The sequence below is a fragment of the Chitinibacter sp. FCG-7 genome, assembly GCF_040047665.1.
Classification (GTDB): Bacteria; Pseudomonadota; Gammaproteobacteria; order Burkholderiales; family Chitinibacteraceae; genus Chitinibacter; species Chitinibacter mangrovi.
In genome coordinates, this window is the sequence record NZ_CP157355.1 from 57,672 (window position 1) to 980,417 (window position 922,746).

The 922,746-nt window shown below is 53.6% G+C and carries 842 protein-coding genes, 18 tRNA genes, 6 rRNA genes, 1 other RNA gene, 6 pseudogenes, 1 CRISPR repeat array and 4 riboswitches (2 of these 878 running past the window's edge); of the genes and pseudogenes, 358 read left to right on the plus strand and 515 right to left on the minus strand.

Features of this window, described 5'->3' with window-relative positions; genetic code table 11:
* The 7 genes from ABHF33_RS00240 to ABHF33_RS00270 all read right to left on the minus strand — a co-directional run.
* Positions 1-119, minus strand: the start of a protein-coding gene (locus tag ABHF33_RS00240) for a 3',5'-cyclic-nucleotide phosphodiesterase (RefSeq protein WP_348945083.1). 652 nt of this gene lie to the left of the window's left edge; only the first 119 of its 771 coding nucleotides appear in the window; the start codon lies at positions 117-119; its stop codon lies off the left edge, out of view.
* Positions 120-122: 3 nt separating this feature from the next.
* Positions 123-791: an FHA domain-containing protein gene (locus tag ABHF33_RS00245; RefSeq protein WP_348945084.1), complete on the minus strand. Its 669-nt coding sequence runs from the start codon at positions 789-791 to the stop codon at positions 123-125.
* A gap of 112 nt (positions 792-903) precedes the next feature.
* Positions 904-1,740 carry a Stp1/IreP family PP2C-type Ser/Thr phosphatase gene (locus ABHF33_RS00250; RefSeq protein ID WP_348945085.1) on the minus strand — a complete coding sequence of 279 codons (837 nt, stop codon included), beginning with the start codon at positions 1,738-1,740 and terminating at the stop codon, positions 904-906.
* Positions 1,715-4,243, minus strand: a complete 2,529-nt coding sequence (locus tag ABHF33_RS00255) for a CHASE2 domain-containing serine/threonine-protein kinase (protein ID WP_348945086.1) — start codon at positions 4,241-4,243, stop codon at positions 1,715-1,717. Before ABHF33_RS00255 ends, ABHF33_RS00250 begins: the two co-directional genes overlap by 26 nt.
* Before the next feature lie 74 nt (positions 4,244-4,317).
* Complete coding sequence (gene mtgA, locus ABHF33_RS00260) at positions 4,318-5,019, minus strand: monofunctional biosynthetic peptidoglycan transglycosylase (protein WP_432803946.1); 702 nt, start codon at positions 5,017-5,019, stop codon at positions 4,318-4,320.
* A gap of 77 nt (positions 5,020-5,096) precedes the next feature.
* Entirely contained in the window at positions 5,097-5,933 is an 837-nt protein-coding gene (aroE, locus tag ABHF33_RS00265; RefSeq protein WP_348945087.1) for a shikimate dehydrogenase, read from the minus strand.
* Positions 5,934-6,013: 80 nt separating this feature from the next.
* The gene (locus ABHF33_RS00270) at positions 6,014-6,466 is read right to left on the minus strand and encodes a rhodanese-like domain-containing protein (RefSeq protein ID WP_348945088.1); all 453 of its coding nucleotides are present in this window, start codon (positions 6,464-6,466) and stop codon (positions 6,014-6,016) included.
* A gap of 386 nt (positions 6,467-6,852) precedes the next feature.
* Here ABHF33_RS00270 and glnA point away from each other — a divergent pair, with 386 nt between their 5' ends.
* Complete coding sequence (gene glnA / locus ABHF33_RS00275; protein WP_348945089.1) at positions 6,853-8,262, plus strand: type I glutamate--ammonia ligase; 1,410 nt, start codon at positions 6,853-6,855, stop codon at positions 8,260-8,262.
* Between the two features lie 88 nt (positions 8,263-8,350).
* Here glnA and ABHF33_RS00280 read toward each other — a convergent pair whose 3' ends face one another.
* The 5 genes from ABHF33_RS00280 to ABHF33_RS00300 all read right to left on the minus strand — a co-directional run bounded on the left by ABHF33_RS00280 (position 8,351) and on the right by ABHF33_RS00300 (position 13,717).
* Positions 8,351-8,656: a DUF2218 domain-containing protein gene (locus ABHF33_RS00280; protein WP_348945090.1), complete on the minus strand. Its 306-nt coding sequence runs from the start codon at positions 8,654-8,656 to the stop codon at positions 8,351-8,353.
* Between the two features lie 23 nt (positions 8,657-8,679).
* Positions 8,680-9,450 (minus strand): ABC transporter ATP-binding protein, encoded by a 771-nt coding sequence (locus ABHF33_RS00285; RefSeq protein WP_348945091.1) that lies wholly within the window; start codon positions 9,448-9,450, stop codon positions 8,680-8,682.
* Positions 9,451-9,453: 3 nt separating this feature from the next.
* Positions 9,454-10,536 carry a FecCD family ABC transporter permease gene (locus tag ABHF33_RS00290; protein ID WP_348945092.1) on the minus strand — a complete coding sequence of 361 codons (1,083 nt, stop codon included), beginning with the start codon at positions 10,534-10,536 and terminating at the stop codon, positions 9,454-9,456.
* Complete coding sequence (locus ABHF33_RS00295) at positions 10,533-11,654, minus strand: ABC transporter substrate-binding protein (RefSeq protein WP_348945093.1); 1,122 nt, start codon at positions 11,652-11,654, stop codon at positions 10,533-10,535. The genes ABHF33_RS00290 and ABHF33_RS00295 overlap by 4 nt, the downstream gene beginning before the upstream one ends.
* Positions 11,655-11,740: 86 nt before the next feature.
* Positions 11,741-13,717, minus strand: coding sequence for a TonB-dependent receptor domain-containing protein (locus ABHF33_RS00300; RefSeq protein ID WP_348945094.1), 1,977 nt, complete (start codon positions 13,715-13,717; stop codon positions 11,741-11,743).
* Between the two features lie 161 nt (positions 13,718-13,878).
* On the opposite strand from ABHF33_RS00300, the gene ABHF33_RS00305 reads away from it, so the two are divergent.
* The 7 genes from ABHF33_RS00305 (at position 13,879) to ntrC (ending at position 20,937) form a co-directional block, all read left to right on the plus strand.
* Positions 13,879-14,820 (plus strand): helix-turn-helix transcriptional regulator, encoded by a 942-nt coding sequence (locus tag ABHF33_RS00305; protein WP_348945095.1) that lies wholly within the window; start codon positions 13,879-13,881, stop codon positions 14,818-14,820.
* Between the two features lie 203 nt (positions 14,821-15,023).
* Positions 15,024-16,535, plus strand: coding sequence for a GGDEF domain-containing protein (locus ABHF33_RS00310; protein ID WP_348945096.1), 1,512 nt, complete (start codon positions 15,024-15,026; stop codon positions 16,533-16,535).
* 168 nt (positions 16,536-16,703) lie between these two features.
* Complete coding sequence (locus tag ABHF33_RS00315; RefSeq protein ID WP_348945097.1) at positions 16,704-17,324, plus strand: HAD family hydrolase; 621 nt, start codon at positions 16,704-16,706, stop codon at positions 17,322-17,324.
* 25 nt (positions 17,325-17,349) lie between these two features.
* On the plus strand, positions 17,350-17,649 hold the full coding sequence (locus ABHF33_RS00320; RefSeq protein ID WP_348945098.1) for a SelT/SelW/SelH family protein: 300 nt from the start codon (positions 17,350-17,352) through the stop codon (positions 17,647-17,649).
* Between the two features lie 37 nt (positions 17,650-17,686).
* Complete coding sequence (locus ABHF33_RS00325; protein WP_348945099.1) at positions 17,687-18,178, plus strand: DUF4124 domain-containing protein; 492 nt, start codon at positions 17,687-17,689, stop codon at positions 18,176-18,178.
* Positions 18,179-18,475: 297 nt separating this feature from the next.
* Positions 18,476-19,525 (plus strand): nitrogen regulation protein NR(II), encoded by a 1,050-nt coding sequence (gene glnL / locus ABHF33_RS00330; protein ID WP_157314745.1) that lies wholly within the window; start codon positions 18,476-18,478, stop codon positions 19,523-19,525.
* A 17-nt stretch (positions 19,526-19,542) separates the two neighbouring features.
* Positions 19,543-20,937, plus strand: coding sequence for a nitrogen regulation protein NR(I) (gene ntrC / locus ABHF33_RS00335; RefSeq protein ID WP_348945100.1), 1,395 nt, complete (start codon positions 19,543-19,545; stop codon positions 20,935-20,937).
* A 101-nt stretch (positions 20,938-21,038) separates the two neighbouring features.
* On the opposite strand, the gene ABHF33_RS00340 is transcribed toward ntrC, so the two are convergent.
* From ABHF33_RS00340 to ABHF33_RS00355, 4 genes are all read right to left on the minus strand, one after another.
* Complete coding sequence (locus ABHF33_RS00340) at positions 21,039-21,338, minus strand: STAS domain-containing protein (protein ID WP_348945101.1); 300 nt, start codon at positions 21,336-21,338, stop codon at positions 21,039-21,041.
* Between the two features lie 130 nt (positions 21,339-21,468).
* Positions 21,469-22,245, minus strand: a complete 777-nt coding sequence (locus ABHF33_RS00345; protein ID WP_348945102.1) for a ferredoxin--NADP reductase — start codon at positions 22,243-22,245, stop codon at positions 21,469-21,471.
* Between the two features lie 19 nt (positions 22,246-22,264).
* Complete coding sequence (locus ABHF33_RS00350; protein ID WP_348945103.1) at positions 22,265-23,203, minus strand: electron transfer flavoprotein subunit alpha/FixB family protein; 939 nt, start codon at positions 23,201-23,203, stop codon at positions 22,265-22,267.
* A complete protein-coding gene (locus ABHF33_RS00355; protein WP_348945104.1) occupies positions 23,200-23,949 on the minus strand; it encodes an electron transfer flavoprotein subunit beta/FixA family protein in 750 nt (249 codons plus the stop codon). Before ABHF33_RS00355 ends, ABHF33_RS00350 begins: the two co-directional genes overlap by 4 nt.
* Before the next feature lie 153 nt (positions 23,950-24,102).
* Between ABHF33_RS00355 and ABHF33_RS00360 the strand changes: the two genes are divergently transcribed.
* The 3 genes from ABHF33_RS00360 to ABHF33_RS00370 all read left to right on the plus strand — a co-directional run bounded on the left by ABHF33_RS00360 (position 24,103) and on the right by ABHF33_RS00370 (position 27,468).
* The gene (locus tag ABHF33_RS00360; protein WP_348945105.1) at positions 24,103-25,737 is read left to right on the plus strand and encodes an electron transfer flavoprotein-ubiquinone oxidoreductase; all 1,635 of its coding nucleotides are present in this window, start codon (positions 24,103-24,105) and stop codon (positions 25,735-25,737) included.
* Between the two features lie 391 nt (positions 25,738-26,128).
* On the plus strand, positions 26,129-26,359 hold the full coding sequence (locus ABHF33_RS00365; RefSeq protein WP_157314738.1) for a hypothetical protein: 231 nt from the start codon (positions 26,129-26,131) through the stop codon (positions 26,357-26,359).
* 17 nt (positions 26,360-26,376) lie between these two features.
* Positions 26,377-27,468: a DUF3616 domain-containing protein gene (locus ABHF33_RS00370; RefSeq protein WP_348945106.1), complete on the plus strand. Its 1,092-nt coding sequence runs from the start codon at positions 26,377-26,379 to the stop codon at positions 27,466-27,468.
* A gap of 32 nt (positions 27,469-27,500) precedes the next feature.
* Here the strand turns inward: ABHF33_RS00370 and ABHF33_RS00375 are convergent, their stop codons facing one another.
* A complete protein-coding gene (locus ABHF33_RS00375; RefSeq protein WP_348945107.1) occupies positions 27,501-27,734 on the minus strand; it encodes a DUF1289 domain-containing protein in 234 nt (77 codons plus the stop codon).
* 112 nt (positions 27,735-27,846) lie between these two features.
* Between ABHF33_RS00375 and ABHF33_RS00380 the strand changes: the two genes are divergently transcribed.
* Positions 27,847-28,677, plus strand: coding sequence for a UDP-2,3-diacylglucosamine diphosphatase (locus ABHF33_RS00380; protein ID WP_348945108.1), 831 nt, complete (start codon positions 27,847-27,849; stop codon positions 28,675-28,677).
* A complete protein-coding gene (locus ABHF33_RS00385) occupies positions 28,674-29,732 on the plus strand; it encodes a glycosyltransferase family 4 protein (RefSeq protein ID WP_157314734.1) in 1,059 nt (352 codons plus the stop codon). The genes ABHF33_RS00380 and ABHF33_RS00385 overlap by 4 nt, the downstream gene beginning before the upstream one ends.
* Before the next feature lie 107 nt (positions 29,733-29,839).
* Here ABHF33_RS00385 and ABHF33_RS00390 read toward each other — a convergent pair whose 3' ends face one another.
* From ABHF33_RS00390 to metE, 4 genes are all read right to left on the minus strand, one after another.
* The gene (locus ABHF33_RS00390; protein ID WP_348945109.1) at positions 29,840-30,544 is read right to left on the minus strand and encodes a peptidoglycan DD-metalloendopeptidase family protein; all 705 of its coding nucleotides are present in this window, start codon (positions 30,542-30,544) and stop codon (positions 29,840-29,842) included.
* An 8-nt stretch (positions 30,545-30,552) separates the two neighbouring features.
* Positions 30,553-31,104 carry a DUF1415 domain-containing protein gene (locus ABHF33_RS00395; protein ID WP_348945110.1) on the minus strand — a complete coding sequence of 184 codons (552 nt, stop codon included), beginning with the start codon at positions 31,102-31,104 and terminating at the stop codon, positions 30,553-30,555.
* 122 nt (positions 31,105-31,226) lie between these two features.
* The gene (locus ABHF33_RS00400; protein ID WP_348945111.1) at positions 31,227-31,721 is read right to left on the minus strand and encodes a GAF domain-containing protein; all 495 of its coding nucleotides are present in this window, start codon (positions 31,719-31,721) and stop codon (positions 31,227-31,229) included.
* 61 nt (positions 31,722-31,782) lie between these two features.
* The gene (gene metE / locus ABHF33_RS00405) at positions 31,783-34,176 is read right to left on the minus strand and encodes a 5-methyltetrahydropteroyltriglutamate--homocysteine S-methyltransferase (protein ID WP_348945112.1); all 2,394 of its coding nucleotides are present in this window, start codon (positions 34,174-34,176) and stop codon (positions 31,783-31,785) included.
* Positions 34,177-34,288: 112 nt separating this feature from the next.
* Between metE and ABHF33_RS00410 the strand changes: the two genes are divergently transcribed.
* On the plus strand, positions 34,289-35,209 hold the full coding sequence (locus ABHF33_RS00410; protein ID WP_348945113.1) for a LysR family transcriptional regulator: 921 nt from the start codon (positions 34,289-34,291) through the stop codon (positions 35,207-35,209).
* Between the two features lie 30 nt (positions 35,210-35,239).
* On the opposite strand, the gene ABHF33_RS00415 is transcribed toward ABHF33_RS00410, so the two are convergent.
* From ABHF33_RS00415 to ABHF33_RS00435, 5 genes are all read right to left on the minus strand, one after another.
* Positions 35,240-35,713, minus strand: coding sequence for a GNAT family N-acetyltransferase (locus ABHF33_RS00415; RefSeq protein ID WP_348945114.1), 474 nt, complete (start codon positions 35,711-35,713; stop codon positions 35,240-35,242).
* The gene (locus ABHF33_RS00420) at positions 35,710-36,603 is read right to left on the minus strand and encodes a mechanosensitive ion channel family protein (protein WP_348945115.1); all 894 of its coding nucleotides are present in this window, start codon (positions 36,601-36,603) and stop codon (positions 35,710-35,712) included. The genes ABHF33_RS00415 and ABHF33_RS00420 overlap by 4 nt, the downstream gene beginning before the upstream one ends.
* 97 nt (positions 36,604-36,700) lie before the next feature.
* On the minus strand, positions 36,701-36,871 hold the full coding sequence (locus tag ABHF33_RS00425; RefSeq protein WP_157314728.1) for a hypothetical protein: 171 nt from the start codon (positions 36,869-36,871) through the stop codon (positions 36,701-36,703).
* Between the two features lie 30 nt (positions 36,872-36,901).
* Complete coding sequence (locus ABHF33_RS00430) at positions 36,902-37,609, minus strand: DUF502 domain-containing protein (RefSeq protein WP_348945116.1); 708 nt, start codon at positions 37,607-37,609, stop codon at positions 36,902-36,904.
* Between the two features lie 143 nt (positions 37,610-37,752).
* Positions 37,753-38,289 (minus strand): gamma carbonic anhydrase family protein, encoded by a 537-nt coding sequence (locus tag ABHF33_RS00435; RefSeq protein ID WP_432803989.1) that lies wholly within the window; start codon positions 38,287-38,289, stop codon positions 37,753-37,755.
* 81 nt (positions 38,290-38,370) lie between these two features.
* On the opposite strand from ABHF33_RS00435, the gene ABHF33_RS00440 reads away from it, so the two are divergent.
* Together ABHF33_RS00440 and ABHF33_RS00445 are read left to right on the plus strand one after the other, a co-directional pair.
* Positions 38,371-40,428 (plus strand): M3 family metallopeptidase, encoded by a 2,058-nt coding sequence (locus ABHF33_RS00440; RefSeq protein WP_348945118.1) that lies wholly within the window; start codon positions 38,371-38,373, stop codon positions 40,426-40,428.
* Between the two features lie 136 nt (positions 40,429-40,564).
* Positions 40,565-41,113 carry a superoxide dismutase family protein gene (locus tag ABHF33_RS00445; protein ID WP_348945119.1) on the plus strand — a complete coding sequence of 183 codons (549 nt, stop codon included), beginning with the start codon at positions 40,565-40,567 and terminating at the stop codon, positions 41,111-41,113.
* Positions 41,114-41,165: 52 nt separating this feature from the next.
* Here the strand turns inward: ABHF33_RS00445 and ABHF33_RS00450 are convergent, their stop codons facing one another.
* From ABHF33_RS00450 to ABHF33_RS00570, 25 genes are all read right to left on the minus strand, one after another.
* Positions 41,166-41,879, minus strand: coding sequence for an ABC transporter ATP-binding protein (locus ABHF33_RS00450; RefSeq protein WP_348945120.1), 714 nt, complete (start codon positions 41,877-41,879; stop codon positions 41,166-41,168).
* Complete coding sequence (locus tag ABHF33_RS00455) at positions 41,876-42,646, minus strand: ABC transporter ATP-binding protein (RefSeq protein WP_348945121.1); 771 nt, start codon at positions 42,644-42,646, stop codon at positions 41,876-41,878. The genes ABHF33_RS00450 and ABHF33_RS00455 overlap by 4 nt, the downstream gene beginning before the upstream one ends.
* Entirely contained in the window at positions 42,639-43,793 is a 1,155-nt protein-coding gene (locus tag ABHF33_RS00460; RefSeq protein WP_157314722.1) for a branched-chain amino acid ABC transporter permease, read from the minus strand. Before ABHF33_RS00460 ends, ABHF33_RS00455 begins: the two co-directional genes overlap by 8 nt.
* 15 nt (positions 43,794-43,808) lie before the next feature.
* Positions 43,809-44,738, minus strand: coding sequence for a branched-chain amino acid ABC transporter permease (locus ABHF33_RS00465; RefSeq protein ID WP_348945122.1), 930 nt, complete (start codon positions 44,736-44,738; stop codon positions 43,809-43,811).
* A gap of 326 nt (positions 44,739-45,064) precedes the next feature.
* Positions 45,065-46,267, minus strand: a complete 1,203-nt coding sequence (locus ABHF33_RS00470) for an aspartate aminotransferase family protein (RefSeq protein ID WP_348945123.1) — start codon at positions 46,265-46,267, stop codon at positions 45,065-45,067.
* Positions 46,268-46,514: 247 nt separating this feature from the next.
* Positions 46,515-46,895, minus strand: coding sequence for a hypothetical protein (locus ABHF33_RS00475; protein WP_348945124.1), 381 nt, complete (start codon positions 46,893-46,895; stop codon positions 46,515-46,517).
* A 22-nt stretch (positions 46,896-46,917) separates the two neighbouring features.
* Positions 46,918-47,562, minus strand: a complete 645-nt coding sequence (locus ABHF33_RS00480) for a site-2 protease family protein (protein ID WP_348945125.1) — start codon at positions 47,560-47,562, stop codon at positions 46,918-46,920.
* A 93-nt stretch (positions 47,563-47,655) separates the two neighbouring features.
* The gene (locus tag ABHF33_RS00485) at positions 47,656-48,279 is read right to left on the minus strand and encodes an L-threonylcarbamoyladenylate synthase (protein ID WP_348945126.1); all 624 of its coding nucleotides are present in this window, start codon (positions 48,277-48,279) and stop codon (positions 47,656-47,658) included.
* A gap of 19 nt (positions 48,280-48,298) precedes the next feature.
* Positions 48,299-49,162: a 3',5'-nucleoside bisphosphate phosphatase gene (locus tag ABHF33_RS00490; RefSeq protein WP_348945127.1), complete on the minus strand. Its 864-nt coding sequence runs from the start codon at positions 49,160-49,162 to the stop codon at positions 48,299-48,301.
* Positions 49,159-49,455 carry a SemiSWEET transporter gene (locus ABHF33_RS00495; RefSeq protein ID WP_348945128.1) on the minus strand — a complete coding sequence of 99 codons (297 nt, stop codon included), beginning with the start codon at positions 49,453-49,455 and terminating at the stop codon, positions 49,159-49,161. Before ABHF33_RS00495 ends, ABHF33_RS00490 begins: the two co-directional genes overlap by 4 nt.
* Entirely contained in the window at positions 49,452-50,330 is an 879-nt protein-coding gene (gene cysM, locus ABHF33_RS00500) for a cysteine synthase CysM (protein ID WP_348945129.1), read from the minus strand. The genes ABHF33_RS00495 and cysM overlap by 4 nt, the downstream gene beginning before the upstream one ends.
* A gap of 91 nt (positions 50,331-50,421) precedes the next feature.
* Positions 50,422-50,676, minus strand: coding sequence for a hypothetical protein (locus tag ABHF33_RS00505; protein ID WP_348945130.1), 255 nt, complete (start codon positions 50,674-50,676; stop codon positions 50,422-50,424).
* Entirely contained in the window at positions 50,666-51,055 is a 390-nt protein-coding gene (locus tag ABHF33_RS00510; RefSeq protein WP_348945131.1) for a phage holin family protein, read from the minus strand. Before ABHF33_RS00510 ends, ABHF33_RS00505 begins: the two co-directional genes overlap by 11 nt.
* On the minus strand, positions 51,055-51,357 hold the full coding sequence (locus tag ABHF33_RS00515; protein WP_157314711.1) for a DUF883 family protein: 303 nt from the start codon (positions 51,355-51,357) through the stop codon (positions 51,055-51,057). The genes ABHF33_RS00510 and ABHF33_RS00515 overlap by 1 nt, the downstream gene beginning before the upstream one ends.
* 154 nt (positions 51,358-51,511) lie before the next feature.
* Complete coding sequence (locus ABHF33_RS00520; RefSeq protein ID WP_348945132.1) at positions 51,512-52,306, minus strand: hypothetical protein; 795 nt, start codon at positions 52,304-52,306, stop codon at positions 51,512-51,514.
* Positions 52,307-52,509: 203 nt separating this feature from the next.
* On the minus strand, positions 52,510-53,277 hold the full coding sequence (locus tag ABHF33_RS00525; protein WP_348945133.1) for an ABC transporter ATP-binding protein: 768 nt from the start codon (positions 53,275-53,277) through the stop codon (positions 52,510-52,512).
* Positions 53,274-54,284: a FecCD family ABC transporter permease gene (locus ABHF33_RS00530; protein WP_348945134.1), complete on the minus strand. Its 1,011-nt coding sequence runs from the start codon at positions 54,282-54,284 to the stop codon at positions 53,274-53,276. The genes ABHF33_RS00525 and ABHF33_RS00530 overlap by 4 nt, the downstream gene beginning before the upstream one ends.
* A complete protein-coding gene (locus ABHF33_RS00535) occupies positions 54,281-55,153 on the minus strand; it encodes a cobalamin-binding protein (protein ID WP_348945135.1) in 873 nt (290 codons plus the stop codon). The genes ABHF33_RS00530 and ABHF33_RS00535 overlap by 4 nt, the downstream gene beginning before the upstream one ends.
* The gene (locus tag ABHF33_RS00540) at positions 55,150-56,580 is read right to left on the minus strand and encodes a cobyrinate a,c-diamide synthase (RefSeq protein ID WP_348945136.1); all 1,431 of its coding nucleotides are present in this window, start codon (positions 56,578-56,580) and stop codon (positions 55,150-55,152) included. The genes ABHF33_RS00535 and ABHF33_RS00540 overlap by 4 nt, the downstream gene beginning before the upstream one ends.
* Positions 56,581-57,426: an NYN domain-containing protein gene (locus tag ABHF33_RS00545; protein WP_348945137.1), complete on the minus strand. Its 846-nt coding sequence runs from the start codon at positions 57,424-57,426 to the stop codon at positions 56,581-56,583.
* A gap of 353 nt (positions 57,427-57,779) precedes the next feature.
* Positions 57,780-58,382, minus strand: a complete 603-nt coding sequence (gene cobO, locus ABHF33_RS00550) for a cob(I)yrinic acid a,c-diamide adenosyltransferase (protein WP_348945138.1) — start codon at positions 58,380-58,382, stop codon at positions 57,780-57,782.
* The gene (locus ABHF33_RS00555; protein ID WP_348945139.1) at positions 58,379-59,176 is read right to left on the minus strand and encodes an ABC transporter substrate-binding protein; all 798 of its coding nucleotides are present in this window, start codon (positions 59,174-59,176) and stop codon (positions 58,379-58,381) included. The genes cobO and ABHF33_RS00555 overlap by 4 nt, the downstream gene beginning before the upstream one ends.
* 17 nt (positions 59,177-59,193) lie before the next feature.
* The gene (cobD, locus tag ABHF33_RS00560; RefSeq protein ID WP_348945140.1) at positions 59,194-60,213 is read right to left on the minus strand and encodes a threonine-phosphate decarboxylase CobD; all 1,020 of its coding nucleotides are present in this window, start codon (positions 60,211-60,213) and stop codon (positions 59,194-59,196) included.
* 15 nt (positions 60,214-60,228) lie between these two features.
* On the minus strand, positions 60,229-61,236 hold the full coding sequence (gene cbiB / locus ABHF33_RS00565; protein WP_348945141.1) for an adenosylcobinamide-phosphate synthase CbiB: 1,008 nt from the start codon (positions 61,234-61,236) through the stop codon (positions 60,229-60,231).
* A 3-nt stretch (positions 61,237-61,239) separates the two neighbouring features.
* The gene (locus tag ABHF33_RS00570) at positions 61,240-63,069 is read right to left on the minus strand and encodes a TonB-dependent receptor domain-containing protein (protein WP_348945142.1); all 1,830 of its coding nucleotides are present in this window, start codon (positions 63,067-63,069) and stop codon (positions 61,240-61,242) included.
* A 147-nt stretch (positions 63,070-63,216) separates the two neighbouring features.
* Positions 63,217-63,478, minus strand: a riboswitch (cobalamin riboswitch).
* A 175-nt stretch (positions 63,479-63,653) separates the two neighbouring features.
* On the opposite strand from ABHF33_RS00570, the gene ABHF33_RS00575 reads away from it, so the two are divergent.
* The 5 genes from ABHF33_RS00575 to ABHF33_RS00595 all read left to right on the plus strand — a co-directional run bounded on the left by ABHF33_RS00575 (position 63,654) and on the right by ABHF33_RS00595 (position 67,707).
* Positions 63,654-64,238, plus strand: a complete 585-nt coding sequence (locus tag ABHF33_RS00575) for a GbsR/MarR family transcriptional regulator (protein ID WP_157314699.1) — start codon at positions 63,654-63,656, stop codon at positions 64,236-64,238.
* A gap of 2 nt (positions 64,239-64,240) precedes the next feature.
* Positions 64,241-65,572: a cytochrome ubiquinol oxidase subunit I gene (locus ABHF33_RS00580; protein WP_348945143.1), complete on the plus strand. Its 1,332-nt coding sequence runs from the start codon at positions 64,241-64,243 to the stop codon at positions 65,570-65,572.
* Between the two features lie 2 nt (positions 65,573-65,574).
* Positions 65,575-66,600, plus strand: coding sequence for a cytochrome d ubiquinol oxidase subunit II (locus ABHF33_RS00585; RefSeq protein WP_348945144.1), 1,026 nt, complete (start codon positions 65,575-65,577; stop codon positions 66,598-66,600).
* A gap of 162 nt (positions 66,601-66,762) precedes the next feature.
* Positions 66,763-67,245, plus strand: coding sequence for a DUF4231 domain-containing protein (locus ABHF33_RS00590; protein ID WP_348945145.1), 483 nt, complete (start codon positions 66,763-66,765; stop codon positions 67,243-67,245).
* Between the two features lie 6 nt (positions 67,246-67,251).
* Positions 67,252-67,707: a hypothetical protein gene (locus ABHF33_RS00595; RefSeq protein WP_348945146.1), complete on the plus strand. Its 456-nt coding sequence runs from the start codon at positions 67,252-67,254 to the stop codon at positions 67,705-67,707.
* 37 nt (positions 67,708-67,744) lie between these two features.
* Here ABHF33_RS00595 and ABHF33_RS00600 read toward each other — a convergent pair whose 3' ends face one another.
* The 24 genes from ABHF33_RS00600 to ABHF33_RS00715 all read right to left on the minus strand — a co-directional run bounded on the left by ABHF33_RS00600 (position 67,745) and on the right by ABHF33_RS00715 (position 90,177).
* Positions 67,745-68,527: a TrmH family RNA methyltransferase gene (locus tag ABHF33_RS00600; protein ID WP_348945147.1), complete on the minus strand. Its 783-nt coding sequence runs from the start codon at positions 68,525-68,527 to the stop codon at positions 67,745-67,747.
* Positions 68,528-68,640: 113 nt separating this feature from the next.
* A complete protein-coding gene (locus ABHF33_RS00605; protein ID WP_348945148.1) occupies positions 68,641-70,023 on the minus strand; it encodes an HDOD domain-containing protein in 1,383 nt (460 codons plus the stop codon).
* A complete protein-coding gene (locus tag ABHF33_RS00610; RefSeq protein WP_348945149.1) occupies positions 70,011-70,730 on the minus strand; it encodes a class I SAM-dependent methyltransferase in 720 nt (239 codons plus the stop codon). Before ABHF33_RS00610 ends, ABHF33_RS00605 begins: the two co-directional genes overlap by 13 nt.
* Before the next feature lie 27 nt (positions 70,731-70,757).
* Positions 70,758-71,651 carry a flagellar motor protein MotB gene (gene motB / locus ABHF33_RS00615; RefSeq protein ID WP_348945150.1) on the minus strand — a complete coding sequence of 298 codons (894 nt, stop codon included), beginning with the start codon at positions 71,649-71,651 and terminating at the stop codon, positions 70,758-70,760.
* A 37-nt stretch (positions 71,652-71,688) separates the two neighbouring features.
* The gene (gene motA / locus ABHF33_RS00620) at positions 71,689-72,549 is read right to left on the minus strand and encodes a flagellar motor stator protein MotA (RefSeq protein WP_348945151.1); all 861 of its coding nucleotides are present in this window, start codon (positions 72,547-72,549) and stop codon (positions 71,689-71,691) included.
* A gap of 94 nt (positions 72,550-72,643) precedes the next feature.
* Positions 72,644-73,219 (minus strand): ribonuclease HII, encoded by a 576-nt coding sequence (gene rnhB / locus ABHF33_RS00625; RefSeq protein ID WP_348946581.1) that lies wholly within the window; start codon positions 73,217-73,219, stop codon positions 72,644-72,646.
* Positions 73,220-73,221: 2 nt separating this feature from the next.
* Positions 73,222-74,397, minus strand: a complete 1,176-nt coding sequence (gene lpxB / locus ABHF33_RS00630) for a lipid-A-disaccharide synthase (RefSeq protein ID WP_348945152.1) — start codon at positions 74,395-74,397, stop codon at positions 73,222-73,224.
* Between the two features lie 6 nt (positions 74,398-74,403).
* The gene (lpxA, locus tag ABHF33_RS00635) at positions 74,404-75,180 is read right to left on the minus strand and encodes an acyl-ACP--UDP-N-acetylglucosamine O-acyltransferase (protein ID WP_348945153.1); all 777 of its coding nucleotides are present in this window, start codon (positions 75,178-75,180) and stop codon (positions 74,404-74,406) included.
* A 13-nt stretch (positions 75,181-75,193) separates the two neighbouring features.
* Complete coding sequence (gene fabZ / locus ABHF33_RS00640) at positions 75,194-75,610, minus strand: 3-hydroxyacyl-ACP dehydratase FabZ (protein ID WP_348946582.1); 417 nt, start codon at positions 75,608-75,610, stop codon at positions 75,194-75,196.
* A gap of 13 nt (positions 75,611-75,623) precedes the next feature.
* A complete protein-coding gene (gene lpxD / locus ABHF33_RS00645; RefSeq protein ID WP_348945154.1) occupies positions 75,624-76,679 on the minus strand; it encodes a UDP-3-O-(3-hydroxymyristoyl)glucosamine N-acyltransferase in 1,056 nt (351 codons plus the stop codon).
* Positions 76,679-77,170 (minus strand): OmpH family outer membrane protein, encoded by a 492-nt coding sequence (locus ABHF33_RS00650; RefSeq protein WP_348945155.1) that lies wholly within the window; start codon positions 77,168-77,170, stop codon positions 76,679-76,681. The genes lpxD and ABHF33_RS00650 overlap by 1 nt, the downstream gene beginning before the upstream one ends.
* 14 nt (positions 77,171-77,184) lie before the next feature.
* On the minus strand, positions 77,185-79,476 hold the full coding sequence (gene bamA / locus ABHF33_RS00655; protein ID WP_348945156.1) for an outer membrane protein assembly factor BamA: 2,292 nt from the start codon (positions 79,474-79,476) through the stop codon (positions 77,185-77,187).
* 27 nt (positions 79,477-79,503) lie between these two features.
* A complete protein-coding gene (rseP, locus tag ABHF33_RS00660; RefSeq protein WP_348946583.1) occupies positions 79,504-80,826 on the minus strand; it encodes an RIP metalloprotease RseP in 1,323 nt (440 codons plus the stop codon).
* Complete coding sequence (ispC, locus tag ABHF33_RS00665) at positions 80,820-82,040, minus strand: 1-deoxy-D-xylulose-5-phosphate reductoisomerase (protein WP_348945157.1); 1,221 nt, start codon at positions 82,038-82,040, stop codon at positions 80,820-80,822. Before ispC ends, rseP begins: the two co-directional genes overlap by 7 nt.
* A 30-nt stretch (positions 82,041-82,070) precedes the next feature.
* Positions 82,071-82,886, minus strand: coding sequence for a phosphatidate cytidylyltransferase (locus ABHF33_RS00670; protein WP_348945158.1), 816 nt, complete (start codon positions 82,884-82,886; stop codon positions 82,071-82,073).
* Positions 82,880-83,644 (minus strand): isoprenyl transferase, encoded by a 765-nt coding sequence (locus ABHF33_RS00675; protein WP_432803947.1) that lies wholly within the window; start codon positions 83,642-83,644, stop codon positions 82,880-82,882. Before ABHF33_RS00675 ends, ABHF33_RS00670 begins: the two co-directional genes overlap by 7 nt.
* Before the next feature lie 17 nt (positions 83,645-83,661).
* Positions 83,662-84,219 (minus strand): ribosome recycling factor, encoded by a 558-nt coding sequence (frr, locus tag ABHF33_RS00680; RefSeq protein WP_157314681.1) that lies wholly within the window; start codon positions 84,217-84,219, stop codon positions 83,662-83,664.
* 123 nt (positions 84,220-84,342) lie between these two features.
* On the minus strand, positions 84,343-85,062 hold the full coding sequence (pyrH, locus tag ABHF33_RS00685; protein ID WP_157314680.1) for a UMP kinase: 720 nt from the start codon (positions 85,060-85,062) through the stop codon (positions 84,343-84,345).
* A gap of 142 nt (positions 85,063-85,204) precedes the next feature.
* Complete coding sequence (gene tsf / locus ABHF33_RS00690; protein WP_348945159.1) at positions 85,205-86,089, minus strand: translation elongation factor Ts; 885 nt, start codon at positions 86,087-86,089, stop codon at positions 85,205-85,207.
* Between the two features lie 97 nt (positions 86,090-86,186).
* Positions 86,187-86,912: a 30S ribosomal protein S2 gene (rpsB, locus tag ABHF33_RS00695; protein ID WP_157314678.1), complete on the minus strand. Its 726-nt coding sequence runs from the start codon at positions 86,910-86,912 to the stop codon at positions 86,187-86,189.
* A 171-nt stretch (positions 86,913-87,083) separates the two neighbouring features.
* Positions 87,084-87,887, minus strand: coding sequence for a hypothetical protein (locus ABHF33_RS00700; RefSeq protein ID WP_348945160.1), 804 nt, complete (start codon positions 87,885-87,887; stop codon positions 87,084-87,086).
* Positions 87,888-87,905: 18 nt separating this feature from the next.
* Entirely contained in the window at positions 87,906-88,880 is a 975-nt protein-coding gene (locus ABHF33_RS00705; protein WP_348945161.1) for an MlaD family protein, read from the minus strand.
* Between the two features lie 3 nt (positions 88,881-88,883).
* The gene (locus tag ABHF33_RS00710; RefSeq protein ID WP_348945162.1) at positions 88,884-89,462 is read right to left on the minus strand and encodes a hypothetical protein; all 579 of its coding nucleotides are present in this window, start codon (positions 89,460-89,462) and stop codon (positions 88,884-88,886) included.
* Positions 89,463-89,478: 16 nt separating this feature from the next.
* Positions 89,479-90,177, minus strand: a complete 699-nt coding sequence (locus ABHF33_RS00715; protein ID WP_348945163.1) for an ABC transporter permease — start codon at positions 90,175-90,177, stop codon at positions 89,479-89,481.
* Positions 90,178-90,363: 186 nt separating this feature from the next.
* Here ABHF33_RS00715 and trxB point away from each other — a divergent pair, with 186 nt between their 5' ends.
* The gene (gene trxB / locus ABHF33_RS00720; protein WP_432803948.1) at positions 90,364-91,317 is read left to right on the plus strand and encodes a thioredoxin-disulfide reductase; all 954 of its coding nucleotides are present in this window, start codon (positions 90,364-90,366) and stop codon (positions 91,315-91,317) included.
* 414 nt (positions 91,318-91,731) lie between these two features.
* Positions 91,732-91,923 (plus strand): hypothetical protein, encoded by a 192-nt coding sequence (locus tag ABHF33_RS00725; protein WP_157314673.1) that lies wholly within the window; start codon positions 91,732-91,734, stop codon positions 91,921-91,923.
* 436 nt (positions 91,924-92,359) lie between these two features.
* Here ABHF33_RS00725 and ABHF33_RS00730 read toward each other — a convergent pair whose 3' ends face one another.
* The 4 genes from ABHF33_RS00730 to apaG form a co-directional block, all read right to left on the minus strand.
* Complete coding sequence (locus tag ABHF33_RS00730) at positions 92,360-92,968, minus strand: GDSL-type esterase/lipase family protein (protein WP_348945164.1); 609 nt, start codon at positions 92,966-92,968, stop codon at positions 92,360-92,362.
* A gap of 121 nt (positions 92,969-93,089) precedes the next feature.
* A complete protein-coding gene (locus ABHF33_RS00735; RefSeq protein WP_348945165.1) occupies positions 93,090-94,514 on the minus strand; it encodes an L-serine ammonia-lyase in 1,425 nt (474 codons plus the stop codon).
* A gap of 87 nt (positions 94,515-94,601) precedes the next feature.
* Positions 94,602-96,386, minus strand: a complete 1,785-nt coding sequence (locus ABHF33_RS00740) for an ABCB family ABC transporter ATP-binding protein/permease (protein WP_348945166.1) — start codon at positions 96,384-96,386, stop codon at positions 94,602-94,604.
* The gene (gene apaG, locus ABHF33_RS00745; RefSeq protein ID WP_348945167.1) at positions 96,386-96,763 is read right to left on the minus strand and encodes a Co2+/Mg2+ efflux protein ApaG; all 378 of its coding nucleotides are present in this window, start codon (positions 96,761-96,763) and stop codon (positions 96,386-96,388) included. The genes ABHF33_RS00740 and apaG overlap by 1 nt, the downstream gene beginning before the upstream one ends.
* A 207-nt stretch (positions 96,764-96,970) precedes the next feature.
* Here apaG and rpe point away from each other — a divergent pair, with 207 nt between their 5' ends.
* From rpe to ABHF33_RS00760, 3 genes are all read left to right on the plus strand, one after another.
* Positions 96,971-97,648 carry a ribulose-phosphate 3-epimerase gene (gene rpe, locus ABHF33_RS00750; protein WP_348945168.1) on the plus strand — a complete coding sequence of 226 codons (678 nt, stop codon included), beginning with the start codon at positions 96,971-96,973 and terminating at the stop codon, positions 97,646-97,648.
* Between the two features lie 8 nt (positions 97,649-97,656).
* A complete protein-coding gene (gene arsC, locus ABHF33_RS00755) occupies positions 97,657-97,998 on the plus strand; it encodes an arsenate reductase (glutaredoxin) (protein ID WP_348945169.1) in 342 nt (113 codons plus the stop codon).
* Positions 97,999-98,340: 342 nt separating this feature from the next.
* Positions 98,341-99,003, plus strand: coding sequence for a phosphoglycolate phosphatase (locus tag ABHF33_RS00760; protein WP_348945170.1), 663 nt, complete (start codon positions 98,341-98,343; stop codon positions 99,001-99,003).
* On the opposite strand, the gene ABHF33_RS00765 is transcribed toward ABHF33_RS00760, so the two are convergent.
* The 4 genes from ABHF33_RS00765 to recC are packed head-to-tail and all read right to left on the minus strand — an operon-like array spanning position 98,960 to position 109,122.
* Positions 98,960-99,826, minus strand: a complete 867-nt coding sequence (locus ABHF33_RS00765; protein ID WP_348945171.1) for a hypothetical protein — start codon at positions 99,824-99,826, stop codon at positions 98,960-98,962. The genes ABHF33_RS00760 and ABHF33_RS00765 overlap by 44 nt on opposite strands.
* Before the next feature lie 19 nt (positions 99,827-99,845).
* Complete coding sequence (gene recD / locus ABHF33_RS00770) at positions 99,846-101,720, minus strand: exodeoxyribonuclease V subunit alpha (protein ID WP_348945172.1); 1,875 nt, start codon at positions 101,718-101,720, stop codon at positions 99,846-99,848.
* Between the two features lie 14 nt (positions 101,721-101,734).
* Positions 101,735-105,517: an exodeoxyribonuclease V subunit beta gene (gene recB / locus ABHF33_RS00775; RefSeq protein WP_348945174.1), complete on the minus strand. Its 3,783-nt coding sequence runs from the start codon at positions 105,515-105,517 to the stop codon at positions 101,735-101,737.
* Positions 105,514-109,122, minus strand: a complete 3,609-nt coding sequence (gene recC / locus ABHF33_RS00780) for an exodeoxyribonuclease V subunit gamma (protein ID WP_348945175.1) — start codon at positions 109,120-109,122, stop codon at positions 105,514-105,516. Before recC ends, recB begins: the two co-directional genes overlap by 4 nt.
* A 226-nt stretch (positions 109,123-109,348) precedes the next feature.
* Here recC and ABHF33_RS00785 point away from each other — a divergent pair, with 226 nt between their 5' ends.
* Positions 109,349-110,878 carry a polysaccharide lyase gene (locus tag ABHF33_RS00785; protein WP_348945176.1) on the plus strand — a complete coding sequence of 510 codons (1,530 nt, stop codon included), beginning with the start codon at positions 109,349-109,351 and terminating at the stop codon, positions 110,876-110,878.
* A gap of 104 nt (positions 110,879-110,982) precedes the next feature.
* Here the strand turns inward: ABHF33_RS00785 and ABHF33_RS00790 are convergent, their stop codons facing one another.
* Both ABHF33_RS00790 and ABHF33_RS00795 read right to left on the minus strand, forming a co-directional pair.
* Entirely contained in the window at positions 110,983-111,843 is an 861-nt protein-coding gene (locus ABHF33_RS00790; RefSeq protein ID WP_348945177.1) for an AraC family transcriptional regulator, read from the minus strand.
* An 860-nt stretch (positions 111,844-112,703) separates the two neighbouring features.
* Positions 112,704-113,924: an integrase core domain-containing protein gene (locus tag ABHF33_RS00795; protein WP_348945178.1), complete on the minus strand. Its 1,221-nt coding sequence runs from the start codon at positions 113,922-113,924 to the stop codon at positions 112,704-112,706.
* 807 nt (positions 113,925-114,731) lie between these two features.
* Here ABHF33_RS00795 and ABHF33_RS00800 point away from each other — a divergent pair.
* Positions 114,732-115,274: a hypothetical protein gene (locus ABHF33_RS00800; protein ID WP_348945179.1), complete on the plus strand. Its 543-nt coding sequence runs from the start codon at positions 114,732-114,734 to the stop codon at positions 115,272-115,274.
* 193 nt (positions 115,275-115,467) lie between these two features.
* On the opposite strand, the gene uvrC is transcribed toward ABHF33_RS00800, so the two are convergent.
* Positions 115,468-117,375 carry an excinuclease ABC subunit UvrC gene (uvrC, locus tag ABHF33_RS00805; RefSeq protein ID WP_348945180.1) on the minus strand — a complete coding sequence of 636 codons (1,908 nt, stop codon included), beginning with the start codon at positions 117,373-117,375 and terminating at the stop codon, positions 115,468-115,470.
* 387 nt (positions 117,376-117,762) lie between these two features.
* Here uvrC and ABHF33_RS00810 point away from each other — a divergent pair.
* Positions 117,763-118,925, plus strand: a protein-coding gene (locus tag ABHF33_RS00810) for an IS3 family transposase (RefSeq protein ID WP_348945181.1) whose coding sequence is annotated in 2 segments (ribosomal slippage) — positions 117,763-118,027 and positions 118,027-118,925 — 1,164 coding nt in all. Because the reading frame shifts where the segments join, the coding sequence is not laid out codon by codon here.
* A gap of 195 nt (positions 118,926-119,120) precedes the next feature.
* Here ABHF33_RS00810 and ABHF33_RS00815 read toward each other — a convergent pair.
* Entirely contained in the window at positions 119,121-120,029 is a 909-nt protein-coding gene (locus tag ABHF33_RS00815) for a hypothetical protein (protein ID WP_348945182.1), read from the minus strand.
* 309 nt (positions 120,030-120,338) lie between these two features.
* On the opposite strand from ABHF33_RS00815, the gene ABHF33_RS00820 reads away from it, so the two are divergent.
* Positions 120,339-121,694: a sodium-dependent transporter gene (locus ABHF33_RS00820; RefSeq protein ID WP_348945183.1), complete on the plus strand. Its 1,356-nt coding sequence runs from the start codon at positions 120,339-120,341 to the stop codon at positions 121,692-121,694.
* 60 nt (positions 121,695-121,754) lie between these two features.
* Here the strand turns inward: ABHF33_RS00820 and ABHF33_RS00825 are convergent, their stop codons facing one another.
* The 3 genes from ABHF33_RS00825 to ABHF33_RS00835 all read right to left on the minus strand — a co-directional run bounded on the left by ABHF33_RS00825 (position 121,755) and on the right by ABHF33_RS00835 (position 125,452).
* Positions 121,755-123,074 carry a voltage-gated chloride channel family protein gene (locus ABHF33_RS00825; protein ID WP_348945184.1) on the minus strand — a complete coding sequence of 440 codons (1,320 nt, stop codon included), beginning with the start codon at positions 123,072-123,074 and terminating at the stop codon, positions 121,755-121,757.
* Positions 123,075-123,197: 123 nt separating this feature from the next.
* Positions 123,198-123,830 (minus strand): 3'-5' exonuclease, encoded by a 633-nt coding sequence (locus tag ABHF33_RS00830; RefSeq protein WP_348945185.1) that lies wholly within the window; start codon positions 123,828-123,830, stop codon positions 123,198-123,200.
* Positions 123,831-123,964: 134 nt separating this feature from the next.
* A complete protein-coding gene (locus ABHF33_RS00835; protein ID WP_348945186.1) occupies positions 123,965-125,452 on the minus strand; it encodes a carboxypeptidase M32 in 1,488 nt (495 codons plus the stop codon).
* A 297-nt stretch (positions 125,453-125,749) separates the two neighbouring features.
* On the opposite strand from ABHF33_RS00835, the gene ABHF33_RS00840 reads away from it, so the two are divergent.
* From ABHF33_RS00840 to ABHF33_RS00880, 9 genes are all read left to right on the plus strand, one after another.
* Positions 125,750-126,163: a DUF2170 family protein gene (locus ABHF33_RS00840; protein WP_348945187.1), complete on the plus strand. Its 414-nt coding sequence runs from the start codon at positions 125,750-125,752 to the stop codon at positions 126,161-126,163.
* Between the two features lie 15 nt (positions 126,164-126,178).
* Positions 126,179-126,934, plus strand: coding sequence for a PspA/IM30 family protein (locus ABHF33_RS00845; RefSeq protein WP_348945189.1), 756 nt, complete (start codon positions 126,179-126,181; stop codon positions 126,932-126,934).
* On the plus strand, positions 126,931-127,281 hold the full coding sequence (locus ABHF33_RS00850; protein WP_348945190.1) for a hypothetical protein: 351 nt from the start codon (positions 126,931-126,933) through the stop codon (positions 127,279-127,281). The genes ABHF33_RS00845 and ABHF33_RS00850 overlap by 4 nt, the downstream gene beginning before the upstream one ends.
* A gap of 25 nt (positions 127,282-127,306) precedes the next feature.
* Positions 127,307-127,933: a ubiquinone biosynthesis protein gene (locus ABHF33_RS00855; protein WP_348945191.1), complete on the plus strand. Its 627-nt coding sequence runs from the start codon at positions 127,307-127,309 to the stop codon at positions 127,931-127,933.
* Positions 127,934-128,015: 82 nt separating this feature from the next.
* Positions 128,016-130,160 carry a hypothetical protein gene (locus ABHF33_RS00860; RefSeq protein WP_348945192.1) on the plus strand — a complete coding sequence of 715 codons (2,145 nt, stop codon included), beginning with the start codon at positions 128,016-128,018 and terminating at the stop codon, positions 130,158-130,160.
* 437 nt (positions 130,161-130,597) lie between these two features.
* Entirely contained in the window at positions 130,598-131,200 is a 603-nt protein-coding gene (locus ABHF33_RS00865; RefSeq protein WP_348945193.1) for a zf-TFIIB domain-containing protein, read from the plus strand.
* A 62-nt stretch (positions 131,201-131,262) separates the two neighbouring features.
* Complete coding sequence (locus tag ABHF33_RS00870; protein WP_348945194.1) at positions 131,263-136,629, plus strand: DNA repair ATPase; 5,367 nt, start codon at positions 131,263-131,265, stop codon at positions 136,627-136,629.
* A 754-nt stretch (positions 136,630-137,383) separates the two neighbouring features.
* Entirely contained in the window at positions 137,384-138,748 is a 1,365-nt protein-coding gene (locus ABHF33_RS00875; RefSeq protein WP_348945196.1) for an LLM class flavin-dependent oxidoreductase, read from the plus strand.
* A gap of 301 nt (positions 138,749-139,049) precedes the next feature.
* Positions 139,050-139,883, plus strand: coding sequence for an NADPH-dependent oxidoreductase (locus tag ABHF33_RS00880; RefSeq protein ID WP_348945197.1), 834 nt, complete (start codon positions 139,050-139,052; stop codon positions 139,881-139,883).
* Between the two features lie 90 nt (positions 139,884-139,973).
* Here the strand turns inward: ABHF33_RS00880 and ABHF33_RS00885 are convergent, their stop codons facing one another.
* The 7 genes from ABHF33_RS00885 to ABHF33_RS00915 all read right to left on the minus strand — a co-directional run bounded on the left by ABHF33_RS00885 (position 139,974) and on the right by ABHF33_RS00915 (position 146,575).
* Entirely contained in the window at positions 139,974-141,191 is a 1,218-nt protein-coding gene (locus ABHF33_RS00885) for an MFS transporter (RefSeq protein WP_348945198.1), read from the minus strand.
* Positions 141,192-141,268: 77 nt separating this feature from the next.
* Positions 141,269-142,318, minus strand: coding sequence for an NADP(H)-dependent aldo-keto reductase (locus ABHF33_RS00890; protein WP_348945199.1), 1,050 nt, complete (start codon positions 142,316-142,318; stop codon positions 141,269-141,271).
* 37 nt (positions 142,319-142,355) lie between these two features.
* Positions 142,356-143,429 carry a sigma-54 interaction domain-containing protein gene (locus ABHF33_RS00895; protein WP_348945200.1) on the minus strand — a complete coding sequence of 358 codons (1,074 nt, stop codon included), beginning with the start codon at positions 143,427-143,429 and terminating at the stop codon, positions 142,356-142,358.
* Between the two features lie 214 nt (positions 143,430-143,643).
* Complete coding sequence (locus ABHF33_RS00900; protein WP_180307078.1) at positions 143,644-143,859, minus strand: TOBE domain-containing protein; 216 nt, start codon at positions 143,857-143,859, stop codon at positions 143,644-143,646.
* A 109-nt stretch (positions 143,860-143,968) separates the two neighbouring features.
* Complete coding sequence (ssuE, locus tag ABHF33_RS00905; protein ID WP_348945201.1) at positions 143,969-144,565, minus strand: NADPH-dependent FMN reductase; 597 nt, start codon at positions 144,563-144,565, stop codon at positions 143,969-143,971.
* 131 nt (positions 144,566-144,696) lie between these two features.
* Positions 144,697-145,455, minus strand: a complete 759-nt coding sequence (locus tag ABHF33_RS00910) for a sulfite exporter TauE/SafE family protein (protein WP_348945202.1) — start codon at positions 145,453-145,455, stop codon at positions 144,697-144,699.
* A 52-nt stretch (positions 145,456-145,507) separates the two neighbouring features.
* Positions 145,508-146,575 carry an ABC transporter substrate-binding protein gene (locus tag ABHF33_RS00915; RefSeq protein WP_348945203.1) on the minus strand — a complete coding sequence of 356 codons (1,068 nt, stop codon included), beginning with the start codon at positions 146,573-146,575 and terminating at the stop codon, positions 145,508-145,510.
* 322 nt (positions 146,576-146,897) lie between these two features.
* Between ABHF33_RS00915 and ABHF33_RS00920 the strand changes: the two genes are divergently transcribed.
* The 11 genes from ABHF33_RS00920 (at position 146,898) to ABHF33_RS00965 (ending at position 156,729) form a co-directional block, all read left to right on the plus strand.
* Positions 146,898-147,440: a glutathione peroxidase gene (locus ABHF33_RS00920; protein WP_348945204.1), complete on the plus strand. Its 543-nt coding sequence runs from the start codon at positions 146,898-146,900 to the stop codon at positions 147,438-147,440.
* A gap of 300 nt (positions 147,441-147,740) precedes the next feature.
* Positions 147,741-148,664: a sulfurtransferase gene (locus ABHF33_RS00925; protein ID WP_348945205.1), complete on the plus strand. Its 924-nt coding sequence runs from the start codon at positions 147,741-147,743 to the stop codon at positions 148,662-148,664.
* Positions 148,665-148,842: 178 nt separating this feature from the next.
* On the plus strand, positions 148,843-149,946 hold the full coding sequence (locus tag ABHF33_RS00930; RefSeq protein WP_348945206.1) for a YeeE/YedE family protein: 1,104 nt from the start codon (positions 148,843-148,845) through the stop codon (positions 149,944-149,946).
* 151 nt (positions 149,947-150,097) lie between these two features.
* Positions 150,098-151,078, plus strand: a complete 981-nt coding sequence (locus ABHF33_RS00935) for a D-2-hydroxyacid dehydrogenase (protein WP_348945207.1) — start codon at positions 150,098-150,100, stop codon at positions 151,076-151,078.
* A gap of 22 nt (positions 151,079-151,100) precedes the next feature.
* On the plus strand, positions 151,101-151,667 hold the full coding sequence (locus tag ABHF33_RS00940; protein WP_348945208.1) for an NADPH-dependent FMN reductase: 567 nt from the start codon (positions 151,101-151,103) through the stop codon (positions 151,665-151,667).
* Between the two features lie 24 nt (positions 151,668-151,691).
* Positions 151,692-152,477, plus strand: coding sequence for a dienelactone hydrolase family protein (locus ABHF33_RS00945; RefSeq protein WP_348945209.1), 786 nt, complete (start codon positions 151,692-151,694; stop codon positions 152,475-152,477).
* A 161-nt stretch (positions 152,478-152,638) separates the two neighbouring features.
* A complete protein-coding gene (locus ABHF33_RS00950) occupies positions 152,639-153,565 on the plus strand; it encodes a sulfonate ABC transporter substrate-binding protein (protein WP_348945210.1) in 927 nt (308 codons plus the stop codon).
* Between the two features lie 361 nt (positions 153,566-153,926).
* Complete coding sequence (locus ABHF33_RS16890; RefSeq protein WP_432803949.1) at positions 153,927-154,655, plus strand: LLM class flavin-dependent oxidoreductase; 729 nt, start codon at positions 153,927-153,929, stop codon at positions 154,653-154,655.
* Positions 154,543-155,082, plus strand: a complete 540-nt coding sequence (locus ABHF33_RS16895) for an LLM class flavin-dependent oxidoreductase (protein WP_432803969.1) — start codon at positions 154,543-154,545, stop codon at positions 155,080-155,082. Before ABHF33_RS16890 ends, ABHF33_RS16895 begins: the two co-directional genes overlap by 113 nt.
* A complete protein-coding gene (gene ssuC, locus ABHF33_RS00960) occupies positions 155,079-155,915 on the plus strand; it encodes an aliphatic sulfonate ABC transporter permease SsuC (RefSeq protein ID WP_348945211.1) in 837 nt (278 codons plus the stop codon). Before ABHF33_RS16895 ends, ssuC begins: the two co-directional genes overlap by 4 nt.
* On the plus strand, positions 155,875-156,729 hold the full coding sequence (locus ABHF33_RS00965) for an ATP-binding cassette domain-containing protein (RefSeq protein WP_348945212.1): 855 nt from the start codon (positions 155,875-155,877) through the stop codon (positions 156,727-156,729). The genes ssuC and ABHF33_RS00965 overlap by 41 nt, the downstream gene beginning before the upstream one ends.
* 250 nt (positions 156,730-156,979) lie before the next feature.
* On the opposite strand, the gene ABHF33_RS00970 is transcribed toward ABHF33_RS00965, so the two are convergent.
* Positions 156,980-157,234: a hypothetical protein gene (locus ABHF33_RS00970; protein ID WP_348945213.1), complete on the minus strand. Its 255-nt coding sequence runs from the start codon at positions 157,232-157,234 to the stop codon at positions 156,980-156,982.
* A gap of 18 nt (positions 157,235-157,252) precedes the next feature.
* On the opposite strand from ABHF33_RS00970, the gene ABHF33_RS00975 reads away from it, so the two are divergent.
* Positions 157,253-158,863 (plus strand): carbohydrate-binding protein, encoded by a 1,611-nt coding sequence (locus ABHF33_RS00975; RefSeq protein ID WP_348945214.1) that lies wholly within the window; start codon positions 157,253-157,255, stop codon positions 158,861-158,863.
* A 198-nt stretch (positions 158,864-159,061) separates the two neighbouring features.
* On the opposite strand, the gene ABHF33_RS00980 is transcribed toward ABHF33_RS00975, so the two are convergent.
* A complete protein-coding gene (locus tag ABHF33_RS00980) occupies positions 159,062-160,651 on the minus strand; it encodes an FAD-dependent oxidoreductase (RefSeq protein WP_348945215.1) in 1,590 nt (529 codons plus the stop codon).
* Positions 160,652-160,846: 195 nt separating this feature from the next.
* On the opposite strand from ABHF33_RS00980, the gene ABHF33_RS00985 reads away from it, so the two are divergent.
* Positions 160,847-161,026, plus strand: coding sequence for a hypothetical protein (locus tag ABHF33_RS00985; protein ID WP_348945216.1), 180 nt, complete (start codon positions 160,847-160,849; stop codon positions 161,024-161,026).
* Between the two features lie 162 nt (positions 161,027-161,188).
* Positions 161,189-161,881 (plus strand): VC0807 family protein, encoded by a 693-nt coding sequence (locus tag ABHF33_RS00990; protein ID WP_348945217.1) that lies wholly within the window; start codon positions 161,189-161,191, stop codon positions 161,879-161,881.
* Positions 161,882-162,137: 256 nt separating this feature from the next.
* On the opposite strand, the gene ABHF33_RS00995 is transcribed toward ABHF33_RS00990, so the two are convergent.
* The 22 genes from ABHF33_RS00995 to ABHF33_RS01100 form a co-directional block, all read right to left on the minus strand.
* A complete protein-coding gene (locus ABHF33_RS00995) occupies positions 162,138-162,461 on the minus strand; it encodes a hypothetical protein (protein ID WP_348945218.1) in 324 nt (107 codons plus the stop codon).
* Positions 162,462-162,502: 41 nt separating this feature from the next.
* On the minus strand, positions 162,503-163,045 hold the full coding sequence (locus ABHF33_RS01000; protein WP_348945219.1) for an Abi-alpha family protein: 543 nt from the start codon (positions 163,043-163,045) through the stop codon (positions 162,503-162,505).
* Between the two features lie 128 nt (positions 163,046-163,173).
* Positions 163,174-164,376 (minus strand): MalY/PatB family protein, encoded by a 1,203-nt coding sequence (locus ABHF33_RS01005; protein ID WP_348945220.1) that lies wholly within the window; start codon positions 164,374-164,376, stop codon positions 163,174-163,176.
* 106 nt (positions 164,377-164,482) lie between these two features.
* Positions 164,483-165,616 carry a trans-sulfuration enzyme family protein gene (locus ABHF33_RS01010; protein WP_348945221.1) on the minus strand — a complete coding sequence of 378 codons (1,134 nt, stop codon included), beginning with the start codon at positions 165,614-165,616 and terminating at the stop codon, positions 164,483-164,485.
* An 11-nt stretch (positions 165,617-165,627) separates the two neighbouring features.
* On the minus strand, positions 165,628-166,302 hold the full coding sequence (locus tag ABHF33_RS01015) for an amino acid ABC transporter permease (protein WP_348945222.1): 675 nt from the start codon (positions 166,300-166,302) through the stop codon (positions 165,628-165,630).
* The gene (locus tag ABHF33_RS01020) at positions 166,299-166,736 is read right to left on the minus strand and encodes an amino acid ABC transporter permease (RefSeq protein ID WP_348945223.1); all 438 of its coding nucleotides are present in this window, start codon (positions 166,734-166,736) and stop codon (positions 166,299-166,301) included. Before ABHF33_RS01020 ends, ABHF33_RS01015 begins: the two co-directional genes overlap by 4 nt.
* Positions 166,685-167,020, minus strand: a complete 336-nt coding sequence (locus ABHF33_RS01025; RefSeq protein ID WP_348945224.1) for a hypothetical protein — start codon at positions 167,018-167,020, stop codon at positions 166,685-166,687. The genes ABHF33_RS01020 and ABHF33_RS01025 overlap by 52 nt, the downstream gene beginning before the upstream one ends.
* Before the next feature lie 94 nt (positions 167,021-167,114).
* Positions 167,115-167,240: a hypothetical protein gene (locus ABHF33_RS01030; RefSeq protein ID WP_348945225.1), complete on the minus strand. Its 126-nt coding sequence runs from the start codon at positions 167,238-167,240 to the stop codon at positions 167,115-167,117.
* Positions 167,230-167,541, minus strand: a complete 312-nt coding sequence (locus tag ABHF33_RS01035; protein WP_348945226.1) for a transporter substrate-binding domain-containing protein — start codon at positions 167,539-167,541, stop codon at positions 167,230-167,232. Before ABHF33_RS01035 ends, ABHF33_RS01030 begins: the two co-directional genes overlap by 11 nt.
* Positions 167,522-167,821 (minus strand): transporter substrate-binding domain-containing protein, encoded by a 300-nt coding sequence (locus ABHF33_RS01040; protein ID WP_348945227.1) that lies wholly within the window; start codon positions 167,819-167,821, stop codon positions 167,522-167,524. Before ABHF33_RS01040 ends, ABHF33_RS01035 begins: the two co-directional genes overlap by 20 nt.
* Positions 167,822-168,254: 433 nt before the next feature.
* Entirely contained in the window at positions 168,255-168,476 is a 222-nt protein-coding gene (locus tag ABHF33_RS01045; RefSeq protein WP_348945228.1) for a glutathione S-transferase C-terminal domain-containing protein, read from the minus strand.
* Positions 168,430-168,762, minus strand: a complete 333-nt coding sequence (locus ABHF33_RS01050) for a glutathione S-transferase N-terminal domain-containing protein (protein ID WP_348945229.1) — start codon at positions 168,760-168,762, stop codon at positions 168,430-168,432. Before ABHF33_RS01050 ends, ABHF33_RS01045 begins: the two co-directional genes overlap by 47 nt.
* Before the next feature lie 18 nt (positions 168,763-168,780).
* Positions 168,781-168,912 carry a hypothetical protein gene (locus tag ABHF33_RS01055; protein WP_348945230.1) on the minus strand — a complete coding sequence of 44 codons (132 nt, stop codon included), beginning with the start codon at positions 168,910-168,912 and terminating at the stop codon, positions 168,781-168,783.
* 86 nt (positions 168,913-168,998) lie between these two features.
* Positions 168,999-169,163, minus strand: coding sequence for a hypothetical protein (locus ABHF33_RS01060; RefSeq protein WP_348945231.1), 165 nt, complete (start codon positions 169,161-169,163; stop codon positions 168,999-169,001).
* Entirely contained in the window at positions 169,126-169,617 is a 492-nt protein-coding gene (locus tag ABHF33_RS01065) for a class I SAM-dependent methyltransferase (RefSeq protein ID WP_348945232.1), read from the minus strand. Before ABHF33_RS01065 ends, ABHF33_RS01060 begins: the two co-directional genes overlap by 38 nt.
* An 11-nt stretch (positions 169,618-169,628) precedes the next feature.
* Positions 169,629-171,248, minus strand: a complete 1,620-nt coding sequence (locus tag ABHF33_RS01070) for an arylsulfatase (protein ID WP_348945233.1) — start codon at positions 171,246-171,248, stop codon at positions 169,629-169,631.
* 7 nt (positions 171,249-171,255) lie between these two features.
* Complete coding sequence (locus tag ABHF33_RS01075; RefSeq protein WP_348945234.1) at positions 171,256-172,080, minus strand: ABC transporter ATP-binding protein; 825 nt, start codon at positions 172,078-172,080, stop codon at positions 171,256-171,258.
* 63 nt (positions 172,081-172,143) lie between these two features.
* Positions 172,144-172,914: an ABC transporter permease gene (locus ABHF33_RS01080; protein ID WP_348945235.1), complete on the minus strand. Its 771-nt coding sequence runs from the start codon at positions 172,912-172,914 to the stop codon at positions 172,144-172,146.
* 10 nt (positions 172,915-172,924) lie between these two features.
* Positions 172,925-173,767 (minus strand): ABC transporter permease, encoded by an 843-nt coding sequence (locus ABHF33_RS01085; RefSeq protein ID WP_348945236.1) that lies wholly within the window; start codon positions 173,765-173,767, stop codon positions 172,925-172,927.
* Positions 173,764-174,996: an MFS transporter gene (locus ABHF33_RS01090; protein WP_348945237.1), complete on the minus strand. Its 1,233-nt coding sequence runs from the start codon at positions 174,994-174,996 to the stop codon at positions 173,764-173,766. Before ABHF33_RS01090 ends, ABHF33_RS01085 begins: the two co-directional genes overlap by 4 nt.
* Positions 174,996-176,066, minus strand: coding sequence for an ABC transporter substrate-binding protein (locus ABHF33_RS01095; RefSeq protein ID WP_348945238.1), 1,071 nt, complete (start codon positions 176,064-176,066; stop codon positions 174,996-174,998). The genes ABHF33_RS01090 and ABHF33_RS01095 overlap by 1 nt, the downstream gene beginning before the upstream one ends.
* Positions 176,067-176,166: 100 nt before the next feature.
* Entirely contained in the window at positions 176,167-177,573 is a 1,407-nt protein-coding gene (locus tag ABHF33_RS01100; protein WP_348945239.1) for a porin, read from the minus strand.
* 425 nt (positions 177,574-177,998) lie between these two features.
* On the opposite strand from ABHF33_RS01100, the gene ABHF33_RS01105 reads away from it, so the two are divergent.
* The 6 genes and pseudogenes from ABHF33_RS01105 to ABHF33_RS01130 all read left to right on the plus strand — a co-directional run bounded on the left by ABHF33_RS01105 (position 177,999) and on the right by ABHF33_RS01130 (position 184,314).
* Positions 177,999-178,973 (plus strand): TauD/TfdA dioxygenase family protein, encoded by a 975-nt coding sequence (locus tag ABHF33_RS01105; RefSeq protein ID WP_348945240.1) that lies wholly within the window; start codon positions 177,999-178,001, stop codon positions 178,971-178,973.
* 380 nt (positions 178,974-179,353) lie between these two features.
* Positions 179,354-180,710, plus strand: a pseudogene (locus tag ABHF33_RS01110) (LLM class flavin-dependent oxidoreductase).
* Positions 180,707-181,162: an OsmC family protein gene (locus ABHF33_RS01115; protein ID WP_348945241.1), complete on the plus strand. Its 456-nt coding sequence runs from the start codon at positions 180,707-180,709 to the stop codon at positions 181,160-181,162. The pseudogene ABHF33_RS01110 and the gene ABHF33_RS01115 overlap by 4 nt, the downstream one beginning before the upstream one ends.
* Positions 181,163-181,232: 70 nt before the next feature.
* Entirely contained in the window at positions 181,233-183,053 is a 1,821-nt protein-coding gene (locus ABHF33_RS01120; RefSeq protein ID WP_348945242.1) for an ABC transporter ATP-binding protein, read from the plus strand.
* On the plus strand, positions 183,054-183,347 hold the full coding sequence (locus ABHF33_RS01125; protein WP_348945243.1) for a hypothetical protein: 294 nt from the start codon (positions 183,054-183,056) through the stop codon (positions 183,345-183,347). It begins immediately after the preceding gene.
* Between the two features lie 12 nt (positions 183,348-183,359).
* Positions 183,360-184,314, plus strand: a pseudogene (locus tag ABHF33_RS01130) (TauD/TfdA dioxygenase family protein).
* Positions 184,315-184,522: 208 nt separating this feature from the next.
* On the opposite strand, the gene tssH reads toward ABHF33_RS01130, so the two are convergent.
* The gene (gene tssH, locus ABHF33_RS01135; RefSeq protein WP_348945244.1) at positions 184,523-187,225 is read right to left on the minus strand and encodes a type VI secretion system ATPase TssH; all 2,703 of its coding nucleotides are present in this window, start codon (positions 187,223-187,225) and stop codon (positions 184,523-184,525) included.
* 61 nt (positions 187,226-187,286) lie between these two features.
* Here tssH and ABHF33_RS01140 point away from each other — a divergent pair, with 61 nt between their 5' ends.
* A complete protein-coding gene (locus ABHF33_RS01140) occupies positions 187,287-187,922 on the plus strand; it encodes an FHA domain-containing protein (RefSeq protein WP_348945245.1) in 636 nt (211 codons plus the stop codon).
* Positions 187,923-187,944: 22 nt separating this feature from the next.
* Here ABHF33_RS01140 and tssG read toward each other — a convergent pair whose 3' ends face one another.
* The 8 genes from tssG to tssJ are packed head-to-tail and all read right to left on the minus strand — an operon-like array spanning position 187,945 to position 198,926.
* Positions 187,945-188,919: a type VI secretion system baseplate subunit TssG gene (gene tssG / locus ABHF33_RS01145; RefSeq protein ID WP_348945246.1), complete on the minus strand. Its 975-nt coding sequence runs from the start codon at positions 188,917-188,919 to the stop codon at positions 187,945-187,947.
* On the minus strand, positions 188,919-190,787 hold the full coding sequence (gene tssF, locus ABHF33_RS01150) for a type VI secretion system baseplate subunit TssF (RefSeq protein ID WP_348945247.1): 1,869 nt from the start codon (positions 190,785-190,787) through the stop codon (positions 188,919-188,921). The genes tssG and tssF overlap by 1 nt, the downstream gene beginning before the upstream one ends.
* Positions 190,784-191,275 (minus strand): type VI secretion system baseplate subunit TssE, encoded by a 492-nt coding sequence (gene tssE / locus ABHF33_RS01155; protein WP_348945248.1) that lies wholly within the window; start codon positions 191,273-191,275, stop codon positions 190,784-190,786. The genes tssF and tssE overlap by 4 nt, the downstream gene beginning before the upstream one ends.
* A 12-nt stretch (positions 191,276-191,287) precedes the next feature.
* The gene (gene tagF, locus ABHF33_RS01160; protein WP_348945249.1) at positions 191,288-191,965 is read right to left on the minus strand and encodes a type VI secretion system-associated protein TagF; all 678 of its coding nucleotides are present in this window, start codon (positions 191,963-191,965) and stop codon (positions 191,288-191,290) included.
* A gap of 7 nt (positions 191,966-191,972) precedes the next feature.
* Positions 191,973-195,569, minus strand: a complete 3,597-nt coding sequence (tssM, locus tag ABHF33_RS01165; RefSeq protein WP_348945250.1) for a type VI secretion system membrane subunit TssM — start codon at positions 195,567-195,569, stop codon at positions 191,973-191,975.
* 20 nt (positions 195,570-195,589) lie between these two features.
* The gene (gene tssL / locus ABHF33_RS01170; RefSeq protein WP_348945251.1) at positions 195,590-196,846 is read right to left on the minus strand and encodes a type VI secretion system protein TssL, long form; all 1,257 of its coding nucleotides are present in this window, start codon (positions 196,844-196,846) and stop codon (positions 195,590-195,592) included.
* A 40-nt stretch (positions 196,847-196,886) separates the two neighbouring features.
* Positions 196,887-198,212 carry a type VI secretion system baseplate subunit TssK gene (gene tssK / locus ABHF33_RS01175; protein WP_348945252.1) on the minus strand — a complete coding sequence of 442 codons (1,326 nt, stop codon included), beginning with the start codon at positions 198,210-198,212 and terminating at the stop codon, positions 196,887-196,889.
* A 39-nt stretch (positions 198,213-198,251) separates the two neighbouring features.
* Entirely contained in the window at positions 198,252-198,926 is a 675-nt protein-coding gene (gene tssJ, locus ABHF33_RS01180) for a type VI secretion system lipoprotein TssJ (protein ID WP_348945253.1), read from the minus strand.
* A 189-nt stretch (positions 198,927-199,115) separates the two neighbouring features.
* Between tssJ and tssA the strand changes: the two genes are divergently transcribed.
* From tssA to ABHF33_RS01285, 23 genes and pseudogenes are all read left to right on the plus strand, one after another.
* On the plus strand, positions 199,116-200,111 hold the full coding sequence (gene tssA, locus ABHF33_RS01185) for a type VI secretion system protein TssA (RefSeq protein WP_348945254.1): 996 nt from the start codon (positions 199,116-199,118) through the stop codon (positions 200,109-200,111).
* A 27-nt stretch (positions 200,112-200,138) separates the two neighbouring features.
* Positions 200,139-200,657, plus strand: a complete 519-nt coding sequence (gene tssB / locus ABHF33_RS01190; RefSeq protein ID WP_157314520.1) for a type VI secretion system contractile sheath small subunit — start codon at positions 200,139-200,141, stop codon at positions 200,655-200,657.
* 22 nt (positions 200,658-200,679) lie between these two features.
* A complete protein-coding gene (gene tssC / locus ABHF33_RS01195; RefSeq protein WP_348945255.1) occupies positions 200,680-202,188 on the plus strand; it encodes a type VI secretion system contractile sheath large subunit in 1,509 nt (502 codons plus the stop codon).
* A gap of 488 nt (positions 202,189-202,676) precedes the next feature.
* Positions 202,677-203,162, plus strand: a complete 486-nt coding sequence (locus ABHF33_RS01200) for an Hcp family type VI secretion system effector (RefSeq protein ID WP_348945256.1) — start codon at positions 202,677-202,679, stop codon at positions 203,160-203,162.
* A gap of 73 nt (positions 203,163-203,235) precedes the next feature.
* On the plus strand, positions 203,236-203,679 hold the full coding sequence (locus tag ABHF33_RS01205) for a hypothetical protein (RefSeq protein WP_348945257.1): 444 nt from the start codon (positions 203,236-203,238) through the stop codon (positions 203,677-203,679).
* A gap of 273 nt (positions 203,680-203,952) precedes the next feature.
* Positions 203,953-204,753: a type VI secretion system accessory protein TagJ gene (locus ABHF33_RS01210; protein WP_348945258.1), complete on the plus strand. Its 801-nt coding sequence runs from the start codon at positions 203,953-203,955 to the stop codon at positions 204,751-204,753.
* A gap of 29 nt (positions 204,754-204,782) precedes the next feature.
* Positions 204,783-205,490 carry a hypothetical protein gene (locus tag ABHF33_RS01215; RefSeq protein ID WP_348945259.1) on the plus strand — a complete coding sequence of 236 codons (708 nt, stop codon included), beginning with the start codon at positions 204,783-204,785 and terminating at the stop codon, positions 205,488-205,490.
* Positions 205,480-206,004, plus strand: coding sequence for a hypothetical protein (locus ABHF33_RS01220; RefSeq protein WP_348945260.1), 525 nt, complete (start codon positions 205,480-205,482; stop codon positions 206,002-206,004). The genes ABHF33_RS01215 and ABHF33_RS01220 overlap by 11 nt, the downstream gene beginning before the upstream one ends.
* A 2-nt stretch (positions 206,005-206,006) precedes the next feature.
* Entirely contained in the window at positions 206,007-208,157 is a 2,151-nt protein-coding gene (locus ABHF33_RS01225) for a type VI secretion system Vgr family protein (protein ID WP_348945261.1), read from the plus strand.
* Between the two features lie 2 nt (positions 208,158-208,159).
* Positions 208,160-208,774, plus strand: a complete 615-nt coding sequence (locus ABHF33_RS01230; protein WP_348945262.1) for a hypothetical protein — start codon at positions 208,160-208,162, stop codon at positions 208,772-208,774.
* A gap of 9 nt (positions 208,775-208,783) precedes the next feature.
* Positions 208,784-209,946: pseudogene (locus ABHF33_RS01235) on the plus strand (DUF2169 family type VI secretion system accessory protein).
* Positions 209,947-209,948: 2 nt separating this feature from the next.
* A complete protein-coding gene (locus ABHF33_RS01240) occupies positions 209,949-211,052 on the plus strand; it encodes a hypothetical protein (RefSeq protein ID WP_348945263.1) in 1,104 nt (367 codons plus the stop codon).
* 109 nt (positions 211,053-211,161) lie between these two features.
* Positions 211,162-211,344, plus strand: a complete 183-nt coding sequence (locus ABHF33_RS16900) for a PAAR-like domain-containing protein (protein WP_432803970.1) — start codon at positions 211,162-211,164, stop codon at positions 211,342-211,344.
* Positions 211,286-211,465, plus strand: coding sequence for a PAAR-like domain-containing protein (locus tag ABHF33_RS16905; RefSeq protein ID WP_432803950.1), 180 nt, complete (start codon positions 211,286-211,288; stop codon positions 211,463-211,465). Before ABHF33_RS16900 ends, ABHF33_RS16905 begins: the two co-directional genes overlap by 59 nt.
* An 11-nt stretch (positions 211,466-211,476) precedes the next feature.
* Positions 211,477-212,796: a hypothetical protein gene (locus ABHF33_RS01245; protein ID WP_348945264.1), complete on the plus strand. Its 1,320-nt coding sequence runs from the start codon at positions 211,477-211,479 to the stop codon at positions 212,794-212,796.
* 8 nt (positions 212,797-212,804) lie between these two features.
* Entirely contained in the window at positions 212,805-213,836 is a 1,032-nt protein-coding gene (locus ABHF33_RS01250; protein ID WP_348945265.1) for a hypothetical protein, read from the plus strand.
* Between the two features lie 47 nt (positions 213,837-213,883).
* Positions 213,884-215,182, plus strand: a complete 1,299-nt coding sequence (locus ABHF33_RS01255) for a hypothetical protein (protein ID WP_348945266.1) — start codon at positions 213,884-213,886, stop codon at positions 215,180-215,182.
* A gap of 51 nt (positions 215,183-215,233) precedes the next feature.
* Positions 215,234-215,617 (plus strand): hypothetical protein, encoded by a 384-nt coding sequence (locus ABHF33_RS01260; RefSeq protein WP_348945267.1) that lies wholly within the window; start codon positions 215,234-215,236, stop codon positions 215,615-215,617.
* 219 nt (positions 215,618-215,836) lie between these two features.
* The gene (locus ABHF33_RS01265; RefSeq protein ID WP_348945268.1) at positions 215,837-216,760 is read left to right on the plus strand and encodes a hypothetical protein; all 924 of its coding nucleotides are present in this window, start codon (positions 215,837-215,839) and stop codon (positions 216,758-216,760) included.
* 290 nt (positions 216,761-217,050) lie between these two features.
* Positions 217,051-217,493: pseudogene (locus ABHF33_RS01270) on the plus strand (transposase); the annotation flags it as partial.
* Between the two features lie 114 nt (positions 217,494-217,607).
* Positions 217,608-219,146 carry an IS21 family transposase gene (gene istA / locus ABHF33_RS01275; protein WP_348944438.1) on the plus strand — a complete coding sequence of 513 codons (1,539 nt, stop codon included), beginning with the start codon at positions 217,608-217,610 and terminating at the stop codon, positions 219,144-219,146.
* A complete protein-coding gene (istB, locus tag ABHF33_RS01280) occupies positions 219,139-219,939 on the plus strand; it encodes an IS21-like element helper ATPase IstB (protein WP_348944437.1) in 801 nt (266 codons plus the stop codon). Before istA ends, istB begins: the two co-directional genes overlap by 8 nt.
* A gap of 866 nt (positions 219,940-220,805) precedes the next feature.
* A complete protein-coding gene (locus ABHF33_RS01285) occupies positions 220,806-221,060 on the plus strand; it encodes a pyocin activator PrtN family protein (RefSeq protein WP_348945269.1) in 255 nt (84 codons plus the stop codon).
* A gap of 125 nt (positions 221,061-221,185) precedes the next feature.
* Here the strand turns inward: ABHF33_RS01285 and ABHF33_RS01290 are convergent, their stop codons facing one another.
* Together ABHF33_RS01290 and ABHF33_RS01295 are read right to left on the minus strand one after the other, a co-directional pair.
* Positions 221,186-221,725 carry a site-specific integrase gene (locus ABHF33_RS01290; protein ID WP_348945270.1) on the minus strand — a complete coding sequence of 180 codons (540 nt, stop codon included), beginning with the start codon at positions 221,723-221,725 and terminating at the stop codon, positions 221,186-221,188.
* 11 nt (positions 221,726-221,736) lie between these two features.
* Positions 221,737-222,318, minus strand: coding sequence for a hypothetical protein (locus tag ABHF33_RS01295; protein WP_348945271.1), 582 nt, complete (start codon positions 222,316-222,318; stop codon positions 221,737-221,739).
* A 102-nt stretch (positions 222,319-222,420) separates the two neighbouring features.
* On the opposite strand from ABHF33_RS01295, the gene dusA reads away from it, so the two are divergent.
* The 13 genes from dusA (at position 222,421) to ABHF33_RS01360 (ending at position 231,855) form a co-directional block, all read left to right on the plus strand.
* Complete coding sequence (dusA, locus tag ABHF33_RS01300) at positions 222,421-223,479, plus strand: tRNA dihydrouridine(20/20a) synthase DusA (RefSeq protein ID WP_348945272.1); 1,059 nt, start codon at positions 222,421-222,423, stop codon at positions 223,477-223,479.
* 2 nt (positions 223,480-223,481) lie between these two features.
* Positions 223,482-224,129 carry a retropepsin-like aspartic protease family protein gene (locus ABHF33_RS01305; protein WP_348945273.1) on the plus strand — a complete coding sequence of 216 codons (648 nt, stop codon included), beginning with the start codon at positions 223,482-223,484 and terminating at the stop codon, positions 224,127-224,129.
* 52 nt (positions 224,130-224,181) lie between these two features.
* Positions 224,182-224,784 (plus strand): RdgB/HAM1 family non-canonical purine NTP pyrophosphatase, encoded by a 603-nt coding sequence (rdgB, locus tag ABHF33_RS01310; protein ID WP_348945274.1) that lies wholly within the window; start codon positions 224,182-224,184, stop codon positions 224,782-224,784.
* A complete protein-coding gene (locus ABHF33_RS01315; protein WP_348945275.1) occupies positions 224,781-225,002 on the plus strand; it encodes a hypothetical protein in 222 nt (73 codons plus the stop codon). Before rdgB ends, ABHF33_RS01315 begins: the two co-directional genes overlap by 4 nt.
* A 115-nt stretch (positions 225,003-225,117) precedes the next feature.
* Positions 225,118-225,678 (plus strand): hypothetical protein, encoded by a 561-nt coding sequence (locus tag ABHF33_RS01320; RefSeq protein WP_348945276.1) that lies wholly within the window; start codon positions 225,118-225,120, stop codon positions 225,676-225,678.
* A gap of 24 nt (positions 225,679-225,702) precedes the next feature.
* A complete protein-coding gene (hemW, locus tag ABHF33_RS01325; protein ID WP_348945277.1) occupies positions 225,703-226,896 on the plus strand; it encodes a radical SAM family heme chaperone HemW in 1,194 nt (397 codons plus the stop codon).
* Positions 226,897-227,113: 217 nt separating this feature from the next.
* The gene (locus ABHF33_RS01330; RefSeq protein WP_348945278.1) at positions 227,114-227,680 is read left to right on the plus strand and encodes a flavin reductase family protein; all 567 of its coding nucleotides are present in this window, start codon (positions 227,114-227,116) and stop codon (positions 227,678-227,680) included.
* Between the two features lie 3 nt (positions 227,681-227,683).
* Complete coding sequence (locus tag ABHF33_RS01335) at positions 227,684-228,103, plus strand: GNAT family N-acetyltransferase (RefSeq protein WP_348945279.1); 420 nt, start codon at positions 227,684-227,686, stop codon at positions 228,101-228,103.
* A gap of 25 nt (positions 228,104-228,128) precedes the next feature.
* The gene (locus ABHF33_RS01340) at positions 228,129-228,512 is read left to right on the plus strand and encodes a Rid family detoxifying hydrolase (RefSeq protein ID WP_157670634.1); all 384 of its coding nucleotides are present in this window, start codon (positions 228,129-228,131) and stop codon (positions 228,510-228,512) included.
* Between the two features lie 90 nt (positions 228,513-228,602).
* On the plus strand, positions 228,603-229,025 hold the full coding sequence (locus ABHF33_RS01345; RefSeq protein WP_348945280.1) for a CoA-binding protein: 423 nt from the start codon (positions 228,603-228,605) through the stop codon (positions 229,023-229,025).
* A gap of 58 nt (positions 229,026-229,083) precedes the next feature.
* Entirely contained in the window at positions 229,084-229,914 is an 831-nt protein-coding gene (gene dapF, locus ABHF33_RS01350; protein WP_432803951.1) for a diaminopimelate epimerase, read from the plus strand.
* Positions 229,915-229,989: 75 nt separating this feature from the next.
* The gene (locus ABHF33_RS01355) at positions 229,990-230,772 is read left to right on the plus strand and encodes a DUF484 family protein (protein WP_348945281.1); all 783 of its coding nucleotides are present in this window, start codon (positions 229,990-229,992) and stop codon (positions 230,770-230,772) included.
* A gap of 15 nt (positions 230,773-230,787) precedes the next feature.
* Positions 230,788-231,855 (plus strand): tyrosine recombinase XerC, encoded by a 1,068-nt coding sequence (locus tag ABHF33_RS01360; protein WP_348945282.1) that lies wholly within the window; start codon positions 230,788-230,790, stop codon positions 231,853-231,855.
* On the opposite strand, the gene ABHF33_RS01365 is transcribed toward ABHF33_RS01360, so the two are convergent.
* Both ABHF33_RS01365 and ABHF33_RS01370 read right to left on the minus strand, forming a co-directional pair.
* A complete protein-coding gene (locus tag ABHF33_RS01365) occupies positions 231,836-233,398 on the minus strand; it encodes a hypothetical protein (RefSeq protein WP_348945283.1) in 1,563 nt (520 codons plus the stop codon). The two genes, ABHF33_RS01360 and ABHF33_RS01365, sit on opposite strands and share 20 nt — an antisense overlap.
* 6 nt (positions 233,399-233,404) lie before the next feature.
* Positions 233,405-234,772 carry an adenosylmethionine--8-amino-7-oxononanoate transaminase gene (locus tag ABHF33_RS01370; RefSeq protein WP_348945284.1) on the minus strand — a complete coding sequence of 456 codons (1,368 nt, stop codon included), beginning with the start codon at positions 234,770-234,772 and terminating at the stop codon, positions 233,405-233,407.
* Between the two features lie 107 nt (positions 234,773-234,879).
* On the opposite strand from ABHF33_RS01370, the gene ltaE reads away from it, so the two are divergent.
* The 4 genes from ltaE (at position 234,880) to ABHF33_RS01390 (ending at position 238,623) form a co-directional block, all read left to right on the plus strand.
* Positions 234,880-235,911, plus strand: a complete 1,032-nt coding sequence (ltaE, locus tag ABHF33_RS01375; protein WP_348945285.1) for a low-specificity L-threonine aldolase — start codon at positions 234,880-234,882, stop codon at positions 235,909-235,911.
* A gap of 61 nt (positions 235,912-235,972) precedes the next feature.
* Complete coding sequence (locus ABHF33_RS01380) at positions 235,973-236,983, plus strand: methionine ABC transporter ATP-binding protein (protein WP_348945286.1); 1,011 nt, start codon at positions 235,973-235,975, stop codon at positions 236,981-236,983.
* Positions 236,980-237,657: a methionine ABC transporter permease gene (locus ABHF33_RS01385; protein WP_348945287.1), complete on the plus strand. Its 678-nt coding sequence runs from the start codon at positions 236,980-236,982 to the stop codon at positions 237,655-237,657. Before ABHF33_RS01380 ends, ABHF33_RS01385 begins: the two co-directional genes overlap by 4 nt.
* A 183-nt stretch (positions 237,658-237,840) precedes the next feature.
* On the plus strand, positions 237,841-238,623 hold the full coding sequence (locus ABHF33_RS01390; protein WP_348945288.1) for a MetQ/NlpA family ABC transporter substrate-binding protein: 783 nt from the start codon (positions 237,841-237,843) through the stop codon (positions 238,621-238,623).
* Between the two features lie 93 nt (positions 238,624-238,716).
* Here the strand turns inward: ABHF33_RS01390 and ABHF33_RS01395 are convergent, their stop codons facing one another.
* The 9 genes from ABHF33_RS01395 to ABHF33_RS01435 form a co-directional block, all read right to left on the minus strand.
* Positions 238,717-239,574: a hypothetical protein gene (locus ABHF33_RS01395; RefSeq protein WP_348945289.1), complete on the minus strand. Its 858-nt coding sequence runs from the start codon at positions 239,572-239,574 to the stop codon at positions 238,717-238,719.
* Positions 239,575-239,776: 202 nt separating this feature from the next.
* A complete protein-coding gene (locus ABHF33_RS01400; protein WP_348945290.1) occupies positions 239,777-240,205 on the minus strand; it encodes a nuclear transport factor 2 family protein in 429 nt (142 codons plus the stop codon).
* The gene (locus tag ABHF33_RS01405; RefSeq protein WP_348945291.1) at positions 240,202-240,996 is read right to left on the minus strand and encodes an SDR family NAD(P)-dependent oxidoreductase; all 795 of its coding nucleotides are present in this window, start codon (positions 240,994-240,996) and stop codon (positions 240,202-240,204) included. The genes ABHF33_RS01400 and ABHF33_RS01405 overlap by 4 nt, the downstream gene beginning before the upstream one ends.
* A 3-nt stretch (positions 240,997-240,999) precedes the next feature.
* Entirely contained in the window at positions 241,000-241,539 is a 540-nt protein-coding gene (locus ABHF33_RS01410; protein ID WP_348945292.1) for a DUF3833 domain-containing protein, read from the minus strand.
* Positions 241,536-242,852: an MFS transporter gene (locus tag ABHF33_RS01415; protein WP_348945293.1), complete on the minus strand. Its 1,317-nt coding sequence runs from the start codon at positions 242,850-242,852 to the stop codon at positions 241,536-241,538. Before ABHF33_RS01415 ends, ABHF33_RS01410 begins: the two co-directional genes overlap by 4 nt.
* Positions 242,852-243,352 (minus strand): chalcone isomerase family protein, encoded by a 501-nt coding sequence (locus ABHF33_RS01420; RefSeq protein ID WP_348945294.1) that lies wholly within the window; start codon positions 243,350-243,352, stop codon positions 242,852-242,854. The genes ABHF33_RS01415 and ABHF33_RS01420 overlap by 1 nt, the downstream gene beginning before the upstream one ends.
* Positions 243,353-243,398: 46 nt before the next feature.
* Entirely contained in the window at positions 243,399-244,616 is a 1,218-nt protein-coding gene (locus ABHF33_RS01425; RefSeq protein WP_348945295.1) for a cyclopropane-fatty-acyl-phospholipid synthase family protein, read from the minus strand.
* Positions 244,613-245,455 (minus strand): DUF1365 domain-containing protein, encoded by an 843-nt coding sequence (locus ABHF33_RS01430; protein WP_348945296.1) that lies wholly within the window; start codon positions 245,453-245,455, stop codon positions 244,613-244,615. Before ABHF33_RS01430 ends, ABHF33_RS01425 begins: the two co-directional genes overlap by 4 nt.
* Positions 245,452-246,747 carry an NAD(P)/FAD-dependent oxidoreductase gene (locus ABHF33_RS01435; protein WP_348945297.1) on the minus strand — a complete coding sequence of 432 codons (1,296 nt, stop codon included), beginning with the start codon at positions 246,745-246,747 and terminating at the stop codon, positions 245,452-245,454. The genes ABHF33_RS01430 and ABHF33_RS01435 overlap by 4 nt, the downstream gene beginning before the upstream one ends.
* Positions 246,748-246,849: 102 nt before the next feature.
* Here ABHF33_RS01435 and ABHF33_RS01440 point away from each other — a divergent pair, with 102 nt between their 5' ends.
* From ABHF33_RS01440 to ABHF33_RS01470, 7 genes are all read left to right on the plus strand, one after another.
* Entirely contained in the window at positions 246,850-247,470 is a 621-nt protein-coding gene (locus ABHF33_RS01440; RefSeq protein WP_348945298.1) for a TetR/AcrR family transcriptional regulator, read from the plus strand.
* A gap of 116 nt (positions 247,471-247,586) precedes the next feature.
* Positions 247,587-249,431 carry an adenylate/guanylate cyclase domain-containing protein gene (locus tag ABHF33_RS01445; protein WP_348945299.1) on the plus strand — a complete coding sequence of 615 codons (1,845 nt, stop codon included), beginning with the start codon at positions 247,587-247,589 and terminating at the stop codon, positions 249,429-249,431.
* A gap of 33 nt (positions 249,432-249,464) precedes the next feature.
* Complete coding sequence (locus tag ABHF33_RS01450; RefSeq protein WP_348945300.1) at positions 249,465-249,983, plus strand: SH3 domain-containing protein; 519 nt, start codon at positions 249,465-249,467, stop codon at positions 249,981-249,983.
* 2 nt (positions 249,984-249,985) lie between these two features.
* On the plus strand, positions 249,986-250,870 hold the full coding sequence (locus ABHF33_RS01455) for a M48 family metalloprotease (RefSeq protein WP_348945301.1): 885 nt from the start codon (positions 249,986-249,988) through the stop codon (positions 250,868-250,870).
* A gap of 87 nt (positions 250,871-250,957) precedes the next feature.
* Positions 250,958-252,277: a Xaa-Pro aminopeptidase gene (gene pepP / locus ABHF33_RS01460; protein ID WP_348945302.1), complete on the plus strand. Its 1,320-nt coding sequence runs from the start codon at positions 250,958-250,960 to the stop codon at positions 252,275-252,277.
* 114 nt (positions 252,278-252,391) lie between these two features.
* Positions 252,392-253,573, plus strand: a complete 1,182-nt coding sequence (locus ABHF33_RS01465) for an FAD-dependent monooxygenase (protein WP_348945303.1) — start codon at positions 252,392-252,394, stop codon at positions 253,571-253,573.
* 21 nt (positions 253,574-253,594) lie between these two features.
* Positions 253,595-254,485: an AEC family transporter gene (locus ABHF33_RS01470; RefSeq protein WP_348945304.1), complete on the plus strand. Its 891-nt coding sequence runs from the start codon at positions 253,595-253,597 to the stop codon at positions 254,483-254,485.
* 57 nt (positions 254,486-254,542) lie between these two features.
* Here ABHF33_RS01470 and ABHF33_RS01475 read toward each other — a convergent pair whose 3' ends face one another.
* Positions 254,543-257,038, minus strand: coding sequence for a bifunctional diguanylate cyclase/phosphodiesterase (locus ABHF33_RS01475; RefSeq protein ID WP_348945305.1), 2,496 nt, complete (start codon positions 257,036-257,038; stop codon positions 254,543-254,545).
* A 143-nt stretch (positions 257,039-257,181) separates the two neighbouring features.
* Between ABHF33_RS01475 and ABHF33_RS01480 the strand changes: the two genes are divergently transcribed.
* Positions 257,182-259,356 (plus strand): EAL domain-containing response regulator, encoded by a 2,175-nt coding sequence (locus tag ABHF33_RS01480; protein WP_348945306.1) that lies wholly within the window; start codon positions 257,182-257,184, stop codon positions 259,354-259,356.
* Positions 259,357-259,389: 33 nt separating this feature from the next.
* Here the strand turns inward: ABHF33_RS01480 and ABHF33_RS01485 are convergent, their stop codons facing one another.
* Together ABHF33_RS01485 and ABHF33_RS01490 are read right to left on the minus strand one after the other, a co-directional pair.
* The gene (locus ABHF33_RS01485; RefSeq protein ID WP_348945307.1) at positions 259,390-259,860 is read right to left on the minus strand and encodes a copper chaperone PCu(A)C; all 471 of its coding nucleotides are present in this window, start codon (positions 259,858-259,860) and stop codon (positions 259,390-259,392) included.
* Positions 259,861-259,936: 76 nt separating this feature from the next.
* Positions 259,937-261,427 carry an aminoacyl-histidine dipeptidase gene (locus tag ABHF33_RS01490; RefSeq protein WP_348945308.1) on the minus strand — a complete coding sequence of 497 codons (1,491 nt, stop codon included), beginning with the start codon at positions 261,425-261,427 and terminating at the stop codon, positions 259,937-259,939.
* 191 nt (positions 261,428-261,618) lie between these two features.
* On the opposite strand from ABHF33_RS01490, the gene rquA reads away from it, so the two are divergent.
* A complete protein-coding gene (gene rquA / locus ABHF33_RS01495) occupies positions 261,619-262,323 on the plus strand; it encodes a rhodoquinone biosynthesis methyltransferase RquA (protein ID WP_348945309.1) in 705 nt (234 codons plus the stop codon).
* A 268-nt stretch (positions 262,324-262,591) separates the two neighbouring features.
* Here the strand turns inward: rquA and ABHF33_RS01500 are convergent, their stop codons facing one another.
* Positions 262,592-263,911 (minus strand): hemolysin family protein, encoded by a 1,320-nt coding sequence (locus ABHF33_RS01500; RefSeq protein WP_348945310.1) that lies wholly within the window; start codon positions 263,909-263,911, stop codon positions 262,592-262,594.
* Positions 263,912-264,043: 132 nt separating this feature from the next.
* Between ABHF33_RS01500 and ABHF33_RS01505 the strand changes: the two genes are divergently transcribed.
* Positions 264,044-264,862 carry a pseudouridine synthase gene (locus ABHF33_RS01505; protein ID WP_348945311.1) on the plus strand — a complete coding sequence of 273 codons (819 nt, stop codon included), beginning with the start codon at positions 264,044-264,046 and terminating at the stop codon, positions 264,860-264,862.
* A gap of 50 nt (positions 264,863-264,912) precedes the next feature.
* On the opposite strand, the gene ABHF33_RS01510 is transcribed toward ABHF33_RS01505, so the two are convergent.
* From ABHF33_RS01510 to ABHF33_RS01560, 11 genes are all read right to left on the minus strand, one after another.
* The gene (locus ABHF33_RS01510) at positions 264,913-265,287 is read right to left on the minus strand and encodes a DUF2237 family protein (RefSeq protein ID WP_348945312.1); all 375 of its coding nucleotides are present in this window, start codon (positions 265,285-265,287) and stop codon (positions 264,913-264,915) included.
* Positions 265,241-266,083, minus strand: coding sequence for an MBL fold metallo-hydrolase (locus ABHF33_RS01515; protein WP_348945313.1), 843 nt, complete (start codon positions 266,081-266,083; stop codon positions 265,241-265,243). Before ABHF33_RS01515 ends, ABHF33_RS01510 begins: the two co-directional genes overlap by 47 nt.
* Positions 266,080-266,877 carry a TatD family hydrolase gene (locus tag ABHF33_RS01520; RefSeq protein WP_348945314.1) on the minus strand — a complete coding sequence of 266 codons (798 nt, stop codon included), beginning with the start codon at positions 266,875-266,877 and terminating at the stop codon, positions 266,080-266,082. The genes ABHF33_RS01515 and ABHF33_RS01520 overlap by 4 nt, the downstream gene beginning before the upstream one ends.
* 80 nt (positions 266,878-266,957) lie before the next feature.
* Entirely contained in the window at positions 266,958-267,326 is a 369-nt protein-coding gene (locus ABHF33_RS01525; protein WP_157670665.1) for a PilZ domain-containing protein, read from the minus strand.
* Positions 267,327-267,331: 5 nt separating this feature from the next.
* On the minus strand, positions 267,332-268,357 hold the full coding sequence (holB, locus tag ABHF33_RS01530) for a DNA polymerase III subunit delta' (protein WP_348945315.1): 1,026 nt from the start codon (positions 268,355-268,357) through the stop codon (positions 267,332-267,334).
* A complete protein-coding gene (gene tmk / locus ABHF33_RS01535; RefSeq protein WP_348945316.1) occupies positions 268,354-268,989 on the minus strand; it encodes a dTMP kinase in 636 nt (211 codons plus the stop codon). The genes holB and tmk overlap by 4 nt, the downstream gene beginning before the upstream one ends.
* A 205-nt stretch (positions 268,990-269,194) precedes the next feature.
* Positions 269,195-269,308, minus strand: a 5S ribosomal RNA gene (gene rrf, locus ABHF33_RS01540).
* A 160-nt stretch (positions 269,309-269,468) separates the two neighbouring features.
* Positions 269,469-272,355 (minus strand): 23S ribosomal RNA (locus ABHF33_RS01545).
* A gap of 381 nt (positions 272,356-272,736) precedes the next feature.
* Positions 272,737-272,812: transfer RNA gene (locus tag ABHF33_RS01550), tRNA-Ala, on the minus strand.
* A gap of 38 nt (positions 272,813-272,850) precedes the next feature.
* Positions 272,851-272,927: transfer RNA gene (locus tag ABHF33_RS01555), tRNA-Ile, on the minus strand.
* 119 nt (positions 272,928-273,046) lie between these two features.
* A 16S ribosomal RNA gene (locus tag ABHF33_RS01560) occupies positions 273,047-274,580 on the minus strand.
* Together the 16S, 23S and 5S rRNA genes with 2 tRNA genes alongside form the textbook arrangement of a ribosomal RNA operon.
* 425 nt (positions 274,581-275,005) lie before the next feature.
* Between ABHF33_RS01560 and grxC the strand changes: the two genes are divergently transcribed.
* The 4 genes from grxC to ABHF33_RS01580 all read left to right on the plus strand — a co-directional run bounded on the left by grxC (position 275,006) and on the right by ABHF33_RS01580 (position 277,347).
* Positions 275,006-275,272, plus strand: a complete 267-nt coding sequence (grxC, locus tag ABHF33_RS01565; protein ID WP_348945317.1) for a glutaredoxin 3 — start codon at positions 275,006-275,008, stop codon at positions 275,270-275,272.
* Between the two features lie 143 nt (positions 275,273-275,415).
* Positions 275,416-275,904, plus strand: a complete 489-nt coding sequence (gene secB, locus ABHF33_RS01570; RefSeq protein WP_157670616.1) for a protein-export chaperone SecB — start codon at positions 275,416-275,418, stop codon at positions 275,902-275,904.
* Positions 275,885-276,334 carry an SH3 domain-containing protein gene (locus ABHF33_RS01575; RefSeq protein WP_348945318.1) on the plus strand — a complete coding sequence of 150 codons (450 nt, stop codon included), beginning with the start codon at positions 275,885-275,887 and terminating at the stop codon, positions 276,332-276,334. Before secB ends, ABHF33_RS01575 begins: the two co-directional genes overlap by 20 nt.
* Before the next feature lie 20 nt (positions 276,335-276,354).
* A complete protein-coding gene (locus ABHF33_RS01580; RefSeq protein WP_348945319.1) occupies positions 276,355-277,347 on the plus strand; it encodes an NAD(P)H-dependent glycerol-3-phosphate dehydrogenase in 993 nt (330 codons plus the stop codon).
* A 73-nt stretch (positions 277,348-277,420) separates the two neighbouring features.
* Here the strand turns inward: ABHF33_RS01580 and ABHF33_RS01585 are convergent, their stop codons facing one another.
* The 14 genes from ABHF33_RS01585 to pbpC all read right to left on the minus strand — a co-directional run bounded on the left by ABHF33_RS01585 (position 277,421) and on the right by pbpC (position 295,496).
* Positions 277,421-279,601: a primosomal protein N' gene (locus ABHF33_RS01585; protein WP_348945320.1), complete on the minus strand. Its 2,181-nt coding sequence runs from the start codon at positions 279,599-279,601 to the stop codon at positions 277,421-277,423.
* A 392-nt stretch (positions 279,602-279,993) separates the two neighbouring features.
* Entirely contained in the window at positions 279,994-281,061 is a 1,068-nt protein-coding gene (hemE, locus tag ABHF33_RS01590; protein WP_348945321.1) for a uroporphyrinogen decarboxylase, read from the minus strand.
* A gap of 62 nt (positions 281,062-281,123) precedes the next feature.
* The gene (locus ABHF33_RS01595) at positions 281,124-282,842 is read right to left on the minus strand and encodes an ABC transporter ATP-binding protein/permease (RefSeq protein ID WP_348945322.1); all 1,719 of its coding nucleotides are present in this window, start codon (positions 282,840-282,842) and stop codon (positions 281,124-281,126) included.
* A gap of 70 nt (positions 282,843-282,912) precedes the next feature.
* Positions 282,913-283,338: a hypothetical protein gene (locus ABHF33_RS01600; RefSeq protein WP_348945323.1), complete on the minus strand. Its 426-nt coding sequence runs from the start codon at positions 283,336-283,338 to the stop codon at positions 282,913-282,915.
* A gap of 121 nt (positions 283,339-283,459) precedes the next feature.
* Positions 283,460-285,145 (minus strand): glutamine--tRNA ligase/YqeY domain fusion protein, encoded by a 1,686-nt coding sequence (locus ABHF33_RS01605; protein WP_348945324.1) that lies wholly within the window; start codon positions 285,143-285,145, stop codon positions 283,460-283,462.
* Positions 285,146-285,343: 198 nt separating this feature from the next.
* Entirely contained in the window at positions 285,344-286,573 is a 1,230-nt protein-coding gene (locus ABHF33_RS01610; protein ID WP_348945325.1) for a uracil-xanthine permease family protein, read from the minus strand.
* A gap of 8 nt (positions 286,574-286,581) precedes the next feature.
* Entirely contained in the window at positions 286,582-287,214 is a 633-nt protein-coding gene (upp, locus tag ABHF33_RS01615) for a uracil phosphoribosyltransferase (protein ID WP_348945326.1), read from the minus strand.
* A 131-nt stretch (positions 287,215-287,345) separates the two neighbouring features.
* Positions 287,346-287,687, minus strand: a complete 342-nt coding sequence (locus ABHF33_RS01620) for a ribonuclease E inhibitor RraB (RefSeq protein ID WP_348945327.1) — start codon at positions 287,685-287,687, stop codon at positions 287,346-287,348.
* Between the two features lie 37 nt (positions 287,688-287,724).
* Positions 287,725-288,162, minus strand: a complete 438-nt coding sequence (locus ABHF33_RS01625) for a DUF1877 family protein (protein ID WP_348945328.1) — start codon at positions 288,160-288,162, stop codon at positions 287,725-287,727.
* 53 nt (positions 288,163-288,215) lie between these two features.
* A complete protein-coding gene (locus tag ABHF33_RS01630; protein ID WP_348945329.1) occupies positions 288,216-289,352 on the minus strand; it encodes a hypothetical protein in 1,137 nt (378 codons plus the stop codon).
* A 156-nt stretch (positions 289,353-289,508) separates the two neighbouring features.
* Positions 289,509-290,645, minus strand: coding sequence for a hypothetical protein (locus tag ABHF33_RS01635; RefSeq protein WP_348945330.1), 1,137 nt, complete (start codon positions 290,643-290,645; stop codon positions 289,509-289,511).
* A gap of 151 nt (positions 290,646-290,796) precedes the next feature.
* Positions 290,797-291,960: a hypothetical protein gene (locus ABHF33_RS01640; protein ID WP_348945331.1), complete on the minus strand. Its 1,164-nt coding sequence runs from the start codon at positions 291,958-291,960 to the stop codon at positions 290,797-290,799.
* Positions 291,961-292,123: 163 nt separating this feature from the next.
* Positions 292,124-293,281: a hypothetical protein gene (locus tag ABHF33_RS01645; RefSeq protein ID WP_348945332.1), complete on the minus strand. Its 1,158-nt coding sequence runs from the start codon at positions 293,279-293,281 to the stop codon at positions 292,124-292,126.
* Positions 293,282-293,309: 28 nt separating this feature from the next.
* A complete protein-coding gene (gene pbpC / locus ABHF33_RS01650) occupies positions 293,310-295,496 on the minus strand; it encodes a penicillin-binding protein 1C (protein WP_348945333.1) in 2,187 nt (728 codons plus the stop codon).
* Between the two features lie 320 nt (positions 295,497-295,816).
* Here pbpC and ABHF33_RS01655 point away from each other — a divergent pair, with 320 nt between their 5' ends.
* Together ABHF33_RS01655 and ABHF33_RS01660 are read left to right on the plus strand one after the other, a co-directional pair.
* Complete coding sequence (locus tag ABHF33_RS01655; RefSeq protein WP_348945334.1) at positions 295,817-296,422, plus strand: IS110 family transposase; 606 nt, start codon at positions 295,817-295,819, stop codon at positions 296,420-296,422.
* Positions 296,423-296,537: 115 nt separating this feature from the next.
* Positions 296,538-296,801, plus strand: a complete 264-nt coding sequence (locus ABHF33_RS01660) for a transposase (protein WP_348945335.1) — start codon at positions 296,538-296,540, stop codon at positions 296,799-296,801.
* Positions 296,802-296,939: 138 nt separating this feature from the next.
* Here the strand turns inward: ABHF33_RS01660 and ABHF33_RS01665 are convergent, their stop codons facing one another.
* The 5 genes from ABHF33_RS01665 to ABHF33_RS01685 form a co-directional block, all read right to left on the minus strand.
* Entirely contained in the window at positions 296,940-302,636 is a 5,697-nt protein-coding gene (locus ABHF33_RS01665) for an alpha-2-macroglobulin family protein (RefSeq protein WP_348945336.1), read from the minus strand.
* Between the two features lie 167 nt (positions 302,637-302,803).
* Complete coding sequence (locus ABHF33_RS01670) at positions 302,804-303,310, minus strand: phosphatase domain-containing putative toxin (RefSeq protein ID WP_348945337.1); 507 nt, start codon at positions 303,308-303,310, stop codon at positions 302,804-302,806.
* A complete protein-coding gene (locus ABHF33_RS01675; protein WP_348945338.1) occupies positions 303,307-304,608 on the minus strand; it encodes a hypothetical protein in 1,302 nt (433 codons plus the stop codon). The genes ABHF33_RS01670 and ABHF33_RS01675 overlap by 4 nt, the downstream gene beginning before the upstream one ends.
* Entirely contained in the window at positions 304,605-305,666 is a 1,062-nt protein-coding gene (gene arsB / locus ABHF33_RS01680) for an ACR3 family arsenite efflux transporter (protein ID WP_348945339.1), read from the minus strand. Before arsB ends, ABHF33_RS01675 begins: the two co-directional genes overlap by 4 nt.
* Positions 305,666-306,028 (minus strand): ArsR/SmtB family transcription factor, encoded by a 363-nt coding sequence (locus ABHF33_RS01685; RefSeq protein ID WP_348945340.1) that lies wholly within the window; start codon positions 306,026-306,028, stop codon positions 305,666-305,668. Before ABHF33_RS01685 ends, arsB begins: the two co-directional genes overlap by 1 nt.
* 94 nt (positions 306,029-306,122) lie before the next feature.
* Between ABHF33_RS01685 and ABHF33_RS01690 the strand changes: the two genes are divergently transcribed.
* The 6 genes from ABHF33_RS01690 (at position 306,123) to arsJ (ending at position 310,329) form a co-directional block, all read left to right on the plus strand.
* Positions 306,123-306,608, plus strand: a complete 486-nt coding sequence (locus ABHF33_RS01690) for an arsenate reductase ArsC (RefSeq protein WP_348945341.1) — start codon at positions 306,123-306,125, stop codon at positions 306,606-306,608.
* An 11-nt stretch (positions 306,609-306,619) separates the two neighbouring features.
* Complete coding sequence (locus ABHF33_RS01695) at positions 306,620-307,627, plus strand: ArsJ-associated glyceraldehyde-3-phosphate dehydrogenase (RefSeq protein ID WP_348945342.1); 1,008 nt, start codon at positions 306,620-306,622, stop codon at positions 307,625-307,627.
* Positions 307,628-307,705: 78 nt separating this feature from the next.
* Positions 307,706-308,077 carry a hypothetical protein gene (locus tag ABHF33_RS01700; RefSeq protein ID WP_348945343.1) on the plus strand — a complete coding sequence of 124 codons (372 nt, stop codon included), beginning with the start codon at positions 307,706-307,708 and terminating at the stop codon, positions 308,075-308,077.
* A 10-nt stretch (positions 308,078-308,087) separates the two neighbouring features.
* The gene (locus ABHF33_RS01705; RefSeq protein WP_348945344.1) at positions 308,088-308,396 is read left to right on the plus strand and encodes a putative quinol monooxygenase; all 309 of its coding nucleotides are present in this window, start codon (positions 308,088-308,090) and stop codon (positions 308,394-308,396) included.
* A gap of 76 nt (positions 308,397-308,472) precedes the next feature.
* The gene (locus tag ABHF33_RS01710; protein WP_348945345.1) at positions 308,473-308,892 is read left to right on the plus strand and encodes a hypothetical protein; all 420 of its coding nucleotides are present in this window, start codon (positions 308,473-308,475) and stop codon (positions 308,890-308,892) included.
* Between the two features lie 216 nt (positions 308,893-309,108).
* Positions 309,109-310,329 carry an organoarsenical effux MFS transporter ArsJ gene (gene arsJ / locus ABHF33_RS01715; RefSeq protein WP_348945346.1) on the plus strand — a complete coding sequence of 407 codons (1,221 nt, stop codon included), beginning with the start codon at positions 309,109-309,111 and terminating at the stop codon, positions 310,327-310,329.
* 29 nt (positions 310,330-310,358) lie between these two features.
* Here arsJ and astE read toward each other — a convergent pair whose 3' ends face one another.
* From astE to ABHF33_RS01745, 6 genes are all read right to left on the minus strand, one after another.
* On the minus strand, positions 310,359-311,366 hold the full coding sequence (astE, locus tag ABHF33_RS01720) for a succinylglutamate desuccinylase (RefSeq protein WP_348945347.1): 1,008 nt from the start codon (positions 311,364-311,366) through the stop codon (positions 310,359-310,361).
* Positions 311,367-311,508: 142 nt separating this feature from the next.
* Positions 311,509-312,882, minus strand: a complete 1,374-nt coding sequence (gene astB / locus ABHF33_RS01725; RefSeq protein WP_348945348.1) for an N-succinylarginine dihydrolase — start codon at positions 312,880-312,882, stop codon at positions 311,509-311,511.
* On the minus strand, positions 312,882-314,375 hold the full coding sequence (gene astD, locus ABHF33_RS01730) for a succinylglutamate-semialdehyde dehydrogenase (protein ID WP_348945349.1): 1,494 nt from the start codon (positions 314,373-314,375) through the stop codon (positions 312,882-312,884). Before astD ends, astB begins: the two co-directional genes overlap by 1 nt.
* A 3-nt stretch (positions 314,376-314,378) precedes the next feature.
* Positions 314,379-315,401: an arginine N-succinyltransferase gene (astA, locus tag ABHF33_RS01735; RefSeq protein WP_348945350.1), complete on the minus strand. Its 1,023-nt coding sequence runs from the start codon at positions 315,399-315,401 to the stop codon at positions 314,379-314,381.
* 139 nt (positions 315,402-315,540) lie between these two features.
* Complete coding sequence (locus ABHF33_RS01740; RefSeq protein ID WP_348945351.1) at positions 315,541-316,077, minus strand: C40 family peptidase; 537 nt, start codon at positions 316,075-316,077, stop codon at positions 315,541-315,543.
* Entirely contained in the window at positions 316,070-316,957 is an 888-nt protein-coding gene (locus tag ABHF33_RS01745; RefSeq protein WP_348945352.1) for a histone deacetylase family protein, read from the minus strand. The genes ABHF33_RS01740 and ABHF33_RS01745 overlap by 8 nt, the downstream gene beginning before the upstream one ends.
* 221 nt (positions 316,958-317,178) lie before the next feature.
* Here ABHF33_RS01745 and ABHF33_RS01750 point away from each other — a divergent pair, with 221 nt between their 5' ends.
* The 11 genes from ABHF33_RS01750 (at position 317,179) to ABHF33_RS01800 (ending at position 328,205) form a co-directional block, all read left to right on the plus strand.
* On the plus strand, positions 317,179-318,111 hold the full coding sequence (locus tag ABHF33_RS01750) for an AAA family ATPase (RefSeq protein WP_348945353.1): 933 nt from the start codon (positions 317,179-317,181) through the stop codon (positions 318,109-318,111).
* Complete coding sequence (locus ABHF33_RS01755; RefSeq protein WP_348945354.1) at positions 318,112-319,092, plus strand: DUF58 domain-containing protein; 981 nt, start codon at positions 318,112-318,114, stop codon at positions 319,090-319,092.
* Positions 319,089-321,056, plus strand: coding sequence for a transglutaminase TgpA family protein (locus ABHF33_RS01760; RefSeq protein WP_348945355.1), 1,968 nt, complete (start codon positions 319,089-319,091; stop codon positions 321,054-321,056). Before ABHF33_RS01755 ends, ABHF33_RS01760 begins: the two co-directional genes overlap by 4 nt.
* A 268-nt stretch (positions 321,057-321,324) precedes the next feature.
* Entirely contained in the window at positions 321,325-321,594 is a 270-nt protein-coding gene (gene yajC, locus ABHF33_RS01765) for a preprotein translocase subunit YajC (RefSeq protein ID WP_348945356.1), read from the plus strand.
* A 58-nt stretch (positions 321,595-321,652) separates the two neighbouring features.
* Positions 321,653-323,482, plus strand: a complete 1,830-nt coding sequence (gene secD / locus ABHF33_RS01770; RefSeq protein WP_348945357.1) for a protein translocase subunit SecD — start codon at positions 321,653-321,655, stop codon at positions 323,480-323,482.
* Between the two features lie 18 nt (positions 323,483-323,500).
* Positions 323,501-324,436, plus strand: a complete 936-nt coding sequence (secF, locus tag ABHF33_RS01775; RefSeq protein WP_348946587.1) for a protein translocase subunit SecF — start codon at positions 323,501-323,503, stop codon at positions 324,434-324,436.
* Between the two features lie 124 nt (positions 324,437-324,560).
* Positions 324,561-325,199 carry a DedA family protein gene (locus ABHF33_RS01780; protein ID WP_348945358.1) on the plus strand — a complete coding sequence of 213 codons (639 nt, stop codon included), beginning with the start codon at positions 324,561-324,563 and terminating at the stop codon, positions 325,197-325,199.
* Positions 325,196-326,098 carry a malonyl-ACP O-methyltransferase BioC gene (gene bioC, locus ABHF33_RS01785; protein ID WP_348945359.1) on the plus strand — a complete coding sequence of 301 codons (903 nt, stop codon included), beginning with the start codon at positions 325,196-325,198 and terminating at the stop codon, positions 326,096-326,098. The genes ABHF33_RS01780 and bioC overlap by 4 nt, the downstream gene beginning before the upstream one ends.
* Complete coding sequence (gene bioD / locus ABHF33_RS01790; protein WP_348945360.1) at positions 326,098-326,820, plus strand: dethiobiotin synthase; 723 nt, start codon at positions 326,098-326,100, stop codon at positions 326,818-326,820. Before bioC ends, bioD begins: the two co-directional genes overlap by 1 nt.
* A gap of 41 nt (positions 326,821-326,861) precedes the next feature.
* On the plus strand, positions 326,862-327,440 hold the full coding sequence (locus ABHF33_RS01795) for an SCO family protein (protein ID WP_348945361.1): 579 nt from the start codon (positions 326,862-326,864) through the stop codon (positions 327,438-327,440).
* Positions 327,441-327,443: 3 nt separating this feature from the next.
* Entirely contained in the window at positions 327,444-328,205 is a 762-nt protein-coding gene (locus ABHF33_RS01800; protein ID WP_348945362.1) for a flagellar brake protein, read from the plus strand.
* Positions 328,206-328,310: 105 nt separating this feature from the next.
* Here ABHF33_RS01800 and ABHF33_RS01805 read toward each other — a convergent pair whose 3' ends face one another.
* The 24 genes from ABHF33_RS01805 to pseB all read right to left on the minus strand — a co-directional run bounded on the left by ABHF33_RS01805 (position 328,311) and on the right by pseB (position 349,641).
* Entirely contained in the window at positions 328,311-329,474 is a 1,164-nt protein-coding gene (locus tag ABHF33_RS01805) for an MFS transporter (RefSeq protein ID WP_348945363.1), read from the minus strand.
* A complete protein-coding gene (locus ABHF33_RS01810; protein WP_348945364.1) occupies positions 329,471-329,827 on the minus strand; it encodes an EscU/YscU/HrcU family type III secretion system export apparatus switch protein in 357 nt (118 codons plus the stop codon). Before ABHF33_RS01810 ends, ABHF33_RS01805 begins: the two co-directional genes overlap by 4 nt.
* Entirely contained in the window at positions 329,817-331,004 is a 1,188-nt protein-coding gene (locus ABHF33_RS01815) for a flagellar hook-length control protein FliK (RefSeq protein ID WP_348945365.1), read from the minus strand. The genes ABHF33_RS01810 and ABHF33_RS01815 overlap by 11 nt, the downstream gene beginning before the upstream one ends.
* 2 nt (positions 331,005-331,006) lie before the next feature.
* Positions 331,007-331,324, minus strand: coding sequence for a DUF2802 domain-containing protein (locus tag ABHF33_RS01820; RefSeq protein ID WP_348945366.1), 318 nt, complete (start codon positions 331,322-331,324; stop codon positions 331,007-331,009).
* Positions 331,325-331,581: 257 nt separating this feature from the next.
* Entirely contained in the window at positions 331,582-331,854 is a 273-nt protein-coding gene (locus tag ABHF33_RS01825) for a flagellar protein FliT (RefSeq protein ID WP_348945367.1), read from the minus strand.
* Between the two features lie 31 nt (positions 331,855-331,885).
* Positions 331,886-332,344, minus strand: a complete 459-nt coding sequence (gene fliS, locus ABHF33_RS01830) for a flagellar export chaperone FliS (protein WP_348945368.1) — start codon at positions 332,342-332,344, stop codon at positions 331,886-331,888.
* Positions 332,345-334,327, minus strand: a complete 1,983-nt coding sequence (gene fliD / locus ABHF33_RS01835; protein ID WP_348945369.1) for a flagellar filament capping protein FliD — start codon at positions 334,325-334,327, stop codon at positions 332,345-332,347.
* A 115-nt stretch (positions 334,328-334,442) separates the two neighbouring features.
* Positions 334,443-334,826 (minus strand): flagellar protein FlaG, encoded by a 384-nt coding sequence (locus ABHF33_RS01840; protein ID WP_348945370.1) that lies wholly within the window; start codon positions 334,824-334,826, stop codon positions 334,443-334,445.
* A gap of 85 nt (positions 334,827-334,911) precedes the next feature.
* Positions 334,912-336,378 (minus strand): flagellin, encoded by a 1,467-nt coding sequence (locus ABHF33_RS01845; protein ID WP_348945371.1) that lies wholly within the window; start codon positions 336,376-336,378, stop codon positions 334,912-334,914.
* Positions 336,379-336,473: 95 nt separating this feature from the next.
* Complete coding sequence (locus ABHF33_RS01850) at positions 336,474-337,349, minus strand: hypothetical protein (protein ID WP_348945372.1); 876 nt, start codon at positions 337,347-337,349, stop codon at positions 336,474-336,476.
* Positions 337,292-338,395 carry a tetratricopeptide repeat protein gene (locus ABHF33_RS01855; protein WP_348945373.1) on the minus strand — a complete coding sequence of 368 codons (1,104 nt, stop codon included), beginning with the start codon at positions 338,393-338,395 and terminating at the stop codon, positions 337,292-337,294. Before ABHF33_RS01855 ends, ABHF33_RS01850 begins: the two co-directional genes overlap by 58 nt.
* 30 nt (positions 338,396-338,425) lie before the next feature.
* A complete protein-coding gene (pseI, locus tag ABHF33_RS01860; RefSeq protein ID WP_348945374.1) occupies positions 338,426-339,466 on the minus strand; it encodes a pseudaminic acid synthase in 1,041 nt (346 codons plus the stop codon).
* 2 nt (positions 339,467-339,468) lie between these two features.
* Positions 339,469-340,356, minus strand: coding sequence for a class I SAM-dependent methyltransferase (locus tag ABHF33_RS01865; protein WP_348945375.1), 888 nt, complete (start codon positions 340,354-340,356; stop codon positions 339,469-339,471).
* A gap of 13 nt (positions 340,357-340,369) precedes the next feature.
* Positions 340,370-341,665 carry an MBL fold metallo-hydrolase gene (locus ABHF33_RS01870; RefSeq protein ID WP_348945376.1) on the minus strand — a complete coding sequence of 432 codons (1,296 nt, stop codon included), beginning with the start codon at positions 341,663-341,665 and terminating at the stop codon, positions 340,370-340,372.
* 9 nt (positions 341,666-341,674) lie between these two features.
* Entirely contained in the window at positions 341,675-342,277 is a 603-nt protein-coding gene (locus ABHF33_RS01875) for a WbqC family protein (RefSeq protein WP_348945377.1), read from the minus strand.
* Positions 342,240-342,368: a WbqC family protein gene (locus tag ABHF33_RS16910; RefSeq protein WP_432803952.1), complete on the minus strand. Its 129-nt coding sequence runs from the start codon at positions 342,366-342,368 to the stop codon at positions 342,240-342,242. Before ABHF33_RS16910 ends, ABHF33_RS01875 begins: the two co-directional genes overlap by 38 nt.
* Positions 342,365-343,870 carry a UDP-2,4-diacetamido-2,4,6-trideoxy-beta-L-altropyranose hydrolase gene (pseG, locus tag ABHF33_RS01880; RefSeq protein ID WP_348945378.1) on the minus strand — a complete coding sequence of 502 codons (1,506 nt, stop codon included), beginning with the start codon at positions 343,868-343,870 and terminating at the stop codon, positions 342,365-342,367. Before pseG ends, ABHF33_RS16910 begins: the two co-directional genes overlap by 4 nt.
* A 30-nt stretch (positions 343,871-343,900) precedes the next feature.
* Positions 343,901-345,190 carry an aminotransferase class III-fold pyridoxal phosphate-dependent enzyme gene (locus ABHF33_RS01885; RefSeq protein ID WP_348945379.1) on the minus strand — a complete coding sequence of 430 codons (1,290 nt, stop codon included), beginning with the start codon at positions 345,188-345,190 and terminating at the stop codon, positions 343,901-343,903.
* Between the two features lies 1 nt (position 345,191).
* Entirely contained in the window at positions 345,192-345,965 is a 774-nt protein-coding gene (locus tag ABHF33_RS01890; protein ID WP_348945380.1) for a glycosyltransferase family protein, read from the minus strand.
* A gap of 1 nt (position 345,966) precedes the next feature.
* A complete protein-coding gene (locus ABHF33_RS01895; protein ID WP_348945381.1) occupies positions 345,967-346,641 on the minus strand; it encodes a class I SAM-dependent methyltransferase in 675 nt (224 codons plus the stop codon).
* Positions 346,626-347,102 (minus strand): aldo/keto reductase, encoded by a 477-nt coding sequence (locus tag ABHF33_RS01900; RefSeq protein ID WP_348945382.1) that lies wholly within the window; start codon positions 347,100-347,102, stop codon positions 346,626-346,628. The genes ABHF33_RS01895 and ABHF33_RS01900 overlap by 16 nt, the downstream gene beginning before the upstream one ends.
* The gene (locus tag ABHF33_RS01905; RefSeq protein ID WP_348945383.1) at positions 347,002-347,496 is read right to left on the minus strand and encodes an aldo/keto reductase; all 495 of its coding nucleotides are present in this window, start codon (positions 347,494-347,496) and stop codon (positions 347,002-347,004) included. Before ABHF33_RS01905 ends, ABHF33_RS01900 begins: the two co-directional genes overlap by 101 nt.
* Positions 347,493-348,650 (minus strand): UDP-4-amino-4,6-dideoxy-N-acetyl-beta-L-altrosamine transaminase, encoded by a 1,158-nt coding sequence (gene pseC / locus ABHF33_RS01910; RefSeq protein WP_348945384.1) that lies wholly within the window; start codon positions 348,648-348,650, stop codon positions 347,493-347,495. The genes ABHF33_RS01905 and pseC overlap by 4 nt, the downstream gene beginning before the upstream one ends.
* The gene (pseB, locus tag ABHF33_RS01915) at positions 348,643-349,641 is read right to left on the minus strand and encodes a UDP-N-acetylglucosamine 4,6-dehydratase (inverting) (RefSeq protein ID WP_348945385.1); all 999 of its coding nucleotides are present in this window, start codon (positions 349,639-349,641) and stop codon (positions 348,643-348,645) included. The genes pseC and pseB overlap by 8 nt, the downstream gene beginning before the upstream one ends.
* Before the next feature lie 342 nt (positions 349,642-349,983).
* Here pseB and ABHF33_RS01920 point away from each other — a divergent pair, with 342 nt between their 5' ends.
* From ABHF33_RS01920 to ABHF33_RS01945, 6 genes are all read left to right on the plus strand, one after another.
* Positions 349,984-351,432, plus strand: coding sequence for a protein adenylyltransferase SelO (locus tag ABHF33_RS01920; RefSeq protein ID WP_348945386.1), 1,449 nt, complete (start codon positions 349,984-349,986; stop codon positions 351,430-351,432).
* 436 nt (positions 351,433-351,868) lie between these two features.
* Entirely contained in the window at positions 351,869-353,026 is a 1,158-nt protein-coding gene (locus tag ABHF33_RS01925; protein WP_348945387.1) for a DNA cytosine methyltransferase, read from the plus strand.
* Entirely contained in the window at positions 353,023-353,580 is a 558-nt protein-coding gene (locus ABHF33_RS01930; protein ID WP_348945388.1) for a hypothetical protein, read from the plus strand. The genes ABHF33_RS01925 and ABHF33_RS01930 overlap by 4 nt, the downstream gene beginning before the upstream one ends.
* Positions 353,581-354,608: 1,028 nt before the next feature.
* Complete coding sequence (locus ABHF33_RS01935; RefSeq protein ID WP_348945389.1) at positions 354,609-355,520, plus strand: MobA/MobL family protein; 912 nt, start codon at positions 354,609-354,611, stop codon at positions 355,518-355,520.
* Positions 355,517-355,735 carry a hypothetical protein gene (locus tag ABHF33_RS01940; RefSeq protein WP_348945390.1) on the plus strand — a complete coding sequence of 73 codons (219 nt, stop codon included), beginning with the start codon at positions 355,517-355,519 and terminating at the stop codon, positions 355,733-355,735. Before ABHF33_RS01935 ends, ABHF33_RS01940 begins: the two co-directional genes overlap by 4 nt.
* A 354-nt stretch (positions 355,736-356,089) precedes the next feature.
* Positions 356,090-356,638, plus strand: coding sequence for a helix-turn-helix domain-containing protein (locus tag ABHF33_RS01945; RefSeq protein WP_348945391.1), 549 nt, complete (start codon positions 356,090-356,092; stop codon positions 356,636-356,638).
* A 75-nt stretch (positions 356,639-356,713) separates the two neighbouring features.
* On the opposite strand, the gene ABHF33_RS01950 is transcribed toward ABHF33_RS01945, so the two are convergent.
* Positions 356,714-358,156 (minus strand): tyrosine-type recombinase/integrase, encoded by a 1,443-nt coding sequence (locus ABHF33_RS01950; RefSeq protein WP_348945392.1) that lies wholly within the window; start codon positions 358,154-358,156, stop codon positions 356,714-356,716.
* A 215-nt stretch (positions 358,157-358,371) separates the two neighbouring features.
* Between ABHF33_RS01950 and ABHF33_RS01955 the strand changes: the two genes are divergently transcribed.
* A complete protein-coding gene (locus ABHF33_RS01955; protein ID WP_348945393.1) occupies positions 358,372-359,085 on the plus strand; it encodes a protein adenylyltransferase SelO family protein in 714 nt (237 codons plus the stop codon).
* Between the two features lie 511 nt (positions 359,086-359,596).
* On the opposite strand, the gene ABHF33_RS01960 is transcribed toward ABHF33_RS01955, so the two are convergent.
* Positions 359,597-360,637, minus strand: a complete 1,041-nt coding sequence (locus ABHF33_RS01960; RefSeq protein ID WP_348945394.1) for an SUMF1/EgtB/PvdO family nonheme iron enzyme — start codon at positions 360,635-360,637, stop codon at positions 359,597-359,599.
* 229 nt (positions 360,638-360,866) lie between these two features.
* On the opposite strand from ABHF33_RS01960, the gene ABHF33_RS01965 reads away from it, so the two are divergent.
* Positions 360,867-361,754 carry a helix-turn-helix transcriptional regulator gene (locus tag ABHF33_RS01965; RefSeq protein WP_348945395.1) on the plus strand — a complete coding sequence of 296 codons (888 nt, stop codon included), beginning with the start codon at positions 360,867-360,869 and terminating at the stop codon, positions 361,752-361,754.
* 47 nt (positions 361,755-361,801) lie between these two features.
* On the opposite strand, the gene ABHF33_RS01970 is transcribed toward ABHF33_RS01965, so the two are convergent.
* From ABHF33_RS01970 to ABHF33_RS01980, 3 genes are all read right to left on the minus strand, one after another.
* On the minus strand, positions 361,802-362,545 hold the full coding sequence (locus ABHF33_RS01970; RefSeq protein ID WP_348945396.1) for a glycine zipper 2TM domain-containing protein: 744 nt from the start codon (positions 362,543-362,545) through the stop codon (positions 361,802-361,804).
* 269 nt (positions 362,546-362,814) lie between these two features.
* Positions 362,815-363,408: a metal-dependent hydrolase gene (locus ABHF33_RS01975; RefSeq protein WP_157670887.1), complete on the minus strand. Its 594-nt coding sequence runs from the start codon at positions 363,406-363,408 to the stop codon at positions 362,815-362,817.
* Positions 363,409-363,561: 153 nt separating this feature from the next.
* Positions 363,562-364,533: a YcjF family protein gene (locus tag ABHF33_RS01980; protein WP_348945397.1), complete on the minus strand. Its 972-nt coding sequence runs from the start codon at positions 364,531-364,533 to the stop codon at positions 363,562-363,564.
* Between the two features lie 165 nt (positions 364,534-364,698).
* Between ABHF33_RS01980 and ABHF33_RS01985 the strand changes: the two genes are divergently transcribed.
* The gene (locus ABHF33_RS01985) at positions 364,699-365,100 is read left to right on the plus strand and encodes a DUF4259 domain-containing protein (protein WP_348945398.1); all 402 of its coding nucleotides are present in this window, start codon (positions 364,699-364,701) and stop codon (positions 365,098-365,100) included.
* A gap of 71 nt (positions 365,101-365,171) precedes the next feature.
* Here ABHF33_RS01985 and ABHF33_RS01990 read toward each other — a convergent pair whose 3' ends face one another.
* Positions 365,172-367,463, minus strand: a complete 2,292-nt coding sequence (locus ABHF33_RS01990; RefSeq protein ID WP_348945399.1) for a Tex family protein — start codon at positions 367,461-367,463, stop codon at positions 365,172-365,174.
* Between the two features lie 102 nt (positions 367,464-367,565).
* On the opposite strand from ABHF33_RS01990, the gene ABHF33_RS01995 reads away from it, so the two are divergent.
* From ABHF33_RS01995 to ABHF33_RS02010, 4 genes are all read left to right on the plus strand, one after another.
* Positions 367,566-368,336: a ParA family protein gene (locus ABHF33_RS01995; protein ID WP_348945400.1), complete on the plus strand. Its 771-nt coding sequence runs from the start codon at positions 367,566-367,568 to the stop codon at positions 368,334-368,336.
* A gap of 102 nt (positions 368,337-368,438) precedes the next feature.
* The gene (locus ABHF33_RS02000) at positions 368,439-369,656 is read left to right on the plus strand and encodes a hypothetical protein (protein ID WP_348945401.1); all 1,218 of its coding nucleotides are present in this window, start codon (positions 368,439-368,441) and stop codon (positions 369,654-369,656) included.
* Positions 369,657-369,772: 116 nt separating this feature from the next.
* Positions 369,773-370,660 carry a flagellar filament capping protein FliD gene (fliD, locus tag ABHF33_RS02005; protein ID WP_348945402.1) on the plus strand — a complete coding sequence of 296 codons (888 nt, stop codon included), beginning with the start codon at positions 369,773-369,775 and terminating at the stop codon, positions 370,658-370,660.
* Between the two features lie 219 nt (positions 370,661-370,879).
* Positions 370,880-371,203 (plus strand): hypothetical protein, encoded by a 324-nt coding sequence (locus ABHF33_RS02010; protein ID WP_348945403.1) that lies wholly within the window; start codon positions 370,880-370,882, stop codon positions 371,201-371,203.
* Positions 371,204-371,306: 103 nt separating this feature from the next.
* Here the strand turns inward: ABHF33_RS02010 and sucD are convergent, their stop codons facing one another.
* The 12 genes from sucD to ABHF33_RS02070 form a co-directional block, all read right to left on the minus strand.
* Positions 371,307-372,191 carry a succinate--CoA ligase subunit alpha gene (sucD, locus tag ABHF33_RS02015; RefSeq protein ID WP_348945404.1) on the minus strand — a complete coding sequence of 295 codons (885 nt, stop codon included), beginning with the start codon at positions 372,189-372,191 and terminating at the stop codon, positions 371,307-371,309.
* Between the two features lie 147 nt (positions 372,192-372,338).
* Positions 372,339-373,508: an ADP-forming succinate--CoA ligase subunit beta gene (gene sucC / locus ABHF33_RS02020; protein ID WP_179357387.1), complete on the minus strand. Its 1,170-nt coding sequence runs from the start codon at positions 373,506-373,508 to the stop codon at positions 372,339-372,341.
* Positions 373,509-373,716: 208 nt separating this feature from the next.
* Entirely contained in the window at positions 373,717-375,162 is a 1,446-nt protein-coding gene (lpdA, locus tag ABHF33_RS02025; RefSeq protein WP_348945405.1) for a dihydrolipoyl dehydrogenase, read from the minus strand.
* A gap of 81 nt (positions 375,163-375,243) precedes the next feature.
* Entirely contained in the window at positions 375,244-376,428 is a 1,185-nt protein-coding gene (gene odhB, locus ABHF33_RS02030) for a 2-oxoglutarate dehydrogenase complex dihydrolipoyllysine-residue succinyltransferase (protein WP_348945406.1), read from the minus strand.
* A 107-nt stretch (positions 376,429-376,535) separates the two neighbouring features.
* Positions 376,536-379,343 carry a 2-oxoglutarate dehydrogenase E1 component gene (locus tag ABHF33_RS02035; protein ID WP_348945407.1) on the minus strand — a complete coding sequence of 936 codons (2,808 nt, stop codon included), beginning with the start codon at positions 379,341-379,343 and terminating at the stop codon, positions 376,536-376,538.
* Between the two features lie 129 nt (positions 379,344-379,472).
* Complete coding sequence (gltA, locus tag ABHF33_RS02040; protein WP_348945408.1) at positions 379,473-380,759, minus strand: citrate synthase; 1,287 nt, start codon at positions 380,757-380,759, stop codon at positions 379,473-379,475.
* 13 nt (positions 380,760-380,772) lie between these two features.
* Positions 380,773-381,081: a succinate dehydrogenase assembly factor 2 gene (locus tag ABHF33_RS02045; RefSeq protein ID WP_348945409.1), complete on the minus strand. Its 309-nt coding sequence runs from the start codon at positions 381,079-381,081 to the stop codon at positions 380,773-380,775.
* A gap of 70 nt (positions 381,082-381,151) precedes the next feature.
* Positions 381,152-381,865, minus strand: a complete 714-nt coding sequence (locus ABHF33_RS02050; protein ID WP_180307441.1) for a succinate dehydrogenase iron-sulfur subunit — start codon at positions 381,863-381,865, stop codon at positions 381,152-381,154.
* An 11-nt stretch (positions 381,866-381,876) separates the two neighbouring features.
* Positions 381,877-383,655: a succinate dehydrogenase flavoprotein subunit gene (gene sdhA / locus ABHF33_RS02055; protein WP_348945410.1), complete on the minus strand. Its 1,779-nt coding sequence runs from the start codon at positions 383,653-383,655 to the stop codon at positions 381,877-381,879.
* Positions 383,652-384,002: a succinate dehydrogenase, hydrophobic membrane anchor protein gene (gene sdhD, locus ABHF33_RS02060; RefSeq protein ID WP_348945411.1), complete on the minus strand. Its 351-nt coding sequence runs from the start codon at positions 384,000-384,002 to the stop codon at positions 383,652-383,654. Before sdhD ends, sdhA begins: the two co-directional genes overlap by 4 nt.
* Positions 383,996-384,370, minus strand: coding sequence for a succinate dehydrogenase, cytochrome b556 subunit (gene sdhC / locus ABHF33_RS02065; protein ID WP_348945412.1), 375 nt, complete (start codon positions 384,368-384,370; stop codon positions 383,996-383,998). Before sdhC ends, sdhD begins: the two co-directional genes overlap by 7 nt.
* 97 nt (positions 384,371-384,467) lie before the next feature.
* Positions 384,468-385,187: a GntR family transcriptional regulator gene (locus ABHF33_RS02070; protein WP_348945413.1), complete on the minus strand. Its 720-nt coding sequence runs from the start codon at positions 385,185-385,187 to the stop codon at positions 384,468-384,470.
* Between the two features lie 235 nt (positions 385,188-385,422).
* Between ABHF33_RS02070 and ABHF33_RS02075 the strand changes: the two genes are divergently transcribed.
* Complete coding sequence (locus ABHF33_RS02075) at positions 385,423-386,412, plus strand: malate dehydrogenase (protein ID WP_348945414.1); 990 nt, start codon at positions 385,423-385,425, stop codon at positions 386,410-386,412.
* A 191-nt stretch (positions 386,413-386,603) separates the two neighbouring features.
* Here the strand turns inward: ABHF33_RS02075 and ABHF33_RS02080 are convergent, their stop codons facing one another.
* From ABHF33_RS02080 to dnaB, 5 genes are all read right to left on the minus strand, one after another.
* Entirely contained in the window at positions 386,604-387,158 is a 555-nt protein-coding gene (locus ABHF33_RS02080; RefSeq protein WP_157670495.1) for a phasin family protein, read from the minus strand.
* Between the two features lie 108 nt (positions 387,159-387,266).
* Positions 387,267-389,603, minus strand: a complete 2,337-nt coding sequence (locus ABHF33_RS02085) for a protein kinase domain-containing protein (RefSeq protein ID WP_348945415.1) — start codon at positions 389,601-389,603, stop codon at positions 387,267-387,269.
* A 148-nt stretch (positions 389,604-389,751) separates the two neighbouring features.
* Complete coding sequence (locus tag ABHF33_RS02090; RefSeq protein WP_348945416.1) at positions 389,752-392,973, minus strand: DNA translocase FtsK; 3,222 nt, start codon at positions 392,971-392,973, stop codon at positions 389,752-389,754.
* Positions 392,970-393,344 carry a cupin domain-containing protein gene (locus tag ABHF33_RS02095; protein ID WP_348945417.1) on the minus strand — a complete coding sequence of 125 codons (375 nt, stop codon included), beginning with the start codon at positions 393,342-393,344 and terminating at the stop codon, positions 392,970-392,972. The genes ABHF33_RS02090 and ABHF33_RS02095 overlap by 4 nt, the downstream gene beginning before the upstream one ends.
* 117 nt (positions 393,345-393,461) lie before the next feature.
* Positions 393,462-394,877 (minus strand): replicative DNA helicase, encoded by a 1,416-nt coding sequence (gene dnaB / locus ABHF33_RS02100; RefSeq protein ID WP_348946588.1) that lies wholly within the window; start codon positions 394,875-394,877, stop codon positions 393,462-393,464.
* A 157-nt stretch (positions 394,878-395,034) separates the two neighbouring features.
* Between dnaB and ABHF33_RS02105 the strand changes: the two genes are divergently transcribed.
* The 3 genes from ABHF33_RS02105 to ABHF33_RS02115 all read left to right on the plus strand — a co-directional run bounded on the left by ABHF33_RS02105 (position 395,035) and on the right by ABHF33_RS02115 (position 396,734).
* Positions 395,035-395,463, plus strand: coding sequence for a type II toxin-antitoxin system RatA family toxin (locus ABHF33_RS02105; RefSeq protein WP_348946589.1), 429 nt, complete (start codon positions 395,035-395,037; stop codon positions 395,461-395,463).
* A gap of 4 nt (positions 395,464-395,467) precedes the next feature.
* Positions 395,468-395,788, plus strand: coding sequence for an RnfH family protein (locus ABHF33_RS02110; protein ID WP_157670500.1), 321 nt, complete (start codon positions 395,468-395,470; stop codon positions 395,786-395,788).
* A gap of 190 nt (positions 395,789-395,978) precedes the next feature.
* Positions 395,979-396,734, plus strand: a complete 756-nt coding sequence (locus ABHF33_RS02115; protein ID WP_348945418.1) for a Tll0287-like domain-containing protein — start codon at positions 395,979-395,981, stop codon at positions 396,732-396,734.
* Positions 396,735-396,779: 45 nt separating this feature from the next.
* On the opposite strand, the gene ABHF33_RS02120 is transcribed toward ABHF33_RS02115, so the two are convergent.
* The 3 genes from ABHF33_RS02120 to ABHF33_RS02130 form a co-directional block, all read right to left on the minus strand.
* Positions 396,780-397,250: an AtaL-like protein gene (locus ABHF33_RS02120; RefSeq protein ID WP_348945419.1), complete on the minus strand. Its 471-nt coding sequence runs from the start codon at positions 397,248-397,250 to the stop codon at positions 396,780-396,782.
* A 65-nt stretch (positions 397,251-397,315) separates the two neighbouring features.
* On the minus strand, positions 397,316-398,086 hold the full coding sequence (locus tag ABHF33_RS02125) for an HAD-IIA family hydrolase (protein WP_232522604.1): 771 nt from the start codon (positions 398,084-398,086) through the stop codon (positions 397,316-397,318).
* Between the two features lie 83 nt (positions 398,087-398,169).
* Positions 398,170-398,484, minus strand: a complete 315-nt coding sequence (locus tag ABHF33_RS02130) for a nucleotide pyrophosphohydrolase (RefSeq protein WP_348945420.1) — start codon at positions 398,482-398,484, stop codon at positions 398,170-398,172.
* A 65-nt stretch (positions 398,485-398,549) separates the two neighbouring features.
* On the opposite strand from ABHF33_RS02130, the gene ABHF33_RS02135 reads away from it, so the two are divergent.
* Positions 398,550-398,723: a hypothetical protein gene (locus ABHF33_RS02135; protein WP_157670504.1), complete on the plus strand. Its 174-nt coding sequence runs from the start codon at positions 398,550-398,552 to the stop codon at positions 398,721-398,723.
* A complete protein-coding gene (locus ABHF33_RS02140; RefSeq protein WP_348945421.1) occupies positions 398,723-399,298 on the plus strand; it encodes a lysophospholipid acyltransferase family protein in 576 nt (191 codons plus the stop codon). Before ABHF33_RS02135 ends, ABHF33_RS02140 begins: the two co-directional genes overlap by 1 nt.
* A 130-nt stretch (positions 399,299-399,428) precedes the next feature.
* Here ABHF33_RS02140 and ABHF33_RS02145 read toward each other — a convergent pair whose 3' ends face one another.
* A complete protein-coding gene (locus tag ABHF33_RS02145; protein WP_157670506.1) occupies positions 399,429-399,632 on the minus strand; it encodes a cold-shock protein in 204 nt (67 codons plus the stop codon).
* 223 nt (positions 399,633-399,855) lie between these two features.
* Positions 399,856-400,491, minus strand: coding sequence for a YceH family protein (locus tag ABHF33_RS02150; protein ID WP_348945422.1), 636 nt, complete (start codon positions 400,489-400,491; stop codon positions 399,856-399,858).
* Positions 400,492-400,587: 96 nt separating this feature from the next.
* On the opposite strand from ABHF33_RS02150, the gene ABHF33_RS02155 reads away from it, so the two are divergent.
* Positions 400,588-401,076: a DUF3617 domain-containing protein gene (locus tag ABHF33_RS02155; RefSeq protein ID WP_348945423.1), complete on the plus strand. Its 489-nt coding sequence runs from the start codon at positions 400,588-400,590 to the stop codon at positions 401,074-401,076.
* Positions 401,073-402,194: an HD-GYP domain-containing protein gene (locus ABHF33_RS02160; RefSeq protein WP_348945424.1), complete on the plus strand. Its 1,122-nt coding sequence runs from the start codon at positions 401,073-401,075 to the stop codon at positions 402,192-402,194. Before ABHF33_RS02155 ends, ABHF33_RS02160 begins: the two co-directional genes overlap by 4 nt.
* Positions 402,195-402,245: 51 nt before the next feature.
* Here ABHF33_RS02160 and ABHF33_RS02165 read toward each other — a convergent pair whose 3' ends face one another.
* The 4 genes from ABHF33_RS02165 to ABHF33_RS02180 form a co-directional block, all read right to left on the minus strand.
* Positions 402,246-402,989, minus strand: a complete 744-nt coding sequence (locus ABHF33_RS02165) for an RNA pseudouridine synthase (RefSeq protein ID WP_348945425.1) — start codon at positions 402,987-402,989, stop codon at positions 402,246-402,248.
* Positions 402,990-403,037: 48 nt separating this feature from the next.
* Complete coding sequence (arfB, locus tag ABHF33_RS02170) at positions 403,038-403,439, minus strand: alternative ribosome rescue aminoacyl-tRNA hydrolase ArfB (protein ID WP_348945426.1); 402 nt, start codon at positions 403,437-403,439, stop codon at positions 403,038-403,040.
* A gap of 69 nt (positions 403,440-403,508) precedes the next feature.
* Positions 403,509-404,951, minus strand: coding sequence for a pyruvate kinase (pyk, locus tag ABHF33_RS02175; RefSeq protein ID WP_157670512.1), 1,443 nt, complete (start codon positions 404,949-404,951; stop codon positions 403,509-403,511).
* Between the two features lie 445 nt (positions 404,952-405,396).
* On the minus strand, positions 405,397-406,740 hold the full coding sequence (locus ABHF33_RS02180) for a transglycosylase SLT domain-containing protein (RefSeq protein ID WP_348945427.1): 1,344 nt from the start codon (positions 406,738-406,740) through the stop codon (positions 405,397-405,399).
* A 194-nt stretch (positions 406,741-406,934) separates the two neighbouring features.
* On the opposite strand from ABHF33_RS02180, the gene ABHF33_RS02185 reads away from it, so the two are divergent.
* From ABHF33_RS02185 to ABHF33_RS02195, 3 genes are all read left to right on the plus strand, one after another.
* Positions 406,935-408,854 (plus strand): ATP-binding cassette domain-containing protein, encoded by a 1,920-nt coding sequence (locus ABHF33_RS02185; protein WP_348945428.1) that lies wholly within the window; start codon positions 406,935-406,937, stop codon positions 408,852-408,854.
* Between the two features lie 10 nt (positions 408,855-408,864).
* Positions 408,865-411,753 carry a PAS domain S-box protein gene (locus ABHF33_RS02190; protein ID WP_348945429.1) on the plus strand — a complete coding sequence of 963 codons (2,889 nt, stop codon included), beginning with the start codon at positions 408,865-408,867 and terminating at the stop codon, positions 411,751-411,753.
* A gap of 101 nt (positions 411,754-411,854) precedes the next feature.
* Positions 411,855-413,444 carry a peptide chain release factor 3 gene (locus tag ABHF33_RS02195; RefSeq protein WP_348945430.1) on the plus strand — a complete coding sequence of 530 codons (1,590 nt, stop codon included), beginning with the start codon at positions 411,855-411,857 and terminating at the stop codon, positions 413,442-413,444.
* Positions 413,445-413,541: 97 nt separating this feature from the next.
* Here the strand turns inward: ABHF33_RS02195 and ABHF33_RS02200 are convergent, their stop codons facing one another.
* Positions 413,542-414,801, minus strand: a complete 1,260-nt coding sequence (locus ABHF33_RS02200; protein ID WP_348945431.1) for a D-amino acid dehydrogenase — start codon at positions 414,799-414,801, stop codon at positions 413,542-413,544.
* A 229-nt stretch (positions 414,802-415,030) separates the two neighbouring features.
* On the opposite strand from ABHF33_RS02200, the gene ABHF33_RS02205 reads away from it, so the two are divergent.
* From ABHF33_RS02205 to ABHF33_RS02235, 7 genes are all read left to right on the plus strand, one after another.
* Positions 415,031-416,884, plus strand: a complete 1,854-nt coding sequence (locus ABHF33_RS02205) for a sensor histidine kinase (RefSeq protein ID WP_348945432.1) — start codon at positions 415,031-415,033, stop codon at positions 416,882-416,884.
* An 81-nt stretch (positions 416,885-416,965) separates the two neighbouring features.
* Complete coding sequence (recA, locus tag ABHF33_RS02210; RefSeq protein ID WP_157670519.1) at positions 416,966-418,009, plus strand: recombinase RecA; 1,044 nt, start codon at positions 416,966-416,968, stop codon at positions 418,007-418,009.
* 103 nt (positions 418,010-418,112) lie between these two features.
* Positions 418,113-418,607, plus strand: coding sequence for a recombination regulator RecX (gene recX, locus ABHF33_RS02215; protein ID WP_348945433.1), 495 nt, complete (start codon positions 418,113-418,115; stop codon positions 418,605-418,607).
* Positions 418,608-418,861: 254 nt separating this feature from the next.
* Positions 418,862-421,480 (plus strand): alanine--tRNA ligase, encoded by a 2,619-nt coding sequence (gene alaS, locus ABHF33_RS02220; RefSeq protein ID WP_348945434.1) that lies wholly within the window; start codon positions 418,862-418,864, stop codon positions 421,478-421,480.
* Positions 421,481-421,635: 155 nt separating this feature from the next.
* The gene (locus ABHF33_RS02225) at positions 421,636-421,854 is read left to right on the plus strand and encodes a DUF1653 domain-containing protein (protein ID WP_348945435.1); all 219 of its coding nucleotides are present in this window, start codon (positions 421,636-421,638) and stop codon (positions 421,852-421,854) included.
* Between the two features lie 72 nt (positions 421,855-421,926).
* The gene (locus tag ABHF33_RS02230; RefSeq protein WP_348945436.1) at positions 421,927-422,850 is read left to right on the plus strand and encodes a DUF808 domain-containing protein; all 924 of its coding nucleotides are present in this window, start codon (positions 421,927-421,929) and stop codon (positions 422,848-422,850) included.
* A gap of 67 nt (positions 422,851-422,917) precedes the next feature.
* Positions 422,918-423,694: a substrate-binding periplasmic protein gene (locus ABHF33_RS02235; protein WP_348945437.1), complete on the plus strand. Its 777-nt coding sequence runs from the start codon at positions 422,918-422,920 to the stop codon at positions 423,692-423,694.
* A gap of 69 nt (positions 423,695-423,763) precedes the next feature.
* On the opposite strand, the gene ABHF33_RS02240 is transcribed toward ABHF33_RS02235, so the two are convergent.
* From ABHF33_RS02240 to ABHF33_RS02260, 5 genes are all read right to left on the minus strand, one after another.
* Complete coding sequence (locus ABHF33_RS02240; protein ID WP_348945438.1) at positions 423,764-423,976, minus strand: hypothetical protein; 213 nt, start codon at positions 423,974-423,976, stop codon at positions 423,764-423,766.
* Between the two features lie 242 nt (positions 423,977-424,218).
* A complete protein-coding gene (gcvP, locus tag ABHF33_RS02245) occupies positions 424,219-427,089 on the minus strand; it encodes an aminomethyl-transferring glycine dehydrogenase (protein ID WP_348945439.1) in 2,871 nt (956 codons plus the stop codon).
* Positions 427,090-427,338: 249 nt separating this feature from the next.
* Positions 427,339-427,725, minus strand: a complete 387-nt coding sequence (gene gcvH, locus ABHF33_RS02250; RefSeq protein ID WP_432803953.1) for a glycine cleavage system protein GcvH — start codon at positions 427,723-427,725, stop codon at positions 427,339-427,341.
* Between the two features lie 148 nt (positions 427,726-427,873).
* Positions 427,874-428,995, minus strand: a complete 1,122-nt coding sequence (gene gcvT, locus ABHF33_RS02255; RefSeq protein WP_348945440.1) for a glycine cleavage system aminomethyltransferase GcvT — start codon at positions 428,993-428,995, stop codon at positions 427,874-427,876.
* 54 nt (positions 428,996-429,049) lie between these two features.
* Positions 429,050-429,145, minus strand: a riboswitch (glycine riboswitch).
* Positions 429,146-429,157: 12 nt separating this feature from the next.
* Positions 429,158-429,256: riboswitch (glycine riboswitch) on the minus strand.
* A gap of 79 nt (positions 429,257-429,335) precedes the next feature.
* Positions 429,336-429,815, minus strand: coding sequence for a GNAT family N-acetyltransferase (locus tag ABHF33_RS02260; protein WP_348945441.1), 480 nt, complete (start codon positions 429,813-429,815; stop codon positions 429,336-429,338).
* Positions 429,816-429,910: 95 nt separating this feature from the next.
* On the opposite strand from ABHF33_RS02260, the gene ABHF33_RS02265 reads away from it, so the two are divergent.
* Both ABHF33_RS02265 and ABHF33_RS02270 read left to right on the plus strand, forming a co-directional pair.
* Positions 429,911-430,714, plus strand: coding sequence for a hypothetical protein (locus ABHF33_RS02265; RefSeq protein ID WP_348945442.1), 804 nt, complete (start codon positions 429,911-429,913; stop codon positions 430,712-430,714).
* A gap of 299 nt (positions 430,715-431,013) precedes the next feature.
* A complete protein-coding gene (locus tag ABHF33_RS02270; RefSeq protein ID WP_348945443.1) occupies positions 431,014-431,370 on the plus strand; it encodes a hypothetical protein in 357 nt (118 codons plus the stop codon).
* A 317-nt stretch (positions 431,371-431,687) separates the two neighbouring features.
* On the opposite strand, the gene ABHF33_RS02275 is transcribed toward ABHF33_RS02270, so the two are convergent.
* The 5 genes from ABHF33_RS02275 to katG form a co-directional block, all read right to left on the minus strand.
* Positions 431,688-432,962, minus strand: a complete 1,275-nt coding sequence (locus ABHF33_RS02275; RefSeq protein WP_348945444.1) for a DUF445 domain-containing protein — start codon at positions 432,960-432,962, stop codon at positions 431,688-431,690.
* Positions 432,963-433,120: 158 nt separating this feature from the next.
* Entirely contained in the window at positions 433,121-434,515 is a 1,395-nt protein-coding gene (gene dbpA / locus ABHF33_RS02280; protein ID WP_348945445.1) for an ATP-dependent RNA helicase DbpA, read from the minus strand.
* A 206-nt stretch (positions 434,516-434,721) separates the two neighbouring features.
* Positions 434,722-435,048, minus strand: coding sequence for an AzlD domain-containing protein (locus ABHF33_RS02285; RefSeq protein WP_348945446.1), 327 nt, complete (start codon positions 435,046-435,048; stop codon positions 434,722-434,724).
* A 46-nt stretch (positions 435,049-435,094) separates the two neighbouring features.
* Positions 435,095-435,859: an AzlC family ABC transporter permease gene (locus ABHF33_RS02290; RefSeq protein WP_348945447.1), complete on the minus strand. Its 765-nt coding sequence runs from the start codon at positions 435,857-435,859 to the stop codon at positions 435,095-435,097.
* A gap of 144 nt (positions 435,860-436,003) precedes the next feature.
* Entirely contained in the window at positions 436,004-438,211 is a 2,208-nt protein-coding gene (gene katG, locus ABHF33_RS02295) for a catalase/peroxidase HPI (RefSeq protein WP_348945448.1), read from the minus strand.
* Between the two features lie 281 nt (positions 438,212-438,492).
* Here katG and ABHF33_RS02300 point away from each other — a divergent pair, with 281 nt between their 5' ends.
* Complete coding sequence (locus tag ABHF33_RS02300) at positions 438,493-440,775, plus strand: PAS domain S-box protein (protein WP_348945449.1); 2,283 nt, start codon at positions 438,493-438,495, stop codon at positions 440,773-440,775.
* Between the two features lie 16 nt (positions 440,776-440,791).
* On the opposite strand, the gene ABHF33_RS02305 is transcribed toward ABHF33_RS02300, so the two are convergent.
* Positions 440,792-441,685, minus strand: a complete 894-nt coding sequence (locus ABHF33_RS02305) for a LysR family transcriptional regulator (protein WP_348945450.1) — start codon at positions 441,683-441,685, stop codon at positions 440,792-440,794.
* A 157-nt stretch (positions 441,686-441,842) separates the two neighbouring features.
* Here ABHF33_RS02305 and ABHF33_RS02310 point away from each other — a divergent pair, with 157 nt between their 5' ends.
* Both ABHF33_RS02310 and ABHF33_RS02315 read left to right on the plus strand, forming a co-directional pair.
* The gene (locus ABHF33_RS02310; protein WP_348945451.1) at positions 441,843-442,622 is read left to right on the plus strand and encodes a sugar phosphate isomerase/epimerase family protein; all 780 of its coding nucleotides are present in this window, start codon (positions 441,843-441,845) and stop codon (positions 442,620-442,622) included.
* A 10-nt stretch (positions 442,623-442,632) separates the two neighbouring features.
* Positions 442,633-443,244, plus strand: coding sequence for a nitroreductase family protein (locus ABHF33_RS02315; RefSeq protein WP_348945452.1), 612 nt, complete (start codon positions 442,633-442,635; stop codon positions 443,242-443,244).
* A gap of 154 nt (positions 443,245-443,398) precedes the next feature.
* Here ABHF33_RS02315 and ABHF33_RS02320 read toward each other — a convergent pair whose 3' ends face one another.
* Positions 443,399-443,872, minus strand: coding sequence for a hypothetical protein (locus tag ABHF33_RS02320; protein ID WP_348945453.1), 474 nt, complete (start codon positions 443,870-443,872; stop codon positions 443,399-443,401).
* Between the two features lie 102 nt (positions 443,873-443,974).
* Here ABHF33_RS02320 and ABHF33_RS02325 point away from each other — a divergent pair, with 102 nt between their 5' ends.
* Together ABHF33_RS02325 and ABHF33_RS02330 are read left to right on the plus strand one after the other, a co-directional pair.
* Positions 443,975-444,763: a pseudouridine synthase gene (locus ABHF33_RS02325; protein WP_348945454.1), complete on the plus strand. Its 789-nt coding sequence runs from the start codon at positions 443,975-443,977 to the stop codon at positions 444,761-444,763.
* A 173-nt stretch (positions 444,764-444,936) separates the two neighbouring features.
* On the plus strand, positions 444,937-446,049 hold the full coding sequence (locus ABHF33_RS02330) for an AI-2E family transporter (RefSeq protein WP_348945455.1): 1,113 nt from the start codon (positions 444,937-444,939) through the stop codon (positions 446,047-446,049).
* A gap of 58 nt (positions 446,050-446,107) precedes the next feature.
* Here ABHF33_RS02330 and ABHF33_RS02335 read toward each other — a convergent pair whose 3' ends face one another.
* Positions 446,108-447,730: a methyl-accepting chemotaxis protein gene (locus tag ABHF33_RS02335; protein ID WP_348945456.1), complete on the minus strand. Its 1,623-nt coding sequence runs from the start codon at positions 447,728-447,730 to the stop codon at positions 446,108-446,110.
* Positions 447,731-447,798: 68 nt separating this feature from the next.
* A complete protein-coding gene (locus ABHF33_RS02340; protein WP_348945457.1) occupies positions 447,799-448,635 on the minus strand; it encodes a PhzF family phenazine biosynthesis protein in 837 nt (278 codons plus the stop codon).
* Between the two features lie 106 nt (positions 448,636-448,741).
* Between ABHF33_RS02340 and ppc the strand changes: the two genes are divergently transcribed.
* The 7 genes from ppc to ABHF33_RS02375 all read left to right on the plus strand — a co-directional run bounded on the left by ppc (position 448,742) and on the right by ABHF33_RS02375 (position 456,532).
* Positions 448,742-451,498, plus strand: coding sequence for a phosphoenolpyruvate carboxylase (ppc, locus tag ABHF33_RS02345; protein WP_348945458.1), 2,757 nt, complete (start codon positions 448,742-448,744; stop codon positions 451,496-451,498).
* Between the two features lie 59 nt (positions 451,499-451,557).
* Positions 451,558-452,034, plus strand: a complete 477-nt coding sequence (locus ABHF33_RS02350) for a hypothetical protein (protein WP_348945459.1) — start codon at positions 451,558-451,560, stop codon at positions 452,032-452,034.
* Between the two features lie 142 nt (positions 452,035-452,176).
* The gene (gene murB / locus ABHF33_RS02355; protein WP_348945460.1) at positions 452,177-453,196 is read left to right on the plus strand and encodes a UDP-N-acetylmuramate dehydrogenase; all 1,020 of its coding nucleotides are present in this window, start codon (positions 452,177-452,179) and stop codon (positions 453,194-453,196) included.
* 120 nt (positions 453,197-453,316) lie between these two features.
* Positions 453,317-454,129 (plus strand): flagellin, encoded by an 813-nt coding sequence (locus tag ABHF33_RS02360; RefSeq protein WP_348945461.1) that lies wholly within the window; start codon positions 453,317-453,319, stop codon positions 454,127-454,129.
* A gap of 162 nt (positions 454,130-454,291) precedes the next feature.
* Positions 454,292-454,828, plus strand: a complete 537-nt coding sequence (locus tag ABHF33_RS02365; protein ID WP_348945462.1) for a chorismate--pyruvate lyase family protein — start codon at positions 454,292-454,294, stop codon at positions 454,826-454,828.
* Positions 454,825-455,688 (plus strand): 4-hydroxybenzoate octaprenyltransferase, encoded by an 864-nt coding sequence (gene ubiA / locus ABHF33_RS02370; RefSeq protein WP_348945463.1) that lies wholly within the window; start codon positions 454,825-454,827, stop codon positions 455,686-455,688. The genes ABHF33_RS02365 and ubiA overlap by 4 nt, the downstream gene beginning before the upstream one ends.
* 1 nt (position 455,689) lies before the next feature.
* On the plus strand, positions 455,690-456,532 hold the full coding sequence (locus ABHF33_RS02375) for a hypothetical protein (protein WP_348945464.1): 843 nt from the start codon (positions 455,690-455,692) through the stop codon (positions 456,530-456,532).
* A gap of 56 nt (positions 456,533-456,588) precedes the next feature.
* Here the strand turns inward: ABHF33_RS02375 and ABHF33_RS02380 are convergent, their stop codons facing one another.
* From ABHF33_RS02380 to ABHF33_RS02390, 3 genes are all read right to left on the minus strand, one after another.
* Positions 456,589-458,331, minus strand: coding sequence for an ATP-binding SpoIIE family protein phosphatase (locus ABHF33_RS02380; RefSeq protein ID WP_348945465.1), 1,743 nt, complete (start codon positions 458,329-458,331; stop codon positions 456,589-456,591).
* A 12-nt stretch (positions 458,332-458,343) separates the two neighbouring features.
* The gene (locus tag ABHF33_RS02385) at positions 458,344-458,649 is read right to left on the minus strand and encodes an STAS domain-containing protein (RefSeq protein WP_157669997.1); all 306 of its coding nucleotides are present in this window, start codon (positions 458,647-458,649) and stop codon (positions 458,344-458,346) included.
* Between the two features lie 80 nt (positions 458,650-458,729).
* Positions 458,730-459,953 carry a sensor histidine kinase gene (locus tag ABHF33_RS02390; RefSeq protein ID WP_348945466.1) on the minus strand — a complete coding sequence of 408 codons (1,224 nt, stop codon included), beginning with the start codon at positions 459,951-459,953 and terminating at the stop codon, positions 458,730-458,732.
* 165 nt (positions 459,954-460,118) lie between these two features.
* Here ABHF33_RS02390 and ABHF33_RS02395 point away from each other — a divergent pair, with 165 nt between their 5' ends.
* The 7 genes from ABHF33_RS02395 (at position 460,119) to ABHF33_RS02425 (ending at position 466,941) form a co-directional block, all read left to right on the plus strand.
* Positions 460,119-461,081, plus strand: a complete 963-nt coding sequence (locus tag ABHF33_RS02395; RefSeq protein WP_348945467.1) for a chemotaxis protein — start codon at positions 460,119-460,121, stop codon at positions 461,079-461,081.
* 26 nt (positions 461,082-461,107) lie between these two features.
* On the plus strand, positions 461,108-462,049 hold the full coding sequence (locus tag ABHF33_RS02400) for a chemotaxis protein (RefSeq protein ID WP_348945468.1): 942 nt from the start codon (positions 461,108-461,110) through the stop codon (positions 462,047-462,049).
* 60 nt (positions 462,050-462,109) lie between these two features.
* Positions 462,110-462,499 (plus strand): chemotaxis response regulator CheY, encoded by a 390-nt coding sequence (cheY, locus tag ABHF33_RS02405; RefSeq protein ID WP_157669993.1) that lies wholly within the window; start codon positions 462,110-462,112, stop codon positions 462,497-462,499.
* A gap of 49 nt (positions 462,500-462,548) precedes the next feature.
* Positions 462,549-463,313 carry a protein phosphatase CheZ gene (gene cheZ / locus ABHF33_RS02410; protein ID WP_348945469.1) on the plus strand — a complete coding sequence of 255 codons (765 nt, stop codon included), beginning with the start codon at positions 462,549-462,551 and terminating at the stop codon, positions 463,311-463,313.
* Between the two features lie 21 nt (positions 463,314-463,334).
* Positions 463,335-465,251, plus strand: a complete 1,917-nt coding sequence (locus ABHF33_RS02415; RefSeq protein WP_348945470.1) for a chemotaxis protein CheA — start codon at positions 463,335-463,337, stop codon at positions 465,249-465,251.
* A 79-nt stretch (positions 465,252-465,330) separates the two neighbouring features.
* Positions 465,331-466,551 carry an EAL and HDOD domain-containing protein gene (locus ABHF33_RS02420; protein ID WP_348945471.1) on the plus strand — a complete coding sequence of 407 codons (1,221 nt, stop codon included), beginning with the start codon at positions 465,331-465,333 and terminating at the stop codon, positions 466,549-466,551.
* 66 nt (positions 466,552-466,617) lie between these two features.
* Positions 466,618-466,941 carry a hypothetical protein gene (locus ABHF33_RS02425; RefSeq protein ID WP_348945472.1) on the plus strand — a complete coding sequence of 108 codons (324 nt, stop codon included), beginning with the start codon at positions 466,618-466,620 and terminating at the stop codon, positions 466,939-466,941.
* A 28-nt stretch (positions 466,942-466,969) separates the two neighbouring features.
* On the opposite strand, the gene ABHF33_RS02430 is transcribed toward ABHF33_RS02425, so the two are convergent.
* Positions 466,970-467,296 carry a hypothetical protein gene (locus tag ABHF33_RS02430; protein WP_348945473.1) on the minus strand — a complete coding sequence of 109 codons (327 nt, stop codon included), beginning with the start codon at positions 467,294-467,296 and terminating at the stop codon, positions 466,970-466,972.
* Positions 467,297-467,584: 288 nt separating this feature from the next.
* Between ABHF33_RS02430 and ABHF33_RS02435 the strand changes: the two genes are divergently transcribed.
* Together ABHF33_RS02435 and ABHF33_RS02440 are read left to right on the plus strand one after the other, a co-directional pair.
* Complete coding sequence (locus ABHF33_RS02435; RefSeq protein WP_348945474.1) at positions 467,585-469,840, plus strand: DNA internalization-related competence protein ComEC/Rec2; 2,256 nt, start codon at positions 467,585-467,587, stop codon at positions 469,838-469,840.
* 1 nt (position 469,841) lies between these two features.
* Positions 469,842-470,633, plus strand: a complete 792-nt coding sequence (locus tag ABHF33_RS02440) for an MOSC domain-containing protein (RefSeq protein WP_348945475.1) — start codon at positions 469,842-469,844, stop codon at positions 470,631-470,633.
* A 114-nt stretch (positions 470,634-470,747) separates the two neighbouring features.
* On the opposite strand, the gene ABHF33_RS02445 is transcribed toward ABHF33_RS02440, so the two are convergent.
* The 6 genes from ABHF33_RS02445 to ABHF33_RS02470 all read right to left on the minus strand — a co-directional run bounded on the left by ABHF33_RS02445 (position 470,748) and on the right by ABHF33_RS02470 (position 475,884).
* Positions 470,748-471,146 (minus strand): VOC family protein, encoded by a 399-nt coding sequence (locus tag ABHF33_RS02445; protein WP_348945476.1) that lies wholly within the window; start codon positions 471,144-471,146, stop codon positions 470,748-470,750.
* Positions 471,146-471,961 carry a CheR family methyltransferase gene (locus ABHF33_RS02450; RefSeq protein ID WP_348945477.1) on the minus strand — a complete coding sequence of 272 codons (816 nt, stop codon included), beginning with the start codon at positions 471,959-471,961 and terminating at the stop codon, positions 471,146-471,148. The genes ABHF33_RS02445 and ABHF33_RS02450 overlap by 1 nt, the downstream gene beginning before the upstream one ends.
* Positions 471,962-472,012: 51 nt before the next feature.
* Complete coding sequence (gene ubiD / locus ABHF33_RS02455) at positions 472,013-473,536, minus strand: 4-hydroxy-3-polyprenylbenzoate decarboxylase (protein ID WP_348945478.1); 1,524 nt, start codon at positions 473,534-473,536, stop codon at positions 472,013-472,015.
* 70 nt (positions 473,537-473,606) lie between these two features.
* Positions 473,607-474,506 (minus strand): D-hexose-6-phosphate mutarotase, encoded by a 900-nt coding sequence (locus tag ABHF33_RS02460; RefSeq protein ID WP_348945479.1) that lies wholly within the window; start codon positions 474,504-474,506, stop codon positions 473,607-473,609.
* A 203-nt stretch (positions 474,507-474,709) separates the two neighbouring features.
* Positions 474,710-475,546, minus strand: coding sequence for a dienelactone hydrolase family protein (locus ABHF33_RS02465; protein WP_348945480.1), 837 nt, complete (start codon positions 475,544-475,546; stop codon positions 474,710-474,712).
* Entirely contained in the window at positions 475,546-475,884 is a 339-nt protein-coding gene (locus tag ABHF33_RS02470; RefSeq protein WP_348945481.1) for a DUF4870 domain-containing protein, read from the minus strand. Before ABHF33_RS02470 ends, ABHF33_RS02465 begins: the two co-directional genes overlap by 1 nt.
* Positions 475,885-476,088: 204 nt before the next feature.
* Here ABHF33_RS02470 and ABHF33_RS02475 point away from each other — a divergent pair, with 204 nt between their 5' ends.
* Positions 476,089-476,880, plus strand: a complete 792-nt coding sequence (locus ABHF33_RS02475; RefSeq protein ID WP_348945482.1) for an enoyl-CoA hydratase-related protein — start codon at positions 476,089-476,091, stop codon at positions 476,878-476,880.
* A 40-nt stretch (positions 476,881-476,920) separates the two neighbouring features.
* Here the strand turns inward: ABHF33_RS02475 and ABHF33_RS02480 are convergent, their stop codons facing one another.
* The 7 genes from ABHF33_RS02480 to tig form a co-directional block, all read right to left on the minus strand.
* A complete protein-coding gene (locus ABHF33_RS02480; RefSeq protein WP_348945483.1) occupies positions 476,921-478,759 on the minus strand; it encodes a SurA N-terminal domain-containing protein in 1,839 nt (612 codons plus the stop codon).
* A 123-nt stretch (positions 478,760-478,882) separates the two neighbouring features.
* Positions 478,883-478,959 (minus strand) — tRNA-Asp (locus tag ABHF33_RS02485).
* A 49-nt stretch (positions 478,960-479,008) separates the two neighbouring features.
* On the minus strand, positions 479,009-479,281 hold the full coding sequence (locus ABHF33_RS02490) for an HU family DNA-binding protein (RefSeq protein WP_028448819.1): 273 nt from the start codon (positions 479,279-479,281) through the stop codon (positions 479,009-479,011).
* An 84-nt stretch (positions 479,282-479,365) separates the two neighbouring features.
* Positions 479,366-481,780, minus strand: coding sequence for an endopeptidase La (lon, locus tag ABHF33_RS02495; RefSeq protein ID WP_157669977.1), 2,415 nt, complete (start codon positions 481,778-481,780; stop codon positions 479,366-479,368).
* Positions 481,781-481,909: 129 nt separating this feature from the next.
* Positions 481,910-483,181 (minus strand): ATP-dependent Clp protease ATP-binding subunit ClpX, encoded by a 1,272-nt coding sequence (gene clpX / locus ABHF33_RS02500; RefSeq protein ID WP_348945484.1) that lies wholly within the window; start codon positions 483,179-483,181, stop codon positions 481,910-481,912.
* 95 nt (positions 483,182-483,276) lie between these two features.
* Positions 483,277-483,897 (minus strand): ATP-dependent Clp endopeptidase proteolytic subunit ClpP, encoded by a 621-nt coding sequence (gene clpP, locus ABHF33_RS02505; RefSeq protein WP_198314590.1) that lies wholly within the window; start codon positions 483,895-483,897, stop codon positions 483,277-483,279.
* Positions 483,898-483,939: 42 nt separating this feature from the next.
* The gene (gene tig / locus ABHF33_RS02510) at positions 483,940-485,241 is read right to left on the minus strand and encodes a trigger factor (protein ID WP_348945485.1); all 1,302 of its coding nucleotides are present in this window, start codon (positions 485,239-485,241) and stop codon (positions 483,940-483,942) included.
* A 478-nt stretch (positions 485,242-485,719) separates the two neighbouring features.
* Between tig and ABHF33_RS02515 the strand changes: the two genes are divergently transcribed.
* Positions 485,720-486,091: a hypothetical protein gene (locus tag ABHF33_RS02515; RefSeq protein WP_348945486.1), complete on the plus strand. Its 372-nt coding sequence runs from the start codon at positions 485,720-485,722 to the stop codon at positions 486,089-486,091.
* A gap of 194 nt (positions 486,092-486,285) precedes the next feature.
* Here the strand turns inward: ABHF33_RS02515 and ABHF33_RS02520 are convergent.
* Positions 486,286-486,370 (minus strand) — tRNA-Leu (locus tag ABHF33_RS02520).
* Between the two features lie 219 nt (positions 486,371-486,589).
* Here ABHF33_RS02520 and ABHF33_RS02525 point away from each other — a divergent pair.
* Positions 486,590-486,928, plus strand: coding sequence for a P-II family nitrogen regulator (locus ABHF33_RS02525; protein WP_027469387.1), 339 nt, complete (start codon positions 486,590-486,592; stop codon positions 486,926-486,928).
* Positions 486,929-487,021: 93 nt separating this feature from the next.
* Here ABHF33_RS02525 and ABHF33_RS02530 read toward each other — a convergent pair whose 3' ends face one another.
* Positions 487,022-488,044 (minus strand): zinc-binding alcohol dehydrogenase family protein, encoded by a 1,023-nt coding sequence (locus ABHF33_RS02530; protein WP_348945487.1) that lies wholly within the window; start codon positions 488,042-488,044, stop codon positions 487,022-487,024.
* Positions 488,045-488,129: 85 nt separating this feature from the next.
* Positions 488,130-489,221 carry an alkene reductase gene (locus tag ABHF33_RS02535; protein WP_348945488.1) on the minus strand — a complete coding sequence of 364 codons (1,092 nt, stop codon included), beginning with the start codon at positions 489,219-489,221 and terminating at the stop codon, positions 488,130-488,132.
* A 127-nt stretch (positions 489,222-489,348) separates the two neighbouring features.
* Between ABHF33_RS02535 and ABHF33_RS02540 the strand changes: the two genes are divergently transcribed.
* Positions 489,349-490,266, plus strand: a complete 918-nt coding sequence (locus ABHF33_RS02540; protein ID WP_348945489.1) for a LysR family transcriptional regulator — start codon at positions 489,349-489,351, stop codon at positions 490,264-490,266.
* Between the two features lie 177 nt (positions 490,267-490,443).
* Here ABHF33_RS02540 and ABHF33_RS02545 read toward each other — a convergent pair whose 3' ends face one another.
* The 5 genes from ABHF33_RS02545 to ABHF33_RS02565 form a co-directional block, all read right to left on the minus strand.
* A complete protein-coding gene (locus ABHF33_RS02545) occupies positions 490,444-491,913 on the minus strand; it encodes a cobyric acid synthase (protein ID WP_348945490.1) in 1,470 nt (489 codons plus the stop codon).
* A 36-nt stretch (positions 491,914-491,949) separates the two neighbouring features.
* Positions 491,950-492,759: a MerR family transcriptional regulator gene (locus ABHF33_RS02550; protein WP_348945491.1), complete on the minus strand. Its 810-nt coding sequence runs from the start codon at positions 492,757-492,759 to the stop codon at positions 491,950-491,952.
* A 122-nt stretch (positions 492,760-492,881) separates the two neighbouring features.
* Positions 492,882-493,658 (minus strand): pimeloyl-ACP methyl ester esterase BioH, encoded by a 777-nt coding sequence (gene bioH, locus ABHF33_RS02555; RefSeq protein ID WP_348945492.1) that lies wholly within the window; start codon positions 493,656-493,658, stop codon positions 492,882-492,884.
* 194 nt (positions 493,659-493,852) lie between these two features.
* Complete coding sequence (hslO, locus tag ABHF33_RS02560; RefSeq protein ID WP_348945493.1) at positions 493,853-494,731, minus strand: Hsp33 family molecular chaperone HslO; 879 nt, start codon at positions 494,729-494,731, stop codon at positions 493,853-493,855.
* Between the two features lie 70 nt (positions 494,732-494,801).
* Entirely contained in the window at positions 494,802-495,371 is a 570-nt protein-coding gene (locus ABHF33_RS02565; protein WP_348945494.1) for an MFS transporter, read from the minus strand.
* 261 nt (positions 495,372-495,632) lie between these two features.
* Here ABHF33_RS02565 and ABHF33_RS02570 point away from each other — a divergent pair, with 261 nt between their 5' ends.
* From ABHF33_RS02570 to ABHF33_RS02635, 14 genes are all read left to right on the plus strand, one after another.
* Positions 495,633-496,532: a DUF6268 family outer membrane beta-barrel protein gene (locus ABHF33_RS02570; protein WP_348945495.1), complete on the plus strand. Its 900-nt coding sequence runs from the start codon at positions 495,633-495,635 to the stop codon at positions 496,530-496,532.
* Between the two features lie 274 nt (positions 496,533-496,806).
* A complete protein-coding gene (locus ABHF33_RS02575; protein WP_348945496.1) occupies positions 496,807-497,541 on the plus strand; it encodes an ABC transporter ATP-binding protein in 735 nt (244 codons plus the stop codon).
* Positions 497,538-498,962: an ABC transporter permease gene (locus tag ABHF33_RS02580; RefSeq protein ID WP_348945497.1), complete on the plus strand. Its 1,425-nt coding sequence runs from the start codon at positions 497,538-497,540 to the stop codon at positions 498,960-498,962. The genes ABHF33_RS02575 and ABHF33_RS02580 overlap by 4 nt, the downstream gene beginning before the upstream one ends.
* Positions 498,963-499,365: 403 nt before the next feature.
* Entirely contained in the window at positions 499,366-499,560 is a 195-nt protein-coding gene (locus tag ABHF33_RS02585) for a LiaF transmembrane domain-containing protein (protein WP_348945498.1), read from the plus strand.
* Positions 499,557-500,360, plus strand: a complete 804-nt coding sequence (locus ABHF33_RS02590; protein ID WP_348945499.1) for an outer membrane lipoprotein-sorting protein — start codon at positions 499,557-499,559, stop codon at positions 500,358-500,360. The genes ABHF33_RS02585 and ABHF33_RS02590 overlap by 4 nt, the downstream gene beginning before the upstream one ends.
* Entirely contained in the window at positions 500,357-501,697 is a 1,341-nt protein-coding gene (locus ABHF33_RS02595; protein WP_348945500.1) for a hypothetical protein, read from the plus strand. The genes ABHF33_RS02590 and ABHF33_RS02595 overlap by 4 nt, the downstream gene beginning before the upstream one ends.
* Before the next feature lie 9 nt (positions 501,698-501,706).
* Positions 501,707-502,825, plus strand: a complete 1,119-nt coding sequence (locus ABHF33_RS02600) for a sensor histidine kinase (RefSeq protein ID WP_348945501.1) — start codon at positions 501,707-501,709, stop codon at positions 502,823-502,825.
* An 88-nt stretch (positions 502,826-502,913) separates the two neighbouring features.
* Positions 502,914-503,684, plus strand: coding sequence for a LytR/AlgR family response regulator transcription factor (locus ABHF33_RS02605; protein ID WP_348945502.1), 771 nt, complete (start codon positions 502,914-502,916; stop codon positions 503,682-503,684).
* A 397-nt stretch (positions 503,685-504,081) separates the two neighbouring features.
* Complete coding sequence (locus tag ABHF33_RS02610; RefSeq protein WP_348945503.1) at positions 504,082-504,792, plus strand: response regulator transcription factor; 711 nt, start codon at positions 504,082-504,084, stop codon at positions 504,790-504,792.
* Positions 504,789-506,492, plus strand: coding sequence for a FecR domain-containing protein (locus tag ABHF33_RS02615; protein ID WP_348945504.1), 1,704 nt, complete (start codon positions 504,789-504,791; stop codon positions 506,490-506,492). The genes ABHF33_RS02610 and ABHF33_RS02615 overlap by 4 nt, the downstream gene beginning before the upstream one ends.
* Positions 506,493-508,868, plus strand: coding sequence for a CHASE2 domain-containing protein (locus tag ABHF33_RS02620; protein ID WP_348945505.1), 2,376 nt, complete (start codon positions 506,493-506,495; stop codon positions 508,866-508,868).
* Positions 508,869-509,019: 151 nt separating this feature from the next.
* On the plus strand, positions 509,020-510,843 hold the full coding sequence (locus tag ABHF33_RS02625) for a TolC family outer membrane protein (RefSeq protein ID WP_348945506.1): 1,824 nt from the start codon (positions 509,020-509,022) through the stop codon (positions 510,841-510,843).
* A gap of 141 nt (positions 510,844-510,984) precedes the next feature.
* A complete protein-coding gene (locus ABHF33_RS02630; protein ID WP_348945507.1) occupies positions 510,985-511,581 on the plus strand; it encodes a response regulator transcription factor in 597 nt (198 codons plus the stop codon).
* 97 nt (positions 511,582-511,678) lie between these two features.
* Complete coding sequence (locus tag ABHF33_RS02635; RefSeq protein WP_348945508.1) at positions 511,679-512,458, plus strand: GntR family transcriptional regulator; 780 nt, start codon at positions 511,679-511,681, stop codon at positions 512,456-512,458.
* Positions 512,459-512,512: 54 nt separating this feature from the next.
* Here the strand turns inward: ABHF33_RS02635 and ABHF33_RS02640 are convergent, their stop codons facing one another.
* Together ABHF33_RS02640 and orn are read right to left on the minus strand one after the other, a co-directional pair.
* Positions 512,513-513,025: a CinA family protein gene (locus tag ABHF33_RS02640; protein ID WP_348945509.1), complete on the minus strand. Its 513-nt coding sequence runs from the start codon at positions 513,023-513,025 to the stop codon at positions 512,513-512,515.
* Positions 513,026-513,049: 24 nt separating this feature from the next.
* A complete protein-coding gene (gene orn / locus ABHF33_RS02645) occupies positions 513,050-513,646 on the minus strand; it encodes an oligoribonuclease (RefSeq protein WP_348945510.1) in 597 nt (198 codons plus the stop codon).
* Positions 513,647-513,694: 48 nt separating this feature from the next.
* Here orn and ABHF33_RS02650 point away from each other — a divergent pair, with 48 nt between their 5' ends.
* The 3 genes from ABHF33_RS02650 (at position 513,695) to rsgA (ending at position 516,265) form a co-directional block, all read left to right on the plus strand.
* Positions 513,695-514,960, plus strand: a complete 1,266-nt coding sequence (locus tag ABHF33_RS02650) for a M48 family metallopeptidase (protein WP_348945511.1) — start codon at positions 513,695-513,697, stop codon at positions 514,958-514,960.
* A gap of 71 nt (positions 514,961-515,031) precedes the next feature.
* Positions 515,032-515,346 (plus strand): 4a-hydroxytetrahydrobiopterin dehydratase, encoded by a 315-nt coding sequence (locus ABHF33_RS02655; protein WP_348945512.1) that lies wholly within the window; start codon positions 515,032-515,034, stop codon positions 515,344-515,346.
* A gap of 19 nt (positions 515,347-515,365) precedes the next feature.
* Positions 515,366-516,265, plus strand: coding sequence for a ribosome small subunit-dependent GTPase A (gene rsgA / locus ABHF33_RS02660; protein WP_348945513.1), 900 nt, complete (start codon positions 515,366-515,368; stop codon positions 516,263-516,265).
* Between the two features lie 103 nt (positions 516,266-516,368).
* On the opposite strand, the gene ABHF33_RS02665 is transcribed toward rsgA, so the two are convergent.
* Entirely contained in the window at positions 516,369-516,923 is a 555-nt protein-coding gene (locus ABHF33_RS02665; RefSeq protein ID WP_348945514.1) for a DUF2062 domain-containing protein, read from the minus strand.
* A 149-nt stretch (positions 516,924-517,072) separates the two neighbouring features.
* Here ABHF33_RS02665 and ABHF33_RS02670 point away from each other — a divergent pair, with 149 nt between their 5' ends.
* Together ABHF33_RS02670 and ABHF33_RS02675 are read left to right on the plus strand one after the other, a co-directional pair.
* Positions 517,073-519,286 (plus strand): RelA/SpoT family protein, encoded by a 2,214-nt coding sequence (locus tag ABHF33_RS02670; protein WP_348945515.1) that lies wholly within the window; start codon positions 517,073-517,075, stop codon positions 519,284-519,286.
* A gap of 199 nt (positions 519,287-519,485) precedes the next feature.
* Positions 519,486-521,372 carry a methyl-accepting chemotaxis protein gene (locus ABHF33_RS02675; RefSeq protein ID WP_348945516.1) on the plus strand — a complete coding sequence of 629 codons (1,887 nt, stop codon included), beginning with the start codon at positions 519,486-519,488 and terminating at the stop codon, positions 521,370-521,372.
* 102 nt (positions 521,373-521,474) lie between these two features.
* Here the strand turns inward: ABHF33_RS02675 and pyk (ABHF33_RS02680) are convergent, their stop codons facing one another.
* Complete coding sequence (pyk, locus tag ABHF33_RS02680) at positions 521,475-522,914, minus strand: pyruvate kinase (protein ID WP_157313890.1); 1,440 nt, start codon at positions 522,912-522,914, stop codon at positions 521,475-521,477.
* A 267-nt stretch (positions 522,915-523,181) separates the two neighbouring features.
* Here pyk (ABHF33_RS02680) and ABHF33_RS02685 point away from each other — a divergent pair.
* A tRNA-Arg gene (locus ABHF33_RS02685) sits at positions 523,182-523,257 on the plus strand.
* Positions 523,258-523,547: 290 nt separating this feature from the next.
* The gene (locus ABHF33_RS02690; protein ID WP_157313891.1) at positions 523,548-524,750 is read left to right on the plus strand and encodes an ammonium transporter; all 1,203 of its coding nucleotides are present in this window, start codon (positions 523,548-523,550) and stop codon (positions 524,748-524,750) included.
* Positions 524,751-524,823: 73 nt separating this feature from the next.
* Here the strand turns inward: ABHF33_RS02690 and ABHF33_RS02695 are convergent, their stop codons facing one another.
* The 8 genes from ABHF33_RS02695 to ABHF33_RS02730 all read right to left on the minus strand — a co-directional run bounded on the left by ABHF33_RS02695 (position 524,824) and on the right by ABHF33_RS02730 (position 533,149).
* A complete protein-coding gene (locus ABHF33_RS02695) occupies positions 524,824-525,246 on the minus strand; it encodes a hypothetical protein (RefSeq protein WP_348945517.1) in 423 nt (140 codons plus the stop codon).
* A gap of 68 nt (positions 525,247-525,314) precedes the next feature.
* Positions 525,315-528,440 carry an efflux RND transporter permease subunit gene (locus ABHF33_RS02700; RefSeq protein WP_348945518.1) on the minus strand — a complete coding sequence of 1,042 codons (3,126 nt, stop codon included), beginning with the start codon at positions 528,438-528,440 and terminating at the stop codon, positions 525,315-525,317.
* A gap of 72 nt (positions 528,441-528,512) precedes the next feature.
* Positions 528,513-529,616, minus strand: coding sequence for an efflux RND transporter periplasmic adaptor subunit (locus tag ABHF33_RS02705; RefSeq protein ID WP_348945519.1), 1,104 nt, complete (start codon positions 529,614-529,616; stop codon positions 528,513-528,515).
* Positions 529,613-530,143 carry a hypothetical protein gene (locus ABHF33_RS02710; protein ID WP_348945520.1) on the minus strand — a complete coding sequence of 177 codons (531 nt, stop codon included), beginning with the start codon at positions 530,141-530,143 and terminating at the stop codon, positions 529,613-529,615. Before ABHF33_RS02710 ends, ABHF33_RS02705 begins: the two co-directional genes overlap by 4 nt.
* Positions 530,140-531,348, minus strand: a complete 1,209-nt coding sequence (locus ABHF33_RS02715) for a TolC family protein (protein WP_348945521.1) — start codon at positions 531,346-531,348, stop codon at positions 530,140-530,142. Before ABHF33_RS02715 ends, ABHF33_RS02710 begins: the two co-directional genes overlap by 4 nt.
* 235 nt (positions 531,349-531,583) lie before the next feature.
* Positions 531,584-532,009, minus strand: coding sequence for a hypothetical protein (locus tag ABHF33_RS02720; RefSeq protein ID WP_348945522.1), 426 nt, complete (start codon positions 532,007-532,009; stop codon positions 531,584-531,586).
* Between the two features lie 34 nt (positions 532,010-532,043).
* Positions 532,044-532,781, minus strand: a complete 738-nt coding sequence (locus ABHF33_RS02725) for an LrgB family protein (protein WP_348945523.1) — start codon at positions 532,779-532,781, stop codon at positions 532,044-532,046.
* The gene (locus ABHF33_RS02730; RefSeq protein ID WP_348945524.1) at positions 532,778-533,149 is read right to left on the minus strand and encodes a CidA/LrgA family protein; all 372 of its coding nucleotides are present in this window, start codon (positions 533,147-533,149) and stop codon (positions 532,778-532,780) included. Before ABHF33_RS02730 ends, ABHF33_RS02725 begins: the two co-directional genes overlap by 4 nt.
* A gap of 157 nt (positions 533,150-533,306) precedes the next feature.
* Here ABHF33_RS02730 and ABHF33_RS02735 point away from each other — a divergent pair, with 157 nt between their 5' ends.
* Positions 533,307-533,510, plus strand: coding sequence for a hypothetical protein (locus ABHF33_RS02735; RefSeq protein ID WP_348945525.1), 204 nt, complete (start codon positions 533,307-533,309; stop codon positions 533,508-533,510).
* A 63-nt stretch (positions 533,511-533,573) separates the two neighbouring features.
* On the opposite strand, the gene murI is transcribed toward ABHF33_RS02735, so the two are convergent.
* Both murI and ABHF33_RS02745 read right to left on the minus strand, forming a co-directional pair.
* Entirely contained in the window at positions 533,574-534,401 is an 828-nt protein-coding gene (murI, locus tag ABHF33_RS02740; protein WP_348945526.1) for a glutamate racemase, read from the minus strand.
* 110 nt (positions 534,402-534,511) lie between these two features.
* Positions 534,512-536,173 carry a SulP family inorganic anion transporter gene (locus tag ABHF33_RS02745; RefSeq protein WP_348945527.1) on the minus strand — a complete coding sequence of 554 codons (1,662 nt, stop codon included), beginning with the start codon at positions 536,171-536,173 and terminating at the stop codon, positions 534,512-534,514.
* 77 nt (positions 536,174-536,250) lie between these two features.
* Here ABHF33_RS02745 and ABHF33_RS02750 point away from each other — a divergent pair, with 77 nt between their 5' ends.
* The 4 genes from ABHF33_RS02750 (at position 536,251) to ABHF33_RS02765 (ending at position 539,344) form a co-directional block, all read left to right on the plus strand.
* Positions 536,251-537,069 (plus strand): fused MFS/spermidine synthase, encoded by an 819-nt coding sequence (locus tag ABHF33_RS02750; RefSeq protein WP_348945528.1) that lies wholly within the window; start codon positions 536,251-536,253, stop codon positions 537,067-537,069.
* Positions 537,070-537,082: 13 nt separating this feature from the next.
* Positions 537,083-537,874, plus strand: coding sequence for an alpha/beta hydrolase (locus ABHF33_RS02755; RefSeq protein ID WP_348945529.1), 792 nt, complete (start codon positions 537,083-537,085; stop codon positions 537,872-537,874).
* A gap of 470 nt (positions 537,875-538,344) precedes the next feature.
* Positions 538,345-538,788 carry a hypothetical protein gene (locus ABHF33_RS02760; protein WP_348945530.1) on the plus strand — a complete coding sequence of 148 codons (444 nt, stop codon included), beginning with the start codon at positions 538,345-538,347 and terminating at the stop codon, positions 538,786-538,788.
* A 79-nt stretch (positions 538,789-538,867) separates the two neighbouring features.
* Positions 538,868-539,344, plus strand: coding sequence for a WD40/YVTN/BNR-like repeat-containing protein (locus tag ABHF33_RS02765; protein ID WP_348945531.1), 477 nt, complete (start codon positions 538,868-538,870; stop codon positions 539,342-539,344).
* 149 nt (positions 539,345-539,493) lie between these two features.
* Here the strand turns inward: ABHF33_RS02765 and pxpA are convergent, their stop codons facing one another.
* The 3 genes from pxpA to pxpB all read right to left on the minus strand — a co-directional run bounded on the left by pxpA (position 539,494) and on the right by pxpB (position 541,952).
* Complete coding sequence (pxpA, locus tag ABHF33_RS02770) at positions 539,494-540,258, minus strand: 5-oxoprolinase subunit PxpA (RefSeq protein ID WP_348945532.1); 765 nt, start codon at positions 540,256-540,258, stop codon at positions 539,494-539,496.
* A gap of 84 nt (positions 540,259-540,342) precedes the next feature.
* Positions 540,343-541,305: a biotin-dependent carboxyltransferase family protein gene (locus ABHF33_RS02775; RefSeq protein WP_348945533.1), complete on the minus strand. Its 963-nt coding sequence runs from the start codon at positions 541,303-541,305 to the stop codon at positions 540,343-540,345.
* Entirely contained in the window at positions 541,302-541,952 is a 651-nt protein-coding gene (pxpB, locus tag ABHF33_RS02780; protein ID WP_348945534.1) for a 5-oxoprolinase subunit PxpB, read from the minus strand. The genes ABHF33_RS02775 and pxpB overlap by 4 nt, the downstream gene beginning before the upstream one ends.
* Before the next feature lie 90 nt (positions 541,953-542,042).
* Here pxpB and ABHF33_RS02785 point away from each other — a divergent pair, with 90 nt between their 5' ends.
* On the plus strand, positions 542,043-543,323 hold the full coding sequence (locus ABHF33_RS02785) for an HD-GYP domain-containing protein (RefSeq protein WP_348945535.1): 1,281 nt from the start codon (positions 542,043-542,045) through the stop codon (positions 543,321-543,323).
* Between the two features lie 2 nt (positions 543,324-543,325).
* A complete protein-coding gene (locus ABHF33_RS02790) occupies positions 543,326-545,200 on the plus strand; it encodes a PAS domain-containing hybrid sensor histidine kinase/response regulator (protein ID WP_348945536.1) in 1,875 nt (624 codons plus the stop codon).
* A gap of 151 nt (positions 545,201-545,351) precedes the next feature.
* Here the strand turns inward: ABHF33_RS02790 and queG are convergent, their stop codons facing one another.
* Positions 545,352-546,437, minus strand: a complete 1,086-nt coding sequence (gene queG / locus ABHF33_RS02795) for a tRNA epoxyqueuosine(34) reductase QueG (RefSeq protein WP_348945537.1) — start codon at positions 546,435-546,437, stop codon at positions 545,352-545,354.
* 34 nt (positions 546,438-546,471) lie between these two features.
* On the opposite strand from queG, the gene tsaE reads away from it, so the two are divergent.
* The 4 genes from tsaE (at position 546,472) to ABHF33_RS02815 (ending at position 549,962) form a co-directional block, all read left to right on the plus strand.
* Positions 546,472-546,954, plus strand: coding sequence for a tRNA (adenosine(37)-N6)-threonylcarbamoyltransferase complex ATPase subunit type 1 TsaE (tsaE, locus tag ABHF33_RS02800; protein WP_348945538.1), 483 nt, complete (start codon positions 546,472-546,474; stop codon positions 546,952-546,954).
* Positions 546,921-548,312, plus strand: a complete 1,392-nt coding sequence (locus tag ABHF33_RS02805; protein ID WP_348945539.1) for an N-acetylmuramoyl-L-alanine amidase — start codon at positions 546,921-546,923, stop codon at positions 548,310-548,312. The genes tsaE and ABHF33_RS02805 overlap by 34 nt, the downstream gene beginning before the upstream one ends.
* A gap of 244 nt (positions 548,313-548,556) precedes the next feature.
* Complete coding sequence (locus ABHF33_RS02810; RefSeq protein ID WP_348945540.1) at positions 548,557-549,360, plus strand: Cof-type HAD-IIB family hydrolase; 804 nt, start codon at positions 548,557-548,559, stop codon at positions 549,358-549,360.
* A gap of 101 nt (positions 549,361-549,461) precedes the next feature.
* Positions 549,462-549,962, plus strand: a complete 501-nt coding sequence (locus ABHF33_RS02815; RefSeq protein WP_348945541.1) for a glutathione peroxidase — start codon at positions 549,462-549,464, stop codon at positions 549,960-549,962.
* Positions 549,963-550,021: 59 nt separating this feature from the next.
* On the opposite strand, the gene ABHF33_RS02820 is transcribed toward ABHF33_RS02815, so the two are convergent.
* Entirely contained in the window at positions 550,022-550,672 is a 651-nt protein-coding gene (locus tag ABHF33_RS02820; RefSeq protein ID WP_348945542.1) for a carbonic anhydrase, read from the minus strand.
* 213 nt (positions 550,673-550,885) lie between these two features.
* Here ABHF33_RS02820 and ABHF33_RS02825 point away from each other — a divergent pair, with 213 nt between their 5' ends.
* From ABHF33_RS02825 to ABHF33_RS02840, 4 genes are all read left to right on the plus strand, one after another.
* Positions 550,886-551,446, plus strand: coding sequence for a cytochrome b (locus ABHF33_RS02825; RefSeq protein WP_348945543.1), 561 nt, complete (start codon positions 550,886-550,888; stop codon positions 551,444-551,446).
* 25 nt (positions 551,447-551,471) lie between these two features.
* Positions 551,472-552,029: a YceI family protein gene (locus ABHF33_RS02830; protein ID WP_348945544.1), complete on the plus strand. Its 558-nt coding sequence runs from the start codon at positions 551,472-551,474 to the stop codon at positions 552,027-552,029.
* Positions 552,030-552,160: 131 nt separating this feature from the next.
* Positions 552,161-552,724, plus strand: a complete 564-nt coding sequence (locus ABHF33_RS02835; RefSeq protein WP_348945545.1) for a YceI family protein — start codon at positions 552,161-552,163, stop codon at positions 552,722-552,724.
* A 158-nt stretch (positions 552,725-552,882) separates the two neighbouring features.
* Entirely contained in the window at positions 552,883-553,422 is a 540-nt protein-coding gene (locus ABHF33_RS02840; protein WP_348945546.1) for a TIGR00645 family protein, read from the plus strand.
* A gap of 61 nt (positions 553,423-553,483) precedes the next feature.
* On the opposite strand, the gene ABHF33_RS02845 is transcribed toward ABHF33_RS02840, so the two are convergent.
* Entirely contained in the window at positions 553,484-554,407 is a 924-nt protein-coding gene (locus ABHF33_RS02845) for a LysR family transcriptional regulator (RefSeq protein WP_348945547.1), read from the minus strand.
* Between the two features lie 107 nt (positions 554,408-554,514).
* On the opposite strand from ABHF33_RS02845, the gene ABHF33_RS02850 reads away from it, so the two are divergent.
* Positions 554,515-555,213 (plus strand): pirin family protein, encoded by a 699-nt coding sequence (locus ABHF33_RS02850; RefSeq protein ID WP_348945548.1) that lies wholly within the window; start codon positions 554,515-554,517, stop codon positions 555,211-555,213.
* 251 nt (positions 555,214-555,464) lie between these two features.
* Entirely contained in the window at positions 555,465-556,556 is a 1,092-nt protein-coding gene (locus ABHF33_RS02855) for an SGNH/GDSL hydrolase family protein (RefSeq protein WP_348945549.1), read from the plus strand.
* 33 nt (positions 556,557-556,589) lie between these two features.
* On the opposite strand, the gene ABHF33_RS02860 is transcribed toward ABHF33_RS02855, so the two are convergent.
* From ABHF33_RS02860 to ABHF33_RS02905, 10 genes are all read right to left on the minus strand, one after another.
* A complete protein-coding gene (locus tag ABHF33_RS02860; RefSeq protein WP_348945550.1) occupies positions 556,590-557,639 on the minus strand; it encodes an NADP(H)-dependent aldo-keto reductase in 1,050 nt (349 codons plus the stop codon).
* The gene (locus ABHF33_RS02865; RefSeq protein WP_348945551.1) at positions 557,636-558,550 is read right to left on the minus strand and encodes a TraB/GumN family protein; all 915 of its coding nucleotides are present in this window, start codon (positions 558,548-558,550) and stop codon (positions 557,636-557,638) included. Before ABHF33_RS02865 ends, ABHF33_RS02860 begins: the two co-directional genes overlap by 4 nt.
* Positions 558,551-558,672: 122 nt before the next feature.
* On the minus strand, positions 558,673-559,674 hold the full coding sequence (locus tag ABHF33_RS02870; RefSeq protein WP_348945552.1) for a nucleoid-associated protein: 1,002 nt from the start codon (positions 559,672-559,674) through the stop codon (positions 558,673-558,675).
* Positions 559,675-559,900: 226 nt separating this feature from the next.
* Positions 559,901-560,215: a hypothetical protein gene (locus ABHF33_RS02875; RefSeq protein ID WP_348945553.1), complete on the minus strand. Its 315-nt coding sequence runs from the start codon at positions 560,213-560,215 to the stop codon at positions 559,901-559,903.
* A 96-nt stretch (positions 560,216-560,311) separates the two neighbouring features.
* The gene (locus tag ABHF33_RS02880) at positions 560,312-560,797 is read right to left on the minus strand and encodes a hypothetical protein (RefSeq protein WP_348945554.1); all 486 of its coding nucleotides are present in this window, start codon (positions 560,795-560,797) and stop codon (positions 560,312-560,314) included.
* 175 nt (positions 560,798-560,972) lie between these two features.
* Positions 560,973-562,511 (minus strand): HD domain-containing phosphohydrolase, encoded by a 1,539-nt coding sequence (locus tag ABHF33_RS02885; RefSeq protein ID WP_348945555.1) that lies wholly within the window; start codon positions 562,509-562,511, stop codon positions 560,973-560,975.
* Between the two features lie 86 nt (positions 562,512-562,597).
* Positions 562,598-563,041, minus strand: coding sequence for a GNAT family N-acetyltransferase (locus ABHF33_RS02890; protein WP_348945556.1), 444 nt, complete (start codon positions 563,039-563,041; stop codon positions 562,598-562,600).
* A gap of 14 nt (positions 563,042-563,055) precedes the next feature.
* Positions 563,056-564,507, minus strand: a complete 1,452-nt coding sequence (gene tldD, locus ABHF33_RS02895) for a metalloprotease TldD (RefSeq protein WP_348945557.1) — start codon at positions 564,505-564,507, stop codon at positions 563,056-563,058.
* 97 nt (positions 564,508-564,604) lie between these two features.
* Positions 564,605-565,465 (minus strand): carbon-nitrogen hydrolase family protein, encoded by an 861-nt coding sequence (locus ABHF33_RS02900; protein WP_348945558.1) that lies wholly within the window; start codon positions 565,463-565,465, stop codon positions 564,605-564,607.
* A 76-nt stretch (positions 565,466-565,541) separates the two neighbouring features.
* Positions 565,542-569,549 carry a YhdP family protein gene (locus ABHF33_RS02905; protein WP_348945559.1) on the minus strand — a complete coding sequence of 1,336 codons (4,008 nt, stop codon included), beginning with the start codon at positions 569,547-569,549 and terminating at the stop codon, positions 565,542-565,544.
* A 149-nt stretch (positions 569,550-569,698) separates the two neighbouring features.
* On the opposite strand from ABHF33_RS02905, the gene glnE reads away from it, so the two are divergent.
* From glnE to ABHF33_RS02940, 7 genes are all read left to right on the plus strand, one after another.
* Positions 569,699-572,395: a bifunctional [glutamate--ammonia ligase]-adenylyl-L-tyrosine phosphorylase/[glutamate--ammonia-ligase] adenylyltransferase gene (gene glnE / locus ABHF33_RS02910; protein WP_348945560.1), complete on the plus strand. Its 2,697-nt coding sequence runs from the start codon at positions 569,699-569,701 to the stop codon at positions 572,393-572,395.
* A gap of 194 nt (positions 572,396-572,589) precedes the next feature.
* Positions 572,590-576,423, plus strand: a complete 3,834-nt coding sequence (locus tag ABHF33_RS02915; protein WP_348945561.1) for a WGR and DUF4132 domain-containing protein — start codon at positions 572,590-572,592, stop codon at positions 576,421-576,423.
* Between the two features lie 108 nt (positions 576,424-576,531).
* Positions 576,532-580,182 (plus strand): DUF4132 domain-containing protein, encoded by a 3,651-nt coding sequence (locus ABHF33_RS02920; RefSeq protein WP_348945562.1) that lies wholly within the window; start codon positions 576,532-576,534, stop codon positions 580,180-580,182.
* Positions 580,183-580,274: 92 nt separating this feature from the next.
* Positions 580,275-581,366, plus strand: a complete 1,092-nt coding sequence (locus ABHF33_RS02925; protein WP_348945563.1) for an ATP-binding protein — start codon at positions 580,275-580,277, stop codon at positions 581,364-581,366.
* Entirely contained in the window at positions 581,363-583,843 is a 2,481-nt protein-coding gene (locus ABHF33_RS02930) for a DUF5682 family protein (RefSeq protein WP_348945564.1), read from the plus strand. Before ABHF33_RS02925 ends, ABHF33_RS02930 begins: the two co-directional genes overlap by 4 nt.
* Before the next feature lie 24 nt (positions 583,844-583,867).
* Entirely contained in the window at positions 583,868-585,007 is a 1,140-nt protein-coding gene (locus ABHF33_RS02935) for a VWA domain-containing protein (RefSeq protein WP_348945565.1), read from the plus strand.
* Positions 585,004-587,127: an SWIM zinc finger family protein gene (locus tag ABHF33_RS02940; RefSeq protein ID WP_348945566.1), complete on the plus strand. Its 2,124-nt coding sequence runs from the start codon at positions 585,004-585,006 to the stop codon at positions 587,125-587,127. Before ABHF33_RS02935 ends, ABHF33_RS02940 begins: the two co-directional genes overlap by 4 nt.
* 19 nt (positions 587,128-587,146) lie before the next feature.
* Here the strand turns inward: ABHF33_RS02940 and ABHF33_RS02945 are convergent, their stop codons facing one another.
* On the minus strand, positions 587,147-587,749 hold the full coding sequence (locus tag ABHF33_RS02945) for a response regulator transcription factor (RefSeq protein ID WP_348945567.1): 603 nt from the start codon (positions 587,747-587,749) through the stop codon (positions 587,147-587,149).
* Here ABHF33_RS02945 and ABHF33_RS02950 point away from each other — a divergent pair.
* Positions 587,748-589,601, plus strand: coding sequence for a sensor histidine kinase (locus tag ABHF33_RS02950; RefSeq protein ID WP_348945568.1), 1,854 nt, complete (start codon positions 587,748-587,750; stop codon positions 589,599-589,601). The two genes, ABHF33_RS02945 and ABHF33_RS02950, sit on opposite strands and share 2 nt — an antisense overlap.
* Positions 589,602-589,643: 42 nt before the next feature.
* On the opposite strand, the gene ABHF33_RS02955 is transcribed toward ABHF33_RS02950, so the two are convergent.
* Positions 589,644-590,756, minus strand: a complete 1,113-nt coding sequence (locus ABHF33_RS02955; RefSeq protein ID WP_348945569.1) for a hypothetical protein — start codon at positions 590,754-590,756, stop codon at positions 589,644-589,646.
* Between the two features lie 381 nt (positions 590,757-591,137).
* Here ABHF33_RS02955 and ABHF33_RS02960 point away from each other — a divergent pair, with 381 nt between their 5' ends.
* Entirely contained in the window at positions 591,138-591,680 is a 543-nt protein-coding gene (locus ABHF33_RS02960) for a YbhB/YbcL family Raf kinase inhibitor-like protein (protein WP_348945570.1), read from the plus strand.
* Between the two features lie 89 nt (positions 591,681-591,769).
* Positions 591,770-592,570, plus strand: coding sequence for an AraC family transcriptional regulator (locus ABHF33_RS02965; protein ID WP_348945571.1), 801 nt, complete (start codon positions 591,770-591,772; stop codon positions 592,568-592,570).
* A 36-nt stretch (positions 592,571-592,606) separates the two neighbouring features.
* Here the strand turns inward: ABHF33_RS02965 and ABHF33_RS02970 are convergent, their stop codons facing one another.
* The 4 genes from ABHF33_RS02970 to bioF form a co-directional block, all read right to left on the minus strand.
* Positions 592,607-593,185 (minus strand): NAD(P)H-dependent oxidoreductase, encoded by a 579-nt coding sequence (locus tag ABHF33_RS02970; protein WP_348945572.1) that lies wholly within the window; start codon positions 593,183-593,185, stop codon positions 592,607-592,609.
* 152 nt (positions 593,186-593,337) lie between these two features.
* The gene (locus ABHF33_RS02975) at positions 593,338-593,763 is read right to left on the minus strand and encodes a MerR family transcriptional regulator (protein WP_348945573.1); all 426 of its coding nucleotides are present in this window, start codon (positions 593,761-593,763) and stop codon (positions 593,338-593,340) included.
* Between the two features lie 3 nt (positions 593,764-593,766).
* Complete coding sequence (locus tag ABHF33_RS02980) at positions 593,767-594,627, minus strand: Rossmann-like and DUF2520 domain-containing protein (RefSeq protein WP_348945574.1); 861 nt, start codon at positions 594,625-594,627, stop codon at positions 593,767-593,769.
* A complete protein-coding gene (gene bioF, locus ABHF33_RS02985; RefSeq protein ID WP_348945575.1) occupies positions 594,621-595,814 on the minus strand; it encodes an 8-amino-7-oxononanoate synthase in 1,194 nt (397 codons plus the stop codon). The genes ABHF33_RS02980 and bioF overlap by 7 nt, the downstream gene beginning before the upstream one ends.
* A 269-nt stretch (positions 595,815-596,083) precedes the next feature.
* Here bioF and ABHF33_RS02990 point away from each other — a divergent pair, with 269 nt between their 5' ends.
* From ABHF33_RS02990 to ABHF33_RS03000, 3 genes are all read left to right on the plus strand, one after another.
* Positions 596,084-597,373: a nitronate monooxygenase gene (locus ABHF33_RS02990; RefSeq protein ID WP_348945576.1), complete on the plus strand. Its 1,290-nt coding sequence runs from the start codon at positions 596,084-596,086 to the stop codon at positions 597,371-597,373.
* A gap of 116 nt (positions 597,374-597,489) precedes the next feature.
* Positions 597,490-597,876, plus strand: a complete 387-nt coding sequence (locus tag ABHF33_RS02995; RefSeq protein ID WP_348945577.1) for a hypothetical protein — start codon at positions 597,490-597,492, stop codon at positions 597,874-597,876.
* Positions 597,873-598,412, plus strand: a complete 540-nt coding sequence (locus ABHF33_RS03000; protein WP_348945578.1) for a hypothetical protein — start codon at positions 597,873-597,875, stop codon at positions 598,410-598,412. Before ABHF33_RS02995 ends, ABHF33_RS03000 begins: the two co-directional genes overlap by 4 nt.
* Before the next feature lie 36 nt (positions 598,413-598,448).
* On the opposite strand, the gene dapA is transcribed toward ABHF33_RS03000, so the two are convergent.
* Complete coding sequence (gene dapA, locus ABHF33_RS03005) at positions 598,449-599,321, minus strand: 4-hydroxy-tetrahydrodipicolinate synthase (RefSeq protein WP_348945579.1); 873 nt, start codon at positions 599,319-599,321, stop codon at positions 598,449-598,451.
* An 82-nt stretch (positions 599,322-599,403) separates the two neighbouring features.
* A riboswitch (Lysine riboswitch) is annotated at positions 599,404-599,599 on the minus strand.
* A 204-nt stretch (positions 599,600-599,803) separates the two neighbouring features.
* Between dapA and ABHF33_RS03010 the strand changes: the two genes are divergently transcribed.
* A complete protein-coding gene (locus tag ABHF33_RS03010; RefSeq protein ID WP_348945580.1) occupies positions 599,804-600,814 on the plus strand; it encodes a type II secretion system F family protein in 1,011 nt (336 codons plus the stop codon).
* Here ABHF33_RS03010 and ABHF33_RS03015 read toward each other — a convergent pair.
* Positions 600,789-601,253 (minus strand): flagella synthesis protein FlgN, encoded by a 465-nt coding sequence (locus ABHF33_RS03015; RefSeq protein ID WP_348945581.1) that lies wholly within the window; start codon positions 601,251-601,253, stop codon positions 600,789-600,791. The genes ABHF33_RS03010 and ABHF33_RS03015 overlap by 26 nt on opposite strands.
* Complete coding sequence (gene flgM, locus ABHF33_RS03020; RefSeq protein WP_157313952.1) at positions 601,254-601,526, minus strand: flagellar biosynthesis anti-sigma factor FlgM; 273 nt, start codon at positions 601,524-601,526, stop codon at positions 601,254-601,256.
* A gap of 222 nt (positions 601,527-601,748) precedes the next feature.
* On the opposite strand from flgM, the gene fliW reads away from it, so the two are divergent.
* The 9 genes from fliW (at position 601,749) to ABHF33_RS03065 (ending at position 612,974) form a co-directional block, all read left to right on the plus strand.
* Positions 601,749-602,162, plus strand: a complete 414-nt coding sequence (fliW, locus tag ABHF33_RS03025; RefSeq protein ID WP_348945582.1) for a flagellar assembly protein FliW — start codon at positions 601,749-601,751, stop codon at positions 602,160-602,162.
* A 142-nt stretch (positions 602,163-602,304) separates the two neighbouring features.
* Complete coding sequence (locus tag ABHF33_RS03030; RefSeq protein WP_348945583.1) at positions 602,305-603,273, plus strand: acetyl-CoA carboxylase carboxyltransferase subunit alpha; 969 nt, start codon at positions 602,305-602,307, stop codon at positions 603,271-603,273.
* Positions 603,242-604,627 (plus strand): tRNA lysidine(34) synthetase TilS, encoded by a 1,386-nt coding sequence (gene tilS, locus ABHF33_RS03035; RefSeq protein ID WP_348945584.1) that lies wholly within the window; start codon positions 603,242-603,244, stop codon positions 604,625-604,627. Before ABHF33_RS03030 ends, tilS begins: the two co-directional genes overlap by 32 nt.
* Before the next feature lie 56 nt (positions 604,628-604,683).
* On the plus strand, positions 604,684-607,257 hold the full coding sequence (gene mutS / locus ABHF33_RS03040) for a DNA mismatch repair protein MutS (RefSeq protein ID WP_348945585.1): 2,574 nt from the start codon (positions 604,684-604,686) through the stop codon (positions 607,255-607,257).
* A 160-nt stretch (positions 607,258-607,417) separates the two neighbouring features.
* Positions 607,418-607,873: a hypothetical protein gene (locus tag ABHF33_RS03045; RefSeq protein WP_348945586.1), complete on the plus strand. Its 456-nt coding sequence runs from the start codon at positions 607,418-607,420 to the stop codon at positions 607,871-607,873.
* A 230-nt stretch (positions 607,874-608,103) separates the two neighbouring features.
* A complete protein-coding gene (rluB, locus tag ABHF33_RS03050) occupies positions 608,104-609,312 on the plus strand; it encodes a 23S rRNA pseudouridine(2605) synthase RluB (protein ID WP_348945587.1) in 1,209 nt (402 codons plus the stop codon).
* Positions 609,313-609,330: 18 nt separating this feature from the next.
* A complete protein-coding gene (gene greB, locus ABHF33_RS03055) occupies positions 609,331-609,888 on the plus strand; it encodes a transcription elongation factor GreB (RefSeq protein ID WP_348945588.1) in 558 nt (185 codons plus the stop codon).
* A gap of 80 nt (positions 609,889-609,968) precedes the next feature.
* A complete protein-coding gene (locus ABHF33_RS03060; protein WP_348945589.1) occupies positions 609,969-612,071 on the plus strand; it encodes an ATP-binding response regulator in 2,103 nt (700 codons plus the stop codon).
* Positions 612,072-612,152: 81 nt separating this feature from the next.
* Positions 612,153-612,974 carry a thymidylate synthase gene (locus tag ABHF33_RS03065; protein ID WP_348945590.1) on the plus strand — a complete coding sequence of 274 codons (822 nt, stop codon included), beginning with the start codon at positions 612,153-612,155 and terminating at the stop codon, positions 612,972-612,974.
* A gap of 41 nt (positions 612,975-613,015) precedes the next feature.
* Here ABHF33_RS03065 and ABHF33_RS03070 read toward each other — a convergent pair whose 3' ends face one another.
* On the minus strand, positions 613,016-613,369 hold the full coding sequence (locus ABHF33_RS03070) for a 2Fe-2S iron-sulfur cluster-binding protein (RefSeq protein WP_348945591.1): 354 nt from the start codon (positions 613,367-613,369) through the stop codon (positions 613,016-613,018).
* Positions 613,370-613,415: 46 nt separating this feature from the next.
* Here ABHF33_RS03070 and ABHF33_RS03075 point away from each other — a divergent pair, with 46 nt between their 5' ends.
* Positions 613,416-613,763 carry a translation initiation factor Sui1 gene (locus ABHF33_RS03075; protein WP_348945592.1) on the plus strand — a complete coding sequence of 116 codons (348 nt, stop codon included), beginning with the start codon at positions 613,416-613,418 and terminating at the stop codon, positions 613,761-613,763.
* 113 nt (positions 613,764-613,876) lie between these two features.
* Here ABHF33_RS03075 and def (ABHF33_RS03080) read toward each other — a convergent pair whose 3' ends face one another.
* Positions 613,877-614,473 (minus strand): peptide deformylase, encoded by a 597-nt coding sequence (gene def / locus ABHF33_RS03080; protein WP_348945593.1) that lies wholly within the window; start codon positions 614,471-614,473, stop codon positions 613,877-613,879.
* Between the two features lie 125 nt (positions 614,474-614,598).
* Between def (ABHF33_RS03080) and ABHF33_RS03085 the strand changes: the two genes are divergently transcribed.
* Both ABHF33_RS03085 and ABHF33_RS03090 read left to right on the plus strand, forming a co-directional pair.
* Positions 614,599-614,982 (plus strand): hypothetical protein, encoded by a 384-nt coding sequence (locus ABHF33_RS03085; protein WP_348945594.1) that lies wholly within the window; start codon positions 614,599-614,601, stop codon positions 614,980-614,982.
* 186 nt (positions 614,983-615,168) lie between these two features.
* Complete coding sequence (locus ABHF33_RS03090) at positions 615,169-615,393, plus strand: hypothetical protein (RefSeq protein WP_348945595.1); 225 nt, start codon at positions 615,169-615,171, stop codon at positions 615,391-615,393.
* Between the two features lie 37 nt (positions 615,394-615,430).
* Here ABHF33_RS03090 and ABHF33_RS03095 read toward each other — a convergent pair whose 3' ends face one another.
* A complete protein-coding gene (locus ABHF33_RS03095; protein ID WP_348945596.1) occupies positions 615,431-616,342 on the minus strand; it encodes a LysR family transcriptional regulator in 912 nt (303 codons plus the stop codon).
* Between the two features lie 147 nt (positions 616,343-616,489).
* On the opposite strand from ABHF33_RS03095, the gene ABHF33_RS03100 reads away from it, so the two are divergent.
* Positions 616,490-617,644 carry an Acg family FMN-binding oxidoreductase gene (locus ABHF33_RS03100; RefSeq protein WP_348945597.1) on the plus strand — a complete coding sequence of 385 codons (1,155 nt, stop codon included), beginning with the start codon at positions 616,490-616,492 and terminating at the stop codon, positions 617,642-617,644.
* A 344-nt stretch (positions 617,645-617,988) separates the two neighbouring features.
* Here ABHF33_RS03100 and ABHF33_RS03105 read toward each other — a convergent pair.
* Both ABHF33_RS03105 and ABHF33_RS03110 read right to left on the minus strand, forming a co-directional pair.
* Positions 617,989-618,072: transfer RNA gene (locus ABHF33_RS03105), tRNA-Leu, on the minus strand.
* A gap of 117 nt (positions 618,073-618,189) precedes the next feature.
* Positions 618,190-620,871, minus strand: coding sequence for a bifunctional acetate--CoA ligase family protein/GNAT family N-acetyltransferase (locus tag ABHF33_RS03110; RefSeq protein WP_348945598.1), 2,682 nt, complete (start codon positions 620,869-620,871; stop codon positions 618,190-618,192).
* Positions 620,872-621,167: 296 nt separating this feature from the next.
* On the opposite strand from ABHF33_RS03110, the gene ppa reads away from it, so the two are divergent.
* Positions 621,168-621,698, plus strand: coding sequence for an inorganic diphosphatase (ppa, locus tag ABHF33_RS03115; RefSeq protein WP_348945599.1), 531 nt, complete (start codon positions 621,168-621,170; stop codon positions 621,696-621,698).
* 182 nt (positions 621,699-621,880) lie between these two features.
* On the opposite strand, the gene fliJ is transcribed toward ppa, so the two are convergent.
* The 14 genes from fliJ to ABHF33_RS03185 form a co-directional block, all read right to left on the minus strand.
* The gene (gene fliJ, locus ABHF33_RS03120; protein WP_348945600.1) at positions 621,881-622,324 is read right to left on the minus strand and encodes a flagellar export protein FliJ; all 444 of its coding nucleotides are present in this window, start codon (positions 622,322-622,324) and stop codon (positions 621,881-621,883) included.
* Positions 622,325-622,364: 40 nt separating this feature from the next.
* Entirely contained in the window at positions 622,365-623,762 is a 1,398-nt protein-coding gene (gene fliI / locus ABHF33_RS03125) for a flagellar protein export ATPase FliI (RefSeq protein ID WP_348945601.1), read from the minus strand.
* A complete protein-coding gene (locus ABHF33_RS03130) occupies positions 623,746-624,639 on the minus strand; it encodes a FliH/SctL family protein (protein WP_348945602.1) in 894 nt (297 codons plus the stop codon). The genes fliI and ABHF33_RS03130 overlap by 17 nt, the downstream gene beginning before the upstream one ends.
* 9 nt (positions 624,640-624,648) lie before the next feature.
* Entirely contained in the window at positions 624,649-625,656 is a 1,008-nt protein-coding gene (gene fliG / locus ABHF33_RS03135; RefSeq protein WP_198314424.1) for a flagellar motor switch protein FliG, read from the minus strand.
* A gap of 15 nt (positions 625,657-625,671) precedes the next feature.
* Complete coding sequence (fliF, locus tag ABHF33_RS03140) at positions 625,672-627,399, minus strand: flagellar basal-body MS-ring/collar protein FliF (RefSeq protein WP_348945603.1); 1,728 nt, start codon at positions 627,397-627,399, stop codon at positions 625,672-625,674.
* Positions 627,400-627,423: 24 nt separating this feature from the next.
* Entirely contained in the window at positions 627,424-627,747 is a 324-nt protein-coding gene (gene fliE, locus ABHF33_RS03145; protein WP_348945604.1) for a flagellar hook-basal body complex protein FliE, read from the minus strand.
* 73 nt (positions 627,748-627,820) lie between these two features.
* Positions 627,821-629,149 carry a sigma-54-dependent transcriptional regulator gene (locus tag ABHF33_RS03150; RefSeq protein WP_348945605.1) on the minus strand — a complete coding sequence of 443 codons (1,329 nt, stop codon included), beginning with the start codon at positions 629,147-629,149 and terminating at the stop codon, positions 627,821-627,823.
* A 9-nt stretch (positions 629,150-629,158) separates the two neighbouring features.
* Positions 629,159-630,238, minus strand: coding sequence for a protein-glutamate methylesterase/protein-glutamine glutaminase (locus tag ABHF33_RS03155; protein ID WP_348945606.1), 1,080 nt, complete (start codon positions 630,236-630,238; stop codon positions 629,159-629,161).
* A 20-nt stretch (positions 630,239-630,258) separates the two neighbouring features.
* Complete coding sequence (gene cheD / locus ABHF33_RS03160) at positions 630,259-630,870, minus strand: chemoreceptor glutamine deamidase CheD (RefSeq protein WP_348945607.1); 612 nt, start codon at positions 630,868-630,870, stop codon at positions 630,259-630,261.
* On the minus strand, positions 630,867-631,718 hold the full coding sequence (locus ABHF33_RS03165; protein ID WP_348945608.1) for a CheR family methyltransferase: 852 nt from the start codon (positions 631,716-631,718) through the stop codon (positions 630,867-630,869). The genes cheD and ABHF33_RS03165 overlap by 4 nt, the downstream gene beginning before the upstream one ends.
* 111 nt (positions 631,719-631,829) lie before the next feature.
* On the minus strand, positions 631,830-634,589 hold the full coding sequence (locus tag ABHF33_RS03170) for a methyl-accepting chemotaxis protein (RefSeq protein WP_348945609.1): 2,760 nt from the start codon (positions 634,587-634,589) through the stop codon (positions 631,830-631,832).
* 8 nt (positions 634,590-634,597) lie between these two features.
* Positions 634,598-635,074: a chemotaxis protein CheW gene (locus tag ABHF33_RS03175; RefSeq protein ID WP_348945610.1), complete on the minus strand. Its 477-nt coding sequence runs from the start codon at positions 635,072-635,074 to the stop codon at positions 634,598-634,600.
* 8 nt (positions 635,075-635,082) lie between these two features.
* Positions 635,083-637,161 carry a chemotaxis protein CheW gene (locus tag ABHF33_RS03180; protein ID WP_348945611.1) on the minus strand — a complete coding sequence of 693 codons (2,079 nt, stop codon included), beginning with the start codon at positions 637,159-637,161 and terminating at the stop codon, positions 635,083-635,085.
* A gap of 22 nt (positions 637,162-637,183) precedes the next feature.
* A complete protein-coding gene (locus ABHF33_RS03185; protein WP_348945612.1) occupies positions 637,184-637,549 on the minus strand; it encodes a response regulator in 366 nt (121 codons plus the stop codon).
* A gap of 193 nt (positions 637,550-637,742) precedes the next feature.
* Between ABHF33_RS03185 and ABHF33_RS03190 the strand changes: the two genes are divergently transcribed.
* On the plus strand, positions 637,743-638,411 hold the full coding sequence (locus tag ABHF33_RS03190) for a glutathione S-transferase N-terminal domain-containing protein (protein ID WP_348945613.1): 669 nt from the start codon (positions 637,743-637,745) through the stop codon (positions 638,409-638,411).
* Here the strand turns inward: ABHF33_RS03190 and ABHF33_RS03195 are convergent.
* Positions 638,403-638,813: a hypothetical protein gene (locus ABHF33_RS03195; RefSeq protein WP_348945614.1), complete on the minus strand. Its 411-nt coding sequence runs from the start codon at positions 638,811-638,813 to the stop codon at positions 638,403-638,405. The genes ABHF33_RS03190 and ABHF33_RS03195 overlap by 9 nt on opposite strands.
* A 111-nt stretch (positions 638,814-638,924) precedes the next feature.
* Here ABHF33_RS03195 and ABHF33_RS03200 point away from each other — a divergent pair, with 111 nt between their 5' ends.
* Together ABHF33_RS03200 and ABHF33_RS03205 are read left to right on the plus strand one after the other, a co-directional pair.
* On the plus strand, positions 638,925-639,656 hold the full coding sequence (locus ABHF33_RS03200) for a YebC/PmpR family DNA-binding transcriptional regulator (protein WP_348945615.1): 732 nt from the start codon (positions 638,925-638,927) through the stop codon (positions 639,654-639,656).
* 257 nt (positions 639,657-639,913) lie between these two features.
* On the plus strand, positions 639,914-641,026 hold the full coding sequence (locus tag ABHF33_RS03205; RefSeq protein ID WP_348945616.1) for a response regulator: 1,113 nt from the start codon (positions 639,914-639,916) through the stop codon (positions 641,024-641,026).
* Positions 641,027-641,089: 63 nt separating this feature from the next.
* Here ABHF33_RS03205 and ABHF33_RS03210 read toward each other — a convergent pair whose 3' ends face one another.
* From ABHF33_RS03210 to ABHF33_RS03230, 5 genes are all read right to left on the minus strand, one after another.
* Entirely contained in the window at positions 641,090-641,230 is a 141-nt protein-coding gene (locus tag ABHF33_RS03210) for a hypothetical protein (RefSeq protein ID WP_348945617.1), read from the minus strand.
* 109 nt (positions 641,231-641,339) lie between these two features.
* Entirely contained in the window at positions 641,340-641,906 is a 567-nt protein-coding gene (locus ABHF33_RS03215; RefSeq protein WP_157314181.1) for an elongation factor P, read from the minus strand.
* Between the two features lie 70 nt (positions 641,907-641,976).
* A complete protein-coding gene (earP, locus tag ABHF33_RS03220; protein ID WP_348945618.1) occupies positions 641,977-643,122 on the minus strand; it encodes an elongation factor P maturation arginine rhamnosyltransferase EarP in 1,146 nt (381 codons plus the stop codon).
* Positions 643,123-643,304: 182 nt separating this feature from the next.
* The gene (locus tag ABHF33_RS03225) at positions 643,305-644,132 is read right to left on the minus strand and encodes a transglycosylase SLT domain-containing protein (protein ID WP_348945619.1); all 828 of its coding nucleotides are present in this window, start codon (positions 644,130-644,132) and stop codon (positions 643,305-643,307) included.
* Positions 644,133-644,218: 86 nt separating this feature from the next.
* Positions 644,219-645,613, minus strand: coding sequence for a UDP-glucose dehydrogenase family protein (locus ABHF33_RS03230; protein ID WP_348945620.1), 1,395 nt, complete (start codon positions 645,611-645,613; stop codon positions 644,219-644,221).
* A gap of 302 nt (positions 645,614-645,915) precedes the next feature.
* Here ABHF33_RS03230 and ABHF33_RS03235 point away from each other — a divergent pair, with 302 nt between their 5' ends.
* A complete protein-coding gene (locus ABHF33_RS03235) occupies positions 645,916-646,572 on the plus strand; it encodes an OmpA family protein (protein ID WP_348945621.1) in 657 nt (218 codons plus the stop codon).
* 189 nt (positions 646,573-646,761) lie between these two features.
* Positions 646,762-649,344, plus strand: coding sequence for an ATP-dependent chaperone ClpB (clpB, locus tag ABHF33_RS03240; protein ID WP_348945622.1), 2,583 nt, complete (start codon positions 646,762-646,764; stop codon positions 649,342-649,344).
* A 57-nt stretch (positions 649,345-649,401) separates the two neighbouring features.
* On the opposite strand, the gene ABHF33_RS03245 is transcribed toward clpB, so the two are convergent.
* Complete coding sequence (locus ABHF33_RS03245; RefSeq protein WP_348945623.1) at positions 649,402-649,755, minus strand: DUF4124 domain-containing protein; 354 nt, start codon at positions 649,753-649,755, stop codon at positions 649,402-649,404.
* Between the two features lie 241 nt (positions 649,756-649,996).
* On the opposite strand from ABHF33_RS03245, the gene ABHF33_RS03250 reads away from it, so the two are divergent.
* Entirely contained in the window at positions 649,997-651,346 is a 1,350-nt protein-coding gene (locus ABHF33_RS03250) for a leucine-rich repeat-containing protein kinase family protein (RefSeq protein ID WP_348945624.1), read from the plus strand.
* 14 nt (positions 651,347-651,360) lie between these two features.
* Complete coding sequence (locus ABHF33_RS03255; protein WP_348945625.1) at positions 651,361-651,708, plus strand: hypothetical protein; 348 nt, start codon at positions 651,361-651,363, stop codon at positions 651,706-651,708.
* Positions 651,709-651,820: 112 nt separating this feature from the next.
* On the opposite strand, the gene htpG is transcribed toward ABHF33_RS03255, so the two are convergent.
* Positions 651,821-653,722, minus strand: a complete 1,902-nt coding sequence (gene htpG / locus ABHF33_RS03260; protein ID WP_348945626.1) for a molecular chaperone HtpG — start codon at positions 653,720-653,722, stop codon at positions 651,821-651,823.
* Positions 653,723-653,946: 224 nt separating this feature from the next.
* Between htpG and ABHF33_RS03265 the strand changes: the two genes are divergently transcribed.
* Both ABHF33_RS03265 and ABHF33_RS03270 read left to right on the plus strand, forming a co-directional pair.
* Entirely contained in the window at positions 653,947-654,747 is an 801-nt protein-coding gene (locus ABHF33_RS03265; RefSeq protein WP_432803954.1) for a ParA family protein, read from the plus strand.
* A 19-nt stretch (positions 654,748-654,766) separates the two neighbouring features.
* A complete protein-coding gene (locus ABHF33_RS03270; protein WP_348945627.1) occupies positions 654,767-655,669 on the plus strand; it encodes a response regulator in 903 nt (300 codons plus the stop codon).
* Positions 655,670-655,863: 194 nt separating this feature from the next.
* Here ABHF33_RS03270 and thrC read toward each other — a convergent pair whose 3' ends face one another.
* The 3 genes from thrC to ABHF33_RS03285 all read right to left on the minus strand — a co-directional run bounded on the left by thrC (position 655,864) and on the right by ABHF33_RS03285 (position 660,097).
* Positions 655,864-657,297, minus strand: coding sequence for a threonine synthase (thrC, locus tag ABHF33_RS03275; protein WP_348945628.1), 1,434 nt, complete (start codon positions 657,295-657,297; stop codon positions 655,864-655,866).
* Between the two features lie 151 nt (positions 657,298-657,448).
* Positions 657,449-658,753 (minus strand): homoserine dehydrogenase, encoded by a 1,305-nt coding sequence (locus ABHF33_RS03280; protein ID WP_348945629.1) that lies wholly within the window; start codon positions 658,751-658,753, stop codon positions 657,449-657,451.
* Positions 658,754-658,852: 99 nt separating this feature from the next.
* Positions 658,853-660,097, minus strand: coding sequence for a pyridoxal phosphate-dependent aminotransferase (locus tag ABHF33_RS03285; RefSeq protein ID WP_348945630.1), 1,245 nt, complete (start codon positions 660,095-660,097; stop codon positions 658,853-658,855).
* A 248-nt stretch (positions 660,098-660,345) separates the two neighbouring features.
* Here ABHF33_RS03285 and ABHF33_RS03290 point away from each other — a divergent pair, with 248 nt between their 5' ends.
* The 4 genes from ABHF33_RS03290 (at position 660,346) to ABHF33_RS03305 (ending at position 664,057) form a co-directional block, all read left to right on the plus strand.
* Entirely contained in the window at positions 660,346-660,714 is a 369-nt protein-coding gene (locus ABHF33_RS03290; protein ID WP_348945631.1) for an Mth938-like domain-containing protein, read from the plus strand.
* Positions 660,715-660,904: 190 nt separating this feature from the next.
* Positions 660,905-661,918 (plus strand): sensor domain-containing diguanylate cyclase, encoded by a 1,014-nt coding sequence (locus ABHF33_RS03295; protein ID WP_348945632.1) that lies wholly within the window; start codon positions 660,905-660,907, stop codon positions 661,916-661,918.
* Between the two features lie 394 nt (positions 661,919-662,312).
* Positions 662,313-662,753 (plus strand): hypothetical protein, encoded by a 441-nt coding sequence (locus ABHF33_RS03300; protein ID WP_348945633.1) that lies wholly within the window; start codon positions 662,313-662,315, stop codon positions 662,751-662,753.
* On the plus strand, positions 662,753-664,057 hold the full coding sequence (locus tag ABHF33_RS03305; protein WP_348945634.1) for a GGDEF domain-containing protein: 1,305 nt from the start codon (positions 662,753-662,755) through the stop codon (positions 664,055-664,057). Before ABHF33_RS03300 ends, ABHF33_RS03305 begins: the two co-directional genes overlap by 1 nt.
* 92 nt (positions 664,058-664,149) lie before the next feature.
* On the opposite strand, the gene ABHF33_RS03310 is transcribed toward ABHF33_RS03305, so the two are convergent.
* The 5 genes from ABHF33_RS03310 to ABHF33_RS03330 form a co-directional block, all read right to left on the minus strand.
* Positions 664,150-665,985, minus strand: coding sequence for an ABC transporter ATP-binding protein (locus ABHF33_RS03310; protein ID WP_348945635.1), 1,836 nt, complete (start codon positions 665,983-665,985; stop codon positions 664,150-664,152).
* Positions 665,986-666,150: 165 nt separating this feature from the next.
* Positions 666,151-667,569: a C13 family peptidase gene (locus tag ABHF33_RS03315; protein WP_348945636.1), complete on the minus strand. Its 1,419-nt coding sequence runs from the start codon at positions 667,567-667,569 to the stop codon at positions 666,151-666,153.
* Between the two features lie 233 nt (positions 667,570-667,802).
* Positions 667,803-669,863 (minus strand): glycoside hydrolase family 19 protein, encoded by a 2,061-nt coding sequence (locus ABHF33_RS03320; RefSeq protein WP_348945637.1) that lies wholly within the window; start codon positions 669,861-669,863, stop codon positions 667,803-667,805.
* 278 nt (positions 669,864-670,141) lie between these two features.
* Complete coding sequence (locus tag ABHF33_RS03325) at positions 670,142-670,819, minus strand: TIGR01621 family pseudouridine synthase (RefSeq protein ID WP_348945638.1); 678 nt, start codon at positions 670,817-670,819, stop codon at positions 670,142-670,144.
* Complete coding sequence (locus ABHF33_RS03330) at positions 670,819-671,289, minus strand: DMT family transporter (protein ID WP_348945639.1); 471 nt, start codon at positions 671,287-671,289, stop codon at positions 670,819-670,821. The genes ABHF33_RS03325 and ABHF33_RS03330 overlap by 1 nt, the downstream gene beginning before the upstream one ends.
* Before the next feature lie 132 nt (positions 671,290-671,421).
* Here ABHF33_RS03330 and ABHF33_RS03335 point away from each other — a divergent pair, with 132 nt between their 5' ends.
* Positions 671,422-671,745, plus strand: a complete 324-nt coding sequence (locus ABHF33_RS03335) for a rhodanese-like domain-containing protein (protein ID WP_157314005.1) — start codon at positions 671,422-671,424, stop codon at positions 671,743-671,745.
* 97 nt (positions 671,746-671,842) lie between these two features.
* On the plus strand, positions 671,843-672,148 hold the full coding sequence (locus ABHF33_RS03340; RefSeq protein WP_348945640.1) for a hypothetical protein: 306 nt from the start codon (positions 671,843-671,845) through the stop codon (positions 672,146-672,148).
* 139 nt (positions 672,149-672,287) lie between these two features.
* Here ABHF33_RS03340 and ABHF33_RS03345 read toward each other — a convergent pair whose 3' ends face one another.
* Entirely contained in the window at positions 672,288-674,273 is a 1,986-nt protein-coding gene (locus ABHF33_RS03345) for a peptidase U32 family protein (protein ID WP_348945641.1), read from the minus strand.
* An 81-nt stretch (positions 674,274-674,354) separates the two neighbouring features.
* Positions 674,355-675,164: a TatD family hydrolase gene (locus ABHF33_RS03350; RefSeq protein ID WP_348945642.1), complete on the minus strand. Its 810-nt coding sequence runs from the start codon at positions 675,162-675,164 to the stop codon at positions 674,355-674,357.
* A gap of 75 nt (positions 675,165-675,239) precedes the next feature.
* Here ABHF33_RS03350 and ABHF33_RS03355 point away from each other — a divergent pair, with 75 nt between their 5' ends.
* The gene (locus ABHF33_RS03355; RefSeq protein WP_348945643.1) at positions 675,240-676,229 is read left to right on the plus strand and encodes a TerC family protein; all 990 of its coding nucleotides are present in this window, start codon (positions 675,240-675,242) and stop codon (positions 676,227-676,229) included.
* Positions 676,230-676,308: 79 nt separating this feature from the next.
* Here ABHF33_RS03355 and ABHF33_RS03360 read toward each other — a convergent pair whose 3' ends face one another.
* Positions 676,309-678,162: a type IV pilus assembly protein FimV gene (locus ABHF33_RS03360; protein ID WP_348945644.1), complete on the minus strand. Its 1,854-nt coding sequence runs from the start codon at positions 678,160-678,162 to the stop codon at positions 676,309-676,311.
* 105 nt (positions 678,163-678,267) lie between these two features.
* Here ABHF33_RS03360 and ABHF33_RS03365 point away from each other — a divergent pair, with 105 nt between their 5' ends.
* Entirely contained in the window at positions 678,268-678,444 is a 177-nt protein-coding gene (locus tag ABHF33_RS03365; RefSeq protein ID WP_348945645.1) for a hypothetical protein, read from the plus strand.
* Between the two features lie 19 nt (positions 678,445-678,463).
* On the opposite strand, the gene ABHF33_RS03370 is transcribed toward ABHF33_RS03365, so the two are convergent.
* Complete coding sequence (locus ABHF33_RS03370) at positions 678,464-679,513, minus strand: DUF475 domain-containing protein (RefSeq protein WP_348945646.1); 1,050 nt, start codon at positions 679,511-679,513, stop codon at positions 678,464-678,466.
* A 261-nt stretch (positions 679,514-679,774) separates the two neighbouring features.
* Between ABHF33_RS03370 and ABHF33_RS03375 the strand changes: the two genes are divergently transcribed.
* On the plus strand, positions 679,775-680,635 hold the full coding sequence (locus ABHF33_RS03375) for a PIG-L deacetylase family protein (RefSeq protein WP_348945647.1): 861 nt from the start codon (positions 679,775-679,777) through the stop codon (positions 680,633-680,635).
* 185 nt (positions 680,636-680,820) lie between these two features.
* On the opposite strand, the gene ABHF33_RS03380 is transcribed toward ABHF33_RS03375, so the two are convergent.
* The 7 genes from ABHF33_RS03380 to coaD form a co-directional block, all read right to left on the minus strand.
* Entirely contained in the window at positions 680,821-681,720 is a 900-nt protein-coding gene (locus tag ABHF33_RS03380; RefSeq protein WP_348945648.1) for a GGDEF domain-containing protein, read from the minus strand.
* A gap of 84 nt (positions 681,721-681,804) precedes the next feature.
* Complete coding sequence (locus ABHF33_RS03385; protein ID WP_348945649.1) at positions 681,805-683,250, minus strand: exonuclease domain-containing protein; 1,446 nt, start codon at positions 683,248-683,250, stop codon at positions 681,805-681,807.
* 20 nt (positions 683,251-683,270) lie between these two features.
* Complete coding sequence (gene ptuB, locus ABHF33_RS03390) at positions 683,271-683,897, minus strand: retron Ec78 anti-phage system effector HNH endonuclease PtuB (RefSeq protein WP_348945650.1); 627 nt, start codon at positions 683,895-683,897, stop codon at positions 683,271-683,273.
* Positions 683,898-683,902: 5 nt separating this feature from the next.
* A complete protein-coding gene (locus ABHF33_RS03395; protein ID WP_348945651.1) occupies positions 683,903-685,318 on the minus strand; it encodes an AAA family ATPase in 1,416 nt (471 codons plus the stop codon).
* 38 nt (positions 685,319-685,356) lie between these two features.
* Entirely contained in the window at positions 685,357-686,289 is a 933-nt protein-coding gene (locus tag ABHF33_RS03400; protein ID WP_348945652.1) for a class I SAM-dependent methyltransferase, read from the minus strand.
* A gap of 107 nt (positions 686,290-686,396) precedes the next feature.
* Positions 686,397-687,602, minus strand: a complete 1,206-nt coding sequence (gene purT / locus ABHF33_RS03405) for a formate-dependent phosphoribosylglycinamide formyltransferase (RefSeq protein WP_348945653.1) — start codon at positions 687,600-687,602, stop codon at positions 686,397-686,399.
* A 31-nt stretch (positions 687,603-687,633) separates the two neighbouring features.
* The gene (gene coaD, locus ABHF33_RS03410) at positions 687,634-688,134 is read right to left on the minus strand and encodes a pantetheine-phosphate adenylyltransferase (protein ID WP_348946592.1); all 501 of its coding nucleotides are present in this window, start codon (positions 688,132-688,134) and stop codon (positions 687,634-687,636) included.
* Between the two features lie 97 nt (positions 688,135-688,231).
* Between coaD and ABHF33_RS03415 the strand changes: the two genes are divergently transcribed.
* On the plus strand, positions 688,232-689,389 hold the full coding sequence (locus tag ABHF33_RS03415; RefSeq protein ID WP_348945654.1) for an ABC transporter substrate-binding protein: 1,158 nt from the start codon (positions 688,232-688,234) through the stop codon (positions 689,387-689,389).
* A 120-nt stretch (positions 689,390-689,509) separates the two neighbouring features.
* Here the strand turns inward: ABHF33_RS03415 and dnaJ are convergent, their stop codons facing one another.
* The 4 genes from dnaJ to grpE all read right to left on the minus strand — a co-directional run bounded on the left by dnaJ (position 689,510) and on the right by grpE (position 693,681).
* Positions 689,510-690,637 (minus strand): molecular chaperone DnaJ, encoded by a 1,128-nt coding sequence (dnaJ, locus tag ABHF33_RS03420; protein ID WP_157314017.1) that lies wholly within the window; start codon positions 690,635-690,637, stop codon positions 689,510-689,512.
* A 38-nt stretch (positions 690,638-690,675) separates the two neighbouring features.
* Entirely contained in the window at positions 690,676-691,032 is a 357-nt protein-coding gene (locus ABHF33_RS03425; RefSeq protein WP_348945655.1) for a four helix bundle protein, read from the minus strand.
* 24 nt (positions 691,033-691,056) lie between these two features.
* A complete protein-coding gene (gene dnaK, locus ABHF33_RS03430; RefSeq protein ID WP_348945656.1) occupies positions 691,057-692,976 on the minus strand; it encodes a molecular chaperone DnaK in 1,920 nt (639 codons plus the stop codon).
* Positions 692,977-693,135: 159 nt separating this feature from the next.
* A complete protein-coding gene (gene grpE, locus ABHF33_RS03435; protein WP_348945657.1) occupies positions 693,136-693,681 on the minus strand; it encodes a nucleotide exchange factor GrpE in 546 nt (181 codons plus the stop codon).
* A gap of 220 nt (positions 693,682-693,901) precedes the next feature.
* On the opposite strand from grpE, the gene aceA reads away from it, so the two are divergent.
* Both aceA and aceB read left to right on the plus strand, forming a co-directional pair.
* Positions 693,902-695,182 (plus strand): isocitrate lyase, encoded by a 1,281-nt coding sequence (gene aceA, locus ABHF33_RS03440; protein WP_348945658.1) that lies wholly within the window; start codon positions 693,902-693,904, stop codon positions 695,180-695,182.
* A gap of 183 nt (positions 695,183-695,365) precedes the next feature.
* Positions 695,366-696,952: a malate synthase A gene (gene aceB, locus ABHF33_RS03445; protein WP_348945659.1), complete on the plus strand. Its 1,587-nt coding sequence runs from the start codon at positions 695,366-695,368 to the stop codon at positions 696,950-696,952.
* A 111-nt stretch (positions 696,953-697,063) separates the two neighbouring features.
* On the opposite strand, the gene ABHF33_RS03450 is transcribed toward aceB, so the two are convergent.
* Positions 697,064-699,598, minus strand: a complete 2,535-nt coding sequence (locus tag ABHF33_RS03450) for a family 20 glycosylhydrolase (RefSeq protein ID WP_348945660.1) — start codon at positions 699,596-699,598, stop codon at positions 697,064-697,066.
* 221 nt (positions 699,599-699,819) lie between these two features.
* On the opposite strand from ABHF33_RS03450, the gene ABHF33_RS03455 reads away from it, so the two are divergent.
* Complete coding sequence (locus ABHF33_RS03455; protein ID WP_348945661.1) at positions 699,820-700,689, plus strand: AraC family transcriptional regulator; 870 nt, start codon at positions 699,820-699,822, stop codon at positions 700,687-700,689.
* A gap of 235 nt (positions 700,690-700,924) precedes the next feature.
* Complete coding sequence (gene purL, locus ABHF33_RS03460; RefSeq protein WP_348945662.1) at positions 700,925-704,878, plus strand: phosphoribosylformylglycinamidine synthase; 3,954 nt, start codon at positions 700,925-700,927, stop codon at positions 704,876-704,878.
* A gap of 131 nt (positions 704,879-705,009) precedes the next feature.
* Here purL and ABHF33_RS03465 read toward each other — a convergent pair whose 3' ends face one another.
* The gene (locus tag ABHF33_RS03465) at positions 705,010-705,516 is read right to left on the minus strand and encodes a hypothetical protein (protein ID WP_157314025.1); all 507 of its coding nucleotides are present in this window, start codon (positions 705,514-705,516) and stop codon (positions 705,010-705,012) included.
* 181 nt (positions 705,517-705,697) lie between these two features.
* Here ABHF33_RS03465 and ABHF33_RS03470 point away from each other — a divergent pair.
* Positions 705,698-705,782 (plus strand) — tRNA-Leu (locus ABHF33_RS03470).
* Between the two features lie 121 nt (positions 705,783-705,903).
* On the opposite strand, the gene ABHF33_RS03475 is transcribed toward ABHF33_RS03470, so the two are convergent.
* The 14 genes from ABHF33_RS03475 to ABHF33_RS03540 all read right to left on the minus strand — a co-directional run bounded on the left by ABHF33_RS03475 (position 705,904) and on the right by ABHF33_RS03540 (position 726,203).
* On the minus strand, positions 705,904-707,199 hold the full coding sequence (locus ABHF33_RS03475) for a DASH family cryptochrome (protein ID WP_348945663.1): 1,296 nt from the start codon (positions 707,197-707,199) through the stop codon (positions 705,904-705,906).
* Between the two features lie 23 nt (positions 707,200-707,222).
* Positions 707,223-708,212 (minus strand): NAD(P)/FAD-dependent oxidoreductase, encoded by a 990-nt coding sequence (locus ABHF33_RS03480; protein WP_348945664.1) that lies wholly within the window; start codon positions 708,210-708,212, stop codon positions 707,223-707,225.
* A gap of 25 nt (positions 708,213-708,237) precedes the next feature.
* The gene (locus tag ABHF33_RS03485) at positions 708,238-709,773 is read right to left on the minus strand and encodes a cryptochrome/photolyase family protein (protein WP_348945665.1); all 1,536 of its coding nucleotides are present in this window, start codon (positions 709,771-709,773) and stop codon (positions 708,238-708,240) included.
* Positions 709,770-709,913 carry a DUF2256 domain-containing protein gene (locus ABHF33_RS03490; RefSeq protein WP_348945666.1) on the minus strand — a complete coding sequence of 48 codons (144 nt, stop codon included), beginning with the start codon at positions 709,911-709,913 and terminating at the stop codon, positions 709,770-709,772. Before ABHF33_RS03490 ends, ABHF33_RS03485 begins: the two co-directional genes overlap by 4 nt.
* Before the next feature lie 326 nt (positions 709,914-710,239).
* Positions 710,240-715,074: direct repeats of the CRISPR family, unit length 28 nt; unit sequence TTTCTGAGCTGCCTGTACGGCAGTGAAC.
* Between the two features lie 8 nt (positions 715,075-715,082).
* Complete coding sequence (cas6f, locus tag ABHF33_RS03495; protein ID WP_348945667.1) at positions 715,083-715,763, minus strand: type I-F CRISPR-associated endoribonuclease Cas6/Csy4; 681 nt, start codon at positions 715,761-715,763, stop codon at positions 715,083-715,085.
* Between the two features lie 9 nt (positions 715,764-715,772).
* Complete coding sequence (gene csy3, locus ABHF33_RS03500) at positions 715,773-716,786, minus strand: type I-F CRISPR-associated protein Csy3 (RefSeq protein ID WP_348945668.1); 1,014 nt, start codon at positions 716,784-716,786, stop codon at positions 715,773-715,775.
* Positions 716,787-716,889: 103 nt separating this feature from the next.
* Entirely contained in the window at positions 716,890-717,828 is a 939-nt protein-coding gene (gene csy2, locus ABHF33_RS03505) for a type I-F CRISPR-associated protein Csy2 (protein ID WP_348945669.1), read from the minus strand.
* Positions 717,825-719,150 (minus strand): type I-F CRISPR-associated protein Csy1, encoded by a 1,326-nt coding sequence (gene csy1 / locus ABHF33_RS03510; RefSeq protein WP_348945670.1) that lies wholly within the window; start codon positions 719,148-719,150, stop codon positions 717,825-717,827. Before csy1 ends, csy2 begins: the two co-directional genes overlap by 4 nt.
* 269 nt (positions 719,151-719,419) lie before the next feature.
* On the minus strand, positions 719,420-719,629 hold the full coding sequence (locus ABHF33_RS03515) for a hypothetical protein (protein ID WP_348945671.1): 210 nt from the start codon (positions 719,627-719,629) through the stop codon (positions 719,420-719,422).
* Between the two features lie 29 nt (positions 719,630-719,658).
* Positions 719,659-720,609: a hypothetical protein gene (locus ABHF33_RS03520; RefSeq protein WP_348945672.1), complete on the minus strand. Its 951-nt coding sequence runs from the start codon at positions 720,607-720,609 to the stop codon at positions 719,659-719,661.
* Entirely contained in the window at positions 720,572-722,731 is a 2,160-nt protein-coding gene (cas3f, locus tag ABHF33_RS03525; RefSeq protein ID WP_348945673.1) for a type I-F CRISPR-associated helicase Cas3f, read from the minus strand. The genes ABHF33_RS03520 and cas3f overlap by 38 nt, the downstream gene beginning before the upstream one ends.
* Positions 722,728-723,726, minus strand: a complete 999-nt coding sequence (gene cas1f, locus ABHF33_RS03530; protein WP_348945674.1) for a type I-F CRISPR-associated endonuclease Cas1f — start codon at positions 723,724-723,726, stop codon at positions 722,728-722,730. Before cas1f ends, cas3f begins: the two co-directional genes overlap by 4 nt.
* A 254-nt stretch (positions 723,727-723,980) precedes the next feature.
* Positions 723,981-725,759, minus strand: a complete 1,779-nt coding sequence (locus ABHF33_RS03535) for a glycoside hydrolase family 18 protein (protein ID WP_348945675.1) — start codon at positions 725,757-725,759, stop codon at positions 723,981-723,983.
* Positions 725,760-725,876: 117 nt separating this feature from the next.
* On the minus strand, positions 725,877-726,203 hold the full coding sequence (locus ABHF33_RS03540) for a DUF2325 domain-containing protein (protein WP_348945676.1): 327 nt from the start codon (positions 726,201-726,203) through the stop codon (positions 725,877-725,879).
* Between the two features lie 86 nt (positions 726,204-726,289).
* Between ABHF33_RS03540 and ABHF33_RS03545 the strand changes: the two genes are divergently transcribed.
* The 5 genes from ABHF33_RS03545 to ABHF33_RS03565 all read left to right on the plus strand — a co-directional run bounded on the left by ABHF33_RS03545 (position 726,290) and on the right by ABHF33_RS03565 (position 729,765).
* A complete protein-coding gene (locus ABHF33_RS03545) occupies positions 726,290-726,463 on the plus strand; it encodes a hypothetical protein (RefSeq protein ID WP_348945677.1) in 174 nt (57 codons plus the stop codon).
* Between the two features lie 7 nt (positions 726,464-726,470).
* Positions 726,471-727,688 (plus strand): Re/Si-specific NAD(P)(+) transhydrogenase subunit alpha, encoded by a 1,218-nt coding sequence (locus ABHF33_RS03550; RefSeq protein WP_348945678.1) that lies wholly within the window; start codon positions 726,471-726,473, stop codon positions 727,686-727,688.
* Positions 727,676-728,041: a proton-translocating transhydrogenase family protein gene (locus tag ABHF33_RS03555; RefSeq protein ID WP_432803955.1), complete on the plus strand. Its 366-nt coding sequence runs from the start codon at positions 727,676-727,678 to the stop codon at positions 728,039-728,041. The genes ABHF33_RS03550 and ABHF33_RS03555 overlap by 13 nt, the downstream gene beginning before the upstream one ends.
* Positions 728,042-728,043: 2 nt before the next feature.
* Positions 728,044-729,411 carry an NAD(P)(+) transhydrogenase (Re/Si-specific) subunit beta gene (locus ABHF33_RS03560; RefSeq protein WP_348945679.1) on the plus strand — a complete coding sequence of 456 codons (1,368 nt, stop codon included), beginning with the start codon at positions 728,044-728,046 and terminating at the stop codon, positions 729,409-729,411.
* A 159-nt stretch (positions 729,412-729,570) separates the two neighbouring features.
* On the plus strand, positions 729,571-729,765 hold the full coding sequence (locus ABHF33_RS03565) for a Lar family restriction alleviation protein (RefSeq protein WP_348945680.1): 195 nt from the start codon (positions 729,571-729,573) through the stop codon (positions 729,763-729,765).
* 41 nt (positions 729,766-729,806) lie between these two features.
* On the opposite strand, the gene ABHF33_RS03570 is transcribed toward ABHF33_RS03565, so the two are convergent.
* The 5 genes from ABHF33_RS03570 to panB all read right to left on the minus strand — a co-directional run bounded on the left by ABHF33_RS03570 (position 729,807) and on the right by panB (position 733,475).
* Positions 729,807-730,307, minus strand: a complete 501-nt coding sequence (locus ABHF33_RS03570; protein ID WP_348945681.1) for a DUF3592 domain-containing protein — start codon at positions 730,305-730,307, stop codon at positions 729,807-729,809.
* 42 nt (positions 730,308-730,349) lie between these two features.
* A complete protein-coding gene (locus ABHF33_RS03575; protein ID WP_348945682.1) occupies positions 730,350-730,856 on the minus strand; it encodes a DinB family protein in 507 nt (168 codons plus the stop codon).
* 359 nt (positions 730,857-731,215) lie between these two features.
* Positions 731,216-732,055 (minus strand): pantoate--beta-alanine ligase, encoded by an 840-nt coding sequence (panC, locus tag ABHF33_RS03580; protein ID WP_348946594.1) that lies wholly within the window; start codon positions 732,053-732,055, stop codon positions 731,216-731,218.
* A gap of 7 nt (positions 732,056-732,062) precedes the next feature.
* The gene (locus ABHF33_RS03585; protein WP_348945683.1) at positions 732,063-732,680 is read right to left on the minus strand and encodes a transglutaminase-like domain-containing protein; all 618 of its coding nucleotides are present in this window, start codon (positions 732,678-732,680) and stop codon (positions 732,063-732,065) included.
* Positions 732,681-733,475: a 3-methyl-2-oxobutanoate hydroxymethyltransferase gene (panB, locus tag ABHF33_RS03590; protein ID WP_157314037.1), complete on the minus strand. Its 795-nt coding sequence runs from the start codon at positions 733,473-733,475 to the stop codon at positions 732,681-732,683. It lies immediately after the preceding gene.
* Between panB and ABHF33_RS03595 the strand changes: the two genes are divergently transcribed.
* Positions 733,474-733,671, plus strand: a complete 198-nt coding sequence (locus ABHF33_RS03595) for a hypothetical protein (protein WP_348945684.1) — start codon at positions 733,474-733,476, stop codon at positions 733,669-733,671. The genes panB and ABHF33_RS03595 overlap by 2 nt on opposite strands.
* A gap of 120 nt (positions 733,672-733,791) precedes the next feature.
* Here the strand turns inward: ABHF33_RS03595 and folK are convergent, their stop codons facing one another.
* The 3 genes from folK to ABHF33_RS03610 all read right to left on the minus strand — a co-directional run bounded on the left by folK (position 733,792) and on the right by ABHF33_RS03610 (position 736,091).
* Positions 733,792-734,274 (minus strand): 2-amino-4-hydroxy-6-hydroxymethyldihydropteridine diphosphokinase, encoded by a 483-nt coding sequence (folK, locus tag ABHF33_RS03600; protein WP_348945685.1) that lies wholly within the window; start codon positions 734,272-734,274, stop codon positions 733,792-733,794.
* Positions 734,274-735,629 carry a polynucleotide adenylyltransferase PcnB gene (gene pcnB, locus ABHF33_RS03605; RefSeq protein ID WP_348945686.1) on the minus strand — a complete coding sequence of 452 codons (1,356 nt, stop codon included), beginning with the start codon at positions 735,627-735,629 and terminating at the stop codon, positions 734,274-734,276. Before pcnB ends, folK begins: the two co-directional genes overlap by 1 nt.
* Before the next feature lie 132 nt (positions 735,630-735,761).
* Positions 735,762-736,091 (minus strand): ComEA family DNA-binding protein, encoded by a 330-nt coding sequence (locus tag ABHF33_RS03610; RefSeq protein WP_157314041.1) that lies wholly within the window; start codon positions 736,089-736,091, stop codon positions 735,762-735,764.
* A 109-nt stretch (positions 736,092-736,200) separates the two neighbouring features.
* On the opposite strand from ABHF33_RS03610, the gene hpnC reads away from it, so the two are divergent.
* Positions 736,201-737,067, plus strand: coding sequence for a squalene synthase HpnC (gene hpnC / locus ABHF33_RS03615; RefSeq protein WP_348945687.1), 867 nt, complete (start codon positions 736,201-736,203; stop codon positions 737,065-737,067).
* Between the two features lies 1 nt (position 737,068).
* A complete protein-coding gene (locus tag ABHF33_RS03620; protein ID WP_348945688.1) occupies positions 737,069-737,659 on the plus strand; it encodes a thermonuclease family protein in 591 nt (196 codons plus the stop codon).
* Positions 737,660-737,889: 230 nt separating this feature from the next.
* Here ABHF33_RS03620 and ABHF33_RS16915 read toward each other — a convergent pair.
* The 7 genes and pseudogenes from ABHF33_RS16915 to ABHF33_RS03650 form a co-directional block, all read right to left on the minus strand.
* Positions 737,890-738,063: pseudogene (locus ABHF33_RS16915) on the minus strand (IS5/IS1182 family transposase); the annotation flags it as partial.
* 189 nt (positions 738,064-738,252) lie between these two features.
* The gene (locus ABHF33_RS03625; protein WP_348945689.1) at positions 738,253-739,206 is read right to left on the minus strand and encodes a WD40/YVTN/BNR-like repeat-containing protein; all 954 of its coding nucleotides are present in this window, start codon (positions 739,204-739,206) and stop codon (positions 738,253-738,255) included.
* Positions 739,207-739,261: 55 nt separating this feature from the next.
* The gene (locus ABHF33_RS03630) at positions 739,262-739,681 is read right to left on the minus strand and encodes an HNH/endonuclease VII fold toxin-2 domain-containing protein (RefSeq protein ID WP_348945690.1); all 420 of its coding nucleotides are present in this window, start codon (positions 739,679-739,681) and stop codon (positions 739,262-739,264) included.
* A gap of 252 nt (positions 739,682-739,933) precedes the next feature.
* Positions 739,934-740,896 carry a hypothetical protein gene (locus ABHF33_RS03635; protein WP_348945691.1) on the minus strand — a complete coding sequence of 321 codons (963 nt, stop codon included), beginning with the start codon at positions 740,894-740,896 and terminating at the stop codon, positions 739,934-739,936.
* Between the two features lie 304 nt (positions 740,897-741,200).
* The gene (locus tag ABHF33_RS03640) at positions 741,201-742,787 is read right to left on the minus strand and encodes an ABC transporter ATP-binding protein (protein ID WP_348945692.1); all 1,587 of its coding nucleotides are present in this window, start codon (positions 742,785-742,787) and stop codon (positions 741,201-741,203) included.
* Positions 742,784-743,947: a GGDEF domain-containing protein gene (locus tag ABHF33_RS03645; RefSeq protein ID WP_348945693.1), complete on the minus strand. Its 1,164-nt coding sequence runs from the start codon at positions 743,945-743,947 to the stop codon at positions 742,784-742,786. Before ABHF33_RS03645 ends, ABHF33_RS03640 begins: the two co-directional genes overlap by 4 nt.
* Before the next feature lie 126 nt (positions 743,948-744,073).
* Positions 744,074-744,247, minus strand: a complete 174-nt coding sequence (locus ABHF33_RS03650) for a hypothetical protein (protein ID WP_348945694.1) — start codon at positions 744,245-744,247, stop codon at positions 744,074-744,076.
* Here ABHF33_RS03650 and ABHF33_RS03655 point away from each other — a divergent pair.
* On the plus strand, positions 744,246-745,295 hold the full coding sequence (locus tag ABHF33_RS03655; protein WP_348945695.1) for a serine/threonine protein kinase: 1,050 nt from the start codon (positions 744,246-744,248) through the stop codon (positions 745,293-745,295). The genes ABHF33_RS03650 and ABHF33_RS03655 overlap by 2 nt on opposite strands.
* A 313-nt stretch (positions 745,296-745,608) precedes the next feature.
* Here the strand turns inward: ABHF33_RS03655 and ABHF33_RS03660 are convergent.
* Together ABHF33_RS03660 and phnD are read right to left on the minus strand one after the other, a co-directional pair.
* Positions 745,609-745,694: transfer RNA gene (locus ABHF33_RS03660), tRNA-Tyr, on the minus strand.
* Between the two features lie 81 nt (positions 745,695-745,775).
* Positions 745,776-746,753 carry a phosphate/phosphite/phosphonate ABC transporter substrate-binding protein gene (gene phnD / locus ABHF33_RS03665; RefSeq protein ID WP_348945696.1) on the minus strand — a complete coding sequence of 326 codons (978 nt, stop codon included), beginning with the start codon at positions 746,751-746,753 and terminating at the stop codon, positions 745,776-745,778.
* Between the two features lie 86 nt (positions 746,754-746,839).
* Between phnD and ABHF33_RS03670 the strand changes: the two genes are divergently transcribed.
* Positions 746,840-747,028, plus strand: coding sequence for a tautomerase family protein (locus tag ABHF33_RS03670; RefSeq protein ID WP_348945697.1), 189 nt, complete (start codon positions 746,840-746,842; stop codon positions 747,026-747,028).
* 58 nt (positions 747,029-747,086) lie between these two features.
* Here the strand turns inward: ABHF33_RS03670 and ABHF33_RS03675 are convergent, their stop codons facing one another.
* Positions 747,087-748,172 (minus strand): imelysin family protein, encoded by a 1,086-nt coding sequence (locus ABHF33_RS03675; RefSeq protein WP_348945698.1) that lies wholly within the window; start codon positions 748,170-748,172, stop codon positions 747,087-747,089.
* Between the two features lie 191 nt (positions 748,173-748,363).
* Between ABHF33_RS03675 and ABHF33_RS03680 the strand changes: the two genes are divergently transcribed.
* Together ABHF33_RS03680 and ABHF33_RS03685 are read left to right on the plus strand one after the other, a co-directional pair.
* Positions 748,364-748,744: a hypothetical protein gene (locus tag ABHF33_RS03680; RefSeq protein ID WP_348945699.1), complete on the plus strand. Its 381-nt coding sequence runs from the start codon at positions 748,364-748,366 to the stop codon at positions 748,742-748,744.
* A gap of 212 nt (positions 748,745-748,956) precedes the next feature.
* Positions 748,957-750,672 carry a proline--tRNA ligase gene (locus ABHF33_RS03685; protein WP_348945700.1) on the plus strand — a complete coding sequence of 572 codons (1,716 nt, stop codon included), beginning with the start codon at positions 748,957-748,959 and terminating at the stop codon, positions 750,670-750,672.
* Positions 750,673-750,794: 122 nt separating this feature from the next.
* Here the strand turns inward: ABHF33_RS03685 and ABHF33_RS03690 are convergent, their stop codons facing one another.
* The 5 genes from ABHF33_RS03690 to argS form a co-directional block, all read right to left on the minus strand.
* On the minus strand, positions 750,795-751,052 hold the full coding sequence (locus tag ABHF33_RS03690; protein WP_348945701.1) for a TIGR03643 family protein: 258 nt from the start codon (positions 751,050-751,052) through the stop codon (positions 750,795-750,797).
* A gap of 113 nt (positions 751,053-751,165) precedes the next feature.
* Positions 751,166-751,768 (minus strand): NAD-binding protein, encoded by a 603-nt coding sequence (locus ABHF33_RS03695; RefSeq protein WP_348945702.1) that lies wholly within the window; start codon positions 751,766-751,768, stop codon positions 751,166-751,168.
* Positions 751,765-752,877, minus strand: a complete 1,113-nt coding sequence (locus ABHF33_RS03700; RefSeq protein ID WP_348945703.1) for a cation:proton antiporter domain-containing protein — start codon at positions 752,875-752,877, stop codon at positions 751,765-751,767. Before ABHF33_RS03700 ends, ABHF33_RS03695 begins: the two co-directional genes overlap by 4 nt.
* 1,523 nt (positions 752,878-754,400) lie before the next feature.
* A complete protein-coding gene (locus ABHF33_RS03705; protein WP_348945704.1) occupies positions 754,401-754,898 on the minus strand; it encodes a hypothetical protein in 498 nt (165 codons plus the stop codon).
* Positions 754,899-754,962: 64 nt separating this feature from the next.
* Entirely contained in the window at positions 754,963-756,717 is a 1,755-nt protein-coding gene (argS, locus tag ABHF33_RS03710) for an arginine--tRNA ligase (protein WP_348945705.1), read from the minus strand.
* A gap of 244 nt (positions 756,718-756,961) precedes the next feature.
* On the opposite strand from argS, the gene ABHF33_RS03715 reads away from it, so the two are divergent.
* Entirely contained in the window at positions 756,962-758,188 is a 1,227-nt protein-coding gene (locus tag ABHF33_RS03715) for a cation:proton antiporter domain-containing protein (protein WP_348945706.1), read from the plus strand.
* Positions 758,189-758,263: 75 nt separating this feature from the next.
* On the opposite strand, the gene tkt is transcribed toward ABHF33_RS03715, so the two are convergent.
* The 4 genes from tkt to ABHF33_RS03735 form a co-directional block, all read right to left on the minus strand.
* Positions 758,264-760,279, minus strand: a complete 2,016-nt coding sequence (tkt, locus tag ABHF33_RS03720) for a transketolase (protein ID WP_348945707.1) — start codon at positions 760,277-760,279, stop codon at positions 758,264-758,266.
* A 207-nt stretch (positions 760,280-760,486) separates the two neighbouring features.
* Complete coding sequence (locus ABHF33_RS03725; RefSeq protein WP_348945708.1) at positions 760,487-762,232, minus strand: PHA/PHB synthase family protein; 1,746 nt, start codon at positions 762,230-762,232, stop codon at positions 760,487-760,489.
* Between the two features lie 91 nt (positions 762,233-762,323).
* Complete coding sequence (murU, locus tag ABHF33_RS03730) at positions 762,324-763,007, minus strand: N-acetylmuramate alpha-1-phosphate uridylyltransferase MurU (RefSeq protein WP_348945709.1); 684 nt, start codon at positions 763,005-763,007, stop codon at positions 762,324-762,326.
* A gap of 85 nt (positions 763,008-763,092) precedes the next feature.
* Positions 763,093-764,085, minus strand: coding sequence for an aminoglycoside phosphotransferase family protein (locus ABHF33_RS03735; RefSeq protein ID WP_348945710.1), 993 nt, complete (start codon positions 764,083-764,085; stop codon positions 763,093-763,095).
* A 70-nt stretch (positions 764,086-764,155) separates the two neighbouring features.
* Between ABHF33_RS03735 and ABHF33_RS03740 the strand changes: the two genes are divergently transcribed.
* From ABHF33_RS03740 to ABHF33_RS03765, 6 genes are all read left to right on the plus strand, one after another.
* Complete coding sequence (locus ABHF33_RS03740; RefSeq protein WP_348945711.1) at positions 764,156-766,327, plus strand: LPS-assembly protein LptD; 2,172 nt, start codon at positions 764,156-764,158, stop codon at positions 766,325-766,327.
* A gap of 12 nt (positions 766,328-766,339) precedes the next feature.
* Positions 766,340-767,653 (plus strand): peptidylprolyl isomerase, encoded by a 1,314-nt coding sequence (locus ABHF33_RS03745; RefSeq protein WP_348945712.1) that lies wholly within the window; start codon positions 766,340-766,342, stop codon positions 767,651-767,653.
* Complete coding sequence (gene pdxA / locus ABHF33_RS03750) at positions 767,653-768,675, plus strand: 4-hydroxythreonine-4-phosphate dehydrogenase PdxA (RefSeq protein WP_348945713.1); 1,023 nt, start codon at positions 767,653-767,655, stop codon at positions 768,673-768,675. The genes ABHF33_RS03745 and pdxA overlap by 1 nt, the downstream gene beginning before the upstream one ends.
* 78 nt (positions 768,676-768,753) lie before the next feature.
* Positions 768,754-769,542, plus strand: a complete 789-nt coding sequence (gene rsmA, locus ABHF33_RS03755; protein WP_348945714.1) for a 16S rRNA (adenine(1518)-N(6)/adenine(1519)-N(6))-dimethyltransferase RsmA — start codon at positions 768,754-768,756, stop codon at positions 769,540-769,542.
* A gap of 73 nt (positions 769,543-769,615) precedes the next feature.
* Entirely contained in the window at positions 769,616-770,356 is a 741-nt protein-coding gene (locus ABHF33_RS03760; protein ID WP_348946595.1) for an amino acid ABC transporter ATP-binding protein, read from the plus strand.
* A 122-nt stretch (positions 770,357-770,478) separates the two neighbouring features.
* Positions 770,479-771,225 carry a substrate-binding periplasmic protein gene (locus ABHF33_RS03765; protein WP_348945715.1) on the plus strand — a complete coding sequence of 249 codons (747 nt, stop codon included), beginning with the start codon at positions 770,479-770,481 and terminating at the stop codon, positions 771,223-771,225.
* Positions 771,226-771,229: 4 nt separating this feature from the next.
* Here ABHF33_RS03765 and ABHF33_RS03770 read toward each other — a convergent pair whose 3' ends face one another.
* From ABHF33_RS03770 to ABHF33_RS03790, 5 genes are all read right to left on the minus strand, one after another.
* Positions 771,230-773,839 carry a sensor domain-containing phosphodiesterase gene (locus ABHF33_RS03770; protein ID WP_348945716.1) on the minus strand — a complete coding sequence of 870 codons (2,610 nt, stop codon included), beginning with the start codon at positions 773,837-773,839 and terminating at the stop codon, positions 771,230-771,232.
* Between the two features lie 85 nt (positions 773,840-773,924).
* Positions 773,925-776,219 carry a type I DNA topoisomerase gene (topA, locus tag ABHF33_RS03775; protein ID WP_348945717.1) on the minus strand — a complete coding sequence of 765 codons (2,295 nt, stop codon included), beginning with the start codon at positions 776,217-776,219 and terminating at the stop codon, positions 773,925-773,927.
* A gap of 62 nt (positions 776,220-776,281) precedes the next feature.
* Entirely contained in the window at positions 776,282-776,740 is a 459-nt protein-coding gene (locus ABHF33_RS03780) for a DUF494 domain-containing protein (RefSeq protein WP_348945718.1), read from the minus strand.
* A 2-nt stretch (positions 776,741-776,742) separates the two neighbouring features.
* Entirely contained in the window at positions 776,743-777,870 is a 1,128-nt protein-coding gene (dprA, locus tag ABHF33_RS03785) for a DNA-processing protein DprA (protein WP_348945719.1), read from the minus strand.
* A complete protein-coding gene (locus ABHF33_RS03790; protein ID WP_348945720.1) occupies positions 777,871-778,941 on the minus strand; it encodes a LysM peptidoglycan-binding domain-containing protein in 1,071 nt (356 codons plus the stop codon).
* A 162-nt stretch (positions 778,942-779,103) separates the two neighbouring features.
* On the opposite strand from ABHF33_RS03790, the gene def (ABHF33_RS03795) reads away from it, so the two are divergent.
* From def (ABHF33_RS03795) to ABHF33_RS03830, 8 genes are all read left to right on the plus strand, one after another.
* Positions 779,104-779,601 (plus strand): peptide deformylase, encoded by a 498-nt coding sequence (gene def, locus ABHF33_RS03795; protein WP_348945721.1) that lies wholly within the window; start codon positions 779,104-779,106, stop codon positions 779,599-779,601.
* Positions 779,602-779,653: 52 nt separating this feature from the next.
* Positions 779,654-780,580: a methionyl-tRNA formyltransferase gene (gene fmt / locus ABHF33_RS03800; RefSeq protein ID WP_348945722.1), complete on the plus strand. Its 927-nt coding sequence runs from the start codon at positions 779,654-779,656 to the stop codon at positions 780,578-780,580.
* A gap of 81 nt (positions 780,581-780,661) precedes the next feature.
* Complete coding sequence (rsmB, locus tag ABHF33_RS03805; RefSeq protein WP_348945723.1) at positions 780,662-781,948, plus strand: 16S rRNA (cytosine(967)-C(5))-methyltransferase RsmB; 1,287 nt, start codon at positions 780,662-780,664, stop codon at positions 781,946-781,948.
* Positions 781,949-781,958: 10 nt separating this feature from the next.
* Positions 781,959-782,540 (plus strand): DUF4390 domain-containing protein, encoded by a 582-nt coding sequence (locus ABHF33_RS03810; protein ID WP_348945724.1) that lies wholly within the window; start codon positions 781,959-781,961, stop codon positions 782,538-782,540.
* Entirely contained in the window at positions 782,537-784,663 is a 2,127-nt protein-coding gene (locus ABHF33_RS03815; protein ID WP_348945725.1) for a sensor histidine kinase, read from the plus strand. Before ABHF33_RS03810 ends, ABHF33_RS03815 begins: the two co-directional genes overlap by 4 nt.
* Positions 784,656-785,954 (plus strand): sigma-54-dependent transcriptional regulator, encoded by a 1,299-nt coding sequence (locus ABHF33_RS03820; protein WP_348945726.1) that lies wholly within the window; start codon positions 784,656-784,658, stop codon positions 785,952-785,954. Before ABHF33_RS03815 ends, ABHF33_RS03820 begins: the two co-directional genes overlap by 8 nt.
* Before the next feature lie 75 nt (positions 785,955-786,029).
* A complete protein-coding gene (gene trkA, locus ABHF33_RS03825) occupies positions 786,030-787,406 on the plus strand; it encodes a Trk system potassium transporter TrkA (RefSeq protein WP_157314076.1) in 1,377 nt (458 codons plus the stop codon).
* On the plus strand, positions 787,407-788,876 hold the full coding sequence (locus ABHF33_RS03830) for a TrkH family potassium uptake protein (protein ID WP_348945727.1): 1,470 nt from the start codon (positions 787,407-787,409) through the stop codon (positions 788,874-788,876).
* Positions 788,877-788,954: 78 nt separating this feature from the next.
* On the opposite strand, the gene ABHF33_RS03835 is transcribed toward ABHF33_RS03830, so the two are convergent.
* The 3 genes from ABHF33_RS03835 to ABHF33_RS03845 all read right to left on the minus strand — a co-directional run bounded on the left by ABHF33_RS03835 (position 788,955) and on the right by ABHF33_RS03845 (position 790,690).
* Complete coding sequence (locus ABHF33_RS03835; protein ID WP_348945728.1) at positions 788,955-789,437, minus strand: hypothetical protein; 483 nt, start codon at positions 789,435-789,437, stop codon at positions 788,955-788,957.
* A 98-nt stretch (positions 789,438-789,535) separates the two neighbouring features.
* Complete coding sequence (locus ABHF33_RS03840) at positions 789,536-790,483, minus strand: IS5 family transposase (RefSeq protein WP_348945729.1); 948 nt, start codon at positions 790,481-790,483, stop codon at positions 789,536-789,538.
* Positions 790,484-790,492: 9 nt separating this feature from the next.
* Positions 790,493-790,690: a hypothetical protein gene (locus tag ABHF33_RS03845; protein WP_348945730.1), complete on the minus strand. Its 198-nt coding sequence runs from the start codon at positions 790,688-790,690 to the stop codon at positions 790,493-790,495.
* A gap of 106 nt (positions 790,691-790,796) precedes the next feature.
* On the opposite strand from ABHF33_RS03845, the gene ABHF33_RS03850 reads away from it, so the two are divergent.
* Positions 790,797-791,426, plus strand: coding sequence for a LysE family translocator (locus ABHF33_RS03850; RefSeq protein ID WP_348945731.1), 630 nt, complete (start codon positions 790,797-790,799; stop codon positions 791,424-791,426).
* A 139-nt stretch (positions 791,427-791,565) separates the two neighbouring features.
* On the opposite strand, the gene ABHF33_RS03855 is transcribed toward ABHF33_RS03850, so the two are convergent.
* Positions 791,566-792,537: a GGDEF domain-containing protein gene (locus ABHF33_RS03855; RefSeq protein WP_348945732.1), complete on the minus strand. Its 972-nt coding sequence runs from the start codon at positions 792,535-792,537 to the stop codon at positions 791,566-791,568.
* A 150-nt stretch (positions 792,538-792,687) separates the two neighbouring features.
* On the opposite strand from ABHF33_RS03855, the gene mpl reads away from it, so the two are divergent.
* Entirely contained in the window at positions 792,688-794,055 is a 1,368-nt protein-coding gene (gene mpl / locus ABHF33_RS03860) for a UDP-N-acetylmuramate:L-alanyl-gamma-D-glutamyl-meso-diaminopimelate ligase (RefSeq protein WP_348945733.1), read from the plus strand.
* Positions 794,056-794,150: 95 nt separating this feature from the next.
* On the opposite strand, the gene nadA is transcribed toward mpl, so the two are convergent.
* Positions 794,151-795,065: a quinolinate synthase NadA gene (gene nadA / locus ABHF33_RS03865; protein WP_348945734.1), complete on the minus strand. Its 915-nt coding sequence runs from the start codon at positions 795,063-795,065 to the stop codon at positions 794,151-794,153.
* A 237-nt stretch (positions 795,066-795,302) separates the two neighbouring features.
* On the opposite strand from nadA, the gene ABHF33_RS03870 reads away from it, so the two are divergent.
* The 6 genes from ABHF33_RS03870 (at position 795,303) to ABHF33_RS03895 (ending at position 795,970) form a co-directional block, all read left to right on the plus strand.
* Positions 795,303-795,378: transfer RNA gene (locus tag ABHF33_RS03870), tRNA-Gly, on the plus strand.
* A gap of 37 nt (positions 795,379-795,415) precedes the next feature.
* Positions 795,416-795,491, plus strand: a tRNA-Gly gene (locus ABHF33_RS03875).
* Between the two features lie 20 nt (positions 795,492-795,511).
* Positions 795,512-795,587: transfer RNA gene (locus ABHF33_RS03880), tRNA-Gly, on the plus strand.
* Between the two features lie 20 nt (positions 795,588-795,607).
* Positions 795,608-795,683: transfer RNA gene (locus ABHF33_RS03885), tRNA-Gly, on the plus strand.
* 44 nt (positions 795,684-795,727) lie between these two features.
* Positions 795,728-795,801, plus strand: a tRNA-Cys gene (locus tag ABHF33_RS03890).
* Positions 795,802-795,885: 84 nt separating this feature from the next.
* Positions 795,886-795,970 (plus strand) — tRNA-Leu (locus tag ABHF33_RS03895).
* A gap of 215 nt (positions 795,971-796,185) precedes the next feature.
* On the opposite strand, the gene ABHF33_RS03900 is transcribed toward ABHF33_RS03895, so the two are convergent.
* The 10 genes and pseudogenes from ABHF33_RS03900 to ABHF33_RS03945 all read right to left on the minus strand — a co-directional run bounded on the left by ABHF33_RS03900 (position 796,186) and on the right by ABHF33_RS03945 (position 804,753).
* The gene (locus ABHF33_RS03900) at positions 796,186-796,365 is read right to left on the minus strand and encodes a hypothetical protein (RefSeq protein ID WP_348945735.1); all 180 of its coding nucleotides are present in this window, start codon (positions 796,363-796,365) and stop codon (positions 796,186-796,188) included.
* Positions 796,362-796,613, minus strand: coding sequence for a hypothetical protein (locus ABHF33_RS03905; protein ID WP_348945736.1), 252 nt, complete (start codon positions 796,611-796,613; stop codon positions 796,362-796,364). Before ABHF33_RS03905 ends, ABHF33_RS03900 begins: the two co-directional genes overlap by 4 nt.
* A gap of 121 nt (positions 796,614-796,734) precedes the next feature.
* On the minus strand, positions 796,735-797,181 hold the full coding sequence (locus ABHF33_RS03910) for a hypothetical protein (RefSeq protein WP_348945737.1): 447 nt from the start codon (positions 797,179-797,181) through the stop codon (positions 796,735-796,737).
* 398 nt (positions 797,182-797,579) lie between these two features.
* On the minus strand, positions 797,580-797,960 hold the full coding sequence (locus ABHF33_RS03915; RefSeq protein WP_348945738.1) for a hypothetical protein: 381 nt from the start codon (positions 797,958-797,960) through the stop codon (positions 797,580-797,582).
* Positions 797,961-797,962: 2 nt separating this feature from the next.
* Positions 797,963-799,636: a DUF3987 domain-containing protein gene (locus tag ABHF33_RS03920; RefSeq protein WP_348945739.1), complete on the minus strand. Its 1,674-nt coding sequence runs from the start codon at positions 799,634-799,636 to the stop codon at positions 797,963-797,965.
* Entirely contained in the window at positions 799,636-800,769 is a 1,134-nt protein-coding gene (locus ABHF33_RS03925) for a DUF7146 domain-containing protein (RefSeq protein ID WP_348945740.1), read from the minus strand. The genes ABHF33_RS03920 and ABHF33_RS03925 overlap by 1 nt, the downstream gene beginning before the upstream one ends.
* Before the next feature lie 10 nt (positions 800,770-800,779).
* Positions 800,780-800,992, minus strand: coding sequence for a helix-turn-helix transcriptional regulator (locus ABHF33_RS03930; RefSeq protein WP_348945741.1), 213 nt, complete (start codon positions 800,990-800,992; stop codon positions 800,780-800,782).
* Positions 800,993-801,103: 111 nt separating this feature from the next.
* Positions 801,104-801,775 (minus strand): hypothetical protein, encoded by a 672-nt coding sequence (locus ABHF33_RS03935; RefSeq protein WP_348945742.1) that lies wholly within the window; start codon positions 801,773-801,775, stop codon positions 801,104-801,106.
* Positions 801,776-801,854: 79 nt separating this feature from the next.
* On the minus strand, positions 801,855-803,114 hold the full coding sequence (locus tag ABHF33_RS03940; RefSeq protein ID WP_348945743.1) for a tyrosine-type recombinase/integrase: 1,260 nt from the start codon (positions 803,112-803,114) through the stop codon (positions 801,855-801,857).
* A 475-nt stretch (positions 803,115-803,589) separates the two neighbouring features.
* Positions 803,590-804,753: pseudogene (locus ABHF33_RS03945) on the minus strand (IS3 family transposase).
* 95 nt (positions 804,754-804,848) lie between these two features.
* On the opposite strand from ABHF33_RS03945, the gene ABHF33_RS03950 reads away from it, so the two are divergent.
* The 4 genes from ABHF33_RS03950 to ABHF33_RS03965 are packed head-to-tail and all read left to right on the plus strand — an operon-like array spanning position 804,849 to position 805,891.
* The gene (locus ABHF33_RS03950) at positions 804,849-805,067 is read left to right on the plus strand and encodes a helix-turn-helix transcriptional regulator (protein WP_348945744.1); all 219 of its coding nucleotides are present in this window, start codon (positions 804,849-804,851) and stop codon (positions 805,065-805,067) included.
* Entirely contained in the window at positions 805,064-805,372 is a 309-nt protein-coding gene (locus tag ABHF33_RS03955; RefSeq protein ID WP_348945745.1) for a helix-turn-helix domain-containing protein, read from the plus strand. Before ABHF33_RS03950 ends, ABHF33_RS03955 begins: the two co-directional genes overlap by 4 nt.
* Before the next feature lie 2 nt (positions 805,373-805,374).
* Positions 805,375-805,506 (plus strand): hypothetical protein, encoded by a 132-nt coding sequence (locus ABHF33_RS03960; RefSeq protein ID WP_348945746.1) that lies wholly within the window; start codon positions 805,375-805,377, stop codon positions 805,504-805,506.
* Positions 805,463-805,891: a type I restriction enzyme endonuclease domain-containing protein gene (locus tag ABHF33_RS03965; protein WP_348945747.1), complete on the plus strand. Its 429-nt coding sequence runs from the start codon at positions 805,463-805,465 to the stop codon at positions 805,889-805,891. Before ABHF33_RS03960 ends, ABHF33_RS03965 begins: the two co-directional genes overlap by 44 nt.
* Positions 805,892-805,961: 70 nt before the next feature.
* Here the strand turns inward: ABHF33_RS03965 and ABHF33_RS03970 are convergent.
* From ABHF33_RS03970 to tpiA, 27 genes are all read right to left on the minus strand, one after another.
* Positions 805,962-806,038 (minus strand) — tRNA-Pro (locus tag ABHF33_RS03970).
* Between the two features lie 92 nt (positions 806,039-806,130).
* Positions 806,131-806,499 carry a MerR family transcriptional regulator gene (locus ABHF33_RS03975; protein ID WP_348945748.1) on the minus strand — a complete coding sequence of 123 codons (369 nt, stop codon included), beginning with the start codon at positions 806,497-806,499 and terminating at the stop codon, positions 806,131-806,133.
* Positions 806,465-806,782, minus strand: a complete 318-nt coding sequence (locus ABHF33_RS03980; protein ID WP_157314195.1) for an integration host factor subunit alpha — start codon at positions 806,780-806,782, stop codon at positions 806,465-806,467. Before ABHF33_RS03980 ends, ABHF33_RS03975 begins: the two co-directional genes overlap by 35 nt.
* Before the next feature lie 20 nt (positions 806,783-806,802).
* On the minus strand, positions 806,803-809,157 hold the full coding sequence (gene pheT / locus ABHF33_RS03985) for a phenylalanine--tRNA ligase subunit beta (protein ID WP_348945749.1): 2,355 nt from the start codon (positions 809,155-809,157) through the stop codon (positions 806,803-806,805).
* A 15-nt stretch (positions 809,158-809,172) separates the two neighbouring features.
* Entirely contained in the window at positions 809,173-810,168 is a 996-nt protein-coding gene (pheS, locus tag ABHF33_RS03990) for a phenylalanine--tRNA ligase subunit alpha (protein ID WP_348945750.1), read from the minus strand.
* Positions 810,169-810,333: 165 nt separating this feature from the next.
* The gene (rplT, locus tag ABHF33_RS03995; RefSeq protein WP_157314098.1) at positions 810,334-810,693 is read right to left on the minus strand and encodes a 50S ribosomal protein L20; all 360 of its coding nucleotides are present in this window, start codon (positions 810,691-810,693) and stop codon (positions 810,334-810,336) included.
* A 15-nt stretch (positions 810,694-810,708) separates the two neighbouring features.
* Complete coding sequence (rpmI, locus tag ABHF33_RS04000) at positions 810,709-810,906, minus strand: 50S ribosomal protein L35 (protein ID WP_157314099.1); 198 nt, start codon at positions 810,904-810,906, stop codon at positions 810,709-810,711.
* Positions 810,907-811,044: 138 nt separating this feature from the next.
* A complete protein-coding gene (infC, locus tag ABHF33_RS04005) occupies positions 811,045-811,572 on the minus strand; it encodes a translation initiation factor IF-3 (RefSeq protein ID WP_157314100.1) in 528 nt (175 codons plus the stop codon).
* Positions 811,573-811,614: 42 nt separating this feature from the next.
* Positions 811,615-813,519, minus strand: a complete 1,905-nt coding sequence (gene thrS / locus ABHF33_RS04010) for a threonine--tRNA ligase (protein ID WP_348945751.1) — start codon at positions 813,517-813,519, stop codon at positions 811,615-811,617.
* 167 nt (positions 813,520-813,686) lie between these two features.
* Positions 813,687-813,763, minus strand: a tRNA-Val gene (locus ABHF33_RS04015).
* A 77-nt stretch (positions 813,764-813,840) separates the two neighbouring features.
* Positions 813,841-814,140 carry a DUF2818 family protein gene (locus ABHF33_RS04020; RefSeq protein WP_348945752.1) on the minus strand — a complete coding sequence of 100 codons (300 nt, stop codon included), beginning with the start codon at positions 814,138-814,140 and terminating at the stop codon, positions 813,841-813,843.
* Between the two features lie 16 nt (positions 814,141-814,156).
* On the minus strand, positions 814,157-815,617 hold the full coding sequence (gene nuoN / locus ABHF33_RS04025) for an NADH-quinone oxidoreductase subunit NuoN (RefSeq protein WP_157314103.1): 1,461 nt from the start codon (positions 815,615-815,617) through the stop codon (positions 814,157-814,159).
* Between the two features lie 28 nt (positions 815,618-815,645).
* Complete coding sequence (locus ABHF33_RS04030; protein WP_348945753.1) at positions 815,646-817,151, minus strand: NADH-quinone oxidoreductase subunit M; 1,506 nt, start codon at positions 817,149-817,151, stop codon at positions 815,646-815,648.
* 50 nt (positions 817,152-817,201) lie between these two features.
* Entirely contained in the window at positions 817,202-819,241 is a 2,040-nt protein-coding gene (gene nuoL / locus ABHF33_RS04035; protein ID WP_348945754.1) for an NADH-quinone oxidoreductase subunit L, read from the minus strand.
* A gap of 32 nt (positions 819,242-819,273) precedes the next feature.
* Positions 819,274-819,579, minus strand: a complete 306-nt coding sequence (gene nuoK, locus ABHF33_RS04040) for an NADH-quinone oxidoreductase subunit NuoK (protein WP_348945755.1) — start codon at positions 819,577-819,579, stop codon at positions 819,274-819,276.
* Between the two features lie 12 nt (positions 819,580-819,591).
* Complete coding sequence (locus ABHF33_RS04045; RefSeq protein WP_348945756.1) at positions 819,592-820,224, minus strand: NADH-quinone oxidoreductase subunit J; 633 nt, start codon at positions 820,222-820,224, stop codon at positions 819,592-819,594.
* An 18-nt stretch (positions 820,225-820,242) separates the two neighbouring features.
* Complete coding sequence (gene nuoI, locus ABHF33_RS04050) at positions 820,243-820,734, minus strand: NADH-quinone oxidoreductase subunit NuoI (protein ID WP_348945757.1); 492 nt, start codon at positions 820,732-820,734, stop codon at positions 820,243-820,245.
* A gap of 18 nt (positions 820,735-820,752) precedes the next feature.
* The gene (gene nuoH / locus ABHF33_RS04055) at positions 820,753-821,823 is read right to left on the minus strand and encodes an NADH-quinone oxidoreductase subunit NuoH (protein WP_432803971.1); all 1,071 of its coding nucleotides are present in this window, start codon (positions 821,821-821,823) and stop codon (positions 820,753-820,755) included.
* A 7-nt stretch (positions 821,824-821,830) separates the two neighbouring features.
* Entirely contained in the window at positions 821,831-824,140 is a 2,310-nt protein-coding gene (gene nuoG / locus ABHF33_RS04060; protein WP_348945759.1) for an NADH-quinone oxidoreductase subunit NuoG, read from the minus strand.
* A 58-nt stretch (positions 824,141-824,198) separates the two neighbouring features.
* On the minus strand, positions 824,199-825,485 hold the full coding sequence (gene nuoF, locus ABHF33_RS04065) for an NADH-quinone oxidoreductase subunit NuoF (RefSeq protein WP_157314111.1): 1,287 nt from the start codon (positions 825,483-825,485) through the stop codon (positions 824,199-824,201).
* Positions 825,485-825,988 carry an NADH-quinone oxidoreductase subunit NuoE gene (gene nuoE, locus ABHF33_RS04070; RefSeq protein WP_348945760.1) on the minus strand — a complete coding sequence of 168 codons (504 nt, stop codon included), beginning with the start codon at positions 825,986-825,988 and terminating at the stop codon, positions 825,485-825,487. The genes nuoF and nuoE overlap by 1 nt, the downstream gene beginning before the upstream one ends.
* Complete coding sequence (locus tag ABHF33_RS04075; RefSeq protein WP_348945761.1) at positions 825,988-827,244, minus strand: NADH-quinone oxidoreductase subunit D; 1,257 nt, start codon at positions 827,242-827,244, stop codon at positions 825,988-825,990. Before ABHF33_RS04075 ends, nuoE begins: the two co-directional genes overlap by 1 nt.
* Positions 827,234-827,833, minus strand: a complete 600-nt coding sequence (locus ABHF33_RS04080; protein ID WP_348945762.1) for an NADH-quinone oxidoreductase subunit C — start codon at positions 827,831-827,833, stop codon at positions 827,234-827,236. Before ABHF33_RS04080 ends, ABHF33_RS04075 begins: the two co-directional genes overlap by 11 nt.
* A gap of 8 nt (positions 827,834-827,841) precedes the next feature.
* Complete coding sequence (locus ABHF33_RS04085; RefSeq protein WP_157314115.1) at positions 827,842-828,318, minus strand: NuoB/complex I 20 kDa subunit family protein; 477 nt, start codon at positions 828,316-828,318, stop codon at positions 827,842-827,844.
* Positions 828,319-828,323: 5 nt separating this feature from the next.
* Entirely contained in the window at positions 828,324-828,692 is a 369-nt protein-coding gene (locus ABHF33_RS04090; protein ID WP_348945763.1) for an NADH-quinone oxidoreductase subunit A, read from the minus strand.
* A gap of 152 nt (positions 828,693-828,844) precedes the next feature.
* The gene (secG, locus tag ABHF33_RS04095) at positions 828,845-829,174 is read right to left on the minus strand and encodes a preprotein translocase subunit SecG (protein WP_348945764.1); all 330 of its coding nucleotides are present in this window, start codon (positions 829,172-829,174) and stop codon (positions 828,845-828,847) included.
* A gap of 36 nt (positions 829,175-829,210) precedes the next feature.
* Complete coding sequence (tpiA, locus tag ABHF33_RS04100; protein ID WP_348945765.1) at positions 829,211-829,921, minus strand: triose-phosphate isomerase; 711 nt, start codon at positions 829,919-829,921, stop codon at positions 829,211-829,213.
* 178 nt (positions 829,922-830,099) lie between these two features.
* Between tpiA and pstS the strand changes: the two genes are divergently transcribed.
* From pstS to pstB, 4 genes are all read left to right on the plus strand, one after another.
* A complete protein-coding gene (pstS, locus tag ABHF33_RS04105; protein ID WP_348945766.1) occupies positions 830,100-831,140 on the plus strand; it encodes a phosphate ABC transporter substrate-binding protein PstS in 1,041 nt (346 codons plus the stop codon).
* 96 nt (positions 831,141-831,236) lie between these two features.
* Entirely contained in the window at positions 831,237-832,193 is a 957-nt protein-coding gene (gene pstC, locus ABHF33_RS04110; RefSeq protein ID WP_348945767.1) for a phosphate ABC transporter permease subunit PstC, read from the plus strand.
* Between the two features lie 14 nt (positions 832,194-832,207).
* Positions 832,208-833,047, plus strand: a complete 840-nt coding sequence (gene pstA / locus ABHF33_RS04115) for a phosphate ABC transporter permease PstA (RefSeq protein WP_348945768.1) — start codon at positions 832,208-832,210, stop codon at positions 833,045-833,047.
* A 27-nt stretch (positions 833,048-833,074) separates the two neighbouring features.
* Complete coding sequence (pstB, locus tag ABHF33_RS04120) at positions 833,075-833,842, plus strand: phosphate ABC transporter ATP-binding protein PstB (protein ID WP_348945769.1); 768 nt, start codon at positions 833,075-833,077, stop codon at positions 833,840-833,842.
* 113 nt (positions 833,843-833,955) lie between these two features.
* On the opposite strand, the gene fabG is transcribed toward pstB, so the two are convergent.
* Positions 833,956-834,696, minus strand: coding sequence for a 3-oxoacyl-ACP reductase FabG (gene fabG / locus ABHF33_RS04125; protein ID WP_348945770.1), 741 nt, complete (start codon positions 834,694-834,696; stop codon positions 833,956-833,958).
* Positions 834,697-834,865: 169 nt separating this feature from the next.
* Entirely contained in the window at positions 834,866-835,165 is a 300-nt protein-coding gene (locus tag ABHF33_RS04130) for a DUF3579 domain-containing protein (protein ID WP_157314196.1), read from the minus strand.
* 248 nt (positions 835,166-835,413) lie between these two features.
* On the opposite strand from ABHF33_RS04130, the gene argF reads away from it, so the two are divergent.
* The 8 genes from argF (at position 835,414) to ABHF33_RS04170 (ending at position 841,638) form a co-directional block, all read left to right on the plus strand.
* Entirely contained in the window at positions 835,414-836,328 is a 915-nt protein-coding gene (gene argF, locus ABHF33_RS04135) for an ornithine carbamoyltransferase (RefSeq protein ID WP_348945771.1), read from the plus strand.
* Positions 836,329-836,343: 15 nt separating this feature from the next.
* Positions 836,344-836,976, plus strand: coding sequence for a leucine efflux protein LeuE (leuE, locus tag ABHF33_RS04140; RefSeq protein ID WP_348945772.1), 633 nt, complete (start codon positions 836,344-836,346; stop codon positions 836,974-836,976).
* A 51-nt stretch (positions 836,977-837,027) separates the two neighbouring features.
* On the plus strand, positions 837,028-838,248 hold the full coding sequence (locus tag ABHF33_RS04145) for an argininosuccinate synthase (protein WP_348945773.1): 1,221 nt from the start codon (positions 837,028-837,030) through the stop codon (positions 838,246-838,248).
* Positions 838,249-838,327: 79 nt separating this feature from the next.
* Positions 838,328-838,528 carry a DUF2788 domain-containing protein gene (locus tag ABHF33_RS04150; RefSeq protein ID WP_157314197.1) on the plus strand — a complete coding sequence of 67 codons (201 nt, stop codon included), beginning with the start codon at positions 838,328-838,330 and terminating at the stop codon, positions 838,526-838,528.
* 112 nt (positions 838,529-838,640) lie between these two features.
* A complete protein-coding gene (locus ABHF33_RS04155; protein WP_348945774.1) occupies positions 838,641-838,952 on the plus strand; it encodes a pyrimidine/purine nucleoside phosphorylase in 312 nt (103 codons plus the stop codon).
* Positions 838,953-839,035: 83 nt separating this feature from the next.
* Complete coding sequence (locus ABHF33_RS04160) at positions 839,036-839,527, plus strand: YajQ family cyclic di-GMP-binding protein (protein WP_348945775.1); 492 nt, start codon at positions 839,036-839,038, stop codon at positions 839,525-839,527.
* Between the two features lie 61 nt (positions 839,528-839,588).
* On the plus strand, positions 839,589-841,409 hold the full coding sequence (locus tag ABHF33_RS04165) for a sensor domain-containing diguanylate cyclase (RefSeq protein ID WP_348945776.1): 1,821 nt from the start codon (positions 839,589-839,591) through the stop codon (positions 841,407-841,409).
* 73 nt (positions 841,410-841,482) lie between these two features.
* On the plus strand, positions 841,483-841,638 hold the full coding sequence (locus tag ABHF33_RS04170) for a DUF3149 domain-containing protein (RefSeq protein WP_157314130.1): 156 nt from the start codon (positions 841,483-841,485) through the stop codon (positions 841,636-841,638).
* Between the two features lie 30 nt (positions 841,639-841,668).
* Here ABHF33_RS04170 and ABHF33_RS04175 read toward each other — a convergent pair whose 3' ends face one another.
* The 22 genes from ABHF33_RS04175 to ABHF33_RS04280 all read right to left on the minus strand — a co-directional run bounded on the left by ABHF33_RS04175 (position 841,669) and on the right by ABHF33_RS04280 (position 862,859).
* Positions 841,669-843,111: a hypothetical protein gene (locus ABHF33_RS04175; protein ID WP_348945777.1), complete on the minus strand. Its 1,443-nt coding sequence runs from the start codon at positions 843,109-843,111 to the stop codon at positions 841,669-841,671.
* A 274-nt stretch (positions 843,112-843,385) separates the two neighbouring features.
* Entirely contained in the window at positions 843,386-843,595 is a 210-nt protein-coding gene (gene rpmE, locus ABHF33_RS04180) for a 50S ribosomal protein L31 (protein ID WP_157314132.1), read from the minus strand.
* 83 nt (positions 843,596-843,678) lie between these two features.
* Positions 843,679-844,935, minus strand: coding sequence for a transcription termination factor Rho (gene rho / locus ABHF33_RS04185; RefSeq protein WP_157314133.1), 1,257 nt, complete (start codon positions 844,933-844,935; stop codon positions 843,679-843,681).
* A gap of 127 nt (positions 844,936-845,062) precedes the next feature.
* Positions 845,063-845,389 carry a thioredoxin TrxA gene (trxA, locus tag ABHF33_RS04190; protein ID WP_348945778.1) on the minus strand — a complete coding sequence of 109 codons (327 nt, stop codon included), beginning with the start codon at positions 845,387-845,389 and terminating at the stop codon, positions 845,063-845,065.
* Between the two features lie 148 nt (positions 845,390-845,537).
* A complete protein-coding gene (gene radA, locus ABHF33_RS04195) occupies positions 845,538-846,896 on the minus strand; it encodes a DNA repair protein RadA (RefSeq protein ID WP_348945779.1) in 1,359 nt (452 codons plus the stop codon).
* A 61-nt stretch (positions 846,897-846,957) separates the two neighbouring features.
* Positions 846,958-848,316 (minus strand): flagellar hook-associated protein FlgL, encoded by a 1,359-nt coding sequence (flgL, locus tag ABHF33_RS04200; RefSeq protein WP_348945780.1) that lies wholly within the window; start codon positions 848,314-848,316, stop codon positions 846,958-846,960.
* A 26-nt stretch (positions 848,317-848,342) separates the two neighbouring features.
* Positions 848,343-850,526, minus strand: coding sequence for a flagellar hook-associated protein FlgK (gene flgK / locus ABHF33_RS04205; protein WP_348945781.1), 2,184 nt, complete (start codon positions 850,524-850,526; stop codon positions 848,343-848,345).
* A 29-nt stretch (positions 850,527-850,555) separates the two neighbouring features.
* The gene (flgJ, locus tag ABHF33_RS04210) at positions 850,556-851,488 is read right to left on the minus strand and encodes a flagellar assembly peptidoglycan hydrolase FlgJ (RefSeq protein ID WP_348945782.1); all 933 of its coding nucleotides are present in this window, start codon (positions 851,486-851,488) and stop codon (positions 850,556-850,558) included.
* 163 nt (positions 851,489-851,651) lie between these two features.
* The gene (locus ABHF33_RS04215; protein WP_348945783.1) at positions 851,652-852,743 is read right to left on the minus strand and encodes a flagellar basal body P-ring protein FlgI; all 1,092 of its coding nucleotides are present in this window, start codon (positions 852,741-852,743) and stop codon (positions 851,652-851,654) included.
* Between the two features lie 9 nt (positions 852,744-852,752).
* A complete protein-coding gene (locus ABHF33_RS04220) occupies positions 852,753-853,421 on the minus strand; it encodes a flagellar basal body L-ring protein FlgH (protein WP_348945784.1) in 669 nt (222 codons plus the stop codon).
* Positions 853,422-853,471: 50 nt separating this feature from the next.
* The gene (flgG, locus tag ABHF33_RS04225) at positions 853,472-854,257 is read right to left on the minus strand and encodes a flagellar basal-body rod protein FlgG (RefSeq protein ID WP_157314141.1); all 786 of its coding nucleotides are present in this window, start codon (positions 854,255-854,257) and stop codon (positions 853,472-853,474) included.
* A 29-nt stretch (positions 854,258-854,286) separates the two neighbouring features.
* Positions 854,287-855,027: a flagellar basal-body rod protein FlgF gene (flgF, locus tag ABHF33_RS04230; RefSeq protein WP_348945785.1), complete on the minus strand. Its 741-nt coding sequence runs from the start codon at positions 855,025-855,027 to the stop codon at positions 854,287-854,289.
* 33 nt (positions 855,028-855,060) lie between these two features.
* Positions 855,061-856,422 carry a flagellar hook protein FlgE gene (gene flgE / locus ABHF33_RS04235; RefSeq protein ID WP_348945786.1) on the minus strand — a complete coding sequence of 454 codons (1,362 nt, stop codon included), beginning with the start codon at positions 856,420-856,422 and terminating at the stop codon, positions 855,061-855,063.
* A 15-nt stretch (positions 856,423-856,437) separates the two neighbouring features.
* Positions 856,438-857,118, minus strand: a complete 681-nt coding sequence (locus tag ABHF33_RS04240) for a flagellar hook assembly protein FlgD (RefSeq protein WP_348945787.1) — start codon at positions 857,116-857,118, stop codon at positions 856,438-856,440.
* 16 nt (positions 857,119-857,134) lie between these two features.
* Positions 857,135-857,548 carry a flagellar basal body rod protein FlgC gene (gene flgC, locus ABHF33_RS04245; RefSeq protein ID WP_157314145.1) on the minus strand — a complete coding sequence of 138 codons (414 nt, stop codon included), beginning with the start codon at positions 857,546-857,548 and terminating at the stop codon, positions 857,135-857,137.
* A 32-nt stretch (positions 857,549-857,580) separates the two neighbouring features.
* Positions 857,581-857,985, minus strand: coding sequence for a flagellar basal body rod protein FlgB (flgB, locus tag ABHF33_RS04250; RefSeq protein ID WP_348945788.1), 405 nt, complete (start codon positions 857,983-857,985; stop codon positions 857,581-857,583).
* Positions 857,986-858,238: 253 nt separating this feature from the next.
* Complete coding sequence (gene speD / locus ABHF33_RS04255; protein WP_348945789.1) at positions 858,239-858,667, minus strand: adenosylmethionine decarboxylase; 429 nt, start codon at positions 858,665-858,667, stop codon at positions 858,239-858,241.
* 163 nt (positions 858,668-858,830) lie between these two features.
* Complete coding sequence (locus tag ABHF33_RS04260) at positions 858,831-860,306, minus strand: DUF4178 domain-containing protein (RefSeq protein WP_348945790.1); 1,476 nt, start codon at positions 860,304-860,306, stop codon at positions 858,831-858,833.
* Positions 860,306-860,665, minus strand: coding sequence for a DUF6404 family protein (locus ABHF33_RS04265; protein ID WP_348945791.1), 360 nt, complete (start codon positions 860,663-860,665; stop codon positions 860,306-860,308). Before ABHF33_RS04265 ends, ABHF33_RS04260 begins: the two co-directional genes overlap by 1 nt.
* A 2-nt stretch (positions 860,666-860,667) precedes the next feature.
* The gene (locus tag ABHF33_RS04270) at positions 860,668-861,072 is read right to left on the minus strand and encodes a GFA family protein (RefSeq protein ID WP_348945792.1); all 405 of its coding nucleotides are present in this window, start codon (positions 861,070-861,072) and stop codon (positions 860,668-860,670) included.
* Between the two features lie 148 nt (positions 861,073-861,220).
* A complete protein-coding gene (locus tag ABHF33_RS04275) occupies positions 861,221-862,360 on the minus strand; it encodes an SPFH domain-containing protein (RefSeq protein WP_348945793.1) in 1,140 nt (379 codons plus the stop codon).
* 97 nt (positions 862,361-862,457) lie between these two features.
* Entirely contained in the window at positions 862,458-862,859 is a 402-nt protein-coding gene (locus tag ABHF33_RS04280; protein ID WP_348945794.1) for a DUF350 domain-containing protein, read from the minus strand.
* Positions 862,860-862,922: 63 nt separating this feature from the next.
* Here ABHF33_RS04280 and ABHF33_RS04285 point away from each other — a divergent pair, with 63 nt between their 5' ends.
* From ABHF33_RS04285 to ABHF33_RS04300, 4 genes are all read left to right on the plus strand, one after another.
* Positions 862,923-864,434, plus strand: coding sequence for a polyamine aminopropyltransferase (locus ABHF33_RS04285; protein WP_348945795.1), 1,512 nt, complete (start codon positions 862,923-862,925; stop codon positions 864,432-864,434).
* On the plus strand, positions 864,434-866,083 hold the full coding sequence (locus ABHF33_RS04290) for an NAD(P)-binding protein (protein WP_348945796.1): 1,650 nt from the start codon (positions 864,434-864,436) through the stop codon (positions 866,081-866,083). The genes ABHF33_RS04285 and ABHF33_RS04290 overlap by 1 nt, the downstream gene beginning before the upstream one ends.
* 220 nt (positions 866,084-866,303) lie before the next feature.
* Positions 866,304-868,013, plus strand: a complete 1,710-nt coding sequence (locus ABHF33_RS04295; protein WP_348945797.1) for a hypothetical protein — start codon at positions 866,304-866,306, stop codon at positions 868,011-868,013.
* A gap of 99 nt (positions 868,014-868,112) precedes the next feature.
* Positions 868,113-868,967, plus strand: coding sequence for a PhzF family phenazine biosynthesis protein (locus ABHF33_RS04300; RefSeq protein WP_348945798.1), 855 nt, complete (start codon positions 868,113-868,115; stop codon positions 868,965-868,967).
* 70 nt (positions 868,968-869,037) lie between these two features.
* Here the strand turns inward: ABHF33_RS04300 and ABHF33_RS04305 are convergent, their stop codons facing one another.
* The 8 genes from ABHF33_RS04305 to putA all read right to left on the minus strand — a co-directional run bounded on the left by ABHF33_RS04305 (position 869,038) and on the right by putA (position 880,207).
* Positions 869,038-869,955, minus strand: coding sequence for a DMT family transporter (locus ABHF33_RS04305; protein WP_348945799.1), 918 nt, complete (start codon positions 869,953-869,955; stop codon positions 869,038-869,040).
* Positions 869,956-870,076: 121 nt separating this feature from the next.
* A complete protein-coding gene (locus ABHF33_RS04310) occupies positions 870,077-870,793 on the minus strand; it encodes an ABC transporter ATP-binding protein (RefSeq protein WP_348945800.1) in 717 nt (238 codons plus the stop codon).
* Positions 870,793-871,629, minus strand: coding sequence for an ABC transporter ATP-binding protein (locus ABHF33_RS04315; RefSeq protein WP_348945801.1), 837 nt, complete (start codon positions 871,627-871,629; stop codon positions 870,793-870,795). The genes ABHF33_RS04310 and ABHF33_RS04315 overlap by 1 nt, the downstream gene beginning before the upstream one ends.
* On the minus strand, positions 871,626-872,915 hold the full coding sequence (gene livM, locus ABHF33_RS04320; protein WP_348945802.1) for a high-affinity branched-chain amino acid ABC transporter permease LivM: 1,290 nt from the start codon (positions 872,913-872,915) through the stop codon (positions 871,626-871,628). The genes ABHF33_RS04315 and livM overlap by 4 nt, the downstream gene beginning before the upstream one ends.
* A complete protein-coding gene (locus tag ABHF33_RS04325; RefSeq protein ID WP_348945803.1) occupies positions 872,915-873,829 on the minus strand; it encodes an ABC transporter permease subunit in 915 nt (304 codons plus the stop codon). The genes livM and ABHF33_RS04325 overlap by 1 nt, the downstream gene beginning before the upstream one ends.
* Before the next feature lie 197 nt (positions 873,830-874,026).
* Positions 874,027-875,130 carry a branched-chain amino acid ABC transporter substrate-binding protein gene (locus ABHF33_RS04330; RefSeq protein WP_348945804.1) on the minus strand — a complete coding sequence of 368 codons (1,104 nt, stop codon included), beginning with the start codon at positions 875,128-875,130 and terminating at the stop codon, positions 874,027-874,029.
* Between the two features lie 276 nt (positions 875,131-875,406).
* Positions 875,407-876,351, minus strand: a complete 945-nt coding sequence (locus tag ABHF33_RS04335; RefSeq protein ID WP_348945805.1) for a DMT family transporter — start codon at positions 876,349-876,351, stop codon at positions 875,407-875,409.
* Between the two features lie 163 nt (positions 876,352-876,514).
* Positions 876,515-880,207, minus strand: a complete 3,693-nt coding sequence (gene putA / locus ABHF33_RS04340) for a trifunctional transcriptional regulator/proline dehydrogenase/L-glutamate gamma-semialdehyde dehydrogenase (protein ID WP_348945806.1) — start codon at positions 880,205-880,207, stop codon at positions 876,515-876,517.
* A gap of 404 nt (positions 880,208-880,611) precedes the next feature.
* On the opposite strand from putA, the gene ABHF33_RS04345 reads away from it, so the two are divergent.
* On the plus strand, positions 880,612-881,772 hold the full coding sequence (locus tag ABHF33_RS04345; protein WP_348945807.1) for a D-alanyl-D-alanine carboxypeptidase family protein: 1,161 nt from the start codon (positions 880,612-880,614) through the stop codon (positions 881,770-881,772).
* Between the two features lie 78 nt (positions 881,773-881,850).
* Here ABHF33_RS04345 and ABHF33_RS04350 read toward each other — a convergent pair whose 3' ends face one another.
* The 6 genes from ABHF33_RS04350 to ABHF33_RS04375 form a co-directional block, all read right to left on the minus strand.
* On the minus strand, positions 881,851-883,164 hold the full coding sequence (locus ABHF33_RS04350; protein WP_348945808.1) for an erythromycin esterase family protein: 1,314 nt from the start codon (positions 883,162-883,164) through the stop codon (positions 881,851-881,853).
* 219 nt (positions 883,165-883,383) lie between these two features.
* Positions 883,384-883,977: a cold shock and DUF1294 domain-containing protein gene (locus ABHF33_RS04355; RefSeq protein ID WP_348945809.1), complete on the minus strand. Its 594-nt coding sequence runs from the start codon at positions 883,975-883,977 to the stop codon at positions 883,384-883,386.
* 84 nt (positions 883,978-884,061) lie between these two features.
* Positions 884,062-885,348 (minus strand): dihydroorotase, encoded by a 1,287-nt coding sequence (locus tag ABHF33_RS04360; protein ID WP_348945810.1) that lies wholly within the window; start codon positions 885,346-885,348, stop codon positions 884,062-884,064.
* Positions 885,348-886,310 carry an aspartate carbamoyltransferase catalytic subunit gene (locus ABHF33_RS04365; protein WP_348945811.1) on the minus strand — a complete coding sequence of 321 codons (963 nt, stop codon included), beginning with the start codon at positions 886,308-886,310 and terminating at the stop codon, positions 885,348-885,350. Before ABHF33_RS04365 ends, ABHF33_RS04360 begins: the two co-directional genes overlap by 1 nt.
* A gap of 88 nt (positions 886,311-886,398) precedes the next feature.
* Positions 886,399-886,833 carry a Holliday junction resolvase RuvX gene (gene ruvX / locus ABHF33_RS04370; protein ID WP_348945812.1) on the minus strand — a complete coding sequence of 145 codons (435 nt, stop codon included), beginning with the start codon at positions 886,831-886,833 and terminating at the stop codon, positions 886,399-886,401.
* Positions 886,834-886,993: 160 nt separating this feature from the next.
* The gene (locus ABHF33_RS04375) at positions 886,994-887,566 is read right to left on the minus strand and encodes a YqgE/AlgH family protein (protein ID WP_348945813.1); all 573 of its coding nucleotides are present in this window, start codon (positions 887,564-887,566) and stop codon (positions 886,994-886,996) included.
* A gap of 437 nt (positions 887,567-888,003) precedes the next feature.
* Here ABHF33_RS04375 and ABHF33_RS04380 point away from each other — a divergent pair, with 437 nt between their 5' ends.
* Together ABHF33_RS04380 and ABHF33_RS04385 are read left to right on the plus strand one after the other, a co-directional pair.
* Positions 888,004-889,449: a cryptochrome/photolyase family protein gene (locus ABHF33_RS04380; RefSeq protein WP_348945814.1), complete on the plus strand. Its 1,446-nt coding sequence runs from the start codon at positions 888,004-888,006 to the stop codon at positions 889,447-889,449.
* Between the two features lie 97 nt (positions 889,450-889,546).
* The gene (locus ABHF33_RS04385) at positions 889,547-891,295 is read left to right on the plus strand and encodes an isomerizing glutamine--fructose-6-phosphate transaminase (protein WP_348945815.1); all 1,749 of its coding nucleotides are present in this window, start codon (positions 889,547-889,549) and stop codon (positions 891,293-891,295) included.
* A 212-nt stretch (positions 891,296-891,507) separates the two neighbouring features.
* On the opposite strand, the gene rrf (ABHF33_RS04390) is transcribed toward ABHF33_RS04385, so the two are convergent.
* The 5 genes from rrf (ABHF33_RS04390) to ABHF33_RS04410 all read right to left on the minus strand — a co-directional run bounded on the left by rrf (ABHF33_RS04390) (position 891,508) and on the right by ABHF33_RS04410 (position 896,893).
* Positions 891,508-891,621 (minus strand): 5S ribosomal RNA (rrf, locus tag ABHF33_RS04390).
* 160 nt (positions 891,622-891,781) lie between these two features.
* Positions 891,782-894,668, minus strand: a 23S ribosomal RNA gene (locus tag ABHF33_RS04395).
* A 381-nt stretch (positions 894,669-895,049) separates the two neighbouring features.
* A tRNA-Ala gene (locus ABHF33_RS04400) sits at positions 895,050-895,125 on the minus strand.
* Positions 895,126-895,163: 38 nt separating this feature from the next.
* Positions 895,164-895,240 (minus strand) — tRNA-Ile (locus ABHF33_RS04405).
* 119 nt (positions 895,241-895,359) lie between these two features.
* Positions 895,360-896,893 (minus strand): 16S ribosomal RNA (locus tag ABHF33_RS04410).
* A gap of 293 nt (positions 896,894-897,186) precedes the next feature.
* On the opposite strand from ABHF33_RS04410, the gene ABHF33_RS04415 reads away from it, so the two are divergent.
* The 11 genes from ABHF33_RS04415 (at position 897,187) to ABHF33_RS04465 (ending at position 906,288) form a co-directional block, all read left to right on the plus strand.
* Entirely contained in the window at positions 897,187-897,426 is a 240-nt protein-coding gene (locus ABHF33_RS04415) for a hypothetical protein (protein WP_348945816.1), read from the plus strand.
* 51 nt (positions 897,427-897,477) lie between these two features.
* A complete protein-coding gene (gene prmA / locus ABHF33_RS04420) occupies positions 897,478-898,365 on the plus strand; it encodes a 50S ribosomal protein L11 methyltransferase (protein ID WP_348945817.1) in 888 nt (295 codons plus the stop codon).
* A gap of 28 nt (positions 898,366-898,393) precedes the next feature.
* The gene (locus tag ABHF33_RS04425; RefSeq protein WP_348945818.1) at positions 898,394-899,449 is read left to right on the plus strand and encodes a DUF3426 domain-containing protein; all 1,056 of its coding nucleotides are present in this window, start codon (positions 898,394-898,396) and stop codon (positions 899,447-899,449) included.
* A gap of 84 nt (positions 899,450-899,533) precedes the next feature.
* Positions 899,534-900,061, plus strand: coding sequence for a thiol peroxidase (gene tpx / locus ABHF33_RS04430; RefSeq protein WP_157670260.1), 528 nt, complete (start codon positions 899,534-899,536; stop codon positions 900,059-900,061).
* Positions 900,062-900,192: 131 nt separating this feature from the next.
* Positions 900,193-900,693: a thiol peroxidase gene (gene tpx, locus ABHF33_RS04435; RefSeq protein WP_348945819.1), complete on the plus strand. Its 501-nt coding sequence runs from the start codon at positions 900,193-900,195 to the stop codon at positions 900,691-900,693.
* Positions 900,694-900,871: 178 nt separating this feature from the next.
* Entirely contained in the window at positions 900,872-901,660 is a 789-nt protein-coding gene (locus tag ABHF33_RS04440; RefSeq protein WP_348945820.1) for a DUF3025 domain-containing protein, read from the plus strand.
* A gap of 235 nt (positions 901,661-901,895) precedes the next feature.
* Positions 901,896-903,104, plus strand: coding sequence for an STAS domain-containing protein (locus tag ABHF33_RS04445; protein WP_348945821.1), 1,209 nt, complete (start codon positions 901,896-901,898; stop codon positions 903,102-903,104).
* A 68-nt stretch (positions 903,105-903,172) separates the two neighbouring features.
* The gene (hslV, locus tag ABHF33_RS04450; RefSeq protein WP_348945822.1) at positions 903,173-903,748 is read left to right on the plus strand and encodes an ATP-dependent protease subunit HslV; all 576 of its coding nucleotides are present in this window, start codon (positions 903,173-903,175) and stop codon (positions 903,746-903,748) included.
* Between the two features lie 58 nt (positions 903,749-903,806).
* Positions 903,807-904,808: a biotin--[acetyl-CoA-carboxylase] ligase gene (locus ABHF33_RS04455; RefSeq protein WP_348945823.1), complete on the plus strand. Its 1,002-nt coding sequence runs from the start codon at positions 903,807-903,809 to the stop codon at positions 904,806-904,808.
* Positions 904,805-905,545 carry a type III pantothenate kinase gene (locus ABHF33_RS04460; RefSeq protein WP_348945824.1) on the plus strand — a complete coding sequence of 247 codons (741 nt, stop codon included), beginning with the start codon at positions 904,805-904,807 and terminating at the stop codon, positions 905,543-905,545. Before ABHF33_RS04455 ends, ABHF33_RS04460 begins: the two co-directional genes overlap by 4 nt.
* The gene (locus ABHF33_RS04465) at positions 905,542-906,288 is read left to right on the plus strand and encodes an SPOR domain-containing protein (protein WP_348945825.1); all 747 of its coding nucleotides are present in this window, start codon (positions 905,542-905,544) and stop codon (positions 906,286-906,288) included. The genes ABHF33_RS04460 and ABHF33_RS04465 overlap by 4 nt, the downstream gene beginning before the upstream one ends.
* A 79-nt stretch (positions 906,289-906,367) precedes the next feature.
* Here the strand turns inward: ABHF33_RS04465 and ABHF33_RS04470 are convergent, their stop codons facing one another.
* The 4 genes from ABHF33_RS04470 to trmB all read right to left on the minus strand — a co-directional run bounded on the left by ABHF33_RS04470 (position 906,368) and on the right by trmB (position 909,799).
* Complete coding sequence (locus ABHF33_RS04470) at positions 906,368-906,970, minus strand: hypothetical protein (RefSeq protein WP_348945826.1); 603 nt, start codon at positions 906,968-906,970, stop codon at positions 906,368-906,370.
* A complete protein-coding gene (locus ABHF33_RS04475; RefSeq protein WP_348945827.1) occupies positions 906,967-908,253 on the minus strand; it encodes a flagella assembly protein FlgT middle domain-containing protein in 1,287 nt (428 codons plus the stop codon). The genes ABHF33_RS04470 and ABHF33_RS04475 overlap by 4 nt, the downstream gene beginning before the upstream one ends.
* Positions 908,253-908,837 carry an LPP20 family lipoprotein gene (locus ABHF33_RS04480; RefSeq protein WP_348945828.1) on the minus strand — a complete coding sequence of 195 codons (585 nt, stop codon included), beginning with the start codon at positions 908,835-908,837 and terminating at the stop codon, positions 908,253-908,255. The genes ABHF33_RS04475 and ABHF33_RS04480 overlap by 1 nt, the downstream gene beginning before the upstream one ends.
* A 194-nt stretch (positions 908,838-909,031) precedes the next feature.
* Positions 909,032-909,799, minus strand: a complete 768-nt coding sequence (trmB, locus tag ABHF33_RS04485; RefSeq protein WP_348945829.1) for a tRNA (guanosine(46)-N7)-methyltransferase TrmB — start codon at positions 909,797-909,799, stop codon at positions 909,032-909,034.
* A 324-nt stretch (positions 909,800-910,123) separates the two neighbouring features.
* On the opposite strand from trmB, the gene ABHF33_RS04490 reads away from it, so the two are divergent.
* Positions 910,124-910,849: a transporter gene (locus ABHF33_RS04490; protein WP_348945830.1), complete on the plus strand. Its 726-nt coding sequence runs from the start codon at positions 910,124-910,126 to the stop codon at positions 910,847-910,849.
* A 90-nt stretch (positions 910,850-910,939) separates the two neighbouring features.
* Here the strand turns inward: ABHF33_RS04490 and ABHF33_RS04495 are convergent, their stop codons facing one another.
* The 8 genes from ABHF33_RS04495 to ABHF33_RS04530 all read right to left on the minus strand — a co-directional run bounded on the left by ABHF33_RS04495 (position 910,940) and on the right by ABHF33_RS04530 (position 916,882).
* Positions 910,940-911,383 (minus strand): GNAT family N-acetyltransferase, encoded by a 444-nt coding sequence (locus ABHF33_RS04495; protein ID WP_348945831.1) that lies wholly within the window; start codon positions 911,381-911,383, stop codon positions 910,940-910,942.
* Between the two features lie 117 nt (positions 911,384-911,500).
* Positions 911,501-911,953: a GNAT family N-acetyltransferase gene (locus tag ABHF33_RS04500; protein ID WP_348945832.1), complete on the minus strand. Its 453-nt coding sequence runs from the start codon at positions 911,951-911,953 to the stop codon at positions 911,501-911,503.
* Between the two features lie 122 nt (positions 911,954-912,075).
* Positions 912,076-912,864, minus strand: coding sequence for a thiazole synthase (locus ABHF33_RS04505; RefSeq protein ID WP_348945833.1), 789 nt, complete (start codon positions 912,862-912,864; stop codon positions 912,076-912,078).
* A gap of 80 nt (positions 912,865-912,944) precedes the next feature.
* Positions 912,945-913,148 (minus strand): sulfur carrier protein ThiS, encoded by a 204-nt coding sequence (gene thiS, locus ABHF33_RS04510; RefSeq protein ID WP_157670288.1) that lies wholly within the window; start codon positions 913,146-913,148, stop codon positions 912,945-912,947.
* Positions 913,149-913,296: 148 nt separating this feature from the next.
* Positions 913,297-915,489: a RelA/SpoT family protein gene (locus tag ABHF33_RS04515; protein ID WP_432803956.1), complete on the minus strand. Its 2,193-nt coding sequence runs from the start codon at positions 915,487-915,489 to the stop codon at positions 913,297-913,299.
* The gene (gene rpoZ / locus ABHF33_RS04520) at positions 915,489-915,698 is read right to left on the minus strand and encodes a DNA-directed RNA polymerase subunit omega (protein ID WP_348945834.1); all 210 of its coding nucleotides are present in this window, start codon (positions 915,696-915,698) and stop codon (positions 915,489-915,491) included. Before rpoZ ends, ABHF33_RS04515 begins: the two co-directional genes overlap by 1 nt.
* A gap of 88 nt (positions 915,699-915,786) precedes the next feature.
* Positions 915,787-916,401: a guanylate kinase gene (gene gmk, locus ABHF33_RS04525; protein WP_348945835.1), complete on the minus strand. Its 615-nt coding sequence runs from the start codon at positions 916,399-916,401 to the stop codon at positions 915,787-915,789.
* A gap of 121 nt (positions 916,402-916,522) precedes the next feature.
* The gene (locus ABHF33_RS04530; RefSeq protein ID WP_157670294.1) at positions 916,523-916,882 is read right to left on the minus strand and encodes a dihydroneopterin aldolase; all 360 of its coding nucleotides are present in this window, start codon (positions 916,880-916,882) and stop codon (positions 916,523-916,525) included.
* A 97-nt stretch (positions 916,883-916,979) separates the two neighbouring features.
* Between ABHF33_RS04530 and plsY the strand changes: the two genes are divergently transcribed.
* Positions 916,980-917,603 (plus strand): glycerol-3-phosphate 1-O-acyltransferase PlsY, encoded by a 624-nt coding sequence (plsY, locus tag ABHF33_RS04535; RefSeq protein WP_348945836.1) that lies wholly within the window; start codon positions 916,980-916,982, stop codon positions 917,601-917,603.
* A 94-nt stretch (positions 917,604-917,697) separates the two neighbouring features.
* Here plsY and smpB read toward each other — a convergent pair whose 3' ends face one another.
* Positions 917,698-918,156, minus strand: a complete 459-nt coding sequence (gene smpB, locus ABHF33_RS04540) for an SsrA-binding protein SmpB (protein ID WP_157670298.1) — start codon at positions 918,154-918,156, stop codon at positions 917,698-917,700.
* Positions 918,157-918,216: 60 nt separating this feature from the next.
* Here smpB and ABHF33_RS04545 point away from each other — a divergent pair, with 60 nt between their 5' ends.
* The 6 genes from ABHF33_RS04545 to ABHF33_RS04570 all read left to right on the plus strand — a co-directional run bounded on the left by ABHF33_RS04545 (position 918,217) and on the right by ABHF33_RS04570 (position 921,689).
* Positions 918,217-919,206, plus strand: coding sequence for an asparaginase (locus ABHF33_RS04545; RefSeq protein WP_348945837.1), 990 nt, complete (start codon positions 918,217-918,219; stop codon positions 919,204-919,206).
* Between the two features lie 90 nt (positions 919,207-919,296).
* Positions 919,297-919,394: signal recognition particle sRNA small type (gene ffs / locus ABHF33_RS04550), an RNA gene on the plus strand.
* 323 nt (positions 919,395-919,717) lie between these two features.
* On the plus strand, positions 919,718-920,275 hold the full coding sequence (locus tag ABHF33_RS04555; RefSeq protein WP_348945838.1) for a septation protein A: 558 nt from the start codon (positions 919,718-919,720) through the stop codon (positions 920,273-920,275).
* 17 nt (positions 920,276-920,292) lie between these two features.
* Positions 920,293-920,595 carry a YciI family protein gene (locus ABHF33_RS04560; RefSeq protein WP_157670303.1) on the plus strand — a complete coding sequence of 101 codons (303 nt, stop codon included), beginning with the start codon at positions 920,293-920,295 and terminating at the stop codon, positions 920,593-920,595.
* A gap of 9 nt (positions 920,596-920,604) precedes the next feature.
* Positions 920,605-920,871 (plus strand): BolA family protein, encoded by a 267-nt coding sequence (locus tag ABHF33_RS04565; RefSeq protein WP_348945839.1) that lies wholly within the window; start codon positions 920,605-920,607, stop codon positions 920,869-920,871.
* Positions 920,872-920,900: 29 nt separating this feature from the next.
* Positions 920,901-921,689: a peptidylprolyl isomerase gene (locus tag ABHF33_RS04570; RefSeq protein WP_348945840.1), complete on the plus strand. Its 789-nt coding sequence runs from the start codon at positions 920,901-920,903 to the stop codon at positions 921,687-921,689.
* Positions 921,690-921,757: 68 nt separating this feature from the next.
* On the opposite strand, the gene ABHF33_RS04575 is transcribed toward ABHF33_RS04570, so the two are convergent.
* Positions 921,758-922,746, minus strand: the 3' portion of a protein-coding gene (locus tag ABHF33_RS04575) for a diguanylate cyclase domain-containing protein (protein ID WP_348945841.1). Its footprint extends 772 nt past the window's final position; only the last 989 of its 1,761 coding nucleotides appear in the window; its start codon lies off the right edge, out of view; the stop codon is at positions 921,758-921,760.

A 922,746-nucleotide genomic window follows, 5' to 3' on the forward strand; every position in this document is an offset into this window, starting at 1 on the left:
AGATCGCCCACGCCGGTGCCTGCATCGATCAGCACATGCTGATTGAGCAGAAACGCGGTGGTGCGATTGTCGCCACCGATACCACCACTGCAACCGAGAACGCGTAATTGACAGCTCATGGTTTACCTAAAGAAAAATGCCATCCTGATTCCCATCACTTCGATGAGATCTTCTTCAACGAGTAATTGCGGCTTTTCCGAAATTTCGCGTGAATTAACCAAGGGGCGGTGCTCGCCTTCGATATGCGTAATATAGTAATCATTACCGCGTTTGCTCAAAGCCACCACTTGCAATCCTGCCTTGCCCAAAGAAGTGACTTCCTTGCTCAGAACCAGCTCTCGCCCGGCGTTGGCCCCGGTCAGCACCCTGATCACCGCTTGCTGGCCTGCGCGCGCTGGTTCTGGCGCTCTGGCCGGTTTGGCTTTCTGGATCGGTGCAACACCTGCAACTGGCGCTGACATAACCATGGTTTTTTCAAATTCTTCCTGGCGCGCGGCGGCTACCGGATCACGAAAGAAGGCAATTGTGTACTTGCCCAGCAGCAGTTCATCACCACTTTTCAGCGGATGGCGGCTGATTTTTTCGCCATTGAGTACCACACCATTGGTGCTTTGCATGTCTTCGACAAAATAGAGCTGCCCCACCACTTCCACCACGGCATGCAGACCGGAAATAGCCAGATTATCAATCTGGATATCATTATTCGGCCTGCGCCCTATCGTGGTGCGTGGGCGGGTCAGGCGAAACTCCTGAATAATCTGTCCATCCAGACTTAATACCAATTTTGCCATTAGCGACGATTCCATTTCATGCAGTTAGTCACCGGGATCGCTTGAGTATTGATGGCAGCGCTTGCTGGCACTTCATACGCAATCCCGGCGGAATTTGATCCATTCAACCTGGTCAGGCATTTCCACCAAACCAGCCAGTAACCTTGTTCCAGATTTTGCTTTCCACCTGAAAATCGCGAACGATTTTGATCAGGATAACCGAGATATTGTCACGCCCGCCTTCTGCGTTGGCATGCTCGATCAGGACATTACTGGCTTGGGGTAACTGGTCTTTAAAGATGCCGATCAATTGCGCTATTGAGTCGTCTTCGAGCATATCGCTTAAGCCATCAGAGCAAAAGAGATACACATCACCGACTTCAACCTCGTATTCGCGCAACTCGGTTTGCACCACTTCATTCACGCCCACCGCCCGGGTGACCAGATTTTTATACGGGGCGTGCCGTGCCTCTTCCAGACTCAGCAGACCGGCATCGATCTGCTCTTGCAAAAAAGAATGATCCTTGCTCAGCTGCACCAGCTGCTCGTTGCGCCAGCGGTAAGCACGCGAGTCACCCACGTGGGCCAGCGCCAGATGGTTATTATAAAACAGGCCCGCCACCACCGTTGTCCCCATCCCGGCGCACTGGGGATGCTCATGTGCGGTCTGGTAAATCAGGTTGTTGGCTCTGTCTATCGCCAGCAAGAGCATTTCATGCGCAATAGGCAACAAGCTACCAGCGGTCTTGATATGCGGCGGCGTGGCGGAGATTTGCGCGCGCATCAGCTCGGCAATCACTTCAATGGTAATGCCGCTGGCCACTTCGCCCGCGTTATAACCGCCCATGCCATCGGCCAGCACAACCAGCCCTAGGTCGGGGTCAAAGAAAATGGCGTCTTCGTTGTGCTCGCGCACCCTGCCCGTATCGGTGCGACCGGCAATCTCAAGGGCGCTCGACAGATTTCGCATTCGCGGCTCCTTTGATTGCTTCTTCTAGTTTGAGTAATACACTCGCCATATTGGCCCCTGTCTGAAAGCGTGCATCGGCATTTTTTTCCAAGGCTTTCATGATGATTTTAATAACGACCGCCGGGATTTTCGGATTGTAATTGCGCGGATCGGTTGGCGGCTGCTGGGTAATCCGGAACATCAACTCGGCCATCGACTCCCCGACAAACGGCAGATAACCCGTTAGCAGCTGATACAGCATCACGCCCAGTGAAAACAGATCCGAACGTCCGTCGATGTGTTTACCAGCCAGCTGCTCAGGCGACATAAACGACGGTGTGCCCAGCACCATACCGGTTTTGGTTTTGGACGAATCGGTAATGCGAGCAATACCAAAGTCGGTCACCTTGACCGTCCGGGTTTTCCGGTCGTACATCACATTGGCAGGCTTGATGTCGCGATGCACCACGCCAGCCTGATGCGCATAATCAAGCGCTTGCGCGATTTGCCGCACAATGGTGACCGCCTCCAGCAAAGGCAATAAATGGCCTGGCTTGGTATACGGGGTCAGGTCTTCACCGGCCAGAAATTCCATCGCGATATACGCCAGATCATGCTCTTCGCCAGCGTCAAAAATCGTCACGATATTCGGATGATTCAAGCGCCCGGCAGTTTCGGCCTCGCGAAAAAAACGCTCGCGCGCTTCGGCGAGCAAATCGGCTTCAAACTCCAGCGACAAGGCCATGGTTTTGATTGCAACGCTGCGGGAAATTTTGGGGTCTTTCCCCAGATAAACCGTCCCCATCGCGCCCTTGCCCAGCTCTTTTTCCAGCTGGTAGCGCCCCAGCATCGGCTTGACGACATCGCCATCGAGCAAAATCTGTGTTCCGCCTTGTGCGCCCGCGCCCAGAATCACCGTTTCGGACATCTGCCTTGCGGTTTTCATTTTTTCTGCCAGATCACGATACTGCGGATCATGTGCATGCATCAGACGGTAAACCGACTCAGCCTTATTAAACTGGCGTTTGCGCTCAAAATCGAGCGCCAGATTGTACATGACTTCCATCATGCCCTCGTCGAGCGGCACCCGGCGCAGCTTGTCAAACGCCATATCGAGCTGCCCCTGATTTTGCAGCGCCAGACCCAGCATGCGGTTTGATTCGGCCGATTCAGCCGACGACTTTTCCTCGCGCGCTTCGGTGAGCAGAAAATGCTTGGTCGTCAGCGCCAGATGCCCGATCAGCAGCAAGCAGGCCGGTGCCATCATTGGCAGCCAGAGCATGGCCGAATACATCATCAGGTATTGCCCCGCAAGCAAGGCCAGCAAAGCGCCAGCGGTCGATACTGCCCCGGCTTGCGCACGAAGCCGCGGCAATACCATTACCAGATACAAGGCCACCAGCAAGACCAGCGCCACAGAAAACCAGACCGCCCACGCCGGAGTACGATACACCTGCTGTTCAAGCAAGGCCGAAATCGCTTGCGCCGTCATCACCACCGGGCTACTGCTGGCCTCCACTGGCGTGCTCAAGGTGTCACCCAGGCCAGGCGCGGTAACGCCGATCAGTACAATTTTGTCGCGATATTTGCTGGCCGCAATTTTGCCCGCCAGCACGTCGTAAAACGAATCCACCACAAACACTGGCTGGCCCTGCTGATCAGCATAAAAATGTGGGAAGACCTGCGCTTCAGGCGTAGTAGGCCAGCGCAAGGAGCCCAGCTGCAGGCCACGCCCGAAATCGAGCCGGATTTGCCGCTGCGGCACATTCAACGCCTGGGCGCTGGCTTGCGTGAAAAAGCTGGGAAATAGCGCATCGTAATACACCAGCGCCAGCGGCAAGGCGCGCACAACGCCATCGGCATCCTGATCAAACACCAGCGGTGCCACCGCTTTGGCGGCTTCACCGATTTCCGGCACCGGCACCACCGGCATAATCACCGAGCGCGGCTGGCCGCGAGCGGGGTCGCCCTCGGCATCGATTTCCTGGCGCAAAATAAAATCGGGCAGCTCGGCGTCCGGGCTGCCGCTTTGTGCGCCCAGCGAATACAACATCGGCAGCATCACATTGCCTGCCTTGCCAATGCTGGCGGCCAGCTGCTGATCGACATTCAGTTTTTCAATGTTTTGCGCCAGCTCGGCGGGCAACTCGGGAGGGTAATAGTCGGGCTGGGCGGCCACTTTTTCGGCCAGTTGCTGCAGATAATCGAGGCCACGATCACGCTGCGGTTCGGTAAAAAACACTGTGGATAATATTTGCGACGCGCCAGCGGCGTGCAGCTGATCAATCAGTCGGGCATGAATATCGCGCGACCACGGCCAGCGCCCCAGATTATCCAGGCTGGTCTGATCAATACCGATGATGGCAATGCGGGTTGACGGTGCGCGGCTAATCCAGCGCATGCTCTGATCATAGGCCTTGCTTTCCAGATCACGGATCAGCGGCGTGGTTTGCCACAGCAAGGCAAACAGCACGACGACAATCAGCCCCACCGCCCAGTCACTGCGCCAACCTTTCAAAGTCATGCTCATCCTCGTTTTCTCGTGTGGCGTTTGCAGTAGGCCAGTTCCAGCAGGCCAGTCATTGCGGTACGGATCAATTACGGTATATCGGCGTAAGCCATCCGGCGCTGAATGATGGCGCTTTTTCGCAGCAAGCGGCGATCATTGCGGTGCGTATCGTAGTAACGCGGATTGGTCACCATCGCCGCCATTTTGGCCGCTTGCGCGCGGCCAAGCCGCTGGGCGCTGGTTTTATAGTAGTGACGCGCCGCAGCTTCTGCACCAAAAACGCCGTCACCCCATTCGATGACATTTAAGTACACCTCAAAAATCCGGCGCTTATCCCATGCGGTCTCGATCATCACGGTAAGGATCGCCTCTTCCACCTTGCGTAAGGGGTTGCGGCTGCCGGATAGAAACAGATTTTTGGCCAATTGCTGACTGATCGTCGAGCCACCGGCGACAATTCGCCCTTTCTTGATGTTTTTTTCCCACGCCGTTTGCATGCCTTCCCAGTCAAAGCCTTCGTGATCGAGAAATTTGGCGTCTTCAGAGGCGACCAGCGCGCGTTTCAAATTGGGCGAAATTTTGTCGTAATCGACCCACTCGAATTTCAATTGCGCTTCGGGATTGGTCTCTTGCAAACGTTCAAGCTGGACATTCATAAATGCGGTGTCGCTCGGATTAATCCAGCGCCACGCAATAATATGCAGCAACATCCACAGATTCCAGGCCAGAAACAGCGCCAGCAGCAGCAAGACGCCGCGCCCTATCCAGCCAGCCATACTGATATTTTTCATCTTAAACCAACAGGGGTATTACCCCAAAAAGCAATTAATACAAGACCTACAGAGCAATACCCATTGTAGCCATGGAGTTACAGCTGGGTGCGCATCCAGTCCAGCACGGGCGCGACATCAGGGCGCAGGCCAGTCCACACATGAAACGCCTCGGCTGCCTGCCCCACCAGCATGCCCAGACCATCAACGCGCTGCGTCACGCCCGCCTCGCGCACCTGAGCCAGAAACGGCGTTTCATCCTTGCCATACATCATGTCGTAAGCGAGGGCACCCGGCGCAAAGACTGAATCGGCAATCGGCAAGCGCTCGCCGCCAAGACTGGCGGAGGTGGCGTTGATGATCAGATCAAACTGGCCGGAAATCGCGGTGTATTCACAAGCTTGCAAAGGAATCGGCGTATTGCGTTGAAAATGCTCAATCAGATTTTGCGCCTTACTCAAGGTACGGTTCGCCAGCGTCAGACTTGCGGGGGGTTGCGCCAGCAAGGGGAGTATCACGCCACGCGCCGCGCCGCCTGCGCCCAGCAGCAAGATACGCCTACCCCGTATATCGGTATGGCGCAGGACATCGGCCACCAGACCTGCTCCGTCGGTATTGTCACCCAGCCAGCTACCATCGCTTTGCAGTTGCAAGGTATTGACCGCTCCTGCGGCTTGGGCTCGTTCGCTCAAAGTGCTTGCCAGACGAAAAGCTTCTTCTTTAAAAGGCACCGTTACATTCGCGCCACGCCCGCCTGCGGCGGCAAAGTCATTCACACTGACCGCAAAGCCATCCAGCGGCGCGAGCAGTCGCTCGTATGAAAAGCCCTCAACGACAGGATGACCCGCAAACTGCGCTGCAAATGCAGCGTGAATCTGGGGCGATTTGGAATGGGCAATCGGGTTGCCGATCACAACATAAGTTGCTTGGGTCATGGGTTAGATCGCGGCACAAATAAAAAGTGAGGCGTAGTTTACACTGCACGCCTCACGCCTTACACCTTTGCCGTCACAAATTAGCCTTGTTTCCATGGCAAGCCAGCGGCTTGCCAGCCGTTTTTGTGGCCGCGCTGCTCGTTTTCGTCCTTGTCGCCCTCAAAGCCTTCCAGAATATTCATCGCCGCGGCATAGCCATGCTGCGTGGCCAGAATGGCGGCATCGTGCGAGCGCGCACCAGAGCGGCACAAAAACATCACTACCGCTTCCGGGTCGACCTTGGTTTTAAGCTGCGTCAGGAAATTGGGATTACTGGCCATGCCCGGATACGATTTCCACTCAATCAGCTCGGCCTGCGGCACCACGCCCACCCATTGCCATTCCGCATGCGTGCGCACATCAACAATATGCACGGCAGGCAAAGACTGCACTAAAGCCCAGGCCTCGGCGGGCGTAACGGCACCGGCATAGGGCAAACCGGCGCTCTGGGCGCGGGCACGGGCGGTTTGGAGAATTTCATTGGCTTGACTCATACATCACCTTTCTATGGATTGACTCGCAAGCAGGGCTTGATCGGCCTCCATTCTATGGCGCGAGCAGCTGATGCGCCAAGCAATCAACACCACCCTGCAAGGACAAATGTGCCGACAAGGGCTACCAAGAGCACCGTGCAATTAAAATGCACCATAACAGTGCAAAAATCAGCTCAATGCACCACGATTTATCACCAACAAGAAGCATGCGCGAACGCAAATACTTGTGGCACAATAGCTGGTAGCTGTTTTACCGCTTGGCACGGTTTGTGCTTGTAGTAACGCCGTCCAGTGCGCAGCAGCGCACACGCAGCAAAATGACGCGCAACAGCGCACATGCAATATCCCATTTCCTGTTTTCACTTGTCCCAACTAGGAGCGACAACATGGCTGTAGCCGACGTTCTCAAGCTTATTAAAGATAACGACATCCGTTTCGTTGATCTGCGCTTCACCGACACCATCGGTAAAGAGCAACACGTAACTGTTCCTTCACACGTCGTTGATGAAGAATGGTTCGAAACTGGCCACGCATTCGATGGTTCATCGATCGCCGGCTGGAAAGGTATTCAAGCTTCAGACATGTTGCTGATGCCAGATGCATCAACTGCTAAAATCGACCCGTTCTTTGACGAACCAACTGTGTTCATCACTTGTGACGTTCTCGAGCCAGCAACTGGTAAAGGTTACGATCGTGACCCACGCTCTTTGGCTAAACGCGCTGAAGCCTACCTGAAAACTTCAGGCATTGGTGATACTGCATTCTTCGGTCCAGAGCCAGAATTCTTCATTTTCGACAACATCCGTTGGAACACTGACTTGTCAGGTACTTTCGTTAAGATCGGCTCTGACGAAGGCGCTTGGGCTACTGCTGACGAACCAGCAGGCGGCAACCTGGGTCACCGTCCACGCGTTAAAGGCGGCTACTTCCCAGTTCCTCCAGTAGACAGCCACCAAGACATCCGCGCAACGATGGTGATCGTGCTGGAAGAATTGGGCGTGCCAGTTGAAGTATTCCACCATGAAGTAGCGAATGCCGGTCAAAATGAGATCGGTACTAAATTCTCTACTTTGACTCAACGTGCTGACTGGACTCAGATCCTGAAATACGTTGTGCATAACGTGGCTCACCAGTACGGCAAAACTGCAACGTTCATGCCAAAACCAGTCGTTGGCGACAATGGCTCAGGCATGCACGTTCACCAGTCTATCTGGAAAGACGGCAAAAACTTGTTCGCAGGTAACGGCTACGCTGGCCTGTCTGAAACTGCCCTGTTCTACATCGGCGGTATCATCAAGCACGCTAAAGCACTGAACGCGATCACCAACCCAGGTACTAACTCGTACCGTCGTTTGGTTCCTCACTTCGAAGCGCCAGTTAAATTGGCTTACTCTGCGAAGAACCGTTCTGCTTCAATCCGTATTCCTCACGTTTCTAGCGACAAAGGTCGTCGTATCGAAGCGCGTTTCCCAGATCCATTGGCTAACCCATACCTGTGCTTCGCAGCATTGCTGATGGCCGGTTTGGATGGTATCCAGAACAAGATCCATCCAGGCGATCCAGCTGACAAGAACTTGTACGACTTGCCACCAGAAGAAGACAAACTGATCCCTACCGTTTGCGCGTCTCTGGACGAAGCACTGGCAGCACTCGATGCAGACCGCGAGTTCTTGACTCGTGGCGGCGTATTCACTGATGAGTGGATCGATAGCTACATCGAACTGAAAATGAACGACGTAACTCGTTCACGTATGAACGTGCACCCAGTTGAGTTCGATATGTACTATTCTCTGTAATCAACTTCAGCCTGCGCTTGCGCAGGCTGATTGATACACAAAACCCGCATCCAGCCTGGCTGGTGCGGGTTTTTTATTGCTCAGTGTTTCAGTTATTTATGGCCATTGGTGCACCATTCACCACCCGCCATGGCAGTGCGGGGTCGGGGGTACGGGTCATTAGTTGCAGGTGATGCTCAACGACGCTTTTCAGTATTTCCAGTTGCGCCTCCTCCTGCGCACAGAGGCGGAAACACAGCTGGTTTTCGCTGGCGGCCAGCTGCAACTCGCCAAAGTCAAAATAGGCCACGCCATGCTCGGCATCAAAATCGACGCGGATTTTGCGGGCAAAGTGTTTGCACAGCTTAAAGAGGTATTGCTTTGCAAGGCTTGTATCTACTTGGGTTTCAACCATTACCATATCTGGGTATCTCATTATTAAGCCCGAACCAATTGGTCGAGCACGAAAATCGGGCGGCCTTGCGAGCATTGCTCGACCCGGCCACTAATGTCATACACTTGCGCGAGCAAATCCGGCGTCAGCACTGCCAGCGGCGCACCATCGGCGGCGCATTGGCCGTGGTGCAGCACGATGATCCGGTCGCAGCAGCGCAGCGCCAGATTCAGGTCGTGCAGCGCCAGCAGTGCAATACTGTTGCGCTCGCGCACATCGCGGCGGATGGCTTCCACCAGCGCCAGCTGCCAGTGCAGATCGAGCGCGCTATTGGGCTCATCCAGCAGCATGAGCTCGGGCTGGCGAGCCAGCAATTGCGCCAGCGCCACCATCTGCCGCTGCCCGCCTGACAAGGTAGCGAGCGGGCGCATTGCCAGCGTACTGAGCTGCAATTGCGCCAGATAGCTGGCAATCCGCGCTTCAGCCTCGCGCCGGGGCAAACCCAAGGTCAGCAAGCCGCCCAGCAGCAGCTCGTACACCGTGAGTCCAGCTGCCTGCGGCAAGCTCTGTGGCAGCAAGGCGATACGGCGGCAGCGCTCGTCGTGTGATAGCGCGGCTATGGCCTGCCCGTGCAAGCTGATCTGCCCTTGCGCACGCAATAGCCCAGCAATGGCATGAATCAGCGTCGATTTGCCCGCGCCATTAGGGCCGATCAGCGCCGTCACGCTGCCGGGCGCTAAAGGCGCAAGACTCAAGCCGGGAATAACAGGGGTATTACCTCGCAATACCTTGATACTATTGATGTGCAGACTCATACTCTAGGCTCTCCGTTTCAAAATCAGCGCAATCAGCACCGGCACACCCACCAACGCGGTGACAATGCCAATCGGGATCAGCAGCCCCGGCACCAGCGTTTTGCTGGCAATCGACGCTAGCGAGAGCATCAGCGCGCCACATAGCATGCTGGCAGGCAGGAAAAAACGATGTTGCTCGCCCACCAGCAGGCGCGCGATATGTGGGCCAACCAGTCCGACAAAACCAATCGTGCCGACAAAAGCCAGCGCTACCGCGGTGAGCAGGCTCACTTCGATCAGCACCCGCCAGCTAAGCCGCTCCACCTGCACGCCCAGACTGGCGGCGTGCATAGCGCCTCCGCGCAATAAGGTGAGCGCCCAGGCGCGGCGCATCGCCAGCACAAAGCACAGCAGCAGCACTGCCGACACAATCGCCACATGCAGCAAAGTGGCACGCCCCAGATTGCCCATCGACCAGAACACAATCTGCTCCAGCGCATTGGCGTCGGCCAGAAATTGCAGCAGCCAGACCAGCGCCTCCAGCGCAAACAGCAAGGCGATACCAAACAGCACCAGCGTATCGCTGCCGCCGCCGTGGGCGCGGCTCAGCAGCAAAATCAGCCCGGTAGCGGCCAAAGCCAGCGCAAAGGCCCCCAAGGGCAGCAAGATTTCGTGCGGCAATGCAAAGCTCAGGTGATGCTCAAACACAATCACCAGCGAAGCGCCCAAAGTTGCAGCGGCGGCGACGCCCAGCGTAAACGGGCTGGCCAGCGGATTATTCAGCACCGTTTGCAGCTGCGCGCCACCCAGCCCCAGCGCACCGCCGACCACCAGCGCCATTAGCGCGTACGGCAAACGCACGTCAAAAATCACCACGCGCAAGCTATCGTCCATCGACGCCGGATTAAGCACCCCCGCCAGCACGACAGACAATGGAAAACTCGCGCTACCGCTGGCCAGATCGGCGGCCAGACTCAGCACCAGCAGCAAGAGCAAACCCAGCAGGCACAGCACCCGCCAGCGATTTTGCTGGCGGTATTGCCGCGCCAACACGCCCTGCTCTGCATCAACGTGTGCATCCAGCACTGTGGCATGTATCGCACTCATAAGCCTGCCTCAACCCAGAAGGTGCCAGCCAGCGGTACCGGCTGAAAGCGTTGGTAAAACTGCTGCAGGCTGGCTTGCGGGTTTAAATGGGCAAATTGCTGCGGGTACAGCCATTTGGCCATCACCTGCACGGCAATCACATTGGCGGCACTGTAATTAAACTGATGCGACAGCGCGTAGGCGCGGCCACTTTGCACAGCCTTGAGCTGGGCAAACCCCGTGCGGCTCAGGGCGCGCCGCAAGCTGGCCTGCGCAGTAGCGCGATCAATGCCCGCGCCCAGCGCAATGCGCGGACTGCGCGGGTCGCGCGCAGTGTTCGGATTGCCAATGCCGGTGCCGATATACACTTCGGGCTGTTGCTGCAGCAAAAACTCCAGGCTCACCGTGCCATGCGCACCGGGGACGATGGCGTTGGCGATATTGTCGCCGCCCGCCGCGACAACAAAAGTGCCGAGCATGCCGTGCGTCAGCGTTTCGCAGCAGCTATTACCCAGCCCGACGCGGCTTTCCAGAAACACCGTGGTTTTGCGCGGCAGCTTGGTCAGCCCTGCGGTGACCTTGGCCATTTCGCCACGATAAAATGCGAGGTATTGCTCTGCAGCCTTCTGCCTACCTAGCACCTGGCCTAATACCTCGATGCTTTTTTCTGTATTGCGCAGCGGGTCTTTATTAAAATCCACATACACCACCGCAATACCTGCTTTGGACAAACGCTGCATCGTGGCTTGATCGTTCAGATCCGGCCCATGCCCGCCCAGACTGAAAATTGCCAGTTGCGGCTTGAGCGCAATCGCTTCTTCAACGCTAAAGCTCTGGCTACTGCGCCCCAGCCGGGTAATCTGATCCAGATTCGGATAGGCCTTGCGGTATTGCGCATAGCTGCCAGGATCAAGCTGCTCAAAATCACCCAGCATGCCAACCACCCGCTTGGCGGGTAATTCCCGATCCAGAATCGCCAGACTCGACAGCATGCGCCCTTCGCCCAGAATAATCCGCTCGACCTTGGCCGGAATCGGCACCGTGCGCCCCGCCAGATCGACCACCGTGGCGGCCTGCGCAATCGTCGCAGTGAGTAATAGGCTGGCCAATGCCAGCCAGCTTTCTAGTTTTAATTTCATTTTCTTTAGATCCCCAAATAGGTCAATGCCACAAACAGGAAAGCCACCGGCGCACCGGTGGCATTTGCTCAGTTTTAAACCTTCATTTAGAACTGCCAGCTCGCTTCAAGACGTACATCACGCCCCGGCTCGGCGTAGCCCAGCACCTTGCCCTGCCAGCCGTTGTAGGCGTAAGTGGCCTGATCGTAGTAATGCTGATCAAACAGATTTTTTACCGTCAGATTCAGGCGCAATGTGTCCTTGGCCAGCGGTTTCCAGCTAACAAAGACATCGTGCACGCCGTAACCAGCCTTGGTTTGCTCGCGCTGAGCGCCCACCGGCAGGTAAGGCATAGACTCGACGAATCGCCCCAGCCAGCCTAGCTCGACGCGCTGCGCGGGCAGCTGATACGCCACTTTGCTCACCCAGGTACGCCCGGTGCGTGTACCCAAGCCCAGATCGGCGTCGCTGAATTTGCGGCCATCAAGCTCGGGGCGGCTATCGGCCACGCTTAATCCCAGCGTGAGATCGCCCCACTGGTAGCCCGCCGCCAGCTCATAGCCATCAATCGTGGCTTGCCCCAGATTGCCGCGGCAGCCGCCGCGTGCGCTGGCGCAACTAAACGTTGTAATAAAGTTGTCGATCACCTGGCGGTACACATTCCCGCTCACACTCAGGCCACCCTGCCGGTAGGCAAAGCCCAGCTCGGCGTTATCGGCTTCTTCGGCCTTGATATTGGGCAGATTTTTCCACTGCGCAATATCGAGCATAAAGGCCTCCTTCAAACCCACACCACGCAAGGCTTTGGCGTAGCCTGCCCGCAATTGCAGCGCATCGCTCGCCTGCCAGCGCAAGCCTACGCTGGGGCTCAGGCCATCACTGGCAAATTGCTGCAGATGATTGTCGGTGTACTGGTAATCGTCGTAGCGCACGCCACCGGTGAGCGTGAGCGTATTGAAATTGAGCTCACCTTCGACATAGCCACCCCAGACGCGCATGTTTTCGCGTCCGTTTCCAGTCAGGCCATACGGATTGGCGATACGCTGTGCGGCCGATTTTTCCTCGCGCCAGTTCACGCCGTATTTGAGCAGATGCTCGCCCAAGGCTTGCTTGAGCTGCAGATCGGCGCCGGTGGTGGTGAGCGTTTCGCCCCAGTTGCGGCCTTTTTTATTGGTGCGCTCGCTATCGACTTGCGAGCGATACACGGTGGCATTGAGCGCATCAATCCAGCCCAGCTGCTGCGCCTGATAATTGAGCGTGGCGGTATCGCGATCCAGACTTTGCGGGATGGCGTCATTGGGCAGCACCGGATGCGCAAAGCCGACCATATTGGCACGCGCCGTGCGTACACCTTCGTCGCTGCTGCGCTGGAAACTGGCGACCAGACGCTGCTGCTCGCTCAATTGCAGCCCCAGTTTGGCCAGATAATTGGCTTGCTCGGTGGCCGAGTTGGCGACAGTCTGGCCATTGCCAGCCTGATAGTCTTGCGTGCGCATCGTGGTGGCTGCCAAAAGCGCATCGACCTTGCCCACTTTGCCATACACATTGGCGCTACTGCGCCAGCCTTCATTGCTAAACACACTGGCAGTGACGCTGCCGCCCACTTGCTGACCGGGGCGCAGCATATCGAGTGCCGAGACAGTTTCGTAGCGGATGGCGCCACCCAAAGCACCGGGCCCGGCGCTGGCCGAGGCTGTGCCTTTTTCGACTTCAACACGCTTGATCAACTGCGGATCCAGAATCAGTGCAGTCTGGTGGTGATACACCTTGCTATTGATCTGCGCGCCATCAACGCTCAGATTGAGCAAAGATTCTTCCATGCTGCGGATATACATTTTCTGCGCAATCGGATTGCCACCGCCACCGACGCTGATTTCGGCATCAGCCTTAAACACATCGCTCAGATTTTGCGCCTGCTGTTCAATCAGTGCCTGCCGAAGCAGCGTGTCATCTTGCGTCGGCGTGCTGGCACTCACCTCCACCGGAGCCAGCTGGGCTTCATCCTGCGCCCAGCCCGGTGCGGCCAAACCCAGTGCAATGGCCAGAGTCAGCAAATGGCGGGGGAACGGCGGTTTTTGCGGCATATCAAGTCTTCCTAAAAAAACGGGGTATTACGGCTAACCCGACTATCAGTTGAGAATAATTATCAATACAATGGCGTCATTGTCGCAATTCCGAAAACCGCGCGCTTTTGCGAACGACAATTTTTTGTTTGCAAATTGTTTAGATAAAGATCAAGCAGCTCATGGGAAAACGAGAAGACGTATTGGATGCCGCCAATCTGCGCTGGCATCAACAGGAGCACCGCTATTCGGTGTGGCATGAGAAAGAAGCCGTAATGGAAGGCACTATCATTGAGCAGGAATTGCGGCCCGGCTTATGGCTGCACGGCACCGAAGTGGATTTTCATCGCAAAATGAGCGGTGGCGGCCAGATCAACCCGGGCTTGAAGCTGATCATCATGTTGCAAGGCCAGGTCGAGGCGCATTTCGACCGGCGAGCGGTGCAGCTGGGTGGCGCGCAGAGTAATTGCGTTTTGCTCAATACCGGCCACTCAGCCCTACCCTACGAGCGTGTAACAACAAATACCGGACTGCACCGGCAACTGGTGCTCACGTTCAGCCCGCAGTGGCTGGCTCAGTCCGGGCTGGACAATATTGCCGACGCGACTGATTTACAAGCCTGGCCGCACAGCATGCTGGCTAGCCGCAGCACGGCCGCATCTCCGCAAATGCTGGCTTTGGCCGCGCAACTGATCGACTCGGGCGCAGAAAAACAGCCTTTACTGCAACTAGAGCGGGAAAATCAGGCGCTGTCGCTGTTGCTGGCGGTATTGCACAATAATACTGGCGCACAGCGAAAACTGGCGCCGCGCGCCCAGCACAGGATCACCCAGTTGCTGGAGCTGCTGCACGCCGATCTGGCGCAGGAATGGAGTCTGTCGCAGCTGGCGCAAACGCTGGGCAGCAATCCGACCACATTGCAGCAACAGTTTCGTCTGGTCACCGGGCACAGCATTGCCAGCTATATCCGGCGTCAGCGCATGGAGCAAGCCTGCGAGCAGTTGCGCGCTGGGATGTCGGTGACCGATGCGGCGCTGAACGCGGGCTATAATTCACCCGCCAATTTTGCCACTGCGTTCAAGCGCCAGTTTGGCTTTAATCCCAGCCAGATTCGTAAAGGCTGAGTGCCACTCTCCGCCATGTCTTGCCAAATCAGGCTTGCGCTGGGGCAAAAAACCAACAATCGCCACAGCCGCCACAAGACAAAGCGGACTCTCCCTTCTAGTATGACAATGAAGAGCCACCCCAATACCATCCAAACGGGCGCTCCATCTTGCGACAAGCCCGGACCGATAGTGACACCTACCCGGCAAAACACTGGCCAACCATGAACTTCATTCACTCCATTCGCACTGCGCTCATCCTGATGCTGATGTACATCGGCGCAGGCTTGTGGAGCATTCAGCTGGGCAGCCTGAACGGCGGCAATCTGGCCGTGATGTGGCTGGCCTCGGGAATTGGCCTGATTATCATGATACATATGGGGCGTATTGCTCCCTACCTCGTATTTTTATCCAGCTTTGCAGTCAATACCCCATTTTATATTGGCAAGGCCGGATTGGATGCCCACGCGGTATTGCTGATCGGGCTGGCAACGGCGCTGATCGATATGTCGCAATCGCTGATCGCCCGCAACTATTACCAGCAATTTGCCCAGAGTTACCCGCAAGAAAACGCCATCCCGGCCACCGTACTGCCGCGCTACTGGCTGCAGATCAGCCTGATTCCAGCGGCGTTCACTTCGCCGCTGCTGGTGCTACTACAGCATCACACCGGCTTGATGCACCACGCAGGGGTGCTGGAGCTAGGGCAAAGCATGCTCTCGCTAACGCTGAGCGACACAGCGGGCATTCTGCTGCTGGTGCCGGTGTACCAAAGCTGGCTGGCAAAACGCCTCATCAGCACCCTCAAACAGGCCTGGCTACCCCTACTGGGGCTCACCCTGTTTCTGCTGCTGGCCTTGTGGCTGCGCGCTTTAATGATTTTGGTACTACCCATCATGCTGTATATCGCCGTGCGCTATCTGCAAGCGGGCGTAGGTCTGGCGCTATTGCTGATGTCGCAGCTGTGCGTCATTGGCACCGCACAAGGCTACGGGCAGTTTGCGAGCGGCTCTACCAGCTGGGCTTTTTTCAATTTGCAGATTTTCATCTTTGCCACAATGCTGACGCTGCAATACCTGGCCAGCATGCAACTGGAACTCAAGCAGCGCTATCAGGCGCTGGAATATGAAATTGCCCTGCGCACCGAAGCGCTGACCGAAGCGAATGGCCGCCTGCTGGAGCAAGCCACCACCGACGAGCTGACGCAAGTACCCAACCGGCGCGAATGGCAACGGCGCTGCGCGGAAGCGATTGTGCGCAGTCGGCGCTACAAGGACCCGCTCTCGATCATCATGCTCGATATTGATCACTTCAAGCGCATCAACGACGAGCATGGCCATTTGGCCGGCGATCTGCTGCTGAAATGCCTTAGCCAGCGCTGCAGCAAAAATTTGCGGGAAATCGATACCTTCGCCCGCTGGGGCGGTGAAGAATTTGTCATTCTGTTACCGGAAACCGACGAAGCGCACGCGCTGATCGTGGCCGAAAAACTGCGCCATGCCGTCGGCACCGAGCCGATACTGAGCGAGGGGCAAACGCCAATCTCGATTACGATCAGCCTAGGCGTCACCTCGCTGAGCATGATTGATCTGACACTGGACGATCTGCTGCGCCGCGCCGATGAAGCGCTGTATGCGGCCAAATCGGCCGGTCGCAATTGCGCCATCAGCTACGCCCAGCTGCGCACGCATTTTCTGCACGCCGACCCGGACGCAGACCCAAATCCAGAGGCATAAAATCGATAAGAATCGCTTCCGTCGGCAAGCGTTTTAGCAGCACCCAGCCCGCGACGCAAAGCCTCAGGCCACACCCATTACACCAGCGCCGCAAGGCATGAAAACGAAGTGTGAAAACTTTTGCCTTTGCACTTAGAATCGTGGTTTTCATTTGCCTAGGCTCAGAGCATGCAAGCGATTATTGTGTTCGATTTTGGCGGTGTACTGTTTGACTGGAACCCGGATTACCTTTATCAAAGCCTGATACCCGACGAGGCCGAGCGCGCAAGGTTTCTGGAGCATGTGTGCAATCCGGCGTGGAATATCGAGCAGGATAGAGGCCGCCCGATTGCCGAGGCGATTGCGATCAAGGCTACCGAATATCCACACTACGCCGAGCAGATCGCCGCTTTTTACCAGCGCTGGCCCGAAACATTACGCGGCCTGCTGCCCGAGGGCATGGCGCTGTATCAGGCACTTAAACAGGCGGGCTATCCGATTTTCGGCCTGACCAACTGGTCCGATGAAACGTTTCCCTACGCCTGGGAGAATTATCCATTTCTGCATGAGATCACCGACATCGTGGTATCTGGCCGTATCGGTTTAATCAAGCCGGATCCAGCGATATACCACACCATGTATCAACGTATCCTACAGCACTACCCGGAGGCCAAACCCGAGCAGCTGATTTTTATCGACGATGCCGCGCACAATGCGCAAGGCGCACGCAATGTGGGCTGGCAGGCCATTCACCACACCAGCGCAGGCGAAACGGCCGCACGTCTTCGCGAACTGGGTTTGGCGTTTTAATCAACACAGGAGCTGGAGTTTTAGAATGTCGAGCGAACACATCAACAAAGCACGCATCACCATTCACTACTGCACACAGTGCAACTGGATGCTGCGCAGCGCCTGGCTGGCACAGGAACTTTTGCACACCTTTGCCTTCGAAATCGGTGAAGTGGCTCTGCAACCGGGCACTGGCGGCATTTTTGTCATCCATTGCGACGGGCAACTGATCTGGGACAGAAAAATCGACGGTGGCTTTCCCGAGGCCAAGATACTAAAACAACGTGTGCGAGATCACATTGCCCCTGATAAACCATTGGGTCATTCAGACAGTGTGCCGCAGTAATTTCAAACTCCCCTCCAGACTGTGATACCTTACGGGCATGTACGCAAAATCGCTTTTTACCCTGTTGATCGCCTGTGCCAGCCTGCCAAGCTGGGCCGACATATACAAATATGTCGATGAAAACGGCCATGTCACCTTTACCAATACACCGATCAAAGGTGCGGTGCGCATCATGTCCGAGCCCAGCGCACCACGTCGCAGCAGTAGCGAAACCACGGTGCGCTCAAGCCAGCCGCGATCACCGTCGGTGTCAGTGCCCTCACCTGTTAATTTCCCCCGCGTAGACGCGGCCACTCAAAGAAGCCGCGACAGCAACCGCAAACAGATTCTGAACGACGAGCTGGCCAGCGAGCAGGCTTCGCTCAATGCCGCGCGCAAGGCGCTGCAGGAAGCCGATAGCAATCGCAGCGCAGAAGAAAAAAGCAATCCCAAACTCTATCTGGAACGAATTGGCCGCCTGCGCGAAACCATCGTCATGCACGAAAAAAATACCGCAGCCTTGCAGGCAGAGCTATCGCGAATGCGCTAAAGCAACACAAGCCAAAACAAAACGCACCTTTATGGTGCGTTTTTTGTATGCTTAAGTGCTGTCGCCGTGCATTTGAAGCATCAAGTGGTAGCGAATTTTGCACTCAATGCAATTGCAAGCAGCGCCACGCAAAACTGCACAGCACGTTCATACAGAAATTCGCTATCAAAGCAGTAACTTAAGGGCCAATCGCCATAACAAAGCCAAGCCGGCTCATTCGCGTGCAAAATAGTTGGCCTGACTTTTGCTAATAAAAATCAACTGCACACTCACCCCCATTCTGCCGTGGAGCCTCCCATGAGCCACCCTGCTTTTGCCGGCCTGGATTTTATCGATGCTGCCGTGATCGCGATTGATCAGGATTGCCTCGTTTGCTACGCCAATTCAAGCGCGAAAAGCCTGTTCAATCTACGCAGCGTTGAAGGCAATCACCTAGTGCACTATTTTGGCCACGACAGCGCAATCAGCACCGCGGCGCAAGCTGCGCTGCAACAGAATATCTCGATTATCGAGCACGAACTGATCGTCTTTGGTGCCGAGGGTGAAATGTATGTCACGCTCGAGGCCAGCCCGATCGAGTCACCCGCAGCCGCCTTGCTGCTGGAAATCCGCCGCATTGATCAGCAGCGCCGCATTGTGAACGAAGAGCGGCTGCAAGCGCAGCAACAAGCTAACCGCGAGCTGATTCGCAATCTGGCCCATGAAATCAAAAATCCGCTTGGCGGCATACGCGGCGCGGCGCAATTGCTGGCGCACGAGCTGCCTGACCCGCAGCTCAAGGAATACACGCAAGTGATCGTCGATGAAGCCGTGCGCCTGCAAAGCCTGCTTGATCGCCTGCTCACGCCGCATCGCTTGCCGCAGCTTAACCCGCTCAATATTCATGAAGTGCTCGAGCGCGTACGCAGCCTGGTGCTGGCAGAAACACCCAACGGCCTGGCCGTGCGGCGTGATTACGACACCAGCCTGCCCGATCTGATTGCCGATAAAGAGCAGCTGATCCAGTCGGTGCTCAATATCACCCGCAACGCCATTCAGGCCATGAGCGGAATTGGCGAAATCATCCTGCGCACCCGAATTGCCCGGCAGGTGACACTCAATCGCCGTCGCTACCCATTGGCGCTGCGCGTTGAAATTGTCGATAACGGGCCGGGCATTCCCGATCATTTGAAAGAAACGCTGTTTTATCCGCTGGTTTCCGGCCGTCCGGGTGGCACCGGCATCGGGCTACATCTGGCCCACACCTATGTCGCGCAACACCACGGCACGATTGAATTTGACAGCCGAGCCGGCCAGACCACTTTTACGATTATTCTGCCGCTTAACGCCTGGCAAAAACACGATTAAGAACGGAATACACCACCATGAATACAGTCTGGGTTATTGACGACGACCGCTCGATTCGCTGGGTTTTTGAAAAAGCCTTAAGCCGCGAGCAAATTGCGCACGCCACCTTCCCTTCAGCGACCGAAGCGCTAAACCGCCTATCGGTAGAACAACCGCAAGTGATTGTCAGCGATATCCGCATGCCGGGCGAATCCGGCTTGGCCTTGCTGGAGATGGTTAAACGCGACTGGCCACAGATTCCGGTCATTATCATGACTGCGCACTCGGATCTGGATAGCGCCGTATCGGCTTTTCAAGGCGGTGCTTTTGAATACCTGCCCAAGCCTTTTGACGTCGATCAGGCCATTGCACTGATCCGCCGCGCGCTGCAGGAGAGCGAACAGCTGAGCGAGCAGAGCGAACCCACGGCCAATGTGCCTGAGATGCTGGGGCAGGCTCCAGCGATGCAGGAGGTATTTCGCGCCATTGGCCGCCTGAGCCAATCAGCGGCCACGGTGATGATTACTGGCGAATCAGGCAGCGGCAAGGAGCTGGTTGCCCGCGCCCTGCATCGCCATAGCCAGCGCGCCAACAAGCCCTTTGTTGCAATCAATAGCGCGGCCATTCCGAAAGACCTGCTGGAATCCGAGCTCTTTGGTCACGAGCGCGGCGCATTTACCGGCGCCGATGCGCGCCGCGTCGGGCGTTTCGAGCAGGCCGAGGGCGGCACGCTGTTTCTGGATGAAATTGGCGATATGCCGCTTGATCTGCAAACGCGGCTGCTGCGCGTACTGTCCGACGGCTTTTTCTACCGGGTTGGCGGCCACCAACCAATCAAGGCCAATGTGCGCGTCATCGCCGCCACGCACCAGAACCTGGAAGACCGCGTCAAAGCCGGGCAGTTTCGCGAAGACCTATTTCACCGCCTCAATGTCATCCGCCTGCGCCTGCCTGCACTGCGCGAGCGCAGCCAGGACATTCCCTTGCTCGCCAAACATTTTTTGCAAAAATCGGCGCAGGAGCTGGGTGTGGAGAGCAAACGGCTTTCGGATGCTGCGATGGCCTGGCTGGCGAGCTTCCCTTTTCCGGGCAATGTGCGCCAACTGGAAAACGTCTGCCACTGGATTACCGTGATGGCGCCGGGGCAAGTGGTCGAAGCGGCCGATTTGCCACCCGAGCTAATCCAGACCGAAGGACACATTAATCTGCCGCTGGGCGATTGGCGACAAGCACTGAGTCAAGAGCTGACGTTACGCCTTACGCGAGGCGACGCGCGCATTCTGGATGAAATCATGCCTGCTTTTGAACGAACCGTGATCGAAGCAGCCCTGATACATACCGGGGGTAAACGTATAGAGGCCGCAGAGCTATTGGGCTGGGGTCGCAATACCCTTACTCGAAAAATTCAGGAGCTGGGCATGGATGAGGTGTGAGGTGTGAGGTGTGAGGTGTGAGGTGTGAGGTGTGAGGTGTGAGGTGTGAGGTGTGCAGGATTTTACACCTAACGCCTCACCCCTCTCGTCTTACCATTAACTCAGCGAATCTCGAAGATCTTGCCAAAGTTGGCAATATCGAGCACCGATTTCACCGTACCCTTGCAATTGATCAAGGTGACTTTGCGGCCACTGGCGCGCTCGTTCAGCAGCAGCAACATACCCAATGCAGCCGAGTCCATGTATTCAACGGCGTCGAAGTCGAGTTCAACCTCGGCCACACCTTCGTGCTCCAGCACGGTCGTCGTCGCCTGTTTGAATTCGCGATGAGACTCAAAAGTAAAATTACCAATCATCGCAATCCGGCCACGACCCTGGTCAAAACTGATTTCTGTTTGCATTGCTTGCCCCACTGACCCAAATATTCCGCAGAGTGAAAGTCTAGACACGCCCGCTTGCAAGCGCAAACTCTATTGCATTGCGGGCACAAGCGTACAACAGAGCTGCGCTTGAGCGAGCGATCTCTGGGGTCTATTTCTCGACAAAAGCGCGTTCGATCACATAATCACCTGGCTCACCAATCCGTTTGGAGACCTGAAAGCCGCGGGCGTCGAGCATCTTGCACGTGTCTTCCAGCATCGCCGGGCTGCCGCACAGCATGGCGCGGTCGGTTTCCGGGTTCAGCGGCGGCAAGCCGATGTCGTCGGTGAGCTTGCCCGACTCAAACAAATCGGTCAGTCGACCCTGATTGCGAAACGGCTCGCGCGTCACGGTGGGGTAATAAATCAGTTTTTCGCGCACCATATCACCGAAAAACTCATTATTCGGCAATTCGTGCTCGATGTAGTGCGAGTAAGCCAGCTCGCTCACCGTGCGCACGCCGTGCACCAGAATGATCTTGTCAAAACGCTCGTACGCTTCCGGGTCTTTGATCAGGCTCATAAATGGCGCCAAACCGGTACCCGTGCTGAGGTAATACAGATTTTTACCCGGCTTTAAATCCGACAGCACCAACGTGCCGGTAGGCTTGCGGCTCACCAGCAGTTTATCGCCCTCCTGCAAATGCTGCAGGCGAGAGGTTAGCGGGCCATTGGGCACTTTAATACTGAAAAACTCCAGGTTTTCTTCGTAATTGGCGCTGGCAATCGAGTAAGCACGCACCAGCGGCTTGTCGTCAACTTCGAGGCCAATCATGACAAACTGACCATTTTCAAAGCGCAGCGATTCATCGCGCGTAGTGGTGAAGCTAAATAGCGAGTCATTCCAGTGACGCACACTCAGAATGGTTTCATGGGCAAATTTGGACATGGTCTTAACCTTGGGTAATTTATTGTTTTAAGGCGGCACTGAGTTCGGGTACAACGTCAAACAGATCGGCCACCAGACCGTAATCGGCCACTTTGAAAATCGGCGCTTCAGCATCATGATTCACCGCCACAATCACTTTGGCGTCCTTGATCCCGCCAACGTGCTGGGCTGCGCCCGAGACGCCAAAAGCAATATACAAATCAGGCGCAATCACCGTGCCGGTCTGCCCGACTTGCGCGTCATTCGGCGCCATGCCGCTGTCCACGGCCGCGCGCGTTGCGCCGATGGCCGCGCCCAATTGCGCCGCCAGTGGCTCTAAGGTGTCGTGGAATATTTCCTTGCTACCCAGTGAGCGACCACCTGAGATCACCACTTTGGCGCTCGCTAGCTCGGGGCGATCTGAAACGGCCAGTTCACGGGAAATAAATTGCGCTTTACCCGCGTCACCCGTCGCTGCGATCGACTCCACTGCCCCATCACCGCCCGTTTCCGCCACGGCTTCAAATACCGTCTGGCGAATGGTGATCAGCGCCAGCCCGGCGGGCGCGGTCACCGTCGCGTTCAGGTTGCCGGCATAAATCGGGCGGACAAAAGTGCGCTCGCCGATGATTTGGGTGACTTCCGACACCATCGCTGCGTCAAGCAAGGCCGCTGCGCGTGGCAGCAGGTTTTTGCCAAAGCTCGTTGCTGCCGCCAGCACCGTGCTGTAGCCGGGCGCCAGTTTGACCAGCAGCGGGGTGAGATTTTCGGCGATGCCGTTGGCGTACTCGGCCGCATCAGCGACTAGTATCTTGCTCAAGCCCTTGATAGATTTGGCTTGCAGAGCAATACCTTCAAGATCACTTCCTGCCAACAATAAATGTACGTCGCCCCCCAGTTGGCCCGCCGCCGTAATGGCAGAACGCGTTGCGGCCTTGATGCCGTGGCTATCGATTTCAGCAATCACAAGAATACTCATGGCAGCACCTTCTCTGCGCGCAAGGCAGCAACTAATTCAGCAACATTATTCAAAATCCGTCCGGCTTTGCGCGGTGGCGGCTCAGCCACATTCAGCAAGGTCAGACTTGGCGCGGCGGTATCACCCAGCTCGGCCAGGGCGATATTTTCCAGCAGTTTTTTCTTGGCCATCATCAGCGCGGGCAACTTAATAAAGCGTGGCTCGTTTAGACGCAAATCGGCGCTGATCACCGCAGGCAAAGCCAGTTGCAAGGTTTCCTGACCACCGTCGATTTCGCGCACTACTGTCGCTTTGCCATCGCTAATCTGCACGCTCGAAGCAAATGTCGCTTGTGGCCAGGCCAGCAAGGCGGCCAGCATTTGCGCGGTTTCTGCCGCATCATCATCAATCGCCTGTTTGCCAGTCATCACCAGCTGTGGCGCTTCGCGTTCAACCAGTGCGCGGTAGATTTTGGCCGTTTGCAAAGGCTGCACCACAGCATCGGTTTCCACCAGCAGCGCCCGATCTGCGCCCATCGCCAGCGCGTGACGCAGTACATCCTGATTAGCCGCGCTGCCAATGGCCACCGCCAGCACTTCTGTCGCTACGCCAGCTTCTTTCAAACGCACCGCCGCTTCCAACGCATTTTCATCAAAAGGGTTGATACTCATTTTGACGCCTGCAGTTTCAACGCCCTTGCCATCGGCAGCGGGTCTGACCGTGACCTGATAATCCACAACCCGTTTAATACCGACCAATATTTTCATTTTCGCCTCTCAGGCTGTCCTAGGCTGGCTGAATCAAGCAGCCGCAGCAGAACAGTGTGTTTAAACTTTGCAAGGATTCTATATAGGCGTAGAATATCTGTAAATCAGATTAATTAAATTAAATATATCCATTAAATCTATATAGGATCAATCATGAGCAATCGCGATCAAATGCAATACGATGTCGTCATTGTTGGTGCAGGGCCAGCCGGTTTGTCGGCCGCCATCCGGCTCAAGCAGCTCAATAGCGAACTGAGCGTCTGCATTCTGGAAAAAGGCGCGCAAGTTGGCGCGCACATTATGTCGGGCGCGGTGATTGACCCTATTGGTTTAAATCAATTACTCCCCGACTGGCAAAACCGCCAACCGCAACTGGCAACACCCGTGAGCGCTGATGAATTTCTGGTGCTCGACGAAGATGCCAGCTACCGCCTGCCGCATGCCTTACTGCCACCACCACTACGCAATGACGGCTGTTTCATCGTGCGCCTAGGCGAAGTGTGCGCCTTTCTGGCGCAAGAGGCGGAAAAGCTCGGCGTTGAAATCTACCCCGGCTTTGCCGCCAGCGAGGTTTTATACAATGAGCTAGGCGCGGTATGCGGCATAGCCAGCGGCGATATGGGCATTGCCAAGGACGGCAGCTACAAAGCCGACTACACGCGTGGCATTGAAATTCTGGCCAAATACACCCTGATCGGCGAAGGTGCGCGCGGCTCGCTGACCGGCGAGCTGGAAACGCATTTCGGCCTGCGCAGCCAAAGCGATCCGCAACACTACGGGCTGGGCATTAAAGAAGTCTGGCAGATCGCGCCCGAGCAGCACCAGCTGGGCAAAGTGCAGCACGCGCTGGGCTGGCCACTCGATAGCGACGCGCAAGGCGGCGCATTTATCTATCATTTGCCCAATAATCTGGTCGCAGTCGGTTATGTGGTCCACCTCAATTACCGCAACCCAACGCTATCGCCATTTGATGAATTGCAGCGTTTTAAAACTCATCCCAGCATTCGCCCGTTATTCAAAGGCGGCAAACGCATCGCCTATGGCGCACGCGCAATTGCCGAGGGCGGCTGGCAATCACTACCGCAGCTCTCCTTCCCCGGCGGCCTACTGATGGGCTGTGCGGCGGGCCTGCTGAATTTTCCGCGCATCAAGGGCGTGCACAACGCCATGCTATCGGGCATGGCGGCTGCGCAGGCGGTGAACGCAGCAATCAGCGCCGGGCGCGAAAACGACAAACTGGCCGACTACCAGACGCAGCTCGACAGCAGCGGCGTGCTGCCCGAGCTGCACAGCGTGCGCAACATCAAGCCTGCGCTGGCCAAACTGGGCACACTGACTGGCACGATGTACGCTGGTACCGAGCTGTGGCTAGCCCGTTTCGGCGTAAAACTGCCATGGACGCTGCGCAGCAAACTACCCGATCATGCCTATCTCAAAGCGGACTGTACCCCGATCAAATACCCCAAACCGGATGGCATACTGACCTTTGGCAAGCTGGACTCGCTCACCCTCGCAAATGTCTCGCACGAGCACGATCAGCCCGTACATATGCAGCTACGCAACGCAGAGCTAATTACACCGGTGCATTTAAGCCATGAAATCAAGGCCGAATGCCATTATTGCCCGGCAGGCGTGTATGAAATTGTCGAGTTGGCCGGACAGAAAAAATACCAGATCAACGCGCAAAACTGCCTACACTGCAAAACCTGTGACATCAAGGACAGCGCGCAAAATATCCACTGGGTCACCCCCGAAGGCGGTGGCGGCCCCATGTATACAGGCATGTAGTATCTGCTTGTAGACTTTATTAAATATGCCCTACAAGGCTATACTCTATAGCTCGTCATGATTGACGAGCGCAGGCTGCTGACAAAGTGGAAAATCACGATTTTTAAGTCTCGGTAAAACCGAGCCTTAGAAACAAGGCACTGAATCTGCAGCCTTGATGTTTTATTCCCGCCCCTCCCGTCCCCTCATTGAGGGGAGCCTCGCTTCGCGAGTAGGGTTGGTCATCAATCTGAGCTCGTCATGATTGACGAGCTTTTTCTTGCCTCGGAAAAATGCTGTCTGTTTTTGCCACCCCGTCTTGCAAGGTGGCATTGAGGCGCAACTTTTGCTCAGTGACTTGTGTAATTTCAGTCAATAATGGGTTTACAAACCGTCATGCCGGGAACATGCCATGATTAGCGAAAAACAAACGGTGAAAATCCGCCGCGACCGGATGCAAATTTATCCTGCCGCCACTGGCAGGCTACTCGATGGCCGCAAAGGCCGCGTTCTTGAAGTGTATGTGCCGCTGGGTGCCAAAGAAGCCGTGGTAAAAGTGCGCTGGTTTGCCCGTCGCCCCAGCGAAACCGACGTCACCATGGAACACCCGATGAGCGATCTGGAAGTCATCCCCAACCCGTAAACCACACTGAGTCCACCATGAAAACCCAGCTTGAGCCTCACGCAGTACGCCTTGAATTTGATGAAGAATTGCTAGTCCACGCCAATCTGTCCGGCGCGGCCTTTGTCGGGAATGAGCTCTGGGTCGCTGGCGATGAAGCCTGCGGTCTTGATCGCCTGCAAGCACTACCCCAGCTGGGTGCAGAACAATTGCGCTTTGGTCAGGGCATTCACTTTCCGCTGGCTGACTATCTGGATTTACCCGACGCCGCCGACATCGAAGCGGACATTGAAGGGCTGGATTTTCACGGCGGCTATCTGTGGCTGGTTGGCTCGCACGGACTGAAGCGGAAAGCGCCGCGTGCGGGCTATAGCGAGAAGAAAAATCTGGAGCGCTTAGCCACGGTCAGCAGCGACGGCAATCGCTGCCTGCTGGCGCGCATTCCGGTGATTGCAGTGCAAGATGGAAATACCCTCAGCAAGCATACGCCTGAAGGGCTCTCTGCGGCTAGGCTACGCGGCAATACCCTTGAGAATGACTTAAGCAAACTACTAAAAAAAGATCGCCACTACGGCGCTTATCTGGCCATTCCGGGCAAAGACAATGGTTTTGATATTGAAGGGCTGGCGGTGTGCGACGAGCGGATTTTGCTCGGTTTGCGCGGCCCTGTGTTGCGCGGCTGGGCCGGACTGCTGGAAATCCGCAGCAGGGAACAAAAGGGTGAATTACGGCTGGACGACATTGCGCAGTCGGACGAAAAACTGCGCAAGCATTTTCTGAATCTGGCCGGGCTGGGCATCCGCGATTTGCACTGGTCGGGCGATGATTTGATCATTCTGGCTGGCCCAACAATGGCGCTGGACGGAGCGATTCGGGTGTTTCGTTGGCCGGACGCAGCGCAAGCGATGGCCAATGTCGACCCCAGCGCGAGTGAAGTACTCTGGGAGACAGGCCCGATCGAAATGCTGAGCCTGCCTTATGGTGCCGGGCAAGATCGGGCCGAGGCCATCACCGCCCTACCCTCAGGCCAAGAGCAGCAATGGCTGGTGCTGTACGACGCGCCATCAGCACAGCGCAAGCTGAGCGAGCAAACCGTGCTGGGTGATCTGATTACATTCAAACAGGATTGATTAATCAGCCACTCGCCCCCCATTCATTTGCCTTAGCGATCTCGCGCCAGCCACGGTGGTGGCAAGCCCCGGCTGGCCCAGTGCTGCTCCAGCCGCTGCCAGATGATTTCTTTTTGCTCGGCGGGCAAAGCCACCCACATCGCCACTTCCTGCATGCTGCGTCCGCAGCCACGACAAACCTCATCACCCAGCGCCGTTGAGCACACGGCGATGCAGGGTGAATCCGGACGATTACCCGGATTGCTTTGATTACTTGTTATCGCCATTGTTGTTCCGCCAATTAAAAATCAAGGGTTGTCATATTTCATTCATTTTTCAGTCGCACTACTGTCATGTGACAGCGGCAAGATGGTTTTACACCCTCGACGGAGTGCGATTATGGCTAATGAATTACGCTTTCGCAGCATCTGGATTTCCGATGTCCACTTGGGCACTTCGGGCTGCCAGGCCGAGTATTTGCTGGATTTTCTCAAGCACACCGAATGTGATCATCTGTATCTGGTCGGCGACATTATCGACGGCTGGGCTTTAAAAAGAAACTGGTACTGGCACCAGAGCCATAACGATGTGATCCAGAAAGTGTTGCGTAAAGCACGCAAAGGCACCCAGGTTACGTTTATTCCCGGCAACCACGATGAAGCCGCCCGTCAGTTTATTGGCCTGATGTTTGGCGAAATCAAAATCGAAGACGAAGTCATCCACACCACGGCCAATGGCAAGCGCTATCTGGTGCTGCATGGCGATCAATTCGACGCAGTGGTGCAGTGCGCCAAGTGGCTGGCCATTGTCGGTGATCGGGCGTATGGCATCACACTCAAGCTAAATCATTGGTTTAACCGCGCCCGCGCCCGCATGGGGCTGGGCTACTGGTCGCTGTCGCAATACCTGAAACACAAAGTCAAAAAAGCCGTCAATTTTGTCACCGACTTCGAAGAAGCCGTCGCCGCCGAGGCCAAAAACCGCGGGCTTGATGGCGTGATCTGCGGCCATATCCACAAAGCCGAAATGCGCGAAATCAACGGCGTGATGTATTGCAACGACGGCGACTGGGTGGAGAGCCTGACCGCACTGATTGAGCTGCCCAATGGCGAACTCAAAATTATTAACTGGCAAAAGCTTTACGGTGAGCAAGCTGAACAATTAGCAGCTTTATTGCCGAGCCCATCTTTAACTCCTGTCCTTCAATTGAACAAAGGAAATGCGGCATGAAGATTTTGATCGTTACCGACGCTTGGGAACCCCAAGTCAATGGTGTGGTACGCACTCTCAAACAAACGCGCGCCGAACTACAAAAAATGGGCCACACCGTGGACTTGCTCACGCCACTGGAATTCAAGACCGTCCCTTGCCCGACCTACCCTGATATTCGCCTGTCCATTCTGCCGGGCAGCAAGGTCAAGCAGCGCATCAGCGAATTTGCCCCCGATGCAATCCACATCGCCACCGAAGGCCCGCTGGGCTTGGCTGCACGCAAATATTGCCTGAAACACAAACTGCCCTACACCACGGCCTACCACTCGCGCTTCCCGGAGTATGTGCAGCTGCGCTTTGGTATTCCTTTATCGTGGACCTATGCCTGGCTGGCGCGTTTTCACAACTCCGCACAAGCCGTCATGGCGCCGACACGCGTGGTGGTGGAAGACCTGGAAAAACGCGGCATCAAGAATGTTGTACTGTGGTCGCGTGGCGTTGACCTGGAAGTGTTCAAACCCGGACGGCGCGACAAACTGGCCTCGCGCTCACCGATTTTTGTGTATGTCGGCCGCGTGGCGGTGGAAAAAAACGTGCAGGCATTTCTGGAGCTCGATTTGCCCGGCAGCAAATGGATCGTCGGCGATGGCCCGGCCGCAGCGGGGCTCAAAGCACAATACAAGGATATGCCCAATATTCACTGGCTGGGCGTGCTCAATCAAACCGAGCTGGCCGAAGTGTATAGCAGCGCTGATGTGTTTGTTTTCCCGAGCAAGACCGATACTTTTGGCCTGGTATTGCTCGAAGCAATGGCCTGCGGTTGCCCTGTAGCGGCATACCCTGTCACCGGCCCGATTGATGTCATCGGTCAGGATGGTCCGGGCTCGCTCAATGAAGACCTGCGCGAAGCGTGTATTGGTGCGCTGCATATTGATCGCGACGAAGTACGCCGCTTTGCCGAGCGCTACTCATGGGCCGCTGCCAGCCGCCAGTTTGCCTCACACCTGCATCCATTCACCCCGCACGCACAGCAAGAATTGCGTCTGGCCGAGCAAGGTGCGGGCGGCGAATAATCTGGCCCTGTCTTTATCCGGGCCTGTCGCTACCAAGCGCAAGGCCACACCCGCCACGATTTTGTGGCGGCGTGTGGCCTTATTCGATTGTTAGATCAAACGGGCGATCAGCGCTCCGGCAGCTGCGCCAGCGGATTGGTCGGCTGGCCTTTGAAGCGCAATTCAAAATGCAGCTTCACCGCATCAGTACCGCTTTTGCCCATTCTGGCAATCGGCTGCCCTTGGCGCACTTGCGCGCCCTCAGCCACCAGCAGCGCCTGATTATGCGCATACGTTGTCAGATACTCGCCGGCATGGCGCACAATCACCATATTGCCGTAGGCGCGGATGCCATCGCCCGCGTACACCACCTTGCCGTCGGCGGCAGCCAACACCGGGTCGCCCTCTTTACCGGCAATATCAATCCCTTTATTGCGCGGTGGCGCATATTTGCCGACCAGATTGCCTGCGTGCGGCCAGACCAGCGACAAGCTGACCTTGGGTACGGGGGTTGCACTCGCGGCGGGTTTGCTCGCAGGCGACTTGGTGCTTGCTGGGGCTGGCGGCTTGCTTGCGCCATCGGCGCGGACACGCAAAAGCTGACCAACCGCAATATGGTTATCGCTCAACTGATTCCAGCTTTTAATATTGGCAACAGACTGATTGTGGGCCTTGGCAATCCGGTACAGCGTATCACCGGTCTGCACCCGGTAAAAACCCGGCGCAACGCGGGTATTTCCAGCCACCGAGCCAGAATTCGTGCTGCTACAGCCCGACAAGCCGAAACCCAGCAATATCAAGGCCATAAAACAGCTGAGAAGTCGGGCAGACATCAGCACGCTCAAGCCTTGCCTTGCGACAAGCCCAGCGCCAGCCAGCCACTTAGGCCGATTTTTTCCAGTGTGGCGATATTGCGCTCGAAAATGCTTTCCGGATTGGGAAAGGCCGCAACCGCCTTGGCGATACTGTCTTCGCGCAGCAAGTGCAAAATCGGAAACGGTGCCCGATTGGTGTAATTGCCGATGTCACCCGGCTCGGTATCGGCAAACTGAAAATCTGGATGAAAGCTAGCAATTTGCAGTATGCCTTCCAGCTCGTGTTCGGCCACCACTTCGTCGGCAATGGTCAGAAAATCGTTGAAGACGTCAAAGTCAGGAAACAGCGTTGGATGAATCAGCAGCGTGGTATCGACTTCATCAGCGCTAACGCCAGCCAGAAAATCCAGCTCGCGATCCAGATCGTCCAGAAAACCATCCAGATGCCGGGCGTGCGAGACGACAAAACGGATCTGGTTTTTCACATACACCGCTTTGGCAAACGGACACAAATTAAGCCCGATGACTGCCTGCTCCAGCCAGTGCCGCGTTTTTTCGATGACCAGTTCGTCCGACATGCCTTTTACCTTGTTGATATTGCCAATAGCGCGATTTTACCGGGCTTTGGGCGCAAGGCGCAGCGTCAAGACAAGAAATAACGCGCATACCGGGTGGTAAAACTGCCACTGCGACGCAGAAATTAACGTGCGGGCAGTTTTTCCAGCTCAGCCACCACCAGCTTGGCCATGTCTTGCAGCATTTCAACTTCAAATGGCGCAAGGCTTCTGGGCTGACGATCTATCAGGCACAGCGTACCGACGTTGCAGCCATTGGCAGCCTGCAGCGGCGCGCCCGCATAAAAGCGGATTTGCGGCTCACCAGTGACCAGCGGATTGTCGGCAAAGCGACTATCCAGCAAGGCATTTTCAACAATCATGACGTCGTTTTGCAAAATAGCATGCCCGCAAAACGAAATATCGCGCGCGGTCTCGCTGGCATCAAGACCGCAGGCCGATTTAAACCACTGCCGGTTCACGTCCACCAAGCTGATCAGCGCTATCGGCACGCGAAAAAAACTTGCCGCAACGCGGGTTAAATTATCAAAACGCTCCTCGGGTGGCGTATCAAGGATTAAAAAATTGCGCAAGGTGGCAATGCGTAGCGCTTCATCACTGGCGACTGCGGGTGCTTTCATTCTGGGTCAGCCCTCTCTTTGAGTTCTGATTATAGATAGAGATAGCCCCGCAGTGCAGCAACTAGTTGCAGGCGCAGCTGCCAGTGTGCGCTGGAGTGAATACGCGTGTGGCATCAATCACAATGCGCTGCCCCTGGGCAAGTGCCGCGCGTGCTGCATGCGTGGCGGTCAGCATATTGGCCAGCGCCGCTTCGGTTTCCGGCCAACCGCGTGTTTTCAGGCCGCAATCGGGATTGATCCACAGTTGCTCAGCCGGAACGACTTCGAGCGCTTTGGCGATCAGCCGCAACATCTCATTCACCTGCGGCACGCGCGGGCTGTGAATATCGTAAACGCCGGGGCCGATTTCATTTGGATAGCTGAAATGGCCGAAAGCTTCGAGCAATTCCATATCCGAACGGCTGGTTTCAATCGTGATCACATCGGCGTCCATCGCCGCAATCGCGGGCAGAATGTCGTTAAATTCCGAATAGCACATATGCGTGTGAATCTGCGTGTCATTGGCAACGCCCGAGGCCGAAATCCGGAAAGCACGCCCAGCCCAAGCCAGATAGTCTGCCCAATCGGCTTGTTTCAATGGCAAACCTTCGCGGAAAGCTGGTTCGTCAATCTGGATAATGCCGATGCCAGCGGCCTCCAGATCACACACCTCATCACGAATCGCCAGCGCGATCTGATCGCAAGTGGTCGAGCGCGGCTGATCGTCACGTACGAATGACCATTGCAAAATCGTCACCGGCCCGGTCAGCATGCCTTTCATCGGCTTTGTAGTCAGGCTTTGCGCGTAGCTCGACCAAGCCACGGTCATTGGCTTATTTCGTGACACGTCACCGAACAAGATCGGCGGTTTAACGCAGCGACTGCCATAGCTTTGCACCCAGCCAAATTGCGTAAATGCAAAGCCCGCCAGCTGCTCGCCAAAATACTCAACCATATCGTTGCGCTCGGCTTCGCCGTGCACCGGCACATCAATGCCTAATTGGTCCTGCTTTTGCACCACCAGCGCGATCTCGGCCTTCATTGCTGCTTCGTACTGCTCAACCGAAATTTCACCGCGTTTAAATGCCGCCCGCGCAGCGCGAATTTCCTTGGTTTGCGGGAACGAGCCTATCGTCGTCGTTGGCAGCACTGGCAGATTAAAGCGTGCGCGCTGCGCTGCCTGACGCGTCACAAACGGTGCCAGACGCTGATCGATCTGCCCATCCAGATTGGCCAGCCTTACCGCCACCGCCGGATTATGAATCCGCTGGGAGGTGCGACGTGCATGCTGCGCGGCCTGGTTTGTTGCCAGCTCGGCGCTGACATCCTGCCCGTTGAGCGCTTGTTTCAGAATGCTCAATTCAGCCAGTTTTTGCTTGGCAAATGCCAGCCACGATTTCAACTCGCTATCAAGCTGCGCCTCCTTCGTTTCTTGTTCCAGATCAACCGGCGTATGCAGCAATGAGCAGCTAGGCGCAATCCACAGCGCAGCTCCCAGGCTGGCGTGCACAGCTTGCAATTTTCTCAGTGCCTGCCCCAGATCTGCAGCCCAGATATTGCGGCCATCAATGATGCCAACCGACAGTATTTTTGGCGTTTTTTGCGCAGCCCAGACATCGGCAAACGGCGAGAGCTGGTCTGGCGCACGCACTGCATCAATATGCACGCCAGCCAGCGGCAAATCGGCCAGCAATTGAGCGTGCTCGGCAACCGAATCAAAATACGTCGCCAGCAAGATGGGCACGCCCGCACAAGCCAGCGTGCGATAAACTGGCTCAAATGCACTCACCCACTCAGCAGGTAGCGACAAAGCCAGAATCGGCTCGTCAAGCTGCAGATGCGCCACGCCCAGACTCGCCAGCTGACCAACAACACGGGTATAGGCTGCAACAATAGCGGGAATAAGCTCTAGCTTGCTATACCCATCCTGCTTGCATTTGGACAACCACAAGAAAGTCAAAGGCCCCGGCAGCACCACTTTAGCCTGATGGCCTTGCGCCAGCGCGTCTGCTACCTCGTCAAACAACCAGTTCACCCCCCCGTCAAAGCGGGTTTGGCGACTGAGCTCGGGCACCAGATAGTGGTAGTTGGTATCGAAATACTTGGTCATTTCCATCGCAAACTGCTCGGTATTACCGCGAGCGAGTTCGAAATATTGCGGCAGGCTCAGGGCCTGGGCGTCAAAGCCGAAACGCGGTGGAATCGCGCCAAGTAGTGCCGCCGTATTCAGTATCTGGTCGTACCAGGCAAAATCGCCCACGGTGACAAAATCCAGCCCTGCTGCGGCCTGCCAATCCCAGTGACGACGGCGCAGCGTCTGGCCGGTTTGCGCTAACTCGGCCTCACCGATTTCGCCACGCCAGAATTTTTCCAGCGCAAATTTGAGCTCGCGCTGCGCACCGATGCGCGGAAAGCCCAGAATATGCGCCTTCACGCCCAGATCATTCACGCCACTTAATGCATTAATCGTACTCATTACAAAACACCTCATCCATGAAAGTGATTTGCATAGTACGCCGCACAGCGATATGATTACAGCTCATTATTTTTGCAATCAACGTGAAAATAACTAATCAATCGGAATAAGCATGCAATCCCTACTCGAACTTCGCCACCTGAAAACCATTACCGCCATTAGCGAAGCAGGCAGCCTGACGCGCGCCGCAGAACGCCTGCACCTAACGCAATCGGCGCTCTCGCATCAGGTACGCCTACTAGAAGATCACTACGGGCTGCCACTGTTTGCACGCAAATCCAGCCCGCTCAAGCTCACCGCAGCAGGCGAAAAACTCGCGGCACTGGCACAGGAAGTACTGCCCGCGATTGCCGCCACCGAACGCGATATTGCGCGGCTGCGCGAGGGGCAAGCAGGCCAGCTGCGCATTGCGGTGGAATGCCACACCTGTTTTGACTGGCTGATGCCGGCGATGGATCAGTTTCGCCATCACTGGCCGGAAGTGGAGCTGGATATTGTGTCGGGCTTTCACGCCGACCCAGTGCAGCTGCTGTACGAAGATCGCGCCGATATTGCAATTGTGTCCGAAGTCGAGGCACAGCCCGAGCTGACGCATCTGCCACTCTTTAGCTACGATATGGTCGCGCTGCTGGCACTTGACCACACGCTGGCGGCCAAGCCATATCTGGAAGCTGCCGATTTTGCCAGCGACACGCTGATTACCTATCCGGTGCCCGACGAGATGCTTGATCTGCTGCGCAAAGTACTGAAACCCGCTGGCATCAACCCCAAACGCCGCCCCACCGAGCTAACAGTCGCCATGCTGCAACTGGTCGCCAGCCGCCGTGGCATCGCCGCGCTACCGCGCTGGAGTGTGCAATCGTATCTGGATCGCGGCTATGTACTGGCCAAACCGATTACCGCGCAAGGACTGAAAAGCGAGCTGCACGCCGCGCTACACAGCGAACGCAAACAGGCCGCCTATCTGCTGGATTTTGTGGAAACCATGCGCCAGGTCAGCGTACAGAATCTGCCGGATGTGGTGTTGCTATGAGTGATGCGGCAGGTTAGCGATCATGACAGCTCACACAGAATCCGCCATGCATTTTTCCATGAAAACTTCTGCGACGGGATTGTCATTGTATTTGGGAATTTCATAAAAGCCATGCTTCCTAAATATGGCCAATGCAGCCGTTGACTGCTTCATGCTGTCCAGTCTGATCTTTTTGAGGCCGGATAATTTTGCAAAACCAATCGCATGAGCTATCAATGCACCACCAAGCCCTTGGCGCTGGTGCGATGGCAAGACGAAATAGCGTTTTATCTCACCAACACATGCGTTCTGGTCAATAATCCTGACAGCAATACAACCAATGATGGATGCATTTTCCAGTAGCAGCCAGAAATCCCCGCCGTCATGCTGATAGCTTGCCTGAATATGCTTAATATCTGCGGGTAAATTAGCCCGATCAAGCGTGCACCCTCGATGAGCCTGCACAAATTGCAGGAATTCTTCTACCTTATTCTGCAATTCAGGCCGAAATGAGATCAAATTCATCGAGACTCCGAAAGCGGTTCAGGCTGAGTAATTCCAGCCGATTGCGGAGACTGCTGTCGTAAAAACTCGCGCAAGACGGCCTGCTCGACTTTGGCGCGCTGGCCTAGCGGTACTGGCAATTGCAACTGGAAGGCAATCGAGTCGAGCTCTTCCAGATCGATTCTGACGCGGGGCTCAAGCACTAGGGCATTGAGCACCTGCATGTTTTGCTGCTCTTGCGCGTGCAAGGCCAGCTCCTGCTCGTAGCTCACAATGGCCTGCTGGCCAGCTGCAAGCAAAACGGATTCGGCTGCCTGCCAGTCGTCATCGCGGGCAATACGCACATGGACGGTGTGCATCACAAACTGCCCCAACCGCGTTTCATTAAACACCGGATTGGCCAGCAACAGACTATTGGGGATCGTCACCACGCGCCCCACAGTACCCTGCTGGGCGCTGGCATAGCTTGATTCGGCCACCGTAAACGACAGCACATTGGTATCGACCACCTGCCCCTTGAGTTTATTAAACTCGATGCGATCGCCCACGCTAAACGCGTGCGTGCTGGTGCGGTAGATCGAGCCCATCAGACACATAATCATTTCTTTGGTGGCCAGCACCAGCGCGGCGGCAATGGCGACCAGCGACACGGCTAGCGTTTGCAGCTCGCGCCCCCAGATAAACAGCAAACCGGCCAGAAACAGCAGCAGCCACATATTGCGCAAAGTCACCAGCCAGCGGCGTTTAACCTCAACGCTCAGATCGGTACGTCTCAGTACCGAGCGCTTGACCAGGGCTCGCGCAATCACCAGCAAGACCATAAAAATCAGCGTGGCGGCCACATCGTGCTGCGTGGGTTTATCCACCGCCGAGGGCAATAAATCATTCAACCATTGTGGCGGAAAGTACATCGATTTTTCTCCCGAATCAGCTCAGAAAGCAGTCTCGCCGATAAAAAAGCCCTGCAGTGCAGGGCTTGGGCGGGCACCAATCTGGATTGCCGACGGATTATGACTTGATCAGAATCTCGTTGTAACGCACCGACACCGCTTGCTCCAACTGCTCGGCGCTAGGCAGAGATTTATTGGCAATCAGCAGATTTTGCAAGACTTTTTCGGCTTCGCGCAGCAGGTAACGTTTTTGCTGACGTTTGCTCAGGCGTTTGATTTTAGCGTTCATGGTAAACCTCGGTGGACTGTGTAGCTGCGATTATACATTGATCTCTTGTGATTCAGCCTGCTTGTGCTGGGGCACCATCACCGGCTGGCCCTGCGCCATTTTCGCCAGATTCGGCGGTGGCGTAATGCCCATCGAAACATAAATGCTGGTCAGCTTATCGACGCCAATATTGGCCGGGCGTATCCATTCCTTGGGCACATAGAGCAAACCACCGCCAATCGGTACGGGCGCGGTGGGCACCAGTATCACCTGATATTCACGCCCTTCAATATCCACCGGCTCGGGGTTGGGCATCAGCGCCAGCACGGCAATACCGTCGCCACCAAAGACACACCACACCGGGCTCATCGCACCAATATCGGCATCCTGCTTTTGATCGAGCAGGCCGACAAAGCGATCCGCCAGATTATACAAACTGCCAATCACCGGGATGCGGCGCACCGTGCGATCAACCAATCCGGCCAGCGGCTTTTTGAGCCTGGATTGCACCACAATGCCCAGCAGATAAATCGCGCCAATCAGCAGCAAAGTCCCCGCCAGATATTGCAAGACCGGGTTTTTGACAAACGATTGACCAAAAAATGCAAACAAGCGCCCCACCAGACTACTCGGGCCGATATAGCTATTGAGCAGATTCAGCGCCCAGGCCAGTAGCGACACGGTCACCATTAACGGTAACAGCGCCAATAATCCGGCCAGCCAGGTACTCAATACACTTTTCAAACTGCGTTTAACCATACATCCCCTTTATATATATACCACGGTATAGCGCTACAGAGCAGACCAACATTACTCCTGAAAGCAATACCCATTAGGTGAAATTCGCTACGCTCAGTGCACCCTACACAACTTTCAATCGGGCTCCAATTGCGCAGCGCAGATTAAATCGCATCTCGATATTTGCTCATCAGCCGCACATAATGCGCTGCTGAGTAATTAAAGTGTGCGATTTCTTCTGCCGTCAGTGCGCGCACTTCCTTGGCCGGACGCCCCATATACAGATGGCCGGATTTAAGTACTTTACCGGGAGGCACCAGCGATCCGGCACCGATCATCACATGATCTTCAATCACGACACGATCGAGCACAATCGTTCCCATCCCGATCAGGCATTCATTGCCAATCGTACAGCCGTGCAGCATCACGCCATGACCAATCGTGACGCGCTCGCCAATCACCAGCGGCGCACCTAGCGGATCGTCGGCGCGTTTGTGCGTGGTGTGCAGCACGCTGCAATCCTGCACATTCGAATCGGCGCCGATATGGATATGATTCACGTCGCCACGCAGCACCGCACCCGGCCAGATCGACACATTGCTGCCGAGTTTCACTTCGCCAATCACACTCGCCTGTGCGTGCACCCAGGCACCATCGCCGATTTGTGGCGCAATGCCGTCGAATTGTTCAATTGCCATAATCTGTCTCGCTACCTTGAAATTAGTCGCGCAAGCGCCCATTTAAATTGCATCTGATCAATGCGATTCTACCTGAGAGCAACCATGACCACGACCACAGAAAACAATCCGCTGCTCGACTTTTCTACCCTACCCCAGTATGCGGCAGTAAAGCCCGAGCACATTAACCCAGCGCTCGATACCCTACTGGAAAACGCCGCGGCCGCGATTGCAGCGGCCGAGCAGATCAGCGAACCAAGCTGGGATGCGCTTGCCGTACTCGAAGAGCCGCTCGAACATCTGGGCCGCGCCTGGGGCGTGATTGGTCATCTGGAGTCGGTGGTGAATACGCCTGAGTTGCGTGATGCATATAACAGCAACATCCCGCGCATTTCCAACTTCTTTACCGAGCTGGGGCAGAACGAGAAACTGTATGCGCTGTACAAAGCGGTGAAAGAGCGCGAATACGCGCAGCTCAATCCAACGCGCAAAGTGATTATCGACGACGCGATTCGCGGCTTTGTGCTCTCGGGTGCCGAATTACCAGCGGAGCAGAAACAGCGCTTCAAGGAAATTGAAGAAAAATTGTCCGAGTTAACGACGCGGTTCTCACAGAACGTTCTGGATGCCACCGATGATTTCGCGCTGTATGTGAGCGGCGATGAGTTGGCAGGGCTGCCCGACGACAATCTGGCCGCCGCAGCGGCGCAAGCGGCCGCTGATGGTGAAGAAGGCCAATATAAAATCACGCTTAAAATGCCAAGTTATTTGCCGGTGATGCAATACGTACAAAACCGCGCGCTGCGCGAGCAATTGTATAAAGCCTATTCAACGCGAGCGTCCGAGTTTGGCAAAACCGAGTGGGACAACGGCGTGCTGATTCCCGAAATCCTCGCCTTGCGCCAGGAAAGCGCCACGCTGCTTGGCCATGCAAATTTTGGTGAAACGTCATTGATCACCAAAATGGCCGATAGCCCCGAGCAAGTGATCACCTTTCTCAAAGATCTGGCCGAGCGCGCCAAGCCGTTTATGTTGGAAGACCGTGCCGAGCTGGCAAGCTTTGCCAAGGCCGAATTTGGCATTGAAAAGCTTGAAGCGTGGGACGTTGCACTGGTGTCGGAGCGCCTGCGCGAGCAGAAATACTCGTTTAGCGAGCAGGAAGTGAAGCAATATTTCACCGAGCCGACGGTACTCAAAGGCCTGTTCAAGCTGATTTCCGAGCTGTATGGTCTGCAATTTGTCCCTGCGCAAGCGCCAGTCTGGCACGATGATGTGCAATATTTCGAGCTAAAAAATAATGACGGTTCGCTGGTTGGCGGCCTGTATATGGACTTGCACGCGCGCGAAGGCAAGCAAGGCGGTGCATGGATGAACGATGTGCGCGGCCGCAAGCTGCGCGCCGATGGTTCTGTACAAACGCCGGTGGCGCTGATTGTGTGCAACTTCGCCAGCGGCGTCGATGGCAAAGACGCCATGCTGCCGCACGACGATGTGATTACCTTGTTCCATGAAATAGGCCACGCGCTGCATCACTTGCTGACCGAAGTCGATGAATTGGAAGTTTCTGGCATCAGCGGCGTCGAGTGGGATGCAGTTGAATTGCCTAGCCAGTTTATGGAGAACTTCTGCTGGGAATGGCAGGTATTGCCCGCTTTGACTAAGCACATCGAGACCTCCTTGTCCTTACCCCGTAGTCTGTTCGACAAAATGCTGGCAGCGAAAAACTTCCACAGCGGCTCGGGCCTGCAACGCCAGCTGTATTTCTCGATTTTCGACATGGCGCTGCATCAGAAATCCGAAGCGATTTCTGCAGGCGATCTGACGGCCTTTGCGCAAGCGGTGCAGCAAGAATTGGCGCTGCCTTTGCCGCCGGAATACAACCGTTTCCCGCAATCGTTTAGCCATATTTTTGCTGGCGGCTATGCGGCGGGCTACTACAGCTATAAATGGGCCGAAGTGCTAAGCGCCGACGCTTACGCAGCATTTGAAGAAGCGGCAGACCAAACAGGCAGCAGCGTTGTTAATCCGGCCGTGGGTGCGCGTTTCCGCAAGGAAATCCTCGCTGTCGGTGGCTCACGCCCGGCGGCCGAATCGTTCGCCGCCTTCCGTGGCCGCGCGCCAGCGATCGACGCGCTGCTGCGCCATAATGGACTGAGTGCGTAATTCAAGCGCTATCGAGCTTTCAAACCCTGCTTCGGCAGGGTTTTTTTATGACCTTTTATCAACCCATCGATCAATGAGGTATTGCGCAATCCACACGCAAACTTAGGCTTAAACCTCTCTAAGCAGGAGTTGCGCCATGATCAAACCTCTTTGCCTTTCATTGTTTATCGTGTTGTTGGGTGGATGTACAACCCAGAGCGGCAGTCATTCCATGGACATGATGGAGCATGGGCCCAAATACGGTACGCATTTTAAATCGGCTCAAGATCAGCAAGTCATGGGCATGTTGATGGTGCATCAAATGGATGGCCATCTGATGCTCAAGGGCAAGATTTCCGGGCTCAAACCCAATAGCGAACACGGTTTTCACATTCATGAAACCGGCGACTGCAGCAAAAGCGACTTTAGCAGTGCCGGCGGGCATTTTAACCCGGGCAAAATGAGGCATGGCCAGCATGATGGCGAGCATCATCTGGGTGATCTGGCCAACCTGAAAACCGATGCCAAAGGTCAGGTAAAGGTAGAAATGATGCTAATGGATTTTAGCCTTGACCCGGAAACAGACCATTCCATCATTGGGCGGGCTGTTGTCATCCACGCCAACCCAGACGATTACACGAGCCAGCCAGCAGGTAATTCCGGGCCACGCATTGCCTGTGGCGTGATGACCGAAATGATGAAGTAAAAAATGCCATGCCCTGAATATCAGGGACGTGGCATTTTGCTCGTCGGTGCCTTTACTCGCCCAGATAGGCTTGCTGCACTTTTTCGTTCGCCAGCAGGGCCGAGGCTTTGTCACTAAAGGTGACTTTGCCCGACTCCATCACATAGCCGCGATCTGCGGTTTGCAAAGCCAACTTGGCATTTTGCTCGACCAGCAGCATGGTAACGCCTTCGGCAGCGATCATTTTGATGATTTCAAAAATCTTCTGCACGATAATCGGCGCCAGACCCATAGATGGCTCGTCCAGCAAGAGCAATTTGGGGCGGCTCAGCATGGCGCGGCCAATGGCCACCATTTGCTGCTCGCCACCAGAGAGCGTACCAGCCAGCTGTTTGTAGCGCTCTTTTAAGCGCGGAAACAGGTGATAAACGCGTTCCATATCGTGCAGGATGTCAGCTTTGTCGTTCCGGCTGTAGGCACCCATCAGCAGATTTTCTTCTACCGTCAGGCGGCTAAAAATACCACGCCCTTCTGGCACCATCACCAGGCCCTGCTTCACATAATCGTGCGCAGCCAGCTTGGCCGTAGATTTGCCATCAAAGACAATGTCGCCACCAGCGGGCTTGACCATGCCCATCAGCGTTTTCAGCGTGGTGGTTTTGCCAGCACCATTGGCCCCGATCAGCGCCACCAGCTCGCCTTGCTTCACTTCCAGATCAATGCCTTTGACTGCATGAATGCCACCGTAGGCAACTTTCAGATCTTTAACTTCCAATAAGGTACTCATTCGGGCGCAACTCCAAGGTAGGCTTCGATCACGCGGGGATCATTTTTCACTTGCTCTGGCACGCCTTCGGCGATTTTCTTGCCGTAATCGAGCACCGCAATCCGGTCACACAAGCCCATCATCAATTTGACATCGTGCTCGATCAGCAAAATGGTCACGCCATCGGCGCGGATTTTTTCCATCAGCTTTTTCAAGTCGTCCGTTTCTTTCGGATTCATCCCGGCCGCAGGCTCGTCCAGCGCCAACAGCGTCGGATTGGTGGCCAGCGCCCGGGCGATTTCCAGGCGGCGCTGATCACCATACGACAGATTGCGCGCCAGCTCTTCAGCGCGGTCGGCAATGCCAACATAGGCCAGCAGACCTTCGGATTTAAGACGAATCGCCTCCTCTTCAGCCTTGGCTTTCGGATGGCGCAGCACCGCGCCCAGCACGCCAGTTTTGGTGCGGACATGCTGGCCAACCATTACGTTTTCCAGCGCGCTCATATTGGCAAACAGGCGAATATTCTGGAATGTCCGCGCAATCCCCGACTCGACCACTACATTGGGTTTTTTGCGGAACAGATCTTTGCCCTGAAAAGTAAATTTGCCCTCGTCCGGCTGATAAAGCCCGGTCAGCACATTAAACAGCGTCGTTTTGCCCGCCCCATTGGGGCCGATCAGGCCATAAATTTCACCTTTATTGATCGTCAGCCCCACGCCGCTCAGTGCGTGCAGGCCACCAAAACGCTTGTTGATCCCTTCAATACTTAACAACACTTCAGTCATGATTGCGCTCCGCATCTTGCAAGCTGTCTTTTTCTTGCAGGGCAATGTCTTTAGTCTTCGGTTTCAGTTCGGCACGGCGGCGCTTGGACGGCCACAGGCCTGCCGGGCGCACCAGCATAATGACAATCATCGCCAGACCGAAAATCAGCATGCGCAGGTTTTCCGGATCAACAACCCGCTTGCCAGCAATCGCCATTTGCAACGGATTGATAATATCGCGCAGCAATTCGGGGGTAATCGACACAATAATCGCGCCCAGAATCACGCCGGGGATATTACCCATCCCGCCGAGCACGACCATGCACAAGACCATGATCGACTCCATTAGCACAAACGATTCAGGCGATACAAAGCCCTGGAAGCTGGCAAACAGCGCGCCGGATACACCGCCAAAGCTGGCACCCATCGCGAATGCCAGCAGTTTGACATTGCGCGTATTGATACCCATGGCATTGGCAGCAATTTCATCCTCGCGGATGGCCACCCAGGCCCGGCCGATTCGTGAATTTTGCAAACGGACCGAAACAAAGATGATCAGCACGCAAAACGCCAGAATCAGATAGTAATACAGATGGATTTTTTCAAAAGTCAGGCCCAGAAACTCGATTGGACGACCAAAGTCATAACCGCCAATCTGCACTGGATCGATATTATTGATACCTTGCGGGCCATTGGTGATATTGACCGGGCGATCCAGATTGTTCATAAAAATACGTACGATTTCGCCAAAACCCAGCGTGACAATCGCCAGATAATCACCACGCAGTTTCAGCGTGGGCGAACCGAGTAGCACACCAAAAATCCCGGCAACCACCGCCGCCAGAATCATCATCACCAGAAATGGCGGATGACTCAGCCAGGCGGGCAATACCGCCTGCAAGTGTGGCGAATTAAGGATGGCAAACAGGTAAGCACCAACCGCATAAAACGCGATATAGCCCAGATCGAGCAAACCGGCGTAGCCAACAACGATATTAAGCCCCAGCGCCAGCATGATATAGAGCAAGGCAAAATCGACCGCGCGCAGCCATGAATTGCCGTTTTCAAAAAAACCACCCAGCGCCCAAGGCAGCACCGCCAGCACAACGGCCAATACCGCCAGCAAGATGGTGTTTTTGCGATTGTTTTCCATCAGTAATGCATTCATTGTCGTGATCTCCGGTTAAGCGCGTTCAGCCACACGCTCGCCCAGCAAGCCGGACGGACGGAATACCAGAACAATAATCAGCACAACAAAGGCAAAAATGTCTTTGTAATGGCTGCCCAAAACACCGCCAGTCAAATCACCCAGGTAACCCGACCCCAGGCTTTCGATAATACCGAGCAAAATACCGCCCAGTACCGCACCACCGATATTGCCAATCCCGCCCAGTACCGCCGCCGTAAACGCTTTCAGCCCGATCATAAAGCCCATATACGCGTGGGCCTGATCATAATTGGCTGCGACCATCACACCGGCCATCGCACCGAGCGCCGAGCCAATCACAAAGGTCATCGACACAATGGTATTGACGTTCACGCCCATCAGTTTGGCCACTTCCGGGTTTTGCGACGTCGCGCGCATGGCACGACCGAGTTTGGTTTTCTCGATCATAAAAAACAGACCGCCCATCAGCAGCAGCGCCAGCACGATAATGGCGATCTGCAAATCGGTAATCGCCGCGCCGCCGATAATATGCACTTCAGACGGTAGAATCGGCGGAAACGGACGGTAATTGCGGCCCCAGATCAGCATTGCCGCCTGTTGCAGCACAATCGACACGCCAATTGCGGTAATCAGCGGCGCAAGACGTGGCGCTTTGCGCAAAGGCTGGTAAGCAATCTTTTCGATTGAGTAGCCCAGAAACATCGACACCGGAATCGCCATCATCAGGCCAGCCAGCAGCAAAGCCGGGCCGGGTAATTGCACGCCAGCGCCGACGAGCAAATTAATGCAGGTAATCGTCACCATGGCACCAATCATCACAATTTCGCCGTGGGCAAAATTGATCAGCTGCATAATGCCGTACACCATCGTATAGCCCAGTGCAATCAGCGCATAAATGCTGCCGACCACCAGGCCATTAATCAGTTGTTGTAAAAAGATATCCACGCTAGCCACCCTTGAGGAGGTTTATAAGTACGATTCAGCCCTAACATGTGTTCGTGCTGACCGTTTTATGTGCAATCCATATCAGATCGATGTGAATTTTACCGTTACAGTTCGGTATTCACGCAAATTACCTGTTTGCTGTTGCGCGGAACACTGTGTTTTTCCCTTACGTGGAAAACCCTTATTGAACTGTCTACCTCAAGATGCATTCGCTGCGCAGCAAAATCTGCCACAAGTTATAAAAAACCCGCCATTAAGGCGGGTTCAGGGTGCTGACTAGGTGAAAATCAGGATTTTTAAGTCTCGGCAAAGCCGAGCCTAGACATTCAAGCGCTTAAAGTAGCCAGTGCCAGATCCAGCCGTGCTAATGCGGTGGCGATTTCTTCATCGCTAATCACCAGTGACGGCGCAAAACGCACCACATTGGTGCCTGCCATCAGCACCATCAAGCCCTGCGCTGCAGCCGCGTTGAGTACGTCTTTGGCGCGATCCTTGTATTGATCCGCCAGCACGCAGCCCATCAGCAAACCCATGCCGCGCACCGCTTTGAATACGCCGTATTTGGCATTCAGCGCCTCAACGCCTGATTTGAGCTGCTGATGCTTGGCGCGCACACCGGCCAATACTTCTGGCGTGTTGATCACATCGAGCACCGCCCCTGCTACCGCGCACGCCAGCGGATTGCCCCCGTAAGTGGTGCCGTGTGTCCCGGCGACCAGATGCTTGGCAATGTCGGCTGTGGTCAGCATCGCACCGATCGGAAAACCGCCGCCCAGACTCTTAGCGCTAGTCAGAATATCAGGCGTAACCTGATATTCCTGATACGCAAACAGCGAGCCGGTGCGGCCCATGCCGGTTTGCACTTCGTCAAAAATCAAAAAGGCATTGTGCTGATCGCACAGCTCACGCACGCCTTGCAGGAAAGCAGGATCGGCTGGCAATACGCCGCCTTCGCCCTGAATCGGCTCGATCACTACACACGCGGTGTTGTCGTTGATCAGCGCCTTGAGGCTATCGAGGTTATTGTATTCAAAGTATTCAATCCCTTGCGGTTTCGGGCCAAAGCCGTCGGAATACTTGGGTTGGCCACCTACGGTCACGGTGAAAAAGGTCCGGCCATGAAAGCTGTTCAGCGTTGAGAGCACCTGATGCTTGTGCTCACCAAAGCGCTCAATCGCCGCCCGACGCGCCAATTTCAGCGCGGCTTCGTTGGCTTCGGCCCCCGAATTGCAGAAAAATACCTTGTCGGCAAACGTCGCCTCAACCAGCTTTTTGGCCAGCGCCAGCGCTGGCTCGTTGGTAAATACATTGGAAACATGCCACAGCTTGTTCGCCTGCTCGGTCAACGCCTGCACCAGCACCGGATGGCAGTGGCCAAGCGAATTAACGGCAATGCCGCCAGCCAGATCGATGTATTCCTTGTCGTTCTGATCCCAGACCCGGCTACCTGCACCTCGCACGGGTACAAAATCGGCTGGCGCGTAATTGGGAACCATATATTGATCAAAATCGGAGCGGGTCAGAGACATTTTTTATCCTTCAAAGTCAAGAAACAGGGACTCAACAACAGCCCCATCTTAGCAGTTTGCTTTGTGCACAATAAATACCGAAGTGGCGAACTAATTGTTCGCCAATAAAAACAATGCGCCGCAAAACCTGGTTTGCATAAATCGCAGTAAACCCAAACAAATAGGGGTATATCACCCCAGGGCAATCTAGCATTGGCCTGCATAAATATACCCTTTAAATATTAAAATCCGACATCAGCACTAAGGATTATTCATCCAGACGTGGCCGTGATTCTCTGTCTCGCTGCTCGCGCTGCCACGGCTTTTCTGGCGCCGGGCGAATCAGATCCGAGCGCGCCAGCAGCATCAGCACGCCGCACAGAATCAGCAAAATCGGGATTTGCACCGAGCGTGCCAGATCATATTGCTGCTGGATAAACGTCGTTACGCCACCGGCGATCAGCATGGGGCCAATCACCACCGTTGATTTATTAATGCCTTCAAGCAATAAAACCGCCACACCGGAGACCAGCAAGGCCAGAATCACGATCCAGTTCACGCTAGGGAAAATATCCAGCCGGTGCATCAACCAGCCCGAACCAATCACAATCAAAGCCACAGGCAACCAAATACCGGGACGCTGCTTCATCAGAATAATCTCCTTGCGCGCTTTATAAAATCAGCCCGATCAGCTGCATAACCAGATGCATCAGGGGCGCCAGAATCTGCCCCAGCAAACCGCTGACCAACAGACCGATCAGGATCAGAAAGCCATACGGCTCGATACGCGACACCTGCGCAGCCTGCTGATTGGGCAACAGGGAAACCAGAATCCGCCCGCCATCGAGCGGCGGCAAAGGCAGCAGATTGAGCACCATCAGAATCACATTGATCTGTATCCCGGCCTCGGCCATCAAAGCCAGCGGCAGCTGGAACGAGTTGCCTTCAAGACCTGAGAGCGCAAAGCGGTAGATCAGCGCCCAGAGCATGGCCATCACCAGATTGGCCAGTGGCCCGGCCGCCGCCACCCAGCGCATATCACGCTTGGGATTACGCAGCGCATTAAAATTAACCGGCACCGGTTTGGCATAGCCAAATAGAAAACCGCCGGGCATCAGCAGGCAAATCAGCGGCAGCACAATGGTGCCAACCGGATCAATGTGCTTGAGCGGGTTAAACGTCATACGCCCAAGCAAAAACGCCGTGGGATCACCCAGCTTTTTCGCCGCATACGCATGCGCGGCTTCGTGCGCAGTAATCGCAAACAGCACCGGCAAAGCCCAGACGGCGATTTGCTGAATCAGAGTGAGTTCCATTTTTTCCTTTTAGCGACCGCAACCACAGCAACAAGATCATCAGGGTATTGCTCTGTAGGCAATGTTAAATCTAATCTACAGAGCAATACCCCATTACAAACCAAACGGCGTCAACACGCCCTTGCCTTCGCGCAGCACTTGCGGGTAATCATCGGACAAATCGACCACCGTCGTCGGCTCGGTGCCGCAATAACCGCCTTCAATCACCAGATCGACCTCGCGTTCAAGCCGATCACGAATCTCCCACGCGTCGGTCATCGGGTATTCCTCGCCCGGCAAGAGCAGCGTGGTCGACAGCATCGGCTCGCCCAACTCCTCCAGCAGCGCCAGCGCAATCGGATGATCCGGCACGCGCAGACCCACGGTCTGCTTTTTCGGATGCCAGACGCGGCGCGGCACTTCCTTGGTGGCCTGCAAAATAAAGGTGTAGCTGCCCGGCGTCGCCGCCTTGAGCATGCGGAAAGTGCGGTTATCCACTTTGGCGTAGCTGCCCAATTGCGACAAATCGCTACAGGCCAGCGTGAAATGATGCTTGTCGTCGAGCGAGCGAATGCGGCGAATCCGCTCCAGCCCATCCTTATTATCGAGCGAGCAACCGAGCGCGTAGCATGAATCGGTCGGGTAAACGACCAGGCCACCGCTGCGAATAATATCGGCCGCCTGCTTGATCAAGCGCGCTTGCGGCGTTTCGGCGTGAATCGAGAAAAATTGCGACATGGTTTCTTCTGTTGTTGATTTAAGTAGCGGCAGTAATCGGTTTCAAATCGGGCGCCCAGCGCGTCCAGACCGGCTCACAACCGATTGGCAAATCGGCATTCAAGCCCGGTTCGCGCGCGCCCTCGCCGGTGGCGTGGTAATCGCTGCCGCTCGAACACAGATAACCGAACTCTTTGGCTAGATGATTAAATCGCCCGACATCAGCATGGCCGTGGCTGCCGGATACGACTTCGATCGCTTCACCGCCAAGGCGTTTGAATTCGGTCAGCAGCACGCGCATGGTTTCGTTGCCCATATCGTAACGCCCCGGATGCGCGAGCACGGCCACGCCGCCTGCGCCGCGGATCCAGGCTATCGCATCGTGCAAGCGCGCCCATTCGTGCTCGACAAAGCCGGGCTTGCCGCGCACCATGAATTTTTTGAACACCGATTTCATATCTTTGCAGCGGCCCGTTTCGATCAGAAAGCGCGCAAAGTGCGAGCGGCTGATCATTTCTGGGTTGTCCGCGTGGCGACGTGCGCCTTCCAGAATACCTTCAATGCCGAGTTTTTCCAGCGCCGCCGCCATGCGTTCGGCGCGCTCAATTCGGCCTGATCTGACGTAGGCCAAACCTTCAAGCAGCGCCGGATTTTCGGCGTCAAAACCCAGCCCGACGACGTGCAATGTATGCTTGCCCCAGCTGACCGAGATTTCAACGCCATTGATGAAGGCCATGCCCAGCTCGTCGGCGGTCGCTTTGGCCAACGCCAGCCCGCGCGTGTCGTCGTGATCGGTTAGCGCAAACAGCTGGCAGCCGCGCGCGTGCGCCTTGCGAACGACTTCGTCGGGCGGCAACAGACCATCGGAAATATTGGAATGACAATGCAGGTCAACGGGCGTCATTGCTTATCCTGCGCAGGTTTACGCCGCTCGCGGCGATCAAAAATCACTTTCATCACTAGCACCGCACCGGCCAGAATCAAAGTGACGGTATTGGCCAGATACACAGGTGCAGAGCCGACTAGCAGCCCATACCCCAGCCACATGGCAACACCGGCGACAAATATCGCATACATGCCCAGCGAAATATCCTTGGCCGATTTGCTTTTCCACACCTGCCAGACTTGCGGCACAAATGAAATCGTCGTCAAGGTGCCGGCCAGCAGGCCAAGCAATTCAATGGCGGCCGGGCTCATGCGGGAAACACCCCGGTAGACAGGTAGCGATCGCCCCGATCGCAGACAATACTGACAATCACCGCGTTTTCCAGCGTGCTGGATAAGTGCAGCGCGGCAGCCAATGCGCCACCCGATGAAATACCGGCAAAAATACCTTCCTCGCGCGCCAGACGGCGGGTCATGTCTTCAGCCTCGGCCTGCCCCACTTCCAGCACCTGATCAATCAGCGAGAAATCGCAAATTTTGGGCACATACTCGGCTGGCCATTTGCGGATACCCGGAATTTGCGCGCCATCGCCGGGCTGAACGCCGACGATCTGAATGGCCGGATTTTGCTCTTTCAGATAGCGGCGCGTACCCATGATCGTGCCAGTGGTGCCCATGCTGGAGACAAAATGCGTAATCGTTCCCGCAGTATCGCGCCAGATTTCCGGGCCGGTGGTTTCATAATGCGCCAGCGGATTATCGGGGTTGGCAAACTGGTCCAGAATCAGCCCCTGCCCGGCCTTGGCCATCGCTTCGGCCTGGTCACGGGCTTGTTCCATCCCCTCGGTCAGGATCACCTGCGCGCCGTAGGCTTTCATCGTCTGAATGCGCTCGATGCTGGAGTTTTTGGGGAGCAACAGCACCATGCGGTAGCCCATCATGGCCGCAGCCATCGCTAGCGCAATGCCGGTATTGCCGCTGGTGGCTTCAATCAGCGTATCACCAGGCTTGATGGTGCCGCGACGCTCGGCATGCGTAATCATCGACAATGCGGGACGATCTTTCACCGAACCGGCCGGATTATTGCCTTCAAGCTTGAGCAAAATGGTATTCGAGGTATGGCCGGGCAAGCGCTTGAGCTTGACCAGCGGGGTATTTCCGACAAAATCTTCCAGATACTTGTACATGCAGCAATCACTCCCTAGGTCGCATGATTATACGCATCCGCGACCAGTTCGGCGCTGCCGAACCGGGGATTTGCAGTGATTTCTTGCTGCGCTATTTGCCGCGCAACAATCTGGCAACCGAAATAATGACCCCAAGCAGCTTCAGGCTTTTGACCGCCCGCGATAGCGTTGGCGATAAATGGGACAGCACCGCCAGCAGCGTGGACACCGAGCGCCAGCGGGCAAACACACCGCCAGCCTGCGGCTGTGTCGATTCGCGCAAGGCAGTTTCTAGCTGCATGCGGTGCAGCTGCGAGCGATACAGCAGATGCAGCTTTTTCTGCTCGCGCGAATGATTAATCAGCATCAGGGGCTCCAGATGATTTGAGTTTGGCCAGCGCCAGCTCCAGCAATTGCTTATCCTGTGCAAACTCTGCTGCGGTCAGCGCAAACGGGTCACTGGCCATTTCCAGCAACTGGCGCGCCTTGCGCCAAGCCAGCCAGCCCACCAGTGCAAACATCAGCGCCACCAGCAAACACACCCAGATGCGGTACGCCCAAAAACCGAATAGCAGCGACAGACTCAGAAAGCTCATCGCCATCAGCACAGCAAAAGCTACCGTTATCGCCAGACCAGCCAGCAGCGCAGCGCGATCCACCTCGTCGCGCAACTCCAGGCCGATCAAAGCAAAGCGGGCGGCAATCAAGCCACCCACCGCTTCACGCAAAGAATGAGCCAAAGCCATTAGCGGCGCGCCACCAGAAAGCCCACCAGCAAGCCCACCGCCGCACCAATTCCGACCGCCTGCCACGGATGATTATGCACATATTCATCGGTTTGTTTGGCCGCCACTTTGGCTTTCTCCAGCGCATTGCCTTCAAGCTCGAGCAAACGGTGCTTGGCACCACGCAGGCGATCAGCGATTTTGGCATACAGCACCTTGGCCTCTTCACCCTGCGCATTGGCCGCCGCCTCGATCAGCTGTGCGGTTTCTTTCAGTGCATCTTTGGTTTCATCGATCAGTACGGAATCCAGTTTTTCAGACATCTTGTCGCCCCTCAGGATTGGAAAGAATGGAAAATCTCAGACCCATGTCAGCGATGCGACATGCAAGTTGAAATTCATCTTATCAATACATGCTGCACTTGCACAGTAAATATGCCACAACCTTACAGAAATAGCCTTACCATTCGATGACGATCTAAACCGGAACAAATTGCAGAACAGCCTCATCAAATAGCTCTGCAGCCTGTATTTTGCAAAAAAAACCACCAGCTTCGGCGGTTTGACCCACTTCAAAGCGCCAGTTGGCGGTAATCGAGTACCCCACATTAAACACAATCTGACAAGCTTCCTGCGGAGTAATCAGGCTGTTTTCAACATACAGATTCTGGTGACTGAAGTGCTCCAGCCCCGTAGACCACGCTTTGATCAGATTGCCATCTCGAATGCAAAAAACGCCGAATGCAAGAGAAGGAGCAAACTGCCCACCTTCTTCAGATTGGGTGTTGGCATAGCTGGTATATTCTGCCAAATCTTCCCGACCAATCAGAACACCAGTTTGGTGCGCCCACACTGCGTTAATCGGGCACACCTGGAAAATACCTAATAAAACAGCTGCCCATTCATTGTGAGCAACCCGCGGCTGATCTTCATCTTTGACAACACGAAATAACAGCTCGGACTGAAAAAGCGAGCCTTGAAAACCCTCAAGCGCTGCCCTGGGATTGATTAGATAAGTTTTGTCAAAATCAATATCTGTCTGTGCATTTTCTGGGTAGTGATCGGGCAATTCGTCGATCTGGATGGGACTCGGCTTTTGCAAATGAACAAAGGTGCCACCTCGGAAGCCTCGAAAAAAATCGAGCCGAGGATCAAATTCTTCGCTCAATTCACAGGTGTAACCTTCAAGCCCCCAAGCCTCAATAAGCGCCTGAGTTGTTACTTTGGGCGAATCCGAATAAAAAAGAGTTGCAGTAAACTGTGTTATTTCCACTGAGTTTCCTTTAGCAAAAAACGTAAGCCTACAGCATAATTACCATCCATGAAATACAACGCCTTAATACCAAAAGGCCTTTTATTTTGACCAACTGAGCGCTCGGTGTGCTAGCTACCGCAGGGGCCTGCTCCAAACGTTGAGTAGAGACCAAGATAGGCACATTGCTGCTTCACGTCGAATACACCCTACATTTTTGGCCATCACCCCACTGGGACAAACCAACACTTCCCATCCTGCTCAATTGCAGATACAGGATGATGGTATAGCCTGCTAAGACAATCTGTATTTAGCACATCAGCCAATACCCCTGCCTGCCATTGTCCATTACCAAATAGCAGCAAGGCGTGCGTCGCGAATTGGGTGGCGTGGTTGGGGTCGTGGCTGACCATCACGATACTGCGGCCAGCGGCGCACTCTTCGCGCAGCACTTGCAAGGCTTGTTGCTGATGGCGCAGGTCGAGCTGCGATAGCGGCTCGTCGAGCAGCATCAGCGGCGCTTGTTGCGTCAGCGCGGTGGCCAGCGCGACACGGCGGCGTTCACCACCGGATAGGCTGGCCAGATCGCGCTCGTCAAAGCCGCACAAATCGAGCAGCGTCAATTGCTCGCGCGCCAGCGCCAGATCGGCAGCGCTTTCCCATTGCCAGCGGCTCAGGTGCGGGTGGCGGCCGGTGAGTGTTTTTTCCAGTACGGTCAGCGGAAACGGGCATTCGTCGTGCTGCGTTTGCCACGCCACAGACTTGGCGCGCTGCGCAGGCGCAACTTCAGTCAAGGGTTGGCCGTTGAGCAGTATTTGTCCGTGCAGCGGCTTAAACCAGCCAGCCAAGGCTGCAAGCAGCGTGCTTTTGCCGCAGCCGTTTTCGCCAAGCACAATCCACGCCTCGCCCGAGTTGATCTCAAAGCTTAAATCGTCGATTAACAGCCGCTCGCCCTGCTGAAGGCTGAGATTTTGTACTTGCATTAAACTCATCGGCGACCTCGGTGCGACAGTAAATATAGAAACACCGGCACGCCGAGCAGCGCCATCACGACACCAACTGGCAATTGCTGCGGCGCAATCAGTGTGCGCGCCAGAATATCGGCCAGCAGCAGCACAATGCCGCCCGCCAATGCCGCCGCAGGCAAGAGCAAACGCAAATCCTGCCCGATCATCAGCCGCAGCGCGTGCGGCACAATCAGGCCAACAAAGCCGATCATGCCAGCGGTCGTCACCGCCAGCGCACACGCCAGCGCGGCGGCAAAATATAAAATCCAGCGCAGGGTATGATGGTTTAAGCCTAATGAATACGCAGCCTCCGAGCTCATACCCATGATGTTAAGCTCCCGCGCCAAGGGCCAAAGCAATAACAGCAATATCGCCAGCAGGGCCAAAGCACTGTGCCAGTGCGCGCCCGCCAGATCGCCCATCAGCCAGAAAATCATGCCACGCAGCAAGCCATCAGGCGCCATGCTCAGCAGCAAAGACGACAGCGCGCCGCAAAATGCCGCCAGCGCCACGCCAGTCAGCAGCAAACGAGTTTGCGTACTGGAGTGATCGCTGCCTGCCAGCAGAAATACGATGATGATACTGATCAGCGCACCACTGCCCGCCGCCAGATTGACACCCAAAGTACCCACCCCCAGTAATAGCGCCAACAGCGCACCCACACTGGCGCCGCCGGAAGTACCCAGGATGTAGGGGTCGGCCAGCGGGTTGCGCAACAGCACTTGTTGTAGCGTACCCGCCAGCGCGAGCAAGCCGCCGACGGCAATCGCCGCGAATGTGCGCGGCAGGCGCAGCTCAAGCACCACATCGCGCGCCAGCGCGGCTTCATCGGCGCTACCCCAGAGTTGCCACGGGCGATAATTGGTCGAGCCAAAACACAGGCTGGCGGCCACCGCGAGCAGCAGCAAGAGCGCAAGTACGCCCATGGTGGCAGCCACTTTGCCGGGCGTTAATCGGGCGGAGCTGACTACTGATGAATTCGCTGCGCTCATTGCCGCGCCTTGTCCAGCGCTTCGCACATCGCTTTGCCACCGTCAACCAAACGTGGCCCCATGCGATTCACGCTGTCTTTCGGCAGAATATAAAACTGGTTTTTCTGCGCGGCTTTGAGGTTTTTCCATTTCTTCCACGGAGCCAGCCAATCGGTTTTCATGCCGGGCTCGCCGCTGGTCATGATCACATCGGGGTTGGCGGCCAATACGGCCTCCACATCGACTTTGGGCGTCAAATCGCTTTGCGTGCCAAACACGTTCACACCGCCGCAAATGCGCATCACGTCCGAGATGATTTGCGTGTTATTAATCGTCATCAGCGGTCTATCCCAGATCTGGTAGAACACGCGCACCGGCTTGCGTCCGGCGTAGTTTTTTTCCAGTTGCGCCAATTGCTCGCGATAGCGCATGGCCGCTTTATTGGCGCTCAGCTGCAGCGCGGTCATCTCGCCCATGCGCTCCAGCACGGTTGGCACATCGGCCATTTTTTTGGAAAAAGTCAGAAACACCGGAAAGCCCAAACCCTTGATCTGATCAAGCTGGCGCTCGGGGTTGCCCGTAGCCCAGCCGATAATCAAGTCGGGCTTGAGCGCACGGATGCGCTCCAGATCAAAACCGTTGTAGCCGCCGATGCGCTCGATTTTATTCGCCTCGGGCGGGTAATCGCTGTAGTTCACCGCGCCGACAATCAGCTTGCCCGCACCAATGGCGAATAGATCTTCGGTCACATGCGGCGCCAAGCTAATGATGCGCTTGGCGGGCTGCGCCAAGGTGATCGTGTTGCCAACGTCGTCTTTGACGGTGATCGTGGCCTGCGCGGCGGCGCTGGCCAGCAGTACACCAGCAGCAAAAATATGGGACAACTTCATACAGCAACTCCAAACAGGGCGGCAGTCGCCACCGGATTACTCATAAACCAAGCGTGGATATACGAAGCCCGAATATACCCATACTTGTATAGTGCTTCACCACTAGACCCCAAGCGGCATGGCGAGCCATACCCCACAGGATTTATTTCAGTGGCTAAGGTCGAATAATGGAAGGTATGGCCGCGAATCTCACCGTCGCAGCCTGATCCGAAGTTCATGCTTTGCGAGCCCAGCGCGGCCAAGCGCGCTTGCATGGTGGCGCGCGCGGGCAGCAAGCCCCACATCGGTTTGACACTGCCATCGACCAAAGTCAGCGACTCGCCCAGTGCCAGCATCCCGCCGCATTCAGCCCAGATTGGCTTGCTCGCAGCCAGATGCGCGGCCAAGTCGGCGCGAATACTCGGGTATGCAGCGAGCGTATCGGCATACAACTCAGGGTAGCCACCAGGCAAGTAAATCGCGTCGCACTCGGGCAAGGCTTCGTGCGCCACTGGCGAGAAGAAAACCAGCTCAGCACCGAGCAATTCAAGGCAACGTAAATTGGCCGGGTAAATAAAGCAAAACGCCGCGTCGCATGCGATGGCAATGCGCTTGCCTGCCAGCAGGGGCTTGATTTCGGTTTGCGCAGGCACGGCAAGTGCTATCGTTTTGCTTAAGTTAGCAATCGGCTGGCTCGCCAGTGCGTCGGCAATTGCATCAAGCTTGGCCGCCAAATCAGGGATTTCTTCGGGCAGCGCCAAGCCAAGGTGGCGCTCGGGTAGCGGTTCGACTCTCCCGACCCAACCCATCCAAATGGAACGCGATCCCGCTACTGCACCATTCGCTGGCGACGTCAAATCCTCGCTCAAACCTCGCTGTACGTCTTGTACTATCTCGCTTTTCGCTGCGGATTTTTCTTGCCCGCAAACGGCTCGCAACGCGGCCTCGCGTTCCTTGCTCTGGGGCTGTATTGACTCTTGCAGCATCTGCGCATGGCGTTCACCCGCCACTTTATTGGCCAGCACGCCATAAAACGGCAAATCGGCGCGGTAATGCGCTAGGCCAAACGCCAGCGCGCCAAAGGTCTGCGCCATTGCGCCCGCGTCGATCACCGCCAGCACCGGCAGGCCAAACTTCACCGCCAGATCAGCCGTGCTTGGTTCGCCATCAAACAAGCCCATCACCGATTCGATCAAGACCACATCGTAATCGCGCGCCGCTTGCGCCAGCATCTGGCGACACAAATCCTCGCCGACCAACCATAAATCGAGGTTATCAACGGGCGAACCGCTGGCAAAACCCAGCAATAGCGGGTCCAGAAAATCCGGCCCGCATTTAAACACTTTGACGCGCTTGCCTTGGCGGCGATAGAGCCACGCCAGACCGGCGGTGATGGTAGTTTTGCCCGAGCCCGATGAAGGGGCGGCGATAAGAAGTACCGTTGCCAATTACTTTCCTTTATTTTTTACGTATAAGACTTTTGGGCTTCCAACTCTAATCTCACGCTCTTCAATTAAAAATTTACTTGCATGAGCTTTAATTAAATCACTTAGTTTTTTATGTCCATATTTACGTGAATCAAAATCAGGTTGCTGGCGTGTTAGATATGAACCAATATCGGACACACGTGTAAACCCTTGATCATCTGAAATTTCATCGACTGCAGATTTAAGCAAAGCAACAATATCTGGATTTATTTGGACAGGAACCGGCAGAGCAGGAACTATTTCTTCTTTAACATTAACTTGCTCTTTCTTTAATGGTGGCTTATCTACAGCCTTAACGTCTTTAGACAAATCAACCTCAGCATCTGTATCCGCAGCTAAGTAATCAGTCTCAATAAACTTGTCGCATGCTGCCTTGAATGGTGTCGGAGTTGTTGCACGTCCAATTCCATATACTGTCAGACCTGACTCACGAATTCTTGCCGCTAGCCTTGTAAAATCACTATCACTAGAAACAAGACAAAACGCATCAAATCGCCCTGTATGCAGCAGATCCATGGCGTCAATAATTAATGCACTATCAGTGGCATTTTTACCTGTTGTGTATGCATATTGCTGCATAGGTAAAATCGAATGTTCCAAGAGAACAGTTTTCCAAGAGTTCAAATTCGGTTTTGTAAAGTCTCCGTAAATTCGCTTTACAGTAGCAACACCAAATTTACCAATTTCAGCCAAAATTGGCCTAACCAATTTGGCTTGCGCATTATCGGCATCAATCAATACCGCAATTCTTTGGTGATTATTTTCTGGTTCAAATTTGAATTCAAACTTCGGATTTAGTTTGCTCATTTCTCATCACTTTTATGTTAATCGTGGATCACATAATACCCGCGAAACTTCACCGCCACACCGTGTTGCGTAACGATCTGCACATCCAGCGAATTCGCCCACGACCTTTGCGGCTATTTAAGTGCCTTTGGCACAGCTATTTTCAGTCGCAATCCGCGACGTGGACTTCCTTTCTTTGCTTCGCCAAAGAAAGGAAGCAAAGAAAGGCGACCCGGGCGAAAAGCGCTCCGCGCTGCCCTTGCCGCGTCGCGAGCCAAACGATGAAACTGTTTGTCTCTCTCCTTGCTGCGGTTTTCGCTACACGGGAGAGGAAGCCCCAAATCAGCCAGCGCACTTCGAATTGAAGTGTATTCTCACCACTCCAAACCTTTTTGAGCACGAATGCCAGACTTGTAAGCGTGCTTTTCGTCGTTCAATTCGGTAATCGTGTCGGCAATCTCGCGCAATTCGCTTACTGCCGCGCGGCCGGTGACGACGACGTGTTGCATTTCGGGGCGCGATTCTAGATCGCGCACGATGGTGGCTTTGTCCAGATAGCCGTAGGACAGGCAATAGGTCAGCTCGTCGAGTACGACCACGTCGTAGGAAGGATCATTGAGCATGCTGGCAGCCAGCGCCCAGGCTTGTTCCGATTTGGCTTTGTCGGCTTCAAAGTTTTGCGTTTCCCACGTAAACCCGTCGCCCATTACATGCCAGTCGCAGTACTTGCCCAGCAAGGCTTCTTCGCCGGTGTCGGTGCGGTTTTTGATAAATTGCACGACGCCCACTTTCATGCCGTGGCCAATGCTGCGCGCGACCATGCCAAAGGCCGACGATGATTTACCCTTGCCATTGCCGGTGAGCAAAATCATAATGCCGGTGTCGATATTGGCCTCGGCGATATGGGCGTCGATAATGGCTTTTTTGCGTGCCATGCGCGCGGCATGGCGTTCGTTGCGGGTGGTTTCTTGGCTCATAGCATTACATTCCGGTTATACGTTTGGATAAATGACTGGATCAGCGGCAGCCCCCGCGTAATCGCGGTGATGCCGGGCACCAGCAGATCTTCGCTGGCGATTTCAAAAACCTGGCGCTGCGCGATGGCGGGAATAGCTTGCCAGCCTTCGCGTTGCAGCACGGCTTGCGTGTCAAACTTCTGCCCGCACCAGCTACCCAGAATCAGCTCCGGCGCGGCGGCGATTACTTGTTCAGGCGTCACAGTGCGATCTTTGGCACGCGGTGCGTGTGAAATATCATCAAAGACATTAATCCCGCCCGCAATGGCAATCAGTTCGGAGACCCAGCGGATGCCGGTATACAGCGGCGTATGCCATTCTTCGAAATACACTTTGGGGCGGTGCGTGAATGTTGCGGCAATCTCGCGCACTGCGTCGAGCTGGCTTTGCAGCTCGGCGATCAAAGCTTGCGCGCGCTCGCTGCAATCAAGAAGCAAGCCCAGCGTGCTGATCATATTGAAAATGCCAGCGATGGATTTCTGATTGAAAAAATACACCTCAAAACCGGCCAGAATGCACTCTTTGACCATCTCGCCCTGCAAGCTTGAATACGCCAGAATCAGATCGGGCTCAACGGCGAAGATTTTCTCGGCTTTGGCGCTTGAAAAGCCGCAAATAATCGGGTGATTTTTGGTCACGCCCACCGGATGGCGCGCAAAGGCGGTGATGCCAGCGATGCGATGCTGCTGCCCCAACGCATACAGCACTTCGACGGTTTCACTACTCAAACAGGCAATACGTTGCGGGCCTTTCATTGACACTTCCTTGTGATTTAGGCGACCTGCCTGGCGGCAAAGCGCAGGCGTTGTTCAAACGTCGTGCGTTGCTCAACTGCAAGCGCGCCAAAGCGAATGGCATCAATACCAATATCAAGGGTATTGAATGGGCGGGCATATATTCTATTGCACGCCAGCGCATACCCCCATTGATCGATATTTTTCACTGGGCAAAACTGCATCAACGGATGGCTACCGCGTGGCGGCAAGCCGACATCGGTGAGCAAAGCGGCCAGCCAGGTGCCATCGGCGGCCAGACGCTCGCGTTGCGCCGCTTGCCAGCAGCGCTCGGCCAACGCCAATTGCCCCGCCCACAGCGCCGGGCCGCTGACATTCCACGGCCCGATCTGCTGCGCCAATCGTTCACGCAGCGCGGCTTGCGCAAAGACAAAGCCAAGCCGCACCCCAGCGAGGCCAAAAAATTTGCCCACCGAGCGCAGCACAATCAGCCCCTCCCGCTCAGCATCTGCGCACAAGCTGTTCGCTCCTGAGCCATCAATTGCATCGATAAAGGCTTCGTCGATCATCAACCAGCCACCGCGCGCGGCCAAGGTTTGGTGCAAGGCCAATAAAGTCTCGCGTGACCAGATCAGGCCATCGGGATTATTCGGATTCACCAGCACCAGCACATCCAGATGCTGCGCGGCGTATGCAATTTCATCCGGGTTGAGCGTGATCACCGTATGCCCGGCCAATTGCCAGCGCCAGGCGTGCTCGGCGTATGAGGTGCGCAGCACGCCGACTTTGCCTGCGCGGCGCAACATCGGTAATGAAGCAATCGCCGCTTGCGAGCCAGCGACCGGCAAAAATGCGCTGCTACCGTAATAGCTGGCGACGACGTCTTCAAACTCGGCGCTCGGGTGTGGCAGGCGCTGCGCCACTTCAACGGGCATGCTGGGCAGCGGGTAGCTATATGGCGCGATGCCGGTCGAGCAGTCGATCCAGTCGGCCAGTGTGCCGCCAAAATTGGCCATCAAAGTGCGTAAATTGCCGCCGTGTCGTGGTGCGCTATGCATGAATTTCCCTTTCCATCAGCTGATCGCATGGGCGATGAGCAGCAAGGCTACGCAAGATAGCAGCCACAAGGCCAGCGTTTTTTTCACCAGCACGATGCTACGGGCAATATCGGCTGCTTGCGGTGCAGGCCCGGCGCCCAGCGCGGTGCGTTGCTCAATCTGCCCGTGATACATGGCATTGCCACCCAGCGTAATGCCTAATGCGCCCGCCCCGGCGGCCATCACTGGCCCGGCATTCGGGCTATCCCAGCGTGGCGCCTGACTGCACCAGCATTGCCATGCCGTGCGAGTCTGGCCTAGCACGGTGTAGGACAAAGCGGTTAATCGCGCCGGAATAAAATTGAGCACATCATCAAGCCGCGCGGCGCAGCGGCCAAAACAATTCAAGCGTGGCGTGCGATAACCCCACATGGCGTCGAGAGTATTGGCCAGTCGATGCAAAATTGCGCCCACACCGCCGAGCAGCACAAACCAGAATAAGGTGGAAAAAATCGCATCCGCGCCGTTTTCCAGATTGGACTCGATCGCGCCTTTGGCGATCTCGGTGTCACTGAGCTGGCTGCAATCGCGGCTCACAATCATGCTCAGCGCGATGCGCGCAGCGGGTAAATCATTGGCGAGCAGTGGCGTCGCAATCGCGCGCACATGCACCAGCAGGCTATTGGCCCCCAGCGCAAACCACAGCGCCGCGCCATTGAGCAGCACGAGACTGATTAAATTGGCGCTCAAGGTAGCAGTCTCGCTGCCGAGTAAATGCGGCTGAACATACTGCAAGTACAGAGCATGGATACCCCAATACAAACCACAGGGTATTGCCAGCAAGAGCAGTACAGACAGAGCCCCCATGGCAATACCCGTCACCGTATTGTATCGGCAGGGAGGATTTAGGCGCTGTTCCAGCCATTTTGCCCACCGGCCAAAACCCACCAGTGGGTGAAAACGGCGCGGCTCGCCGACGCACCACTCCAGCGCCAACCCGAAGGCCAGCGCCAGCAGCAGTATCAGTGGCGAGTGCAGCAGCATGGTTTACTTGGGCGACCAGCGTACATTGAGCATGCCGTTCACGCCCAAAGTGCCATAGTCGTGCACCTGCGTGTACGCTTTATCAAAGACATTGTTGACCCGTGCAGCAACAGTCCAGTCTTTGCTGAGCTGGTATTCGGCCAGCAGATTGGTCAGCGCATAGCCGCCCAAAGTGACACGACCCACGCCGTACACATCGTCATAACGCTGGCCTTGCAGCTGAACCTCGGCGCGCACCCGCCACGCCGACTGGCTGAAGCCCGCGTAAATCAGGCCACTCTGACGCGCACGCAGCTCAAGCTGGCGATCGGCTTTCTGATCCAGCGCATCCAGATAGTCAAAGCTCAAGCCTGCCTCAAGACCGTTGCTGGCCCAGTCGGCCGTCAGCGTCAGGCCGGAGAGCTTGACCTTATCAACGTTTGAAACCGCGTTTTTCTGGTTCAGGATGAAATTTTTCACCTGATTGCGATACAGCGTGGCGCCCAGCTGCAGGTTGTTGGTCTGGTAACGGGCAAACAATTCGCCACCAGCCGATTCCTGCGGCTTCAGATACGGATTGCTCCAGCCGGGGTAGTACAGCTGATTAAAAGTCGGTGCCTGATAGCCCGTGCCGTAGCTGCCGCCCAGCTGCAGGCCGTGATTCACCTGCCATGACGCGCCCAGCGTGCCGGTGGTCTGGCGACCGAATTGCGAATTGTCATCGCTGCGCATATTGGCTTGCAGCGTTACCGCGCCCAGATTGGCCAGATAGCCGCCCAGCACACTATTGATGCGGCGCTGCGTCACGTCATATTTGGTCGTGCCCGAGACATCTTGCGCCAGCGTTTCCAGCGCCAGCGTCAGCACGCCGGGGCCAGCCTGCAGATTGTTCTGCCATGAAAACTGGGTTTGCCGCGTTTTAAAGCGGCTCTCTTCCTGCGCCCAAGCGCTAGGCGGCTGATAGCTGTAGCTGTCGTCGATACTGCTACCGGCCAGCAGTTTGCTCTGCCAGGCGTCGGTCAACTGATGCTCGCTCCAGACGCTGGCGGCCAGATTGGTGCCGTGATCGCGGTAATTGTAATATTTGCTGGTTGAGGTGTTGTCGTACTGATTGGCCACTTTGGCGTACAGCAGGCTGGCGCCAAAGGCATGGGCGGCATTGAGCTGATGGCTGGCGCTCAATGACAGGCTGTTATTTTCATAGCCGTCGTCGTCGGCATTGAATTTCTGGTATTTGGGCAAGACCAGCGCGCTCTCGCCGTCGGTTTTGCTGTGTGCCAAACCAATTGAGAAGCGCGTTTGCTCGTTGCCGCCAGAGAGGCTGGCGCTGGCTTCAACGCTGTTTTGCGTGCCATAGCCCACGGCAATACTCGGCGTAAAGCCTTTGCCGCCGCGCTTGGTGAAAATCTGGATCACGCCGCCGATGGCGTCAGCACCGTACAAGCTGGCCGCCGGGCCGCGCAGAATCTCGATCCGGTCTACTTGTGCCAGCGGAATATGCTGCAGTGCAGCGCCGCCCGAAGTAGCCGAGCCATAGCGCACGCCGTCGATCAGCACCACGGTCTGGCTGGAGTTGGCACCCCGGATAAACACGGCCATATTTTTGCCCGCGCCGCCGTTACTCATCATTTGCAAACCGGGCTGTCTGGCCAGCAATTCGGGCAGGCTGGCGCTGGCTTGGGTTTCAATCTGCGCACGCTCGATCACAGTGACATCGCCCACGACTTCACGGGCGGGCTGCGCAATGCGGGCTGCGGTGACAACAATTTCGTCGAGCTGAGTGATTTCGGCATGCGCCATGGCCGAAAGAGCCGACAAACAGAGCAGGTATAGCTTGGAAAAACGCGTATTCATTAGAGCCTCCGGCAATACACCCTCAGTGTATTGCATCAATAAAACGGCAGGAGACTCGATGAAAAAGGAAACAGCAGGCAGGCCGTGCGGCCACCGGATCTGTCGCCACGGTCACCCTGCCGCAGGAATCCGCCACGCACCCATAGGCAGGCGCTGACGAGCAAGGCCGGTATCCGGACTGATCAGTGGCCAAAGCGGCACCGCTAAGTGGTGCTAATTTGGCCGATCATTCGCCTTCCCATCTCACCGCCTTAAATAGGCCGAAACAGTGGCTGCGCCTAATACACGCAGGAATGATCTTGACTGACTTACCGTTGCAGGGGCAGTACAGGTTTTTCACCTGTTTCCCGTTTAAAGGTGCCGAAAGTCATACTTTCGCGCTACCTCACCATTGCTGGCGCGCATTGTAGCCCAAAGCCCGCGCCGATACCTGTCTTGAATATGACACAGGACATAGTCAACGATTTAGGTTTTCTCTATCGAGCACATAGCCAAATACAATCAGCCCTGCCCATTGCGGGCCATCAGTAGTAAGAATATGATCCATATCAAATTTCATAAATTACTGAAAATTCAAAACCTCCATGAACCTCACACCACTGATTCAATCTTTTGTGCTGCACTTTGGCGAAATGGGCAGCCATTGGGGCATTAACCGCACCGTTGGCCAGATGTATGCGCTGCTGTTTGTCAGCGAAAAGCCGCTGAACGCCGATGAAATGGCCGAAGCACTGGGCTTTTCGCGCTCGAATATCTCGATGGGACTGAAAGAGCTGGTGTCGTGGCGACTAGTGAAACTGCAGCACCTGCCGGGTGATCGGCGCGAATACTATTCAACGCCCGACGATGTGTGGGTGATTTTTCAAACGCTGGCCGAAGAGCGCAAAAAACGCGAAGTCGACCCGACGCTGACCATGCTGCGCGGCGCATTGCTCGAAACGCCTAGCAACGACGCCGACAAACACGCCCAAGCGCGGATGGCGCAAATGCACGATCTGATCGATTTGACCACCAGCTGGTTTAGCGATATTCAGCGCCTGGACGTCGAAACCTTGCAAAAGCTGATGAAGCTGGGCGCGCAGGTGCAGAAATTTCTCGAACTCAAGCAAAAGCTGCCCGCTTTTCTGGGCGGTACCGATTCCAGTAACAGCCCAGAGAGCAAGGACTAATCATGTCGCCCGATGCTTTAACCCTACTTGACCCTGTCGTGCTGGCGCGCATTCAGTTTGCCGCCAATATCACCTTTCATATTTTATTCCCGACCATCAGCATTGCCATGGGCTGGGTGCTGCTGTTTTTCAAGCTGCGCTTTAACGCCACGGGTGACGAGAAATGGATGGCAGCGTATGGCTTCTGGGTGAAAATTTTTGCGCTGACCTTTGCGCTGGGCGTGGTCAGCGGCATTACGATGAGTTTTCAGTTCGGAACCAACTGGCCCGGCTATATGAAAACGGTGGGCAATATTGCCGGGCCGCTCTTGGCCTATGAAGTGCTGACCGCGTTTTTCCTTGAGGCGACCTTTCTTGGCATTATGCTGTTCGGCCAGAAAAAGGTGAGCAACCGGATGCACACACTGGCCACCGTGCTGGTCGCTGGCGGCACGACGCTGTCGGCATTCTGGATTATTGTGCTCAATTCCTGGATGCAAACGCCAACCGGCTTTGAAATGATCAATGGCCAGGCGCACGTTACCAGCTGGCTGGCGGTGATTTTCAACCCGTCTATGCCGTATCGCCTCACGCATATGCTACTCGCCTCTGGCCTGACCGTAGCGTTTCTGATTGCCGGCATCTCGGCGTTTCAATGGCTCAAAGGCCAGCGCCAGGCAGGCGTGCAGGCGGCGCTGAAAACCGGCGTTTTTCTGGCCGCCACGCTGATTCCGCTGCAAATCTTGGTTGGCGATATGCATGGCTTGAACACTCTGCAACATCAGCCTGCCAAACTGGCGGCCATTGAAGGTGTATGGGAAACCGAGCGCGGCGCGCCGCTGCTGCTGTTTGCACTGCCCAATAGCGATACGCGCAGCAATGACTACGCCATCAGCATTCCCAAAGTCGCCAGCCTGATTCTGACGCACGAACTGGAGGGCGAAATCAAAGGGCTGAACGAGTTTGCCGAGCACCCGCCCGTCGCCAAAGTATTCTGGGCCTTCCGCGTAATGGTGGGGGTGGGTATGTTGATGCTGCTGGCGAGCTGGCTGGCCGCGTGGCAGATACGTCGCAATGGCGAACCACAGCCACTGGTGGGCAAACTGCTGATCGGCATGACCTTTAGCGGCTGGATTGCCACCGTGGCCGGTTGGTATGTCACCGAAATCGGCCGCCAGCCGTGGCTGGTGCAAGGTGTGCTGAAAACCGCCGATGCAATATCCAGTGTGCCCAGCGGTATGGTGCTAAGCACCTTGCTGATGTATCTGGCGCTGTATGTATTCTTGCTGGCGTCCTATATCTCGGTCGTCTTTTATCTAGCCAAAAAAGCTGGCCAGCCAGCTGGGGAGCATTAATCATGCTAACAACCATTGATCTGGCCTACTGGCTACCCGTAATTTTTGCCGCGCTAATGGTGATCTCGATGTTCGCCTATGTCATCCTCGACGGGTATGACCTTGGCGTCGGCATTTTGCTTGAGCTAGAGAGCAATACCCACGAAAAAGACAAAATGATCGCCGCCATTGGCCCCTTCTGGGATGCCAACGAGACCTGGCTGGTGCTCGGCGTCGGCCTGCTGCTGGTGGCTTTTCCAATGGCGCATGGCGTGATTCTCACGGCGCTCTATCTGCCGGTGGCGCTGATGCTGCTGGGGCTGATTTTGCGCGGCGTGGCGTTTGATTTTCGCGTCAAAGCGCAAGCGCATCACCAGCCACTGTGGAATCGACTCTTTTTTGTCGGCTCGCTACTGGCGACTGTTTCGCAAGGCGTGATGCTGGGGCGTTACCTCACCGGCTTCGCTCCCGGCTGGGGCGCGTGGGGCTTTGCGCTGCTGGTGGGTGCGAGCTTGGTCGCTGCGTATGCGCTGATCGGCGCGAGCTGGCTGATTATGAAATCGACCGGCGCGCTGCAACAACGCGCAGTCGTCTGGGCACAACGCAGCGTGTGGTTTGCTGCCTTGGCGGCGGTGCTAGTGTCGATTGCCACACCGTGGGTCAGCCCACGCGTATTTGATTTGTGGTTTTCTCTGCCCAATGTCTTCCTACTCGCGCCCGTGCCGATCATGAGCGCCGCGCTATTTGGCGTGATCGCCTATTCGCTGCCGAAACTTGCGCAACGTCAGCGCAACGGCAATGATAACTTCTGCTGGATCCCCTTCGCCGCCACCGTCAGCATTGTGCTGCTGTCGTTCTTTGGCTTGGTCTACAGCATCTTCCCGCATTTGGTGATTGACCAGCTCACCATCTGGCAAGCTGCCAGCAGCACCGAGGCATTACAGATCATGTTCTTTGGCGCAGCACTGGTACTCCCCACCATCATCGGCTACACGATTTATTCGTATCGGGTGTTCTGGGGTAAGGCGGGAGAACTGAGTTATCAGTAATGAGAACAACAAGCACTGCAAGGGCGGCCGTTCCGCGTCGCCAATGCAGTGCTAGGCAACCCCATACTTTCTGACAAGTTGCGCACATGAGACGACATCGGCGCGTAACCATCCTCACACCTAGCAGGCTGGTATGATGCGGTTTTCCCGTACGCCTGAACGATGATGGATCGCGACATTACTCTGAATATCCAGCAGCAGCATCCCGATATGCGGGTGCGGTTTTTATTGTCAAAAATTCTCAAGCACCAGAGCTATTCGGAGCGAAAAAGTCGGCGTCTTAAGCGCACGACTTATGTACTGAAGTTTTCCATGCTGGCGCTGGCGGCGGCGTCCACGGTGGTGCTGGGGCTAGATGCGGCGATTTTGCTGCCGTATGCCAAAAATATTGCGCTGGTACTGGGCGCGATCATGACTTTGCTGGGCGGGATTGCCAGCTTTTTGAATATAGAAGAATACTGGATGCGCAATAATGCGATTCACTTGCGGCTTAAGGGATTGCGTGACCGGCTGGTGTATCTGTCGGCGGATCTGCAGCGCATTGAAGAGGACGCACTGCAAAGCCTGATCAATGATTATCAGGCGATTACCGAGAGCAATATCAACTACTGGCATGAAGCGATTGCCGAACGCAATGTGGCGTAATCCGGGATGACAGCGATTTATTACCAGCCGCGCCGCCATTATCACTACACTCTGGCGCAGCCTTGCGAATTTGATCTGGGCTGGCCGTTGCCGCAGCCGATTGAATCGCCCTTTATTTGCCTTAGTTGCGATGGCAGGCTGCGTCTGGCCGAGCGCTACGCTTGGGACGGGGCGAGCGGGCCTATGCCTGACTTGCCCAGCATTATGCGGGCTTCATTGCTGCACGACGCGCTGTATCAGCTGATGCGCGAGGGCCATCTGGATCGCCAGCGTTTTCGCCGGCCGGCCGATCAATTGCTGCTACAGGCGTGCCGGGCTGACGGGATGAATGTGCTGCTGGCCTATTGGGTATATGCCTGCGTACGGCTGTTTGGCGAGCGCCATGCACGCAGCAATGTGAAGACTCTCAGCAACCCGCCGCTGCACAATATCCAACAGGGTATTGCCTCAAAGAACAATTGATAATTAGCCTACAAACATATACCCAACAGAAAAAATATCAGCGCCGTTGGCGCACGATTTCGTAAAGACAGATCGCTGCGGCGTGCCCCACATTGAGCGACTCGATCCCCACCTGCATCGGAATCAGGATTTTAGTGTCGGCCAGCTGCGCCATCTGCGGCGAAACACCAAGACCTTCCGAGCCCATAACCAGCGCCAGATCGCCCCGCAAATCGCTGGCGTATAAATCCTGCGCCGCCTCATCAAGCAGGCTGGCCGCAATCTTGCCGCGAAATTGCTGCGCCAGCGTGGGCAAATCGGCGTTTTCAATACAGGGCAAAACCACCTGCGCCCCCATGCCCGCGCGCAGCACTTTGGGCGACCAGATATCGGCGCAAGCGGCCGACAACCAGACCTGATCAACGCCTGCGGCATGGGCGGTACGCAAAATGGCGCCGACATTGCCGGGGTCTTGCACCCCGTCGAGCAAGAGGCACAGGCCATCGTGCCGTGGCACTTGCTGCGCGGGTATGGCCACCAGCGCCAGAATGCCACTGTGGCTGGGCAATTCGCTTAAGGATTCAAACAGCGCATCAGCCAGTACAAGACATTTGACACCTTGAGATTCACAGCGCGATAGTAGTGTGGTGATTTCCGGTTTTTGCGCGCCAGCGGCGGTCACAAACACCGTTTGCAGCGCCTGACCAGCGTCGAGCCAGGCTGCCAGCAAATGCGCGCCATCAAGCAAAGTCAGCCCGGATTTGCTGCGTTCGCGCCGGGACTGGCTGAGTTTCAGTGCGAGTTTGTATTGAGAATTTTGCGAAGAAGTGAGTGTTTCCATAGTGCCCGATGTGCGGTAATCCGATGTGCAAATAAGCTGGCCTAGCGCCACCGCTTCTAGACCCAGTATTGAAAGTACCTTGGTACGATCTACGAAGCTAGAGCTAGGCAGGCTTATTTATGATGGCGGGCATTATGCGCCAAAGCGCGGCTGGTGAGGGTGCTGATTTGCTTGAAATGCTGATATTGATAGTCGGAAACCTGACCTGTGCTGCCCGGATCGGCGTACAGAATACCCAGCGGTTTGTCGGCGACAAAAATCGACATCGCGCAAAAGCCATCGGCCAATACCTGCTCGCGAAACTCGCTGGGTAAGAGTGGCCGGTATTGCGCGGCATTACCTGCATTCAGCCAGATGCTGCTGGGCTTTTGCAACAAGCGGGTAAAGAGATGCATCTCCTGCAGCGAAATCACCATTTTGCGCAGTGCATCGGTATCGCGGCCCTGCACATAGCGCGAGCGCAAGGTATTTTCACCGGCCATAAACAGGGCAAAGACAATACGCTGCATGCCCAGCCCGTCGGCAATGGCCTTGATCGTCAGCGACATCACCTGATTGGTGGGTGCGCCCTGAATACCTGCCAAATGCAGCGCCTGCATTCTTTCAACTAGGATGTCTTTTTCCACTTCTTCTGGCTCGGCCACTGCAGAAGCCGCTTTTTTCACCACCGGAACAGGCCAGTCGCCAGGCTGCATCACCAACCAGCGCGCCGGGCTGAAAAAAGGCCCCTGCTCGCCCAGTTGCCGGGTCAGGCGCAATAAATATTTGGTCAAGGTGCGCCAGACATCGCCGACTTCCTGCCCCAGAATCAATGCCATGGTCTGCAAATGGCTGTGTAATTGCGGCTGCCACCAGCCCTGCTCAAGTAGCTCTACCGCAGCAAGCAAGGCTTTATGCAAAGCGTAGCGCGGCGTTGGCTCGGCCATAATGCCCAGCAATTCGGTAACAGCCACCGGGTACTGCCAGGCCTGCAAGAGCTGGCTAACATTAATGCCTGTACCCGCAATTCCTATGGCTGGCGCACGCGCCAGCAAGGGCAAAATTTGCTGCAAGGGCTGGAGCAAGGCCGCAATCTGCACCACATCCACTTTGGAGTCATAGCGCTGGGTGGCCAATTCATGCGCCAGCTTGCGCTGAACCCGGGCCTGAAAAACCCACTTTAGCAGTTGCGAATATTCCTGCTGCAAAGCAGGCAGCATGACACTTTCGACCGTGGCATGCCTGGCAAAGCGATCGAGAAACGGGACAACGCCAATGAGCAAAATAGCGCTTTCAATCGCCGCAATATCGGCGGTCAGCGCCGTTTTATTCCGATGATTGACCGTGCGCAGCAACTGGGCGGCCAGCAAAGGATCTTGCAATACCACTTCGGCGATTTCAGCCGGTTTAATCTTGTCCGCACGGCGCACCATATGGATGATCTGGTTGCGCGAGGCCTGCAAAATCGGCAAGGGCTTGTTCAGCCAGGCTTGATATCCGGTGGCTACATCTGCCATATCAGTAACTTCCCGTTTTTCCAGTCGTGCAATGGTAGGGTTTGCGTGGGTTCTTGCTCATCGATCGCAAAACTATTGCTGATCAAAATCGCGCCTTCTTTCATTTCGGCCCTGGCCTTGCGCCATAAATCCGGCATTGCTGCAGGCGAGAGATAGGCGTAAATGCAATCGTAGTCGGCAAAATCAAGCGTCTGGTAATCGGCACGCAGCCAGCCAATACGCGAACCCAACGTGCATCGCCCCATCAGCCAGGGCAGCAGTGCCATTTCGACGCCAGATAATTGCAAATCCGGCCTATGCTGCGCCAGATACGCCAGCACCCGGCCGGTCCCTGCTCCTACATCGAGAAAGCGCTGCCCGGGCGGGATGATCTGCGCCAGTGCTTCCAACGCTTGCTGCTCGGATAAAAACAAGGGCACTCTGGACGCTGAAATCCGGCCGAAGATCAACCAGGTCAAAATAAAAGCGAGCAAAAACCAGTAACTATCAATCTGCAATTGCGTGGTGATAAATACAGCAGGTAAAAAAGCCAGATGAATCCACGGCCACCAGGCTTCCTCATGCCAAACGCGCGCCAGCGTAAAAGCGGCCACCGCTGCCAGGCCGATTGAAATCGGTAAGGGCCATTGAAAATACAGACCCGCCAACAAAGGGATGACAGCGACTGCTTGAATCAGCAAGAACAAACGGGCGGGTTTGGCAAACATGGGACTGCACTTATTCTGTTGGCGCACTTATTCAGCTGGAGCAGGCGCAGGCTCTACAGGCTGGGCCTCTTGCTCGCCAGCTTGCTCGCGTATATCTGTTTCAGCTTCTTTATTGAGCACTACAATGCTGATTCGGCGATTGATTGGGTTGTAGATATTGTCTTTATCGAGCGGAATAACATCGCCAAAACCATTGACCCGCAAAATCTTGCCCGGATCCAGCCCGCCTAAAATCAGTTCGCGCCGTGAAGCATTCGCCCGCTCGGAAGAGAGCTCCCAATTGGTAAACCCCGCGGCTCCACCAGCAAATTTACTACTGTCAGTATGCCCCGAGAGCGAAACGGCATTCGGCACTTCATTAAGCAGCTGGGCAATTTCTTGCAAAATGCCATGCGCGAAGTCTTCCAGCTCGGAACTGCCCGATTTGAACATCGGGCGATTCTGTTCATCGACGATCTGGATTCGCAGCCCTTCGGCGACCATATCCAGTTTGAGCTGATTTTTATATTTGGCCAGCGTTGAGTTTTCCTTGATTTTATTATCCATCAAGGCTTCAAACTTCTGCTTGAGCGCCGAGAGGCGGCGCTTATCTTTGGCGGCTTCGGTCTGGGTTGGGGGATCACCTTTTTTGACTTGACCAGATTCTTTTGTCAGATCGTTACCACCACCCTGAATAACCGTATCGGATTCACCCGCACCAGAACCGCCTGCATTGGCAATTTTGACCGGATTGGAAAAATAATCGGAAACACCTTTTAAATTGCCTTTCGACACCGAGCCCAGCAGCCACATCAATAGAAAAAAGGCCATCATTGCCGTTACAAAGTCGGCATAGGCAATCTTCCATGCGCCACCGTGGTGGCCATGCCCGCCTTTCTTGATTTTTTTAACGACTATGGGGCGCTGGGAATCGTCGCTCATTATTCATCCATCATGCAGGTAATGTTGCTTGGCTTACTTACTTGCCTTTCGCATTTTTGACAAAATCTTCCAGCTCTTTAAACGATGGCCGCTCGGTTGACGACAACGCTTTCCGGCCAAATTCAACGGCCACTTGCGGCGCATAGCCATTCAGGCTGGCAAGCAAGGTAACTTTAATGGTCTGCAAGACCTGATGCATTTCGGCATTTTTGGTTTCCAGTACCGTTGCCAAAGGCCCGACAAAACCATAGGCCAGCCAGATACCCATAAATGTACCTACCAGAGCAGCACCAATCAGTTTGCCAAGCTCGGATGGCGGCAAATGCAAAGACCCCATTACATGCACAACGCCCATTACAGCAGCCACAATACCAAATGCGGGCAGACCATCTGCAAGCTTGGCCATTGCGGAGGCAGGCCCTTCTGCCTCATGGTGATGGGTGTCAATTTCAACATCCATCAGATTTTCAATCTCAAACGCGTTTAAATTACCACCCACCATCAGGCGCAAATAATCGCAGATAAATTCTGTGACATGATGATCATGGGAAATTTTGGGATACTTGGAAAAAATCGGGCTGGCATGAGGGTCTTCAACATCCCCTTCAATCGACATCAAGCCTTCCTTGCGAACCTTGGCCAGCAATTCAAACAAGCAGGCAAATAAGTCCATATAAAAGGGCTTGGTATATGCGGAGCCTTTGAAAATACTAGGCAAGGCCTTTGTAAAAGCCTTCATCCCCTTGCCGCCTTGTGCCGCAATCATACCGCCAATGGCGCCACCGAAGATGATGACAATTTCAGAAGGCTGCCATAACACGCCTAGGTGACCACCATGCCATGCGTATGCCCCCAAAATGCAGGTACACATGAAAACATAACCGAGTAATACGAACATTAGTCCGCGCCCTTTATTGGTTGCAAATAGTATGCAAAATTGAAGACACAAATCATCTTAGTGTTTGCGTAATCGACAGACAACAAAAATCCGGCTAGAACAAAGTTGTTTGCATTAATGCTGCACGAACCGGTGCAAACGATGTCCGATGACACGCCGTTGCCCCTAGGGCTTTCAAATTAGCCAAATGCAAAGCCGTGCCATAACCTTTGTGCTGTGCAAATCCGTAGCCTGGATATTGGACTTCCAACACTTGCGCTTCGGCATCTTTGGCAACCTTTGCCAATACTGAAGCCGCAGATATTTGCAGCACTTTTGCGTCGCCCTGAACAATGGCCTGAGCAGGAATATCCAGCTGGGGTATACGATTACCATCAATCAAAGCCTGATCGGCAGCGACTGACAAACCTGCTATCGCGCGCTGCATCGCCAACATAGTTGCCTGCAAAATATTAAGCCGGTCAATTTCTTCCACCGAAGCCGACGCGACACACCAGGCAATCGCGTCCCGTTTGATGCTGATGGCCAGTTGCTCGCGCTTGCTTGCACTTAGTTTTTTTGAATCTGTTAATCCTTCACACACCCAATGCTCAGGCAAAATTACTGCCGCAGCAAAAACAGAACCAGCCAAAGGGCCACGGCCCGCCTCATCAACGCCGCAAACATGCATCACTACACTCTCTTCTGCAAAAGGCTCTGGATTGCAGTTGCAGCACGCTCACTGGCCGAGCAGCGCATACTCAGGTGCAAGTCGGTAAATTTATCGGCAATTTTGCTTCGCAGTGCATTATCAGATAAATAATTACTGATGCTCAACGCCAGGTTTTCACTATTTGCATCGGCCTGCAGAAATTCAGGGACCAAGAACTGCTTGCTAATAATATTGGGCAGACTGACGTAAGGCAGCAAATATTTGCGTTTAACGATTCGGTACGTCATATCGGAAACACGATATGCCACTACTGTCGGACGTTTTGCCAGCATCGACTCCAAAGCAGCCGTTCCCGAGGCCAGCAGAACGACATCTGAAGCTGTCATGGCATCATGCGAATGACCAAACATTAAACGCCAATTCAAATGCTGCGCGCCTTGCCGCCAGATTTCCTGCTCAAAAATCTGGCGCGTCTCGCGAGTAATGAAAGGCACAAGAAAAACCAGCCCTGGGTACTGCTGCTCAAGTTTGCTGCTGGTTTCAATAAACAAGGGGGCAAGAGCCTGAACTTCACGCTGGCGACTGCCCGGCAACACAGCAAGCACTTGTGCATTCTGGGCAATATTCAGGATTTCCCGGGTTTGGGCAGCATTACTCTGCACAGGCATTTGATCAGCTAATGGATGCCCAACATAAGTTGCAGGAACGCCAGCCTGCTCATAAATCGCCTTCTCAAACGGCAGAATAAGCAGGATATGATTAACGGCCGCCTTGATTTTTTTGATGCGCTCAGGACGCCAGGCCCAAATAGACGGGCTAACGTAATGAACGGTAGGAACCCCCATCCGTTTGATTTTTCGCGCCAAACCAAGATTGAAATCAGGGGCATCGATACCAATGAACAAATCCGGTTTACTGGCTTTGCAACTATCCACTAACCGGGCACGCAAACGCAATAAGCCGGGAAGATGCTTGATGACTTCCACAATTCCTCCGACTGAAAGCGTTTCCATCGGCTCGATTGTTTTAGCGCCAGCCGCCAGCATTTTAGGACCTGCAACGCCAATAAACTCAGCGGTGGGAAATCTTGCCTTTAGTTCTGCAATTAATGAAGATCCGAGTAAATCTCCGGATGCTTCGCCAGCTACGATTGCAATTTTTGGCCAAGAAGAGGGATTAAAATTGAATTCCGACATTAGCAATTAGCGAACAATGCCACGGGTAGAGAGAGCGAAAAACCGAACAAAGGCCATCAAGGCTACATTTGATTGTGCTTGCTCTTGAATTTGAGCAACGGCGTCATCGTAGGAAATACCAGAACGATACAACAATCGATAAGCTGATTTAACCGCTTTGATATCTTGCTCATTAAAACCTCGACGCTTCATTCCTTCGGCATTAAACCCGCGAGCAATCGCCCTGTTTCCTTCGCACATCACAAATGGCGGTAAATCTTGAACGATAATTGAACCGCCCCCAGCCATTGCATGCTCACCAATTGTGCAAAATTGGTGCACCGCAGTTAAACCACCCAGAATGGCATAATCACCTACCGTGACATGACCTGCCAAAGTGGCACTATTAGCCAGAATAACATGGTTACCCAACACACAGTCATGCGCAATATGCGCGTAGGCCATAATCCAGTTATCATCGCCAACACGGGTTATACCGTTATCTTGTGCAGTGCCTGTTGATACAGTGACATTATGAAAAAAAGTATTGCCATGACCAATCTCAAGCAGAGTTGGTTCATTCGCATACTTTTTATCCTGAGGGTCACAGCCAATCGCGCAGTAAGGATAAAACCGGTTATTTTTGCCGATTTTTGTATTGCCAGTAATCACACAATGCGAATCAATCACAGTCCCGGCGTCAATTTGCACCTTCGGACCAATAATCGAAAATGGCCCGACACTGACATCCTCGGCTAAAACAGCTTTTGGATCGATAATCGCACTAGGGTGAATATTTGCCATCAGTAAATTCCTGTCAAACTTCGCGCTGGGCACACATCAAATCGGCTTCACAAGCCAATTCATCTCCGACATAGGCCTTTGCCGAATACTTCCAGATGCCACGTTTTGACGCTGTAATTTCAGCCGTCAAAATTAGCTGGTCACCTGGAACAACTTGCCGCTTGAATCGGGCATTATCAATTCCGGCATAGAACAAAATAGTATTTTTTGATGGTGGTGGATTAATACTCTTAAACGTTAGTACACCAGCCGCCTGTGCCAAAGCCTCCAGAATCAATACGCCGGGCATCACAGGGTAGCCGGGGAAATGCCCCTGAAAAAATGGCTCATTCATTGATACATTCTTGATTGCCTTTACTGATTTTCCAGCTTCCAACTCAAGTACGCGGTCAACCAACAGGAATGGATAGCGATGTGGTAAATGCTCCATAATTTCTACAATTTCAATTGGTGTCACAACTTTCTCCCTGTTCTATCTGTTGTTCGATACATTTTTCTAGGTATTTAATGCGCTTAGCTAATTGATCCAGTTTTCGCAAATGAACCATATTTTTAAGCCAAGTATTATGCGGCACTATTGGTACTCCGGATGCATAAACACCACTTTCTTCAATCGAAGATGGCACTGCACTGGCAGCAAGCAAGGTCACTCTATCAGTGATCGAGAGATGCCCACCAATCAACACTCCGCCGCCAATCAAGCAATTTTCACCAATTGCTGCAGAGCCCGCAATCCCCGTGCAAGCAGCAATCGCAGTGTGCCTGCCCACTTTCACATTGTGCGCAATTTGAATCTGGTTATCCAAACGAACACCTGATTCAATAACCGTATCGTCCAGAGCGCCACGATCAATTGTGGTGTTTGCTCCAATTTCAACGCAATCACCAATAATAACGCGGCCAATTTGCGGAATTCGCTCCCAGTGGTCACCTGCCCAAGCGTTGCCAAAACCATCAGAACCGATCACTGCACCTGCATGAATCACGCAGTTTTGCCCAATCTCTGACTCTGAATAAATCACCACATTGGGCATAATAATCGAATGCGCACCTATTATTGATTCGCGCCCAACAAACACACCCGCTTTGAGTTGCACGCCATCAGCAATCCGTACACTCTCCTCAATCACAACATGAGGACCGATCTCTACATCTTGGCCAAGGACGACAGACTCGGCAATCACCGCGCTGGCATGGATTGAGCCATTTGACTTGGGAAGAGGATGAAATAAATTCGAAACTCGGGCAAAAACCAAGGCTGGGTCATTACAAACCAGATACGACTTTGTGTCAGGTAATCCATCTGCGCATTTAACAATTACGGCAGAGCACGAGCTCTCAAGCAAGCTACTGGCCAACTTTGCATTGGCGAGATAACAAATATCACCCACATGCGCCGATTTCAATGATGAAACATCATGAATCAGCTGATTTTCACCGACCAAAACGGCAGAGAACTGTTCTGCCAACTCAAGTAAGCTGATTTTTTTCCCTGACATTATTTATCCACCAGCTGACGCAACACCTTATCGGTAATATCCAATTTAGGATTTCGATAAACCGCATCTTGCAAAATGACGTCGAATTTTTCCTGTTCTGCAATATTGCGAATAGCAATATTCACGCGGTCCTGCAGTCCTGATAATTCTTCATTTCTTCTGGAGTTCAAATCTTCATTAATTTCACGCTGAATTCGTTGAAAATCTTGATTGAGTTTTAATAGCTCACGTTCTTTTGACCTGCGCTCGCCTTCAGAAAGAGAGCCTTTATCAAGCAATTGCTGCAAAGCTTTGCCTTGCACAGAAACTCGCTGCAACTCAATGCGACGAGGCTCGAACTCCTTTTCCAGTTTCTTTGATGCACGAACTGCGGGGGCCGCTTCACGCAAAATCCGCTGTGTATCCACAAAACCGATACGAGTATCTGCCAAAGCGACTTGTGACAAGCCAAATGAAACCATTAACGCAAAAAAAAGACGTTGGATACTCATTAGGTTTTCCCGTATTAAAATACTTGGCCAAGTTGGAATTGAATACTTTGAGTTTTATCGCCCTGCTTCGAGTTAAAGGGCTTGACCCAGATAATTTTCAATGGCCCAACAGGAGAAATCCAAGTAAAACCAAAACCGGCAGAATACCGTAGCGAATTTATTTCGATATTTTCACCCTTGCCCCAAATATTACCTACATCCGCAAACATACTTAGACGCATTGATTTATCGTCTTTTACTCCTGGGATTGGAGAATATAACTCAAAATTATTGACAAATCGAACCACGCCACCAATAGCATCACCGTTTTCATCTTTAGGCCCCAAGGAACCGGACTTATAGCCACGCACAGAGCTCACACCACCGGCAAAATAATTTTTATAGAACGGCAACTCATCACCCGCGTAACCATCGCCGTAACCCATTTCTACATTCCAGGCAAAGGTAATTGGCGATTTCTCGCGGAAAGAGTAAAAAAACTGACTCTGTGCAGACAATTTGTAGAAAGTCACATCAGATGGAGGAACAGCAACTTCGGCACTTAGGCGTTTGTACCAACCTTTTGTTGGAAACATTGCAGAGTCGCGATCATCTGCAGACCAATTAGCTGTTAGCGTGTAAGTATCTGATACATCACCGTACTTCGCGACATGATCCTTCACATAAGTTGGTGAGCCGGTATTTGTAATCAGCTTCAAATTTTCGTAATTAAGTCCTAAGCCAATCGTGTTGTAATCACTAGTTGGCATCCCAAAATTGAAACTTAGGCCTTTTGATTCCGTAGAATAATCACCTAGCTCCAACTCACTGGGATCTGTTTTTCTCATGTAAAGACTCCAGCCAAATGAAACACCATCTGTTGTCGCATATGGATTATTCATTGACAAAGCATATGTCTTTGATGCCGAACTATTATTCAATTCAGCCGAGAAGCGTTTACCTGTACCCAAGAAGTTGGACTGAGAAATCGAAGCCTGAAACAGTGCGCCTTCACTTTGGCCATAACCAACACCAAAATTGAAATTACCTGTTTTCTGTTCGATGACCGATACATTCATATCCACCTGATCAATTGCATCGGCTACGATTGGTGTTTCAATATTCACTTCAGAGAAGTAGCCCAATTGCTGCAAGCGTTGCTTGGAACGTTTAATTTTTGACAAATCGTACTCGGCAGACTCCATCTGCCTCAATTCGCGCCGAATCACTTCATCACGCGTCAAACTGTTACCAACAATATTAATCCGCCGAACATTAGTTTTTTTGCCTGGATCAACCATAAAATTAATTGAAACTAAGCTACCATTTTCATCAACTTCAGGCACCGGGTTGATGTTCGCAAATGCATAGCCCTGCTCACCTAATAGATTAGACATTGCCGCTGCTGTTTTGTTTATTTCTTCGCGTGAATACACATCACCCGATTTGACACTAGCAAGCGCCAACAACTGATCTTTATATTCTGGGAGGGCTGTAATAACATCAACAGCACCTACTTTGTACAAACTACCTTCACGCATATTGATGCTGAGGTATATCTCACTTTTATCTTCAGACAACGCCACGCTGGTTGATTCAATCACAAACTTGATATATCCGTTATCCAGATAAAGTGACTTGATAGACTCAAGATCAGCCGCAAATTTCTGTTTTGAATATTGATCCGATTTGGTATACCAAGTCATCCAATTACTGGTACTGGCGCTCATAGCATCGAGTAGATCCGCATCGCTGTAAACGGTATTCCCTACAAAATTGATGCCTTTGATTTGCGCCACTTCACCTTCAGAAATATCAATCTGCAAACCAACACGATTACGATCGAGCTTGGTGACCGTTGCTTTGACATCAACCGAATAGCGTCCGCGGGAGTAATACTGCTGTTTTAATTCATTCACAGCAGAATCGAGCACTGCCTGTTGGAAAATCTGGCTTTCTGCCAAATTTTGTGATTTGAGCGCAGCTTTGACCTGATCTTTATCGATCAATTTCGCGCCATTGACATTGATCTGTGCAACCGTAGGTCTTTCGTCCACAGTCACAACAATCACATCCTGATCAGCTTCAATCCGCACATCGTCAAAAAAGCCAGTCGCAAACAGATTGCGGATTGCAGTACTGGCTTTTGCCTGATCAAACGGCTCACCTACTTTAACACCCAGATAATTGAAAACCGTACCGGCATCGGTACGCTGCAAACCTTCGACGCGAATATCACGCACGGTGAATGAATCAAAAGCCAAAGCATTGATGCTCAGACTTGCAAGTGCTGCGCTGAGCAGCAGGTACATAGGCTTAAATTTCATTTTTATCGGCTGTTTAAAGTTGAGTGATTAGCCCAGAAGAAGGCGACTGGTATCGTTATATAAAGCCAGCGCCATCAACATGAGCAAAAGAGAAAGGCCAATTTTCTGTAACCATTCCGTTACGAAATCGGGCACGATTCTACCTGTGACCAGTTCGTAGCTATGATACAGCAAATGACCGCCATCCAGAATCGGTACTGGTAACAGGTTCAGCACGCCAAGGCTGATACTGATTAATGCGAGAAACTGCACATACGTCATCCAGCCCATTGCAGCGCTTTGACCGGCATAGTCAGCGATGCCAATTGGGCCACTAACCTGCTTGGGCGAAAGCACGCCGGTCAGCATTTTGCCGAACATCCGTAATGTCATTAGCGACATTTGATAGGTTTTCATCACCCCCATCTGGATTGCTGCAAGCGGGTCGAGCTTGATCGTCATGACTTGCTGTTGGCTTTGAGCAATTCCCAAACGGGCGACCTGCTGCCCATTTATCGCTTCAAATACAGGTGTTGCATGCAGCGTAAGTACTTCAACCCCACGTTTAACCGTCAATTCCAGCTGACGCCCTGGCGATGTCATAGCCCAACGCTGAACATCCTGCCATGTATTTACCGCTTGCTGATTAATCGAAACGATTTCGTCACCAACCCGAAGGCCTGCTTGCCGGGCGGGGCTATTTTCCTGAACGACACCAATCACATTCAAACTGGAAAATGGGGAAATACCCACCCTAGCCAGCATCTGCTGGTCGAACTGTTCGGATTTGAGCTCACCCAGTGGCAATTGACCATGGTGGATAGAGCCATCCTGTTTTTGCAATACAAAAGGCACTAATGTCTCGCCCGCCTGCGCAAGTAACTCCAGCTGCAGCTGGTCCCAACTCTCAACTGCAGTATTGGCAACCGATAAAACCCGGTCACCCACCTCAAAACCTGATCTGGCAGCCATACTCTGCGCTTGCACACTGGCAATCTGCGGCTTCAGCGTTGGCACGCCAGCGCCATAGCACAGCGCAAATGCCATAACGGCAAAGATGAAATTGGCCAATGGCCCCGCAAACACGATGGCTATTTTTTTAAGCGGATGTTGCCGATTAAAAGCGCGCTGACGTTCACTCGCCGTCAACGTCTGCTCGTTTTCATCCAGCATCCGAACATAACCACCCAGTGGAATCATGGCGATCTGCCAGGTAGTTTCACCGCGCTGCCATTGAAAAACTGGCTTGCCAAAGCCAATCGAGAAGGTCAATACCCCCACCCCGCATTGCCTTGCAACCCAATAATGACCATATTCATGGACAAATACCAGCAAGGATATTGCAAAAACAAAGGCCAGCAGCGTTAGCATGCGATTGCAGTTCTCCACTTGGCCACCAAGGCCTGCGCATGGGTGCGCGCCTGATGATCGGCGGCGAGCAATTCATCTAGGCTGCCCGATGCAAGCCCTGCTTTGGCCATCAGTGTTGATTCGATCAATTGCGGAATCTGGGTAAAACGGATTTGCTCGGCAAGAAATGCGGCCACAGCCACTTCATTGGCAGCATTCAAAATCGCAGGCGCAGCGCCGCCTTCACGAATTGCCGCATAAGCCAGACCCAAACAAGGGAAACGCTGATGATCAGGCGCTTCAAAATCAAGGCGGGCAATGGCAAATAGATCAAGAAGCTTCACTCCCGCGCTGATACGTTCCGGATACGCTAGACCATATGCAATCGGCGTGCGCATATCAGGCGACCCCAGCTGGGCCATCACCGAACCATCGCAATACTGCACCATCGAGTGAATTACACTTTGCGGGTGCACAACGACATCAATCCGATCAATCGGCGCATTAAACAGCCAGTGCGCTTCAATGACCTCCAGCCCTTTATTCATCAAGCTGGCTGAATCCACCGAGATTTTTTTGCCCATGGACCAATTGGGGTGTTTGATCGCCTGTGCAGGCGTAATTTGCTCAAGTTGCGCCAGTGTATGCGAGCGGAACGGGCCACCTGATGCGGTCAGCAACAGCTTCTCGATGCCTGCCTCGACAAAACTACTGCCATACGGTTGCTCACGAAAGCCAATTGGCAAGGACTGATAAATAGCATTGTGCTCACTATCAATTGGCAATAGCTGTGCACCAGACTGACTTACCACATCCATAAAAATCTGGCCGGCCAATACCAAGGTTTCTTTGTTGGCGAGGAGCACCCGCTTACCAGCCTGAGCCGCCGCCAAGGTAGCTGGCATACCGGCCGCCCCTACAATTGACGCCATCACCGTATCCACTTCCGGCGCAATCGCGATATCAATCAGCGCTTGCTCACCCACCTGCACTTCAATATCTAGCGCCAGCGCTTGAAGGCCATCACGCACTTGCTTGGCGCGTACCTCATCAAGAACCACGATGATTTTGGGCTGAAACTGCTGGCCTATCTCAAGCAATTTATCGATCTGGCTAGCACCAGAAACAGCAAAGACCGAATACAGCTCAGGGTGTTGTGCCACCACATCCAGCGTGCTCTGGCCAATACTACCCGTCGCACCCAGGATGGTAATTATTCTTTTCGTTTGAGGCATGGCCTAATTTCTCACACAGTGAAGCCAAAGCTAGATTAGTTGCGACAAATAAATCACCGCACTGACAGGCAAGATGGCCAGCAAGCTATCAATACGATCCAGCACTCCGCCATGGCCAGGCAAGAGATTGCTACTGTCTTTGAGATTGACCTGGCGCTTGAACAAGGATTCCAGCAAATCGCCCATCACACTTACAGCAGTCAGCAGCAGCGCAATCAGCAGCCATAAAACAGCTTGCGCCACCGGACTAGGGAACACCTCGCCCAACAAAGCAAAAGGCTTGGGCAGCAGCTGGATATAAATGATAACTGCCAGTGTGCCACCATACACGCCTTCCCAGCTTTTTCCCGGGCTAATGGTTGGAGCCAACTTATTCTTGCCAAACGTCTTGCCGGAAAAATACGCAAATGTGTCAGCAACCCACGCCACCATCATCACGGCCAGCAAAGTTGTACCATCGGGATGAAGCACCACCATGGCAAGCGCAGCAGGCACCAGAATCGCCAATCCCAACAATGCATTCATATTGCCAGCACGACTCAACACCCATTTTTGCTTGAGCCAGAGCGGCACCATCAGCACCCAAAAGAGCGCAGAAACAAGCAACAAGGCAATTTTGCTCTCAAGCGGTAGACCGTACCAGCTTAGCAAAAAGACCGATGGCACCAAGACTGGGTAGACTTTGGCCAGCCAACCGGACATTGAAGCAAGACGCTGCCATTCCCAGGCGGCAAAACCTAGCAAGCTTGCACAGAACAATATCCATAAATTCTTGGGCAGGAAAAACAGAGCAGCCAGTACAACCGGCAGCAAAACACAGGCGGTAATAATTCGGGTTTTTAGCATGAGGAATCGCTCAGTTGCTCGCTAATGCGGCCAAATCGTCTCTCACGCTGCTGAAACCACGCAATCGATTGGTGCAATTGTTCGCGACCAAACTCTGGCCACGCCAAATCGGTGAAGTAAAGCTCGGTGTATGCTAGCTGCCAGAGCAAGAAGTTGCTAATCCTTTGCTCCCCACCCGTGCGGATAAACAGATCAGGATCAGGCGCGTACGCCATCGAGAGATAAGGCTGCAAATCCGTCTCGGCAAAACCGGCCAACAGGTCAGGCTGGTCACGCAGCATAGCCTGCGTTGCCTGCATAATATCCCAGTGCCCGCCATAATCAGCAGCAATCGTCAGACATAAGCCCGTATTATTGGCCGTTTTTTGCTCGGCAAGCTCAATCAATTGCACCAATTGCGCAGAAAACTGGTCACGTCGGCCAATAATCTTCAGCCGGATATTATTGCGCTGCATGCGCTCGATCTCACTATCGAGTACTTGCAGAAACAGCCCCATCAGAAATGAAACTTCATCGGCGGGGCGTCGCCAGTTTTCGCTCGAAAAAGCAAAGACCGTTAAATAAGCCACCTGCAGCTCATCACACGCCCGAATCACATCACGCAGTGCATCTACACCCTTTTTGTGACCATAGATACGGGGCATCATCCGTTTTTTGGCCCAGCGGCCATTGCCATCCATGATGACGGCAATGTGCTGCGGAATTTTACCCTGGGTTAGATCGATTTCCTGCTCGCTGACGCGATTAAACAAAGCCACGCTCTACCGCCTTTCAATTAAACCGTCAGCAACTCTTTTTCTTTCTCGGCCAATTGGCGATCCAGTTCGGCGATGTATTTATCGGTCAGTTTCTGAATATCATCCTGACCACGACGCTCATCATCTTCAGAGATTTCTTTATCTTTCAGTGCACGTTTGAGCTGATCATTCGCATCGCGGCGCACATTACGCACGGCAACGCGCGCATCTTCTGTTTCGCCACGCACTACCTTGATCAAATCTTTACGACGCTCTTCAGTCAGCATAGGCATCGGCACACGGATCAAATCGCCTTGCGCAGCCGGGTTCAAACCCAGATCACAATCGCGAATAGCTTTTTCAACTTTACCCACCATGTTTTTTTCGTACGGTTGCGCGCCAATCGTGCGTGAGTCAATCAGCGTAATATTGGCAACCTGATTCACAGGCACCATGCTACCGTAGTACTCAACCTGCACATGATCGAGCAGGCCCGTATGCGCCCGGCCTGTACGAATTTTTGCCAAGTCAGTTTTTAACTTCTCGGCGGTTTTCACCATCTTTTCTTCAGTTGCTTTTTTGATATCCGCAATCATTTGATAACCTCTACAACACTTCGGCAATAAAGACGTCTGCTCAATAGCATTCGCAATAAAAAACAGGCGGGATTATACCCGCCCGTCGAGATGATTTCGAAAAATCTTGAGTTCGATACAATCTTAACAGTGTACCAGTGTACCCTCGTCTTCCCCAAGCACGACACGCTTTAGCGCGCCCGGCTTGAAGATACTCAGTACACAAATATTCATTTTCTGATCGCGGCACAATGCAAATGCCGTTGCATCCATTACTTTCAAATTCCGGCCAATCGCCTCATCAAACGTCACCGTCTGATAACGAACAGCATCCGGATTTTTCTTTGGATCATCAGTATAAACGCCATCGACTTTCGTGGCTTTCAATACAATATCAGCACCTACTTCCATGCCGCGCAGTGCAGCGGCCGTATCGGTAGTAAAGAAAGGATTACCCGTACCGGCACCGAAAATGACGACTTTATTTTCTTCAAGGTAACGAATGGCTTTGCCACGCACATAAGGCTCGGCAACTTGCTGAATGGTCAAAGCTGACTGTACGCGAGAAACAATCCCCGCATGGCGCATCGCGTCTTGCAGTGCCAATGCGTTCATCACCGTTGCCAACATGCCCATATAATCGGCTGTTGCACGATCCATCCCTGATGCAGCTGGCGCTACACCACGGAAGATATTTCCACCGCCAATCACCACGGCAACCTGCACCCCGAGATCAACAACTTCTTTGATTTCCTGCACAATCCGGTCAATCGTAGCGCGATTGATGCCGTAGCTATCGTCGCCCATCAATGCTTCGCCGGAGAGCTTTAACAGAATTCGTTTGTATTTTTTTGGCTGGCTCATACATAGTCCTTATTAAGTTTACCCGGGCGTGCTTGTGACGTACTCGTAAAACGCGGCGCGCATAGTCGTAGAAACGCCGCGCTTTAAGGCGCGGCGTTCACAAGCAATCTGCGCGACGCTTATTTAAGTCTGATTTATAGACTTAAAGCTGCGCTGCTGCAGCAACTTCAGCTGCGTAATCAACTACTTTCTTCTCAATGCCTTCGCCTACGGTAAACATAGTGAATGCATTGATAGAGGCAGCTTTTGATTTAACCAGTTGCTCGATGGTTTGCTTGCCATCTTCGGCTTTGATGAACACTTGATTCAGCAAAGTCACTTCTTTCAGGAACTTGTTAACAGTACCTTCGGCGATTTTGTCCAGCATGTCGCCAGATTTGCCCGCTTCTTTCGCGCGCTCGATGGCAACGCGGCGCTCGGTTTCAACCAGCTCAGCGTCAACACCTGAAGCATCCAGTGCTTTTGGCTTGCTTGCGGCAATGTGCATCGCCAAGTCACGGCCCAGTTGCTCGTCGCCACCCGTTACATCAACCAGTACGCCGATTTTCGCGCCGTGCAGGTAAGCAGCCAATTGGCCAGCAGTTTCGTAACGCACGAAACGGCGCAAAGTCATGTTCTCGCCCAATTTAGCGATAATCGCGTTACGAGCTTCTTCAACGGTTTCGCCAGAGTCAGTCTTAACCGCACCCAGAGCAGCCACGTCAGCAGGATTGCCCACCACAACGGCTTTCGCACATGCTTTTGCAAATGCAGCAAAGTTTTCATCCTTACCAACGAAGTCGGTTTCGCAGTTCACTTCGATCAGCGCACCAACTTTCTTGTCATCAGTAATAAATGCAACCACAGTACCTTCGGCAGCAGTACGGCCAGCCATTTTAGAGGCTTTATTGCCTGATTTGATACGCAGTACTTCTTCAGCTTTTTTGATGTCGCCATCAGCTTCAACCAGTGCTTTTTTGCACTCCATCATGCCAAGGCCGGTCAGTTCGCGCAGCTCGGCAACCATTTTTGCAGTAATTGCAGCCATGAAATTCTCCCGAATATAAGACTTCAGTTTATTGGGTCAATGTTACAAAAAAGGGGCTAAACGCCCCTTTTTAAATTGTGCTACTTCAGTACCCGGATTACTCGGCAGCAGCTTCGCTAACTGCAGCAACCAAAGCCTGAGTTGCCTGGTTACGGCCTTCCAGTACCGCATCAGCTACTGCACGAGCGTACAGGCGGATTGCGCGAGAAGAGTCGTCGTTACCAGGGATAACGTAGTCAATGCCTTCTGGATTGTTGTTGGTATCAACAACACCAATGACAGGGATACCGAGCTTGCGAGCTTCAACGATCGTACCAGCTTGGTAACCAGTGTCGATTACGAAAATCGCATCTGGCAGGCCGCCCATCTCGTTGATACCGCCCAATGAACGCTCGAGTTTTTCAACTTCACGTTTCATGTCCAGCAATTCTTTCTTGCCGTAGCCAGTACCTTCAGCATTTTCCAACACAGCTTTCATGTCGTTCATGCGTTTGATCGATTGCTTAACTGTTTTGTAGTTAGTCAGCATACCACCCAACCAGCGGTGATCAACGAATGGTGAATTTGCGCGAGTAGCTTCTTCAGCGATGATTTCGCGAGCAGCGCGTTTTGTACCTACGAACAATACGTTGCCTTTGTTTGCAGACAATTGACGCACGAATTTCAGTGCATCTTCAAACATTGGCAGTGTTTTTTCGAGGTTGATAATGTGAATCTTGTTGCGAGCGCCGAAAATGAACTTGCCCATTTTCGGGTTCCAGTAACGGGTTTGGTGGCCGAAGTGTACGCCGGCTTCCAGCATATCGCGCATGCTAACAGACATTGATTTCTCCAAAGTCTCAGGGGTTAAGGTCTTCCGCCCGTAGGAACTAATCAAAGCACCCTTGAGATACGGACGGGAAAATTACTGCACAAACCATTTGCACAGCTAGTCGGCGATTATAACCGCGAAAACCCGGAAAACTCAAGCCAAACGCCGACTTAAATTTTGCCATCAACGTAAATCAGCCGGATCGCACCGCACTGCCTGACAAACACTCTGCAACCTTTGCCCACTTTCTTGCTGCAATGCCTCATCACCGAGAGCGATGGCAATCTCTAGCTGCAAGCGATAATCCTCAATCAGCCACGCTGGTTTGGCCAGCACGCGATCAAGCTCGAGCGCCGCCTGAATATGCGGCAAAGCGCCGCCTGCTTGCTGCTGCCTGAGCAATGCCAAAGCCTGCAGGCGATGTGCGTGGGCAATTTCAGCGCGCTCAGTAGCTGGGGCAGTGGCGAGTAATTGCCTACTGATCGCAGCCACCCGTGGCCAATCGAGCTTGCTGGCAGCGATTTTGGCCGCCAGATTGAGCTGCGCCCACTGTAAAGCACAGGGTTTGGCGCACAGCCGCTCTGATTCGGCCAGATACATGGCCGCCACACCCGCATCGGGCAAGGAGATCATCGCCAATTGCAAGTACGCTTGCGCACGAATCGCCTCACCAAACAGCACCTGGGCAAGCAACGGCTTCAAGGTGCCTTGCGCAGCTTCCAACTGCCCCCGTTTTTGCTGCGCCTGAGCCAGACCCAGACGAGCCTGCCCCTGCCCCTGCCAATCGTCCAATGCCTGATAGCGAAGCAGCGTTTGCTGCCAATACTCGGCAGCAGAGGCTAAATCCTCCTGCCGTATTGCCCGTAAAGCCTTGCTGTGACTATCATGCACAGCCATACGCAGTGCAGGTATAGGCTCTTTGGGCGCACTGGAGCACGCCCCTAACAGGGCAAGCAGCAAAAGCAAATTCAATCGTTGCCAAAACATGATCGGACTCTCCACGACTTATCGACTTTCCACGACAGGCGCCGTCAGCGCGGGCCACTCAAGACTGCGGCTTAAAGGCCAGATCTGTTGCACCGCCTCCAGCGTTTGATCGCTGCGACGCAATAAATCGCCACCATCGCGCACCATACCCGGAATCATCGGCGCCGATTGCTCCACGGTCGAGCGCAAAATCCGCATGCTGGCGCTGGCATCCTGCGTCATTGAATCAACACTGCGCAAACTGGCGTCGGCACTACGCAGCATCGACGGCAGTTGCTGGGCCACCTCGCTGGCGATCAGATCGGCGCGGTTTAGAAATTGCTGGCTGCTTTGCAAATTGCTGCGCACTTCCTGATCAAGTAAACCATCGGTGCGTAAAAGCAGCTGGTCGATTTTCTCGCGCGTTTGGCGCACTTCAGCGGTAAGTTGCTGAACATTGCTCAGGGTCTGGCGAATATCGCCTTTAGGATCATTCAGATAGTCAAATGTCTGCTGAACCGAGTCAAAAATCGGCAAGGTGCGATTGCGCAAATCCAGCGCAATATCCGACAAGCCCAAGGTGGCCGCAAAAGTGAGCACTCCGCCCTCCTGCATCACCGCCACATTGCTCGACCCACCCGAAATCTCGATGAAATGATCACCAATCACCCCGTCCTGCTGCAGCAAGGCAATCGAATCGAGCTTGATCCACTTCATATAGCGTTCTTCAACCAGAATCTCGACATCGACCTTGGCTTGCTCATTGAGCGAGACTTCATCGACCACTCCAATCCGAAACCCCGACAGGCGCACCTGCAGACCCGGTGCCAGCCCTGCGCCGCTTTCGGCGACAAAGTGCAGACGGGTTTTCGGATTAAACAAGCCCTGCCGCTCGGCCAGCACGGCAATCAGCACAATGACAATCAAGCCGATCACAGCGGCAAACACTCCGACGCGCCAGCCCAATAGCTGAAAACGCGGGTCGATATCTTTTAAAAACTGATGCTGTTTCATGACTCAAGCCATATCATCGTGAGGTTCGGTTAGCAATTGAACGGGGGTATATCCTGCTGGAACTTCACCAGAAACAATCAGGATGCGATACTCAACCCCGGTATATGCATCGTGTAATTGGGCGAGCAAGCTATTGCGGTGGCGTGATTGCTGCAGCCAGGCCAGCCATTCGTGCTCGATCAGCAAAAATCGGGGCTGCTGCAACAAGGCACGCAGCAAAGCAGCAAGTCGGCGATGCGGCGTATCAAGCTGCGCAGGCAGCAAAGCCAGATTGTGCATCAGCAGCTGGTGGTCAAATTCAAAGGGCGCAAGCACAGCCTGCAAGTGCGCATCCAGCTCGGCCAGACTCTCGCCCGAGTGATACCAGCTGGGCAGCACAATATTTTCCCACACGCGCAGATTACTGACAAAAACCGGCTTGGCCTCCAGAATGCCCAAAGCGCCCTGCTCCAGCAAATGAATGCGTCGCGCCAGCTCGCTAATCAGCAACTGGCTGGCGTCTTCATCATCAAGCACAAAGGCGTAATTGCCTGGGCGAGCCAGCGGATCGGGAATACATTGCCACTGACGTGGCGTTTTCATATTCAGCGCCATCCATCTACACCAAAAAAGCCCAACATAAATCAAGCGCAAACAGCGCAAACAGCCCGCGCATCACCGCCCGCGATGCAGCACGCGGAATCTCAGTAGCGCTCAGTTGCACGTTCAAACCCGCCTGACAAGCCAGAATGCCGCCCGCCAGACCAAAGCTCGCCGCCTTGGCCAGACACAGCAGCACTTCTTCCATTTTCAGAATACGCTCCAGTGCCAGCACCTGATAGCTCGCGTCCCAGCCAGCGATCATCAACACACCGCCCAGCATGGCACCCAGCGCCATACAGGCGGTCAGCAGCACGGCCGAACTCATCATGCCCATCACACGCGGAAAAATCAGATAGCTGCTAACTGCAATATCCATGCGCTCCAGCTCGCGCACCTCGCCATTAATCCGCATCGTCGCCAGCTCAATAGCAATGGCCGAAGCCGAACGCGCCATCACAATCAGCACCGTCAGCAACGGTGCCAGCTCGGTAAAGGTCAGCGATCCCAGCAGGCGCATCGCTGCATCGCGGCTTTGCCCGTATTGGCCATGCAATTGCGCCACCACAATGCCACCGAGGGCAAAACCGATAAAAAACATCAGCCAGGCCGCTTCATTGGCCGTGAAATAAACCTGTTTTAAATACACCCTGCGCACCGGAGCACGGGCAAAACCCGAAAAAGCGCGCAATAAATAATGCCGCAACCATCTTTTCAAAACACAAATCCCACCCATCTAAACAGAAATGCAAACAGGCGCAGCACAGCGGTGCGCAGCCAGCGCTATCGCCACGATAGCAACAAACGAATAGAACGTCACCGCACAAAGCTTTAAACTAGCGCGATTGTTTGCACCCGCAACGTAGCTTTTGACCGAATAACACTCACCATCAAAGGAATAATCATGGCGACTCAACACCACCGTTTGCTGATTCTAGGCTCAGGCCCTGCCGGTTATACGGCCGCAGTGTACGCTGCCCGTGCCAACTTGAAACCGGTACTGATTACCGGCATCGCGCAAGGCGGCCAGCTGATGACCACAACCGACGTGGACAACTGGCCAGCCGACGCCGATGGCGTAATGGGCCCGGAATTGATGAGCCGCTTCCAGAAGCACGCCGAGCGCTTTGGCACCGAGATGATTTTCGACCACATCCATACCACGCACCTGAACGAAAAACCGATCCGTCTGGTGGGCGACTCTGGCGAATACACCTGCGACGCCCTGATTATCGCTACGGGCGCATCGGCTCAATACTTGGGCATTCCATCCGAAGAGGCGTACTCTGGCCGCGGCGTATCGGCTTGTGCAACCTGCGATGGCTTCTTCTACCGTGGCAAACCGGTTGCCGTGGTAGGTGGTGGTAATACGGCAGTTGAAGAAGCGCTGTACCTGTCGAACATCGCCAGCCATGTCACGCTGATTCACCGCCGCGATACCTTCCGCTCGGAAAAAATCCTGATCGATCACCTGATGGAAAAAGTGGCCGAGGGCAAAATCACACTGGAGCTGAACCAGACGCTAGACGAAGTGCTGGGCGACGCCAGCGGCGTAACCGGCGCGCGCCTGAAAGCATTCAACGGCGAAGATACCAAGGAAATCACCGTTGACGGCGTATTTATCGCGATTGGCCACAAACCGAACACCGACATTTTCAAAGGCCAGCTCGAGATGGATGCCACTGGCTACCTGATCACGCAAGGCGGTCGTAATGGCAACGCCACTGCCACCAGCGTACCCGGCGTATTTGCTGCGGGTGACGTGCAAGACCACATCTACCGCCAAGCCGTGACTTCAGCTGCGAGTGGTTGCCAAGCCGCGCTGGACGCAGATCGTTACCTAGAAAGTCTGCGCTAAAATAGTGAGGTATATACCTGCAGAGCAATCTGCACCTAGCCTGCAGGGCAATACCCTAACGCCCCGGATAATTGATTTTATCCGGGGCTTTTTGATTGCTGTACGGTCACAAGCATCGCGGCAGCACCAGTATGGTGCACCGCAACGAGCTGACCGCGATCTTTCACCATATCTGTTGCATAGATTCAATATGCAGAAAAAAATGATGTGCTGTCTTTAAATTGACATACATAATTGACATGCTTGCTGGGCTGTACTCGGGGCCAGGTCACTGATCAAAAGTGTTCACGCAAGGCGCAAAGTCAAAGACAAGTACAAGCTGTACCGCGAGACCAAGCCACGCCGCATGAGCACTTTGGGTTTAAGACTGCCAAGGCCAAGAATTACTGGTTTAACCTTCAAAGAGGAATCACCATGTCTCTGCCGTCTACGTTCAAAACCTCTCGTCAACGTCGTTCTTTGGAAGAAGCACAGCGCAATATGGAAATCGCTGTGATGGGCACGTACCGGAAACAATTTGAAACCAAACGCCAGATCCGCAACGCCTTGGCCGATCTGGCCGCAGAGCGGGCCGAAAAATCGCTCGATTACCTCGAACAAGCCTGACCAAACGCAGCCCGCATTCAACCCCCGATATTTATCGGGGGTTTTTTGTGCCTAACTTAATCTTCATCTTTCAAACCATGAAAACACTAAGAAACCTGATTGATATTAATTAACTTGCTTGTGATCGCTTCGGCCATCCTACTGAGTACGTTTGGAAACCCGACAACCATCAATCATTCATTTGCCATTTACGCGCCATTCATATCCACAGCACTCGGGGCAAGTTTATTAATTGTCGGACTGTACGCATTTTTTACCAAGAAGATAGCCATCAGCCTAGAAGCTCAACAACGCGCAATATGCGCACTGCTTCTCGTATCGGGTACGCTACTGCTTTATGTTGGGGGCAGATGGCTATGGGCATGGTTTTATTAATCAGATTAACGCTGAAGGTAGGAAGCCAAGCCAAAACGACACGATTGAAGTAAAGATTGTGTCACGGCCGCCAAGCCCCCAGCTCGGCCAGTTGTTCGGCTAATTCTTCGGCCATCATCGCGTAGCCAGCTGCATTCGGGTGTACTGCATCGCTTTTGAGTGACGATTTGGCGAGGATGGTTTCCAGTATTTCGTCATTGAGCGCAATCTCGTATTGCTCGGCCAACTCGGCGTATAAAGGGGCGGTATCGAGCCCCAAACCCAATTTGGGCACGCCGATCAGCAAGAGTGGAATCTTGCGCCGCTGCAACTCCTCAATCATCAAACCCAGCTCCCGCTTGGTCTGCGCGGCGTCCAGCTTTTGCAGAAAATCATTGCCACCCAGACACAGCAACACCAATTTGGGCTTGGTCTCGTCCAGCGTATTCACAAACCGCGTTCGAGCCTGAGCTGCAGTTTCTCCCGGCACGCCAGCGTTCACGATGTCCCAGCCGGTTTTGGCGGCCAAACGCGCCGGATAGGCTTGCTCCTCCGTTGCGCCAGTGCCAAAGGTGAGGCTATCGCCAAACGCCAGCACAACACTGCCTGCAGGCAGGGGAGCAAGTTCTGGCGTTTTGCCACAGGCTGTGAATAGCATCAGGCAGCAAGAGAGCAAAAACCAGCGCAGCATAGTTCTATCCTTGTGGTGATCCAGATCATCAAAACGTAACTACATCAGCCATGCTCTCCACAATACCCATACAGGTATTGCCATACAGAAAATCATTAACAATACCTACAAGGCAATACCCCTAACACTCAGGTTGAGCCACGGTCAGCGCGAGGCCGCCGAGCGAGGTTTCCTTATAGCTGTTTTTCATATCCAGCCCGGTGCGATACATAGTTTCAATCACTTTATCGAGGCTGACCAGATGCTCGCCGTCTTCCAGTAGCGCAAGCTGGGCAATTTTAATCGCCTTCTCGGCGGCGACGCCGTTACGTTCCACGCACGGCACTTGCACCTGGCCGCCAACCGGATCGCACGTCAGCCCCAGATGATGCTCCATCGCAATTTCGGCGGCGTTTTCCACTTGCGCCAGCGTGCCGCCCAGCACCGCGCAATACGCGCCCGCTGCCATTGAGCACGCCACGCCCACTTCGCCCTGACAGCCGACTTCGGCACCGGAAATCGACGCATTCATTTTGTACAGCATGCCAATCGCGGCAGCGGTGAGCAGGAAATCGACAATGCCTTCATCGCTGGCATCGGGTGTGAAATCCCGATAATACTGCAGCACCGCCGGAATAATGCCCGCCGCGCCATTGGTCGGCGCCGTTACCACGCGCCCGCCGCTGGCGTTTTCTTCCGACACGGCCATGGCATACAGCATCGGCCACAACATCACATCGGCGCGCCCCTCCATATGCATCGCGGAGAGGCGCTGATACAGCGCCGGAGCGCGGCGCTTGACAGCAAAAGGCCCCGGCAAACGGCCTTCATGTTTGCAGCCTTGCGCCACGCAGCCCTGCATGACCGCCGCAATCTCCAGCAGTTGCGCGCGGATTTCTGCTTCGGCACGGCCATCACGATCAGTTTGCTGACGCAGCGCCAGCTCGTTAGCCAATACAATCTGCGCCATGCTGAGCCCATGCGTGCGGCATTGCGCCATCAGCTCGGCACTACTGTGAAACGGATAGGGAATCGCTGTGGCAGCGGGCGGCGGCGCCGCATCCCACTGCGAGGCCGACACAATAAAGCCACCGCCGACCGAAAAATACGTCTCGCGCAGCAGCAAAGCCCCAGCCGCATCAAACGCGCTGATGCGCATGCCATTGGCGTGTTGCGGCAGAAACAGATGTTTGTGCAATTGCAGATCGGTCTGCGGATTAAACGCAATGGCATGCTGGCCAGCTAAATTGAGCATGGCGCCGCTGCGCAGCGCCTGCATGCGGGGTGCAATCTGCGCCGGATCAATACCCTGTGGTGTATTGCCCTCCAGACCAAGTATGGCGGCGTCTATAGTGCCATGCCCCTCACCTGTTAACGCGAGCGAGCCATAGAGCTCAATGCGGATTTGAACCACCTGCGCCAATACACCCGCCGCCTGCTGCGCATCGGAGACCAGAGCATCGGAGACCAGAGCATCCGCAAAGGCTTTGCTCGCCAGCATGGGCCCGACCGTGTGCGAGCTTGATGGGCCGATGCCGATTTTGAACAGATCAAATACGCTGAGCATGAAGCCATCCTTGAATGCCAATAATGCAATCAACGATAGCCAGCACGCCCATCAGCAGCAATACCGACTAACCCCATCCCCGCGCACTTACGCGGTCTCGCCTTCATCGTGTAACTGCAGCGCCCACATCTGCGCATAGACGCCTGCAGCCGCCAGCAGCTCGCGATGCGTGCCGCGCTCGACAATCTGCCCATGCTGCATCACCAGAATTTCGTCGGCATCCGAAATCGTCGACAGCCGATGTGCAACAACGAGCGTCGTGCGATTCGCTGAAATGGCTTTCAGCTCGGCCTGAATGGCTTTTTCGGTTTGCGAATCAAGCGCGCTGGTCGCTTCGTCAAAAATCAAGATTGGTGGATTTTTCAGCACGGTACGCGCAATCGCCACGCGTTGTTTTTCGCCGCCCGACAATTTCAAACCACGCTCACCGACGGTGGTTTCAAACCCATCGGGCAATTGCATGATGAAATCGTAGATATGCGCCGATTTGGCCGCTTCGATCACTTCTTCTCGACTCGCGCTCGGTTTGCCATAGGCGATGTTGTAATAAATCGTGTCGTTGAACAGCACGGTGTCTTGCGGCACGATACCAATTTGCGCACGCAAATTGCTTTGTGCCAGCTCGCGCACATCATGGCCATTAATGCGAATTGCGCCCTGGTTCACATCGTAAAAACGATATAGCAGCCGCGACAAGGTTGATTTGCCCGCGCCACTGGAGCCCACCACTGCCACAGTTTTACCAGCCGGAATCTGAAAGCTGATGCCGTGCAAAATCGGCCGGTTGCTGTCGTAGGCAAAATCGACGTTGCTGAACTCAACACTGGCATTGTCCAGATTGACGGTTTTGGCGTTATCACTGTCTTTGATCTCGGCATTGCGTGCCATTAGGCCAAACATTTTTTCCATATCGGCCAGCGAATTTTTAATTTCGCGATAGACAAAACCGAGGAAATTCAGCGGGCCATACAGCTGCAACAGGAAGGCATTGACCAGCACCAAATCGCCCAAGGTCATCGTACCCTTCACCACGCCATTGGCTGCCATCCCCACCAGCAAAGTCACACCCACGGCGATAATCGACGCTTGGCCAGCGTTTAGAAACGACAGCGACACCTGATTTTTAACTGCCGCCGATTCCCATTTACTCAGGCTGTGATCATAGCGCTCGGCTTCCCAGCGCTCATTGCCAAAATACTTCACCGTTTCGTAATTGATCAGGCTATCGATCGCGCGGGTATTGGCTTTGGAATCGAGATCATTCATATCACGACGAAAGTGCATTCGCCATTCGGTCACACCCAAGGTGAAACCGATATACAACGCAATCGTCGCAAACGTCACCGCTGCAAAGGTCCAGTGATATTTTTGCAGCAAAATCGCCGCCACCAGGCCGATTTCGACCAAGGTCGGCAGGATATTGAACAGCGTGAAATTGAGTAAAAACGAAATGCCCTTGGTGCCGCGATCAATATCGCGGCTCATGCCGCCGGTTTGACGCTCCAAATGAAAACGCAACGATAGGCGATGTAAATGCTCAAACACCTGCAGCGCAATTTTGCGGATCGCGCCTTGCGTGACTTTGGCAAAGACTGCATCACGCATCTCGCCCAACACCGCCGAGCTTAGTCGCAACGCGCCATAGCCCAGAATCAACGTTACCGGCAAAGCCAGCGCCAGATCTTTGGCCGCCATTAAATCGACAATATCTTTGAGCACCAGCGGCACCGCCACATTGGCAAGCTTGGCCAGCACCAATAAGCTGAGCGCCAGCACCACGCGCCATTTGTATTGCAGCAAATACGGCAACAGGGTCTTCAAGGTTTTCCAGTTATTGCCACCCTCGATGGGCGCGGTGCTACTTGGTCGCATTAATGCAGAGTCCTTGGCATAGAGAGTACAAATTGGGCGATTTCGGCTTCAAATTCGGTGCCATCAGCGGCGATCATCTGATAAGTACCGCGCATCGTACCCACTGGCGTGGCTAGGGTGACGCCGCTGGTGTATTCGAAAACTTCCCCAGGTGCCAGCTCGGGATGCTCACCAATCACGCCAAGCCCGCGCACTTCCTGCGTTTTGCCACCGGCGTCTTCGATAATCCAGTGCCGCGCGATCAGCTTGGCGGTAATGCTGCCCGCGTTTTCAATCGTGATTTGATAGGCAAAAGTGTATTGCTCGGCTGCTTCGTCCGATTGCTCGGGCAAATAAAACGGCCGCGCAGTGACGCGAATTTGATAGCTGTGTTCCATATATTGATCCCCATAAAACCCATGCAAAGTTTTATCGCAAGGCAGTGATGCAAGAAAACTTTTCCAACTGATCACGAACAAATGCGGCCAAAGTTCAGAATACCAATCCACACGCCATCATATCGCGACAATTTGTTGCTAATCAGGATGGTTTTATCACGCAGTGGCAAACTGGCATAATACCCGCCAACCTTCAGGGAGATTCACATGACCTTCCGTATCGCCCCCAGTATTTTATCTGCCGACTTTGCCCGCCTTGGCGAAGAAGTGAAAAACGTCATCGCCGCTGGTGCCGACATTATCCACTTTGATGTGATGGATAATCATTATGTCCCCAATCTAACCATCGGCCCTTTGGTGTGCGACGCCATTCGCCCATGGACCGACGCGCCGATTGATGTGCATTTGATGGTGAAACCGGTTGATCGCATCATCCCAGATTTTGCCAAGGCTGGCGCCAATATCATCACCTTCCACCCAGAAGCCTCCGAGCATATCGATCGCTCACTCGGGCTGATACGCGATTGCGGTTGCAAAGCCGGGCTGGTGTTCAATCCTGCCACGCCGCTGCATTACCTTGACTACGTGATGGACAAGATCGACATGATTTTGCTGATGTCGGTCAATCCCGGCTACGGCGGTCAATCGTTTATCCCAGCCACCTTGGATAAAGCACGCCAGGCACGCGCGCTGATCGACGCCTACACCGCCAAAACCGGCCGCGAAATCTGGCTGGAAATTGATGGCGGCGTGAAAGTCGACAATATCGCCCAGATTGCTGCAGCCGGGATTGATACCTTTGTTGCAGGCTCGGCAATTTACAGCCAACCCGATTACAAAACGGTCATCGACCAAATGCGTGCTGAACTCGCCACCGTGAAATAAGGATCTGTATGAAACTACTGCACAACCCCCGCTGCAGCAAAAGCCGCGAAGCCCTCGCCGCCTTAGAAGACGCTGGCCATACACCCGAAGTATGGCGCTATCTGGATGAGCCACTCACCGAGCAGCAAATCCGCGAATTACTGGCGCAACTTGGCATCGCACCGCTTGCGCTGGTGCGCACCAAGGAAGAGCTATGGCGGGAGTTGAGTAGTGGTAAAGCGCTGAGCGACGACGACATCATCGCCCTGATGGCCAGCCACCCCAAACTGATCGAGCGCCCAATCTTGATCAACAAGGGTAAAGCAGCAATTGGCAGGCCATTAGAAAACATCTTGGCCCTACTGAAATAGGGGCATTTTCTCAATACGTGTTGATGATGGTTTAAGTGCCTTCGGCACTATATTTTACAGTCGCAATCCGCGACGGGGACCTACTTCTCTTGCTTCGCCAAGAGAAGTAGGCAAGAGAAGGCGCCCCGGGCGAAAAGCGCTCCGCGCTGCCCTTGCTTTGTCGTGAGCCAAACGATAAAACTGTTTGTCTCTCTCCTTGCCGCGGTTTTCGCTACACGGGAATTCAAGCCCTAGATCGACGAGCGCACTCCGTAGCAACACTAATTGAGAACATTCCCTGAAATAGCAGCAGGGTATATGCATCAAGACCAAATATAAAAACCATTACAGAGTAATACCCACATGAGTATCCAAGCTATCGCTTTTGACCTTGACGGCACGCTCGTCGATTCGATTCATGACCTCGCTCGCGCCGCCAACGCCGCTCGTGCCGATCTGGGGCTTGCGCCACTGGCGCAAGACACCGTTGAAAGTTATGTCGGCGACGGCGCAGCTAGCCTGATTGCCCGCGTCCTCGCCGATGATATGGCCGCCGACTTCACCGGCACCGAGCTACAGCAGCAAGGCATGACGCAATTTAATCTGCACTACCGTGCGGGCCTGACGATTGCGACGAAGTTCTACCCCAAGGTGCAGGAAACCTTGCACGCGCTGCACGAGCGCGGCCTGCCGCTAGCGATTATCACCAACAAACCCGAGCGTTTTACACTGCCGCTACTGCGCGAGCTGGGCGTGTTCGAGCATTTTGACGTGATTGTCGCGGGCGACACGCTGCCCGAGCGCAAACCATCCGCCCTGCCGCTGGAATACACCGCAGAAAAACTCGGCGTTGCGCTTGAAAACATGCTGATGGTCGGCGATTCAAAGAATGATATTTTGGCGGCCAAAAATGCCGGTTGCCCGAATGTACTCGTCAGCTACGGCTACGGCGATGCGCTGGAAAGCATGGGCGCTGATGCAATTATTCATCGCTTTGATGAGTTGTTCGGGTTTCTGGAGGAGTGATTACAAACAATGGTCGACATAGTTTTTGTCGGCTCCATTCCATCAGAACTTTATCTACTTCACGCAAAGCACTTTGAGGCTTATGAGGACAAGCTGCCGGAGTCACGTGCTGGGATAAGGCTAGGACTGCTAAAACGATCTCGTGTTCGTCAACATCAGAAAAATGTTCTTCAAGATAATCTGATGAAATATTTGGTGCAAGTAGCCCCATGCGAATTGCACTGTTTTTAAGATGCAAATCTGGCTTTGGCGTTAAACCAAGGTCTGTCAGCATATGATAAACAGTAACAACCCCCCAGCCCATGCCAATCTGTTTAGAAAAGCTCTTTGTCCATTTTTTCAACTCTCCCGAACGAATGCCGCCTTGGGTTGACAATTGATCGAGCATATCCTTAACATTTTGATTACTCTTAAGCGCAAGAGCCAGATTCCTGATTGCATAAAGTTTCCAGAGATAGCTTGAAGCCCCACCTTTTGGAAGTTGCTTGATAAAGTTCTTCACTGCACCACCTCGAAGTTCAAAATTCGAATTTGCTTTCCATTGGGAACCTGATGTTTTCATAATAATTTCCCAATCATCACTAGCAATCACTTCAAAATCATCAAAATCAGGTGATGTGTTGATATCTGCAGCAATTCGAGCACCAATACCAACAGTGATATTCGACCAACACGGTTTATCTCGACCGAATTGCCATACATGCGCCATAGTTATTTCAGTTGGAACTGATTCACAAAGTTCAATCACTTCATTCCACATTTCTGGCGATTTTTGTCGTACCTCATCACGTACTGCATAATAGCTTTGAATAATCGCCTTCATTTATAACTCCCTTCAAAAATCAACGGAATTGTAGCAACCTCTCTGCCAGCCCCGATTGCCGTTCTACCCCGCGTCGGCTGGCTGCGGTGATCTGTGCTTCTTCGCCCCAGATGCTGACGCAGGTTTTGGCGCGGGTGATGGCGGTGTAAACCAGCTCGCGACTTAGGTGGCTGCGGCCTTCCTGTGGGCTGGGCAGGAGCAGCAGCACATGGGCGAATTCCGAACCTTGCGATTTATGCACCGTCATCGCAAAAGCGCTTTCTACGGCGGGCAGGCGCGAGGGTGAAATCCGGCGGGTTGCGCCGCCTGCAGATCCAGCCGCCGCGCCATCAGACGAAGGGAAATGCACCCAGAGCTTGCCATTTTCGTCGGGCAAGGTCAGGCCAATGTCGCCGTTGTAGAGTTCCAGATCATATAAATTCTGCGGCACCAGCACCGGGCGGCCTGCGTACCAGAGCTGATCGTTCATGCGCCGCCCTTGCTTGAGCAATTGCGCCTCGATCAGCGCGTTGATACGCGACACGCTGGCTGCGCCGTGGCGGATGGGGCTCAGCACGCGAAAGGCATCAAACGCTTTAAACACTGCCAGCGTCACCGCCAAAACATCAGCCGCCCCTCCCTGCTGCACGGCGGCAATATATTGATCGAGTGCCGCAAAATATGGCGCATAGCTGGCCATAATCAATGGCGCGATGTCCTGCTGCGCCGGATTTCCCGCCTGCCAGCGGATCGGGTAGGCTTTATCCTGCGCAACATCCTGCTTGGCGGCGTGCGCTTTGGCCAGCAGCTCGCTGATTTTGCGGATGTCGCCATGGTTGATGGCGCGGGCAAAATCAGCAATCGGGCCGGAAAAACGGTAGCTTTTATGCAAAGTCTGCACATGCTCGCCCAAGCGAGACTCGGTAAAACCTGCTTGTAGCGGCTGGCCAGTCAGCCGGGATAGCTTTGCTGCAAACTCGGGCGATAATCCTGCGCCAGCGCATAAATCCCCCATCACCGCCCCGGCCTCGACCGAAGCAAGCTGGTCTTTATCACCGAGCAAAATCAGCCGTCCGTGCGGCGGCATTGCATCGACGAGCTTGCTCATCAGCGCCAGATCAATCATCGACGCTTCGTCCAGCACCAGCACGTCGAGCACCAAGGGCTGCGCGGCATGATGGCGAAATTGCACCGAATTGAGCCGACTGCCGAGCAAGCGGTGTAGCGTGCTGGCGGTATCGGGTATCTGCGCGGCCATCTCGGGCGTGAGCAGACCATCATGGCTGAGTTTTTGTTTGCCCTGAAGAATCGCCTCCTGCATCCGCATCGCGGCCTTTCCTGTGGGGGCGGCCAACACGATTTTTAATGGCTGCTCGGCATTGATGATTTGCAACAGACTGAGCAATTTGATCAGTGTGGTGGTTTTGCCCGTTCCCGGCCCGCCGCTGATCAGCGTCAGCCTTTGGTGCAGTGCGGCGGCGACGGCGACCTTCTGCCAATCAATCTGCCGATCAATATCTTTTGAATCTGCTTTTTTTGAATTCTCTTCAAAAAAACGATCCAACTGAATCCGTAATTCCGCTTCGTCGGGCGCGGTTGGCGCATCACAGGCAATGCGCAATAGCTGCGCCGCCAGCCGCGACTCATACGCGTGATAACGCGCCAAATACAGCCGCTGATGCTCCACAATCAGCGGCGTAAAGCTGCCCGGCTCGCCGACTAGACCAGTACTTAGCCACGCCGCCGTATCGGCCTGCGGCGGCACGTTCACGCACACATCGCCACGCTCGCTGGCCTTGGCGAGTTCGCCTGCCAGCCCGAGCAAATCGGCCGGCGCATCAGGGCACTGCCGCAGCAACAAATCACACAAGGCGCTCGCAAAATCGACCGAAACACTCGGTGCATTATTTTTCATTAAAACCTGATCCATCATTGCCCCGCCCCCAGACCCAAGGCCTTGTTCAGCGCCTCGATTAAACCTACCGGGGGTTTATCAATGTAGGCACCATTATTCATAGCCTGCGACGACATACCCCGAATAAACAAATACACCACGCCACCAAAGTCGCGCTCGTAATCGTATTGCTCGCCCTTGCGTAGCTGCATAAACCGGTGCCATGCGCAGGTATAGAGCAAATACTGGAAGTAATAATGCGCATCGGCCATCACTTCGACTAGCGCTTCAGGCATATAGTCAGCCAGCGCGTCGCCCAGATGGTTGGATTTGTAGTCGGCAATAAAATATTGCCCCTGCCATTCGAACACCAGATCGACCACGCCATTGAGATAGGCGGCCATTTTCTCGGGCTTGAGCCGCTGCGCAGCGGCAATAAAACGCGGATCGACATTAAATTCAGGCTGCGCCAGCACGCGGCAGAAAGCGGGCAGATCAAAGCTCTGGCAGCCGAGCAAAAACGGCCATTCGTTCAGCCTTTGCATTTTGCTCAGCTGCTTCAGGCTGAAGGTGCCCCGCGATGAATCAGTCTGTAGCTCAATGGGCGCGGCCAGCACGTCCAGCAACCATTGCGCAACCTGAATCGGCAGCTCGCTGGGCCGCTCGGGATTGGACTGGTCTGGACTGATCTGGTCCGTCTCGGTGAGCAAACCCGCCCTGAGCAGCTGGCTTTCAACCAGAGAGCCGAGCGAGGCCACATCGTCGCGGGCAAAATCGGCGTGCTCCAGTATCGCATGCAAAGCCGTCCCCGCCTTGCTGCCGCGCGTAAAGGCAAAGCGCATCTCATCAGGCGCGGCCTCAGCATTGACGCTTGCTACCACTGGGCTAGCCAGATCATGATCTGCGCCGACTTCGGCCAAAGTGTCCGCACTGCCATGTGCACGCGTTAGCGAAGTAAAGCTCACCAGCCGCCACGGCGCAGCCAGGTATTTGCGGTTTAGAGTGGCGACGCTCAATGACGGCGTGGCGATGCTGGCCGCCTGCAAACGCTGACGCTCGGGCAGATCGCTGATTGTCAACGCACCAGGATCAGCCGTCATCAGTCGTTCAAACGCCGCCGTGATGCGGGTGGGCGACAAATCTTTCAGATTTTTTCGCAAAGGCTGGCCGCTCTCATCGCGCAGCACTTGCGATAGCGGTGCATTTTTCAGGCCGGATACCGAGCTTGAATGCAGCGATTCAAACGCTGGATACGCCAGATACAGCCTATGCTTGGCGCGCGTCACCGCCACATACAGCAGGCGCACCTGCTCGGCATAGGCTTCAAACTGCGCCCGTTCCAGATGCGATTTTTGCTCGCTGGTGCCAATGTCGATTTTCAGCTGCTCACCATCGCTCGCATCATGAAAATGTACGATATCGCTATCGCGAACCAGATCCTTTTTGCCTTTCCACGAAAACGGGCAAAACACCACCGGATATTCCAGCCCTTTTGACGCATGAATCGTCACCAGCCGCACACGGTCGGCATCGCTTTCGAGCCGCATTTGCTGCTGCTCGCCGCTTTGGCCGGGCTCGCTAATCTGGCGCGCCAGCCAGGCCAGCAACACTGCCGGGCTGGGTCGCGAGCGCGATTCCTGCTGGATCAGCTCGGCCACGTGCAGCAGATTGGTCAGGCGGCGCTCGCCATCGCCCTGATTGAGCAGATTCTGTGTCACATTGGCCTCAACCAGCCAGCGGCGAAATAGCGGCATAAAACCATTCTTGCGCCATTCATCCCGCCAGCTTTGCAAATGCTCGATCTGCTGCTGCCAGGCTTCGTCATCCTGCTGCAGCACCATTAAATCGGCCACGCTCATTCCCATCACGCGACTAACCAGCGCCTTGCGTAGCAGGCCGCTGTGCGCTGGCTCTTCAATCGCCGCCAGCATGGCGTATAAACCTGCCGCTTCATCGGAGGCAAAAACGCTTTCCCGCGTTTGCATCACGGCCGCAACGCCGCGTCTGGCCAGCGCCTTGCGTACCTGCTCGGCCTGCCGGTGGCTAGGCACCAGCACGGCGATGTCCTTGGGCGACAGTGCGCGCTCACCGATGAGCGCTTCTTCCCGGCTCGCGGCATTGAGCAGCGACGCGATTTCATCGCCAACGGCATTGATCAACGCTTTTTCAGCTGCCTCGCTGGTCCCGCCGTCAAACACCCAGGCGTGAATCGCCCCCTTACCATCGCTGCACTGCAGTTTTGACGCGCCAGAATGTTTGGCCAGAATCTCGGGGTGGCGGATTTTGTCTTCGACAAAGGCATCTTGCTCGCGGAACAGCGCATTCACAAAAGCGACAATGGCCGCGTCCGAGCGGAAATTGGTATCAATCGAATATTGTTCGTCAGCCTGTTCACGCGCATTCAGATAGGCGTACACATCGGCACCGCGAAAGGCATAAATCGCCTGCTTCGGATCGCCCACCATAAAGAACGGCGGCTTGTGACTGCTGCCGGTTTCTGCGTCAGTCAGCGTCTGGCCAAACAGCTGATTGATAATCGTAAATTGCGTCGGGTCGGTATCCTGAAATTCATCGACCAATGCGGCCTTGTAGCGCTGGCTGACTTTATCGGCCAGATGCTGGGCGCGGGTCGGGTTTTGCAGCGCAGCGGCCAGCGTGGTCAGGCTGTCGTCGAACGACATTTGCCCGCTAGCCGCCTTGCGGCGATGCAGCTCGCGGCGGACATACTCGCCAAAAGACAATTTCCAGTGATTTAGCCTTAATTCCCAATCAGCTGCGATGCTTTGCTCATTTAGAAAAACTTGCTCGGCAGCGACAAAAAAATCGTGTTTTGGCACGACCTCTTGAAAGGCCTTTTTCACCATTTTCACGATGTGGCTTTGCGTGACTTTTTCCCAGTCTTTAAACAGCCTCATACTCGGCGTATCCAGCTGCATCAGTCGATTCACCTGTGTCAGCCAGTTTTGCCACTTCTCAACGCTCAACTTATACGTGCCAGAGAAAATTTCGCCCGCCTGTGCATTCAATAACAGGGCTCTAATTTCTTTCTGATTCCAGCATTGGCGGCACTCAGCCCATAGCGTACTGTAACGGGTAAGCTGCTCTTGCTGATATTGCTCCGATGGCAAAGGTGCAAGAGGCAGAATATCGTCCGGGTTCAGCGATTTAAGGCGGCGGGCCAGCTCGCGTAAACCCGCATTATTTATCCCTTGCTGCTGCAAAAACAGCACCCATTCCGGCGCTGCGCCATACAGCTCGCTGCGCCAGAAATCGTTGCTGATCTCGGCGAGCAAATCGGTCTCGTCTTCCAGCAGCGTGCGGTCAAAATCATAACCGGCTTCAAAAGCCTGCTCGGACAGCAGCCGCTGGCAAAAACTGTGAATGGTCGAAATCGCCGCCTGATCGAGCGTCGCCAGCGCCAGCCGCAATTGTGCCAGCAGCGGCGCAGGGTCGAGATTTTCGGCCACAACCCGCCCCCAGACTTCGGCGCAAAAAGGCTCGGCTTCGCCGTTGATCAATACTGGTGACTGATCGATAAAGGTCTGTGTCAACTGCGCCAGCCTCAGCCGGATGCGGTCTTTCAGCTCGGCAGTGGCAGCCTTGGTGAACGTCACAACCAGAATACTCTCTGGGAGTAATCCTCGCTGCGCGTCATACGACGGAGCGCCCGGCACTATACTGGCACCTAAAATCAGACGCGCGTACAGGCCGGTGATATTGAAGGTTTTGCCCGTACCTGCGGACGCCTCAATCAGATTGCGGCCAGCGAGCGGCACTTCGTGGACTTTAAGCGGGGAAAATTTCAGTGCAGAATTCATTGCGCGGCCTCTCCTTCTTCCCAACCATCGGCCAAAAACTCATCCAGATCATCGTCCAGCGTGCGCTGCTGCAAGCAGGCGTACATCGGCAGCACAATTTGCTCGCACCAATACACAAACTGCTCGCGCTCCGGCTTATTGTCTGCGTCGAGTTGATCTAGCGGATCATCCGGCCAGAGCAGCTGGTTTTGCGGCTCCATCCATTCGCCATCAGCCATACCCGCGCGTTTAAAGCTCGGCGGCAGCCATTTTTTCAGTGCCGCGTCCCAGCGCTTTTCCTCATTATCGTGCTGCGCCCACGCCAGCGCGGTTTTCGGGAAAAACGGCAACGGTGCGCTCATTGCGGCGTGATAAAAGCGGACAAGATCAGCCAGATGATCACGCGCCTGCTCGGCGGCAATTGCCGGGAAATACAGTACGCGTTCGGGCGAGAGCCAGCGGGTTTCGCACTTAATTGCCCCCTCTGCCACAGCACTTGAAGCAGACTTAGATACAGACACACACAGCGCCAGATGCTCGATCCAGGCGCGCAAGACATCGCGCGAATAAATCTGGCTGCGCGCTACCAGCCGACCCGCTGGGTAGCAATCGGCCAGCCAGCCGGTGATGGTGGTTTTGTGGCCATCCACACTGAGCGAAATATCTACCGGCTGCGGCGGCAGCTCACCCTCGGCGCCGCCTTCGGGAGAACGATACTGCTGCAGCGCCAGACGCAACTCATCAGCGGCGTTCAATTGCGCATCAACGAGCAAATCGCCCGGCGTACCTAGGGGGGTATCACCCTGCGCAACAACCAGTGCCTTGGCTGCAAGGCCATACCTCAAGCCCAGATCACGAACGCGGCGATCTCGGAAGTCTTGCAGATCAAAGGCTTCGTCGTCGGGCAAGCTGCTTTCGATCTCGTCCAGATACAAAAACGCGCGGTAGCGCAGAAAATGCACCGCCGGTTTGCAGACACAAGCGGCCAGCTCATCGAGCAGCAACTCGGCAGGCAGGCTGAAAGGTGGGTACGCCGCTGGCACGGCCTTGGCTTCAACTTGCACGGCAGCAATTTGTGCCGCTGCAGCGCACCATAGCGGATTGAAAGATTGCAGGCGGGTATTGCCCTGAAATGCAGTCTGGCTAAAGGGTTGCAGCGGATACTGGGTGGTTAGCTGCGCAAGCAAATGCTCGCGGCGAACTTCCGGGGACGCGTCCAAATCACCTTCCAGCAAAAAGCCTTGCGCCACGCAATCGAGTACATCGCTGACCAGCACCGACGGCGGAAAATGCGCGTCGTCTTTCAAGCTGCGCCCCACCCACGACAGATACAGCTTCTCGCGCGCGGCGAGCAGAATATCGAGAAACAGATAGCGATCGTCCAGTCTGCGCGAGCGATCGCCCAGCTGCGGATGCTGCGCAATCAGATCAAAACCGGCATTGGGCGGATTGCGCGGAAAATCGGTTTCGTTCAGCCCCAGTACTGCAATCACGCGGAACGGCAGCCCGCGCATCGGCACCATGGTACAAAACGTCACGCCACGCGACATAAAGCCCGAACCACGGCTGCTGGTTTCAAAGCGGTGCGCCAGCCAATCTTTGACGACTTCACGCGGGATCAGGTGTGAGCGACTGCAGTCATCTTCGCTAGATTGATCCACAAGAGAAACAGGAGCATCGACGTCCCCCCCTTTGTCAAAGGGGGAAAACGCTGACATTTGATCCTCAGCTGCCAGCCCAGCCAATTGGGCTTCGTCGGCCAGCTCGCTCACTGCGCTGCGGATTGCGTCGGCCAGCTTGAGCTGGGTCTCGTCACCTTCGTCAAACTGGACAAAAGCATCGAGCAATTGCAACGCCGTATCGCGCCACGCAATCAGGCTGCGCGCTTGCGACAGCGCATCGCGCCAGACTTTGAGCGTAGCGATAAAGCGCATCAGTTTGGCCAGCAGCGCCGCTTGCGAGCCTTCCAGATCATCCCATGGCGCGATAGCCAAAGCAGCATCAGCCCCTCCAGCGCCAGACCACAGCGGTAGATCATCGCCTGCCAGCGCATTGGGCAGCGCCAGTCCAAGCAATAGTCTGTCCAGCCCGGCCTGCCAGGTGTTGGCCGCACCCATATCGGCCAGATCAAACTCGGCGCGGTGCGCAGCATCCAGCCCCCAGCGGATGCCAGCACTGGTAATCCAATGGCGCAAGGTGGGCAAATCGGCTAGCGCAATGCCAAAACGCGCCGCCACTTGCGGCGTTTCCAGCAGGCCATAAATCTCGTCGGCCTTGCAACGGCTCTCGGGCAGCGCCATTAATTGCAAAAACACCGCCACCGCCGGGCATTCCTGCTGCACCGTCAGATCGGCGATATTGAACGGAATATTCGGCGCGTTCGACGCTTTTGCCCCGCCAAACACTGCCTCGATCAGCGGCGCGTAGGGCTCCATTTGCGGCAGCAGCACGGCAATATCAGACGCGAGCAAGCTAGTATCAGCAGCCAGCATCGCCGCCAGCCTGTCGTGCAGCACTTCAACTTCGCGCATGGCGCTGTGGCAGACATGAAAAGTCAGCGACTGATCGGTTCTGGTGATCACGCGTGCACTCGCGGCATCGCGGTTAAACAGATTCAGAATGTCCGATTGCAGCGTGTGCAGCAGGCTGGGTTCAGCCTCGCTTTCAATCGGATCGGTAAACAGCCATTGCTCGCCGCCGCCCGCCCACGGAAAAGACTCGGTCACGGCGCGGTAAAAATCGCGCCCGGCCTTGCCCATGCTGGCGAGCAGCGGATGGCCAACGTCCAGATACATCGCCTCCTGCTGCTGGCCTTGTTGCTTCACAACTTCGCGGGCGATGACTTTCGGGCTGACAATCGCCCCCCACTCCTCGCGGCAGGGATTAAGCAGGAATAAATTCACGTCGATATGCTCGGCCAACGCCCCGAGTACATCGATATACGCGGGTGGCATACCGGCAATCCCAAAAACGGTAATGCGCTCGGGCAGCCGACGAGCCAGGCTGGAGCCGTCGGCCTGCCATTGCTGGAACAGGCGGACAAACATATCGGCGCGGTGTGGCGCCTGCGCCCCTCCTGCAGCCGCAGAATCGGCAACAATACTGGCTCTCACTTCCCGCCAGAGCGTCGCCTGCCAGGCTTCATCCGGCCCCAGGCCGACCAGCCGCCCGGCTTCCCACTCGGTGATCCAGTGGCTGCGAAAAACCAGATACTGGTCGAACACGTCAGCGAGCTTGCCCGCTAGCGCCATCCGCCGCCGCGCATCGCCCTCGGCCAGATAGGCGGCGACAATCGGGCTTGCCTCGCGGGCTTGCGACTGCGGCAATAAAGCAAACAGCCGCCATGCCAGCGGGCTGCTGCTATACGGCGATTGCGCCTGCAAATCAGGCATCGCGTCTTTGAGCAAAGACCAGACAAAACTGGCGGGCAGCTGAAAATCAATCCCTGCACAGATGCCAACCTGATCGGCCAGCTTGAAACGCAACCAGCGCTCCATCCCTTTGCTCGACACGATGATTTTCTCGCTGGCAAACGGGTCGGACAGCGGCACAGCAAACAGCGCCTGCAGCAGCAGAAACAGGTTTTCCAAGCGATTGGACTGGTAAATATTCAGGCGGGAGGTCATGGCGAGGTCCATTGAGATTGACAGCATTCTAACTGATTTGAGGGCTGACTTTAGCCTGACGACCTTCAAGCTTGTTGCAAATCGGCCCACTTCCCGCCCGCTTGTAAGCCAGGATTGACGGCTTACAAGCGAGTCCATACGCTCTGGACGCTGGCCATTCATTTGGCCAGCCCTACAAAAAAATCAAACGAGGAGACAGCCAGCTCACTGGCTGCAGGAGAACGCAATGAATGCATGGATCAAACCCGGCCTAATCGTGCTCGGGATGGTAAGTACACTGCACGCGAGTGCCGCGTGTCGAGGCAACTGGGCAGAGGGCCTGAGCTACGTGGCTGGCGATACGGTGCAATACCAAAGCAATGTGTATACCGCACAAGTCACCCACACCGCCTATATTGGCACCAACTGGAACCCGCTGGCCGCGCCGACATTGTGGAAAGCCGGCGGCACCTGTGGTGCAACGGCAAGCCCCACCCCCACTGTAAAACCCACCGCCACACCAACAGCAGTCCCCACAGCAACGCCAACTGTAAAACCAAGCGCAAGCCCAACTCTCAAGCCGACAGCTACCCCGCTGCTGACGACCAGCCCAAGTCCGACTCCGAAACCGACAGTGACACCGACTGCGACCCCTACTGCCACACCAACGGCAACGCCAGCGGCCACCTCAACTCCAACGGCCAGCCCGACACCCACACCTGTAAATACCGCGACGCCAACACCTGCCGTAACACCGCAGCCCGGTAGCGAGCCAAGCCAGATCATTCTGCGCAACCGCTTTGACCAGCACGCCACAGGTCTGTATCAGGCAGCACAATTTACCGCCGACTGGGGCATTGCGCCGGGTAGCTCGGCCGGTGTGTCCGCTGGTCGCCTGAGCATCGTGGCCGATCCGGCACAAGCTGGGAACAAGGTCTTGCGCGTTAGCTATATGGCCGGTCAAGTCGGCGGCAATTCAGCCATGACATTTGATGCGCCGCTGCCCGGCAATGCGAAGTCGCTGTTTTTGCAATACAAGCTGCGCTTTGACCAGAGCTTTAGCTGGGTCAAAGGCGGCAAACTGCCTGGCCTGGGCGGCGGCGATACGCCAAGTGGCTGTATCCAGAATGGCACTTTTGATGGCTTTACCACCCGGCTGATGTGGCGTGAAAACGGACTGGGCTTCCAGTATTACTATTTCCCGAACAAAGTCGAGCAATGCGGCGATTACGCAGGGCTGGCACGGCGCTTTGAAGCTGGCCGCTGGTACACGCTCACCCAGCAGGTGGTCCTGAACGATATCGGCCAGGCCAACGGAGAATTCCGTCAATGGATTGATGGCGAGCTGGTACTGGAAAACAAGGCCATGCTGCTGCGCAACGCAGCCAGCGTCAGCATTTCGGCCATCAAAATGGACACCTTCTTTGGCGGCAGCAGCAGTGACTGGGCACCGGCGAGCGAACAGTATGCGTATTTTGACGAGATTATCGTCAGCGCAGATTCACCGCTGGGTCTGGTTGACACCCGGGTTACACCACCCGTCTATAGCCACCCGATTGCGGCTTACCCGCAATGGCAAGCAGGCAGCATCTACACCGCCAATAGTGTGGTCTACCGCATTGATAGCAGCGGCAAATACCGCTACTTCAAGGCGCGCGGCTATACCGCAGCAGGCATTGACCCGCTCAACAGTCATCTGCTCGATCTCTATGTCGGCGTCTATTCCCCCATCCGTTTTGACACCGCACAGAAATGGATAGAGCTGAGTAAACCCTGATCACCAAGCAGGTCGGCATAAGAAGCTGCCATCCTGCATCACCGTATCTGCTGATCATGGCCATCGGTCATAGATCAGCAGAACTCAAACCAGACAGCAGCGCCTCAATCAGCAACCGCCAGCCAGATTTCAGTGCGCAGATCTTTTGGCTCGGTATTGCACGGATCATTCAGATACAGCTCAATGCCCGGCACCGACAGCGGCATTTCACCACTCTGTGGCAGCCACGTCGCAATCAGCCACTGGTAGGCTTTATCTAGCTCGCTATAAGCACCCCGATGCTCGATCACGGCATAACGCCCGGCCGGGATGTGCGTTCTGTGCAAATCCGGTGGCAATTGGCCCTCGCCCGTAATTTCAACGCAGGCATCCGAGTGCAATTGCGCACCGACAATGCCTTGCTGCACATCCGCCGGATCATCGTGATACAAGCCAAACCAGCGCGCATCCGGCATCAGAGGCAACTGCGGCGCAGCCAATTCAAGCAGGCTGAACGCCTCGCCAATATTCAAATAAGCGCCAAGATGCCGCCGCGCCGCCAAATGAATCGGCATTGCCAGGGTACGAAATTCAATTTGATACATGGCCATCTCCTGAGTGGTTTCAAAACGGGGGTGCTGGCGATGCAAGCGACGATATGCACCCGGCGTCATGCCGTAAGCAATCGCAAAAGCACGGACAAAGGCAGCACTACTTTGATACCCGGCACGCTGCGCCACGCGAAGCTGCGTTAAATCGCCGCGCATCAGATCGCGTGAAGCAAAATGCAAACGCACGCGCTGCTGCGTAGCCGCCACGGTTTCGCCCATCATTTCGCGATAAATCCGGTGAAAATGAAAAGGCGAAAAGTGCGCAATCTCGGCCAACTGCGCCGTAGTAAACGACCGCGCCGGGTCTTGCCACAAAGTGTGCACCACCCGAATCAAACGCCGTGCGTAGTCCTGCTGTGTCCTGACTTTATTCATCCTGCCCCCCAACACCACTGTAAGTGCAATCAATTGATTCAGGCTGCTCAATTGCCGCTAACAGCCGCCAAAACAGAACGCCAAACTACCATCGACACGCCTGCGATGGCAGGGGTATATAGAGGAAGATCAGTCTGTAATTGAATTTTCGAGCAACACCTAGGCACGTATATGCCGCAACCATCGGGGTGCACAACATCCCCGGTATCTGCGCCGAGCGAGGAACGGGCGGGGCGGGGTTTCGGTTGCGCCTGTTTTGTTAAGCACAACCGCCGCCCCGATCCGTCCGCAGCGATGGCATCGGCATCGCCGACACAGATGCCATCGTGGTATTGGCCTGCTGATGCAGGCGATAAACCGGCGGTTTCGCCCGCCGGACGAGCAAGGGACGGGTCTTGCGCCGTCCCTTGCAACCCCCGCGCGCCCGATCGCCGCGAAACCCCGTCCGTCCGGCAATTGGCAAGGCGACGCGGAAACTCGCGTTGCGCTAGCGTCGCAACGCTCAAACAGCCGCGTCTTAAAATGGCCCAAGGCCACAGTCTCCGCTAGGGCAACAAGTTGCCAAGCTCCGCCATGCCTTGCCAATCACCTCCCGAACGGCGCGTCTCCACGGGCAATCTGTGCTAATTAGCGCAGGGGTATATCCACCAAAGCCAAACCAAAATTAATTTTCAGAGCAACACCAAGACAGGTATGTGCCGCAATCGTCGGGCTGCGCCAATTCCCCTGCATCAGCGCCGAGCGAGGAACGGGCGGGGCGGGGTTTCGGCGGGGCCTGTTTTGTTAAGCCACGCCGCCGCCTCGACCCGTCCGCAGCGAGGGCATCCCGCGTAGCGGGACGCAGATGCGGGGTTGAAAGGTCAAGAACATAGGTTACACATTACTTCACCAACATGGGTGACACTTTTAATGTTAAATAATCTTAAATAATCGTTTTTTGCACCTTTCACTTCACGTTCATCGAGTGAACCCAGTCGAACTGGCCCGAAATACACATCCCAGATTCCTTCGTCCACCAGCTCTAATCCTATCCACTCATCTCGCAGCAAATAACCAATATAAACTCGTAAACTACGCCAATAAATCAAACCACTCTGGCAGACTCGCCCGCGCTCAAAGTAATCTGGATAAACCAACTCCGGCAGTTGTTCTGGGTAACTCCTTGTCGATTTTGCATAGGCGGAGCTCGGTACTTGCTGACCCAAGCCTTCATGCAAACGCCCCTCGTTATAATGCTGCCGAAACTCATCCAAACGCATTTGCTGCTGTACTAAATCAGCTGCGCCAACAGCCCCGATCCTTTGTTTTAAGGTGCGATGCATCCGTTCATGTCGCCCATTTTGCTGCGGCTGACCTGGTGTTATCCGCTCAGGAATGATCCCCAAGCGGATCCACCAAATCGCCAATTTGGATAGGCCGCCAACTCCAACACTGGCAAATGGACACCCATTATCACTACGAATCCGCTCGGGCAGCCCGTACTCCCGAAACAAGCGCTCAAAGACCGCTTTAGCGTCCGCTGTCGTCGTGTTGCACAGACCTTCACAGCTGAGTAAATAGCGACTGGCATGATCCATAACCGTGAGTGGGTAGCACCACTGGCCATTGCCCAACTTGAACTGCCCTTTGTAATCTACACTCCATAATTGATTTGCTTGATTCGCCACTTTTAGCGGCTTGATCGAGCGTACCGTTCGTGCCACCCTGCTGCGGCTTTTAACGCATCCTGCGCTTTTTAAAATATTGTAAATCGTCGTCTGCGACGGGGTCTGAGCCTCACCAAATTGAGCCAGCAGCAAAGGTTGGATTTTCTTTGCCCCAAGTACGTCGCCTTTATAATTCCTAAACTTCAGCACCGCCTCACGCACAATATATGGGGTAACAGCAGGTGCATGAGGCCGACGGCTGCGCTCTTGCAAGCCATCAATCCCCTGTGCGCGATAGCGCTGCACCCATTTATATCCCGTTTTGCGGCTGATCCCATACAACCCGCACAGTGCCTTGAATGCCAGATCACCGCGCAAGTAATCTGCGATAAATTTCACCTTCTCATCCATTGGTTTCACCTCTTGCCACGGCATAGCGTGCTCCGGTTGCGCGTATCACAGACCAGAGAAAGTGTTACCTATGTGTTTGAAGTAATGTGTTACCTATGATTGTGAACCGTACCGGTCGCCTTTCTTTGCTGACTTTCTTTGGCGAAGCAAAGAAAGTCAGTGCCGCGGCGCACAGCCGCCAATGCTCATTGATTAAGTGTTGCAGACAAAGATAAACAACGTAGGACGCGGTTAGCCAAAGGCGTAACCGGCCAACGAGTACCCGAATCAACAGACATCAATAAGCGCGGGTCAAGACCCGCCCTACACGGCTAACAGTCGCCAAAGCAAAACGCCAAACCATCATCAACACGCCTGCGATGGCAGGGGTATATAGAGAAAAATCAGTTTGCAATTGAATTTCAGAGCTACACCTAGGCATGTATATGCCGCAACCATCGGGCTGCACAACATCCCTGGTATCTGCGCCGAGCGAGGAATGGGCGGGGCGGGAATTCGGTTGCGCCTGTTTTGTAAAGCGGGGTAGCCGCTCGATGCTCGTTGATTAAGTGCTGCAGACAACGAAAAATAACGTAGGGCGCGGTTAGCCGAAGGCGTAACCCGCCAATCAATATCCGAATCAGCAAACAATCAATCCGAGCGGGTCGAGACCCGCGCTACACAACTGCCGGTCTGCGCCACGGAACGCGCAATGATAGAATCGTACCAACGGCAGTTTGATTAATACTTGCAGACAATGAAATAACGGTTTCGCGGTGAACGTTGGACTTCATTGCATGAAGCCCTGTCCACAGTACAAATCACGCTCAATATTGTCTTGGAATAAAAACTATGACTAAGACCAAAAGAACAATGCAGGCACTTTCTTACGGCATTAAACAACCATCCGATCTACTCGCGAAGCTGAAGTGGGATGCCGATAAACTAACAGAATCACCAAAGCCTTACGATGTATTTAACTTTGTAATACTGCCTCAGTGCTCGCCGAGTGGATTCAGCAGTTTTACCACACGAATGAAGGGTCTCAATCCTTTGCATCTCCAAGTAAAAACAAAAAGAGAACATCTTGGCTATTGCCAGAAACTTCATCACAGTGGATTAGCGACACAACTTGCCTCCCTAATCCACATCGTGACTTCAAACACCATGTCAACAATGTACTCGAGATATGCAGCCACACCGCAAACGCTAGCAAACACTTTCACTGGCACGATGGAAGGAATATTCAGGCAATTGGTGCAGATCCAGCGATTGGTAATTGGGATCAGTGGTATTTCACCTCAACAGCGCCCGATCTCTACATTGACTACAAAGGAGAAAACTACGGCCTTCAACAAATCAAGAGCATCCTTGTGCAGTTCTTTACGGGCCTAATCGCGTACCTTGAGCAACTCAAAACCTAAGTAGTGTGCGCAAATCTTGATTTATGCGCGCAGAATCGTGCCATAAGTGTCCCTAGCTATTTATTCAAGCAGCTTAGAGCGTAGTCATCTTCAACACTACACCAGTAAAGGCATCACTTCTGGCGCATTTTCACCTAACGGCAAAACCACCCACACCAAGTACATTACCCTCGCAACGCCGCATAAATCTTCTCCGCCAGCGCTTCATTAATCCCCTCCACCGCCGCCAAATCATCGACACTCGCCGCTTTTACGCCTTGCAGCCCACCAAAACGGGCGAGTAGTTTTTGTCGGCGTTTGGGGCCGATGCCTTCGATGTCTTCCAATGTGCTGGCGACGCGGGCTTTGGCGCGGCGGGCGCGGTGGCCGGTGATGGCGAAGCGATGTGACTCGTCACGAATTTGTTGTATCAGATGCAGGCCAATGTGGTCACGTTTAAGCTGAATGGTTTTACCGAGGCGCGGGATGATGAGCTGCTCCAAGCCCGCCTTTCGAGTCTCCCCCTTGGCAACGCCGATAATCCACGGCTCGTTCAGACCAATCTCTTCCATCACTTCCAGCGCGACACCAAGCTGGCCTTTGCCGCCGTCGATCAAAATGACGTCGGGGATTTTGCTGTCTGCACCGCCTTCCCCTGCGGCGAGTTTTTCATAGCGGCGAGTTAGCACTTGACGCATCGCGGCGTAGTCGTCACCCGGCGTAATCGGCTCAAAGCCTGCATCACCGCCCTTTTTCAAACCATCGCCCAGCGAAGTCGTCGTGGCGATATTAAAGCGGCGATATTGCTTGGGCTGCATGTCCTGATTGTCATAGACGACGCACGAGGCGACGGTGAGCTCGCCCATCGTGTGCGAGATATCAAAGCATTCAATCCGCTGCGTTTCATCGGGCAGGCCCAGCGCTTCAACCAGCGCGGCCAGCCGCCCGGCTTGCGAGGCTTGCTGCGTTTTGCGCTGGAGTATAGCCAGCTGCGCGTTCTTGGCCGCCATCTCCAGCCATATACGTCGCTCACCGTTTGGATTGCTATTGATGATGACGCGCCTGCCCGTCTGCTCGGACAATGACGCCATCAGGATGCTGGCGTTTTCCGGCTCGGGGCTGCAGAAAATCAGCGGCGGTACGGTACGCTCCAGATAATGCTGCGCGATAAAGGCGCTGAGCGCTTCAGCGGTGCTGTAATCATCGGCGTGGCTGGGGAAAAGATTTTTGTCGCCCACATGCCGCCCGCCGCGCACCATCGCCAGATTCACACATAGCACGCCGCCCTCTTCCACACAGGCCAGAATATCGGCGTCGCCATCGCTGCTATTGCTCGACACAAATTGCTTCTCTTGCACCTTGGCCAGCGCCTGAATCTGATCGCGCACCGCGGCGGCGGCTTCAAATTCCCAGTTGGCTGCGAGCGTTTGCATCCGCGTTTCGAGTTGCTGCAGCACTTCGTTTTCCTTGCCGGATAAAAACAACATCGCGTTGTTAACGTCGGCGCGGTAATCCTCGGGCGAAATGGCATTAATGCACGGCGCGGAGCAACGCTTGATCTGATGCAGCAAACAGGCGCGGGAGCGGTTGCTAAACACCGAGTCTTCGCAAGTACGCAGCTGAAATACTTTTTGCAGTAACTGAATACTTTCTTTTACGACATAGCCATTCGGAAACGGGCCGAAATAAGTGTGGCGTTTATCGAGCGCGCCGCGATAGTAGGCCAAGCGCGGCGAAGCGTGGCCGGTGAGTACCAGATAGGGATAGCTTTTGTCGTCGCGGAACAGAATGTTGTAGCGCGGCGATAGTGCCTTGATCAGATTGTTTTCCAGCACCAGCGCTTCGGCTTCGGAGCGCACCACGGTGGTTTCCAGCGTCGCCACCTGCGCGAGCATCAAGCGAATGCGCGGGCTGTGGTCGTTTTTATTGAAATACGAGCCAACGCGCTTTTTCAGGCTGATCGCCTTGCCGACATACAACACCGTACCGTCCGCGCCGATATAGCGATACACACCGGGCAGATCAGGTAGGTTTTTAACTTGCAATAACAGGGCTTCGCGTTGCGGGTCGGTGTCGGCTGGATTAGTGGTCATTACGGCGTAGGGTAAAGTGGTTCAACCCCGTAATTATGCCTGCGTTTGGCGCGGAGGCTGTTGACGTTTACTGAGCAGCGCCGATTAGAAAGCAAGTAGGACAGAACGCCGCGGGGAGTTCATCCGGAGGATAGGCCGTCAATCAATGACTGCATACTCAGCAATGTTGATCAGCTCCCCCTGCCCTGCGTGACTACCACGATGCATTCGAAGGACTTGTGTAGAAACTCATGCAATCAAGAGAGAGGAGATAATCAGTGCGAACTCAAGGTGCCCAAAGTATTAAAACAAAATTTGAACATGCTCGCACGAACCCAATCTGTTGTGGTTCAATGATTTCGGACACCAACTTAGGTGGTAATCTCGCCACCATTAACGAGGTGTTTCATGAGCAAAGTTCGCAGGACATTTACCCCGGAATTTAAAGCCGAAGCCGCCAGTCTGGTCGTCGATCAAGGCCACACGGTGTCACAAGCCAGTAAGGCGATGAACGTCGGCGAGAACATACTGCGTCGCTGGATTAAGCAGCTGAAACAGGAAAGACAGGGCATCACGCCGCAGGCCAGAGCACTCACGCCAGACCAGCGTCGCATTCAGGAGCTCGAAGCGCGCATTGATCGGCTGGAATGGGAGAAAGCCCTGTTAAAAAAAGCCACAGCTCTCTTAATGGCGGACGAACTCAATCGTACGCGCTGGTAGACCAATTAAGTGAGCATGAACCCGTAGAAATGGTCTGCAGCACCTTCGGTATTTGCCGTTCCAGTTATTACCATTACCGGCATCGACGCCAGCATATTGATCGTGAACGAATCGAGTTGCGCGCCAAAGTACGCAATCTGTTTAAGCAAAGCCGAAATGCGGTAGGCAGCCGCAGTCTAGTCTGGATGCTGGCGACTGAAGGCATTACGGCTGGCCGATATAAAGTGCGCCAGCTCATGCGAGAAGCCGATTTGCAGTGCAAACAGCCAGGCGCGCATCGCTACAAAGTCCACAAAGATGAACGTCCAGACATTCCGCACTTATTGCAGAGGGCGTTTAATCCGGAGCAACCGAATCAGGTCTGGTGTGGCGATGTCACCTATATTTGGGCGGGCAATCGTTGGATTTATCTGGCCGTGGTGCTGGATTTGTTTGCCCGTTGCGTGGTGGGCTGGGCGCTCAGTGAGCACCCGGATGCCGAGCTAGTCAGCCGTACGTTAGATCATGCCTGGCAACAGCGTGGCCAGCCACTGGGGGTGATGTTTCACTCGGATCAGGGTAGCCAATATGGCAGTCGGTTGTTTAGGCAACGGATATGGCGCTACCGGATGCAGCAAAGCATGAGCCGGCGCGGGTGCTGTTGGGATAATGCGCCGATGGAGCGGCTATTTCGCAGTCTTAAAACAGAATGGATACCAAAGCCTGGGTATGAATCCGCAGAAGAAGCCAGGCGGGATATTGGCGTTTACCTGATGGCGTATTACAACTGGCAGCGGCCACACACCGCCAATGGCGGGCTAGCCCCTGCCATTAAGGAAAGACAACTTAATTTACTGTCCGAGAATTGTTGACCACAACAATCATCACATCATGTTGCAGTGATCTGCTACCTGATTGGTAATCAGCCTAGAGCAATTACGATGATGTGAGATAAACGGTGGGCTGCACAAGCAAAGCCCACCGCAATATGATCAGGTAACGATTAGATAAAATGCACTGATCGCCGCTCGATCAGCGCATGCAGCATCGCAGCGTAATCTGTTTGCCTAGTCGATGCTTTCGCCGTAAGCCTGCCCTTGATAAGTAAAACCGCGAAGGGTGTTGATATTACTCACCCCCCAATCAGCTTTTCCTGTGGAATCTCGCACATCCAGTTCGTGATACAAAAATTTTGCAGCAATATCCGGATTAATCAGCCAAGCCTGATGATTCCAATAGACTGAGTCCAGCTCTCCATCGCTGCTACCTTGGGTCAACACAAGGCAAGTTTGCACGGTGCCAAGTGGAGTTTTGATGGTTTGTAGTCCACCATAACTGTAATTTATTGAGATAGTTTTGGCATTGCCACTTCGGTAGTACTGGGTAGTAGCAGCCGTCTGAATTGTACCAAATGTAAGAGTTGCAGCATTGTACTTGTTAGCCGGAACAGGACGATAACCATACCAATCGTACTTTTCATCACTCCAACCCACATAGCCATAGCCGTCAACGAGATAATGATCATAGCCTTTGTCATAAACGGTATTGTCGTGCTTGGTAATGATATAGGGCTCACGAATTACATTTAGATCTTTCCATCGATAAGGAGCGCTTTCCTGCTTGATGAGCAGTGTGCCATTGAGTGGATCAGATCCTACACGATGGGTAGTGTATTTCAGTGCTTTCCCGGCAGGAGCTGGGCGGCCTTGTAGTTGATTCGCGGGCAGGTTAGCAAAACATTCAGCCAGACTATTGGCAACATTCGACGCACTACCCGGTGCAGTGGTTGGGCTTGCCTCGAGCAGGCTAAAGCGCCCGTCATCTTGCTGTTGCAGCTTCGCCGCATACCAAGTGCCACCAACGTTCACGTGAGGCATCTCCAGCATTCCTGTTGCCGGCGCATAACTAGGTTCTGCGGCAAAAACTAGCGGGCTTAATAAACTGGCAGCGAGTAATGAGTGGGTTAGATTGAGCATAACAAACCTTTCAGAACTATTAAATTTTAGCCCGCATTTATACCGTGCTTAAACCGAGTTAGTACAATCAAATAAGATTGAACAATTGATATTGTTGCTTTTTTATTAACTCGATTGAAAGAACACGCCGTCTAACGACGATTGGCCTGCACAGAATCAGCCTGAGGAAAGCCAAAGCTCATCATGCCTGCGCAAAATCAAATTTGCCGCAAATCAACACCCTGCCGCTATGCAAAACGGGTTTTCCCGAATGGACAGCTTACAGGCATAAATCGAAGATGGTGTACCGCAAAAATAAAGGGGCAGGCCATGAGCCAAAACCGTGATGGATTCACTTCGACCTTTGGCGTACTCGTCGCCACCTTGGGCTCGGCCGTTGGGCTGGGCAATATCTGGAAGTTTCCGTATCTGACTGGCACCAATGGCGGCGCCAGCTTTCTGGTCGTGTATTTGCTGGCGACCTTGCTGGTGGCGCTGCCGGTGATGATTGCCGAAATCATGCTGGGCCGCGCTTCGCGTGCCAATGCGGTGACAGCTTTTGAGCAACTGGCGCCCAAAAGCCAGAAATTCTGGACCGTAATCGGCTATATGGGGCTGGTGTCGGCGGTGCTGATTCTGGCTTTTTATACCGGCGTGGCGGGCTGGGTGTTTGCCTATATTTTCAAATCGATCACCGGCGCGATTCACAGCACCGATCCGGCCACGGCCAAGGCGGCATTTGGCGAGATGGTGTCCAACCCGACTCAGGCGCTGTTCTGGCAATGGGTGGTGCTGGCCTGGACTGGCGCGATCATTATGATGGGCGTGTCCAAAGGCATTGAGGCGGTGGCAAAAAAACTCATGCCACTGCTGTTTTTGCTGCTGGTTTTGCTCTGTATCCGCAGCCTGACTTTGCCCGGCGCGATGGAAGGCGTGAAGTTTCTGTTTGCGCCGGACTTTAGCAAGATCACCGCGCCGGTGGTGCTGACCGCAGTCGGGCTGGCGTTTTTCAAATTATCCATCGGCATGGGCACCATGCTCACTTACGGCAGCTATTTCCGTCAGGAGCAAAACATCCCCGCCACCGCCACGCGCGTCATGCTGGCCGATTTGTCGGTGTCACTGCTGGCGGGCCTGGCGATTTTCCCGGCAGTGTTTGCTTTCGGTTTTGAGCCATCAGCGGGCCCGTCGCTGGTGTTTATGACGATACCGGCGGTATTTGCCAGCATGCCATTTGGCACGGTGTTTATGGCGCTATTCTTTGTGCTGGCCGCGATTGCTGCCACCGGCGCGATTCTGTCGATTCTGGAAGTGCCGGTCGCGATGATGAGCGAGCGCTTTGGCTTTAGCCGTAAAAAAGCCACGGCCATTTCGGTGGGTGTGATTGGCCTGTTTGGCGTACCCGCGTCGCTGTCGTCATCGCTAAGTGCCGATATGAAGCTCTTTGGCCTAAACGCATTTGATCTGTTTGATTACATCAGCTCGAATATCCTGATGCCGCTGGGCGGGATTCTAATCTGCCTGTTCGTCGGCTGGGTGTACGGCCTGCCGCAATTGAAAAAGCAGCTGAGCAATAACGGCACACTGAACAATAGCTTTGTGATCAAAGCGGTGTTTGTACTGGTGCGCTATATCACGCCCGTGCTGATTGGCGTAATCATGCTGCGCGGGCTGGGCGTATTCTAAACAAGCCGCCAGCACCTGCCACAAGCTGCAGCGCGGGTGATTATGCACCCGCTGCAGCGGCTATTTTCCCTTCATGGATTGCGAGCCCCACTCACCCAGCCGAGTTTTGGCGTGCTCACTGGGGAGTGGCCGGCCTTTGCCTGAACCCATGCGTTGCGCTTTGTAAATGCCACTATGACCCGAGCACAGGTGCGCCATGGCGCACGCCAGCAAGGCGTAGGGGGCAATGGGTGCGCCAAACAGCTCGACGGCCATCAGGGTACACGCCAGCGGCGTATTGGTCGCTCCGGCGAAAACGGCGACAAAACCCAAACCAGCCAGCAAGCCGAATGGCAGATCCAGCAGTGGCGCCAGTACATTGCCCAACGTTGCGCCGATATAAAATAGCGGCGTGACTTCACCGCCTTTAAATCCGGCACCCAGAGAAAAAATGGTGAAGAATAATTTCAGCGGCGCATCCAGCCAGCTTAGCGGCTGCGCAAAAGCCTCAACAATCACCGGAATACCCAGCCCCAAATAGCGGCCACCGTCCCAGCCCAGCCAGTGAATGCCGGCAATCAGCAACGCAAAGATACTCCCACCCAGTAATGGCCTGAATGGCGCGTATTTAATACGCTTGAAGCAATTACCCATCCAGTGTGCACCATCGGCAAAGAGCTTGCCCGCACCGCCAAATACCGCCCCGGCAATCAGCACCATCAGCCCCAGCCATAGCGTAAATTCAGGCACCGCCCCCACGCTGTAATGGGTATGGCTCACGCCCAGCGCTTGCCCGATCAACTGCACCGTGGCATTGGCGACAAACGCAGCCACCAGACAAGGCAGCAAAGCGTTATTGCGCATCAGCCCCAGCGCCAGCACTTCAACACCAAATACCGCACCCGCCAGCGGCGTGCCAAACACCCCGGCAAAGCCCGCGCTAATTCCGGCCATCAGCAGCACGCGGCGACCATCGGGCTGGCGGCGTGTCAGGCGGCTGAGCTGGTCTGCCAGCGCCCCGCTCATCTGCACGGCGGTACCTTCACGCCCGACCGAAGCGCCAAATAGATGCGAGATCAGCGTACCCAGCAGCACCAGCGGTGCCATCCGTAGCGGAATAATGGCTTTCGGGTCATGAATTTCGTCGATCAGCAGATTATTCCCTGCCTCTACCTGCTGCCCCAGCTTCAGATACAGCCAGCCCACCATAAACCCGGCGGCAGGCAAACCCCAGATCAGTTGCGGATGCGCAACGCGGGTCTCGGTCACCCAGGCCAATGACCACAAAAAAACAGCCGCCGCGCTGCCGCCCAGCACACCGACGAGCGCAGCCAGCGGCAGCCAGAGCAAAAGGTCATGCAAAACCGTGCGGTAATAGGCAGAGGATGAAGTGCAGGACATGGCGCAATCCAAACGGAAAACGCCCATTCTAGCATCGGCCCTAATGCCGGGCTTGATGCAGATCGCGGATCACGCGGCGGCAGCACACTAACGCGAGCCACCGGGCTGGGATAGCTGGAGCGCTTATTTTTGCGCGGTCGTTACACCATACTGGCGCAGCTCCGCCGGGCTCAGCTTGAGCGCAGTAAAAACTTGGATCGCCGCATACGCGTCGTTGGCGGCGTACAGGAGTTGATTATCCTGCAATCTGGCGCTGGCCCAGTTGGACGTGCTCACGCGTTTGGATTTACTGAAACGCTGACGCAAAATCAGCGCAATGGCGCTTTTTGCGCCCAATGTGGCGCTGTAGCCGTGGAGGCGAAACACCACGTCCAGATCAAAGACGCCAGCGAGCTCAACGCCCAGATTGCGGCGAATATCGGCGCGATCCGATTGCAGGCCAAAGCCGACTTTGATCAGGGCGGCATTGGCGAGGAGTTCACCCGCCGCTGCGCGCGCCGCTGCGTTGCTCAGCTGGAAAATATAGCCGCGCTGCAAAGTGGCCAATTGCACCACATGTGGGCCGCTGGGCACTTCACCCACGCGAAACACCGGTTTGGATTCGGTATCAAATCCAACAAAGCTTTGCGCGAGCAAATCATCACAGGCTGCGACCAGCTCGGCGGCGGTTTGCGGCACCACAATGGCAGATAAATCCAGCCCCGCAAACGGGGGAAACAAGGCGCTTTGCTCTTTACTCGGTGGATAGTGGCGCATCAGTATCTTCAGTTCAAATCATCAAATCAGCCGCGCAGTATACCTGTGATCATCCGCAGCCAGCACATCAATGGGTATACGGCAGCAGAGCAATACCAGCAAGCCCTACAGCCATATACCCAATAGCAGTTGAATTACCCCAGATAGCGCGTTTCCAGATGCGCGCGAAAATGGGCGGGATTGAGCGACTCGCCCGTGGCGCGTTCGATCAGCTCAGCGGTTTCCCAACGACTGGCTTGTGACCAGATATGGGCTTTGAGCCAATCAAAAATCGGTGCTAAATCCCCCGCCGCAATACGCTGATCCAGATCGGGATGCATTTGGCGGATCGTTGCAAAATACTGCGCGGCGTACATCGCACCCAGCGTATAGCTCGGGAAATAGCCAAAGCTGCCATCGGTCCAGTGAATATCCTGCAGGCAGCCATTTTTGAAATTGCCACGGGTATCAACGCCCAGATAGGCCTGCATTTTTTCGTCCCACAGCGCGGGAATATCGTCCGGCTCGATCTCGCCATCAATCAGCGCGCGCTCGATTTCGTAGCGCAAAATCACATGCGCCGGATACGTTAGCTCGTCGGCATCGACGCGGATATAGTCGGGTTTGACGCGAGTGTAAATTTTGGCCAGGTTCTCGACGCTAAACGCGGCCTGTTCACCCAAGTGTTGGCTCACCAAAGGCTGGATCAGCGCCAAAAACGCCGGGCTGCGGCCCAGTTGCATTTCAAATGACAAGCTCTGGCTTTCATGAATCGCCATCGAGCGCGCCCGCCCCACCGGTAAATGCACGGTATCACGCGGCAGATTTTGCTCATAGCGCGCGTGGCCGGTTTCATGCACGATGCCCATCATGCTTTGCATAAAATCATCCTCGGTGTAGCGCGTGGTGATCCGCACATCTTCCGGCACGCCGCCGCAAAACGGGTGGTGCGAGACATCAAGGCGACCGGCGTTAAAGTCAAAACCCAGTTTCTCCATCACCGCCAAACCCAGCTCGCGCTGCGCCGCAATGGCAAACGGGCCTTGTGCGGCGACTACACTTTCTGCCGTCTGCTTGCGCATTGCCTGCTGGATCAAATCGGGCAACCATTGTTTGACATCACCAAAAATCCGGTCGAGCTCGGCGCACGTCATGCCCGACTCGTATTTATTCATCAATGACTCATACGGCGATAAACCGCTGTGCTGACTTAAAAGCTGTGCCTCTTCGCGCGCCAGCCGCACCACTTCGCGGAAATTGGCCAGAAAGCCGTCCCAATCATTATTCGCGCGCTGTGTGCGCCATTCGTGCGAGCAGCGCGAACCCGCCAAGGTTTTGGCTTCGACCAAACTGGCGGGCAGCAAATTGGCCTGCTCCCATTGGCGGATGATTTCGCGCAAGCTGGCTTGCTCGTCGGCAGTTAAATCTTCTTGCTTTGCTGCCGCAATTGCTTTCGCCAAGGCCGGATCAGTCAGCGTTTGATGGATCAGCACGCCCAACTCGGCCATCGCCGCCCCACGCGCGTCATTACCGCCGTCCGGCATCATCGCCGCCTGATCCCAGCCCGCCAGCGCCAGCAGATGTTCAAAACGGTAAATGCGGCCAAAGGTGGCCTGTACGGTTGAATAGGCAGTTTGCTTCATTGCGGCTCTCAGTTTTTAGCAGAAATTGGCGAAACGCCATCATGCCAGCCTTGGCCGCAAATCCAAAGCGCTGACGCTGCTAGGCATGCTTCTGCTCACTGAAAGCCACGCAAGATCAGCGCCGCCACAATCTGAAGGCAGCCCTGCACAATCTTTCACTATAATTTCGTCAATTTTTGCAAAAAACACGCAGCATCGTCATATTCTCTATACCGCCCATCGGGTTTTGACATAATATGACTGGACATTTTATGTCCATCATCCATGATGACGCTAACACTAGAAGGAGCAATCGCAATGGAAACCGAATTGGATCAGCGAATTAAAGCGGTGGCTACCGGGCTGGAAGCCACGCTGGGCGCGGTTGAAGTCGAGCGAATCACGGGTGATGTGCCTGTCTTTAAGCTGACCGTTACTGGGCGGGAAGAATTACCGATGTTTGTAACCCAGGCGCAATCGCAACTGCTATGCATCTGCTATCTGTGGACCGAAGCCGATATCGCCGCTGCGCGACGCACTGCCTTGCTCGAGGCCATGTTGGATTTGAATGTCGCCATCCCGCTGTCTTCATTTGGCCGGATTGGTGACAAATACGTCTTGCACGGTGCGCTGGCTTGCGATGCTGGCGTGGACGATTTAACGCAGGATTTGCTCGCGCTGAGCGACAACGCGGTCGATGCCCTAGTGGCCATGGCCGATTACCTGGTTTGAGAAGGAGAATGAATCATGTCGGTATTTAGCAAAATTCTCACCGCATTGCGCGGTAGCGCGCGGGAAATTGGTGAAAGCGTCGTCGATAACAACGCCACCCGTATTTACGAACAGGAAATCTACGAATCCAAAGCCGCGCTAGCCAAGGCCAAGCAGGATTTAACGCTGGTGATGGCGCAGGAAAAAGCCGCCCAGCGCGAAGTGGAACGGCTCAATAAAGAAGTCAGCCGCTTTGAAGAGCACGCCCTGGCCGCGCTGGACAAAGATCAGGAGCAGCTGGCCATCGAAGTGGCGGGCAAAATTGCCGAGCTCGAGAGCGAGCGCGCTTTGCAGGAAAAAGCCGCCAGCGAATTTGCCCAGCACATTGCTAATCTGAAAGAGCTGATCCAGCAAGCTGGCGCACGAATCCGCGAGCATGAACGCGAGCTGGCCGTAGCCAAAACCACCGAAAGCGTTTACCGCGCAACCGAGTCAATCTCACAAAGTATGGGCAGCGGCGCCTCCAAGCTGGGCAATGCGCGCGAATCGCTCGACCGGATCAAACAGCGGCACACTGAAATGGCCGACCGCATGAAAGCGGCCGAGGAGCTGGACGCCGAGCTCGGCAGCAAAGCGCTGGAGAAAAAGCTCGCTGCGGCCGGTATTGGCGAGCAAGCCAATCAGCAAAACAACGTGCTGGCACGCCTGCAGGCGCAGCGCAAAGCCAGCCAGCCCGCCGCCCCTACTACAGCTCAGCCGCCGGCGACCGATGATGGGCAAGCAGCAACATGAGCAGGCCTTCGGTTCCCGAGCGCTGGCAAAGCTCTGATACGGCCATCAAGGCGGTGCAAGTGGCGTTTGATGTCGAGGAAAAAGTGCTCAATGCGGTACGGCGTGCCGCATTTGACGCCCATATCAGCACGTCGGACCAGATTCGCCTCTTGCTTGATCTGCCCACCTCGCACAAACCCAAGCGCCCTCGCCTGACCGTCACGCTGTCAGATGTCGATTACGCAACGCTGGCGCAGCGCTTTGGTTTGCCCGCAGAAAACCGACTGGAAATCAAGGAACGCGCACTGCAGGTGCTGATCGGCTTTGCCCGGCAATTCGAATCAACACCCGCAGATTCTCAATCATAAGCGGTACAGCGATACAGGAGCAGGCATGGATCAATTCATCGCAACCATCAGCACCTTTCCCACCGCGATCTGGACGGTGATTCTGGGTGTTGTGCTGGTGTACTGGCTGGCGTCTTTGCTAGGGATGGTCGACGACTGGCACGTTGGCCAGCACACCGAGCTGGATATGCCGGGGCACGGAGATGGCGGCGATTGGGCGGCCAAACTGATGGCGCTGGGGCTGGGCGGCGTGCCCTTCTCGCTAGTGCTGAGCATTTATGCGCTCAGCGGCTGGCTGTTTTCGGCGCTGGTGCAGCAGTATTTTCTGTGGCTGCCCAATCTGCTGCATTACCTGCTGGGCGCGGGCCTGTTTCTGGTCTGTGGCGCGCTGGCTATTCCGTGTACGGCGCTGGTGCTGCGGCCATTGCGTGGTCTGTTTGTCACGCACACCGCAACCAGCAAGCTGGCGCTGGTGGGGCGTGCGTGCAAAATCAGCACAATGAGCGTGGACGAACATTTTGGCCGCGCCGAAGTGGCCGCCAATGGGGCTCCACTCAATATCCGGGTTTGCGCCGCCAGCCCCAATACGCTGGTGAAAGGCAGCCCTGCTGTCATTCTGGACTACGACCCTGCGCTGGATGTTTACGCCGTTGCGGCACTGGAAGATGGCTAGGGGTATCTGGCTGTATGCATTATTAATCAATGGCCAGGTGAATATACCTGGATTATTCAAGTAGCTCACTCAGGAAACGACGATGACTCCCGTTTTATTCTCAATAGCGATTTTTGGCTTTTTCATTCTCTGCGCCTTTTTATTGTTCGTGAAGTTTTACAACAAGGTCGAGCAAGGCAAGGCCATGATTGTGAATACGCTGCGCAGCGAGCCCGAAGTGATCTTCACCGGCCGCATGGTGTACCCGATCATCCATAAAAAAGAAATGATGGATATTTCGCTGAAAACCATCGTGATCAAACGCTCGGGCAATGCGGGCCTGATCTGCAATGACAATATCCGCGCCGACATTGAAGTGACCTTTTTTGTGCATGTAAACAAAACAGCCGAAGACGTTTTGCGCGTGGCGCAAACGGTGGGTTGCGAGCGCGCATCCAGCCCGGAAATTCTGGAAGAGCTGTTTGCCGCCAAATTTGCCGAGGCGCTGAAAACCGTCGGCAAAAGCATGAATTTTGAAGACCTGTATCTGGCGCGCGATAAATTTCGCGATGAAATTATCCGCCAGATTGGCGACAACCTCTCGGGCTATGTGCTGGAAGACGCGGCCATTGACTATCTGGAGCAAACGCCGCTGGACCGGCTTGACCCGAACAATATTCTGGACGCACAGGGTATTCGCAAAATCACCGAATTAACCGCCATCCAGCACGTCACCACCAATGAGCTGCAACGCAATGAGCAAATGCAGATCAAGAAAAAAGACGTGGAAACCACCGAAACAATACTTGAGCTGCAACGCCAGCAAGCCGAAGCTGAAGCGCGTCAACTGCGCGAAATCACCTCGGTGCAGGCACGCGAAAAAGCCGAATCGGATCGCGTAACCTCGGAAGAGCACGCCAAAGCTGAGCTGGCCCGGATTCAGGCCGAGCAACAAATCGCCGTGCAGCAGGAAAACATGCAGCGCGAAAAAGAAGTGGCGGAAAACAATCGCAAACGCGCTGTAGCGATTGAGGAAGAAAAAGTCACCCGCGCACGGCAGCTGGAAATCGTCGATCGTGAGCGCGAAGTGGCGCTGCAGGAAATCGAGAAAGAAAAAGCCGTTGAAATCGAGAAAAAAGCCATTGCCGACGTGGTTCGCGAGCGGATTGTGGTTGATCGCACGGTGGCCGAACAGGAAGAAGCAATTAAAGAATTGCGCACGGTGGCCGAGGCCGATCGTACTCGTCAGGCGATTGTGATTGGTGCCCAGGCGCAGGCCGAAGAAAAACTGGTGCTGCAAGTGAAAGCCGCCGAAGCCGACGAGCGTAGCGCCAAACACAAAGCTGTGCAGGAGCTGACGCTGGCCGACGCCATGCTCAAAGTGGCTGAAAAAGATTCGGAAGCGAAAAAACGCGAAGCCGAAGGCGTCGAAGCCATGAACGCCGCCGAAGGCCTGGCCGCTGCCCGCGTGATGCTGGTGCAGGCCGATGCCAAAGAGAAAGACGGCCTGGCACATGCCCGCGTGAAAATTGCCGATGCCGATGCGATTGCCAAGCTGGGCAGTGCAGAGGCCGAATCCTTGCGCCTGAAGCTGGAAGCCGAAGCCATCGGGAAAGAAAAACTCGGTCTGGCTGACGTCCAAGTCAAAGCCGCCGACGCCGACGCAGTCATCCGTCAGGGCGATGCCACCGCGCATGCACTGGCCAAACGTGGCGAAGCCGAGGCCAGCGTGATTCAGGCGCGTTTTGCCGCCGAATCACAAGGCTTGAACGATAAATTTGCCGCCATGCAGGCCATGAGCGACGAAACGCGCGCCCACGAAGAATTCCGGATGCGCCTTGATTACGCACACATTGAAACCATGCGCAGCATTGAAGCCAATGTGAATATCGCCAGCGAGCAAGCCGATGTACTGGGTCAGGCGCTGTCGAAAGCCAAGATTGATATTGTCGGCGGCGAAGGCGATTACTTTGGCAAGTTTGTCAATTCGCTGGCCATCGGCAAAGCCATCGACGGCACGATAGGCAAAAGCGACACCTTGCAGCTGGCGCTGAAAGATCATCTGGCGGGTGAACGCGATCTGATTACCGACGCCAAAGGTTTGCTTGGCAGCCTGGGACAATCTGCCGACGAGCTACAAAGCCTATCCGCCGCCGCTTTGCTGCACAAAATCGGCAGCGAAGGCACACCCGAAGCCAAAGCCGCACTGCGCAATCTGCTGCAAACCCTGGGGCAGAACAAAGGCTGATCTTGATTTAGGCAATGTTCAGATTCTGTGTTGATATGGCCGGATATTGTGATTTGACGATGAAAAGCGATATTCGTAGGGTGGGTTAGGCGGTTTTATGCCATAACCCACCGGGACGCGGTATTAATAAGAGTAGCGCCATGGTGGGTTACGGCCGAAATACCTTTGTAGTTTTAGGCAAGATCGTGGCGGCCTAACCCACCCTACGCATGATCAACACCAAATCTGAACATGCCCTTGATTTGATGGGTATATGGCTGCAGGCTTTTTATTAAATATCCTGCAGCCATATACCCATTGACCGGATGAACAAGATATTGACAAGCTCCACCGGCAAGTCAGCATCCATGCAAACCGAGGGCTCTCGTAGCAATCATGATACTCAGCACGGTATATCGCTGTAGCGCTTATTCAAAAAGATCCAGGGAGCAATACCCATGCAATGCCTAACATGCAAGAGCCAGATGCAAACGCAGGAAGTGGCCAAAGGTTTATTAAGCGCAGTCTGTACCGCCTGTGCTGGCGTGTGGCTTGATCTGCGCGTCTACCAGCGCTGGATTGCGGCGCGCCAGTCAGCACTGACGCCTTCCCAGCTCAATGACGCAGCCAGCACTCAAGTGCTGGCGAGCGAAGTAGAGCCTGAACCGCTTGAACCGGTAACAGAAGCAACACCGCAGGCGCTGCGCTGCCCGCAATGTCAGAATCTGCTGCAGAAGTATCGCATTGCCAGCCAGCAGGCCTTCCGGGTTGACCGTTGCGCTCCCTGCCATCAGGTCTGGTTTGACGCGCCCGAGTGGCGCAGCCTGAACGAACAGGGCTTGCTGACGTCGCTCACGGCGATTTTAAGTGATCGTGGCCAGCGCGATATTCGCGCCGCCGAAACGCGGGAAAGATTGGCGCAGATGTACCAGCAACGTTTTGGCGCTGCCGACTACGCACAAGCCGCAGCTGTGCGTGAATGGCTGGCGCAGCATCCGCAGCGCAGACACATTCTGGCGTATTTAAGCGCACCCGATCCTTACGCTGCGCCCGCCAATTAAGCCGCCCCACCCCGCGCAGCGGGTATTCCCACTATGCAGAGCCTTGAGAGCAAGCCCGAGATATGAGCACATCGACAGACCAAAACATCAGCGCCGACCAGGATATGAGCAACAATGGCGGCTATGAATTGCTGTGCCAGCGTTTGGCCAGCCAGGGGCAGACTTTGCTGGCCAAAGCCGGTGTGCTCAATGAGTCGCGTCTGGCGGCGTTTGGTCGCGCCGAATTGCGCCTGCTGGGCAGAACGCGCGCGCGCACCGAAAATGCCTGCCAGGCGCGCGATCTGGTTCGCGTCGGGGATTTGCTGCTATTTGCTTACAACGTCCATCTGGGGCTGCGCAAGGAAACACGGATTGACGATGTGTTCAGCCTGTATCGCCTGAGCGGTGAAGGTGACACTCTGGATTTGCAGCCTGTAGCGGTCACAGGATCGTTTCTGGACGAAGTGCGTTTTGTCGCCGATTTTCGCGAGCTGTACGCCTATTACAAAAATGCCAGCCTGCGCCAGCTGCGCGTCACCGGGGATAAGCTGCTGGCGGCATTCCAGATCGGCTTGCGCCCCACCGACGTGCGCGTGTTCCGCTGGCAAATGAATCGTGACGGTAGCGTGCAATACATTGATAACCGTGGCGAGCGCGATATCGTCCTGCCGCCAGCGCACGATTTTGAATGGGTCGCCACCACCCGCGCCGAACACATCAATGGCAAGCACCCGCATGTCAATATTCTGGATACGTTGTTTGTGGAAACAATTGGCGGCGATTTAACCGTCAAGGTGGAAAACAATACCGATACCGGGCGCGGCATCTACAGCGAGCCGGTAGACGATGCCAATCAGTCACTGACCGATGCCGAGGTCAGCTACGCGCAGCTGGGCAGCCTGATCCTGCTGAAAATCCTGCCGTATCGCGAAACGGTTTATCGCTATCTGGTGTTTAATTCGCGCACGCAGCAGGTGCTCAGGATTGACGGGATCGGCGAATCTTGCGTGCAATTGCCGGAAGATCACGGGATTATTTTCCCCGGCGGCTGCTATTTGCAAAGCGGCGAGTACAAGACGTTTAGCGAAAACGTCGCCGGGATGAAATTCAAACGCATGATCAGATCGCCCAATGGCGAGGATGTGCTGTATGTGTTTTACGAGCCGATCGCCGGCCGTCTGGCGCTGCTGGCCTACAATCTGATCGACAAAACGCTTTCCAGCCCCTTGCTGAGCAATGGCTATGCGCGCTTTGACGACGGGCGGGTCTTGCTGTTTACCAGCGAAAGCGAAGAAGCCACTCGGCTGCACCCCATGCAGCTGTGGAATACGCCTTTTTGCAGTGAAGACCACGCTGCGGCAACACCACCGGCCGGATTTTTTGGCCGGATTGGCAACGCCGAGCTGGTACGCGGCATTGCCGAAGTGTTTGCCATTGCCCGAGGAACGGCCGAGCTGAAAGCGACCCGAGTGCATTACGAAGCGCTGATTCGCAGCGTAACGCATTTGATGGACGGTTATTTCTGGCTGGACGCGCCTGAGGCGGGCGATCTGGCGCAGGAGCTCAAAGCGATTGTGGCCACCGCGCGTTTAACGCTGGACGAATTTGATAAAGTCCAGAGCATCCGCCATAGCGCCAGCAAGGCACTGGAAGACGCCAGCGCCAAGCAAAAGCAATGCCTGACCAGCATCGCCGCCACCATCTGGCGCACGCCGCAGCAGTTTGTGGAAACGCTGGCGCAATTGCGCCTGCTGCGCGGCGAATTGCTGGCACTGCGCGAACAGCGCTATATCGATACCACGGCGCTCGATCAGCTCGACGCCGGGCTGGCCCAGCAACAGCAGCGTTTGTCAGATGAAACCGTGCGCTTTCTGGCCGACCCCAAATCACTGGCGCTGTATCACCAAGAGCTGGACAAAATAGCGGCCAGCCTGCCCGACATCAGCACCGTGATTGCGCTGGCCCCACAGCTCAAAGCGCTGGATGAAACCGCCAGCGGGCTTGATCTGCTGACCGAATTGCTGGCTGGGTTGGAAAGTGGCGATCCAACAGTCAGAACACGCATTCTGGATGACGTGGGCGAAGTGTACGCCCGGCTTAATCAGGTGCGCGCCAGCGTTCGCCAGCAACGCGATCAGCTAGCCGTGCGTGAAGCCAGCGCCGAATTTGGCGCCCAATTCAAATTATTTGGCCAATCGGTCGCCAATACGCTCGATCTGCTCACGACGCCGGAGCAATGCGAAGATTCGCTAACCCAATTGCTCACCCAGCTCGAAGGGCTGGAGAGCCGCTTTGGCGAGCAAACGACTTTTCTGGACGATATCCTGGCCAAGCGCGAGGCCGTGTTTGAAGCTTTTTCAGCCAAAAAGCAAACGCTGCTCGCCGCACGGCAACAGCGGGCGCAATCGCTGAATGCGGCTGCTGCACGGATTATCAGCGGAATTGAAAAACGCTTGCAGCGCTTTGAAAGCCCTGAGGCCGTACACAGCTATTTTGCTGCCGACGCCATGGTGGTCAAGCTGCGCGGCCTGATTGACGAGCTGCGCCAGCTCAACGCCACCGTCGAGGCGGACACCGTTGAGGCCAAGCTCAAATCCTTGCGGGATAATGCAGTGGGTATGCAGCGGGACCGCTCGGATTTATTCGGCTCTGACGGCATACGTCTGGGTCGACATACCTTTAGCGTCACCACACAAGCTGTTGACCTCACCTTGCTGATGCGTGACGATGCTTTGTGCATCCACCTGACCGGCACCGATTTTTACGACCCGGTACACGATGAGCGCCTGACTCCCTTGCGCCAGTACTGGCCGCTGACCTTGCCGTCGGAAAGTGGCGATGTTTATCGCGCTGAATATCTGGCCTGGCGGATGCTGATGGCCATGCATGCCGGTGAGCTTTCCGCCGCCAACCTGGAAGAAGCGCGCCTGTCAGAAGCCGGGCTATTGCCGGTGGTGCGCGAGTTTGCATCCGTGCGCTATCAGGACGCTTATCAGAAAGGCGTCCATGATGTCGATGCGGTCCAAATTCTGGCCGCCTTGCTGCCGATGGATCTGCAAGCCGGGCTGCTGCGCCATGCGCCCTTGCCACGTGCGCTGGCCGCATTATTCTGGCAGTTTGGCATTGTTGAAGAGGCGCGCGCGCAGTGGCTAAGCCGTGCTGAAAATGCCAGAAAAATCGCCCAAGAATTCGGCCAGACCCGTGCCCTGCAGGATTTGCACGCAGCCTTGCGCGGCAAACTGGGCGAATTTCTGGCGCAGGAACAGCTACTTGTCGAGCCGAATGTACAACAAGCCTTGCTCGATTATCTGCTGGCCGAACTGACCAGCGGACATAGCACATGGTGCGCCAGCGCCGATGCCAGCCATCTGCACGAGCAGCTGCTGCTCCAGCTGGAGCGGCGCAATGCCTTATCTACTTTGCGCGAAGGCTTGCAACACGGCCAACTGCGTGATCGCTGGGCCTTGGCGCAGGCATGGTGCGAAGCCTTTGCGCTGCACACGCCAGCAGACGAGGCGCAGCCTCAGACATTATCGCTGGCCTGCGTGCCCGAAGCGGCCGCCATGCTCTTGTGCGAGATGCCGCGTCAGCGGCTGAATGTGGCGCTGGCACAGCATTTAAGCGGCTTGCTGGGCACGCACACGCGAATTCAGGAGGGCCGAATGACGCTGGACCTGAATGAATTCAGCCTGCGCTTACAGCAACATGATTTGATCGTCGAGCCAGCATTCCGCCAACTGCAGGCCATCCGCCAGCAATTGATCGATGAAATGCGCAAGAGCATCCGGCTGGAACAATATCAGGCCAAACCCTTGGCTGGGTTTGTGCGTAATCAGTTGATCGATCAGGTCTATCTGCCGCTGATTGGCGACAATCTGGCCAAGCAGATCGGCACGGCTGGTGATGCGCGGCGCAGCGATCTGATGGGTTTGCTATTGCTGATTTCTCCGCCGGGCTACGGCAAAACCACCCTGATGGAATATGTAGCCAACCGGCTGGGACTGATCTTTGTCCGCGTCAATTGTCCAGCACTGGGCCATGATGTGACGACGCTTGATCCGGCGCAGGCAGGCAATAGCGCCGCACGTCAGGAGCTGGAGAAACTGAATCTGGGTCTGGCCATGGGCAATAATGTCATGCTGTATCTGGACGATATTCAGCATACCAATCCGGAGTTTTTGCAGCGTTTTATCGCCTTGTGCGATGGCACACGCCGCATCGAAGGCATCTGGCGTGGCCAGCCACGCAGCTATGATTTGCGCGGCAAGCGTTTTTGCGTGGTAATGGCCGGTAATCCCTACACCGAATCGGGCGATACATTCCGCATCCCCGACATGCTGGCCAACCGGGCCGATATTTATAATCTGGGCGATGTGCTATCCGGCAAAGAGCATTTATTTGCCTTGTCGTACATCGAAAATAGCCTGACGGCCAACCCGGTACTGGCCCCACTGGCCAACCGTGACCCGGCTGATTTACAGCTCTTTTTGCGCTGGGCAGCCGGTGAACAGATCCAACTGACCGATTTCAAACACGGCTACAGCAGCGCGGAAGCTGGCGAGATTGTCGCCGTGCTGCAAAAACTGTTTGCGGCCCGCGATGTACTAATGAAAGTAAACGCCGCCTATATTGCATCGGCCGCGCAGGCCGACGCTTATCGCGTCGAGCCGCCATTCAAACTGCAAGGCAGTTATCGCAATATGAGCAAGCTGGCAGTAAAAATCTCGGCCTTGCTCAATGAGACCGAATTAGCCAATTTAATCCGCGATCACTATTTGGGTGAGGCGCAAACGCTGACGCATGGCGCGGAAGAAAACCTGCTCAAACTCAAAGCGATGCAAAACGCATTGACGCCAGAAGAGCTGGAGCGCTGGGAGCAGATTAAACGTGATTTCCTGCACCACAAACGCATGGGCGGCAGCGATGCCGATGGCGCAACTAAGCTTGCGCAACAGGTCTCGCATATCGTCACCGCGCTGAGCGAAATCAGCGCACGACTCGGTAGCGACGAGCGAATTAGCAGCGGACTGAGCGAAATTAGCCAGCAATTGGCCAATCGGCAAAACAGCGAGGCCTTATTGCAATCGCAGGAGCTGAATCATCTGAAAGTACAAACCGAACTGCAGGCCAAATTGCAGCAACAGGAAATCCAAACTGATTTGCAGCTCAAGCTCAAACAATGGCAGCACGAACAAAACAAAGCACTCGGCCAAGGGCTGGGCCAGATCAATGACACCTTAAGCAAAATGCAGCCACAGATTGTGGTAGAACCCCAGCCAGAAATCGTTTCCGTCCTGCAGGGCCTAGCTCACGCCTATGAAAACAGCCTGATCCCGGTGATCAGCGCCATGCAGCACAAAATCCGCCTGGATCATGACATCTGGGACAAAGTACAGGTGATTGGCGAACAGATCAGATTGCTGGAAATGCATTTGAAAAACACAAACTGAGCCAGCCCCCACCGTGACCAACACCCAAGCCCTCATGTACCAGCCAATCCCACCGCCGCTTGGCCTAGAAAGGCCAAGCAGCAATATGGACTCGAAATCCTAACCTTTCGCTTAACTTGGTCATCCAAGATTGGAACTTGGGACTAACACATGCCTGCAGCATTCCAATAACAGATTATTTACAACATTAGAGAGTTATGTTTCTTATGCGAACCCAATTGGTATTTCATCTGTCGATTGTCGCGTTGGTTGCCCCAGTCTGGGCTGGAGAAGCAGCTGTCAAATTGACATTGGCAGAACAGCTAGAACGGGTACAGACTGCTGGACCTCGCGCAATCACCACTTACTGCGGACAAGAGGTCCCGGCACTAAAAGAGCAGATGGAGGACGAATACCAGCGTTTCATATTAAAGCTAACAACTGCAACTGAACCTCTGGCGCCTTCGACTTGGCAAGGCAATGTCTGAACATAGCTTCTTAGACCCTAATGAACTCGACCAGATTGGCAGCAGGACGCACATTGGCTTATGAAGTGGCTCAAACCCAAACAGGGTTGCCAGCAAGTTGCTGAGATTTCAACAGTAACTTGGCATTAATTAAATACACCCATCCCCAGCAAAAAAACACAACTCATTGTTTTATATCACCATATATAAAACCAGTCCCTAGTGTGATGGATTTGGCACAAGCTTTGCTAATTACTGAATTGTAAGCTGCCATGCGAGCAGCTCATTTCATCGCAAAGGGGTAAGTCATGTCTACAGGTCGTCAAATCAAACTTGGGGTATTTTTGTCGCCATCAGGCCATCATGCGGCAGCGTGGCGGCATCCGGATACGCATGCGGCAGGCTCAACCGATTTTGAGCACTTTAAGAAACTGGCCAAAATTGCCGAAGCAGCCAAATTCGATACCATTTTTACCGCTGATAGCGATGGCATTTGGGGTGGCAGCGGGGATGCCGACTTGCGCAGCCGTCGCGAATTAAGCACCGGTTTTGAGCCGATTACGCTGTATTCGGCGCTCTCTGCGGTGACCAAGAACATCGGTTTTGTCGCCACCGCCTCGACCACGTACAACGAGCCTTGGCATATTGCGCGCAAATTCGCGTCGCTGGATTTGATCAGCGGTGGCCGTGCGGCGTGGAACGTAGTGACTTCGGGTAATGCCGAAGCGGCGTATAACTTTGGCCTTGATGCGCACCCCGATCACGCCGAGCGTTATCGCCGGGCGGAGGAATTTGTTGAAGTCGTTACCGGCCTGTGGGATAGCTGGGAAGAAGGCTCGCATGTTTACGATAAAGCCTCCGGCGTGTATTACGACCCGGACAAGCAGCATATCCTCAACCATGTTGGCAAATACTTTAAAGTGAAAGGCCCGCTGAATGTGCCACGCTCACCGCAAGGCCATCCGGTGCTGGTGCAAGCGGGCTCGTCCGAGCCAGGGCGTGATTTGGCAGCCAAAACGGCTGAAGCCATTTTCGCCGCGTGGCAAACGCTGGATGATGCACAAGCCTTTTACCGGGATGTGAAAGGCCGTGCCGAAAAACTGGGTCGCAACCCGGATCACATCAAAATTCTGCCCGGTGTTTATCCGGTGATTGGCCGCACCGAAGCAGAAGCTTTGGCGAAAAAAGAGCAATTGCGCGAGCTGATCGACCCGAAAATCGGCCTGAGCCTGCTCGCTAGCCTGGGTGGTTTGGAAGGTTTGCGTGATTACGACCTCGATGGCCCGGTGCCACAAGATTTGCCGGAAACCAATAACAACAAGAGCCGCCAGCGCCTGCTGCTGGATTTAGCGGCGCGCGAAAATCTGACGATCCGTGGTTTGTATGAGTGGGTGGCAGGTGCGCGTGGTCACCGGGTGATTCACGGCACGCCAGAGAGCATTGCCGATCAGCTGGAAGATTGGTTCGTCAATGGCGGGGCCGATGGCTTTAATCTACTGGCTCCCACTTACCCAAGTGGCCTGGTTGATTTTGCTGATCTGGTCGTGCCGATTTTGCAAAAACGCGGGCTGTTCCGTACCGAATACGAAGCCAGTACGCTGCGCGGTAATCTGGGTTTACCCATCCCGGCCAATCGCTACTCGTTGGCCGATTACATCGGCAAAGTGGCCTAAGCGAATATGAAGACAGCCGGTTCGCCGGCTGTTAGGCTGCGAACAAAGTGGAAGAACAACATTTTTCAAGTCTCAGCAAAGCCGAGCCTAGGAAATAAGGCTGTGAATGTGCAGCCTTGATGTTCTATTCCCACCCCTCCCGTCCCCTCCTGGAGGGGAGCCTCGCTGCGCGAGTGGGGTTTGCCATCAGTCTGACAGCCGGTTCGCCGGCTTTTTTTGTATCAAATAGCAATACATAGCCATGTATTGCCTTCAAGATCAATCCAATCAATACCTACAGGCATATACCCAAGGAGCCATTATGGGCAAAATCAATGAAATCAAACCGGAAACGCTAATTGGTCAACGCTATGGGCAAGCTGCGTTTGCCACCCTGCCCGCCATTAGCCCGGCCATCGAAACCCTGCTTAGCCACCGCACCGTTCGCGCCTTCACGGCTGCACCATTGGCTGAAGGGACACTGGAATTGCTGGTGTCAGCCGCGCAATCGGCACCCAGCTCGTCCAATCTGCAAGTCTGGAGCGTGGTGGCGATAGAGGATCACGAGCGCAAGGCACGCCTGGCGCAGTTGGCGGGCAATCAGGCCCACATCCACGAAGCGCCCCTATTGCTGCTATTCACCGTTGATCTATCGCGGCTAAAACGCATCGCCGAGCACAAACAAACCCCGATTGCCGGTATTGATTATCTGGATACGCTGGTCATGGGGTTTATTGATGCTGCCTTGGCGGCACAGAATGCGCTGGTTGCCGCTGAATCACTTGGCTTGGGCACGGTTTATATTGGCGCGCTGCGCAATAAGCCTGAAGCCGTTGCGAATGAATTGGGTTTGCCAGCGCATGTTTTTCCCGCGTTTGGCCTCGTGGTGGGACACCCCGATACCCAACGTCCGGCGGCAATTAAGCCTCGCCTACCCCAGCGCACGGTATTACACCGCGAGCAATACAGCACCGAAGGTGAAGCTGAGGCGATTGCTAAATATGATGAAATCTTGCGGGAGTTCCAGCGTAGCCAAGGCCTGCCAGCGCAAGACTGGAGCGAACAAGCCAGCAATCGCCTGCGTGGGCCTGAATCACTTAATGGCCGTGATCAACTTAGCGCAGCGTTGCAGCGGCAGGGGTTTATTTTCCAATAAGCGAGGAATGCGATCAGCAAATTAAACCTCGATATACCTTACTTGCCAAAGCCATTTATTCACCATTGCCATGAATAAATGGCTTTGAATTTAATCGGTTTTGCGGCTCATGCCATCGCGATGCCACAAGCCCGGAAACCACTTGATCCATAGTCCGGCAATCAGCAAGGTGCCGACTCCGCCCAAGACCACAGCGGCCTGCGCGCCAAACCAATGTGCGGTAACGCCCGATTCAAATTCGCCCAATTGATTGGAAGCACCAATAAACAGGCCATTGACCGCACTCACCCGGCCGCGCATATGATCTGGCGTTTCCAGCTGAACCAGAGCGCCGCGCACCACCATGCTGACCATATCGGCCGCCCCCAGCAGCACCAGCGCCAATAGCGAGACCCAGATTGAGCTGGAAAGCCCGAAAATAATCGTCGCCACGCCAAACAGGAACACCGCCAGAAACATTTTCTTCCCCACCTGGCGTTGCAAAGGAAAATAGGCCAGCAATACCGAGACGACGATGGCCCCTACCGCAGGTGCAGAGCGCAATAAACCCAAGCCCCAGGGGCCAGTTTTTAAAATCTCAGAAGCAAAAATCGGCAACAGCGCCGTCGCACCACCAAGCAGAACGGCAAATAAATCCAGAGAGATCGCGCCCAGAATATCTTTGTGATCACGAATATAGCGAAACCCGGCCAGCAAATGGTCTAGCCCTTTGCTCGTGAGCTGCTCGTTGGGCGGCGGCTTGGGCAAAACAAACATCAAGATGCACGCAATCAGCATCATCAAGCCGCTCAAGGCATAGGTTTCGGCGGGCCCCACCGCAAATAAAAAGCCACCCAAGGCAGGTGCCACAATCGTGGCGGCCTGCATTGCGGACGCCGCCGCGGCAATGGCGCTGGGCAGTAATGCGGCTGGCACGATATTGGGTAACAAGGCCTGCATCGAGGGCATTTCAAATGCCCGCGCAGTCCCCAGCAGGAAAGCCAGCGCAAACAGCACTTCCCGCGTCATGCCCTGCTGAATAGTTAACCCGCATAAGACCAGACCAATCGCGGCCTGCGCAGCCTTGGTCGCTGCTGTAATCAGGCGGCGATCATAACGATCGGCCACCATGCCGATCTGCAATAAAAACAGCACTCTGGGCGCAAACTCAAGCAGCCCAACCAGCCCCAGATCCAGCGCGCTGCCGGTGATGCTGTACATCTGCCAGGCTGTTGCCACGGCCAGAATCTGAAACCCCGCGGCAGTAAAAATTCGTGATAGCCAGTACGCCAGAAACGGTCGATGGTGAAACAATGAATCGGTTTTCATCAGAAGGCCTGCGAAAAGATCAAAAAAACAGCCCCTTGCCGGATGCGGTCAAGGGGCTAGGCAACGGCTTCAGACGCTTATGGCGCTGGGTTGCTGATGCGGGCTTGTACCTGATCAATTTTGGCGATGATTTCATCGCTTAAACTGATCTTGATCGTACCAATATTTTCTTCCAATTGGGCCAAGGTAGTAGCCCCAATCAGATTGCTGGTGACAAATGGGCGGCTATTGACATACGCCAAGGCCAGTTGGGTCGGAGTTATGCCATGTTCACGCGCAATCGCCGCATATTCAGCCGTCGCCTGCTCGGCTTGCGGATTGGTGTAGCGGCTAAAGCGCTCATACAGCGCCAGGCGTGAACCGGCTGGCCGTGCGCCGCCCTGATATTTGCCACTCAACACACCAAAGGCCAGCGGTGAATAGGCCAGCAAGCCCACTTGCTCGCGGTGGCTAAATTCGGCCAGGCCAATTTCAAATGTGCGGTTTAGCAAGCTATACGGGTTTTGAATACTGGCAATCCGTGGCAGTTGCTGTGTTTTGCTCGCCGCCAGAAACTGCGCGACGCCCCACGGAGTTTCGTTCGACACGCCGATATGCCGCACTTTTCCGGCTTGCACGAACTTGGCCAGAATCGATAAAGTTTCTTCAATGCCAACCGTGTATTCGTCGTCAATCCACGGATACGCCAGACGACCAAAGGTATTGGTGCTGCGATCAGGCCAGTGCAATTGATACACATCGATGTAATCGGTTTGCAAGCGCTGCAGGCTGGCATCCAGTGCCGCGGTCAAGCTGGCACAGTCAAAATGCGTCTTGCCATTGCGGATATGATTGGGCTGATGTGCCTGCCGCACCGGGCCAGCAGCCTTGGTCGCCAGAATCACTTCCTGACGGCGGCCGGTCTTTTTAAACCAGCGACCGATATATTGCTCGGTGCGCCCTTGCGTTTCCGGGCGGGGCGGCACGGGATACATCTCGGCGGCATCGAGGAAGTTGACGCCTTGCGCCAAGGCATAATCAATTTGGGCGTGGGCATCGGCTTCGCTGTTTTGCTCACCCCAGGTCATGGTCCCCAGACCAATCACACTGACATCCAGATCACTTTGCCCTAATTTACGGTATTCCATGGTGGTCTAACTCTCGTTTTTATGTTGAATGAATCTGCTATGGATGAACAGCCAAACTATCGCTCTCTTGCAATAAACCATGCCTTTTGAGCAAGGTGCGGACCATATTGCGCGTTAAACCCAATAATTCAGCGGTTCTCACCTGATTAAAACGGGTTTGCTCGTAAGCCGTGGTGATCAGCAAAGCTTCCAGCGTATTGAATAAATCCGGCTGATCCTTGCCCAGCAAAAGCTTGAGCTGATGGCCAATTTCGGCCAGCGGTGCCCGGGTGCTGGTGGCGTCTGGCGTACTCAGGTTATGCGCCGATAGTTTCAGATGTTCAGGATGAATTTCCCGCCCACTGGATACCAGCAAGGCATAGTGAATGATGTTTTCCAGCTCGCGAATATTGCCCGGCCAGCTATACCCTTGCAGCGCAGCCAGGCTATCCGCAGTCAGACTAGGCGCTGCCAAGCCCAGCTTTTGCGCATAGATTTCCAGAAAATAATCGGCCAGCGGTTCAATATCGCCAATGCGCTGGCGCAACGGTGGCAACACAAAGCTCACGACATTCAGGCGGTAATACAAATCCTGCCTAAAATGCCCCGCCTGCACCGCTTGCGCTAAATCGACGTTGGTCGCCGCCACCAGCCGCACATCAATCGCCGTGGCTTTGCGCGCACCGACGCGGACGACTTCGCGCTCTTGCAAAACGCGTAGCAATTTCACCTGCAGGGCCAGTGGCAGATCACCAATCTCATCCAGAAATAAAGTGCCGCCATTGGCCGCCTCAAACCACCCCGCCTTGCTGCCCACCGCACCGGTGTACGCCCCTGCTTCATGCCCAAACAATTCCGACTCGGCCAGCGTTTCGCTGATCGCACCGCAATTGACGGCCACAAACGGCCCCTTACGGCCGCTAATGGTGTGCACGTGCCGCGCAACCAGCTCTTTACCCGTGCCGGTTTCACCGTGAATCAAGACCGGCGCCAGTGAAGGCGCAATGCGCTCCACATCAGCCAGCAAGGCACGCGATTGCGGATCGGCAAAGACCAAGGCTTTGGCCCGAATACTGAGCGGGCTTTTTTCCTGCTCGGGGTAAGTCAGAATGGGGGATGGGCGATCAGACATGGGGGACTCCAGAACGAAATTGACAAAACATAAGGCCATGTCGGCGCTTGCTGAGAAAAACCATAAGGTATAGCCTTCAAAGCCAATCAAATAGCTTTCTACAAGCAAATACCCGATTAAACTGTCACAGCCAGATCAGTGATCTGCTGATTGCAATACCTCGCAAAAACTGAGCCCAGCCGCAGGTCAAACCGTATAAGCCGGGCTCAAACCATTACAAAGTGGCAATCGATACTTCGGTCGATTTCACAAAGGCGATCACTTCGCGGCCTGGTTTGAGATCCAGCTCTTTGACTGAGCGCGTCGTGATCACCGAAGTCACAATGCCGGATGGCGTAGTCACATCTACTTCCGAGAGCACCGGGCCTTCGATAATTTCACGAATCGTGCCGCGGAATTGGTTGCGTACATTGATAGATTTAATGCTCATGGTGTTTCTCCTTGGGGGTCAATAAGCAATCTTCAGTCGGATGAGCGAAGATTCTCAGGTCGTAAAAAATGTAGTTATTCGCGTGATACCGGGTGGCAGTCGGTATTGTTTAAATACTGATCCGCGCCGCCTGGACTGATTTAGCCAACTCGCCTGCGGGAATGCGGGCTTGTTCTGGATTAGGTAAATGCGCCACCAGTTGCGAGACTGCTGCCTCAAGCCGGGCCAGAATCGGCTCGGCAATCTGGTAGCTCAGATCTTCGTTGCGGGTGAAATCTTTATCAGTGGCAAACACAGCACCGACGATGTGGCGCGCTTTCAAAGCAGTCAAAACCGGCTGCAGTGCATAATCGACCGCCAGCAAATGCCCGGCACTGCCGGCCGAAGCCAGCGCCAGCACGGCTTTATTTTCCAGCGCACGTTCGGGCAGTAAATCCAGTACGGTTTTTAATGCGCCGCTATAAGCCGCTTTATAAACCGGCGTGGAAACCACCAGACCATCACTGGCAGCCACTATCTGCACAAACTCCTTCACGGCAGGGCTATCCCAGCGGGCATTGATCAGATCTTCGGCCGGAAAATCTTCCAGCGTAAATAGCTCCAACGCGACACCATGCGCTTTCAACGAGCGGCTTACGCGCTCCAGCAAAGCGCTGGATTTGGATTGAGCGCTGGGGCTCCCCGCCAGCAGTACAACTTTGGACATGCTGCATATCTCTGTAAAAATGGTATGCCGCAACTATACCCAGCCACACATATTCCCACAAAGAATTATAAAATAATTTAATATCGTAAATAGTTATATAAAAATACACTACTCTCAGCCCCGCTTCGGGCTTAAACATAAACATCCCAGAAGCTTTTCAAAGTCAGCACACTGACCAACAGCAAAAAAGCACGTCGCACAAAGGCATTGCCAAAACGCAGAGCCAGCTGGCTGCCGCACACGCCGCCAAGCAAATTGGCCAGCGCCATCCACAAGCCCAGAGACCAGGAAAGCGAGCCGGCACAGGCAAACACCAGCACCGCAGCCAGATTGGACGCCAGATTAGTCAGTTTGGCAGGCGCTGCGGCCTGCAGAAAACTCATGCCCAAGCCACGCACATACAGCAGTTTTAAAAAAGCCCCCGTCCCCGCCCCGATCAAACCATCATAAAAACCAATCACCGCAGCGCCCACGCCAGCGCGTTGCCGGGCGGTGCGCGCATACACTTCGGTGCTTTGGCGCTCTTGACGGCCATCGCTAGTGCGCCAGCAATAAATCAGCAGGGCCAGAAACACAAAAGGCAATATCTTGCGCACAGGCTCGGCTGGAATCTGCGCAATAAGCAAAGCACCGACCAGGGAGGCGATAAAGGCTAATAAAATCGCGGGCCAGATCATGCGCCAAGGTGGACGTAATGCGCGGCTGTATTGCACTGCCGCGCCAGCGGTACCAAAGATGGAAGACAGTTTGCTGGTACCCAGCAAAACGGCAGGTGCGGTGCCCGGCATCAGCGTAAATAGCGCGGGCAGTTGCAATAGCCCGCCGCCGCCAATGACTGCATCTACCACCCCCGCCAGAAAGGCCACGCAGCCAAGCTCTAGCCATAACATAAGTCAGAATCCAGTCTAGACACCGGCCAGCCGGACAAGCTGGCCGAGCCGATTAGCGATTTTTTGGATTGCCCTTGCTATCGAGCTCAGTCCAATAACCTTCCAGCTTGAGCTCCTTAATGGCTTGCTGCTGGTATTTGGGTTCAAACCAGTCGTTCACCTCAAAACCCTTGCGGATAAACTTGAATTTCAATGAATCCTGAATGGCATCACGATATTGCGCGACAAAAAAATCATCGAGCAAGGGGCTGGAGCGGACTTTCAAATCCGAGCCATCCAGATCGCGCTTGTACGCCGCGTAGGAAGTCCCGGATTTGGCCCACTCCTGCAAGGTTTTATCCCGGTTTTTGGGCTCGGAAATCTCGGCGGCGGTTTTGACCACCACATTGACCAGCCGTTGCGTTAAGGCCGGATTGGCTTTTTCAAACTCCTCGGTCACCAGAATATGCCCCTGGCGAGTCAATACGGCGGGCTGATTTTTATTGGTGTAGATGATTTTGACCAAGCCACGATCAACCAGCTGAAACACGTCCGAACCAAACCACGCGCCATCGACGTCTTTCGTTGCAATGGCAGCCTGTGTCGTGGCGGTATCCATATTGATCAGCTTGAAATCGCGCTCGGTCAGCCCTTTCTGATCCAGAATTTTATTCACCAGCAACTGGGTATTGGTGCCTTTGAACAAAGCGACTTTTTTGCCTTTCAAGTCTTCAAGCTTGCTGGCCGGTGAATCGCTGGGCACGCCAAAATAAATCGTGCCATAGCGGCTGGTCGCCAGAATCAAGCGGGTTTTCAGCCCGCCCGCTTTGCCCACAATCGCGGGCATATCGCCTTGCGAGGCAAAATCAAGCAGCTTGTTGGCAAAAGCCTCATTCACTGCCGGGCCAGCGCCTTTAAAGAAATTCCATTCGACCTTGATACCGTCTTTTTTAAATTCATTCTCGATCAGGCCACGGATATGGGCGTTGGACAAAGCCGATCCGCCCACCACCGGGCAGCTGCCCGTGCCGACCTGAGCCACGCCAATGCGAATGACTTTAGCCGGGTCGGCCCAGGCCAAGGCGGGTAACAGTGCGGTAGCCAGCAAGGCGATGGCTAATTTTTGTTTAGTGTTTTTCATCCAGTGATCCCCTATGTGCTCAACATACGTCGCCAAAATTGCGACAAGCTGACTTCTGCACAAAGCATGCCAAAACATGCGCAGCGCCACAGCAAGCCACGAGTGCTGCTTTTGCAGCAAAATGCCACCGGAATCAGCCTGCAATCTGTAGGTAATCCAGCAGAAAAACCGTTTTTACCCCGTAAGCCCATTAGTGGCTCAGGTTGAAAACGCAACAAAGTGCGCAATAGACGCCTACTTTTAGAACAGTTGCGCTGCTGGTACGCCCTTTGCTTGAACGATGGGCGCATTTGCGCGCCAAACACGCCAACAGGAATCAACGATGACAACACCGCTCGAGCAAATTGCACTGCAGACGATTACCGCCCAAACCACCACGCTGGCGAGCTTTCCAGCCAAGGCCAAACTGATTGTGAATGTGGCTTCGCGCTGCGGGCTGACACCGCAATATACCGGGCTGGAAGCGCTTTACCGGCAGCACCAGGCGGCTGGTTTGCTGGTGCTGGGCTTTCCGGCCAATAACTTCAAACAACAGGAGCCAGGAACAGATGAGGAAATCGCTGCGTTTTGCAGCAGCGAATACGGCGTGAGCTTTCCTTTGTTTAGCAAAATATCGGTCACCGGTGCCGATATTCACCCCCTCTATCAAACACTGACCCGCGCACATCCTGAGCGCATCGGTGGCGAAAGCTTCCGCAGCCGTCTGGCCGAACGCGGCATCACACCTGAACACCTGACTGACATTCTGTGGAATTTTGAGAAATTCCTGCTTGATGAACACAACCAGATCGTAGCCCGCTTTGCGCCCAATATCGCCGCCGATGATCCGGCATTACTGGACGAGCTGGCCAAATTGCTGAGTTAAATACACTACAGGGTATAAGGCTGAGCGCATTGTTTAGCCTTACTTTTAGGAACATACCCCAATCATTGCAACTGTGGCAGCGACAGACTCTGTGTAGGACTTACCCAACTTTGCCTTTGGCCTAGGTGGAATCTCCTGCTAGAACTGGGCGCTGTAGTCGTAGCTAGCAACAGTACTGATGATGATTAACTCGCTGCGTTGGCTAGCACGCCATTTTCACTTCTAAAAATATTCCAAAATATTATTTTGTAGATATTTGATATTCCAATAGAGTCTAAACTTCATTTCCAGGAGTTGACCATGTTACTAAACCGACTATTTCGCCAGCTGCAACTGGCCAGCGCCGTCCTGATCATCTCACTGCCTGCCATGGCCAGTGATTTTCTGGTCAATACCGACTGGCTTGAAAAAAATCTGAACAATCCGAAAGTTCGCCTGATTGAGGTCAGCGTCAATCCCGGCCTGTTTGAGCGTGGCCATATCCCGGGCGCGGTGAATTTACCTTGGCACACCGAGCTGGTGGATACCGTCAAACGGGACATGGTGTCGCGTGAGCGCTTTGAGCAAACGCTGCGCAAAGCGGGGGTCAACAATGACAGCACCATCGTGCTGTATGGCGACACCAATAACTGGTTTGCCGCCTGGGGCGCATGGATTTTTGATGTTTACAACGTCAAAAACGTCAAGCTGCTCGATGGTGGCCGCAAAAAATGGGAAGCCGAAAACCGCCCATTGACCCCACTGGCCAGCAGCCCTGCGCTGGGCAATATCAAGCTGGCGAAAGCCAACACCGCGCTGCGGGCACGACTACCTGATGTACTGGCAGTGGCCGAAAAGCGCAGCAATGGCGTGCTGGTGGATATTCGCTCACCGGATGAATACAGCGGGAAAATCTTTGCACCCGCCGGCGTGGATGAATTATCCGTACGGGCTGGTCATGTCCCCGGCGCGGTGAATGTACCATGGAGTAAAGCAGTCGCCGCAGATGGCACCTTCAAGCCGGTGGAAGAGCTGCGCAAGCTGTACGCCGAAGCGGGTGTTGACGGCAAAAAACCGGTGATCACCTATTGCCGGATTGGCGAGCGCTCTAGTCACACCTGGTTTGCGCTGAAAAAACTACTGGGCTATGACGTGCGTAACTACGATGGCTCATGGACCGAATACGGCAACAGCGTGGGCGTACCCATCACCAACCTGGCCGGCACCGTCTGGGGCGGCAAGTAATTCCGAGTCACCAAGGCCCAATACCTCAAAGCTTTACAGGGGTATTGGGCTACACATCAAACATCGCATATCTCTTCGGGCTATACCATGCCAAGTCCCCTCCCCCCATCCATCGCGCCCCTGTGGCAAGCCAAACCCTGGCAATACCTACTCTCAGCCCCTAGCCCTGCTGGGAGCCTTGTTCAGTGCATGGTATATAAGCCAACAGCCCGAGCTCGATCCGGGCTTATCGCTATCGCTGCTATTTGGTCTGATTTTTGGCGCAATTTTGCAGCGTAGCCGCTTTTGCTTTTACTGCGTCAGCCGCGATTTTCTGAGTGAGCGCAAGGTGGATGGTCTGCTTGGCATTTTGCTGGCGCTGGCGGTGGGCACGCTGGGCTATCACGCCATTTTCGGCGCTTTTTTACCCGAAGCCACACCGGGACGATTGCCACCTGGCGCCCATATTGGCCCTGTCAGCTGGGTATTGCTGGCTGGCGCGCTGATGTTTGGCTTTGGCATGGCACTGGCCAAATCTTGCGTCAGCGCCGTACTCTATCGCTTGGGTGAAGGCCACTTCGCGGGGCTTGTCGTGCTCGCCGGCGTTGTACCCGGTTTTGTGCTTGGCTTTCTAAGTTGGAATCCGCTTTATCTGTGGCAGATTCAATCCGCGCCGGTCGTTTGGCTACCCGCGCATTTCGGCTACGGCGGATCATTACTCATCCAGCTACTGGCGCTGGCAGTGCTGGCGGCGGTATTACTGCACTTTGGCCGACGCGACGAACAGAGCGCCGCAGCCAGCAGCAATTTGCCCAGCCTGCTCTTCGCCCGGCGCTGGCCGACCTATATCGGCGGGATTTTGATCGCCATGCTGGGTACGATCTCCTTTCTGCGGCTCAGCCCCTTGGGCGTCACCGCAGAAATCGGCAGCGTGGCCCGCACATTGGGCAGCCAATTATCATGGTTTCCAGAGCGACTGGAGGGGCTGGATAGTTTTCGCGGCTGCGCCACCGTCATTAAAGAGACGCTGCTATCACGCAATGGGGTATTTATCGCAGCCCTGATCGTTGGCGCATGGGCCGCCGCACTGCCTGCAGGCCAATTCAAACCAGCCCTACCCGCCTGGCGCGAGCTACCCCGATTATTTGTCGGTGGGGTGCTCATGGGCTGGGGAGGCATGCTGGCGCTCGGCTGCACGGTAGGCACCCTGCTGTCGGGCATCATGGCTGCAGCCTTATCGGGCTGGGTATTCCTGCTGTTTGCCGGGCTTGGATTGTGGCTGGGGTGGCGTAGCTGGCGCTAGATGCTCGCCAAGGCAGCAAGTTGCTGGCTGCACTGCTGATTTATCGACACTCGTACCCGAATAAACCAATTTTGATGCCCCTGATCGCCATTTCTGGCTGGCATGTAATTTGCTCAATGCTCATGGCTAATTGCCATGGAGGCCACAGGATATGGGTGCAGCATTGCCAAAATTACACAAGCTCGTTGTGGGCCAGCATCTGAATGATGCTGCGATTGAGTCAATCCAGCGCCACGCGCCGCAGCTTTCGATCCATCGCTTAAGCCAACACTGGGATGATCTGGCCGATGCCGATGCATTCTGGCCGGGGCTGGAGTCGCCCGATGGTGACACGCTGCTGGCGGTGGCACCCAAATTGAAATGGCTGCAGTCGTTTGGCGCGGGGGTTGATCGCTGGCTGAGCCCTTCGCTGATTAAGAGCAATTTAATCGTGACCAATGCCAGTGGTATTCACGGTACGCAAATTGCTGAGCACGCGCTGGGCTTAATCCTGAGTTTCGCCCGTGGCTTTGGCACGCTGCTGCGCGGCCAGCAGCAAGCACTGCATCATCCAACGCTTAATCAATTCGAGCTATCGGGGCAGACGCTACTGATTATTGGTTTCGGGCGGATTGCCCGCGATATTGCGCCGCGCGCGGCAGCATTCGGGCTCAAGGTGATCGGCGTCAAGCAATCCGAACCCGATCCTGCTGCCCCACTACCCGCTAGCGTGGATGAAATTGTCGGCGTTGATCAGCTCGCTGCCGCGCTAAGCCGGGCCGATCATGTTATTTCACTGCTGCCACTCACCGCTGCCACGCAGGGCTTTTTTGATGCCCAGCGCTTTGCGCAATTCAAACCGGGTGCTTATTTCTACAACCTGGGGCGCGGCGCTTCGGTTGATCATCTGGCACTGTATACCGCTTTGCAAGGCGGCCATCTGGCCGGTGCCGGGCTCGATGTGACCGAGCCAGAACCATTGCCACTGGAGCATCCTTTGCGCCAGCTCAGCAATGTTCTGCTCACCGCGCATACTGCCGGCGCTAGCCCGCATTATCAGCAACGCGCACTCGCCGTGGCGCTCGATAATCTGCAACGCTTTCAAAGCGGCTTGCCACTGATCAATCTGGTTAATAAACACGCAGGCTACTGATTCACTACCGCAAGGACATTGTATGGCTTACTTGGTATTTTCTGGCTCAACACGACGCAATTCATATCATACCCACCTGGCGCATGCGGCTGTAGATCAGCTTGATCAAAGCGGGCAGGCATATACCCTACTTGATCTGGCTGATTATCCGCTGCCTATTTACGATGGTGATATTGAGGCGGCGGGCCTGCCGGAAAACGCCCGCACGCTGCGCCAGATCTTCGCCCGCCATCACGGCTTGGTGATTGCCAACCCGGAATACAATGGCTCGATCACGCCGCTGCTGAAAAATGTGCTCGACTGGGTTTCGCGCAAAGACGACAGCGTTAAAGACATCGAGCCGTATGCGGGCAAAACCGCGCTCTTACTCGCTACTTCGCCCGGCAGCCTGGCGGGCCAGCGCGCCATTCGCCACACCCGGGAAATATTAACTTCGCTTAATGCCATTGTGCTGCCTCAGCATGTGGCGGTGCCCACCGCATCACAGGCTTTTGCGCCAAATGGCGAATTAATCGACGAGAAACAGAAAGCGGCACTGAAAACACAGCTCAATGCCTTGATTCAACTGACCGAAAAGCTGGCTGACTAACACACCGCCGACCAAGAACCAATGATGAGCACAGCCTTCACCCCAGCAGTAGCTACCGTTGAAAGCACCCGCATCCACACTGATGAGCAGGGCCTAGTCACACGCGACATCCGTTTTTTGAGGGATGACACGCACATTACCGCCTATGTCGCACAACCGGAAGGCACCGGGCCATTTCCGGTGGTTTTGCTGGTGCACGAGATTTTTGGCGTGCATGAGCATATTCGCGATGTGGCGCGCCGCCTGGCCAAGCTGGGCTATCTGAGCATTGCGCCTGAATTATTTTCGCGCCAAGGTGATGTGAGCCAGCTACACAGCATTGATGAAATCCGCCCGATTGTGGCCCAAGTACCGGACACTCAGGTATTGGCCGATCTGGATGCCGCGCTGGACTGGGTGGTGCAGCATGGCGGCGATCCTGAGCGGGTGGCGATCACCGGGTTTTGCTGGGGTGGCCGGATTACCTGGCTGTACGCCGCGCACCAAAGCAAGATCAAGGCGGCTGTGGCATGGTATGGCCGCCTGCAAGGCGAGCGCAATCATCTACAGCCTAGCCATCCTATTGATGCGAGTGCTCAGCTGCAGGCACCTGTGCTGGGCTTATACGCCAGCGACGATAGCGGCATTCCACTGGATGATGTCACCCGTTTTCAAGCCGCGCTTGCGGCAGTGGAATCTCCATCACGGGTAATTGTTTACCCCGGCGCACCGCACGCTTTTTATGCTGATTATCGCCCAAGCTATCGCACCAGTGCAGCGAGAGATGGCTGGCAGAAGCTGCAAAACTGGCTACGCCAGCACGGGGTATAAAGCCATTCGCTGCGGTTTTATACCCACACATTTTATATTCAATTAAGAACTATCATTAATACTTAATAGTATTTAATGAAATATAAAGCTCGCCGTATAGTGGTGCTCGAAACACAAGGCTAAACGACCTTGTGAGAACAACACCACATATGGAGAGCATCATGCTAAAGAAGATTTTTAAATCAACGCTCGTCGCAGGCCTGACCATTGGTTTACTGGGTACAGCGCAAGCTGAAGAATTGCGGATCGGTTTCCAGAAATACGGCACGCTCACCGTACTGAAAGCCCGCGAAACACTGGAAGCGCGCTTAAAACCGCTGGGCTGGAATGTACGCTGGATCGAATTTCCAGCAGGCCCCCAACTGCTGGAAGGCCTGAATGTCGGCTCGATCGACTTTGGCACCACCGGTGAAGCCCCACCGATTTTTGCCCAGGCAGCAGGCGCCAATCTGGTTTACGTCGGCAATGAGCCACCCGCCCCGAGCGCCGAAGCGATTGTGGTGCCTAAAGGCTCAGCGATCAAAACGGTTGCTGATTTGAGAGGCAAAAAAATCGCGCTCAATAAAGGCTCGAATGTGCATTACCTGCTGGTAAAAGCACTGGAAAACGCAGGTCTGAAATACAGCGATGTGCAAACCGTATTCCTGCCGCCCGCCGATGCCCGCGCCGCGTTTGAGCGTGGCTCAGTCGATGCCTGGGTGATTTGGGACCCATTCCTTGCCGCAGCGGAGAAACAGATCGGCGCCAAAATTCTGCGCGATGGCAAAGGTCTGGTGGCTAACCATCAATTTTTCCTCGCCACCCGCAGCTTTGCCGAGAAAAACCCGAAAGTACTCGCACAGCTTTTGGATGAATTGGATAAAACCGATGACTGGGCCAGCAAAAATCAGGCTGAAACCGTGAAAGAAATTGCGCCTTTGCTTGGCTTAAGCCCGGAAATTGTGCAGCTGGCCGTAGCCCGTTACAGCTACGGGGTAAAACCGGTCGATGCCAAAGTGGCCGCAGCCCAACAGCAGATTGCCGACGCTTTCCACGAGCTGAAGCTGATTCCCAAGCCCATCAAGATCAAAGATGCCTTGCTGAAATAAGGCAGGTTCAAACGCCAGCAGTGCCCCGTTCCCCAGAGGCATAGGTATCTACACAACTCCGCTGCTGGCTTAAAAACGCAGCAAGTCGAGCTGCCACAGTAGTTTCCCCCTTTGTAAAAGGGGACTAAGGGGATTTGGCACTATTTCAGCAGTTAAAATCACTCAAATAGTGCAGAAATCCCCCCTAACCCCCTTCGACGAAGGGGGGAACAAATGCGGAAAACTTGTGTAAATGCGTATGTCCCAGAGGGACAGGGTGCTGCGCTCAGCAAACACACTACGCAAACCACTGATTAATAGGTATACGCCCACAGGCCAATAAATACATTGCCTTCAGCATTATACCCATCAAGGATATGAGATGAATATTTTCTGGTTTTTGCCCACCCACGGCGATGGGCGTTATCTTGGCACTCAACACGGCGCTCGTGCCGTCAGCCATGGCTATTTGAAACAAATTGCCCAAGCGGCAGATCAGCTGGGCTTTGAAGGCGTGCTGATTCCCACTGGGCGTTCATGCGAAGACTCATGGGTGATTGCGTCATCGCTTGCGCCACTTACTGAGCGCCTCAAATTCCTGGTCGCCATTCGCCCCGGCATTATTTCGCCGACCGTTTCGGCCCGCATGGCCGCCACGCTCGATCGCATCTCCAACGGACGTCTGCTGATTAATGTGGTGACTGGCGGCGACCCAGATGAGCAACACGGCGATGGCATTTATTTGAACCACGCCGAACGCTATGAAGTAAGCGACGAATTCTTGCGCATCTGGCGTGCCGTCTTGCAAGGCGAAGCGGTCACTTTTGAAGGCAAACACCTTAAAGTTGAAAACGCCAAGGCGCTGTACCCACCCGTGCAAAAGCCCTATCCACCGCTGTGGTTTGGTGGCTCGTCCGAAGCCGCGCACGACTTGGCGAGCAGAGCAAGTGGATACTTACCTCACGTGGGGCGAGCCCCCTGCGGCGGTTGCCGAGAAAATCGCCGATGTGCGAGCCCGCGCCGCCCAACACGGGCGCACAGTCAAATTTGGTATTCGCTTGCATATTATTGTGCGGGAAACCAGCGAGGCCGCCTGGGCTGCCGCCAATGAATTAATCGCCAATGTGTCGGATGAAACCATTGCCGCGGCACAAAAAGCCTTTGCCCGCTTTGATTCGGTCGGGCAACGCCGGATGGCCGAGCTTCACCAAGGCGGACGCGATCAGCTGGAGATTTACCCTAACCTTTGGGCGGGCGTGGGTCTGGTGCGCGGCGGTTCAGGTACAGCGCTGGTCGGTAATCCGCAAGAAATTGCTGCCCTGATGCAGCAATACGCCGACCTAGGCATCGAGACCTTTATCCTGTCGGGCTACCCGCATCTGGAAGAGGCTTATCGCGTTGCTGAATTGCTCTTCCCGGTGCTGCCGATTGAGCAGAAAAACGCCCCCGCGGCACAAAATCTGACCGGCCCATTTGGCGAAGTGATTGCCAATGACATTGTGCCGCCTTCGAAAACCGCGACACCGCAGGAGGCATGATGAGCCAGCACACGCATGCCTGGGCGCGTGCGGCAGCAAATCGATTGCTGCCGTGGCTGGCGCCCATCACCCTGATTGTCGTCTGGCAATGGGCTGCCGTGGCAGGTCTGATCGGCAGCCGGATTTTGCCGCCACCGCTCGAGGTACTCAAAGCGGGATGGGTCTTGCTGCAATCGGGCGACTTGTGGACGCATCTGAAAATCAGCTTCTGGCGCGCCAGCGTGGGCTTTGCCATCGGCGGCGGCTTGGGGCTGTTATTGGGGCTGATCACTGGTTTATCCCGTCGTGGCGAGCTGCTACTCGACACCAGCGTGCAGATGATCCGCAATATCCCGCCGCTGGCACTGATCCCATTGGTGATTCTGTGGTTTGGCATTGATGAAGCCGCCAAGCTGTTTCTGGTGGCGTTCGGGACGATCTTTCCGGTGTATATCAATACCTACCACGGCATTAAATCGGTAGACCGCGATCTGGTGGAAATGGCCAAAAGCTATGGTCTGAAAGGCTGGTCGCTGTTTCGCGATGTGATCTTGCCCGGCGCCTTACCTAGCATTCTGGTGGGCGTGCGCTTTGCGATTGGTTTTGCGTGGATTTTGCTGATTGTGGCCGAAACCATTTCCGCTAGCTCGGGCATCGGCTATCTGGCGATGAATGCCCGCGAGTTTTTGCAAACCGACATCGTGGTGCTGGCCATCCTGTTGTATGCGCTATTGGGCAAGGCGTCGGACCTGTTTGCCCGCGCGCTGGAGCGCCGCTTTTACGCTGGCACCCCGCTTATCAAGTCAAAGGTGAATGATGACGCAAACCAATCTGGAAGCCACGCAAGGCGTTAGCCTGCAACTGAAAGGCATCGAGCGCCGCTTTGGCGAGCAAACCGTGCTACACGCGCTGGACCTGAATATTGCGCCGGGTGAATTTATTGCGATTGTCGGGCGATCTGGCTGCGGCAAATCGACGCTACTGCGACTCATTGCCCAGCTGGACGAGCCCAGCGGCGGCAAGATTATTGCCAACAACAAGCCGCTGGAGCAATCACAAGTCGAAACCCGACTGATGTTTCAGGAGGCCCGCCTGCTGCCATGGAAAACCGTACTTGCGAATGTCGGACTGGGTCTCATTGGCAATTGGGAAGATCAGGCTTTGGCCGCCTTGCAGGAAGTCGGTCTGGCCGAGCACGCACACAAATGGCCTAGCCAGCTCTCGGGTGGGCAGAAGCAACGTGTTGCATTAGCACGTGCGCTGATCCACCAGCCCGAGTTATTGCTGCTGGATGAGCCGCTGGGCGCACTCGATGCGCTAACCCGCATCGAAATGCAGCAACTGATCGAGCGCCTGTGGCAAACACATGGCTTCACCGTTTTGCTGGTGACGCACGATGTACAGGAAGCCGTGGCACTGGCTGATCGGGTGATATTGCTTGATCAGGGGCAGGTAGGGCTGGATCAAACCATCGCCCTGCCCCCGCCCGCGCAGCCACGGCAATATCCATTTTGCCGCGTTGGAAGAGCTAATCCTGCACCGCGTACTCAAACAGGCCGACGGCCAGCCAGTCCTTGCCAAACCCAGCGAAATCCCGCTCGCCCCCGGCGCACTGCGCTGGGCTTTGTAAGCCACAAGGCCGCAGATGATTGCGGCTTTGTGGTTTGACATAAAGTCATCTGCGTTGCCGGCCAGAAGGGACGGCTCAAACGAATCCAGGTGCGATCTGAAATCATTGAGCGGCAAAACTCTCCTCTGACATCTGACACTACTTACGCATATTTGAACAAATAATCTGCCAGATTAGAACATTCGATCTTGCTGGGTCGATGGTTAGAATGCAAATAGCATGCTGACACCAGCCACAGTACGCAAACGTCCAAAACAAAATGGCACAGAGGATAAGGCCTATATCCGATTACTCCTGATGCCAAGGATTTTGAGTGACTCCCACGCCTTGCTTTATCACACCAGAAGGTGTGTCTGCTCCTGCGATTGTGATACAGGCTGCTGGCAGACCATACCAACAGAATTCTTGATCTTGGCTATCAGCGATTTTCACCGTGGCAACGACGGCCACGGCGGGAAAGATTGGCGATTTCAACATGGCCAATCTTGCAGCAAATCCAGCACCAGAAGGTGCTGGATTCAAATAATAAGCGCCTTGGCGCATTTTGGATGGAGACTATCAATGAAAATCATCGCCCCTTTGTTTGGCGGAATCATGCTGGCAGCGTGTGTCCCGGCTTTTGCGGCATTACCACTGCAGCCGGTATTGAGCCACGATAACTACGCACCGGAATGGAAACCGAATATGGCCTATGTGGCTGGCAATGTCGTGAGCTATCAGGGACAGCAATACCGTACCAAATGGTGGAGTCAGAATACGCCACCTCAGGCAGTAGACTGGAGTTCTTGGCAGCGCTTGGCAGCAGTACCTGACGGGGATTACACCTTGAAGTTGCAATCGGGCCATGCCAGCCGCGTTGACTGGTACGAGAACGATGTATTGATTGCCACCCAAAATCTGACACCCGCGGCAACGCAGACTATCGAGTTGCCAGTACGCGGCCGCAGCAAAGGCAATTATGCCTATAGGGCAGTGTTAAGCAATGCCGAAGGTCAAACCAGCAGCTCGCCACTGCCGGTTAAAGTGCTAGACGAGGAACAATACAAAATCGGGGTGCGCACTTTCAATTTTACCGATACAAACCGGCTTGATCCGCTGGCCGACACGCCACGCCAGCGCGAACTGATGGTCAAAATTTGGTATCCGGCCAGCCTGGGCAGCACACAGCCGGTATTAAACCACTGGTATCACAGCGAAAAAGCCATCACAGGCAATCCCTGGGATGATTGGCTGAAAAATACGCCAAGCCAAAGCCGCCTCAATGCTGATTTGGCCGACAAGGAATCGCCATTTCCTGTCTTGGTATTCTCGCCCGGCTATGGTGCCAACCTTGAATCGAGCCAGTTTTTATATGAAGATCTGGCCAAGAAAGGTTATGCGGTGGTGGTCATTGGCCATACTCACCAGCACTCATTAGTCACCATGGCCAATGGCGAGGAAATCCGCATTGATTGGGACAAACGGGCCCACGATTTCGACGGTGGCATTACGCTTGATGAACTCAATGCCCTGATGGCCAGCTTGAAAGATAAGCCATTGACTGCCGATGTGAAGCAGCAGATTTATGACGCGTTTGCCAAATGCGAAGGCGATCATAAACAGCTGAAAATCTGGCAGGACGACACCCGCCTTGTGCTGGCCGAGCTGGAAAAACTCAATACTAACGCCAATAGCGTATTTGCCAACCGGCTGGATCTATCGCGGATCGGCTTGCTCGGCACATCGTATGGCGGTACCAAATCACTGCAATACCTGAGCGAGATCGACAATCCATCGATTCGTGCTGCAGCCAATATTGATGGGCAGGATTATTATCTGACGGCAACGCATCAGTTCAATAAGCCTATCTTGTTAATGGCCACCGAAAGCTGGGTAACCAAAGATTTCGACCTGATCTACGACACCGCCAGCAGTGACGCGTATTACGTCAAGATCAAAGGCAGCCTGCATGGCGATATTACCGATAGCACCGTGCTATTAAACCACCTCAAACCGAATGTGGATTTTCTGGGGCCGATTGACGGCAACACCATGCGCAGTATCACCAATCAATCAGTGCTGGCTTTCTTTAATCAGTACGTTAAAACCCAACCCCAGCCGCCAAGCCGTAAAAATGTGCTGGAATTTTTGCACGGTTATAGCGAGCCACAGGTGCAATTTAAACTGCAGTGATTATAAGTACGCTCGCTCAACAGCACTCAGGCAACAGAGTCGGCCGTTAGTTAAAAGCTGTACGCAATAATGATCCACCTGCAGTTTGCACCGACAAGGCTGGCGATTTTTAGCCATACCAGCAATTCGTGCAGATACTGCCAAAGCAGCGCCCCTGCCCAGCAAGGGCGCTGCCCGGATTGTAGTTACAGCGCCAGCTTATGCTGGCTCGATGCTTTGCTCATACTGGAAGAAATTATGCGGATCCCATTGCCGCTTGATTTGCTGCAGTTTTGGATAGTTGATGCCAAAGTAGCCGTGTTGCCAGTTTTTATACTCTGAATTGGGATAGTTCTGATAGTAAAACTCAGACCAGAGCGGCTGCATCGCTGGAGATTCGAAATAGTCGTGCAACCAGCTAAATGCAGCAGGCTTTTCTTTCTCTTCCATCCAGAATGAATCAACAAAAATATCGAAGTACGCATTCCGGTGTACAAATGCAGTGGCCTCAGGCCGAACCGCATTGATCGCGCCACCGTAGGGCTCCATCGAAACAATGTTATAAAGATTTGGGCTGGTTTTGAAATAGTCGACGATTTGCTGATATTCCGCCTCGCTCAGCGCCCGTTCAACATAGGCGCAGCGTTTGGTTTCCTTGATGGCATCAGGAATAACGCCTTCTACATTGTCTAGCAAGTGCTCGTTCGCTTGCGCGTATGGCACCTGCTTTTGCCAGAGCGAACCGGTCGGGAAAGATGTCGTCCCAACCGCCAACAGCGGCGCGAGCGCTTTGGCGCCTGCGGCAGCATCTTCACCTGAATAAATACCACGAATGCAGAAATAGGGATCGTTGTAAATTACCTGCTCGCCATCGGGCTGCACCACAGTGCGTTGTTTGGTCGCCAGAAAACCCAATAGCCCAAGCTTGGTGTCCTCCAGAGTTTTAGTCATCTGGTTTTGCCACAAGGTCAGTACTTTCGCTGCATCTTCAATCGGCCAGTTAATTTCGATCGGCCATACCAGAGACAACTCCTCCAGCCGGTATTTAAGCGCAACCACAATCCCGAAATTACCACCCGTGCCGCCCCGATGAGCCCAAAGTAGCTCAGGATGTTGTTCCTCGTTCGCCGTGACAATTTTTCCGTCCGCGGTGACCAACGTAACCTCAATCAGGTGATCGCAGGCAATTCCCCAGCGCATGCTTGTATATCCATACCCGCCGCCCAAGGTGTAACCCGTCACGCCAACCGATGAGCAGCTCCCACCCGGTGTGTGCAAGCCATACGCGTTGAGCACATGATTGAATTCACCCCAGGTCACCCCGGCACCCACAGTCGCAATCTTGTGTTGTGGGTCGACAAACACGCTGTTAATCAGCGAAACATCAATCACAATCCGCCCATTGAGCACCGAATAGCCTGCCGTACTGTGGCCGCCAGCACGCCCGCATACCTGCAAGGATTGCGCTTGTGCGAACTGGATTGAAGCGAGCACGTCGGCAACATTCGTGCAATACACCACAAAAAGCGGGTATTTATCGAATGCATTATCACTTTCCGCCCGGGCTTGCTGATAACGATCTGAAAATGGCGTAACAACCTCGCTGGTTAACGACGCCTGGTAAGCAAGAAAGGCAGCATAATCAACATGATGTTGCTTGAAATACTCCTCCAGCGGAGGCGTGACGGATGGGTTGCGCGTCACCCGGTTCGGATTTCCACTGTTGAGTAATTTGCGCAAGGGGTGAAAGGCAACATGTTTTGGCATAGCTAACTCCTGGAGTATGTATGTAATGACACGAAAGCTCACGATGACACTGCAGCTAGATGCGAGCGCAAAGCATTCTTACACGAAAACCAAGAATATATTTACCGATAACGAAAACAATTTTCATAATCATGAAAAAAACAACATCAAATTTATATCTTTAGATTTGATGCCCTTATAAATAATTTCGAAATATGTAAACAAAAAACAAGCTAGCGATGCTTGATCAAGGCCGAGTTGAACCGCCTAGACCGTCGTCCTGCCCCGCCCTGCCCTCGCAGCCATGGCAATATCCATTTTGCCGCACTGGAAGAGCTGATTTTGCACCGCGTACTCAAGCAGGCCGATGGGCAGTCTGTGCTTGCCAAACCCAGCGAAATCCCGCTCGCCCCCGGCGCGCTGCGCTGGGCTTTGTAAGACACAAGGCCGCAGATGATTGCGGCCTTGTGGTTTAGGAGAGCAGTTTTTACATTTCAATCAAGCCGATGCGATCACTGGCGCGGGTTAATCAATAACCATCGATTTATCGCTTTCGGCATTTTTTGTTAGCATGGGCTTATTTTTCAGTTGGTGAACACCATGAGCGAACAAAAACAACCCAGCCTGTTGATCAACCTGTTGCTGAACATTCTGATCCCAACGCTGATTCTCACCAAATTAAGCACCGAGCAATGGCTGGGGCCGACTTGGGCCGTGGTCGCCGCGCTGGCTTTCCCCTTGGGTTTCGGCCTATTCGATTTAAAACAAAGCGGCAAAGTGAACTTTATCTCGATCTTAGGGGTGGTGAGCGTGCTGCTCACCGGCGGCATTAGCCTGCTGGAGCTTGACCCCAAATACCTGGCGATCAAAGAAGCTACCATCCCCACCCTCATCGGCTTGACCCTGCTGATTAGCCAGTTCACGCCCTACCCGCTGCTACACAAGCTGCTGTATAACGAGCAGATTCTGAACATCCCAGCCATCGAGCAAGCACTCGCCACCCCGCAGCAGCAAGCTAAGCTGGGGCAACGCCTGACCATCACCAGCTATTTTGTAGCCAGCTCCTTCTTTTTATCGGGCATTCTCAATTACCTGCTCGCGCGCTGGATTGTAGTTAGCCCTGCGGGCACCAGCGAATTTGCCGCCGAGCTGGGCAAAATGACGGCACTGAGCTACCCGGTGATCGTGATCCCCAGCATGATCGTACTGATCGCCAGCCTGTGGTACTTGCTACACAGCCTAAAAAAACTCACCGGCCTGGATACCGAGCAGTTACTGGCCAGCAAGGGTTAATCGCCTTGAGTAGCCATCCGTAGCCGTCTGCTGGCTAGCAGCAGGCATCGAGCAATAAAGGGTATATTGCCAGAAAGCAACATCAGATTATGTTTGCCGGCAATACCCGGCCGGGTAATTGCCTGTGCCTGGGGCACTGCGCTGGGCGTTGTAAACAACAAGGCCGCGGGTGAGGATACCCTGATAGCAGTTTTAGTGCTCCGCTTCTAGCATTAAAGACAAGTAGAACCTTTGTCGTTCGCTAAGCATTCAAAATTCATGCGTTTTTATTACGGCACGCTTCAATGAAGAGCTCTCCAAGCTCAGTTAAAATTGTTGTTGTTTCAGTGTCAATTTCAATATCAAAATCTACGGAGGTGTATGTTTCAGGATCACTTGCTGGAATATCAATGCTATGTGTACCTGCGCTTGCAGTATAAATAACTTTAGCCAAGCCCAATCTTATTATATTGGCCATTTCAAATTCTTTAATTGTATTTTCAGTTATTGACTGCGGCGCTGCAATTTTCCTTTTTAGGGTTAATTCTCTGTATTTGAAAGAGTCAAGTTCACGATTAGCTGAACTAATTTCTGATCGCACCTCCATTCTTTCATTCGAAAAATAATTCTTCCCGCCACTCTCTATATCATTTTTCTTTTTTTGTTGAGTGCTTCGATTTTACTGCGTAAATTATGCTCCATTGTCGCTCTATTCTCGATAAAATTTGAAAGTTCTTCTTCTAGAGATGAAACTCTCGCTTCTTTGTCAAGAAGCGAGGCCTCTAGCAACTCAAACTCATCTTTTGACAGCTGACTTAATATATAAGGGAATACGTGATTTTGAATGTTCTGTTGAGAGTCAACCATATTAACAAGCAAATTAGCCCATTTGTCTTGCAATGCTTCATCATCTTCAAGCGAAGCATTTTCCAAGTATGGGCAAAGTAGCTTTGGCGTTATGGCCTTAATGCTTATATTGTTATCTTCACATAAAATCTTAGCTTTATTTAAAATTTTGACTTGATTATTAAATCTCCAATAAGATATTTGATCTCTAACTAACAGACCAAGCTCTTCGATTGGTGGCAAAACAAGCTTATCAACAAAATTTTTGACAATATCAATACCGCATTCAACAGTTTTAGATGAAAAATCAATGCTCGTCGTTTTATTATCATTGCTCATGATGGGTGCATCCATGTTTGTGTATACCGTGCAATATACACCCGCACATACTTCTAATGCCGGAAAGCATACAGCCAGATAGAATCATCACATCACACTTGTTGGATATTCCCCACGTGTCAGCCGTCTCAACCAAAGAACAACGCAGCCATCAATATCGGCTTTGGTCGAGTGGCGTCTCTCTTAGCCTGCTCATTTACCCCCACCAGCAACGGTTTCAATCGCTCCAGCGCTTGTTGCAGCGTGGCCGTTGGGCAGCCGAAATTGATTCGTACCCAGCCGGGGAAGCCAAAGTCGGCGCCGTCCGATAGCCCCACCCCGTGTGCTTCAAAAATCGGTAGCGGATGGGTCGGGTGGATGGCGCGGGCGTCGATCCAGGCCAGATAGGTCGCTTCGGGGAAGGTAATGCGCAGGCGCGAGCCGGCAAAGGCGTCGGCGAGTAATTGGCGGTTGATTCGCAAGGTGGCAATCAACTCATGGTACCAAGTGCTGTGATCGCGATACGCGGCTTCGGCGCCGATATAGCCAAGCAGATTCACCGATGGCACTAGTCCCGCCATTTCACGGCGGAATCGGGCGCGCAGCGCAGCATTTGGGATGACGGCAAAGGCGCAGCCCAAGCCGGGTAGATTCCAGGTTTTCGATGGCGCGTACAGCGTGATGGTTTGCTGGGTAAACTCGGCATCGAGCGTTGCAAACGGTAGATGCGTCAAGCCTTCATCCAGCAATAAATCACAATGTATCTCATCAGAGCACACAATCAGATTATGTTTGCGGGCAATACCAAGCAGGGTATTTAGCTCGTCGCGGTTCCACGCCCGGCCGACTGGATTATGCGGGTGGCATAGCAATAGCAGTTTGGTTTGCGGCGTAATCGCCGCTTCAAAGGCAGCAAAATCCCATTCCCAGCGGCCATCCTGTGATTCAATCAACGGCACGGCAATCAGCTCACGATTCGACAAGCCCGGCGCGCGCAAAAATGGCGGATACACCGGCGTCGCAGTAACCACTGCATCCCCCGCCTGCCCTGCTGCGCGGCACGCCAGATTAAGCCCCTGCACCAAGCCGGGCAGCCAGAGGATCCAGTCGGCGGCGATGTCCCACTGATAGTGGCGACGAGCATATTGCTGCACCGCCTCCACCAAGGAGTCTGGCGGATTGGTGTAACCCAACACACCGTGGTCAATACGCTGATGCAAGGCTGCCAGCACTGAATCGGGCGCGGCAAAATCCATATCGGCCACCCAAAGCGGCAAGATGTCCTGCCCGCGGTATTTATCCCATTTCATACTCGCGGTGCCGTTGCGATCGATGATGTTGTCAAAACTCATTGCTATTCCTTATTCGGCACTGCCGCGCCTGCGTTATCGCTATCACTATTTACTCAGCGCTGATGTGCTAATTCAATGCCGCGCCGCCAGTTTATCAGCCAGCAGCTCAAGCCAGCGCCTGCGCCAGATCGGCCAGCAAATCATCCAGCGCTTCAATGCCCACCGACAGGCGCAAAAGCGTGTCGCTGACCCCTAGCCGTTCACGCTCGGCCACACTTAAATTGGCATGAGTCTGAATGGCCGGCACGGTAATCAGGCTCTCCACGCCGCCGAGACTTTCGGCATACGAGATCAATTGCAGGCGGGAAATAATCTGCGCCACTAGGTCTGTATCGCTTACCGCAAATGACAAGACCGCGCCAAAACCAGACGAAAACTGCTGAATTTTCTGATGCTGACTATCGCTCGGCAAGCCGGGAAACAGCACGTAGCGCACCCCAGCTTGCTGCTGCAAAAATTGCGCAATCGCCAGCGCATTAGCTTGCTGGGCCGCCAGCCGCAGAGCCAGCGTTTTCATGCCACGGATCGTCAGCCATGCATCTTGCGCCCCCAAAGTTGCTCCAATCGCGTTTTGCAAATAGCCCACGCGCGCGGCCAGCTCTGGCTCGCGCACGGCCAACAAACCGGCAATGGTGTCGTTATGCCCGGCAATAAATTTGGACGCCGAATGAATCACCACATCCGCGCCCTGCTCTAGCGGCCGAAACCAGTATGGGGTTAAAAATGTGTTATCGACCAAGAGCAGCAGATCATGCTGTTGTTTCAAGGCCAGCAGCGCGGCAAAGTCGGGCACTTGCAGGCAAGGATTGGAAACCGACTCGATCAAAATAGCTTTGGTCTGGGGGGTAATGGCCGCAACATAAGCACTGGCCTCATACACCGGCACATACGTCACCGTAATACCAAAGCGCGCAAAGATTTGATCGAGCAAGCGGTAGGTGCCGCCATAACAGCCCTCAGATACGATCAGGTGATCGCCTTGGCTAAATAAACTAAATAAGGTCGACAAGGCGGCCAGGCCACTGGCAAAGGCAAACGCCGCACACCCGCCCTCGGCACGCGCAATCGCCTGTTCGAGCGCCTGCCGGGTTGGATTGGCAGATCGGCTGTAATCAAAGCCGGTGCTCTGGCCAATGGCCGGATGCGCAAACGTCGCCGTTTGATAAATCGGCGTACTAATTGCGCCGGTTTGCGGATCGGTTTGTAGCCCGGCGTGGGCAAATTGCGTGGCTAATTGCATGGATTCATCTCCTAGCTGGGTTTGACCAGCAGACGTTGGCCCAAGATTTGCACTGCGCTGCACAGCAGCAGATAGATCAGCGCAACAAAACCGAACACTTCAAGCGGATAAACTTGCTCGCGGCTATTGACTTGATTGGCGACAAAGGTGAACTCCGCCACGCCCACAATATACGCCAGCGAAGTGTCTTTCACTAAAGTGACCCATTGGTTTACAAACGACGGCTGCACGATTCGTAACGCTTGCGGCAACACCACCCAGCGCAAAGTTTGCCGCTGACTTAAGCCACTTGCCCGCGCTGCTTCCCATTGCCCAGCCGGAACCGCCCTAATCCCCGCCGCCATGGCGTAGGCCAGATACGCGCCTGACACCAAGGCCAGCGCCGCAATCACGGTCAGCACACCGGGCACATCAATGCCAAACACAATCGGCAACAGGAAAAAGCACCAGAACATCAGCAGCAACACCGGTATGGCGCGCAAGACCTCGCACAGCAATTGCAAAACCCGATGTATATGCCCAGAGCTCAATATTAAAGCCAGCCCCCAGCCTATACCCAGCATGGTAGCCAGAACACCCGACCCCACTGCCAGCAAAAGTGTCAGCACCAGCCCGCCCAATGGCCCATGCGGATAAGCGCCGATCAGGAAAAACAGCCAGTTATCGCTAATCACAGTCCAATTCATGCTGACCACCCCGCTTGCCCACGGCGACGCCCAACGCGTTGTAGCGCAATAATCACGACCACATACAAGACACTAGCGACGGCAAAGGATTGGAAGGTTAGCAAAGTTTGCGCATCAATCTGGCGCGAGCGATACGATAATTCCATCACCCCAATGGCCATCGTTAGCGAGGTATTTTTAATTGTATTAAGGTATTGCCCCAATAGCGGAGGCCAAGCTGTTCGCAGGGCCTGCGGCAAAATCACCCAACGCAAGACTTGCAGTGGCCGCATGCCATGCGAGCGCGCCGCTTCCCACTGCCCGCGCGGCACCGCATTAAGGCCGGAGCGAATATCTTCGGCAATAAAGGCCATCGCATACAGCGACAGCGCAAGCCACGCGGCTAAAAACTCAAACGACGGCCAGCCCACATGCGGTTGTTGCCATTGCCACACGCTGTGCGGGTGGTGAGCCAGACCATGGCCGCCTCGGGCAGCAAGGAGCCAACGGCAAAATACCAGAACAAAACCTGCACCAGTAAAGGCACATTGCGGATACTGCTATGCACCAGCAGTAGTATTCGATTGCGACTCTGAAAACGTGCAATCCCTAAGACCAAACCTAAGGCCGTACCAGTCACAATCACCGCCAACGACAGCAGCAGCGTAATACACAGGCCTTGCGCAAAAAACACCAAGTGCTCGCTGCCCAGCCAGTTGCTTCCCAACCAATGCGGCATTGTCTTTCCCCTTCCCTGCCCAAGCATCATTGATACCTCAATAGCAAAACGGGCCGCATTGCGACCCGCCTTCGTATCGTCCTGTCAGGCCGGGCTAGATTTTGTCGCCGATGCGAAAATCGCGAGGCAAGGCGGCTTTGCTTTTCGGGCCAAACCAGTGCTCGTAAATCTTCTTGGCTTCACCCGATTTTTCCAGCTCCAGCAAAGTGTTATTGACCACTTGCGTCAGGCGCTCTTCGCCGCGTGGCAAACCAATGCCTTGGTATTCCCGCGTTAGCGCAAAAGCTGGAAATTTCGTATTTCGACTTATCCGGCGCATTGGCGAGCAAACCCAGCAATTTGGCATCGTCCTGGGTAATCGCTTGCACATTGCCATTGCGCAGCGCGGTAAAGGCCAGCGGCGTGTCGTCGTAAGCCACCACCGGAGTGGCCGGATATTTCTCGCGCAGCAGGGTTTCTTGTGTTGTGCCTTTGTCTACCCCAATCCGCAGTTTTTTAATGTCATCCGCAGTTTTCAGCACGCCTTTTTTTGGCGATGAATTTCTGGCCAGTAGCAAAATAAGGGGTGCTAAATTCAAGCTGCTTGCGGCGCTCGTCGGTGATGGTGAAATTGGCGGCGACCAGATCGACCTTGTTGGCGATCAGCAATGGAATACGATTGGCCGGGTTGGTGGCTTGCAGCTCCAGCTTGACGCCCAGTTTTTTGGCAATCGCCTGGGCAATTTCAACGTCAAAACCGATCAGCTGACGGGTTTTTTCATCAACAAAGCCAAACGGTGGGTTGCTATCAAAAGCGGCCACACGCAGAACGCCGGCTTTTTGATGTCATCGAGTTTATCAGCCCAGACCGAGCCGGAGAGGAAAGCCAGAGATAGCGCGATCAGAATAGGTTTTTCATCGTGGGGTCTCCCGAAGTTGAGATTAATCTGGGCGGATGTTTGCCGCCCAAACCAGCTGCGGTGGTGTTCCGCATAGACCCATGATGCACTTGATCAAATATAATAAAAAATACTTTATAGAATTATTGTTATTCCATTTAGAAATATAAGGCCATAAAAAATTGCAGCCAACAGCGAACTCATTGGCGCGAGCATGCATGTTGGCTGCAATAATTTAAATGAGCTTATGCCTGTTCAAAAGCCAGACTTTCCACCACACTCGGGCGGTCTTTGAATTGGTGATAGGCATTAAATAGCGCCGGAAACTTCGCCAGCAAGCCTTCCACCCGATTGACTCAACCCAAAAACACGCCCAGATAAGCATCGGCAATCGTAAAGCGATTTCCCACCAGATAAACCCCGCCTTGCAAAGCCTGCTCAAGATGCGCTAGCGCCGACTCCAGCTGGGTGCGGGCTTGTTGCTTGATGCCAGCATGTGTTTCCGGGTCGGCATTATAACGCTCAGGGCGATTAATCGATGGAATGCGCCCACGTGCAGTTCGGCGCTGAGGTACCAATCCATGATTGAATCTTCGCACGTTCCGGGCTGCCAGCTGGCGCAAATAGCGGCGTACCTGGCGCCAAATCGGCTAGAAACGGCAAGATCGCGCTATTTTCGGTAATGACCTGCCCATCAGCCAATTGCACCGCCGGTACGCGCCCCAGCGGGTTGACTTGATGAATCGGCGATTCAGGCGTGCGCAATGGCACTTTCACAATCTCGACCGGCAGCTTGAGTTCGCGCGCCACAATATGCGTGCCAAATGAGCATGCGCCGGGGGCAATAAATAATTTAGTGGTCATGATTTATCCTTTTTAGAATTAGCGCTGGCCAAGGCTGGGTCGCGCGGTTTTTTCTGCAATGGCAAAGTGCAGATAACGGTTGAGATGGATACCGCTAGACGTTTGCAAAGCATTCAGGCGCTCGGTCAGGCGCTCGATAATTTTGCTCACGCACTGCGGAGACGTACTCGATCAGGAAATTGCCAAACGAGCTGGCCTGACTGAAATCAATCACCGCTTGCGCATTCGGGAACACATCAGCAAAGCGGCGCAGAGCGGATTTCCTGAATTAAAAAACCGGCGCTTTCAAATTGCGCGGCCAATTGCGCATGCGTCACGCGGTATGGCGTACTGCCCACATGCTCACCACGGTAGAGGTTCAGCTCATTGACGGTCTCGCGCAGCGAGACGCTGAATATCATGCGGCTGCTCAAGTGCCGCCGAGCTAATGCCAATGCGCCCGCCAATTTTGAGCACCCGCCATGCTTCGCCTAGCACTTGGTCTTTATGCGGCAACCAGTGATAAACGCTATTGAGCACCACCGCGTCAAAACGCGCGTCATCAAAGCCAACCAGATGCTCGGCCCGGCCAAGTTCAAAGCGCAAATTGGCTAGCGCCAGATGTCTGGCGCGCTCCTGCGCAATATTGATGCGCAAAGGCAATGGGTCGATCCCGATCACCTGCCCATTCGCGCCAACATAGTCGCTCGCCGCCAAGGCAACCAGCCGCCCGGTGCCAGCACCGACGTCGAGCAGATGATCGCCATTTTTGAACGCCAGGCCCTGCAATAGCAGCTTGCCATGCTCGAATTGCAGATCGCTGACATCATCATATTGCTCAGCCAGACCGGGGGTATCCTTCTGAAGATTAGCCATATCAACGCTTCCTACAATAAAGGTGGGGTGGGTATATTTTCTAGCACGCCAGTTTCCCGTACGTACTGCTGCCACTGATCTAATAGATTATTCAAAACGTCTGGCCGGGCAGCAGCCTGATCGTGAATCTCTGCCGGATCGATGGCCAGATCGTACAATTGCCACACTTCAGGCCCGGCTGGCGCAGGAATAAACACCGCCTTCCAATGCCCGCGCCGGATGGCTTTGCGGCCAAATAATTCCCAGCCGGTAACATGATCTTCAGCATGAATTTGCTCGGCGTGCCCCTGCAGATACGGCGCGAGCGATTGTCCGCGCAGCGTCAAGATCTCGCGGCCCTGATACTGCGGGAACGGGTGCGCCACCCCGGCCAGCTCCAGTATCGTCGGGGTCAAATCCATCACCGTGGCAAACTGGCTGCTGATTTGTCCTTGCCGTGCCAGCGCCGGATGGTGAATCAGCGCCGGTACGCGAATACCGCCCTCGGTGGTAAATGCCTTGTAGAGCCGCGATGGCGCCGTGCCTGCCTGCGCCCAGCGCGGGCCGTACCAGACGTAGGAATTACCCCGCCCGATATTGTCCAGACTATTGTCGTAATGCTCGCTGATCACCTGCTGCAAATTGGGGCCAAAGGCTGGTAATGCCTCCAGCAAAGCGCCTTCGGCACCGTTATCCGACAGGAAAATCACCACAGTATTGTCGAGCTGATCGTGCTGACGCAGATAATCAAGCACACGGTAGATATTGCTATCCATGCGCTCGACCATCGCGGCATACACCGCCATGGTTTTGCTGGAAATGGCTTTTTCGGACTCGCTCAGCGCAGCCCATTCGGCATTACTGGCCACCACCGGGTGGGCTTCTACCTCGGCATCGAGCAAGCCTAATTCGCGCAAGCGCGCCAGGCGCTGCTCACGCAATACATCCGGGCCATCGTCATACCGGCCCAGATATTTCTGGATGATTTCATCGGGCGCTTGCAGCGGCCAATGCGGCGCAGAAAATGGCAAATAGGCAAAAAACGGCTTATCCGCAGGCGCTTCAGCCAGGTAGTCGAGCAATTTGTCAGTGAAATAATCGCTGGAATAAAAGTCTTCCGGCAATTGCTCGACATACTGGCCATCTTCGGCGTACAGGCCACGAGTGCTGCGCAATAAGCGTGGCACTTCGTCGCCTGCAATCGGTGCTTCAAAGCCATAGTGATTGGCCGCCCCCGGCAATAAAGCAAACGAGCGATCAAAGCCACGGCCATGTGGCGTTTGCTCTAGCGCTTTGCCCAGATGCCACTTGCCCGACATCAGCGTGTAATAACCGGCATCGCGCAAGATTTCCGGCAAGGCCGCCACCCGCTGATTGAGATAACCTTCATAGCCCGGCTTACCCGCATGCGCGGGGGTCAGGATTTCAGCAAAGGTACCCAAACCCGCCAGATGATGATCGGTGCCGCTTAAAATCATCGAACGCGTGGGCGAGCACGCCGAAGCCGCATGAAAATCGGTAAACCTCGTGCCGCCATAGGCTAAGGCATCCAGATTGGGGGTACTAATCTCGCTACCAAAAGCACCGACATCAGAAAAACCCAAATCATCAGCCAATATCAATAAAAAATTAGGTCGATTTTGTTTTGACATGGCCGGCTTACCACGCAAACAAATAGTCTTTGAAGCCGTAGCTTTCAGGCTGCACGTCATCGATCAGGCTTGGCTCGACTTCATGACCAAACTCACCGAGCACATCGTTTTTGATGGCAACCAAAGCGGCATCGCTGCGATTGCGCGGGTGCGCTACATTCACCGGCACAATACGTTTGATCCGGCCCGGACGTGGCTCCATGACAACCACCCGATCACCCAACAAAACTGCTTCTTCAACATCGTGGGTCACCAAAATCATCGTAATGCCTTCGGTTTGCCAAATGCGTTGTAACTCGGCTTGCAAATTGGCGCGCGTCAATGCATCCAGTGCGCCAAATGGCTCATCAAGCAATAAGATTTCTGGGCGATTGACCAAGCCGCGTGCAATCGCCACCCGCTGGCTCATGCCGCCCGAAAGCTGATACGGATAGGCTTTTTCAAAACCTTTGAGGCCAACTAACTCCAAATGCTCGGCAATAGTTTTGGCGCGCTCTTCGGCGTTAAACTCTGAGTTTTCCAGCGCCAGACCGACGTTTTGTTCAACCGTTAACCATGGGAACAGTCGATGTTCCTGAAACACAATGCCCCGTTTGAGGCTAGTGCCTTTGATGCGTGCGCCGTCTAGCTCGATTTCGCCCTGATAATCATCATCCAGACCAATGGCCAGACGCAAAATAGTCGATTTACCGCAACCGGAGCTGCCCACAATGCTGACAAATTCACCCGGTTTAATATTCAGATTAATCCCGTCCAACACTTCCAGCGTTTCGCCTTTGACGTGATATTGCTTTTTAATGTTTTTAAAATTCAATGTACCCAGTTCGCTCATGGTGTATTCCTTTATATTCAGTGGCTTTAGCGTATTTAGTGAATGCAGATTGGTTTGCCACTCTTAGGCGCTGCGGTTACGCCAGCGCAGTTGACGGCGCTCCAGTTTGGTGGCGATCTGATTGATAATGGCGCCCGTAATACCCACCACCACCACGCCAAATAACACCAGCGCCATATTGAAATGCTCACGCCCATCGACCATGGCATTGGCGACGCCATACCCTGATTTGAGGAAGTATTCGGCACCGATGGTGGCCAGCCAGCCGTAAATCAGCGCCAGCTGGATTCCGGTCAGGATTTGCGGGCTGGCCGATGGCAGCACCACTTTGCGAAACAGTTGCCAGCGGCTGAACTCAAACACCCGAGCCACTTCCACGTGATCGCGGTGAACGCTGCGGATGCCTTCAAAGGTGTTGATCGTCGTTGGGTAAAACGCCGCAATGGCAATAAATACAATCTTGGCCGGTTCACCCATACCAACCCAAACCGAAATCAGCGGAATCCAGGCAAAAATGGCGATCTGTTTAATGGTGTTAAAGCTCGGGCTGAGCAAGCGATCTGCCCAGCGCGATATACCGAGCAAGCTGCCAAAGGCAATGCCAGCCAAACTACCCAGCGCAAAACCGCCCAGATAGCGCGACACACTGAAAAACAGGTCCAGAAATAAAGCGCCGCTACTGATTTGCTTAATGCCCTCTTTGATCACTTCGAGCGGCGAAGCCAGAATGGCGCTATTGGCCAGGTTGTAATTCGTTACGCCGATCCAGGCGGCCAGCAAGGCCAGCGGCAAGACCAGACCACGCCAGTCTCGTTGTTGAGTATTGATGCTCATCTGTTTCTCCTTAAAACGCGACACGACGCCATTTCAGAAAATGCGCTTCTATCCATTGCAATGACTGATCCAGCACCAAACCCACCGCGCCAATCACCACCACGGTGGCCAGCACTAGATCAAGCTGGAATAGCTGACGACCCCAGACCATCAGAAAGCCGATGCCTTCACTGGACGCCAGCAACTCAACGGTGACCAGCGCCAGCCATGAGTGCGTCAGGCCATAACGCAAACCGTTAAACAGCGATGGCAAAGCCGCCGGAATCACCACCTTGCGCAGCAATTGCAAGGTGTTAAAGCGGTACACTTTGGCCACCTCTAGGAACTGCTGCGGAATATTGCGAATGCCCTGATGGGTATTGATCACGACAGGCACGAGCGCGGCCTTGGTAATCACCAGCACTTTCATCGCTTCACCAATGCCCACCAGCATGATCAGCAATGGAATCCAGCCCAGCGCCGGAATCTGGCTCAAAGCCTTGAAGGTCGGATAAAGATAGGCTTCAACGGTTTTGGACAAACCCATCAAGCCACCTAGCAGCAAACCGGCAATTGAACCGACCAGAAAACCATAAGCCACACGTTCAATGCTGATGCCCAGATTGAGCGTTAAATCACCGCTATCCCATAGCCCGACCAGCGTTTCCCACACCAGACTAGGGGGCGGCAAAATTTGTGGCGAAACCCACTCTTTCTGGCTAGCCAGCTGCCATATCGCCAGCACCAGCAAAGGGACAATCAATGCAATACTGATGCTGCCGATTCGATTGACAATGGACTCAAACCATTGCTGCCCCTTATTGGCCTGTACTGGGTTGATGCCCAGTTCATTGGCGGTAATTGCATCACTCATTGTGATACTCCTTGTAAAATTGTATTGGTACAGATTCGCCGTGCAGCCCTGATGCAGACATACCAGCCAGCCACGACGAACAGCGTCATAAAGAGTAAAAATACGCGCTGCAAGTCAAACCAGTGCCCCAACAAGCCTCCCAGCACCGTGCCCGAAAAGCCACCTAGCGGCCCCACCAGCGCCATCAATCCAGCGACCTGCCCCTGCCCCAGCTCTTCGCCAATCTGCGCGATGCGGCTCATATTGGCCGCCTGCAAAACACCCAGACTCAAACCCAGAGACAGCGCACCCAGCCACAGCAAGCCTGCCCAGGGAGTCACCGCCAGCATGGCCAGACTGGCAATGCAAAACCCGAAGGCCACGCGGTATACCTTGATCCTTCCCCAGCGGCTTGCCAGCCCACCCAGCGCCATCAAAGCAAAAACAAAAGTCGAGCCTTGCGCCGTAATCAAACCGGCAGCACTACTGGCCGATAGATCAAATTTGCGAATGGCGATCACCACAATAAAGGCGGTGAAAAACATCATGCTGCTATTGACCAGCACTTCAATCAGGCAGCCCTGCTGCAAGCCACGATGAACACGCAGCAAACCAAACTGCTGCTTAACCTTGCTCCAGACCGGTGCGCTGCTGATTGCACGTGGTTGATACGCTCGCAGCACCTTCGGCGCAAACAGCAGCGTTACGGCAAAACTCACACCGATTAGCTGGTAAACCCAAACAAAATCCAGCGCTGCCACCATGGCCGAAGCAATCGCGGGGCCAATCAAAAACATCCCTATCATGTGGCTGCCACGAAACCAGCCTGCCTTGGCGTCACCAATCTGCCTAAGCTGCTGCATAAACACGGCATTGAGCGAGATAAAACGGCTTGGCATGCAAAAGCTGATCAAGGCGGTGCCCAGCAGCAGAAACAGCGGGCTGGGCACTGCCGGAATCAGGCAATAAATCAGCGCCGCACTGGCCGTACCGGTAATAAATAATTTGAGCGGTCCCCAGCTATCGAGTACCAGACCAACCGGAATGCTCATAAACAGCATGCCGATCATCTGGGCAGCACTGATCAGACCAATCTGTGCATTGCTCGATTGCAGCTCAATTGCATACAGCGTGGTGGTCACCTTGGCGACACCAACGCCTACGCCAGCAATCAGCGACAAGGCCACAAAATAGAGCAGAAATCGGGCCGGCTCGGTCACCGGCCCGACCGTAGTCGGGCCCGTTAACATTATTTACCGCCCTTCGGATTGCCTTTGGCGTCATAGGCTGTCCAGAAGTTTTCCAGCTTTTGCTCTTTCAGTGCCTGATTGACATATTTGGGCTCAAACCACTGATTGACATCGAAGTCTTTGCGGATGAACTTAAATTTCAAAGAAGCCTGTACCGCATCGCGATAGTGGTTGTAGAAAAATTCGTCAAGTAGCGGGCTGGAACGGCGCTTGATATCCGCACCACCGCCGTAATCACGCTTGTAAGAGGCATAAGGCGTTCCTGATTTCGCCCATTCTTGCAGCACTTTGTCGGCATTTTCCGGTTTGGAAATATCGGCAGATGTCTTGACCAACACGTTGACAACGCGCTGAGTGAACTCCGGATTGGCTTTTTCAAAGTCTTCGGTCACCAGAAAATGGGTCTGGCGGGTAAGCGACAATGGGCCTTCCTTATTACTCCAAACAATCCGGGCAACACCCCGATCAACCAGAGTGAACACGTTTGCGCTATACCATGCGCCATCGACGTCTTTAGTCGCCATGGCCGCGTCCGTCGTCGCAGTATCCATATTGATCAGCTTGAAGTCTTTCTCGGTCAGACCGTACTGATCGAGCACTTTGTTCACCACCAGCTGACCATTGGTCCCTTTAAACAGCGCCACTTTTTTGCCTTTCAGATCTTCCAGTTTTTTGACTGGAGAATCAGCAGGTACGGCCAGATAAGTCGTTCCCAAAGTGCCATTGGCCAGCAGAATTTTGGTTTTCAGGCCACCAGCTTTGCCCACAATCGCGGGCAAATCACCCTGCCAGGCAAAATCGAGCAATTTATTCGCCAGCGCTTCATTCACCGCCGGGCCGGCACCTTTAAAGTAATGCCACTCAACCTTGACGCCGTCTTTTTTGAATTCTTCTTCCAGCAAACCACGCAGCGCAGCCGTCCCTGCAGACGAGCCACCGACAACCGGACGACCACCAGTACCGACGCTAGCGACGCCAATGCGGATCACTTTGGCCGGATCAGCCCAGGCAGGGGTAGCTGCAATCAGTGCAGCAGACAAAAGGCTCAGTGAGAAAATGGTTTTTTTCATATCAAATACTCTTTAAATTTTGAATCAATCTTGATTGCCTGATCTGCTGGTTTAAATAGACTCAGCAGATCGCTTTAAATTGGCAATAAATAGCCCAGCCTTAAAATCCATACTGGAATTGAGCAAGGTATTCATTGCTTTTGGTATTGGTCGCCTGATCTTCGCGGCGGTTGTAATTGAGTTGGAATTTGGTTGTCTCAGCAAAAAAGACATTCAAACCCACGGTATTGATGATGGTTTTGTCATTCGATTTGGCTGTATTGGCGTCAAATTCGTCATAGCGATAAAAAGGCTGGTAGGAAACCGGCCACCAATCGTCAAAGCGCGCCTGCGAGCGATAGCCTTTGACGAATTGCTCGCCAAAGTTGTAAAACAGCGTCGCGGTCTGAGCACGGCTATCGACCTTGGTTTTCACCGGATTTAACACTGTACCGCTGGCTACCGTATCAGTGCCGCGAATGTATTCATACGTCACACCAAAGGGGTGATGGTTGTAGCTCAGATCAAGCCCGAAGCGATCCTTCACACCATCACCGACCTTACTTCCGGCAACAAAGAGCGTATTGGTGCCTTTGTAGAGCGAAGCGCCCAATGTGAGCTCACGCCACCATGAGTTGTATTCGGCAGGCGCCGTCAGCGCGATACGACCAATGAAGTCTTTTTTGTTGTTATTGTCCGATTTGTTGGGGCCATTGCCGTTAACTAGACCGACCACATACTTGATCAGCGGCGCGCGGTAGTTGTAGCCGTAATCGACCTCGGGTAGCAGATCGCCCGTCAGGCCAATACCAATCTGGCGCTGAGCAAAGCCATAGCGGCCAACAAACTGCGCATTATTGATCACCGGTTTCAAATCTTCAGTGGCCGCAGCCTCCAGACCAAACGGCACCAACTGCTGACCAAAAGTCAGCGCCAGGCGGCCTTCATCGGCAGCCAGTGTAGGCAAGAGCTGATAAGTCAGATTGGCGTCGAGCAAGTTGAAATTACTGGTGTCGAGCAGCTGAGTTGCATTGCTTTGCGGTGAATAACCAAAGCGCAAGGCATAGCTCAGATTGCGTCCTTCTTCGTAATCCTTGTACAGATTACCGGTAAAGGTCAGCACGGCAGTGGGTACATCGAAACTGCTTTTACGGTTATCCGTTACGGCATTATTCACCGCTAGATCGTTGTAACTCACCCGTGCCTGGACCGTACCGCCAATCACCAGATTACGCGTAGCCAGCGCGGTTTTGGTATCGCGATCCCGCTGCACTTGGTATTTATAGTTTTCCAGATCGGTAGTCAGACCTTGCAGCTCTTCCTTGGTCGCCAGCTGTTCAATGTCGATTTTTTCGGCAGCCGGCGTGGCAGCAACTTGCCGATCCAGCTGTTGCTGCAATGCTTTCACCGAATTTTGCAAAGCCTCGATTTGCTCTTGCAGCTGCTTATTATTCAGGGCTTGCTCGGCTGCTCCCGCTTGCGCTGCGAGTAGCAGACTCGCCGCAATCATCGTTAATTTGCTTTTCATGGTTTTTTGCTCCTTGCTTGTGTATCTGCTGTGGTTTTGCTTTGGCGCATCCCTGCCGCAGCTTTTCTTGTGACGAACACATATGAGCAAAAGGCATGCCAACTACATTTGTTAGCTTTTTTGGCTATATGCAAGGTAAATTGCTGGATTGCGGACAAGCAGACTGAACAAAGTGTTCAAAAATCAACATCTGCACAGCTTTTACTCTTTGCCCTAGCAAACCAGGCCAGATCAGCCCAGATCAGGCGGCCCCACCCGCCGGGCAATGTTCAAATCGGCGCAAACTGCACGCGCTCGCTGCAGCAATATCAACACTGACGCATCAAAAAACAGCGGGAAACCGTTGAAAACAGTGGCAAAATCGCTGGCACGAAAAATGCAGATAGCGACGGGTTAATTCACTCAACCCGCCACGGAGGCACACCATGAGCAATCTTGCAGACATCAATCAATTGACTAATCAGGTTTCGCGCGCGCTACTACCCACGCAGACACTTAACGGGCCTTTGCCAGTACAAAACGCCAGTGATATTCAGATCACCCCGATCAATGGGGCATTGGGCGCGGTGGTCACCGGGCTGGATGCTAATCAGCCACAGCACCCAGACACCATCTTGAAATTAAAGGCTGCGCTGCGTGAGCACTTTATTTTGGTATTCAAACGGCAGGAGCTGACTGAAGGCGCATTACTGCGCTTTTCCACTTATTTTGGTTCGATATTTAATCCACCGGAAGATGTTCCGGTGCTGGCATCGAATAGTGGTGGCAAAGCGCCCGACGTGGTCGCGGTGGCGAACACGCCCGATGGTTACACTGGTAATGGCGAGCTCACGCCACACGCTGACCATCAATGGACACCAATACCCTCGGCGGGTAGCCTGCTGCATGCTATTGAATTACCTAGCGTTGGCGGCGATACATCTTGGTATAACATCCATCAAGCCTATCTGGATCTGGACGAAGAAACCAAAGCCAAGATCGAAGGCCTGCAGCACATCACTTACAATCCGTTCCTGCGCCACATCAGCAATGCCCAGCGCAAAGCACAGGGCCTGGAAGCCGAATACCCACGCTACCGCACGCCAGCACGCGATATTCTGGGCCCGGGCTTTCCGCACCCACTAGTTCGCACCCATCCTGAAAGTGGCAAAAAAGTGCTCTTCCTTTCGACCCATACCGAATCTGAATTGCTTGGGCTGCCTCCAGCGGAGGCAGAAGCATTGATTGCCCGCTTGCGTGAACATATTCAGCAGCCAAAATATCGCTATGAACACCACTGGGAATTGGGTGATATTGTGTATTGGGACAATCAGGCCACCTTGCATTCACGCACCGCTTTCCCGGAAACCGAGCGCCGTGTACTCAAGCGTGTCAGCCTGGCTGGCAGCCGCCCCTTCTAAGCCAGTCCAAGCTCGCAACAATTTCACCTTCAAACAGCCGCATCTGCGGCTGTTTCAGATTGATGACAAACCTCACTCGCGAAGCGAGGCTCCCCTCAAGGAGGGGACGGGAGGGGTGGGAATAAAACATAAAGGCTGCAGATTCAAGGTCTTATTTCTTAGGCTCGGCTTTGCCGAGACTTAAAATTCGTGATTTTCCACTTTATCAGCAGCCTGAAACAGCCGCATCTGCGGCTGTTTGTTTTTCAACATCCTGTTGGCGACCAGTGCAGCATCTGCAACAGCGCACAGCATAAACAAACCCAACCCTTTGAATTTAATGTCAATTATTCCTGGCACAAGTTCTGCTATGTCGTGGGTATCTATAGAGGGAGAAACCCATGAGCCAACGACAATTACATCTCAACGCTTTTTTACTTGGCACGGGCCACCACGTCGCCGCTTGGCGCCACCCCGATGCGCCAGCTGCAGGCGCGCTTGATTTCAACAGCTACAAACATTTTGTGCAAAAGGCCGAAGCGGCCAAATTTGACGCGGTATTCCTGGCTGATGTCGCCGCAGTTTCTGGCGAAGGCAGCACACACGAGGCGCTATCACGCAGCGATCGAGTGCATTTCGAGCCGATCACGCTGCTGTCCAGTCTGGCTGCGGTCACGAGCAATATTGGGCTAATTGCAACGGTCACCACCACCTATAACGAGGCCTTACCATTTGGCGCGTAAGTTTGCCTCGCTCGATCATCTCTCCGGCGGTAGTGCAGGCTGGAATCTGGTGACGTCGGCCAATGCTGCAGAGGCACTGAACTTTAGCAAGCCTAGCCACGCAGCCCATAGTGATCGCTATCAGCGCGCAGAAGAGTTTATCGACGTTGCAAAAGGGCTGTGGGATAGCTGGGCTGATGATGCGTTTATTCGCGATAAAGCCTCTGGCATTAATTTTCCGCCGGAAAAACTCAATGTCCTTAATCATCAAGGCACCCACTTTCAAGTACGTGGACCACTGAATGTGGCACGCCCGGTGCAGGGCTATCCGGTACTAGTGCAAGCCGGTTCTTCTGAGCCCGGCAAAGAATTGGCCGCCCGTACCGCAGAGGTTGTATTCACTGCGCATCAAACCATTGAAAGCGCGCAAGCGTTTTATCAGGATCTGAAGGGGCGATTGGCAAAATATGGCCGCAACCCGGATAGCTTGAAAATCCTGCCCGGTATTTTCCCTGTCGTTGGCCGCACATTGGCCCAAGCCCAAGCCAAATATCAGGCGCTGCAAGATTTGATTCATCCGACTGTGGGGCTGGCCTTGCTCTCGGGCATGATTGGCGTTGATCTGTCTGGCTACGATGTGAACGGCCCATTGCCAACTGATCTACCCGAAAGCAATGGCGGCAAAAGCCGCCAGGCATTGCTGGTTGAAAAAGCGCGTCGCGAAAATCTAACGATCAAAGAATTGTATTTAAGTATTGCTGGTGCGCGCGGGCATTACACCTTGGTCGGCACACCTGAGACCATTGCCGACACCTTGCAAACTTGGTTTGAAACTGGGGCTGCCGATGGCTTTAATATCATGCCACCGGTGCTACCGACCGGGCTGGATGATTTTATCGAGCAGGTATTGCCTGAGCTGCGGCGTCGGGGCTTGTTCCGCGACGAATACCCAGGCAAAACCTTGCGCGATACCTTAGGCCTGCCCCACCCTGAAAATCTACGCATCCAGCACAGCAATGCATTGGAGGCCGCATGAGTCAGGATGTAATTACCGTCAAGGTCACTAGCGGCAGCAATGGCTACTTGCGTATTCGCAGCCGCGAAGCCGCCACTGCAGTTGGCCGCGCACCGGATGGACAGAATGCGCAGGATGCATTTCGCGCAGGCGAACTGGTACTGGGTGCCTTGGCTGCCTGCACTGCAGGCACCATTCGGCAATATGCCAAAACGCATGGCATCGACGCGCTGGAAGACGTCAGCGTCGATGTCACCGGATATGAGTCATCCGCGCCATCGCGCATTGCGGCGATTGTGTTGCGCGTGACTTTGCACGGCGGGATTTCTGCGAGCGAGCGCACCCGGCTAGAACGCGTCGCGCGGCACTGCAAAATCCACAACACCTTACTGCAAGCCCCCGAAGTTGAGCTGGCCTTTGATTACCGCGCAACGGCAGCTGCTGTCTTGGTCGAGCAGGAGCTCAACACTTAGCCGCAGTCAGTCACTTGCACTTAATACCCCGAGCCGCAGACTGCGGCTCGTTTTTATTTTTGGAGTCGCTATGTCTACCGAGCCATTTCACATGCCGCTGCCCAATCAGCCGCGCGCGTTTGTCATGCTGATGCTTAAACCATTTTTACCCTGGTATGGTTTGATGCTGCTGCTTGAAGCCCTCTCGGCCAGCTGCACGATGCTGCTGCCCTATATGATTGGCAAAACCGTTGGCGTGGTCAGCCATGCTGCAAACAATCCAGCACTTTGGCATACCCTGCTGCAATATGTGGGCATTTTCGCCGCGCTAAATCTAGGCGAATTGGTGCTCAGCCGCAGTGCCGGGGCCATTCAGATGCACATTGGCCCTCGCCAACGCCATCGGATTACTGCCCAGCTCTATGCGTGGCTGCAATATCATTCGCACCGCTTTTTTGCCCAGCAATTTTCTGGCGCCTTAGCGCATCGCATCACCGAAACGGCGATGAGTGTGAATCAAACCATTTGGGCGATTCATACCGAATTCTGGCCGATTACCGTGACCTTCATCGTCGCGAGCGCCCTGTTATTTAATGCCTCGCCGATTTTAGGCGGCGTATTGATCGCTTGGATTATTGTTTATGTGGCGATGAGCTATATCCTCGCCCGCCGCGCGCAACCACTGGCGCAGCGTTTTGCCGCGGCTCGGAGCACCACGGCGGGGAAAATTGTCGATTCGGTGACGAACTTAATTAATGTCCGACTGTTTGCGCAGGAAGAGTTCGAGCGTGAATATCTGCAACGACATCTGGACGAAGAGCTCACGCATGCCAACCGCAGCAATTGGTATACCGAGCGTGTGCGCTGGTTTCAATTTGGCTCGGCGGCCATCCTTAAGGTGGGTATCCTCTCCTTCGCCTTGTATCTATGGGCTCAGGGGCAGATAGGAGTGGGGGTATTTGTGATGAGTACCAGTATGTCACTGCTGATCATCAGTGAAGCGCGCAACCTATCCCGCCGCTTTTTGGAGGTGTTTGAATACTTGGGCAATATCGAGCACGGCGTCAGCACCCTACTGCGCCCGCATGAAATCACCAACACGCCCAATGCCATCGCACATCAAGTCAAAGCGGGGAAAATCGAGTTTCGGGATGTGAGCTTTGCCTATCAACCGGGCCGAGGGATTTTTAATGCGCTCAATCTCACTATTCCGGTAGGGCAAAAAGTGGGCGTCGTGGGCTATTCAGGCTCGGGCAAATCCACGCTGGTGAGTTTGCTACTGCGCTGGTATGACATTCAACAAGGGCAAATTCTGCTCGACGACGTACCGCTGACCACCTTGCAGCTGGATGCGCTGCACCGGCAAATCAGCTTAATTCCGCAAGAGCCCAGCCTGTTTCACCGTAGCCTGAAAGAGAATATTCGCTACGCCCGACCCGATGCCAATGATGCCGAAGTGGAAACCGCAGCCCGGCGTGCGCACGCGCATGAGTTTATTGATCGCTTACCCGAAGGCTATGAGGCACTAGTTGGCGAGCGCGGCGTTTCGCTGTCGGGCGGGCAGCGTCAGCGCATCGCGATTGCTCGCGCCATGTTGCAAAATGCGCCTATTCTGGTGCTCGATGAAGCCACTTCAGCGCTGGATTCGCAAACCGAGCGCTGGATTCAGGATAGCCTGCAAAGCTTGATGGAAGATAAAACCGTGCTGGTGATTGCCCATCGCTTATCGACCATTGCGCATCTGGATCGCATTATCGTTTTTGATCGTGGCCAAATTATCGAAGATGGCAGCCATGCCGAATTGCTAGCCAAACGAGGCGCTTACTTTGCTTTGTGGAGCCATCAATCCGATGGTTTTATCCCCAATCAGCTCAGCCAAGTGGCTAATCCGCCAGAAACTGTGGCCGCTTAAGTGCCCAACAGCGAGCCATACCGTATCCATGCGGCGTGGCTCGGCTTTGCATATCTCTGCCCCTTGTCAATTTCGCAGCAATTTGCTGCCGATGGCGATACAAAATCACCAAATCTCCCCCATCACCTACTACAACTCACGCTGAATCAACAGCATCTCGCCAAGCTCCAATCGCTCAAAGCCAGTTCTATAGCGCCATTGGATATAAAAACAAATTCATTAGCGCAAAATGAAATATATGGCACAGCTTTTGCTAACTCAGCATTACTGCACCACCGCAGTTCTACCTATTGATTGGAGCCCACTATGTCTGATGCAATTTTGAGCAACCCTCCCGCCGGTTTGTCTATCCACCCAGTCGCTGGCCGTATTGGCGCCGAAATTCGTGGCGTGAAATTGTCGCCTGAGCTGGACGATAGCGTGCAGCAATTTATTCGCGCCGCTTGGCTCAAATACAAAGTGATTTTCTTCCGTGGCCAGCAACATATTGATGATGCCAGCCAGGAAAAACTGGTTTCCATCTTTGGCAAAGCAGGTGTACCGCATCCAACAGCGCACACCAAAGAAGGCACAAATCTGGTCTTGGAGCTCGACTCGCGTCACGGCGAGTCGCGCCAACTCTTGGCACACCGATGTCACCTTTGTCGATGCCTATCCAAAAGCCTCTATTTTGCGCGGCGTCACTATCCCCGCCGCAGGTGGCGATACCGTTTGGGCCAATACCCACACGGCGTATAACGATCTAAGCCCGGAGCTTAAACAATTGGCAGATAATTTATGGGCCGTGCATACCAATGAATACGACTATGCCTCGTATCGCCCTAATGCTGACCCGGAAGCCCTGCGCCGCTATCGCGAAGTATTTACCTCAACCGTGTACGAAACAGAACATCCGGTTGTCCATGTCCACCCTGAAACCGGCGAGAAACATTTATTGCTCGGCCATTTCTTTAAAAACTTCCTTGGCATTGCCAGCACAGATAGCCGCAAACTATTCGATATTTTGCAAAATCACGTTACTCGCCTGGAAAACACCGTGCGCTGGCGCTGGCAGGAAGGTGATATCGCAATCTGGGATAATCGTGCGACGCAACATTATGCGATTGATGATTACGGTGATGCCCATCGCGTAGTACGCCGCGTTACCGTCGACGGCGAAGCGCCATTCGCTATCGATGGCCGTCGCAGCCATACCCGCTCCAAAGTGGCGCGCAATGCCCAAGCGGCGAACGAGCAGCAAGATCAGCGCGCGGCAGCCTAAATTTGAGCAGGAGGGCTTAGGCCCTCCTGCTTTTTACTGCTTCCCCAGCAATCTATCGTCATCACCTCAGCGTTACAGCTAGAGCTCAGCTCAGCGCATTCAATTGGGCATCGCGGTACACCGCCCCACCGCAAAGCTTAGTCAAACTCTGATGGGCGAGGGTAAGTTTCCAGATACATTTACTCAGGCTGTCGCTCAAGTGCGAGCCCTAACTCAATAACGATGACTCAATATCTTGTGAAATTAAATGGTCTAGATTTAGTCGACTCATTGAGTCGATCTTCAGATAGATGTCTTTACTTAATTCGAAACTATCTGCCATCAACAAATGCTGACTAAGTGGTGCAAGTATTTCGTTGTTGATAACTGAGTCAATGATCCTTGCCCCGCTTTCTACTTGGTCACACTTGGCATGAATCCAAGCCAACACGGCAGCATCCCAGTGCAATTGAACCTCGTAGCGCTCGAGCAAACGTTTTTTGACCCTCTCCAGCTTCGCAGCAACCAAACGCATAAACAAGGAAGGTGACAGGGGGAAATATGGAATGGTTTTCACACGACCAAGAAACGCAGCAGGAAAGGCTGCGCGCAGATCTTGACGTAATTCACGATCAATTACATCCGCTGATGGAATCAATTCAGCGTCAGCGCATAAGCTCAGGATTTTCTCATCGCCGACGTTGGCTGTCATCAAAATCAAGGTGTTGCGAAAATCAATATAGCGCCCTTCACCATCTTCCATCCACCCCTTATCGAACACTTGGTAGAACACTTCATGAATGTCTGGGTGAGCTTTTTCAATCTCATCCAGCAAGACCACAGAATAAGGACGACGACGAACAGCCTCTGTCAGTACTCCTCCTTCGCCATAGCCGACATAACCAGGAGGAGCCCCTTTGAGAGTTGATACAGTATGAGCCTCTTGAAACTCACTCATATTAATGCACACAATATGCTCTTCACCGCCATATAGCGCATCTGCCAGCGCCAGCGCCGTTTCAGTTTTACCTACGCCAGATGGACCAACCAAGAGAAATACACCCGCAGGCTTTTGCGGGTCTTCCAAACCCGCACGGCTAATTTTGATTTGTCGGCTGATGATCTCCATTGCATGATCCTGTCCCAGCACACGGGAACCTAAAATGCCAGCCAATCCTAACACTGCGTTCTGCTCATCTTGCAGCATACGACCAACCGGTATCCCAGTCCAATCTGCAACCAGAGTCGCGACAGCTGCGCCATCAACGCAGGGATGAACAAGTTTCCCATCAAGCTGCAACTGCTGAAGCTCATGTTTTAATGCCCGCAACTCTTCACGCAAAGCATCACGATCAAGCACAACCGGTTCAGCGTCGTCTTGACCAACACCAGATGTCGCTTCCTGATCCAACAAGGTGCGAGAAAGTGCAGTGATACTATTTACCAGCTGCTGCTCACCAATCCAGCGCTGCTGTAATTGCGCTTCTTGCTCCTGCTCTTGCTGCAGTTCCTTTTGCAGCAAAGAAATACGCTCAGAATGTGAATAGCCCTGCTCTACCTCCTGCCCTAAAATACGTAGCAATTGTTCTTTTTTGGCAATGTCAGCCTGCAGTGTTTCAATCTCACCAGGGGCCTGCGATTGACTCATTGAGACGCGCGCGCAGGCCGTGTCAAGCAGTGAAATTGCCTTGTCTGGTAATTGGCGAGCAGGGATATAGCGGTGCGACAATCGCACGGCAGCCTGCACCGCTTCATCCAAAACAACCACCTTGTGATGCAGCTGCAGCTGTAGCGTAACAGCACGCAACATGTCCATTGCGGACTCTTCAGTCGGCTCCTGCACTTGGATAGTTTGAAACCGCCGGGTCAATGCAGGATCTTTTTCGATGTAACGCTTGTATTCGCTCCATGTAGTCGCGGCGATGGTGCGCAATTTTCCACGCGCAAGTGCGGGCTTGAGTAAATTGGCTGCATCACCCGTCCCAGCTGAGCCGCCTGCTCCTATGAGAGTATGTGCCTCATCAATAAAAAGAATAATCGGCTGAGTGGATGACTGTACCTCGGAGATCAATTGTTTTAGCCGGTTTTCAAATTCCCCTTTTACGCTGGCTCCCGCCTGCATCTGCGCAATATCGAGTTCAAGCAAACGAACACCCTGTAGCAATTCGGGTACCTGCCCTGCAGCAATGCGTAAGGCCAGCCCTTCTACAACTGCGGTCTTGCCCACGCCTGCCTCACCGACCAGCAATGGATTATTCTGACGACGGCGGATCAGAATGTCGATTAGCTGGCGAATTTCATTTTCTCGGCATGACACTTGATCAATCAAACCTTCGCGAGCTTGCAAGGTCAGATCTTTCGTAAATCGCTCAATTGCACCTGCTTGATTAAGTAACAATTCATCACTCTCGCCCTCTTTGTCGAACGGAACAGCATTATCTGCACCTTCGCCCCCGCCTTCAGGCGAACCGAGTAGCCAATTTGACCAGTTTTCAATCAGGCTGGACGAACGAATTAGACGAAATTCCTTGCTCACCCGCTCCAAAGCTAGCTGGCCTGCTGGATCTTCCAGCAAGGCCAGTAATAAATGAGCGCCACGAATACGATTGGCCTTGAATTTCAATGAGGCATATATCCAGCCTCGCTCTACTGCGTGTTCCAGCTCCGGTGCAAAATCAATACCTGCATCGTGTATCTGCAAACGATTAAGAGCATCAGTCACATCGCTGGACATTCTCGCCATATCAACACCTTTGGCTGAAGCAATCCGGTGTATATCGGAATTGGGGAGTTGCAAAAGCAAATTTATCCAGTGAGCAAGCTCAACTCGAGCATGATTACGATAACGGGCGAAACGCGTTGCACTTTCCAAGGATTGGAACAGGGTTGGATTCAGCCTGCCAAATAATTCAGCACGATTTATTTTACTCATTATCTCACTCTATATTGCATGTTAGAATTATCCTGAATTTTTCTAATTCAGGGGTGATGTTATGTATCTTCAGTTGCTTACGACTCAGGGCGAGCCGACTGTAAATCAGCCGTCAATTCGGATTTACAAACAGAGTTTCAGCTTAGGCACCTCAGTAAACTGTGATGTCCGGCTACCTGATACTGGTGCTATTTCTGCAATTCATGCTGTGATCAGTGAGAATAATGGTCAATTGACGATTACTGATCAGGGCGAATTCACACCCGTCTGGTTAAATGGCAAAGCACTTGGTTTTGGCGAAAGTAGTGGACTTCATGTCGGCGATATGCTGCGTATCAGCACCCAGCTGATAAAAATGTGCGGACAAGAAAATGAACTTCCCCCGATAGCTCCGCAACAAAACTCCGCTGATTTTCTTGCATTTTCCGTTACTCATTCGAATCCAGCTCCAATTCCAACCACAGTATCTACTCACGGCAATCTGCCATATGCACAAAAACCAAGTGAGTTAGATCAATTATTTTTTCTAAATAGCACTGTAAATACGATGAACTCACCCAGTCATCTAGACCCCTTGCATGCACTCTCTCAAGCCGAGCAGGTAAGCCTTACCCATTCAGTACAAACTCTCAAAACTCATCACAGCCATATCACTGCAGATGATGCGATCGATGCTTTGTTTGGGATAAAAAAATAAATGCTGACGAACGGCAAATATTTCAATTCGCATATGTAATGCCACTTAAAACTGGCTGATTCTTTTTTTGAGGTAATAGCCAGCTATCAAAACCAAGCCGCACACCTTGACCCAATTTTAATTTCCGTGCAGTTGGCGTAAGAACTTCGAGCTGAATACGCCAGTTGTAATGAAGCCCGATCCAGTTTCTGATGAGTGAATTTACACGCTGTAAAGAGATAGACCCAGAATCGAATTGATCGTATTCGCTTTGTGTCATTGGACCTAGCAAAATAGAAAACCCAAATTGAACATCAGGCACTCTCTTGCCTAGTACCATACTTTGCCCTAGATTGTTGTTATGCTTCCCCAAAGCTGTGCATTGTTCCGTATCAAGATGTAAAAACTGGAAGCAGTTTTCACTCAGCTTTACCGGGATATTCAACAACTGTCGTAGTAAGACCTGCAATTCGTGAGTGCTACGGACAGGCCTGGAAAACTGTCCGGCATGTCGAATTTTAAAATGGTCTGGCAACGCATCACGGTCTACCAACTCTGTACCTGCATAGCCAGCAATTGCACCCACCCGCGCTACAAATAATTGACTGTCATCTCGATCTAGCGCAATCACTGGCTGGACATCAGCCCAAGCGCGATACAGTAAACACTGCATCCTGTGATGAAAGATATCTGCAAAATCGCGCAGCCTCATGTCTGCATGATTATGTAGTTTGTCCCAGACCTGTTCAGTCAAATGCAGCGGCAACGGACCATTTGGCCCAAATAATCCATTTGAAAAATGACGAATTACGAGAACATTGATAACAGGGTGTGTTTCAATGGCACTAATTTCAGTGGCGGCAAAGGCCAGATCGGGCTGATGAGCCAAACGCACTGCATCTTCATTTGCACGTTGACTACGCCCCAGAAGGGGCTTATCAGGATTATTTGCATCTACCCAGCGCATCACTGCAAATAAGTTTTGGCGCTGTGCAAAATCGCGTATAAATGACTTCATCACAGCAAGCCTCTACTGCCTACCTGGGCAGGCCAGACCTTAATCTGACCTCTATTTTGAGTAGACAGGCGAAACTCGACAAATGCATTAAGTTGAACAAATTGCAGCAAGAATTCGCGTAAGACTAATCCGAATACAAAGCCACTTGCCCCAGCAAAAGCGATATCATCAAGGCAGATATCAACCGACAGCCCTTTGCTATACGTGATAGGGCCTGGTTCAGGGTGCCGACGAGTAACAACTCTGGTACGCATCGCAGATAAGCTTTGTGCATGCGCCAAATGTCGATTTCGCCCAAAACGCGCATACAGTTCCAACAAGTTTTTTAATGTATTGACTGCGCTGCTTTCATCCTGATCATTCAAATATAAATAATTAAGTGAAAGCTGATTAATCAAGCGCCAAGGCGTTTCCCCCTCTGAAACAGCTGCTGCTGGCTCGGAAGGTGGAACCACGAAGTGTATGGATTCCAATGGGGCAGATTCAACAAGGGTCAAATCGCGCAGGCCATCGCGTGGACTCAGAATTGGAAATGGACCATTGGTGACAAGTATTTCTCCACCAAATTGGCGGACATCAGGGCTCAGCGGTGTATTATTTCGATCTACAACAGAAAGAAAAACCTCACTAAATTGATAATTTGCAACAAATGATGAGAGCGGTTTATTTTCATTCACTAACCGTGGCTGACGACGCAATGAGAAAAAGGCCGTTGAAGCTTGCCAGCCAGTACGGCCAGCACCTGCAAATAAAGGTGTAAACGTATTTATTTCCGCAAAATCTCGGCCAAAACCTTCAATAACTGTCGCATCATATATTTCGTAAGCCAGTGGTTTCCTACGATCCACAACCATATGATACTCAGTCTGCATATCGTCAACCAGAATGCGATCCATCCGACGTTTGAACAAATTTATTATAGGAGAAGTAAATAAACGTAGACTCTCATTGGAAACCATACTCGCAAGAGAGGGATCATTAGACCCAAGATGAATTGCAATTGTGACCTGGCCAGTAGATGCCCCCCCCTGAATGGCCTCAACTAATTGCGGATGAGACAATGTGAAATAACGGAATTTATATGGAAAACTAAAATACTCCTGCAACAATCGATAGCCTGAAAAGGTACGAGAATCAACAGGAAGTAATGCCTCATTTTCTGCAAATCCTTTCGATTTAATTGCATCAGAACCAAGAAAATAACTGGATCCATTCCGATTATGAGAATCAGAAAGGACTGACACGCCTAGTTGATTACCAACAACGAGCTCGCACAATTTAGTTGAAATAGAATCATCTCCAGCGGAGAAGAAATCCAAGCTATCAATCGACATGCGCCGGAAATCAGCACCGGGGTAGGATTGCAAAGTAATCAGTAATGTTGACTTGGTTCCGCGTGGCCCGCCATAAATTGACTCACCAACAACGTACTGAGCAGTTGCTAATTTAATCGGCCAAATACGGACATCAAAAGCGGTCACATACTCGCAAGAAATATCAATCCCTGGCACTGGCTGAGTCAACAGTCTGGCACCACGCGGGATAGTAAATCCATCATGTAGACCCGTCGATGTTTTGTCAGGTGTAAATCCGGCAATTGCACATGATGGAGTCTGTTTATTCCAGTGTGGGTAGGCACAGCTGAGTAAACTATTCGTAAACTCAGGAAATGCGGCCTCTTGCTTAAGCTGCACCCGGGAAGATAAAAAGGCAAACCCCTCCAATAGGCGCTCAACATAAGGATCGACAACTTGGCTATTATCGCCTAAATGTCCGGCGATATCCGGATACTGCCGGGAAAACTCCCGCCCCATATCCCGCAAGTGACGCAGTTCCTGATTATAAAGCTCAAGAAATCGTTCATTCATGCTGGTTCTGCCGCTATATCAACCAAAGCAAAACGCCCATTATCCAGATCCAACCTAGTTTGTAACTCCAGCTCAACAGGATAAGGTGTAGAGTGAACTAGCCCGCGAATTCCATAAGCCAAGAACTGGTGATGTGAATGACGGCTTTCAATTAGCGGAACAACAGATATTGAATCAGGTAAAATCCTAGGCTCAAAACGCACAATACTTTCTTCAATCCAGCTTTTAATCTGCTTCACATGTACAGACGATAGACTTTTACCGCTGACACAAGGAAATCCAAAAGCAAGCACAGACCCCGCGACATTCTGTAAAGGACATTCAAACACGTCTACCGCAGAAATTGCATTCAGCAAAGCATTCAAATCGGCTGAAACGCTGGCCAGTAATTTTGTCTTATCTGCAGGACGCATATTCTCATTACTCAATGCGCCGGGCTCAGAGGTCAAACGATCCCATACTGTTGTGGTGAATAAAAGATTTTTCATGAAATTAGATTTTTACCATGGCGAATCAAGGTTTTGAAAGTCATTGACAATCGGAAGTCGTGGTGTATGAATAAATTCACAGCAACTGCCATCACTTGATTTTTGCCACCAAACAGAACTACCGACAAACAAGCGCTCAATACCAAGTGCAGCCAAGTTACGTGTAAAGAAAGAAATAGCAGACGTTGCAGGCAAAGCATGAGGCGTGGCGCAAGTAATGCCCCCCCACTCATGCACCAGTCGACGAGTTAGTAAAGCATCTTCTTTGTTGGCCGCGTCCATCAATATCGGTAATCTTTCTAGTAATATTTCCAGTTGCTGGATACTTAGATGATTCAGTACTGTTCCTTCAGCAATATCTGCAATTCGGTCAAACCAGCCAGTTAAATCAGCTTGAATAAGCAAATCTGACGTCGCCTCATGAACTAATAGAAAAGGGTAATCACGACCTACTGAATCCCGACTTCGTAACATGACCCCCATCAAACCAACTCCATTCATTAATTCTGGAGAAATATAAAAACGCCACGCCCGAATTTCATTATTACTTTCATTAATGGAGCTTGATTTTTTACACACTAACTGGTTGCCAATCCATTTAGCTAGTAAATCACTGATCTCACAATTCAAACCACGACCTGTAAACTCAGGGGATGTAGGAATTTTTCCAAAAAAAGCGATCTTTTCCATTAATTGATTATATGTTTGTAGGGCAGCGGAATTTGCTCATCTCCGCTAAAGTGAATGGATTTTGTGCTGTAGATGCGACTATTTCGTATTTGACATAATGATCCTGAATTTTAAACGTAACACGAATAGCCTCTGGGCGGTCGGTCTTTTCAAGAAGGCCACGATCTATCGCCCGCCAAAGAGCCCAATCCCCTTCGTGTGTAACACTGCCAAGATCTTCACCTTTGATCGATGTTAAGCTCAGACGAACCTGACCTGAACTTTTGCCAGGCCAGCTCATCTGCATGGGCACAATTGCATCATGCCGATAACGCAGTATTTGCCCATCAACATCTAAAACCGCTTGAATTACATTTGCCCCCATTTCAACTGGCTTTATCGTAAATCTCACCTGAGAATTAATCCCGCTAGAGAAAAAAATAGTACGAATCGCATCAGCACGCTGAAATTCGGCTAAAGCAGTAGATGTCCGCCCTTTAGTCTCATTTGTGGCGGCCGTTTTCAACGCCCACACTTTTCCTGTCATATCAACTTCTTGCGCTAGATTTTTTTGGAAAAAACTATCCAGAACTCCACCCGGAGAAAAATACTTTTGAAAATCATCACGTTTCACTTCCTGAGTGCCAGTGCGATTAAATGGGTAACGCTTGTCGATAATTTGCGAACATGTGTCACCCAGCGTATTTTCAATGAGAGTAGATAAATTATTTCTTGCCTCACCTTGCGCATGGCGTACGCTGACATCAGATAGCGTCTGCAACATATCGTTGATCGGAGCTGGCATGCGCTGAGCTTCCGCTTTAAGACGCACTGGAATATCGCTTTGTGGCAAAGCTCCTTTTGACTGTACAGCAACTTCGGTTGCTGACAAATGATTGTATAAATCATTTAACAGAATCAATGTCGAATCAATAGGGGCAGGAACACCTTGCCCTGGTGAGTTCACCATACGATGTATGCTAATAAAACGACTATCAACAATATATTCCGGTTTACCAACGATTTGTTGTGCGGGCCGTTGTAATGCGGGAGCATTCACCAACCTCTGCAATTTATCTTTTTGTGCTTGTACTGCATTTGTTGCCACTGATTTGGCTAACGCTTCAGCTGATGAAGAAACACCCGAGTCACTTAATCCAACTAAAGAAGTTTCGCGCGTAACACCCCGTAGAAAATACAACATCGGTGAATCCGGGGCAGATAACAAACGTGCCAGATGTATACTTTGTTGCAAGTTTGAACTTGGTGCAATCCGGATATCATTCACATATCGCTCCCAGATTCCTGCATATTCATTCAAATATAACTGCTTGACTTGCAATTTATACTGCGCGTAATCATCAGTTCCGGAAAGCTTTTCTTTGAGGCTGGTTTCCGCCGTGGCGATACCCAGTACCCACGGTTCTTCACTCTGCAATTCTTTTAGTGTTGGATCAAGGGCAGGCAAAAATGCCTTCGAATAACCATCTGCAGTGTACAAACCGGGCACGCCTTGACTAATAGGTGCGCCACTTGCGCGTATGAAAATAGATGCCGCTGAGGGACCGGCTACTTCACTAAGACGGAATGGTGGCAGGTTATCTGCAACCCCCATTCGCTTAATTCGGCCATAAACCCGTTGTGATAATGAGCTAGCGGAAATAATTGCGCGTATTTCTTTTACTAGGTCACTATTGACTGGAGTTTTACTCTGCACAACGCCTCTGGAGAGCAAATTATTAAAGTGTAATTCAAGCTGTTTACGTTGCTCGATTGTTGTTGAATCGGCAAGATGATTTTCCCAATCCATAATGACCCAAGCACGCAAGTTCGCCTCATTATAATGCTTTGGATCATGTAGCATGAGATACATCTTCAATGTTTCATAAAGCATATCCGGATCATTTCGATATGTATCCAGTCCCAGCTCAAGACGATGATTTACATAAGTCAGCAGTGTATCCTGCAGCATACGTTCATATGCACTATTGGATGCTGATTTTAATTTTTCGAGTTGTCCCAAGCCAAGCATGTTGATGCTACTACTATCGCTAATGGGGTCAGCAATATGCATTACGCTATTTAAGGCAGGTAAAATTTCAGCTAGATTCATATCGCCAGTTACTTTAACTTGCTCGACATCGCGCTGAGCATCTGGCAATTTAGCATTGACTACTTGTATATAGCCTTCATTTTGCTGATAGCTGAGAGTTAATCCCCCAAGAGCAATAAGAAATACAAGCGATAATGATACGTAGCCCAACGTCCTAGTCAAAGTACGTTTACGATACCAGTTAATATCTCTTCCAGCTAAATGGCTTTCACCCAGAATCAGCTCGCTAAATAGGCGAGTCAGAAAATATGGGCGAAAAACCATTTGTGGCCCTAGTAATTTCGCAAAGGATTGTTTAATCCCAAGACTTTGCGGAATAGCACCGAATAATGGATCAATAGCTTCGCCTTGTTGAGCTGCACTGGTTAAATACAAACCTCGGAAAAGTACTCGTGGCTGGTAAGGATTTTGACTAAAAGCAGCTTCAGCAAAATCAATTAATGATTCGCGAACGGTATAAAAAGCTTGTGGAAACACCCCCACTGCTGAACGCCTTAGCAATTCTCCCTCTTTCTGCAATTTGCCGATCAGCATACACTGCAGTCCATTGAGCAAGCCGTCCACGTGACCTGAAATAGAAGAAATCGCAACATGCTCTTTTTCACCCGCAGGCAAAGGTAATGTAAAGCCCCAAACCTGCTGGCGTTCTTCAGCTGTCAATGATTCGAAATATTCAGCAAATCCATTAATCAAATCGCACTTCGTAACCAGAAGATAGACAGGCACTTCAAGGCTCAATACTTGCTGCAGCTCCTGAATGCGTTGACGTACAGAGTTTGCTTGATTTTCAAGATCTGCCCGCTGCCCCTTGATTAAGGAGTCTGCAGAAATCGTAACTAGAACACCATTAATTGGCTGATTAACTCGTGTACGTTTCAATAATTTGAGAAAATGGCCCCACTCAGCTGAGTCCTGTTGCCGATCACTTTCATGCGTCGTATATCGTCCTGCCAAATCTAGCAAGACAGCCTGGTCTGCGAACAACCATTTGCAATTGCGAGTTCCGCCCACGCCATCAATAGCATCGCTGCCAAGCGGAAATTTCAAGCCTGAATTTTGCAGGATCGTTGTTTTTCCGCTGCCAGGTGCTCCAAGCACCATAAACCAGGGCAAGCGGTATAGGTGAGCTTGGCGATCCAATCGCCCTAGCAAGCGAGATAGCCAGCCTTGCTCATCCTCCGGGCGGACTTGCCGAAGGACTTCAAGAGCTTCACTGAAGCGCTGAGTTAAAGCGTTAGAGGCCTCGCTAATGGCAGTGGTCTCGTCACTTTGCATGCCTTGCTCAAGCTCTTTCTGTGCTTTACGCTCACGGAATAATGTGAAAAATAAAGAGCCAAAATAGGCACACCAAATTACAGCCAAAACAATGATGCGCCCCCAATCAGACGCAAATGGAGCCCACTGTGCAACTTTAACGAGCGGACCTACCCACCAGATCAATAGGCTTAAGCATAATAAGCCTAATGCCGACCAAAACCATGAACTTGAAAAAATACGAAATAGCCTGCTCATTTTCGAATACCTGAATCTGCTTATTTGTTGGTAATGAATACGGTAATTTCAACCCGCCGATTTTTGGCCCGACCTATTGCAGTCGAATTGTCAGCCACAGATTCCGAGTCGGCACTGCCTTTTACTTCAATACGCCCCTTGCCTATATCTGAAACCAATACAGTGGCAACTGACTCAGCACGTGCTTTAGATAGCTGCCAATTCGATGGAAAACGTAAATTGCTGATAGGCTGATTATCCGTATGACCATTAATGACTACTGCACCAGGATATTTTTTAAGTTCGAGCCCGATCCGGTGTAATACAGGCAGAACAATAGGCAATACATCAGCACTGCCTGAGCTAAAAGAACTATCACCTAAAATAGTCACCACTGATCGGTCTTCATAATCAGCAACGCTTACCAGCCCTTCCCGCACTTCACGCTCTAGGAAGCGTGAAAAACGTGCCTCCTTGGCCGGAATAGCGTCACCACTCGATTTAACACGCAGGCTTTGAATGCTTCCAAAAACAGGATCGGAAAATTGATTCAATCGCAGGGAGAGAAAGAGATATAAAAGCAAGGCGGCCAACGAGAGCAGAGCCGCAGCAACCCAAATCGGGACAACCACCATGGATCGCTTACTCTGCTTTGAAACCCCTTGCCATTGACTTGCCATCTCGGCATTTGCAGAAGGGCGTAAAGTTCGCAACAGCTCCCCTAAGTTTTTCCTAATGACCTCATGCTGCTGCATGCCGCCATCCAAAACCAAATAACGACCAGCAAAACCATAGCTCATGCAGACATACATTAATTCAAGCAAATCGCGACTTTCATTTGCAGACTCTTTCAACCGCTCGAGCAATTGGAAAAACTTCTCACCGCCCCAAGTTTCTTTATGAAAGTGGACGAGCAGTGATGTAGCAGACCATGACCCACCCCACGAAGAGCTAGCAACAATCTCATCCAGAAAAGTGCACATTACATAACGCGCACCAATTACATGCTCATGGCGAACACCCCGGATGCGCATTGCTTCTTCAAACTCTCCAACTTTAGCGATGAGCAGTTGTTGCAATAGCGCAAGATCACAAGCTTCTTTTGCGTTTCGCAATTGAAGACCTGTGTACAACAGCTCGCCAGCTGCAGATACAATTGGATTGAGGCCAAAAGCTAGGCTTTCTGCTGCACGTACGTCAAATTGATGTACATCAACATGCCCAGTAGACTGAGCTCCACCAAACAGCTGCGCCCAAGACTCTTGCGAGCCTTTTGCATTGATTACCGCATCAGTCACTCTTCCCTCCTCACTACTCTTTAAATAACTTAAATTAAAATCAGGATCGAATCATCCAGAGCTCGATTTGGAGCCCGGGAAACTCACCCGCAATATGCATAGCCAATCCACCTGAATTAGGCAATGGACGCCAGAAATCGCTACTTTGATCGAATTCGAAATAGCAGAAACCTGCATGAAATGGAATTTGTGGAGGTGCAACAGGTAAACTGGAAATAGCAACACCTGGCAAATGCAGGTTTACAAGCTCACGGATTTTCTCAACAGGGCCAACTTTAATCTGGGATGGCAAACGACTCCGCACTACTTCACTAGCAACTTCTGCTTTAACCGCAAGTACAAATCGTGAAATGCCATAGAGAGCGCTGTCGGACATAATCGCAATTCGCACGCCCAGCTGACGTTCTTGCAAATCGATTCGAATTGCTGATTGGTCAATTACCAAGGTAAGTAACTCACGTAGCTGCTTCATGATTTGCATCAGGCATAAATGCGGTTGTTCATGCTGATATAAGGGCACATTATCCAGCAGGCGTTTTGCAGGCAGAAAAACTCGCAAATCGCCCAGCATTTGCTGGCAATAGAAATAAAAATCCGAAAATGGTAGCGCTGGACGTTGAAGTTGTTGTTCAAGGAATGGCAAATGCCGATTTACGGTTTGAAGCATCAAAAATTCGGTCACATCCGCCGCACCCGAACCCCGCTCAACTGAAATCCCTTCTGCAATCATTACGCCACGTTGGCGAAACATGCCAAGTAACTCGTGCTGGCATTGACGCACTAACGGATGATGACAATTGAGTAAAGGAGGAATAAATGCAGCATCAAGCTGCAGACGACCATCAACCAGTTTCTCTACCACGCTAGCAACAGGAAGCCCAATGAACTCCGCGCTCATATCTCGCGCAAGTAGTAATTGGTAGTTTTCTTCAGCCAGCGCAATATCAACAGCGAGTTGAGCATCAAACACATCACTGATTGAGAGATCTTTTACACGATATCGGGCGGCATGTTTTTCGGCTCCCGAATATGCATGTGTAGCACGCCCCTCAATACCCAAAGGGATCGCCAGATAAATCAGTTCATCACGAACATCAGCAGGCACATCCACTGGATCAGGCAATTCAAGATTGTCCGGGAATGAGAATACGGAGCCATCTTTGAGTACGCCTGCAGCTCGCCGCAAACCGACTTTTCCAACTTCAGCCATGCCGGTATCCAGCTCCAAGGCAGAAAATCCCCAGAACCATTCTGCACCCAGAGCTGCTACACGACTAAAGCGATAATCTATTGAGCGATCCAGCTGCTGGAAGTGCTGCTGCTGGATAAACAGCCCTTCACTCCACACGACGCGATTGTTAATCATGTTTAAATCTTTTAAATCCCGGGAATCAGAAGCTCAGCCTTAACGCAAGCTAGGCAATTTTTTTAGAAGCGCGTCTTTGGTTTTCTCTTTCACCATCTGCTCACCCTGAACTGCGGCCTGCGAAGCAGCTTTCTCTACAGCTGCCGAGGCCCTAGATCCAAGCGACGCTGGCAAAGCACCAGCCAAGCGACCGGCTTTTGATGTTGCCTCGACAGCAGTGAGTACGGCAGTAGAAGGTGGTGAGCTCAATTTAACTTTTGCCGGCGCCACCTCGACCAGCAATGCCAAATCTTGGCGGTAGCCCCAATTAACAAATGGTATTTCGAAAGTCCGAACATCGCCGACTTCACCGGCATTTCGCCAGCGCGATGAATCTACATCACGAAAAGCAACAAAAGTAGCCAAATATTTTGCCTCTGGTGAAATTGAACGTGTGAAGCGGGTCACATCACTCGGTTGCAAAATCAACTCTTCAATACTTAAAATTTCTGGCGAAAAATGCTCCATAGACTGACTTAGCTGGAAATAATCAGCAGATTTGAAAGCCCTTTCACCTTTCATTTGATATAGCTTCATAATTACAGGTGATGGTCTGCCATTTGAATCTGGATTCACCGCAGAATCAGCAACGACCAACACATCCATGTTTTGAGGACGGCTAGCACAAGCACTCAACAGCAAACATGCAATTGTAATCACAACAAAACTACGCACAAAAACACCTTTATGTTAATCAATTAAAAGCTACCTTTCTTACACTTGACTTTATTAAAGTCTAATCACAATATTGCACCAAGGCAATAGTCAGCAAATTAGAAGAAAACGCTAATATTCGATACTATTGCCAATCAGCAAAAAAACCTGTAAATACGACAATCAGAATACAAATTAACTTTTAAAATCATGAACTCAGATGAAATTTTAGCTCTGGCAGAAACAAGTAATAGTGAGCATCCATGCGGCATAAACCTTGAATACAGCGCTGAGTTTTTCTCACTCGAGGCACTAGTTCAAGGCACCCCAGAACAACAGTTTGGCGACACTATCATTCCAGCAATTGAGCCTGATTGGATCAAAGCTCGACAGCAATGTGTCAGCCTTATACAGCAATCTAAAGATCTGCGTCTAGTGACGGTCTTCACACGCAGTCTGATTGCAACCGAGGGTTTGGATTTACTACTCCCCTCTTTAGGTCTCATCGAACAATTACTTACAAAGTATTGGTGGCACCTACATCCTGAACTGGAAGACGGTGATAGCACTTTCAGACTGAATGCCTTGGGTGCAATTAACGACAATGACTTTCTTTTGCGTCAGTTAAGGCTCACACCTGTCCTACCATTACGCGGCCATGATGTGATCCGGATCATAGATATCGAGCAACTACATACCGCCCATCAGCATTCAAAATTGCAACTCGGTGAATTACAGCAGCACATTCAGGCGCAACCTGATGCTGCAAGGGCCTTGAGCCGAACCCTGAATGACTGCATCGCCTGCTGCCAGCGGATTGATGACATTTTAGAAAATCACGTTTCCACACACAGCTCAGTTACTGAAAATTTGCAACAGCTTCTTCGGGTAGTCCTCCATCACTTGCCCAGTGAGGCACCTACCCCAGTCGCAGGCAATCAGCAGATTGACGCCACGCAAACCCAAACGATTATTGCTGAATCCACAATCAGAGCAGCTAGTGGCCAAATCCAAAGTCGTGCTGACATCGTGCAGCAGATAGACCAGATGTGTGACTACCTCGCAAAACATGAGCCAAGCAACCCCGCACCGCTATTGCTTCGTCGCGCTCAAAAAATACTGTCAATGGATTTTCTCCAATTGATGAATGAACTCAACCCGGACGGTGTTTCGCAGATAGAGCATCTTGCCGGATTGAATCGTTAACCCAGTACCATCAAAGAGGACAAAAAAATGGCTAGACCCTCCACCGGAAACAGTGGTCAGAAATTTATTGCGCGTAATCGAGCGCCCCGCGTCCAGATCGAATATGACGTTGAAGTATATGGTTCGGACAAAAAAATTCAGCTCCCATTCGTAATGGGCGTGCTTTCGGACTTGGCGGGTAAATCGGCAGAAAATTTGCCAGCACTTGCTGATCGCAAGTTCATGGAAATCGATGTCGACAATTTTGACAGCAGAATGAAATCACTCAAGCCAAGTACGGCTTTCCGTGTAGCCAACAAGTTAACTGGCGAAGGCGAAATTAGCGTCGATTTGACCTTCGAAAGCATGGACGATTTCAGCCCAGCCCAAACAGCCATGCAAATCGAACCGCTGCGCAAACTGCTAGAAGCACGCCAGCAACTCTCCAATCTGCTGACCTACATGGACGGCAAAAATGGCGCGGAAAAACTGATTACCGAGCTACTCAATGACCCCACCTTGCTGGCAGCGCTATCCAGTGCTCCCAAGCAAGAAGATCAGGCTTGATACCTGTAAGGAGACCCGATAAATGAATCAAGAACTACTCGATCACCCCCAGCAGAGTACCAATACCGTCACTTTGGAGGTGGACAACGACTTTACCCGCCTGCTGCAGCAGGAATTCCGCCCTAAGTCCGATGAAGCCCGCTCTGCCGTCGAAGAAGCCGTGCGCACCCTGGCCGCCCAGGCCCTGGGTCAAACCGGCCTGATCAGCACCGATGCCGTGCGCACCATTGAAAGTATGATCGGCGAGCTAGACCGCAAGCTGTCTGCCCAACTTAATGAGGTGATTCACCACCCTGAATACCAGCAACTTGAATCAGCTTGGCGCGGCCTGCATTACCTCGTCACCAACACCGAAATGGACGAGATGCTGAAAATCAAGGTGCTGAGCATTTCCAAGACCGAACTGCACCGCAACCTGCGCCGCTACAAGGGCACCGCCTGGGATCAAAGCCCCTTCTTCAAGCGCATTTACGAAGAAGAATATGGCCAGTTCGGCGGCGAGCCGTTTGGCTGCCTGGTGGGCGACTATCACTTCGACCACACCCCGGTGGATGTCGAACTGCTGCGCGAAATCGCCCGCACCGCTGCCGCCTCGCACTGCCCCTTCATCGCCGGCGCCTCGCCCTCGGTGATGCAGATGGAATCCTGGCAGGAGCTGGCCAACCCGCGCGACCTGACCAAGATTTTCCAGACGCCGGAATACGCCGCCTGGCGCTCGCTGCGCGAGTCGGACGACGCGCGCTACATCGGTCTGGCCATGCCGCGCTTCCTCGCCCGCCTGCCCTATGGCGTGAACACCAACCCGGTGGATGAATTCGACTTCGAGGAAGACACCGCCGGCGCCGCCCACGAACGCTACAGCTGGGCGAATTCGGCCTACGCCATGGCCGTGAACATCAACCGCTCGTTCAAGTACTACGGCTGGTGCTCGCGCATTCGCGGCGTGGAATCCGGCGGTGCGGTCGACAACCTGCCCTGCCACACCTTCCCGTCCGACGATGGCGGCGTGGACCTGAAGTGCCCGACCGAAATCGCCATTTCCGATCGTCGTGAGGCAGAACTGGCCAAGAACGGCTTCATGCCGCTCTTGCACCGCAAGAACTCCGACATGGCCGCCTTCATCGGCGCGCAGTCCCTGCAAAAGCCGCAGGAATACGTCGACCCGGACGCCACCGCCAACGCCAACCTGGCTGCGCGCCTGCCCTACCTGTTTTCGGTATGCCGCTTCGCCCACTATCTGAAGTGCATCGTGCGCGACAAGATCGGCTCCTTCAAGAGCCGCGACGAAATGCAGCGCTGGCTGAACGACTGGGTACTGCAGTACGTCGATGGTGATCCGGAAAACTCCTCCGAATCAGTAAAGGCCGAGAAGCCTCTGGCCGCCGCCGAAGTGCACGTGGAGGAAGTAGAAGGCAATCCTGGCTACTACACCTCGAAGTTCTTCCTGCGCCCACACTACCAGCTGGAAGGCCTGACCGTATCACTGCGCCTGGTTTCCAAACTGCCATCGATCAAGGAAGGTGGTGCGTAATCCGCATTGCTAAATCACTGCCTGTGTAACTTCCCCGTGTTGCACAGGCAGTAATCACCAGCACTGAGTAGAAACATTTTCAATGGGTATATATCTACAGCCCTTTGCTATCAATGAATACAAGGATATACATCTAAATTTGACCAAGATGCAACTCACCGCTCCTTTCCTCAGCAAGCCACCAAACGCCAAATTACTTACATGTGAAATCAATCACACTACAAATTAATTAATAATCAAGTAAATTTGTTACCATTGCGAAGTAAGCGTTCGAAATGAGTAGTCGATTGAAACTGAATTGAATTTCATAGTTGCAGGTTTGCCAGCGAAGCCTTGCATTGAATAAGCAAGCTTGTTTCTTGATATTCCGATGAGCTTTCACTCCCTGCTTCAGTGATAAAACGAGCCGGTCGTTTTGGCCACCGGAGAATGAATGCTTATCAATTTATTGAACCAGTGGCGCAGCCACATAATACGGAGAAGTAATAATGGCAAATGATATGTTCCTGAAAATCGATGGCATTGAAGGCGAATCGCTTGATAGCACGCACACCAATGAAATCGAGCTGCTGACCTTGGACTGGGGCATGAGCCAAGGTGCAAGCATGCATGCAGGTACTGGTGGCGGCGCAGGCAAGGTATCAGTGGATGATCTGGTCTTTACACACAGCGTGGACAAAGCCAGCCCGATCCTGATGCAGGTTTGTATGAGTGGTAAACACATCCCTAAAGCGGTATTGACCGTACGCAAAGCCGGTGAAAAGCCACTTGAATTCTACAAAGTGACCATGACTGATGTGATGGTGACCAATGTGCAACCTAGTGGCAGCAACAGTGGTGGTGGCTTGATTGAAACCGTAGGCCTGGCATTCTCGAAAGTGAAGATCGAATACCAGCCACAAGGTGCAGATGGTTCGGCCAAAGGCGGCGCAATCGTGACCGAGTACGATATCAAAGCGAACAAAAAAGTTTAATTTGATTATTTAAGCAAGGAGGAAATGCCTCCTTGCTTCAAGCGAAACAAATGCAAAAAAACAGGTTCGAGTAATGACTAAATGCTATGCCACAGGTGATTTTAAAAAATACTTCAAAGAAAATATGGATGAATTAGGACTCCCCTTTCCCACTTCCTTATTTGACACATACAATACTGCAATTGCAACTGCAACAACATTGGTATCAGCCTTAAAAACCCTTGGCAAAGGGGCTACGATGGCGGAATTAATTGGCGCCACAACAGGCCTTGAACTATTAGCTGTTGCAGCATCAATCGGAGCAGCAGCATACACAGGCGCGGTTATTGGCAGCATCGCTGTTGCGAGCGGTCGTTCATTAGGGTGTGGAGCTCGTATTTCAGACTTGTTTGTTTTTGCAGAACAAAACAACTTACAATTTGAAGGATTAAGTACATTTTACCGACTTAACCCTCAGATTTTAGATACAAATCTAATATTTAGAAAATCTTTTGCTGCTAGAGCTAGAATAGTTTGAAGCGTATGAAATGAACAATCTAAGCAATTTGGCATTTATTCTAGTTTGCATAATACTTGCTATATTGGCCTGGTTCGTCTTTCAAATTCTTGGCCAATATACAATACTATTATTCCTTGCGATTGCCATCATCAATTTACTCGTAAAAATTGGAAAGTCAAAGTTCTCAAACAAAAATGATAACCATGACAGGTAATTCACATTATTACCCATGAGTGATCTCGCAAGAATAAACAGTTTATACACATCACTTTGACTGCTCAGAATTCTAAAATGACAACCATTCTTTCACCACAAACTCTCGCCGAGCAACTGACCGAGATTCAGGATCGAGTACGCAATGCACCATCAGATCCGCAGCACCGGATCGCGCTGACCCAGCTACTTTGTGCCAATGGTCAATGGGAGCGTGCTCATTTGCAAATCGAACATCTGCAAAAAGCTGATCAAGCCTATGCCCGGTTTACTCAAACCTATGGTGGTGCGATTCGTGGTGAACAGCTACGTCTGCAAGTCTTTACGGGCCTTGCCGCGCCTCACTATTTGCCGAACACGCCAGATTGGCTACTTGATCTGGCCATTGCGCTGCAACTGGAGCAACAACAAAACACCGCCGCAGCGCAAGAACAAAGGCAACGGGCATGCCATGAAGCGCCTGCGATTAGTGGTGAAATTGACGGCCAGCCATTTACCTGGCTGGCGGATGCCGACCCGCGCATGGGCCCGGCCTTCGAGGCCATCATCGACGGTGATTACCACTGGCTGGCGCCAGAAATGCTAACTCAAATACGCTTTTTCCCGCCACAGACCTTGTTTGACCTGATTTGGCGTCAGGCCATCATCACCACCCACGCAGGCGAAGAACTGGCAGCACTGATTCCGGCCCGCTATCCCGGATCGGAAAGCGCAGATGATCAGCACGCACTCTGCCGTGCTACTCGTTGGATCGAACAGCCGCACGACAGCTGGCATGGCCAGGGCCAGCGGATACTGGCAAGCGATGGTGAAGACTTCAATCTATTGTCCATCGTTTCGCTAAGTTTTGACGCTAACAGCAAGGCCGCTGATCAATGAGTTGCCCCCGCTCTCCTTTGCCCTGGGGCATGGCAGACCCTATTGGTATGGCCTGCGACTATGCCCGCACGCTCACTTTGCTGGGGCAAGGCGCCAATCCGCAACCCGTCGGGTTCGATTTAAAACAAGGCCAACGCCACTTCGGCTACAAGACATTGTGTGATGCGCTCAAAGAGCTGGGCATGTATGAACGCCAAAAAGGCACAGTGCGCTTTGTCCGTGATGTGATTGATGCAGGCGAATTAATCAGGGGCAATCTGCATATCACGCATCATCCAGTGATTGGCGGGGGTAAATCGGGCGATAGCAAAATAGAAGACACCGAATTCCGCGATCCGCGCATCCCGCTGTATTACGACATTGAATATGTTGAGGTGGCCTATGCACTGGAGCGCCAGTTTATTAACAGCCCCAGCATGTACGCTTTGTGGACCGGCATCAAACCATTAGCCAGTACAGCCAAAGTAGCCAGCGACACGCTCGGAGCGATTGAAGCCATGGAAAGCATCAGCGATCTGCGCAAAGTCTGGCAAACCATGAGTAGCAGCTATTCGGGTCAGACCTTTAATCCGATCAAGCAGTACTGGAGCGGCCAGAATAAGCGCGGGCTCTGGCTAGGCAAACTGATTGCACGTGAATTTAACAGCATTCTCGACTTTGCCGAACAGTTTTCAGTCAATGAAACCAGCGGCAAAGTAGACCCCATTTTGAATCGGGTGCGCATGAATGTTTTCTAAGCTCGAAATTGAAATGGACAACCCAGAGACAACACGGTTACGACTGGTCTTGTTGCTGGATACCTTGCTCTGCACACTGTACGGCGTTTCCATCACCGCTAGCAGCCTGATTGCAGGGGGCGAATTATCTAGGCGCGAAGGCACAAACCAGCAGCTACTACTCACCATTGGGCTAATTATTAGCGGAATATTGCTACTAAAAGCACTGGCTAGCTGGCGTGCCCGTACACAAAGCTGCGGCTGGCTTGGCCTTAGCCTGCTGATAGGTCTGCCATTCTGGCTACTACCTCTCTTGATCGGCTTCATGTTTCTGCTTGTACCATTGCTGGATGGCGGTGAGCCGTTTGGATCTCTCTGGGTAGTGCCTGGCATCTATCTCGGGCTGTTTTTCTTCATGGGTCCCACCATGGCCCTCCCTATCGAAGTGTACCCATTCTGGCGTAACAACGGCTCAGTAGCCACGCCATCTCAATCTGCTAGCCAGCAAAGCTGGCTGCCGCATTCCCGAGGTTAATCATGTTCAGCACCCGTACCTTCCGCCTGCGCAGCCCTTTACCCGAAACCCAGCTGTTTTTCCGTAATCTGGCGGGCACCGAGCTGCTCAGCAATATCAGCCATTACCAGCTCGTGGCGCTCTCCCCCAGCGCCAATCTGCCGCTGGATCAGCTGGTGGGCCATCCGGTCACCATCGAGATCGATCTGCCCAAGGGCGGAGTGCGCTATGTCCACCAGTATGTCGCCAGCATGGTGCTGTCTGGCGAGGAAGGCCAGTACTACCGGTACGAGGCCGAGCTGCGCCCCTGGCTGTGGTTTCTCACCCGCAGTGCCGACTGGAAGGTATTCCAGAAGCTCAGCACGCTGGACATCATCAAGCAGGTGTTCGCTGATCACGGCATTGCCCGATTTGTGGATCGCACGACGCAAAGCTATCCGCCCCGCCGCTACTGCGTGCAGGCGGGTGAAACCGATGCCAACTTTGTGATGCGCTTGTTGGAGCAGGAAGGCATTTATTTCTACTTCGAGCATGCTGCGGGTGCGCATGTGCTGGTACTGGCCGATAGTGTTGCGGCCCACAAGCCGCGTGGCGGCTATGAGGTGCTGCCTTTTGAGCACGGGGCCAGAGACAGCGGTATGCACATTGATCAGGAGCATTTTGCCCACTGGCGCTGTGGCAAAGCGGTGGAGAGCACCAAATTTGTCGTCAATGATTATGATTATTTCCGCCCTTCGGCCAATCTGCAGGCCAATCAGAGCGAAGGCCGCAGCCATGGCCAGGCCAATCACGATGTGTATCTGTGGCCCAGCGAGTATTACGCGCCCGAGCGTGGCCAGCATTTTGCCAGCGTTCGGCTGGAAGCGGCACAGGCGCGCTATGAAACCGCCACCGGTGCGGGTCCGATTGAGGGCCTGGGCTGCGGCCAGCTCTTTACCCTGATCGATCATCCGCGCAAGGATCAGAATCAGGAATATCTGATCACCAGCGAGCACATCATGCTCGAAGAAAACACCTACGAATCCACCGGCACCGGCAGCGGCCTGAGCCAGTGCCATATCACGGTGCAACCGGCCAAAACCCCATTCCGCCCGCTGCGCATGACGCCCAAACCCTATGTGCAGGGCACGCAAACTGCCGTGGTGGTCGGCCCGCCGGGCGAGGAAATCCACACTGACGAAAAAGGCCGCGTCAAAATCCAATTCCACTGGGATCGCTACGGCCCCAAGACCGACAAATCCAGCTGCTGGGTGCGCGTGGCCAGCGCTTGGGCCGGCCAGGGCTGGGGCGCGACGTCGATTCCGCGCATCGGTCAGGAAGTGCTGGTGTCCTTCATCGAGGGCGACGCCGACCGCCCCATCATCACTGGCCGGGTCTACAACGACGAGCAGCCCACCCCATGGGGCAATGCCAGCACCAAGACACAATCGGGGCTTTACAGCCGCTCCAGCCCCGGCGGCGGGCCGGACAATGCCAACATCTTCCGCTTTGAAGACAAGAAGGGCGAAGAAGAAGTGTGGCTGCACGCCGAGAAAGATCAGCGCATCGAAGTGGAAAACGACGAATCGCACTGGGTGGGGCGCGACCGCAGCAAGACCATCGACCGCGACGAAACCGTGCACGTCAAGCGCGACCGCTCCGAGACGGTGGACCACAACGAAACCATCACCATCGGCAACGACCGCACCGAGCAAGTCGGCAACAACGAAACGATCAGCATCGGCAGCAACCGCACCGAAACCGTAGGCAGCAACGAAACCATCACCATCGGCAAAAACCGCACCGAAACGGTGGGCGGCGCGGAAACTGTCACCATCAAAAAAACCAAGACCGAAACGGTGATGCTGGCCAAGGCGGAAACCATCGGCCTCGCCAAAGCACTGTCGATTGGCGCGGCCTATCAAACCACGGTGGGTGCCTTTATGAACACCTCGGTAGCGCTATACCAAAATGCACAGATCGGTGTCGACAAAACCACCCAAGTCAACAAGATCTACACCATCGAAGCCGGTGAGGAATTCACCATCAAGGTCGGAAAAGCTACTTTCACAATGAAAAAAGACGGCACGATCATCCTCAATGGCCACACCTTGAGTGTCGGTACAACCGATGAACAAACCTATAAAGCCGATGGCAATATCGTCATGAAAGGCAAAAAGATTTTGGAAAACTGACTATGCAACAATATGCTTTGCCCACTGCCTTGCCTGATGTAGAGCCGACCGATTCGACCGAGCCTAGCCCGCTACATGCCTTACTGCAACAACCTGCCAGTACGACCCGCCTGCTTCCAGCGGGCGCGCAGGGAGTTGCCCTAGGTATTTTTGCAGGGTATACGCCTGAAGGGCTTCCACTGATTGGGCTACCAGACCTTACCCCTAGCCCTATTACTGCCATGACGTTAAGTGACTTGCGCGATCTGCCCCTCGGCAGCACATTGGCGATTGCCTTTGCCGGGCCACCGCCACAACACGCGCTAATTCTCGGCCCCATCCTCAATCCGGCTCGCCCGGAGGAAGAACCGGCTGGACTCGCGCCCGCAGCACCAATTGCAACAGATGCAGAAGCGGATGCAGAAACAGATGCTGAAGCGGATGCGGAAGACAACCCGGACATCATCGCCGATGGCCGCCACATCGAGCTGGAAGCCTTCGACACCCTGGAGCTGCGTTGTGGCAAGGCATCCTTGCTGATGAGCGCCGATGGCCGCATCACCCTGCGCGGCACTTATATCACCAGCCAGGCCAGCGCCACCCAGCGCATTCTTGGCGGCTCGGTCAGCATCAACTGAGGCAGGAAGATGGAAATCGTAGTTGGCAGCAAACACCTGCAAAGCAGCATATTCACCGCGCTGGATGTCAGCGGGCAGGAGCATCTAGTCATCGTCACCAAGGCCAGTTGGCAGGTACCGCAGGCCGGGCAGCGCCCACGCCCCGTACCTCCCGATCCGCTACACGATGCCGATCTGCATGTCGGCGAGCCGGGGCTTTCGGCCATGCTATACGGTAGCGACTATGTACGCTTCAAACCGCGTTGCGATGTGCTGTTCAACGCCAGCGCCCATGCCCCTGAGGGCAAACCTGTGCGCGAACTGCTGGTGGGCTGGCAAGTCGGCGAATTACGCAAAGGGCTACGGGCAACGGGGCCGCGCGTCTGGCACAAACAGGCTGGCGAATTCAATCTGAGCGAGGCCGAACCTTTCACCACCTGCCCGCTACACTATGGCATGGCATTGGGCGGCTGCCGCGATTATCAGAAAGGCAACGAAACACTCAGCGAAGCCCTGCTGACCAATCCGGTGGGCAGCGGCTGGGCGGGGCGTCACACCCTCGACCAGCTGCACCTGCAGCCCGCCCCCGGCTGGAAGCGCACACCCAGCCCATCCGTCACCCCAATGCCCACGACCCAATCGCGTTTTCCGCCATCGGTCGGCACTGGGAACCACGCAAGAATTATGTGGGAACCTATGACCGCCACTGGGAAGAAAACATCTTCCCCTTTCTGCCGGAAGATTTCGACGAGCAATTCCACCAATGCGCGCCTGTGAATCAGCAGATGCCCTACCCGCAAGGCGGCGAAGAAGTCGTGCTGTTCAACATGCTGCCCGGTGGCGGTGAACGGCGCTTTCGCCTGCCGGTGCTCAACCGGCTGCAGGTACGTGTGCTGCGCAAAGACTACAGCGTGGACGAACCCACTGCGCTGGCCGACACGCTGTATTTCGACCTGAACCACCCGGAAGGCCCGCGCTTCAGCGCAGTCTGGCGCACCAGCCTCCCCATCCGCCGCCGCCTGCAGGAGTTCGACACCATCGCCGTCGGCCCAGTCAACGCCCGGTGGTGGCAAGACAAAGTACTGGGGATCAATAGCGGCGGCTGCAGCGGCTGCAGCAAATCACCAGAGCCGGATGAAGTGAATGAGGCCAGCCACGATGATGAACATGAATCCGCCGAAGGCCACGACTAACCATGCTTGATTTTTTATTACCCGATACCCGCCCTGCGCTACCGCGCCCGGTGCTCAGTGTGGCCAGCGCCGGGCTGTGCTGTGCCGTGGGTTACAACCTGGATGCCGCAGCCTGCGCCATTGCCGCCAGCATGGATCACTTCCAGCACAGCGAATTCATCGGCCGCAATGGTGAGCCCATCATCGTGGCCCGACTGGATGGCGAAAACGTCTGGGGGCAAGACCGGCTAGCCAGCTGGATCGGCCATGCCGTACGCGACGCCTTGCGCCATCTGCCCGATCCGCAGCAGCACGCCATGCCCATGCTGTGGCTCGCACCCAGTCCCGAGCGCCATGGCCTACAAGCCGACTGGTACAAGGCCACTTTCAATCAGGCCATGCAAGAGTTTGGCCTGCCGGTGCATCCGCTCAGCGCCATCATTCCGCAAGGGCGAGCCGGGCTGGCCAGTGCGCTGGAGCAGATCGGCCAATGGCTGGCACGCCATCCGCTGGATCGGGCCATGCTGATCGGCGCGGATACCTATCTCGACGCTGCCAGCATCAATCACTACCTCGCCAGCGAACGTCTGCTGGCCGATGACAATTCCGACGGCTTCATTCCCGGCGAAGCCGCTGCCGCCGTCGTGATAGAACGCCATCAGCTCCCGCAAGACGAACTCGACGCACTGCCCAATCGGCTGTGGCTGTATGGCTGGGGCAAGGGTGAAGAAGCTGCGCGCATGGGCGGCGACGTGCCCAACCGCTCGCAGGGCATGACCACGGCCATGCGCGCAGCGCTAAGCAATGCCCGTGTCGGCATGGCCGATCTGGATTTCCGCCTGAGCGACCAGAATGGCGAAGCCTGGTTCGTTACCGATGCTGTTAACGCCCTCACCCGCATTACACCGCAGGACGCTGCCAAACTACCAGTATTAACGCTAGCCGACCGGCTCGGCGAAATCGGTGCTGCCACCGGGCCGGCCATGCTGGCCTGGCTGCACCGCATGCGCGGTCAACCCGACAGCCAGCTCTACCCGCCCGGCGAACTGGGCCTGCTGCACCAGGCCAACGACAATGGCCTGCGCAGCTGCGTGATCGCCGGCTTCACTCCCCCTCTCGTGGCCTGAGCCACATCGCCCAAGGACCCACGATGCAAACCCACGTCTACATCAACGACAACGAAGCCTGCTCCAAGGCGGTAGATGGCAAGGCATTGCCGGCCTTCCCAGACCCCTGCTGGAGCCCGCCGCCCCCAAGGCTGGCCCGATTGTCATTCCCTACCCGAACACCGGCTTTGCCAGCAATCTGGCCAAGGGCAGCAGCACGGTCTTCATCTGTGGCACCGAAGTCGCGCTGAAGGATGTGTCCTATCTGGCCAACAGCACCGGCAACAGAACCGGCAACTCAAGCATTCCGTAAAGGAATCCGCACCGGAGTCATTACCGGCAAGGTCTATTTTGTTGACTGGTCGAGCAATGTGAAATTCGAAGGCCTGAATGTCTGCCGTCATATCGACCCTGTTACGCACAACCATAAGTAAGGGGCTGAATCATGGCTAATACCGCAGCATTTCGCTATTGGGACGATCAAGTTAAAGAGCATTGTGAGAAAACAACAAAAGACATAAACAATGAATGCAAATGCGATGGCACAAAAGAAGCAAAAGAAAAAAGGGACAAGCAGTTCAATAGCGGAAAAATGGACCCTGCCAAGCTCAAGCAAGGCAGCATACTGAGAAAAACTCAGGCAAAGCTCCGGGAAGCACTGGTCAACATCGACCAAAAAGCCAAGGACAAGATCAAAGAGGCCGGCCACAAAGAGAGCAAAGAAAATTGCTGGGTATACCAGCAATGCACAGGGCTATGGCACAAGCCCACCAATGGCGATGGCTTCAGTATTGACAGCTTCAAGGATGAAATGCGCACGCATTTTGAGAAAGAAGCCAAGCAAATCATGCACGACCAAAAAGCCGCACTGGAAAAGCTGCAAAATTTTGCCGATGACTTCTTCAAGGAGCAGGCGGATGAAATTGCGGAAAAAGCCAAGGAAAAAGTCATCAAGCGCATGGGAACGATGCGTTCTCCCTTGCTTGCAAAAGCGCTAAGCCGGATCGGCATGTATGAGATGCTTGGACATGCGATTGGCAATACCGTTGGCGCCATCGTTACCAATGACATGGAAAAACGCTACGCTCAGCTTGAGCTGGAACTGGATCAATTCACCAGCAAGCTTGACGAAATAACAGCGATTCTTGGTAACAACTTCAGTTATGAAGACTTGATGGCCACAATGCAGGCCGGCATTGCGCTCAGCAATGACTGCCTGCGCGCCAGAAAATGCAAGCTGGTTTCATATAACGACAATAAAAACCCAATGAGTGGCAACGGGTGCTGCCCTGGCCAGACGGCGCATCATGTATTGCCAGATGCCATGTTTTATAATTACGAAAAAGTGACCAAGACCAAGGGAAAACCTCCTAACCAGAGCCAATACACGACACTAGAAAAAACCACAAAGCTTGATTGCTGGAGCAAGTATAGTCATGGCTCTGCCCCGACTATGTGCCTGGAAGGAACCTCCAATGGCCCCGGCAATGGCTCACATGGTGCAGCACACACTCTGACAGAAGATTACATAAACGACAAACGGAACCAACCATCCGTCCCTTACAATAAAACAGCCGACGATATTTCAGAAAGACTGGCAAAACCATACGGGTGCAAAAAAGAATGCATCAAGGCCCAGCTGGATAAGTACTACAAAGAAGCCCACACTTGCAAAGACTCCGAAGCCGCGGTAACACCACACTCAGGTCTACCCAATGGCGGGCCAACGGTTCCAACCAAACCACCTAAAACAAAAACATTCTAAGGATCGCTATGAAAGTAAATATCACTCAGCAAAGCCATGACGATTGGCTAAAAGGTTATACGATTCTGGATTGCAGCATTCTCGATCACGAGCGCTATTGCTTTGTACTAAGCGAAGAAAACCGGCAAGAAGGATATTACCCGCTCACTCGCATCATTCATGTTATTGCAAATGACATGGATGATGAGCAGCCTTGTGGCACCTGGGACCACAACCAGTTCCGCTTCACTAGTATCGTGCGCAATACCGATCCACCCGAGTTTGTCGCTGTCGATTTGGCCACGCTGGTTTTTTCATCCAATGCGCAGAAAAAAGGCGAAGAAAAACCTATCGATAAACTACTCAGTTTGGACTATGGGGAAGGCTCCACCAGCACAAGCAGGCGCGTTATACGCGCAGCCGGAAAAGTGTACGCCGTCGGCAGCGGTCGCCGCATCCTGCGCCGCGAAGGCGTCGAGCAATGGGTCGACCTAAGGGCAGAGGGTAAGGGCGTTCCCTTGCCAGAGCAACTGCCTAGTGAAGGTGAAACAAGCTGGTCCATTACGCTTGGTTTTCAAGATCTGGCAGCTTTTGCCGCCAATGATATGTACGCTGTGGGCGGTTATGGTGACGTTTGGCGTTTTAATGGTGAGCACTGGCAGCAGTGTGCTTTCCCAAGCAATGCCCATCTGGAAACCGTGTGCTGTGGCAGCGATGGCCGCGTCTACATCAGCGACCAGAAAGGCAAGGTGTGGGCCGGGCGCGAAAACCGCTGGGAGCTGCTGGCCAACAGCGACCTGCCCTGGGGCAGCCAGCCCATCGACGCAGTGTGGTTTGCCGACCGACTGATCCTGGGTGGCTGGGGCGGGCTGTTCGCGCTCGATGGCAAGGAGCTGGTGCCGCTACAGGAAATCGACCCGCGTTCACCCAATGCGATGGTCTCCGGCCGGCTCGACGTCAGCCCCTGCGGGCAATTTTTGCTCACCGCCGGCCCCTACGGCGCCTGCCTGTACAACGGCCAGCGCTGGACGCGGCTGTTCAGCATGTTTGATTTCGATTAAGCAGCATCACACAAGCAGTTTTTCATAAGCGAACTGATTACATCTTCATGCACAGCAATCTGATTCCCGCCCTTGTCAAACGCCACGCCGGCGATGCTGCGTTTTACTGGACTCTGCATAACAAATCGGCGCTGTCACCACATCTGCAGCCCGAGCGGCTTTGGCATTTCTCGCAACTGCTGGGCGCGCATCTGGAAGGCCTGCAGGTGGCCGGCCCGGCGGGGCTGGTGATCCTGCGCGGCGAATTGCAGCGCTGGCGCGGTGCGGGCGAGGCATTTGCCCTGGCCTGGGCGGCCATCCGTCTGCACGACGAGGCGGCGCTGGCGCAGTTGCTGGCCGAGATTCGCCAGCAGCCAGACAGCCTGCTGCGCGGGCTGATTTCGGCGCTGGCCTGCTTGCCTGCCAGCGATGTCGCGCCGCTGATTACCGCCTGGAGCCAGCCCGGCGCCGGCACAGTGGAAGCCGTCGCCGCCTTGCGCGCCATCGCGCTGCGCCCGGATGCCGTGGCCGGTGCGCCGGTCAGCGTGCCCGATCACTGGCTGCAGCATGAGTCACCGCATGTGCGCGCAGCCGCCTGCCGGGTGGCCGCGGCGCTGCCAGTGACGCCACCCGCTGCGCTGGATGCACTGCGCAACGATGCGGATAGCGCTGTGCGTGCCGAGGCGGCAATTGCGCTGGCGCACCACGGGCTGGCCAGTGGCGCGGCCGCCACCCTGCTGCGCAGCGTGCAGGAGCAGCTGGCCGTGCTGGCGAGCGCCAGCGGCTGGTATCAGCAGCAGGCGCAGCGCCGCCTGCAGCGCTGGCTGCGCCATCTGGCCTGGCTGGTGCCACCGGGGCATCCGGATGTGCCGGCTCTGCTTGAACACCTGCCGCCGCGCCAGGCTCTGCATTTCGTGCTGCAGCATGGCGACCCGGCCTTGCGCGGCTTTGTACTGCGGCAGCTCGAACAGCCCGAACACGCACGGCTGGCCGGCTGGGTGTGGCAGACACTCACCGGCGTCGATCTGCACGCCAACGGCCTGCTGCTGCCCGAGCCACCGTATGACCCGGACCAGCCGCTGCACGAGGCCAACCCTGATGCCGATGATGGCCTGCCCTTGCCCAACCCGGCCGCCGTGCGCGCCTGCGATGCTGCGCTATCGCTGCCGGTCGGACAGCGCCTGCTGCTGGGCCAGCCGCACTCGCCGGAAAACTTGCTGATGGTGCTGCACGAAGCGCCGCAGGCGCTGCGCCAGATTGCCACCCGCGCCCTGCGCCAGTTTGCGCCGCAACATGGCCTGAACATCCGCGCCCCCTGGTGGCAACAGCATGCCGCGCTGGCAGCACTGAGCGGGGCCGAGCGATGATGCTGAACCATCACACATGCCCGAATCACGCCGGCAGCAAGGAGTTGCGCGATGTTGCTTGATCCCTGGCTGGATGCCGCCCGCATCGCCCGCACCCTCGCCGCCCCCGGCAGCGCCCTGCTCGTTGTGCTGGCCGCCGAGGGCTGGTGCAGCAAATGCCGCGATCTGCGCCCCGGTTTTCATGACTATGTGCAGCAACACGATGTGCCCGGCCTGGTCTGCCTGTGGCTGGACATTGAAGAACACGCCGAACTGCTGGGCGATTTCATCCCCGACGACCTGCCGCTCTGCCTGCACTACAACGCCAGCGGGCTGGTGCGCGCCGGCATCTTGCGCGCCGCCGACGCCAGCCAGCTCGACATCGCCCCGCATACACTCAGCGAAGCACAACCGGACTTGCGGCAGCTGCTGATGATGGCGGATTGGGCTGCCTGATGCCAATCTCTCAGGCTATTCCTTGTTGGCAAGTGCTATGAGCTAAACCGCCATCAATTCTGGCAGCGGCATAAATCGGGGCAGCAACGAATTCGTGCTCCTCAGAGAGCTGGAGTTTGAATGCAAGGCGGATCGCGGCAGATTACGCCGCTGATAAAGCAGTCTTGTGCAAACAGCCCCCTATTTTTCAAGTCAATATTCTTATCTGGAGTTTCACCCATGAAGCACTCATTCAAACGCACTCTGACACAGCTGGCGTTCGCAAGCGCCAGTTTCATACTGGCCGGTACGGCCTCGGCGGCAGCGCAGCAATGTCCACTACTGGATGACGCAGCGGCAACCGCCTTGCTAGGGCCGGAAACTACCTTGCTGCGGGTCGAGGCCTATGGCTCCTGCATCTGGCGATCCGGCGGCGAAGTACTGATGCTCAATGTACAGCGCCGCCCCAATGCAGCCGAAGCAAAAACATTGTTTGATACCTATCAGAAAACAGCCTTTGCCGGCCTGCAGCGCGACGCCAGCCGCCCGAAGCTGGGCGAGCAGGCTTTTGTCGGGCTGGCCAGTGAAGGGGCGACACCGCAGGCCGGCTTGCTGGTACGCAAGGGTACGGATTTACTGGTTTTCCAGCTACATGGCACACCCGACAGCGAATTTGACCGCGAAACGCTGGCCAACTTGCACGGTATGGCGCAACAAAGCCTGCCGCGCCTGGGACAAGCCCAGCAACGCGTTGGCGAATGCCCGTGGTTCAGCAAACAACAGGCCCAGCAATTACTGGGCAAGGGCAAGCTGACCATCCACCAGCTGGCCAATGACCATTGCATCGCCAGCGTCGATGGCAGCGAAGCCAGCCTGACCATCAATACGGATCGCGAATTGAACAAGCCGGAAACGCTGGCGGTCATGCGCGAAAACGAGCAGCAATGCATCGTGCTAGATCTGCCGACCCTTGGCTTGCACAGTTATGTCAGCTATGCCTGCCCAGCACCGGGCAATATGGCTATGGTGGTGCAACTGCTGGAAAACGGACGTCATGCGCAAATCATTTACAACCCCGGCAGCCGCCCGGCCAAGCAAAGCGATTTGCCCGCCTTGCTGCAAATCGGCAGCACGATCCGCGAGGAATTCAAGCGCCAGCCTTGATGGAATGTAGAAACCAGCAATACATTCCAGGGCATCAATGCATAGCCATTGATCATAATGATGCGGGGGTGGTGATGCTAACGCCGAGGCCGCCACCCAGCCAAGCACGCCTGCTGCAGACACACTATAGGGTATAGGTCTACAGGCCAAATTGGATAATCACTCCAGCCATATACCTAGCATCATTTTCAATTCAGCCCACGCAATGCCAATGAAACAAGACTGTTGTGGTTCAATGATTTCGGACACCAACTTAGGTGGTAATCTCGCCACCATTAACGAGGTGTTTCATGAGCAAGGTTCGCAGGACATTTACCCCGGAATTTAAAGCCGAAGCCGCCAGTCTGGTCGTCGATCAAGGCCACACGGTGTCACAAGCCAGTAAGGCGATGAACGTCGGCGAGAACATACTGCGTCGCTGGATTAAGCAGCTGAAACAGGAAAGACAGGGTATCACGCCGCAGGCCAAAGCACTCACTCCAGACCAACGTCGCATTCAGGAGCTCGAAGCGCGCATTGATCGGCTGGAACGGGAGAAAGCCCTGTTAAAAAACGCCACAGCTCTCTTAATGGCGGACGAACTCAATCGTACGCACTGGTAGACCAGTTAAGTGAGCATGAACCCGTAGAAATGGTCTGCAGCACCTTCGGTATTTGCCGTTCCAGTTATTACCATTACCGGCATCGACGCCAGCATATTGATCGTGAACGAATCGAGTTGCGCGCCAAAGTATGTTGTCGCCGACCGAAAATTGACCCACTTTAGCTAGTTGTGCCGATCCAAAATTGACCCAGGTGTTCTACTTGTTCTGCTTAATTCTTAGGCAGAGGCTAAAAGGTGATCACCATGGAAATGATTGGCAAAATCCGCAGGATGTTTTTTCGCGATAAGTTATCGCTGCACGAAATTTCTAAGCGTACCGGTCTGGCGCGCAACACCATCCGCACCTGGGTTCGCAAGCCCGCTTCAAAGGCAGAGCCTCGTTACATCCGGCAACCCAAGCCCGGTAAACTCACTCCGTATTGCGCTACTTTAGAACAAGCCCTTAAAGCTGATTCCTTTCGTGCCAAGCACAATCGGCGTACTGGCAAAGCATTGTTCGAGCAGATTCAGGCCGAAGGCTATACCGGTAGCTATAGTCGCGTGACGGATTTCATTCGCGAATGGCGAGGTAAAGCCGGTAAAACGTCTCAGGGGTTTGTGCCATTACAATTTGCGCTGGGTGAAGCGTTTCAATTTGATTGGAGCGAGGAGAATCTGGTGATTGGCGGTCTCTATCGCAAGATTCAGGTGGCTCACCTTAAACTCTGCGCTAGTCGTGCCTTCTGGTTGGTGGCCTATCCCAGCCAAGGGTATGAAATGTTGTTCGATGCACATGCCAGATCGTTTGCTGCATTGGGTGGTGTGCCGCGACGCGGCATTTACGACAATATGAAAACCGCAGTCGACAAGGTCTTGAAGGGCAAAGGCCGGATCGTCAATGCGCGCTTTGCGGTGATGTGCGCACATTATCTATTTGATCCCGATTTCTGCAATGTGGCTTCAGGGTGGGAGAAAGGCGTCGTCGAGAAGAATGTTCAGGATAGTCGGCGGCGAATCTGGATTGAAGCCCAAAGCATTAAATTCAGCACCTTTGAGGCGTTGAATGCGTGGCTTGGCGAACGTTGTCGGGCGTTGTGGGCAGAACTGCCGCATCCAGAGTTCAAGGGGCTCAGCATCGCAGAAATGCTGGAGCAAGAAAGGCTGGAGATGATGCCGATGCCAACGCCGTTTGATGGCTACGTAGAACAATTGGCGCGCGTTTCCAGTACTTGCTTAGTGTCGATTGCCCGTAACCGTTACTCGGTGCCCTGCGAATGGGCACGCCATCGCGTTAGTGTGCGACTGTATCCGACGCAGGTCGTCATTGTGGCCAATGATGACATCGTTGCCAGTCATGCTCGCCTGACGGGCAAGCAGCAGGTGAGCTTTGATTGGCAGCATTACATTCCGTTGATTGGGCGTAAACCGGGCGCATTACGCAACGGCGCGCCCTTTGCCGATATGCCCGAACCCTTGTTGCGACTCAAGCGAGGCCTGCTCAAACGCGATGGCGGTGACCGAGTGATGGCACAGGTGCTCGCGACAGTCCCCGTTGCGGGGCTAGATGCGGTGCTGGTCGCAGTGGAACTGGTGTTGGAATCTGGCGTACTCAGTATTGAACACATTCTGAATATCGTCGCGCGCTTGAATGATCCGCCCACCGCTGAATCGGCGCAAACCCAGCTGCAACTACTCGAAGCACCGCAAGCCAATACCGAGCGTTATGACCAACTGCGCGATACCGATGAGTTAACCTCAGCCGGCACTGAAGTAGTGACACATGAAGGGGTTCATCATGCGTGACATCACTGCAGAACTCAAAGCCTTGCGTTTGCATGGCATGGCTGGTGCCTGGGTGGATTTAAAAGCCCAAGGTGGCCTAGGTATTGATACCTCCAGTTGGCTGATCGAGCATTTACTTCAAGCTGAAAACACCGACCGAGGTATGCGCTCGATCCAGCATCAGATGAGTGCGGCCAAATTCCCTGTGCATCGCGATCTGGCTGGATTTGACTTCAGTGCCACCAAATTAGATCAAGCATTAGTTGGCCAATTAGCCACGCTGGCCTTCACTGAAACAGCACAAAACGCCGTCTTTATTGGTGGGCCAGGTACCGGAAAAACGCATCTGGCGACGGCGATCACGATTGCAGGCATCACGCGTCATGGCAAAAGAGCCCGTTTCTACTCGACAGTGGACTTGGTCAATTTGCTTGAAAAGGAAAAGCGTGAAGGTAAAGCAGGACGGATTGCGCTGAGTTTGATGCGGGTTGATGTGGTGATACTGGACGAGCTGGGCTACCTGCCATTCAGCCAAGCTGGGGGTGCTTTGCTGTTTCATTTGCTCAGCAAGCTATATGAACACACTAGCGTGATCATCACGACTAACCTGAACTTCTCGGAATGGTCGAGTGTATTTGGCGATGCCAAGATGACGACCGCGCTCTTGGATCGACTCACTCATCATTGCCACATTGTAGAAACGGGCAATGAGTCTTACCGCTTCCAGCACAGCAATATGGTGGCGAAATCGAAAATCAAACAAAGGGAGCAAAGCAGAAAGGAAGAACTAACGGCAGAACCTGAGCAGTTCTAAAGCGAAGGTGATGATGAAAAATAGCGGGCGGGCCGTTCGCTATTTGCTAGACTTATCCACAGTTGCTCGATGAAAAAGCAACGCCCCGGCCTGGGTCAAAATTCGATCGGCAGGATGGGTCAAATTTCAATCGGCGCGAACATCCGGACTAACTTTGAAGAATTACCCATAAATCAACTACCTTTATTTTATTAGATATATTTAATAAATTAATCCGTCAATGTGACAGGACACACCACTAATTTACAGAAACCCTTACGGAACAACAGTTTTTGTAGATTGCAATCTTATAAAATTTTATATTTTATTTCCTGAATAACATCAAAACAAAAAATACAGTAAGTTCATATAATTTTTATTATATGAACTATTACCACATTGATGTATCACACACAAAATTGAACATCCGAGAACACAAGAGTCCAAGCTAGAAGACAGCTCTCCTGAACAACAGATTTTCAACCATCCAACAAAAAAGTCTCTATGCGCAGCAACGAAAAGAACACAGAATATATTTTTCAATCTACATCTTGACATTACAATTAAAACAAAAAATAATGGCATAGACCCAATTCAGAAACTAAACATACAGAGGCAGCTTTTTACTCTCGCTCACACTAGTTTTTGTGAATATCTGGTATGCACGACAGTATCCGCAGGCATCGAATTGCTTACCGAGTCACAATTCAAGTAGGGCAGCATCAAACACTCCATGTTTGATTGCTAAAACTGGTTTTAGTACGAACAGGAAAGGAGAATCAGATGAAAGTATTGATTAAGAGTCATGACACCTCGAAAAACAAAAGACTCACCAATACAATTGGTCGCTCGTTTCTAGGCAATCTAAGGCCAAGGGGATGATGAATATGAATACCGTGATGTTGTTACTTGCCACCTATGAGCACCCCCTGATCCCACTTGAAACGGTTGGCAAAGATTTCTTAGGGTTAGGAAAAAGGGAAGTAAATGAACAAGCCGCCCGAAATGCACTGCCATTCCCAGTGATTCGGTTAACTGAAAGCTGTAAATCGCCTCGATTTGTCAGAGTGGCGGATTTGGCTGAGCACATTGATCGGCAGGCTGAATTGGCAGGCATAAGCTGGCATCGAAGCAAAATTTAGGCTTTGCCAGAATGCAACATACCAATCCATATTAGAAAGCAACCTCATTTTTTGAAAAAAAGACTATTGATCTGTGAGCAGTTTCGAAAAATAAAATGATAATTCTTTCCAAAAGGTTAGTTACTTTAACGTCGATCTGTCCTCTCAGGCAGACCTAGGTCAATTTTGGTGAATCTAGGGGCGCGATGCAAATCCACAGCTCTCAATTGAGTATAGCGGGCCAAGTTCTTCCAGCTTCTATGGCCAGAAACCAAGGCAACCTCTTGAATTTGATACCCCTGCTCAAAAAGTCTACTAATACCCTCATGACGCAGATCGTGAAATGTCAGATCAACAATCCCTGCCAACAAACACAACCGTTCAAAGCGAGATCTTACGCTATCACCATGATAAGGAAAAATTCGGTCATCAATTATGGGCTGCGCCTGAATAATCTCAAACGACTCACCCAATAAGGGAACGGTTTGATTATTGCCAAGCTTCACTTGTGGATCTTTTCGATCGCGGATCAGAATTGTACGGTCAGTTTCATTCAGATCTTCCCAACGCAGCCCAACGATTTCACCTTGGCGCATGCCGGTAGCAATGGCAAATCGCACGATATCGTCAATGGGGATAAAACCTCTGTGCGAAGTGGCTCGAGCTGCAGCGAGAAAGGCTACCAACTCGTCCGGCTTTAAACGGCGGTCACGCTCAGTACTGATTTACATATCAAACCCAGTGAGCGCAACTGCACTCTGGCTTGCATAAACTCAGTCATATCCACGCAGAGATTAAAATACGGCTTGGCGCATTTGAGCACACCTCCCAGATAGATTACATCTTGATTCACCGTTTGCGGCTTTGCGCCTTGCGCCCGGCGATCACGGCAATGGGCGATGATATGCGCAGCATTTAAATCAACCAACGACAATGCTCCCAGTCGAGAACGTGCCAAAATCCCCAACACACTCTGCTTTGATTCACCAATCTTCTTATCTTGCTCAACAAACTTGATGTATCGATCTATCAACCCAGCAACAGTAAGCCCCTTCAATTTTCGAGCATGAAGAGCAGCATCATCTTTCATCTTCTCAGTCAGAGCATCCGCCCAGTCCTGAGCCAAACGTCTGGCAACGGTTTCTGCACGTACTCCAGCTCCCTGCACGGGAAAACTGCGGCTTTCATTCAGCACAACACGACCATTCCGCTTTAGACGAACGTCCGCCCTGAAAGATACCGTGCCATTACGATTAGTTACGCGTAAAATAGAAGCCATTAGCTCACCAGTCCTAGACAGACGATTTCAACATTAAGAATAGCACACGATCTAGGATTTTTAATGATTTAATACCGTGGGAACCCGCACTTGACCGTAGAAATGCCGCAGATTAAAAACCAAGAAAAACAAGCCTTAACACTAACAAATTCAACGGTTACGCCCTCGCGCCGCTTCTGCATCGCACCGATGCTCGATTGGACAGACCGCTTTTATCGGCGTTTTGCGCGCGAGCTGAGCCAGCATACCTGGCTGTATACCGAGATGGTCAATACCGGGGCGATTTTGCATGGTGACCCGCAGCGGCATTTGCGCTTTGATCCGGTGGAATATCCGGTGGCACTGCAACTGGGTGGCAGCGAGCCCGCGGATCTGGCGCGTTGCGCCAAGATTGCCGAGGATTGGGGCTATGACGAGGTGAATCTGAATGTGGGCTGCCCCAGCGAGCGGGTGCAGTCAGGCTCATTCGGCGCGTGTCTGATGCTCGAACCTAGCCTGGTGGCCGATGGCGTAAAAGCCATGCGCGATGCCTGCCAGATTGATGTCACGGTAAAGCATCGTATCGGTATCGACAAAATAGAAGACTACGCGTTTGTCCGCGATTTTGTCGGCCAGATTGCCGAGGCGGGTTGCAGCACCTTTATCGTGCATGCGCGCAATGCGATTCTGAAAGGCTTGAGCCCCAAGGAAAATCGCGAAATTCCGCCGCTTAAATACGATTATGCCTATCAGCTCAAACGCGATTTTCCGCAACTGGAAATCATTATTAATGGCGGCATCACGACGCTGGCGCAATCACTCGAGCATTTGCAGCACGTTGATGGCGTGATGGTCGGGCGTGAGGCTTATCACAATCCGTGGCTGCTCACCGAAGTGGATGCGGCGATCTACGGCCAGCCGCAACGGGAACAAAGCCGCCGCTGCGCTATCGAAAACCTGCGCGACTTCATTGAGGCCGAGCTGGCTGCGGGTACACCACTGCGCTTTATAGCTCGGCATATTCTGGGGCTTTATCAGGGACAATATGGCGCGCGGCAATGGCGCAGGATGCTCTCTGATGCCACACTACTGAAAAATGCCGATTGGCAGCTGATCGAACAGGCCTTGCAGCAGATCGAGCATAGTCAGGGCCAACGCGAAACCTCACAGAGCGAACAATGATCATGTTAAAACCCGCAATGATTGCAATCAGCTTGGCGCTGAGTACCCTGCCCGCCTTGGCCGACGATATCGTGCTGATCGGCACCATGGGCAATAAGGGCGTATTCCAGATTAACGGCCAGAAAAAAACCCTGCAAAGCGGGCAGCAAAGCGGGATGTTCAAAATTATCTCGATTCAAGCCGAATCGGCGATTATCGCCAGCAATGGCCAACAAAGGCAGTTGCTGCTGGGCCAAGGCTATGTAGCGCAAGGCGGCAATCCGGCGGATGGTCATGCCAGCAGCCTGACGCTGACGCCTGATGAGCGTGGCCATTACCTGGTGAATGTGGGCATCAACCAGTCATCGCAAGCCGGGATCATCGACACTGGCGCGACGCATCTATCAATGTCTCGCCCAACCGCAGAAAGCATGAAAATCAGTTATAAAAACGGCCAGCAAGGCCACTCGCAAACCGCCAACGGCAATATTGGGGCCTGGCTGGTGAAGCTACCGCAAATCCGGATCAACAATATCACGCTCTACGATGTCACCGCCGTGGTGCGTGACAGCAATGATAGCGCGCCGATTCTGGTCGGCATGAGCGTACTCAATCGCTTCCAGATGCGGCGCGAACAGGAATTGATGATTTTAAGTAAAAAAGCTTACTAACAGGGTATAGCCCTACAAGCCAGATCTGTGAATAGCTAGAAGCCAATACCCTATGAAAAAAATTGTTCTCGCCAGTAATAATGCTGGCAAGCTGAAAGAATTTGCCCACTTGCTTGCCCCATTGGACGTGCAGATCATTGCCCAGGGCGAGCTGGGTGTACCCGAATGCCCGGAGCCGTATGGCACTTTTATTGAAAATGCGCTGGCCAAAGCACGCCATGCCGCCAAAATCACCGGCCTGCCCGCGCTGGCTGACGATTCGGGCCTGTGCGTACATGCGCTGGGCGGCGCACCTGGCGTCTATTCGGCGCGCTATGCCCAACGCGCTGGCGAGGCCAAATCGGATCTGCGCAATAATCAGCACTTGCTCAGCGAATTAGCGCAGCACACCGACCGGCGCGCTTGGTATTACGCCGCGCTGGTACTGGTGCGCAGCGAAAATGACCCGCAACCGCTGATTGCCGACGGGGTCTGCGTGGGCGAGATTGCGCTACAAGCCAGCGGCGACGGTGGTTTTGGCTACGATCCACTATTCTGGCTACCCCAGTTTGGCAAAACGGTTGCCCAGATTTCCGCTGAAGAAAAAAGCCAGATCTCGCATCGCGCCAAAGCGCTGCAGAGCCTGATCGCCAAAATGCAGGAAACCAGCTTATGAACCCGCAAGACGAAAGCCGCTGGGCAAAATGGTGCCGTGACGACGGCTCCGTGGTATCGTGCACCGAAAAAGTCAAAGTGATGAATGAAAACCTTGATGAATTGGCGCAAATGGCGCAAGACCTGTTTGAAGACGGCCTGCTGATGGAAGTATCGGCTGAGCAAATGCGAACAGTGCTACATCAACTGGTTGATGCATTACAAAATCCATACAAATAAATAACGAAGCCATAATATTTGAAAACGATTGCCGCCCAAACGAGCGGCTTTGCCATAAAATACATCATTTATTTGCTAACTCGGCAATTTATAATAAACCCAATGGTGACAACTAATGAATAAAGCTTTCATAGCTCTAGCACTGATTTTACCTCTTGTAAGCACAAGCAGTTATGCCGCCCCCAGCAAAGCAGCCAGCAAAGCCTCAAGTAGTGCAAATGACACCGGTAATCCATTTACTCCTGAGCGCAATAAAGCTGCAGGCAATCTAAGTACCACCCTGGTAACGTTGCAAAAAATGGCAAATGGCTGCTCAGGCAAAGGTGAACTCAGCGAAGAAAATATTAAAAAAGTACAGACTCGTTGGCAAAATCAGAATAAGCAATACTTGGCTGTTCATTATGATTATGTCAGTGGCTATATTATGGCCATCAAACAATTTCAAGGCGAAGAAAGCAGCAAAACCGCTTTGGCCGAGATGACTAAATTCAATAATGAACAGGCAAACGCCATCGTCAAAACGATGATTGACAAAGACGGTGTTGATGCCGCCTGCAAAAAATACTTCGGTATTCTCGGCTCTGGCGCAATGGATATTAAAGAAGGATATCCCGATTTCAAAATCTGGAAAGGCATGCTCGAGTACAGTAAAAAAAATACGCCCGCCAAAAAATAATTAGCCATCTTTGAAGCTAAATTAATGCACACCATCTCACTGGCCCAGCTGGGCAGCTCTGGCCTGAGCGCCCTGCCTCCGCTGGCGCTATATATCCATTTTCCCTGGTGCGTGAAGAAATGCCCGTATTGCGATTTCAACTCGCACGCGGTCAAAGACGCTAATTACCCGAGTGGCCTGCCGGAAGCGCAATATATCGATGCGCTGATTAGCGACCTGGAAAGCAATCTGCCGCAGGTCTGGGGGCGTTCGGTATCAAGCATCTTTATGGGCGGCGGCACGCCAAGTTTATTCTCGGCTGCCAGTCTGGATAGGCTACTGGAGGCGATTCGCGCGCGCGTCAAGCTCAACCCTGACGCCGAAATCACGCTCGAAGCCAATCCGGGGACGTTTGAAATCGAGAAATTCGCTGGCTACGCAGCAGCTGGGATTAATCGCCTGTCGATTGGCATTCAAAGCTTTAACCCCGAGCATTTAAGCGCGCTAGGGCGGATTCATAATCGTGATGAAGCACTGCGCGCCGTTGAGATTGCGCACAAGCACTTTAACAATTTCAACCTCGACATCATGTATGCGCTGCCCAAACAAACGCTAGAGCAGGCACGCAGCGACATTCGTCTGGCAATTGAATGCAATTCAACGCATTTAAGCGCCTATCACCTGACGCTCGAACCCAATACACTATTCCATCGCTATCCGCCCGCGCTGCCCGACGACGATCTGGCCGCCGATATGCAGGAAATGATCGAGGCCGAGCTTGCCAGCGCGGGCTTTGAGCATTACGAAACGAGTGCCTTTGCAAAAACCGGCAAACGCAGCCAGCATAATCTGAACTACTGGCAGTTTGGCGATTATCTGGGCATCGGCGCAGGCGCGCATGGCAAAATCAGTTTTCACGATAAAATCATCCGTCAGGCACGCTACAAACAGCCGAGCGAATATCTGGCCAAAATGGCCGCAGGCAATGCAATTCAGACCGAAAACATCGTCGAAAAAAGCGAATTGCCGTTTGAATTTATGCTCAACTTGCTGCGCTTGACCGAAGGTTTTCCGCTGGCGCTGTTTACCGAACGTACCGGCCTGCCGCAAAGCAAGATTTTTGCCGAGATCGAGCGCGCCTGTAGTGAAGGTTTGCTCGAACGTGATTTACACTGGGTCAAGCCGACCGACAAAGGCCAGCGCTTTTTGAATGTATTAATGGAACGCTTTTTGCCGTAGCCATTTGCTGTAAAGCTACTGCGAGCCGTGATGGCGGCGTTAAAAAACTGCTCAAAATCCTCATGTACGAAATGTACACTCTGGTTTTTCGCAATTTTTTGCCTCGCCCTCCCGCCTCTCGCTACGCTTTTCAACAAATAGCAGGGTATACAGCTGTAGATCATGCTAGATAAATTTTAGCAAGACATACCCAACCCCCGTATTAACAGGACTATTTATGGAATGGCCAGTAGCGACGCTGTCGCCGAGCGAAAAATACAATCTGATCACCGACTGCGTCGTGCCGCGCCCGATTGCCTGGGTGACCAGCATGGATGCCACGGGCAAAATCAATATCGCGCCATTTTCCTATTTCAATATCGTATCGAGCGAGCCGATGATTGTGTCGCTGAGCGTCAATCGTCGCCTAGGTCAGGACGGTAGCAGCGAGCAAAAAGATACCGCGCTCAATCTGATTCACGGTGGCGATTGCGTGATCCATATTCCGTCACACGATCACGCCCCGGCTGTGCACGCCACCGGCTCAGGAACGCCGCCAAGCCAAGCGCAAATCGACGCACTCGGCCTGCAATTTAGTCCGTCGCAACAAGTCAAAACACCGCGCATTGACAACTGCGCTGTCGCGCTCGAAGGACGTTTTCTGCAACATATTGAAGTCGCTCAACCCGTCGTCGCCGACCTGATTCTGGTTGAAATCGTCCATATTTATGCCGCCGATGACTTGCTGCACAATGATCGCGTGCATCCCGAGCCGTATGCGATTGCCGCAAATAAAAAACCCTGACAGATGCTGATTACCCGCCCGGCAAATCCAGAAGATGCCCAAGCAATCTCTCAGTTGATGCAGCAGCTAGGTTACGAGATCAGCCCTGAACTTATGCAAAGCAAAATCGAATTTATGACCATGTCAGAGATGGATGCTGTTTTTGTTGCAGAAATAACAGATCAAATCGTCGGCGTTATCAGCATTCACGCCCTCGAACTCTTTCATGCATGCGGTAAACTTGGTCGGATTACTTCTTTAGTTGTCGACAAAAATATGCGTCAACAAGGTGTCGGAAAACTCCTGTTTAGCACCACCGAATCATTTTTCCGGGCCCAAAATTGCGTTCGCATTGAAGTGACCAGCAGTGATCATCGAACTGACGCCCATGCTTTCTATCAGTCCCTAGGTTTTAAAATCGATCAACGGCGTTTTATCAAATAGCCCAACACTCCAAAAGGATTCCCTCATGAGCAAAGAAATCATCCATTCAGACAACGCACCTAAAGCCGTTGGTACTTACTCGCAAGCAGTCAAAGTGGGCAATACGGTTTACCTATCAGGCCAGATTGGTCTTGATCCGGCGTCGGGCGAATTGGCCGAAGGCTTTGAAGCCCAAACGCATCGCGTATTCCAGAATCTGCGCGCGGTGTGCCAGGCGGCTGGTGGCGATTTGTCCGACATCGTGAAACTCGGTGTGTTTGTCGTCGATCTGGCGAACTTTGCCAAGCTCAATGAAATCATGGGCGAGTATTTCACTGCGCCCTTCCCGGCGCGCGCGGCGGTACAAGCTGCTGCCCTGCCTAAAGGTGCGATTGTTGAAGCCGATGCGGTCATGGTATTGACGAAGTAATCATTAGAGGTATATCGCTGTAGGCCAGTTAAAATATACCCTACAGTGATATACCCATTAGTGCGAATTCAAATAAAAATGGGAATGAAGATGCCTTTCCAGAACCCTTCTGATGCAGAAATCAAAGCCATTTTGCTTTCGACCCAACGCATCGCTGTAGTTGGTCTGTCGGACAAACCCAACCGCGCCAGCCATGGCGTGAGCAAGCTGATGCAGCAATGGGGTTTTACCATCGTTCCCGTCACGCCCAAACCGCAGGAAACGATACTGGGCGAGAAAGTCTATCCCGATCTGGCGCAGGTGCCGGGCGAGTTGGATCTGGTCAATGTGTTCCGGCGCAGCGAAGAAGCGGGTGCGGTGGTTGATGCAGCCATTGCGCGTGGCGCCAAAGCGATCTGGCTGCAACTGGGCATCGTCGATGAAGCTGCGGCAGAACGCGCCGCAGCGGCCGGGATTCCCATCGTGATGGATCGTTGCTTAATGGTCGAATACGGCCGGCTTTTTGCGGATTAACTTGCCGCCCAACGGCGGCGGCGTTAGCCTTGCTGCATCCTTGGATTGTACCCACATCATGAAACTGAAATTTAGCAAAATGCACGGCCTCGGTAATGACTTTATGGTCATCGACGGCGTGCGCCAGACTGTCTCGCTCTCGGCAGATGTCATCGGCCAGCTGGGCCATCGCAATTTTGGCATTGGCTTTGACCAGCTGCTGCTGGTGGAAAAAAGCAACACGCCGGGCATTGATTTTCGCTATCGCATTTTTAATTGCGATGGCTCGGAAGTGGAGCAATGCGGCAATGGCTCGCGCTGTTTTGCGCGTTTTGTGTTCGATCAAGGCCTGAGCGACAGAAGCGAAATTGCCGTTGAAACTGCCAAAGGCGTGATTTACCCCAAGCTGGAAGCCGACGGTAATGTGACGGTGAATATGGGCGTACCGCGTTTTGCCCCGGATGAAATTCCTTTTCAGGCACCCAGCGAAGCCATTATCGACCCGCTGATCGTCGATGGTCAGGTCTATGATATTTCGGTGGTGTCGATGGGCAACCCGCATGCGGTGCAGGTGGTTCGTTCGGTCGTCACTGCCCCGGTGGCCGAACACGGCCCGCTGATTGAAAACCACCCGCGTTTTCCACAAAAGGTCAATGCGGGCTTTATGGAAATAGTGAGTCGCGATGAAATCCGCCTGCGCGTGTTCGAGCGCGCCGCCGGTGAAACGCTGGCTTGCGGTACCGGTGCTTGTGCGGCGGTGGTGGCGGGCATCCGTCGTGGCCTGCTCAATCCATCCGTACTGGTGCACACCCGCGGTGGTGATTTGCGCATTAGCTGGGCAGGCGCTGGGCAAGCAGTCATGATGACCGGGCCGGCCGTCACGGTTTTTGAAGGTAGTATCGAGATTTGAATCGGCCCTTGCCTCCGTGCGCTTCAGTGCGAGGAAGTAATCGCAGGTTAACCTGCTTCCAGAAGGAAAAAACAGATGCAAGCGAATGATGTCGTTCATTGGTTAAAGCAAAATCCGGCCTTTTTCGATGAGTTTGCCGATGATATTGCGCAGATTTTTGTGCCGCATAATCACGGTGGACACGCAGTTTCACTGGCCGAACGCCAATTGCTCACTTTGCGCGACCGCAATCGCCAGCTGGAAGCCCGCTTGGGCGAACTGCTGCAATTTGGCGTGGAAAACGACGCCATTTCTGACAAGCTGCACCAGCTCACCGTCGATTTGCTCAAGGCAAATGACCTGCCCTCGATCATTGGCACGCTGGAATATCATTTAAAAGCACGATTTGCCGTGCCTTGGATGGCGCTGCGCCTGTGGCTGCCTGCAGGGCAATGCAATCTGATGGAGTTTTCACCGGTTGGGGAAACGATTCTGAAGCTGGCAGATAATCTGGTGTCGCCTTACTGCGGCCCCTACGTCACCGATGAAGTGCTCGACTGGTTTGAAATCGGCAGCGGCGAGCTCAAATCATTCGCCCAGTTCGCACTGAAAACCGGCGATGCACCGTTTGGCATTCTGGTCATGGCTAGCCCCGATAGCGAGCGCTTCTACCCGGATATGGGAACACTGTACTTGCAACGCATGTCCGAGCTGGTGTCCGCGGCGATCCGCCGCGTCGTACCCGAGGAATGTTTGCCGGAACCTGCAGTACCAGAATCTACAGCTCCAGCACCGATAGCTACAGAATCGGCCTCTGCCGAATCGATTGCACCACAACCCGCTCCGGCACCGGAACAGATCGCGCCGGAACAGCATTAAGCCCCCCCGCTCCGCATGTCAGCCACCAAAACCAGCACTGGATCAACGCGCGCGCGCATCAAGCGCAGCGAGACAGTGCTGGAATCGCCTCCGCCAGCCGATACGCTAGCGGCCTCAACCCAGGCCGAGCTGGCGCATTTTTTCCGCTTTCAACAAGGCGAAAAGATGGCCAGCGCACATACCCTTAGCGCCTATCAGCGCGATCTGCAACTACTGGCGGGGCTGGCGCAGGCAAGGGAGTTATCCAGCCTGCAGCCGCAAGACATCCGCGCTTTTGTGCGGCAGCTGGCCAGCAAAGGACTGTCGGGGCGCTCAATTGCCCGCACCTTATCGGCCTGGCGTGTTTTCTACCGATTGATGATTCGTGATTTTCAATGGGCGATCAATCCGGTGGATGGCATCAAGGCGCCCAAAGCGGCCAAAGCGCTACCCGCAACGCTGAACGCTGACGATGCGGCCGGTTTTCTGGATAATCTGCCCGATGATGACGCACTGGCCATACGGGACAAAGCTATTTTCGAGCTGGCTTACTCATCAGGGCTGCGTGTGAGCGAGCTGGTGGGACTCAAACTGATCGAGCTCGATTTACCACAAGGTATGGCCAGCGTTACCGGCAAGGGCAATAAAACGCGGTTGGTGCCGATTGGCCGCCCGGCGCAGGAAGCTTTGCGGCACTGGCTGAGCATTCGTCCCGAATGGGCCAGAACGCAAACACCAACGGTCTTTGTGAGCCAGAAAGGCACGGCGATGACCACACGAGCCGTGCAATTGCGGCTGCGCCATTGGCAGCAGGAGCTAGAGATTCAGGAGCCGCTCTACCCGCATAAGCTGCGCCATAGCTGCGCCAGCCATTTGCTGCAATCGTCGGGTGATTTGCGTGCGGTGCAGGAGCTGCTGGGGCACGCCAGCATTGCCACCACACAGATTTACACCCATCTGGATTTTCAGCATCTGGCTCAGGTCTATGATCAGACACACCCCAGAGCTAAAAATACCTCCAGTGAGCATGACGCTGCAGCAAGCACAGAACAAGCCACAGCGGCAGATACCCCACCCAACCGTTCTACGTCAGATCGCCGGTAAATTCGAATAAATCATAGCCATTTTGCTGCTCGACCAGCTTGGCGGCACGCAACGATAATTGCTTGTCGCCGAGCAAGACCGTGTATTCACGCAGCGGTGTATAGAGGCCTTTCTGCGTTGCAATGCGCGCCAACTGCTTAAGCGCCGGGATCGCAGGCAATAGCAGCGCTGGGACAAAATCCTGCCCCTGCTGCTGGGTCGGGCGTAGCAAAATTGCCTGCGCCTTGGCGCTCATCACCTGCAAGCCCATTTCCATCGAGCCGTTCTGATGCTGGTGCAGCCAGCGAATCGAAGCCACCATCCAGTTGCTCTCTTCCGCCACCGATAGCGCGACAATTTCCCCGGCATTGGCCTGCTCTCTGGGCAGCTCGTGCGCCAGAATGCCATAACCGCCCGGGCTTTCGTTGACCACCTGCCACTGGGTCAGCAGCAAGTCGCCTTCGCTCAGCGATACTCGCTCGCTACTCGACCCCAGCAGATGGTGCCCATGATTGAGGCGAAACGCCGTGCGGCGCAGCCCTAGCGCTACGCTGATCGTCGATTGCGCCGGAATGCGCTGGTACAGGCGATGCGGAACAATGCTCCACTGCCGGATCACGCGGCGCAAAATTTCCAGCCAGATCTGCACCTTGGCCCTGTCCTTGGCCATCGGCGCTTTGGCCTCAACCGAATGCTCGGCTTTGTAGAGTTTTTTGGCCAGCTCAATGGTATCGAACAGCACGGCCTGACCGGCATAATGATCGAGTGAACGATTGCCAACAAAACATGGTGGCTTGTCCGAGTTGAGCTCGATCAGGAAAAAACCGGCGCTCGACGCCAGTTTGCTCAAAGGCTGAAAATGCGCATGCGGCGCATAGTTTTCGATAATTTCAATCACTTTATCGAGCTCTGGCCCGGCGAAACGGTGTGGGTCAGCCAGCGCCAGCAGCACCATCTGCTTGTACAGGGTGGCAATCGGGCGGCTTGATTTGTCTTTCGGATTATCGTTTTTGGGCTCGTCGAGAATTTTATTTTCGGCGCAATAACGGAAAATCTGGTGCATCTCAAACCACATCCCCTCGCCGAGCGTCTGGTACAAACGCCCCGACATCTGGTACACCCGCCAGTAGGCATACAACAAGGCTTGCAATAAAACCGGCGAGGTTTTGTTGCTGCTACTGAAAAAACCGAAGCGCTTTTCTTCGTTTTTATCGTGAATGGCAATCTTCCAGCCCACGGCTAGCTCATACCAGACATTGCGTGCCAATTGCGCGGCCGCTCTGGCCGACTCTTTCATTGGCAAACCGGGCGAGGCATAGGCCATTTCAAACGCACCGGTGAGCATTTCCAGCGAATTCTGATACTCGGTCAGCAGCAAAGCGCGCAAATCTGGCTCGACCTTAACGCGATTGAGCACAGCCAGCGCATCCAGAATCATCCGGCCCGCGTCGATGACATTGGCCGTCGGCAAAGCGATCAGCCAATCGCGGAGTTTTTTCGGATCAGTCTGCACGACGCTGCTCAGCGACGGATCAATTTCGGGAATGGTAAATTTTAAAGTCATAGCCAATTAATCACTGATCAAACTGCGATCCAGAGCGCGAAGAGCGGCATTTGCCATCATTTCGGCCTGTGCCAAATCGATAATATACGGCGGCATAAAATATACCGTATTTCCCACCGGGCGCAGCAAAACTCCTGCATTTAAAGCGTTTTGAAAGAATTTCTGTGCAAATCCAGCGGGTGCGTCAATCACATCAAAGGCCCAGATCATGCCTCGATTCCGCCAATGCCTGATGCGCGGGTGCGCCATCAGCGGGGCAAACACCTGATTCATCGCGGCCGCTTTGCTGCGGTTTTGCACGATCACGTCGTCATCGCGAAAAATCTGCAACGTGGCCAGCGCCGCTGCGCACGCCAGCGCATTGCCGGTATACGAGTGCGAATGCAAAAAAGCGCGGGCGCTGTCGTCAGCATAAAAGGCCTGATAAATGGCATCGGTACACAGCACTACCGCCAGCGGCAGATAGCCGCCGGTAATGCCTTTGGACAGGCAAATCAGATCGGGTTTGATACCTGCCTGCTCGCAGGCGAACATCGTGCCGGTCCGGCCAAAGCCCACGGCAATTTCATCAGCGATCAGCAAGACCTGATATTGATCACAGAGTATACGCGCCTGAGTCAGGTATTCCGGTGCATATATCGCCATACCCACCGCCCCCTGTACCAGTGGCTCGACAATCAGCGCGGCGATTTCATTGGCACGCGCTTGCAATACGCGCTCTAGGTCAGCCAGCGCGCGCGCCGTGTAATCGGCAGCCGATTCTCCCTCAGCAGCGAGTCGCGGGTCCGGGCTCATCACGGCAAAGTTTTCACGCACCAGCGGCGCATAGGCGGTGCGAAAAATCGGCACATCAGTCACCGACAGCGCCCCGACCGTTTCCCCGTGATAGCTGTCAGCCAGATAGACAAAGCGGTTTTTGCCTTCACGCCCCAGATTACGCCAGTAATGCGCGGCCATTTTCAAGGCGATTTCGGTTGCCGAAGCACCATCCGAGCCATAAAAAGCATGACCCAAACCTGTTAGCTCACTCAATTGCTCGGAAAGCGCCACCACCGGCTCATGCGTAAAACCGGCCAGCATGACGTGTTCGAGCGTATCCATCTGCCGACTGATCGCCGCCTTGATCCGTGGCTCGTTATGGCCAAACAGATTCACCCACCAGCTTGAAACGCCGTCGATAAAACGATGGCCATTGCAATCGGTGAGCCAGATGCCATCGGCACGTTCAATCGGTACCAGAGGCAGAGTTTCGTGACGCTTCATTTGCGTGCACGGATGCCAGACCGCCGCCATGCTGCGCGCCAGCAGAGAATGATTGGCGTTGGTACTTGAAATAGGATTTGGGATGGAATTTGAAATGGTCTTTTTCATCATCGCTATTTTCGCACAATCTGCGCCGATCTATCCGAATTAGGAATATCGGCTATAGTCAGTAGCCCGCTCAATAGTCACAATCATTGTTCAACTCAAAGCATTGCGCCATGAAAATACTCGATCTACGCAGCGACACTGTGACACAGCCCACCGAGGCCATGCGCCAGAGCATGGCGCAGGCCATTGTTGGCGACGATGTCTATGGCGATGACCCAACCGTCATTGAACTTGAGCAGACAAGCGCCAGCCGTCTGGGCAAAGAAGCCGCACTGTTTGTCCCGACGGGTACGTTTGGCAATCAGTTGGCCATTCTGACGCATTGCCAGCGCGGCGACGAAGTGATTGTGGGTGACGACAGCCATATTGTCTGGCACGAAGCTGGCGGCAGCGCCGTGATCGGTGGCGTGCAGCTGCGCACGCTGGAAAGCCACTTGGGCCAGCTTGACCCCACAGCAATCGGGCGCAAAATCCGCTACGGGATTGATATTCACGAACCTAAAACCGGCCTGATTTGCCTTGAGAATGCCCACTCCAATGGCCGCGTGATTCCGCTCTCGAATATGCAGGCCATCTGGCAGGTGGCGCAGAGCAAACGCATCCCACTCCATCTGGATGGCGCGCGCATTTTTAATGCCGCCACGCATCTGGGTGTAGATGTAAAAGAAATCACGCAATATTGCGACACGGTGATGTGCTGCCTGAGCAAAGGCCTGGCCGCGCCAGTGGGCTCGATTCTGGCCGGAAGTAAGCACTTTATCGCCCGCGCCCGCCGCCTGCGCAAAATGCTGGGCGGTGGTTTGCGCCAGGCCGGTGTGTTGGCTGCACCAGGTTTAATTGCGCTCAATGAAATGAGCCTGCGCCTGGGGCAAGATCATGCCAACGCTCAGACGCTGGCGCAGCGACTGAGCCGAATTGACGGCATCGAGATCGATCTGGTCAGCGTGCAAATCAATATAGTGTGGTTCAGATTCACCCGCGATATCAACGCTGCTGCACTCACCGCCGCCTTTGCCGCGGCACAAATCAAAGTCAACCCGCCTGAAGAGGGCTGGATGCGGCTGGTGACGCACTGGCAAATCGAACACGCAGATCTTGAACGTATTGTGGCCGTGCTGCGGCACTTCATGACAAGTAATTAGTACCTTGTTGAACGCCGATGCTTGCGAAATAATCAATTAAACAGGTACATAAAGGCATTCCGTGATTGTATTAGAAAATCTCAGCAAATCTTATCGCGTCGATGGGCGCGATATTCCTGCGCTCAAGCGAATAGACCTGCAGATCGCTGCAGGTGAAATTTTTGGTGTGATTGGCCATTCTGGTGCTGGCAAATCAACCCTGATCCGGCTGATTAATCTGCTTGAACGCCCGAGCGGTGGCCGTGTTCTGCTCGACGATATCGACCTGACCCAGCTATCAAGCGATGCGCTGCGCAAATCGCGACAGAAAATCGGCATGATTTTTCAGCACTTCAACCTGCTGATGAGCAAAACCGTCACACAGAACGTCGCCTTCCCGCTGCAAGTCGCGGGCGAGCTTGATCAGGCCGCTATCAATTCACGCGTGGCCGAATTGCTCGAACTGGTCGGCCTGTCGGATCACGCCAATAAATACCCGGCCCAATTATCCGGCGGCCAGAAGCAGCGCGTCGGCATCGCCCGCGCGCTGGCCAATAAACCCAAATTGCTGCTGTGCGACGAAGCCACCAGCGCGCTCGACCCGCAAACGACGGCGTCGGTGCTGCAGCTGCTGCTGGAAATCAATCAGCAGCTCAAGCTGACTATCGTGCTAATTACGCATGAAATGAATGTTATCCGCAGCATTTGCGACCGTGTTGCCGTGATTGATGGTGGCGAAATTGTCGAGCTTGGCCCGGTAACCAATGTGTTTTTACACCCCAAGCACCCCACCACGCGCCGCTTTGTATATGAAAGCGAGCACGTTGATGAAAGCGCCGAAGCAGACGACTTTGCCCATGTACCGGGCAAAATTGTACGGCTGACCTTCAAAGGCGAATCCACTTACCAGTCACACCTGAGCGCGCTGGCGCGCCAGCTTGCCGTGGATTTCTCAATCCTGGCTGGCCGGATCGAGCGCATCAAAACCACGCCTTGCGGCCAGCTCACGCTGGCACTGGTGGGCTCACAAGTGGATGAATTGCTGTCGCGCCTGACTGATGAAGGCATTGTGGTTGAGGAGCTACGCCAATGAGCACCATCTTGAATGATTTGATGAGCAATATTGACTGGGCCGATATTGGCCTAGCCAGCGTCGACACACTGAGTATGCTCGGCGGCTCGCTGCTGTTTACGCTGATTCTGGGCTTGCCGCTGGGCATACTGCTGTTTCTGACCGGCAAAAAACAACTGCTTGAGCAGCCCGTGGTATACGGCATTTTATCGTTGATCGTGAATGTGCTGCGCTCGGTGCCCTTTGTGATCCTGCTAATCATCATGATTCCGTTTACCGTGCTGCTCACCGGCACCTCGCTCGGCGTCGCGGGCGCGATTCCGCCGCTGGTGGTCGGCGCGACGCCCTTCTTTGCACGGCTCGTGGAAACCGCGCTACGCGAGGTTGATCGCGGCATTATCGAAGCCACGCAGGCGATGGGTGCGACCACCCGCCAGATTGTGATCAAAGCACTACTGCCCGAAGCGATGCCCGGCATCATGGCTGCAATCACCGTCACCGCGATCACGCTGGTGTCGTACGCGGCAATGTCAGGGGTGATTGGCGGCGGCGGGCTGGGCGATTTGGCGATTCGTTTCGGCTATCAGCGCTTTCAGACCGACGTCATGGTGGTCACCGTCGTGCTGCTACTGGTGCTGGTACAGGTTTTGCAGATGGTGGGCGACAGACTGGTGCAGCACTTCAGCCGCCGCTAAAGCCAGGCTGTACTTTGGGACTTAGCCACTGAGCAGCATTCTCATATAAATAGAAGCAATTGGTATTTAGTATTTAAATTACGTAGTGATACTCTGTAGTCATACACCCCTAGCGGGGTATATCCACGCAGAGCATAGCTCCAAAAGAGTACAAACACATACCCTCCCAAAAGGAATGAAACCATGAAGAAAGCCATTTCCCTGTTTGCCGCCGCCGGTGTATTGCTGAGCGCAGGCAGTTTTGCCGCAGACAAACTGAGCGTCGGTGCGACCGCGGTCCCGCACGCTGAAATTCTGGAATTCATCAAGCCTACGCTGGCCAAGCAAGGCGTTGAGCTGGATGTAAAAGTCTTTACCGACTACGTCCAACCGAACGTACAAGTGGCCGAGAAAAAGCTCGACGCCAACTTCTTCCAGCACCAGCCTTACCTGACCGAATTCAATAAAGGCAAAGGCACTACGCTGGTGAGTGTTGCCGGCGTTCACGTTGAGCCGTTTGGCGCGTATTCGAGCAAGGTGAAAAAACTGGCTGATCTGAAAGAAGGTGCAACGGTAGCGATTCCGAACGACGCAACCAACGGCGGGCGCGCACTCCTGCTGCTTGATAAAGCCGGTGTGATTACGCTGAAAAACAAAAAGAACATCCTCGCCACCAGCAAGGACATTGCTGCCAACCCGAAAAAGCTAAAATTCAAAGAGCTGGAAGCCGCCACGCTGCCACGCATTTTGAATCAGGTTGATCTGGCGTTGATCAACACCAATTACGCACTGGAAGCCAAGCTCAATCCAAGCAAGGATGCGCTGACGATTGAAGGCAAAGAATCGCCCTACGTGAATATTCTGGTCACGCGGACCGATAATAAAGACGCAGCCGCAGTGAAAAAACTGGCTGCCGCGCTTAAATCACCAGCGGTGAAGAAATTCATCGAAACCAAATACCAAGGCGCCATCGTTCCGGCGTTCTGATCGAATAAGCTAATTCGCAGTGTCAAAAAAAAGGGGCTTTTGCCCCTTTTTTCCCTTTTTCATTTACTAGACGTTCCGACTGATACAGCGCCCCTAGCGCTCCGGCTGCGAAAAAGCCTGCGGATTGACCAGTGTCCATGATTCAACCCGCGCATTGAAAAAGCCAGCTTCGGTATATGCACGGCGCAGGGTGCCATCGCGGCGCATCTGGCTAAGCCCTTTGTTCAATGCCTCAAACACTACGGCACCATGCCCCGTAGGCGAGACCAGAAAATGCCGCGATCCCGGCATCGCTACCTTCATGCCCTTAGCGGGAAAAAGACGCGCGCCTTCGACTTCAAACGACATATCGGGCGATGACTTAAATGATGCTAAGGTAAAATCACCGCGCTCGCCCTTGAGCATTTTGGCAATCATGGCAAAAGTGGGCGCGCTTTCAATTTTGCTCACGCCCAGGCTTTCCAGCGTCGCCACGTCATTTTTCCACGCCCTGTTGGTCACCGCCGTCATGCTGCGTAAGTCCTTGAGCGTCGCACTACGCAAGCCCGGATGCCCCTCGGCCATATAAAAACCCACAACGTACTCGCCATCGCGTATCAATGGCACCGACATGCGTGCCCGGGTTTGCTGCACGTCGCTGGCCCAGACCGACGTGCCGCTGGCGGTGACATTACCCGCTTCAACTTCAACCAGAATACGTGCGTAACTATCAACCGGAATCAGTCGCACCCGCTCGTCCAGCCCGCCGCGCATCAACGCCTGCTGGAACAGCACCAGCTCGACAGTGTCGCGCCGCGCCCCCACACCGCTGTACTCGCGGACATCCAGAATATCGCGGTGCCGCAGTAGTTTTTGGTAATCCAGAATCACATCCCGCGGCACGGCCAGCAGGATTTCAGCCCAGGCCAGCTGCGTCGCCAGCAGTAGCGTCAGGCAAAACATGTACTTCAATCGGGATACTCCTGTTCGCAAATGAGCGGCCTTTCAGTCCAAAAACTGCCTAAAAAAAACTAGCTTGGAGTTGCTTGCTTTGCGAAGCAGACTGAGCAGCCGACACAGTTGTAAGTATTCACCTTACGACTTTGGCGACTATACGCGAGGAATATCAATAATGAAATACTAATATTTAGCAGTCGGGATAGCACCTATAAACTTATTCGCCATGTACCGCAAACAGGCCTCGCAAGCAGCGGATAGGCCAGCCGATCACGGGGAGCTTTTGCAGCAATTCCTCGGCTGCATCCCAGTAATCACGGTGATTTAATACGCGTCCATCGTCGCCAAACACCAGATGCGAGCCGCCTTCGATCCGGTAGTTTTTGCCTTTAAGCTCAAAAGCAAACACCCAAGTCACAAAGGCTTGCTGACCTTGCACCAGCCGCTCGCCAATCATAAAGCGCGGATTGGTCGTGGTGGCAAACATATGCGCGAAAATACCCCGGATCGCCGCCTGCCCTACCACATCATTAAACGGGTCTTTAAATCGGGCCTGCGGCTGATAAAAGTCAGCGACCTGATCAAGTATTTCGGGGCAAATGCCCTCATACCAGGCGAGTAATTCGTCGATTTTAATAGGCATCATGAGAGTTTCAGATAGCGCTCAAACAGGGCGAAACGCCAACGATACGGCAAAAGCTGGATCAGTTTCATGGTTTGTGTAAAACGGCGCGGAAAATGGATTTCAAAATCGCCAGCCGCCATCCCCCGCACTATGGCCGCAGCCGCCTGTTCGGGCGTTTGCAGCGCGGGCATGGTGAAGTCATTTTTTGCCGTCAGGCTAGTTTGTACAAAGCCCGGATTGATCAGATAAACACTCAGGCCTTTCGGGTGCAGATCGCTGTATAAAATCTCAGCCAGATTAATCAGTGCTGCCTTGCTGGGGCCGTAGACGCTGGCATTGGGCAGGCCCATATACCCGGCCACGCTCGCGATCAGCCCGATGCCGCCATACCCCCGCGCCAGCATCGCGGGCAGGATGGTTTCGATGGCACGGTAAGCGCTAAGCAGATTGATATCAAGCGTTTGTCCAGCGCGGGCGGCGCTCACTTCCCAGACGCGCTCGGGGCGATAATCAGCCGCACAAAACAGCACCAGATCGGGCTCGCCCATGGTCTGGCACACGCTCTGGTAGGCCTGCGGCCATGCTGCAGGCTCGATCGCGTCAAAAGCCAAGACATGCGCCTGAGACTGCTCCTGACCGTGGGCTGTGGCCAGCTGCCGCAGCGCAGGCTCGCGCCGCGCACTGAGCGTGACCATCGCCCCCGCAGCCAGCAATTGCTGCGCCAGCGCTGCACCAATCCCGCTCGAAGCGCCAATCAGCCAGACGCGCAGCCCGCGCCAGCTGGAAATTGGCTTATTCATGGCATTGAACATGACCTAGCTCCTTTTCTTGAAGAACAGCGTCACCTGCCCCAATTCAAAGCCAAATTTGCGCATGCTGGCGCGATTGATCATCGAATGCTCATCCAGCAGGAACATCCAGTCATCAAACTGAACTTCATAAGTTTTGCCATCCACGGGCAGCAGCAACGTGTATTGCCAGTTGAGAGCATTCCCCGCCACCTTGCCCGTGGCTTCACCTTTCACATCCGCAGCCGTGCCGCGCCAGCTGCCATCGGCTTGCTGCGTCAACGTCCACACCCGCTGATCCTTACTGCCATCGTCGTAGCTGAAACGCTCGTCCAGTACCAGCTTGCCATCGCGCTGCGTGCCGGTGATCTCGACATGAAAACGCTTGACCACCTCGCCGCTGCGCTTTTGGAACATACCCCAGGCGTCGGTGGTGCCAACAAAATAACGCACCAGATCAAGCTTGGGCTCGGCCTGCTGATAATGGCTGACATCGGGCGAGGCGCAAGCGGCGAGCAGGCCACAGCTGGCGGCCAGCAAGGCGGTTTTAATCCGGTTCAGATTCATGGTGTTTGCTCCTTCAGATTATGGGTCAAGCCGCTGCGCAGCATCACCAGGGCCAGCAGTTTGAAAAGACACGGCAGCCCGGCGTATACCCATGCCAGCTCAGCACCAGCAGGCGCTCCGGGCGTATACCCCAACATCGCCAGCAGCGGCAAAGCCAGTCCGGACAAAGCCAGCGCCAGCTTGCCCAGTAATGTCCAGACACCGTAATACGTAGCGGCCGCTTGATCATCGGGGATGAGCCTAGCCAGCAGCACGGGCGGCAGCGCCAAATCCGCGCCCAGCGCCAGACCCGCAGCGATGCAGACCAGCAGATAAGCCGTGGTGTCGCCCTGCCCCAGCACGCTGGCACCGCAAAAGCTCAGAATCGCCAGCAGCATGCCCAGCCGCCATGTACACAGCACACCGCGCACCTTGGCAATCCGCACCCAGATCGGCAGCCCCAACGCAGCGGCAATAAAGTAGGCAGCCAGAAAAGCGCCCGCCCATTGCGGCGCACCGATGCGATCATTAATAAAAAACAGCGCCAGCGTGGCCGGAATCGCAACTGAAATCGCATTTAAGCTGTACGGCCATAGCAGCCGGGTAAATGCGGTGTTCTGCCGCATCAGCTGCAGCGCTTGCGACCAGCTCAGTGTCGAAGATGGTGCTTTGTGCCAGCGAGGCGCGCCGCGCAGCAAAGCAGCAAGGCTGATCGCGACCAGCAGTGCAAAAGCGAGGCTATACCAGGCAAAACCATGACTTAAATCTTCCCGTGGCGAACTCATAATCGCGCTTGGCAACACGCTGGCCGCAATTACGCCCAGCAGGCCTGCCCCCTCGCGCCAGCCTGCAGCGCCAAGCAATTGCTGCTCCTGGCCCAGCCTAGCCCCCCAGGCCAGATAGGCAATATTGAGCATACTGTGCGCCGTATAGGCCACAACCAGCATCACAGCAAGCCATAGCGTGAGATACCCCCCACTGACTTGCGGCAGCCATAATCCGGCAAAGGCCAGCACCAGCAAAAGCGCGCCGGCGATCAGCCACACATTTAGCTGCCGCCCCTGCAGGCGATCAATGCAGCGCCCCAGCCACGGGTCTTGGACGGTATCGATCAGGCGCGCCAGAAACAGCACCCAGCCGGTGCCCGCCAAAGCCAGCCCCAGATGCGTGCTGTAATACGCTGGAATCTGCACATACACCGGCAAGGCCGACATCGCCAGCGGCAGACCCAGCGCGCCATAGGCTGCCAGAGCAAAACGCGAATGGCCTGCGGCGCCTTCTGGGTGCGATGGCGGGCGCGGCGGCTGTATCGCTGGGTTTATCGCGGAACTCATCACCGGCTCCCGATCAGCTGCGCGCGCAAACCGCTGTCCTTGGTGCGCTCGTCAAACCAGATGGCAAAAAAGGCTTTGGCAAATTCGGGGTCACGAATTTCGGCCAGCAATTGACTGCGGCTATAAAAACGGCAGCCCGCATTGGGCAGATAGACGCCGATCAGCTGGTCGCCCTCCTTCACATCGGTAAATGCGCGCTGCATCTCGGCTTCCCAGCGCTTGAGTGTGGTGGCCGGATAGCGATTGCCAAACAGCCGGGTGATTTCGTCCAGACTGGTTTTTACAAACTGCTCACGGCTAATGCTGCGGTGGTAGGTCAGCTCCAGCGCAAACGGCGCTGCGGGTGCGGCTGGGTCAAAACGGCTTTGCTCGCTCCAGAGCCGGGCGGTGTAGATTTTCAGCCCGAACCAGCGCAGATCGCCACTGCCAATCGCGCGCGCCTGCGGGATTTGCTCGCGCCAGGCATTGGCATGCGCCATCTGAGCAAGGGGTATTGCCATCAAAGCTGCAATCAATATGCGCTTTAGCGCTATACCCAAGCTGGTATTAACGGCTTTTCTGTAATAGGAATTGAATAACATCAGTTCGCCCCTCATCAAAGCCTGCTTCGCAATACGTCAGGTACAGCCGCCAGATCCGCATAAACGATTCATCAAAACCCTGCTCGCGAATCGTGTTGTGCTGCGCTTCAAAATCAGCCAGCCAGCGGCGTAACGTTTCAGCGTAATCACGGCCAAAACGATATTGGTCCAACGTTTTCAAGCCTGCCCGCTCGGCCTTGCCGACAAAACGCTCGGGGCTGGGCAGCATGCCGCCGGGGAAAATATATTGCTGAATAAAGTCGGTGCTGCTGCGATAGCGCTCGAAATAGCGCTCATCAATGGTGATGGTCTGAATCAGCGCCCGTCCGCCGGGCTTGAGCCGTTCGGCCACGGTGGCAAAATATTGCGCCCAGAAGCGCTCGCCAACGGCCTCGAACATTTCAATCGACACAATCGCATCGTACTGGCCGGATAGATCGCGGTAGTCGCAGATTTCCAGATCAGCCAGGGCATTGAGCCCCTGCGCGTCGATTCGTGCTTGCGCAATCTGCAGCTGGGCTGGTGAAATCGTCACGCCGTGCACATGGATGCCTAGGCGGCTGGCGTGCTCGGCAAAACCGCCCCAGCCGCAGCCGATTTCCAGCACCCGGTGCCCGGCGCGTAAACCCAACTCGTCAATAATGCGCTGGTATTTGCGCTGCTGGGCGCTTTGCAGCGACTGGGCAAAATCGCCGGCAAAAATCGCGCTCGAATACGTCCAGCTTGGATCAAGCCACAGCCGGTAAAAATCATTACCGATGTCGTAGTGCGCGTGGATATTTTTTCGGCTGCCCTCGCGGGTATTGGGGCGCAGCAAGTGCTTGAGCCGATACCACAGCGTGGCCCATTTACCACCAAACACCATTTGCTCAAGCACCGCTTCATTACGGATGGCCAGGCGCAGCACCGAGGTCAGATCGGGGCTATCAATCCAGCCTGCGGCATAGCTTTCGGCAAAACCGATATCACCCGCCTTGATAATGCGCCCACAGGCACGCCAGTCATTAATCTGCAAGGTGGCGCTAGGAGGCTGGTGCAAATCGCCAAAGGTCATGCACTCGCCTTCCGGCGTAATCAGCTGCAAATGGCCATGGCGCAATTGGCTGAGCAATTTCAAAAATAATCTGGCCGCATTGGGCAAGCTGCGGTTGGCGCTGATAGTCAGGGTGCGGGTTTGGCTCACGATGAACGCTCCTCTAAATTGCGGTCATTGAAACTGCGATCATTGACGAAGCTGGCTTTCACGCTCAGCGGCGTTTGAAAACTGAGATTGGGCTCTGGAGCCGGGGGCTGGCGGTAAAAAGGCACTTTCTGACACCACAGTTTCAGTGCCTGCCAGTGGATTTTGGCGAAAACACCCAGCGTTAGCAGAGGCTGTGCCAGCAGTGCACGCAGCATGCTGGCATCATTTAATGGCTGTTTATACCCGCCGATGGCGGTTTTGATCAGCAAACCGGCATCATCGAAGTAGTCGATACCGACAAAAGCCGTGCTGGCCGTGTCGCGCAAACGGAATTGATAATGACCAGACACCGCGCAAAATGGCGATACATGCATCAGCTTGCGCGATAGCAAGGGGGTATCTTCATCAATCACAGCACCAGCTTGAGCTATGAGCAAATACCTATGCGTATCACCAAAGGTGTTATTCACTTCGGCCAGTACAGCGCGCAAATCGCCGTTTGCATCGTGGCAATACCAGAAACTGACCGGATTAAATACAAAACCCAGCACGCGCGGAAACGTTTGCAGCCAGACTTCACCATCGTGCGGCAGATCGTGTTCGCGCAAAACTTGCCGTATCCAGCACAGCAAATCAGAACCATCTCGCGGGCCATAATCACGGCTTTGCACACTTACCGCCCGCATGCAATCGACGCCAAACCAGCGCCCGCGCAGCTCGGAGAGCCGCGCCAGATTCAGCCGCACACAAAACACCGGATACACAAAGCGGTTGATGATAGGGCGGAGCCGGGCATGCATCACCTGACCGCGCAGCAAGTAGGCCGCGGCGGGCATCATGTCACCTTCGCCCAATCAGGCAGCAGGCCAAAATCGGCCACCACCCGCAAGGCAGATTTAAGTCCGTCTTCGTGAAAACCATAACCCGTCCAGGCGCCGGCAAACCAGACCCGATCCAGCCCCTGAATGGCAGGTAGTTGCGCTTGCGCATCAATCGCAGCTTGATCAAAGACCGGATGCTCATAATCAAACTGTGCCAGCACGGTCTGTGGTGCTGGTGGCGTAAACGGATTGAGCGTTACCACCACTGGCGTTTCAAATGGCAGATTCTGCAATTGATTGAGCAGATAACTCACGCACACCGGGCGCTCGCCCGATACGGCAGCTCCGCCCAGATAATTCCAGGCCGACCAGACTTTGCGCCGTTGCGGCAGTTGTTTGACATCGGTATGCAGCACAGCCGTATTGGGCTGATAGCGCACTGCGCCGAGCACCGCACGTTCGGCCTCGGTGGCATCGGCCAGTATGGCCAGCGATTGCGGCGCGTGCGTGGCCAATATCACTGCGTCAAACAGCTCGGCCTGTTGCACACCCTTCTGCGCAAAGTGAACCAGCACGCCCTCTGCTGTCCGCTCAATCCGGCTCACCGGGCTATTGAGGCGGATATCGCCGAGCGTGGCGGCGATTTGGCGCACGTATTCACGCCCACCGCCCTGCACGGTTTGCCATTGTGGCCTGTCATTGACCTGCAGTAGCGCGTGATTGAGGCAAAAACGCAAAAAGGTGGCGGCGGGAAAGTCCAGAATATCGTTGGGCGAGCTGGACCAGATTGCTGCAGCCATTGGCAGCAGATAGGCATCGCGAAACGCTGCGCCATACTGGCCCGATTCAAGCAATTGACCTAGCGTCGCACCGCTGTGCAAGCACTCTTGCAGGTTTTCCGGTGCGGCAGCATTAAAGCGCAGAATATCGCGCAGCATGCCGATAAAACGCGGCGAGAGCAGATTGCATCGCTGGGCAAACACCGTATCGAGATTAGTCCCAGCCCATTCCAGCCGCCCGTCATCGAGTGACACCCCAAACGACATATCGGTGGCATAGCTGCCCACGCCCAGCTCGGCCAGCAGCGCAATCAGATTGGGGTAGGTTTTTTCGTTAAACACCAGAAAGCCGGTATCAACTGGGGCTGTGCGCCCTTCCAGCGTCACCTCGACGGTATTGGTATGGCCGCCAAGATAGCTACCGGCCTCAAAAAGCACCACCTCGTGGGCTCGACTCAGGAAATACGCGCTGGCCAGCCCGGAAATGCCCGAGCCGATGACGGCGATGCGTTGTTTGGCTGCTTGGTTCATATAGACCGTTCATCCATCGTTATGGTATCAAAACGAATACACTAGTGATAACATTACTACTACTTCAATATAAAAGCTACTAGTTAGTAGCAAAATAGACCGATGAGTATACTTGGCAAGCTAAGCTTTAAAGATCAGGCATTCAAATTGCGCGAAAATGCGATTCTCGATGCGACCACCATGATCCTGAAAGACAAGGGTTTTGATTTGATGACGATGGATGATGTCGCCAGCGCCGTGGGCATCTCTAAACCTAGTCTGTACAAACACTTCAAATCCAAGGAAGACCTGGTGGGCGAAGCCATGATCAGGCTGATCGATGGTGCGGGTGACTTTCTGGATCAGCTCGATAAAGACCTCAAACCGATTGAAGTGCTCAGCGCCATGCTCGAATGGGCGCTTCGGGTCAGGCTGGAAGGCGGCATGCCGTTTTTGCCATCCACGAGCGCGCATGTGCGCGATATGCTGACGCGCAACCTCAAATACGTCGGCCGGGTACTCAAGCTCAATTACCAGCTGGAAAAACTGGTCGCCAAGGCGCAAAAAAGTGGTGATCTAGACGCCAGCCTGCCCAGCGACGTGATTTTGTTCAGCTACTATTCGCGAACCTGCGATCCGGCAGTCGAATTTTTGCAACGCTACAGCAAGCTCGATAATGAGCAGATCATCAAACATATGTTGCAGGTGTGTTTTGCTGGTCTGCACGGCGGACATCGCGATTAAGGATGTAGCGATTAAGGCATTGGTTTTCGCAGCGGCAGGACGCAGCGCGGCGATTTTGTTTTTTTGTCCGCGCATAAATGGGTTATAAAGACTTACCCCGACTCAGCTGTACCGCCATGCGCCAACGACTCACCTTTGTTTCGCTCTTTGCCGTTTTGCTGCTTTTGCTGGTACTCGACTACGGCGTGTTCAATTTCAGCCGCCGTATCGATCTATCTGCAGGCGATGTCATGCTCAAATGGCATGCGCACACCCGAGTGGCCAGCGACAATGTTCTGATCATTGATATTGACCAGAAAAGCCTGGAGGAAATGAACGAGGTCGCCGGAAAATGGCCCTGGCCGCGCTCGATTCATGCTGAGCTGATCGACTATCTGGCCGCGCAGCAGCCCAAAGCCATCGTGTTTGACATGATGTTTAACGAGCCCGATACCTTTGGCACCGAGTCGGACGATTTATTCAGGCAAACCGCAGCCCAATACAATAATTTGTATTTTGCCCATACCCTGCTTGCCGACGGCAACCGCACCCGGCTCGCTGAACTCCCCAAAAGCGTGGGCCTGATTGCCACAGCCAAGGCCAAAGCCGATGCGAGCGCGACGCTGATGCTGCCAGCCGTGCTTGATCGTTCATCCTGGCGCGGTGGCCTAATCAACTTCAGCGATGATGCCGACGGCATCGGGCGACAATACCTGATTCATGAAACCATTGACGGCTGGTTAATTCCCTCTTTGCCACAGCGGCTGGCACTTGATTTTCAGTGGCCAGCGGTCCAGCAGGATAAAATCCGGCTCAATTGGCAACATCAGCGCCTGCACATTTCATACTCCAGCCTGTACCTGGATGCCAATAGTGCCACTCCCAAGCGCTCTCCTACCGAGTTTCGCGGCAAAACGCTGATTATTGGGACTGCCGCGCCAGGCTTGCAGGATTTCCGGCCCACGCCGTTGAGCCAGACCTACCCCGGCGTTGAAATCCTTGCCACCGCAATCGACAATCTGCAGCACAATGACTGGCTGCGAGATCCGCCACGCCAACCTTTTGCCCTACTGGCTGCAATCCTGAGCGCCTTGCTGATGCTCGGTTTTAGCAAGGGCAAAAACACGCTCTGGCTGGCAGCGGCTTTGCTGAGCATCAGTGTAATCACGATTGCGATTGCCTGGTTGGGGTTGAAAAAATACTGGTTTCTGCCGCTGGCTGCGCCGCTGGCATGGGCGTGGATTTACTTCTGGCTGGCCGCATTGCTGTCTTATTTATCGGAAAAAGCCAGCCGCGAACAAGCTGTGGCGATGTTTTCGCGTTTTCTTGATTCACGCGTCGTTGGCGAGCTGATTGCCCGTGGCGAGATTGACCTGAATAAAAAAGCCGAAGCACGCGAGCTGACCGTGCTGTTTTCCGATATCCGCGGCTTTACCACTTTGTCGGAGAATCACCCACCTGAATTTATGGTTGAATTGCTTAATCGGTATTTTTCAATGCAGGTAGCGATTATTTTCAAACACGGTGGCACGCTGGACAAATTTATTGGCGACGCCATCATGGCATTCTGGGGCGCACCGGCGCATGATGAGCAACACGCCAATCATGCCGTTGCAGCCGCGCTGGAGATGGCGCAAGCGGTAGAATCATTTCGCGCGCAACTACATGAAGTACAAGTTGAATTTGAAGTCGGTATTGGCTTGCATACCGGCAAAGCCGTTGTGGGATTTATTGGCTCGGAATCAAGGCTTGATTATACGGTGATTGGTGATACCGTGAATTTAGCCTCCCGCATCGAAGGGCTTACCAAGGGAGTGGCCCGAGTTCTGATCTCGGAAAATTGCAGGGCCGCCTGCCTGCAAACCGATACGCCATTCGAGTTTATTGATCATGGCACTTATTCGGTCAAAGGGCGCGAGCAGGCCGTTGAATTGTTTGAACCAAAATACCGGGCCAATAGCCAAAATAGCCAATCGCACTGATGTATTTTAATTTTTCCGTTTGCAGGTGAATTTATGACTCGCATGTTTTACTCGCTGCTACTGCTCAGCAGCCTTGCTCTGGCCGAACCAGGCACAGTGATCCGCAAAACCGATTTGCGCGACAAACCTTTTCTCGATGCCGCCGTACTGGGCAATGTACCCAGCAACACCTTGGTTGACATCCAGTCACGTAAAGGGGCGTGGATGCAGGTGAAATTGCCGAGCGGGCAAGCGGGCTGGATTAAGCTGCTCAATGTGCGCACCAGCAGCGGCACCACGAGTTCGAGCACTGCACTGGCCAATGTGATTAAAACGGGATCATCAGGCAAAACCGTAACCACCGGCGTCAAAGGTCTTTCGGCCGAAGAAATCCAGAATGCGCGACCGAATCTGGCCGAAGTCGCCAAAATGAGCAGCTATGCAGCCAATAGCGCTGACGCGCAAAAATCAGCGCAAGCCAATCAATTAATTCCGGTGCAAGTACCCGCATTTGCCAATTCAACGCCTACATCTGCACCCAGCAACAAGCAACAACAAGAGCGGAGGCCCTAAACATGAAAAAGCAGTTCTTACTTCCGTTTGCCCTTGCAGCAGCCATCACCACAAGTCTGGCGGCACCGGCTCACGCACTGGATCTGGGCAAACTGCTCAGTGGTGACACGCTATCGAAAGGCCTTAGCGTACTGAGCAACGCTGGCGAGGCACTCAATACTTCGGTCAAAGGGCTCACGCCCGAACAGGAAGAAGTGCTTGGCCACAATGTAATGGCCAATCTGCTGGGCGCTGCGCCACTGATGAACGATGCCAAAGTTCAGCGCTATGTGAACCAGGTGGGGCTATGGGTTGCCATGCAATCCGAACAGCCACACCTGAACTGGCGTTTTGGCGTGATTGATACACCCAATATCAACAGCTTTGCCGCTGCTGGCGGGTACATCCTGATCACACGCGGGCTGTGGGATCGCATCCGCAGCGAAGCCGAACTGGCAGCCATTCTGGGGCATGAAATTACCCATGTAACGCAAAAACACCATGTTAAAGCGCTAATCAGCAGCAAAAGCCAACAGGCAGGCTCGGATCTGATCTCGATTGTCGCCGACTACAATAGCGGCAAATCGGGTGCCAAAGCCGGTGAAAAAGGTGGCAAAGCCCTGTCCGAGATTTTTGTCCGGGGGCTGGACAAAAACGACGAGTATGTTGCCGATGTCAATGGCATGGTGCTGGCTGCCCGCGCAGGCTACAACCCGTATGCGCTGGTCAGCGTGTTGCAATTGCTCGGCTCGGTCAACGCCAGCGACAGCACGGTCGCGCTGCTGTTTAGCACTCACCCGTCACCGCAAGAGCGGCTCGATAATATTGACCAGGTAGTCGGCGAAAAATTGGAAGGCTACGCCGATGCAACCGAAAACACCAAACGTTTCAATCAGGTAAAGCGATAGTCATTTTATCGCCGCACAATCAGGCCGCAATCACGATTGCGGCCTTATAATTTGCTCTTTCCTGATCGCCCATTCAAAGGCCTTGTCATGCAACACACACAGCTTATCGAAACCTGCATTCAGCGACGGGCCCAGTTGGCGCAGCAGCTGGCACCGGGCATTGTGATCATTCCAACGACGCAGGAAATCATCCGCAACGCCGACACCACCTACCCATTCCGTTTTGACTCCAGCTTTTACTACCTCACCGGTTTTAGCGAACCGGATGCGGTTTTTGTGCAAATCATTGGCGAACAGCGGGTTGAGAACATCCTGTTCTGCCGCCCGAAAGATCAGGAACGCGAAATCTGGGATGGCTTCCGTTTTGGCCCGGCCGCTGCCGCCAGCACGTTCGGTTTTGACGCAGCCTACTCGCTGGATGAGCTCGATAGCCGCATGGTCGAGCTACTGAAAAACCAGCCGCGCATTTATTACCCGCTGGCCAAGGAAATGCGCTGGGATCGCCAGATCAACCGCTGGCTTACCAATGTGCGCTCGCTGGTACGCACCGGAATCAGCGCGCCGACCACCGTGGTTGACGTACGCAGCGTCGTGGATGAAATGCGGCTGATCAAAAATGATTTTGAAGTGGGTATCTTGCGCCAGGCAGCATCTATCAACGCACAGGCGCATATACGTGCCATGCAATTTACCAAGCCGGATCAATTCGAATATCAGGTCGAAGCTGAAATCCTGCATGATTACTATCGTCAGGGCAGCCGTTTTCCGGCCTATGGCAGCATTGTGGCCAGTGGCCCGAACGCCTGCGTCTTGCACTATGGCGAAAATAACGGTGTGCTGCGTGATGGAGATTTATTGCTGATCGACGCGGGCTGCGAATTGCACGGCTACGCCAGCGACATTACGCGCACTTTCCCGGTCAATGGCCGCTTTAGCAGCGAACAGAAAGCCGTTTACGAGATCACGCTGGCGGCGCAATACGCTGCGCTGGCGCAATGTGCGCCGGGCAAAACCTGGAATGCCCCGCACGATGCCGCCACCCGGGTACTGGCGCAGGGCATGATTGATCTGGGCTTGCTCAAAGGCACACTCGACGAAGTCATCGAGACCGAAAGCTATCGCCAGTTTTATATGCACCGCACCGGACACTGGATGGGGCTGGACGTGCACGATGTGGGCGCTTACAAAGTCGATGGGCAATGGCGTGAGCTCAAAGCCGGCATGGTATTGACAGTCGAGCCGGGTTTTTATATCCGCCCCGCCGCTAATGTGCCCAAAGCGTTTGAACACATCGGCATTCGCATTGAAGACGACGTACTGATTAATGCGACTGGTCACGAAAATCTGACTGCGGCCTGTCCAAAAACCGTTGCCGACATCGAAGCGGTGATGGCTGCGGGCAAATAATTCACCGCTAGCAGCGCCCGGCGGTAAAATAGCCGCCAAAGCCCCCATCTGCTCGCCATCGAGCGCATAAGCCAGATGGGCGGCTTTCCGACTTGCCCCGTCTGGAAACCAACCATGCTGATTGAACGACTCCCCCACCATCTGGATATTCTGATCGTTGGCGGCGGCCCCGTGGGCGCGCTGCTGGCGCAAAAACTGACGGCCAGCGGCCACGATGTTTTGCTGGTTGAAGCCAAATCGCACATTGGCAAAGACCCGCGTGCGCTGGCCATTGCCCATTCGAGCATCGTGGCACTGCAACAAGCGGGCTTATGGTCAGACCAGCTGGGCGCGACGCCGATCACCCGCGTGCATGTCTCGCAAGCGGGCACGCTGGGCCGCACGGTGCTGACGGCAGAGGAGCTTGAATTGCCAGAGCTGGGCTGTACCGTACCGTATCAGGCGCTGGCGCAGCATGCGCTGGATGTCGTCGCCGCAGGCCAGGCGCCGCTCGCACTAGGCACACGGGTCAGCGCTGTCCGGCAGATGGCCCGGTTTACGCAGGTCAAACTGCAAACCTCGCACAATGCTCTTGAATCCGAGCACCAGCTCACCTGCCGCTTGCTGGTGCTGGCTGATGGCGGGCAATTGATTGATCAATTGCACGATATCCGGCAAAGCGTTAAATCATACGCACAGCATGCGGTGCTAGCCAAAGTCACCCCCAAGCAGCCTCACGGGGGTATTGCCTTCGAGCGCTTTGCTGATGACGCCCCGCTGGCATTACTCCCCAATGGTATGGATTACACTCTGGTCTGGACGCAAACCCCGGAGCTAGCCGCCGCGCGCCTGGCCTTGTCGGATGAGGCGTTTATTGCCGAGCTGGAGCAGCGCTTTGCCGACCGGCTCAGCGGATTTAGCGCCGTTGGCGAACGCGCCAGCTGGCCGCTGGCCTTAAAAACACTCAACTCGGTCGTTGGCGAGCGCGTGGTGTTGATTGGCAATGCAGCACAAACACTGCACCCGGTGGCCGGACAAGGCCTGAATCTGGGGCTGCGCGACGCCGAAACGCTGGCACACGTACTGGCACAAACACCCAAAGCGGCGCTGGGCGAAGCGGCCAGCCTGCAACGCTATCGGCAGCTCAGAGCGCGCGATGCCGGGCTGGTCACGGCCTTTACCGACAGCCTGATCAGCGTGTTTGACTCGCCCGCCTATCCGATCAAGCACGCCCGCAGCGTTGCGCTGCTGGCGATTGACCAGCTGGCCTGGCTGCGCAAAGGCTTTGCCAGACGCATGGTCTACGGCGCGCGTTAATCGGCGACGGGAAGGAACACTGTGCACACCCTCTATCCGCTGCTGCAAATTATCGCGCCTGTACTCATTATTGTGCTGATTGGCTGGACTTATGCGCGGCATCGGCCGGTGGACATGAGCGGGGCCAACCGGCTCAATATTGATCTGCTCTCGCCGCTGCTGGTGTTTAGCGCCATGGCCGGTAAAAATGCCTCGCTACTCACCTACTGGCCGCTGATGCTATGTGCCACGCTCATCGTACTGGGCTCGGGTCTGGTCGCGTATCTGGTCGCGCGCCGCTCTGGCCTGAACGCCGCTGCATTTAGCGTGCCGCAAATGTTCACCAATACCGGCAATATGGGCCTGCCGCTGTGGCTCTTCGCGTTTGGTGAAGCCCATTTTCAAGGCGCGGTGGCTATTTTTGTGCTGATCAATTTGCTGCATTTCACGTTGGGCATCAAATTATTCAATCGGCAAGCACCACTGCTCGATGTACTGAAAACGCCAATGATCTGGGCACTATTGGCCGGATTGGTGGTGCAATATACACAGCTGACGCTGGCCGACTGGCTGCTCAAGCCCATCAAAATGCTGGGTGAAATCGCCATTCCGCTGATGCTATTCGCGCTCGGTGTGCGCATGGCTCAATTTAAAGTCAGCCGCTGGGGCGCCGGTTTGCTTGGCGGCATCTTGTGCCCGGTAGTGGGTCTGGCGCTGGCCTGGCCGCTGGCGCATTGGCTGCCACACGCACAGGCTGGCATTTTGCTGCTATTTGGCGCCCTGCCGCCTGCGGTGCTCAACTATCTACTAGCCGAGCAATACCAGCAAGACCCCGAGCTGGTGGCGGCACAAGTGGTTGCAGGCACCTTGTACGCACTGTTGTTTGTGCCACTCTCATTGTGGCTGGCACTCAATACAGCCATAGGGTATTAAGCTGCAAGGCAATACCAGATAGCGCCATATGGACATACCCCTGAGGAATATATCCACTCAGACTTTTGGCATCATTGCCGCAATTTCGGCTGCGGGCAATGGTTTGGCGTAATAAAACCCCTGCAGCGTATCGCAGCCAGCTGCACGCAGCGCCAGCATTTGCGCCTCGGTTTCTACGCCTTCAGCCACCACACTGAGGCTGAGTTTTTTCGCCATCGCCACAATACTCTGGGCAATCGCCAGATCGTCGTCGTTTTGCGGAATGCCGGTGATAAACGAGCGATCAATTTTCAGAATATCAAGCGGCAAGTGCTTGAGCTGGGACAGCGAAGAATACCCAGTGCCAAAATCATCAATCGCCAGCGTTACGCCCATGGCCTTGAGCGCATTCATAATATCAACTACTTCATTGATACGGTGCATGATCAGGCTTTCGGTCACTTCCAGCTCAAGCAGATAGGCCGGAAAGCCCGTTTCAGCCAGCACGCTGGAGACTTGCTCAAGCAATACGCCAGGCTTGAACTGGCGAACCGACAAATTCACCGCCACTTTGGGCACCAGCAAACCCGATTCGCGCCACTGCTGGGCTGTGCGGCAGGCCTGTAGCAAAACCCAGTGGCCAATTGGCACAATCAGGCCGGTTTCTTCGGCAATCGGGATAAATTCTGCCGGTGAAATCCAGCCCATTTCCGGGTGCTGCCAGCGCAGTAAACACTCCATGCCACTGAGCTGCCCTGTCGCCAGATTCATCTGCGGCTGATAGACCAGCTGCAGCTGATTGCGCTCCAGCGCAAAGCGCAAAGCGGCTTGCACTGAAAATTGCTGGGTATTGAGGCTGTTCATTTCATGGGCATAAAACTGATAAGCATTTTTGCCTAGATCCTTGGCGCGGTACATGGCCAGATCGGCATTGCGCATCAGTTGCGAAGCGATACTGCCGTCATTCGGATACATGCTGATGCCGATCGAGCCGGTGACAAACAGCGCTTGCCCATCAATCAGATAGCTTTCGGCCATCGCCTGCAGCAAGCGTTCGGCCACCTGCGAGACCTGCTGCACCTGATGGATGTTTTCCAGCACAATGGTAAATTCATCACCGCCCAGACGTGCCACCACATCATCCTGCTTCAGATGCATGCGCAGCCGCTGCGCCACAATTCGCAGCAGCTGATCACCCACATCGTGCCCCAGCGTATCGTTGATCGACTTGAAGCGGTCCAGATCAATAAACAGCAGCGCCAGACCACGCCGCTTGGTGCTGGCCCGGATCAGCGCCTTGGCCAGCTCTTCGTGAAAACCATTGCGATTGAGCAAATCGGTGAGTGAATCATGGCGCGCCAGATAGTGCGCCCGCTGCTCGGCCTGTTTGCGGCTGGTGTAATCAGAGAAAATACCGACGTAGCGATTAAGCCTCCCCTCCAGATCATGCACCGCACTGATCGAGAGCCAGGCCGGATACAGCTCGCCATCCTTGCGCTTGTCCTGCATTTCGCCTTCCCAGTGGCCAGTTTGCTGTAATTGCTCCAGCAAATGCCGCTGCGAATGATTGGGATTGCCGGGCCGCGTATCAAAAATGCGGGAAGGACGGCCCAGTGCATCGGCTTCCGAATAACCGGTAATCCGGCTAAATGCCGGGTTGACCGCCAGCACTTTGTGCTGGCTGGAAATAAGCATAATGCCTTCGGAGGCGTGGTTAAATACCTGCTTGGCAATGCGGGCATCGGCCAGAGCCTGCTCGCTTTCGCGGCGGATCACGGCAATCAGTATTCCCATTTGCAACGCCATGCCCAGCAATACCAATTGCTGCAGCATCTGCTCGCCGGGCAAGCCCGCGGCCACCGATGGGCTCCCCAAAATCAGCAGCAGCACCAGCGCAATCAAGCTGTTACCCACCTGCCCCAGCCGCAATGAAGACCAAGCCAGCAGGGGAAAACACAGGTAAGTGAGTTGCAAACTATCGTGATAGCGATCCGACAACAGCAGCATGGCACCGCAAGCGGCGATCGAAACTAGGGTAGTCGCTTCTATCAACCAATTAGCCCTCAGCTCGCGAATTTCATCCTGTAGCGCCAGAAAACCGGGCACCACAATCAGTATGCCCAAGGCTTGCCCCAGCCAGAGCAGCGTAAAGCCACTTTGCCAGCTCTGATCACCGCCAGCCAACGGCAGCAGATCGCTAAGCAACCACGCATAAACCGCACAGGACACACCCGCTGCCGACCAGAGCAGGCACAAAGCGTGCCGGGTTTTGAATTCAGTCAAAGGTGCAGGATAAGCCAGCAAGAAAAACGAGAAGGCGCAGCAGGCCGCTTTGGCCGTAGCCAGCAGCAGCACTTGGGCAAGAGGCAAAGCCAGCAAAAGACCGGGCAGACACATCAGCAGCGCTAGCCAGGGCAAAATCCGCCAGCCGTGTTGCAATAGCGCGGCCAGCGCCACGCCTCCGGCCAGACTGACCGGACCAAAGCTGTTTCCTGTTCGGAGCAAGGCTGAATCGAGCAGACAACACAATAGATAGGCGAGTAGCCAAAGACTCGTTGAAAGATGCAGTTTCACGGTTGCCGGCTAGTTAAGGAGACGCTAATGATAGGCTGACATCTTTCCTCGTTTTGCTTTTTTAGTCCATCAATACCAATAAGACTGAGCATTAGAGCCAACAACTGCTAAAGTAGGGAAATCAGACCAAGAGCTTTTCCTGTATGAGTGACGACCTCCTCGTCTTTGCCAATGAAGACCTTCCCGGCGCCGAATCCACACTGCCTGCATGGCCCATTCTGATTGTTGATGACGATCAGGACATCCATTTAAGTACCAGTCTGGCGCTGAAAAACACCCAGTTGCTGGGCAGAAATATCGATCTGGTTCACGCCTACAGCGCACGGGAAGCATTCGAAATTCTGCTCACACGGAATGACTTTGCCGTGATCTTGCTCGATGTCGTGATGGAAAACGATTTTGCCGGGCTGGATCTGGTGGCCAAGATTCGCGGCATTCTGGGTTTGAAAGAAGTGCGCATCATCTTACGTACTGGCCAGCCGGGTCTGGCCCCCGAGCCTGGCATTTTCAATTTGCACGACATCAATGATTATCGTCTGAAAACCGAGCTCACCAGCAATCGCCTGATTACTGCTTTGTCTTCAGCTTTACGCAGCTACGCACAGATTTGCGCCATCTCGGCCAATCGCCGCGGGCTGGAAATGATTGTGCACGCCGAAACCGAATTGATGGAATGCACCAATTTCAAAGACTTTGCCCAGGCTATTCTGGATCATGCCCCACGTATTTTTGACCGACCTTGTATCGGCTTTGTCGCCAAAATTCATACCCCGCCCCAATTCACAGCGACAGCCAACGATCTGGGCGCATGCAGTACCGAGTTACTCGCCAGCGCCCTGCACCTGCTCTCGCAGCGCCCGCAATCGGGCAGCCACCATTTCAGTGCACGCGAAATCTGGCTACACCTGCAGGCGGGTCATGATCAGGCGGTCATTTACCTGCAATTTAAAACCCTGCTGACCGAATTTGGCAATTTTGAGCAAATTGCCAGCGTTTTTGCGACCAATACTTCGGCTTCGCTGGGGCATTTATGCCAGCTTGAGCGTTTGAACTATCTGGCTTATCACGATGAAATGACCCAGCTGGGCAATCGCAGCTGGTTTATTGAGCAGCTTGGCCATGTACCGCGCAGCCGCCATGAAGCACAGGCGGTGGTGATTCTGGACTTGTGCCGTTTTTCCGACATCAATGACGGGCTGGGTTATGAAGTGGGCAATGCACTGTTGCACTCGCTGGCGCAGCGCCTCAAGCATCATTTTGCCAGCAAGGATACACTGGTGGCCCGTCTGGGCAACGACGTTTTCGGGCTGTTTGGCCCGATCAGGCATGTCAACCCGGATCAGTTATTCCAGCTCTTTGACTCTCCGCTACAGGCGCAGCAGCATACAATTCCGGTGCAGATTGCGCTGGGAATTCGCAGCCTGAATCAGGATCAGGCCAATGGCTTGCAATTGCTTGAGCAGGCCAATATTGCCCTGAATCAGGCCAAGACCAAAACCCATCCGCGCTGGGCGAGTTTTGTCCCCGAGATGGAGGCCAATACCCGCTGGCGCCACGAGATCATCCGCCAGTTGCGCTCGGCATTTCACCATCAGCAATTGCAGATCTGGTATCAGCCACAGATCAATCTGGCCAACAACCAGGTCAGCGGGATTGAAGCGCTGATGCGCTGGCCGGGCGAAAACGGCTTTATCCACCCCCCTGCCGTCTTTATTCCGCTGGCCGAATACTCGGGTCTGATCGTGGAAATGGGCGACTGGGTCATTGATGAAGCATGCCGGGCGTACAAGGAAATCGCTCTACTCGCCAATGCCCCCGCCCGCGTGGCCGTGAATGTCAGCACCCCGCAATTCCGTTCCGGCAATCTGGTCCAAAGCGTCAACCAGGCGCTGCGCAAACACCGGTTGCCTGCCAATATACTCGAGCTGGAAATCACCGAAAGCATTGCGATGGACGAGCCGGACACCGTCCGCAGCTGCCTGGCGGCGCTACGACTGCTTGGGGTTGAAATTGCGATTGATGATTTTGGCACGGGTTATTCTTCACTCGGCCAATTGCATGCACTGCCGGTCGATAGCCTGAAAATCGACAAGAGTTTTGTTGATGATCTGGCGCACTCCAAATCCGGGCTATATGTCGAGCTGATCATTGATCTGGCGCAGCGGCTGGGTTTATCGACGATTGCCGAAGGCGTGGAAACCGAGGTACAGGCCGAGCGCCTCAAAGCACTGGGCTGCACGGTGGCGCAAGGGTATTTTTATGGAAAGCCAATGCCGCTTGATGAGCTCAAGCGCTGGTTACTGGCACGCCAAGGGTAATCCTTGGCGCGCTTTGCAGATTAAAAGGCAGGCTTAGTGTTTTTCACCCGGCGCAACGCCTTTGGAGCCCATAGCCTCAACGCGCACTTTCACTTCAACCACCCCCGCTTTGGCAAAAGTCAGTTTGAGCGGGATTTTTTCCCCTTCCTTCAAACCTTGCTTTAAGTTGATCAGCATAATGTGCAAGCCACCCGGCGCCAGCTTTAGCTCGCCTCGGGCAGGCACTGCCAGACTTTCGACCTTGCGCATTTTCATCACGCCGTCGAGCATTTCCATCTGGTGCAATTCGGCCACTTCGGCCACCGCGCTTTCCGCTTTCAGCAGCGTATCGCCTTCTGCACCCAGATTATTTACCGATAAAAATACGCCCCCCATCTTGGCCGCCGGCGGCGTCGCTCTAGTCCAAGGGTGGGCTATTTTCAGATCTCCGACCTGATAGTCGTGTGCCAGCGCGGTACTCATGGCCAGCATCAGCGCCAAACCCAGTTTCATTCCTGCTTTCATGGTTGACCCCAGTGTCATATGTGATTATTTACCCAATGTGCATGGCAGCAGCCCATATTTCAAGCCCCGGGCGCAATTACTTTTGCGCTATCGGCGTTGATTCGGCCTCGGTTTTCTCGGCCACGGCCGCCAGCGCCGATTGCAGTAATTGCCAGAACTGGGCCACCGAGCTGATTTCAACACGCTCGTCCGGCGAATGGGCACCACGGATGGTCGGGCCAAACGAGACCATTTCAAGCTCGGGATAGGCACGGCCGATCAATCCGCATTCGAGCCCGGCATGAATCACTTTGACCGCCGGGGCGTGACCATACAATTGCTGGTAGACATCCTGCAGCAGTTTTAACGCCGCCGAATCCGTATCCGGCGCCCAACCGGGGTAAGCGCCCGAAGCTTCGACGCCCAGGCGAGCCAGCCTGGCCAGTGCTTCGATCATGGTTTGTAGCTCGTGCAAACCGCTATCAGTGAGTGAGCGCAGCATCAGCACGGCCTCGAAACGGCGCTCGTCGATTTTGACCACTCCCAGATTATTGGAAGTCTCGACCACACCGGCAATCTGCTGACTCCAGCGGCGCACGCCATGCGGCAAAGCCAGCAGCAAATCAATCGCCAGTACGGTATCTGCGGCGGTTAAGGCCAGTGAATTACCTGCCTCGGCATCACTCACGCTCAAGTGCAGTGCGGGCTCACTCTCGCCCAGCTCGGCCTGCAAAATCTGTTTGAAGAGCTCGACACAGCGGGCAAACTGCACCGCATCACAGGCCGGAATCGCCAGCTGAGCAAAGGCTTCGCGCGGTAAGGCATTGCGCAGCGTGCCGCCCCGAAAATTCAGCAGCCGGGCATCAAACCGGGGTATTGCCTCAGAGAGCAATCTGGCCAACAGTTTGATGGCATTACCCCTCTCTAGATGAATATCCACCCCGGAATGCCCGCCCTTCAATCCATTCAACACCAGATCCCGCACCACATAACCAGCGGGCAGCGCTTCATGATGCAAGGAGCGATTCAAGCTGATGTCCATGCCGCCAGCACAGCCGACATAAATCTCGCCCCAGTCTTCGGTGTCCAGATTCAGCAGCAGGTGCCCTTGCAGCAAACCCGGCTCCAAACCTTGCGCGCCACTCATCCCGGCTTCTTCATCCAGCGTGAACAACACCTCCAGCGGCCCGTGCACAACCTCCGGGCTTTCCAGCACGGCCAGCGCTGCGGCGACGCCAATGCCGTTATCGGCACCCAGCGTCGTGCCGCAAGCACTGACCCAGCCATCGACAATCCGGGGCTGAATCGGGTCGCGGATGAAATCATGCTTGGTCGCTTCATTTTTTTGCGCCACCATATCCAGATGCGCCTGCAGAACCACGCCAAGACGGTTCTCCATCCCGGCACTGGCCGCCTTGCGGATAATCAGATTGCCCACGCGATCAAGCTGGGTTGAGAGTCCACGCGCCTGCGCCCAGGCCTGAATGTGGTCACGCAGCGCAGTTTCGTGTTTTGACGGGCGGGGAAAGCGGCAGATTTGCGCAAAGTGCTGCCACAATTGTGGCGGGGAAAGCTGTTCAATCGACATAGGCAGGAATCGTTTACCGTAGTTATACAACGTAATAACAAATGCGTAGCCCAGCATATCACTACATGCACAACACGCCCATCAGGAGATGCCGCGATGTGTTTTATCCACTCAAAACTTGGGTTAAAACAAACTTCGACCTGCCAATACCCCTTAGGATATAGCTAAACAACACTTAGCCGAGTGACATCATGAGCAAAAATCCTCCCGCACTGGCCAGCAATCCCTACTACGAAGGGGTTCCCGAATACATGACCGAGGTTTACGACTGGGCCTACGTTGACCCGAACTGGGTCAAGGCACTTGATCGCAATATCGTGGTGAAAGTGTTGCTGTTTTTGAATGATCAGCGTCTGATGCGCCGCTATCTGGCCCAGATCAAGCCGGGAGATCGCGTCTGGCAACTGGCGCATGTGTATGGAGATCTGGTGCAGAAAGCGGCCGAAAAAGTCGGCCCGCATGGCGAGTTTCACTTAACCGACGTCACCCCGATCCAGATCGAGCACGGTAGCGCCAAACTCAAAAACATGCCGTGGGCCAGTGTTATCCGCAGCGACGCCGCCGATTTTGCCGTTGAGGGGCGTTACGATGTGATTTGCAGCTTCTTTCTGCTGCACGAAGTGCCCGACGATAAAAAACGCGCCATTGTCGACCATATGCTGGCGCACATCCCTGCTGGCGGCAAAGCCGTGTTTGTTGATTACCACAAGCCCAAACACTGGCAGCCGATCCGCTATATCCTGCAGCTGGTCAATCACTATCTTGAGCCGTTTGCCAATGCGCTCTGGGACAATGAGATCAGCAGCTACGCCACGCACGCCGATGATTTCAACTGGGAAAAAGAAACCCTATTCGCAGGGGTATATCAATCAGTGATAGTTACCAGAAAGGCTTGATCGGCATACCCATGCCACATTCTAGAAATACTCATTCAAAAAACGATGCAAAGAGCGTCGCCAGATTGATGACGCCCCCGCTCGCGAAGCGAGGCTCCCCTCAAGGAGGGGACGGGAGGGGTGGGAATAAAACATAAAGGCTGCGAATTCAGAACCTGATTTCCGAGGCTCGGCTTTGCCGAGACTTAAGAAATGTCGTAACCCACTTTGTCAGCAGCCTAGCGACGCAGAAAGCGTCATTTTTTAGCCGGGTGAAGACAAGACCGATCTAATTGTCGTCTTCCAGCACGTCATCCGCCGCAGTGTGCGGAATCACTTTCACCATCACAATACGCGGGCCGTTCATTTTTTTGACCACCACATCAAATCCTTCAAATTCGATGCACTGGCCTTCCACCGGCAGATTGCCCAGCTTCCACTGAATCAGACCGCCCACGGTTTCGGCCTCGGGATGATCAATATCCATCCCCAGCGCCCGTCCCAGCGAAAATAGCGGCAAACTGCCTTTGCCGAGCAGCGCGCCGTCGTCTTGCCGCATCCAGTCGTTACGGCTTTGGCGAAACTCGTCGCGAATTTCGCCAACCAGCGCCGCCAGCAGATTATCCAGCGTCAGAAAGCCCACCGGTGGCTCGTCGCCATACGCGGCAATTGCAAAATGCGGCGCTCCGGCGCGAAAACGGCGAAATAGCTCAATGACAGGCGTATCCGGGCTCACTTCCTCTACCGGACGGACAAACTGGCGCAAATCGCTCAGCTCGGCGTCGCGCAGTTCGGCTAGAAACAGGTTTTTCAGGTGAATCACCCCCAGCACCTGCCCTTCTTCATCGACATAGGGATAGCGACTAAAGCGCTGCTCGGCGATGGTTTGCAGGTTCTCATCCAGCGTTCGGTCAGTATGCAGTACCGCCGCCTCGTGAAATGGCCGCATCAGGTCGGCCACCTTGAGCTTGCTAAAATCGAGCGACTGCGCGACCACATTCCATTCCTGCGGATTCATCTCCTCGCTATCCTGATTGGCCCGCAAGATCAACTTGAGCTCGTCGTAGGAGTAATGGCTATCATGACCGGCGTAGCCATCCAGCCCCGCCAGCCGCAGAATAAAATTGGCACTGCGATTGAGCAGCCAGATGGCCGGATACATCAGCCAGTAGAAAAAATACAGCGGCGTCGCCGTCCACAAGGCGATGATTTCCGGGCGGCGGATCGCCAGCGACTTCGGTGCCAGCTCGCCAACGACAATATGCAGAAAGGAAATCAGCGTAAAGGCAAAAATAAACGACACGGTATGCAGCAAGGCCTGCGACTCAACCCCTAGCCAGACAAACACCGGGCCGATGAGGCCAGCAAAAGCGGGCTCACCAATCCAGCCCAGCCCCAATGAAGCCAGCGTAATCCCCAGCTGGCAGGCTGATAAATAAGCATCCAGCTGGCCATGCACCTTGACCAGTATCTGACCGCGCCAGCCTATTCTGGCAATGCTTTGCACCTTGGTTTGCCGCAATTTGACCAGACCAAATTCGGCGGCAACAAAAAAACCATTAAGCGCCACCAGAAACAGCGCCAGCAGCGTAAGTAAGAAATTATCCATAATGCGGGCAAGCGCCCGTCCGGAACGAAGATGGGCTTATTTTAGCGTTTCCCGCCACTTTGCGCGAATTGATGGCTTTTCCACGGTAAAATTGCTCTCTTTTTGCACCTTGCACTTAACCTCGGATGATTGATGAAGAACCGCCCGCCCCGCCCGCTCGGTAAACCCGTTTCCCGCCCAGCCAGTAGCGCCAGAGTGCCAAGCGTAGCGGGGCCAGACACGGGCGCCAAAGTCAGTCTGGCGCGTGCGCTATCCAAGCTGGGCGTCTGTTCGCGTACCGAAGGCGAAAAACTGGTGCGCAACGGCGTGGTCGCAGTCAATGGCCAACCCTGCCGCGACCCTGAGCAGCGCATCAATATCGAGCGCGACCAGCTCAGCGTCAACGGCCAGCCCGTGCTCGCGCCGCAATTTGTGTATCTGATGCTCAACAAACCGCGCGGACTGATTACCAGCGCCAGCGATGAAAAGGGTCGCGAAACGGTGTTTAGCTGCTTCTCAAACGATCACGGCACCAAGCTGCCGCATCTGGGACCCGTTGGCCGACTCGACAAAGCCAGCGAGGGCTTGTTGCTGTTTAGCAATGACACGCGCTGGGCGGCGCGGCTAACCGACCCGAATAGCCATCTGGACAAGATTTATCATGTGCAAATTGATCAACAGCCCAACGAGGCGCTGCTCGCTGCGATGCAGCGCGGCGTCACTCTGGACGATGGCACACGACTGGCCGCTAAGAAAGTGAGCGTTTTGCGCAGCGGCGATAAAAATGCCTGGCTGGAGATCACGCTGGACGAAGGCAAAAACCGCCATATCCGCCGCCTGCTTGAAGCCCACGGCGTCAACACCCTGCGTTTAATCCGTGTCGCGATTGGCCGCTTGGAATTGGGAGAATTGGCGAAGGGTGAATGGCGAGAACTCAGCGCAGAAGAATTGCATCTCCTCAACAATAAATAGGGTATACAGCTGTAGATCAATATTGATTTGACTTACAGGCATATACCTAACTACTCAAATACCGGCCGATCTATTCCGTACTCAACCAGCGTTTCCAGCGAAATCAGATCGAGAATTTCTTCATGCGTTGCGGCCAGCACAATTTTAGGTGCAGCACCCTTTTGCAGCGCTTGCAGCCAGCGCCGTGCGCACAAACACCAGCGATCACCGGGCTTTAAACCGACAAAGCCATATTCCGGGCGCGGCGTTGATAAATCGTTGCCAGCGAGTTTGGAAAAAGTCAGAAACTGCTCGCTCATCACCGCGCACACAATATGCTGGCCCGGATCATTCTGATCATGCGTACAGCAGCCGTCACGAAAATAGCCGGTTAGCGGGTCAAAACTGCATGGTTGGAGCTTCTGGCCCAGTACATTCGTCGTCATGATTTAGTCCTGTTGCAATCGTCATTCCGTCATAGCCCACCACCATGCCTGCTGGCAGGCGCTGGCTCAGTGTGTGGTATTCAAGCTCGTGGGTCATATGAATCATCACGGTCTGTTTGGCACCGATCTGTGTGGCCAGCTTAATCGCCTGCTCGACCGACAAATGCGTGGGGTGTTCCTGCTCGCGCAAGCAATCGAGAAACAGCACTTTCAAATTGGCCAGCTTGGGCAGGCTAGCGGGCGGCAAGGCCGAGACATCGGTCAAATACGCCACATCGCCAATACGCCAACCCAGAATCGGCCATTTGCCATGCAGCACTTCAATCGGCTCAATGCTGACACCGGCAAAATCCACTGGCTCGCTGCTGACTTCGTGCAACTCCAGCACCGGCTTATCCCAGAAATTGGACGGTTTTAGCAATGTATACGGAAAGCGCTCTTCGATATGGCTGAGCATCAGGCGATTGCCAAAGGTTGGCAAAGCGGCTTTTTGCAGCCAGCAAAAGGCGCGCAAATCATCAATGCCATTCAGATGATCGGCATGCGGATGCGTATAGAGCACCGCATCAACGTGGAGAAGCTGCTCCCTGAGCGCCTGCTGGCGCAAATCAGGGCCGGTATCAATGAGAAAGGTTTGCCCACCAGCACGGATTACTGCAGAGGCACGGGTGCGCGTATTGCGCGCATCGTTGGACGTGCAGGTGGTGCAGCGGCAGCCTAGGGCCGGTGTGCCACCACTGGAGCCCACCCCGAGCAGCAATACCTCAACTTCTCCTTGCCAGCGTGACATGGTCATGGTGTAGCCCTGTGAAACGTCGGGTCAAGAGCCCGAGAAAACAGTTTGAAGAAATTAGCGGTTGTGGCATCGGCGACTTCTTGCAGTGAAATGCCTTTCAGCTCGGCAATATGCTCAGCCACATGCCGTACCCACGCTGGCTGATTCTGCTTGCCCCGATGCGGCATCGGTGCCAGATACGGTGAATCGGTTTCGATCAGCAAGCGCTCAAGCGGCATTTTTCGCGCAACGTCTTTGAGTTCTTCAGCTTTTTTAAACGTTACGATGCCGGAGAGCGAAATATAAAAGCCCAGCTCCATCGCCTGCTGCGCCACTTCCCAGCTTTCGGTAAAGCAGTGCATCACGCCGCCAACTTCGTCAGCGCGTTCTTCGCGCATGATACGGATCGTGTCTTCCGATGAGGCACGCGTATGGATAATTAGCGGCAAACTAGCTTCACGTGCTGCGCGGATATGCGTGCGGAAACGCTCACGCTGCCATTCCAGATCACCGGTGAGGCGGAAATAATCGAGCCCCGTTTCACCAATCGCGACGACCTTGGGCATTTTGGCCAGCTCAAGCAGTTGCGCCACACTCGGTTCTGGTGTGTCCTCATAATCGGGGTGGACACCCACTGAAGCAAAAATATTCTGATGCGCTGCGGCCAACGCCAGCACACTCGGCAATTCGGGCAGGTTGACGGCCACGCAAAGCGCATGGCTCACCTGATTGTCGGCCATGCGGCTGAGCAAACCGCCTATATCGCTGGCAAGGTCGGGAAAATTGATGTGGCAGTGCGAATCGACAAACTTCATAACAAATCATCCAAACATAAAAAAAGCCGTACCAGCCGGTACGGCTATCTTGCTGATGATACTCGAATTTGCCGCCAAGTTTACATCGTGTGCGTGGTGCGACCCGATTGCAAATAGCCACCCAGCAGATTTTCGATTTTGACGGTGGCCTGCTTGCCTGCCTCATTGGCAGAAAACTGCACGCCAATGCCCTGCTGGTGATTATTCTGCGCACCGGGTGGCGTAATCCACACCACATTGCCAGAGACAGCAATCTTGGCCGGATCGTCCAGCAATGACAGCAACATAAACACTTCATCACCCAGCGTATAGGCCTTGTTGGTTGGAATAAAGATCCCGCCGCCTTTGATAAACGGCATGTATGAGGCGTATAAAGCTGCTTTTTCCTTGATATTCAAAGACAAAACCCCTGGACGTGATGTCGGGGCGCGAACTGCATCTTCACTCATAATCATTAACCTCGGCGATCCTGACCACGCAAAGCATCAAGATATCCAAACAATAAACCTTCCAGCACCAAACGCTGATTCAAGGGATGATGAGCCAGCGCTTGCGACTCATTCAACTGACTGGCAAAACCGAGCAATAAACTAGCGCGTGGTGAAACCCGCTCCAGTGCATCTTGCCAGTCTGGATAATAACGAATAACCCCCGCCATTCCCAAGCTGATTACGTCATAAACCCATTTTTGTAGCCAATCAAGTATCAAAACTGTGTCAAGTTTGGCTTTTTCCAGCTCTGCGGCCAGCTGTAATACATTCAGCGTGGCTGGCTCAGCCATTTTTTCAAGAAATGCACTGCGCACAGGCAGCCATTCGGCCGCAGCATCTTCAGCCGCAGCCAGCGGTGCGCCACCCGTATGTGCCAGATGCAGCAAAGGATTGACCACCGCCTGCCCAGCCAGCCAGGCCATCGCCACTTTCGGCTCGGGAATTGTCAGCGGGAAAACGCGGCAACGGCTGCGAATGGTCGGTAGCAGTCGCCGCCAGTGATCCGAAATCAGGATAAATACTGCACCAGCAGGCGGTTCTTCCAGCGTTTTTAAAAACGCATTCGCAGCAGCGGTATTCATCGCCTCGGCAGGCGCGACTATGGTGACGCGTGTGCCGCCGCGATGTGCACTCAGATTGACAAAATCGGCCAGCTCGCGGACATCATCGACGCCGATTACCGATGATTTCTTTTTGGCTTTTTTGCCTGCATCGGCTTCTTCGACCGAATCATCTGCATCGGCCGGTTGTAGCAGACGAAAATCAGGATGATTGCCTGCGACAAACCAGCGACACGCATCGCATTCACCGCAGGGTTGGCTGGCTTTGTTCGGTGATTCGCACAATAAAAATTGCGCCAAATACTGCGCCAAAGCACGCTTGCCGATCCCGGCTTCACCAGTAAACAGCAAAGCATGCGGCAGACGATCACCTTCGCGGATCAAATCGTGCCAGGGTTTATCCAGCCACGGATATGGCAAGTTGCTCATGCAAGAAACCCATCCATCAATTGCGCCAATTCGGTTTGAATCGCCTCAATCGAGCGATTGGCATTGATCACACGAATGCGCTGCGGATGTTCAGCAGCACGTTGCAGGTAAGCAGCACGGACTTTGGCATGAAAATCAGCCTGTTCGCGCTCAAAGCGGTCCAGCACCCGCGAGTTGGCCATACGGGCCTGACTCACATCAAGTGGAACGTCAAAAATCAGCGTCAGATCGGGCTCGATCAGAGCAGTCGCACCGCCATCACGGCCTTGCACCCATTGCTCTAGCTGCATAAAACGTTCGATTGACAAGCCACGGCCACCGCATTGATAGGCATAAGTTGCATCGCTAAAACGATCACACAGAACCCATTCACCCGCAGTCAAAGCCGGCAGAATCACTTGCTGCAGATGCTCGTTGCGTGCGGCAAACATCAGCAGGGCTTCGGTTTCTAGGTGCATTTCATCGTTGAGCAATAGTGCCCGTAACTTTTCACCCAGCGGCGTGCCGCCAGGCTCTCGGCTTTGCCGCACCTGCAGCTGGCGACGCTGCATATAGTCAACCAGCCAAGCCAGATGCGTGCTTTTGCCTGCACCATCAATTCCTTCTACCGATATAAAGCGGCCACGCTGCATGGCTGAAATCTGCCTAGATCATTGGATAAGGCAGAATTGTCTCACACGCAATCCATTCGCGCTCGACAAGATACCCAATGCCGTATACGTCTACAAAGCAATCTAAGCATACCCTCCAGCCATATACCCATCCAACGCGTTGCGCATCTCGCAGACAGCAAAAAGCCCAGCTCTTTCGAACTGGGCTTCTGGCTTTCTTAGGGTAGTCTGGCAATGACCTACTTTCACACGGGCAATCCGCACTATCATCGGCGCTGAGGCGTTTCACTGTCCTGTTCGGGATGGGAAGGAGTGGGACCACCTCGCTATGGTCACCAGACAAAACTGGGTGAGTCGCTGTTTTTTCAAACAACTACTCGAAATCAATAGAAGAAGTAATCTTTCATCAGTCGCATTCGCATGCTTCCGGTTCATCTCTTTATTCAACAATTCGCAATCGGGTCGATTGCACCTTCATCGCATAACGCGTCTCAGGTTATAGGATCAAGCCTCACGGGCAATTAGTATCGGTTAGCTTAACGCATTACTGCGCTTCCACACCCGACCTATCAACGTCCTGGTCTCGAACGATCCTTTAGAGGTCTTAAAGACCTAGGGAAGTCTCATCTTGAGGCTAGTTTCGCGCTTAGATGCTTTCAGCGCTTATCTATTCCCGACTTAGCTACCCGGCAATGCCACTGGCGTGACAACCGGTACACCAGAGGTCAGTCCACTCCGGTCCTCTCGTACTAGGAGCAGCCCCCCTCAAACTTCCAACGCCCACTGCAGATAGGGACCAAACTGTCTCACGACGTTTTGAACCCAGCTCACGTACCACTTTAAATGGCGAACAGCCATACCCTTGGGACCGGCTACAGCCCCAGGATGTGATGAGCCGACATCGAGGTGCCAAACTCCGCCGTCGATGTGAACTCTTGGGCGGAATCAGCCTGTTATCCCCGGAGTACCTTTTATCCGTTGAGCGATGGCCCTTCCATTCAGAACCACCGGATCACTATGTCCTGCTTTCGCACCTGCTCGACTTGTCGGTCTCGCAGTTAAGCCGCCTTTTGCCATTACACTATCAGTACGATGTCCGACCGTACCTAGGCGACCTTCGAGCTCCTCCGTTACAATTTGGGAGGAGACCGCCCCAGTCAAACTGCCTACCATGCACGGTCCCCGATCCGGATAACGGACCAAGGTTAGAACCTCAAAGGGGTCAGGGTGGTATTTCAAGGACGGCTCCACTGAAACTAGCGTTCCAGCTTCAAAGCCTCCCACCTATCCTACACAAACCACTTCAAAGTCCAATGCAAAGCTACAGTAAAGGTTCACGGGGTCTTTCCGTCTAGCAGCGGGGAGATTGCATCTTCACAAACACTTCAACTTCGCTGAGTCTCGGGAGGAGACAGTAGGGCCATCGTTACGCCATTCGTGCGGGTCGGAACTTACCCGACAAGGAATTTCGCTACCTTAGGACCGTTATAGTTACGGCCGCCGTTTACTGGGACTTCAATCAAGAGCTTGCACCCCATCATTTAATCTTCCAGCACCGGGCAGGCGTCACACCGTATACATCCACTTTCGTGTTAGCACAGTGCTGTGTTTTTGATAAACAGTCGCAGCCCTCATTTCTCTGCGGCCTCATTTAGCTCCGGTTGTACACCTTCACTGACTAGAGGCACACCTTCTCCCGAAGTTACGGTGTCAATTTGCCGAGTTCCTTCTCCCGAGTTCTCTCAAGCACCTTAGAATTCTCATCCTACCCACCTGTGTCGGTTTGCGGTACGGTTCGATATTAGCTGAAGCTTAGTGGCTTTTCTTGGAAGCAGGGTATCGCTCACTTCGTCTACAAGTAGACTCGTCATCATGCCTCAGCGTTAAAGCAGCCCGGATTTGCCTAAGCCACACGCCTACACACTTAAACCAACTCTTCCAACCGTTGGCTGAGGTAACCTTCTCCGTCCCCACATCGCACTAATACCAAGTACAGGAATATTAACCTGTTTCCCATCGACTACGCATTTCTGCCTCGCCTTAGGGGCCGACTCACCCTGCGCCGATGAACGTTGCGCAGGAAACCTGGGGTTTTCGGTGAGGGGGCTTTTCACCCCCTTTATCGCTACTCATGTCAGCATTCGCACTTCTGATACCTCCAGCATCCTTCTCAAGACACCTTCACAGGCTTACAGAACGCTCCTCTACCATATGTACATCGTACATATCCGCGTCTTCGGTTATCAATTTGAGCCCCGTTACATCTTCCGCGCAGGACGACTCGACCAGTGAGCTATTACGCTTTCTTTAAATGATGGCTGCTTCTAAGCCAACATCCTGGCTGTCTATGCCTTCCCACCTCGTTTTCCACTTAATTGATCATTTGGGACCTTAGACGGCGGTCTGGGTTGTTTCCCTCTTGTCCCAGGACGTTAGCACCCCAGGACTGTCTCCCATGCTCGCACTTGACGGTATTCAGAGTTTGCCATGGTTTGGTAAGTCGCGATGACCCCCTAGCCATAACAGTGCTTTACCCCCGTCAGTGATACATGAGGCACTACCTAAATAGTTTTCGAGGAGAACCAGCTATTTCCAAGTTTGTTTAGCCTTTCACCCCTAGCCACAGCTCATCCCCTGACTTTGCAACGTCAGTGGGTTCGGACCTCCAGTGCGTGTTACCGCACCTTCATCCTGGCCATGGCTAGATCACTTGGTTTCGGGTCTACGCCCAGCAACTGTGCGCCCTATTCGGACTCGGTTTCCCTACGCCTCCCCTATTTGGTTAAGCTTGCTACTGAACGTAAGTCGCTGACCCATTATACAAAAGGTACGCAGTCACAGAACAAGTCTGCTCCCACTGTTTGTATGCATCCGGTTTCAGGTTCTATTTCACTCCCCTCCCGGGGTTCTTTTCGCCTTTCCCTCACGGTACTGGTTCACTATCGGTCGATGATGAGTATTTAGCCTTGGAGGATGGTCCCCCCATCTTCAAACAGGATTTCTCGTGTCCCGCCCTACTTCTCGTACGCTTAGTACCACAATTGTGTTTTCATATACGGGGCTATCACCCACTATGGCGGCACTTTCCATTGCCTTCTATTAACACGACTGCTATCACGTACAGGCTCTTCCCATTTCGCTCGCCACTACTTTGGGAATCTCGGTTGATTTCTTTTCCTGCGGTTACTTAGATGTTTCAGTTCACCGCGTTCGCTTCACATGACCTATGTATTCAGTCATGGATGACCCAAAAGGGCCGGGTTTCCCCATTCGGAAATCGTGGGATCAAAGCACTTTGCCAGCTCCCCCACGCTTATCGCAGGCTATCACGTCCTTCGTCGCCTATCATCGCCAAGGCATCCACCAGATGCACTTATTCGCTTGATCCTATAACCTCAAACACGTTTTACCGTGATCTCGGTTTAGAGTATCGGTATTTACGACTTGTTGAATGATTTCTCAGGTCATTCAACGGCTAGTCTTTTGACTAGCAGATACAATCAACCCAATTTCATACTGTAAGGAGTGAGGCGTAAGGCGTGAGGCGTAAACCTCAAACCCAACTTCACTCCTACATTGTTTAATTAGGAGATATTACTTCTTCTATTTTGTTAAAGAACGATACAGCCAATTAAATCGCTGCTGATTTAAGAAATCAGAATTCAAACAACTAACGGTGTTAATTGCTTCAATTGTGATATCTCGTTTAAGCTAGTTTGGAACAGGTTTTACACCTTACTCTTCACGCCTAACACCTCACAGTTTGATTGGTGGAGGATGACGGGATCGAACCGACGACCCCCTGCTTGCAAAGCAGGTGCTCTCCCAACTGAGCTAATCCCCCAATCTGGCATTACTAAGCTGTTTCCACTGATGAATCAATGGTGGGTCAAGCTGGAATCGAACCAGCGACCCCCGCCTTATCAAGACGGTGCTCTAACCGACTGAGCTACTGACCCAGCTTCCAACCAAGTCCGTAACCCAACAATGAATTGCTTCATTGCTCAGCTACTTTCTCTGTATCTTCAAAATCTACAGCCGATGAGTGTGAGTACTTGACCCGCAGGTCTTTCTCTTGAAAGGAGGTGATCCAGCCGCAGGTTCCCCTACGGCTACCTTGTTACGACTTCACCCCAGTCATGAATCCCACCGTGGTAAGCGGCCTCCTTGCGGTTAGCCTACCTACTTCTGGTGAAACCCACTCCCATGGTGTGACGGGCGGTGTGTACAAGGCCCGGGAACGTATTCACCGCGACATGCTGATCCGCGATTACTAGCGATTCCGACTTCATGCACTCGAGTTGCAGAGTGCAATCCGGACTACGATCGGTTTTGTGAGATTGGCACCCCCTCGCGGGTTAGCGACCCTCTGTACCGACCATTGTATGACGTGTGAAGCCCTGGTCATAAGGGCCATGAGGACTTGACGTCATCCCCACCTTCCTCCGGTTTGTCACCGGCAGTCCCACTAAAGTGCTCAACTGAATGGTAGCAACTAGTGGCAAGGGTTGCGCTCGTTGCGGGACTTAACCCAACATCTCACGACACGAGCTGACGACAGCCATGCAGCACCTGTGTTACGGTTCCCGAAGGCACTCCTCGATCTCTCAAGGATTCCGTACATGTCAAGACCAGGTAAGGTTTTTCGCGTTGCATCGAATTAATCCACATCATCCACCGCTTGTGCGGGCCCCCGTCAATTCCTTTGAGTTTTAGTCTTGCGACCGTACTCCCCAGGCGGTCAACTTCACGCGTTAGCTGCGTTACTAAGCTCCGAAAAGCCCAACAACTAGTTGACATCGTTTAGGGCGTGGACTACCAGGGTATCTAATCCTGTTTGCTCCCCACGCTTTCGTGCATGAGTGTCAGTATCAGCCCAGGGGGTTGCCTTCGCCATCGGTGTTCCTCCACATCTCTACGCATTTCACTGCTACACGTGGAATTCCACCCCCCTCTGCCGTACTCTAGTTAGCCAGTTCACAATGCAATTCCCAAGTTGAGCTCGGGGATTTCACATCGTGCTTAACAAACCACCTGCGCACGCTTTACGCCCAGTAATTCCGATTAACGCTTGGACCCTACGTATTACCGCGGCTGCTGGCACGTAGTTAGCCGGTCCTTATTCTTCAGGTACTCTCATCCCCGGTGGGTATTAGCCACAAGGATTTGCTCCCTGACAAAAGCGCTTTACAACCCGAAGGCCTTCTTCACGCACGCGGCATTGCTGGATCAGGCTTGCGCCCATTGTCCAAGATTCCCCACTGCTGCCTCCCGTAGGAGTCTGGACCGTGTCTCAGTTCCAGTGTGGCGGATCGTCCTCTAAGACCCGCTACTGATCGTCGCCTTGGTGAGCCTTTACCTCACCAACTAGCTAATCAGCCATCGGCCGCTCCAATAACAAGAGGTCTTGCGATCCCCCTCTTTCCCCCGTAGGGCGTATGCGGTATTAGCTATCCTTTCGGATAGTTATCCCCCATTACTGGGTACGTTCCGATGTATTACTCACCCGTTCGCCACTCGCCACCAGACCGAAGTCCGTGCTGCCGTTCGACTTGCATGTGTAAAGCATGCCGCCAGCGTTCAATCTGAGCCAGGATCAAACTCTTTCGTTTAATCTCTAAGCTAAATGTACTACTTGGCTTGTACTTCAATACTCAAAGAAACTGCGAGATAAATTCCGAAGAATTTGTCTTTCAATTTTCTTTTCAATTGAGTGCAAGCACTTGATTTGACTTACGAATCAAGCACTCACACTCATCGGCTGTAATTTGTTAAAGATCGGGCTGAAGAACCAGAGAAACGACTACTTCGTTTCGCTGCGTCATCAGCAGAGAGGCCGAACTATACCCACGCCCCTGGAAGTCGTCAACACCTGAGTACGAAGAAAAGCGAAGAAAGGCGATAAGCGGCTGTTTTTAAAGGAAACTGAAAACACCACCAAACAACGGCTCTTGCAGAATCCCAAACCATCCCTATCTATATCAGCATGAATAACCAAGGCTCAGCTGTAATGGCCAAGCCCAGACCTGGAGTCCGAATGCCCAAAGTGCTTATGTATAGTACTGGCTACTGCCCATACTGTGATCGCGCCGAACGACTACTAACGCAGCGCGGCGTAACATCGATCGAAAAAATCCGTGTTGACCAAGACCCGGCGCAACGTGCAGTCATGATGGAACGCACACAGCGCCGTACCGTCCCGCAAATTTATATTGATGATTATCACGTCGGTGGCTTTGATGACTTGGCAGCGCTTGATCACGCTGGCAAATTAATTCCGCTTTTGAACGGCAACGCAGGATAAATGCTGCTCAGCCACGACAAATACCTGGATACGAGTTCCAGCAATGGTCAGCGCAGCTTGTTTTGTGCGATGATTTCGGCGCGCGGCTCCATGCACGCCATGCAAGGCTTTATATAAACCAAACGACTCACAAGGGATGGACCATGAGCGAAGAAAACCAAGCTGTACAACAAGAAGAATCTCAGCAACCTGTTTTTGCTGTACAAAAACTGTACGTCACCGACATTTCCCTCGAATCGCCTTCTGCGCCGAATGCATTTATGGAAGAAGGTCAGCCTGAATTCAATATCCAGTTCCGTAACCAGGCACGCAGCTTCGACAATGGCTTTTTTGAAGCCAGCCTGACAGTAACAGCTACTGCCAAAGCCGAAGATCGCACGATTTTTCTAGTTGAAGTAACGCAAGCAGGCCTGTTCCAGATTGAAAACATCCCGGAACAAGAGCTTGATCCACTACTGGGCATTGGCTGCCCAAGCATTTTGTTCCCTTATCTGCGCGAAGCAGTATCGGATCTGACTACGCGCGCCGGCTTCCCGCCACTGCTGCTGCAGCCGATTAACTTCGAAGCCATTTACATCCAGCAACGCCAGCAAGCTGCAGCACAGCAAGCCAATGAGCAAACAACGCATTAAGCCGGTATTGATTGCGACACTACTGGCAGGCGTTGCCAGTAGTGTTTTCGCCGTCGAATACCGCTCCACCAACCGCACTGGCGTCATCCTGTACGAATCCCCTAGCGAAAACAGCGCAAAACGATTTGTACTGAGCGCCAATATCCCACTTGAAGTATTGGCCGAACAAGGCACATGGCTGCGCATTCGCGACCGTGATGGCACCTTGGCCTGGTTAGCCAAAGCAGACACCAGTACTGTCCGCTACGTACAGGCCAATCGCTTGGCCGAAGTACGCAAAGACGCCAACCCCGGCTCTGCCTTGCTGTTTAAAGTCGAGCGCAATGTATTGCTTGAATTACAGCAAGACACCCGCACTGGTTGGCTGAAAATCAAACACCGTGATGGCGCCATGGGCTACATCCGCATCGAAGACGTCTGGGGCGCTTAAACCTGGAGAGGAGAATTCCTTTGAAACTGGCCGTGTTAGGCGCAGGTGCCTGGGGCACCGCCTTGGCGATTCGATTCGCCGATCGTCAAGCTGTTACCCTGTGGTCACGCGAAGCAGATCAAGCCGCCCAAATGCAGCAAGAACGCTGCAATACCCGCTATCTACCCAATACCCCTTTCCCCGATACGCTCACCGTTAGCCACTCGATGAATGAGGCGATTGCGGGCGCAGGCCTTATTTTGATCGTCACTCCAATGTCCGGCCTGCGCGGCACCTTGAAAGCACTGGCTGAACTGGGTAACACCGCCCCCGTGCTGTGGGCGTGCAAGGGCTTGGAAGCTGGCACGATGTTGCTGCCACACCAAGTCGCCGAACAAGAAATGCCAGCGCATATCGCGCGCGGCATGCTCTCTGGCCCGAGCTTTGCGCAAGAAGTTGCCAAAGGCCTGCCCGCTGCGGTGACCATTGCGGCCAGCGACGCGGCTTTTGCCCAGCAAGTGGTCAATGACCTGAACACCAATATCCTGCGCCTCTATGCGTCGGACGACATTATCGGCGTTGAAATCGGCGCTGCGGTTAAAAACGTGATGGCGATTGCCGCTGGCGTTGCCGATGGCCTCAATCTAGGCCTGAACGCTCGCGCCGCCCTGCTCACCCGCGGCCTAGCCGAAATGGCGCGTTTCTGTGTTGCCTTGGGTGGCAAACCCGAAACCATGATGGGTTTGGCCGGGATTGGCGATTTGATGCTCACCGCCACCGGTGACTTATCCCGCAACCGCCGCGTTGGGCTATTACTGGCGCAAGGCTTAGATTTGGATGGCGTACTGAAAAACCTCGGCCACGTCGCCGAAGGTGTACCGACTGCGCGCGAAGTATTGCGCCAAGCCGAAGGACTCGGCATTGAAATGCCGATTACGCGTTCGGTCTGCCAAGTCTTATTTGAAAACGTCGCCGTTAGCGACATTATCGCTGAGCTAATGGGTCGCAGCCCGAAGATGGAAGGCTCCATCTAAGAGTAAAGTGCCGCGAAAGCAATCAATATTTAATAGCTTTTCGCGGCGCACCCCTCATTCATCAGCAAGCAAGCTAAATTTCAATTGGATCTACATCCAGCGTCCAGCGCCCTTTGCCGGTTTTGATCACTTCAACATGTGGCATCGCCTGATGCAGGGCACGTTGCAACTGTGCACGTTGCGGTGCGGCGATTAATAGCTGGGCGCGCTCAACTCCAGCTCGCTTGACCATTGTGGCCGCCACCGGCTGGTTGAGCGTGATGGGTTGCAGTAATGCGCTATCCAATTGCTCAAAACACACCCGGATCAATTTTAAAATCGCCAAGGCCTGCTCGATATCCGGAGCTTCGGCGCGAAATAGTGCCCAAGCGGCAGCCGGCGGCAGCAGCATTTCTGTGCGCTCTTGCAAGGTCCGCTCGGCAAATGGCGTGTAATCGCGCCCCAATAATTGGTGATAAAACGGGTGATCGGCAAAAGCCGTTTGTATCATCACCTCGCCGGGCGTTTCGCGCCGACCGGCGCGTCCAGCCACCTGCGTGAGCAGCGCAAATAATCTCTCTTCGGCACGAAAATCAACACTGAATAAACCAGTATCGGCGTTGAGCGCAATGACTAAATTAAGCCGATCAAAATCATGCCCTTTAGCCAGCATTTGTGTGCCGATCAGAATATCGGCCTCGCCCGAATGCACTTGCGCCAAGGCCGCATCCATTTCGCCTTTGCGGCGCGTGCTGTCGCGATCAATGCGCAAGATCGTTTTGCCGGGAAAATGCGTCGCGAGCGATTCTTCCAGCCGCTGCGTACCTTGCCCAACAGGCTTGAGGTCCTGATTACCGCAATCCGGGCAAGCATGGGTAATGGCTTCTTCAAAACCGCAATGGTGACAACGCAGGCGGCGATCACGCAAATGCAGCACCAGCCGCGCCGAGCAGTGCTGACACGAGGCCATCCAGCCGCACTCGCCACACTGCAGCACCGGCGAATAGCCACGGCGGTTGATAAAAACCAAGACCTGCTCACCGCGCTCTAGCACCTCGTGCATTTTGGCGAAGGCCATGCGGTTAAAACCGTCGATCAGACCGGCTTTTTTTACTGGCAACAGCGTGATCTTGGGCAATACCGCGCCGGGTACTGCACGCTCTTTGAGCTGGAGTATCTGGTAGCGGCCCGCTTTAGCATTGGCCCAGCTCTCAATACTGGGGGTAGCACTGCCCAATACAATCGGCACGCCAGCAGTGCGGGCGCGATACACCGCGACGTCGCGCGCCGAGTAGCGCAAGCCATCTTGCTGTTTAAATGAAGGATCGTGCTCTTCATCGACGACGATCATCCCCAATGCGGGCAGCGGCGTAAACACCGCCAAACGCGTCCCCAACACAATCCTCGCATTTCCCGATAGCGCTGCCAGCCAATTGACCGCGCGCTCGGTGTCATTCAAGCCGCTGTGTAAGCACGCCATATGCACACCGGGGAAACGCGCACGAAAACGCCCTTCCAGCTGTGGGGTCAGGTTAATTTCGGGAATCAGTACCAATACCTGCTCACCGCGCGCCAGCACGGCGGCAATCGTTTGCAGGTAAACCTCAGTTTTACCGCTACCGGTAATGCCGTACAGCAAAAACGGTTCAAATCCTTGTGCTGAGCTAAGCCGAGCCACTGCATCGCTTTGCTCATCATTCAGCGGTAAACATGGGCTAGCTGCGGCCAGCACCGAGGTTTCCGCCGCCGTACACACCAAACCCGCTTCCAGCCAGCCCTTAGCCCATTTCACGCCGCTATCGTGCACTCGCCGTAGCGCAGCGGGGGTATGCGGCAAAGCCAGGGACTCGGCCACGCGCTGCTGCGCATGCGCGCGTTTGCCAATATTGGCCAGTAATTTATCTAGATCGGGCGTGTAGTAAACGCAGGCTGGCGCGGGCGCTTTAAATGCGGGAACATTGCGAAATACCGTCGGTAAGGCACTGCTGATCACAGCGCCTAAAGGATGGTGATAGTAATCAGCTACAAACTGGCACAGAGCGAGCGTGGCTGCGGGCAAGGGCGGCAAATCATCGCGCACCGCTAGAATATTGCGGGTTTTGCCAGTAAAGTCACCGGCATCGGCACGACGCTCGATCACCAAGCCCGAGAGCTGACGCGGGCCAAACGGCACAATGACGCGCTGACCAACTTGCGGGTCAAAATCGCCGACACCATAGCCAAAAAGACGATTGAGCGGCACATCCAGCGCCACCATCACAAAGCTGCCGCTCACTGCGTTTGCGTACCCTGTTTTTGAGGTTGTGAAATCATCCCACAGCACTTTTGTCCAGTCGATTTGGCATAAAACTGAACAAAAAATGGTTATTCACAGTTTCTGTGGATAGTTTTGTGGACTAAGCATTGAAAACCGGAAAAAACCCAATACACACTTGATGATGTTTAGATTGCACAAAAATTAAGCTGAAAAAAAATAGGCCAATAAATTCATACACTTACTGTTTGTCAATGGTTTGAAGATTATTTTTGCTTAGCGCTTGACAAGATAAAAAGACAGCAATTTTATTTGTGAATAACTTGGCGTTTGTTTACTGTACAGCACTTCAAAACATCGCGCCAAGTCACTGATTATGCGCAACATTACAAAACATTAACCAACAGTAAGAATTAGCCATTTTTACCAGAATGGCGATGCACTGCAGCCACCAGCGCAGCGGCATGATCGGGGTTGGTGTACTGAGAAATACCGTGCCCCAGATTAAAAACATGGCCAGTTTTCTGCGTCCCTGCACTGCCGTAGCTATCAAGTATGCGTTTGACCTCGGCTTCAATCGCCGCAGGCGGCGCAAATAGCGCCACCGGGTCAAAATTGCCTTGCAGTGCCACTTTATCGCCCACACGACGGCGCGCCTCGCCGATGTCGGTGGTCCAATCCAAACCAATTGCATCGCAACCGGTCGCGGCAATGTCTTCCAGCCACTGACCACCGCCCTTGGTAAACACAATCACCGGCACTTTGCGCCCGTCGTTTTCGCGCTTCAAGCCAGCAACAATCCGCGCCATATATTGCAGCGAGAATTCCTGATATTTGCCGAATGGCAGCGATCCACCCCAGCTATCAAAAATCTGCACCGCTTGCGCACCCGCTTCGATTTGCGCATTCAGATAATCAATCACCGTGAGGGTATTGACCTCCAGGATACGGTGCAAAAGGTCTGGACGCGCATACATCATGGTTTTGATGTTGCGGTAATCGCTAGAGCTACCGCCTTCGATCATATAGCAAGCCAGTGTGTACGGGCTGCCAGAGAAGCCGATCAGCGGAACGCGATTATCCAAAGCCTTGCGAATCGAGCTCACCGCGTCGGTGACATATTTCAATTCAGTGCCGACGTCGGGAACAAAGAGTTTCGCAACATCTTCTTCGGTGCGCACAGTGCGCTCAAATTTCGGGCCTTCACCTTCAGCAAAATACAGCCCCAAGCCCATTGCATCGGGTACGGTCAGAATATCGGAGAACAGAATCGCCGCATCGAGAGGAAAGCGATCGAGCGGCTGCAAAGTCACCTCGGTTGCCAGCTCGGTGTTTTTACACAACTGCAAAAAAGACCCAGCATTTTTGCGCGTCGCGCAGTATTCAGGCAGATAGCGTCCCGCCTGGCGCATCATCCACACGGGCGTGTAGTCAACGGGTTCGCGCAATAGCGCACGCAGGAAGGTGTCATTTTTTAGCATGTTTTTCCAATCAGCCCGTCTACGGGCTCTTCATCATTAATTAATTCAAAATCCAAATTGCGTTACAACGAATTGAGCGCCCATTGGCCGCTGCCGTAACAATCAAGCACTTGGGCGTGGTACTCGGTGAGCCCAACACGGTGCCCCACGCTAATCATTACACCATCTTTCATCGCTTCGCGTACCGCTTGGTACAGCACGGCCTCACCATCGGCATCCAGCGCCGACGTTGATTCGTCCATAAACAGGAAATCGGGCTTGACCAAAATCGCACGCAATAACGCAATCCGTTGCTGCTCGCCCAGGCTCAGCACATGCGACCAGGCGTCAATTTCATCGAGGCGCGGTAGCAAATGGGCTAATCCTGCCATCATCAGCAACTCGGCGATTTGACCATCATCCTGCTCAACATCATTGGGGTAATACAGCGCAGCGCGCAGGCTACCCAGTGGCATATATGGCTTTTGCGATAGGAACAAACTACGGGTATTACTCTGCATGCCAAGATAACCTTGGGCATAGGGCCATATACCTGCTAGCGAGCGTAGTAATGTTGATTTGCCGCTACCTGATTTTCCGCGAATCAACAAAGTATCACCAGCGTTTAGGCCTAGATTTAGTTTGGCCAGTAATACTTCGCCAGTAGGTTTGCTGACCGACAAATCGCTCACTTGCATACCTTGCTTAATCGGCTGTGGCGTAATCCGCGGCAACTGATCTGCAACTTCTATACTTTTTTCAAAGGTGGTCAAACGATCAATGACAGCCTTCCATTTCGCAAGAGTGGAAAAACTACCGATAATAAACTCCAGTGAATCATAAACCTTGCCGAATGCTGAATTAATCTGCATTAGGCCACCGAGTTGGATTTCCTTGGCAAAAAAGCGTGGTGCTGCGATGATCAGCGGGAAAATAATCGCCAGTTGGCCCCAAAATGAAGTGAACCAAGTCAGGCGCTTGTTCATACTCATCAGCGACCAGAAATTATTCACCACATTCAAAAAGCGATAGCCCAAGCGCTCCTGTTCATCTTTCGCGCCGGCATACAGCGCAATCGATTCGGCATTTTCACGCACACGCACCAAGCCAAATCGAAAATCAGCTTCATAGCGTTGCTGCATAAAGTTCAAGCCAACCAAAGGACGCCCGAGCCAGAGGGTAATACCAGTCCCAACCGCGGCATACAAGATAGCAACCCAAACCATATAACCAGGAATAGTCACAGGGGTATTACCAAGCACAAAACTCAAGGGACCTGATAGCGTCCACAAAATGCCAATAAATGAAACCAGCGTCACAATGGAACGCATCAACCCCAAAGAAAGAGACAATGAATAAGAAATAAACTGATCAACATCTTCGGCAATACGCTGATCCGGATTGTCGGTGTCTTTATCAGTTAGTTGCATACGGTAAAAGGTATTGTCGTGTATCCAACGGCGCGTGAAATGCGCTGTTGCCCACTTTCGCCAGCGGATTTCCAACATTTGCTGAAACCAAATTGCGTGCACCGCGATCACAATGTAAGCAGCGGCAAGATAGCCGAATTTAATAATTGCAGCCTTAAAGGCCGGTAAATTGTAGTCTTGCAGCGAATTATAAAAATCGTTGTTCCATTTATTAAATTGCACATTCATGTACACCAACCCCAAAGATAGGCTGATGATTAGCGCCAGCAATCCCCAGGCATGTAATTTATCTTCTGAAACCCAATACGGTTTGGCGATGCGCCAGAAATTGCGAAACAAATGACGAACAGTGGGAGCTTTAGCGGCCGACATACTCAGATCCAAATCATGCGCAAATGCAAAAAACGAGCGCCAACGCGCTCGTTACAGGTTCAAGCTAGGTTTATTTACAAGGTTTCTGTGTCCAGGCCTTTTTATGGCCACGGCGGCACTGCCAATCCTGCGTGACCGATTTGATCTGCCACACCTTGGCTTCTTCGTTGACACTCAAAACAAAGCGATAGCGCTGTGAAGCGATCGCATCATCCATCAAGCCCGACTGCACCACTTCCAGCGCAACCTGGTGAAAATCTTCCGCACCAGCGGCTTTCTGGCTGATATGCAGATTCTGATATTCGCCCACGCCATATTCATCACTAATCCGGTCGGCCAGATAGTCATACACCACTTGAACAGGCGCTTGGCCAACTTTGCCTTTGGCAATCACGACATCAACCTTGGCCGCTGCAGTGGCGGTATCTTCCGCCATCACCAGCGATGACAGCAGCAGTGCCGAGCCCAGCAATGCCATTTTCAATATTTGTTTCATGTGTTTATTCCAAATATGAAGTCGAAATCCGCTTAATATGGGGCGTATTCAACGCGTAGCGCGCAATACGCCAATACACCATTCAAACGGCGCAATGCCTGTGGCGATTGCGCCCTACTTATTATTTCGCCCAAGAATCTTTCAGCGTCACCGTGCGGTTAAACACCGGCTTGCCGCCCGCCTGATGATCGTGGCGATCCGTCACAAAGTAGCCCAGACGCTCAAACTGATAGCGCGTTTCTGGCGCGGCATCACGCACGCAAGGCTCGACATAGGCGGTGATAGCTTTCAGCGATTCAGGGTTAATGAATTGTTTGAAATCCAGATACTGACCGTCTTCGCCGCGAATCGCATCCGGGCGAGGCTCGGTAAACAGGCGCTCGTAGAGACGAACTTCGGCTTCGATTGCGTGCTCAGCCGAGATCCAGTGGATCACGCCTTTCACTTTACGGCCTTCGGGGTTTTGACCCAGCGTTTTCGGGTCAATCGAGCATTTCAGCTCAACGATTTCGCCGTTGGCGTCTTTCACCACTTCATCGCACTTGATAACGTAGGAGTAACGCAAGCGCACTTCGCCACCCAAAGTCAGACGTTGCCAGCCTTTCGGTGGTTCTTCGGCAAAATCATCACGCTCAATCCACAGCGTGGGTGCAATTGGGATTTCGCGCTCGCCCATTTCTTCATGATGCGGATGGAATGGCGCGCTGCGGCTGCTGGTGACACCGGTTTCAAAATTGGTCAGCGTCACTTTAATTGGGTTCAGCACCGCAATTACGCGGGGGCTTTCGGTCTCTAGCGTTTCACGCACCGCACCTTCCAGAATTGAAAAGTCGATGATGTTCTCGCCTTTACTCACACCAATACGCTGCGCAAACAGGCGAATCCCCGCCGGGCTGTAGCCACGGCGACGCATGCCGCTGATGGTCGTTAAACGTGGATCATCCCAACCGCTAACCAGACCTTCGGTCACCAGCTGGTTCAATTTGCGCTTTGACGTAATCGAGTACAGCAGCTCAAGGCGCGAGAACTCGATCTGTTGCGGATGGCAAGGGATGGTGATGTTGTCCAATACCCAGTCATACAACGGACGATGGTCTTCAAATTCGAGCGTACACAGGCTGTGCGTAATGCCTTCCAGCGCGTCGGAAATGCAATGCGAATAATCGTACATCGGGTAGATGCACCATTTGTCGCCAGTTTTGATGTGCGTTGCGCGCTTGATGCGGTAAAACACCGGATCGCGCAGGTTCAGATTGGGCGAACCCATATCAATTTTCAGGCGCAGCGTTTTGCTACCGTCGGCAAATTCACCGTTTTTCATCCGCTCGAACAGATCGAGGTTTTCTTCAACCGAGCGATCACGGAAAGGGCTATTACGCCCTGGCTTTTGAAAGTCGCCACGGTAATCACGCATTTCTTCTGCGTTCAGATCGCAAACGAAAGCTTTGCCCGCTTTGATCAGCTCGATGGCGTAGCCGTGCAATTGGTCGAAATAATCCGAGGTATGGCGCACATTGCCATTCCACTCAAAACCCAACCAGCGCACGTCGGCTTCGATTGCCGCAGCGTATTCGTCTTCTTCTTTTTCCGGATTGGTGTCGTCCATACGCAGATTGCATTTGCCCTGATAATCAGCAGCAATGCCAAAATTCAGACAGATCGATTTAGCGTGACCAATGTGCAGATAGCCATTGGGCTCAGGCGGAAAGCGCGTCTGGACAGCCTGATGTTTACCGCTAGCCAGATCGGCATCAATGATTTGACGGACAAAATTACTGGTCGGGGCAACTGCGTTTTCTTGGCTCATAACACTCGGTTCGACAATAAATTGAATTTAAGCCGTGATTCTACCAAACCCAGCCGCATCGCGGGCTGTCTTGAAGGTGTGGCGATTTTCACGGTACGATAGAAAATGGCGAGACAGGCTCGCCATTTTGGATAAATACAGGGGTATATGACTAAAAAGCAATTCTACATTAGCCTACATGCACATACCCATGCAAAACTAAATCTCGGTAGCAGGCTCTGCTGGCGGATTGGGCAAGAGCAGATTCAGCACAATCGCCAACACGCTCACTAGCCCCACCCCCACCAGATTGAAGTTACCCACTTGCACCATCAAGCCGCCAATCCCGCAGGTCAGTACCACCGATACAATCACCAGATTGCGCGGCAGCATCAAATCAACCTTGCTATCGATCAGCGTTTTCAAGCCGATCGACGCAATCGTGCCGAACAACAGCACCATAATCCCGCCCATCACCGGCATCGGAATCGACACCAAAATGGCGTTAAATTTGCCAAAGAAGGCCAGAATCACCGCCAAAATAGCGGCATAAGTCATGATCACCGGATTGAAATTACGCGTAATCATCAGCGCGCCAGTCACTTCGGCGTAGGTGGTAATCGGCGGGCCGCCGATCAGGCCAGCAAAACACACGCCCATGCCATCACCGCCCAAAGTGCGATGCAGGCCGGGATTGACCGTGTAATCTTGACCAGTGACTTTGCCCAGCGCCATCACGCCGCCGATATGCTCAATCGTTGGCGCAATCGCCACCGGCAACATAAACAGCGCAGCCGCCCAGTTGACCTCGGGCGTCACAAAATGCGGCATCGCAAACCACGGCGCATTGGCAATACCCGATAAATCAACCACGCCCAGAAACACTGCCGCGATATAGCCCGCGACCACGCCCGATAAAATCGGCACCAAGCGCAGCATGCCACCGGCAAACACCGACACGATAATGGTCGTCGTCAGCGAAATCGTCGCCAGCAGCAGCGATACGCCATACGGCACCAGCTGCTTGCCGCCGCCCTGCCCCATCGCCATGCCCGATGCGGCCACTGCCACCGACAAACCAATCACCATAATCACCGGGCCAATCACCACGGGCGGCAGCAATTTATGAATAAAGCCCATACCACGCCATTTAATCAAACCGGCGATGATGAAATACATAAACCCAGCGAAAAACAGGCCAAATTGTGTCGCGGCCTGACCCCAAGTCTGCATCGCAAAAATAATTGGGCCAATAAACGCAAATGACGAACCGAGGAAAATCGGCACTTGGCGTTTGGTAATCAGCTGGAACATCAATGTACCAACGCCAGCACCGAGCAAGGCCATCGCCGGGTTTAAACCAGTGAGCAAGGGCACCAGCACCAGCGCGCCGAAGGCCACAAACAGAATTTGCGCGCCGGAAATAAACTGCTTGATTTCGTGGAACATAGCGCGCCTTATTTATTAATTGTGCCGAAGATTTTATCGCCCGCATCACCCAAGCCCGGAATAATGTAGCCGTGCTCATTCAGATGTGAATCAAGTGATGCACTCACAATTTTGACATCGGGGTGCTTTTCATTCATCAATTTCACGCCTTCGGGCGCAGCCACCATCACAATCGCGATAATGTCTTTGCAGCCATTACGTTTGAGCATGTCCACTGTCGCCACCAGCGAGCCACCGGTGGCCAGCATCGGATCGATAATCAGCGCAAGACGATCTTGCAGATCGCCAACAAATTTCTCGAAATACGGCACCGGCTGCAGCGTTTCTTCATCACGCGCCAAACCCACCACGCTGATTTTTGCCGACGGCACCAGATCCAGCACGCCGTTCAACATCCCCAAGCCCGCGCGCAAAATCGGCACGACGGTGAGCTTTTTGCCTTTGATTTTTTTAACCTGAACATCACCGCACCAGCCCTGGATAGTGACGTCTTCCAGCGCTAGGTCACGCGTGGCTTCATAAGCCAGCAAACGCGCCAGCTCTTCGGTCAGCAGGCGAAATTTATTGGTCGACACATCGGCTTCGCGCATTAAAGCCAGTTTGTGCTGCACCAGGGGGTGGTTGACGACGGTGATTTGCATATTTTTATCCTCTTTTTCAATGGCGCCATTGTAGATATTTGCCGCAAAATCGCTATTGAGGAAATTCCTGTGTTCGCAGCTGCTTTGCCCTGCATCAAAAAAGCAGCCCTCCTCCAAAGCGCCCAAGCCACTCAGCCCAGCGGCCCGACATCCATCCCGTCATAACTGCGCAGACCATGCTGCGCGGCAAACTCGGCGAGTTCGGCATTGCGCGCGAACAGCGTTGTCGTGGTATGCACCTCGGCTTTTTCCATGTGCAGCACAAAATACTCATCCTGCCCGGCATCAAGCTGCGGAATAAACAAATCAACAAAAGCATAGCCCTGCGCTTCAAGCATAGGGATCACATCCGCGAGCTGCTCATCACTATCCGCAGTAAAAAAATAGCCCCACAGCAGCGGCGCGGATAAATCCCAGTCGGTGTTATCACGGATACTGGCGAACATTTCTTCGAGTTGGGCTAGGGTAATCATAAAATCCTTCATTGATGCGGTAACTTGCCGCCAAGTGCTAAGCCAAATAAATCAGCACCGCCCAGCCTTGCTGCGCAGCCTGTTGGTAAAACTGCTGTAGCGTCACAAAATGTGGCCACAGTGCCGGGCCAGACACCTGCACATCAGGCATTTCTTCAGCCTCTTCGTCGTTGTACATTTCCTCCACCCGCGCCATCAAGCGCGGCTGATCCCAGCGTGCCAGCATGGCCGCCTGCACTTTCACCAATTCAGGATCAACCAGCATACAGCCGAAAGACAGCACCTCACCCACCATCTCATCACTGGCAAAGCCCACGCCATTGAGCGCGATGCGCAAGGCATCGCCAACATAATCCAGATCAATCGCCGCCTGCGCCTGCTGGCCATCGACCAGCGTGTTAATGCACTCAGGATCATCACGCATTTGCTCAAGCTGCGCAGCAGTAAATGCCTGCAAAAAGAAACTCATACTCATATCGGGTATATCCTTAGAATTATTGTTGATAAATAGCTACGGGCATATACCCATCAAGGCAATCCATCCGGATCGGGTTTGAGTGTATCGCGGCAGTAGGCGATCAGTTTTTCCACATCAAAACCATAGGTTGATCCAGTTTCCCGCTGCCTAGCCAATTGCCGTGCAGCCAGCTCTTCAAATTCGGCCAACTGATTACCCCAGATTAAATAGGCGTAGTCAAATAGTTGCCCTAAACTATTTTGTGTTGTACTGAACTTACGTAAATACTCACGATTAAGCGTATTGATACCGGCAATGCTGTCGCTAAGTTTGAGCATCGTCGGTACACGCTGCAAAGCCACCTCGGTGAGCCAATTCATTTCCTCGATTGAACGGCAGAAATCGTACGAAATCGTTTGCCCAGTTTTGGTCCATACCTCCCCCGCGGCAGGGAGGCTCACCACTAAATTAAAGTGACTCGCTTTTTCTGCAGGCACCCCCAGCAGATCTTGCTCTGCTTTGGCACGCAGCATTCCTGCTCGTTCGCTATAAACGTTGAATTTTATTTTTGCGCTGAGATTATGTGGTCTACCTTCACTCATCACAGACAACTCGCAGCAAACGCCATTTTGCTCACGCCTAAATTTGCATGACGGGCTATAGCCCGGATCATAGCGACTAAACCCGAGCGCAGCCAATGGCGCAACAAGACGTTCAGCAAAGCCCTCATAAATCTGCGCTTTAGTAAGCGGCTTATTGCGCGGCTTCATATCGGGGTCAAGCACCTGTAGCGTTGGCAGCGCCGCCTCAGGGATCACCTTATTTTCTTCATTCGGCTCAAAATAGATGCCCGTTTGTAAATCGGCGATGGCCAAACGCAAATGCCGCGCCAGCGGCAAGATGGCGCGCAACAGTCGCTCGGCATGCTCTGGCGCGACCGAGATTAGCCAGCCCTTGGTTTGCAAAGACTTCACCGCCGCACGCGGATCTTGCCCGCCCCAGATCGGGTCGGACAGTGGCAACAGTTGCAGCAAACGATAAGCCAAGCGGTTCAAGCGCAATTGCTGCTGGCCATTGGGTGGCGTACCCACTTCGCTAAAGTTGTTAACCGCAGACTTGACATGCTCTTCGGTATAAACAAGCCACGCCACGATGTTGCCGTTTCGCGTATCGGAATCAACATCCAGCACAAAAATCTGATAAGTCATACCTTCCCCTGAAATCCTGCGCGCTGCGCTTATTATTTTTTTGCCTGTTTGGCTGAGCCTGATGATTTTCTTGGCCGGATCAGATTTCGCCAAAGGTACCCACCGCAGGTATATCGCTAATTGATCTATTTATTAATGGCTACGGGCACATACCCATCAAGGCAAGCCGTCAGGATCGGGTTTGAGCGTATCGCGGCAGTAGGCGATTAACTGCTCGACATCGAAACCATAGGTTGATCCTCTTTCTCGATGCTTGGTCAACTGGCGCGCAGCCAGTTCTTCAAACTCGGCTAACTGCCCACCCCAAATCAAGTAGGCATAATCCAATAATTGTTGGTTGCCATCTAAGTGCTGCCAGCGCATACGTAAGCATTCAAGATTCAGTACATTAATCCCGGCAATGCTGCTGCTTAACTGAACCATGGTTGGTAAGCGCTGCAGGCATACTTCTACCAACCAATTCAATTCCTCGATTGATCGGCAATAATCATATGAAATCCATTGGCCAGTCTTAGTCCAGACTTCACCCGAAGCAGGCAACTCCACTACAGTACAAAAGAATGGATCTGGGTTTATGCTCTTGCCCTGCAAAGTCTGTTTGGCCTGTCTGTAAAATGTCCCAGCACGCAAACTAGCCACCGAAAAATTGAGTTGGACTTGAGGGTCACTCGCTCTGCCGTGAACAGTAAGATCGACTGTACAGCGGATACCGTTCTGCTCATGCCTAAACTCGCACGAAGGGCTATAACCTGGGTCATAACGACTAAACCCTAGCGTAGCCAATGGCGCAGCAAGGCGTTCGGCAAAGCCCTCATAAATCAGCGCTTTAGTGAGCGGCTTATTGCGCGGCTTCAACTCGGGGTCAAGCACCTGTAGCGTTGGCAGCGCCGCCTCAGGGATCACCTTATTTTCTTCTCTCGGCTCAAAATAGATGCCCGTTTGCAAATCGGCGATGGCTAAACGCAAATGCCGCGCCAGTGGCAAAACAGTTCGCAATAGGCGCTCTGCATGTTCTGGCGCGACCGAAATCAGCCAACCTTTGGTTTGCAAAGCCAGCACCTCAGCCAAGACATCACGCCCACCCCAGATCGGATCGTTCGGCGCAATGCTGTTGAGCAATCGGCTGGCAAAGCGGGTCAAGCGCAGTTGCTGCTTGCCATTGGGTGGTGTGCCAACTTCGCTAAATTTATCAACTAAATACTTGACGTCGTTTTCGGTATATACCAACCACGCCACGATGTTGCCGTTTCGCGTATCGGAATCAACATCCATCACAAAAATCTGATAAGTCATACCTTCCCCTGAAATCCTGCGCGCTGCGCTTATTTTGCTTGTTTTGGCTCGCCCAGATGATTTCCCTCGCCGCATCAGGCTCAGCCAGAAATACCCACAATAGGTATATCGCCAAGTAGTTTATTTATCAATAGCTACGGGCACATACCCATCAAGGTAATCCATCCAGATCGGGTTTGAGCGTGTTGCGACAGTAATTAATAAATAATTCCAGTTCGGCAACGGCTTCGGGCTTTTCTGTTTTGAGCCAAGATAGGCGGCGCGCGGCAAGTTCTTCGAACTCGTCCTGTGCGCCACTCCAGATCAGATAGGCAAAAATCCTCAGCATCTGCCAAATCGTATAGCTCGGCCAAGTATGGCGTAAGTCCTCGCGCAGCAATTCACACACGCCCGCCATGCTTTGGGTTTTCGTAATCAGTGTCGGTAGCTTCTGCCGCGTAATGTCGGCGAGCCAATCCACTTCGCCATGCCAGCGGCATTTGTGAAAAAGAATGAGCTTTCGCTCATCTAGCCACTCTAGGCCTGCAATACGATCTAGGTGCAGAATAACGGCTCTGCTACGGCAAGATTCCCAAGGCTTACCCAGTACCTCATGCTCAATCAGCTTTGTTAGGATACCTAACCGCTCAGATTCTATGTTCAATGAGGGATTTGCAGTCGCACGGACTCCTAGACCCTCTACAGATACTGAAAATGAGCAACGCATGCCATTATACTCAAGCACATATCGACACGATGGATAGTCGATCAGCTTCCCCCATGCGTTAATCCGAACGTACTCGAAACCTAAGGATGCCAAAACTGGTGCCAGTTGCTCGTTAAAGCGAGCGATGGCTTCTTCTTCGCTCAGCGTGTTAGTCGAGTTGCCCGGTTCGACCTCTGGGTCAAACTGCCGCCAGACATCGGCACCGCTTTCCGGCAGGACGAGATACTTATCGCGCGCCTCAAAGTAGAGCCCGCTTTGACGATCGGCAACCGACAAATGCAAATTACGTGCCAGCGGCAGCACAGCACGCAGCAGTCGATCAGCATACGCTGGATCGACATTGATGACCCAGCCACAAGTAGCTAACGCCGCCACCTCGGCCTCTGGATCGCGCCCACCCCATAGCGGATCAGCCAGTGGAATCTGCGCCAGTAAAGTATGCGCAAAACGTTGCAGACGTAAGCGTTGCTCGAAAGCGGGCGGCTCACCCGGTCTGGTAAACCAGTCAACCATCACTTCAACATCGGCCACTTTAAAAGGCATCCAAACAGCCGCATTGCCATTGTGGTAGGCATTGGCGATATCCATCACAACAATTTGATAAGTCATACCTTCCCCTGAAATCCTGCGCGCTGCGCTTATTATGTTTTGCCTATTTGCCTATTTGGCTGGGCCTGATGATTTTCTTGGCCGGATCAGATTTCGCCAAAGGTACCCACCGCAGGTATATCGCTAATTGATCTATTTATTAATGGCTACGGACATATACCCATCAAGGCAAGCCGTCAGGATCGGGTTTGAGTGTATCGCGGCAGTAGTCGATCACCGCAATCAGCCCTGCCACTTCTTCAGGCTTGTCTGTACGGCACCAAGCCAGACGATGGGTGGCTAGTTCTTCGAACTCGTTTTGCGCGCCACTCCAGATCAAATAGGCAAAAATCACCAGCATGCGCCAGATGGAATAATGATGCCAATTGATGCACATCCCTTCACGCAATAATCCACACATCCCAGATATGCTCTCGGATTGTCTTATCAACGTGGGTAAAGTCTGCAGCGAGACTTCCGCCAGCCAATCCACCTCACCACACCACTGGCAAGAGTTATAGCGCAAGACTTTGCCCCCCTCTAGCACATGCTGACCTACAAAATTCTGCACTTGGATCTGCTGCACTCGATGGCAGTCCTCCCATGCCCTTCCTTCCAGCTCATGTTGGGCTTGCCTAATTAAGGACAGCGCGCGTTCGCTGGCAACGGCCAAACTCATCTTTGCTTCGGCGTTCATTCCGCTACCACTTAAAAACACATCAAACTCATTTTTCACACCATCACGCAAGCGAATGTAACTACACGTGGGGTAATCAAAAGGTCTTCCTCTGTGATCAAGCAGAATCCGTTCAAAACCCAGCTGAGTCAGTGGGATATCCAGTTGTTCGACAAAGCGAGCAAAAATGGCCTCTTCGTTGTATCGCGTCGATTGCCCTGGTTCGACCTCAGGATCTAATTGGCGCCAGCGCTCTGCACCGCTGGGCGGAATTACAAGGTATTTGTCGCGTGACTCAAAATAGAGTCCGCTATTTCGGTCGGCGACGGCCAGGTTTAAATTTCGCGCCAGTGGTATCGCTGCCCGCAGCAGGCGTTCGGCATGAACCGAATCAACATTGATGATCCAACCCTTGGTGCTTAGTGCTGCCACCTCGGCTTGCGGATCAGCCCCACGCCACATGGGATCATTTTGCGGTATCTGCATGAGCAAGCAATGTGCAAAGCGCTGCAAGCGCAGGCTTTGCGCCATGTCTGGTGGTGTACCTTGCGTCGTGAATCTACCAACCATATAGTCCACATCGGGCTCCCGAAATGGAATCCAAGCCGTCATATTTGCACCGACGTAGTCGTTATTAATATCCATCACAACAATTTGATAACTCATACTTATCCCTGAAATCCTGCGCGCTGCGCTATTTATTTTTAACTGCCTTAACTGGTGCTGAAAATTGATTAGCAAGCACCGCCCCACGCACTTCAAACCTCACTTTCTCGACTATTTTCCCCTGCGCGTCGCGCAATTCGAGCTGGTGTCGGCCCGGCCATGGGAACCATTTGGTCTGCAAGCCGCGGCCGATTTGTTTGCCGTCTAGCCACCATTGCGCATTCGCGACGCCTCGGGCGCGGAAGACTAATCGCTGGTTATTGGGCGGCATATCGGGGTCGAGCGCGAAGATGCTGCCATCCAGCGGTGCAATGATGCCGGGTGCTTGGTTTCGTTCGGGTTGCGTTTCGGCGACGATCACTTCTCGCTCGGTGCCAGCCAGAAACCATTCTTTGCGAGTCGCTTCGGTCGGGTTTTGGGATACGTCATCTTGGTAGCGCACTTGGCGGCTGGTAACGCCTTTCGGTGGTGTCGGCGTGCGTGAGGCTGGCGCGGATTGCTGGGCAAAATCGAGCACCGCTTGCCACACTGGCGCAGCGCCATGCATGCCCGACACATCCCACATCGGCTCGCCGCTGGCGTTGCCAACCCAGACCCCGACGGTAAAGTGGCGCGAAAAACCCACCGTCCAGTTGTCGCGCATGTCTTTGCTGGTGCCGGTTTTCACGGCGCTCCAGTAGCGGGTCGATAGCGCGCTTTCCAGCCCGAAGGTGCGCGAGCGCGCGGTGCGGTCTGACAAGATATCCGCCACGATAAAGCTGCTGGCCGGATCCAATTTTGCAGTCGGCTTCGCGGCCGCATCGGCCACCGTCCAGCGCGGCGCAGACCAGTTGCCAGCATTCGCCAGCGTGCGATAGGCATTCGTGAGCTCGATCAGCCGCACATCGGCGGCGCCCAGCGCCAGACTCGCGCCGTAGTAATCGCCATCCTGCTCCAAGCTTTTCATCCCCAGCGCATACAGCCGATCACGCAGCGCATTGGGGCTGACCATTTCAATCGCGCGCACGGCGGGCACATTGAGCGAAGCGCCCAGCGCGGTGCGCACCGACACAAAGCCTTTAAAATCTTTGGTGTAATTTTGCGGCGCGTACAGCCCGCCGCCGGTTTGCAAAGCCAGCGGGCTATCGTCGAGCAGGGATGCTGCGGTGAGGTATTTTTTTTCAAATGCCAGTTGGTACAGGAATGGTTTTAAGGTGGAGCCCGCCTGACGCAGCGCGGTGACGCCATCGACGTCATACGCGTTGGATGTGGCTGCCCCCGCCGAGCCGACCCAGGCCAGAATATCGCCGCTGCGGTTATCGAGCACGATCAGTGCGCCGTCTTGCACATTGCGTTTGGCCAGCGCGGCCAGATGGCGCTTGAGCACCGTGCTGGCGTATTGCTGCAGCGGCAGCGACAGCGTGGTTTTTACTGTGCTGCCCGGGCTGATTTTCTGCTGCGCGATCAGCTTACGCGCAAAATGCGGCGCATTATTTTCGGCCAAAGGGTTGGGCGCTTTGCTACGCGAGATGGCGATTTCGGTATCGACCTTGATACTCGAACACGCCACCTGCCGACCCAAATCTTGCACAATTTTGCACGCGCGGCTGGCGACGCGATCCACGCTGGCGTTAGGCCCGCGTATTAGCGCGGTGGCAATCGCCGCCTCGGTGAGATTGAGCCCCGCTGGCGTTTTGCCAAATAGCGTGTGCGATAACGCAGAGAGGCCAACGATCTCGCCGCGAAAGCTGACTTTATTTAAATAGGCCTCAAGGATTTCGGCCTTGCTCCACTCGCGCTCCAGCCACGTCGCCGACCACGATTGGCCGACTTTTTGCCACACGCTACGCCCCTGATTACGCGCCTTTAAGTCTTCATCGAGCAGGCCCGCGAGCTGCATCGTAATCGTTGAAGCGCCGCGCGTTTTGCTATTCCACACATTGCCCCACGCGGCTGCGGCGACGCCCGACCAATCGACGCCGCTATGCTGGTAAAAGCGTTTGTCTTCCGAAATCAGCAGCGCATGGCGCATTGCTGGCGAGATATCTGGCAACGCCACCCAATCGAGCTTGCGCGTTTTCATATCGACACGAATCCGCTGCAATGGCGCGCCTTGGCGATCGAGCAAGAGCACATCAGACGAGCGCCATGCGGCTTTGACTTCTTTAAAACTGGGGTTAGCCCAACTGGCCGACGAGAGCAAAACTGCGCCGAGCGCGCAAACAAAACACTTCATGCAAAATCCTGAGAGCCGATTTGCTTTATCCCCCCTTCGACGAAGGGGGGCTAGGGGGGATTTGACACTGCTTGAGCTTCTTTGACGCTTGAAATATCGTCAAATCCCCCTTGTATCTTAATTCCTGTGGTGGCTAGCTACCAACCACATGAGACGAAGTGAGCTTGGAATCCCCCTAAAGGCATCAACCTTGTGATTGAGATAATGCCCTTCGTCTCACTTCTTTCGCCAAATCTGACACTGAACGGTAGCCAAGGGCTTTGACCCTGTATGCACAAGGCAAGTGGGCGAATTTAGGCATTCTTACAGGACGAATTTTCATGTTTTATCTCGGGATTGATGTCGCTAAAGCCAAACTCGATTGTTACTTGCTGACCCAGCTTGAACCGCTCAAAGGCAAAGCCAAGGTCGTGACCAATACGACTAAAGGCCTCGCCGATCTACTCATTTGGCTCACTAAAAATCACATTCCGCACGACCAACTGCACGTTACACTGGAGGCCACTGGCGTGTATCACGAACTGGCCGCCACGCAGCTACATGATGCTGGTGTTTGCGTCTCGATTGCCAATCCGGCACAAATAAAGCATTTCGGCCAAGGCCTCGCAGTTCGTACCAAAACCGCTGGCGTTGATAGCCAAGTTCTCGCCCGTTATTGCGCGATGATCAAACCGGCAGCATGGACGCCACCACCGCCTGAAGCCCGCATTCTCAAAGGGTTTCTTGCCCGGCGCGAAGCGATTCTGCAAGACTTATTGCGCGAACAAAATCGCCAAGAAAAAGCCGAATCGACCGTCACACCCGAGCTGATTCATCAGTCGATTAACGACAGTATTACCTTTTTAAACGCTCAACTTAAAAAGCTGCAAAGCCAGATTGACGATCACATCGACCGCCATCCGGGATTGAAAAACGATCTCGATTGACTGCAAACCATCCCCGCCATTGGCCCGCAAAGCGGCACACAAATACTGGCGGTGATGCACACGCATCAATTCAACACGGTACGAGCAACTCTCGGCGTATTTGGGTTTGGTGCCCGTGGAGCGACAATCGGGCTCGTCGATCTTGGGGCGCGCCAAGCTCTCGAAAGCAGGTCCCGCCAAAGTGCGCGCGGTGCTGTACATGGCGGCCATTGTAGCTACCAAGCACAATCCTCATATCAAAGCTCTATTTGAGCGTTTGCTTGCCAAAGGCAAGAGCAAAATGTCGGCTCTCGGAGCTTGTATGCGTAAACTTGTGCATCTGTGCTTTGGTGTATTGAAAACGCAAAAAAGGTATCAGGCTGAATACCAAAATACTTGACGGGCAAGACGGTATCTCAATCTCCCTTTTACAAAGGGGGAAGCTAAAGTCAAAATCCTTAAGTAAATGGCACTGCCTCTTAATGCTGCTGTATCACAGAGGTAGACCCACCAACACGACGCGAGTGGGTGCCTTAGATTACTTCGCAGCCACCACCTTCACCGCCGCATTCGGCAACATGCCAAACACATCCGGCGCGTACATGGCTTCAACTCGCGTTGGTGGCATTTGGAAGGTGCCGACGTTATTGAGCCGCATTGTGTATTCCACTTTCAAATTGCCACGCGGCACATAACCGTAGAAAGCGCGGTAGCTGCTGAAGGTGCGCTCGACGTAGTCCGCATAGTCGCCACCGTTCGTGTCCTTGCTGTCAATCGCCGAATCACGCCCAAGGCCGCTGCCTTGTATAGTTGCACCGGCTGGAATCGGGTCGTTCACTACCACCCAAGTCATATCAGCTTGCGCGGTGATATCAAGCACCACTTTCACCACATCGCCCGGCTGATACTGACCCGCCACTTTTTGGCTGACCGGAGTGATGGTTTTCTTAATGCTGTAACCGGCGTAGCGCGGTGCTTTGAGCACAATCGCGGCTTCGGCTTGCACCGTCGCCCACGGCTCGCCACTGCCGGTGTGCTTGATACTCAGCGCACCCTTACCTGTGCTTGGCCAAGCTAGCGTACCCAACTGCTGCACGCCTTCTTTCGGCCAGCTCAAATTCAACGCTGCAGCACCCAGCGTAGCGCTCGTTGCGCCCACCACGGGTGTGCTTTCAAACTGCCGCGAGAACGCACCGACCGCCAATGTTCCCCATAAGTTGGCGGTGGTCGTCTGCCAATGCCCTTTGCTCTGGCGTGCCAGCAAACCAGTCAGCACGCGCGGCATGTCGGCCTGCCAATCCGGTAGATTGCGCGTCGCCAAAATCAGCTTGGCGGCGTTGACATCGGGGCTGCCCATCAACCACCACGCCACATCGTCGCGCTCGGTGCTAAACACCATGCGCGTACCTTGGTAAGTCAGGCGCGCGCGCAGCAGATTGCTGGCCTCGGTAACTTTCGCGGCTTGATTCGCAATACCTTTGGCGCGATTGAGCAACGATAGCCAATCGACCAGCATCGCCGTGCCCATTTTCTGCGGGTTCAGCTCGACCACATCGAGCATGGTCGGCTTGAACATGCCGTAGCGCGCCAGCACTTCCATCGCGGCCAAACGGCGTACATCGGCGTCTTGGCGGTTGTAGGCCAAATCACGTTTCAGGCGACCTTCAACAAAGGCCACCAAGGCGTTCAGCATGCGCTGGCGTGGCGCATCGGGGATGGCTTCGCCGCTTTCATGCGCGACGGCCAATAGATAGGTAGTCAGGGTATCACTACCTTGGCCAGACCCAGATTCGCTCAGCGGCCAATACCATGCTAAGCCATCGTTATCCAGATACAGCGGCAGCTCGGCCATCAGCTTTTGCCAGCGCGCTTTATCACCCAAGCCCAGCGTCACCGAAGTGCGCTGCTCCAGGCACGAGTAGGGGTATTCGCTAAACCAGCGGCGCACGCCCGGCAGCTCGTTGCCTAGCTTATTCTGCAGTGCGACGCGAATCCCGCCACGGCCAGCCAAAGCATTCGGTGGCAGCGCTACTGGAATTTGCAGCTCGCCACCGCTCACGCGTTGTAGTGTGGCCTGCTCGACGGTGACGGGCACGGCGGGTTCAACTTGCTGCGTAGCCGCAAGTTTGTCGGCCGCTTTTCCATTCACCTCTTGCACCGCAAACACCCAATCGAGTTGCTTGAGGTTGTTCGGAATCGTGACCGGCCAGTTGATAAAGCGCGCTTCACCGGCGGGTAGCTCGATTTGCTGTGGGTTCAGACCCGCAATGCCCGAGGCGCTGGCGCTGACTTTCACCACCATTTTGCGCTCGCTACCATTGCGCAGCGTAATGCCCGCCGCGAGCTGATCGCCCTCGCGCACCACTGGCGGAATACCGGAAGTCAGCTGCAGATCTTGTCGCACGATAAAGCTGCCCTCGCCGGTGCCGAATTGATCGTTACCCACGTCGGCCACCGCAACGAGGCGGAACTTGGTCAGCGCATCGTTAATTGGCACTTTAACTTTGGCCGTGCCGTTGGCGTCGAGCACCACGGCGGGTTGCCATGTGAGCAAGGTATCGAGCAACTCGCGTGTCGGTGCTTTACCGCCGCCGCCGCCCGGTGGCAAGGCTTTGCGACCGTAATGGCGCTTACCAACGACTTCGAGCTGCGCAGTCGCCATTTCTACGCCAAAACTATGGCGCTGATACATGGCTTGCAAAATTTGCCACGAGGTATTGGGCTGTAGCTCAAGTAGCGCCTCGTCTACAGCGGTAAACACCACCTCGGTACCTGCAGGTGCGGGTTTGCCGTTGGGCAATTTCACCTTGATCGTGACATCAGCAGTTTCACGAATCCCATACGTCGCCCGCGCAGGCGTTACTTCGATCTGCAGCCGTTTGGCCGCATCGCCAACCTGAATTTCGGCCACGCCGTATTTAAAGGCTGGGCGCGATAAATCAACCATCGCGGTTGGCGCGACGTAATCTTTGCCCTCGTTCCAGTAGGCGCTCCACCATTCGCCCGGCGTTTTCCAGCCCCAAGTAAAGAAGGAATACCAAGGCACATCGTGCACGCGGCCACGCACGGCGAGCACCGACACGTAGACATTTGGCGTCCAATTGTCGGCGATTTTTAGCTCAAAGCTGGCGTTTTTACCATCCAGCTCGACGACACGCGTTTCCAGAATGCCTTCGCGCTCAATGCCGATCCACGCGGTGGCTTTACGGAAAGGCATCCGCACCTGGAATTTGGCCATTTCGCCGGGCGCATAGCTCGGCTTTTCGGGGATCACATCAATGCGGTCGTTATTATCCGCATCAAACCACAGCTCGTCGTGCTGGCTCACCCACACATCCTGCGCGCTGCGCACGATATTGCCCTGCTCGTCTTTCACTTGCGCAATCAGCTCCATATTGCCCGCGTCTTTAAAGCTGATTTCGCAGAACACCATGCCTTGCGCGTCGCTGGTTTCGCTGCACACTTCGCCTTTGTCGGCGATCTCTTCGCTGTTATCCCACGCGTAAAAACCACCGACCAAGCGTTTGCGGGCGCTCAGATATTTGCGCTCGCGCAGGCTGACTGTCACGTCCTTGCCCTTGACGGGTTTGCCATTGGTATCGAGCACCACGGCTTTAAGCTGCAAGGCTTTGCCAGTGCTGATCCAGCTCTCGACATTCAGGCCGACTTGCAGTGCGGCAGGCCACAGCGCAATCCGGCGCGTAATCGTTTGCACTTCGCCGTTCGGGTCGCTAAACGCCATTTCGCTGACCAAATCGTAGCGCCGATCTATTGCGGGCAGATTGGCCACTTTGGTTTTGCCATTGCCGTTGGCGTCGAGGACGAGCGCCGCTTTATCGAGCACCACTTTGCCATCAAGAGACTGATTTGAAGGTGTTTTTTTATCTTCCGGCACGCTCGGTGGCGTAAAGGAATGTTGCTCGTAATTTTTTGGCCGCTCGTAGCTCTCGGCCAGCATCGCGCTCACTTGGACAGGCCAGGCTTTGGCTGGGCCGCCATTGCCCCAAGCCAGCGATACATTCAGGGGTATTTCTTTGGCAGCTATACCTGCTCCTTTTTGCGAAGCAATACCCCCAGTCATCACCGGCAGGCGGAATGCTTCAACGCGGAAACTGCCGCTTTGCAGTGAATAGCCATCGAGCTCCGGGCTGGCTTTGTTGCCGCTATCGGCCTTGCTGCGGCTGCCCTTGCGCTCCAGATACAGCGAGTAGCTACCCAGCTTGGCCTGCTTGGGGATGGCAAAGCTTGATTCGGCGTAGCGATCTTTGCGCCAGCTTAGCGGGATATTGATTTCGTCGCCGCTGCCATCGTGCACAATCCGCACTTGCTGCGGCAATTGCCCGCCTTTGAGCAAAGCCAAACCTTTGCTGCCTTTGCGCCGCAGGAAATGCTTCATCGACACAGTTTCACCGGCGCGCAGCAAAGTGCGATCCATCACGCTGTGCGCCGTAATATTTGAAGTTTCATCGTAATAAGTCGGGTATGGAAAGCGCCAAGATTCAATACCGCGATTCCAGCCCGAGCGAACGAAGGACACATCGTCATTGCCGTTGGCGTCTTTGGCGCGGGCGGTGACAAACAGGCCGTCGAGCTGATCGCTGCCATGGCATTCACCGGCGTTGAACGCCTGATTGATCAGCACCATGCCCTGCGCATTGGCCTGCCCCGACCACAGCGGCCGGCCGCTGCAATCGTAAACATGAATCGCCGCATTGGGCACGGGCCGCGCCTTGTCCAGCGTGGTGACCCAGACTGCCGTATTTTCACTCGACTGCTTTAAATGCACGGCCATATTGGTGACCAGCGCGGCGGAGCGCACATACATCGGCTTGTTCTCGCCCAGCAGCGCCTTGCCCAGCAATTGCGACGATACTTCCAGCACGTAAAAGCCCGGCTTGGGCAGCGGCACACCGACCACTTCAAACGGCCACTGGCCATTGGCCTGCCCCGGCAATTTGATTGGCTGTGCGGCGGCCTCTTTTTTCAGAATGGACAGGCGACGGGATTGAACGTCTTTTTTGCCGATGGTGATGTCAGATTCATCGTATTTGATCACTTTGGCCAGCCAGCGCATCATGCTGGCGTCATCGCCCACGCGCAGCGATTGGCCGCTCAGTTGCACCGACTGGATTTTCAAATCGCGCTCGACACCGCGCAGCGTAATCGGCAAAGCCGCATCGCTGCCCGACTCGATAATACCAAACGGCGCGGCGGCAAATTTGGCCAGCGGCGGGTAATCCGATGTTTTCACCGTCAGCGGAAAACGATCCGCGTTCACCAGCTCGCGGCCCACTTCATCGGCAAAATCAGACGGCAAAACCAGCTTGAATTCGGCCAGCGGCGCAAAAGGCGGCGCAAAGCTGATTTCTTCAACCGGCTCGCCTTTATTGTATTGATCCGCCTTGGGCGAGCGCTCACCGCCCTCACCCTGCAAGCGAATCGCCTGCGCCAGTTTGGCCGGAACGGGCGAGCTAAAGCTCAGCGTGATCGGCTTGAACGGAATGCACGCACCCTTGGCGTTTTCGCGCTGGCAGCTTAGCGTGGCGCGAAACGGCGGGCGCACGCTAAAGTCGAAGCGATCCGGCGTGCTTTTGCCGCGCACATGCACCAGCGTCAGCTTGCTATCGGGCGCCAGGCGCTGGGCGCAACGCACGGTGGCGATGCTGGCCTCGCGTTTCTCCAGCCCCAGATGGCGGAGTATATCGCTGCGCTCCTTGCTGGATAAGGCCTCTACGGGTATACGTTCAGGGGAACTACTCGATTGGCAATACAGCGACGCCAAAGCTGGCGCTGGGCCATTGCTTTGCAGCACAAAGCTCTGGTCTTCCTCGATCTGCCCCTCGGCAGGCCAGTGCTGCGTGACGATCGGCAGGCCGGTATAGAAACGGTAGCTCAAGTTGGCAGGCAAGCTATTGCCTTGCAGGTCTTTCCAGCCTGCCTTGGGCGTAAAGCGGCAATCGGTATTGGCGGGCGGGCTTTGCTGCACATCAAGCACCCAGGTTCTGTCGTTCACCCAGTGGCTCTTGCCTTGCAGCGCGCAATTAAAGCTCAGTGGCGCAGGCGCGGCGCTATTGCCCAGCGCGACCACCGGCGCATCAAAGCTGACCCGCACTTGCGTCAGCTGCTTGATTTCACCCTGCGGGCTAAAGGTAGTGACCGTAGCGGCCTGGGTGGTGGTATGAGCGGCAGTCAGCAGCAGGCAGGCCGCCCAGAAGGCATTGAGTGATCCGGACATTGATCTTGCTCCCATTCAGACAAGTCAAATGCCCTTGCCCAATTAACTTTCAAAAATTTGATTTTAATTGTATTGAATCAGAAAGCTTTAGACGAGACATTTACCGCACAGTCACGATAAATGCGCCGCAGGCTCACGCGCTGCCCGGACAATGAAGCATAAAGACTTTAAACAGCCCAGCCATCTTCGGCAAAGGCTTGCAAATGCGCAAGATGCGCGGGAATGCGTAATGATTTGGGGCGAATGGCTTGCACCCGCACCGTGGCCTCGTCCAGCGGCACCTGCCGCGCCAACAGGATATTGGCAATCATCAGCCCAGTACGACCCGAGCCGCCTTTGCAATGCACGGCAATGGTTTTGCCCTCAGCGAGCATTTGCAGGATGTCGGCACTGTGCAATGCCCACTGGCTGGCAAATTCGTCGCTTGGTGCCGCGTCGTCCTCAACCGGAAAATGAAACCATGCCATACCGAGCTCGGCGCAGACTGCGGGCAAATCGGTGGCACTGTTTTCCTGCAGCTCATGGCTTGGCATCAACGTAATCACCGCCGAAGCGCCTGCTGCGTGCAAATCCTGCAAGGCGCTGCGCAAATCTACGTCTTTGGTGCCGGGGCAAGGGGTAAAAATCAGGCCGCCGCCTTCAGGCAAAGGCATGATGTCGTATGGATGGGTCAAAATGATGCTCCTTCGGTGATGTAAACAGGCGCAAAACCGCCGCCTTGCGTTCTGAAATTGGTCGTTTGTCCGCTGTACAGGCGCGCAGCAAAGAGCTGGATTTCGCCGCGATAGACATAGGCGCGAATATCGAATTTCAAATCGGCGGTCCGGTTGTCTTCAATGGCAACATAGCGCTCGCTCGGCGGCGCGATGGTTTGCGCGACGTAGTTAGCCGCCAGAATTTCGCCCCACACCCGCTTGGTCAGTTTGTCGCCGCGATACGTGGCTTTGCTGCCGTAGCCGCTGGCGGGTTTGAAAAAAAGCTGTCGCCGCTGCGACCAAAGTTCATCCGCATTGGCTGCGGTAACTTGAAAGGTGCGTGGAATGCCAGCCTGCAGGGTGGCGATGATCGAATCTGCTAACTGATAGCTCGCCAAGTGCTCCGGCGAGCTCAGCGCAGCAAGGTGGCGCTTATCAGCGTACAGCGCATGCGCGCGCGGCGTGGGCGTGACAACGACATCACCAGCGGCAAAAGCCAGCCACAAGGCTTGGGTATTGGCTTGCTCGAAATAGAAATCGGTCAGGCGGTTGTAGACCATGTCAATCGCTTCATCGCCCAGCCACAATTGCCCATCGTGCCAGCGCAACTCGCTTGGATCGGCAACCTGGCAGTGGATGCCCGCCGCTTCAAACAGGCGCTGAAACAGCAGAAATTCGGGATAAAGGTATTGCTGTTTCGGCGCTTCATCAATAATCGCAATGCTGCGCGGGCGCGCTGTACCGCGTTGCGCACACCATTCCTGCTCGAACATCGCCAGCCATGTATTTTCCAGTTCATCCAGCGTTTTGGGCGCTGCAGTCAGCGGTGGGCAGGCTTTGCAGCACGCCGTTTGCGCGCGAGCCAGTGCTAAATTCAGCATTGCGCCGCCCGCATTGGTGTTAATTTCAATCAGTTGCGGCCCGTTTTCACCCAGATGAAAGTCATAACCAAAAAACACACCATCTTGACCAAAGTCGATTTGTGCCGCCGCTGGGGCATTCGCCAAAACCTGATTTTGCCAAACAGGCATGGCCGCCAGATCGCTGACCGCGCGAATAATGGCCTGCATCTGATCGCGCTGCGCTGGCGTGATAAACACCATGGTCGCCGAAAACAAATGCGGTCGGCTGTGCGCGATCTCGTCAGCCAGCCCGATCAGATCCGGGCTCGCTTCCAGCTCGGCCTTGAGCAAAGCTGGATCTAAAAATTGGCAAGCGCATTGCTTGTTCAGCCACTCTGCGCGACAAGGCTCGATCAGTTTTTCAGCAGTGGTCATACGGCGTATTTCCGTTTCATTCTGAGCGCCACATTGACCAGCGCGATCAAGACCGGCACTTCAACCAGTGGGCCAATCACACCGGCAAAAGCCTGATCTGAATTCAAACCAAAAACAGCAATCGACACCGCAATCGCCAGCTCGAAATTATTGCCGCTGGAAGTAAATGCAATCGACGCGTTTTGCGCATACGGCAAGCCCATTTTTTTGCCGATCCAGAAGCTCGCAAAGAACATCAGTAGAAAGTAGATCACTAGCGGAATCGCAATGCGCAGCACGTCCATCGGTAGCTCGACAATCATTTCGCCTTTGAGGCTGAACATCAGCACAATGGTCGCGAGCAAGGCAATCAGTGTGATCGGCGAAATACGCGGGATAAACACCGTGTTGTACCAAGCCTCGCCCTTGGCAGCGACCAGCCACTTGCGGCTTAAAAATCCCGCCAGAAACGGTATGCCCAGATAAATCAACACACTTTGGGCAATATCCCAAATCGTGATGTGGAGCGCAAAGCCCTGCAGGCCAAACAGCGGCGGCAGCACGCTGATAAACAGCCAGGCCATTACGCTGTAAGTGATAATCTGAAACACGCTATTGATCGCCACCAGCGCCGCGCCGTATTCCTTGCTGCCGCCGCCCAGATCATTCCAGACCAGCACCATGGCGATGCAGCGCGCCAGCCCGATCAGAATCAGCCCGACCATATAGCCTGGCTGATCGCGCAAAAAGATCATCGCCAGCACAAACATCAGCATCGGGCCGACAATCCAGTTCATGATGAGCGAGAGCGTAATCGCGCGTTTATCGCGAGTGACTTCGCCGAGCAGGCTGTAATTCACCTTCGCCAGCGGCGGGTACATCATCAGAATCAGGCCAATGGCCAGCGGAATATTGGTCGTGCCGACCGACATTGCCTCATTGAACTGCGCCACTTGCGGAAACAGCACGCCGATCCCGACGCCCAGCGCCATGGCGAGGAAAATCCACCATGTCAGATTGCGATCCAGAAAACTCATTTTATGCGACGTCGATACGTCGGCGCAGGCTGGGCGGTTCATCAGGTTTGTTCCGGCTTGGGGCAGCATAATGATTCAGGCGCGCACGGCGATGCCATCATCGGCAAACATTGCTCGGGATTGCCCTCGCAGCATTCTTCGGTCAGGTAGGCGATGAGCTCCAGCATCAGCGCCAGATTGGCGCGATAGCGCATATAGCGCCCCTCCTGTTCGACCGTGACCACATTGGCATGCACCATGGATTTGAGGTGAAACGATAGATTGGTCGCTGGCAGCTCCAGCGCGGCGGCGATTTCACCGGCGACCAGCCCGGCTTTGCCCTGACGCACGAGCAGGCGATAGACATCAAGCCGCACGGCGGACGATAGGGTTTCAAAGATGGTCGTAGCTGTATTTTTTTCCATATCCCAACTATACAACAATTATTGAAATATTGAATTGATATAGTTACCATCTTTCCCACGCTGTTCAATCAGACCCATCACGCAGGAGCGCGCCATGAAAAACCTTTACCACGTTCTATTTATTTGTACCGAAAATGCTGCGCGCAGCCAGATGGCCGAGGCTTTGCTCAATCACCTGGGGCAAGGCCGCTTTAAAGCCTATAGCGCTGGCAGCCAGCCTGTGGCTCAGGTCAACCCGATGGCGATTCAGGCACTGGAACACGCACACATTCCCCATCAAGGCCTGCGCAGCAAAAGCTGGGATGAATTTGCCCAGCCCGGCGCGCCGGAAATGGATCTGGTCTTTACCTTGTGTGATCGCGCCGCAGGCGAAACCTGCCCCGCATGGCCGGGAATGCCGACGCTGGCACACTGGAATATCGAGCACCCCGACAGCGGCAGCGATGCGGCAACACAGCAACAGCGCTTTAATCACACCCTAGCGATTTTGCGCCACCGGCTGGATCTGCTGCTGGCGCTACCCTCTGAAAAGCTTGATCACCTCGCCCTTAAACAGCACATCACCCAGACTCAGGCATAAAAGGACAGCACATGAGCATTAAAGTAGGCATCAACGGCTTTGGCCGCATGGGACGTTTAACACTGCGCGCAGCGTGGGGCTGGCCAGAGATTGAATTTGTGCAGATCAACGACCCCGCTGGCGACGCGGCGACTTTGGCGCACTTGCTCAATTTCGATTCGGTGCATGGCCGCTGGGCGCATGAAGCCACGACGGAGGGCGACGACATTCTGATTGGTGGCACTCGCATTAAAACCACCCGCAATAAAGCCATCGGCGAAACCGATTGGTCGGGCTGCGATGTCGTGATCGAAGCCTCAGGCAAAATGCGCACCACCGCGCTGCTGCAAGCGTATCTGGATCAAGGCGTCAAACGCGTTGTGGTGACCGCGCCAGTCAAAGAGCCGGGCGTGCTCAATGTCGTCGTCGGCGTGAACGATCATTTATTTGATCCAACAATCCATCGCATCGTCACGGCGGCGAGCTGCACGACCAACTGCCTCGCACCGGCGGTGAAAGTGATCCACGAACAGCTCGGCATTCGCCACGGCAGCATGACGACGATTCACGACCTGACCAATACGCAAACCATCATCGACGCGCCACACAAAGACCTGCGCCGCGCGCGTTCGTGCGGCACCAGTTTGATCCCGACTTCAACCGGATCGGCCACCGCGATCACCGAGATTTTCCCAGAGTTGAAAGGCCGCCTGAACGGCCACGCCGTGCGCGTACCGCTGACCAACGCCTCGCTGACCGACTGTGTATTCGAGCTGGAACGCGCCACTACGGTCGACGAAGTCAACGGCCTGCTCAAAGCCGCGTCGGAAACGTATTTGAAAGACATTCTGGGCTATGAAGAACGCCCGCTGGTGTCGATCGACTACCGCGGCGACGCCAGATCAAGCATCATCGACGCGCTATCGACGATGGTGATCAACGGCACGCAGTTGAAACTGTACGCGTGGTACGACAATGAATGGGGTTATGTGAACCGCACGGCGGAGCTGGTACGGCTGGTGGGGTTGGTGGATCAGTAAATTCTATGAGGGGGTATTGCTCTGTAGGCATTTCTTAATAATGCATACGGAGCAATACCTATTGTTTAGGCGACAGACGTGCAGAGTATTTTAAAAGTGAGCTGGCTGGTTTCTGCTGCGCTGGCTTGGCTACTGTTAGGCGTATCGGCTTTAGGTGCGATGTTCTACCCTATCGCCGGGCCGATCCACGCCAAAATGGCAGGAGGTAGTTTGGCGATGGGGCAGATTTGGCTGACGTGTGGGCTAATGCTGATCACGGCAATTGGCGCGTATTTGCAAATTCGCCGCAAAATGCTGGGTGTGCTGTTGGTGCAGGCTTTAAGCATTCACTATTTATTGCTCGGCGCAGTGCAAGCTAGCCTGATTCTGGCAATATTTTTACTACTCATCTTTGGCTTGCCGTATTTTTTAGCAGCTCGGTCAGGCCAAGTCATTCAAGAAATCAATTAGGAAAATACAAATGAACGCGACAGTCGCTGTATTTGGGTTTTTACGTTTTCCGCCAGAAAAACTGGCTGCAGTTAGGCCACATTTGAAAACCTTGGTTGAGGCGACATACCAGCACGACGGCTGTATTGCTTATGACGTGGCTGAAGACCTGTTTGATCCAGGCTTAATTCGTTTTTCCGAGCTGTGGCCCAACGTCGAAGCCTTGCAACAACACCTTGTTGCACCACACATCGAACCATGGCGAACCGCCGCTCGTGGGTGTGGTTTGTTGGATAGAAAATTTACCGCGTATTCAGTGGACGAATCGTGGGCGGTTTAGCGCGAGGTCTCCGATTGCGCTACGCTAATCGGAGCTACGAGCTCTGAAAAGCAGTCATTTCCCGAGGGGATGCACCATGAATAAAGAGATCTCAACTTATTTGGCCAAATGCGGTAACTGTAAGCAAATTTTTGCACATCCGAGCCTAGGTGACTTTGCATATGGAGAAATAATTTTTTGTAGTATTGACGGACAACAATACACACACGCCAGTGCATTTTCTGAGTTTGCTCAAAAAATCAGTCGTTTGATGCCAGACAATTCCTCAGACTTTTGGGATGTAATTGCGTCGCTTGTAGACTCTATCGAAGATAGAAAATACTCACCTCACATTCATTGTCTGTTTTGCTCGTCAGATAACATCGAATTCTGGGAAGGTGAACGCATAGGAGTCATGAACGTTTCTGAAGCATCGTTTTTGGCTGCTGCAGCTTTACCAGAGCACGAATTAAAACTATTGGTAGCTCAAATTTGTGAATGTATTAACAACAAATAGTGCATCAATAAGTCATGTAGGGCGTGCAAATCTTGATTTGCGCACGCGGATTCGGTACAGATTCATTGTCTCGATGCGTATTCATCGCGTTCTGGTGCGCAAACCCTGCGGGTTTTCACACACTACGTAAACACTGGAGCCAAACTAAGCCATGTATTGCCCCACAAGCCTTGAGCAACAAGCCCTACAAGCCAATACCCCATAAGCGGATCACCTATGCTTTCCACCCTCTCCCCCGCCATTCGCCAATACCTCATCATCACCGGCAACTACTGGGCCTTCACCTTAACCGATGGTGCGCTGCGGATGTTGGTGGTGCTGCATTTTCATCAGCTCGGCTACTCGCCCTTGCAGATTGCGATGCTGTTTTTGTTTTACGAGATTTTTGGCGTGGTCACTAACCTCGTCGGTGGCTGGTTGGGCGCGCGGATTGGTTTGAATAAGACGATGAATATCGGCCTTGGGCTGCAGGTGATTGCACTATTGGCGCTGACCGTACCGACGGCGATGCTATCGGTGCCGTGGGTAATGGCGGCGCAGGCGCTGTCGGGGATCGCAAAAGATCTGAATAAAATGAGCGCGAAGAGCAGCATCAAGGCGCTGATTCCGGCGGGTAGCGCGGAGGCCGAGGGTAAGCTGTTTCAGTGGGTGGCGGTGCTGACTGGCTCGAAAAACGCGCTCAAAGGCGTTGGCTTTTTTCTCGGCGGCGTTTTGCTCGCGACTTTGGGCTTTGCTGGTGCGATGTGGGCGATGGCGGGCGTGTTGCTGCTGGTGTGGATTGCCAGCCTGTTGAGCTTGAAAGCGGATTTGGGCAAGGCGAAAAATAAGCCCAAGTTTGGCGAGATTTTTTCCAGCAGCCGTGCGGTGAATATCCTGTCGGCGGCGCGGCTGTTCCTGTTTGGCGCGCGCGATGTGTGGTTTGTGGTGGCGCTGCCGGTGTTTATGGCGACGACTTTGGGTTGGGCTGATTGGGCAGTCGGGACATTCTTTGCCTGCTGGGTGATCGGCTACGGCATCGTGCAATCTCTGGCACCATATCTCACCGGCAAAAAGGCGGGCAAAGTGCCCGATGGCCGTGCGGCGATGCTCTGGGCTGTGCCTTTAGGAGTTTTGACTATGGGTATTGCCCTAGGGATCAGTACTGATCTGGCCTTGGAGGCAATACTGGTCGGGGGCTTATTGCTGTTTGGCGTGCTGTTCGCAATCAATTCATCGCTGCACAGCTATCTGATTGTGAGCTACGCCAAAGAAGACGGCGCTTCGCTCGACGTGGGTTTTTACTATATGGCCAACGCGATGGGGCGGCTGATCGGTACGGTGTTGTCGGGCTGGGTGTTTCAGACTGCGGGGCTGGCGGCGTGTTTGTGGATTTCGGCCAGCTTTATCACGCTGGCGGCCATCATTTCTAGCGCTTTGCCGCGGCACTCGGCAGCGTAAAACCAGCGCCCCAATTTTCCCAATATCAATTAATGCTCGGCCAGAAAATCACGCGCCGGGATAATCACTAGCCCTGCCCTTTGCCCCGGCGGCACGTCGGGGTTGGGGAAAATAATCCGGGCGTCGTCCTCAATGATTGTAAAAGGTAGGCCAGCGTCTTCGGCCAGCAGCATGCCTTTGGGAAGCGGCGTGAAGTTGTCGGTTTTGCCGTCGATGGCAAATTTGAAATCGTGGCTGGTTTTCGGTATTTCGCGTGACACGCGGAAAATCTGCACTTGCGGCGGGATCAGCTCGGGCTGCGGCAGCTCGCCCTGGATCAGCCCGCTCAGGTAAGCGTCCATTCTGGAGAGGTCAATCGCCGTGTTCTGCCCGAACGGGCGCGCGCTACCGAGCTCGATGGTGAATGAATGCGCGTCGTAATGAAAGCTTGATGAATAGGAAAACGTGCTGGATGTCGTTGATTGCAGCAAGACCGTGTCCACCCCAGCCAGACTCAAGCGGGCAATTTCCTGCGCGCTAAAGCGACGGCCCGGCTTGGGCAGCGGGTAAATGGCGAATTTCTCGATCAGCGAGCCATGAATGGCGGTGTGCAGATCGTAGTGAAAACGTGGCGTGGTATTGCTGCCAAAAAAGCGCCCAACGTGCATTTCCAGCATCATCGCACGGCGTTTTTCGGTGCCATCTTCAACTTCCGGCTCGCGGTTAAACAGCCGGTTCATGTCTTCTTTAATAAAGCGCTGACCCGCGCGCAAGGCGGGCACATTGCCAAAAATAAACAGCACGCGCGAGCGGACGCGCAATTCTTGGCGCAAAATGCGCTCGATTAATTGCTCGACCAGCTCGACTGGCGCGGTTTCATTGCCGTGAATGCCGCAAGAGACCACCAGATCGAGCACGCTATGGCTGGCGTCGTGCGGCTCAAAGCGGATTACGCCCTCATCGAGCACCTGCACACACATCCCGTTTGGCAAGCAATACTGCAGGCCCATTGAGGTTTCGCCTGCGAGTGTTTTTTGTAAAAAGGTGGTGTGTGACATGGTTGACCTCATTGAATCGGGTTTGCGAGAAGGCAAACGGCTGTGCGGGCGTCAGTTTAGCAGCCTTCACCCTATCTGGCTTTTTCGGCGCGCAGCTTGTCGCGACATTCACCATTGCGCCCGATCTCACTCAAGCCCTGGCTTAATCGTCGCGCCCTTGCCGCTGGAAGGGGTAAATCGCGCCCAGCTGCAAAATCTGCGTCAGCTCGTCGAGTGCGGTGCGCACTTCGGTGAGCAAAGCCGGGTCGATCAAATCGTTTTCATGCAAGCGGTCGCGATAATGTTTTTGTACCCACTGCGTCAGCGCGGCGTACAGCGTGTCGTTCATCCAGACTGCCGGATTGACTGCGGCCAGCTCGGCCTGATTCAAGGCAACGCGCAAACGCAGGCAGGCCGGGCCACCGCCGTTTTGCATGCTTTGCTTGAGATTGAATACCAGCAATTCATCAATCGCCCGGTTGTCATGCACCAAATGCTGCAGGTAGGCCCACACCGCCGGCGTGTTGGCGCATTCTTCCGGCACCAATAATCGCTGTTTGCCATTGGCTTTGGCGAGCAACTGGCTGTTGAACAAATACGATTTCACCGCGTCGGCGACGCTGACCGCGCTGCTGGGCACTTCGATAAGTTCAAAGCCTGCACCAAATTTGCGGTTCAGCTCGGCGTAGACTTGCGGCGCATTCAAAAACGCCTCATCGTGGCAGAACAGCACATTCTGATTACCCACAGCGATCACGTCATTGTGAAACACGCCAGCGTCGATCACGGCTGGGTTTTGCTGCGCAAAAACGGTGTGCGTGTCGCGCAAACCATGCAGGCGCGCCACAGCCTGGCTCGCTTCCAGCGTGTGCCGCGCGGGAAAGCGCTGCGGCTCTACACGCCCGCCCCAGTGTTGCTTGCCATATACAAAAAATTCAACGCCCTGCCCGGCGTAATCGCTGCAAAAACGTGTGTGATTGGCTGCGCCTTCGTCGCCCAAAGCGGCCATCATCGGCAAGGCGGCGTGCACATTAAAATGGCGCGGATCGGCAAAGATCGCTTTCAGTGTGCGTTCGGTCTGGCGATGCTCAATCGCGCGGTGAAATTTGTTCTGCAAATTGGCCACGGTGAAATGCACGCGGGCGTCCAGCGTATCGCCCGACGGGCTCACCGTCGCGGCATTGGCCACCCACATGCTGGAGGCCGAGCACATTGCCGACAAATACCCCGGATTAGTATTGCCCACAGCGGCAATCATATCCTGATCGCTACCCGTATACCCCAGCTCACGCATTAGCCAGGTGGCTGGTCTTTCCTGCGGCGGCAGCACACCTTGCTGATAGCCCATATCGGCCAGCGCCTTCATTTTGGCCAGGCCTTGCAGCGCAGCTTCGCGCGGGTTGGCGACCAGTTTGGCGTTGCCCGTTGACGCGACATTGCCAAAAGAATGCCCGCCATAATGGTGAGTCGGGCCAACCAGGCCGTCGAAATTGGCTTCGCAACTGGTGGCGGCTTCAAAAGCGGTGTTTGCAATCATTACAGTGTCATCCCCGGAGGCAATTGGGCTGGGCAGATCAGTTGTTCGGCTTCAATCGACGCGACTGGGTAAGCGCAATAATCGGCGGCGTAGTAAGCGCTGGCGCGGTGATTGCCCGAAGCGCCGACGCCACCAAACGGCGCAGCACTCGATGCGCCTGTAAGCGGTTTGTTCCAGTTCACAATCCCGGCGCGTGATTCGCGCCAGAAGCGCTCGTACTGCTCGCGCGAGTCACTTAAAATCCCGGCCGCTAGACCAAAGCGCGTGGCATTCGCTAGCTTCATTGCGTCTTCAAATGTGGCGTAGCGCTGCACTTGCAGCAACGGGCCAAAGTATTCATCGTCAGGCAGGTTTTCAACGGCACTGACATCCAGCATCCCCGCCGACAGCAAGGCCGTTCCGGCTTGCAGATTATGCATTTCCAGCAAGCTGACCGCACCAGCGGCGATTAAACGCGCTTGTGCTGCGAGCATATGGTTAGCGGCAGCCAGCGACACCACGCTGCCCATAAACGGTTGCGGTTCGGCGTCCCAGGCGCCGACTTGCAGTTGGCTGGCCACATTCACCAAGCGTGCAAGGAAAGCATCGCCCCACTCGCCCTGCGGCACCAGCAAACGTCGCGAGCAGGTGCAGCGCTGGCCAGCTGAAATAAACGCTGACTGGATCACATGATGGAGTGCGGCGTCCAAATTAGCGTCGGCGACTTCTTCGACCAGCAGCGGATTATTGCCGCCCATTTCCAGCGCGAGGATTTTTTCCGGCTGGCCAGCAAACTGTTGATGCAGTGCGTAGCCGGTGGCTGCACTGCCGGTGAAATACAGCCCGTCGATTTGCGGATGCGCCGCGAGCGCAACGCCGGTTTCGCGGGCGCCTTGCACCACATTGAGCACGCCTGCGGGCAAGCCAGCAGCCAGCCATAATTCGGCGGTTTTTTGTGCCGTGAGTGGCGCAAGTTCAGACGGCTTGAACACCACGCAATTACCGGCGAGCAGCGCCGGAACAATATGACCATTGGGCAAATGGCCGGGAAAATTATACGGGCCGAACACGGCCACCACGCCGTGCGGACGGTGGCGCAAGACGGCAATCGCATCGCCCTGTGGCGCTTCTTTGTAGCCGGTGCGCTCTTCATGGCTTTTGATCGAGATGTCGATTTTATTAATCATCGTCGTCACTTCGGTCAGCGCTTCCCAGCGTGGCTTGCCCGTTTCCATACCGATGGTCGCAGCCAGATCGGCCTGATTGGCCTTGAGCAGCTCGCCAAAATTGCGAATCAGCGCAATGCGCGCGGCCAGATCCAGATCGCGCCAGGCGACAAAGACCGAGCGGGCACTGGCAATGGCGGCGTCAATTTCAGCAGCGCTCGCTGCACGGCCTTGCCAGATGATCGCCTGCGAAACGGGGTTTTTTGACGAAAACACCTCGCCAGAGCCTGCTTGCCATTGGCCGTGAATCAGATTGCCATGGATCAAATCGCCATCAAGTGCAGTCATTACTTACCCCTTAGCAGAGAGTACAACGGCGCGCACACTCGCCCCGTCTTCAAGATTAAGTCGTTGCAAGACATCGGCAGTTAGCGGCAGGCTGTCTTCCAATGGCCGCGTGTAGGCTATCGTTGCGCGAAAATCGGCCACTTCACCATTGCTCACTAGCCAGGCTGTACCGTTTTTGGGTGGATGCGCCACGGCCAGACTCTGATAGACGCGGCTGTCTTTGACGGCGCGTATCGTGTCGCGCGGGCATTCCAGGCTGGGGCCAGCGTCAAAAATATCGATATAGCCCTGATAGCGAAATCCTTCGGCTTCGAGCATCGCGCGTGCTGGCATGGTGGCCGGGTGGACGTGGCCAATGGCCGCCTGCGCCTCGTCAGACAACAGACAGGTATAAATCGGGTATTTGGGCATCAACTCGGCGATAAACGATTTGCTGCCGACATAGGACAGAAAATCAGCGCGGGCGAAGTCCATTTTGAAAAAATGCCGCCCCAGACTTTCCCAGAACGGCGAGCGGCCAGCTTCATCCGACACGCCGCGCATTTCGGCGATAACTCGCGGGCTAAAACGCTCAGGGCTGGCGGCCATAAATAAAAAGCGCGATTTGGACAGCAAAGCACCATTGCCGTCTTTGCGATAATCGGGAGCTAAAAACAGCGTGCATAGCTCGCTGGCACCGGTGAGATCGGACGTTAAAAACAGCGTCGGCAGCTGCTTATAGATATCGAGCTCGCGCGAAGCATGTACCGACAAACCGACGCGGTAGTTGTACCAGGTGTCGTCCATACCGACTGCGCCTTCGATGCCGCAAATGCCAGCCAAAGCCCCGGTTTCATCGTCTTCGAGCGCAAACAGATAGCTCGCCTGCCCCAGCTCGGGTTCGCCATTGAGGCTGGCGATGCTGGCCTCAATGCGTTTGGTAAATCGCTCTGGATTGGCCTGCAAAGTGGTGACGCCCACACCTGCGCTGCTGGCCAGCGCCAGAATTGCATCAAGATCGGAAAGACGGGTGGGACGGATCAGCATTGAGATAAGCCTAAGGTCGAAAGACAAGACTTACTCAATGTAGCAAAGGCCTATTGCAAAGCGTATTGGGTCTATCCGCAAGGGATGAAAGGCAGCCAGAGCTGGTTCAGCACCGCTGTAAAGCTCAGGCAGACAAAGCCTAGTTCCTGAGCAGCAGGCTGCGCGCGCCCTCAAAGCGGCTGGCAAAATAGCTATTGCTCATCGACTCGATCCGCACCTTGCCCTTGCTCGACGGCGCGTGGATGAAATTGCCATCGCCCAGATAAATGCCCACATGCGAGAAAGGCCGGCCCAGCGTATTGAAGAAAACCAGATCGCCCGGGCGCAAATCGGCACGATCTATCGTGCGGGTGGCTTGCGCCATTTCGGCGGCGGTACGCGGCAGATCGAGCTGCAGCGCATTTTTATAGACATATTTAACCAGGCCACTGCAATCGAGACCGGCTTCCGGGTTATTGCCACCAAACTGGTAGCCGGTATCGAGCAAACCAAGCGCCACCATAATGACTTCGCGTGCATCGCCATTGACCTGAATTTTGCTTAGGCTGGGCTTGGAGGGTATAGGCTTGTGGGGCTTACTGGATGAGGGTTTGGTGCTGCTACACCCCCAGAGTATTGAGCCCAGCACCAGCAAGACTGTGAGCGAGCGGGCGATTTTGATTGTGCGCTTAAACATCGGCCAGCACTTTGATGTGTTCGGTCACGCTACGCGCCAGCGCGGATAAATCGTAACCGCCTTCCAGCAAGGACACGATGCGCTTTTGGGCGTGCGTTTCAGCCACTTTCATCAGCTGCTTGGTCACCCAGGCATAATCGGCCTCAACCAGCCCCATCGAACCCATATCGTCCTCCAGATGCGCGTCAAAACCGGCCGAAATCAGCAGCAATTGCGGGGCAAAATCGTTGAGCGTAGGCAGCCATTTTTCCAGTACCACCTCGCGAAACTCGGCACCACGGCTGGCACGCGGCATGGCCACATTGAGCATATTGGCACCTTTGGGTACATCGCCGCAGTAAGGGAAAAACGGATGTTGGAAAATGCTGACCATCAGCACGCGGGGCTCGTCGTAAAAAGCGTCTTCGGTGCCATTGCCGTGATGGACGTCAAAATCGACAATCGCCACACGCTCCAGGCCGTATTGCGCAATCGCATGCCGTGCTGCCACAGCAATATTATTGAAAAAACAGAAACCCATGCCGCGCTCGCGTTCGGCATGATGCCCCGGCGGGCGAATCAGGCAAAATGCGTTTTGCGCTTTGCCGCTCATGACCATATCGACGGCCTGCACCCCGGCGCCAGCGGCATAGTAGGCGGCGTTGAGTGAATAGGGATTCATCGCGGTATCGGGCTCCAGATGCACATGACCGGTGGCCGGAGACATCAGCGCCAGCTTGTCCAGATAGGCTTCGGGATGAACGCGGGCGAGCTGCTCGCGGGTGGCAGGGTTGGCATTGATGTGTAATAAATAGTCCCAGATGCCCGAGGCCATCAATCGGTCGCTGATCGCCGCAATCCGCTCCGGACATTCCGGATGCCCTTTTCCCATTTCATGCATACTGCATGCAGAATGGCCGATCAATGCAGTTGCGCCGCTAGAACCGTACAATGGCTTTACCTATTTAGCTGTATGCTTTCAAATACCAAAGCAAAAGTTTTCACCCATCGATGCTTGGCCTGGCCGCAGTGTTTGAATTGCCCAGAGTCAGCACCTTGCCCGAAAACTTTTGTCTGTCTAATGTTTCTAAAGTTTACGCCCCAGACGCAGTGAGGAAAAGAATGACACCCCAAAGTCGTGAAATGTTGCAACGCTTGCATCAGGCCGAGCAGCAGCTCAATCAGATCATTCTGGGCAAAGCCGCCACCATGCGCCTGGCGCTGATCGGCATTCTGGCGCGCGGCCATCTGCTGCTGGAAGACGTACCCGGTGTGGGCAAAACCACGATGGCGCATGCTCTGGCTACTGTGCTCGGGCTGCGCTTTGCCCGGGTGCAATTTACCAGCGATCTGCTGCCAGCCGATTTGCTCGGTGTTTCAGTTTACGAGCGCAGTGCGGAGGCGTTCCGCTTTCATCCCGGACCGATTTTCACCCAGGTATTGCTGGCCGACGAGATCAACCGCGCCACGCCCAAAACCCAGTCTGCGCTACTGGAAGCCATGGCCGAGCAGCAAGTGACGATAGACGGCGAGACAAACGCACTGCCAACGCCGTTTTTTGTGATCGCCACCCAAAACCCTCAGGCCCAGATTGGTACTTTTGATTTGCCCGAATCGCAGCTGGACCGGTTTTTACTCCGATTGGAGCTGGGCTATCCGGACGCCAAAGCCGAGCGCGCCTTATTGCAGGGCATCAGCCGTCAGGATGTACTCGCCCGGCTGAGCCCCATGCTGTCTGCCGAGCAATTGCAAGAAGCGCAACAGGATATTGCGCAGATCAAGCTGGCCGAACCCTTGCTCGATTATATTCAGGCGCTGATTTCGGCCACCCGGGAAGACCAGCGCTTTAGTTGCGGCCTGTCACCACGCGCCGCGCTGGGTCTGGTACAAGCCTGCAAGGCCAGCGCCTGGCTGGAAGCGCGCAGCATGGTGATTCCTGAGGACGTGCAGCGGGTTTTCCCAGCACTGGCCGGACATCGGTTGATTCTGCGTCAAAGCGGGCGCTCTGACCCGCATATTGCCGAACAGCTGATGTACAGCGTAGCGATACCGTAAATGCCGATCCCCGCTGCACTCCTGTCATTCTGGCGGCCCTACTGGCAACGTTTTCTGGCCCGACGTCACCCCGTCGAGAGCGGTAAAGTGCGCATACGCCACCAGCGTTTGTATATCCTGCCTACCTTATATGGGCTGGGTTTTGGCATGATTTTCATCACCATGCTGGTGGGCGCGCTCAATTATCAGCTCAGTCTGGGGTTTTTCTTTGCCTTTTTGCTGCTGGGGATTGCGCATGCGATTTTGCTGCGCACTTACGCCAATTTGCTGGGGCTGCAGCTCAGTTGCGGCACGCCGATTCCGGTATTTGCTGGTGAAAATGCCTATTTTCCGCTTACTTTGCTTAATGAAAAACGCCAGCCGCGTTTTGGCGTCACCATTCAAGCCAGGCAACAAGCCGAATCGGCCAGCACGCATATTCCCGGGCAGGATCATCAACTGCTGGCCCTGCCGGTACAAACCCGGCTGCGCGGCGTGCTGGCTCTGCCCCGCCTGACGATCAGCAGCACCATGCCGCTGGGTTTTTTTCGCTGCTGGACGTATCTGGTACTTGATGGCGTGGCGCTGGTTTATCCGCAGCCCGAACCGGACCCGCCCCCCCTACCCGATCACGGCACATTAAGCGACGGCAAAAAAATGCAGGCCAGCGGCAACGAGGATTTTGCTGGCTTGCGCGAGTTTCAGCGTGGCGATGCGCTGCATGATATTGCCTGGAAACAAAGCGCGCGCACCGAACAAATCCTGATCCGCCAACATCAATCGCCGATTGGTGCCACGCTCTGGCTCAATTTTGACGAACTGGCAGGCCTGCCCGTTGAAGTGCGGCTATCGCGCCTTACAGCCTGGATATTGCAGGCCGAAAGCACCCAGCGCCCTTACGGGCTGGCTTTACCCGCGCAGCAATTCCCACCCGCTCTGGGCCACGATCATTTACATCGCTGCCTGAGCGCGCTGGCGCAGTACCCGGGAGGCGTGACATGACTCCGTCACGATTGCGGCTGGTCAGCGCCAGCGATTTGCAATGGCTGGGCGGCGCGCTGGCGCTCAGCTGTTTTCCACATTTGCTGGAACAACCCCTCTGGCTGGCGCTCAGCCTGGCGGCTATTTTGCTGCTACTCACGCGGCTGAGCGCCGATCAGCGTGCGCGCCTGCCGCGCTACAGCCACCTGATGCTGGGTGCGGTTGTCGCTGTACTGGTATTTCAAGCCTACCACACGCTGGTCGGTCGTGAAGGCGGCGTAGCCATTCTGATGGCGCTCAGCATTGTCAAACTGCTGGAGACCCGCACGCTGCGCGATGTTCGCGCTTTGCTGTTGCTGATTTTTTTGCTTTCGGGCATGGCTTTATTGCATGGTCAGGCACCGTGGCAGGCAGCCTACGCTTTGCTAAGCACGCTGGCTGCTCTGTATGTCGCCCAGCGCATTGAGCTGGATAGCACACTCCCCATGGGTATTAATCTGAAAATCTCATCCAGAATGATTCTGGAAGGTATACCCATTGCTATCCTGCTATTTGTCCTTTTCCCCCGCCTGCCTGCACCATTGTGGGCGATTCCTGATCATTTAAGTGCCAAAACGGGTCTTTCTGGCGATCAGATGACGCCGGGCAGCATCGGCAATATGATCCAGGATGAAAGTGTTGCTTTCCGTGTCAGCTTCAAGGATCAAGCCCCCTCTCAGGCACAAATGTACTGGCGCGGGCCGGTCTTCGAGGATTTTGACGGCATCAGCTGGCAACCGGCCTACGGCCGAAATAGCGATCAGAATACCTTGCGCTTTCAGGCCGTGCCGCAAATCATTGGTGAAGGTGAGATTTACAGCTACAGCGTCACGCTGGAACCGCATCAGCAAAGCTGGTTGCTGGCACTGGATATGCCAACGCAAATCCCAGCCAACGCCAATCTGAGCAATCGCCTGCAAATAGTCAGCAATCAGGTGGTCAGCGAGAAAAAACGCATCGCGCTGAGCGCACAACTCAGCTGGCGCACGGTGAACGACAGCCCGCACCAAATCGAGCGCAGCTTACTCCTGCCCGCCGATCTAAACCCGAAAAGCCGTGCACTCGCCTTGGGCTGGGCTCATCTGCCGCCCCGGCAACGTGTAGCCGCCGCGCTCAATTGGCTGCGTAATAATGATTTCAGCTACACCCTTAGCCCACCGATACTCAGCAGCCGCCACCGCGTCGACGAGTTTTTATTTACCCACCGGCAAGGCTTTTGCGAACACTACGCCAGCGCGTTTACTTTCCTGATGCGGGCCGCCGGTGTCCCCGCGCGGGTGGTCACTGGCTATCAGGGCGCACAACAAAATGCCGACTACTGGATAGTCCGGCAAGCTGACGCACACGCCTGGACTGAAGTCTGGTATGCCGATCAGGGGTGGCAGCGCGTGGATCCCACTTTTGTGATTGCTCCTTCTCGTATTACGGCAGGTATAGGATTGAGCATTGATAGTAGCGAGCTACCCTTTATGATGCGCCAGGATAATGCCTGGCTTAGAACTCTGCGCCTGAAGGCGGATGTCCTCGTTCACGGTTGGAATCAATGGGTGGTGGGGTACGATCAGAAACGCCAGAATGAGTTACTGAAAAAACTGGGGATTGATGATTTTCTATCCAGCGCCTTTTTGCTATGGCTGATGGGTGGGCTATTGACGATTCTGGGCGGTTTTGCCGCATGGCTGCTGTATAAAAACCAGCCGCCACGCCCTGACGCCGCCAGCCGTCTCTTTCGGCGTTTTCTCCGCAAACTCGCGCCGCTGGACAAAGCCGCTAGCGAAACCGCGCAAGCCTTTGCAGCACGAGCTCAGGCGCAATACCCGCATCTAACCCAGCACATTAAGGCGATCACACACCTCTATCTCAATGCTCGCTACGGCAATGACCCGGCCGCCTTGCAAGCACTTGAACAAGCAGTCCGGCAAATGCCGCGGGCCCGCCAGCCTTGAAAAACGGGCTGTCGAACGACAGCCCAAACAGCGACTCCGACTTGCCCCGCAGGAAACTTTCACGTCACACCACCGTCATAGTCGGCCAAGGCTATGCCTCAAATCAATCCCAGCTCACATCGGACGGACAAAAGACCGTAATTCGGTAGATTTTAATAGCTTCAAAGGCTAGAATGATCCGCCTTTGTTGGGCTTACAAACGGAAACTATTTTTATGTTTATCACACCTGCATTCGCATCGGCCGCTCCGGCAGAGCCAAACGCGTTCATGTCTTTCTTGCCAATGATCGTGATCTTCGTGATTTTCTGGTTCTTGATGATTCGTCCGCAACAGAAAAAAGCCAAAGAACACCAAGCCATGCTCGGCGCGCTGCAAAAGGGCGATGAAGTAACCACCAGCAGCGGCATGCTGGGCCGTATCAGCAAACTGAACGATCAGTACGTGACTCTGGAAGTAGCCGACGGTGTTGAAGTTGTTATCCAGCGCGCGGCGATTGGCCAGCGCCTGGAAAAAGGCACTTTGAAAGCAAACAAGTAATCCACAAAATAATACTAACCGAGCTGGCGGCAGCCTTGCCGCAGCTCAGGGGTTCAGCATGAATCGCTATCCACTCTGGAAGTATGTCCTCCTGATTGTCACGCTTGTCCTGGCAACTTTGTACACCCTCCCCAATTTCTTTGGCGAAAGCCCGGCAGTCCAGGTTTCCAGCGGACGGGTCACGGTTAAAGTGACTGATGCCATGGTGCAGCAAGCCAGCAAAATTGCGGCAGCTGCAGGCGTGACACCGATCGACGCTTACTTCGAGGCGGGCTCGGTCAAGCTGCGGTTTAAAGACACCGACAGCCAGATCAAGGCCAAGGATGCGATTCAAGCTGCTCTGGGTAGTGATTATGTAATTGCACTGAATCTGGTTTCAGACACACCCGCCTGGCTGGCCAAACTGCACGCCAAACCCATGGTTCTGGGTCTGGACTTGCGCGGCGGTGTGCACTTTCTGCTTGAAGTGGACATGAAAGCGGCGGTCGACAAAGCGCTGGAAAAAACCGCTGGCGACATTCGCCGCGACCTGAAAGCCAAGAAGGTGCGTTACGGCAAAATCAGCAAGGAACGTGACCGCGTCGAAGTTCAACTGCGCGACGCCGAAACGCTGGCAGCAGCCAACAAGGCGCTGCGTGACACGCTGGTCAATCTGAAAGTTGAAACGGTGAGTAGTGATGGCAATTACAAACTGATCGTTACCTATCCAGAAGCGGCTTTGCTGCAACTGAAAAATGACGCAGTCAAACAGAACATTACTACCTTGCATAACCGGGTGAACGAATTAGGCGTCGCCGAGCCGGTAATTCAGCAACAAGGTGAAGGCCGTATCGTTGTCCAGCTGCCAGGCGTGCAAGACACCGCCAAGGCCAAAGACATTCTGGGCCGCACTGCCACACTGGAAGTTCGGCTGGTTGAAGATGATCAAGCCAAGCTGGCCGAAGCAATCAATGGCAATGTGCCAGCCGGCTTCGAGCTGATGACCGAGCGCCGTGGCAGCGAGGGTGAAAGTGTGCCTATCTTACTGCGCAAGGAAGTGGAGCTGACCGGTGAAAACATCAACGATGCGCAAGCTGGTTTTGATGAACAAAACGCCCCTGCGGTGCATCTGGGTCTGGATGCAACAGGAGCATCCATCTTCAAGGATCTGACACGCGAAAACGTGAACAAACGTATTGCGATGATTCTGGTTGAAAAAGGCAAAGGCGAAGTTGTCACTGCGCCTGTGGTGCGCGGCGAAATTGGCGGTGGCCGGGTGCAGATTTCAGGCTCGATGAATGTTACCGAAGCCAACGACACCGCCCTGCTGCTGCGCGCGGGCTCGCTAGCTGCGCCGATGGATATTGTTGAAGAACGCACCATTGGTCCTTCACTGGGTAAGGAAAACATCAGCAAGGGCTTTAACTCTACGCTGTATGGTTTTGCCGCAATTGCAATTTTCATGATGATTTACTACCGCGTCTTCGGTGTGGTTTCCACGCTGGCACTGGGCGCAAATCTGTTGTTCCTGATCGCGCTGCTGTCATTGCTGGGCGTCACGCTCACTTTGCCGGGTATTGCGGCGATTGCCTTGACGCTGGGGATGGCGATTGACTCGAACGTACTGATTAATGAGCGGGTACGTGAAGAGTTACGCGATGGACAAAGCCCGCATATGGCAATCCAGAATGGTTATCAGCACGCATTCGACACCATCTTGGATTCGAATATCACCACGCTGATCGCGGGTCTAGCCTTGCTGATTTTCGGCTCGGGTGCGGTTCGCGGTTTTGCCTGGGTGCATTGCCTGGGGATTATGACCTCGATGTTCAGCGCGGTATTCGTATCCCGCGCCCTGATTAATCTGATTTATGGCCGCCGTCGCAACTTGACTACGCTGTCAGTGTAAGAGCGGGAGATTAAAATGATCGAATTTTTCCATGTAAAACGCGACATCCCGTTTATGAGCTATGGCAAGCTCACCACGGCGATTTCTCTGGGTACTTTTGTGCTGGCCGTCTTTTTCCTGGTGGTAAAAGGCCTTAATTTCGGCGTTGAATTTACTGGCGGCACGGTAATGGAATTGCGCTATGCGCAATCGGTAGAAATCAATCAGGTACGCCACGGGGTGGAAAGCCTGAAATATGGTGAAGTGCAAGTCCAGTCACTGGGCACGACCAAGGATGTGATGGTTCGCATCCCGAACATCAAAGGAAAAAGCAGCGCCCAGCTCTCGAATGAAGTGCTCGATAGCCTGAAAAAAGAACGCAGCGATGTGGAATTGCGCAAAGTCGAGTTTATTGGCCCATCAGTCGGTGACGAGCTGTTTACCCATGGCCTGACTGCGCTGATTCTGGTCTGTGTCGGCATTGTGGCTTATCTGATGATCCGCTTTGAATGGCGCTTCGCCCTCTCGGCGATCATTGCCAATATGCATGACGTGGTGATCATTCTGGGTGTATTTGCCCTGTTCCAGTGGGAATTTAGCCTGACCGTGCTGGCGGGTATTCTGGCGGTGCTGGGTTATTCGGTGAATGAATCGGTCGTGGTGTTCGATCGGATCCGGGAAAACTTCCGCAAGCCTAATCTGCGCGGCAAATCTGTACCGGAAGTGATCGACAATGCGATCACGGCCACGATGAGCCGGACCATTATTACCCACGGCTCGACCGAAGCGATGGTGTTAGCGATGCTGATCTTTGGTGGCGCAGCGCTACATGGTTTTGCCATGGCACTGACCATTGGCATTGTGTTTGGTATCTATTCGTCGGTACTGGTGGCCTCGCCGCTGCTGCTGATGTTTGGCGTAACGCGAGATCGCATGATCAAACCGGAACGAATTAAAGAAGAAGCGGTCGTTTAACTTCCGAACCACTTAAGTAGAGCGGCAAAAGTTTTCTGCATGGTTGTCCCGCCTTGCCATACAACTTTCGCACCGATACTTGCTACACGCCGGCCCTTGTCGGCGTTTTCTTTGAGAGAGCCAAATGGAATTTAACCTGATCGATATTTTCCTGCACCTGGATGTATATCTGGCCCAGCTGGTGCAAAGCTATGGCGTCTGGATTTACGCCATCCTGTTTGCTGTGATCTTTTGCGAAACCGGCCTTGTCGTCACCCCATTTCTGCCGGGAGACTCCTTGCTGTTTGTCGCCGGAATGATTGCCGCCAGCGGCGCGATGAATGTGCATCTGCTCGCGGTACTGCTGTTTATCGCGGCCGTACTTGGGGACGCGGTGAACTACACCATCGGCCGCTACTTTGGCCACAAGCTGTTTGCCAATCCGAATTCGAAAATTTTCCGTCGTGAATACCTGGATAAAACGCATAGCTTTTTTGAAAAATACGGCGGCAAAACCATCATTATTGCGCGCTTTGTACCGATTGTTCGCACCTTTGCGCCTTTCGTGGCAGGCATGGCCGAAATGACTTATCGCAAATTTTTTGCCTACAACGTGATCGGCGCTGCCGTGTGGGTGGGCTCGCTACTGTATGCAGGCTACTTGCTGGGTGGCATTCACTTTATTCAGAAAAACCTGACGGCGATTATTCTGGGCATTATTTTCCTGTCTATCCTGCCGGGCATTATTGAAATCGCCAAACACAAGCTGGGCAAGGCCGCATGAGCGAGCAGTTTCATACGCAAAAATCAGCCATTCGCGCGTCTTTTGACAAGGCAGCCGCACACTATGATGCGGCGGCTGTTTTGCAGCGGGAGATCGTTGATCGGATGTTCGAGCGGCTGGAGCTGATTCGCCTCACACCACAGCGTGTGCTGGATGCAGGCAGCGGCACAGGCTATGCCGTACCGAAACTGCAGCAGCGTTTTGGCGCGGCGCAGCTGATCGAGCTGGATCTGGCGCACAGCATGCTGTGCGTCTCCCGCGACAAACAAATGGGCTCGGGTGTTAAAAAACTATTCCGGCAATTAAGCCTGCGCCAGCCTGCACAAGTGTGTAGCGACATCGAGCGCCTACCTTTTGCCGACAACTCAATCGATCTGATCTGGTCCAGCCTCACCCTGCAATGGTGCAATACGCCTGATGCGGCCTTTGCTGAATTTCGCCGCGTACTCAAGCCAGGCGGGCTGCTAATGTTTGCTACGCTGGGCCCCGATACGCTCAAAGAGCTTAGAACCGCTTTTGCTGGTGTTGATGGCTATGAGCACGTTAACCGCTTTATTGATATGCATGATCTGGGCGATGCGCTGGTGCAACAAGGCTTTGCCACCCCGGTGATGGACATGGAATACATTACGCTGACCTATCAGGACGCCAGATCGGTGATGAACGATCTGAAAGGCATTGGCGCGCACAATACCATGCACGGACGGCGCACCGGCATGTTTGGCAAACAGGCCTGGCAACGGGTCCAGGCGCAGTATGAAACGCTGCGGCGCGACGGCAAGCTGCCTTGTACCTACGAAGTGGTCTATGGCCATGCGTGGAAGAACGAGCCCAAAGCGCCCAAGCAACTGGCTGATGGCAGCCAGATCATCGAGTTTCGCCCACGGGCAGCCAGCTGATGACCAATGATCCAACCCGCCAGGCCGGGACAACGCTGGCGCCGTATTATTTCATCACCGGAACAGATACCGATGCTGGCAAAACCATCGCCGCTTCGCAATTGATACGCAGCCTGAATCACAACGGCATACCTACTGTAGGTATGAAGCCAGCTGCCTCGGGCTGTATAGCCGAGGGAGATATACTCCTCAATGCCGATGTCGAAGCGCATCGGCAGGCCAGTCCGATTGTGGTACCGGAGCATCTGCTGAATCCTTATCGATTTCTGCCGCCGATTTCACCGCATCTGGCTGCTCGCGAAGCCGGTGTCACCATTGAACTCGATCATATTCTCGATTGCGCTAGGGCGCTGCGCCAATACGCCAGCACAATCATCATTGAAGGCGCTGGCGGCTGGTATGCGCCTTTAAGCGACACACTGCGGATTGCCGATCTGGCTATTGCGCTACAAGCACCAGTGATTCTGGTGGTCGGCATGCGCCTAGGCTGCATCAATCATGCGCTGCTGACAGCCGAGGCCATCTTGCAAGCCCGGCTACCGCTGGCAGGCTGGATCGCCAATTGCATCGATCCGGAGATGTCCCGTTTTGCAGAGAATCTGGCCTATTTGCAAACCCATATTCCAGCGCCCTGCCTTGCCGTGATTGAACACAGCGCCGATGCGGCCTTGGGTTGTCTCAATCCTCAGGCATTTGCGCTGCTTAAATTGCAGAACTTGTAATCCTAACTTACCATCGCATCAGTCCTTCATATTGGCTTTCCATGAAAAACCGAATTTTTGCCACGATTGCAGCCCTACTGTGCGCCCTGACCCTGCTGGCTTGCAGCAAGCCCCAATTTCAAGGCAGTGATCTTAGCCAAACCAAGATTGGCGGCGAGTTTGAGCTGGTCGATCATCATGGCAAAACAGTGCGGCTGGCCGATTATGCTGGCAAGGTGGTCGTCATCTTTTTTGGTTACACCTCCTGCCCTGACGTCTGCCCGACCACACTGGCCGAGCTGCGCACCACGATGGCAGAGCTCAAAGAGAAAGCCAAGGATGTGCAGGTGCTATTTATCAGCGTGGACCCGGAACGTGATACCCAGTCGCTACTCAGTCAGTATGTGCCGGCTTTTCACCCTAGTTTTATCGGCCTGAGCGGCAGCAAAGCCCAGATTGACGCTGCGGTTAAAAGTTATCGCGCAATTTATCAAAAGCAGGGTAAAGATAAAAATTATACGGTCGATCATACTGCAGGCAGCTATCTGATTGATCGCAGCGGTCAAACTCGCGTTCTGGTCAATTACGGCGCGGGCGCAGCCACTTTTACCCATGACATCCAATTACTTCTGGCCGAATAAAGCATGAACGAAGAAGAAAACCAGGGGCCAAACCCGATCCACTCCGAGCAAGACATTGCGCCTTTCCTGCTGAAAACACCGATGGAAATCGCTTATGTCCTGCGCCTCTTGGAGCAGGCACATAGCAATATTGCCATCTACTTTAATGCCGGCCACGATATGATGCTGACGCGTATCTTGAGCGCCGATGCCAAAGCCAAACAATTTGTGTTTGATATCAGCGGGCATGAGCCGACCAATGCCGCCTTGCTGCAAGCCGACAAATTGCTGTTCGTCGGCGATCTGGACGGTGTGAAAATCCAGTTCAGCACGGTCAAACCAAGCCGCGTTCTGTTTGAGGGCAAAGCGGCGTTTATGGTGAGCCTGCCCAATGATATGGTTAAACTGCAACGGCGGGAGTTCTTTCGCCTCACCACGCCGATCTCCAGCCCCTATACCATTGCTTTGCCACTGGCCAGCGGTAGCCTCACACTGGAATTGCACGATATTTCACTGGGCGGCGTCGGGCTCTGGCTCAAGGACGAGCAGCAAAAAGCACTGTTCAATCTGGGTGATATAGTCCACAAGGCCAGTATCGATCTGGGCGCAGCGGGCCGGATTCAGGCGGATATTGAACTGCGCAATCTACACACGGTGTATTTAAAACAAGGGATGACACGCTGGATGCTGGGCGTGCAATTTCTGAATCTGTCGCGGGGCAATGAGAGCCTGCTACAAAAATTGATGGTCCAGCTGGAAAGAGAGCAGAAAGCCCTCACTGGCTAAATTGAATAAGGAATTCGTCACTTATACATAAGAGGTATATGGCTGCAGGCCTTTTTGAAATTGGCCTGCAGCCATATACCCCTTAGTTTTTCAAGCTCAAACTTTCTAATCCCACTTCACTCGCGGTGTCAGCGCAGCAATCATCAGCGCGGCCAGCGCCACTAGCCCCATTCCCCAGCTCAAGCTGGTTTCATGCGCCACAAAGCCGATCATCGGCGGCCCCATCAAGGCCCCGATCGAGCCCATGGTAGTCACTGCGGCCAGTGCTACTGCACCTTGCTTGGCGGCTTGGGTATAAACACAAGGCGATACTGCCGCCATGCCCAAGCCTACCAGCGCAAAACCGACCAACGCAGGAATCAGGCCACCGAGCACTAGCGCCGCCGACAAGCCAACACCGGCCAGCAAACCGCCCCACAACAGCATTTTCGGCGCACCAAAACGCATGCGCCAGGCATCCCCAAACCAGCGTGCAATAAACATGGTAATTGAGAAGAAAGCTATCCCTAGCGGCGCGATCTGGGCACTGGCCATCACCGCATCTTTTAGATACAGCGCCGACCAATCGGACATGGAGCCCTCAACCACAGTACCGCACAACGCCAACAGACCCAGCCACAGCGCGACACCTGCAGGCAGGGCAAAACGTTTTCCACCTGCTTGAGCTTGCGGCTTTTCTGCCAGCAAATATGGAATGGAGACGGCGACGGATAGCCACAGAATCAGCGCAGCCAACAGAAAATGCACCCAGATCACATCAGTAAAAAACGTCATGCCAGAGGCAAACAATGCCGCGGCCAAACCGCCCAGGCTAAATACAGCGTGCAGGCGCGACATAATGGCCTGCTTGCCGACTGTTTCCGCCTGTACGCCTTGTGCATTCATGCCCACATTGAGCAGGCTGGCCAGCACGCCTTCCAGTAGCATCATCAATAAGGCCACCGGATAGTTTGGCGCCAGTGCCAGACCTATCAAGACCACCGGCAGCAGCGCGCCACTGATCAGGCAAGCGGCCTTGGAGCCCAGCCGGTGCAAAATAGTCGCCGTAACTGGAAATGAAAAGACCGCGCCCAAACCACTAGCCAGCAGCAAAAATCCCACCTCAGCCGTTGACAGGCCAAGCTGGACTTTCAGCGCCGGAATACGGGATGCCCAGGTACCAAAATTGAAGCCAAGTACAAGAAACAGCGTAGCTACCGCTAGTTGGGTGCGGCGGATAGAGTGGCCACTAGCGGGAGATGGCATGGCACTGAGAGTAGAAGTCGTCACGAAGAATCCGAATTATCATCCGCCTTGCCTGCGCCCAGATCGGCAGCTGGCTCGGCCAAATAGCCAAAATCAGGAGCGGCAATGTCATCACCGCGCTCCAGCATATAAATGAAAGCGAGCAATTCTGCCACAGCACGATACAGTTGCGGAGGAATTTGACTATCCAAGTCAACTTGCATCAGCAAAGCGACCATTTCCGGCGAATCATGCACAAAAATGCCAGCTTCCTTGGCTTTTTCAATAATTCGCTCGGCAAGCAGGCCCTTACCTTTGGCCACCACCCTTGGTGCAGCACTGCCTTCTCGATACGCCAGCGCAATCGCTTGCGAGCGCAATTTGGGTTTAGTGTTCATCGTGCTCGACCTGAGTCGCCACCAGTTGCAATCCGGCCGCCTCGAAGCGGCGCATTAATTCGGCTTGCTGCTCACGCAAGGTCTGCACTGTGGCTTCACTCGTCGCCTGAAAACGCAGCCTGAATTGCCCCTGCTGCAATTGTGCCACCACCCCCAGCGCACCCAGCTTGGGCAAATCCAGATTGAGGCGTGTTTGCCATTGCTGGCTTGTAGCGGCATCGGCTTGCTGCGCTTCGCGTTCATTGTCCAGCTCAAGCTCCCAGTGCAAGTTCTGCCCCGGCCAAGCCTGCCCCTGCCAGACTAGGGGCTTGTTCTCCACCAGATCAAGCTGCTGGCGCACCATTTGCTGCAGAGCTTTATCGTCTGCAAGGATGTTTTGTGCACGTGGGGTGCTTGACGATTCAAGTGGGTTTTGCGCACGCGTGGCATTTGTAGATTCAGGAATGAGTCGCGGGCTTATCTCCAGCTCTTTGCCTTGCATCTTTTCCTGTGACTCCACGAGCTGAGAATCGGCCTCTAGCCGCTCATTGGTCCGGGGCTGAATTTGCAGCTTGGTTTTGTCATCCGCAGCTTGAGGTAACACTTCCGGTTTGAATAAGGCCTGTGGTTCGCTCAGTAAAGTCTGAAATGCACGGCCGCCATTCACCCACTCCGCCTGATGGGATTCATAAAACAAGCCACTTGCAGAAAGCCGGGAAGCCAATTGGCCAGCCAGTTGTACTGTATCGGGTTTGGCAGTAAATAGGGGCTGGGTTTGTTGCAACACGCTGCTGGAGGCTGATTTGCTTTCTTGCTTGAGCAATTCACCAATCATGTTAGCCCCCTTGCTGAGAGCAACCGGAGTATCCGAATCGGCTTGCGCCGCAGGTAAACCACCAGCAAGCGCTGATTGCGCTGCGGTATTGAGTCGGAATGTCAGCTGCGGCTCTTTACTTAGCACCGTCAGCTCAAACTCTTGCCCCGGCTGGGTGTTGCGGGGTAGATTCAGATCGAGTAGTTGATCTTTAACCAGCACAGCAAAGCGCCCATTATTGAGCTGATTGGTCACAACGGCTTGTACTTTTTCGCCAACAGTAAGGCGTAAATCGTCGGGGGAAATGCGGACGGTATCAATGACACCTTGCTGGGCACGGACGAAATTGCCAACCAGCGTAGAGGAAGTATTCCCGGGTAACATCGTCACCCCTTATAGACACCATGGTAAATTGCAACGATCAGATCAGCCTCAGCCCGCGACAATCCGCACTCTTTGACCAGAGATTCAGCATGAGCACCTTTTTTGGCAAGCTCTATTGCCAATGAATATGCGCTCTCTGGCTGTACAGATTCAACTCCTTGAACTTCATAAGATTCGAATTCACCAGAATGAATTGCTTCGATTTTTTGAGCCATGACGAGCGCCTTTAAATCTGCCACATCACTTTCAAGATGATTGATTCTATTTTCATAATCGAAATTAATATGTTTCTGGAGCTGCCTTTTGTGCCAATTCAACATCAGAACCCACTCTGCGATGTAAAAAACCACAAGCACAAGCGTGATCCACAGCAATTGTGACCATGTCAGATATAGCCCAGTATGTTCCACCCGACCCCCAGCAATTTAGCATCTATTGTCGTTTTTTTAGTTTATCCGCCACATTCATGCAAACTTATGCCAAAGTCCCGTACAAAGCCTTGCCACATACACCGTATTTTGACAAAACTAGTTAGCCAAAAAGAGGCTCGACTCGTCCCCAGCCGCCCCCAAACAAGTTAGCGATACTTTTCATCCAAACGGCGTGATTGCACTTCACTATTGAGGATGGTTTTCAACTCTTCCTTCCAAGCATTCGCTAAAGGTAAAAGCTGCTGATGTTTAGCCTCAATTTCAAGCAATAAACTTCTGATTTCATCTATAACATCAACTTCATATAAAGACCAAGCAATCTGCGGCATATTCGCAGTCAACTTCGCATATTCAGCAAACATAGTTTGAAAGTCATCCCATGCATCAGCCCGAGCCAAAGCAAGCAACTGATCTACCATAGACTCTATGCTGCGTAGATGCTCCAAAAATCTAGCCTCGTCCATAACTCAGTATATTCGCAGAGTTAATTAAAGCTTCTTCTGGGCGGCTTATAGTGTTAGCTGCTGGATTGATACTCAACCATGAAGCACGAAGATCATTCATTAGTACCAATACCTGATCTAAAATCGATTCATCATTTTTTAAATTTGCTTGCAGCAGTTGATACGCTGAATATTCATACAAGGCATCAAGGTTTTCTGCTAATTCGCCTCCCGAATTTATATCCAGAGACAATCGCAATCCTTCTTCGACAATAGCGATAGCTTTAGTCAAAGCCATTCCTTTTTCAGCAACATTACCTTGCTGCAAGTGAAATTTTGCAATATTGATTGATTTAATAACCCCATCAAATAACATGACAACTAATTGATGTGGAGTGGCAGCTTCGACTTGACACTCTAGGCTCGTACTTCCATAAGCATTGATGGCCTTTCTGTTTACAATCATTTATGCCACCTTGGGTAAGTTTGCAAGTTGAGTAGTCAACCAGGTACTTGTTGATTGCATCTGGGTAACCGCTAGATCAAGAGCAGTATACTGTTTTCTGTATCTCTGCTCGATATCAACTAATCGGCGATTAAATTCTTCAGTGCGCTTCGCGATATTCTTTGCCTCTCGATTCATTCCATCAACCCGAGTCGCAACTTCACCTTTAGTCGACAACATCTTTTCAAGCATTGAATCAAATTGATAGCCAAAGCCGCGCGAAAAACTAATCGTGCCGCGGCTTGCGCCATCTGGCGAGCTCGCAGCTCCACCCAGCACGGAAAACTTTAATCCACTATCCAGAGTCACCTGCTGACCAACTCCAGTCTTGAGGTCATTACCCACTTTAACTTGAACATCTGTACCCGCTATCGGACCTGAAATACCTGTACCCAGCAAATCACTTGTGACACTAAGTGTTCCTTCGCTTCCAAATTTTGTATTATTAATGACAATCTTATTATCAGCGCCGATCACAACCCCCACTTTTGCACCTGACGTTTGCAGTGCCGAGTTAGAGTTAATCCGTGTTTGTAATTCAGCAGCTAATTGTGCAGGAGTATAGTCCCCTTCAGTTAAAGTAACTGAAGCAATTGCTCCATTAACAGTAATGCCAAAATTCTTATTGGCAGCCCCAACATTAAAAGTACCTCCTGGACCACCAAACGTTAAGGCTGAAGTAGTATAGGTTGCCTGCGTCGCATTATTAACTACCGACACCCCCAAATCTGCAACTGTTTTGGTATTCTTATCAAAGCTATCAATGCGAATTAATGAATCACTAGCACGCCCATTACTTGCAAATAGACTAATCACACCTTGAGCATCTTTCTCAACCGCTGCATTAAATTTTGTTGAATCTAGTGACATAACACCATTTTGATCCAGTTTAATACCAATTTGCGTTAATGATTTAAAATCCCCACCAGTCCCGGCAATTGTCTGATTAATTGCATTCCGCAATGAAACTTGAATAGAACGAACCGTACCTTCACCATTCAATATGGCACCTTGCTTAGTGTCTTTATTATATGCAGTAGAGTCCGTTAGTGCTTTTGACAAATCATTATATGCCTTAATAAAATCCTGAACGCTTTTTGCAATTCCGCTTGTATTTTTCCCCACGCTTAAATTAACAGCTGAAGTCGTTACCTTATTAAGAGTAAGGGTTACGCCATCAATCACATCAGAAATTACATTCGCTGCTTTACTGATATCAATACCATCTATTTTGAACTTGGCATTTTGAGCGGCCTGGTTTTGCGTCAAGTTCGCTGCACCACCAGTTGATGCATTGTATGCGAGTCGAGACAAGCCAGCAGCATCACTATCAACACCATCACCCGTATCAGTTGTTGTAATTTTCAGTGCATTTGATTCGCCAGTATCATTCGATACAACAGTCAATTTATAACCACTGCCGTCATTAATAATACTCGCAGTTACACCCGCCTTTGCATTATTAATCGCATCACGAATACCGGTTAATGTATTATTGTTCGCATCTATTGTGATGCTTTTTGATGCCTTCTCAGGATTTGAAGTAAAGCTTGTGACGCCAGCAGCAGTTGTATATTTGCCAAAGTCCAATTTGATTGTGCCTAGCCCTACTTCTGCAGTAGTAGAAGCAAATGCACTAGAAGCCAATTTCTGGTTTTGTGCCAATTGAGAAACTTCGAGTGAGAATTTACCATCTGCTGCGTTCTTTGCAGCAGATATGCTCACAAAATCAGTTGCAGAAGAGGTTGCATTAACAACATTAAAATTATCTGCGTTTGATAATTTTTGTGCGGCCCCTTGAAATGTGGATAGCGCGCCTTTTATTGAACCGTAAGCACTAATTCGTGCCTGGATACCAATATTTCTAACATCAAACTTCTTCAGGGGCTGGCGCTCCACTTCCATTAATTGATTTACAATTGAATTAACGTCGATACTAGCCATGATTACCCCCTATACAGCAAGTCTTAAAGTCGATGCGAACAGATTGTATGGCACCATACTTTAGACATCAGCACAAATCTATAATTACCAAATTGGTCGCTTCACCCTCGTTCCACTAAGCCTTGTCACGCACAAGCAATCCTTGTAGCTTATCAAGCGCTTTTGCAATATTGATCACTTCTTCAGAAGGAAACTGTCGCAACACTTCTTTGGATTTGGTATCAATCAACTTCACTAGGCGTATATTTGTATCTTCATCCATACCAAATTCCAAACCAATCCCTTGATTCAGTAATTTGATTGTATCGTTGATTTTTTTGACGGCATCTTCTACCTGGTTGGCCAACTCTTTCGGGTCTAGCGCTTTAACTGCGTCTTCAGTCTGTGTTGCAGTTGGCTCAATAACAGGATCGGAGCGTTTATTGACAGCAACATTCGCGTCATCTTGCCGCAACTGAGGCGATATCGCGGAAGCTAAATTTAAAGATGATATTTGCATGATGCACCTCTTTTTGTAGAGATGCCCCAGCACCTGATTAGCGCTGGGGCAGTTTAGCTCAACCAATCAAACCGGAATTATGCGATTAGCCACGCAGCAAGCTCAACACCTGCTGTGGTAAGGCGTTAGCCTGAGCCAACATCGCAGTACCCGCCTGCTGCAACACCTGAGCTTTAGTCAGGTTTGATGTTTCCGAGGCAAAATCAGCATCACGAATCCGACTACGTGAAGCTGACATATTCTCACCCGCAGTCTGCAGATTCGAAATGGTATTTTCAAAGCGGCTTTGCAAGGCACCGAACTTGGCACGCTGACCATTGGTAGCTTGCAGCGCCCCATCTACAATGGCAATAGTGCGATTGGCTCCTGCTACAGTTGATACATCAACCTGCTCAACTTTTTGCAACTGTGAAGCCGAAGTGGCAGTATTAAAGAAACTTGCAGTTTCTGACGCTACCACATTAAAGGACCGATCAGAATCTAATGTTACCTCACCAGTACCCACTGCGCTTGCGCCTGATGCAGTCGCAGTACCACCAATTGTCAAGCCGCCAGTACCTGAAGTAATTGTAGTCGTGATATTCTGACCTGCATCATTCGTCAGCGTAACGCCTGTACCTGCGGAATTCAATTTGGCAGAGACACCCGTTTTACCTGATTGCTCATTAATTGCATTAATCACCCCCGACAAACCATCGCCATTAATCGCGGAGCCGGTCGTGAATGAAATTGCTTGTGCTGTCGTGTTATTCGACGTCATGCTGATAGAGTAACTGGTACTTGCAGTAAAGGCCGTAACATCAAATTCTGTACGCGCAGTAGCTGTAACACCTGTAGTGCCAGTTTGTGCATTGATATTCGCCGCGAATGTCTTGGCTGAATCACCAGCAGCATATGCAACGTTTGCACTGCCTGTTGCACCATTAATTGTTACACCACCAGCAACTACACGCGTTGTAGCTGCAGCATTTGACGCAACAGCGTTAGCCGTACTCCCTGATGTCAAATTACCCGTTGCCGCAGCCGATGAACCAATCCGGTTATTACCATATGCAGACGTACGGAAGTTTGCAGTAGTTGATGTGATTGTTTGGTTGGCATTAGCGCCAACTTGGTAAACCGAACTATTGGTGCCATCAAGCAGTTTCTGGCCATTAAACTCAGTTGTTTGAGCAATACGGTCCAACTCTGAGGACAACTGGGTCACCTCTTGCTGCAAGGCTGTACGGTCAGACGCAGAATTTGTCGCATTCGCTGATTGCACTGCGAGCTCACGGATACGTTGCAGGATATTACCCGTTGAACTCAGAGCACCCTCAGCCGTCTGTGCCATTGAGATGCCATCATTGGCATTGCGGCGGGCTTGATCCATACCACGGATTTGAGCGCTAAACCGCTCAGAAATCGCCAAACCTGCAGCGTCATCTTTTGCAGAGTTAATCCGCATACCGGAAGACAAGCGCTGCAAAGAGGTTGACAGCATCCCTTGGGATTTATCAAGGTTACGCTGAGAATTGAGTGAGGCTACGTTGGTGTTAATTACTTGAGCCATGATTGCTTCTCCTAAAAGTCAAAATCCAGTTTCGTGGATTGGGCTCACCCAACGGCGTACCCATGGCTCAGTTATCGACATACCCTAACGAGACTTTAGGGCTTTGACTGTATTTTTTCTTTGGCGAGTTGCAAAATGATGAGAGAAGTTTGCTCAATCACATTTTGCCAGTTATTTTCTATACCTCTAGCCAAGACAGTGGTAGTAGGGAACCAAGGTGAATAACCTTCGTTCCCCAGCATCCAAAAATCCTGCTGCAATGATAATAGGTATAAGGCAGGAAGACCCAAGGCTCCAGCCAGCATTAATGTTGACGTACATGGTGCCACAATTAGATCGCATGCTTTCATGAGGCAGGCCGTTGCATCCAAATCATCAAATAAATCAACCTCATATGCATGCAATACCTTACCAGGAAAGCGCTCGTCTAATTGCTGCTTTTCAATGTCACTAAGGTGATATTGAAGGTTAACGTAAACCACACCAGGCAACTCAAACATGGGGGCCAAATCATCAAGCGACAGGTAATGGACGTCACGTATCGCATCAGAATAACCACTTCGCCAAGCCAACCCAACTAGTAAGTTGGGTTGCAATTCTTTCAGGCGTTGCCGCCAATGTTCTGTTCTAATTACGTCGTCCTGCATTAGCCGCGGGTTAATTGGGAAAGACTCGACATGACGTCTAAAGAACCTCGGGAGTGAAGCAATTGGAATCTGATAGTCAAAATGCTCCAGCATCATCGGGTGACGTGGCACACGATTTGGAATAATCGCCACCTCTGGATAGGTACGACTAAATAAGGTGACTAATTTAGGGTGGCACGCATAGACAACTGTTGAAAACTCTTGAGCTAGGTCAGGCAGACAAGTAGCCCACATGATTTCATCACCCAACCCCTGCTCACGGTACACTAAGATAGATTTGCCGACACCGCTTTCACCTTTCCACTCAGGAATGGCAAGGTCCAATTTCTGCCCCCCTCTGGCCGCACCCAGCGCGACTCATAGCTTTCCCACGCAACATCAAGTTGCCCCAGCGCCATTTGTGTCATGGATAAGTGATACATAAAACCAGGGGAATCAGGGCGCTTTTCCAACGCTAGATAGTGATGCTGTAAAGCCTTTGCATACTCACCTTTTTGCTGAAGAAAAATAGCATACAAATCATGGACATCGGGATGCGAAGGAAATTTTTCGAGTGCCGCACAGAATGATTTTTCTGCTTCGGCATAATCGTGATTGACCTGGTACTGAAATGTCGCCATGTTGACTGCATAAATCCACTCATTTTTTGAGTATTCGGCAGCCTTCATATATTGGGCTTTTCCTAATTCAAAATCACCCAACTCAACCAGTACACAACCGAAATTAGCATAAAAACTGCCAAGCTCGCCCTCGCTTAAATCAGCAAATCTAGCCGATTCTTGCAAAATCTCAAACGCTTGGCGTGACTCGGTAAACTTGCCTATTTTCAGAAAAACACTTGCTTTTTGCAGTAAATACCGAGGATTTTCAGGGTCTTCAACTTGATCTAAATAAGTTAATGCATCAGCAAAGTGCCCTCGCAAAACCGAAGCACCTGCCAAATTAATAATTGCGGAAGTCATCCCAGGCCGCACTGCAATTGCCTTCCGCAGGTAATTCTCGGCAGATGTTAAATCATCCCTCGCTAATGCAATTGCACCCAATTCATTACTCACCTCAGCATCAAGTGGCTGCTCTTGGTGTAGAGTCAGAAAAATCTCCTCGGCTTGTGACATATTACCTGCCAGCTTTTCCAATTTACCAAGGTTATACCGCAATGAATAATGGCTCGGTTGCAATTTTAGAGCCTGCATAAAAATAGAACGTGCAGCAACATAATCACCCATGCTGGCATAAATTGCTGCACGTAAATGTTGAACATCAAAATCAGCAATATCAGAAGGTAATTTATTCAGAATCGATAATGCATCCAGGAGCTTGTTATTTTGAAACAAACCAAGAGCCTGCTGAAAAATTTTATTTTTTTGCACATCAATCCCTTTAATTATCTGACAACTGAATTAGAGTAGTTCAAACGTTAATGGCGTACCACGCGAAATATCGTTTTTTGCAACTTTGCCAAGTACAAAATCCAGATATTTTGGTGAAAGCCCCAGGCCAGGTCGAATCGCACGCACATTGTCTATTGTAAAAACCTCTCCTGCTTTAATATCACTACAAATATATAAAGAACGTCGATACATTAAACTTTTATTTTCAGCTTGAGTCGGGCCATACAGCACTTTTCCCAAAGCCTGCCACGCACGCTCAGTTTCTACCACCAAACTTTCAAACTCATGAGGTTCTAGGGAAAATGTTGAATCAACACCGCCATCTGCACGTGACAAAGTGAAATGCTTTTCAACAACACTTGCCCCAAGTGCTATGGCAGCCACAGCCGCACCTATACCCAAGGTGTGGTCAGATAAGCCTACTTCGCATGAAAATAACGTGCCTAGATGGGGTATTGTTCTCAAATGACTGTTGATTGGGGATGCGGGATAGGTACTGGTACATTTGAGCAAAATCAAATCAACACAGCCAGCCTCACGAGCTGCGCGCACTGTTTCATCCAATTCAGCAATGCTGGCCATTCCTGTTGAAATAATCACCGGCTTACCTGTTGCTGCTACTTTGCGAATCAATGGTAAGTCCGTATTTTCAAAGCTCGCAATTTTGTAAGCGGGTACATCCAAACTTTCCAGAAAATCAACTGCGCTTTCATCAAATGGCGTGGAGAAGGCAATCATTCCCAGCTCACGCGCCCTAGCAAAAATAGGTTCATGCCATTCCCATGGTGTGTGTGCTTGTTGATACAAATCATATAGGGATGAACCTGCCCATAAATTGTTCGGATCGGAAACAAAAAACTCAGCCGAACTCAGATTAAGTGTCATCGTCTCCGCTGTATACGTTTGCAATTTTAGTGCATGCGCCCCTGCCCTTGCAGCAGCCTCAACAATTTGCAGAGCACGTTCTAAAGATTGATTGTGATTACCTGACATTTCGGCAATCATAAAAGGCGGCATGTGAGCACCAATTTCTCTACCTGCTATGTTCATACTCAGCTCTTTTTCGGAATCGCATACATCGTTATTTGTCGACCTAAACCTAGCTCACCTAAAGACTGGTAAAGTTTCTGCAAAACTTCAAAACGACCATTTTGGGCTAGCGTTTGTTCAAATTTCACACGTTTTTGATGACAAATCTTTCCTAAGGCATCTTTGCCGACATAAACATCACCAAATAACAAAAACATTTCCAGTGGAAAAGAAGACTCAATATGTACGACCTCAAAACCACACAATTCAAACAGATTCTTCAATGAGTTGACATTAAAATAATTAATGTGTCCTGGAGGGCAAATCCACCATTGATCAAGCTGATACTCCCGATCAGCGACTACCTGAAATTCATTAAATTCATTTGGCACCTCAACTACCAGCATTCCATTTGGTGACAGATAATGCTTCAGGATTCTCTTCAAAACTTCTGCAGGCTCTCGCAAGTGCTCCAAAACATTGAGTAGCGTAACCACATCAAATTTTTCCCCGAAATCATGGATGTGATTTTCAAAGCCCAGCTGAATTACAGACAACCCCTGTGAAATCCCGTAGGCACATCCTTCAGCAGATGGTTCCATGCCACTGACTTGCATCCCTTGCTCGCGAAAGTAAAGCAATGCCTGACAATAACCGCAACCAATATCTAGCAAAGTTCGTCCTTTCAAATCTCCAATGTATTTATGACATTGCTCATATATAAATCTCCATCTTAGCAAGAAAAATTCTTTATCCTTCTCTTGTACAGCTAAGTCAGAATCATTGAATTTTTTATACTCACCAGAATAAAACTCATTCAGATAGAATTGTTCAACCTGTTCATAAGATGGAACAGGATCTACACGAAGATAGTTAAATTCAGGATCTTCTACCAACTTATAGCCATTCAATATCATACCAAACCTATATACGGAGATGATTTAAAGCAATGTATACTTCAAAAATATACTTATCAGGAAACCGGTGATAAGATAGAAAACCACTTGCATCAGCAATATTCCAAGAAAAGCCCCCTGTCAAGAGTAAATAAAGTAGATTTTTATCACATGCAATAACTAGTCTATTGTTTTCGCATGGCTTAGTTGAAAATTCAAGGGTATATGGTTTTGACAATGAAATATTCGCATACTGACCTAGGGCAATTTGAATAGAATAGCTCCATGATAAATTAATATTCTTAGCATCGAGATAGCCTTTAAGGCGAGCAAAAGCCAAATTCATCAAGTATTCAAAGGAAACAGTCGGCACAAGTTGTATGAATTCATGTCCATGTAGTACATTGCTTGCCACATCATTAATAAACTGAGTGCGCTTGTATTCATTTTCATAAAAGGCAATAGCACTAGTGTAATCTGCTCCCGCCTCACTTTCCAACTCAAGCTGATCCCCAGGATTTAATAAAACAGGCTTGAATTGATCATTCTTGCTTACCTCTCCAGCAAGGTATTTATATGGAGAAGCAGCACTTTTTGGCCATGCCATCAAGCCATTCAGTTTGGCACTTCGGCCTGCCAATACATGACTACTGGCTGCACATGCAAATAATCGAGGCTTCAATCTTCGCAAACAAGCCAACATCTGTTTCTGATATTTTTCAATTATTTGAGCTGCACGTTCTAATTTTTCACTATCAGTAAGATTTTGATAGCAGGCAGGATAACCAGATCCACCCGCAGGAGGCAGCAAAGCCAGCTCAAAATTATACTGCGATAAATATTGATCTAACCCAGGGTAAGGTGGATTGTCATTCGCAAAATAAATGGTTTTACTGTCAAAATGAATTAGTAACGAGGAATCAAGAATATGATTAAGTTCATGCTCTGGATCCGCTTCAACAACTTCAAAATATAAGCATGGAGCAGCTTCAAATTTGACACGTGGCCTAAGATTAATAATGTCCTTGAATTTCAGTGAATGATACTTTAAAAATTTCTCTACGAAATTAGGTTTTTTATCCATTAAAACCACTGTCGCATTACGATCTAATTTCTCCAGTGTTTTTAAATCGCAATGATCTTCATGAATATGAGATATGAAAATATAATCCAGAGCTCCAATATCTTTGGCTTGAATCGTTGGTGGAGGATATTGCAACCAGCTCCCACCATAAATTGCACCACCAATCCATGGATCAGTCAGAACTCGAACTCCATTGAACTCAAACAAGAAACAGGAATCTGCGATTAATTGAACTTTCATTATATTCTCTCATTGGGATAATATATACTGCCTTGCTCCATGAAACCCACAATGAGCAACAACATCAACAATAGAAAGACGATCAGTAAAGTCATTTATATTACTTTGCACATACGGCTTCGGATAAAAACTTTGAAAATGGAGTCGGATATCTGAGCCGATTTCAAATCCATCATCAGTTAGATATTTTTTAGCCCCCATCGGAGAAAAATACTCATCACACTTCATTAATTGACATAGTGATTTCAAGCGCTCAATGCGCTGACTTGGCATTGAAAAATGATGTGCGACAAATCGAGGCGTCAGTATTTGCAACCGCTGACAAAAATAGTTAGTCAGGTTAATATTCAGCTCTGATAAGCGTACTTCCCCCCCCGAAGCAATCATTTCGATCACCTCTTTAACATCAGAAAAATGCGTTGCATTTCTATAGGCATTAAATAGCGTAGCAGCATGCTTTTTACGCCAATTGTTTTGATTTGGATCAATCATTACATCTTGAATATGCTGACCTAGAAAAGCACGCTGAACAGGAACAGTTAACCATTGCACATGCCCCTGATAGAGTATCCTGTTACGCTGCTGCCAAGTCCCCTCTCTCGTATTGGACATTATCTAAATAGATAAACACATCTGACTTGGCAATCAAATTGAAGTAGCCAGCCCATGGCAAATAAAATGGCTGCATAATCGCACATCTCATACAGTCAAAGCCCAAGTTGAAACTTGCCGCTGACTTTCAGACCAAGCAGAGGGCCGCCCCCCAGATTGAACACGGACAAAACCAAATTTCTGATACAAAGCAATCGCTTTGAGATTGTCATCTAAAACCGAAAGATATAAAATTGGCAACTTCATATTTACAAATGCATATCGCAGAAGAAAACAAAATGCAGTTTCACCCAGCCCCCTATTTCTGGCATTTAAATCACCAATATAAATCCATGCTTCATAATCATCAGATGCATCCATTTTTTTCAATCCACAATTTCCAATATGACAAGCATGATGATGAATTGCAAAAATATATTCTTTTCCACTCTTTAATTTAGAATCCCAATATAAATTATGCACACGTAAATCAAAAGGTGTTCTTACCACGAACTGTGACTGGACCAAAGGATCTTGGATAAAAGTGAATGTCTTCTCTATATGCTCTATGCCAAAATTTAGCAACTCTATACCCATTGAATCTGCCATGTGCGCAGTTCGCTCAGCAACAGGCAAAAATTCCAGTGGGCCTAATTCGCCAGCAAACCAGGATTTTAATGCTGCTAGCCAATTACTTTCCATCAACTCTTCACTTCTACCTAAAAAATGCAAAGTATTAGCTTCAGACATTTGAAGCAGTGGTAAGTACTGATTATCTGCAACAGCAACTACGATACTAGGCAGTTGCATAAAAATACGCTCGTACGTAGTAATCCCACCGGCCCCCAAAGCCACATCTGCTTGAGCCATCAAAGCAGCAACATTTTTTTCATCGACGTAAAGTTGAAAATTAGCATGATTTTGGCATAAAGCTTCGATTGCACATTTATCAGGATTTTTACTACTTAATAAAACATCCACCTGGAGATGATTGAAGTGAATCGCCAATAATTGAAGTATTTTTATTGTCAAATTCTGTGGATCTGTACCTCCAAAAGAAACAAGAACTCGCTTTTTCTCTGGCACCTTGTCTCTGACAAGACCTATTTGAAAGAATTCTTCACGAAGTAAAACATACTGTTCACCAATAAATTTCCTACACCAAAATGGTGTCAGTTTTTTATATCTGGATTGAGCATCAATGAAGTAGTTTTGATCCAGTAAAAAATCTGAAACATGATCTCGGTCTGCCAAATCATCAATTACCAAAATTCGCTTTGCAATACCAGATGCCAATTGCTCCCAAGCCGCATCCAGTCGATAATGATCAACAACAACCCAATCAAAAGCAAGATTATCTCCCAATGCTAATACCATGGCCTGAAAATCAGCTACTTGATTATAGCAAATCTGATCTATATCCTGATCGCAATCAAACAAAAAAGTCTGAAATCCATTTTGAATAATTTCAGATCTTTGGTGCCCTTCGATATTGCGGCATGCAAAAAAAACTTCAGCTCCATCTTTTATCAGTCTATTCGCCAAAGTAAGGCAGCGAGACACATGCCCAACGCCTATTGCCAAAGAGGCATCAACGCGAAATAGTATACGCATTTGGCATTCTCAATTTTCTTAATGGCACAGTTAACGAATCTTAAACAAAGGTGTCAATGTTTTACAATTAAGCTGCGAGTGCAGATTTTTCTCTCTAATTGCCTTGTCAATTTTAGGCAGTACTACCTCATATACAGATAGTAAATAATCCAGATTTTCAGCAGTGTGCGCATAATTCAGATTATGCGTACCCAGCGTAAGAACACCCCTAGCTTGCATTTCTTGCATAAAGAAGGTTTTAATATCCCATTGAGTATAGGGATCCATATCTTTGAACAATAAGAAAGACCATACCGGATAACCAGACAAAGAGAGCCAAGATTCAAGTTTATGCCTATGAATCATCGTCTGCAAAGCATCAAGCAATCGTTCTCCACGTTCTTTAATAATAGATAGAACTGGTTCTTTCTGTAGCTTTTCTAATGTTGCTTTCGCTGCAGCCAATGACAATGCTTCACCACCGAAAGTAAAAGAGAAAAAAATCTCCTCCATTAATTGCATAATCTCGGCACGCCCGACAATAGCAGAAAGGGGAAAGCCGTTAGCAAGCCCTTTGCCAAAAGTTGCCAAATCCGGAGTAACTCCGAATAAAGTTTGGGCTCCGCCATTGTCAAATCGAAATCCGGTAATTGTTTCATCAAAAATCAGCAGGGCACCATGTTGATGAGCCAGATTTTTGACCTCCGCCAAATAACCTTCCAAGGGTTGAATGACATTCATGGGCTCCAAAATAACGGCAGCGAATTCATGTTGGTGGCTATTTAGCAGAACCTCTAATGCAGATGAATCATTGTATGGAAAAGGATGAGTCAATGACCGCACTTGCTCAGGTACGCCGAGTGAACGTGTTGTAGAGCCAATATACCAATCTTGCCATCCATGATAACCACATACTGCAACACGGTCCCTGCCGGTATAAGCACGAGCGAGCCGTATCGCCCCTGCGGTCGCATCAGAGCCATTTTTGCCAAACCGAACTCGTTCTGCACATGGAACCATAGCGCAAATACGCTCAGCAACTTCAATTTCAATTGGATGCGGTAAGCTAAAAATGACTCCATCATTTAATTGATCTTGAACCGCTCGTGTAACATCAGGATCGGAATATCCGAGTGTAATCGAGGCCAGTGCACTGATCATGTCTAAATATTTGTTGCCATCAACATCCCAGACATAACATCCTTGACCTTTTGTCAGAAAAAATGGAGATACTCCAATAGGGTACTGGGTTTTACTTTTGCTAAAAGTTTGCGAGCCCAAAGGGATACTTTTTAATGCCCTTTCCAGCATTTCTTCAGAACAGTGGTAGCGTTCAGACATTTTAATGGGTCTCTGTTTTTGTAGTGAGCTTATCCAGCTCGAGTGATTTTAAATATCCCTGATTTCTAGTTTTAGCGCAGTTAATTTGGGATAACTCAGGCTCTCTATTGAGCAAGTCAACAATATCATGCCGATTGAAATCCGATTTGACCGGATAAAGTTTTTTATATATCTGTGTAACAAACTCAAAATCATCGGCATCATCAACAGTCCAGCGCATCGCTGAGCGATCAATTTTGTCGGTATAACTTCCCAAACAAAAACGCTGATTCTGCTGATAAAAAAACGATGTCACATGTTCACGCTGTGAAGGCAAATCCGCTTCTTGCCAAGCTAATTTCAATAGCTCAGCACGAAATATTTCAGCGTCCAAGCCATCTGGGAATGTCGGCTCTAATGCCGTACTTGCATAATCAAAATGACCATTAAGATAAAACTCGATCAGCCCATCTATGAGTTCTGGATCACATAGAGGACAGTCTGCAGTCAATCTGACAATATGTTGTGTCGGATATTGCTGAGATGCTTGATAAAAACGATCCAGAACATCAGCTAAATCACCCTGAAAACACATAACACCTAAGTGGCGGCATAAATCAACAATAGGCAAATCATCCGATTGATTGCTTGTCGCAACTAATAATTGGTCAATTCTCTTACATCGTAGCAGTCGCTCTAACTGATGCTCCAGCATAGGGCACCCTAGCAAAGGGAGCATTACCTTTCCGGGTAAGCGAGTAGAAGACATTCTTGCTTGAACAATACCTAAAATCATTTTATGCGCTCGCTATTAAAGGCCATCCCTGCTCAAGCGATTTGTGTAGCACCCATGCAGCAACCCTTTCATTCTGATCTAAATGAAAAGATTCATCGTAATGCGAAAATGCATGCTTTTCAACTTCAGCATACTGAGGAAAAGCGAGGAATAAGGATGCATAATTCATTTTATAGCTATAAATTCCTGATCTATGAACATATGGGCGGCGATGTTGAGTTACAGGATCAAAATCTACAACACCAATAAAACCACCATCTTTTAATACCCGATCTGCTTCAGCAATTACCTGGCATAATAAGGAACGATCAATCAGGTACAAGCAAAATCCAAAGAAAAGAAAGTCAACACTTGCATCTGCCAGAGGGAGTTTTTCTGCAGTTCCCTGATAGAAACTAATGGTTGGATACTTTGCTTGACCATCAGCAATTGCCAGAGCAGAAGGCTCTAATGCTGAAGCTTTACAATTCTTTCTTTCCGTCAGCATTGCCAAATGCAAACCATTACCTGAGCCCACTTCCAAAACATGATCTGATATTTTTACATACTTGGAAAACAGATTAACAAATTCAGGCTTATCATTTTTCTCATATTTTTTTTCATTTCTAAGGAAAAACTGATCACCTTCTTCAAAAAATGCTTCTTTCTGCGGCGTTAGCTTCATGATTGCTTCCATTTTGATGGATCTAAAATATCTGCATCTTGTTCTGACCAACTGGCAAAATCATCAAGATAGTGCGCTTGATGCCACGCCTGAATAATTTCATTTAATTGCATCGCACTAGTTATGCCAATCACGATAGCCTCCAATTCGGAAATTGCTTGAACAAAGCCCATTAAAAATGCCAGTCTGGTAGTGTTTGATTGCCTTGCATACTTATCTAGTGTCACTAGCTTTTCACTTAAGGCAAGTGCAAATGCAGGTAGTTCATTTGGTAGTGCAAGTAGCAAACCTTGCAAGAAAATTGATCTGGCATGCAGTGCAATATTTTCCCTCGACATTTCAGCAATCATTCCGCTTGTTAAGAATCGCTGATCAAATAAACTCACTGGAAACTGGATCAGATTTGGTGAATACGTTTCGAGTAATTGCTTTGTTTGCTCGACTGTATAAACAGAAAAGCCGATTCTTTTCACCTTCCCCTGCCTTTTTAGACTCTAGCAAAGCAGACCATAAATCAATACCTTCAGGCCTGAGTAAATCATCCGCTTTATGCACAAGTAACGAATCTAGAGTAGTACATTTTAAATTAGTCAAACTGGCATCTAGGGATTGATCAAACCAGCCTTGGGTCAGACCTGATTCTGGCAGAGCTGGAATTTTACTTACAATATTAAACTGCGAGCCCAATTTTGATCTACCAATTACTTTTTCGGCATCACCATAGTTTGCCGCAGTATCAATATAATTAATCCGATTTTCTCTGGCTAACGCTAATATCTCATCGACAATTGCAGGCTGAACCTTCCCTGACACATTAGTCAGACCATAATTCATGCCAAACTGGGCAGTTCCAATTGCGAGCCTCATTCAATCTCCAATACTTCAAGCAAACTTTGGATCACATAGTCCTGATTACATAAAGACAGATCAGCAAAAAGCGGCAAAGTAATGGCCGATCTGTAATAGCTTTCAGCACAAGGGAAATCACCTTCGTTAAAGCCTTGATTGCGGTAAAAGGGTTGCAAATGGACAGGCAGATAATGAACGTTCACGCCAATCCCTCTTAACCGCATTGCGTCAAACACTCTCTTCCTTTCTTTTTCATTTCTTAGATTTATGCAAAAAAGGTGCCATGCTGATTCAACACTATACTTTGGCAGTTGAATTAAATCCTTCGGGAGTTTCTGAAGGTAATATTGCACTTTGTCTCGACGCAAACTGCAAAATTCCTTTAAACGGCTTATTTGGTTAACGCCTAAGGCCGCCTGCAAATCGGTCATTCGATAGTTAAAACCCAACTCCAACTGCTGATAATACCAATCTCCCTCCGATGTTTGAGTCATTTCATCTGGATTTCGTGTAATACCATGACTTCTTAAGCGTAATAATCGTCGATAAAATGCTTCATCATTGGTCGTAATGACGCCCCCCTCACCTGTAGTGACAATCTTTACCGGATGGAAACTGAATACAGTTGCTTGGCTATAATGACATCCGCCAACAGGCTGGTCTTGATAGCTGGCACCGATGGCATGCGCGGCATCTTCAAGCACTCGAAAACCATAGCGTTGCGCCAATTGAGCAATCGCAGCCATATCACAGCTCAAGCCGGCAAAATGCACCGGAATCAGCAAAGTAGGTAAAGTACCCATAAGTTCAGCTTGTGCCAGTTTCTGCTCAAGGGCTTCAATGCTGATATTGCGGGTATATCGGTCTATATCAACAAAATCAATGGCTGCACCGCAATACATTGCACAATTTGCACTGGCGACAAAGGTATTTGGTGAAGTCCAGACCCGATCACCCGGGCCGATTCCCAGCGCCAGACATGCCAAATGCAGGCCCGCCGTCGCGCTCGACAACGCAACGGCATACTTGGCTCCGGCAGCTTGTGCTACCGCGTTTTCAAAACATTCAATCATCGGCCCCTGTGTAAGCCAATCGGATTGTAATACGCGAACAACTGCAGCAATATCTGCTTCGTTAATCGATTGCCGACCATAAGGGATATAGCTATCCATTGTATTTCTGATCCATATCGATTAATTCATCAATTGATAAATACCACTTATTATTGTCCGAGGTATATTTCGCACCTTCCGTCATCGCGACGCCGATCTCACCAAGAGCATTTTTTGAATAATCATTTTCAACGACAAATCGAATCGAAGGTGTAATTACATAATGGTCATCAAATTCCAGCGTATGCAAGCTGTCGTCGCGTGAAATCATCATTTCATGCAGTTTTTCACCCGGGCGTATACCAATTATTTTTTGCGGTCTATCTGGTGCCATTGCCGTTGCCAGATCAGTAATTCGGATTGATGGAATTTTTGGTACAAACAGTTCACCACCATACATACGGGCAAAGCAATTCAAAACAAAATCGACGCCATCTTGTAATTCAATCCAGAACCTTGTCATTCTGGAATCGGTAATTGGCAAATACGCAGCATCTTCTGCGATTAGTTTGCGAAAAAATGGAATCACTGAGCCACGTGAGCCAATTACATTGCCATAGCGCACCACGGCAAAACGCGTCGGATGATGGCCTGTCATATTATTTGCGGCGACAAATAATTTATCCGACAATAGTTTAGTTGCACCATATAAATTGACAGGGCTGGACGCTTTGTCTGTTGAAAGGGCAATAACTCTTTTTACCCCATTTTCAATCGCTGCGTTAATGACGTTTTCAGCACCATTCACATTAGTGCGGATACATTCGGTGGGATTGTATTCCGCTGCGGGCACTTGCTTGAGCGCGGCAGCATGTACGACATAATCAATTCCCCGCATGGCCTGCTTTAAACGATCTGCATCACGAACATCGCCGAGAAAATATCGCATGCACGGCGCATTGAACTCCTGCTGCATTTCAAACTGTTTCAACTCATCCCGGGAAAACACCACCACTCTGGCGGGCTGATATTTTGCCAGTAAAGTACGGATGAACTGTTTGCCAAATGAGCCAGTTCCGCCCGTAATTAATAGGGATTTGCCATTAAACATGCGTGTTTTCCATCTGTGCGGGTTAATCAAGGCAAGCTCATTATCTTATGCAAATGAGCAGACTGAGGCTAGCCACAATAAGCAAGTGTTTCAACAAGACAGCAATTTTAGCTTACGCTAGCTACAGCATCTGGCAACTTGGCTCAGATCATCAAATTGCGGCGATCATCAGATCGCTATACATAGTCAACGTATAGCCTTCCAAGCCCTATGAATATTAGTGTACCCAAATATACCCCAAGTCGATCAATCAGACTATGCGCGCGCCTGCATCAGTTACTGACAATCTATTCAATGTCGGTTTAAAATATCCGACTAATTTACTCAACTTTAAAGATTGCCATGGCTTTTACACTTGCCCAGTTGCCGCTGTCTCCGCGCTTTAGCCTGCTGCATTCACGCTTCTGGATCGAGACTTTGCCGACGCCAATGCCTGCGCCGCACACTGTGGCGCTCAATCACGCTCTGGCTGAGGAGCTGGGTCTGGTATTTGGGGACGATGCTGCTGATTTTTTGCTGGGCAATCGCTTGCCGCAAGATAGCCAGCCTCTGGCCAGCGTGTATTCCGGCCATCAGTTTGGCGTGAATGTGCCCCAGCTGGGCGATGGTCGTGCCCTGCTGATTGCCGAGTTTTGTGGCCTCGATGGCGCACACTGGGAAATGCAGCTCAAAGGCGCGGGCCCGACGCCCTTTTCGCGTCGTGGCGATGGTCGGGCAGTATTGCGCTCTAGCATCAGAGAATACCTGGCCTCCGAGGCATTACACCACCTAGGTATTCCCACTACCCGTGCATTGGCGATTGCCGGCTCGCCGCAAGCCGTCTGGCGTGAAACCCGCGAGACGGCGGCGGTGGTGACACGGCTGGCACCGACTTTTGTCCGCTTTGGGCATTTTGAATATTTCTTCTATCAAGGCGAGCCTGAACGGGTACGCGAGCTGGCCGATTGGGTGATTGCACACCATTACCCGCAATGTCGAGATGCCAGCAATCCCTATCTGGCGATGCTGGAGCAAGTCATCAGCCGCACTACCACGCTGATTGCCCACTGGCAGGCGGTGGGGTTTTGTCATGGCGTGATGAATACCGACAATATGTCTATTCTTGGGCTTACATTAGATTACGGCCCTTACGGTTTTTTGGATGGTTTCGATGCTGGGCATATATGCAACCACTCCGATGAAAATGGCCGTTACGCCTATAATCAACAACCACAAATAGGGCTATGGAATTTACACTGTCTTGCTCAATCATTACTACCATTGATTGAAAAAGATGCGTTACTAGCTGCACTCAGCAAATACCAAGAACTGTTTGAAGTCGCCTTTTCCGAACAACTACGCGCCAAACTGGGTTTTGCTGAATGGATTGAGGATGACTGGACGTTGGTGACTGATTTGTTTGAATTGATGCAGACCACGCACACCGATTGGACAATTTTTTGGCGCACCCTATCACACTGGGTTCTGCAGCGTAACGATGGAGAACTGAGCGATTTTTTTGCCGATAGAATGGCTTTTTTACAGTGGTTGCAGCGGTATAAACAGCGTACAGTCGATGACGTTACAGACGAAGAGCGTAGCAAAAAAATGCTCACCACCAACCCGAAATACATCCTGCGCAATTATCTTGTCGAGATAGCAATTCAACGTGCACAGGCTGGAGATTTTTCTGAAATTGAGCGTCTCCAGCAATGTTTAACCCACCCTTTTGACGAACAACCAGAACATGAAAACTACGCAAAACTACCGCCGAATTGGGCGTCAGAGCTGTCAGTTAGTTGTTCTTCATAGCGATTATCACAGAATAAAAACCATCAAATTCTTACAAATAAAAAAACACATATTCCAACTTTACCAACGCAACATACATCCAATTTTTACTTTACGAAAATCATAATAAAACAAGACACATGTAAGCTAAATAAAATCAAGCTACCCATTGAGCTACCTTTACAGACACTACTACACCGTCGAGCGGCTTACTGCAACAAAGGCAAAGATTAGCCACTATCTTCATCATTCTTTGCTTTTATTGCAGCAATGACTTAAATCATGCATGTCAATATTTATTAAATAATGACGAACGAACCTAAGCTATAACTCGATAACTTACTGACCGAAATCGCCATCCATTAAGCCCCCTAGTCCGGGTTGTCACCCAACTCCGCTCAGCACTTGGAAGTACGTTATAATTTCAGCCGGTTACCAATTAAAGCAGTTGTATAAAATGAAGCTGGTTGATTTTTTTTCAGGTGCAGGCGGGTTAAGTAGCGGGCTCAATCAAGCGGGCTTCAATTCGATATTGGGCTCAGACATTCACCCTGTCTACGCAAATACATACCAAATCAATCACCCCAACGCAAAAGTCATCACACGTGACATTCGCACACTTACTGACGACGATATTTTTTCCCTGACTGGGCTTAAGGTTGGTGAGTTAGACTTAATCGCCGGAGGACCACCTTGTCAGGGATTCTCAGTCAACGCACCAATCCGGTCTCTCGACGACCAGCGAAATCACTTATTTAAAGACTACCTCAGAATTGCAGATAGCCTTCGCCCCAAAGCTATCCTAATCGAAAATGTTCCCGGACTTCTTTCGTTAGGCAAAGGTTCTGTTGTTGAGGCTATCTATAAAGAGTTAACAAACATGGGCTACTCAGTGGCTCATAAAGTTCTTTTTGCAGGGCATTACGGTGTGCCGCAGATGCGCTTTAGAACTATCTTCATAGCGCTGCGAGATGGTGGGAAGATTGAGTTTCCCGAGCCAACTCATGATGCCAGTGCCATTGCGAACTTTGGTGGAGCAAAGGAACACTGCATCAAATTATCCCCCTTATTCGCGGCACAGTTAAAAAGAAAAACTACGGTCAGTGATGCGCTTTCGGATCTCCCCGCACTAAGCCTAGGGCAAGCAATCCACGATATTGATTACCCAATACTCCCGCAATCGGAGTTTCAATCAATTTTACGAGCAGACTCTAGCCGCATTTACAACCATGCTTGCGCCAAGCTTGGAAAAGTCAACCTTGAGCGACTAAAGCACATACCTCAAGGCGGAAGCTGGCGAGACATACCACATGATTTGCTCCCAGCAGGACTCCAGCGTGCGAGAAGAAGTGATCATACAAAACGTTACGGCAGACTCCATCCGGATGAGCTTTGCAGTACGATCCTTACCAAGTGCGATCCACACTGGGGTAGTTTCTTTCATCCAAACCAAGATCGTGCGCTGTCGGTACGTGAGGCCGCAAGAATTCAGTCGTTTCCTGACAATTTTATCTTTACCGGTAGTCTGACTGAACAATTTGAGCAAGTTGGTAACGCTGTCCCCGCTCTAATGGCGAAATCAATTGGTGAAACTATTAAAAAGTTAATTTCATGACCGATAAGAAAAAAAACGTAACTCAGTCACAAAGAACTTTAGTTGAAGTATTTGGATACGATCCAAGAGATGTGAGCAAGGTTGCCAGACAATTCTGGCATCTAAATGCATGTCCGTTCGTAGGGCGAGCGTGCATAAAATTTGACCATACAAATACTATTTGTTACGGGACGTGCTCGGTAACAAATACAGGGCAAAATGTTGTCATCTGTCCCGTCCGACTCTATGCAAACGATTACGAAACTATTCGTGAGGTTGCTAGGGATGCATTCGGGGAGAATCTCCCTTTATTAATGTTTGATGACTACATTAAACAAGTTACTACGTCAGGGACAAATTTCGATGGAATCGTCGCGCTAGGCCAAAACTCGGGCAAAGAAGTAAAAATAACAAAAATGAGCATGGATTGGGTTCTTGCGCATATAAAAAATGGCGAATTGATTGAGTATGTAGGGATTGAAGTTCAATCAATTGATATTACCGGCAACTACCGAGATGCATGGTATGCCGCACGAGACGAGAAAGCAGACATCCCCCCTCAGGTCACGGGCTGAACTGGGCAAACGTGCACAAGCGATTGATCCCTCAAATTATACGAAAGAGCGTTGTTTACTCTAAATCGAAAATGGTACACAAGGGACTCTACTTTGTTGTGCCTGAGCCCGTTTACCAGCGCTTTGAAGAGGTCATAGGGAAAGACATTCCAGTAGAAAGTGAGTCGGGGAAGAATATCATCACTGTCCACACCTATGATCTGAGCGATGCCGTACCATCCGGGGAAAGAAGAACGCTCATTAAACAGCGAACGATTAGATTTAAGTTGGACGAGTTCTCTGCCCGGTTCATTAGCGGCCCTGGACTGCCATCAGGGGAAGCCCTTGATCAAAAAATTAGAGAAATACTCTCCTGCATGTAACGTATATCCATACACCACAAAGCTCATCATAGAGGCAGAATTTTATTAGTTAGAATCGTAAAAATGCGATTTAGTAGTTTAAAATCGATTTAATTTAGAAACTTCAGTCATGACAACGCTATTGTTACTCGACTAAAAAAACACCGTTAAAACTGATCTTAACGGTGTTTTTACTTATTGTTCTTACCAACAAACTCCAGCCCTCCACCATCTCCGTTAAAAATAACGACATTAATGGCCCTTTGGCTAAATCATCGAATTACACTCTAATCAACTACATTCTGACTTTCTTGCTCTTCTATTGCCCCCCCAGAAACTAACGCGCTCCGCTTGTTATACTCTGTTTGTTTCAAATTCAACAAAGTCGAATTTAAAACAAACAGAGTAATAATTGCATTTCTCTCCGGCCCGGCATTACAATAATAAAGGACCAATAAAATACCGGTAAAATTGAAATACCTTTCTTAACCCAATAAAAGATATTTTCAATTATTTTAATAATTACCACCAATAAACCCATAGTTTTCATTTTTTACAATTTAATTTATCAAAATATTATTAATCGCAATTTTGAAAAATGCTCCCTGCTAAGGGCGCACTTATCCAAACAGTAGTTTGGTGCGCCCTCCGGGGGATTTAAAACGATCAAAAGGATTAATTTTAAAAATGGCTATTTTCCACGCAACAATTAAAAGCCACAGCAGAAAGCCGACAAATAACAACAAAGGCTCTTTACTGTCCATTGTCGCTTACCGCTGCGGAATAAAAATTAGAGATGAAAAATTAAATTTAGAATTTGATTTTTCTAAAAAAAGCGACGTTCGAGAAAATTTTTTAGTTTTTTCCAAAAAATTCGAGGGCGCTTACTTGGCAGAGGGAGGAAGAATCGATGATATTCCGGCGTTCTGGGCTACGCAGGACAAAAAAGAGTTAAAGGTAAACTCAAACCACAGCCGTGAATGGGAGCTGGCACTCCCATGCGAATTGAGTCGCGAACAACAACGCGAACTAGCCGAGAAATTTGCCGTTGAATTTTGCGAAATTCATGACGTTGCCGGATCAGTTTCTGTACATAACGGTAGAAAAAAACGTAGCAAAAACTGTGACGTAGATGACGACATTCAAAATAATCATTGCCATTTTCTTTATACCACTAGAGATTCAAATGGTGACAAAACTAGGCAATTTAACGACCACCCGGAAAAAAAAATCGTCACCGAAGAGGGACGCTTGCTGTGGGAAAATTTGTGCAATGCCGCTTTGAAAAATGCAGGCAGCGATGCTCGCGTTTCTCGCCTAAGCAACGCCGACAGAGGTATAACAGAAGCGCCCGGATACCACACCGGCCCAAACGAGCGCGATTGGAAATTATCCTCGGAGGAGCATCAGCGACGGAAAAACGCGGCAAAGAAAAAGCATGATGATCGACTAAAAAAAATAAACGAACGGAAGCTTCAAGACAGCCGAATTTTCGCAATAAAACAGGCCGAAATAGAGCAGATGAATGATGTTTTGCTCGGTCAACGAGCAATAGCCGACCAACTCAACTACGATATACAGAAAAAAAGAATGAGTTGACAGTAAAAACACACGAAATCGAAACTAACGAAATTAAATTAACTAATACAAAAAAACAACTAGAAAAAGAGGAAAAGCGGCTAGCTGAATTAAAAAATCAAGATCAGCAGGACAGTGGGTGGGAAACGCCAAAAACAAGATCAGAGCTTGCTCTAGAAAATCTAAAAAATCAACAAAGCCTAGCGAACAACCCATTTACAAAGAAATTCAGATAATTCCAATCGCTACTTCAAAGCGTGGGTTTCAAGGGAGCGAAGGATAATTAGATATAAGACTTAGCTTACTCCAACCATTACAATTGGTATTCTTACTGGATATTTTTAACATCTTATAGTTGACTTTTTTTGAAAAATCAAGCGTTGTCAACATTAAATTAATTAAATAAATCAACCTATTTTTTTCTTACACTACAAAAAATCTAGCAAAAACCAATTTACTGAATTTTATAAAAAGTTGACATAATTAAAAAACATACATAATAATTTATTTTAATTACCCTATTGATTTAATTATCTCTCATACGTAAAATTTTTATTGTCTGAGTTAAATTTTACACCAAGGAGACAAAAATGGACATTCAAGATTTCCAAAAAAAATCACCTAACATTCAAAAAATAATACTAGAAAAATTATCAAATAACAGCGAAAAACTGGAGAAACTAGAAAAAGAAATAACAGACAAAAAGAAACTATTTGAGGAAAACAAAAACTTCCAATTTTGGCAATTTAATTCTCAGACATTTTCCGCAATTATAAAAAAATTAGATAAAAAAAGCGAAAGTGATATATTTTTGGCACTTTGTCAATTTTCACAAAAGAATAACAGCGTTTACATTTCACAGGAAACTCTTTCAAAATTGACAAATTATTCTCGCCCCACCGTTTCAAATGCTTTGAAGAAATTAATCACTGAAAAGCTGATTCTACGGCTGGGCGACTCCTTGTACGTCCTCAACGCAGATTTGGTCTGGCAAACTGGATTTTCAAAAAAGACGTATGCACATTTTAAGACGACAGTCATTCCCTCGGAAGAACAAATTGAAATGTTGACAACATTTAAAAATAGTAAGAAAACATACAAAAAGGCGCAATCAATTAGCACAAAAGCTTATTTTTGACATGCAAAATAACGAAAATTGAACTTATTGCACTTTACACCTGAGTAGCAAAAGCCCGTTTTACGGGCTTTTTTTTCAACCGTCCGAAGTTAAATTCGGCACTTTACCTCGTCCACCTGTATCAATTTTGAACTCCCCGCCCGGACGAAAACCTAGGTCTACAAAATGATTTCCCACTTTCTCTACTTCGGCAGAGACCATTTTGAAAATTGTTGATTTTTTCGAATAATGAACAATATTTACATCCTTTATTTTATGACCTAGTGCAAGTTTTTGAATGAGGAAATCTTGCGAAAAATCTAAAACCAAATTTGAAAAAGTTCTCCGTAAGTCGTGGCTTGAAAATTTTTTCATATTATTATTTTTACAAAATTCTGAAATCCCATTACTGGTATTCGACAAAGATTTTTCTTGAATATGTGGCACTAAAACTGGTGATGTTGTTTTTGTATTTTCTTCAAAATTATCACGATAATGCGGGTTTGGAAAAACGAACTCAGATGAATCGCCAACTGCTTTTTTTCGAAAAAGCAACACTTCACGCAATGGTTTTGAAACATGCACCAAAATGGGAAGGCCATTCTTTGTATTGTCAATTTTAATTACACAATTCTCCAAATCTATATTTTTCCACACCAAAGACACAACATTAATTGATCGAACCCCTGTAAATAACTCAACAATTAAAATATCCTTATAGCTTCTAGAAAATCTACATTCATCCGAGTAAATAAACTGAAAAAACTTTCTCAACTCAAAGTCATTTAAAAATCGATTCCTTTCTTTTTCAGGTTGCATTAATTCAGCACCAAAAGGAAAGAAAGGGAAATTCACATTGCCAGCCTTTGTTTCTTCTTTGATAATTTTTGACAAATACCCAATTAATTTGTTAAGCAAATAGTCGCCAGAATTATTCCTCCTAACGTATCTACTACCATCCTTTTTAATTTTATCTACTCTACTCTCGTCAATCTCGCGAATTTTGTTAATGAATTCTATTTTGAATTTCCTTACTTGCTCCAGAGTTAATTCTGAAAATTTCAACGATGGAAATCTTGTCAAATCAGATATTAGCCATTTTTCTATTTCCTTAATTTGCTGATTTTTTGACTTAATTTGTGCAATAGATAACACGTTGTCAATATATGACCGAGCAACATCTGCAACTGTGCGTGTTATATATTTTCTAGTATATGCATTTCTGATTTTCTCATTTTTTTCTTCCTCAAAAAAATCCTTTGGATCAAGTCCTTTTTTAAAAATGGCAAAATATTCAGCATATTTTTCAAGTGCGGACGCTGTACTTTCTCTTATTTTTGAAGAGTCCAGAGCACCAAGCGTAATTTGTCTTTTGTTATGGCTCACAGGCTGGTTGTAGCGAAATACCCAACTGAATGTCTGATTTTTTGGGTAAAAGATCAGGCACAACCCGGTTTTTCCGCTATAGGTGAACAGGATTTTTTCCTTTGTCTCACCAGAAAATTCGCCAGCCCTAACTCGTTTTAACAGCGTTTCCACGCTGGAGAATTCTCTATTTTTTACCATCCCTGCTCCCTCATCGATCACATTAGCCAGCTCGCTGAGCTACCTACAAGCTACCCTAACCCTCTACCTGATGGTCACTATATAAAAATTTCTTGTCAATACAAAACAACCATATAAATCACTGTTTATCAACAGATAATAGCATTTTTTCAAAGTAAAGTCAGGCCAGAGAGGAAATACATAAAGTAATGAATAGCGACAATATGTCGATTCTGGGGCTAACCCTTGACTATGGCCCTTATGGTTTTCTGGATGGATTTGACGCGGGACATATCTGCAACCATTCAGACGACAGTGGCCGCTATGCCTACAATCAGCAGCCACAAATCGGGCTCTGGAACCTGCACTGCCTCGCACAAGCGTTGCTGCCGCTGATCCCGCGTGACGATTTGCTCGCCGCACTGGGCGAATATCAGCCCCAGTTTGAAGCGGCCTTTGCCGAGCAGCTCCGCCGCAAACTGGGTTTTGCCACCTGGCAGGAAGACGACTGGACGCTGGTCACCGATCTGTTTGAGCTGATGCAGGCCACGCACACCGACTGGACGCTATTCTGGCGCAGCCTGAGCCATTGGCCTTTGCAGCAGAACACCGCCGAATTACGCGATCTGTTTTTGGCGCGTAACGAATTCGATCAATGGTTAGCGCGCTACCAGAGCAGACTGAACGACGGCATCACGCCCGAACAGCGCAGCCAAGCCATGCTCTTAGCCAACCCCAAGTACATCTTGCGCAACTATCTGGCGGAAAACGCGATTGCACTGGCCCAGCAAGGCGATTTTAGCGAGATCAAGCGCCTGCATCGCTGCTTGATGCAGCCCTTTGCCGAGCAGCCCGAGTTTGCCGCCTACGCCGCTATGCCACCTGAGTGGGCCAAAGAAATTACACTCAGTTGCTCCTCCTAACAATCCAGGAGTAAATACAGGGGTATATCACTACAGTCATTGATAATAATGCTCTTTATAAATATACCCCCAATAAAAAACCGCTCATTTTCGAGCGGTTTTTTTTATTAGGTCATGTTATTAGGTCATGCCGCATGATTAGCAGGACTAAAGCTGGCGGCTGGCCCGATGGAAAAACAGACGATACAGCAGCGGGAATAACACCACCGCCAGCAGCAAAACAATCAGGCTTGTTTCATCACTCATTTTGCACACTCCCCCGGATCGGCGCTATTTCAGACAAGATGCTGCTGATTTATACAGATATCGCTAATTTGTTCCCGACACCCCGGAGTTGCAATAAAAAGTTCATCTGTCGCCCGATTTCGCAGCGTTTACGCGACATCGGCAGCAAGCCGCACCAAGCCGCTGCCCGCCAATCAATCGGGCGACAGATGCGCGGGCAAGGTACGTGCCAGACGAAAGCCGATGGATGGATTGAAGTATCCGGGCTCGACTGCCGGGCGGTCGCTCAGATGCATATCGGTCGTATTATCCCAGCTGGCGCCACGCAGCATGCGCATATCAGTACCGCATTGTCGCCCAGTGGATTGACCTGCGGATCGCTGGTATACACCCGCTCGCGATCACTGATCCATTCCCAGACATTACCCGACATATCGTACAAACCCAGTGCATTGGCCGGATAGCTGCCCACAGGTGCCAGCCGCGCATGGCCGTCGTCAACGCCAGGCCAGGGGTTAAAGCCCTGAGCCAGCTCACCAAAATGCAGCATAAAGCTGCGATCGGCAATATTGGCCAGCGGCTGATTGCCATTGAGCGGCAAGCCGTTGCCCCAGGCGTTGATCAGATCACGGTCGCGCTCGCGGGCGGCGTATTCCCATTCGGCTTCTGTAGGTAGGCGATAGCCAAACACCTTGCGAATATCACGCGTTGGCTGCCCGGCAGCGTCGAGCAAATCACCGGTGTGCTCGTTGTAGCTCACGGGCCAGCCTTGCTGCTGATTGAGCCAATTGATATAGCGGATCACATCAAACCAGCTGACATTCACCACTGGCAAATGATGGCGGCCCAGCTCGAATCCGCCCAAATCGAGCGAGCTGGCAGGCGGGCGGCCAGTGGCGCTGGTATAGCGATCAAACTCGGCAAAGGTGACCTCGGTGCGGCCAATCTGATAATGACCCAGCGTCACCTGGTGCAGCGGATATTCATTCGGATAATTAAATCCTGACGTAATCGTTGCGCCCATCGTGAACGTCCCGCCGCGAATCGTCTTCAGCTGTGCCGGTACGGCGTGGCCATGCACCTGCCATGCGCCCCACTCCGTACCGGGTGTTTCGCCACGCGTCCACCAGCGCGCCTGATACGTTTGCCCCAGGTAGGTCACCGAATCGCCCTTGCCATAGGTCGCGGCGGCTTGCCAATCTGCGGCATTTACGAGCGAGCCTGCCATTAGCGCCATCAGCGCCAGCGCAGCGGTGGTTTTATCCGCTGCAGTGCGCCACCCGCTGCGACACAGCGCGGCCATCAAAGGCCGAAAGCCTGTTTTCATCGTCAAAGTCTCCATCCTGAATAATTGAAATGAGCAACCCTGTTCCGGGTTTTTACGCTCTGCGTCCACTGCTCACAGCACGATCAGTATCGAAACTGTGACGCAGCTTGCAGCCCCATTCTAATCATTGGTTTTTCTCATTAGAATGTTCGCGTTTAGCTGGAGATTTGTTCGATTCTGCGCTTGAACCCGCCCCAGCTGCGGGCGCCACATCCCCACAGGACACGCCATGCCGACCATCTATTACGAGCGTTTTGAACTAGACCAGCAGACGAAATCGGACGCATCGCGCCTTGTTGGCGCGCATGTTTTTCATCAGGCATCGTGCCCGGCCATGCGTGAATATGGCTTGTATATGTGCGGGGTAGGCAAACCGGATGGGCCATGTGAAATCGAGCGGATTGACCCGCCTTTTCATGTTCTGCTCGTGCTACTGGGCGGCACGGCCGAAATATTCGAGGACAATCAGCGCTGGACCATCGGCGCAGGCGAGTTTGCCGTGCTGCCTGCGCGCGGGCGGCGCGGGTTTCGGCGAATTGGCGATGCGGCCATGCCGCATGTGTGGTTTTTGCTCAACGATGAGCCGCGCTGGCAGCATCTGCATCGTGCTCAGTGCTGGCTAGGCCAGACTTCTCACGGCGCACGGCTCTATGACGCCGTATCGCTGTTTCAACGCGAGGCGCAGCTGGGCAACGCTGGCGCACACGACACGCTGGTCTTGCAATCACTGGATATTGTCAGCCGACAGTTAGAGCGCCTGCTCGATCTGGCGCAAGAGCGCCCCCAGCAGGAGCAAGCACTGGTGCAATTACTCGATAGTATTCGCCGCGATCCGGCTGGCAACTGGTCGGTCAGCACCCTATGCCAGCATGTGGGGCTGGGCGCGACGCAATTGCACCGGCTATGCCAGCGCCGCTATGGCCGTGCACCAGCACAGCTGGTTTTCGACATTCGCATGCAGCTGGCTCGCGACTGGCTGGCTCAGGGCCAGCGCGTCGCCAATGTGGCCACCGCGCTGGGCTATCAGGAAATCGCCAGCTTTTCCCGCCGCTTTAGCCGCCATTTTGGCTGCCCACCGAGCAAAATGGCCAAGCCGGGTGTTGCTAAACTGGCCTGAGTGGCCAAACAGCCCCAAGCGGCTTGCCGCTGGCAAGCCAACTTCAACTAGCGTTTGACCAGCTGCTTATTGTCGAGCCGGACTTTATCGCCTTCTTTAAAACCGTGATTGGGATTGTCGAAAGCAATTTTTTGCTCGCTGCCATCGTTCAATTTCACGGTCACTTCATAGAATTTTTTCTCATTCATTTTGCCCTCGACCTTATTACCGGCATAGGCACCGCCCAGCGCGCCAGCAATAATCGCCGCAGTACGCCCACTGCCTTTCCCGACCATGCTGCCCAGCCCCGCACCGACGGCCGCCCCGCTGATTGCGCCTATCCATGAGCCTTCACCGGGCTGATCGACCACGGCAACGCGGCTAACCACGCCGCACCCCGGGCAAGGAGCCCCGGTAGCTGGTTTGCTGAGCGCGATTTTCAAGGCCGCTTTTTTCTGCTTGGTCGCCTCGGTTTTGCAAGTGGGTTGCGTAGCCTTGCTGAGCTCCTTGCACACCGACTGCATCAGTTGATAATCAGCCTCGATTTGCTTTTTCTGGCTTTTTAAGTCGCCTTGATACTCCGGCAGGGGCGCTTTGGGGTCACGCTGATCCCATACCGTTTGATAAGCGCCTTGCCGCTGCTGCTGTGCCTCGCTTTTGCAATCGGCCTGCTCGCTCTTGTCAAACTCAAGGCACACCGCCAAATCGCTTTTATATGTCGCCTCGATCTGGGCGCGTGCCGTTTTCAGATCGGCAGCCTGGCTCGCCGCTGCAATGAGCAGACTGGCAAAAAATACATTGAAAGTACGCATCAGAATCTCCTTACAGAGTGGATTATGCTTACCCCAACATAGACGCCAATCTGCTCGGACACTGCCAGCAGCTGACCAACGTGATCAACTACTGAATACGGTGGAAATCACTGATTTAATACCATGGGTATACCGATGTAGATCAAATTCAACAAGAAACACAGAGACATACCTACCAAGGTATATTCATCCGTCGATTGCTCGCTCGCAGGCCGCTACCGCTTGTGAGCGGCGGTTCACCGGCCATTGGGAATCGATTTGGAGCTGATTCAAGCCGCGGCCAGCCGCTCCACCCAATACACCAGCCAGACCTTGCCCGACGCCCATAATTGCCAGAGCTGCGCTTCGAGCAACTGCTGCACAGGTTGCAACCAAGCCTGCGCCGGTCTGCCCAGCGCCACCCATAGAAAATAGCCGATGCCAACCCAGCAGCAGCGATAAATCAGCTGCTCCATCGGCCCGTCGGCTTTAAACAGTTTGAACGAGAATTTCTGCCGCATTGGCCACAGCAGCGGCACGCCGGAAGGCGTGAGCATATCGCCAATAATGTGCGACAAATACCCCACCACCAGCGGCAAGACCGGCCAATTGTGGTTCTGATGATCAGCCAGCAGCAGGTAGACCATCACCACCACCATCAGAATCGAATGGGTAAAGCCGCGATGGCCGAACACGGCCGCCAGCGGGATGGAAATATACGGCACGATGCGGCCAAAAGTGGATTTGGGATGATCCAGATCGGGCAACAGACCCGCCGCGCCAGCAATGGCGACTTCGTGTAGCTGCGGCATACGCTGCAAAATGCCAACACTGCACGCCACCATCATCAGCGAGGCAAATGCAATGTGCGTGCGGGCCATCATGGGGGCTTACCTAACGAGCTGCAAACCAGTGGGTATTGGCGCACAGCCCTTGAAAATATTGGGGGCGCAGAAGATACCAGAAAACCGCGCCCCTGTTCAGATTATGTACGCCCAGAACAGGCCACAATTGAAGCGGGGATAAAACAGCAGCGCCTAGACGCCTTTTTTCACCAACTGCATCACCGTGCCGTAATCCAGCGAGCGCGCCTGCTGCTGGATTTGTGGCAGGTATTGCGCCTGCAAATCTTTGGCCGGGCCGAGCAGCTGGCTGAAGGTGTCTTTCAGCACCGCTGTTTCCATCTTGCGCCCACCAGCATAGTAGCGCCGCGCCAGTTGCCCCAGTGCATACGTCGTCGCAAAAGAAAACGCGATGCCCGTCGCTGCACCACCCACCTTGCCCGCCGTTTTGCCAACATATTTACCCAGCAGGCCACCGAGCAATTTGCGGCCAAACTGCTCGACATATTGCGAAGTCAGCCCCACGCCCGCCGCCGCCAGAAACTCGCGAATATGCCCCTGATCAAGCTCGACGCCATACGCCTTGCCCACGCTGTGCACCAGCTTGAGCTGCAAAGGCACAATCGCCATCGTGGCCCACGACTGCGGCAGCAATTCCAGCGCACCGCACACAATGGCAAAGCGCAGCACCGACGCATCAAGCGCGCGATCGGCCTCCAGCGGCAAAGCCAGCAAGGCCGCCGCAGGCGCTGTGCTATTTACAGGGATGGCGGGAGCAACTGGCGGAGCAGGCGTATCGTAAGCAAACCAGGCATTGGCCTCGGCCTCGATACTCGCCGTCTCGCCGCCCAATTGCAAAGCCGCTTTCAGCTCGGCCAGAAAAGCCGTTTCAGCCGCAGTCTGACGGCCATCGGCATCAACAACGCACACGGCCATCTCGAACGCCAGCTGCCGCTGCGACGCATCGCCCAGCGCCGCCACCGCATCGGCCAGCACATAACGTTTGAGCAACACATCCTGATATAGCCGCGCCAGATCAACACCGCCGCCTCCCAGAGACGCCGCAATCTGCTTGATCGCATCACGCTCGCGGCTATCTTTGTCGCCATCGCAAAAAGCGGCAAGCAAAGTAATGGCCAGAATGGCCTGCTGTTCGGTCTGAGTCATGGCATCGAATTCCGGAAAAAGATTTTAGGACTCAGCACGATTGCAGAGGTTCCACGCTGATCATCAGCGATAACAAGACGCTTAAATCTTACAAAATTGACAGCATGAATGATGGTGGGTAGATTTCATCAGGCAAAAAACCGCAATTGGATTAGGAGAAAGACAATGGGTACATGGTCACATGAGCCATTTGGCAATGACGATGCCAACGATTGGGCCTACGATCTGGAAGGATCAAGCGATCTTTCTATCGTCGAGCAAGCACTGGATGATGCTCTGGAGGCAGAAGATTATCTGGAGGCACCCGAAGGCGCGAATGCAGTGGCGGCAGTGGAAGTACTGGCAAAATTGCTCGGAAAAGGCACCCAGTCGGATGCATATACCGAGAAAATTGATGAATGGATTAAAACCGTCAACGAGCAACCAAGCACCGCCCTGCTTGAAAAAGCAAAGCGTGTGCTTGAGCGCGTCAGCGCAGAGGATTCCGAGCTTCACGACTTGTGGTCTGAAGTGGGAAATAAGGAATGGGCGGCATCGATTGATGTCCTCAAAGCCGCTATCAGCTAACAGCTTAAAAACCCTTACTGCCCGGCTCGTCACTGCAACACATCAAGCGTCTGTGCATTTATGGCCATCTATCAACGCTTTAGTTTGGCCAAAGCATCGGCCATGGCCGAGTTTATTGGCGCAGCCTGCTTGGCCTGATTGATACGTTCAGGCTGGCGGGCTGTTTTGACTGGTGGACGGTCTACCGCTGGCGGGGTGTCATTCAGCCGCATGGTTAGCGCAATGCGCTTGCGCTGCACGTCCACTTCCAGCACTTTCACCTTTACCACTTGCCCGGCTTTCACCACAGCATGCGGATCTTTCACAAAGCTATTGGCCAGCATCGAGATATGCACCAAGCCATCCTGATGCACACCAATATCCACAAAAGCACCAAAATTGGTGACATTACTGACTACGCCTTCAAGCACCATCCCCACTTGCAGATCGCTGATTTTCTCAATCCCGGCCGCAAAGGTGGCGGTTTTGAATTCGGGGCGCGGATCGCGGCCGGGTTTTTCCAGCTCGGCCAGAATGTCTTTGACGGTAGGCAGGCCAAATTGCGCGTCGGCCAGACTTTCAGGCGACACCGATTGCAAAGCGGCGCGGTCACCCATCGTCGCAGCTAAATCCTTGCCCAATTTTTGCAATAGTTTTTCGACGATTGGGTACGCTTCGGGGTGAACTGCTGATGAATCCAATGGATTATCGCCACCCATAATGCGCAAAAAGCCCGCCGCCAACTCAAAGGTTTTGCCGCCCAAGCGCGGCACTTTCAGCAGCGCTTTGCGGTTTTTGAAAGCACCATACTCATCGCGGTATGCCACTACATTGCTTGCCAATACTGGGCTTAAGCCAGATACCCTCGCCAACAGCGCTGCCGAGGCGGTGTTCACATCCACCCCCACCGCGTTCACGCAGTCTTCCACCACCGCATCGAGCATGCGGGCGAGTTCGGTTTGGTTCACATCATGCTGGTATTGCCCCACGCCAATCGCTTTCGGGTCGATTTTGACCAGCTCGGCCAGCGGGTCTTGTAGTCGGCGGGCAATCGACACCGCACCGCGCAGTGATACATCAAGCTGCGGAAACTCTTTGGCCGCTAATTCAGAGGCCGAATACACCGAAGCGCCCGCTTCGGAAACCACCACCTTCACCGGTTTTTTGCCGTCGATCTGGGCGATCAAGTCGGTGGCGAGTTGTTCGGTTTCGCGGCTGGCCGTGCCATTACCAATCGCAATCAGCTCCACGCCATGTGTGTCGCATAGTTTTTTCAAGGTATGCAGCGATTTATCCCAATCGCGGCGCGGTTCGTGCGGGTAAATGGTGTCGGTCGCGAGCAGCTTGCCAGTGGCATCGACCACCGCCACTTTCACGCCAGTGCGCAGGCCCGGATCCAGCCCCAGCGTGCAGCGCGGGCCCGCGGGCGCGGCCAGCAGCAGATCTTTCAGATTGCGCGAAAAGACTTTAATCGCCTCCAGCTCGGCACGCTCACGCGCGGCGGTGAGTAGCTCATTTTCCAGCGAGACGCCCAGCTTAGTGCGCCATGCTGCGCGCACCACCTCGCCCAGCCACAAATCAGCGGAATTGGCGCTAATGCCAACATGCCGTGCAATACGTTGCTCGGCGCTGCTCCAGATTTTACTGCGCGCGCCGTTGTCGATTTCTTCCGGCAATTGAATGCCGATGCTGAGGATTTTTTCATTCGCGCCGCGCAACACCGCCAACACGCGGTGCGAGGGCATCGCCGCCCATTTCTCGGCAAAATCAAAATAATCGGCAAATTTGGCGCCCGCCTGCTCCTCCCCTTTCACCACTTTGCTCGTCACCAAGCCACTGCTTTGTAAATGACTGCGCAACTGGCCGATCAGCGCGGCGTCTTCACCCCAGCCTTCTAATAAAATGGCTTTGGCGCCTTCGAGCACGGTTTTTACGTCGCTAAAACCTTCGCACACAAAGCCCGCCGCCAGTTTCTCGGGGTCTTGCTGCGGGTTTTTTAGTAATTGCGCGGCCAGTGTGGCCAGCCCAGCTTCGCGGGCGATTTGCGCTTTGGTGCGGCGCTTTTGCTTATACGGCAGATACAGGTCTTCCAGCGTTTGCTTGTTATCCGCGGCGTCGAGCTGGGCGCGCAGCGCGGCGCTCATTTGCCCTTGTTCTGTGATCGTCGCGATAATGCTGGCACGACGCTCGTCCAGCTCGCGCAGATAGCGTAAGCGCTCAGAGAGCAATCGCAGTTGGCCATCATCCAGACCGCCGGTCACCTCTTTGCGATAGCGGGCGATAAACGGCACCGTGGCGCCCTCATCGAGCAAGGTCACGGCGGCGGCCACTTGCGCCGATTTGCAATTGAGTTCCTGCGCCAGACGCTGGGTGAGATTGGACATACGATATGCTCAGATTCGGAAGGTTTGGCATTGTACCCATGCCGCTTGGCTTTCGTCATGGCATAATCAACGTCCGCAGCGGGAAACAAAAACGGGACTCAGATGACGGTAATTGCAGTGTTTAATCAGAAAGGTGGCGTGGGTAAAACCACGGTCACTGCCAATCTGGCCGCCACTTTGGTACAAAACGGGATTGCGCCTTTGGTGATCGATTTGGACCCGCAGGCTCACCTGACTGCCACTTGGGGACTCAATCCCAAATCCAACCAGACCATGTACCGCTTTTATCAAGGTACGTCACCGCTGACCGATCTGATTCAGACCTCGGGGCCCGGCATTCATTTTATCCCCTCGCACCTGGAGTTGGCCCGCGTCGACTCGCAGCTGGGCAAGCATCGCGATCATTTGTGGCGACTCAAACTCGCGCTTGAGGCCGAAATGCTGGCCGGTAGCGGCACGCCGATTATTATCGATTGCAGCCCAATGCTGGGGGTATTGTCGTTTTCAGCCTTGCTGGCGGCCGATTTGATCCTGATACCCGTGGCAGCTGAATACCTGGCGCTCAATGGCGCATGTATGCTGGAGCGCACCCTATTCGGGCTGGAAAAATTTGATCGCCGCCGCGAGCGTCGTTATCTGGTCAATCGCTTTAAAGAAGGCCACGAAACGCACGAAAAAGTGCGCGCCCAATTGCAAAAACACTTCCCGCGCGAATTGCTCAATACCATCATCCACGAAAACGACGACATTATGGCGGCGGTGGGCGACAACCTCGATGTATTTAGCTACGCCCCCGATAGCTCGGCTGGCACAGATTTTAGTTTTCTACTCGATGAGCTGATTGAAAAAGGTCTGATCGGCTTAGAAGCGTAATATTTGCGCGACAATTTTGCATTGCAGCATCCGATTCTTTATTTTCTAAGCTCCCTGCGCTAAACCTAATTCATAGTAATTAAACCGCAGTGGAGAGCGAAAATGAAACTGAATACTTTGGTCATGGCCAGCACCCTTGTTGTGAGCAGTGCATTAAGCCAAGCAGGTGTATTTGATATCACCACCACCTTGAATGGGCAGGTGGCTAGCGATAGCTACACCTCGGCAGAGGATGCAATCCACACGCTGGAAGCGAGCAATCTGAAAAGCCTTTATCAGAATTACACCGGCACAGAAGCGGTGAATGCGCAAATCAATTTCCGCGGCATCCCCATTACCCTAGCCTACCCGAATGCCAATCAAACCCTGCTGACATTGAATATCCCCAGCATTGGCGTCAATCAAACCTTTACAGGTCTCACGCGGGATGAAAGCGAAGACATGTTGGTCAAATATCTGAAAAACAATCCTGACTTGCTCAATGCCTTTAGCAAGGAAAGCGTTAAAGTTTCCCCTGTCGACCCGATTGCCGGTAATCCGAATAGCCTGATGAGCCGTTCCGTGGCCAATGACGCGGCCTTGATGTGGCAAGGCGCACACGGTGTGGGCTCGGCAGATGATAAAAACCATTTTGGTGTAGGCATTAGCTACAACCGTTTTGTGAGCGAGCAGACAGGCAATGCCAAGGAGATGAAAAGCGATGGCTTTACACTGCCATTGACCTACACCCGGCAATTTAACGAGCCCAACCATGAGCTCATCGTCAATATTCCTCTGGGCTACACAACAGTAGACGGGGCAAAAGCGGTTGATGCTAGCGTTGGTCTGGTTTACCGGTATCCTATTCGCAGCAACTGGGTATTATCGGCCGCCACCGCGGTTAGAGCCGCGGGCTCCAAAGATCTGGCTGGCGCTGGCTGGATGCTCTCCGGCTCACTCGCATCCAGCTATGAATTTGGTTCAGACAATTGGAGCCTGACTCTAGCGAATATGGTCGGCTACTACAAAGTCATGAAAATGAAGCTGGATGAGACCGAGTTTAACCCTGGCATTCGCAATATTGCCTATCGCAACGGCCTGCTCTTTGCCATGGACAGCGGCTGGGCTATTGGCGATCAGCCCTTGAGCTGGGAAGCCTTTATCATCGACACGCGTTATACCGGCACCGAGCTATTTAGCAATTATCAGGACGAAATCGGCGTAACCTTTGGCACCAAACGCAGCATTCTGGCCAAAGATGCCGATTTGCGTGTGGGCTTTAGTTATTTGTTTGGCGACAATGTGAATGCCTTCAAAGCCAATTTTGGCGCTTGGTTTTAGCCGAGCTGCCCGCCCTATCTACAGACAAAAAAGCCATCCCACGATGGCTTTTTTCATGGCAGCCCGATTGGCGCTATTCTTGCTTTCAATACAGCAAAAGGAACAAGGAGTGCATCATGAGCATCAATGCCAAAGACTTGAACCAGCTGATCCAGCAAATCGGGCAATTCAAAACCCGGACTCTGAGCGAGCTGAACAGCCAGCCAGCAACTTTTGACATCACCCGCCTTGCTGCAGGGTATATCTCTGAACAGCATTCTATTCATGATCTGCAAGTCAATACAAGCCAGGGTATATCAGGCCTATCAACGCTGGGGCGCAATCTGGCGCTGAGCGATCCCGAAAGTGCCTACCGTATGATGAGCCATATCAATCAGCTGGGCGTGATTTACCCCGCGCAATCGGCGCGCTTGAGCAATATGCAAAGCGGCGTGAGTGAGCTGGCACAGGCGGCAAAGCCACTGAGTAAGATCGATGCCACGGCAGACTTTGCCAGCGTGAAAGTGCAATTACAAAATCTGGCCGATCAATACAATCAATGGCGGCGCAATTTTGACGCCGACCTGCAAGACCCCGAATTGCTGGCGGGCACGCAAGCGGCGCAGGTCGCGCGGTATGAGCTGGCCCAAAGCATCGCCAGCCCCTTCCACGGCGCACAGCATGGCATTCAGGGCATGGCGGCGCTGGGGCTAACGATTGATCCAGTCACCAATATGGCGCAGCTCGATACGCAAAAATTGAGTGCTCTCTGGCAGCAACAACCCAGCGCAGCAGCCGCAGCGGTCAGCGACTTTGGGGCGCATTTTGCCCAAAGCGCCACGCTGCTGACTGAGCAAAATAATTTCTTCGCCAAGCAGCAAGCCAATCTGGCCAAGGTGATTAGTTATATGGACACGAACAAAGCCAAATTGCAGCAGGAATTCGGGCTAGGCGATCCGCCACAGCCATCAAGCAGCGTGGCACGGGCGTATGCGGATTATCAGCGGCGGAATGGACTTGCATAAATCGAATTTACGCAGCATCTACTTGCCAAGGTGAAACACGAAGCATTGCGCACGGCACACCCTACAAGGCTTGATTATCCCAAAAATCTTCAGGAACAAACTGAGGGTTAGTATGTTTTTTCCGAATGACAAGACAAGTCGATAAGAAATACAATTGAAAGTAATGATTAAGAAACATAAACACTCAGCTTAGGCTCTTCAATCGACGAGGACTGCATCATGGCAAAATATCAATTTTTCCAATTATCTAAAGATGGCAAAAAACTTGTACGCTATTTATGCACTGATCGGGAAGATTTCCTTCCAGCCAAAGAGCTTTTGCTTGGGCAGGGCTTTGAAGTCATTGGTGATATGATTTACGCCAGCAATGATCAGGAAGCGATCGATCATTTTAATAGTGGGATGATTTACCCATTGGCGGAATACAATAAGGCAGAAGGAGTTGGTGGTTTGTTTTATTTTGTCAAAGGTATATACGAAGAGGCCCGAGATTTTTATCGCCGCCGAGCAAACTCTTCACACCAAAACAAACCAAATCTTTAGGTATAACGCCGCAAGCCAATAGGATCAGAACTCGTAGATGAATACCCCAATAAAAAAGCCACCCGAAGGTGGCTTTTTTTCATTTTCTATTCACTGTCGTGAATTAGATCATGCCTTTTGATTTCAGCAATTCAAACATTGTTTTGCCGATTTCAGCTGGGCTGCGGGTGTACGCGATGCCAGCTTGTTCGAAGGCTTTGAATTTCTCTTCTGCAGTGCCTTTACCGCCAGAGATGATCGCGCCAGCGTGGCCCATACGTTTGCCTTTAGGCGCAGTGACACCAGCGATGTAACCAACAACAGGTTTAGTCACGTAAGACTTAGCAAATTCAGCCGCTTCTTCTTCGGCAGAACCACCGATCTCACCGATCATCACGATCGCGTCAGTATCAGGATCGTCTTGGAACAGTTTCAATGCGTCGATATGGCTAGTACCTGGGATTGGGTCGCCGCCGATACCGATACACGTTGATTGACCCAGACCCAATGCAGTTGTTTGCGCTACGGCTTCGTAAGTCAATGTACCAGAGCGTGAAACGATACCGATACGACCTGGGTTGTGGATGTGCCACGGCATAATACCGATCTTGCACTCGCCCGGTGTGATAATACCTGGGCAGTTAGGGCCGATCAGACGGATACCCGCTTCATCAACCGCGCGTTTCACGTACAGCATGTCAATCGTTGGCACGCCTTCAGTGATACATACGATCAATTTCACGCCTGAATCAACCGCTTCCAAGATTGAATCTTTGGCAAAAGCTGCAGGTACGTAGATCACAGAAGTATCAGCTTGAGTCTGAGCGACTGCATCACGCATAGTGTTGAACACTGGCAGGCCAAGGTGCTCTGAGCCGCCTTTACCTGGCGTCACACCGCCAACTACTTTTGTGCCGACTTTCAACGCTTGTTCAGCGTGGAAAGTACCGTTTTTGCCAGTGAAACCTTGCACCAGCACTTTTGTATCTTTGTTAACCAAAACGCTCATGGTTTGTCCTTTGTGAGGTGTGAGGGGTGAGGTGTGAGGGGTAAACCCACAACCCAACCATCACAACCTTCTCATCTCAATAAGAACGAAGAAGGGAGCATTAAACGCGGTATACACCTCACGCCTAACGCCTCACTCCTCACTCAATTACAGTGCTGCAACAGCAGCAACGATTTTCTCAGCTGCGTCGTTCAGACCTTGGGCTGAAGTCAATTTCAGACCCGATTCGTCGAGGATCTTCGCGCCCAGTTCAGCGTTATTACCTTCCAAACGAACTACCACAGGTACTGTTACGTTTACTTCTTTCACCGCAGCGATAATCGCTTCAGCAATCATGTCGCAACGAACGATACCACCGAAGATGTTGATCAACACGCCTTGTACTGATGAGTCAGCCAAGATCAGTTTGAACGCTTCGATTACGCGCTCTTTGGTCGCGCCGCCACCAACGTCCAAGAAGTTAGCTGGTTGGCCACCTTTCAGTTTGATGATGTCCATCGTCGCCATTGCCAAGCCAGCGCCATTGACCATACAACCGATATTGCCTTCCAAAGCCACGTAGTTCAGTTCGAACTCGGAAGCTTTCACTTCGCGCTCGTTCTCTTGTGATTTGTCGCGTTGTGCCAGCAATTCTGGGTGACGGAACAAAGCATTTGAGTCGAGGTTGATTTTGCCATCAACGCAAGCTAATTCGCCGTTTTCACGCAGCGCCAATGGGTTTACTTCAAACAAGGCAAAGTCGTTTTCAACGAATGCTTTGTAAGAGCCCAAGATCAGGTTGGTAAACGCTGTAACTTGTTTACCTTCCAGGCCCAAAGCAAAAGCAGCTTGACGGCCTTGGAATGGCTGCATGCCAACCAGAGGATCAACTTCGATTTTGATGATTTTTTCTGGCGTTTCTTCAGCCACTTTCTCGATCTCAACACCACCTTCCGTTGAAACCATGAATACGATGCGTTGTGAGCTGCGGTCTACCACGGCGCCAAGGTACAACTCGCGCTGTACTGGGTACATGTCTTCACATACCAATACGCTGTGAACTGGCTGGCCATCTGCATCAGTTTGATAAGTTACCAAGTTGGTACCGATCAAACGAGTCGCTTCAGCGGCAGCTTCTTCGCGGCTTTTTACCACTTTAACGCCACCTGCTTTACCACGGCCACCGGCGTGAACTTGGGCTTTAACTACAGCAAATTTGCCGCCCAAAGTGTCATAAGCAGCAGCAGCTTCTTCACCAGATGCAGCCAAAATGCCACGTTGTACTGGCAGACCATATTTAGCCAGCAATTCCTTGGCTTGATACTCGTGCAGATTCATCTCTATTTATCCTTTGTGAGGAGAGTGTTGTCGGACAGGCTATTCCCCGCCGTTTGTACCGCATGATGAATGAGAGCACCTGCCCTCACCCACCCTACAAATTCAAATACTTAACGCTTGGCTCTGTAGGGTGCACTGAGCGATAGCGAATTGCACCATTGTGATACTGGTGCGGTGCAATTCGCTACGCTCAGTGCACCCTACATCGTTAAGAATGTAAGCCGCGTTTATCGCAACCTAGCGCCGCCTCATGCATCGCTTCAGCCAATGATGGATGAGCGTGAACGATACGAGCAATGTCTTCAGCTGACGCGTTGAACTCCATCGCCACCACGGCTTCAGTAATCAATTCTGAAGCGAACGGGCCGATGATGTGCACGCCCAAGATACGGTCGGTTTTCGCGCAAGCCAGCATTTTAACGAAACCAGCGGTCTCGCCCAAACCCAAAGCGCGGCCATTCGGGCCAAATGGGAATTGACCTTTTTTGTACTCAACGCCTTCGGCTTTCAATGCCTGCTCGGTTTTACCAACCCAAGCCATTTCTGGGCTGGTGTAGATCACCCAAGGCACGTTATTGAAGTCGATGTGTGGATGCTGACCAGCGATACGCTCAGCCACGGCCACGCCTTCTTCTGACGCTTTGTGCGCCAGCATCGGGCCACGCACCACGTCACCCACTGCCCACAAGTTCGGCAATGAAGTACGGCAATCACCGTCAACAATCACGAAACCGCGCTCATCGAGTGGCAAGCCCACTGATTCAGCAGCCAAATTCCACGTGTTCGGTACACGACCGATCGACACGATCAGTTTGTCGTAGGTTTCAGTAAACGCTTTACCTTCGGCATCGGTGTATTCAACGGTAACGTCGTTTTCACCCTTGGTGATATTGCCGATTTTCAAGCTGGTTTTGATAATCAAGCCCAAGTCTTTGGTGAAAATCTTGTGCGCTTCTTTGGCCACAGCTTCGTCGGCCGCGAGCAGGAAACCCGGCGCGCCTTCGAGGATTGTGACTTCTGCGCCCAGACGTTTCCAGACCGAGCCCATTTCCAGACCGATGACGCCCGCGCCAATCACGCCCAAGCGTTTTGGTACGGCAGGAATCGACAATGCGCCTTCGTTATCGAGTACGAGTACGTTATCAACGGGCGCTTGGGGCAATTGACGTGGTGTTGAACCAGTCGCCAAGATGACGTGAGTCGTTTCTACAACTTCAACTTTGTCACCATCAGCGACTTCAACTTGCCATTTGTCGCCGCCTTCACGAGCAATCCTACCGAGGATTTTCCCGTGGCCGTGCAGGCTGGCGACTTTGTTCTTTTTGAACAAATAGCCGATACCTTGCGTCAACTTGCTCACGATGCCGTTTTTGCGTTCTAGCATCGTGCCAACGTCAAATTTCATGCCTTCAACGGTGATACCGTGTGAGGCAAATTTATGCTCAACACGTTCAACGTTTTCAGATGACTCGAGCAAGGCTTTTGATGGGATACAACCCACGTTCAGGCAAGTACCACCGAGTGAGGCTTTGCCTTCCTTGTTTTTGAATTCGTCGATACACGCAGTGTTAAAACCCAACTGCGCCGCACGAATCGCAGCCACGTAGCCGCCAGGGCCCGCGCCGATTACGATTACGTCAAATGATTGTGACATTTAGTCCTACCTTAACCCAACGCTGGGTATATACATACAAGTCAATGGGTATGTAGCCTACAGCCACATACCCCACTTAAATTAAATATCCAACAACAGGCGGGCTGGATCTTCGATCGCATCCTTGATCGCTACCAAAGACAGAACCGCTTCGCGGCCGTCGATGATGCGGTGATCGTAAGATTGCGCCAAGTACATGATTGGGCGAGCAACGACTTGACCGTTTTCAATCACTGCGCGCTCTTTGGTTGCGTGCATGCCCAAGATCGCAGCTTGTGGTGGGTTGATAATCGGCGTTGACATCATTGAACCGAAAGTGCCGCCGTTAGAAATCGTGTAAGTACCGCCGGTCAATTCTTCAACGCCCAGCTTACCTTCTTGCGCGCGTTTGCCGAAGTCAGCGATGGTTTTCTCGATTTCAGCCAATGAGAGTTGATCCGCGTTACGGATAATTGGCACCACCAAGCCACGTGGGCTACCCACTGCCACGCCGATGTCGAAGTAGCCGTGGTAAACGATGTCATTACCGTCAACCGATGCATTGACGATTGGGTATTTTTTCAGCGCAGCAACGGCAGCTTTGACGAAGAAGCCCATAAAGCCCAGTTTTACACCGTGGTCTTTTTCGAATTTGTCTTTGTACTTGTTACGCAAGTCCATCAACGGCTTCATGTTCACTTCGTTGAACGTGGTCAGGATCGCGTTTTGCTGTTGCGATTGCAGCAAACGCTCGGCCACACGGGCGCGCAGACGGCTCATTGGTACGCGCTGTTCTGGACGATCACCAGTTGGTGCCGCAACGGCTGGTGCAGCAGGTTTAGCCAGGTGGTTTTGTACGTCTTCTTTCAGTACACGACCGCCGCGGCCAGTGCCTGCAACGTCGCTCACGTTCACACCAGCATCAGCAGCAATTTTCTTCGCTGCAGGCATGGCGTTCGCGCCACCCGCTGGTGCCGCTTGAACTGCAGCAGGCGCAGGTGCGGCAGCTGCTGGCGCTGCGGCTTGAGCTGGAGCCGCCGCAGCAACTGCTGCGGTATCGATTTTAGCGATCACATCGAGGCTACCCACGGTCGCGCCGTCAGCTTGAACGATTTCAACCAGAACACCGGCCTGTGGTGCAGGGATTTCCAGCACAACTTTGTCGGTTTCCAGGTCGATCAGATTTTCGTCGCGAGCAACAGCCTCGCCCACTTTTTTGCGCCATGAAATCAGCGTGGCTTCAGAAACAGATTCAGGTAATTGTGGTACCAAAACTTCGATGATCATTGTGTCACTCCAGTCGATTTTTAATTCTTTGTGATCGTGTGCCCGCTAAAAATAGCAAAGGCAAAACGCCAAAAAACGCGGCGCTCCTAAGGAGGGCCGCGTTGCGATTACAAGGTCATTGCTTCTTCAACAAAGGCTTTGAGCTGTGCATTGTGCTTGCTCATATAGCCAACGGCTGGCGAAGCTGACGATGGGCGACCCGCAAAGGTCAATGTCTGCTTCGATTCGAGCACCGCTTCAAGGCGGTGACGGATCTGATGCCATGCGCCCTGATTACGTGGCTCTTCTTGCACCCACATGATTTCTTTGGCGTTTGGATATTTTTGCAACTCGGCTTGCAGCTCTTCGGCCGGGAACGGATACAGCTGTTCGATACGCACGATGGCGATTTCTTTGATTTCGCGCTCGGTACGACCAGCGAGCAAATCGTAGTAAACCTGGCCTGAGCAGCAGATCACGCGTTTTACTTTCTTCGCATCCAGCTCTTGCACCTCGCCGATCACCGGACGGAATTCGCCGTTAGTGAAATGCTCGATTGGGCTGCAGGCGTTTTTCGCTTTCAACAGCTTTTTGCTCATGATGATGATCAGCGGCTTGCGATACGGACGCAGCATCTGACGGCGCAAAGCATGGAACATTTGCGCAGATTCAGACAGCATCAACACTTGTACATTGTGCTCGGCGCACAATTGCAGGTAACGCTCAACACGCGCTGATGAGTGCTCTGGACCTTGACCATCGTAGCCGTGCGGCAAGATCATCGTCAGACCACACAAACGACCCCATTTGGTTTCGCCCGAAGTGATGAACTGGTCGATCACCACCTGTGCACCGTTGGCGAAGTCACCAAACTGCGCTTCCCAGATCGTCAATTCATCCGGCGCTGAACATGCGTAGCCGTACTCAAACGCCAATACCGCTTCTTCGTTCAGGATCGAGTCGATCACCAGGAAGTGGCCTTGGTTTTCAGACAGATTTTGCAACGGGATATGTACGCCATGATCCCATTTCTCGCGATTCTGATCGTGCAGCACAGCGTGACGATGGTTAAACGTACCGCGACCCGAATCTTCACCCGAAATCCGTACGCCCATACCTTCGGTCAGCAACGTTGAGTAAGCCAGATGCTCGGCCATGCCCCAATCCACTGGCGCTTCGCCATTGGCCATCAGTGTGCGTTCTTTAACGATTTTTTCAACATTAGCGCGCAGCTTGAAATCGGCCGGATATTGCGTGAATTTCTCGGTCAAGCGAATCAGATCAGCTTGTGGCACCGAGGTGTTCACCGGATGACGCCAATGCGTGCCCAGGTATTTGGTCCAATCCACCGCGTACGAGCGTTTGTAGTCGGTCAGTGTGGTCTGCTCAACGTGTTCGCCACGGTCCAGCGCATCACGGTAGGCCTGAATCATGCCGTCGGCTTCAGCTTGCGTCACCACGCCCTGAGCGATCAGCTGATCGGCGTAGACTTTGCGCGGGCCAGGATGAGCGGCGATTTTTTTGTACATCATCGGCTGCGTGACAAACGGATCATCCGCTTCGTTGTGGCCGTGCTTGCGGTAGCAAACCAGATCAATCACCACATCTTTATGGAATTTCTGGCGGTATTGCAAAGCGGCTTCAGTCACCAGACAGACTGCTTCAGGATCATCACCGTTCACGTGGAAAATCGGTGCTTCAACCATTTTGGCGATATCGGTACTGAACAGACTCGAACGGTTGTCGCGAATATCCGAAGTCGTGAAACCAACCTGGTTATTGATTACCAAATGAACTGTACCGCCAGTACCGTAACCACGCGTTTGCGACAGATTAAACGTACCTTGGTTAGTACCCAAGCCGATAAATGCTGAATCGCCGTGGATCAACAGTGGCAATACTTGATCACCAGTCAGGTCTTTACGGCGGTGCTGACGCGCACGCACCGAGCCTTCGACTACTGGGTTCACAATCTCAAGGTGAGACGGGTTAAACGCCAGCGTCAGGTGCAATGGGCCACCAGGCGTAGGAATATCCGAGCTAAAGCCCATATGATATTTCACGTCACCGGAAGCCAGTTGCGTGTTGTAACGGCCTTCGAATTCGCCAAACAGATCGCGTGGCAATTTACCCAGGATGTTCACCAGCATATTCAAACGGCCACGGTGGGCCATGCCGATCACCACTTCCTGCACGCCAGCAGCACCGGCAGCCTGATTCAGATAATCCACTGCCGGAATCATGCTGTCGCCGCCTTCAAGCGAGAAGCGTTTCTGACCGACGTATTTCTTGTGCAGGTATTGTTCCAGCGTTTCTGCTGCCGTTACTTGCTTCAGAATGCGTTTTTTCTGCTGAACATTAAAGCTTGGCTGCGAGCGGCGGCTTTCAAAGAACTCCTGCACCCACTTGCGCTCTTCACCATTGGTGATGTGCATGTATTCCAGACCGATATTGCCGCAGTAAGTCTGCTGCAAAAAGCCCAGCACTTCGCTTGGTGTTGCGCGCTCAAGGCCATCGATATTGGTACCGAGCTTGATGGCCATATCGCTGTCGGTAAGACCATGCGTTTTCGGGTCCAGCTCTGGAATCGGCGCTTTGTCCATGCGTTGCAGCGGGTCAAGCTTGGCACCACGGCTACCCATAATCCGGTAAGCCGAAATCATGCGCAGCAAGTTAACCTGGCGCTCGGTGGCGGCTTCATCCACCACACCGACTGCGCGTACAGATTGCTTGGCCAGCTGGCGGAACGACTCTTCAATCGGTGCACGCACCACATCGCGGGCTACCGAGCCCGGTGTTTGCTGCAACTGATCGAAGTAAGTGCGCCATTGCGCGTCGACTGACGATGCATCAATCAAATATTGTTCGTAGAGGTCTTCTACAAACGGGGCATTCCCGCCGAACAGCTGGGAATTCGTTTCAAGTTCTTTCATCATTGCCGTGTATCCATTTTTTTCCGCCCTGCTTGCAAGCTAATGCCTATTGGCAAAAAGACAGCAAGGCCGGTCAATGCAGCTACGCCCCAATGCTCATCACACTAGGGCGCAGGAACCGCGGTTAATGCATCAACCGCGCTTGTCCATAGGTACGTAATCGCGTTTTTCCGCGCCAGTGTATTGCTGACGTGGGCGACCGATCTTCATGCCTGGATCAGAGATCATTTCGTTCCAGTGGCTGATCCAGCCTACAGTACGCGCCAGCGCGAAGATCACTGTGAACATCGGAACAGGGATACCCAAGGCCGATTGAACGATACCTGAGTAGAAGTCAACGTTCGGGTACAGTTTACGTGACACGAAGTATTCGTCTTCCAGCGCGATTTTTTCCAGTTCCATTGCCAGCTTGAATTTCGGATCATCTTGCAGGCCGAGTTCATTCAAGACTTCGTGGCAAATACGGCGCATTACATTGGCGCGTGGGTCCATGTTTTTGTATACGCGGTGACCAAAGCCCATCAGTTTGTGGGTTTTCGCTTTCACGCCTTCCATGAACGCTGGCACAGCTTCAACCGAACCGATTTCGTCCAGCATCAGCAATACGGCTTCGTTCGCGCCACCATGCGATGGGCCCCACAGACAAGCGATACCGGCAGCGATACATGCAAATGGATTTGCACCTGACGAGCCTGCCAGACGTACTGTCGACGTTGAAGCATTTTGCTCGTGATCTGCATGCAGCGTGAAGATCACGTCAAGTGCACGTACCAGCACTGGATTTGGTTCGTATTTTTCACATGGTGTAGAGAACATCATGTGCATGAAGTTCGCGGTGTAGCTCAAATCGTTACGTGGGTAAACGAATGGCAGGCCTTGGTTGTAGCGGTAGCACATGGCCGCAATGGTTGGGATCTTAGAGATCAGGCGGAACATTGCCACTTTGCGGTGTTCTGGATTGCTGATGTCCAAGCTGTCTTGGTAGAACGCAGACAGCGCACCAACGACACCGACCATCATCGCCATTGGGTGCGAGTCACGACGGAAACCTTTAAAGAAGGCGGTCAACTGCTCGTGAACCATGGTGTGGCTCATGACAGTTTTTTCAAATTCCGCTTTTTGCACTGCAGTTGGCAATTCGCCATTGATCAACAGGTAGCATACTTCGAGGTAATCAGACTCTTCAGCCAATTGCTCGATAGGATAACCACGATAGTACAGCTGACCCAGATCACCATCGATGAAAGTGATTTTCGATTCGCAGCTAGAAGTTGCCAAAAAGCCTGGGTCAAAAGTAAACATACCAGTTTTAGAAAAACTGCGGATGTCGACTACATCTGGACCCAAAGTAGATTTCAAAACAGGCATTTCCAGCGTGTTCTGGCCATCGTTATAAGTCAGCGTGACTTTCTTTTCCATCGTGTTGCTCCTGTTAAAGCGCTTCGGTAATGCGCTCGGCAATGCCGGCTGCGTTATTGTTTGTTTCGCCATGACTGCCTGCATTGGCTGCAGCAATCTGCGCGATCATCTCGGCAAGTTCAGGGTCTGGACAGACCGATTTACCGTTGACGTATTCCAAGAAATCCCAATCTGGCAGCATCAAAATTTGCTCGTACACCGCCAGTTCTTGCTCGTTCAATGTCGGTAGAACTTCATTCACAAAACGTTCAAGTTGCAAATCCAGCTCCAACAAACCGCGCCGTGAACGCCAGATAATTCGTTTCAGTTCTACTTCATCCATTGCACACCCCTAGTGAGTATTGGCCTGCAGATTAACTTCAAAAAAAACCTACAGGCACATACCCCTCTTATTAGCTAATACGTTTTACCATCAGATCTTTGATCTTGCCGATGGCCTTAGTCGGATTGAGCTCTTTCGGGCACACATCCACACAGTTCATGATGCTGTGGCAACGGAACAGGCGATATGGGTCTTCCAGATCATCCAGACGCTGGCTAGTCGCTTCATCACGGGTATCAGCAATAAAGCGATAAGCCGCCAGCAAGCCAGCCGGGCCAACGAATTTGTCTGGGTTCCACCAGAACGACGGGCAAGAGGTCGAACAGCATGCGCACAAGATACATTCGTACAGGCCATCGAGCTCTTTACGATCTTCTTGGCTTTGCAGACGTTCACGATCGGGCGCGGGGCTGTCGTTGATCACGTAAGGCTTGATCGAGTGATATTGCTTGAAGAACTGCGTCATATCGACGATCAAGTCACGAATCACTGGCAAGCCTGGTAATGGGCGAACTTCGATCGGCTGTTTGAGCGTGTCTATGTCAGTAATACAGGCCAAGCCATTTTTACCATTGATGTTCATCGCATCCGAACCGCACACGCCTTCGCGGCATGAACGGCGGAATGACAATGATTCATCTACGACTTTGAGTTTCACCAAGGCATCGAGCAGTTTACGTTCAGTCGTGGTATCGACTTCAACGCTGATGTCTTGCATATACGGTTTTGCGTCTTTATCAGGATCGTAGCGATAAACACGGAATTTGACGGTTTGAGTAGCCATATTCGATCCCCTTAGTACGAACGCGTTTTGAGCGCGATCGTGTCAACAGTCAAAGGCTTCATATTGACTGGTTTGTATTCAAGTTTGTTACCTTCACGGTGCCACAAGGTGTGTTTCAACCAGTTAGCATCGTCACGGCCGTTTGGACGCTCAGCAGTGTCTTCAGCATCATCACGTACGTGCGCGCCGCGAGATTCTTTACGTGCTTCTGCAGAGATCATCGTCGCTTTGGCGACTTCGATCAGGTTTTCCAGCTCGAGTGCTTCAAGACGTGCAGTGTTAAAGGTTTTCGATTTGTCAGCAATTACGGTGGTTTTCACCATTTGCTCAACTTCCAGAATCTTCGTTACGCCTTGTTTGAGCATGTCGTTAAAGCGGAATACACCACAGTGCGCTTGCATCGTGCGCTGCATTGCCAAACGTGCTTCGTTGACGTTGGTGCCTTCTTTCTGGTTGTCCAGACGAGCCACACGCGCAACTGAACGCTCAACGTCTTGCATCGCCAATTCTGGCAAGTCTTTTGGCGCAGATTTGATGTAGTCGATCATGCTATTGCCGGATGATTTACCGAATACCAGCAAGTCGAGCAATGAGTTGGTACCCAAGCGATTCGCACCGTGAACTGATGCACACGCGCACTCACCCGCAGCGTAGAAGCCTTGAACGATCTGCTCGCCCACCACCACTTCGCCTTTGTAGTTGGTCGGAATACCGCCCATTTGGTAGTGGCAAGTTGGTACAACTGGGATTGGCGCTTTGATTGGGTCAACGCCGGCAAACTTGATTGAAATTTCACGAATGCCTGGCAATTTCGACATGATCACTTCAGGGTCGAGGTGTGTAATGTCGAGCAAGACGTGGTCTTTGTTTGGACCACAGCCACGGCCTTCGTTAATCTCGGTCACCATCGCGCGGGACACCACGTCACGTGAGGCCAAGTCTTTGGCGTTTGGCGCGTAACGTTCCATGAAACGCTCGCCCTCCGAGTTACGCAAAATACCGCCTTCGCCGCGTACACCTTCGGTAATCAATACGCCTGCACCAGCAACGCCAGTTGGGTGGAATTGCCAGAATTCCATGTCTTCCAATGGAATGCCTGCACGAGCCGCCATACCCAAGCCATCACCGGTATTGATAAAGGCATTGGTCGATGACGAGAAGATACGGCCAGCACCGCCAGTCGCAAACAAGGTGGCTTTAGCTTGGAAAATCACGACTTCAGACGTTTCCATCTCCATCGCAACCACGCCTTGCACATTGCCTTGCTCGTCGCGAATCAGATCGAGCGCCATCCACTCAACGAAGAATTGCGTGTTAGCACGTACATTGCGCTGATACAGCGCGTGCAACATCGCGTGGCCAGTACGGTCAGCAGCAGCACAAGCACGGCGCACAGGTTTTTCACCAAAGTTGCTCATGTGGCCGCCAAATGGCCGCTGATAGATCGTGCCATCAGAGTTGCGGTCAAACGGCATACCGAAGTGTTCAAGCTCGATCACCACGTTTGGCGCTTCACGGCACATAAATTCGATTGCGTCCTGATCACCCAACCAGTCCGAACCTTTTACAGTGTCGTACATATGCCAGTGCCAATGATCTGGCTCTGAATTACCCAAAGAAGCCGAAACACCACCTTGCGCTGCAACAGTGTGCGAGCGAGTTGGGAATACTTTCGACAATACGGCAGTTTTCATGCCCGCTTCAGAGAGTTGCAATGCGGCGCGCAAACCGGCACCACCCGCGCCAACGATAATGGCGTCAAACTTGCGAACTGGAATTGACTTGGTCATGCAACACCCCACACTACTTTAACCATATAAACCAAGCTACCGATCAACCACAGCAGCGTCAGAACGTGCATCGTCAGGCGAACGCCTACGTGCTGGATGTAATCCATCCAGATATCACGCACACCAACCCATGCATGCCACAGCAATGCAGTGATCGAAATCGTGGTCACCACTTTGACCCAGGTATTGGCAAACAGCGCTTGCCACGCTTCATACGAAGCACCGTTCGCACAGAGGATAAATGCCACTACACCGATGGTGTAAACCAGCATGATGACCGCAGTAACCCGCTGCACCAACCAATCGCGCAAACCATAGTGCGCACCCACTACATGACGCTTTACCATGTTAGCGCTCCGATAATCGCAGTTAGAGACAAGCTCACCGCCAAGACCACATAAGCCGTCGCGCGAGCTGTTTTCAGATCAGTGCCTTTGTGGATATCCAAAAACAGGAAACGCGTACCCGCACAGGCGTGGTGCAGATAGGCCCACAACACGGCCAACAGGAACAGTTTGGTCACTGGATGAGCGATGCATTCCTTAAACGCAGCAAAGCGTTCAGCGGAAGACAAAGTGCCCTCCAAGGCATACAACATGAATGGGATGGCGGCGAACATCAGCGCACCACTAATCCGGTGCAAGATGGACACAATCCCTGGCAATGGCAGACGGATCTGCCACAGCGCAAGGTGCTTGGGGCGTGCTTTTTGCATACGCTCTATTCCTCTGTATTAACCAAACGAAGTTTTACTACTAATTACAATCTGACCCACATCAATGCGCCAGCTTGATAAAACCTGCAAACTACTCTTAGGCTGCAACAGATGGCTCAAACGCCAACTGCTCAGTTTTAAGCCAAGCCACGCTCCAAACCTGCGGCTTGCCTGAAAAATCTTTGGCCAAACGCACTAGCTGCAGCAGCGGTTCATTCAGCTCAACTTGCAACAAGCGAGCCTCGGCTGAACCCGCACTCACCGCGCGATAGCGGGTTTCGCCATCCTGCAGACGGACACCAAAATCGCGCCAGCACAACTCGCGCAAATTGCCTTTCAACTCACGAATCCGGCGCATTTCCAGCTCAGGAAAATTCGCTTCGGGCAACAGCAACTCTTCTAGTCCGACGATCTGCCCCGACACCCGCAGCAAGCGTCTGACCTGCCACAGCGCTGCGCCACGGCGCAGGCCTAAAATCTCGGCCAGTTGTTCACCGGCATGAATCCGCACACAACCGAGCAATTCAATCTTGGCTGTTTCGCCTTTGGGATCTGTCAGCAGCGCAAAGCGCCCGCGCATCAGAAAATCACTCATCCCGGCAACGAAAGTACCCACACCCTGACGGCGATACAAAATCGAATCGGCCACCAATACATCCAGCGCCTTGCGAACCGTACCCTGACTTACGCCAAAGCGCTGCCCCAATTCAACCTCGCTGGGCAGGCTTTCATCTTCCTGCCATTCGCCCGCTTCAACGGCCGCCATCACCTCGCGGATCACTTGCTTATATAAAGGTTGTGCAGCCAATTTTTTCATGTACGCGCTTTTTATCATGTTGTCGGCGCAGAGTCTACTACAGTCTTATATAAGACAAAAGATACAATACATTTTAGCCAGCAAAACCGTCACTTTTTTCCACAAAAATCTGTAGCGTGATAAACTTGCGCAGCTAAATCAAGGCAATGCAACTTGCGTTGTGCGCCTTAAACGCACCAAGTCTAATTTTGTCGTCGTTGGCGAGCCTATCGCCGCTACTCGGAGTCGTTCTCACATGTCGCAAACAAAAAAACCTGTACGCGTTGCCGTAACCGGCGCAGCTGGCCAGATCGGCTATAGCCTTTTATTCCGCATTGCCTCTGGCGCGATGCTCGGCCCAGACCAGCCAGTGATCCTGCAATTGCTGGACATCACACCATCATTGCCAGCGCTGAACGGCGTAGTGATGGAACTGGATGACTGCGCATTCCCGTTGCTGCAAGGCATCGTACAAAGCGACGACCCTGAAGTAGCGTTTAAAGACGCCGACATCGCCCTGTTAGTTGGCGCGCGTCCACGCGGCCCAGGTATGGAGCGTAAAGACCTGCTCGAAGCCAATGGCGCGATTTTCACGACTCAAGGTAAAGCACTGAATAAAGTCGCGAGCCGTGACGTTAAAGTACTGGTCGTTGGTAACCCAGCGAACACTAACGCCTACATCGCAATGAAAAACGCACCGGATCTGAACCCGGCCAACTTCACTGCCATGATGCGTCTGGACCACAACCGCGCGCTGACGCAAATCGCTCAGAAAACCGGCTCTGCAGTGACTGACGTGACCAAGATGATCATCTGGGGTAATCACTCAGCGACTCAGTATCCAGATTTGTTCCACGCTGAAGTGAAAGGCGCGAATGCCGCTACTTTGATCAACGATCAAAAATGGCTAGAATCTGAGTTCATCCCAACCGTGCAGCAACGTGGCGCGGCCATTATTAAAGCACGCGGCCTGTCGTCTGCTGCTTCTGCAGCCAACGCAGCGATCGACCATATCCGTAACTGGGTACTGGGCACTCCGGAAGGCGATTGGGTAACGATGGGCGTTCCAGCAAATGGCGAATACGGCTACGAAGACCTAATCTACGGCTACCCAGTCACTTGCAAAGATGGCAAATACACCATTATCCAAGGCTTGGAAATCAGCGAATTTAGCCGCGCACGCATGGATGCAACAGCTAAAGAGCTGGCAGAAGAGCGTGATGCTGTGAAACACCTGATTGCTTAATTCAATCGGTGGCACAAAAAAGCCCATCAATCTGATGGGCTTTTTTTTATTGCCATTGAATGCCGATTATGTGGGTATACGGCTATAGGCAAAGCTTGAATTGGTCTACAAACATATACCTGTCACTACACATTCATCAGAAAATAAAAAAACCACACCGAAGTGTGGTTTTTTTATTGGCATATTAAAACTTAAGCTGCTTTATTCGCCGCTTTAGTTGCTGCAGCCACTGATTTGGCGCCAGTTTCAACGGCAGCTACAGTTGCTTCAGTCAGATTAGCAGCGATGCGCTGGCTGGTTTTTTGTACGGTATCAAACGCGGTGTTGGCGCTTTCAACTGCGTTTTTGATCATATTCACCGCTGCGCTGCCTGCTGGCGCTTGCTGAGCAGCTTGATCCAGTGAAGTCACCAGGTTTTTGTTAAATTCCAGCACTTGTTCTTCGATCAGCTTGTTCAATTCAGCTTGAGTGCTGCTTGCTGCTTCGTACACAGTGCGCGCCACAGCGATGGTTTTTTCCACACCAGGTTGTGACAGGGTTTTTTGCAGCTCAACCAGATCCTGCACGCTTTTCACTTGTGACAACGTTTTGGCGGTTTCTGCGTTTTCAGCCAGCAAATCACGAGCGATGCTCAACTGCAACTGAAACAGACGCTCGGCACCAGCCAGAGCGATGTTGGTCAGACGCAAAGATTTCTCAAGATTAGCTTGGCTCAGTTCGGCAAATTGTTTTTGTGCGTTAAACATGGCATTTCTCCGGTTAATGGTGCAGTGCAATAACGCCATTCTTATCCGCACAAACCCGTATGTCAAGTATTTTTTGTGCGTCGCACAAAAACTTTAGCAAAACCGGCGTCAACTCCCCATCTGCTTTTGCCTGATGGCCAGAATAGCCTGATTTCTCAGCGTTTTTAGCAAATTCAACTGATCAGGCGGCAGCTGCAGCGAGTGCGCCAGCATACGGTCGGCGTAGAACAAGCCAATCGGTTTTTTATCAATCACCACCGGAAAAACCACCAGCGTTTTGGACTGCGATACAGTCCTGTACCAGGTGGGAATACGCTGGGCAATGCTTTCCGCATCCACGTCTTCGATAAATACATCGGCGTTTTTAGCCAGCACCAGCTGAAATACATCCACCAGCGGCGACACCGGAAAATTAAAACGCGGCAAGATGGCATCCAGATCTTTGCCAAAACCAAAACGCGCCACCATCGTGCCTTTTTTCAGATCGCGGGTACAAAAAAGCACCCGGTCAAAGCCAACGCTGCGAAACATGGTCTCCAGAATCATGCGCAAGACATCGTTCAGATTAAAATCCCCCACCAGCGTATTGGTAATGTCCTGCACCCCGGCGGATAACAACGCCGCCGGATTACTCAACGTCATTGGCTCGGCCGAGCCAGCATCGCTGTTGCCCCCCTCTGCTGCAGCGGCTGACTGAGCTGCAGTCGGAGGCTTCACGCCAGCCAACGTGCGCAAACTATTGGCAAACTCGGCTTGCCCCAGATCGATTTGTAAAATGGACAGATAGGCTAGGTATTGCTTGGCGGCATCGTGCAGGATGTCCTGAAAGTCCCGCTCGGACCACGACACCACTGCCGAAAAACGCTTAATAATGTTCTGGGTATGCAGCAGCGCTTCGTTAGGCTTCATGCTGACCAGCGGCAGCATTTCGCTGGCCAGATTGGCAAAGACGCGCAAACGTTCGGCCTGATTGGCCGGTTCGCGTACCTTGCTGGCAGACAAAGGCCGCATGCTGGTCACAATGCGATCGGGAAAATTCCATTCTCCGGCAATCGCAACTCCCAGATCGGCATAACTAACGCCCAATATGGCCTCGGCGGCCACCGACTCGGCCTCGCCGGTCTGGCTTTTGCGCTTGATAATTTCTAGGCTTTCTTCATTAAAATAGAAATGCGTTAGCAATCGCCCCAGATGCTGGAACATGCCACAAATCAGCGCTTCTTCGGCGTCTCGCCAGCCGCTTTTATCGGCCAGCTTGCGGCACAGAATCCCGCCAAAAAAGATTTCCAGCACCACATCACGCAAACGCGCAGCATGGCTTTTGTTCTGCATGTGCTCAAACAACAAAATCGTCACCGCCAGGCTGCGGATCCGGTCAAATCCCAGAATCACAATGGCGCGCGACACCGTGCTGATTGCGCCGCCAAACTGGCCAAAGCTGGCGGAATTCACCACCTTGAGCAATTTATTGGTCAGCGAGAAATCCTGCAAAATCACACCGGACAGGCTTTGCACCTTTTCGGCCTGCGATTCGTCAACGCGGTTGATCGCATTAATCGTTTGCGAGAGCGCTGGAAAATCAGCCGAGTGCCGCATGCGCCGCAGCAAAAATTCCACCGTGCTATGCCGCCCCTCTGCCGCCTCGGCCTGAACGGCTTCACCCGCCGCATCAAGCCAGCTCAGCAAGGCGGCGCGCATATCTCCGGCGTCGGCGTAACGTGACTCAGGGCTTTTAAACAGGGCCGCCATCACCAGATGATCGAGTTTCTCGTCGATCTTATCGTTAAAGTTCGACGGGGGGACAAAGTTCTCATTGGCGGTTTTGTACAGAATGGCAATGACCGTTTCACCATCGGAAACCAGCTTGCCGGTCAGCATCTGATACAAAATTACGCCGCAGGCAAAAACATCGGCCTGCGCGTCAACCGGCAGATTATTGATCATCTCGGGGGAAATAAAACCAGCAGTTCCGGTCAGGCCTTCATAGTGCTGACCGCGCTGGCTGGCCACGCCAAAATCCATAATGCGCGGGCGGCGGCTTTCGTCAAGCATGATATTTTGCGGCTTCATATCACGATGAATCACGCCCTTGGCATGCGCAGCCTGCAGTCCTTCCAGAATGGCCGCCATCATCTGCACGGCGGCCACGGGCGACATCTTCTTTTCGCGCCGCAAATAGTCGGCCAGCGTTTCACCGGCCACGTATTCAAAGACCAGACAGGGGTGCGCATGATCGGCAAATGCGTCATACAGCGTGACAATATTCGGATGCTGAATCCGGCTGACCAGCTGCGCCTCGGCCAGCGCTTGTAGCGGCTGGCTGTGCAGCACTTTGATTGCAACCTGACGGTCCAGATGGGTATCCCGCGCCAGATACACCAAGCCTTGCGCACCCTGGCCAATTTTCTTTTCGACCTGAAAACGGCCCTCACCAAACGACTTCATCTCACACCCGTTTATTCTATTTTGCTGCAATATAGCCCGAGCAGCCGTAAGGCAAGAAGCTCAATAGAATAAAACTGACTATCGAGGGAAAAATCGGCCTGAAAACCAACAAAAACCAGCCAAGAACGCGCGCGAAGCCGCCCATTCGTCAGGTATCGCCCGCTGGCACCAGCACGGTACGGTTGCCATTGCTTTCCATACCGCTGACTATCCCGGCGCTTTCCATTTGCTCAATCAAGCGGGCTGCGCGGTTGTAGCCGATGCGGAACTGCCGCTGCACCGCCGAAATCGAAGCCCGGCGACTGCGAATTACATGCGCAACGGCCTCGTCGTACAAAGGATCGCTCTCTTCGGCATCGCCCGGCACACCCGACCAGTTACCGCCCGCTTCAGCTTCATGCGCCGGATACAGCACACCCTCGATGTAATTGGGCTCGCCCAATTGCTTGAGGTATTCAACCACGCAATGCACTTCGGCATCATCGACAAAAGCGCCATGAATCCGCTGCGGATAGCCTGTTCCCGGCGGCAGGAACAGCATATCGCCCTGCCCCAGTAAAGCCTCGGCACCCATCTGATCCAAAATCGTGCGGCTATCAATTTTGCTCGATACTTGGAAGGCCAAACGCGTCGGAATATTGGCCTTGATCAGGCCGGTAATCACATCGACCGACGGGCGCTGCGTGGCCAAAATCAGGTGTATCCCCGCTGCGCGCGCTTTTTGCGCTAACCGCGCGATCAGTTCTTCGATTTTCTTACCGGCCACCATCATCAGGTCGGCAAACTCATCGACCACCACCACAATCATCGGCAGATGCTCGAGCGGTTCTGGGTCATCTGGCGTCAGCGTAAACGGATTGGTCAACTTTTTGCCTGCCGCTTCGGCCTCGGCGACTTTTTGATTAAAACCGGCTAAATTCCTGACACCCATCGCGCTCATCAGGCGGTAGCGTTTTTCCATCTCGCCCACGCACCAGTTCAGCGCATTGGCGGCCAGCTTCATATCGGTCACCACCGGCGCGAGCAAATGCGGGATGCCTTCGTACACCGACAATTCGAGCATTTTCGGGTCGATCATAATAAAGCGCACTTCATCGGGTGTGGCTTTAAATAGGATCGACAAAATCATCGCATTGACGCCCACCGATTTACCCGAGCCGGTGGTACCTGCCACCAGCATATGCGGTGTTTTAGCCAGATCGGTGGCGACGGGTATACCGCTGATGTCCTTGCCCAGTGCGATGGTCAGAGGGGATACCTGCCCATGGTATTCCGGCGCGGATAAAATCTCGGACAGCCGGATCATTTGCCTTGTCGGGTTAGGCAATTCCAGCCCCATGCAGGTTTTGCCCGGAATCGTCTCCACCACGCGCACCGAGGCTAGCCCCAGCGAGCGCGCCAGATCTTTAGCCAGATTGACCACCTGCGCGCCACGAATGCCGGTCGCGGGCTCGACTTCAAAACGCGTAATCACCGGCCCGGCATAAGCATCGAGCACGCTGACCTTGACTTTGAATTCGTTAAGTTTTTCTTCGATCAGAATACTGCGCTCAAGCAAGTCCTCCTGACTTACCGTAATGGTCTGCACCGTGGCGGGGCGCAATAGCTCCAGCGGCAAGCACAAACCGTCTTCACCGCGCCAGGCTGGATCTGCCGCCGCACGCGGCGCGGGGGCTAGCGCATCCGGGCGCAAAAATGTGGTCGGTCGCTGTGGGGCGGATACTGCGGGCGCGCTTGCGGACGTATCACTCGATATACTTACCGATGTATCTTGCTCAATGGCATATTCATACTGCCCTACAGCCATATACCCATGCATTGAAGATGGGGCCGTAGATGCTAGACTGGCTAGATTTGCTGCGGGATTGAACAGTGCAGCTGCTGGCGAAAAGCCCTCTTCGCTCATGGCATCAGGTGCTGGCTGAGTAAGATCAAGCTGCGGCGACACTGGCGCTGGATGACTTGCCAGCACAGACGGATTGAGCATCTGCGAAATTGCGCTGACCTGGGCTGGCGTAGTCGGGCCCTGCAGCGCCGGACTGTTTTGTGCCTGCGAAATCGGGCTCCCTTGCACTTGCAGAGTCGGACTCAGTTGCGCTTGCAGCGCTGGCACAATCGATGCCTGCGTTGCAGAGTGAGCTGATGGCTGCGATGCCAGGCTGACTGATGCCGCAGGCATCGTTTGCTGCTGGCTGGATTGAAAAATCCGGATGACTTCGGGCGCAGGCGCACGATGGGCCACAGCCGGGGTTGGCGGCGGCGCTGTGCGCTGCGGAGTTGCGGCCTTGGGCTGCACTGGCGTTGCGGCACCCGAGCGATAGCTGTGTGTTGGCGTAATTTTCGGGCTCGGGCGCTTGCCGCTGTGAATATCCTGCAAACGCTCGCGAATTTCGGACGGATCAATCACTGGCAGCGGCTCTGGCGCTTTACGCTCGGGCATTTTTGCGCCTTCAATCGCCAGCTTGCGCTGGCTGCGCTCCAGATTGCGCTGAATATGGCTCATATCGAGCACCGGCAATTCGCGCCGACTTTTGCGCGGTGCCGGAATCGGCTGACTCGGTGTTTTTACCTGCTCGGCCGATAGAAAATCTTTGGTCTCGCTCACCGCTGAAACGGGTGACACTTTTAAATCAGGTACAAGCGCTGACGAGCTACGCGTCAGCGATGAAACGGACTCAATAGCAGCCTGATTCACTGCGCGCGGCAATGGCGCTGCCTCTGCTTGCATCTGGATGGTGCGCTCCGGCTGCGGCGTGCTGGCTAGCTGAGATGTTGGCGGCACATCGCTGACCGGCTCACTGATCACTGGCTTCGCATCAGATTCAATACGCGGCTCTGCCAGGGTATTGGCTGCTAGCTCATACTCAGATTGGCTTGTATGCTGATACCCCTGAGTACGAATCAGGGCCGCACCTTCGCTCTGTTGCGAGGCAGGCTGCTGGATAGACGGCTGAGCGCTACTACCAGCACGTCTATGCGCTGTTGCATCAACCCTGGTCTGAGGCGCGGATGGGCTTGTGCGTTGAGTCTCGAAGCCCGGCGCGAGGTCAGTTGAAACATCAGTCGGCTCAACGCTAGCCTCAGGCTTAATGCTGTGCAGTACGTCGGCCATTTTGGCGCCGATCTTGCTAGACACCGGTTGAATCAGCGATTTCAGCGAGCCCACACCTTTGGCTGCGGCCAGGCTAACCGAAGAGAGCGGCAATTCAAACATGCCGTCCAGACGCGACGCCTCGGGCACTTTAGCCGCTGCGGGCGGCTGATCTTGCTCTGGCTTCTCGCTGCGGGCTTTTTTCGCCGGGTCAATGCCCGACAAATCGCCTTCCAGCTTCTGATTTAACACCTCAAACAACTGCTGTATTTTCTTCATGACGTTGATGCCGCCCGATCTAACACGACAAAATACTTATGCACAGCCTGCAACACTTCAAAACGACCAACAAAGCCGGCGGGAATCACCGCCGCCTCGCCTGCGCTGACCACTACGCCTTGCTCATGCTCGTCCACCAGCCGCACCTGACCGCTGATCACGCAGAAAAACTCTTCCTTGTCCGGCGCAAAGCGGATATTCCAGCTTCCCACCTCACACGCCCAGGTGCCGCAAGAGAGCACACCATCGTCCGAGGTGTAGTGGGCCCAGGTCGTGCGCAAAGGCGTGCCCGAGACGCGGCGATCCTCGCGTGGCTGATCAAAATTGGGCTCGACGGCCTGATTAAAATGGGTAATGCGCGCTAAAGTCATGCAAAAAATCCAGAAATTTGATGAGGCCCGATTGATACGGAGACCTGATACATACTTGGGGCAGATTCATATTTGGGAGCAGACTCATGCCGGGCAAGGCAATGCAGCTGCAAGGCCCTATTCCAAATCACTATTCCAGTCATCCGGCCGCATCAGTGCATTGTCAAAGCGTGAATACATGCCCTGAAACACCAAGGGCACCCGCCCGACCGGGCCATTACGGTGCTTGCCGACGATGCATTCGGCCAAACCTTTGTGCGGGCTATCCGGGTTGTAGTATTCATCGCGGTACATAAACATAATCAAGTCGGCGTCCTGCTCGATTGCGCCCGATTCACGCAAATCGGACATCATCGGGCGTTTGTCGGTACGTTGCTCGACCGAACGCGAGAGCTGCGAGAGCGCGATAATCGGGCATTTAAGTTCACGCGCCAGCCCCTTGAGCGAGCGCGAAATCTCACCCAGCTCGGTGGCCCGGTTCTGATCTTTCGCACCCGCGCGCCCTGCCATCAATTGCAAGTAGTCGATCACAATCAGGCCAAGCTGACCACCGCATTGCCGCGCCAGACGCCGCGAGCGGGTTCGCACATCCAATGCAGTCAGCGCACCGGTTTCCTCGATAAAAATTGGCGCCTCAGATAATTTGCCCACCGCATGCGTCAGCCTGAGCCAGTCTTCGTCCTCAAAACGACCGGTTTTAAGCTTGTGCATATCAATTTTGCCCACCGAGCCGACCATCCGCATACCCAGCTGCGCCGCGCCCATCTCCAGCGAGAAAATCGCCACCGGCAATTTACTGTGAATGGCGACGTTTTCAGCGATATTGACCGAAAACGCCGTTTTACCCATAGAAGGACGGCCAGCTACAATAATCAGATCGCCGCCTTGCAGACCGGAGGTCATTTTATCCAGATCAATAAAGCCGGTTGGCGTACCGGTCACTTCGGACGGATTGTCCTGCTGGTAGAGATGATCAATGCGCTCGACGATTTCTTTCAGAATCGGCGGCATGGTGTGAAAACCCTGCTGCCCTTTAGCCGATTGCTCGGCGATCTGGAATACCTTGGATTCGGCCTCGTCGAGCAATTCTTTGGCGTCACGCCCGTTCGGGAAAAACGTGCCATCAACGATTTCGGTGGCCACAGCCGAGAGCTGGCGCAATACCGATTTTTCACGGACGATTTCCGCATAACGGCGAATATTGGCCGCCGATGGCGTATTTTGTACCAGCGAGCCCAGATACGAGAGACCACCGACATACGACAGATCATTGGTCGTATCGAGTGATTCTTTCACCGTGATCACATCCGCAGGGCGGTTGTGCTCGATCAGCTTGATGATGGCCTGAAAAATGCGCCGGTGATCTTCGCGGTAAAAATCCTGCGCACCAATCACATCGGCGATGCGGTCAAACGCCGTGTTTTCCAGCATCAGGCCACCCAGCACAGACTGCTCGGCCTCGACCGAATGCGGCGGGATGCGGTAGGTGGCTGTCTCGTCAACTTGCGCTGCGGCATTGTATTCGGCTTGCATGTCGCGAACTAGCTCGGTAGGATATTCGTTCATTTTCACTTTTATGGCGGATGTGGGCAGCAGATTAAAGCGCTGCCGACGATGGTTGTAACGCAGCAGGCCCACAGACTCAGGGCTTGCAAGAGAATCATTTTACTCCGCCGCACCCTTGATGACCATGCAGTCCATCCGTAAATCAGTCCTGGTTCCCCATTCTGCCGCACAAATGTATGAGCTGGTTGATCGCGTTGAAGATTACCCGCGCTTTTTGCCGTGGTGTGGCGGCGTTGAAGTGCACGAGCGCAGCGAGCAGATTCTAGATGTCACCGTCAAAATCGAATTTCTTAAAGTGAGTACTTTTTTTCGTACCCGCGATGAGAAATCGGCCAATGAAATCGTCATGCATTTCGTTGACGGGCCATTTAAAGCTCTGACCGGTATCTGGCGCTTTACCCCGCTGATGGAAGACGCCTGCAAAATCGAATTCGAACTCGATTACGAGTTTTCCAGCCGCACCATTGACGCCGTCATTGGCCCGGTTTTTGGCAAGATCACTTCAACTTTTGTCGATGCTTTTGTCAAAGAAGCCGACCGCAAATACGGATAAATCCATGACAAACACCGACACCCTGATGACTGTTGAAGTCGTTTATGCCACGGCGGCGAAACAAAAATTGCTGCGTGTAAAAGTACCTGCAGGCAGCACGGCGCAATACGCGATTGAAAAATCGGGCATTCTGGCCGAGTTTCCCGAAATTGATCTGGGCACGCAGAAAATCGGCATTTTCGCCAAAGCGGTCAAGCTCGATACCGTGCTACGCGAAAAAGACCGCGTTGAAATCTACCGCCCACTGATCGCCGACCCCAAAGAAGTCCGCCGCCAGCGCGCAGCCGAGGGCAAGGCGATGAAAAAAGGCGGTGGCGAAGCTTAAGAATCCTAGCGACCCTTAATTGGCGCGATGGCCCGCGCCTTTTCCCTTCACAATCAAGCGTTTGATCATGAAGGAAGAGCTGCGCCCTGAATTTTTAGAATGAACTTACCCAGCAATTGCAATACAATGTTTCCCGTATAAGCCGCCATTAAAAGTCGGCATCACCAACAAGAGACATTCGAGCAGACCTATGGGTACGTTGAGTAAAAGCATTTTTATCATTATTTTGTCGCTGATTTGTTCGTTCTTTATCGGTAAATCGATTTACGAAAAAGAACAGCTCAATCAGGCGCGCACCATGGCCAATATGGTCGAACATATTGGCCAGTGGGCATCTCAATATCGCGGAATCTGGACCAAGGAAGCCAAAGGTGAAATCGTTGATCAGGGCTCTCACCTTGATACGCTGACCGTGTCGCTGGCCAACGAAGACAATTCGGTCACCAGCGCCGAAGACATGGCCACCACGCTGAATTTCCACCTGAAAAACCCGGCACTGGTGCAGCGCGAAATTTCCGATTTGATGATCGCAGATCAGAGCAAAGCGTCGTACCGCATTACTTCGGACAAATTCATGAATGTACGTAATAGCCCGACGGCGTTCGAGCGTAAAGCCATGGAATATATGCGCGCCAATAATGTCACCGAATACAGCGAAGTCAACAATGGCCGCACGCTGTATGCGCGTGGACTAATCGCTACCGCTGCCTGCATGCGCTGCCATGAATCAGCAGAAAAAGCCCCGTATGCCGTACGCAGCCTTTACCCGACGCAGGGTTATGGCTATGAGCTGGGCAAGGTGTCAGGCGTAATCTCGGTCAAGATCCCCTCTTCATACAGTGCCAGCACCATTTTCAGTGCCTTTAATCTGCTCAGCCTGATCGCATTAGGCATTTTTGGCTTCGTCGTTTTTCTGCTATGCCGACGCAAAGCCGATCAAGACTGAGCAGCCCAGCCTGACTGCGCGGCATAGGGCTCACCCGAAAACGAATTAGCCGAGTTTGCCCTCGTCAGCCAGCTGGCGAATTAGCTTGATGGTGTCGATATCGGCCTCTTGCCAGGCCGACTTCAGATAGCTCAAATACTTATCCAGCTCTGGGTCAGCGCCAACGGGGTGCGGCGTTTCATAGCTGAAACGCACAAACAACGCGCCCTCTTGCGGCTCTTCGATTTTCATCCACAGCTGCCCACCCAGATGCATCTCGCTAGGCTGAGTGTCATAGTGCACCGACAATTCGTGCTGATAATAGATATGGTCAATTACCTCGAGCTTGCCCATAACAATGCGGCGATGAATGCCTTGCTCGTGCCGGTGAGTCACTGCCGCCTCATCAATATGCTCGACAAATTCCATTGGCGATTCTGCACGGTAGACTAGGCCTTGCCAGAGCTGGTTGCGCGTTAGCAAGTTTGCGCCAGGGTGCAATAAATCGTTGATCTGAACCAGATGCTCAAATTTCATCAGTCGGTACTCGCTACGCAAAACTGCAGATTATAGCCAATCATCACGGAATCAGCCCGCCGCGCTTAGAGCGATTTAAAATCAATTTCGCCAACATGATTGAATACATAATCCGGTTTATACGGAAATTCATCGAGCATTGGCAAGGTGGTCACCCCTGAGAGCACTAGCGCGGTTTTCATACCGGCCTCCATGCCACCCACAATGTCGGTATCCATTCGATCGCCAACCATCACACATTCTTCCGGATGCACACCCAGCTTGCGGCTGGCCAACATCATCATCAGCGCATTGGGTTTGCCGACGATGTAGGGCTTTTTGCCCGTCGCCGCCGAAATCGCCGCCAGAATCGTACCGGCCGCCGGCTCATTACCGCCCTCCACCGGGTCAATCATATCGGGATTAGTACCGATGAATTTGGCGCCATGATCAATAAAGCGCACGGCTTTTTTCAGCTGCTCAAAGCTAAAAGTCGACGATTTGGCGACCACCACATAATCGGGGTTGGATTCAGAAATCGAAAACCCAACGTTATACAGCTCATTAATCAGGCCACCGCCACCAATCACATAGACCTTGGCGCGCTCTTTTTGCTGGCGCAAAAACATTGCCGTTGCCATCGCGCTGGTAATGAAATTCTCCTCGGAGAGGCCGTGAATGCCAAGTGATTCAAGCTTGAGTTTCAAATCCAGCGGGGTTTGCTCGGCGTTATTGGTTAAAAACAAAAATGGCGTTTTATCAGCCAGCAGTTTTTGCACAAACTCATTGGCACCATCAATCAGCTGCTTGCCGCGATAAATCACGCCGTCCATATCGGAAATAACACTGGTCACCATAAGACATCCTCTTGGGGTATAAGGCTAGAGATTAATAGAATAAAGCGCTAGCGAGCAATACATCAATGTATCTAGCAAAACATCTAGCGCTCGGCAGCTGGATATTTCTGCGCATTGAGCTGCATTTTGTGCAAGATCGCCTCTTCCATATCGACCCCCAGCTCATCGGCCAGGCGTAGCATATAGAGCATGACATCGGCCATCTCCTGCGCGATGGGAGATTGCTCATCGATATCAAGCTGGGCAGCTTGCTCGGGGGTGAGCCATTGATAATGTTCAAGCAGCTCGGCCATTTCGACCGACATGGCCATCACCAGATTTTTGGGATTGTGATATTTACGCCAATCACGCTCGTCGGCAAATTGACGGACTTTGATCGAGAGTTCGGCCAGATTCATGGGTTTTTTAAGACTTTGTGAACAGTAATCCGTAGAATACGCCCCCTAAACAGAGGAAAACCAGCATGACGATGAAAAAATACGAATTAGAAAAGCGCAAAGCAGAAAAGCTACACAATGATTTACACGGCGCCAGTACACCGGATCGCTTTGGCACGGCCAGCGCAAAAGAAAAACAACGCAAAAGCGGGATGAATAATCTGATGAGCAAACTGCTCGGAAAAACCCAGGCCAAATAATGCAGCGCACGATTTTCGATACGCCAGTGTTGCGGCATATTCTGCCGGGATTGGGCCGGCTGATGCTGCGAATTGCAGGCTGGAAAATTGAAGGTGAATTTCCCGATTTACCCAAATATGTACTGATCGGCGCCCCTCATACCAGCAACTGGGATTTTCCGATCGGCATCGCCATCTGTTTTGCGCGGCGGCAAAAAGTGTACTGGATGGGCAAGCACACGCTGTTCTGGGGCCCGCTTGGACCGATTGCCCGTTGGCTAGGCGGCATCCCGGTTGATCGCCGTCAATCGAATTCACTGGTCGAGCAAATGGTGCAGGTGTTTGGCGAGCACGAACAACTGGTGGTGGCCATCCCACCCGAAGGAACACGCAAGAAAGTCGAAAAGTGGAAGACCGGCTTTTACTACATTGCCCTCGGTAGTCAGCTGCCCATTGTGTTGGGCTTTATCGATTTTGGCCGTAAGGTTGGCGGGTGTGGCGAGGTGTTTTACCCGACAGGTGATCTGGAAGCCGATATGGCCAAGATTCGGGCTTTTTATGCGCCAATAAAAGGCAAAAACCCGGAAAACCAGTAAGCTCGCATCATTTTAACGCGCTACCGATGGCAAGCTAAGTCATCATTGCATAGCAAGCTCGAAATCGAGCAGACAACAAAAAACCCAGCTTATGCTGGGTTTTCTACTTACTTAAACAAACAACTCTGAATTACAGAGGTTGGATGTTAGAAGCTTGTTTGCCTTTAGGGCCAGTAGTTACTTCGAAAGAAACTTTTTGACCTTCAGCCAAGGTTTTGAAACCTTTAGACACGATTTGAGAGAAGTGAGCAAACAGATCTTCGCCGCCTTCGTCTGGAGTGATAAAGCCGAAGCCTTTAGAGTCGTTGAACCACTTAACGGTACCTTGTGCCATTTTTCGTATCCTAAATTGCGGAATTATATAAAAGATGCACGAAAATCAAGGGAAAGCACTGCGGTACGGCCTAGCCACTACAACATACATCCACTGCTTGAAGATCCTGCGGTTGATATATTCGCCGAGCAAAGCTGGGCTGGCAAGCACTTTTTGCACAAAAACCACAAAATCTGAGCAAAATCGCATAATTGCGACGCGTTAATCCGCCAGACGTGATTTTTTACCCACCCAGCTGCGATTTAAACGCCATAAACTCGGTTTGCAGCGCCGCCAAGGCTGCTTCTAGTTGCTCGACCCTTTCACGCAAGTCCGCCTGAGCCGATGGCGTAGCGGTGCTCTGCAGAGCGTTTAAATCGATTTCACCTGCAAGCAGATGCGCCCAGCGTGGCTCGCGCGCGCCGCTCTGGCGTGGCAATAAGCACACCAAAGCGCCGCTGCTGCGTTCGGCCAGCTCCTGCAAAAACGCTTCTATGGCCGAAATATCGGCAAAGCGGTGCAAACGCTCGCAGTTATTACGCAACTCCCCCGCCGTTTGCGGGCCACGCAGCATTAGCGTGGCCAAAACCGCAACCGATTGCGTCGGAATCTGCAGCACCTTGCCCAGCTGATGGCTATAGCGGGCAACTCGACCGCTCAGGTGATCCAGCACCCAGCCCGCATTTTTCAGCTCATCGAGCGCCGGGATCAAATCCGCCTCGCTCAGCTCCATTACGGGCTCGCGGCTGGTTTTCTGATTGCAGCCGGCGAGCAGGCCATTGAGTGTCAGCGGATAGGTATCGGGTACGGTGCGTTCTTTTTCGATCAGCACCCCCAGGATACGAGCCTGCACCGGACTTAATTCTGCAATTTGCGACATACACGACTCCAAAGATCCATGCCGAAGAATGGAAAAAAGCTATAAACAATGGAGACGATCATACCGTGTTTCTTACAAACTACAGGAAAAATTGCCATGTCAAACTATCTGCAACCAATCAGCCTGGGAATCAGCTTGTTTATTCTGAGTTCGGTCAGCTTTGCCGCCGACATCCGGCCTATGGAAGGCCGCTGGGCTATCACCAGCAGCTTGCCTGAGGCGCAAAGAGCCGCAATGGTCAAAATGCCACCAGAAGCGATGCAGCAAATGCGCAAGCAAGGCATGGAAATCGATGCCAAAGCGGGCACCATGACCGTCACACAATGTCTTGACCGGGCCAAACTTGAGCAATGGCACCAGATGGGGCAAGAGCCGAACACAAAATGCGAGAAACCCAAGATCGTGCAGCAAGGCAATACCGTCACGATGGATATGAAATGCAGCCAGCCCAGAGCGGCCACGATGCACAGCGTGATTACCTTTAGCAATCAGCGTGACCAGTATCAATTTGAACATCTGATCAAGGCTGAAGGGCAGGAAATGCGTATGAAAGGCCATGCCAAACGCACCGGAGCCTGCCAATGAACACGCCTCTGGATATTGCCGGCATCAATCTAATCAACCCGGCGATAGAAGACTGGAATGCATTTCAGGATTTCAAAGACGGGCTAGCCGATCATGCCCCGCAAATCGAGGCGCTGATCGCCAAGCTCAAGCAAGAAGGCAATGACAAGGTCACGCTAACCAATCTGTTTCGCGAATTTCACAATATCAAGGGAGATGCGGGCCTGTGTCGCGTTACTTTTGTGATCCCGATCATGCATTGCGCCGAGACACTACTCTCGCGCCTGCGTGATGGCGAAATCCGCTTTACCGATGGTCTGGCCGAGATTTTTCTGCTAACACTCGATCGCATCGAACAAGCCACCGAACTGCTCGCCGAACAGCAAAATCTGGCCCCGCTGGCACTGATCTCGCTGGCCAATGGCCTGCACAATCTGGCCCACCAAACGCCCAGCGAAATTGATACGGCGACCAGCCGGCTGATCGAAGCGGTCACCGGTTTCAAGCCCGGCAGCGCACTCAACAAAGACTTTACCCCTGCCGCGCAAGCGCGCAGTACGCAGGAGCTGCATCAGGATCTGATTTTCTTTCGCGAAATGGCGATGCAGCTGGAAGCCCGCTCGGCGCTGTTTCATGGTCGCACCGAGCGCAATCTGGGCTATGCGCTGGCGACCAATAAAATGGCGGGCAACCGGGTTGACCCGGAACAACTGGAAGCGGCGGTGTATCTGCACGATATCGGCATGATGTTTTTGCCCGAGTCGCAATGGCTTAGGCCGGAAAAGCTCTCGCCTGCCGCCATCGTCGAGCTGCACAAACATCCACGCTGGGCAGCCGAGATAGCCAATCGCTTTGTCGGCTGGCAAGCGGCAACGCAGATGATTTTACAGCACCATGAAACCGTTACCGGCAATGGCTATCCGCACGGTTTAAGCGAAGGGCAGATTTGTGACGGCGCCAAAATTCTGGCGATTGTCGATGCTTTTGAAGCCATTTTGCTCAAACACAGCCACCGTGGCCAGCAAAAATCAACCTTGCGGGCGATTGCCGAAATCAATGCGTGCGACCGGCAATTTGCGGCCGAATGGGTTCAGGCCTTCAATCAGGTTATCCGCAAACAAATCGAAGATACTCAATAGGGTATATCTCTGCAGATCAATTCTAGATTTACCTACAGAGAAATACCCCTATTAGATCTTCTCCATCGGCAATAGATAGCGCCACTGCCCTGCTTCCAGAGCACCCAGCGGCAAACGGCCAATCCGGTTGCGTTTAAACGCTTTGACGGTCAATTTGGCCACATCGCACAAATCGGGCACCACGCCTTCGGCATTGGCGCGAATCACCATGCGCAATTGCTGCTCGCTCTGGCGGCTGGTTTTCCAGCCTTTGATCGGCTGCTCGTCAAACATTTTGACGGCATTCATCGCCTCAATCTGGCTGTCAGCCGCCACCTGATCAAGCCAGACCAGATATTCCTGCTCATAATCATTGATTTGCGCCAGCTTGGCGGCCAGACGTGCATCCTGCGTCAGCAGCACCAGCCCGCTAGCCTCGGCGTCCAGACCAAACGGCGTTGTCAGCCGCGAGCGATGTTTTTTCAGCCAGACTATCCCTGATCTATCATCGGCGGCGCGATTTTCCGGCACGAAAAACTGCGTATATTCCTCACCCGGCCACACCGCCACGCCGACGGGTTTATGCCAGATCAGCGTCACCTTGTCGCTGGGCGCGAGCGCGCTGCTCAGCAAATCGCTATCAACGATTTTAATGTCCTGATGCGGCAGGACGCGGCTACCGAGGACATCCACAATTTGTCCATCCACCTGCACGCGCCCTTCGGCAATCAGCACATCGGCTTGCGTGCGCGAGCACAGCCCTAGCTCCGCCATGCGTTTGGAAAGGCGGATTGCGTCTGGATTATCTTGGCTCATGGTGCGGATCTCATTGCTAAAACGCTATTGTACGCAGTTTCAGCGACTTCAATCGAGGCGAACTTTCCCACGCAGCGATTTAATGCTGCCGCGCTGGTTCTTTTTATCCATCCGTGTTTGTTGCGAGCCCCAGCTTGGTTTGGTTGCACGGCGCGCCTTGGGTTTATGCGCGACCTGATCAATCAGCGCCTGCAAACGCTGCAAAGCTTCATAGCGATTGGCTTCAAGGCTGCGTGAAGCCTGCGCCTTGATAATAATGATGCCGTCTTTGCTAATCCGTTGATCGGGCCAATGCAAGAGCCGGTTTTTTAGCTCATCGGACAAGCTCGACGCGCGAATATCAAAGCGCAAATGCACGGCATTCGAGACCTTGTTGACATTCTGCCCACCCGCACCCTGCGCGCGAATCGCGGTGATGATGACCTCATCTTCATAAATGAGTTGGCTCATCGAATTGAATCTCTCCATAAGAAAACAGCCGACCTAGGTCGGCTGTCTGATTGCTGAGGCAACGGCGCTTTAAACGCGCTGACCTTGGGCAATCTGAATAATACGCATGGTGTTGGCACCCGTGTTCACGCCATTGCTTTGCGAAGCCAGCGTGACAATCACGCGATCACCTGGCACCACTTTGCCAGTGCGCAGCAGCTCAAGCTGGGCATAAGCCACGTGCGCCTCGCGATCAGCACCGATATTGGCATCGACCATAATCGGCGTTACATGGCGATACAGCGCCAGCTTGCGATAGGTATTCACTTCCTGTGTAAATACATAAATTGGCACACCGGTGATATAACGCGACAGCCACAATGCCGAAGCGCCTGAATGCGAAATACATACAATGGCTTTCACATTCATATTGCTGCTGGCGTACACCGCCGCCATGGTGACGGCCTGATCGATGCGCTCGAAATCGCTGACGTTATCGAATTCGCCTTCGATTTTGCCCTCGCCCGAACGCTCGGCTTCAAAGCAAGTCCGCGCCATCGCCTGCACCGCTTCCAGCGGATATTTACCCGCCGCCGATTCAGCCGACAACATGACCGCATCCGTACCATCCAATACTGCATTTGCACAATCGGAAACTTCGGCGCGGGTTGGTACTGGGCTGGTAATCATTGATTCCATCATCTGCGTGGCCGTGATGGTCAGTTTGTGCTTTTTACGCGCGAGCTTGATCATGCGTTTTTGCAGCGCGGGTACGGCTGCATCGCCCACTTCAACGGCCAAATCGCCACGCGCCACCATGATGCCGTCTGATGCATCAAGGATTTCTTCCAGATTGGTAATCGCTTCGGTACGCTCGATTTTGGCGATCAGCAAAGCATGGCCGCCGGCTGCGCGAACCAGTGTGCGCGCCATATACATATCGGCCGATGATTTCGGGAATGACACGGCAATGTAGTCTGCTTCAAGTACCGCGGCGGTCTTGATGTCTTCCATGTCTTTCGCCGTCAGCGCCGGGGCTGTGAGGCCACCGCCTTGGCGGTTAATCCCTTTGTTATTCGACAACGGGCCACCCACTGTAACCGTCGTGTAGACTTTAGCGCCAACAACAGAATCAACCACCAGCTGGATTTTGCCGTCGTCCAGCAGCAACACTACGCCTGGCTCAACGTCATTGGGCAGCTCTTTATAATCCAGACCTACAGTGTCTTGGTTACCCAGCTCGCACTCGGCATCCAGCACAAATTTTGCGCCTTTGACCAGCTCGATTTTATTTTTTTCAAATTTGCCAACGCGGATTTTCGGGCCTTGCAAGTCGGCCAGTACAGCGACTGATTTACCCAGCTTTTTGGCAATCGCGCGCACGGTGGCGGCGCGATCAATATGATCCTGAGCGGTGCCGTGCGAGAAATTCAAACGAACGGTATTTACACCGGCCTGAATCAGGCTTTCCAGTACGGCTGGATCGGTTGAAGCAGGGCCAAGCGTGGCAACGATTTTTGTACCGCAATGCATAAAAGAAAGTCTCCGAGAAGAAAAAGCTGGTTTGTCAGGCCGAACAATACGCCACTCTGATCACGAAAGACATGATTTAAAGCAGGGAAAAAGCTAAACCTGTATTTTTTTTCAATATTTTTTTCGAATCAAAATTGCAAAAGGTCAATCCGGAATTTGCGTAATTTTACTACATCCAAAGCCAGACTCAACGCGCAATCGCAGTGCACTATCCAAAGCCACGATGAATCAGTGAGCAATCAGCGCCCATGGTCGTGAAGATTGCACCAAAGACAGGCCAATCCGCGCTGACCGCGCACCATAGCAGTGCAGATTCAGAATAAAAGCTATAGGGTATTGCTCTACAGATTAATAAAATCATTACCTGCAGAGCAATACCCTATAAATCAGCACCAATTACGTTTTCCTCTGCCGCAGATCAGCGAAATCAAGCACGCTGTTGCTTTTATTTCACGTCGGCCTTTTTCTGCCGTGCCCGCGCTTTTTCTGCGGCCTGATACGCCAGATAGTAACGATTCACCGTCGAGACATAATCCACCATGCCACGGCTGACTGAAGTGAGCGCCACCTGCTCGACATGACCCACCCAGATATTCGGGTTCAGCCCCTTGGATTTGGCAATCCGCCGCAATTGCGCCAAGCGCCCTTCGCCGGCGTTATACGCCGCAATCATGAAATACAACTGGTTTTCTTCACTGATGCCTTCGCGGCTGTACATTTTGCGCAAATAGTTCAGATAAATGGCCGCGGCCGAGATATTGCCTTCGTTGCTGTGCGGGTCACGCACGCCCATGGCCCGGGCGGTTGACGGATTCACCTGCATCACGCCGGTCGGGCCATTCTGACGGATCACCGGGCTAAGTTTTGATTCTTTCTGGCCGATAGCGGCCAGCAGCAGCCAGTCCAGATTATTGGCCGCCGCAGCCGCCTGGAAAATCGGCGCAAAAATGGCCAGTTTATCCATTGAGGTGACTTTGTCGCTGCGCTCAACCTTGCCATCCACAATCAGATGCCGACGGGTCAGCTCAATCGCTTTATCGAGCGAAGTAAATTGCCGCGAAGCAATATAATTATTCAAATCATTGGCCAACGCCGGATTGGCCTGATCCACCAGCCATACCAGGGGGCTGCGCGCGCTCAGGCATTCGCCCAGCTTGAGCTTGCCATACGTGGTGGCCCACAGTTTGTAGACGGCACGGCTGCTGAGCGTTTGCTGCTCGGAGTTGGTATTGATGTCGCGCAAGACCATCTCGGCATTGTGGCCGATGGGTGCTTCGTCAAGAACAAGCTGCTTGTCCTGCTGGCTTAACAAGCGGCGAGCATAGCTGCCGCTGGTCAATATCAGCGGCAACTCAGCCAGCGTGGAAAAAGACAGCGCTTGCTCACGCTGCCCAAGCAAGCACCATTCATCGCTGGCATAGGGCTCGGTCACGCCGACCAGGCTTTTTAGCGATTCGGAAAAAGGAATCATCCCCGCAGCAATATCACCTCGGCCCTCGCGCAAAGCCGGAATCAGCTCGCCCGCATCCACAGGAATAAATTGCAGACGAATCGGCGGGCGCGATTTGGGCCGACGGCGGTTCAGCTCGGATTCAAAGCCTTGCAGCATCGCAAACTCCAGCCCGTGCGGTTTGCCGTCTTTAATAAAATAAGTCGATGGCCCCAGCGCCACCAGCACCCGCAAGCGGGCTGGCGGATTTTGCGGATCATAGGGCTCGCCCTCTTGCGGCGGCGTTACAGCAGCCATTGCAGGATGATGACTTTCGGCTGCCGCAACTGGCTTTTTCACTGGCGTCCGGCTCTCCTTTTTCGCCCAGAGCGCAGCAGGAGCAAGCAGGAAAAAACTGCATAAAAACAATAGCAAAGCACGCCTCATTCGGGCTTCTCCAGCATAGTTATGGCCTGATTCTATATCGCGGCATGTCAATGTCCAAACGCAGGCCGTATAATTGCGGCTCGGAAAATCACACCCCAAGTACACCCATGCCTTTGCTTATTGTTGAAAATGCTCACCTCGCCTTCGGCCACTGGCCGCTCTTAGACGGTGCCAATCTGGTGCTGGAACCTGGCGAACGCGTGGGGCTGATCGGCCGCAATGGCGCGGGCAAATCGTCCTTGCTGAAAACTATTGCTGGCGTGAACAAACTCGACGAAGGCGCGATCCGCCTGATCAATAATGCCCGCATGGCTTTTGTGCCGCAGGAGCCGGTATTCGAGCCGGGGCACACCGTCTACGAAGCCGTGGCCGAAGGTCTGGGCAATGTACGTCAGTTGCTGATTGATTACCACGCTGCAATTCACGATCTGGATGACTCGGATGAAGGCATGCAGCGGCTGGCCGATTTGCAGCACGAGCTGGAAAACCAGGACGGCTGGCGGCTTGATTCACTGATTGCCAATACCATGTCGATTCTGAATCTGCCACCCGATACGCCAGTCAGCGCCTTGTCTGGCGGCTGGAAAAAACGCGTTGCACTGGCGCGTGCGCTGGTCACCGAACCCGATGTTCTATTACTCGATGAGCCAACCAATCATCTGGACGTCAGCGCGATTGAATGGCTGGAAACGCTGCTAAAAAATTTCAGCGGCAGTGTGTTGTTTATTACCCACGACCGTAGCTTTCTGGATAACGTCAGCACGCGCATTGTTGAACTCGATCGCGGCAATATCGTTAGCTTCCCCGGCAACTTCTCGGCCTACGAAGTCAAAAAAGCCGAATTGCTCGCCGTGGAAGAAACCGCCAATCGCCAATTTGATAAAGTCCTCGCTCAAGAAGAAGTCTGGATTCGCCAAGGCATCAAGGCGCGCCGTACGCGCAACGAAGGCCGTGTGCGCCGTCTGGAAGCGCTGCGTCGTGAACGTGCCGCACGGCGCGAACGCGTCGGCAATGTCTCGTTCCAGCTCGATGCGGGCGAGCGCAGCGGCAAACTGGTTGCCGAGCTGGAAAACGTCAGCAAGTCGTACACCAACCCGGATGGCAGCGAAAAGGTACTGATCAAGAATTTCACCACCCGATTGCTGCGTGGCGACAAGATCGGCCTGATCGGCCCCAATGGTGCGGGCAAAACCACGCTATTGAAAATGATTCTGGGCGATTTGCAGCCCGATACCGGCAGCGTCAAACAGGGCACCAATTTGCAAGTGGCCTATTTTGACCAGTTCCGCGAACAGCTGGATGAAGAACAATCGGTCGCCGATACCGTTGGCCAGGGCAATGATTACGTCGAAATTGGCGGCCAGCGCAAGCACATCATCGGCTATCTGGAAGAGTTTCTATTCCCGGCCGAGCGCGCGCGCAGCCCGGTGAAATCACTGTCGGGTGGCGAGCGCAACCGCCTGCTGCTGGCGCGCCTGTTTACCAAACCGGCCAATATTCTGGTGCTCGATGAGCCAACGAATGACTTGGATATCGACACGCTGGAATTGCTCGAAGAGCTACTCGCCAGCTACACCGGCACTGTGTTTGTCGTCAGCCATGATCGCGCCTTCCTTGATAATGTGGTGACGCAAACCATCGTTTTCGAGCCCAATGGCGTACTGCTGGAAAACGCGGGAGGCTACGCCGACTGGATCAGCGCCCGCACGCGCATGCTCACTGCACAGGCCGAAACCAAGAAGGCCGCCCCTGCAGCAGCTAACGTGGTGGTAAAAGCGGTGGAGGAAAAACCCAAGCGCAACAAGCTGAGTTTTAATGAAAACCGCGAACTGGAACAAATCCCTGCCGAGCTGGAAGCACTCGAGGCTGAACAAGCAAAATTACAACAATCTTTACTCGATCCTACAATTTATCGCACCGAGCCGATCAAAGCGCGTGAAATGCAAGATAGAATTGAGCAAATTGAGTTGCTGACGCTTGAAAAGCTTGAGCGCTGGGAAGCCTTGGAGGCCAAGAAAAATCTTTGACATCAGTCTATTGGATAAGCACAAAACGCCAACCAATCATTTAACCCGGCACACCCTGCGCGGCCTGCGCAGCGGCTTGCTGGGTTTTTATGGCGTAATGGTGTTGCTCGTGCTGCTGACGCTAGCCTGGATCACCGTGCGTGATTACCATCAGGCCATCGCCGAGGCTCGACGTAGCGATCAGTCGCTGGCGCGTGCACTCGATGAAAATGCCACGCGTGCTTTTCTGTCGGTCGAACAGGCGATGCAAAACATCGCCGAAGATCTGGATCGCCATGGCGGCGTCGATCGGGCCGACGAATATCTGATGCATCTGCAGCTCAAAGACAAAGTCAGGCTCACGCCGCAAATTCGCGGCATTATCACCATCGATGCCAGTGGCAATATCCATAGCCACGGCCTTGAATACCCGGCTCGCAAAATCAATCTGGCAGACCGAGCGTATTTCCAGTATCACCGCAATTACAGCACCACCCAGGCTTTTATCAGCGAGCCCATGCTCTCGCGCACCGATGGCAAATGGCTGATTGCCTCAACCCGCCGGATCAATGCGCCTAATGGCGACTTTGGCGGCGTGCTGCTCTCGGGGATGGAGCCGACCTATTTTCTGAAGTTTTATGAATCGCTTAATTTAGCCGAAGGCGTGTCAATCCAGCTATTGCGCAGCGACGGTGTGGTGCTGGTCAATTACCCGTTTGACGAGAGCAAGCTGGCCACTAACGAGCGCCAGAATGATTCGCTGCTATTCGAGCAATTGCGTCTGAAACGTCACAGCACACAAACCATCAAGTCCACGCTGGGCAAAGAGCAATTATTGACCTTTATGGTGAATCAAAGCGAATTGCCGCTGATTATCACCATCCGGCACGATCTGGACATCGTGCTGGCGCCGTTTCACGAACAAACTGTCACGCGCATTCTGATGGCGCTGGGGCTGATGTCGATTGTTTCGATGCTGCTCTATATTCTGTTGCGCCAGATCCGCCATGTTGAAGAAGTGGAAGGTCGGCTATTTCTGACCCAGCATACGGTCGATGAATCGCCAGACCTGACGCTGTGGTGCGATCACAGCGGCCTGATTCGTTATGCCAATAAAAGCTTGGCCAATCTATCTGGATTTAGCCGACAGGAGCTGATCAGCCAGCACTTTGTTGATCTGTTTGCCGAGATGGACGACGAGGACTGGCTGGCGTACTGGCACCGGCTGCAAGAGCAGAAACAGATCAGTATCGAAAGCCCGCTGCAAAACAGCCAGGGCGACAAGATTCCAATGGAGCTGACCTTTTCGCTGATCAAATTCCAGCGCGAAGCCTATGTCTGCTGCACGGCGCGTGATATCTCCGAGCGCCGTCTGGCCGAGCAGGAGCTGCGTCAGCACCGCGATCAGCTGCATGAAATGGTGCAGGAAAGAACGGCTGAAATTCGCACCGTGCTGGACGCCAGCCCGCTGGCCATCATGCTGTCGATGAATGGCGTTGTGCGCCTCGTCAATCCAGCGTTTGAGCTGCTGTTTGGCTTTGCCAGCAGCGATATTATCGACACCGAAACCCGACATATCTTTAATTCGCCCGAGCAATACGAAAATATCCGCCAGAAAATCTGGTCACGCATTGCCACCGGCGGCGTGTATCGGGGTGAAACCGAGCTGTACCGCCGTGACCACACGCCGTTCTGGGCCATGATTTATGCCAAGGCGCTGGTGGCTGGCGATATGAGCAAGGGCATGATTGCCGTGGTGGAGGACATCACCTCGCAACGGATCGCCGCCCAATCGCTGCGCCAGTCCGAGCGGCTGAACCGCACCATTATCGATCAGACCGCCGACGGCTTTTTGCTGATCGACGCCGATCATCGCATTCGCGATGTCAATCACTCGTTCACCCGCCTGCTGGGCTTTAGCCGTGAAACGCTGATCGGCTTGAATCCGCAAACCATCTGGGGCGATACCTGTACCCCGTTCTTCCCCGCAGACCTGATGAATCTTGCCCTGCAAGGACATACTGCCAAGGATATTGAACTAGCTGACCAGCACGGCCAGCTTCATCCTTTCCTGGTCAATAGCGGTGTCGTGCTCGATGAGCAGGAAAACATCGAATACGCCTATGCCTTCTTTACCGATATTGCCCAGCTCAAGGAAATCGAGCGCCGCTTGGTCGATGCCAAAGACGCCGCTGAAAATGCCAATCTGGCCAAATCATCGTTCCTGGCCAATATGAGCCACGAATTGCGCACGCCGATGCACGCCATTTTGTCGTTCTCCGAAATGGGGCTGGCCAAAACCAGCAAGCTGGAGCTACCCGAAGCCAGCCATCTGAATCGCTATTACGAGCGCATCAACGCCTCGGGCAAACGGCTGCTGGTCTTGCTCAACGATTTGCTCGATATGTCGCGCCTTGAAGCCAATAAAATGAGCTACGACAAAGGCAAGCATAGCCTGCAGCTGATTGTGCGCATGGCGATTGCCGAAATGGGCTCTTTGCTCGCTGGCAAGCAATTGCAGCTGGAATTTAACGAGCAGCAGGAAGAAATCAATACCATTTTCGACAAAGCCCGCATTACGCAGGTGATGGTCAATTTGCTCTCGAATGCCATTAAATTCAGCCCCAGCGGCAGCGCCATCGAGATTTCGGTCAATCCGGTAGACCTGCTGGAAAACGGCGAACCAGCGGTCAGCATTGAAGTGCGCGACCATGGACCGGGCATTCCGGAAAACGAGCTGGAAACCATTTTCGACAAATTCATCCAGAGTAGCCGCGTGCGCATGGGCGGCGGCACCGGGCTGGGGCTGGCCATCAGCCGCCAGATTATGCTCGATCATAACGGCCAAATCAGCGCCAGAAATCACCCGGATGGCGGCGCCATTTTCACCTTGCTGCTGCCCGTCAATAGCGCCAGCTAGTAAACCGCTCGCACCGAGCTGCCCTGTTCGTCCCGGGGCAATTGGCGTACAATCGCGCGTTTTTCCCCAGCCTTGATTGCAAGGCCAAGAAGACCAAGACCATGCCGGATATTCGCAGTGAAGTGGCACGTCGCCGTACGTTTGCCATCATTTCCCACCCTGACGCGGGTAAAACCACGCTGACTGAAAAACTGTTGTATTTTTCGGGCACGATTCAGGCTGCCGGTACGGTCAAGGGTAAAAAAGGCGGCAAGTTTGCCACCTCCGACTGGATGGACATCGAAAAGCAACGGGGTATCTCGGTGGCTTCATCGGTGATGCAGTTCGATTACCGCGATCACGTCGTCAACCTGCTCGACACGCCGGGCCACCAGGACTTCTCGGAAGACACCTACCGCGTACTCACCGCCGTTGACTCGGCGCTGATGGTGATTGACGCGGCCAAGGGCGTGGAAGCGCAAACGATCAAATTGCTGAACGTCTGCCGCATGCGCCATACGCCGATTATCACCTTCATGAACAAGTACGACCGTGAAGTACGTGACAACCTCGAGCTGCTGGATGAAGTAGAAAGCGTACTGGAAATCCGCTGTGCGCCGATTACGTGGCCGATCGGGATGGGCAAGACTTTCCGCGGCGTGTATAGCATTCTAACCGATGAAATTATCCTGTTCACGCCGGGTCAAGGCCCGCTCGATGAAGTGGAAATTATCAAAGGCATCGACAATCCGCGTCTGGATGAATTGTTCCCGCTGGAAATCGAAAACACGCGTATGGAGCTCGAACTGGTTCGCGGTGCGTCGCACCCATTCGATCTGGAAGAATTCCTCGCCGGCACTTTGACGCCGGTGTTCTTTGGCTCGGCGATCAATAACTTCGGCATTCGTGAAATCTTGAACGCGCTGGTCGATTGGGCACCGCAACCATCGGAAAGCCATGCGATTCAGCGCGATGTAACGCCGACGGAAGAAAAATTCTCGGCCTTCGTGTTCAAGATTCAGGCCAATATGGACCCGAAACACCGCGACCGGATCGCCTTCTTGCGCGTCTGCTCGGGTGAATTTACCCGTGGCATGAAGTTCAAGCATTTGCGCTTAAACCGCGAAATTGCCGCCAATTCGGTCGTGACTTTTATGGCGCAAGGTCGCGAGCAGGTTGAAGAAGCCTACGCCGGTGACATTATCGGTCTGCCCAATCACGGCAATATCCAGATTGGCGACTCGTTTTCTGAAGGCGAATTGCTGTCGTTTACTGGCATTCCCTACTTCGCACCGGAAATGTTCCGCATTGTGCGCATCAAAAACCCGCTGAAGATCAAGCAACTGCAAAAAGGCTTGCAACAGCTCGGTGAAGAAGGCGCAGTGCAGGTTTTCAAGCCATTGAATGGCGGCGATTTGATTCTGGGTGCAGTCGGTGTGCTGCAGTTTGAAGTCGTTGCGTCGCGGTTGCTGAACGAATACGGCGTGGAAGCGATGTTTGAATCAACGCCGATTTACACCGCGCGCTGGGTGTCGTGTGATGATGCGAAAAAACTCGCCGATTTTGAGAAAAATCTGGTCAACAATCTGAGCCGCGACGCCGCCGACAGCCTGGCTTATCTGGCCACCAGCCGCGTGAATCTGGATCTGACAATGGAACGCTGGCCGGAACTGAAATTCCACGCCACACGCGAACACGCCATTACGCTGTAATCGATCTTAGATATACACACAAAGGGTATTGCTCTGTAGGTCTTTTCCAAATTGACCTACAGAGCAATACCCTTTCTCATTTCAAAGTCAGTTCGTTTTACACGCCAGCAACAAATGGAAAATCCACTTCCGGTTTGCGCTGCGCGATCAAATCGCTAATCGCTTTGGCCGAGCCACAGCATTCGGTCCAGCCCAGCGTGCCGTGACCCGTGTTCAGCCACAGGCTTGGGTAGCGAGTCTGGCCGATATAGGGCAGATTGCCCGGCGTCGCTGGGCGCAACCCCGTCCAGAATTCAGCGCGGGCATAATCCATGCCCTGCGGGAAAATCTGGCTGGTGCGATCAATCAGCGCCTTGCAGCGGATCGGATTCAGGTCGAGGTTGTAGCCATTAAATTCGGCCGTACCAGCGACGCGCAAGCGATCACCCAAACGTGAAAACACCAGCTTGTAGCCATCGTCGGTCAAGCTCACTGTGGGCGCAAAATCGGGGTCAATCACCGGAATCGTCGCCGAATAACCTTTGGCCGGATAAATATCGAGCGTGATGCCCAGCGGCTGCAAATACTGCGGGCTGTAGCTGCCCAGACAGACGACAATCTGATCGGCCTGCAAAACTTCCTCGCCCTCTTCCTCGCTGCACACGCGCACCGCTTTAACGTCATCCCCTGCGCGAATCAGCGCTTCAATCGCGCAGTCATAGCGAAATTGCACACCCAGCGCAGCACAGCGATCAGCCAGCTCGTTGGTGAATTGCCGCGCATCGCCCGATTCATCGCTGGGCGTATACGTGCCACCGACAATCGGATAACGCGATTGCGCCAGCGCCGGCTCAATGGCCAGACATTCTGCGGCGGTTTTGACTTGGCGATCTAAGCCCACCTCGCGCATCAGTGCAGCAGCCGGAATGGCGGCCTCATATTCGGCGTGGTCAGTGTAGTAATGCAGAATGCCTTCGGTACGCTGATGGTATTGCACACCGGTTTTGGCGCGCAGGCTTTGCAAGGTCGCGCGGCTATACAGACCAAGGCGCACCAAATTTTGCAGGTTGGCTTTGGCCTGCGCTTTGGTGCATTGCTGCAAAAAGCGCAAGCCCCAGCGCCATTGATTCCAGTCGGCTTTCAGGCGAAATAATAAGGGCGCATCTTCTTCACCTAACCATTGCAGCGTTTTCCACGGTGCTTTGGGGTTGGCCCATGGCTCGGCATGGCACACCGAAATTTGCCCACCATTGGCATAACTGGTTTCCCTAGCTGGCTCCTGCGAGCGCTCGACCACCGTCACATCATGCCCTTCCTGCGCCAGAAACCAGGCACTTGTCACCCCGATAACCCCTGCCCCCAATACGATGATTTTCATTTGGCGCTCCCCTGACTTGTTTGCCGCTATTATGCCGCGTGCGCAGTAGGGATCGAAGCGGATTCTGGCCTGAAGCTGCGGCAGATCAAGTTCGCCAAGTGTATTCACAATACAGCGGGTCTATTGATGTTTGGGTGCAAGTTGATACCGAATTCATAGTCGGATCAAAAAAAGTCGATTAGACTGCCTACATTCACACTTTTGTCAGCTGACACGCCAAAAAACCAGCATGAACCTGTCACTTCGTCCCGCCGTCATTCTGGCCATTCTGCTCGGTCTGCTGCTGCCCGCCAGCATCAATGGCTATTTGAGCATCCGCACCGATCTGGCCAACGCGGAAAAAAACATTCGGCAGGATCACGAGCGGCTGGTCGAAATTCTGGTGCTGGGTATGCAGGAGCCGCTGTGGAATCTGGCCCCCGAATCGGGCAAGCCGCTGCTCGATTCGGTGATGAGCGATCCACGGGTGATCCGCATCGTGGTCAACGACGCTTCGCTGGGCGTTTTTCTGAACAGCAACAAACCCGAGCGTCGTCTGGGCAAGCTCTCATCGCTCTCGCATCTGGTCAGCAAGCAAGGCAATGTCATCGGCAATGTCACGCTGGAGCTGGACGACGGGCTGGCCAAACAGGCCATTGAGCGCAAGCAGCAGCAATATCTGATTGCCGTGGCCATTCAGGTGGCCTTTAGCTTGGGGCTGATTTTGTTTTTGCTTAATTCACGCGTCCTGCGCCCGCTGGAAAAACTGACCCAGCAATCGACGCAGTTGGCGAACGATCAGCTTGACCGTCCGTTTATCTGGCATCGCGAAGATGAAATCGGCCAGTTGGGCAGCGCGCTGGAGCAAACGCGGCAAGCCTTGCAAAAAATGATCAGCACGCTGGAACAGAAAAACCTGCAGCTTGAGGCCGACCTGATGAGCCGCCAGCAAATTGAATCGGCGCTACGGGTTAGCGAAGACCGCATGCGGCGACTGGTTGAATCAACACGCCTGATCCCGTGGGATGCGCGCCCGGAAGAATGGCGCTTTACCTATGTGGGCCCGCAAGCCGAACAGCTGCTCAATTATCCACTGGCCGTCTGGTATAGCGAAGGCTTTTTAAGCAGCTATCTGCATCCGGACGATAGACACTATGCCTATCCGCTATTTGCCGATGTACACGAACCGGGGCAAGTTTACGAATTCGAATGCCGCCTGCTGGCGGCCAATGGCAAGGAAGTCTGGGTGCAAATCATGGCTACCTGCGATCTGGACCCGGCAGGTTTACCGCACCTGCAGGGTTTCCTGTTTGACATCAGCCAGCGCAAACACAATGAAATCCAGCTGGAGAGCTATCGCCATCATCTGGAAAACGCCATTGAAGACCGCAGCCGCGAATTGGCCACCAGCAACCATGAGCTGGAAATCCTGACCAATATTCTGACGCACGATTTGCGTACGCCGCTGCGCACCATCGAAGGTTTTAGCCAGGTACTGGTCGACGACTATCAGGACAATCTGGACAGCAACGCGCGCAATTACCTGCAAAGGATACGCGGCAGTATCAATGGCATGGCGAGCCGGATTGACGATTTGCTGATGCTGCAGCAATTCTCGCGCACGGAAGTACGGCCACAAAGCGTTGATCTGAGCGCGATGGGCCACGACATCATGGATGAAATCACCATGCTGCAACCAGATCGCGCCTGCGAGATCACGATTACCCCCGATCTGAATGTGGATGCTGATCCCCGGCTATTGCGTATCGCCTTGTTCAACTTGCTGGAAAACGCGTGGAAATACTCGCAAAGCAAGGACATCATCCGGATTTCGCTGGGCAGCACGCATGTGAACGGGCAAATGGTGTATTACGTCGCCGACGAAGGCATCGGCTTTAATATGTCGCAAGCCAAAAACCTGTTTACCCCCTTCTACCGCCTGCACTCGCAAGCACAGTACAGCGGCAACGGCATCGGGCTGACGGCTGTGCAGCGGATTATCAGCCGTCACGGCGGGCGCATCTGGGCCAAATCAACGCCCGGTGAAGGCACCGTTTTCTATTTCACACTGCCAGAGCAAGCGCTCAAAGTGCAGGAAGTTTAAGTTATCTGCACCACAGGGCTTGCATTACAGAACGAATGTTCTATAATCGCCCTACCTAACCCATACGCTCAGGATCACATCATGGATGACAACAAAAGCAAAGCACTCGCCGCCGCATTAGCCCAGATTGAACGCCAGTTTGGTAAAGGCGCGATTATGAAAATGGGCGACAACCAGATCGAAAACGATCTGCAAGTGGTCTCCACCGGCTCGCTGGGGCTGGATTTGGCTCTGGGTGTAGGTGGCTTGCCACGTGGCCGTATTGTTGAAATCTTCGGGCCTGAATCATCAGGTAAAACTACGCTGTGTTTGCACGTGGTTGCCGAAATCCAGAAGCTGGGCGGCGTGGCTGCGTACATCGACGCAGAAAACGCCCTCGATCCGATCTATGCGCAAAAACTGGGCGTGAATGTCTCTGACATGCTGATTTCTCAGCCAGATACCGGCGAGCAGGCACTGGAAATCGCCGACATGCTGGTTCGCTCTGGCGGTGTGGATATTATCGTTGTTGACTCGGTTGCGGCGCTGACGCCCAAAGCCGAGATCGAAGGCGAAATGGGTGACGTACACGTCGGCCTGCAAGCCCGCCTGATGAGCCAGGCACTGCGCAAGCTGACCGGTAATATCAAACGCACTAATACGCTGGTGATCTTTATTAACCAGCTACGCATGAAGATTGGCGCAATGATGCCGGGGCAAAGCCCGGAAACTACTACTGGTGGTAATGCCTTGAAGTTCTACGCTTCGGTACGTCTCGATATTCGTCGCATTGGCGCGGTGAAAAAAGGCGAAGAGATCATCGGTAACCAGACCAAGGTTAAAGTCGCCAAAAACAAGGTGGCACCGCCATTCCGCGTGATCACGTTTGATATTCTGTACGGCGAAGGCATTTCGCGTGAAGGCGAGATTATCGAGCAAGGCGTGGCCAACAAGATCGTCGAAAAATCAGGCGCCTGGTACAGCTACAATGGCAACAAGATCGGCCAAGGCCTGGAAAACTCGCGTCAGTTCCTGAAAGACAACCCGGAGCTGGCCGAAGAAATCATCAAAAAAGTACGCGATAAACTGATTGGCAGCAGCTTGCCGATTGAAATGGGCGGCGACGATCTCGAAGCAGCCGAATAAGCACTTCGCAATGCACAATCAAAGTTCACACAATTAAAGTGCACGCAATCAGAAGGCTCTCCTAGCGGGAGCCTTTTTTATTGAATCGAGCTGGAGCACAAGCATGGTTTCCCTGCGCAATAAAGCACTGCAAATGCTGGGTCGACGCGATCATTCGCGCGCCGAGCTAGCGCAAAAACTCAAGGCCCACACCGAAAAACCCGAAGAAATCCCGGCGCTGCTCGATGATTTCGAGGCGCGCGGCTGGCTATCGGATAGCCGCTTTGCCGAACAATGGACGCATTACCGCAGCCAGCGCTACGGCGTAGGCAGACTCAAACAGGAGTTGCGCCAGCGTGGTGTGGCCAGCGAGATTATCGACGCCAGTATTGAAGCCGTTGCCGAGCAGGAAATCGAAACCGCACGCCGCCTGTGGCAGAAAAAATTCGGCCAAGTGGCCACCGATCCCAAAGAGCGCGCCAAGCAGCTGCGTTTTCTGGCCAGCCGGGGATTTAGCACCAGCGTGATTTACCGCGTGGTCAGCGGTGCGAGAGATGGATATGAGGTCACTGAATATGAAGGCGAATATGCGGCTAATCCCGATGTTGATCTGGATTAGCATATACTATACAGGGTATTGACCTGCAGAGCATATTGACATTCATCCATAAAGCTATACCCCCACAGAAAGCAAGCCAAGACCAAATCAAGATTCAATCTGCCGCGTAGCTGCGCCAAATCTTCAACCACCGGGCTTGCAGCGCAGCGCTTTGGTCGTGAAGCGACACAAATCCACTGCCCGCCTACCCGCCAAAGCCAGTTTGCATTAGAATCGATACCCTTGTTGTTAAACTGCGCGCGCGTAAGATCTATATGAAATCATCCCAGATTCGCCAGAAGTTCCTGGATTTTTTTGCCAGCAAAAGCCACCAGATCGTCGCATCATCGTCGCTGATCCCAGCCAACGATCCGACCATTCTGTTCACCAATGCCGGTATGAACCAATTTAAAGACGTGTTTCTGGGCTTCGATAAACGCCCGTACACGCGCGCCGCGAGCAGCCAGAAATGCGTTCGCGCTGGCGGCAAGCACAATGACCTGGAAAACGTCGGCTACACCGCGCGTCACCATACCTTTTTTGAAATGCTCGGCAATTTCTCGTTTGGCGACTACTTCAAACGCGAAGCGATTTTGTATGCGTGGGAGTTTCTGACCTCGCCCGAATGGCTGGCTATCCCGAAAGAAAAACTGATGGTCACCGTCTACGCGACGGACGACGAAGCTTTTGACATCTGGAATAAGGAAGTGGGCGTACCGGCCGAAAAGATCGTCCGCATTGGCGACAATAAAGGCGCGCCGTACGCATCAGACAACTTCTGGCAAATGGGTGACACCGGCCCATGTGGCCCATGTACCGAAATTTTCTACGATCACGGCCCGCAACACTGGGGTGGCCCTCCGGGATCACCTGAAGAAGACGGTGATCGCTATATCGAAATCTGGAACAACGTTTTCATGCAATTTAACCGCGATGAAAACGGTGTGCTGCATCCGCTGCCCAAGCCATCGGTCGATACCGGCATGGGTCTGGAGCGTATTTCGGCTGTCATGCAAAAAGTGCACGCCAACTACGAAATCGATCTGTTCCAGCATTTGCTCGCCGCTGCGCAACGCGAAACCGGCGCGACAGACGCGAATTCACCGTCACTCAAAGTCATCGCCGATCATATCCGCTCGTGCGCATTTCTGATCGCTGATGGCGCTTTGCCAGCGAACGATGGCCGTGGCTACGTATTGCGCCGGATTATCCGCCGCGCGATCCGTCATGGTTACAAGCTGGGCCAGAAAGGCTATTTCTTCCATAAACTCGTTGCACCACTGGCCGAAGTGATGGGCGATGCCTACCCGGAACTGCGTACGCGCAAAGATCACATTATTGACGCACTGAAAACCGAAGAAGAAATCTTCGGCCGCACGCTGGAAAACGGCATGACGCTGCTCGACAGCGTACTCGGTGACGGCCAGCAGGTACTCGATGGCGATGTGGCGTTCAAACTGTCGGACACTTATGGCTTCCCTATTGATCTGACCGCCGACGTGTGCCGCGAGCGCAATGTCACCGTCGATATCGCCGGTTTTGAAGCCGCGCTTGAAGCGCAGCGCAAGCAATCCAAAGCTGCTGGCAGCTTTAAAATGACGGCAGGTCTGGCTTATGAAGGCGAAGCATCGTGCTTCCACGGCTACACCGAAGCGAGCCGCGCAGCCAAAGTGATTGCACTTTATAAAGGCAGCGAACAGGTTCAGCAATTGTCCGCTGGTGAAGAAGGCGTGATCGTCCTTGACCATACGCCGTTTTACGCCGAATCGGGCGGTCAGGCCGGTGATGTGGGCGTGATTGCGGGCAACGGCGTGTTTAATGTCACCGACACACAAAAAATCAAAGCCGACGTATTTGGCCATCAAGGTCAGATCGTCAGCGGCAGCCTGAAAGTGGGCGACGCCGTCACGGCCAGCATCGACATTGCCAAGCGCCAGGCCAGCCAGCGCAATCACAGCGCGACGCATTTGCTGCACGCCGCCTTGCGCGAAGTGCTCGGCACGCATGTGGAGCAAAAAGGCTCGCTGGTTAATTTTGAGCGCACCCGTTTTGACTTCTCGCACCCGAAAGCGTTGACGAGCGATGAAATCGCCCAGATTGAAAACCTGGTCAATCAGGTGATTATGGCCAACGACGAAGCAACTGCGCGTTATATGAGCTACGACGACGCGATCAAATCGGGTGCCATGGCGCTGTTTGGCGAGAAATACGGTGACGAAGTTCGCGTACTGAAAATGGGCGACTTCTCGACCGAACTCTGTGGCGGTACGCACGTGAGCCGTACGGGTGATATTGGCCTGTTTAAGATTGTGTCCGAAGGCGGCGTTGCGGCCGGTATTCGCCGGATCGAAGCGATTACTGGCACTGCCGCACTAGCGCTGTCGCAAGCACAGGATGCCGAGCTGAAAGCAGCAGCAAGCATTGCCGGCGCTCAGCCGGGCGAGCTGTTGTCCAAGCTGGAAAAACTGCAGCTTGAGCTCAAAGCGGCCCAAAAAGAAGTAGCCCAGCTCAAAGGTCAGATGGCGTTTGGCCAGCTTGAACAGTTGATCAGCAGCCAGTTGCGCACAGTGAATGGCGTGCAATACCTGGGCAGCGTGATTGACGGCGTAGAAAGCGGCATGTTGCGCGAAATGAGCGATAAGATTATGGATCGTCTGCAAAGCGGCGTGGCCTTGCTGGCCTGCGTTAACGACGACAAGGTGAGCCTGATTGCCCGCGTATCGAAAGATCTGACCGGCAAAGTCAAAGCGGGCGAGCTGGTGAATACGGCTGCGCAAGTGGTTGGCGGCAAAGGCGGTGGCCGTCCGGACATGGCACAAGCCGGTGGCACCGACGTGAGTAAAGTTGAAACAGCGATGAGCACGGCAAGCGACTGGCTGAAAAGCAAGCTGTAATCCCAAGCTGTAATCTAATGTGTAATCGGTTTTTGGCTGCTCAAGCATGTACTTCACCGATCAAAATGGCCACCCATGGGTGGCCATTTTTATGGGTATACGCATGCAGGCATTGATGATATTAAGCTACAGACATATACACACAAGGGTATATTATGACAGATAAACCGGACTTTGAACTGGGCCACTATCGGCACTACAAGGGTTTTGAATACGAGGCGATTGATCTGGCCCGCCATTCCGAAACTTGCGAGTGGATGGTGATTTACCGCCAGCAGTATGGCGAGCGCGGACTTTGGGTGCGCCCGCTGGCGATGTTTACCGAAGATGTGGTGATTGATGGCATTTCGCAAGCACGATTTGCAAAAATCTAAAACTAACATCAGACTGACACCCGCGCCGCACATCAGCGGCGACACACGATAAAAAAACCGAGGGAGAACACCATGGCTGGCGCCAGTTTACTGACTTTAATCGACGATATTGCCACCATTCTGGATGACGTGGCGGTGATGACCAAAGTAGCGGCCAAAAAAACCGCCGGGGTATTGGGCGACGATCTGGCGCTCAATGCCGAACAGGTCAACGGCGTACGCGCCGAACGCGAGCTGCCGGTGGTCTGGGCTGTGGCGGTGGGCTCGCTGAAAAATAAAGTGATTCTGGTGCCTGCCGCGCTGGCCATCAGCGCCTTTATTCCCTGGGCAGTGATCCCACTGCTGATGCTGGGTGGTTTATACCTGTGCTTTGAAGGCGTGGAAAAGCTGGCGCATAAATTCCTGCATAAAGACGACGAGGCCGAGCAAAGCGAGCATCAGGCGCATCTGGCCGCGCTCAGCGATGAATCAATTGACCTTGTTGCGCTGGAAAAAGAAAAAATCAAAGGTGCGATCCGTACCGATTTTGTACTCTCGGCCGAAATTATCGTGATTGCGCTGGGTACGGTGGCCGATAAATCGCTCAGTACGCAGTTTATGGTGCTGGCTGGCATCAGCGCGATTATGACGGTTGGGGTTTACGGTCTGGTCGCCGGGATTGTCAAACTGGACGACGCGGGTTTTTATCTGCTAAAAAAATCCAATGCCCTGCTCAAGGCGCTGGGCGGCGCTCTGGTCGCCACTGCACCCAAACTGATGAAATTGCTGACTATCGTCGGCACCGCTGCGATGTTTCTGGTGGGCGGTGGTATTCTGACGCATGGCGTTCCGGCTCTGCACCATGGCATTGAAGCTCTGGCTAGCCAGAGCGGCGCGATTGCTGGCGCGCTGGTGCCTAGCCTGGCCAATTTGCTGGTTGGCGTTGCAGCCGGTAGCGTGGCGCTGATCATATTCAACCTGCTCAGCCGCCTGAAAGGTAAAAAAGCCGCGCATTGATCAGCAACAGCATCGCAGTGCGATATTTCAGGCAAGATTACACATAGAAAAACAGCGAGGAGACACCATGCCAGCATCGCGTTTGCAGCTGTATGCTGCCAGCCTCCTCTTGGCGCTGGCCAGTGCAGCCAGCCAGGCCAACTGCAGCAAGCCATTCAAGCTGGCTCTGGAGCAATGGCCACCTTATGTGTACACCAATCCACAGGGCAAACCGGCCGGGCTGGATATTGAATTGCTCAATGCCATTTTCACCGAGGCAGGCTGCCAGCTTGTTCTGGTGGCCGAGCTGCCTCGCAAACGGCGTCTGGCCGAATTTATGGCCGGCGAGATCGACATTATGCTGGCGGCATCCGATACCCCGGAAAGACGCGAATACAGCTGGTTTACCCGCGCCTACCGGCCTGAGTCGGTCAGCCTGTTCAGCCACCCGGCACAGTTGGCGCAATATCGGGAAATCAGCAGCTTCTCGGATCTTTTGCGCCGCCGCATCAGCTTGCTGGCACCCAATGCCGGCTGGTATGGTGAAGACTATAAAAAACATCAGGATGCCCTGCTCAAAGCGCATCTGGTATCACCTTTTGAGTCATTCACGCAGGGCATCAAGATGTTTGCCGCCAAACGAGCCGAGCTGATTATGGGCGACACAGGTGCCATCGTTCATGAAGCACGACGGCAAGGGCTATCAATCAGCCCCTTGCCCAATCTGGTCGTCAGCGCACCGGTGCATTTCATGCTGAGCAAAAAAAATGTCACTGAGGCCGATGTGCTGCAGCTCAATAATGCGCTCGACAAGCTCGAACAACGCGGCGTACTGAAAATGATCCGCACCCATTACGGCATGTAGCGGTGCAACACATTGGGCAATTCAATCAGCAAAAAAGCAAAAGCCCCGAAAATCGGGGCTTTTTTATGCTTAGCTTAGCCAGGGGCGTGGTCGTGGTGCAGGCCGGGATTCTTCGGCTTCGGCCACGGTGAGTAGCCGCAGCTGGCAGGCGTACTGATGTTCGTGGTGTTGAGCCAAATCGGCTTTGGCAGCAGTTTTTTGTGCAGTGGATGCGTACTGATTGCTATCGTTTTCAAAATTGCTTTCGCAATCACCAGCAGACATATCAAAGATGTACAACATGATGTGGCCCTCCCCAAGTATTTCAAAATCCGCGATTCGCGACGGAGACCCTTACAATTTATTCCTTACAACTTGAATATCGGCCTGTTCTGTCAGAATTTCAATCCTTTTCTAGGGTTTTCTGAAAATAAATTCTGAACGGATAAAAAAAGGAGCCCGAAGGCTCCCTGATAATGATCACTCACACAGTTCACAACGAGCCATCCGCTCGATATAAAAGTGCAAGTGGTGGCATTAAAATATCAATATTCATCCATGCTCGGACAAGAACAAATCAGGTTACGGTCGCCATACACGTCGTCGATCCGGTTCACCGATGGCCAGAATTTATTATCGAGCACATACGGCAGCGGGAAGAAGGCCGTGTCGCGGCTATAGGCACGATTCCACTCACCCGCAATATCGCCTTTGCTGTGCGGCGCATTTTTCAGTGGATTGTCTTCCAACGTCCACTCGCCGGCTTCCACTTTGGCGATCTCGTTGCGAATCGACACCATCGCGGCGATAAAGCGATCAAGTTCAGGCTTGGCTTCTGATTCTGTTGGCTCGATCATCAGCGTACCCGCCACCGGGAAGCTCATCGTTGGCGCGTGGAAACCGTAGTCCATCAGGCGCTTGGCGATATCCACCTCAGTAATACCGCTCGCCGCTTTGAGTGGACGAATGTCGATAATACATTCGTGCGCTACGCGACCATTCGCACCGCTGTACAGCACTGGATAGTGCGCACCGAGTTTCTTCGCCACATAGTTGGCGTTGAGCAGTGCGATCTCGGTGGCATTTTTCATGCCGGCCGCGCCCATCATCGTGATATACATCCACGAAATTGGCAGAATCGACGCCGAGCCAAATTGTGCCGCCGACACTGCACCCTGCCCTTGTGCCACGCTCGCGTCACCGACTGTAATCGGTGCAACAACGTGGTTGGCCATGAATGGTGCCAAATGCGCCGCTAAGCCAATCGGGCCCATACCGGGGCCGCCGCCGCCGTGTGGAATGCAGAAGGTTTTGTGCAGATTCATGTGGCTCACGTCGGCACCGATGTCGGCTGGGCGAGTCAGGCCAACCTGTGCATTCAAGTTCGCACCGTCCATATACACCTGGCCACCAAACTGGTGAATCGTCGCGCAGATTTCTTTGACTGCCGCTTCAAACACACCATGTGTCGATGGGTAAGTCAGCATCAGCGCAGCAAGGTTGTCTTTGTACAACTCGGCTTTGGCTTTCAGATCAGCCACGTCGACGTTACCGCTCTCGTCGCAATCGACCACCACCACTTGCATATTCATCATTTGCGCCGTGGCAGGGTTGGTACCGTGCGCAGATTTTGGAATCAAGCAGATATTGCGGTGCGCATCGCCACGGCTTTCGTGGTAACGGCTGATCGCCAACAAACCAGCGTATTCGCCCTGCGCGCCCGAGTTAGGCTGCATACAAATCGCGTCAAAACCAGTAATGGCTTTGAGTTGATCGGCCAAGGTATCAACCAGAATCTGGTAGCCCTCGGTTTGTTCGCTTGGCGCGAATGGGTGGATATTGCCAAACTCAGGCCAAGTTACCGGAATCATTTCGCTGGTGGCGTTGAGCTTCATCGTGCAGCTGCCCAATGAAATCATCGAGTGATTTAATGCCAAATCACGATTTTCCAGACGTTTCAGGTAACGCAACATTTCGTGTTCGGTGTGATAGCTATTGAACACTGGGTGCGTCAGGTAAGCCGAAGTACGTACCAACTCAGCCGGAATCGCGTCGCTAGCCGCAGCGTCGAGCACTGCCAGATCAGCGTCTTCATAAACAGTCCCGGTAAACAGTTTCAACAGCGTTGCGAGATCTTCTTGTGACGCGGCTTCGTGGAATGCCACGCCCAATACGGTATCGCTCACTTGGCGCAGATTGTAGCCCGCGTCTTGTGCTGCCGCGTAAATTGCCGCGGCCTTGCTCGTTTCTACTTGAACAGTATCAAAGAAAGCGCTGTGAACAACTTTACCGCCAGCTTTTGTAATGCCCGCAGCAAACAGCGCAGCCAAGCGGTGAACACGTTGCGCGATACGTTTTACACCCGCTGGGCCGTGATACACGGCGTACATGCCGGCCATATTGGCGAGCAGCACTTGCGAGGTACAAATATTCGAGTTGGCTTTTTCGCGGCGGATATGTTGCTCGCGCGTTTGCAGCGCCATCCGCAGGGCCGTTTTGCCTTTGGCATCGATCGACACGCCAATAATCCGGCCTGGAGCCGAGCGTTTCATGTCGTCTTTGAATGCAAAATAAGCCGCGTGTGGGCCACCAAAGCCCATTGGCACGCCAAAGCGCTGCGTGTTACCGACGGCCACGTCCGCGCCCAATTCGGCTGGAGACTTCAATACCGCGAGTGACAGCAAATCAGCAGCCACAATCGCCACGCCGCCTTTGGCTTTGAGTGCTGCGATCGGGCCAGACAAATCAGCCACCACACCATCAGCGCCCGGATACTGGAACAGCGCACCGAAATAATCGCCAGCACCAGCCTGATCTGCAGCACCCACCACAACTTCAAAGCCGAAGTATTTCGCGCGAGTGCGCACCACGTCTAGTGTCTGAGGCAATACCTGCGCATCAACAAAGAAAACGTCTGCTTTCACTTTCGACACGCGACGCGCCATCGCCATCGCTTCGGCAGCTGCGGTGGCTTCGTCGAGCAAGGAAGCATTCGCCAGCTCAAGGCCGGTAAAGTCGATCACCATTTGCTGGTAATTCAGCAATGCTTCGAGGCGACCTTGGGCGATTTCGGCTTGGTATGGCGTGTACGCGGTATACCAGCCCGGGTTTTCCAACACATTGCGCAAAATCACGCCCGGCGTCAGGTTCGGGTAGTAACCCAAGCCGATAAAGGATTTTTTAATAATGTTTTTGCTGGCGATGGCTTTGAGTTTCGCCAGCGCTTCATGTTCTGGCAATGCATCAGGCAGGTTCAGCGCTTGGTTAAAGCGAATATCGGCTGGAATTGTTTGGCCAACCAGATCGTCGAGCGATGTCGCGCCAATTTCAGACAACATCGCAGCCTGATCAGCGCTATTGGGGCCAATGTGGCGAGCTACAAACTCGTCGCGATTAAACAAAGTAGAAAGCGTCATGGTGTACCTTCAGGGTCAAGGCGTGGCAAAGCGCAGCTAAAGAGCCGCGCTTTGCGATAAATTATTCTTTGAAATCAATCTGTATGTAGGGTTGGTTAGGCCATTCCATTATTTGTAAAAAATACACAAAGGCATCCGGGCCGTAACCCACCATGCCAGACAAAAATGAACGGCAAACGGCGGGTTACGGCCGAACAGCACTCGCGTTTTTAATACACATTGCGGCGGCCTAACCCATCCTACGTTTTTTTAAACGCCGATTTCTTTGCTGTATTCCGCCGCTGTCAGACACTTGTCCAGATCAGCCACATTCGCTGGCTTCACGCGGAAGAACCACGCCGCGCCGTATGGATCGCTATTGGCCAGCTCTGGCGAGCTTTCGAGTTCAACGTTCACGTCCACCACTTCACCGGCGATTGGCGCGTAAACGTCAGAAGCGGCTTTAACCGACTCAACCACACCGGCTGTTGCATCCGCGTCGAGCTGAGCGCCGACTTCTGGCAATTCAACAAATACGATATCGCCAAGCAATTCTTGCGCGTGGTCGGTAATCCCGATGGTCACCGTGCCATCGCTTTCAAGACGCAACCACTCGTGGCTGTTTACGTATTTCAGTTCTGCTGGAACATTGCTCATGATTTTTTCCTGTGAGGGGTAAGGAGTGAGGTGTAAGGTGTATAACTCTGCACTTTACCGACTACTCACTCTCATCAATAAATACTACAAGGTCAGGCTTCAGAGTGGATGGATCGGGTTTTACCCCTCACACCTCACTCCTAACACCTTACGAAAATACTTTTTTGCCATTGCGTACAAACGGCATTTTGACGATGCGAACGTCGGTCAGCGTGCCGCGCAAATCAACTTGCGCCGTCACGCCAGTTCCGGCCGGAACGCGGGCGATGGCGACCGAATGTTTGAGTGTAGGCGAGAAAGTACCGCTGGTGATGATGCCTTCACCAACGCCTTCAACGACCACTTTCAGGCCTTCGCGCAATACGCCGCGGCCTTCGAGCACCAGACCAACCTGTTTGCATTTCACGCCTGCGGCCTTTTCAGCTTCCAGCGCGGCGCGGCCGATGAAGTTGCGATCAGTTGGCTCCCACGCAATCGTCCAGCCCATGCCGGCTTGCAATGGCGAAATGGTCTCGTCCATATCGTGACCATACAAATTCATGCCGGCTTCCAGACGCAGCGTATCGCGTGCACCCAGACCAATCGGCGCAACGCCAGCGCCGATCAGCGCTTTCCAGAATAGCGGCGCTTCTTCCGCAGGCAACATGATTTCCAGGCCGTCTTCTCCCGTATATCCAGTCCTAGCGATAAACCAGCCTTCTTCAACGCTGCCAAATGGGAAACCCTGGAATACTTTCAGGCCTTTAATCGTGCTTTCCCACTCTTCGTGCAGCACTTTGCACGCTTTTTCAATCGCGTTCGGGCCTTGCACGGCGATCATTGCCAGTTCACGGCGCACGGTCAGCTCAACAGCGCGGCCTTCGGCTTGCTTGAGCATCCACGCGATGTCTTTATCGGCCGTACCGGCGTTCACGACCATGCGGTAGCCGTAGTGGGTCAGGTAAACAATTAAATCATCGATGACGGTGCCCTCGGGCGTCAGCATGCCCGAATACAGCGCCTTGCCTTCAAAACCAAGCTTTTCAACATCGTTGGCAATCAGCGTACGCAACCAGTCTTTCGCCTCAGCGCCGGTGATGTCGATGACGCACATGTGCGAGACATCAAACATGCCTGCATCGCTGCGGACGATTTCGTGTTCTTTAAGTTGTGATCCGTAATGGATAGGCATCGCCCAGCCAGCGAAATCAACGATTTTCGCGCCAGCTGCGACGTGTGAGTCGTAAAGTGGGGTAGTTTTTGGTGCGGCAGCTTCGGTAGTTGCGGTCATATCGACTTCCTTAGGGTATACCCTTGCAGGCCGCTACTTTATTGATGTAGCGGGCAACACCCCTCTGTCCTGTCACCTGAGATTTTCCAACTGCTGCGCAGTTGTTAGCCCCTTCGGCGGCTCTTTTGAGCACTCTCCAGAGTTTTTTGGATTGGTTTCAATCCGGATCAAGCAGTCCTTTGACCTGAGCGATTCGCGGGTGCCATTGCGCCTTCGGTGGTATTTATCAAGTGGATAAATACACTCTCCTGCTTAATGGGCTGGATTATCGAGGGAAGTGTAGGTAATGGCAAGACGGAAACACGAAAAAATAGCCATAAATGATAAGCGTGAAACGGCTTCATGCCAGCATGACAGGTGCCGCCGTGAGACGCTTCCCTAAAACGTCTTGCTCTCCCAAACCAAATCCAATCGCCTGATAAAACGCCTTCGCTGGCACGTGCGAACCGGTATACAAAAAAACTGCGGCATAGGATTGCGCGAGCAAATTTTGTTCAAATTGCGCCATCAACTGTTTGCCCAAACCTGTACCTTGCAATTCATTGGCCACGCACATCTCTTTGATTTGAAAATGCCAGCCGTCGATCCAGCGCTCGCCCCAGCCAAACACCAAACCCACTGGCACCTCATCGGCCAGCAGGCCCAGACCATAAAAACGCGGAAACTGGCTAAACGCGGCAAAACGCTCGCGTACCGCGTCAATTTGCCAGCCGTCATGCCAAGGTGCGGCGTTAAACACGCGCAAGTACAGATCGCAAAACGGGGCCAGATGATCGGGGGTGAGTTCTACAAAGCGCAGCTGCATCGGTCTTTTTACCATGAGGGTTTCATTGCTAAAGCGCGATCTTAGCAGCAAAATGCTTACAAAATAAAACAGCTTTTAAAAATATAATAATCAGCCTTTGCGAGACCAGTATGAATCTGAAAACGCATCATCCGCTAGTTTTCCCCGGCCTGATTATGGCGGCCATCGCGCTGGGCATGCTGATCCACGGCCCGATTACGCAGCTGCCCAACTACCACCATTTCGCCGACCGCCGCGTGTGGCTGGGCATTCCGAACGCCGCCGATGTGCTGTCCAATCTGGGCTTTGCGCTCGCCGGTGGCTGGGGGCTGCTGCGGCTGGCGCTCAATCGCCAGCTGGTGCCCGGCGTACGCGTGGGCTATGGCCTGTTTTTTGCTGCGGTATTGCTAACCGCTGTTGGCTCGGGCTGGTATCACCTTGCGCCCGATAATGCGCGGCTGATTTTTGACCGCATCCCGATTGCAATCGCCTGCGTCGCCCTGCTCGCCGCAGTATGGCAGGAATGCCACGGCCAGCACGAGCGCCGCAGCGTGCAGATAATCTATTGCGCAGCTTTGGCGCTGCTGGGCTATCTGAGCGTCTGGTGGTGGCAATACACCGATAGGCCTAGCTTTGCCGCCACCGCTTTACTCAGCCCAAGCCCGGCACAAGGGCTGGGCGATTTGCGTGCTTATCTGCTGCTACAAATGCTGCCGCTGATTCTGATTCCGCTGCTGCAATGGCAAGCCAGGATCAGCAGCGCCCAACGCCGCGCTTTTGGCGCAGCGATTGTGCTGTATGCCTTGGCCAAAATCGCCGAGCTGCAAGACCACGCGATGTTCCACCAACTGGGCCTCATCAGCGGTCACACCCTGAAGCACTTGCTGGCCACGGCGGCAGCAGGCGTACTGGTCTGGCAGATGGGGAGAAGCTAAATTTAGCCCGTTGTACTTCCGCTCACACAGCTAGACAGCAGCTACAACTGAGTCAATTGATGGGGTATATCCATCTAGCCATTTTCAAAATTTGACTACAGAGCAATACCATGCCACGTATATGCCACCACTGGGCAGAATGCGCATATCAAACCCAATGCGCTGCAAACACAGATTACAAGTGCGATCAAAGCACCAAACAAAACCGGTACTTTCATCGGCACAATGATATTGATCACACCGGCTGCGCGGCTTCATGCTTGTATAATTTGTGAAACATTCTGCTGCTGCGCCAGATCATGCCTATCCCACCCAGAAATATCCTGAAAACGCTGGTCGTTACCTCCACCCCCGCCGAATATCCGTGGGACGAATGGCTGGATGTAGCCAGCAGCTATGACGAGGCGGTTGAGCTGCTCAATACGCAATCTTACGGGCTGATTTGCGCCGAGGCCGCACTCAGCACCGACAATTCCAGCGCGGCGCGCCTGTGTCGCTATATCCGCAAGCAAGGCTTGCACACGCGCTTTTATGAAATGCGCTCGGATTACAAAACGGCCGATGCGCGGATTATTATGCATTTTGGTGGTGATGGCGTGGTCGATCGCGGCTTGAAAACCGTATTTGCCATGGCCTGTGGCATGACCACGTTTTAAAGGTAATGTTCTTATTACGTGTGAGTGGTTTTTAGCGCCTTCGGCGCGGTGTTCTTGCAGTCGCAATCCGCGACGGGGACTCACTTTCTTTGCTTCGCCAAAGAAAGTAAGCAAAGAAAGGCAGGCCCCCGCCTGCGGCCCTCCGGGCTTCCCTCGGTCGGTCGCGAGCCAAACGGTAATGCTGTTTGTCTCGCTCCACTCCCTCGGCGATGGGCGACAGGGGGTCTCAAGCCCTAGATCCAGCAGAAAGACTCGAATCAAGAGGAACTCAGAACATTGCCGTTTTAAATCGCGCCGCGCGTATTCACCCACGTCAGCTACACCAGCAACTGATGCAAGCCATATAAACTTACCCCAATCAGCCCACCGACCAGCGTGCCGTTCACCCGTACAAACTGCAAATCAACGCCGACGTTCACTTCCAGGCGCTCGACCATCACTTCGTCGTCCCAGGCTTTGAGTTGTTCGGCGATAAAATTGCCGATCTGGCGGCGGTAGCGTTTGACGAGCTGGCCTGCGGCAATGCGGGCGTGGCGGTTGAGCCAGTCGGATAGGATCTCGTCGTTCGCCAAACGCTGCGCCAGATGGCTCAAGCCCTGGGCCAGCTTGCTGCGCAGCGCCGAATCAGGCTCTTTCAATTGCCCGGACAACATGCTGATCACGTTGAGCCACACTTGATCCAGTGTGTTCATCAGGGCTGGATCGCTGAGCATTTTCTGCTGCGCGCCAGCCAGACGCGCTTGCAGATCTGGGTCGGTTTTCAGTCGCTCTTGCAACTGGGCCAGCGTGTCATCAAAGTGCACGCGCAAGGTGTGTTGATCATTTTCGCGCATGCCCTGCACTTCACGCGCCGCGGCATGGACGAGTTTGCGCGCCAGATAGCGCCCGCCCGCTTCATCCAGTGCAATCCATTTCAGATAATCGAGTTCGGCGGCGATCAGCTGCGCCAGATGTTGCTGCAGCTCGCTCTTTTGCAATTGCGCCTCCACATGCCTGAGCACGGCATCAAGCAGATGCTGGTGTGTGCCGCTGTACCTGACCCACTGCAAAACCTCGGCCGCCGGTGCAGACAGATCGATTTTACCCAGCTGGCTGCGCAGCAATTCACGTAGGCGCAGCTGCATCTGCGTTTCGCTCAGGCTGTGCAAAATATAATGAAATAACAGCGCCAACTGATCGGTGCTATTGCGGGCGTTGGCAGGCTGCATCAGCCAGGCAGACAATTGCGCGGCAGGGTTGAATTCACTCACCTTGGCCATAATGCGCTCGGTGGATAGAAAATGCGCTTCGATAAATTCGCCCAGACTATCGGCGATGCGGTGCTTATTTTTCGGGATAATCGCCGTGTGCGGAATCGGCAGATTCATCGGCTGGCGAAACAGCGCAGTGACGGCAAACCAGTCGGCCAGGCCACCGACCAGCGCGGCCTCGGCAAAGGCTTCGATAAAACCCAGCCAGCGCCAATCCGGGTACTGCATGCGCAGCCAGATCACCCAGACCAGCAGCAGCGCCATGGCAATCAACAGCCCGGTAGCTCGGCGCTTCATGGCGCGCAGGCGTGCTAATTTGGCGGAATAAAGCGCAGTGGCCATGGCAGATACCTTGCGTAAGGGCTTGCCTTGAGTTTACGCAAAATTAAGCCGAACGTCTTGTCGGGCAGCAAAGCAAGCACAGCAGCTCTTAAGGGTATAGGCCTGCAGCACAATTGGTAATTAACTTACAGCTGTATACCCTGATGAGCCATGAAGATTTAAACGATGCGCACTTTCACCGCTTTACCTTTGAGTTTGCCTTTGTCATTGCCCAGGCGCTTGATCACCTGCGTCGCATAGCAGCGATCAACCGCGACGTAGGTTTGAAATTCAAACAGATCAATCTTGCCGATGGATTCAAACTGCAAGCCGCCATCGCCAGTCAGCGCGCCGACAATATCGCCCGGGCGTACTTTCTGTTTGCGGCCCGCGTCAAAGCACAGTGTGCTCATGCGCGCAGGCAGCGCAAAATCGCCTTCGATGGTCAAATCGTCCTCGCGCCCTTTCGGCAGCTCGGTTTTCAAATACTCTTCGATCTGACGCTGGCGCTTGGTCTGGCTTGGCGAAACCAGGCTGACCGCGTGGCCTTTATTGCCCGCGCGGCCAGTGCGGCCAATGCGATGCACATAGACTTCGGGGTCGTGCGGCAGCTCGTAATTCACCACCAGCGACAATTCTTTAATATCCAGCCCGCGCGCAGCCATATCGGTGGCGACCAAGATCGGGCAGCTGCCATTCGCAAAGCGCACCAGCATTAAATCGCGATCGCGCTGATCCAGCTCGCCATGCAGCGCAATCGCGTCAAAGCCGTCTTCCACCAGCGAGTCAGCCAGCGCCATGCAATCGGCACGGGTATTACAAAACACCACGCTTGAGGTCGGCTGATGATGGGCGAAAATGCGTTTGAGCAAATCAGGCTTGTCGGCGTTGTCTTTCACCGCGTATGCCGCTTGCACGATATACGATTGATCGTGCAGCGCCTCAACCGTCACTTCGACTGGGCTGCGCTGAATGCTGCTTGAGAGTTTGCGGATGCCTTCCGGGTAGGTTGCTGAGAACAGCAGCGTTTGCCGCCATTTGGGCAGAAAGCCGATCACATCCTGCACTTCACCGCCAAAGCCCATATCGAGCATACGGTCGGCTTCGTCGAGCACCAGCGTACTGACTTGTTTGACGATCAGCGTTTCTTTGTGCAAATGGTCCTGAATCCGGCCCGGTGTGCCAACCACCACATGCGCACCGTGCGCCAACGAGGCGGCCTGTGGCGCCAGCGGCGTGCCGCCACATAAAGTTAAAATTTTCAAATTGGGCAAATGGCGACCTAAGCGACGCAAGTCTTTGCTGACCTGATCGGCCAATTCGCGCGTTGGGCACAAAATCAGCGCCTGCGGGCGGAACAGCGTGAGATTGAGCTTGTGCAGCACGCCAATCCCAAAAGCCGCCGTTTTGCCGCTACCAGTTTTGGCCTTGGCGATCAGATCGCGCCCTTCCAGCACCAGCGGCAGGCTGGCGGCCTGAATCGGTGTCATAAACTCGTAGCCCAAGCCAGCCAGATTGTCGTGCCAGTCCGGCGTGAGTTGTTCGAGCGTGGTAAATGACGTTTTTTGTGCCATGGTATTGATGCTGCCTTTTGAGTGTTCTAATACAAACTGTTCGGATAAAACCGGTTCGAATAAAAACGGCCTTGATCAAAGCGCTATCTCGCTTGAGCAAAGCCGTTGAATGATTTACGAATTTCACTATTTTACCTGATTTGACGCGCAGCTTGTCAGCTTTCTACCTTCACCCAATCCAGCCAAACCCTAGTTCAAACCCTCGTTCAAGCGATCAGCAGCCGGATTGCGTAATACACCACCATCCCCGCGCCAATGGCCAGCAGCAGCCGAGCCGTTTTCCACATCACCGCGCCTGTGGCTAGCATGCCCCATAACTGCGGATTGAGCAGATCGGTATTCAATTGACCTTTCGTCAAAAAAACCTCAGGCACGACAATCGCCGTTAATACCGCAACGGGTACATAGGTCATGGCCTGACGCAAACGCGGCGGCAAGCGATCACCCACGCCGGGCAGAAAAAACACCAATCGCAAGGCGTACGTCACCGCCGCCATGCCCAGCAACATTAACAATAACGAGGGTATATCCATACAGAGAAATCCTTATCTATTCTACAGCGCAATACATCGGCAGGTATCAAGCAGAAGGTGAATGGGCGAGCGGCTCGGTACGTGCCGCCAGCATACCGGCACTCACCCCAACAATCACCGCCAGAATCAGCCCCAGCTTATACGGCAGCCCCGCCGCCAGCAGCGCGGTCGCGCCAGCGCACAAGGCGGCAATCCACTGCGCACGCGAGACCAGCATGGAAACGACGATGCCGGTAAAGGTGGCGACCATCGCAAACTCCAGCCCCCAGTGCTGAATTTGCGGCACAGCCTGCCCCAGCACAATGCCCAGCGCGGTAAAAATAATCCAGGTCGCGCAATTACAGACGCCAGAGCCGAGCATATACGCGCCAATGGGCTGGGCGTTCTGATTCAGCCCCGATTGCACGGCGGCGAATGTTTCGTCGGTCAGAAAATACGCCAGAGCGGCCCGCCGCCAGAATGGCAAATACGACAGCGGGCTTTGCAAGGTGGCGCTATAAAGCGCATGACGCAGATTGACCACCAGCGTCGTCAGCACAATCACCGGCCAGCTGGCGCTGGCGGCAAGCAGCGTCAGCGCCAGAAATTGCGCCGATCCAGCGTAGACAAATACCGACATCGCCAGCGCGGCCCACGGCGGCAGGCCTGAAGGCGCGGCCAGCGTGCCAAAAATCAGCCCGAAAGGCGCAACGCCCAGTTGCATCGGCAAAGTAGCCAGAAAACCGGCCTTGAAAGACTGCAGTGATGGTTTTGGATTCATCAAACGATGGTAACTGGCGACGGTGAAATTGAACAGGCTGGTTTCCCCCATATGATGCCCGTCTGATTTTCCCATCCGCTGCAGACGAAAAAAAGCTGATGCGGCTTTGCAGCCAGCATCAGCTTGTGGACACCGTAATGGTGAGAGAGGCTGGTGGGGGATTACGCCCCGGCACCAGCATTAACAGCAACGCAATCAGGCCAGATCGAAGCGATCCAGATTCATCACCTTGCTCCAGGCGGCGACAAAATCATCGACAAACTTGCCGTGTGCATCGCTAGCCGCATACACCTCGGCCAGTGCGCGCAGCTGCGAATTGGAGCCAAAGACCAGATCAGCCAGTGTGCCGGTCCATTTAAGCTCGCCCGTTTTACGATCCCGACCTTCGAGTACGCCTGCACTCGCGCTGGCCTGCCATTTGGTGCTCATATCGAGCAGATTGACAAAAAAGTCATTGCTCAACACCTCGGCGCGTTTGGTCAGCACACCGTGCGGGCTCTGACCAGCGTTGGCGTTCAGCACACGCAAGCCGCCGATCAGAACAGTCATTTCCGGCGCAGTCAAAGTCAGCAATTGCGCTTTGTCGATCAGCGACTCCGCTGCCGCACCTTCCAGGCCCGGTTTGCTGAAATTGCGGAAGCCATCGGTTTGCGGCTCAAGCACTTTGAATGAATCAACGTCGGTCTGCTCCTGGCTGGCGTCGGCGCGACCCGGCGCAAAAGGTACGCTCACTGTCACACCGGCTTTGGCGGCGGCCGCTTCAACTGCGGCACAGCCACCGAGCACAATCAGATCGGCCAGCGATACTTTTTTGCCGCCGCTGGCGCTGGCGTTAAAGTTTTGCTGGATACCTTCGAGCTTGGCCAGAACACGCGCCAATTGCGCAGGCTGATTCACTGCCCAGTCTTTTTGCGGTGCCAGACGGATGCGCGCACCATTGGCTCCACCGCGCTTGTCACTACCTCGGAAGGTCGATGCCGACGCCCAGGCGGTATTGACCAGCTCGGCAATCGACAAACCGGATGCCAGCAGCTGCGCTTTGAGAGCGGCAATATCGCTGTCATCGACCAGAGCATGATCGACTGCAGGGATTGGATCCTGCCAGATCAGCACTTCAGCGGGAACCAGCTTGCCTAGATAGCGGCTGCGTGGCCCCATATCGCGGTGTGTTAGCTTGAACCATGCGCGGGCAAAAGCGTCGGCAAAGGCTTGTGGACTCTGATGGAAATGGCGCGAAATTTTTTCGTAGGCCGGATCAAAACGCAGCGACAAATCGGCGGTGGTCATCATTGGTGGGTGTTTTTTTGCCGGATTGTGCGCGTCGGGAATCATATGCTCGGGCTTGCAGTTTTTTGCCACCCATTGGTGCGCGCCAGCCGGGCTTTTGGTCAGCTCCCACTCGTAACCAAACAGCATGTCGAAATAGCCATTGTCCCAGGTGGTCGGATTGGGCTTCCAAGCACCTTCGATCCCGCTGGTCGTCGTATGCTCACCCTTGCCGCTGCCAAACTGGTTAATCCAGCCTAGGCCTTGCTCTTCAATGCCTGCCGCTTCGGGCTCTGGCCCAACGAGCTTGCCGTCGCCAGCACCATGCGCCTTACCGAAGGTGTGGCCACCGGCGACCAGCGCCACAGTTTCTTCGTCGTTCATTGCCATGCGGGCGAAGGTTTCGCGCACATCGCGGCCAGACGCAACAGGGTCAGGATTGCCGTCCGGGCCTTCGGGATTCACATAGATCAAGCCCATCTGCACAGCGGCAAGCGGATTTTCCAGCTCTCGATCACCCGAATAGCGGCTATTGGGTTTGTCACTGGTCGCCAGCCAGGATTTTTCCATCCCCCAGTAAATGTCTTCCTCAGGCTCCCAGATGTCAGGGCGACCACCGGCAAAACCAAAAGTTTTAAAGCCCATCGACTCTAGCGCGACATTGCCAGCCAGAATCATCAAATCGGCCCAGGATAATTTTTTGCCGTATTTTTGCTTGATCGGCCACAGCAGACGGCGGGCTTTATCCAGATTACCATTATCAGGCCAGCTATTGAGCGGCGCGAAACGCTGATTGCCAGTACCTGCACCGCCACGACCATCGTGAATGCGGTAAGTACCCGCAGCGTGCCAGGCCATACGGATCATCAAACCGCCATAGTGCCCCCAGTCGGCCGGCCACCAGTCCTGAGAGTCGGTCATCAGGACTTTGAGATCACTCACTACGGCGTCCAGATCCAGCGTTTTGAATTCGGCGGCATAGTCAAATGCATCGCCCATTGGATCGGATTTGGATGAATGCTGGTGCAAGATTTTCAGATTAAGCTGATTGGGCCACCAATCGGCATTCGATTGCGCACCGGTCAGCGTATGTTTGTTGGCGACACCCGAAAATGGGCATTTTGCTTCATTTGACATGGCATTCCCCTTTGGAAAATGAGTGCTAAATAAATAATGGTCAAAAGTTCTGACCCGATGCCAGTTGTTGCGCAAAGCGCAGCAGTAAGCTCGGGAATTTTTGCCTTGCTGCTTTACGGATTTACTTTAGGCTTGCGCGGGCTATACATCAAATTGCATTTACCAATCAGGGTGATAGCCTAAACTGTGCTAAAACAGCTTGAAAAATAACGCGCTTTGAATCAATTGAAGGATTCCCCGCCACCAGCCAGGCGCAAGGTCTCCGAGCCGGATATATCCCTATGCAAGTAGCCGCCCCGCCCGACAATGAAACCGAACGCCTGCACACCCTGCACAATCTGTGCGTTCTGGATACCGAGCCGGAAGAAGAGCTGGATCGGATTACCCGGCTGGCAGCGCGCCACTTTGATGTGCCGATTTGTTTGATCTCGCTGGTCGATCAGGATCGTCAGTGGTTCAAATCAAACGTGGGCCTCAATAGCACGCAATCTTCACGCAAGGAATCATTTTGCGCCCATGCAATATTGCATTGGGGGGCATTGATTGTTCCTGATGCGCATGAAGATGAGCGCTTTGCCGATAATCCCGCCGTCACTGGCTATCCCTTTGTGCGCTTTTACGCGGGCTATCCAATCCGCTCGCGACAAGGCCATGCGCTGGGTACGCTATGCCTGATTGACACCCGGACACGCACTTTTTCTGATGATGAAAAAGCCGATCTGCACGATTTTGCCGTCATGGTGCAAACCTATTTTCAGACACGGGAAAACGACCAGCACATTAATCAGGTCGAGCGGCACTTGGCCAGTGCGGAAGAAATTTTTCAAAAAGTGTTTGCTCAGGCCGCAGTCGGCATAGCACTGGTTTCCCCTGAGGGGCAATGGCTTAAAGTCAATCAGAGCCTGTGCAAACTGGTGGGCTATGACCAGCAGGAAATGCAGTCATTAACCTTTCAACAGATCACTTATCCTGACGATCTGCACACCGATTTACAGTACCTCAATCAGCTGGTCAGGGGCGATATTGCGACTTATACGCTGGAAAAACGTTATATCCGCTCTAATGGCCAGATCGTCTGGGTTGAGCTCACCGTGTCACTGATGCGTGATGCGCAAGGCCAGCCTTTGCACTTTATCTCGGTGCTCTCAGACATTGATGCCCGTAAACAGGCCGAGTTTGCCCTGGCCGATTTGCGCCATAATCTGGAGCAACGTGTCGAGATACGCACGGCCGAAATGGCGGTGGCGATCAGCCAGCTGAATCATCAGATGGAAAAGCGGATTGAAATCCAGCAAGAGCTGCAGGCGGAAAAAGAAAGATTCCAGATTACGCTGGAAAATGCCGTCGATGCCTTTCTTGAAATTGATCAGAATGGCCAGATCATCGCTTGGAACCTTGCTGCCGAGCAGATGTTTGGCTGGTTACGCAAAGAAGCACTGGGCAGAAAAGCAGGCGACATGATCATCCCCGCCCGGCGACGCCGTCCATACTGGGCAGAGCTCAAGCGCTATCTGAAGCACGGACAAAGCGGCACATTGGGTCGGCGGCTGCAAATTGTGGCTTGCCGCAAAGATGGTGAAGAATTCATTGCCGAGCTGACGCTGAGCGAAAACCGGATTGGCGAGCAGCGTCTGGTCGATGCATTTGTGCAAGATGTGTCAGTGCGCGAAGCGGCAAAAAAGGAAATTCTGGAACATCGCAGGCTACTCAAAGCAGTGACCGACCATTTGCCGGCGCTGATTGCCTATGTCGATACCTCATTGCGTTATCTCTTTATCAATCAGGTGTTTCAGGACTGGTTTGGTATTAGCGCCGAAGCCTTGCTGGCGATGCGGGTCACCGATCTGCTCGAAGAATCAACCCATCTGCAAATCAGCCCGTATATGGACAGGGTACTGGCCGGAGAGCAGGTGGCTTTTGATAGCGAATTGAACACCTTGCAAGGCTGCCAGCAAGTTCACGTCGATTTTATTCCCCATATTGATGAGCTTGGCAAAGTCACTGGTTTTTATATTCAGGTGCAGGACATCACCCAGCGCAAACAGCTGGAAAACCAGCTAGCGTTTGAAGCCTCGCACGATCAGCTCACCGGCCTGCCCAACCGGCGCGCTTTTATGCTAGCGCTCGATGCCGCGATTGCCCGCGCCAAACGGCATCAACAGCCAATGGCCTTGCTGTTTCTTGACCTAGATGGTTTCAAACAACTGAACGATGCACATGGGCACGAGTTTGGCGACAAGGTCTTGCAATATTTTGCCGCAACGATCAGCGCAGCCAGCCGCGAAACCGATACCGTCGCCCGCCTGGCTGGCGATGAATTTACAATGATTCTGGAAAACCTAGGAGACAATGACAGTGGTGCAATACAGGTTGCCCAGCGGATTTTGGAGCAACTAGCGGTGCCCTGCCTTATCGATGGCCACAGCGTGCAACTGAGCAGCAGCATTGGTATTGCGCTGACCCACAGCGGCGATGAACTGGCGTCCGAGTTGTTACTGGCCAAAGCCGATGCCGCCATGTATCAGGCCAAAGCCGCAGGCAAAGGCCGCTTTGCACTGAACTGAGCGCATGGCTGATGGTTTATAGCTGGCGCGGCAATTGCGCCAGCAGATAATCAACCAGACTGGTGAGCTTGGGTCTTGGTCTGGTATCGGGCAAATACAATAAATGAACCGGCAAGGCTGGCGGCAAAAAATCGGGCAACAGCGGTATTAATCGCCCGGCATGAATATCTTCGGCTAGCAACACTTCAGGCTGCAGCACAATCCCCGCTCCGTGCAGCGCAGCTTGCCGCAATGCCTGGCTGTCATTGCAGGCCAGACGGCTTTTTGTCGGCCAAGCTTGCTGATTAAGCTGCAGCGGCTCAGGCCAGCCCTGCCGATGCCCCCAAACCAGATGAGTCAGGCAATGATGCTGCGCCAGATCAGCTGGCGACTGCGGCGTGCCGTGCTGTTGCAAATAGGCAGGAGACGCACACAGCAGCATGCGGTAGTCGGGCAAGGCGCGCGCAACCAGATTGGCATCCCTCAGTGCGCCAGTGCGGATGGCCAGATCAAAACCGTCTTCAATCAGATCAACACGGGCATTGCTCAAGATCAGCTCCAGTTTCACTTGCGGGTATTGCGCCAGGTAATCAGCCAGCAAAGGTGCGATCAACATCGCGCCTAGATTCACCGGGGCGCTGACCCGCAGCAAACCTTGCGGCGCCACTTGCAGGCTTTCTATCGAGCTTTCTGCCCAGCGCACCTGCTCCAATATTTTCTTGCAATTATCAAAGTAGTTGATGCCCGCCATCGTCAGGCTTTGCCTGCGCGTGGTGCGCTCGATCAGTCTGGTTCCCAGCTGGGTTTCCAGTTGCTGAATATATTTACCCACCATCACGGCCGAAATAGCCAGCGCCTGAGCTGCGGCACTAAACCCGCCCTGCTCAACCACAGCCACAAACACCGCCATGCAACGCAGTTTATCCATCATTACTAACCAAAAATTAACAATTAACTAATTCTAGCCGCATTTATCAATCAATTGATTTACATAACAATCCATTTATTCCTTTTAGCAGAAAACCAACATGCATCTATCCTGCACCAGCCGCCCCTATCAGGCCCTTTCTTTTACCCAGGCTTGCGCAATGATTGCTGCGGCAGGATTTGACGATGTGGCCGTGTTTTATAACCAGAGCAATCATGGCCCGGCCATTGCCGTCACTTCGGACAGCAGCGCAGCCGACATTGCAGCTGCACGTCTGGCTTGCGCCAATGCGGGGCTTAATCCATCGCTGCTGCTGGCAGGCGAATGGCCAGCGAGTCAGGCGCAAAGCAAAAGCATTGCTCAATACCAGCGCCTGATTGCGAACGCTCACCAACTGGGGGCGAGCGCTTTGCTGGATTTCGGCTGCGAATCACCCGCGTTGCTGCCCGGCTATCTGGCCCTGATGGAGGCCATTGCGCCGATGGCGCAAGAAGCCGGCATCAGTATCACGATTAAACCCCATGGCGGCATAAGTACACAGCCCAAGCAGCTACTAGCGTTGAAAGAGATACTCCAGTCTGATGTTTTCATGCTCAGCTTTGACCCCGGCAATCTGCTGTATTACAGCCAGGGGCAGATCAAGCCCGAAGATTGCCTGGCACTGCTGGCGCCGTTCAGCGGCAATCTGATTATCAAGGATTATCTTGCCGGGCCAGCAGGCCCGACGGTTCAGCTCAATCCGGGTGACGGCTGCGTCGATTTTCCGGCCTTGCTGCAAGGTTTTGCCCGTTACCAGTTTAGCGGCCACGTTTATCTGGAATGTGTGGCAGGCGAGCAAATTGATGAAATTCACCGCAACGTCCAGCTAAGCCAGCAACGCATCACGCAATGGATCAGTTCGAGCACAGAGCTTGAATCAGCCCACTCAACCCAGCCTTAAGGAGCTCACCATGCCCATCAAAACCCTGCTTGAACAGCGATTTTCCTGCAATTATTTCGATCCTGCCCAGCGCTTGAACGAAGCCGACATTGCCGAGCTGGTCAGGCTTGCCACACTGGCACCCAGCGCTTACAACGGGCAGAACTGGCAATTTATTGCGGTTCATTCCAGCACTAGCAAACAAAAGTTGCTGCAACACGCTTATGGCCAGCAAAAAGTAGTCGATGCGGCGGTGACTTTTATTGTCTGCGGGCGGCTGGACTTGCATCAGCAATTGGCCCGCACTCTGGCTCCGAGCGTCAGTGCCGGAATTTTTACGCAAGACTTGCTCGATACAATGGTGTATTACGCCAGCGAGGGCTATCACAATCAGCCACAGCGACAGCGTGATGAGGCCATCCGCTCGGCTTCACTGGCGGCGATGACGCTGATGCTGGCGGCTCAGGGCATGGGGCTGGCAAGCTGCCCGATGATCGGCTTTGACGCAGATGCCATCACACAGGAATTTGGCCTGTCCGAGCATGAAATTCCGGTTATGCTCATCGCAATTGGCCAAGCTGCAGACAATAACTGGCCACAAAAGCCCAGAAAGCCGCTGACCGAAGTACTCACGTTTGCCTGAAACAAGCAATCAGCAGAACATTCAGAAAAAGTCGGGGTATATTCACCCAAAGCTTATTGCAAAATAGGTCTGGGGATATACCCATGAAATGCAATCAACCCTCAATTGGGGGTTAATTGCGTTAGGGTCAAGCAGGTGAGAGATCTGGTTTAAATTAGACTGGCTCAATAAATTGACTAAAGTGCGCCGTAAACTTGCCCGATGGCATATAGGCCGCCAACCAGTCGATTTCCTGTTTGACATGCTCCATCAAGACGACCACATGCATGGGGTCGGTGTTATTGGCAAACCAGAATTCTTTGCGCCAAACCGAATGTGGCAAATCCAGCGGCTCACTCTGCAGATTTAACTCATCAAACAAAGGTGCACGTTGCTGATAATCATTGAGTGCCAGAATTTCGCTAAACGGGCTAATGACCTGCGTCACCTCGATCACAAATGCACTCATATCAGACGACATTTGCACCAGATTGGCATATGCTTGGCAATCGAGATCGAGCAGTTGAAATTCGGCACGGCAACAGGCGGGACACATATAGCCGAGCGAGTTGTGCATCAAATCAGCCAGATGCTCCTTTCTATGATCGCCGTCCAGCTCCGGATAGGCATGGCTGCATCTGTAAATCATTTGCTTGAGCTCTAATGCCATTTCCAACACCAAAAACGTAAGAAATAATTAAGAATAGTACAATAATTTCTGACAAAAAAGTACCTTCGGTCAATTGACAGCATGTTACCCATACTCTACCGCGATGATGAATTAATCGCCATTCACAAACCCAGTCATTTGCTGGTCCACAAAACCGATCTTGATTTTTTTGAAACGCAATTTGCCCTGCAACAATTACGCAACCAGATTGACCAGCACGTTTTTCCGATTCACCGGCTGGACAAGGCCACATCAGGCACTTTGCTGTTTGCCTTGAATCCGGAAATGGCCAAACTGATGGGCGAAGCCTTTGCCAATCGGCGCGTAGATAAACATTATCTGGCTTTGGTGCGTGGCTGGCCAAGCAATGACGGCATAATTGATTACCCATTGTCGGTTCAGCAAGATGATATGGACGAGCGTTGCGCGACGGATCGTAAAACACCGCAGGACGCACAAACGCAGTATCGCTCGCTGGCCCAGTTCACGCTGGATTGGAGAATTGATAAATACCCCACCAGCCGCTACGCCCTGCTGGCGCTCAATCCGGTCACGGGTCGCCGCCATCAGCTCCGGCGACACTTGAAACATTTGAGCCATCCGATTGTAGGCGACAGCACTTATGGCAAAGGCCGCCACAATCGGGCATTTGCCGAAGCGTTTGAAGTAGATCGGTTGCTGCTGGCCTGCACCTCCCTCGGCTTCACGCATCCACGTACTGGTACGACACTCACCATCCAGTGCCCAGTGGCCGGAGACTTTGCCCAAATCCTCAAGGGGCTGGATGCCTTAAATACCCTGCAGCAAAACGCGCTGGCTTGGGATACACCTTGTATCACCAGCCCGCGCAATCGGAGTATCTGGGTTTGACGAACATCCAGAATTAAAGGCTATATCCGAGCGTTACTTTTGTAATAACGATCGGCGAAAGGTGAGTTTTGTTCAAACCCGCAATCAATACGCTAAATACCCAGCTTTCATTTCTGTAATGGCAGTCATTTTTTACGCTATGCTGTCAGCAAATCCACCACGCCTCTACTTCCATGAAGATCAAAACTGCCGAACTGATTGAGCCCCTTGTTGCCTTGGGCGCTTTGGTATTACTTTGTTTTACCGTGTTTGCAATCATGAAACCTTTTCTGGCTGCAAGCTTATGGGCTGCAATTCTGGTACTTTCGACCTGGCGCCCTTATCTGTTTTTTGTCAAAAAGCTGCATGGCCGACGCGCGCTGGCTGCGGTGTTGTTGCTCAGCCTGATGTGTATTTTTTTGATGCTTCCGATCATTTATGCCGCCAGTGATTTTGCAGATGTTGGCGTGAACTTTATTGCCAATGTGCGCAACAGCTTTGAATCAGGCTGGCCTGCCTTACCCGAATGGCTAGTCACCTTGCCGCTGGCGGGCGAAGCGATCAATGAATTCTGGCTAGGGCTAGGCGCTCATGATGCCAAAACCATGTCGATGATACGCAGCATGATTGCCCCTGTAACCCAATGGCTGATTGTCATTGCCAGTGAAGTGGGTGGCGGGCTGATCATGATGCTGATGAGCCTATTTATTGCTTTTTTCATCTATCAGGATGGCGAGCATATTCGCGATTGGGTACGCGGCCTGATGGAACGGGTGGCTGGTGAGCGCAGTGCGGAATTGCTCACCGTGTCTGTGGGGTCGACCAAGGGGGTGGTGTACGGTTTTCTGGGTACTGCGGTGGCCCAGGCCGTGCTGGCTTGGTTTGCCTATTTGCTGGCAGGTGTACCCAATGCCATGTCATTAGGTTTTGCGAGCTTCATTCTAGCCTTATTGCCGGGCGGTCCGGTTTTACTGGGTTTACCAGCAGCGGCCTGGTTGTATCATCAAGGCGACATTGCTTGGGCCATTTTTCTGGCGGCATGGATGCTGCTGGTGGTGAGCTCAGCTGATAACGTGATTAAGCCACTCTTGATCGGCAAGGGTAGCAAACTCCCCTTTATCCTTATACTGTTTGGCGTTCTAGGTGGTGCGATGGCTTTTGGTATGCTTGGAGTTTTTATTGGCCCCGTACTACTCACAGTCTTTTATGAAATTGCACGCAGCTGGATCTTGCACGCTCAGCAACTACCACCCGATGCCGTCATTGGCACTGCGGATGAAGTAACAAAAGAACAAGTCGCTAAGTAATCAGAACATAAAAAAGCCCGCAAGATCTGCGGGCTTTTTTGTTTGGCAAACTGCTTGTTTAGAGCTTGAATTTCTGAACCAGACCAGCCAGTTGGGTAGAGACAGATTTGATTGAATGAGCTGCGCCCACTGTGCCTTGCGCGGCTGACATTGTGCCACTGGAAGACTGCGCCACTTCATCCACATCATTTCGAATCTGCATACTGGCCCCTACTTGCTCGGACAAGGCATGGCCAATCGCACCAACAACAACCGAGGTGGCCTCTGTCTCCTGGCGAATGGCTTTCACTGCTTCACCACCTTCTTTGGCCTGGCGAATACCTTCTTTCAACTGAATGAACATATCGTCCATACGGCTCTTGGCATTCTGCCCACTTCCCTGAACGGCAGTAATTGTTTGGCCGATTTCCTGTGTCGCAGCACTGGTTCGCTCAGCCAGTTTTCGGACTTCATCGGCGACCACCGCAAAACCGCGACCCATATCACCTGCACGGGCAGCTTCAATTGCAGCGTTCAGTGCCAAGAGATTAGTTTGATCTGCTACATCACGAATTACGGCAATGACCGCCGAGATACTGGAAACGCGCTGAGCCAAATCATCAATGCTGCTTTGGGTATCACCTACTGCTTGCTCGATATCGGCAAAGCGATTAACCGCAGAAGAAATCACCGTTAAACCTTTGGCAGAAATTTGCGTTGCAGATTCGCTTTGCTGGCGAGCAGTCGAGGCCTGTTCGGCTGCTGAGCGGGTTTGCTCGGCAAAATGTTCGGCGGTTTGTGCGATACGAGTGGCTGCGCTGCCTTGCGCTTCAATCAGGCGATTGCTGTCTTGGGCTCGCGACACAATATCATCACTGGTATGGTGCAGCGTACTCACGGCCTGAGACAATTGGGTCAACACGCCACGCAAAGAAGAGCGCATCCGCAGTACCGACCCATAAATACTATGCTCGGAAGCACCTTGCACTTCACGCGTTTCTTGCAAGTTGCCATCAGCAACCGATTGAACCAGTTTCAATACTTCAGCCGGCTCACCACCCAGATCATTCAGAATGCGGCGAACTGCCGTCAGCATGAAAAATGCGACAATAGCGGCAACAACCAGACAGATAATGACTTGCCAGCGAGCCTCACTCCAGAACCGAGCATCGGCTTCGGCAAAACTAACTCCGTTACCAACAATCCAGCCCCAACGTGGCGTTTTTTGTGCCACAGACAACAGCTGGACGACTTTGCCATCACGGATTGAAGTCCAAGGATATTCGGTCAGTGCACCACCCGATTTTTGAATCGCAGCAGCCACAATGTCTCCAATGCCATTGCCTTTTTCATCTTGCAGTACTTCATTGAATGCTTTGCCGTGAATTTGCGGGTCTAGCGGAGCGGCGATGAATTTCAGATTTTCATCGGTCACATAAACATATTCTGATTTATGGTATTTGTTTTCACGCAGAATTTGGGTGGCAATGGCCTTGGCTTGCTCTTCCGAAAGTTTGCCGCTTGCAGCCAGATTCTCCAGCTGAACAATCGTCAGATAAGAACTGGTCATCAACTGCTCGATACGCGCGCGGTTGTCCTTATTGCTCATATCACGCATCGTGCTCAAGCCCACCACCATAACGGCGATCAGGGCGATGAGCACGCCTACCGACAAAGCCCACGCTTTCAATTTAAGTGACATAGTCTGCTCCCAACGCTGTAGTCAAACATAATAATTTTGCAACAATACAACCAAACATTAGGATTGTCTTATGCTTTTAGTTCACCAGATCCCAAAAGCAGCACTTTCCCCCGCATATGTAAATCAAGCTTAGTATCAATTTGTAAAAAAATAAGGGACAAGCGACTAATTAATTTTTCAATTGTATGACCTTGCTCGATCTTGACGTTAAATGGCAAACGACCACCATTCGCGAGATAAGCGCTGGCCAGATTGAGTGCTGCACTGCCATCGCCAAAATTTTCATAAATGCTGAAATGATCTGCCGTAAAACTTCGCATCAACACAATGTCTCCATCACGGTGCCAAATCACGGCTTGCGCGATTTGTTTTGGGGTATCGGCATATTCAGCCAGTAGTGCAGAATGCGGGCGGGCTTGAAGTACGGTCTGCCTAGATCGAACCTGAACCATTAATTGCTCTGAACCGGCATCGACAAATTGCACCGGGGCTAGAATCTCATGGCTTTCAATTCCCAGCGCATAAGCAATCTCAACCTGTCCACGGGAGGCCGGGCGGGTTCTCCCAGCCGTAGACTGCAAAGTGACACCATCGGCATCGACGAATAAGCTATAGCTGCCTGTTGCGCAGCTAAGTTGGGGCTGATTGCTGTCATCTAGTTCTCTGCAAACCAAGGCTGCTCCCAAGAGACCCTTAGCCGAAAATGGCAATTGAAACTGCGGATGAAAAAAACGCACCTCACCCGAAGTACGATTCAGAAAGGCCACCTCGCCACACATTTGGTAAGCCATCATTTGCAGTACCTGCTCATCAGGCCAGGCCACTACATCAAAAACGACCAAAGGGTCACCTGCACTCGCTTTCTCGGCAAAAACACTAGTCAAATAAAATGGATACGCGGCCATGAAGATTTCCGTCGAAAGTTTCTGCTTGAATCAGCGGCAGAGATCATGAGTTTTTGATAGAATGCTCAAAATTTTTTTGTCTTGAATTTGCCGAAATTGGATTGCCATGTCTGTGATCGAACCTATTGCTGAAAAGGATCTACCGCTCAAGCGTGATTTGGATCTGCTCGCCGCCTTGTTGTCTGACACTATTCGCGAACAGGCCGGTTCGGCCACCGCAGAGCAAATCGAATCGATTCGTGAGCTTGCTGTTCGCTACGTTCAGGCACATGACCCTGACGCTGGCAAAGCGCTAGCGCGTTCATTGTCCACTCTGGACATGCCCACCACGATGGCCTTGGTCAGAGCGTTCAGTTATTTCTCGCACTTGTCCAATATAGCAGAGGATTTGCACCATAATCGCCGCCGCCGTGCCCACAAAATTGCGGGTTCAAAAGCGCAGCGTGGCAGCATTTCAGCCGTACTGGAAACATTGACTGATCGTAACGTCAAACCATCCGAAATTCTGTCCATGCTGGCCGACACGCTGATTGCGCCGGTTATGACTGCGCACCCGACCGAAGTCAAACGCAAGACTATTCTGGAATGCCACCGCGCCTTGGCTGACTTGCTCACTCAGCGTGACCGCAGCCAGATGACGCCAGAAGAAATCGCCGCCAACAGGGAAGCGATGGAACGCGTGATGCTGACTTTGTGGCAAACCCGTGAAGTTCGTACCGTCAAATTGACTGTACAAGACGAAATCGAAAACGGTGCCACCTACTTCCGCAACACCTTCCTGCACGAAATTCCACGTCTGTATCAGGATATGGAAGATCGTTTGTCAGAAATGACCGGTGAGCAGGTCAACCTGCCCAACTTCATTCAAGTCGGCAGCTGGATTGGTGGTGATCGCGACGGTAACCCATTTGTCACCGCTGACGTGATGCGTTATGCCGTATCACGCCAGGCAGGTGTAGCACTTGATTACTACTACCAACAATGTCTGAAGCTCGAAAGCGAGCTATCGATGTCAACACGGCTGGTGCAGGTTGATCAGGATTTGTCGGCTCTGGCCGCAACAGCAACTGATGACGTGGCACGCAAAACCGAAGAGCCTTATCGCCTGGCGGTGACCGCGATTGCATCGCGTATCTTTGCTACTGCGATTCAAATCGGCACCTTCCACCATCAGTTGCATGATGTCGCTCACGCACAGCCTTACGAAAATGCCGATCAGCTTGGAGCCGATCTGGCCATTATTGCCCGTTCCTTGAAAGCCCATGGCGCAAGCAAACTGGCAGGCGGTCGTCTACGTCGCCTGCAACGAGCCGTATCGGTTTTTGGCTTCTTCCTAGCTCCAATCGATATGCGCCAGTTTGCTGGCTTGCATGAAAAGATGATCAGCGAACTCTTCAACCGCGCAGGTCTGGAAGAGTATATGGCGCTGGATGAAAACAGCCGCCGCGTGGTTTTGCTGCGCGAGTTGGCGAGCCCGCGTCCGCTGATTTGCCCACATGACGTTTCATACAGCCCGGATGTACAACAAGAGTTGGATATCCTGAAAGCGGCGGCAGAAATTCAGGCACGTTATGGCGAAGCCGTTTTGCCTAACTATATTATTTCCAATTGTGCGTCAGTGTCCGACATGCTGGAAGTTGCCGTCCTACTGAACGACGTTGGTCTGGTTTCGCTGGCCCCCACCGTACGCAGCAAGGTCAACATCATTCCGCTGTTTGAAACCACGGGTGACTTGCGCGCCAGCGGCGAAATCATGACGGCGCTGTTTGCGATTCCACAATGGCGTCAATTGCTGTCGTGCCGTGGCGATGTGCAGGAAGTAATGCTCGGCTATTCGGATTCGAATAAAGACGGTGGCTACCTCACTTCCAACTGGGAATTGTATAAAGCCGAATTGACGCTGGTTGATGTCTTCAATCAGGCGGGCATCAAACTACGTCTGTTCCACGGCCGTGGCGGCACGGTAGGCCGTGGCGGTGGCCCAGCTTACGATGCGATTCTGGCGCAACCAATTGGCTCGGTAAATGGCCAGATTCGGATTACCGAACAAGGCGAAGTGATCACAGCCAAGTATGCTGATCGTGAAGTGGGTCGTCGCAATCTGGAGATTCTGGTCGCTGCCACGCTGGACGCCAGCTTCCCGCTGCCATACGACGTTGACCCGACTGCACGCCGCGCTTTGATGGAGCGTCTATCAAACGCCGCCTATCGCTTCTACCGCGATCTGGTTTACGCAACGCCTGATTTCATTACCTACTTCCTTGAAGCCACACCGATTAAGGAAATTCCGAATCTGAATATCGGCTCGCGTCCGTCTGCACGTAAAAACACCAGCAGTATTTCCGATTTGCGCGCGATTCCTTGGGTCTTCTCATGGTCGCAATGTCGCTTGATGCTGCCAGGCTGGTACGGTTTTGGTGCTGCGATCAGCGAATATCTCGCCGAAGCGGGTGATGAAGGCCTGCAAACGCTGAATCATCTGTACAAAACTTGGCCATTCTTCCAGACTACCATCTCGAATATGGAAATGGTTTTGGCCAAGTCAGATATCGCGATTGCCGCTCGCTACTCGGAACTGGTGCAGGATCAGGACGTTGCTAAGCGTATCTTTGGTCGCATCAAGGATGAATGGCAGCGCTCGGTCGATGCTGTACTGGCCATTACCGGCCACGAAGAGTTGCTGGGCGATAACCCGATGCTGGCACGTAGCCTGGACAACCGTCTGCCTTACCTTGACCCGCTCAACCACCTGCAGGTTGAGTTACTCAAGCGCATCCGCGCTGGCGATGATAGTGAAGAATTGCGCCACGCCGTTCACCTCACCATCAATGGTGTGGCCGCCGGTTTGCGTAACAGCGGCTAATCGCCCATCATTAGGCCACTATCTATCAACGCATAGTGCCAGTGAGTAAGGAGCCACCCATGAGTCGATTGAAATCCACGATTTTATTCGGCCTTGCGGTGGCTTTTTTTATACTCAACGCTCACGCAGCCGTTCCCAGCCACTTTGGCGACAAAGTTGAAAACGCCCTAGCCTGCCGCAGCGAATGGTCGACCGATTATTGGCGCAGCTATTTCCGCCAATATTTGCAGCAACCCATCCGGACCTGGGGTGAAGCCGAATGGTTCGATGCCCAGAAAGCCGATCTGGCAGGCAATCAAACCGAAGAAGTGTTTGTGAACGTACCCGAGTCAGGTGCCCTCATGGTCGGCGCGCTGATTAAAAAACCACTGGCAGACGTCAAGAAAAACATTGAATCACGTATGGGGTTTGCCTTTGTGCAATTGGCGGGCCCCTATCCGCGGTGGCTATCCAAATTTGGCAGCGTCTTGGTCGAAGTGGGGCCACAAGAAACCAAATGGTACTGTGCCCGCTGGCACTTGGGCAATCGCCCTTAAAAATCAACAGGGGTATGGCCATCAAATTCAATATTAATAAAACCCACAATACAATACCCCTATCACGTATTTCCTCTTCAAAGTCGGCACCAGCTAGAGGATAATATGCAACTGCCTATCATCATCCACTCACCCGTCGCCAATGCCACAGATCCAGACCCATCACCCGCTCACCCAGCTCAACACCTTTGGTTTGCAAGCACACGCCGAGCACTTTGTGGCCATTACCACCATTGACCAGCTGCAGGCTTGCATTGCCGACGCTCAACTGCGAGCCTTGCCGTGGTATATTCTGGGTGGCGGATCAAATCTGGTCTTGCCTGAGCTGGTTCACGGGCTGGTGTTAAAAATGGATTTGCGCGGCAAAACCCTGCAGGCCGAAGATGATGCCGCTTGGTACGTTGCCGCGCAAGCGGGTGAAAACTGGCATGAATTTGTCCAGTGGACGCTGGCGCAAGGCTGGGGTGGGTTGGAGAATCTGTCGCTCATCCCCGGCACGGTGGGCGCATCGCCAGTGCAGAACATTGGCGCTTACGGCGTTGAGATCAAGGATTATTTTCACCAGCTGACCGCGATTCATTTGCACAGTGGCGAAATCCGCCAGTTTGACCACGCAGATTGCCACTTTGCGTATCGCGATAGTATCTTCAAGCAGGCTGGCGGCAAGGATTGGTGCATTCTGGAAGTGGCTTTCCGCCTACCCAAAGCGCATCAAACCAAAACCAGCTATGGCGATATTGAAAACGAGCTAGCCACGCTTGGCCTCGCAGCCACCCTGCAGAATGTCGCGCAGGCGGTGATCAATGTGCGCCAGCGCAAATTGCCCGACCCAGCCCAAATCGGCAATGCGGGCAGTTACTTCAAAAACCCGATAATTACACTCGAACAAGCACAAGCACTCAAGGTGCAATATCCAGATCTGGTGATGTATACCATCGACGCCCAGCGCAGCAAGCTTGCGGCCGGCTGGCTGATTGAACAAGCGGGCTGGAAAGGTCGTCAACTCGGCCCGGTGGGTATGTTTTTCAAGCAGGCGCTGGTGATGGTCAATCATGGCGGAGCCCGCCAGCGTGATGTGAAACTGCTGGAGCAGAAAGTCCAACAGGCCGTACTCGAACAATTTGGCGTCGCCATTGAATCCGAGCCCATTTACTGGAATTAAGGTCACTGGAACTAAGGCCGACACCGTGCATCAAACCGTCAGTCACCATGATTCGCTAAACAGCTGAAATCATTGTAATTTGATCACTGAACGCATTGAATATTCCGCCAGCGGAGGTGCATGATGGTCATCAATTCAAGCAACAATCTCAACACGCTGTCAGCGCAGCGCAACAACGCGACGCAGACAGCGCAAACCATCACCAGCCTCTCATCTGGCCAGCGCATTAATCGCGCGGCTGACGATGCGGCGGGCGCGGCGATTATCGAACGCTTTGCCGCACAAATCATCGGCAATAGTCAGGGCATTCGCAATCTGAACGATGCCGTTTCGCTCGCGCAAACCGCCGAAGGTGCCATTTCGTCAATTTCCGACAATACCCAACGGATTCGCGAACTGGCCGTTGCTGCGGGCAATAGCACCCTGTCAGCCAGTGACCGGCAAGCACTCCAAGCCGAAGCCGATCAACTCAGTCAGAGCAACACCGACATCGTCCGGAATACCGAATTTAACGGTCAGGCCATTTTGCAAGGTGGCGGTTTTTCATTTCAGGCCGGCGCTAACAGCAATCAGCAGCTCAACCTGAATACGAGCAATCTGGGCGGCAACAATGGCTTGAGCAGTACAGGACAAATCAATCTGTCGAGCACTAGCGCGGCCAATGCCAACCTTGATGCACTTGATCAGGATTTACAGCGTATCAGCGCAGAACGCAGCAATCTGGGTGCTTTTCAATCCGGGCTGGAGAACAGCATCAGCAATTTGCGCAATACTGTAGAAAACCAGTCTGCATCGCGCAGCCGGATTGCCGACACTGATTTTGCCGCGCAAAGCGCGCAGCTGGTCCAAAACTCAATCCGTGGCCAAGCCGAGCTGGCCATGCAGGCGCAAGCCAATGCGTCTGGCAAACAGGTCTTGAGCTTGCTGCGATAACCATAGGGTATCTCCGTGTAAGCCTTATTTTATAGTGCTTTGATGGATATACCTACCAACACCCTAGATCAGCCCTTTCGGCATTTTATTGCGGTCATTACCAAGCAGAAGCGTCCAGCCTCTTGTGGCATAATCAAGCCCTTGCTCACTGATTTGCCTCGTATGCATGACTTTGCATTTTGGCGCAGCACGCTAGCGCGCGCCCCCCGCCATTTACGCCCCTGGTTGAGCGAACGCGGCTCACTCACACGCCGCCTGATCAGCCACTTTCCGGATTTTTCACTGCGTGTGCTGCGCCAGGGTTTATATCCGGCGCATCAGGACGAAGGCCGGTTTTTCTCATCACCGGCACAATCGCTCGCCACGCGCGAGGTACTTTTGTGCTCAGCAGATCAGGCGCTGGTTTTCGCCCATAGCATCACCAGCCCAGACAGCCTGCGCCGCGGCTTTCATTTACTGGGCCGTACGGGCAGCAAGCCGCTGGGTGCACTGCTATTTGCCGATCCGACCATACGACGCTCGCGCTTGGCTTTTTGCCAAATTGACCGCCGTCATCCGCTATGGCAAAAAGCCGTGGCTGCTGCCGGGCCGCAAGCTGCCATACTGTGGGCGCGCCGCTCGTTTTTTTATTCGGGCCAGGATCAGTTGCTGGTCACCGAAGTATTTTTAGCGCCATTCAATCGCAAGCCAACGCCATGACCTACAAGCAACGACTCTCCGCTTATTACCGCCTGGCTCGGATGGATAAACCCATCGGCACTTTATTACTACTCTGGCCGACGCTGTGGGGATTATGGCTGGCTGCTCGGGGTGTGCCAGATTGGCAACTGGTCCTGATTTTTTGCCTAGGTACATTTCTGATGCGCTCGGCAGGGTGTGTGATCAACGACTGGGCTGATCGGAATTTCGATGGCCACGTTGAGCGCACCAAACTGCGCCCGCTGGCCTCTGGTGAGATCAGATCACGCGAAGCACTTTACCTAGCTGCTGCGTTGGCCATTACCGCGCTATTGATCGCACTACCACTCAACGCCCTGACGCTGCTACTGACTCTGCCAGCAGCCTTTCTTGCTGCCTCCTACCCCTTCACCAAGCGTTTCCTGGCCATCCCCCAGGCCTATCTTGGGATTGCCTTTAGTTTTGGTATTCCGATGGCTTTTGCGGCACAAACCGGCACAGTGCCACTGATCGCGTGGGTACTTATGCTAGCCAATCTGCTCTGGACCATTGCTTACGATACCGAGTACGCCATTGTTGATAAGCCCGATGATTTGAAAATCGGGATTAAAACATCGGCCATTACTTTTGGCAGACACGATGTGCTGGCGGTCATGCTATGCCATACCGGATTTCTGCTATTGATGGGCTGGATCGGGATCGAGTCGGGAATGGGTTATGCTTACTATCTTGGGCTGGGTGCTTGCGCCCTGCTGGTGACGTCACAATATTCGCAAATTCGTCATCGGGACAGAGCCGCTTGCTTTGCCGCCTTTCTCAGCAACAACCGGATCGGTGCACTGCTATTTCTAGCCATTCTGTGCGATTTCTGGCTACGTTAAGATGTGCCCCAAAGCATTCAGCCTTGGCGAACAGAAGCAGATTATCCAGCAGATCTCCGATCTGGAGTCCGGCCATGCACGCCAGTGGTATTGGCTGGAAATCGCTCAGGCACTACCAGCAGCCGAAAAAACCCGCCGCACAAAAGCTATGGGTATATGTCTGAAGCTCTTTGGCATCAAGCTACTCAGCCCGATACTCCTTAAGCTTGATATCCGTGGCCTCTTGCTTTATCAGGCCAGCGCCAGATACATCACTGATTTCTTCCGGCAAAAAAGCAACGATGCCCTGCTGTTTACCGGCTGTATGCTGGCTCTTTTGCTTGGATTTCAACGCCTGCCGGCCAGCTTGCAATTTGCCACTTGGTGCCTGAGCCTAGGCGGCGCAGGCTGGCAAATCATCCGGGTATACCGACAAGCCAAACCCAGATCAGCCGATGAACAGATCGACCCGTTACCCGGCGCAGAATCAAGCTTGGGACTACCCAGCATTTTGCTGGCAGCCGGTGTAGCCAGCGGCCCAAGCCTTGCTTTGGTAAAAGGGATAAAACACGATCCAGAGACATTTATCGGCCCCTTACTGCAAGCCCTGCCCAGTCTGGCGCCCGAGCACGAAGCCAGCCTGCCGCATCAATGCATGCTGGCCAGCACATCTTGGCTGCTACTGGGAGTGAGCAATAGCTATTTGCTGGGCTTAGGGAATAATTATTGGGGGACCGCTGCGACTTTTCTGTGGCTGGCGCTGCTGGCAATTGGCTTGCATAGAAAACAACGGGCGGCTTGGATATTGTTGATCACGGCATGGGCAGGCTGCTTCGCTTTGGCCAGCCTGGCGCATTATTTGTGATGATTTGTGTTTGTGATGATTTGTGCAGAAGCGGCGATCACGCAGCCCAAGCTGCGTCAGTGCGTTGCTGGGTTGGCGGCGGGTAAATAATAAACTTCGACCTCATTACCCAGACCATTAAACTGGACTTTTAGCGACAGCGCACGAACAAGGGAAATACCCCGCCCAAAAGCCGTCGACGGATGCACTGTATGACTTGCCGAAGTTTGAGAAGCATTCGACCAGTCAAAGCCCTCACCACTGTCTTTGACGCGGATTTTCAAGACCTCAGCGTCTTTGTATTTGAGCCCCATTAGGTCAATCTCAATTCGGCCTTCCTGCAAATTGGCCAGACGCTCCGCCCGTTGCGCCAGATATTCTTCCATGCCGTCGGGCTGTGTCTTGATGGCGGAGTCAAGCAGCAACAGGCCGTGATCAAGCGCGTTCACAAACAGCTCGGTCAAAATCAGAAATACATCAGATTGAACATGAGCCAGTGATTTGATTTCTTTCACAAAAGACATCATGAATGGAATGGTATTCACGTAGCGCAGCTCGTGCGCACTCAGAATCAGGCTATAGCGCCAGCTGCATTCGGCCAACAGATTGAAATCTGCCGAGATTTCATCGAACCGGGCTTCAACAGCCTGCACTTCAAGTTCGGTTTTGGCTGCCTGCACATCCATGCCAAAGCGCGCAACGACCAAAGAAACATCGTCGTGATGCTGCTCGCCATCCAGAAACTGCAAAAACTCGGTTTGTGCCCGCGCCAGCATCTGACGATCATCAGATTGTGACAAGGAGCCTAGCAAGGCCGGCAAACCAAACTCTAGCTTATCTGCATTACGTGCTTCGATCAGTCCATCAGAATAGGCAACAATATAACCGGGTTGCTTGTAATAAATGCGTTCGGGAACCAGATCCAGAGAATGGGAAGGCACGATTCCAAGTGGCAAATTGCTGGAGCTGCACACACGCACAACTTGGCGCTGCTGATCCAAAATCTGGATTGGCGGCATACCTGCATTCCAGATTTCCACTGTACCGCCTACTTCATCAATTGAAATCAGCGATACACAGACAAAACGGCCAATCGGCAGCACCTGCCGGATTTTTGCATTCATTTCAAACAGGATATCCGTAATGGAATACCCCTTCTCGGTCATACTGTAAAATGGCTGAGTCAGCGGCAGGACATTCAAGGCCGCTGTCAGACCATGACCGATCCCGTCGGCCAGCAGAATATGCAATGCCTGTCCGGGAGTACGGGCTGCAGCAATCAAATCGCCCGACAAACTTTCTGCTGGCGAGAGCCAATAGTCAAATTGCGGATCAGCTAGGCGTTCCGAATTGACCATTTGATCCATCAAGTGACGGACAACGCGCTTCTCTTCCTCGGCACGTTCGTAATAATCGGCAAGGGTTTGTGATTGCTCACGAACTTTACGGTTCAGGTCCAAAGTCCGGCCAAAGGCCTTTAACTTTGCCTCAAGAACGCGGAAATTGACTGGTTTGTTGATGTAGTCGTCTGCGCCACGCTCAATGGCATCGGCCAGCGCATTTTCTTCGCCAACGCCCGTGACAAAGACAATCGGCACCCAGGTTGCACCAGCTTCCGCTTTGATCTGAACGGATGCCTCAGGCCCAGACATGACGGGCATCATGACATCCATAAGGACCAAGTCTGGCTGCTCTTGGCGCCAGACATTGATTGCTTCCTGACCGTTTCGGGCGATAAGTGCCTGATGACCCAGAGCTTCAACGAATCGCGAAATCAATAACAAGATTGCTTCGGTATCGTCGACCACCAAGATCTTCATAACAGCCCTGTCTTAACGAATCGTGAAGATTTTACCAAAGCAAGCAATCTCCAAAACTTGCTTGACGGTATCGCGGCAATTAACCAAAGCCAAGGTCTTACTGGCTGCCGCAATTTTTTCTTTCAATAAAAGTAGCATGCCCAAAGCGGAGCTATCTAGGTAGTTCACGTTCTGGAAATCAACCAGAACTTCTTTAATATCTGCGTTGGCAATAATGGATTCACATACCTGACGAAACTCACGATGAGCACTGAAATCAAATTGCCCCGACAAGATTACTCGGCCGACACTGCCTTCAATTTGTACCGTAGGAGTCATTCTCACACCAACCTTTTACTGAGCTATATTTAAAATTTGACAGGGGTCAAAAAGCACCACCGAGTCTGGAAAAAACAAACCTAACTTTGTGCTAACACCTTAGTTGTGTCGGCCACCCGAGGCAAGCAAATCTTGAAAACACTACCTAAATTTGGAGTTGATGTAACAGATATTTCACCGCCATAACTCGAAATCAAATTCCTTACAATAGCCAAGCCCAAGCCAGTCCCACCTTTCCGCGTCGTAAAGAATGGCTCAAACAAGCGACTTAAAACAGCTTCGGGGATGCCGGTTCCATGATCCTGCACCACGATTTCAACAGCACTATCACTTTGCTCTATAGAGCAGATGACTTCTTGTCCTGACATGGAGGCCTGGCACGCATTTTCCAGCAAATTACCAATCGCACCGCTTAGCTCTTTAAAATTAGCCAAGACAAAACACCCCGAGGCCTGATTATTTAGAACAATACTCAAGCCTGCAGGCTCAAAGACCGATCTCACTTCTGAAATCGCATCCAGAGCGACATCGGAGATATCAACCGCCGTTACTTCATGCGGCTTACCGCGAACAAATAGGAGCATATTCTGAACCAGAGCTTCCAATCGTTGCAAACGATCAATAGCTTTTGCCGAAAAACGTATTCTATCGCTATCTTGCAATTGTTCACGCTGCAAATGACCAACATATAATAATGCCGCAGCCAAGGGCGTACGCAATTGATGTGCCAAACCTGCGGCCATTTCCCCCATAGCGACCAAACGACTATTTCGCTGCAAGGTTTCACGCATTTCTACGGAAGCGGTCACATCATGCAAGAGCACGACAGAAACCGACTCCTCTTCGATACGCACCTGCTCGATTGAAAAATAAGCTTGGACACCTTGGTTTTGAAATCGCCAAATACCAGACTCAGCCACCTCTGAAAAAAACTGCGTAAAGAATGCCATCCAGTTCAAGCCAATGATTGATTGACTGAGCAAGTCGTGAGCACGCTGATTACAGCGCACAGCAACACCCGACTCCGCTACTTCAACAACCCCCGCAGGCAATCGATCAAGTAACAAAGTGAGCCGTCGAGACAACACTGCCTTCTCTTCATACTGTTTTTTCAGATTGCCATTTGCTACGGCCAATTGCCCAGTGAGAGTTGCAACGTCCTGCTGCAAATCTGCATAAGCATTTGATAATTGATGAGAAGCTTCGGTAAAAAGCGTAAATGCCTCTTCCAGCTCTTTGGAGTTGAGTTGAGATTCTTTGATTGACACGAAAAAAGCGTCCTTGTTGCTTTGCCGTTTTTGCATTATAAATGCCTTAATCGGCGCAGCTGTAATTCATTTCAACGGGCATCATACAGCCCCCAAAAGCGGATCAACCAGTGTAGCCATCAAGTTGATGATGCTAAATAAATATGAAATTTTGTCGATATATCACAACGTCCCTCAACTGCCGCCAAATGGAGCAACCTCGTGTCAGACCTTCTCAAAAACATTGATGCCCGCACCAAGCTAGCAGGCACAAATAAGCTAGAGATTCTGCTGTTTACATTAGGCTTGGATCAGCGTTCAGGTCGACGTGAAACCTTCGGAATCAATGTCTTCAAAGTGCGTGAGGTCATGCGAACACCTGAAATTACACAGGCACCCGATATGCCCTCCTCGGTTGAAGGCATGGTTAGCCTGCGTGGATCACTGGTTCCAGTAATTGATCTCGCACGCTACGCAGGCATTCAGACAGAAAGCCGTCCAGAAATCATGATCGTTTCAGAGTATAACGGCCATACACAAGGATTCCTTGTTGAAGCTGTTGATACCATTTTGCGATTAGACTGGTCAGTGATGCGCGTTCCACCTGACATGTTGACCATGCAGATGGGGGGCTTGGTCACTGCAGTCACCGAGCTTGACAATGGCAAACTGGTTATGATGTTGGATGTTGAAAAAGTATTGGCAGAAACCACGCAGCACAGTAATCGGGTTGATACGTCAACCGTGGTACAAAACCAAAAAGTAGTCAATAAAACTGTTTTCTTCGCAGACGACTCTCTTGTTGCGCGAAGCCAAATCGAGCAAACCTTGGACGCAATGAATATTCGCCATTTGCATGCCATCAATGGAAAACGGGCATGGGAAGAACTGCTGCTGATTGCACAGTCAGCAGAAATTCAGGGGCTTATGGTCAAAGACATGGTTCAACTCGTTTTGACTGACGTAGAAATGCCGGAAATGGATGGCTACATGCTCACAAAACAAATCAAAAGCGACCCGCGTTTTGTTGGCATCCCAGTATTGATGCATTCTTCACTCTCTGGTTTGTCTAACCAAAAACTAGGACAGTCTGTTGGTGTTGATGGATATGTAGCGAAATTTGAGCCTCATAAACTATCACAAAGTATTGCCAATTTCTTGTTACGCAACGAATCAACAAACTAGTTCTCATCAGATTTGGAGCATTTGCTATGAGCAAGCCAGAACAAACCAATTTGCTAGATACTGTTGATGCACGAACCAAGTTGGCAGGCTCCAATAAAATGGAGATATTGTTATTCACACTTGGCACAAGAGAAATATTTGGGATTAATGTATTTAAAGTTCGCGAAGTATCTCAAACACCCAAAATAACAAAAACACCAAACATGCCTCATGGCGTAGAGGGTGTTCTTTCATTGCGCGGCAATATTATTCCTGTAATCGCGTTATCGCGTTTTGTGTCTACACAAGAAGCACCCAAGGGCGATACGACTGGCACCATGATTGTCACGGAGTTCTCCAAGCATACGCAAGCGTTCCTTGTGCATGACGTAGACCGAATTATCCGTGTTGACTGGGATAAGGTACGCGCACCAGAAACGATGCTTGCGGGTAATCAAGCCTTGATTACAGCAATTACAGAACTGCCTGATGGTAAATTGGTATCAATTCTGGACGTAGAACAGATTCTCTCCACCGTCATTGGCGAGCCAGTGGTACCAGACCTGCCAAAACCGCATATTAGTTCTGATACATTCATGTTCTTCGTGGATGACTCATTAGTTGCCAGAAAAGAAATTGTCAGTGTTCTGGATAAAATCGGCGTCAAATATCATCAAGCAAATAACGGCAAGGAAGCATGGGACAAGTTACAAAACTTGGCCAATCGTGCGGTACATGACGGCGAATATTTAAAAGACAAACTGAAATTGATTTTGGTCGATGCAGAGATGCCCGAAATGGATGGGTACGTCCTGACCAAACACATCAAGTCAGACCACCGCTTTCAAGGCATTCCCGTTGTAATGCACTCATCACTATCATCTAATGCAAACAGGGCGATGGGTGCCAGTGTCGGTGTAGATGCATACGTGGCAAAATTTGATCCTTTCATCCTAGCAGATACGTTAGCGCCTTTACTGGCTAGCTAAACTTTGCGATAGATTCACATATTTAATGCGCAGCTATTTTGCGCGCAAATGGAGTAAGTTATGGCAGATCAGAACATGCGTTTTCTCGTGGTGGATGATTTTTCTACCATGCGTCGCATTGTCCGAAATCTTCTAAAGGAACTCGGATTTACTAATGTTGATGAGGCTGAAGATGGCCAAGTAGCATTACACAAACTAAAAAATGGCCAGTTTGAATTCGTAGTCACCGACTGGAATATGCCCAATATGACAGGTATTGAGTTACTCAAAGCAATACGTGCCGATGCACAGCTCAAACACCTTCCAGTATTGATGGTGACTGCTGAAGCGAAAAAGGAAAACATTATTGAAGCCGCCACAGCAGGAGCAAGTGGTTATGTCGTCAAACCATTCACTGCCGCCACGCTGGATGAAAAACTGAAAAAAATATTCGCTAATATTGGCAAATAAATTTAATCAAAAAATAAAATTTAGACATATTTAATCGCAGGAGAAGACTGTGAGTGATCCAGCAATGCAAGGCGGTGATTCCGTAGATCTTGAGGCACTATTTGACAGCATTGTTCAGGCAAATCAAACCGATAGCACCGATGCTCCTCCTGTGCCCCCTGCACAAACTGTGCAACAAGAGCCACAAACAGCCTCTACCGAAATGGTTGAACCTGCCAAGTCGATGTTCTCACATATCGGGCATTTAACACGAAAATTGCACGATACCCTGCGCGAACTTGGCTTGGATAAATCACTTGAATCTGCTGCTAGTTCAATTCCAGACGCCAGGGATCGGCTTTCTTACGTTGCAACAATGACTGAGCAAGCTGCAGAACGCACACTAAATGCACTGGATGTAGCAAAGCCCTTGCAAGACAATATCACAGCCCAATCACAGCTATTGGCAAAAGAATGGGATCGCTTCTATGCGAAACAATTATCGGTTGACGAATTTAAGCAACTTGTAGAAAAAACGCGTCAACATTTAACAGATACGGTTTCCCAATCCGAGCAGGTGAGTAATCAGATGCTTGAGATCATGATGGCTCAGGATTTCCAAGATTTAACCGGCCAAGTGATCAAGAAAGTGTTGGCAATGGCCAAAGAAATGGAGGCTCATCTGTTGGACTTCTTGCTGATGTTTAGTCCGAATGCAGGAAAGGTGGAAGATACAGGATTGCTCAATGGCCCAGTAGTAAAAGCCGAAGGGCGCACCGATGTAGTAACCAACCAAGAACAAGTTGATGACTTATTAGAAAGCCTCGGCTTCTAAGCGCTCGGCCAGGAGAAGATCATGAGTGATTTCGCAGGCATGGAAGATCTGCTGCAAGACTTTTTAACCGAGTCATCTGAGTTACTCTCGGAAGTAGATAACAAGTTGGTCGAACTGGAAAAACGGCCTGACGACAAAGCACTACTTAATGATATTTTCCGCGGTTTTCACACAATCAAAGGTGGGGCGGGATTTTTAAATGTAGATGCGATGGTCAGCCTGTGCCATAGAACGGAGAACCTGTTCGATAAACTTCGTAATGGCGAATTAGTGCTTAATCCAGAAATTATGGATGAGATTCTTGCGGCCACTGGGGTTGTTCGAGAAATGTTTGGCTCGATGGCTCAATCGCGTCTACCCTCGCCAGTTGATCCGGCATTATTAGCGGCCTTGGACGCAGTACTGGAAGGTAGAACTGTAGCAAGTGCTGTCACACAACACGAACCGGTCAAACCTGCGATTGAAGCTGTTACAACAGTAGTTCAAACACAAGAAGCATCAGGCCATGACTGGCCACTTTTATATAACTCTTTACTTAATGAAGTAAATACAGCAGAAGAGTCGACACCTATTGAAGCAATACCCAACTACATAGAGCCAGTGCAAACTTCCGCCCAGAATCAATCAATATTAGATCCAATGTTGGCACTCAAACCAGCTGCACCATCTGGTGCAGCATTGCCGCAGAGAGCACAACAAGCCAGCAGTCAACAATTAGCGACACAAGAAACGACTATTCGTATTGATACGGTCCGGCTTGATCAGGTATTAAATTTGTCGGGAGAGATTGGCTTAACCAAAAATCGCTTGACGACATTAAGAACCGACATCATGTCGGGAAAAATGGACAGCGTCACACTGAAAGCACTTGATGAGGCCATTGGCCAACTAGACCTGTTGGTGGGGGACTTGCAAAACGCAGTAATGAAAACGCGTATGCAGCCTATCGGCCGCCTGTTTCAAAAGTATCCTCGTCTTGCTCGTGATCTTGCACGACAAATGGGCAAAGATGTTGAGTTGATCATTTCCGGTGAGGAAACTGAGCTTGACAAAACCATGCTTGAGGACCTGAACGATCCTCTCGTCCACTTGGTTAGAAACGCCGTAGATCACGGAGTAGAAACAACAGAAGAGCGCATTGCATCTGGAAAGCCCGCTAAAGCAGTTGTAGAACTCAGCGCAACCCAAGTCGGTGATCATATCCGGATTGAAATTACAGATGACGGCCGCGGTATGCGCCCTGATGTCATCCGCAGAAAAGCCTTGGAAAAGGGCTTGATTGATATTGAGACGGCAAATAGTCTCGACGACAAGCAATCATTGCAGTTAATTTTCTTACCCGGCTTTTCAACCAAGGATCAAATATCAAGCGTTTCCGGACGCGGTGTTGGCATGGATGTGGTAAAGACCAATATCCAAAAACTGAATGGCCGTGTCGATATTCAGTCGGTTGTGGGTGATGGATCAAGATTCACTATTTCACTTCCGCTAACTCTTGCCATTTTGCCGGTTCTGGTTGTCAAAGTATGTGATCAACCATTTGCAGTACCTCTGGCGATGGTGCGCGAAATCATTACCATACGCCAAGAGCAAGTACAGGAAGTCTCAGGCCGGGCAACGATTGTTGTACGCGATGAGATTCTCTCCGTGCGCTCTTTGGCCAATCTGATTGGCTGGCAAGAAGTTCAAGTTCCCCAGTTTGGTGTCTTGATGCAATCGGCCGAGCATTCGTTTATTCTGGCTGTTGATAGCTTTATTGGCCGGGATGATGTGGTAATCAAACCACTACAACATATTCGTCCAAAAGGAATTGCTGGTGCCACTCTGTCAGGTGATGGCTCTATCGTTCTGGTACTGGATATGGAAGATTTGCTGGCATCTGCAAATGCAGATCACTCTGCAATTAAAACTTCAAGATTTGCACAAGAACTACTTTGATCAAAGTTATTTAGTCTGAGTTTTAAAGCAAAAGCTACCTGTAAAACCAACAAGGATTACGCCATTAAGGCATCATGATATGACGCAAGAACATGCATTTATTGGACGGCAGCCCATTCTTAACCGACAACAGCAAATTATTGGCTATGAATTACTTTTCAGGCTTAATAAAGATGCGGTGAGCGCCGATTTTTCCAGCGACATGCAAGCAGGCACCAATGTGTTGGTCAATACCATTTCAAATATGGGAACTGACTGGCTTGTAGGGGACAAAATTGCGTTCATCAACGTAGCCGAATCAATGCTGGAAAGTAATTTCCTCGAGCTGTTGCAGCCACAGCGTGTAGTACTTGAGATTGTTGAGACAACTCAAAGCTCACCTGAATTATTAAATCGGCTATCCGATTTGCGATCACAAGGCTTTGGGGTTGCTCTGGATGACTTCATCCTCACGCCTCAGACCGCATCTATGATCGAGTTTGCTAATTATGTGAAGCTTGATATTCAGCAACTTGGCATGGCGCAAGTCCCTACCATTTCCAAAGAACTGCGCAAGCATCCACTACTGCAGGTGGCAGAAAAGGTAGAAACCAAGGAAGAATTTAGACAATGCCTAGACATTGGTATGGATTGCTTCCAAGGCTATTATTTCGCCCATCCAGTCACGTTGTCAGCCAAGGTTATCAATCCTGGGTACGCCAATATCCTTAATTTGCTTAATATGCTGCGCAATAATGCAGAAATTCGCGATATTGAAAATGCACTAAAGCGTGATGTAGCACTGTCATTCAAATTGCTGCGCTATATCAATTCTGCAGGCTTTGGCCTCTCCTGTGAAATTCAATCATTCCGCCACGCTGTCACCATATTGGGGTACCAGAAACTGTATCGCTGGTTGACACTACTATTGGTAACCGCAGGTGCTGAAACAGGTTCGCCACCTGCATTATTAAAAACAGCGGTGACCCGAGGCCGATTGGTTGAATTATTAGGCGCTCATTTATTGGATGGGCAAGACAAAGATAATCTGTTTATCGTTGGGATGTTTTCATTGCTCGACGTTTTGCTTGATATGCAGATGGATACCATCCTAGAAACTTTGATCCTGCCGGAAACAGTGAGCGATGCCTTACTCACCAGAACAGGTATTTATGGCCCCTTCCTTGAGCTCGCAGAGGCTTGTGAAGACGCAGAAATGGCAGAAGTTCCTCGCCTGTGCGAACAACTGCAAATCACACCTGAAATGCTTAATCGCGCTCATGTGCAAGCATTAAACTGGGTTGAAGAACTGGGCGTATAACACTCACAAACAGGATGGCAGTCTAGTACTGATGTACTGACTGCCAAGCTGTTACAAGGAATTAGCATGGTATTCGTCGAGCGTGATGCAAACGGTGAAATTGTCGCCATCTATCGCTCACCGCAGAATAACGCTCACGAAGAGTTGGCGCTTCATGATCCACAAATAGTTGCATTTCTGGGAGCGAGCAACAGCGACTTCAATCATTCGGATACGGCATTAATTCGGGTCATCGAAGATATTGTTGACGTCATGATTGAGAAAAACCTTCTTCGCCTTACCGACCTACCCATTGCCGCGCAGGAAAAGCTGTTATCGCGCAAAACCTTGCGTCAGCGCCTGAGCAACAGCCTTGATTTGCTGGTCGACAGCGATCAAGGCTTGCTCTGAATAGGCAGATTAAATAATCTACTATTTCTTATTTTGCATCCCGCTGCATAAACTGATAGCGATCTTTCACTAGCTGTTCGGCAATATCCTGCTCGGAAATCGTTAGTCCAATACTACTAGCGCGGCTAATCATATCTTGCCGACACTTCACTTGAACTTCTTCTGGTGCTTGGTGTTCACCAAACATCAATTTGCCGCAGTCGGCAAGAATTTGGCTAAATTGCTCGGGATTGGCATTAAGCAGCGCATTCTGATAGCGCGGATCGGACGACTGCGCCTCTACTGCAGATGAACCTCCGCCTTGATTTTCTGCCTTATCACCACACGCAGACAAACCCAAAAGCAAACTTGCCACTAACAAACACCGCATCAAGTGCATGACTTCTCCCTTTTTTATCATTTGAATTATATAAAAATACTGCAGCAGCTACGCAGAGCAACCCCGAATTAACTGCAACCTGGTTATTTGTCCGATTGTAAATCTGGTAGCCTCACTCTCGATGAATTGAACCATCTAATCTACCCGGCTGGTATCGGTACAAATCATCTGCTAGCAATAAGCATGTATCTTAGCCAAATTATTCCACGGTGTATCACTGCACAGACATATTGTCTGCTTCTGACTGCATTTGTGGTCGGCGTGATGCTATGCCAGCTTCAGCACCAGCTTGTTTCATACTGGCCAATTGTCACAATTGCCTTGTTCGCGCTCCCGCTAGCGCGACTTCGCAATCCATTCATTTCACGCCCAGCACTTGCTCTTCTTGCGGCATGTGTAGGGTTTAGCTGGGCACAATGGCAAGCCCAACAGGGATTATCACAGCGAGTACCTACGACACTGATCGGGCAAACAGTGCTGCTGCGCGGTGAAATTGCCAGCATTCCTCAGCGTACTCAGTTTGGTATTCGTTTTCTGCTACATCCCGAAGCTGGAATTGGTGATATGCACTGGCAGCCTCAGTACATACAGGTCAGCGTTTACGGCAAAGCCCCTATTTTCAAAGCGGGGCAGCGCTGGCAATTTCAGGCTCGCCTCAAACCGGTACGCGGGCAAATCAATCCGGGCAGTTTTGATCTGGAGCGCTGGTTTCTGCAGCAAAACATTGCAGCGACAGCAACAAGTGCCAAAAATTTCGAAGCGCTGGAGGGTAGCAGCTGGCGTACCGGCATATTGCGACTTCGTAGTATTTTGCTCGACAAAATTGATCGTGATCTGGGCGATCACGCCTATATCGGCGTGATCAAAGCCTTGTCGATTGGTGAACAGAGCCAGATCGGCAGCGAGCAATGGTGGCGCTTTTCACAAACTGGCGTCGTTCACCTGATCTCGATTTCAGGCTTGCATGTCACCATGCTCGCAGCGCTGGCCGGATTTCTCACCCAACTGATCTGGCGGCAAATTCCATTTCTACTCGACTATACCTCGGCTTATCGGGCTGGTATTATTGCAGGGGTATTGCTCGCAACACTATATTTTATAATATCGGGATGTAGTATACCCACCCAGCGTACAATCGCCATGCTGGCTATATTTGCCATTGCACTCTGGTATCAGCGACAAATACCAGTGGCCGTCGTCTGGCTCACCGCGCTCAGTGCCGTGGTTTTACTCGATCCGCTGGCGGTGTTATCGATTGGTTTCTGGTTGTCCTTTTTGACCGTCGGTATACTTTTCTGGGCCTGCGCCAACCGGATCTCGCCCAATCCGCGCTGGCAAGACTGGCTACGCAGCCAATGGGCAGCCACACTGGGCTCTCTGCCGCTTTTACTGGTTATTTTTGGCTATTTTCCGCTGATTTCTCCGCTTGCCAACGCCATTGCCATTCCTCTGGTGAGCTTGCTGATTACCCCACTCACCCTGATCGGCTTGTTTGATCCCAGCGGCTTTATTCTGCAATGTGCAGCCCAGTTAATGGCCTACTGTGATCTGGTCTTGCAATATTTACTCACCCTACCCTTGGCCAGCTGGCAACATCCACCGCCGCCCCTGCTAATGCTGCCGACCGCTCTGGTCGGCATTTTAATCCTGCTACTGCCAGCGGGCTTCCCAACCCGATTAACAGGCTTGGCACTGTTGATACCGCTACTGACTTATCAGCCAGAGAAACCACGGCACGGGCACTTCCGCGCCGTGGTGCTCGATGTAGGGCAAGGGCTGGCGGTGCTAGTGCAAACACAAAATCATGCGCTGTTGTTTGACACCGGGTACATCGGCAATGCCGAGCGCGTTCTGCTACCAGCCTTTCGCTCGTTCAATATCATGCAGCTGGATACCTTGCTGCTGTCACACAATGACAATGATCATATTGGTGGAGCCAGCCTGCTCTTGCAGCGCTGGCCTGTCCGGCATCTGCTGCATTCTTTGCCCGACACCCATGATGTATTCAAAGTCGGGAAAACAACATCCAGCCGACGTTGTCAGGCAGGCCTGCACTGGCAGTGGGATGGGATTCAATTTGACATCCTGTGGCCGGCGCATGGCTACACAAGCAGAAATGATAATGGCCAAAGCTGCGTCTTGCGGATCAGCAATGCGCACTTTGCCATGCTGATTCCTGCCGATATTGGCAAAACCGAAGAACTTGAGCTGCTTAGTCATGAATTACTGACCAGCGACATTTTGCTGATGCCTCACCACGGCAGCAAAAGTTCTTCGTCCATTCCTTTTATCCAAGCCAGCCGGGCTAGCTATGTGGTGGCCTCGGCCGGCTTTATGAACCGCTTCTCTCATCCGCACCCCACCGTGATCAAACGCTACCAAGCCGAAAATGCCACCCTGCTCAATACCGCAGAGCTGGGTGCTGTGCATTTTGCAGTCACAAACACCATTACAGTGAAGGCAGAACGATCTATCCCCCCACACTATTGGTACACTAGCGCCAGTCAACCGGAAAAATAATATGCAAATCACACTGTCTGCGCTTTATCGCTACCCGCTCAAATCAGGTCAGGCACAAGTGCTCAGGCACAGCCTGGTGAGCCCGGAAGGCTTGGCGCTGGATCGGGAATGGATGGTGGCCACACCGGAAGGGCAATACATTACCGCCCGTACCCACCCACAGCTGGTTCTGGTCAAAGCCGAGCCTTGCGATAGCGGAATTACCTTCAGCGCACCAGGGATGAATGATATTTTCACGCCATTGTCAGCCTTTGCTGCGCAGCAGCAAGCCGATGTCTGGGAAAACACGTTTTCCGCCCGCAGCGGTGCTCAGGAGCTCAATCACTGGATTTCAGCCTATCTGGAGCAAACAGCAATCATAATGTGGACAGGGCTGGAGCCGCATCGGCGCGTCAAAAATCACCCCGATGTCCCCATCCGTTTTGTCGATGGCTATCCGCTGCTACTCATCAGCGAAGGCTCTTTGGCAGAACTGACCCGGCAAGCACGGCAGGATTTTTCCATGCTGCGCTTTCGGCCCAATCTGGTCATCCGTAATGCAGAGGCCTTTGCCGAAGATCAGTGGCGGCGCATCCGGATTGGCGAGGTCATTTTCGAGCTGGTCAAACCCTGCGAGCGCTGTGTCCTGACCATCATCGACCCGGACACTGCCGAGAAATCACCGCAGCAGGAACCACTGCGCACACTGGCCAAATTCAGAAAATTTCCCGCTGGCGTGCTATTTGGACAAAACATGATTGCTCGCAGCACTGGCGAGCTGCGGCTTGGTATGGCGGTTGAGGTACTTGATTAAAACTGTCTTTATAGTGGGATGCCTGGAGCAACTCCAGCTGCAGACAGTAAATTAAGGGTATACGCTTGTAGGATAAATACCCATTATCCTACAGACATATACCCCCACTAAAAATCAATCCAGAGGAAACTGCGGATTCCAGGCCACTTCCCATAAATGCCCATCCGGGTCGGCAAAATAGCCCGCATAGCCGCCCCAATACACAGCTTGCCCCGGCTTGATCAGCTGACCACCACCATGCGCAGCCATCGCGAGCAGTTCATCCACCTCAGCTGGGCTGCGTACATTATGCGCCAGTGCAATCCCGCGAAAGCCGCTACCCGCCTCTGCCACACCAGCATCAGCGGCCAGCAGCTGGCGAGGAAACAGCGCCAGACGCATCGCGCCAAAATTGAAAAATACAACTTCATCCAGCACCTGATGCGGCACCAGACCCAGCGTATCGCGGTAAAACGCCAGCGATACCGCCAGATCGGCGACGCCCAGTGTGATAAAGCTGACGCGCGGCTCCATTAGCGCTTGGCCAGCTCGTAGACCGTTTTACCCTGCAATTTGAAAAACTCGGCTGCATGATAAAGATTTTCCGAATGCCCGACGTAGAGTAAGCCCTCAGGCTTCATCAGCGGAGCAAAACGCTGCAAGATCTTGTACTGCGTTTCCTTGTCGAAATAAATCATCACATTGCGACAGAAAATAGCATCAAACGGCCCACGCACCGACCAGTTGGGCTCAATCAGATTCAGCCGCCGGAAAGTAATCATATCGCGCAGCTCCTGCTTGAGCTGGTAGCGGCCATCGGGCTGAACGTTGAAAAAGCGCGAGACGCGCTGTGGCGACATTTTTTTGACTTCTTCGGCCGGATAAATGCCCAGACGACCCTTTTCCAGCACATTGGTATCCAGATCCGTGGCGATAATCTTGACGGGTGGACGCAGGGTATCGAAGGCCTCGCAGGCGGTGATGGCGAGCGAATAAGGCTCCTCTCCCGTGCTGGCCGCCGAACACCAGATACTGAATGTGGCGCAACGCTGCTCCTTAAGATAACGCGCCAGAATGTCGAAATGATGCGCTTCACGGAAAAACGAGGTGAGGTTAGTCGTCATCGAGTTGGTAAACAACTCGAATTCTTTCGGGTCACCGCGCTCCAGCACATGCAGATATTGCTGAAACGTTTTCAGATTGAGCGCGCGAAGGCGTTTGGCCAAACGCCCATAGACCATATCGTGCTTGGATTCGGATAAAGCGATGCCCGCGTAGTTGTAAATCATGGTCCGTACTTTTTCAAAGTCGGCATGGGTAAATTCAAATTCTCGATTCAATGGCAGCATGGACTTTCCCAATTCTTTAAGCGGCAGTAGTTCAGGATAGACTAAAGTCTTTTACAAGTTCAATTCCTGCCAGATTGCGTCAATCCGCGCCACGGCAGCCGGATCACGTGCGATCACCCTGCCCCACTCGCGGCTGGTTTCGCCCGGCATTTTATTGGTCGCATCCAAGCCCATTTTGCCGCCCAGCCCCGAAATCGGGCTGGCAAAGTCAAGATAATCAATCGGCGTATGCTCGACCAAGGTCGTATCGCGCACCGGGTCCATGCGCGTGGTAATCGCCCAGATCACTTCTTTCCAATCGCGGCAATCGACGTCGTCATCGACAATCACGATGTACTTGGTGTACATAAACTGGCGCAGGAACGACCACACACCAAACATCACGCGCTTGGCATGCCCCGGATATTGTTTTTTGATCGAGACAATCGCCATCCGGTAGCTGCAGCCTTCGGGCGGCAGATAAAAGTCAACGATTTCCGGAAACTGCTTTTGCAGAATCGGTACAAACACTTCATTGAGCGCAACGCCCAGAATCGCCGGCTCATCGGGCGGTTTGCCAGTGTAGGTGCTGTGGTAAATCGGATCGGGCCGCGTGGTGATACGTTCCACTTCAAAGACTGGGAACCAGTCTTGCTCGTTGTAATAACCGGTGTGGTCGCCATACGGACCTTCCAAAGCATGCAAGAAGCCACCGACCTCTTTCATCGGCACACCGTGCTCGGAAACGCCAACGTAGCCCGTTTCGCACGGTTTCAGTACACCCTCAAGCACAATTTCAGCCGTGGCCGGCACTTGCAGATCGGAACCGATGCAGCGAACCAATTCGGTTTTGCTACCGCGTAACAGGCCGGCAAACTGATATTCACTCAAAGTATCGGGCACCGGCGTCACCGCGCCGAGGATTGTGGCCGGATCGCAGCCCAGAACGACAGCGACCGGATAAGGCTGACCCGGATTTTGTTTCGCATGCTCACGGAAATCGAGCGCACCGCCACGATGCGCCAGCCAGCGCATAATCACCTGATTTTTGCCAATCACTTGCTGGCGATAAATCCCCAGATTCTGGCGCTTTTTATTCGGCCCGCGCGTGACCACCAGACCCCAGGTAATCAGTGGCGCAATGTCGCCCGGCCAGCAATGCTGGATTGGAATTACGCCCAGATCGACATCCGGGCCTTCAATCACGATGTCCTGACAGATGCCTTTGCGCACTTCCTTGGGTGCCATATTGAGCACCTGTTTCAAGAGCGGCAGCTTTTCCCACGCATCGCGAAAACCTTTGGGCGGCTCGGGCTCTTTCAGATACGCCAGCGTCTGACCAATTTCGCGCAGCGCCGAGACATCCTGCGCGCCCATTCCCAGCGCCACACGGCGCGGCGTGCCGAACAGATTGCCCAGCACCGGCATACTGTAGCCGGGTACGTTCTCGAACAGCACAGCAGGCCCTGCATTGCGCAAGATACGGTCACATAATTCAGTCATTTCCAGCTTGGCGGACACCGGCGTTTGAATTCGTTTCAGCTCGCCTTGCGCTTCAAGTTGCGACATAAAATCGCGCAAATCACGGTATTTCATCGTTATGCATCCAAAAAAAACGCCCGTTCAGGCGGGCGTTTTTAACTATCAATGGTCGAAAAAAAGCCGCTTAACGCACTTCGGACAGCGTCATCACCGCGCTAAAGCGCGAGTGAGGTGCAATCGTGAGCGCATTGTCAAAGACATCTCCGCGCTCAACGCAGACAAATTGCTGACGGTGCTCAAGCACATCCTGCATTTTGTCGGCATGATCGCCCGGATTCCAAACAATCGCGCTATGCGCTGAGCTACTAATTTTAATCTGGCGCGCGCCATCAATAATGGTTTGCAGCTCAGGCACATCAAGATACACACGGTCGGTCGCACCTGATAATTGCAGCGTTTCGGCCTGATAACGGCGGGTGATTTCGCCGATGGTATCAACGTAAGTCAGGTTTTCCAGACCCTGAATCGGGGACAGGGTATAGTCCGCAACCGCAAAGTAGGTATGAAATGCGTAGGTAAACGGGGCGGGGGTATTACTCAGATTGTCAACATTCAAGGTCAGCTTCAGCTCACGGCCCACTTCAATCTGCAGCTCAAAGCGGAATTCATGAGGCCACATCGCCAGTGTGCCAGCATTGCTGCTGAGGCTAACGATCAGCAAGGTTGAGCCATCGGCCTGATTGCTCACTTGCTCCAATACCCAGTCGCTAGTGCGCGCAAAACCATGTGACTGCAGGCCATCCGGATGACCGCCAAACCACGGTAGACACAGTGGAATACCGCCACGCACCGCCTTGCCCTGCTCAAAATGAGCCAGTGGTGATAACCATAAAATCTCTTCCCCAGCAGCAGGGACAAATGACAGCAAATGAGCACCCTGCAGCGTAAAAATGGCCGAGCACAGCGCATTCTCAACGACCACCACGGGCAGGCCTTCGCCAGTATGGGTAAAACAATCAGCCGATGACTTGATACTGACACCTTGTGCGCCAGACAAAATCGCTGAATAGTCGGTATTGCTCATTGTGTATTCGCTCCTGAATTCAAGCCGCTATTTTAATGCATTTCTGCCGCTGCACTATTGAATCAGCACAATAAATTGCGCAGCCTTCTGCCACGGTGGGCGGCCAGCGCACAGATGCCCGGATTAATCTAAGAGAGATCGCAATACAGGGATTTTGTTGCGCTGGGGAGAGCCTTGAGCCGCCAATAAAGATCTGCGGCTGATTACTGATTGGCTTGAAATGTTCGCGGTGGCACGCCTTCGATGCTCCGCGCGGGGTCAAACCAGCGTGAGAGCCATTTATAAGTGCGTCGCCACGCATCTTGCGCGGCCTCGGGATCGGCAATGTCTTCCAGTGCCAGGTGATTGGCAGGCAGATTCAAGGCCTCGTGCTCCAGATTATCGAGCATCAGATCAAAATCATGCCGCGCCTGCGGGTAGCTAACCAGATGAAACAGGCTCTGCCCTGACACCATGCTCAGCTCGGTACATTGCTCAATGGGCGTCAAGCCATCCTGCTGTCCGGCCAACAACAAAGTAGGTGCCGCAACGCGAAAATCAGCGCCCAGCAAAAGTCGGCAATTGGGATAAAACACCGCAGCCGAGCGCAGGCCCGGATTTTTCCGGCCCAGCAGCGCCAGTGCAGCGCTAGCTCCGCTATCCCAGCCGACCACAGCGATCCGGTTGGGGTCAATTTCGCGCCGCTGCTTCAGCCACTTCACGGCACGTTGCAAATTGTTTGCTCTGCGCCGCATTTCGGCTTTCTGCTGCTTGATGCTCTGCAGTGCGCATGGCTGCTTACGCCGCCCAGCATCATCGAGCAGTAGCACGCCAAAGTTGAGCTCCTGCAGCTGGCTACTCATGCGTGCGTAACGAATGGCCAACTGCTGATCACGCGCATACAGACCGCCACAACCATGCATCAGGATAACAGCAGGCGCCTGCTGGCGATCAGGCGCAAAGTATTGCCCTTTCAGGCCAGACTTACCCAAAGGCGCCGAAGCCGCCAAAGCAAAATGGCTGGTGGCAAAGCAGCAAACCAGCAGAAAAAGATACTTCATCAAGCAATCAGACGCAAAGCAAATGGATAACGGTAATATATGCCTTTACTGGCGTTCAGAGCACCCAGCACACTGCAAATGACATTGCAGAACCAGAGCACCAGCACCAACAACCAACCCAGGATAGGTATCCAGCCCAGGACCAAACTCACTAGCATCAGGGTGATCGACCAGTTCAGGGCTTCCTTGCCTGCATCAAACATAAACTCATCATCTTTTTTCAATACATAGATGACAAGCCCAGGAATAAAGCTGAAGAAAATCGTGAGCAAATAGACCAGCACTGCAATATTGCGTGAGTCCTGCGACGGGTGATGAAGGGGTGTGAGATCATGCATGCCAGTCTCTCCGAGAGTCTTATTGTTCAGCCAATAAGGCGGTGGATTTTACGCCTTATCGCCAGCCAGTTCCAACCTTTCTTGAACTTGGATCAGGCAATCAGTTCAGGAATTCATTTTACGCTGGCTAAGCGTTTGTTTTTGCACTAAACCATAGGTGCAGTGCAACAAAAACGCATGAAAACTACGTCAAGGAGCCGGACAATGAGTGATACGATCGACTGTCAAATGAGCAGCACAGGCGTCGTTACCCTCCGGCTGATTCGCCCCGAAGTATGCAATGCAATCAATGAAATCATGGTGGCCGAGCTGACGGCCACGCTAGCCGCCATCAGCCAGAACCCCGATGCCCGGGTGCTGGTTTTAACTGGCACCGGCCGTTTTTTCTGCGCCGGCACAGACCATCAGTGGATGCTCAAAGGCAGCCAAGCCGGGCCCGATCATAATTTTGAAGATGCACTGCACATTGCCCACCTGCTGCGCACGCTGGATCGCCTGCCAATTCCAACCATCGCCCATATTAACGGGCCAGCCATTGGGATGGGTATTGGACTGATTTCCTGCTGCGATATGGCCGTCTGCTCACCAGAGAGCTGGTTTTGTATACCCGATACCCGCTTGGGACTGATCCCTGCGGTGTTTGGCCCGTATGTCATCAATAAAATGGGGAGCAGCGCCGCGCGGCGCTATTTTCTGAGCACGGAGCGTTTTAGCCCCGCAGCCGCACAAGGCCTGGGCCTGATTCATGAATGCCCTGCCAGCGATGAGGAAGTAAGCGAACAGGTGGCACAATGGGTTCGTACTATTTTGCACAATAGCCCGCATGCGCTAACCGCAGCCAAACGCTTTATCACCTCGGTTGAGCACCGCCCAATCGATGACGCCATGCTGTCGGACACCGCGCACCGCATGGCTCACATACGATCACACGAAGAAGCTCAGGCTGGTCTGGACGCGTATTTAAGGCAGGCCAGCCCGGACTGGGCGCCCAAATAAAAAAACCGGCTTTTAGCCGGTTTTTTTATTTGGCGAGCGATCACTCGGCCTTTTTGGCCAATTGTTTGCTGTATTGCACCTTGATGTCTTTCTTGATGGCATCCAGATAAGCCGACAATTCAACCTGACCATACATTCTGGACAAATTTTCATCCATCTTGAATTTATTCTCAGCACTCAACGCAGGCGCCGGGATGGTTTTGCCCACTTTGTAAATCACATAGCCCTTGCCAGCTACATTAGCGCCCACATAGGCCTGCTGTTTACTGCTATCAACCTTGAAAATGGCTTTCAAATCACCCTCGGCCACCTCAGGTGCAGCAATACGGCTCAAAGCCTGTGCCTCACCCCATGCCAGTGCCACTTGAGCCCCCGAATTCAGTGCTTTGAGCTTGGCTTCGCCATCCGTAGCAGCCAGCTTGAGGGCTTTTTCCTGCTTGAGTTTGCTCACAATACCGGCAGAGACATCGGCCAATGGCTGAGTCTGAGTAGGCTGGAAGGCCAACACACGTACAGAAACCAGCTGGCCACGGCCCACTTCAATCGCTTCTGAATTGTGCTTTTTCTTTAGCACATCATCAGTAAATGCAGCTTCAAGCAATTTCGGGTTATTGAGCTGAGGCTCTTGAGCCGCTGTGCGAGTTACCCAGCCACTTTGTTCGATCTTCAACTTCAGCGCATCAGCCACCGGCTTCAAACTATCTGCCTGCTGATAGACGATTTCGCTGAATTTTTCTGATTGAGACTGGAATGCAGCCTGGGCTTTTTCCAGTTTCAACTGCTGTTCGATTTGAGGCTTCAGATCGGCAAAATTGGCGCCCTTGATATCATCAAGTTTCAGGATGTGAAAACCAAAATTGGTTTCAACAATCCCGCTAATCTGACCTTTGCTCATTTTAAAGGCCGCATCTTCAAAAGGCTTAACCATTGCCCCCTTAGCGAAAAAGCCCAGATCACCGCCATTGGCCGCTGAGCCAGGGTCCTGTGACTTGGCCTTGGCCAGCGTGGCAAATTGCGCCGGATTTTTCTTCACTTCGGCCAGAATCTGTTCAGCCTGCGCACGCACCTTGGCTTTTTCTTCGGCTTTCATCTCTTTGGCTGCATTGAGCAGGATGTGGCTGACTTTGCGTTCTTCTTTGGCAATATCAGCTTTATGCTCGTCAAAGTATTTCTGAATTTCGGCATCGCTCACCACTTGCTGCGCAGCCAGATCAGCCTGCGAGAAAGTGACGTATTCAAGCTTAACCCGGTCAGGCGATTTAAATTGCGCCTGATTCGCATCGTAGTATTGCTTGATTTCAGCGTCACTCACGGTCACTTGGGACAGGTATAGTTCTGGAGACAGAACAGCAGAAGAGACTTCGCGCTTCTCGCCCATCAGGGTATTAAGACGCTGCATCTGTGAATTTGACACGAAACCGGTCTGCATCACGCCATCCATCAGCTGGCGCAAAATCAGGTCTTGCTTAACTTTCTCTTCAAACTGGGCAGGAGACATTTGTTGTGAGGCCAGCATTTCCTGATAGCGCTTGGCATCAAACTTGCCATCGACCTGAAATGCAGGAATGGCCGCAATGGCGTCGCGCAATACAGCATCGGGCACAGCGAGGCGCAGCTCGCGGGCTTTTTCCTGTAGCAACTGCTGACGAACCAGTTGTTCGATAACCATCGGCTTCATTTCATCTGGCACAGCCTGATTGCCAATGGCCTGCGCCAGCTCACGCTCAGTGATCCGCGACTTGCCCACTTTAGCCAGATAGTCGTCGCCCTGCCCCATCGCTTCATAGCCACTAAAGCCAATACCGACAACGAGACCGACAGAAATCAGACCCAGAATTACCTGAACAGCGGTTTTATTATTGTGTACAAAATCAAACATGAACGACGAACTCCTGCTTTATGTGCGCGTTATCATGCCAGATTGCATGACTTATGTCTGTAAGAGAAGCAATATTCTGCGCATAAAACAAAAGGGCAAACTTGACGTTTGCCCTTGAGATTTTGGCGGAGTGGACGGGACTCGAACCCGCGACCCCCGGCGTGACAGGCCGGTATTCTAACCAACTGAACTACCACTCCAATCAGCGGATCAGCAACGATGGTGCGCTGACCCAGCTCGACAATTCAATTATTGAACTGCGTCTTTCAACGATTTGCCAGCGCGGAATTTTGGCTGTTTAGCAGCAGCGATCTTGATTGACTCGCCAGTGCGTGGATTACGACCAGTGCGCTCTTCACGTTCTGAAACGTAGAAAGAACCAAAACCAACCAGCGTCACTTCCTGACCGCTTTTAAGCGCGTTGGAGATCGCTTCTACGGTTGCATCCAGCGCTTTGCCAGCAGCAGCTTTAGACAGACCTGCTGATTCAGCGATTGCATCGATGAGTTCCGATTTATTCACTTACATCCCCTTTCTATTTTGATTAGATGAATCTGGTTGGTGCATTGCTTGATGTTTATATCAAGACCGCAAAATAAGTGTCAATTAATGCTTGAGACTGTGTTGGTTTGTATCAACGTTTGTCCCGGCAATGGCTTCATCTGCCGGGGTGTCGGCAGGTGTTGCAACTGGCATGCGTTCAAGCGCGTAGGCCAACACCTCATCAAACCACTTGACCGGATGAATAGCAAGGCCTCGCTTCACATTTTCCGGTATTTCGATCAAGTCTTTGACGTTTCCTTCCGGAATCAGTACCTGCTTGATGCCACCACGGTGGGCCGCCAGCAGTTTTTCCTTCAAGCCACCGATGGGCAAGACTTCGCCACGCAGCGTAATTTCACCGGTCATCGCCACATCGCAACGGACGGGTATACCCGTCAACACCGATGTCAGCGCCGTCGCTATGCCAATACCCGCCGACGGGCCGTCTTTCGGCGTCGCACCTTCAGGCAAGTGGATATGCATATCGTTTTTCTGGTAGAACTCGGGATCAATCCCCAAGCTCACCGCGCGTGAACGCACCACCGACAGCGCAGCCTGGATCGACTCTTGCATTACGTCGCCGAGCTTACCAGTCTGGATCATTTTGCCTTTACCCGGCAATTTCACCGTCTCAATCGTCAGCAATTCACCGCCCACTTCCGTCCACGCCAAACCAGTTACCTGACCGATCTGGTTTTTCTGCTCGGCAACGCCAAAGTCATAACGATGAACACCCAGGTATTTATCCAGATTCTTCGCATTAATCACCACTTTCTTATCAGATGGTTTCAGCAGCAGGGCTTTGACCACTTTGCGGCACAGCTTGGCGATTTCGCGATCAAGGCTACGCACACCGGCTTCGCGGGTGTAGTAGCGGATAATGTCGCGTACTGCGGTATCAGCAATCTGCAATTCTCCCTCAGCCACACCATTGTTCTTCATCTGCTTAGGCACGAGGTATTTCAGCGCGATATTCACTTTTTCGTCCTCGGTGTAACCCGATAGACGAATAATCTCCATCCGATCCAATAATGGCGCAGGGATATTCAGTGAATTAGCCGTGGCCACAAACATCACGTCCGATAAATCATAATCAACTTCGAGATAGTGATCGCTAAACGAATGGTTTTGTTCGGGATCGAGCACCTCAAGCAAGGCCGACGATGGATCACCACGGAAGTCGCTACCGAGCTTATCCACTTCATCCAACAAGAACAGCGGGTTTTTCACGCCGACCTTGGTCATGCTCTGCAAGATTTTGCCTGGCATCGAGCCGATGTAAGTACGGCGATGGCCACGGATTTCAGCCTCATCGCGTACGCCACCCAAGGCCATGCGCACAAACTTGCGATTAGTAGCGCGGGCAATGCTCTCGCCCAGCGAGGTTTTACCCACCCCTGGCGGGCCTACCAGGCACAAAATCGGGCCTTTGAGTTTTTCAACACGGGTCTGTACTGCGAGGTACTCAACAATCCGTTCTTTGACCTTTTCCAGACCATAGTGATCGGCATCGAGCACCGTATCAGCTTCGGCCAAGTCTTTGCTGATCTTGGTTTTTTTCTTCCACGGCAAGGCCAAAATGGTGTCGATATAGTTACGCACCACCGTCGCTTCGGCCGACATCGGAGACATCATGCGCAGCTTTTTCAGCTCGCCTTCGGTTTTTTCGCGCGCCTCTTTGCTCATACCGGCAGTTTTGATGCGCTTTTCCAGCTCGTCCAGATCGGCGTTTTCATCGAGTTCGCCCAGCTCTTTCTGGATGGCTTTAACTTGCTCATTCAGATAATACTCGCGCTGACTTTTCTCCATCTGACGTTTCACACGGCCACGGATGCGTTTTTCCACTTGCAAGATATCGAGCTCGGATTCGAGCTGTTTGAGCAAATGATCCATCCGCGCAGCAACGTCTTCCATTTCCAGCACGGATTGCTTTTGCTCAAGCTTGAGCGGCAAGTGAGCTGCCACAGTATCAGCCAGACGACCAGCAGTTTCAATTCCGGCCAATGAGGACAAGATTTCTGGCGGGATTTTTTTATTCAGTTTTACATACTGATCAAACTGTGCCAGCAAAGTACGGCGCATCGCTTCGGTTTCGTTGCTGTCTTCCGGCGCTGGCGCTTGTGGCGTTGCCGTCACACGATAAAAACCGTCGTCGTCCAGCAACTCTTCGACCACCGCACGTTGCAAGCCTTCAACCAGTACTTTGACGGTGCCATCGGGCAATTTTAGCAATTGCAATACCGTCGCCACCGTGCCAATCGGGTAAATATCGGCAAAGCTGGGCTCATCCTTGGCCGCATTTTTTTGCGCCACCAGCAAGATGTGCTTGCCCGACTCCATCGCGGCTTCGAGTGCTTTAATTGATTTGGGGCGTCCCACGAACAATGGAATCACCATATGCGGGAATACAACCACATCGCGCAATGGCAGGACGGGGAATGAGGTTGATTCTGCGGGTAGTAATGAGTGTTCGGACATTGTGTTATGACCTGATCGAGGATATAGGAATAATATGCGGTCAAGCAGCGATTAATTCAATCGCTGCACAAAAAAACATACGCCCAGCCATAATCGATCAACGATTATGGCTGGGCGTGGGGTATAGCCTTACTCGGCAGTCTTTTCAATGGCTACAGGCACATACTCTGGTTGAGACTGGCCAGCAATCACTTCCGGCGTCACCACGACTTTGGCAATGCCTTCCATTGCAGGCAATTCAAACATCGTATCGAGCAGCGTTTGCTCAACGATAGAGCGCAAGCCGCGGGCGCCGGTTTTGCGCTCCATGGCTTTTTTGGCAATCGCCAGCAGGGCTTCGGCACCAATTTCCAGTTCGACGTCTTCCATCTCGAACAATTTCTGGTATTGCTTGATCAAGGCGTTTTTCGGCTCGGTCAGAATCGAGATCAGCGCCGCTTCATCAAGCTCGGCCAACGTGGCCACGACCGGCAAACGACCGACAAATTCAGGGATCAAACCAAAGCGGATCAAATCATCAGGCTCAACTTGATGCAATAAAGCCCCGATGGTTTTGCTTTCATCCCTGCTACTCACTTCAGCGCCAAAACCAATGCCGCCTTTGACAGAGCGATTGCGGATAATCTTGTCCAAGCCTTCAAATGCACCACCGCAGATGAACAGAATATTGGTCGTATCAACCTTGGGCATATCCTGATTCGGGTGTTTGCGGCCACCGTGCGGCGGCACCGAAGCGACTGTGCCTTCGATCAATTTGAGCAAGGCTTGCTGCACGCCTTCGCCCGACACATCACGGGTAATCGACGGATTTTCCGATTTGCGGGCAATTTTATCGACTTCATCGAGGTACACAATGCCGCGCTGGGCTTTCTCAACGTCGTAATCGCACTGCGCCAACAGCTTGGCAATAATGTGCTCAACGTCTTCACCCACGTAACCCGCCTCGGTCAGCGTGGTGGCATCGGCAATCACAAACGGCACATCCAGCGTTTTGGCCATGGTTTGCGCCAGCAAGGTTTTACCCGAGCCGGTTGGGCCGATCAGCAGGATATTGGATTTGGCCAGCTCAACTTCACCATCAGCGCCACGGCCTTTGGTCGATAGCCGTTTGTAATGGTTGTACACCGCAACCGCCAGAATCTTTTTGGCTCTTTCCTGACCGACTACGTATTGATTGAGTACATCGCGAATCTCAGTCGGTAAGGGCAAACGCTTGCCATCCGGAGTTTGCGGGCTAATTTCGCCGACTTGTTCGGATTCTTCACGAATTACATCGGTGCACAACTCAATACATTCATTGCAAATAAACACTTGCGGACCGGCAATGAGTTTTTGCACCTCGTGCTGGCTCTTGCCGCAAAATGAACAATACAGGAGTTTATCGCTAGATTTATCAGACATACACAGCTATTTCCGAATTTCAAAACAAGCAGAAACAATTAGAGAAGAAAAAGCCGCCAGTGATGCTGGCGGCCTCAATATATCTGACTCAGGAATTAACCTGCCAGTGCAGCTCGCGATACCAGTACCTGATCCACGAGGCCGTAAGCTTGCGCTTCGTCGGCATTCATGAAGTTATCGCGGTCGGTATCACGTTCAATCGTTTCCAGGCTTTGGCCTGTATGGTTGGCCAGCAACTCATTGAGGGTGCGCTTGGTTTTCAGCAATTCACGCGCATGGATTTCAATGTCCGACGCCTGACCTTGCAGACCGCCAATCAGCGGCTGGTGGATCATGATGCGCGAATTAGGCAGAGAAAAACGCTTGCCCTTGGTGCCACCCGACAACAGGAAGGCGCCCATCGAAGCAGCCATCCCTACGCACAGCGTTGAGACATCCGGCTTGATGAACTTCATCGTGTCATAAATGGCCATACCCGCCGTCACCGAACCACCTGGCGAATTGATATAGAGGGAGATGTCCTTATCCGGGTTTTCTGATTCAAGGAACAACAACTGCGCCACGATCAGATTGGCCATCTGGTCATTGACCGGCCCGACCAGAAAAATGACCCGCTCTTTGAGCAAGCGTGAATAAATATCGTATGCACGCTCACCACGGCCGCTTTGTTCAACGACCATCGGCACCAAACCAATATTTTGCGGATCAAATTCCATATCAGACACCCTACCCCTAAATGAATTGCTTAAAGCTCAAGCTTATTGCTGACCCATCAATTCGTCAAAAGCAACGGCTTGTTCTGTTACTTTTGCTTTTGACAGTACGAACTCAACCACATTGTCTTCCAAAGCCATATTGGTTGGCGCAGCCAGACGCTCTGGGCTAGCGTAGTACCAAGCCACAACTTCAGCCGGATCTTCGTAGTTTTGTGCCAGATCTTCAACGATGGCTTTCACTTGTTCTGGTGTTGCTTCCAGTTTCTCAGCTTTAACCAGCTCAGACAAAGTCAGGCCAAGGTGAACGCGGCGTTTGGCTTGCGCTTCAAACAGCGCAGGGTTGAACGGCACGGTCGCTGGATCGATACCGCGGGCTTTCAAGTCGCCTTGCGCGCCTTCAACCAGACGGCCGATTTCCATAGAAACCAGTGATTTTGGCAGCTCGATTGGCGTCGCGTCGATCACGGCAGTCAAAGCAGATTCTTTAACGCGTGATTTCAAACGGAAGCGCACTTCACGCTCCAGATTGGCTTTCACTTCAGCGCGCATTTTGGCTACATCGCCATCGGCAATGCCCAGGCTCTTGGCAAATTCAGCATCGACTTCTGGCAAGATTGCAGCAGCCACGTTTTTCACAGTGATGGCGAACACGGCAGTTTTGCCTGCAACGTCTTTACCGTGGTATTCAGCAGGGAAATTAACGGTAACGTCTTTCGTTTCACCTTCTTCCATGCCAACCACACCCGCCTCGAAGTCTGGCAGCATCTGACCTTTACCGATCAGGAAAGCGTAGTTTTCTGAAGAACCACCAGCGAATACTTCGCCGTCAATCGAACCTTTGAAATCGATAATCACGCGATCGCCATCAGCCGCGGCACGCTCTACGCGCTCGTAACGGGTACGCTGGCTGCGCAGGATGTTCACGGTTTGATCAACTTCAGCGTCGCCCACAGTCAGCGTTGGTTTTTGCAACTCAACACCCGTCAAATCGCCCAGTTGAACTTCTGGATAAACTTCAAACGTTGCCGCAAATTCAAAGTCACCGCCTTCGGCAGTTTCTTTTGGCTCGAAACGTGGGTAGCCCGCAACTTGCAGATTTTGCGCGACTACAGCTTCACCGAAGCTGCGCTCTACTGTTTCACCCAATACTTCTTCCTGAATGCGGAAACCGTAGGTCTGGAAAACCACTTTCAAAGGCGCTTTACCTGGACGGAAACCGTCGATTTTGGCTGTTTTAGCTACACGTTTCAGGCGTGCATCAACTTGCTTGCTGATTTCTTCACGTGGAACGGCAATTGACAGGCGACGCTCAAGGGCGCTCAAAGTTTCCAATTGTGCTTGCATGACCAGATATTCCTCACAGGTGTTCCGGATGGGATCACCCGGCAATAGACTTGGATATTTCTTATATTTGAAAACGTTCGACAGCAAGGGCTGTAGATCGGCTGCAAATCAGGCACATTCGGTGCATTCAGCAGCGCTATGCGCAAACGCCAATGGCAGCGCGCATCAATCCAGCCTCAACAGCCATACAAACCAAAGATGGCGAATTTAACACAAAAGAATGCCGACACCAAGACCAAACCGGAAGGTTTTTGTTGGCAACAAGTCAGATAATCCGGCGAAAAAAAGCTCATCTTCAAGCCCAATTCACGCGGCAAAAATCACCTACCAAGCCCATCCATTGAATCGGTTCAGCACCACGGCTTGTCAGGCCGAGCCAGCAGTCGCATCCGGCCCACAACCACGCTCAAATCTGCCAAGATAGCTCACAGCGGGTGCTATAGTGGCGCTTTACATCCCAGCCAGGTGGAAATTGCTCATGAAAAAATCACTCGCACTGCTCGCCTTCACCGTTCTATCGATTGGCAGCGCCCTTGCCGCCCCTTCACCCACCGAAGTATGTGCATCACAAGCGGCTGAGAAAAAACTCTCTGGCGCGGCCAAGAACAGCTTTTTGACCAAATGTGAAAAAGACATGGCCACCATGCCTAGCCAGTGTGAAGGACAGGCTAAAGAGAAAAAACTCGCAGGTGCTGCCAAAAACAGCTTTATCAAAAAGTGCGAGAACGACGCCGCAGCCAGCAGCGTGAGCAATCAGTGCGAAGCCAAAGCCAAAGAGAAAAAGCTCGCAGGCGCGGCCAAAAACAGCTTTGTGAGCAAATGCCAGAAAGACGGCATGGCGACTAAGTAGGCCGACAGCCACTGCGCACTACGCCCAACATACAAACGCACGACATACAAAACCCAGTCAGCGTCTAGCGCGACTGGGTTTATTTTTGAACCCAACGTCCATGGCTACAATTGCATTCAGGCATGAAAAAAGCCCCGAAAATCCAGAATTACCAGGACTTTCGGGGCTTTTCTCTAAGTTCAACTATTGCTAGTTGGTGCGAGCGGAGAGACTCGAACTCTCACACCTTACGGCGCTGGAACCTAAATCCAGTGCGTCTACCAATTCCGCCACGCTCGCACTTCAATCATCTCACCGCCGTGTTGCGCCGTGAAAATCTTGTAGGTGCGCATTATGCGCAAGAGCGGGCAAAAACACAATAGCAGGCAGCTGATTTTCCCCCATGATTTGCGTAGCGGCTTCATTGTGCAGGGATTATTGCGCCGGGCGTGGCATGGCTGGCGTGACGTCGCTATACTTCGGCCTAATGTTTCCCCTATCGACGCCAAGGAAGATGCAATGAAAAAAATCGAAGCCATTATCAAACCTTTCAAACTCGATGAAGTGCGCGAGGCTTTGTCCGAACTGGGGATCTCTGGCCTGACCGTCACCGAAGTAAAAGGTTTTGGCCGCCAGAAAGGCCATACCGAGTTGTATCGCGGCGCAGAATATGTGGTCGATTTCCTGCCCAAAGTAAAAATCGAAGTTGTGCTATCTGATGATCAGGTCGATGCCGCAATCGAAGGTATTATCAAGGCTGCGCACACGGGCAAAATTGGCGACGGCAAAATTTTCGTGAGCCCGGTTGAGCATGTAGTGCGGATTCGTACTGGCGAGACAAACGATCAGGCGGTTTAAATTCACGCCATTCAAGCCAGAAAAAACCCCCATGCAAGTATGGGGTTTTTATTTATCTTCTTGTTCAGCAGCATTGAATCAACTTAATCGCAGTCAAAACCCAGCCAGCACAATCTTGCCTTGCACACGGCCCCTTTCGAGTAGTGCATGGGCACGGCGAAGATTTTCTGCATTGATGAGGCCAAATTGCTCATTCACCGTGGTGCGCAGCACGCCTTGGTCAATTAAATCGGCCACCGCATTGAGCAAATGATGCTGCTCGATCATATCGGCGGTTTGGTACAGCGAGCGGGTAAACATCAGTTCCCAGTGAATCGCCACGCTTTTACGTTTGAACGGCATCACATCGAGCACCCGTGGATCGTCGATCAAACCAAAATGGCCCTGCGGTGCGATGCTCTCCAGAATCTGCGGTAAATGCTGTTCGGTCTGATTCAGGCTAACAATGTGTGTGACCTGCGGGATGCCAATGCGCTGCAGCTCTTCGCTCAGCGGCAGGCGGTGATCGATCACATGATGCGCGCCCAAATCCCGCACCCATTGCTGGGTTTCGGGCCGTGAAGCGGTGGCAATAATCGTCAGGCCCGTTAATTGGCGCGCCAATTGAATCATCACCGAGCCTACGCCGCCCGCCGCACCAATAATCAGCAATTGCTGCTCGCTCGGTGTTGAAGAACTTGAAGAATGGGCAATTTGCAGGCGATCAAACAGCATTTCCCACGCGGTAATCGCGGTTAATGGCAAGGCTGCGGCGGCAGCGAAATCTAGGCTGCTCGGCATACGGCCGACAATCCGCTCATCCACCGTTTGGTATTGCGCATTACTACCTTGGCGCGAAATATCACCGGCGTACCAGACCCGATCACCGACCTGAAACAAACTCGCCTGCGGCCCGACGGCGGTCACCACGCCGGTGGCATCCCAACCCAGCACTTTCCATGCGCCGTCTGGCGCGTTCACCCCATTACGAATCTTGGTATCAACCGGGTTGACCGATACGGCTTGTACTTCGATCAATAGTTCTCGACCTTCTGGGCGCGGTACTGGTAAATCAATATCTTGCAAACCCAGCTCGACAGTCAGCGGGTGAGCAGTTTGGTAGGCAATGGCTTTCATGGTGATCTCCTAAAATTTTGGGCAATAGCCCGCCCGCACGGCCATCAAGGCCGTGGGGGAGCTGCAATGGATGGATTAAGTGGAATTAAGTCGCTGCGGGATAGTCGGTGTAGCCCTTAGCATTACCGCCAAATAGCGTTGCGCCATCCAGTTGCGCCAACGACTGTCCAGTGGCAATGCGGCGCGGAAAATCAGGGTTAGCAATAAAGGGGCGGCCAAAGGCCACCAGATCGGCCAGACTTTGGCTCAAAATCAACTCGGCCTTTTCTGGCGTGTAGCCACCGGCCACAATCAATGCGCCAGTAAAGGTATTGCGCAATTGCTGGCGAAATGACAGCGGCACCACCGGCGCATCATCCCAATCAGCCTCCGACAAATGCAGATAAGCAATCCCTAGTCTATTTAGCTGCTCGGCCGCCAGTAAAATGGTCGGAATAATGTCAGGGCAATCCATACCACGGGCAGTGATAAACGGCGCTAGCCGCACGCCGACGCGCTCAGCACCAACTTCATCAACCACTGCCGCGGTAATTTCCTGCAGGAAACGCACGCGGTTTTCGCGGCTACCGCCGTATTGATCTTGGCGCAAATTTGAGGTGGTGCGTAAAAACTGATCAATCAGATACCCATTGGCACCGTGAATCTCCACCCCATCAAAACCGGCGGCCATTGCATTGGCTGCTCCACGGCGAAAATCATCGACGATATCGGCAATTTCAGCGGTTTCGAGCGCGCGCGGCAGCGGGCAATCAACCATCGCGCCCTTGCCACTTTCATCGGCTACCCACACTTGCGCCTGCGGCAAAATGGCCGATGGGGCCACAGGGGCTTCTCCACCATGAAATGACGCATGCGACATCCGGCCCACATGCCACAACTGCAAAAAGATTTTGCCCCCTGCCGCATGCACCGCATCGGTGACCAAGCGCCATCCATTGATTTGCGCCGTAGTGTAAATACCTGGCGTAAAGCTATAGCCCTGCCCTTGGCGCGAAATTTGCGTTGCTTCACTAATGATTAGGCCGGCGCTGACGCGCTGTGCGTAATACTCGGCCATCAAGGCGTTGGGAATATCACCCGGCTGGGTGGTGCGGCAACGTGTCATCGGCGCCATCACGATGCGGTTTTTGAGTGAGTGAGTCGCTAATGAAGCTGCACTAAATAGCTGGGTAAACATAGTCAAACTCCTTGGGGACGGATCAAATTTTGCAATGAGGCTATTATTGCAGCCGATGAAAATTTAATAAACTTGCCATTTAGATAAAGATCTTCAACAATTTATTGAAGGTAACGAGGGATCTGCGGTGAAATTACTGCGCGAATTTGAGATATTTATCCACACCGCCCAAACCGGCAGCCTGTCCGATGCCGCCCGCTTGCTTGATTTAAGCCCAGCCGCCACCAGCATTGCCATCAAGCGGCTCGAAGCTCAGCTCAATACCGCACTGTTTATTCGCTCGACGCGTAGCTTGCGGCTCACCCAGGCTGGTGAGGTATTTTTGCAGCATTGCCTGCCCGCCGTGCAAATGCTGCAAGATGGCTGTCGCGCGGTGCAGGCCGGCGATCAGCTCAGTGGTGTACTACAAATTTCGCTACCATCCGATCTGGGGCGCAACGTCATCCTGCCGTGGCTCGATGAGTTTCAACACCAATACCAGCAAATCAAATTGCGCGTGGCCATTTCGGATCGGCTGGTTGATATTTTTCGCGAATCGGTCGATCTGGCTTTGCGCTACGGCAGCCTGCCCGATTCGGCGATGATTGCATTGCCGGTCTGTAGTGAAAATCGCCGCGTATTGTGCGCCGCGCCCTCCTACTTGGCGCGGCATGGCACGCCGCAGCAATTCAGTGATCTGGCGCAGCACAATTGCCTGTGCTTTATGCTGGGCGACTATGTATATGATCGTTGGCGTTTTAGTGCACAGAGGCAGGAAGTATCGGTTCAGGTCAGCGGCGATCGGGTCGCACTCGATGGCGATGCGGTGCGGCGTTGGGCGGTAGCCGGTTTTGGGATTGCCTACAAATCGCAATTGGATATCGCAGAAGATCTACAGGCCGGTCGCCTGATTCGCCTATGCCCCGACTTGGAAGGCGAAGCCGCCCCGCTCAACTTGCTATGCGCCGATCGCCGCCAGATCAGCCCGCTGGTGCAAGCGCTGCAAGCTTTTCTTAGCCAGCGCTGCGCAGCGCTGTTGAGTACACAGGGGAGCAGCAGCGACTGATACAAGGGAGTAAGGCAACTGTGCTGATCGGCAAATCGATTCAAATGTAGTAGTCCCCCTTCATCGAAGGGGGACTATGGGAAATTTCAGCAGTATTCTAGCGATTACCGCAGCAAAATAAGGGGTATACCTCTGAACATCAATTTCAGATTGATTTTCAGTCACATACCCACAGACCTACATCAAGAGCAAGCCCGCCTGTGCTACTTTCTCCCAATCGAGTGCAGCATCCAGCGCGTCGGCCAAGCGGTCAATTTCCTGCTCCAGCAATATGCTGGCATCAGGCGCAGCCATGACATCACGCTCGCAACCAGCCCAGCTCAGCAGGCTTTGCAGCGCGGATGGCTCATCAAACACGCCATGCAGATAGGTCGCCAGAATCTGGCCATCGGGCGAAAGCCAGCCCTCCTCGCGACCATCGTCGAGCACGCACAGGCTGTGCCAATCCGCGCCATGCAGCAACAGCTGGCTTTGGCCTAGATGAATCTCATAGCCCTTCACTGCCGCGCCATCATGCAGCAAATGCCCTTGCACATTGATCAACTGCTTGTCAGCCCGCAAGACCGTCTCAATGGGTATATGCCCCAAACCCATACTGGACTTAGCCTCTGACTCAATACCCATCGGATCAGCAATCGTCTCGCCCAGAATTTGCAAGCCACCGCACACGCCGATTAATTTGCCACCGTAGCGCAAATGCCGCGCGATTTGCGCATCCCAACCCTGCGCGCGCAGGTGCGCCAGATCGCCTTGCGTGTTTTTACTGCCGGGAATAATTAGCAAATCGCACTCGGGCAAAGGCTGATTCGGGTTAGCAAACTCGCAGCGCACATTCGGCAAGCGGCGCAACGGGTCGAAATCGGTGTGGTTGGAAATATGTGGCAGCGTGGCAATCACAATGCGGAATTCGCCGTCGGCATTCGCCACTGTTCTAGGTAAGGCATCTTCAGCGGCAATATCCAAACCATGCAGATACGGCACCACGGCCAGCACCGGCTTGCCGGTTTTGGCCTCCAGCCAATCGCAGCCGGGCTGCAACAAGCTAATATCGCCGCGAAAACGATTAATAATAAAGCCCTTAATCCGCGCCTGCTCCGACTCGCTCAAGCAGACCAACGTGCCGACAAAATGCGCAAACACACCACCCCGATCAATATCGGCCACCAACCAAACCGGGCAATCGGCCTCTTCGGCAAAGCCCATATTGGCGATGTCGCCCTGGCGCAAATTCACTTCGGCCGGGCTGCCCGCGCCTTCGACAATCACCCAATCATATTGACTCGCCAGTCTGCCCCAAGACTCAAACACGGCCTTTTTGGCGGTGGACTTGTACTCGTGATAATCCACCGCATCTAGGTTGCCAATCGATTTACCCTGAATAATCACCTGCGCGCGGCAATCGCTCGACGGTTTGAGCAGTACCGGATTCATATCGGTATGCGCAGCCAAGCCACACGCCACCGCCTGCACCGCCTGCGCACGACCAATCTCGCCACCGTCCTCGGTCACCGCCGAATTGAGCGCCATATTTTGCGGCTTAAATGGCGCCACTTTAATACCGCGCCGCACCAGCAGGCGGCACAGCGCGGCGGTTAAAGTCGATTTGCCTGCATCTGACGTGCAGCCTTGAATCATTAAGGTAGGCATTGATACCCTTTAGACATGCACCCAAAATGAATGCATTTAATTTTTCAACGGGATATAGATTTTCGTAATGCTATCGGGGTGAGTTGGCCCCAAAAAGCATTCACCATAGTGCTCAAAATCTATCGCTTCATCGACCTGCATGCCAGCCGCGGGCAACCATTCCTGATAGGCCGCTTGGTAAGTTTCCTGCATCGTACTGACTACACCACGGTGCTCAACACAGGCATAGGTGCGAGCAGGAATGTCAACCGCGACCATTCCGACTGGAATCGCAGTTTGGCTATCCACCGAAACGCCTGCAATATAACGCCAATTACCATTTTCCAATGGCTGACAGACCCCATATGAATCTGGCGATTTGTTTTGGCGAACGATTTCATGCTCACGCATTAGGAAACGTTGCCACATTTCGGGAATCGATTCCTCGTCATTGGCTTGCCAGAGCATGCCAATAATTCGTTTTGCTGGATAAGTTACACGCTGAGGGATTTGCATTGCCGCGATACTCCATTCTTGAGTTAAAAAGTAATTCAGTTGGGTGAGTACCTGCTGCTGCTTTGCAATCTCTGCAGCCATCGTCGTCGCATGATCCTGCAAAAATTCTCGCATGGTTGCCGCATCATTTAATACGCCCTGCTCAGCCAATTCGCGGATCGTTTCCAGCGCTACGCCAAACTGACGTAACCAGACGATGCGACCCAAAGTCTCGATTTGTTCCGCACGATAATAGCGATAGTGATTGTCGTTGCCAGTCATCGTTGGGCGAAACAAGCCGATGTTGTCGTAATGCCGCAAGGTTTTGGTCGTTAAACCAAAACAGCGCGCCATTTGGCCGATAGTAAGCATTTATGATCCTTTCAGGTACTCAATACCTACTGTATTGCTTTCCCTAAGGGCAAGCTCAAGCGTTTTTACGAACATAATTCAAAAATTCACATTGCTGCGTTGAATCAAGGTCAGATTCGGGATCAAATATTGGCCAGAAGAAATTCATGCTGAGTTACGACGAAATCCGCCAAGTGCGACAAAAACGGCGCGTGCGCTGCTTTGTAATGCAATTTAAATTGCGCCTGTGGCAGCGTTTTGGCCAGCCACATGCCAGCGTCAAGCGGCGTTAAGGTGTCGCGGTCGCCGTATTGCAGCAGCACCGGGCAATCGATCTTGCCCACTTCGCCACGCAAATCGGTATCGCGTAGAATATTGAGGCCATCGGTCAGATGCGCGAGTTTAGGCTCGCCATGTTTGAACAAATCAGCGAGCAATTCGCGCGTCACTTCGCGGGCGCTGGCGTCGCCCATCGCTTGCAGGCTGATAAAGCGTTTCAGCGTGCCTTGCCAGTCGGTTTGCAGCGCAGCGGCAAATTGCTCGAGCACCTTTTGCGCCATTGCCGGTTGCCAGTCGGACCGTTGCATAAAACACGGACTGGACGCGACCAGTGTCAGAGAGCGAATTTTATCGCGTTGCTGCAAGGCCCAGTTTGTCGCCACCGCGCCGCCGAGCGACCAGCCGACGACTTGCACCGGAAAAGGAAAAGCTGCATCGACCGCGTCGACCATCGTTTGCAAAGTCAGCGTTTGATCGTCGGCCAATTTGCTGCCGCCGTGACCGGGCAAATCCACCACGTGCACGCAGAAATCCTGCTCCAACTCGCGCACCACGGCGTTCCACACCGTGCCATTCATCGCCCAACCGTGCAGCAACACCACATCGGGGCCACGCCCGCGCGTTTCAATTAATAATTCCATTGGCAATGAATCCAGTTCATCGGGACTGAGAAGCGTTTAATTTTCGGGTTTAGTACTAATGCAACCGGTCGCATAAAAAAGACCAGACTTTAAACGTGCTGGTCTGGCCTGATGGAAGATCTGCACAACTGGCGAGAGAAACACGCCAGTGGCGCCGCCAATGCAGCACCAGCAGATTAAATGCAGATGGGTAATTACTGCAGGGTTTCACTACCAGCGCTATCCGTGCCGCTATACAGCACACCAATATCTACCGGATCAAACGTGTATTCCTTGCCACAGAAGTCGCACACCACATGCACATGGCCGCGCTCGGCGAGGACTTCATCGACTTCATGGCGCTCCATCAATTTGATCATGCCACCAACGCGTTCGCGCGAGCAGGTGCAGGCAAAGCGTGGTGTCGCAGGATCGAACACGCGGGCGCTGTCTTCGTGGAACAGGCGGTATAGCGTTTCGCGCGGTTCGAGCTCGAGCAATTCTTCGTTTTTGACCGTGTCGGCCAGCGTCACCAGATGTTCCCAGGTGTTTTCCAGATCGTCTTGCGCTGGCATTTTTTGCAGCATCATGCCCGCCGCGATGCCGTTGTCACAGGCCAGCCACAGCCGCGTGTCGAGCTGCTCGGAATGCGTCATATAGTGCTCGATAATCTGCGCGACCGATTGGCCGACTTCCATGCCAACCACGCCCTGATATGCCTCGCCCACCGTTGGATCTATCGTGATCATAAAGCGGCCACGGCCGAGCAATTCAGCGACCGAGGTCTGCTCGTCAAAGCTACCGATTTTGTCGGCGTCCCAGCGGGCGGTGGCGCGCAGCGTGTTCTGGCTGGTGACTTCAACCACCAGCAATTGCAATGCGCCGGTGCCGTGCATCTGCATCACCAGCGTGCCGTCAAATTTAAGCATGGCCGATAGCAGTGCGCCTGCGGCCATCAGCTCGCCCAGGCGCGATTGCAGCACCAGCGGATAATTGTGACGCGCGAGCACTTCTTTATATGTCGCATCCAGTTTGACCAGCTCGCCGCGTACCGGCGCTTTTTCAAACAGAAACCGCTCTAAAACATCTTTCATTCAATTTAACCCTTGGAAAACTTCCTAATTGCCGGGAATTATACACGGTGGATTACGCCAAAAAACCTGGCTAATCCACCCTACGGGCCAGTTGATACGAGGTCATCGGCATGCTGGAGCTGATGTCAAATGCACACCCTGCCTCGATACCGGCCTTGGCCAGACCTGCAGCATCGAGCTGATCGTACAGCGCGTTCATGGCGCCAATGGCAAAATCGCGCCCGCTGCCCATCGCCCAGAAGCGCTGAAATTCATACACTTCGCGCAGGCTGTAAACGCCAAAAATACCGTGGGCATTGGCAATCAGCACCGTCATCTGGCTCGACTCGTAGGGATCGTCCTCTTCCTCGTCGGGCTTGAGGTAGAAATCCTCTTTGAGTTTTACGTGCAATTTGCGGAAAGACTCAAAGATGGCGGCGCGGCTGGAAAAATCAAGGTTTTTGATTTTTTTGAGTGCCGATTGCAGCACCAGATCGTGCGCCGCGCTGCCGCAAATGGCGAAATAGCTGCCCTCGTGCTGGAAAATCTTGTTCCAGCGCGCATCATCAATGGCCCCCAGGCGCATATCCCCAAAGGTCGATTGGCTATCGGCCGCAATGGCAATCTGGCCGTCTTTTTGCACGACAACAACCGTGGTCATGGTTTTGTTTTCCACTCATTGAATAAGCAAGCCGGTCAGTCTGCAACCTGGCCTTGCCAGCGTCAACCCTGACAAAAACGCTGGTCGGCTTTGGCTGCAACTTATCCATGCCATTTGCATCTCATCGCATAGAGCACACCGCAGTCATCATGGCCATTTAAAGTGCCAGCACGGCAGATAGGCCACAGCTGCGCAAACCTTGTTGCAGTGCTTTTGTTGGACGAGCTGCCCGTTTTTTCCACCCCAAACCGGAGTCATACCATGTTCAAATACGGCTTAATCGGCTTGCTGCTGGCGCATAGCGCAGGCAGCGCACTGGCCGGTGATCAACCTGCTGGCCTGGAGTTCAATTACTCGCTGAGCAGCATTCGCAGCGGCGAGTTTGACCTCGATTCAGGCGGGCAAGCCAAAACCCGCTGGCTGATGGGCAGCGTCGGCATTAAAATGCAGCTGGATCGCCAGAACAGCATCGGCATTGATTTTTCTGCCGCCCGCCAGCATTGGGATTTTAATAATCCTAAGGTCTGGGGCGGCAAAACGCCGTGGCAAACCATCGAGCAGGCATCAATTGGCCTGAGTTACACGCATGCCACGCAAGACGGCTGGATTTATTCGTTTGCGCCTAGCGTGGGCCTATCGGGCGAACAAGACGCCCAGCGTAGCGACAGCTATCACTACGGCACCACCGGCTTTGTCGCCAAATCAATTGCGCCAGACTTGCTGATCGGCCTGGGGCTGGGCGCTTACCGCACATTTGACGAAACCAGCGTCTTTCCATTTGTCGTGGTCAATTGGCAAATTACGCCCACGCTACGCCTGAGCAATCCGTTTAGCGCGGGCGCTGTAGGGCCAGCGGGCGTCGAGCTAAGCTGGTCGGCCACTCCGCAGCTGGAGCTGGGCACCGGCACGACCATCCGCAGCTACAGTAGCCGTCTGGCCAAGAACAACAAGGTCGCAGCAGGGGGGGTATTGGAGCAGACGTCAATGCCACTCTTTGTTCGGGCCGGATACCGCTTTAGCCCGGCATTACGCCTTGATTCCTATATTGGCAGCGCCATCGGCGGCGAAATGCGGATTCGTGACGAACACGGCCATGAAGTGCGCAAGGAAAAACACGACGCCATGCCATTTATAGCCGTTTCGTTCTCGGGCGAATTCTAAAATCCACCGGCGTCATGCTGCGCCCACCAGCATGACGCCCTTCCCGAAGCCCTCCTTCACAGCTTGTCCTGCGCAGCCCATCCTGATTACCGCTCTGCCCTGCAACCCCTCCACACTCAATCCGTCTCCGCTCTAACTAATTTCCACAAAATGCCGTCCCCGTTGAATCCTTCTAATTGCAGCTTATCCATGCCAGATGCATTTTATCGCAGTGCCCAGCGCTGTTACGGCGAGCGATTTAAAGTAAGCCTGACCAACAAGGAGGCTAGGCATCATGTCTGCGCTACATATTTCACAACTTTATAAGCATTACCAGCTCGATGCGGTGCGCGTACCGGCGCTGATCGACATCAATCTGGACATCCAGCCGCAGCGCTTTACCGTGCTGTCCGGCCCTTCGGGCAGCGGCAAAACGACGTTACTGAATCTGATCGGCTGCATCGATCAACCCGATTCGGGCGAGATCATCATCGCCGGACAAAACACCAAAACGCTTAGCGACAACGCGCTAGCTGATTTTCGTTCGCGCCATATCGGCTTTATTTTCCAGAATTTCAATCTGCTGCCGGTGCTCACCGCGTTTGAAAATGTCGAATACCCGCTGATTCTGACCAAAATGCCCGCCGCCAAGCGCAAAGCGCGCGTTGCGCAATTGCTTGACGCAGTCGGCCTCAGCGATAAAGCGCGCAATCTACCGGGGCAGCTTTCTGGTGGACAACGCCAGCGAGTGGCCATTGCCCGCGCACTGGCCACCGAGCCGCAATGGGTGCTGGCCGACGAGCCAACGGCCAATCTCGACAGCCAGACAGGCGCGGCGATTATCCAGCTGATGCGCCGGATGCAGCGCGAGCTGAAAGTGTCTTTTGTCTTTTCATCGCACGACCCGCAAGTGCTGGCCGCCGCCGACGATGCGGTGTTTATCCGCGACGGGCAACTGCAGCCGATGCAGGCCAAATCCGCGCTGAGCAGCGTCGACTCAAACAATAATCAGCAACAGGTGGCAGCATGAACACACTCTCTCTGGCCTGGCGCAATCTGCTGCGCAATCGCCGTCGCTCAATGACCACCCTGCTGGCCATGGTGATCGGGGTTGTCGCCATCCTGCTGTTTGGCGGCTATAGCGGCAATATCAATCTGGGGCTACAAACCGGCTTTGTTCGCGACAGCGGCCATTTGCAGATTCAGCGCCAGGATTACTTCCTCTATGGCACCGGCAATCCGGCAGCATATGGCATTCGTGATTACCAGCGCGTGATTGCAGTGATCAAGGACGACCCGGTGCTCGCACCAATGCTCACCGTGGTCACACCGACGCTCAGTCTGGGCGGCATCGCTGGGAATTTCTCGGCCGGCGTATCGCGTACCGTGGTGGGCAACGGCATTGTGGTCGACGAACAAAACCAGCTGCGCTTATGGAATGACTATCAGTTTCCCGATGAGGCGCGCCCTTCGCCGCTGAGCAATACCGCGCAAAACGCAGCCAGCATTGGCGTTGGCGTGGCTCGCGTCTTGCAGCTGTGCGCAGCCTTGAAAGTCAGCGATTGCCCGCAGGCCAAAGCGCCGCCGAGCACGACTACTGCTGCCGCTGATGCCGCCGCTGATGCCGCATCTGCGCCGGATGACATCAGCGCCCTGTCCGAGCTGGAAGCTGCGCCCAAATCATCAGGCCCCGCCGAAGCGGGAGCCCGTATCGAATTGCTCGCCGCCAATACCCACGGCGCGCCCAATGTGGCCGCGCTGCAAGTGGTCAAAGCCGAGCTGCTGGGCGTCAAGGAGCTGGACGATATGTCGATCACGCTGCACCTGAAGCAAGCGCAGCAGCTGATCTACGGCAATGACGCGCCGCAGGTAACGGCGATCGTGCTGCAGCTCAAACACACCGAGCAGATCGCTGCCGCGCAGGCACGGCTTAATCAGCTATTGCAGACTGAATTCAAATCGCTCTCGCTTGAAGTACACGACTACGCCACCCTCAACCCGAGCTACGGCCAGATTACCGGCATGTTTGCCGCCATTTTCAGCTTTATTACGCTGCTGATCGGCGCAATTGTGCTGTTTACCGTCGGCAATACGATGAGCATGGCGGTGGTCGAGCGCACGGTTGAAATCGGCACCCTGCGGGCCATTGGCCTGCGCCGAGGCGGGATTCGCCGACTGTTTGTCTGCGAAGGCGTACTGCTGGGGCTGGTGGGTGCGGGTCTGGGCGTGCTGATGGCGCTGCTGTTTGCCTACATCATCAATCACAGCGGGCTAAGCTGGATGCCACCGGGCAATACCGATCCGGTTGCACTCACCGTCCGGGTCTGGGGCGAGCCCAATATGATTCTGGGTACCGCCATCGGCCTGCTCTTGGTGGCCGCAATCTCGGCCTGGTGGCCAGCCCGCCGCGCAGCACAACTCAATATCGTCGATGCCTTGCGCCATGTTTAACGATTAAAGCTAAGGGTATTGCCATGAAAGCCAACATAGAAAATAGCTACATGGCAATACCCATAACAATAAGGTTATGTTCTCAATGTGTGCTGATCGTTTTTAGCGCCTTCGGCGCGGTGTTTTGCAGTCGCAATCCGCGACGGGGACTCACTTTCTTTGCTTCGCCAAAGAAAGTAAGCCAAGAAAGGCGACCCCCGCCTGCGGCCCTCCGGGCTACCCTCGGTCGGTCGCGAGCCAAACGGTAAAACTGTTTGTCTCACTCCACTCCCTCGGCGAGGGGCGACAGGGGATTTTAAGCTCCAGATCCACCAGCGAGGTTGGAATCAACTCGTACTGAGAACAGCAGCAATAATTACTTACTGGCATTTCATTTCAATAAGCCACTCAAGGAGAATTTATCATGCGTCACTCCATCATCCTCTTGCTGATCGGTGCGGTATTTCTGGGTGTGAATCTGGGCTGGTGGCCCGGTGTGATGAATCTGCTGGCCACCTGGTGGCCGCTGATTCTGATTGCCGTGGGCATCTCTGGCTTGATCCGCCATAAAGAAAACCGCACCTGCCGCCATCCTCACCATCAAGGAGAGCAGCAATGACCGCCCGCTCGTTCACCATGAAGCGTCAGGCGCTGGCCTTGCTGCTGGCGGCGGTAATGCAAAACAGTCTGGCTGCGCCCACAACCACCGCGCAAGACTTGCTCGCCGCCAGCGACGCGATCCGCAATCCTGATCGCTCTTTTGGCCTAAACAATACACTGATCGAATACCGCGACGGCAAGCAGATCGATAGCTCGACGCTGGCCATCTATGCGCGTGCCGATAGCAAAACCGGGCAGTTTCGCAACCTGATTCGCTTTGTCTCGCCGCAGCGCGACGCAGGCAAATTGCTGCTGAAAAATGGCAATGATTTGTGGTTTTTTGACCCCAGCAGCAAGGCCAGCGTGCGTATTTCGCCGCAGCAGCGCCTGCTGGGGCAAGCCGCCAACGGCGACGTAATGACGGTGAATCTGGCGCTGGATTACCACGCCAGCCTGCTGGCCGAAGAAGACGTGCAGGATGGCGAGCGCCAGAAGCGCGCTAGCTATCTGCTCAATCTGAAGGCCAAACATGGTGAAGTCACTTACGAGCGTATCGAATACTGGATAGACCGCAGCAATAGCCGCCCGATCAAGGCCAAATTTTACTCCAGCAGCGATCGCCTGCTGAAAACCGCTTACTATCGGCAATTCAAATCGCAGCTGGGCGTCGAGCGCCCGACCGAAACGGTGATCATCGACGGGCTGGACCCGAAATGGATTACCGTCATGCGCACCAGCGATCTGGCTTATCGCGATGTGCCCGAGAGCTGGCTGCAGCGCGACTATCTGCCCCGCTTTAACCCGGAACAGGCCAAATGACAGCCGCCGCGCCCCGCTCGCCTAGCGTCACCCAACTGGGAACTCGGCTGGGAACGGGTCTAGCCATGCTCGCCGCGCTGCTGAGCCCGGCCGCCGCGCAGGCCGACGATCTGGATGCCTTGTCGCTGGCCGACCAGACGCCGCAGACCGAAGTTGAGCAGCAGTCATGGCAGTTTTTCACCGAGGGTATGCTCGGCTACATCAATCGCAAAGAAGGCCAGAGCGATATACACCCAAGCCGTATCTCGCTTGATCTAAGCGTGGATTATCGTTTCAATGCGCAATGGCGCGGCGTGCTGGCCAACCGTCTTGATCTGAACCGGGTTGATCTGAAAGATGGGCAAGGCAGCCAGCACGAGCAGATCAATACGCTGAAAGAAGCCTATCTCAGCTGGCAAATCCAGCCCGACTGGCTGCTGGACGCCGGGCGCATCAATCAGCGCAATGGCATGGCTTACGCCTATAACCCCAGCGATTTTTTCAAAGCGGGCGCGCTGCGCTCGGTGGTGTCGATCGCCCCGGCCAGCTTGCGGGAAAATCGCCTGGGCAGCGCCATGCTGCGTACCCAGTATTTATGGGAAGGTGGCTCGCTCAGCGCCCTGTACGCGCCGCGTGTTGGCGATGGTATTGGCGATGGCACTAGCAATATTGCCCAAGGCGCAGATAGCGGCAGCTTTGCTCTTGATTTGGCCTCGAGCAACCCAGCAGACCGCTGGCAACTGGCGTGGAGCCAGCGCTGGTTTGACGGTTTTTCGCCGCAATTGATTCTGTTTAAAGAAGCGGGCAGCGCGCCCCGACTGGGGCTCAATGCCAGCTGGCTGGCCAGCGATGCGCTGAGCCTGTATGCCGAATACAGTGGCGCACGCAGCCGCAGCCTCGCACAAAAAGCCCGGCAGATTGGCGGCGACGAGCGCTTTTACTCTCGCCTCTCCAGCGGCGCGACTTACACTTTCCCAGTCAATCTAAGCCTGACGCTGGAATATCAGTACAATCAAGCCGCGCTGGATAAAACGGGCTGGCAGGCGCTAGGTCAGCAAGGTGCGGCTTACGGGCGCTATCGCTCGCTAGCGACGCGCGAGCAGGATAATCCCACGCGGCACAATCTGTTTATGCTGGCGAGCTGGAATAATGCGCTGATGCGCAATCTGGATTTAAGCCTGATGCTGCGCCGGGATCTGGTCGATCACAGCACGCTGCACTGGCTGGAAGCGCGCTACCATTTCAAATGCGCCGATCTGGCGCTGCAATGGCAATCGCAACAGGGCAGCGCCATCAGCCAGTACGGCGCGGCTGCCGAGCGCAACAGCGTACAGGCGCTGATCAAATACTATTTTTAGGGCTGCAGCATGGCACTTTTTTTCTCGACCAAGCAGTTTCCCAATTTCAACTGGCAACGCGAAATCGGCCTCTTGTTACTGGTCAATACGATTATTGCTGTTGCGCTCAGTGTAATTGAAGGCGCAACCAGCTTTGGCCAGAACCTGCTGATTTCGCACTGCATTGGTTTTAGCATCGGCAGCACCAACTGTCTGCTTCACCTGGGCGTGCCCAGCATAGGCTGGAACTGGCGCTCGATCATGTCGGTGATTCTGGGCGTGCCGCTTGGCTTTACGGTGGCGCACTGGCTAGGCGCGCCCAATGTTTTTACCATGATGCAGCAAAACCCGGATCATCAATGGCGCGGGTTTGCCTTTGCGATGATTGTCTCGTTTGTCGCCTGCGCATTTTTTATCGTTTTTTACCGTGCGCTCACCTACAAGCACGAGCTGGAAAAAGCCAAGCGCCAGCACGCCGAAGCCAGACAAGCCGAAATCAGCGCACAGCTGGCCATGCTGCAAGCACAGATCGAGCCGCATTTTCTGTTTAATACGCTGGCCAATGTGCACAGCCTGATTACGCGCGATGCGCCGCTGGCGCAAACCATGCTCGAACACTTGAACGATTACCTGCGCGCCAGCCTGTCGCGCACCCGGCAGGCGCAAACCAGCCTGGCTGATGAAATCGAGCTGGTGCGCGCGCTACTGGCCATCAGCCAGATTCGGCTGGGCGCACGGCTCACCTATGAAATCAATATTTCACCGGCGCTGCTGCACGCCCAGCTGCCACCGCTGCTGCTGCAACCGCTGGTGGAAAACGCGCTGGAACACGGCATTGAGCCAGCAATTGAAGGTGGGCATATTCTGATTGAGGCACAGCAGCTCGAAGCGGGTGAAGTAAGTGGCAGCGACACACTGCTATTGCGCGTCAGCGATACCGGGCTGGGGCTCAATCATGCGGGCAGCGGCAGCAATGGCGTGGGTCTGACCAATGTGCGCGCCCGGCTGCAATCGCTGTACGGCGAGCGCGGCCAGCTACTGCTCAGCAGCCAGACGATGTCCAGCGCCAGAGCCGCAAGCCAGTCTGGCCATGGTGTGATTGCCGAATTGCGCTTGCCGCTCAAGCGGCTGGGGCAGGCTTCATCGTAAAGATAGATTCGTCGCTCTGACAGCACCTACAATCAGCACACAATCCATTTTGGTCACGATTTGCATGATTAGCATAGAGAAGCCCCGCATGAGTACCGCCCTGATTGCCGATGACGAACCGCTGCTGGCACAAAATCTGGCCGAGCGCCTGGCTGAGCTCTGGCCCGAATTGCAGATTGTGGCCGTCGTGAAAAACGGCCTTGAAGCCAGCGCCGAGCTCAATCGCCTGCAGCCCGATCTGGCTTTTCTCGATATCCGCATGCCGGGGCTCAATGGCTTGCAGGTGGCTGGCACGCTGCAGCACACCCGCGTGGTGTTTGTCACCGCTTATGACGAATACGCCGTGGCGGCGTTTGAGAACAATGCGATTGATTACCTGCTCAAGCCGGTGAGCGATGCGCGGCTGGCGCAATGCATTGCCAAGCTGCAACGCAGCCAGGCAGCAGCCAAACCGGCAACGCTGGATCTGCCGCAGTTGCTGCAGCAATTACTGGAAAAACAGGGGCAAACGCCAGGCCAGCCCGCCGCACCCAGCTACTTAAGCTGGCTGACCACCGGCTTGGGCGACACCACGCGGCTGGTGGCCTGCGATGAAGTGCTGTATTTCCAGGCCAACGACAAATACACCGAAATCGTCACCGCCACCGAGCGCCACCTGATCCGCACCTCGCTCAAGGAGCTGCTGCCGCAGCTTAACCCGCAGCGCTTTGCCCAAATCCACCGTGGCTACATCGTGTGCCTATCCGCCATCGCCCGGATCGACCGCGACCTGCTGGGCCGCCAGCGCATTCACCTGAAAGGCAGCGCCGAAATCCTGCCGCTGAGCCGCAGCCACGCAGGCCAGTTTAAACAAATGTAGGGTATAGCCCTGAAAACCAATCTGTATATTACTTACAAGACTATACCCAAACAAATCCGGTGATGTTCTCAATACCTATTGATCCGAGCCTCGCAGGTGGATCTAGGGCTTGAAACCCCCTCTCGCCCATCGCCGAGGAAGTGGAGCGAGACAAACAGCATTACCGTTTGGCTCGCGACCGACCGAGGGAAGCCCGGAGGGCCGCAGGCGGGGGCCGCCTTCTTTTGCTCACTTTTCTTGGCGGAGCAAGAAAAGTGAGTCCCCGTCGCGGATTGCGACTGCAAGAACACCGCGCCGAAGGCGCTAAAAATGATCAACACAAATTGAGAACATTGCCGCGCCTTGACGGTACAATGCGCACATTAACCACTATGTAAGCGGCGAGCTTGTGAGCAGCATGATGCAGATTGCAGCACTGGACGATGATCCCCATCAGTTGGATTTGCTCAGTAGCACCGTGGCGGCAATGGGGCATTCGATCAGCCTGTACAGCACGGCGCACGAGCTGCAACGCCAGCTGCGGCTGCAACAGTTTGATTTGCTGCTGATCGACTGGGAGCTGCCCGAGCAGAGCGGCATTGACGTGATCAAATGGGTACGCGAAGAGCTGGACAGCGCAATCCCGATCATTATGCTCACGCATCGCAATAGCGAGCGCGATGTAGTCACCGGGCTATCGGCCGGGGCGGATGACTATATGCAAAAGCCGCTGCGCGTTGAAGAGCTCAAGGCGCGTATCATGGCCATTTGCCGCCGCACCCAGCCCAAACCGGCACAGCGCCAGACGCAATTTGGCGGTTTTGCACTCAATCCGGCGCTGAAAACCATCCGCTATCAAGATGAAGACATCATCCTCAAAGAGCGCGAATTTGATCTGGCGTTGTGCCTGCTGAGCAATACCGGCCGCGTACTCACCCGCCAGTATCTGATGGAAACCCTGTGGGGAATGAATAGCGATATTCCCACCCGTACGCTCGATACGCATATTTCCACCCTGCGCAGCAAGCTGCATTTGCGCCCCGAGCGCGGCTTTCGGCTCAGCGCAGTCTACGGCCACGGCTACCGGCTGGACGAAGTCGGCGACTCTTTTTCGGATTCATCATCGTGATTAACCTTTGCTTTTCTCAAGCCAGACTGACTACTTTGCGACACGCCGCGACCCTGCTCGGTACGCTGCTGGTATCGACAACGCCCGCCGCGCTGGCCAGCGAAGACATACATCATTATCCGGTCAAGCCGGGCGACAATCTGTACCGCATTGCAGAGCAACTGCTCAATCGCCCGAGCGACTGGCAGGCCGTTGCCAAACTCAATGCCATTAAAAACCCCGATTTTCTGCAGCCGGGCAGCACGGTCAAAATCCCGCTGCGGCTGATGCGCGGCGTGGCGCAGAGCGCGCAAGTGCTGTATCTGCGCGGCGAGGTCAAAGTGATTGCCGGGCCCGACAAGGGCAAAGCGCTGTCGGCCGGACAAACACTGCGCGAAGGCAATGTGATTGCCGCCAGCGCCAATGGCTGGCTGGGGCTGGGTTTGCAGGACGGCAGCCAGATTTATGTGTCGCCCAATAGCCAGTTCACCTTGCAACGCTTGCGCGATGTGCCGCAGGTCGGCGCGCGCCAGACCGAAGTCAAACTCAAGCAGGGCCGTGCCGATTTTGCGGTGGAAAAACAGCCCGCCGGTTCGCGATTTGAAGTAACGACGCCGCTGGCCGTCACCGGCGTGCGCGGTACGCGCTTTGGCGTGGCGCTCAATGCACAGGGCACGCGCACGCTCACCGATCTGCTCAGCGGTGCCGTGGTCTTTAAGGCCGGCGCGGTGAAAACCGGCGCACACACCGAGCTTGCAGCTGGTCATGGCATTGTGCTTGATCAGGGCCGCCAACCGGCGCTAAAAGCCCTGCCCGACCCGCCGCAGCTCACGCAAGCGCTCAGCCGGATCGAATCGCTGCCATTTGTACTCCCTTTACAACTCAGCGACTCAAAGGGTGCAGACACAACCAGTACTTTTCTGGCGCAGCTGGAAACCATCAGCCAGCCCGCGCAAATCATCTGGCTAGCTAATGAAGCCAAGCCGACACTCAGCGCTGACATTGCCGATGGCAACTATCTGCTGCGTGTCCGCGCCATCAGCAGCGATGGCCTGGCGGGCAAGGAGTTACTCACCCCGCTCCACATCAAAACCACGCCAGCCGCACCGCTAATCCAGACCCCGGCGCAAGGCGCGCATCTGCCCAGCGGCCAAGTGACACTGCTGTGCGCAGGCGATGACGATGCCAAGGGGTATCTATTCCAGATCAGCGGTCAGATTGACTTTGCGGGCAATACCCAGGAAAAAATTATAGAAGGATCGCGGTGCCGCTGGGATAGCCAGCTTGATCAGCCGCAGGCCTATTTCTGGCGCGTCGCCACACTGGAAAATATCACCAACGCCCAGCGTGGCCCTTTTAGCGCACCCACCGTTTTTAACGTGGTTAAAGCGCCAAGCGCACCCGAAGCCAGCGAGAGCTACACCGATCAATTACGCGTGCAATGGGCTGGCGAGCCAGGCAGCAGCTATCAGCTGCAAATTGCCCACGAGCGCGATTTTGCCGCGCCGATCCTTGATCTGCAGCTCAGCGAGCCGCACACCGCGCTCGACATTCCGCTGGGCTGCCGTGATTATTTTATCCGCATCAAATCGACCAATCAGTACGGCATGAGCTCGGCGTTTTCCAAAGTGCGGCGGCTCAATACCCCTGCCGTTCTGTGCAGCAGCAACGGGCTGGGCTTGCGCGACAGTCAGGGGCAAATCATCCGTCTTGCCGATTAAATGCCGGGCCGTTTTGCAGCTTTTAATCGCCCTGCACACAGCTCGCCACACGCGGCGCGCTGGCTGCTGATCGCAGTCAGCCTGCTGCTGGCGCTGGCGCTGGGCTGGATCAACGGGCTGGGGCGGCTGGATCAGTCGCTGATGGATTCCAGCGCCAGCCGCCAGCAGCGCGCGATTGACCCGGATATTGTGATTATCGCGATTGACGACGCGAGCATTGCCAAGCTGGGGCGCTGGCCGTGGCCACGGCACTACCACGCAGATCTGCTTGAACGGCTGCAGCACGCACGCGCAGTCGGGCTTGACCTGGTTCTGTCCGAAGCCGATGCACACCATCCGGCCAATGATCAGGCGCTCTCGCAGGCCATGCGCCAGCACGGGCGCGTAGTGATGCCGGTTTTTCTGGCCAATCAGGGCGGGCTTGGTCAGCTCACCCTGCCACTGCCCAGCCTGGCCGGCAGCGCAGCTCAACTGGCACACATCAATACCGAGCTTGATCGTGATGGTCTGGTGCGCAGCGTGTATTTGCAGGAAGGCCACGCCGCCACACCGTGGCCGCATCTGGCGCTCTCCTTGCTGAATGTCGCGGGCGAAGCCCCTGCAAGTCTGCCGGGTCAGGCCCTGAGCAGCGAGCAGCGCGGCAATTCAAAATTGTGGCTGCGTGATCATGCCTTGCAACTGCCACTGGCTGGCCCGGCGGGCACTTATCCGCGTTACAGCTACGCTGATGTACTGGCTGGCAAGATTGCTCCGTCGGCCTGGCAAGGCAAATACGTGCTGATTGGTGCCACCGCAGCCGGGCTGGGCGACGCTTACCCGACGGCCATGACTGGCCCGCAAGCGCTGATGCCCGGCGTTGAGCTGATTGCCAATACGCTGGATACGCTACGCAATCGACACCCGCTGCGCCGCGCGCAAGCCTGGGAGAATGCTGCATTCAGCGTTGTCGCCACCGTGCTGGCATTACTGGCTTTGCAGTATTTGCGCCCAAGGCAGGCGCTGCTGGCGATGGTGCTGCTACTGGCGCTGGTGCTGGCCGCGTGCGAGCTGATGCTCAGCCGCTGGCATATCCAGCTTGCCCCGATGGCCGCCTTGCTGATGGTGATTTTGCTCTATCCGCTCTGGAGCTGGCTACGCATGGAAGCGACCTTGCGCTATTTTGCCCAGCAACTCGATCACATTCGCCGCGAAGATCCTTTGCTGGCCAGCTTGCCCCACGAAGGCGCCGGGCTCGATATGCTCGACAAGAAAATGGCCGCCTTAAGCCACGCCGTTGAACAATTGGCGCATTTGCGCCGCTTTGTCCGCGATAGCCTGGATCAGCTGGCCGATTGCGTTCTGGTCTGCGACGCGCAGGGCCGGATTATTCTGGCCAATCTGGCGGCACGGCATGAGCTGGGAGATGGCTTACATGTTAATTTGAATATTGGCTTAGCCGATGGCAGTGGCCAGCCGCTGCGCGAGCTGCTCGCCAGCCAATTCTTAAGTCAAGGCACAGCAACGCAGCAGAGCACCCAGCCGGATGCGCTGGCGCATATTTTTGCTACGCAGGCAACTACGGCCAGAGTTTACGATCAGCGCGGGCGCGAGCTGCTGCTCAAATCGGTGCCACGGCACGATCAGGCAGGCAAGCCAATGGGCTGGATTGTCAGCCTGATTGATTTGTCACTGATTCAGGCCGCCCAGCGCCAGCGCGATGAAGCGCTGGACTTTCTGTCACACGATATGCGCTCGCCGCAATCGGCAATTCTGGCGCTGCTAACCCTGCACCAGAGCGCACACCCCGAGCTCGATGCGGCGCAAACCATGCTGTTTGCGCGCATCCGCAATCATGCACAGCGCACTTTGCAGCTGGCCGATGACTTTGTGCAGCTGGCCCGCGCCAGCGCTGCGCCGCTGAACATCGAGCAGATCGACCTGTACGATCTGTTGTGCGAAACCGTCGATCAATTCTGGGAAAAAGCCCAGCTGGCCGGGATAAATATTAATGCCATCTGCCAGCTGGATAATGACGGACAGGCTATTTATCCGGCAGATCGCCAACTGCTGGCGCGGGCACTGGGCAATCTGATCGAGAACGCACTGAAATACGGCCATAGCCCGCGCGGGATAGATTGCTCGATTAGCCGCCAGCACAGCGGCGACATCGTGCTGGCCGTGCAGGACTACGGAGTCGGGCTTGATCCGGCCCGGCGCGACACGCTGCTGGCGCGCTTTGGTCAGCTGGGCAAAACGCAAAATGGCGTTGGTCTTGGCCTGGCGCTGGTCCACACCGTGGCCGAGCGCCACCACGGCCAGCTCAGCATCGATGCCCAGCCAGGATCGGGAGCCTGCTTCTCGCTGGTTCTGCCCGCAGTGATTGACGGTAACGCATAACTGCAATCTGTTAACGATTGTTAACTCGATTGAAGCAAGCTGACTTAGCGTTTAAGATCGGGAAAAAATACCAAAAACATAAGGCAAGTGATTTATTTCACACTTGATCTTATGGGCAGATAACTCAAAATCACTCGACATGGATAAAGCAATGACACTGAAACCACTTGCACTACTTTGCATGCTGCTGTGCGCTCAAAGCGGATTTGCCGCCAGCAACCTCAAGGAAGCGGTCGAACAAACCGTCCTTAAAAACCCCGAAGTGCGCGCCAAATGGCTGGGCTACAAAGCTTCCAGCGATGAGCAGGACGTTGCCAAGGCCAATTACTACCCGCGCGTTGATCTGAATGCCTACACCGGCATGGAAAAACAGCAGCGCCCGACCGGCAATAAAGGCGGCGCTTTTGGCCATAGCGGCGTTAATCTTGAATTGCGCCAGATGCTGTTTGACGGCTTTGCCACCCAAAGCGAGGTGCGCCGTCTGGGCTATGGCAAACTGACCCGCTATTACGAATTGCTCGCCGCCAGCGATATGGCCGCGCTGGAAACCGTTAACGCCTACCTTGATGTGCTGCGCTACCGCGAGCTGGTTGAGCTGGCCAAAGACAACTACGCCATTCACAAAGAAACCTACGATCAGATTACCGAGCGCGTGAGCGCTGGCGTGGGCCGCCGCGTTGATCTGGAAACCGCCACTGGCCGTTTGGCGCTGGCCGAATCGAACTGGCTCACGCAAGCCTCCAACCTGCACGATGTCTCTGCCCGCTACGAGCGCCTGACTGGCTCGCTGCCCGCCGCCGACATGAGCAAGCCCGGCAGCCTGGCTGCTGCGCTGCCTGCAGACGCCGCTGCCTTGCGTGCGCAGCTGGTGCACAATCCGCAATTTAAAGCCGCCGTTTACAATATCCGCGCCGCCCGCGCCGACGCCGAAAACAAGCAAAGCGACAACTACCCCACCTTCGAGCTGCGCGCCAGCCAGGGCCTGGACTGGAATCGTGACAATGTCGATGGCAGCTACAAAGACGGCGTCGTTCAGCTGGTGATGAACTACAACCTATTCCGTGGCGGTGCCAGCAAAGCCCGCGCCAGCCAGTACGCCGAACAACTGAATATCGCTTACGAAATGCGCGACAAAACCTGCCGCGACATTCGCCAGACCACGCAGATCGCCTGGAACGACACCTTCCGCCTGAAAGAGCAGCTCAGCTACCTCGACCAGCATGTGCTCGCCACCGAAAAATCGCGCGACGCCTTCCGCCGCCAGTTCGACATCGGCCAGCGCTCATTGCTGGACGTACTCGATACTGAAAACGAATTGTTCGAAGCCAAAATCGCGCTGGTCAAAGCCGACTACGACTACCAGCTCTCGCACGCCCGCGTGCTGGCGCAAACACACCAGCTGCTCGCCACCTTGCAACTGGCCCCATTGGAAAGCAGCGGCCCGGACGACAATCTGGGTGACAATGTCAGCGACGACGAAAAAGTGGCCTGCGCAGGCGGCATGATCGACAGCGTCAAGCTCGATCGCGACGCCGCCATGGCCGCCCGCCCTCCGCGCACCGCTGTCGTTGCCGAAGTGACCCCCACACCGCAGCCAGCCCCTGCCGCGCCGGGCAGCAACTGCGACAAAGCCATCAGCGATCTGGTCGGCAACTGGTCCGCCGCCTGGTCAGGCAAACAGCTTGACACCTACCTGAGCCTCTACGCCGCCAGCTTTGAAGCCAGTGGCGGGCGCACCCGCGCCGACTGGGAAACCAAACGCCGCGCTCGCGTTGGCAAGGAAGGCAGCATCACGCTCAAGCTGGACAACCCAAGCTGCAAGATGAGCGGCAAAGATCGCGGTGAAGTGACCTTCACGCAGCACTACAGCTCGAAAGACTACAGCGACACCGTCCTGAAAACGCTGGAGCTGGTGCAAGAAGGCGGCAAATGGAAAATCAGCCGCGAACGCGTCACTAGCGGCCGTACCGAGTAATCACATCAACAGCATGTATTGCCACGCAGGCCAATAAATAATTGGCCTGCAGCCTTATACCCAAGCTTGCCGCTGCGCCATTCAGATCAATAAGATCAAATGGCGCAGAGCGAGCGACTCGCATCTAAAAATGGAACACCGATGAGCCAGCCGATTTATCTGCTTAGCCAAGACGCTGGTCTGCTCAAACACTGGCAGGCCAGCTGGGGAGCCGCTTGCATCACCATAGAGCAAGCCTGCAGCCCTCTGCCCGCCGACGCCATTCTGGTACTCGATCTGGCGCACCCACAATTAATGCAGTGGGATAATGCGCAGTGGTCGGCTCGCCTGAGCTCGGCACTGGTGATCACGGCCAGCACCAACCCTCGGGACGAGGAAGGCCATTATTTACTCAGCGCAGGCGCGCGCGCCTATTGCCATGCGGCCGCCCCCGGCAAGCTGCTGGAACAGGTTTTGTCCGTCGTGGCTGCTGGAGAAATCTGGGCCGGCCGCAGCCTAGTCCAGCGCATTTTAAGTGCCATCAACCAGTTGCCCGCCCAGAAACCAGTGCTCAGCGAATTAAGCGAGCGGGAAAAAGAAACCGCCATCTATGCGGCCAAAGGCTACGCCAATAAGGAAATCGCCCGCGTACTGAATATTTCGGAACGCACCGTCAAGGCGCATCTGACCAGTTGCTATGACAAACTGGGCATCAGCGACCGTGTCCACCTGACGCTACGTGTGAATGGATTGAGCTAGTCGCTAGCCTGCCATTCATCCGCTGTACGGACCATCGCTAGCCTGCCGCCGATTTGCGCTCGCCTATACTCGGCAAACAAGCCATGGGAGCGCAATCATGAATAGCATCAGCGAACAGGAGTTTATTGAGTCAGCCCAGCTTGCCACGCTGGATTTGTCCGATCTGGTGCCGCAACCCCATCTGCCGCAATCCAATTTAATCCAGTTTTTTGACCGACTCAGAAAGGCTGTCATCAATGGGCGCTGGCGCCCCAACAACGCGCTGCCAAGCACTGAAGAATTTGCCTACCTGACCGGCCTGCCCGTCGCACAAGTCCAGCTGGCCTTGCGCCTGCTCAATAGCCAGCACTGGATACGCAAGGCCAGCGACGGGCTGTATTACATTACGCCCAGACTGGATCAGCCGGTTGGCAAGCTCAGCAGCTTTAGCGACATGCTCAAAGAGCGGGGTTTTACACCCGCGTCAACCTGGATCGAGCGGGTAATCACCGAGCCCAGTCTGGACGAGCAGTGGCGCCTTAATCTGCACACGGGTGAGCAAGTAGCCCGTTTGCAAAGACTGAGGATTGCCGACGGGATCGTCATCGGCTACGAAGTAAGCGCGATTCCGTCACGGTTTTTACCCGACCCCGGGCAAGTGCAGGATTCGCTGTACGCTTACTTTCGGAGCGCACAGCTGGAGATCGCGATGGCGCGGGAGGAAATCGACGCCGATTATGCCGATGAAGACATGGCCAACTGGTGTAATTTTGACCCGCAACAACCACTATTGCGGCTGACGCGGGTCAGCTATCTGGCTGATGAAACGCCACTGGAATTGAGCTACTCATTCTTTCGCAGCGATTATTACCATTACGTTGTGCAGTACCGTGACTAAAACGGGCAAATACTCACCCGGTGAGCGCAAACACTGTTGAACAAAAGAGCAGGGTCAAGCAGCTTCACGCAGGAAAGTAGCAAGCCTCTCTAATGCACGGTATACCGTTGCAGCCCTGATCTGTGAACGGTTACCGGCAAATACCTGCTTCTCGGTCACAATGCCAGTTGGCGTTGCCCACGCCAGCCAGACAGTGCCAACCGGTTTTTCAACGCTTCCCCCGGTCGGGCCGGCAATGCCCGACACGGCCACCGCCCAGCGCGCGTTGGCATTGGTTGCCGCACCTTGCGCCATCGCCGCGACCACTGGCTCGCTCACTGCGCCAAGGCCGTCGATAAAAGCCGGGGGCACATCCAGCATGTCGGTTTTGGCGTGATTGGCGTAAGTGATATAGCCGCGCTCAAACCACGCGCTTGAACCGGCGATTTCGGTGATCGCCGCAGCGATCAGCCCGCCGGTGCACGATTCAGCCGTTGCCAGCGTTTCGCCACGCGCAAGCAGCAATTGGCCAATCTCGGTCGAGATGGCGTCGACTTCAGCCGAAAAAGGAGCGGGAAAATCAGGCATAAGCGTCATCTTCCTCCGACGCCTTTAGGCGTCATCCTCCTCTGTCTGCAATAAAGCAACGTCAACGCCTTCACCGGCCAGCTTGATGAAGTTGTCGCGGTAAAATTTCAGCTCGTCGATCGATTCCAGAATATCGGCCAGCGCCGTATGCGCGCCTTTTTTCTTAAATTGCTTGGCCACTTCGGGCTTCCAGCGTTTGCACAATTCTTTCAGCGTTGACACATCCAGATTGCGGTAATGGAACCAGCTTTCCAGCGTGGGCATGTATTTGACCAAAAAGCGTCTATCCTGATGCACCGAGTTGCCGCACAAGGGCGAGACGCCTTTCGGGCAATACTGGCTGATAAATTCGATCACTTGCGCTTCAACTTCGGCCTCGGTCAAAGTCGACGCTTTGACTTTCGCAGTCAGGCCGGAATTGCCATGCGTTTTGGTGCACCAGTCGTCCATCGCATCCATAATTTCATCTGATTGATGCACGACCAGCGTTGGGCCTTCGGCGATCAGGTTCAAGTGGCTGTCGGTAATCACCACGGCTATTTCGATGACGCGGTCGGTTTCTGGCTCCAGACCGGTCATTTCCATATCGATCCAGATGAGGTGGTTCTGGTCTTGTGGCATACTTGCTCGCTTGTATTCATAAAAAAATCTATTTTATCCCGCGATCCCATGACTGCCCACCAATTTTCCATCCTCTTTCTATTCGCACTGCTGACCAGCGTTTTGCTGCAACTGTGGCTGGCGATGCGCCATATCAATCATGTACTGAGGCATCGCAAGGCGTTACCCAGCGAGTTTGCCGGGCAAATCAGCATTGAAGCGCATGGGCGCGCAGCAGCTTACACCATTGCCAAAACGCGTTTTGGCATGTTCAGCACCATTTTTGATGCAATGCTGCTGGCGGCATTTACCGTTGGTGGCGGGATCGAATGGCTATCGCAACTGACTGCACCGTGGTTTGACGCCGATATTGCCCAAGGCCTGGCGTTAATCACCGGCCTGGCCGTCGTCAACACGATGCTGAGCCTGCCATTTTCACTGATCTCAACTTTTGTCATCGAAGCGCGTTTTGGTTTTAACCAGATGACACCCAAATTGTTTATCGCCGATTTCATCAAATCGACCGCGATAGGTGCAATCATCGGCCTGCCCTTGCTGGCGGCGATTTTATGGCTGATGGCGCGCATGGGGGAGAACTGGTGGCTGTATGTGTGGGCCACGTGGCTGGTTTTTTCGCTCACATTGATGTGGGTCTTCCCGACGTTTATCGCGCCGCTATTTAATAAATTTGTCCCGATGGAAGACGGCGCAATGAAAGAGCGGATTGTTGCGCTACTCACCCGTTGCGGCTTTACCAGTAATGGCCTCTTTGTAATGGACGGCAGCAAACGCTCCAGCCACGGCAACGCCTACTTTACCGGTCTTGGCAAATCCAAACGCATCGTCTTTTTTGATACCTTGCTTAAAACGCTGGAGCCGGCCGAAGTGGAAGCCGTGCTGGCGCACGAGCTGGGGCATTTCAAACATCGCCATATCGTCAAACGTCTGGTGTGGACATTTGCGCTGATGTTAGGCCTGCTCTGGGTGCTGGGCGAGCTCAAATCGCAGCTGTGGTTTTATCAGGGGCTGGGCGTGAGCACACCAAGTACGGCCGCCGCACTGCTGCTGTTTTTCCTCACCTTGCCGGTGTTTACTTTTATTTTTGCACCGATCAGCTCGATTACCTCGCGCAAGCATGAATACGAAGCCGACGCATTTGCCGCATCGGTATGTACAGAATCCGGTGGTTCGGCCAATGATCTGATTACGGCGCTGGTGAAACTGTACCGCGATAATGCATCAACGCTGACGCCAGATCCGCTGCACAGCATGTTTTACGATAGCCACCCACCAGCAAGCTTGCGCATCGCGGCTTTGCGCCGATTGAATGGCTAAATTGTCAGTTTCGGGGCCAAAACCATGCTAGAACTAGATTACATTTTAACCAGCACCAACGGGATGTAATCATGGCCTTGGCACAAGAAAACTGTATTGATAAAGCCCCCAAACTGGACGATGTAGCGGCAGAAATGCTCTCGACCGACCTGCAGGACTGGATTATGGTCAACGGCAGCCTGGAAAAGACCTTCCGCTTTCGCAATTTTCACGAAACAATGGCCTTTGCCAATGCCGTTGCGTACATCGCGCAGCAGCAAGACCATCATCCTTCGATAGACCTGACCTTTGGCCGCTGCAAGCTGACGTGGAATACCCATTCAGCGGGCGGTCTTTCCCGCAATGACTTCATCTGCGCTGCCCGGGTTGATCAACTCAAAGCGTAGACCAACAGATCAAGGCTTCATGACCGCTACCACTGCCCGCATTGTGACCAGCTACGGCAAAGTTTATATCGTTGAACTTGACGATGGCCGCCGCCTTTCCGCCTCGACCCGAGGCAAAAAAACCGATTATGCCTGCGGCGATTATGTCGCCATCGACGTACTCAACGCCGAGCAGGCGGTGATCAACAAGGCGCTGGAGCGCAAAACGCTGCTCTATCGCTCGGATCAATGGAAAAGCAAACTGATCGCTGCCAATGTGACGCAGATTATTATCGTTGTCGCATCGGTGCCGAGTTTTTCGGATGAGCTAATCGGCCGCGCGCTGCTCGCCGCAGCGGACGCCAATATCCGCGCGGTGATTTGCCTGAATAAATGCGATCTGCCCGAAAGCGAGGCCGCGCGTGAGCGGCTGGCTTACTACAAGCAGTTTGATTACCCAGTGGTTGAAATCTCGGCCAAAGAAGATCTGAGCCCCTTGCTGCCTTGGCTGGACGGGCAGATTTCGGTGCTGGTTGGCCAATCGGGCATGGGTAAATCAACGATTACCAATGCGCTGATTCCCGAAGCCAATGCACGGGTGAATGAAATATCAGTCGCGCTCGATTCGGGCAAGCATACGACGACACACGCGCAGCTTTATAAATTAAATGTGAGTGATTTTACAAAGGCGGCCGAGCTAATCGATTCGCCCGGCCTGCAATCGTTCGGGCTGGCGCATATGCGCGCCGAATCGCTGCCCCACCTGATGGCCGATATGTCACCGCACGTTGGGCAATGCCGCTTTAGCAACTGCCGCCATCGCCAAGAGCCCGGCTGCGCGATTCTCAGCGCTGTGGCCGCAGGTCAAATCGCAGCGACCCGATTGGAACTGATGCACCGCTTGCAGGATGAAATCCAGCTGGCCAGCACCAATTACTGATGGTGTGAGGTGTGAGGTGTGAGGTGCATTCAGCTTGATTGAACGGGGTATATCAATACAAGCATTATTGATTAAAGCCTACATTAATATACCCGGTTCGGTATTAAACTTTGTTTCGCGGCTGTTTAGCTCTCTTGCGTAGCGCAAAATATATCCACAAGCGCCACAGCAATTGCACAAGCAGATAGCTGCTTGTCGCTAGCAAAAACCCTAATAAGGGCAGACCAATCAGCAGCGGCATTCCCAACGATTGAACCCATACCCCCATCGCAGCAAGCCAATCGAAAAAGGTCAAATCCATCAGCGATGGAATTTGCGCCATGGTGGCGCTACCATCCTGCCCCGTCACCCAGGAGCCAAGCAAAAAGGCCAGCCAGTAAATCGGCGCAATCGTGAACGGGTTGGTATAAAAAGTTGCAAAAATCGCCACCGGCAAATTAACACGAAAGCCCAGCGCCAGCACTGACGCCGTAATCACCTGCAAAGGGCCAGGAATCAGCCCGCCGATCATGCCCGCAGCCACACCCCCAGCCACCGAGCGGCGGTTCAGATGCCATAAATTGGGGTGCTCAAACCAGTGCGCAAACCGGCGCAAAAACCGGTTCTGATGCAAGGTGTGCTGATCAGGCAGCCAGCGACGCAATATTTTTTTCGGCATATGTAAATATTCATCATCAATAAGCTATGACAGACCTTTTATTTTGGGCAAAATTCACCACTGAACAAAATATGCTGAACGCACACTAATGGTTTGTTGCCTTCTGGCAAGATCCCCCGGGCATTCGCACACAGGACATCGCATTTTTTATGGTCGCAGTCACCCGCCCTCTTGCTCAATCCATTGCCGAAGCGGCCGACCCTGATCGCTGGCTCGCCGCACTGGCCGAGCGCTATCCGCCCAGTGAGATAGCGCGCCTACGCGAGGCGCTGGACTGGATTGCCGAGGTTTACGGCAAAGCACTCAATCCCGATACTGATGAATCGCTGTTTCTGCACGCGGTGGCCAGCGCGTCCATCGTTGCCGATTTGCGTATGGACGCCAACGCAGTCATTGCGGCGCTACTGTTCTGCATCCCGGATTTTGTTGAAAAATCAGCCGAGCAAACCGACAAGCGCTTTGGCCCTATCGTGGCCTCGCTGGTCGATGGCATCAGCAAAGTGCGCAAGCTGCGAGCGCTGGCCAAACCGGCAGCAGGCAAGGCCGACGATTACGCGCAGCAAGTCGAAGCGCAGCGCAAGATGCTATTGGCCATGGTCGAAGATATTCGCGCCGTACTGATCAAGCTGGCGTGGCGCACGCAAACGATGCACAGCATTGCCAAAATCAGCGAGGAGCGCCGCAGAAAAATCGCGCAGGAAACGCTGGATGTTTTCGCACCGCTGGCCAATCGCCTGGGGGTGTGGCAAATCAAATGGGAGCTGGAAGACCTCGGTTTCCGTTTCCTGCACACCGATACTTACAAGAAAATCGCCAAGCTGCTCGACGAGCGCCGTGTCGATCGCGAATATTTCATCGCCGAAGTACTCGGTACTTTGCGCGGAGAACTCGCCAAAGCGGGCGTGACGCATGTCGATTTGATGGGGCGCCCCAAGCATATCTACAGCATCTGGAAAAAGATGCAGAAGAAAAAGCTCGATTTTTCCGAGCTATACGACATCCGCGCCGTGCGGGTGCTGGTCGATGACGTGAAAGATTGCTATACGGTTCTCGGCATCGTGCATAACCTGTGGCAGCCGATTCCTGGCGAATTTGATGACTACATCGCGCAGCCCAAGGGTAACTTCTACCGCAGCCTGCACACAGCGGTAATCGGCCCGCAAGATAAAGCCGTCGAAGTGCAAATCCGCACTTTTGATATGCACGATCACGCCGAATACGGTGTGGCGGCGCACTGGCGCTACAAAGAAGGCGGCCATGGCGATGCGCGCTATGAAGAAAAAATCGCCTGGTTGCGCCAGCTGCTCGACTGGCGCGACGACGTTGCCACCGACGATAAATTTACCGATGCATTCAAAGCCGAATTATTTGAAGACACGATTTATGTGCTCACCCCGGCTGGGCGCGTCATTTCGTTGCCAAAAGGCAGCACACCGGTCGACTTTGCTTACCATTTGCATACCGATCTGGGGCATCGCTGCCGTGGCGCCAAAATCAATGGCCAGATCGTACCGCTCAATACCGCACTGGAAAACGGCCAGCGGATTGAAGTACTGTCCTGCAAGGAAGGCGGCCCGAGCTTGGACTGGCTGCATCAGGGCTACGTCAAAAGCCACCGCGCTGCGCAAAAAATCCGCCACTGGATACGCCAGCAAAATCTGGATGTCGCCATCGAGGCGGGCAAAAATCTGTACGACAAAGAATCGGCACGTGCAGGTGCGAGCCAGCTGAATCAGGATCTGGTCGCCGAGCGGCTGGGCTACAAAACCATCGCCGAAGTGCATATTGCTCTGGGTCAGGGCGAAGTGAGCCTGCGCGAGCTTAATCTGGCCTTTAGCGACGCATTACGCCCGGTAGAACCCGAAGCGACAGAAACGCCGGAAGACTTTGTCCGTGCCGCACGCGCTACGCAATATGGCGAGGGTATTCTGATCGAGGGCATCGACAAACTGATGACGATGCTCGCCAAGTGCTGCAAACCCGTGCCACCCGACGCAGTGATGGGGTATGTCACCAAGGGGCGTGGCATTTCAATCCACCGCTGCGATTGCCCTGCCCTGAAACGCCTGGCAGCAGAAGCACCAGAGCGGCTGATTCGCGCCGACTGGGGCAATCTGGCCAAAAGCGGCCATGTGTTTGCCGTGGATATTCTGGTAGAAGCCATTGAGCGCGCCAGCTTATTGCGCGATCTGACCGACATCATGTCACGCGAAAAAATCAACGTCAGCGCGGCCAATATGCAGGTTCGAGATGGACGCTCGCGGATTTCATTCACCATTGAAATTCGTGATAACGAACAATTGCTGCGCATTTTCTCACGTTTGCAGGAAGTGCCCGGCGTGCTGCGCTGCAATCGTAATTAAAGTCAAGACCAGGAAATACAATCAAATAACTGCCAAAAAACTGAGTTCAAAAATACCAAAAACTTACAAAAAACGATAAAAACCCCGATTGACAGCCATTTCAAGCCGGAAATAAGATTTGCTCCTTTAGCAACTCGCATTTATGCCGATAGTAAGCTAATAATCTTATAACAAAATATCTGTCCACACGGAGTGCACAATGTTTAATTCCTTACGCGCAAGGCTGATCGCTTTTATTGCGGTGCTCATTCTGGTTGTCACCTCAGTCCTGACAATCGGGGCTTACACCAAAATGCGCGACGAAATGATTAATGTCGGATTGCGCAACGAAATTATTGGCATTGAAACCGGTTACAGCGTCATGCTGAGAAACTGGATGGCTGATAAGAAAATGATCGTTAGCGCGATTGCCACTGCGCTGGAAGGCGCTACCGACTTCACCCCGGTACTGCTGCAGGGATCAAAAAGTGCGCTGTTTGATTCAGCCTACCTAGGCACGCAGGACAAACAGATGATCGTCTCCCGTGATCTGGGCCTGCCGGAAGGTTACGATCCGACTTCACGCCCGTGGTATCAACAGGCACAGAAAGAAAACAAAACCGTGATGACTGCGCCATATGTTGATGCAGGTACCAAACGGCTAATTATTTCTTTTGCTGCACCGGTGAAAAAAAATGGCGCCTTCTTTGGCGTCGTTGGCACCGATATTTTCCTTGATGACATCGTTAAAGACGTGCTGAATATCAAAATGACCGGCAATGGCTATGCCCTGCTGGTGGACAAAGCCGGCACGATTCTGGTGCACTCGGATCAGGCCAAAATTCTTAAACCTACCACCGACCTTAATCCTGATATTTCCGCGGCCAATCTGGCCAAGATTTCTGCCAGCCAGGATTTTCTGGATACTGAAATCAACGGCGAGGGCAAATATGTTTACGCCAAAGCCATCGACGGCAGTGATGTCGTGCTGATGATGGTGATCGACAAAGCCACCGCACTGGCCCCCTTAAACCAGCTGCTGTGGACTGCCATTGCCACACTGGTGGTGATTTTGTTGATCGTCATTCCGCTGGCCAGCGTGCTGGTGAACCGGATGATGGCCGGCTTGCTGAAAATCCGTAAAGGCATGGTCGAGATTTCTCAGGGTGAAGGCGATCTGACGCGCAAAATTCAGATTGATGGCGATGATGAAATTGCGCAAACCGCCAAGGCCTTCAACCAGTTCACCGACCGTCTGCGCACGATGTTCAGCGATTTGCGCAAGGAAACCGAAAACCTGACCGTAGGCGTGCAGCAAATCAATCAGGTACTCAATACGCTGTCTAATGACTCGCGCATTTTGTCAGACATGGCTGCCACCAACGCAGCGACGATTGAGGAAATCACCGTCAGCATCAGTCACATTGCCGACAACGCTGGTGAAGCCAACCATCTGGTGAACAATACCGGTGCACTATCGGCCGATTCGGCCAAAACCATGAACGAAGTGGCCAATGAAGTGGGCAAATCGGCCACCGAAGTGAGCGAGCTGTCGTCCTTGCTGGATCGACTCAATCAGCGCAGCCAGGATATTAGCGGCATTATTCAGGTGATCAAGGAAATTGCCGATCAGACCAATTTGCTGGCACTGAATGCCGCCATCGAAGCTGCGCGCGCTGGCGAACAAGGCCGTGGCTTTGCCGTGGTGGCCGATGAAGTGCGCAAGCTCGCTGAACGCACCAGCTCGGCCACGCTGGAAATTACCGGCATGATCGATGGTATTCGCGGTGAAACCAATGCAGCAGTCCGCAATATGGAATCAACGCTGGGTGCAGTACAAAGCGGCGTGGCATTATCGAATAATGCGGCCAGCAAGATTGTCGATATTCGCCAGAATATGAGCCAGGTGATGGAGAAAATGAGCGAAATCGCACACGCAACCAAAGAGCAGCAAGATGCGACCACAATGATGGCACAAAGCGCGGAAAACATTACCAATCAAATGCAGCAATCGGATGCCGCCCTGCACCGCGCCAATGATTCGGTGGCCCAGCTCAACCATCTGGCCGGATTCTTGCGCGAGATGTTTGGCCGCTTCAAAGTATAAGCAGGGTATATCCTTGTAGATCAATCTGGAATTGCACTACAGGGCAATACCCAATAAAAAGGCCGCAATTGCGGCCTTTTTGCTATTCGGAGTGGCTCAATCTTATCGCTGCTTTTGCGATTCACCCGCCCGGACAATTTTCAGGCAGTTGGTGCCACCCAGCATGCCGACCACATCACCGAAGGTAAATGCAATCAGATCACCCTGCTGCACAATGCCCCGGCGCAACATTTCCAGCTCGGCACGCACCAGCAGTGATTCGCGGTCTGTATTGTCGTGCGAAAGCATCACCGGCTCAACATCGCGGAACAAGGACAGACGGCTATAAGTTTCCGCCTCCGGCGTCAGCGCATAAATCGGCACACCGGAAATCACGCGCGACATCCACAGTGCGGACGACCCAGACTGGGTTAAAGCGGCAATCACTTTGACATTCAGGTGATTCGAGGCAAACAGCGCAGCCATCGAAATGGTCTGGTCAACGCGGGTATATTCGCCATCGAGCAAAGCCGCGTTGCTCACTTTATAATCTTGCGATTTTTCGGCCTCCAGACAGATTCTGGACATGGCCTCGACGGTTTCCACCGGATACTGCCCTGCCGCTGTTTCGGCAGACAGCATTACCGCATCGGTGCCATCGAGCACAGCATTGGCCACGTCAGAAACTTCAGCGCGGGTAGGCACCGGGCTGGCAATCATCGACTCCATCATCTGCGTGGCGGTGATCGTCAGTTTATTCATTCGGCGCGCGGCCTTGATCATGCGTTTTTGCAAGGCAGGCACCGCCGCATCACCGACTTCAACCGCCAGATCACCCCGCGCAACCATGATGCCATCAGACGCTTCCAGGATTTCGTCCAGATTGGCAATCGCCTCGGTGCGCTCGATCTTGGCAATCAGCAAGGCCTTACTGCCCGCTGCGCGCAACAAGGTACGCGCCATATACATATCGGCAGCGCTTTTTGGAAACGACACGGCGACATAATCGGCATGCAGTTTGGCCGCCACCTTGATGTCCTCCATATCCTTGCCCGTTAGCGCAGGCGCGGTCAGCCCCCCGCCTTGCCGATTGATGCCTTTATTATTCGACAGCGTACCGCCCATCAGCACCGTGGTATGCACTTTGCTACCTTCAACCGCATCGACAATCAGCTGGATTTTGCCATCATCAAGCAGCAGGATATTGCCAGCCTCAACATCATTAGGCAGTTCTTTGTAATCGAGCCCCACCGTATTCTGATCACCCAGCTCGCACGCGGCATCCAGGATAAAGCGCGCGCCTTTGACCAGCTCGATCTTGTTTTTTTTAAACTTGCCAACGCGGATTTTCGGGCCTTGCAGATCGACCATAATCGCAATCGGTCGCCCGGCTTTTTTAGCCTGCTCGCGCACCATCGCCGCACGGTCAATATGATCCTGCGCCGAGCCATGCGAGAAATTGAGGCGAACCATATTGACCCCCGCCTCGACCAGACGCGCCAGCATGGCCGCATCGTTGGATGCCGGGCCCAGGGTGGCAACAATTTTAGTGCTTCGTAGCATGAACAGCTCCTTTGATTGATTCGGCGGAAAATGCCCGAGATGCGCCAGCAAGATCAGCGCAGTACATCGCTTTATTGTGAACATATCTGGCTCAACCGGTCTGAGCCTGATCAATTTAAGCTAAATTGCCGCGAATATCCGGCCGGGTGTGGCTAAAACAGCAACAGAGGATGGGCCAAGCCAAGGAGCCGCCGCACAAGCGAAGCAGCCCGGAACCAAGACCGATAGACGCCGGGCCGCGAAAAACGTAGAATGCCGCTCGGTATTGTCCCCATAGCTCAACAGGATAGAGCACTTGCCTCCTAAGCGAAAGATCCCCGTTCGAGTCGGGGTGGGGATACCAGCAGGGCCTCGTAATGCTTCAAATTCCCGATGTTTTCCAACGATTTACTGCCGCGGCAGTGAGTTCAATTCCCCACCTTTAACTACCCAACGCAAAATCGAGCACAAATCACGCACCAACAAAGTGCAAACTTATTACACAACTCACCCTGCTTGCACCACGAAATAGCACTCACCCACCCCCATTAGAGCCTGAAAACCCTGCACGCACTGCATACGCACCAGCTTTGCGCATTGGCATGCTCTTTGCTAGCACTCGTGCCATAAAAACGATCACACACGAGAGCACACATGGACGCATTTCGCACCAGTACGGACGTACTGTTTATTTTATTGGGTGCCATTATGATTTTGGCGATGCACGCCGGCTTTGCTTTTCTGGAGTTGGGCACCGTGCGCAAGAAAAATCAGGTCAATGCGCTGGTCAAAATCTTGACCGACTTTGCCGTTTCGACCATCGCTTATTTCTTTATTGGCTATAGCGTCGCCTACGGCGTCAATCTGCTTGCGCCAGTGAGCGAGCTCAATCTCGCCAGCGGCTATGGCATGGTGAAGTTCTTCTTTCTGGTGACTTTTGCTGCGGCGATACCGGCGATTGTCTCGGGCGGGATTGCCGAGCGCGCCAAGTTTCACCCGCAAACCGCCGCCACCTTTATTCTGGTCGGGCTGGTTTATCCCTTTTTTGAAGGCATGATCTGGAATAACAACTTTGGCGTGCAGGACTGGATGAAAGCGAGCTTTGGCGCGACTTTCCATGATTTCGCAGGCTCGGTCGTTGTTCATGCCGTCGGCGGCTGGATTGGTCTGGCTGCCGTGCTCCATCTTGGTGCGCGTCGTGGTCGCTATAGCAAGGAAGGCCGTATCGCTGCGCATCCACCTTCAAGCATCCCGTTTCTGGCGCTCGGCGCGTGGATTCTGATCGTCGGCTGGTTTGGCTTTAACGTCATGAGCGCGCAAAAAATCGAAGGCATTTCGGGTCTGGTCGCGATGAACTCGCTGATGGCGATGGTCGGCGGCACGCTGGTTGCCACTTTCACCGGCAAGAACGACCCCGGCTTTATCCATAACGGCCCGCTCGCGGGTTTGGTCGCCGTGTGTGCGGGCTCGGACATCATGCACCCGCTCGGTGCGCTGATCGTTGGCGGTGCAGCGGGCGGCATGTTTGTTTATCTATTCACGATTACGCAGAATAAATGGAAAATCGACGACGTGCTTGGCGTCTGGCCGTTGCATGGCATCTGCGGTGCATGGGGGGGTATTGCTGCGGGTATCTTTGGTAGCGAGGCCTTGGGTGGTATGGGTGGGGTGAGTATCCTTGCGCAAATCGTCGGCACACTGATGGGCATCGTGATTGCGTTTGTTGGCGGCTACATCGTCTACGGCGTACTGAAAAAAACCGTCGGGATTCGTTTGTCTGACGAAGAGGAATTCAACGGCGCGGACTTGAGCATCCACCAGATTTCCGCCAGCCCCGAGCGTGAAACCAACTGGTAATCACCCAAGCATAAAAAAGCCGGCTTCGTCAGAAGGCCGGCTTTTTTTATCACTGCACAAGCGCAAAATCAGATCAATGATGATTGCTATGGTCTGCGCTGGCGTTGGCAGAAGCCCCCATTTCATAGCGCGCCTGCTCGGTGCGCCCGTCAGCGAAGGTAATACTGGCGAGCACTTTGGCCTTCTGCCCCAGTTTGCCGTTCAGTTTGCCTTTCAAGAGGTTGGGCGCAGCCGGGGTGAGCGTGATGTCCTGTTTTTTGCCGCCATCCAGAATGGTGAGCTTGCCTTTCACATCTTTGGATGGCTTGGCCACATTGGCATGATCGGTGATGTAAATGATCACATCCGAGCCTTTACTGACCAGCTCAAAATGATACCAGCCAGCCATTTTCAGCTGGCCGCCATTGGGGGCTTTCATCGCGGCCATCGTGGCATCGTCATGCGCGAATGCTGCGCCAGACAACAGGAAGGTCAAAATAAAGAGTGCTTTTTTCATGTCAGGTTCCTATCTAAAACATCAACGATTAAAAGAATTAAAACATCAAAAACTCGGTGCAATTGAACTTAAAACGCCTCCTGCGTCTTTTGCGCCAACAAATGCTCAAGCGGCTTTTTGCCGTACAACCAGAACATCAGCGGCGTGAGCAAAGTATCGAGCACGGTCGAGCTGATCAGCCCGCCAAAAATCACCACCGCCACCGGATGCAAAATCTCTTTGCCCGGCGCATCGGCGGCAAATAAGAGCGGCGTTAAAGCCAGCGCGGCCGTCAGCGCGGTCATCAGCACGGGTGTCAAACGTTCGAGCGAGCCACGTACAATCATCGCCTGGCCAAAGCTTTCGCCTTCAAATTTGCACAAATTAATGTAATGGCTGACTTTCAAAATACCGTTACGCGTCGCGATGCCGGTCAGCGTAATAAAGCCGACCATCGACGCAACCGACAATGAAATCCCGCCCAGCCACATCGCCACCACGCTGCCAATCAGCGCCATCGGAATATTGGCCATAATCATGCCCGCCAGCACCGCCGATTGATAACGCGTGTACAGCACCATAAAAATCAGCGCGAGCGACACAATCGATAGCAAGGCAATCAGCCGTGTCGCATCTTCCTGTGCCTGAAACTGCCCTTCCAGACTGGCAAAATACCCTTCGGGCAAGGGCGTAGCGGAAAGCACCTGCCGCATCTGCGTGATGATTTGCGCCATGTCGCTGCCATCCGTATTGGCCGAAATCACAATCCGCCGCCGACCATTTTCACGGCCGATCTGGTTGGGGCCGTCGCCTTCTTCGATGCTGGCCACTTGCGAGAGCGGCACTTTGCCGTGCGGCGTGTCGATCAGGATATTGGCCAGACCGGCCGCATCGCGCGCGGAATCAGGCAGGCGGATCACCAGATCAAAACGCTTGTTCTGGTCAACAATCTGCGCCACCGTATCGCCCTCGCTCAGCGCCTCCAGCGTGCTGAGCAAAGTGCCCGGTGCGACGCCCAGCTGCGCAGCTTTATCGTAATCAATCTGCACTTTCAGCTGCGGAATCAAGACTTGTTTCTCGATCTGCAAATCCGTCAGGCCCGGCACCGCCGACAACTTCTGCTGCAAAGCTGCCGCTTGCGCGCGCAAGGTATCGAGATCGTCGCCATAGATTTTCAGTGCGATTTGCGCGCGCACGCCAGAGAGTAAATGATCGAGCCGGTGCGAAATCGGCTGCCCCAGCATCACTGTCGCAGGCAAGGCAGACAGGCGCTGGCGAATATCGGCGAGCACCTGCTCGCGCGGTCGATCCGATGGCTTAAGATCAATGTCCAGCTCGCTGGTGTGGACGCCTTCAGCGTGCTCGTCCAGCTCGGCGCGACCCGTGCGGCGGCCCACGCTTTGTACTTCGGGCACTTGCTGCGCCAGCGTTTCGGCCAGCTGGCCAATGCGGTTTGATTCAGCCAGCGACGTGCCCGGATTAAGCAGCAAGCTGACCAGCAAAGTACCTTCGTTAAACGCGGGCAAAAAAGCACGTGGCAAATAGGGCAGGCTGGCGATGGCCAGCACCAGCATCAACACACTGGCGGCAAGCAGCGATCTGGCGCGACCAAACGAGCTTTCAAGCAGCCGCTGATCATGGCGTTTTAAGCATTGCACCAGCTTGGAATCGCCATGCTCGATTTGCTTCATTTTCGGTAACAGGTAGTAGCACATCACTGGCGTCACCGTCAGCGCGACCAGCAAGCTGGCCAGAATCGACGTGATATAGGCAATGCCCAGCGGTGCAAACAGCCGCCCTTCCATTCCCGGCAAGGCAAATAGCGGCACAAAGACCAGCACAACCACCATCGTCGCGACGACAACACCCGAGCGCACCTCATTGCACGCCTTGGCAATCACGCTGATCGCTGCTAGCGCACCTTGCGGTTTTTGCTCCTTTAAGCGCCGCAGCACGTTTTCCACATCAACCAGTGCATCGTCGACCAGCTCGCCAATCGCAATCGCCAGCCCGCCCAGCGTCATCACATTCACCGACAGACCCAGCGCCTGAAAAATCAGAAAAGTCAGCCCCAGCGAGAGCGGAATGGCGGTCAGCGAGATGATCGTCGTTCGCGTGTTCATCAAAAACAGGAACAGAATCACCGCCACCATGATGGCACCATCGCGCAGCGCTTCTTCGACATTATCAACCGAGGCCTCGATAAAATCGGCTTGCCGGAACGACACCTGAGGCTGGCTCACGCCAGCGGGCAAGGCTTTGCTCAAGCTGGCCAGCGCGGCCTCCACTTCACGCGTGACGCGCACCGAATCGGCCGTGGGCTGTTTTTGCACACCGATAATCACCGCAGGCTGACCATTGAAACCGGCGTCGCCACGCTTGAATGCCGGGGCAAATTTCACTTCAGCGACTTGCTTGAGCAGCACAGGCTGGCCATTGACAACCTTCACCGCCAGATTTTGCATATCGGCCAGCCGCGTGGTGCGCCCCATATTGCGGATCAGGTATTCACGCGCATTCTGCTCCAAATACCCACCACTGGTATTACTCGCAAAGCCATTCAGTGCAATCTCTATATCGCTATACCCTACAGAGAGCTGCGCCATTCTGGCCGAATCGGGCTCGACGCGAAATTGCCGCACTTCGCCGCCAATTGGGATCACCTGCGCCACACCCGGAATCGACAACAAACGCGGGCGCAGCACAAAATCAACGTATTCGCGCACCGCCATACCCTGCTGCGCGCCATCGTATTGCGCTCTGCCCGCCTTCTGCTGAACCGGAAAAGCAATCAGCATGATTTCGCCCATCACTGACGAGATCGGCCCCATCGCCGGGCTAATGCCATCGGGCAGCTGGCCTTTGACTTCGGCCAGCCGCTCGGCAACCAGCTGCCGGTTGCGATAGATGTCCGAGCCCCAGGCAAATTCGGCGTAAACAATCGACAAGCCGACGCCCGAAACCGAGCGCACGCGCGTCACGCCAGGCATGCCGTTGAGCGAGGTTTCCAGCGGAAAGCTGACCAGCTGTTCAACTTCTTCGGGCGCCATGCCGCCCGCCTCGGTCATGATGGTCACGGTGGGTTTGTTCAGGTCGGGAAACACGTCCACCGGCATCCGGCTGGCGGTATAGCCGCCGTAAACCATCATGATGGTGGCCACGGCGATGACAAATAGCCGGTTTTTCAAACTGGCATTGACTATCCAATTAAACATTTTTGTATCCTTCTCAACGGTTTGCAGCAGGCCGCCTGCGGCAAACGCATTGGCATTTTCGAGGGCATGCGCTTAGCGAATCTGGTTAATCAGATTGGCACCGTCAATCACCACCCGCTCACCGCCCTTGAGCTGCCCCACCAGCACGCGCTTGCCGTCGAGCGGCATCGGCTGCACGGCCACAGCGCGCAGCACTTGCGCCTGCTCAAGCACCCAGACCACGGTCTGATTGCTGGCATTTTTGACCACCGCACTGGCCGGTAACACCACGCCGCGCACTGGTTCGCGCGTGCTGGCCACCACCTTGACCACCTGCCCCAAAGCCAGCGGCATCGCCGCAGTCGGCGCAAACAGCAGCGGCAAAGCACCGTCGCGCAAGGCGCTGGCACCGCCCAGATAGCGCAAAGGCACGCCATTAAAAGCCGCGCCGCCGATTTGCGACACCAGCGCCGGATCATAAGCCAGCGCCTCGATCAGAAAGCCTTGCGGAGCGACGATTTCAAACAGGATCGTCGATGGATCAACCACCTGGCCATTGGCAATATTGCTCGCCGCAATCACGCCATCGACGCTGGCGCGCAAGGCTTCGCCGCCGCTGGCCGCCGACAGCGCTGCGCTGCGTGCGCGCAAAGCACTCAATTGCGCCTGAGCGGCATCGATGTCCTTGCGCGGCACCGAGCCTTCCAGCTGACGCAGACGCGCCAGCGTTTGCTCGGCTTGCGCCAGATTGGCGCGCACTTCAGCCAAGTCGGCCTGCTGCTGCGCCGCCTCATAGCTGCTTTGCGCCGGTTTCACCCACGCCAGCACCTGTCCTTTTTTCACCTTGCTGCCCAGCAAGGGCAAGCCGCCAGCCGAGGCGCTGATACGCCCGCCACTACTGGCTTGCACGCGCGCGCCGCGGTTGGGGTCCATCACCACATGGCCGTTCAGCTCCAGTGTTTTATTGGTTGTTGTCGTCTGCGCAGGCTGCGTGATCACTCCCAGCTGGTATTGCGTGGCTTTCGGGACAAAAACGCGGCCATCGGGCAGGCGTTGCGGTTTATTGTTGGCGTTGACCGGCGCGGGTGCAGCGTGACTATGGTCGTCACCACCGCCCGCCCACGCGCTTTGCGTGATTGGCAACACGGCCAGACCCAGACTGAGACCCAGATTGAGAAAAGTAGCATTCAATTTCATGATGTGTGTCCTTTGCGGCGGCGCAATCCCAGCGCCAGCGCCACGATCAGCAGTAGCCCTGCCACCACCAGCCCTACCCCGACCAACCAATCCTGCTGGCCTGCAAATTTGCTCGTCTGCGGCGCTAGCGGCGCGGCGACTTTAAGCGTGGTATCGAGCAAGTCGGCTTCTTCCCCCGCCAGCACGGTCAGCGCCAGCGCATGCTCGCCCGGCTTGGCCAGCGGCGCGGCGCTGGCTTGGTAAACCCCCGCCGACACTGCCTTGAGCCGGGTTTTAAAGCTGCCGCTTTCGACTTCGATCTCGGCATTGGCCACGGGCCGGTTGTCGGCAAAATGATTCAGATGGACGATCAGCGTTTCGCCGTCCATGCTGGCCAGCAGCTCGAAATCGCGCGTGGCCGTTTCGGCACTGGGTGCAGCGCTCGATAGCGTTTGAGGATGCGGCGCTGCGCCGTGGTCTTCATCGCCGTGCGCCCAGGATACTGCACTGAGTATCAGGCCACAGATCAATACAGTAATTCGCTTCATGGCAATACCCCTAGAGTTTGTAAATAACGGGATTGGGCAAGACCGAGTTCGAGCTCGGCACGCTGCAGGGCAAAACTACGCTCGAGAAATGCCGTTTGTGCGGTCAGAAAAGCACTCAAGCCGATTTGTCCAGCGCGATAGCTACGCTGCTGCCATTCCCAGCTCTGGCTCGCCAATTGCAGGTTTTGCCGCTGGAACTGCACGCTTTGCTGCGCCAGCTCAAGCGCCTGACTGGCCGCTTGCTGCTGCGCGCCGATTTGCCGCTCTGCGCGCTGTGCGCCGGTTTGCGCGGTGATCAACTCAAGATTGGCGCTGCTGATTCGCGCCTGCGTGCGACCGTCGCTGCCAAAAGGAATACGCAGTGAAATCCGGCCCCGATTTTGATACGCCTCCGCCGCATCGCCGCGCTCGCGCGTCAAGCTCAGCGCCAGCTCCGGCGTATCGCGCGTATCAAATTGCGCCTGTGCCAGCTGCGATTGCGCCAAGCGCGCCTGCGCTTGCCATAGCAGCCGCTGCGGATGCGCAACGCGGGTAAGGTCTGCATCGGGAGTGAGGGTTTCTGTATTGTCGGGCAGAGGCGTCTGCTCGCCAGCCAAAGACTGAAATTGTTGCAGGCTGGCGCGTGCCTGCTGTGCGCGCTGAGCCAGCTGCAGCTGCGCTTCAAGCAATGCCTGATTGGCCAGGTTATGCTCCAGCGGGGCCACTTCACCGGCTTTGAGCTGGCGCGCCAGATCGTCGGCAATATCGTGCAAAAGCGTGACTTTTTGCTGCGCTAAGGCTTGCTCGTGCTGCGCAATGCGCGCAGCCCAGACAGCTTCGCGCACCGCGCCTGCCAACTCCCAGCGTGCCAGCAATAACTGACTCTGCTCTGCATCGCCCGCCTGCTGCAATTGCGCCTGCAGCCGGTTTTTTTGCCCCCACTGCCACAGTGGAATGCCCAGCTCGACCTCATATTCGCGCGCGCCCTGTTTGGGCAGCAATTGCTGATCAAGTGAGTTGGCCGCCGAAATGCTCAGCGAGGGCGGCTCGGGCGTCAGTGCGCTGGCGTTGCGCAGCGTGCTGTCTGTTTTGCGCTGTTGCGCTGTGAGGAGGAGTGTGTCGCTGGCGCTAGCCAGCTCAAACACCTCTTTGATACTGCCCGCCTGAACGGGCAGCGCAATAAATACGCAACATGCCATGCACGTGCGAAATCGTATTGATTGCATAAAAATGCACCTGTTTTCATTTCCAGAAAATCAGACCCGCAGGTCTGCTGATTTTGGATTTGAGGCGCAATAGCCGATTGAAAACTCCGAATACCACTGGCCAGCAAGATGGCAAATCGCCACCATGAATCTGGCAGTACGCACCCGACGCAGGCATAGCCGCCGATGCGCAGTACCACCGCATCAAGCGCCGGAGCAGGTGTTGAAATCAGGAGAAAAATCGACTACGCGCCACTCAGGCGCGCATTTTAGGCGGGTCTTCCAGCGGGGGAACCGTGATGCCTGCAAGTGCAGCCACGGGGATGCCAACCAGTACAGCATTGAGTGGCAATGGGGAAACAAATAGTGCATTGACCAGCATGGAGCCGGGCATCGCCTGACAGGCTTTGATGCAATCGGCTTGCGGGGCTGGCTCGTGCGTATGCGCGCTGACTTTGCCAAACAAGCCGTGATGCAGATGCGGCTTAGCAGACTTGAGTGCTGGGGCGGCATGATGTGCTGCGCTGTCGCTGACGGCAGCATGGTCGTGCTGATGCGCGGGCTGGATTGATTGCGCATGGGCCGCGGCGATTTTGGCGTGTGCAGGCATCTGCGCCAGCACGGTATTGACCGGCAGCACAAAGGCCATCACGCACAAAAAGAAAAATCGCAGCATAGTCATTGGCTTGCGCAGCAATCCACAGTGAATTTTGAGATCAGAAAATATAAAACCAGGCGCTGAGTACCAGCGACAGAATCAGCGATGTTAACACGCCATTCAGGCCCATCGCCAAACCGGCGAACGCGCCTGTGGTCTCGGACATCTGTAAAGCGCGAGAAGTTCCCACGCCGTGCGCAGCAATACCCAGCGCAAAACCCTGCGCAATTTCGCTATCAATGCGCAACAGCCGAAACAAAGGCGCGGCCAGTACCGCACCGCAAATGCCAGTGAGAATCACAAAGCCGGCAGCGAGCGATACATTGCCACCAGCATGCTGGGCCAACGCCATGGCAATCGGCGTGGTGACCGATTTTGGCGCAACCGAAATCAGGCTTTGCACCGACAGGCCCAGCAGCTGGCCCAGCAGCAAAGCAGACAGCATCCCCACTAGCGAGCCAATCAGCAAAGCAATCAGCAAGGGCCAGATCAGCTCGCGAATACGCTGCAGATTGGCATACAGCGGAATCGCCAGCGCCACGGTAGCAGGCCCCAGCAATAAATGGATGGGGTACACACCGGCAAAATAATAGGCGTACGGCACACCGGTGATGGACAGCACGGCAATCAGCAACACTACACTGGTCAGAACCGGGTGCAAAATGGCTTGCGGCACCGGATAAGGGCTGGCCCAGCGGTGTAGCGCATCGCAAACGGCAAACACAGCAAAGGTGAGCGCCAGCCAGATCGCCGGGATCGCGCTCAATTGCTGCCAGATCTGCGGCCAGCTGCTCATGGCTGCTCGTCCTGATAAGGCGCGGCATCGCGCTTGCGCCTGAGCAGATATTGCAAGAGCAGCGCCGTGACGCTCATGGTGATCACGGTTGAAATCAGCAGCGTGAGCAACAGCGCCCAACCCTGGCTGCTGATCTGGGTACTCAGCGTCATCAGGCCAACGCCAGCCGGAATAAACAGCAAGGCCAGATAGCGCAACAGAGCGCTGGAAAAATCCACCACTCGTCGATCAAATCCGCGTCTGAAGAAGGCAAATAAAGTCAGCAACAGCATACCAGTCACTGGCCCCGGAATCGCGCCAAGCACCAAGCGGTTGACGGCCTCACCGGCAAAAAGCGCAATAAATATCACTGTGACGCCGTATAGCATACTGTCTACCTTTATCCGATCAGAGGTATTTTTCTAATACCAAACAAATACTTACAAAGAAACCAGTTATCGGCAACAGCTTCACAGCAGCCAATCGCTGGCTTAATTTGGCATCAGTGTGGCTGCAAGTCAGCCCGGTGTTAAATAGGAAGAAATCATGCACAAACCCAACTTTGGCTCGACCCCGTATGACTGGCTGAATGAATTGCCAGACCGCGAACTGGAAGCACTGGAAAATGGCCTGCGCGAACTAATTGCCCGCCAGCCCAGCGCATTTTCGGTGTTTAAGGCGTATTCAATGCGCGAAGCCGTTGAATGCATTTTATTTGATCGCCAGCAAGCCAGACGCTACGTCGCTTAAGCTTTATTGTACGCCAGCCCGATTTTTTAATCGGGCTTTGGTATTTTTGGCACTGCCTGCGGTTTATAACTGGGTCAGTTCAATTTTCCCCAGACTGCGCCCCAGAAAGCGCTCGCCAATGGTCTGAAATTTCACCGGCAAATCGGTCACGACAAAGCGATAGTCGGGCATCGTGTGGGCCGGATTGGCCAAACCGCTGCTTTGCAAAATATCGGCCGTTTGATCGGCAATCGACAAGGCCGAATCGACTAGCTGCATCCGGTCACCGCAGACATCCATCAACAGCGGTTTGATCAACGGATAATGCGTGCAACCCAGCACCAGCGTATCAATTGACTCAACAAACACCGGCTTGAGGTATTCCTGCGCCGTGAGGCGCGTCACCGCATGATCGAGCCAGCCTTCTTCCACCAGTGGTACAAACAACGGGCAGGCTTGCGAGTAGACGCGGGTGGCTGGATTGAGCTGATGAATTGCGCGCGCGTAGGCATTCGAGTTAATCGTCGTTGGTGTGCCAATCACGCCGATACCGCCAGTTTTGGTCTGCGCCACGGCATTTTTCGCACCCGCCTCGATCACATCAAGCACCGGCACTTTGGCGCTGGCGCGCACTTTATCAGCCGCCACTGCCGCCATCGTATTGCAGGCAATAATCAACATTTTGACGTCTTGTTGCTGCAAAAAATCAGCAATTTGCTGCGTGTAATGCTCAATCGTCGCTACCGACTTCACGCCGTAGGGCACGCGAGCGGTATCGCCAAAATAAATGATATTTTCAAACGGCAGCCGATCCATCAAGGCACGCACCACCGTCAAGCCACCCACGCCCGAATCAAAAACCCCAATCGGGTGCGAAGGCAAAGAGGCTGGGGAAACACGGGAAGCAGACATACAAGCAGGATCGCAAGGATAAGGCCGAAAAACGCAATTCTACCCTGCGCACCGCGCGCTAGATAGGGCGATGCACTGGCAAAATTGGCGGCTGGTCAAAATTAGTGCTTTCAATCAGACGCAGTTTGACTTAGCGCATCAGCGCGGCTGATCGCAGCGGCAAAACTCGGCAGTACATTGTCAAATTGCACAGTGCCAGCGACGCCAGAGCGCTGCAGCTTGGCCGACACGGTGCTATTGGCTTCGCACAGCATCACCACCACACCACGCTTTTTCAGATTGGCGATCACTTCATCCAGCGTTTGCAAGCCGGTCATGTCCATAAATGGCACGCGATGCAGGCGGATAATCAGCACTTTGGGGTCAGTGTGCGTGGCTTGCAGTGCGCGCTGGAAGTTTTCAACCGCGCCAAAGAAAAACGGCCCTTCAATCACATACACCAGCACGCCTTTCGGTAACTCGACCATCCCTTGGCTGAGCAGATCCATCGCCAGCTCTTTTTCATCTTGCGGCCCGACTTCGACCGACATCGCCATGCGGCGCAGAAAATGCATCGTTGCCAGAATCACACCGATATTCACCGCAACGACCAGATCGGCAAACACCGTCAGCACAAAGGTAATCAGCAAAACCGCCACATCAGCGCGCGGCGCGTGCGTGGCCATATGCCAGAAATGCTTCACTTCGCTCATATTCCACGCCACGACAAACAAAATCGCCGCCAAGACCGCCAGCGGAATACTTGCTGCCAGTGGTGCCAGAAACAGCAAAATCAGCAACAGCACCAGCGAATGCACCACCGAGGCCAACGGGCTGGTACCGCCATTGCGGATATTGGTCGCGGTGCGGGCAATCGCGCCGGTGGCGGCAAAGCCGCCAAACAGCGGAATGACCATATTCGCAAGCCCCTGCCCGATCAGCTCCTGATTCGAGTCATGCCGCGTGCCTGCCATGCCATCGGCGACCACAGCCGACAACAGCGATTCAATCGCGCCGAGCATCGCAATCGTGAACGCCGGGCCGATCAGCTCGATCACCCGCGCCATTGTGATATCGGGCCAGGCAAAGCTGGGCAAGCCTTGCGGAATGCCGCCAAAGGCCGAGCCAATCGTTGCCACGCCAGCAAACTGACCAAAATATTGAATCAGCGTCACCACCAGCATCGCCACCAAGGGGCCGGGCAGTTTATTCAGATAGGGCACTTTGGGCGTAATCAACAGCAGACTGAGCCCCAAGGACGCCAGCGCCGTGGTAGCCAGATGCAGCTCGGGCAGGCTGTGCAGCATAAGCCATAGTTTTTCGTGAAAATGCGTCGCCGCAGGGCTGGGAATACCAAAGAAAGCAGGCCATTGGCCAGTCCAGATAATGACGCCAATGCCAGCGGTAAAGCCCACAATCACCGGAGCGGGGATAAACTTGATCACGCCGCCGAGCTTGGCCAGCCCCATCAGCAGCAAGATCACACCCGCCATCATCGTAGCGATTTCCAGCCCGACAATGCCGTGCTGCGCGGTAATCGCCGCCAAAATTACAATAAACGCCCCGGTTGGCCCGGCAATCTGCAAGCGGCTGCCGCCGCACAAGCCAACCACAATCCCGGCAATCAGCGCGGTATAAATCCCCTGCTCGGGTTTGGCACCGCTGGCTATCGCAAACGCCATCGCCAACGGCAGCGCCACCACCCCCACCACCACGCCGGCGATTAAATTGGGTAAGATGTGCTGACGGCTAAATAATCCGGCCCGTTGGGCTTCAATTGCGGCGATCATCATCAAGGCTTTTTGCGAGTCTGCAATCAGCTCAGTTTAGACCTCCTCACTGATTACACTTTGATCAAACTAGGGTTTTTGTGACTTCAAGCTCCACCAATTTCTTTAGCGACAGCTTTGCCGCCCTGCTGCTCGAAACCGAATCGGGCAAGCCTTTTGTCTACGATGAGGGCGACGAAGTCTCGCTGATGTTTGATCTGGCCACCGTACAAAGCCGGATGAAACGCGCCAGACCCAACGATTTAATCTTGGGGTATACGCGTGCAATGCTTGGTAGTGTTTTAATACAGGAATATACCCAGCAAATTGGCATGATAGGCATGGGTGGCGGATCACTGGCCAAGTATTGCCACCACTATTTGCCAGACAGCCAGATCAGCGTGGCCGAGATCGACCAGCGTGTGATTGATCTGGGGCATCATTTTCAGATTCCATTTGATAGCCCGCGCCTGCGCGTGCATTGCGCCGATGGTGCCGATTGGCTCAAAACCAGCTCACAGCAGTTTGATGTACTGATGATCGATGCTTACGGCCCACAAGGCATGCCGGACAATATCGCCAGCAATGCGTTTTTTGACCTGTGCCGCACCCGGCTTAGCCCGCAAGGCATACTGGTCGTCAATCTGTGGGGCAGTGATAAGCGTTTCGAGAGCTATTACCAGCGCATTCGCAGCATTTTCGACGATGCTGCGCTGGCCATTGGTGCCGATGGCTGCGCCAACCGGATTGTGTACGGCTTTAATAGCTCACGCCTGCCTGCGCAGAAAACGCTGCAACACTATTGCCGCCAGCGCGCCGATCAGCACAGCATTGATCTGATGAGCCTGGGTCAGCGCCTGTCGCGCGCGCTGCGCGCCGTCGATGGGCTGGAGCCCATCAGCCCCAAACACCCGAAATAACTGGAAAACCGCCATGCCCCTGCAACTTGAGTTGCAACACGTCCCCGCAGTACAGCCCGGCAACCGCACCCCGATATTATTACTGCACGGCGCTTTTGCCGGCGCGTGGTGCTGGCAGCAAGTGCAGCAAGATCTGGCCACAGCGGGCTGGGAAAGCTACGCGCTGAGCCTGCGCGGCCACGGCCAGAGCGAAGGCACGCTGATGCTTGCCAGCGCCACGCTGAACGATTATCTGGCTGACGTTGAGCAAGCACTCGGCCAGATCGGCCAGCCGTGCATTCTGATCGGGCATTCGCTGGGCGGCTATCTGGCGCAACAGATCGCCGAGCGGCAAATTGTGGCAGGCCTGGCGCTAATCGCCAGCATTCCGCCGTATGGATTATCGGGCTCGCTCAGCTATATGTCGGCACTGCACCCCAATTTGCTAATGGGGCTACAAAGCTTTGCGCTGGGCCACACCAGCAAACCTGAATCAGCGCTGCTGCAGCACCTGCTGTTCGCCAAAAACACGCCGATGAGCATGGTCGATGATTTTGCCCAACACGCACAGCTCGAATCAATGACCGCACTATCCGAGCTATGGATGCCGCAGTGGTGGAAAAACCTGCCCCGCTTTCCCAAATTTCCGGTGCTGGTACTGGGCGCAGGCGACGACAGCATCATCCCGTTTAGCGATGTGCAAATCACCGCCCAAGCCTGGAGCGTCACCCCCATCATGCTGGCCGAAGCCGGCCACGCCATGATGTGCGACCGCACCCAGCCGCAACTCAGCACCGCCTTGCTGGGCTGGTTGGCTAAAATTTAGTGGAAGGGTATTGAGCTGGAAGCCATGTAAAAATTGATCTATATGGCAATACCCAGTCCGACAACAAATACTCTATTGAAGAATGGAAGTGGTGGCATAGAGGCTGAACAGGTTGGCGATGCAATGAGCTCTGATGTGGATGCTCCCAATTTCACAGGCGATGGGCAAAATGGCACAAGCAAATCAGCTGCTGCTTACTGATCCAGACATTGCCCGGAGTACACCGCTACCATGCACCGCCCCCCCCCCCCACCATCTATGTCGAAAGCCTCAACAACACGCAATGCAGTCGTGGCGCTATATGTCAAGTTTCGCGTGGCCATAAACATTTTCGTAAACAATCTCAGTCTCAATTTTTGTCCCTGTCACACGTATAAATGATTTGAAACATGCATCTGATTACGCTTCGCTAATCGGACCTACGCGGGCTAAATTTTATATACAAAATTTTTCACCATAGAGTGCAAACCATGAATTCTCGATTAGATCAAAAAGCATACGAAAGATTTGTCAAAGGTTTCTATATCAGCGATTGCGTTATTCTAAACAAAGACGAAATCTGCTTCATTCTTGAAGAGTATTATATTTCCGATGATATAAAACCCAAGGATGAACTAGTAACACGAATCATTCAACACACAAATCGAATTGGTACCCCAGCTTGGAAAGGCGTTGAATTAGAAGACCTCTCCTTTACCAGAGCAGGTGCCTCTTTATTGCCGATTGAGCAATTTGTTGCTGTTTCCCGTAATGATTTTGTCTATGCGCTCGGGAGTGGTGACGACGATTTTGAAGACGACTTGGTCAATGGTCGTTCTGCCACTGGGGCACACATTGGCATGCGCGGCGCGCTGACTAGGTTGCGGACGATTGATGGCGAATTGTGGGTGACTGCCACCGACTGCACGGTCTAGCCGCCGGATGGGCCGCAACCAGTGGCACTGGTATGACGAAATACCATTTGCCCACATGAGAACATCGAGAGGGAATGACATGATGTTTGAAGACATCGACGGTTTCAGCAAAACAGATATCTACGCCGTCGGCGGTAAGGGCGATGCTTGGCATTTCGATGGTGAGCGCTGGCAGCAACTGCCTTTTCCTAGCAATATGCAGCTTGAGGCTGTGTGCTGCGCGGGCGACGGCCAAGTGTATATCGGTGCCGAGCAAGGCACGGTGTTTCGCGGGCGTGGTAATCGTTGGGAGATGATTTACAAAGGCCAAATGTCGCTGCCTTACCGCGACATGGTCTGGCATGACGGCCGCGTGTGGTGCACCTCCGATTACGGGCTGTGGACGATCACCGATGGCCAACACGAGCGTGCCGATGTACCACATAAGGTCTACAGCTGCGCAGGTCATTTGTCTGTCGGCGACGGCGTCATGCTGCTGGCCGGGCTGTGGGGCACGATGTTGCACGATGGCAAGGAGTGGCTGCCGATTATCGATTTCTCGCAGCTCAGCCGCTAAGTAGGCTTATGTTTGCCCATACAGACATTCATTTCAAAGGCTCCCAGCCGCATCCCCTTCACATCGTAGGCAATCATCAACATAAACAAATAACCCATGGGTATTACCCTAAAGACAATTATTTAATTAGCCCACAGAGCAATACCCCATCAATCATCATCAGCAATGACTTCATTCAAAGCCGGATCGCCCACAATCGCGTCGCGCGGGTTGGCGTAGGCGTTGATGCGGATACCGGCCTTTTGCAGTGCGCTGCGGATGGCGTGCGCTTGGGCGATGGCGGCGGGGTTGTCGCCGTGCAGGCAGAGCGAGTCAACCCGCTGGCTGAGCGCCAAGGCTTGCACCACCACCTCGTCGATCTGCTCAAGCACGGCACCGGGCTGATCGCGCGGCATCAGGCTGCCGTCGCTCAGATAGGCGCGATCAGCAAAGCCTTCTTCGATCACTTGCAGCCCGGCGTTGCGCCCGGCTTTGACCAGCTCGCTGCCAGCCAGCCCCATCAAGGCCAGATCGGGGTCGATTTCGCGGATCAGTTGGGCGATTTGCTGCGCCAGCACCGAATCTCGCGCGGCGTCGTTGTATAAAGCGCCGTGCGGTTTGACGTAGGCGACCGAGATACCATCTTCGATGCTGACCGCTTTGATCGCCCACAATTGCGCAGTAAGGCTGAATACCAGCTGGCTGGGGGTGAGCGTCATGCTTTTGCGGCCAAAGCCCTCCCGATCCGGGTAGCTGGGGTGCGCGCCAATGCGCACACCATGGCGATGCGCCAGACGCACAGTGGCGCGGATGCTATCCACATCGCCCGCGTGGCCGCCGCAGGCAATATTGGCCGAGCTGATTAGTGGCATCAGCTGCGCATCAAAAGGGTAGCCTTCGCCCAGGTCGGCGTTTAAATCAAGATGAGTTTTCATAAGCGGATCAGCAGCAAATAGAGGGTAATGGTGCTTGCGCAAGAGAGTACACCACGTCAGGCGCGGCGGCGCAATCTGCTGACGCTAGCGGCATTGCCGGGCAATCGTTACCTCGATGCGCTGCAGCCAGGCTTGTTGCTGCGCAAGTGCAGCCAGCGCGGCGGGCTGATCGACTTGCTGCAAGGCAACAGTATCGCCTGCGCGTAGCTGGCCCAGTCGCCATAAATCAGCCTGAATAATTTGTGCAATCACCGGGTAGCCGCCAGTGACCTGTGCATCGCAGAGCAGGATCATTGGCTGGCCGCCACGCGGCAATTGCACTGTGCCAGCCAGCACGGCGTGCGAGGCTATTTCGATGGGTATTTCCATCTGAAGCAATCCAGCATTGAGCTTCAGAGCCATACGGTTACTCTGTATATCAATTTTCCAGCTTTGCTGAGCAAACCGTTTTTGCCCTTCGCTGCCCAGCTGCGCCCATTGCGGGCCAGCGATAAAGCGCAGCAGATGGCCGCGCTCGGGCATGGAGATAGCAAGGGCAGGCCTGGCATGATCACGCAGCCCAGCGCAAAGCTGATCACCTTTTTTTAAGGCACGCCCGGCCAAACCGCCCAAAGCCGCCGCCAGCAAGGTTGAACTGCTCCCCCATAGCTCAGGGACATCAATCCCGCCCGGCAAAGCCAGATAACTGCGTGCGCCCTGCTGCGGCGCGCCCAGACTGAGGATCTGCCCCTTTAAGCCGCGATACACCGCATTGGGCAACAGGCGACGGCCATCGAGCCGCGCTTCGCAATCGGCACCGGAAAGTGCAAACGAGCTGGTGTGCGCAAATTGAGCGCGAAAGCCACCCAACGTGATTTCCAATGCCGCCGCATCGTGTGGATTGCCCAGCAGCAGATTGGCCACTTGCAGCGCCAAAGCATCTGCCGCACCGCCGACGGGCAAACCCCAGCTGGCGCCTTGCGGCCGCCCCAAATCTTGCACCGTGCTTTGCAAGCCGGCTTTTTCAACCCGCAAAATCAAGGGCGGCGCTGATTTCATCTTCGTCATCCCCGCTCCTGTGGCACAAAGCGCACTCTGTCGCCCGCTTGCAAGCGACAAGGCGGATTGGCGTGGCGATCAAACAAAGCCAGCCCGGTGCGGCCGATCAGTTGCCAGCCGCCAGGGCTTTCGCACGGATAAATGCCGGTTTGCGCGCCGCCAATGCCGACCGATCCGGCAGGCACGCGCACACGAGGCTCGGCGCGCCGGGGTGTGGCCAGGCTGGCGGGCAATCCGGCCAGATAGGGAAAGCCGGGCAGAAAACCGATGCACAGCACCTCGTACACCGCGCTGCTGTGCGCTTCGATCAATTGCGATACCGACAAGCCGCAGTGCGCGGCCACGTCGGCCAGATCGGGCCCGGCCTCGCCGCCGTAGCACACGCCAATCTGGTGCAACCTTGGAGCAACATCGTCCAGCGTCTGTGCGCTGTGCGCCCACTGCTGTTGTAACCACGCCAATACTTCATCGGCCGATTGCTGTAGCGGGTTAAAACGCACAGTCAGATTACCCACGCCCAGAATCAGCTGATAGCCGCGCAACGCAACGCTGTGCGCCTGCTGGCGGGCAATGGCAATCAGCCGGGCTTGCTCACCGGCTCCGGCCTGCAAAACCAGCGCTGTTTCACCCAGCGGATAGATCATTAATGGCGACATGGTGTTCACTATTCTTGCGATATTTATTCACAGCAAAGGAGAGAAAATGCGTCATACTAAAAGCCGATTTCATCCGTGCCAGATTGCGTAATGACTCAAGAAGACTCCGCATTGTTTATCACCCCGGATCAATTGCAAATCGGATTATTTATTCATCTGGATTTGCACTGGATGGATCACCCCTTCCCGTTTGGCAGTTTCAAGCTTAAATCTGACGAGCAGATTAATACGCTAAAAAAAATGGGGCTCAAGCAAATCCGCTATGTGCCCGAAAAAAGCGATTGCCAGCCTGCTGCAATGCTCGCAGCCGAGCCAGTACAGCGCAGCGAAGCAGCCGAACCAGCCCTGCCAGATCCCGCCATTATCGCCGAGCTGGCAGCCAAACGGCAGCGCCAGGCCGAGCAGGAGCGGCGCAAGGCGCAGCTGGCCGAATGCACCAAGGCTTTTAGCCAGGCAGCCAATACCGTGCGCAAGCTGAACAAGGAAATCCACAGCAATCCGCGCGAAACCATCGCCGCCGCCGAGCAATTGCTGGGCACCATGCTCGATTCGCTGCTGAGTAATAATGACATCGCCATTCATCTGATGAATGAAAAATCCATGGGCGATGATCTGTATTTCCACTCGCTCAATACCACCGTGCTAGCCATGCTGCTGGCGCGCGAAATGAAGCTTGAGCGGGCGCAAATCGAACACCTGGGCATGGCCACGCTGATGCACGATATTGGCAAGGTGGAAGTCCCCGATAAAATCCTGCTGAAAACCGAAGCACTCAACCGCGCCGAGCGCAGCCTGTACGAGCAGCATTGCCAATGGGGTGTCGATGCCGCCAAGCGCGCTGGTCTGCCGCCGGAAGTGCTGCGCATTATCGGCCAGCACCACGAGTTATGCGACGGCAGCGGCTACCCACGGCAGCTCAAGCTGGATGATATCGACCCGCTGGCGCGCATTCTGGCCATCGTTAACGCCTATGACAACTATTGCAACAAGATCAATCCGGCCGATTCGCTGACACCGCACGAAGGGCTGTCGATGATGTTTTCGCATCAGAAAGCCAAATTTGCCCCGGTGCCGATGAATATCCTGATCCGCAGCCTGGGCGTATATCCGCCCGGCACGCTGGTTCAGCTCTCCAACGAACATTTTGGCCTAGTCGTTGCCGTCAACGCATCCCGCCCGCTCAAACCGCAAGTGCTGGTGCATGATCCGGCGCTGGTGCGCGAAGAGGCCATGGTGCTGGATCTGGAACGCTACCCGGAGCTCAATATCAGCAAGGCACTCAAAGCCAGCCAGCTACCGCGCCCGGTGCTGGCCTACCTAAATCCGCGCAAGCGCATGACCTACTATTTCAGCCCCAGCGAGACCAATTGAATATGTTAGAGCACACCCTGCTCAGTGATTACTGCACCACAGCCATTCTGGTGGTCAGAGCCAGCGATGAACGGATTATTGCCGCCAACCCGGCCTGTGAAACGCTGCTGGGCTATCAGCGCGAACAATTGCTAACGATGACTATCTCGGCTATCGAAGTCGGCCTGCAGGATGTGTTTTTCTGGGAAGACGTGCGCCAATCCGGCGCGCAGGAAATCTTGCAGGTCGAGGGCGAATACCTGCATCTGAACGGGCAATTTTTGCACGTCAGCAAAAGCATCCGTGTGGTAGAGCAGGACGGCGAAACGCTGTATGTCATCTCGGCTTGCGATATTAGCGCCAGCAAAAGGCTGGAAGAAGAAAGCGCCCGCACCAGCTCGCTGCTGGCCGCCACGCTGGAATCAACCATCGACGGCATTCTGGTGACCGATCTGGAAGGCAAAGTCGTCAATTTTAACCACCGACTGACGCAGATCTGCCCCTGGCAACTGCAAGGCGAAACCAGTTTTCACCCATTGCTGGCGCAACTGATCGATTTGCTACTGGAAAAGCAGCGCTTTGAGCGCTGGGTCGAGCGGCTTTATCACGACCCGTATCTGGAGGAGCAACAAACCTTCCAGCTTAGCGACGGGCGCGCATTTGAAATTAATAGCGGCCCGCAACAATACCGCGATGGGCCGATAGGCCGACTGTTCTGCTTTCATGATATTTCGGCGCTCAAAGCCACCGAAGCCGAATTACGCATTGCCCGCGATCAGGCACAACAGGCCAACAAGGCCAAATCCGATTTTCTGGCGCATATGAGCCACGAGCTGCGCACGCCGCTGAACGCGATTCTGGGCTTTGCCCAGGTTATCGAAGCCGATCCGCAGAACGAGCATCAGGTTCTGGGCGCGTATATTCACCGAGCCGGGCAACATTTGCTCGAGCTGATCAACGAGGTACTCGATCTGGCCAGTATCGAAGCGGGCAAGCTGGCGCTTAGGCTGGAGAGCACCTCGGTCGAGCGCTGCATTCACGAGGTGGTCGAGCTCACGCAAGTGCTGGCCAAAGACAAAGGCATTACGCTCTCGATCGACCCAGTACCGACCGATTGCTATGTGCTGGCCGACGTGCGCCGATTGCGGCAGATGTTGCTCAATCTGATTTCCAACGCCATCAAATACAATCGCCCGGCCGGCACGGTGTATGTCTCGGTGGAACAGGGCGAGCATGAACACTGGCAAATCAAGGTGCGCGATACCGGCGTTGGCATTTCAGCGGCTGATCAGGCGCAATTATTCAGCGCCTTTAGTCGCGTTGGCAAAGCACAAACCCTGGTTGAGGGCACTGGCATTGGCCTAGCGTTTACGCAAAAGCTGGCGCAGCTGATGCAGGGCAAAATCGGCCTGAGCAGCGAGCCCGATGTTGGCAGCTGCTTCTGGATCGAATTGCCGATGAGCCGCGCACCAGATCAAGGCCCGGCGCTGCTGCCATTTACCATTGACGAGCACAGCCGCACCATTTTGTATATCGAAGACGATTTGCTATCGCAAAAGCTGATGCAGAATATTCTGGCCAAACAAAGACCGACTTATCAGCTTTTTCTGGCCAGCAGCGGCGAGGAAGGTATTGCGCTGGCACGGCATGTCGACCCCGACCTGATTTTGCTCGATCAGCAATTGCCCGACGCCACCGGCGCCGAGATATTCAAGCAATTACAGCAGCACTCGCGCACTCGTTCAACACCATGCATTGCACTATCGGGCAACACCATGCCCGAGCAAATCAGCGAAGCCCTGCGCAGCGGTTTTAGCGCTTATCTGGGCAAACCCATCCAGATCAGCCAGGCACTGCTGACAATCGACCAGCTCATTTCCAGCAAGCGGCCACGGTAGACGGGTGTGAGGTGTGAGGTGTGAGGTGTGAGGTGTGAGGTGTGAGGTGTGAGGTGTGAGGTAGCATTGCGTTCAATCTCAAAAAATACAATGGGTATTTATCGCCAACCCTTATTCTTATTTAGCTGCAGAGCAATACCCCAAATCAACCCTACTCGTTCTCCACATATCCGGCATTGCGCAAAGCCCATTCCACATGCTCGCGCACCAGCTCGCTCTCATCATGCCGCCGGGCGAGTAAAGCGCTGGCAATCGCTGCGCTGGGGCTGGCATTGCCCAAGCCGATCGCCAGATTACTCAGCCATTTGGCATAACCAATCCGGTAGATCGGACTACCCGCCATTTTTTGCGTGAAGTCGGCCTCAGTCCAGCCAAACAGTTCGAGCAAACTCACATCATCGAGCCCATGGCGAATGGCAAAATCAGTCTCGGCGCTGTGCGCGGCAAAGCGGTTCCACGGACACACCAACTGGCAATCGTCGCAACCGTAAACCCGGTTGCCGATAGCGCGGCGAAATTCCAGCGGAATTGCCCCTTTCAATTCAATCGTCAAATACGAAATACAGCGGCGCGCATCGACCTGATATGGCGCCACAATCGCCTGCGTCGGGCAGGCCTCGATACAGGCGGTGCATTTGCCACAGTGCTCTTTGGGCAGCGGCGGATCAGCGGGCAGTGGCAGATCGGTAAACAGCTCGCCCAGAAAATAGAACGAGCCAAATTCGCGATTAAGTAATAAAGAATGTTTCCCGCGCCAGCCCAGCCCGGCCTGCTTGGCGATTTCCACCTCCAGCACCGGCGCAGAATCGACAAACACCCGATGGCCGTACTCGCCAGCAACAGCGCTGATTTTGTCTGCCAGCTGCTGCAGACGCTGGCGCAAAACTTTGTGATAATCTCGCCCCAGCGCGTAGCGCGAAATATACGCCTTGGATGTATCGGCCAGAATGGCATCTGGCGCTTGCCCTGCGGCCAGATACGGCATAAAAATAGTGATCACCGACACCGTGCCCGGTACTAATTCCGCAGGGCGGGCGCGTTTTAGCCCATGCCTTGCCATATAATCCATCTCGCCGTGGAAACCCTTGGCCAGCCATTCGCTCAAACCGGCTTCGGCGTGGCTCAGATCAATGCCGCTGATGGCGGCGCGGGCAAAACCAAGCTCTTGCGCCCAGCTTTTGATCGATTGCGCCAGCTGCTGATAATCGGGGGCGGATTGGGCACTGGTGTGGTTCATGAGTTTAACTTTTTAACAGCGGATGATTGCGTCAATGCAAGCCAATGATAACGCTTTTTCAGTTTTTCTAAGCGACGAAGACGCCACCATCGCCTTTGGCGCGCAATTGGCGCACGCAATCTTGCCGGGCATGACGGTATTTCTGGATGGCAATCTGGGCGCAGGCAAAACCACGCTCACGCGTGGCGTTTTGCGCGGTCTGGGCTTTACAGGCCGGGTCAAAAGCCCCACCTATACGCTGGTTGAACCTTATGCTGTTTCTAGCTTATACTTTTATCACTTTGATTTATATCGGTTTAATGATCCTGAAGAATGGGAAGACGCTGGGTTTCGTGACTACTTCAATCGCGAATCGGTTTGTCTGATCGAATGGGCCGACAAAGCCGCAGGCCAATTGCCAGCGCCCGATTGGCTGATTGAATTGGCCCCCGAAAACGAAGGTCGCCGCCTGCGGCTAAATGCAAATACTCCATTAGGTTTGGCATGTCTGAACAGCCTGAAATCACAAGCAATCTAAACCACGCCGACCAGCCCATGCTGGAGCGGCGCGACGTGCTGCGCGGACTGGCCGCCACGCTATTGCTGTCGGTCGCACCGGTCGGCCTGGCGGCCGCCAGCGCCAGCGTCGTGGCAGTCCGCGTCTGGCCTGCCAACGCCTACACCCGTGTCACCATCGAATCGAGCGCCCCGCTCACCTTCAAGCAGTTTCTGCTCAAAGACCCGGAGCGGCTGGTGGTGGATCTGGAAGGTGTTGACCTCAATAACGAATTGCAAAGTCTGGCCGGCAAAGTTGGCGAAGACGACCCTTATATCAAATTACTGCGTGCTGGCCGCAACAAACCAGGCGTGGTACGGCTGGTGCTGGATCTGAAAACCGTCGTCAAACCGCAGGTTTTTACGCTGCCACCGGTGGCCGAATATAAAAACCGTCTGGTGATTGATCTTTACCCTGCGGTGCAAAATGACGAATTGCTCGCTTTTCTGAACGACAATACACAGCTCAAAATGGACGCTGTGCCGCCGCCATTGCCAGCAGACAAAAATGCCAGCCAGGCCAGCAGTAGCAACAAAGCCAGCGCTGAAACCGGCAAAGCCAGCGAGCCGGCCAAGCTGGCCGACAAAAAACCGGCTGAAAGCGTCGATCGCAACAAACTCAAAGTCGACCGGCTCATCACCGTGGTGCTCGATCCTGGGCACGGCGGCGAAGACCCTGGTGCCGTGGGCCCGAGCGGCACGCATGAAAAAGCCGTGGTATTGCAGATTGCCAAACGCTTGCGCGATCTGCTGCAAAGCGAGCCCAATTTCCGCGTCGTAATGACGCGTGACGCCGATTTTTTTGTGCCACTGGGCGTGCGGGTGCGCAAAGCGCGTGCGGTGCAGGCTGATTTATTTGTTTCCATCCATGCCGATGCCTTTGTTCGCCCGGATGCCAACGGCAGCTCGGTGTTTGCCCTCTCCGAAGGTGGTGCATCCAGCACGGCAGCGCGCTGGCTGGCACAAACACAAAATGACGCCGATCTGATTGGCGGCGTGAAAGTCAAAGGTGGGGAGGATTTGCGCAAAACCCTGCTTGATTTGACCACCACGGCCACGATCAACGATAGCCTGAAATTGGGCAAAGCCATGCTGGGCGAGCTGGGCGGCATCAACCGTCTGCACAAACCGCATGTCGAGCAAGCCAGCTTTGCCGTGTTAAAAGCACCAGACATCCCCTCGGTACTGGTGGAAACCGCGTTTATCTCGAACCCGGCTGAAGAGCAAAAGCTGATCAATGAAGAATATCAGCAGAAAATGGCACAAGCGCTGTTCAAAGGGATTAAACGTTACTTCGCCAAAAACCCGCCGCTAGCGCGCACGCGCATGGCGCAAAATTAAAGCCTGTGGGCACCTAGTTAGCCATCAAATGCTTGCAGGCGTTTCGATCAATCATGCTCTGAATTGAGCCACAAAGTTGATACAAACCCTTGCCTTGTCGCAAGGAGAAATAGCATCCATACGACCGGCAAAGTAAAGAACCGCGCATAGCCTAGGGTGTAACCCTATTGGCATTATTACGCAGGCACCGCTTGTCTGCTCTGGCGTAGAATATTCCAACTCACCACGCTGGAACCCTGATTACATGCACACGATGATCGTTACCGACCTTGATGGCACCCTGCTCGACTCTGAACACAAAGTTGATCCTTACACAGCTGAAACATTCCAGACTCTGGCTGCCAATGGCATCAACATCACCATCGCCACTGGCCGCCACTTTCTTGATGTCAAAGGCATCCGTAGCGTGCTGGGTGTTGCCGCCCACCTGATTACCTCCAACGGTGCGCGCGTGCATGCGCCTGATGATCAGGAAATTTATGCGGAAAATATCGATCCGGCACTGGCGCGCACGCTGATGCAGCCTGAGTTTTCTGGCGACACGCTGCTGAATGCCTACGTGGATGAAGGCTGGCTGGTTGAGCGCGAATGCCCTGAACTGGTTGGGGTGTATTACAAAGACTCCGGTTTTGGCTATCAGGTTTGCGATTTGAAAAATCACAGTGGCGAAGGCATGGCCAAGATCTTATACGTTGGCGAGCATGACACGCTGACGGCGATCGAGGCCCAAATTCTCTCCCAGTACCGCGATCAGGTGTATATCACCTTCTCCGCGCACGATTGCTTAGAAGTGATGGCGCCCACCGTGTCCAAAGGGCACGCCTTACAAGCTGTGCTGGCGCGGCTTGATTCGGACAAGGCGCACTGCATCGCTTTTGGCGACGGACAGAACGACATTGAAATGCTCGGTGTTGCCGGGCAGGCTTTCGTGATGGCCAATGCCAGTGAGAAACTCAAAGCCGCCCACCCTGCTTTACCCGTGATCGGCAGCAATGAAAATCATGGCGTGGCCACCCAATTGCGCAGTATGTTCAAGGAACTGTTTTAAGCAATTGATGTCCCACTGCGGCCATTCCCAATGAAACCGGGGAAACAACTTTTTGCTGGAGTTCCACCATGCGGCTAGCAATACTTATCGGAGGTATATTCATGAGCGGATTAGCTAGCGCTGCCTGCAGCCCTATACTCCAGCATCAATTTAAAACATTGCAAGGTCAGCCTTTTGATTTATGCCAGTATGCGGGCAAGCCGATCCTGGTGGTCAACACGGCCAGCAAATGCGGGTTTACCAAGCAGTTTGCCAAGTTGGAGAAAATGTACGATCAGTACAAAGGGCGTGGCCTGCTGGTGATTGGCTTTCCGTCCAATGATTTCAAGCAGGAGCTGGAAACCAATGCCGAAATTGGCGAGTTTTGCAAACTCACCTATATGGTTGAATTTCCAATGATGGAAAAAACCAGCGTCATCGGCAAAAGTGCCAATCCCTTTTATCAGCAACTGATCAAGGCGTCGGACACCAGCCCGAAATGGAATTTCTACAAATACCTGATTGCACCCGATGGCAAAACAGTCACCGCGTACAGCTCGATGACCGAGCCGGACCACAAAGACATCATCGGCAAAATCGAGGGCTGGTTGCCCAAGAAGTAAACCTTCAACAAAAAAGCCCGTCAAATCTGACGGGCTTTTTTCTGGGCATTAGGCCTGAATTACTTGCTCTCAATCGCCGTGACCAAAGGGCGGAAGCGGCTGATACTTTGGTCAAAATCATACAAAGCCCCCTGCTGAATATCGAAATACCAGCCAATCAGGCTCAGCTTACCGGCTTCAACACGCTCGGCAATAAAGGGGAAACTCATCAGATTATCGAGCGAAACAATAATCGCGGCCATTTCGCAGGCGCGAATCTGGCGCTCTTCGTCTTTGTGCGACAACTCGCGACGCACTTGTTCGCGGGCATTTTCTGCAATCCGCACCCAGCGGCCGACAAAATTGGCTTCGGTTTTGGATTCGGGATTTTGCATCAACGCACGAATACCGCCGCAAGCCGAATGGCCCAGCACGATGATTTTGCTCACTTCCAGATGCACTGCGGCATACTCGATAGCCGAAGATACCCCGTGAAAAGCACCATCGGTTTCATAAGGTGGCACCAGATTGGCCACATTGCGCACTACAAACAGATCACCCGGATCGCAATCCATCAGCAGGGCCGGATCTACACGTGAGTCGGAACAACCAATCAATAAAGTTTTCGGGCTTTGTCCTTGCTTGAGTTCTTCGAACAAAGAGCTGTGTTCGCCAAAATACTTATGCTGGAAACGGCGAAACCCACCGATGAACTTTTCAATGTCTTCCATCTCATCTCCTTAATGCCTCAAAGTTTGCCGCGCAATTCTACTGGTTTTCCAGCGCGCATGCGCAGGCAAATCACCACGGGCCTCTGATCTGGCGCAAAAGATGGCATACATTCAAATTTTTTGAATAGTCAATACAAGTATTTTTGCTATCAATAGAAAGTCTCGCCCTTTAATATCCAACTCAGATTCAGAATTACTGAATAAGGAACTCTTATGAAATCACCGCAACCAAGCAACTACAATGCGCTGCAGATTGGCCTGCACTGGCTCACGGCCTTATTGATTCTGGCGGCATTTATTCTGGTCTGGACTTTTGATAACACGCCGCTGGCACCTGCAACATTCAAACTGAAACTGCAACTGATCGCTTGGCACAAATGGGCCGGCATCACGGTCTTGATCCTTTTTGCGCTGCGCATGGCTTACAAATTAGTCCGTGGCACACCAGCGATTGACCCCAATCTGCCCGCGCTACAACGCAAAATGGCGCTGGGTGTGCATCACCTGCTCTACCTGTTGATGCTGGCTTTACCGCTGGTGGGTTGGCTGCTGACGTCGGCCAAAGGCTATCCGGTGATGCTGTACGGCATCTGGCAAATGCCCGATCTGATCAGCCCGAATGAAGAGATGGCACACACGCTGAAAGAAATACATGAATGGCTGGCCAATGGCCTGATGCTCTGTATTGCACTTCACGTTGCCGGGGCACTGAAACACTATTTCATCGACAAGGATGGTACGCTGGCACGCATGCTACCTTTCTTGAAACGATAACTTAACTGACTGGAGAAATATAATCATGTTGCGTTCTATTCTTGCCGCCACTTTCCTGTTTAGCGCCCTGGGGGCGCAAGCGGCACAAACCGTGGTGCCACAAAAAAGCCGGATCGGTTTTACTTTTAGCCAGATGAATACGCCGGCCGATGGCCTGTTCAAAAATTACACGGCGGCGATTGATTTTGACCCAGCCAAGCCAGAAAGCGCCAAAGCGCAAATCGTGGTCGATCTGGCCAGCATTGACGTTGGCGGCCCCGATGGCAACGCCGAAGCGAAGAAAAAAGCTTGGTTTGACGTGGCCAGCAATCCAAAAGGCACGTTTACCGCCACCAGCGTCAAAGCGCTGGGCGGTGGCAAATTTGAAACTAAAGGCAAATTGACGATCAAAGGCATTAGCCGCGATGTGGTGGGCCAAATGAGCGCCAAGCAGCAAGGTGCAGAGCTGATTCTGGAAGGCTCGGTGCCGCTCTTGCGTCTGAATTACAAACTCGGTGACGGCGCATGGGCCGACACCGGCACAGTGGCTGATGAAGTGACTGTGAAATACAAGCTGGTATTAACCGGCAAAGCTGGAAAATAAGTACCTGTGCAAAAGTTGGCTGGCCAAGCGTCAAAGCCCCAAGCCGTACTGCGGTATGGCAAGGTAAGGCGCTCAGGCTGGAAAACTAATCAAATCGACCACTTTTTTATACCCAACCGGAGTATCTCAGCATGAAAAAACTGATCCTTGCCTCAATTCTGTCTGCCGCCACCCTGAGTGCCGTTGCTGCGCCAGAAACCTATAACGTGGATCCATCGCACACTTTTGCCAGCTTTGAAATCAATCACCTGGGTTACTCAACCCAGCGCGGTTCATTCTACAAAACCAGCGGCACCATCACGCTGGATCAGGAAAAGAAAACCGGCAGCGCCGACATCACCATTGATGCCAGCAGCCTGAACACCGGCTGGGCTGCGCGTGACAAACACCTGACAGGCGAAGATTTTTTCAACGCAGAAAAATTCCCGACGATCACTTTCAAAGGCAAGTCTTTCAAATTTGACGGCGATAAGCTGAGCAGCGTGAGCGGCGATTTCACCTTGCTGGGTGTGACCAAACCATTGACGCTGAATGTAACTGCTTTCAAATGCTCGCCACACCCGATGAGCAAAAAACCAGCTTGCGGTGCTGATGCCGTAGCCACCATCAAACGCAGCGAGTTTGGCATGGCAGCTTATGTGCCAGCGGTGAGCGACGAAGTAACCCTGCGCATCCAGGTTGAAGCGATCAAATAAGCATCCAGACTGTCTGCTTAAACTCCACCCCTTTGTTGCCGCTGGCGCAAAGGGGTTTTTTATATTGCCGGGCACCGTTTTACGCGGCACGATGCGCTTGCGATGCCGCCTCGCAACAGCGACAATCAGCCCCTCGGAAACACACAGGATTTAGCTTGATGGAAAAACATCCCTACGCTGCCACAGAATCAACGCCACTGCTGGGCAAAGTGATTTTTGCCAGCCGCTGGCTGCAATTGCCGATTTATCTGGGCTTGATCATTGTGCAAGGCGTTTACGCCTATAAATTTCTGGCTGCGCTCTACACCATGATGAGCAATCTGACGACCTTATCCGAAACGCAAATCATGCTGGCCGTGCTGGGCCTGATTGATGTGGTGATGATTGCCAACCTGCTCTTGATGGTGACGGTGGGCGGCTACGAGACGTTTGTCTCGCGCCTGCGCATTGATCGCCATCCCGATCAGCCCGAATGGCTCGATCACGTCAACGCCACGGTGCTGAAAGTCAAACTGTCGATGGCGATTATCAGCATTTCGTCGATCCACCTGTTGCAGACCTTTATCAATGCGGCGCAAATGGCCGAAGTAACGATGAAATGGCAGGTCATCATCCACCTGGCCTTCCTGGTTTCAGCCGCCGCACTGGCCTACACCGACAAGCTGCTCAATTCGGTATCGCAAGGCACGCACCACTAAATACCTATCATGGTATTGCCACATAGACCAAACTCAGCCTAATCTACATGGCAATACCCTACTAATTAGCGGCAACACCACTTGAGAGCCATTGCTGGATCACCGGCGTTGTCGTTAAAGTCTCCACCCACCATTTCAGTGCCTGCCCCACGTCCTGGCTGCGCCAGGCATGGCACAATCGCGATTGTGGCCGCACTTCCGATACCGCTTTGATCACCAGCTCGCCGCGCTCCAGATACGGTTGCGCCCATGGCAACGGCAGATAGCCACAACCCAAGCCGGCGACCTGCGCCGCCACTTTGTCCGCCATGCTGGGCACGCGCAAAATATCCTGTCCGGACAGAATATTGTAGGAATACGTCGGCATCTGCCGCGCGCTATCGGGCACCACCACCGCCCGGTGCTGCATCAGCACCTGTGACGATAAAGGCTCGGGTGCGCTGGCCAGCGGATGATCGGGCGAGACGACAAACACGCTACGAAATTCACCCAACGCATGCGTCGAATAACCGCCGCCCGATGGCCCCTGCGCAATCGCGCCGACGATAATATCGGCACGGCGTTCGAGCAAAGCCTCCCAGCTACCCCCCAGCGATTCATGCAAAAACCGCACCCGGGTGCCCGAATTGATCGCGTCAAATTGCTTGAGCAGCGGAATCAGCAGCTGCAAGGGAATAATGGTATCGACCACAATCGCCAGCTCGGTTTCCCAGCCCGTGGCAATGCGCTTGATCCGGCACTCCAGCTCATTGGCCGCGCGCAGCAAATGGCGACCTTCATTGAGCAATTCCACCCCAGCGGCGGTAAGCTGGGCGCGATGGCCGCTGCGGTCAAAAATCGGCACGCCCATATCGTCTTCCAGCTTGCGCACCATATAGGTCACCGCTGAGGGCACGCGGTGGACTTCCTCCGCGGCGGCGGCAAAACTGCCCCGGCGGGCAATGGCGTCGAGGATTTCTAGCGATTCCAGGCTTAGGCGCAGCATATTTATTCCAATTTTTTGAATGATTCAGGCAGAACTTTTGGCTATCAAAGCCGCTATCTCAAGCTTATTATGGCATACACCATTCAAATAGATTGAAGGAGAAAAGCATGATTACCTTACGCAAATCCGAAGAACGTGGCCACGCCAACCACGGCTGGCTTGATTCCAACTTCAGCTTTTCCTTTGCCGAATACTACGACCCGGCGCATATGCACTTTGGCGCGCTGCGCGTGATTAACGATGATCGGATCGCGGCTGGCATGGGCTTTGGCATGCACCCACATCAGGACATGGAAATCATCACCTATGTGCTGTCGGGCGCCATCGAGCATAAAGACAGCATGGGTAATGGTTCGCTAATTCGCCCCGGCAATGTGCAGCGCATGAGCGCGGGCACCGGCGTTCGGCATAGCGAATTTAACCCCAGCGACACCGAAGAGACGCATTTGCTGCAAATCTGGATTATTCCGGGGCAAAAAGGCATTGCGCCGTCGTATGAAGAGAAAATCTTCTCCGATGACGACAAACGCGGCCAGCTGCGTTTGGTGGCCAGCCCGGATGCCAGCAATGGCTCGGTGCTGATTCATCAGGATGTTCGCCTGTACGCGGGGCTATTTGATGGCGATGAAGCACTGGAGCAAGCCATCCAGATGGGCCGCAAACTGTATGTACACATTGCCCGCGGCAGTATTGAAGTAAACGGCATTGCGCTGAAAGCGGGCGATGCGGCCATGCTAACGCATGAAACAGCGCTGACGCTCAAGCAAGGCCATGGCGCTGAAGTGCTGGTGTTTGATCTGTTCTAAACAGCTCGACTCTAAACCGATCCGTTCTAAACTACCCTGCCTGCCCACGCTCTCGGTCTGGCAGGGTATATTTCTGTAGAGCTTTATAGATAATAGCTACAGCGCAATACCCCAGCATACCATCGACGTACTTCCCTGTCGAAGCTGCATCTGCGCGCAAGCAGGCCAGATCCGGACAAATCGGCTGATCGTTTCGGACAAGGCCTTTTACCGCACACCTCAGTACAATCGTCGGCATGGAGGAGACATTCATGCAGACAATCAAATCAATCAAATTAACCCGCGCCTGCGCAGCCGCTCTCGTGGCGGCTTGCGCCAGCTTATCCGGCCCGCTGTTTGCAGCCGACGCCGGCAGCGCACCGCTACTGCTTTCGGGCCGCTGGGTGCAAAACAGCGATCATTGGCAAGCCACCTGGCCTGGTGTCGCCATGGCCGCACGCTTTCAAGGCAGTGCCGTTGGCGTGGTGCTCAATGACGCGCGCAGCCACTATGCCGTTGAGATTGACGGCCAGCCCGTCGCCCAGATTTCCCCGGCCAGCGGCAAACGCACGGTGTGGATTCGCGATCTGGCCGCAGGCGAACACCGGATCGAGCTGATCCGGCGCAATGAAACGCCAGACTATGCGGGCAGCGTGTATGGCTTCACGCTCGATGGTGGCCAATGGCTGGCGGCACCGACGCCACAACGCAAAATTGAATTTATTGGCGACTCTTTCACCGCCGCGCTGGCCAATCTTTCGAATCAACGCGATTGCAGCGATGCTGAGATCAGCAGCAGCACTGACATCAGCCAGGGTTTTGCCATCCAGCTTTCCCGCCAGCTGGGCGCACAATGGCAAACCAATGCGATGTCGGGCATGGGGCTGATTCGCAACTGGAATGGCAACCTGCCCGACCGTGATTTCCGTACTTTTTACACGCGTCAGCTGCAAACCGACGCCAACAGCAAACCCGACAGCCATTGGCAGCCGCAATTGGTAGTCATCGGTCTGGGTGTGAATGACTTTTCCACTCCGGTCAATCCGGGTGAGCAACGCAATACCGAACAGCGTGCCAAGGATTTTCAGGCGGCCTATCGCGAGCTGATCAAAACACTGAATGCCCGCTACAAAACGCCGCACATCATTGTGACCGCCATGAAGCTCTGGCCGGACGATCAGCAGCGGCCGAATGTGCGGGCAGTGGTTGACGCCGAGCAGGCCGCTGGCAATCAGCGCATCCATTATCTGCAGCTGGATGCGATGCAATTGAGCGCCTGTCAGTGGCACCCCAATCGGGCAGATCACCGGCAGGTGACGCAGCAATTGCTCGACAAAATTGCCACCATCAAAATGCAGTGGTGATGGTCATTGATTTGCCCGGCCCGGTGTAGCGATTTACTGCGCCGGGCTGGTACAGCGGCGGTGGATGGCTTCGATCTCGGCCAGAATGGCCTCGCTTAACACCACATCCTGCGCGGCGATATTCTCGCGCAATTGCGCCATAGTGGTCGCACCAATGATGGTGCTGGCCACATACCAGCGGCTGTATACCCAAGCCAGCGCCATCTGTGCCGTACTCAGGCCATGTGCTTTGGCCAGCTCATGGTAGGCGGCCACCGCTGGCGTGACATGCGGTTTGAGATAGCGCGAGCCAAAATTGGCAAACTGGGTCATCCGCCCTGCGCTGGCCGGATTGTCGATGTACTTGCCCGACAGCAAGCCAAAAGCCAGCGGGCTGTAGACCAGCAGGCTCACTTGCTCCCGATGGCAGGTTTCAGCCAGGCCATGATCAAAATTGCGGTTGATCAGGTTGTAGACATTCTGGATGGACTGGATCAGCGGCAGATTTTCGCGCTCGGCCACTTTGACAAACTCCGACACCCCCCATGAAGTCTCGTTCGAGACGCCGATATAGCGCACCTTGCCAGCGCGAACCAGCTGATCAAGCGCTGCCAGCTGCTCGGCAATGGCCGGGGCATGGGCGTATTCCTGGCTGGGCTCGTAGTAGGTCTGCCCAAACATCGGCACATGGCGCGCTGGCCAGTGAATCTGGTACAGGTCGAGATAGTCGGTATTCAGGCGCTTCAAGCTGGCATCACACGCAGCAATAATCTGCTCACGGTTTAACTGCGGGCCACCGCGTATCCAGTCCATCCCGCGATTGGGCCCGGCTACTTTGCTGGCAATCACCAGCTGATCGCGTGGCTGCTTCTTCAACCAGTTTTTCAGCCAGCTACCGATGTATTGCTCGGTCAGCCCCTGCGTGGCCGCCTTGGCAGGCACCGGGTACATTTCGGCGGTATCGATAAAATTGACACCTGCGGCAACGGCGTAATCGAGCTGCTCGTGCGCTTGCGCCTCGCTATTTTGTTCGCCATACGTCATGGTGCCCAAACAGATCCGGGAAACCTCAAGCTCGCTCTGGCCCAAACGGGTATAGATCATTTTTGTGCAGGCTCCACCTTGACTGCTGTCACCTTATAACCGGCAGCGCGCATGGCCGCGAGCAAACCATCCTGACCGGTTAGCTGCCCTGCCGCAACGGTAAAGAAAGCCTCGCCTTTTTGCAGGGCGGGCTTGAGGCGCTCGATAATGATCTTGTTGCGCGAGGTTTTCAGCTCCTTGCGCCATACGTTGAACCAGGCCTGCTCGTGCTTGGGCAAGGCGATGGTTTCGATCTGCATCAGCGGTGCAATCGGGTCCAGATTGGATTTCTGATACGCGGCCATATTGCTGGCAAATGCGCTTTCCAGTGCATCATGATTGGCGATCAAACCATCAATCAGAATGATCTGTTTGCCTGCAGGCAGCTTTTTAAACGGCGCCAGCTGCTGCTCAATGCTTTCAATCGCAAAATACGGTTTGTTGGTTTCGGTGGCGTACTGGAAGACATATTCATCCATCGGGATGTTTTCTTTGCCCTGCTTGGGTGAAAACAGCAGCATCGCCACCGCCCACGGCTGCAGTTTGGCCGCGACATTTTCCGGGTAGCCGCGCGCAGCGAGCAAAGGCAGCACTTTGGCGTAGCGCTCCTGCCCAAGCAGAGCCTGCAGGCTCGCATCTTTGGTCAGCATGGCCTGCGCCAGCTGAATCGACGAATTCATGTCGTTGTAGTATTCGGTGCCGATGTACTTGGAATTGAGCAAGGCGGGCTCGACTTCGGGCTTGAATTCAACATCCTGACCATCGGGCGTATTCACTGTGGCCAGCAACCACGATGCGGGTGAGTTGGCCATTTCTATTTTCCACAACACCGCATTGGACGGGTTGGTTTTTTCTGCATTAGCCGAACAGCCAGTCAACAACAACTGGGCACTCAAAATCAGGACAATCAGAGGACGCAGACGCGAAAACATAGAGCAAACCTTATTCGACGGGATACGAAAGTTTTGTAGTATATCGTGGCTTGTGCAGCGAAACAGCACTAAGTAGCAAGATAGAAGTCTGCACGCACGATTACTGATTGAACAAGCAGTACTTATTGATCAAGCAGGGCTTTTTTCAGCTCATCCGGAATATTCGACAGCACCAGCGTGTCGCTGTATTTGTCGTAAATCACCGCACCGCTGCGCAGGCTGGCGCGGTCAAACTCCAGCTTCCATTGCGCTCCATTGGCCTTAAACCGCATTAGCGGCTTGATCGCGCGGCGGTCGGGGACAAAGCCATCGTTAATGCCCAGCTCATCGCTTTGCAGCGCCGTTTGCAGTTGCGCGGGCGATTCGGGAAAGACCTGCTCGGCCACCGTCGCCAGATCGACTTCGCCTTGCCCGTCGCCCAGCGCATCCAGGTAGGAATGCGCGCGCTGGAATAGCTCGTCACGCTCGTTACCGGCAATCGCCTGCTCGTTAGCAAAGGCTTCCAGTCCTTTGACCAATTTTTGCGTTTCTTTCAGCGGCGTTTTAACGTCGTTGCAGCCGAGAAAAGCTTTGAAATACCCTGCCACATCGCCGCGGCCACGCAGAAAGCTCACGTAGCGCTCACCACCGTTTTTCCAGCTGCCCAGATCAATCCGCCCGGCCACGCGCAGATGATCCATATCCAGATGAATGCTATCGGCCACATTCATCTCGTCGCTCATTGCCGTGCCGATCACTTCGCTAATGATGGCGATAAAAATAAACTGCATCGCAGCATTGCTCACCTGTGCGATCAGCACATAGCCACCGCTGGCCAGCGGCTCGGCCTCGGCGCGCGTTTGCAGCTCAGCCATCATCTGCTGGCTTAAGCTCAAGAAATCAATGCTTTGTTCAGCAGCAAATTGCTGAATAAGTTTGGGCATGGCAAAGCTGGCGTCGTCCAGATCGAATTTGCCAAAACCTTTGCCATTGCGCGTGCCATACAACTCGCACAAATGATCGACCAGACGCTGAGACGCGCTATTGATCGCCAGCGGCGCAGTACCAAGCGCGACACGCGCCGGGCCGTTAGGCTCTTTGTGCAGTTGGTGGATAATCAGGTGTTCAATGGTATTTAGCGTCATGAAAATGGGGCAGCCAATCAATGGTCAGGAAGTGTTTCCTTAGCCACCTGCTTGCAAAACAGGGCTAAGGTCAGCCGCCATTTTCCATTCTTTGCGCGGGCTTGACCAGCGCAGCTTGCTCCGGGGCGAAGCGATAGACTGGGGCGTTGATGTTGTACGCGGGTATTGCTCTACAAATCAGAACAGAAAATAGCTACAGGGCAATACCCCTTAAAAGACTCAGCATTCAATCTCGGGAATGGAAAAAGCGGGCCATCAACACAGCACACCAGCTACCTGCAATCATCGCAGGCACGCCAACTGTAATCACCGCCAGAATGGCATAACTAAAAGCCGACTCAAGCCCTGGTCTGGCTGAGCCGTGCCAGAAGCCAAAAGCGTAAAACAAGCCATACAGAAAACTTGCGAGCAGCAGCAAGCCCAAGCCGCTGGCGGCCCCCAAAAGGCCAAGTCCAAGGCAGGAGCGGCGCTTGAACGCGACAATCGAGGCCATCAAGCCCAGCAAGATGATCATCAGATACAACAAAGCCAATATGGACACTGCAATCTCCTGCGTGGCCGGACTGAAAGGAAAACATCGATAGAGCCAGCGAACTGCGTTGATGTGCCGCAGGCTGATCGGCAGAAAGTATGATCTTTAAGCGCTGAAGTCTGCTTCAACGATGGCCTGCCTGAGCACCCGGTAGCAGTCTTCGATATGGGCATTGCCCAGATAGCGCATGGCGCCATAGCTGACGCCTGCGGCAATGGCTGTCCCGAGCAGCGGCACAAATTTGGCGGCCTGCTTGGAGGCCATACGCACGCCAACCCGTTTCAGAGCCAGAATAATCAGCTCCTTGCTGGCGTAGCGCCCAATCAGCGAGCTGCCAATGGAGGTGATAATCACCAGCAGGCGCTGCCGGGTTTGCTCGTCCAGCCGCGCTACGTCCTGCTCGCGCAGGCCAAATTTTTCATTAATCTGCTCAATCATCCGCGTCATAATCGCCACATCGGCGCCCACATCTAGGCCGGGCACGGGAATTGCAGCCGCGGCAGCGGACACCCATGCACGCTGATTGACCAGTTGCAGACACTCGCGACGCGCGGCATCCAGCTGAGCCAGATTCAAATTCAAGCTGCTCATTAACCAACCTCATGCAGTGAAAAGCAATATTCTTATTGCGTGTTGATCGTTGGCGTGTGGCTTTTGTTCCCTCAGGAAAGGGCAAGAGTGGCGGCCGCAATTCATCAAGCCTATCAACACGACTTCAGCACATTAGCCAGCGAAAAGCCCACAGTGGCACAACGGCCAGTGGCTGTTAATGCCCTTGATCGGATATATCGGGCAGCTGGCGGCGGATGGCCAGTAGCTCATCGTAATGGCTGAGTGCCAGATCGACCAGCGTAGGGTCAAAGTGTCGGCCGCGCTCGCTACGCACCAGCGCAATAATCGCCGCATCGTCCCACGGCTCCTTGTACGCGCGGCGTGAACCGAGGGCGTCGATGACGTCGACAATCGCCATAATCCGGGCCTCGATGGCGATTTGTTCACCCGCCAGCCCACGCGGATAACCGCTGCCATCCCATTTTTCATGATGTTCTCTGGCGATGATCGCGCCCATTTTGGCAATAACGCGCTTGGTTTTTTTCAGCAGCTGATAACCCAGCTCGGCATGAGTCTGCATAATGGCCCATTCGGCCGCGTCCAGTTTGCCATGCTTGTGCAGGATATGCTCGGGGATGCCGATCTTGCCAATATCGTGCAAGGGCGATGCGTAACGGATGGTTTCGCAAAACTCGGCCGACATCCCTAGTTTTTGCGCCAGCAATTCGCACATCAGCGCCACGCGACGAACATGCATGCCAGTTTCTTTTGAGCGCTGCTCAATCGCGTCACCAATCACCAGCAGCAGCTCTTTTTGCGTTTCCTGGATGTTTTCCTTGGTGTAGAGCGACTCGAAAATCAGCGCGACATTGCTGGCAAACATTTGCAGCAGCTTGGTTTGCAGCGCATCCAGCGGCTGATTCAGGCTGGCATAGAGCACATTTGACGAGCTTTCACCCACCTGGAAACGGGCCAAGAACGCCGCGCCCGGCAGATGATTATCGCCGCCCGCATTGACGTAATTGACCAGCTCGCGCACATGATCCGGCAGCACGGGCGTACTTAAATCATCCTGCACCGAGATATTCTCGCCGGTGGCGGCCAGCACATGATTGACTTTGTCGCCGTACAGATCGACCGATTGCGACACCAGATAGACCTCGCTGCTCTGGATATTCAAAAGATCAAGCAGCTGCTGCAAAACCGCCGAGCCAAACTGGTGCAAGGTGCGGCTGCGGAGCACGGCTTGCGACGAGGCAATGACTTTTTCCATGCCGTGCTGGGTATTGCGGATGGTGACTATATCGCGGTAAGAGCGGATAGCGGCGTAAATACAGGTTTTGAGCTTGATATTGGTCAGCTCGGTTTTGGCTTTGTAGTCGTTGATATCATATTCCTGAATCACGACTTCTTCAGGATGCTGATTGGCCTGCCCGGTGCGCAGGATAATGCGCAGTGAATGATTTTTCATTTCGGAGCGGATGCGCTCGACCAGCTCCAGCCCCGCTTCGGGCGACTCCATCACCACATCAATAAAAGCCACCGCCACGTCCGGGTGCATGCTGAGCAATTCATAGCCGCTGCGGGCACTATCGGCGTACAGCAGTTCAAGCGGTCGCCCGTCCACTTTGACGCGCGAGAGCGATAAACGGGTAACTTCAAAAATATCACGTTCGTCATCAATCACCACCACTTTCCAGGGCGGCAAGATCTCGTTCACAGTTGATGTCGATTCGGGAAGTAAAAAATCCATGACAAAGCTGATCTACCGGAATATCGACTCTTTAGCATAGCCTGAAGCTGACAAATTGCGAGCATCCAGCGGGACATTCATACGCGTCAAAACCGCTTCATCGGCACAAAACGAATGCCGGTATCGCTAAGCTGCTCGGCACCAATCGGCATAAAGCCATAGCGCATATAGGCGTTGACGCTATTGAGGCTGGCGTTGACTGTGAGCAAGCGCTGCTGTGCATCAGCTGCACGGATCAGCGCTCGGCCAACGCCACGGCTTTGAAATTCGGGCAGCACAAATAACAGTGCAATATGCGAGTCGGCGCGTGCCTGCAGCACGCCAATGATGGTGTTTTGAATCACCGCCACATGGCACAGACCGCCCACCGCATCGCGCGCGCGGATTTCGCTGGCTTGAGCAAAGAGCCTAAATTGCTCGATGCCAGCAGTGCTTTGATATTGCGCTGCAAGGTGCAGGAACGAAGCCCAGACCACCTCGGCAGCGCGCTCGTACTCGGAAAATTCAATCTCGCGGATTTCTAATGCCATCTTCGATCCAGTACTTAGCCCGCAGTGCCGCCAACGGTCAGGCCACCGTCGATGCGCAACGTCGGTTGCCCCACGCCCACCGGCACGCTTTGGCCGTCTTTACCGCAAGTACCCACGCCCGGATCAAGCGCCATATCATTGCCGATCATTGACACGCGCGTTAGCACGTCTGGCCCATTGCCAATCAGCGTTGCGCCTTTCACCGGATACAGCATTTTGCCGTTTTCGACGTACCACGCCTCAGCGGCCGAGAACACAAATTTGCCGCTGGTAATATCGACCTGCCCGCCGCCAAAGTTAACGGCATAGAGGCCTCGCTCAATCGAAGCGATAATTTCGGCAGGGTCTTTATCGCCGTTTTCCATCAGCGTATTGGTCATGCGCGGCATCGTGATATGCGCGTAGCTTTCGCGCCGACCGTTGCCGGTAGCTGGCATGCCCATCAGGCGCGCATTCAGGCTGTCTTGCAAATAGCCTTGCAAAATGCCGTCTTCGATCAACACGGTGCGTTGCGTTGGGTTGCCTTCGTCGTCAATATTGAGCGAGCCACGACGATCAGCAATCGTGCCATCATCAACCACTGTTACGCCTTTAGCTGCGACGCGCTGGCCGATTTTGCCGGCAAACGCCGAGCTGCCCTTGCGGTTAAAATCGCCTTCCAAGCCGTGGCCAATCGCTTCGTGCAGCAAAATGCCGGGCCAACCACTGCCAAGCACCACGGTCATTTCTCCAGCCGGAGCAGGACGCGCATCGAGATTGAGCACCGCTTGATCGACCGCGCGTTTGGCGTAATCGAGCAGCACCGCGTCGGTGAAATAGGCGTAATCAAAACGGCCACCGCCACCGGCACTACCCTGCTCGCGTTGGCCGTTTTGCTCGATGATCACATTGATCGATAGGCGGCATAGCGGGCGCACATCGGCCGCGCGATGTCCGTCGTGGCGGGCGATATAAATCACTTCATATTCACTGGCAAGGCTCGCCATCACCTGCACCACGCGCGGGTCCAGACTACGCGCGATTTGCTCGATTTTTTCCAGCAGCGCCACTTTGGCTGCTTCATCCAGGCTTGCCAGTGGATCTTTAGGGGTATAGAGCTGCAGCCCTTGCTGCTTCTTGGCGAAGGGAGCAATACCCTGCCCGCCTTGCCGACCAATTGCGCGCGTGGCTTGTGCGGCTTGGTTCAAAGCGGCGAGGCTGATGTCGTCCGAGTAGGCAAAGGCGGTTTTTTCGCCGCTGATCGCGCGCACGCCAACGCCCTGGTCGATGTTAAAGCTACCCGATTTCACAATGCCTTCGTCCAGACTCCACGCCTCGGAGCGGCTGTATTGGAAATACAAATCGGCGTAGTCGATTTCATGGCTGAGCATTTGACCAAACACCGAGTTGATCGCCTGATCATCCAGTGAAAAGGGCGTGAGCAATTGTTGCTCGGCGATTGCAAAATGATCCAAAGAGATGCTCATTGTTTTACCTAATTTAATCTGTCCGACGAAGTGATTGAGCAAAAATTTTCACGCAAGGCGCAGCAACGCGGCGTGAGAACTTGCGTCTTTTCACTTATTAAAACACACGATGCTTCAGTGCTGGCAATATCGTTCTGACTCTGTGTAATTGCGTGGCTTTGAGCTCGGCCAGCGCCAGCCCTTCGCCCTCGGGCAGGACATCGAGCACCACGCCCCACGGATCGATCAGCATGCTGTGGCCAAAAGTGGCGCGCCCGCTCGGGTGTACGCCGCCTTGGCCGGACGCCACGACAAAACACTGGTTTTCAATCGCGCGCGCGCGCAGCAGCACTTCCCAGTGCGCGCGCCCGGTGGTGGCCGTAAACGCGGCGGGCAGCACCCAAATATCCACCTCGCCGACCGTATCCATCGAGCGAAACAGCTCGGGAAAGCGCAAATCATAGCAAACCGCCAGCCCGATGCGACCAAACGGCGTGTCAAACGCCACCGGCTGCTGCCCGGCGCAAATGGTATCGGCCTCGGCAAAGCATTCGCTGCCGTTGGCAAAACCAAATAGATGGATTTTGTCATAGCGCGCGACACACTCGCCCGCTGGGTTATATGCCAAGCAACTATTCATCACTTTATCGGGCTGGCCGGATACCAGAGGAATCGTGCCGCCGACCAGCCAGATCTGATGCTCGCGCGCTTGTGTGGCCAGAAAATGTTGCAGCGGCGCGGCCTGGTAATCGGCCTGGTGATCGGCTTGGTGATCGGCTTGGCACGGCTCCTGATATGGCTCTTGATGTGCCAGCTTGTCGCGATCACTTTGACCCATAATCGCGAAATATTCGGGCAAGACGATCAGTTGCGCCCCGGCTGCGGCTGCGCTGGCGATCAGGCGAGCTGCGTGTGACAAATTGCTGGCTACATCCGGGCCAGACACCATCTGGATGGCACAGGCGATTAAACTATTCATAGACACACCACCGTATAGCGCTACACAGCATATTCAAATTGATCTGCAGCCATATACCCATTAGTCCTAGTTGGGTCTAGTTAGAGAAAGGCCGCTCCGGCCTGACGCCGATTTTCTTGATCTGCGGATCAGCCATGCTACCGTCAATTTGGAACTCATACGCCACCAGCTCGCCGAGCGGATTATCGAGCGCCGATTGCGCCGCCAGCGTCGCCAGACCAATAATCGGGTTCACCACCGCCACCCCCAGCGCCACCGCGCCGCCAATGCTGGGCACTACTCGCACCCGCAAATGCTGGGTGCCAGCGACAAAATTGGCGTCGCCCGTAAAGCGCACTTTGGCCGCTGGGCCGTTGATTTTCAGATTATTGGTTTTGGCGATGCCCTGCTCGATCACCGCCGTGCCGTGAATTTCGTCAAACTCGAAACCCCCGCTAAACACATCGCTAAAGTCGAGCTTGAGCCGACGCGGCAGCGCTTGCAAGCTTAAAATCGACATAAAGCGCCCCACGCCGGGGTCCAGCTGGCTAAATTGCCCGGCGCCCATATTCAGCTCGATCTGCCCGGCTGCCGTTGGCCAATCGGGCGACCACGGCGCGCCACGCCATTGCCCATCGCCGCGAAACGTCAGAGGCGCCTGTTTCATGGCCTCGGGGTAGCCCAGACGTTTGAGCAATTTGCCCAGATTGGGCGAATCAATCGCCACTTTGGCTTGCGTGCGCTCGCTACCGTCCTGCCGGAACCATTGCCCATTGAGGGCAATCTGGCCGTCGGCGTTGCGCAGGCTCAACTCCTTGAAATCAATCCCGCGCCCTTGCGGCTGGCTGAACAGGCGCAGCTGGCCCAGCTCGACATTTTTAAAACGAAAATCCTGCGCTTGCAGATTAAGCGCTGGCCAGGATTGCCACAGGCTTAAACCGCTTTTCTCAGCGGGCAGCGCCAGCGGGCCGCGCGCAAGCAGGCGAGATGGTTTTTCCGGCTCGGCCACGATTGCAGCGGGCTTCAGTGGAAGCCAGAGCTTGCTCAGCTGCACATCAAGCCGGTTGGCCCCCGGCAACCAGTGCAGATCGCCCGCAATCTGCTGACTGGTCAGGCTGGCTTGCACGCCTTTCTCGCTAATCTGGCCTTGCAAGCGCACTTCATCAAGCTGCTGGCCTGCAATATACAGCTGGTCAAACGCCAGCTGCTGCACCTGCAATTCAGGCATTTTGCCGCTCGGGTTCTTGCCGGTGGCCGGGGCTTTAAGCCACTGGCTCTGCAGCGGCAACCATTCAGCCAGATTGAGCAGTGGCCAGCGGCCACTGAGCTGGATACCCTGATTTTGTGGCTGATTTTGCGACAATGCTGCGGGTAATCGGGCCGCTGGTTCACCTTCGCTACCGAGCACAATCTGGCCGCGTACAGCTGCAGCGTCGGCTGGGAGCAAAAGCGCAGCCTGCAAGGTTTTGCCGTAGGCAAATTCAAGACGGGAACCGCTTTGCTCGCCCGCCACTTTCAGGCGAAATGATCTGCTCTGTGGCGCGGCTTTATTTAATGGCACAGGCAGATGGCTCTGAGCGCCCTGCAAATCCGAATTCAGACTAAAGACATAATCATCTTCATCCACTTGCAGCTGCCCCTGAAACGCCACCATGCCTTGCAACCACGGGCTTAGCGGCGGCAGATAATACCGCAAAGCCTGCTCAAGCTCGGCCTGCCCTTTCAGATTGAGCATCAGCTCGCCCTTGGCATTGGTTTCGCCGTGCATCTGCACTGCGCCGCCCAGGGCTCTGGCGGTGGACGGCTGCACTTTCATGCTCGTTTCGGTAAAGCTGACCGCCCCTTTGGCCTGATTGAGCACCGGGATCTCATCGCCAAAATCAAGCTGGTTGCCGTCAAAAGCATACAGGCCCTTGATACGGGTCTGCTCTACGTCTTCAATCGGAATATCGAGCTGCAGATCAAGCTGGCCGCGGCCTTGGGCCTTGAGCTGGTCGAGAAACCCGTGCGTGGCGGCACGCACCGGGCTGTTTTCCACGTAGCGCAAAAAATCGGCGGTTTGTCCGCTCACCTTGCCATCGACAAGTACATGCTGATTGTATTCAAGATTGGGAATGGTCACTTTAACCTGATCGAGCGCCGTGCCGCTAATCTGGCCCTGATTGGCCACCACCGTCAGCTGCATGCCGTCAATCAGTACCTGCCCATCCACCTGCGTAACCATCGGCCAGCCGTCGGCGTAATTGATGGTGACGCCTTTGGCCTCGGTCTGCACCATAAACTGCCCAGCCTTGGCCGCAGGGGTACCCATGGTGTACGGAAACTGCGCCACATCGCCGCGCCAGACCAGGCGACCATTGCGCGCATCGCCAGCCAGTAGCCCGCCCTTGAGCCAGACCAGCACCTCATCAGAGAGCACACGCGGCAGATAGGCGTAGACGCGCTGGGCGGCCAGCTGACGGATGTCGGCGCTCAGATCAACCTGCCCCAGACCCTTACCCGGCCAGCGATATTGCCCCTGCGCACTCAGATCCAGCTCGGCATTGAGCGCTTTAAAACCATCCAGATTCAGCTGCCAGCCCTGGCCTTCACGCCGCCAGTCGATTGCCGCCTGCAGCAGACCGAATTGCAGCGGCTCTAAAAATTGCGCCGGATAATCAAACCGCACATTCTGTCCGTCCAGCTTGAGCTGCCCGCCCTTGGGCGCCAGATTCAGCGTCAGATCAAGCCCGGCGACCGCCGGCCAGGCATTAACGCCCTGCACCGATAGCTGGCTGATTTCAGCGTCCACTTGCAGCACATCGAGTTGCGGTTGCTGGCTGTGCTGACCATACGGCCATTGTCCCGGCCATTCCAGACTGAGCTGCTTGAGATAGCCCCCCAGCGTCGCGCTGCGATACGCCGCCAGATGCTCGGGCAAAAACTGCCGATAGGCATTGAATGCCTGCAGCTGCCAGCGGCGTGCGGTCAGAGTTTGCCGCTCGGGCGTTTGCGTGTATTCCAGCTCGCAACGCTCGCACCAGGCCTGCCCTTTACCTTGATTTCCCTCGCCTGGAATCCCTTCACCTCGAATATGTCTGCCGTACACCTGCAGCGTGCGCTGCTGCTTGCGATCTCGCCAGACGATTTGGCCGTCAAACAGCGGCAAGCTCAACACGGTCTGATCCGGCAGCAGCAGCCGCCAGTTGCTCAATTGCAAATCAGCTTCCAGCCCTTCGAGCACACCTTTGTCCAGCTCCAGCTTCAAGGCCAGCGCGCCGTAGCCCGACTTCAGGCCGATGGCTGGCATCAGCGGCGACAACCAGGGGCTGACTTGCAATAGATCGCTGGCAGGCAGCACGACCTTGAGCCAGCCCGACCACTGCGACAGGGTATTTACATCGTCGCCACTCAGTCGGCCCTGAATCTCCACCGGCTTGCCCGCCCCCGACGCTCCCATTAAGTGGCGCGGCATAAAGCGCAGCACCAGCTGATGGCTGCCAAACCAGTTTTCAGCATTGAGCTGCACACGATCGGCGTACAGCGCCGGAAAACGGTTTTGCTGGTCTTGCAGGCGCACCGCGCCATTGCTGATGGTCAGCTCGCCCTGATTGAGCAGCCAGTTGAAAAACTGTCCGTCGCTTTTCGCCTGCGGATCAAGCTTCAAACCCGCCACCTGCCACTGCCCGTTGGCAAGACGCACAATATCCAGCTCGGGCGCATGCAGGCGCAAATGGCTAAAGCGCAATTGCCCGATCAGCAAATGCCACCATGACAGCGTGCCTTCCATGCGGGCAAATTCCAGCGGACTGCTCTGAGATGGACTGCTCTGGGTTTGGCGACCTTGGCTGAGGCGAAACTTCAACAGCGCCAAATGCGGGCGAATGCCACGCCAGCTGCCTTCCAGCTCGGCAATCTGCACCGTCGCGCCCACTTTCTGGCTTAATTGCTGCTCGATCCAGGGTTTGTAGCTATTGAGGCGCGGGATAAAGACAAACTGCCAGGCCAGCGCCGCGAGCAGCAGCAACAAAAATGCAGTCAGCACGATGCGTTTTAGCCAGCGCAGATGCCAGGCGGTAAATAGCGCGGTCAGGGATTTGAGCTGACGCAAAAACGCAAGAGACATCGGGATTCCGGGTAAGACACCGTGCACGCAAAGAACACCAGCTGTGCTACGGTATTGGATGTGAAATATAGATCTGCATTTTAACCTGAAAATGCAGCCAAATTCAGCAGCCCTGCATCGTCAAAACCGGGAAAAACAGAGCCAAATCCATGACCGATACCCTTGTTGAATCACATCCGCTGCTGGCCAGCGCCCAAAATCACAGCCGCTACCTGCAACGCCTGTTTTTATGTCGCCCTGATCTGGCCGCCGAAACGGCGCAATCGGCAGCGCACGCCTTTAGCCGCAGCGAGATGCTGCAGCGCCTGCGTGCTCATACTGTCGATAGCGACGAAGCGCTCTCGCTGGCCTTGCGCCGTTTACGCCAAGCGGTGATGGCGCGGCTGATTGTGCGCGAAATCAATGGCTTGTCGGCGCTGACCGAGGCGATGCACACGATTTCCGATCTGGCCGAAGTGGCGATTGAAGTCGCGCTGGACTGGGTGAGCCAGCCCGATGAACGCTTTGGCGAGCCGATTGGCGAAGAGAGCGGCAGCGTACAAAAGCTGATTGTCGTCGGCATGGGCAAGCTGGGCGGGCGCGAGCTCAATGTTTCGTCCGACATTGACCTGATTTTTATCTATCCCGAAGACGGCGAAACCAACGGGCGGCGCAAAATCAGCAATCACGAGTATTTTGTGAATATTGGCAAACGGCTGATTCGGCTGATCGGCGACACCGACGCCAATGGTTTTGTCTTCCGCGTCGATATGCGCCTGCGCCCGTTTGGCGATTCGGGCCCGCTGGTCAGCAGCTTTGCTGCGCTGGAAAACTACCTGCTCACGCAAGGCCGTGAGTGGGAACGCTATGCGTGGATCAAAGGACGCGCGCTCACTGGCGACGAGCAAGGCATGGCTGGGCTGATGGAGCTGGTGATGCCTTTTGTCTATCGCAAATACCTCGATTACGGCGCCTACCAATCAATGCGCGAACTGCACAGCCAGATTCGCCGCGAAGTGGAGCGCAAAGATAGGCTCGATAATGTCAAGCTGGGCCCAGGGGGTATCCGTGAAATCGAGTTTATCGGACAGGTGTTCCAGCTGATACGGGGGGGGCGTAACAAGACATTACGCTCACGCGCCACGCAGCAGATTCTGCAGCAGCTGGCCGAGCAAGGCCTGCTGCCCGCAGACGTGGTAAGCCAATTGCAGGCGGCGTATATTTTTCTGCGCGATGTCGAGCACCGCATCATGTATCTGGACGACGCGCAAACGCAGATGCTGCCCGGCGCTGAAGATGACCAGCAACGCCTCGCGCTGAGCATGGGTTTTGCCGACTGGGCGCAGTTCCGCGCCGCGCTGGATGCGCATCGCGGACAGGTCAACCAGCATTTTGAAGAAATCTTTCTGCAGCCGGAGCAAAATACTCCCCAGGGGGATAGCCATGAAGTCGCCATTGATGCTTTTGCTGAGGGCAATACCCCACTATACGCCCAGCTGGGCTACAGCCAGCCGGAAGAAATCCAGCGCCGACTGTCCAATATGCAGGACAGCAGCAAATACCGGCAAATGCCCGACCGATGCCGTCGCCGCCTGGACAGCATTCTGCCCAATCTGATCAGCTGCACCGCGCAATTTGACAACCCGGACGCCACGCTGATGCGCCTGCTTGATCTGCTGGACGCCATCAGCCGCCGCGAGTCTTACCTGGCCTTGCTGGCCGAACACCCACAAACGCTCAAGCGCCTAGCCAGCCTCTACAGCGCCAGCCCCTGGGTATCCGAATACCTGACCCGCCACCCGATTCTGCTCGACGAATTACTCGACGTGCGCCTGCTGCATCAAGCGCCAGACTGGGACAAGCTGGGCCGCCTGCTGCGCGAACAGATGAACGAGCTGGCGGGCGATGTCGAAGCCCGGATGGACAGCCTGCGCCATTTCCAGCACTCGCAGATTTTCCGTCTGGTGTCGCAAGACCTGGCCGAGCTGCTGCCGCTGGAAAAATTATCCGATCATTTATCCGATCTGGCCGACCTCATCCTGAATGTAGCGCTGGAACAAGCGTGGCAGGATTTGCCCAATAAGCACCGCGACACGCACCGCTTTGCCATCATTGGCTACGGCAAGCTGGGCGGCAAAGAGCTGGGTTTTGCGTCCGATCTGGATATCGTTTACCTCTATGACGACGATCACCCCAACGCCGCCGACATCTACGCCCGGCTGGCCAAGCGCATCGTCAACTGGCTCACTTCGATGACTTCGGCCGGCCAACTGTACGATATCGACTTGCGCCTGCGCCCAAATGGCTCGTCCGGCCTCTTGGTTTCGACGGTTGAAGCGTTTACCGAATACCAGCATCACTCGGCCTGGGTGTGGGAGCACCAGGCCATCACCCGCGCGCGCTATTGCGCTGGCGATGCGCAGGTGGGCCAGCAATTTGAAGCCATACGCCACCAGATTCTGTGCCGGGAGCGCGATGTCAGCGCCTTGCAGGCCGAAGTGCTCAAAATGCGCAATAAAATGCTCGAAACGCACCCGGCGCTAGCTCACGATGTCAAACACCGACGCGGCGGGATTGTCGATATTGAATTTATCGTGCAGTTTTTGATTCTGGCGCACTCTCGCCATCTGCCCGCGCTAACGGCCAACGCTGGCAATATCGCGCTGCTGGATGTCGCCGCGCAGCACCAGCTGATCAGTACCGCCAGTGCCGAGCATGCACGAACGGCTTATCGGGAATTACGCCGCCTGCAACATCGCCACCGGCTCAATGGCAAGGAGCTCAAGCTGGAGCACATCAACGCCATCGCGCTGGATATGCAAGCCGTAGAGGCGCTCTGGCACAGCCTGTTTCCGGCACAGCTTTAGTCTGTGAGGCTGGCGCTTGGGCTGGCTGTTTCAGCCCTGCCCAAGCACCAGCGTCACCATTCAACCTCGCCGCCAGCACAGTTATCACCACAAGCCGCCACTGTGGGCTTGCGCACAGAAAAACCACAAATTCCTTACGTGAAACATGGGCAATATGACATGATGAGCGCCTGCAAATTCTGGGGGCGCGCGCCATGCAACGGTATGAATACACGGAAGGAAACTCGAGCAAATTCTGGGAAATCGAGCAAGACGGACTGCAGCTTAATATCCGCTGGGGCCGCATCGGCACCAACGGCCAAAGCCAGACCAAAGACTTTGCCAGCGCCGACAAAGCCAGCACCGCGATGGAAAAGCTGATCAAGGAAAAAACCGGCAAAGGCTATACCCATGCCGGGGATATAGCTGTCGACAATACTAAGAAAGAGCTGCAACCAGATACCCCAGAGAAAACTACTGAGGAAGCAGTCACCGTCAACATCCCTGCCCCGCAAGCAGATCCCCCGCCATCCCAGCCTGAGCGGGGCAACACCCCGCCGTGGCTCAGTATTGAATACATCGCCCTCACGCCGGAAATGCGGCAAGCCGCCCATCCAAATCGGCAAAACCCCGGCCAGCCACTCAACACCGACCCCGAACAAGCCTGGCAGGAGTTTGCCAGCAGCCTGGAAGACGAAGGTGAAGATCGCGAAAAACTGGCGATGGATGTTCAGGAAAGCGGCACGGCTTTTGCCAGCGCCTGCAACGAAGCGTTTGAGCGTATCCGCAAGGCAGAACGCCATGGCAGCCCGCAATCGGACGCCGTATTGCTGGCATTTAGCTGCAATGCCAGCAGTTTTTATCGGATGGCGCTGGGTGGCAATGCCATCGCGCTGGTGCGTTACCTGCTGGGCCATTACGGCTTGCTGGGCGCGATTGATATTCTGATCGAAGCCGAACAAATCCACGTTGAGCGCGATTGGGATTACTCGCAACGCGTCACACGCCTGACACTGAGCCGGCAAGTAGACGGAACGCTGATTCATGGCGAGCGCTTTTGCCCGGGCGAAATGCTGTATCGCACGGCGCTGGCACAGGCCAGCGAGAGCGACTGGCAGGCTGCAGCGACACGCCTGCAGGCCGCAGCACCACTGATCCACCCTGCGCGGCGAGTGCTGCTGGCTTCGCTCTTGCCCGAATGCCCCGATTTTGCCAACAACATGGCGCTGGAGCTGGCCAACAGCGGCCAGAGTCTCACCATGCTGGCCACCGTGGTGACCTCGGCGCAAGCGCGCAAAGCTGTGCGCCAGGCCAGCAATGGCCACTGGTTTGGCTACTATGCCGATTTTCCGGCCACCGTGATTCAGCAGCATGGCGACGAAGCCGTTGCACTGCTGGAAGGGCTGATTCATCACGACACCATCGCCGATATGATCGCCCGCATCGGCACGCCCGAAGCCATCACTGCGCTGGCCAGAGTGGCGAGCCAAAGCAAGGCGAATCAGGCGCGCTTTGTCAGCGCCAGCCAGCGCTGGCCGCTGGCCGCTATTCCGGCGATAGCCGAGCTGCTGATTCACAGCGGCAAGGATGCAGGGCTATTTTCGACCACGCTGACCACACTGGCGCAAGCCCACCCGGCAGCGCTGGAGCAGGTCTGGCACTGGCTTAGCGCTGCGGCACAAGGGCAGATTAATGAGCTGCTAGCACGCTTTAGCAGCCCGACCGACGTGGCCAGCGCCGACGAGCTGCCGCGTGTGCTGGTCTCCCCGCCGTGGCTAAACAAGAAAAAAGCCGCCATCGCCGCGCTGGAGCTGGACGTATTGCCATTGCCACCCGTAGAGCAATGGGCCGCAGACGAAAAAGAGCAAGTGCGAGCAGTCCACGAATGGCAGGCCAAGCGATTTGAAGAGGCAAGCAAAGACGCCACAGCCTTGGCCGACGAGCTGGGCTTTGGCCGCGTCAGCCATCAGCAAAGCGAAAACCGCAAGGCATTCCAGGGCATTTTGCAAAGTGCAGTCCATGCGCTGCAACAGCACAATGGTGCAGGCTTGATTGAGGCGTGGAAAAACTACAAAGCCGCCAAACTCAGCTACTGGATTAGTGCCGATACCCGCTATCTGACGCTGCTGCCCGAAGTGATGGCGTTGCAGGTCTGGCCAAGCTTTGCCGTGGATGACAGCTATCGTTGCAGCTTCTTTATGGCCACCCACGGCTTGAAGGCACTCGACGGCCTGCTGGCCTGCGTGCAGCAGCGCCCCGCGGCGGAAATCCCGCTCGCCATGCATTACGGCTGGTCTGCGCTCGCGCCCGCCATCGCCCGCGCCTACGTCAAGCTGAAAACCGCCCGCGCCAGCGCGCGCGAATGGCTGCTGGCTTATCCCGAACACGCCGTCACCGGCCTGTTGCCCAATGCACTGGGCAAGGCTGGCGAAGCGCGCGATTGCGCAGGCACAGCGCTGCGCTTGCTGGCCAGCCACGGCCACACGGCGCTGATGCGCACGGTTGCAGAGCGCTATGAGCGCGCCGATGTGCTCAATGCCTTGCAAGCTGTACTCGACGAAGACCCGCTGGATCGCTACCCCGCCAAAATCGGCAAAAACCCCGCATTCTGGCAGCCGCAAGGCTGCCGCCGCCCGGTTCTGCTCAATGGCAAGGCGCTGCCCGATAGCGCGCTGGAACATCTGGGCTGCATGCTACGCTTTCCGACTACCGAGGGCATTTACCCCGGCATCGAGCAGGTCAAAGCCGCCTGCCAGCCGCAATCGCTGGCCGATTTTGCCTGGGATGGCTTTAACCAGTGGCTATTTGCCGCCGCGCCATCGAAAGAAAACTGGGCGTTTAGCGCGCTTGGCCTGTTGGGCACTGACGACACGGCGCGCAAGCTCAATCCGCTGATTCGCGCCTGGCCGGGTGAGGCGCAGCACGCCCGCGCCGTGGCCGGGCTGGATGTACTGGCCACCATCGGCAGCGATGTCGCGCTGATGCTGCTCAACGGCATTGCGCAAAAAGTGAAATTCAAAGGCCTGCAGGACCGCGCCCGCGAAAAAATCGCCGCCATTGCCGAAGCCCGCGAGCTCACCACCGAAGAGCTGGAAGACCGCCTAGCGCCTGATCTGGGGCTGGACGAAATGGGCACGCTGCAGCTGGATTTTGGCCCCCGGCAATTTATCGTCGGCTTTGATGAAACGCTCAAACCCTATGTGCGCGATACCGATGGCGTGCGCCTGAAAGATCTGCCCAAGCCCAACGCCAAGGACGACGCCGACCTGGCCAAAGCCGCAGTCGATACCTACAAGCAGCTGAAAAAAGACGCCAAAACTGTCGCCAGCCAGCAAGTGCAAAGGCTGGAGGTGGCCATGTGTACGCGCCGCCGCTGGCCGGTGGACGTATTTGTGCAGTTCCTCGCCACGCATCCGCTGGTGCGCCATCTGGTGCAGCGGCTGGTCTGGGGCGTGTACACGCTGGCGGGTGAAGGCCGCTATGGCGGCGAGCTGCAAGCCACTTTCCGCGTCTCCGAAGACGGTAGCTACACCGACGCCAACGACGATGAATTCACTCTGCCCGCAGGCGAAATCCGCATCGGCCTGCCGCACGCACTGGAAATGCCTGCTAACGATGGCGCAGCCTTTGCCCAGCTTTTTGCCGACTACGAGCTGCTGCAACCCTTTGCGCAGCTGGGCAGAGACAAGCACAGCCTCAAGGCACAAGAAGCCGCCGAAGCCAAACTGCTGCGCTGGAAAGACCGCGTGGTTCCCACCGGCAAGATTTTCGGCCTGAGCCATCGCGGCTGGCGGCGCGGCGAAGCACAGGACGGCGGCGGCATCTGGTATTACACCAAGGACATCGGCGATGGCCGCCTGATCGAGCTGACCTTCGATCCGGGCATCATCGTCGGCATGACCGACGAATACCCCGAGCAGAAACTGCAAGAGCTGGTCATCGCCAAAAAAACCAGCGGCTGGCACCAAGACAGCAACGAAGCCTTCGCCACGCTAGACCCGATCACCGCCAGCGAGCTGATCCGCGATATGGAAATGCTGGTGGGTTAACTAGATGGGTATTGCCATGCAGATCATGATTTTCAATGGCTGCACGGCAATACCCTAAAGCACAATCAAACTAAAAAACTGAGTACTAAAACACCAAGGAGCAAAACCATGCAACGTGATGACATCGGAACGGCTGGCAATCTGAGCGGCAACACACCAAATGGCATCGCGCCTTGGTTGAAAAAAAACCCGGTAGACCTGACCAAGGCCATGCGCGCATACGCACTGCCCAACCGCGCCAATCCGGGCGAGCCCTTGCAGCTGGATGCCGACACCGAATGGCAGGCTTTTGCCGCTTCGCTGAATCCGGAGCTAAACGGTCGACTGGTCAGCGAATGGGTGTTAACCGAACTGGACGAAGCCACCCGCTCCGCATGCGAAGAAGCCATTGCCCGCATGCAAAACCGGCAGAGAGAAGGTAGCTGGCAATCCGAAGCCGTCTTATTTGCAGTGTGCTGCTCGCAGCACATTGCTGACTACATTGGCAATGCAGCCGCGTTAGCCCGTTACCTGCTGGCGCAGTATGGTGTACTTAAAGCGCTGGATATGCTGATTGCAGCCGAACAGCTCCATATCGATGCCAGACAAAACTATGGTGCAGCATTTGTACAAATCAGCGCAAACACTTCGGTAATCCCCCGTACAGTCACGATCAATCATGACATTCAAGGAACATTTAACGGATACGGTCGATTCGCAGAAGGGGAATGGCTTTTCCGTACTGCATTAGCGCAAGCCAGCGATGATGAACGGCAAACAGCAGCGCTTCAATTACAGAAGGCAGCTGCTTTGCTTCACCCACTGCGCCGTGTCTTACTGGCACTGCTGCTGCCGGAATATACGGAGCTGGGCAACTCACTGGTTATGGACGCGGACAAGAGATACGGAACCTTCGGCTGGCTAGCTGCCGTGTCCATCAGCACGGAAGCCCGGAACCGGTTTGTGCAGCAATGCCTAACCTACGAGTTGAATCGTTATGGCTTGTGTTATGAGCGCGTTTTTGCCAGCACCGTTATTCAGCAACATGGCATTGAAGCTGTTCCACTGCTGGAGCCATTCATTGACAATGAGGGCATCGCCGACATGCTGGCACGTATTGGCACGCCCGAGGCCATCCAGGCTCTGGCCCGCCACGCAGCAGACGGCGGCAAAGCCAAGGTGCAACGCTTTGCCAAGGCGTGCGAACGCTGGCCACTGGCGGCCATCGCAGCACTGGCCAGCTTGCTGGTCGATGCAGGCCGGCATGACAAAGCACGCTACAGCGCCCAGCTAACTCCGCTGCTACACAATCACGCGGCATCTGTCGCGGTACTGCAAGCGTGGATTGAGCCAGTAGCCTGGCAAGTCATCAACGAAATACAGCCGGAACTACCACAGCAAGCGGCCAAGCCGCATACCGAGCCAAGCGCCAGCAGCGTAACAACACAGGTAAAGGCGACTGCGGAGCCGCCAGCGCAGGCGCAATCCTCCGATCAGAGCACGCAAGCGCTTACGCAAACCACACCGAGCAGCAGCATGCCGCCAGTACTGGTTTCCCCACCGTGGCTAAACAAGAAAAAAGCCGCTATCGCGCCGCTGGTGCTGGAAATGTTACCGCTAGAGCCAGTGGAATATTGGGAAGAAGGCCAACGCGAACGGGTGATTTCAGTACGTCAGTCCAATCTGGACGCCGTCAGCAAAACCCCAGAAAGGCTCGCAGAGGTCTTGCTGGGCTCGTTTTATGGCAGCCAGAGTGCTGAGCGCATGCAGCAATATCAAGCCTTTGTCGAACCCGCTCGCCAAGCAATTGCCGCCAACGATGCTGCCAGTTTATGCACCGCCTATCTAGCCTACAAGGCGTCCGACCTCAGCCGCCAAACATTCCCGCATTCCTACTGCCTGCTACTGCTGCCGGAGGAGATGGCGCAAGCGGTTTGGCCGACCTTGGCTGCTTATGATGATTTCTCCGATTATTTCTTTATGGCAAAAGTCGGCGTGAAAGGGCTGCAGGGTTTACTAGCGGCCGTTGAGCGTCGCACGGAAAGCGGTATTGCCATAGCACAACATTTCGGCTGGGCCGCCTTGGCTCCGGCCATTGCGCAGGCGTATCTCAAAATGAAAACGGTGCGCACCAGCGCCCGCAACTGGTTACTCAAATTCCCCGAACACACCGTTACCGGCCTGCTACCCGCAGCGCTCGGTAAAACGGGTAGCGCCCGCGACACCGCCACCAATGTACTACGCATGCTGGCCAGCCAAGGCCATACCGAGTTAATCCAGCAAGTAGCAGCCCGCTACGATCAGAGCGAAGTCAATCTGGCCGTAAAGTCCATGCTGGAGGCCGACCCGCTCGACTGCTTCCCCGCCAAAATCAGTAAAGCGCCCGCATTCTGGCAACCGCAACTATGCCCTCGCCCATTGCTGCTGGATGGCACACCGCTGCCCGATTCGGCACTGGAGCACTTAGGCACCATGCTGCGCTTCCCCACCAGCGAAGGGGTTTACCCCGGTATCGAACAAGTGAAAACCGCCTGCCAGCGCGACAGTTTGGCTCAGTTCATCTGGAATGTATTTCTACGCTGGGAACAGGCTGGCGCACCCAACAAGGAAAGCTGGGCGTTTACGGCACTCGGTCTGCTGGGCAACGATGAAACCATACGCCAGTTGGTGCCACTCATTCGTACTTGGCCCACGGAAGGTTTGCTATCCCGCGCGCAAACAGGGCTGGATGTGCTGGTACGTATCAGCAGTAACTATGCCCTGCTGCAACTAAACGGCATTGCGCAGGAGGTGAAATCCAAACCACTGCAACAGGCCGCCGAGCAAAAAATGCAGGAACTGGCCAACAACGCCGGCCTTACACCGGACGAGCTGGCCGAGCGCATTACGCCGGATCTGGGGCTGGATGCGGCAGGCGGGCTGGATCTGGATTTTGGCCCGCGCCAGTTCCGCGTCGGCTTTGATGAACATCTCAAGCCCGTGGTTTACAACAGTGATGGAGTGCGGCTGGCCGACTTGCCCAAGCCCAACGGCAGCGACAATGAGTATCGTGCCGAGCAAGCCCAGAAGCAGTTCAAGGCGCTCAAGCGCGATGTGAAGGCACTGGCCGACCAGACGCTCAAACGGCTAGAGCGGGCCATGTGCGAACAGCGGCGCTGGCAGCGCGAAATTTTTGAAAGCACGCTGGTGCAGCACCCCTTGCTGCGCCATGTGACACGGCGGCTGGTGTGGGGACTGTATGACGACAATGGCCTGCGGCAGACCTTCCGCGTGGCCGAGGATCTCAGCTACACCGACGCTGACGACAATGCCCTCACTCTGCCGGACATCGCCGTGATCGGCCTACCGCACCCACTGCAACTGGACGCCGCGACGCTGGCCGCCTTTGCCCAGCTGTTTGCCGATTACCAGATCCTGCAGCCGTTTGCCCAGCTCGCGCGCGAAGCGTTCCAGCCCGGCGACCCTGCCACCGCCTTGAGCCACGCACTGGACAAGGCGGTGCCGACCAAATCACTGCGCGGGCTGGAAAGCCGGGGCTGGGAAAAGGGCGACAACTTTAGCGGTGATATTGCTAGCTACCGGCGCCCACTAAATGGCAGTGGAGTGGCTACTCTGCGGTTCGATCCCCCCTACTCGCTGGCCGTCGCCGATAAAACCTTGCGTCATAAGCTGCATTCGCTGGAGCTACGCAATCCGGAGCAACAAGTCGTTGCAGTCGAACAATTGCCGCAGATTGTACAGAGTGAGCTCTTGCGAGATTTACAGTATCTGCAAAGCTAAAAACTTTATACCGCATTTAAAAATGCCAATGTATATGGCTACAGATCAATTAAAAATTGATCTGTAGCCATATACCCACCAAGGTAAACACCATGACCGAACACCATCTGCAACGCCCGCCTGCTGAAATAAGCCATGCCGAAGAATTGGCCCGTTTGCGCGAGCATGATCGTGATCCGCGCCCGCCGGGCTGGCTGCTCAGCCTCAATGCCGTGCGGCGTTTTATTCTGGGCGATGACCAGCTGGGCATTAGCCGCAAAATGGTGGCGCCAGTGGCGGCGATTGAGCGAATGCTGGTCACGCTGGCCACCGGGCGCGGGCTGATGCTGGTGGGCGAGCCGGGTACGGCCAAATCCATGCTGTCGGAATTGCTGGCCGCAGCCATTAGCGGCGATTCGGGGCTAACGATCCAGGGTGGCGCGTCGATTACCGAAGATCAGATCAAGTATTCATGGAATTACGCGCTGCTGATCAATGAAGGCCCCAGCCCGCGTGCGCTGGTGCCCGCGCCGCTGTATCGGGGCATGCAACAGGGCAAGCTGGTGCGCTTTGAAGAAATGACGCGTGCGCCGCTGGAGGTGCAAGATTGCCTGCTGGGCATGCTGTCCGACCGGGTGATGACGGTGCCCGAGCTCAGTGGCGAGCACGCCATGCTGTTTGCCCGTGCGGGGTTTAATATCATCGCCACCGCCAATACGCGCGACCGGGGGGTGAATGAAATGAGCGCGGCGCTCAAGCGCCGTTTTGATTTTGAAACGGTATTTCCGATTATGGATTTCCAGCAGGAGCTCGAACTGGTCGCCAGCAAATCAGCCACGCTGCTGGCGCAAAGCGGCATCAGCGAGCGCGTTCCCGAGCCGGTGCTGGAATTGCTGGTCACCACCTTCCGCGATTTGCGCGCCAGCCTGCAGCAAGGCGCGGGTGGCGGCGAGATGGACAAACTCAATGCCGTCATGTCGACCGCCGAGGCGGTAAATGTTGCGCATGCCGTTGGCGTTCGCGCATGGTTTCTGGCGCAGCGCAGCGGCACGCCGGCCGATCTGGTCGAGTGCATCGGCGGCACGGTGGTCAAGGATAACGAGGACGACCGCAATAAACTGCAGCGCTATTTCGAGCAAAAAGTCGCGCGGCGCGAGGGCGAACACTGGAAGGCGTATTACGAAGCGCGCCACCGTCTGCCATGAGCGATGTCCTGCAAACGCCGCAAATCACTCGCCAGGCAGAATACGCAGCCAGCAGCACACAGGATAGCAGCCGCAGCCGTGTCGAGATCATTGGCGTGCGCCATCACAGCCCGGCCTGCGCGCGGCTGGTGGCGCAACGCATCCGGGATAGCCGCCCGGACTGGGTGCTGATCGAAGGCCCGGCCGATTTCAACCCACGGCTGGACGAGCTGTTTCTGCCGCATACCTTACCGCTGGCGATTTACAGTTTTTGCTCGGCGGGCGAGCTGCTGCACCGCGCCTTATGGTCGCCCTTTGCCGATTATTCGCCCGAATGGCAGGCGCTGCAGGTCGGGCGCGAATGCGGTGCACAGCTGGCTTTTATCGACTTGCCCGCCTGGCACGATGCTTTTGCTGACATTAGCAACCGCTACGCCGATGTGAACGACAGCGAACAGGAGCGTTTAGCCAGCGCCTACGAGGCCGAGCTGGGGCGGCAGCTGGGCATCGAAGGGCGCGATGCGCTGTGGGACCATCTGTTTGAATCGAGCACCAGTTCAAGCAGCGATCTGGCCGAGCTATCGGCGCGACTCAGGCAGTATTTCATCAATCTACGCGGCACTGATCCGGGCTCGGCCAGCAATCAGGCACGGGAACAGATGATGGCGCGCTGGATCGCCTGGGCAGCCCAGCAAGGGCAGGAAGGGCAGCAGCAAAACCGGGTGCTGGTGGTGTGCGGCGGCTATCACGCGCCAATGTTGGCGCAACTCTGGCCCAGCATCGAGCCCGACATCCGGCAAGACAGCGCAGCCCCGGCCACGCCCGACCTGCATGAGAGCATAGCTGGGGTATCAGACGGTAGCATAGCTAGTACCGTTGCTACAGGCTCATACCTGCTGCCGTATACCGGCAAACGGCTGGATGCTTTTCATGGCTACGCCTCCGGCATGCCCTCGCCCGCCTTCCAACAGGCAGTGTGGGAGAGCGGCCTGCAGCAGGCTGGCACGCAATTATTGCAAGGCATGATGCAGCGGCTGCGCCAGAAAAAACTGCCCGCCTCCACCGCCGATCTGCTCGCCATTCATGTGCGCACGCAGGCCTTAGCGCGGCTGCGCGGCCATGTGCAGCCGCTGCGCAATGACTGGCTGGATGCGCTGGCGGGCTCGCTGGTGCGCGACGCGCTCGATGCGCCGCTGCCGTGGACGTATCGCGGCCCGCTGCGGCGCGGCACCGACCCGGTGCTGGTTGAAATCATGGACGTACTAGCTGGCGATCAGGCCGGACAACTCGCCCCCGGCACGCCGCTGCCCGCGCTGCTGCACGCCGTGAGCAGCGAATTGCTCGCGCTCGATTTGCAGCCGCCGTTCAGCGAAAGCCGCAATATCACACTGGCCTTGCTCGACGAGGCCGACCGTGGCAAAAGCCGCGTGCTGCATCGGCTGGCCATTTTGCAGATTCCCGGCTTTAAGCGGCTCAGCGGCCCGAACTGGGCGATGTCGGGCGAACGCAGCGAACAATGGCAGCTCAGCCACCCGCTGGAGCAGCAAGCCGCCTTGATCGAAGCCGCCATTTATGGCGCTACGCTGGCCGATGCGGCCATCGCCAGGCTGGCCGAACAGCTGGCGCACAGCCACGGCGCCAGCGCGCTGGCGCAACTATTAAACCGTGCCGCCCAAGCCGGTCTACCCGCGTTCAGCCCCGGCCTGCTCAGCCGCCTGCACGAAGCCATCAGCAGCGAAAGCCGTTTTGAGGTGCTGGGCCAGCCGCTGGCGATCACGCACGGCCTGTACCGCCACGGCCACGAGCTGGGCATGGCCGACGCGCCCGCCTTGCTTGAATTACTTCAGCTCACACTCGATCGCCTGCTGTGGCTGGCCGAAGTCCACGGCAGCGTCAGCGCGCAAGACAGCAATGCGCATCTGGCCGCCTGGCAAGCGCTGCGCCTGCTCTTGCGCGATGCCCAAGCCAGCACCGGTCTGCCGCTGGGCGAGCTGCCGATCACCCGAGCCTTGGCCGTCTGCCAGCGCAAAGCCCGCCATCCGCAAGCCGCGCCACTGAGCCGGGGCGCTGCACTGGGCTGCCTGCTCAGCGTGGCGCATGACGATCAGCAGCAAGCCGACGACATCCATAGCGCCATCGCCCTGCTCTCTGCCCTGCCACCTGCTGCACTGGGCGACGCACTGCAGGGGCTGCTGGCGCTGGCAAGGCACGAGCTGATCCACGTTCCAGCCTTTATCGCCACACTGAGGCAGCTGGTCAGCGCGCTGGACGAAGCCGACTTCATCCAGGCCCTCCCCGCCCTACGCGCCGCCTTCGCCTGGCTACCCAGCTTCGAGCGCGGCGAACTGGCGCAGCAGATTCTGCACCTGCTCGGCAGCACAGCCAGCCCCCGCACCCTCACCGCCCCGCTCACCGGGCTGGACGCCGAAACACTGGCACGCCACAGTTGGCGTGAGAAGCAGGCAGTGGCCGTGCTTGGAAGCTGGGGCTTAAAATGAATACTGTAGGGTATAGCCAGCAATATGAATAAAAATAAGACCTTTATCGATATACCTAGCGATACTCAGCGCTGGCGCTTGCTCTTGGGCGAGGCGGCGCAGCCGAGTCTGGGCGCGCTGACTGGCGATGCACTGGCGGCTGACGCGGCGCTGGAGTGGCTGTACGGGCGCGACCCGGAGCTGGCGCAGCGGGGCGAGCGGCGCGGTGGGCAGGAGGCTAGCCAGCTCACCACCCCGGACTGGGTCAATGCCATCCACCAACTGTTTCCGCAAGAAGTGATCGAGCGGCTGGAGCGCGATGCGGTTGAGCGTTTCGGCATCGACGAGGTGGTAACCAATCTGGAGGTGCTCGAACGGATCGAGCCTTCGGAGAGCCTGTTGCGTGCGGTGTTGCACACCAAGCATCTGATGAATCCGCAGGTGCTCGCAGCAGCGCGCAAGCTGGTGGCCGAGGTGGTGCGGCGCATTATGGACAAGCTGGCGCGTGAAGTGCGGCAAAGCTTTTCCGGCACGCGCGATCGGCGTCGACCTTCGCGTATCCGCGTGGCGAGTAATTTCGATTTCAAGCGCACGGTGCGCGCCAATTTGCACCGCTGGCACCCCGAGCGGCAAAAGTTGTATATCGAAACGCCACTGTTTATCAGCCGCAGCAAGCGGCATACCGAGCGCTGGGATATTGTGCTGCTGGTCGATCAAAGTGGCTCGATGGTCGACTCGGTGATCCATGCCGCGGTGATGGCCGCCTGCCTGTGGCAGCTGCCGGGTATGACGACTCATCTGGTGGCGTTTGATACCGCCGTGGTGGATCTCACTCGCGATGTGAGCGATCCGGTTGAGCTGCTGATGAAAGTGCAGTTGGGTGGCGGCACCGATATTGCCAAGGCGGTGGGCTATGCCCAGGGGCTGATTCACAATCCGCGCCGCAGCATGGTGGTGCTGATCAGCGATTTTTACGAGGGCGGCAGCGAATACGAGTTGATTCGCCGCACCCGCCAGCTGTGTGCAGCGGGCGTTAAAGTACTGGGGCTGGCCGCGCTGGATTCGGCCGCCAAGCCCAATTACGACCGCGAGCTGGCGCAAAAACTGGTGAACGCCGGGGCCCAGATTGGCGCAATGACGCCGGGCGAGCTGGCCGCGTGGCTGGCTGGACAGGTACAACAATGAACACACTACTGACACTGCGCCCTGATTTGCTCTCGCTCAGCGACGAAGCGCTGATTGCGCTCAGCAACGCGGGTTTTGTAAAAAAAGCGCACAAGGAGCTGCAGGATGGCAAAGCGCCAGCGCTCACTGCAAGCGACGATGGCGCGCTGATTGCCCACTACGCCGACGGCCATATCACCACGCTGGCGGCAGGCGGCGGGCTGCGCGACGCCCGCTGCAGCTGCCCGGCCAGCGGACTGTGTCGCCATCGCGTTACGCTGGTGCTGGCCTACCGGCATCTGGCTAGCAGCTCGAGTGGCGAGCCTGCCAGCCCCTCCGCAACCGCAGTAGCAAGCCCGGCAACTGACTCTGCGGCCAACGCAGCTGCAAACACATCGACAAACACATCAGCAGACGCATCAATCAGCGAGGAGCGCGCCTGGAGTCCGGCGCTGTTTGCTGATGAGATGGCCAAGCTGCCTGCCGCCATTTTGCAACGCACCCAAAAGCTGGCCGACGCCGGTACGGTGCTGCGCCTGAGCAGCTGGCAAGCCAATCATCCACACCCGTCGGCGCAATTGCCGATGTGCTCGGTGCGCTTTTTCTCGCGGCACAGCCTGAATCACGCCCGCTGTGATTGCATCCAGAGCCAGATGTGCGAACACATCGCGCTGGCGGTGATGGCCTTTGCGCAAGCACCTGCCGAGGGCTGGACCCAGCTCAATCTGGCCGTACAGGGCGCGGCAGAACATGCGCTGCTGATGCAATCGCCAGCAGCGCAGCAGCTGGGTGAATCGCTGCAGCAGCTGGCGTTGCAACTCTGGCAGGATGGTAGCAGCCAGCCTTTGAGCAATCTGGCCGCCAGCTTTACCCGCGCCCGGCAGCAGGCAGAACAGCTGGGCTGGCGCTGGCTGATTGATGGTCTGGCCCAATTGCAGCAAGCCTTGCACGATCAGCTGGCGCGCTCAAGCCGGGCCAGCGCCACGCGCGAGCTGCGCCTGCTGTGCGAGCTGATCGCCCGCTGGCAATCAGCCAGCTATCTGGAAGGCCAGTCAGCCAGCTACCTGGACGGCCAAGCTGCCAGCGGTCAGGCTGGACAAGTCCCCCGCCCGCCCGCCGATCTGCTTGGCGTCGGCGTCAAGGGCGAAGTGGCGCTAGAGCATCTGCGCCTGGTCGGGCTGGGTGCCCAGTGGAGCGACGACGAACAGCAGGAACAAGCCCAGCTGATTTTCACCGACCCAGATACGCAGGCGGTGCTGGTGATCGAAAAACAATGGGAAAAAACACCCGACAGCGCCACACCGCTGTGGCAGCGGCGCTATCTGGGGCACTCGCTGGCCCGGCTGGCGCAAAGCCAGATTGTGACCCGCTCGGCCAAACGCTTTGCCAACGGCGCGCTGGCGATTGGCGGCACGGCCAAACAAAGCAATGTGCTGCCGCTCACCCCGGCAGCATGGCTGCAGCTGGCCGCACCGCTCAGGCAGCCGGACGCGGCCAGCCTGCTCGCCCACCTGCAAGCGGCCGATCCGGAATTTGTCCGCCCGCGCCAGCTGCTGGAACACCTGCATCTGCTCCCGATTAATTCCGTGCTCAATTGGGGCTGGGACGGCGCTCGCCAGTCTCTACAGGCCCAATTGCTATGCGGTGATGGCGATCAGCCGCGGGTCTGGCTGAAATTGGCGCATCAGCGCAGCGCGCCGCATGCGGTGGACACACTCGCCACGCTATTGAGTCAAGAAGTGCCCACCATGCTGTGCGGGCATTTCAGCCTGCGCGATGGCGAGCTGCAAGTCACGCCGCTGAGTCTGGCCGTGGACAACCGCGTGATTGCACTGCACGGCGAGCCAACACCCGCCATCGCCCTGCCCGACGGGCCCGCACACAGCGCATCGCCACTGGCGCAGCAACTGGACGAGCTGGAGCAATTGCTCGGCCGCTTTTTGCGGCAGGGCTTGCGGCATCAGGGCCAGAGCGCCCGCCAGCAAGCCCGGCGGGTGCAGGCGCAATTGACCGAGCTGGGCATGCCAACACTCGCCGAGCGGCTGGACGAGGTGCTGCAGCAGCTAGCGGGCGCGCACACCAGCTCATTGGCCAACTCGCTGGCACAGCTGTACTGGCTGGGCCAGCTATGCGCGCGGTAGTGTGACGAGGACTAAATATTTAGGGCAGCAGCTGCAACAAGCGCGCTTGTTCGAGTAATTGAATGGCATTGCTCACCTTGAGCTTGCCCATCAGGTTTTCGCGGTGTTTGTCGACCGTGCGCACTGAAATCACCAACCGGGCGGCGATCTGCTGGCTGGACTGCCCCGCAGCGATGGCCTGCAGAATCTGGAATTCGCGCGGCGTTAGCGCCACTGCCGCACTGCCCAGTCGCAGCTTGGCCGCCGGGCTGAGGTAACGCTCACCGGCGGCAACGCGGGCGATCCCCGCGAGCAGCTCGGCTCCTGCGCCCTCCTTGAGCATCAGGCCATCAGCACCGGCATCGAGCAATTGTTGCAGCACCACGCCCGACTGCACGCCGGTCAGCACGATAATGCGCAGCGCCGGGTAGCGCTGCTTGAGCCAGGCCAGCACGGCGGCACTGTCGTCGCCGGGCATCTGGTAATCCATCAGCACCATATCGGGCTCGTGCTGCTGCACTTGCTGTTTCAGCGCGCTAGCGTCGCCCGCTTCAGCGACGATGCTAAAATCGGCGTTTTGCGCGAGCAGGAATTTAAGTCCCTCGCGAAACAGAATATGATCGTCGGCAAGGATAAAACGCATGGGTTTACGCTACGCAGGCTGTTGGCTGGCGCTGATTATTAATGCTTTGCTGCTGTTCGCCAAGCCAGTAGCGGCGGTAGATGCGGCTCCCGTTCTGCGCGTACAAACGTTGGCGCACACACCTGCGACCATCCCGACAGCCAGCGCCGCATGGCGTGATGGCTGGGGGCACGCTGATCAAGGCAACAAGACCCGCTGGCTGCGCGTGCAGTTTGCCAGCACCGCGCCGCAACGCCTGCTGCTGGATGTGGGCGTGCCGGATATCGAGTATCTGGCGCTGTATCGCGGCAGCGGCCAAGCCGCCAGCCGAGTAATTGAATTGCGCAGCGACAGCCCCTACACGGCCCGACCCTGGCCCGGACGGCGGCTGGCGCTGCCGCTGGACGTCGAGGCTGGCCAGCATGAATACCTGCTGCAGTATCGCGTTCACGGCGACACCCCGCTTGACTTGCAGCTCTATACCCCTGCGGAACACGCCCAGCTACTGGCCAGCGGCAATCTGCTGACTGGACTAGTGATCGGCAGCCTGCTCGCCTTGCTGCTACTGGCGCTACTGCATTACGCCATCGAGCAGCAACCGGCTTATCTGTATTACGCCGTCACCGTGCTGTGTGCGGTGCTGTTTTTGCTGCAGATCGGCGGCTATCTGTTTGGCTGGCTATGGCCAAATGCTGGTAGCTGGAATCAGGCCGTGCCGATGTGGCTGCAGGCGGCGATTCATTGCAGCCATGCGGCATTCACCATCAATCTGTTCGACCTGCGCCGGCGCGCGCCGTGGCTGTGGCGCGCCTATCTGGCGGTGATGGCGGCGGCGCTGGCCTGCGCCGTGTACTACCAGCTCACTGGCAGCCTGGACTTACTGCTGCCGCTGGCGCTGCTGCACCTGCCCTTGCCGCTGCTGGCTGGCGTGCTGGCGCTGCGCCAACGCCTGCCCGCGGCGGGCTGGTATCTGGCCGGAGCGTTCTGCCTGCTGCTGTTTGTGAATGTACTGTTCGGCCTGAGCGTGCTGGGCGTATTGAGCGGCCTGCCGACTTTTGCGCTGCCGCAGATCGGCTATCTGCTCGAAGCGCTGTGCTTTGCCGCCGCGCTGGGCTACCGCATGTTCAGCCTGCAGCGCAGCCATGCCCGCCATCTGGAAGCGCGACTGCTGGAGGCCGAGCAGCTGGCGCAGGCCGAAGCCGACAAGCTCGCGCTGCAGGCACGCAACCAGCAACAACAACTGGAGCTGGCTGCCGCCGGGCATGATCTGTCGCAGCCGCTGGCGGCGATCCGGCTAGCGATTCCAGCCCTGCAAGCGCAAGCGGGAACGGCAAGGATCAGTGAGCATATCGAGCAGGCGCTGGCCTACACCGAAGGCCTGCTGCGCGAGCTGATCACCGACGCGCGGCACGGCCAGGGCGAACATCTGCTGGCGCTGGAAGACGTGCTGATCGCCGCCTACCAGCGGCATCTGAGCGCCGCCCAGGCCAAAGGCCTGCGTCTGCGTTATGCCAGCACCGGCCTGCAGCTGGCCGCCTCACCCACCGTGCTGGCACGGCTGCTGGACAATCTGCTGGTCAATGCCATCCGCTACACGACAAGCGGCGGCATACTGATGGGTATACGTCGGCAGCCCAATCAAATCGTGCTCCAGATCTGGGATACCGGCAGCGGTATCCACCAGACTGAAATCCGCCAGCTGCTGCAGCCCTTCCGCCAGAGCGGGCGGTTGGCCGCCGAGCGCCACGGCCACGGCCTGGGTCTGCATATTGTGCAGACACTATGCCAGCAATCGGGCTATCAATTGCGCATCGCCTCGCGCCCGGGCTGCGGCAGCTGCATGAGCATTGTTATCCCGCTCGAGTCCCGTTGATCATGTTCGACTAGTCATGTTTGGCTAATCAAGTTCTGCTGATCAGGCCTCGCCCAGCTGGAAGCTCGGCACTGCCGCGCCGAAACAGCGTGGCGACGGCACTTCGACACGGGCGTGCTCCAGCGCATGCGCCACGCGCTGCATGTTTACTTCATCGACAACAAACCAGTCCACCTGCCCCAGATGCACCTCGCCGCGCTGATGAATGGCGTAATACAGCGCCATCGCCTCGGCAAAGCAGCCGAATACCACGCCTTTCGAGAGCATCAGCATCGACCATGACAGCGGCCCCAGCACGTAATGCAGGCGCTCGCTAAAGGCATTGCCGGCATCCTGGCGCACCACCGCATCGCGGCAGCGCTCGTAAGCGTCGATGTCCAGATTGGCCGGTTCGGCCACATCGACCACCAGCAAGCGCCGCCCCGGATGGCGCAACACCTCGATCGCCGCCGGGTCGAGTTTGGCCGTGCTGCTGTGCGTGCAGGCGATTACCGCATCCACCTTGCCGAGCGCCGCCAGATCGGTACTCACCGCGATGCCGTAACGCTCGCCGATCTCGGCCAGCGCGCCGGCATTGCCGCCGTAGCCCAGCACCTCGTACCCCGCCTCCAGCAATTGCCGGGTCGCCGCCTCGCCCAGAATGCCGTAGGGGCCGATCACCAGCACGCGAGCGCGATGCAGCAGCCGCGCCTCGCGCAGCGCACGGCGGATGTCGCTCCACAGCATGGTGGCCGTGCCATTGTCACCGATGGTAAAGAGCAGATTCGGAAAGCGCGCCTTCAGCGCCCGGCCATCACGCCCGAACAGGCGCTTGGTCGATGCAGCCAGCAAAATCACTTTGGCGCCGCGCTGCTCGGCCCACTCGCAGGCAGCGATGAAGAGCTGCTGCGCCCGCTTGCGTCCTTCCTTGCTCAGCATTTCCTCAGTAGTGACATCAATGCCGCGAATCCGCCCGGCCACGCCGTTCAGGTACACCCGCGGGCCGTTGGCATGCCCGCTGCGCGGCCGCCAGCGGCCAAAGAAACGCTGCCGCTCGGCCTCGTCGCGCAAATTGCTGATAAACACCACATCCACCGCCGCCTGCCCGGTCAGCAGCCGCCACCAACCGCGCACATCGCACAGCGCCACCAGCCAGCGCCACAGTTCGCCCATCATTGCCGCTCTCCTTGTTTGCAATACCTGCATTGTGCAAACCACAGCCTGATCGATGAATACGCAATCTTGCGTAATTGGCGCGTAGCCAGTGCAAATACTTGCCGCAAAAATCTATTCGAAATCGCGCATCGGCTGGAGACAAGACAGATACCACCAAGGGTATTTTATTGAATCAAGCTAAAGGAAAGAGCTACAGCCATATACCCATCACTCAAGCTGATTGACATGGCAATCCGGCAATCCACTGGATTCAGAGAGGAATTAGGCAGAAGAAATAGCAAACCCTGCATACCGAGCTTTTCAGGCTAAAAGTCGAGCGTTTTGGCATCAACGGCTGCGCGGCTGCTTTGTATGATCAAGGCTCTTTTTCAGGAGCTCATCATGAAACGCATCGCTACTTTACTTGCCACAATGGCCACAACATTCTGCGCTGCCAGCGCATTGGCTGCCGATTTCCAGCTGGGCAGTACCGAGCTCAAAGCCAATCAGCCGATGAGCAAACAGCAGGAGTTTGCTGGGTTTGGCTGCAATGGGGGCAATCAGTCGCCGCAATTGCACTGGCAAAATGCGCCTGCCGGCACCAAGAGCTTTGCTATCACGGTGTACGACCCGGATGCCCCCACGGGCAGTGGCTGGTGGCATTGGGGCGTGGTCAATATTCCGGCCTCGGTTAGCGCAGTCGCCGCAGGCAGCGTGCCCGCGGGTGCGGTGCAAACGCGCACCGACTACGGCACGGCAGGCTATGGTGGCGCCTGCCCGCCAGTCGGCGATAAAGCGCACCGCTATATTCATACGGTGTGGGCGCTTAACGTTGAGCAACTGCCGCTTGATGCCAACGCCAGCGGTGCGCTGGTCGGCTATATGCTCAACGCTCATCAACTGGGCAAAGCCCAATTAATCACCACTTATCAGCGCAGCAAATAAGCAGCAGAGCCATCGGCAGGTTGAACGTCAGGGGCTGCTGGCGATCGATTTATCGGTATCATGACCTCAGCCCATCCACAAAAATCACCATGAACCAAATCCAAACTCGCCAGATTCAGCAAAGCGTGATTCTTGCCAAAGCCACCCAGCAATTGCGCGAAGTGACTTGCCTGCAAGCCACGCTGATGCGAGTCGTCCACGGCGAAAAACACATCTGGATCAATGAGCAAACGCAGATCGCACGGCGTGGCGATTTGCTGCTTGCCCCAGCGGGCACCCGCCTGACTTTATCCAATTATCCCGACGCGCAGGGCTATGCCTGCGAAGTTCTGGTTTTTGACGCCAACCTGATTGCGCATTTTCGCGCCAGCTACCCTGATGCGGTACAGGGCGTGATGCAAAAGCCAGCCAGGCTGTGTGAAAAAATGACGCCGATGATTCAGCATCTGTGGGATGAAGTGTTTGCCGCCACCGCCAGCCACGAGCCAGAGCAACTGCTGCAACACCGCGCCGAAGGGCTGTTGCTGGCCATCACCCTGGCAGGCTACGGCGCAGCATTGTTGCTCAATCGCAGTGATTCGCTCGCCGAGCGCGTCCAGCAGTTGATCATGCTGCACCCGGCGCAGGAATGGACGGTTGAGATGATGGCCAGACAGCTCAATCTAGGCGCATCCACCTTGCGCCGCCAGCTGGACAAGGAAGGCCAATCGTTCCGCGAGCTGCTCGAACAGGTGCGGCTTAATACCGCGTTGGGGATGATACAGACGTCCAAACAGGCCATTGGCCAGATCGCCCAGCAATGCGGCTACGCCTCAGCCTCGCGGTTTAGTGCGCGCTTTCAGCAGCAATTTGGCATCAAACCCATGCAGCTGCGCGCCACGATGGCATAGCACGCAGCCTGGCCACACTCTGCGACTGGCTTGGCTTTAAATCTGCGCTGCCAAGGCGCTGGCTTGGGCGAGCCAGGTGGCTTTTTGCGTGTCATCTGCGCTGATCACCGGGCCGAAAACCGCCGTTTTGCTCACCTTGATGCCGCAAAATTCCAGCGTGGTTTTGCGCATTTGTTTGAGCACCGACAGGCGATACACCCAGCGGTAATACCACGGTGGCGTGTCCATCGTGGCCATCAGGTGCGCACTACGCCCAGCGAGCAATTTGACCTGAAAGCTGGAATTTTCATCATATTTAAAGGCAAAGCCGGGCAGAAACACACGGTCGATAAAGCCTTTGAGGAGGGCTGGCGCAGCGCCCCACCAGATCGGGTAAATCAGCGCAATGTGCTCAGCCCAGGCGATTTGCGCTTGTGCCTGCTGCAAATCGGCCTCCAGCGGCTGGATCTGCCGAAAGCCTTGGCGCAGGATAGGATCGAATTCGAGCTCGCCCAGTTTCAACACCTGCACCTGATGCCCGGCCGCCGCAGCACTCTCGGCGTATTGCGCGCTCAGTGCGCCGCACAGACTGTCGTTCAAGCCATGCCCCAAAATCACCAATACTTTTTTACTCATGCTGCCCTCTCACAAGATTAATCATCGTCCCAAAGTGGGCTAGCAAGGCACTGAGTCGAAGACAGTACAAATCGTACGGCGAGACGAAGTAACGCTGCTGGAGCACTTTTGGTTTAGAAAGCATGAGCCTAAGTCTGCCCCTAAGGGCAGAGTCAAGCGGGCTGTGAGTCGGCGCAAAAAGCGTAAAATTTAGCCTGCTCAGGGCTGGGCTCGGCAGCCAAAGGCTCACCGCTGAGGCATTCGTTGATCTCAAGATGAATGGTGGTCAGGCAGGCTTCCAGCATTTGCAGACGTGATATTTCTTGCCGTACGGCTTCGCGTTTCAGTTCAATCTGGTGGCTCATCTCGCGCCAGTCGAGCTGGCCGTCAGCATCACGCTGAAACGCCGCGACGATCTCGGCCAGACGAAACCCCAGGCTTTGCGCCTGTTTGATCCACTGCACCACCTGCACATCTTGCGTATCGTAAACACGATAAACGCCTTGCCGCGCAACCCGGCCGAGCAGACCCAGACTTTCATAGTGACGAATCGCTTTGGCGCTAGCGCCGCTGAGTTTGGCGAGTTCACCGATATACATGGCTTAGTCCTTGGCACGCAGTAATTGATTGATAGTCGCCGGATGGCTCAGCCGCTCGCCCGCCAGTGCCACTGTTGCGACGCCCAGCGCGCGATACACCGCCTGCGTGGCGGGCGGCAGCACGGCCAGATGCTGCGCCACCGTGGCCGCATCGCCGCGCACAATCGGGCCAGTGAGCGCAGCGGCAGCGCCGAGGCTGTCGATATTATTCAAAGTCTGACGTATCAGCCCCAATACCAATTGCTGCGCGATCTCTGGGGCAATACCCGCCTGCTCGGCAGTTTTCAGCGACAAATCGCTGAGCGTGACCAAGAAATTCGCCGCCATGCTCAGCGCGGCGTGATACGCCACTTTCGCGCCCGCCTCGCTACTGAGCGCAAAAGCACAACCACCAATCGCAGCCGTAAATTCGCTCAGTATCGCCACCGCCTTGGCATCGCCTTCGAGCGCACACAAAGTGCCAACGAAGGTCTGCACCGCGCGCGTGGGGTCGGCAAAGGAAAACGCCGGATGCCAGCTGGCGCAATACGCGCCCTGCGCGGCCAGCGGTGCGAGTTGATCGGCCGCCAACGCGCCGCTGGCGTGAAACGCCACCGCGCCTTGCTTGACGAGCTTAAGCTCAGCCAGTTCAGCGGCCACGCCCGCAATCGCGCCATCTGGCACGGAGATGAGCCACAAATCGGCAGATGGTAGATCGCCAAGCTGCGCCACCACCTCACCCGCGCCTATCCACATACCCGCGGCAGTACTGCTCGCTAGGCTACGTGAATAAATGGCTGCAAGGCGATACCGCCCGCTTTGCTGCGCCATCTGCGCAATACTTTTTCCCAAGCGCCCTGCACCGATCAGATTGAGCGTCAGCATGGCTGCGACTCATTGGCGGCCAGCAGTACGCGTTTGATCTGCCCGCACAATAGTGCCACCTCTGCGGTGCTGTGTGCGGCCGATAAAGTGACGCGCAGCCGTGGCGTCGGCACTGTGGGCGGGCGAATTGCGGCGACCAGAATATCGGCGTCGAGTAGCGCTTGTGATAATGCCAGCGCGGTGGCGTTATCTTTGACTATAATGGGCTGAATTGCGGTGTCGGATGGCAGCAATTCGCAGTGCGTGTCGGCCAATTCGGTGGCAAAAAACTGTTTGAAGTATTGGATATGGGCTTGGAGTCGTTCACGCCGCTCAACATCCTGCTCGATGATGTCCAGACTGGCGTGCAGCGCGCAGGCCAGCAGCGGTGGCGCGGCGGTAGTGTAGATATACGCCCTGGCGGTATTGATCAAATAGTCAATCACCACCTGCTCTGCAGCGATATACGCCCCAGCCACACCAGCGCCTTTGCCCAAAGTCGCCATATAAATAATGCGCGGCGAATCAATTTTTAACTCAGCCAGCGTGCCGCGCCCGTCGCCCAGCACGCCAAAGCCGTGCGCGTCGTCGATATACAGCAGCGCGTCGTAACGCTCGGCCAGCGCCAGATATTCGGCCAACGGCGCGATGTCGCCGTCCATACTGAATACCGCGTCAACGGCGATCAATTTGCGCTTGGCAGTCGACTCAGCCAGCAGGCGTTCGAGCTGCACCACATCATTGTGCGCAAAGCGTTTGAAATCAGCGCGTGCGAGCAGGCAGGCGTCGTTCAGCGAGGCGTGATTGAGTTTGTCGGCAAACACCGCATCGCCACGGCTAACGAGCGCCGGAATTGCCGCCAGATTGGCCATAAAACCCGTCGATACCAGAATGGCTGCCGATTTGCCCGCCCAAGCGGCAAGCCGCGCTTCCAGCGTATGTTGCGGCGTGAAATGCCCGGTCACCAGATGCGCCGCCCCGCTGCCCACGCCCCAATCGGCCGCGCCCTGCTGCGCGGTAGCGACGACGGCCGGATGGTTCGCCAGCCCCAGATAATCATTGCTGCAAAAATTGAGCACCTCGCGGCCATTCAACTGCACGCGTGCGCCTTGCGGCGAATCGAGCAGACGGCGGGTACGATACAGGCTTTGCGCCTGGCGCTGCACCAGCTCGGCGGCCATGTCCTGAAATATCGCGAGTGGCGGCATCAGAGCCCTTTGCGGTAGGTAATCGGAAACGGCATTTTACCGAAAATAAATCGCAGCAGAGAAAAAGCCCGCGCCGATAGAAAACCGCAATATTTACCACTTAATATCTGTCGCAATCTCGATTTTATTGCGCAGTGTCATGCTCGATGTACCCCACGGCAGGCCATTTAAGGATATGATTGCCGCTTCTGAAAAATAGCGATTTTATATGCCGAAAATTTAAACAATCGTTTAGATTTTCCTGGGTATAAAGCAGTGGATTAGATTGAATGAAGCGTGTTGATGATTTTCGCCTGACCTTTAAAGACCTTGAAGGGAATGAAAAAAAGTACGTGCCAATCATGATTGGCGGCATGGGAGTTGATATTTCAACCGCCGATCTGGCGCTGGAAGCCTGTCGCCTTGGCGGCATTGGTCATATTTCGGATGCCATGATTAACACCGTGACCGACCGTCGCTACAACACTAAGCACGTCAAAGACAAGCTCAAGCAATACAAATTCAACGTCGCCAATAGCGATAAATCCGTGGTGCAATTTGACCTCGCGCAGCTCGAAGAAGCCACCCGCCTGCACGTTGAAGGCACGATGAAGCGCAAGCAGGGTGATGGCTTGATTTTCATCAACTGCATGGAAAAGCTGACGATGAACGGCCCGAAAGAAACGCTGCGCGTGCGCATGCGCGCGGCGCTCGATGCGGGCATTGACGGCATTACGCTGGCTGCAGGCCTGCATCTGGGCTCATTCTCGCTGATCGAAGATCACCCGCGTTTCCGTGATGCCAAGCTTGGCATTATCGTGTCATCAGTGCGCGCACTGCAGCTATTTATTAAAAAATCAGCCCGCACTAACCGTCTGCCCGACTACGTCGTGGTTGAAGGCCCGCTCGCTGGCGGCCACCTGGGTTTTGGCATGGACTGGGCCGAGTACAAACTTGAGGACATCGTGGCCGAAGTAGTCGCGTGGATTAAAGAGCAAGGCTATGACAATATGCCGGTGATCGCCGCAGGTGGCGTGTTTACTGGCTCAGACGCTGTGAAATTCCTCGAAATGGGTTGTGGCGGCGTGCAAGTGGCGACGCGCTTCACGGTAACCAAAGAGTGCGGCCTGCCCGATGATGTGAAACAGGAATATTACAAAGCATCGGAAGAGCTGATCGAGGTGAATCAGATTTCACCGACCGGCTACCCAATGCGCATGATGAAAAATACACCAGCGATTGGCTCGGGTATTCGCCCTAACTGCGAAGCCTATGGCTATCTGCTCGACGCCAACGGCAGCTGCTCGTACATTCAGGCGTACAACAAAGTCATCGAAGAAAATCCGAATGCCAAGAAAATCTCGGAAATCCACGTCTTTGAAAAAACCTGCCTGTGTACGCATATGCGCAATTTCGATTGCTGGACTTGCGGCCACTACACCTACCGCCTCAAAGACACGACCAATGTCTTGCCAGACGGCCGCTATCAGCTCTTGACTGCCGAGCACGTCTTCAAAGACTACCAATTCAGCACCGACAACCAGATCGCGCTGCCACCACTGGATGAAACCGCGGTTTAATCACCCCATTCAATGCAAAACCCGCTTTCGAGCGGGTTTTTTATTGCAGCTCGGTTTGTATCGACATCAGCCAATTCGCACTCAATCAACTGAATAAGCAGCAAAGTAATTTCACGATGACAAATAAATCCTATCGCCTCATTGCGCTCACCTGCATCACATTGACACTCGTGTTGCAATGCAGTGTCGCCGCTTTATCCAGCTGTGAAGTAAAAGGTTTATTCATCGCTGGCTCGATCACGCTGATTCCAGCGCTAATTTACTCGCTATCACCCAAACCTTGGGCGGGAATTGGCGCTGCCTGTGGCGCTGCACCCTTTTTGATATGGGCCAACTACGTTGAATGTTTTCAGACCTATCAGGGTGGCGGTGCAGCAATGGCCTATGTTCTGGTCTGGTTTATTGGCATTCCAACATCGATGATTAGTGGAGGATTGACGGTCATATTAGTGATGTGGCTACAAAAAAAATGCCTCAACACCAGTTCAAAGAAAAAAATATGAACTGGAAAAAATGGCTGGTACTCGTGATGAGCTCGGTGTGGTTTTTTCCAGTGAGTTGCACGAGCACCATGATCACCGGCATGTACGCATCGTCGTATCTGGGGGCGAATCATCATGAGCAAGGCGATCCAGTCCCACATTATTTCTCGGTCGCGATTTTTGACCAACCCGACGGTAGCTTTCGACTGGAGCGCCTGCGCAAAACCGCCAGCACGCCCATGTCTGCGTTCAAACCCACCGCACAGAGCGCATCACGCCCCCACCCCAGTCATGAACTCGGTCACCAGCGCTACCAAGCCATGGATGCCAATCGCAATCTGATTGAGGTCATTGATTACGATGACCCATACACTTTCTACAGTGTGTACCGCGTAGATTCCGACAAAATCACACCGATTTACAGCCGTGTTTTTGGCTTGGGCGAAGCCATATTGGGATTTTTTATCGCCCTACCAATCGGAATCATTATTCACGAGCTGGGAAGGTGGCTCAAGCGTCGTTTTTATCCAGAGAGTATTGCCACCAAATCCAAATAGTACAATGGCTGGATGGCAATATTTGGCAGGGGATCATTAGCCCAACTCAGCCATCTCACGATCTTTCGCCAGCACCGGCTCCAGGCTCGCCAAATCTGCAGCGCACAAAGGTAGGCGCAACTCATTGCTGGCAATGCGGCCTTGATGATGCATGATGGCTTTGGCGGGAATGGGATTCGCAGCCAGAAACAGCGTTTCCGACGCGGTGCGCAGCAAATCGCCAATCGCCTCGCCCGCCAATCCTTGCTGCACCCAGCGCGCCACTGGTTGTGGCCAAACATTACTCGCCACCGATACCAAGCCCGCAGCGCCCAGTTTGGCGTGTTCAGCAAACAGCACATCGTCACCCGAGTACCACGCAACACTCGGGAACGCAGTTTTCAATTCGGCAAAGCGTGCCGCATTGCCGCCCGATTCTTTCACCGCCCAGCAGTTCGGATGATCAATCAAGCCCGCCAGCGCCACATCCGACAGCGGCACACCGGCGCGCGAGGGGATGTTGTACAGCATACAGGGCTTGCTCACCGCATCGAGCAGCGCGGCAAACCAGCGGCGCTGGCCTTCGGCACCGGGTTTGGCGTAAATCGGAGTCACAAGCAGATAGGCATGTAGCGGCAAGGTTTCGCAAAATGCCAGCCATTCGAGCTGGCTAGCCAGATCGAGCCCGCCGACGCCAACCATGATCGGCACATTTAAATCGAGGCTACAGGCGTGCTGCAGGACAGCCTTGCGCTCGGCCAGCGTGAGATTGCTGCCCTCGCCGGTCGAGCCCAGCAGCAGCACGCCAGCACCAGCGGCTTCCTGCTCGCGCAAGAGCGCGGTTAAGGCTGAAAAATCGAGAGATTCATTGGACGCAAATGGCGTGATCAGCGCGGTCCACAAGGCGGTAGTACGAGGGTTGAGTGACATGCGATTCTCCAAATCAGAAATAACGATTGGAGAGAGGAAAAGTGCGGCAATGACAGGCACCATCAAGGCACCCGAAGAATTCATCGCCAAGAGCACTCCAGCCCGCCAACGTGCAACAGCATCGTTAACCGGCTGACAGTCCAGGGGATTCAGCCCCTGCAACCAGCACTGACTACATCACGGTAGTCAGCACTTCGGCCTTGCACCCCCTGACACTGCTTCACCGGAACATGACTTCCTCTGCAGTGCGACCTGGGCAAGGCGCCTCTCTTGTCGTTTACAAGCGGCAATTTCAACGCGGTTTCACGTAAATGTCAAACATTTTGTCGCATGATACGTGGCAATCGGGTGGGCTTGCTTTGATGTGCGACATGTTGGCGGCACTGCAAAATAGCCCGTCTCACTATTTGCCAGCCTTGTGCATTATCTTCGCTCTTACGCCCTGCTTGATCACTGTTGTTCGCTTGCTTCATACTGAAACGATGAAAACCCAACACCCCTTGCCAGCACAAGTACGTGCTGATTTGTTTAACCAGCTGGCCGCACTGGAACACGCAGGCTTGCCAACGGATCGGGCTATTGCAGTTTTGGCCTTGCCCGCACCGTGGAATCAGCGCGTGCGTGCTATGCAGCAAGCCCTATTACGCGGACATAGTCTGGCAAGTGCAGGCAAGGTGGCGGGCCTGTTTGATCCACTCGATCAGGCGCTGATTCATGCCGCTTGCGCAGCAGGCAGCCCGGAACCAACTTATCGGCAACTGGCTAGGCAGGCCACACTGAAAGCCACCTTGAGACAGCAAGTACGTGCCAGGCTGGCGCTCCCCGCCTTGCTGATTTTCCTCGCTCTGCTGATCAAGCCGCTACCCGCGCTGATTCAGGGCAGCTTGAGCATTGGCGACTACCTATGGGGTATAGCCTCACCCGTCATATTCATCATATTGTTAATGGCAATACTGGGCTGGGTATCCAGACTAATTAGCCAGGGCGGCGTGCTGGCAAGTCTGATTTTGCAGCTGCCTGTCATTGGCAACTTTTGCCTGCAATTAAATCAGCGTGATTTTCTATCCAGTCTAAGCCTGTTGATCAGTGCGGGCGTCCCGGTGTTTGATGCCGTGACGCTGGCACAAAACAGCATTTCGAATGGACATTTACGCCAGCAAAACCGCGTGTTATCGCGCAAGCTGCGTGCCGGCTCATCGCTGGCCGCTGCGGTTGAGCACACCGGCTGGCTGGTCACGCAACGCATCGTGGCGCTGATTAATACTGGTGAGCAGAGCGGCACGCTGGACGCCATGCTGGCAAGGCTGGTCGAGCAGCTCGATCAGGACATCGAACACAGCAGCAAGCAGTGGGCGGCCTGGCTGCCACGGCTGGCCTATGCACTCGTAGCGATATGGATTAGCTGGGGTTTGCTGTCAACGACGGCATTCATGCCGTCTGCAGATCAGTTAGAAATAAGGCAGGAGTTCAGGCGCGATCAAACGGACGGCTGATTGACGACAAAGAGCTCAGGCGGCCATCGGCGCTATAGGCCACATCCGTATGGCGCTGCGCGGCCAACGAAGCCATCAGATGCTGATTGACTTCTTCGTGCGTCTGAATCAGCTGGCCATTGGTGCGATTGAGTGTTTCGGCGTACTTGGCTTGTTGCAGCAACTCGCGCCAAACGCTCGCTTGCTGATCCAGCGTCAGCTCGATCTGCTCGATACTGATTAATTCGTGCTCGCTGCAAAATTGCGCGCGCGCTTTGCTGGCTCGTTCTAGCGCTTGCAGGGCTCGCGTTTTGCCATCGATCAGCACGGAAACCTGATCGAACTGGCGCAAAATCAGCGCATCTTGTTCCTGCGCCAATAAAGCAATTAGCTGCTGAACCAGATCAAGCTCAGCAGCTAACAGGGAATACAGCCCGGATTGTCGTTGTTCAGGGGTCACTTAGCGTGCCAGCAGCTCTTTTACACTGGAAAGCAAGCCATCGGCAATCGCCTCGGGCTTGACCGAAAAACGGCCTTCGGCAATAGCCGAACGGATCGCAGCCACCTTATCGGCATCGAATGTAGCTTCATTGCTGGCCACACCAGAGAGTTTGCTATTAATACTACTTTGCGGTGCAGCCGCCGCTTCGCTTTTGCTGCTGTCATTGGCCCGCACATCGCTGGGCTTACCCGCGAGCGGCGACAATGGCTTGCCTGTATTGTCGATTTTCATGATGTATCCCCTGCCGCATTGAGCGGCGGTCATCGTCCAGTTATTTCACTATTATGCCTACAATCGGCAGTTGTGAGAAATTCTTTAGCGATTCAACCTTTTATCAGATTATTCTAATGCGCAGCCGCACACCTTGCGTCATCAAAATAGCTTTTTGCTGCCTCATAAAGTAGTGTTTATTGCACATCATCATTCCAATATCCAGCATGGAGAGCAAACCTTATGGACGTTTTTCTAAGCCAGTTTGGCCCGATTGAAGTAGACCCCGATACCGTGATTCATTTTCCGGCGGGACTGCCCGGTTTTGATGATTGCAAAAACTACAAGCTGTTGCACGAAGACAAGCCCAACCCCAGTGTTTACTGGCTCCAGTCGCTGGACGACGCCAATGTGGCTTTCTCGATTGTCGGCGCAGAACGCCTTGGCTTTAATTATGTACTGACTTTAAATGACGACGAATGCGCGGCACTGCAATTGAAAGACGCTAGTGAAGCCATGCTGTTTCTGATTTTATCCCGCCCTGATAATCAGCCCATTCGCGCCAATACGCTGGCACCGCTGGTCATTAATCTGCAATCGCGAAAAGGTTTGCAAAAGATCGACGTCAAAGCGGATATCGTTTTCAGTAATACCTGATTTTGCTGCGCAGCAATAACAATGAAGCACTGAGTTTGTTGCTTGGGTTTGCCAGCGGCTTGTTGTATGATTGCGTCCAATTTTTGGGGCGGCCATGCTGGCTGCCTGTTCGCGCTAACAAGCGCCTCTGGAGTTTTAGAGCATGAAAACCACCTTCCTTGACTTCGAGCAATCGGTTGCAGAGCTTGAAAACAAGATCGAAGAGCTGCGCTACGTGCAGGATGATTCGGCAGTTGATATTTCGGTTGAAATTTCTCACCTTGAGAAAAAAAGCCTTGAACTCACCAAAAATATTTATGCAAAACTGACCCCCTGGCAGATTTCGCAGGTATCGCGCCACCCGCAACGCCCGTATACCTACGATTATATTTCCGGTCTGTTTACTGATTTTCAAGAGCTGCATGGCGATCGTGCTTTTGCTGATGATTTGGCGATTGTGGGTGGCTTGGCGCGTTTTAACGGCCAGAGTGTCATGGTCATTGGCCATCAGAAAGGCCGCGATACCAAAGAAAAAATCGCGCGCAATTTTGGCATGCCACGGCCAGAAGGCTATCGCAAAGCCTTGCGCTTGATGAAACTGGCCGAAAAATTCAATATCCCGGTGATCACGTTTGTCGACACGCCGGGCGCTTACCCTGGCATTGGTGCTGAAGAGCGTGGCCAGTCCGAAGCCATCGGTCGCAATCTGTTTGAAATGGCGCAGCTCAAAGTGCCGGTGATCTGCACAATTATTGGCGAAGGCGGCTCAGGCGGCGCGCTGGCAATTGCCGTGGGCGACGTCGTACAGATGCTGCAATATTCAACCTACTCGGTGATCTCGCCCGAAGGTTGCGCCACCATTCTGTGGAAAACGGCTGAACGCGCATCTGACGCTGCTGAAGCTTTGGGCATTACCGCTTCGCGCCTGAAAACCCTCGGCCTGATCGATAAAGTGGTGCCAGAGCCGATTGGCGGCGCGCATCGCGACCCGCAAGCGATGATGGCGACGATGAAAAAATCTATCGCCGATTCGCTCAAGGCACTGAAAGCTAAAAGTGTCGACGAATTGCTTGAATCCCGCTTTGACCGTTTGATGGAACATGGCAAATTTAAAGAAGAAGCAGCCGCTTAATGGCTGGCCAGAAGCCTTTGAGCTGATCGAAGGCTTTAGCAAACACGGGAGCTTAGGCTCCCGTTCTAATTTTCAGCGTACAAAATTATGCGTGGGGCTCTCTGGCGGGCTCGATTCGAGCGTGTTGCTGCACTGGCTGGCGCAATGGCGGAGCGAATTGGATGTCGAGCTCAGCGCCGTGCATGTGCATCACGGACTCTCGCCCAATGCCGATCACTGGGCTGCGCAGGCACAGGCATTGGCAGCCAGCCTTGATATCCCCTGCGCCATCCATCACGTCCGGCTGGATTTAACTCAAGGTCGCGGTGTCGAGGGCGCGGCGCGCAAAGCGCGTTATGCCATTTACGAGCAGCAGGACTGCGACGCGATTATTCTGGCGCATCATCAGAACGATCAGGCCGAAACCATTCTGATCAATCTGCTGCGCGGCAGCGGCCCGGCAGGTTTGGCCGCCATGCCGCAACAGCGCAAGCTGACTGATTCCATCACATTATTGCGCCCCTTGCTCAGTATCCCGCGCGCAGAGCTGCTGCGCTACGCGCAAGAGCAAGCGCTGAACTGGGTTGAAGACGAAAGCAATCTTGATACGCAATACAAGCGCAATGCGATCCGTCATCAAGTCATGCCCGCCATCACGGGTATATCGCCACAAGCCTTGACCACCTTGACTCGCAGCGCGATACATCAGTCAGAAGTCAACCAACTGATGATTGAAATTGCCGAGCTTGACCTCGCGCAATGCCAAAATGGTGATGCACTGGCGCTGGCACCGTGGCAACAGTTAAGCGCCGTACGGCAAAAAAACGTGCTGCGTCACTGGCTGGGTCTGGTGGGCGTCGTGCTGGAATTGCGCGCATTTAATGAATTGCTGCGCACGGCGATTGACGCGGCCGATGACACGCATCCGGCGCTGGTCTGGCGTAACGCCGCGGTGCGCCGCTATCGCGACCATTTGCACATCACGCAAGCCAGCCTGCAAGCGGGGCCAAACCAGAACATGACGCCTGATTTTGCCAATGGCAATGATTTACCCGACTGGCGCGGCATCTTGCGCTGGATAAAATGCGAAACGGGTGGCATCGCCGAGCACTTCCTTAGTGGCGCAGCCATCAGCGTGCGCGGCCGTCATGGCGGCGAGCAATTCAAGCTGGCGGCCAATCGCCCGACCCGCTCACTGAAAGCACATTGCCAGGCCGCGACCATTGCGCCATGGCTGCGCGAAACCACGCCGCTGATTTATATTGGCGAACAGCTGGCGGCCATGCCTGGGCTGGGCGTTAATCACGTATTTCAGCCAGAAGCAGGTGAACCAGGCTGGATGCCTCAATGGCACCCTTACCCTGCCAAGGTATAGCCCTACAGAGCAAATTTAGCATAGCCTTCAACCATATACCTCAATACAGAAAAACCATGGCTAAAAAATCAGCAAGCGAAGCCCCAACCCACACCCCGATGATGCAGCAATATCTCGCGCTCAAGGCCGATCATCAGGACAAGCTGGTTTTTTACCGCATGGGCGATTTTTACGAGCTGTTTTACGACGATGCGATCAAAGCGGCACGTCTACTCGATATCACGCTGACCACACGCGGCGCCAGCGCGGGCGAGCCGATCAAGATGTGCGGCATTCCGTTTCATTCGCTCGAACCCTACTTGGCCAAACTGGTAAAACTCGGTGAATCGGTCGCGATTTGCGAACAGGTCGGCGATCCGGCCACCAGCAAAGGCCCGGTTGAGCGCAAAGTGATGCGCGTGATTACGCCCGGCACCTTGACCGACGCCGCGCTGCTCGACGACAAACAGGAAAACCGCCTGCTCGCAATCCGCATGGTGCGCGGCAAAATGGGTATGGCGTGGCTCTCGCTCGCTTCCGGTGACTTTGCGCTGATGGATACCGACGTTGAAAAGCTGCCGTCCGAGCTGGAGCGCTTGCGCCCCGCCGAGATTTTAATCAGCGACGAAGCCGAGCTGACGCTGTTTGATCAGCTGCGCATCCCGGTGCGCCGCGTCGCCAGCTGGCAATTTGATGCAGCCAGCGCCGAGCGTAATCTCACGCGCCATTTTGCCGTGCATGATCTGGCAGGCTTCGGGCTTTCGTCAAACAATCGCGAGCCGCTGTTAGCGCTCGGCGCAGCTGGCGCGCTGCTTGAATATGTGCGCAGCACGCAAGGCGGCGCACTGCCTGCGCTGGCAGGATTGCGCGTTGAGTCACACAGCCAGTACATCGAGCTTGACGCCGCGACACGCCGAAATCTGGAAATCACCGAAACCATCCGTGGCGAAGCCGCGCCGACGCTGTTCTCCTTGCTCGACAACTGCGCGACCGGCATGGGTTCGCGCCTGCTCGCGCAATGGCTGCATCACCCGCTGCGCAATCACGGCAAGATTCTGGAGCGCCAGTCGGCAATTGGTACGCTGCTTGACGTCGGCAGCAGCGAGAATCTCTACACGCAGTTACGCGAAATCGCCGACATCGAACGGATTGTGTCACGGATTGCCTTGAAATCGGCGCGACCACGCGATCTGGCGAGCTTGCGCGATAGTTTGCGCGTACTGCCCGATTTGGCCGCACAAATGCCTGACGGCGGCTTGTTCAGCGGCCTTGCGCACGCCATGCAGGCCGAGCCGACGATTTATCAGCTGCTTGCAGCCGCCATTTTGCCCGAGCCGGGCGTACTGATTCGTGAAGGCGGCGTCATCGCCGATGGTTATTCGAGCGATCTGGACGAGCTGCGCGCGATTCAGAATAATTGCGGCGAATTTCTGACCATGCTGGAATCGCGCGAGCGCGAACGCACTGGCATTGCCACCTTGCGGGTGGAGTATAACCGTGTAGCTGGCTTCTTTATTGAGGTTACCAACTCATACGTGGGGCAGGTACCTGACGATTATCGCCGTCGCCAGACGATGAAAAACGCCGAGCGCTATATCACGCCCGAGCTGAAACAATTTGAAGAAAAAGCGCTGTCGGCCAATGAGCGTGCCTTGGCGCTGGAAAAACAGCTCTACGAATCGGTGCTCGACGCACTGCAAAGCTATCTGGCAACGCTGCGCCTAACTGCGCAAGCCGTCGCGACGCTCGACGTGCTGGTTTGTCTGGCGCAACGTGCGCAATTATCCGGCTATATCGCGCCGCAATTTTGCGACGATGCAGTCCTGAACATCGACGCGGGTCGCCATCCAGTCGTCGAAGATCAGATCGACGATTTCATCCCGAACAGCGTCGATTTTCATCTGGCGCGCAAACTGCTGCTGATCACCGGCCCGAATATGGGCGGTAAATCGACCTATATGCGCCAAGTGGCGCTGATCGCGCTACTGGCTCATGTCGGATCGTACGTTCCCGCCACCGCAGCCAAAATCGGTCGCCTCGATCGAATTTTTACCCGCATTGGCGCGAGCGACGATCTGGCTGGCGGCCGCTCGACGTTTATGGTCGAAATGACCGAAACGGCGAATATTCTGAATAACGCGGGTGAACATTCCTTAGTTTTGATGGACGAAGTGGGTCGCGGCACCTCAACCTTTGATGGCTTGGCGCTGGCGTGGTCGATTGCCAAAGCGCTGATCGAAAAAAACCGCTGCTACACGCTGTTTGCGACGCATTATTTCGAACTAACGCGGCTGGCGCAGGATTACGCGCAAGTGGCCAATGTGCATCTGGATGCGGTTGAGCACAAAGACCGGATCGTCTTTTTGCACGCAGTGCAGGAAGGTCCGGCCTCGCAAAGTTATGGTGTGGCGGTGGCCAGCTTGGCTGGCGTGCCCAAAGAAGTAGTTCGCGGCGCGAAACGCAAATTGCAGGAGCTGGAGCAAGGCAGCTTCAATAATGGCTTGCAAGCCGACCTGTTTGCCCCCATTTTCACGGCAGAACCCGAAGTTGAATCACATCCGGCGATTGAACTGCTAGCTGCGGTTATCCCTGATCAAATTAGCCCGCGCGAAGCGCTGGAGATGATCTATAAACTCAAAGAACTAATTTAGATCAAGCTAGGGTAATATTTACCTTCTGCATCGACAAAAAATGGCTAGCCTGTCTGTAAGGAATCGACCCTAAGTGATTTTTAGTATTGCTCCGCTTGGCAGGGCACTAAAAACCCTGGGTCGAAAAGTTACGTACACCCAGCAATAAAAAGGATAAATCATGAATTCTGCTACCGAACTTTCAGCGCCGCAGGCTGATCAGCAAGGCACTACTTTACTGGATTTGGCGCGGATGATTTCCGACTCTGGCGAGCAAGATGCCATAAAGCTTAACGATTTGAAGTCGAGCGTTGACCATGAAATGCGCCGTTTTGGTGACGATTTGTCCGGCCACCTGAGTGCGCATGCACAAGTGAAAGTACCACCAGCCTACCAGCTGCGCAGCGCAGAACAAGGCAAGGTGATGGTGGTGGGCGATCACCCGGACAAAGCGGCGATTGAAAACTATCTGAACAACGACACCCGCTTGCTCAAGTGGTTTAAAGAGCTTGAGGTTTTGTTCGAAATCCAGCGCCGTCTTGAACTTGATGCGGCAGGCGAAAGCATGGAAGGTCAGGTATTCAATCTGGGCATGACCAGCCTGGGCTGCATTGCCTTCTTTACCAGCGAACAATAAACACTCCGCATCACCCCGAAGCCGCCCGCCAGCGCTACGCTGGGGCGGCTTCTGCCGTTTTGATGCAGACGCAGCCGACTCAAAAACATCGCGAGTGCTTCGACGATCTGGCCAAAATAAAAAATGCCCACCATTGTCTAGCGCAAGATTCGAATCTGCTCATCGTTTTTCAGCGGTCTGTTCATGGCATAAGCGGTATAATCATTCCTTATTCAACAGGCACATATCCCATGAAAACCACTAAAGCTCGTCGCCCGCAACCGGCCATTCGAGAAGCCAAAGCGAACGACCAACAGCGCGCAACAACCAAAATCGGTGCTCGTGGGCAGTCCGCTGCCGGTGAATCACGTTTTGGCAATATCAAGAAAAAGAAAACCTCGGGTCCGGACATGGGGCGCTCGTCCACGCCAGCCACCAGCAAAAAGCGCAGCTCGCCCACCAGCGGAATGAGCCGCATGGTGGCTCAAGCCATTGCCAAAACAGCCATCGCCCGCGAAGTACAAGGCATCAAACCGGCTACCGAGAACAGCACAGCAGCAGAAACCCAAACCACGATTCGCGATAGCAAATTGCGCCCAAGCGCCAAGCGGGCCAAGAAAATGCCGCAGCGCCATGGCTCACAGCACGAAATTTCAGCGCAGAAGCAGTTGCGTGAAAAACGGCTGACCACTGATCAGATTGGCGACGAGCGCCTGCAAAAGGCGCTGGCCTTCTCCGGCATTGGCTCGCGCCGCGAAATGGAAGAAATCATTGAAGCCGGTCGCGTTAGCGTCAACGGTAAAATCGCCGATCTGGGCGCCAAAGTCAGCCCGGGCGATGAAGTACGGATTGATGGCAAACGTATTGCGCTCAAATGGCAGGATCGCCTGCCTCGCGTCATCATGTACCACAAAGAAGAAGGCGAGCTGGTTAGCCGTGATGACCCGGAAGGCCGTGTCACCGTGTTTGACCGTCTCAAGCGGATTTACTCAAGCAAATGGGTCGCCATTGGTCGTCTGGACTTTAACACCTCGGGTTTGCTGCTGTTTACGACCTCGGGCGAGCTGGCCAATCGCATGATGCACCCGAGCTTTGAAGTCGAGCGTGAATATGCAGTTCGCGTTCATGGCCAGCTCACGCCAGAGCAAATGAAAGAAATGGTCAATGGCATCGAGCTCGATGACGGCCCGGCCAACTTCAGCCGCATCGAAGATCGTGGCGGCGAAGGCCAGAATCACTGGTATCACGTCGTGCTAAAAGAAGGTCGTAATCGTGAAGTGCGCCGGATGTTCGAGCACTACAACCTGATGGTCAGCCGCCTGATGCGGATCCGCTTTGGGATGTTCAATCTGCCGGGGCGTCTCAAACGCGGCCAGTTTTATGAATTGACCGAAACCGAAGTGCTGGCCGTGATGAAATGGGCTGACCTGACCATGATGGGTCAGGTGAAAAGACGATAAACGGACAGCAGCGCAGACATGAGCAAAGCGTTTACCAAAGAAAACGACGGCGACGATGACGAGCTGCCCGCGGAACTCGCCGTTCCAGCGGGCAGTAAAAACTATATGACGCCACAGGGCTGGCAGCGAATGAAAACCGAGCTTTACGAGCTGGTTAACAAGGAGCGTCCGCACGTCACCCAGGTGGTCAATTGGGCGGCCAGCAATGGCGATAGATCGGAAAACGCCGATTATCAATATGGCAAACGCCGCCTGCGCGAGATTGACCGTCGCATTCGTTTTTTAAGCAAACGACTGGAAAACGCCGAAGTCATCGACCCGGAAACCCGCGAAGCCACCGACCAGATTTTCTTTAGCGCCACCGTCACGTATTTGCGTGAAGATGGCCGTGAAGAAACGGTGGTGATTGTCGGTGTGGATGAAACCAATTTGCCCCTCAATCACATCAGCTGGACTTCGCCTGTAGCGCGTGCGCTAATCAAGGCGCGCGAAGGCGATGTGGTGCATTTGCGCACCCCGGCAGGCAGCGAAGAGCTGGAAGTAATACAAGTATGTTATGTAAGAATTGAAAGCTAAGTGTTTGCTTTACAACGACAACATCAACATACAGCTTAAACGTTTTGCCAGATACAAAGTGCTACTGGTATTGTTCTGGCATGAATTCACATAACCACGCGACCAGCAGCCTTTTTCGGCGGGTTCTGCGCAGCATGGCGCTGCGCATTGCCATTGCCGCCTGCCTGATTTCTGCGCTGAGCTACTACTACAGCTACGTGCGCCTGCAAGAAGAAGCGCTCAGCAATCTGTCCAAATACATTGATACGCGCAGCCAGCTCGAAAGCGAGCTATTTATCAATGCCGAATCGAACACCAAACTCATCCGCGACGATTTCCTTCGCCGCTATGCCCAGGCGCAGACTCAGGACTTTAGCGCTCAATTTGGCGCGCTCGTTCGTCAGGATAGAGACGGCATGTGGCGGGTCAAGGCTGAAATTGACCACTTTGAGCATCAAGCCACGATTGCCCTCTTGCCAACCGTCAAGCAGACGCCGGAACTGAAGCGCCAGGTCGTTCTGGCGCACCAGATTCTGAGCCAGTACGGGCCGGCCTATCGTGGCCGCAGTTACGATACCTTTATTGACCTCAATGTCTCCGATGTCAGCCTGATGTATCTGCCCATCCTTAACTACGCCAGAAATGGCTCGGTGGATGATTTTGCCGAAGATCTCGAAACCGAACTGGGTGCACTCCCCGAGCGCAATCCGGCGCGCAAAACCTTCTGGACCGGCATTTACTACGACAAACAAGCGCTGGAATGGATGGTCTCGGTGGTCACCCCGATTGACTATCTGGGTCAATATATCGGCGGCGTCGGCCAGGATATACCGCTCGATCAGCTGATTACGCGCACCAATAATGTCAGCATTCCGGGCACGCACAATATGATTTTCAGCCGGGACGGCATGCTGCTGGCTCACCCGGACTATATGGCCAAAATCCAGGCCAACAATGGCACACTGGATATGCGCAAGGCCGACCCAGTGCTGCAGGGCATTTTCAATGTGGTCAGCAAAGCCGCCGCCAAAGATCGATTTATTGAGAGCAGCGATGGTCGATCATGGCTGGGCATCGCGCCAATCAAGGGGGCAGACTGGCTCTTTGTCACCGTGTATCCCAAGCGCCTGCTTGAAGAAAAAGCCGCTCTGGCCGCCAGCATGGTGCTGGTGCTAGGCATCGTTGCCTTGGCTGTGGAGCTGGGCTTGCTGGCCATGGTGCTGCGCAATGACGTTGCCCGCCCGCTGGAGCGCCTGAAAAACGCAATTCGCGCCCTGGCCGCGGGCAAGCAAAGCAATCAGCTCGATTTGCACCGCAGCGACGAAATCGGCGAGCTGGCGCGAACCTTCAATGAAATGTCGCATACCGTCCAGTCGCACCGCATCCATCTGGAAGATCTGGTGGCCGACCGCACGCAAGAGCTGGCCACGCGCAATCTGCAACTGGAAGCGGCTAACGAAGCACTAAAATACCTCAATCAAGAGAAAAACGAGCTACTGGCGATTGCCGCGCACGATCTGAAAAACCCGGTAGCCAGTATCCAGGGCATGGCTGGCCTGCTCAATGAGCGGCTAGACAGCTGGCCGACCGAGAAAATCAAAGACAGGCTTGATGGCATTCACCTACTGGCAGGGCGTATGCAGCGCATTATCAGCAATCTGCTCGATCACGACGCGCTGGAAGCTGGATCGGTGCAGATGCAGATCGAAGAGATTGATCTGGATGAGCTCATTAGCGACACGCTGATCACTTGGCGCGAGCGCCTGCATAGCAAGCAGCAAACCATTCACTACAGCCCAAGCCAGCTTATCGTGCATGCCGATCGGCAAGCGCTGTGGCAGATCTTGGATAATCTGATCTCCAACGCAGTGAAATATTCACCTAACGAACAAAGTATCCTGATCAGCGCCCAGCTCACCGACGATGGCGTCGAGCTCACAGTGAGCGATCATGGTCCCGGTATTGCGCCACATGAAATCGGCATGCTGTTCAAAAAATTTAGCCGCCTGTCTGCGCGCCCCACCGGCGGTGAGCACACGACCGGGCTGGGTTTATCCATCGTTAAAAAGTTGGTCGAAGCCATGTACGGGCAAATCCGGTGCGAGAGCCAGTTTGGTCAGGGTGCCCGCTTTATTGTAACGCTGCCACCCGTTCGCCAGCATCTTGCCGCAAGCAGCGCCCATCGCCAGCAGGAACAAGCCTGAGTTTTGCGTTAGAATCACGAGCTGCATTGCGCCACGTCGGTGTGATGCAGTTTTTTTTACGGCTAGCCCACGGAGTTTTCGATGCGCCAATATCTGGATTTACTGCAACACGTTTTGGATACTGGCGTTGCCAAGGAAGACCGCACCGGCACTGGCACCGTGTCGATTTTCGGCCATCAGATGCGCTTTAATCTGGCCGAAGGTTTTCCGCTGGTCACCACCAAGAAAACGCATCTGAAATCGATCATCAATGAATTGCTGTGGTTTTTGCGCGGCGACACCAATGTGCGCTGGCTGCAGGAACACGGTGTGACGATCTGGGACGAATGGGCGCGTGAAGACGGCGAACTAGGCCCAGTGTATGGCTACCAGTGGCGCAGCTGGCCAACCGCCGATGGCCGCCATATCGACCAGATTAGCGAAGTGGTGAAGCAACTCAAAACCAACCCTGACTCGCGCCGCATCATTGTGTCGGCATGGAATGTTGGCGAAATCGAAAACATGGCTTTGCCACCCTGCCATGCTTTTTTCCAGTTTTATGTTGCGCCAGCGCAGCCGGGCGACGCGGATCAGCGCGGCAAATTGTCATGCCAGCTGTATCAGCGTAGCGCCGATTTATTCCTTGGCGTGCCGTTCAATATCGCCTCGTACGCGACGCTCGTGCTAATGCTGGCGCAAGTATGCGATTTACAGCCGGGCGATTTTGTCTGGACAGGCGGTGATTGCCATATTTACCGCAATCATTTTGATCAGGTCAAAGAGCAGCTGTCACGCGAGCCGCGCAGCTTGCCCACGCTGAAACTCAATCCGGCCAAAACCGATATTTTCAGCTTCGAGTTTGAGGATTTCACGCTTGAAGGGTACGATCCGCATCCGGCAATCAAAGCGCCCGTTGCCGTTTAAAATTGCAAGGGTATATCTATATAGATCAAATAGTAGTTACTCTACAGAGATATACCCCCAGTAAGCCGTACAATCAGATCGTCTTCGATGACGTAGTGACAAGCCAGTCGCACTTGCTGCGGTGAATCAAAAATCGTCAGTGGCATATTGATTGGCATCCGGGCGTGGCGCACCAGTACATTGCGCTCCTTGCTGCCAATCTCGATCCAGCGCCGGCTGGCTGCGTGTTCGCAATACACCTGACACGCGCCGCACGTTCCCTGCCCGCAGCGCCAGGCCAATGCCAATTTCCCTTCGCGCACCAAGGGGCGAACAGCATCGATCAGCAGAGAGCCTGCCGCCACTTCAACGGCGAGATCAGCGCGCTCACTCTGGATAAAAGTCACAATCGGCATGACTGCTCACGTTAAAATTAGCCTGTTGAGAATATAGGACTTCCACATGAAAAAATCGTCATCCGGCGGCCTCGTTTACTCAACTGAACATGGTCGCACCTGCCCCGATTGCCGCCAGCCCATCGCGCAATGCAGCTGTAAAACCCCTGCCCTACCCACCGGCGATGGCATCGTGCGGATTGCACGCGAAGTGCGCAGCGGCAAAACCATCACCGTGATCCGTGGCGTGCTACTGGCTGCGCCCGAGCTGGCCAAACTCGGGAAAGAGCTCAAAAACCTCTGCGGCAGCGGCGGCACAGTGAAGGATGGCGTGATTGAAATCCAGGGCGATCACCGGGAGCTGATCGCCAAAAAGCTCGCCGAGCGCTGGAAAGTAAAACTGGCAGGCGGCTAGTGCAGGGTCGTCTTTAGACGGGTTGAGTTGGTGAGAGATACAAGTACAACAGGCCAATAATCAGGGTATTGCTCTGTAGATCAATCTCTACTTAGATTACAGGGCAATACCCATCAATCGACCCGCTCAGGAAACAACACGTCGGTAAACCCAAAGCGCGTCATATCGCCAATGCGTTGCGGATAGAGCACGCCCCATAGGTGATCGCATTCATGCTGCACAACGCGAGCATGAAACCCGTCCACCGTACGATCAATCCGATTGCCGAATTGATCAAACCCCTGATAACGAATCCGCGCATAGCGTGGCACTTCGCCGCGCAGGCCCGGCACCGACAGACACCCTTCCCAGCCCAGCACTTCTTCATCATCCAGCGGCGTAATCACCGGATTGATCAACACCGTTTCGGGCACCGCCTGCGCGTCGGGGTAGCGCTCGCTGTGCGTAAATCCAAATATCACCACCTGCAAATCAACGCCGATTTGCGGCGCAGCAATGCCGACGCCACCGCTGGCGCGCATGGTGTCAAACAGGTCCGTAATCAGCTGCGCCAGCGCCGGCGTATTGAAGGCAACAATAGGCTGCGTCTGCTCGGATGTATTGAAGGTAGTGGCAGGCTGCGCCAGTTGGGATGTATCGACGGTCGCGACCGGCTGCGCCAGTCGCAGCAAACGAGGATCGCCCATTTTCAAAATGGTGCGTACGGCCATATTTTCTCCTTGCTTTGCAAGCCAATATCATCAATTGCGTTTCAATCCCATACCAAACAGCCCACCACAGCCAAGCCAGGGCAGCGTATCATGGGCAGCTTTGCCACTGCCTGCCATTTTGCCGTATGTACGACGATTATCAAGCCCACAATGAGATGGACGAAACCACGCTGCACGCTTGGCAGTTTTATCTGGCCGTCGCCCAGCTGGCGCTCTCGCATCTGGCGAGCTGGCCCGCAGGCAGTATTGCCATCACCGACGATCAGGAGCACGCCTACTGGGTCTGGCAAGGCGCAACAGAAAATCATCTGGCTTGGGCGCCGGTGGCTGAAGGTATGGTGTGTTTTGACAGCGCGATACTAGTAGCCGAGCTACTGGGCCTGAGCGCCGAAGAAATCGATTATCGCCGCGACTCGCTCAGCCGCTTGTTGCAAAGCGATTCGCCCATTACGCTGCAATGGCCCAAGGCTCAGCTACAGCGCGCCATCCGCAGCCCAGGTGAATATTGAACCGTTCATCCTTACAGCAAATTTATGATGTATACCCCTATAGATCAATCTACATAAAGCACATAGAGCAATACCTAATAGCAGTATAAAAATAAATCCCTTATAGGCTTGATTTTGTAAGCATTTAGCGCCATCTTTCCGACATTGCATCTCCCACCTTGTTGCACAGGATCACTCATTATTGCCATGACCTCTGTACTACCGCATCCCGAGAGCCTGTTTATCAGCGCCAGCGAGCGCGCCCAGAATACCGCCAATCCGGCCGAAGCCAAGCCAGCGCCCAGCGTTGGCGACAAAATCAAGCGCTTAAAACAAAAGCGCGAGCTGGCGCAGGATTTGCAGCAAATGATCGCCAACAGCGGCTTGAGCATTGAAGAGCTACGTGAAGCGCTTGCCAGCCAATCCAGTTAAACACGATTTGCGCTGCCATCACGACACCATCCGTTCTCTAGGCGGCACCTTGCGGTGCTTCGGCTAACGCCAGTGGCAGCTGATGCGCCAAAAAATCGTACACCGCCCGAATACGGGCGCTGGTGTGCAATTCGCGGTGCACCGTCAGCCAGATCGGCAATCTGGGCAAAGGCAACTCGGGCAGTAGCATCTGCACCTGTGGATCGGTGCGCAGAATAAAGCTGGTCGCAAACCCCACGCCCAGCCCCGCGCGCACGGCCTGCCATTGCGCCAGCAGATCGTCCGAGCGCAAGCCAAAACGCAGTTTTTCCACCGTCAAACCATACGCAGAAATGGCTGGCGTGACTTCATCATTCGCATCGCCAGTAATCAGATCATGCTCCAGCAAATCGGCAAACTGCAGCGGCACGCCGCGCTGACGCAGATACTGCTGATGCGCACAGGCATAAATCGGGATTTCAGCGATTTTGCGCGCGACCAGCGTGCTTTGCTGCGGGCGGATCATCCGCAGCGCAATATCGGCTTCCCGGCGCAGTAAGTTGGACACCGTATTGCTCACCAGCAACTCGATCTCAATGTCCGGATAAGTCTGCCGCAATTGCGCAAGCACGGGCGGCAGCAATACACAGGCTACGGTTTGGCTAGCTGTCACACGCACCCTGCCCTGCAGCGAGCGCTCTGCCCCAGTGGCCAGCCGCCCCAGCTGCGCGGCCTGCTCGGCCATGGCACGCGCCGTTTCGGCCAAGCGCAGTGCGTGCACCGTGGGCGTCAGCCCACGCCCGGTGCGCTCAAACAACACAATGCGCCAGCGTGCTTCCAGCTCGGCAATATGCCGCCCCAACGTAGGCTGGCTAACGCCGCTGGCACGCGCCGCAGCCATCAGGCTGCCATGCTCTAGCGTCGCCAGAAATGACTGGACGTGATCCCAGGGAAAATCATATTCATTCATTTTTGAATAACTGAGCAGATAGTTTATTCCATTGTAAATAGATGACCGGGATTTCACAATGCAAGCTTGCATTCAGCACACCCGGCCTATCGAGGTGGCTTGAAGCATCAGCCTTACCCGCTTCATCATCTACTTTGGGAGAACACCATGCATCGTCGTGAATGGCTTCGTTTATTTGGCGGCGGCCTGATTGCCGCCGCCACTCTGCCGCTGGTCGGCTGCAGCTCGGCCTTGCCTGCTGAGGCCATTGCGGCCTGGCAACCACCCTCAGCATCGCTAGACTTGCGCCACTGGATACTTTCGCACGCGCTGCTGGCGCCTCACTCGCACAATCTGCAATCGTGGCTGGTGAATCTGGATATACCGGATAGCATTTTGCTGCGCATGGATCAGCGCCGCTTGCTGCCGGAAACCGACCCATTTGGCCGACAGATGGTGATGAGTCAGGGCACTTTTATCGAAATTCTGGCCATTGCCGCTCAGCAGCGCGGCTACCGCGCCGAGGTCACCCCCTTTCCCGAAGGCGAATTTTCAGCCAACCAGGTCGATGAACGCCCGACCGCCCGCATCCGGCTGATTGCCGATCCGGCGCTGCGCCCCGATCCGCTGTTTGCACAAATCTTCCAGCGCCACACCAATCGCTCGCCCTATGAGGCCAGAGACCCGGATGCCAAAGCGCTGCAGGCCATCGCGGCCAGCACCACGGCCTATCCGGTTCGCTGTGGCTTTATTCTCAGCACCGAGGCCAATATGGCTCGCCATCGGCAGATTGCCAACGAGGCCTGGCGCGTCGAACTGAGCACGCCGCGCACCTTGCTGGAGTCGTACAAGGTGCTGCGCGTCGGGCCCGCAGAAATTGCCAAGCATCGTGATGGGTTGTCGCTCAATGACCCCTTCGTGCGTGTACTCACCGCAACCGGCCTGTTTGACCGCAGCAAAGCGTCTGCGCCCGACAGCTCGGAAATTACCGGCCAGATTGAGAAATTCCAGGCCAAAATCGCCGCCACACCAGCATTTTTCTGGCTGCTCAGCGAGCGTAACGATAGACAAACGCAATTGCAGGCGGGGCGCGCCTATGTTCGCGCTCAACTGGCTGCCACGGCGTTCGGGCTGTCGATGCATCCCTTGCAACAAGCTTTGCAGGAATACCCCGAGCAGCGCGACAACTATACCGCCATTCATCACCTGCTCGACGCCAGTCAACCGGGCCAAACCGTACAAATGTGGGCACGCCTGGGGTACGCGCCAGCAGTAGAGCCAGCGCCACGGCGCGGGCTGGCTGCGCATCTGTCGCAGGTCTAGCGGCCGGGGAGATCAAGAACGGCTTTCTTCTTAAAGGTGTCACGCAGAATATTTGCAGGTAAATAGCCTGCGTGGAGCTCGCTGGGCTTATAGCGCACAAGATTCCAGATAGTAGAGGTATATTTATCAAAATTAATAAATACATAGCCCGCGAACACATACCCCCAGTAAAATTTTCGGAAAATTGAAATGGTGGGAAATATTCGGAAATGGCGGTATTGGAGGTATAACTGGTCTGGACTTAACTGGTGTCGTGCTCAAGACGAGACTCTGAGCAGCTAAAAAGCAAAAAGCCCAGCTTAGCTGGGCTGTCCGGATTTGAGCATTCCGGTTTGCTGCAGTGATGGTGCCCAGGGTCGGACTCGAACCGACACACCTTGCGGCGGGGGATTTTGAGTCCCCTGCGTCTACCATTTCGCCACCTGGGCAGGTAACTGGTTTAGAGGCCGGATTATTCATCAAGAGCGCCGCTTTGGCAAGACTTTGACCGAAATAATTAGCTATTCGTTTGAAAAATAAACACAAATATTGCACCGTCTTAGGCTCTATTGCAAAGGCTTCACCACCCATTTCAAGCCATCGTCATCCGGGTGCGGGCCAATGCTGAAGCCAAGGTGCTTCATAAATGCCAGCATGGTTTTATTGCTGCTCAGCACTTCACCTTCAATCACTTTCAGATTCATATCGCGTGCGGCGTTAAATAGCGCATCCATCAAACGCCCGCCCAGCCCCTTGCCCTGCCAGCGGTCATCGATCACCACGGCAAATTCGCAGCTATCGCGATCCGGGTTGGCGGTAAAGCGCGCCACGCCGATGATCATTTCTCCGCCGCCAGTTTCCACGGTGGCCACAATCGCCATTTCGCGGGTGTAGTCGAGCTGGGTAAAGCGCGCCAGCAAGGCTTGCGGCAGGGTTTTGAGCGTACTCATAAAGCGGTTGTAGCGGCTTTCGTCGGATAGATTGCTGACAAAAGTGGCGACCAGCTCGGCGTCTTCCGGGCGAATGGGGCGCAAGGCCATCGGCATGCCGTTTTTCAGCTGCGTTACGCTGGCCAGATGCGCCGGATAAGGGTGAATCGCCATATGGCTGTAGCGGCGCGCCTGCTCGGAAACCGGGGCGATAATAATGCGGGCATCCACCGCAATCACACCATGCTCGTCGGCAATTAGCGGGTTGATGTCCATTTGCTGGATTTGCGGCAATTCGCAGACCATTTCCGAGACACGCATCAACACCATTTTCACTGCGTCCAGATCGACGGGCGCCTGATTGCGAAAAGCGCCCAGCATGGCCTTGACGCGGGTACGACGAATCAGGTTATCAGCGAGGTATTCGTTCAGAGGCGGCAGCGAGACTGCCACATCGTTAAATACCTCCACAGTCACGCCACCAAAACCAAAGGTGATCACCGGGCCAAATGAGCGATCGCGTGACACGCCCACCATTAGCTCGCGGCCACTTTTTTTACCGTGCATGGGTTGAATCACCAGCCCGCGAACATGCTCGGGTCCCAGCAAGCTGTGCGCACGGGCGAGCATTTTATTGGACTCGGTCGCCACCTGAACCAGACTATTGAGGTTAAGCACCACGCCGTCGATATCGGTTTTATGCAGCACGACTTCGGCGTCGATTTTCAGCGCGACAGGCAATCCCAGCCCCATCGCGGCAGTGACTGCATCATCGGCGGTTTTGGCGCGCACGGTTTGCGATACAGGAATGTGAAAGGCGCGCAGCATGGCTTTGGATTCAACTTCGTCGAGCACTTCGCGGCCACTGGCCAGCACGCCATCAATAATCATCCGCGCCGTATCAAAATCGGGAGCTTCCATCTCGCCAATCGGCGATGGTGTTTGCAGCAAGAGCTGCTGGTTGTACTGCCATGATGCGAGCGAGTAAAACACCTCGACCGCGTTTTCCGGTGCGCTGAAATGCGCGCACTGCGCCTTCGAAAGTAGTTTTCGGCTGGCCTCGACTTTTTTGCCGCCAATCCACGACAGCAAAATTGGTTTGTCATTGCATTTACGCAGCTCGATCATTGCTTGCGCCGTGGCGATATCGTCGGTGCCCGCCTGCGGGGTAAACACCACCAGCACGCCATCAATGCCCGGATCGCGCAAAACGATCTCGGTCGCAGCCTTGAAGCGATCCGCCCCCGCATCACCCAGAATATCGACCGGATTATGGTGCTGCGCCTGTGGCGGCAGCAGCGCGTCCAGCTCGGCGATGGTGGCATCGCTCAGGCGCGGTAGTTGCACATGCAGATCATGCGCACGGTCAACCGCCATCATGCCCGCTCCAATCCCATTGGTGATAATCGCCAGTCGGCGGCCTTTGGTTTTGTACGAACCATCGAGCACACGTGCCGCAGTAAAGAGCTGGTTAATCGAATGCAGGCGCAAAACCCCTGCGCGTTTAAGCGCCACATCAAACACATCATCGCTACCAATCAGGCGCTCCGAATGCGTGCGCCCGATGCGCTGCCCGCGATCATATCGCCCGACCTTGAGCGCCAGCACGGCTTTGGAGCGCGACGCTGCCCGCAGCGCCGACATAAAAAGCCGCGCGTCTTTCAAATCTTCGATGTAGAGCAAAATTGATTTGGTTTTCGGGTCGGCCACCAGAAAATCGAGCACATCACCGACATCAATATCGGCGGCGGTTCCCAGTGAGACGACCGACGAGAAGCCCAGATCGTGTGACTCGGCCCAATCCAGAATCGCCGAGGTCACGGCTGACGATTGCGAGACCAGCGCCATGCTGCCGTTTTTCACCTTGCCCTGATAATTGCACGCGAGCAATTTGCTCGGCGCACGCACAAAACCAAAGGCGGTGGGCCCCAGAATCCGCATGCCATACTGGCGCGCGCGCGCCAGCAATTTATCCAGAATCACTTTGCCTTTGGCGTCGGTGCCGACAAAATCCCACGACATAATCATGACAAAGCGAATGCCCAGCTTGCCACAGCCTTCAATCAGCTCGGGCAGTGTTTTGCTGGGCGTCGTTAAAATCGCCAGATCCACTTTCTCCGGCACTTTGGCAATTGTTTTTACCGTATTGAGGCCAAATACCGTCTGGCTGCGCAAATTCACCGGAAAAACCTTGCCGGTGTAAGCCGATTCAACCAGATTGCGCATGACCTTTTCACCCACCGAACCGGGCGTTTCCGAGCCGCCAATCACGGCAATCGTACGCGGGTCAAACAAAGGGGCTAAATAATGAGGTTTCATGCGGGTATTTCCAATAATGCGGCAGGCTTTAATTGTATATGCTGCGCCCGATTTTCCATATCGGCTTTGCCATATATATTGTTGCAGTGCAAAAGCCAGCGCGGCACATTGAGGGTGAACAAGTTTTAAAGTCCACAATCACACGCCATTTACGCGCTCCGCCGCAAGCCGGCAGCCCACCATCCTGATTTGGACGCAAATTCCGCCCCAAGCTGCACGCCGCGCTATCGGTTTGCGCAACGGCGCGTATATAATCGCGGGGTTTTTCAAACTTAAAACCTCAGGATTTGAAGCTCATGGACATCAGCAAAATTGCAGCGGGTAAAAACCTGCCGGAAGATTTCAACGTCATCATCGAAATCCCAGCCAATGCACCACCGGTAAAATACGAATTCGACAAAGAATCCGGCGCGATCATCGTTGACCGTTTCGTGGGTACTTCAATGTCCTACCCGATGAACTACGGTTTCGTACCGCACACGCTGTCACTCGATGGTGATCCTGTTGACGTTTTGGTTTACACGCCATTCCCATTGGCACCCGGCATGGTGATCAAATGCCGCGCGATTGGCGTATTGGGCATGGAAGACGAAGCCGGTATGGACGCGAAAGTGATCGCCGTGCCAGTACCGAAAGTGTGCGCAATGTTTGCTCACATCGAAAAACTGGAAGACTTGCCAGAATTGCTGCTCGCGCAAGTAAAACATTACTTTGAGCACTACAAAGATCTGGAAAAAGGCAAATGGGTTAAGGTAACAGGCTGGGGCGACAAAGCTGCAGCTGAAGCCGAGATCATGAGCAGCTACGAGCGCGCGCAACAAGCTTAAGCGGAGTACATGGCACCTGATTTAATCTAAGTGGGTGTCATCCTCCCAATTCATTGCGGGTAAGCCAGAACAACTGGCTTGCCTGCAAGCCGCGAAATTTCTCGCATATTGAAAGAAATTCAATATTCCTTTGCAATCATTAAGCCCATCCTTAGACCCAATAAACCGCACTCGAACCTTCACTAGAACGAAGAAGGGTCGGGCTTGATCCGGCTATTGAATTCATCCAGAACTTTTTGTTCGCGCTGGTTTTCTTTTCTCATTTCGTTTTGCTCATGGCGGACGCGCAAAGCATCAAAGGCTTTGACCTTCTTTTCGCACGCCAGCCAATCGGTTTTTCGGCGCTCGTACTCCAGCTCAAGGCGCGTGACTTCATCACCTTGCTGAATGGCTGCGGCATCCAGCTTGGCGAGAAACAGCTGAAAATCACGCCATTGGGTCACCGAGATGCCTGTTTGTGCGCTGTTGGCAAGTCTAGCCCGATATTCGGTGCGAAAACCATCGACTTGCTCTAGCTTGGATTTGGCGAGCAGCCAGGCTGCTTGGGCGCTTTGCATGGCCCGTGAAGCTTCTTCGCGTTCATCCTGCGCAAGCTGCAATAAAAAGGCAAAACGAAAAGCGGCCACAATCAGTATTCACCCAATCAAAACTGCGGTCTATCAACTACTAAGCAAAGAGCTGAGCCAGCTTCATTCTAGCGCCGTCGTAACCTTCCTGCTCATTGATCGATTGCTGCAGAAACGCCTCAAAGCTGGGGTGACGACGAATGGCTTCATCGAGCACAGGGTCGGAACCGGGCACATAGGCACCAACGCTGATCAGGTCTTTGCTGCGCTGATAGCGCGAGTACAGGAATTTGAAACGACGCACCATTTCAAACTCCTGATGGCTGATAATGTCGTGCATCACCCGCGAAATCGAGGCTTCAATGTCGATTGCCGGATAATGCCCGGATTCTGCTAGCTGGCGACTCAAAACAAAGTGGCCGTCCAGAATGGCGCGGGCATTGTCGGCAATCGGGTCTTGCTGATCATCGCCTTCGGAGAGCACGGTATAAAACGCGGTGATCGAGCCACCACCTTCCCGGCCATTACCGGCCCGCTCGACGAGCTGCGGCAAGCGGGCAAAAACCGAGGCGGGATAGCCTTTGGTCGCGGGCGGCTCGCCCACCGCCAGCGCAATTTCGCGCTGCGCCATGGCGTAGCGTGTCAGCGAATCCATAATCAGCAGGACATTCTTGCCCTGATCACGAAAATATTCGGCAATACTGGTCGCGTAGGCGGCACCATACAGACGCAATAGCGGCGGCGTATCGGCGGGCGCGGCAACAACAACACTGCGCGCGCGGCCTTCGTCGCCCAGAATATTCTCGATAAAGTCTTTCACTTCGCGGCCACGCTCGCCGATCAGGCCTACCACCACCACATCGGCGGCGGTATAGCGCGCCATCATCCCCAGCAACACCGATTTGCCCACCCCTGAACCAGCAAACAAGCCCAAACGCTGGCCGCGCCCCACCGTGAGCATGGCGTTGATAGCGCGCACACCGACATCCATCACAGTGCGAACCGGCTCTCTGTCCATCGGGTTATACGCGCGTGAAAACAGCGGGTAATACGCTTCATTATTCACCGGCCCCTTGCCATCCAACGGACGGCCCAAGCCATCCAGAATCCGCCCGAGCAAGCCCCAACCGACAGGCACCTGGCGGCCGTGATCTTCAACCCGGCGCTGGACGGGCCTTGGGTTGCCCAACTGCGGCTTCCAGGCGGCAATATCCTCGCGTGGCATGACGCTGGCACCAGGTTCGATACCATACACTTCGGCAATCGGCATCAGGAACAGGCGCTGCTCCTGAAAGCCGACGACCACCGCTTCCACCGGATGCCCACCGGGCGTCATCACATCGCATGAAGCGCCAATTGGCAAACGCAGCCCCACAGCTTCGAGCACCAGCCCGGACACCCGGGTCAGGCGGCCACGCGGCAGCCAAGGCTTTACCGTGGACAGCGCCGAAGCGCAATCTTGCAGATAGCTGCGGATCGAATTAAGTGTTGGCGTCATCGACGTCAGGACGAGCAGAAGGTGTAATGATGGACTCTGCGTCAGAGGTGCTGGCTGCGATGTCCAGCGTCGTTAAAGCGGCAAACTCGGCAGGCAATACATCACCCCCGTATTGCCCTACAGGAAAATCAGGGACTGACTTAGCGCCTAATACCCCGGTTATTTTTTTCCAGCGGCTAGCCAGTGAAAATTCCAGCTGGGTATTAGGCGTTTCAATCCGGCAACTGCCGGACGACATTTGCTGATCGGGGAGCAGTTTCCAGATGTCTGCCGCCAGCTCGTAGTGCAGATCTTGCTCCAGCAGCTGCAAATCATCAGGCGACAGAAACAGCTTGGCTGGGCTAGTGGGGGTAGGGATTGCCGACAGCGCTTCACGAATCGGTGCCAGCAGTTGCTTGGGATGTTGGCGCAGCTCATCACCAATCATTTGCTGAGCCACCAGCAACGCCAGCTCCAGCACCGAGTCAGCCAACGCTGTTTCTGTCTGTTGCATGGTTTCTGTCAGCGCAGCGAGCAAGGCCGTCAGTTGCTGCAACTCGGCCGCAGACTGCACGCGCCCTTCTGCTAAACCCGCCTGATAGCCTTCTTCATGAGCCTGCTGCTGAATCGCTTCAATTTCTTCAGCCGTTGGGTACGGCATGGCGTTAGCAATATCTTGCGTCGAAACTGGCTCAGCCGACAGATCGATTTCCGCCTCGATCGGCGCTTCGGTTTCGGCCTGCCCGAGTCCAAGCACATCCTCGGCGGAGTCGGCAGCAATGAATTCTGGCTCTTGCTGTACTTCTGGCACGGCTTTATCGAGCAGCGAATTGAACTGCCAGCGTTGAAACTCGGTCAGCTCTTCACTGGGAATAATACGACGTTGTGGACCTGACACTACTTATCCTTACTCGATCATGCCTTCGCCGCCGCTACCACCAAGGACAATCTGCCCTTCATCAGCCAGTCGACGAACGATTTTAAGAATTTCTTTTTGCTCGCCTTCCACTTCGGAGAGTTTAACCGGGCCTTTGGCCTCCAGATCTTCACGCAACATTTCTGCGGCCCGCTGCGACATATTTTTGAAGATTTTTTCTCGCAAAGCCTGGCTCGTGCCTTTGAGCGCAATAATCAGCGAGTCGGACTGCACCTCACGCATCAGCAGCTGGATACCGCGGTCGTCAATATCCAGAACATTGTCAAAGGTGAACATTTTGTCCTGGATTTTTTGCGCCAGCTCGGGATCGTACTCGCGGATATTGGCGACGGCTGAAGCTTCGACCACGCCGCCCATAAAATTGAGGATATCGGCGGCCATTTGTACGCCACCAATAGCACTTTTTTTGAGTTTGTCCGAACCGGATAGCAATTGCGTCAGAACATCGTTCAGCTCTTTCAACGCAGCCGGCTGCACGCCTTCGAGCGTGGCAATCCGCAACAGCACGTCATTACGTACACGCTCGGGGAAATTGCTCATGATTTCGGATGACTGATCTGGCTCCAGATGAACCAGAATCGTTGCGATAATCTGCGGGTGCTCGTTGCGAATCAACTCGGCTACGGCGGCAGAATCCATCCATTTAAGGGATTCGATTCCGTTATTATCATTGCCTTGCAAGATACGATCGAGCAGATTGGCGGCTTTGTCAGTGCCTAGCGCTTTAGTCAGAACCGAGCGAATGTATTCATCGGCGGCACCCAGATTGGCACGGTTTTGTGTCGCGGCGATAAAATCGCCCAATACAGCATCCATCTCTTCGCGCTTGACCGAATTCATATTGGCCATTTCAAAGCCGAGTTTTTGGACCTCTTTGGGACCCAAAAATTTGAATACTTCAACCGCAGCATCTTCACCCAAAGACATCAGCAGCAGCGCACTTTTGTGTACGCCATCATCATTCAAATTGGCAGCCATCCTGTGTGCTCCCGCTTAGGATATTTTATTGGGGTTGGATTTATCGTCTTGCGGCGTCATCCATTCACGTAAGATGGTGGCAACCATGCGCGGATCATTTTTAGCCAACTCTTTGGCCTGCTGCAGCAAATCGGCAAAGGCCGCCATTTTATTTTGCTCTTCAGGGCTATCATCGGCCCCGCCTTCAATGGCGAACATATTGCCTGAGCCCGGCTCGCCCAAGTCAAGCTCAATCGTACGCGCTTCTTCACGCGAACGCGTGAGGTCTTTCATCAACGGCCGTATGACAAAGAACAATAAATAAAGCGATGCAATCGCAATGACCAACATCTTTAGCACATCCATGGCATTGCTTTGGATGTAGTTCAGTGCCTTATCGGGGAGCGCTTTTTCTTCCAAAGGCATGGACTCGGCAAAGGCAGCATTGACCACATTGACCGAGTCGCCCCTGTCCTTGTTGTAACCGATTGCTTCGCGAACCAGATTATTAATCTGGGTCATTTCTGCCGCAGTAAATGGCACATAGGCCACTTTGCCATCCTTGTCTTTGCCCGCCTTGTAATTGAGCACAACCGCAGCGGAAAGACGCTTGACGATACCCACAGGCTGCTTGACATGCTGAATCGTTTTATCGACTTCGTAATTGGTGGTTGCTTCTTTTCTGCTGTTGGCGGCAACACCCGTAGTCACTGCCGATGCACCGGCTTCACCCGGCGCAGCCACAGGCGCAGTAATCGGTGCTGCAGCAGCACCTGGTGGCTGATTGGATAAAGCGCCGGGCACCCCCATTGCCGCATCTTCTGCCGAACGACCACTCTGGTCCATGGTTTGCTGACTGCGGATGGCGGCTGCATTGGGCGGCGAATTGGGCTTGAAACTCTCTGAAGTTTGCTCTATTTCAGCAAAGTCAACTTGCGCAGTAACTTCGGCCCGCACATTTTCTTTGCCGACAATCGGTGCCAGAATCGTCTCCAGCCGCTCAACAAAACCACGTTCAATCTGCCCGACATACTGCAATTGGCGTTGATCCAGATTACCGCGTGAATTCAGATCGGCTGATCTTGATAACAGATTACCATCCTGATCCACCACGGTCACATTCGCTACTGGCAGACCCGGAATGCTGGAAGACACCAGATGAATAATCCCGGCTACCTGCCCACCATCCAGTACACGGCCTGGATGTAAAGTCAGCACTATCGATGCCGAGGGCTTTTGCTGATCACGCAAAAAAACCGTTTGTTTAGGCGTGGCCAGATGGACGCGAGCTTTATCGACAGCGGAAATTGATTCGATCGAACGGGTCAATTCACCTTCAACTGCTCGTTGATAATTGACTTGCTCGGTAAATTGCGAAACGCCAAATTTTTGATTATCGAGCAATTCAAAGCCGACATTTCCTGCTTTGGGTAGGCCTTGAGCGGCCAGTTTAAGACGCACGTCGTAGATACTCTCGGCAGGCACAGAAATCATGCCGGCATCGAGTTTGTAGGGGATTTTCATCTGCTCAAGCGACTGGACAATCGCGCCGCCGTCTTTGTCTGGCAGATTGGTAAATAGGATGCGATAAGCGGGTTCACGCGACCATAACAACGATCCGGCGATGGCAGCAATAATGACCGCGACCATAACCATCGCCATCATTTTGCGCGCAGGCGGCAGCATATCGAAGCGTTGCCTCAGCCCACCGATATTACTTGCTGTCACCAAGGTGTTATCTGCTGCGACGCCCGCTTCTGCCATACCCTACCGATATCAGTGCTGCAGTTAAACCTGCATATTCATGACTTCCTGATAGGCTGTAACGAGCTTGTTACGAACTTGAACCATGGTTTGAAAACTCAAACTGGCCTTTTGCAGTGACACCATGACATCCTGCAAATTAGCATCCGGGTCACCCGCTTGAAAAGCGACCTGTTTTGTTTGAGCTTCTTGCTGCACTTGGTTTACCTGATCAATGGACTCTTTCAGCACATCGGCAAAATTCGGCCCATCCACTGCCTGATTGGGCTGATTGACCGATTGGCCTGATGCCAAGGCGGACATTGATCTTAATTCACCGAGCAGCTGGTCGATTCCTTGCACGCTCATGACTACCTACCTTCCTTGCAAAATTGTAGGGGTGCAAGCCAGTTGCAGCAAGCACTTCCTACACCTTGTCGTGTTAAATTGGCAAACCACCATCTTCTTCGCGGTACTGTGCCAGCTTGTAGCGTAATGTTCTTTCGCTCATTCCCAGTTTTTCTGCTGCGATTTTTCGCACGCCGCCTGCAGCCTTGAGCGCCTCAAAAATCATGTTTTTTTCCATGCCTTTGATATTGCTTGGCACGGCAATTTCTTCCTGCGCCGATTCAGCAGCGGCAATTTTTGCCGCCTGAGCAGGCAAGAAAAGATGTTCCGCGGCAATTTCATCACTTGGAGACAAAATCAAAGCCCGCTGAATGACGTTGTCCAACTCACGGATATTACCGGGCCAATGATATGCAACTAGCGTTTGTTGGGCTGATGCAGACAGAACGGGTGAGCGTTTTTTCTGCACCGCTGCATATCTAGCAAGCAGATTACGTGCCAATGGCAAAACATCGGCGGATCGATCACGCAAAGCCGGAATCTGCAGCGGGAACACATTCAAACGGTAATACAAATCTTCGCGAAAAGTACCTGCTGCAACCTCTTTGGCCAGATCTCGGTTGGAAGTCGCCAACACCCGAATATCGAGTGCAATCGGCTTCACCCCCCCCACTCTTTCCAGCTCACGCTCCTGCAATACCCGCAATAACTTGGCCTGCAAAGCCAATGGCATCTCTGTCACTTCGTCCAGTAAAATCGTACCACCCTGCGCCTGCTCAAACTTGCCGATATGATGGGTAGCTGCACCTGTAAACGCGCCTTTTTCGTGGCCAAACAGGGTTGATTCGAGTAGTTGCTCAGGAATCGCAGCGCAATTAATCGCTACAAACGGTTTCGTGGCCCGTGCACTATGGCGATGAATAAAGCGCGCCATGATCTCCTTGCCAACACCCGATTCACCAGTGAGCATAATCGACGCATCCGATTGTGCCGCGCGCCGCGCTACATCAAGTAATTGCTGCATCACAGCCGATTCGGCCACCAAGGCATCTTCACCCAAATCAGGCAATAGATAGCGTTGCACCTGCTCAAGCAATGCGGCAGGCTCAAATGGTTTGGGTAAATAATGGCTAGCACCTGCGTGCAGTGCATTGACCGCCTGTTCAATTAGTCCATAAGCCGTCATCAGAATAACTGGCAAACATGGATAGCGTTTTTTGATTTCAACTAGCAGGGTTTCGCCGTCCATGGGCTGCATTTGAACGTCAGAAATCACTAGGCCAACTTGCTGGCTTGCCAAAACAGCCAGAGCAGATACACCATCCTCGGCGACAACCACCCCGTAGCCATCCAGCTCCAGGGTATCTACCAATGCTTCACGCAAATCATCATCATCTTCAACAATCAGTACTGGTAAAGCCATGCCTATCCTTTAAATTCTCAATGCTCGACTACTGTTGGCTGAAATCCAGGACAAGACCCTTTGTGTCATATCTTTAAGCGGCACAATTTCATCAACACCACCCGCTGCAATCGCCTCTTTGGGCATGCCAAATACCACACAACTGGCCTCGTCCTGGGCAAAATTATGCGCGCCAGCCTGGTGCATTTCCAGCATACCCACCGCACCGTCCTTGCCCATACCCGTTAAAATGACACCCACCGCATTTCGCCCGGCAACATTGGCGGCAGAGCGAAACAGCACGTCGACTGATGGGCGATGCCGATTAACCGGAGCGCCATCGGACAACTCACAAATATAGTTGGCGCCAGACACCCCGAGCAGCAAATGGGAGTGTCCAGGCGCAATATACGCATGACCGGGCAAGATCCGCTCCCCGTGCTCTGCTTCTTTAACCGAAATCCGGCACAATGAATCAAGTCGTTTGGCAAATGAATTGGTAAATGATTCGGGCATGTGCTGCGTAATCAAAATTGCTGGCGCATCAGGCGGAATCGGCATCAAAAAATCTTTGAGTGCCTCTGTTCCGCCAGTAGAAGCACCCACAATAATCAGCTTCTCCGACTTCAACAGGGGTCGTGAGGTTTTGGGCAAGACTGCATCTGCAGTATGGCTGGGAGGGATTGGTTCCCGCATTAAACATTTCACCTTTGCTTTGGCTGCCATCCGGATTTTGTCCCGAATTTCATCGGAATACTCATTGATTTTACCTGCAATATTCATTTTCGGCTTAGCGATAAAATCAACAGCGCCCAGCTCCAGCGCACGCAGAGCCACTTCGGAGCCTTGCTCGGTCAACGATGAAATCATCAATACCGGCGTTGGTTTAAGCCTCATCAGACGCGCCAAAAAGTCCAGCCCATCCATTTTTGGCATTTCAACGTCCAGTGTAATTACATCCGGGTTGAGTTCGCGAATAACTTCACGTGCCACCAGCGGGTCAGGTGCCGTAGCAACACAAATCATGTCTGCACTCTGGTTGATGATCTCTTTCAACAAACTCCGGATCAAGGCCGAATCATCAACCACTACCACCTTCAACTTGCCCATATTTCTATCTCCATGCCGAGTTATTCAAATAACTCGACTTCACCGCCACGACCAAACTGGATAAGGCGGGAACCATAATTTTTCTCCCGCTCAATAATCGTATTGTTATGTACCGATTTCAATTTTTTTACCAAGACCCTGCCGGTTTTTGGAAAGAAATAGACTTTCCGTGGAAATATATCCAGCAGGTCCTCGGCTACAATTGGAATTTGCTCAAAATTCAGAAATGATTTAACAAAATCAGCATTCTTCAAACCAATATTCGAAACAGTAAATCCACGCAAAACATTTCCACCACCAAAAACCTTGGCCTCCAGCCTTTTTTTGTTAGCGCCTTGCTTGAGTAACTGGTTAATCAGAACTTCCATGGCATAAGTACCATACCGTGTTGAAAGTCCGTTCACAGTGGCCAGATCATCTTGCGAATCAGGCAGCATAAAGTGATTCATCCCGCCGATACCACTCACCGAATCGCGAATACACGCCGCAACGCATGACCCCAGCACAGTCACCAGAAGCATCTCTCTGCCTGTTACAAAATATTCTCCCGGCAAGATTTTTGCCGCTTCTACTGCGAAATTTTTATCGAAATAGATCGTAGGAGCCAGAATCTCCTCTACAGGATCACTCATCGTGATTTGCCTTTGTGTTGCATGTTTTTATCTATCATTTTATAAACAGTTTTACCAACAGATTGATAGTAGTCCGCCATGTAATGCAGATTTTCTGAATGTCCAACATATAGCAAACCGTCTGGCTTTAATAAAAGAGCGATCCTCTGCAATATCTTTCGCTGAGTTTCCTGATCAAAATAAATCATTACATTACGGCAAAAAACAGCGTCAAACAGCCCTTCCAAAGGCCAAGTAGCCGCGAGCAAATTGATTTGACGAAATTGAATCAAATCACTTAATGGTCGCTTCACTTTTACCTTGCTTTGATTGAGCGCTTTGCCTTTAAGAAAAAAATTGCGGCGACGTTCAATTGAAAGGCGCTCCAGAATCTCTGCTGAATAAATACCTTGCGCAGCAGTCGACAAAACCTGCGTGTCCAGATCGGAAGCAATAATTTGTACAGGCGGCACAAACGACTGATAACTTTCTATTGCCGTCATGGCCAAGGAATAAGGCTCCTCTCCAGTGGATGAGGCAGCACACCAGATCCGGAAGGGATGCGATTGGCTGCTCTGCATCTGCTGGGAGAGCAAATCAAAGTGATGCGATTCGCGAAAGAAAGAGGTTAAATTCGTCGTTAAGGCATTAATGAATTGTTGCCACTCGCTTGACTCGGCATCACGCTCCAGCAAATTCAAATACCCCGCAAAGGTATCGAGCTGCAAAGCACGCAACCTGCGGGATAGACGGCTATACACCATTTGCTGCTTACTATCATTGAGACGAATACCAGCACGCTGGTAAATCAGGTTTACCACTCGGGAAAAATCGGCCTTGGTATAAGCGAACTCATGCTCATTTTGCATAACTCAACACTTTCGCCATCCAAATCTGTGGATTTGATTAGTCAATCTGACCGCCCCAGAGAACGGTACTGATATGCGGAAATGAGGGGCAAATGCCCCTCAGTACATAAATTAAAACTCTTCCCACTCATCATCGGAGTCAGAGCGCTTTGGCAAAGGCACATCGAGTTTGCCCGACGCTGGCTTGGACTTACCTGTCACAGAAAGTGCCTGATTGGCTCTGACGGGCGCTCGGCCCAGCAAGGAACGCCCCCCGGCTAACTTGAAAATACCAACGGTCTGCGTCAGATTATTGGCCTGATCTTCCAGACTCTCTGCCGCAGCAGCGGCTTCTTCAACCAAAGCTGCATTTTGCTGGGTGTTTTCATCCATATGGGTAATGGCCTGATTAACCTGTTCGATCCCTGCACTTTGTTCGTTGGATGCAGCAGAAATCTCGCTCATGATGTCGGTAACACGTCGTACCGCGCTAACGACATCCTGCATGGTATGGCCAGCCTGATCGACCAGTTTTGAACCTGCTTCAACTTTCAAGACCGAGTCACCAATCAAGGTTTTGATTTCCTTGGCCGCGCCTGCCGAGCGCTGCGCCAAATTACGCACTTCGGAAGCCACTACCGCAAATCCACGCCCTTGCTCACCTGCACGGGCAGCCTCTACCGCCGCATTCAGCGCCAGGATATTGGTCTGGAAAGCAATCCCGTCAATCACGGAAATAATGTCGACAATTTTTTTCGCCGAATCATTAATTTCGGACATGGTAGACACGACCTGACCGACCACTTCACCGCCTTTGATTGCAATATCTGAGGCGCCAATCGCCAATTGATTGGCCTGACGAGCATTCTCTGCATTCTGTTTCACGGTACCGGTCAACTCTTCCATACTCGACGCGGTCTCTTCAAGACTAGCGGCCTGCTGCTCGGTACGGCCAGATAAATTATTATTACCCGCAGCAATTTCCTGCGAAGCGACATTTATCGTACTTGCCGCCTCTTGGATGTTGGTCACAATCTCGGACAAGCGCTCGCACGTTGCATTACAGTCATCCTTCAATTGCCCCAGCAAGCCACGATAATCGGCACTCACCCTCTGCGTTAAATCACCTTGAGCCAAGGCCCCCAGAACACGGCCAACGTCTTTCATTCCTGACTCATTCGAGAGCAAAAGCTGATTCATGCCCTCCGCCAGCTTGAGCATAAAGCCCTCTTTGCCCTGCGGATTGATACGTCGACTGAAGTCGCCGTTCACCGCCGCTTCAACCAGAGCGTTGACCTCGGATTCGACAGCCACTTCTGCAGTTCGGTCAATCCATTCCACCACCGAACCCAGTCGTTTACCTGCTGCATCAAAAACAGGGTTGGCAATCAGCAAAAAGGTCTGCCCAGCCACGGTAATTTGCGAGCGATAAGTCGTCGTTAAATTGGCCAGCAAACTGGATTGGTGACTTGGGTTACGGTGAAAACTGTCAATATTGGTCCCGATCAGTTTATTCACTTCAAAGTGAGGCAAAGCTTTGCGCAATTCATTCTGAACGCGTGACAACATTGAAGTCACTGCTTTATTCATATAAACAATTGTGCGATTTTCATCAGCCAGCATGACATTGGTTGAAGTCGCCTCCAGTGCCCCCAGAATGCGGGCATTTTCATCTGCAAGCTGCTTTTCTCGCGCTTCAAAAGCCAGCGCATCGGTACGGTCCAGCCATTCAACGACAAAGCCAATACGGTGATTTTTTTCGTCCATCACCGGATTGACGGTTAATGCAAAGGTTCGCCCCCCCACCATGATGCTGGCTCTATGCTCTGTGCTCAGATGCTCAAGCATATTGCGCTGATGATTGGGGTTTTTATGAAATCCATCAATGTTAGCGCCAATAATATTGCGCGCACTAAACTGTGGCAGATCTTTCCGGATATCCGCCTCCGCATTTTGTAACAAACGCTCAACAGCTCGATTGCAGTACACAATATTTCTTTCTGCATCGGCAATCATGACACTAGTTGACACCGTATCCAGCGCAGTCCTCACTCGTGAATTTTCTTTTGCAATATCCGCAGAGGTCCGCAATTGGGTTTGCAAGGAGCAAATCTGGGCCAATAAACTGTCTTCTGTTGCCGAATTCAGGCTGATTTGAGCAGACAAATCACCGTTGGCAATCTGTTGCACGCAACCTTTTACAAACTCAATTTCTCCACCTAATTGATTTCTCATTTTCCGCAACAAGAACAACCCAATCACAACAGCCAAAACAACTGCAACAATTGCAGAAAACAGTACTTGTACTCTGGCTGACTCGGAAACACTCAGTAGCTCCTGAGCATTTTCAGAAACACTAGCTTGCTCTTTATTTCCAAATTCTTGTACCACATTCTGATAGGCAGAAAACTGCTCATGCAGCTCACCCAAAATAAACTCACGACTTACAACAACATCACCAGAAACAAACAGCTCATGAAATTTATTCTGGGCTGCAACAAAATCACTGCGCTTTGTTTTAATTTTTTCCAGAAACTCCAGCGTTCGTGTGTCACCTGCATTCTTTGCCTGCAACTCTATTTCTTCTATCTGCTTGGCTATTTCTGCACGGGTTTGCAATACATTGCCCCATTCTCGATCAGATTTAGCTTTATCCTCAGGCGTAGCAATTCCCGTAACCTGCATATTCTTCAAGAACTGAGAAATTGAATTAATATCATCAAGCACATGCTGAACTTGAATCAGGTGTGGTAACTGATTCTCGGCCAGTCCGTGCATTCTCTGATTTGTTTCTGTGCTTGTCCGATATGCAGAAAATGCAATCAGCAGCAACATGAGTACAATACCCACAATGCCCATCACAAACTGTTGATGCAGCTTTAATTTATTCATAGATCCTCCTATGCAGTAGCAGCCTCAACAAGTGCCATGTCGGCACTGGTCATTAGCTTCTCTATATCGACCAGAATAATCATTCTTTCTTCTATGGTCCCAAGGCCTAGAATATAGGCAGTGTCCAACGCAGAACCAAACTCAGGCGCATTTCTGATTTGCTCTGGTGTTAAAGTCATTACATCGGAAACACCATCAACAACAATACCTAATGTCCGCTGCGCCACATTAATAATAATGACCACAGTAAACTGATCATAGCTCATGTTGCCAATATTGAACTTTATTCTCAAATCAACAATAGGCACAATATTGCCACGCAAATTGATAACGCCTTTAATAAAAGAGGGCGAATTAGCAATACTGGTCACAGCATCATAGCCTCTGATTTCCTGCACTTTCAGAATATCAATGCCGTACTCTTCTTTTCCAAGGGCAAAAACCAGCAACTCCTGATTTGCCTCTTCCTTAATCAGTGATTCCATAATTCCTCCTAAGCCGCTATTTTTTCCGGAGTTGCTGATGCAAGATGCTGCGCCATATTGACAATGGCAGCTACATCAAGAATAAATGCAACATGGCCATCACCCATAATAGTGGCTCCCGCCACACCATTCACCCGTCGATAATTGGTTTCCAAATTTTTAACAACCACCTGGTGCTGCCCCAATAAATCATCAACAAATAAAGCAATTTTTTGCCCTTCTGCCTCCAGGATAATGACTAATCCTGCTTCAAACTGATTAATGGCTGGATCAAGATTGAATATTTCATGCAATGCAATTAATGGTAAATATTCGCCACGCACATTAATGACATTGCCGCGTCCCGCCATGCTTTTAATCTCGGCAGATTTGGGTTGCAGTGACTCGGTAATAAAAGTCAATGGAATAATATAGAGTTCGCCCGAAGCACTGATCGACATCCCATCCAGAATCGCCAGGGTTAATGGCAAACGAATACTCATCGTCGAGCCAACGCCAGTCATCGATTGAATCTCGACCCGTCCACCCATTGCCTGAATGTTTTTACGAACCACATCCATTCCCACTCCACGACCTGATACATCAGTCACTTCGGTCGCAGTAGAAAAACCAGCTTCAAAAATCAGTTGCCAGACTTCACTGTCACTCATATTGTCATTCACATTCAGGCCACGCTCTTTGGCTTTATTCAGAATACGTTCGCGACTCAGCCCAGCCCCGTCATCACTGACTTCAATGACAATATTGCCGCCCTGATGAAATGCCTTGAGTGTCAGCGTCCCTTGAGCCGGCTTATTTCGGGCGAGCCGTACCTGTGGCGATTCGATACCATGATCCAGACTATTGCGTACCAGATGCGTCAGCGGATCACTCAATTTTTCGATAAAGCCTTTATCCAGCTCGGTATTTTCACCAATCATGCGCAGCTCAACCTGCTTGTCCAGCTTGCCAGCCAAGTCACGAACCAGCCGTGGATAGCGGTTAAAAACAAAGGAAATGGGCATCATCCGGATCGACATGACTGACTCTTGCAGCTCGCGCGTATTGCGCTCAAGCTGGGCAACACCGCTGAGCAGTTTTTCGTGCAAAACAGGATCCAGCTGCAATGAATTCTGCGCCAGCATGGATTGGGTAATGACCAGCTCGCCGACCAAATTGAGCAACTGATCAACTTTCTCCACGCTAACCCGGATTGAAGACTCGGCCGCTTTATCTGTTGCTCTTTCGTTCTGGGGACGACTGATCGGTGTGACTGCAGCAGGTGTTAAGCTAACGGCTGCGACTACAGGAGCCTCTACGATGGGTTGGAAGAATCCATAACCAGCCTCCTCTGCCGTCGCGGCAGGGGCTTCAGGCGAGGCAACATCTGGCGTGTCATCAAAAAATCCAAACCCTTCATCAACGCTTAAATCCGGCTCGGCTGGCGTCAAAAAGAGGCCAAAATCAGATTGGCACTCGGCACTTGGTGTAATTGAAACCCGATTTGGCTCGATCATGAACGACATTGAATCAAGTATTTTTTCAGGGTTATCAGTGGTTTTGATGCGGTACAACCAGGGTGAATGGGCGTCGCCAGGGGTAAAATCGTCAATAACCCCAAAGCGATCAAGCTCACGACATAGCAGCGTTTCATCAAACGGCTCACCGGGCTGAATCACAATAGTCAGCTCACTCGGCTCTGCCGTAGTTGCGCCGTCCTGCGAGCTTAGTAATTGAGTGAGCCTAGCCTTGATGTCGCTCATCGCCAATTCATCTGGCTGGCCCTGCCCACGATGCGCGGCCAGCATGGCTTGCAACACATCCCCTGATTGCAGGAAAGCATCAACCATTGCCGCTGTTAGCGTAATTTCGTTTTTACGGATTTTATCGAGCAGGTTTTCCAGCACGTGCGTCACATCGGTCAAATCGGCAAAACCGAATGTTGCTGCCCCCCCTTTGATCGAATGTGCCGCGCGAAAGATGGCGTTCAAATCTTCCGCATCAGGTTCGGCCACATTGATATTGAGCAGCAGGGACTCCATATTGGCCAAGTGCTCGGCAGCCTCATCAAAAAAAACCAGAATAAACTGGCCCATATCAATCGACATAGCTCCCCCTCGCTAGAGACCACTAGCCGATGACTTTGCGGACAACTTCCAGCAGTTTTTGTGGATCAAACGGTTTCACCAGCCAGCCGGTGGCACCGACTGCACGCCCCTGCTGTTTCATCGCATCGCTCGATTCGGTGGTGAGCATCAGGATGGGCGTAGTGGCATATTGAGGCAGCCCGCGCAAGGTGCGAATCATCGTCAAGCCATCCATGCCCGGCATATTCTGATCGGTGAGTACCAAATCCACCTGCCCAGTCTTGGCCTGTGCAACACCTGCATTGCCGTCAACGGCCTCGACCACCTCGTAACCTGCACTACGCAAGGTGAAGCTCACCATTTGCCGAATTGATGGCGAATCATCTACCGCCAATATTTTCTTTGCCATATGCCCCCCATTCACGCTGATAGAACCAGATACCACTTTGTACTCAGGTATAAATTTCTTGAGCCGTTTCTTTTTATAGGCAAGACTTGTCATGATCGCCATTCAAAACCTACATGGAACAGCAAAATTATTTTCAGTCAACGTCATTGAAAAAATATGATTTGCAATAAACAATCAGGCAAAACAGCAAACAATGAAAGATAAAAATCAGCTAATTCTGTACTCATTTCGCCGTTGCCCGTATGCAATGCGGGCCAGACTGGCCTTGAGTCTGTGCAATATCGAGGTGCAGTTGCGCGAGGTGGTGCTGCGCGACAAGCCAGCCGAGCTATTGCATATCTCGCCCAAAGGAACGGTACCGGTTTTGTTACTGGGCAATGGCCAAATTATTGAACAGAGTCTGGACATTATGTTGTGGGCTGTCGGGCACAAGGCAGCAGATAGCAGACTGACTTTGGCGCTGGACGCGCAGCTTCAGTTGATCGCATTGCACGATCAAATCTTCAAACCTTTGCTTGATCGCTACAAGTACCCCGAGCGTCATTTGGAGCTATCAGCACAACAGCATCAATACAATGCCATGTATTGGCTTGAAAGCCATATCAGCAATAGGCTAGAAGGACATACCCATCTATTTGGCGATCACTTAAGTCTGGCGGATCTGGCGATTGTGCCTTTTGTCCGCCAATGCGCAGCAGTCGATAGTGCAGCATTTGTGCGCAGCACCAGCGCCGCCTTGCAAGACTGGCTGGCACGGCTGACTTCATCAGCCCTGTTTGAATCGGTCATGAGCAAGTATCCGCAGTGGCGTGCCGGTGATCCGCCGATCTGGTTTGGTGGCGCCTCAACGCCGTCAGCGTGAACGTCGCAAGCTTGGCGGTAAATCGCCATAGGCCTCGCGCTCGAAATAATTATCGCGATAAAAACGCCGCCCACGCAGCCATTGCCAGCAGCTTGATCCCAGATACAAGGGCCAGAACAGAACTCCCCAGCGCTCATACTGACGGACGTGTACCCGCTCGTGCGCACGCAAGCGCGCCATTTGGCTGGCGTCAGCAGCAATCACCACATGACCGAAAGTAATCGCGGCAAAACGCCAGCGTGCACAACGCCAATGCGCAGGCGCGCTCACTTCGCATACGCCGCAATACCAGACGCAACGAGCACCAAACAGACACAGCGGCAAAGCGAGCAACGCACCAACCAAAGTCAGCGGCAAAGCCCACACATATCGCAACACACGCTGACCACGCCAATTCATCATTTGTCCTTAGTCAAAGCCGGTTTCTGTTAAGCCCGAATACGATATTTTGACCTGCTCACGCTCATGCTAGAATAGCGCCCAATTAATTAAACCAGATTGAACGGGTGCAGCATGGCAGGTCATAGCAAGTGGGCAAATATTCAGCATCGTAAAGGCCGTCAGGACGCCAAGCGCGGCCAGATTTTCACCAAGCTGATCAAGGAAATCACCGTTGCGGCCAAAATGGGTGGCGGCGATATCACGATGAACCCGCGTCTGCGCCTGGCCATTGATAAAGCCAAAGCGCAATCGATGCCCAAAGACAATATCGAAAGCGCGATCAAACGCGGTACCGGTTCGCTCGACGGTGTTGATTACATCGAAACGCGCTATGAAGGTTATGGCCTGGGCGGCGCGGCGGTGATGGTCGATTGCCTGACCGACAACCGCACCCGCACTGTTGCCGACGTTCGCCACGTGTTTTCAAAATACGGCGGCAATATGGGCACCGACGGCTGCGTGAGTTTTCAGTTCAAGCATTGCGGCTATCTGATTTTCGCGCCGGGCACGGATGAAGAAGCACTGATGGAAGCCGCACTTGAAGCGGGTGCTGACGACGTAACGACCAACGACGACGGCTCGATTGAAGTCATCACGCCGCCGTATGAATTCGTTAACATCAAGGAAACGCTGGAAGCAGCAGGCTTTAAAGCCGAAGTCGGCGAATCGACGATGAAACCGCAAGGTGAAACCGAGTTGACTGGCGATGATGCGATCAAAATGCAAAAACTGATCGACATGATGGAAGCGCTCGACGACGTGCAAAACGTTTACACCACGGCGGTGTTTGACGAAGAGGGCTAATTAACCCGGCCAGAGTCGAGCTAACTGATCAGACTGCCCAAGTAAAAGCCCCGGTTTCCTGAATGGAAGTCGGGGCTTTTTCATTCATGTGATTGAAATAGTCGCGTGTCTTAGTCGATTGCAGCACTTTAAAAAGCGCGAAATTTCGTATCGTAAACACAGTTAGCTTGCTAAATTATCAGGGAGAAGTCAGGTTTCAACCGCGTACTTGCAGATAACCATTCCGGGCAGATCATTCACTTTCAGGAGAAATTGCAATGCATGAAGCAGAGCTTAAACCCACGATTCTGCTCGTGGATGATGACCCCCTTATCCGCAAGCTGATCAGACGCCTACTTGATACCCACTATCAAATTATCGAAGCTGCTGATGGCGAAGAAGGGCAGACAAAAGCCCGTCAGCATCGGCCTGCAGCAGTGATTGCCGATATCCAGATGCCCAAGCTCGATGGCTTTGGCTTATGCAAAAGTATTGTTGATGATTTTGACCTATCCGAGACGCCAGTCATGCTGATGTCCGCAGTTGAAAACCTGGACGAACTGCTCAATGTTTACGATGTCGGTGGTCAGGGTTTTATCACCAAGCCAATCAATCCAAAACTGTTAAGTACGCGCATTGCGCGCATGCTGCAATTGCGCGACGAACGGGATCAATACAAGTCACAAATCCGGTTTGCCACGTCTACGGCTTTTACAGCGATGAATAGCATGGGCGAAACCGGCATTGTCTTGCAAACCATTCAAAGATTTGCCAGCAGCCACTCAGCCCGGGAGCTGACTACTGAATTGCTCACGGCCCTGACACAGTTTGGTCTTGATGGGGTGGCCGAAGTGAGGGTGGGCGAGAATATCGCTACTTTGGGTCATAAAGGAATCGCCACCGATGTTGAACAGGCGGTGATCCAGAAAATGGCCGAGATGGAGCGCTTGGTCCAATTTAAAAACCGGCTTTCGGTTAATTTCCCGTCCATTAAACTGCTCATCAACAATATGCCAACCGATGATGAAGAACGATGCGGGCGTTTGCGCGACCATCTGGCCATTTTGGCTGAATCAGCGGAATCACACGTCGCGGCGATTCGTGCCAATAATGCGATTAGCGGATTTCAAACCAATCTGGCCAATGCACTGATCGCCATTGACGAACAGCAGCGTTCAAGCAAGCAAAAACGCACAATCTTGTTTGGCGATGCCATGATGGCGCTGGAACAATCCTTCACCGCCCTGGAGCTCAGCGATCAGCAGGAACAAATGCTGCTTGATATTGTGCAAAACACCTGGAATTCAATGTCCGCAACTTATGATGAAGACGCGGCTTTACAGGACGAGCTCACACATATTGTCAAAAGGCTCAAAACATTACTCGATTAAAGCACTCAGCTTTTCCAGCAAAGCGGCATAAAGACGGGTGTTTGACTCTTTAACTTGCGAGCCTTATTTAAACAGGAAATAGTAAATCACATAAAACCAGCTGCAAAAGCCATGAATAATGGCCCACAGTATCGAATGATTGGCGCTCCAGGAGAGCGCTACGGCAATCACGGTGCCCAGACTAAAACCGCCGAAAATCTTCATTGTTCACTCCTTGCCAATCGTCGCAGCCTCATTCGGCCATCCGCTACCAGATGGGGTCAGACATAAAAAAAGCCACCGGGTTCGGTGGCTTTTTTGCTTTTTATCACGCTTAGTTAGCGCGTTTTTTGAATTCCATCGTACGAGTATCGATCTCGATTTTGTCGCCGATATCGATAAATGCCGCTACTTGGATATTCATTTCTGAACCCACCAGTTTTGCTGGCTTCATTACTTTGCCTGAAGTGTCGCCACGTACTGCTGGCTCGGTGTATTCAACTTCACGGACAACTACTGTTGGCAACTCAACAGAGATGGCTTTGCCATCGTAGAAAGTAACCTGGCATTTGTCTTCCATGCCGTCAACGATCAGACCCAACGTGTCGCCGAGGTTGTCAGCTTCAACTTCGTACTGATTGAACTCTTCGTCCATGAACACGTACATTGGGTCAGCAAAGTAGCTGTAAGTACAATCCAGACGGTCGAGTACAACCACTTCCATTTTGTCGTCGGATTTGTAAACGACTTCAGAACCAGAACCTGACAACAGGCCTTTGGATTTGATTTTAACTACTGAAGAGTTACGACCTGATTTTGAGAATTCGGTTTTTTGAACAACCAGAGGTTGGCCGTCAACCAAGATAACGTTACCAGCGCGAACTTCGTGTGCAGTTTTGATTGCCATTGCGTATTACCCGAGTTTTAACGATTCTGATGCAAAATCGCTGTTTGAAAATAGAAAAATCCCGCTATTTTACCTTGGAATTGACGAATCTGACCAGATTAGTCGCGACATCCCCCAGTTCAAGCAAATTTTTCCGCCAGGCGTGAGCGTGCTCTTGCAAGAGATGCCGTCCGGCAACCAGCTCTTGCCACGCAGCACTGAGATCGCCTCCGTGATTCCACGCTTGCATCATGGCCGCCAGCGCCATCAGTGCAGGCGTGGGCTGATCGCCCAGATAACGCGCTAGAAATGCATCCAGTTTGTCGCGATGTGCATCATCTTCTTGCGGATAGATATGCCAGACAAACGGTTTGGCCGCCCATTGCGCACGCAGGAAAGAATCTTCGCCACGCACAAAATTAATGTCGCAGCTCAGCAGCAGGCGATCATAGTCATCCTGTGCCAGCATGGGCAGGGGAATGATCTCCAATGCGCCACGCCTAGATACACCACCAGAGTATTGCTCTATAAAGAAATCTGCATCATTTATAGCGAGCAATACCCTACCCTCTGGCACAAAAAGCCGGATGGGCTGATTGCTATTTTCCAGCACAGACAACCATTGCTTCAATGCAACAGGCTCATAGGCAAAAAGCGAAATATTCAAAGCAGGCCCCAGATGCGGCGGCCATGCGGGCGACAGGCTGGCCAGAAACTGCGCAGAATCAGCATCACGCCAGGCCAGCTGCAAGGCTCTTTGCCTTTGCTCGCTGAACACACCACCAGTGCGCTTGGTAAAACCCGGAAAGAAAAAATACTTGTTCAAGCCCTGCACCGGCGATGGCAAACCGTGGCAGCCCTCAACCCAGTCTTCAGCACTCAGATATTCCAGATTAATCCAGATCGGAGCGGTGGCTTTGGCCTGCATCTGGGCCAGATAAGACACCGGAATCTCGCAAGCAAATGCTTCAATCACCACATCGGCGGCCTGAACAAGAGGAGGGAAATCGGCATCCCAGCGCAGCACTAGGACGCCTTCCAGCTGCTGGCGCGCTTGAGTCGGATCGATTTCGGGGCGGATTTGCGCAAAACTAGCCAGATCATCGACCCAGAGTGTGACAGCAAGGCCAAATTCCTGATGCAATTGCCGGGCAAGTCGCCAGCACACGCCAATATCGCCAAAATTGTCGACCACACGACAAAAAATCGCCCACTCAACTGCTTTTGTCATCACCATGACCTACTTGACCCACCCAAAGCGGCAGTTTACCAGCAGGCGATGGATGGTGGCCTAGGGTCTGTTGACATTTGGTTTGCCGCCGCGCTGGCGCGAGTTTTTCGATGAGGTAAGACGTAGATCGCGCCACATAGTCATTCTATGTCAGCGGTCTACAAACCAAACGTCAACAGACCCTAGCGCCGCTGCACTGCATAGCGCTCGCGATCAGGAATATGGATGAGCGATGGGTAGAGACGCTGGATTTTGATGACATACTGGCGGGTTTCTTTATAGGGCGGAATACCGCGATAGCGATCCACTGCGCCCTCGCCGGCGTTGTACGCCGCTGAGACCAGATCAATCCGCCCCTGATAGCGATCGAGCAACAATCGCAAGTAGCGCACCCCGCCTTTGACGTTTTGGCTGACATTGAAAACATCCTGCACATTAAATCGTGCTGCCGTGCCCGGAATCAGCTGCATCACACCCATTGCCGATTTGGGTGATACCGCATAGGTTTGCAAGCGCGATTCCACCAGAGCAATACTGAGCGCAAAATCCGGGTCTACCCCGTGCCAGCGGGCAATCTGGGCAATAATACGCGCGGTTTTCTTTTGCTCGTGACTTAAGGTAATCCGCTGAACGGCACCGTGGGGCAAGGGAGATTTTTCCGGTTTAACATCGGCCAGCAGACAAGCGGGAAGCTGGTGATTTTTCAGCAGAATGGTGTCGAGCATATCCTGCGCCTGTCTATGGCCTTGCTCGGCGGCAATCGAAAACAGGCTGGCGGCAGCCTGGCGGTTTTCCGGCACGCCCAAACCAAAGGCGTACAACACGCCCAGCCGATACTGCGCCTCGGTATTACCATGGCGCGCGGCGACACAATAATGCACCGCCGCTTGCCACGGATCGCGCGATTCCAGATCAGGCCGGGGCAGAAACTCGACAATACCCGCCCTTGCAGTCACGCTCAGGACGGCCATACCCAGCAGGAATAATAAAGAGCGAAGAATCAATGACATAATTGGCAACTACGTCAAGCAGATTCTTCAGATTATGCCAATCGAGCAACGATGTCAGCCCGGCAAGACCAATGGTCTTCTCCGATTTAAAGCACCGGGGCGACATCACCGCTCTGTAAAGCCACCGCTTGCGACGCCGTGCTGGAGCGGATCGCAATTTGTTCCCTGCCAATCGGGAAATAGCTGATTTCTTCGGCCTTCATCCGTTTGGGCTCGTACAGATTGCGCCCGTCAAAAATCGTCGCCGAACGCAGCGATTTCTTAATGCTGGCAAAATCCGGGCTGCGAAATGCTTTCCACTCGGTCACAATCACCAGTGCATCGGCATTGTGTAATGCATCCATATACATAGGTGCAAAACCGACTCCCTCGAATCCGGCAAACAGTTGCTGGGCCTTGGTGTTGGCCACCGGATCATGCGCGCAGACTGTAGCGCCCCGCGTCAGCAAGCCCTGAATCAGCGTCAGGCTGGGCGCTTCGCGCAAATCGTCTGTATCGGGCTTGAAAGCCAAACCCCAGACGGCAAAATGCAGGCCACGCAAATCCGGGCCAAAATGCGCCAGAATTTTATTGAGCAGCACATGCTTTTGCTGATTGTTCACCTCATGCACGGCCTGCAGGATTTTGAGTGGCTCGCCGCATTGCTGCGCAGTTTGCTGCAGTGCCAGCACGTCTTTTGGAAAGCAGGAACCACCATAACCCACGCCGGGATAAAGGAAATGATAGCCAATACGCGGATCAGAGCCGATGCCCTTGCGCACCAGCTCGATGTCCGCCCCCAGCACTTCAGAGAGATTGGCCAGCTCGTTCATAAAGGAAATCCGCGTCGCCAGCATGGCATTGGCCGCATATTTGGTTAGCTCGGCCGAACGCAAATCCATGCATAAAATACGATCATGATTGCGCACCAGTGGCGCATAAATGGCCTGCATCAAATCTTTCGCCGTTTCGTCCTCGGTGCCGATCACAATCCGGTCCGGACGCATAAAGTCATCCACCGCTGCGCCCTCTTTTAAAAACTCGGGGTTGGAGACCACGCTAAAACTGCTGCGCTGGCCACGCTGATCGAGCTGCGCCTGCACCGCGCGCCGCACCAGATCGGCAGTGCCGACAGGAACGGTCGATTTGTTCACAATCACTTTGTATTCGTTCAGGTGGTGACCAATATTGGCCGCTGCCGCCAGCACATATTGCAAATCGGCCGATCCGTCTTCGCCGGGCGGCGTACCAACGGCAATAAACTGGATCGTGCCATGCGCCACCGATTGCGCCACATCGCTGGTAAAGCGCAAGCGATTGGCCTGCACATTGCGCCGGATCAGCTCGTCCAACCCCGGCTCATAGATGTGCACAATGCCTTCTTGCAGCTGCTGAGTTTTCTGAATATCCAGATCCAGACACAGCACATCATTGCCATATTCCGCCAGACAGGCACCTGTGACCAAACCGACATAACCCGAACCAATCACCGTAATCCGCATTTGAGCTACTCCACTGTAGGCTGATGCGTTTTTACCGGACTTGAATGACGGTTCTGCGACAAAATCGGGAAATCTCGATGACAAGCGCCCAGAGTCAGGCAGCGGTTGGCCTTCACGCCTACCCTTTCATCCAATTGACAACATAGGCATGACAAGTGAAGCTAGATTAAATTTGCTGGAAGGCAATCAACAGATGTGAGTTCATTCACTGGCAGAGCGGCAATTTGATACAGATTATGTCATCGCAATATGTTTAGATTCGTCTACCCACTTGGATTGGATTTTTAATAAGGATGCATACAATGAAAAAACTCATGATGCCAGGACTACTGGCCATTAGCCTGAGCATGGCTGGTTGCGCGAATATGACACCTGAGCAGCAAGGTGCCACCATTGGTGCTGTCGGCGGAGCGATTGCCGGTGCGGTCATCAGCTCGGCCACAGGCGGCAAACACGTGGCGCGTGATGCGGCCATTGGTGCAGCGATTGGCGGCATTGGCGGCTACGCTTGGTCGGCGCATATGGAAAAGCAGCGCAAGGAAATGGAAGCGGCCACGCAGGGCACCGGCATTGAAGTGAGCAAAACGGCCAATAACGAACTCAAGATTGACGTTCCAAGCGATTTTTCCTTCGATACCGGCAAATACGCCATCAAACCAAATATGCGCCCGGTACTCGATAAACTGGGCCAGACGCTGAATCAAAATCAGGTGACGCGCGTCCGCATTATTGGCCACACCGATAGCACAGGCACGGACGCCATCAACAATCCGCTTTCGGTGAATCGCGCAGGTGCAGTGCAAGCGTATCTGGTCAACCGTGGTGTGGCAGGCAACCGGATGAGCATTGATGGCCGCGGCTCGTACGAGCCCGTAGCGGACAATAACAGCGCAGCGGGCCGCGCACAAAATCGCCGCGTCGAGATTTTTGTTGCCGAACCGGCACCCGCCAGCAAGTAAGCCCTTTCGCTCGGCTGAGCACGCTTAATTTCCAAAAACAGTCTGCCAAGGCAGGCTGTTTTTTTATTCACGAAATATTCATTTTAAAATCATTTACTTAAGCAAAATCAAACTCCAACCACCCTGTGCTTGAATTTCAAATGCCTTGCATCCATGTATGGGTTAATCACACTTTCATGGAGGCGCAAAATGCGTATCGACAAACTCACGACCAAGTTTCAACAAGCGCTCGCTGACGCACAAAGCATGGCTTTTGCCAATGACAATGCCTATATCGAGCCACAACATTTATTACTTTCGCTGCTAAACGACAACGACTCGGGCGCAGCCGCCCTGCTCGCCCGCGCTGGCGTCAATGTGCATCCGCTCAAAGCAGCGCTCGAAAGCGCCGTTCAGCGCTTGCCAAAGATTCAAGGCGGCGACGGCGATGTGACCGTCGGTAAAGACTTGGGGCGCCTGCTCAATCAAACCGATAAAGCCGCAATGCAGCGCAATGATCAATTCATTTCCAGCGACCTATTCCTGCTCGCACTGTGCGACGACAAAAGCGAAACGTCACGGCTGCTGAAAGAAAATGGCGGCAAGAAAGAGGCGATTGCTGCCGCTGTTGAAGCAGTACGTGGCGGTGAAAACGTCAGCAGTGCCGATGCCGAACAGCAACGTGAAGCGCTGAGCAAATACTGTCTCGATCTGACCGAACGCGCCCGCGCGGGTAAGCTTGACCCGGTGATTGGCCGCGATGACGAAATCCGTCGCGCGATTCAGGTACTGCAGCGCCGCACCAAAAACAATCCAGTGCTAATCGGCGAGCCCGGCGTCGGTAAAACGGCGATTGTCGAAGGCCTGGCTCAGCGCATTATCAATGGCGAAGTGCCTGAGTCTTTAAAACATAAGAAGGTATTGTCGCTAGATCTAGCTGCGCTGCTGGCTGGCGCGAAATACCGGGGGGAGTTTGAAGAGCGCCTGAAAGCCGTTCTGAATGAACTCGCCAAAGAAGAAGGCAATAATATTGTCTTTATCGACGAGCTACACACGCTGGTTGGTGCGGGTAAAGCCGAAGGCGCGATGGACGCTGGCAATATGTTGAAACCCGCTCTGGCGCGCGGCGAGCTGCATTGCATCGGCGCAACGACGCTCGACGAATACCGCAAATACATCGAAAAAGACGCCGCGCTCGAACGTCGTTTCCAGAAAGTGCTGGTCGGCGAACCAAGCGTTGAAGACACCATCGCGATCCTGCGCGGCTTGCAGGAAAAGTACGAAATCCACCACGGCGTCGATATTACCGACCCGGCGATTGTCGCTGCGGCCGAGCTGAGCCACCGTTACATCACCGACCGATTCCTGCCCGATAAGGCCATCGATTTGATTGACGAAGCGGCGGCCAAAATCAAAATGGAAATCGACTCCAAACCTGAGGTGATGGACAAGCTCGACCGCCGGATTATCCAGCTCAAAATCGAACGCGAAGCGGTGAAACGTGAAAAAGACGAAGCGAGTAAAAAACGCTTGGCGCTAATCGAAGAGGAAATCGCCAAGCTCGACAAGGAATATTCCGATCTGGAAGAAATCTGGAAAGCCGAAAAAGCCAGCGTGCTCGGTAGCCAAGCGATCCGCGAAGAAATCGACAAGCTGAAAAACCAGATGGAGAGCCTGAAACGCGCAGGCGAATGGCAGAAAGTATCCGAGCTGCAATATGGTGAACTCCCTGCGCTTGAAGCCAAGCTGAAAGCCGCCGAATCGTCGGAAACGTCTGGAAGCACAAGCAACAAACTGCTGCGTACGCAAGTCGGCGCCGAAGAAATCGCCGAAGTCGTCAGCCGCGCGACGGGCATTCCGGTCAGCAAAATGCTGCAGGGCGAGCGCGAAAAACTGCTGCATATGGAAGACGTGCTGCATGATCGCGTCGTCGGGCAGGACGAAGCCGTTCGCCTCGTATCGGATGCGATCCGTCGTTCACGCGCCGGTTTGGGCGATCCGAACCGCCCGTATGGTTCATTTCTGTTTCTGGGTCCAACCGGCGTCGGCAAGACCGAGCTGTGTAAAACGCTGGCGAATTATTTGTTCGATTCCGAAGAGCACATGATCCGCGTCGATATGTCCGAGTTTATGGAAAAACACTCGGTCGCGCGGCTGATCGGCGCGCCGCCGGGATATGTGGGCTATGAGGAAGGCGGTTATCTGACCGAGCTGGTGCGCCGCAAACCGTATAGCGTGATCCTGCTCGACGAAGTCGAAAAAGCGCATCCGGATGTATTTAATATCCTGCTGCAAGTGCTCGACGATGGTCGCCTCACCGACGGCCAAGGCCGCACGGTCGATTTCCGCAACACCGTCGTCGTGATGACGTCCAACCTCGGTAGCGATCACATCCAGCGCCTGGCCGATTCGGATTATCAAGTGATCAAGCTGGCGGTGATGGCCGAAGTGAAAACGCATTTCCGGCCAGAGTTCGTCAACCGGATCGATGAAGTCGTGGTTTTCCACGCCTTGGCGCAGCAGCATATTCGCAATATCGCCAAAATCCAGCTGCAAAAACTCGTTGGCCGTTTGGCGCATATGGAAATCGGCATGGAAATCAGCGATGCTGCGCTTGATCTGATTGCCGAAGCGGGCTTTGATCCGGTCTATGGCGCGCGGCCACTGAAACGCGCGATCCAGAGCGAGCTGGAAAACGTGCTGGCCAAACGGATTCTGGCCGGTGATTTTGCCGCCAAGGATACGATACGGATTGACGCGAAAGACGGCGCCATGCAGTTGAGCAAAGCTTGAGTTGGGCAATCATTCAAAAAGCCCGCATAAAGCGGGCTTTTTTATTTCGTTTGAAGTTTAATCAGGCAGTCGGCGCACCGGGCGGTTACTGATTTTGTCCGATGGCCCACGCGTGGTGTCACTTTGGCTTGATGGACTGCTGACCGAGCCCCCACCCGCCGGGGTCGCCGCCTCGCCCATGCTGCTCACTTTGCCGCCCTTGCTATTGTCCTGATAAGCCGGAACAAACGGTCTTTCCGGTATCACCACGGTACTGATAGTACCCTGATCATCCATTGGCACTTCGAGCCCCGTGCAGGGCCGATCCGCATAAACCACGCGCCCTTTTTCATCCAGACATTTAAATGGCTCAGCCCAAGCCAGCCCCGGCAACAGCAGCACAATCAACAGCCCGAAAATATATTTCATCATGCACCTCCATTCATCCATGTTCCAGCGTGGCTGCGATCTGGCTGATATGCGAGTGGATTGGCCGATCCGTATAGCCAAACGGTCAATGCATGGCAGACTTGATAATATGAGCCCATTGCAAGCACAGGTATATCGCCAGAAGGCAATTTTTAATTGACTTCTAGCAATATACCCTTAACTATCTGATAAAAGCAAAATCCATTACCATTGCCATCCCCCACCGTGAGCGCAAACAGACTTTATGCATACTCTGGAGCAATTGCAGCAAGGACAGCTTAAGGGCCTGAGCCGCCTCGATCTCAGCTGCAATCTGCGCGAATTTCCGCGCGAAATTTTTGCGCTGGCCGATACGCTGGAAATCCTTAATCTTTCCGGTAATCAGCTCGCCAGTCTGCCCGACGATTTGCCGCGTTTGCACAAGCTGAAAATCATTTTTTGCTCGAATAATTGCTTTACCGAGCTACCCGCCGTGCTGGGGCAATGCGCCAATCTGGAAATGATCGGTTTTCGCGCCAACCAGATTGCCCACGTCCCCGCCGCCGCACTGCCGCCCAAGCTACGCTGGCTCACGCTCACCGAAAATCAGATTACGCAATTGCCTGATGAGATCGGCCGCTGCACGCGGCTGCAAAAGCTGATGCTGGCGGGCAACCACCTCCATACCCTGCCCGCCACGCTGGCGCTGTGCCACAATCTGGAGCTGGTACGCATCGCGGCGAACCAATTTGACGAGCTCCCCGAGTGCCTGTTCAAACTGCCCAAGCTGGCGTGGCTCGCGTTCGCAGGCAATCCGTGCACCGATCGGCTTGCGCCCGCGATGCAGGCGCGCGATAGCGTACCGGAAGTGAAATGGTCTGAATTGCACCTAGGCCAACAATTGGGCGAAGGCGCATCGGGACAGATTTTTGCCGCAACATGGCAACCCGCGGATGCAGCCGAACCACCTGCAGTGGCGGTAAAGCGCTTTAAATCGGCGGTGACCAGCGATGGCGTACCACGCTGCGAAATGGACGCCTGCATCGCAGCGGGAGCGCATCCCAATCTCATCCCGGTGCTCGGTCAGATCAACGATGCAGACAAGCCCGCATTGGTACTGGGCTTGATTGATCAGAACTATCAAATACTCGCCGATCCACCCAGCCTGCAAAGCTGCACCCGAGATATTTTCGCACCTGATGCGCAATTTACCATGCCGGTGATTTTAAACATCCTCAGGGGTATTGCCTCAGCAATCATGCAGATCAATAGCTGCGGCCTTATACATGGTGATGTATATGCGCATAATATTCTGGTGCATGCCGATGGCAGCTGCCTCCTTGGCGATTTTGGCGCAGCGTCAATCATGCCTGAAGCACACAAAGCACAACTGAGCGCCATCGAAATGCGTGCGTTTGCCTGCCTGATTGAAGATCTGATTAGCCGCTGCAAACCCGTCGAGCCAGATGGCTTGCAATCACTTGCCGAGCTGCAAGGTTTACAACTGAAATGTGCGAATAAAAACCCAAGCCAGCGGCCAAGCATGGCGTGGGTGGCTACACACTTAACAGAGATCGCTGCCCGCATAAGCAAATCACGAGTTGACGCAGGCTAATTTAGGCCAATGAAATGAAAAACTTGCTTCCATTTAAACCGATAAAACAAAACTATTTTAAAGTGGGCGAGCTTTGGCGAGGGGCAGATGGAAATCTAAATTACACAATCGGAGCAATCAACACACCCGCGAAGTATTTTTCAGCCAGAGACAAAGTTGCAAAACATTTTCATTTGATGCCAATTGGATTTACCTGCTCACCGCTAGATGCTCTGACAAGACCCTATTTTTGCTGGCGCAATTTTGCAGTCATCCGTTTGGAATGGGATATTTGGTGTGGCTTCTTTGTTAGCGCCGCTAACCCGCGAAGTGAATGGCTACTTATGAAGATTGCGACTTTTTGCGAGAGTGAGTTTAAGTAAATAAACACCGCAACTTGAGTCAAATCAAAGCAATAAAAAACCGGCCACCAGGCCGGTTTTTTTGGGTATTTCCCTACAAGCCATACAATATATAGCTTACAACAATATACCCTTAGTCCTGCATCGCCAGCATCAAACCATTCAGGCGTTTGACGAATGCTGATGGGTCTTCCAGTTGGCCGCCTTCGGCGAGCAGCGCTTGATCGAACAGCAGTTGCGTCCAGTCGCCAAATTTGTCGCTCGCTGATTCGGCTTTCAGTTTGCCTACCAGCGGGTGCGTTGGGTTGATTTCCAAGATTGGCTTGCTACCTTTCACGTCCTGCCCTGCCGATTTGAGCAGACGCTCCAGATTTGCGCTCATGTCTTGGTTTTCAACGACCAAGCAAGCCGGGCTGTCGGTCAGGCGGTGCGTGACGCGGATGTCTTTGACTGATTCGCCGAGCACCGATTTCATTTGTTCGAGCACGTCTTTGAGCTCGGTCGCTGCGGCTTCCTGCTGTTGTTTTTCAGCTTCGTCGGTAAATTGCTCCAAATCGAGTTCGCCTTTGGCGACCGATTGCAGTTTTTTACCTTCAAATTCGGTCAAGCCAGAGAACGCCCACTCATCAACGCGGTCTGACAACAGCAAGACTTCGATGCCTTTTTTGCGGAAAACTTCGAGGTGTGGGCTGTTTTTTGCTGCGGCGTAGCTGTCTGCCGTAATGAAATAGATCTGCTCTTGGCCTTCTTTCATGCGGCCGATGTAATCGGCGAGCGAGACGATTTGTTCGCTGCTGTCGTTCGCAGTTGACGCAAAGCGGCACAGACCGGCAATGCGTTCTTTATTGGCGAAGTCTTCGCCGACGCCTTCTTTGAGCACTTTGCCAAATTCAGTCCAGAATTTAGCGTATTTGGCTTTTTCGGCTTCGTCATCCGAGTTCGCCAAGCCTTCGAGCATGCCGAGCACTTTTTTCACGCAACCCGATTTAATCTGCTCGATGTCTTTGCTGTGTTGCAAGATTTCGCGCGACACGTTCAGCGGCAGGTCGGATGAATCGATCACGCCACGGATAAAACGCAAGTATTGCGGCAGCAATTTTTCGCTGTCTTCCATGATGAAGACGCGGCGCACATACAGTTTCACGCCATGGCGACGCTCGCGGTCGTACAGATCGAACGGCGCGCGTTGCGGTACATACAGCAGCTCGGTGTATTCCTGGCGGCCTTCGACTTTGGCGTGGCTCCACGCCAGCGGATCGTCGTAATCATGCGCTACGTGTTTGTAGAATTCGGTGTATTGCTCATCAGAAATTTCAGACTTGCTGCGCGTCCACAAGGCGTTCGCCTGATTAACCGTCTCTTCCCCCTCGGCGGGTTTGATCGAGCCGTCTTCGTTATAGCCGGCTTGCGCTGGCATCAGAATCGGCAGCGTGATGTGGTCGGAATATTTGCGGATGATGCTGCGCAGTTTCCAATCGTTCAGGAATTCCTCTTCACCTTCTTTCAGGTGCAAGACGATTTCAGTACCGCGGCTCTCTTTGGCCACGTCTTCCAGCGTGAATTCGCCATCGCCCGCTGAAACCCACTGCGTCGCGCCTTCTTCACCGGCACGGCGAGTCGTCAGCGTCACTTTGTCAGCGATGATAAAGGCCGAGTAGAAACCCACGCCGAATTGGCCGATCAGATGCGCGTCTTTTTGCGCGTCGCCTGAGAGCTGGCTAAAGAATTCTTTGGTGCCCGAGCGCGCAATCGTACCGATATTTTTGATCACTTCTTCGCGGCTCATGCCGATGCCGTTATCGGCGATCGTGATCGTTTTGGCGTCTTGATCAAAAGACACGTGGATTTTGAGCTCGGAATCGTTGCCGTACAGGCTGTCGTTGTTGATGGCTTCAAAACGCAGTTTGTCGCAGGCGTCGGATGCATTCGAGACCAGCTCGCGCAGGAAAATTTCCTTGTTCGAATACAAAGAGTGAATCATCAATTGCAATAATTGTTTAACTTCGGCCTGAAAGCCTAGGGTTTCTTTACTCATGGTTTTATTTCCCTAATAAGTGGGTTACAGACAATGGTGGATAAATGGGGCTAGTCGGCAGCTCTTCAAGACCCTGTATGCAGCAGGGAGATTGATTTGGGCCGATTGAGGGTAGGTAAATGATTTAAATCGTTGTTTTGTCGCGCACTGGCGGTTTACTGACAAGAGTTGTGAGCAAAAGCTTGATATAGTGTCGTCAATCGGGGAAAACGGCAGAGGTCGGTATGTTGCGACGTGTGGTGTTCAATCAGAAAGGCGGCGTGGGTAAATCGACCATCACCGTCAACCTAGCGGCAGTGGCCGCAGCGCAAGGCAAGCGGGTATTGGTGGTAGACTTAGATCCACAGGGCAATAGCAGCCATTACCTCCTGGGGGCATCCGCTGGCGAGGCCACACCGACGCTGGCCGATTTTTTCGAGCAGGTGCTCAATTTCTCGCTGTATGCCAAAGGGCCAGCCGAGTTTATCCACGCTACGCCGTTTCCCAATCTGTATCTGATGCCCTCGCATCCGGGCATTGCCGAGCAACAGGTCAAGCTGGAATCGCGCTACAAAATCTACAAATTGCGCGAAACGCTGGCCGAGCTGACTGGCCAATTTGACGAGGTGTATATTGATACACCACCAGCGCTGAATTTCTTTACGCTGTCGGCCTTGATCGCCGCTACCGGCTGCCTGATTCCGTTTGATTGCGATACCTTTTCACGCGACGCGCTACTGGGGCTGATCGCCCGGGTGGAGGAAATCCGGCAGGATCACAATGATCAATTGCAGATTGAAGGCATTGTGGTCAATCAGTACCAACCGCGAGCCAGCTTGCCGCAGCGCCTGGTGCAGGAGCTAGAAGCACAGCATTTGCCGGTGCTCAAAACCCGGCTTTCCAGTTCGGTTAAAGTGCGCGAATCGCACGACAAGGCCGCGCCGCTGATTGCGCTGGATGCCAAGCACAAACTGGCACAGGAATTTGCCGCCCTCTACGGCGAATTGTCAGCTGCGGCGCAAGGCGAGTATATTAACGAATCATGATATTGAGTGGACTAGCGAGATGACACCATTGAGCAAACCGGGCCGCGTTCTGATTGTTGACGATGAACCGTTTAATCTGGAAATCCTGTCCGAACACCTGAACGATGCCGGCTACGAGACCGCCACCGCGATGGACGGCGAAGAAGCGTGGGAAGTGTTGCAGGCCGACCGTATCGGCTTTGACACCATTCTGCTCGACCGCATGATGCCACGGATGGACGGCATGCAGGTGCTGGCCAAACTCAAGCAGCACCCGGAATTCCAGCATATTCCGGTGATTATGCAAACGGCAGTGGGCGCCGCCGAAAACGTGCAGGAAGGCCTGGCCGCTGGCGCGTATTACTATCTGATCAAGCCTTTTCAGCGCGAAATGCTGCTGGCAATTGTGGCCGCCGCCGTTGGTTTTCATACCGAACGCAGCCAGCTGGAACGCGAGATTTCGGAGCACGCCGACTCGTACAAGCTGCTGGTCAATGGGCATTTCCGCTTTCGCACGCTCGATGAAGCACGCCAGCTCACGCTACTGCTCTCGCGCGCCTGCCCCGACCCACAACGCGTTGCATTGGGGCTGTCCGAGCTATTGGTCAACGCCGTCGAACACGGCAATCTGGCGATCAGCTACAGCGAAAAAACCCGCCTGCTGCAAACCAACCGCTGGCAGGACGAAGTGGAAGCGCGTCTGCTTGATCCGAAATACAAGGATAGAGTTGTGAATGTCAGCTTCATTAGCAGTGCCGAAGAAGTGCAAATCCGCATCCAGGACGAAGGCGCTGGTTTTGAATGGCAGCCCTTTCTGGAATTCTCCCCCGAGCGCGCGTTCGATCCGCATGGCCGCGGCATCTCGATGGCACGGATGATGTCGTTTGATAGCGTGGAATATCAGGGCAAGGGTAACGATGTGCTGGTGCGGGTGAGGAAGTGAGGTGTGAGGTGTGAGGTGTGAGGTGTGAGGTGTGAGGTGAACATTATGCCGCGATATCAACGCCTTGCATGTCAAAGCACCAGCTCAGAATTTAAACGCCTCCGCACAAAAAATAAGCAGAAATAAAAAAACCGCCAGTTTGATCACTGGCGGTTTTTATTAGGTATTGCCTTGTAGGCCAATCGGTGATTGGCTTAGCGAGCAATACGCTCAAGCAGATACGCTTTGATCTGGGCTGCATCCGCATCAATCGCATCAAAACGCTGTGGCAAATCTTCCAGGCCTACTAGGCCAGCTGGGCGTGCTGGTGGCTGGTTGAGCGCTTCTACCATCGTCGTTTCAAATTTGGCTGGCAATGCGGTTTCCATAATCACCATCACGACGTCATTGCGGCGATGCGCTTTGGCGGCTTTGTAGCCGTCGGCAGTGTGCGGATCGATTTGTACACCGAATTTTTCAAACACTTCACGAATATGCGCGACGCGGTCTTCGTGCGTGCTGGCTTCAGATTTAAAGCCGTATTGATCGCGCATTTGCGCAAACAATTGCTCACCGATCTCAAAGCCACCACCGGTTTCGACTGATTTCCACATCGCCGCCAGTTTGCCCGCATCGCGGCCGACCAGATCGAATACAAAGCGCTCCAAGTTCGATGCTTTGGTGATGTCCATCGACGGGCTGGATGTCTCGTAAGTGCGATCCAGACCACGCGGGTGGTAACCGCCCGTTTTGAAGAATTCGTCGAGCACGTCATTTTCATTGGTCGCTACAACCAACTGGCCAATTGGCAAGCCCATCTGGCGCGCGATGTGGCCCGCGCAGATATTGCCGAAGTTGCCTGATGGCACACAGAAATCAACCACATCGCCAACGTTCTTGGCTGCGGCGAAGTAGCCTTTGAAGTAATACACCACCTGCGCAACGATACGGCCCCAGTTGATCGAGTTCACCGCGCCGATTTTGTATTTGGCTTTAAATTCGGCGTCTTTATTAACGTCTTTCACGATGTCCTGACACGCGTCGAAAAAGCCATGCACTGACAGGTTGTAGATATTTTCATCCTGCAAGCTGAACATCTGCGCGCGCTGGAACGGGCTCATTTTGCCGAATGGGCTGAGCATGAATACGTTGACGCCTTTTTTGCCGCGCATCGCGTATTCGGCCGCCGAGCCGGTGTCGCCCGAGGTCGCGCCCAGGATATTCACTTGCTCGCCTTTGGCCGCCAGCACGTACTCGAACAAATTGCCGAGCAATTGCATCGCCATGTCTTTGAACGCCAGCGTCGGGCCATTCGACAATTCCTGAATGACTAGCGTGTCGTCCAGTTTGATAATCGGCGTAATTTGATCGGCATCCGCCGCATTGCGACCATTGCAATACACTGCTGCGGTGTAGGTTTTGTCGATCAGCGCTTTCAGGTCGCCAGCAGGAATATCGTCTACAAAACGGCTGATCACGGCAAACGCCAAATCGCGGTAGTTCAGTTTGGACAGCGCGACCAGCTCATCTTGCGAGAACTGTGGGTAGCTTTCTGGAATCGACAAGCCGCCGTCGGCCATCAAACCACCAAGCAGGATATCGCTAAATTGTTGTGGCGCAACGCCACCACGGGTAGAAATGTATTTCATGGGTATAGGCCCGTAGATATTTATATGATTGGTCTGCGTGTTTATACCCATTTGGGTATTGAGCTGCGTAGGGCGGGTTAGCATCGCGTAACCCGCCTTTCAATGCCGATGGTGGGTTACGGCCTTTGGCCTAACCCACCCTACGATGCAATCAACCGTTCAGGTGTTCCAGACGCAGCTTCACCACTTTGCCATTGGTGCTGCTCAAGGCTTCGATCTTCGCAATCGCGGCGTTGACGTTTTTCTCAACCGCCGTGTGCGTTACGATGACGATTTCGGCCGAATCACCGGCTGGTTTTTGCAACATCGCATCGACCGAAATCTGACCTTCGGCAAGGATAGCCGTGACTTCGGCCAATACGCCCGGCAAGTCTTTCACGCTCAAACGCAGGTAGTAGCAGGTTTCGACATCGTCGATGCTCAGAATCGGCAGATTCGCCATCGCTGTTGGCTGGAATGCCAAATGCGGAACGCGGTGTTCTGGGTCGGCGGTGTGCAGACGAGTGATGTCAACCAGGTCGGCAATCACCGAAGAAGCCGTTGGCTCAGCACCAGCGCCGGGGCCGTAGTACATCGTTGCACCAACCGCATCGCCTTTGACCAGCACGGCATTCATTACGCCATCCACATTAGCAATCAAGCGGCCAGCCGGGATCAGCGTAGGCGATACGCGCAATTCGATGCCGTTGGCGCGGCGGCGAGTCATGCCGAGCAATTTGATGCGGTAGCCCAATTCCGCCGCGTATTTGATGTCGGCAGCGTCAAGCTTGCTAATGCCTTCCAGATACGCTTTGTCGAATTGCACCGGAATACCAAACGCAATCGCGCTCATGATGGTGAGTTTGTGCGCGGCATCGTGACCTTCGATGTCGAAAGTTGGATCGGCTTCGGCGTAACCAAGGCGCTGTGCCTCAGCCAGTACGTCAGCAAACGCCGAGCCTTTGTCGCGCATTTCGGTCAGGATAAAGTTCGACGTGCCGTTGATAATGCCAGCCACCCATTCGATTTTGTTGGCAGTTAGGCCTTCGCGCAAAGCCTTGATCACAGGGATGCCGCCCGCCACTGCAGCTTCAAACGCGACGATGACGCCTTTTTCCTGCGCTTTGGCGAAAATTTCATTGCCGTATTCGGCGATCAGTTTTTTGTTGGCAGTAACAACGTGTTTGCCGTTTTCAATCGCCGCCAGTACCAAGTCTTTGGCGATAGTCGTGCCGCCGATCAATTCAACGACGATGTCGATGTCGGGATTGTTCACGACATCCATCGCGTTATCAGTCAGGGCCACGCCTTCGCCAACCAGCTCGCGCGCGCGATCCAGATCGCGGTTCGCCGCCATGGTTACCACAATCGGGCGACCAGCGCGGCGGGCGATTTCTTCGCCGTTACGCTTCAAAACGGTGGCAGTACCGCCACCTACAGTCCCCACGCCACACAGGCCGACATTGATTGCTTTCATGAATAAACTCCAAATGTAGGGTGGGTTAGCGCAGCGTAACCCACCAAAATAAACATTTTTAATGGTGGGTTACGCCTTCGGCTAACCCACCCTACGTTATTACTTCGTGGCAAATTCGCCCGTGCCGTGGCGTTTGCGCCAGTTCTGCAAGAAGCGGGCAACGCGGTTGATCGCTTCGCTCAGATCATCCAGATTGGGTAAAAACACCACTCGGAAATGGTCGGGCTGATGCCAGTTAAAGCCGGTGCCTTGCACCAGCAGTACTTTTTCTTCGGTCAGCAATTCGAGCATCAATTGCTGATCGTCGCTCACCGGGTAAATCGCCGGATCAAGGCGCGGGAACATATACAGCGCGGCTTTCGGTTTCACGACGCTCACGCCGGGAATCGCGCTGAGCATTTCATACGCCAAATCGCGCTGCTTGGCCAAGCGCCCGCCTTCGCGCACCAGATCATCGATGCTCTGATAGCCGCCTAGGGCAGTTTGGATCGCGTATTGCGCCGGTACATTGGCGCACAGGCGCATTGTGGCCAGCATATTGAGGCCTTCGATGTAATCCTTGGCCGGTTTTTTATCGCCCGACACAATCATCCAGCCCGCGCGGTAGCCGCAGGCGCGATAGTTTTTCGACAGGCCATTGAAGGTGAGGAACAGCACGTCGTCGGCCATTGAGGCAATCGACGTATGCGTTACACCGTCGTACAGCACTTTGTCGTAAATTTCATCGGCGTAAATAATCAGGCCAAACTCACGCGCCAGATCGACGATTTGCTGCAGCAGCTCGTCCGGGTACAGCGCGCCGGTTGGATTATTCGGGTTGATCACCACAATCGCGCGCGTTTTATCGGTGATCTTGGCGCGCATGTCTTCAATCGACGGATACCAGTGATTTTGTTCATCGCACAGATAATGACGCGGCTTGCCGCCCGCCAGACTCACCGCCGCAGTCCACAGCGGATAATCGGGCGCAGGTACCAGCACTTCGTCGCCATTATTAAGCAGCGCCTGCATACTCAGCACGATCAGCTCGGACGCGCCGTTGCCGATGTAAATGTCATCCACTGTCACGTCTTTGATGTTTTTCTGCTGCGTGTAATGCATCACTGCTTTGCGCGCCTGGAACAAGCCCTTGCTATCAACGTAGCCAGCGGCGTTGCTCAGATTGCGGATGACGTCTTGCACCACTTCTTCGGGCGCATCAAAACCAAAGTTGGCCAGATTGCCGATATTGAGCTTGATGATGCGATGGCCGTCTTCTTCCATCTGCCGGGCTCGCTCAGGAATTGGCCCGCGAATTTCGTAGCAGATATTCAGTAATTTGTTCGATTTGAGGATGGCTTCCATCGTCACGGCCCACGCAGGATTATTTTAGGGGAAACCACGTATTGTAACGAAAGAATCGTTTGCTGGAACAAACAATTAAGTATCAAAACGCACAGCACAGCGCTTTTGCAATGATTTAAAATGCGCAAAACAAGATCAAGGCCAAAAGTTCTCATCCAAGGCGCAAAGCCACAGCTGCTACACAGCGACGGCAAGCCCAGTAATAATTCGGAGAACGTTTTGCCAGACTACCTAATTGAAGGATCACCATGAAGCTGCACCAGTCCAAAGTCGATCATCTGAACCAGATCACCGCCTACGATCACGAATCCGTACACGTGAATCAGGAGCGTTTTGCCGGCAGCCTGCTGGTACTGCCCGACGCGGTGCATGCTTGGCGGCCCACATCATTTAGCGATCTGACGGCAGAAGATTTTGCCGCTCTGCTCGAATTCAAACCCGAGCTGGTTCTGCTTGGCACAGGCACGAACATCCAGTTTCCGCACCCTAAACTTTACGCTGCGCTCTCCGCCCAGCACATCGGCGTCGACACCATGGGTACGGGCGCGCTATGCCGCACATTCAATGTACTGGTCGCCGAGGATAGACGCGTGATGGCGCTAGTGTTGCATGGCTAGGGGTATAAGGCCAAAGCCATTTATCTAATTGCCATTCAAGAACATACCCACGCACAAAATCGGTTACACACCTGCTGGAGTATTCAATGCGCTGCATGCCTTGCTTTCAAGCAAGGACTAGAGAATACTTACAAAAATGTAGCGGTCGTGAATTCACCCCCGACTATCCATTGCAATACGGGATTTGAAAATGCAGGAAAATGTGATTCCCACGCTGGCCACTGCGCTTGAAACTGAGAAAACGTTTGAAGGCGTGGTGCGTCAATTGCTCGGCATGCTTGAATTGGTCACCGATCTTGAGTCAACCTATCTGACCCAAATCGATCTGGACAAAGGCGTACAAAGCATTTTGTATTCCCGCAACAGCAAGTCGATGCAAATACCCGAAGGATTGTCCGTCCCCTGGGGCGATACCTTATGCAAACGCGCGCTGGAAGAAAAAATCCCGTACACCGATGACGTCGCCCAGTGCTGGAGCGACTCTGAAGCCGCCAAAGCCCTGGGTATTGCCACCTATGCCAGCACGCCTATTTATCTGGAAGATGGCAGCTTATACGGCACTTTGTGCGCCGCAAGCTCTGAACCCAAGCCGCTGACAGGCAAAGGCCAGCAGTTTCTACTGCTATTTGCCCAGCTGATTGCGCAATACGCGCAAAAAGAGCAACTGGTGCAGCAACTGCAATCGGCCAACTCGGCGCTGATCACCTATTCCTACACCGATCCACTCACCGGCCTGCATAATCGCCGCGCCATTATGCAAGAGCTGACGCGGCTTTTCGCGCAAGCCCAGCGCACCGGGCAACATATCGTACTGGCCTTTATTGATCTGGATGGGTTTAAACAGATTAATGATGTGCACGGCCACGATGCGGGCGATGTGTTTCTTGTGCAAATCGGGCAACGCCTCACCAGCGGATTACGCGCCGGCGATTTGCTGGGGCGCTTGGGTGGCGACGAATTTATTGTCGCCGGGCTGGCGGCCACAACAGGTGCTGCGGTTGACGAGGTCACTGCCAGCCTGCAAGCACGCATTGGCCCGCTGCTGATCGGCCACTATGATCTGGGCACCAGCCAGCTGCAATATCAGGGCGCCAGTATCGGCGTGGTCATGGTCGACCCGCACATCCACACCCCACAACAAGCCATGCAACAAGCTGATGCCGCAATGTACGTCAGCAAAAAACAAAGAAAAAATACCCACTAGACCGACACCCTGCCATGCTGGTCGCAATGCTGGGTGCAAGCCAACGCCAATCTTGGTCACAGGCTAAATACTCAATCCCAGTCAATAGGACACACCGCTTTCAACACGGGGGCTTAACAAGTCTATCCAGACAGACCTAGCGATTTGTTTTGCAAATCAGTCTATCGAGTTCAAGATCAAAAAGGCCACTTTCGATAGAAAGCGGCCTTTTTTGGCTTTTGACCTAAGCCACAACAGATTGCTTGGCCACACTTGAGTCTCAATCACCGCCCCAGCAAATGAAATCTTGAGTTTATTTGCTAACAGTGCAATAAATTAGTCAATTTTTTATAAGTGCACCACTCACCGCCTTACTTGAGTCAACACGTAGCTCAATACCTTCAGGGGATAATGCATGAGGCTTAAACCTCGCATTTTTATACTCACGGTTCTGATTTCCTGCATCTCGGCACTGGGGGCTTTGTGGGTAACCCGAATTCTGGCAGAGAACGTGATTGAAACTTGGGCCGTTCGCTATGCCAATCTACAAACCCAGTATTTAAAAACCAAAACCTTGGAGCCAGTACTGCGAGAGATTGTCACGGCAAAACGTCTTGCCGCTGACCCGATGATCAAGAACTGGGCGACAACACCAGACAATCAGACATACACCCAGCAGGCACTCAAGCAGATGGAGGGGTTTAGAAAGCAGTTTAAAGAGGAGCAGATTTTTGTCGCTCTAGCCCAGAGCAGCTCCTACTACTACAACAATGCCAGCAATGAATTTGGCGGTACCGTGAACTGCTTTACATCCTTGAACCCAACAAAAGTCGAGACGCCTGGTTCTTTAAGCTGATGCAGTTGAATCAGGATGTGCAGGTGAATGTCCAGAAAGATCATGCCTTGGGCATCACCAATATCTGGATCAATGCGCCCATTCGTCAGGGTGATCAAATGCTTGGTGTTGCAGGCACCGGGCTGCAATTGAATGGCGTCATTAAAGATCTGCAGCTGAGTCGCGAAGAGGGCGTTTCCATCATGTATGTGGATTATGCTGGCTCGATTCAGCTGCATCAGGATCAGGCCTTGATCAATTTTATGTCATTAACCAAAAATTCTAGCCAGCAAATCAAGTTCGACACCTTGTTTGATCAGCCTGCTGATCGGCATACGCTCTACGAAGCAATGGACCAGCTCAAACAAGGTAAACAGTCGATCGTGACGCGCTTTGTTTCGGTGAATGGGCACAAATATTTGGTCAGTTTGAACTGGATTCCTGAAGTCGGCTGGTATCAAGTGACATTGCTGGATTTGGCTATTTTGCTGCCAAAAAACTACTTTGTCGGGATTGCCTTGGTCTACATCATCACCATGCTGGCGGCTTTGCTATTGCTCAACTGGGTACTCAATCATCTGGTTTTGCAGCCCGTCAACAAGCTTGATCACGCAATGACCCAAGTCGCGAACGGTTTGCCGGTGAAACTGGAGCTAAATACCAATACCGCGAGTAATAATGAGATCGACCGGCTGGTTCGACACTTCGCACAGATGTCCACACGTGTTTCACAGGCGCGCAGCGAGCTGGAAGACAAAGTCAAAGAACGTACCGCCGATCTTGATCGCTTGGTTAAACTCGATCCGCTAACCGAATTACTGAATCGACGCGGAATGAATGAATGCATCACACAAGCCTTAAGCCGTGCCCAGCGAGATGGAAGCGCCATTGGCATTTTGTGGCTGGATGTCGATTGGTTTAAAGAAGTGAATGATCGCTATGGCCATGAAGCTGGCGATGCGGCATTAAAAACCGTGGCAGCCATGATTCGTCGCCATATCCGGCCATATGACCATGCGGCTCGCTGGGGTGGCGATGAGTTTCTGGTGCTACTCGATTCGCTGGATCAAACGCTACTGAACCAGATCGGAGAGCGAATTCGCGCAGCGGTGGCGACACAAACCGAATTACGGGATTCGCAGCAACATATCATTGCGCTGAGTGTGAGCATTGGCGGCTACTTGTTCACGGCCAACGAGGATGTCGCGCAATTATTGAATAATGCCGATCAAGCCTTATATCGCGCTAAATCGCAGGGGCGAAATTGTTACTCCCAGTTTGAGCATTCACTTGATGAGCAGCCGACGTCGGCTCAATTCAATTAACTGAAGTTTGACCGCGCAAGCCGCACAGCCCCATTCAAACAAGCCGCTATTTGGCAACAATAACGGCTTGCTTGATGATCCATTGAAATAACTTAATCCTCTTCCCCCAAAAATCCACCGCTCTGATGCGCCCACAGCCGGGCGTAGATGCCATTGTGTGCGAGCAATTCGGCGTGGGTGCCTTGCTCAACAATGCGGCCTTGGTCGAGCACGATCAATCTGTCCATTGCCATAATCGTCGAGAGCCGGTGTGCGATGGCGACGACGGTTTTGCCTTCCATCAGCGTATACAGGCTGGCCTGAATGGCCGCTTCAACTTCGGAATCGAGCGCGCTAGTGGCTTCGTCGAGCAGCAGAATCGGCGCATCTTTTAAAATCACTCGCGCAATGGCGATGCGCTGGCGCTGGCCACCCGATAGCTTCACGCCGCGCTCGCCCACATGCGCGTCGTAGCCGCTGCGCCCTGCCGGATCGCTCAGGCTGCTGATGAAATCATGTACTTCGGCGCGCTGCGCAGCGCGGATCATGGCCTCTTCGCTGGCGTCGGGCTGGCCGTACAGAATATTGTCGCGCACCGAGCGGTGCAGCAAGGACGTATCCTGAGTGACCATGCCGATCTGGTGGCGCAAGCTGTCTTGCGTGACGTGTGCAATGTCCTGCCCGTCGATGCGAATCTGGCCGGATTGAATATCGTAAAAACGCAGCAGCAGATTCACAATCGTCGATTTGCCAGCGCCCGAGCGGCCAACGAGGCCGATTTTCTCGCCCGGTTTGATGGTGAGTTGCAGCTGATCGATCACCGCTCTGGCTTGATGGTCATTGCCGTAATTGAAACGCACCTGATCAAATTCAATCAGCCCTTGCGTCACTTGCAGCGGCTTGGCGTCCGTAGCGTCGAGCACCGTTGACGGTTTGGATAGCGTATTGATGCCGTCCTGCACCGTGCCGATGTTTTCAAACAGCCCGGCCATTTCCCACATAATCCAGTGCGACATGCCGCTCAGACGCAAAGACATCGCGGTGGCGGCGGCGACTGCGCCAACGCCCACCTCGCCCTGCGTCCACAAATACAAAGTCGCGCCCGCGGTCGAGGCGATCAGTAGCATGCTCAGAATATGGTTGGTGATTTCAAACAAGCTCACCAGCCGCATCTGGCCGTGGACAGTCTGCATAAATTCCTGCATCGCCGACTTCACAAAACCCGCTTCGCGCTGCGTATGCGAGAACAATTTAACCGTGCTGATATTGGTGTAGGCGTCGGTAATCCGGCCGGTCATCAACGATCTGGCGTCCGCTTGCGAGCGCGAAACGCGGCTCAGGCGCGGCACAAAATAGATCATCGCGACGATATACAGCGCCAGCCAGGCAAAAAACGGCAGCATCAGCCGGAGATCAAAACCGCCAGCCACCGCCGCCATCGTGACAAAGTAAATCGTCACAAACACCAGAATATCGGTCGTCGTCAGCACGGTATCACGCACCGCCAGCGCGGTTTGCATGACTTTGGCCGAAATACGCCCGGCAAATTCGTCCTGATAAAAACTCATGCTCTGGCCAAGCATCTGGCGGTGAAACTGCCAGCGCAAACGCATCGGAAAATTACCCGCTAATGTTTGATGCTTGATCAGTGTTTGCAGCGCGATCAGCAGCGGGCTGGCGAGCAAAATTCCGAGCAGGAGCAGCAGATTGTGTTTTTCGTTTTGCCATAATAAAGCGGGCTCGGTTTTGCTCAGCCACTCGACCACATTGCCGAGCATGCTGTAGAGCAACGCTTCAAACGCCCCGCACAGCGCGGTAAACAGCGCCAGCAGCGCAATATAAAGCCGCATGCCGCGCGTGCAGCTCCAGACAAAACCGATAAACGTCGCCGGATGCTTGGGCAATTGATCCGGATAGGGGTGGATGAGTTTTTCAAAAAAGGCAAACATACGGCGACCATCGCAAGACAGGAATGGGATTGATTCTAAGCGATAAGCGCGATTGAAAGCGATGAGTAAATTTTACTTTTTCTAGCACGCAAGAATATGGCAATACCCAACTGGGTATTACCATATAGATAATATTTTAAAATACCTGCAGAGATATACCCACCACTAAGGTTTAAAGCGCGCCTCCAGTTGCGCCAGCTTGGCGCGGATATTGGCACCCATGCTGATTTGCGGATTGGAGTAGCCATCGTCTTTGCCAGCCGCGATTTCACGCTGGCGAATTAGCTCGCGCGCGCTGTGGTGCGCGGTTTCGAACGAGCGCGTTTTGCTGCGTAATTGTTCGTCAAACATGGCGCGGCCAAAAAAGGTCAGCTCGGATTTGCGGCCACAACCGTAGGATGTGTTATCCGCGTCGGCGGCGGTCAGCACCAGCGTATCGGCGCTGGCCAGCGGCGCAATCCAGCTACCCGAGTAACACGCCGAAACGGCAATCACCCGGTGGCGCACGCCCGCCTCGTCCAGCCAGCGTTTGAGTTGCTGCGGCGTCACGCTATCGACCTGCAGCGGCCAGAATCCCGCCGCCAGCTTGCCATCCTGCCCGCCATGCGAAGTGAGATACACAAACAGAATATCTTCGTTCTGATCCATTTTGCCAGCGATAGCGGCAATGCTGCGCCGCAGGTTCAGCGGCGTGGCCCACGGCCACTGCCCCAGTGTTTCAACATGATTGATCAGCTCGATCCCGCGCCCGGCGGCGTCAAAGCGTTGCGCCATCACGCTGGACACCATGCCCGCTTCCCGGCGAAAAACGTCTTCGTCGGCTTCGGGAGCAAAAGCAATCGTATAGAGATCCACCACGCCAGCGCGCTGGGGGGCGACTTCGCCCAGCTTGGCGTGCAGCAGCGCGGGCTGCGCTTCCATCACTTCCTGCGTCAGTACCAGACTTGGGCGCTCGGCATAGCGCTCGCTATCGACATCAGGCGCGGGATACCAGTAAGACATGGCCACGCCGGAGAAATACAGCGCCGAGAGCGCCAACAGAATTAGCGACACCAGCGCAAAACGCAGCTTGTGATGATTACTGGCGTGCCAGAATACGGCCAGCTCAGCGGCGGTGATCCATAAAAATGGCAACGCATAGATGACCCACTGTGCGGTGTAACTTTGGGCAATGCCGTAGCGCGCCAGCAGCTGCGAGGCCGCGTAAATCAGTCCCCACAGCAGGCTGGAAAACACGTACAGCAATAAAATCAGGCTAAGCATTTTCACCTGCCGCGGCGGCACCGGCGCAGGCGGCTGCGCCACATACGCCAGCCAGCAAATCACCAGAAAATAAGCCGCGTTTTGCAGCCCGGTGATCCAGGCAAATTGCTGCGGCCCGCTGCTGGCCAGCCAAGCCATCAGAATACTGGCCCCTTGATCCAGGGCAAACAGCAAGAAAATCAGCCACGGCGAGGCGGGCAATTGCTCCCAGCGCGGTGCGCGAAAAATCAGGCTGCGCGCCGTCTCGCGCCACAAGGCGTGGAATGTGGTTTCAGTGGTGGCGGTCTGGATGGGCAAACTGGCGTTCAGCGTGTCGGACATTGTCATTTCCATGCTCAATCGAAATGCCAGTTTATAACAAACCTTGTCAGCATTTAAGCCACAGACCCATTTGCTGCTCAAGTGTGGTGTTTTAGTCCTGCCAGGGTATATCGTGCCAGAGATTACTGGACATAGCCTACACAAATATACTTGCTTAGGTATGTAATTACATCAGCCTGCTGGCCAAAAAAAAACGGCAGCCTAAGCTGCCGTTTTGCTGGGATGAAAGCAAATTACTTGGTGTTATCCACCACAACCTGACCATTGAACTTCACCTGACCGCGGAAGAAGTAATCCACGCAGGCTTTGTAGTCGCCCGGATTAGCCAGGCTAAATGGCGTTTGGTAAGTGGCCAATTGGCAAGACCAAGACACGCCGCCCGGATTGTTCGGGTTGTAGTTCCAGCCCTTGTCCAGATACGTTTTGGTCGCAGCTGCCGAGCCATCGGTGAAGCCTTTTGACGTACCGCAAGTCAGTTGCTCGCCGGTAATGTCAACGCCCAGCTCTTTGGTGAACTCTTTGTACGCCGCAATACGGTTCAGCGATTGCTGTGCTTCACTGCTGGTACCGCCACCGATATTGCTACCATGGTTGCCGCCGCGTCCGCATTCAATACCACCGTTGATGATATAAGTCGTTGCACCAAAACCAGGTGACATGCCGTTGGCAATATCCACCTGATTCGGCTGCCAAGTCCCATCAACCACCCACGTCATTGGTGGTTTTGGCGATTGTGGATAAACCGCGAACCAGATCGCTGACGCGAAGTTCATCCAGGTATCTGCCACCAAGCCAGGCTTGTCGAGCAATACATTGACGTCGCCATACATTGATTTGCTGAATGGGCCGTAGTTGTAGTTCCACGACAATTGCTTGGAGCCGCGACCGAAGTAGCTGAAGTACTGGCCTTGCTCGTTTTTGCCGCATGGATAGAAGATCGAGAAGATCGATCCGCCCGCGCCGTTAAAGCAATCTTGGTAGCCGCCCACGCCGCTGCCTTCCTGCATGCCTTGCTCACGCAGGAACCACAGGCCTTGGCGGAACGTTGGAATCGCGGTGTTTTGCTCCATCGTCGCCAACACGGCGTTGTTCTGATCGGCGTAGCCGCGCGCTGTTGCAGGCGTCAGGGCAGGCCAGTTTGCGCCGGTTTCTTGCGCAAAGTGGGCAAATGAAGTCGCCAGCAGTTTTTTACAGATCAGGTCTGAGTCGCGACCATCAGTGTAGGTTTTGCAATACGCCGGGAATTTGGCCACGCCTTTGAGCAGATTCTCGTAGGTGTATTTGATATTGCGCACGGGGAAGAAGTAATCAAATTTCGCCCGTGGCAACACGCGCTCAACGCGCTGGACGTTGTCCGGATTGCCTGCTGCGCCTGGCGCAACAGCATCGACCACCGAATCCGGGCGAACCTGCAAGGCTTCGCGGATACGATCTATTGTTTTGGCATCCGAGCCAGCCTGGCTGTACAAGGCTTGTTCGGCCGCCAGGAATTGCGCATCGCTTGGGTAGCCCGCTGGTGCAGCCACAAAGGTGATTTGCGGTTTATACGCTGCAGGTGCGGTGGTTGGTGCAGCAGTTGGGCCTGCGCTTGAAACTGGTGTTGAAGTTGGGGCTGCAGTTGGCGCTACCGTCACGGCTGGCGTTGGGCTGGCAGTGACAACCGGGCTGGCCGTTGGCTTCACCGTCACCACGGGAGTGGCAGTTGGTTTGGCGGTGACGACAGGCGTGGCAGTCGGTACTGGCGTTGCGCCACCGGTGCTGCATGTACCGCCCGCTTTCCATAAAGTAGGCGTTGCCGCCGGATTCCAATTGGCACCAACATACGCTGTGTGTGCAGACAGGGAGGTATAGCTCGCTCCGCCATAGCTGACAACATCTCCAGCCTTATACGTATTGCCTTCTGCCCATACGCCACAAGAACCTGGCAGGGCTGTAGGCGCTGCTGTTGGTGCCGTAGTTGGTGCGGTGGTCGGTGCGACTGTCGGCTTGGCGCTTGGCGCTACCGTTGGAGAAACCAGTGGCGTGCTCGTCGGTGCTGCTGTCGGCGCGCTGGTCACATTGGCCGTCGGTGCTGGCGTTGCGCTGCCAGCTTGCAATTCCCACGGGCCCCACTGCTCGGCGCCGGGCACATTGCCTTGCGTCCACCATTTTGCTTTGTAATCTTTACCCTGATAGCTCACCACCTGACCACCGGTGTATACCGTTTTGCTATCCCAGGCCGTTGCCGCCATCACTTGCACCGAGCAAATGGCTGCGGGAATAGCCGCCAACATCCAACGATTCAATTGGAACATAGATCCAGTCTCCATCCTTTTATGGGTGTCACCGATCCGGCGCACCTTTGGTTTCGGCGGCTATTTGCCGCTGCCAAATACTAACGAATCAAGATGGAAATTGCCTAGTGCCGATTGTCACATCTGTTGCATTATTTTGCTTTTTTTCATTAATTACATTTTTGTAATTTTTATAAAATGAAAGCGTCAACAATTAATTTGATCTGGCGCAAAAAAGGCGCTTTTTTTGCTGTTATATCAATACTTTAGATTTTTCTAATTTACTCAAGCCATTCTTTTTATTTGGGCCAAGCCAATTGGGCTGGCTGCGCGATATTTTCCAATTGGGCACAGAATAAATCGGAATGGAAATGAATCCCGCACTCGGGCAATGCGGTATAGCAATAGGTATGTCCGGCAAATTCAAATTCCAGCGAATAGGCGTGCAGATACCCCCGGTCGGCATCGCTACCACCATAACGCGCATCACCCAGAATCGGGCTACCCAGGCTTTTCATCGCCACGCGCAGCTGGTGCGTGCGCCCGCTCAGGGGTTTGAGCACAAACACGCGCAAGCCGTTGCCCAGGCCAAAGCTGAAAAATTGCGTTGTCGCCAACAGGCCGCCTTCGCGAACGAGCTTCCAGCAACCATTGCGGCCTTTGTCCATGCCGCCCTGAATTTTGCCCTGCTTTTTGGCCGGTTTTTTATCGCTAAGCGCCAGATAATATTTCTGCACCCGGTGCTCGGCAAATAGCGCCGAAAACTGCCGCGCCGCTTCGGCGTGCCGGGCCAGCACCAGCAGGCCGGAGGTCATTTTATCGAGCCGGTGCACGGTGAGCAGCCCGGACAAACCAGTTTGCTCGCGCACCAGATCAATCAGGCTGTCCTGCGTCTCGTTCTGGTGAAAATCCAGCCCGGCAGGCTTGTTGATCACGATGAAATCATCTTCAACAGCAATGACGGTGATGGCCGACATCAGGACGATTTCCCCAGCCATTGATCGCCAAAATTAACCAGCAGCACGCCCAGCACAATCAGCCCGGCACCGAGCAGACGCGGCCAGCTTAAATCGCGCAGCGGCAGGCCCAGCCAGCCAAACCGGTCAAACAGCAGCGAGGCCACCACCTGGCCGCCAATAATCAGCGCCATCATCGACGCCGCCCCGAGCTTGGGCGCGATTAGCGTGGTGCCAAATACAAACATCGCGCCCATCACGCCGCCCAGCAGCATCCAGGGCTCGGCTTTGGTGATCGACAGCAAGCCGCCCATTTTCTGCCCGGTCAGCGCCGACATCAGCAGCAAAGTCAGAATACCAACGGCAAACGACACCAGCGCAGCGAGCAAGGTGCTGCCGCCAATCACGGTTTTCAGCTGGTTATTCACAGCAGCTTGCAGCGGCACGATCAGTCCGATCAGCAAGGCAAACAGGGCATAAAAAGATTGCATGCGCACAATGTCCAGACAGGAAGGAGCGCCAATTCTACTGTGATCACGGCGCTTTGCTGCAGAATTTGCTATCCATTGCGGCCGGAAAAAGTAGAATAAGGGGATTCTCTCATCGAGCTACAGGCTTTTTTCATGCACCATATCACTGCGGTCGAACTCAAAAACTGGCTGGACGACACCACACTGGAAGCCCCCAAATTACTGGATGTGCGCGAAAGTTGGGAGCTGGCGCTGTGCCAGATTGCGGGCAGCGAGCATATTCCTATGGGGAATATCCCCGGTGATCTGGCCCGGCTGGATCCGGACGCCACCTATGTGGTGATCTGCCATCACGGTGTACGCAGTTATCAGGTTGCCGGCTTTTTGGAACGGCAAGGTTTTGAAAAAATGATTAATCTGGATGGCGGCATCGCCGCATGGGCCGAGCAGGTAGACCCGGCGATGGCGAGGTACTAAGGTGAATTGGCGGCTATGCTTTAGCCGCCCCACTATACCCACCTGGTGTATAAACCAAATACTCAAGCAAGGAAAGCTCCCTGGAGCTATACCCCATATGAATCGTATACCGGAATTTCTGGCTCTCCTTGAGAGCGAATTGGTCGACCAGCCGGATTTATACGCTGATCTGCGCGCAGTCATGCAGTTTGAGCCCTACAGCCTGCTGCCCTGGCTCCCCTTGCTGGACGCCGCCGTTCACAAGCTGGGCGATCTGCCCACCGTCGTCAAATGGCTCACCTGCCCGCATATTGAGCTCAATGGCGCAGCCCCGGCTTCGCTCGTCGGTAGCGATAACGGCGTTGCCCGCGCCCGCGCACTACTGGAAAAATACGAGCCGCTACCCCCATGGCGCAAGCCATGAAGGTAAAACATCAGCGACAGCTATGAAAGCCAATCCATCACGCCAGCGCTAAAGCCATCAATCGACCTAGCCACCACCAGCCAGATTAGCCGTTCAAATGCCCCGACTGTTGCTGGCGTGGCTTTGGCCAGCCTGAATGTTAATGCCCATAGCCCTCGGGCTTGGCTTTGTAAAACTCGATGGTTTGCACATTCGCAGTGGTTGGTGGTGGCGCTTTGAGAATATGCGGTTTCATTTTGCCAACCACATGCATCTCGCACGGCTTGCAATCAAAGTCAAGGCGATAGCTTTCCGAGCCTGAGCTTAAAGTCATCGAATCGGCCCTGATCTGGCCTTTAACGCCAATCACACCCTTGGCCTGTTTCGGGCACAAATTAAAGCTAAAGCGCAGGCAATGTTTGGTCACCATCAGCGGCACTTCACCCGCTTCTTCGTGCGCTTCATACGCAGCGGCGATTAATTTAACGCCGTGTTTGGCATAAAATTCACGCGCTTTGGCGTTATACACATTGCCGAGGAATGACAGCGTTTCATCGGGGTATAGTGCTGGAGGCTCAATAGCTGCCTTACGTTCAGGCCTATACCATGCTGCAATCCGCACGGCTTCCAGTTGCTCAACCGCGTCGCGGCGCAGTGCATTGATGACTGATGCTGGCGCAAACCAAGGTTGCGATAAATTGAGCACAACGTCTTCGGCATAAAACATCGTATTGCCGAGCTTGGCCAGATTATCACGCAGCGTGCTCCACGCTTTGTCGGCGTTTTGCGCGACTTCGAGTGGCAGCGCGACTTGCGCTGTAGCGCTACAGCCGTCGGCATCGGTGATAGTGAGCGACAAGCCCGTTTCGGTCTCGCTCAAGGTCAACCACGCGCCGATTTTGCGCTCGGCCGATTTCTTGTTCAGCGCCTGCTCCCAAGCATGATCACGGTTACGGTGAATTGGTGTACCGGCTTTCAGGCCCACCAGTTCGCTCATCATTTCGTTCGGGAACACGCGCCAGATACCCGCCGCTTTATTCGCGGCTTCAACCGTATTAGCTTGTACGCCGATCACTTCACGCTTTTTCATGAAGTTCAGTCCGTCGCCATTGCTCATTGCGTCATTCTGATCGGCGACTTCCAGCTCGAAATATTTATCGGTTACTTTGGTCACGGTGCCGAGTGGCACGCCAACGTATTTCGGTGAATCAAACGCGCCAATGTCTTCTTTACGCGCGGTGGCAAAGTAATCGGTGTGGCCGCGGTGGAAGGATTTATCAACGTCCGGCCGGAAGAAAATCTCGCTGCGCCCGCTGGCTGCTGGGGCAAATTCACTGCGCTGTTCCATGATCTCGTCGAGCAGCAGTCGATAATGCGCTGTGATGTTTTTGACGTACTGCATGTCTTTGTAGCGGCCCTCGATCTTGAACGAGCGCACGCCCGCGTCGATCAGCGCTTCCAGATTATTGGTCTGGTCATTGTCTTTCATCGACAGAAGATGTTTATCGAACGCCACCACACGGCCATTCTGGTCGGTCAGCGTGTAGGGCAAGCGACAGGCTTGCGAACAGTCGCCACGGTTCGCGCTGCGACCAGTGTGCGCGTGGCTGATATTGCATTGGCCCGAAAATGCGACGCACAGCGCGCCGTGAATAAAGTATTCAATCGTTGCGCGATCACCCATGAAGTCGCTGATTTGCTTGACCTTACCCAAGCCCAACTCGCGCGCGAGGACCACTTGCGAGAAACCCACATCGGCCAGAAACGCGGCTTTTTCCGGCGTGCGAATATCGCATTGCGTACTGGCGTGCAGCTGAATCGGCGGAATATCGAGAGACAGCACGCCCATGTCCTGCACGATGAGCGCGTCAACACCCGCCTCATACAGCTGGATGATTTGCTGGCGAGCCGGTTCAAGCTCGGAGTCATGCAAAATCGTATTGAGCGTGACAAAAATACGCGCGTGATAACGGTGCGCAAATTTGACCAGCTCGGCGATGTCGTTAATTGAATTGCTGGCATTGTGGCGCGCACCAAAACCGGGGCCACCGATATAGACTGCATCCGCACCGTGCAAAATGGCTTCACGGCCGATTTCAGCGTTTTTGGCTGGGGACAGCAATTCGAGTTGGTGCGGCAGCAGCATAAGTGTTCCGGTTCTAAAACATCAAGGCGCGGAAGTATAGCGGAATCAAGGGCTTGTGCGGCAATTTATGCGATCAGGGGATCAGGGAAGCAGAGGCAAGCCCAGAATGCGGTAGGTGTTTTCACGACTTTGTTTGGCGACCTCGGCCAGGGTGCATTGGCGCAGATCAGCTAAGGTCTGCGCGATTCTTGGCAATTGCGCTGGCTCGTTCCGGCCGGGCGAGCTGCCTGGCTGCCCGCTTGCCAGCCAGCTTGGCGCAATATCGGGCGAATCGGTTTCGAGCACAATGGCCTCCAGCGGCAGATGCTGTGCCAGCCGCCGGATACGTTGTGAACCGTTGTAAGTCATCGCGCCACCAAAGCCCAGCGCGAAACCCAGCTTGATAAATTCATCAGCCTGCTGCTCGCTGCCATTAAAAGCATGGGCGATGCCGCCCTTCACCCGCCATTTGCGCAGGTATTTCAGCACCTGATCCTGGCTGCGCCGGATATGCACGATCACCGGCAAGTCAAAATCGCGGGCAATTTTAAGCTGGGCTTCAAAAAAATGGATTTGTCGTGCCGGATCAAGCTCTGGCAGATAAAAATCCAGACCGATTTCCCCTACGGCCAGCGCCAGATCAAACTGCAATTGTTCGCGTAGAAGCGCCAGATGCTCATCACGGTGCTGCGCTTCATAAATCGGGTGCAGGCCCAAGGCGACCAATGCGCCATAGCGCTGCTGCATCAGCAACGTTTGCGGGAAGGTCGCAGCGGTAATCGCCGGTACCAGCCATTGTCCTACCCCCTGCTCGCGCGAGCGGGCCACCACACTGTCGCGGTCATACTCGAACTCGGCAGCGTCAAGATGGCAGTGGCTATCAATGAAACTTATTGTATATTCTGCACTCATAGCGTGAATAATACGCACGCGCGCTTTATAGATAAACCAACACTGATTAAAAATGCCGTACGGCAAGGGATAGATATGGAATTTTTTAGTGCTCTGTGGGTTGGCTACCCACTATGGGTCTGGCTGATGTTTTTTGGCCTGGTCATCGGCCTGCTGGCTTTTGATCTGGGCGTATTGCACAAGGATCAACATGAAATCACGGTCAGCGAAAGCCTGAAGCTTTCCGCTTTCTACATCTTTATGGGTCTGGCTTTTGGTGGCTGGCTGTGGTGGTACAAAGGCTCGACAGCAGGCATGGAATACGTGACCGGCTATCTGATTGAAAAATCCCTGTCGATGGATAATGTCTTTGTAATTGCCCTGATTTTCACCAGTCTGGGCGTGCCACGGATGTATCAGCACCGTGTATTGTTCTGGGGCATTCTGGGCGTGATTCTGATGCGCGCCGTGATGATCGGTCTGGGTGCGGTCCTGGTGGCCAAGTATCAGGGCGTACTGGTGCTGTTTGGCGCCTTCCTGATTTTCACTGGTATCAAAATGCTGATTGCCGACGATGAACATGGCAAGCTGGAAGACAACAAGTTCTACCAGTGGATACGCAGCCATATGCGTTTTACGCCGACACTGTACAATGAAAAATTCTGGGTGCGCGGCGAAGACCACGGTCTGGCCAAAGGCTGGTGGGCAACCCCGCTGTTTTTGACGCTGATTCTGGTCGAAACTGCCGATCTGGTCTTTGCGGTTGATAGTATTCCGGCCATTTTCGCGATTACGCAAGATCCGTTTATTGTCTACACGTCGAATATTTTTGCGATTCTGGGTTTGCGTGCGCTGTACTTTGCGCTGGCCGCGATGGTGCATCGTTTCCACTATCTGAAATACGCACTCTCTATCGTACTGGTGTTTATCGGGGTCAAAGTCGGTCTGGTGTACTTCAACCATGAAGGCCTGGTTGATTTCAAAATCCCGACCGGCGTTTCACTGGGCGTCACCTTCGGCTTGCTGCTGGCTGGTGTACTGTATTCGCTGTGGAAAACGCGTAACGAGCCGTTTCCGGAAGCCTGATCCATTGAAAACCACATAAAAATGAGCAGCCTCGGCTGCTCATTTTTTTCGTCCGGATTCGGCCAACAGATATTCAGAATCAGCTTTTCTTTGCTTCCTTATCATCATCAAACTGGATGTCTTCAACATTAAATTCAAACTGATCCAGCGATGACATTTCGCTGGGGTTTTTCAGCACCGCAACGGGCGGAATCTGCGGTATGTCAGCGCCAGCTTCAATCAGCGGAGCAGCCGGAGGCGCTTTGTAAGCGGCCTTGGCTTGTGGCTGGGGCTGCAATAAAGCCATCAGATCAGCCTGATCTTGCTCCGCCTCGTTGACGACTGATCCCGAATCCGCTGCCGTCTCAGCAGCAGACTCTGCTACGGCAGCACTCAGCCCGACAATCGCCAGATCAACCTCTGCTTGCACTGTTTTTTCAGCTTGCTCCAGCCGGGTAAACAGCGGGCATTCCGGTGCGAGCTTAAAGCCAATACTGCGCACCAGCTCCCAATCGTCGTCTGCCGGAGTTGGCGTTTGTGCACGGAATTTGTGCGCCAGCTGGATATAGTCCGACTTCATGCCTTGCTGGCGATAAACACGGAATAACATCAGCCAGCGTTCAACGTCCAGCGGGTCGGCATCCAGCAATTGCTGCATCAATTCAATCGCGCGCAAGGTATCGCCTTGCGCCAGATACAATTGAACCTGATCCATGCCATTCACGTCTTCGTCGATCACTTCAAAAGCCGAATCGGCGTGACGCACCAGGGACAACTGGGTTTGTTCGGGTGTACGCGGAACAAAATTGGTTTTGAGCACGCTCATGATACTGTCGCTGATACTCACTGAATCGGCCTCATTTCTTTCATTGCGGCGCAGCCACCACCAGACAGCAGCCCCCAGCGTGCCCAGACCAATCAATAAGGGCCAGTGCCAGCCGCCCTCTTCTTCGGTGCTGCGCTTTTTGACGGCAGGAGCAGCCTGGATTGTGGACGCCGCAAGCGGCTGAGCCGGTACGGCAGTGGGAGCCTGGGTCACGATGGCACTAGCCCCCTTCATCGCCAGCGCACTTTGAGCTAGGCGCTGATCGAGCGCTTCAATTTCCAGCTGCAGTTTTTTCCTTAACTCGCTCAACTCGGCAATTTTGGTTTCCAGCTCTTTGATTTGTACATCAGGCCTGGCCTGATCGGACTTGGGTGCGACAGCGGCGCTGCGTTCTTCACCTTCAATCCGCAGTTTTCCTGCCACATTCGACTGATCGGCCAGCCCCATGGGTCGATTGTCGACGGGAACGGCTTTTGGTTTGGCTTTGTGCCGCACCGGAATATTGACGCGGCTACCCGCGGCCACCGTATCCACCTCGGCCAACTCGGGGTTGCTGCGTTTAAGCCTTGTCAGATAGCGTTGGTATTCCGGTGAATTGCTCGGGTAATAGCGCTGGGCAATCTCTTCCAGGCTGGTATTTTGGCGCACGCTAATTGCCGTCGTGCCTTTGGCCGCACGGCGCCCTTCTATTGAAGTAGGCAACTTGCTGATCGCCGTTCTGTCGCTGACTACGGGCACGTCAACAATAGGGGCAGGATCAAGAAAAACCAGAAAATCACGCGTCAGGTTGATATTGTTGCATTCAACATGAAAGGCAAAGCCCACAATGGGCTCGTCGGCATTTTTGCCTGACACCAGCCGGATAACCCCACTGCTGCCATCGCCGTATGGAATCAGTTGGATGCTGGCAGCGCCGATATAGCTGGCGTCGCTACTGCCTTGCCGCAACTGATAGCAGTCTTCCAGCAATTGCTCGTCGCTACCCAAACGGTAAGGAATATCTGCCATAAAGCGCTGGCCGATATAGGATTTGAGCTGTAATTCGCCCAAAGTCATGGCATGGCTACCCTGCATGGCCAGAAGCAAGGCAATGGGGGCAAAGATCAATGGCGAGAATGTTTTGTTCATTTTGACCCACCTGCTTGAGCAAATTTGCATCCCTTTGTTTTTAGCTGACATATTCAAAAAGCCAAAGCCAATATGTGGATAATTTTCAAGGCCAGGCTGCGTGTAATGACGGGTACAAACGCCGCACGCAGCAGCAAACTGCAGCGTAATACCGGCCATCGGCAAGCCGGTTTGAAAACCGCAACATGGGCCAAATTACGCCTATATATGCCGGGCAAAAATGCAAAAAGCGGCATTGTGCCGCTTTTGTCTATCAAATACTCCACTCATGTATATGAATAGAGAAAATATCTAGCAATAATTAAGAAGATATACCCCCTTCTTTATTGCGAATAGCCCAGGAATGCAGCACGGCCAGCACAATCAGCAAGGCCGCGACACCGCCGGTAATGACTTCCGGAACATGAAAGCGAGCGGCGAGCAGCATCACCAGCGAGAGCGCGCCAATTGCCCAGAATGCGCCATGCTCCAGATACTTGAAGGCATTGAGCGTTTCCTTCTCAACCAGCATCAGCGTAAAGCTGCGCACAAACATCGCACCGATACCCAAGCCAATCGCGATCAGAAAAATATTCTTGGTCAGCGCAAAAGCGCCCAGCACGCCGTCAAATGAAAACGATGCGTCCAGTATTTCCAGATAAATAAAGCCGCCCAAACCGGTTTTCACCGTTGTTCCTTCATCGCCGATCACGCCGCCCAAGCCATCAACGAGTACGTAGACAATCACACCCCAGATACCCGCCTCCAGAAAACGTAAGCCCTGCGCCGCTGGCAAGCTGGCCGTCATCAGCAGCAACAGCAGCATGGCCAGCAAAACAGGCGCCATCTCCAGCTTGCCCAGCCGCGATAGCAGCTGCTCGACCGGTTTGAACCAGTGCGTGTCCTTTTCGTGATCCAGAAAGAAATTAAGAAACACCAGCAATAAAAATGCCCCGCCAAAAGCCGTTACCTCGATATGCGCCGAAGTCAAAATGGCGGCATAGCGATCAGGCTCGACCATGGCCAGCGACAACACATCATTTACCGGCCATGCGCCGGTGCTGAAATAATCAAACAAGGCAATCGGCCCGGGCATGGGTGCCATGCCCGCAATGATCGCGACAATCAGCAAGGGGAAAATCACCCGCATGCCAAACACGGCAATCAGCATGCCCCACAGCAAAAACCGCTTGCGCCATTTCTCATCCCAGTGCTTGAGCACCGAAGCATTAACCACGGCATTATCAAAACTCAGGCTGGTTTCCAGCAACGCCAGATTAAAGGCAATCCACAAACCAGCCCAGCCGCCCAGCAGCCACGCGCCCAGCAAGCCACCCAACGTAACCAGCAGCGAAGAATAAAAATATTTCATGGATGTAACAGCCCCTGTATGACTTATTCATTGAATTTTGCCCCCATTATGCCACTGCAGCGCCAGCACCGAACGTCAGCTCAAGCCAGCACGGCGGATTAAAAGCTGCGCTACATCAGTGCATCGGGGTTTGCCAGCGAAAAGCGCTTGGTTAGCGCCGAAAGATCGGCCTATACTCTTGCTCATTCTTACGGTAGTCAGATGACTGCGATACACCTACAATAAGACGCAACTTTCTCCCACATTTGGAGCGATTATCCAATGAGCAATCCCTACCTCGCACTCGTTCAAGCCCACAACGAGCTATTACAAAAACAAGATGCCCCGCTGTTTGCCGATTTGAGCACGCTGGGTAGCGCCGCGACCACCGTCGCCGCCGATGCCCCAGTAGCGATGATTTTTGCGCCCCATCCTGACGACGAATGCATTATTGGCGCCTTGCCATTGCGCCTGGGTCGTGAAGCCGGTTTCAAAGTGATCAACGTTGCCGTCACTCAGGGTTCTAACGCAAAACGCCAGCCCGAGCGCTGGGTTGAAGTCAAAAATGCCTGCGACTACCTCGGCTGGGGCCTGCTGGAAACCATTCCGGGTGGCCTGATGAGTGTGACCACCAAAACCCGCAACGATGATCCGGCCGCTTGGGCCGAAAAAGTGGCGGTGGTCGCCAAAATCATCAGCGAGCACAAACCAGCCGTTGTCGTGTGCCCGCACGATAACGACTACCACTCAGCGCATATCGGTACGCATTATCTGATCGTTGACGCGCTGAAAGCGGCCAACCACAGCTGTGTGCTGGTGCAAAGCGAATTCTGGCGCCAGATGGAAGCGCCCAATGCATTGATCGCAACCAATCTGCAAGACACGGCTGATTTGATCGCTGCGCTGGCTTGCCACGTTGAAGAAGTTCGCCGCAACCCGTATCACCTGCGCCTGCCAGGCTATATGGCCGACAATGTCCGCCGTGGCGCCGAAGTGTGCGGCGGCCAAGGTGCTGCAGCGCCGACGTTCTCGTTCGGCACGATCTACCATGTAGGTCGATTCGATGGCAGCGCACTGCAGCCTAGCGACAAGAAATTCACCATCAGCGAAAGCGATGACATCAAGGCGGTGTTGGCGGTTTAAGCAGATTCGGTTCGAAACAAAAAACGGCGCAAATTGCGCCCGTGATGTTTTATTCCCACCCCTCCCGTCCCCTCCTTGAGGGGAGCTTCGCTGTACAAGCAGGATGGGTCATCCATAAAAAAACGGCGCAAATTGCGTCGTTTTTTTATTATCCGCCAAGCCTATTTTTCGCTCAGGCTATCGGCTCAGGCACTGGCAATCCGGTTGCGCCCCAGGCGTTTGGCCTGATAAAGCGCGGCGTCCGCGCGTTTAAGGACGTCATTGGTGCTGGTATCGGCCGGATCCAGTGCGCTTAAACCACCACTAATCGTCACGCTACGGCCCGCCAGCAGGCCCTGCAATGACGTTTCAATCTGCCCGCGCAAGCGTTCGGCCAGAGTCAGCGCCACATCCGGTGGGGTATGCGACATCAGAATGACAAACTCGTCGCCGCCAAAACGCAGCGAAACATCGGTATTGCGCAATTCACGCCGACACACGGCGGCGATCTCGACCAAGACTTTGTCGCCAGCATCATGGCCAAAACTATCGTTAATCGTCTTGAAGTGATCAACATCGAAAATCAGCACCGACAAAGGCGAGCCGTAGCGCAGAAACACTTCCAGATAGTCCTGCAGCACCGCCGTCATATGCCGCCGGTTTGCCAGGCCAGTCAGCGGATCGGTCTGGCTTTGCTGGCGTAGCTGCACTTCCAGATCGTGCCGCTGCGAAATATTGCTGGCCACCCAGATGACCGCATCTTCGCCATCAACCTGAAAATCCAGTGCCTGCACCCGGCCTTCAAACCAGATTTCGGTCACCGGCCCTTCGCTGGAAAGCCCTTTGACATCGCGAGCCGAGAGCGCGTATTCAACCACCAACAAGGCGCGCTGCGTCAGCGCCTGCGCGATCATCTGCAAAAACCAGGCGGTTTTTTCGTCGGACAGCACATCAGACATCGATTGCCCCACCAGGTGGCTGCCATCATGGTAGTAGCGCGTATCGATCCCGCCAAAAATGGCGGCGTAGCGCCCGCTGCGCGTCAGTACAAACACCGGATCGGGCAAAGCTTTCAGAATGGATTGAATCTGCACCAAATCCAACATAGCGTCTCCAGTGTTTAATGTGTGCACTGATGTCCAAAGTGATCGGCAGCCCTGCGCCTGATCTGCCTCGCCCGGCAGCCAGCTTCAGACCAGCAATTGCACCGGATGTTTTTTAATTTCACTGCGAATCAGCTTGGCCATATCCAGATCATAAGCGGGGTATGGCGCAGCGAGCAAATCAGCTAGCTCGCTCTGGTCATTTACCTGCCCAAGGTATGTCCATTGATCCATCACATGCAGCACCTGGGCCCATTCCGGGCCTTCACAAATCCCGATCGCGCCCGCATACGGCCAGTCGGCCAGCTTGTGCTTGGCCAGCGACGCCAGCAGGCGTGCATTGTGCAGGCTGATCGCCTCGCGCCCGACGCAGGCCCCGCGACATTCGCCTTGCGAGAGCGCGTTGCAGGGGCTGATCTGTTGCGCTTTGCGCGATTTTTCCAGCCCCAATAGCTGACGGCACAAGCCTTGCCCTTTGATGATCCGGTTTAGCACATTCTGCGCTTCGCGCGCACTGCGAAATGGGCCAAACAAATCACCGCGCGCATTGGCGATTTCGCTCAAAGGAATCAGTTTGGGCTGCAGCGGAACGTCAATCCCGTCGCTGCCCGGTTCGGGCAACACGATTTCCCATACCGACTGGGTCTGATCGACTTTGCCACGGGTGGATGGATTAAACCGGGGACGCAACTGGCTGAGCAATTGGCGCTCAAGTAGGGCCGAGCCCAGATCGCCCGACGTTTCAACCCAGTCAATGCGGCGCAGCGCCAAGGCCAGCATTGCCGCCTGGCCATCTTGTGCTTTACTACTGGCGTGTTTGCCAAAGTGCTGCAGCACGCGGCGGCGCAGATTACTATTGCTGCCGACAAACAGCGGCTCGTCGCCCTCGCCATAAAAAATATACACGCCAGCGGTATCGGGCAAATAGTCGATGATTTTTTCATCAATCTGTGGTGGCAAAGCGGGCGGACGAATCAGCTCGTCAATCGCTTCGTGCACGCGCGCAGCGCCCAGGTCTTGCACCGCTGCATTTAAAAACTGGTAAATCAGCTCGGCATCGGTCAGCGCACGATGGCGCTCGCCGTGATATTGCAGCCCATGCCGTGCAATCAGCGCATCAAGGCTGTGCTTGAATTCATCCGGATACAGCTTGCGCGACAGTTGCACCGTACACAGCACTTTGGCGCGAAAAGTCATGCCGAGGCGCTTAAATTCATTGCGCAAAAAGGTGTAATCAAAGCGCGCATTGTGCGCGACAAACACCCGCCCCTGCAGCTTTTCCAGCACCTGATCGGCCAGCTGCGCAAAAGTCGGCGCATCGGCCACCATGGCATTATCAATGCCAGTCAGCTCCTGAATAAACGGGGGTATAGACTGGCAGGGATTAACCAAATTACTCCAGGTAGCAATACCCTCACCTTCAGCATTAATCTGCACTAGGCCGATTTCGGTAATCCGGTCACTCGCGGGTTTGGCACCCGTGGTTTCCAGATCGAGCAGCACCAGCGGTGCGGGGTAAAACCGATGATTCATGGTTTGTCTTCTTAGCCAGCTCAAATATTCTGTAAGGTGTGTTTGATTGCTGTGGCAAACGGCAAATGCACAATCGCAGTAATTTCACTAGCCAGATAGGCCTCAGCCAATTCGGGATCTTCAGCTGCCAGCCCGGCGATTTCTTCTGCTGTCTGTATATAGTCCAATGCAGCTTTATGACGTTGCCAGCGCAAGGAGCCATCGGCCAGATTAAACAGGCGAATGGTTTCGCTGGCTCGGTGTTGATCTGCTTCATTCAACCCCTTGCGAATACTGATCGTGCCGTTACTGTGAAAACGCAGAAAATCTTCAGGATTTTCCACATCCGGCTTGATCAGTATGGCTGCCGGATAAATCGGCTGTTCATCTTTGTGTTTGCCGCAAGTGCTACCGTTATTGCAGGAGCCAAACAGATTTCCCCAGACAAAGGTTTGGGTAGCGTCACGACCTTTCTGGCGGAAATGTTCGATATGGCGCTCAGCATGGCTGATGTTTGCCTCGCAGTACGCACAACGTTCGCCTTGCATTGTGAACAATGCTTGCCAGATGGTTTGCTTCTGCTCCGCAGTAACATCATTCCAATTGTCACGCCCATGCTGGAATTTCGCCAAACAGGCAGGTGCAGCACCACGCTTGAGTTTATGCATCGCTACTACTCCCGCACCGATGACAGTGCAGGCGGCAAGCGTTTTTTGATGCTTTGTAGACGAATCAGGCGCTCGCAGTCCAGCATGACCGGATGACTCGCGCCAAAATGCGCCAGCAAGCTTGTGCGCAATTGCTCGGCTTCCGGGTTATCGCTGAGCTGATCTGTTTCAATCAGCTGCTTGTAGCTGGAAAGGGCTTGCGCTTCTGGCACATTGGGTACGGGATCAATACCCATGATGGTGGCCAGCACATCGGCACTGGCTACGCCTTTGGTTTGCAGTGGCGGCGCGATGACTTCCGTGAGGGTGGCGCCATCCTCTACGCGCTGACGCAGCAAACGAATGCAGCTGTTATCAACCGTGCTGAGCACCTGCGGGCTGTGAGTGGTAACAATAAATTGGATATTTGGAAAAGCGGTTGTCAGTCCTAACAATACAACTTGCTGCCATTCTGGATGCAGGTGCATATCCACTTCGTCGATCAGGACAATTCCCGGGGAGGAAATTGCAGCTTGATTACCCAATTGCGGATTGAGTTTGGTAGCTCGAAATGCAATATCAGCGACCATGCCAATCATGTTGCGAATGCCATCACTAAGCTGCTCAACCGGCAATTCTCCATACTGATCATGCTCAGCAACTAGCTCTTCCTGACGGAACGAATAATTAAGGTTTTTCCAGCCTGATGGCGCCAAGCATAGATTGACGGCGTTTTCTACGGAAGAAATGTAAGCATCAAACTCACTCGGAGTATATGCAACCCCAGCTTGTGTAGCCTTGAGGCGCTCATTTAATGCATTCATATTCCAATAACGGAACCATTCAACCAACGATTTATAACTAGATGCAGGATCTAAACAGTCAGAATAACCGATGGTACGCGAGGTCTTGGGTAACTTACCCAGCGTTAATTTTTTCTGCTGCCAAAGACGCCCCGTTCCATAGTAAGCCAATACTGGCAATACCGTTTCAACCCCCTCCCGAACTTTTAATTGCTGCCACTTACCATAATCAACCAACTTTTTTGCATCTTTGACACTGTTTCTAGTTTTTTTTGGTCCAGGGAGAGAGCGTGACCAAGAATGAAGAGGATCAGTGGGGTCTTCTTCCCCTAAATGCTCTAAAAGTACATCTGGAAACTGGCCAACAGCGCTCAGTTTTACTCCTAATGGCGCATATTCCATTTCATTCGAGTCCGTAATTCGGACACGACGAAGCAGAATATCAGTTGGCGATAAATGTCGGCCGGCTCCTTCATCAAACGCACCGACATAAGGGCCAAGGGCAATGGCAATGGCATCCAAAACGGAGGTCTTACCCGCGCCATTTGAAGCCACGAGCACGGTCAACTGAGGATCAAACTCAATTTGAAATTTCTCAAAACAACGAAAACTAGCCAGTTGTAGCTTCAGTAATTTCATTTCAACCCCACGATTTTTGCTATGTTTTTTCTCAGCACTTATTTCACAAAGCGAAAGCACTGATGAATCCGCTTGTTACGGAAATCTTCTGGGATCGATTGCGCGGTCAGATTTTCGCAGCGACCGACAAACATCGGGTCCAGCTCAAAGCTACGCAAATTATTCGAGAAATACAGCACGCCACCGGGCGCGAGCATGCTCATGCACGACTCGATCAGGTAGGCGTGATCGCGCTGCACGTCGAGCACGCCGAGCATTTTTTTCGAGTTGGAAAAGCTCGGTGGATCCATCACGATCAGGTCATATTTTTGCGGGCTGCAAGTGGCCTCACGCAAAAACTCGAATACATCGGCGCGTACGCGTTGATGCTTTACTGGATCCATACCGTTGAGCGCGAAATTACGCCCCGCCCATTCCAGATACGTGTTCGACAAATCCACCGTCAGCGTGCTCGCCGCGCCGCCAGCGGCCGCGTAAACGCTAAACGCACCGGTGTAGCTGAACAAATTGAGGAAACGCTTGCCCGCCGCTTCACCCATCACGCGTTTGCGCGTATTGCGGTGATCGAGAAACAGGCCGGTATCGAGATACGCATCCAGATTAACTTCGAATTTCAGGCCATTTTCTTCGACAACAAAAAATTCGCCCGACTCTTCGTTTTTCTCGTACTGCGTCAGCCCTTTCATCCGCTTGCGAATTTTCAACGACACATGCTCAATCGGCAGATCGAGCACTTCAGCCGTTGCTGCGTGAATTTCGTCGATCCACGCCGAATAGTCTTCATCCGACTCCATCCAGCCCGTATCGTATTCCTGCAAATGCACACGATCGCCATAGATATCGACGATCATCGGAAATTCAGGCACATCGCGCTCATAAATGCGATAGCACTGCAAACCCTGACGACGCGCCCATTTGCCCCAGTGGCGGGCGTTTTTGGCAAGGCGATTGCGATAACTGGTGAGATCCATGGAATTCAACTTTTACGGGTGTAGACGTACAAAGACCGCAGTGTATCAAACACTGCGGTCTTCTCTGTGAGCTTTTAGTACAAAATAATCACTGGCCGACTGAACGGCTATTCCGATTCGATCACGACCGGCTGCACCAGCCCGGCAGCCAATTTCGCCCGATCACGCGCGACATCGGTATCACTGCCAGCAGCCAAAGCAACGCCCATCCGGCGGCGCTCAAACGCTTCGGGTTTACCAAACAGGCGCAAATCACTGCGCGGTACAGCCAAGGCGGCGGCAACACCATCAAAGGCGATACCCGCTTCTTCCATGCCACCGTAAATCACCGCGCTCGCAGCTGGTTCGCGCTGGCTCACATCGACTGGCAGGCCCAAAATCGCGCGGGCGTGCAGCTCGAATTCGGAGGAATACTGGCTCATCAAGGTGACCAAGCCGGTGTCATGCGGACGCGGGCTGACTTCGGAGAACCAGACGTCGTCGCCCTTCACAAACAACTCGACGCCAAATAATCCACGACCGCCCAATGCGTTGGTGACTTTGCGCGCAATCTCTTGTGCGCGTTCCAGTGCTTTCGGGTTCATGCGCTGCGGTTGCCAGCTTTCAACGTAATCCCCCTTCACTTGCAAATGGCCGACTGGCGCGCAGAACGAGGTTTTAATTTCGCCATCTTCAGCTAATGAACGTACGGTGAGCAGTGTGATTTCGTATTCGAAATCGACAAAACCTTCGACGATCACCCGGCCATGATCAACACGGCTACCGGCTGCGGCGTAATTCCAAGCGGTTTGTACATCTGAGGCGGATTTGAGCAAAGATTGCCCTTTGCCGGAGGACGACATCACTGGTTTTACCAAGCATGGAAAACCGATTTCAGCTGTAGCCGCTTGCAACTCGGCCAATGAGTTGGCAAAACGGTAGCTTGAGGTGGGCAAACCCAGCTCTTCGGCGGCCAGACGGCGGATGCCTTCGCGGTTCATCGTCAATTGCGTCGCACGCGCGGTTGGAATCACCGTGGCCAAGCCATCGGCTTCAATCCGCACCAGCTCGTCGGTCGCAATGGCTTCGATTTCCGGCACGATAAAATGCGGGCGCTCGGCTTCCACCAGCGTACGCAAAGCTTGGGCGTCGCTCATATTGATGACATGGCTGCGGTGCGAAACCTGCATGCCGGGGGCGTTTTCATAACGATCAACACCGATCACTTCAACGCCTAGGCGCTGCAAAGCGATAATCACCTCTTTACCCAGTTCGCCGCAGCCGAGCAGCATCACTTTAACGGCAGATTGACTCAGTGGCGTACCAATTCTCACAACAAAATCCTTTTGAAAAACGATAGTGTATTTATTTGGCCAGCGTTTTATAGCCGTGCAGCAGACGCATAAAGACCGGATCGGGGACATACTGCTTGACCACGCCTTCCCAGCCTTGCGGGCCAACCAAGCCTTTGACCATCGTCGAGCTGATTTCGGCAATTTCGCGCGGCGGCATTAAAAAGATAGTATCGATGTGCGGGGCCAGATCGGCATTGACGTAACGCATTTTGCGCTCGAATTCGTAATCGGCGGCTTCGCGAATCCCGCGCAGAATAAACTGCGCCCCCTGCTCGCGCGCATAATCGACCAGAAAGCGATTTTGAAAAACTTCAACACGCAGATTAGGCATCTGGCTGGTCGTTTCGCGTAGCATGGCCACGCGCTCCTCCAGGCTGAAGGTGTATTTCTTGTCAGGATTTTCACCGATGGCGACGATCATTTCGTCAAATACCTTCACACCATGCTCGATCATCCACAGATGACCTTTGGTCACTGGATCAAAACTACCTGCGTAAACGCCACGCCGCATCGCAAATTCTCCGCCAAATTCAGCCAGCACTATACCACCAGCCCACATTAATTTAAGATGAGGCGCATTAATTCACATGCAAAGGGGAGAGTGCATCGTGTTAAAAAAACTCATCATCGCTGCAAGTCTTGCGCTGGTCTCACAGGCTTACGCGGATATCACCATCGGCCAATCGGTCCCCACCACAGGTATTGCCGCTGAAACCGGCAAAGCCATGGCAATGGGTGCCTCCATTTATTTCAACCAGGTCAATGGTCGCGGCGGCGTCAATGGTGAGCTGATTAATCATCTGGTCCGTGATGACGGCGGCAATCCGCAAACCACCGTTAAAAACGCCAGAGACTTTATCGAAAAAGAAAACGCGACCGCGCTGATCTCGTTTTATGGCACCGACAATATTGCCGCGCTGCTCAAATCCAAAGTGCTTGATACCAATGGTATCGCGCTGGTCGGCGCGCACACCGGTGCCGATTCGTTGCGCAATAATGGCAGCCCCTATCTATTTCATACCCGCGCCAGCTACACGGTTGAAGTCGACCGTCTGGTTAAACTGCTGAATGAAAATCTGGGCGTCACCAAATTTGGCGTCGTGGCCCAGCAGGGCGGCTATGGCGAAGCGGGTATTGCGGCACTGAAAGCCGCTTTGGCGAAAAAACAGCTCAAGCTGGCCGGTGAAGCCTGGTACGACAATCAAACCGGCGATTCGACGAAAGCCGCCAAAGAGCTAGCCAAAATCAATCCGGAAGCGGTCATCCTGGTGGCCACGACCAAACCCGCAGCCACGTTTGTGCAGGAATACAAAAATAGCGGCGGCACATCCCAGCTCTATGCGCTCTCGGCGGTGCAATTTGAAGAAGTCGCCAAGCAGATCGGCAAGAAAACCGCGCACGGTCTGGGCATTAGCCAGGTTCTCCCCTACCCGTACAATACGCGCGCACGCCTGGTGCAGGAATTCCAGAACGATGTTTACGCCGAACTCGGTTCAGGTAGCTCAGGTAAACACGAAGCGCTGGCGGCCATTGCCAAGTATCCAAGCTACGCAATGCTCGAAGGCTATGTGGCTGCGCGCCTAATTGTGGAAGGCATTAAACGCGCAGGCAAGGCACCCACACGCGCTGCGGTGTACAACGCACTGGGTACGCTGAGCCGCTATGATCTGGGCGGCTTTGTCATCGACTACAGCCCAAGCAAACGTAATGGCTCGAATTTCAGCGAGCTGACGATGATGTCACCAACGGGTGCATTGACTCGTTAAATTATTTCGCGCAGCAGCAAAAAGGCCATTCAATCTGAATGGCCTTTTTTTCGGAATGATTGCAAGGGTATTACCTTGCAAGTCAATGGCTAATTGCTCTACAGAGCAATACCCATCCATTTAAGTTGCAAAGAATTCCTTCACCTTATCCATAAACGATTTGGCACGTGGGTTGTGTTTATCCGAATCGCCCTGGCTGATTTCTTCAAACTCTTTGAGCAACTCTTTCTGGCGGCCGGTGAGCTTCACAGGCGTTTCAACGACCACATGGCACATCAAGTCACCGGTAATCGCACTGCGCACGCCTTTGATCCCCTTGCTGCGCAAACGGAATACCTGACCGGTTTGCGTCTCAGGTGGAATAGTAATCCGTGCTTTACCCGACAGCGTTGGAATCTCGATCTCGCCACCCAGCGCGGCAATGGCAAAACTGATCGGCATTTCGCAATGCAGATCATTACCTTCGCGCTCGAATACCGCGTGTTTCTTGATGTGCGTGACCACATACAGATCACCCGGTGGCCCGCCATTCACGCCCGGCTCACCCTCGCCCGACAGACGGATACGATCGCCTTCGTCCACGCCAGCAGGGATTTTCACCGCCAGTGTTTTATGCGTTGATACGCGGCCCGTGCCGGAACACTTGCGGCACGGATCGGGGATATATTTACCTGTACCGTGACACGTTGGGCACGTCTGCTGAATGCTGAAAAAACCCTGTGCTACGCGCACCTGGCCATGGCCATTACACGTGTGGCAGGTTTTGGCCTCAGTACCGGGCTTGGCACCTGTGCCATGGCAGCTATCGCACTCTTCATGCGATGGAATCTTGATCTGCTTTTCAACGCCGCGCGCGGCTTCTTCCAGCGTGATTTCCATGTTGTAGCGCAAATCGGCGCCGCGATAGACGTTGCTACGGCCGCCACGACCACCGCCGCCGCCACCAAAGATGTCGCCAAAAATATCGGCAAAGTCACCAAAACCACCGCCACCAAAACCGCCACCGCCCATACCGGCCTGCTGATCAACGCCAGCGTGGCCGTATTGATCGTAGGCCGAGCGCTTCTGGCCGTCCGACAGAATCTCGTAGGCTTCCTTGGCTTCCTTGAATTTTTCTTCGGCATCTTTCGCATCCGGATTGCGGTCCGGATGATATTTCATCGCCAGTTTGCGATACGCTTTTTTGATTTCTTCATCCGAAGCGTCGCGATTAACGCCCAGAATGTCGTAAAAATCTTTTTTTGCCATTTTGTGTGAGGTGTGAGGTGCGAGGTGTGAGGTGTGTCTTAATCATCACGCTTGAGCGAACGAATTAGACCACCGAGCAAACCAAACACTTCATTCAGACCTTCCTCCAGTGATAGTGAGGGTTCAGCCAGTTGCAATCGGCAAACAAGCAAATACTGGGTTTCCAGCTCGCTAAGTGAGCCACGGGCAATACCAAGAAAATGCCCGAATTCCTTCACGGTGATTCGGGCAGCTCCTTCAGCAATATTGCTCGGCACAGAAACAGCTGCGCGCCGCATCTGGCTAGTCAGATTGAAAGCTTCATCGCGAGAGAGAGTAGAGGTAAACGCATACACGAGTTCGACCAGACGCATAGCAGCTTGCCATGCCAGCAAATCGTGGTGTTGACGCTTCACCCCTTACTCCTCACGCCTCACGCCTTACTTGCTTTCTTTAACTTCGGTAAATTCAGCATCAACTACGTTGCCGTCATCCTTAGCGTCGTTGCCTGCAGCTTGCGCGCCAGCTTCTGGTGCTGCTTGCTCGGCATACATTTTCTCAGCCACTTTGTGGCTCGCTTTCATCAGCGCTTCGGTTTTGGCTTCGATCACTTCTTTGTCGTCGCCTTTCACTACACCTTCGAGCTCAGCGATAGCCGCTTCGATTTCCACTTTCTCATCGGCAGTGACTTTATCGCCCGCGTCGGTCAACATTTTCTTCACTTGATGGATCATGGCTTCGCCTGAGTTGCGAGCGCTCACCAATTCGTGCAGTTTTTTGTCTTCTTCAGCGTTCAGCTCTGCATCGCGAACCATGGCTTCGATTTCAGCTTCAGACAAGCCTGAAGAAGCTTGAATCGTGATTTTCGCTTCTTTGCCCGATGCTTTGTCTTTCGCGCCAACGTGCAAGATACCGTTTGCGTCGATGTCGAAAGTCACTTCAATTTGCGGCACGCCACGTGGAGCTGGTGGAATGTCGCCCAAGTTAAATTGACCCAGCGATTTATTCGCCGACGCTTTCTCACGCTCACCTTGCAACACGTGAATCGTTACCGCGCTCTGGTTATCATCCGCAGTCGAGAACGTTTGTGACGCTTTGGTTGGGATCGTGGTGTTTTTCTGGATCAGCTTAGTCATGATGCCGCCCAAAGTTTCGATACCCAAAGACAATGGCGTTACGTCCAGCAGCAAGATGTCTTTACGATCGCCGCCCAATACTGAGCCTTGCAATGCCGCGCCAACAGCCACCGCTTCGTCAGGGTTCACGTCACGACGTGGATCTTTACCAAAGAAGTCTTTTACCGCGTCCATTACTTTAGGCATACGCGTCTGACCGCCAACCAGGATCACGTCGTCGATGTCAGAGGCTTTCAAGCCTGCGTCTTTCAATGCAATCTTGCATGGCTCGATTGAGCGAGCGATCAGATCATCAACCAGTGATTCAAATTTGGCACGGGTAATTTTCAGCACCAAGTGTTTCGGACCCGTTGCATCCATCGTCACGTAGGGCAAGTTGATTTCAGTTTGCGCGCTAGACGACAATTCGATCTTCGCTTTCTCTGCCGCTTCTTTCAGACGTTGCAATGCCATTACGTCGTTTTTCAGATCAATGCCTTGCTCTTTCTTGAACTCAGCAATGATGTAGTCCATCAGGCGTTGGTCGAAGTCTTCACCGCCGAGGAATGTATCGCCGTTAGTAGCCAATACTTCGAATGCTGTTGAGCCATCAACGTCAGCGATGTCGATAATCGAAATATCGAAGGTACCGCCGCCCAAGTCGTAAACGGCGATCTTGCGGTCACCCTTCGCAACTTTGTCCATACCAAAAGCCATCGCTGCAGCAGTTGGCTCGTTGATAATCCGTTTCACGTCCAGACCAGCGATACGGCCCGCGTCTTTAGTCGCTTGGCGTTGGCTGTCGTTAAAGTAAGCCGGAACGGTAATTACCGCTTCGGTTACTTCTTCACCGAGGTAGTCTTCGGCGGTTTTTTTCATTTTGCGCAGGATCTCGGCAGAGATTTGCGGTGGCGCCATTTTCTTGTCGCGAACAGAAACCCAAGCATCGCCGTTGTCGGCCGACACAATGCTGAACGGCATTGAGTCGATGTCTTTTTTCACTTCTTTATCAACGAACTTACGGCCGATCAGACGTTTTACCGCATACAAAGTGTTTTTCGGATTCGTTACCGCCTGACGTTTCGCTGGCGCACCAACCAGAATCTCGCCATCTTCCTGATAAGCGATTATGGACGGCGTAGTACGCGCGCCTTCGGCATTTTCGATTACTTTAGGTTGGCCATTTTCAATCACAGCCACACAGCTGTTCGTTGTACCCAAGTCAATACCAATAATTTTACCCATTTTGATTTCCTTCATCTCTAGTGCCTGCCGCATTGATTATTCAGTGCGTTTGATGCGGCAGTATTGTTAAATAACCATGATTGCTAAGTGGGGATACCGTTTTCTTTTTCAAGAGGCTTTTTTGCGCTTTTATTGCTCAAGCCTTTGAATCGGTAGCACTTATTTGGCAGCAGCCACCACCACCATCGCCGGGCGAATAGTACGGCCAGACAACTCGTAACCTTTTTGCATCACCTGAACGACGGTATTGGCTTCTTCGTCGCTTGGTACGGTTGAAATCGCCTGGTGTTTGTTTGGATCGAGCTTCTCGCCCATTGGGTTGATTTCACGCAATTCGAATTTCTCGAATACGCTCACCAGTTGCTTGGCGGTCAAATCAACACCCATTTTCAGGCCTTCAAAGTTGCCCGATTGATCGAGCAAGGCCATATCCATCGCGTCTTTGACTGAAATGATTTCACGCGCAAATTTTTCAACGGCAAATTTGCGGGCTTTTTCAGTCTCATCTGCGGCGCGGCGGCGTGCATTTTCGGCCTCTGCGCGCACGTACAGAATATCCTGACGGGCTTTTTCCAGATCAGCCAAAGCTTGAGTCAGCAACTCATCGGTGCTTGGCGCTTGGGCTTGTTCTTCTTGCTGCTCAGCAGGAGCGGCTACTTCTTCGTGCAATTCAGGCTTAACTTCTTGATTCATGATGTCCTCCAACAGCGAATGACGGGTAGATTGGGATAAGCCACATCATTTCAAGGGCTTTTCTGCTGAAAAAGCAGCAGCGCTAGGTAATTGCCCCAATATGTAGTCCAGTTTTTTCAACTACAATTTATTGTGCGTTGCAATATTTGTTGCAATGCAAAATATTCCTGCTTCAATAAATACCAGTCTTTCGATTTGACCCGCCGTTTTCAAAGATCACAGGGAGCACGCTATGAGTACCGCCGCTGAACGCATTGCCGCACTTGAACACGATTGGAAAACCAACCCGCGCTGGGCTGGCATCAAACGCCCCTATTCGGCCGCCGATGTTGAGCGCCTGCGAGGGAATTTACTGCAGGAATACACCATCGCCAGCCACGGCGCGAACAAGCTGTGGAAACTGATGCATGAGCAATCGTATGTGCATGCTCTGGGCGCGCTCACCGGCAATCAGGCCATGCAACAGGTTAAAGCGGGCTTAAAAGCCATTTATCTATCTGGCTGGCAAGTGGCGGCGGATGCCAATCTGGCGGGTGAAATGTACCCGGATCAATCGCTCTACCCAGCCAACTCGGTGCCGCAAGTCGTGCGCCGCATCAATAATACGCTTGCCCGCGCCGATCAAATTCATCATGCCGAAGGCGACGACAGCATTGACTGGTTTGCTCCCATCGTTGCCGACGCCGAAGCGGGCTTTGGCGGCGTCCTCAATGCGTTTGAATTAATGAAAGCAATGATTGAAGCGGGCGCTGCCGGTGTGCATTTTGAAGATCAGCTCGCCTCAGTGAAAAAGTGCGGCCATATGGGCGGCAAGGTGTTGGTGCCGACGCGTGAAGCCGTGGAAAAACTCGTCGCAGCGCGATTGGCAGCCGATGTGATGGGCGTACCAACGATTATCGTTGCGCGCACCGATGCTGAAGCGGCCGATTTGCTGACCAGCGATGTGGATGATAATGACAAACCCTTCTGCACCGGAGAGCGCACTGTCGAAGGCTTTTACAAGACGTATCCCGGCCTGGAGCAAGCCATCTCTCGCGGTCTGGCCTATGCCCCCTACGCCGATCTGGTGTGGTGTGAAACAGGCAAGCCCGATCTGGAATACGCGCGCAAATTTGCCGAGGCCATTCACGCCAAATTTCCGGGCAAAATGCTGGCCTACAATTGCTCGCCATCGTTTAACTGGAAGAAAAATCTGGACGACGCGACGATTGCCAAATTCCAGAAAGAGCTCGGCGCGCTGGGCTATAAATTCCAGTTCATCACGCTGGCTGGTTTCCACGCACTGAACTACGGCATGTTCAACCTGGCGCATGGTTACGCGCGCGAGGGCATGACCGCGTTTGTCGAGCTGCAACAGGCTGAGTTCGCGGCGGCCGATCGTGGCTTTACCGCAGTTAAACATCAGCGCGAAGTCGGTACAGGTTATTTTGACCAGGTCACGCAAGTGATCCAGCAAGGCCAGTCATCGACGACGGCGCTCAAAGGCTCGACCGAAGCCGAACAATTTCACTAATCCGCAACGGCTGCGAAGCCCAAATCCAGCGTTAGAAAATGGCTCAAAATCCTCACTTACCATTGTAAGCTCCGGTTTTTCGCCATTTTTTGCCTTGTCTTTGGGCTTCTCGCTCGCTGCTCAGCGTATAGAACACTCACCCAGCCTAGATGAAGGGTGAGTCATATTGTGGGAGTACACGACATGTCGACGACATTGGCAGGTATACGCGTCAAAGGCCATATCAGCGCCGAGTTCGGGAAGATACTCTCCCCTGATGCGCTCGCCTTTCTGGCCGAACTACACCGTTTATTCGAACCGCGCCGCCGTGAATTAATGGCAGCGCGTATTGCCCGGCAAGCGCTGCTCGATCAAGGCGTCAAACCGGATTTTCTAGCGACAACAGCACACATTCGTCATGGCGAATGGAAAATCAGCCCGCTACCGGAAGATTTGCAAGATCGCCGCGTCGAAATCACCGGCCCAGTCGAGCGCAAAATGATGATTAATGCGCTCAATTCCGGCGCCAAATCGTTTATGGCTGATTTTGAAGATTCCAACACGCCCACCTGGGAAAACCAGATTGAAGGGCAAATTAATGTTTATGACGCCTATCGCCGCACGATTCGCTATACCAGCCCGGAAGGCAAGGAATACGCGCTGAATAATGAAATCGCGACGCTACTGACCCGCCCACGCGGCTGGCATTTGATGGAAAAACACGTCGAAGTCGACGGCGAAATCATGTCAGGCTCGCTCTTTGATTTTGGCCTAGTGGTATTTCACAACCTGCAATATCGGCTGAGCATCGGCAGCTCCTGCTACTTTTATCTACCCAAAATGGAATCACATCTGGAAGCGCGCTTATGGAATGATGTGTTTACCTGGGCCGAGGCCGAGCTGAAAGCGCCGCACGGCTGCATCAAAGGTACGGTACTGATTGAGACGATTCTGGCCGCCTTTGAGATGGATGAAATTCTGTACGAATTGCGCGAGCATTCGGCCGGATTGAATGCCGGGCGCTGGGATTATATTTTTAGCTGCATCAAAAAATTCCGCAGCAACGATGATTTCTGTTTGGCTGATCGCGGCAAAATCACCATGACCGTGCCATTTATGCGCGCGTATTCATTATTACTGCTCAAAACCTGCCATCAGCGCGGCGCACCGGCGATGGGCGGCATGTCGGCCTATATTCCAGTCAAAACCGACCCCGAAGCGAACGAGCGGGCCATGGCGCAAGTCCGTGCCGACAAAGAGCGTGATGCAGGTGATGGCTACGATGGCGGCTGGGTTGCACACCCTGGGTTAGTACCTGTTGCTAAGGCAGCCTGGGATTCGGTTCTGGGGCAATACCCCAATCAAATTCATAAACAAAGGCTGGACGTGCAAGTTGCGGCCGGTGATTTATTAAATTTCCAACCGGAAGCGCCGATCACCGAAGCGGGTGTACGCGGCAATATTTCGGTCGGGGTGCAATATCTGGCTTCATGGCTGGCGGGCATGGGTTGCGTACCCATCCATAATCTAATGGAAGACGCCGCCACCGCCGAAATCAGCCGCTCGCAAATCTGGCAATGGATACGCTCGCACAAGGGCGTGCTGGATGATGGCCGCAAGGTGACGAGCGCGCTGTTTAGCCAATTGCTGGTCGAAGAAGTCGCCAAGATCGAACAGCAAGGCCGCTATAGCGCCACGCTCAAAGAGGCCGCCCGCTTGTTTGAGCAAATCACCACCAGTGATGAATTTGTCGAGTTTTTAACTTTGCCAGGTTATACGCGGCTAGCGTGATACCCATAATGGTATACCTCTGTAGCAATTGCTGCATTTGAGCTATAGAGCAATACCCGATAAAAAAAGCCTCGCAGATGCGAGGCTTTTTTGATTTCAACACGGATCTGATTACACCGTAACCACCCGGCTACGGCGATTATTGGTGCTAAAGGCTGCCACTTTCATCGTTGCCGTTGCCGCCACTGGGCCGGTATACAGCGCCGAAGCTGGCGTTGGATCAGAGCCATCGGTGGTGTAGCGAATCGCCAAGCCTGGTGCCGATGTATTGGCGTAGAGCTTGCCTGCTTCGACTTTCACGCCTGGCAACGGGATACGGTAGCCATAGCCGCCGAAGTCTTCACTGCGCGGGAAGCCATCCAGACGTGGCAATTCGCGTTGGCCAAGGCGGTTGGCAAACTCGTTCCAGTCCGCATCGATTTTGCTCTGACGAGCGGCAGCATCGGCAATCGACGTCCAAGCTGGATCTTTCGCCCAGGCGCGTTCGGCCAATGCAATCGTGCGTGGCATCGCCAGATATTCAAGACGGCCGCGGTTACGGATGTTTTCCGCCCACAATTGGCCTTGGATACCGATGATGTTTTTGGTCCCTTCTGGCGTCAGACGCACTTTGCTGGCGATATTGTCTTTATCCAGCGCATGGCCAAACAGATTGACCGTCGCAGTGGTAAAGATATCCAGCGGTACAAACTCAAACGCACCGCGCGTTTCGATAAAACCGCCCCAGTAGTAACCCGGCTCCAGTGGGTCTTTCGCGTAGGCCAAGTCGAAATACAGATTGGTCACATTCGACAAAACCGTTTTGTAGCCCGCGTTGGCCAACTGATAAGCAAAGTCTTCCTGACCCCAGCCCCACACGTTATTCCACACATAGGGGCGGAAGTTGGCGTTGACGAACTCTGGATTTGGTCCATGCGTATGCACGCCGTTGACTTCTTTTTTCACCAGCGCAATTTCTTCCCAGCCGCCAAACACCAGACCGTATTTTTTCAGCAGGTCGCGGTAGCGGGCGAGGAAATAGTTTTGCAGCTCGACGATTTGCGTCATGCCCTGCTCTTTCATAAAGGCCTGACAAACTGGCGATTGCTCCCACGCGCCGTGCGGTACTTCATCACCGCCGGTGTGCATCGTCGTGAACGGCGCGCCCGCTTCTTCGAACATTGCTTTTACGTCGTGCAAAACGGTTTCGATGAAGTTGTAGCAGGACTCCTGACCGATACAGATCACATTGTCGTGCCACAGCTGCACTGACTCATACACCGATGCGTCGTTAAAGTCACACAACAGGTATTGTTTGGCCTCGGCTTCACGCCCTTCGGCCATCAGGCGGGTATAACGCACGTTCATGGCCTTGATCGCAGCACGGGCGTGACCTGGTACGTCGATCTCTGGCACGACTTCGATGTGGCGTGCGGTGGCATATTTCAGGATTTCGATAAAGTCTGCTTTGCTGTAATAGCCGCTACCCGCTTTACCCGCCACGTCGCCGCCCGAGCCAAAGCAAGGCACCAGATTGTCAGTTTCGTCGGCCGTGTAGCCACGCAAGCTACCGATTTCGGTCAGCTCAGGCAGGCTAGGGATTTCCAAACGCCAGCCTTCGTCGTCGGTCACGTGGAAGTGGAATTGATTGAGCTTGTAGAGCGACATGCATTCAAGCAGGCGCAAGATGGTTTCTTTGCTGGTGAAGTTACGGCCCACGTCCAGATGCATACCACGGTAGGCAAAGCGTGGCGCGTCGACCACTTTGCACGCGCCAACGGCGAGCTCGGCTTGTGGGTTCAGGAAGGCCGCCACTGGCAATAATTGACGCAAACTTTGAATACCGTTGCACACGCCTGCAGCGCTCGCGCCAGTAATCACGATGCCTTGTGGCGTCACGTCGAGCTGGTAAGCCTCATTCGGTGCCAGCGTATCGCTAACATTCACCGCGCCGATTTGCAGCTTGATCGTGGCCGCGCCTGCTGGCGTAATTGCTGCGCGTTGCAGTGTTTTGCCGCTCACATCGTGCAGGCTGGCTTGCAGCAAAGCGGCTTCATTGGCCAGATCAGCCGAATGCACGATATAGGTATTTTTATTGATCACAAACTCGCCCGCTGCGGCGGTATAGCTCAGCGGCGTTGGCGTGATTTTGCTCAGGCTGTCGGCAGGCAACAGACTCAGGGCAGCATTATCGGCATAAGTTTGTGCGGCGTTGCTCAGAGCAACCTGATCGGCAGCATTGCGATTGCGCTGTGCTGGCGTGGCAAACTCGGCAATTTCCGGGTCGCCAATCACTTCCATCTGCGCATTCGGCATGCCAACGTCATAAACAATGTAAAAACCCAATGGCGCGTCGGTTTCGCTAATCACCCAGAATAGGCCTTCGTAATCAAAGGTACGGGTTTCGCCCGGCTGCAATGCGCCAAATTCGGCTTTGGGTTCCAGACTCCAGAAATCACCATTGACGTGAGTGACCAGCACATTGCCCGATACAGTTTCAGGCTTGATTTTGCGACAGGTATTGAAATAGATGGCCCAGCCTGATGCTGGCAGGGGCTGATCGGATAGATTGGTCAGCGTTAATGCGGCGAGAAAGTTATCGCCGTTATGAGCGTTGGTTTTATTGGCCCATGTTAATTTTAAATGCGCACCTGCTGGCTTGTTCATTCTTGCTTTCTCCCTTCGGTTAATCAATCGGGGCCGTCTTCCCCATCCAGCACAGTGTAGAAGTGCCAAAGCCGTAATGCCAAGCACTGCTTACGGGCTGTCGCCAGGATGGTCGCCACTCGCCGCTGATTGCCATTTATACCGCCAAGCCACCACAAAACATCCATCATTAGCCCAAAAAAGAATAGAATCAGCCCAAATCATTAAGCGAGGCACCATAGATGCTGATACGGGAATGGATAGGCAACTCGCAAGGCCATGCCTGGCGGCTTAATCATCATCTGGCCGAATCGCTGCCGTTCAATTTTCATTTCCATCCCGAATACGAGCTGACGCTCACGCTGGGCGGCACAGGCCAGCGGCATATTGGCAGCGATCTGGAAGGCTTTGATCAATGCGATCTGGCGCTGGTGGCACCCAATCAGCCGCACAGCTGGCAAGCACCTGCGCGCGTCGATGGCGGACAGATCGAGCTGCAGGTCGTACTGTTCCGGCTCGATTGGCTGGTGTCGCTGGCGGAAAATGGCATGCCCGAACTACGGCATTTATGCCAGTGGCTGGCGCAAATCCGGCAGGGCGTGGTGTTTAGCCCCGACTGCACGCGCATTATTGCGCCCCGATTAGCGCAGCTGCATGAATTGTCCGGGCTGAAACGGCTAACGGCCTTGCTCGATATTCTGGCCGAGCTAGAAAACGATCAGGCGGCGCGTTTTATCAATGGCGAGCTAACGCAGCTAGACCCGGATCGCCGCTTGATCAGAGCCATGACGCATCTGCAAAACCATTATTTGCAGGCCGTCACGCTGGACGAGCTGGCCCAGGTTGCCGCCTGCAGCGTGACCACGCTGAAAAGACTGTTTGCCCAGCAAATGAAATCAAGCTTTAGCCAGGAGCTTTCGCGCTTGCGTATCGCCCATGCCAGCAATCTGCTCCTGACCACGGATCGCGGCATAGACTGGATCGCCAGCCAAAGCGGCTATCCCTGTTTAAGTCATTTTTATCAGCAGTTTAGCGAGCGGCTGGGCCAAACGCCCAGCGCCTTTCGGCGGCAAGCCAAAGCGCACTCGACGCAAGGGCGACACAGGGTATAGCCCGCAACAGCATATGCAAAAATCGCTACAACGATATACCCCAAGAAAGTTAATCCAACATCATGGAATCAGCCATTCTGGCTGTTTTCAGGGCAAGGAAGAAGCAGCAGCGCAGCAGATGACAGGCACTGCAAGAGAGTGATTTTGCAGTGGAATTCACGCTTTCTTTCTCCTAGAAGTAGCCATTTTTCGGTATGATTACGTACTTTTTGCCAAATTTCTGGGTTCTATAGACATGGCCAACGTGCTCCAACTACGCGGCGGTACCGCGCTTTCACCGTTCCGGATTGAAAAATTAGCAACTGCGCTCGCCGCGCAAGGTCTGACTGTCAACCTTTATGCCGAATACTGGCATTTCATCGAATTGAACGCCGATTTGTCCGCTGACGATCAGGCTGTCCTTGAGCGCATTTTGAGCTATGGCGAGCCCGCCAATCCGGCGCAAGCCGCTGGCACGCCGATTCTGGTCTTGCCGCGTCTGGGCACCATTTCTCCGTGGTCGTCCAAAGCGAGCGATATCGCCCTGCACTGTGGTCTGGACGGCAAAGTTGCGCGCATCGAGCGCGGTATGGCCATTTACGCCAGCAAGGCTGATGGCTCAGCGCTGTCTATGGCAGAAAAAAATACACTATTGCCGCTGATTCACGATCGCATGACCGAGCAAGTATTCGAAGGCTTGGCGGCAGGCAATGAGCTATTCCGCCATTTTGAGCCAAGCGAACTGAAAACCGTTGATATCCTTGGTGGCGGCAAAGCGGCACTGGAACAAGCCAATATCGAAAACGGCCTGGCCTTGTCGGAAGACGAAATCGAATACCTGGTAGAAAACTTCAACAAACTCGGCCGCAACCCGACCGACGTTGAATTGACGATGTTCGCTCAGGCCAACTCCGAGCATTGCCGTCACAAAATTTTCAATGCCAACTTCATCATCGACGGCCAAGCACAGGATTACAGCCTGTTTGGCATGATTCGCGAAACGCACAAAGCATCACCTGAAGGCACGGTCGTTGCGTATTCCGACAACTCATCGGTGATCGAAGGTGCAGAAATCGAGCGCTTCTTCCCTGCGAGCAACGGCGCTGAATACGGCTTTGAAACGCAAAAAACCCACATTCTGATGAAAGTGGAAACGCACAATCACCCAACGGCAATTTCACCATTCCCCGGCGCAGCAACGGGCTCGGGCGGTGAGATTCGTGATGAAGGCGCAACGGGTCGCGGCTCGAAACCGAAAGCCGGTTTGTGTGGTTTCACCGTATCAAACTTGAATCTCCCCGGCTACGTACAAGATTGGGAAAGCCCAGAATACGGCAAGCCCGATCGCATCGCTTCGGCGCTCGATATTATGATCGAAGGCCCGATTGGCGCTGCGGCATTTAATAATGAATTTGGCCGCCCGAACTTGGCCGGTTATTTCCGTACGTTCGAGTTGGATGTCAACGGCGAGCGCCGTGGCTACCACAAGCCGATCATGATCGCTGGCGGTCTGGGCAATATTAGCGCGGACCACGTAACCAAAAACGGCCTGCCTGATGGCTCATTGCTGATCCAACTCGGCGGCCCGGGCATGTTGATCGGTATGGGTGGCGGCGCAGCGTCATCAATGGATACCGGTGCAAACGCGGCGGATTTGGATTTTGACTCGGTACAGCGCGGTAACCCGGAAATGGAACGTCGTTGCCAGGAAGTGATCGACCGCTGCTGGCAACTGGGCGACAAAAACCCGATCCAGTCGATTCACGACGTCGGCGCAGGTGGTATTTCGAATGCTTTCCCAGAGTTGGTGAACGACGCCGGCATGGGTGCGGTGTTTAACTTGCGTAAAGTGAATATCGAAGAACGCGGCATGGCGCCGAAAGAAATTTGGTCGAATGAATCGCAAGAGCGCTATGTGCTCGGCATTCACCCGAACGATTTGCTGACTTTCGAAGCGATTTGCGAGCGCGAGCGTTGCCCATTTGCCGTCATCGGCCACACCACTGACGAGCGCCACTTGACGGTGGAAGATCCGCACTTCGGTAACAAGCCTGTCGATATGCCAATGGACGTCTTGCTCGGCAAACCACCAAAAATGACCCGCGATGTAACGCGCATCAAACCCGAACTCAAAGTATTCGATTCATCAGCGCTCGATTTGAAAGAGTCGCTGTATAAAGTATTGCAATTGCCATCGGTAGCGGACAAGTCGTTCCTGATTAATATCGGCGATCGTACCGTCGGCGGCTATACCGCGCGCGACCAGATGGTTGGCCCTTGGCAAATCCCAGTAGCCGACGTTGCAGTTACTACCATGGGGTATAACACCGTATGCGGCGAAGCAATGGCGATGGGCGAACGTACCCCCCTCGCCTTGATCAATGCCGCCGCATCGGGCCGCATGGCCGTTGGTGAAGCGCTGACCAACTTGGCAGCCGCACCGATTGCTAAATTGGGCGACGTGAAATTGTCGGCCAACTGGATGGCCCCAGCCGGTCACCCGGGCGAAGACGCGAATCTGTACGACACCGTGCAAGCCGTTGGCTTGGAATTGTGCCGTGAATTGGGCGTATCAATTCCAGTCGGCAAAGACTCGCTGTCGATGAAAACCGTGTGGGATGACGCTGGCGAGAAAAAAGCCGTGGTGGCACCACTGTCGCTGATTATTTCCGGCTTCGCGCCAGTCAGCGACGTACGCAAAACGCTGACGCCGCAACTGGTTACCGGCGTTGACACCGACTTGCTATTGATCGACTTGGGCACCGGCAAATGCCGTCTCGGTGGCTCGGCGCTAGCGCAAGTGAACGCCGAAATCGGCAACTGGGCGCCTGATGTGGTGAGCGTAGATCACCTTAAAGCCTTCTTTGCCACAGTGCAAAAGCTGAATCTTGAAGGCAAATTGCTGGCTTATCACGACCGTTCGGACGGCGGCCTGATCGCCACCGTGACCGAGATGATGTTTGCTAGCCATTGCGGCGTAACACTGGAAATTGACGAATTGTGTATTGATCGTCGCGTTCGTCAACGTCAACAGCACGAAATCACGCCAGAAGATGTGGCGCGTGCTGAAAACGGCCGTGTCATGGGCGTGTTGTTTAACGAAGAGTTGGGCGCAGTATTGCAAGTACGCCGGAGCGACACCGCTGCCGTGATCGCTGCATTTATGCACGCGCAATTGGCCGGTGAATTGCATGTGATCGGTACAACCAATCACGACGACAAGCTGAAAATCAAAAAACGCAATCGCATGCTACTCGAAGAGTCACGCGTGAGCCTGCAACAGGCTTGGAGCAAAACCAGCTGGCAAATTCAGCGTTTGCGCGACAATCCTGCTTGCGCCGATGCCGAATACGCGCGTATCGCCGACAAGAATGACAAAGGCTTGTTTGCCAAGCTGACATTCAATCCCTCTGAAGACATCGCCGCACCATACATTGCAAAAGGCGTGAAACCGCGCGTTGCGGTATTACGCGAGCAAGGCGTGAACGGCCATATCGAGATGGGCGCTGCGTTCAACCGTGCTGGCTTTACTGCGGTTGACGTGCATATGAGCGACGTGATCGCTGGCCGCGTGCAGCTGGCTGACTTTATGGGCTTAGCGGCTTGCGGTGGTTTCTCGTACGGTGACGTATTGGGCGCTGGTGAAGGTTGGGCGAAATCAATTCTGTTTAACGCCGCCGCGCGTGCGCAGTTTGAAGCGTTCTTCAACCGCGCCGACACCTTCGGCTTGGGCGTGTGTAATGGTTGCCAGATGATGGCTAATTTGTCCGGCATTATTCCGGGCGCTGAACACTGGCCAAAATTCACCCGCAATCAGAGCGAGCAATTTGAAGCGCGCTTTGTAACGGTGGAAGTACCACAATCACCATCGCTGTTCTTCAACGGCATGGCGGGCAGCCAAATGCCAGTCGTGGTGAGCCACGGTGAAGGTTTTGCCAATTTCAGCCAGCAAGGCGATATTAGTAAGGCGCTAGTCGCAATGCGCTATGTTGATAGCCACGGCAAACCAACGCAGCAATATCCTCTCAACCCGAACGGCAGCCCACAAGCCATTGCCGGTGTAACCACACCAGACGGTCGCTTTAGCATCATGATGCCGCACCCAGAGCGCGTATTCCGCACGGTACAAAACAGCTGGCACCCAAGCGAGTGGGAAGAAGACGGCGCATGGATGCGTATGTTCCGCAACGCCAGAGCTTTCCTGGGCTAGGGAGCAATACCCCTTAGCAAATCAAAAAGCCCCATCAGATGATGGGGCTTTTTATCGCCGCTGGAAAATGTGTTTGCGACGCCATTTGCCAGCGACGGTGCAACGTTACCTGCTGCGAGCAGCAGGTAAATTTATACCTGCTCCTCAGCGATATGCAGCTCGATTTCGACGTTTTCAGCCGAATACTGAATCTGTGCCAGCAATACCGCGTCAACGCGATTCGCAAAACGGCGTAGCGGGATAGAGCGCTCTAGTGCAGGGCCCATTTCCGAGCGGAATTCTTTCACGTATTGCAGCGCGCCAACGTGATCGCTTTCGAGCTCATCTTCGTGATCGCTCACGATGCTTTTCACCTTTTTGCGGATTTCTTTCAGCTCTTTAAACAGCTCGCTCGATACTTCGCACAAATCGGCAAACTGTAAAGACACATCCACTACGCTACCAGGCACCAGAAAACTCGCCAGCGTTTTTGAGCTATTTTTCAGCAATTCAAGCTGCTGATCATCAAAAACCAGCTGTAATGGGAAATACTCTTCCGACGCTTTTAAAGCCTGACGAATACCATCATTGCTGCGCAAAGCTTCCGGCAATTTACTGCTTGCACGGGCGTTCACCACATAACGGGTTTTGGTGCTCATTACATTCTCCAAAGAAAGTTAGGATAAAGTTTATAGCGAGAGTGTGACGCCGCTTTTAATATGCATCAAGTCCGATCAGATGATTCCGATTATTTTCAAACAGGGCTAGACAAGGTGGGACGGATTCGTTAATATTCGCCTCCTCTGAATTGCATACCTCATTAGCAATTCATCGTGATGTGCGCGATTGGTGGAATTGGTAGACACGCAGCGTTGAGGTCGCTGTGCCGCAAGGCGTGCGAGTTCGAGTCTCGTGTTGCGCACCACAAAAACATTAACCCCGAAAGTTGAAAAGCTTTGCGGGGTTTTTTGTTTGCCAGCTTTTTTCGGCTTGGATGCTATCGAGAAATTCTGTTTGGCCGCCTGAGCAAAACTAGCAAAACTAAATCAACGATGTGACAAATCGAGCCACCGCTTAATATAGGCTTGATCCGGGTCATACATAGTCGCTTGTTTTTCGATATTGAAGCGACGATTTGGCCTAGGGTCGGTGCCTAATCCGGCCAGATACAGCCAATTGCCTTGATTGCTATACACATCGTAATCAAGCAGCTGCGCTTCGAACCAGGCCGCGCCTGCACGCCAATCGCATTGCAAATCATGAATTAGATAGCTGGCGACATTCTGCCGCATGCGGTTGGATAAATAGCCCGTGGCAGACAGCTCACGCATGGCGGCGTCGATGAATGGCTGGCCGGTTTCTGCCTGACACCAGCGCGTAAATCGCTCAGGATGATGCGACTGCAGCAAGCGCCCTTTCAAGCCACCAGCGCGATAAAGCTGAGCACCAAAACGCCAATGCAGCAGACGGAAATAATCGCGCCACAGCAATTCAAACCAGATCCAATAAGTACTGTCATTCGCGCCGACTTGAGCTTCATGCTCGCGCAAGGCCTGTAGAATCTGCCGGGCCGAGATCGCCCCCGTAGCCAGCCACGGCGAGAACTTGCACGAATAATCAGTGCCGATCAGGCCATTGCGCGTTTGTTTATACCGATCAGCCAAACCGCTGGCAAAGTAGCGCTGCAGATGCGCTAGCCCACTGCTTGCCCCGCCTCGCCAGGCTGCGCTGACATAGGGAAAAGCGCTGCGTGAATCCACAATGGGCTCGCCACGCAGCGCGGGCCAATCGGTTGCCGGATAATCGTGAATTTGCGCTGGTGCAGCTGGCAATGCGCTAGGCGCGGCCAAGGGTGCGGGTGGCATAATCCCGGCCGCCTCGACTTGCTGGCGAAAAGTGGTAAAAACCAGCGGCAACTGTTCGGGCGCAAACGGCAAGCTGGCGGGCTCGAGCATGCTCGATTGCCACACGGTATGCAGCGGGCAATTTTGCGCGCGCAATGCCTGACATTGTGCGATTTCTTCAGGTGCCAAAATTGCTTCGCTATAAATCGCTTCTGCGGCCAAAAACTGCATCAGCGCGGGCAACACCTGCTCGGGCTTGCCGTGGATAATCAGCAGCTGTTGCCCCAGCTGCTGGCACTGCGCGGCCAGATCTTGCAGGGTATCGACCAGAAAAGCTTTTCTGTGCTGGCCTATACGCGTAAACCCCCAGGCTGTATTTTCATCGGGTGGCCAGCAATACACCAAAGCCAGTTGCTCGGCCTGCGCGCAGGCTTGCTGCAGCGCTGGATTATCAGCCAGCCGCAGATCATTCCGAAACCAGTAAATTGCAGTCCGCATCTTCGTCACCCTGTTTGAACGGCTCACTGCGCGGCGCTGGCCAGCAATGCTTCGGCGGCAGCCAGCCCAGATAAATATGCGCCTTCAACACGCCCACCTTCCAGCCAGTCGCCCGCCAGCATCAAGCCGGATGTCGCCTGCTGGGGCGCAGGCTGCTCGCAGCTTCCGCGTGCATAGCGCCAACGGTGCGCTGCCAGGTGTGTAAACTCTGCGGCGGGGCACCCCCAGCCGTGCAGCAAACGGCTGAACTCTGCACTGAGCAATTGGCTGACTACTTCAGCTGATTGCTCTAGCTGCGCCTGCGACCATTCGGGGGTAGCATGGAGTACCCAGTACTCCCCAGCGCGACCGGCTTTGCTGCTATCGTGCGCAATCCAGCCCAGCGGCCCGCTATTGATAAACGCCCCAGCAAAAGGCAGTTGAAGCGCTTGCGCGCAACTCACCATCACCGCCCAGCAAGGCTGCATCTGTGCCTGCGCAGCCAGCGGGCGGGCAGGATGAGCCGTTGGAATCAACTTGGCAGCTTGCGGTGCGGGAATCGCCAGCACCACTTGTGTAGTCAGCCAACATTGATCAGCCGCCCTCACCTGCCAGCCCTGCACGTGTGCCAGCAGCGCATCGACTTCAATATTGGGCAACACCTGCAGCTGGGCGGCCATCTGCCGCAAAGGCGAGTTCATCGCAGGCGTACCGACAAAACGCTGCTGCGGCGAACTTTCATGTAGCGCTTGCCCATCCCAAGCGTATACCGGAGCAGTCCAGGCACTGACCACCCTGGCTCGTAGCCAATGCGCCACTTGGCGACGAAAAGCAGCTGAACGCGCGGTGAAGTATTGCGCGCCATGATCCCATTGCGCCACATCACTGCGCCGGGTGGCCATCCGCCCGCCAATCCCGCGTGACTTTTCCAGCACCAGCACTCGCCTGCCCGCGGCCTGTAGCCGCTGCGCCGCGCTCAGGCCCGCCATCCCCGCGCCGATCACAATCACATCCCATTTTGCATCTGCCTGCACGCTGTAAACCCTTTTTTACTAATGCTCACAATTGATCAATCTGCTGCAAATACTGCTCGGCCTGCAGCAAAGTGGCTTGTTGCTCCTCAGGTGCCATCTTGCGCCAGGTTTGGTAAGTCATTCCCAAGCGAGGATTATTTTGCAAGCGCGGCGCATGGCGCTGATGAAAATGCCAGTACAGGCTATTGAACGGGCAAGCGCCCTCGCCATGGCGTAGCTTGGGCTGATAGTGGCAGCCCTTGCAGTAATCACTCATTTTGCTGATATAGCTGGCCGATCCGGCATACGGTTTACTGCCGAGCAAGCCGCCATCGGCATACTGGCTCATCCCGCGGGTATTGGGCATTTCAACCCATTCAAAAGCATCCACATAAATCCCCAGATACCAGGCATCGACCTGATCAGGATCTATCCCGGCCAGCAGCGCAAAATTGCCCGTGACCATCAGCCGCTGAATATGGTGGGCATAGCCCAAAGCCAAAGACTGATCAATCGCGTGTTTAAGGCAGTTCATCCGCGTCTGACCATCCCAATACCAGCGCGGCAAGTCGCGCTGATGTTGCAGTTCATTCAGTTGCGCATAGCCGGGCATGCGCGCCCAATACACCCCGCGAACAAATTCGCGCCAGCCCAAGATCTGCCGCACAAAACCTTCCACCGTCGAGAGCGAAACGCGCCCGGCGACAAATTCATCCAGCGCAGCATGGATCACCTCTAAGGGGTGCAGCAATTTCAGGTTGAGCGCAAACGAAATACCGGCATGAAACAGCGTGGGCGAGGCGGTGCTCATCGCATCCTGATACGCGCCAAAATGCGGCAAAGCCTGCGCCACAAACGCCGCCAGCGTTGCTTTAGCTTCACTGCGACTGATTGGCCAGCCAAAGTTCGCCGCCTGCGGCTCGCCAATGGTTTTAACCCCAGCTGCCTCAATCTCTTGCCACAGCGCACTTAAATCTTTGGGATGCGCCAGCCAAGCCGGTGCAGGCGGCTGACCAGACCAGCGTTTGCGGTTGTCCTGATCAAAATTCCACTGCCCACCCAGCGGTTGGCCGTGTTCATCGAGCAAAATTTGATATTGCTTGCGCAGCGCACGGTAAAAAAACTCCATGCGTGGGATTTTGGTCGCAAATTGCTGGCTGATAGCTGCTCGATCCACCAAAAAATGCTCGCTATCGACAACTTTGACCGCAACCCCTAGCTCATTCTGCGCAGTTTGGAGCATCGCCTCCACGCGAAACTCATCGGCCTGCTGCCGCTCCAGCTGCGTAATCTGCTCGCAGGCGAGCAGCTGGCGCAAGTTCTGGATGAAATCTTGCTGATTATCCGCATCGCCAATTTTGAAATAGCGCACCCGGCAGCCCGCTTGCTGCAAGGCCTGCGCAAAGCCGCGCATCGCCGCAAAAATGCCCAGCACTTTTTGCGCATGGTGCCAGGCGTAATCTGTTTCGCTACGCAGCTCCATCAGCACATACAGCACATCGCTACGGCCGCGCTCGGCCGCCGAAAACCAGCTATGCCGGATGTTGAGCTGATCACCCAATATCAGCCTGAGCGTACTCATCCCACACTCCTGCGCTTGGCACACCGAACGCTGCAGTACTTCACCGCCTCCCAGTTCTTTTCCCACTTCTTGCGCCAGACAAAAGCGCGCAAACACACCGGGCAGATTTTTTGCGGCAAATTGAGTTTATGATGCGCCATAGTGTGTCTTATCCATGGGGTATATGACTGCAGGCATTTATAAAAATAGCCTTTGCATGAATACAAACCAGGGTATATATCAAGCTCAGACGTATATCTGGTTAGTAAAAAAACAATCCTTGCCAAACCTAGAAATTGGAACCTAAGAAAATTCCAAACTAAAAGACCAAAGATACCACTTGGTACATAAAAATACCATGCGGTAATTTTTTTAATCGGGCTCAGTAGATAAGCATACGGTACGCTAAGGATTTGAGCTTTGTCGGAAGATTGACTGCAGCTCGGGGGAATGAACGCGACATGATTGACGATTCTGAGCGCCGTCTTATCTGAGCTGCCTGTACGGCAGTGAACGGGATTGTCTGGCGTGGCGCGGGATTATTTGTTTTCTGAACTGCCTGTACGGCAGTGAACCAGGGCGCGGCGGCTGATGATGTCGAATGGCTTTTCTGAGCTGCCTGTACGGCAGTGAACCTTGCAGAAGACCAAAAACAACCCCCGCCGAATTTCTGAGCTGCCTGTACGGCAGTGAACATGTGGAATCAGGCCAAGGCCAATCGTGTGCATTTCTGAGCTGCCTGTACGGCAATGAACGTGATGGATGCAGAATAGATCGACAAAAGCCATTTCTGAGCTGCCTGTTCGGCAGTGAACGAAGTGGTGGCATCTATGCAAAAAATGCTGCATTTCTGAGCTGCCTGTACGGCAGTGAACGGCCACTCACGATCAGTCTGGATTTCCTGCCATTTCTGAGCTGCCTGTACGGCAGTGAACAATCAGAAAAAAGCAGTTGCTGCATTCTTGTTTTTCTGAGCAGCCTGTACGGCAGTGAACCGCCGTGTTCCTCTGAAACTGGGGCCGGAGCTTTTCTGAGCTGCCTGTACGGCAGTGAACGATCACTATGCCAGAAAATCTCTCGATCTATTTTTTCTGAGCTGCCTGTACGGCAGTGAACATTTTCGGCTGGCTTTGGTTCCCTATGGGGCGTTTCTGAGCTGCCTGTACGGCAGTGAACTTGCAAGGCGGTTCGATGTGGTCGAATTATGATTTCTGAGCTGCCTGTACGGCAGTGAACCTGCAGTGCGCGAATGCAGCTCAAGGCCGAATCTTTCTGAGCTGCCTGTACGGCAGTGAACCAGTGTAGAAGCTATACTCCCCGCCCGTGTCTTTTCTGAGCTGCCTGTACGGCAGTGAACGATTTTGACGGAGTAAACGACTCAATTTCCACTTTCTGAGCTGCCTGTACGGCAGTGAACATCGCAAAGCTTGATGCGGCCATGAATGGCGATTTCTGAGCTGCCTGTACGGCAGTGAACTAAATGCGGCTCTCGCTTCTTGTCGATTTTGTTTTCTGAGCTGCCTGTACGGCAGTGAACCGGATACGGTGTCCGGCTTCGGGATCACTGACTTTCTGAGCTGCCTGTACGGCAGTGAACTCAAGCGGATTCAAGCCGCGCATAATTTTGGATTTCTGAGCTGCCTGTACGGCAGTGAACGCTTTGCAGGACGTTTAGCGCGATGTCGCGTATTTCTGAGCTGCCTGTACGGCAGTGAACTAATGGTTCTTGGTTATTGGTTATTGGTTTATTTTCTGAGCTGCCTGTACGGCAGTGAACTTGCGAGCTATTGTTTTTACTTCATGGTTCTTTTTCTGAGCTGCCTGTACGGCAGTGAACCTGGTTGGCCTTGCTATTTTGCCATGCTTGATTTTCTGAGCTGCCTGTACGGCAGTGAACAAACACGCTCTGTTGGTTTCCACTTCCTTGCTTTTCTGAGCTGCCTGTACGGCAGTGAACCAATACGACGCATTTCATCAATCGACACCAGTTTTCTGAGCTGCCTGTACGGCAGTGAACGTCGCAGAGCTGCGTCGTGAAGTCCGTGCGATTTTCTGAGCTGCCTGTACGGCAGTGAACAACATGGAAAAGCAGCAAGCAATTGAAATCTTTTTCTGAGCTGCCTGTACGGCAGTGAACATGGCATTGCTTACTCATCATCATTGCGTGACTTTCTGAGCTGCCTGTACGGCAGTGAACGATAAGGTCGATAACCCCATAATATTGCTTGTTTTCTGAGCTGCCTGTACGGCAGTGAACAACAGGGGCAGTCCTGAATACTTTGCATAGTTTTTCTGAGCTGCCTGTACGGCAGTGAACTACCCAGATCCAGTGCCGATCTCGCTGCAAGCTTTCTGAGCTGCCTGTACGGCAGTGAACAGGACTATTCGCGCAAAGAGCGCACCGAGTTTTTTCTGAGCTGCCTGTACGGCAGTGAACGACTGATCTTTACGTTGCACTACCAAACTACGGTTTCTGAGCTGCCTGTACGGCAGTGAACTAGCTCCAGATCCTCTGTTTTGTGATCGGACATTTCTGAGCTGCCTGTACGGCAGTGAACTATCGGGAAAGCTTTTGACCCCGACACGGGTGTTTCTGAGCTGCCTGTACGGCAGTGAACGCTTAAAGCACTAAATTGTTTGCAGGGCGAGATTTCTGAGCTGCCTGTACGGCAGTGAACTATGAAATCACCCGTCTGGTGTTTCGCGCAGCTTTCTGAGCTGCCTGTACGGCAGTGAACAATTTCAGCCGCGCACTAAACAAATTGCCCATTTTCTGAGCTGCCTGTACGGCAGTGAACGACGTTGCCACACGCTCAGCATCAATCGCAGATTTCTGAGCTGCCTGTACGGCAGTGAACATGCCTCAGTCGGCTTGGGGGCTACTTTTCATCTTTCTGAGCTGCCTGTACGGCAGTGAACCTGGTAGCGGAACTACATTCACCGTTCCAGCATTTCTGAGCTGCCTGTACGGCAGTGAACAGAGCCGATTACTCCGTCTACTTTTAGATCTGTTTCTGAGCTGCCTGTACGGCAGTGAACTTTTCAACAGACCAGCGCCGTTTGATGTAAGCTTTCTGAGCTGCCTGTACGGCAGTGAACTACTGGTTACATTGGCAATCGCCGAACTACTTTTTCTGAGCTGCCTGTACGGCAGTGAACATACGTTACGCCGTCGGCATGGCGGGCATTGTTTTCTGAGCTGCCTGTACGGCAGTGAACAGCCGCCAGCCGTACAAAACCAACGCGATTACTTTCTGAGCTGCCTGTACGGCAGTGAACTATTCGGCTGATCATGCAATCGACGCAGCAATTTTCTGAGCTGCCTGTACGGCAGTGAACGGTGACCTCTACGCTCAAATTGTGCAGCTTATTTTCTGAGCTGCCTGTACGGCAGTGAACGCGCATACTGTTTGCCCTTCTCGGTCGGAGCATTTCTGAGCTGCCTGTACGGCAGTGAACGCAACCATGGCAGGCAATACTGGCGTCAGGCAGTTTCTGAGCTGCCTGTACGGCAGTGAACAAGCGCAAAGCATTGTTTCTGCATCTGTTGAGTTTCTGAGCTGCCTGTACGGCAGTGAACACCAGCACGCGCGGCAAAGGTGGCGTTTTCGCTTTCTGAGCTGCCTGTACGGCAGTGAACCAGGGTTTGCACTTTACGCCGATGCGACATCTTTTCTGAGCTGCCTGTACGGCAGTGAACGCCTACGCGCTCAATAAATTTCGGCATATCAATTTCTGAGCTGCCTGTACGGCAGTGAACACGCTGCCTTCATCGCCGACCATCAGTTGCTTTTTCTGAGCTGCCTGTACGGCAGTGAACTACTGGATGGGGTTTCAACTACCTACGCATCATTTCTGAGCTGCCTGTACGGCAGTGAACTGAGCCTGATTTGTCAGGTCTGCGCCATCGTTTTTCTGAGCTGCCTGTACGGCAGTGAACTTCAAGCCGCCATTGACGCCCACATCAAGCTATTTCTGAGCTGCCTGTACGGCAGTGAACGTGCAACGTATCGCCAGACGTACACGCGAAATTTTCTGAGCTGCCTGTACGGCAGTGAACCTAGAAAACCTGATCTATCAACAAATCGAGAATTTCTGAGCTGCCTGTACGGCAGTGAACTCAAATGGCATTCCCTCAACCACCGCCCGATATTTCTGAGCTGCCTGTACGGCAGTGAACCTTTTCTTGGTCGTGTGGTGGGTTCATGGCTTTTTCTGAGCTGCCTGTACGGCAGTGAACCGATGCGCCACATATGCGGATTAAATTCCCAGTTTCTGAGCTGCCTGTACGGCAGTGAACCAATGAGCAGGCGCAGGACTTAGCTGCCTAATTTTCTGAGCTGCCTGTACGGCAGTGAACATTGCTCCGTTGTTGATGCAGGCGACCATGATTTTCTGAGCTGCCTGTACGGCAGTGAACGTTGCAAGTCGCTGATTTTAGGGTTCGACAGTTTTCTGAGCTGCCTGTACGGCAGTGAACACTTGATGCCGCTGGCGCGCACTTTGCCTATCTTTCTGAGCTGCCTGTACGGCAGTGAACATCACGCTGCGATTTGATGAGTCATTCACGACTTTCTGAGCTGCCTGTACGGCAGTGAACGTCGAGTATGAGGAAGTCAAAACTAACCGTGATTTCTGAGCTGCCTGTACGGCAGTGAACCTTCGAAACCGCTAGTTGCATTGCGTCAGAGATTTCTGAGCTGCCTGTACGGCAGTGAACTTTGACATGCAAAACAACTCGCTTGCAACACTTTTTCTGAGCTGCCTGTACGGCAGTGAACGATGCTCAAATCCTCGCGGCTTATAACTCGGTTTTCTGAGCTGCCTGTACGGCAGTGAACCGTTCGTCACCAGCTCTGGGCCTAAGCGCAAATTTCTGAGCTGCCTGTACGGCAGTGAACCAGACCAAGTGACAAAGTTGTAGTCAGCCCACTTTCTGAGCTGCCTGTACGGCAGTGAACACGGCGCTGGCTTGCTGAAAATCGGTACGCTTTTTCTGAGCTGCCTGTACGGCAGTGAACGTCAGCGCGGCAATGATGGCCTTTTCAGCGTCTTTCTGAGCTGCCTGTACGGCAGTGAACCATTTTCAGCGGGTGTGTGCCCAGCGCCTTGATTTCTGAGCTGCCTGTACGGCAGTGAACAAGAGCAAATTTTGGCCGCGCTCAATGCGGCATTTCTGAGCTGCCTGTACGGCAGTGAACTTCGGTATCGAATTGCACCGACTGTTGCTCAATTTCTGAGCTGCCTGTACGGCAGTGAACTTCAGGGCCGAAGCGACCGACCAGGCCGCCCGTTTTCTGAGCTGCCTGTACGGCAGTGAACTGTGCGTATTAAATCACAACTTCTTCATTGTTAAAGAGCTTTTCCATTTTTTTCGACCAAAACCCTTTTTCTAACCAGCCGTTGCATCCCTTTAAAATCAAGGCTTGGCGGCTGGGTAGAAAAATAGGGTTAAAAAAGGGAATGGTGGCTGTCGAACTCAGACCGTAATGATTAAATGTTCCGGGCACTGGGCTATCTTGCAAATCCGATTGCCGGATAAAGAGGCAGAATGGGTTGCCGTTTGAATTGCTGCGCAAGTAAACATAAGGCAAATCAGATCGCGCCGACTTAGCGACCGTAACTTTCTGCTCTGCCTCTTCAGCGCTTAATTTGCCATTGCGCACCGAGCGGCGATACAAGCGCTCCGGATTGCTGTGCACCTGTACACGCCGCACTACGCGATGCTGGGTGTGGACTGGCACGGGCAAAATGCCACTGACATCGGTGTAATCGCGCAAGCCTTTGAGCCATGGCTCATTCATCAAGGAGCCAAGTGCGTCCACACTGCCGTGTAGGCGCAGCACAGAGCCCAAAGTTTTACCCGCTCGCGGAAAGCTCACGCCGATGCGCCCGCCCCCCACGTCCACCAGCGCACGATGCAATTTGGCGTACAGGGCGCTGAGTAATTGAGCTTCCGATAGCGCCACATCCGCGTCGGGGATGATTTTGATCTCTAGGTAATGATCCATACCTCCCCCTTAGGCAGCCTCACCAAACACGCCGCCGCGTATCAAGGTAGCGATAACGTAATGCTGCTGCTCGGTACTTGGCACTTTATCTTTGATAATCCAGCCATCGAGCAGATTATAAAAATCCATTTTCTCTTTCGGCTGACGATAGGCCTTACCACGATTAGTCACCGAACCATAGGGTTCAACGGCAATCGGTCCCAATTCGGCTGCTTCGGGGTACCAAGTATCAATCGTGCGCAGTGCGTTACCGATTTTTTGCGAGTGCATCGCGGCAACGCCATTCACCTGATACAGATATTTGCTTTTTGCGCTATCGCGCCCCCCGTCGAGCACCAGTTCTTGTGACGGGAAAATTTCCTGTCCGGCACCAAGACGCACATAGCCATCGACTTGCAAGAAGGCGAATGACTCCCCTAGTAAACCTTGGCGAATCACCTCGGTCAGTGCGGCTAAATCACCTGTTGGTGTGGAAAATTGGCGCAGACTGAAATCAAGACTATTGAAAATCCACGTAGTTTTTTGTCCGTCCACAATGTGGCTAACGTGGACCTCCACAGCCTCAGCCCCTACCCGGTTTCGCCATAGAAAACGCCCATTGGCAAGATTTTCGGCGTAGCGGGCTGCCAGCTCGGTAAATTGCTGCTCGGCAATATATCCATTAATTTTTTTGGCTAGCTCGGCTTGATATTCCTGATCATTACACGCCGATGGCAGCGGCAGGTTACCCAAGACACGTAGCGTAAAGCTCACTTTCAGCGTATCAGCTTCAAAAGGCAGAGCAGCAAAATCAACGCGCTGTAAATTAGCCTTCTGAATTTCGGCATCCAGCTTGGCTGGATCGCTCGCCACTGCGTTCTTAAGCCGGTTTGAAATTGTGCCGCGCACGTCTTTGCTGGAAATCGCCAGCGTTTGCCATGCTTGGCTGGCAGCACGATCGGCCCAAAGCCCTGCAAACATCAGTGCATCGGAGTTAGAGAGCTTGCGCTCGAAAGCCAGTACGGAAGCGGTTTTGATAGCCATATTGTGTCCCTTTAAATTAAATGAAATGACGCCAATTCAAATACTCATACCACGTATATATTTGCAAACCATACATTTATTAATATTCAGCAATATACCCATACTAAATCTGATTTTTGCATAGGTAAGCCTCATCGCGAAGCTGATAGCGCCAGAACAGCGCCTGGAGTGTTTTAGCGCGATGCGGGCTAATCCACTGGCCAACTGAATAGACCGACTCAACAAAACGGAACGGGGTTTCGCTATCGCGGGTGCTAGCCACTTCGGCGTTGGCATACAGCGGCGAAATCGCGTGATAGCCAGTGGTGATCGGCACTAGATAACCCGCTGCTGGTTTGGGCAGGTATTGCCATTGGACTTTGCCCTCCTCTCCCTCATCGGCAGTCGCCTGATATTTCAGCGCAGCAAAATCGAGCCAGGAATCAATTAACTCGGCAGCCGGGTTGTCCGCCACTCGCTTCTGATGATGCTGCTGCAAAGCATCGCTGCGTTCAATCAGCGCAAAACCGGGCAAGAGGCGCAGTAATTGCTTGCGTTCCCAGCGAGACAATTCGTCGTCGTTCTCTGGTACTTCAGCGAATGTCAGTGATTGGATTGCGGTGATATTCCCCCCCGCAATGCGCTGAGTCAGCACTTTGTCAGACAAGTATTGCTCAAGCCGTTTGATGTTCAGCTCACTCTGGCCTTCAGCAAAAAAGTCCAGCTCATCGGCAGTAAAGTGGCATTCGATCAGCAATGACACGTCCAGACTCATCCGCCCTTCTTCATTGAAGGCCGCTGTTTTGGCCTCTTTGGTTAGCGGGTTGCGAGTCAGTGAAAAAACATAGTCGCCCCAGCCAGCAGGTTGTACTGCATGCACTTGATGCTGATGGCAAACCACGGCGCAGCCACCCAGAGTCAAGCCGTGGTCACGTTGCAAGACGCGTGATAGCGCGTGGCTAAAGCCCAAAAAGCTGCTAATCGCGGGGAAGCCATAAGTTAAGCCAGCAATCGCATTGGCGTTTTCCACTTTGATATGGCGAATACACAGAATCGCTTTCATTGTTGATCCCCTTGTGATTGCGCCAAATCTGCAATGTCGTCGCTCAGACGAGCCAGCTTGCCCTCCAATTCACCTGCCCATTCCTTGGCTTCTACATCGCCGAAGAATAAATCCTGGTCAAAAAGTCGCTGGTTCAGCCACAGCCCGAAACGCTTGGCCACGCCCTGCTGCCAATCGTTGCGCTCGCGAGCCGCGCGAAAATCGGCATCGCTGACCGCACGCCACGGGTCTAGCCAAAGCTGCTCATCAAATGGCAGTTTGGATTGTGCGCTCCAGCCCGCATGCTCGCCCATAGCCTGAATCGATGCGGCGTATTGCAACAAAATATCAATAATGTCATCGATCCATTGCGCACGCAGGTCGCGGATAATGGCGGTACTATTGCGATCTTTGACGCGAATCAGGTAGTTTTTGAGATCACGGGTACGTCGCCAAGTGCGACGATTCAGCTCACGCCAGAAAGCATCTTTGGTCTCGCTAGGTGGTTTGGGCAGATCTTTCCACTCAGGAGGGCGGCAATTGAGCAAATACGCCTGACCGCGACGGCTACTGTTGAGCAGTGAAATATTCTGCGGCTTTGTGCCCCCGTACGTTTGTACGGCAACATCCGGGTAATCAACCGTGGGCTCTGCGCTAAATTTTTCTTCGCGTTTGAGCTGGCGGATCGCTTTGGCTGCTTCGGAAAAACGGCTCTCGCTGATGCGCTGATGCAGCGCCTGTGCCATCGACGATGAAAACAGCGGGCTAATCAAATGGTATTGCCCATCACCAACGGGGAAATAAAGCTGCTTGGCCAGCGCGTGCGAACGTAGTTCTTTATTCTGCAAGGCCTGCGCAAAACCTTGCTGCCATTCAAGCAATTGCGCCTCACTTGTCGCAAAAGGCTGCAAAGCCGAAAGGTCATTCGCAGCAATTTGCTGTGCCAAGCTGATGCCTTCATGCTCCAGTTGCAATAAACCCGCTACATCCAGCGCAGCGGCATTCCCGACGACATCACTTTGCATAGTGGCAAGTTGCACCGTACACAAGTATCCGAAAGATGCCGACGGATTACCTGACATAAACACGCTGCTGCTTTTGGAATCTGAATGCGTGTATTTCGGCGGATGCGTCGCAAAGCTGATTTGCTTGGCACGTTGCGCTGCATCACTTAACCAAGTATTAGCCTCAAATTTGGCCATTTCGGCTGCGCGTAAATTGAGCAACTCACTTTCCAATACGTCCGGGTGTAACTTTTCAGCCTCTTTATCCCATTTTTCTAGGCGGGCACTGGCTCGGCCTTGAATGTAGTCTTTAATGCGCTCTGACATCTGATTACTCACGCCAACTCCTAGCCAACAAAAAAAGTAAGGATAAATATATGCCAATACAAGTACTGCATCAATACCTGTATCTAACTCACTTTAATTTTTTAACTGCTAGAATTTAGCGCACTACCGCACAGGTAGCTCAGAAATGTATCTAACTTGCTTTCACTTCACTGCCGTACAGGCAGCCAGTCCAATCCCTGCACCAGCTGGGATTGGACATTTCCACAGGTATATGCCCACAAGCATTGATAATCATCGCCTACAGGCATATACCCAGAAAATCAATCCAACTCGCCATACCCCCCAAACCACGGGTGATAACACCATACCTCAGGTATCTGATCCTCTCGCGCGGCACGCAGACGGATTTCGGCAAACTTCAGGCTGGTGTCGCGAACAGTGAAATCGAGCCGTTCGGCCAGATCTTCAATCAGTTGTCCCGCATCATTGCTCAACCATGGCTGCACTCGCTCGCCCAACTGCACATCCATACGAGCAAAACGTGATTGATCGACTGGCTTTAGCTCCCCGTTTTTTCATGGCGCAGATTAAATTGCGGTGTTTCGCCCTCCTCGTCGAGCAGCAATACAAAGGCATCATCTTTTCCAGATTTCCGAAATGGCATCCGTCTTTGCAATTCGGCACACCAGCTGGGGTTACGAGCGCCATTCAAGCGCCAGCCCCACCACAATCTGGCATGTTCGGCAGTTTGATCGCGACCAAATAACCGTGCGGCGAGGTGTTTATGCTCCAGATCGACCAGATTATGAGCCGCGTCGAGTGAGCGACGCGGTGCAATGCGCGGGGTGGCGCTGATTTGCTGGTATTGCTCGGGCAAGAGAATTTCATTCAAATCCTTGCTGGCGAGCTTAAATTTTGTCGATTCAAAGCCCGGCATTGAATACGCCACTTCATCGCCTTTAAGTGCTTTGTAGTTTTGATTCAATATCAGTAAATTGGGGCTATTGGGCACGCGTTGGCGATGACGCTGAATACGGCCTGCCAGCTGAATGAGCGAACGCATCGAGCTGGGTTCGGCAATCGCCCAGTCATAGTCATGATCGCGCCCCACTTCCGCCACGGCGGTGGCAAACACAATAAATACCTGATTGGGCTCGGGGTATTGCAGCGCAGATTGAATTGTCGCTTGCTGCCAAAGCTGGTTCTCATCATTGCGATTTAAGGCTGCATCGAGTTGCTTTTCCATTTCCGAGCGCACCAGCAGCGGATGCTGGCTGTGATATACGCAAAAGTGCAGCCGATATTGCTCAGGCGCGGCTTGGCTCAGTAGGCGCTGCGCAACGGCAATCAAGGGCTTAATATTGGCCATCCGCACCAAACCAATAGAGACTTGTTTTCTCGTTGCTGAATGGGTCTGATGATGATCGTGGTGAAGCTGGACGATACCTTGGTTGAGCGTGGTTCTCATCGCATCAATCACATCGGCAGTGGATTGGGAATTGGCAGTCACTGGGCATAAAGCAGCTCGCCGCAACACTTTCATCCCAGCCAAGGCATCCATGCGCTGCAGCACAAAGGCTTGGTGGGCAGTAGAAAAAATCGGCTAAATCCGCGTGAATACTGTGGGCTGATTTATGCTCATCAAACCACGCGCAGCAAATACCTAGCGATGTATAGCCGCGTGAGGCATTAAATATCTGCCGCCCAGCCAGATACGCCTCAAACAATGCGCCGATCAAATCTGGCGGCAAAGTGGCTGACGATAGTAAGACGCGGGAACCGAGCATTCCCGCCCAATTGACCAGTCGACACAGTGCAGGCAGGTCAGCCAGATCAAAATCGTCGGGCTCGTCGAGCACCAGATCGGATGTCAGCAAACGCAACATTGGCGCAATCTGCTTGCCGCCGCGCTCGCCATCAGTGGCGGGCATTAAATGGTCAATCGTGCTGACCAGCACTGGCGCACTAAGCAATTGATGCAGGCTACGCGAAGGCTTTAACCATTGGCTTAGCCGCCCATCATCAAGGCTGCCGTCATAACGTACATACTGATGCTCGGCAAATAACGCTTCGGCTGACTCGCTACCTGATTGTTCGGCAGGTGAAGACTCGGCATCGTCACGGGCGGACTTATTTCTTAATTCATGCAATTGCCGCACCGTTTGTGAGCCAATCAGCACCGCCAGATCGTCACTTTCCAGATGCAAACGCTCGCGCAGCGCGTCACCCGTTTGCAAAGTCAGCGTGCGTAGCCCCAAGGCCACACTAAAACGGCAGCCGAGTTTTTCATCGGCCAAACCATACATGATCCGCGCGTTGGCAAAGGTTTTGCCGCAGCCGGTTGAGGCCATATTGACGCCAAAAAAACCTTGCTCAGTGCTGGCATCCGCCAGCCCTTTAGCCAGATCGTAGGCTTTATCCTGCCAGCGATATTTCTCGATGGTAGCGCGTTGCTTAAACCCTTTGTGGCGGGTAATAGCAGGCAAAGTTTGACGCAATTTGGGCAGACTTTTGGCTAGCAATACCGCGTTGTGACCCACGCCAATATTGTGCTCATCAAGTTTTTGTTTGCGCTGTTTGGTAGTCGGATCGGTATTGGCAAATGCCAAATACGAGTCATCTTGCCAGTATGTTTTTGCTTCACCAGCGGAATAGCAATGATCCGCCAGCATCAGCGTCATCCGCGCTAGATGGCTGGAAAACGAATCTTGCAGCCAGTCGTTTTCTTGCAATTGCCGGTGTTTGATGGCTCGCTTGGCTAGGCTCTTGGCTTTGTTGCACCACGTTTGGCTACGAATGGGGGTGTCCGCATCAAACCGCCACACGTTTTCCCAATCGCCAGTTTGCCAGTCATCGTTCTGGCATTGCGGTGAATTCCACGCAGGATTAAATCGTGTCCCACACATCCATTGATCCATTGCATCCAGACGCGGGGCATTATCTTGACTTGCTTTGGGTAAGCGGTGATGCGACACAATCAGCCAGCCTATGGTTTGTGCCAGCGATGTTTTCAGCCCTTTCTGCAAATCAAATGGATTGAAGGGCTTTGTATCAAGATGATCCCGAATCAGACGTTCCAAAATTGCCGCTTCATCGCCGGGTGTAATCACTGCAAGACGGTGAAGCCATTGCGCATCACTATCCTCACCCACAAAAGCCTGAAACAAACGCAACGAAACCCATTCATGCCGGTACGGCTCGGAAAGTTTGCTAGCTTTCCCATTTAGCTTGGCCTGAAAGAGGCGATTGGCTTTACCAAAATCGTGAAATAGTCCGGCAATCCCTGCCAGCAAGGCAATCGACTCGGCAGTTTGCCATTGATTTTCATCCTGGCTGCGCAAAATATCGCGCTGTGTAGTATGGGTGGGCACCGAGCCATCCGAATTGAATTTGCGCAAATTACCGACGATCCACAGCAATTCGGATTGGCCATCTTTTTTGATCCAATGGCAGGCCACCGCCGTATTACGCCGGGCGCTTTGCCGCAACAATTTACGCAGCATTGCCAGCCCATCTTGAGTAATGGCGGTTTGCCAGCTACGCTCCCCTTTGCGCTCGGCAAACTGATCAATAATACGGCGCGTATCGGTGAGCGCATTTTTACTGCATTCGGAAACCAGCAGGATATTCATGCTGCTGACTCCGAATTTGGGGCTGGAGTTTGCCGCAATGTTCTAGCGACCATCTGCAATGATTCAATCATCACATCCAAAGCATCGGCCTGGTGAAAGGCTTTCATGCAACGCTGGCGAAACTCCTGCTCTTCGTCCCCAGCCATCGCGGCAATAAAGGCTTGCGGTAGCACCAGCGCGTCTTTGACCAGATCCGCTACATCAAACACCAGACCACCCCGGCGCGTTTTGCCATGCAACACCGCTAGACCGTGCGGTAGACCAATCACCCAGGTCGCCGTCGCGGCCAGACCGTAAGCCAGATAATTACCATGATCGAGAAAGCGATTGGCCAGATCAACGCCGCTGCCGCGCTTGGCGCGGGTAAAGTCGCCATATTTCACCGCGTTGGCGGCCAATTTATACAAGGCCTTGCTCATTACAGCTTCTTGCAGGAGTACATCGTTACTGCTTTGACAACTACTCAGACGCGTTGAGAATTGATCCAGAATGCCATTGAGTTGCTCAGCTGCAATGGCAAAGCTCTCTTCGCGCTGCATGCTGCTACTCAGCCAATGGCGACGAATTTGCGCGATGCGCACCTGCTGAAATAAAACCGCCGCTTGCACGCGTTTGGCATCGTCAAACCAGAAGCTGACCCAATCTTGCAGGTATTCGGTTGGGCGGTATTCGCTCTGCGGCGTCAGCCAGGATACCCCCACCTCAAGCTCATTGGCCGCGAAGAGCGGCGAGCCGCCACCGCCACAAAAACCCACCAAAACACCTGCCTTGGCCAGCTCGCGCATCGCAGCCTGCGTAATCGATGTACCTGTACCGAGCAAAATTGATGTGGTGTTGGCAATGGGAATATTCCAATACAAGGACTGCTGGCCTTCATCAGTCACATATTCAACCCGTCCATCGTTCACCAGAACGCGACAATGCTGCAGGTAGTAAAGGTTGGCACGCTTGGAATGCAGAATGGTTTTAAGTTCGGAAGGGGAAAAATCGTGCAAGAGTGACCTCAAACTACTTTCATTTAAACAAAGATAACATACCAAATATTTACAAAAAACATAACATGATCGTTATTTAATTTGATTCTAAACAAATATGCCAATAATCAATCCAGCTCGACAGATAATCATTTATTCAATATTAAATCTTTATAAAAAAACTCGGACAGCGCGATGGCTGCCCGAGTTTTTATGGAAAGTGCCGATCAATGCACGTCACCCAAATAATTCCCGGGCAGCATGGCATGTGTCGCTTACTTTTTGATCATGCCTTTATAAATCGTATCGACCAATTCAGCATCAGGTGTGTCTTGCGATAACTCCCAAGCCATAATACCGCCCAGCTTTTTCTTTTTGGCAAATTCGATTTTTTCTTTCAGCAATTGCACGTCATCATAAACCCAGACGTCTTTGCCATTCACTTTCCAAACCGCACGGGTTTTTTCGTCGCGATGCACGGTGCCGGGCAAGGTTTTGAGGTATGAATAAGGTGCACTACCTTCCTCAATTGGGCCTTTGGCCTTGGCGATGACGGGTTGGTATAGTCCATTGTTTTCCATGCTGCTGACAGTCCAGCCATAACCATAGAATGGCACGCCCAACACGATTTTATTCGATGGCACGCCACGCCCCAGATAATCATCGACCGTGCTATCCACGGATACGCGATCTTTCGCGCCGCCAATCAAAGTGGCATGGTGACCTGTTGTCGCTGACCATGGGCCAGTGAAGTCATAAGTCATCAAGTTGATCCAGTTCAGCGATGGCGCAATTTTATCAAGTTCGATTTTTTCTGATTTACTCGCAGCTGCAGGCGCGGCGATGGTTAGCAATAGACCTGGTTTAACCGCGTCGATTTGTTTGCGGAATTCGGCCAATAGCGCGGTAAAATTCTGTGTATCTTCAGGACGAACAATATTACCGTCATTGCCTGCGGAGGCTGGATATTCCCAATCGATGTCAAAGCCGTCAAATACACCTGCGGCCAAGCCTGGTACGACTTTACCTTCCTGATTAGGTACATTGCCTTTGATGTAGGCATCCACACAGGATTTCACAAACGCTTCGCGATTTGCTGGTAGTGCTGCATCAGAGAAATATTTAGACCAAGTCCAGCCACCCAGACTGATCACAACTTTCAGATTGGGGTACTTTTTCTTGAGCTGTTTGAGCTGATTCCAATGGCCATAAAGACCATTGTCGCCTTGATCTTCTTTGCCATCGAGGGTGAAAGCGGCATCCACTGGATTCCAGTAATCATCACCCGCAGCACCGACACCCGCTTTATCTACGCCCACAACACAACGGTTGTCTTTCACATTCCCAAAGGCGTATTCAAGTACCGTGATCTTGCCGGCTGCGCCACTGACATCGAGATTTTTCACGTAAAACTGGCTGTTGTGTTTACCCCAAGCGGTAAAGTACATCACTGATTGCGGTGTTGCAGGCCCTGGCGCACCACCCAATACCGGAGCAACAACAGCGGCTTTGGCTTCTTCTGGCTTGGCGGCTTCCAGACTGATCAGTTTCAGATTATCAATGTAGGCGTCTTTGCCTGAGCCATTGGCTGAATCCCATTGTTCCCATTTAATATGGAAATCAAAGCGGCCTTTGAATTCGATCTCGTAATGTTCCCATTTTTTACTGTCTTTAAGCGTATTGGGAAAGCCGCGTGCAGTACTGGCGATCCAGTATTCTTTACGACCCGGAGTGCCTTCATCAATACCCAGTGTACCGCCACAGTTATTGCCGCAGGTCCCGAGATAATCAAAAACAATTTTGTACTTGCCAGCCGGGAATTTCTGCTTGGTAAAAATATCACCAATATTCACCGGCTTATTAAACCGCGCGACTTTGTTTTCAGGATTGAGTGGATCTTGTTCAATCGACGTGAACATCGGGGAATTAGCTTCCCCGCCTTGCCCGACCCATTGGCTCAAATCTTTATCAAAGTTGTCTTCAAAGACCACGGTTTGCGCTTGTACAAACGCAGAAGCCAGCAGCATGGGCAGTAGTAGTTTTTTCATCATCATTTCCCCTCCAAGGTAACTTTTTCGCTGCTCAAAGGTTAATGGATGACCAAAAATTAGACGAGTTTTAATCTCGAAGTGTCAGATTTGTAGCACCCTTTTTTCTGACTACACAGCGGCTTATTTGCACTTCTTGCGCTTCGGGCATTCGGTGCAGTCGCGCACTTCGTTGAGCTTTTCCAGGCTTTGGCTCAAGGCACAGACCGAGCGGCGGCAGGCGACGAAGCGTACGTTCTCTTCATTGGCCAGCTCGCGGTAGGCCTTCATCACGTTGTGGCTCAGAAAATCGGTAAACAGAATCAGCAAGTCCGCGCCATTCAGGCTGGGCGGTTTGCGCTGGTGCGCCACATTGCGCCCGCTCACGTGTTTTTGCACTGCAATGCCGTGCTGCGCCAGCACTTGCGGAATATTGCCCAGCACATCGGCACCGACTAGGTATGCGTTCATTCTGATCACCCTGTAAGGTTTAAATAAGATGAGAATGATTATCGTGCAAATGCGAATTATTATCAATAGCATTGTATGAAGATTTGATGTCGAACAAGTTTTTGCGCCAAAAGCAGCACCATCTGCTCAGGTTTTTCCCTGATTTGTTTTGCATCAAACAGCGCCACGCCCGTTTGGGGCTAAATAAAGCCGCTGTGCAGGGCATTTGTCCACTTGCCTACCTGCTCCTTCCCGCTTATTTCGCCTGCTTAAAAGGATAAGAAAACGATGCAGATCGTGGTGCCAAAAGAAACGCAGCCAGGGGAAACCCGCGTGGCCGCTTCGCCCGATACAGTAAAAAAACTGGTGCAACAAGGCCATCGGGTGCTGGTTGAACACCATGCGGGCCTTGCCGCAACATGGTCTGACGAGCATTACCTGGCGGCAGGCGCCGAGATTGCGGCAGATACTACCCAGCTGTATCGCCATGCAGCGCTTATTCTGAAAGTCAACCAGCCCAATACCCATGAAATCGCGCTTTATGCAGCTCGCTCGGTGCTGGTGGCGCAAATGAATATTCATCGCTTTGAGTCTTTGCCGGCTTTGGCGGCAAAAGAAATTGACACCTATGCGCTCGAACTCATCCCGCGCATTACCCGTGGCCAGAGCATGGATGTGTTATCCAGCCAGGCCAATATCGCCGGCTACCGCGCGGTGCTGCTCGCCACGCATTATTTCCCGCGCTTTATGCCGATGTTTATGACGGCAGCTGGCTCGGTGAAACCAGCGCGAGTCTTGATTCTAGGTGCAGGCGTCGCCGGTTTGCAGGCGATTGCTACCGCGAAACGCCTCGGGGCGATTGTAGAAGTGTTCGACGTTCGCCCTGCGACGCGTGAGCAGGTTGAATCCCTCGGTGCGAAATTTATCGAGGTCGAGCTTAATGCAGAAGAACGCGCGGCGTTCGAGCACACCGGTGGCTACGCCAAGGAAATGTCCGACGACTATAAAGCCCGCCAAAGTGCGCTGATTGCGCAACAAGCCACCAGCGCCGACATCATCATTACCACCGCGCTGATTCCGGGCAAACCCGCGCCGGTGTTGATCACACCTGAAACCGTCGCCGCGATGAAAGCGGGTTCGGTGATTATCGATCTGGCCATAGGACGTGGTTTGAATGAGGGCGGCCCCAGCGGCGGCAATTGCCCGCTGTCGCGTAACGATGAAGTGGTACAGAGCGACAACGGCGTCATTATCGTCGGCCACGCCAACTTGCCTGCGCTGGTCGCCACTGACGCCTCAGCCATGTTTGCGCGCAATGTGCTGACTTTCATTGGTTTATTACTGAATAAAGAAGGCCACTACGCGCCACAACTGGATGACGACATTATCAAAGCCACGCTCGTTACGCATGCCGGTAGCGTGTATTTCGCTGCAGATCAATCAACTAAAGCATCCACAGCACATACCCCCACTCAACACCTTGAGGAATCTCCATGTCAAGCCTAGCACTGGCAGCCTCTAGCGCAGCGCATCTTCCGCTCAGTGCGGTGCACGACGCTGCGGCCAGCGATCCCTTTATCGCCAGCCTGACGATTTTCGTGCTGGCCATTTTCGTCGGCTACCACGTCGTCTGGAATGTCACGCCCGCCCTGCACACACCGCTGATGGCGGTCACCAACGCTATCTCGGGGATTATCGTTGTCGGCGCGATGCTGCAAGTCGTCGACATCAATGCGCAGCAGATCACGCTCACCAGTGTGTTAGGCGCAATCGCGATTTTCCTCGCCAGTATCAATATCTTTGGTGGCTTTTTGGTCACGCAGCGCATGCTCGATATGTTTAAAGCTAAAGGTAAATAATCATGGCTAGCCTCACTGCCCTGCTCTACCTCCTTGCCGCCGTGCTGTTTATCCTGTCGCTACGCGGCCTCTCATCGCCAAAAACCGCTGTGCGCGGCAATCTGTACGGCATGATCGGGATGGCGATTGCCGTCGCGACGACTTTTTTTGTCGCCAATAAACCCGTCGTCTGGCTGATCGTCGGCGCGATGGTGGCTGGCGCAATCGTGGGTGCTTACAAGGCGCGCACGGTGGCGATGACAGCCATGCCGGAATTGGTCGCCGCGATGCACTCGCTGGTCGGTTTGTCGGCGGTGCTGATTGCCGTCGCCGCCGTTTTTCACACCGGAGTGTCACACACAGGCGCACAGCAAATCGAGCTATTTATCGGCGCGTTTATCGGCGCGATTACCTTTACCGCTTCGGTCGTCGCCTACGGCAAATTGTCGGGCAAATTTGGCGCGCGCGCGATCAATTTTGGCGGCCAGCATGCGCTCAATTTGATCTTGGCACTGGCGATGATTGGCCTTGGCTTTGCTTTTTACGCCACTGGCAGCCAAGCCGCGTTCCTGATGATGGTCGCGATTGCGCTGGCACTCGGTGTGCTGCTGATTATTCCAATCGGCGGCGCGGATATGCCGGTGGTGGTGTCGATGCTGAACTCATACTCGGGTTGGGCGGCGGCGGGCATTGGCTTTACGCTCAATAATCCGGTGCTGATTATCGCTGGCGCTTGCGTTGGCGCATCGGGGGCGATTCTGTCCTACATCATGTGCAAGGCGATGAATCGCTCGATTGTGTCGGTGTTGCTCGGCGGCTTTGGTGCTGAGGTGGCAGCCGGTGGCGCAGCGGGTAGTGGCCAGAAAAACTATCGCTCCGGCTCGGCCGACGACGCGGCTTTCCTGATGGAAAACGCCGAAAAAGTCATCATCATTCCGGGCTACGGCTTGGCGGTATCACGCGCTCAGCATGCCTTGCAGGAGTTGACTGATCTGCTGACCGAGCGCGGTGTCGATGTGCGCTACGCGATTCACCCGGTCGCAGGTCGCATGCCGGGGCATATGAATGTGCTGTTGGCGGAGGCCGAAGTGCCGTACGAACGCGTCGTTGAGATGGAAGAAATCAATAGCGAATTTTCCAGTGCCGACGTGGTGCTGGTCATTGGTGCAAACGACGTCGTTAATCCGGCAGCAAAAAATGACCCGAATAGCTCGATCTACGGCATGCCGATTCTGGACGTGTACAAAGCGCGCACCGTGATGGTGGTGAAACGCTCGATGAGCGCGGGCTACGCCGGTTTAGATAATGATTTGTTCTATATGGACAAAACGATGATGGTATTTGGCGACGCGAAAAAAGTCGTCGAGGAAATGCTGCAAGCTGTGCATTAAAAAGAAGAAGAGTCGCTCAGGGGACTTTCAGCCGCCGATTTGCTTGACTCAATCGGCGGTTTTTTATCATTCACGGGTAAATCGGGTGAATTAAGCGCTGAAATTTCAGCGCCAACGCGCTATCCTTAGCAGCCTGATTGTGTAGCGAAAGGCCAATAAATGAGCGACCAAGCCCCCGTAGTAAGCCCCCAACCCTGCCCCAAATGTGGTGCGCCAGCTGAACAACATAAAGCCGGTTCAAACCGTTTTTGGGTGCAATGCAGCAAACTAGGCAAAAATGGCAATTGCAGCGCCATCAGCCAGCAAGGCAGTAATAAAAAAGAAGCCATCGCCAATTGGAATAAACTCAAATAAGACCAAGCAGGTATTGCTCTGCAGACCAAATACAACAAGGCCTACACGGCAATACCCCTTAATTTAGTTGTTTGACACACCCGGTGCAAGCAGCCCCTCAAGCCCACCAGCAGCAGCAAAGCCCCCAGCAGGCCTGCGGGTGCCCAAGGCATCCAGTCCAGCAGATTGCCGCGCCGGATCATGGCTTGTTGCGGCTGATGTGGATCGTAGAGCACCGCCACATCACTGGGTACACCGCCGGCGTATTCGCGGCTATTCCAGTCGGCAAATTCAATCAGCTGCGTATCCAGCCGAAACTGCACAACCGCTTTAAACCAGGGCGCATTGCTGGAGCGAACGGGCGCCACAGGCTCATAACGCACAATCTGCCCGCTGCTCGATTGCCCACCCAGCAGCAAAGCAGCGCGCTCAAAGCCGGTGTGATACGCCACCAGCAGTAATAACACGCCCAGCCCCAGCTGCAGATAAACCACCGCACGGGTATATGCCCGGCCAAAACGCAGAATCTGATCGCTGCTGTTATCCCTGCTATGCTCTGCCATATTGCCTCCAGCGAGTATCCAGTGACCGGCGTCTTCAATCGCTCAAACGGCGTTGAGTATCGGCAACATCGGAATATCGGTTACCCCGACATCCAGCCCGAACTGCTTGAGCAAAGTACCCACCTGCCCACGGTGATGCGTCTGATGGTTAAACAGATGCTGCACCTGTACCCAGCGCGGGATGGTCTGCGTAAAGCCATACATTTTGCTGGTCCAAGTCACCGGCTCGTTAAGCCAATCTGCGCTTAAGCTCGCAGCCCAATCAATCAGTCGCGCATCCAGCGCGATGCGTGCCGCGTGCAGATCGGCAAAGTGCACATACAGCAGCTCGCCCGCCGGGCTAGCAGGCAAGGCTCCTCCCGTAAAGCGCGCCAGCCAGACCAGATCCCCCCACAGAATATGATCCAATGTCGCCTGTACCGAGCCAAAAAAAGCGCCACGATCAGCCATCAACTGCGCAGCGCTCAATTGTCCGGCGGCCGCATACACCTGCTGGTTTTGCCACTGGTTATACGCAGCCATCAGTTGCGGCATGGAGCCTTGAAACATCGCGTGTCCTTATGATTCAGGAACAGCTGGCCAGTTGAGCTAGCCAAGCAGTGCAGCCCATTTCACACGCCAGCAATTCAAAGGTCATGTTCAGATTACGTGTTGATGGCTTTTTGAGCCGTGGAATTGCTTTTGTTCCCTCTCCCTTGACGGGAGAGGGCTAGGGTGAGGGTGATATGTTGGATCTATCGCCAAATCAAACATTTCCACCCCCATCCCAACCTTCCCCCATCAAGGGGGAAGGGGCTTGTTCAGTTCATTTTCAACCATATCAACACCCATCTGAATATCGCCAATTCAAAGCAGGTATATGGATACAGAACAATCAAAAATTAGCCTGCAGCCACATACCCCACCAATCACAAATTCACTTCAATATTGTCAATTAGCCGTGTGGTGCCGATGCGGGCGGCGATTAGGATGACTAGGTGTTTATCGGTGCTGGCGGCGGGCTTGAGTGTGAGTGCGTTGCGGGTTTCGACGTAATCGACTTCCAGCCAGCCGCGCACGCGCAGATCGGTGACGGTTTCAATCGCCAGTCTGGAATAATCGCGCTCGCCGTTTTCGATGGCCGTTTTCATCCGGCTCAAATGATAAAACAGGCGCGGCGCTTCGGCACGCTGTGATTCATTCAAAAAGCCATTGCGCGATGACAGCGCCAGGCCATCGCTCGCACGGCCGGTGTCCACCGGCACAATGCGAATCGGGGTATTCAGATCGGCCACCATGCCTTGAATCACCGCCAGCTGCTGGTAGTCTTTTTTACCAAAACAGGCGACATCGGCTTCAACGATGTTGAATAATTTGGTCACCACCGTCGCAACGCCACGGAAATGCCCGGGGCGGAATGCGCCGCAGAGCTCTTCGGCAATCGCAGGCGGGTTGACCTGATATTGCTGGATCACATTCGGATACAGCTCTTTTTCATCGGGCGCAAAAATCACATCCACCCCACCGTGCGCGGCAATGATGTCGGCGTCGCTTTGCAAGGTGCGCGGGTAGCGGTCAAAGTCTTCGCCTTGGCCAAATTGCAGGCGATTCACAAAGATACTCACCACGGTATGTGCCGCTTGCTGCTTTGCCGCCTCAATCAGCGACATATGCCCCGCGTGCAGATTGCCCATGGTCGGCACAAACGCCACGGTGCCCACGGTTTTGCGCCATTCGCGCAATTCGGAGATGGTATGGATAATTTTCATCATCAGCTCAGCGTAAAGAGGTTAAATCAGGAGGCAAAAGATCAATCGGCGCTGCCCGCCAGTGGCTGACACTGCGGCAATCGCTCAGCGCGGATAAGAGCGCTGGCCAGGGCTCGGCGTAGATGCCCTCATACAGACATTCGCCCGGATATTGCACTGGATAGGCCAAAGTTTGCTGCGGTGGCTGAAAATAGGCATGGATGCCGGGTTTCGAATTGCCACGCGCATCACAGAGATACCAGCCCAAGTCCGGCAGATACACGGCATTCAGCCCGTGCAGGCAATAGACTGGCGCGGGGCCGTCCACCGTGAGCCGCTGGTAAACAAAACCGCAGGGGATGGCATTGGCGCGCAAGAGTGCAGCCAGCAAATGGCTTTTGGCAAAGCAAAAGCCGGTTCCTACCGCCAGCGTTTGAGAGGCACTGACAGGGACTTCTTCGCGGGAAAAATCAATGCAATGCTCGATGTGATCGCGCACCCAGTTAAAACACTGCGCCGCAATGACCCGCGCATCCGCCGAGCCCGCCTGTTCACGCAGGCGCTTGGCCAGCTCTGCAATGGCCGGATTGGCAAAATCAATGGCATCGCTGGCGCGCAGGTAAGCGTCCATCGGGGATGTCTGCATTTAAAACGAATGTTCTTCGGTCGGGAAAGTCAGCGCTTTCACCGATTTGACGTAGGCCTCAACCGCAGCCTGAATGCTGCTCACGCCGCCACTCATGAAGTTTTTGACAAAGCGGGCTTTTTTGCCCGGATACACGCCGAGCATATCGTGCAGCACCAGCACCTGACCATCGACTTGCACGCCAGCACCGATACCGATGGTGGGCACATGCAAGGATTCGGTGACTTCAGCGGCCACGCTGGCGGGTACCATTTCCATCAACACCATCGCCGCACCGGCAGCTTGCAGCGCCAGCGCATCGCGCTTGAGGATTTCGGCTTCGGTTTCGGTTTTACCCTGCACCTTGTAGCCGCCGTACACATGCACTGATTGCGGCTGCAAGCCAATGTGCGCGCAGACCGGAATGCCGCGTTGCACCAGAAAATCAACGGTATCGACCATCACCGCGCCGCCTTCGATTTTGACCATCTCAGCGCCTGCCGCCATCAGCCGTGCGGCGTTTTCATAGGCCTGAACGTGCGAGGCCTGATAGCTGGCAAATGGCAGATCGGCCAGCACCAGCGCTTTTTGCGTGCCGCGCACCACCGCCTTGGTGTGGTAGACCATATCGTCCACAGTCACCGGCAGCGTCGTGCCGTGGCCTTGAATCACATTGCCGAGCGAATCGCCAACCAGCAGGATATCCACACCGGCTTCGTCCAACAGCGTGGCAAAACTGGCGTCATAACAGGTCAGCATGGCGATTTTGGCGCCATCCTGTTTCATTTTTCTCAGAGTCGAAAGTGTCGTTTTCATGATGGGTAATCAAGCCGTCGTTAAAATGCGCACTCGTGGTGCAATGCAAAAATCAAACCTTGGTGTGATGCTAAAGCACTGGATCGTTAAAATCGACTGTTTTAATCATAAAATGGCAATATTGCGCGATTTGTCAGCTGCGGCAAACCAAGCTCCTGCTCAGCAGGTGGACAAAAGGGCTCAGGCAAGGCGCTAAGCCCAAGACAGTACCCAGATACAGCACAAGTAGTGCGACCAGGCGAAGTAACGCTGCATGATGACTTTTGGTCTCTTTTGGTTTGGCACTGAGCGAAATCAGCTTGGCTCTACGCCGCCATCAGCCCTCAAGGCGATAGAGTTCCTGATCGATCACATCGGCAATAAACTGCGTTGCCGCGCCATGACCCGGAATATGAATATCGGGGGCTATCTCCAGCAAAGGCAATAGCACAAAGGCGCGCTGATGCATACGTGGATGGGGTATTTGCAACTGGGGCAGATCGATTAGCTCATTGCCGTAGAGCACCACGTCCAGATCCAGCGTGCGCGGCGCATTTTTAAAGCTACGCTCACGCCCTTGCTGCAATTCCAGCGCGAGCAAAGCGGCCAGGAGATCGGGCGCAGACAGCTCGGTTTTCACCGCGCAGACGGCATTCACAAAATCAGGCTGATCGGCGTAACCGACTGGCGCGCTGGCATAAAAAGCCGAGCTGGCCAGCAGCTGGGTGTGCGGCAACGCCGCGATCAAGCGCAGCGCGTCGCGCAGCTGCGCGCTTGGGTCGCCCAGATTGGCACCCAAGGCGATATAGGCAATGGTCATTATTCGCTTTTCGCTGCTACGGGCTTGGCGGCGGCCGGTTTGCGGGTGCGCGAGCGTTTGCGGCGTTTGGCTTTTTCCACCTCGCCGCCCTTGCCTGCGGCAATGGCTTCGCTGATCAGCACTTCGCGCGTGCTGTCATCGCAGGCCTGAAATTGGGTCCACCAATCGGCCAGCTCTTTTTCCACCAGACCACATTCGGCACGCAACAGCAGAAAATCATACGCAGCGCGAAAACGCGGCTGCTCGATCAAGCGGAAGGGCTTCTGGCCTGCACGCAGCTCAAAGCGCGGCTGCAACAGCCAGATTTCCTTCATCGCCGCGCTGTAACGATTTGGAATCGCCAGCCGTTTGGTGACTTTGGCTTCCACTTCGTTCATCGCCTCAACCAGCGCAGGCACTTTGTGCTCGCCTGCGGCGATTTTCTTCTGCCATACCGCTTCTACTTCGTGCCACAACAAGGCCGCAAACAGGAAACCTGCCGAAACGGGCTTATCTTCAGCCAAGCGCTGATCGGTATTGAGCAGCGCCTGCTTAAGAAACGTTGTGGTTTCTTTCTGGCTCATCAGTTTATCAAGCAGCGGAAACAGTGGGCGATGCAGCCCGTACACGCGCAAGGATTGCAGGCAATCCCAGGCCTTGCCCGAGAGCAAGAGCTTCATCATTTCGTCGAACAGGCGCGCCGACGGGATATTTTCCAGCAAAGCGGCGTGTTCCTTGATCGGCTTGGCGGTATCGGCGGCAATCTGCAAGCCCAGTTTGGCCGACAGGCGCGTGGCACGCAGCATGCGCACCGGGTCTTCGTGGTAACGCTTGACCGGGTCACCAATCATCACCAGTTGCAGCTTTTCCAGATCTTCCGCACCGTGATGAAAGTCGATAATTTCATCGCTATTGGGGTCGTAATACAGCGCATTCACGGTAAAGTCGCGGCGCGATGCGTCTTCTTCCAAAGTACCGTACACATTGTCGCGGATGATGCGCCCGCTGGCGTCAGTGGGTGAATCGGCGCTGCCACGGAAAGTGGTCACTTCGATAATTTCTTCGCCGCCACGATCGTAGAACGGTACGTGAACGATACGGAAACGGCGACCAATAATGCGCGAGCGGTGGAACACATGGCGCACCTGCTCGGGAGTGGCGCTGGTGGCCACGTCAAAATCCTTGGGTGATTTGCCTAGCAGCAAATCGCGCACCGCACCGCCCACGATATAGGCTTCATAGCCTGCGTCCTGCAGCCGGTCACACACTTTGAGCGCGCCCGAATGCAGTTGATCACGACGAATGCCATAGTGTTTGGCGTGCAAAATACGCTTGCCGGGGCGACGCAATACTTTGCCTATCAGTTTACGAATCATGGGTATTTATCGGTATAAACGATGCGAAACCGTGCATTATACAAGCGCAATGTGGCGGCGTATCGTTTTCACGGCAGAAAGCACGCAGAAAAAAACCCCGGACACGCCGGGGTGGACTGAAGTCGGGCAGGATTATTTTTTGGCGGCAACGCTGGCTGCAGGTTTGCTCGCTTTCGGTGCTTTGGCAGCGGCAGGCGCAGCCACTTTGCCGCCTACACTGATCTCGCTCTTGATTTTGGCAAAAGTGCCCTCCTTGATGCCTGGCACTTTCATAATGTCTTCGGCAGTTTTAAACGCGCCGTTTTTGCTGCGATAGTCGATAATGTCCTTGGCTTTTTCCGGGCCAATGCCTTTGAGCGACTCCAGCTGTTGCTGGTTGGCAGTGTTAATATCCACCACAGCCCAGGCGGACGCCATCAAGGCAAAGCTGGCTAGTACGGTAATGAGCAGTTTTTTCAACATCGTTTTCCCCTTGATTGAATTAGTAGGTACGTAATGAATTTACGTCTGCCCACTATAGCAGCCAGGCTCGATTACACCAGATTTAGTCAGTTTAAATTAAGGTATTGTCATGATCACACCAGGACAAACGGTCCAGCATTATGAAAACTTTCCGGTCGGCTCCTTCCTGCTGCCCCGCGTGTTTCGCCAGCCGATTGCCGTGGTGTATCACATTGCCCGCTATGCCGATGATCTGGCTGATGAGGGCGATGCCAGCGCCGCCGAGCGCATCGCCGCCCTGAATGAATGCAGCGCCGAGCTGGCGCGCATCGCCGCAGGCCAGACCCCGCTCACGCCGCGTTTTCAAGCGCTGGTGCCGGTGGCTGCGCGCTATCAGATTCCGCTCTCGCTGTTTGAAGACCTGTTTTCGGCCTTCCGACAGGATGTGGTGAAAACCCGTTATCAGGATTTTGGCGAAGTCATTGACTACTGTCGCCGCTCGGCCAATCCGGTGGGGCGGATTTTGCTGCATATTTTTGGCTTTTCGGACGCCAAAATGCTGGCGCAGTCGGATGGCATCTGCACCGCCTTGCAATTGGTCAATTTCTGGCAGGATGTGGCAATTGATCTGGGCAAAGACCGCATTTATCTGCCGCAGGACGAGCTGCACAAATTCGGCGTGAGCGAAGAGATGCTGTTTGCACGACAACACAACACCGCCTTTACCCGCCTGATGGCGTATCAGTGCGAGCGCACGCGCAAAATGCTGCGCGCTGGCTCACCATTAGGGCGCGCACTTCCGGGGCGGATCGGGCTGGAAATTCGCTGCATTGTCCTGGCCGCCGACCGGGTACTGAGCAAATTGAAAGCGGTTAATTACGACGTGTATACTGCGCGCCCCAGCTTGCAGACACTCGATTGGCCCGTAATTCTGTATCAGGCCATCAAGGCCGGCTGGTTTACGGCGCCAGCCCAGACCACAGGATGTTCGCACTAAAATGAAAATCACCCAAACCCAGCAACGCGCATTAATCCGTCTATTGACCGCCAGCAACTGGAAGCAGCGCCTTGGCGCACTGCTGATTGTACTGATCGGCGCCTGGGCCTGCGTACAGCAGGAAGCCGTGACGCCAGGCAAGCTAAGCGCCGGTAGCGTAATTGAAGGCAAAGTGGTGGGCGTCGCTGATGGCGACACGGTTACGGTACTTGATCAGGACAATCGGCAATACAAGCTGCGTCTGGCCTATATCGACTCGCCGGAAAAAGCCATGCCCTTTGGCCAGGCGGCCAAAAAATCACTGTCCGATCTGGTTTACGGCAGCCAGATCAGCGCCGCGATCGACGATGTAGACCGCTATGGCCGTGGCGTAGCCCGCATCAGCAAAAATGAGCAGGACATCAATTTGCAGCAGGTCAAAGCCGGTATGGCCTGGCACTACACGCATTACACCAAAACCCAAAGCCGCAGCGACTACGCTCTATACCAGGCCGCGCAAGACGCCGCCCGCAGCGAACAAACCGGCCTATGGCAAGACCAAAACCCCACCCCGCCCTGGGATTGGCGCAAAGCCAATCGCAACAATAAGTAGGGGTATATGGCCAAAGCTTAATCTCTACAATTGCTACAGCTCTATACCACCAAAAGTCCTTAATTAGCTAGCCTATTACTGGGTGATTTCCATTTCCACGCGATGACCTTGGTAAGCTTATCTTGGGCAGCTAAAGCATCGACAGACAACGACAAGGATTGAATCTCGGCACGAACTTGGGTGTGATATGGGCTTGGGGATGGATGATGCTCTTGCGGCATGTGCTCTGTTGCATATCGCTGTGGTCGGCCATTCTCACCGCTTGGATCTACAAAACATTGCATGTCCTTATCGAGCCAGATCATGAAAGAGCCACGCACCTTGAGTGCGGCACCATACTCAGACCAATTGGTCGTGCGACAGCGTTGTTTTGGTTTCTTGGTGGAAGCAGATTCAGTCGTTATGACGGAAGCTTACAGCAAATGGGGTGGGGTTTTGCAACAAAGCCCCTTGGTGGTAATGCTTGTTTATAAACGATAGGCTGAATGTTGCCTGCACGGCAGGCCGCTCGTGCGGGTGGTGGTTAATTATTTGCTACTGACTCGCTTAAGCGAGGCCTGCTTTGACGGATGATCAAGCGCACGCGCCAATTGCTAAACCAGCCGTTCCCACTTCTTTCCGTCGTAAACCGTTGCGCCATGCAAGCCAGCGAGTAGCAATTTGCCATAGCCTACGGCCAGATTGCCCGAGCAGGCAATGACGTCGCTAGGTAGATCAGATTCGATCAACTGGTCATTCTCCACTGTCCACAAACCGTAATCCGAGGTGCTCCACAGTTTGTTGTCAAACCAGACCATGTCCTTGAAAGGTAAGGTCAGATCGCCTTGGTGGATGACTTTCCAGTTATTTCCACGACCTTTGATGATGGAGCCGCTTTGCGCACCGATATAGACAAACCCATCGCCTGCACAGCAGACGCTCCATAGCCTCATATTTGTGGGCATCGGACACTGATGCCATTTTTTGCCATCAAAGCGCCAGACATCGCCCTTGCCGCCGACGCAGTAGATATCTTCTTCGCTAAAGGCAGAAATGCCATTAAAGCCACCATCACTGCTGCCATTTTTACTGGTTGGGTGAGGCATGCTACGCCGATCATGGATGGCAAGCCATTGGTTAGCGTCGACCCGCTTGGCGACATGCCGCCAGCCTCCTGCAACATACAGATAGCCATTGATCGAGGTGCAGGCAGAAGCTGTACCGAAAATCGGTTGCTGTTCATCGCCGCCGGGAATGTAGTCTTGCATAGCGGATTCGCCGCTACCCAGAACAGCAACAGCGCCGCTGAGCCCGACCATCACCGCTTGCTCTTTAGGGGAGGAAGCAATGACTAGATGAGGATTTTCAAAACCACGATATTCATGCCAAGAAATAACCGGTTGGCCTTCGTAGTCTGGAAAGTAGCCAACAATTCGCTTATTTGGCTCACGATCATTATTATTTTTAGTTGTTTCTACCAAAATAAAACAATAGCCCGATGATCTGAGCGCGCAGTCGTAAATAAAAAAACCATCAAATGCTTCTGAGTATGTGTCTGCTAATGACATGGATTGCCTCCGAAATTAAGGCATGGAATTGCCTGATTGTTTGCCTGCATCTCCTTCATCCCCCCGGATGGCTCTTTGGTGTGCAATCAAGATCTTTATAAAACTCATTGAGCTGGGCGCGAATGCATTTGGGGTCACAGCCTGCGGTTGGAAAAGTTTGCTCTACCGACTTTGTCGCTTCATCGATAGCTTGCTTCTTGGTGATTGGAGTGTTGTAAGGGATTTTATTCCCTGCTGCGTCTTCTAATTTTCCTAAATTGTCCCGCATATTGCGGTGAATCATGCCGTGCGAGCCATTCGAACTGTATGCGCCTTCAACGCAAATTGTCGGGGCTTTACTGGCTTTATATTCCGATTTCGAGCAATCACTAAACATGGCGCTGGATAATAGATGGTGACCTGTTTGACCGGGGCAGCAGCCCTTGCCTTCTTTTGTTTTATCCGTACTGCTTGTATTTTCGAATTGCACTAGCATGCAGCGTCGTGCATTGGTGCAGGGGTTGGCTACGGATGCGCCATGCATCATATCGGCAACGAGCGAGCTTTTAGTTTGAAGCAAGAGTTGGTAGCACGCAGTTCAGCCAAGATTCCAGTGCGCACAGAGCAAAGAAATATCTAAGCCGCTCGGGCTGCAGGCGTGGCGACAGCGCTGACTTGTCGTTCAACGTCCAGTAAAACGCGGCATCGCCGGCATGGCGCTGAATCAGAGGGGTAATGGTCGCGAGCATCAGAGATACGGTGCCACAATAGTTCTCCAGGTCTTGCCATCGAAGATCATCACGTATTCCTGATTGGCGATGGCCAGAATTCCGTCTCGGGCATCCATGTGGCCGTTCATGAATACCGGCTTGCCCGCGTGCTCGACGGGTGTCAGACGCTGGCCATCCCAAGTGCAGAACTGGTAATCCGAAGCCAGCCAGAGCTGGCCATCAAACCACAGTACATCATTCCACAGGATGCTGGAGCCCCCCTGATAGACGCGAGTCCAGCTGGATTTCTGCCCCACCCACAGGCTGCCACCTTCGCCGCTGATGTACACCTGACCGTCGCCAGCGCAGGTGACTGTGCCCAACTGCACGTTGCTCGGGAAGCTCATTTGCTGCCAATGTTCGCCATCAAAGTGCCACACATCACCGTGGCCGCCGACGGCGTACATGTCCGAATCGCTGAAGGCATCCATGTCCTCGAAACCCTGCTCGGTGGTGGCATCGCCTGCTGGGAAACCCTTATCCAGCTTCATCCATTTGCCAATATCCGTACGTTTGTAGATCGCCCGGCCTTGCCCCACCGAATACGCATAACCGCCAAGCGTCTTGACCCGCCAAGTCATTGGCACTTTGCCGAGGTCGATGAATTCGTCCTTCGATTGCCCGCCGCCCACTGGATAGACCTGACCATCGTTGTTGCGCGCAACCAGCAAGCCCTGGGGCTTGGGCAGTAGCGAGACGCCAATCCGGGGTTTGTTGTAACCCTCGAAAATCAGGCTTCCGAGTGGATCATCCGGTTTGTGAAGACGTATAAGGCAGAAGGTGGTTCTAATGTCGTGATCCCACATACCAGATGCTTTTTCGTGTGGTATGTCCTCGCGCAGGCAAAGATAGAGCAGGTTTTGATCACGCACGGCAACGTCAGTAATCAGCCAGCCAGCGAAATTCTTTTTCCATATTGTTTGATTGATGTGATTCATCATGGCTCCTATTAATCATCCATCGTGCCAGTACCTGGTTTCGGCGGATTTCCGAACTTGTCGATCGCCTTCGGCCGCGCATTGGGGCACTTCTCTGACCAAGTGATTGATGACCATACAAACAGAATTACACGGGTATTACCACAAAGATATTAATTAGCATGACTTACATGGCAATACCCCATAAAAACTCTTGGAGAATACCCATATATACGATTACGCTGCGCTAATCGTATATAGCTGCGGTTTTATGACTACTCGACACTCAACAGCTGCTCCATCGTTTTAGACCTCGTGTTTGAAGGCCTTAAAACATTGCGCTAAGCAATTGGCGGGTGTAGTCGCTGCGTGGCTGGGTAAATAGCGGCTCGACGTCGGCTGCTTCCTGCACAATCCCGGCTTTGAGTACCAGCACGCGGTGCGCCAGCGCGCGAACCACCGCCATATCGTGGCTGACCAGCACATAGCTCAGGCCATGCAGGCGCTGCAAATCGGCCAGCAATTGCAGCACCTGCAATTGCACGGTGGCGTCCAGCGCCGAGGTGGGTTCGTCCAGAATCAGAATGCGCGGTTTTAAAATCAGCGCGCGGGCAATGGCGATGCGCTGGCGCTGGCCGCCGGAAAACTCGTGCGGATAACGCGACATCAGCGCCGAATCCAGGCCAACTTCCTGTAATACCTGCGCCACCCGGTCGGCGCGCTCGGCCGCTGTGGCGGCTGGCTCGTGGACTAGCAGCGCTTCGGCCACAATCTCACCGACATTCATGCGTGGCGACAAGGCAGCAAACGGGTCCTGAAACACCATCTGGATATCGCGCCGCGCCGCTCGCAAAGCCGCGCCGCTCAAGGCGCTAAAATCACGCCCGGCCACGGTCAGCGTGCCGCCACCCCGCCCCGCTTGCAGTAAACGCAGCAAAGACAGCGCCAAAGTGGTTTTACCGCTGCCCGATTCGCCGACAATCGCCAGCGTTTCGCCGGCCTGCAAAGTCAAATCCAGCGGTGCGAGAATGGTTTGCCAGTGTTGCCGCCAAAATTGCCAGGCTGGCGCGTCCTGCCGATAAGCGTGGCTTAATTGACGCGCGCTCAGGCAGGGCTCGGCCCGGGATGGAGAAGCGGGCATGGCAATCCGCTGCGGACGCGCCGCGAGCAATTGCTGCGTATACGGGTGGCTAGGCGCGGCAAATAGCTCGGCCACTGGCGCGGTTTCCACCACTCGCCCGTGCCGCATCACCGCCACCCGGTCGGCAAAGCGACGTACCAGATTCAGATCGTGCGAAATCAGCAATACCGCCATGCCGCGTTCGCGCTGAATATCGGCCAGCAGCGTCAGAATCTGCGCCTGCACGGTGACATCCAGCGCGGTTGTGGGTTCGTCGGCGATCAGTAATTCGGGCTCGCCCGCCAGCGCCATCGCAATCATCACCCGCTGGCGTTGCCCGCCCGACAGCTGATGCGGATAGCGCCGCAATTTTTGCTCGGCGTCGCTAATACCCGTACGGTGTAATAGCTCCAGCACCCGCTGGCGCTGCGCTTTGGGGCTATACCCCCCATGCAGGTGCAATACTTCGGCAATTTGCTGGCCAATGGTTTGCAGCGGATTAAGTGCCGTCATCGGCTCCTGAAAAATCATCGCGATCCGCCGCCCGCGAATGGTGCGCAATTGCACCGGGCTCGCATCCAGCAAGGAAATACCGTCAAAGATCATGCGCCCGCTGGCGCAGACATCGCTATCGAGCCGCAGGATAGCGCGCGCCAGCACGCTTTTGCCCGAGCCCGATTCGCCCACCAGCGCCAGCTTTTCGCCGGCATTCAGGCTTAATGCCAGCTCGCTCACCACCGCGCGGGCCTGAGCGCCAAAGCGCAAACTCAGTTGTTCGATCTGCAATAAGCTCATTGTTGTTCCTGGGGCGTATTTTTTGCTTGCACCAAATCGGCGATCACATAGCGGTTGCGGCCGCCGCTTTTGGCCTGATACATCGCATCATCGGCGGCCTGCAGCCAGCTGGCTGGCGAGCGCAACTCGGGCAGCCACGGCGCAATGCCCACGCTGCCGCCCAGAGGCAGGCGCTGCTCCTGATACCACACCGGCTCGGCGAGGCGCGCCAGTATTTTGTCGGCCACCACGCGGATTTGCTCGGGGCCAGTGAGGCCCCGCACCAGAATCACAAATTCGTCGCCACCAAGCCGACAGACCAGATCACCACGGCGCACCAGCGCCTTAAAGCGCTGGGCGATTTCGATCAGTAGCGCATCGCCCGCCGCGTGGCCGTATTCGTCATTCACCGTTTTGAAAAAATCCAGATCAATCAGAAACACCACGCTGTGAATGGCTTCGGTATGCGGATTTTTCAGCAAGCGGCGCAGCTGGTTGATCAGGCACAAACGATTGGCCAGCCCGGTGAGCGGGTCTTCCAGCGCCAGCTTGCGCATTTTCTGGTTACGCTCGGCCATTTTCTCGGTGTTTTCAGCCACGCGCTGGCGCATGGCGCGCAAGCGCCGCTGGCTGTGCAGCGCACGTAGCAGCTTGTAAACGCCCAAAGCGCTGATCAGCAGCAGCACTAGCAAAGCGCCCACACTGGCCAGCACATCCGCAGTCAGCACCACCAGCGAAGCAAGCGCAAAGTTATATAAAATGGCCAGCACATACGCGCGCAGCGGCAGGCACGCCAACAATAGCAGCACCGGCTGCAGCAAAAATGGCAACACCAGCACAGAAGGGACAGATGAGAAATTCAGCGCCCACACGCCCACCAGCACAGGCGGCAGCAGCGTTGCACAGTAATTGAACAGCACCGCCAGCGCTGGGCTGGCGTGGCGCAAGCGATGAGCAAAAAACACAAACACCGCAGCCAGCGGCAAAGGCAAGCCAAAGCTCAGCCAGGCCGGCGCAGCGACCAGCGCCAATAGCGCGCAGCCCAGCAGCGACAATGAGCCCAGCACCAGCGCCAGATGGCTTTGCTGCCTGCGGCGATCCTGCAGCTCAGAATGACGCTGCAGGCCCAGCTCGGGCAGCAGCGAGACCGATAATTCCGTAGCGGGTTCAGACGATTGCATTATTGAAATACCCTTCTGGCTCAGGACAAAGACGGGTCAGGCGATCAGTAGCGATCTAGCATATTCACGCAAGACCTGCGCCGCAGAGCAGCAAGACGAAGCGATCAAGCGTGAGCGATTTTACCTTTAGCCCATCCAGATTATCGGCCATCCCGTACCCGTGGCGCAAAGCCTTGCACCGAATTGGGGCTTTTTTACCCGCACGAGGGTGATCGGGATAATTTTTTCTGCCGAATTAGCAATGGTCAAAGCGGCGGCTTTGCCGTATGGTCTGGCGATTACCTGACCGATCACGACCATGACTAGCCCAGCAACTCTCCCGCCCTACGCCGAACTCAATCCCGATCTAATTCTGAACGCCATTGAAGGGCTGGGCCTGCGTACATCCGGCCACCTGCTGGCGCTCAATAGCTATGAAAACCGCGTCTACCAGATCGGCCTAGAAGAAGACAATCCTTGGGGTCGCTATATCGTTGCCAAATTCTATCGCCCTGAGCGCTGGAGCAATGCGCAAATTCTGGAAGAACACGCCTTCAGCACCGAGCTAGCGGGGTATGAGATTCCAGTCGTTGCTCCCATTGAGCTACAGGGCAATACCCTGCATATTGCTCACCATCCGGAGCAAGATCAGCAGCAAGGCTTTCGCTTCGCCATTTTTCCGCGCCGGGGCGGCCGCTCGCCCGAGCTGGATCAGCGCGAAACGCGCGAGTGGATAGGCCGTTTTCTGGGGCGCATCCATGCGGTCGGCCAGAAACAGCCGTTTACCGAGCGCCCTGCTCTGCAGCCGGACAATTTTGGCCGTGAATCGGTGGCGTATTTGCTCGCCAGCGACTTTATCCCGCCCGATTTGCGCGCAGCGTATCAGAGCGTGAGCACACAGGCGCTCGATGCCATTGACGCCTGCTACCAGCGCGCTGGTCGCGTGGCGACGCTGCGCCTGCACGGCGACTGCCACGCCAGCAATATTCTATGGACCGACGCCGGGCCGCACTTTGTTGATTTTGACGACGCGCGCAATAGCCCGGCAATTCAGGATTTGTGGATGTTGCTGTCGGGCGAGCGGCACGAACAGCAGGCGCAGCTTAATGATATTTTGTTTGGCTACGAAGACTTTGCCGATTTCGACCCCGCCGAGCTGCACCTGCTCGAAGCCTTGCGAACGCTGCGGCTGTTGCATTACAGCGCCTGGCTCGCGCGCCGCTGGCACGACCCCGCCTTCCCCGCCGCTTTCCCGTGGTTTGATTCACCCATCTACTGGCAAAACCGCATTCTGGAATTACGCGAACAAATCGCCCTGATGTCCGAAGCCCCGCTACGCGGCAACTCGGATAATTTTGGCAATTGCTAGGCCAGCCATCTAGGTCGGATGAGCGCCTTGCCAGGTGCGTTATCCGACCAGTCGCGTGCTACTTCGTCGGATAAGGCTTCGCCGTACCGACGTAGCTTGCAGGGAAGCCCCACCACAGCATAAGGACAATCGAGCGCAGCGAGGCCCCCTCTCAAGGAGAGGGCGGGGGGTGTGGGAATAAAACATGAGTGCCGAGTGGTGCTCACAATGCTAACTAGGGCTTGGCTCTGCCAAGACCTGCTATCGTCGAGCTTCGCTTCCTCGGCACGCACGAAAAAGCCCCAGTCTTGCGACTGGGGCTTTTTCTTCATACTGGTGGGGGGAGAAGGATTCGAACCTTCGAAGGCTGAGCCGCCGGATTTACAGTCCGGACCCGTTGACCGCTGGGGTAATCCCCCCTCAAGGCTGCGCATGTTACGGGATGCGCTTTTGTGCGTCAAGCCCCCGTTGCATTTTTTTATAAAAAATTCTCGCGACCTTTTATTTAGCGCCGCCGAGCAAGGCGATCAGGGCGTCAAAACGCTGATAGTAGGATTTCTCCTGCGCCACTTTGGCCTCGGCGGTGAGCTTGGTATTAAAGGTGAGCCGGAACAGATCGTGAAATAGCTGCAGATCGGTCACCTGGCGCAGGCTGCGATTATCGGCTTTCACAAAACCCGCCAGCTGATCGGCATAGTAAAGCCTTTGTTTGGCCAGCGCCGTATTGCTGCCAGTGCGGCCATAATTGGTAAAAAACTGGCTGATCGCCGCTTTTTGCGCCGCTGGCAAATCGCTGCGCATCACCAGCGGGTCAAATGCAAAACGCGGTGACTCCCACACCACGCGCATTTGCGAAAAATCGCGCGGGAATTTTTCTTTCAGCTGCTCCAGATCAAAGGTATTGCTCACCGCCACATCCACCTGCCCTTGCGCCAGCGCAACAAACGCGCCTTCGGTACCCAGCTGTAGATTCTGTTTGAAATACTGTTCGGGCAGCACATTGCGCTTGAAAAACAGATGGTAATGCGGAATCAGATATTCGGCCGTCGTTCCCGGCTTGCCACCCGCGTAGCGCAATTGCTTGGGACGATTGAGCAAATCGTCGGCGTTTTTAATCGGGCTGTTTTTCTTGACCAGCATCACGCTGCGGTAATCGTTGATATTGCCCGTTTGCGACAGGCGGGCAAACACTTCGCCTTTGGCGTTTTCCACCAGATCCAGCGCCAGCTTATTGTCCACCCGCGCGATCTGGATTTGCCCTTTTTGCATGCGGCGCAGCAGCTCATCACGATCACTGAGCACCTGGCCGCGCACTTTCTGCCCGGTGGCCAGCGCCAGATCATCCAGAATCGGCTGCCAGTCCTCCAGCGTCTGATCGGCATTGCGTGAAACCAGCAAACCGACATTCAGATCAGCAAAAGCCGGTTTCACTAGCAATACCAGCAGCACAAAAAACAGGGGTGAAAATCGGTGTAACATCGGCAAAATCCAGTCAGGCTAAAACTAAGCCTGCATCATAGTTTGCTGATGTGACCGTTTTGTTAAAACTTTGTAAGGAAAAGCAGATGCCGTATATCCATGTCCGCCTCGCAGGCGAGCTGACCCGCGAGCAAAAAAAGCAGATCGTTGAAGAAATGACCAGCACGATGGAGCGCATCGCGGGCAAGCCGCGTGAGTATGTGATTGTGAACTTTGACGAAACGCGTGAGGAAAACTGGGGCTGGGGCGGGCAATTGCTCGATGAGCTGGAATAAGGCCACCTGGCCTGCGACGATTCAAACATCACAGGCCGGCGACCAAGGCAAGTACAGACTAGCGCTTTACCTTGCCAATTTTGATGCTCATCGCGGGCGCGAGGTCTTTTTCCAGGACGTCGGCCAGCCGGTTGGCGGCGGCGACGATTTGCCGCGCCTGAGCATTGGTCAGCGCCTTATCGTTTGCTGGCAAGGCAGCTTCCAGCGCCTTGAGCGCGTTGTCGATCAGCGTCCAGCGCGGCTGATCTTCGCGGCTCAGCATAAAATCATCAAGCCCGATGGCGCGCGGCTCGCCGGTCAGCAAAGCGCGCAAACCCGCCACATTGGCCTTGAGCGCGGGCACCGTTGCGCCTGCGCGCTGATCAAGCCATTGCGGCTGGTGCAAGCCGACTTTGTGCTCCAGATCGCGCGCGCCTTCGATCATGCGGTTGAATAATTGCGTCTGGTAGGTGCGCGGATAGCTCATATCGTAAGCCACGCCACGGCTGAGCCCCTGCCAGGCCCGGCGCAAGATTTCGGCCTGATAGGACACCACCTGCGTTTGCCAGACCAGATAGCTGCACGCCGCGGCCGGGCGCAAGCGCTCGATACTCTGGGCAGGTTTATCGGTGTAGAGCAATGACTCTATGGCTTTGAAGCCGATACCCCATGCGGGCAGTTTGGTCGCTTCAAATGCAGCCTGCCCATCAACCATGTCCTTGCTGGTTTGCTGCGGGATTAAGGTCAGAATCTGCGCGGGCGACTGCGCCTGCCCTTCCATCACGCGCCCGACTTCGGGCTCGGCACTCGGGCCCAGCGGGGCAATTTCAATGGTGCGCCACGCCAGCAGCGTATTGACGTACTGCGCCTGCATCGCCGCAAAAGTGCCGCTGGCGGGCGCAGCACAGAAAGCCCGGCTGGCCGTCGACAATGCCGCGCTGGCCTGCGCCAGCTGCTGATGCGCGGGCAATAAAATATCGTTCAGCTGCGAGCGGGTAAAATCCATCGCGGAAATCCGCTTCACGGCCTCAACGGCCGAAGCGTCAGACGCATCCGCGCCGCCATCGGCCTGCGCCGTCATTGTCACACTGCCTACCAGCAAGGCCGCAGCGAGCGGCCCCACGGTCAATGGCTTACACATCCACTTATTCATCCACTTGCTCATTGCTATCGTCTCCATTTTTATGCGGTATTGATAACACGATGGCCGCAAAACAGGAAGCCGCTTGTACGCCGCCCATCCCGCTAGGCCACAAAAACGCCGGAGAAAAGCGCGCCTGCGCCGCTTACAGGCTTGCTTTATATGCACTTTCCCGTAACATTGCCCGCCATTGAAACTGCATTTGGAATACTGCAATGGCTTTTTACTTCCGTCCGGATGATGTCCCAGAACTAGCGGGTTTAAGCAGCTGGGAACAGCGCGTACTGATGCGCGGCACTTTCCTGCGCGAGCGGGCCATTTCCACCGTGGTTTTGCTACTGGCCGTGCTGGGCAGCGTGCAATTTGTGATCAATCCGCTAATTGAAAAGTTTCTACCCACCGTGCGCACCGACAATATGGCTTACGCCGCCATTCTGGTCGTTTGGCTGCTACTGCTGATGAAAGCGCGCGACATTATTCTGATGAACCAGCTGCGCCCGAAATTTGCCGCCAAACGCGCCGAGCAAAAAGCTGCTGAAATCGCCAAACTCGAAGCCGAGCGCGCCGCGCAAGCCGAACAAGCCGCAGCTGAATAATCAAGGCAAATCGGCTAAAATAGCCCTACTTTTTTTGGGGCGTAGAGATAACTCACAATCTAGCGAGCAAGAGCGATGCAAGGCAAAAATGGCTGAAAAAGCGGAATTTACACCTTGTAAATGAGCATTTTGAAGACGTTTTTAACGCCGCATCGACGCAGCGCAGCAGTTTGTGAGTTAACTCTAAGCCCAACCACTCTGGATCACGCACCATGCGCACCTCGCAATTATTCATTTCTACTCTAAAAGAAGCGCCTTCCGAGGCCGAACTGCTGTCGCACAAGCTGATGCTGCGCGCTGGCCTGATTAAACGCCTGGGCTCAGGCCTTTACACATGGATGCCGCTGGGCTTGCGTATTTTGCGCAAAGTTGAAGCCGTGGTGCGCGAAGAAATGAATCGCGCGGGTGCGCAAGAATTGCTGATGCCAGCGGTGCAACCGGCCGAGCTGTGGCAGGAAACCGGCCGTTGGGATGTATTTGGCCCACAAATGCTGAAAATCACCGACCGCCACGAGCGCAGCTTCTGCTTTGGCCCGACACACGAAGAAGTCATCACCGACATCGCGCGCTCCGAAATCAAGAGCTACAAGCAGCTGCCAGTGAATTTCTACCAAGTTCAAACCAAATTCCGCGACGAAATCCGCCCGCGTTTTGGCGTGATGCGCGCGCGCGAATTTATGATGAAAGACGCGTACTCATTCCACGCTGACCTCGATTCATTGAAAGCGACTTACGACGTGATGTACGGCGCGTATTCGAATGTATTTAGCCGTCTTGGCTTGAAATTCCGTGCCGTTGCGGCCGATACCGGCGCAATTGGCGGCGATGGCTCGCATGAATTCCATGTGCTCGCTGATGCTGGTGAAGACCTGCTCGCCTACTGCCCAACGTCGGACTACGCTGCCAACGTTGAACTGGCTGAGGCCTTCGCTCCCGCGCAACCTCGCGCCGCCGCGACACAAGCGATGAGCGATGTTGATACGCCAAAGCAAACCACCTGCGAAGACGTTGCCGCGCTGATGGGCATCGGCATCGACCGGACGGTGAAAGCGATTGCGCTGGTCACGACTGCGGGTGAATTTGTGCTGGCGCTGTTGCGCGGCGACCATAATCTCAATGAAGTGAAAATCGGCAAAGTGGAAGGTATGGCCGATTTCCGCTTTGCAACGGATGAAGAAATCCGCGCCAATCTGAACTGCCCACCCGGCTTTATCGGCCCAGTTGGGATTAACGCGAACATCCGCGTGATTGCGGATCGTACTGTCGCGGCGATGAGCGATTTTGTGTGCGGCGCGAACAAGCCGAAATTCCACTTGTCTGGCGTGAACTTTGGCCGTGACCTGCCAGAGCCAAATGTGGTCGCTGACATCCGCAATGTGGTGAATGGCGATGCGTGCCCGGATGGCAAAGGCGGTGTTTTGGAATTGTGCCGTGGTATCGAAGTCGGCCATATTTTCCAATTGCGCACTAAATATTCCGAAGCGATGAACGCGACTTTCCTGAACGAGCAAAACACGCTGACACCAATGGAAATGGGCTGCTACGGCATCGGCGTATCGCGCATTGTTGGTGCAGCCATCGAGCAAAACCACGATGCACGCGGCATTATCTGGCCAGCAGCGATGGCACCATTTGCCGTCGCCATCGTCGCGGTTGGCTACCACAAATCGGAAGCCGTCAAAGCCGCAGCCGATCAGATGTACGCCGACTTTACGGCTGCCGGTATCGACGTGTTGCTCGACGACCGTAACGAGCGCCCGGGCTCGATGTTTGCCGATATGGAATTGATCGGTATCCCGCATCGCGTCACGATTGGTGACAAAGCGCTGGCGAATAATGAAGTTGAATATGTCGCACGTCGCGCCGGTGAAATGCAGAAAGTGGCGATTGGCGAAGCACTCAGCTTTATCCGCGCAAAAATTGCATAAGATAATTGCATAAGCTCGCTTAACTGAGCAGATCAACAAGGGGGTATTTACCTGCAAGCCATATCTAGAAATGGCCACCGGTAAATACCCCCTATTTCATTCTGCGATGATCTGCGTAAAGATCAGCGCGGCTTGTATTGCCCCGGTGCATAGGCGCGGCTGATGTCGGGTGAGCGCAGCGCCAGATGTTTGCTGGTTCGCCCGCTTGTTCGCTCGCGCCACAGGCGGAAACTGCCCGCCTTTAGCTCGGCGCGCATCAGACGAATCAGCTGATGCTGGTTTAAGCCATACAAGCGCTCAATCGCCTCAAATGAGGTGCGATCTTCCCACGCCATCTCGATAATCCGTGACAAATCACTGGGGCTAAAGCGGTGCACCATTGCGGCAACTCCAAATAAAGTGAACCTGATTTTGCCCAAGCGAGCGAAGCGGCGTCAACTGCACGCCCGGCCATGCTTGCCGAGCACGCTGCGATCCCCCACAGCTTGCGCCCTCACTGCCCATGTTCCGTCACCGAAAAGCGCTGCACCACATGGCTGGCCATGCCTTTGGCCAGCTCTTCCTCGCCAAAGAACACCGTGCCAATGTTCTCCTTGCTCAGCAAAACCGATTCTTCTTCGCCGTGGGTGCGCAGGATGATTTCGATCTCGGGGTTGAGCGTTTTGGCCGTATCGATCATCTGGCGGATGATCAGCGGGTCGGGCGTGGCCACCACCAGCATGGCGGCTTCGGCGATATGCGCCTGAATCAGCACGGCAGGATCGGCGGCATCGCCCGACACGGCGGCCAGACCCTCTTTACGCAATTGCGCCACCAGCTCGCGGTTTTGCTCGGCAACGACAAAAGGAATACCCTGCGCCTGCATCGCTGCAGCAATGCGCGAGCCAACGCGCCCGTAGCCGACCAGCACCACCTGTTTGGCCAGATACTTGCGATCGGTTGTCATCGGCAATTCGGCAAACGGATCGGTTCGGGCGTCGCAGCGGCGGGCAAACGCCGAGCGAGCCAAAATGAGCTTGCGGATCGGCTCAACCATGGAAAATAGCAAGGGATTGAGCGCAATCGAGATCAGCGCACTGGCCAAAATCAGGCTCATGCCGGTACCGTCGGCAGCAGCCCCAATGACACACCCAGCCCACCCAGGATAAAGGAAAACTCGCCAATCTGCGCCAGACTGATCGACACAGTGAGCGCGGTATTGAGCGGGTAGCGGAACGCCAGCACCAGCGCCAGGGCGATCAGCGATTTGCCAAAAATAATAATCGCCACCACGCCCAGCACGCGCCACGGATGATCGACAAAAACACTCGGCTCGAACAACATGCCGACCGAAACAAAAAACAGCACCGAGAACGCATCGCGCAGCGGCAGCGATTCTTCGGCGGCGCGGTGGCTCAGCTTGGATTCGCGCATCACCATCCCGGCAAAAAACGCGCCCAGCGCGAACGACACATGAAACAGCTGCGCCGCGCCATAGGCGATGCCAATCGCGCAGGCGATCACCGACAAAGTAAACAGCTCGCGCGAGCCAGTGCTGGACACCTGCCACAGCAGCCAAGGCAAGACCCGCCGCCCGGCAATCAGCATCAGCGCAATAAAAGCGCCAATCTGCAGCAACACCATGGCTATGCTTTGCCAGATCGGCTGCGCCGCCGCAGCCGTGCTTTGCTCGGTGCCGCCCAGCACGCCCGCCAGCGGCGGCAGCAACACCAACACCATTACGGTGGCAAGGTCTTCCACAATCAGCCAGCCAACGGCAATGCGGCCATTGAGGCTATCGAGCACGCCACGGTGCTCCAGCGCCTTGAGCAGCACCACCGTACTGGCACAAGATAGCGATAAGCCAAACACCAGCCCGGTGCCCCAGCTCCAGCCCCACCACCAGCTCAGCGCCATACCCAGCAGCGTGGCAAAACTCATCTGCAACACCGCGCCAGGCACGGCAATGCGCTTGACCGCCATCAGATCGCCCAGTGAAAAATGCAGCCCCACGCCAAACATCAGCAGCATCACGCCCACTTCGGCCAGCTGCGACGCCAGATGCGTATCGGCGACAAAGCCGGGCGTGGCCGGACCAATCAAAATACCGGCCACCAGATAGCCCAGCAAAGCGGGCAATTTGATGCGCTCGGCAATAAACCCCAGCACCAGCGCGGCACCAAAGCCAACGGCCAGAATAGAAATCAGCGGCAGATTGTGTTCCATGCAGCAGGACTCATGGTTGAAGTTGAATATTGAGTGATCTTATAAGCCCGGCAAGCGAATTCGCCGGCTTTGCAGTGGGCGAACGCTTGGGCGGCGGCAATCATCGCCGCAGCGTCCGGCAATGCAGGGGTATAGCAAGCAAATTAAATACAGAAATGGGCTTTAGGGCAACACCTAGGCAGGTATATCGATCAATCAATGGGTGGATAATCCGCCGCTACTGCATTGTAGGGTGCACTGAGCGCAGCTAATTGCACCCTAGCGGGATTGCTATTCTTGCATTGCATAGCTTGCTGGCGCAGGCGGTGAATCGGCGGTTTCGGCCACTGGACGAACAAATCAGGTTTTATGCGGCTGCGCCGCGACTGTTTAGATGCGCGTTCCGCCGCGCGGGCAGGTAGTAGCTTTGCTTACAGTTCTACCATTGCATAGCCTGCTACGCAGGCGGTAAACCGGCGGTTTCGCCCGCCTAACGAGCAAGGGGAGGTCTTGCCCCTCCCCTTGCAACCCCAGCGCGCCCGATCGCCGCGAAACCCCGCTTGAAAAAGCCATGGCGAGGCGCCGCTACAACTCGCGTCGCGCTAACGTCGCGACGCTCAAACACGACGCGGCTTAAAACCTCGCCATGACTTTTTCAAGCGGCGCGTCTCCACGGGCAATCCGTTCTAATCGGCAGCAGTTGTAGGGTCGGCTTCAGCCGACCAAGCGCGAATAAAAAGGTCGGCTAAAGCCGACCCTACAGGTATATCTAGCAAAGCTAGATCATAATTGGCCTACAGAGCAACACCTAGGCATGTATATACCGCAATGGTTGGTCAGCACCAATTCCCCTGCAGCTGCGCCGAGCGAGGAACGGGCGGGGCGGGGTTTCGGTTGCGCCTGTTTTGTTAAGCGCAACCGCCGCCTCGATCCGTCCGCAGCGAGGGCATCCCGCGCAGCGGGACGCAGATGCCGGGGGCTGCTTTGGGGTGCAGGGGTATTTGCAGAAGCAAATACCCCTGCCCGTCCGCGCGGCGGAACGCGCATCGAAAACATCGCGCCAACGGCGCATAAAACAGGTCAACAAACGTAGGGCGGGTTAGCCGCAGGCGTAACCCGCCATTATGGCGATAGATCCAAATTGCAGTTCAGCGCGGGTCAAGACCCGCCCTACACGGCTGTTTTGTTAAGCGCAACCGCCGCCTCGATCCGTCCGCAGCGAGGGTATCCCGCGTAGCGGGACGCGGATGCCGGGGGCTGCTTTGGGGTGCAGGGGTATTTGCAGAAGCAAATACCCCTGCCCGTCCGCGCGGCGGAACGCGCATTGAAAACATCGCGCCAACGGCGCATAAAACCAAGAAATGTAGGGCGGGTTCGCCGCAGGCGTAACCCGCCAATATGGCGATTAATCCAAGTGCAGTTCAGCGCGGGTTGATAAAGCCAACCCGCCCTACACGGCTGTTTGTTGACGCTTCCAGTCTGGCACATCGATGCCGTATCAGGAGGAAGGAGTCCATCCCATTACCCTACGGCTCTGGCATAAATTAGTCAGAATAATCAGCCAACTCAAAATAATGAAACCGCGCCAGGAATACAGCCAAAATAATTGCGGGCAACGCATACATCATAGGAACAAATACCAGAAAATAACGAGACCAATTCGTTTCATTGATTGACATCAAAAACCATAAGAACGGGGCTGTTATTAACAAAAAACAAATACAACCCAAAAATAAACCGATCAACGCAAAAGTGCGTCCCATGGGTTTATTTATTAGCCAAAAACCAGTCATCACCAGCAACCATGCCCAAGCAAAAATGGGTAGTACAATAACAAATGATAAATAAATCCCTACACTAGAAAACACCCAACAAGCAATAGCCAAGCCAAGTCGCGACCAACAAAAATCACCCCATCGATATAATGAGCGATCTTGGAGATACAGGAAATAACAGAGGCAACCGTTGACGCCAATAAAGGCTAAATAAAAAAACACCCCCAAAGAATCAAAATTTAAAAAGATTGAAACGACTTTATCCATTTCACACCCTGCCTATTAAAAACCAAAAAAGCGACCTTCCGGTCGCTTTTTTAATTTAGATCAATTACATCTCTTCCAACACCGCAATCCCCAACAAACTCAACCCCGTCTTCATCGTCCGTGCCGTCAATGCCGCCAACGCCAAACGGCTATCGCGCACTGCGCCCTCGGCGGACAAGATCGGGCAGGCTTCGTAGAAGCGCGAGAATTGCTGCGCGAGATTAAACAAATACGCACACAGTTGATGCGGCTGGCAGGTGTCGGAGACGAAGGCGATCACTTCGTCAAATTGCGCCAATTGCAGTGCAAGTTGCTTCTCAGCTGGCTCGGCAATCACAATCGCTGCGCTCGAATCAAACTCACCCACTTTGCGGAAGACCGACGCCACGCGCGTATAGCTGTATTGCAGATACGGCGCGGTGTTGCCTTCGAAGGCCAGCATCGTGTCCCAGTTGAAGATGTAATCGCTGGTGCGATTTTTTGATAGATCGGCGTATTTCACCGCGCCGATGCCGACCGCTTGGGCGATACTGCGGCGGGTATCTTCCGCTAGATCAGGGTTTTTCTGGCTTACCAGCATATACGCCCGCTCTACGGCTTCGTCGAGCAACTCAACGAGTTTGACCGTGTCGCCCGAGCGGGTTTTGAACGGCTTGCCGTCTTCGCCCATCATCGTGCCAAACGCGACGTGCTCCAGTGCCATGTCGGCGGGCGCGAAACCCGCTTTGCGGCTCAGCGTAAACAATTGCTGAAAGTGCAGGCTTTGGCGCGCGTCAACCACATACACGACGCGTTTCAAGTCGAGGCTGCGATGACGGTAGCGGATTGCAGCCAGATCGGTGGTGGCGTACAAATAGCCGCCGTCTTTTTTCTGGATAATCATCGCTTGCGCTTCGCCTTCCGGATTTTTGAATTCCGGCAGGAAAACGACTTGCGCGCCCTGACTCTCTTCAAGCAAACCTGCGGCTTTTAGATCAGATACGACCACCGGCAAGTCGTCGTTGTAGGCTGATTCGCCGCGCACCGCAGCCAGATCAAGACCGACGCCCAGTTTGTCGTACACCGCCTGGCAATGATGCATAGACACTTCTACAAACTGCTTCCACAGCGCGAGCACTTCGGCGTCACCGCCTTGCAACTTCACCACGTACTGACGTGCGGTATCGGCAAACGCGGCGTCTTCGTCAAAACGCACTTTCGATTTGCGGTAGAAGTTTTCCAGATCGGCCAATTCCAGATCGGCGTCGCCCGATTTACGCGTTTCAACCAGATACGCCACCAGCATGCCGAACTGCGTACCCCAATCGCCAACGTGGTTGCAGCGCTGTACGTCGTGACCCGCGAAAGCCAGAACACGCGCAATTGCGTCACCAATAATTGTTGAGCGCAAATGGCCGACGTGCATTTCTTTGGCCAGATTCGGCGATGAATATTCGACCATCACTTTTTGCGATGCAGGCTTGATAATGCCCAGCGCATCGTCGCTACGTGCAGCGTCGAGGCGCTGCGCGAGGAAAGACGGCGCGAGGTGAATATTGATAAAGCCGGGGCCGGCGATTTCGACTTGGTCGGCGATGCCAGCCAAATCCAGTGCAGCAACGACTTTGGCCGCCAGCTCGCGCGGATTGGTTTTGGCGGCTTTGGCTGCGCCCATCACGCCATTGGCTTGAAAATCGCCAAACTCGGGTTTGCCAGAGGGCTGGATCACGGCAGGCGCGCCAGCGGCGCCCGCAGCTGCCAGTGCAGCTTCGACGCGTTGCGCCAGCAGTTGAGAAATGGTGAGGTTTGCGAGGGTTGGAGTTGCAGTCGTTTGGGTCATTGAAAGCGCCTAGAGCTGAATCGGTGCGGGCCAATGCGGGCAAGCGCATCAAGCCAAAAGCGCCATTGTACCCGCTTGCGCGCCAAGCTCAAAAAACTGAGCCGCGAGCCTGTAAAGTAAATATGCCAACATCAAGCGGCGGCCTTTTATCGCGCCAAATCAGGTGTGAACGAATACAATGAGCTTGGGTCGTACTGACGCGCGGCTGAATTAGCCCCCTTTTCAACCTTCACAAGGAGCGACGATGCATCATGACACCCCACTACTCACCACCCTGGTGCTGGGCTTGGGATTGGCCTATTTGTTCGGGATGCTGGCACAGCGCTGCCGCATGCCGCCGCTGATTGGTTATCTGTTTGCCGGGATTGTGATTGGCCCATTTACGCCGGGGCCGCTGGCCAATCAGGCCTTGGCCACCGAGCTGGCCGAAGTGGGCGTGATTTTGCTGATGTTTGGTGTGGGCCTGCATTTTTCGCTCAAAGACCTGATGAGCGTGAAGCGCATCGCGATTCCCGGTGCGGTGATACAGATTACGATCGCCACGCTGCTGGGCATGGCGCTGGCCTGGATGATGGGCTGGCCGTGGGGTAACGGGCTGGTATTTGGCTTATCGCTATCGGTGGCTAGTACGGTGGTATTGCTCAAGGCTTTGCAGAAATACGATCTGGAGCAAACCGACGAAGGCCGGATTGCGATTGGCTGGCTGATTGTCGAAGATCTGGCCATGGTGCTGATTCTGGTCTTGCTGCCTGCGCTGGCAGGCTTGCTCGGCGGGCATAATCCTTATGACACTGGCGAGCAGAATCTATTCAAACTCCTGGGCATTACGCTGGCCAAAGTGGGCGCTTTTGTTGTCTTTATGCTGATTATTGGCCGTCGCGTGATTCCGTGGATACTGGAAAAAACCGTCTGGACCGGCAGCCGTGAGCTATTTCGCCTGGGCGTCTTAGCGATTGCGCTGGGCGTGGCGTACGGCGCTTCGCATCTGTTTGGCGTCTCGTTTGCGCTGGGGGCGTTTTTCGCCGGGATGGTGCTGGCCGAATCAGAATTTAGCCACCGCGCCGCCGAGGAATCATTGCCGCTGCGTGATGCCTTTGCCGTACTGTTTTTTGTCTCGGTCGGCATGCTGTTTGACCCGCGCATTATTGTGCAGCAGCCGCTGGCGCTGCTTGGCACGGTGCTAGTGATTGTGATCGGCAAATCGCTGGCAGCGTGGGCAATTGTGCGCGCTTACGGCTATAGCCATCGCGTGGCCGGGACGATTTCAGCCAGCTTGGCGCAAATTGGCGAATTCTCGTTTATTCTGGCCACCGTGGGGATGTCGCTGGGGCTGCTCAATAGCGATGCGAACGCGCTGATTATTGCTGGCGCGCTGATCTCCATCCTGCTCAACCCGCCGCTATTCTCCATCCTGACTCGCCTAATACCTGCACCAGGTAATGCTATAGAGAGCAGCATAGAAAAGAGCTAGATGGATATACCCAGCAGCATAAAAAAACGCCGCAGATTCAATCTGCGGCGTTTTTATTGCTAGCTTCCGCGAAGCTTATTTCAGCAAAGCTTTGGCACGGGCAACGACGTTATCCACGGTGAAGCCGAAGTGAGCAAACAGCTGGCCTGCTGGCGCTGATTCGCCAAAGGTATCCATACCGATCACATCGCCTTCAAGGCCAACGTATTTGCGCCAGAAGTCGCTGGTCGCGGCTTCTACAGCCAGACGTGGTACGCCCGCTGGCAATACCGATGCCTTGTACGCTGCATCCTGTTTGTCGAACACATTGGTGCTTGGCATTGAAACCACGCGAACGGCGACGCCTTCTTCTTTAAGCGTGGCGGCGGCTTTCACGGCCAGATCCACTTCGGAACCTGTCGCCAGAATCACCAGCTGCGGATTAGCCGCGTCAACCAAGACATAGCCACCCTTGGCGATGTCGGCCAATTGCTGCTCGCTACGCGCCTGGAATTGCAGGTTTTGACGAGTAAAAACCAGTGACGATGGCGTGGTACGCTCGCCAATTGCCGCAGCCCAAGCCACCACTGATTCAACAGTGTCAGCCGGACGCCAAGTGTTCATATTCGGGATGCAACGCAGCGTTTGCAATTGCTCAACCGGCTGGTGTGTTGGGCCATCTTCACCCAGACCGATCGAGTCGTGCGTGTATACGAAGATATTGTTGGTCTTCATCAACGCCGACATACGCAGCGCATTGAGCGCGTATTCGCAGAACATCAGGAATGTGCCACCGAATGGGCGGAAACCGCCGTGCAGAACGATACCGTTCTGGATGGCGCTCATACCGAATTCGCGCACGCCGTAGCTGATGTGATTGCCACTTAGGGTTTTGGAACCGTCCTGGCCACCTTCGACTTTCAAGCTCGTTGAGCCTTTCCAGTTGGTCAGATTAGAGCCGGTCAAGTCAGCCGAACCGCCGAGCATTTCCGGCAATTGTGGGCACAGCGCCGACAAAGCATTCTGGCTGGCTTTACGGGTAGCGATGGTTTCGGCCTTGCCATTGGCGTCTGCAACAGCGGCTTTCACGATGTCGTTCCAGTTTGCTGGCAAGTCGCCTTTCATGCGGCGGCTAAATTCGGCGGCGTCGCTTGGATATTGCGCGGCGTATTTGGCAAACAGTGCATTCCATTCAGCTTCCGCCGCAGCGCCAGCCGCTTTTTTATCCCAGCCTGCGTACACATCAGCAGGGATTTCAAATGGTGCGTGTGGCCAGCCGATGGCTTCGCGAGTCAGTGCGATTTCAGCGTCGCCCAGTGGTGCGCCGTGGCAATCATGGCTGGCGGCTTTGTTAGGTGAGCCTTTACCAATGATGGTTTTGCAGCAGATCAGCGTTGGTTTGCCAGTTTCGGCTTTGGCCGCAGCAATCGCAGCGTTCAACGCATCAACGTCATGGCCGTCAACACCGGCAATCACGTGCCAGCCGTAAGATTCGAAACGTTTTGGTGTGTCGTCGGTAAACCAGCCTTCAACGTGGCCGTCGATCGAAATACCGTTATCGTCCCAGAACGCCACCAGTTTGCCCAAGCCCCAAGTGCCAGCCAGTGCGCACGCTTCGTGCGAGATGCCTTCCATCAGGCAACCGTCGCCCATGAAGACATAAGTGTAATGGTCAACGATGTCCAAGCCTGGCTTGTTAAATTGCGCCGCCAGCAGTTTTTCTGCCAGCGCAAAGCCCACGGCGTTGGTGATACCCTGGCCCAGCGGGCCAGTTGTCGTTTCTACGCCCGGCGTGTAATGAACCTCAGGGTGACCTGGGGTTTTGGAATGGAATTGACGGAAGTTTTTAATGTCGTCGATTGAAACGTCGTAACCTGTGAGGTGCAATAGCGCGTATTGCAGCATTGAGCCGTGGCCGTTGGACAATACAAAGCGGTCGCGGTTGGCCCAGGCCGGGTTTTGCGGGTTAAAGCGCATATTGTCGCCCCACAAAGCCAGACCAATTTCCGCCATGCCCATCGGTGCGCCCGGGTGGCCGGAATTGGCTTTTTGCACAGCGTCCATCGCCAGTGCGCGGATTGCATTTGCTAAATCAGTACGCGTTGCTGCCATCACTGTATTCCTTATTGTGTGAAAACGAATCCCTTGCTTTCTTGCCAGGCCAGCCTGCAAAACTCAAGGAGAAAATTGTTCTGCATTATCCCTGAGCCAAGAGCTAGTGGCATAGGGGATTAAAAAAAAACTACACGCCAGCATTGTAAAATACTGGCGTGTCGGTGATGTTGCTTAAAAACAAAGAATCATGGGTGCTGGTCAGGCTTATTCCAGCACATAGGTGCCCGGCGCTGTGCACAGTTTGGCATATTTGCGGCTGGAGAGTTTGGGTTTGACCTGCGCGCCCGAATACGGGCGCAGCCATTCCACCCAGTTGGGCCACCATGAGCCTGCCACCTGTGTTTTATCCTGCAACCACGCGTCGGCGTCCTGCCCTGCAACAGGCTCGCCCTGCCAGAAGCTGCGTTTACATTTGGGCCCCGGCGGATTGATGATGCCGATAATATGGCCGGAGGTGGAGAGCGTAAATTGCACCGGCCCAGAGACCCTATCTGCCAGCGTGAAGGTTTGCTTCCACGGCGCGATATGGTCCTCTTCGGCGCTGACCATAAAGATAGGCTGGGTAATTTGCGCCAGATCGATGGGTTGACCAGCCAGCACCAGCGCGTCGGGCTGTACGAGTTTATTCGACCAGTACAGATCGCGCAGATAGCTGCGGTGCATTTTTTTCGGCATCCGTGTGGTGTCCATATTCCAGTACAGCACGTCAAACGCCATCGGCGTTTCACCCATCAGATAGTTGCCCGCCCAGTAATTCCAGATCAGGCTGTTGGAGCGCAGCAAACGGAAACTCGCTGCCATTTCCTTGCCGTCCAGATAGCCTTTTTTCTCCATGACCGTATCAATAAAATCGAGCCCGTCTTCGTCGATAAACACTTCAATATCGCCGGGGCGTTCAAAGTCGGTCAGCGTGGTCAACAGTGTTGCCGACTCGACAGGGACGGTTTTGATCGCCCCCGCCGCCGCAGCGCGATTGGCCCACGCCAGATACGTCGTGATCAGCGTGCCGCCAATGCAGTACCCCAGCAGATTGACCTTGTCGCTGCCGCTGATTTCCAGCGCCACATCGATAATTTGCGCCACACCATCGGTCAGATAATCATCAAAGCTCACCTCGGCCATGCTGCTGTCGGGGTTTTTCCAGCTAGTGACAAACACAGAAAAACCCTGATCGACCAGATATTTGATGATGCTTTTCTGCGGGTTCAGATCGAGCACATAATATTTATTGATCCACGGTGACACCAGCACCAGCGGCACCTGATGCACGGTGGGGGTATTGGCCTCATAGTGAATCACTTCAAGGAGTTGACCGCGATACACCACGGCACCTTCAGTGGTGGCCAGGTTTTCGCCGACGGTAAACGCGTCCAGATCGGTCATCGCGATATCGCTATTGGCCATGTCGCGCATGAAATTATCCAGCCCCTTGACCAGACTGACACCCCGGCTTTCCAGCGCCGTAGCCAGTGCAGTGGGGTTGGTCAGCAGGAAATTGGTTGGCGCCATGGCGTTGAGCACCTGGCGCAACCAGAAGGCCGAAATACTGCGCTCCTGTTCGCACAAATCCGGGGTGGCGTAGAGATTGTTTTGCAGCCAGCGCGTATTGAGCAAATACCATTCTTTCAGGCTGTCCCAGAACGGCGAGTCGCACCAGATCGGATCGGCAAAGCGCGGATCATCGGGATGCGGCGGGATCACGTCGGTGTCGGGCTCGCCCCAGTAGCGGCGCAAGGTAAAACCTTGCAGGCGCAGCAGATCATTGGCGTAGCTGGTGTAGGCCTGATAGAGCTTGTCCGGGTGGCGCAGCCAGGCCTTTTGCGCTTTGAGCGTAGTTTCACCCAGACCAAAGGGATCAAAAGTCTGACGCAACTGGTGTTGCAGCAGCTCGAAGCGCTGCTGTTGATCGGCGTAAAACTGGGAAAAAATGGTTTCAGGCAAGACTGACATTGTGTGACTCCCCGCTGGCGATATCTCTTAATCTACGCTGCGGTGCAGCATAATTCAATGCACTTTTTCCCGTCCCGGATTTTGCTTTTTATTACGGCAAGTTGATCAGCGCAGCACGCTCACGCGCCAGAGCCAGCCGTTCAACCGTGCCAACATCCAGCCATGTGCCGGTATGCAAAGAAGCACTCACCCGGCCTTGCGCCATCGCCTCGCGCAATAGCGGCGCCAGCTTTGCGGCTTGCTGCGGCGGCGTATCGGCAAACAGCGCTGGGTGATAAAGACCAACGCCGCTAAAAGTGTATTTTTGCTCGCCATCGACCGCCGCTTTCCCGTCAAGCAGCGCAAAGTCGCCCGCCGAATGTTGCGGCGGATTGGGCACCAGAATTAGATGCGCCAGCATGCCCTGCTCTAGCGTCTGCAGCGGCGCTTGTGCAAAGTCGATATCGGTAAATACATCACCGTTCACGACCAGAAATGGCGTATTACCCAAGAGTGGCAATGCAGTGGCAATCCCGCCCGCGGTTTCCAGCGCACTCGTTTCCGCCGAATATTGAATTTGAGCGCCGTAGGCCGCACCGTCCTGCAGCGTGTCTTCAATCTGCTGCCCCAGCCACGCGTGATTGATCACAATCTGCTCAATCCCGGCGGCGACCAGACGCTTAAGATGCCAACCGATTAAGGGCGTTCCGGCAACATCGAGCAAAGGTTTGGGTGTTACATCAGTCAGCGGGCGCATGCGCTCGCCACGGCCAGCGGCCAGAATCATGGCTTTCATAGGGTGTGAGGAGTGAGGTGTTAGAGGTAAGGCGTGAAGAGCGGCGTGACATTCTCCTTCACGCCTCCCCTCTCCGTTCAGTCAATCAAAAACTGAATCCGGTTTCTACCGGCGTACCATGCAAATTAAGCAGCAAACGGCCTAGCGGCGTTAGTTCGCGGTAACGCAAACAGACCTGACGCACATATTCAAATACGCGTGGCTGATCGGCCAGATATTGTGCTTTACCGTCGCGGTAATTCAGGCGGGCAAACAGGCCAAGGATTTTGATATGGCGTTGCAAGCCAGCCCACTCGAAGGCGCGGTAAAAATCGGAAAAGTCTTCGTGCACCGGCAAACCGGCGTCACGCGCCATTTCCCAGTAGCGAATCGCCAGATCAAGCACAAAGGCCTCGTTCCAAGTGACATAAGCATCACGCAACAACGATACCAAGTCGTAAGCAATCGGGCCTTTCACTGCGTCCTGAAAATCGATCAGGCGCAGCTGATCGTCTTTCACCATCAAATTGCGCGAATGATAATCGCGATGCATAAAGACCGTCGGTTGTTGCAACACTTCCTGCGTAATCAGCGCACATGAGCGCTCCCAGACTGCCAGCTCTTTACCCGCCAGCTCGGTATTGAATTGCTGGCCGAAATACCATTCCCGACAGATATCGAGCTCGCGCTGGACAAAGGCGCCATCAAACAATGGCAGGCCTTCATCGAGGGTATGTGCCTGCAGCTGAACCAGATCATGGATTGCACGCAGATACCACCCCTTGGCATTCTCTTCGTCCAACACACTGGCCAGCGTGGCATCACCTAGGTCTTCCAGTGCCACCAAGCCCAATGCCAGCGCTTGCCCCAGCAGCGCAGGCACGGCAGCGCCAGCACCCGCTAATTGCGCCTGGCGCGCCAAAAACGGCTGCACGTCAAAGCTGGCCGGGTCAAAATCCATCACGATCAGGCTGCGATCGTCCCAGCTGGCGCGCCAGTATTGACGCACACTGGCGTCCGCAGCGGCAATCGCCAGCGAAACGGGGGCACTACCTTGCTCGGCTTGCAACCAGTTGGTAATTTGTTCTTGTCTGTTCATAGGAAGAATTACTCTCAAATCTGCTAATATCACGCAATTCTACCAGTTAGCTGAACAAGGCCACATGCGGGTGCATCATTCACCACCATTTCACCTCACAATTTTAAAGCTTTCGCTCGCGATCTTGCCCGGCTTTGCCGTGGCACAAACGCCGCAGAGCACGCCCGAACCGCCGATTTTTATCGAAGCGGATCAGGCCAATGTGCAGGAAGGCGATTACACCGAGGCCAAGGGCAATGTCATCATCAACCGCGATACGCTGGAGGTGAAGTCCGACTGGGTCAAATACCAGCAACAAACCGATATGGTGCACGCGGGTGATCAGGTCATCCTGAACAAGGATGGCGACACGCTCACCGGTACACGCCTTGATATTGCCGTCACCGCGCGCGAAGGCGAGCTGGAAAACGCCACCTATCTGATGGGGCAAGGCCTGGCGCGTGGCGAAGCGGTCAAAATCCTGTTTGAAGGCAAGGACAAATACCGCATCCAGAGTGGTTCGATCACCACCTGCACGCCCGAACAAAATGCCTGGCATCTGCATGCCAAGGAAATGCAGCTGGACTATACGCAAAACTATGGTCAAGCCTGGCATGGCTGGCTGGAGTTTCAATCTGTACCCGTTTTCTACTACCCGTGGATGGATTTTCCGCTCGATGGCGGGCGCAAAACGGGCTTTCTGATGCCCAATATCGGCTACAGCAGTAGCAATGGCCTGGAGTACAGCCAGCCCTTTTACTGGAATATTGCCCCCAACTATGACGCAACGATCACACCGAGCTACTTTGGCGAACGCGGCGTCATGCTCGGCGGTGAGTTCCGCTATCTGCAGCCCAGCTACACCGGCAGTATCAGAGCCGAAGGCATCGATGATCGCAAAAACAGTGATCGCCGCTACAGCGTTGCACTCTCACATAGCCATCTGCTGGCAGACCGGCTCCGGCTCGATCTGACTTACCAGAAAGTCTCTGACGATTATTATTTCAGCGATTTTAGTGACCGGCTGGCTGTTGCCTCGCAAGTCAATCTTGAGCAAGGCGCTTTGCTCTCGTATAGCGGCAGCAACTGGTCCAGCTATTTGCGCGTACAGCAATATCAGACGCTGCAAAGTAGCACCACGCCAGTCGATGAGCCCTACGCGCGCTTGCCGCAGTGGTATGGCAGCTATTCACCCAAGCTCGGTGGCGGGACCGAAACGCAGATTAATGCCGAATTCACTCGCTTCACCCACGACAAAAAAATTCAGGGTGATCGTACGTGGATCTATCCCAGCATGAGCCTGCCGCTGGCCAATGCCTACAGCTTTATCACGCCCAAGCTGGGTCTGCACGCAACGCACTACCGCAATGAAAGCGCATCAGGCCGTGATCTGGGTACTGAAAGCCGGGTGTTGCCGATTGCCAGCGTCAATACCGGGCTGTTCTTTGAGCGCGAAGGCGAGCTGTTTGGCAGCAAGATTTTGCAAACGCTGGAACCTCAGCTCTACTACCTGTACGTGCCGTTCAAAGATCAGTCCAAGCTACCCAATTACGATAGCGGCACAACCGATCTATCGTGGTCATCACTGTTTGCCGAGAATAAATACTCGGGCAATGACCGCATTAATGATGCGAATGAAATTACCCTAGCGCTTAATTCACGCATTTTTGCCGACGAAGACGGCGTAGAGCGCTTTTATGCCGGACTAGGGCAAAGGATTTATTTCAAATCCCCCAAGGTAGGAATTGATTCAAATCGCGAATCGAACTCGGAAAAATCGTCCGATCTGTTATTGACGCTGGGCGGTCAGCTACCCTACGACATCCGAGCCAACTACACATTGCAACAGGATATCCGGCACGATAAAACCGCGCGTGCCGACCTGAACTTCAACTGGTCACCGGGAGCCTACAAAACGCTGAATCTGCGCTACAGCGTTAATCGCACGGCCAATACCGAGCAGCTGGATGCCAGCGGGCAATGGCCACTGGGCGGCGGCTGGTATGGCGTAGCTCGCCACAATTACTCGCTCAAAGACAATCAGGCGCTAGAGACACTGGCCGGACTTGAATACAATGCAGGTTGCTGGGCCCTGCGTCTGGCTGCGCAGCGTTATGTCACCACCGACAGCAAGTACAAAACAAATTACTTTATTTTGCTCGACCTTGGCGGATTGGCCGGGATAGGGATGAACCCCATTTCCGTGTTGCGGCAATCCATTCCTGGCTACGCCAACACTTACTCTTCGCCCAAACTGCGTTAATAGGCATACCGTATGACATTTGCTCTGAATTCAGCTAAGAAACTCAGCTCCACTTTGCGCACTCTGCCTCTACTGGCTGTTTTGCTCGGCAGCACCGTGCAGGCTCAGGTGCTTACCGTTGATCGTGTCGTGGCGGTGGTCGATCGCAATGCCATCACCCAGATCGAGCTGGAGCGCAAACTCGGCACCATCAAGGCCAATCTGGAGCGCCAGCAAGTCAAGCTGCCACCGGAAGAGATTTTGCAGCAGCAGGTGCTCGATCGCATGATCCTGGATCAGCTGCAGCTGCAGTACGCCGAAAAAACTGGCCTGCGCGTCGATGATCGCCAACTGGAAGCCAGCATTACCCGCTTGAGCGAGCAAAATAAACTCTCCCCCGCCGAATTTCGCAAGCAGCTGGAGGCCAATGGCATCAGCTGGCGTGAATTTCGCGATAATATCCGACAGGAAATTCTGCTGGCTCGCCTGAAAGAGCGTGAAGTCGATAGCAAAGTAGTCGTGACCGAATCAGAAATTGACGATTACCTGCGTATTTCAGCCGGCAAAGCCAAAATGGAATACGAGTTGGCACAAATCCAGATCAATATCCCGGAAAACGCAACGCCAGAGCAAATTGCCGCCAAGCGCGCCCGCATTCAGGCCGCGCGGCAGGAAATCGAAGCGGGCAAATCATTTGCCACCGTTGCAGCCAGCTACTCGAATGACGCCAATGCCACCAAAGGCGGCGTGCTCGGCTGGCGCCCTGGCGCTGCCTTGCCACCGGCGTTTACCAGCCTGCTCGACAAACTGCAGCCGGGCGAATACACCGACATTGTCCGCACACCCGTTGCGTTTCACCTGTTCAAGCTGCTGAACAAACGGGCGCAGGAAGAGCGCGTGATCGTCAAGCAAACGCGGGCACGCCATATTCTGATCCGCAACAATGAAGTGATGTCCATGACCGAAGCGCGGCAAAAACTGCTCCAGATGCGTGATCGCATTCAGGGCGGACAAGATTTTGCTGTCATGGCCAAATCCTTCTCGGACGACGCCAGCGCCAGCAATGGCGGCAATCTGGGCTGGCTCAATCCGGGCGAAACCGTGCCAGCCTTTGAAGAGGCCATGGACGCACTGGCCATTAATGAAGTCAGCATGCCGGTGCAATCGCCATTCGGTATTCACCTGATTCAAGTGCTTGAGCGCCGCGATCAGGACGTCACGCAAGAGCAAGCCCGCTTTAAAATCCGCCAGGAATTGGCCCAGCGCAAAGCCGAAGAACAATATGACGACTGGCTGCGCCAATTGCGTGATCGCTCGCGCATTGTGATTCGCCTGAAGGACGAATAATGTCGGCATTGAGTCAAGCGCTGGCGATTACCACTGGGGAGCCTGCAGGTATTGGCCCAGACATCACGTTACAGATGGCGTTGGGCGGCATACCCCACCCGATAGTGATTCTGGGCGATCGCCAGCTTTTACTCCAGCGTGCCGCGTTACTCGGTCTGGACTGCGGTCAGATCGCAGCTTGGCCCGACTATGATGCCCAGCAGTCGCCCCCACCCGCGGTGGCGATTTTGCATTGCCCTCTTAACACCCCGACCATTGCCGGCCAGCTTGATCCGGCCAATGCACAGTACGTGCTGGATTTGCTTGATCGCGCAACGCAAGGCTGTGTGTCCGGTGAATTTGCCGCCATGGTCACTGCGCCGATCCACAAAGGCGTGATTAACGAAGGCATTCATGCTGACAACCAGGGGTATTTCTCTGGACACACCGAATATCTTGCCGAACAGACACATACCCCACAAGTGGTGATGATGCTGGCGGGCGAGTATGGCAGCGAGAAAAAATCAATTCGCGTGGCACTGGCCACCACGCATTTGCCGCTGAAAGATGTCGCGAGCGCGCTCAATACAGCGGATTTGACGCGCACTTTGCGTATTTTGCATACTGATTTGCGTAGCAAATTCGGCATTGCCGAGCCGCGTATTATCGTTGCAGGCCTGAATCCGCACGCGGGTGAATCCGGCCATATGGGACGCGAAGAAATCGACATCATCATTCCGGTGCTCGAGGCCTTGCGCGGCGAGGGAATGAAGCTAATCGGCCCGCTACCGGCAGACACGCTATTTAATCCGCCGATTCTGGCGCAGGGCGATGCGGTACTGGCGATGTATCACGATCAGGGTTTGCCGGTGCTCAAATTTGCCACCTTTGGCGCCGGAATCAATATCACACTGGGCCTGCCGATTATCCGCACCTCGGTCGATCACGGCACGGCGCTCGATCTGGCTGGCACCGGCAAAGCCGATATCGGCAGCCTGATTGCGGCCACCCAACTCGCCGCCGAATTATCAACCCATTCATAAAAGCATCCCGGACAGGCGCGCGCGGACCACATCGGCCTCACGCCCGCAGCCTGCTTCGTGGATCAAGGAAGCAAAACCATGGCACACATTCCACGCAAACGTTTTGGACAAAATTTTTTGCAAGACCAAGGCGTGATTGCCAGCATTATCAATGCGGTTGACCCACACAAGGAAGACGCGATTGTCGAAATCGGGCCCGGCTTGGCGGCACTGACTATCCCGCTGATGGCGCGTATCCCGACGCTGCATGTGGTTGAAATCGACCGCGACATCGTCGCACATTTATCGGCACGCTACACGCCTGAGCAACTGGTTATCCATAATTGCGACGCGTTGATGTTCGACTTTGGTGCGCTAGCACGGCAAATAGCCCCAGGTGGGCGCATCAAGCTGGTTGGCAATCTGCCCTACAATATTTCCACGCCGCTGCTATTTCATCTGGCCAGCTTTGGCGATGTGATTTACGACATGCATTTCATGCTGCAAAAAGAAGTCGTCGATCGTATGGTGGCGGAACCCGGCACCACCGATTATGGCCGCCTGTCGATCATGCTGCAGTATCGCTACCTGATGGATCATATCCTTGACGTGCCGCCAGAAAGCTTCGATCCGCCGCCCAAAGTTGATTCGGCCGTGGTGCGCATGGTGCCCTACGATGTACTGCCGCATCCGGCCAAGGACGAAGAACATTTGCGCAATCTGGTGCAAACCGCTTTCGCGCAGCGGCGCAAAACCATTCGCAATAATCTGAAAGGCATCGCCAACGACGAGGTGTTGGCCACCGTGGGTATCGAGCCAAGTATGCGACCGGAAAACGTGAGCGTAGCGCAGTACGTCGCGCTATCGAACGCGCTGGTCAAATCATAGGGATTTCCCCGCTAGGCTTGACGCCCGGAAGATTGCAAAATCAAAGGCTTGATTGATGAATACAGACACCACCATGATCCGCTTTCAGCAAGTTAATAAATGGTATGGCCCGCACCACCATGTATTAAAAAACCTCAACCTTGAAGTCAAACAGGGTGAAGTGGTCGTGGTGTGCGGCCCGTCGGGCTCGGGCAAATCAACGCTGATTCGCACCATCAACCAGCTGGAAGCCATTAATGACGGCGAAATCTGGGTTGACGGCGTGCAGGCCAACAATCCGAAAACCAATATCAACAAACTGCGCGAAGAAGTCGGCTTTGTTTTCCAGCACTTCAATCTGTATCCGCATCTGTCGGTATTGGAAAACATCACGCTGGCCCCCATCCAGGTCAAGAAGCAATCGCCTGAACAAGCCAATGCCAAAGCACTGGAGCTACTCGAGCGTGTCGGGCTGGCGCATAAAAAAGACGCCTATCCGAGCAATTTATCGGGCGGGCAGCAGCAGCGCGTGGCGATTGCGCGCGGGCTGGCGATGAATCCGCGCGTCATGCTGTTTGACGAACCAACCAGTGCGCTCGATCCGGAAATGATTGGCGAAGTGCTTGAAGTAATGAAGTCACTCGCCGAGTCGGGAATGACCATGATGGTGGTGACGCACGAAATGGGCTTTGCCCGCGAAGTGGCCGACCGGATTCTATTTTTGGATCAGGGCGAAATTCTGGAAGACACAACACCCGAAGCATTTTTCACCCAGCCCCAAACCGAGCGCGCCAAACAGTTCCTGCGCCAGATCCTGGCACCGATGCATCAGTAAATAACAGGGGTATATCACTGAAGATCAATCACCAAAATAACTTCAAGCATATACCCCATTGATATTTAGCTTTCAGCTTTTCTCGACTACCATACAAGCTACAGTGGTTTTGAGAGTCCATCATGAAGTGCTGCATTGCCCTCCTTCTGCTGGCCAGCCCCCACATCAGCCTGGGCAGCGAGAAAGTCATTGTATATACCCAGTACGACTCACCCCCCTTCTGGTCTGCTGACTCGGGTTTAAGCCATGAGTTGGTCAGAGAACTCAGCGCGCGCAGCAAAAATCGCTATCAATTCGAGATTCAGATCACCCCGCGCAAACGGATTGACCTCATTCTGGAAGATCCACACTGGCAAGGACTCATCCCGTGGTCCAGCCCGAGCTGGTTTCAGGATGCAAACCAGCAGCGTTACCTATGGTCGGCGCCACTGTTTCGCGATGCCGACCTGGTAATCAGCCATGCACCGCTGGACTATACCGGTCCATACAGTCTGCACGGCAAAGTGTTGGGCGGCATCCTAGGGCACCGGTATAGCGAACTGGAGGCGGATATTGCGGCCGGGAAAATCATTCGGGATGATGCGCCCAATCAGCCAAGCAATTTGAAAAAACTGCGCAGCCAGCGGGTAGATGTGATTTTCATCCCCAATAGTAGCTGGGGAGAGCTGCGCCTAAAATCCCCCGAGCAGATCCGCAGCTTATGGGTGGCCAGCCAGGTCCGAAATACCTATGAGCGCCGGATTTTGCTGAGCCCGAACAATCCGGAGCTGGCCAGATACGTGCAGGCCACGGTCCTTGATCTTGCTAAAGATCAGAAGTGGCAACAAAAAATAGCCCCTTACCATTTCAGCAACCAGGCGGCGCACTAGATCCCTACATCTTGGCCTGCAAGCCCAGCCGCATCCATAGCTCGGCAACCCCCGGCGGCACAGGCTGGCTAAAGTAAAAGCCCTGCATAAAGTTGACGCCCAGCCCCTGCAAAAAGCGCACGGTTTCCAGGCTTTCAACGCCTTCGATAACCAGATCCAGCTGCAGGCCTTGCGCCATCTGGGCAATCGCCTGCATCACGCGCCGCCCTTCATCGGTATGCAGGCGCTGGGCAAACGAGACATCAACCTTGAGCATCTGGGCAGGCATATCGTGTAGCTGCGACAGTGATGAATAGCCGGTGCCAAAATCATCAATCGCCAGCACAAAACCAGCGTCGCTCAACTGGCGCAAATGCCGCATCTGGCGGGCATAATCGGTCAGTGCGACGCTTTCGGTAATCTCCACAATGACATCGCTGGGGCGCAGTTTGAAATTCGCCAGCCGCTCGACCAGCGTGGTGACAAAGGTCGGCAAATACAGCTGGCTGCGCGAGACATTGATCATCAGCTTCTGGCTCAAACCCGATTCGCGCCATTCACGCAATTTGGCAAATGATTGCAGCATGATCTGCTCGGACAATTCCTGAATCAGGCCAACCTTCTCTGCCATCGGGATAAACAGCTCAGGGCTGATCCAGCCACTTTTGTCATCCATCCAGCGCGCAAGCGCTTCAACGGCAATAATGTCGCCACTGCGGGCATTGACTATCGGTTGATAGAACACCTGCAGACCGCCATGCCGGATGGCGCTGGACAGGCGCGACTGAATTGCCACATGCTCACGTCCCAGCGCTTTCAAATGCACGATGTCGCTATAGAAACACACGCTATTACGCCCGGCGTGCTTGGCGTGATACATCGTGTGATCGGCAGCCGAGAGCAGCTCTTCGCCACTTTCAGCATTATCGGGATAGATGGCAAAACCGACGGAGATCGTTGGCTGGGTTTCCATGCCGTTGATCATCATGCTTTGCCTTGCCGACAGGCGTAATTGCTCGGCAATCTGTGCCAGCTCACGCTGATCGGCCAGATCGGGAATCAGCGCGACAAATTCATCACCGCCCCAGCGTGCCAGCACGGCGTTATCCGGCAAGGCATCGCGCAGGCGCTGCGAGAGCAGTACAAGCAGATCATCGCCAGTTTTATGGCCAAAAGCGTCATTAATTTGCTTGAAATGATCCAGATCGACAAAGCCCAACCCCACCTTGCGATGCGCGCGGGCGGCTTCATCAATGGCGCGGTGGATTTCAGTATCGAGCAGCAGGCGATTTGGTAAACGGGTCAGCCCGTCGTACAGCGCCATCTGCGTAATATTCTGCTCATTCAAGTGCGCCACCGTGACATCACGCACCACACCTCGCAGCGCAGTTGCGCGCTCATCCGGGCCAAAGTGCGTAATCAGACGCAACTCAACCCAGATAAAGTCGTGATCGGCTCGCAACAAGCGGAAACGGACACAGCTGGCTTCGCGCGAGAGCAGCTGACGCTCGATCAGCTGCGTCACCAGATTCAAATCTTCTGGGTGCACCCAGGAATACAGCGTACGGCCCAGCTCGGCGCTTAAATCACGCGGTTCAAGTGCACGCAACTGCCCCCAGGCGCTGGTGACCTCGGTCAGCACGCCGTTGGGCAAAACATCCACAATCGCTTCGTCGAGCAGATTCAGCGTTTCGAGCAGGGTTTTCTTGCGCGCAGCATCGTGCATCAGCGCCGAAACGTCTTGCAGCAAGACCACCACGCTGCGCTGATGCTCAACGCCCACGGGCTGCATGCGCACCAGCAAACAGACGTTCTGCTGCGGCAAGACGCAATTGAACTGCTTACTGCTTTGCCCTGCCAGCACCTGCGGCAGGCTGCGGATCAGCTCGTGCGCCAGCTCATAGGGCAGCACAGCGGCCATCGGTCTGTCGAGCAGGGTTTCGGCGGCGGGCAAGGCCGGATGGCCTGACCAAACATGCCGGATTACTCCATGCGCGTCCAGCTCGAAGACCATATCCTGCGTTGCGCCGACCAAGGCACGCAGCCGATGCTGGTTGGCCAGCGATTCGGCTTCCAGCTTGGCCTTGCCCAGCGCCTGCGCAATGTGATTGGAGAGCATGGCCAGCAGTCTTAGCTCGATGGTGTCACGCTGACGGCTATCGCTATCGTTGAGAAAGGCCAGAAAACCAAACAGCTCGCCGCCTTGCAGCAAGGGAATACAGAGCAGCTGGCGTATACCCACCTGCGCGAGCAACATCTGCTCGGCCAGCGGCAACTCAAGCAGCGACTTATTGAGCACCATGCCCACAGCCAGGGTATCTGCCAGCAGAGCATACTGGTCATAGTCCAGAGACAAAAACGGGGTGGGAGTATATTCAAGCAAGCGACAATCAGGATCTCGCCACGCGGCAACCAGCTTGGCCAGCTTGCCTTGCTCGTCATTCAGATACAAACCGGTCATGCTGCTGCGCGAGGCTTGCCCCAGGACCTGCAGCATATCCACCAGACAGTCCGGATCATGCGCGGCACTTAAAATACTAACCACGCTGTCAAAGGCATTGAAGTACGTATGGTAAGTCCCCAAGGCTTGCTGCTCGGACATTGCCAAACCGGAAAAAACAATCGAATCGGACAAAAGAGACCTCAGGTCAAAAAATAGTCAGCTTGTGTCAAGCCAAGGTAAAACGGGAATTCTTCCGAATTCCCGCTAGGCTGCGCAATTACTCTTTTGCCGGAGGCGGAATCAGCACTTCGCTGTAACCGCACTCCTTCTGTGGACACACTTTTTCAGTGCCACGGCGCTTGGTGACCTTGATCGTCATAATCGGCCATTTACACTGCGGGCAAGCCTCCGCTACCGGCGGGTTCCACGTTGCATACTTGCAATCGGGATAGGTATTGCACGAATAGAACATCTTGCCGTAGCGGCTCTTACGCTCGATCAGGCTGCCTTTATGACATTCCGGGCATTCGATGCCGGTGTCTTTTGGTTTTTCCAGCGGCTCGATGTGTTTGCACTTCGGATAGTTGGAGCAACCAATAAACTTACCGTAACGACCCACCTTGATGTGCAATGCCGATTCACATTTCGGGCAAGTGCGATCGGGCACCACTTCGGGCTCCAGCGGCGCAGCGTTCGGATCATCGCCAATATTGCGCGTGTAATCGCATTCCGGGTACGAGCTACAGCTAATAAAACGGCCGCGACGACCTAGGCGAATCGATAATTTGTGCTTGCCACATTTCGGGCAATCTTCGTCCATCGCTTCGTGGGTCACTTCGGCGCGCGACAACGCCTGCTTTTCTTCGCACTGCTTATGGAATTTCTTCCAGAATTCATCCAGCACCGGCACCCACTCGCGCGAGCCCGTTGAAATTTCATCGAGTTTGTCTTCGAGCTTAGCGGTGAAATTGTAATCAACGTATTGTGTGAAATGCTCGGTGAGGAATTTATTCACCACTTCGCCGGTATCGGTTGGCGTGAAGCGCTTTTTATCCAAAATGACGTATTCGCGATCTTTGAGCGTGTAAATGATCGATGCGTACGTTGAAGGACGGCCAATACCGAATTCTTCGAGCGATTTAACTAGGCTTGCCTCGGTAAAGCGTGGCGGCGGTTGGGTAAAGTGCTGCTCGCCGTAGATTTTCTCAACTGGCAAGGCGTCGCCCTCGGTCAAGACCGGCAGGCGTGCTTCGTCTTCGTCATCTTCAACGTCATCAGCATCTTCCTGATACACGGCGATAAAGCCGGGGAATACCAGAGTTTGCCCCGTGGCACGGAACAGATTCTCAGCACCACCAACGGCAATATCTACTGCAACGGTATCAAACTTGGCCGGCGTCATCTGGCACGACAGTGTGCGCTTCCAGATCATTTGGTAGAGCTTGAATTGCTCGGGCGACAGAAAGGTTTTCACCGATTCAGGCGTGCGCAAGATGGACGTCGGGCGAATTGCCTCGTGCGCCTCTTGCGCATTTTTAGCTTTGTTTTTGTACGTAATCGGCGCGTTCGGCAGGTATTCTTTGTCGAAATTGCTCGAAATATAATCGCGAATCTCGGCCAAAGCATCGTTCGACAAGGCCACCGAGTCGGTACGCATATAGGTGATCAGACCGACCGTTTCACCGCCCAGATTCACCCCTTCATAGAGTGACTGCGCCGTACGCATCGCACGATCAGTGGTAAAGCCCAGTTTACGTACCGATTCCTGTTGTAGCGTCGAAGTCGTAAATGGGGCCGCTGGGCTACGCGATTTCTTTTTCTTCTCAACCGCATGCACCACGGCATCTTTGCCGGCTAATCCATTCAGGATGCTCGTTTGCTCAGCTTCGTTCGGAATATCGAACTGATCGAGTTTTTTGCCTTGCCAAGTGGTGAGCTTGGCGGCCACTTTGCTGCGGCCTTTTTTGGTATCAAGGTGAATCGTCCAGTATTCCTGCGCATTAAACGCACGAATCTCGATTTCACGCTCACAGATCAGACGTAGCGCCGGGCTTTGCACTCGGCCTGCCGACAAGCCGGTGCGCACTTTGCGCCACAGCAGCGGCGACAAATTAAAGCCAACCAGATAATCGAGCGCACTACGCGCCTGCTGGGCATTAACGAGATTGAAATCCAGATCACGCGGATTGGCTACCGCATTCAAAACCGCGCTTTCAGTGATCTCATGAAAGACCACGCGCTTGAATTGTTTTTCTGGCTTGAGTAATTTTTTGGCTTTCAGGATTTCCAGAATATGCCAGGAAATCGCCTCCCCTTCGCGGTCCGGATCGGATGCGAGGTAGACGTTATCGGCTTGTTCGACCGCCTCGCAAATCGCGTCAACGTGTTTTTTATTTTTATCGATCACCTGGTACTTCATCTTGAAGTCGTTTTCAGGATCAACCGAACCATTTTTACGGACTAGGCCGCGCACGTGACCGTAGGAGGCCAAGATCTGGAAATCTTTGCCTAAATATTTTTGCAGCGTCTTCGCCTTCGACGGCGACTCTACGATTAAGAGATTTGCGGGCATGGTTCCCCGTTATTTAGATTCAATAGTTTTAATGGTCTTTGTGCCCGATGATGGCGCTTTAATTAATGCAGCGCAGCACCATCGCGGCCAAAGAGGAGGTCTTCGATCAGGAGATTAGACAATGCATCACGCTTTTGCCAAATCACCATCAGTACAATCAGTTTAATCCGCTCGGCACTCACTTCGCCTTCAGGCTCGCGCCAGACACGATCAAGCACCAATTCGCGCTCACCTGCACTTAATATTTTTGCCGCATCCAGCGCAAACAGAAACTGGGCTGCTTCATCGCTAAATCGGGCCAGTTCCACCGGCTGCAAGCTGCGCAATGCACCTGAATGCGTATCCAGAGCGCGATAAGGAGTGACATCAATCTGCTTTAACTCACCCAGCCAAGCCAGCGCATCATGAATATCTTCACCTTCAAATCCCGCCAACGACAATTTTTTGGCCAATTGCGAGACATCGGGCAGGCCATCTGCGTTATAAAACTGCTCAAAAAGGTAGGCCAGCACTTCTAGCATAATCAGCTTTTTACAGCACCTGCCAGCCTTTGGTAGCGATTACCCGGCAAGCAAGACAACTGCCCTTCTAATTCCAAACCCAACAGAATCGCGCACAGCGCCTCGCTAGTCAAGCCAGTCAGCTCAATCAGTGAGTCAAAATCAAGCGGCTCCCAACCCATTTTGTCTAATATTGGGTCAGCATCATTCGCTATTTTGACCGGTTTGGCAGGTACTGCAGCAGTGCGTTCAGGCAAAGCAAACAAAGATAGCGGCGCGGCCAGTTCTTCGAAAATATCAGCACCCGATTCGACAAGTTTGGCCCCATTTTTAATCAGGTGATGGCAGCCTTTGCTGAGCGGAGAATGAATTGAGCCGGGGATGGCAAACACTTCACGCCCCAAATCAACCGCCTGCCGTGCGGTAATCAGTGAGCCACTGCCAAGCGCAGCCTCAACCACCAGGCAACCTAGGCCTAAAGCTGCAATCATCCGGTTGCGGCGCGGAAAATGCTCGGCCTTCGGTGGAGAGCCCAGTGCTAGCTCGGACAAAATCAAACCCTGAGCAGCCAGCTGATGCGCCAGCTCTCGATTGGACGCGGGATAAACCCGATCAAGCCCGGTACCGACAATGGCAATACTCGATCCAGCTGCGCCGAGCCCACCACGATGCGCTGCGGCATCAATCCCACTGGCCAAGCCACTAATGATGCAGACTCCTTGGCCTGAGAGGTGTTGCGCAAAGGCTTGGGCATTTTGCACGCCATGCACACTTGCACTACGGCTGCCGACGACGCTCAAGGCGGCTCGCTCCAGCAAAGCAAGATTGCCCTTGGCATAAATCAGAGTTGGCGGATCGGGTAAATCCAGCAGCTTTTTAGGGTAAGCCTCATCGGCCAGAGTCAGAATGGCATGGCCTTCTTTCGAAAGCCAGTCCAGCGTTAAATCAAGTTGAGCCTGGGGGATTTGACTTGCAGCCGCATGAATTGCCTCGGCCACCACAGGAGAAACATACTGCGCCAGTATATTTTTGTTCGCTGCAAAAATGGCCGCGGGCTCACCCAGAGCCCGCAAAAGTTGAATCTGCCCCCGCGCGCCCAGCCCATTAACCAGACTGAGGCGCAACCAGAGCAGCAATTCATCAGGATGCAATTACTCCTCCGTGTAAGCGGCTTCTGCACGAACCACATCACCCACGTTCACAGGCTGTGTACTATCGAGCACCAGTGCATAGGAGAGATTAGGAAAAACGCGGTAAACGAACAGGTTGGCATTCTTGATCGGTGGCGTTACGCGATCTGGTTCAGTTTTATCTTCTTTCTTGATCGCACGTGGCGCTTTATAGCTAAAGAATACTGTCCCAAGGTCCACCCCATCCAAAGCCCCTTTATTGAGAACAACCGTCATCAGCGAACCCACGTCAGCTACACCAGCATACGATGAGGCTACTTTGCCTTCCATCGCCTGAGCAGGCAAATGCGGTGCATAATTCAGGAATGTTCTTTCAGGAGATTTCACCAAACGGTCGCCGATCTGGATTTCACGGGAATTGGACACCACATTCAAAGTAACAACATCGCCGGAACGATTGATCCGCACGTCACCCAGATAAGTGACTTCCATCCCCAGCAGCTGTTTTGGCTGGTCGGGATCCATGATTTCTTTGCCCTGACGGAAGACTTGGAATGTCTCTCCCGCCTCAGCCTCAGGCAAGCCTACTGCATAAATTTGATCACCAGCGGTATACATCACGCGGTTATCCGGGCCCGCAGCGATCCGCGGCGCAGCCTTGAAGCTGGCCATATCCATGATCAGCGGTTTGTACAAGAAGGGCTCAATCGACGTCATGGCAATACTTGGCGTTGCATCACCATCCAGGCTGGAAATACGAATACGCGGGCTAAGTTTGCCATTACCACCACGTCCGTCAGCTTTTGCGTTTTTTAGCAGGCGCAAACATGGCTTACCATCACAATTGCCCAGTACAATCACATCACCGGGGTAAATCCAGTGCGGGTTTTTGATTTCGGCTTTGTTCAAGCGCCAGATCTCCGGCCAGCGCCATGGCTGCTTCAGAAATTTGCCAGAAATATCCCACAAAGTATCGCCTTTCACGACCACATAGCTGTCGGGTGCATTATCAGCAAGCTTGAGCTCATCAGCGGTTGCGGTACCTGCGATAAAACCGGCAAGCAAAAGAAAGGATATAATTGATTTACGCATAGTGTGAGCCCAGTTCTCGCCGCTGGCGCGACAAGTGATTTTCGACTTGGATAGGATCAGAGCAGTAAAATGCAGCCCTATTCAAATATCTATATGATGAATTAAGCTTAAGCAATAATTTAACCGATTCTGCAGTATAAACTTTTGGTCTAGCAAGCAAAAATGGCAATTCTTAATATTCTGCACTACCCCGACGAGCGTTTGCACACAGTTGCGCAGCCAATCACCGAATTTGATGCGGCTTTACAACGCCAAATTAACGATATGGCCGAAACCATGTACGCAGCGCCAGGCATCGGCCTTGCCGCCACCCAGGTTGATTATCACAAACGCCTGGTCGTGATCGACATTTCGGAGAACAAAGACGCACTGCTGGTGCTCGTCAATCCAGAAATTATAGAGCGCGACGGCATCACCACCTATGAAGAAGGTTGCTTGTCTGTGCCCGGTATCTATGAAGAAGTCGAGCGTGCTGAGCACATCAAGGTCAAGGCACTGAATGCGCAAGGGCAGCCATTTGAATTTGATGCCGATGGCTTGCTGGCCATTTGCGTTCAGCATGAAATCGATCATCTGGACGGCAAAGTATTTGTCGAAAAACTCTCGCGCCTCAAACTCAATCGCATTGTCCAGAAGCTGAAAAAACGCAAAGCAATGTAAATCCAAGCGGGCCTCTGGCCCGCGATTTTTTGATAGCGAGTGTGATTGACTTATGAAAATAATCTTTGCCGGCACGCCTGATTTTGCCGCCAGCGCCCTGCAAGCTTTAATTGATGCTGGCCACGAGATTACCCTGGTGCTCACCCAACCTGATCGCCCAAGCGGGCGCGGCATGAAGCTGACTGCCTCAGCAGTGAAGGAAGTCGCTGTTGCTCACCAGATTCCCGTGTATCAGCCGGAAAAATTACGCACGAGCGAGCAGCAAGCACCTCTGCAGGGTATTGACGCAGACATCATGGTGGTTGCGGCCTACGGGATTATACTCCCTCAATCTGTACTCGACCTACCCCGCCTTGGCTGCCTGAATATTCACGCCTCGCTGTTGCCACGCTGGCGTGGTGCAGCGCCGATCCAGAGGGCGATTCTGGCTGGCGACACAGAAACCGGCATTACGATTATGCAAATGGATGCCGGGCTTGACACCGGCGATATGCTGTCGATTCACCGCACGGCCATTGAGCCTACCGATAACGCCACCAGCTTGCACGACAAGCTGGCCGTCCAAGGCGCGCAAGCCATCGTCGCTGCGCTGGCCGATTTGCCACAGTTGCAAGCCCAGCGCCAGGCTCAGCCTGAAGCGGGCGTGACCTACGCTGAAAAACTAAAAAAAGAAGAAGCACAAATCGATTGGCTGCAAGATGCCGTGCAACTTGATCGCATGATCCGCGCTTTCAACCCCTTCCCCAGCGCACAGAGCAGCTGGCAAGGGCAGCCCGTTAAAATCTGGCAAGCCAGCGTTTGCGATGGACAAGGCCAGGCCGGGCAGATTCTGGCGCTGGAAAAAGACGCGATTGTCGTTGCCTGCGGCGTAGGCACATTGCGGATCACCGAGTTGCAAAAAGCCGGCGGCAAGCGACTGGGCGCACAAGCTTTTTTAAGCGGCAACGAATTAAGCATTGGTCAGTTTTTCGGCCAGTAAGCAATACAATATGTGGGTATATTGATGCAAGCCAGATTAAAAAAGGGCTTCATTGACATACCCAAGCCACTGGATGTCTGAATGTTAGTAACGCAAACCCTCGCCTGTGAAACCGTCTATGCGGTACTCTCCGGGCAAAATCTGACCGAAGCACTGAGTACCACTTGGCGCCAGAATCCGAATATCACGCCCCAGCAGCGCGGCGCAGTGCAGGACATCGCCTACGGCACGCTGCGCCACCTGGGTCTGCTTGAAGCCTTGCTTAATACGCTGGCCAGCAAACCGCTCAAAGAGCTGGAGCTCAAGGTTTTACTGCTGACCACGCTGTATCAATTGCAATTTACCCGCGCAGGCGCGCATGCCATCGTTGATCACGCAGTCAATGTCGCGGCCAAAATTGGCCAGGGCAAAGGCAAAGGGCTGGTCAATGCGGTATTGCGCAGCTTTTTGCGCCAGAAAGATGAATTGGTCACCGCCGCACAAAAGAACGAACGCGCCAAGTTCAACCACCCGAAATGGTGGATGACCGACATGAAAAACGCCTACCCCAAGCAGTGGCAACAAATCTTGCAGGCCAATAATCAGCACCCGCCGATGACCTTGCGCGTTAACCGCCGCCATTGCGATGCCGATCAGTATCTGACGCTGCTGGGTGAATGCGGCATTAGCGCGCGCCGCCTGAGCGACTTTAGCATTCAGCTGGATAAGGCTCAGCCGGTCGATGCGCTGCCGCATTTCTTTGACGGCTGGGTATCGGTACAAGACTGGGGTGCGCAGGCTGCGGCGCATTTACTTGATGTTAAAGATGGTATGCGTGTGCTGGATGCGTGCGCTGCACCGGGCGGAAAAAGTGGCCATATTCTGGAATTGGCCAATGTTGAACTCACCGCCATTGACGCCGACGCTGGCCGCCTCAAACGCGTCGATGACAATCTGGCACGCCTTAATCTAAGCGCTAAAGTGCTGGCTGCCGATGCCAGCAATCCGGCCGCGTGGTGGGATGGTAAACCGTTTGACCGCATTCTGGCCGATGTGCCGTGCTCGGCCACCGGCGTAGCGCGGCGCCACCCCGATATCAAATGGCTACGCCGTCCCGAAGACTTTGCTGAATTCGCCCGTCAACAAGAAAATATGCTAGATGAACTTTGGCCGCTCATAGCGTCAGGCGGCAAACTCCTGTACGCTACGTGCTCCGTGTTTCCGGCGGAAAATAAATTGTCCGCCGAAGCCTTTGCCCGCCGTCACCCTGATGCACGGCGCGAGGAGCTAAGTTCCGAGCATATTCCGGCTGATCTGCTAGATGGTCAGTTGCTACCCAATTCTGAGCATGATGGTTTCTTTTACGCATTATTTACCAAGGTCAATTAACACTGCGGCCTTGTGGTGCTGGCGCCTGATCGGCGCCAGCTTGCTATTGCTGCTCTCTTCGCAGGTGCAGGCCGCGCAGATCAAGAACCTCAAATCCGAAGCGGATGTAATCCCTCCGCGCATCGAGCTCTTTGCCAAATACAGCATCACGCTCAACTCCGATCTGGAAGACGCCTTAAAAAACGGCCTAACCCTACCTTTCGTTTACGAATTCAAACTCAGCAAACCCCGAATGTACGCCTGGTACCGGCAAGTCGCTGAAGGATTCGGCCCCAATGCCCAACTCACACAAAGGCTGAGCTATCAGCCATTGACCAAACAATATCGAATTGCAACTGGCGGAGTTGCCCGCCACTTTGCCAGCCTAGAAGAAGCCTTGATGGCGCTGGGACAGATCAAAAACTGGTCGGTACTGGATGGCAGCGATATCGCCGCCGAGGATTTTGCCGGGCGGCTGCGTTTGCGGCTCGATAGCTCGAAGCTGCCTAAAACCTATCAGGTCAGCACCATCGGCAATACCAATTGGCAGCTTGAATCGGGTTGGTCCGATATTCAATTGCGCCGCAATGGTGATTCGGAGGCGGTACAGTGAAACGCTGGCTGTTGATTCTGGGCTGCCTGGCCACCGTGCTGCTATTTCTGCTGGCAACGGCATCGGGAAATACGTCCCGGTTTTCTGAATATTACGCACAGGTACTGGGCTTAAATATTGCTCTGCTGATCGGCATGGCACTGCTGGTTGGTACACGCCTCACCCGGCTGGTCAAACGCGTCAAGCGCAAGGTATTTGGCTCTCGCCTGACGCTGCGCATGGTGCTGATGTTTGCGCTGGTGGCGGTGCTGCCCGGCGCGCTGGTCTATACGCTCTCGGTGCAGTTTCTAAATCGTTCGATTGAAGCCTGGTTTGATGTCCGCGTCGATAATGCGCTGGATCGCGGGCTGAATCTGGGCCGCAATGCCATCGATTTTCAGCTGGACGAGCTTGAGCGCAAGGCCAGCGTTATTGCCTGGGATATCCACGACAATAACGCCAGCTCGCTACTGCCGCGCCTGTCCAAATTGCGCGAGCAAACCGGCGTGCAGGAAATGACGCTGTTTGACGACAACAACCAACTTTACGCTAATATCGGCAATGAATTTGCCGCCCTGATCCCACACTTGCCCTCGCGCGATCTGATTCGCGAAGCGCTACGTGGCAGCTACAAAGGCATCGAGAAAGCCGATCACGGCGGGCTGATGATGCGGGTGATTGTGCCGCTGCCGGAAGGCAATTTCGCCAACCGCACCCGCCTGCTGCAGCTGATGCAGCCCGTACCAGAGCAGTTGGCCAAAGATGCCGAACTGGTCGAGCAGGTTCGCAGCGACTACAAACAGCTCGCCCAATCCCGGCAGGGGCTAAAAATGATCTACAGCCTGACACTCACTATCGCGCTTACCATCGCACTGCTGGGCGCGCTGGCGCTGGCGATTTACCTCTCGGACAAACTGGCGGCACCACTGAGTGTGCTCGCTGCGGGGACTCGTGCGGTGGCGCAAGGCGATTTCACCCAGCAGCACCCGGTGATCAGCCGCGACGAGCTGGGTATTCTGACGCATTCGTTTAACCGCATGACGCGCCAGTTGGCCGATGCTCGCGACAAGCTAGAAGAAAACCAGGCCGAACAGGCCGAGGCCAAAGCCTATGTCGAGGCCATTCTGGGCTCACTCTCGGCCGGTGTTTTGTCGTTTGACGAGGAATGGCAATTGCAATCGGCCAATCAAAGCGCGCTACGCATACTGGGGCTGGACCCTGAACGGATTATGGGCGAACCGCTGTCACGCTGGAACGAAAGCTATCCGGCACTAACCGCTTTTGCCGCCCACACCATCCACGGCTTTTTGTCCGAGGATGAAGTCTGGCAGCGACAAATCGAGCTAGCCGATGAAAAACGCGTTCTGCTGGTACGCGGCACCCGCCTGACGCAAATGATCGACGACGCAGAAGACCTGCACGGTTATGTGCTGGTTTTCGACGACATTACCGAGCTGCTCTCGGCGCAGCGCGATGCCGCCTGGGGTGAAGTTGCCCGCCGACTGGCGCATGAGATCAAAAATCCGCTCACACCTATCCAGCTTTCCGCCGAGCGGATGGAAATCAAATTGGTGGATAAACTTGATCAAACAGGCGCAGAATTCCTTACCCGCAATACCCAGACCATCATCAAGCAGGTCGCCGCGCTGAAACAAATGGTCGATGCCTTCCGCGATTATGCGCGCAAGCCATCGGGCAAAAAGAAGCCGCTGGACTTTATGGAGCTGGTCAAGGAAGTGCTGGTTTTATACGAAGCCTCGCCGGTGATTCGCGAATTCAGGGTGCATGATTCGCTGATGGTCAACGGCGATGCCACGCATTTGCGGCAGGTGATTCACAACCTGCTGCAAAACGCGCAGGACGCGATTGCCGAGGCCGAAGAAAAACAGATTTGCCTTATTCTCGAAAAAGACGAAAAATGGGCGCGTCTTTATATCGAAGATAGCGGCAAAGGCTTCCCGGCCGACTTGCTTCCACGCGTTTTTGAGCCGTACGTTACGTCAAAAACCAAAGGAACAGGCTTGGGTTTGGCCATTGTGAAAAAAATTATTGAAGAACATCACGGGCGGGTTCAGGTGGGCAATGCCACTGGCGCTTACGTTCGGATCGAGTTGCCGCTCTGGGAGGAAACAATAAGTGGTTAATCAAGAAATTCTGATCGTTGATGATGAAGTTGGCATTCGCGAGCTTTTATCCGAAATCTTGCTGGACGAGGGGTATAGCGTTGCACTGGCTGAAAATGCTGAGGCTGCACGCCAATACCGTAATCAAGCTGAACCCAAGCTGGTCTTGCTCGATATCTGGATGCCCGATACTGACGGCGTCACCCTGCTCAAGGAATGGGCGCGCAATGGTCAGCTGACCATGCCCGTGGTGATGATGTCCGGCCACGCCACCGTCGATACCGCCGTTGAAGCCACCCGCATTGGCGCGCTTGATTTTCTGGAAAAACCCATCGGCTTGCAAAAGCTGCTGGCAGCAGTGAAACGGGCTTTTGCCCAACCGGCCAACCCGGTAAAGCCGACGCAGGGCCTGCAGAGCCTCGGCAATAGCAGCACAATCAATGCGCTGCGCGAGGCACTTGACCAAGTTGCAAGCCAGTCCCTGCCCCTGATCCTGACTGGCGAACCTGGCGCCGGTTTTGAAGCGTGTGCACGTCACCTGACCAAAACCAGTGGCGGCTTTGTGGCGCCCAATTCAAATGAAGAGCTGGCTCTACCACCACAAGACATGCTGAACCGCGCGGCAGGCGGCACGATCTTCGTTCGCGACATTGCCTGGCTCGATCGCAAGGCCCAGACCGGCCTGCTGAACCTGATCCCTAAGCTGGAAAAACACAAAATCCGGCTAATCACCGCGTCGACGCGCCCGCTGGATCAGCTCACCAATCAGATCGAGCCCGAGCTGCTGCGTCAGCTGACACAAATCATTGTGCCAGTGCCAGCCCTGCGTGAACACGCTGAGGATATTCCGGCGCTGGCTGAAAACCTGCTCTCGCAAACCGTTACCGCCAACAAACTGGGCGTGCGCCGCTTTTCCAAATCGGCGCTGCAACTGCTGAGCCAGCAAGACTGGCCGGGCAATATTGACCAGCTGGCCAATGTGGTCAAAAGTCTGGCACTCACTGGCCGCGATGGCGACATTGATATTCTGCCGGTCAGCCGCCTGCTGGCGCAGCTTTCGCCCGAATCGCAAGTGGCAACCACAGAAATCCAGCAGGCGATGCCGCTGCCGCAAATCGATCTGGATTTACCGCTGCGCGAAGCGCGCGATCAATTCGAGCGTTTTTATCTGGAGCGCCAGATCGAGCTATCAAATGGCAATATGAGCCGGGTTGCTGAACGCATCGGGCTGGAGCGCACGCATCTGTACCGGAAACTGAAACAGCTGGGGATACAAATGCCCCGCAAATTACGCAACCTCGAAGAAGCGTAATTTGCCCACCGCACGCCGACGAAGCCTCCCATCGTCGGCGTTTTTGTTTTTGCAGCTGGCAAGCTGGAGTGAAAATTGCCCAATATTCTGATTCTCGGCGCAGGCCGGGTTGGCACCTCGGTGGCCGAGCAACTGGTGCGGGAAAATTACAGCGTCACCATTGTGGACGACAATCCGCACAATCTGCAGCCACTGGCCGACAAACTCGATTTGCGCACCGTACAGGGCCATGCGGCCAATCCGCTGACGCTGGCCGGCGCTGGCGCGGCCGATGCCGATCTGCTGCTGGCGGTGACACCGTCAGACGAGCTCAATATGGTGGCGTGCAAAATCGCCCAGACGCTATTTAATATTCCAACCCGGCTGGGGCGAATCCGCGATCAGGATTTGCTGGCCCGTCCCGAGCTGTTTAACGACGATGGTTTTGCCATCGACCACATTATTACTCCCGCGCAGATTGTGACCGATCTGCTAGCGCGGCTGGTCGAATGCCCCGAAGCCCTGCAGGTGCTCGACTTTGCCCAAGGCCGCGCCAAAATGGTCGCGGTGCGCGTCGAAGCTGGCGCGCATATGGACGGCAAAGATCTGGCCACGCTGGCGCAATATCTGGACAAAATTGATTGCCGCGTAGTGTCGATTTACCGCAAAAACAAGCGCATCTCGCCCGATGGCGGCACCACGCTGAGCGTGGGCGATGAAGTGTTCTTTTTGGCGGCCAGCAAGGATATTCGCGCCGTGATCGGGCAATTGCGCGCCAATGAACGCGCAATCAAGCGCATCACCATTTGCGGTGGCGGCAATGTCGGCTATCGGCTGGCCATGGCGCTGGAAAACGACTATCAGGTCAAAATCATTGAAATCAACCGTGAGCGCGCGCAATGGCTGGCCGAACACCTGCCCAATGCACTGATTCTGCGCGGCGAAGCCACCGATGAAAACCTGCTCGACAATGAACAGATTGATCGCTGTGATCTGTTTCTGGCGATCACCTCGGACGACGAAGACAATATCATGTCATCCCTGCTCGCCAAGCAAATGGGCGCGCGTAAAGTGGTCGCGATTATCAACCGCTCGCGCTATGTCGATCTGTTGCAAGGCGGCAAAATCGACGTGGCTATTTCTCCGGCGCAAGCCACGATTGGCGCACTGCTGGCGCATGTTCGCCAGGGCGATATTGTCGCGGTACACAGCCTGCGCCGTGGCGAGGCCGAGGCGATCGAGCTGATTGCGCACGGCGATAAAAACAATTCGCGCGTCATCGGGCGGCGCGTGGAAGAAATCAAGCTGCCGCAAGGCGCCAATCTGGCTGCGCTGATTCGTGGCGACAAAGTGATTATGGCGCACCACGACACCGTAATCGAAAACGAAGATCATGTGATTGTGTTTATCGACAATAAGCAGCATATCCGGGCGATTGAGCAGCTGTTTGCCGTCAAAATCGGGTTTTTCTAAATGACGCTGTCACAACGCCTGCTCCCAACCATCAATGTCCTTGCCCGCGTTTCGGCGCTGTTTTCGCTGTCAATCATTGTGCCTATCGCTGTCGCGTGGTGGTGCAAGGACGCTGGCTTATGGCCGTTTATCGACGCACTGGCGGGCTTGCTGCTCGTGAGCCTGAGCACCATTGCGCTCACGCAGCGCTACAAACGCGAAATGCGTTCACGCGATGGCTTTGTACTGGTCGTTGGTGTCTGGAGCCTGCTACCCGCGGTAGCAGCCGTGCCGCTACTCATTTACAACCCGGCCACCAGCTTTACCGACGCTTATTTTGAAACCATGTCGGCGCTCACCACCACCGGCGCCACCGTGTTTACCGGGCTGGATCATCTACCACCGTCAATTAATCTATGGCGGCACCTGCTCAATTGGCTAGGGGGTATGGGTATCATCGTATTGGCTGTAGCCATCTTGCCGCTATTAGGGGTGGGGGGTATGCAGCTATTCAAAGCCGAAACGCCAGGCCCGATCAAAGACAGCAAGCTCACCCCGCGCATCCGCGAAACGGCGCGCAATCTGTGGCTGATCTACGCGGGCCTGACGCTGATCTGCGCCTTGCTGCTCAAATACGCCGGTGGCATGAGCTGGCTGGATGCCGTCTGCCATGCATTTGCCGCGCTGTGTCTGGGCGGTTTTTCCACGCATGACGCCAGCGTGGGTTATTTCAATTCGCCGCTGATCGAAGGCATTCTGATTGTGTTTATGCTGCTGGCCGCGACCAATTTTGCCACGCATTATTTTGCGCTGTCGGGGCGCAAGCTGTCGGTCTACCTGAAAGACAGCGAATTCAAAGCCATGCTGACGCTGATCACAGTGAGCACGCTGGCGCTAGCGGGCTTTCTGTACTGGCAGCAAACCTACCCCGATTATCTGCTCGCACTGCGGCATGTAGCGTTCAATCTGGTCTCGCTGGCCACCGACTGCGGCTTTGCCAGCGTTGATTTTGGGGCCTGGCCCATTTTTGTCCCGCTGGTGATGTTGCTGCTTTCCTGCGTTTGCGCCTGCGCGGGCTCGACAGGTGGCGGGATCAAAATGATCCGCACCATGATTCAGGTGCGCGAAGTCTCACGGCAAATGTCATCGCTACTACACCCGCAAGGCGTTCATCCGCTGCGCGTCAACGGGCAAATCATCCCCAATCAGGTGCTGTTTTCAGTGATGGGTTTTGTGTTTATCTATTTTGCCAGCATTGTGGTGCTGACCTTTATCCTGCTGCTCTCAGGGCTGGATTTTATCAGCAGCTTTTCGGCCATTATCGCCTGTATCAATAATGCCGGCCCCGGGCTGGGCGAAGTCGGCCCGGCAGGCAATTATCAAGGCTTGAACGATTTTCAAACCTGGGTTTGCACCTTCACCATGCTGCTGGGGCGGCTGGAGATTTTCTCGGTGCTGATCCTCTTCACCCGCGCCTTCTGGCGTCATTAGAAGCACATGCAGTGAAAAACGGCCTCTGAATCAAAACCGAGGCCGTTTTCAATTTATATCAGGGCATAAATCGGTTTTTTATTCCGGAGCATATGGACTTGGTGGGCAGGGCACGACAAAATAACCGCGAGTTTTAAACTCAATCTGGGCTTCAGTCATTAAATTGAGTTCCAATGCCTTCTGGTAGTCACGTTCATCAATCTCAAAACCTTCCATAATTGGGCAATACTGATTGCCAGTACCACATAAGGTACCGTCATCCTCGGGCAGCCCCGCACCACCACCGCCTGTTTTGGGAATAGGGTCAGCAGTCGGAATTGGGTAGTGATAGCATTGCGAGGAAATAACCTTGACACCATGCTTTTCTAGGTAATTCCTCCTCCCATTAACAGTCAAATCTGAATCCAAAAACGCATTTGTCCCGTAAAAAACCTTCACCGTATGTGGTGCAGGGCTGGCGGTGGGTAACGCAACTTGCGCACTCCCTCCACCACCACAAGCAGTTAGCGCTAGTACGGTCATCAAAACTGTAATGGCATGAATTGGGCGTGTTATAGCCATAGTAAAAGGTCCTGTTGATTAGAATTGGGGCAAACGGATTCGGCGATTGGTTTGTACGCCATTGAGTGTGGTGACATTGATGGCAATACTACCATTGGTCAATATACAAGCAGTTTGTAGTGGTCTAATTCCAGCAGACACCTCGATAGGGCGAAGCGATTTAAGATCGCAGCACGCACTTGCAACTCTGCCACCTGACGATCAAAGCCCCGCACCATCACCCTCTCACCTAATAATTTGAAACAACGCATTTTGGTTTCCACCAAGCTGCGCCGATGATAGCCCGACCATTTTTTCCAGATCGTCCGACCCAAGCATTTGGTCGCTCGCAAAATCTCATTTCTAGCTCGCGCACCCGCCGTATTTTCCTTTCGGAATTGTGCGTTCTGTCGCGTTGGAATGATCGCTACCGCTCCGCGAGCGGCAATGGCATTGTGGCATTCCTTGGTGTCGTAGGCTCCATCGCCGTAAATCGCTGCAATCTGTTCAGACTCCGGAATCTGCTTCATCAGTTCTGGCAACATGGGCGCATCACCTGTTTTGTTGTCGGTCACCTCTATCGCACGAATTTCAAGGGTTTCAGCATCAATACCAAGGTGAACTTTGCGCCATTGCCGACGATATTCAGTGCCATGCTTCTTGGTTTTCCATTCTCCTTCGCCGCGCATTTTGATGTCGGTGCTATCGACTAATAAATGCAGTCCGCCTTGGCTTTGGCGGGCAGGAATAATGACTTTCAGTGTTTTTTGTCGGCGAGAAATTGTGCTGGAGTCGGGCACATTCCAATCTAAGTTGGCGAGCCGCAGCAGGCTTTCAACCATGCCAGTAGCTTGGCGCAATGCGAGGCCGAATAGACATTTGATGGTGAGGCAGAATTGAATGGCAGCGTCGCTGAAAGTGGGGTTGCATCCGCACTTTCCCGAGGGTTCAGCGGCCCATTTCAGCGCGGGATCGAGCCAAATCATCAATGCGCCACGCGATTTCAAAGCGGCGTGATAGCTTGGCCAGTTTGTGGTTTTGTACTTGTTGGATGCCGGTTTGCTCATGCCGCTATTTTACCAGCGACGTGAAGCTGCTGATTTGTGCAACAAAGCCACCTGGGTTTGTACCTTCACTATGCTGCTGGGGCGGCTGGAGATTTTCTCGGTGCTAATCCTGTTCACCCGCGCCTTCTGGCGCAACTGACAGGCGATGATGGCGCTGCGCTGAAAATACGGCCTAGCCGAGTGCTTGCTCGACCAGAGCAATTGCATGGGTATTGCCTTGTAGATCAATTTAGGCAATACCCACAGCCATATACCCTTGCAACTATCTACTTCCCTAATACCGTATCGATGAGTCAAACTGTAAGCTTGACCGATGGATACTTTTTTTACCGGCTTTTTGCTCTCGCTGTCTCTGTGTCTCGATATCGGAATTGTGAATGTGGCGATGATTGATGTCACACTCAAATACGGCCGCAAGGCGGCGCTGTGGATGGGCTTTGGTTCCTGCTTTGGCGATTTGTTCTACGCCGTTCTGGCGCTAGCCGGAATGAGCTTCTTGCTGCAGTTTGTCTGGGTGCAATGGCTTACCTGGCTCGGTGGCGGCACTTTGCTGCTGTGGCTGGCGTTTAAAATGGCGCGCGAGGCGCTGCGTGACGCAACGCGGGCCGAAACCACGCACCACGCCCTGCCTAGCCGCCGTCATCTGTTTGGCCGTGGCCTGACGCTGGCGATGGCTTCACCATCGTCGATCCTGTGGTTTGCGGCAGTAGGTGGTACACTGATTGCGCAGGCGACCGACGGCAGCTGGTTGGGCACGGTGGATTTTCTGGCCGGATTTTTTATCGGCGGCGTAGCGTGGACCATTTTTATTACGCTGGGCGCGCACCACGGCGGCAAAACACTGGGCACCCGTTTTAAACAGGGCTGCCATATTGTATCGGCGCTGTTGTATCTGTATTTCGCGCTGCTGGTTATCCGCAACGGCTACCAGGCACTCACCTGAGGTATGGCACGCTGACGGCAACTGATAAGTGAATAAGCTTCATTCGATCAGCGCTTGCGACCTAAGCCAGATAGAACAAAGCCCCGGATCTACCGGGGCCTATGCACACATCCAGCCTACACATCAGTCAGCAACGGACTTAATCGGCGATTTCGGTTTTGCCGCGGCCGCTGTTCTTGGCGCGGTAAAGGGCTTCATCGGCACGCAAAACCATAGCGCGGCCGTTTTCATCGTTGCGCAATTGGGCCATACCGGCCGAGAAGCGAATATCAATACGCTTGGCATGGTGCATATACGGCGTTCGCCCGGTCACCAGCCGCAAGCGGTCGATCACATAAGCCGCGCCCTTGCTGTCGGTATCGACCAGCAGAATCAGAAATTCCTCGCCGCCATAGCGCACCAGAATATCCGACTCGCGCAACACAGCCTTGGTCAGATTAGCCATATGCACCAAGACCTGATCGCCCACCAGATGGGTAAATTTATCGTTGATGGTTTTGAATTCGTCCAGATCCAGAATCACCGCCGTCAGGCGCGAATCATTGCGCTGCGCACGTTTGACTTCGCGCATCAGCAAATGATCGAGGCCTTGGCGGTTGAGTGCGCCGGTCAGCGCATCTTGCTCGAGCACTTTGCGGTTAAACGCCAGATCTTCCTCGATATGGCGGATAGAATCGCGAATCGTCTGCAAATCGGCGTGCGAAGTCGTCACGGTGGAGTGGACATTGTGCGTGGTGCTAATCACCACATTGAGCAAGTCTTCCAGCGTGGCATGCGTTTCTTCCGGTGGCACCGATTGCGCCGCGTGCGCCTCACGTACCGCCTGCAAGCTGCCTAGGCTATCTTGCATCACAACGCTGGAGCCGGACAAATTGCTCAGCAGACCGTCGGTCACTTCGCCCATCTCATGGGCAGCGTCATCGAGCTTGTAGAGCACCTGCCAGGCCAGCTGCATTTCGGTGGCTGTTTTGCTTTCAGGTGCCTTAATGGTGACAATCGCGTTGTAAAATTGCGCGTAGTTCTCCGGCGTAGGGGGCAATCCGCGCTCGGACAAGCGTTTGAGCGCGATACGGGCAATTTCAACCGGATTAACCGGCGTTGCTGAAGACATCTGAAAGCTACCTAAGCAAAAGCTAATACAGGAAAATTGATTGTAAGGGTTGACGCAGACTACGCCAAGCAAGTTCGCTACAATGATGCTTCTTTTTATGAAAAATCAATATTGTCGATTGCTCGCACTCGACAAGCGGAATCAAACTCTATGCATATTCACATTCTGGGTATTTGTGGCACGTTTATGGGCGGTATTGCCGCGCTGGCTCGCGAGGCGGGTCACAAGGTGACCGGTTGCGACGCAAATGTTTATCCGCCCATGTCGACCCAGCTGGAAAGCCTGGGGATTGAGCTAATCGAAGGCTTTGGCGCCGAGCAAATTGCGCTCAAGCCCGATCTCTTTGTGATCGGCAATGTGGTCAAGCGGGGTATGCCGCTGATGGAGGCGATTTTAAATGCTGGCCTGCCCTATACCTCGGGGCCGCAATGGCTGGGCGAGCATTTGCTGCGCGATAAATGGGTGCTGGCCGTGGCCGGCACACACGGCAAAACCACGACCACCTCGATGCTGGCGTGGATTCTGGAAGACGCCGGTTTGGCGCCGGGCTTTCTGGTAGGCGGCATACCGGAAAACTTTGGCGTCTCGGCCCGCGCTCCGGGCACTCCGCGGCAAGATGCGGCCAGCACCTCGCCATTTTTCGTCATTGAAGCTGACGAATACGACACCGCATTTTTCGACAAACGCAGCAAATTCGTTCACTACCGTCCACGCACGGTGATTTTGAATAATCTGGAATTTGATCACGCCGACATTTTCGCCGACCTCTCGGCCATCGAAACGCAATTTCACCATCTGGTGCGCACCGTTCCCGGCCAAGGCCGTGTGATTGTGAATGGCAAGGAAGACAGCCTGCAGCGCGTGCTGGAGCGTGGCTGCTGGTCGGAAGTTGAACACTTCGCGGGTAGCGGGGGCTGGACGCTGGGCGCAGTCTACCCTGATGGCTTTGACGTGATCTTCAATGGCGAGCCACAAGGCCGCCTCGTTTGGAGTCTAATGGGTGAACACAACGCGCACAACGCGCTGGCTGCGATTGCCGCCGCCCGCCATGTGGGCGTGACGCCGCAAGTGGCGATTGAAGCGTTGAGCAGGTTTGAAAACGTCAAGCGCCGAATGGAAATCAAAGGCGTGGTCAACGGCATTACCGTATACGATGATTTTGCCCACCACCCCACCGCGATAGCCACCACCGTGGCAGGCCTGCGCGCGAAGGTGGGCACGCAGCGCATTCTGGCCATACTCGAGCCACGCTCAAACACAATGAAGCTGGGTACGATGAAAGAAGCGCTGCCCGGCAGTTTGGCCGACGCCGATCGGGTGTTTTGCTACGGCGCGAATTTAGGCTGGGATACAGCGGAAGCACTCGCACCACTGGGAACAAAAGCACAAAGCTGCACCGAGCTGGACACGCTGATCGCCGCCATCGTGGCCGAGGCACAGCCGGGCGACCAGATTCTGGTGATGAGTAACGGTGGATTTGGTGGCATTCACGGCAAATTACTCGCCGCACTAGCCTAGGGGTAGGGCCCTGCAGGGCAACCTAGAATTAACCTACAGAGCAATACCCATAGCCCGCAACAGCGGGCTTTTTTTCATCGTTTGCTTTTAGACATTTAAGCGTAGTAGCGCTGCGAAAATTCCAGCATCCGCTCAATCGGCAAACGTGCTGCATCCATATCCGCGCTCGTCAGGTAATCAATCACCGTACCCTGCCCCGCTTGCGCGCGTTTGACCGCCTCGATGGTGTTCATCTTCATATACGGGCAGGAATTGCACTGGCAACCAGCATAAATTGGCGCTTGCTCGATATTCAGATCTGGGCGAGCTAGGCGCATATTGTACAAAATGCCGTCTTCAGTCGCGACGAAGATCGCCGCATCCGGCTCTTTGTCAAACGACTTGATCCAGTTGAGCATGCCTGATGTTGAGCCAACATAATCGGCCAGCTTCAGTACCGGCAACGGGCTTTCCGGATGCGCAATCAGATACTTGGCGGTGGTGCAAGCCGCAAAGGCTTCATCCAAGGCTGTCTGGTTAAATTTATCATGCACTTCACACACGGCCGACCACAGCGGCATCTCGTAACCATGCTGATAATTCAAATACCCGCCCATATTGTAATCGGGCGAGAAAATCACTTTTTTACCTTCGGCGTACAGATGCGCAATGATGTCGTCCACGTTTCGGCTGGTCACAATCCAGTCGCTCAGCGCCTTGTGCTCGGCCGAGCTATTGATGTACGACACATGCACATGATCGGGATACGACTCGCGCCATGCCTTGAGCGCAGCCACATCGGTCTGCGTCACCAGCGAACAGGTCGAGCCGGCATCGGGCAAAATCACCGTGGCATGCGGATTCAGGATTTTGGCGGTTTCGGCCATAAAGCGCACACCGGCAAATACAATAATGTCAGCATCGGCATCGCGTGCGAACAGGGACAATTCCAGACTATCGCCCACCTTATCCGCCATTTGCTGAATTTCCGGGGCGGTATAGTAATGGGCAAGTGTCACAACGCGTGGCATAGGGCTATCCTCGATCAGACTAGACAAAGACGACGCTCGCCAAGTGCATGGCGGCATCCAAATTCATAGCTGCGAATCTTACCATGCCCCAAGCTACTCGCTCAGTAGCAAAAACGGCATTTTTAATTAAAAAATCAACATTTAGCCAAAAAGTGCATTTTCAGTGCTTGACACATCAGGGGGCCTTAGCCATAATTGCGCTCCTCTGCAAATCACACAGAAATGCAGAAAAGTGATGCGGGATTAGCTCAGTTGGTAGAGCGATACCTTGCCAAGGTATAGGTCGAGAGTTCGAGCCTCTTATCCCGCTCCATCACACATTGGCGTAGTAAAAAGTAGCATCATGCGATGCGGGATTAGCTCAGTTGGTAGAGCGATACCTTGCCAAGGTATAGGTCGAGAGTTCGAGCCTCTTATCCCGCTCCAAACATTGCAAGCAGTACGATGCGGGATTAGCTCAGTTGGTAGAGCGATACCTTGCCAAGGTATAGGTCGAGAGTTCGAGCCTCTTATCCCGCTCCAAACACTGCAAGTAGTACGATGCGGGATTAGCTCAGTTGGTAGAGCGATACCTTGCCAAGGTATAGGTCGAGAGTTCGAGCCTCTTATCCCGCTCCAAATTTTTAAGAAAGTAGCTGTTAAATACTTTCTTTACCCCTTAAGGCGGGGTAGCAAAATGGTTATGCCGCGGATTGCAAATCCGTTTACGCCGGTTCGATTCCGGCCTCCGCCTCCAGCTTAAAAGCCCAGCACTGCTGGGCTTTTTTGTAAAGCAAGGCTAGCAAGCCTGCAGCAAGGCTGTTAAGATTTGCCTCTAGTTGCTCGGATGGTGAAATAGGTAGACACAAGAGACTTAAAATCTCTCGCCGCAAGGTGTGCCGGTTCGATTCCGGCTCCGAGCACCAATAAAATCAAGGCTTCCAGCCGCATACCCAGACAGGGTATTCATAAAATCCAGTCTCAGGTTAACCACTGGGTTAACCAAAACAGCTTGATACCCCAGAATAGCCCCCATACTTTTTTGTTTTTCCCACTTTCTGCTGCGCTTTTTTTATTAGCACACAGGGCAATATTTCCGGAACAGCTGCGCGTTCACGCTCAAGCAAGCGCCGCCTTAAACTCATGCTGGCAATATCTCAAATAATGCCGCAGTCACCGCAGCATGGTCGCACTTGTCGATTGTAGGCATGGGATCGCCCTTAGCCAGCGTCAATTCAACCAACACACCGTAACACGGACTTGGTTCGCCTGCGCTTGCTATTTCGAGTGCAGCCAGTCGTTTAAGTAGATTTTTGGTCATTTTTTCACCGCTCTCTCCAATGCCTCCATTCGCTGCACAAGTTCGCTAGTCTCGATTAGTCGCGCCAAAACACTGAGCATGTTAGCCATTTTGCTGGCATCGCCAACATCCACAGCACCAGCGCGGGCATCTCGATAGAGTTTCGCCATCTCTTTTTTAACACGGCAAACGGTATCTAAGGGGGGCATACGGTCGCGCTTAGGTTTTGTGCAGCCTACAGCTCCTTCCACTGCGTCAAAATCAGCCATTTATGCCGCCTTTATGCAAAATTTATCGTATATTTACGTCAATTATAACCGATCGTGCCATTAGTCTTAGGCCGTAAAAAAACCCGCCATAGTGGCGGGCATATTCTCGGCATGTAAAAATTCACAACCCCATCTGCCGCTTTTGCGCTACGGCCTTTGGAGAGTTGGCTGGAATCAAGCTTTTACTTCCACAGAATGTGCATGCATCGTGTCTACTGCTCAGCCGCCAAATGCTATAGATCAAACCTGGAATTAAAAAGCATATCCAAAGCACAATTTCGACTCCAATCGAGCCAGAGGTATGTGTATGCGAATCACCTTGATGGCCACATGCCGTACAGAAAAAACGTCCCTCAGCAGCAGGCTTCAAAGCTGCTTTACGTGCATTTAGAACTAGCAAATAGCCGATACCTCCAGCGATAGTCCAAGCAACCAACATTGAAATAAACAGCATTGATATAGAAGTGCCTTGTGGTAGCTCCCCAATAATCAGCAATCGCAACCAATTGAATGGCACTAGCCCTGCAAACAAGACAACACACCATCCTAGAATTCTTACAGTATTCATTCCCCAACCCTTATGGCCATTTAAAACATAAATAATTTACAGCAAAACACCTCAAAAAATCACATTGAGTCATCTGAAAACATTGTTGTTTGCTTTGATGTCTCGTTTACACCCAAGATTTGCAAAATAGATAAATAATTCAGACGGGACTTTATACAGCGGCCTTAGGGGCTAACGAAATTAGTCGGCCTCACTGTGAATCATTGCAATGACGTCAACGAAATATCGGTCAAACTCACGCAGTGATATATGCTTTCATATATTGATTCCACTGTTCGGAAAAACAATTCCAACTTAGGTCACAACCCGCCAATTAATTAAGTGCAGGCGTTCGGAAACTAGTCCCTATTCGAAGCAGAAGATGTATAAAAAAACCCGCCATAAAGACGGGTCTGGGATTATCGGCACGAAAGCCTTTCAATCAATCTGGCGGCCTCAGTCTTTGCAGACTCGCCCATACCTTGCAGTGTTACAACCAAGGCCAGCACATCCAACCGCTCGCCATACCTCCCCAGCAAATCAGATACCGCGCTGGCAACACCATCAGGGTCTATCAATACACCGCCTTTGCCGTTCTTCAAATGGAAGGCCAATACCACGCGCTGATAATCGTCATTTGCTGCGTTCAGCTCGGCCAATAGTTCGGCCTTGTGGCTGATGATGTACTGGCGAATGTCGGGCGTGATCTTTGTAGCTGGTACTACGATCAGAGTATTGCCGTCGGGCTTGATGCTGACACAAAGGCCAGCGCCAACGAGTTTTGCTAATGCTTGCCCCATGGTTAAAACTCCTCTGCGTCATCCAGTGCGGCCAGCGGCTCGGCTGCTTTTTCTGGTTTTGCATTTTCGGTAGCATGGATTGCTACTGCTACTTCTGCTACTTCTGCTACTTCTAAGGCTTCTATGACTTGATCTGACTTACTGGATGTAGCAAAAGTAGCGGATGTAGCAGTAGCAACCAGCTCAACCAAGATTAACCGTTTACCGTCATCACGCAGCAATCGCCGTTTAAGTAGCTCAGCAATTGCAGCGTTTCGGCGGGGTGACTCTTTCCGTAATCGGCTTAAACCACGCTGGGCAAGTTGCTGCCTCGTGAATGCCAGCCATTCATCACCCCCCTTCTGCAACCAATGCAACAACTCGTATGCGTCTTTCTCGGTTTCGCTCAGAGTTGAGCCTGATCTGTTTAGTTGTCTATCCCATTCAGCCAGTGAATATTCAACCAAGGCAATCGCGCCGCGCATATCATCAGCATTTATCTCGCCCAGCTCGGTCTTGTAGAATGAGTAAACGCCACTCAGTGAGCTGGCATCAAAGGCACGATAACAGGCCAATGTAGCAGCAACACGCCGCACCAATTCACCCGCACGGCTAAGAAAGGCAGTGACGGCAAGTTGGCTGTGATTATTCGCCTCGGTCTGGTTGTAGAAAGACTCCCACAATTGGTATGCCTCGCCACAAGTCGGCAAAAGGTAACAATAGGGCGTTAGCTTGCCGCCATCATCAAGCAATACGGTCTCTTGATTCATGCGTGATACTGTTGCCCAATAGCGTTGCATTGCTGGGTTGTCTGCCACTTTGCGGCCTCGGGTTTCATCAGTTATGAAACGCGTACCAATGGCCGATTCAGGCGCGGAAAGCAGGAAGCGTGGTAGCAAGCCTTGCCCACGCATAAACGGGTCATTCAGAGAATCGCGCACCACGATGGGCTGGGCGCTCAAAAACACCCCAAACCGTACCCCGCTACGAAAACCAGAACCAGAATCAATGCCTGCTCGGTTTCGCTCCACGCCGCCCCCATCGAATAGCTTTGTCAGCATTCCGCACGAATTGGCGCGGGTTTCTGACTGCATAGAATGCCCACCAAAGAATTGACCACCTTCATCAGTAGAAAGCGTCAGGGCTGGCTGTGAATCGTTAATAAATGCCTTGGCAATACCTTCCATTGTTGTATCGCTAAACAGAGTGCGGGGGTCTGGGTCTACGGAATTTTGTTGCGCCGCCTCTGTTTTGGCATTCTTTCCTTTTGCGCTTGCTATGGCTTTTTTTGCTTGCTCCAATTGGTCGCGGTGCAGCTCACGCGCCTTGATTTCTGCCTGTATGATTGGCTGTGTTGCAAGCCTGAAGCACTCGCTTTTTCGCTCCCCACTGCCAGCAAGTGACAATACAAACAGGCTGGTCGGCATCGCGCCGCCTGTTACGCGCTCAACATCCACTAAACGCTGCGACAAGTGAGCAACGGCAGATAAAACCGCCATTCCCGCCAATGCTTGAGGCGATTGCACATGGTCGGCAATACAATCAACAGCAGCCTGCAATCCTTGCGGCAAACAATTAGCAGGCCATGGCGTAGCGGGCGCGTCTAGCTCAAATGGCTCGGGCGACTGCATCTCGAACGGCAAGGCATTATCAGGATTTGCTAAATCAAGCGTGCATTGGTCAATATCGTTTTTCATTATGCGGCCTCCTTGTTCAAACCAGCATTCATCACATCCAGCCAGTCAGTGCCAGCAACAGGCGGCAGCATTACCTTCACGTTGACGAATTGAGCCACCAGCCGACGCGCCAGAGCGTAGGCAGCATCTTTGCCAGCATTGCGGCCTTTGTGGTCAGGTAGATCGTTGTCGGCATAGATAATCACTTCACGCACGCCATCAGGCACAACAAACGACTTTAAGCCGCTGACGCTTATACATGCCAAGACAGGCAAGAGCGTCATCTGATGCACGCCCAGCCCAGTTTCTATGCCCTCAGTGATCGCCAAACGGCCATCAGTATCAATCGGGGATAATTGGCAGGTAGCGCCAGATAAAGCGCCATCATGGGCGGCTTGTAGTTTCTTGCAGGGCAACGGCTCGCCCGTTTCTGGATGTGGCAGCTCCAGCTTGTTACCGTCATCGTTTAGGTAAATTCGGTGCAGGCCAGCCATTGTGCCGTCGGGCTTTGTGATCTTGGCAACCAAGGCCGGAAATACGCCCAGCTTGACGTGCTTGCCCTCGATGACTTCCCAATACGGCAAGGCTGGGTGATAGCGCAACGGGCTATCCGCTCCGGTCGGCAGGTGTGCCCAGTTCAGGCCACGGGATAGCAGATATTTCCACGCGTGATTGTCTTGGCTGATCGGCTCGCATGAATCAAAGACTGCTTGAACTTTGGCCGTGTTATCAACACTCAGCACGGCTGATACTGCGGGTTTTATTTCCGGCAGAACATAGCGCGGATTTTCGCGGCATCCTTCAATTCCAACACCCAGCACGTTTGCCACTGCTCGCACAGCATCGGGGAAGCTCAGGCCAAAGACGTGCATCACCAGTGCAAAACCATCACCGCCTTGCCTATCAAGCCCACGGCACGCAAAACGGCCATATTCCGCACCAGCGCCTTTAGCCGTGAATTGAAAACGGTCTTTGCCACCACAAGCGGGGCAAGGATGATTGCGGCCATCTAACAACTTGGCGGGTATGCCCATGCGTTGCAGCGTTTCAGGCCAGCAACCCTGAACGGCTGCTTTCACGCGGTCGGAGAATGATTTAGAATCGAATTGTGTTTGAGTGCTGCTTCGATATGGGGCGGCATTTTTTTTATTCATAGCCTGCCCCTTATGTCGCGCTGCGTGAATCTTTTACGCGGTCAGCCACCCATTGCAGTACCTCAGATTTTAGCCATGCAACACGGCGGCCTTCGGGGGTCAATTTGATAGGCTTCGGGAAAAGTCCCCGCGCCATTAGGTCGTAAATTTGGGTTTTCTTGATGGTCGTCGTTGTTTCGACTTGATGGAGAGCGATTAAGCCTTGGTCTACAATATCAGTCATTTTCAAAGTCCTGTTAGGGTTTGCCGTGCGGTGACGGAATGACGTGATACTAATAACTAACAAAATCAGTGTGCGGACGCTAACTAGTCAACGTCCGTCTTTAAGCTACTTTCACGGAATTAATCTCTCTAGGTATTCAAACCTACTTAAAGAATCACCATCCCTCTCTTTAAATCTCTTATCAAGCCCATCGGTCGGGGCAGTAAAATCACCATTATTGTATGCAATAATAATTGCACGAGACTTAAAACTTTTTGGCTTATCGACTAAGTCCGGTCTTTTTTCAAGGAAGGACTTTACTACTAAACGCTCTTTGTTTTTTTCGGCCCTCCCTTTCTCACTCCCCTTTTTTCGATTAGCTCTTGACTTAGCAGATACATAGTCTTTTAACTTAATTCTTTCAACCACTCTCTTAGCAAAATCAAGGTTCTCTTTAGAGTAATCATGATCTACCAACTTTTGCATTGCGCTATACATGTCAGCACAGAGCCTAAACAACGCCGTTGTAGAATTAATAATTAATCCGATCTCTTTGCTAATTGTTTTTAATCGAGCCATCACAACAGCATCATTCAATGCTGCTAGCCTATTTTCCTCGATCTCTCTAGTTAACCTATTTAATTGTTCTACACGAAAAAAAGCTTCGTCCGCTGTTACTCCCAACTCTTCTGCAAGAAGTGCTGTAATACCATCTATGCGAACTACTATCGTATCTAATAATTTTTTAGCCTCTAGAGCATCCACGACATCTTGCCCAACTTGATTTAAAACTTCGGCTTTCATAACATGCTTTTCCTTTAGCACACCGCTAGTGAGTAAGGTGTTCCCATTTCATCCATCGAAGCAGGCGCGACAACTTCGATTAAACTGCAACGCGCAACGGGATAACATTATCGGCTGGTGCTGCGCTCAGGGCATTTTCCCACGCAGCTAGAATTTGTCGGTTCTCAGGCAAATAGTCGTGCTTGTTGTAATGCCTAGCCTGAACCCCACCAAGACCATGCGACAATAAACGAGCGAGCTTGCCTTCATCAAAACCCATTGCCGCTAGGTGTGTTTCACAAGTCCGGCGTATATCACCGCCTCGGAATGGTTCTGTCGTAATTTCATCAGCAATCATGGCCTTGCTAATCTGAGAGATTTTGCTGGATATGGACTTGGTAAAGGCTTCGGCTTGTGTGGCATCCAATCCAAACAAGCGATTACCCCTCGCCTGCACAATCGCTAGTGCCTCGCCTTGTAGCGGCAATACATGACGGCGCGGCTGCTGGCGGCGGCCTTTGCTGTCCATGATGACAATAATCGGCTGCCCGTCTATATCTTTCGCCAATTCAGCTTGTGCTAGCTGTGTAAAGCGCTGACCACCCAATAGCAAAGCTAGTCGCAGTATGTCTCGCAGATCAGGGGACTTTTTGATTGAAGCAATACGCCGTTGATATTCTGCCAACTCTTCACGGCTTAAACTTCGCTCGCTGGCTCTGTTGTACTCAGGAAGCGTTTTGATTCGATCAACAGGATTAACGGCCAAACCAAAACCAAGCATTTCAGCGGGAGCGTTGGGGTCATCTGGGGCAGTCAAAGCCAGCTCAAACGATGTACGTAAATAGCTGCGCAATCTGGCGGCGGTTCGGCCTTTACTCGCGTTTACCAATTTACGTATAGGCTCGATCAAATCGTCCTTAGTAACATCAGCGGCGGGTTTGTTTCTAAGCTGAAGGGGGATATGTAGCTGTAAACAATTTTCGACTGAGCTAGCCGACGCAGCACCTCTTTTTTTAAGGACTCCAATATATCCAGCCAGCAAAGCGCCAAGCGTTTTGCCTTGAGCAGCTACCGCCTCGCGCTTGCGTTCTGCACGCTCATTTTGCGGATCAATGTCTTTATCCAACATCGCCCGCAAACCTTCTGCCCACTTCCTCGCATCAGCTAGTTTGTGATCTTGGCTTGCTCCAAGCGTAATCATTTTATTCTTTCGGTAAGCATCCTTGTAAATGAATACCCATGCTTTGCTACCGCTTGGCTTGACGCGCAAATACAGATTGCCACCGTCAGCCAATGTATAAACTTTGTCTTTTGGCTTGGCATTCGTGACATTTGCCGCAGATAAAAGTTTTTCTGCCATATATCCCCCGCTTCTGGTTAACCCACAGCCTTAGGTCAACCACTGGGTTAACCAAAAAGGCCGGAAGCTATCGAACTACGAGGGATTATACAGGAATATATTCCAATAAAATCAAAGCATTTATGGGTTAACCTTAAGTACAACAAAGTTCGGAAAAGAATTAATTGAGAGACTTAAAATCTCTCGCCGCAAGGTGTGCCGGTTCGATTCCGGCTCCGAGCACCACTAATGAGTTCGCAGAAGTCCAAGACCGTCAAGAAACCCGCAACCAGCCTAGCTTTGCGGGTTTTTTGTTGTCCGTAGAAGTGCGAGGGCGTTCTATACCAGCCGATTCTTTTGTACCCCTTCTTGCACCCCTGCTGTAGAGTACAGGGGTACATAGCATTAGAAGGGTGCATCATGCCCAAGAAAGTAGCCGCCAATCAGCTTGAGCATTTACAGCTCGTCAACGCCAAGCCAAGCGAGAATGTTGTGGTCAACAATTCTCGGACAGTAAATTAAGTTGTCTTTCCTTAATGGCAGGGGCTAGCCCGCCATTGGCGGTGTGTGGCCGCTGCCAGTTGTAATACGCCATCAGGTAAACGCCAATATCCAGCCTGGCTTCTTCTGCAGATTCATACCCAGGCTTTGGTATCCATTCTGTTTTAAGACTGCGAAATAGCCGCACCATCGGCGCATTATCCCAACAGCACCCGCGCCGACTCATGCTTTGCTGCATCTGGTAGCGCCATATCCGTTGCCTAAACAACCGACTGCCATATTGGCTACCCTGATCCGAGTGAAATATCACTCCCAGTGGCTGGCCACGCTGTTGCCAGGCATGATCTAACGCACGGCTGACTACCTCGGCATCCGGGTGCTCACTAAGCGCCCAGCCCACCACGCAACGGGCAAACAAATCCAGCACCACAGCCAGATAAATCCAGCGATTACCCGCCCAAATATAGGTGATATCGCCACACCAGACCTGATTCGGTTGCTCCGGATTAAACGCCCTCTGCAATAAGTGCGGAATGTCTGGACGTTCATCTTTGTGGACTTTGTAGCGATGCGCGCCTGGCTGTTTGCACTGCAAATCGGCTTCTCGCATGAGCTGGCGCACTTTATATCGGCCAGCCGTAATGCCTTCGTACCGCCAGCATCCAGACTAGACTGCGGCTACCTGCCGCATTTCGACTTTGCTTAAACAGATTGCGTACTTTGGCGCGCAACTCGATCCGTTCACGATCAATATGCTGGCGTCGATGCCGGTAATGGTAATAACTGGAACGGCAAATACCGAAGGTGCTGCAGACCATTTCTACGGGTTCATGCTCACTTAATTGGTCTACCAGCGCGTACGATTGAGTTCGTCCGCCATTAAGAGAGCTGTGGCTTTTTTTAACAGGGCTTTCTCCCGTTCCAGCCGATCAATGCGCGCTTCGAGCTCCTGAATGCGACGCTGGTCTGGCGTGAGTGCTCTGGCCTGCGGCGTGATGCCCTGTCTTTCCTGTTTCAGCTGCTTAATCCAGCGACGCAGTATGTTCTCGCCGACGTTCATCGCCTTACTGGCTTGTGACACCGTGTGGCCTTGATCGACGACCAGACTGGCGGCTTCGGCTTTAAATTCCGGGGTAAATGTCCTGCGAACTTTGCTCATGAAACACCTCGTTAATGGTGGCGAGATTACCACCTAAGTTGGTGTCCGAAATCATTGAACCACAACAGTTCAACCAAGCACTACGAGGTGCAAACATGTCTGAAACCTTTTTACGCATGCCCATCGTTACCGGGCTAATCGGTTTATCGAAAAATGCGGTTTATGACCGCCTTAACCCCAAGTCACCGCGCCATGATCCGAGCTTTCCCAAGCCCGTCAAACTAGGCTCGCATTCCGGCGCCTTTGTTGAATCCGAAGTGCACGCCTATATGCAGGCTTGCATTCAAGCACGCAATCAAGGGGGCAAAAAATGAGCCATTTTCCACAGCTCCCCATTGTTAGCGGTCAATGCGCCGATGTGCTGGATATATTGCAGCAGCATCAGCGCAGCAATCAGCCCGTTATTTCGTTTTATTTAACCGCAGATTGCGCGATCCCCGAAGCCGCCGCACGCATTCACGACTTGCGTTGCAAGGGTTTCAATATCAAAACAACGGTATTGCCTGAAGTGCTTTATCGCGGAAAAACCCGCCGCAAAGTCGCGCAATATTCCTTAGGCAGTCCGCTATGGCCTAGCCCCGAATATGTCGCCAAAGCCAATAAATCAAAGAGGGAATAGCCATGAAAATCATACCAGTGGAGTTTAATGGTGCGGCAATGCAATTTAACGATGCAGGCTGGTTTAATGCCATAAAAGCCGCAGAGCGATTTGGCAAAGCACCGCACGACTGGCTACCCCACCGAATGGGGTAAGCGCTACCAGAACCGCGGTATTGAAACCGCACAGGTGATGGAAGAGCTGGTCGCGATGGCCAAGAAATTCCGCGATGCGGCTTTGCGTGGGCAACAGCTCGGGCTGCCTGAAGATGAAGTGAAGTTTTACGATGCGCTGGCCAATAACGAAGCCGCAGTGATGATGCAGGGAGATGAAATCCTGAAAACAATCGCCCACGAACTCACCGAAAACCTGCGCGCCAATATCAGCGTGGATTGGTCGCAGCGCGAAAGCGTGCGCGCCAAGCTGCGCCTGATGGTGAAGCGCATCCTGCGCAAATATAAATATACGCCAGATGATCAGGAGGAAGCTGTACAAGTGGTGCTGCAACAGGCTGAAGCACTAGGCTGCGAATGGTCTTAGTTGGCACAGGCAAGATCGGCAGACATAAAAAATGGGTTACAACCGTGAAGTTGTAACCCATTGTTTTATTTGGTCGGAATAGCGGGATTCGAACTCGCGACCCCTTGCACCCCATGCAAGTGCGCTACCAGGCTGCGCCATATTCCGAGAGAATGCATTCTAACAGAGCTTACATTTCACCTCAAGACATCGCATGGATTTTTCTATCCATGTGGCCTCCTGCACCCCAGGCAAAATGCTTAATTATCCAGCCACGCCAGCAAGTCTTCCAATTCGTGACGCACTTCAGTCAGGCTGACTTCGCCAGAATCAAAGTGCCCTACTTCAGCCAGATGCGTACCCAATTGATTACGCGCTCCACTGATGGTGAAGCCTTGCTCGTACAGCAGTGAGCGTATCCGGCGCACCAACAGCACTTCGTGATGCTGGTAGTAGCGCCGATTGCCTCGGCGTTTAACCGGTTTTAACTGCGTAAACTCCTGTTCCCAATAGCGCAGAACATGAGGTTTGACACCGCACAAATCGCTAACTTCACCAATGGTGAAGTAGCGCTTGGCCGGTATCGACGGTAACTCATTGGTTGGAATAACGCTGCTGGAGTTTTGCATAGTGAACTTCAACCATACCTTTTAGTTTTTGGCTGGCGTGGAATGTCACCACGCGGCGCGCTGAAATAGGAATCTCTTCACCGGTTTTGGGATTGCGGCCTGGGCGCTGCGGCTTATCGCGCAACTGGAAATTACCAAAACCTGACAATTTCACCGTATCGCCTTCAGCCAAAGCACTACGAATTTCATCAAAAAACGCTTCCACCATATCTTTGGCTTCACGTTTATTCAGACCCACCTTATCAAACAACATATCGGCCAAGTCAGCCTTGGTTAAGGTCAAAGTACTCGCTTCGTACTGCATTATGTTCTCAAGATCGCGCCGCATGTTTCTGCCTTCTTCATCAATGCTGCAATCGCAGCATCGACTTCTTCATCTGTTAAAGTTTTGTGAGTATCTTGCAATAACACTTTGAATGCAAGGCTCTTTTTACCTTCTGGCAAACCTTTTCCACGGTAAACATCGAACACATCAATGTTTGCCACAATTGCCTGCTTGGCACTTGCAAAAGCGGTTTTGAGTTGATCTACGGTGACGCTCTCATCCATCAGCAAGGCCAAATCACGGCGTACCGGCTGGAATTTGGATACCGCGCCCGCACTCAACTTCTGCACTTGCGTCAGCGCTGCGACATCCAGCTCAAACACCACTGGGGCATTTTGCAGGCTGTATTTTTGTACCCACTGTGGGTGTAGTTCACCGAGAAAGCCAATCGCTTGGCCATCAAGCACTACCTCAGCCGAACGGCCTGGGTGCAGCGCAGGATGACTCGCGCGACGGAATTCGGCCACGCGTGGCGCGAGCAAGGCTTCAACGTCGGCTTTCACGTCAAAGAAATCAACGCGCTCTTTGCCCGTACCCCACTGCTCAGCCACACGACCACCCCAAGCAAGGGCGGCGATTTTCTCTGGTTGCTGCTCGGCATTCAAGCCATTAAACACGCGCGCTACTTCAAACAAGCGCACGCGGTCTTGCTTGCGGTTTTGATTGTGTTGCAGTGCAGAAATCAAGCCGCCGAGCAGCGTTGAGCGCATTACGCTCATTTGGCTGGCAATCGGATTGATCAGCTTGATCGGCGCATTATTCGCAGCAAAATCTGCTTCCCATTGCGCTTCGACAAAGGCGTAGGAAATGGCTTCCTGATAGTCACGACCCGCGATGATTTGTTTCAGTACGTTTTTACTACGCAGATGGCCGGGCTGCGGCAGCATCGCGCTGCGCGCATTGCTTGGCTGCACCGGAATATTGTCGTAACCAAAGACGCGCGCCACTTCTTCGATTAGATCTTCTTCGATTTCGATATCGAAGCGGTAAGACGGTGGCCTCACGGTGATCACATCGCCCGCCAGCTCACTTGCCAGACCCAAGCCTTGCAACAAAGCTACGATCTCAGCCGCGGGCAGGCTAATACCCAGCACTTTAGCCACGCGAGACACGCGCAGCGCAACGGGTTTGCGCGCAGGCAACTCGGCCGATGATTCGGTGACTGGGCCAGCTTGACCACCGCAGATCTCGATAATCAAGGCGGTAGCACGTTCCAGCGCTTCACGCACATAACCAAAATCCACGCCACGCTCAAAGCGATGGCTAGAGTCCGATGAGAAGCCGAAACGACGGCCTTTACCGGCAATCACGTTCGGCGCAAAGAAGGCTGACTCAAGGAAAATATCAGTACAACCCGCTTCAACGCTCGATTCTGCGCCGCCCATGATGCCAGCAAGGGCAACGGGTTTTACATCATCAGCAATCACCAGCAAATCGTCGGTGAGCCCCAGCTCTTTTTCGTTGAGCAGTTTGATCTTCTCACCCGCTTTTGCGAAACGCACATTGATGTCGCCCTGCAATTTCGCCAAATCGAAGGCGTGCATAGGCTGACCAAGCTCGAGCAAGACGTAATTGGTCACGTCAACAATCGCCGAAATAGAACGAACGCCACAGCGCTCAAGGCGCTGCTTCATCCAATCAGGGGTATATGCTGCTTGATTAACACCAACAATGGCTCTACCCGCATACCGAGGGCAGGCATCACCTGCTTGTAGATTAACGCCACGTGCTTGAGTCGCAGTCACCGCCACCGTTGGCGTTTCAACCGCGCACAATTCGGCCTTGGTCAGCGCAGCTACTTCACGCGCCAGACCACGAATCGACAGGCAATCACAACGATTCGGCGTCAGCTTCAAAGTCATCAAGCGATCATCAAGATGGAGGTACTCGCGAATCGGCATGCCCACCGGCGCATCCGCAGGCAAAATCAGCAAGCCAGACGATTCTTCCGCCAAGCCAATTTCTTGCTCGGCACACAACATACCCATCGACTCAACGCCACGCACTTTAGCTTTTTTGATCTTAAAGTCGCCCGGCAATACGGCACCAACGCGCGCGCACGGTACTTTAATACCAACCGCAACATTGGCCGCGCCACATACAATTTGTAATGGCTCAGCTTCGCCAACATTCACGCTACATACATTCAAGCGATCCGCATCAGGATGCTTGGTCACGCTGAGCACTTCCGCGACATAGACTTCAGTAAATTCAGGCGCCGCCGGATCGTTCTCTTCCACTTCAAGACCGGCCATCGTCAACAGATGAGCCAACTCGTCAGAATTGATCGCAGGATTTACCCAGCTACGCAACCACTGTTCAGAAAATTTCATAATTACCGGCTCGGCTTATTTGAATTGAGACAAGAAAGACAGGTCGTTGTCGAAGAACTGGCGCAAATCGTTCACGCCGTAATACAGCATTGCAAAACGATCCAAGCCAATCCCGAACGCGAAACCGGTGTATTTCTCGGCATCGATGTTGACGTTTTTCAGGACGTTCGGATGAACCATGCCGCAACCGCCGACCTCCATCCAGCCTTTTGACCATTTCACGTCGATCTCGGCCGATGGTTCGGTGAATGGGAAGAAGGATGGGCGGAAACGCACTTCCAAATCATCACGCTCGAAGAAGCGACGCAGGAAGTCGACAATCACTGATTTCAAATCAGCGAACGAGACATTCGCATCGACCCACAGACCTTCCATCTGGTGGAACATCGGAGAGTGCGTCGCATCCGAATCAACGCGATACACGCGACCCGGCGCTACGATTTTGATCGGTGGCTCATTATTGAGCATGTAGCGCACCTGAATTGGCGATGTATGCGTACGCAATACCAATGGCTCGCCATCGTTTTCGACATAGAACGTATCCTGCATCGCCCGTGCAGGGTGATTTTTAGGAATATTCAGCGCTTCGAAATTGTGGAAGTCGTTTTCGATTTCCGGGCCATCGGCAACGGCAAAGCCCATGCTGGCAAATAGCGTTTCAATGCGTTGTTGCACGAGCGTCACTGGGTGCAGGCCACCTTTGGCTGTACCACGCCCCGGCAAACTGATATCCAACGCTTCGGCAGCCAATTGGGCTGCCAGTTTTTGCGCAGCAATCGCATCGCGCTTGGCGTTGAGCGCAGCTTCAAACGCTTGCTTGGCCTGATTGACCGTTGCGCCGAAAGATTTTTTCTCTTCCGGGGGCAAAGCGGCCAATTGCTTCATGAGTTGGGTAATTTCGCCCTGTTTACCGACGTAAAGGGCTTTGACATTTTCTAGCTCTACCGGATCATTGGTCGCATCTAATGCGACCAAACCGGCTTCAAGTAACGTTTGCACGTTCGCAACCATGGTTTTGCGCCCGATCTATTGAAATGTGAATGGAAAATATTTAAGCAAACCAACGACTTGCCAATCAGATTGGCTCACAGTTGTGTTGACGAAATATTTTCGAAAGCAGAGAAAAAACTGAATAAAAAAGGGAGGCTAAGCCTCCCTTCTCATCAGCAGAACCGATTATACAGCGAGACTAGCTTTAGCTTTTTCAACAAAAGCAGCAAATGCTGGTTTGTCGAATACAGCCAAGTCAGCCAACACTTTACGGTCAACCACGATGCCAGCCTTTTTCAGGCCATTCATGAAGCGGCTGTACGCCAAACCGCACTCACGTGAAGCGGCGTTGATACGCGCGATCCACAATTGACGGAATTGACGTTTTTTCTGACGACGGTCACGGTACGCGTATTGACCGGCTTTCATCACCGCTTGTTTAGCGATGCGATAGACGTTCTTACGACGACCACGATAACCCTTAGCGAGGGCTAAAACTTTCTTATGACGAGCACGAGCGGTTACACCACGTTTAACGCGAGGCATGTGATTCTCCTTAGGTTATGCGTAGGGCAACATTGCACGAACAGACGCCATATTGGTCGCATCGACCATAGACGTACCGCGCAATTGACGCTTGGTTTTAGTAGTTTTCTTGGTCAAGATGTGACGTTTGAACGCATGGCTGCGCTTAACACCACCACCGCCAAGTACTGTAAAGCGCTTTTTCGCGCTGCTCTTGGTTTTCATCTTTGGCATTGCATTGCTCCGATGAGCTATTAGATCAGGCGACAGGCGTCTAAAAAAGATTAGAACTTAATACCCGCCACCCCGCTTTTGTTACGACTGTTAGCACTGCCTTGCGGCAGGCCTTATACAGACACAGTCGCCAGCCTGTTATTTTTTCTTCGGTGCCAGCATCATAACCATCTGGCGACCTTCGAGCCGTGGATATTGCTCAACGACTGCCAGCTCGGCCAGATCAGCTTCTACACGCTTAAGCTGAGCCATACCGATTTCCTGGTGCGCCATTTCACGACCACGGAAACGCAAAGTGAATTTGCATTTGTCGCCATCATTCAGAAAGCGAATCGCGCCACGCAGTTTAACTTGGTAGTCGTTTTCGTCGGTACCTGGGCGCAGTTTGATTTCTTTAACCTGTACCTGCTTTTGCTTGAGCTTGGCAGCGTGCTTCTTTTTGGCCTCTTCGTAACGGAATTTGCCAAAGTCCATCAGACGGCAAACTGGTGGCTGTGCATTAGGCGCAATCTCAACGAGATCGACATCTGCATCTTCAGCCATTTGAAGAGCTTGATTCAGCGATACAATACCGAGTTGATCGCCATCCACACCTTGTAAACGAATTTCGCGCGCGGTGATCTCACCATTGATCCGCGGGCCTTTGTCCTGAGCAGCTATTGTCATTACTCCAAGTCATTCAAAAACAAAACCGTGCATCGGCAAGCGTTAGACTTTAGGCATTTCCGACTGGATGAGCGCGACAAGCGCATCAACCGTCATCTGCCCCAAGTCTTCACCGCTGCGATTTCGCACGGCCACCAAACCTGCATCACGCTCTTTATCGCCAATAATTAGCTGATAAGGCAAACGCTGCAAGCTATGTTCGCGAATTTTATAGGTTATTTTCTCATTTCTCAAGTCAGCAATGGCACGAAGTCCATTTTGATTGAGACGAGCGGTTACATCCTGCGCATATTCGCGCTGCGATTCAGAAATATTCATCACCACCAACTGCACCGGCGCGAGCCATACCGGAAATGCGCCCGCGAAGTTTTCGATCAGAATACCAATGAAACGCTCAAGCGAGCCGAGTACTGCACGGTGGAGCATGATTGGACGATGCTTAGCATTGTCTTCACCCACATATTCAGCACCAAGGCGCTCGGGCAAGTTCGGATCAATCTGCAAAGTACCGCACTGCCACAGACGACCCAAGCAGTCTTTCAATGTAAATTCAATTTTCGGGCCATAGAACGCGCCCTCACCCGGTAGATACTCAAACTCCAAGCCTTGTGACTGCAAAGCGGCTGCCAGCGCGGCTTCGGCTTTATCCCAGCTCTCTTCAGTGCCGACACGTTTTTCTGGACGAGTCGATAGCTTGACTAAAATCTCGCTAAAACCAAAGTCAGCATAGACTTCTTTCAGTAAATCGATAAAAGCCGCAGCTTCTTGCTGCACCTGATCTTCAGTACAGAAAATATGCGCATCATCTTGTACAAAGCCACGCACGCGCATAATGCCGTGCAGCGAGCCAGATGGCTCGTTGCGGTGGCATGAGCCAAACTCGGCGTAACGCAGCGGCAAATCACGGTAAGAGCGCAGACCTTGGTTGAAGACCTGAATATGACCAGGGCAGTTCATCGGTTTTACCGCATAATCGCGTTTTTCCGACTCCGTGGTGAACATATTGTCGTGATAATTTTCCCAATGACCCGATTTTTCCCACAAGGAGCGATCCATTACCATTGGCGTACGAATCTCATCGTAACCATGCTGATTCAGCTTGCGACGCATGTATTGTTCAATCGTCTGCCACAGAGTCCATCCCTTAGGATGCCAGAACACCATACCTGGCGCTTCATCTTGCATGTGGAACAAGTCAAGCTGCTTACCGATTTTGCGGTGATCGCGCTTCTCAGCTTCTTCGAGCATATGCAGATATTGCGCCAAATCTTCTTTCTTGGCCCAAGCCGTACCATAAATACGCGTCAGCATTTCATTTTTGCTGTCGCCACGCCAGTAAGCACCAGCTACTTTCATCAGTTTGAAGACTTTAAGTTTGCCCGTCGAAGGTACGTGTGGTCCACGGCACAAGTCGGTAAAGTCGCCTTCACGATACAGACTTAATGTTTGATCGGCAGGAATCGATTCGATAATCTCGGCTTTGTAGATTTCACCAATGCTTTTGAAGTAAGCCACAGCCTCATCACGCGACAACTCATAGCGCTCGACCGGAATATCCTGCTTGGCCAGCTCCTGCATTTTCTTCTCGATCAACACCAGATCATCGGGCGTGAATGGACGTTCGTACGAAAAATCGTAGTAAAAGCCGTTTTCAATCGCAGGGCCAATCGTTACTTGAGCAGTCGGGAAGAGTTGCTTGACTGCATACGCCAACAAGTGAGCGGTTGAGTGGCGAATCACCTCCAAACCATCAGCATCTTTCTCGGTGATGATCGCCAAATTGACATCACGATCAATCATATAGCTGGTATCCACCAGCTGGCCATCCACTTTACCTGCCAATGCGGCACGGGCAAGACCCGCCCCGATACTTGCCGCGACTTCAGCAATTGTCACTGCGGATTCAAACTGGCGCTGCGAACCATCTGGAAGAGTTACAACTGGCATTTTTTTCGCCCTTACAAGTATCAGCTTGCGCCGAAATCAATATTTAAACGAGATAAAAAAAAAGTGCGGCTTACGCCGCACTTTTTCAGAAACAAGACCTGTGAACGGCTTAACCTAAATTGAAAAAGGTTGTGGTGCGCGTTGTGGTCATTCTTGTTCCTCTGTGTTGGTAGGCACGATTGGACTCGAACCAACGACCCCCACCATGTCAAGGTGGTGCTCTAACCAGCTGAGCTACGTGCCTAAAGAAGCGCAATCATAAACGGGCTAGAACGCTTTGGCAAGAACTAAGCCAGCGACCAAGACCGAATACAGCAAAGCTTATAATCCAGGCTTGCGCCAAAAAAAACGCCAAACAAACCCGGGCCAAGCCAATACCAGAAATAGCGATAGCGTACTGGCATAAAATTGCCAATTCTGCGCATGAACCGGACTGACCTGCCCTTCAATCAGCCTTGCAATAAAGCCGACCAGAACAAAGAAAAAACCTAATTCCAGCACGCGCCAGAAAAAAAGTTTTTTCTCTGATTTAGGCTGAAAAACAAACAGAATTTTTTCCGTCAGGAAAGGCAAATTGGCGGCCAAAGCCGCCAAGGTGCCAATTAATAGCAAATTTTGCATTTAATCGATATCAATCTTAGTGAACACCAGGAATGATCGAGCGCTGCACTGCATCAATCAGCACGGTCATCAATGTGTTTGGCATCAGACCGAGAACCAACAGAAGCAGACAGTTGATTGACAATACCACTTTGGCATCAAAGCCAGCGATTAATGGCTCAGAGCTTTCCGGATTGTCAAAGTACATCACTTTCACAACGCGCAGATAGTAGAAAGCACCGATCAGCGAGAATGCGACCGCCACAACAGCCAGCCACACCATTTGCATGTTAACGATCTCTTTCAAGACTGATAGTTTTGCAAAGAAGCCGAGGAATACCGGGATACCCGCCATTGAGAACATGGTAAACAGCATCATCAAGGCAAACCATGGGCTGCGTTGATTCAGGCCTTTCAAATCGGCGATCTGATCCGCTTCAAAGCCTTCCCGCGACAACAGCATGAGCACGCCAAAACCGGCAGCGCCCATCAGCAAATAGCTCATGACATAGAAGAAGGATGCTGCGTAGCCATTAGGCGTTGCCACCAGAATACCCAGCAATACAAAACCCATATGCGAAATGGTCGAGTAACCGAACATACGTTTGATATTGGTTTGTGCAATCGCGGTGATGTTACCCAGACCAATCGACAATACTGCCAAGATCATCAGCATGCCGCGCCAATCAGGCGCGAAACCTTCCAGCGCCTGCGCCAATACACGCAAGGTAAAGACAAACACGGCAATTTTTGGTGCAGTCGAAATCAGTTGCGTCATCGGTGTAGGCGCACCCTGATACACATCAGGCACCCACATATGGAATGGCACAGCACCAAATTTAAAGCCCAGACCTGTCACCACGAACACCAGACCAAAGACCACCAGCAGGTTATTTGCAGAACCTTGCTGAATCGCTTTCGCAATCGCAAATACATCAAGCGTACCCGTTGCGCCGTACAGCATGGACATGCCGTAGAGCAACATGCCTGACGCCAATGCGCCCAGCACAAAGTACTTCATTGCCGCTTCGGTTGAGGCAAATGAATCGCGATTGAGCGCAACCATGGCGTAGATCGACAATGACATCAATTCCAAGCCCACGTACAGGGTCAGGAAGTTAACTGCAGAAGCCATCACCATCATCCCGAGCAGCGAAAACAATGCCAAGGTGAAAAACTCACCACGGTATAGCCCGCGAGCCTTTGCGTATGAACGGCCGTAGACCAATACTAGGGCTACACCCAGAATCATCCCTAGCTTGGCATAATCAGACAGAGCGTCAGCCAGGAAAGAATTACTAAAGCCAAGACGCGCTTGCGGCTCGTGACCTGCTACAACCAGCGCAGCGGTTACTCCCAAAGTGAGCAGGGTCAAAACATAGGTAATGCCGCGCTTGGCATCACTGATAAATAAATCAATCAGCAGGATGGCACATACCGCACAGAGCAAGAAGATCTCTGGCGTTGCCACCCATGGATTAAGACTGGTCCAGGTCATGGTTCTAGCCTACTTTATAAGTCGATGATTAGTGGAGCTTGGATTGCGAAACATGCCAGATCAGATCGTTGACTGACTGGTGCATCACATCAGTAAATGGTTTAGGGAACAAACCCATACCCAATACTGCGATCGCCAAAATGGCCAAAACCAAGAATTCACGTGCGTTGACGTCTTTCAACTCGGCCACATTATCGTTGCCCACATCGCCAAAAATGACACGTTTATACATCCACAGCGTGTAGGCCGCGCCGAAGATCAGCGTGGTTGCAGCAGCAAAGGCGTACCAGAAGTTCACCTGAACCGCACCCAAGATCACCATGAATTCACCGGCAAAACCTGAAGTGGCTGGCAGACCTGAGTTAGCCATTGCAAACAGCATCATGAAGGCGGCAAAAATCGGCATTTTGTTCGCAACACCGCCGTAATCTGCAATCTTGCGGCTGTGTACGCGGTCATACATGACACCAATACAGAAGAACATCGCGGCAGACACAAAGCCATGAGAAATCATCTGCACCAAGGCACCTTCAACTGCCCAGGCGTTCAGCTCATTGCCGTTGACGCCACCAAACATAAAGAAGCCCAGTGACACGAAACCCATATGGGAAATCGAAGAATACGCCACCAGTTTTTTCATATCGGTTTGCACCAAAGCAACCATACCGATGTATACGACCGCAACCAGCGATAATGCTACGAATACCCAGGCATACTCTCTAGAGGCATCCGGTGCAATTGGCAGAGCAAATCGCAGGAAGCCGTAAGCACCCAGTTTAAGCGTAATCGCCGCCAGTACCATCGAACCACCAGTAGGTGCTTCAACGTGCGCATCTGGCAACCAAGTGTGAACAGGCCACATTGGCACTTTAACCGCAAAGGCAAAGAAGAATGCTACCAACAGCAAGGTCTGCGCAGCCATACCCAAAGGCAGACGATGGTATTCAGCGATCTCGAAGCTGCCACCAGATTGGTAGTACAGGTAGATAAAGGCTACCAAAGTCAGCAATGAACCCATCAGCGTGTACAAGAAGAACTTCACCGATGCGTACACGCGATTTGGACCACCCCATACACCGATAATCAGGTACATCGGGATCAACATCGCTTCGAAGAATACGTAGAACAGAATCGCATCCAACGCCACAAACGCACCGTTGATCAAGCCTGACATGATCAAGAATGCAGCCATGTACTGCGCTACACGCTTTTCAATCACTTGCCAGCCAGCCAATACAACCATCAAGGTGGTAAAGCTGTTCAAGATCACAAAGAACATCGACAAGCCGTCAACGCCCAGGTGGTAGTTAATGTTCAAACTCTGAATCCACGGTTTCATTTCTTCAAACTGCATACCGCCATGCAGAAGATCGAAACCGGTGTACAGCGGAATTGTTACAAGGAAAGAGGCCAAAGCGCCAATGAGCGCCAGCCAGCGCGCAGCAGTAGCGTTTTTATCGCTTCCTGTTGCGAGCACGATCAAGCCTGCCAAAATTGGCATCCAGACCGCAAGGCTGAGGAGATTACCCGTCATAGTTAACCTACTTATTAATTATTAAATCTGGCAATCAGTGAACCCACTGATTACTGCACTTGCAGTAAACCACCCAACCAAATCGTCAGCAGCAACAAAGCGCCGAGGATCATGGCAAAAGCGTAGTGATAGATATAGCCGCTTTGAATACGACGAGTCAGATTCGAGAACAATCCAACCAATTTAGCCGTACCGTTCACAACTAAACCATCAATCAGCAGGGTATCACCCACTTTCCACAACACAGTACCCAATGCACGACCACCAGCAGCAAAGCCGTTGATGTACAAGTGATCCATGTAGTATTTCTCTTCCAGCAGTTTCTTCACGCCAATTGAAGTGAAGAAGCGATCCAGAGCAGCTGGAATTTCTGGCTTAACCATGTAGAAGAAGTAAGCACTCGCCACACCAGCAACCGCCAACCAGAATGGCAGCGTTACAAAGGCGTGCATGCCCATGTGGTACCAATCTTCAGCATGCTCACCGACAGCTTCCATCGCACCATGCAGATCATGATTTACAAAGATCACATCTTTGAAGAAATCGCCGACCAGCATTGGCGTCATCGCCCACGCACCGATCAAGACTGAAGGAATGGCCAACAGTACCAATGGCAGCGTAACCACCCACGGTGACTCATGCGGTTTGTCATTCGGACCCAGACCATGGTGATGGTCATGATCATCATGCGCGTCATGTGCATGGTGATGATCTTTCTTCAGCATCCATTGCTCTTTACCGTGGAATACCAAGAAGTACATGCGGAATGAATAGAACGCAGTAACAAAGACACCGGCCACCACCGCGAAGTAGGCAAAACCAGCGCCTGGCAGCGTTGAAGCCTGAACCGCCAAGATGATCGAGTCTTTCGAGTAGAAACCAGACAGGAACGGCGTACCGATCAATGCCAACGAGCCCAGCAATGAAGTGATCCAGGTGATCTTCATGTATTTGCGCAAGCCACCCATATTGCGGATGTCTTGATCGTGATGCATACCCATGATCACCGAACCAGCGGCAAGGAACAGCAAAGCTTTAAAGAACGCGTGCGTCATCAGGTGGAACACCGCAACCGAGTACGCTGAAGCGCCCAAAGCAACAGTCATATAGCCAAGCTGAGACAGTGTTGAGTAGGCGACCACACGTTTGATGTCGTTCTGAATAATGCCCAAGAAACCCATAAATAGCGCAGTAATTGCACCAATCACCAACACAAAATTCAGTGCAGTTTCCGACATCTCGAACAATGGCGACATGCGTGAAACCATAAAGATACCGGCTGTAACCATCGTTGCCGCGTGAATCAGGGCAGAGATCGGTGTCGGGCCTTCCATTGAATCGGGCAGCCACACATGCAGCGGAAATTGCGCTGATTTACCCATTGCACCAATAAACAGCAAGATGCACGTTACTGTCATCAGCGACCAAGTCGTACCAGGCAAAATGCTGATTGTGGCATTTTGCAGCTCAGGCGCTTTAGCAAATACTTCTGCGTAATCGAGCGAACCAAAGTGCGCCAAGACCAGACCGATACCCAGCAGGAAACCAAAGTCACCGACACGGTTAACTAGGAATGCCTTCAGGTTGGCAAACGTCGCAGTTGGGCGTTTGAACCAGAAGCCGATCAGCAAGTACGAAACCAGACCCACCGCTTCCCAGCCAAAGAACAGCTGCACAAAGTTGTTACTCATGACGAGCATCAACATTGAGAAGGTAAACAGTGAGATGTAGCTAAAGAAACGCTGATAGCCCGGATCTTCATGCATATAGCCGATGGTATACAGATGCACCATCAGTGATACAAAAGTCACCACACACATCATCATGGCGGTCAGATTGTCGACCAGAAAGCCGACGTTCAGATCAACGCCATTGACGGTGAGCCAGGTATATACCGTACCGTTAAATGATTCGCCACCTGCAAGCAAATACTGCAGCACGTATGCTGATAAGCCGAACGAAACGGCAACGCCCGCGATGGTCACGCAGTGTGCTGCGCGGCGGCCGATTAACCAGCCAAACAGGCCGGCGATCAGCGCACCAAACAGCGGCGCAAGCGGGATCAGCAGATAAATCGATTTCATGTCCATTGGTATTCTTGTCCGATTTAATGTTGTCCGGTTTAACCCTTCAGACTATCCAGATCTTCGACGTCGATCGACCGCAGATTACGGAAGAGCACCACCAAGATCGCCAAGCCGATAGCAGATTCTGCAGCGGCTACGGTCAGGATAAAGAAGACGAAAATCTGACCCGCGGTGTCGCCCAAAAACTGCGAAAACGCGATGAAGTTCATGTTGACCGACAAAAGCATCAGCTCGATTGCCATCAGCAATACGATCAGGTTTTTACGGTTCATGAAAATGCCAAATACACTGACAGCAAACATGATTGCGCCAAGTACGAGGTAATGTGTAAGCGTTAGCACTGTCGTCCCCTATTATGCAGCAGGCTTATCTTCGCCAGCTGATGCATCATCAGCGACGAATTTAGGCTCAGACTTCATTTTCACCATGCGCACACGGTCTTCACGCTTAATACGGACTTGATCACCCGGATTAATATATTTCGTGTTTTTACGTTTACGCAGCGTCAGGGCAATCGCAGCCACCATACCAACCAGCAGCAAGACAGCCGAGAGCTGGAATGGCAGGAAGTATTCGGTGTAAATCAATTTGCCCAAGACTTCGGCTGAAGCAGTATCAAACGAAGGCTCAACCACATTGTCGATTTTGGCGTAACGATGCGTCAGAATCAGCACCATCTCGGCCAGCATAATCGCAGCCACCGTACCGGCTACCGGCAAGAACTTCCAGAAGCTCTGGCGCAGTTTTTCAAAGTTGATATCGAGCATCATGACGACGAACAGGAACAGCACCATCACTGCCCCGACGTAAATCACAATCAACGAAACCGCCAGAAATTCGGCTTTCATCAGCATCCAGAGGACGGCGCTATTGAAAAACGAAAGAACCAAGTACAGCACGGCGTGAACCGGGTTTTTTGCTGTGATCACACGGAACGCAGCAAAAACCAGTACGACAGCAAATACATAAAAAATCGCTAAACTCATATCCATAGCTCGAAACCCTTAGCGGTATTTAGCATCAGCGGCTTTGCGCTCAGCGATTTCTTTTTCGTATTGATCACCTACCGCCAGCAACATCGGCTTGGTGTAATACAAATCGCCACGTTTTTCACCGTGATATTCATAAATATGTGTTTCAACAATGGCATCGACTGGACAGGCTTCTTCGCAGAAACCACAGAAAATGCACTTTGTCAGGTCGATGTCATAGCGGCTGGTACGACGCGTTTTGTCGTCGTCACGCGCTTCTGATTCGATCGTAATCGCCATTGCCGGGCAAACTGCTTCACACAATTTACAAGCAATACAACGCTCTTCACCGTTGGCATAACGACGTTGCGCGTGCAGACCACGGAAGCGCGGGCTATACGGCGTTTTTTCGTCCGGAAACTGAACAGTGATCTTGCGCTGGAAGAAGTGGCGGCCAGTCAATTTCAGACCCAGCACCAACTCCCACAGCAAGAAGGTTTTAAAGAAATACGAAATTTTTTCCACGGTCTCTGTCCTTTTCTCTTACCAGATCGACCAAGGGGTCTGCATCCAGGCACCGACCACGATAATCCACACCAAAGTCACAGGGATGAAAATTTTCCAGCCCAGGCGCATCAGTTGGTCGTAGCGGTAACGCGGGAAAGTAGCGCGGAACCACAAGAAGCAGAACAGCAGGAAAGCTACTTTTAATACCCACCACAGTGGGCTTGCAGCGCCGAGTACCGGAATCGATGCCGGGAACGGAGACAACCAGCCGCCCAAGAACATCACCGATGCCATCGCCGAAATCAGGATCATATTGGCGTATTCAGCCAAGAAGAACAGCGCGAAACTCATGCCTGAGTATTCAACCATGTGACCGGCAACGATCTCGGATTCACCTTCGGTAACGTCAAATGGTGCGCGGTTGGTCTCGGCAACACCAGCAATGAAGTAAACAACGAACAGTGGCAGCAGCGGGATCAGATTCCAAGACAGAATCGAGCCGCCCATTGCACCCGAGCCCTGCTGCTCTACGATGGCCGTCAGATTCAAGCTACCTGAAACCATGATCACGCCAACCAGCGCAAAGCCCATCGCCAACTCGTACGAAATCACCTGAGCTGCGGCACGCATACCACCCAGAAACGCGTATTTCGAGTTAGATGCCCAGCCCGCCAAGATCACACCGTAAACGCCCATTGATGTAATAGCCATTACGTAGAGCAAACCTACGTTAACGTCAGCCAATACATACCCGGGGTAAAACGGTACAACCGCCCACGCAGCTAGCGCAGGGACCAATACCATCACGGGCGCCAAGAAGAATAACTTCTTATCGGCAGCGGAAGGCGCAATGATCTCTTTAAGCAGGAGCTTCACACCGTCAGCGATTGGCTGCAGCAAACCGAACGGACCAACCCGGTTCGGGCCGATACGGATCTGCATATAACCAATCACTTTACGCTCGGCCAAAGTCAGGTAAGCCACTGCGCCCATAATCGGCGCAACGATCAGAACGATCTTGAGCAAAGTCCAAACCAGGAATGCCACTTGATAAGCAGTCTCTGCGCTCAAGTACCCAGTGAGGATGTTTTGTAGAAATTCCATTATCTACCCCTTATCCTTTGAGTACTTCAACAGCACCCACCATCTCGCCCAAATCGCGAGTCAGAGGATGAGACGTTGCAACGCGGACGACATCATCTTGCAAGCCTGCGTCCAGCTTAACAGTCAGCTCGGCACTACCCTGCCCTTGTTTAACGATGGCTTTGCCACCATCAACGAGACCAAGTTTGGCGATGGTCGCTGCATTGAGGCGAACTGTAGCCGCCAGCGCTGCATCAGCAGTTGCCTGCAAGCTTGGTGCACGACGGACAATTGAGTCGCCTTGATAAACAGGCACTTCACCCAAACGAACCAGACCTTGTGCTGATTTTGCTGCCACAGCAACAGAAGTCGCCAAGGCATTGTTCAGACGGCTTGCAATATCACCTGCCAGCGCTTCATCACGAATTTCTTCCGATGAGTTGTAGTCAAAGCCGTTAAAGCCCAAGACATTACCCAGTACACGGAATACTTTCCAAGCTGGGCGTGTTTCACCCAATGGGCGAACCACACCGTTAAAGCTTTGCGCTTTACCTTCCATGTTCACAAACGTACCTGACGTCTCAGTGAATGGAGAGATTGGCAGCAAGACATCCGCGTAATCCATCGCACAGCTCTGGAACGCCGACATCACCACAACCATTTCAGCTTGTTTTGCAGCAGCCAACGCTTGCGCGCCGTTGTGCGCGTCGAATTCAGGCTCTACACCCACGAATACATAAGCTTTTTTGCCAGCTGCGAAAACGTTACCGCCCACATCAGCGCCGATCAATTCAGCACCCACACTATTGGCTGCTACAGCTGGAACGCCCAACTTAGCACCAGTCAAGGCTGCTAATGCAGCAGCCGCAGCGTAGATTTCAGCGTAACGAGCCGATGTTTGTGCGATATTGCCCAGCAAGACAGCAGCTTTTGTTTTGCCTTCAAAGCTATTTGCAATTGCGCGTGCAGCGTCGCCAACTACAACGTTACTCAAATCGATACCAGCAGGAGCAGCAACCGATTTGAGCTCAACTACGGCTTTAACAACTTGTAGCAGACCCTCAACCAATTGGTCTGGACGAACAACTACTTCGCCAGCCAACTCAGTCAAGAGATCATCAGCGTGAACATTAACCAGTGACAAGGCCATGCCTTTTTTCACTGACTGACGCAGACGTTGAGCCAGCAAAGGCTGTTCTTTACGAACAGTTGAGCCAACGATCAATACTGCTTCGTTTTGCGACAATTCTTCGAGCGATTGGCCAAGCCATTTAGCGCCCTGCGTTTTCACCGAGAAGTCAGCATTGCGTGCAAAGGCTTGAACGGCTTCAACACCCAAACCTGCCATCAATTTGCGCAGCGTGAACAATTCTTCCACTGTGCTGCTTGCTGAAGCAACTGCAGCAACACTGTCTTTGCCATGTTCAGCGACAACTTGTTTCAGGCCATTCGCAACGTATTCCAGCGCAGTTTGCCAGTCAGTTTCCTGCCAAACGCCACCTTGCTTGAGCATCGGTTTGGTCAGACGTTCTTGGCTGTTCAATGCTTCGTACGAGTAACGATCGCGGTCAGACAACCAGCATTCATTGATTGCTTCGTTTTCCAGCGGCAAGACACGCATTACTTTATTGTTCTTAACTTGAATAACCAAGTTAGAACCCAAGCCATCGTGCGCACCAACTGACTTGCGACGTGACAGCTCCCACGTGCGAGCGGTGTAGCGGAATGGTTTGCTCGTTAAAGCGCCAACCGGACACAAGTCGATCACATTGCCGGAAATTTCGGAATTTACCGTCTTGCCAATAAATGGCATCACTTCAGTAAATTCGCCGCGATTGGCCATACCCAGCTCCTGGAAGCCAGCGATTTCTTCGGTAAAGCGGACACAACGGCTGCAATGGATGCAACGCGTCATATCGGTAGAAATCAACGGACCAAGGTCTTTATTGGCAACAACGCGTTTTTCTTCAGCGTAATCGGAACCAGACTGACCATAACCTACGGCCAGATCCTGCAACTGACACTCACCGCCCTGGTCACAAATTGGACAGTCAAGAGGGTGATTGATCAGCAGAAATTCCATTACGCCTTTCTGAGCAGTCACAGCCTGATCAGAATGGGTAAATACTTTCATACCATCGGTAACAGGCGTGGCACAGGCCGGTAAAGGCTTGGGTGCTTTTTCGACCTGGACTAGGCACATACGGCAGTTTGCGGCAATCGACAGTTTTTTGTGATAGCAAAAGTGAGGGATATGCACACCAATTGAATTGGCTGCGTCCATCACGGTGCTACCACCAGGGACTGTCAATTTTTTACCGTCGATTTCGATTTCCAGCATGCTCGACTCGATTCAAAGGCAATAATTCAAAAGAAAACTTGACTAAAACAGCGCGAAATTACAGACCTTTCGCTTTTTGTGCTTTATTAATCAAATCTTCGAATTCATGGCGGAAGTGTTTCAACATTCCACGCACAGGGAATACAGCAGCATCACCCAGCGCACAAATTGTGCGGCCTGCGATATTGTCGCCAACACGTGACAGCAAATCGAGGTCTTCCGGGCGGCCTTCGCCGTTGGCGATGCGATGTACTACACGATACAACCAGCCTGTTCCTTCACGACATGGGGTACATTGACCGCATGATTCTTCGTGATAGAAATAGGACAAACGCTCCAAAGCGCTGACCATGCAAACTGTTTCGTCCATCACAATGACCGCACCAGAACCCAGCATCGAGCCCGCTTTGGCAATTGAGTCGTAATCCATCGTGCATTGCATCATCACATCGGCAGGCAACACCGGCGCAGACGAGCCACCAGGAATCACTGCCTTGAGCTTTTTGCCGTCACGCATACCGCCACACATCTCTAGCAATTCAGAGAATGGCGTGCCCAATGGAATTTCGTAGTTACCCGGACGATTAACGTGACCAGAAACCGAGAACAATTTGGTACCGCCATTATTTGGCTTGCCCAGTTCAAGGAATTTCTGACCGCCTTCACGAATAATGTAGGGCACTGAGGCAAAGGTCTCAGTGTTATTAATCGTGGTTGGCTTGCCGTATAAACCGTAAGACGCAGGGAATGGAGGCTTAAAGCGTGGCTGGCCTTTTTTACCTTCCAAAGATTCAAGTAGTGCCGTCTCTTCGCCGCAAATATAGGCACCATAACCGTGGTGGCCATGCAGCTGGAAGCAGAAATCCGAACCTAGAATATTATCACCCAGGAAACCAGCGGCGCGGGCTTCTTCGAGGGCTTCTTCAAAGCGTTGATATGCCTCAAAGACTTCACCGTGGATATAGTTGTAACCTACAGTAATACCCATGGCGTAACCGCCAATGATCATGCCCTCAATCAGGGCATGCGGGTTGTAGACCATAATATCCAGGTCTTTAAATGTACCTGGCTCGCCTTCGTCAGTATTACAAACCAGATATTTCTGGCCCGGAAAACTGCGCGGCATGAAAGACCATTTCAAACCAGTCGGAAAACCTGCACCACCACGGCCACGCAAGCCAGAAGTTTTCATATCAGCAATGATGTCGTCTTGGGTGATTTTGTCATTGATGATTTTTTTCAGTGCGGCATACCCGCCACGCTTGACGTACTCTTCCAGACGCCAGCAGTTTGGATCTTCAAAATTGACGTTCTCAAATACAACGCCTTTTACATAGACGGTCATTATTCAAGCTCCGCCAGTTTTTTGTCGATGGCTTCAGGCGTCATGTGATTGCACATAGTGTGGTTATTGACCAGCATCACTGGTGCATAACCGCAAGCCCCCATGCACTCACCTTCTTTTAGCGTGAATTTACCGTCAGCCGTCGTTTCATTGAAATCAATACCCAGCTTTTGCTTGAGGTAATTGGCTGTGGTATAGCCACCCGACAAAGCACAGGGCAAATTGGTACATACAGTCAGCTTGTGTTTACCGACCGGCTTCATATCGTACATGTTGTAGAACGTTGCCACTTCATACGCCATCATTGGGGCGATACCAAGGTAGTTGGCAATGAACTCAACCATGTCATTGGTCAGGTAGCGTTTTTCAACCTGAGCAATGCGCAAAGCGCCCATAACAGCAGAACGAGCCTGATCGGCAGGATATTTGGCCACTTCACGATCGATCTGCGCCAAAGATTCGGCAGATAGAAGATTGTGGGTAGTCAGATTGTTGGTAGACATCAGCGGTCAATCTCCCCGAATACAATATCTTGCGTACCGATGATCGCTACAACGTCAGAAATCATGTGGCCGCGCGCCATTTCATCCAGCGCCGACAGATGCACATAACCTGGCGCACGAATCTTCAGACGGTAAGGCTTGTTAGCGCCATCAGAAATCAGGTAGATACCAAACTCACCCTTTGGATGCTCAACGGCGGCATATGCTTCGCCTTCTGGCACGTGCATGCCTTCAGTGAACAATTTAAAGTGGTGAATCAGCTCTTCCATGTTTTCTTTCATCGCTTCACGCGATGGAGGAGCAACTTTGTGGTTATCAGTAATCACTGGACCAGGATTTGCTTTGAGCCACGCAACGCATTGCTTGATGAGGTGATTTGACTGGCGCATTTCTTCAACGCGAACCAGATAGCGGTCGTAGCAGTCACCAGTTTTACCAACGGGAATATCAAAATCCAGTTGATCATAAACTTCATACGGCTGAGTCTTGCGCAGATCCCACTCAACGCCGGAACCACGCAGCATCGCACCGGTAAAGCCGATGGCTTTTGCGCGATCTGCATCAACCACACCAATACCTACAGTACGCTGTTTCCAGATCCGATTATCTGTCAGCAGCGTTTCATACTCATCAATGTACGTTGGGAAGCGGTTGGTGAAATCTTCGATAAAATCGAGCAAGCTGCCTTGACGGTTCTTGTTCAGATCTTTGATCGCGGCAGCATTACGTACTTTTGATGCTTGATACTGCGGCATTTCATCAGGCAGATCACGATACACACCACCCGGACGATAGTAAGCCGCGTGCATACGTGCACCTGAAACAGCTTCGTAGCAGTCCATCAGGTCTTCACGCTCGCGGAAGGCGTACAAGAAGATCGTCATTGCACCACAGTCCAAGCCGTGAGCACCAATCCACATCAGGTGATTCAATACACGGGTGATTTCATCAAACATCACGCGAATGTATTGAGCACGAATTGGCACTTCCAAGCCCAGCAATTTCTCAATTGCCATGCAATAAGCGTGCTCATTAGACATCATTGACACGTAGTCAAGGCGGTCCATATAAGGCAGAGACTGGATGTACGTTTTGTGTTCAGCCAATTTTTCAGTCGCACGGTGCAACAGACCAATATGCGGGTCGGCACGCTCAACAACTTCACCATCCAACTCCAGCACCAGACGCAATACACCGTGCGCAGCAGGGTGTTGTGGGCCGAAGTTCAAGGTGTAATTACGGATCTCAGCAGCCACCGTAGTTCTCCTCGCGGATAATGCGCGGTGTAATTTCACGCGGGTCGATGGTCACAGGCTGGTAAACAACGCGAGCTTGCTCGGCGTCATAACGCATTTCAACGTAACCAGATAGTGGGAAATCTTTACGGAATGGATGACCAACAAAACCATAGTCAGTCAGAATACGGCGCAGGTCAGGGTGACCCTGAAACACAATACCAAACAGGTCAAATGCTTCGCGCTCAAACCAGTTGATCGCAGGCCAGACATCAACCATTGAATGGATCACAGGGAATGCATCGTCAGCACAGAAAACGCGAACACGCAGTCGTACATTGTGCTTATAAGACAGCAGATGATAGACCACCGCAAAACGCTGACCTTCCCAAATACCATCTTTGTATTCGCTATAGTCAACGCCACAGGCGTCAACCAATTGCTCAAAGTGCAGGCTCGCGTCATCGCGCAATTGCAGCGCAACTTCAGCCCAAAGAGCAGCAGGCACTTCGATTGTTACTTCGCCCAACGCATTTTTCAGCGAAGCAATCTTGGCTTCACCCAAAACAGTGCGCAAGCTTTCAATCAGTGTTTCTAGCTTATTTGCCATGGCTCACCTCAAGAACGCGCGATAGAGTTGGTACGTTTGATTTTGTTTTGCAACTGTATCAAACCATACAACAGCGCTTCAGCCGTCGGAGGACAGCCCGGCACATAAATATCAATCGGAACAATACGATCACAGCCGCGAACTACCGAGTATGAGTAGTGGTAGTAACCACCACCGTTCGCACAAGAGCCCATTGAAATTGCCCAACGCGGCTCAGGCATCTGATCGTAAACTTTGCGCAACGCTGGCGCCATTTTGTTACAGAGCGTACCTGCAACAATCATCAAATCGGATTGACGTGGAGACGGACGAAATACGATACCGAAACGATCCAAATCGTAACGCGCCGCACCCGCATGCATCATCTCCACAGCACAACAGGCCAAACCAAACGTCATTGGCCACAAAGAGCCAGTGCGCGTCCAGTTAACAACTGCATCAACCGTTGTGGTGACAAAACCTTTTTCGAGACTTTGAGCTTCCATTTATCTCACTCCCACTCCAGCGCACCCTTCATCCATTCGTAGACGAAGCCGACCACCAGAATGGTCAGGAATATCATCATCGATACAAAGCCGAACATACCCAATTCTTTGAGCACAACAGCCCAAGGAACCAAAAACGCGACTTCCAAATCGAACAGAATAAACAGAATCGCCACCAGGTAATAACGCACATCAAACTGCATGCGCGCATCTTCGAATGCTTCAAAGCCGCACTCGTAAGGTGATAATTTTGCCGAATCTGGCCGAACCGTTCCCAAGACCTTACCAACCCCATAACCGAGCGCCAGCGGAGCAACTCCAACCAACAAGCCGACAATAAGGAATAGCAGGATGGGGAAATAGTCTTGCAGCATGAAAATCCCCAGTTCAGAAGTAATACATAAAGACAGAAATGCAGCTATTTTTGCTGCTTTTTATATAAATAGCCGAGCCATTTTCACAGCTCAGCTAAATATTGATTTCGATAGCGGCTTGGCGCTATCTGACCAGCAATCAATGCGACTGCTTAGTCGGGAATCTTTTGACCGGCAGCAGGAGAAGCAACTTCAGCAGCAGGTTTAGCACCGGACATAACGCCCAGATCGTTTTTGCTCGTTTTCGGCGCAGTCAACAACACCAGCGCCATACACGTTACAAAGAACACCGCCGCAGCCGCTGCAGTAGAACGGCTAAGGAAATTGGCCGAACCCGAGGCACCAAACACGCTGCCAGCAGAACCGCTACCAAAAGCAGCACCCATATCGGCGCCCTTACCATGCTGCATCAAGACCAGCACAATCACCGCCAAAGCAGAGATGATGTTCAAGATCAGCACCAAACTAGTAATAAAGTCCATTTTTATCCATTCCTGTGGCGGCGTGAATTGTACCAATCAGCGGGCCGCTTGGCAAATTCCCACAAATTCAAAAGCCGAGAGCGCAGCACCGCCAACCAACACGCCATCAACATGATTTACTGCTAATATTTCTGCGGCATTACCCGACTTGACACTACCGCCATACAAGACTTTGACACGCTCATCGAGGTGTTCCTTGATCAGGGCGTGCATGGGGGAAATCTGCTCACCAGAGGCAACCACACCACTACCGACCGCCCATGACGGCTCGTAAGCCACGGCAAACAAACCCATCGGCAAACCACGCAAAACCTCCAACTGCGCAGCAACCACCTTCTCGGCATCACCCTGGCGACGCTCTTCAGCCGATTCGCCAACACAGTAGACACCAAACAGACCGGCATCGAGTGCAGAACGCAATTTAACCCCCGCCTGCTCGGTGGTTTCACCAAAAAGACGACGACGCTCGGAATGACCAATAATCACCATTTCACAACCGACATCAGCCAACATACCCGATGAAATCTCACCGGTATATGGCCCTATGTGATACTGGCTGACGTCTTGAGCGCCACACTGTATATGGGTATGTTGCAATATCTGCTTGGCAAGCATGATATACGGCGCCGGCACGCAGACACCGACATTGGCATCAAGCCCGGCTTGCGCCACTTCGCCTAACACCGATTTAATCTGCCCGATACTGCCGTGCAACTTCCAATTACCAATCACCATCTGCTTGGCCATGCAGCAACCCCCTTGGCAAACTAGGGCGAGATGGTAACAACCCCGCTCCTACACCGTCAAACCTTGTTTTTCACACTCTCCTGTCAGTCACAAAGCATTTGTAATATTTCGGAAACATTCCTCTATTAAGATGCCCTACATCGAATTCACACCCATTTCGCTCTGGAGATTTAAAAAAATGACTTTTGCTCGTAATCTGATCGTTAGCGCCGGCTTGCTGGCAGGCCTTTTTACTTCTGCCCAAGCAGCTGATATCACTGGCGCTGGCGCAACATTCCCGTACCCGCTGTATGCCAAATGGGCTGAAATGTACAAAGCCAAAACGGGCACAGGCATGAATTACCAATCGATCGGTTCAGGTGGTGGCATCAAGCAGATCGAAGCCAAAACAGTCGATTTCGGTGCGTCAGACATGCCACTGAAAGTAGACCAGCTTGAGAAAAGCGGCCTGATGCAATTTCCAACCGTGGTCGGTGGTGTAGTGCCTGTGATCAATGTGCCAGGCATTAAACCAGGCGACTTCAAACTCACGCCTGCAGTACTGGTTGATATTTATCTGGGCAAAATTAAGAAATGGAATGACCCACGCTTGGTTGAAATCAATAAAGGCCTGAGCCTGCCAGACCAGAACATCACCGTGGTACGCCGCTCTGACGGCTCGGGCACCACCTTCCTGTTCGTGAACTACCTGTCGCAAGTATCGCCAGAGTGGAAAGAAAAAGTAGGCGCAAACACTTCGGTTCAGTGGCCAACTGGCGTGGGCGGTAAAGGTAACGAAGGCGTAGCCAACTACGTACAACGTATCAAGGGTTCAATCGGTTACGTAGAGTTTGCGTACGCAAAACAAAACAAATTGTCATACACCCAGCTGGCAAATAGCACTGGCAATTTTGTACGCCCAACTGAAGAAGCCTTTATCGCTGCATCTGCCAATTCCGACTGGAAATCCGCGCCAGGCATGTATCTGGTGAGCACTAATGCACCTGGTAAAGATTCTTGGCCTATCGCTAGCCCGACTTTCATCCTGATGCACAAAAAACAGGACAAACCAGCACAAGCGCTGGAAGTGTTGAAGTTCTTTGACTGGGCTTACGGCGCAGACGCTGACAAAGCGGCCTTGGCTCTGGATTACATCCCAATGCCAGACAACGTAGTCAATATGATCAAAGCCAACTGGAAAGCGCAAATTACCGATGGCAAAGCAGCCATCTGGAAATAAGCAGATTCAAATATAATTGGCACTTTATGTCAGGCACACAGTTTATTCAGGCTGTGTGCCTGTTAGCTTGTAGATTATGGTAGTCCGGAGACGGTAATGTCTGATTTAAATCAACGGATGAAAACACAGCGTTTGCAGGACGCGTTTTTCGTCAACAGCACGCGTTTTTTTGCCTTTTTTGTACTTGCGCTGCTTGCTGCAATTATTGCCTCACTCATTTATGGCGCTTGGCCCGCAATTGAAAAATTCGGCTTTGCTTTTCTAGGGGATTCAAGCTGGAATCCGGTTACTGATGAATTTGGCGCTTGGTCTTCCATTCGCGGCACATTGATTTCTTCGGGCATTGCCTTGATAATTGCCGTTCCCGTGAGTTTTGGCATTGCCATTTTCCTGACTGAGCTTTCGCCTGTATGGCTACGTCGCCCACTAGGGATCATGATCGAATTGCTTGCAGGCGTGCCCTCAATTATTTACGGCATGTGGGGTCTGTTCGTTTTTGCACCGTACTTTGCCGACAATATCCAACCCAAAATGACCGAATGGACTGCGGGAATTCCAGTCATTGGTGATTGGTTTGCTGGCCCACCGATGGGCATCGGCATGTTTCTCGCCAGCCTGATTCTGGCGATTATGATTATTCCTTACATCACCTCGGTGATGCGTGACGTCTTCGAGATCGTCCCTGCTCTACTGAAAGAATCTGCCTACGGCCTTGGCGCAACGACCTGGGAAGTGGTGTGGAATGTCGTCGTACCATTTACCAAAACCGGCATCATCGGCGGCATCATGCTCGGCCTGGGTCGTGCATTGGGCGAAACCATGGCGGTGACATTTGTGATTGGCAATTCGATGAATGAAATGCTGTCCCTATTTGACCCTGCCACCACGATTTCAGCCACACTGGCCAACGAGTTTACCGAAGCACACGGCGAGCTTTACACCGCCTCACTGATCGAGCTGGGCTTGCTGCTCTTCGTGATTACCTTCCTGGTACTGGTTCTTTCCAAACTTCTGCTCATGCGTTTAAACCGCAATGAAGGCGCTCATTCTTAAGATAGGTTGCTGCTATGAATCTTTACGCTCGTCGCCGCTTTGCCAACTACACCAGCCTCACGCTATCAATGATTGCAATGGCTTTTGGTTTGTTCTGGCTGTTCTGGATCATGTATACGCTGTTCTTGCACGGCTCTGCAGGTCTGTTTTCACTGGCTACATATACACAAGCCACTCCAGCACCCGGCAGCCAAGGCGGTTTGGCCAATGCCATCTTGGGTAGCTTGGAAATGACCTTCTTTGCCGTGTTGATGGGCACCCCCGTCGGCATTCTGGCTGGCACTTATCTGGCCGAGTTTGGCCAGAAAGGCTGGCTGGGTAACAGCACCCGCTTTATCAACGACATTCTGCTTTCTGCGCCATCGATTGTGATCGGTTTGTTTATTTTCGAGGTGTATGTTGCACAAGTCGGCCATTTCTCTGGCTGGGCGGGCTCTTGCGCATTGGCAATTCTGGTCGTTCCAGTCGTCGTGCGTACTACCGAAAACATGCTGCTACTGGTGCCAACAGCCATGCGTGAAGCTGCCTACGCTCTGGGTACGCCAAAATGGAAAATGGTGATGTTTGTCACGCTGAAAGCGGCCAAATCCGGCGTTGCTACCGGCATCTTGCTGGCGATTGCGCGGATCTTGGGCGAGACAGCGCCATTGCTATTTACCGCACTGAACAACCAGTTCTATTCAGACATGAATAGCCCAATGGCTAACTTGCCGGTCGTGATCTTCCAGTTCGCGATGAGTCCGTATGAAGATTGGCACCGACTGGCCTGGGCAGGCGCACTGATAATCGCCCTGTTTGTCCTGGGTATGAATGTTCTGGCGCGCGTGATGCTGCGCCAACCTAAACAACACTAATTTAGACTTTGCGACGGAATCAACATCATGAGCACTCTGAACAATGCCGGTTTGTCGGTTAAAAACCTGAACTTTTACTACGGCAATTTTCATGCCCTGAAAAACATCAATCTGGATATTCTGGCTGGCAAAGTCACTGCCTTTATCGGCCCATCCGGCTGCGGCAAATCCACACTGCTGCGCACCTTCAATCGCATGTACGATCTGTACCCCAAGCTACGCGCTGAAGGCCAGATCATCCTCAACGGCCAGAATATTCTGGAGCCGGGCATTGACCTGAACATGCTGCGCGCCAAAGTCGGCATGGTGTTCCAGAAGCCAACGCCGTTCCCGATGTCGATTTATGACAATGTCGCTTTTGGCGTCAAGCTGTATGAGACCTTGTCCAAATCGGAAATGGATGACCGCATCGAGTGGGCATTGACCAAAGCGGCGCTGTGGAATGAAGTCAAGGACAAGCTCAAGCAATCGGGCCTTGGCCTGTCCGGTGGTCAGCAGCAGCGTTTGTGCATTGCCCGTGCTGTGGCGGTTAAACCTGAAATCCTGCTACTGGACGAGCCCACATCCGCACTGGATCCGATCTCAACCGCACACGTTGAAGAGCTGGTTCACGAGCTGAAAAAGGACTACACGATTGCCATCGTGACGCACAATATGCAGCAAGCCGCACGGATTTCCGATTACACCGCCTATATGTATCTGGGCGAAATGATCGAGATGGGCGAAACCGATAACATCTTCACCTCACCAAGCGTCAAAGCGACTGAAGACTATATCACTGGTAAATTTGGCTAAGCCACTAGTAGATAGGTATATTGCTATATCGCACACGTATAAAGCGATACAGCAATATACACCAATAAAAAAGCCCGCTTGAAGCGGGCTTTTTTATTGGCATCCACCTGCAATTACAAGGTCAGGCCGCCTGTGACTTCAATCGCCGCACCATTGATATAGCTGGCGTCGTCCGAGGCCAGGAAAGCATACACGCTGGCGATCTCTTCCGGCTGCGCCAGACGCTTCATCGGCACTTTCTCTTCCATGCCCTGCAGCACTTTTTCCGGCATGGCTTTTACCATCGGTGTCGCGACAAAGCCAGGACATACTGCGTTGGCGCGGATCCCTTTTTTGCCCAGCTCTTTCGCCCAGGTTTTCACAAAGCCGATCACGCCAAATTTGGACGCAGCATAATTGGTCTGGCCAAAATTGCCGTACACACCAACAACCGACGATGCATTCAAAATCACCCCTGCGTTCTGCTCGATCATGGTATCAACCACGGCTTTGGTGCAGTTATAGACGCCTTTCAGATTAATATCGATCACGCGGTCAAACTGCTCTTCGCTCATTTTGTATAGCTGTGCGTCCTGCGTAATCCCGGCGTTATTCACCAGAATATCTATACGGCCAAATTGTGCTTTAACCGCGTCTACCATTGCCGCAATCGTGTCTTTCTTGGTCACATCAACGACAAAACCAGCCGCTACCGCGCCGCTAGCGGCCAGCTTGGCCACCACGGCATCAACCCCTGCCCGATTCACGTCGCACACCACAACTTTTGCGCCTTCCGCAGCAAAACGGATCGCCGTTGCTTCACCAATGCCGCTAGCTGATCCGGTAATGATTGCTACTTTATCTTTGAGTTTCATGGATTTTCCCCAGACAAAAATTCAACCCCACTTTGATGTGCGGTCGCCCTGTAGCAGGATAAGCGCAGTGTTGCAGCGCAGCAAGGATAAAAGCACTTTTGTCTTGATAAAAAACAAGAAAGCCTTGCAGATGCAAGGCTTTGTAGGAATCGGCAGAACAGTGGTCAGTTTAGCGTTCGATACCCTTGACCAGCGAGCGACAGTCCACCACTTGCAGATCGTTATCGCGCGCAAATGTCATGATAAATTCGAACACGCGCGGATCGATTTTTTCCAGCTGTTTGTCGACCGCAACGCAGCGTACATTGTTGTGCACCATCGGGCGCACAAACGGCGCGTAGGATAATTTCTGATCGACCCCGAATGTAGACAAAATCCCAGATAAACGTTCAGCCCAGTCACTGGGGCGAAATTCACGACCAGAACTCGTGATTCCCTGAATGATGATTTCGTATGGATTGCAGATCATAGGGGTGCCAAGCGTAAGTAAGAGGAACACGGCAATTTGCACTGCACAATTGCCAATCGAACTGATTATACCATCGCCAGCCTCTTTGACGGGCACAAATGTAGCGTGATTTGACCTAGTACAAGTCCCGATTGCAGGCCAGAAAGACATGATCAGGGCTTGCCAGAAATGGGTAAAACACTGAATAATGTTCGTTTTTTTCAGCCATTTGAGCCGTCGCTAAAAAATACGGCTCGGGACCCAATCCGATGCGCCATTACTTGAAGTTCAGCGATTTCACTTTAGAAGAATACCAATACCTGTTTGAACGCGCGGCCAAACTGAAAGAGCGCTTGCGCGCAGGCCAGCTTTACCAGCCCTTGCCGGGCAAAGTGCTGGGTATGATTTTTGAAAAATCGTCGACCCGCACCCGCGTATCGTTTGAAGCTGGCATGTTCCAGCTCGGCGGTCATGCGATGTTCCTGCAGTCGAAAGATACGCAACTGGGTCGTGGCGAACCGATTGAAGACGTGGCCAAAGTGATCAGCCGTATGGTCGATATCGTCATGGTGCGCACCTACGAGCAATCGATTATCGAGCGCTTTGCCGAAAACTCGCTGGTGCCGGTGATCAATGGCCTGACCAATGAATACCACCCTTGCCAGATCATGGCTGACATCTTTACCTATGTGGAACGTTTTGGCTCAATCGAAGGTAAAACCGTCGCCTGGATAGGCGATTCGAACAATGTGTCACGCACCTGGTTACAAGCGGCCAAAATCTTCAATTTCAAACTGAATCTGGCCTGCCCTGCCGGTTATGAAATGACCGTGCTTGATGGAGAAACCTATGGCTCCGAGCATTTCGAGTCTTTCCGCGATATTTATACCGCCGCCCGTGATGCCGATATTGTCACGACGGATGTGTCCACATCGATGGGTTACGAGCGTGAAACACTGCAGCGCAAAAAAGACTTCCTGAACTACAAGGTTTCGGAAAAAGTCATGCTGCAAGCCAAAGCCAATGCGCTGTTTATGCATTGCCTGCCCGCACACCGTGGCGAAGAAGTCGATCCTGAAGTCATCGACGGCCCGCAATCGGTGGTCTGGGAAGAGGCAGAAAACCGCATGCACGTGCAAAAAGCCGTGATCGAGTATTTATTGCTCGGTCGCATCAACGATTAAACAGGCGACAAAGCCGTGCTTGGCATTACTGATGTTTGGGCCTTCGTATTGGGAACAGTGCTGATTATCCTGACCCCTGGCCCTAACTCGCTATTTGCATTGACCACCGCAGCAACGCGCGGCCACAAGGCCGGATTTGGTGCTGCGGCAGGGATTATTATTGGCGACTGCATCCTGATGCTCGCTGCTGTTTTGGGCGTCGCATCGTTAATGAAAGCCCACCCGGTAGCATACGATGCGGTTCGTTATCTGGGAGCGGGGTATCTGATGTGGATTGGCTATAAAGCTTTATTTGCACGCCATACCCCCCCTACTGAAATCGACTCCTCAGCACACGCATCGCGGTATGCGCCACGCAATGCATTTCGTAGTGCCTTGGGTATTTCTTTGATCAATGTAAAAGCCATTTTGTTCTTCATGGCCTTTTTTCCTCAATTTGTCGATCCCAATCATCCGCACGTCTGGCAAAGCTTTATTGTGCTGGGTCTGATCGTACAAAGTCTGAGCCTGTGTTATCTGACCACGCTGATTCTGGCTGGCAGCGCGCTGTCGCGCCGGCTGTCTGGCATCACGTGGCTTAAAACCGTTTTGAATAAACTGATTGGCACGCTATTTGTGAGTTTTGGCTTACGCCTGGCTCTAGATTGATAGTCGCGCTCTATTAAATCCTTGTAATCGACGACGTAATCGAGGTTTTTCATGTCTGATGTAAAAAAAGTAGTTCTGGCGTATTCCGGTGGTCTGGATACTTCGGTCATTTTGAAATGGCTGCAAGACACTTACCAATGTGAAGTGGTAACTTTCACTGCTGACTTGGGTCAAGGCGAAGAGCTGGAGCCAGCACGCCAGAAAGCACTGAAATTTGGCATCAAACCAGAAAATATTTACATCGACGACCTGCGTGAAGAATTCGTTCGCGACTTCGTATTCCCTATGTTCCGCGCTAACACCGTGTACGAAGGTGAATACCTGCTCGGTACGTCAATTGCCCGCCCACTGATCGCCAAACGCCTGATCGACATCGCGCGTGAAACTGGCGCTGACACGATCAGCCACGGCGCAACGGGCAAAGGCAATGACCAGGTTCGTTTCGAGCTCGGTGCTTACGCACTGATGCCGGAAGTGAAAGTGATCGCACCATGGCGCGAATGGGATTTGCTGAGCCGCGAAAAACTGATGGCGTATGCCGAGAAAAACGGCATTGAAGTCGATATGAAGCACAAAAACGGCGGCGCACCGTACTCGATGGACGCCAACCTGTTGCATATCTCTTTTGAAGGTCGTCACCTCGAAAATCCATCAGCCGAAGCCGAAGAAAGCATGTGGCGCTGGACGGTGAGCCCAGAAGCTGCACCTGATGCGCCAGAATATCTTGACGTTGAATTCGAGCGCGGCGATATCGTTGCACTGAATGGCACTCGTTTGTCACCTGCGCAAGTGCTGACCAAATTGAACGAGCTGGGCGGCAAGCATGGTATTGGTCGTCTGGATCTGGTTGAAAACCGCTACGTTGGCATGAAATCACGCGGCTGCTACGAAACACCGGGCGGCACCATCATTTTGAAAGCGCACCGCGCGATTGAATCGATCACACTCGATCGCGAAGTAGCGCATTTGAAAGACGATCTGATGCCACGTTACGCCAGCCTGATTTACAACGGCTACTGGTGGGCACCAGAGCGCAAAGTACTGCAAACGCTGATCGACGAAACGCAAAAAACCGTTAACGGTTGGGTTCGTCTGAAACTGTACAAAGGCAATGTGATTGTCGTGAGCCGTGATTCGAAAACCGACTCATTGTTCGACATGAATATCGCGACCTTTGACGATGATGGCGGCGCTTACAATCAAGTCGACGCTGGCGGCTTTATCAAATTGAACGCATTGCGCATGCGCATTGCGGGTCGTTTGAAAAAATAATTGAATTTTCCACACAGGCTCAAGCCCCAGCGCTTGAGCCACTGATTGGCAAGTATTGATGCTAGAAGCCTTTATTCATATGGACGAAGAGACGTTTACTACGCTCTCGACCAGTATTTTATGTACCGGCCTGATCCTGTATATGGGCTTTATTATTTACAATCTGGCCAAAGAGTCCAAAGCGGGGAAATACGGAACAATGATTCTGTTTTTTGCCTTGGGTCTGGGCATGGTCGGATTTATTGCCAAGACCATTTTGACCGAAGTTTTACAAAAATAGGATTAAAGCAAAAGTCGCCCAGCTTCGCTGCCTCGTCTCGCTGTACGCTTGGTACTCTCTTCGACTTCGCGCCTTGCCGGGCAACTTTTGCATCACTTTAAAAGGATAAAAAATGAGCCAATTTGATAATGTTTCAGTCCTGAAACAGGGTAATGTTTACTTTGATGGCAAATGTGTCAGCCATACCGTGGTATTTGCCGATGGCACGAAAAAAACTGTGGGCGTGATTTTGCCTTCAACCCTGACATTCAATACTGGCGCGCCCGAAGTGATGGAAGTAATTGCCGGGGTATGCCGTGTGAAGCTAGCTGGCGAAAGCGCTGCAACCGAATACGGTGCAGGTGTATCTTTCGATGTACCCGGCAATTCCAGCTTTGAAATTGAAACAGTAGAAACACTGCATTACGTTTGCCATTTCGGCTAATTCGTTTATTTGTCCCCATTGAAAAGGCAGCGGTGCAACACCGCCTGCCTTTTTGTCATTTATTTTCCAGCGAGGAGTTCAACGTGCCTTCATTTGACATCACTTCAGAAACGGATATGGTTGCGCTCAAAAACGCCATTGATATTGCCGAAAAAACCATTGTTAATCGTTATGATTTTAAAGGCACCAGCGCCAAGGTGGAATTGAACGAAAAAGACAAGCTAATCACCATCCACGGTGATTCTGAATTTCAGCTCGATCAGATTAAAGATATCGTCTTCCCAGCGCTAGAGAAAAAAGAGCCAGACAGCAGCAAACGTCTTGAGCAAGGCGACGTGCAAAAAGTATCGGGCAATAAAGCCAAACAGGTTCTGACGATCAAAGACGGTATTGATCGCGAACTGGCCGCAAAAATCATCAAAGAAATTAAAGATGCCAAGCTCAAAGTGCAAACGGCGATTCAAGGCGATGAATTGCGCGTTAGCGGCAAAACCCGTGATGCCTTGCAAGAAGTAATTGCGCTGGTGCGCAGTAAAATCGACTTCCCGCTACAATTCCAGAATTTCCGTGACTAAGCCACGGATGCTAGGGGCAATTGGACTATAATCATTAGCAATTGCTACTAAATCAAACATCATGCGCTGGCATCGGAATCGGATCACTATTACTGTTGCACTGGCTGCAATGATCGGCTTCGGGATGATTTTATTCCTCGCCTATCAAGTCAGTGCCAGTTATCGTACTGCCGAAAACCACGCACGCGGTCAAAGTGCGGCTTTACTGGCTTTGCAGGACGCGCAAATCAAGGCGCAATTGCGCGAAGTTGAGCTCCAACTCATCAACACCAACCTGCAAATTGCCCCACTGCTCGCTGCCGAGCAGAGCGCAAACCCAAGCAGCATTTTGCAACAGCAACTGCAGCTGATCCCCCAAGCCGATAATATTGCGCTGATCGATCTACGTGGGCAGTTATTGGCGCAAGCAGAGGGCGTCAGCCCGTTTGAGCTGGATTTTCTGCCCTTGATAGATCAGCTCAAACAGCAAGAGATTGTTTATCACACTAGCTCTGGCCAGCCGCCAGAACTGATTATCGCGCTAAAGCCTAGCGGGCAATCTGCTAGTTTGTTGGCGCTAGCCAGAATCAGACCGGGCCATCTTGGGCAAGCGTTGAGCGCGACCCGCCTAAAACCCGGCCAGTCGCTTTATCTACTCGATGCCGAGCTAAAAATATTGGCCAGTGCCCCCCGCCAACCCAACCTTTTGGGATTGGAGGCGGAACTCAGCGGACCTATCAAGCAAAAACAGCGTAGTGGCGCATTTCTGAGCAAGAAAAGCGATCAATTGATCAGTCTGCAGCAAATCGGGAGCAGCCCGCTGCATCTTGTCACCACCTTACCGACGTCCAGCTATCTGACCGAATGGCAAAAAAAACTGGCGTATTACACGACCGCAGCCAGCCTGATGTTGTTGCTTACTGCTGTAATGGCTTATTACTTTTGGCGCTCGCGGCGGCTCACTCAGAATCTGAAAGCCAAAGAGCGCAAGCTCTCGGCCAGCGAAACCCGATTCAAGCAAATGATCGAAACCACCCCGGTCGGTCTAGTGCTAGCGCGCATGCCGGATTTTTACATCACCTACATCAATCAGCACGCGGCAAAAATGTTTGGTCTTCCCCAGGCCGCGGCCTTATCCAAGCGGGCTTTTGAGCTTTATTATGATCGGGTTGATTTTTTGCACCACTCGGAAGATGCGCTGGCGGGGAAAGCGGTCAACAATGCCGAATGCATACTACGTCACAAAGAAGGCAATCCTTTCTGGGCCAATGTGTCCATGTCGGCCTCAACATCGAATGATGGCACGACACTGCTGATCGGCCTTAGCGATATTACACAGCGCAAACAGCTTGAAGATGAGCTCAAACGCCGAGCAACCACCGATAGCCTGAGCGGGCTGGCCAATCGCGCGTATTTTATGGAAACGGCTCAACAGGAAATACAGCGCACTAAACGCTATCAGCGCCGCGCATGCATTTTAATGCTGGATATCGATTTCTTCAAAAAAATCAACGACAACTATGGGCACCAGACCGGCGACCAAGTCATTAGAACCATGGCCAACTTGTGCCGGGCTTCGCTGCGGGATATTGACTTGATCGCCCGCATCGGCGGCGAGGAGTTCACAGCCTTTTTACCTGAAACCACGCTGGATGAGGCCTATCTGGCAGCAGAGAGGCTACGCACCCACATCGAAGAAAATGTCATCATGCTCGACGACGGGCGGGAAATCAAATTTACCAGCAGCATAGGCATTAGTGAAATTACACCGGATGATCCAAATGTCGATGCGCCACTGAAACGAGCAGACACCGCGCTCTATGCTTCCAAACACAGTGGCCGCAATAAAAGCACCTGCTTTGAACACTTGCCAACCGATGAGCAAACCCCGAAAGACTCTTGACCCAAGTCAATACTAGCTAGGCATTTCCAGCCTAAATTAATGCATCGACACAAGAAAAGAATGGAGATGCAAAATGGAGAACACCCCGCTCAGTACTTTATTTTCATCCGAGATTGGCTTGCTTAGCCTGTTTACAATCGGCTTTATCCTTTGCATGGGCGTGTATATCTTTCTTTTTGTCCGTCGGCACGTGAAAGAAGATACCGAAGCGCAGCAAAAACGTGACTAACAATCTTCAGACGGGATACCCGCCTGAAGATTATTTAAGGTAAATACTAAACTGTTCCCTGGTTTCGCCCAGACGCTGAGTTCGGGCAACTAACGTCCAATGAGCAGGAATCTTGGCCTGATGCGTTCTGATGGCCAAGGTACACCCATCTGTCATTTCGGTTTTGATCGTTAAGGTGCTGAAGTACGCAATCGCTCCCAACGGGGCCAATGGCAGTTCTGCAGCATCAATGCATGCCACTTGCATTGCATCTCCAACTGACTGCAATTTTTCGCCAACCGGGCGATACGATTTGCCAGAATCAACCCAGCTTTGAAACAAACCCACAAAAATACTCAGCAATAAAATCAGGCCGCAACTCCAGTTGGTTAGCGCCTTGCGCCCAATGGCACGGCGGCGCAGTAAAACACCTCCCCAAAGAACACTGGCAACCAATGCCAAAATCAGACCGACAAAATTAACCTCCAATTCCGCTGAGCTATAACGACTGAGTAATTCAAACAGCACCTTCGGAGCTTCTAGCAATACAATGCCCCAGGCCAGCCACAGTGCAATTGCAGACAGCCCGAATGTCAGCACCGAAAATGAATTTAATGCTGAAGCGGCACCATGTCTTAAATCATCAATACCCGCGACAGCAATCAGCGACAGTACAATCAATAAAGGTAAAATCATCGCCTCGGCTGGAAACGCCGCACATACAAGATAAGTCAGCATCGCAAATGCCAACCACAGCAGCAAGACCCATTGCTGCTTAGTGCGCAGATCGCGCCGATTAATCCAGAGTGACCATAAGGCCAGAGGTAATACAGGCCAAGTGAACCACAGCAAAGTGGCCAGCAAGAACTGAGGGGCTAGCAAAGCACTGAACGACGTTGCACCACCATAAGGTCCCCAGGCATGATAGCGCCACCAGGTTTGGAACAGCGCAGTCGACTGTTCACTCAGCGCGTAGCCCCATAAAGCGGCCAAAGGCAAAGATAACACCAGTGCGGTAGACAGACTCACTGCCCATGCCAATCGACGCCATGGCTTGAACAGAAATAAACCCAAAGCCATCAGCAACATCAGCACTGCATCTGCCCAGCTGGCACCCAACAGCAAACCCAATAGGCTCAGAGCCAGAATAAAACCAGCTCGCAAAGGTTTGCGCAAAGCCAGCACAAAGGAATAGATACCCCAGGCATATGCAGCAAAGATCAAGGCAGCAGGTGCAATATGATGCCCCCAAATCATTAAGCCGAGCGAGCTTAAAACAAGGACAACACTTAAACGGCCAAATTTCCGGCCAAATAGCTCACGCCCGGCAAGCCCGGCTCCCCACAAAGCCAATGCCATCCAGATGCCAGTACTCAATCTGGCGGCATCGTGTATGGCAACACCAAACCAGGCCAAAGCATTGGCAAGCAGAGCAGCAAACCAGAAATAAAGTGGCGCGGTATCGAAATAAGGACGATCAGCTAGCCAGGGCAAGACCCAGCTATCCTGTCTGAGCATATTGGCGATCAAAGCTGCATGCTCGTTCTCTTGCGGCTTCCATGGGTCATGCCCCCATAACCCTGGAATAAGCCAGAAAAGGCAGAGCAGAATTAGTAGCCAGGGTTTGTCTTGTTCTTTTTGTGGGGAAGCTGGCCGTTCGGACTGAGGCGTGTAAGTCAGCATATTCGATCTTTCAAGTTTTTATCATTCTGACACGACAAAACAAAAAAGGCAGCTTATAGCTGCCTTTTTTGAAGTGTTTGCCAAATTAACGAGCGAATCGGGCAAATTTATTATTGAATTTCTCAATACGACCTGCAGTATCAACGATCTTCTGTTTGCCAGTGTAGAACGGGTGGCATTCTGAACACACCTCTACATGCAGGCTTTTGCCCAGTGTAGAAGCAGTTTTGAATGAGCTACCGCATGAGCAAGTCACGTCGATTTCAGTGTAATTTGGGTGAGTATTTGGTTTCATAATTTTCCTAAAGTGTCGGGCGCCGGGGTTTTGCCGACGCTACAAAAAAAGCATTATCGCCGATCACGGGAATCACCGCAAGTTTAGCGACGCATCGAATCGAAAAAATCCAGATTGGATTTGGTCGATTTGAGCTTGTCCATCAAAAACTCCATGGCATCCAGATCGTCCATCGGGTAAAGCAATTTGCGCAGCACCCAGATACGCTGCAACTGGTCGGCCTTGATCAATAGCTCTTCACGACGAGTGCTTGATTTATTGATATTGATTGCAGGGAAGATACGCTTTTCTGCCATTCTGCGATCAAGCTGAATTTCGTTATTGCCGGTACCTTTGAATTCTTCATAGATGACATCATCCATCCGGCTGCCCGTATCAATCAGCGCTGTGGCAATGATAGTCAGGCTACCACCTTCTTCGATATTGCGTGCTGCGCCAAAGAATCGTTTTGGGCGCTGCAGCGCATTGGCATCCACACCACCAGTTAATACCTTGCCAGAAGCAGGTATCACCGTGTTATAGGCGCGTGCCAAACGCGTAATCGAATCAAGCAGAATGACAACGTCTTTTTTATGCTCAACCAGACGCTTGGCTTTTTCGATGACCATTTCAGCCACTTGAACGTGTCGTGTCGCAGGCTCGTCAAACGTGGAGCTAAGCACCTCACCTTTTACCGAACGCTGCATTTCAGTTACTTCTTCCGGGCGTTCGTCGATCAGCAAAACGATCAATACCACTTCAGGATGATTGGCAGTAATTGCATGAGCAATATGCTGCAGCATGACAGTTTTACCCGTTTTTGGCGGAGCAACCAGCAAGGCACGCTGCCCTTTACCAATCGGAGCCATCAAATCAATCACACGCCCGGTAATATTTTCCTCGGCCTTGATGTCACGCTCGAGATTCAAGCGTTCGGTCGGAAATAGCGGTGTTAAGTTTTCAAACAGAATTTTGTTTTTGGCCGCTTCCGGCGCTTCGCCATTGACTTTGTCGACTTTAACTAGCGCAAAGTAGCGTTCACCCTCTTTCGGAATCCGGATTTCGCCTTCTATTGTATCGCCAGTGTGCAGGTTGAAACGGCGAATCTGGCTTGGGCTGATATAAATATCGTCAGGCCCCGCCAGGTATGAAGTATCAGGGCTGCGCAGAAATCCGAAGCCATCAGGCAAAACTTCGAGCGTACCTTCGCCGAAGATGCTCTCCCCTTTTTTGGCGCGGTTTTTTAGCAGGGCAAAAATTACATCCTGCTTACGCATACGACTTGCACCGTCAATCTCGGAAGCAATCGCCATATCGACGAGCTGAGAAACGTGCAGATGTTTTAATTCGGACAAATGCATATTGGATTACGCTTGAAATATAAAAGAGGGGAAATGCGAAGGGATGAAGCCAGAAAAAGTAACGACGGCACATAGAATGCCGTCGCTATTTGTGCGAATGAAGACTAAATCAAAAACACCAACAATGTCAAATATTACTATCCAGAAAGGCTGTCAGTTGCGATTTTGACAATGCACCAACTTTTGTTGATTTCACTTCGCCATTCACAAACAGCATCAGAGTAGGAATACCACGAACACCAAATTTTGGTGCCGTAGACTGGTTTTCATCGATGTTCAGCTTGGTAATTTTCAGTCGGCCAGCATACTCGGCAGCAACTTCATCCAGAATCGGGGCAATCATCTTGCATGGACCACACCATTCTGCCCAATAATCAACCAGTACCGGGCCGGCAGCTTGAAGGACTTCCGCATCAAAACTTGCATCAGTAACGTGAACAATATTCTCGCTCATATTTTATCTCCGAGGATGGTGTGAAGGCATTTCGAGTTCAAGTACCAGCAAGGCACAAGAAAAGCTGAAGTATAAGGTAATACATAAGGCAGAACTTGTACTTTTCAAGCGATCAGATCAACTATTTTCACTTCAACCCCATCACTCCTTACCAAAATGCAGCATCAACTGCTTGCTCCAATCGATCGATCGCCGTCACAGTCATCCCCTCAATAGGCTGACGAGGACGATTGGCTTTGGGCACAATGGCATGCGTAAAGCCCAGCTTTGCTGCCTCACGTAATCTTTCCTGCCCTCGCTGAACAGGACGAACTTCACCCGCGAGCCCCACCTCTCCAAACACGACCATCTTGTTGGGCAGCGCTTTATTTTTGAGTGATGAGACAATCGCAATCAACATAGCCAAATCCGCAGCAGGCTCGATAATCCGCACTCCGCCTACCGCATTGATAAACACATCCTGATCAAATGCGGCAATCCCAGCATGACGGTGCAAAACAGCCAGCAAAAGCGCCAGCCGGTTCTGCTCAACCCCAACCGCCAGCCGTTTAACTTGTGCCGCATGGGCATCATCGACCAAAGCCTGTACTTCAACCAGCATAGGGCGCGAGCCTTCTTGCGTTACCATCACGCAAGAGCCCGGCACAGGCACATCATGTTGACTCAGAAAAAGTGCCGAAGGGTTGGCCACCTCACGCAAGCCTTTATCGGTCATCGCAAACACACCCAACTCATTCACTGCGCCAAAGCGGTTTTTGATTGCCCGGATCAAGCGAAAACTCGAGTGAGTATCGCCCTCAAAATACAGAACGGCATCAACAATATGCTCAAGCACCCTTGGGCCCGCCAAAGCGCCTTCTTTGGTCACATGCCCCACCAGCAAAATGGACGTGCCATGCCTTTTGGCAAAACGGGTCAGCTGGGCGGAGCATTCCCTCACCTGGGCCACACTACCCGGCGCACTGGTCAAAGCCTCGGTATATATCGTTTGAATGGAATCAATCACAACCACTTTGGGCGCTTCGCGCTCAAGCGCATGCAGGATCTTTTCCAGACTAATTTCAGGGTACAACCTTACTTTGGCTGCTGGCACGCCAAGCCTGCGTGCCCGCAAAGCAATCTGTTGCGCCGATTCTTCACCGCTCACATAAAGTACAGGCAAAGATTCGGATAATCTGGCCAATGCTTGCAACAACAGTGTTGATTTTCCAATCCCGGGATCGCCGCCAATCAGCACAACTCCGCCGGGAACAAGACCACCACCCAAAACCCGATCAAGCTCCGCCAGATGGGTTGGAGTTCTTGGCAGCTCCTCGGCTTCAACATCCGATAGATTCTTGATTGCCCCATCCGCCGCCAGACTTTGAAAACGGCCAGTGGTCGTGACCACTTGGGCTACTTGCTCCTCCAGGCTATTCCACTCGCCGCATTGCGGACACTGCCCCTGCCACTTGGGAGAAAAGCCACCGCAGAGACGGCAAACAAACTGGTTTTTTACTTTGCTCATAGTTGCTCAACGAGAAACGGCCCGCATAGCGAGCCGTTGTTTGGTTCTGATCAGAATAAGCCTAAATATACTTGAACAAGCTAAGATCTTGCACTTGGGCAAATGATTTTCGTGCAGCATCCAGCACCATCTGATTCTGGGCAAAATCGCTAATTGCAGCCGCATAATCCAAGTCTTGCAAACCCGATAAAGTTTTGGCGTATTGCAGCTTCAAATCCTCTGTCGTGTCTTTGACTGAATCAGTCTCAACCATACGCGCACCCAAGTAGGCCTGCGTCGTCACTATATTACCCAAGGCATTCGAAAGATCAGACAACGCAGTATTTAACTGGTTTTGAAAAGCTGCCTGTCCTTTACCAGAGCCATCAACTTGATAGTTATTTAATGCAGTCGACAGTTTACCCAGGATACTGAATAAATCGACATTCGAACTTGGTTTTACCGAAAACTGATCCGCAGCACCGGCCACCCCAGTGGGCGTTTTGGTGATGGGGTCAAGGGGGATTGGAGAGCCAGAGACACTCACTTTAATCCCGAAATCCCACGCGGCACCGGCAGGATCAGTTGGCAAGCGCTTGAATTCGATGTCACCACCCGAAGTATAAGTACGAGGCCCAGCAGTATTGCCAGCAGTGGCAGCACCAGTAATCAATGAAGTGCCAGTACTATCGATCAGATCATAAGAAATATTCGGCGCATCAGGTTTACTGGGGTTGGGCTGCCAATAAAACTGAACAGAAAAATCACGAGGCGCAGGTGCAGCAGCCCATTTTTGCGGATCAGTCACTTCACCAGGGCTAACAATACCCGAACCGACATTGGTTGCATTAGCAGCGGTCACAAATGAACCATTGCCATTTTTAATACGCTGAAACACATCAGCGCCCGACTCAGAAATTGGCACTTGCCGACCATCAGAAATTTGAACCAGACGCTGACCATCATCACCAAAATAATTCACCGTCCCAAAACTGGTCTCTGTAAATGGCTTGGTATCTCCTTTAAAACCGGAAAACAGATAATTACCCTGACCATCGGAGGTATTAGCCAAGCCCAACAACTCCTGGTAGCTGCCCTGCAGCTGGGCATCGAGCATTTTCTTCTCGCTCGCAGTCAACGCAGGATTACCGGCCATCACACTAAGCTGCTGCACATCCTGAATTACTCCAACAACCTGCTGCAAAGTGCTTTCGCTTAATCGCATAAACGAATCAGCCGCGGCACTATTGGTCGCATACTGTTCATTAATCGACCTGGCCTGTGCAATATCCAAAATGCGAGCCGAGGCAATCGGGTCATCCGCAGGCGTCAGAATTTTACGTCCAGACGACAGCTGGCTTTGCAACTTAGCTTGGTCAGCAATATGACTTTGCAGGCTCTTGGCACCGATATTAAAAATAGTCGTAGTAGCGAGACGCATGATCTCTTCTCCTTAATGACACAGCATCAGCGGCCAATATTGATGATTTCTTGAAACGCGCTTTGAGCAATCTGAATTACCTTACTGGCAGCCTGGTACGCTTGCTGATAGCGCAATAAATTGGCAGCTTCTTCATCCAGATTCACCGCAGAAACCGAATCACGGCTATTTTCGGCGTTCGTTAATAGCTTATCCTGTGCCTTGCTCAGGATCGTAGCTTCGTTGGTCTGCGTCCCGATCGTACTCACCATTCGTCCATACGATTCTTGATAGGTGGCAGAGCCATTTTCCAACAGACGTGTGGTTTGCAGCTTGCCAAGCGCCAGTGCATTACGATTGTCGGCGACGCCATTGATATTAGCGCCCACAGCAATCGCATCGCCAGCCACAGGGGTTCCGTCTAGTTTCATTGACCAGCCATTCACCTGTAAAGTCATACCGGCAGTATAAGTTTGCGCAGGGGAAGTAACCCCTGTCACTGTGTCTGTGTAAGTAAAGCTGCTAGCACTGGTAAAATTAATGTTCACCGGATTTTTTAACGCCGGATTGATTGCACTATCGGTCGAGCTAATCGAAGGGGTATCGACTAGGTGTTGCACCACTTTAACCGTGCCCGTATTGCCATTGCCAAGGCTTGCCAGCATTGGTGCAGCAGCCGCAATATCTTTAGGATCGGTCATCCGTACCGCCAAGCTTGAAATCATGCCTTCCAACGGCTTAATGACAAATCGATCATTCGCATTCATCGCTCCGGATGCAATCCGCAATGTGAGGCCATCCTGATTAATGCCTTGCGTCATTTGAGCCGCAGAATAAATTTGTCGAGTCCCGTCACTCTGCTTGTACATGGTGTAATTAGTACCATCAAAGCTCAGTTCGTAGTTGCTGGAAGTGAGTTTACCAACATCCGAAATATAACCCCCCAGCTGGGCATTGCCAGTGTTATTGGTATTGAAGTTAATTTCGCTAATTGCCGGCGGGAAAGCAAAGCCTGTCTGTGCTGGCAACACTGCGCCAGCTGGTGCAGCAGAAATAGTCAGCCCGGTCACAGGATCGGTAGTTCCCAATGCCAGGACAGCACTGGTGGCATTATCTGATAGCCGCTTGATCACGTATCCGCCGCCGCTTGGCGTAATGGAAAAATCGCTACTTTCATTCGTGCCACTAGGTGAACTCACCCGGATATTGTTACCACCCACATTCAAATCAACATTATTACTGCGCTTAATATCGAACAGATTTTTACCCAGATTACCATTCAAGTCTTGTCCGGCTTTATGCTGCTGATTAAAAGTTTCAACAAAGCCCAAGGCCGCACGTTCCAGGCTGTTTTGCGCCAAATCAAGCGACTGGCGGCGATAATCTAGCAGTGCACCAAGCTGCCCACCCGAGAGCTGATTTTCAGGCAAAAAGATAGTTTGATCATTTTGCTGATACCCCACCGTAATTCGCTTCGGATCAGCCGGGTTAGGTTCGGCAGTTAATTTATTGACTACCCCACCAACCACCAAGCCCTGACCATTACCGATAAATACATTGATACTGCCGTCATCCAGCGTGAGCGTATTGGCTTTCACCAGTTTATTGAGGTCTTTGACTAATAAATCCCGCTGGTCGAGTAAATCATTCGGCGGCTGACCCGATGATTGTGCAATGACAATGCGATTATTCAGTTCGGCAATTTGTTCGGAATAACTATTAATATTGCCAATTGTGTCGCTAATTTCACCATTAAGTGCATTACGCTGCTCATCCAGGCGCTGTGAAAACACTTGAAAGCGATTGACCAGTGTTTGCGCGCTAGCGAGCATGGCTTGCCGCGATGGTGGGCTGGCCGGGTTAGTCGCCACATTTTGGACATTGCTGAAAAAATCTTGCAATGCAGGCGATACACCTGCGTTCGGATCGGCGACGATGTTATTGATTTCGGCTAGGTGCGTCAGTCGCGTGCCCTGATAGCTGGACTGATTCTGCGCTACTTCAACCGCCTTGGTTAAAAAGCGGTCGTACATGCGGGTGATCGAATCGACCTGTACGCCAAGGCCATTAAAACCACTGCCGGAAAGCAGCGGATAGGGTGCACTTTGCGCCAGACGCTGGCGTGAAAAACCGTCGGTATTGACGTTGGCAATATTATGCCCGGTGGTCGTCAAGCCCAGATTGGCGGCGTTAAGCCCTGATACTCCGATACCAAAAACTGATGATGCCATGATCTAAACCTCTCGATATTCTATCGGCACTACGCGCCAAGTCTTGAGCCAAACGCGGCCAGTTGGTCAGCCAGGCGGTCGGCTACCCGGGTCAGTTTCTGCGCGTAAAGCGGATCGGTCGCATAGCCGCCAGCCACCAGCGCTTTGGCAAAGCCAACGGCATCACTGCCTTGCGCCACTGCTGCACCGTAACGGCGCTTGATCAGGCTGGCGTAGTCGGCCATGGCCTCGGTGTATGAGTCATACGCGCGAAATTTTTCAACCCGTTTTTGCGCCCGCCCCTCAACGTACTCGGTCGTGAGCACGTCGACTGTTTTACCCTGCCAGCCGCTGCCCGCTTTAATGCCGAACAGATTATGCGATTCGCTGCCATCAGCGCCCTTGATGCCTTTCTTGCCCCAGCCGGTTTCCAGTGCGGCATGCGCCAGCAACAGATGCGGCGACAAACCCAGCGTTGCCGCAGTCGACTTAGCCGCCTCACCCAACTTACCGACAAAATCAGAAACCGTGCCAGATTTGGATTGGGGATTGGCGGCAACCGCCCCCATCTGGACGGCAGGTTTTGCCGCCACGGCGGCAGCATTCAAGGCCAGCGGACGGCGAAGAGCGGAACGGACATCATTACGCAAGGGTTGCTGCAATAAAGCCGGGTTTTCCTGGATATTGAGCTGACGCACGATCATATTGGCAAAGCCAATGCCGCCGCTTTGCGCCCAGTTTTGCGCCAGTTGCTGATCGCGCATGCCTTTAAACATCTGGCTGGCTGCGCTTTGATCCAGCTCGTCAGGCGGCGCAGCTTTACGCATCGCACCGAGCATCTGCTGTAGCAACAAGGCTTCAAACTGCTGCGCAACGCCCTGTGTTGCCGCACCTTTATTGCTCAGACTGCTCGCACGCAGGCGATCCAGACTGCGCGGATCGGCTGAAATACTTTGCGAATCGAAAATGGCACGGGGCAACATGGCACAACTCCTGAAGAACTCAGCCTTCTACAAGCAAGGAGCATGCCCAAAATAAAAGGCGCTCTGCCATAGAGCGCCTTCAAAATAAACATCAGCAAGTATATCGCCACAAGCAAGCCTCAACAAAGGCTACAACAATATACCCATAAGAGTTGACTGCCAGTTAAATCACTTCCAATTCCGCATTCAAAGCACCGGCAATTTTCATCGCCTGCAAAATCGCCAGCAAGTCCTGCGGCGTTGCGCCCACGGCATTGAGCGCCCGCACCACCTGATTCAGGCTGGTCGCCTTGGGTAAACGCACCACCGGGCCTTTACCAACGTCAATGTCAATTTCTGCATTTTGCACTTTCGCGGTTTGACCATTGGCCAAAGGCTTGGGCTGCTCGACCTTGTTGTCGGCCAGAATGGTCACCGTGAGATTGCCGTGCGCAATCGCGCAAGGGTCAATCGTCACCGCCTGATTCATCACCACCGAGCCGGTACGCGCATTGATAATCACCTTGGGCGAGGCTTCACCGGGCGTGACGTTGACGCTTTCCAGCCGAGCCAGAAAAGCCACGCGCTGATTCGGGTCCAGCGGTGCGCGCACCTGAATCACCCGCCCATCGAGCGCCGCAGCAACCGGGCCAATCTGGCTATTGATCGCATTCACCACACGGCTGGCAGTAGAAAAATCGGTTTTCAGCAATTCAAGCTGAACAAATTCACCATTGCCCAGCAAGGTGGGAACCGCGCGCTCCACCGTGGCACCAGCGGGAATCCGGCCTGTCGCCAATTGATTGATTTGTGTACTGGAGCCGCCTGCCGATGCGCCAGCACCAGCGACCACCAGATTGCCTTGCGCCATCGCGTAAATTTGCCCGTCAGCGCCTTTCAGCGGCGCCATCAGCAACGTGCCTCCACGCAAGCTTTTGGCATTACCAATCGACGACACGACAATATCCAGCGGCTGGCCGGGGCGGGCAAACGGTGGCAGCGTGGCAGTTACCGTGACAGCGGCCACGTTTTTTAACTGCAAATTGCCTCCAGCAGGCACCTGCACGCCCATATTGGTGAGCATATTGACGACCGATTGCACGGTAAACGGCGTTTGCGTGGTCTGATCACCGCTGCCGTCCAGACCGACAACCAGCCCATAACCGACCAGCTGATTGTTGCGCACACCGGCAAAGCTGGCCAGATCTTTTAACTTATCAGCATACACTGGCAAGGTATAGACACAGAGGGCAATTGCTAAAATCAGTTTACGCATATACCCCACCTAGAATGGCCATACGGAAAGGAAAAATCGCTGCATCCAGCCCATGGTATTGGCGTCACCAATCGCTCCCTGCCCCACTTGTTCGATGCGCGCATCGGCCACTCGCGTCGACGAAATGGTATTGCCAGCCTTGATGTCATTCGGATTGATCACACCGGTGAAGCGAACGACATTATTGTAGCCATTGACCACCACCTGCTTCTCGCCACCAATGGCCAGATTGCCGTTGGCAAATACATCGGTCACCGTCACGGCAATGCTGCCTCTAAAGGTATTGGTACTATTGGTTTCGCCTTTTCCGGCAAAGGTATTGGTGCTGCTCAGATCGGCCTGCGCATCAAACAGGCGGCTCAGAATAGACGGCATGTACGGCAGATCTGCCGAGCCTTCCAGCGAGAGCGAGCCATTACGGTTGGTGCTGCTATTGGCCTTGTTGGCGGCGGTCAGATTCTCTTCAATCGTCACCACCACAATGTCGCCAATCCGGCGGGCTACTGGTTCTTCAAACAGCATCTTTGCAGTGCCGGCTTGAAAAATTGCCCCATTATTGCTGCCTGTCGTGACTGCCGCTTGCGAGCGTGCCGAAGTAGGTTGCGTCACGATCGATTGTGGCGCAACGCAAGCAGTCAAACTCAGCAGTAACAGGGAAATACCGGCAATTTTTTTCATTTTCGCTTTACTTATGACTCACAAATACATCTGATACATCTACTTCACAATTACATCTGCGTCAGCTTGGCCAACATCTGGTCGGTAGTCGTCACGGCTTTGGAGTTGAGCTCAAACGCCCGCTGAGCCTGAATCATATTGATCAGCTCTTCGGTGGCATTCACGTTCGATGTTTCGGTGTAACCCTGATTAATCGCACCCAGACCATTGGTTCCCGGCGTACCGACCGTTGGCGCGCCGCTGGCTGCGGTCTCCAGATACAAATTACCGCCAATCGACTCCAGACCTGGCGGATTAATAAAGGTGGCTGTCTGGATATTGCCCACCTGAACCGGTGCAGCTGCGTCATTATTGATGATCGCCGATACCGTACCATCGGCAGCAATCGTAATACTGGTAGTCCCCTGCGGTACCTGAATGGCAGGCGACAACTCGTAACCGCTACTGGTCACGATGGTGCCCTGGCTATTGACCTGAAATGCACCGTCCCGCGTGTATGCGGTTGTGCCATTGGGCCGGGCGATCTGGAAAAAACCATCGCCATTAATTGCCAAATCCAGCGGGCCATCGGTTTTTTGCAAATTACCCACCGAATGATTGCGCACCGTGGCGACCACTTGCGTGCCAGTGCCAACGTACAAACCACTAGGCAGGGAAGTCTGCTGGCTTGTTGCACCACCGGCCTGGCGCAGATTCTGATACATCAGATCTTCAAAAACTGCGCGTTCGCGTTTATAGCCATTGGTATTCACATTCGACAGATTATGTGATACCACATCAATATTAAACTGCATGGCATCCATGCCGGTTTTAGCAGTCCAGAGCGAGCGCATCATGATGCGAAATCCTTATTTATTATTGCGGCTTAGCCGTTTAACGACAGCAAAGAGCTGGCCGAGCGCGAATTCTGTTCGGCAGTACTCAAAAGCTTAAGTTGTGTTTCAAAATGCCGCTGGGTAGAAATCATATTCACCAGCTGATCAACCGAATTCACATTGCTGCTTTCTATTCCGCCACTACTGAGTGTCACGGCTGCATCAGCTTGCGCATTTTCACCGCTACGCAGGCGAAACAGGCCATCGAGGCCTTTTTCCAGCTCGCGATCGGGCGGATTAACCAGCTTTAAACGCCCTACTTCAACGACCTGCGTTGGATTACTTAAATCCACAGCAGTCACCGTACCATCTGCCGCAATCGTTGCGCGGGTGTTTTCGGGAATGGTCAACGGGCCATTTTCACCCTGCACAATCTCGCCCGAATTGGTTTTGAGCAGTCCGGCAGAGTCAATCGCTAAGCTGCCGTTGCGGGTATAGGCTTCACCAGTCGATGTTTGCACCGTTAGCCAGCCACTACCCCGGATCGCTACATCCAGATCGCGCCCGGTTTGCTGAAAAATACCAGCCGACAAATCGGCGGCACTGATTTGCTGAACGACAAACGCCCGGGTTGGCGTGCCTGGCCCGCCCAGTGCAGCCACAGCACGCGCGGAAGCGAGCTCGGCCCGAAAGCCGGGTGTGCTGACATTCGCCAAATTATTGGCAATGGTGGCCTGCCGCGTTTCACTGTTTTTTGCGCCTGACATGGCGACATAAATCAAACGATCCATAAACCGATGACAGCCTGTATGGTTAGCGATTCATTAACGCAGATTCACAATCGTCTGCAGGATCGTATCCTGTGCTTTTACGGTCTGGGCATTGGCCTGATAGTTGCGCTGCGCAGTAATCAGATTCACCAGCTCGGAGGTCAGGTCAATATTGGAGTCTTCTACCGCCGCCGCTTGCAAAAAACCGGTATTACCTTGGCCTGGGCCATTGGTCAGTGGCTGGCCAGAACCGAAAGATTCGGCCCAGCGGTTATCACCCAGTGGCTGCAAACCTTGCGGATTGGTAAAGGTGGACAACACCACTTTGGCCACATTACGGCTTTGGCCGTTGGAATAGCGCCCTTGCACCACGCCTTCCTTGCTCACAGAAATACCGGTGAGCACACCGTCGGTATAACCATCCTGCGTCAATGTATTCACATTGTACGGGCTGCCAAACTGAGTCGATTTATTAAAAAACAGCTGAAAATTAAGCCCATTCGAGCCGTTATCAATCCCGGTTGGGCCGCTAACGATCTCGAACCAGTCATCCGTTGCCGCTGCAGTCGCACCCGGAGTCGCAATATTCGACGAGTAATCGACAAATTTGCCGTTCGCGTCAAAGCTCATTTCGCCCTTTAGGCGAGTGCCTGCAGTTGGTGCCAGCGTGCCGTTGGAATTAACATCCTTGCCATCAAGCGAATAGTAAACATCCCAACTACCTACCGCACCACCACCTGCAGGATCCTGCTTGCGGAAATACAGCGTTTGCGTATGCGCCACACCAAGCGAATCAAATACAGTAGCCGAGGTTGAATAGTTATACGTCGTTGGATCAGTAGAAGAGAATGCAGGTCCTGGGGCAGTTGCATTGGTCGGATCGTTAATCACTTTATCCGATGCATTCAGATTTGCACCCAGATTCAAACCTGCGCCAGTGACACCCGAGCCACCCGTTGAACGGGCACCGATATTAGCAAACTGCAGTTGAATCGGTTCCGGTGTTGAGCCTTCCAGAAAAATACCTGTACCCTGATCAACGCCCCAGCCAGTGAGGAACTGACCGTTATTAACAATGTATCCGTCCTTGTCGAGCTGGAACTGGCCATTTCGCGCATAGCTGATACTGCCACTACGATCCTGCATCCGGAAAAAACCGTTGCCGGTAATCGCAATATCCAGCGGATTATTGGTCGAGGTGGTATTACCCTGCGAGAACTGCTGGGCGATCGTCGTGACTTTGGCACCGATACCGGCAATATTCGATGCAGTGCCGAAGGTACTGGCATAAATATCAGCAAACTCGGCACGCGAACCTTTAAAGCCGACCGTATTGACGTTGGCAACGTTATTACCGATCACATCCAGATTTTTTGCGGCGGCATTCAAGCCGCTCAAGCCTTGTTGGAAACCCATGATAAACCCCTTACCTTAACCGTTTGCCTGCTGGATCTGGATGAGGCTGCCAAAATTGGTTTTGCCACCGTTGGCCAGATGCACCTCAACACCGTCACTGCCAAATGCGACTGATTTGGTCACCTGCCAGGTTGCAGTCTCTAAAGCAATTTCCTTGCCATCTTTTTGCGCCTTGGCGGTCACTTTATATTCACCAGCTGGCAAGACGGTGCCATCGGCCTTTTTGCCATCCCAGGCCACCTGAATCAAACCAGCTTTGGTGGTCGTCACCGGTACTTTGGCGACTTCAACATTCTTGTCGTTGTAAATGCTGGCCATCGCATTGCTGGTACCTTCGGGAATATTGAAGCGCAAATCAACCGACTTGCTGCCATCAAAGCGGAAACCATTGCCGGGGGACAGGACTTCTTTGCCGATCAGGTTTGCCGCTTGCATGACCTGAGTACCTGCGTACATGCCCGCCATCCCCGCCATGGTCTGATTGAGCTTTTCAATGCCACTAACGGTATTGATCTGCGCAATCTGGCTGGTGGTTTGCGCGTTATCCATTGGATTCATCGGGTCTTGCGATTGCAATTGCTTGACCAGCAATTTCATAAACCGGTCTTGCTGTTGCTCGGTATCGGTTTTGGTGGCAGTTTTTCGCGTATTGAGCGAGCTGTAGTCAAACGAACCGGAAACTGGAGATGTCGCCATGATCTGTTACTCCTGATTAAACCTGACCCAGTGATAGCGTGCGCAGCAGCAAGGTCTTGGCGGTATTCATTACATCGATATTGGTCTGGTAAGAGCGCGACGCTGAAATCATATTGGTCATTTCTTCCACCACATTCACATTGGGCATGGCCACATAGCCATTGGCATCGGCAAACGGGCTTTTGGGGTCAAACACCAGTTTGGGCGGCGCCTGATCTTCGATCACCCCAGCCACCTGAACGCCCACGGATTGCTTGTTGCTCACGGTCATCGGCTGGGCCTGAAAGACCACCTGCTTGGCGCGGTATGGCTGGCCGTTGGAGCTGGTCACCGATTCGGCATTGGCCAGATTGCTCGCCACGACATTCAGGCGCGCCGATTGCGCCCGCATGCCGGACGCTGCCACATCAAAAACTCGAAACATCGACATTTAGCGTATTACCTCTGTTGCCTGTATCGGTCTTACTGACCAGTTAGCGCGGTTTTCATCGATTCGATCCGGCGCTGCACGAAAGTCACTGCGGCCTGATAGCGGATGGCGTTATCGGTAAATTCTTTCATCTCGGTATCCATATCAACGGTATTACCATCAATCGACGGCTGACGCTCGTTGCGGTATTTCAGCTCGGGCGAAAAAATATCAACCTGGGTGGAGGGCTGCAGGTGGCGCGGATTGCTCATGGCCAGCGTAGCGGTTTGCTGCTCGGCACGCGCGGTGTCAAAAGCCGCTTTGAAATCGAAATCACGCGCCTTGTAGTTGGGCGTATCGGCATTGGCAATATTGGATGCCAGTACTTCCTGGCGATAGGAGCGCATTTTCAACGCGGTTTCCTGATTGCGAAAGTAATTGTCGATTTTGCCCAGCATGCTGCACTCCATAAGAATGCACTCATGTAAGCACGATTCATGCCAGACAAAATAGAGCTGAAAATGGCGTATTAGCTGGCTCTAACAACGTCAGCGCATGAAAAAAGCGGCAAGGATTGCCGCTGTGTTTGCCAATGCGCTGGGGAGGAAATCAATACAGGCGAATATTTTGCCAACACTTGCAGACATCGCCAAATACCATCAAGGGTATAGCCATCAAGATCAACATGGATATAACTTACAAGGCAATACCCTAGCTAGAAACTCCTCGCACCAGCACTTGCTGCGTCTGTTGCTGTGGCTGCAAGGCCTGGGCCAGCACAGACAGTGCCGCATCGGCATTGGCGGCACCGCACATAAACAGATCAATCGCAGCGTAGCCATGCTCCGGCCAGGTGTGAATGCTGATATGGGACTCCATCAGCAGCAGCATCCCCGTCACCCCTTGCCCAACGCCAAAATGATGAAAGTGTTGCTGCAGCACCGTCGCTTGCCCTGCCAGCGCCGCCTTGAGCATGGCTTGCTCAATCAGGGTTGGGTCGGATAGCACAGCGGCCAGGCAGCCTTGAAAATCAGCAATCAGATGTCGCCCCAACGGCAAGCAGGGCGAAGCAGGATGAGGGTGACTGTGAAGGTGAGTATTGGGATCAGCAGCCAGCGATAAGGCCGATTCAAGTTTCATTTATGCCCACCACCCGAGCTCCAGCCGCCCGACGAGCCACTGCTCCAGCTGCGGCTACTTCCCGACGAGCTTGAAGAGCTGCTGCTTTCGCTGCACGAAGACAGATTGAACAGCGTGCAAATCGTAATAATGGCGATGCAGTAAATTTTGTAAAAGCCCTTGCTCATTCGTCGGAATCACTTTTATTGAGTGGCCAATGTAGGATATACCCGGCCAGACCAGTCCAGAACAAGCCTTCAATCACTTCACCCCCAAAAAGCACCAGGGGCAAATTGATCGCCAGCAAAATCAGCGTGTAGCGCCAGGCCATGCTGCGCTGATCGCCACTGTCTTCGTCCGATTTGATGGTCTGCACTTTGGCCTTGCTAAACCACAGGGCAATTTGCTGATTGCTGATTTTACTCGCCTGCGACCACACCACTTCGGCGTTGTTTTTTTCCTTGCACAAGCGCTCGCTACCGTTCTGGTATTCCCATAGCTGCACCCGATCACCAACGCTCACCCGCCAGTTAAACGCCCCTGCGGCGTACACCACTTTGGCGGTGTAGCTGTCGTACATTTTGCTATAGCGCTGGCCTTTGAGCGTGGCGTGCGCATCGCTCCAGCTTTCGGGCATTTCATTCAGCACTTTGACGCGCGACCAGCCGTCTTTGGCCTCCACCAGCCACTGAAAACCTTGCTGCCAGTTATACAGCAGGTATTCGGTCCAATGCGAATCGTCATCCTCGGTCTCGGCCATCTCGATCAGACCGATCACCGTCCAGCTCACCCCGCTGATCATGGTCGAGTCGCCCACATCCAGCGTCGCATGATAACGCTCAGCCTCGGTGTGCTTGCTCAGCACCAGCGCCCGATCCCCTGAGCAATCGACTTCCGAGCCGCACGCGGCGCAGACAATTTGCGTGGCGACACCGGCGCGGTATTGCAGCTGATTACCGCAGCTCGGGCAATCGAGCACATTGGCCGTCCCCTTCAGCCGACCCGCGCTGCGCTGAATCTCGTCATCGCTGCGCAGTAATTGCGCCTGCAGATTTTTCAGCTCGACCGCTTCGCCGACATACAGCTGTGGATTGGGTTTGGCGGCATTCACATCCGAATAATCAATCGTCAGAAAGCGATCACCGCTGCGGCAATCGACCACTTTGGCCACATAGCCATTGCCAACAACAAAGGGCAATTCACCCTGCCCGCCGACGCACTGCGCAGTGCGCTTATCCGTCACCACATAAGCGCGGCCGCCGTGCTCGTAGCGCATTTCGGGCGATAGGTATTCAAACTGCGGCGCATTGGCCGCACCACCTTCGGGCAGCGGCAGCGTGAACATATACTGCCCGGATGTATCGCCCAGCCAGCCATATTTGTCGCCATCGAAGGAGACATACCACTCATTCCACAACCCCGCATCGTAGCGCAACTGAATCCGGCCAATCACCGTAAACGCGCGGCCAGCAAATACGCCTGAAGTGCCGATCTGAATCGGCGAATAATCTTCGAGCACCTTGCCGATTTTACCGATGTCTTTGACCTCATCGGCGCTGCGCAACACAGTGGACTGGCAATACTCGCACACGGAAATCGCCGAAATCGTCGAGCGAAATAAAACCTCAGCGCCGCACGAGGGGCAAGCAGTACGGAACATTAAAGGCTTTCCCAGCTAGGTAATTGTTGTATTCGGGCCTGCAAATAAAAAACTCCAGCCATCGCCAAGCCAAAAAACAATGCCCCCAACGCAGTCAAACCAACAAACATTTCCAGAGAAGTATTGTTTGGATTAAAAAGAAAAATCCATGAAAGAACACCAAACATCAATCCCCATTGCAAACCAAGACTAATTGCATTTGGGATAAATGAACCGAACAAAGGGGGTTTAATCTTAAAACCTAAAGCCCACAAAAAATTTAATTGCCAAGGCCAGCGAGCTTTTTTGAATACGCCTTCTTTCATTAATACAGCTAATGCTGCCGTTTTTTTTCTTTCAAACTCTTCATCACGAGCCATTTTTAGCCTCTCCCCGGCTGCCATTCTTCATGTTCTGCCAAACCTTCAAACGCCAGCCAAGGTTGACGATGCGAAGTCCAAATATGTTCAGTGGGCGTAGCTTGCGGGTCTTCATCTAAAGTAGCGACGCGCAATACCAATAAGGGACGCCCTTCTTTTTTAGCAACTAGATGGCTGCCACATTGAGAGCAGAAATACCGCACCTTGCCCGGCGATGATTCAAACCGACTGAGCAGATCCTCGCCACGCAGCCAGCGAAAATCGCTAGGCTCAACCCCCGCCGCCGAATTAAACGCTGCAGCATGGGTTTTGCGGCAAGTTTGGCAATGGCAGTGAGTGATTGCGCTCGCCAATCTGGCTACTTCATACCCCACAGCACCGCAAGCGCATGAACCTTTAAAGCTCATCTTCTATTCTTATCCCGCTTATCGTGATATTGATCAAACGCACAATACGCCTACATCAAGCGCAGTAGGGCGTAGTCGCCACAGGCACTACGCCGCATGCAGACTATTTGGCGTATTACCGCTTCGCGTTAAATACGCCCTACCACATTTAACCAATCAGCTTTTTCAACACTTCCGCTTTCGCACTGTCGTAATCGGCTTGGCTAATTAAGCCTTGATCGAGCAGGCCTTTCAGCTGGCCGAGTTTTGCTTGCGGGCTGTTTGGATCGGCGGCAGGCGCTGCGGCACCCTGAGTGGGTACTGGCGGCTGAGCCGATCCAGCCATCACCCCTACGCCCATACCCCCGTCAGCGCCAATTACCACACCGGCTCCTGCTGGTGCTGCAACGCCGCCGAAACCCAAGGCATTGGTCATCGCGCCCGGATTGATTGCTGTATTCATGGCATTCGCCATAGCTTGCCCAACGCCAACACCAGCGGCCATGCCTGCACCAATGCCTGCCAGACCGCCTTCGTTTTGCGCCGCGAGTGGGATTGCGTTCGCTGCCTGATATTGCGTGTAGGTTTGCATATTGCCAATCATGCCCATCGTGATACGCGTGTCGATGGCTTTTTGCAGCTCTTCGGGCAGGCTGATGTTTTCAACCGCAAAGTTATCGAGCTCAAGGCCGTATTTGGCGAATACCGGCGTCAGCGCTTCGCTGATTTTCTGGCTCATCAGGCCTTGATTGCCAGCCATATCGAGGAAAGGCACACCCGATCCGCCAAGCGCCGAGGTCATCGTTGCCACCACCAGATTGCGCAATTGCAGTTCTAAATCATCACGCGTATAGACTTCACGCGTGCCGCTGATTTCGCTAAAGAAGAGTTTCGGATCGACCAGTTTGTACGAATACACGCCAAATGCGCGCATGCGTACCATGCCAAAATCGGCGTCGCGAATGGTAATCGGCTGCGGCGTGCCCCATTTACGGCCCAGCTGCAGCCGCGTGCTAAAGAAATACACGTCCGATTTAAACGGCGACTCAAACAGCTTGTCCCAGTTTTTCAGGTAAGTCAGCACCGGCAACGTTTGCGTGGTGAGCTTATACATGCCCGCGCCAAACACATCCGCAATCTGGCCTTCATTAATAAATACGGCCATTTGCGACTCGCGCACCGTCAGGCTGGCGCCATACTGAATCTCGAAATCGGCCATCGGATGGCGATAAGCCAGTACGCCGTCGCTGTCTTCATTCCACTGCAGAATGTCGATAAATTGCTTTTTAATAAACGAACCGAGACCCATGATGTGCTCCATCTGCAAGGCAGAAAAAATTCAAACAATTAAAACAAGCTGCAAAACATGTCCAAAACCGAATCTAGGCTGAACTCACGGTTGTCGATTAAGACAAACACCCCGCATTAATCACACCGACCGCCAGCGAGATACTCCCCGCCAGTAACCCCACCGCAACGTTGTTTTCCATAATCTGCGATGGCATACCCTTGATGCATTTGACTAGAAAGGCGTACACCACAATCTGCACCACGCCGGCCAGTGCGCCCCAGATCACAAAAAATTCCAGCTGATTCAGATGCAGTGCGCTGGAGGCCAGCGCAAAGGAAAAACCAATCTGCGCGCCACCAAATGATAAAGCGGCGGCCACATTGCCTTCGCGGACCAATTTGAGTTCGTCATACGGCGTGATTTTGATGTACAGCATCGCAAAGACAATCAGCATTGCGACGCCGCTGGCGAGGTAGCTGAAATAGCCAATCAATGGCGTTAAATAGCTGTGTAGCATGCGTATTCCTTACTAGGTTCAGGCATAATCCTGTCATTCTCTACCAAATATCTAGAAATATCCATGCGAGAAAAGCTGCTGATTCTTTCGGTTTTTATTGTGGCGTCATGTGGCTTAGCCTATGAGCTGATCGCGGCGGCGCTGGCCAGCTATTTGATGGGCGATTCGGTGTTGCAGTTTTCATCCATCATCGGCTGCTATCTATTTGCCATGGGTATTGGCTCGCATTTATCCAAATATGTGCCCGAATCGCGCACGCTGGATCGCTTTATTGAAATCGAGCTGCTGGTAGGCTTGATCGGCGGCTTGTCGGCGACGCTGCTGTTTATTGTATTTGCCTGGGCAGCTGCGCCGTTTCGCTCGGTGCTGTATGTGCTGGTGTTTCTGACTGGCACGCTGGTGGGCATGGAAATTCCGCTGGTGATGCGCGTGCTCAATCAGCGCAAAACCGACTTTGCCGAGCTGGTTAGCCGCGTGCTGACTTTTGACTATATGGGCGCATTGGCGGTGTCGCTACTGTTTCCGCTGGTGCTGGCGCCGCATCTGGGTCTGGCCAGATCAGCGCTGCTATTTGGCATGGTCAATGTTGGGATTGCGCTGCTGACAACCAAGATTTTCCGCGCCGAACTGGCGCATGCCCGCCTGCATTTATTGCGTGGTGGCGTGGTGATTTTGCTGCTGGCCGGTGCGATGCTCGGTGCGGATCGGCTGACCAAGTGGAGTGAAAATACGCTGTACGGCGACGAAATCATCCACGCGCAAACCACACCGTACCAGCGCCTGCTGATCACGCAGTGGAAAAATGACACGCGCCTGTATATCAACGGCAATCTGCAATTTTCCAGCCGCGATGAATATCGCTACCACGAAGCCTTGGTGCATCCGGTGCTGGAAAAACTGCCGCAGGCTAAATCAGTGCTGGTACTCGGCGGTGGTGACGGACTGGCGGTACGCGAGATTTTGAAATACCCGAATATCAAACACATCACCTTGGTCGACCTTGATCCGGCGATGACCGATTTATTTACCCATAACGAAAAGCTGGTCGGTTTTAATCAGCGTGCGCTATCCAGCCCGAAGGTCAAAGTGGTTAACGCCGATGCCGCGCAGTGGATAGAGCAAAACCAGCAGATTTTTGACGCAATCATTATTGATTTTCCCGACCCGAGTAATTTTGCGCTGGGTAAATTGTATTCGGTGCCGATGTATCGCTTGGTCAAAAAACACCTGAGCGAAAACGGGCTGATGGTCGTGCAGTCGACGTCGCCGCTCCATGCCCCCTACTCGTATTGGTGTATCAATGAGACCCTGAAAGACGTAGGGCTCTATACCACCCCTTATCATGCTTTTGTGCCGTCGTTTGGCGAGTGGGGTTTTATTCTAGCGGGCAAGCAGCCTGGCTATACGCCACCGACAGCGTACCGCGTTAAAACGAAATTTCTGGATGGTGAAACCACGCGACAAATGTTTTTCTTCCCGCCGGATATGCGGCCAGTCAAAGTCGCAGCGAACCGGCTGAATAATCAATCGCTGGTACATTATTTCGAGCAAGATTGGTCGCAGGTGATTCGTTGATGCGCGGAATCAATCGACGGCAGTTTTTACAAAGCAGCGCCGCACTGGGCCTCGCCAGCCTGCTGCCCGCTTGCCGCGAGCTCAGCCACTATGGCATTGCTATCAAGGTGTATTTGCCTGGAGTGCAGATGGGGCATTTGCTGCGAGGCAATACCCCTATGCCAGCCCCAAAGTATGAGCGCAAGGTCAAGGTGGCCATTTTAGGCTCGGGCGTTGCGGGTTCGTTCGCAGCGTGGCGGCTGAAAAAAAGTGGCGAATTTGCAGCTGATGAAGTTGTCATCGTCACCGGCCCCGAGCGTTTTGGCAATGCGGCCGCAGGTGTGATGAATGGATTGCTTTATCCGCAAGGCGCGCATTATTTGCCGCTGCCGTCGATTGCTTCCGTCCATGTGCGCGAATTGCTGTTTGACATGGGCGTAATCGAAGCTGACCCATTTGGCGAACAGCCGACGTATAACGAGCGCGTCATCGTGCATTCACCCGAAGATCGCTTATGGCGCAGCGGCCAGTGGCAAGAAGGCGTGGTACCGCACACAGGCTTGAGTGCCGATGAGCAGGCGCAACAGCAGCGATTTTTTGCCCAAATGCAGAGTTTCCAGCAGGCCAGCGGCGCGGATGGACGCAAAGCATTTTGCATCCCCATCGCGCTTTCCAGCCAGGATGCGCAGTGGCGGCAACTCGATCAAATCACGTTTGCGACTTGGCTGGCGCAAAACGGCTACACCGCACCGAGCCTGTTATGGTATCTCGATTACGCCTGCCGCGACGATTACGGCATTGGGATCAAAGACACGTCTGCGTGGGCTGGCCTGCACTACTTTGCCGCGCGTGGCGGCGAAGCGAGCAATGCCAGCGCGGGTGCGGTGCTGACATGGCCATCGGGGTTGAACCCCATCTTGCAACATTTGCAGCAAGGCCAGACGCTGATCGACGGCATGGCGGTCAAAATCAGCGAACACGAGCAAAACGTCCATGTCGATGTGCTCCACAATGGTGAAGTCACGCGGCTGATTGCCGAACACGTCATTTGCGCGATGCCGCTGCATGTGGCGGCGAAAATCATCGATTTGCCACACTATGGCTTTGAACCGACAAAACACTTAGCGCCTCACGCGGCATGGCAAGTGAGTAATTTTCTGCTTAAACGCCACCCCGCCGAAGCGCAGTCTCATGAGCCGCACGCGATGCCACTGGCGTGGGATAACGTCGTCTACGGCAGCCACAGCTTGGGCTATATCAACAGCACGCATCAGCTGATCCGCGCCGCCAGACCTGAGCAAACCGTCTTCACCGCCTATCACGCCTTCAGCAATGAAGCGCCCGCTGCAGTGCGCGCCAGACTCGAGCACGCCAGCGCCGCCGAGCTTTACCAAACCGCAATCGGCGATCTGGCCACGGTCTACGGCTGGGATAATCCACTCACCGCACAGCGCCATATAGCCCAAGTCGAAATCACGCTGCGCGGCCACGCCATGGCCTCGCCCATCGCCGGTTTTCTAAGTAATCCGGGTGTGGCTGCATTACAAAAACAAAGCGGACGGCTGCTCTTTGCCCACAGCGATTTAAGCGGGCTATCGGTCTTTGAAGAAGCCAGCTGGTGGGGCGATGTGGCAGCACAAAAGATTCTGGCTCAAGGACAGCAGGCATAACTGTTCTTCCCGAAATACACCTATGCTGTATTTCCCTGACAGGGTTGTGGTTGTTATGCTGGAAGGAAACACGAGAAATGACTCTTTGTGGACAAGCAAAGGAATCAAATCTGAAGCAAGTATCACCAACAGCAAACGCTCAAACAGATCAATAATTCATTAAAAACAGCCATTTTATAAAAACACTCATTTTCATACAGCAGATAGTAAAGGATCTTTTGTGCCAAACAGGATTGCAGAGTGTGCCCCACTCGATTTATTGAAAAAGTACAGCTGGATTATCCTGCTCGCGACTACGCTTCTTATTCATGGTTCAAATCTATTCGCTTCGTGGCGCTTTGAAGATGGATATCTACTTAATAATGCAGCACCTTACTCACCCTTGCTGTTCTTTGTTGATGCAGAGGTCTCCAGGCAATTTTCCTACGCCTATATCACGCCATGGCAAGGTGTCTTTTTTCACATTAGCGCTGCCATCAATACTCCATTCTGGTCTTATTTTTTGTTACTCACCATTATTTTTCTCTGCGCACTGTTAACCTATCATTTATTAACACGCATTATTTCTCCTGAACTTTCACTTTTTGCTTGTTTATTTTTTCTACTCTCACCAGGAACTGTTGCCATTGCAGGCATGCTAATGACAGCCCATTATGCACTAGGGCTTTTATTCTTTCTCATCACTTTAGCTACATTCTCAAGCAAAAACAGAAGCCTCTATATGATTTCTGTCGTTTCTTTTGCTTTTGCCTGCCTATGCAAAGAAATATACATCCCGCTGCCGATTGCATTATTTTTCATATTTAATGGAAACTTGAAAAATCGCATAATAAAAACAATGCCATTTATTTTGGCATTGGCAGTCTATTTCCTGTGGCGCTGGCATGTACTTGGTAGTTTTCTTGGGAGTACCGCTGGCAACAGTGGCTCCCCACTCCCTTGGGAATCGTTTTTTTCGCAACTAGTGCAAGCTCTATTAGGACATGGAATTAGTGCATGGATACTGCTCACTATTATCGCATTTATCATATTTTCATCCTTACGAATGAAAATCATAAATACTCAACCCAACTTTTTCATCATTGCCACCTCTTTGGTACTGTTTCTAATTCCATTATTCGCAATACGTCGTTTCGGCTTTGATGGTCTAGCAACACGTTACGCATTCTTTCCTGCATGGGGATTAGCAATTGGATTGGCTTACTTATGTCACCACATGCAAAATACAAATAAAAACATCAGAACACTGACCCCAATCGCCCTACTTATATTTCTTATTCCTTCCACATTCAATTACAAATCATTTTTAAATGAGGCAGCTCGACCAATGGAACAAGTATATCGGGCACTCGAATCGAGTTACAACAAAGAAACGCTCATCATTGTTCCTTCTTTCTCTGGAACAGAATATGTAGCTCATTACTCAGATCTGCAAGCAACAAACAAACCAACTACATCAGCAAAACTGCTTAAAATTGAAGAAGATTTATTTTCCATCAACTCCAGTCAGACCGTACTAATTTATAACAACGAATGTAAATGCCTGAAAGATAATTACCTACAGGCAATTAAATTGCGAAATGATTTAATTAATGAACTACGTTCAGGGGTCGGTCGGCAATGGAAAGGGGAAGTAAAATTCGAAATGGATCACTCTTTACATTCGGGCAAAGTAGTATGGCAATTCGAGCCATGGCGTGATGGACATTATGAGTTTCGCAGCGATTTTTTAAGTATTAATTTGCCTGCAGCAGGTAGTTCCCGTTTTGGAGGATCCTATGCTGCACGCCCATGGCGATTTTATATCCGTTATCGATCACCGCAAGGATGGGCAGTTCAAACGCCATGGTTGCTGATGCCCATAGCTCATGACACAAAAGTAATATGGGATGAAAAACAATCATGTCATTCACCATGGTGTAAAAATTGAATAATTACTTGCAATCTCTTAATCGATAAGAACAAATATCACAGTGCAATTCAATTTTTAGCATTAGCAAATTAGTCAATTTTTCATCAAAGGCTTCAAATGTTACCTTATCAATTACTCAATGTCTTTGTCACCGACGATATCTGGTCGGGTAATCCGCTGGCGGTATTCAAGCCTGAGCATGATTTAAGCGACGAAACCATGCAGCAGCTGGCACAGCAGATGAATCTGTCTGAGATTACCTTCGTTCGTCCCAGCACCACGCAGACGGCTGCCGATGCTGAGGTGCGGATTTTCACGCCCAGCTATGAAATGCCGTTTGCCGGGCACCCCACTTTGGGCACGGCGTTTGCGGTTGCTCAAGGGCAAGACACCGTGAAATTGGCGATGAAAGCGGGAGTTATTCCGGTGCAAGTGACGCCCGATCTGCTGACCTTAACCGCGAATACGCCCACATACCGCGATGCGCCAACGCATGCCGAGCTGGCAGAGGCGCTGAGTATCAATGCCATACAGATCAGTGCTACCCCGCGCTTTGTCAATACCGGCACCGAGCAGTTGATTATTCCACTCGATAGCGCCGAGAGTGTGGCGCAATGCAGCCTGAATCTAGCGCTTTTCGAGCGCGTGGCCGCCAATAATGAAGGCCGCTCTGGCGCGCTGGTTTGGGCCTGGCAGGATGACACCGTGATTGCGCGTTATTTCTGGTCGCAACACGGTCAAGCCGCCGAAGATTTTGGTACTGGGTCGGCGTGTGCAAATTTAGGCGGCTGGCTGCTGGCAGAAAATGCAGTGCTGCCTTTGCAACTGCAAATGGAACAGGGCCATGGCATTGGACGTATTGCCCGCTTGAGCTTATCCATCAAAGCAGACAGGCAGATACAGGTAGGGGGTAAGGTGCGCCAGATTGGGCGCGGCGAGTTTGATCTGGGTGGATACGTCGGAAGACGTTGAAATAGGTCGGAATAGGTCGCCGAGGGGCTGCATTCACAATCCACTAGGCAGCGTGCGTCAGCGCTGCGTCTTATTCCTGTCGAGCGCTGCCCGCTGGCGGGGTGGCGGCTGAGGCACTTGGCGGCTTTGTACTGGCGCAGACAATCGCCGCCATCACACATAGCAGCGCCAGGCCATGCGCCACAGTGGCACTTTCCCCCAGAAAAATCATGGCATACAACATGGCCGCCACCGGCAAGGCGGCGGTAAACACCCCGGCTTGTTGCGCCGGAACATGCTGGATGCCTTTCATCCACAGCCAGAATGACCAGACACTGGCCGCCAGTCCATACCAGATGATCATTCCCCAGCCGGGTAAATCGATCACGGCAAAATCAAACTGCCAGAGCGTGCCCAGACTCAAGGGCAGAATCAGCAACAAACCGATCAGATGCGTGTATGCACAAATCTCAATTGCCGCGAGCGACTGCGTCAGGCGGCGCGACAAAATAACGTAAATAGATTCACAGACCACGGCAGCGGCAATCAACGCATTGCCCAGCAGGGTGCTTGCGCCACCGCCATCGGCTTGCGAGACATTGATCATCAACATGCCGATCACGGCCAGTACCACGGCCAGCACGGCACGGGCGTGCAGTTTTTCGCGCAGCACCAACCAGGACAGCACGATCACCACCGCTGGGATGGTGCTGGTAATCACCCCGGCGGCCATGGCGCTGGTTTGCGTCAACCCGTAGAGCATCAGCAAAGTAAACAGAAACGTACCGAACAGTGCCTGCAAAAACAGTCCCAGCCATTGCCGTCGGCTGACTTGCTTCATCCGTGCAAGCCGGTAGTGCGGCAGCAGAAACGCCACGCCGACCACAAAGCGCATCAGCGTAAACAGCAGCACCGGCACCACCATGACAATGGCTTTACCGATGCCGACATTGGCACCGACAAGCGCCATGGATGCGAGCAAATACAGCGAGTAGCGATTGAAGTTCAAGGCCATGCCTATTTGAAGTAGAAAACTGGCGAAGTGGAAAACCAGCGAGAGAACGAACCTGAGGAAGCGGTGAGTACCAGCAGGCACTCACCGACAGAGATAGCAGCGTCAGTGACCGTGTTTATGCGTGGGCGCTGCTTTCCAGATACGCCGCACGCACTTCCGGGCTGGCGAGCAATTCTTTGCCCGTACCGCTGAGCACAATTTCGCCATGCTGCAAGACATAGCCACGATGGGCAATGCGCAGCGCATGGTGGGCATTTTGCTCGACCAGCATAATGGTCATGCCGTCACGCTCGTTCAGCTCGCGGATAATATTGAATACCTGCTTGATATACAGTGGCGCTAGCCCCAGCGATGGCTCATCGAGCAGCAGCACCTTGGGCCGACTCATCAGCGCGCGGCCAATGGCCAGCATTTGCTGCTCGCCACCGGATAAAGTCCCGGCCCGCTGCTCCAGCCTTTGCTGCAAAATCGGAAACATGCCGTAAATCCGCTGCAAATCGGCCTCAAAATGCGCAGGATCACTAAAAATGCTGCCCATTTGCAGGTTTTCCAGCACGCTCATGCGCGAAAAAATATGCCGCCCTTCCGGCACCAGCGCCAAGCCGGTACGGGCAATATCATGCGTGTGATGGCGACTGATATCCTGCCCCAGAAAACTGATGCTGCCCGCCGATGCACGCGGCTTGCCAAACAGGGTATTCATCAGCGTTGATTTGCCAGCACCATTGGCACCAATCAGCGTGACAATCTCCCCCTCCTGCACATCAAGAGTCACGCCGCGCAAAGCATGAATCGCGCCGTAGTGCGCATGAACATCTGTATATTGGAGCATCAGGCCGCCTCTTCTTCTGTCGTATCCTCGATTTCTTCTTCGCCCAGATAGGCTTTGATGACTTCGGGATTATTCTGGATTTGCTCTGGAGTGCCTTCGGCGATTTTATTGCCAAAATTCAAGACGCAAATATGATCCGATACTTTCATCACGACATTCATATCGTGCTCGATCAGCATCACGCCTTTGTGATGTTCGCGTGTCAGATACAGCAGCAAATCATTGAGCTCGGCCGATTCGCGCGGATTGAGCCCCGCTGCGGGTTCATCCAAACAAATCAGCAGTGGATCAACACATAATGCACGGGCGATTTCGACGCGACGCTGTGTACCGTAAGAGAGATTGCCGGTTGGCATATTGGCAATATCGCGTAGCTTCAGACGGGTGAGCCACATTTCGGCTTTTTCCATCGCCGCCTCGCTCGCTTGCCGGTAGGAGGCCAACCCCAGCAGGCCAGCCAGTGAAAAGCGGGATGCTTTTTGCAATGCGTTATGCTGCGCCACAATCAGGTTTTCCAGCACCGTCATATTGGGAAACAGGCGGATATTCTGAAAAGTGCGCACGACACTGGCCTTGCGTGCAACCAGATGCGAGGGCATTTTTTCCAGCAACAGCGCGCCGTGCTCCGGGTGATTCATTTGCACGCTGCCGGTTGTGGGTTTGTAAAAGCCGGTCAGGCAATTGAAAAAGGTTGTTTTCCCTGCGCCATTGGGACCGATAATCGAGGTGATTTTGCCCCCCTCTATCCCCAGTGACAGATCGTTGATGGCCGTTAAACCGCCAAAACGCATCGTCAGGTTTTTCACTTCAAGCAGATGGCTTTGTTGATCGCTCATTTTTCTACTCCAGCGAGCACTTTGCTCGGCTCACGACGAGAAATCAGTCCGCCCGGTTTCCAGACCATGATCAGTATCATTGCGGCACCGAACAGCAACATCCGGTATTCGGAGAAATCACGCCCCAACTCGGGCAAGATCACCAGCAAGCTGGCGGCGATCACAACGCCAAACTGGCTCCCCATACCGCCTAGCACCACAATCGCCAAAATGGTCGCCGATTCGGAGAAAACAAAGCTCTCTGGCGAAATAAAACCCTGCCGTGCCGCAAAAAACACCCCGGCAAAGCCGCCCAGCATGGCGCCAATCGCAAACGCAGATAGTTTGACATTGGTGACATTCATGCCCAGCGCCTTGCAAGCGACCTCGTCTTCACGCACCGCCTCCCAGGCCAGCCCGACTGGTAATTTGCGCAGCCGTGCAATAAACAGATTGGTCAGCAAAGCCAGTACCAGAATCAGGTAGTACAGAAAAATCACCCGATGCTCGCTGGCGTATTCCAGACCGAAGAATGACGCAAAAGTCGCGCCATCATCGCTATCAGGCTTGAACGGCAGACCAAAAAAGCTTGGGCGTTCAATCGAGCCAATACCATTGGGGCCACCGGAAAATTCGGTCCAGTTAATCAGGATGACACGGATAATCTCGCCAAAACCCAGCGTCACAATCGCAAGGTAGTCACCGCGCAAGCGCAAGGTGGGCCAGCCCAGTAAAATCCCGAACAGGGCAGCAAGCGCTCCGGCAACGGGCAGGGTTTCCCAGAAATTCCAACCAAACTGCGTCGACAACAGCGCATAGCTATACGCCCCAACGGCATAAAAAGCGACATAACCCAGATCAAGCAACCCGGCGAGCCCAACAACGACATTCAGCCCCCAACCCAGCATGACGTAGATCAGCACAGTGGTGGCGGTATCCACCACGTAGCGGTTATCGGAAAAAGCAATCGGCAGCACCAGCGAAAACCCGAGCAGGCCGTAGCCCAGCCACTTCAGCCAGGGTCGTGGTGTAGCAAGCTCTAGCGTGCGGGTACGCTGACGCGTCAGACGCTTGAGCTTGAATTGGTCAATGGCAAACTGCAGCGCCAATCGCCCGAAAAACATCGTTGCAACAAAAGCGAGCAACCACGGCCAGCGGGTGGCCACCATCAATTTGCCACCTGCATCGACGGTATGCAGACCGATCATCGGTATACCGAGCAAAATCGCAATCAGCGCAACATTGGTCGCATCCTTGAGCCGCTCGGTGAGCGTGACTGTATGTGTTCTGGCCTGAAATGTTGTCATCACACTTTCTCCACTTCAGGACGGCCCAGCAAACCGCTAGGGCGGAACATCAGCACCAGAATCAGCAGTGCAAACCCGGCCACATCCTTGTATTCCGGCGAGTAGTAGGCGCTCCAGAATGATTCAAGCATGCCAATGATCAAACCACCCAGCACAGCCCCCGGCAAGGAACCAATCCCGCCCAGTACCGCAGCGGTAAACGCCTTGAGCCCGGCCACAAAACCGATAGCAAAATCAACCACGCCGTAATAAATCGTGACCATGACGCCAGCAATCGCCGCCAACGCTGCGCCCAGCATAAAGGTCAGGGAAATGGTGCGGTCTACATTAACCCCCAGCAAGGCGGTCATTGTCTGATCCTGCTCGCAGGCGCGCTGCTGACGCCCGAATGAAGTGCGGGTAATGAGGTAGGTAAAGATCGCCAGCAGGATCACCGTCACTACAATAATCATCAGCTGGGTATAGGAGAGAAACACGGTAAAGCCATCAAAAGTGAACAGATTAAACTGCCCCGGCATCATGTCGGCAATCGGTTTGACACGGGCGCCCTGGGTCAGCTGAACCATATTTTGCAGAAAAATCGACATGCCGATGGCTGAAATCAGTGGTGCCAGGCGTGGAGCGGTACGCAAGGGGCGATAAGCCACCCGCTCGACAGACCAGCCGTACACGGCAGTAAACGCCATCACCACCAGCAAGGTCACCATCAGCGCCAGCGGCACCGCGCTGATACCCAGCGCAGCCAGTAAAGTAATTACCGTCACGGAGATAATGGCCGCAACCATATAAATATCACCGTGGGCAAAATTGATCATCCCGATAATGCCGTACACCATGGTGTAACCCAGCGCGATCAGGCCATACACCGAACCCAGTGTCAGCCCGTTGATGAGCTGTTGAATAAATTGTCCCACTGTGTCCACCTCTCTATGGATTCGCGGCAAATCCTGATCATCATCAAAGCGGCTCTACCCAAATCCTGCCACGATGACTAGGGTGGCGGGTTTATCGGCTGATGAATGTATCCGGTTTGCTCGCTGGATTTTATTTCCAGAAATAAGCTGATCAGGGCTGCCACGGTGTTGACCGGCTGCAGCCCTGATACCGGGTCTTATTTCACCGCTTCGTACTTATTGCCTTTCCATTGGTAAACAACAAAAGCCGGCACTTTCAAATCGCCTTTGGCATCAAATGACATTTTGCCAACGACGGTATTAAAGCTGCCGCCCGCCAATGCCTTGCGCAAATCGTTGTATTTCACGCTTTTGGCCGTAGTGGCTGCTTGTTGGAAAAGCTGCATGGCCGCATACGCGTACAGCACATAGCCATCGGGCTCAACCTTGGCGGCACGGAAACGTTTCACCACATCGGCCGCAGCCGGATTGGCACGTGAATCAGGCGCAAAAGTGAACAGCACGCTATCGGCATTGCCCCCTGCGGCAGTGACGATTTCATTATTACTTAGCGTATCACCGCCCATCACCATCAGCTTCATACCTGCCTGCTGTGCCTGACGCAAAATCAGCGCTACTTCAGTGTGATAGCCGCCGTAAACCAGTACCTGCACGCCAGCCGCTTTCATTTTCGAGACAATGCCGGAATAGTCTTTCTCACCGGCGGTAATCGATTCACGCAAGGCGGGTTTCATGCCTTTGGCCTGCATGCCTTTGGCGGTTTCATCAGCCAGACCCTTGCCGTAAGCACTCTTGTCATCCAATACCGCCACTTTCTGCCCGGCAAAGCGTTTGGCCACATAAGCGCCCGCGACACCGCCCTGCTGATCATCACGCCCCATAATGCGGAAAATGTTTTTCAGCCCGCGCTCGGTCACTTGCGGATTGGTTGAAACCGTGGCCATCGGGATTTGTGCTTCGTTGTAAATATCAGAAGCAGGAATCGTCGAGCTTGAACACCAGTGCCCGTGCATAAAGACAATTTTTTTGTTCACCATGGCATTGGCCACCGAAACAGCCTGTTTTGGATCACAAGCATCGTCGCCAATTTCCAGCTTCAATTTCTGCCCGTTCACGCCACCCTTGGCATTGATGTCGGCAATCGCCATTTCGGCACCGCGCTTGATCTGCTCACCGGCTGATGCGTAGGCGCCGGTCATGGGCCCGGCAATCGCCACCGAATAATCGGCGTACGCTTGTGCGCTCAATATGCTTGCGATGCAAGCACCGGCAACTGACAATTTTTTGTGCAAGGTGTTCATGGGTATCTCCTGAATTCGATTCGGGCATTCATGCCATCAGTGGCTAGTCAAAAGTTTTCACACCAAGCGTCAAGCCGCCATAATTGAGAACTTCTGCTGTCTACTTAGCGATGTATGCCGCCAGCAAGCGTGATTGTTTATTGTTTAGACCCAGCTTCTGCCTGCATCACGCAGACAGACAAAACAGCAAAATGACAGGTACAGCTGCATGTAAAGCTACAACATAATTTCAGACTCCTCTGTAAGTATTTTCCTTAGTTCAGATAGGCGGGAAACTTATGCAGCTGATTTATCCGCAGGCTGGCGCGCGTGCGTCCAGGACGAAGCCAGCACGCCGCCCAGCAGCAGAACAATCGCTACGCTTTCCAGCATGCGAGGCCAGCGCACCTCGTAGACAAAGCCATACAGCAAGGCAAAAACTGTTTCAAAAATAAGCAGTTGCCCGCCCAACGTCAGCGGCAGACGGCGCGTTGCTGCGTTCCACAAACCAGTGCCGATCACCGACGGCCCCACCGCCAGCGCAGCCATCAGCAGCAGAAAATTCAGCGAAATCTGCTCAGCGGGGGCACCACCGATCGCTGGGGAAAAATACAAAAATGCCAGCAAAAAAGCCATTAACCCTGTCAGCAAACCAGTCAGCAAAGACCATTCATGGCTACCTAGATCAGGCCTTCGGCTTAAATGCCGTGCATTGCCAATGGCATAAAAGCTCCACGCCAGCAAAGCCCCAAAGGCAGCCAGTAAGCCGAGCAGCTTGCCCGACTGATTCTGCGCCAGGTCATCTGCCAGCTCGCTGGCAAAAACGTCATAACTGATACAGGCCGCCCCGGCGACAATCGCCAGCAGGGGCCAGAGCAGATGCCGCAATGCAATGGCATCGCGCTCACGCGCGCCCACCAACGTCACCACCACCGGCACCATGCCAATGACCAGCGATGTGGGCGCAACGCCAACGTATTGCACCGCCACCACCAGTAAAAAGTAATACAGCAAATTGCCCGATACGCTTAAAGCGGCCAGCACCAGCCAGTCATGCTGGCTTAGCCGTGGCAAGAGCTGACGCAATAGCGGCAGCAACAGCAATAGAGACACCAGCCCATAGGCCACATAGCGCCCGGTCATCAGCGCCATCGGGCTAAATTCGCCCAGCCAGCGCGGCACCAGAAAAACCCCACCCCACACTGCACCCGCCAGCGCGCCGTAGACCAAACCTTTAACCATATTTCCTCTAATCAGCCGGGCCGATATTCCGCGCGCCGTCAAAGCCATGCCTTGGTAGCGAGGCAGAAATTGTGCTGGGGTTGAAATTGATCAACAAGGGGTATTGCTTTAAAAGCCTTATCAGCAATGAATCACATGGCAATACCCATTATCATTTTTGCCACTACCCCAGCGCCATCAGGGTGGTATTACCACCTGCGGCAGCCGTATTGATGCTGACTGATCGCTCGGCAATCAGGCGGCTTAGCTCATAATCGCGGCCCTGTTCCAGCATCTGGCTAGACCAGCCCTGCGCCTGAATAATGGCGCCGTCTCTGCTGGCCAGAGCTTGATTCAAGGCCAGCAAACCAGCGGCGTCTCCTTCAAACAGCACGGCGTCGAATGGCCGCTCTTGAGCCTGCTGGCGATCAAGCACCCGGATCCGGGACTGCAGCGATGCAGGTATCAGCTCAAGAAGCTGACGCACGGCGGGGACATCGGCAAAAATCGCCTGATTACCGCTGGCCAGCACTGCAGTCCATTGCGCCAATGCGCCCGTCAGCGACTCGCACAAGCACAGCACCACACCGCGCGGCAGCATGAAATACCGGTTTTGCTCGCCCGTCGGGCCAGGTAAATCCAGATAATCGGCCTGTTTCAGCTGGCCGAGATAGCGTGCGCAGCGTTGTGCTGCGCCGCCGTGCACGGGCAAGATCGCCTCGCGAAACGCTGCCAGATCGGCCAGCGTATTGGCCGATGCCAACACTGGCGCTTCAATCCGCCGTGTAAGTAAACGCTGCAGATACAGCGGGCCACCCGCTTTGGGGCCTGTGCCCGATAGCCCTTCGCCGCCAAACGGCTGTACGCCGACCACGGCGCCGATCACATTGCGGTTTACATAAATATTGCCAACATAGACACGGCCCAGCACATGCGCAATGGTTTCGTCGATCCGGCTATGCAGACCAAAAGTCAGGCCATAACCCGTTGCCCTGATCTGCGCGAGCATATCGTCCAGCTGCTCGCGCTGATACCGGATCACATGCAGCACCGGGCCGAATACTTCGCGTTTCAATTCGGATAAATGGCCGATTTCGATCAGTGTCGGGGCGACAAAAGTGCCGTTGCGGCATGCTTCGGGCAAGGGCAGCGAAAAAGTTTGCGCAGGGTTGAGCTGCATAATATGTTGCAGAATTTGCGCTTGCGCATCTCGATCAATCACCGGCCCCACATCGCTGGCCAACACAGCGGGGTTGCCGATTTGCAATTGCAGCATGGCACCTTTGAGCATGTCCAGCACATGATCGGCGATCTCGCTTTGCAAACACAGCACACGCAATGCCGAACAGCGCTGCCCTGCCGAATCAAAGGCCGACATAATCACATCGCCAACCACCTGCTCGGCCAGCGCAGACGAATCAACAATCATGCAGTTTTGCCCGCCAGTTTCGGCGATCAGGGGAATGGTGCGACCTTCCTCGTCCAGCCTTTGCGCCAGCACTTTGGCCAGAATGCGCGCCACTTCGGTCGAGCCAGTGAACATCACGCCTTTACAACGCGAGTCGGCAATCAGCGCCGCACCGACGGTCTCGCCCTGCCCTGGCAGCAATTGCAAGGCATCGGCAGGAATGCCGGCCTGATGCAAAATACGCACCGCTTCGGCGGCGATCAGCGGCGTTTGCTCGGCGGGTTTGGCGAGCACCGGATTGCCTGCCGCCAGCGCGGCGGCCAGTTGCCCGACAAAAATTGCCAGCGGAAAATTCCACGGGCTGATGCAGACCACAGGCCCTAGCCCTTGATGCGTCTCGACTCGAAAATCCTTGCCGATTTGCGCGGCGTAATAGCGCAGAAAATCAACGGCTTCGCGCACTTCGGCAATCGAATTGGGCAGCGATTTGCCCGCCTCGCGCACCAGCAAGCCCAGCAGCACCGGCATCCGCGCTTCAAGCAAATCGGCAGCCCGATTCAGGCAGGCTGCGCGCACGGCAATGGCAGCACTAGGCCAGCCAGATTGCGCAGCGTGGGTATAGGCCTGTAGAACATCGTCAGTGCTGGCTTCAAGCACATACCCTACTATATCGCGATGATCGGCAGGATTAAGTACCTGCTGCGCCTGAGCCAACACGGCATCAATATCGACGATTGGACGATCTGCCAGCATGGCGGCCGAGCGCCATGCCGTCCCGGCGCTCTCCTGCAATGCGCTCGCCAGCTTGGCCAGTTGCTGCTCATTGGATAAATCCAGCCCGCGCGAATTGCTGCGCTCGTCGCCGAATAATTGTCCGGGCAAGCCAATCTGCGCATGGGGCGAATACAGCGGCGCAATCGCGCGCGCCTGCGTAAACGGATCAGCGCTCAGCTCCGCCACGGGTACTTGTTCGTCGGCAATGCGGTTCACAAACGAGCTATTAGCGCCGTTTTCCAGCAAGCGCCGCACCAGATAGGCGAGCAGGGTTTTATGACTGCCAACCGGCGCATAGATCCGGCATGGGCGGGAGAGCTTGCTCACCGCCTCCTCGTACAGTGGTTCACCCATCCCGTGCAAACACTGGAACTCATACTGGCCAGGGTAATACGCAGCCTCGCCGCCCGCCATATGGTAGATACTCGCCAGCGTCTGGGCATTGTGCGTGGCAAATTGCGGGTAAATCTCCACCGGCGCGGCGAGCAATTTGCCCGCGCACACCTGATAAGCCACATCGGTGTAGATTTTGCGCGTGTACACCGGATAGTCATCCAGCCCATCAAGCTGGGCGCGCTTGATTTCGCTGTCCCAATAAGCACCTTTGACCAGACGGATCATCAAGCGGTGCTGGCTGCGGCGAGCCAGATCAATCAGATAATCAAGCACCAGCGGCGCGCGCTTCTGATAAGCCTGAACGACAAAGCCAATGCCGTTCCAGCCTTTGAGTTCGGTGTCAAAACACATCGCTTCCAGCAGATCGAGCGAGATCTCCAGCCGGTCGGCTTCTTCAGCGTCAATATTCAGACCAATATCATAATCACGCGCCAGACGCGCCAGACTGAGCAGCCGTGGCAATAATTCGCGCATAACTCGCTCTTGCTTGGCACGCGAATAACGCGGGTGCAAGGCGGATAGTTTGATGGAAATGCCCGGGCCTTCATAAATACCGCGCCCATTGGCGGCCTTGCCAATGGCATGAATCGCCATCTCATAAGCGGCGTAATAGCGCTGCGCATCGTCTTCGGTCATCGCCGCTTCGCCCAGCATATCGTAGGAATAGCGAAAACCTTTGGGTTCAAATTTGCGGCTGTGCCTGAGCGCATCGGCGATGGTTTCACCGCAGACAAATTGCTCACCCATCATGCGCATCGCCATATCCATGGCCTTGCGAATCAAGGGCTCGCCGCCTTGCGCGACCAGACGGGTCAAGGTGGCCCCCAGCGATTTCTCATCATGGACGCTGACCAGCTTGCCCGTGAGCATCAGCCCCCAGCTTACGGCATTGACAAACAGCGACTCGGATTGCCCCAGATAGTTAGACCAGTCGCCGCCGCTGAGCTTGTCACGGATCAGGTTGTCGCGCGTTGCGGCGTCCGGGATGCGCAGCAGCGCTTCGGCCAGACACATCAGCGCGACGCCTTCCTGACTTGATAATGAAAACTGCTGGATCAGACCTTCAACGCCACCACTTTTTTTGCTGCGCAAGGCTGTCACCAATTGCTGCGCCAGCGCGCTGATTTGCGCAGCCTGAGCCGCATCCGGTTGCAGCTCCGAGGTCAGCAAATCACGAATGCAATCGGCTTCCTTGCGGCGATACGCCGCCGTAATTGCCGCTCGCAAGCCGGACTGCTGCGCGATGGAGTCCGCAAACTGGATAAAGTGCGATTCGTAATGCGTTGAAGTTTGGGTCATTTCGGCACATCTCGGCAGGGGCAAATTGGAATGGGGCAGCGTGGCGGCAATCCAGGGTAGTCAATATCGGCCCGATCACACTGAAAATCGCTGCCAGTAAGTAGCGAACCGGCTTGAAAATCTTGCTGTATCGTATTATGTAGTCGACAAAAATAAACTACGAATTTTCCCCTACAGGAAACCCGCGAGCCCGGATGGATCAAAGCGCATCCGGCCAGCACCTGCGCGCTAACGGATTTATGCGTGCAGCACAAAATCTGCCATAGTTCCAGCGACAAAAGCACAGGGCAAAATCAGGCCATCGTGGTGGAACAAAAGCGTTTTATGGCAGTCTTTCCCACTCTTTTCACCGTATAATCGCCGACACAAATCATTCTTATTACTTCAAAGTAAAGACGCCCGACATGCCTCGTTTAGCCATCACCACCAGCCTGATCGCTGCCGTTTTCAGCAGCTCGATTCTTTTCAGCCCAGCCGCCCGCGCCTTTGTGCCGCCCGTTCCCGAGATTGCAGCCAAATCCTATTACCTGTACGACAAGCAAAGCGGCCAGATTCTGGCCTCGCGTGATCCGGACATGCGCGTTGAGCCCGCATCGCTGACCAAGCTGATGACGGCCTATCTGACGTTCAAAATGGTCAAGGAAGGCAAGCTCAAACTGGAGCAGACTTTGCTGGTGTCGGAAAAAGGCTGGAAAACCGAAGGCTCGCGGATGTATCTGGATCCGAAAGTGCCTGCCACAGTGGATGATCTGATCAAGGGCATGATCGTGCAATCGGGCAACGACGCCTGCGTGACGCTGGCCGAAGCGATTGCTGGTAGCGAAGAAGTGTTTGCCCAGATGATGAATGCCGAAGCCAAACGACTGGGGCTGAAAGGCTCGAACTTTACCAATTCAACCGGCTTGCCCGATCCGGCCTTGCACGTCACCACCAGCGATCTGGCGCGTCTGGCCAATGCCATCATCAATGATTTTCCCGAGTTTTATCACATCTACTCGATCAAGGAATTCAAGTACAACAATATCAGCCAACCCAACCGCAACTTGCTGCTCTACCGCGACCCCTTCGTGGATGGCATGAAAACTGGCCACACCAATAGCGCTGGTTACAATCTGGTGGCATCGACCAAACGCGACAATCGTCGCCTGATTTCAGTGGTTGTGGGCACCGCCAGCCCGGAAGTGCGCGCAGCAGAATCGTCCAAGCTGCTCAACTGGGGCACGCAGTTTTTCGAAACGCCCAAACTCTACGCCGCCAAACAGGCCGTGCAGCAGGTGCCGGTCTGGAAAGGTAAGGAATCACAAATTGGCGTGGGCTTTTTGAATGACCAGTTTATTACGGTACCCAAAGGCGATGCAGCCAAGCTCAAAATCGACCTGACCACCCAGCAGCCTTTGATTGCCCCGATCAAGGTCGGCCAGCAAGTGGGCACTCTGAAAATCACACTCGATGGCAAAGTGCTCGCTGAGCGCGCCGTCGTTGCCGTTGCGGCAGTGGAAGAAGCCAGCATTTTTGGCCGTGCCTGGGATACGATCCGCCTGTGGTGGAAAGGCCTGTTCGGTTAATCACTGAGCACCAAACACGATCCCTAACAAAAAAGCCCAGTCTGTAAACTGGGCTTTTTTGTATCGTGGATATCGTTATCAGTTGGGTAGAGGCAAGATAGGATGCGTTCCCTGCTTGGCGGCAATCGCCGCTTCGTAGAAAAACACGCCGTTGATATCCTTGCCGAACATATACGGTTTTTTCAGCTGGGCAAAGTGGGCCAGCGTGGCGGCGTCAGCGGGGGCATTGATAAAGCCCTGTTTAAGCCCGGCCGCTTTCAGCACGCCTTCGGGCGAATTGGCGTCGATGCTCACTGGCTGCTCGCCCGTATCCCAATACCGGCTCACCTGCCCGCCCAGCGGAGATAATTTCACCCCGTACATTTGTGGCCCTAGCTGCGATTGCAAATGCCAGCCCATGGTGTGAATGTCTTGCTTGGTGTCCGGGTTAATCCCCGACACGGCAGGGATGCCATGCGATGAATTGGTCCAGATAATCACTTTTTTATCTTTGAGCGGCTGATTGAGCAGCCACTGCACATTGTCGGCCATCGCGGTATCGCGGTAATCGTAGTTTTTGTCGTCGCGGTGCTGTTGGCGGATCACATTGGCGGCAATGCCGCGTACCTGGCGGCACCACCAGCCAGCATTGTCGCGCATTGCGTTGCTGCTGGCCGCCTCCTGACACAGCTCGCTTTCCAGCTGCGTCGAGATTTTATTAAACTGCGCCAAATCAGCGCCCTGGCTATTGAGCGAAATCGCTTTTTTCGCCACTTCGACATAGCCCGGCCAGGCCGCATCAGCCAGCGTGGCCGAACTGCGCTGCTGCAGATAGCTTTCCAGTGTGGGAATCAGCTCGTTAATCGACGTGGTGCCCGCCAGCGGAATATCAATGCCATACAACTGCAATGGATTATCAGTATTTCGCACACTATCGACATACTGCAGCACTTTGCGGCTGGCGTCGGTTTGCGAGTACATATAAAACACCCGACCCGGTGCCAGATCGGTCAGGCTGGCGTCTTTTTCAATCGCGCTGCGCCACATGGCTTCGACGTCAAACATCGCACTTTCGATCAGCAAGGCGTCAAAGCCCTTATCCTGATGCAGATACTGCACCAGCCGGTTCATCAATTCAAACGCATTGGCGTCCGCGTAGCTGTCTTCATTGAGCACCACCACGCGCGCGTCGCCAATCGCCTCGCCAAATGCCGCCAGATCCTGCCGGTCTGTCGCTTGCCCGGCGTCCAGCGCAGCCAGCGGTTTGGCATTGGCCTTGAGCCAATCCTGCGCCGCGCTCAAGGCCGCCTGCAAAGACGCCGCCGTGCTGCCTGCGGTTTGAGCCGTTTCTGTTTTCTCACCACAGCCTGCCAAGGCCAAGCCTAAGATCATTCCCAGGGCATATCGACGCATTGTAATTTCCCAAGTCAGCAGATTAAAAAATAGACAGCATAAAGCAAAACTTGCAGTTTCATGCCAATTACATGACAAAAAATAAAATTATAGCGCCTTGATGTTAAGCAATTCACTGCGCCAAATCAGCATCGGGCGCATCAGCAAGCCAGCCATCATATACCCTAGCCTGTATTGCCATGGAGGTATTATTCAATAATAGCTACAGGGCAATACCCATCATAAACCTGCCAATAGGTTTTTCTGACTCAGCAAATAGCCCACGCCCACAATGCAGAGCAAAGCGCTAGCCAGAAAGCCCACGCGGAAAGTGGTTTTCTGGGTTTTATGCCGCAAGGTTTGCTGCGCCAGCCAGGCTCCCGGCCAGCCGCCGCACAGGCTCACCAGATGCAAATTGGCCTCAGGAACGCGCCAGCCACCTTGGCTGGCCTGACGTTTATCCAGCCAGTACATCGCAAACACCAATACACTGCAGCCTGCACTTATCGCCAACAATAGCCAGCGCGCCGGTGAACTGAGCACCATCAGCAAAAACAGCGGCAACAAGCCGTACATCAAATAATCGATCAGATCTTTGTTCGCGCCGCTCGCCACGGCAGGCTTACCCTCTTTTTTCGGCGCGATGCTCACCGCCTGCACGCGCCCCTTGGCATCGCTGCCCGCCTCAAACCACAGCACATCGCCTGCCTTCGGGCGGAAATAGCCCGCGCGTTTCAACGTGCTGATATGCACAAAAACCCGCTCATCCGTGCCAGACTGGATAAATCCAAATCCCTTTGCGCCATTCCACTGCACCAGCTTGCCCTGCTTCATATTCTGCCCTTGCCTTGCCAAATAAAAAGGGGCGACAAGCTGTCGCCCCTAGGTGATGACGGTTCAATACGATAGTTCAGCCAATCAGGCCGAATACACAACCTTGCCTTTGACTATCGTTTTCGCCACTTTGCCAATCATTTCATGGCCAATAAATGGCGTATTTTTGCCTTGCGATTTCAATTTCTCCGGAATCACATACCAGCTCGCTTGCGGGTTAAACAGCAGCAAATCAGCTCGGTTACCCACCGCCAAACCAGCATCAAAGCCCAGCGCTTTGGCGGGCGTTGAGCTGATTTTGGCCAAGGCTTGCGGCAAACTAATCTTGTTGGAACGCGCCCAAGCCAAGGTCAATGGCAGCAGCAATTCCAACCCCGTTGCGCCGCGCTCGGCCTGCGCAAACGGCAGCAATTTGCCATCGTCATCCACCGGCGCGTGATCCGAGCAAATCATATCAATGGTGCCATCATTTAGCGCCGCCACAATCGCATCGCGATCGGCCACTGAGCGCAGCGGCGGATCGAAGCGGTATTGGCTGTCAAAGAAACCAATATCGAGATCAACCAGATGAATATGATTAATGCTGACATCACAAGTGAGTTTCAGCCCTTCACGTTTCGCGGCGCGAATCAGCTCCAAACCCGCCGCGCTCGACACGCGCGCCAGATGCACTTTGCAACCCGTTGCGCGCATTAGCTGCGTGATTTGCGCAATCGCGATGGTTTCGGCGACGACTGGAATTCCGGTCAGGCCAAGGCGCGAAGCGTAGGGGCCGTCGTGCGCCACGCCATCATTCACCAGCGACGCTTCTTCTGGGCGCAGGCGCAGCTCGAAACCAAAATTGGCCGCGTATTGCATCGCGCGGTACAGCACTTGCAGGTCGGCAATCGGCACATCGCCTTGCGAGAACGCCACGCAGCCCGCTTCATGCAGCTGCGCCATTTCGGTAATCTCAACGCCTTTCAGGCCGCGCGTTAAAGCACCAACCGGATACACCCGCGCCAGATCGAGCGTTTTACTGCGCTGGCGCAGCATCGTGACCAAACCGACTTCATCGAGCACGGGGTCGGTATCGGGCGTACACACCACACTCGAAATCCCGCCCGCCACTGCGGCGGCCATTTCTGAAGCCAGCGTCGCTTTGTATTCCTGACCCGGCTCGCGCAGCCGCGCAGCGAAATCGACCAAGCCCGGCGCAACGACCAAGCCCGTGGCATCAATCACTTCATCAGCAACAAAACCCGCTGGCGCGCTACCGACACCAACAATCTTGCCGTCCGCGATAAACAAATCACCGGTATTTTCAGTACCTGCCAATGGATCAACCAGTTGGCCATTTTTGATATGGATATTCTTCATGTCCAGTTTCATCACAGTAGCCCTTTCTGATTCGCAGTTACGATGCTCAATACCGCCATCCGTACAGCGATACCAAAAGTCACCTGCGGCAAAATCACCGCCTGATCGCCATCGGCCACCGCCGAATCAATCTCAACACCACGGTTCATCGGGCCTGGGTGCATCACAATCGCATCGGGCTTGGCCAGCGCGAGTTTCTCCGGCGTCAGGCCGTAATATTTGAAGAATTCCTGCGTGCTTGGCAGGTAAGCCCCAGCCATGCGTTCATTTTGCAGGCGCAGCATCGCAACGACATCAACGTCTTTTAGCCCTTCAGCCATATCGTGATACACGTGCACGCCGAGGTTTTCGACGCCGGTTGGCAGCAAGGTTTTCGGTGCGATCACGCGAATATCAGGGCAACCCAAGGTGGAGAGCGCATGGATTTGCGAGCGCGCCACGCGGCTGTGCAACACATCGCCAACAATCGCGATGCGCAGATTAGTGAAGTCGCCTTTGTAATGGCGGATCGTAAACATATCGAGCATCGCTTGCGTCGGATGCGCGTGACGGCCGTCACCGGCGTTTACTACCGCAATGCCCGGCTTCACGTGCTTGGCGATCAAATGCGCTGCGCCTGATTCCGAATGGCGTACGACAAACAGGTTCGCGCCCATCGCTTCCAGATTGTGGACGGTATCGAGCAGCGTTTCGCCTTTGGCTGTGCTCGATGCTTGAATATTCAGGCTTGATACATCGGCCGACAGACGCTTGGCGGCGATTTCAAACGTCGTGCGCGTGCGCGTCGAGTTTTCAAAAAACAGATTGAACACCGAAGTTCCAGCCAGATCGGCGAACTTTTGATTAACTAATTCGCCGCCGGAAACAAACTCAGCGGCTTTATCCAGAATCTGGTGCAAGACGCGGCGCGGCAGACCTTCGGTCGTCAACAGGTGAATCAGCTCACCTTGGGCATTTAACTGCGGGTTATACATGGCATCCTCACTCGGCACTACTGCACTTCAATTCAAGAGGGTATTGCCCTGTAGATAAATACCCAGTTGGGCTACAGAGCAATACCCATTATTCATTTACATCATTAACAATACCACTACCATCGAAGTAGGCTTGCAGGATCTGCATTGCCGCCACCTGATCGAGCGCCGGTTTCTGCTTGCGACCGCGCACGCCGATTTCATTCAAAGCTTGCGTTGCACCGGCACTACTCAAACGCTCATCAACCAGATGCACGGGCAAACTAAACCGCCCTGTCAGGCGGTTGGCAAATTTGCGCGCCAGGCGGCTCATTTCATGCTCGGCACCATCCAGATACGACGGCAGGCCAACCACCAAGCTTGAGGGTTGCCATTCCTTGATCAAGGCTTCAATACGGGCAAATTTTTTATCGTTTTCTTCAAAAGCAATCGTTTCCAGCGGATGCGCAATGCCTAACTCAGTCGAGCCCATCGCCACACCGATCCGCACTTCACCAAAATCAAAACCGAGAATTGTGCTCACATGCCCACCTGATCAGTACGAAATTGGGAGCGATTTGCGTCGCGAGCCAGTGCTAGACGCGAAGTAGCAGCGCAGAGCCCGGAATGGGCTAATGCCCATGAGGAGGTCGAGCAGCGCACGACAAAGTCTAGCACTGGCGTAGTAGCAAAGCGCCCCAATTTCATGCGTGGCCTGCGTCTTTGGATAGCATCGCTACATCAATGCCCAGCAGCGCCAGCGCCGCTTCATAACGCTCGTCCGACGGCACCTCAAACAGGATTTTCATATCATCCATCGGCACTGTGAGCCAGGAATTCTCGGCGATTTCTTTTTCCAACTGCCCCGCTTCCCAACCGGCAAAACCCAGCGCCACAAACATCTGCGCGGGGCCGCCGCCTTCGCCCACCGCGCTTAAAATATCGCGCGATGTCGTTAGCCCCAGCGAATCGCTGACCGCCAGCGAAGCCTGCCAACTGCCCAGCGGCGAGTGCAGAATAAAGCCGCGATCGGTCTGCACCGGGCCGCCAAAATGCACTGGCAAATCCGCCACATCGGGTCGATGCAGCTCGACTTCGATTTGCTCGAACAAGGTTTGCACATTCATGCCCAGCGGGCGATTCAAAATCACCCCCATCGCCCCGGCAGCGGTATGCTCGCAAATCAAAATCAGCGAACGCGCAAAAATCGGGTCAGCCAAACTGGGCATCGCCACCAGAAAGTGACGCGAGAGATTCATTTCAGCGGTATTTTCCATAGCCGCAATTATCGCATAGCTTTTGCGCGGTTGCTGAGGCGAAACCAAATTGCCCTCACAACGGCAATTTGGCCGCAGCGCTCACAAACAGATGCAATATACATCAACGTATATGCCTACAGACCTTACTCAGAAACAATTTCAGCCCTATACCCGTAGCCTAAATAAGCTGAGTGCGTCGTAAAGCGCCAAAATCAAACTGCAAAATATACTGCTTCACAAGACGATGAACGATGAGTGCGGCCACCAGTGAGCATTAAATCGCCGAACGACACAGCAAATGCAATCACATACCATTTTGATAGCATGCCCGTATGCATTGGAAATGCTTTGGCATCGCCCCTTCGCATCCGGTCATTTTTCGGGCATTGAACGCACAGCGGCTACGCTAGCGTACAATACGCTACCATTCGGTATTGATTGAACAAGAGAACTCCATGACCGCGACAAAGACCACTGCCATCGTCTGGCTACGCCGTGATTTGCGTATTTCTGATAACGCCGCGCTGTATACCGCGCTGAAAAATGCCGATCAGGTGGTGCTGGCGTTTGTGTTTGATACGACGATTCTGGCGGGGCTGCCCAAGCAGGATCGTCGGGTTGAGTTTATCTGGGAAGCACTGAAAGACATTAAAACCGCGCTACGCCAGTACAACACCGACATCGTGATTCGTCATGGCGATCCACTGACTGAAATCCCAGCCTTGGCCGAGCAATATGCGGCCAGCGCAGTGTATTGCAATCGCGACTACGAGCCAGCCGCCATCAAACGAGATGGGTATGTGGCTGCAGCCCTTAAAGAGCAAGGCCGCTATTTCAATACCTATAAAGATCAAGTGATCTTCGAGCAGGATGAAGTGCTGACGCAATCGGGCACGATGTACAGCGTATTCTCGCCGTACAAACGCGCGTGGCTGACTAAGCTCGATGGCAAGGCGATGAAATCTTGGCCGGTGAATAAATTTATTCACAAACTGATGCCGATGAAGGCGCAGTATTTCCCGTCGCTCAAAGAGCTGGGTTTTGCCAAAACCAATTTGGCCGAATTGAAAATCCCGCTGGGGATGGCGGGAGCGGAAAAGCTGTTTGAAGACTTTAAAAACCGCATCGACGATTACAAAGAAGCGCGCGATTTTCCTGCTGTAAAAGGCGTTTCATATCTATCGGTGCATTTGCGCTTTGGTACGGTGTCGATCCGCGAGCTGGTGAATTACGCCTATCACCATGGCGGTGCCGGTGCGGAAACTTGGCTGTCCGAGCTGATCTGGCGCGAGTTTTATCAGCAAATTTTGTGGCACCGCCCGGATGTGGTCGAGCATGCGTTCAAGCCAGAATACGATGCGCTGCCGTTCCCGAATCACCCCGAGTTATTCGCGGCGTGGTGTCGCGGCGAAACAGGCTACCCATTGGTCGACGCGGCAATGCGCCAGCTCAATCAAACCGGCTATATGCACAATCGCCTACGCATGGTGGTGGCGAGCTTCCTGGTGAAAGATTTGCTGATCGATTGGCGCTGGGGCGAGCAATATTTTGCCGAGAATCTGCTGGATTTTGATCTGGCGGCCAATAATGGCGGCTGGCAATGGGCGGCTTCAACCGGTTGTGATGCGCAACCCTACTTCCGCATTTTCAACCCAGTATCGCAATCAGAAAAATTTGACCCGCAAGGCAAATTTATTCGCCGCTATTGTCCTGAGCTGGCCGATTTGCCCAACGAGGCCATCCATGCACCATGGGAAGCCAAGGCCAGTACGCGCCGTTCGGCCAATTTCCTGCAAGACACTGATTATTTCCCGCCGATTGTCGATCACGCCGAACAGCGCGAAGCCGCATTGGCGCTATTCAAGCAAGCCAAAAGTGACGCCGCGATCAAGGAGAAATAACAACAGCAGCATGGATTGAAGTGCGGCAGCATGGGCATTTTGGCCTAATATGTCCAGATAGGCATCCACGGTGGGTGCTCAATCTGGACTTGAATTCATGCCTGAAATAATTGCTCTGATTGCCCCACAAAACATCATGCCCGCCTTTGCCGACTCTCTTGGCATTCTGGGCGCCCACGAGCACCATGTTGCCATGATGCATGCATCAGGCAGCCATACCCAAATCCAGCGCTTTACCCTGCAAACGCCGGTTCAGAAAATTCATTTCCAGGAATCAAGCCGCTGGCTACTGGCTGCGCTGTCCAATAGTGGGGCCATTACGCCCTATTTGCACAAAGAACGCATTCTGGTTTGTGCATTAGGGGCTTGCAATAACCATCAGCAACTGGCCAGTGAATTGCAGCTACTTCCCGGATGCAGCCTGGGTAATTTGATTGCGGCACTACTAGATCGGGCCCTGCAAGCGGGGCATACATTCAGCGCAGCGCTAAAGCAATTGGAAGGCAAGTTTGATGGCGATGTCAGCCTGATCGCCCAATACACCTCGGATGCACAATATTTCTACGCGCTCAATCTGGGCGTCCCGCTCTTTTTGGGGCTGGAATCCGGTCTTGGGCAGATTTGCAGCAGCAGTGCCAAATTAATCCGCCTCCGTGCCAACCCGGTACACGAAGTCAACCACGGCGAAGTCGTGCGCTTTGGTCTGAATGCTCCCGCCCTGTGCCACAGCAATGGTGACACCAGCCCACTCATCATGTCGGCCAGCAAAACACTGAGCGTACCCCATCACATGCTGGCAGAAATTCAGAGCCAGCCCGTAACACTGGCCGCACAGATTGACAAATACAAAGCCGAGCAGGTTTTTCCCAAGCCACTTTTAGCCAAACTGGCCGGAATCCACAGCGTAACGCTGCTGGCCAGTGGCTCCAGTTTCCATGCAGCGATGATTGCCAGCTACTGGTTTGAAACCTTAGCCGGATTAAAAACTCAGGTCGAGCTTGCCAGTGAATACCGCTATCGCGACATTCACCCTGACAGCCACGAGCTGATGATCGCCATTTCACAATCAGGCGAAACAGCAGACACAGTAGAAGCCTTGCGCCTGGCGCAGCAGAAAGGTCACCCGGAAACAATTGCACTCTGCAATGCCGCCAATAGCACACTGACCACACTCACCGACCACACCTTGCTCACCAACAGTGGGGCAGAACTATCAGTAAGCTCAACCAAATCATTCACAGCACAATTGCTGCTGCTTTATCAACTGGCATTAACGCTTGGAAAAACCCGAAAAACACTGAGCGCAGAACAAATCGCTCGCGCCGAGCAGGAAATGTCCAATCTGGCCAAAGTGATCCACGCAACACTGGATCACAGCAAAGAGCTGCGGCGCTGGGCTGGTGAGCTACATAGCAAGCAAAATCTCTTTGTCATCGGCCGACACGCCATGTATCCCGTGGCGCTAGAAGGGGCCTTCAAATTCAAGGAAGTCGCCTATCAGCACGCCACCGGCTTTGCCGCTGGCGAACTCAAGCACGGCCCAATTACCTTGGTCAACGACGACCTGCCGGTAATCGCCTGCTTGCCATGGAATGCCCATGCCGAACGAACGCTGAGCAATTTGCACGAAATTCGGGCTAATCGCGGCGAAATTTTTGTGCTTTCCGACGGCAATCTGGCGTCCAGCGATAAATTTAGCGTCATCCACATGCCATCAGGCCTGCATGATCTGGCACCGATTGCATACAGCGTTGCCTTGCAACTACTCGCGTATCACAGCGCAGTACTGCGCGGCAATACCATCGACAGCCCTCGAAATCTAGCAAAATCACAGATCACGGCTTGAAAAAGCAATCTGTGCGCAGATGCCAACGTTGAAGCAGGGGCTAATTCACGGACCGATCCCGGGTCACCTGCTTCAGAGGGTATCTACCTACAAAGCAATCTGAGCCGACCCTCTAGCTATATACCCATCCACACTAGCCATTGCACTTGCACATCTAGCGGACAGCAAAAAGCCCAGCTCTTTCGAACTGGGCTTCTGGCTTTCTTAGGGTAGTCTGGCAATGACCTACTTTCACACGGGCAATCCGCACTATCATCGGCGCTGAGGCGTTTCACTGTCCTGTTCGGGATGGGAAGGAGTGGGACCACCTCGCTATGGTCACCAGACAAAACTGGGTGAGTCGCTGTTTTTTCAAACAACTACTCGAAATCAATAGAAGAAGTAATCTTTCATCAGTCGCATTCGCATGCTTCCGGTTCATCTCTTTATTCAACAATTCGCAATCGGGTCGATTGCACCTTCATCGCATAACGCGTCTCAGGTTATAGGATCAAGCCTCACGGGCAATTAGTATCGGTTAGCTTAACGCATTACTGCGCTTCCACACCCGACCTATCAACGTCCTGGTCTCGAACGATCCTTTAGAGGTCTTAAAGACCTAGGGAAGTCTCATCTTGAGGCTAGTTTCGCGCTTAGATGCTTTCAGCGCTTATCTATTCCCGACTTAGCTACCCGGCAATGCCACTGGCGTGACAACCGGTACACCAGAGGTCAGTCCACTCCGGTCCTCTCGTACTAGGAGCAGCCCCCCTCAAACTTCCAACGCCCACTGCAGATAGGGACCAAACTGTCTCACGACGTTTTGAACCCAGCTCACGTACCACTTTAAATGGCGAACAGCCATACCCTTGGGACCGGCTACAGCCCCAGGATGTGATGAGCCGACATCGAGGTGCCAAACTCCGCCGTCGATGTGAACTCTTGGGCGGAATCAGCCTGTTATCCCCGGAGTACCTTTTATCCGTTGAGCGATGGCCCTTCCATTCAGAACCACCGGATCACTATGTCCTGCTTTCGCACCTGCTCGACTTGTCGGTCTCGCAGTTAAGCCGCCTTTTGCCATTACACTATCAGTACGATGTCCGACCGTACCTAGGCGACCTTCGAGCTCCTCCGTTACAATTTGGGAGGAGACCGCCCCAGTCAAACTGCCTACCATGCACGGTCCCCGATCCGGATAACGGACCAAGGTTAGAACCTCAAAGGGGTCAGGGTGGTATTTCAAGGACGGCTCCACTGAAACTAGCGTTCCAGCTTCAAAGCCTCCCACCTATCCTACACAAACCACTTCAAAGTCCAATGCAAAGCTACAGTAAAGGTTCACGGGGTCTTTCCGTCTAGCAGCGGGGAGATTGCATCTTCACAAACACTTCAACTTCGCTGAGTCTCGGGAGGAGACAGTAGGGCCATCGTTACGCCATTCGTGCGGGTCGGAACTTACCCGACAAGGAATTTCGCTACCTTAGGACCGTTATAGTTACGGCCGCCGTTTACTGGGACTTCAATCAAGAGCTTGCACCCCATCATTTAATCTTCCAGCACCGGGCAGGCGTCACACCGTATACATCCACTTTCGTGTTAGCACAGTGCTGTGTTTTTGATAAACAGTCGCAGCCCTCATTTCTCTGCGGCCTCATTTAGCTCCGGTTGTACACCTTCACCTACTAGAGGCACACCTTCTCCCGAAGTTACGGTGTCAATTTGCCGAGTTCCTTCTCCCGAGTTCTCTCAAGCACCTTAGAATTCTCATCCTACCCACCTGTGTCGGTTTGCGGTACGGTTCGATATTAGCTGAAGCTTAGTGGCTTTTCTTGGAAGCAGGGTATCGCTCACTTCGTCTACAAGTAGACTCGTCATCATGCCTCAGCGTTAAAGCAGCCCGGATTTGCCTAAGCCACACGCCTACACACTTAAACCAACTCTTCCAACCGTTGGCTGAGGTAACCTTCTCCGTCCCCACATCGCACTAATACCAAGTACAGGAATATTAACCTGTTTCCCATCGACTACGCATTTCTGCCTCGCCTTAGGGGCCGACTCACCCTGCGCCGATGAACGTTGCGCAGGAAACCTGGGGTTTTCGGTGAGGGGGCTTTTCACCCCCTTTATCGCTACTCATGTCAGCATTCGCACTTCTGATACCTCCAGCATCCTTCTCAAGACACCTTCACAGGCTTACAGAACGCTCCTCTACCATATGTACATGGTACATATCCGCGTCTTCGGTTATCAATTTGAGCCCCGTTACATCTTCCGCGCAGGACGACTCGACCAGTGAGCTATTACGCTTTCTTTAAATGATGGCTGCTTCTAAGCCAACATCCTGGCTGTCTATGCCTTCCCACCTCGTTTTCCACTTAATTGATCATTTGGGACCTTAGACGGCGGTCTGGGTTGTTTCCCTCTTGTCCCAGGACGTTAGCACCCCAGGACTGTCTCCCATGCTCGCACTTGACGGTATTCAGAGTTTGCCATGGTTTGGTAAGTCGCGATGACCCCCTAGCCATAACAGTGCTTTACCCCCGTCAGTGATACATGAGGCACTACCTAAATAGTTTTCGAGGAGAACCAGCTATTTCCAAGTTTGTTTAGCCTTTCACCCCTAGCCACAGCTCATCCCCTGACTTTGCAACGTCAGTGGGTTCGGACCTCCAGTGCGTGTTACCGCACCTTCATCCTGGCCATGGCTAGATCACTTGGTTTCGGGTCTACGCCCAGCAACTGTGCGCCCTATTCGGACTCGGTTTCCCTACGCCTCCCCTATTTGGTTAAGCTTGCTACTGAACGTAAGTCGCTGACCCATTATACAAAAGGTACGCAGTCACGGAACAAGTCCGCTCCCACTGTTTGTATGCATCCGGTTTCAGGTTCTATTTCACTCCCCTCCCGGGGTTCTTTTCGCCTTTCCCTCACGGTACTGGTTCACTATCGGTCGATGATGAGTATTTAGCCTTGGAGGATGGTCCCCCCATCTTCAAACAGGATTTCTCGTGTCCCGCCCTACTTCTCGTACGCTTAGTACCACAATTGTGTTTTCATATACGGGGCTATCACCCACTATGGCGGCACTTTCCATTGCCTTCTATTAACACGACTGCTATCACGTACAGGCTCTTCCCATTTCGCTCGCCACTACTTTGGGAATCTCGGTTGATTTCTTTTCCTGCGGTTACTTAGATGTTTCAGTTCACCGCGTTCGCTTCACATGACCTATGTATTCAGTCAAGGATGACCCAAAAGGGCCGGGTTTCCCCATTCGGAAATCGTGGGATCAAAGCACTTTGCCAGCTCCCCCACGCTTATCGCAGGCTATCACGTCCTTCGTCGCCTATCATCGCCAAGGCATCCACCAGATGCACTTATTCGCTTGATCCTATAACCTCAAACACGTTTTACCGTGATCTCGGTTTAGAGTATCGGTATTTACGACTTGTTGAATAGTTTCTCAGGCTATTCAACGGCTAGTCTTTCGACTAGCAGATACAATCAACCCAATTTCATACTGTAAGGAGTGAGGCGTAAGGCGTGAGGCGTAAACCTCAAACCCAACTTCACTCCTACATTGTTTAATTAGGAGATATTACTTCTTCTATTTTGTTAAAGAACGATACAGCCAATTAAATCGCCGCTGATTTAAGAAATCAGAATTCAAACAACTAACGGTGTTAATTGCTTCAATTGTGATATCTCGTTTAAGCTAGTTTGGAACAGGTTTTACACCTTACTCTTCACGCCTAACACCTCACAGTTTGATTGGTGGAGGATGACGGGATCGAACCGACGACCCCCTGCTTGCAAAGCAGGTGCTCTCCCAACTGAGCTAATCCCCCAATCTGGCATTACTAAGCTGTTTCCACTGATGAATCAATGGTGGGTCAAGCTGGAATCGAACCAGCGACCCCCGCCTTATCAAGACGGTGCTCTAACCGACTGAGCTACTGACCCAGCTTCCAACCAAGTCCGTAACCCAACAATGAATTGCTTCATTGCTCAGCTACTTTCTCTGTATCTTCAAAATCTACAGCCGATGAGTGTGAGTACTTGACCCGCAGGTCTTTCTCTTGAAAGGAGGTGATCCAGCCGCAGGTTCCCCTACGGCTACCTTGTTACGACTTCACCCCAGTCATGAATCCCACCGTGGTAAGCGGCCTCCTTGCGGTTAGCCTACCTACTTCTGGTGAAACCCACTCCCATGGTGTGACGGGCGGTGTGTACAAGGCCCGGGAACGTATTCACCGCGACATGCTGATCCGCGATTACTAGCGATTCCGACTTCATGCACTCGAGTTGCAGAGTGCAATCCGGACTACGATCGGTTTTGTGAGATTGGCACCCCCTCGCGGGTTAGCGACCCTCTGTACCGACCATTGTATGACGTGTGAAGCCCTGGTCATAAGGGCCATGAGGACTTGACGTCATCCCCACCTTCCTCCGGTTTGTCACCGGCAGTCCCACTAAAGTGCTCAACTGAATGGTAGCAACTAGTGGCAAGGGTTGCGCTCGTTGCGGGACTTAACCCAACATCTCACGACACGAGCTGACGACAGCCATGCAGCACCTGTGTTACGGTTCCCGAAGGCACTCCTCGATCTCTCAAGGATTCCGTACATGTCAAGACCAGGTAAGGTTTTTCGCGTTGCATCGAATTAATCCACATCATCCACCGCTTGTGCGGGCCCCCGTCAATTCCTTTGAGTTTTAGTCTTGCGACCGTACTCCCCAGGCGGTCAACTTCACGCGTTAGCTGCGTTACTAAGCTCCGAAAAGCCCAACAACTAGTTGACATCGTTTAGGGCGTGGACTACCAGGGTATCTAATCCTGTTTGCTCCCCACGCTTTCGTGCATGAGTGTCAGTATCAGCCCAGGGGGTTGCCTTCGCCATCGGTGTTCCTCCACATCTCTACGCATTTCACTGCTACACGTGGAATTCCACCCCCCTCTGCCGTACTCTAGTTAGCCAGTTCACAATGCAATTCCCAAGTTGAGCTCGGGGATTTCACATCGTGCTTAACAAACCACCTGCGCACGCTTTACGCCCAGTAATTCCGATTAACGCTTGGACCCTACGTATTACCGCGGCTGCTGGCACGTAGTTAGCCGGTCCTTATTCTTCAGGTACTCTCATCCCCGGTGGGTATTAGCCACAAGGATTTGCTCCCTGACAAAAGCGCTTTACAACCCGAAGGCCTTCTTCACGCACGCGGCATTGCTGGATCAGGCTTGCGCCCATTGTCCAAGATTCCCCACTGCTGCCTCCCGTAGGAGTCTGGACCGTGTCTCAGTTCCAGTGTGGCGGATCGTCCTCTAAGACCCGCTACTGATCGTCGCCTTGGTGAGCCTTTACCTCACCAACTAGCTAATCAGCCATCGGCCGCTCCAATAACAAGAGGTCTTGCGATCCCCCTCTTTCCCCCGTAGGGCGTATGCGGTATTAGCTATCCTTTCGGATAGTTATCCCCCATTACTGGGTACGTTCCGATGTATTACTCACCCGTTCGCCACTCGCCACCAGACCGAAGTCCGTGCTGCCGTTCGACTTGCATGTGTAAAGCATGCCGCCAGCGTTCAATCTGAGCCAGGATCAAACTCTTTCGTTTAATCTCTAAGCTAAATGTACTACTTGGCTTGTACTTCAATACTCAAAGAAACTGCGAGATAAATTCCGAAGAATTTGTCTTTCAATTTTCTTTTCAATTGAGTGCAAGCACTTGATTTGACTTACGAATCAAGCACTCACACTCATCGGCTGTAATTTGTTAAAGATCGGGCTGAACAACCAGAGAAACGACTACTTCGTTTCGCTGCGTCATCAGCAGAGAGGCCGAACTATACCCACGCCCCTAGAAGTCGTCAACACCTATCGGCGAAGAAAATCCAACAAAGGTGCTAAGTGATTGATCGGAAAGGAAACGAAAATCGAATTATTTTGGCAAAAAGCGCAGAAAGACAAACAACAGCACCAGCGAAACGCTCAGCAAAACGCGGAAAAACCAGCAAAAATTGCGCGCAGTGGGCAGAAACAACGAAACAGAACACTCAAACCGAGCAAAACCAGATCCGAAAAGCACTCAGCCCGCTGACGCGGGCAGTGAGAGTCTTGCCAAAAGTGCTTATTACTATTCAGCAGTAATATTAGGTGCGACAATTCGCCCCATTCAATTGCTTATATGTAGGAAGCAGCATGCCTTGGCAAGAACTCCGCCTTACCACCGACTCGGCACACGCCGAAGCTTATTCTGATGCACTGTTTGATTTGGGTGCGCTGTCTGTGTCAATTGAAGATGCGGCTGCAGGCACCAGCGATGAAAAGCCCATCTTTGGCGAGCCAGGCGAGCCAGTCGATCAACTATGGGATACCAGTATTGTTCTGGCGCTGTTTGAAGCTGATGCTGAAGTAGCTCTCATTGTCGCCGCGGCGGCGAATCAATTGGAACAGGCCGAGCCCAAGTTTGAGATTGTTATTGTTGAAGAGCAAGACTGGGTGCGCTTGACCCAATCACAGTTCGACCCTATCCCGATTTCGCCACGTCTGTGGATTACACCGACATGGCACGAATGCCCTGACCCTGCTGCAGTCAATATCCAGCTCGATCCTGGCTTGGCATTCGGCACCGGCAGCCACCCCACGACACGTCTGTGCTTGCAATGGCTGGACGCCAATATCAAAGGTGGCGAGACCGTGCTGGATTATGGTTGCGGTAGCGGGATTCTAGCGATTGCAGCGATGAAGCTGGGCGCAGGTCCAACCGATGGCATTGATATTGATGCGCAAGCCATGATCGCTTCGGAGCAAAATGCCGAGCAGAACGGCGTGACGGGCCGTTTCTTCTTGCCTGATGCAGCACCCGCGCAAACTTATGATGTGGTGGTCGCCAATATCCTGACCAATCCACTCAAAGCGCTAGCTCCACTCTTGGCTGGCCGCTGCCGCGTCGGAGGCCAAATTGTGCTGTCAGGCATTTTGTCGGAACAGGCGCATGAAATTGTGGCCATCTATGGCGAGTGGTTTGACTTTGTTGCACCAAAAGAACACGAAGGCTGGGTGTGTTTAGCGGGTGTACGTAAATAAAGCGTAAATATCGGTTAAAATCGCCGCCATGACTCAAATCACGCGCTGCCCTAATTGCAGCACCTCATTTCGCGTTACCGATGATCAACTTGCAGCACACCAGGGTAAGGTGCGCTGCGGTCGGTGCTCCTTTGTGTTTAACGCGCGTGATTTTTTGCAGCGAGTTGAAAAAGCCGAAGCTACTGAAAAAGCGCAAGAGAGTATTGCTCCACAGGGCAATACTGAAAAGCCCGCCAAGGCAATACCCATAGAAACAATCATCCATGCAACTCAAGTAGCACCAAGCAGTGCTCCGCTGAATCCTCCACAAGCAGAGCCTGCGCCAGCAGTCGAGTTAGCAACCCAAACAACGGAGAAACCCGCTGAGCGCAAAAACGAGCGGGATCTGCAACGCGCACTGGCGCGTTTGATCAAAAAAACGCAGCGCCCAAAAACGCGCAAGGTGCGCAAACCATCGCGCCATACCATTGCGGTACGCGAAGAAAATCTGCCATCCGACGCAAATACCACTGCAGCGCTGCGCCAGCCTAGCGAAATCGACACCGAAGCCGAGTACCGCCCGATTCTGGATGATTCGGACGATCTGTTCCTCCCACCCAAGCGCAGCCGCTGGGCTTGGTTATGGTCATTAGGCAGCCTGCTGCTGCTGCTGGCGCTGCTGGCTCAGCTCGCTTTTAATTTCCGCCTGGAATTAAGTCAGGAATTTCCGGCCTTGCGCTCCAAATGGCAGGCCGTGTGCGTCCACCTGAAATGCGAGATGCCTCTGCCACGGCAGGCTGACTTGCTTAGATCGGAATGGTCGGAGCTGACCTATATTCCCGATCACCCGACGCTGATTCAGGTTAAAGCCACTTTGCGTAATCTAGCACCATTCGAGCAGGCGCTACCCAAACTTGAGCTGACGCTCACCGATGAAAATGAAAGAGTGGTCGCCAAAAAAGTCTTTCTCGCCAAGGAATACCTAGCTCAAACCGAAGCGGGTCAGCAGGCTATTTTACCCAACGATGAATTGCATGCGTTTTTGCAACTTGATCTGGGCAACCTTAATTCCACGGGCTACTCGCTCTACTGGTTCTATGATTGAGCTGGCGCAACCCTGCGGCGCTTCCCACTTGTAATTGCCAAGTCAAAGACCATACTGAGAAGATCATTTTTCAGGGGAACCGAGATGTCTACCGTTATGCTCAATGGCACGCCAGTCAGTATTGGTGGCCGCTTTCCACACGTGGGCGATACCGCACACAGCTTTATGCTGGTTGATACCAATTTGCAAGATGTGGCGCTATCCAAATTCTGGGGCTTGCGCAAAATAATTGCCGTGGTGCCCAGCCTTGATGCCGCCATTGGCCTGACGATTGCGCGCCGACTGGAAAAGCTGGCGTATGAGCTCAATAACACCAGCATCATGACCGTATCGGTTGATACGCCCTACGCTCTGGCCCGAATTGGTGAAGCCGAGGGCTTTCGGAAAATCCAGTTGATGTCGACATTGCGCGGGCGAGATTTTCATAAGGATTATGGCGTCATGATCACTGACGTGCCTCTATCAGGACTGATGACCACGGCCTTATTTGTGCTGGATACCAACGATACCGTGCTGTATGCCGAGCTGGTTGCCGAATTGATGAACGAGCCCAATTACGATGCAGCAATGGAAATCCTCAACCCGCCACCGGCCGAAGCAGAGGGCGAATAAGCGGCGTACCTCAAACAAAAAGCCGATTTTCGGCTTTTTTTTATGGCCACTGCCCCCATATCTGCTTTGGCAACAATTAAATCAATATCTTGCCCATACTCAACGACCACTTAATGATTGGAGATTTACCCATGTCCACAGTTACTCTTGGCGGCAACCCTGTCAACGTAAACGGCAACTTTCCTGCAACAGGTAGCACAGCACCTGCGTTTTCGCTTGTTGCCAAAGACCTGTCCAACGTTACCTTGGCCAGCCTGGCTGGCAAGCGCAAAATCCTGAATATTTTCCCAAGTGTCGACACACCAACGTGCGCCGCATCGGTACGCCGCTTTAATGAAGCCGCATCCAAACTGGAAAATACCGTTGTATTGTGCATTTCTGCTGATTTGCCATTCGCACAAAACCGCTTCTGCGGCGCCGAAGGCCTCGAAAATGTAGTAAATCTTTCAATCATGCGCGGCCGCGAGTTCCTGGCCGCCTACGGTGTGGAAATCGCCGAAGGCCCACTGGCAGGCGTGGCAGCGCGTGCGGTAGTTGTACTCGATGCGAATGATCAGGTTCTGCACAGCGAATTGGTTGCTGAAATCAAGGAAGAGCCGAATTACGCCGCTGCTTTGGCCTTTCTGGCTTAAGCAAAAAGATGCATTAGCTCCATCGCCAAAATCAGTTGGCCTTTCTGGGCGGATTAACCGAGCAAGCTGGCGGCGGTGACTGAATAAGGGCAAATACCGTAAAATGCACGATGACGGGTTTGCCCTTTTTATATGCGCCCTACTTTGTTAAACCGCAGCACCGAGACAGAAAGTCACCATGAGCGATTGGCCCAGCGAGCTATTTGAAAATCACCCGGCCTTCCAGCCCATCCGTGCGCACCTGTCACGTTTTTCAGCCCCACCCAATTATCAGGACTGGGCGGCAACTCCCGTCGTGGCACACAGCGCCAGTGGCGCGCCCATTCGCTTTGTCCCTAGCGAACAAATTAGCGAATATTATGAGCTGGCCATTTACCAGCACGGCCAGGTTGCGACGCGGCTGAACTGGCATGACACGTTTAACGCCATGATCTGGCATGCTTTTCCACTGAGCAAATCAGCGCTAAATGCCATGCATCACCGCATCATCGCCGCCGATCCGGCCGCAAAAGCCCGTGGACCTGCGCGCGACGCTGCCACGCTGTTTGATGAATGCGGCTTCATCCTGCCCTACTGTGACGAGCAATTATTGGATTATCTGATTGCGCATGAGTGGACCGAGCTATTTGTCGATCACGCAGCAGCATGGGGCCAGCGGATTTCAGCGTTCTCGTTTGGGCACGCCAATTTTGAACATCTGCTCGCTCCTTTTATCGGCCTTACCGGCAAATGCTGGCCAGTCAAAGTGCAAGCCGATTTTTTCCAGCGCGATACCGCAAGTCAATGCCAAGAACTAGATCAGATACTAGCTCGCCTGATCAATGACCATTGCTTGCAAAAACCACGACAATTACCCGCACTACCTTACCTGGGCATCCCCGGCTGGCATCCGCAACAAAACGCCTCGTTCTACGAAAACCGCCAATATTTCCGAAAAAAGCGCATCCGCTCGCCAAACGATCATTGAGTTAGTTTTAATGTGGCCGCATTTGCGCTGATTTTGAACGACAAACAGGCTAGATTGTTTAAATAATGACGACGAATGCAGGCAGTCCCCAAAATTGTAATTCACTTCACCAGAATTCATAGCAAGTTGTCCTTAGGTCAGCGAAGCGCAAAACTAACAGGACGGGCTTTGTCTAACGCAGTAAAATAGAAATCACGCACCTCTGGTGTTTTTTTCACGTCTCAGGATTGATGCAGTGTTTTCGTTCTTCCGCAAAAAAGGTCCAGACGGACAAGAAGTCCTTACCCAAACAGCGCCGCTGACCCAGCCGGGGTCGGCACCCGAGACGCGGCCGGGCATGCCATCAGAGGTCGGCCCAGCAACGGCTGCGCCCTCACCCACGCCGAATGACAATCACTATGATTTGTCGCAGCTCTCGATTGAAGTCTCCAGCAGCAGCGACAGCATTAGCCCCGCCGAAGAACAAGCGGCCATGATGCATGCCAATGGCCAGCTGGCTGCCGCTGCCAAGGTTTTGTTGCTCGACAAACCCAATTTCGCCGGTAAGCGCCGACTGGAATCATGGATGATGCTGTTTGAATTATTGCAGCAGCACAATCAGCGTGAAGCGTATGAAGCACTGGGTTTGGATTTTGTCGTGGAGTTTGAAAAAACCCCGCCAACCTGGCGCGAACAAAATACTGTGTCGAATAAAAAACCAACCGCCAGCGGCTACTTTGCCCTGAGCGGCAAATTGTCGATCGAGAATATTGATAAATCGATTCAGACTTTTTATCAACTACATAAAAATAATGATTTATTGCGCGTCGATCTGACTAAAATCACCGCCATTGACACCATTTCTGCCGCCGAGATTCTGGCCGCACTGCAGCAAAGCCACAAAAAACCCAATAGCCTGCAATTGATTGGCAGCGCCAAATTCATCGAAATTTTGAAGTCGCATATTGAAGTGGGTCGCCGCCAGCCTGCTGAGGCACCGTTCTGGCTGCTGCTGATCGAGCTGCATCAAGTCTTGGGCTTGCAGGAAGAATTCGAAAACATCGCGATTGATTATGCGATTACTTTTGAGGTCTCTCCACCGTCGTGGGACCCGCGCCAGGCACCCAAATCGGCCGCACAAATTGCCAGTGATGAAGCACAGGCCAAGGCCGAAATTCATGCGGCTGAACAGGAAAAAAACCGCCTGATCGGCAGCATTTCCAGCGATAAACCCGAAATGCTGACGCGGCTGAACGAGCTGGTTCAGGCGCATGCCACCCCGGTGATTGATCTGAATGCCATTGAGCGCATTGATTTTGACTCGGCCGGGCAAATGCTCAATCTGGCGATGGACTGGCTGCAACAGGGCAAGCAGGTGCGCTTTGTTAACGTCAACCCGCTGGTTCATACCTTGCTGCGGGTGATGAGCATCACCGAGATGGTCAGCGTTGAATTGCGCAAATAATCCGGCTTGCATTTCGGCCGGACTGTCGCCATCTAGCTCACATATCTGATCAAACGCTGGAGTAATGTATGGAGCAATTTGACGGCACCACGATCGTCTCGGTACGCCGGGGCAATCATGTCGCAGTGGGTGGGGATGGCCAGGTGACGCTGGGCAATATTGTGATCAAGGGCACGGCGCGCAAAGTGCGCAAGCTGTATCGCGATCAGGTGATTGTGGGCTTTGCGGGCGGCACCGCCGACGCTTTTACGCTGTTCGAGCGTTTTGAAGCCAAACTGGAAAAGCATCAGGGACATCTGACCCGTGCCGCAGTCGAGATGGCCAAGGATTGGCGTACCGACCGCATGCTGCGCCGCCTTGAGGCAATGCTGATTGTCGCCGATCCAAGCGCCACGCTGGTCATCACCGGCAATGGCGACGTACTGGAGCCGGAAGGTGGCATTGCCGCGATTGGCTCCGGTGGCGCTTATGCTCAAGCTGCAGCGCGCGCTTTGCTGGAAAACACCGATTATCCACCGGAAGTGTGCGTCAAAAAAGCGCTCGAAATCGCGGGCGATCTATGTATCTACACCAATCAGAATCATGTGGTGGAAAGCATGGGCGCGCAAACGATTGCGCTGAGCGACCAGAGCGATGCGCTGTAAGCCTGTTCAAACGCGCTGAATCAGCCCCATCAGGCGGCATTTCTCGTAAAATGTCGCCATGACCGATCCCATCCGCTTACTGCGCGAGCTTGATGCGCAGCATTTTACTTCTGGCACGATGATTGCCGAACGTCTGGGTATTTCTCGTGCCAGCGTCTCGACCGCACTGGCGCAAGCCGAACAATTTGGCATTACGCTGGAGCGGCGCAGTGGTGCTGGCTATCGGCTAGAACAAGATATCGATTGGCTTAGCCTCGATACACTCCAGCAGTATCTACCGCCAGACAGCATTCTGCATATCACTCTGGCCGATACCCTTGAATCGAGCAACCGACAACTGCTCAAAAACCCGCAGCATGGGCACGTTCTGGCGTGCGAATGGCAAACTGGCGGGCGTGGCCGTCTGGGGCGACGCTGGCTGGGTAGCCTGGGCGGCAGCCTGATGTTTTCGCTGGCCTGGCAATTTAACGGCGGCCCGGCTCAGTTGGCGGGCTTGTCGCTGGCGGTTGGGGCCATCGTTGCGCAGAGCCTGCGCGAGGCGGGCGTGGCACAAATCGGCCTGAAATGGCCGAACGATTTATTGTTGCAGCGCGATGCCAGCGCGGCGCAGAGCGGTAATCCAGACAATACGGACTATGCCAAAGTGGGCGGCATCCTGATTGAAATGCAGGGCGATGCGCTGGGGCCGGCACAGGTAGTGATCGGTATTGGTCTGAATCTGTCTTTTCCGCATCACTGGCAGGATGAGCTTGATCAACAGGCTGGCAGCCTGCAAGCCGCCGGGCTGCGTGACAGCCGCAACGCCCTGCTGGGGCGATTGTTAGGTGCGCTGGAGCAAGGACTCGGCCAGTTTACACAAAGCGGCTTTGCGCCCATGCTGGCGCAGTGGGAATCCTTGCACGTCTGGCAAATGCAGATGGTCAACGTAATCGCGCCCGATGGGCAAACCCAGACCGGCCAGCTGCTTGGTCTAGCCGCCGATGGCTCCTTAAGGCTGCTGTGCTGCGATGGTGAAAAACTGATTCACACTGGCGATGTCAGCCTCAGGCGGCTGGCATGAACCCACCTTTACTGATCGATCTGGGCAATACCCGCATCAAATGGCGCTTGGGCGAAAATGCAGCAGCGGGCAGCGCCAGCACGGTCGAGGAATGGATCAGCCAGTGCGCCGACCTGCCCCGCCCTGCTGCGATTCTGATTTGCGCCGTGGGCGCGCCCGAGCGCTATCAAGCGCTGGTGCAATGCTGTCTGCAGCACTGGGCTTTACAACCCCAACGCCTGCAAGTGAGCCGCTCGGCACTGGGCGTGCACAACCATTATCAGGATTTAAGCCAGCAAGGCACTGATCGCTGGGCTGCAGTGCTGGGCGCCAGAACGCGCTTTCCGGCGCAGAATTTGCAAATTGTCTCGGCTGGCACCGCGCTCGTCGTCGATACGCTAACGCGTGATGGTCAGTATCTGGGCGGTAGCATTGGCCCCGGCCTGGGCCTGATGAAACAGGCTCTGTTTCATGGCACCGCGCAACTACCACTCGCCCACGGGCAGCTTGTTGCATTTGCGCGCAATACGCTGGACGCGATCGAAACCGGCTGCCTGCGCGCCATCAAGGGTATGTTAACAGAGAGCATACTAAATATGGCCTCTAGCAATATACCCATCGACCAAACAATTATCTTCGGCGGAGATGCCGAACGCATCGTTTCGCAGCTTAACCTTGCTGCGCAGACAGTAGATAATCTGGTCCTTGACGGCCTCTACGCCCTTTACCTTGCTGCCGACGGAGCATTTACCCAATGAAAGCCATTTTTGCCCTGCTCGTCATCGCCAATCTGCTGGTCTTTGGCTGGTATCAGCTCGACGCTCAGCCGATGACGGTCACACTGCAAAGCCGAGAGAAAAACGCCTCGGCAGTCAAAGTGGTGACCGGCATGCTTGGCAATAGCCCGGAGCCGACGGCGGCACCGCAAGAATCCCCGGTGAGCGAAACATCAAGCGAGCCTGAAGTGAGCCCAGTAACCAGTCCAGTCACCAGCCCCGAGCCGACCCGGGCAGCCAAAGCCACAGCAGCCCCTACGCCGCTGCAACTGGCCTGTGCCCGCTGGACAGGCATCACCGGCGAGCAGATTGCCACAGCCCGCGACAAACTGCGTGCGCTGGGCATCAACGCCACCGAAACCAGCAGCGGCGAATCGACCAAGGTCTGGGTGTATATGCCACCGCTGGAAAGCATGGAAGTGGCCAAAACCAAGGCGGCGCAGCTGGCCGAGCTGGGTGTGACGGATTACTTTATCGTGAACAATGGCGGGCGCTGGCAAAACGCCATCTCGCTGGGCATTTTCAGCACCCGCGAGGCCGGTGAGCGTCATCTGGCCGAATTACAAGCCAAAGGCGTCCGTTCAGCTGTGGTGCGCGATCGCGATGACACCCTCAAGCAAGCCAGCTTTAACGCGCGCAATCTCAGTGAAGCGCAGCTGGTGCAATTGAACAAAATCAGCCTGCAATTCAAAGGCTCGGTGGTTCGCGAACTCAATTGCAAATAATTGGATCAACAAAAAGCCCGAAATATCGGGCTTTTTCATTTCAGTTGCAGAGCTGAGTGAGCGCAATCGCGAATGACAATCAGGGGTAGCTATATTGCTGCCAGCGCAATTCCGGATCGCGGACAATATAGATTTCCGGCGCGGGGCTCGCCACGGGCTTAGCCGCCACCGTCTCACCCCAGCTTATTCTTGGCTTGGTCGCCGTCGTTGCACTGCCAGCAGCGTTCGTTGCCGACTGGAAATTCGGCAAGACCTTGCCAGCAGGCAGGCTGCCAGCGGGCATCACCCGCACCAAACCTGGCGTCACCGCTTCGGTCGCTGCGGCATGCGAGGTATTCCGGCTGGTTTGATGCGTTGCCGCGGCACGGCGAGGAGCTTTGGAAGGGACATACTGGCGCACCAGCGGCGCATGGGTCTGCGCTACAGGGCGGCTGCTGCCGTATTTGGGCGGCACATACTGCACCACAGGTGGCTCGGTAGGTGCTGCGGCTGCTTCATGCGCCGGCGGATCGGCCTTGAGCTTGCCGCCCGGCTTGAGGTTTTCCACCTGAGTGGGCGGAGCATTCTTGATCGTACCGTGCGTGGCCGCGGGTTTGGCGCTGGCTTTTGCGCCAGCAGTTGGCGCTTCATTGGCCATCAGTAGCGCGGGGAACATCAGACAAACCGCCAGATAGTGCTTCATTTTTTACCCTCCCGACCGACAAACCGGACGTAATCACCCGCCTGAACTGCACTACCGGACATGGCACCGACCGAAAACAGCGGCTGTACCTGCATCACCTGTACATTACCCACGATCTCTTCGGGCAAACCCAGACTCATGCTTGGATCAAAACTGGCCGCCGCCAGCGGCAATGCACCGGGCTGTATCCGATACACCTGCAGGGTATCGCCCACAGCGACTTGCGAGGTAACGCCTGCATCAAAATACACCCGACCTTTTTCGACCCGGGTAATTCGGGCTGAAAAAGGAATACAGCCAACATCCTGACTCAGCAAATCAACGCCTTGCTGCAATTTGGTATCAACCAGACGGCCAAAATCGGTTTCTTTAAAACCCGCCGTACCCATGCTGGTGGCGCTATCCTGCATCACCGTCCCGCTCGCTTTGCCTGCCAGCAGATGCCGGTTGATCAATGCGCCCGACACGCCGTCAAACACAAACAATTCGTACTCGAAGCGCCGCGCTTGCGGCGTGGCTTTAAAACCGAAGCCGGTAAAATCAACCAGCGGCAAATTCAGCTCCAGCTTGCGCTCGCCCGCTTTCACATCGCCACGGTGGCGGCTCAACGTGTAGCGCTCGCCACTGGTCGACAAATCGCGTACCACTGCGCCAACAATAAACTGCACGGCATAGCGACGCGCCATTTCACGGACACGCTCGGGCTGCAACAGCGGATCGCTCAATTGGGGCTGCAATTCAAACACCGCTTCCGTTTGCGTACGCTGGGGTAAAAACGCGCCGCTATCGTGAAACTTGCGCACCATTTCCAGCTGCAAGCCTTCGGAAAAACGGTCCAGATCGGCCATTTGCACCGGGCGCTGAATCCAGATATGCGAGACCAGAATTTTGCGTTTGTAGCCACCGCCATGACACTGCTGAACACGAGGGCTGGCAGCGACAGTTTCACTCGTCGGCGAGGGCTGCTCGGTCTGCGTTACTGCAGGATCGACATCCACGATGACATGCAAAAAACCATTGCTCTGCCACTCCTTAAGCTGGCGATATTCACCCAGCGGAGCACCCCGCAACTGGCTGGATTCACCCCACTTGTGCCCTGACTGTTGCGTATGGCTGGTCAGATTCGCGCCATTGAACAAGGCGGCATTTTCCAGTGCGTCGGCAATCGCCGCGCGGCGAGCCGATTCCAGCCCTTCGCTGCCCAAGGGCGCAATGCCCTCATGCTGCGCGGCCAGTACACTGGCGCTCAGCCCTAGGGCCAGCACAAAAGTACGCAGCATCATCACAGTGACAGATAGAAATTCTGGCTGGGCTGCACTTTCATCGACACCGGCTGCGGAACGACTTTCATCGGTGCAGCATCACTGGCAGGTGCTTCGCCTGTCGCACTATGCGCGGCAGCCGATTGCGCTGCACGATAAAAATCACCGCCCAGCGTCAATTCCAGTGTGGTTTCAAAAGCGCCATCAGGCAGTGGCGTTACAGTAACGACGCGTGCACCACGAAGATGCGCCTCAACGTAAGCGCGAAAGCCATCATTATTCATCGCCATGGCCGATACCGAGCTATTGCCGGTAATTTTAATCCCGGCAACGGTCTCAGCCAGCGAACGATAAGCGTCGAGCTTGGCCGCCCGCATGGCCAGCAAACGGCGCTGCGAAGGAGACAAGCCATCCATCGTAGGCATAGCCCCATAACCCACGGCAGTAATTTTGCCGGGCAATACCACCGGCGGCTGCGCAACGCCTTCGGACGAATGGGCTACGGTATGCTGTGCGGTGCCAGCACACGCGCTCAAACCAAGCAGCAAGCTGCTTGCCAGCGCAAGGGACAAGGCAGATTTCAATTTAAACGGCTGAGGCATCATGCTCTCCTGACGATATCGGTTGGGCTTTTTCCACTCTAGCCAGCGCCAGACGAAAAGCCAGTGGCTCGCCCCTCCGGCCCGACCATCAGAGCCGATGACGTGTGCTGACCGTCGCGCCAGAGCAAGGGAGCCGCCCTCTTCGGACTATATCGGCAGGCTGGCTGTTTTCTACAGCCTGCGAGATGACAACTTGCTTAAATTTTCTTAAAGACCAGATCCCAAACACCGTGACCGAGCTTGATGCCACGGTTTTCGAATTTGGTCAGCGGGCGATAATCCGGGCGCTCGGCGTAGCCGGTTTCACTGCTGGCGGTGTTTTGCAAAGCCGGTTCGGCGCTGAGCACTTCAAGCATTTGAATCGCGTAATCTTCCCAATCGGTTGCCAAGTGCAGATAGCCGCCGGTTTTAATCCGCGACACCAGCTGTTTGACGAACTCCGATTTGATCAAGCGACGCTTGTTATGGCGCTTTTTGTGCCAAGGGTCGGGGAAGAAAATATGCGCGCCGTCGAGTGAATCGGGTGTGAGCATATGCTCCAGCACTTCAACCGCGTCGTGCTGGACAATGCGCAGATTGGTCAACGATTGCTCGCCGATTAATTTGAGCAAACTGCCGACGCCGGGCGTGTGCACTTCAACGCCCAAAAAATCAGTTTCAGGGCGTGCTGCCGCGATTTCGGCAGTTGCCGTACCCATGCCAAAACCAATTTCCAGCACGCGCGGTGCTTGGCGGCCAAAAGCGGCGTCCAGATCAAGCGCGGCAGGCGTGTAATCAATGCAGAACTGCGGGCCAAACTCTTCCAGCGCACGCGCCTGGCCAGTCGATAAATGCCCCTGACGCAGCACAAAGCTGCGAATCGAGCGGCGACGCAGATTCTCTGCGCCGTCGTCGGCAATCTGTGTGTTTTCGGGCGCGTCGTTTGACTCAGCAACGCTGCCTAGGTGTTCGTTTTCAGTGCTCATGGCATATCCTTGCGATGCAAAAACGCCGCGCTCCCTGACCCAAATGATCAAGCCGCAACGGCGTTTTGTTCAATTTGCGCATTTTAATGCCCACGACCGTTTTCACCAAGTACGGCTGGCAGTTTTTACTGGCTCATACTGATGAGGCCTGTTCATTCCAACGCGGGCTTAGTTGTGATTTGTCGCCATCAACACCGGTTGAGTTTGCTTGCTGATTACATAATAGCCATAGCCACAAACGCAACAAAGTTGCTTTAGCACTAGAAAATCATTATCATTTACCTGGATTTTCAAAGAAAAATCGACTACTTCAGGAGAGAAGTCATGACATTCAAACCAATCGCAGCCGGTATTTTATTAATGATTGCGGCACAAACCTATGCCTACGAAGACTCGGGCACCGTCGAAGCAGGTCATTGGGAACTTGAGCTGGGAATCGAACGAGCATCTGCTGCCAACGGAGATGAAACAGCTCTGGAGCTCGCGGCCACTTTAAGTCATGGGCTTGGCAAGAATCTCGACATTTTCATTTCTGCCCCTTACCAATCGAACAAAGTTGCAGATGAAAGCAGGCAAAAAGGCCTGGCAGATATGTCCTTGGGGCTCAAATGGCGATTTATCGAGCACGACAATCTGAATCTGGCACTGGCTGCCAGTGCCAGCCTGCCCAATGGCGATGAGAAAAAAGGTCTGGGCGCAGGTCGCAGCCAATACGCCGCCAACTTGATCGCCGATTACCAGCTGAGTGAATTTACCTTTTTTGCCAATAGTGGCTACACCTATGCCAATAATCGTGCGGGTGAAAATAAGGACATCTGGAATTTAGCACTGGCAGCTGAATACGCCTTTAGCGAGACTTTCGCCGCTAATCTCGAATGGAGTAGCGAACGCAATACCGAGGCTGGAGTCCATCAACACCCAGCGTATCTGGGCGCCGGTATCACTTGGAGTCCGGCTGAGCAGCTCGATGTGGATTTGGGTTATCAACATGGTCTCAATCATGCTGCGGATGACCATATTGTCTCTGCTGCGGTGACGCTGCACTTTTAAATCACGCCACACAGCACTCGATTGAAACGATAGGATTGATGATCATCAGCAGCACGATGATCATCAATCATGATTACAACAGCAGTACGCTCACACACCCAGACTGTAATAGCGATACACGGTATCGAGCTGATAGCCGAGTGATTCATACAAAGCCTGCGCCTTGCGATTGGTATGCGCGGTTGATAATTCCAGCCAGGCCGCGCCGCTGTCGCGCGCATGCTGCGTGGCTTTGCTCATCAAAGCGCGCGCTACACCTTGCCCTCGCGCCGCGTCACTGACGAATAAATCCGACAACAGCCAGATGCGCTCGGCGGCAATCGAGCTGAACACCGGATAGAGCTGGATAAAGCCCAGCGCAGCACCAGCATCATCCTGTCCAAGCAAAATCACCGATTCACGCAAACTCAGCCTTTCAGCGATAAAAGCACGCGCAGCGGGCAGATCATGCGCTTGCTCGTAAAAAACGCGGTAAGCGGCAAACAGTGGTGCGATCAGATCGAGATCGTCGAGCGTGGCGTAGCGAATCAGCATCAATGGCATCCATATAAAAGGGTATTGGCCTGCAGGATAGTTGGAATCTAATCTGCAGGGCAATACCCTATTGGACTTGTGTTAAGAACAGTCAATTTCCGCACAAATACAATCGCTTCAAATCGCCAGCGAATAATGACGGAAAGCTTGATCCTGTTGATAGCCAAGTGATTCGTATAATTTCTGAGCTAGTTGATTAGTATTGGCTGTTGAAAGTTTTAGCTTTGCTGCACCAACGCTCAGCCCATGTTCTTTTGCCCGCTCTAGTAGTTGCCTAGCTACGCCCTGCCTGCGAGCCGTTTGTGCCACAAACAAATCATTGAGCAATAAAATACCTTGGCATGCCACCGAACTAAATGCTGGATACATCTGAACAAACCCTAGCGCCTCGTTCGTCCCACACTTCTCATCCAGAGCCAGTAAAATCACCGACTCACGCAAACGAAGTCGATCGCCAATAAAACGTCGAGCAGCGGGCAGATCATGCGCTTGCTCATAAAAAACGCGGTAAGCGGCAAACAGCGGTGCGATCAAATCCAGATCGTCGAGCGTGGCGTAGCGAATCAGCATCAATGGCATCCATACAAAAGGGTATTGGCCTGCAGGATAGTTGGAATCTAACCTGCAGGGCAATACCCTAATAATGTCGATTTAAAAACACTGTGTTTTCAAATCGATCCTGGCTAAGAAATTTATTTGGCAGCAATCAGGCCCGATGTCGGGCTCGACGGATCGGCGCTATACAATTTGCGGGGTACGCGACCAGCCAGAAAGGCGTCGCGACCGGCTTGCACGGCCAGCTTCATCGCGCGCGCCATACGGATCGGGTCCTGCGCGCCGGCAATGGCGGTATTCATCAAAATCCCGTCGCAACCCAGCTCCATCGCCACTGCGGCGTCCGATGCCGTGCCGACACCGGCGTCGATCAGTACCGGTACATTAGCCGAATCGATAATCAGGCGCAGATTCCACGGATTCAGAATCCCCATGCCCGAGCCGATCAAGGACGCCAGCGGCATAATCGCGCAGCAGCCGATTTGCTCGAGCTCTTTGGCGATAATCGGATCGTCCGAGGTGTAAACCATCACGTCGAAACCGTCTTTCACCAGCGTCTCAGCCGCTTTCAGCGTTTCGCGCACATTCGGATACAGCGTGTTGGGGTCGCCCAGCACTTCGAGCTTCACCAGCTTGTGGCCGTCGAGCAATTCGCGCGCCAGGCGCAAGGTCCGCACCGCATCCTCGGCGTTGTAGCAGCCCGCAGTATTGGGCAGATAAGTGTATTGCGACGGTGGCAAAGCATCGAGCAAGGATGGCTGCGATGCGTCCTGACCGATATTCACGCGGCGAATCGCCACGGTGACAATCTCAGCACCCGATTCATCGACCGCAGCGCGCGTTTGCGCGAAATCTTTGTATTTACCAGTCCCAACAATCAGCCGTGATTGATAAGTTTTGCCTGCAATTTGAAAAACATCATTCATTATTCTTGCCCCTGTTGGAATCAATAAGCGAGGTATATGCCTACAGGCCAGTGTCAAAAAGGTCTAGCAGGCAATACCAATTAACCACCGCCGACGGCGACCACCATCTCCAGCACATCGCCATCGAGCAGCTGCGTGCTGGCGTGTTCGCTTTTGGGCACGATCTCGCCATTGCGTTCAATCGCAATGCGTTTGCCAGTGAGCTCCAGCTCGACGATCAATTGGGAGACGCTCAGTGACTCGGCAAACTCGCGTGCCGCGCCATTAATAGAAATCTGGATCATGGTTTAAACCGATATGGAAAACTTGGCTGCGATATTAACATGCAGACCGAAAGCTGATTTGATGCCACGCAGGGATTGACCGATTTTTCGCTGATTTGCAGCAGCGCGGCCATTGGAGGCACGCCCTGCTGCCAGGTGACCAGCGAGGCTAAGCGCGCACCCGCTGCAAACGATAGACCGTAGGCAAAGCGCGCAAATGCTTGAGCACTTTCGCCAGATGGATGCGATTGTGTACTTGCAGCGTGAATTGCACACTCAGATAACGCTCGTGCGATTCAACGGCATCGCCCATCGTCACCGCCGCAATATTGGCTTCAGCTTCGGCCACCACCGCAGCCAAGGAGGCCAGCGTACCACGCTCGTTTTCGGCCAGAATCTTGATCGGTACGTCAAACAGCCGCGCAACGTCCGGATCCCAATCCACATCGATCAGCTTGTCGGCGTCAATACGGCCTTTGGACACTTGCGGGCAATCGTGGGTATGCACGACCAGGCCGTGATCTTTTTTCACAAAGCCCAGAATCGGATCGCCCGGAATCGGGTTGCAGCAACGGGCAAACTGGATGGCCATGCCTTCGGTGCCACGAATCGTGACCGACATCGGTTTTTTGCCCTGCCGCCCTTCCTCAGACCAGGTTCCTGCCAGTTGCAGCAAGCGCTTGGCCACGACAACACCGAGTTTTTGTCCCAACCCAACATCAGCTAGCACCGCTTCGCGGGATTTTTCACCACTTTCGCGCAGGTATTTTTCCCAGACCTCATCATTCACATGCAGCGGCTGATGCAGCGCCGAGAAAGCTTGATTAAGCAGACGCTCGCCCAAATGCACTGATTCATCAAAACGCATGGTTTTGAGAAAATGCCGGATTTGCGAGCGCGCCTTGCCGGTCGTCACAAACGAGAGCCAGCTTGGATTGGGCTTGGCGTGCGCCGCCATGACGATTTCAATATGATCGCCATTTTTCAGCTTGGTCCGCAACGGCACCAGCTCATGGTTCACCTTGGCCGCAATACAGCCGTGCCCCACATCGGTGTGGACGGCGTAGGCAAAATCAACGCAGGTTGCGCCATTGGGCAAGCTAAGGATTTTGCCTTTCGGCGTGAACACATACACCTGATCAGGAAAGAGATCGACTTTCAGATGTTCAAGAAACTCGACGGCATCGCCCGACTCGACCTGTAATTCCAGCAGCGATTGCAGCCATTGATGCGTTTTTTGCTGTACTTCGGAAAAACCTTCATCGCCACTTTTATACATCCAGTGGCTGGCGACACCTGCATCAGCAATCCGATGCATTTCGGCCGTGCGGATTTGTACTTCAATGGGGGTGCCATACGGGCCGAACAGCGTGGTATGCAGGCTTTGATAGCCATTGCTTTTGGCAATGGCGATGTAATCTTTAAATTTGCCCGGAATCGGCTTAAACAAAGCGTGCAAGGCGCCGAGCGCCAGATAGCAATGCGCATTGTCTTTGACGATAACGCGGAAAGCATAAATATCGAGCACCTCGGAGAAGCTCAGGTGCTTTTCGACCATTTTGCGATAGATCGAAAACAGATTTTTCTCGCGACCCGAAACCTGCGCTTCGATCTGGTGCGCGGTCAGCTTGGCATTGATCGAGTCGAGAATTTTTTGCACCACCTCACGGCGGTTGCCGCGCGCGGCTTTCAACGCTTTGGACAACACATGATGCCGACGCGGGTGCATGTATTTGAACGCCAGATCGTCCAGCTCCTGATACACGGCGTTCAGACCAATGCGGTTGGCAATCGGCGCGTAGATTTCCATTGTTTCGCGGGCGATGCGTTTTTGCTTGTCAGCACGCATTGAATCCATCGTACGCATATTGTGCAAACGGTCTGCCAACTTGATCAGCATCACGCGCAAATCGCGCGCCATCGCCAGCAGCATTTTGCGGAAATTTTCTGCTTGCGCTTCTTCCTTGCTTTGAAATTCCAGCTTGTCGATCTTGCTCATGCCATCGACAATCTCGGCGACCGCTTTGCCGTATTTTTCGGTCAACTCCAGCTTGGTGACGCCGCTGTCTTCCATCACATCGTGCAGCAGCGCGCCAGCCAGCGCCTGCGCATCGAGCTTCCACTGCGTGAGAATCGTCGCCACGGCCAGCGGGTGCGAAATATACGGCTCGCCCGAGCGGCGCATCTGGCCGCGATGCGCGTTTTCAGCGAATAAAAAAGCCGCCCTTAACATCTGGCGGTCTTCTGGCTTGAGATAAGCCGTGTGCTCGGTCAGGAAGCGGTTGGCTTCCTCAATCACGTCAGGGGCTTCCTGCAGTGCAGGGACATCCTCAATAGTGAGCGCCGAGTCTGCTGTCATCATTAACCACGGTTACGCGTCAGAATGTCAACACCAACTAAACCGGCAGCCATTTCACGCAAAGCCAGCACGGTAGGCTTGTCACGGCCATTGTTGTCCACTTGCGGGGACGAGCCGTTTTCCAGCTGGCGAGCGCGGTAGGCAGCAGCCAAAGTCAAATCAAAACGGTTTGGAATACGATCCAGACAATCTTCAACCGTGATACGGGCCATAATTTATTCTCCGAAATACTCAATGCAGGCGCGCCAGCGGATATATCCAGCGGACGAAACCATAGATTATAACATCATGCCGATGATTTTAGCCTTTCAGACTTGAAATCAAGGCGGTATGCCGGTTGGACTGGCGGGCCAGCGTCAAACGCTGTGCACGGACCACCGCCACAATATCGCGTACCGCATCATCAATGTGTTCGTTCACGATCACATAGTCAAACTCATCAACATGGCTACATTCCTCACGCGCCACCGCCATGCGCTTGGCAATCACATCTTCACTGTCTTTGCCACGATTGCGTAAGCGGGTTTCCAGTGTATCCAGCGACGGCGGCAACACAAAAAGGCCAATCGCTTCGGGGAACAAACGCCGTACCTGCTGCGCGCCTTGCCAGTCGATTTCCAGCAAAATATCACGGCCATTCTGGATTACTTCATTGATCCAGACTTGTGATGTGCCGTAATAGTTGCCATAGACTTCAGCGTGTTCCAGCAACTCGCCTGCATTGATCATGCGCTCGAATTCGGCGCGTTCAACAAAGTGATAATCCTTGCCATTGACCTCACCGGCGCGTGGCTGGCGAGTGGTATAAGAAATCGACAGCTGAACATTCGCATCCGCCGCCAACAAGGCCGCCACCAGCGTCGTCTTGCCTGCGCCCGACGGGGCTGTCACGACAAATAAATTACCTTTGGCCATGTTTGGCTCCAAGTAGATTGAATATGACCTTGAGTATAAGGGAACTCGGGACGATCAGAAAACTGGATCACGCTTGGGTATAGCATCCAGCAGAAATATAGCGAGAATTGCCGAAGTTAGATCAATTACCGCGATGTCCACGCTCGATCGTGACGCCCACCCGGCCTACGTCTTTCAGAATATTGAGTTTGGTCACGGACACCCTAATCCAGGGAGCGCCAAAATCATGCAGCAGAATGTGGGCAATATGTTCGGCCAGCGCTTCGATCAGCAGAAAGTGTTTTTCTGCCATCACGGTGCGCAAATGCGTCACGACTTTGTCGTAGTCGATGGTATCGACCAGATCGTCCGACACACAGGCGCGCGCTGAAGGCAGGCCGATTTCCAGATCCAGCTCAACGGCTTGCGACTGGGTGCGCTCCCAGTCATACCAGCCGATAACCGTTTCGGCGCGCACTTGCTGCAAATAAATAATGTCCATGTTCGGATCGTGCGACCGCCGCCGCAGCGCAGAACGCTTTGAGCGGGTGGCGGATTCGCTATAGAATCAAAAGCTCACGATTGTAGTGGAATTTGGGATGAACCTCACCTTAGTATTTTTCATCATTGCCGCCTATCTGATCGGCTCGCTGTCGTTCGCCGTGATTGTCAGCCGCGTGATGGGGCTGGCTGACCCGCGCAGCTATGGCTCGAATAATCCGGGCGCGACCAATGTACTGCGCTCAGGCAATAAAAAAGCCGCTGCGCTCACTTTGCTGGGCGACGCGCTCAAAGGCTGGGTGGCCGTTTTTGCCGCCCAACAACTGGCGCCGGTTTTCGGCCTAGGCGCAACGTTTGATCAAACCATTGCAGCCGTTGCACTCGCCGTCACGATTGGTCATATGTGGCCGGTATTTTTCAGCTTCAAAGGCGGCAAAGGCGTCGCCACCGCTGCAGGCATTTTGCTCGCGCTCAATTTATGGCTGGGCTTGGCGACGCTGGGGATCTGGCTGTTTGTGGCGAAAGGACTGAAAATTTCATCGCTATCAGCGATCTGTGCAGCGCTTGCCGCGCCTTTTCTGTGCTGGTATTTCCTGCCTGTTCCGGCTTATATCGCCGCGGTAATTGCCATTAGCGTGCTGCTGATTGTGCGTCACAAGCAAAACATTGTCGGTTTGCTGAGCGGTAAAGAGGGCAAGATTGGTGAGAAGGCCGAGTCGTGATGCCTGCGATGAAGTCTTCAAGCAAACAGTAGGCAATAAAAAACCGAGCCAGCAGCTCGGTTTTTTATTGGGTGATGCTCAGTGATAAAGCCGCTTAGCTTGCCTGCTTAGTGTGATCACGCACAATGCGCGCTTTTTCGCGCTGCCATTCGCGCTCTTTCTCGGTCTGGCGTTTATCGTGCTGCTTTTTACCCTTGGCCACGCCGATTTCCAGCTTGATGTAGCCACGGGTGAAATGCATATTCACCGGCACAATGGTGTAACCGGCGCGATCAACCTTCATCGCCAACTTTTCGATTTCGCGCTGCTTGAGCAATAATTTGCGAGTGCGAACGACATCGGGCAGCACGTGCGATGAGGCATTGATCAGCGGCGAGATATGGCAGCCAAACAGCCAGAAGTCGCCGTTTTTATAAATGACGTAGGATTCTTTGAGCTGAACACGGCCGGCGCGAATCGACTTCACCTCCCAACCTTCCAGCACTATCCCCGCTTCAAGGCGTTCTTCAATAAAATATTCGTGAAACGCCTTACGGTTGTCGGCGATAACCATGCCGTATCATCCTGCACTGCAAAAAGAAAGAATTCTAGCACCCCGAGGGGCTCACTGACCATGAAACGTATTTTTTGCCTGTACACCGGCGGCACCATAGGCTGTGCCGACAGCCCAAATGGACTGATACCCATGCGTGGTATACTACCAAAACTTATATCTGACCTTAATCAGCAGCATATACCCAGCGCAGAAATCACATTGCACGAGTATAGCCAGGCGCTGGACTCGTCATCCATCGGCCCGCAGGAATGGCACACCATCGCCGAGCAGATCGCCAGCCGCCTGACACAGTACGATGCGTTTATTATTTTGCACGGCACCGATACCATGGCCTGGACGGGTGCCGCACTGCACTGGCAGCTGGCCAATCTACCCAAACCAGTCATTTTAACCGGCGCGCAAAGACCGTGGATCCACGCGGGTAGCGATGCACCGGCTAATATGCGGTTGGCGCTTGACGCCGCCTGCAGCACGCGGGCGGGCGTTTATCTGGCATTTGGTGGGCTGGTACTGCCAGCCTATTGCATCAAGAAACTGGATGCCGACGCCGACACGGCGTATGGCGCGCCCAATCAGCCCATTCAAGTGAGTTCCCCAGTGATAACACCGTCTGGAGAAGCATCTAGTGAAAAGTCTGCAGAGCAGGCCGAATTTGCTTTTCTGCCGCTCGACGCCAGCCGCAAAGTGCTGGCACTCAAACTCTACCCCGGCTGTGAAGCGGCAATCTGCGCCATGCTGGGCAGTCAGCGCTGGGATGGCATCATGCTCGAAAGCTATGGTAGCGGCAATCTACCCAACCACGCGGCGCTGATTACCGCCTTGAGCCAGCAGGCTAGCCACGGTTGTGTGATTATCAATTGTACACAGTGCATCGCGGGCGAAGTGCGACAGGGGCTCTATGCGGCGGGCGATATTTTGAATCAGATGGGGGCATGGCCAGCGGGCCGACGCACGGTGGAAGCGGCGACCACCTGGCTTTACACGCATTTGGGCCGTGCCACGAGCGATGTTTTGCGCCAGCAGTGGCAATCAGTCGCCAGTCTGTGATATAGTCGCGCCCTGTTGTGATTTGGCGCTCTGCCAAGCTCACAACGCCTACGATTCTTTGCGGTGGATGGTCACCGTAAAGGCTTCGACGGCGGGTCTCCCCGCATAGCTAGAAGGTCAACCTGGTCAGGTCCGGAAGGAAGCAGCCACAGCTTTTGATGCTAGTGCCGGGGGTCGGGCTCGCCACCTCCTCCCCTTTTTAGTGATTCAGCTCTGTTATTGCTCTGCAATACATTGCTACGTATATCTCTGCACGCCAGAAGTCATCTAGTCCACAAAGCAATACCCCTACCCTCACACCTCACACCTCACACCTCACACCTCACACAATTATTGCGCCATATCAAAACACGCCTGCGCGCAAAAGCGCACTATACGTTTCGCAAGCTGATGCTTCGTGTATCTCCAGTGGTCATTGAGCGCCGATCTTTTGATCGGCGTTTTTTTTCGCCTTGAAAGCCCACGCCCTGCACTGCATAATCGCCAGACTTTCCATCAGGCGTAGATTGGCATGAAATTTCTGTTTGACCTCTTTCCCATCCTGCTGTTTTTTGGCGCCTACAGTTATACCCAGGATATTTTTATTGCCACCGCCACCGCGATTGTGGCGACCTTCGGCCAAGTCATTTACAGCTGGGTACGCCATCGCAAAATTGACACCATGCTGTGGATCAGTCTGGCGCTGATTACCGTCCTGGGTGGCGCAACGCTGATTTTCCACAATAAAACCTTCATCCTGTGGAAGCCCACAGTCTTGTACTGGTTTTTTGCACTGGCCCTGCTGGGCACGTGGCAGTTCAAACAAATAAATCTGATCGAAAAACTGATGAATGGCCAGATTGCGCTGGAGCGGCCAATCTGGACCAAGCTATTGCTGGCCTGGAGCGTGTTTTTTGCCGCGATGGGCTTTGTGAATCTGTTTGTCGCCTACCAGTTTGACGAAGCGATCTGGGTCAAATTCAAATTATTCGGTTTTACTGCACTCATGCTGGTTTTTGTGGTTGTGCAAAGTCTGTATCTGTCCCGCCATATCCAGCCTGAAGCCGACACCCCGACCGACCCCAAATAACAGCGCAAGGAAATACCATGCCTTTATACGCCATCATCGGCACCGATAAAGCCGACTCACTGACTGACCGTCTGGCTGTGCGCCCAGCACATCTGGCGCGAATGGAAATTCTGAAAAACGAAGGCCGTCTGATTCTGGCCGGCCCATTTCCGGCCATCGACAATGTCGATCCGGGCCCGGCAGGTTTTACCGGCAGCCTGATTGTGGCCGAATTTGATGATCTGGCTGCCGCCGAGCACTGGGCGAGTGAAGATCCTTACACCACACATGGCATTTTTACCCAAGTCATGGTAAAACCTTTCCGTCATGTTTTGCCCTAAGAGTCTGGTATGATGAGCATCGCCGACGAAATCCGCACCCGTTTGGCCGCCCTAGCGCCTGAAAACATTGAGCTTTTCGACGATAGCGCCACCCACGCGGGGCATGCTGGCGCAGCCAGTGGCGGTGGGCATTTTGAATTAACGATTGTATCGAACGCGTTTATTGGCAAAAAGACGCTGGAGCGGCACCGTATGGTCTACCAGCCCTTATCTGATCTGATTCCGCATCGTATACATGCACTGAGTATCCGTGCTTTAACGCCGGATGAATTTTGATGTTGGCTATTTTGAACGAAGGAAATCGCATGTTTAAAGCAAACCGTCTGGCTCTGGCCATTGCTGCTGCTAGCTTGTCAGCTAGTGTTTTTGCTGCTCCGGCAGGTACTGTGGCCACCGTCAATGGCGTTGCCATTCCACAAGCAAAATCAGATGCTTTTGCCAGCGAGCTGGCACAACGCGGCCAAAAAGATTCACCCGAGCTGCGCGCAAAAATCAAAGACGAATTGATCAAGAACGAAGTGGTTTATCAAGAAGCACTGAAAAAAGGCATGGATAAAAATCCGGAAGCGCTGGCGCAACTGGAAATGCTCAAACAGCGCATCATCATTGGCGCTTTCGTGAATCAATACGTCAAAGCCAACCCGCTGACCGATTCGGATCTGCGCAAAGAATATGACAAAATCAAAGTCACTTTTGGCGGCAAGGAATTCAAAGCACGCCATATCTTGGTAGCGACCGAAGCGGAAGCCAAAGCCATTCTGGCCGACCTGAAAAAAGGCAAGAAATTTGACGAGCTGGCCAAAGCCAAATCAATGGACAAAGGCTCTGGAGCCAACGGTGGCGATCTGGGCTGGGCTGATCCGAAAAACTTCGTACCAGAGTTTGGCGGTGCGCTGGAAAAACTGCCTAAAGGCAAGATTTCAGACCCAGTGAAATCACAGTTTGGCTTCCACATTATCAAGCTGGACGACGTACGCGAAGCCAAAGGCCCGTCTTTTGAAGAAGTAAAACCACAACTGGAACAGCAGTTGCAAGGCCAGCGCATCCAGAAGATGGTTGAAGAACTGGTAGCCAAGGCGCAAATCGTTCAGTAATAAGGCCGATCTGGGTACTTATTCGGATCAAACATCAAACCGCAATCTGAATCAGGTTGCGGTTTTTTTTATTCTACATCGCTATTGGCAAAGCAATTTTTACCCGCCCGCTTCGCCCTATACATCGCCTCATCGGCTCGCCGCATCAGCGTTGCGCCATCACGGCCATCCTGCGGAAAATAAGCCAGCCCGATGCTGACCGAGATTCTGACCTGATGGCCAGCCAGAAAATACGGTTGGGCAATTGCCTGCAGAATTTTCTCGGCCGTTTGCTCTGCCTCCTGCCCCGGCCCTAGGCCATTGAGTAGCATGACAAATTCGTCGCCGCCCAAGCGGCTGATGGTATCGCTGCTACGCACAGCCCGCTCTAGGCGGCGTGCCACCTCGATCAGCAATAAATCACCCACCTCATGCCCCAGCTCGTCGTTCACTTCTTTGAAATAATCCAGATCAAGAAAAACGACGGCAAACGGATGATCGTTGCGCCCGCCTTGCTGGCAGGCATGCTCGATCCGGTCGCTCAGCAACAGACGATTGGGCAACTGGGTTAATGTATCGTGATACGCCAAATGCTCGGCGCGAACCTGATCGCTAATATCCAGCTGCACAAACAGCAGGCGGATCGGTGTATCGTCGCCATCTTTTTCCAGCGCAGCGGTCATCATGACATCAATTTTGCGCCCCTGCTTGCTCTGCAATTGCTGGCGGATATTGCGGCACTCACCGTCGAGCATCAGTTTTGGCAGCATCTCCTGCTGGATCAGCCTGTCGCGTTCGGTGCTGAGAAACGAGCTGGCCAACTGCCCGATGACTTCTTCATATTCATAACCCATCGTCCGCAGCCAGACTTCATTGACCGTCACGATATGACCATTGGCATCGCAGGAATACAGCATGGCTGGCGTGTGCTGGTAGAGGGAACGATAACGCCGTTCGCTTTGCACCAAGGCCGCCGATGCAGAGCGGTTCATATCCATCAGCACCGCCAACATTAAAGGCGGAATCAGCGTGGCCAGTATCGGTAAATAAAACAGGGTATAGCCCCAGTTGTAGATTG

Bases quoted from the DNA above. Each gene is read 5' to 3' on its own strand.
- ABHF33_RS04560 (WP_157670303.1), top strand. From the start codon at position 920,293: ATGCCTTTATACGCCATCATCGGCACCGATAAAGCCGACTCACTGACT.
- thrC (WP_348945628.1), bottom strand. From the start codon at position 657,297: ATGAAATACATTTCTACCCGTGGTGGCGTTGCGCCACAACAATTTAGC.
- ABHF33_RS04020 (WP_348945752.1), bottom strand. From the start codon at position 814,140: ATGCAAAATTTGCTATTAATTGGCACCTTGGCGGCTTTGGCCGCCAAT.
- ABHF33_RS01295 (WP_348945271.1), bottom strand. From the start codon at position 222,318: ATGGCTTCTATTTTACGCGTAACTAATCGTAATGGCACGGTATCTTTC.
- gltA (WP_348945408.1), bottom strand. From the start codon at position 380,759: ATGGAAAAGAAAGTCACGCTGACTTATAACGATGGCCAGAACACGCTG.
- ABHF33_RS01315 (WP_348945275.1), top strand. From the start codon at position 224,781: ATGAACCCGCAAGACGAAAGCCGCTGGGCAAAATGGTGCCGTGACGAC.
- ABHF33_RS04265 (WP_348945791.1), bottom strand. From the start codon at position 860,665: ATGGCTCGTGATGAAGAGTTTGAAAGAAAAAAAACGGCAGCATTAGCT.
- pstC (WP_348945767.1), top strand. From the start codon at position 831,237: ATGTCTGATTTAAATCAACGGATGAAAACACAGCGTTTGCAGGACGCG.
- ABHF33_RS02840 (WP_348945546.1), top strand. From the start codon at position 552,883: ATGGAAAAACATCCCTACGCTGCCACAGAATCAACGCCACTGCTGGGC.
- ABHF33_RS02720 (WP_348945522.1), bottom strand. From the start codon at position 532,009: ATGACTATGCTGCGATTTTTCTTTTTGTGCGTGATGGCCTTTGTGCTG.
- ABHF33_RS02610 (WP_348945503.1), top strand. From the start codon at position 504,082: ATGATGCAGATTGCAGCACTGGACGATGATCCCCATCAGTTGGATTTG.
- recC (WP_348945175.1), bottom strand. From the start codon at position 109,122: ATGACCTCCCGCCTGAATATTTACCAGTCCAATCGCTTGGAAAACCTG.
- ABHF33_RS00920 (WP_348945204.1), top strand. From the start codon at position 146,898: ATGACAACACCGCTCGAGCAAATTGCACTGCAGACGATTACCGCCCAA.
- ABHF33_RS02790 (WP_348945536.1), top strand. From the start codon at position 543,326: ATGTTAGAGCACACCCTGCTCAGTGATTACTGCACCACAGCCATTCTG.
- ABHF33_RS01600 (WP_348945323.1), bottom strand. From the start codon at position 283,338: ATGAAACAAATATTGAAAATGGCATTGCTGGGCTCGGCACTGCTGCTG.
- ABHF33_RS03570 (WP_348945681.1), bottom strand. From the start codon at position 730,307: ATGGCAGAGCATAGCAGGGATAACAGCAGCGATCAGATTCTGCGTTTT.
- ABHF33_RS02845 (WP_348945547.1), bottom strand. From the start codon at position 554,407: ATGCTGCGCCTAAGCCTGGAATCGCTAGAAATCCTCGACGCCATTGCC.
- tmk (WP_348945316.1), bottom strand. From the start codon at position 268,989: ATGCAGCGTGGCCGCTTTATATCGGTAGAAGGAATTGATGGTGCAGGC.
- ABHF33_RS01710 (WP_348945345.1), top strand. From the start codon at position 308,473: ATGAATAAAGAGATCTCAACTTATTTGGCCAAATGCGGTAACTGTAAG.
- ABHF33_RS00945 (WP_348945209.1), top strand. From the start codon at position 151,692: ATGAGCACAGCCTTCACCCCAGCAGTAGCTACCGTTGAAAGCACCCGC.
- ubiA (WP_348945463.1), top strand. From the start codon at position 454,825: ATGACCTACAAGCAACGACTCTCCGCTTATTACCGCCTGGCTCGGATG.
- ABHF33_RS01330 (WP_348945278.1), top strand. From the start codon at position 227,114: ATGGAATGGCCAGTAGCGACGCTGTCGCCGAGCGAAAAATACAATCTG.
- bioH (WP_348945492.1), bottom strand. From the start codon at position 493,658: ATGGAATTATTAATTGAAACGCGCGGGCGTGGCCCCGATGTGGTGTTG.
- flgK (WP_348945781.1), bottom strand. From the start codon at position 850,526: ATGGCATCATCAGTTTTTGGTATCGGAGTATCAGGGCTTAACGCCGCC.
- bioC (WP_348945359.1), top strand. From the start codon at position 325,196: ATGAGCGAGCAGTTTCATACGCAAAAATCAGCCATTCGCGCGTCTTTT.
- ABHF33_RS02480 (WP_348945483.1), bottom strand. From the start codon at position 478,759: ATGTTTGATTTTGTACACAATAATAAAACCGCTGTTCAGGTAATTCTG.
- lpxA (WP_348945153.1), bottom strand. From the start codon at position 75,180: ATGGCAAATATTCACCCTAGTGCGATTATCGATCCAAAAGCTGTTTTA.
- arsJ (WP_348945346.1), top strand. From the start codon at position 309,109: ATGCTTTCCACCCTCTCCCCCGCCATTCGCCAATACCTCATCATCACC.
- ABHF33_RS00830 (WP_348945185.1), bottom strand. From the start codon at position 123,830: ATGCGCCACTATCCACCGAGTAAAGAGCAAAGCGCCTTGTTTCCCCCG.
- ABHF33_RS03085 (WP_348945594.1), top strand. From the start codon at position 614,599: ATGTACGACGATTATCAAGCCCACAATGAGATGGACGAAACCACGCTG.
- ABHF33_RS02595 (WP_348945500.1), top strand. From the start codon at position 500,357: ATGACAGCCGCCGCGCCCCGCTCGCCTAGCGTCACCCAACTGGGAACT.
- ABHF33_RS00325 (WP_348945099.1), top strand. From the start codon at position 17,687: ATGTACGCAAAATCGCTTTTTACCCTGTTGATCGCCTGTGCCAGCCTG.
- trxA (WP_348945778.1), bottom strand. From the start codon at position 845,389: ATGAGCGAGAATATTGTTCACGTTACTGATGCAAGTTTTGATGCGGAA.
- ABHF33_RS03935 (WP_348945742.1), bottom strand. From the start codon at position 801,775: ATGAAAGCCGAAGTTTTAAATCAAGTTGGGCAAGATGTCGTGGATGCT.
- flgL (WP_348945780.1), bottom strand. From the start codon at position 848,316: ATGCGTCTCGCTACTACGACTATTTTTAATATCGGTGCCAAGAGCCTG.
- ABHF33_RS01230 (WP_348945262.1), top strand. From the start codon at position 208,160: ATGCAACAATATGCTTTGCCCACTGCCTTGCCTGATGTAGAGCCGACC.
- ABHF33_RS01410 (WP_348945292.1), bottom strand. From the start codon at position 241,539: ATGAATCTGAACCGGATTAAAACCGCCTTGCTGGCCGCCAGCTGTGGC.
- pheS (WP_348945750.1), bottom strand. From the start codon at position 810,168: ATGGTTGCGAACGTGCAAACGTTACTTGAAGCCGGTTTGGTCGCATTA.
- katG (WP_348945448.1), bottom strand. From the start codon at position 438,211: ATGTCAAATGAAGCAAAATGCCCATTTTCGGGTGTCGCCAACAAACAT.
- ABHF33_RS00290 (WP_348945092.1), bottom strand. From the start codon at position 10,536: ATGAGTGCGATACATGCCACAGTGCTGGATGCACACGTTGATGCAGAG.
- ABHF33_RS02440 (WP_348945475.1), top strand. From the start codon at position 469,842: ATGCAAATCACACTGTCTGCGCTTTATCGCTACCCGCTCAAATCAGGT.
- sdhA (WP_348945410.1), bottom strand. From the start codon at position 383,655: ATGACCAAGTCAATTCCAGTTCGCAAGTTTGACGCCATTATCGTTGGC.
- pstB (WP_348945769.1), top strand. From the start codon at position 833,075: ATGAGCACTCTGAACAATGCCGGTTTGTCGGTTAAAAACCTGAACTTT.
- istB (WP_348944437.1), top strand. From the start codon at position 219,139: ATGCGTGACATCACTGCAGAACTCAAAGCCTTGCGTTTGCATGGCATG.
- ABHF33_RS01800 (WP_348945362.1), top strand. From the start codon at position 327,444: ATGAACGAAGAAGAAAACCAGGGGCCAAACCCGATCCACTCCGAGCAA.
- ABHF33_RS01385 (WP_348945287.1), top strand. From the start codon at position 236,980: ATGAGCACCATCTTGAATGATTTGATGAGCAATATTGACTGGGCCGAT.
- nuoF (WP_157314111.1), bottom strand. From the start codon at position 825,485: ATGACCGTCTATGTAAAAGGCGTTGTATTTGAGAACGTCAATTTTGAA.
- ABHF33_RS01630 (WP_348945329.1), bottom strand. From the start codon at position 289,352: ATGACTTATCAGATTTTTGTGCTGGATGTTGATTCCGATACGCGAAAC.
- ABHF33_RS01500 (WP_348945310.1), bottom strand. From the start codon at position 263,911: ATGGATAATTTCTTACTTACGCTGCTGGCGCTGTTTCTGGTGGCGCTT.
- murI (WP_348945526.1), bottom strand. From the start codon at position 534,401: ATGTCTGCTTCCCGTGTTTCCCCAGCCTCTTTGCCTTCGCACCCGATT.
- ABHF33_RS03645 (WP_348945693.1), bottom strand. From the start codon at position 743,947: ATGCAATCGTCTGAACCCGCTACGGAATTATCGGTCTCGCTGCTGCCC.
- rluB (WP_348945587.1), top strand. From the start codon at position 608,104: ATGAAAACCACTAAAGCTCGTCGCCCGCAACCGGCCATTCGAGAAGCC.
- ABHF33_RS01265 (WP_348945268.1), top strand. From the start codon at position 215,837: ATGAAGCACTCATTCAAACGCACTCTGACACAGCTGGCGTTCGCAAGC.
- arsB (WP_348945339.1), bottom strand. From the start codon at position 305,666: ATGAACCGCCCAGCCTGCGCCGACGTATCGACGTCGCATAAAATGAGT.
- ABHF33_RS03455 (WP_348945661.1), top strand. From the start codon at position 699,820: ATGCTGATACGGGAATGGATAGGCAACTCGCAAGGCCATGCCTGGCGG.
- ABHF33_RS03610 (WP_157314041.1), bottom strand. From the start codon at position 736,091: ATGTTGAAAAAACTGCTCATTACCGTACTAGCCAGCTTTGCCTTGATG.
- istA (WP_348944438.1), top strand. From the start codon at position 217,608: ATGGAAATGATTGGCAAAATCCGCAGGATGTTTTTTCGCGATAAGTTA.
- nuoL (WP_348945754.1), bottom strand. From the start codon at position 819,241: ATGGACATGAAATCGATTTATCTGCTGATCCCGCTTGCGCCGCTGTTT.
- rquA (WP_348945309.1), top strand. From the start codon at position 261,619: ATGAGCAAAAATCCTCCCGCACTGGCCAGCAATCCCTACTACGAAGGG.
- nuoG (WP_348945759.1), bottom strand. From the start codon at position 824,140: ATGCTGGAAATCGAAATCGACGGTAAAAAATTGACAGTCCCTGGTGGT.
- tpx (WP_348945819.1), top strand. From the start codon at position 900,193: ATGTCCACAGTTACTCTTGGCGGCAACCCTGTCAACGTAAACGGCAAC.
- ABHF33_RS02385 (WP_157669997.1), bottom strand. From the start codon at position 458,649: ATGACTCCTACGGTACAAATTGAAGGCAGTGTCGGCCGAGTAATCTTG.
- sucC (WP_179357387.1), bottom strand. From the start codon at position 373,508: ATGAATCTGCACGAGTATCAAGCCAAGGAATTGCTGGCTAAATATGGT.
- ABHF33_RS00420 (WP_348945115.1), bottom strand. From the start codon at position 36,603: ATGTACTTTCCGCCACAATGGTTGAATGATTTATTGCCCTCGGCGGTG.
- ABHF33_RS04385 (WP_348945815.1), top strand. From the start codon at position 889,547: ATGCCTGAAATAATTGCTCTGATTGCCCCACAAAACATCATGCCCGCC.
- tssG (WP_348945246.1), bottom strand. From the start codon at position 188,919: ATGAAGTCATTTATACGCGATTTTGCACAGCGCCAAAACTTATTTGCA.
- ABHF33_RS03920 (WP_348945739.1), bottom strand. From the start codon at position 799,636: ATGAAAAACGATATTGACCAATGCACGCTTGATTTAGCAAATCCTGAT.
- ABHF33_RS03765 (WP_348945715.1), top strand. From the start codon at position 770,479: ATGAAGTGCTGCATTGCCCTCCTTCTGCTGGCCAGCCCCCACATCAGC.
- ABHF33_RS03925 (WP_348945740.1), bottom strand. From the start codon at position 800,769: ATGAATAAAAAAAATGCCGCCCCATATCGAAGCAGCACTCAAACACAA.
- dnaK (WP_348945656.1), bottom strand. From the start codon at position 692,976: ATGGGTAAAATTATTGGTATTGACTTGGGTACAACGAACAGCTGTGTG.
- ABHF33_RS02450 (WP_348945477.1), bottom strand. From the start codon at position 471,961: ATGCTGCCATTGAATCGAGAATTTGAATTTACCCATGCCGACTTTGAA.
- ABHF33_RS00470 (WP_348945123.1), bottom strand. From the start codon at position 46,267: ATGTCTCTGACCCGCTCCGATTTTGATCAATATATGGTTCCCAATTAC.
- flgG (WP_157314141.1), bottom strand. From the start codon at position 854,257: ATGATGCGCTCGCTCTGGACTGCTAAAACCGGCATGGATGCCATGCAG.
- rpoZ (WP_348945834.1), bottom strand. From the start codon at position 915,698: ATGGCCCGTATCACGGTTGAAGATTGTCTGGATCGTATTCCAAACCGT.
- ABHF33_RS00890 (WP_348945199.1), bottom strand. From the start codon at position 142,318: ATGGAATACCGTAAATTAGGGCAAAGTGATCTGGATGTCAGTGTGATT.
- ABHF33_RS01405 (WP_348945291.1), bottom strand. From the start codon at position 240,996: ATGTTCAATGCCATGAATAAGCCAATTTCCAGCTGGCGCGGGCTGCGC.
- ABHF33_RS02400 (WP_348945468.1), top strand. From the start codon at position 461,108: ATGAGCAAGCCAGAACAAACCAATTTGCTAGATACTGTTGATGCACGA.
- ABHF33_RS02160 (WP_348945424.1), top strand. From the start codon at position 401,073: ATGAACACGCCTCTGGATATTGCCGGCATCAATCTAATCAACCCGGCG.
- ABHF33_RS01510 (WP_348945312.1), bottom strand. From the start codon at position 265,287: ATGACGACGAATGTACTGGGCCAGAAGCTCCAACCATGCAGTTTTGAC.
- pseB (WP_348945385.1), bottom strand. From the start codon at position 349,641: ATGTTTAATGGCAAATCCCTATTAATTACGGGCGGAACTGGCTCATTT.
- ABHF33_RS16910 (WP_432803952.1), bottom strand. From the start codon at position 342,368: ATGAGATGTGCGATTATGCAGCCATTTTATTTGCCATGGGCTGGCTAC.
- ABHF33_RS01010 (WP_348945221.1), bottom strand. From the start codon at position 165,616: ATGCAATTAGCCACGCAATTTGCCCACGCCGGGCTACAAACCGATCCG.
- ABHF33_RS00415 (WP_348945114.1), bottom strand. From the start codon at position 35,713: ATGAATTTGATCTCATTTCGGCCTGAATTGCAGAATAAGGTAGAAGAA.
- ABHF33_RS04330 (WP_348945804.1), bottom strand. From the start codon at position 875,130: ATGAACACCTTGCACAAAAAATTGTCAGTTGCCGGTGCTTGCATCGCA.
- ABHF33_RS04545 (WP_348945837.1), top strand. From the start codon at position 918,217: ATGAAACGTATTTTTTGCCTGTACACCGGCGGCACCATAGGCTGTGCC.
- ABHF33_RS03235 (WP_348945621.1), top strand. From the start codon at position 645,916: ATGAAAAAACTCATGATGCCAGGACTACTGGCCATTAGCCTGAGCATG.
- rpmE (WP_157314132.1), bottom strand. From the start codon at position 843,595: ATGAAACCAAATACTCACCCAAATTACACTGAAATCGACGTGACTTGC.
- ABHF33_RS04555 (WP_348945838.1), top strand. From the start codon at position 919,718: ATGAAATTTCTGTTTGACCTCTTTCCCATCCTGCTGTTTTTTGGCGCC.
- ABHF33_RS16890 (WP_432803949.1), top strand. From the start codon at position 153,927: ATGAATATTTTCTGGTTTTTGCCCACCCACGGCGATGGGCGTTATCTT.
- ABHF33_RS02755 (WP_348945529.1), top strand. From the start codon at position 537,083: ATGCCCCTGCAACTTGAGTTGCAACACGTCCCCGCAGTACAGCCCGGC.
- ABHF33_RS03070 (WP_348945591.1), bottom strand. From the start codon at position 613,369: ATGCCGATTGTGACTTTTATCCAGAGTGAGCGCGCTGATCTCGCCGTT.
- ABHF33_RS02530 (WP_348945487.1), bottom strand. From the start codon at position 488,044: ATGAAAGCCATTGCCTACCAAACTGCTCACCCGCTGACTGTCGAGCTG.
- ABHF33_RS04310 (WP_348945800.1), bottom strand. From the start codon at position 870,793: ATGCTCCAATATACAGATGTTCATGCGCACTACGGCGCGATTCATGCT.
- ABHF33_RS03555 (WP_432803955.1), top strand. From the start codon at position 727,676: ATGTCAAGCCTAGCACTGGCAGCCTCTAGCGCAGCGCATCTTCCGCTC.
- fabG (WP_348945770.1), bottom strand. From the start codon at position 834,696: ATGAAACTCAAAGATAAAGTAGCAATCATTACCGGATCAGCTAGCGGC.
- ABHF33_RS00555 (WP_348945139.1), bottom strand. From the start codon at position 59,176: ATGAAAGGCCCGCAACGTATTGCCTGTTTGAGTAGTGAAACCGTCGAA.
- ABHF33_RS04375 (WP_348945813.1), bottom strand. From the start codon at position 887,566: ATGGAAAATACCGCTGAAATGAATCTCTCGCGTCACTTTCTGGTGGCG.
- ABHF33_RS03955 (WP_348945745.1), top strand. From the start codon at position 805,064: ATGAGCCATTTTCCACAGCTCCCCATTGTTAGCGGTCAATGCGCCGAT.
- ABHF33_RS04290 (WP_348945796.1), top strand. From the start codon at position 864,434: ATGCGCGGAATCAATCGACGGCAGTTTTTACAAAGCAGCGCCGCACTG.
- ABHF33_RS00410 (WP_348945113.1), top strand. From the start codon at position 34,289: ATGCAATCCCTACTCGAACTTCGCCACCTGAAAACCATTACCGCCATT.
- tssH (WP_348945244.1), bottom strand. From the start codon at position 187,225: ATGAGTAAAATAAATCGTGCTGAATTATTTGGCAGGCTGAATCCAACC.
- ABHF33_RS03595 (WP_348945684.1), top strand. From the start codon at position 733,474: ATGATGGGTAATCAAGCCGTCGTTAAAATGCGCACTCGTGGTGCAATG.
- ABHF33_RS00760 (WP_348945170.1), top strand. From the start codon at position 98,341: ATGAGTATCCAAGCTATCGCTTTTGACCTTGACGGCACGCTCGTCGAT.
- ABHF33_RS02080 (WP_157670495.1), bottom strand. From the start codon at position 387,158: ATGTTTAACGCACAAAAACAATTTGCCGAACTGAGCCAAGCTAATCTT.
- ABHF33_RS01120 (WP_348945242.1), top strand. From the start codon at position 181,233: ATGTCTACCGAGCCATTTCACATGCCGCTGCCCAATCAGCCGCGCGCG.
- ABHF33_RS01015 (WP_348945222.1), bottom strand. From the start codon at position 166,302: ATGAATTGGACTGTGATTAGCGATAACTGGCTGTTTTTCCTGATCGGC.
- ABHF33_RS02120 (WP_348945419.1), bottom strand. From the start codon at position 397,250: ATGAAATTTGAGCATCTGGTTCAGATCAACGATTTATTGCACCCTGGC.
- ABHF33_RS02760 (WP_348945530.1), top strand. From the start codon at position 538,345: ATGAATTCTCGATTAGATCAAAAAGCATACGAAAGATTTGTCAAAGGT.
- ABHF33_RS02090 (WP_348945416.1), bottom strand. From the start codon at position 392,973: ATGAAGAAAATACAGCAGTTGTTTGAGGTGTTAAATCAGAAGCTGGAA.
- ABHF33_RS03335 (WP_157314005.1), top strand. From the start codon at position 671,422: ATGCACCATATCACTGCGGTCGAACTCAAAAACTGGCTGGACGACACC.
- ABHF33_RS04080 (WP_348945762.1), bottom strand. From the start codon at position 827,833: ATGGCAAATAAGCTAGAAACACTGATTGAAAGCTTGCGCACTGTTTTG.
- ABHF33_RS03640 (WP_348945692.1), bottom strand. From the start codon at position 742,787: ATGAGCTTATTGCAGATCGAACAACTGAGTTTGCGCTTTGGCGCTCAG.
- astA (WP_348945350.1), bottom strand. From the start codon at position 315,401: ATGCTGATCCGTCCCACCCGTCTTTCCGATCTTGATGCAATTCTGGCG.
- ABHF33_RS01815 (WP_348945365.1), bottom strand. From the start codon at position 331,004: ATGTTACCCGGGAATACTTCCTCTACGCTGGTTGGCAATTTCGTCCGT.
- ABHF33_RS00355 (WP_348945104.1), bottom strand. From the start codon at position 23,949: ATGAAAATATTGGTCGGTATTAAACGGGTTGTGGATTATCAGGTCACG.
- ABHF33_RS03585 (WP_348945683.1), bottom strand. From the start codon at position 732,680: ATGCAGACATCCCCGATGGACGCTTACCTGCGCGCCAGCGATGCCATT.
- plsY (WP_348945836.1), top strand. From the start codon at position 916,980: ATGAACCTCACCTTAGTATTTTTCATCATTGCCGCCTATCTGATCGGC.
- ABHF33_RS00785 (WP_348945176.1), top strand. From the start codon at position 109,349: ATGAATGCATGGATCAAACCCGGCCTAATCGTGCTCGGGATGGTAAGT.
- ABHF33_RS02745 (WP_348945527.1), bottom strand. From the start codon at position 536,173: ATGATGATCGCCGCAATTGAAGCCCAACGGGCCGGATTATTTAGCCGT.
- ABHF33_RS02205 (WP_348945432.1), top strand. From the start codon at position 415,031: ATGAACCTGTCACTTCGTCCCGCCGTCATTCTGGCCATTCTGCTCGGT.
- ABHF33_RS03745 (WP_348945712.1), top strand. From the start codon at position 766,340: ATGACATTTGCTCTGAATTCAGCTAAGAAACTCAGCTCCACTTTGCGC.
- ABHF33_RS01075 (WP_348945234.1), bottom strand. From the start codon at position 172,080: ATGAGCGAACTGGGTACATTGAATTTTAAAAACATTAAAAAGCAATAT.
- metE (WP_348945112.1), bottom strand. From the start codon at position 34,176: ATGAGTACGATTAATGCATTAAGTGGCGTGAATGATCTGGGCGTGAAG.
- ABHF33_RS00845 (WP_348945189.1), top strand. From the start codon at position 126,179: ATGTCGGTATTTAGCAAAATTCTCACCGCATTGCGCGGTAGCGCGCGG.
- ABHF33_RS00515 (WP_157314711.1), bottom strand. From the start codon at position 51,357: ATGTCTGAAAAACTGGATTCCGTACTGATCGATGAAACCAAAGATGCA.
- tldD (WP_348945557.1), bottom strand. From the start codon at position 564,507: ATGAGCATCTCTTTGGATCATTTTGCAATCGCCGAGCAACAATTGCTC.
- lpxD (WP_348945154.1), bottom strand. From the start codon at position 76,679: ATGTCAGGGAAAAAAATCAGCTTACTTGAGTTGGCAGAACAGTTCTCT.
- ABHF33_RS00825 (WP_348945184.1), bottom strand. From the start codon at position 123,074: ATGTCCTGCACTTCATCCTCTGCCTATTACCGCACGGTTTTGCATGAC.
- ABHF33_RS01980 (WP_348945397.1), bottom strand. From the start codon at position 364,533: ATGACTCAGACCGAACAGCAGGCCATTCTGGCCATTACTTTGCTTGCC.
- ABHF33_RS02935 (WP_348945565.1), top strand. From the start codon at position 583,868: ATGAATAAAAATAAGACCTTTATCGATATACCTAGCGATACTCAGCGC.
- ABHF33_RS02445 (WP_348945476.1), bottom strand. From the start codon at position 471,146: ATGGAGCCGCGCGTCAGCTTTATCACACTGGGCGTCGCCGATCTGGCG.
- livM (WP_348945802.1), bottom strand. From the start codon at position 872,915: ATGACAACATTTCAGGCCAGAACACATACAGTCACGCTCACCGAGCGG.
- ABHF33_RS02550 (WP_348945491.1), bottom strand. From the start codon at position 492,759: ATGCTTACTATCGGCCAAATGGCGCGCTGTTTTGGTTTAACGACCAAA.
- ABHF33_RS02375 (WP_348945464.1), top strand. From the start codon at position 455,690: ATGTGCCCCAAAGCATTCAGCCTTGGCGAACAGAAGCAGATTATCCAG.
- ABHF33_RS02590 (WP_348945499.1), top strand. From the start codon at position 499,557: ATGACCGCCCGCTCGTTCACCATGAAGCGTCAGGCGCTGGCCTTGCTG.
- ABHF33_RS04045 (WP_348945756.1), bottom strand. From the start codon at position 820,224: ATGAGTTTAGCGATTTTTTATGTATTTGCTGTCGTACTGGTTTTTGCT.
- ABHF33_RS03355 (WP_348945643.1), top strand. From the start codon at position 675,240: ATGGAATTTTTTAGTGCTCTGTGGGTTGGCTACCCACTATGGGTCTGG.
- ABHF33_RS03535 (WP_348945675.1), bottom strand. From the start codon at position 725,759: ATGATGATGAAAAAACTACTACTGCCCATGCTGCTGGCTTCTGCGTTT.
- ABHF33_RS02230 (WP_348945436.1), top strand. From the start codon at position 421,927: ATGGCTGGCGCCAGTTTACTGACTTTAATCGACGATATTGCCACCATT.
- ABHF33_RS01760 (WP_348945355.1), top strand. From the start codon at position 319,089: ATGACTCCGTCACGATTGCGGCTGGTCAGCGCCAGCGATTTGCAATGG.
- ABHF33_RS02785 (WP_348945535.1), top strand. From the start codon at position 542,043: ATGACTCAAGAAGACTCCGCATTGTTTATCACCCCGGATCAATTGCAA.
- fliE (WP_348945604.1), bottom strand. From the start codon at position 627,747: ATGAGCGTGCAAGGAATCGACCAGCTGCTCGGTGAATTAAGATCAATG.
- ABHF33_RS01140 (WP_348945245.1), top strand. From the start codon at position 187,287: ATGTATCTTCAGTTGCTTACGACTCAGGGCGAGCCGACTGTAAATCAG.
- ABHF33_RS04425 (WP_348945818.1), top strand. From the start codon at position 898,394: ATGACTCAAATCACGCGCTGCCCTAATTGCAGCACCTCATTTCGCGTT.
- holB (WP_348945315.1), bottom strand. From the start codon at position 268,357: ATGAGCAACTTGCCATATCCGTGGCTGGATAAACCCTGGCACGATTTG.
- pcnB (WP_348945686.1), bottom strand. From the start codon at position 735,629: ATGATTCGTAAACTGATAGGCAAAGTATTGCGTCGCCCCGGCAAGCGT.
- dapF (WP_432803951.1), top strand. From the start codon at position 229,084: ATGAAACTGAAATTTAGCAAAATGCACGGCCTCGGTAATGACTTTATG.
- ABHF33_RS01025 (WP_348945224.1), bottom strand. From the start codon at position 167,020: ATGCCGCATTGGTTGGGAAGCAACTGGCTGGGCAGCGAGCACTTGGTG.
- ABHF33_RS01990 (WP_348945399.1), bottom strand. From the start codon at position 367,463: ATGTCCAATCTCACCCAGCGTCTGGCGCAGGAACTCAATTGCAAATCG.
- ABHF33_RS00730 (WP_348945164.1), bottom strand. From the start codon at position 92,968: ATGCTGCGCTGGTTTTTGCTCTCTTGCTGCCTGATGCTATTCACAGCC.
- ABHF33_RS02690 (WP_157313891.1), top strand. From the start codon at position 523,548: ATGGACGCATTTCGCACCAGTACGGACGTACTGTTTATTTTATTGGGT.
- ABHF33_RS01640 (WP_348945331.1), bottom strand. From the start codon at position 291,960: ATGACTTATCAAATTGTTGTGATGGATATCGCCAATGCCTACCACAAT.
- ABHF33_RS01895 (WP_348945381.1), bottom strand. From the start codon at position 346,641: ATGGAAGCAATCATGAAGCTAACGCCGCAGAAAGAAGCATTTTTTGAA.
- ABHF33_RS04260 (WP_348945790.1), bottom strand. From the start codon at position 860,306: ATGTTCCGTACTGCTTGCCCCTCGTGCGGCGCTGAGGTTTTATTTCGC.
- ABHF33_RS03685 (WP_348945700.1), top strand. From the start codon at position 748,957: ATGCGCACCTCGCAATTATTCATTTCTACTCTAAAAGAAGCGCCTTCC.
- ABHF33_RS03330 (WP_348945639.1), bottom strand. From the start codon at position 671,289: ATGCAATCTTTTTATGCCCTGTTTGCCTTGCTGATCGGACTGATCGTG.
- ABHF33_RS00310 (WP_348945096.1), top strand. From the start codon at position 15,024: ATGAACTTCATTCACTCCATTCGCACTGCGCTCATCCTGATGCTGATG.
- ABHF33_RS02580 (WP_348945497.1), top strand. From the start codon at position 497,538: ATGAACACACTCTCTCTGGCCTGGCGCAATCTGCTGCGCAATCGCCGT.
- ABHF33_RS03165 (WP_348945608.1), bottom strand. From the start codon at position 631,718: ATGCAAAATGAGCATGAGTTCGCTTATACCAAGGCCGATTTTTCCCGA.
- nuoN (WP_157314103.1), bottom strand. From the start codon at position 815,617: ATGACCTGGACCAGTCTTAATCCATGGGTGGCAACGCCAGAGATCTTC.
- pxpA (WP_348945532.1), bottom strand. From the start codon at position 540,258: ATGAAAACTCATCTTGATTTAAACGCCGACCTGGGCGAAGGCTACCCT.
- ABHF33_RS02365 (WP_348945462.1), top strand. From the start codon at position 454,292: ATGCATGACTTTGCATTTTGGCGCAGCACGCTAGCGCGCGCCCCCCGC.
- infC (WP_157314100.1), bottom strand. From the start codon at position 811,572: ATGACAATAGCTGCTCAGGACAAAGGCCCGCGGATCAATGGTGAGATC.
- ABHF33_RS03490 (WP_348945666.1), bottom strand. From the start codon at position 709,913: ATGGCGCATCATAAACTCAATTTGCCGCAAAAAATCTGCCCGGTGTGT.
- ABHF33_RS00895 (WP_348945200.1), bottom strand. From the start codon at position 143,429: ATGTCTGATCGCCCATCCCCCATTCTGACTTACCCCGAGCAGGAAAAA.
- ABHF33_RS01080 (WP_348945235.1), bottom strand. From the start codon at position 172,914: ATGAGCATCAATACTCAACAACGAGACTGGCGTGGTCTGGTCTTGCCG.
- ispC (WP_348945157.1), bottom strand. From the start codon at position 82,040: ATGCCTCAAACGAAAAGAATAATTACCATCCTGGGTGCGACGGGTAGT.
- ABHF33_RS03205 (WP_348945616.1), top strand. From the start codon at position 639,914: ATGCATGAAGCAGAGCTTAAACCCACGATTCTGCTCGTGGATGATGAC.
- ABHF33_RS02765 (WP_348945531.1), top strand. From the start codon at position 538,868: ATGATGTTTGAAGACATCGACGGTTTCAGCAAAACAGATATCTACGCC.
- ABHF33_RS00425 (WP_157314728.1), bottom strand. From the start codon at position 36,871: ATGAACGCTAAAATCAAACGCCTGAGCAAACGTCAGCAAAAACGTTAC.
- ABHF33_RS02315 (WP_348945452.1), top strand. From the start codon at position 442,633: ATGCCCATCAAAACCCTGCTTGAACAGCGATTTTCCTGCAATTATTTC.
- ABHF33_RS00450 (WP_348945120.1), bottom strand. From the start codon at position 41,879: ATGAGTACCTTATTGGAAGTTAAAGATCTGAAAGTTGCCTACGGTGGC.
- ABHF33_RS02415 (WP_348945470.1), top strand. From the start codon at position 463,335: ATGAGTGATTTCGCAGGCATGGAAGATCTGCTGCAAGACTTTTTAACC.
- tssB (WP_157314520.1), top strand. From the start codon at position 200,139: ATGGCTAGACCCTCCACCGGAAACAGTGGTCAGAAATTTATTGCGCGT.
- ABHF33_RS00455 (WP_348945121.1), bottom strand. From the start codon at position 42,646: ATGACTGAAGTGTTGTTAAGTATTGAAGGGATCAACAAGCGTTTTGGT.
- flgJ (WP_348945782.1), bottom strand. From the start codon at position 851,488: ATGTTGCCCCGTGCCATTTTCGATTCGCAAAGTATTTCAGCCGATCCG.
- hemE (WP_348945321.1), bottom strand. From the start codon at position 281,061: ATGCTAAAAAATGACACCTTCCTGCGTGCGCTATTGCGCGAACCCGTT.
- cas6f (WP_348945667.1), bottom strand. From the start codon at position 715,763: ATGGATCATTACCTAGAGATCAAAATCATCCCCGACGCGGATGTGGCG.
- ltaE (WP_348945285.1), top strand. From the start codon at position 234,880: ATGAAAATACTCGATCTACGCAGCGACACTGTGACACAGCCCACCGAG.
- ABHF33_RS01480 (WP_348945306.1), top strand. From the start codon at position 257,182: ATGAGTGACGACCTCCTCGTCTTTGCCAATGAAGACCTTCCCGGCGCC.
- ABHF33_RS02870 (WP_348945552.1), bottom strand. From the start codon at position 559,674: ATGACGCTAAATACCATTGAACACCTGATTATCCACCAACTGCACAAA.
- tpx (WP_157670260.1), top strand. From the start codon at position 899,534: ATGTCTACCGTTATGCTCAATGGCACGCCAGTCAGTATTGGTGGCCGC.
- ABHF33_RS03175 (WP_348945610.1), bottom strand. From the start codon at position 635,074: ATGGAATCACTGATTAAGGAAGAGGCAAATCAGGAGTTGCTGGTTTTT.
- ABHF33_RS02575 (WP_348945496.1), top strand. From the start codon at position 496,807: ATGTCTGCGCTACATATTTCACAACTTTATAAGCATTACCAGCTCGAT.
- ABHF33_RS00925 (WP_348945205.1), top strand. From the start codon at position 147,741: ATGTTACTAAACCGACTATTTCGCCAGCTGCAACTGGCCAGCGCCGTC.
- ABHF33_RS02960 (WP_348945570.1), top strand. From the start codon at position 591,138: ATGAAACGCATCGCTACTTTACTTGCCACAATGGCCACAACATTCTGC.
- ABHF33_RS04530 (WP_157670294.1), bottom strand. From the start codon at position 916,882: ATGGACATTATTTATTTGCAGCAAGTGCGCGCCGAAACGGTTATCGGC.
- glnL (WP_157314745.1), top strand. From the start codon at position 18,476: ATGAGCCACCCTGCTTTTGCCGGCCTGGATTTTATCGATGCTGCCGTG.
- ABHF33_RS00315 (WP_348945097.1), top strand. From the start codon at position 16,704: ATGCAAGCGATTATTGTGTTCGATTTTGGCGGTGTACTGTTTGACTGG.
- ABHF33_RS03855 (WP_348945732.1), bottom strand. From the start codon at position 792,537: ATGTCTTCAGCAACGCCGGTTAATCCGGTTGAAATTGCCCGTATCGCG.
- ABHF33_RS00270 (WP_348945088.1), bottom strand. From the start codon at position 6,466: ATGAGTCAAGCCAATGAAATTCTCCAAACCGCCCGTGCCCGCGCCCAG.
- trxB (WP_432803948.1), top strand. From the start codon at position 90,364: ATGGCGACTCAACACCACCGTTTGCTGATTCTAGGCTCAGGCCCTGCC.
- ABHF33_RS01750 (WP_348945353.1), top strand. From the start codon at position 317,179: ATGACACCCCAAAGTCGTGAAATGTTGCAACGCTTGCATCAGGCCGAG.
- ABHF33_RS02735 (WP_348945525.1), top strand. From the start codon at position 533,307: ATGCACAAACCCAACTTTGGCTCGACCCCGTATGACTGGCTGAATGAA.
- ABHF33_RS02715 (WP_348945521.1), bottom strand. From the start codon at position 531,348: ATGCAATCAATACGATTTCGCACGTGCATGGCATGTTGCGTATTTATT.
- rpe (WP_348945168.1), top strand. From the start codon at position 96,971: ATGACCTTCCGTATCGCCCCCAGTATTTTATCTGCCGACTTTGCCCGC.
- panB (WP_157314037.1), bottom strand. From the start codon at position 733,475: ATGAAAACGACACTTTCGACTCTGAGAAAAATGAAACAGGATGGCGCC.
- tkt (WP_348945707.1), bottom strand. From the start codon at position 760,279: ATGGCAGCAACGCGTACTGATTTAGCAAATGCAATCCGCGCACTGGCG.
- ABHF33_RS00400 (WP_348945111.1), bottom strand. From the start codon at position 31,721: ATGAAAGCACCCGCAGTCGCCAGTGATGAAGCGCTACGCATTGCCACC.
- ABHF33_RS02380 (WP_348945465.1), bottom strand. From the start codon at position 458,331: ATGAAGATCTTGGTGGTCGACGATACCGAAGCAATCTTGTTATTGATT.
- ABHF33_RS03325 (WP_348945638.1), bottom strand. From the start codon at position 670,819: ATGTCGGCCATCACCGTCATTGCTGTTGAAGATGATTTCATCGTGATC.
- ABHF33_RS02880 (WP_348945554.1), bottom strand. From the start codon at position 560,797: ATGAGCAGCTTGAATTTGAATCTGGCTCAGCTGGATGCCGCGCGTCGC.
- alaS (WP_348945434.1), top strand. From the start codon at position 418,862: ATGAAATCATCCCAGATTCGCCAGAAGTTCCTGGATTTTTTTGCCAGC.
- ABHF33_RS00855 (WP_348945191.1), top strand. From the start codon at position 127,307: ATGGATCAATTCATCGCAACCATCAGCACCTTTCCCACCGCGATCTGG.
- ABHF33_RS03725 (WP_348945708.1), bottom strand. From the start codon at position 762,232: ATGTCAGTCTTGCCTGAAACCATTTTTTCCCAGTTTTACGCCGATCAA.
- ABHF33_RS04030 (WP_348945753.1), bottom strand. From the start codon at position 817,151: ATGACGGGTAATCTCCTCAGCCTTGCGGTCTGGATGCCAATTTTGGCA.
- ABHF33_RS00865 (WP_348945193.1), top strand. From the start codon at position 130,598: ATGCAATGCCTAACATGCAAGAGCCAGATGCAAACGCAGGAAGTGGCC.
- ABHF33_RS00880 (WP_348945197.1), top strand. From the start codon at position 139,050: ATGGGCAAAATCAATGAAATCAAACCGGAAACGCTAATTGGTCAACGC.
- secB (WP_157670616.1), top strand. From the start codon at position 275,416: ATGAGCGAAGAAAACCAAGCTGTACAACAAGAAGAATCTCAGCAACCT.
- ABHF33_RS02285 (WP_348945446.1), bottom strand. From the start codon at position 435,048: ATGGATATACCCTCGTTATTGTTAATGTTGCTGGGCATGGCGGCGGTG.
- argF (WP_348945771.1), top strand. From the start codon at position 835,414: ATGCGCCATTACTTGAAGTTCAGCGATTTCACTTTAGAAGAATACCAA.
- ABHF33_RS02980 (WP_348945574.1), bottom strand. From the start codon at position 594,627: ATGCTGACGCTCAATCTGATCGGTGCAGGGCGCTTGGGAAAAAGTATT.
- ABHF33_RS03180 (WP_348945611.1), bottom strand. From the start codon at position 637,161: ATGTCGATTGATATGGGCCAGTTTATTCTGGTTTTTTTTGATGAGGCT.
- ABHF33_RS02825 (WP_348945543.1), top strand. From the start codon at position 550,886: ATGAAATCACCGCAACCAAGCAACTACAATGCGCTGCAGATTGGCCTG.
- ABHF33_RS04505 (WP_348945833.1), bottom strand. From the start codon at position 912,864: ATGAATGATGTTTTTCAAATTGCAGGCAAAACTTATCAATCACGGCTG.
- ABHF33_RS02705 (WP_348945519.1), bottom strand. From the start codon at position 529,616: ATGAAATTGAATGCTACTTTTCTCAATCTGGGTCTCAGTCTGGGTCTG.
- ABHF33_RS03680 (WP_348945699.1), top strand. From the start codon at position 748,364: ATGGCTTTTTACTTCCGTCCGGATGATGTCCCAGAACTAGCGGGTTTA.
- rsmB (WP_348945723.1), top strand. From the start codon at position 780,662: ATGTTAGTAACGCAAACCCTCGCCTGTGAAACCGTCTATGCGGTACTC.
- ABHF33_RS03370 (WP_348945646.1), bottom strand. From the start codon at position 679,513: ATGAAATATTTTTATTCTTCGCTGCTGGTTACGTTGGGTGGCTTGCTG.
- ABHF33_RS01340 (WP_157670634.1), top strand. From the start codon at position 228,129: ATGAGCAAAGAAATCATCCATTCAGACAACGCACCTAAAGCCGTTGGT.
- prmA (WP_348945817.1), top strand. From the start codon at position 897,478: ATGCCTTGGCAAGAACTCCGCCTTACCACCGACTCGGCACACGCCGAA.
- dnaB (WP_348946588.1), bottom strand. From the start codon at position 394,877: ATGCAAGCCGAATACAATGCCGCAGCGCAAGTTGACGAGACAGCCACC.
- ABHF33_RS03000 (WP_348945578.1), top strand. From the start codon at position 597,873: ATGAACTGGAAAAAATGGCTGGTACTCGTGATGAGCTCGGTGTGGTTT.
- nadA (WP_348945734.1), bottom strand. From the start codon at position 795,065: ATGCCACGCGTTGTGACACTTGCCCATTACTATACCGCCCCGGAAATT.
- ABHF33_RS03100 (WP_348945597.1), top strand. From the start codon at position 616,490: ATGCATCGTCGTGAATGGCTTCGTTTATTTGGCGGCGGCCTGATTGCC.
- ABHF33_RS02925 (WP_348945563.1), top strand. From the start codon at position 580,275: ATGACCGAACACCATCTGCAACGCCCGCCTGCTGAAATAAGCCATGCC.
- ABHF33_RS00460 (WP_157314722.1), bottom strand. From the start codon at position 43,793: ATGAATGCATTACTGATGGAAAACAATCGCAAAAACACCATCTTGCTG.
- tssM (WP_348945250.1), bottom strand. From the start codon at position 195,569: ATGAGCAGGCTATTTCGTATTTTTTCAAGTTCATGGTTTTGGTCGGCA.
- ABHF33_RS03045 (WP_348945586.1), top strand. From the start codon at position 607,418: ATGAATTCTGCTACCGAACTTTCAGCGCCGCAGGCTGATCAGCAAGGC.
- ABHF33_RS03250 (WP_348945624.1), top strand. From the start codon at position 649,997: ATGCATACTCTGGAGCAATTGCAGCAAGGACAGCTTAAGGGCCTGAGC.
- ABHF33_RS02920 (WP_348945562.1), top strand. From the start codon at position 576,532: ATGCAACGTGATGACATCGGAACGGCTGGCAATCTGAGCGGCAACACA.
- gmk (WP_348945835.1), bottom strand. From the start codon at position 916,401: ATGGCCAAAGGTAATTTATTTGTCGTGACAGCCCCGTCGGGCGCAGGC.
- ABHF33_RS00610 (WP_348945149.1), bottom strand. From the start codon at position 70,730: ATGTTTGCCAAACCCGCCCGTTTGTTCTTGCTGATTCAAGCAGTCGCT.
- ABHF33_RS01965 (WP_348945395.1), top strand. From the start codon at position 360,867: ATGCCGACCATCTATTACGAGCGTTTTGAACTAGACCAGCAGACGAAA.
- tsaE (WP_348945538.1), top strand. From the start codon at position 546,472: ATGCAAGCCAATGATAACGCTTTTTCAGTTTTTCTAAGCGACGAAGAC.
- astD (WP_348945349.1), bottom strand. From the start codon at position 314,375: ATGACTGCACTTGATGGCGATTTGATCCATGGCAATCTGATTCACGGC.
- rdgB (WP_348945274.1), top strand. From the start codon at position 224,182: ATGAAAAAAATTGTTCTCGCCAGTAATAATGCTGGCAAGCTGAAAGAA.
- ABHF33_RS02350 (WP_348945459.1), top strand. From the start codon at position 451,558: ATGAGTCGATTGAAATCCACGATTTTATTCGGCCTTGCGGTGGCTTTT.
- ABHF33_RS03915 (WP_348945738.1), bottom strand. From the start codon at position 797,960: ATGGGGCAAGCATTAGCAAAACTCGTTGGCGCTGGCCTTTGTGTCAGC.
- ABHF33_RS00320 (WP_348945098.1), top strand. From the start codon at position 17,350: ATGTCGAGCGAACACATCAACAAAGCACGCATCACCATTCACTACTGC.
- pdxA (WP_348945713.1), top strand. From the start codon at position 767,653: ATGTCGGCATTGAGTCAAGCGCTGGCGATTACCACTGGGGAGCCTGCA.
- earP (WP_348945618.1), bottom strand. From the start codon at position 643,122: ATGACAAAAGCAGTTGAGTGGGCGATTTTTTGTCGTGTGGTCGACAAT.
- ABHF33_RS01435 (WP_348945297.1), bottom strand. From the start codon at position 246,747: ATGAACCAAGCAGCCAAACAACGCATCGCCGTCATCGGCTCGGGCATT.
- ABHF33_RS00935 (WP_348945207.1), top strand. From the start codon at position 150,098: ATGGGTGCAGCATTGCCAAAATTACACAAGCTCGTTGTGGGCCAGCAT.
- rho (WP_157314133.1), bottom strand. From the start codon at position 844,935: ATGCATTTGTCCGAATTAAAACATCTGCACGTTTCTCAGCTCGTCGAT.
- pyk (WP_157313890.1), bottom strand. From the start codon at position 522,914: ATGCTACGAAGCACTAAAATTGTTGCCACCCTGGGCCCGGCATCCAAC.
- ABHF33_RS01445 (WP_348945299.1), top strand. From the start codon at position 247,587: ATGCGCCAACGACTCACCTTTGTTTCGCTCTTTGCCGTTTTGCTGCTT.
- ABHF33_RS03950 (WP_348945744.1), top strand. From the start codon at position 804,849: ATGTCTGAAACCTTTTTACGCATGCCCATCGTTACCGGGCTAATCGGT.
- ABHF33_RS01845 (WP_348945371.1), bottom strand. From the start codon at position 336,378: ATGGCTCAAGTAATTAACACCAACGTAGCCTCACTCAATTCTCAGCGT.
- ABHF33_RS03030 (WP_348945583.1), top strand. From the start codon at position 602,305: ATGAAAACCACCTTCCTTGACTTCGAGCAATCGGTTGCAGAGCTTGAA.
- ABHF33_RS01575 (WP_348945318.1), top strand. From the start codon at position 275,885: ATGAGCAAACAACGCATTAAGCCGGTATTGATTGCGACACTACTGGCA.
- ABHF33_RS00840 (WP_348945187.1), top strand. From the start codon at position 125,750: ATGGAAACCGAATTGGATCAGCGAATTAAAGCGGTGGCTACCGGGCTG.
- ABHF33_RS00590 (WP_348945145.1), top strand. From the start codon at position 66,763: ATGATGGATCGCGACATTACTCTGAATATCCAGCAGCAGCATCCCGAT.
- pseC (WP_348945384.1), bottom strand. From the start codon at position 348,650: ATGGATAGCTATATCCCTTATGGTCGGCAATCGATTAACGAAGCAGAT.
- ABHF33_RS00445 (WP_348945119.1), top strand. From the start codon at position 40,565: ATGATCAAACCTCTTTGCCTTTCATTGTTTATCGTGTTGTTGGGTGGA.
- ABHF33_RS02460 (WP_348945479.1), bottom strand. From the start codon at position 474,506: ATGAGCAATACCGACTATTCAGCGATTTTGTCTGGCGCACAAGGTGTC.
- phnD (WP_348945696.1), bottom strand. From the start codon at position 746,753: ATGTTACACCGATTTTCACCCCTGTTTTTTGTGCTGCTGGTATTGCTA.
- ABHF33_RS02535 (WP_348945488.1), bottom strand. From the start codon at position 489,221: ATGTTTACCCAGCTATTTAGTGCAGCTTCATTAGCGACTCACTCACTC.
- pyrH (WP_157314680.1), bottom strand. From the start codon at position 85,062: ATGAGCCAGCCAAAAAAATACAAACGAATTCTGTTAAAGCTCTCCGGC.
- csy3 (WP_348945668.1), bottom strand. From the start codon at position 716,786: ATGGCTATCAAAACCGCTTCCGTACTGGCTTTCGAGCGCAAGCTCTCT.
- ABHF33_RS01740 (WP_348945351.1), bottom strand. From the start codon at position 316,077: ATGTTTAAGCGCACAATCAAAATCGCCCGCTCGCTCACAGTCTTGCTG.
- ABHF33_RS00280 (WP_348945090.1), bottom strand. From the start codon at position 8,656: ATGGTTGAAACCCAAGTAGATACAAGCCTTGCAAAGCAATACCTCTTT.
- ABHF33_RS02125 (WP_232522604.1), bottom strand. From the start codon at position 398,086: ATGGTGACCAGTGTTATTTCCGATATGGACGGCGTGATTTATCGCGGC.
- ABHF33_RS02990 (WP_348945576.1), top strand. From the start codon at position 596,084: ATGAAGCGTGTTGATGATTTTCGCCTGACCTTTAAAGACCTTGAAGGG.
- argS (WP_348945705.1), bottom strand. From the start codon at position 756,717: ATGACCCAAACGACTGCAACTCCAACCCTCGCAAACCTCACCATTTCT.
- ABHF33_RS03305 (WP_348945634.1), top strand. From the start codon at position 662,753: ATGCAGTTGAATCAGGATGTGCAGGTGAATGTCCAGAAAGATCATGCC.
- ABHF33_RS03150 (WP_348945605.1), bottom strand. From the start codon at position 629,149: ATGGCTTTACCAGTACTGATTGTTGAAGATGATGATGATTTGCGTGAA.
- ABHF33_RS01360 (WP_348945282.1), top strand. From the start codon at position 230,788: ATGTCAGCCACCAAAACCAGCACTGGATCAACGCGCGCGCGCATCAAG.
- ABHF33_RS04085 (WP_157314115.1), bottom strand. From the start codon at position 828,318: ATGGAAGCTCAAAGTCTCGAAAAAGGTTTTGTCACCACAACGGTTGAT.
- greB (WP_348945588.1), top strand. From the start codon at position 609,331: ATGAGCAAAGCGTTTACCAAAGAAAACGACGGCGACGATGACGAGCTG.
- ABHF33_RS03255 (WP_348945625.1), top strand. From the start codon at position 651,361: ATGAAAAACTTGCTTCCATTTAAACCGATAAAACAAAACTATTTTAAA.
- ABHF33_RS00480 (WP_348945125.1), bottom strand. From the start codon at position 47,562: ATGGAACTCACTCTGATTCAGCAAATCGCCGTCTGGGCTTTGCCGGTG.
- secG (WP_348945764.1), bottom strand. From the start codon at position 829,174: ATGGACTTTATTACTAGTTTGGTGCTGATCTTGAACATCATCTCTGCT.
- clpX (WP_348945484.1), bottom strand. From the start codon at position 483,181: ATGTCTGATAAATCTAGCGATAAACTCCTGTATTGTTCATTTTGCGGC.
- ABHF33_RS02810 (WP_348945540.1), top strand. From the start codon at position 548,557: ATGCACACGATGATCGTTACCGACCTTGATGGCACCCTGCTCGACTCT.
- ABHF33_RS03715 (WP_348945706.1), top strand. From the start codon at position 756,962: ATGCATCATGACACCCCACTACTCACCACCCTGGTGCTGGGCTTGGGA.
- ABHF33_RS02865 (WP_348945551.1), bottom strand. From the start codon at position 558,550: ATGTTTTCGCGTCTGCGTCCTCTGATTGTCCTGATTTTGAGTGCCCAG.
- gcvT (WP_348945440.1), bottom strand. From the start codon at position 428,995: ATGACCGCAACTACCGAAGCTGCCGCACCAAAAACTACCCCACTTTAC.
- ABHF33_RS01610 (WP_348945325.1), bottom strand. From the start codon at position 286,573: ATGTTCCACGAAATCAAGCAGTTTATTTCCGGCGCGCAAATTCTGTTT.
- ABHF33_RS03190 (WP_348945613.1), top strand. From the start codon at position 637,743: ATGAAAGATAAAAATCAGCTAATTCTGTACTCATTTCGCCGTTGCCCG.
- ABHF33_RS02310 (WP_348945451.1), top strand. From the start codon at position 441,843: ATGATTGCTGCGGCAGGATTTGACGATGTGGCCGTGTTTTATAACCAG.
- dnaJ (WP_157314017.1), bottom strand. From the start codon at position 690,637: ATGGCAAAAAAAGATTTTTACGACATTCTGGGCGTTAATCGCGACGCT.
- ABHF33_RS01755 (WP_348945354.1), top strand. From the start codon at position 318,112: ATGCCGATCCCCGCTGCACTCCTGTCATTCTGGCGGCCCTACTGGCAA.
- ABHF33_RS02075 (WP_348945414.1), top strand. From the start codon at position 385,423: ATGTCGCAAACAAAAAAACCTGTACGCGTTGCCGTAACCGGCGCAGCT.
- ABHF33_RS03280 (WP_348945629.1), bottom strand. From the start codon at position 658,753: ATGAAAGCAATCAATGTCGGCCTGTGTGGCGTGGGGACTGTAGGTGGC.
- ABHF33_RS01515 (WP_348945313.1), bottom strand. From the start codon at position 266,083: ATGACCATGTCACGCTGGCAAGGAGAAGTTGAGGTATTGCTGCTCGGG.
- ABHF33_RS02905 (WP_348945559.1), bottom strand. From the start codon at position 569,549: ATGTCTCTTGCGTTTTTGCGTCAGCTCAAATCCCTGACCGCGCTATTT.
- ABHF33_RS00545 (WP_348945137.1), bottom strand. From the start codon at position 57,426: ATGAGCAAACTAAATCCGAAGTTTGAATTCAAATTTGAACCAGAAAAT.
- ABHF33_RS04570 (WP_348945840.1), top strand. From the start codon at position 920,901: ATGTTTAAAGCAAACCGTCTGGCTCTGGCCATTGCTGCTGCTAGCTTG.
- ABHF33_RS04350 (WP_348945808.1), bottom strand. From the start codon at position 883,164: ATGCGTCGATATGCCCTGGGAATGATCTTAGGCTTGGCCTTGGCAGGC.
- ABHF33_RS03395 (WP_348945651.1), bottom strand. From the start codon at position 685,318: ATGAAATTACTGAAGCTACAACTGGCTAGTTTTCGTTGTTTTGAGAAA.
- gcvP (WP_348945439.1), bottom strand. From the start codon at position 427,089: ATGACGCTTTCTACTTTGTTTAATCGCGACGAGTTTGTAGCTCGCCAC.
- ABHF33_RS03060 (WP_348945589.1), top strand. From the start codon at position 609,969: ATGAATTCACATAACCACGCGACCAGCAGCCTTTTTCGGCGGGTTCTG.
- ABHF33_RS01870 (WP_348945376.1), bottom strand. From the start codon at position 341,665: ATGAAAGTTCAATTAATCGCAGATTCCTGTTTCTTGTTTGAGTTCAAT.
- ABHF33_RS00375 (WP_348945107.1), bottom strand. From the start codon at position 27,734: ATGGCGATAACAAGTAATCAAAGCAATCCGGGTAATCGTCCGGATTCA.
- ABHF33_RS03475 (WP_348945663.1), bottom strand. From the start codon at position 707,199: ATGCGGACTGCAATTTACTGGTTTCGGAATGATCTGCGGCTGGCTGAT.
- ABHF33_RS01985 (WP_348945398.1), top strand. From the start codon at position 364,699: ATGGGTACATGGTCACATGAGCCATTTGGCAATGACGATGCCAACGAT.
- ABHF33_RS02970 (WP_348945572.1), bottom strand. From the start codon at position 593,185: ATGAGTAAAAAAGTATTGGTGATTTTGGGGCATGGCTTGAACGACAGT.
- ABHF33_RS00790 (WP_348945177.1), bottom strand. From the start codon at position 111,843: ATGAATAAAGTCAGGACACAGCAGGACTACGCACGGCGTTTGATTCGG.
- ABHF33_RS01675 (WP_348945338.1), bottom strand. From the start codon at position 304,608: ATGACCACTGCTGAAAAACTGATCGAGCCTTGTCGCGCAGAGTGGCTG.
- ABHF33_RS02185 (WP_348945428.1), top strand. From the start codon at position 406,935: ATGCCTTTGCTTATTGTTGAAAATGCTCACCTCGCCTTCGGCCACTGG.
- ABHF33_RS01970 (WP_348945396.1), bottom strand. From the start codon at position 362,545: ATGCGTACTTTCAATGTATTTTTTGCCAGTCTGCTCATTGCAGCGGCG.
- ABHF33_RS00670 (WP_348945158.1), bottom strand. From the start codon at position 82,886: ATGCTAAAAACCCGAATTATTACCGCCTGTGTTTTGCTGCCGGTTGTA.
- ABHF33_RS00390 (WP_348945109.1), bottom strand. From the start codon at position 30,544: ATGTCTGCCCGACTTCTCAGCTGTTTTATGGCCTTGATATTGCTGGGT.
- ABHF33_RS02290 (WP_348945447.1), bottom strand. From the start codon at position 435,859: ATGGGGGAAACCAGCCTGTTCAATTTCACCGTCGCCAGTTACCATCGT.
- ABHF33_RS02390 (WP_348945466.1), bottom strand. From the start codon at position 459,953: ATGCAAAAACGGCAAAGCAACAAGGACGCTTTTTTCGTGTCAATCAAA.
- ABHF33_RS00535 (WP_348945135.1), bottom strand. From the start codon at position 55,153: ATGAAGTTGTCCCATATTTTTGCTGCTGGTGTACTGCTGGCCAGCGCC.
- ABHF33_RS02300 (WP_348945449.1), top strand. From the start codon at position 438,493: ATGCAAGTAGCCGCCCCGCCCGACAATGAAACCGAACGCCTGCACACC.
- ABHF33_RS00725 (WP_157314673.1), top strand. From the start codon at position 91,732: ATGTCTCTGCCGTCTACGTTCAAAACCTCTCGTCAACGTCGTTCTTTG.
- ABHF33_RS02950 (WP_348945568.1), top strand. From the start codon at position 587,748: ATGGGTTTACGCTACGCAGGCTGTTGGCTGGCGCTGATTATTAATGCT.
- ABHF33_RS02320 (WP_348945453.1), bottom strand. From the start codon at position 443,872: ATGATTTACAGATGCAGCCATGCCTATCCGGAGCTGGACGGCGATCAT.
- ABHF33_RS02665 (WP_348945514.1), bottom strand. From the start codon at position 516,923: ATGCCGAAAAAAATATTGCGTCGCTGGCTGCCTGATCAGCACACCTTG.
- ABHF33_RS00990 (WP_348945217.1), top strand. From the start codon at position 161,189: ATGAGCGAACAAAAACAACCCAGCCTGTTGATCAACCTGTTGCTGAAC.
- rnhB (WP_348946581.1), bottom strand. From the start codon at position 73,219: ATGCATGTTTGCGGCGTTGATGAGGCGGGCCGTGGCCCTTTGGCTGGT.
- ABHF33_RS00850 (WP_348945190.1), top strand. From the start codon at position 126,931: ATGAGCAGGCCTTCGGTTCCCGAGCGCTGGCAAAGCTCTGATACGGCC.
- ABHF33_RS02775 (WP_348945533.1), bottom strand. From the start codon at position 541,305: ATGACGAAGATGAAATCAGCGCCGCCCTTGATTTTGCGGGTTGAAAAA.
- ABHF33_RS01000 (WP_348945219.1), bottom strand. From the start codon at position 163,045: ATGAGCAATGATAATAAAACGACGAGCATTGATTTTTCATCTAAAACT.
- ABHF33_RS01260 (WP_348945267.1), top strand. From the start codon at position 215,234: ATGTTGCTTGATCCCTGGCTGGATGCCGCCCGCATCGCCCGCACCCTC.
- ABHF33_RS01320 (WP_348945276.1), top strand. From the start codon at position 225,118: ATGAATAAAGCTTTCATAGCTCTAGCACTGATTTTACCTCTTGTAAGC.
- pyk (WP_157670512.1), bottom strand. From the start codon at position 404,951: ATGCATTGCGGTACAAAAATCGTTGCCACGCTTGGCCCTGCTTCAACC.
- rplT (WP_157314098.1), bottom strand. From the start codon at position 810,693: ATGCCTCGCGTTAAACGTGGTGTAACCGCTCGTGCTCGTCATAAGAAA.
- speD (WP_348945789.1), bottom strand. From the start codon at position 858,667: ATGAAACTTGAATCGGCCTTATCGCTGGCTGCTGATCCCAATACTCAC.
- ABHF33_RS02570 (WP_348945495.1), top strand. From the start codon at position 495,633: ATGTTCAAATACGGCTTAATCGGCTTGCTGCTGGCGCATAGCGCAGGC.
- ABHF33_RS02675 (WP_348945516.1), top strand. From the start codon at position 519,486: ATGTTTAATTCCTTACGCGCAAGGCTGATCGCTTTTATTGCGGTGCTC.
- ABHF33_RS03840 (WP_348945729.1), bottom strand. From the start codon at position 790,483: ATGAGCAAACCGGCATCCAACAAGTACAAAACCACAAACTGGCCAAGC.
- ABHF33_RS00510 (WP_348945131.1), bottom strand. From the start codon at position 51,055: ATGGCTTTGGCTCATTCTTTGCGTGAAGCGGTGGGTGGCTTGATTGCC.
- ABHF33_RS02885 (WP_348945555.1), bottom strand. From the start codon at position 562,511: ATGGATTTTTTACTTCCCGAATCGACATCAACTGTGAACGAGATCTTG.
- ABHF33_RS02340 (WP_348945457.1), bottom strand. From the start codon at position 448,635: ATGGCCGCGTATCCATTTTATTTGACTAGTGTTTTTGCCGAGAAAGCG.
- ABHF33_RS00365 (WP_157314738.1), top strand. From the start codon at position 26,129: ATGATTAGCGAAAAACAAACGGTGAAAATCCGCCGCGACCGGATGCAA.
- ABHF33_RS00525 (WP_348945133.1), bottom strand. From the start codon at position 53,277: ATGAGTTTAATGCAAGTACAAAATCTCAGCCTTCAGCAGGGCGAGCGG.
- ABHF33_RS00340 (WP_348945101.1), bottom strand. From the start codon at position 21,338: ATGCAAACAGAAATCAGTTTTGACCAGGGTCGTGGCCGGATTGCGATG.
- tssF (WP_348945247.1), bottom strand. From the start codon at position 190,787: ATGAATGAACGATTTCTTGAGCTTTATAATCAGGAACTGCGTCACTTG.
- ABHF33_RS01655 (WP_348945334.1), top strand. From the start codon at position 295,817: ATGTTTTATCTCGGGATTGATGTCGCTAAAGCCAAACTCGATTGTTAC.
- ABHF33_RS02420 (WP_348945471.1), top strand. From the start codon at position 465,331: ATGACGCAAGAACATGCATTTATTGGACGGCAGCCCATTCTTAACCGA.
- ABHF33_RS00285 (WP_348945091.1), bottom strand. From the start codon at position 9,450: ATGAGTCTGCACATCAATAGTATCAAGGTATTGCGAGGTAATACCCCT.
- ABHF33_RS03225 (WP_348945619.1), bottom strand. From the start codon at position 644,132: ATGTCATTGATTCTTCGCTCTTTATTATTCCTGCTGGGTATGGCCGTC.
- ABHF33_RS01070 (WP_348945233.1), bottom strand. From the start codon at position 171,248: ATGTCAAAACAAAATCGACCTAATTTTTTATTGATATTGGCTGATGAT.
- ABHF33_RS00915 (WP_348945203.1), bottom strand. From the start codon at position 146,575: ATGAAAAACACTAAACAAAAATTAGCCATCGCCTTGCTGGCTACCGCA.
- ABHF33_RS03975 (WP_348945748.1), bottom strand. From the start codon at position 806,499: ATGCAAAACTCCAGCAGCGTTATTCCAACCAATGAGTTACCGTCGATA.
- yajC (WP_348945356.1), top strand. From the start codon at position 321,325: ATGTCTTTCTTGCCAATGATCGTGATCTTCGTGATTTTCTGGTTCTTG.
- lpdA (WP_348945405.1), bottom strand. From the start codon at position 375,162: ATGTCACAATCATTTGACGTAATCGTAATCGGCGCGGGCCCTGGCGGC.
- ppc (WP_348945458.1), top strand. From the start codon at position 448,742: ATGTCTGTGATCGAACCTATTGCTGAAAAGGATCTACCGCTCAAGCGT.
- ABHF33_RS03930 (WP_348945741.1), bottom strand. From the start codon at position 800,992: ATGACTGATATTGTAGACCAAGGCTTAATCGCTCTCCATCAAGTCGAA.
- ABHF33_RS01840 (WP_348945370.1), bottom strand. From the start codon at position 334,826: ATGCAAATATCATCTTTAAATTTAGCTTCCGCGATATCGCCTCAGTTG.
- thrS (WP_348945751.1), bottom strand. From the start codon at position 813,519: ATGCCAGTTGTAACTCTTCCAGATGGTTCGCAGCGCCAGTTTGAATCC.
- ABHF33_RS01665 (WP_348945336.1), bottom strand. From the start codon at position 302,636: ATGTCCGGATCACTCAATGCCTTCTGGGCGGCCTGCCTGCTGCTGACT.
- recA (WP_157670519.1), top strand. From the start codon at position 416,966: ATGGATGACAACAAAAGCAAAGCACTCGCCGCCGCATTAGCCCAGATT.
- ABHF33_RS00740 (WP_348945166.1), bottom strand. From the start codon at position 96,386: ATGCGACCAAGTAGCACCGCGCCCATCGAGGGTGGCAATAACTGGAAA.
- ABHF33_RS03670 (WP_348945697.1), top strand. From the start codon at position 746,840: ATGCCGTATATCCATGTCCGCCTCGCAGGCGAGCTGACCCGCGAGCAA.
- ABHF33_RS04455 (WP_348945823.1), top strand. From the start codon at position 903,807: ATGACCGATCCCATCCGCTTACTGCGCGAGCTTGATGCGCAGCATTTT.
- ubiD (WP_348945478.1), bottom strand. From the start codon at position 473,536: ATGAAATACCGTGATTTGCGCGATTTTATGTCGCAACTTGAAGCGCAA.
- ABHF33_RS03315 (WP_348945636.1), bottom strand. From the start codon at position 667,569: ATGTCCGACACGCTGAACGCCAGTTTGCCCATCCAGACCGCCACCACT.
- putA (WP_348945806.1), bottom strand. From the start codon at position 880,207: ATGACCCAAACTTCAACGCATTACGAATCGCACTTTATCCAGTTTGCG.
- ABHF33_RS03905 (WP_348945736.1), bottom strand. From the start codon at position 796,613: ATGGCTGATTTTGACGCAGTGGAAGGAGCTGTAGGCTGCACAAAACCT.
- ABHF33_RS00735 (WP_348945165.1), bottom strand. From the start codon at position 94,514: ATGCTCAGCGTATTTGATCTGTTCAAAATCGGCATCGGCCCATCAAGC.
- mutS (WP_348945585.1), top strand. From the start codon at position 604,684: ATGGCTAAAAAATCAGCAAGCGAAGCCCCAACCCACACCCCGATGATG.
- ABHF33_RS04335 (WP_348945805.1), bottom strand. From the start codon at position 876,351: ATGGTTAAAGGTTTGGTCTACGGCGCGCTGGCGGGTGCAGTGTGGGGT.
- ABHF33_RS04285 (WP_348945795.1), top strand. From the start codon at position 862,923: ATGCGAGAAAAGCTGCTGATTCTTTCGGTTTTTATTGTGGCGTCATGT.
- ABHF33_RS01220 (WP_348945260.1), top strand. From the start codon at position 205,480: ATGTTTTCTAAGCTCGAAATTGAAATGGACAACCCAGAGACAACACGG.
- ABHF33_RS02930 (WP_348945564.1), top strand. From the start codon at position 581,363: ATGAGCGATGTCCTGCAAACGCCGCAAATCACTCGCCAGGCAGAATAC.
- ABHF33_RS01225 (WP_348945261.1), top strand. From the start codon at position 206,007: ATGTTCAGCACCCGTACCTTCCGCCTGCGCAGCCCTTTACCCGAAACC.
- ABHF33_RS02525 (WP_027469387.1), top strand. From the start codon at position 486,590: ATGAAAAAAATCGAAGCCATTATCAAACCTTTCAAACTCGATGAAGTG.
- ABHF33_RS02820 (WP_348945542.1), bottom strand. From the start codon at position 550,672: ATGGAAGACATTGAAAAGTTCATCGGTGGGTTTCGCCGTTTCCAGCAT.
- ABHF33_RS01355 (WP_348945281.1), top strand. From the start codon at position 229,990: ATGCAAGCGAATGATGTCGTTCATTGGTTAAAGCAAAATCCGGCCTTT.
- ABHF33_RS02360 (WP_348945461.1), top strand. From the start codon at position 453,317: ATGATGGTCATCAATTCAAGCAACAATCTCAACACGCTGTCAGCGCAG.
- recB (WP_348945174.1), bottom strand. From the start codon at position 105,517: ATGAATTCTGCACTGAAATTTTCCCCGCTTAAAGTCCACGAAGTGCCG.
- ABHF33_RS03400 (WP_348945652.1), bottom strand. From the start codon at position 686,289: ATGGATCTCACCAGTTATCGCAATCGCCTTGCCAAAAACGCCCGCCAC.
- ABHF33_RS02095 (WP_348945417.1), bottom strand. From the start codon at position 393,344: ATGACTTTAGCGCGCATTACCCATTTTAATCAGGCCGTCGAGCCCAAT.
- ABHF33_RS03095 (WP_348945596.1), bottom strand. From the start codon at position 616,342: ATGAATGAATATGATTTTCCCTGGGATCACGTCCAGTCATTTCTGGCG.
- ABHF33_RS01095 (WP_348945238.1), bottom strand. From the start codon at position 176,066: ATGAAAAAAACCATTTTCTCACTGAGCCTTTTGTCTGCTGCACTGATT.
- ABHF33_RS04470 (WP_348945826.1), bottom strand. From the start codon at position 906,970: ATGAAGCACTATCTGGCGGTTTGTCTGATGTTCCCCGCGCTACTGATG.
- ABHF33_RS00950 (WP_348945210.1), top strand. From the start codon at position 152,639: ATGCTAAAGAAGATTTTTAAATCAACGCTCGTCGCAGGCCTGACCATT.
- ABHF33_RS01285 (WP_348945269.1), top strand. From the start codon at position 220,806: ATGAATACCGTGATGTTGTTACTTGCCACCTATGAGCACCCCCTGATC.
- uvrC (WP_348945180.1), bottom strand. From the start codon at position 117,375: ATGACCACTAATCCAGCCGACACCGACCCGCAACGCGAAGCCCTGTTA.
- ABHF33_RS01430 (WP_348945296.1), bottom strand. From the start codon at position 245,455: ATGATGCCCGCCGCGGCCTACTTGCTGCGCGGTCAGGTGATGCATGCC.
- ABHF33_RS04345 (WP_348945807.1), top strand. From the start codon at position 880,612: ATGCCTCGTTTAGCCATCACCACCAGCCTGATCGCTGCCGTTTTCAGC.
- ABHF33_RS01415 (WP_348945293.1), bottom strand. From the start codon at position 242,852: ATGAGTTCCGCGATAAACCCAGCGATACAGCCGCCGCGCCCGCCATCG.
- ABHF33_RS00350 (WP_348945103.1), bottom strand. From the start codon at position 23,203: ATGAGTATTCTTGTGATTGCTGAAATCGATAGCCACGGCATCAAGGCC.
- ABHF33_RS01490 (WP_348945308.1), bottom strand. From the start codon at position 261,427: ATGTCGATTGAACAGCTTTCCCCGCCACAATTGTGGCAGCACTTTGCG.
- ABHF33_RS03690 (WP_348945701.1), bottom strand. From the start codon at position 751,052: ATGGTGCACCGCTTTAGCCCCAGTGATTTGTCACGGATTATCGAGATG.
- mpl (WP_348945733.1), top strand. From the start codon at position 792,688: ATGCATATTCACATTCTGGGTATTTGTGGCACGTTTATGGGCGGTATT.
- ABHF33_RS03065 (WP_348945590.1), top strand. From the start codon at position 612,153: ATGCGCCAATATCTGGATTTACTGCAACACGTTTTGGATACTGGCGTT.
- ABHF33_RS04365 (WP_348945811.1), bottom strand. From the start codon at position 886,310: ATGTATAACCCGCAGTTAAATGCCCAAGGTGAGCTGATTCACCTGTTG.
- dbpA (WP_348945445.1), bottom strand. From the start codon at position 434,515: ATGGCACAAAAAACGTCATTTACCACGCTCGAACAACTCACGCCGGAC.
- ABHF33_RS01205 (WP_348945257.1), top strand. From the start codon at position 203,236: ATGACTAAATGCTATGCCACAGGTGATTTTAAAAAATACTTCAAAGAA.
- ABHF33_RS00885 (WP_348945198.1), bottom strand. From the start codon at position 141,191: ATGAAAACCGATTCATTGTTTCACCATCGACCGTTTCTGGCGTACTGG.
- murB (WP_348945460.1), top strand. From the start codon at position 452,177: ATGCCACAGATCCAGACCCATCACCCGCTCACCCAGCTCAACACCTTT.
- rseP (WP_348946583.1), bottom strand. From the start codon at position 80,826: ATGCTAACGCTGCTGGCCTTTGTTTTTGCAATATCCTTGCTGGTATTT.
- fliG (WP_198314424.1), bottom strand. From the start codon at position 625,656: ATGGCTGCCAATTTGAATGATGATGGCGTACACAAAAGTGCGCTGCTG.
- flgM (WP_157313952.1), bottom strand. From the start codon at position 601,526: ATGAAAATCGACAATACAGGCAAGCCATTGTCGCCGCTCGCGGGTAAG.
- ABHF33_RS02235 (WP_348945437.1), top strand. From the start codon at position 422,918: ATGCCAGCATCGCGTTTGCAGCTGTATGCTGCCAGCCTCCTCTTGGCG.
- pepP (WP_348945302.1), top strand. From the start codon at position 250,958: ATGCAACACACACAGCTTATCGAAACCTGCATTCAGCGACGGGCCCAG.
- bioF (WP_348945575.1), bottom strand. From the start codon at position 595,814: ATGCCGCCACTCGCGATATTTCAGGACATGGCCGCCGAGCTGGTGCAG.
- ABHF33_RS03910 (WP_348945737.1), bottom strand. From the start codon at position 797,181: ATGAATACTGTAAGAATTCTAGGATGGTGTGTTGTCTTGTTTGCAGGG.
- ABHF33_RS00795 (WP_348945178.1), bottom strand. From the start codon at position 113,924: ATGCCGTGGCAAGAGGTGAAACCAATGGATGAGAAGGTGAAATTTATC.
- motB (WP_348945150.1), bottom strand. From the start codon at position 71,651: ATGAGCGACGATTCCCAGCGCCCCATAGTCGTTAAAAAAATCAAGAAA.
- fliS (WP_348945368.1), bottom strand. From the start codon at position 332,344: ATGATTGTAAACAGAAAGGCCATCAATGCTTATGGAAGTACGAGCCTA.
- aroE (WP_348945087.1), bottom strand. From the start codon at position 5,933: ATGACCCAAGCAACTTATGTTGTGATCGGCAACCCGATTGCCCATTCC.
- htpG (WP_348945626.1), bottom strand. From the start codon at position 653,722: ATGAGTAAAGAAACCCTAGGCTTTCAGGCCGAAGTTAAACAATTATTG.
- fliW (WP_348945582.1), top strand. From the start codon at position 601,749: ATGGACGTTTTTCTAAGCCAGTTTGGCCCGATTGAAGTAGACCCCGAT.
- ABHF33_RS01060 (WP_348945231.1), bottom strand. From the start codon at position 169,163: ATGATATTCAGCGTCTCGCTGCGCGAGACCGTCAATGAGCTGAACCTC.
- smpB (WP_157670298.1), bottom strand. From the start codon at position 918,156: ATGGTTATCGCCGACAACCGTAAGGCGTTTCACGAATATTTTATTGAA.
- ABHF33_RS03465 (WP_157314025.1), bottom strand. From the start codon at position 705,516: ATGAGCACCAAAACCCGTTATGTGGTGAACGCCCGTGCAAGCAGTAAA.
- ABHF33_RS01390 (WP_348945288.1), top strand. From the start codon at position 237,841: ATGAAGAAAGCCATTTCCCTGTTTGCCGCCGCCGGTGTATTGCTGAGC.
- ABHF33_RS03295 (WP_348945632.1), top strand. From the start codon at position 660,905: ATGCAGGAAAATGTGATTCCCACGCTGGCCACTGCGCTTGAAACTGAG.
- pstS (WP_348945766.1), top strand. From the start codon at position 830,100: ATGACTTTTGCTCGTAATCTGATCGTTAGCGCCGGCTTGCTGGCAGGC.
- ABHF33_RS00475 (WP_348945124.1), bottom strand. From the start codon at position 46,895: ATGAAGCAGCGTCCCGGTATTTGGTTGCCTGTGGCTTTGATTGTGATT.
- ABHF33_RS00700 (WP_348945160.1), bottom strand. From the start codon at position 87,887: ATGTTTTGGCAACGATTGAATTTGCTTTTGCTGCTTGCCCTGTTAGGG.
- ABHF33_RS04500 (WP_348945832.1), bottom strand. From the start codon at position 911,953: ATGCTGATTCGCTACGCCACGCTCGACGATCTGGATTTGATCGCACCG.
- fabZ (WP_348946582.1), bottom strand. From the start codon at position 75,610: ATGGAGCATTTACCACATCGCTATCCATTCCTGTTGGTTGACCGCGTA.
- ABHF33_RS02945 (WP_348945567.1), bottom strand. From the start codon at position 587,749: ATGCGTTTTATCCTTGCCGACGATCATATTCTGTTTCGCGAGGGACTT.
- ssuC (WP_348945211.1), top strand. From the start codon at position 155,079: ATGATGAGCCAGCACACGCATGCCTGGGCGCGTGCGGCAGCAAATCGA.
- ABHF33_RS00765 (WP_348945171.1), bottom strand. From the start codon at position 99,826: ATGAAGGCGATTATTCAAAGCTATTATGCAGTACGTGATGAGGTACGA.
- ABHF33_RS01810 (WP_348945364.1), bottom strand. From the start codon at position 329,827: ATGAACACTAAACCCAAATTGCGCTCGCAAGCGATTGCGCTGGCGTAT.
- ABHF33_RS02545 (WP_348945490.1), bottom strand. From the start codon at position 491,913: ATGCCTACCTTAATGATTCAAGGCTGCACGTCAGATGCAGGCAAATCG.
- astB (WP_348945348.1), bottom strand. From the start codon at position 312,882: ATGATTGCAAACACCGCTTTTGAAGCCGCCACCAGTTGCGAAGCCAAT.
- aceB (WP_348945659.1), top strand. From the start codon at position 695,366: ATGTCGACGACATTGGCAGGTATACGCGTCAAAGGCCATATCAGCGCC.
- ABHF33_RS01050 (WP_348945229.1), bottom strand. From the start codon at position 168,762: ATGACCACTAAATTATTTATTGCCCCCGGCGCATGCTCATTTGGCACG.
- ABHF33_RS02700 (WP_348945518.1), bottom strand. From the start codon at position 528,440: ATGTTTAATTGGATAGTCAATGCCAGTTTGAAAAACCGGCTATTTGTC.
- ABHF33_RS01795 (WP_348945361.1), top strand. From the start codon at position 326,862: ATGAAAAACCGAATTTTTGCCACGATTGCAGCCCTACTGTGCGCCCTG.
- ABHF33_RS03845 (WP_348945730.1), bottom strand. From the start codon at position 790,690: ATGCAATTGCTCTGGTCGAGCAAGCACTCGGCTAGGCCGTATTTTCAG.
- ABHF33_RS04480 (WP_348945828.1), bottom strand. From the start codon at position 908,837: ATGATGCCTCAGCCGTTTAAATTGAAATCTGCCTTGTCCCTTGCGCTG.
- ABHF33_RS02625 (WP_348945506.1), top strand. From the start codon at position 509,020: ATGACACTGAAACCACTTGCACTACTTTGCATGCTGCTGTGCGCTCAA.
- tssC (WP_348945255.1), top strand. From the start codon at position 200,680: ATGAATCAAGAACTACTCGATCACCCCCAGCAGAGTACCAATACCGTC.
- ABHF33_RS00705 (WP_348945161.1), bottom strand. From the start codon at position 88,880: ATGAAACAGCATCAGTTTTTAAAAGATATCGACCCGCGTTTTCAGCTA.
- ABHF33_RS00385 (WP_157314734.1), top strand. From the start codon at position 28,674: ATGAAGATTTTGATCGTTACCGACGCTTGGGAACCCCAAGTCAATGGT.
- cobO (WP_348945138.1), bottom strand. From the start codon at position 58,382: ATGAGCCAAGAAACCACCCGCAACGAACGCCATGCCGCGCGCATGGCA.
- ABHF33_RS02605 (WP_348945502.1), top strand. From the start codon at position 502,914: ATGAGTACCGCCCTGATTGCCGATGACGAACCGCTGCTGGCACAAAAT.
- ABHF33_RS03830 (WP_348945727.1), top strand. From the start codon at position 787,407: ATGACGCTGTCACAACGCCTGCTCCCAACCATCAATGTCCTTGCCCGC.
- ABHF33_RS02265 (WP_348945442.1), top strand. From the start codon at position 429,911: ATGAATCTGAAAACGCATCATCCGCTAGTTTTCCCCGGCCTGATTATG.
- ABHF33_RS01525 (WP_157670665.1), bottom strand. From the start codon at position 267,326: ATGAGTGAAGATGCAGTTCGCGCCCCGACATCACGTCCAGGGGTTTTG.
- ABHF33_RS00495 (WP_348945128.1), bottom strand. From the start codon at position 49,455: ATGAGCCCGGCCGCCATTGAATTGCTTGGCCTGCTGGCCGGCACCTTG.
- ABHF33_RS04565 (WP_348945839.1), top strand. From the start codon at position 920,605: ATGATGAGCATCGCCGACGAAATCCGCACCCGTTTGGCCGCCCTAGCG.
- ABHF33_RS03300 (WP_348945633.1), top strand. From the start codon at position 662,313: ATGAGGCTTAAACCTCGCATTTTTATACTCACGGTTCTGATTTCCTGC.
- ABHF33_RS01945 (WP_348945391.1), top strand. From the start codon at position 356,090: ATGGACATTCAAGATTTCCAAAAAAAATCACCTAACATTCAAAAAATA.
- arfB (WP_348945426.1), bottom strand. From the start codon at position 403,439: ATGAGCCAACTCATTTATGAAGATGAGGTCATCATCACCGCGATTCGC.
- glnA (WP_348945089.1), top strand. From the start codon at position 6,853: ATGGCTGTAGCCGACGTTCTCAAGCTTATTAAAGATAACGACATCCGT.
- mtgA (WP_432803946.1), bottom strand. From the start codon at position 5,019: ATGAAAAATATCAGTATGGCTGGCTGGATAGGGCGCGGCGTCTTGCTG.
- ABHF33_RS03245 (WP_348945623.1), bottom strand. From the start codon at position 649,755: ATGATGAAATATATTTTCGGGCTGTTGATTGTGCTGCTGTTGCCGGGG.
- ABHF33_RS02650 (WP_348945511.1), top strand. From the start codon at position 513,695: ATGACTGCCCACCAATTTTCCATCCTCTTTCTATTCGCACTGCTGACC.
- ABHF33_RS03625 (WP_348945689.1), bottom strand. From the start codon at position 739,206: ATGTCATTAGCAGACACATACTCAGAAGCATTTGATGGTTTTTTTATT.
- tssK (WP_348945252.1), bottom strand. From the start codon at position 198,212: ATGATTAACAATCGCGTCGTGTGGAGTGAAGGGCTGTTTATCCAGCAG.
- ABHF33_RS02475 (WP_348945482.1), top strand. From the start codon at position 476,089: ATGAGTGATACGATCGACTGTCAAATGAGCAGCACAGGCGTCGTTACC.
- coaD (WP_348946592.1), bottom strand. From the start codon at position 688,134: ATGCGGCGTGGCGTTTACGCAGGTAGTTTTGATCCAGTGACCAAAGGT.
- orn (WP_348945510.1), bottom strand. From the start codon at position 513,646: ATGCCACAAGACCAGAACCACCTCATCTGGATCGATATGGAAATGACC.
- ABHF33_RS03695 (WP_348945702.1), bottom strand. From the start codon at position 751,768: ATGAGCCTGATTTTGGCCAGTGCGCTGATCTCGATTGCGCTCAATCCC.
- ABHF33_RS01885 (WP_348945379.1), bottom strand. From the start codon at position 345,190: ATGTCTGAACGCTACCACTGTTCTGAAGAAATGCTGGAAAGGGCATTA.
- ABHF33_RS04270 (WP_348945792.1), bottom strand. From the start codon at position 861,072: ATGAGCTTTAAAGGTTCATGCGCTTGCGGTGCTGTGGGGTATGAAGTA.
- ptuB (WP_348945650.1), bottom strand. From the start codon at position 683,897: ATGCATAAACTCAAGCGTGGTGCTGCACCTGCCTGTTTGGCGAAATTC.
- ABHF33_RS01100 (WP_348945239.1), bottom strand. From the start codon at position 177,573: ATGAAAAGCAAATTAACGATGATTGCGGCGAGTCTGCTACTCGCAGCG.
- arsC (WP_348945169.1), top strand. From the start codon at position 97,657: ATGAAACTACTGCACAACCCCCGCTGCAGCAAAAGCCGCGAAGCCCTC.
- hpnC (WP_348945687.1), top strand. From the start codon at position 736,201: ATGATCACACCAGGACAAACGGTCCAGCATTATGAAAACTTTCCGGTC.
- ABHF33_RS04300 (WP_348945798.1), top strand. From the start codon at position 868,113: ATGTTACCTTATCAATTACTCAATGTCTTTGTCACCGACGATATCTGG.
- ABHF33_RS00380 (WP_348945108.1), top strand. From the start codon at position 27,847: ATGGCTAATGAATTACGCTTTCGCAGCATCTGGATTTCCGATGTCCAC.
- ppa (WP_348945599.1), top strand. From the start codon at position 621,168: ATGGACATCAGCAAAATTGCAGCGGGTAAAAACCTGCCGGAAGATTTC.
- ABHF33_RS04090 (WP_348945763.1), bottom strand. From the start codon at position 828,692: ATGCTGCAAGACTATTTCCCCATCCTGCTATTCCTTATTGTCGGCTTG.
- ABHF33_RS03760 (WP_348946595.1), top strand. From the start codon at position 769,616: ATGATCCGCTTTCAGCAAGTTAATAAATGGTATGGCCCGCACCACCAT.
- ABHF33_RS01420 (WP_348945294.1), bottom strand. From the start codon at position 243,352: ATGGCAATACCCCTTGCTCAGATGGCGCATGCCAATGCCTGGCGCGAG.
- ABHF33_RS01345 (WP_348945280.1), top strand. From the start codon at position 228,603: ATGCCTTTCCAGAACCCTTCTGATGCAGAAATCAAAGCCATTTTGCTT.
- ssuE (WP_348945201.1), bottom strand. From the start codon at position 144,565: ATGTCCAAAGTTGTACTGCTGGCGGGGAGCCCCAGCGCTCAATCCAAA.
- ABHF33_RS03565 (WP_348945680.1), top strand. From the start codon at position 729,571: ATGAGCGACCAAGCCCCCGTAGTAAGCCCCCAACCCTGCCCCAAATGT.
- fliI (WP_348945601.1), bottom strand. From the start codon at position 623,762: ATGACGCCAACACTTAATTCGATCCGCAGCTATCTGCAAGATTGCGCT.
- murU (WP_348945709.1), bottom strand. From the start codon at position 763,007: ATGAAAGCCATGATTCTGGCCGCTGGCCGTGGCGAGCGCATGCGCCCG.
- ABHF33_RS03380 (WP_348945648.1), bottom strand. From the start codon at position 681,720: ATGTTGGATTTGGTGCAGATTCAATCCATTCTGAAAGCTTTGCCCGAT.
- ABHF33_RS02730 (WP_348945524.1), bottom strand. From the start codon at position 533,149: ATGCTATACGGCGTCACAGTGATATTTATTGCGCTTTTTGCCGGTGAG.
- ABHF33_RS00250 (WP_348945085.1), bottom strand. From the start codon at position 1,740: ATGCGAAATCTGTCGAGCGCCCTTGAGATTGCCGGTCGCACCGATACG.
- ABHF33_RS00505 (WP_348945130.1), bottom strand. From the start codon at position 50,676: ATGCTGATTAATCATTCGCGCGAGCAGAAAAAGCTGCATCTGCTGTAT.
- ABHF33_RS02305 (WP_348945450.1), bottom strand. From the start codon at position 441,685: ATGATGGATAAACTGCGTTGCATGGCGGTGTTTGTGGCTGTGGTTGAG.
- ABHF33_RS03365 (WP_348945645.1), top strand. From the start codon at position 678,268: ATGACGGGTACAAACGCCGCACGCAGCAGCAAACTGCAGCGTAATACC.
- ABHF33_RS04240 (WP_348945787.1), bottom strand. From the start codon at position 857,118: ATGGCGACATCTCCAGTTTCCGGTTCGTTTGACTACAGCTCGCTCAAT.
- ABHF33_RS04475 (WP_348945827.1), bottom strand. From the start codon at position 908,253: ATGATGCTGCGTACTTTTGTGCTGGCCCTAGGGCTGAGCGCCAGTGTA.
- ABHF33_RS01215 (WP_348945259.1), top strand. From the start codon at position 204,783: ATGGCAGACCCTATTGGTATGGCCTGCGACTATGCCCGCACGCTCACT.
- ABHF33_RS01240 (WP_348945263.1), top strand. From the start codon at position 209,949: ATGCTTGATTTTTTATTACCCGATACCCGCCCTGCGCTACCGCGCCCG.
- ABHF33_RS01370 (WP_348945284.1), bottom strand. From the start codon at position 234,772: ATGATGAAAAAGACCATTTCAAATTCCATCCCAAATCCTATTTCAAGT.
- ABHF33_RS00430 (WP_348945116.1), bottom strand. From the start codon at position 37,609: ATGGTTAAACGCAGTTTGAAAAGTGTATTGAGTACCTGGCTGGCCGGA.
- secD (WP_348945357.1), top strand. From the start codon at position 321,653: ATGAATCGCTATCCACTCTGGAAGTATGTCCTCCTGATTGTCACGCTT.
- ABHF33_RS04355 (WP_348945809.1), bottom strand. From the start codon at position 883,977: ATGAAGCAGGGCAAGCTGGTGCAGTGGAATGGCGCAAAGGGATTTGGA.
- ABHF33_RS03780 (WP_348945718.1), bottom strand. From the start codon at position 776,740: ATGCTAGAAGTGCTGGCCTACCTTTTTGAGCAGTTTTATAACGCAGAT.
- ABHF33_RS02335 (WP_348945456.1), bottom strand. From the start codon at position 447,730: ATGTCACTTAAATTGAAAGCGTGGGCTTTGTCGGTAGGCGTGCTCATC.
- ABHF33_RS01825 (WP_348945367.1), bottom strand. From the start codon at position 331,854: ATGGTAGATCAGTTGCTTGCTTTGGCTCGGGCTGATGCATGGGATGAC.
- ABHF33_RS02585 (WP_348945498.1), top strand. From the start codon at position 499,366: ATGCGTCACTCCATCATCCTCTTGCTGATCGGTGCGGTATTTCTGGGT.
- cas3f (WP_348945673.1), bottom strand. From the start codon at position 722,731: ATGAATATCCTGCTGGTTTCCGAATGCAGTAAAAATGCGCTCACCGAT.
- ABHF33_RS03385 (WP_348945649.1), bottom strand. From the start codon at position 683,250: ATGAATCATCGGTTTTACCCCGCACCGCTGGTGCTGCTCGATCTGGAA.
- ABHF33_RS00485 (WP_348945126.1), bottom strand. From the start codon at position 48,279: ATGTCGCAATTTTTCTCGATTCACGCCGAAACGCCGCAAGCGCGCTTG.
- ABHF33_RS00360 (WP_348945105.1), top strand. From the start codon at position 24,103: ATGAGCAATCGCGATCAAATGCAATACGATGTCGTCATTGTTGGTGCA.
- ABHF33_RS02695 (WP_348945517.1), bottom strand. From the start codon at position 525,246: ATGAAAAAAGCACTCTTTATTTTGACCTTCCTGTTGTCTGGCGCAGCA.
- ABHF33_RS01400 (WP_348945290.1), bottom strand. From the start codon at position 240,205: ATGATGCCTATTAAAATCGACGAATTACTCGCCTGGTATGAGGGCATT.
- ABHF33_RS03630 (WP_348945690.1), bottom strand. From the start codon at position 739,681: ATGCTAGTGCAATTCGAAAATACAAGCAGTACGGATAAAACAAAAGAA.
- sucD (WP_348945404.1), bottom strand. From the start codon at position 372,191: ATGAGCGTTTTGGTTAACAAAGATACAAAAGTGCTGGTGCAAGGTTTC.
- pheT (WP_348945749.1), bottom strand. From the start codon at position 809,157: ATGAAATTTTCTGAACAGTGGTTGCGTAGCTGGGTAAATCCTGCGATC.
- aceA (WP_348945658.1), top strand. From the start codon at position 693,902: ATGAGTACCGCCGCTGAACGCATTGCCGCACTTGAACACGATTGGAAA.
- ABHF33_RS04515 (WP_432803956.1), bottom strand. From the start codon at position 915,489: ATGATGACAGCAGACTCGGCGCTCACTATTGAGGATGTCCCTGCACTG.
- ABHF33_RS04150 (WP_157314197.1), top strand. From the start codon at position 838,328: ATGGACGAAGAGACGTTTACTACGCTCTCGACCAGTATTTTATGTACC.
- ABHF33_RS00820 (WP_348945183.1), top strand. From the start codon at position 120,339: ATGAGCCAAAACCGTGATGGATTCACTTCGACCTTTGGCGTACTCGTC.
- ABHF33_RS00710 (WP_348945162.1), bottom strand. From the start codon at position 89,462: ATGAAAACGCCACGTCAGTGGCAATGTATTCCCGATCCGCTGGCTCGC.
- ABHF33_RS02515 (WP_348945486.1), top strand. From the start codon at position 485,720: ATGAAAAAATCACTCGCACTGCTCGCCTTCACCGTTCTATCGATTGGC.
- ABHF33_RS02260 (WP_348945441.1), bottom strand. From the start codon at position 429,815: ATGGTAAAAAGACCGATGCAGCTGCGCTTTGTAGAACTCACCCCCGAT.
- tig (WP_348945485.1), bottom strand. From the start codon at position 485,241: ATGCAAGCACAATTGGAAACTTTGAGCGCCCTTGAGCGTCGCCTGTCA.
- ABHF33_RS02425 (WP_348945472.1), top strand. From the start codon at position 466,618: ATGGTATTCGTCGAGCGTGATGCAAACGGTGAAATTGTCGCCATCTAT.
- ABHF33_RS02860 (WP_348945550.1), bottom strand. From the start codon at position 557,639: ATGATCTATACCCGTTTGGGCCAGAGCGAGCTTGAGGTTTCCCGGATC.
- ABHF33_RS01645 (WP_348945332.1), bottom strand. From the start codon at position 293,281: ATGAGTTATCAAATTGTTGTGATGGATATTAATAACGACTACGTCGGT.
- ABHF33_RS01440 (WP_348945298.1), top strand. From the start codon at position 246,850: ATGAGTATACTTGGCAAGCTAAGCTTTAAAGATCAGGCATTCAAATTG.
- lpxB (WP_348945152.1), bottom strand. From the start codon at position 74,397: ATGTCGGAATTCAATTTTAATCCCTCTTCTTGGCCAAAAATTGCAATC.
- ABHF33_RS03195 (WP_348945614.1), bottom strand. From the start codon at position 638,813: ATGATGAATTGGCGTGGTCAGCGTGTGTTGCGATATGTGTGGGCTTTG.
- ABHF33_RS02965 (WP_348945571.1), top strand. From the start codon at position 591,770: ATGAACCAAATCCAAACTCGCCAGATTCAGCAAAGCGTGATTCTTGCC.
- ABHF33_RS01105 (WP_348945240.1), top strand. From the start codon at position 177,999: ATGAGCAATCTTGCAGACATCAATCAATTGACTAATCAGGTTTCGCGC.
- ABHF33_RS03230 (WP_348945620.1), bottom strand. From the start codon at position 645,613: ATGCGGATTACGGTGATTGGTTCGGGTTATGTCGGTTTGGTCACAGGT.
- dusA (WP_348945272.1), top strand. From the start codon at position 222,421: ATGCCGCAGATTAAAAACCAAGAAAAACAAGCCTTAACACTAACAAAT.
- apaG (WP_348945167.1), bottom strand. From the start codon at position 96,763: ATGGAACACAGCTATCAAATTCGCGTCACTGCGCGGCCGTTTTATTTG.
- ABHF33_RS00440 (WP_348945118.1), top strand. From the start codon at position 38,371: ATGACCACGACCACAGAAAACAATCCGCTGCTCGACTTTTCTACCCTA.
- ABHF33_RS01090 (WP_348945237.1), bottom strand. From the start codon at position 174,996: ATGTTAACGGGCCCGACTACGGTCGGGCCGGTGACCGAGCCGGCCCGA.
- ABHF33_RS03850 (WP_348945731.1), top strand. From the start codon at position 790,797: ATGGATACTTTTTTTACCGGCTTTTTGCTCTCGCTGTCTCTGTGTCTC.
- ABHF33_RS03550 (WP_348945678.1), top strand. From the start codon at position 726,471: ATGCAGATCGTGGTGCCAAAAGAAACGCAGCCAGGGGAAACCCGCGTG.
- ABHF33_RS02670 (WP_348945515.1), top strand. From the start codon at position 517,073: ATGGTCGCAGTCACCCGCCCTCTTGCTCAATCCATTGCCGAAGCGGCC.
- ABHF33_RS01450 (WP_348945300.1), top strand. From the start codon at position 249,465: ATGACTCGCATGTTTTACTCGCTGCTACTGCTCAGCAGCCTTGCTCTG.
- ABHF33_RS03290 (WP_348945631.1), top strand. From the start codon at position 660,346: ATGAAGCTGCACCAGTCCAAAGTCGATCATCTGAACCAGATCACCGCC.
- sdhC (WP_348945412.1), bottom strand. From the start codon at position 384,370: ATGCAAAAAGCACGCCCCAAGCACCTTGCGCTGTGGCAGATCCGTCTG.
- ABHF33_RS02635 (WP_348945508.1), top strand. From the start codon at position 511,679: ATGAATAGCATCAGCGAACAGGAGTTTATTGAGTCAGCCCAGCTTGCC.
- clpP (WP_198314590.1), bottom strand. From the start codon at position 483,897: ATGGAATTTGATCCGCAAAATATTGGTTTGGTGCCGATGGTCGTTGAA.
- fliD (WP_348945369.1), bottom strand. From the start codon at position 334,327: ATGGCTAGTATCGACGTTAATTCAATTGTAAATCAATTAATGGAAGTG.
- sdhD (WP_348945411.1), bottom strand. From the start codon at position 384,002: ATGGTAAAGCGTCATGTAGTGGGTGCGCACTATGGTTTGCGCGATTGG.
- ABHF33_RS02200 (WP_348945431.1), bottom strand. From the start codon at position 414,801: ATGAAAATCATCGTATTGGGGGCAGGGGTTATCGGGGTGACAAGTGCC.
- ABHF33_RS01695 (WP_348945342.1), top strand. From the start codon at position 306,620: ATGAGCATTAAAGTAGGCATCAACGGCTTTGGCCGCATGGGACGTTTA.
- pseI (WP_348945374.1), bottom strand. From the start codon at position 339,466: ATGAACATAGCAGGTAGAGAAATTGGTGCTCACATGCCGCCTTTTATG.
- cbiB (WP_348945141.1), bottom strand. From the start codon at position 61,236: ATGCTGCTGCACTCGCCACTGATACTGCTGCTGGCGCTGGCCTTCGGG.
- ABHF33_RS03110 (WP_348945598.1), bottom strand. From the start codon at position 620,871: ATGAAACCTCATTATTTAGCCCCTTTGTTTGACCCGCGTACGATTGCC.
- ABHF33_RS03790 (WP_348945720.1), bottom strand. From the start codon at position 778,941: ATGCGTAAATCAATTATATCCTTTCTTTTGCTTGCCGGTTTTATCGCA.
- odhB (WP_348945406.1), bottom strand. From the start codon at position 376,428: ATGATCATCGAAGTTTTGGTACCACAATTACCTGAATCTGTTTCTGAA.
- ABHF33_RS03185 (WP_348945612.1), bottom strand. From the start codon at position 637,549: ATGGCAAAGAAAATATTGGCGGTAGATGATTCGCCATCAATTCGGCAA.
- ABHF33_RS02105 (WP_348946589.1), top strand. From the start codon at position 395,035: ATGCAGTCCATCCGTAAATCAGTCCTGGTTCCCCATTCTGCCGCACAA.
- ABHF33_RS02995 (WP_348945577.1), top strand. From the start codon at position 597,490: ATGACAAATAAATCCTATCGCCTCATTGCGCTCACCTGCATCACATTG.
- cysM (WP_348945129.1), bottom strand. From the start codon at position 50,330: ATGTACAAGTATCTGGAAGATTTTGTCGGAAATACCCCGCTGGTCAAG.
- ABHF33_RS01305 (WP_348945273.1), top strand. From the start codon at position 223,482: ATGTTAAAACCCGCAATGATTGCAATCAGCTTGGCGCTGAGTACCCTG.
- hslO (WP_348945493.1), bottom strand. From the start codon at position 494,731: ATGAAAGATGTTTTAGAGCGGTTTCTGTTTGAAAAAGCGCCGGTACGC.
- ABHF33_RS04490 (WP_348945830.1), top strand. From the start codon at position 910,124: ATGACATTCAAACCAATCGCAGCCGGTATTTTATTAATGATTGCGGCA.
- ABHF33_RS00530 (WP_348945134.1), bottom strand. From the start codon at position 54,284: ATGAGCGCAGCGAATTCATCAGTAGTCAGCTCCGCCCGATTAACGCCC.
- upp (WP_348945326.1), bottom strand. From the start codon at position 287,214: ATGCAAATCACCGTCGTCAACCACCCCCTGGTGCAGCACAAACTGGCT.
- pseG (WP_348945378.1), bottom strand. From the start codon at position 343,870: ATGCGTATACTATTTCGCGTTGATGCCTCTTTGGCAATAGGCGTTGGG.
- ABHF33_RS02465 (WP_348945480.1), bottom strand. From the start codon at position 475,546: ATGAAGTATCTTTTTCTGCTGGTTTGCTGCTTTGCCACCAGCCATTTT.
- ABHF33_RS01780 (WP_348945358.1), top strand. From the start codon at position 324,561: ATGGAATTTAACCTGATCGATATTTTCCTGCACCTGGATGTATATCTG.
- queG (WP_348945537.1), bottom strand. From the start codon at position 546,437: ATGAACCACACCAGTGCCCAATCCGCCCCCGATTATCAGCAGCTGGCG.
- fliD (WP_348945402.1), top strand. From the start codon at position 369,773: ATGAGCATCAATGCCAAAGACTTGAACCAGCTGATCCAGCAAATCGGG.
- thiS (WP_157670288.1), bottom strand. From the start codon at position 913,148: ATGATCCAGATTTCTATTAATGGCGCGGCACGCGAGTTTGCCGAGTCA.
- ABHF33_RS03340 (WP_348945640.1), top strand. From the start codon at position 671,843: ATGAATCGTATACCGGAATTTCTGGCTCTCCTTGAGAGCGAATTGGTC.
- ABHF33_RS04280 (WP_348945794.1), bottom strand. From the start codon at position 862,859: ATGCTACACAGCTATTTAACGCCATTGATTGGCTATTTCAGCTACCTC.
- ABHF33_RS02805 (WP_348945539.1), top strand. From the start codon at position 546,921: ATGTCTGAACAGCCTGAAATCACAAGCAATCTAAACCACGCCGACCAG.
- ABHF33_RS02470 (WP_348945481.1), bottom strand. From the start codon at position 475,884: ATGCATGATCTCACACCCCTTCATCACCCGTCGCAGGACTCACGCAAT.
- ABHF33_RS03265 (WP_432803954.1), top strand. From the start codon at position 653,947: ATGTTGCGACGTGTGGTGTTCAATCAGAAAGGCGGCGTGGGTAAATCG.
- ABHF33_RS00975 (WP_348945214.1), top strand. From the start codon at position 157,253: ATGAAAATCATCGCCCCTTTGTTTGGCGGAATCATGCTGGCAGCGTGT.
- ABHF33_RS03485 (WP_348945665.1), bottom strand. From the start codon at position 709,773: ATGAGTACGCTCAGGCTGATATTGGGTGATCAGCTCAACATCCGGCAT.
- motA (WP_348945151.1), bottom strand. From the start codon at position 72,549: ATGTTCGTATTACTCGGTTATGTTTTCATGTGTACCTGCATTTTGGGG.
- def (WP_348945721.1), top strand. From the start codon at position 779,104: ATGGCAATTCTTAATATTCTGCACTACCCCGACGAGCGTTTGCACACA.
- ABHF33_RS02975 (WP_348945573.1), bottom strand. From the start codon at position 593,763: ATGTATATCGGTGAACTCGCCAAACTCAGCGGCGCTAGCGCCAAAGCG.
- ABHF33_RS01875 (WP_348945377.1), bottom strand. From the start codon at position 342,277: ATGTCCAATACGAGAGAGGGGACTTGGCAGCAGCGTAACAGGATACTC.
- ABHF33_RS03090 (WP_348945595.1), top strand. From the start codon at position 615,169: ATGACCTCTGTACTACCGCATCCCGAGAGCCTGTTTATCAGCGCCAGC.
- ABHF33_RS03155 (WP_348945606.1), bottom strand. From the start codon at position 630,238: ATGGGCAAGTTGAAGGTGGTAGTGGTTGATGATTCGGCCTTGATCCGG.
- ABHF33_RS02110 (WP_157670500.1), top strand. From the start codon at position 395,468: ATGACAAACACCGACACCCTGATGACTGTTGAAGTCGTTTATGCCACG.
- lon (WP_157669977.1), bottom strand. From the start codon at position 481,780: ATGTCCGAACACTCATTACTACCCGCAGAATCAACCTCATTCCCCGTC.
- ABHF33_RS03285 (WP_348945630.1), bottom strand. From the start codon at position 660,097: ATGGAAGCCATCCTCAAATCGAACAAATTACTGAATATCTGCTACGAA.
- bioD (WP_348945360.1), top strand. From the start codon at position 326,098: ATGACCAATGATCCAACCCGCCAGGCCGGGACAACGCTGGCGCCGTAT.
- ABHF33_RS04465 (WP_348945825.1), top strand. From the start codon at position 905,542: ATGAAAGCCATTTTTGCCCTGCTCGTCATCGCCAATCTGCTGGTCTTT.
- hslV (WP_348945822.1), top strand. From the start codon at position 903,173: ATGGAGCAATTTGACGGCACCACGATCGTCTCGGTACGCCGGGGCAAT.
- ABHF33_RS02050 (WP_180307441.1), bottom strand. From the start codon at position 381,865: ATGGCTACTCAAACCGTCAAATTCCGTGTTTATCGCTACGATCCTGAT.
- ABHF33_RS03735 (WP_348945710.1), bottom strand. From the start codon at position 764,085: ATGAACAGACAAGAACAAATTACCAACTGGTTGCAAGCCGAGCAAGGT.
- pxpB (WP_348945534.1), bottom strand. From the start codon at position 541,952: ATGTCGCCATTAATGATCTATCCGCTGGGTGAAACAGCGCTGGTTTTG.
- dapA (WP_348945579.1), bottom strand. From the start codon at position 599,321: ATGTCACTCAACCCTCGTACTACCGCCTTGTGGACCGCGCTGATCACG.
- astE (WP_348945347.1), bottom strand. From the start codon at position 311,366: ATGTCACACACCACCTTTTTACAAAAAACACTCGCAGGCGAAACCTCA.
- flgE (WP_348945786.1), bottom strand. From the start codon at position 856,422: ATGGGTTTCCAACAAGGCTTGAGCGGCTTGAATGCCGCCGCAAAAAAT.
- folK (WP_348945685.1), bottom strand. From the start codon at position 734,274: ATGACCATTGCCTATATCGCCTTGGGTGCCAATCTGGGCGACCCAAGC.
- ABHF33_RS00570 (WP_348945142.1), bottom strand. From the start codon at position 63,069: ATGAATACGCGTTTTTCCAAGCTATACCTGCTCTGTTTGTCGGCTCTT.
- ABHF33_RS04380 (WP_348945814.1), top strand. From the start codon at position 888,004: ATGACCGCGACAAAGACCACTGCCATCGTCTGGCTACGCCGTGATTTG.
- tilS (WP_348945584.1), top strand. From the start codon at position 603,242: ATGGCAAATTTAAAGAAGAAGCAGCCGCTTAATGGCTGGCCAGAAGCC.
- ABHF33_RS01925 (WP_348945387.1), top strand. From the start codon at position 351,869: ATGAAGCTGGTTGATTTTTTTTCAGGTGCAGGCGGGTTAAGTAGCGGG.
- cheY (WP_157669993.1), top strand. From the start codon at position 462,110: ATGGCAGATCAGAACATGCGTTTTCTCGTGGTGGATGATTTTTCTACC.
- cobD (WP_348945140.1), bottom strand. From the start codon at position 60,213: ATGCATAGCGCACCACGACACGGCGGCAATTTACGCACTTTGATGGCC.
- fmt (WP_348945722.1), top strand. From the start codon at position 779,654: ATGAAAATAATCTTTGCCGGCACGCCTGATTTTGCCGCCAGCGCCCTG.
- ABHF33_RS01905 (WP_348945383.1), bottom strand. From the start codon at position 347,496: ATGAGGCTCGCAATTGGAACTGCCCAGTTTGGCATGAATTATGGTCTG.
- ABHF33_RS03200 (WP_348945615.1), top strand. From the start codon at position 638,925: ATGGCAGGTCATAGCAAGTGGGCAAATATTCAGCATCGTAAAGGCCGT.
- ABHF33_RS01255 (WP_348945266.1), top strand. From the start codon at position 213,884: ATGCACAGCAATCTGATTCCCGCCCTTGTCAAACGCCACGCCGGCGAT.
- flgB (WP_348945788.1), bottom strand. From the start codon at position 857,985: ATGCTGGGCAAAATCGACAATTACTTTCGCAATCAGGAAACCGCGTTG.
- ABHF33_RS02140 (WP_348945421.1), top strand. From the start codon at position 398,723: ATGCAGCGCACGATTTTCGATACGCCAGTGTTGCGGCATATTCTGCCG.
- ABHF33_RS03560 (WP_348945679.1), top strand. From the start codon at position 728,044: ATGGCTAGCCTCACTGCCCTGCTCTACCTCCTTGCCGCCGTGCTGTTT.
- recD (WP_348945172.1), bottom strand. From the start codon at position 101,720: ATGAAAAATAATGCACCGAGTGTTTCGGTCGATTTTGCGAGCGCCTTG.
- ABHF33_RS03545 (WP_348945677.1), top strand. From the start codon at position 726,290: ATGTCGAACAAGTTTTTGCGCCAAAAGCAGCACCATCTGCTCAGGTTT.
- ABHF33_RS03575 (WP_348945682.1), bottom strand. From the start codon at position 730,856: ATGTTTCAAGGCTCCATGCCGCAACTGATGGCTGCGTATAACCAGTGG.
- ABHF33_RS00575 (WP_157314699.1), top strand. From the start codon at position 63,654: ATGAACCTCACACCACTGATTCAATCTTTTGTGCTGCACTTTGGCGAA.
- ABHF33_RS04440 (WP_348945820.1), top strand. From the start codon at position 900,872: ATGAGCGATTGGCCCAGCGAGCTATTTGAAAATCACCCGGCCTTCCAG.
- ABHF33_RS03450 (WP_348945660.1), bottom strand. From the start codon at position 699,598: ATGAACAAGCCAGCAGGTGCGCATTTAAAATTAACATGGGCCAATAAA.
- clpB (WP_348945622.1), top strand. From the start codon at position 646,762: ATGCGTATCGACAAACTCACGACCAAGTTTCAACAAGCGCTCGCTGAC.
- ABHF33_RS01250 (WP_348945265.1), top strand. From the start codon at position 212,805: ATGAAAGTAAATATCACTCAGCAAAGCCATGACGATTGGCTAAAAGGT.
- ABHF33_RS01820 (WP_348945366.1), bottom strand. From the start codon at position 331,324: ATGTTGAATTGGCACAAAAGGCAGCTCCAGAAACATATTAATTTCGAT.
- ABHF33_RS02435 (WP_348945474.1), top strand. From the start codon at position 467,585: ATGCTATGCCAGCTTCAGCACCAGCTTGTTTCATACTGGCCAATTGTC.
- ABHF33_RS02835 (WP_348945545.1), top strand. From the start codon at position 552,161: ATGAAAAAACTGATCCTTGCCTCAATTCTGTCTGCCGCCACCCTGAGT.
- ABHF33_RS02710 (WP_348945520.1), bottom strand. From the start codon at position 530,143: ATGAAGCGAATTACTGTATTGATCTGTGGCCTGATACTCAGTGCAGTA.
- ABHF33_RS02130 (WP_348945420.1), bottom strand. From the start codon at position 398,484: ATGAATCTGGCCGAACTCTCGATCAAAGTCCGTCAATTTGCCGACGAG.
- ABHF33_RS01975 (WP_157670887.1), bottom strand. From the start codon at position 363,408: ATGATGGCCCGCACGCACATTGCATTTGCCTCGCTGATGATGGTGGCG.
- ABHF33_RS00965 (WP_348945212.1), top strand. From the start codon at position 155,875: ATGATGACGCAAACCAATCTGGAAGCCACGCAAGGCGTTAGCCTGCAA.
- ABHF33_RS01505 (WP_348945311.1), top strand. From the start codon at position 264,044: ATGAAGAACCGCCCGCCCCGCCCGCTCGGTAAACCCGTTTCCCGCCCA.
- ABHF33_RS02325 (WP_348945454.1), top strand. From the start codon at position 443,975: ATGTTACCCATACTCTACCGCGATGATGAATTAATCGCCATTCACAAA.
- tssA (WP_348945254.1), top strand. From the start codon at position 199,116: ATGAACTCAGATGAAATTTTAGCTCTGGCAGAAACAAGTAATAGTGAG.
- ABHF33_RS01065 (WP_348945232.1), bottom strand. From the start codon at position 169,617: ATGGCTAATCTTCAGAAGGATACCCCCGGTCTGGCTGAGCAATATGAT.
- ABHF33_RS01465 (WP_348945303.1), top strand. From the start codon at position 252,392: ATGCTGATTGAACGACTCCCCCACCATCTGGATATTCTGATCGTTGGC.
- ABHF33_RS02900 (WP_348945558.1), bottom strand. From the start codon at position 565,465: ATGAATAGTTTAATCGCCTGTGCCATCCAGATGGTGTCTGGCCCGGAT.
- ABHF33_RS00900 (WP_180307078.1), bottom strand. From the start codon at position 143,859: ATGAGCATTAAATCTATCAATGTACGCAACCAATTCCGCGGCACGATT.
- ABHF33_RS00305 (WP_348945095.1), top strand. From the start codon at position 13,879: ATGGGAAAACGAGAAGACGTATTGGATGCCGCCAATCTGCGCTGGCAT.
- ABHF33_RS03650 (WP_348945694.1), bottom strand. From the start codon at position 744,247: ATGGTCGTGATCGGTCAGGTAATCGCCAGACCATACGGCAAAGCCGCC.
- trmB (WP_348945829.1), bottom strand. From the start codon at position 909,799: ATGAGCACTGAAAACGAACACCTAGGCAGCGTTGCTGAGTCAAACGAC.
- ABHF33_RS04460 (WP_348945824.1), top strand. From the start codon at position 904,805: ATGAACCCACCTTTACTGATCGATCTGGGCAATACCCGCATCAAATGG.
- tpiA (WP_348945765.1), bottom strand. From the start codon at position 829,921: ATGGCCAAGCAGATGGTGATTGGTAATTGGAAGTTGCACGGCAGTATC.
- ABHF33_RS01455 (WP_348945301.1), top strand. From the start codon at position 249,986: ATGAAAAAGCAGTTCTTACTTCCGTTTGCCCTTGCAGCAGCCATCACC.
- ABHF33_RS01705 (WP_348945344.1), top strand. From the start codon at position 308,088: ATGAACGCGACAGTCGCTGTATTTGGGTTTTTACGTTTTCCGCCAGAA.
- ABHF33_RS02830 (WP_348945544.1), top strand. From the start codon at position 551,472: ATGTTGCGTTCTATTCTTGCCGCCACTTTCCTGTTTAGCGCCCTGGGG.
- ABHF33_RS03655 (WP_348945695.1), top strand. From the start codon at position 744,246: ATGACTAGCCCAGCAACTCTCCCGCCCTACGCCGAACTCAATCCCGAT.
- ABHF33_RS02085 (WP_348945415.1), bottom strand. From the start codon at position 389,603: ATGAAGTCGTTTGGTGAGGGCCGTTTTCAGGTCGAAAAGAAAATTGGC.
- ABHF33_RS02150 (WP_348945422.1), bottom strand. From the start codon at position 400,491: ATGTCGCAAATTGCAGAATTAAGTCCGGTGCAGGCTCGTATCCTGGGG.
- ABHF33_RS01085 (WP_348945236.1), bottom strand. From the start codon at position 173,767: ATGAGTGATGCAATTACCGCCAATGAACTGGGCATCAACCCAGTACAG.
- topA (WP_348945717.1), bottom strand. From the start codon at position 776,219: ATGCCCGCAAATCTCTTAATCGTAGAGTCGCCGTCGAAGGCGAAGACG.
- ABHF33_RS00860 (WP_348945192.1), top strand. From the start codon at position 128,016: ATGACTCCCGTTTTATTCTCAATAGCGATTTTTGGCTTTTTCATTCTC.
- ABHF33_RS02655 (WP_348945512.1), top strand. From the start codon at position 515,032: ATGGCCTTGGCACAAGAAAACTGTATTGATAAAGCCCCCAAACTGGAC.
- flgF (WP_348945785.1), bottom strand. From the start codon at position 855,027: ATGGATCGTTTGATTTATGTCGCCATGTCAGGCGCAAAAAACAGTGAA.
- ABHF33_RS00255 (WP_348945086.1), bottom strand. From the start codon at position 4,243: ATGACTTTGAAAGGTTGGCGCAGTGACTGGGCGGTGGGGCTGATTGTC.
- ABHF33_RS04155 (WP_348945774.1), top strand. From the start codon at position 838,641: ATGAGCCAATTTGATAATGTTTCAGTCCTGAAACAGGGTAATGTTTAC.
- fliF (WP_348945603.1), bottom strand. From the start codon at position 627,399: ATGGCAGAAGCGGGCGTCGCAGCAGATAACACCTTGGTGACAGCAAGT.
- ABHF33_RS01620 (WP_348945327.1), bottom strand. From the start codon at position 287,687: ATGATTACCCTAGCCCAACTCGAAGAAATGTTCGCCAGTATCCGTGAT.
- ABHF33_RS02135 (WP_157670504.1), top strand. From the start codon at position 398,550: ATGACGATGAAAAAATACGAATTAGAAAAGCGCAAAGCAGAAAAGCTA.
- ABHF33_RS01890 (WP_348945380.1), bottom strand. From the start codon at position 345,965: ATGATTTTAGGTATTGTTCAAGCAAGAATGTCTTCTACTCGCTTACCC.
- ABHF33_RS00835 (WP_348945186.1), bottom strand. From the start codon at position 125,452: ATGAAGCAAACTGCCTATTCAACCGTACAGGCCACCTTTGGCCGCATT.
- ABHF33_RS04130 (WP_157314196.1), bottom strand. From the start codon at position 835,165: ATGATCTGCAATCCATACGAAATCATCATTCAGGGAATCACGAGTTCT.
- ABHF33_RS00490 (WP_348945127.1), bottom strand. From the start codon at position 49,162: ATGACGCCCGTTGACCTGCATTGTCATTCCAATATTTCCGATGGTCTG.
- rpmI (WP_157314099.1), bottom strand. From the start codon at position 810,906: ATGCCAAAGATGAAAACCAAGAGCAGCGCGAAAAAGCGCTTTACAGTA.
- ABHF33_RS00345 (WP_348945102.1), bottom strand. From the start codon at position 22,245: ATGTCCAAATTTGCCCATGAAACCATTCTGAGTGTGCGTCACTGGAAT.
- ABHF33_RS03345 (WP_348945641.1), bottom strand. From the start codon at position 674,273: ATGCTGCTGCCGCACCAACTCGAATTGCTGTCCCCAGCCAAAAACGCT.
- ntrC (WP_348945100.1), top strand. From the start codon at position 19,543: ATGAATACAGTCTGGGTTATTGACGACGACCGCTCGATTCGCTGGGTT.
- ABHF33_RS04215 (WP_348945783.1), bottom strand. From the start codon at position 852,743: ATGCGTAAACTGATTTTAGCAATTGCCCTCTGTGTCTATACCTTGCCA.
- tagF (WP_348945249.1), bottom strand. From the start codon at position 191,965: ATGGAAAAGATCGCTTTTTTTGGAAAAATTCCTACATCCCCTGAGTTT.
- radA (WP_348945779.1), bottom strand. From the start codon at position 846,896: ATGAGCAAAGTAAAAAACCAGTTTGTTTGCCGTCTCTGCGGTGGCTTT.
- ABHF33_RS02045 (WP_348945409.1), bottom strand. From the start codon at position 381,081: ATGGATGAAGTAGAACTGAAACGAATTATCTGGCGTTCACGGCGCGGT.
- ABHF33_RS01960 (WP_348945394.1), bottom strand. From the start codon at position 360,637: ATGAAAACAGGCTTTCGGCCTTTGATGGCCGCGCTGTGTCGCAGCGGG.
- ABHF33_RS02815 (WP_348945541.1), top strand. From the start codon at position 549,462: ATGAGCGGATTAGCTAGCGCTGCCTGCAGCCCTATACTCCAGCATCAA.
- ABHF33_RS01245 (WP_348945264.1), top strand. From the start codon at position 211,477: ATGGCTAATACCGCAGCATTTCGCTATTGGGACGATCAAGTTAAAGAG.
- ABHF33_RS00800 (WP_348945179.1), top strand. From the start codon at position 114,732: ATGACTAAGACCAAAAGAACAATGCAGGCACTTTCTTACGGCATTAAA.
- ABHF33_RS02035 (WP_348945407.1), bottom strand. From the start codon at position 379,343: ATGATGAAAGAACTTGAAACGAATTCCCAGCTGTTCGGCGGGAATGCC.
- ABHF33_RS02240 (WP_348945438.1), bottom strand. From the start codon at position 423,976: ATGTTGTACATCTTTGATATGTCTGCTGGTGATTGCGAAAGCAATTTT.
- ABHF33_RS01520 (WP_348945314.1), bottom strand. From the start codon at position 266,877: ATGAAGTTTGTCGATTCGCACTGCCACATCAATTTTCCCGACCTTGCC.
- ABHF33_RS01955 (WP_348945393.1), top strand. From the start codon at position 358,372: ATGAATAGCGACAATATGTCGATTCTGGGGCTAACCCTTGACTATGGC.
- ABHF33_RS04360 (WP_348945810.1), bottom strand. From the start codon at position 885,348: ATGAAACTGGACATGAAGAATATCCATATCAAAAATGGCCAACTGGTT.
- ABHF33_RS03360 (WP_348945644.1), bottom strand. From the start codon at position 678,162: ATGAACAAAACATTCTCGCCATTGATCTTTGCCCCCATTGCCTTGCTT.
- ABHF33_RS02890 (WP_348945556.1), bottom strand. From the start codon at position 563,041: ATGGCATTAGAAATCCGCGAGATTGAATTTTCCGAGTACGAGCGCGCT.
- ABHF33_RS16905 (WP_432803950.1), top strand. From the start codon at position 211,286: ATGTGTCCTATCTGGCCAACAGCACCGGCAACAGAACCGGCAACTCAA.
- ABHF33_RS03900 (WP_348945735.1), bottom strand. From the start codon at position 796,365: ATGACCAAAAATCTACTTAAACGACTGGCTGCACTCGAAATAGCAAGC.
- ABHF33_RS01685 (WP_348945340.1), bottom strand. From the start codon at position 306,028: ATGGAAAAAAATACAGCTACGACCATCTTTGAAACCCTATCGTCCGCC.
- ABHF33_RS01635 (WP_348945330.1), bottom strand. From the start codon at position 290,645: ATGACTTATCAGATTTTTGTGATGGATGTTGATTCCGATACGCGAAAC.
- ABHF33_RS01605 (WP_348945324.1), bottom strand. From the start codon at position 285,145: ATGAGCCAAGAAAACGCAGTTGCCCCGACCAGTAATTTTGTCCGTCAA.
- ABHF33_RS03540 (WP_348945676.1), bottom strand. From the start codon at position 726,203: ATGAACGCATACCTAGTCGGTGCCGATGTGCTGGGCAATATTCCGCAA.
- ABHF33_RS00595 (WP_348945146.1), top strand. From the start codon at position 67,252: ATGACAGCGATTTATTACCAGCCGCGCCGCCATTATCACTACACTCTG.
- ABHF33_RS01690 (WP_348945341.1), top strand. From the start codon at position 306,123: ATGAAAAACCTTTACCACGTTCTATTTATTTGTACCGAAAATGCTGCG.
- ABHF33_RS03675 (WP_348945698.1), bottom strand. From the start codon at position 748,172: ATGAGCAAGTGGATGAATAAGTGGATGTGTAAGCCATTGACCGTGGGG.
- def (WP_348945593.1), bottom strand. From the start codon at position 614,473: ATGGCCGTACGCACCATTTTGAAAATGGGCGATCCTCGTTTGCTGCGA.
- ABHF33_RS01485 (WP_348945307.1), bottom strand. From the start codon at position 259,860: ATGAAAGCAGGAATGAAACTGGGTTTGGCGCTGATGCTGGCCATGAGT.
- ABHF33_RS00300 (WP_348945094.1), bottom strand. From the start codon at position 13,717: ATGCCGCAAAAACCGCCGTTCCCCCGCCATTTGCTGACTCTGGCCATT.
- ABHF33_RS03960 (WP_348945746.1), top strand. From the start codon at position 805,375: ATGAAAATCATACCAGTGGAGTTTAATGGTGCGGCAATGCAATTTAAC.
- ABHF33_RS02850 (WP_348945548.1), top strand. From the start codon at position 554,515: ATGATTACCTTACGCAAATCCGAAGAACGTGGCCACGCCAACCACGGC.
- ABHF33_RS03170 (WP_348945609.1), bottom strand. From the start codon at position 634,589: ATGAATAAATTAAAGCTGCATCAACAGTTTGTGATGGGCATTGTGGGT.
- ABHF33_RS02940 (WP_348945566.1), top strand. From the start codon at position 585,004: ATGAACACACTACTGACACTGCGCCCTGATTTGCTCTCGCTCAGCGAC.
- ABHF33_RS02630 (WP_348945507.1), top strand. From the start codon at position 510,985: ATGAGCCAGCCGATTTATCTGCTTAGCCAAGACGCTGGTCTGCTCAAA.
- ABHF33_RS00940 (WP_348945208.1), top strand. From the start codon at position 151,101: ATGGCTTACTTGGTATTTTCTGGCTCAACACGACGCAATTCATATCAT.
- ABHF33_RS02225 (WP_348945435.1), top strand. From the start codon at position 421,636: ATGACAGATAAACCGGACTTTGAACTGGGCCACTATCGGCACTACAAG.
- hemW (WP_348945277.1), top strand. From the start codon at position 225,703: ATGCACACCATCTCACTGGCCCAGCTGGGCAGCTCTGGCCTGAGCGCC.
- ABHF33_RS01210 (WP_348945258.1), top strand. From the start codon at position 203,953: ATGACAACCATTCTTTCACCACAAACTCTCGCCGAGCAACTGACCGAG.
- gcvH (WP_432803953.1), bottom strand. From the start codon at position 427,725: ATGAGCAATGTTCCAGCAGAACTGAAATACGTAAACAGCCACGAGTGG.
- ABHF33_RS03375 (WP_348945647.1), top strand. From the start codon at position 679,775: ATGAGCAATCCCTACCTCGCACTCGTTCAAGCCCACAACGAGCTATTA.
- csy2 (WP_348945669.1), bottom strand. From the start codon at position 717,828: ATGAAAGCGATTCTGTGTATTCGCCATATCAAAGTGGAAAACGCCAAT.
- ABHF33_RS01200 (WP_348945256.1), top strand. From the start codon at position 202,677: ATGGCAAATGATATGTTCCTGAAAATCGATGGCATTGAAGGCGAATCG.
- ABHF33_RS03635 (WP_348945691.1), bottom strand. From the start codon at position 740,896: ATGATGAATCACATCAATCAAACAATATGGAAAAAGAATTTCGCTGGC.
- ABHF33_RS02725 (WP_348945523.1), bottom strand. From the start codon at position 532,781: ATGAGCAGCTGGCCGCAGATCTGGCAGCAATTGAGCGCGATCCCGGCG.
- ABHF33_RS03320 (WP_348945637.1), bottom strand. From the start codon at position 669,863: ATGTTCCAATTGAATCGTTGGATGTTGGCGGCTATTCCCGCAGCCATT.
- ABHF33_RS01335 (WP_348945279.1), top strand. From the start codon at position 227,684: ATGCTGATTACCCGCCCGGCAAATCCAGAAGATGCCCAAGCAATCTCT.
- ABHF33_RS02010 (WP_348945403.1), top strand. From the start codon at position 370,880: ATGGCAAAATATCAATTTTTCCAATTATCTAAAGATGGCAAAAAACTT.
- ABHF33_RS03270 (WP_348945627.1), top strand. From the start codon at position 654,767: ATGACACCATTGAGCAAACCGGGCCGCGTTCTGATTGTTGACGATGAA.
- ABHF33_RS00815 (WP_348945182.1), bottom strand. From the start codon at position 120,029: ATGCTCAATCTAACCCACTCATTACTCGCTGCCAGTTTATTAAGCCCG.
- ABHF33_RS00295 (WP_348945093.1), bottom strand. From the start codon at position 11,654: ATGAAATTAAAACTAGAAAGCTGGCTGGCATTGGCCAGCCTATTACTC.
- ABHF33_RS03705 (WP_348945704.1), bottom strand. From the start codon at position 754,898: ATGGATAAAGTCGTTTCAATCTTTTTAAATTTTGATTCTTTGGGGGTG.
- ABHF33_RS04275 (WP_348945793.1), bottom strand. From the start codon at position 862,360: ATGGGTCTCGGTTCGTTTATTAAAAAGCAATTTATCGACATTCTGCAG.
- grxC (WP_348945317.1), top strand. From the start codon at position 275,006: ATGCCCAAAGTGCTTATGTATAGTACTGGCTACTGCCCATACTGTGAT.
- ABHF33_RS03210 (WP_348945617.1), bottom strand. From the start codon at position 641,230: ATGAAGATTTTCGGCGGTTTTAGTCTGGGCACCGTGATTGCCGTAGCG.
- ABHF33_RS00870 (WP_348945194.1), top strand. From the start codon at position 131,263: ATGAGCACATCGACAGACCAAAACATCAGCGCCGACCAGGATATGAGC.
- glnE (WP_348945560.1), top strand. From the start codon at position 569,699: ATGACCGATACCCTTGTTGAATCACATCCGCTGCTGGCCAGCGCCCAA.
- ABHF33_RS02115 (WP_348945418.1), top strand. From the start codon at position 395,979: ATGGGTACGTTGAGTAAAAGCATTTTTATCATTATTTTGTCGCTGATT.
- ABHF33_RS03350 (WP_348945642.1), bottom strand. From the start codon at position 675,164: ATGAGTGCAGAATATACAATAAGTTTCATTGATAGCCACTGCCATCTT.
- ABHF33_RS04170 (WP_157314130.1), top strand. From the start codon at position 841,483: ATGGAGAACACCCCGCTCAGTACTTTATTTTCATCCGAGATTGGCTTG.
- ABHF33_RS03940 (WP_348945743.1), bottom strand. From the start codon at position 803,114: ATGGCAGAAAAACTTTTATCTGCGGCAAATGTCACGAATGCCAAGCCA.
- rsgA (WP_348945513.1), top strand. From the start codon at position 515,366: ATGACCGCTACCACTGCCCGCATTGTGACCAGCTACGGCAAAGTTTAT.
- ABHF33_RS00580 (WP_348945143.1), top strand. From the start codon at position 64,241: ATGTCGCCCGATGCTTTAACCCTACTTGACCCTGTCGTGCTGGCGCGC.
- ABHF33_RS01745 (WP_348945352.1), bottom strand. From the start codon at position 316,957: ATGCATGAAATGGGAAAAGGGCATCCGGAATGTCCGGAGCGGATTGCG.
- ABHF33_RS03075 (WP_348945592.1), top strand. From the start codon at position 613,416: ATGAAAAAATCGTCATCCGGCGGCCTCGTTTACTCAACTGAACATGGT.
- ABHF33_RS03620 (WP_348945688.1), top strand. From the start codon at position 737,069: ATGAAAATCACCCAAACCCAGCAACGCGCATTAATCCGTCTATTGACC.
- ABHF33_RS04165 (WP_348945776.1), top strand. From the start codon at position 839,589: ATGCGCTGGCATCGGAATCGGATCACTATTACTGTTGCACTGGCTGCA.
- ABHF33_RS00600 (WP_348945147.1), bottom strand. From the start codon at position 68,527: ATGGAAACACTCACTTCTTCGCAAAATTCTCAATACAAACTCGCACTG.
- ABHF33_RS02620 (WP_348945505.1), top strand. From the start codon at position 506,493: ATGCCGGGCCGTTTTGCAGCTTTTAATCGCCCTGCACACAGCTCGCCA.
- ABHF33_RS02855 (WP_348945549.1), top strand. From the start codon at position 555,465: ATGCAGACAATCAAATCAATCAAATTAACCCGCGCCTGCGCAGCCGCT.
- ABHF33_RS00970 (WP_348945213.1), bottom strand. From the start codon at position 157,234: ATGCGCCAAGGCGCTTATTATTTGAATCCAGCACCTTCTGGTGCTGGA.
- panC (WP_348946594.1), bottom strand. From the start codon at position 732,055: ATGAAAATTATCCATACCATCTCCGAATTGCGCGAATGGCGCAAAACC.
- ABHF33_RS00245 (WP_348945084.1), bottom strand. From the start codon at position 791: ATGGCAAAATTGGTATTAAGTCTGGATGGACAGATTATTCAGGAGTTT.
- ABHF33_RS01005 (WP_348945220.1), bottom strand. From the start codon at position 164,376: ATGAGTTTTGACAACATCATCGATCGCAACGGCACCGCGAGTATGAAA.
- purL (WP_348945662.1), top strand. From the start codon at position 700,925: ATGGCCAACGTGCTCCAACTACGCGGCGGTACCGCGCTTTCACCGTTC.
- ABHF33_RS01935 (WP_348945389.1), top strand. From the start codon at position 354,609: ATGGCTATTTTCCACGCAACAATTAAAAGCCACAGCAGAAAGCCGACA.
- ABHF33_RS04495 (WP_348945831.1), bottom strand. From the start codon at position 911,383: ATGCTGATTCGCTACGCCACGCTCGACGATCTCGATCTGATCGCACCA.
- nuoE (WP_348945760.1), bottom strand. From the start codon at position 825,988: ATGTCTACCAACAATCTGACTACCCACAATCTTCTATCTGCCGAATCT.
- tsf (WP_348945159.1), bottom strand. From the start codon at position 86,089: ATGGCTGCAATTACTGCAAAAATGGTTGCCGAGCTGCGCGAACTGACC.
- ABHF33_RS01365 (WP_348945283.1), bottom strand. From the start codon at position 233,398: ATGACTTTAAAATTTACCATTCCCGAAATTGATCCGTCGCTGAGCAGC.
- ABHF33_RS00370 (WP_348945106.1), top strand. From the start codon at position 26,377: ATGAAAACCCAGCTTGAGCCTCACGCAGTACGCCTTGAATTTGATGAA.
- ABHF33_RS02915 (WP_348945561.1), top strand. From the start codon at position 572,590: ATGCAACGGTATGAATACACGGAAGGAAACTCGAGCAAATTCTGGGAA.
- cheD (WP_348945607.1), bottom strand. From the start codon at position 630,870: ATGAGTGATCCTGTAGAGGAGATTCTGGCTCCTACGATCTATTTCGAT.
- ABHF33_RS00910 (WP_348945202.1), bottom strand. From the start codon at position 145,455: ATGTTATGGCTAGAGCTTGGCTGCGTGGCCTTTCTGGCGGGGGTGGTA.
- ABHF33_RS00650 (WP_348945155.1), bottom strand. From the start codon at position 77,170: ATGAGTATCCAACGTCTTTTTTTTGCGTTAATGGTTTCATTTGGCTTG.
- ABHF33_RS02565 (WP_348945494.1), bottom strand. From the start codon at position 495,371: ATGACCACGGTTGTTGTCGTGCAAAAAGACGGCCAGATTGCCATTGCG.
- ABHF33_RS04220 (WP_348945784.1), bottom strand. From the start codon at position 853,421: ATGAAAAAAATTGCCGGTATTTCCCTGTTACTGCTGAGTTTGACTGCT.
- ABHF33_RS02270 (WP_348945443.1), top strand. From the start codon at position 431,014: ATGCCTATCCCACCCAGAAATATCCTGAAAACGCTGGTCGTTACCTCC.
- ABHF33_RS03010 (WP_348945580.1), top strand. From the start codon at position 599,804: ATGAAAACCCAACACCCCTTGCCAGCACAAGTACGTGCTGATTTGTTT.
- ABHF33_RS00585 (WP_348945144.1), top strand. From the start codon at position 65,575: ATGCTAACAACCATTGATCTGGCCTACTGGCTACCCGTAATTTTTGCC.
- frr (WP_157314681.1), bottom strand. From the start codon at position 84,219: ATGATTGCGGATATCAAAAAAGCAACTGAAGAAAAGATGGTGAAAACC.
- ABHF33_RS02330 (WP_348945455.1), top strand. From the start codon at position 444,937: ATGAAGATCAAAACTGCCGAACTGATTGAGCCCCTTGTTGCCTTGGGC.
- flgC (WP_157314145.1), bottom strand. From the start codon at position 857,548: ATGTCGATGTTTCGAGTTTTTGATGTGGCAGCGTCCGGCATGCGGGCG.
- ABHF33_RS01920 (WP_348945386.1), top strand. From the start codon at position 349,984: ATGGCTTTTACACTTGCCCAGTTGCCGCTGTCTCCGCGCTTTAGCCTG.
- tssE (WP_348945248.1), bottom strand. From the start codon at position 191,275: ATGAAAAATCTTTTATTCACCACAACAGTATGGGATCGTTTGACCTCT.
- ABHF33_RS03700 (WP_348945703.1), bottom strand. From the start codon at position 752,877: ATGGAACACAATCTGCCGCTGATTTCTATTCTGGCCGTTGGCTTTGGT.
- ABHF33_RS02955 (WP_348945569.1), bottom strand. From the start codon at position 590,756: ATGATGGGCGAACTGTGGCGCTGGCTGGTGGCGCTGTGCGATGTGCGC.
- recX (WP_348945433.1), top strand. From the start codon at position 418,113: ATGGTTTCCCTGCGCAATAAAGCACTGCAAATGCTGGGTCGACGCGAT.
- rsmA (WP_348945714.1), top strand. From the start codon at position 768,754: ATGGCACACATTCCACGCAAACGTTTTGGACAAAATTTTTTGCAAGAC.
- ABHF33_RS02165 (WP_348945425.1), bottom strand. From the start codon at position 402,989: ATGAGCCAAGATAATCCAGACGCAATCCGCCTTTCCAAACGCATGGCG.
- ABHF33_RS02275 (WP_348945444.1), bottom strand. From the start codon at position 432,962: ATGGCCACTGCGCTTTATTCCGCCAAATTAGCACGCCTGCGCGCCATG.
- ABHF33_RS01115 (WP_348945241.1), top strand. From the start codon at position 180,707: ATGAGTCAGGATGTAATTACCGTCAAGGTCACTAGCGGCAGCAATGGC.
- ABHF33_RS04315 (WP_348945801.1), bottom strand. From the start codon at position 871,629: ATGAGCGATCAACAAAGCCATCTGCTTGAAGTGAAAAACCTGACGATG.
- ABHF33_RS03515 (WP_348945671.1), bottom strand. From the start codon at position 719,629: ATGGATGTGCAGTTGGGCGAGCGAGTGCAGCCATGGTTGAGCAATGAT.
- ABHF33_RS02600 (WP_348945501.1), top strand. From the start codon at position 501,707: ATGGCACTTTTTTTCTCGACCAAGCAGTTTCCCAATTTCAACTGGCAA.
- ABHF33_RS01995 (WP_348945400.1), top strand. From the start codon at position 367,566: ATGACGGTAATTGCAGTGTTTAATCAGAAAGGTGGCGTGGGTAAAACC.
- ABHF33_RS00875 (WP_348945196.1), top strand. From the start codon at position 137,384: ATGTCTACAGGTCGTCAAATCAAACTTGGGGTATTTTTGTCGCCATCA.
- pbpC (WP_348945333.1), bottom strand. From the start codon at position 295,496: ATGAAGTGTTTTGTTTGCGCGCTCGGCGCAGTTTTGCTCTCGTCGGCC.
- rpsB (WP_157314678.1), bottom strand. From the start codon at position 86,912: ATGTCTGTTAGCATGCGCGATATGCTGGAAGCCGGCGTACACTTCGGC.
- ABHF33_RS01595 (WP_348945322.1), bottom strand. From the start codon at position 282,842: ATGTCGGCCGCTAAAGCTCCCACTGTTCGTCATTTGTTTCGCAATTTC.
- ABHF33_RS01930 (WP_348945388.1), top strand. From the start codon at position 353,023: ATGACCGATAAGAAAAAAAACGTAACTCAGTCACAAAGAACTTTAGTT.
- ABHF33_RS00395 (WP_348945110.1), bottom strand. From the start codon at position 31,104: ATGTCGGACGAACTGGTCATCGAAAAAACGCGGCACTGGCTGGAGCAG.
- ABHF33_RS02070 (WP_348945413.1), bottom strand. From the start codon at position 385,187: ATGAAAAAATTGGCTGCACAACCTTTATATAAGCAAGTGATCCGCGAG.
- pstA (WP_348945768.1), top strand. From the start codon at position 832,208: ATGAATCTTTACGCTCGTCGCCGCTTTGCCAACTACACCAGCCTCACG.
- ABHF33_RS01625 (WP_348945328.1), bottom strand. From the start codon at position 288,162: ATGAGTATGAGTTTCTTTTTGCAGGCATTTACTGCTGCGCAGCTTGAG.
- ABHF33_RS02640 (WP_348945509.1), bottom strand. From the start codon at position 513,025: ATGCCTGATTTTCCCGCTCCTTTTTCGGCTGAAGTCGACGCCATCTCG.
- ABHF33_RS03310 (WP_348945635.1), bottom strand. From the start codon at position 665,985: ATGTTTGCCTTTTTTGAAAAACTCATCCACCCCTATCCGGATCAATTG.
- bamA (WP_348945156.1), bottom strand. From the start codon at position 79,476: ATGAAATTTAAGCCTATGTACCTGCTGCTCAGCGCAGCACTTGCAAGT.
- ABHF33_RS03835 (WP_348945728.1), bottom strand. From the start codon at position 789,437: ATGGCTATAACACGCCCAATTCATGCCATTACAGTTTTGATGACCGTA.
- ABHF33_RS02155 (WP_348945423.1), top strand. From the start codon at position 400,588: ATGTCAAACTATCTGCAACCAATCAGCCTGGGAATCAGCTTGTTTATT.
- ABHF33_RS02145 (WP_157670506.1), bottom strand. From the start codon at position 399,632: ATGGCACAAGGTACCGTTAAGTGGTTCAACGACTCTAAAGGCTTCGGC.
- ABHF33_RS04145 (WP_348945773.1), top strand. From the start codon at position 837,028: ATGTCTGATGTAAAAAAAGTAGTTCTGGCGTATTCCGGTGGTCTGGAT.
- ABHF33_RS02000 (WP_348945401.1), top strand. From the start codon at position 368,439: ATGAAACTGAATACTTTGGTCATGGCCAGCACCCTTGTTGTGAGCAGT.
- ABHF33_RS00605 (WP_348945148.1), bottom strand. From the start codon at position 70,023: ATGGCAGATGTAGCCACCGGATATCAAGCCTGGCTGAACAAGCCCTTG.
- ABHF33_RS02195 (WP_348945430.1), top strand. From the start codon at position 411,855: ATGCCGGATATTCGCAGTGAAGTGGCACGTCGCCGTACGTTTGCCATC.